This window comes from Aquimarina sp. AU474 (assembly GCF_900312815.1).
Lineage (GTDB): Bacteria > Bacteroidota > Bacteroidia > Flavobacteriales > Flavobacteriaceae > Aquimarina.
Window position 1 is genome coordinate 403701 of sequence record NZ_OMPE01000009.1, and the last position, 922746, is coordinate 1326446.

The 922746-nt window shown below is 33.5% G+C and carries 767 protein-coding genes, 5 tRNA genes, 1 pseudogene and 2 riboswitches (2 of these 775 running past the window's edge); of the genes and pseudogenes, 317 read left to right on the forward strand and 456 right to left on the reverse strand.

Translation table 11 applies throughout. The annotated features are described in order from the left end of the window. From DK508_RS15470 to DK508_RS15480, 3 genes are all read left to right on the forward strand, one after another. A protein-coding gene (locus DK508_RS15470) for a hypothetical protein (RefSeq protein WP_109301697.1) crosses the window boundary here: on the forward strand, window positions 1-25 show its 3' portion. It extends 284 nt beyond the left edge of the window; the window shows 25 of its 309 coding nt (coding positions 285-309); its start codon lies beyond the left edge, outside the window; it ends in the stop codon at window positions 23-25. Window positions 26-285: 260 nt separating this feature from the next. Continuing rightward, window positions 286-1179, forward strand: a complete 894-nt coding sequence (locus DK508_RS15475) for a helix-turn-helix domain-containing protein (protein ID WP_109301698.1) — start codon at window positions 286-288, stop codon at window positions 1177-1179. 87 nt (window positions 1180-1266) lie between these two features. Continuing rightward, window positions 1267-2166, forward strand: a complete 900-nt coding sequence (locus tag DK508_RS15480) for a DUF2268 domain-containing protein (protein WP_109301699.1) — start codon at window positions 1267-1269, stop codon at window positions 2164-2166. Window positions 2167-2236: 70 nt separating this feature from the next. Here DK508_RS15480 and DK508_RS15485 read toward each other — a convergent pair whose 3' ends face one another. The 9 genes from DK508_RS15485 to DK508_RS15525 form a co-directional block, all read right to left on the reverse strand. Beyond that, on the reverse strand, window positions 2237-2437 hold the full coding sequence (locus DK508_RS15485) for a hypothetical protein (protein WP_109301700.1): 201 nt from the start codon (window positions 2435-2437) through the stop codon (window positions 2237-2239). 188 nt (window positions 2438-2625) lie between these two features. Next, window positions 2626-2826, reverse strand: coding sequence for a hypothetical protein (locus DK508_RS15490; protein WP_109301701.1), 201 nt, complete (start codon window positions 2824-2826; stop codon window positions 2626-2628). Between the two features lie 31 nt (window positions 2827-2857). Further along, window positions 2858-4102, reverse strand: a complete 1245-nt coding sequence (locus DK508_RS15495) for an EB domain-containing protein (RefSeq protein ID WP_109301702.1) — start codon at window positions 4100-4102, stop codon at window positions 2858-2860. 86 nt (window positions 4103-4188) lie between these two features. Beyond that, the gene (locus DK508_RS15500; protein ID WP_109301703.1) at window positions 4189-5328 is read right to left on the reverse strand and encodes an AraC family transcriptional regulator; all 1140 of its coding nucleotides are present in this window, start codon (window positions 5326-5328) and stop codon (window positions 4189-4191) included. Window positions 5329-5588: 260 nt separating this feature from the next. Next, window positions 5589-6518 (reverse strand): SMP-30/gluconolactonase/LRE family protein, encoded by a 930-nt coding sequence (locus DK508_RS15505; RefSeq protein WP_109301704.1) that lies wholly within the window; start codon window positions 6516-6518, stop codon window positions 5589-5591. 78 nt (window positions 6519-6596) lie between these two features. After that, on the reverse strand, window positions 6597-7739 hold the full coding sequence (locus DK508_RS15510) for an AraC family transcriptional regulator (protein ID WP_109301705.1): 1143 nt from the start codon (window positions 7737-7739) through the stop codon (window positions 6597-6599). A gap of 61 nt (window positions 7740-7800) precedes the next feature. Beyond that, window positions 7801-8697: an aldo/keto reductase gene (locus DK508_RS15515; protein WP_109301706.1), complete on the reverse strand. Its 897-nt coding sequence runs from the start codon at window positions 8695-8697 to the stop codon at window positions 7801-7803. Window positions 8698-8729: 32 nt separating this feature from the next. Continuing rightward, window positions 8730-9089 (reverse strand): YraN family protein, encoded by a 360-nt coding sequence (locus tag DK508_RS15520; RefSeq protein ID WP_109301707.1) that lies wholly within the window; start codon window positions 9087-9089, stop codon window positions 8730-8732. Next, the gene (locus tag DK508_RS15525) at window positions 9089-9988 is read right to left on the reverse strand and encodes an LD-carboxypeptidase (protein WP_109301708.1); all 900 of its coding nucleotides are present in this window, start codon (window positions 9986-9988) and stop codon (window positions 9089-9091) included. Before DK508_RS15525 ends, DK508_RS15520 begins: the two co-directional genes overlap by 1 nt. 105 nt (window positions 9989-10093) lie before the next feature. Here DK508_RS15525 and DK508_RS15530 point away from each other — a divergent pair, with 105 nt between their 5' ends. The 3 genes from DK508_RS15530 (at window position 10094) to metG (ending at window position 15429) form a co-directional block, all read left to right on the forward strand. Continuing rightward, on the forward strand, window positions 10094-11623 hold the full coding sequence (locus DK508_RS15530; protein WP_160114738.1) for a DUF1800 family protein: 1530 nt from the start codon (window positions 10094-10096) through the stop codon (window positions 11621-11623). An 8-nt stretch (window positions 11624-11631) separates the two neighbouring features. After that, entirely contained in the window at window positions 11632-13260 is a 1629-nt protein-coding gene (locus DK508_RS15535) for a DUF1501 domain-containing protein (protein ID WP_109301710.1), read from the forward strand. Window positions 13261-13362: 102 nt separating this feature from the next. Beyond that, window positions 13363-15429 (forward strand): methionine--tRNA ligase, encoded by a 2067-nt coding sequence (metG, locus tag DK508_RS15540; RefSeq protein ID WP_109301711.1) that lies wholly within the window; start codon window positions 13363-13365, stop codon window positions 15427-15429. Between the two features lie 43 nt (window positions 15430-15472). Here metG and DK508_RS15545 read toward each other — a convergent pair whose 3' ends face one another. After that, window positions 15473-16732 carry an MFS transporter gene (locus DK508_RS15545; RefSeq protein ID WP_109301712.1) on the reverse strand — a complete coding sequence of 420 codons (1260 nt, stop codon included), beginning with the start codon at window positions 16730-16732 and terminating at the stop codon, window positions 15473-15475. A 186-nt stretch (window positions 16733-16918) separates the two neighbouring features. Here DK508_RS15545 and DK508_RS15550 point away from each other — a divergent pair, with 186 nt between their 5' ends. The 3 genes from DK508_RS15550 to DK508_RS15560 all read left to right on the forward strand — a co-directional run bounded on the left by DK508_RS15550 (window position 16919) and on the right by DK508_RS15560 (window position 19030). Beyond that, complete coding sequence (locus DK508_RS15550) at window positions 16919-17821, forward strand: histone deacetylase (protein ID WP_109301713.1); 903 nt, start codon at window positions 16919-16921, stop codon at window positions 17819-17821. Window positions 17822-17970: 149 nt separating this feature from the next. Then, complete coding sequence (locus tag DK508_RS15555; RefSeq protein WP_109301714.1) at window positions 17971-18321, forward strand: DUF2116 family Zn-ribbon domain-containing protein; 351 nt, start codon at window positions 17971-17973, stop codon at window positions 18319-18321. Then, window positions 18287-19030 (forward strand): hypothetical protein, encoded by a 744-nt coding sequence (locus DK508_RS15560; RefSeq protein WP_109301715.1) that lies wholly within the window; start codon window positions 18287-18289, stop codon window positions 19028-19030. The genes DK508_RS15555 and DK508_RS15560 overlap by 35 nt, the downstream gene beginning before the upstream one ends. A gap of 9 nt (window positions 19031-19039) precedes the next feature. Here the strand turns inward: DK508_RS15560 and DK508_RS15565 are convergent, their stop codons facing one another. Continuing rightward, a complete protein-coding gene (locus DK508_RS15565) occupies window positions 19040-19510 on the reverse strand; it encodes a CBS domain-containing protein (RefSeq protein ID WP_109301716.1) in 471 nt (156 codons plus the stop codon). Window positions 19511-19731: 221 nt separating this feature from the next. On the opposite strand from DK508_RS15565, the gene DK508_RS15570 reads away from it, so the two are divergent. Both DK508_RS15570 and DK508_RS15575 read left to right on the forward strand, forming a co-directional pair. Next, a complete protein-coding gene (locus DK508_RS15570; protein ID WP_109301717.1) occupies window positions 19732-22134 on the forward strand; it encodes a M28 family peptidase in 2403 nt (800 codons plus the stop codon). After that, the gene (locus tag DK508_RS15575) at window positions 22118-22927 is read left to right on the forward strand and encodes an NAD(P)H-binding protein (protein WP_109301718.1); all 810 of its coding nucleotides are present in this window, start codon (window positions 22118-22120) and stop codon (window positions 22925-22927) included. The genes DK508_RS15570 and DK508_RS15575 overlap by 17 nt, the downstream gene beginning before the upstream one ends. 340 nt (window positions 22928-23267) lie before the next feature. Here DK508_RS15575 and DK508_RS15580 read toward each other — a convergent pair whose 3' ends face one another. The 4 genes from DK508_RS15580 to DK508_RS15595 all read right to left on the reverse strand — a co-directional run bounded on the left by DK508_RS15580 (window position 23268) and on the right by DK508_RS15595 (window position 29576). Continuing rightward, the gene (locus DK508_RS15580) at window positions 23268-25940 is read right to left on the reverse strand and encodes a T9SS type A sorting domain-containing protein (RefSeq protein WP_109301719.1); all 2673 of its coding nucleotides are present in this window, start codon (window positions 25938-25940) and stop codon (window positions 23268-23270) included. A gap of 189 nt (window positions 25941-26129) precedes the next feature. Further along, window positions 26130-26876, reverse strand: a complete 747-nt coding sequence (locus DK508_RS15585) for a succinate dehydrogenase/fumarate reductase iron-sulfur subunit (protein WP_109301720.1) — start codon at window positions 26874-26876, stop codon at window positions 26130-26132. 5 nt (window positions 26877-26881) lie between these two features. After that, window positions 26882-28897 (reverse strand): fumarate reductase/succinate dehydrogenase flavoprotein subunit, encoded by a 2016-nt coding sequence (locus tag DK508_RS15590; RefSeq protein WP_109301721.1) that lies wholly within the window; start codon window positions 28895-28897, stop codon window positions 26882-26884. Window positions 28898-28910: 13 nt separating this feature from the next. After that, window positions 28911-29576: a succinate dehydrogenase cytochrome b subunit gene (locus DK508_RS15595; protein WP_109301722.1), complete on the reverse strand. Its 666-nt coding sequence runs from the start codon at window positions 29574-29576 to the stop codon at window positions 28911-28913. Between the two features lie 206 nt (window positions 29577-29782). Between DK508_RS15595 and DK508_RS15600 the strand changes: the two genes are divergently transcribed. Beyond that, window positions 29783-30928, forward strand: coding sequence for a methionine aminotransferase (locus tag DK508_RS15600; RefSeq protein WP_109301723.1), 1146 nt, complete (start codon window positions 29783-29785; stop codon window positions 30926-30928). 1 nt (window position 30929) lies between these two features. On the opposite strand, the gene dinB is transcribed toward DK508_RS15600, so the two are convergent. Beyond that, window positions 30930-32036 carry a DNA polymerase IV gene (gene dinB, locus DK508_RS15605; protein WP_109301724.1) on the reverse strand — a complete coding sequence of 369 codons (1107 nt, stop codon included), beginning with the start codon at window positions 32034-32036 and terminating at the stop codon, window positions 30930-30932. A gap of 117 nt (window positions 32037-32153) precedes the next feature. Here dinB and DK508_RS15610 point away from each other — a divergent pair, with 117 nt between their 5' ends. From DK508_RS15610 to DK508_RS15625, 4 genes are all read left to right on the forward strand, one after another. Continuing rightward, window positions 32154-32816 carry an NAD(P)H-binding protein gene (locus tag DK508_RS15610; protein ID WP_109301725.1) on the forward strand — a complete coding sequence of 221 codons (663 nt, stop codon included), beginning with the start codon at window positions 32154-32156 and terminating at the stop codon, window positions 32814-32816. Window positions 32817-32843: 27 nt separating this feature from the next. Then, window positions 32844-33365 carry a hypothetical protein gene (locus DK508_RS15615; RefSeq protein ID WP_109301726.1) on the forward strand — a complete coding sequence of 174 codons (522 nt, stop codon included), beginning with the start codon at window positions 32844-32846 and terminating at the stop codon, window positions 33363-33365. Between the two features lie 12 nt (window positions 33366-33377). Further along, window positions 33378-33836 carry a CYTH domain-containing protein gene (locus DK508_RS15620; protein ID WP_109301727.1) on the forward strand — a complete coding sequence of 153 codons (459 nt, stop codon included), beginning with the start codon at window positions 33378-33380 and terminating at the stop codon, window positions 33834-33836. 116 nt (window positions 33837-33952) lie between these two features. Then, the gene (locus DK508_RS15625; RefSeq protein ID WP_109301728.1) at window positions 33953-34858 is read left to right on the forward strand and encodes a transporter; all 906 of its coding nucleotides are present in this window, start codon (window positions 33953-33955) and stop codon (window positions 34856-34858) included. A gap of 63 nt (window positions 34859-34921) precedes the next feature. On the opposite strand, the gene DK508_RS15630 is transcribed toward DK508_RS15625, so the two are convergent. The 15 genes from DK508_RS15630 to DK508_RS15700 all read right to left on the reverse strand — a co-directional run bounded on the left by DK508_RS15630 (window position 34922) and on the right by DK508_RS15700 (window position 59147). Next, window positions 34922-36343 carry an aldehyde dehydrogenase family protein gene (locus DK508_RS15630; RefSeq protein WP_109301729.1) on the reverse strand — a complete coding sequence of 474 codons (1422 nt, stop codon included), beginning with the start codon at window positions 36341-36343 and terminating at the stop codon, window positions 34922-34924. Window positions 36344-36362: 19 nt separating this feature from the next. After that, a complete protein-coding gene (locus DK508_RS15635) occupies window positions 36363-37859 on the reverse strand; it encodes an acyl-CoA dehydrogenase family protein (RefSeq protein WP_109301730.1) in 1497 nt (498 codons plus the stop codon). Window positions 37860-37870: 11 nt separating this feature from the next. Continuing rightward, window positions 37871-39649 (reverse strand): acyl-CoA dehydrogenase family protein, encoded by a 1779-nt coding sequence (locus DK508_RS15640; protein WP_109301731.1) that lies wholly within the window; start codon window positions 39647-39649, stop codon window positions 37871-37873. A gap of 3 nt (window positions 39650-39652) precedes the next feature. Next, complete coding sequence (locus DK508_RS15645) at window positions 39653-40459, reverse strand: SDR family oxidoreductase (protein WP_109301732.1); 807 nt, start codon at window positions 40457-40459, stop codon at window positions 39653-39655. A gap of 2 nt (window positions 40460-40461) precedes the next feature. Further along, complete coding sequence (locus DK508_RS15650) at window positions 40462-41331, reverse strand: 3-keto-5-aminohexanoate cleavage protein (RefSeq protein ID WP_109301733.1); 870 nt, start codon at window positions 41329-41331, stop codon at window positions 40462-40464. Window positions 41332-41356: 25 nt separating this feature from the next. Beyond that, complete coding sequence (locus tag DK508_RS15655) at window positions 41357-42175, reverse strand: enoyl-CoA hydratase-related protein (protein WP_109301734.1); 819 nt, start codon at window positions 42173-42175, stop codon at window positions 41357-41359. 2 nt (window positions 42176-42177) lie between these two features. Next, window positions 42178-44157, reverse strand: a complete 1980-nt coding sequence (locus DK508_RS15660; protein WP_109301735.1) for a biotin carboxylase N-terminal domain-containing protein — start codon at window positions 44155-44157, stop codon at window positions 42178-42180. Between the two features lie 18 nt (window positions 44158-44175). Beyond that, window positions 44176-45777: an acyl-CoA carboxylase subunit beta gene (locus tag DK508_RS15665; RefSeq protein WP_109301736.1), complete on the reverse strand. Its 1602-nt coding sequence runs from the start codon at window positions 45775-45777 to the stop codon at window positions 44176-44178. Window positions 45778-45780: 3 nt separating this feature from the next. After that, entirely contained in the window at window positions 45781-46572 is a 792-nt protein-coding gene (locus DK508_RS15670) for an SDR family oxidoreductase (RefSeq protein ID WP_109301737.1), read from the reverse strand. Further along, on the reverse strand, window positions 46569-48254 hold the full coding sequence (locus DK508_RS15675; protein ID WP_109302734.1) for an AMP-binding protein: 1686 nt from the start codon (window positions 48252-48254) through the stop codon (window positions 46569-46571). The genes DK508_RS15670 and DK508_RS15675 overlap by 4 nt, the downstream gene beginning before the upstream one ends. A gap of 10 nt (window positions 48255-48264) precedes the next feature. Continuing rightward, the gene (locus tag DK508_RS15680) at window positions 48265-48918 is read right to left on the reverse strand and encodes a TetR/AcrR family transcriptional regulator (protein WP_160114739.1); all 654 of its coding nucleotides are present in this window, start codon (window positions 48916-48918) and stop codon (window positions 48265-48267) included. 109 nt (window positions 48919-49027) lie between these two features. Beyond that, window positions 49028-51382 (reverse strand): penicillin-binding protein 1C, encoded by a 2355-nt coding sequence (gene pbpC, locus DK508_RS15685; RefSeq protein ID WP_109301739.1) that lies wholly within the window; start codon window positions 51380-51382, stop codon window positions 49028-49030. A gap of 77 nt (window positions 51383-51459) precedes the next feature. After that, complete coding sequence (locus DK508_RS15690) at window positions 51460-56985, reverse strand: alpha-2-macroglobulin (RefSeq protein ID WP_109301740.1); 5526 nt, start codon at window positions 56983-56985, stop codon at window positions 51460-51462. 96 nt (window positions 56986-57081) lie between these two features. After that, window positions 57082-58152: an isoaspartyl peptidase/L-asparaginase family protein gene (locus DK508_RS15695; protein WP_109301741.1), complete on the reverse strand. Its 1071-nt coding sequence runs from the start codon at window positions 58150-58152 to the stop codon at window positions 57082-57084. A gap of 11 nt (window positions 58153-58163) precedes the next feature. Continuing rightward, window positions 58164-59147, reverse strand: coding sequence for a toll/interleukin-1 receptor domain-containing protein (locus DK508_RS15700; RefSeq protein ID WP_109301742.1), 984 nt, complete (start codon window positions 59145-59147; stop codon window positions 58164-58166). Between the two features lie 130 nt (window positions 59148-59277). Here DK508_RS15700 and DK508_RS15705 point away from each other — a divergent pair, with 130 nt between their 5' ends. Then, the gene (locus DK508_RS15705) at window positions 59278-60351 is read left to right on the forward strand and encodes a PA0069 family radical SAM protein (protein ID WP_109301743.1); all 1074 of its coding nucleotides are present in this window, start codon (window positions 59278-59280) and stop codon (window positions 60349-60351) included. Here the strand turns inward: DK508_RS15705 and DK508_RS15710 are convergent, their stop codons facing one another. The 4 genes from DK508_RS15710 to DK508_RS15725 all read right to left on the reverse strand — a co-directional run bounded on the left by DK508_RS15710 (window position 60352) and on the right by DK508_RS15725 (window position 63333). Beyond that, window positions 60352-61005, reverse strand: a complete 654-nt coding sequence (locus DK508_RS15710) for an HD domain-containing protein (RefSeq protein ID WP_109301744.1) — start codon at window positions 61003-61005, stop codon at window positions 60352-60354. Between the two features lie 13 nt (window positions 61006-61018). After that, window positions 61019-62020, reverse strand: coding sequence for an acyl-ACP desaturase (locus tag DK508_RS15715; RefSeq protein WP_109301745.1), 1002 nt, complete (start codon window positions 62018-62020; stop codon window positions 61019-61021). 12 nt (window positions 62021-62032) lie between these two features. Further along, the gene (locus DK508_RS15720) at window positions 62033-62773 is read right to left on the reverse strand and encodes a lysophospholipid acyltransferase family protein (protein ID WP_370443851.1); all 741 of its coding nucleotides are present in this window, start codon (window positions 62771-62773) and stop codon (window positions 62033-62035) included. Between the two features lie 149 nt (window positions 62774-62922). Further along, a complete protein-coding gene (locus DK508_RS15725; protein ID WP_109302736.1) occupies window positions 62923-63333 on the reverse strand; it encodes a BrxA/BrxB family bacilliredoxin in 411 nt (136 codons plus the stop codon). A 215-nt stretch (window positions 63334-63548) separates the two neighbouring features. Between DK508_RS15725 and DK508_RS15730 the strand changes: the two genes are divergently transcribed. Then, entirely contained in the window at window positions 63549-64286 is a 738-nt protein-coding gene (locus tag DK508_RS15730; RefSeq protein WP_109301746.1) for a TerB family tellurite resistance protein, read from the forward strand. Window positions 64287-64289: 3 nt separating this feature from the next. Here DK508_RS15730 and DK508_RS15735 read toward each other — a convergent pair whose 3' ends face one another. Continuing rightward, on the reverse strand, window positions 64290-65429 hold the full coding sequence (locus DK508_RS15735) for a lycopene cyclase family protein (protein WP_109301747.1): 1140 nt from the start codon (window positions 65427-65429) through the stop codon (window positions 64290-64292). A gap of 99 nt (window positions 65430-65528) precedes the next feature. Between DK508_RS15735 and DK508_RS15740 the strand changes: the two genes are divergently transcribed. Together DK508_RS15740 and DK508_RS15745 are read left to right on the forward strand one after the other, a co-directional pair. After that, window positions 65529-65945, forward strand: a complete 417-nt coding sequence (locus DK508_RS15740) for a hypothetical protein (RefSeq protein WP_109301748.1) — start codon at window positions 65529-65531, stop codon at window positions 65943-65945. A 48-nt stretch (window positions 65946-65993) separates the two neighbouring features. Next, window positions 65994-66920 (forward strand): DMT family transporter, encoded by a 927-nt coding sequence (locus DK508_RS15745; protein ID WP_109301749.1) that lies wholly within the window; start codon window positions 65994-65996, stop codon window positions 66918-66920. A 3-nt stretch (window positions 66921-66923) separates the two neighbouring features. On the opposite strand, the gene DK508_RS21380 is transcribed toward DK508_RS15745, so the two are convergent. The 4 genes from DK508_RS21380 to DK508_RS15760 all read right to left on the reverse strand — a co-directional run bounded on the left by DK508_RS21380 (window position 66924) and on the right by DK508_RS15760 (window position 70238). Then, window positions 66924-67079, reverse strand: a complete 156-nt coding sequence (locus tag DK508_RS21380; RefSeq protein WP_200831878.1) for a hypothetical protein — start codon at window positions 67077-67079, stop codon at window positions 66924-66926. 39 nt (window positions 67080-67118) lie between these two features. Then, window positions 67119-69215, reverse strand: coding sequence for a ferrous iron transport protein B (feoB, locus tag DK508_RS15750; protein WP_109301750.1), 2097 nt, complete (start codon window positions 69213-69215; stop codon window positions 67119-67121). Window positions 69216-69230: 15 nt separating this feature from the next. Continuing rightward, on the reverse strand, window positions 69231-69458 hold the full coding sequence (locus DK508_RS15755; protein WP_109302737.1) for a FeoA family protein: 228 nt from the start codon (window positions 69456-69458) through the stop codon (window positions 69231-69233). Between the two features lie 105 nt (window positions 69459-69563). Continuing rightward, window positions 69564-70238 carry an SCO family protein gene (locus DK508_RS15760; protein WP_109301751.1) on the reverse strand — a complete coding sequence of 225 codons (675 nt, stop codon included), beginning with the start codon at window positions 70236-70238 and terminating at the stop codon, window positions 69564-69566. Between the two features lie 155 nt (window positions 70239-70393). Here DK508_RS15760 and rseP point away from each other — a divergent pair, with 155 nt between their 5' ends. Further along, a complete protein-coding gene (gene rseP, locus DK508_RS15765; RefSeq protein ID WP_109301752.1) occupies window positions 70394-71713 on the forward strand; it encodes an RIP metalloprotease RseP in 1320 nt (439 codons plus the stop codon). 95 nt (window positions 71714-71808) lie between these two features. Next, window positions 71809-71882: transfer RNA gene (locus tag DK508_RS15770), tRNA-Asn, on the forward strand. A gap of 125 nt (window positions 71883-72007) precedes the next feature. Here the strand turns inward: DK508_RS15770 and DK508_RS15775 are convergent. The 3 genes from DK508_RS15775 to DK508_RS15780 all read right to left on the reverse strand — a co-directional run bounded on the left by DK508_RS15775 (window position 72008) and on the right by DK508_RS15780 (window position 73129). Then, window positions 72008-72538, reverse strand: coding sequence for an RNA 2'-phosphotransferase (locus DK508_RS15775; protein WP_160114740.1), 531 nt, complete (start codon window positions 72536-72538; stop codon window positions 72008-72010). 13 nt (window positions 72539-72551) lie between these two features. Then, on the reverse strand, window positions 72552-72728 hold the full coding sequence (locus DK508_RS21205) for a hypothetical protein (RefSeq protein WP_160114741.1): 177 nt from the start codon (window positions 72726-72728) through the stop codon (window positions 72552-72554). Between the two features lie 131 nt (window positions 72729-72859). Then, complete coding sequence (locus DK508_RS15780) at window positions 72860-73129, reverse strand: HTH domain-containing protein (RefSeq protein WP_109301754.1); 270 nt, start codon at window positions 73127-73129, stop codon at window positions 72860-72862. 372 nt (window positions 73130-73501) lie between these two features. Between DK508_RS15780 and DK508_RS15785 the strand changes: the two genes are divergently transcribed. Continuing rightward, window positions 73502-75223 carry an AraC family transcriptional regulator gene (locus DK508_RS15785; RefSeq protein WP_109301755.1) on the forward strand — a complete coding sequence of 574 codons (1722 nt, stop codon included), beginning with the start codon at window positions 73502-73504 and terminating at the stop codon, window positions 75221-75223. 194 nt (window positions 75224-75417) lie between these two features. Further along, window positions 75418-77406, forward strand: a complete 1989-nt coding sequence (locus tag DK508_RS15790) for a S9 family peptidase (RefSeq protein WP_109301756.1) — start codon at window positions 75418-75420, stop codon at window positions 77404-77406. 278 nt (window positions 77407-77684) lie between these two features. Here the strand turns inward: DK508_RS15790 and DK508_RS15795 are convergent, their stop codons facing one another. The 3 genes from DK508_RS15795 to DK508_RS15805 form a co-directional block, all read right to left on the reverse strand. After that, window positions 77685-79985, reverse strand: a complete 2301-nt coding sequence (locus tag DK508_RS15795; protein WP_109301757.1) for a lipopolysaccharide assembly protein LapB — start codon at window positions 79983-79985, stop codon at window positions 77685-77687. Between the two features lie 257 nt (window positions 79986-80242). Next, a complete protein-coding gene (locus tag DK508_RS15800) occupies window positions 80243-82183 on the reverse strand; it encodes a hypothetical protein (protein WP_109301758.1) in 1941 nt (646 codons plus the stop codon). A gap of 7 nt (window positions 82184-82190) precedes the next feature. Further along, window positions 82191-85946 (reverse strand): lamin tail domain-containing protein, encoded by a 3756-nt coding sequence (locus tag DK508_RS15805; RefSeq protein WP_109301759.1) that lies wholly within the window; start codon window positions 85944-85946, stop codon window positions 82191-82193. 200 nt (window positions 85947-86146) lie between these two features. Here DK508_RS15805 and DK508_RS15810 point away from each other — a divergent pair, with 200 nt between their 5' ends. Both DK508_RS15810 and DK508_RS15815 read left to right on the forward strand, forming a co-directional pair. Beyond that, entirely contained in the window at window positions 86147-86971 is an 825-nt protein-coding gene (locus DK508_RS15810) for a hypothetical protein (RefSeq protein ID WP_160114742.1), read from the forward strand. Window positions 86972-86983: 12 nt separating this feature from the next. After that, window positions 86984-87487 (forward strand): hypothetical protein, encoded by a 504-nt coding sequence (locus tag DK508_RS15815; protein WP_109301761.1) that lies wholly within the window; start codon window positions 86984-86986, stop codon window positions 87485-87487. Between the two features lie 46 nt (window positions 87488-87533). Here the strand turns inward: DK508_RS15815 and DK508_RS15820 are convergent, their stop codons facing one another. The 3 genes from DK508_RS15820 to DK508_RS15830 all read right to left on the reverse strand — a co-directional run bounded on the left by DK508_RS15820 (window position 87534) and on the right by DK508_RS15830 (window position 89326). Continuing rightward, window positions 87534-87809 (reverse strand): hypothetical protein, encoded by a 276-nt coding sequence (locus DK508_RS15820; protein ID WP_109301762.1) that lies wholly within the window; start codon window positions 87807-87809, stop codon window positions 87534-87536. A 192-nt stretch (window positions 87810-88001) separates the two neighbouring features. Next, window positions 88002-88739 carry a lipopolysaccharide assembly protein LapB gene (locus DK508_RS15825; protein WP_109301763.1) on the reverse strand — a complete coding sequence of 246 codons (738 nt, stop codon included), beginning with the start codon at window positions 88737-88739 and terminating at the stop codon, window positions 88002-88004. Window positions 88740-88747: 8 nt separating this feature from the next. Then, window positions 88748-89326: an RNA polymerase sigma factor gene (locus DK508_RS15830; protein WP_109301764.1), complete on the reverse strand. Its 579-nt coding sequence runs from the start codon at window positions 89324-89326 to the stop codon at window positions 88748-88750. Between the two features lie 237 nt (window positions 89327-89563). Between DK508_RS15830 and DK508_RS15835 the strand changes: the two genes are divergently transcribed. Further along, complete coding sequence (locus DK508_RS15835) at window positions 89564-92809, forward strand: CHAT domain-containing protein (RefSeq protein WP_109301765.1); 3246 nt, start codon at window positions 89564-89566, stop codon at window positions 92807-92809. 134 nt (window positions 92810-92943) lie between these two features. Here DK508_RS15835 and DK508_RS15840 read toward each other — a convergent pair whose 3' ends face one another. The 16 genes from DK508_RS15840 to DK508_RS15885 all read right to left on the reverse strand — a co-directional run bounded on the left by DK508_RS15840 (window position 92944) and on the right by DK508_RS15885 (window position 107690). Then, window positions 92944-93834, reverse strand: a complete 891-nt coding sequence (locus DK508_RS15840) for a thiopeptide-type bacteriocin biosynthesis protein (RefSeq protein ID WP_109301766.1) — start codon at window positions 93832-93834, stop codon at window positions 92944-92946. Further along, window positions 93827-96067, reverse strand: a complete 2241-nt coding sequence (locus DK508_RS15845; RefSeq protein WP_109301767.1) for a lantibiotic dehydratase family protein — start codon at window positions 96065-96067, stop codon at window positions 93827-93829. Before DK508_RS15845 ends, DK508_RS15840 begins: the two co-directional genes overlap by 8 nt. Window positions 96068-96088: 21 nt before the next feature. Beyond that, window positions 96089-97306 carry a lanthionine synthetase C family protein gene (locus DK508_RS15850; RefSeq protein ID WP_109301768.1) on the reverse strand — a complete coding sequence of 406 codons (1218 nt, stop codon included), beginning with the start codon at window positions 97304-97306 and terminating at the stop codon, window positions 96089-96091. Between the two features lie 328 nt (window positions 97307-97634). Further along, complete coding sequence (locus tag DK508_RS21210) at window positions 97635-97811, reverse strand: hypothetical protein (protein ID WP_160114743.1); 177 nt, start codon at window positions 97809-97811, stop codon at window positions 97635-97637. A 113-nt stretch (window positions 97812-97924) separates the two neighbouring features. Then, on the reverse strand, window positions 97925-98074 hold the full coding sequence (locus DK508_RS21215; RefSeq protein WP_160114744.1) for a hypothetical protein: 150 nt from the start codon (window positions 98072-98074) through the stop codon (window positions 97925-97927). Window positions 98075-98226: 152 nt separating this feature from the next. Next, window positions 98227-98376 carry a hypothetical protein gene (locus DK508_RS21220; protein ID WP_160114745.1) on the reverse strand — a complete coding sequence of 50 codons (150 nt, stop codon included), beginning with the start codon at window positions 98374-98376 and terminating at the stop codon, window positions 98227-98229. A gap of 200 nt (window positions 98377-98576) precedes the next feature. Beyond that, window positions 98577-98747 carry a hypothetical protein gene (locus DK508_RS21225; protein WP_160114746.1) on the reverse strand — a complete coding sequence of 57 codons (171 nt, stop codon included), beginning with the start codon at window positions 98745-98747 and terminating at the stop codon, window positions 98577-98579. 393 nt (window positions 98748-99140) lie between these two features. Then, the gene (locus tag DK508_RS15855; RefSeq protein ID WP_160114747.1) at window positions 99141-100874 is read right to left on the reverse strand and encodes a helix-turn-helix domain-containing protein; all 1734 of its coding nucleotides are present in this window, start codon (window positions 100872-100874) and stop codon (window positions 99141-99143) included. Window positions 100875-101014: 140 nt separating this feature from the next. Beyond that, complete coding sequence (locus DK508_RS21230; protein ID WP_160114748.1) at window positions 101015-101176, reverse strand: hypothetical protein; 162 nt, start codon at window positions 101174-101176, stop codon at window positions 101015-101017. Between the two features lie 94 nt (window positions 101177-101270). Then, window positions 101271-102860, reverse strand: coding sequence for a helix-turn-helix domain-containing protein (locus DK508_RS15860; RefSeq protein WP_160114749.1), 1590 nt, complete (start codon window positions 102858-102860; stop codon window positions 101271-101273). A 172-nt stretch (window positions 102861-103032) separates the two neighbouring features. Beyond that, window positions 103033-103185: a hypothetical protein gene (locus DK508_RS21235; protein WP_160114750.1), complete on the reverse strand. Its 153-nt coding sequence runs from the start codon at window positions 103183-103185 to the stop codon at window positions 103033-103035. A 206-nt stretch (window positions 103186-103391) separates the two neighbouring features. Further along, on the reverse strand, window positions 103392-103556 hold the full coding sequence (locus DK508_RS21240; RefSeq protein WP_160114751.1) for a hypothetical protein: 165 nt from the start codon (window positions 103554-103556) through the stop codon (window positions 103392-103394). Between the two features lie 133 nt (window positions 103557-103689). Continuing rightward, a complete protein-coding gene (locus DK508_RS15870; RefSeq protein WP_109301772.1) occupies window positions 103690-105309 on the reverse strand; it encodes a tetratricopeptide repeat protein in 1620 nt (539 codons plus the stop codon). An 84-nt stretch (window positions 105310-105393) separates the two neighbouring features. Beyond that, window positions 105394-105780 (reverse strand): thiol-disulfide oxidoreductase DCC family protein, encoded by a 387-nt coding sequence (locus DK508_RS15875; protein WP_109301773.1) that lies wholly within the window; start codon window positions 105778-105780, stop codon window positions 105394-105396. A gap of 27 nt (window positions 105781-105807) precedes the next feature. Then, complete coding sequence (locus tag DK508_RS15880; protein ID WP_109301774.1) at window positions 105808-106476, reverse strand: ABC transporter ATP-binding protein; 669 nt, start codon at window positions 106474-106476, stop codon at window positions 105808-105810. Beyond that, entirely contained in the window at window positions 106473-107690 is a 1218-nt protein-coding gene (locus DK508_RS15885) for an FtsX-like permease family protein (protein WP_109301775.1), read from the reverse strand. The genes DK508_RS15880 and DK508_RS15885 overlap by 4 nt, the downstream gene beginning before the upstream one ends. Window positions 107691-108043: 353 nt before the next feature. Between DK508_RS15885 and DK508_RS15890 the strand changes: the two genes are divergently transcribed. Further along, entirely contained in the window at window positions 108044-111220 is a 3177-nt protein-coding gene (locus DK508_RS15890) for a T9SS type A sorting domain-containing protein (RefSeq protein ID WP_109301776.1), read from the forward strand. Window positions 111221-111323: 103 nt separating this feature from the next. On the opposite strand, the gene DK508_RS15895 is transcribed toward DK508_RS15890, so the two are convergent. The 3 genes from DK508_RS15895 to DK508_RS15905 all read right to left on the reverse strand — a co-directional run bounded on the left by DK508_RS15895 (window position 111324) and on the right by DK508_RS15905 (window position 112778). Next, on the reverse strand, window positions 111324-111683 hold the full coding sequence (locus DK508_RS15895) for a TfoX/Sxy family protein (protein WP_109301777.1): 360 nt from the start codon (window positions 111681-111683) through the stop codon (window positions 111324-111326). Window positions 111684-111685: 2 nt separating this feature from the next. Next, a complete protein-coding gene (locus tag DK508_RS15900; protein ID WP_160114752.1) occupies window positions 111686-112351 on the reverse strand; it encodes a DUF2461 domain-containing protein in 666 nt (221 codons plus the stop codon). A 61-nt stretch (window positions 112352-112412) separates the two neighbouring features. Further along, window positions 112413-112778, reverse strand: a complete 366-nt coding sequence (locus DK508_RS15905; protein WP_235016420.1) for a VOC family protein — start codon at window positions 112776-112778, stop codon at window positions 112413-112415. Between the two features lie 90 nt (window positions 112779-112868). Here DK508_RS15905 and DK508_RS15910 point away from each other — a divergent pair, with 90 nt between their 5' ends. Then, window positions 112869-114260 carry a hypothetical protein gene (locus tag DK508_RS15910; protein ID WP_109301780.1) on the forward strand — a complete coding sequence of 464 codons (1392 nt, stop codon included), beginning with the start codon at window positions 112869-112871 and terminating at the stop codon, window positions 114258-114260. Window positions 114261-114270: 10 nt separating this feature from the next. Here the strand turns inward: DK508_RS15910 and DK508_RS15915 are convergent, their stop codons facing one another. Both DK508_RS15915 and DK508_RS15920 read right to left on the reverse strand, forming a co-directional pair. Then, window positions 114271-114978 carry a LytTR family DNA-binding domain-containing protein gene (locus tag DK508_RS15915; RefSeq protein ID WP_109301781.1) on the reverse strand — a complete coding sequence of 236 codons (708 nt, stop codon included), beginning with the start codon at window positions 114976-114978 and terminating at the stop codon, window positions 114271-114273. Further along, window positions 114968-116008 carry a sensor histidine kinase gene (locus DK508_RS15920; RefSeq protein ID WP_235016421.1) on the reverse strand — a complete coding sequence of 347 codons (1041 nt, stop codon included), beginning with the start codon at window positions 116006-116008 and terminating at the stop codon, window positions 114968-114970. Before DK508_RS15920 ends, DK508_RS15915 begins: the two co-directional genes overlap by 11 nt. A 208-nt stretch (window positions 116009-116216) precedes the next feature. Between DK508_RS15920 and DK508_RS15925 the strand changes: the two genes are divergently transcribed. From DK508_RS15925 to DK508_RS15935, 3 genes are read left to right on the forward strand one after another with little or no spacing between them, the layout of a single operon-like run. Beyond that, window positions 116217-117257: an SMP-30/gluconolactonase/LRE family protein gene (locus DK508_RS15925; RefSeq protein ID WP_109301783.1), complete on the forward strand. Its 1041-nt coding sequence runs from the start codon at window positions 116217-116219 to the stop codon at window positions 117255-117257. Further along, on the forward strand, window positions 117250-117756 hold the full coding sequence (locus tag DK508_RS15930) for a hypothetical protein (protein WP_200831879.1): 507 nt from the start codon (window positions 117250-117252) through the stop codon (window positions 117754-117756). Before DK508_RS15925 ends, DK508_RS15930 begins: the two co-directional genes overlap by 8 nt. A 33-nt stretch (window positions 117757-117789) precedes the next feature. Continuing rightward, complete coding sequence (locus DK508_RS15935; RefSeq protein WP_109301784.1) at window positions 117790-118368, forward strand: hypothetical protein; 579 nt, start codon at window positions 117790-117792, stop codon at window positions 118366-118368. A gap of 6 nt (window positions 118369-118374) precedes the next feature. Here DK508_RS15935 and DK508_RS15940 read toward each other — a convergent pair whose 3' ends face one another. The 3 genes from DK508_RS15940 to DK508_RS15950 all read right to left on the reverse strand — a co-directional run bounded on the left by DK508_RS15940 (window position 118375) and on the right by DK508_RS15950 (window position 121783). Further along, window positions 118375-118965: a YceI family protein gene (locus DK508_RS15940; protein ID WP_160114753.1), complete on the reverse strand. Its 591-nt coding sequence runs from the start codon at window positions 118963-118965 to the stop codon at window positions 118375-118377. Window positions 118966-119053: 88 nt separating this feature from the next. Further along, on the reverse strand, window positions 119054-120193 hold the full coding sequence (locus DK508_RS15945; RefSeq protein WP_109301786.1) for a helix-turn-helix domain-containing protein: 1140 nt from the start codon (window positions 120191-120193) through the stop codon (window positions 119054-119056). Window positions 120194-120205: 12 nt separating this feature from the next. Continuing rightward, window positions 120206-121783, reverse strand: coding sequence for a solute:sodium symporter family transporter (locus tag DK508_RS15950; RefSeq protein ID WP_109301787.1), 1578 nt, complete (start codon window positions 121781-121783; stop codon window positions 120206-120208). A gap of 488 nt (window positions 121784-122271) precedes the next feature. Here DK508_RS15950 and DK508_RS15955 point away from each other — a divergent pair, with 488 nt between their 5' ends. Both DK508_RS15955 and DK508_RS15960 read left to right on the forward strand, forming a co-directional pair. Further along, entirely contained in the window at window positions 122272-122805 is a 534-nt protein-coding gene (locus DK508_RS15955) for a hypothetical protein (RefSeq protein ID WP_109301788.1), read from the forward strand. Window positions 122806-122809: 4 nt separating this feature from the next. Then, window positions 122810-123304 (forward strand): nuclear transport factor 2 family protein, encoded by a 495-nt coding sequence (locus tag DK508_RS15960; protein ID WP_109301789.1) that lies wholly within the window; start codon window positions 122810-122812, stop codon window positions 123302-123304. On the opposite strand, the gene DK508_RS15965 is transcribed toward DK508_RS15960, so the two are convergent. The 7 genes from DK508_RS15965 to DK508_RS15995 form a co-directional block, all read right to left on the reverse strand. After that, window positions 123301-123954 (reverse strand): HAD family hydrolase, encoded by a 654-nt coding sequence (locus DK508_RS15965; RefSeq protein WP_109301790.1) that lies wholly within the window; start codon window positions 123952-123954, stop codon window positions 123301-123303. The two genes, DK508_RS15960 and DK508_RS15965, sit on opposite strands and share 4 nt — an antisense overlap. Window positions 123955-123966: 12 nt before the next feature. After that, window positions 123967-126303: a TonB-dependent receptor plug domain-containing protein gene (locus DK508_RS15970; RefSeq protein WP_370443852.1), complete on the reverse strand. Its 2337-nt coding sequence runs from the start codon at window positions 126301-126303 to the stop codon at window positions 123967-123969. Window positions 126304-126378: 75 nt separating this feature from the next. Beyond that, complete coding sequence (gene recO / locus DK508_RS15975; protein WP_109301792.1) at window positions 126379-127098, reverse strand: DNA repair protein RecO; 720 nt, start codon at window positions 127096-127098, stop codon at window positions 126379-126381. Window positions 127099-127185: 87 nt separating this feature from the next. Next, complete coding sequence (locus DK508_RS15980) at window positions 127186-127713, reverse strand: DUF4136 domain-containing protein (RefSeq protein ID WP_109301793.1); 528 nt, start codon at window positions 127711-127713, stop codon at window positions 127186-127188. A 144-nt stretch (window positions 127714-127857) separates the two neighbouring features. After that, window positions 127858-129585 carry a DUF5018 domain-containing protein gene (locus DK508_RS15985; RefSeq protein WP_109301794.1) on the reverse strand — a complete coding sequence of 576 codons (1728 nt, stop codon included), beginning with the start codon at window positions 129583-129585 and terminating at the stop codon, window positions 127858-127860. Between the two features lie 123 nt (window positions 129586-129708). Then, entirely contained in the window at window positions 129709-131052 is a 1344-nt protein-coding gene (gene gdhA / locus DK508_RS15990) for an NADP-specific glutamate dehydrogenase (protein WP_109301795.1), read from the reverse strand. A 103-nt stretch (window positions 131053-131155) separates the two neighbouring features. After that, entirely contained in the window at window positions 131156-132295 is a 1140-nt protein-coding gene (locus tag DK508_RS15995; protein WP_109301796.1) for a cystathionine gamma-synthase, read from the reverse strand. Between the two features lie 113 nt (window positions 132296-132408). On the opposite strand from DK508_RS15995, the gene DK508_RS16000 reads away from it, so the two are divergent. Further along, window positions 132409-133188, forward strand: a complete 780-nt coding sequence (locus tag DK508_RS16000) for a DUF3298 and DUF4163 domain-containing protein (RefSeq protein ID WP_109301797.1) — start codon at window positions 132409-132411, stop codon at window positions 133186-133188. A gap of 7 nt (window positions 133189-133195) precedes the next feature. Here DK508_RS16000 and DK508_RS16005 read toward each other — a convergent pair whose 3' ends face one another. Both DK508_RS16005 and DK508_RS16010 read right to left on the reverse strand, forming a co-directional pair. After that, the gene (locus DK508_RS16005; RefSeq protein ID WP_160114754.1) at window positions 133196-134674 is read right to left on the reverse strand and encodes a serine hydrolase; all 1479 of its coding nucleotides are present in this window, start codon (window positions 134672-134674) and stop codon (window positions 133196-133198) included. Window positions 134675-134724: 50 nt separating this feature from the next. Continuing rightward, window positions 134725-135180 carry a DinB family protein gene (locus DK508_RS16010; protein WP_109301799.1) on the reverse strand — a complete coding sequence of 152 codons (456 nt, stop codon included), beginning with the start codon at window positions 135178-135180 and terminating at the stop codon, window positions 134725-134727. Window positions 135181-135268: 88 nt separating this feature from the next. Here DK508_RS16010 and DK508_RS16015 point away from each other — a divergent pair, with 88 nt between their 5' ends. Further along, a complete protein-coding gene (locus DK508_RS16015; RefSeq protein ID WP_109301800.1) occupies window positions 135269-135616 on the forward strand; it encodes an arsenate reductase family protein in 348 nt (115 codons plus the stop codon). 3 nt (window positions 135617-135619) lie between these two features. After that, the gene (locus DK508_RS16020) at window positions 135620-136513 is read left to right on the forward strand and encodes a DMT family transporter (protein ID WP_109301801.1); all 894 of its coding nucleotides are present in this window, start codon (window positions 135620-135622) and stop codon (window positions 136511-136513) included. Here the strand turns inward: DK508_RS16020 and DK508_RS16025 are convergent. Further along, window positions 136505-136981, reverse strand: coding sequence for a thioesterase family protein (locus DK508_RS16025; RefSeq protein ID WP_109301802.1), 477 nt, complete (start codon window positions 136979-136981; stop codon window positions 136505-136507). The two genes, DK508_RS16020 and DK508_RS16025, sit on opposite strands and share 9 nt — an antisense overlap. Window positions 136982-137161: 180 nt before the next feature. Here DK508_RS16025 and DK508_RS16030 point away from each other — a divergent pair, with 180 nt between their 5' ends. From DK508_RS16030 to DK508_RS16080, 10 genes are all read left to right on the forward strand, one after another. Beyond that, entirely contained in the window at window positions 137162-138163 is a 1002-nt protein-coding gene (locus DK508_RS16030) for a bestrophin family protein (RefSeq protein WP_109301803.1), read from the forward strand. Continuing rightward, window positions 138163-139131 carry a YheT family hydrolase gene (locus DK508_RS16035; RefSeq protein WP_109301804.1) on the forward strand — a complete coding sequence of 323 codons (969 nt, stop codon included), beginning with the start codon at window positions 138163-138165 and terminating at the stop codon, window positions 139129-139131. Before DK508_RS16030 ends, DK508_RS16035 begins: the two co-directional genes overlap by 1 nt. 192 nt (window positions 139132-139323) lie before the next feature. Then, entirely contained in the window at window positions 139324-143253 is a 3930-nt protein-coding gene (locus tag DK508_RS16045) for a S8 family serine peptidase (protein ID WP_235016422.1), read from the forward strand. Between the two features lie 382 nt (window positions 143254-143635). Continuing rightward, the gene (locus DK508_RS16050; RefSeq protein ID WP_109301806.1) at window positions 143636-146986 is read left to right on the forward strand and encodes a M4 family metallopeptidase; all 3351 of its coding nucleotides are present in this window, start codon (window positions 143636-143638) and stop codon (window positions 146984-146986) included. Between the two features lie 221 nt (window positions 146987-147207). Continuing rightward, window positions 147208-147537: a DUF2834 domain-containing protein gene (locus tag DK508_RS16055; RefSeq protein ID WP_109301807.1), complete on the forward strand. Its 330-nt coding sequence runs from the start codon at window positions 147208-147210 to the stop codon at window positions 147535-147537. A 55-nt stretch (window positions 147538-147592) separates the two neighbouring features. Further along, complete coding sequence (locus tag DK508_RS16060; RefSeq protein WP_109301808.1) at window positions 147593-148567, forward strand: NAD(P)-dependent alcohol dehydrogenase; 975 nt, start codon at window positions 147593-147595, stop codon at window positions 148565-148567. Window positions 148568-148657: 90 nt separating this feature from the next. Then, the gene (locus tag DK508_RS16065; RefSeq protein ID WP_109301809.1) at window positions 148658-149488 is read left to right on the forward strand and encodes an AraC family transcriptional regulator; all 831 of its coding nucleotides are present in this window, start codon (window positions 148658-148660) and stop codon (window positions 149486-149488) included. 61 nt (window positions 149489-149549) lie between these two features. Further along, a complete protein-coding gene (locus tag DK508_RS16070) occupies window positions 149550-150116 on the forward strand; it encodes an SRPBCC domain-containing protein (RefSeq protein ID WP_109301810.1) in 567 nt (188 codons plus the stop codon). 3 nt (window positions 150117-150119) lie between these two features. Beyond that, on the forward strand, window positions 150120-150662 hold the full coding sequence (locus tag DK508_RS16075; protein ID WP_109301811.1) for a DUF4287 domain-containing protein: 543 nt from the start codon (window positions 150120-150122) through the stop codon (window positions 150660-150662). Window positions 150663-151117: 455 nt separating this feature from the next. Beyond that, window positions 151118-152068: a hypothetical protein gene (locus DK508_RS16080; protein ID WP_109301812.1), complete on the forward strand. Its 951-nt coding sequence runs from the start codon at window positions 151118-151120 to the stop codon at window positions 152066-152068. A 7-nt stretch (window positions 152069-152075) separates the two neighbouring features. On the opposite strand, the gene DK508_RS16085 is transcribed toward DK508_RS16080, so the two are convergent. The 8 genes from DK508_RS16085 to hemB all read right to left on the reverse strand — a co-directional run bounded on the left by DK508_RS16085 (window position 152076) and on the right by hemB (window position 157971). Continuing rightward, complete coding sequence (locus tag DK508_RS16085) at window positions 152076-152789, reverse strand: 3'-5' exonuclease (protein WP_109301813.1); 714 nt, start codon at window positions 152787-152789, stop codon at window positions 152076-152078. Next, window positions 152779-153939 (reverse strand): serine hydrolase, encoded by a 1161-nt coding sequence (locus tag DK508_RS16090; protein WP_109301814.1) that lies wholly within the window; start codon window positions 153937-153939, stop codon window positions 152779-152781. The genes DK508_RS16085 and DK508_RS16090 overlap by 11 nt, the downstream gene beginning before the upstream one ends. 96 nt (window positions 153940-154035) lie before the next feature. Continuing rightward, entirely contained in the window at window positions 154036-154512 is a 477-nt protein-coding gene (locus DK508_RS16095; protein ID WP_109302739.1) for a methylated-DNA--[protein]-cysteine S-methyltransferase, read from the reverse strand. Beyond that, on the reverse strand, window positions 154512-155600 hold the full coding sequence (locus DK508_RS16100; RefSeq protein ID WP_109301815.1) for a CNNM domain-containing protein: 1089 nt from the start codon (window positions 155598-155600) through the stop codon (window positions 154512-154514). Before DK508_RS16100 ends, DK508_RS16095 begins: the two co-directional genes overlap by 1 nt. A gap of 55 nt (window positions 155601-155655) precedes the next feature. After that, window positions 155656-156171 carry a DinB family protein gene (locus DK508_RS16105; RefSeq protein ID WP_109301816.1) on the reverse strand — a complete coding sequence of 172 codons (516 nt, stop codon included), beginning with the start codon at window positions 156169-156171 and terminating at the stop codon, window positions 155656-155658. Further along, window positions 156171-156572 carry a c-type cytochrome gene (locus DK508_RS16110; RefSeq protein WP_109301817.1) on the reverse strand — a complete coding sequence of 134 codons (402 nt, stop codon included), beginning with the start codon at window positions 156570-156572 and terminating at the stop codon, window positions 156171-156173. The genes DK508_RS16105 and DK508_RS16110 overlap by 1 nt, the downstream gene beginning before the upstream one ends. Window positions 156573-156585: 13 nt before the next feature. Continuing rightward, window positions 156586-156972 (reverse strand): permease, encoded by a 387-nt coding sequence (locus DK508_RS16115; protein ID WP_109301818.1) that lies wholly within the window; start codon window positions 156970-156972, stop codon window positions 156586-156588. A 24-nt stretch (window positions 156973-156996) separates the two neighbouring features. Next, window positions 156997-157971 carry a porphobilinogen synthase gene (hemB, locus tag DK508_RS16120; protein WP_109301819.1) on the reverse strand — a complete coding sequence of 325 codons (975 nt, stop codon included), beginning with the start codon at window positions 157969-157971 and terminating at the stop codon, window positions 156997-156999. A gap of 220 nt (window positions 157972-158191) precedes the next feature. Here hemB and DK508_RS16125 point away from each other — a divergent pair, with 220 nt between their 5' ends. From DK508_RS16125 to DK508_RS16135, 3 genes are all read left to right on the forward strand, one after another. Next, window positions 158192-159082 carry an ABC transporter ATP-binding protein gene (locus tag DK508_RS16125; protein ID WP_109301820.1) on the forward strand — a complete coding sequence of 297 codons (891 nt, stop codon included), beginning with the start codon at window positions 158192-158194 and terminating at the stop codon, window positions 159080-159082. Then, a complete protein-coding gene (locus DK508_RS16130; RefSeq protein WP_109302740.1) occupies window positions 159079-162678 on the forward strand; it encodes a M1 family aminopeptidase in 3600 nt (1199 codons plus the stop codon). The genes DK508_RS16125 and DK508_RS16130 overlap by 4 nt, the downstream gene beginning before the upstream one ends. 374 nt (window positions 162679-163052) lie before the next feature. Then, window positions 163053-164564: a carboxypeptidase-like regulatory domain-containing protein gene (locus tag DK508_RS16135; protein ID WP_109301821.1), complete on the forward strand. Its 1512-nt coding sequence runs from the start codon at window positions 163053-163055 to the stop codon at window positions 164562-164564. Window positions 164565-164637: 73 nt separating this feature from the next. On the opposite strand, the gene DK508_RS16140 is transcribed toward DK508_RS16135, so the two are convergent. From DK508_RS16140 to DK508_RS16205, 14 genes are all read right to left on the reverse strand, one after another. Continuing rightward, a complete protein-coding gene (locus DK508_RS16140) occupies window positions 164638-165300 on the reverse strand; it encodes an ABC transporter ATP-binding protein (RefSeq protein ID WP_109301822.1) in 663 nt (220 codons plus the stop codon). 12 nt (window positions 165301-165312) lie between these two features. Further along, window positions 165313-167820: an ABC transporter permease gene (locus tag DK508_RS16145; RefSeq protein WP_109301823.1), complete on the reverse strand. Its 2508-nt coding sequence runs from the start codon at window positions 167818-167820 to the stop codon at window positions 165313-165315. Window positions 167821-167830: 10 nt separating this feature from the next. Further along, window positions 167831-170245 (reverse strand): ABC transporter permease, encoded by a 2415-nt coding sequence (locus tag DK508_RS16150; protein WP_109301824.1) that lies wholly within the window; start codon window positions 170243-170245, stop codon window positions 167831-167833. A gap of 25 nt (window positions 170246-170270) precedes the next feature. Continuing rightward, on the reverse strand, window positions 170271-172655 hold the full coding sequence (locus DK508_RS16155) for an ABC transporter permease (protein WP_109301825.1): 2385 nt from the start codon (window positions 172653-172655) through the stop codon (window positions 170271-170273). A gap of 21 nt (window positions 172656-172676) precedes the next feature. Further along, a complete protein-coding gene (locus DK508_RS16160; protein WP_109301826.1) occupies window positions 172677-175097 on the reverse strand; it encodes an ABC transporter permease in 2421 nt (806 codons plus the stop codon). 21 nt (window positions 175098-175118) lie between these two features. Continuing rightward, window positions 175119-177536 carry an FtsX-like permease family protein gene (locus DK508_RS16165; RefSeq protein WP_109301827.1) on the reverse strand — a complete coding sequence of 806 codons (2418 nt, stop codon included), beginning with the start codon at window positions 177534-177536 and terminating at the stop codon, window positions 175119-175121. 26 nt (window positions 177537-177562) lie between these two features. Further along, window positions 177563-179941, reverse strand: a complete 2379-nt coding sequence (locus DK508_RS16170; protein ID WP_109301828.1) for an ABC transporter permease — start codon at window positions 179939-179941, stop codon at window positions 177563-177565. Window positions 179942-179952: 11 nt separating this feature from the next. After that, the gene (locus tag DK508_RS16175) at window positions 179953-182313 is read right to left on the reverse strand and encodes an ABC transporter permease (RefSeq protein ID WP_109301829.1); all 2361 of its coding nucleotides are present in this window, start codon (window positions 182311-182313) and stop codon (window positions 179953-179955) included. Window positions 182314-182377: 64 nt separating this feature from the next. After that, window positions 182378-184768 (reverse strand): ABC transporter permease, encoded by a 2391-nt coding sequence (locus tag DK508_RS16180; protein ID WP_109301830.1) that lies wholly within the window; start codon window positions 184766-184768, stop codon window positions 182378-182380. A 23-nt stretch (window positions 184769-184791) separates the two neighbouring features. After that, a complete protein-coding gene (locus DK508_RS16185; protein WP_109301831.1) occupies window positions 184792-187170 on the reverse strand; it encodes an ABC transporter permease in 2379 nt (792 codons plus the stop codon). A 38-nt stretch (window positions 187171-187208) separates the two neighbouring features. Next, window positions 187209-187961 (reverse strand): head GIN domain-containing protein, encoded by a 753-nt coding sequence (locus DK508_RS16190; protein ID WP_109301832.1) that lies wholly within the window; start codon window positions 187959-187961, stop codon window positions 187209-187211. A gap of 30 nt (window positions 187962-187991) precedes the next feature. Next, window positions 187992-188687 carry an ABC transporter ATP-binding protein gene (locus DK508_RS16195; protein ID WP_109301833.1) on the reverse strand — a complete coding sequence of 232 codons (696 nt, stop codon included), beginning with the start codon at window positions 188685-188687 and terminating at the stop codon, window positions 187992-187994. A gap of 24 nt (window positions 188688-188711) precedes the next feature. After that, a complete protein-coding gene (locus DK508_RS16200; protein WP_109301834.1) occupies window positions 188712-189962 on the reverse strand; it encodes an efflux RND transporter periplasmic adaptor subunit in 1251 nt (416 codons plus the stop codon). Window position 189963: 1 nt separating this feature from the next. Beyond that, window positions 189964-191277 (reverse strand): TolC family protein, encoded by a 1314-nt coding sequence (locus tag DK508_RS16205; protein WP_235016423.1) that lies wholly within the window; start codon window positions 191275-191277, stop codon window positions 189964-189966. A 265-nt stretch (window positions 191278-191542) separates the two neighbouring features. Here DK508_RS16205 and DK508_RS16210 point away from each other — a divergent pair, with 265 nt between their 5' ends. Together DK508_RS16210 and DK508_RS16215 are read left to right on the forward strand one after the other, a co-directional pair. Further along, on the forward strand, window positions 191543-192907 hold the full coding sequence (locus DK508_RS16210) for a sigma-54 dependent transcriptional regulator (RefSeq protein WP_109301836.1): 1365 nt from the start codon (window positions 191543-191545) through the stop codon (window positions 192905-192907). Continuing rightward, window positions 192907-194256: a PAS domain-containing sensor histidine kinase gene (locus DK508_RS16215; protein WP_109301837.1), complete on the forward strand. Its 1350-nt coding sequence runs from the start codon at window positions 192907-192909 to the stop codon at window positions 194254-194256. Before DK508_RS16210 ends, DK508_RS16215 begins: the two co-directional genes overlap by 1 nt. A gap of 21 nt (window positions 194257-194277) precedes the next feature. Here DK508_RS16215 and DK508_RS16220 read toward each other — a convergent pair whose 3' ends face one another. The 9 genes from DK508_RS16220 to hemA all read right to left on the reverse strand — a co-directional run bounded on the left by DK508_RS16220 (window position 194278) and on the right by hemA (window position 201756). Beyond that, window positions 194278-194688 (reverse strand): hypothetical protein, encoded by a 411-nt coding sequence (locus tag DK508_RS16220; protein WP_109301838.1) that lies wholly within the window; start codon window positions 194686-194688, stop codon window positions 194278-194280. Window positions 194689-194822: 134 nt separating this feature from the next. Then, entirely contained in the window at window positions 194823-195428 is a 606-nt protein-coding gene (locus tag DK508_RS16225) for a hypothetical protein (protein WP_109301839.1), read from the reverse strand. An 81-nt stretch (window positions 195429-195509) separates the two neighbouring features. Beyond that, complete coding sequence (gene hemF / locus DK508_RS16230; RefSeq protein ID WP_109301840.1) at window positions 195510-196412, reverse strand: oxygen-dependent coproporphyrinogen oxidase; 903 nt, start codon at window positions 196410-196412, stop codon at window positions 195510-195512. Between the two features lie 32 nt (window positions 196413-196444). Next, window positions 196445-197233: an EI24 domain-containing protein gene (locus tag DK508_RS16235; protein ID WP_109301841.1), complete on the reverse strand. Its 789-nt coding sequence runs from the start codon at window positions 197231-197233 to the stop codon at window positions 196445-196447. Between the two features lie 90 nt (window positions 197234-197323). Further along, window positions 197324-197821: a hypothetical protein gene (locus tag DK508_RS16240; RefSeq protein WP_109301842.1), complete on the reverse strand. Its 498-nt coding sequence runs from the start codon at window positions 197819-197821 to the stop codon at window positions 197324-197326. Window positions 197822-197824: 3 nt separating this feature from the next. Next, window positions 197825-198850 (reverse strand): uroporphyrinogen decarboxylase, encoded by a 1026-nt coding sequence (hemE, locus tag DK508_RS16245; protein ID WP_109302741.1) that lies wholly within the window; start codon window positions 198848-198850, stop codon window positions 197825-197827. A gap of 85 nt (window positions 198851-198935) precedes the next feature. Beyond that, window positions 198936-199592: a uroporphyrinogen-III synthase gene (locus tag DK508_RS16250; RefSeq protein WP_109301843.1), complete on the reverse strand. Its 657-nt coding sequence runs from the start codon at window positions 199590-199592 to the stop codon at window positions 198936-198938. Next, window positions 199592-200506 (reverse strand): hydroxymethylbilane synthase, encoded by a 915-nt coding sequence (hemC, locus tag DK508_RS16255; protein ID WP_109301844.1) that lies wholly within the window; start codon window positions 200504-200506, stop codon window positions 199592-199594. Before hemC ends, DK508_RS16250 begins: the two co-directional genes overlap by 1 nt. Continuing rightward, on the reverse strand, window positions 200506-201756 hold the full coding sequence (hemA, locus tag DK508_RS16260) for a glutamyl-tRNA reductase (protein WP_109301845.1): 1251 nt from the start codon (window positions 201754-201756) through the stop codon (window positions 200506-200508). The genes hemC and hemA overlap by 1 nt, the downstream gene beginning before the upstream one ends. Before the next feature lie 200 nt (window positions 201757-201956). On the opposite strand from hemA, the gene DK508_RS16265 reads away from it, so the two are divergent. Then, complete coding sequence (locus tag DK508_RS16265) at window positions 201957-202847, forward strand: AraC family transcriptional regulator (RefSeq protein ID WP_109301846.1); 891 nt, start codon at window positions 201957-201959, stop codon at window positions 202845-202847. A gap of 7 nt (window positions 202848-202854) precedes the next feature. On the opposite strand, the gene DK508_RS16270 is transcribed toward DK508_RS16265, so the two are convergent. Continuing rightward, window positions 202855-203034 carry a hypothetical protein gene (locus DK508_RS16270; protein ID WP_109301847.1) on the reverse strand — a complete coding sequence of 60 codons (180 nt, stop codon included), beginning with the start codon at window positions 203032-203034 and terminating at the stop codon, window positions 202855-202857. A 294-nt stretch (window positions 203035-203328) separates the two neighbouring features. On the opposite strand from DK508_RS16270, the gene hemH reads away from it, so the two are divergent. Both hemH and DK508_RS16280 read left to right on the forward strand, forming a co-directional pair. Further along, the gene (hemH, locus tag DK508_RS16275) at window positions 203329-204366 is read left to right on the forward strand and encodes a ferrochelatase (RefSeq protein WP_109301848.1); all 1038 of its coding nucleotides are present in this window, start codon (window positions 203329-203331) and stop codon (window positions 204364-204366) included. Beyond that, a complete protein-coding gene (locus tag DK508_RS16280; RefSeq protein ID WP_109301849.1) occupies window positions 204366-205757 on the forward strand; it encodes an MATE family efflux transporter in 1392 nt (463 codons plus the stop codon). Before hemH ends, DK508_RS16280 begins: the two co-directional genes overlap by 1 nt. A 3-nt stretch (window positions 205758-205760) precedes the next feature. Here DK508_RS16280 and DK508_RS16285 read toward each other — a convergent pair whose 3' ends face one another. The 3 genes from DK508_RS16285 to DK508_RS16295 all read right to left on the reverse strand — a co-directional run bounded on the left by DK508_RS16285 (window position 205761) and on the right by DK508_RS16295 (window position 208454). Continuing rightward, window positions 205761-206183: a nuclear transport factor 2 family protein gene (locus DK508_RS16285; protein WP_109301850.1), complete on the reverse strand. Its 423-nt coding sequence runs from the start codon at window positions 206181-206183 to the stop codon at window positions 205761-205763. Window positions 206184-206187: 4 nt separating this feature from the next. Further along, the gene (locus DK508_RS16290; protein WP_109301851.1) at window positions 206188-207357 is read right to left on the reverse strand and encodes a PQQ-dependent sugar dehydrogenase; all 1170 of its coding nucleotides are present in this window, start codon (window positions 207355-207357) and stop codon (window positions 206188-206190) included. Between the two features lie 83 nt (window positions 207358-207440). Then, on the reverse strand, window positions 207441-208454 hold the full coding sequence (locus tag DK508_RS16295) for an AraC family transcriptional regulator (protein WP_109301852.1): 1014 nt from the start codon (window positions 208452-208454) through the stop codon (window positions 207441-207443). Window positions 208455-208613: 159 nt separating this feature from the next. On the opposite strand from DK508_RS16295, the gene DK508_RS16300 reads away from it, so the two are divergent. Continuing rightward, on the forward strand, window positions 208614-211727 hold the full coding sequence (locus DK508_RS16300; RefSeq protein ID WP_109302742.1) for a glycosyl hydrolase: 3114 nt from the start codon (window positions 208614-208616) through the stop codon (window positions 211725-211727). A 163-nt stretch (window positions 211728-211890) separates the two neighbouring features. On the opposite strand, the gene DK508_RS16305 is transcribed toward DK508_RS16300, so the two are convergent. The 20 genes from DK508_RS16305 to DK508_RS16400 all read right to left on the reverse strand — a co-directional run bounded on the left by DK508_RS16305 (window position 211891) and on the right by DK508_RS16400 (window position 233652). Beyond that, window positions 211891-212223 (reverse strand): hypothetical protein, encoded by a 333-nt coding sequence (locus tag DK508_RS16305; protein ID WP_109301853.1) that lies wholly within the window; start codon window positions 212221-212223, stop codon window positions 211891-211893. Continuing rightward, window positions 212210-215320 carry a leucine-rich repeat protein gene (locus DK508_RS16310; RefSeq protein WP_109301854.1) on the reverse strand — a complete coding sequence of 1037 codons (3111 nt, stop codon included), beginning with the start codon at window positions 215318-215320 and terminating at the stop codon, window positions 212210-212212. Before DK508_RS16310 ends, DK508_RS16305 begins: the two co-directional genes overlap by 14 nt. Before the next feature lie 482 nt (window positions 215321-215802). After that, window positions 215803-216420: a VOC family protein gene (locus DK508_RS16315; protein ID WP_160114756.1), complete on the reverse strand. Its 618-nt coding sequence runs from the start codon at window positions 216418-216420 to the stop codon at window positions 215803-215805. 236 nt (window positions 216421-216656) lie between these two features. Further along, on the reverse strand, window positions 216657-217520 hold the full coding sequence (locus DK508_RS16320) for an alpha/beta hydrolase (protein WP_109301856.1): 864 nt from the start codon (window positions 217518-217520) through the stop codon (window positions 216657-216659). Between the two features lie 298 nt (window positions 217521-217818). Then, the gene (locus tag DK508_RS16325; protein WP_109301857.1) at window positions 217819-218397 is read right to left on the reverse strand and encodes a helix-turn-helix domain-containing protein; all 579 of its coding nucleotides are present in this window, start codon (window positions 218395-218397) and stop codon (window positions 217819-217821) included. 207 nt (window positions 218398-218604) lie between these two features. After that, window positions 218605-219507: a class A beta-lactamase, subclass A2 gene (gene bla / locus DK508_RS16330; protein WP_109301858.1), complete on the reverse strand. Its 903-nt coding sequence runs from the start codon at window positions 219505-219507 to the stop codon at window positions 218605-218607. A gap of 124 nt (window positions 219508-219631) precedes the next feature. Further along, a complete protein-coding gene (locus DK508_RS16335; protein ID WP_109301859.1) occupies window positions 219632-220177 on the reverse strand; it encodes an NADPH-dependent FMN reductase in 546 nt (181 codons plus the stop codon). A 4-nt stretch (window positions 220178-220181) separates the two neighbouring features. Beyond that, window positions 220182-220634 (reverse strand): DoxX family protein, encoded by a 453-nt coding sequence (locus tag DK508_RS16340; RefSeq protein WP_109301860.1) that lies wholly within the window; start codon window positions 220632-220634, stop codon window positions 220182-220184. A 22-nt stretch (window positions 220635-220656) separates the two neighbouring features. After that, window positions 220657-221298, reverse strand: coding sequence for a hypothetical protein (locus tag DK508_RS16345; RefSeq protein ID WP_109301861.1), 642 nt, complete (start codon window positions 221296-221298; stop codon window positions 220657-220659). Window positions 221299-221351: 53 nt separating this feature from the next. Further along, on the reverse strand, window positions 221352-221855 hold the full coding sequence (locus tag DK508_RS16350) for a Crp/Fnr family transcriptional regulator (RefSeq protein ID WP_235016424.1): 504 nt from the start codon (window positions 221853-221855) through the stop codon (window positions 221352-221354). A gap of 283 nt (window positions 221856-222138) precedes the next feature. Beyond that, window positions 222139-223215, reverse strand: a complete 1077-nt coding sequence (locus tag DK508_RS16355) for a two-component regulator propeller domain-containing protein (RefSeq protein WP_109301863.1) — start codon at window positions 223213-223215, stop codon at window positions 222139-222141. Window positions 223216-223349: 134 nt separating this feature from the next. Continuing rightward, a complete protein-coding gene (locus tag DK508_RS16360; RefSeq protein WP_109301864.1) occupies window positions 223350-225503 on the reverse strand; it encodes a S41 family peptidase in 2154 nt (717 codons plus the stop codon). Between the two features lie 274 nt (window positions 225504-225777). After that, window positions 225778-226452, reverse strand: a complete 675-nt coding sequence (locus tag DK508_RS16365; RefSeq protein ID WP_109301865.1) for a ZIP family metal transporter — start codon at window positions 226450-226452, stop codon at window positions 225778-225780. A 42-nt stretch (window positions 226453-226494) separates the two neighbouring features. Beyond that, entirely contained in the window at window positions 226495-226878 is a 384-nt protein-coding gene (locus DK508_RS16370; RefSeq protein WP_160114757.1) for a nuclear transport factor 2 family protein, read from the reverse strand. Window positions 226879-226959: 81 nt separating this feature from the next. Beyond that, window positions 226960-228039, reverse strand: a complete 1080-nt coding sequence (locus DK508_RS16375; RefSeq protein WP_109301867.1) for a zinc-binding dehydrogenase — start codon at window positions 228037-228039, stop codon at window positions 226960-226962. Window positions 228040-228227: 188 nt separating this feature from the next. After that, entirely contained in the window at window positions 228228-228812 is a 585-nt protein-coding gene (locus DK508_RS16380) for a Crp/Fnr family transcriptional regulator (protein ID WP_109301868.1), read from the reverse strand. Window positions 228813-229107: 295 nt separating this feature from the next. Further along, on the reverse strand, window positions 229108-230358 hold the full coding sequence (locus DK508_RS16385; RefSeq protein ID WP_109301869.1) for a hypothetical protein: 1251 nt from the start codon (window positions 230356-230358) through the stop codon (window positions 229108-229110). 310 nt (window positions 230359-230668) lie between these two features. After that, a complete protein-coding gene (locus DK508_RS16390; protein ID WP_109301870.1) occupies window positions 230669-231571 on the reverse strand; it encodes a S9 family peptidase in 903 nt (300 codons plus the stop codon). 83 nt (window positions 231572-231654) lie between these two features. After that, complete coding sequence (locus tag DK508_RS16395; RefSeq protein WP_109301871.1) at window positions 231655-232209, reverse strand: hypothetical protein; 555 nt, start codon at window positions 232207-232209, stop codon at window positions 231655-231657. A gap of 225 nt (window positions 232210-232434) precedes the next feature. After that, complete coding sequence (locus tag DK508_RS16400; protein ID WP_109301872.1) at window positions 232435-233652, reverse strand: hypothetical protein; 1218 nt, start codon at window positions 233650-233652, stop codon at window positions 232435-232437. A gap of 739 nt (window positions 233653-234391) precedes the next feature. Here DK508_RS16400 and DK508_RS16405 point away from each other — a divergent pair. Then, a complete protein-coding gene (locus tag DK508_RS16405; protein ID WP_109301873.1) occupies window positions 234392-234943 on the forward strand; it encodes a CopD family protein in 552 nt (183 codons plus the stop codon). Between the two features lie 5 nt (window positions 234944-234948). Beyond that, window positions 234949-235494, forward strand: a complete 546-nt coding sequence (locus tag DK508_RS16410) for a GNAT family N-acetyltransferase (protein WP_160114758.1) — start codon at window positions 234949-234951, stop codon at window positions 235492-235494. 102 nt (window positions 235495-235596) lie between these two features. On the opposite strand, the gene DK508_RS16415 is transcribed toward DK508_RS16410, so the two are convergent. Then, window positions 235597-236391, reverse strand: coding sequence for a hypothetical protein (locus tag DK508_RS16415; RefSeq protein WP_109301875.1), 795 nt, complete (start codon window positions 236389-236391; stop codon window positions 235597-235599). Between the two features lie 293 nt (window positions 236392-236684). Here DK508_RS16415 and DK508_RS16420 point away from each other — a divergent pair, with 293 nt between their 5' ends. Genes DK508_RS16420 through nadD form a run of 3 tightly spaced genes read left to right on the forward strand, consistent with a single transcriptional unit; the run spans window position 236685 to window position 238747 of the window. Then, on the forward strand, window positions 236685-237545 hold the full coding sequence (locus DK508_RS16420) for a YicC/YloC family endoribonuclease (protein WP_109301876.1): 861 nt from the start codon (window positions 236685-236687) through the stop codon (window positions 237543-237545). Beyond that, window positions 237546-238118 carry a guanylate kinase gene (gene gmk, locus DK508_RS16425; RefSeq protein WP_109301877.1) on the forward strand — a complete coding sequence of 191 codons (573 nt, stop codon included), beginning with the start codon at window positions 237546-237548 and terminating at the stop codon, window positions 238116-238118. 47 nt (window positions 238119-238165) lie between these two features. Further along, window positions 238166-238747 carry a nicotinate (nicotinamide) nucleotide adenylyltransferase gene (gene nadD, locus DK508_RS16430; protein ID WP_109301878.1) on the forward strand — a complete coding sequence of 194 codons (582 nt, stop codon included), beginning with the start codon at window positions 238166-238168 and terminating at the stop codon, window positions 238745-238747. Between the two features lie 18 nt (window positions 238748-238765). Here the strand turns inward: nadD and DK508_RS16435 are convergent, their stop codons facing one another. The 6 genes from DK508_RS16435 to DK508_RS16460 all read right to left on the reverse strand — a co-directional run bounded on the left by DK508_RS16435 (window position 238766) and on the right by DK508_RS16460 (window position 242946). Further along, window positions 238766-239407 carry a hypothetical protein gene (locus DK508_RS16435; RefSeq protein ID WP_109301879.1) on the reverse strand — a complete coding sequence of 214 codons (642 nt, stop codon included), beginning with the start codon at window positions 239405-239407 and terminating at the stop codon, window positions 238766-238768. Between the two features lie 55 nt (window positions 239408-239462). Further along, the gene (locus DK508_RS16440) at window positions 239463-239861 is read right to left on the reverse strand and encodes a response regulator (protein WP_109301880.1); all 399 of its coding nucleotides are present in this window, start codon (window positions 239859-239861) and stop codon (window positions 239463-239465) included. Window positions 239862-239888: 27 nt separating this feature from the next. Next, window positions 239889-240293, reverse strand: coding sequence for a response regulator (locus DK508_RS16445; RefSeq protein ID WP_160114759.1), 405 nt, complete (start codon window positions 240291-240293; stop codon window positions 239889-239891). Between the two features lie 211 nt (window positions 240294-240504). Continuing rightward, complete coding sequence (locus DK508_RS16450) at window positions 240505-241284, reverse strand: enoyl-CoA hydratase/isomerase family protein (RefSeq protein ID WP_109301882.1); 780 nt, start codon at window positions 241282-241284, stop codon at window positions 240505-240507. Window positions 241285-241312: 28 nt separating this feature from the next. Beyond that, the gene (locus DK508_RS16455; RefSeq protein ID WP_109301883.1) at window positions 241313-241516 is read right to left on the reverse strand and encodes a DUF4177 domain-containing protein; all 204 of its coding nucleotides are present in this window, start codon (window positions 241514-241516) and stop codon (window positions 241313-241315) included. Between the two features lie 11 nt (window positions 241517-241527). Next, window positions 241528-242946, reverse strand: a complete 1419-nt coding sequence (locus tag DK508_RS16460; RefSeq protein ID WP_235016425.1) for an ATP-binding protein — start codon at window positions 242944-242946, stop codon at window positions 241528-241530. 147 nt (window positions 242947-243093) lie between these two features. Between DK508_RS16460 and DK508_RS16465 the strand changes: the two genes are divergently transcribed. Continuing rightward, entirely contained in the window at window positions 243094-244782 is a 1689-nt protein-coding gene (locus tag DK508_RS16465; protein ID WP_109301885.1) for an ABC transporter ATP-binding protein, read from the forward strand. A 681-nt stretch (window positions 244783-245463) separates the two neighbouring features. Here the strand turns inward: DK508_RS16465 and DK508_RS16470 are convergent. From DK508_RS16470 to DK508_RS16500, 7 genes are all read right to left on the reverse strand, one after another. Beyond that, window positions 245464-246117 carry a CoA transferase subunit B gene (locus tag DK508_RS16470; RefSeq protein WP_109301886.1) on the reverse strand — a complete coding sequence of 218 codons (654 nt, stop codon included), beginning with the start codon at window positions 246115-246117 and terminating at the stop codon, window positions 245464-245466. Between the two features lie 12 nt (window positions 246118-246129). Continuing rightward, a complete protein-coding gene (locus DK508_RS16475) occupies window positions 246130-246771 on the reverse strand; it encodes a peroxiredoxin (protein ID WP_109301887.1) in 642 nt (213 codons plus the stop codon). Window positions 246772-246805: 34 nt separating this feature from the next. Continuing rightward, window positions 246806-247507, reverse strand: coding sequence for a CoA transferase subunit A (locus DK508_RS16480; protein WP_109301888.1), 702 nt, complete (start codon window positions 247505-247507; stop codon window positions 246806-246808). A 101-nt stretch (window positions 247508-247608) separates the two neighbouring features. Next, on the reverse strand, window positions 247609-249942 hold the full coding sequence (locus DK508_RS16485; protein ID WP_109301889.1) for a penicillin-binding protein 1A: 2334 nt from the start codon (window positions 249940-249942) through the stop codon (window positions 247609-247611). Between the two features lie 5 nt (window positions 249943-249947). Continuing rightward, window positions 249948-250439, reverse strand: coding sequence for a gliding motility lipoprotein GldH (locus DK508_RS16490; protein ID WP_109301890.1), 492 nt, complete (start codon window positions 250437-250439; stop codon window positions 249948-249950). Then, entirely contained in the window at window positions 250426-251709 is a 1284-nt protein-coding gene (locus tag DK508_RS16495; RefSeq protein ID WP_109301891.1) for a regulatory iron-sulfur-containing complex subunit RicT, read from the reverse strand. Before DK508_RS16495 ends, DK508_RS16490 begins: the two co-directional genes overlap by 14 nt. Before the next feature lie 152 nt (window positions 251710-251861). After that, entirely contained in the window at window positions 251862-252893 is a 1032-nt protein-coding gene (locus tag DK508_RS16500) for a rhodanese-related sulfurtransferase (protein ID WP_109301892.1), read from the reverse strand. 378 nt (window positions 252894-253271) lie between these two features. Here DK508_RS16500 and DK508_RS16505 point away from each other — a divergent pair, with 378 nt between their 5' ends. The 5 genes from DK508_RS16505 (at window position 253272) to DK508_RS16530 (ending at window position 257893) form a co-directional block, all read left to right on the forward strand. Next, a complete protein-coding gene (locus tag DK508_RS16505) occupies window positions 253272-253466 on the forward strand; it encodes a hypothetical protein (protein WP_109301893.1) in 195 nt (64 codons plus the stop codon). A gap of 733 nt (window positions 253467-254199) precedes the next feature. Beyond that, entirely contained in the window at window positions 254200-255207 is a 1008-nt protein-coding gene (gene recA, locus DK508_RS16515; RefSeq protein WP_109302743.1) for a recombinase RecA, read from the forward strand. A 137-nt stretch (window positions 255208-255344) separates the two neighbouring features. Further along, complete coding sequence (locus DK508_RS16520; protein WP_109301895.1) at window positions 255345-255761, forward strand: hypothetical protein; 417 nt, start codon at window positions 255345-255347, stop codon at window positions 255759-255761. A 24-nt stretch (window positions 255762-255785) separates the two neighbouring features. Next, the gene (locus DK508_RS16525) at window positions 255786-256337 is read left to right on the forward strand and encodes an RNA polymerase sigma factor (protein WP_109301896.1); all 552 of its coding nucleotides are present in this window, start codon (window positions 255786-255788) and stop codon (window positions 256335-256337) included. Beyond that, a complete protein-coding gene (locus tag DK508_RS16530) occupies window positions 256334-257893 on the forward strand; it encodes an outer membrane beta-barrel protein (protein ID WP_109301897.1) in 1560 nt (519 codons plus the stop codon). Before DK508_RS16525 ends, DK508_RS16530 begins: the two co-directional genes overlap by 4 nt. 157 nt (window positions 257894-258050) lie before the next feature. Here DK508_RS16530 and DK508_RS16535 read toward each other — a convergent pair whose 3' ends face one another. After that, the gene (locus tag DK508_RS16535; protein WP_109301898.1) at window positions 258051-258797 is read right to left on the reverse strand and encodes a 1-acyl-sn-glycerol-3-phosphate acyltransferase; all 747 of its coding nucleotides are present in this window, start codon (window positions 258795-258797) and stop codon (window positions 258051-258053) included. A gap of 176 nt (window positions 258798-258973) precedes the next feature. Here DK508_RS16535 and trpS point away from each other — a divergent pair, with 176 nt between their 5' ends. Together trpS and DK508_RS16545 are read left to right on the forward strand one after the other, a co-directional pair. Beyond that, window positions 258974-259942: a tryptophan--tRNA ligase gene (trpS, locus tag DK508_RS16540; protein ID WP_109301899.1), complete on the forward strand. Its 969-nt coding sequence runs from the start codon at window positions 258974-258976 to the stop codon at window positions 259940-259942. A gap of 110 nt (window positions 259943-260052) precedes the next feature. After that, window positions 260053-262038: a right-handed parallel beta-helix repeat-containing protein gene (locus tag DK508_RS16545; protein ID WP_160114760.1), complete on the forward strand. Its 1986-nt coding sequence runs from the start codon at window positions 260053-260055 to the stop codon at window positions 262036-262038. A gap of 125 nt (window positions 262039-262163) precedes the next feature. Here the strand turns inward: DK508_RS16545 and DK508_RS16550 are convergent, their stop codons facing one another. Then, complete coding sequence (locus DK508_RS16550; protein ID WP_109301901.1) at window positions 262164-262847, reverse strand: hypothetical protein; 684 nt, start codon at window positions 262845-262847, stop codon at window positions 262164-262166. 382 nt (window positions 262848-263229) lie between these two features. Between DK508_RS16550 and DK508_RS16555 the strand changes: the two genes are divergently transcribed. Next, window positions 263230-263856 (forward strand): DUF6261 family protein, encoded by a 627-nt coding sequence (locus tag DK508_RS16555; protein WP_160114761.1) that lies wholly within the window; start codon window positions 263230-263232, stop codon window positions 263854-263856. Window positions 263857-264025: 169 nt separating this feature from the next. Here DK508_RS16555 and DK508_RS16560 read toward each other — a convergent pair whose 3' ends face one another. Then, window positions 264026-264505 (reverse strand): hypothetical protein, encoded by a 480-nt coding sequence (locus DK508_RS16560; protein ID WP_109301903.1) that lies wholly within the window; start codon window positions 264503-264505, stop codon window positions 264026-264028. A gap of 434 nt (window positions 264506-264939) precedes the next feature. On the opposite strand from DK508_RS16560, the gene DK508_RS16565 reads away from it, so the two are divergent. The 3 genes from DK508_RS16565 to DK508_RS16575 all read left to right on the forward strand — a co-directional run bounded on the left by DK508_RS16565 (window position 264940) and on the right by DK508_RS16575 (window position 267668). Further along, window positions 264940-265311 (forward strand): BlaI/MecI/CopY family transcriptional regulator, encoded by a 372-nt coding sequence (locus DK508_RS16565; protein WP_109301904.1) that lies wholly within the window; start codon window positions 264940-264942, stop codon window positions 265309-265311. Further along, complete coding sequence (locus tag DK508_RS16570; RefSeq protein WP_109301905.1) at window positions 265308-266732, forward strand: M56 family metallopeptidase; 1425 nt, start codon at window positions 265308-265310, stop codon at window positions 266730-266732. The genes DK508_RS16565 and DK508_RS16570 overlap by 4 nt, the downstream gene beginning before the upstream one ends. 168 nt (window positions 266733-266900) lie before the next feature. Next, entirely contained in the window at window positions 266901-267668 is a 768-nt protein-coding gene (locus tag DK508_RS16575; RefSeq protein ID WP_109301906.1) for a hypothetical protein, read from the forward strand. A gap of 5 nt (window positions 267669-267673) precedes the next feature. Here DK508_RS16575 and DK508_RS16580 read toward each other — a convergent pair whose 3' ends face one another. The 8 genes from DK508_RS16580 to DK508_RS16615 form a co-directional block, all read right to left on the reverse strand. Next, the gene (locus DK508_RS16580; RefSeq protein WP_109301907.1) at window positions 267674-268069 is read right to left on the reverse strand and encodes a hypothetical protein; all 396 of its coding nucleotides are present in this window, start codon (window positions 268067-268069) and stop codon (window positions 267674-267676) included. A gap of 24 nt (window positions 268070-268093) precedes the next feature. After that, window positions 268094-269113, reverse strand: coding sequence for a phenylalanine--tRNA ligase subunit alpha (pheS, locus tag DK508_RS16585; RefSeq protein ID WP_109301908.1), 1020 nt, complete (start codon window positions 269111-269113; stop codon window positions 268094-268096). Between the two features lie 70 nt (window positions 269114-269183). Further along, on the reverse strand, window positions 269184-269540 hold the full coding sequence (locus tag DK508_RS16590; protein ID WP_109301909.1) for a hypothetical protein: 357 nt from the start codon (window positions 269538-269540) through the stop codon (window positions 269184-269186). Window positions 269541-269659: 119 nt separating this feature from the next. Continuing rightward, window positions 269660-270640, reverse strand: coding sequence for a DPP IV N-terminal domain-containing protein (locus tag DK508_RS16595; RefSeq protein WP_109301910.1), 981 nt, complete (start codon window positions 270638-270640; stop codon window positions 269660-269662). A gap of 31 nt (window positions 270641-270671) precedes the next feature. Beyond that, window positions 270672-271586, reverse strand: a complete 915-nt coding sequence (locus DK508_RS16600) for a PD40 domain-containing protein (RefSeq protein ID WP_109301911.1) — start codon at window positions 271584-271586, stop codon at window positions 270672-270674. Between the two features lie 183 nt (window positions 271587-271769). Next, window positions 271770-272909: an AraC family transcriptional regulator gene (locus DK508_RS16605; protein WP_109301912.1), complete on the reverse strand. Its 1140-nt coding sequence runs from the start codon at window positions 272907-272909 to the stop codon at window positions 271770-271772. A 158-nt stretch (window positions 272910-273067) separates the two neighbouring features. After that, window positions 273068-273343: a hypothetical protein gene (locus DK508_RS16610; protein ID WP_109301913.1), complete on the reverse strand. Its 276-nt coding sequence runs from the start codon at window positions 273341-273343 to the stop codon at window positions 273068-273070. A 9-nt stretch (window positions 273344-273352) separates the two neighbouring features. Then, window positions 273353-273595 carry a hypothetical protein gene (locus DK508_RS16615; RefSeq protein ID WP_109301914.1) on the reverse strand — a complete coding sequence of 81 codons (243 nt, stop codon included), beginning with the start codon at window positions 273593-273595 and terminating at the stop codon, window positions 273353-273355. Between the two features lie 137 nt (window positions 273596-273732). Here DK508_RS16615 and DK508_RS16620 point away from each other — a divergent pair, with 137 nt between their 5' ends. Further along, complete coding sequence (locus tag DK508_RS16620; RefSeq protein ID WP_109301915.1) at window positions 273733-274233, forward strand: CvpA family protein; 501 nt, start codon at window positions 273733-273735, stop codon at window positions 274231-274233. A 30-nt stretch (window positions 274234-274263) separates the two neighbouring features. Here DK508_RS16620 and DK508_RS16625 read toward each other — a convergent pair whose 3' ends face one another. The 4 genes from DK508_RS16625 to DK508_RS21245 form a co-directional block, all read right to left on the reverse strand. After that, window positions 274264-276126 carry a SulP family inorganic anion transporter gene (locus tag DK508_RS16625; protein WP_109301916.1) on the reverse strand — a complete coding sequence of 621 codons (1863 nt, stop codon included), beginning with the start codon at window positions 276124-276126 and terminating at the stop codon, window positions 274264-274266. A gap of 115 nt (window positions 276127-276241) precedes the next feature. Continuing rightward, window positions 276242-276874 (reverse strand): carbonic anhydrase family protein, encoded by a 633-nt coding sequence (locus DK508_RS16630; protein WP_109301917.1) that lies wholly within the window; start codon window positions 276872-276874, stop codon window positions 276242-276244. Between the two features lie 22 nt (window positions 276875-276896). Further along, entirely contained in the window at window positions 276897-278483 is a 1587-nt protein-coding gene (locus tag DK508_RS16635) for a SulP family inorganic anion transporter (RefSeq protein ID WP_370443853.1), read from the reverse strand. A 146-nt stretch (window positions 278484-278629) separates the two neighbouring features. Beyond that, window positions 278630-278923: a hypothetical protein gene (locus tag DK508_RS21245; protein ID WP_160114762.1), complete on the reverse strand. Its 294-nt coding sequence runs from the start codon at window positions 278921-278923 to the stop codon at window positions 278630-278632. Window positions 278924-279075: 152 nt separating this feature from the next. Between DK508_RS21245 and DK508_RS16640 the strand changes: the two genes are divergently transcribed. Continuing rightward, window positions 279076-280014, forward strand: a complete 939-nt coding sequence (locus tag DK508_RS16640; RefSeq protein ID WP_109301918.1) for an alpha/beta fold hydrolase — start codon at window positions 279076-279078, stop codon at window positions 280012-280014. Between the two features lie 30 nt (window positions 280015-280044). Here the strand turns inward: DK508_RS16640 and DK508_RS16645 are convergent, their stop codons facing one another. The 9 genes from DK508_RS16645 to DK508_RS16685 form a co-directional block, all read right to left on the reverse strand. After that, the gene (locus DK508_RS16645) at window positions 280045-280794 is read right to left on the reverse strand and encodes an SH3 domain-containing protein (RefSeq protein WP_109301919.1); all 750 of its coding nucleotides are present in this window, start codon (window positions 280792-280794) and stop codon (window positions 280045-280047) included. 11 nt (window positions 280795-280805) lie between these two features. Beyond that, on the reverse strand, window positions 280806-282572 hold the full coding sequence (locus DK508_RS16650; protein ID WP_109301920.1) for a BatD family protein: 1767 nt from the start codon (window positions 282570-282572) through the stop codon (window positions 280806-280808). A gap of 35 nt (window positions 282573-282607) precedes the next feature. Next, complete coding sequence (locus DK508_RS16655; protein ID WP_109301921.1) at window positions 282608-283498, reverse strand: tetratricopeptide repeat protein; 891 nt, start codon at window positions 283496-283498, stop codon at window positions 282608-282610. 6 nt (window positions 283499-283504) lie between these two features. Continuing rightward, window positions 283505-284539, reverse strand: a complete 1035-nt coding sequence (locus DK508_RS16660) for a VWA domain-containing protein (RefSeq protein WP_109301922.1) — start codon at window positions 284537-284539, stop codon at window positions 283505-283507. Window positions 284540-284600: 61 nt separating this feature from the next. After that, window positions 284601-285110, reverse strand: a complete 510-nt coding sequence (locus DK508_RS16665) for a flavodoxin family protein (protein ID WP_109301923.1) — start codon at window positions 285108-285110, stop codon at window positions 284601-284603. Window position 285111: 1 nt separating this feature from the next. After that, the gene (locus tag DK508_RS16670) at window positions 285112-286116 is read right to left on the reverse strand and encodes a VWA domain-containing protein (protein WP_109301924.1); all 1005 of its coding nucleotides are present in this window, start codon (window positions 286114-286116) and stop codon (window positions 285112-285114) included. A gap of 2 nt (window positions 286117-286118) precedes the next feature. Continuing rightward, window positions 286119-287780 (reverse strand): BatD family protein, encoded by a 1662-nt coding sequence (locus DK508_RS16675; RefSeq protein WP_109301925.1) that lies wholly within the window; start codon window positions 287778-287780, stop codon window positions 286119-286121. Between the two features lie 13 nt (window positions 287781-287793). Then, on the reverse strand, window positions 287794-288660 hold the full coding sequence (locus DK508_RS16680; protein WP_109301926.1) for a DUF58 domain-containing protein: 867 nt from the start codon (window positions 288658-288660) through the stop codon (window positions 287794-287796). An 84-nt stretch (window positions 288661-288744) separates the two neighbouring features. After that, window positions 288745-289746, reverse strand: coding sequence for a MoxR family ATPase (locus DK508_RS16685; protein WP_109301927.1), 1002 nt, complete (start codon window positions 289744-289746; stop codon window positions 288745-288747). A 242-nt stretch (window positions 289747-289988) separates the two neighbouring features. On the opposite strand from DK508_RS16685, the gene DK508_RS16690 reads away from it, so the two are divergent. The 11 genes and pseudogenes from DK508_RS16690 (at window position 289989) to DK508_RS16740 (ending at window position 301820) form a co-directional block, all read left to right on the forward strand. Continuing rightward, a complete protein-coding gene (locus DK508_RS16690; protein ID WP_109301928.1) occupies window positions 289989-290744 on the forward strand; it encodes an SDR family NAD(P)-dependent oxidoreductase in 756 nt (251 codons plus the stop codon). 86 nt (window positions 290745-290830) lie between these two features. After that, window positions 290831-291967, forward strand: a complete 1137-nt coding sequence (locus DK508_RS16695; protein WP_109301929.1) for an ATP-binding protein — start codon at window positions 290831-290833, stop codon at window positions 291965-291967. Window positions 291968-291993: 26 nt separating this feature from the next. Further along, window positions 291994-292722 carry a metallophosphoesterase family protein gene (locus tag DK508_RS16700; protein ID WP_109301930.1) on the forward strand — a complete coding sequence of 243 codons (729 nt, stop codon included), beginning with the start codon at window positions 291994-291996 and terminating at the stop codon, window positions 292720-292722. Between the two features lie 186 nt (window positions 292723-292908). Continuing rightward, the gene (locus tag DK508_RS16705) at window positions 292909-294066 is read left to right on the forward strand and encodes a histidine kinase (RefSeq protein WP_109301931.1); all 1158 of its coding nucleotides are present in this window, start codon (window positions 292909-292911) and stop codon (window positions 294064-294066) included. 6 nt (window positions 294067-294072) lie between these two features. Continuing rightward, complete coding sequence (locus DK508_RS16710) at window positions 294073-294825, forward strand: LytTR family DNA-binding domain-containing protein (RefSeq protein ID WP_109301932.1); 753 nt, start codon at window positions 294073-294075, stop codon at window positions 294823-294825. 15 nt (window positions 294826-294840) lie between these two features. Next, complete coding sequence (locus tag DK508_RS16715; protein WP_109301933.1) at window positions 294841-295419, forward strand: hypothetical protein; 579 nt, start codon at window positions 294841-294843, stop codon at window positions 295417-295419. A gap of 89 nt (window positions 295420-295508) precedes the next feature. Continuing rightward, the gene (locus DK508_RS16720; RefSeq protein WP_109301934.1) at window positions 295509-297365 is read left to right on the forward strand and encodes a sensor histidine kinase; all 1857 of its coding nucleotides are present in this window, start codon (window positions 295509-295511) and stop codon (window positions 297363-297365) included. Window positions 297366-297525: 160 nt separating this feature from the next. Continuing rightward, entirely contained in the window at window positions 297526-300033 is a 2508-nt protein-coding gene (locus DK508_RS16725) for a glycoside hydrolase family 9 protein (RefSeq protein WP_109301935.1), read from the forward strand. Window positions 300034-300158: 125 nt separating this feature from the next. After that, window positions 300159-300319: pseudogene (locus tag DK508_RS21595) on the forward strand (macro domain-containing protein). An 86-nt stretch (window positions 300320-300405) separates the two neighbouring features. After that, window positions 300406-300564: a hypothetical protein gene (locus DK508_RS21600; protein ID WP_370443863.1), complete on the forward strand. Its 159-nt coding sequence runs from the start codon at window positions 300406-300408 to the stop codon at window positions 300562-300564. A gap of 1070 nt (window positions 300565-301634) precedes the next feature. After that, window positions 301635-301820: a hypothetical protein gene (locus DK508_RS16740; protein ID WP_109301937.1), complete on the forward strand. Its 186-nt coding sequence runs from the start codon at window positions 301635-301637 to the stop codon at window positions 301818-301820. A gap of 76 nt (window positions 301821-301896) precedes the next feature. Here DK508_RS16740 and DK508_RS16745 read toward each other — a convergent pair whose 3' ends face one another. Together DK508_RS16745 and DK508_RS16750 are read right to left on the reverse strand one after the other, a co-directional pair. Next, window positions 301897-302694 carry a tol-pal system YbgF family protein gene (locus tag DK508_RS16745; protein ID WP_109301938.1) on the reverse strand — a complete coding sequence of 266 codons (798 nt, stop codon included), beginning with the start codon at window positions 302692-302694 and terminating at the stop codon, window positions 301897-301899. After that, window positions 302691-303254 (reverse strand): RNA polymerase sigma factor, encoded by a 564-nt coding sequence (locus DK508_RS16750; protein ID WP_109301939.1) that lies wholly within the window; start codon window positions 303252-303254, stop codon window positions 302691-302693. Before DK508_RS16750 ends, DK508_RS16745 begins: the two co-directional genes overlap by 4 nt. 115 nt (window positions 303255-303369) lie before the next feature. On the opposite strand from DK508_RS16750, the gene DK508_RS16755 reads away from it, so the two are divergent. From DK508_RS16755 to DK508_RS16780, 6 genes are all read left to right on the forward strand, one after another. Further along, a complete protein-coding gene (locus tag DK508_RS16755) occupies window positions 303370-303756 on the forward strand; it encodes a hypothetical protein (RefSeq protein ID WP_109301940.1) in 387 nt (128 codons plus the stop codon). Between the two features lie 2 nt (window positions 303757-303758). Then, window positions 303759-306515 carry a CHAT domain-containing tetratricopeptide repeat protein gene (locus DK508_RS16760; RefSeq protein WP_235016426.1) on the forward strand — a complete coding sequence of 919 codons (2757 nt, stop codon included), beginning with the start codon at window positions 303759-303761 and terminating at the stop codon, window positions 306513-306515. 600 nt (window positions 306516-307115) lie between these two features. Continuing rightward, window positions 307116-312347 carry a DUF6443 domain-containing protein gene (locus tag DK508_RS16765; RefSeq protein ID WP_109301942.1) on the forward strand — a complete coding sequence of 1744 codons (5232 nt, stop codon included), beginning with the start codon at window positions 307116-307118 and terminating at the stop codon, window positions 312345-312347. 87 nt (window positions 312348-312434) lie between these two features. Then, entirely contained in the window at window positions 312435-316271 is a 3837-nt protein-coding gene (locus DK508_RS16770) for a hypothetical protein (protein ID WP_109301943.1), read from the forward strand. A 204-nt stretch (window positions 316272-316475) separates the two neighbouring features. After that, window positions 316476-317612: an SPFH domain-containing protein gene (locus DK508_RS16775; protein WP_109301944.1), complete on the forward strand. Its 1137-nt coding sequence runs from the start codon at window positions 316476-316478 to the stop codon at window positions 317610-317612. A 52-nt stretch (window positions 317613-317664) separates the two neighbouring features. Then, entirely contained in the window at window positions 317665-318765 is a 1101-nt protein-coding gene (locus DK508_RS16780) for a DNA helicase PriA (protein ID WP_109301945.1), read from the forward strand. A gap of 410 nt (window positions 318766-319175) precedes the next feature. Here the strand turns inward: DK508_RS16780 and DK508_RS16785 are convergent, their stop codons facing one another. From DK508_RS16785 to DK508_RS16820, 8 genes are all read right to left on the reverse strand, one after another. Next, window positions 319176-319703: a hypothetical protein gene (locus DK508_RS16785; RefSeq protein WP_109301946.1), complete on the reverse strand. Its 528-nt coding sequence runs from the start codon at window positions 319701-319703 to the stop codon at window positions 319176-319178. A 63-nt stretch (window positions 319704-319766) separates the two neighbouring features. Then, a complete protein-coding gene (locus DK508_RS16790) occupies window positions 319767-323483 on the reverse strand; it encodes a T9SS type A sorting domain-containing protein (protein ID WP_109301947.1) in 3717 nt (1238 codons plus the stop codon). Between the two features lie 192 nt (window positions 323484-323675). After that, entirely contained in the window at window positions 323676-324143 is a 468-nt protein-coding gene (locus DK508_RS16795; protein WP_160114763.1) for a hypothetical protein, read from the reverse strand. Window positions 324144-324210: 67 nt separating this feature from the next. Beyond that, window positions 324211-327885, reverse strand: a complete 3675-nt coding sequence (locus tag DK508_RS16800) for a T9SS type A sorting domain-containing protein (RefSeq protein WP_109301949.1) — start codon at window positions 327883-327885, stop codon at window positions 324211-324213. An 84-nt stretch (window positions 327886-327969) separates the two neighbouring features. Next, on the reverse strand, window positions 327970-328347 hold the full coding sequence (locus DK508_RS16805) for a hypothetical protein (protein WP_109301950.1): 378 nt from the start codon (window positions 328345-328347) through the stop codon (window positions 327970-327972). A 68-nt stretch (window positions 328348-328415) separates the two neighbouring features. Next, the gene (locus DK508_RS16810) at window positions 328416-329801 is read right to left on the reverse strand and encodes a trehalase family glycosidase (protein ID WP_160114764.1); all 1386 of its coding nucleotides are present in this window, start codon (window positions 329799-329801) and stop codon (window positions 328416-328418) included. Window positions 329802-329904: 103 nt separating this feature from the next. Then, window positions 329905-331458: an aldehyde dehydrogenase family protein gene (locus tag DK508_RS16815; protein ID WP_109301952.1), complete on the reverse strand. Its 1554-nt coding sequence runs from the start codon at window positions 331456-331458 to the stop codon at window positions 329905-329907. 264 nt (window positions 331459-331722) lie between these two features. After that, window positions 331723-332652: a nicotinic acid mononucleotide adenyltransferase gene (locus DK508_RS16820; RefSeq protein ID WP_109301953.1), complete on the reverse strand. Its 930-nt coding sequence runs from the start codon at window positions 332650-332652 to the stop codon at window positions 331723-331725. Between the two features lie 124 nt (window positions 332653-332776). Here DK508_RS16820 and DK508_RS16825 point away from each other — a divergent pair, with 124 nt between their 5' ends. From DK508_RS16825 to DK508_RS16865, 9 genes are all read left to right on the forward strand, one after another. After that, window positions 332777-333772, forward strand: a complete 996-nt coding sequence (locus tag DK508_RS16825; protein ID WP_109301954.1) for an NAD(P)H-dependent glycerol-3-phosphate dehydrogenase — start codon at window positions 332777-332779, stop codon at window positions 333770-333772. A 39-nt stretch (window positions 333773-333811) separates the two neighbouring features. Next, entirely contained in the window at window positions 333812-334267 is a 456-nt protein-coding gene (locus DK508_RS16830; RefSeq protein WP_109301955.1) for a nuclear transport factor 2 family protein, read from the forward strand. A 16-nt stretch (window positions 334268-334283) separates the two neighbouring features. Continuing rightward, the gene (locus DK508_RS16835; protein WP_235016427.1) at window positions 334284-335132 is read left to right on the forward strand and encodes a sulfurtransferase; all 849 of its coding nucleotides are present in this window, start codon (window positions 334284-334286) and stop codon (window positions 335130-335132) included. 27 nt (window positions 335133-335159) lie between these two features. Then, a complete protein-coding gene (locus DK508_RS16840; protein ID WP_109301956.1) occupies window positions 335160-336260 on the forward strand; it encodes a glycoside hydrolase family 3 N-terminal domain-containing protein in 1101 nt (366 codons plus the stop codon). 31 nt (window positions 336261-336291) lie between these two features. Further along, window positions 336292-337206, forward strand: a complete 915-nt coding sequence (locus DK508_RS16845; protein ID WP_160114765.1) for a PD40 domain-containing protein — start codon at window positions 336292-336294, stop codon at window positions 337204-337206. Next, the gene (locus DK508_RS16850) at window positions 337203-337601 is read left to right on the forward strand and encodes a nuclear transport factor 2 family protein (RefSeq protein ID WP_109301958.1); all 399 of its coding nucleotides are present in this window, start codon (window positions 337203-337205) and stop codon (window positions 337599-337601) included. The genes DK508_RS16845 and DK508_RS16850 overlap by 4 nt, the downstream gene beginning before the upstream one ends. Before the next feature lie 67 nt (window positions 337602-337668). Further along, complete coding sequence (locus DK508_RS16855; protein WP_109301959.1) at window positions 337669-338538, forward strand: GyrI-like domain-containing protein; 870 nt, start codon at window positions 337669-337671, stop codon at window positions 338536-338538. A 70-nt stretch (window positions 338539-338608) separates the two neighbouring features. Then, window positions 338609-339490, forward strand: a complete 882-nt coding sequence (locus DK508_RS16860; RefSeq protein WP_109301960.1) for a sterol desaturase family protein — start codon at window positions 338609-338611, stop codon at window positions 339488-339490. Beyond that, complete coding sequence (locus tag DK508_RS16865) at window positions 339487-339846, forward strand: SnoaL-like domain-containing protein (RefSeq protein ID WP_160114766.1); 360 nt, start codon at window positions 339487-339489, stop codon at window positions 339844-339846. The genes DK508_RS16860 and DK508_RS16865 overlap by 4 nt, the downstream gene beginning before the upstream one ends. Before the next feature lie 4 nt (window positions 339847-339850). Here DK508_RS16865 and dprA read toward each other — a convergent pair whose 3' ends face one another. Continuing rightward, window positions 339851-340954: a DNA-processing protein DprA gene (gene dprA, locus DK508_RS16870; RefSeq protein ID WP_109301962.1), complete on the reverse strand. Its 1104-nt coding sequence runs from the start codon at window positions 340952-340954 to the stop codon at window positions 339851-339853. Window positions 340955-341101: 147 nt separating this feature from the next. Here dprA and DK508_RS16875 point away from each other — a divergent pair, with 147 nt between their 5' ends. Together DK508_RS16875 and DK508_RS16880 are read left to right on the forward strand one after the other, a co-directional pair. Next, window positions 341102-342094, forward strand: a complete 993-nt coding sequence (locus tag DK508_RS16875; RefSeq protein ID WP_109301963.1) for an SPOR domain-containing protein — start codon at window positions 341102-341104, stop codon at window positions 342092-342094. A 207-nt stretch (window positions 342095-342301) separates the two neighbouring features. Further along, window positions 342302-342811, forward strand: coding sequence for an acyl-CoA thioesterase (locus DK508_RS16880; RefSeq protein WP_109301964.1), 510 nt, complete (start codon window positions 342302-342304; stop codon window positions 342809-342811). 242 nt (window positions 342812-343053) lie between these two features. On the opposite strand, the gene DK508_RS16885 is transcribed toward DK508_RS16880, so the two are convergent. The 8 genes from DK508_RS16885 to DK508_RS16920 form a co-directional block, all read right to left on the reverse strand. Continuing rightward, window positions 343054-344283 carry a murein hydrolase activator EnvC gene (locus tag DK508_RS16885; protein ID WP_109301965.1) on the reverse strand — a complete coding sequence of 410 codons (1230 nt, stop codon included), beginning with the start codon at window positions 344281-344283 and terminating at the stop codon, window positions 343054-343056. Further along, complete coding sequence (locus DK508_RS16890; protein WP_109301966.1) at window positions 344280-345053, reverse strand: DUF4292 domain-containing protein; 774 nt, start codon at window positions 345051-345053, stop codon at window positions 344280-344282. Before DK508_RS16890 ends, DK508_RS16885 begins: the two co-directional genes overlap by 4 nt. 7 nt (window positions 345054-345060) lie before the next feature. After that, entirely contained in the window at window positions 345061-346431 is a 1371-nt protein-coding gene (locus tag DK508_RS16895) for a lipopolysaccharide assembly protein LapB (protein WP_109301967.1), read from the reverse strand. Window positions 346432-346466: 35 nt separating this feature from the next. Beyond that, window positions 346467-347483 (reverse strand): sugar phosphate nucleotidyltransferase, encoded by a 1017-nt coding sequence (locus DK508_RS16900; protein WP_109301968.1) that lies wholly within the window; start codon window positions 347481-347483, stop codon window positions 346467-346469. Window positions 347484-347551: 68 nt separating this feature from the next. Then, window positions 347552-347986, reverse strand: a complete 435-nt coding sequence (gene dut / locus DK508_RS16905; protein WP_109301969.1) for a dUTP diphosphatase — start codon at window positions 347984-347986, stop codon at window positions 347552-347554. Between the two features lie 34 nt (window positions 347987-348020). Further along, window positions 348021-349475 (reverse strand): polysaccharide biosynthesis C-terminal domain-containing protein, encoded by a 1455-nt coding sequence (locus DK508_RS16910; protein ID WP_109301970.1) that lies wholly within the window; start codon window positions 349473-349475, stop codon window positions 348021-348023. 64 nt (window positions 349476-349539) lie between these two features. Then, entirely contained in the window at window positions 349540-350001 is a 462-nt protein-coding gene (locus tag DK508_RS16915) for a hypothetical protein (protein ID WP_109301971.1), read from the reverse strand. Window positions 350002-350198: 197 nt separating this feature from the next. Next, window positions 350199-352046: a serine hydrolase gene (locus DK508_RS16920; protein WP_109301972.1), complete on the reverse strand. Its 1848-nt coding sequence runs from the start codon at window positions 352044-352046 to the stop codon at window positions 350199-350201. A gap of 163 nt (window positions 352047-352209) precedes the next feature. On the opposite strand from DK508_RS16920, the gene DK508_RS16925 reads away from it, so the two are divergent. Together DK508_RS16925 and DK508_RS16930 are read left to right on the forward strand one after the other, a co-directional pair. Next, window positions 352210-353889, forward strand: coding sequence for a histidine kinase (locus DK508_RS16925; protein ID WP_160114767.1), 1680 nt, complete (start codon window positions 352210-352212; stop codon window positions 353887-353889). Window positions 353890-353892: 3 nt separating this feature from the next. Beyond that, a complete protein-coding gene (locus DK508_RS16930; RefSeq protein ID WP_109301974.1) occupies window positions 353893-354594 on the forward strand; it encodes a LytTR family DNA-binding domain-containing protein in 702 nt (233 codons plus the stop codon). A 65-nt stretch (window positions 354595-354659) separates the two neighbouring features. Here the strand turns inward: DK508_RS16930 and atpG are convergent, their stop codons facing one another. From atpG to DK508_RS16990, 12 genes are all read right to left on the reverse strand, one after another. Beyond that, window positions 354660-355523 (reverse strand): ATP synthase F1 subunit gamma, encoded by an 864-nt coding sequence (atpG, locus tag DK508_RS16935; protein WP_109301975.1) that lies wholly within the window; start codon window positions 355521-355523, stop codon window positions 354660-354662. A 34-nt stretch (window positions 355524-355557) separates the two neighbouring features. Next, on the reverse strand, window positions 355558-357138 hold the full coding sequence (atpA, locus tag DK508_RS16940) for a F0F1 ATP synthase subunit alpha (protein WP_109301976.1): 1581 nt from the start codon (window positions 357136-357138) through the stop codon (window positions 355558-355560). A 57-nt stretch (window positions 357139-357195) separates the two neighbouring features. Further along, window positions 357196-357723, reverse strand: a complete 528-nt coding sequence (atpH, locus tag DK508_RS16945; RefSeq protein WP_109301977.1) for an ATP synthase F1 subunit delta — start codon at window positions 357721-357723, stop codon at window positions 357196-357198. Window positions 357724-357730: 7 nt separating this feature from the next. Next, complete coding sequence (locus DK508_RS16950; protein ID WP_109301978.1) at window positions 357731-358231, reverse strand: F0F1 ATP synthase subunit B; 501 nt, start codon at window positions 358229-358231, stop codon at window positions 357731-357733. 86 nt (window positions 358232-358317) lie between these two features. Further along, window positions 358318-358509, reverse strand: a complete 192-nt coding sequence (atpE, locus tag DK508_RS16955; protein WP_027394417.1) for an ATP synthase F0 subunit C — start codon at window positions 358507-358509, stop codon at window positions 358318-358320. A 40-nt stretch (window positions 358510-358549) separates the two neighbouring features. Beyond that, window positions 358550-359617 (reverse strand): F0F1 ATP synthase subunit A, encoded by a 1068-nt coding sequence (gene atpB / locus DK508_RS16960; RefSeq protein ID WP_109301979.1) that lies wholly within the window; start codon window positions 359615-359617, stop codon window positions 358550-358552. Between the two features lie 119 nt (window positions 359618-359736). After that, entirely contained in the window at window positions 359737-360117 is a 381-nt protein-coding gene (locus DK508_RS16965) for a hypothetical protein (RefSeq protein ID WP_109301980.1), read from the reverse strand. A 43-nt stretch (window positions 360118-360160) separates the two neighbouring features. Continuing rightward, window positions 360161-360412 carry an AtpZ/AtpI family protein gene (locus DK508_RS16970; protein WP_235016428.1) on the reverse strand — a complete coding sequence of 84 codons (252 nt, stop codon included), beginning with the start codon at window positions 360410-360412 and terminating at the stop codon, window positions 360161-360163. Further along, a complete protein-coding gene (locus tag DK508_RS16975) occupies window positions 360360-360809 on the reverse strand; it encodes a polymer-forming cytoskeletal protein (protein WP_109301982.1) in 450 nt (149 codons plus the stop codon). The genes DK508_RS16970 and DK508_RS16975 overlap by 53 nt, the downstream gene beginning before the upstream one ends. 28 nt (window positions 360810-360837) lie before the next feature. Beyond that, window positions 360838-363477: a lipopolysaccharide assembly protein LapB gene (locus tag DK508_RS16980; protein ID WP_160114769.1), complete on the reverse strand. Its 2640-nt coding sequence runs from the start codon at window positions 363475-363477 to the stop codon at window positions 360838-360840. 287 nt (window positions 363478-363764) lie between these two features. After that, window positions 363765-366944, reverse strand: a complete 3180-nt coding sequence (locus DK508_RS16985) for a TonB-dependent receptor (protein WP_160114770.1) — start codon at window positions 366942-366944, stop codon at window positions 363765-363767. A 147-nt stretch (window positions 366945-367091) separates the two neighbouring features. After that, on the reverse strand, window positions 367092-368258 hold the full coding sequence (locus tag DK508_RS16990; RefSeq protein WP_109301984.1) for a FecR family protein: 1167 nt from the start codon (window positions 368256-368258) through the stop codon (window positions 367092-367094). A gap of 88 nt (window positions 368259-368346) precedes the next feature. On the opposite strand from DK508_RS16990, the gene DK508_RS16995 reads away from it, so the two are divergent. Continuing rightward, window positions 368347-368901 (forward strand): RNA polymerase sigma factor, encoded by a 555-nt coding sequence (locus DK508_RS16995; protein ID WP_109301985.1) that lies wholly within the window; start codon window positions 368347-368349, stop codon window positions 368899-368901. Window positions 368902-368934: 33 nt separating this feature from the next. On the opposite strand, the gene DK508_RS17000 is transcribed toward DK508_RS16995, so the two are convergent. Next, window positions 368935-369630, reverse strand: coding sequence for an ABC transporter ATP-binding protein (locus DK508_RS17000; protein WP_109301986.1), 696 nt, complete (start codon window positions 369628-369630; stop codon window positions 368935-368937). 5 nt (window positions 369631-369635) lie between these two features. Continuing rightward, window positions 369636-371111 (reverse strand): DUF5687 family protein, encoded by a 1476-nt coding sequence (locus tag DK508_RS17005; RefSeq protein WP_109301987.1) that lies wholly within the window; start codon window positions 371109-371111, stop codon window positions 369636-369638. Window positions 371112-371259: 148 nt separating this feature from the next. On the opposite strand from DK508_RS17005, the gene DK508_RS17010 reads away from it, so the two are divergent. Beyond that, a complete protein-coding gene (locus DK508_RS17010) occupies window positions 371260-372312 on the forward strand; it encodes a ferredoxin--NADP reductase (protein ID WP_109301988.1) in 1053 nt (350 codons plus the stop codon). A gap of 47 nt (window positions 372313-372359) precedes the next feature. Here DK508_RS17010 and DK508_RS17015 read toward each other — a convergent pair whose 3' ends face one another. The 3 genes from DK508_RS17015 to DK508_RS17025 all read right to left on the reverse strand — a co-directional run bounded on the left by DK508_RS17015 (window position 372360) and on the right by DK508_RS17025 (window position 374998). Beyond that, window positions 372360-373418, reverse strand: coding sequence for a glycosyltransferase family 9 protein (locus DK508_RS17015; protein ID WP_370443854.1), 1059 nt, complete (start codon window positions 373416-373418; stop codon window positions 372360-372362). After that, the gene (locus DK508_RS17020; RefSeq protein ID WP_109301990.1) at window positions 373405-374013 is read right to left on the reverse strand and encodes a DUF4254 domain-containing protein; all 609 of its coding nucleotides are present in this window, start codon (window positions 374011-374013) and stop codon (window positions 373405-373407) included. Before DK508_RS17020 ends, DK508_RS17015 begins: the two co-directional genes overlap by 14 nt. 64 nt (window positions 374014-374077) lie before the next feature. After that, window positions 374078-374998, reverse strand: coding sequence for a DUF6427 family protein (locus DK508_RS17025; protein ID WP_255411350.1), 921 nt, complete (start codon window positions 374996-374998; stop codon window positions 374078-374080). Between the two features lie 101 nt (window positions 374999-375099). On the opposite strand from DK508_RS17025, the gene DK508_RS17030 reads away from it, so the two are divergent. Further along, window positions 375100-375330 carry a uracil phosphoribosyltransferase gene (locus DK508_RS17030; protein ID WP_109301992.1) on the forward strand — a complete coding sequence of 77 codons (231 nt, stop codon included), beginning with the start codon at window positions 375100-375102 and terminating at the stop codon, window positions 375328-375330. A gap of 118 nt (window positions 375331-375448) precedes the next feature. On the opposite strand, the gene purD is transcribed toward DK508_RS17030, so the two are convergent. The 12 genes from purD to DK508_RS17090 form a co-directional block, all read right to left on the reverse strand. Further along, window positions 375449-376720 (reverse strand): phosphoribosylamine--glycine ligase, encoded by a 1272-nt coding sequence (gene purD, locus DK508_RS17035; protein WP_109301993.1) that lies wholly within the window; start codon window positions 376718-376720, stop codon window positions 375449-375451. Window positions 376721-376840: 120 nt separating this feature from the next. After that, a complete protein-coding gene (locus DK508_RS17040; RefSeq protein WP_109301994.1) occupies window positions 376841-378139 on the reverse strand; it encodes an O-antigen ligase in 1299 nt (432 codons plus the stop codon). A gap of 125 nt (window positions 378140-378264) precedes the next feature. Continuing rightward, window positions 378265-379236, reverse strand: coding sequence for a UDP-glucuronic acid decarboxylase family protein (locus DK508_RS17045; protein ID WP_109301995.1), 972 nt, complete (start codon window positions 379234-379236; stop codon window positions 378265-378267). An 11-nt stretch (window positions 379237-379247) separates the two neighbouring features. Next, complete coding sequence (locus DK508_RS17050; RefSeq protein ID WP_109301996.1) at window positions 379248-380558, reverse strand: UDP-glucose/GDP-mannose dehydrogenase family protein; 1311 nt, start codon at window positions 380556-380558, stop codon at window positions 379248-379250. Then, window positions 380555-381718, reverse strand: a complete 1164-nt coding sequence (locus tag DK508_RS17055; RefSeq protein ID WP_235016429.1) for an MraY family glycosyltransferase — start codon at window positions 381716-381718, stop codon at window positions 380555-380557. The genes DK508_RS17050 and DK508_RS17055 overlap by 4 nt, the downstream gene beginning before the upstream one ends. 68 nt (window positions 381719-381786) lie before the next feature. After that, window positions 381787-383082 carry an alkaline phosphatase family protein gene (locus DK508_RS17060; protein WP_109301997.1) on the reverse strand — a complete coding sequence of 432 codons (1296 nt, stop codon included), beginning with the start codon at window positions 383080-383082 and terminating at the stop codon, window positions 381787-381789. Between the two features lie 4 nt (window positions 383083-383086). Next, window positions 383087-384058 carry an NAD(P)-dependent oxidoreductase gene (locus tag DK508_RS17065; RefSeq protein WP_160114771.1) on the reverse strand — a complete coding sequence of 324 codons (972 nt, stop codon included), beginning with the start codon at window positions 384056-384058 and terminating at the stop codon, window positions 383087-383089. Between the two features lie 107 nt (window positions 384059-384165). Further along, entirely contained in the window at window positions 384166-385404 is a 1239-nt protein-coding gene (locus DK508_RS17070; RefSeq protein ID WP_109301999.1) for a glycosyltransferase family 4 protein, read from the reverse strand. Beyond that, the gene (gene lhgO, locus DK508_RS17075; RefSeq protein ID WP_109302000.1) at window positions 385405-386601 is read right to left on the reverse strand and encodes an L-2-hydroxyglutarate oxidase; all 1197 of its coding nucleotides are present in this window, start codon (window positions 386599-386601) and stop codon (window positions 385405-385407) included. It lies immediately after the preceding gene. A gap of 4 nt (window positions 386602-386605) precedes the next feature. Beyond that, window positions 386606-387700 carry a DegT/DnrJ/EryC1/StrS aminotransferase family protein gene (locus DK508_RS17080; RefSeq protein ID WP_109302001.1) on the reverse strand — a complete coding sequence of 365 codons (1095 nt, stop codon included), beginning with the start codon at window positions 387698-387700 and terminating at the stop codon, window positions 386606-386608. Beyond that, window positions 387684-388427 (reverse strand): formyltransferase family protein, encoded by a 744-nt coding sequence (locus DK508_RS17085; protein ID WP_109302002.1) that lies wholly within the window; start codon window positions 388425-388427, stop codon window positions 387684-387686. The genes DK508_RS17080 and DK508_RS17085 overlap by 17 nt, the downstream gene beginning before the upstream one ends. 5 nt (window positions 388428-388432) lie before the next feature. Beyond that, a complete protein-coding gene (locus DK508_RS17090) occupies window positions 388433-389458 on the reverse strand; it encodes a Gfo/Idh/MocA family protein (RefSeq protein ID WP_109302003.1) in 1026 nt (341 codons plus the stop codon). Between the two features lie 113 nt (window positions 389459-389571). Here DK508_RS17090 and DK508_RS17095 point away from each other — a divergent pair, with 113 nt between their 5' ends. Further along, on the forward strand, window positions 389572-389982 hold the full coding sequence (locus DK508_RS17095; protein ID WP_109302004.1) for an ankyrin repeat domain-containing protein: 411 nt from the start codon (window positions 389572-389574) through the stop codon (window positions 389980-389982). Between the two features lie 2 nt (window positions 389983-389984). Here the strand turns inward: DK508_RS17095 and DK508_RS17100 are convergent, their stop codons facing one another. The 25 genes from DK508_RS17100 to DK508_RS17220 all read right to left on the reverse strand — a co-directional run bounded on the left by DK508_RS17100 (window position 389985) and on the right by DK508_RS17220 (window position 419458). Beyond that, on the reverse strand, window positions 389985-392555 hold the full coding sequence (locus DK508_RS17100; RefSeq protein WP_109302005.1) for a T9SS type A sorting domain-containing protein: 2571 nt from the start codon (window positions 392553-392555) through the stop codon (window positions 389985-389987). Between the two features lie 16 nt (window positions 392556-392571). Continuing rightward, window positions 392572-393951 carry a phenylacetate--CoA ligase family protein gene (locus DK508_RS17105; RefSeq protein ID WP_109302006.1) on the reverse strand — a complete coding sequence of 460 codons (1380 nt, stop codon included), beginning with the start codon at window positions 393949-393951 and terminating at the stop codon, window positions 392572-392574. Window positions 393952-393987: 36 nt separating this feature from the next. After that, the gene (locus DK508_RS17110) at window positions 393988-396708 is read right to left on the reverse strand and encodes a T9SS type A sorting domain-containing protein (RefSeq protein WP_109302007.1); all 2721 of its coding nucleotides are present in this window, start codon (window positions 396706-396708) and stop codon (window positions 393988-393990) included. A gap of 25 nt (window positions 396709-396733) precedes the next feature. Then, window positions 396734-397297: a hypothetical protein gene (locus DK508_RS17115; protein WP_109302008.1), complete on the reverse strand. Its 564-nt coding sequence runs from the start codon at window positions 397295-397297 to the stop codon at window positions 396734-396736. A 33-nt stretch (window positions 397298-397330) separates the two neighbouring features. After that, a complete protein-coding gene (locus DK508_RS17120; RefSeq protein ID WP_109302009.1) occupies window positions 397331-398278 on the reverse strand; it encodes a hypothetical protein in 948 nt (315 codons plus the stop codon). 11 nt (window positions 398279-398289) lie between these two features. Next, a complete protein-coding gene (locus DK508_RS17125; protein WP_109302010.1) occupies window positions 398290-399267 on the reverse strand; it encodes a hypothetical protein in 978 nt (325 codons plus the stop codon). A gap of 118 nt (window positions 399268-399385) precedes the next feature. Continuing rightward, window positions 399386-400465 carry a non-hydrolyzing UDP-N-acetylglucosamine 2-epimerase gene (wecB, locus tag DK508_RS17130; RefSeq protein ID WP_109302011.1) on the reverse strand — a complete coding sequence of 360 codons (1080 nt, stop codon included), beginning with the start codon at window positions 400463-400465 and terminating at the stop codon, window positions 399386-399388. 16 nt (window positions 400466-400481) lie between these two features. Then, window positions 400482-401591, reverse strand: coding sequence for a glycosyltransferase family 4 protein (locus DK508_RS17135; protein WP_109302012.1), 1110 nt, complete (start codon window positions 401589-401591; stop codon window positions 400482-400484). A gap of 19 nt (window positions 401592-401610) precedes the next feature. Then, the gene (locus DK508_RS21250; protein WP_160114772.1) at window positions 401611-402129 is read right to left on the reverse strand and encodes a hypothetical protein; all 519 of its coding nucleotides are present in this window, start codon (window positions 402127-402129) and stop codon (window positions 401611-401613) included. Window positions 402130-402887: 758 nt separating this feature from the next. Further along, window positions 402888-404129 (reverse strand): O-antigen ligase family protein, encoded by a 1242-nt coding sequence (locus DK508_RS17145; protein WP_109302014.1) that lies wholly within the window; start codon window positions 404127-404129, stop codon window positions 402888-402890. 25 nt (window positions 404130-404154) lie between these two features. After that, a complete protein-coding gene (locus DK508_RS17150; RefSeq protein ID WP_109302015.1) occupies window positions 404155-405270 on the reverse strand; it encodes an N-acetyl sugar amidotransferase in 1116 nt (371 codons plus the stop codon). 100 nt (window positions 405271-405370) lie between these two features. Beyond that, entirely contained in the window at window positions 405371-406135 is a 765-nt protein-coding gene (locus DK508_RS17155; protein ID WP_109302016.1) for an AglZ/HisF2 family acetamidino modification protein, read from the reverse strand. A gap of 2 nt (window positions 406136-406137) precedes the next feature. Further along, window positions 406138-406746, reverse strand: a complete 609-nt coding sequence (hisH, locus tag DK508_RS17160; protein ID WP_109302017.1) for an imidazole glycerol phosphate synthase subunit HisH — start codon at window positions 406744-406746, stop codon at window positions 406138-406140. A gap of 4 nt (window positions 406747-406750) precedes the next feature. Beyond that, window positions 406751-408025, reverse strand: coding sequence for a lipopolysaccharide biosynthesis protein (locus tag DK508_RS17165; protein WP_160114773.1), 1275 nt, complete (start codon window positions 408023-408025; stop codon window positions 406751-406753). A 13-nt stretch (window positions 408026-408038) separates the two neighbouring features. Beyond that, complete coding sequence (locus DK508_RS17170) at window positions 408039-408983, reverse strand: Gfo/Idh/MocA family protein (protein WP_109302019.1); 945 nt, start codon at window positions 408981-408983, stop codon at window positions 408039-408041. Then, entirely contained in the window at window positions 408980-410074 is a 1095-nt protein-coding gene (locus DK508_RS17175; RefSeq protein ID WP_109302020.1) for a DegT/DnrJ/EryC1/StrS aminotransferase family protein, read from the reverse strand. Before DK508_RS17175 ends, DK508_RS17170 begins: the two co-directional genes overlap by 4 nt. Window positions 410075-410079: 5 nt before the next feature. Further along, entirely contained in the window at window positions 410080-410667 is a 588-nt protein-coding gene (locus DK508_RS17180; RefSeq protein ID WP_109302021.1) for an acyltransferase, read from the reverse strand. Between the two features lie 120 nt (window positions 410668-410787). Next, a complete protein-coding gene (gene rfbD, locus DK508_RS17185) occupies window positions 410788-411651 on the reverse strand; it encodes a dTDP-4-dehydrorhamnose reductase (protein WP_109302022.1) in 864 nt (287 codons plus the stop codon). After that, the gene (gene rfbC, locus DK508_RS17190; RefSeq protein ID WP_109302023.1) at window positions 411644-412192 is read right to left on the reverse strand and encodes a dTDP-4-dehydrorhamnose 3,5-epimerase; all 549 of its coding nucleotides are present in this window, start codon (window positions 412190-412192) and stop codon (window positions 411644-411646) included. Before rfbC ends, rfbD begins: the two co-directional genes overlap by 8 nt. A 2-nt stretch (window positions 412193-412194) precedes the next feature. After that, the gene (rfbA, locus tag DK508_RS17195; RefSeq protein WP_109302024.1) at window positions 412195-413052 is read right to left on the reverse strand and encodes a glucose-1-phosphate thymidylyltransferase RfbA; all 858 of its coding nucleotides are present in this window, start codon (window positions 413050-413052) and stop codon (window positions 412195-412197) included. Window positions 413053-413103: 51 nt separating this feature from the next. Next, entirely contained in the window at window positions 413104-414135 is a 1032-nt protein-coding gene (gene rfbB, locus DK508_RS17200) for a dTDP-glucose 4,6-dehydratase (protein ID WP_109302025.1), read from the reverse strand. A gap of 259 nt (window positions 414136-414394) precedes the next feature. Then, window positions 414395-415363, reverse strand: coding sequence for a hypothetical protein (locus tag DK508_RS17205; protein ID WP_109302026.1), 969 nt, complete (start codon window positions 415361-415363; stop codon window positions 414395-414397). Between the two features lie 2 nt (window positions 415364-415365). Next, window positions 415366-417060, reverse strand: a complete 1695-nt coding sequence (locus DK508_RS17210; protein WP_109302027.1) for a hypothetical protein — start codon at window positions 417058-417060, stop codon at window positions 415366-415368. Between the two features lie 23 nt (window positions 417061-417083). After that, the gene (locus DK508_RS17215) at window positions 417084-418583 is read right to left on the reverse strand and encodes a GH3 auxin-responsive promoter family protein (RefSeq protein ID WP_109302028.1); all 1500 of its coding nucleotides are present in this window, start codon (window positions 418581-418583) and stop codon (window positions 417084-417086) included. A gap of 2 nt (window positions 418584-418585) precedes the next feature. Then, a complete protein-coding gene (locus tag DK508_RS17220) occupies window positions 418586-419458 on the reverse strand; it encodes a M23 family metallopeptidase (RefSeq protein ID WP_109302029.1) in 873 nt (290 codons plus the stop codon). 234 nt (window positions 419459-419692) lie between these two features. Between DK508_RS17220 and DK508_RS17225 the strand changes: the two genes are divergently transcribed. After that, window positions 419693-419881: a twin-arginine translocase TatA/TatE family subunit gene (locus DK508_RS17225; RefSeq protein ID WP_109302030.1), complete on the forward strand. Its 189-nt coding sequence runs from the start codon at window positions 419693-419695 to the stop codon at window positions 419879-419881. A 57-nt stretch (window positions 419882-419938) separates the two neighbouring features. Here DK508_RS17225 and DK508_RS17230 read toward each other — a convergent pair whose 3' ends face one another. The 6 genes from DK508_RS17230 to pgk all read right to left on the reverse strand — a co-directional run bounded on the left by DK508_RS17230 (window position 419939) and on the right by pgk (window position 431309). Then, window positions 419939-422065, reverse strand: a complete 2127-nt coding sequence (locus DK508_RS17230; RefSeq protein WP_109302031.1) for a Tex family protein — start codon at window positions 422063-422065, stop codon at window positions 419939-419941. Between the two features lie 38 nt (window positions 422066-422103). Further along, window positions 422104-424500, reverse strand: a complete 2397-nt coding sequence (locus DK508_RS17235) for a hypothetical protein (RefSeq protein WP_109302032.1) — start codon at window positions 424498-424500, stop codon at window positions 422104-422106. A gap of 154 nt (window positions 424501-424654) precedes the next feature. Then, window positions 424655-427111 carry a hypothetical protein gene (locus DK508_RS17240; RefSeq protein ID WP_109302033.1) on the reverse strand — a complete coding sequence of 819 codons (2457 nt, stop codon included), beginning with the start codon at window positions 427109-427111 and terminating at the stop codon, window positions 424655-424657. 147 nt (window positions 427112-427258) lie between these two features. Continuing rightward, window positions 427259-428245, reverse strand: a complete 987-nt coding sequence (locus DK508_RS17245) for a DUF4837 family protein (RefSeq protein ID WP_109302034.1) — start codon at window positions 428243-428245, stop codon at window positions 427259-427261. 16 nt (window positions 428246-428261) lie between these two features. After that, a complete protein-coding gene (locus DK508_RS17250) occupies window positions 428262-429899 on the reverse strand; it encodes a LysM peptidoglycan-binding domain-containing protein (RefSeq protein ID WP_109302035.1) in 1638 nt (545 codons plus the stop codon). Window positions 429900-430121: 222 nt separating this feature from the next. Continuing rightward, window positions 430122-431309, reverse strand: coding sequence for a phosphoglycerate kinase (gene pgk, locus DK508_RS17255; RefSeq protein WP_109302748.1), 1188 nt, complete (start codon window positions 431307-431309; stop codon window positions 430122-430124). Window positions 431310-431514: 205 nt separating this feature from the next. Between pgk and DK508_RS17260 the strand changes: the two genes are divergently transcribed. Together DK508_RS17260 and DK508_RS17265 are read left to right on the forward strand one after the other, a co-directional pair. Next, window positions 431515-432669, forward strand: coding sequence for a DNA polymerase III subunit (locus DK508_RS17260; protein ID WP_109302036.1), 1155 nt, complete (start codon window positions 431515-431517; stop codon window positions 432667-432669). Window positions 432670-432700: 31 nt separating this feature from the next. Continuing rightward, window positions 432701-433099 (forward strand): DoxX family protein, encoded by a 399-nt coding sequence (locus tag DK508_RS17265; RefSeq protein ID WP_109302037.1) that lies wholly within the window; start codon window positions 432701-432703, stop codon window positions 433097-433099. 50 nt (window positions 433100-433149) lie between these two features. Here DK508_RS17265 and DK508_RS17270 read toward each other — a convergent pair whose 3' ends face one another. The 11 genes from DK508_RS17270 to DK508_RS17320 form a co-directional block, all read right to left on the reverse strand. Continuing rightward, window positions 433150-440358 (reverse strand): PA domain-containing protein, encoded by a 7209-nt coding sequence (locus DK508_RS17270; protein WP_109302038.1) that lies wholly within the window; start codon window positions 440356-440358, stop codon window positions 433150-433152. A gap of 174 nt (window positions 440359-440532) precedes the next feature. Next, entirely contained in the window at window positions 440533-441489 is a 957-nt protein-coding gene (locus tag DK508_RS17275) for a type IX secretion system membrane protein PorP/SprF (RefSeq protein ID WP_109302039.1), read from the reverse strand. 85 nt (window positions 441490-441574) lie between these two features. After that, window positions 441575-456544 carry a T9SS type B sorting domain-containing protein gene (locus DK508_RS17280; protein ID WP_160114774.1) on the reverse strand — a complete coding sequence of 4990 codons (14970 nt, stop codon included), beginning with the start codon at window positions 456542-456544 and terminating at the stop codon, window positions 441575-441577. Between the two features lie 58 nt (window positions 456545-456602). Then, window positions 456603-460175, reverse strand: a complete 3573-nt coding sequence (locus tag DK508_RS17285; RefSeq protein WP_109302041.1) for a PorP/SprF family type IX secretion system membrane protein — start codon at window positions 460173-460175, stop codon at window positions 456603-456605. Window positions 460176-460179: 4 nt separating this feature from the next. Further along, the gene (locus DK508_RS17290) at window positions 460180-462219 is read right to left on the reverse strand and encodes a gliding motility-associated C-terminal domain-containing protein (RefSeq protein ID WP_109302042.1); all 2040 of its coding nucleotides are present in this window, start codon (window positions 462217-462219) and stop codon (window positions 460180-460182) included. Between the two features lie 566 nt (window positions 462220-462785). Further along, on the reverse strand, window positions 462786-463316 hold the full coding sequence (locus tag DK508_RS17295; protein ID WP_109302043.1) for an OmpH family outer membrane protein: 531 nt from the start codon (window positions 463314-463316) through the stop codon (window positions 462786-462788). A 229-nt stretch (window positions 463317-463545) separates the two neighbouring features. Then, a complete protein-coding gene (locus tag DK508_RS17300) occupies window positions 463546-464397 on the reverse strand; it encodes a bifunctional 2-polyprenyl-6-hydroxyphenol methylase/3-demethylubiquinol 3-O-methyltransferase UbiG (protein WP_109302044.1) in 852 nt (283 codons plus the stop codon). 232 nt (window positions 464398-464629) lie between these two features. Continuing rightward, on the reverse strand, window positions 464630-465109 hold the full coding sequence (locus DK508_RS17305; protein WP_109302045.1) for a hypothetical protein: 480 nt from the start codon (window positions 465107-465109) through the stop codon (window positions 464630-464632). Continuing rightward, on the reverse strand, window positions 465109-466980 hold the full coding sequence (gene mnmG / locus DK508_RS17310) for a tRNA uridine-5-carboxymethylaminomethyl(34) synthesis enzyme MnmG (RefSeq protein ID WP_109302046.1): 1872 nt from the start codon (window positions 466978-466980) through the stop codon (window positions 465109-465111). Before mnmG ends, DK508_RS17305 begins: the two co-directional genes overlap by 1 nt. Before the next feature lie 85 nt (window positions 466981-467065). Then, the gene (gene ybeY, locus DK508_RS17315; protein ID WP_109302047.1) at window positions 467066-467485 is read right to left on the reverse strand and encodes an rRNA maturation RNase YbeY; all 420 of its coding nucleotides are present in this window, start codon (window positions 467483-467485) and stop codon (window positions 467066-467068) included. Beyond that, complete coding sequence (locus DK508_RS17320) at window positions 467478-470870, reverse strand: DUF4175 family protein (RefSeq protein WP_235016430.1); 3393 nt, start codon at window positions 470868-470870, stop codon at window positions 467478-467480. The genes ybeY and DK508_RS17320 overlap by 8 nt, the downstream gene beginning before the upstream one ends. Window positions 470871-470956: 86 nt before the next feature. Between DK508_RS17320 and DK508_RS17325 the strand changes: the two genes are divergently transcribed. The 5 genes from DK508_RS17325 (at window position 470957) to DK508_RS17340 (ending at window position 475727) form a co-directional block, all read left to right on the forward strand. Continuing rightward, window positions 470957-472009 (forward strand): alkane 1-monooxygenase, encoded by a 1053-nt coding sequence (locus DK508_RS17325; protein WP_109302048.1) that lies wholly within the window; start codon window positions 470957-470959, stop codon window positions 472007-472009. Between the two features lie 95 nt (window positions 472010-472104). After that, window positions 472105-473616: a glutamate--tRNA ligase gene (gene gltX / locus DK508_RS17330; protein WP_109302049.1), complete on the forward strand. Its 1512-nt coding sequence runs from the start codon at window positions 472105-472107 to the stop codon at window positions 473614-473616. A 119-nt stretch (window positions 473617-473735) separates the two neighbouring features. Further along, the gene (locus tag DK508_RS21255) at window positions 473736-473912 is read left to right on the forward strand and encodes a hypothetical protein (protein WP_160114775.1); all 177 of its coding nucleotides are present in this window, start codon (window positions 473736-473738) and stop codon (window positions 473910-473912) included. A 68-nt stretch (window positions 473913-473980) separates the two neighbouring features. Next, the gene (locus tag DK508_RS17335; RefSeq protein WP_109302050.1) at window positions 473981-474928 is read left to right on the forward strand and encodes an SPFH domain-containing protein; all 948 of its coding nucleotides are present in this window, start codon (window positions 473981-473983) and stop codon (window positions 474926-474928) included. A gap of 289 nt (window positions 474929-475217) precedes the next feature. Next, window positions 475218-475727 carry a hypothetical protein gene (locus tag DK508_RS17340; RefSeq protein WP_109302051.1) on the forward strand — a complete coding sequence of 170 codons (510 nt, stop codon included), beginning with the start codon at window positions 475218-475220 and terminating at the stop codon, window positions 475725-475727. Window positions 475728-475779: 52 nt separating this feature from the next. Here DK508_RS17340 and DK508_RS17345 read toward each other — a convergent pair whose 3' ends face one another. After that, a complete protein-coding gene (locus tag DK508_RS17345; protein ID WP_109302052.1) occupies window positions 475780-477822 on the reverse strand; it encodes a glutamine--tRNA ligase/YqeY domain fusion protein in 2043 nt (680 codons plus the stop codon). Window positions 477823-477984: 162 nt separating this feature from the next. On the opposite strand from DK508_RS17345, the gene folB reads away from it, so the two are divergent. Both folB and DK508_RS17355 read left to right on the forward strand, forming a co-directional pair. Continuing rightward, window positions 477985-478341, forward strand: coding sequence for a dihydroneopterin aldolase (gene folB, locus DK508_RS17350; RefSeq protein ID WP_109302053.1), 357 nt, complete (start codon window positions 477985-477987; stop codon window positions 478339-478341). A 96-nt stretch (window positions 478342-478437) separates the two neighbouring features. After that, window positions 478438-478508 (forward strand) — tRNA-Cys (locus tag DK508_RS17355). 32 nt (window positions 478509-478540) lie between these two features. Here DK508_RS17355 and DK508_RS17360 read toward each other — a convergent pair. The 3 genes from DK508_RS17360 to rnr form a co-directional block, all read right to left on the reverse strand. Then, window positions 478541-479236 carry a LysE family translocator gene (locus DK508_RS17360; RefSeq protein WP_109302054.1) on the reverse strand — a complete coding sequence of 232 codons (696 nt, stop codon included), beginning with the start codon at window positions 479234-479236 and terminating at the stop codon, window positions 478541-478543. Window positions 479237-479275: 39 nt separating this feature from the next. Next, a complete protein-coding gene (locus DK508_RS17365) occupies window positions 479276-479950 on the reverse strand; it encodes a head GIN domain-containing protein (RefSeq protein ID WP_109302055.1) in 675 nt (224 codons plus the stop codon). A 67-nt stretch (window positions 479951-480017) separates the two neighbouring features. Continuing rightward, entirely contained in the window at window positions 480018-482219 is a 2202-nt protein-coding gene (rnr, locus tag DK508_RS17370; protein WP_109302056.1) for a ribonuclease R, read from the reverse strand. 488 nt (window positions 482220-482707) lie between these two features. Here rnr and DK508_RS17380 point away from each other — a divergent pair, with 488 nt between their 5' ends. The 3 genes from DK508_RS17380 (at window position 482708) to DK508_RS17390 (ending at window position 484402) form a co-directional block, all read left to right on the forward strand. Then, entirely contained in the window at window positions 482708-482947 is a 240-nt protein-coding gene (locus tag DK508_RS17380; RefSeq protein ID WP_109302058.1) for a hypothetical protein, read from the forward strand. Window positions 482948-483512: 565 nt separating this feature from the next. Continuing rightward, the gene (gene rpiB / locus DK508_RS17385) at window positions 483513-483947 is read left to right on the forward strand and encodes a ribose 5-phosphate isomerase B (RefSeq protein WP_109302059.1); all 435 of its coding nucleotides are present in this window, start codon (window positions 483513-483515) and stop codon (window positions 483945-483947) included. 8 nt (window positions 483948-483955) lie between these two features. Beyond that, window positions 483956-484402, forward strand: a complete 447-nt coding sequence (locus DK508_RS17390) for a GNAT family N-acetyltransferase (RefSeq protein WP_200831881.1) — start codon at window positions 483956-483958, stop codon at window positions 484400-484402. Window positions 484403-484436: 34 nt separating this feature from the next. On the opposite strand, the gene DK508_RS17395 is transcribed toward DK508_RS17390, so the two are convergent. Beyond that, window positions 484437-485840: a DUF5689 domain-containing protein gene (locus DK508_RS17395; RefSeq protein WP_109302060.1), complete on the reverse strand. Its 1404-nt coding sequence runs from the start codon at window positions 485838-485840 to the stop codon at window positions 484437-484439. A 17-nt stretch (window positions 485841-485857) separates the two neighbouring features. Further along, complete coding sequence (locus tag DK508_RS17400) at window positions 485858-488743, reverse strand: carboxypeptidase-like regulatory domain-containing protein (protein WP_109302061.1); 2886 nt, start codon at window positions 488741-488743, stop codon at window positions 485858-485860. Window positions 488744-488874: 131 nt separating this feature from the next. Here DK508_RS17400 and DK508_RS17405 point away from each other — a divergent pair, with 131 nt between their 5' ends. Further along, window positions 488875-489942 (forward strand): endonuclease/exonuclease/phosphatase family protein, encoded by a 1068-nt coding sequence (locus DK508_RS17405; RefSeq protein ID WP_109302062.1) that lies wholly within the window; start codon window positions 488875-488877, stop codon window positions 489940-489942. A 35-nt stretch (window positions 489943-489977) separates the two neighbouring features. On the opposite strand, the gene DK508_RS17410 is transcribed toward DK508_RS17405, so the two are convergent. Both DK508_RS17410 and DK508_RS17415 read right to left on the reverse strand, forming a co-directional pair. Then, entirely contained in the window at window positions 489978-490247 is a 270-nt protein-coding gene (locus DK508_RS17410) for a hypothetical protein (RefSeq protein ID WP_109302063.1), read from the reverse strand. A gap of 113 nt (window positions 490248-490360) precedes the next feature. Next, complete coding sequence (locus DK508_RS17415) at window positions 490361-492193, reverse strand: sodium:proton antiporter (protein ID WP_109302064.1); 1833 nt, start codon at window positions 492191-492193, stop codon at window positions 490361-490363. A gap of 217 nt (window positions 492194-492410) precedes the next feature. Here DK508_RS17415 and DK508_RS17420 point away from each other — a divergent pair, with 217 nt between their 5' ends. The 9 genes from DK508_RS17420 to DK508_RS17460 all read left to right on the forward strand — a co-directional run bounded on the left by DK508_RS17420 (window position 492411) and on the right by DK508_RS17460 (window position 503064). Continuing rightward, a complete protein-coding gene (locus DK508_RS17420) occupies window positions 492411-493268 on the forward strand; it encodes a universal stress protein (protein ID WP_370443855.1) in 858 nt (285 codons plus the stop codon). Window position 493269: 1 nt separating this feature from the next. Beyond that, window positions 493270-495534: a SulP family inorganic anion transporter gene (locus DK508_RS17425; protein ID WP_109302065.1), complete on the forward strand. Its 2265-nt coding sequence runs from the start codon at window positions 493270-493272 to the stop codon at window positions 495532-495534. 42 nt (window positions 495535-495576) lie between these two features. Next, window positions 495577-496437, forward strand: a complete 861-nt coding sequence (locus tag DK508_RS17430) for an MBL fold metallo-hydrolase (RefSeq protein ID WP_109302066.1) — start codon at window positions 495577-495579, stop codon at window positions 496435-496437. A gap of 14 nt (window positions 496438-496451) precedes the next feature. After that, a complete protein-coding gene (locus DK508_RS17435) occupies window positions 496452-498128 on the forward strand; it encodes a S8 family peptidase (protein ID WP_109302067.1) in 1677 nt (558 codons plus the stop codon). A 16-nt stretch (window positions 498129-498144) separates the two neighbouring features. Further along, window positions 498145-499974, forward strand: coding sequence for a M1 family metallopeptidase (locus tag DK508_RS17440; protein WP_109302752.1), 1830 nt, complete (start codon window positions 498145-498147; stop codon window positions 499972-499974). Between the two features lie 101 nt (window positions 499975-500075). After that, window positions 500076-500453 carry a ribonuclease P protein component gene (gene rnpA, locus DK508_RS17445; protein ID WP_109302068.1) on the forward strand — a complete coding sequence of 126 codons (378 nt, stop codon included), beginning with the start codon at window positions 500076-500078 and terminating at the stop codon, window positions 500451-500453. 45 nt (window positions 500454-500498) lie between these two features. After that, window positions 500499-502121 (forward strand): S41 family peptidase, encoded by a 1623-nt coding sequence (locus DK508_RS17450; protein ID WP_109302069.1) that lies wholly within the window; start codon window positions 500499-500501, stop codon window positions 502119-502121. A gap of 121 nt (window positions 502122-502242) precedes the next feature. Further along, window positions 502243-502617, forward strand: a complete 375-nt coding sequence (locus DK508_RS17455; protein ID WP_109302070.1) for a hypothetical protein — start codon at window positions 502243-502245, stop codon at window positions 502615-502617. A 9-nt stretch (window positions 502618-502626) separates the two neighbouring features. Continuing rightward, window positions 502627-503064: a hypothetical protein gene (locus DK508_RS17460; RefSeq protein ID WP_109302071.1), complete on the forward strand. Its 438-nt coding sequence runs from the start codon at window positions 502627-502629 to the stop codon at window positions 503062-503064. Between the two features lie 63 nt (window positions 503065-503127). Here the strand turns inward: DK508_RS17460 and DK508_RS17465 are convergent, their stop codons facing one another. Next, complete coding sequence (locus DK508_RS17465; RefSeq protein ID WP_200831882.1) at window positions 503128-507741, reverse strand: T9SS type A sorting domain-containing protein; 4614 nt, start codon at window positions 507739-507741, stop codon at window positions 503128-503130. Between the two features lie 337 nt (window positions 507742-508078). Beyond that, window positions 508079-508561 carry a hypothetical protein gene (locus DK508_RS17470; RefSeq protein WP_109302073.1) on the reverse strand — a complete coding sequence of 161 codons (483 nt, stop codon included), beginning with the start codon at window positions 508559-508561 and terminating at the stop codon, window positions 508079-508081. A 261-nt stretch (window positions 508562-508822) separates the two neighbouring features. Between DK508_RS17470 and DK508_RS17475 the strand changes: the two genes are divergently transcribed. Together DK508_RS17475 and DK508_RS17480 are read left to right on the forward strand one after the other, a co-directional pair. Further along, on the forward strand, window positions 508823-509020 hold the full coding sequence (locus tag DK508_RS17475) for a hypothetical protein (protein WP_109302074.1): 198 nt from the start codon (window positions 508823-508825) through the stop codon (window positions 509018-509020). Between the two features lie 142 nt (window positions 509021-509162). Continuing rightward, the gene (locus DK508_RS17480; RefSeq protein WP_109302075.1) at window positions 509163-509921 is read left to right on the forward strand and encodes a hypothetical protein; all 759 of its coding nucleotides are present in this window, start codon (window positions 509163-509165) and stop codon (window positions 509919-509921) included. Window positions 509922-509993: 72 nt separating this feature from the next. Here the strand turns inward: DK508_RS17480 and DK508_RS17485 are convergent, their stop codons facing one another. Next, window positions 509994-510962 (reverse strand): endonuclease/exonuclease/phosphatase family protein, encoded by a 969-nt coding sequence (locus tag DK508_RS17485; RefSeq protein ID WP_109302076.1) that lies wholly within the window; start codon window positions 510960-510962, stop codon window positions 509994-509996. A gap of 123 nt (window positions 510963-511085) precedes the next feature. Here DK508_RS17485 and hflX point away from each other — a divergent pair, with 123 nt between their 5' ends. Beyond that, on the forward strand, window positions 511086-512294 hold the full coding sequence (gene hflX, locus DK508_RS17490) for a GTPase HflX (protein WP_109302077.1): 1209 nt from the start codon (window positions 511086-511088) through the stop codon (window positions 512292-512294). 2 nt (window positions 512295-512296) lie between these two features. Here hflX and DK508_RS17495 read toward each other — a convergent pair whose 3' ends face one another. Then, window positions 512297-513328 carry a DUF3078 domain-containing protein gene (locus DK508_RS17495; RefSeq protein ID WP_235016431.1) on the reverse strand — a complete coding sequence of 344 codons (1032 nt, stop codon included), beginning with the start codon at window positions 513326-513328 and terminating at the stop codon, window positions 512297-512299. A 134-nt stretch (window positions 513329-513462) separates the two neighbouring features. Here DK508_RS17495 and DK508_RS17500 point away from each other — a divergent pair, with 134 nt between their 5' ends. Continuing rightward, window positions 513463-513906, forward strand: coding sequence for an N-acetyltransferase (locus tag DK508_RS17500; RefSeq protein WP_160114776.1), 444 nt, complete (start codon window positions 513463-513465; stop codon window positions 513904-513906). A 55-nt stretch (window positions 513907-513961) separates the two neighbouring features. On the opposite strand, the gene DK508_RS17505 is transcribed toward DK508_RS17500, so the two are convergent. From DK508_RS17505 to DK508_RS17535, 7 genes are all read right to left on the reverse strand, one after another. Then, window positions 513962-514882: a DUF3078 domain-containing protein gene (locus DK508_RS17505; RefSeq protein ID WP_109302079.1), complete on the reverse strand. Its 921-nt coding sequence runs from the start codon at window positions 514880-514882 to the stop codon at window positions 513962-513964. Window positions 514883-515115: 233 nt separating this feature from the next. After that, the gene (locus DK508_RS17510) at window positions 515116-515625 is read right to left on the reverse strand and encodes a DUF2480 family protein (RefSeq protein WP_109302080.1); all 510 of its coding nucleotides are present in this window, start codon (window positions 515623-515625) and stop codon (window positions 515116-515118) included. Beyond that, entirely contained in the window at window positions 515625-516062 is a 438-nt protein-coding gene (locus DK508_RS17515; protein WP_200831883.1) for a PaaI family thioesterase, read from the reverse strand. Before DK508_RS17515 ends, DK508_RS17510 begins: the two co-directional genes overlap by 1 nt. Before the next feature lie 58 nt (window positions 516063-516120). Next, window positions 516121-516447, reverse strand: a complete 327-nt coding sequence (locus DK508_RS17520) for an SUF system Fe-S cluster assembly protein (protein ID WP_109302082.1) — start codon at window positions 516445-516447, stop codon at window positions 516121-516123. Between the two features lie 48 nt (window positions 516448-516495). Then, on the reverse strand, window positions 516496-516918 hold the full coding sequence (locus DK508_RS17525; protein ID WP_109302083.1) for a SufE family protein: 423 nt from the start codon (window positions 516916-516918) through the stop codon (window positions 516496-516498). A 227-nt stretch (window positions 516919-517145) separates the two neighbouring features. Further along, window positions 517146-518291: a T9SS type A sorting domain-containing protein gene (locus DK508_RS17530; RefSeq protein ID WP_109302084.1), complete on the reverse strand. Its 1146-nt coding sequence runs from the start codon at window positions 518289-518291 to the stop codon at window positions 517146-517148. A 308-nt stretch (window positions 518292-518599) separates the two neighbouring features. Continuing rightward, window positions 518600-519814, reverse strand: coding sequence for an aminotransferase class V-fold PLP-dependent enzyme (locus DK508_RS17535; RefSeq protein WP_109302085.1), 1215 nt, complete (start codon window positions 519812-519814; stop codon window positions 518600-518602). Window positions 519815-519892: 78 nt separating this feature from the next. Here DK508_RS17535 and DK508_RS17540 point away from each other — a divergent pair, with 78 nt between their 5' ends. Next, window positions 519893-521239, forward strand: a complete 1347-nt coding sequence (locus DK508_RS17540) for a serine hydrolase (protein WP_109302086.1) — start codon at window positions 519893-519895, stop codon at window positions 521237-521239. A gap of 52 nt (window positions 521240-521291) precedes the next feature. On the opposite strand, the gene sufD is transcribed toward DK508_RS17540, so the two are convergent. From sufD to DK508_RS17595, 11 genes are all read right to left on the reverse strand, one after another. Beyond that, window positions 521292-522605, reverse strand: a complete 1314-nt coding sequence (gene sufD / locus DK508_RS17545; RefSeq protein ID WP_109302087.1) for a Fe-S cluster assembly protein SufD — start codon at window positions 522603-522605, stop codon at window positions 521292-521294. A 3-nt stretch (window positions 522606-522608) separates the two neighbouring features. Next, window positions 522609-523361 (reverse strand): Fe-S cluster assembly ATPase SufC, encoded by a 753-nt coding sequence (gene sufC / locus DK508_RS17550; protein ID WP_109302088.1) that lies wholly within the window; start codon window positions 523359-523361, stop codon window positions 522609-522611. Between the two features lie 43 nt (window positions 523362-523404). Then, window positions 523405-523809, reverse strand: coding sequence for a hypothetical protein (locus DK508_RS17555; RefSeq protein WP_200831884.1), 405 nt, complete (start codon window positions 523807-523809; stop codon window positions 523405-523407). Between the two features lie 25 nt (window positions 523810-523834). Then, the gene (sufB, locus tag DK508_RS17560) at window positions 523835-525280 is read right to left on the reverse strand and encodes a Fe-S cluster assembly protein SufB (protein ID WP_109302089.1); all 1446 of its coding nucleotides are present in this window, start codon (window positions 525278-525280) and stop codon (window positions 523835-523837) included. A gap of 46 nt (window positions 525281-525326) precedes the next feature. Further along, a complete protein-coding gene (locus DK508_RS17565) occupies window positions 525327-525656 on the reverse strand; it encodes an iron-sulfur cluster assembly accessory protein (RefSeq protein ID WP_109302090.1) in 330 nt (109 codons plus the stop codon). Between the two features lie 117 nt (window positions 525657-525773). After that, on the reverse strand, window positions 525774-526919 hold the full coding sequence (locus DK508_RS17570; RefSeq protein WP_109302091.1) for a YgcG family protein: 1146 nt from the start codon (window positions 526917-526919) through the stop codon (window positions 525774-525776). Between the two features lie 159 nt (window positions 526920-527078). Further along, on the reverse strand, window positions 527079-528122 hold the full coding sequence (locus DK508_RS17575; protein WP_370443856.1) for a cytochrome-c peroxidase: 1044 nt from the start codon (window positions 528120-528122) through the stop codon (window positions 527079-527081). 6 nt (window positions 528123-528128) lie between these two features. Then, window positions 528129-528899 (reverse strand): MbnP family protein, encoded by a 771-nt coding sequence (locus tag DK508_RS17580; protein WP_109302093.1) that lies wholly within the window; start codon window positions 528897-528899, stop codon window positions 528129-528131. A 5-nt stretch (window positions 528900-528904) separates the two neighbouring features. Beyond that, window positions 528905-530272: a hypothetical protein gene (locus tag DK508_RS17585; protein ID WP_109302094.1), complete on the reverse strand. Its 1368-nt coding sequence runs from the start codon at window positions 530270-530272 to the stop codon at window positions 528905-528907. A gap of 18 nt (window positions 530273-530290) precedes the next feature. Beyond that, window positions 530291-532996 (reverse strand): choice-of-anchor B family protein, encoded by a 2706-nt coding sequence (locus DK508_RS21605; RefSeq protein ID WP_109302095.1) that lies wholly within the window; start codon window positions 532994-532996, stop codon window positions 530291-530293. Between the two features lie 319 nt (window positions 532997-533315). Next, the gene (locus DK508_RS17595; RefSeq protein ID WP_109302096.1) at window positions 533316-534557 is read right to left on the reverse strand and encodes a choice-of-anchor B family protein; all 1242 of its coding nucleotides are present in this window, start codon (window positions 534555-534557) and stop codon (window positions 533316-533318) included. A gap of 158 nt (window positions 534558-534715) precedes the next feature. Between DK508_RS17595 and thiL the strand changes: the two genes are divergently transcribed. After that, window positions 534716-535762, forward strand: a complete 1047-nt coding sequence (gene thiL / locus DK508_RS17600) for a thiamine-phosphate kinase (protein ID WP_109302097.1) — start codon at window positions 534716-534718, stop codon at window positions 535760-535762. Window positions 535763-535776: 14 nt separating this feature from the next. Here thiL and DK508_RS17605 read toward each other — a convergent pair whose 3' ends face one another. After that, the gene (locus tag DK508_RS17605; RefSeq protein ID WP_109302098.1) at window positions 535777-536046 is read right to left on the reverse strand and encodes a hypothetical protein; all 270 of its coding nucleotides are present in this window, start codon (window positions 536044-536046) and stop codon (window positions 535777-535779) included. A gap of 219 nt (window positions 536047-536265) precedes the next feature. Continuing rightward, the gene (locus tag DK508_RS17610; protein ID WP_109302099.1) at window positions 536266-537048 is read right to left on the reverse strand and encodes an alpha/beta fold hydrolase; all 783 of its coding nucleotides are present in this window, start codon (window positions 537046-537048) and stop codon (window positions 536266-536268) included. Window positions 537049-537085: 37 nt separating this feature from the next. Here DK508_RS17610 and brnQ point away from each other — a divergent pair, with 37 nt between their 5' ends. Together brnQ and DK508_RS17620 are read left to right on the forward strand one after the other, a co-directional pair. Further along, window positions 537086-538363 (forward strand): branched-chain amino acid transport system II carrier protein, encoded by a 1278-nt coding sequence (gene brnQ / locus DK508_RS17615; RefSeq protein ID WP_109302100.1) that lies wholly within the window; start codon window positions 537086-537088, stop codon window positions 538361-538363. Window positions 538364-538480: 117 nt separating this feature from the next. Next, on the forward strand, window positions 538481-539824 hold the full coding sequence (locus tag DK508_RS17620) for a cytochrome-c peroxidase (protein ID WP_109302101.1): 1344 nt from the start codon (window positions 538481-538483) through the stop codon (window positions 539822-539824). Between the two features lie 59 nt (window positions 539825-539883). Here DK508_RS17620 and DK508_RS17625 read toward each other — a convergent pair whose 3' ends face one another. The 3 genes from DK508_RS17625 to DK508_RS17635 form a co-directional block, all read right to left on the reverse strand. Next, window positions 539884-540267, reverse strand: coding sequence for a VOC family protein (locus DK508_RS17625; protein WP_109302102.1), 384 nt, complete (start codon window positions 540265-540267; stop codon window positions 539884-539886). A 124-nt stretch (window positions 540268-540391) separates the two neighbouring features. Beyond that, complete coding sequence (locus DK508_RS17630; RefSeq protein ID WP_109302103.1) at window positions 540392-541681, reverse strand: aminopeptidase P family protein; 1290 nt, start codon at window positions 541679-541681, stop codon at window positions 540392-540394. A gap of 115 nt (window positions 541682-541796) precedes the next feature. Next, window positions 541797-542078 (reverse strand): hypothetical protein, encoded by a 282-nt coding sequence (locus DK508_RS17635; RefSeq protein WP_109302104.1) that lies wholly within the window; start codon window positions 542076-542078, stop codon window positions 541797-541799. 180 nt (window positions 542079-542258) lie between these two features. Here DK508_RS17635 and DK508_RS17640 point away from each other — a divergent pair, with 180 nt between their 5' ends. Further along, window positions 542259-545114 (forward strand): sialidase family protein, encoded by a 2856-nt coding sequence (locus DK508_RS17640; RefSeq protein ID WP_109302105.1) that lies wholly within the window; start codon window positions 542259-542261, stop codon window positions 545112-545114. A gap of 108 nt (window positions 545115-545222) precedes the next feature. Then, entirely contained in the window at window positions 545223-546914 is a 1692-nt protein-coding gene (locus DK508_RS17645) for a helix-turn-helix domain-containing protein (protein WP_109302106.1), read from the forward strand. Between the two features lie 363 nt (window positions 546915-547277). Here DK508_RS17645 and DK508_RS17650 read toward each other — a convergent pair whose 3' ends face one another. Next, complete coding sequence (locus tag DK508_RS17650; RefSeq protein WP_109302107.1) at window positions 547278-548129, reverse strand: hypothetical protein; 852 nt, start codon at window positions 548127-548129, stop codon at window positions 547278-547280. 366 nt (window positions 548130-548495) lie between these two features. On the opposite strand from DK508_RS17650, the gene DK508_RS17655 reads away from it, so the two are divergent. Beyond that, window positions 548496-548678: a hypothetical protein gene (locus DK508_RS17655; protein ID WP_109302108.1), complete on the forward strand. Its 183-nt coding sequence runs from the start codon at window positions 548496-548498 to the stop codon at window positions 548676-548678. Between the two features lie 180 nt (window positions 548679-548858). On the opposite strand, the gene DK508_RS17660 is transcribed toward DK508_RS17655, so the two are convergent. Continuing rightward, the gene (locus DK508_RS17660) at window positions 548859-549068 is read right to left on the reverse strand and encodes a hypothetical protein (RefSeq protein WP_109302109.1); all 210 of its coding nucleotides are present in this window, start codon (window positions 549066-549068) and stop codon (window positions 548859-548861) included. 113 nt (window positions 549069-549181) lie between these two features. Further along, the gene (locus DK508_RS17665) at window positions 549182-550918 is read right to left on the reverse strand and encodes an AraC family transcriptional regulator (RefSeq protein WP_109302110.1); all 1737 of its coding nucleotides are present in this window, start codon (window positions 550916-550918) and stop codon (window positions 549182-549184) included. 212 nt (window positions 550919-551130) lie between these two features. On the opposite strand from DK508_RS17665, the gene DK508_RS17670 reads away from it, so the two are divergent. The 15 genes from DK508_RS17670 to DK508_RS17740 all read left to right on the forward strand — a co-directional run bounded on the left by DK508_RS17670 (window position 551131) and on the right by DK508_RS17740 (window position 572569). Further along, window positions 551131-552342 carry a helix-turn-helix domain-containing protein gene (locus tag DK508_RS17670; RefSeq protein WP_109302111.1) on the forward strand — a complete coding sequence of 404 codons (1212 nt, stop codon included), beginning with the start codon at window positions 551131-551133 and terminating at the stop codon, window positions 552340-552342. 158 nt (window positions 552343-552500) lie between these two features. Next, a complete protein-coding gene (locus DK508_RS17675) occupies window positions 552501-554063 on the forward strand; it encodes a fibronectin type III domain-containing protein (RefSeq protein ID WP_160114777.1) in 1563 nt (520 codons plus the stop codon). 148 nt (window positions 554064-554211) lie between these two features. Next, the gene (locus tag DK508_RS17680) at window positions 554212-555567 is read left to right on the forward strand and encodes a M48 family metallopeptidase (protein ID WP_109302113.1); all 1356 of its coding nucleotides are present in this window, start codon (window positions 554212-554214) and stop codon (window positions 555565-555567) included. Between the two features lie 176 nt (window positions 555568-555743). Then, window positions 555744-556319, forward strand: coding sequence for a collagen-like protein (locus tag DK508_RS17685; RefSeq protein ID WP_160114778.1), 576 nt, complete (start codon window positions 555744-555746; stop codon window positions 556317-556319). A gap of 127 nt (window positions 556320-556446) precedes the next feature. After that, window positions 556447-557460, forward strand: coding sequence for a hypothetical protein (locus DK508_RS17690; protein ID WP_109302115.1), 1014 nt, complete (start codon window positions 556447-556449; stop codon window positions 557458-557460). Window positions 557461-557472: 12 nt separating this feature from the next. After that, the gene (locus DK508_RS17695) at window positions 557473-558162 is read left to right on the forward strand and encodes a hypothetical protein (protein ID WP_109302116.1); all 690 of its coding nucleotides are present in this window, start codon (window positions 557473-557475) and stop codon (window positions 558160-558162) included. 28 nt (window positions 558163-558190) lie between these two features. Continuing rightward, window positions 558191-558796, forward strand: coding sequence for a hypothetical protein (locus DK508_RS17700; RefSeq protein ID WP_109302117.1), 606 nt, complete (start codon window positions 558191-558193; stop codon window positions 558794-558796). A 35-nt stretch (window positions 558797-558831) separates the two neighbouring features. After that, window positions 558832-559458 (forward strand): hypothetical protein, encoded by a 627-nt coding sequence (locus tag DK508_RS17705; protein WP_109302118.1) that lies wholly within the window; start codon window positions 558832-558834, stop codon window positions 559456-559458. A gap of 160 nt (window positions 559459-559618) precedes the next feature. Next, entirely contained in the window at window positions 559619-560206 is a 588-nt protein-coding gene (locus tag DK508_RS21385) for a collagen-like protein (RefSeq protein WP_200831885.1), read from the forward strand. Window positions 560207-560314: 108 nt separating this feature from the next. Further along, window positions 560315-560917, forward strand: a complete 603-nt coding sequence (locus tag DK508_RS17715) for a zinc-ribbon domain-containing protein (RefSeq protein WP_109302119.1) — start codon at window positions 560315-560317, stop codon at window positions 560915-560917. Window positions 560918-561771: 854 nt separating this feature from the next. After that, a complete protein-coding gene (locus tag DK508_RS17720; protein WP_160114779.1) occupies window positions 561772-565371 on the forward strand; it encodes a hypothetical protein in 3600 nt (1199 codons plus the stop codon). 20 nt (window positions 565372-565391) lie between these two features. Further along, a complete protein-coding gene (locus DK508_RS17725) occupies window positions 565392-569951 on the forward strand; it encodes a DUF6443 domain-containing protein (RefSeq protein ID WP_109302121.1) in 4560 nt (1519 codons plus the stop codon). 286 nt (window positions 569952-570237) lie between these two features. Then, window positions 570238-570633: a DUF2721 domain-containing protein gene (locus DK508_RS17730; protein WP_109302122.1), complete on the forward strand. Its 396-nt coding sequence runs from the start codon at window positions 570238-570240 to the stop codon at window positions 570631-570633. Window positions 570634-570679: 46 nt separating this feature from the next. Then, window positions 570680-572131, forward strand: a complete 1452-nt coding sequence (locus DK508_RS17735) for a PAS domain-containing protein (protein ID WP_109302123.1) — start codon at window positions 570680-570682, stop codon at window positions 572129-572131. A gap of 24 nt (window positions 572132-572155) precedes the next feature. Further along, on the forward strand, window positions 572156-572569 hold the full coding sequence (locus DK508_RS17740) for a response regulator (protein ID WP_109302124.1): 414 nt from the start codon (window positions 572156-572158) through the stop codon (window positions 572567-572569). A 58-nt stretch (window positions 572570-572627) separates the two neighbouring features. Here the strand turns inward: DK508_RS17740 and pyk are convergent, their stop codons facing one another. The 5 genes from pyk to DK508_RS17765 form a co-directional block, all read right to left on the reverse strand. Further along, the gene (gene pyk / locus DK508_RS17745; RefSeq protein WP_109302125.1) at window positions 572628-574055 is read right to left on the reverse strand and encodes a pyruvate kinase; all 1428 of its coding nucleotides are present in this window, start codon (window positions 574053-574055) and stop codon (window positions 572628-572630) included. Then, on the reverse strand, window positions 574055-574546 hold the full coding sequence (locus DK508_RS17750) for an IPExxxVDY family protein (protein ID WP_160114780.1): 492 nt from the start codon (window positions 574544-574546) through the stop codon (window positions 574055-574057). Before DK508_RS17750 ends, pyk begins: the two co-directional genes overlap by 1 nt. Before the next feature lie 181 nt (window positions 574547-574727). Beyond that, the gene (rnc, locus tag DK508_RS17755; protein WP_109302127.1) at window positions 574728-575465 is read right to left on the reverse strand and encodes a ribonuclease III; all 738 of its coding nucleotides are present in this window, start codon (window positions 575463-575465) and stop codon (window positions 574728-574730) included. 4 nt (window positions 575466-575469) lie between these two features. Next, window positions 575470-576723: a beta-ketoacyl-ACP synthase II gene (fabF, locus tag DK508_RS17760; RefSeq protein ID WP_109302128.1), complete on the reverse strand. Its 1254-nt coding sequence runs from the start codon at window positions 576721-576723 to the stop codon at window positions 575470-575472. A gap of 17 nt (window positions 576724-576740) precedes the next feature. After that, window positions 576741-576974, reverse strand: a complete 234-nt coding sequence (locus DK508_RS17765; RefSeq protein WP_024768509.1) for an acyl carrier protein — start codon at window positions 576972-576974, stop codon at window positions 576741-576743. Between the two features lie 183 nt (window positions 576975-577157). Here DK508_RS17765 and DK508_RS17770 point away from each other — a divergent pair, with 183 nt between their 5' ends. The 5 genes from DK508_RS17770 to DK508_RS17790 all read left to right on the forward strand — a co-directional run bounded on the left by DK508_RS17770 (window position 577158) and on the right by DK508_RS17790 (window position 582136). After that, window positions 577158-577733 (forward strand): phosphoribosylglycinamide formyltransferase, encoded by a 576-nt coding sequence (locus DK508_RS17770; RefSeq protein WP_109302129.1) that lies wholly within the window; start codon window positions 577158-577160, stop codon window positions 577731-577733. A 76-nt stretch (window positions 577734-577809) separates the two neighbouring features. Beyond that, window positions 577810-578445, forward strand: coding sequence for a viroplasmin family protein (locus DK508_RS17775; RefSeq protein WP_109302130.1), 636 nt, complete (start codon window positions 577810-577812; stop codon window positions 578443-578445). Window positions 578446-578543: 98 nt separating this feature from the next. Beyond that, entirely contained in the window at window positions 578544-579140 is a 597-nt protein-coding gene (locus tag DK508_RS17780; RefSeq protein ID WP_109302131.1) for an START domain-containing protein, read from the forward strand. 82 nt (window positions 579141-579222) lie between these two features. Beyond that, window positions 579223-580152: a PfkB family carbohydrate kinase gene (locus DK508_RS17785; protein WP_109302132.1), complete on the forward strand. Its 930-nt coding sequence runs from the start codon at window positions 579223-579225 to the stop codon at window positions 580150-580152. Between the two features lie 85 nt (window positions 580153-580237). Further along, window positions 580238-582136, forward strand: a complete 1899-nt coding sequence (locus DK508_RS17790; RefSeq protein ID WP_109302133.1) for an amidophosphoribosyltransferase — start codon at window positions 580238-580240, stop codon at window positions 582134-582136. 271 nt (window positions 582137-582407) lie between these two features. Here the strand turns inward: DK508_RS17790 and DK508_RS17795 are convergent, their stop codons facing one another. After that, the gene (locus tag DK508_RS17795) at window positions 582408-583016 is read right to left on the reverse strand and encodes a superoxide dismutase (protein WP_109302134.1); all 609 of its coding nucleotides are present in this window, start codon (window positions 583014-583016) and stop codon (window positions 582408-582410) included. A 190-nt stretch (window positions 583017-583206) separates the two neighbouring features. On the opposite strand from DK508_RS17795, the gene DK508_RS17800 reads away from it, so the two are divergent. The 7 genes from DK508_RS17800 (at window position 583207) to DK508_RS17830 (ending at window position 595247) form a co-directional block, all read left to right on the forward strand. Next, window positions 583207-586362: an exodeoxyribonuclease V subunit beta gene (locus DK508_RS17800; protein WP_109302135.1), complete on the forward strand. Its 3156-nt coding sequence runs from the start codon at window positions 583207-583209 to the stop codon at window positions 586360-586362. Window positions 586363-586646: 284 nt separating this feature from the next. Beyond that, a complete protein-coding gene (locus DK508_RS17805) occupies window positions 586647-588041 on the forward strand; it encodes an OmpA family protein (protein ID WP_109302136.1) in 1395 nt (464 codons plus the stop codon). 146 nt (window positions 588042-588187) lie between these two features. Next, window positions 588188-590923 carry a PD-(D/E)XK nuclease family protein gene (locus tag DK508_RS17810; protein WP_109302137.1) on the forward strand — a complete coding sequence of 912 codons (2736 nt, stop codon included), beginning with the start codon at window positions 588188-588190 and terminating at the stop codon, window positions 590921-590923. A gap of 5 nt (window positions 590924-590928) precedes the next feature. Next, complete coding sequence (locus tag DK508_RS17815) at window positions 590929-591777, forward strand: S9 family peptidase (protein WP_200831886.1); 849 nt, start codon at window positions 590929-590931, stop codon at window positions 591775-591777. A 57-nt stretch (window positions 591778-591834) separates the two neighbouring features. Beyond that, a complete protein-coding gene (locus tag DK508_RS17820) occupies window positions 591835-592119 on the forward strand; it encodes a hypothetical protein (protein WP_109302138.1) in 285 nt (94 codons plus the stop codon). Between the two features lie 153 nt (window positions 592120-592272). Continuing rightward, entirely contained in the window at window positions 592273-594663 is a 2391-nt protein-coding gene (locus DK508_RS17825) for a TonB-dependent receptor domain-containing protein (protein WP_109302139.1), read from the forward strand. A gap of 11 nt (window positions 594664-594674) precedes the next feature. Then, on the forward strand, window positions 594675-595247 hold the full coding sequence (locus DK508_RS17830; protein ID WP_109302140.1) for a type 1 periplasmic binding fold superfamily protein: 573 nt from the start codon (window positions 594675-594677) through the stop codon (window positions 595245-595247). A gap of 543 nt (window positions 595248-595790) precedes the next feature. Here DK508_RS17830 and DK508_RS21260 read toward each other — a convergent pair. The 4 genes from DK508_RS21260 to DK508_RS17845 all read right to left on the reverse strand — a co-directional run bounded on the left by DK508_RS21260 (window position 595791) and on the right by DK508_RS17845 (window position 599229). Next, a complete protein-coding gene (locus DK508_RS21260; RefSeq protein WP_160114781.1) occupies window positions 595791-595958 on the reverse strand; it encodes a hypothetical protein in 168 nt (55 codons plus the stop codon). A 150-nt stretch (window positions 595959-596108) separates the two neighbouring features. Further along, a complete protein-coding gene (locus DK508_RS17835; RefSeq protein WP_109302141.1) occupies window positions 596109-597830 on the reverse strand; it encodes an AraC family transcriptional regulator in 1722 nt (573 codons plus the stop codon). 514 nt (window positions 597831-598344) lie between these two features. Next, a tRNA-Ala gene (locus tag DK508_RS17840) sits at window positions 598345-598418 on the reverse strand. Window positions 598419-598428: 10 nt separating this feature from the next. Then, on the reverse strand, window positions 598429-599229 hold the full coding sequence (locus DK508_RS17845; protein WP_109302142.1) for a universal stress protein: 801 nt from the start codon (window positions 599227-599229) through the stop codon (window positions 598429-598431). A 180-nt stretch (window positions 599230-599409) separates the two neighbouring features. Between DK508_RS17845 and DK508_RS17850 the strand changes: the two genes are divergently transcribed. From DK508_RS17850 to DK508_RS17870, 5 genes are all read left to right on the forward strand, one after another. After that, window positions 599410-599910: a GNAT family N-acetyltransferase gene (locus DK508_RS17850; protein WP_109302143.1), complete on the forward strand. Its 501-nt coding sequence runs from the start codon at window positions 599410-599412 to the stop codon at window positions 599908-599910. Further along, window positions 599907-601235 (forward strand): MATE family efflux transporter, encoded by a 1329-nt coding sequence (locus DK508_RS17855; protein ID WP_109302144.1) that lies wholly within the window; start codon window positions 599907-599909, stop codon window positions 601233-601235. The genes DK508_RS17850 and DK508_RS17855 overlap by 4 nt, the downstream gene beginning before the upstream one ends. A gap of 654 nt (window positions 601236-601889) precedes the next feature. Next, the gene (locus tag DK508_RS17860; RefSeq protein WP_109302145.1) at window positions 601890-602657 is read left to right on the forward strand and encodes an enoyl-CoA hydratase/isomerase family protein; all 768 of its coding nucleotides are present in this window, start codon (window positions 601890-601892) and stop codon (window positions 602655-602657) included. A 138-nt stretch (window positions 602658-602795) separates the two neighbouring features. Beyond that, window positions 602796-603248, forward strand: coding sequence for a 6-carboxytetrahydropterin synthase (locus DK508_RS17865; RefSeq protein WP_109302146.1), 453 nt, complete (start codon window positions 602796-602798; stop codon window positions 603246-603248). 51 nt (window positions 603249-603299) lie between these two features. Further along, window positions 603300-604052, forward strand: coding sequence for a UDP-2,3-diacylglucosamine diphosphatase (locus tag DK508_RS17870; RefSeq protein ID WP_109302147.1), 753 nt, complete (start codon window positions 603300-603302; stop codon window positions 604050-604052). A gap of 59 nt (window positions 604053-604111) precedes the next feature. Here DK508_RS17870 and DK508_RS17875 read toward each other — a convergent pair whose 3' ends face one another. The 9 genes from DK508_RS17875 to DK508_RS17915 form a co-directional block, all read right to left on the reverse strand. Next, window positions 604112-605554: an Ig-like domain-containing protein gene (locus DK508_RS17875; RefSeq protein WP_109302148.1), complete on the reverse strand. Its 1443-nt coding sequence runs from the start codon at window positions 605552-605554 to the stop codon at window positions 604112-604114. Between the two features lie 236 nt (window positions 605555-605790). Next, window positions 605791-606465: a Crp/Fnr family transcriptional regulator gene (locus tag DK508_RS17880; protein WP_109302149.1), complete on the reverse strand. Its 675-nt coding sequence runs from the start codon at window positions 606463-606465 to the stop codon at window positions 605791-605793. Window positions 606466-606546: 81 nt separating this feature from the next. Continuing rightward, on the reverse strand, window positions 606547-607515 hold the full coding sequence (locus DK508_RS17885; protein ID WP_109302150.1) for an ABC transporter ATP-binding protein: 969 nt from the start codon (window positions 607513-607515) through the stop codon (window positions 606547-606549). Window positions 607516-607609: 94 nt separating this feature from the next. Next, window positions 607610-609739 carry a prolyl oligopeptidase family protein gene (locus DK508_RS17890; protein ID WP_370443864.1) on the reverse strand — a complete coding sequence of 710 codons (2130 nt, stop codon included), beginning with the start codon at window positions 609737-609739 and terminating at the stop codon, window positions 607610-607612. A gap of 239 nt (window positions 609740-609978) precedes the next feature. Beyond that, entirely contained in the window at window positions 609979-610347 is a 369-nt protein-coding gene (locus DK508_RS17895) for a DoxX family membrane protein (protein ID WP_109302152.1), read from the reverse strand. Between the two features lie 326 nt (window positions 610348-610673). Continuing rightward, window positions 610674-611666, reverse strand: coding sequence for an aspartate-semialdehyde dehydrogenase (locus DK508_RS17900; RefSeq protein ID WP_109302153.1), 993 nt, complete (start codon window positions 611664-611666; stop codon window positions 610674-610676). 276 nt (window positions 611667-611942) lie between these two features. After that, entirely contained in the window at window positions 611943-612344 is a 402-nt protein-coding gene (mscL, locus tag DK508_RS17905) for a large conductance mechanosensitive channel protein MscL (RefSeq protein ID WP_109302154.1), read from the reverse strand. A 105-nt stretch (window positions 612345-612449) separates the two neighbouring features. Continuing rightward, entirely contained in the window at window positions 612450-613562 is a 1113-nt protein-coding gene (gene alr, locus DK508_RS17910; RefSeq protein ID WP_109302155.1) for an alanine racemase, read from the reverse strand. Beyond that, entirely contained in the window at window positions 613555-614202 is a 648-nt protein-coding gene (locus DK508_RS17915; protein ID WP_109302156.1) for a thymidine kinase, read from the reverse strand. Before DK508_RS17915 ends, alr begins: the two co-directional genes overlap by 8 nt. 105 nt (window positions 614203-614307) lie before the next feature. Between DK508_RS17915 and DK508_RS17920 the strand changes: the two genes are divergently transcribed. From DK508_RS17920 to DK508_RS17940, 5 genes are all read left to right on the forward strand, one after another. Then, entirely contained in the window at window positions 614308-615105 is a 798-nt protein-coding gene (locus tag DK508_RS17920; protein WP_160114782.1) for a hypothetical protein, read from the forward strand. 22 nt (window positions 615106-615127) lie between these two features. Next, window positions 615128-615472: a DoxX family protein gene (locus DK508_RS17925; RefSeq protein ID WP_109302158.1), complete on the forward strand. Its 345-nt coding sequence runs from the start codon at window positions 615128-615130 to the stop codon at window positions 615470-615472. Next, window positions 615473-616147, forward strand: coding sequence for a 16S rRNA (cytidine(1402)-2'-O)-methyltransferase (rsmI, locus tag DK508_RS17930; protein ID WP_109302159.1), 675 nt, complete (start codon window positions 615473-615475; stop codon window positions 616145-616147). Further along, the gene (locus tag DK508_RS17935; protein ID WP_109302160.1) at window positions 616147-616719 is read left to right on the forward strand and encodes a uracil-DNA glycosylase family protein; all 573 of its coding nucleotides are present in this window, start codon (window positions 616147-616149) and stop codon (window positions 616717-616719) included. The genes rsmI and DK508_RS17935 overlap by 1 nt, the downstream gene beginning before the upstream one ends. A 92-nt stretch (window positions 616720-616811) precedes the next feature. Further along, window positions 616812-617513 (forward strand): M50 family metallopeptidase, encoded by a 702-nt coding sequence (locus DK508_RS17940; RefSeq protein ID WP_235016432.1) that lies wholly within the window; start codon window positions 616812-616814, stop codon window positions 617511-617513. Between the two features lie 66 nt (window positions 617514-617579). Here the strand turns inward: DK508_RS17940 and DK508_RS17945 are convergent, their stop codons facing one another. Then, on the reverse strand, window positions 617580-618170 hold the full coding sequence (locus DK508_RS17945; RefSeq protein WP_109302162.1) for a carboxymuconolactone decarboxylase family protein: 591 nt from the start codon (window positions 618168-618170) through the stop codon (window positions 617580-617582). Window positions 618171-618298: 128 nt separating this feature from the next. On the opposite strand from DK508_RS17945, the gene recJ reads away from it, so the two are divergent. Together recJ and DK508_RS17955 are read left to right on the forward strand one after the other, a co-directional pair. Further along, complete coding sequence (gene recJ, locus DK508_RS17950; protein ID WP_109302163.1) at window positions 618299-619984, forward strand: single-stranded-DNA-specific exonuclease RecJ; 1686 nt, start codon at window positions 618299-618301, stop codon at window positions 619982-619984. A gap of 61 nt (window positions 619985-620045) precedes the next feature. Next, window positions 620046-620399 (forward strand): hypothetical protein, encoded by a 354-nt coding sequence (locus DK508_RS17955; RefSeq protein WP_109302164.1) that lies wholly within the window; start codon window positions 620046-620048, stop codon window positions 620397-620399. Here the strand turns inward: DK508_RS17955 and DK508_RS17960 are convergent. The 14 genes from DK508_RS17960 to pdxA form a co-directional block, all read right to left on the reverse strand. Next, entirely contained in the window at window positions 620392-621324 is a 933-nt protein-coding gene (locus tag DK508_RS17960) for an alpha/beta fold hydrolase (protein WP_109302165.1), read from the reverse strand. The genes DK508_RS17955 and DK508_RS17960 overlap by 8 nt on opposite strands. Window positions 621325-621466: 142 nt before the next feature. Next, on the reverse strand, window positions 621467-623011 hold the full coding sequence (locus DK508_RS17965) for a serine hydrolase domain-containing protein (protein ID WP_160114783.1): 1545 nt from the start codon (window positions 623009-623011) through the stop codon (window positions 621467-621469). Between the two features lie 213 nt (window positions 623012-623224). Further along, entirely contained in the window at window positions 623225-623809 is a 585-nt protein-coding gene (locus tag DK508_RS17970) for a helix-turn-helix domain-containing protein (RefSeq protein WP_160114784.1), read from the reverse strand. Window positions 623810-623936: 127 nt separating this feature from the next. Further along, window positions 623937-625847, reverse strand: a complete 1911-nt coding sequence (locus DK508_RS17975) for a hypothetical protein (protein ID WP_160114785.1) — start codon at window positions 625845-625847, stop codon at window positions 623937-623939. Window positions 625848-625962: 115 nt separating this feature from the next. Beyond that, a complete protein-coding gene (locus DK508_RS17980) occupies window positions 625963-626415 on the reverse strand; it encodes a 3-oxoacyl-ACP synthase (protein ID WP_109302169.1) in 453 nt (150 codons plus the stop codon). A 79-nt stretch (window positions 626416-626494) separates the two neighbouring features. Next, the gene (locus tag DK508_RS17985; RefSeq protein ID WP_109302170.1) at window positions 626495-627034 is read right to left on the reverse strand and encodes a hypothetical protein; all 540 of its coding nucleotides are present in this window, start codon (window positions 627032-627034) and stop codon (window positions 626495-626497) included. Between the two features lie 97 nt (window positions 627035-627131). Then, entirely contained in the window at window positions 627132-627806 is a 675-nt protein-coding gene (gene mtgA / locus DK508_RS17990) for a monofunctional biosynthetic peptidoglycan transglycosylase (RefSeq protein ID WP_109302171.1), read from the reverse strand. Window positions 627807-627859: 53 nt separating this feature from the next. Next, entirely contained in the window at window positions 627860-628972 is a 1113-nt protein-coding gene (locus DK508_RS17995) for an FAD-binding oxidoreductase (RefSeq protein ID WP_109302172.1), read from the reverse strand. Window positions 628973-629043: 71 nt separating this feature from the next. Further along, window positions 629044-630393: an acetyl-CoA carboxylase biotin carboxylase subunit gene (accC, locus tag DK508_RS18000; RefSeq protein ID WP_109302173.1), complete on the reverse strand. Its 1350-nt coding sequence runs from the start codon at window positions 630391-630393 to the stop codon at window positions 629044-629046. Window positions 630394-630500: 107 nt separating this feature from the next. After that, window positions 630501-631004, reverse strand: coding sequence for an acetyl-CoA carboxylase biotin carboxyl carrier protein (gene accB / locus DK508_RS18005; protein ID WP_109302174.1), 504 nt, complete (start codon window positions 631002-631004; stop codon window positions 630501-630503). Window positions 631005-631031: 27 nt separating this feature from the next. Beyond that, complete coding sequence (locus tag DK508_RS18010; RefSeq protein WP_109302175.1) at window positions 631032-632027, reverse strand: beta-ketoacyl-ACP synthase III; 996 nt, start codon at window positions 632025-632027, stop codon at window positions 631032-631034. Between the two features lie 173 nt (window positions 632028-632200). Continuing rightward, window positions 632201-632398, reverse strand: coding sequence for a 50S ribosomal protein L32 (gene rpmF / locus DK508_RS18015; protein WP_024768393.1), 198 nt, complete (start codon window positions 632396-632398; stop codon window positions 632201-632203). Window positions 632399-632407: 9 nt separating this feature from the next. Further along, entirely contained in the window at window positions 632408-632950 is a 543-nt protein-coding gene (locus DK508_RS18020; RefSeq protein ID WP_109302176.1) for a DUF177 domain-containing protein, read from the reverse strand. 175 nt (window positions 632951-633125) lie between these two features. Next, window positions 633126-634184, reverse strand: coding sequence for a 4-hydroxythreonine-4-phosphate dehydrogenase PdxA (gene pdxA / locus DK508_RS18025; protein ID WP_109302177.1), 1059 nt, complete (start codon window positions 634182-634184; stop codon window positions 633126-633128). Window positions 634185-634283: 99 nt separating this feature from the next. On the opposite strand from pdxA, the gene DK508_RS18030 reads away from it, so the two are divergent. Continuing rightward, on the forward strand, window positions 634284-634871 hold the full coding sequence (locus DK508_RS18030) for a riboflavin synthase (RefSeq protein WP_109302178.1): 588 nt from the start codon (window positions 634284-634286) through the stop codon (window positions 634869-634871). A 34-nt stretch (window positions 634872-634905) separates the two neighbouring features. Here the strand turns inward: DK508_RS18030 and DK508_RS18035 are convergent, their stop codons facing one another. Next, on the reverse strand, window positions 634906-635538 hold the full coding sequence (locus DK508_RS18035; protein ID WP_109302179.1) for a hypothetical protein: 633 nt from the start codon (window positions 635536-635538) through the stop codon (window positions 634906-634908). Window positions 635539-635622: 84 nt separating this feature from the next. Beyond that, a complete protein-coding gene (locus DK508_RS21265; RefSeq protein WP_160114786.1) occupies window positions 635623-635778 on the reverse strand; it encodes a hypothetical protein in 156 nt (51 codons plus the stop codon). A 420-nt stretch (window positions 635779-636198) separates the two neighbouring features. Between DK508_RS21265 and DK508_RS18040 the strand changes: the two genes are divergently transcribed. Beyond that, window positions 636199-636579, forward strand: coding sequence for a hypothetical protein (locus DK508_RS18040; protein WP_160114787.1), 381 nt, complete (start codon window positions 636199-636201; stop codon window positions 636577-636579). A 270-nt stretch (window positions 636580-636849) separates the two neighbouring features. On the opposite strand, the gene DK508_RS21270 is transcribed toward DK508_RS18040, so the two are convergent. Beyond that, window positions 636850-637017: a hypothetical protein gene (locus DK508_RS21270; RefSeq protein WP_160114788.1), complete on the reverse strand. Its 168-nt coding sequence runs from the start codon at window positions 637015-637017 to the stop codon at window positions 636850-636852. A 292-nt stretch (window positions 637018-637309) separates the two neighbouring features. Beyond that, window positions 637310-639055, reverse strand: coding sequence for a helix-turn-helix domain-containing protein (locus DK508_RS18045; protein ID WP_109302181.1), 1746 nt, complete (start codon window positions 639053-639055; stop codon window positions 637310-637312). Window positions 639056-639442: 387 nt separating this feature from the next. On the opposite strand from DK508_RS18045, the gene DK508_RS18050 reads away from it, so the two are divergent. From DK508_RS18050 to DK508_RS18070, 5 genes are all read left to right on the forward strand, one after another. Next, a complete protein-coding gene (locus DK508_RS18050) occupies window positions 639443-643846 on the forward strand; it encodes a hypothetical protein (protein ID WP_109302182.1) in 4404 nt (1467 codons plus the stop codon). A gap of 20 nt (window positions 643847-643866) precedes the next feature. Further along, window positions 643867-647358 carry a DUF6443 domain-containing protein gene (locus tag DK508_RS18055; protein ID WP_109302183.1) on the forward strand — a complete coding sequence of 1164 codons (3492 nt, stop codon included), beginning with the start codon at window positions 643867-643869 and terminating at the stop codon, window positions 647356-647358. Further along, the gene (locus DK508_RS18060; protein ID WP_109302184.1) at window positions 647330-647896 is read left to right on the forward strand and encodes a hypothetical protein; all 567 of its coding nucleotides are present in this window, start codon (window positions 647330-647332) and stop codon (window positions 647894-647896) included. Before DK508_RS18055 ends, DK508_RS18060 begins: the two co-directional genes overlap by 29 nt. Window positions 647897-648476: 580 nt before the next feature. Then, window positions 648477-648899 (forward strand): response regulator, encoded by a 423-nt coding sequence (locus tag DK508_RS18065; protein WP_109302185.1) that lies wholly within the window; start codon window positions 648477-648479, stop codon window positions 648897-648899. A gap of 451 nt (window positions 648900-649350) precedes the next feature. Continuing rightward, window positions 649351-650418 carry a M57 family metalloprotease gene (locus tag DK508_RS18070; protein ID WP_109302186.1) on the forward strand — a complete coding sequence of 356 codons (1068 nt, stop codon included), beginning with the start codon at window positions 649351-649353 and terminating at the stop codon, window positions 650416-650418. Between the two features lie 535 nt (window positions 650419-650953). On the opposite strand, the gene DK508_RS18075 is transcribed toward DK508_RS18070, so the two are convergent. Next, window positions 650954-651027 (reverse strand) — tRNA-Ile (locus DK508_RS18075). Window positions 651028-651082: 55 nt separating this feature from the next. Then, on the reverse strand, window positions 651083-651484 hold the full coding sequence (gene mce / locus DK508_RS18080; RefSeq protein ID WP_109302755.1) for a methylmalonyl-CoA epimerase: 402 nt from the start codon (window positions 651482-651484) through the stop codon (window positions 651083-651085). Between the two features lie 64 nt (window positions 651485-651548). On the opposite strand from mce, the gene rbfA reads away from it, so the two are divergent. Continuing rightward, window positions 651549-651941, forward strand: a complete 393-nt coding sequence (rbfA, locus tag DK508_RS18085) for a 30S ribosome-binding factor RbfA (RefSeq protein ID WP_109302187.1) — start codon at window positions 651549-651551, stop codon at window positions 651939-651941. Next, window positions 651938-653140: an ABC transporter permease gene (locus DK508_RS18090; RefSeq protein WP_109302188.1), complete on the forward strand. Its 1203-nt coding sequence runs from the start codon at window positions 651938-651940 to the stop codon at window positions 653138-653140. The genes rbfA and DK508_RS18090 overlap by 4 nt, the downstream gene beginning before the upstream one ends. A gap of 43 nt (window positions 653141-653183) precedes the next feature. Here the strand turns inward: DK508_RS18090 and dusB are convergent, their stop codons facing one another. Next, window positions 653184-654176 carry a tRNA dihydrouridine synthase DusB gene (gene dusB, locus DK508_RS18095; protein WP_109302189.1) on the reverse strand — a complete coding sequence of 331 codons (993 nt, stop codon included), beginning with the start codon at window positions 654174-654176 and terminating at the stop codon, window positions 653184-653186. Window positions 654177-654493: 317 nt separating this feature from the next. On the opposite strand from dusB, the gene lepA reads away from it, so the two are divergent. Continuing rightward, complete coding sequence (gene lepA, locus DK508_RS18100; RefSeq protein WP_109302190.1) at window positions 654494-656290, forward strand: translation elongation factor 4; 1797 nt, start codon at window positions 654494-654496, stop codon at window positions 656288-656290. A 328-nt stretch (window positions 656291-656618) separates the two neighbouring features. On the opposite strand, the gene DK508_RS18105 is transcribed toward lepA, so the two are convergent. After that, window positions 656619-657437 carry an HAD family hydrolase gene (locus DK508_RS18105; protein ID WP_109302191.1) on the reverse strand — a complete coding sequence of 273 codons (819 nt, stop codon included), beginning with the start codon at window positions 657435-657437 and terminating at the stop codon, window positions 656619-656621. Window positions 657438-657591: 154 nt separating this feature from the next. Between DK508_RS18105 and DK508_RS18110 the strand changes: the two genes are divergently transcribed. After that, the gene (locus DK508_RS18110; protein ID WP_109302192.1) at window positions 657592-658014 is read left to right on the forward strand and encodes a secondary thiamine-phosphate synthase enzyme YjbQ; all 423 of its coding nucleotides are present in this window, start codon (window positions 657592-657594) and stop codon (window positions 658012-658014) included. 76 nt (window positions 658015-658090) lie between these two features. On the opposite strand, the gene DK508_RS18115 is transcribed toward DK508_RS18110, so the two are convergent. The 10 genes from DK508_RS18115 to uvrC form a co-directional block, all read right to left on the reverse strand. After that, window positions 658091-658531, reverse strand: a complete 441-nt coding sequence (locus DK508_RS18115; protein WP_109302193.1) for a hypothetical protein — start codon at window positions 658529-658531, stop codon at window positions 658091-658093. Between the two features lie 99 nt (window positions 658532-658630). Further along, window positions 658631-661864: a TonB-dependent receptor gene (locus DK508_RS18120; RefSeq protein WP_109302194.1), complete on the reverse strand. Its 3234-nt coding sequence runs from the start codon at window positions 661862-661864 to the stop codon at window positions 658631-658633. Between the two features lie 276 nt (window positions 661865-662140). Then, window positions 662141-663778, reverse strand: a complete 1638-nt coding sequence (gene pgi / locus DK508_RS18125; RefSeq protein ID WP_109302195.1) for a glucose-6-phosphate isomerase — start codon at window positions 663776-663778, stop codon at window positions 662141-662143. 3 nt (window positions 663779-663781) lie between these two features. Beyond that, window positions 663782-665035: a peptidoglycan DD-metalloendopeptidase family protein gene (locus DK508_RS18130; RefSeq protein ID WP_235016433.1), complete on the reverse strand. Its 1254-nt coding sequence runs from the start codon at window positions 665033-665035 to the stop codon at window positions 663782-663784. A 12-nt stretch (window positions 665036-665047) separates the two neighbouring features. Beyond that, entirely contained in the window at window positions 665048-666016 is a 969-nt protein-coding gene (locus tag DK508_RS18135) for a tryptophan 2,3-dioxygenase family protein (RefSeq protein ID WP_109302196.1), read from the reverse strand. Beyond that, window positions 666017-666799: a DUF3108 domain-containing protein gene (locus tag DK508_RS18140; protein WP_109302197.1), complete on the reverse strand. Its 783-nt coding sequence runs from the start codon at window positions 666797-666799 to the stop codon at window positions 666017-666019. A gap of 394 nt (window positions 666800-667193) precedes the next feature. After that, a complete protein-coding gene (gene hppD / locus DK508_RS18145; RefSeq protein ID WP_109302198.1) occupies window positions 667194-668333 on the reverse strand; it encodes a 4-hydroxyphenylpyruvate dioxygenase in 1140 nt (379 codons plus the stop codon). A gap of 141 nt (window positions 668334-668474) precedes the next feature. Next, a complete protein-coding gene (locus tag DK508_RS18150; RefSeq protein WP_109302199.1) occupies window positions 668475-669632 on the reverse strand; it encodes a homogentisate 1,2-dioxygenase in 1158 nt (385 codons plus the stop codon). A gap of 177 nt (window positions 669633-669809) precedes the next feature. Then, window positions 669810-672053, reverse strand: coding sequence for a patatin-like phospholipase family protein (locus DK508_RS18155; protein ID WP_235016434.1), 2244 nt, complete (start codon window positions 672051-672053; stop codon window positions 669810-669812). Between the two features lie 38 nt (window positions 672054-672091). Continuing rightward, complete coding sequence (gene uvrC, locus DK508_RS18160) at window positions 672092-673894, reverse strand: excinuclease ABC subunit UvrC (protein WP_109302201.1); 1803 nt, start codon at window positions 673892-673894, stop codon at window positions 672092-672094. A gap of 169 nt (window positions 673895-674063) precedes the next feature. Here uvrC and DK508_RS18165 point away from each other — a divergent pair, with 169 nt between their 5' ends. From DK508_RS18165 to DK508_RS18185, 5 genes are all read left to right on the forward strand, one after another. Beyond that, a complete protein-coding gene (locus tag DK508_RS18165) occupies window positions 674064-674492 on the forward strand; it encodes a RimK/LysX family protein (protein ID WP_109302757.1) in 429 nt (142 codons plus the stop codon). Then, on the forward strand, window positions 674492-675364 hold the full coding sequence (gene rimK / locus DK508_RS18170) for a 30S ribosomal protein S6--L-glutamate ligase (protein WP_109302202.1): 873 nt from the start codon (window positions 674492-674494) through the stop codon (window positions 675362-675364). Before DK508_RS18165 ends, rimK begins: the two co-directional genes overlap by 1 nt. Before the next feature lie 5 nt (window positions 675365-675369). Further along, window positions 675370-676350 (forward strand): succinylglutamate desuccinylase/aspartoacylase family protein, encoded by a 981-nt coding sequence (locus DK508_RS18175; RefSeq protein ID WP_109302203.1) that lies wholly within the window; start codon window positions 675370-675372, stop codon window positions 676348-676350. Further along, a complete protein-coding gene (locus DK508_RS18180; protein WP_109302204.1) occupies window positions 676343-676912 on the forward strand; it encodes a 5-formyltetrahydrofolate cyclo-ligase in 570 nt (189 codons plus the stop codon). The genes DK508_RS18175 and DK508_RS18180 overlap by 8 nt, the downstream gene beginning before the upstream one ends. Before the next feature lie 68 nt (window positions 676913-676980). Continuing rightward, complete coding sequence (locus DK508_RS18185; RefSeq protein WP_109302205.1) at window positions 676981-677382, forward strand: response regulator; 402 nt, start codon at window positions 676981-676983, stop codon at window positions 677380-677382. A gap of 10 nt (window positions 677383-677392) precedes the next feature. On the opposite strand, the gene DK508_RS18190 is transcribed toward DK508_RS18185, so the two are convergent. From DK508_RS18190 to ileS, 8 genes are all read right to left on the reverse strand, one after another. Beyond that, window positions 677393-677998, reverse strand: coding sequence for a lipoprotein signal peptidase (locus DK508_RS18190; RefSeq protein WP_109302206.1), 606 nt, complete (start codon window positions 677996-677998; stop codon window positions 677393-677395). Window positions 677999-678051: 53 nt separating this feature from the next. Further along, on the reverse strand, window positions 678052-678672 hold the full coding sequence (locus DK508_RS18195) for a hypothetical protein (RefSeq protein ID WP_109302207.1): 621 nt from the start codon (window positions 678670-678672) through the stop codon (window positions 678052-678054). Between the two features lie 51 nt (window positions 678673-678723). Next, window positions 678724-679437 (reverse strand): hypothetical protein, encoded by a 714-nt coding sequence (locus tag DK508_RS18200; protein WP_160114789.1) that lies wholly within the window; start codon window positions 679435-679437, stop codon window positions 678724-678726. 31 nt (window positions 679438-679468) lie between these two features. Then, the gene (locus DK508_RS18205; RefSeq protein WP_109302209.1) at window positions 679469-680224 is read right to left on the reverse strand and encodes a DUF4097 family beta strand repeat-containing protein; all 756 of its coding nucleotides are present in this window, start codon (window positions 680222-680224) and stop codon (window positions 679469-679471) included. Between the two features lie 19 nt (window positions 680225-680243). Continuing rightward, the gene (locus tag DK508_RS18210) at window positions 680244-681032 is read right to left on the reverse strand and encodes a zf-HC2 domain-containing protein (RefSeq protein WP_109302210.1); all 789 of its coding nucleotides are present in this window, start codon (window positions 681030-681032) and stop codon (window positions 680244-680246) included. A 4-nt stretch (window positions 681033-681036) separates the two neighbouring features. After that, window positions 681037-681570 carry an RNA polymerase sigma factor gene (locus tag DK508_RS18215; RefSeq protein ID WP_160114790.1) on the reverse strand — a complete coding sequence of 178 codons (534 nt, stop codon included), beginning with the start codon at window positions 681568-681570 and terminating at the stop codon, window positions 681037-681039. Between the two features lie 137 nt (window positions 681571-681707). Continuing rightward, window positions 681708-682091, reverse strand: a complete 384-nt coding sequence (locus tag DK508_RS18220; RefSeq protein ID WP_109302212.1) for a molecular chaperone DnaK — start codon at window positions 682089-682091, stop codon at window positions 681708-681710. Between the two features lie 5 nt (window positions 682092-682096). After that, on the reverse strand, window positions 682097-685501 hold the full coding sequence (gene ileS / locus DK508_RS18225; RefSeq protein ID WP_109302213.1) for an isoleucine--tRNA ligase: 3405 nt from the start codon (window positions 685499-685501) through the stop codon (window positions 682097-682099). Between the two features lie 341 nt (window positions 685502-685842). Here ileS and DK508_RS18230 point away from each other — a divergent pair, with 341 nt between their 5' ends. Next, complete coding sequence (locus DK508_RS18230; RefSeq protein ID WP_109302214.1) at window positions 685843-686625, forward strand: amidohydrolase; 783 nt, start codon at window positions 685843-685845, stop codon at window positions 686623-686625. Here DK508_RS18230 and DK508_RS18235 read toward each other — a convergent pair. Beyond that, window positions 686617-688227 (reverse strand): Ig-like domain-containing protein, encoded by a 1611-nt coding sequence (locus tag DK508_RS18235; RefSeq protein ID WP_109302215.1) that lies wholly within the window; start codon window positions 688225-688227, stop codon window positions 686617-686619. The genes DK508_RS18230 and DK508_RS18235 overlap by 9 nt on opposite strands. Before the next feature lie 175 nt (window positions 688228-688402). After that, on the reverse strand, window positions 688403-689083 hold the full coding sequence (locus DK508_RS18240) for a ComF family protein (RefSeq protein WP_109302216.1): 681 nt from the start codon (window positions 689081-689083) through the stop codon (window positions 688403-688405). Between the two features lie 73 nt (window positions 689084-689156). On the opposite strand from DK508_RS18240, the gene DK508_RS18245 reads away from it, so the two are divergent. From DK508_RS18245 to DK508_RS18255, 3 genes are all read left to right on the forward strand, one after another. Beyond that, on the forward strand, window positions 689157-690038 hold the full coding sequence (locus DK508_RS18245) for a hypothetical protein (protein WP_109302217.1): 882 nt from the start codon (window positions 689157-689159) through the stop codon (window positions 690036-690038). Window positions 690039-690179: 141 nt separating this feature from the next. Next, a complete protein-coding gene (locus DK508_RS18250; protein WP_109302218.1) occupies window positions 690180-691715 on the forward strand; it encodes a glycine--tRNA ligase in 1536 nt (511 codons plus the stop codon). Window positions 691716-691945: 230 nt separating this feature from the next. After that, window positions 691946-694975: a GEVED domain-containing protein gene (locus tag DK508_RS18255; protein ID WP_109302219.1), complete on the forward strand. Its 3030-nt coding sequence runs from the start codon at window positions 691946-691948 to the stop codon at window positions 694973-694975. 25 nt (window positions 694976-695000) lie between these two features. On the opposite strand, the gene DK508_RS18260 is transcribed toward DK508_RS18255, so the two are convergent. Next, entirely contained in the window at window positions 695001-695366 is a 366-nt protein-coding gene (locus tag DK508_RS18260; protein WP_160114791.1) for a hypothetical protein, read from the reverse strand. 409 nt (window positions 695367-695775) lie between these two features. Here DK508_RS18260 and DK508_RS18270 point away from each other — a divergent pair, with 409 nt between their 5' ends. From DK508_RS18270 to DK508_RS18280, 3 genes are all read left to right on the forward strand, one after another. Further along, a complete protein-coding gene (locus tag DK508_RS18270; protein WP_109302222.1) occupies window positions 695776-696438 on the forward strand; it encodes an ATP-binding cassette domain-containing protein in 663 nt (220 codons plus the stop codon). Between the two features lie 76 nt (window positions 696439-696514). Continuing rightward, a complete protein-coding gene (locus DK508_RS18275) occupies window positions 696515-697279 on the forward strand; it encodes an exodeoxyribonuclease III (protein ID WP_109302223.1) in 765 nt (254 codons plus the stop codon). A 160-nt stretch (window positions 697280-697439) separates the two neighbouring features. After that, complete coding sequence (locus DK508_RS18280) at window positions 697440-698399, forward strand: OmpA family protein (protein WP_109302224.1); 960 nt, start codon at window positions 697440-697442, stop codon at window positions 698397-698399. Between the two features lie 66 nt (window positions 698400-698465). Here DK508_RS18280 and DK508_RS18285 read toward each other — a convergent pair whose 3' ends face one another. After that, a complete protein-coding gene (locus DK508_RS18285) occupies window positions 698466-698867 on the reverse strand; it encodes a hypothetical protein (RefSeq protein ID WP_109302225.1) in 402 nt (133 codons plus the stop codon). A 301-nt stretch (window positions 698868-699168) separates the two neighbouring features. On the opposite strand from DK508_RS18285, the gene DK508_RS18290 reads away from it, so the two are divergent. Together DK508_RS18290 and DK508_RS18295 are read left to right on the forward strand one after the other, a co-directional pair. Beyond that, complete coding sequence (locus DK508_RS18290; protein ID WP_109302226.1) at window positions 699169-699675, forward strand: hypothetical protein; 507 nt, start codon at window positions 699169-699171, stop codon at window positions 699673-699675. A gap of 100 nt (window positions 699676-699775) precedes the next feature. Then, on the forward strand, window positions 699776-700456 hold the full coding sequence (locus tag DK508_RS18295) for a TerB family tellurite resistance protein (protein WP_109302227.1): 681 nt from the start codon (window positions 699776-699778) through the stop codon (window positions 700454-700456). A 350-nt stretch (window positions 700457-700806) separates the two neighbouring features. On the opposite strand, the gene DK508_RS18300 is transcribed toward DK508_RS18295, so the two are convergent. Further along, window positions 700807-701124 (reverse strand): hypothetical protein, encoded by a 318-nt coding sequence (locus tag DK508_RS18300; RefSeq protein WP_109302228.1) that lies wholly within the window; start codon window positions 701122-701124, stop codon window positions 700807-700809. 309 nt (window positions 701125-701433) lie between these two features. On the opposite strand from DK508_RS18300, the gene DK508_RS18305 reads away from it, so the two are divergent. After that, the gene (locus DK508_RS18305) at window positions 701434-702465 is read left to right on the forward strand and encodes an aldo/keto reductase (protein WP_109302229.1); all 1032 of its coding nucleotides are present in this window, start codon (window positions 701434-701436) and stop codon (window positions 702463-702465) included. A 1-nt stretch (window position 702466) separates the two neighbouring features. Here the strand turns inward: DK508_RS18305 and radA are convergent, their stop codons facing one another. The 5 genes from radA to panC all read right to left on the reverse strand — a co-directional run bounded on the left by radA (window position 702467) and on the right by panC (window position 707331). After that, entirely contained in the window at window positions 702467-703834 is a 1368-nt protein-coding gene (gene radA, locus DK508_RS18310) for a DNA repair protein RadA (protein WP_109302230.1), read from the reverse strand. 114 nt (window positions 703835-703948) lie between these two features. Next, a complete protein-coding gene (locus DK508_RS18315) occupies window positions 703949-705094 on the reverse strand; it encodes an alpha/beta hydrolase (RefSeq protein WP_109302231.1) in 1146 nt (381 codons plus the stop codon). 49 nt (window positions 705095-705143) lie between these two features. Continuing rightward, the gene (locus DK508_RS18320; RefSeq protein ID WP_109302232.1) at window positions 705144-706109 is read right to left on the reverse strand and encodes a lysylphosphatidylglycerol synthase transmembrane domain-containing protein; all 966 of its coding nucleotides are present in this window, start codon (window positions 706107-706109) and stop codon (window positions 705144-705146) included. A gap of 3 nt (window positions 706110-706112) precedes the next feature. Continuing rightward, entirely contained in the window at window positions 706113-706463 is a 351-nt protein-coding gene (panD, locus tag DK508_RS18325) for an aspartate 1-decarboxylase (protein ID WP_109302233.1), read from the reverse strand. Window positions 706464-706482: 19 nt separating this feature from the next. Continuing rightward, a complete protein-coding gene (gene panC, locus DK508_RS18330) occupies window positions 706483-707331 on the reverse strand; it encodes a pantoate--beta-alanine ligase (RefSeq protein WP_109302234.1) in 849 nt (282 codons plus the stop codon). Between the two features lie 111 nt (window positions 707332-707442). Between panC and DK508_RS18335 the strand changes: the two genes are divergently transcribed. The 6 genes from DK508_RS18335 (at window position 707443) to DK508_RS18360 (ending at window position 719517) form a co-directional block, all read left to right on the forward strand. Next, window positions 707443-708252 carry a glycogen/starch synthase gene (locus DK508_RS18335; RefSeq protein ID WP_109302235.1) on the forward strand — a complete coding sequence of 270 codons (810 nt, stop codon included), beginning with the start codon at window positions 707443-707445 and terminating at the stop codon, window positions 708250-708252. Between the two features lie 18 nt (window positions 708253-708270). Further along, complete coding sequence (locus DK508_RS18340) at window positions 708271-709944, forward strand: DUF4270 domain-containing protein (RefSeq protein ID WP_109302236.1); 1674 nt, start codon at window positions 708271-708273, stop codon at window positions 709942-709944. Between the two features lie 12 nt (window positions 709945-709956). Then, window positions 709957-711804 carry a glutamine--fructose-6-phosphate transaminase (isomerizing) gene (gene glmS, locus DK508_RS18345; RefSeq protein ID WP_109302237.1) on the forward strand — a complete coding sequence of 616 codons (1848 nt, stop codon included), beginning with the start codon at window positions 709957-709959 and terminating at the stop codon, window positions 711802-711804. 422 nt (window positions 711805-712226) lie between these two features. Beyond that, window positions 712227-714959, forward strand: coding sequence for a TonB-dependent receptor (locus DK508_RS18350; RefSeq protein WP_109302238.1), 2733 nt, complete (start codon window positions 712227-712229; stop codon window positions 714957-714959). Window positions 714960-715200: 241 nt separating this feature from the next. Continuing rightward, window positions 715201-717957 carry a TonB-dependent receptor domain-containing protein gene (locus DK508_RS18355; RefSeq protein ID WP_109302239.1) on the forward strand — a complete coding sequence of 919 codons (2757 nt, stop codon included), beginning with the start codon at window positions 715201-715203 and terminating at the stop codon, window positions 717955-717957. Between the two features lie 27 nt (window positions 717958-717984). Then, the gene (locus DK508_RS18360) at window positions 717985-719517 is read left to right on the forward strand and encodes a G-D-S-L family lipolytic protein (protein WP_109302240.1); all 1533 of its coding nucleotides are present in this window, start codon (window positions 717985-717987) and stop codon (window positions 719515-719517) included. A 43-nt stretch (window positions 719518-719560) separates the two neighbouring features. Here DK508_RS18360 and DK508_RS18365 read toward each other — a convergent pair whose 3' ends face one another. Beyond that, on the reverse strand, window positions 719561-720844 hold the full coding sequence (locus DK508_RS18365) for a sterol desaturase family protein (RefSeq protein ID WP_109302241.1): 1284 nt from the start codon (window positions 720842-720844) through the stop codon (window positions 719561-719563). Window positions 720845-721038: 194 nt separating this feature from the next. On the opposite strand from DK508_RS18365, the gene DK508_RS18370 reads away from it, so the two are divergent. The 5 genes from DK508_RS18370 to DK508_RS18390 all read left to right on the forward strand — a co-directional run bounded on the left by DK508_RS18370 (window position 721039) and on the right by DK508_RS18390 (window position 725418). After that, window positions 721039-721686, forward strand: coding sequence for a TetR/AcrR family transcriptional regulator (locus DK508_RS18370; RefSeq protein WP_109302242.1), 648 nt, complete (start codon window positions 721039-721041; stop codon window positions 721684-721686). Between the two features lie 2 nt (window positions 721687-721688). Beyond that, window positions 721689-722471, forward strand: a complete 783-nt coding sequence (locus DK508_RS18375; protein WP_109302243.1) for a class II aldolase/adducin family protein — start codon at window positions 721689-721691, stop codon at window positions 722469-722471. 33 nt (window positions 722472-722504) lie between these two features. After that, window positions 722505-723359, forward strand: a complete 855-nt coding sequence (locus DK508_RS18380) for a bile acid:sodium symporter family protein (protein ID WP_109302244.1) — start codon at window positions 722505-722507, stop codon at window positions 723357-723359. Window positions 723360-723547: 188 nt separating this feature from the next. After that, window positions 723548-725056, forward strand: a complete 1509-nt coding sequence (gene atpD / locus DK508_RS18385) for a F0F1 ATP synthase subunit beta (protein ID WP_109302245.1) — start codon at window positions 723548-723550, stop codon at window positions 725054-725056. A gap of 86 nt (window positions 725057-725142) precedes the next feature. Then, entirely contained in the window at window positions 725143-725418 is a 276-nt protein-coding gene (locus DK508_RS18390) for a F0F1 ATP synthase subunit epsilon (protein WP_109302246.1), read from the forward strand. Between the two features lie 144 nt (window positions 725419-725562). Here the strand turns inward: DK508_RS18390 and DK508_RS18395 are convergent, their stop codons facing one another. The 4 genes from DK508_RS18395 to DK508_RS18410 form a co-directional block, all read right to left on the reverse strand. Continuing rightward, window positions 725563-726111 (reverse strand): GNAT family N-acetyltransferase, encoded by a 549-nt coding sequence (locus tag DK508_RS18395; protein WP_109302247.1) that lies wholly within the window; start codon window positions 726109-726111, stop codon window positions 725563-725565. 1 nt (window position 726112) lies between these two features. Continuing rightward, entirely contained in the window at window positions 726113-727933 is a 1821-nt protein-coding gene (locus DK508_RS18400; protein WP_109302248.1) for a M61 family metallopeptidase, read from the reverse strand. Between the two features lie 160 nt (window positions 727934-728093). Next, the gene (locus DK508_RS18405; RefSeq protein WP_109302249.1) at window positions 728094-728297 is read right to left on the reverse strand and encodes a helix-turn-helix transcriptional regulator; all 204 of its coding nucleotides are present in this window, start codon (window positions 728295-728297) and stop codon (window positions 728094-728096) included. A 2-nt stretch (window positions 728298-728299) separates the two neighbouring features. Beyond that, on the reverse strand, window positions 728300-728803 hold the full coding sequence (locus tag DK508_RS18410) for a DUF2975 domain-containing protein (protein WP_109302250.1): 504 nt from the start codon (window positions 728801-728803) through the stop codon (window positions 728300-728302). 128 nt (window positions 728804-728931) lie between these two features. Here DK508_RS18410 and DK508_RS18415 point away from each other — a divergent pair, with 128 nt between their 5' ends. The 3 genes from DK508_RS18415 to bioA are packed head-to-tail and all read left to right on the forward strand — an operon-like array spanning window position 728932 to window position 732006. After that, complete coding sequence (locus tag DK508_RS18415; RefSeq protein ID WP_109302251.1) at window positions 728932-730089, forward strand: pyridoxal phosphate-dependent aminotransferase family protein; 1158 nt, start codon at window positions 728932-728934, stop codon at window positions 730087-730089. An 11-nt stretch (window positions 730090-730100) separates the two neighbouring features. Continuing rightward, complete coding sequence (gene bioD / locus DK508_RS18420) at window positions 730101-730751, forward strand: dethiobiotin synthase (protein ID WP_109302252.1); 651 nt, start codon at window positions 730101-730103, stop codon at window positions 730749-730751. After that, window positions 730741-732006, forward strand: a complete 1266-nt coding sequence (bioA, locus tag DK508_RS18425) for an adenosylmethionine--8-amino-7-oxononanoate transaminase (protein WP_109302253.1) — start codon at window positions 730741-730743, stop codon at window positions 732004-732006. Before bioD ends, bioA begins: the two co-directional genes overlap by 11 nt. Here the strand turns inward: bioA and DK508_RS18430 are convergent. Together DK508_RS18430 and DK508_RS18435 are read right to left on the reverse strand one after the other, a co-directional pair. Beyond that, the gene (locus DK508_RS18430) at window positions 731978-733003 is read right to left on the reverse strand and encodes a hypothetical protein (RefSeq protein WP_109302254.1); all 1026 of its coding nucleotides are present in this window, start codon (window positions 733001-733003) and stop codon (window positions 731978-731980) included. The two genes, bioA and DK508_RS18430, sit on opposite strands and share 29 nt — an antisense overlap. Next, window positions 732981-733433, reverse strand: coding sequence for a cytochrome c oxidase assembly factor Coa1 family protein (locus DK508_RS18435; RefSeq protein ID WP_109302255.1), 453 nt, complete (start codon window positions 733431-733433; stop codon window positions 732981-732983). The genes DK508_RS18430 and DK508_RS18435 overlap by 23 nt, the downstream gene beginning before the upstream one ends. Window positions 733434-733572: 139 nt before the next feature. Between DK508_RS18435 and DK508_RS18440 the strand changes: the two genes are divergently transcribed. The 3 genes from DK508_RS18440 to DK508_RS18450 all read left to right on the forward strand — a co-directional run bounded on the left by DK508_RS18440 (window position 733573) and on the right by DK508_RS18450 (window position 736884). Next, entirely contained in the window at window positions 733573-734742 is a 1170-nt protein-coding gene (locus tag DK508_RS18440) for a beta-ketoacyl synthase N-terminal-like domain-containing protein (RefSeq protein WP_109302758.1), read from the forward strand. 104 nt (window positions 734743-734846) lie between these two features. Beyond that, window positions 734847-735950, forward strand: coding sequence for a biotin synthase BioB (gene bioB / locus DK508_RS18445; RefSeq protein WP_109302256.1), 1104 nt, complete (start codon window positions 734847-734849; stop codon window positions 735948-735950). Window positions 735951-736014: 64 nt separating this feature from the next. Then, window positions 736015-736884, forward strand: a complete 870-nt coding sequence (locus tag DK508_RS18450) for a cupin-like domain-containing protein (protein WP_109302257.1) — start codon at window positions 736015-736017, stop codon at window positions 736882-736884. A gap of 27 nt (window positions 736885-736911) precedes the next feature. Here DK508_RS18450 and DK508_RS18455 read toward each other — a convergent pair whose 3' ends face one another. The 3 genes from DK508_RS18455 to DK508_RS18465 form a co-directional block, all read right to left on the reverse strand. Further along, window positions 736912-737337, reverse strand: coding sequence for a regulatory protein RecX (locus DK508_RS18455; protein WP_370443857.1), 426 nt, complete (start codon window positions 737335-737337; stop codon window positions 736912-736914). A gap of 111 nt (window positions 737338-737448) precedes the next feature. Then, window positions 737449-738987, reverse strand: a complete 1539-nt coding sequence (locus DK508_RS18460; protein WP_109302259.1) for a ribonuclease E/G — start codon at window positions 738985-738987, stop codon at window positions 737449-737451. A 281-nt stretch (window positions 738988-739268) separates the two neighbouring features. Continuing rightward, the gene (locus DK508_RS18465) at window positions 739269-739559 is read right to left on the reverse strand and encodes an HU family DNA-binding protein (protein WP_024768281.1); all 291 of its coding nucleotides are present in this window, start codon (window positions 739557-739559) and stop codon (window positions 739269-739271) included. 130 nt (window positions 739560-739689) lie between these two features. On the opposite strand from DK508_RS18465, the gene mutY reads away from it, so the two are divergent. The 5 genes from mutY to DK508_RS18490 all read left to right on the forward strand — a co-directional run bounded on the left by mutY (window position 739690) and on the right by DK508_RS18490 (window position 744115). Continuing rightward, window positions 739690-740745, forward strand: a complete 1056-nt coding sequence (mutY, locus tag DK508_RS18470; RefSeq protein ID WP_109302260.1) for an A/G-specific adenine glycosylase — start codon at window positions 739690-739692, stop codon at window positions 740743-740745. Window positions 740746-740784: 39 nt separating this feature from the next. After that, window positions 740785-741243, forward strand: coding sequence for a single-stranded DNA-binding protein (locus DK508_RS18475; protein ID WP_109302261.1), 459 nt, complete (start codon window positions 740785-740787; stop codon window positions 741241-741243). A 24-nt stretch (window positions 741244-741267) separates the two neighbouring features. Then, the gene (locus DK508_RS18480) at window positions 741268-742599 is read left to right on the forward strand and encodes a gliding motility-associated protein GldE (RefSeq protein WP_235016435.1); all 1332 of its coding nucleotides are present in this window, start codon (window positions 741268-741270) and stop codon (window positions 742597-742599) included. Beyond that, entirely contained in the window at window positions 742580-743155 is a 576-nt protein-coding gene (gldD, locus tag DK508_RS18485) for a gliding motility lipoprotein GldD (RefSeq protein WP_109302263.1), read from the forward strand. Before DK508_RS18480 ends, gldD begins: the two co-directional genes overlap by 20 nt. An 84-nt stretch (window positions 743156-743239) precedes the next feature. Continuing rightward, on the forward strand, window positions 743240-744115 hold the full coding sequence (locus DK508_RS18490) for a DMT family transporter (protein WP_109302264.1): 876 nt from the start codon (window positions 743240-743242) through the stop codon (window positions 744113-744115). Between the two features lie 58 nt (window positions 744116-744173). Here the strand turns inward: DK508_RS18490 and DK508_RS18495 are convergent, their stop codons facing one another. Further along, on the reverse strand, window positions 744174-746240 hold the full coding sequence (locus tag DK508_RS18495) for a pitrilysin family protein (protein ID WP_109302265.1): 2067 nt from the start codon (window positions 746238-746240) through the stop codon (window positions 744174-744176). Between the two features lie 16 nt (window positions 746241-746256). After that, window positions 746257-747582: a pitrilysin family protein gene (locus tag DK508_RS18500; protein ID WP_109302266.1), complete on the reverse strand. Its 1326-nt coding sequence runs from the start codon at window positions 747580-747582 to the stop codon at window positions 746257-746259. Between the two features lie 175 nt (window positions 747583-747757). On the opposite strand from DK508_RS18500, the gene DK508_RS18505 reads away from it, so the two are divergent. The 4 genes from DK508_RS18505 to DK508_RS18520 all read left to right on the forward strand — a co-directional run bounded on the left by DK508_RS18505 (window position 747758) and on the right by DK508_RS18520 (window position 749633). Further along, window positions 747758-748231, forward strand: coding sequence for a DUF4199 domain-containing protein (locus DK508_RS18505; RefSeq protein WP_109302267.1), 474 nt, complete (start codon window positions 747758-747760; stop codon window positions 748229-748231). Window positions 748232-748331: 100 nt separating this feature from the next. Beyond that, entirely contained in the window at window positions 748332-748883 is a 552-nt protein-coding gene (gene rplU / locus DK508_RS18510) for a 50S ribosomal protein L21 (protein ID WP_109302268.1), read from the forward strand. A gap of 53 nt (window positions 748884-748936) precedes the next feature. Beyond that, window positions 748937-749197 carry a 50S ribosomal protein L27 gene (gene rpmA, locus DK508_RS18515; protein WP_109302269.1) on the forward strand — a complete coding sequence of 87 codons (261 nt, stop codon included), beginning with the start codon at window positions 748937-748939 and terminating at the stop codon, window positions 749195-749197. A gap of 100 nt (window positions 749198-749297) precedes the next feature. Beyond that, complete coding sequence (locus tag DK508_RS18520) at window positions 749298-749633, forward strand: hypothetical protein (RefSeq protein WP_109302270.1); 336 nt, start codon at window positions 749298-749300, stop codon at window positions 749631-749633. 109 nt (window positions 749634-749742) lie between these two features. On the opposite strand, the gene DK508_RS18525 is transcribed toward DK508_RS18520, so the two are convergent. The 3 genes from DK508_RS18525 to ahcY form a co-directional block, all read right to left on the reverse strand. Next, window positions 749743-753321: a M1 family aminopeptidase gene (locus DK508_RS18525; RefSeq protein ID WP_109302271.1), complete on the reverse strand. Its 3579-nt coding sequence runs from the start codon at window positions 753319-753321 to the stop codon at window positions 749743-749745. Between the two features lie 17 nt (window positions 753322-753338). Beyond that, window positions 753339-754223, reverse strand: coding sequence for an ABC transporter ATP-binding protein (locus DK508_RS18530; RefSeq protein ID WP_109302272.1), 885 nt, complete (start codon window positions 754221-754223; stop codon window positions 753339-753341). A 167-nt stretch (window positions 754224-754390) separates the two neighbouring features. Next, window positions 754391-755707, reverse strand: a complete 1317-nt coding sequence (ahcY, locus tag DK508_RS18535) for an adenosylhomocysteinase (RefSeq protein ID WP_109302273.1) — start codon at window positions 755705-755707, stop codon at window positions 754391-754393. A gap of 134 nt (window positions 755708-755841) precedes the next feature. Here ahcY and DK508_RS18540 point away from each other — a divergent pair, with 134 nt between their 5' ends. The 8 genes from DK508_RS18540 (at window position 755842) to DK508_RS18575 (ending at window position 761931) form a co-directional block, all read left to right on the forward strand. Next, window positions 755842-756477: a 4'-phosphopantetheinyl transferase superfamily protein gene (locus DK508_RS18540; protein ID WP_109302274.1), complete on the forward strand. Its 636-nt coding sequence runs from the start codon at window positions 755842-755844 to the stop codon at window positions 756475-756477. Window positions 756478-756504: 27 nt separating this feature from the next. Then, window positions 756505-756765, forward strand: a complete 261-nt coding sequence (locus DK508_RS18545; RefSeq protein WP_109302275.1) for a hypothetical protein — start codon at window positions 756505-756507, stop codon at window positions 756763-756765. Continuing rightward, complete coding sequence (gene pnuC / locus DK508_RS18550) at window positions 756749-757381, forward strand: nicotinamide riboside transporter PnuC (RefSeq protein ID WP_109302759.1); 633 nt, start codon at window positions 756749-756751, stop codon at window positions 757379-757381. The genes DK508_RS18545 and pnuC overlap by 17 nt, the downstream gene beginning before the upstream one ends. After that, window positions 757342-757923, forward strand: coding sequence for an AAA family ATPase (locus DK508_RS18555; RefSeq protein WP_109302276.1), 582 nt, complete (start codon window positions 757342-757344; stop codon window positions 757921-757923). Before pnuC ends, DK508_RS18555 begins: the two co-directional genes overlap by 40 nt. Then, window positions 757907-759472: a DUF4301 family protein gene (locus tag DK508_RS18560; protein ID WP_109302277.1), complete on the forward strand. Its 1566-nt coding sequence runs from the start codon at window positions 757907-757909 to the stop codon at window positions 759470-759472. The genes DK508_RS18555 and DK508_RS18560 overlap by 17 nt, the downstream gene beginning before the upstream one ends. Beyond that, window positions 759469-759870, forward strand: a complete 402-nt coding sequence (arfB, locus tag DK508_RS18565) for an alternative ribosome rescue aminoacyl-tRNA hydrolase ArfB (RefSeq protein WP_109302278.1) — start codon at window positions 759469-759471, stop codon at window positions 759868-759870. The genes DK508_RS18560 and arfB overlap by 4 nt, the downstream gene beginning before the upstream one ends. A gap of 197 nt (window positions 759871-760067) precedes the next feature. Continuing rightward, a complete protein-coding gene (locus DK508_RS18570; protein ID WP_109302279.1) occupies window positions 760068-760400 on the forward strand; it encodes a hypothetical protein in 333 nt (110 codons plus the stop codon). 169 nt (window positions 760401-760569) lie between these two features. Next, on the forward strand, window positions 760570-761931 hold the full coding sequence (locus DK508_RS18575; RefSeq protein WP_109302280.1) for a sigma-54 dependent transcriptional regulator: 1362 nt from the start codon (window positions 760570-760572) through the stop codon (window positions 761929-761931). Here the strand turns inward: DK508_RS18575 and DK508_RS18580 are convergent. After that, window positions 761928-764354 carry an ATP-binding protein gene (locus DK508_RS18580; RefSeq protein WP_109302281.1) on the reverse strand — a complete coding sequence of 809 codons (2427 nt, stop codon included), beginning with the start codon at window positions 764352-764354 and terminating at the stop codon, window positions 761928-761930. The genes DK508_RS18575 and DK508_RS18580 overlap by 4 nt on opposite strands. A gap of 100 nt (window positions 764355-764454) precedes the next feature. Beyond that, a riboswitch (TPP riboswitch) is annotated at window positions 764455-764565 on the forward strand. Between the two features lie 114 nt (window positions 764566-764679). Here DK508_RS18580 and DK508_RS18585 point away from each other — a divergent pair. The 8 genes from DK508_RS18585 to thiH all read left to right on the forward strand — a co-directional run bounded on the left by DK508_RS18585 (window position 764680) and on the right by thiH (window position 773322). Then, on the forward strand, window positions 764680-767067 hold the full coding sequence (locus DK508_RS18585; protein ID WP_109302760.1) for a TonB-dependent receptor: 2388 nt from the start codon (window positions 764680-764682) through the stop codon (window positions 767065-767067). 51 nt (window positions 767068-767118) lie between these two features. After that, window positions 767119-767218: riboswitch (TPP riboswitch) on the forward strand. Between the two features lie 69 nt (window positions 767219-767287). Continuing rightward, window positions 767288-767488, forward strand: a complete 201-nt coding sequence (gene thiS, locus DK508_RS18590; RefSeq protein WP_109302282.1) for a sulfur carrier protein ThiS — start codon at window positions 767288-767290, stop codon at window positions 767486-767488. A gap of 47 nt (window positions 767489-767535) precedes the next feature. Continuing rightward, window positions 767536-769395 (forward strand): phosphomethylpyrimidine synthase ThiC, encoded by a 1860-nt coding sequence (gene thiC / locus DK508_RS18595; RefSeq protein ID WP_109302283.1) that lies wholly within the window; start codon window positions 767536-767538, stop codon window positions 769393-769395. Between the two features lie 12 nt (window positions 769396-769407). Beyond that, complete coding sequence (locus DK508_RS18600) at window positions 769408-770010, forward strand: thiamine phosphate synthase (protein ID WP_109302284.1); 603 nt, start codon at window positions 769408-769410, stop codon at window positions 770008-770010. 26 nt (window positions 770011-770036) lie between these two features. Next, window positions 770037-770801, forward strand: coding sequence for a hydroxymethylpyrimidine/phosphomethylpyrimidine kinase (locus tag DK508_RS18605; RefSeq protein WP_109302285.1), 765 nt, complete (start codon window positions 770037-770039; stop codon window positions 770799-770801). Window positions 770802-770812: 11 nt separating this feature from the next. Beyond that, window positions 770813-771439, forward strand: coding sequence for a thiamine phosphate synthase (locus tag DK508_RS18610; RefSeq protein WP_109302286.1), 627 nt, complete (start codon window positions 770813-770815; stop codon window positions 771437-771439). Between the two features lies 1 nt (window position 771440). Beyond that, window positions 771441-772214: a thiazole synthase gene (locus DK508_RS18615; RefSeq protein WP_109302287.1), complete on the forward strand. Its 774-nt coding sequence runs from the start codon at window positions 771441-771443 to the stop codon at window positions 772212-772214. After that, complete coding sequence (gene thiH / locus DK508_RS18620; RefSeq protein ID WP_109302288.1) at window positions 772207-773322, forward strand: 2-iminoacetate synthase ThiH; 1116 nt, start codon at window positions 772207-772209, stop codon at window positions 773320-773322. Before DK508_RS18615 ends, thiH begins: the two co-directional genes overlap by 8 nt. A gap of 21 nt (window positions 773323-773343) precedes the next feature. Here thiH and DK508_RS18625 read toward each other — a convergent pair whose 3' ends face one another. Continuing rightward, window positions 773344-773775, reverse strand: a complete 432-nt coding sequence (locus tag DK508_RS18625) for a hypothetical protein (RefSeq protein WP_109302289.1) — start codon at window positions 773773-773775, stop codon at window positions 773344-773346. Between the two features lie 119 nt (window positions 773776-773894). On the opposite strand from DK508_RS18625, the gene greA reads away from it, so the two are divergent. The 3 genes from greA to DK508_RS18640 all read left to right on the forward strand — a co-directional run bounded on the left by greA (window position 773895) and on the right by DK508_RS18640 (window position 775296). After that, window positions 773895-774371: a transcription elongation factor GreA gene (gene greA, locus DK508_RS18630; RefSeq protein WP_109302290.1), complete on the forward strand. Its 477-nt coding sequence runs from the start codon at window positions 773895-773897 to the stop codon at window positions 774369-774371. 118 nt (window positions 774372-774489) lie between these two features. Beyond that, window positions 774490-774879 (forward strand): HIT family protein, encoded by a 390-nt coding sequence (locus DK508_RS18635; RefSeq protein WP_109302291.1) that lies wholly within the window; start codon window positions 774490-774492, stop codon window positions 774877-774879. Window positions 774880-774885: 6 nt separating this feature from the next. Continuing rightward, window positions 774886-775296, forward strand: coding sequence for a thioesterase family protein (locus DK508_RS18640; protein ID WP_109302292.1), 411 nt, complete (start codon window positions 774886-774888; stop codon window positions 775294-775296). 4 nt (window positions 775297-775300) lie between these two features. On the opposite strand, the gene DK508_RS18645 is transcribed toward DK508_RS18640, so the two are convergent. Both DK508_RS18645 and DK508_RS18650 read right to left on the reverse strand, forming a co-directional pair. Continuing rightward, the gene (locus DK508_RS18645) at window positions 775301-775663 is read right to left on the reverse strand and encodes a hypothetical protein (protein ID WP_109302293.1); all 363 of its coding nucleotides are present in this window, start codon (window positions 775661-775663) and stop codon (window positions 775301-775303) included. A gap of 44 nt (window positions 775664-775707) precedes the next feature. Continuing rightward, a complete protein-coding gene (locus tag DK508_RS18650) occupies window positions 775708-776895 on the reverse strand; it encodes a HAMP domain-containing sensor histidine kinase (RefSeq protein WP_109302294.1) in 1188 nt (395 codons plus the stop codon). 135 nt (window positions 776896-777030) lie between these two features. Here DK508_RS18650 and DK508_RS18655 point away from each other — a divergent pair, with 135 nt between their 5' ends. The 4 genes from DK508_RS18655 (at window position 777031) to upp (ending at window position 779864) form a co-directional block, all read left to right on the forward strand. Next, on the forward strand, window positions 777031-777903 hold the full coding sequence (locus DK508_RS18655) for a flavin reductase family protein (RefSeq protein ID WP_109302295.1): 873 nt from the start codon (window positions 777031-777033) through the stop codon (window positions 777901-777903). A 13-nt stretch (window positions 777904-777916) separates the two neighbouring features. Further along, window positions 777917-778303 (forward strand): DUF3127 domain-containing protein, encoded by a 387-nt coding sequence (locus DK508_RS18660; protein ID WP_109302296.1) that lies wholly within the window; start codon window positions 777917-777919, stop codon window positions 778301-778303. A gap of 223 nt (window positions 778304-778526) precedes the next feature. Then, complete coding sequence (gene aat / locus DK508_RS18665; RefSeq protein WP_109302297.1) at window positions 778527-779165, forward strand: leucyl/phenylalanyl-tRNA--protein transferase; 639 nt, start codon at window positions 778527-778529, stop codon at window positions 779163-779165. A gap of 45 nt (window positions 779166-779210) precedes the next feature. After that, entirely contained in the window at window positions 779211-779864 is a 654-nt protein-coding gene (gene upp, locus DK508_RS18670; protein WP_109302298.1) for a uracil phosphoribosyltransferase, read from the forward strand. Window positions 779865-779867: 3 nt separating this feature from the next. On the opposite strand, the gene DK508_RS18675 is transcribed toward upp, so the two are convergent. Continuing rightward, a complete protein-coding gene (locus DK508_RS18675; RefSeq protein WP_109302299.1) occupies window positions 779868-780431 on the reverse strand; it encodes a DNA-3-methyladenine glycosylase I in 564 nt (187 codons plus the stop codon). Between the two features lie 106 nt (window positions 780432-780537). On the opposite strand from DK508_RS18675, the gene DK508_RS18680 reads away from it, so the two are divergent. Beyond that, window positions 780538-781149 carry a thioredoxin family protein gene (locus DK508_RS18680; RefSeq protein WP_200831888.1) on the forward strand — a complete coding sequence of 204 codons (612 nt, stop codon included), beginning with the start codon at window positions 780538-780540 and terminating at the stop codon, window positions 781147-781149. 14 nt (window positions 781150-781163) lie between these two features. On the opposite strand, the gene DK508_RS18685 is transcribed toward DK508_RS18680, so the two are convergent. The 7 genes from DK508_RS18685 to DK508_RS18715 form a co-directional block, all read right to left on the reverse strand. Next, entirely contained in the window at window positions 781164-781853 is a 690-nt protein-coding gene (locus tag DK508_RS18685; RefSeq protein ID WP_109302300.1) for a hypothetical protein, read from the reverse strand. A gap of 33 nt (window positions 781854-781886) precedes the next feature. Next, entirely contained in the window at window positions 781887-782594 is a 708-nt protein-coding gene (gene truB, locus DK508_RS18690) for a tRNA pseudouridine(55) synthase TruB (RefSeq protein WP_109302301.1), read from the reverse strand. A gap of 9 nt (window positions 782595-782603) precedes the next feature. Then, entirely contained in the window at window positions 782604-783398 is a 795-nt protein-coding gene (locus tag DK508_RS18695; protein ID WP_109302302.1) for an undecaprenyl-diphosphate phosphatase, read from the reverse strand. A 65-nt stretch (window positions 783399-783463) separates the two neighbouring features. Continuing rightward, complete coding sequence (locus tag DK508_RS18700) at window positions 783464-783727, reverse strand: DUF3098 domain-containing protein (RefSeq protein WP_109302303.1); 264 nt, start codon at window positions 783725-783727, stop codon at window positions 783464-783466. Continuing rightward, complete coding sequence (locus tag DK508_RS18705) at window positions 783708-784115, reverse strand: hypothetical protein (protein ID WP_109302304.1); 408 nt, start codon at window positions 784113-784115, stop codon at window positions 783708-783710. The genes DK508_RS18700 and DK508_RS18705 overlap by 20 nt, the downstream gene beginning before the upstream one ends. 1 nt (window position 784116) lies before the next feature. Continuing rightward, entirely contained in the window at window positions 784117-784944 is an 828-nt protein-coding gene (gene lgt / locus DK508_RS18710) for a prolipoprotein diacylglyceryl transferase (RefSeq protein WP_109302305.1), read from the reverse strand. Window positions 784945-784953: 9 nt separating this feature from the next. After that, window positions 784954-785832, reverse strand: a complete 879-nt coding sequence (locus DK508_RS18715) for an ABC transporter permease (protein WP_109302306.1) — start codon at window positions 785830-785832, stop codon at window positions 784954-784956. 108 nt (window positions 785833-785940) lie between these two features. Here DK508_RS18715 and DK508_RS18720 point away from each other — a divergent pair, with 108 nt between their 5' ends. From DK508_RS18720 to DK508_RS18740, 5 genes are all read left to right on the forward strand, one after another. Beyond that, window positions 785941-786873, forward strand: a complete 933-nt coding sequence (locus DK508_RS18720; RefSeq protein WP_109302307.1) for a ketopantoate reductase family protein — start codon at window positions 785941-785943, stop codon at window positions 786871-786873. Window positions 786874-786933: 60 nt separating this feature from the next. Continuing rightward, window positions 786934-789747 (forward strand): leucine--tRNA ligase, encoded by a 2814-nt coding sequence (leuS, locus tag DK508_RS18725; RefSeq protein ID WP_109302308.1) that lies wholly within the window; start codon window positions 786934-786936, stop codon window positions 789745-789747. 63 nt (window positions 789748-789810) lie between these two features. Beyond that, window positions 789811-790071: a SemiSWEET family sugar transporter gene (locus DK508_RS18730; RefSeq protein ID WP_109302309.1), complete on the forward strand. Its 261-nt coding sequence runs from the start codon at window positions 789811-789813 to the stop codon at window positions 790069-790071. Between the two features lie 134 nt (window positions 790072-790205). Beyond that, window positions 790206-791321 carry an alanine dehydrogenase gene (gene ald, locus DK508_RS18735; protein ID WP_109302310.1) on the forward strand — a complete coding sequence of 372 codons (1116 nt, stop codon included), beginning with the start codon at window positions 790206-790208 and terminating at the stop codon, window positions 791319-791321. A gap of 108 nt (window positions 791322-791429) precedes the next feature. Beyond that, on the forward strand, window positions 791430-792122 hold the full coding sequence (locus DK508_RS18740; RefSeq protein WP_109302311.1) for a zinc metallopeptidase: 693 nt from the start codon (window positions 791430-791432) through the stop codon (window positions 792120-792122). Between the two features lie 55 nt (window positions 792123-792177). On the opposite strand, the gene DK508_RS18745 is transcribed toward DK508_RS18740, so the two are convergent. Then, window positions 792178-792645 carry an Lrp/AsnC ligand binding domain-containing protein gene (locus tag DK508_RS18745; RefSeq protein WP_109302312.1) on the reverse strand — a complete coding sequence of 156 codons (468 nt, stop codon included), beginning with the start codon at window positions 792643-792645 and terminating at the stop codon, window positions 792178-792180. Window positions 792646-792752: 107 nt separating this feature from the next. Further along, window positions 792753-794123 carry a saccharopine dehydrogenase family protein gene (locus DK508_RS18750; protein WP_109302313.1) on the reverse strand — a complete coding sequence of 457 codons (1371 nt, stop codon included), beginning with the start codon at window positions 794121-794123 and terminating at the stop codon, window positions 792753-792755. 152 nt (window positions 794124-794275) lie between these two features. Here DK508_RS18750 and DK508_RS18755 point away from each other — a divergent pair, with 152 nt between their 5' ends. Next, window positions 794276-794659 (forward strand): DUF423 domain-containing protein, encoded by a 384-nt coding sequence (locus DK508_RS18755; RefSeq protein ID WP_109302314.1) that lies wholly within the window; start codon window positions 794276-794278, stop codon window positions 794657-794659. Window positions 794660-794728: 69 nt separating this feature from the next. Then, a complete protein-coding gene (gene pckA / locus DK508_RS18760; RefSeq protein ID WP_109302315.1) occupies window positions 794729-796345 on the forward strand; it encodes a phosphoenolpyruvate carboxykinase (ATP) in 1617 nt (538 codons plus the stop codon). A gap of 95 nt (window positions 796346-796440) precedes the next feature. Here the strand turns inward: pckA and DK508_RS18765 are convergent, their stop codons facing one another. Both DK508_RS18765 and DK508_RS21610 read right to left on the reverse strand, forming a co-directional pair. Next, the gene (locus DK508_RS18765) at window positions 796441-797187 is read right to left on the reverse strand and encodes a uroporphyrinogen-III synthase (RefSeq protein ID WP_109302316.1); all 747 of its coding nucleotides are present in this window, start codon (window positions 797185-797187) and stop codon (window positions 796441-796443) included. Window positions 797188-797216: 29 nt separating this feature from the next. Further along, entirely contained in the window at window positions 797217-797870 is a 654-nt protein-coding gene (locus DK508_RS21610; RefSeq protein WP_109302317.1) for a DUF4271 domain-containing protein, read from the reverse strand. Window positions 797871-798116: 246 nt separating this feature from the next. Here DK508_RS21610 and DK508_RS18775 point away from each other — a divergent pair, with 246 nt between their 5' ends. The 3 genes from DK508_RS18775 (at window position 798117) to DK508_RS18785 (ending at window position 800718) form a co-directional block, all read left to right on the forward strand. Beyond that, window positions 798117-798848 carry a polyprenol monophosphomannose synthase gene (locus tag DK508_RS18775; RefSeq protein WP_109302318.1) on the forward strand — a complete coding sequence of 244 codons (732 nt, stop codon included), beginning with the start codon at window positions 798117-798119 and terminating at the stop codon, window positions 798846-798848. A gap of 2 nt (window positions 798849-798850) precedes the next feature. Then, on the forward strand, window positions 798851-800191 hold the full coding sequence (locus DK508_RS18780; RefSeq protein WP_109302319.1) for a dihydroorotase: 1341 nt from the start codon (window positions 798851-798853) through the stop codon (window positions 800189-800191). Between the two features lie 80 nt (window positions 800192-800271). Further along, on the forward strand, window positions 800272-800718 hold the full coding sequence (locus DK508_RS18785; protein ID WP_160114792.1) for a DUF4296 domain-containing protein: 447 nt from the start codon (window positions 800272-800274) through the stop codon (window positions 800716-800718). On the opposite strand, the gene DK508_RS18790 is transcribed toward DK508_RS18785, so the two are convergent. After that, window positions 800693-801700 (reverse strand): NAD-dependent epimerase/dehydratase family protein, encoded by a 1008-nt coding sequence (locus DK508_RS18790; RefSeq protein ID WP_109302321.1) that lies wholly within the window; start codon window positions 801698-801700, stop codon window positions 800693-800695. The two genes, DK508_RS18785 and DK508_RS18790, sit on opposite strands and share 26 nt — an antisense overlap. Before the next feature lie 111 nt (window positions 801701-801811). On the opposite strand from DK508_RS18790, the gene tyrS reads away from it, so the two are divergent. Next, window positions 801812-803107, forward strand: coding sequence for a tyrosine--tRNA ligase (gene tyrS, locus DK508_RS18795; RefSeq protein ID WP_109302322.1), 1296 nt, complete (start codon window positions 801812-801814; stop codon window positions 803105-803107). Between the two features lie 130 nt (window positions 803108-803237). Here the strand turns inward: tyrS and DK508_RS18800 are convergent, their stop codons facing one another. From DK508_RS18800 to DK508_RS18825, 6 genes are all read right to left on the reverse strand, one after another. Beyond that, window positions 803238-803687 (reverse strand): YHS domain-containing (seleno)protein, encoded by a 450-nt coding sequence (locus DK508_RS18800; RefSeq protein ID WP_109302323.1) that lies wholly within the window; start codon window positions 803685-803687, stop codon window positions 803238-803240. 241 nt (window positions 803688-803928) lie between these two features. Further along, window positions 803929-804378, reverse strand: coding sequence for a YHS domain-containing (seleno)protein (locus DK508_RS18805; RefSeq protein WP_109302324.1), 450 nt, complete (start codon window positions 804376-804378; stop codon window positions 803929-803931). A gap of 145 nt (window positions 804379-804523) precedes the next feature. Next, complete coding sequence (locus DK508_RS18810; RefSeq protein WP_109302325.1) at window positions 804524-805042, reverse strand: DUF350 domain-containing protein; 519 nt, start codon at window positions 805040-805042, stop codon at window positions 804524-804526. Continuing rightward, on the reverse strand, window positions 805032-806072 hold the full coding sequence (locus DK508_RS18815; protein WP_160114793.1) for a hypothetical protein: 1041 nt from the start codon (window positions 806070-806072) through the stop codon (window positions 805032-805034). The genes DK508_RS18810 and DK508_RS18815 overlap by 11 nt, the downstream gene beginning before the upstream one ends. Before the next feature lies 1 nt (window position 806073). Next, window positions 806074-807057, reverse strand: a complete 984-nt coding sequence (locus DK508_RS18820; RefSeq protein WP_370443865.1) for an acyl transferase — start codon at window positions 807055-807057, stop codon at window positions 806074-806076. Window positions 807058-807166: 109 nt separating this feature from the next. Beyond that, on the reverse strand, window positions 807167-807514 hold the full coding sequence (locus DK508_RS18825) for a T9SS type A sorting domain-containing protein (protein WP_109302328.1): 348 nt from the start codon (window positions 807512-807514) through the stop codon (window positions 807167-807169). Window positions 807515-807806: 292 nt separating this feature from the next. On the opposite strand from DK508_RS18825, the gene DK508_RS18830 reads away from it, so the two are divergent. Beyond that, window positions 807807-809213 (forward strand): MATE family efflux transporter, encoded by a 1407-nt coding sequence (locus DK508_RS18830; protein WP_109302329.1) that lies wholly within the window; start codon window positions 807807-807809, stop codon window positions 809211-809213. Between the two features lie 83 nt (window positions 809214-809296). Here the strand turns inward: DK508_RS18830 and DK508_RS18835 are convergent, their stop codons facing one another. From DK508_RS18835 to DK508_RS18855, 5 genes are all read right to left on the reverse strand, one after another. Next, window positions 809297-812131: a TonB-dependent receptor gene (locus DK508_RS18835; RefSeq protein ID WP_109302330.1), complete on the reverse strand. Its 2835-nt coding sequence runs from the start codon at window positions 812129-812131 to the stop codon at window positions 809297-809299. A gap of 90 nt (window positions 812132-812221) precedes the next feature. After that, window positions 812222-813511 (reverse strand): hypothetical protein, encoded by a 1290-nt coding sequence (locus DK508_RS18840; RefSeq protein WP_109302331.1) that lies wholly within the window; start codon window positions 813509-813511, stop codon window positions 812222-812224. A gap of 535 nt (window positions 813512-814046) precedes the next feature. Next, window positions 814047-815369, reverse strand: a complete 1323-nt coding sequence (locus DK508_RS18845) for a hypothetical protein (protein WP_109302332.1) — start codon at window positions 815367-815369, stop codon at window positions 814047-814049. Window positions 815370-815401: 32 nt separating this feature from the next. Continuing rightward, entirely contained in the window at window positions 815402-818209 is a 2808-nt protein-coding gene (locus DK508_RS18850; RefSeq protein WP_109302333.1) for a TonB-dependent receptor, read from the reverse strand. 380 nt (window positions 818210-818589) lie between these two features. Beyond that, entirely contained in the window at window positions 818590-818949 is a 360-nt protein-coding gene (locus tag DK508_RS18855) for a toxin-antitoxin system YwqK family antitoxin (protein ID WP_109302334.1), read from the reverse strand. A 268-nt stretch (window positions 818950-819217) separates the two neighbouring features. On the opposite strand from DK508_RS18855, the gene chrA reads away from it, so the two are divergent. From chrA to DK508_RS18880, 5 genes are all read left to right on the forward strand, one after another. Then, window positions 819218-820348, forward strand: coding sequence for a chromate efflux transporter (gene chrA, locus DK508_RS18860; RefSeq protein WP_109302335.1), 1131 nt, complete (start codon window positions 819218-819220; stop codon window positions 820346-820348). 286 nt (window positions 820349-820634) lie between these two features. Beyond that, window positions 820635-821834, forward strand: coding sequence for a porin (locus DK508_RS18865; protein WP_109302336.1), 1200 nt, complete (start codon window positions 820635-820637; stop codon window positions 821832-821834). Window positions 821835-821912: 78 nt separating this feature from the next. Beyond that, window positions 821913-824300 carry an inorganic phosphate transporter gene (locus DK508_RS18870; protein ID WP_109302337.1) on the forward strand — a complete coding sequence of 796 codons (2388 nt, stop codon included), beginning with the start codon at window positions 821913-821915 and terminating at the stop codon, window positions 824298-824300. A 216-nt stretch (window positions 824301-824516) separates the two neighbouring features. Continuing rightward, complete coding sequence (locus DK508_RS18875; RefSeq protein WP_109302338.1) at window positions 824517-825200, forward strand: response regulator transcription factor; 684 nt, start codon at window positions 824517-824519, stop codon at window positions 825198-825200. Then, window positions 825201-826280 carry a cell wall metabolism sensor histidine kinase WalK gene (locus DK508_RS18880; RefSeq protein WP_109302339.1) on the forward strand — a complete coding sequence of 360 codons (1080 nt, stop codon included), beginning with the start codon at window positions 825201-825203 and terminating at the stop codon, window positions 826278-826280. On the opposite strand, the gene DK508_RS18885 is transcribed toward DK508_RS18880, so the two are convergent. Further along, complete coding sequence (locus DK508_RS18885) at window positions 826218-827273, reverse strand: glycosyltransferase (RefSeq protein WP_235016436.1); 1056 nt, start codon at window positions 827271-827273, stop codon at window positions 826218-826220. The two genes, DK508_RS18880 and DK508_RS18885, sit on opposite strands and share 63 nt — an antisense overlap. A 220-nt stretch (window positions 827274-827493) precedes the next feature. Here DK508_RS18885 and trmB point away from each other — a divergent pair, with 220 nt between their 5' ends. Genes trmB through DK508_RS18900 form a run of 3 tightly spaced genes read left to right on the forward strand, consistent with a single transcriptional unit; the run spans window position 827494 to window position 829143 of the window. Then, a complete protein-coding gene (trmB, locus tag DK508_RS18890; protein WP_109302341.1) occupies window positions 827494-828168 on the forward strand; it encodes a tRNA (guanosine(46)-N7)-methyltransferase TrmB in 675 nt (224 codons plus the stop codon). Between the two features lie 13 nt (window positions 828169-828181). After that, on the forward strand, window positions 828182-828811 hold the full coding sequence (locus tag DK508_RS18895; RefSeq protein WP_109302342.1) for a LysE family translocator: 630 nt from the start codon (window positions 828182-828184) through the stop codon (window positions 828809-828811). Further along, the gene (locus DK508_RS18900) at window positions 828802-829143 is read left to right on the forward strand and encodes an MGMT family protein (RefSeq protein ID WP_109302343.1); all 342 of its coding nucleotides are present in this window, start codon (window positions 828802-828804) and stop codon (window positions 829141-829143) included. The genes DK508_RS18895 and DK508_RS18900 overlap by 10 nt, the downstream gene beginning before the upstream one ends. A 54-nt stretch (window positions 829144-829197) precedes the next feature. Here DK508_RS18900 and DK508_RS18905 read toward each other — a convergent pair whose 3' ends face one another. Next, window positions 829198-830046, reverse strand: a complete 849-nt coding sequence (locus DK508_RS18905; protein WP_109302344.1) for a hypothetical protein — start codon at window positions 830044-830046, stop codon at window positions 829198-829200. Window positions 830047-830238: 192 nt separating this feature from the next. Here DK508_RS18905 and DK508_RS18910 point away from each other — a divergent pair, with 192 nt between their 5' ends. Further along, entirely contained in the window at window positions 830239-831381 is a 1143-nt protein-coding gene (locus DK508_RS18910; RefSeq protein WP_109302345.1) for an Mrp/NBP35 family ATP-binding protein, read from the forward strand. Between the two features lie 3 nt (window positions 831382-831384). Then, entirely contained in the window at window positions 831385-831624 is a 240-nt protein-coding gene (locus DK508_RS18915) for a NifU family protein (protein ID WP_109302346.1), read from the forward strand. A 119-nt stretch (window positions 831625-831743) separates the two neighbouring features. Here the strand turns inward: DK508_RS18915 and DK508_RS18920 are convergent, their stop codons facing one another. The 11 genes from DK508_RS18920 to DK508_RS18970 all read right to left on the reverse strand — a co-directional run bounded on the left by DK508_RS18920 (window position 831744) and on the right by DK508_RS18970 (window position 840354). Next, the gene (locus tag DK508_RS18920; protein WP_109302347.1) at window positions 831744-832640 is read right to left on the reverse strand and encodes a metallophosphoesterase family protein; all 897 of its coding nucleotides are present in this window, start codon (window positions 832638-832640) and stop codon (window positions 831744-831746) included. Between the two features lie 85 nt (window positions 832641-832725). Further along, entirely contained in the window at window positions 832726-832908 is a 183-nt protein-coding gene (locus DK508_RS18925; protein ID WP_109302348.1) for a hypothetical protein, read from the reverse strand. Window positions 832909-833075: 167 nt separating this feature from the next. Further along, window positions 833076-834125 carry a DUF3667 domain-containing protein gene (locus DK508_RS18930; RefSeq protein WP_109302349.1) on the reverse strand — a complete coding sequence of 350 codons (1050 nt, stop codon included), beginning with the start codon at window positions 834123-834125 and terminating at the stop codon, window positions 833076-833078. 58 nt (window positions 834126-834183) lie between these two features. Then, window positions 834184-834453, reverse strand: coding sequence for an acylphosphatase (locus DK508_RS18935; RefSeq protein ID WP_109302350.1), 270 nt, complete (start codon window positions 834451-834453; stop codon window positions 834184-834186). A 6-nt stretch (window positions 834454-834459) separates the two neighbouring features. Then, entirely contained in the window at window positions 834460-835332 is an 873-nt protein-coding gene (locus DK508_RS18940) for a sterol desaturase family protein (RefSeq protein ID WP_109302351.1), read from the reverse strand. 171 nt (window positions 835333-835503) lie between these two features. Then, window positions 835504-835917: a DUF6691 family protein gene (locus tag DK508_RS18945; protein WP_109302352.1), complete on the reverse strand. Its 414-nt coding sequence runs from the start codon at window positions 835915-835917 to the stop codon at window positions 835504-835506. 2 nt (window positions 835918-835919) lie between these two features. Beyond that, window positions 835920-836477, reverse strand: coding sequence for a YeeE/YedE family protein (locus tag DK508_RS18950; protein WP_109302353.1), 558 nt, complete (start codon window positions 836475-836477; stop codon window positions 835920-835922). Between the two features lie 73 nt (window positions 836478-836550). Next, window positions 836551-837963 (reverse strand): rhodanese-like domain-containing protein, encoded by a 1413-nt coding sequence (locus DK508_RS18955; RefSeq protein ID WP_109302354.1) that lies wholly within the window; start codon window positions 837961-837963, stop codon window positions 836551-836553. A gap of 119 nt (window positions 837964-838082) precedes the next feature. Then, on the reverse strand, window positions 838083-838880 hold the full coding sequence (locus DK508_RS18960) for a sulfite exporter TauE/SafE family protein (RefSeq protein ID WP_109302355.1): 798 nt from the start codon (window positions 838878-838880) through the stop codon (window positions 838083-838085). A 65-nt stretch (window positions 838881-838945) separates the two neighbouring features. Next, entirely contained in the window at window positions 838946-839578 is a 633-nt protein-coding gene (locus DK508_RS18965) for a Crp/Fnr family transcriptional regulator (RefSeq protein WP_109302356.1), read from the reverse strand. Then, window positions 839578-840354 (reverse strand): patatin-like phospholipase family protein, encoded by a 777-nt coding sequence (locus tag DK508_RS18970; protein WP_109302357.1) that lies wholly within the window; start codon window positions 840352-840354, stop codon window positions 839578-839580. Before DK508_RS18970 ends, DK508_RS18965 begins: the two co-directional genes overlap by 1 nt. Before the next feature lie 229 nt (window positions 840355-840583). Here DK508_RS18970 and DK508_RS18975 point away from each other — a divergent pair, with 229 nt between their 5' ends. Next, window positions 840584-841573, forward strand: coding sequence for a hypothetical protein (locus DK508_RS18975; RefSeq protein ID WP_160114794.1), 990 nt, complete (start codon window positions 840584-840586; stop codon window positions 841571-841573). After that, window positions 841570-842535, forward strand: a complete 966-nt coding sequence (locus tag DK508_RS18980; protein WP_109302359.1) for a glycogen-binding domain-containing protein — start codon at window positions 841570-841572, stop codon at window positions 842533-842535. Before DK508_RS18975 ends, DK508_RS18980 begins: the two co-directional genes overlap by 4 nt. Before the next feature lie 10 nt (window positions 842536-842545). Here the strand turns inward: DK508_RS18980 and moaA are convergent, their stop codons facing one another. The 9 genes from moaA to DK508_RS19025 all read right to left on the reverse strand — a co-directional run bounded on the left by moaA (window position 842546) and on the right by DK508_RS19025 (window position 849216). Further along, window positions 842546-843556: a GTP 3',8-cyclase MoaA gene (moaA, locus tag DK508_RS18985; protein ID WP_109302360.1), complete on the reverse strand. Its 1011-nt coding sequence runs from the start codon at window positions 843554-843556 to the stop codon at window positions 842546-842548. Beyond that, window positions 843549-844460: a bifunctional molybdenum cofactor biosynthesis protein MoaC/MoaB gene (gene moaCB / locus DK508_RS18990; protein ID WP_109302361.1), complete on the reverse strand. Its 912-nt coding sequence runs from the start codon at window positions 844458-844460 to the stop codon at window positions 843549-843551. Before moaCB ends, moaA begins: the two co-directional genes overlap by 8 nt. A 3-nt stretch (window positions 844461-844463) precedes the next feature. Beyond that, window positions 844464-844907 carry a molybdenum cofactor biosynthesis protein MoaE gene (locus DK508_RS18995; RefSeq protein ID WP_109302362.1) on the reverse strand — a complete coding sequence of 148 codons (444 nt, stop codon included), beginning with the start codon at window positions 844905-844907 and terminating at the stop codon, window positions 844464-844466. Between the two features lie 8 nt (window positions 844908-844915). Further along, window positions 844916-846010 (reverse strand): HesA/MoeB/ThiF family protein, encoded by a 1095-nt coding sequence (gene moeB / locus DK508_RS19000; RefSeq protein WP_109302363.1) that lies wholly within the window; start codon window positions 846008-846010, stop codon window positions 844916-844918. A gap of 11 nt (window positions 846011-846021) precedes the next feature. After that, entirely contained in the window at window positions 846022-846258 is a 237-nt protein-coding gene (locus tag DK508_RS19005) for a MoaD/ThiS family protein (RefSeq protein ID WP_109302364.1), read from the reverse strand. Further along, window positions 846242-846826 (reverse strand): molybdenum cofactor guanylyltransferase, encoded by a 585-nt coding sequence (locus DK508_RS19010; protein WP_109302365.1) that lies wholly within the window; start codon window positions 846824-846826, stop codon window positions 846242-846244. Before DK508_RS19010 ends, DK508_RS19005 begins: the two co-directional genes overlap by 17 nt. After that, window positions 846823-847158 carry a winged helix-turn-helix domain-containing protein gene (locus tag DK508_RS19015; protein ID WP_109302366.1) on the reverse strand — a complete coding sequence of 112 codons (336 nt, stop codon included), beginning with the start codon at window positions 847156-847158 and terminating at the stop codon, window positions 846823-846825. Before DK508_RS19015 ends, DK508_RS19010 begins: the two co-directional genes overlap by 4 nt. A 122-nt stretch (window positions 847159-847280) precedes the next feature. Next, entirely contained in the window at window positions 847281-848456 is a 1176-nt protein-coding gene (gene glp / locus DK508_RS19020; RefSeq protein WP_109302367.1) for a gephyrin-like molybdotransferase Glp, read from the reverse strand. Between the two features lie 190 nt (window positions 848457-848646). Further along, complete coding sequence (locus DK508_RS19025; RefSeq protein ID WP_109302368.1) at window positions 848647-849216, reverse strand: hypothetical protein; 570 nt, start codon at window positions 849214-849216, stop codon at window positions 848647-848649. A gap of 340 nt (window positions 849217-849556) precedes the next feature. Between DK508_RS19025 and DK508_RS21275 the strand changes: the two genes are divergently transcribed. The 3 genes from DK508_RS21275 (at window position 849557) to DK508_RS19035 (ending at window position 852420) form a co-directional block, all read left to right on the forward strand. Continuing rightward, window positions 849557-849709, forward strand: a complete 153-nt coding sequence (locus DK508_RS21275; RefSeq protein ID WP_160114795.1) for a hypothetical protein — start codon at window positions 849557-849559, stop codon at window positions 849707-849709. A gap of 94 nt (window positions 849710-849803) precedes the next feature. After that, complete coding sequence (locus tag DK508_RS19030) at window positions 849804-851735, forward strand: hypothetical protein (protein ID WP_109302369.1); 1932 nt, start codon at window positions 849804-849806, stop codon at window positions 851733-851735. Window positions 851736-851751: 16 nt separating this feature from the next. Then, a complete protein-coding gene (locus tag DK508_RS19035) occupies window positions 851752-852420 on the forward strand; it encodes a response regulator transcription factor (RefSeq protein WP_109302370.1) in 669 nt (222 codons plus the stop codon). A gap of 757 nt (window positions 852421-853177) precedes the next feature. Here the strand turns inward: DK508_RS19035 and DK508_RS19040 are convergent. From DK508_RS19040 to DK508_RS19050, 3 genes are read right to left on the reverse strand one after another with little or no spacing between them, the layout of a single operon-like run. Beyond that, entirely contained in the window at window positions 853178-855739 is a 2562-nt protein-coding gene (locus DK508_RS19040; RefSeq protein WP_109302371.1) for a carboxypeptidase-like regulatory domain-containing protein, read from the reverse strand. Next, the gene (locus DK508_RS19045; RefSeq protein ID WP_109302372.1) at window positions 855740-856648 is read right to left on the reverse strand and encodes a FecR family protein; all 909 of its coding nucleotides are present in this window, start codon (window positions 856646-856648) and stop codon (window positions 855740-855742) included. A 13-nt stretch (window positions 856649-856661) separates the two neighbouring features. Then, window positions 856662-857180, reverse strand: a complete 519-nt coding sequence (locus DK508_RS19050) for an RNA polymerase sigma factor (protein WP_109302373.1) — start codon at window positions 857178-857180, stop codon at window positions 856662-856664. 309 nt (window positions 857181-857489) lie between these two features. On the opposite strand from DK508_RS19050, the gene DK508_RS19055 reads away from it, so the two are divergent. Together DK508_RS19055 and DK508_RS19060 are read left to right on the forward strand one after the other, a co-directional pair. Further along, entirely contained in the window at window positions 857490-858467 is a 978-nt protein-coding gene (locus DK508_RS19055) for a hypothetical protein (RefSeq protein ID WP_109302374.1), read from the forward strand. 12 nt (window positions 858468-858479) lie between these two features. Further along, complete coding sequence (locus DK508_RS19060) at window positions 858480-858935, forward strand: DUF6438 domain-containing protein (RefSeq protein ID WP_160114796.1); 456 nt, start codon at window positions 858480-858482, stop codon at window positions 858933-858935. Between the two features lie 155 nt (window positions 858936-859090). On the opposite strand, the gene DK508_RS19065 is transcribed toward DK508_RS19060, so the two are convergent. Both DK508_RS19065 and DK508_RS19070 read right to left on the reverse strand, forming a co-directional pair. After that, complete coding sequence (locus DK508_RS19065) at window positions 859091-859804, reverse strand: LytTR family DNA-binding domain-containing protein (protein WP_109302376.1); 714 nt, start codon at window positions 859802-859804, stop codon at window positions 859091-859093. Next, on the reverse strand, window positions 859804-860883 hold the full coding sequence (locus DK508_RS19070) for a sensor histidine kinase (RefSeq protein ID WP_109302377.1): 1080 nt from the start codon (window positions 860881-860883) through the stop codon (window positions 859804-859806). Before DK508_RS19070 ends, DK508_RS19065 begins: the two co-directional genes overlap by 1 nt. 142 nt (window positions 860884-861025) lie before the next feature. On the opposite strand from DK508_RS19070, the gene DK508_RS19075 reads away from it, so the two are divergent. The 24 genes from DK508_RS19075 to DK508_RS19190 all read left to right on the forward strand — a co-directional run bounded on the left by DK508_RS19075 (window position 861026) and on the right by DK508_RS19190 (window position 902486). Beyond that, window positions 861026-863299 carry a GH92 family glycosyl hydrolase gene (locus DK508_RS19075; protein WP_370443858.1) on the forward strand — a complete coding sequence of 758 codons (2274 nt, stop codon included), beginning with the start codon at window positions 861026-861028 and terminating at the stop codon, window positions 863297-863299. Window positions 863300-863405: 106 nt separating this feature from the next. Then, entirely contained in the window at window positions 863406-865160 is a 1755-nt protein-coding gene (locus DK508_RS19080) for a sodium:solute symporter family protein (RefSeq protein ID WP_370443859.1), read from the forward strand. A 44-nt stretch (window positions 865161-865204) separates the two neighbouring features. Beyond that, window positions 865205-867637, forward strand: coding sequence for a discoidin domain-containing protein (locus DK508_RS19085; RefSeq protein WP_160114797.1), 2433 nt, complete (start codon window positions 865205-865207; stop codon window positions 867635-867637). Between the two features lie 27 nt (window positions 867638-867664). Next, the gene (locus tag DK508_RS19090; protein ID WP_109302381.1) at window positions 867665-868642 is read left to right on the forward strand and encodes a glycoside hydrolase family 130 protein; all 978 of its coding nucleotides are present in this window, start codon (window positions 867665-867667) and stop codon (window positions 868640-868642) included. After that, window positions 868635-869747: a carbohydrate-binding family 9-like protein gene (locus tag DK508_RS19095; protein WP_109302382.1), complete on the forward strand. Its 1113-nt coding sequence runs from the start codon at window positions 868635-868637 to the stop codon at window positions 869745-869747. Before DK508_RS19090 ends, DK508_RS19095 begins: the two co-directional genes overlap by 8 nt. A gap of 1 nt (window position 869748) precedes the next feature. Next, window positions 869749-870858: a family 10 glycosylhydrolase gene (locus DK508_RS19100; protein ID WP_109302383.1), complete on the forward strand. Its 1110-nt coding sequence runs from the start codon at window positions 869749-869751 to the stop codon at window positions 870856-870858. Between the two features lie 43 nt (window positions 870859-870901). Continuing rightward, window positions 870902-873169: a GH92 family glycosyl hydrolase gene (locus DK508_RS19105; RefSeq protein ID WP_109302384.1), complete on the forward strand. Its 2268-nt coding sequence runs from the start codon at window positions 870902-870904 to the stop codon at window positions 873167-873169. Next, window positions 873169-874176 (forward strand): isoaspartyl peptidase/L-asparaginase family protein, encoded by a 1008-nt coding sequence (locus tag DK508_RS19110; RefSeq protein ID WP_235016437.1) that lies wholly within the window; start codon window positions 873169-873171, stop codon window positions 874174-874176. The genes DK508_RS19105 and DK508_RS19110 overlap by 1 nt, the downstream gene beginning before the upstream one ends. 33 nt (window positions 874177-874209) lie before the next feature. Beyond that, window positions 874210-876582 (forward strand): PSD1 and planctomycete cytochrome C domain-containing protein, encoded by a 2373-nt coding sequence (locus DK508_RS19115; RefSeq protein ID WP_109302386.1) that lies wholly within the window; start codon window positions 874210-874212, stop codon window positions 876580-876582. Window positions 876583-876587: 5 nt separating this feature from the next. Next, complete coding sequence (locus DK508_RS19120) at window positions 876588-878060, forward strand: DUF1501 domain-containing protein (RefSeq protein ID WP_109302387.1); 1473 nt, start codon at window positions 876588-876590, stop codon at window positions 878058-878060. A gap of 14 nt (window positions 878061-878074) precedes the next feature. Next, the gene (locus tag DK508_RS19125; RefSeq protein WP_109302388.1) at window positions 878075-879118 is read left to right on the forward strand and encodes a 6-bladed beta-propeller; all 1044 of its coding nucleotides are present in this window, start codon (window positions 878075-878077) and stop codon (window positions 879116-879118) included. Then, a complete protein-coding gene (locus DK508_RS19130) occupies window positions 879115-879942 on the forward strand; it encodes a chitobiase/beta-hexosaminidase C-terminal domain-containing protein (protein ID WP_109302389.1) in 828 nt (275 codons plus the stop codon). Before DK508_RS19125 ends, DK508_RS19130 begins: the two co-directional genes overlap by 4 nt. A 3-nt stretch (window positions 879943-879945) precedes the next feature. Next, entirely contained in the window at window positions 879946-882057 is a 2112-nt protein-coding gene (locus tag DK508_RS19135; RefSeq protein ID WP_109302390.1) for an FN3 associated domain-containing protein, read from the forward strand. A gap of 10 nt (window positions 882058-882067) precedes the next feature. Continuing rightward, complete coding sequence (locus DK508_RS19140; protein WP_109302391.1) at window positions 882068-883054, forward strand: type I phosphomannose isomerase catalytic subunit; 987 nt, start codon at window positions 882068-882070, stop codon at window positions 883052-883054. 40 nt (window positions 883055-883094) lie between these two features. After that, a complete protein-coding gene (locus DK508_RS19145) occupies window positions 883095-885437 on the forward strand; it encodes a GH92 family glycosyl hydrolase (RefSeq protein WP_109302392.1) in 2343 nt (780 codons plus the stop codon). A gap of 11 nt (window positions 885438-885448) precedes the next feature. Next, window positions 885449-887764 carry a GH92 family glycosyl hydrolase gene (locus tag DK508_RS19150; RefSeq protein WP_109302393.1) on the forward strand — a complete coding sequence of 772 codons (2316 nt, stop codon included), beginning with the start codon at window positions 885449-885451 and terminating at the stop codon, window positions 887762-887764. Window positions 887765-887935: 171 nt separating this feature from the next. Continuing rightward, window positions 887936-891037, forward strand: a complete 3102-nt coding sequence (locus DK508_RS19155; RefSeq protein WP_109302394.1) for a SusC/RagA family TonB-linked outer membrane protein — start codon at window positions 887936-887938, stop codon at window positions 891035-891037. A gap of 22 nt (window positions 891038-891059) precedes the next feature. Beyond that, window positions 891060-892583, forward strand: a complete 1524-nt coding sequence (locus DK508_RS19160; protein WP_109302395.1) for a SusD/RagB family nutrient-binding outer membrane lipoprotein — start codon at window positions 891060-891062, stop codon at window positions 892581-892583. An 81-nt stretch (window positions 892584-892664) separates the two neighbouring features. Further along, entirely contained in the window at window positions 892665-895988 is a 3324-nt protein-coding gene (locus tag DK508_RS19165; protein ID WP_109302396.1) for a VCBS repeat-containing protein, read from the forward strand. A 38-nt stretch (window positions 895989-896026) separates the two neighbouring features. Continuing rightward, window positions 896027-897433 (forward strand): sugar MFS transporter, encoded by a 1407-nt coding sequence (locus DK508_RS19170; RefSeq protein ID WP_109302397.1) that lies wholly within the window; start codon window positions 896027-896029, stop codon window positions 897431-897433. A 19-nt stretch (window positions 897434-897452) separates the two neighbouring features. Next, window positions 897453-898352, forward strand: a complete 900-nt coding sequence (locus tag DK508_RS19175; RefSeq protein ID WP_109302398.1) for an ROK family protein — start codon at window positions 897453-897455, stop codon at window positions 898350-898352. Between the two features lie 8 nt (window positions 898353-898360). Beyond that, window positions 898361-898984, forward strand: a complete 624-nt coding sequence (locus DK508_RS19180; RefSeq protein ID WP_109302399.1) for a copper homeostasis protein CutC — start codon at window positions 898361-898363, stop codon at window positions 898982-898984. A 169-nt stretch (window positions 898985-899153) separates the two neighbouring features. Continuing rightward, window positions 899154-901088 carry a glucosamine-6-phosphate deaminase gene (gene nagB, locus DK508_RS19185; RefSeq protein ID WP_109302400.1) on the forward strand — a complete coding sequence of 645 codons (1935 nt, stop codon included), beginning with the start codon at window positions 899154-899156 and terminating at the stop codon, window positions 901086-901088. Between the two features lie 543 nt (window positions 901089-901631). Next, window positions 901632-902486 (forward strand): AraC family transcriptional regulator, encoded by an 855-nt coding sequence (locus DK508_RS19190; RefSeq protein ID WP_109302401.1) that lies wholly within the window; start codon window positions 901632-901634, stop codon window positions 902484-902486. Window positions 902487-902606: 120 nt separating this feature from the next. On the opposite strand, the gene DK508_RS19195 is transcribed toward DK508_RS19190, so the two are convergent. After that, window positions 902607-902688: transfer RNA gene (locus DK508_RS19195), tRNA-Leu, on the reverse strand. Between the two features lie 132 nt (window positions 902689-902820). On the opposite strand from DK508_RS19195, the gene DK508_RS19200 reads away from it, so the two are divergent. The 5 genes from DK508_RS19200 to DK508_RS19220 all read left to right on the forward strand — a co-directional run bounded on the left by DK508_RS19200 (window position 902821) and on the right by DK508_RS19220 (window position 911738). Continuing rightward, window positions 902821-904209 carry a dipeptidase gene (locus DK508_RS19200; RefSeq protein ID WP_109302402.1) on the forward strand — a complete coding sequence of 463 codons (1389 nt, stop codon included), beginning with the start codon at window positions 902821-902823 and terminating at the stop codon, window positions 904207-904209. A 251-nt stretch (window positions 904210-904460) separates the two neighbouring features. Then, complete coding sequence (locus DK508_RS19205) at window positions 904461-908003, forward strand: M43 family zinc metalloprotease (RefSeq protein WP_160114798.1); 3543 nt, start codon at window positions 904461-904463, stop codon at window positions 908001-908003. Between the two features lie 128 nt (window positions 908004-908131). Next, window positions 908132-908503, forward strand: a complete 372-nt coding sequence (locus DK508_RS19210) for a BlaI/MecI/CopY family transcriptional regulator (protein ID WP_109302404.1) — start codon at window positions 908132-908134, stop codon at window positions 908501-908503. Further along, window positions 908500-910500 carry a M56 family metallopeptidase gene (locus DK508_RS19215; protein WP_109302405.1) on the forward strand — a complete coding sequence of 667 codons (2001 nt, stop codon included), beginning with the start codon at window positions 908500-908502 and terminating at the stop codon, window positions 910498-910500. The genes DK508_RS19210 and DK508_RS19215 overlap by 4 nt, the downstream gene beginning before the upstream one ends. Window positions 910501-910637: 137 nt before the next feature. Then, the gene (locus DK508_RS19220; protein ID WP_109302406.1) at window positions 910638-911738 is read left to right on the forward strand and encodes a DUF4407 domain-containing protein; all 1101 of its coding nucleotides are present in this window, start codon (window positions 910638-910640) and stop codon (window positions 911736-911738) included. Window positions 911739-911758: 20 nt separating this feature from the next. On the opposite strand, the gene DK508_RS19225 is transcribed toward DK508_RS19220, so the two are convergent. Genes DK508_RS19225 through DK508_RS19240 form a run of 4 tightly spaced genes read right to left on the reverse strand, consistent with a single transcriptional unit; the run spans window position 911759 to window position 916584 of the window. Further along, on the reverse strand, window positions 911759-913006 hold the full coding sequence (locus DK508_RS19225) for an FAD-binding oxidoreductase (protein WP_109302407.1): 1248 nt from the start codon (window positions 913004-913006) through the stop codon (window positions 911759-911761). A gap of 44 nt (window positions 913007-913050) precedes the next feature. After that, window positions 913051-914061 carry a 4-hydroxyproline epimerase gene (locus tag DK508_RS19230; protein ID WP_109302762.1) on the reverse strand — a complete coding sequence of 337 codons (1011 nt, stop codon included), beginning with the start codon at window positions 914059-914061 and terminating at the stop codon, window positions 913051-913053. A gap of 1 nt (window position 914062) precedes the next feature. Next, window positions 914063-915646, reverse strand: a complete 1584-nt coding sequence (locus DK508_RS19235; RefSeq protein ID WP_109302408.1) for an aldehyde dehydrogenase (NADP(+)) — start codon at window positions 915644-915646, stop codon at window positions 914063-914065. Between the two features lie 20 nt (window positions 915647-915666). Then, a complete protein-coding gene (locus tag DK508_RS19240; protein WP_109302409.1) occupies window positions 915667-916584 on the reverse strand; it encodes a dihydrodipicolinate synthase family protein in 918 nt (305 codons plus the stop codon). Window positions 916585-916689: 105 nt separating this feature from the next. Here DK508_RS19240 and DK508_RS19245 point away from each other — a divergent pair, with 105 nt between their 5' ends. Continuing rightward, window positions 916690-917580 (forward strand): AraC family transcriptional regulator, encoded by an 891-nt coding sequence (locus tag DK508_RS19245; protein ID WP_235016438.1) that lies wholly within the window; start codon window positions 916690-916692, stop codon window positions 917578-917580. A gap of 53 nt (window positions 917581-917633) precedes the next feature. On the opposite strand, the gene DK508_RS19250 is transcribed toward DK508_RS19245, so the two are convergent. From DK508_RS19250 to DK508_RS19280, 7 genes are all read right to left on the reverse strand, one after another. Next, window positions 917634-918359 carry a carbon-nitrogen hydrolase family protein gene (locus DK508_RS19250; protein WP_109302410.1) on the reverse strand — a complete coding sequence of 242 codons (726 nt, stop codon included), beginning with the start codon at window positions 918357-918359 and terminating at the stop codon, window positions 917634-917636. A gap of 27 nt (window positions 918360-918386) precedes the next feature. Beyond that, a complete protein-coding gene (locus DK508_RS19255) occupies window positions 918387-920156 on the reverse strand; it encodes a DNA mismatch repair protein MutS (protein WP_109302411.1) in 1770 nt (589 codons plus the stop codon). 104 nt (window positions 920157-920260) lie between these two features. Next, window positions 920261-920617, reverse strand: a complete 357-nt coding sequence (locus DK508_RS19260) for an MmcQ/YjbR family DNA-binding protein (protein ID WP_109302412.1) — start codon at window positions 920615-920617, stop codon at window positions 920261-920263. Then, entirely contained in the window at window positions 920618-921031 is a 414-nt protein-coding gene (locus DK508_RS19265) for a GNAT family N-acetyltransferase (protein WP_109302413.1), read from the reverse strand. Further along, window positions 921031-921651: a DUF4230 domain-containing protein gene (locus tag DK508_RS19270; RefSeq protein ID WP_109302414.1), complete on the reverse strand. Its 621-nt coding sequence runs from the start codon at window positions 921649-921651 to the stop codon at window positions 921031-921033. Before DK508_RS19270 ends, DK508_RS19265 begins: the two co-directional genes overlap by 1 nt. A 1-nt stretch (window position 921652) precedes the next feature. Next, window positions 921653-922009: a DUF4260 domain-containing protein gene (locus DK508_RS19275; RefSeq protein ID WP_109302415.1), complete on the reverse strand. Its 357-nt coding sequence runs from the start codon at window positions 922007-922009 to the stop codon at window positions 921653-921655. Beyond that, window positions 922006-922746, reverse strand: the 3' portion of a protein-coding gene (locus DK508_RS19280; RefSeq protein ID WP_109302416.1) for a cyclase family protein. 12 nt of this gene lie beyond the right edge of the window; only the last 741 of its 753 coding nucleotides appear in the window; its start codon lies off the right edge, out of view — the gene reads right to left on this strand; it ends in the stop codon at window positions 922006-922008. Before DK508_RS19280 ends, DK508_RS19275 begins: the two co-directional genes overlap by 4 nt.

Consider the following 922746-nt stretch of genomic DNA (forward strand, 5'->3'; position numbering starts at 1 on the left):
TAGAACCTTAAAAATAAGAGCTTAAAAATACCATAATTTCTAAAAACTACTTATTCATCATTTTAAGTCATTTATATTTTTACTCAAAATAACACTTTTCGCAAAACATACTTTCCTAAAAAATTATATCACATCCAACGGAATAATTCCTATATTTCAAAATCCAGCAGAATTTTAAAATCCTCAAAATCCTAGAATACAAAGGGATTGTCGGGCGAATGTCGGGTTAAATACGAGTCAAAAAATTTGAGAATCTATTTCTGAAAACTAATATTGCTGAAGAATATGAAAACAAGTTCTAGTGATCATAAGCATCAAACTAAAAACTTACAAATTATGAAGCAGCCAGAATTAGGTCAAAAAATATCTGAACTCAGAAAATCAAAAGGCCTTACACAAGAGGAGTTAGTAGAACAATGTAATATTAGTGTTCGGACCATTCAACGTATCGAAGCAGGTGACGTCACGCCAAGGAGTTATACTATCAAAACTATTTTATCAGCTTTAGATTATGACTTAGAAAGAATCCAGACAGAAGAATCTAGAGTAGCTAAAGAATTTAAGAAATTATTTTTACTCGAAATAGACGACACTAAGGAGGCTGGATACTTAAACAGACAACTTTCTATTTCCTGGATAAGTGGAATTGTTTATTTCATATTGGGATTTGCCGAATTAGCGGTAGAATACTTTAGATACTTTATGGATGAGATGATCACAAACAATATTGTTTACATTGTCCTAAAACTAGTAATATTAGCAGCTATAATTTTATTTACTCGCGGGTTTATTCTTACCGGTAAGATTTTTAAAAATTATCTACTTCGTATTACTTCCTTTATTTTTATCCTTGTAGGTTGTCTTTTCTACGTATATGACATTATTTCTCTGTTCATAGGCGAGTTAGATTATCAATTTATAATGGGAGCAGAAGCTATCACTTATGGTGTTATTGGAATATTATTTGGAATATCCATATTACGTCTTAAAAATGGCATGGGACCTTTGGCCACTGTTACAGGTGTATTTGAAATTGTGACCTATAGTTTTATGACAACGGTAATTTTATCTGTAGTTGGTTTTGTTTTACTTACCCCAACCATTCTTTTAGAGATTATACTACTCTATAAAATCTCTGAAATGCTTAAAGCAAAGCAACGAGAAATCGAAGAAGCTTAATACTCAAACCTTATTTCCACATATTTTAAATCATCAAATCTTCTTTGATGGCAGAGAGTCTTACGTTTAATTTAAAAAAATGAAAAAATGAAAAATCTAATATTATTCACAATCCTTTTTAGTCTAAGTGTATTTAAAACTATAGCGCAAAAAACAGATTACAACATCATTTTTCTCGACGGTTATTTTTCTAAATACGCAAAACTTGCTCAAGAAAATAATGATGACCTTAAAAATTTATACCAAAAAGAGGTACAAAATCGAGTATTTCAAAAATTCTTTATGCAAAGTGAATACTCTTCTTTTATATATCTAGATTTGGCAAGGCCTCACAATGATATTCCTTATCTTAAAAAAACGATAGCCGCTATTAGCACTCATAAAAAAGAAATAGAAAAAACGATATTTAAAACTGTAAAAAAGTGTAATGCCATATTACCATCTACCACATTAACTATATATATCGCTCCACCAAGTTCTAAATTTAAGACCGTACTCCCTATGATGGATGGTGTTTATGGATTTACAGCAGGGAGTCAACAAATTTTAATAAGTATAGATCCTAATAACGAAGGTTGGAAAGAAATGCTCGCGTATGCTGTAGCTCATGAATATCATCATGCGTATTGGACCAAAGAAAATTTTGCTAAACTTACAGAATGGACATTACTAGATTATTTGGTTTTTGAAGGAAAAGGAGATTATTTTGCCAAACAGTTGTACCCAAAAGTTGATACTCCATGGACTAAAGCCTTAACTGATGAAAAAAAAGACGAGTTATGGAGTCGTGTATTACCAGAGTTACAAAATCAAGATTTCTCTTTTCAGACCGAAGTTATGTTTGGATCAGATAATTTTCCTTTTTGGGGAGGATACACCCTTGGATATGATATTGTACAAGGATATTTGTCCAAAAACGAAACCCTTTCTCCTCTAAAATGGGTGAATTTTTCTTCAAATAAAGTATTAAAAGGAAGTGCTTTTTAATTATCATAAAAAGATCGGGTATAAACTCCCGATCTTTTCAGTTCTTACTTCTCATACTTATAAAAAGGGATTAGATCTCTGTCCAAACTCCATTTACACATACTATTGGCGACTCTGGTCCAAGACATGGTATTAAAAGAAACCCACCAGCACAACATGTATCGCCAGCACTAGGGCAGATGCCGTATGCTGTAACACCTCCATTAATATTCTTTTTAACTTCATTTTCAAGTAATTCTACTCCTTGTAATTCTAAAATTGACCGTAACATAATTTATGGTTTAAAAATTAATACTTAAACTAAAATGGTCGACATTGACCGTTTATGCATTCTTCTCCTGGGCGGCAATTATTACACTCGTTGTAATTAGGATCTACAACACATGTTCCGTTAACACATATGTATCCTGTCTACATTAAACTGGCCCAAATAAACTATTCCTTTTACAATGCAATAAATTAAGCCTTACAACCTGTTGGAGTTGTTCCGTCTTCGCATTTAACGTGACATGATGTTGTTGTCCATATTCCGTCTAGATTATAGCAAGTCCCAGTTTTAAGACTACCAATAGGTCTTGGCCCACAACCAGCTAGAATGGTATTTTTTTCCTTTTTACTTATTTGTTTAACTCCTTGTAATTTTAAAATTGATTTTAACATGTTATACTCTTTTAAGTTTATAAATAGTTTATTAAAATGGTCGACATTGACCGTTGATACATTCTTCGCCAGGACGGCAATTATTACACTCGTTGTAATTAGGATCTACAACGCATGTTCCGCTAACGCATATATATCCCGGTCTGCATTGAATCACTCTGCATCTATCTATTTCACATGTGTTCTTATAGTATACGTATCTTCTGTCTCTAGAATTAATCGATGGGTTAATTTCATTTTTAGCCACACTTATACTTGTTGGGTAAACTGGGCTTTGAGAACTCCAGTTGTACATCCGATCCATTGGAATTCCGTTCTCACAAGGGCCATTTAAAAAATCGCGAACATTTCTTCCCCATTGTCTCCAATTATTGCGATCACCAAAAAAAGCTCCTATAAATTGTCTATATCTTGTTACTCTTCCTAATTTATTATTGTGTAAATCCATTGCCTTATCTCCGTCGTAGTCATTTGAATTTACTACTTCATTAGCTCCCATAATCGCTGCAGAAATTGGCTGAGACAAATATCTTTTTAAATGTAAACTCACATAAATATGTCTAAACGCATCTCCCTTCGTACCTGCACCTGTATCGGAATAAAACTCTTCCGATAGGTCTACTGCTCTATTCCAGGATTGAAATATTCTATATGTTCCTATTCCGAGAACACCAGCAACCGATCCCAAAATCCCAATGTTAACCTTACTGTTTTTAGAAATAACATCTAATTCTTCCCTGGTAACTAACACATCTTTTTTACTATACTCTTCCAATATTTTAAAATTGTCTATTTCTCTTTGACTCATACTCATAAACTGCGCTTCTTCTTTAATTGAGTCAAAAGTTGGAGCGTTCTTAATACTTGTTTCTAATTCTAAGCCCAATGCTTTTTCATACTTCCTTTGTTCGAGGAGATATACATTATATGCTTCTAAAAACTGCTCTACTTCCTTTTGAATTTTGTGTAACACCCCTTTGTACATTACCTCTGGATAAAGTTCGATAAGTCTGTTTTCTAAGTAATCTAATTCCGAAATGATGTTGGCTTGATTGGGAATATTTTTGTATTTATAAAAATACTCGCGCTGAAGTATGTGTATAGATGTAAGGGGTATTATCGGTATTTTTAAACTGGTTGTAAATACCGGTTCTTCGGGTGCTTTTGATGTAATTCCTTCTTGTTGAATTTCGGTTTCGTTAAATCTTACTTCAGAATCGGTTTCGCACGCAATAAAACTAAAGAGTAAGCAGATCATTAAAAGTGATTTTTTCATAATTTATGTGGTTTTAAAATATACAAACAAAACTATGCTGCTCACCCTCTAAAATCGACCTACTGTGTACAGTCGTACATATTATACTATGCTAAATATGATTTTTTTATATAATTGCTAGGAGTATCATTCATTTTCGATTTAAAAGCTTTATTAAAAGTAGATTTAGAATTAAAGCCCGAATCATAAGACAATGCCAAGAGCGTTGTATTGAGATGCTCACCATCTTGAATCTTTTTTATAAATTCCTCTACTCTATACTTATTGATATAATCATAAAAATTACATTTATAAATATTATTTAGTAGCCAAGAAATATCATTGGCCGAGGAATCTAATTTTTTTGCTAAATCGATTAATGTTAATTTATGATGAAGATATACCTTATCCACAATCATTAATTCTTCTAATTTTTTCTTTAGATTATATAGTTCATTATCTTCCAAGCGTTTTTTATTCGTTCGTTCATCATTTTTGGTCAACGGAATCCGAAATATGTTTGGTTGTTTTAAACTATAAAATCCGATGACATATACAAAAACAGGAAACGCAATCCAAATGGTGTTATAATTGACATAAGAAGATTGAATATTCAAAAAATAGAAAAATAAATAACTAATAAACCACAATACAAAAAACAAAGATGATACAATCACTACGATTCTAAAAAAAGTGATTAGGTTTTGAGAATACGACAAACTATTAGGTTTTTCTTTGGTATACAATTGTATTAAACGATAACAACGAAAACAATAATAAAGATTAAAACTAATTCCTAAGGCTTCGATTACTAAAAACAGTATCTGTAATTCCCCAACCAATCCCATAGCTACAATTTCACTATGCGTATTTGTAAGTGTCCAGACATAATAAATACACATCAATCCAATTGGAATAAAACTAATATAAGGAACAATATAAGCTGGCTCTTCATCAAAAATCAACCTTCTGAAATAAATATATAGTAAAGGGCCAAAAAGAAAAATCAATAAGTCAAGAAAAAGTGCTATTCTGAAAAAAAAAGAATTGTGCTCATCGTATGAATACAAGAATTTTCCTATCAATAAGACGGACGCAGTAAGAAGAAGAATGGAAAGTATTTGATTGGCTTTTTTATTCTTATCCCGAATAGCTTGTATAGCAAAAGCTAAAAAAACACCTTGACTAATTCCTAAAACTATTACAAAATCAATAATCCCAAAGGTTGGTGTCAAAAAGCTAATCATCGGTATGAAAAATCATTTCTAAGAGAGAATATTTATGTAATTCTAAATCTGGTTAAATAAAATCAATATTGCAATCTCGAAGATATAAATTTAACCTTGATTTAGGATATAGAAATGATAAAACATCGCTTAAAAACAAATACACTATAAAATTTTGAAATGATTAATAATACAAAAAGAGCTTATATCCAATATATAAGCTCTTTTAACGCAAAATCAATTTTAGAATAAAAGGTTTTCTATTCTTTAATAAAAACCAACTACAACTTTATTTTCCTTAAAGCACCACTTCCTCCAAATTCTGATATATATAGAGCTCTGCCATATTTATCGGCTGCAATTCCGTTTGGACCATTAAAAGACGCTTCTCCAATTGGTCCATCAACCACTGCGGCATCCCCAGTTCCAGCGAACTCTTCTACAGTTCCATCTAGCGTTACTCTAAAAATTTTGTTCACCCCTATACCAGTTGCAAAAATCGAATTGCCAACAACGGTAATGTATCCTATTCCAAAACCACCAATAACAATATTAGGAATATTCGCTATTAATGAAACATTTCCTTCGGGATCAATAGATAATATATCTGCAGTAGCAAAGTTTCCAACAACCAGATTACCTTTTCTATCAAAATCGATACCTACTCCACCTGCTAATCTTGCATCTGTGGCATAAACACTTACTTCTCCTTCTGGAGTAATTTTGTGTACTGTTGGAGTTAAGAAATTGGAAACATATAGATTATTTTCATTATCCAAAGTCATACCTGTGGGCCACCCCTGTATGGTCGCTAAAACTGTTTTTGTTCCGTCGGATGATATCTTGAGTACATCTCCCCTTGCCGTATTATTATCATTATTTACATAAAAATTGCCCTGTGAATCAATCGTATTTCCTAATGGTCCTGATAAACCCGTAACAAACTCTGAAACATCTCCTGCTTTTGATACTTTAAGCACTCGTGTCCCATTACCACCAGTGTTTACAAATCGGCCGTATTCCGACACATATACATTTCCTCTTCTATCCACTGAAACAGCATCGTTCCCCGCAAAATCCAAGACAACTGTCTCTACCTCGGCATCAGGATCGATTCCATCACCATAACAAGAAACGAATACAACAGATATTCCTAATACTGCTAAAAGAACTATTACGTTCTTTCCTAAATTTTTAATGATTGTTTTCATATTTTCGATTTTTAAGTTCTCCTCGAAAGTATCTGAGAATTAATTAAAAATCGACCTGTTGGATAGTATCGTACGAATCTAAGCTACTTTAAGTCGCTTAATATAATTACTAGGGGTATCATTCATTTCTAATTTAAAAGCTTTATTAAAAGTAGACTTAGAATTAAACCCTACATCCATAGAGAGCGCCAGAATTGTATGGTGAATATGTTCGTTATTTTCGATTTTTTTCAAAAACTCTTTAATTCGATAATGATTAATATAGTCATAAAAACTACTTTTTGATACCTGATTTAAATACCATGAAATATTATGAGTGGATGTGTCGAGTCGTTCAGACAAATCTCTAAGCGTAAGATTCATTTTAAGAAAAATTTTTTCTTCTTCTATAATATGTCGTAAACCTTTTTCTATAGCCACAATCTCTTGCTCTGGCAATCGTTGTTGTGTTGGTTTAGGCTTGTCAGCATACAATGGAACTCTAAAAAGTTCTGGCTCTTTAAGACTATAATATCCAATAACGAATATAAAGATTGAAATACCTCCCCACAAGGTATCATAGCCAATAGGGTAAAACGAATACTTAAAGAAATTTCCTGCTATAAAACTGATCAACCATGTCATTAAAAAAACACCTACGGATATCTGAAAAAAAGTTAAAAATGACACTAAATTTTGTTTAAAAGATACCCTGTTTTTTTCTTCTCTTGTATAGGTTCTTATCAATTGTATACTTAAATACCAATAATAAAAATTAGAAAGTATTCCTCCTCCTTCAATACAAAAAAATGGAATAGTAAATACTCCTGCAGACACCTTTTCACTATATACACTAATACTAAAAGACATACTATATATAAAAAAACAAATATGAAACATGGCTGGTAGATAATGATACCATGAGAGTTTGTAATGGTCATTATTCGAAAATGCTAACCGCCTTAAATAAGTATAACATAGCGGTCCAAAAATAAAAATTACACCATCTATCAAAATGGTCCACCGAAACATGGTTGGAGTTAAAAACCTAAAGTAGATCATTCTGCCCAAAAGCATCACAACAGCTACTAGCAATATTACAGAGAGCATTCTATTGGCCGATTTATTCTTATGCTTTAGCATCTGTATAGTTATAGCAAGAAATACTCCTTGACTAATCCCCAAGAAAAGAATAAGATCTAGAAATTCGAAAGATTGCATTAAAATGTAATTTGGTTTCATGTAAAATTACTTTTGTTGCAAATGTTTTTCGACCGAATGGATAAAATCGTACCTTTTAAAATCATCTATGGTTAGTATATCTAAGTGGAATATTGCTCTTTTTAAGCATCAAATAATCTTCATCAAACAATTCTGCAATGCTTGTTTTTTCAAAACACTCATCCAATTGTTTCGAGGTTCTTACGCCAATAACTGCAGAACTCAATGCCCCATTTTTTAATATATATTGTATCGCCGTTTGCCCAATATTTCTTTCTTTGCCTGATACCTCTTTTAGCACTTTAATTGTATTTTTAACTTCCGTCACAGAATACCCTAAATAATCTATTGCTGGTTTCCCGGCCAATAAGCCTTTAGCCAAAGTTCCTCTAGCCAACACACCAATATTGTTTTTTTCAAGCAAGCCTAAACTTTCTTCTTCAGGTCTTCGATCTAATAGACTATATTGCATCATTACACTAACGATACTAGATCGTTTTACATATTCTTGTATCACATTGGGTCGTATTGATGAAATTCCGTAATATCTTATTTTACCTTGTTTTTGCAAGGTTTCGAAAGCATCAATAATTTCATCTATAGGGTCATCAATAGTACCGCCATGTAGTTGATATAAATCAATATAGTCAGTTTGCAAACGAGTTAAGCTTTCATCAACTGCTTTAAGAACATAAGTTTTTCTTGGATTCCAGTCCCATCCATTTCCATCTTTTCGCCATTGATTCCCAACCTTGGTAGCAATAATAACATCTTTTCTATGATCTTTTAGTGCTTGTCCTATGAGCAGTTCATTTTGGCCTTTTTCATAAAGATCTGCAGTATCAAAAAGATTAATACCGTAATCTATGACTTTGTGAATTAGCTTTACCGATGTTATAGTGTTCTCTTTTAAAGACATTCCTCCTAGAGATATTTCACTAACATTCAGCTTGGATTTACCTAATCGACGATACTTCATGAATATAACTTTAATTTTACTTAAAGATATAATCAAAAATGATAAAAGGCATCTTCTAGATGTTCAATTTTGGTTCCTGCTTTGTTTCGTATAATTGCAACGATATCAAACCTTACCTCGGCATCCAAATCATGTTCGGTAATATAATGATCAATTGCCTTTACCAAAGATTGGATTTGCTTGGGTTTTACAAAATCCTGTGGATTACCAAAATCAGGAGTACTACGAGTTTTTACTTCAACCACAACGATAACATTTTTAATTTTGGCAATAATATCGACTTCAGATTTAAGATATCGATAATTTTTTTCTAAAACTTGATACCCTTTATCTATCAAAAACTTAATAGCAATTTCTTCTCCTTTTCTACCCAGTGCATTATGTTCGGCCATTATTGAATGTACTTAAATATCACTTCATTTTTTTTCACTTTTAAAGAAATTTCAGCTCCTAAAATAAGAGCTCTGTTATCTTCAATATGTCCCATTGGAAATTTAAACACAACAGGAAAATCGTATTCCTTCACAATATCCAAAATAATTTGTTTGGGCTTTTTTCCAAAAGAAATATTGTTATCATGCATTTTATTCATTCCGCCAACAATTAATCCTGATAACTTCTCAAAATATCCATTTCTTTTTAAATTTTGAAGCATTCGATCTATATGATATAAATATTCATCTAAGTCTTCAATACATAAAATTTTACCTGTAGTATCCATAGCAGAGGATGATCCACATAATGAATATAATATAGACAAATTACCTCCAACTAATTGCCCCGTTGTGTCTCCCAAAATATTTTTCTTAGAAGAAGAAACAATGTATCCTGTATTCTTTCCAAAAAGTGTTTCTTTTAACGAGTTTATTGCAGTTTGTGTACCTCTATGAAAATCAACTGGCATAGCGGCATGCATTGTCGCAATCCCCAAATTATGAATATGAGAATGTAATACCGTAATATCAGAATATCCGATAATCCATTTTGGATTTTTGGAAAAATTCGAAAAATCAAGTTGATCAATAATTCTTACCGTACCATACCCTCCTCTTGCACACCAGATAGCCTTTATATCTTGATTATCCAACATGTTTTGAAAATCCGCTCTTCTTATTTCATCAGATCCGGCAAATTGATGTTCTTCAACCTCTATTGTTGAACCTATTACAGGTTCTAATCCCCATTTTTTTATAATAGCTAAAGATTCTCTAATCTCTCTTACATCAATCTTTCTGGCTGTAGATACTATAGCAATTTTATCCCCTTTCTTAATAAAATCAGGTGTAAACATGTATTAAAATTTCGAATTACAGATACTAATTAACAAATACTTTCGTTATAATCTATTATATTGTGTTGAATTTGTCCCTCAACTTTACTAACAAACCTTATGCCTATGATATCTGATACTTCGTGTAATTTAGATTCTTTAGATGTTTATGTACCTTCTCCTGAAAACCCATGGAATGTTACTAAAATAAATCATTTATTTCGTCGAGCTGGTTTTGGAGCTTCCAAAGCCGAAGTTTTAGCAGCTCTTACCCAAAACGATCCTTCTGCTTTAGTTGATACTCTTATAGATAATGCAGTTGCCCTAAATGCAACTCCACCGCCACTCTGGGGATTCTGGAATCGAGATCAATTTGAAGCTGCCGAAATGGCCAATGAAGACAATACCCTTGGATTTTACCGTAGAGAAGGAAAAAATCAAATGGTAAACGATATGGTTCAAAATAAAGTACGCGAACGTCTTACTTTATTCTGGAGTAATCATTTCGTTACCGAAGATGATACGTATAGAAGCCCAGCCTATCAATCACAATATTATAATCTCTTGCAAATACATGCATTAGGCAATTTAAGAGATTTTGTATATGATATTGGTATTTCTAATGCAATGCTAGCATATCTTAACGGTGATGAAAATGTTAGAGATAGACCTAATGAAAATTATGCTCGAGAATTATACGAACTGTTTACCTTAGGTGTAGACAATGGATATACCGAAGATGATATACAAGAAACAGCAAAAGCATTAACTGGTTATGTAGATACCAATGATATTCCTTGGGGTGATATTCTTTTTAATCCAGGTCAATTTAGTAATGATACCAAAACCATTTTTGGGCAAACCGGAAACTGGACTTATGATGATGTTATTAATATTTTGTTTCAACAAAGAGCTACACAGGTAGCAACCTTTATATGTACTAAATTATATGCTTATTTTGTTAGCCCCACCTGTAGCGAAGCTATTGTAGCTCAAATGGCGCAAACATTTATTGATAACAATTTCGAAATTGCCCCAGTACTTCGCCAACTTTTTAAAAGTGAACACTTTTTTAATCAAGAAGCTATAGGAGCTATCATTAAAAGTCCTTGCGATTTATTGATCTGCTTTTATAACGAGCTAGGGTTTACAGCTGGAACTACAGATATTATTGACTTTATTCGTGGTACTGTAAGGGTTTTGGGACAAGACGTACTAGATCCTACCGATGTAGAAGGTTGGCAAGGTGATGAGGATTGGATTAGTCCAGATCTTTTAATCGGTCGATGGGAAAGCGCTAGATTTTTAATACAGCGAGCATGGAATGAAAATCAGCAACAATTTAGAGACTTTGTCGTAGGTTTACCAATTGGCACTAGTGTCGAAGGGAATTTAGATCCTAGTCTAAGCGGGCCAGAAGTTGATATTGTTGTCCGAGCAATTGTAAATTACTTCTTCCCAAGAGGAATAGATGATACTGTAATTTTTAATGAAATTTCGGGTGTGTTTAGGGATATTGATGCCTTTCCACCTAGTTACTACGAACCAGATGCAGTTGATCCTGCAATCTGGCGATTAGATCGTGCCGAAGTGTCCGAACAGTTTTTTGCACTTCTAAACTATATTGTAGACATCCCTGAATTTCAACTTAAATAAAAATTGCTATGTGCGAAACGAATCACAACCAAAAAATAAAATTAGACAAAGACGGTAACTGTAATACAGACGACCATAAAAAATGGAATAGAAGATCCTTTGTACAAGCATTAGGTTTAGCCGGTGGAGGATCTATGATGTTAGCAAATACACCGCTTTCTGTTTCTAGACCATCTCCCTTATCAATGGCCCTTAGCCAATCTGCCGATGTTAATGACAACATCCTGATTCTAGTACGATTACAAGGAGGTAATGATGGATTTAATACCATTATTCCTGTTTATGACTATGATGTATATGCTAATGCTAGACCATTGATACGCATCCCTCCTAGTGAATTTATCTCACTAGATGATGATTTTGCCATGCCCAAGCCTATGAATAAATTAGAAGGTGTATGGGGTGATGGTAAAATGAAGGTAGTGCAAGGTGTAGGGTATGACAATTCATCTTTATCCCATTTTAAGGGGTCAGATATTTATGCCAATACAAATCTTCTTGAAGACGACCGTACAGGATTTATGGGGAGATATTTTGGCGAAATTTATCCTGATTATTTCAATTCCCCACCACCAAGCCCGCCTTCTATACAGATCGGAAGTATCGGGAATTTAATTTTTAAAGGTCCGGATAGTGATTACTCTTTTGCGGTTTCTGATCCAAGAAGGTTACTACAGATTATTGAAAACGAAACATTCTATAATCTAGACGGTGTTGATGAAAATTGTACTTATGGAGATCGATTAAGATTTTTAAGAGAAGCTACGAATACTACTTTTAATTATGCAGAGGTAATTAGTGCCGCGTATGAAAGGTCTACAGATTTTGGAGGATATCTTGATGATAGCTTAGGAAGACAATTTAGTATTATTTCAAGATTAATTAAAGGTGGTTTAGGTACCAAAGTGTATCTAGTAACTCTAGGTGGATTTGATACCCATAATAATCAAATCCAACGTCATCAACAATTACTTACATCATTCTCTGAAGCTATTAGTAATTTCTATACAGATCTTACTGCTGCAGGGTGGGATGATAAAGTACTTTCTATGACCACATCAGAGTTTGGAAGACGATTTAGAGAGAATGGATCTTTAGGAACCGATCACGGTACGGCGGCGCCAACCATGTTTTTTGGCACGGCTCTTAATGGTAATGGTTTTGTAGGTGAACATCCTGATTTAAATAATCTTACTCGAGGTGGAAACGTTACAAACACTATGGATTTTAGACAGGTCTATGCAACCGTAATGAAAGATTGGTTATGTATTGACCAGACTAGAGTAGGAAGAGTACTACTGGGCGAAGATTTTGAATCCCTTGATCTAGGATTTAACTGTTCCGGTACAAATCCGAATATCCCTACCGATGGAGAAAATCTAACACATATACCTACTTATAGCGATAGTCAAACGTTTATTAATATAGTAAGCCCACAGACTACGCATATCGAGGTTTGTTTATATAACGTCATAGGTCAAAAAGTAGCCACTTTGGCTAATGAAATGCTAATGGAAGGTGTAGATATGGTGATTAATGTAAAAGAATCTGCTGCTACCAGATTAAGCACTGGTCCTTATGTATATCAAATTCAAACCAATAACGGTAATTTTAGTAAGTCTATTGTAATATCATAACAATACAGATATAATCCCGCCAGAATTCTGCAAAATAATTGAAGAGTCTGGCGGGTATTTTTTGTAGCTGTTTTTATTACCTTTGTGCCTTATTTTTAAGTTATGAGCACAAAGGGGAGATACACAATTACAGCAGCTTTACCATATACTAACGGACCTATTCATATAGGCCACCTGGCCGGGGTTTATGTTCCTGCAGATATTTATTCACGATACTTACGAATTACTGGCAATGATGTTGCTTTTATTTGTGGTAGTGATGAACATGGTGCTGCAATTCCTATGCGAGCTAAAAAGGAAGGTGTTTCTCCACAAGTTATTATTGATAAGTACCATACAATTATCAAAAAATCTTTTGAAGATTTTGGTATTTCTTTTAATAATTACTCTAGAACTTCTGCTCCTATCCATCATGAAACGGCTTCTGAATTTTTTAAAAAAATGTATGAAGATGGTAAGTTCCTTGAAGAAATATCAGAACAATTATATGATCCTGAGGCCAAACAGTTTTTGGCTGATCGTTTTGTAACCGGAACCTGCCCCAGATGTGGTAATGAAGAAGCATATGGCGATCAATGCGAAAATTGCGGAAGCTCTCTTAATGCAACAGATCTTATTCATCCTAAATCAACAATTTCTGGCGCAAAACCAATATTAAAAGAAACTAAACATTGGTTCTTACCTCTGGATCAATATGAAGATTTCTTAAGAGAATGGGTTTTAAAAGGACATAAAAAAGATTGGAAAACCAACGTATATGGCCAAATTAAATCCTGGGTAGATGATGGCCTTAGACCAAGGGCAGTAACAAGAGATTTGGACTGGGGTATTCCTGTTCCTGTCGAGGGAGCCGAAGGCAAAGTATTATATGTGTGGTTTGATGCTCCTATTGGATATATATCCTCAACCAAAGAATGGGCAGCACAAGAAGGAAAAGATTGGGAACCTTACTGGAAAGACAAAGATACTAAGCTTGTGCATTTTATAGGAAAAGATAATATTGTTTTTCACTGTATTATCTTTCCGAGTATGCTAAAAGCCGAAGGCAGCTATGTGCTTCCAGAAAATGTACCTGCCAATGAGTTTTTAAATCTAGAAGGAAACAAATTATCGACTTCAAAAAATTGGGCTGTATGGCTACATGAATACCTTGAAGAATTTCCGGATAAGCAAGATGTATTGCGCTATGTGCTCACAGCCAATGCTCCAGAAACCAAGGATAACGATTTTACATGGAAAGATTATCAAGCACGTAATAATAACGAATTAGTAGCCATATTTGGTAACTTTATCAATCGTGTAGTAGTACTTACTCACAAGTATTATAATGGTATTGTACCCACTCCTTCTTCTTTATCTAAGATTGATGAACAAACATTGAAAGAGCTAAAGGCTTATCCAACTGTGATCTCAAGTTCTATAGAGCGTTATCGATTTAGAGAAGCTAGTCAGGAGTTAATGAATGTAGCGCGATTAGGAAATAAATACCTAGCAGACGAAGAACCCTGGAAACTTATTAAAACCGATGAAGAGCGCACCAAAACCGTAATGTATGTTGCTTTGCAAATTGCTACTGCTCTTGCCACTTTATCCGAACCATTTTTACCATTTACTTCTAATAAATTAAAAAATATACTCGCTATCACATCTGATGATCTTGACACAAATTGGAACGAAGTTTCAACAAAAGAGGTTTTGCTTCCTGCTGGACATCAAATTGAAAAAGGTGAACTATTATTCTCTAAAGTAGAAAATGATCAGATACAAAAACAATTAGATAAATTAGAAGCTACCAAAAAGGCAAATCAAGCCGAAAACAAAACGATAGAGCCACAAAAAGACACTGCTACTTTTGAAGATTTCACCAAACTTGATATGCGTATTGGTACTATTGTAGAAGCCGAAAAAATGCCGAAAGCTAAGAAGTTATTAGTGCTGAAAGTAGATACTGGAATAAACACCCGAACAATTGTTTCTGGTATTGCAGAACATTTTACTCCCGAAGAAATAGTAGGTAAAAAAGTTACGGTACTTGTTAACCTTGCTCCTAGAAAATTACGTGGTGTAGAAAGTGAAGGAATGATTCTAATGACAGAAAATACTGAAGGTAAAATCGTATTTTTAAATCCTGATGAAGACGGTGTTAATCCAGGAGCTACTGTGAATTAATGAAAATTAATTTGAAATAAGTTTTCGCAAAAGAACTATTTAACTACTTTGAACTCTCTTCTATATCTTTTCTAAGATCTAATTTTCTAAAGGCCGGAGATACAATAGATGTGAATATAACAGTGAGTAGGGTCATGCTGCCTCCAAACACAACTGCGGTCACAGTACCCATGTATTTGGCAGTAATACCACTTTCAAATGCACCTAATTCATTTGATGAACCCACGAACATTGAGTTTACAGACGACACTCTTCCTCGCATATGATCCGGAGTTTTGAGTTGTAGTATCGTTTGTCTAATCACCATAGAAATACCATCTGTTATACCGCTAAAAAACAAAGCCATTACCGACACCCAAAAAATTGATGAAAGGCCAAAGACAATTATACATAATCCAAATCCAAAAACTGCAATTAATAGTTTTATCCCTGCTTTTTTGCTAATCGGAAAGTAAGCTGTTGTGAACATGATAATAAACGCTCCTACTGCTGGAGCAGCACGAAGTATACCAAATCCTTGTGGTCCTACTTTAAGGATATCCTGTGCAAAAATGGGTAGTAAAGCTATAGCACCTCCAAAAAGAACAGCTATCATATCCAAAGTAAGTGCTCCTAAAACTGCTTTGGTTTTAAAAACAAACTTGATTCCCTCTTTCAAACTCTGCAAAACTGGCTCTCCAATATTTGGATTCATTATTGGTTTTTTAGGAATCTTAAAAAGACATATAAAAGCCAAAGCTGCCCAACCCACAATTACTAACATTGACCAATGTACATCCATTAAATTAATAGCAAAACCTGCCAAAGCAGGGCCTGCTACAGCGCCAATTTGCCAAGTAGAACTGCTCCATGTAGCTGCGTTTGGATATATCTTTTTGGGAACCAATAATGCCAACAATGAAAATATGGTAGGTCCTAAAAAAGCGCGAACAATGCCTCCTAAAAATACTAAACCATAAATCCCATACAAAACCATACTTTGAGAAAAAGACTCCATCGTACTGGGCAATGTTAATACAAACAGTCCCATACTAATACTTAAAAAAGCAAAAACACATATCGTAAGTAATTTTTTCTTTTCTTTTTGATCTACGATATGGCCAGCAAACAAAGCCAAAGATACGGCAGGAATTACCTCCATTAACCCAATTAACCCAAGTGAAAGAGGATCTTTGGTAAGACTATATACTTGCCATTCAATTACAATAAATTGCATGGTCCACGCCATTACCAAAGAAAAACGAATACATAAAAAAATAGTAAATTCTTTATATCTTAAGGCTGAATACGGGTCATTTTTCATTAAAAAAGTACAGCTAAATTCTAAACAAAGATATTGGTATTAGATCAAAAATCCTTAAAATACCACACCTATATATTGAACAATACTTGAAATATTTTTGCACAAAATTTTGTGATTTTTGAAATCAATATAAAATCAAAAAAGATGGTATCTTCGTTTAGTATATCAATCATTTGTCAATAGTTCATGCTTAAAATAGCATATCATCCTATCTACACACACCCTTTACCAGAAAAGCATCGTTTTCCGATGATAAAATATGAATTATTGCCTCAGCAACTTCTACACGAAGGAACATGTGTAAAAGAGAATTTTTTTGCACCAAAGACTCCTAATTCTGATTGTATACTAGCCGTACACTCCAAAACATATTATAAGGATTTAATTGACCAGTCCCTTAGTTCGAAAGCCGTTAGAAAAATTGGTTTTCCATTATCAAAAGAACTGATCGACCGAGAAGTGATCATTGCAGATGGCACAATCAAGGCTTCAGAATATGCGTTGCAATATGGCATCGCTATGAACATAGCTGGAGGTACACATCACGCATATACCGATCGCGGTGAAGCGTTCTGTTTGCTTAATGACCAAGCAATCGGTGCGAAGTATCTATTAGATCAACAATTATCTAAAAAAATACTAATTGTCGATCTAGATGTGCATCAAGGTAATGGTACCGCCGAAATTTTTGAAAACAATCAAAACGTTTTTACCTTTTCAATGCACGGTGCTAAAAATTACCCTTTTAAGAAAGAAAAATCGGATTTGGATATAGATCTCCCTAACCAGACCGAAGATATTGAGTATTTACAGATACTTAAAGCTACGCTACCAAAGCTTATCAAAGAACAACAACCGGATTTTATATATTATCTATGTGGTGTTGATATTCTTGCCACAGACAAGTTAGGTAAACTAAGTTGTACTATAAAAGGTTGTGCAGAACGAGATCGATTTGTACTACAAACTTGTAAAGATTTAAGTATACCTGTGATGTGCTCTATGGGCGGTGGCTATTCTCCTAACATTAAAACAATTGTAGAGGCTCATGCCAATACATTTAGAATTGCGCAAGACATTTTCTTCTAGCCATTTTCTTCTAGCCATTTTGAATAATCGTTTGTAAACGAATATTTATTGTATCTTTCTTAGCGCTAAATTGTTAGTCACACGATGTATACCTGGATAATGAAAATGGTTCTAATAATGCGTTCGAGTGTAATTATAAAAAATAACTAATGGCAAAAGAATGCCCTGTTTGTGGAGATAAGATTATTGGCCGTGTAGATAAAAAGTTTTGCAGTGATTATTGCCGTAATGCATTTAATAACCAATTAAATAAAGACAGCAAAAATCTAGTTCGAAATATCAATAATCGATTGCGTAAAAATTATAGAATTTTAGAAGCATTAAATCCCAATAATAAAACAAAAACTACGAGAACAAAATTGATTGCTAAAGGTTTTGATTTTCAACACTTCACAAGTATTTATACTACTAAAGCAGGGACTATTTATTATTTTGTATATGATCAAGGCTATCTTCCTTTAGAAAATGAATTTTACGCTTTGGTCAAAAGAAACAGTTGATATGACTATAGCACAATATTTCTTAATTAGTACAAACGGTATTATACTTTTAGGAGTAATTGGTGCGATCATCACTCTTATTATTTTAGCCTATTATTACAATGCTAAAAACAAAATTAAAAGAAAACTAAAAAAGTACCCAACCAAAGCCATATCATTATGCAAAGAGAATGAATATGTTAAGATTACGGGCAAAGCATATCCTATAAAAGAACCTTTACTCTCTCCGTTTGGAAAAACTGAATGTGTATACTATCGAGTAGAAGTTCAACGGCAAAAAAGTGATGGAGAAGGTGCCAGTTACTGGAAAACAATATTCAAAGATGAAAAAGCCCAGGACTTTATTATCGAAGCTAATCAAGAAAAAGCTATTGTTAACGGAGATAGTAATAAATTCAAAAAACTTCTATATATCACACAAGAAGTTAAACATACATCGGGCACTTTTAAAGACCCTCCAAAATTTATTGATAATTATTTAAAATCATGTGGTAAAAAAACAACTAACCTATTAGGCTTTAATAAATCTCTTAGGTATGTAGAAGGAGTTATAGAAATTGGAGAAAATATCACATTGATGGGTATAGCTCATTGGAAAGAGTCTGATCATAATTTTGATCGGTACTCTTCCAAAAACTTATTTATATCTGGGGATAAGACTAACAAATTGATAATTACTGATGATCAAAAAATGGTTGATCAGAAATAGATGAAAATCTTATCGATCTCTCCAGTTCTGGCTATTTAATTTTAATGCGGCTTTCATCACATCTTTTTGACTAATCTGACCTACTAATTTTCCATCTTCAATAATTGGAAAACGTCTCCTTTTTGTTTGCAAAAACTTATTAGCCGCATCAAAAATATTGAGGTTTCCATCGATTGTTTCTACATTTTTAGCCATGAACTTATCTACCTTTGCATCTTCAATTGGCATATTGTAATAACGACTTTCATTTAATTGTTTGATACAATCTCCTTCAGAGATAATACCTAACAATGTATTGTTGTCATCTACAACAGGTCCTCCTGATATTTTATGCTTCACCAAAGTTTCGATTACCTCCATTACTGATTGATTTGGATTAAATGTAATCAAATCTCTAGTCATATAATCTGAAACTTTTATTGGGGTTTCGTCCTGCTTTTTTACCTTAGAACGCGCCCCTTGAAAACTGATTATTCCCATAATGTTTAGTGATTTAGTGAATCTTAAATATAGTGATTTTCAAAAACTTAATCAAGAATCCTATCATTTTTACAAATTTCGAAGGCCATTTTTATCATACTCATAATTATTTCTTTTTAATCTAAGAATTCTTCTATGATCATGAGGATATTTCTCTTTTTACTTGATAACAGTACAATAATTGTGGCTAATTTCTTACCTTTAGCTAAACCAATACACAAATGCGAAAATTTTCTTCTTTCATCACATTTCTACTCCTACTTGTTTCCATATTTTACACATTCTACAGCAGCAAATCACACACTATTACTGGTCTAGACACTCCTAGCCAGGAATTTTCTACACTTAGGGCTCTTGAACATGTGAAAAACATTGCCAAAGAACCTCACTTTTTGGGTAGTGCTGGTCACGAAGAAGCAAAAACATACATTGTTAATGAATTAAGAAAAATGGGGTTGCAACCTGAAATACAACAGGGATACTCTGTCGGTAAATCTGGGAATTGTAGTTATCCGCAAAACATATTAGCCAAAATTAAAGGTAGTGGTAACGGAAAAGCCTTGTTACTGATGTCTCATTATGATAGCTCGCAACATTCTTCTTTTGGGGCAAGTGATGCCGCAAGTGGGGTGGCAACCATACTAGAAGGTGTAAGAGCATATGTTGCTTCTAACAAAACTCCGAAAAATGATATTCTTATTTGTATTACTGATGGTGAAGAACTTGGACTTAATGGTGCAGATCTATTTGTAAAAAAACATCCTTGGGCCAAAAACATAGGAGTAACTCTTAATTTTGAAGCAAGAGGAAGTGGTGGTGATTCGTATATGCTTATTGAAACCAATGGGAAAAATGGGAAAATGATGGACGCGTTCTCTAATGCTGGAGTACGCTACCCTACTACCAATTCTTTGGCCTATAGCATCTATAAAATGTTACCCAATGATACAGATCTCACAGTTTTAAGGGAACAAGGAGATATCGAAGGTTTCAATTTTGCTTTTATAGGAGATCATTTTGATTATCACACGGCAAATGATACTTGGGAAAACTTAGATCTGAGTACACTACAACACCAAGGAAACTATTTGATGCCATTACTCTCTTATTTATCCGAGACAGATATTAACAACCTTAAATCTGATAAGGATTATATTTATTTTAATATCCCAATTTTTAAACTTCTCAAATATCCTTTTAGTTGGATATATGTATTATTAATTATTGCGATCGTACTGTTTATAGGTATGATTTTTTATGGAAAAACGGCCTATCGAATTGATTTTAAAGAAGTATTGCGAGGTTTTGGTGCACTTTTTATAGCAATGATCGTTGCCGGTCTATTAACTTTTGGTATCTGGGAATTACTGAAAATCATCTATCCGCAATACGGAGAAATTCAACATGGTTTTACATATAATGGTTATATATACATTGCTGTTTTTGTTTCCTTATCCGTAGCAATATGCTTTAAGGTCTACGCTAAATTTAGCAAAGCCGAGAATTTACCTAGTCTCATGATTGCTCCTTTATTTATGTGGATTGTTCTTTCAACTTTAGCTGCGCTATATCTCAAAGGAGCTAGTTATTTTGTTATTGTGGTATTATTTGGTCTCATATCCTTGTTCATCCTTATACGACAAAAAAAACCTAACCCTTTTTTAATGATTGCATTGTCTTTGCCAGCAATCTTTATTCTTGCACCATTAATTGCAATGTTTCCTGTCGCATTGGGACTTAAAATTCTTTTCGTTTCTGCAGTTTTATCTGTTTTATTATTTGGAGCATTATTACCAGTTGTAGGGTTTTATAAGAGAAAAAAGTTAGTTGGAAACTTAGTACTTGTATTGTCTTTAGTGTTTTTAATTGTGGCACATATGAAATCTGATTTCACAACAGAAAGACAAAAACCAAATAGCCTCGTATACATATTAGATACCGATCAAAATAAAGCCGTCTGGGCCACTTATGATAACGTATTAGATACATGGACAGAGAACTATATCAAACCCGAAGAGAATATCGCAGATGCTTATAATGCTAATGCTTTGCAAAGCAAATATGGTAGATCATTTACCTATGCTAATCAAGCTGCTATTAAAGGCATAAGACAATCAAAATTTGATATTAGTAAAGATACTATAATCGGTAATCAACGATATCTAGATTTGTGTATTGCGCCACAAAGAGACATTCATAGAGTAGATGTATATACAAAAACATTGTTTAATTTTGATGCATTACAAGTAAACGGAGATTCTGCTGTGGATTTTACATATTCTAATGGCAATACTTATAACGCGCATACCAAAAGATGGCAACAACGCTTACTCACGTACTATGTGAGTAAAAATACTCCTTTAGAATTAAAAATGAAGTTTAATAAAGATTCATTACCCCAATTTGTGATTTACGAATCTTCTTATGATTTACTTAGCAATTCTAATTTTTCTATCCCTGCTAGAGATGGAGATATGATGCCAAAGCCTTTTTTATTAAACGATGCAGTAATTATAAAAAAGAACTTTTCTATCAAAAAATATCAAGAGAAAAAAAGAGATACTGTTCAAAACGTCGAAAATGAATCGAATGAAACACAAGTAATACATGAATCCACAAATTAGTATTCTAGGGACCGGATGGCTAGGATTGCCTTTATCCCAAAATTTGATTGGCAAAAATTATGTTGTAAAAGGTTCGACTACTTCTCAAGATAAATTAAGCATCCTAAAAGACAAAGGTATTTTGGCATACTCCATTGCATTAAATGAACAAGGGCCAAAAGGCGATATTACTTCTTTTTTGGATGGGAGTATTATACTTATTATCAATATCCCTCCTGGACTAAGACGAAACCCAGAAACAAACTATGTTGCAAAAATCAAAAATCTGATACCACATATAGCACAATCGACTATAGAAAAAGTGCTTTTCGTGAGCTCTACGTCGGTTTTTGCAGATCAAGAAGAGTTTCCTTTGATTTCTCAAGAAACAGCACCAAACGCTTCTTCTAATGCCGGGAAACAGCTAATTGAAGTTGAAAAACTATTACAAAACAGTACGAAGTTTAAAACTACCATTCTTAGGTTCGCAGGTTTATTCGATTCGAGAAGGCATCCAGCACGAATGCTTTCAAAAAGAAAAAACATCAAAAACCCCAAAGCACCTGTAAATCTTATACATAGAGAAGATTGTATTGGTGTTATTGAAAAAATCATCGAAACTGATAGTTGGAATTCTGTTTTTAACGCCTCATATCCAGATCATCCCCAAAAAGCATTGTATTATACCAAAGTTTGTGAACAAATGGGATTACCAAAACCTGATTATAATCTTGATACAGTTTCTAAAGGCAAGGTGATTGATTCTGAAAACATTACTAAAACAATAGATTACGCATTTAAAATTAAACTTTAAAAACCACTCCAATAAAACCTGGAGTGGTCTATAATATGTCCAAAATAATGCTAACTAAGAATTAACTCGAAATTGAACTATTCTCGATACAATCCTCGAAATAGTACACCTCTCTAGAATAAAAAATCCAAATCTATTACAGATCTGGATTTGAAAGTATTTAAATAAAAATCAGACAACTTTATTCATTGTTAGAATTTCTAAAAAAATCACAATTTTTTTCTAGGAGGTCTAATTCTCTGACTCCTGCACAGTATAATTTGGATGACCTACTTGCCAAAAAACAAAAGAGGGATTAACTCTAAAAAAAAAAGAATTTATAAGAAGTAAATAAAATTAATTATTCTACAAGAATACTCCGTACTACTACATCACTATTGGTTTGTATTTTTATGAAATAAATTCCTGATTTATACCCTTTAGTATCTATATTATTAACTCCTTTATTTTTTTGACAAATAACCTGTCCATTTAAATTATAAATGGTAACGCTCTGCATTTTTTCTCCATTTGAAATATACAATGTATTACCACTATTGATTGGATTGGGATATGCTACAAAATTTAATCCGTTATTTTCTTTTATAGACTGGTTTATATAACTCGATCTAGGAATTAGGAGCAATCCAGAACATTTTTTTACCCATTTGGACCATGCACCCTCGTTACCCTCAATTATGGCTCTTACTCTCCATGCAAATAATGAGTTCAATGCTGGGATCCCAACGTTAAGAGTATTTTGAGCTGCAGATACGTTATACGAATTGGTAACACCGCTCGAAGTTACTTCTACCTGATATCCATCTGCTCTTCTTATACCTTGCCATCTCAGTTGCATCTTTCTTTCAATAATACCACAACTAATTATTATTGGCGAAGGCAATAGTGTTTGTGGGCAAGACACATCGTTATAACTAGCTGTAAGGTCTTTATACCAAGAGCCTTGAGTATTAGCATAGGTAACATCATCAACCAATATACATTCAAGATCAATATTGGTTACAGCAGACATATAGGCAAGGTTAATATTATTACCATTTTTAATGTTTAAAGCTTCTAGATTATTGTTTTCGCATTCTAAAAAAAACAAAAGAGTATTGTTACTCAAATTCAAATTTGTTAATTGATTATAGGAACAAACCAATGTGGCTAAAGCAAGGTTATTACTTAAATCTAAATTTGTTAATTGATTATAATGACAACCCAATGTAACTAAAACAGGATTGTTACTTACATCTATACTTGTTAATTGATTATTTCTACAATTTAAAGTTTCTAAAGCAATATTAGCATTAAGATCTAGTGTAACTAGATTATTGGATCTACAAACTAAATAAATAAGATTGGTATTTTGACTTACATCTAATATCGACAATTGATTATAAGAAATACTTAAATTTTCTAATTGAGTGTTTTGACTTACATCTATAGCAGACAACTGATTTGATTCAAGATCCAACAATTTCAATTGTATATTTTGACTTATATCTATTGTTGATAATTGATTGTTAGACATCCATAAATTTTCTAATTGAATGTTTTGACTTACATCTAATACGGATATCTGGTTATTAATTGCAATAACAGTTTTCAATTGTGTATTCTCTGTAAGTTCGAGTACGGTAAGGTTGTTTTCGCCACAATGAAGTGTTTCTAAGTTAATAAATGCTTCTATTCCCGTAAGATCATTGATGTTTTTTTCAAAAACGCTTAAATTTGTTACAGGCAACGCATCTGCTCTACAAATTGTACCATTTAACTGTCCATCGGTATCGATATTTTGATCCAATAGTGCCTGTTCAAAATTAGAGTCAGGGATCGCTACTAAATCGCACTCTATTTCTTCGGCTTGGAAAATAAAAACTTTACCCAATCTTATTGTAGGGTCACTGGTATTGTATCTGGATTGTGCTATCAAAAGATGGTTGCCAGCGATACTTACAGCATTGGCAGTTCCTATATTAGTATTATCTGTTGCAATCAATTTTTGTTTTGGCACCCATGTACCACTGGCAGATTTTGTAAAGACATAGGATCCAATCAAAATATAGTCGTTAGAAACGTCTACCGATAAACCAAAATAGGGCTCGTTCTGTCCACCATTATCAAAGGCAATTAAATCCTGCGTAAGCACCCATGTACCTGAGCTAGTAAGAGTATACACATAAGCTATTCCATCAGGGTTTGGGATAGAAGTACTGAGTTCTCTTTTTCCCACTATTGCGATATCACCGGAAATCTTTACAGGATATCCGCCATTTGTTCCGGTAAGGCTTTCAGCAATGTCTATTTTTTGAGTTTCTTCCCAATTGCCCAGAGAATTTAATTGAAACACAAAAACACCCGTATGATCCCTAATCATCATATGATTACCAGAAACACTAATGTTAGTTCCAAAATTACCATTTACACTGGGGATAGAAGGAACTATTTTCTGAAAATACACCCAATTACCAGCGGTATTCTTTTTGTAAATATGAGCAGAACCACTTCTGTAAGTTGCTACAGAACTATCTGAGTAATGACCAATAACTAGCCAATTATCAGACAGCGCTATATACTCCTGATATCGGTGAGGAAGCAGTAAACTTCCGGTCCCTCCCGTAGATCCTCCATAACGTGGTAATTGCTGATGCAGTAGCCAATCCCCAGTACTATTTCTTTTATAAATGTAAGGGTTGCCATAGTAGTCACCTACAACAGCATAATCACCAGCGATAGCTGTTGATATTCCAAAGCCGCGATGATAATTAGCATCATCTGCAAGAAGTTTTTTGGCAAGATTATATTGACCACTACTGTCTTTTTCATAAATATAAGCAGCTCCTGCATTTTGAAAGCCCGTAATATCAGAAAATCTAGCACCAGCAATGATATAGTCTCCCGAAGAGCTTATACTCCATCCATATCGATCATCTCCCGTTTGATCCGGATTTAATAAATACTGAGTTTCGTTAAATGTTTGCGAAAAAGCGTTTATCGCCAAGAAAATAAAAAATAAAATAATTCTCATATTTAATTATAAATTGTTAATATTTATATACTTCTATTAAAGAGGTTATATCCAAATAATTATTACAATCCTGTGATCATTATTATGGTTTTGTTACCCAAGAAAATTATCTTTTTTGAAAAAAGTTTATAAACAAAAAAACCGAAGCTTTAGGCTTCGGTTTTTACTATAATATAAATTAAAAAGAGTTTATCCTTTCATACTCGCTTTTAGGTATTCACGATTCATACGTGCAATATTCTCGAGTGAAATTCCTTTAGGGCATTCGATCTCACACGCACCAGTATTGGTACAGTTACCAAAGCCTTCTTCATCCATTTGATTTACCATAGCCAAAACACGATCTGTAGCTTCTACTTGACCTTGCGGCAATAATGCAAATTGAGAAACTTTGGCAGAAGTAAATAACATTGCCGAAGCATTTTTACATGCTGCAACACATGCTCCACAACCAATACAAGTAGCAGCTGCAAATGCATCATCTGCATCATCTTTATTTACCGGGATTGCATTAGCATCAATGGTATTACCAGAAGTATTTACAGAAATATAACCTCCAGCATGTTGTATTCTATCAAATGCACTTCGATCCACCATTAAATCTTTTACCACTGGGAACGCTTTGGCTCTAAATGGTTCGATATAAATTGTATCTCCGTCATTAAATTTACGCATATGTAGTTGACACGTAGTCACCAAACGATCTGGTCCATGAGGTTCTCCATTAATCTGTAATGAACACGCACCACAAATTCCTTCTCTACAATCGTGATCAAAAACCACTGGTTCTTCTCCTTTGGATATCAATTCCTCATTTAACACGTCTAGCATTTCTAAAAAAGACATGTCTCCTTCAATTCCTTTCACTTGATAGTCAACTATCTTTCCTTGTGAGGTAGCATCTTTTTGACGCCATATTTTTAGTGTAAGATTCATAGCTTTTATTTATAAGAACGTGTTTTTAATTCAATATTTTCGAAGACCAAATCTTCTTTATGCAATTGTGCATCTTTAGGTTCACCTTTATATTCCCAAGCAGATACGTATTTAAAGTTTTTATCATCACGTAAAGCTTCTCCTTTTTGTTCTCCAGATTGCTCAACAGATTCTTCTCTAAAATGCCCTCCACAAGATTCGTTACGATCTAAAGCATCTTTGGCAAACAACTCTCCTAATTCTAAGAAATCTGCTACTCTTCCTGCTTTTTCTAACTCAGGATTCATGCTGTTAGCTGCTCCAGGAACTTTTACGTTTTTCCAGAAATCTTCTCTTAAAGTTGCAATTTCGTCTATTGCTTCTTTAAGATCTTTTTCGTTACGAGACATTCCACATTTGTTCCACATAATTTTACCTAACTTCTTATGGTAATAATCTACAGAGTGTTCTCCAGATCCACCCATCAATTTCTCGATTCGATCTTTTACATCTTTCTCAGCCTTATCAAATTCTGGCGTATCTGTAGGGATTTTTCCGGTACGAATATCATGAGATAAATAATCTCCAATGGTATATGGCAATACAAAATATCCATCTGCCAAACCTTGCATTAAGGCTGATGCCCCCAATCTATTTGCTCCATGATCAGAGAAATTAGCTTCTCCAGCAGCATAACATCCAGGGATTGTAGTTTGCAAATTATAATCTACCCAAAGACCACCCATAGTATAATGTACAGCTGGGTAAATCATCATTGGTGTTTTGTATGGATTCTCATCTACGATCTTCTCATACATCTGGAATAAATTCCCATACTTATCCTCGATCACTTTCTCTCCTAATTCGCGAATTTCGTCTGCGGTAGGATTGTGCATTCCTGAAGTAAGTGCTTTTTCTTTTCCGTATCGTTGTATTGCAGACGCAAAGTCAAGATATACAGCTTCACCAGTTTTATTTACTCCAAAACCAGCATCGCATCTTTCTTTTGCCGCTCTAGACGCTACATCTCTAGGCACCAAGTTACCAAACGCCGGGTAACGACGCTCTAAGTAGTAATCTCTTTCTTCTTCAGCTAATTGTGTTGGTTTTAATTTACCTGCACGAATAGCTTCAGAATCTTCAATTCTTTTAGGTACCCATATACGACCATCATTACGTAAAGACTCAGACATCAAAGTTAATTTTGATTGATGATCTCCCGAAACCGGAATACAAGTTGGGTGTATCTGAGTGTAACAAGGATTAGCAAAAAAAGCTCCCCTACGGTGTGCTCTCCAAGCTGCCATTACATTACTTCCCATTGCATTGGTACTTAAAAAGAATACATTTCCGTACCCTCCAGATGCCAATACTACAGCATGAGCAGAGTGACGTTCAATTTCTCCAGTAACCAGATTACGAGCAATAATTCCTCTTGCTTTACCATCTACTTTAACCAAATCCAACATTTCATGTCGGTTAAAAGCTTCTATTTTCCCTCTATTAATCTGACGATTCATAGCTGAATATGCGCCCAACAATAACTGTTGTCCTGTTTGCCCTTTGGCATAAAATGTTCTGGACACCAAAACTCCTCCAAAAGAACGGTTGTCTAGTAATCCACCGTATTCACGTGCAAAAGGTACTCCTTGAGCAACACATTGGTCGATTATATTACCCGAAACCTCTGCCAATCTATGCACATTTGCTTCTCGAGAACGATAATCTCCCCCTTTTATAGTATCATAAAAAAGACGGTAGTTAGAATCTCCATCTCCTTGATAGTTCTTTGCTGCATTAATTCCTCCTTGCGCTGCAATTGAGTGTGCACGTCGCGGAGAATCTGAATAACAAAATGTTTTTACATTATACCCAAGCTCAGCTAATGTTGCAGCTGCACTTCCTCCCGCTAATCCTGTACCAACAACAATAACATCAATGTTTCTCTTGTTTGCAGGGTTAACCAGGTTAATTGTATTTTTATGTTTTGTCCACTTATCTGCCAGTGGACCTTCAGGTATTTTAGAATCTAAAATTGACATAATAGTGGTGTTTTTAATGATTATGATTAAGATGAAGCACCAAAGCAACGATAATAAATCCAAGAGGAATTACAATCGCAAAAGCTTTAGCAAACTTTGTTGCTGCAACCGAATACTTGTTGTTAAATCCAACTGATTGAAACGACGAAGCAAATCCATGCCATAAGTGCAATGCTAAAAACACAAAAGAAACCACGTACAACCCTGTTCTTACTGGGCTCACAAATTTATGAAGCAACTCTGGGTAATAACGTGTAGGATCTTCTGGTGCAAACTCTACATATTTGTGTATCATTTCGGGAATCCAAAAATCATAAAAATGTAATCCCAAAAATGCAAGAGTAACCAATCCAGAATAAATCATATTCCTTGACATCCATGAAGCATTAGCTCCCCCGCTATATTTTGCATATTTAACTGCTCTAGCGTTTCTATTTTTAATTTCTAACACAAACCCCATTACAAAATGAAAAACTACTCCAAAAATCAGTACCGGTTGCAAAGCGAACTGCACTACCGGATTGGTGCCCATAAAATGAGATAGCTCATTAAAGACATCTGCGCTAAAGATTGAAGTAAAATTGATAGTAAAGTGTTGTAATAAGAAGAAAACTAAGAAAAGTCCTGAAAGTGCCATGGCCACTTTTCTAGCTATTGAAGATTTTATCAATCCACCCATTATTTAAAATGTTTTATTAGTTGTGAAGCAAAAATAGGGTTCAATGCCATTTTAGCCAAGCTTTAAGAAGGGTTTATTTCGTTATTTATAATGAATTAAAATAGAAATTGGATTTGTTTACCGTTTATTACGAAATCGTTTGAAATCCGAATTTAACTTTAGACAAAAAAACCTATTGTTTTTTATAAATATCCTAATTTTAGGGCATGCAAAATATCATTTCTAAACTTCCTGAGGTTTCTACCACCATATTTACAGTAATGAGCAAAATGGCTAATGAGTACAATGCCATCAATTTATCTCAAGGATTTCCCAATTTTGAAACTAATCCTGAATTGATCGACCTGGTCACCCATGCCATGAAAAAGGGATATAATCAATATGCGCCTATGCCAGGGCTACTTTCTTTAAGAGAAATCATTGCAGAAAAAACCAATACCCTTTATGAAAGTAACTATCATCCAGATACAGAAGTTACTGTAACTGCAGGAGCAACTCAAGCTATTTTCACTATCATTTCGGCTTTTATCAATCCAGGAGATGAAGTAATTATTTTTAAACCTGCCTACGATTCGTACGAACCCTCTATAGAATTATTTGGCGGAACGATTGTTCCAATTCAACTGTCTGCACCAGGTTTTACAGTAGATTGGCAAGAAGTAGCCTCAAAAATAACTTCTAAAACCAAAATGATGATTATCAATACCCCTCATAATCCTAGCGGTACAATTTTATCCAAAGAGGATATGCTTCAATTGCAAAAATTGCTTACCAATACCGATATCATTTTATTAAGTGATGAAGTATATGAACATATAGTATTTGATGACCAAGAACATCAAAGCATAGCTCGGTTTCCTGGCCTTATAGAACGATCGTTTATAACAGCTTCATTTGGCAAGACTTTTCATACTACGGGTTGGAAAATGGGATATTGTATAGCACCAAAAGAATTGATGAGAGAATTTAGAAAAGTACACCAATTTAATGTGTTTTGCACCAGTCACCCTATGCAACATGCACTTTCTGAATTTCTAAAAACACCAGATAACTATCTATCTTTACCTAATTTGTTTCAGCAAAAAAGAGATTTATTTTTATCATTAATTAAAGATTCAAAATTTATCTATACCCCTGCGGCAGGAACGTACTTTCAATTATTAAATTATACCAGAATCACTAATGAAAATGACATAACCTTTGCCGAAAAATTAACCAAAGAACATAAAATTGCATCTATTCCCGTATCTGTTTTTAATTTAAATCAACAAGATGATAAGGTGTTACGCTTTTGTTTTGCCAAAACTGATGATACATTAAAGCGAGCTGCAGAGGTTTTATGTAAGATTTAATTCAAAAATCAAATCGTAACTGTACAATCTCTACTTCTTCTTTTTCTTTCTGCTTTTTCTTGTCTTTACCCGTATTCAAATTAGAAAGAGAGATGCCGAGTAAGCGTACAGAGTTTTTCATTGTATCTTGATACAATAATTCTTTTGCAGTTTCTAGCAAAATATCTGCATCACTTACAAAATAAGGAAGTGTCTTGCTTCGGGTTTGGAGACTAAAATCACTATATCTAATTTTTAAAGTAACCGTTCTGCCAGAAACCTTGTTATTCTTTAAACGTTTTTGTAATTCTTCGGCAATACTTTCTAACCGTTCCAACATATAAATCTCTGAAGATATGTTATCACTAAAAGTACGTTCTGCTGCCAGTGATTTACGTTGGCGATTTGGTTTTACTTCGCTTAGATGAATTCCTCTTACAATTTGATAATAATGCTTTCCTGATTTGCCAAAGTTTTGCGTTAAAAACTCTTCTGATTTCGATTTCAAATCTTTACCCGTATAAATACCCATCTGGTACATCTTTGCCCGAGTTACCTTTCCTACGCCATAAAACTTTTTAACATCCAAATCTTCAAGAAACTCAACTACCTCTTCTGGGTTTACTGTTTTTTGCCCATTAGGTTTATTATAATCACTTGCCACTTTTGCAACAAACTTATTGATCGATATCCCTGCCGAAGCTGTCAAACCGACCTCTTCAAAAATTTGTTGTCTGATCTCCTTAGCAATTAATGTGGCACTAGGGTTTCCCTTTTTATTCTCGGTTACATCGAGATACGCCTCATCCAAAGACAAAGGTTCTACCAAATCGGTATAATCAAAAAAGATTTTCCTGATTTGATCCGAAATCTCTTTATATCGATCAAATCTAGGTCGAACAAAAATAAGATCTGAACATAGTTTTCTAGCTTTAAAACCAGGCATTGCAGATCGCACACCAAAAACCCTTGCTTCGTAACTTGCAGCACTTACCACACCTCGTTTTCCGCCTCCGCCAACAGCCAAAGGCTTTCCTCTAAGATCCGGGTTATCCATTTGTTCGACTGATGCATAAAATGCATCCATATCCACATGTATAATTTTTCTTTGTGCTACCTCCTCTTCCACATTACAAAAATAATGATATTCTCGATCTAAATTATAATATCTTTATAGTAGCGTAAGAGTTCTTGTTTATCGTTGATAAAAAACTCATTTGGATAAAGATCAAAAAAGTAACTTTTCATGAAAACAGCTATTATCATTGGAGCTACGGGATTAACAGGGTCAATTTTATTACAACAGTTGATTCTTGATGATCAATATCTTAAGATCAAACTTTTTTCTCGTAAAAGTGCCAATGTTATTCATCCCAAAGTCGAAGAACACATCATAGATATGTTTCAACTTCATGATATAGCAGCAAATTTTACAGCCGATCAAGTATTTTGCTGTATAGGAACTACTGCCGCCAAAACTCCTAACAAAGAAATATATCACCAAATTGACTATGGTATCCCTGTAACTACTGCAAAACTTTGTGAAAAGAACAATATCAAAACCTTAATCGTGATATCAGCCCTTGGCGCTAATTCAAAAAGTAATGTGTTCTATAATCGTACCAAAGGGGAAATGGAAGAACGTGTTTTAAAATTACACATTCCTAAAACACACATTCTACAACCATCCTTAATAGGCGGGCACAGAATTGAAAAACGACCAAGCGAATTTTTCTTCAAACAATTAATGAAAGTTTTTAATCCCTTACTTATTGGTTTTCTAAAAAAATATCGCATGATTCATCCTGAAACGATCGTTTCGGCAATGATTTGGTTAGCCAACCATGATTTTGATCAAAAGAGAATTGTATCTGATGAGATTATGAAAATCTCTAGAAAGAATGTTTAAAAAAATGACCATGTAAACTCAAAGAATATGGATTATGTATTAAGCACTAAGCTCAAACACTTAGAAATACTTCAGGACAGAATGAAATTTGTATCTAGCGAATCTAATTCCTATGCTAACAAATATTTATTAGGTGGTACAATTACTGTAATAGCACTCTTAAATATGGATTTGGTCATGGCAAAAAGGATCATTTCGAACTCTCCCGTTTTCAATTTAATTTTTCTACTTCTGGTTATTGTAATCGCAGTGCTTTACTTTTATATCGTAGCAAAGCACATTGAAAGATTTAACCAGGCATATCGTAAAACCAAATATAAATATGAAATCTTATTGTATGATTTACTTGAGAAGGATCATGAGATTATTAACAAATTTGAAACCGATTTATTCGAAAAATTTAAGAAAAAGAAAGAGTTTACCTTTGAAGATTTACGAAAACATCATCTTTTGAAATATAAAAAAATAAGCTGGAAAGGAATTATGAGTCTTCCTTTACTCATTGTTTTATTGACATTGGTGATAAAAATATTTTATATTATAACTTGAATTAAAAACCTAATGATAGAAATAGAACGTAAATTTCTGGTGACTTCTGAATCTTTTAAAAATAATGCACAACGTAGCTATCGTATAATGCAAGGATATTTAAACACCGACCCTGAAAGAACTGTTAGAGTGCGCATAAAAGGGGATCAAGGCTTTATTACCATTAAAGGGAAAGGAAATGCGTCGGGCATGTCTAGATTCGAGTGGGAAAAAGAAATAGCTGTTATAGAAGCTGAAGAATTAATGCCGTTATGTGAAAAAGGAGTTATCAAAAAAATACGTTATGAAATTAAGTCCGGAAATCACATTATCGAAGTAGATGAGTTCTTGGGTAAACTTAAAGGTTTGTTACTTGCAGAAATAGAATTAAATCATGAAAATGACGTTTTTAATACCCCAAATTGGCTAGGAAAAGAAGTAACAGGTGATCCACAATACTATAATTCTCAGTTATCCACAAAATGTATTTAATCGATAAAATTTGCATTTTATAGATTATTTTTATACTTTTCATTTGATTATCTTAAAATTTTAACAAAATAATTGTGTTTTAACCAACAATAAATAATCAAATAGCGTATGATATTATGACTACAATCAAAAGCCCAAAAATTTTAACTGGACTACTATGTATAGTGTCCATTTTTTCATTATCAGCCCAAACGGTTCTTAATGGTTTTTTTCCAAAACAAAATGATCTAACCATCGCTTCTTCGTATTCATTTAAAAGTTATGACAACTTCTATATGGGTGAATCTTTAACTGAAAGCAATCCCATGGGAATGGGTGAAATTTCGTCATCGATTTTTAGTCTTTATGGCGAATATGGAGTTTCAAACTGGTTATCAACTACAGTAACTATACCTTATGTATCTACAAGTAATGAAGGCGGAATAGCCGACCCTATTATAGGAGAAAGTGAAGTTGAAGGTGTTCAAGATTTAAGTCTTTTCTTAAAAGCTAAAATACTTGAGAAAAAATTTGAAAATGCCTCTAAACTATCATTTGGAGGAGCAACGGGTATAACGTTACCTATTGGAAGCTATGAAGCAGCAGGAATTCTTTCTATAGGAAATGGAGCTACTGCTTATGATGGTTGTGGATTTTTACAATACACCACGGCGTCTAACATATTTATAGAACTGCAAGCGGCCTATAGTTTACGAAATAGTTCAGATTTTGAAGTGCCAAATGCCACGATGTATAGTGCCAAATTAGGATATTACAACAAATGGTTTTATGCACATGCAAAGGTGGGCGTGCAAAACTCTTTAAGTGGTTTTGATATTGGTTCTCAAGAATTTATTGCAGCGGGGGGAGCCGGAGCTTTACCAGAAACCGAAGTTGATTTTGCAAATCTATACCTAGATCTATATGTTCCTGTTTATAAAAATAATTTTGGGATTTCATCAGGATACGCCGTAAATATGGAAGGTAGAAATTATGATAGAGCCTCATCCTTTTCTTTAGGATTAGTATATAAAACAAACTAAGTTCTTTTAATACTTAAAACAATTCATAACACCATTAAATATAACATTTGATGGTGTTTTATTTTAAAAATATCTCAAAGTCCAATCAATTAACTTTTGTTTAAAGTTAGTATACGGTGGCGTCATAAACTCAATAGCACTCGGTAATTTTTGTTTAAACATAGCCCTTTCATTGGTAAACTCGATAAAACCATAATGCCCTCTAGATTTTCCGATACCACTATTATTTATCCCTCCAAAAGGTAAATTTGGATTTCCCACGTGTACAGCAGACATATTAACGCAAGTACCTCCTGCACTTGTGTTTTCTATAAAAAATCGTGTATTTTTCTTGCTGCGACTATAAATATATAATGCCAATGGTTTTTCTTTGGTATTAATGATATCTAAAACCTCTTGTTTATCTCTATAAGTAATTATCGGGAATATAGGACCAAAAATTTCTTGTTTCATTAGATCCGAGTTCATCGAGACCTCATCAACCAATGTTGGAGAGATGTAATTTTCTTTTTCATTCAAAACACCTCCATAAATTACCTTAGCTCCTTCTTGTACAGCATTCTGTAAATACCCTTCTAATCTTTTAAAATGTTTAGCATTAATGATCCTAAGATAATCTGGCGAATCCATAGCACTTTCTCCATAATGTCTTTTAATCTGATGAATCAAACCTTCGATAAACTCATCCTTTTTGCTCTCATGTACAATCGCATAATCCGGTGCAATACAAATCTGTCCAGCATTCACAAATTTTGCCCAGGCAACTCTTGTAGTAACACTAGATATATTTGCTGTTTCATCAACAATAGTGGGTGACTTACCCCCAAGTTCTAGAGTAACGCTACATAAATGCTTAGCCGCCGCGGTCATAACAATTTTGCCAATTTCTGGAGCTCCGGTAAAGAAAATATGATTAAATTTCATCTTTAATAATGCGCTGGCAACCTCAACCCCACCTTCTACCATCGCAATTTCATTTTCTACAAATGTTTTAGATATAATTTGTTTCATTACATCTACTGTACAAGAGGTATATTCTGATGGTTTAAGGATCACAGTATTTCCGGATGCAATAGCTGAAACCAATGGAGCAAATAGAAGTTGCATGGGATAGTTCCAGGGGGCAATGATTAGACACATCCCTTTGGGTTCGTATCTGATCCAAGAAGAAGAACCTATCATTGCAATTGGGCTTTTGACCCGATTAGGTCGCATCCAATTTTTAAGATGTTTTATTGCGAATCTAATCTCAGACACAACAGGGTATATCTCTGTAAGGTCGACTTCTGCAGATGGTTTATGATAATCTTTCCACATGGCCCCTTGAAGTTCTTTTCGAAATTGAAAAATCACTTTTTGAAATTTTTTCAATTTTGCTATTCGTTCTGACGTATTAGTTTTCCCTACCTGTCTAAAATGTATTTGTTGACTGGCATAAATATCTTTTATCTCAAATATTGACGTAGCATTAAATTCAGAGACCATAATTTTAAAGATAGAATGACTAAGAAAACAAGGTTTGTAGTTTCATTGCCACGCCCATATCTCCTTTAATTTTTATTTTCCCACCCATTACTGCAGCCATAGGGTTTAAATCTCCTTTGATCAACGACATAAAATCATCAAATCCTATATCTACCTGGCAATCTGCAGCTTTATCATCAACAGATACCATATTTTTATCTCCTGTACCATCGATATACAATTGTTCATCTCCAAAATTAAATTTTAAAGTATTATTTAGACTATCTGCTTTTCCTGCTCTTTCTTGAATTGTTTGCAGGATGTTATCCACATTACTCATATCATTAGTTTTATTATTATTCAAATTATTTTTTTCTGCTTGTTTGTAAGAGATATCATCAATAACCATTTTGGCTATGATTTCTCTCATAATCTCTGAAGTCCCACCGCCAATAGTTCCGATCCGGCTATCTCTAAACATCCTCGCGATTTTAAAATCTTCCATATAACCATATCCTCCAAAAGATTGAAGGCACTGCGTCATTGTTTTGTCTGATAGTTCTGTCGCTAAAAGCTTAGCCATAGAACATTCTTTTACGGCATATTTATCATCATTATTTAATCGTGAACAATGTAACACAAATTGCTTGCAGGACTCTATCTCTGAGGCCAATTGGGCCATTCGATGCCTCAACACCTGAAACTTATTTATCGGTCTTCCAAAAGCGGATCTATCTGCCATATATTGCAGCGTATATTCCATCGCAGCCTCACAAGCTCCATATCCCATTATAGCACCAACAAGTCTTTCTACTTGCAATCCTCCCATTAAATAATAAAACCCTTGTCCTTCTTTACCAATAAGATTTTCTTTGGGCACTTTTACATTATCAAAAGCGAGTTCTGCTGTATCTGAAGCATGCCATCCTAGCTTTCTTAATTTCGTTCGGCTCACTCCTTCATTATCCAAATCTACTATCAACAAACTTACACCATCAGGACCTGCCTTTGGATCAGTCTTCACTACACACACCACAAAATCTCCATATACCGCATTAGTAATAAATGTTTTAGATCCATTAACAAGATAATGATCACCACTAAGCATTGCAGTAGTTTTTATATTAGCAACATCCGATCCGGCGGTAGGTTCCGAAATTCCGATACAACTTATAGTTTTACCAGAAATAATTCCTGGTAGGTATTTTTCTTTGAGTTTTTGAGAACCATATTTTAAAATATAAGGGCCCGACATATACTGAACTACCGCTTGTGTAATGGCAAATCCGCCCGAAAATACTTTCGCAATTTCTTCACAAAAAATAACATCATAAAAGAAATCAAGATGAGCACCCCCAAATTCTTCGGGGTACGAAAGACCAAGAAACCCCATATCCCCCATTTTTTCCCAAACATCTCTAGGTATGCGTTGATCTTCTTCCCATTTATCAATATTTGGTATCACTTCCTTTTGTAAAAAAGCTTTCAAGCTTTCTCTAAACAACTCATGTCCTTCATCAAAATAATAGCTATTCATGATATATATTTTTAAATGTTGTATCGATTTTCTTGAATAAAATGTGCTGCAACAATCCTCCTGTCAGCAATGATATTGCGTACCGGCAATTGTAATAATCTAGAAATAGCTTTAAGGTTCATTAGCGCCATATCACCCTCAGAAGTAGTAAAAATCACTTCTTTAACAGTAGTTTTAATAATCTCTGCAGATGTATTCATTAACGAATAACATATCGCCTCTTTTACAGTATAATTTTTACTTTTATTTTTTAAAGTTCTTAGAAGGGCAGCCTCTAGAATATAGACTTGCGTAATCATATCAGATAATCGCGATAATACCTCTTGTTCTTGTTGTATTTCTTGTTGAAACTTTTGTACGGCTTGACCGCTGGTAAGAATTACGGCCTTTTTACAATTCTTCAAAAAATCGAGAGTAAAATTCTCAAAAGATCCACTACCATTTGCTGGTTGTAATTTATCGGCCTGCAAGTCCTGAAAAGCTTCTATCGCAGCTTGGATTAAAGGCAACTTTCCTTTTAAAGCATATTTTAATATTGTTCCCGGAATCACTAAACGATTAATCTCATTGGTTCCTTCATAAATTCTGTTTCCTCTAATGTTACGATAATGCATAGAAATTTCACTTTCTCCAGAAAACCCCATCCCACCATGAATTTGTAGTGCTTCATCAACCACAAACTGCTCTACCTCTGATCCATACACTTTAATTATGGAACATTCGGCAGCGAATTCTTGTGCAACTTTTTGTTTAGCTTTTAATGGATGTATACCCTCTACGATATAGTGATCATATAAGATGTCCATATCTCCAGCCAACTTATTCCATCCGGATTCTAAAGCATAAATACGTATTGCCATTTTTGCTATTTTCTCTTGTATAGCCCCAAAAGAAGCAATCGACTTCTTAAATTGAATTCTTTGGTTGGCATATTGCACTCCTAATCCAAAAGCTCGCTTGGATATTGCCGACCCAGCAATACCAATCATTAATCTACCCATATTAAGGGCGTTCATTGCAATTTTAAACCCTTTATTTCTTTCTCCTAAAAGATTCTCTACAGGTACTTTTACGTTTTCAAAAAATACCTGTCGCGTAGATGATCCATGGATTCCTAGTTTATTTTCTTCTACACCAAGTTTTACACCCCATTCTTTTTCAACAATTAGGCAAGACAAATTTTCATCACCTTCAATTTTACAGAAAACAGAAAAAATATCGGCAAAACCGGCATTAGTAATCCACATTTTTTGGCCATTAAGGATGTAGTATTTTCCATCTTCACTCAATGTTGCTTTCGTTTTTCCCGAATTAGCATCTGACCCTGCGCTAGGTTCGGTTAAACAGTAAGAACATTTTAGTTTTCCATTAAGGATCCCTTCCAAATATTTCTGTTTCTGCGCATCGGTACCATAAAACAAAATTGTATTTACTCCCAGACCTCTTTGAACACCTAGAGTTTGGGAAAAAGAAAAACTATCCGACATAATCTCTGACGCCGCAAGATCCGTTTTAATATCACATCCCATACCACCAATACTTTCTGGAGCTGAGATTGCTAAAAAACCTAAAGCCCCTAATTTCTCAAGTTTTTCTGGGGCTATTTTTGTTCCTTCTTTACTATCAAAAATTTCTTTTAAAGGCTCTATTTCTTTATTAATAAAATCTCTAATTGCATCCCGAAGCATCATATGTTCTTCGGTATAATCTTCGGGAGTGAAAACCGTACTTGGCGCATTGGTCTGGATCAAAAACTCACCCCCTTTTATCATCGTTAGTTCTGATTTCATATCTTAAGAAATAAATGATTTAAGCACTTTGGCCAATCCCATCTTATCAAAATTTAAATGTTGGGCACCATCAACGTATAGCGAAATTCCTGTTACATATGCTGCCATTGAGCTCGCAAGAAAAGTTACTGCATTAGAGACATCTTCTACTTTTCCAAACCGCTTTAAAGGAATCGCTTTTTGCGCTTCTTCAAACATATCCTGGATTTGCTTAGGGTAATTATCCAATCCACTAGATTCTATAATCCCTGGGGCCACGCAATTGATTCTAATATTAAAATCACTCCATTCTTGTGCTAGAGTTTTGGTTAAATTTTCTACTCCAGCTCTCGCCGCTCCAGTATGAGCCATACCAGGAAATCCTCTAAAAACATCAGCAATAATATTAACGATTATTCCATTTTTTTGCGGAATAAAAAAGGTGTTAGCCATTTCTCTAATCATAGAAAAAGTACCATTCAAATTATTATTAATTACTGCGTTCCAACCTTTATCATTGATATACTCTGCCAATGCTGGAAATTGACCCCCTGCATTATTTACAAGAACATCCAATCGCTTATGTTTTTCTTTGATCATATTTGCCAATGCCTGGATATCCTCTGTTTTTCTAATATCACATGCTTGCCAAGAAATTTCACCAAAACTTGCTAATTGTTCTGCCGCAGTTTTTAGTTGATCTTCTTTTCGTGAGCAAATGATAACCTTTGCTCCCAATTGCAAGAAATCTTTAGCTATTTGAAAACCTATTCCAGATCGTCCTCCGGTAACTAATATGATTTGATCTTTAAAAGTGTCTGATTTAAACATAATTAAGTATTTATCCTTTTAGGAACATTAAGCATCTCTCTAGTTTCTTCTATACTAGCTATTTCACGACCAATCATTCTTGCCAATGATGCACCTGCATCAACCAACTCACCATTAGATTTTGCCATATCACCATTTGGTAGATAAAAATTATCTTCTAATCCAACTCTGAAATTTCCTCCCATAGCTGCTGCAATGGCCGAAAGTTGCCACTGTTTTCGGCTAATAACAATAGATTGCCAAAAAGCACCTTCGGGGATTTGTTTTATTTGGTGAATCAAGTTTTCGGGTGAGGCAGGAATACCTCCCATTACTCCCATAACAAGACTATAACAAGCGTTATCGGGTAATAGTCCCATGGCTCTTAATGGTTCTGCATTTCGTATATGACCTGTATCAAAACACTCCATCTCTGGACAAATATTATGTTCATTCATAGTTTTAACGACTTTAATCATATCGTCAAATGAGTTTTCAAAAACACCATTCCATATAAATTGTTTTGTGCTTTTTGAAAAAATGCCATAATTCATACTCCCCATATTAAATGCCGCCATATCGGGTTTGGTTGCAGGTAAATGTTTGAGTCTATCTTCGATAGAAAGACCTATCGCTCCTGTAGAATAATTAATAATCACATTTGGACAATATTTGCGAACTTGTGTAGTAATTTGCTCGAATACTTCTGTCCTCCAACTGGGCATTCCGTTATCTTCACGAGCATGAATATGAACAATAGAAGCCCCTGCATTTACAGCTCTTTTTGCCTCTAATCCCAATTCTTCTGGGGTATAAGGTATGTGAGGACAATGTGATCTATTGGTCGCAGCACCAGTAAGGGCCGCAGAAAGAATCATCTTTTTAAAAGCCATAATTTTATATTTTTATATACTGTTATCATTCTCCTGTCCAAATGGGTTTTCTCTTTTCTCTAAAGGCAAGCAAGCCTTCTTGACCATCTTTTGATCCTATAGTTTTTTGTAACATCTTCATAAGATATTGATGCTTGGATACTTGTTCATTTATGGTGTCTAATGCTTCTAATCCAAGTCTAATAGCTGTTGGTGAACTTGTCTTAATATCATCCAGAAGCTTATTAACTATGGTATCTATAATTTCTGGTTTTGTAATGTGAGTTACCAAACCATATGTTTGCGCATCATTAACATCAAGATTAATCCCTCTAATACACCAATCAATAACTACTCGTTTTGGCATAATTTCTAACAATGCAGCCATTACCTGAAACGGAAACAATCCTCTCTTAGCTTCTGGTAAACCGAGCACAACTCCTTCATTGCAAACCACATAATTGGCTCCAGCAAGAAACAAGAATCCTCCTGCCAATACTTTACCTTCTACTTTGGTAATTACTGGTTTGTGAACTTTATTAAAAAGTTCACCTATCAAAACCTCTTCTTTTGCATTTGGGATTGAAGACTCAAACTCTCCCACCATACCCATGAATGCTTTTAAATCAGCTCCTGCACAAAACACATCGCCTTCGGCATCTATAACAATAGCTCTAATATCATTGGTTTGTTTTGCAAACTGCATTGCAAATGCAATCTCATTTACCATATGCGGGTGCAAAGCATTCTTCTTATCTGCCCGATCCAAAGTAAGTATCATTACATGCTCTTCTACCTTTAGTTTTATAAAAGCAAAGGTTTGATCAAGAGCATTCTTTATAAGTACATCATCAAAAAAATCCATAGCTATTTTTCGTTAATTTTTAGTAATACATACCCTGCTTCAACATTTTGTTCTTCTTCTACAAGTACTTCTTCTACTATACCGTCTTGATTGGCCACAAGAATATTTTCCATTTTCATAGAAGAGATCACTATAAGTGGATCTCCTTCTTTTATTTTATCTCCTGATGCTACATGTATTTTAATTACTTGAGATGGTATCGGAGATTCGTAACTCCCTTTTGGTTTTTCTTTTTCTTTGGTGGGAAAGCGATCTTGTTGCACAATCTTTAAATTACCCAAAGTATTAGCGTGAATAAAAAAGGTATTACCTATCGACATGATGGAGTACTCTTGTTGCAAACCATTTATACTAATTCGAATACCGTTATTTTCTATCATAATTATAGCAGCCTCATACTCTTTTTCGTTAATCAAAACAGTAAAGCCTTCTTCATCATATCTATACTTAATGATTAATTTTTGCTCATTAATATGAAAGATCTCTTTTTGATATTCATAAAAATTATTTCTCCATCCCGAGGGGACATTATTCAATAATCTTCTTGATTTCTGTCTTTGACACCAACTATAAAGGGTTGCGGCAATACCTATCTCATTAATTTGCTCATCAGCTAGTTCATCGATTTTGGATAAATTTATCTGCTTACCGATAAAATGAGTGTCATATATCCCTTTTCGAAAATCATCATGCTTTACAAGAGTCTTTAAAAAAGTGAGGTTAGTAATAGTTCCTTGGCAAACCAAATACTGAAATACATACTCGAGTTTTGAATGCGTTGCAGCCCTATCTGTATCTTTTATAATTATTTTGGCTATCATAGGATCATAATACATTGAAATCTCAGATCCCGACTCGATAGCTGATTCTACACGAAGCCCTTCTATCTTTGGAAATTCGAATTTGTACACTTTTCCTATCGCCGGAGCAAAATTATTAGACACATCTTCTGCGTATAATCTAGCTTCAATAGCATATCCGTCACTTTTTACATCTTCTTGTTTGATTTGTAATGAAATTCCTTGTGCAGATTCTATTTGCATTTTTACCAAATCTAAACCGGTAATCTCTTCGGTAACTGTATGTTCTACCTGCAATCGAGTATTAACCTCAAGGAAATAAAAATTTCCTGTTGATTCCTCAAAAATAAACTCTACAGTACCTGCATTATCATATTTCAAGGCTTTTGCGGCAGTCACCGCTGCCTTACCCATACTAGCTCTTAATGTATCCGTCATTACAGGAGAAGGGCTTTCTTCTATTACCTTTTGATACCTTCGTTGAATAGAACACTCTCTTTCTAGCAAATGAATTATGTTACCCTGTTGGTCTCCAAAAATCTGAAATTCGATATGGCGCCCCGAAGTAATGTATTTTTCTATCAACAGCTCATCATCCCCAAAAGCATTTTTTGCTTCGCGTTTGGCAGATGTTATTGCGCTCAAAATTTCATTTTCTTCATGTACTATGCGCATGCCTTTTCCTCCGCCTCCTGCCGTTGCTTTGATTAATAAAGGAAATCCGATTTTTAATGCTTCCTTTTTTAAAGTGATATCAGATTGATCTTCTCCTCTATATCCTGGAACTACTGCAACACCCAATTCCTCCATCATCTCTTTAGCTCTAGATTTGGATCCCATGGCTTCTATGACCTCTGGTTTTGGACCTATAAAAATGATTCCTTCGTTAAAGCATCGTTTGGCAAAAGTTGCATTTTCTGATAAAAACCCATATCCAGGGTGGATAGCATCCGCTTTTACCCTTTTTGCTGCTGTAATAATTTTATCTTGATTCAGATATGATTTTATGGGTTCGGGTTCGCCAATATGTACCGCCAAATCTGCCTGCCTTACAAAAGGAGCATTTTTATCTACTTCAGAAAAAACAACTACACTAGTGATCCCCATTTTCTTACAGGTACGAATAATCCTAGAAGCTATTTCTCCTCGATTTGCTATCAGTATTATATTAATACGTTTCATATTCAATTTATCCTACTTTTAATGTCTCCAAATACCGTAACTACTAGTTCCTTTTATCTCTTGGTTATATAAAACCGTCAAGCAAAAGCCCATATAATTTCTGGTTTCCTTTGGATTAATAATTCCATCATCCCATAATTCTGAAGTAGAATGCCAAGCAGAAGATTTTGACTCTGCATCTGCGATAAGCATACTTTCTATCATCTTGGCCTGTTCTTCATCATAAGGAATCCCCTTTGCTTGTGCCGAAGTTTTTTGAATGATTTTCATTACTCCGGCAAGCTGTTGCGCTCCCATTACCCCGATTTTTGCATTAGGATAAGAAAAAAGAAAATTGGGTTCATATGATCTACCATTCATACCATAGTTACCTGCTCCAAAAGAGGAGCCGATCATTAGTGTAATTGAAGGTACTTTACTATTTGAAACTGCATTAATTAATTTCGCTCCATTCTTAATTATACCCCCCTCTTCATATGCTTTACCCACCATATAACCCGTGGTGTTTTGTAAAAACAGTAATGGGATATTTTTCTGATTTGATAACTGTATAAATTGTGCTCCTTTATTTGCAGATTCTGAAAAAATGACTCCATTGTTACCCAAAATCCCTACAGGATATCCATGTATTTTTGCCCAGCCACAAATCAAGGTAGTTCCGTACTCTGACTTAAATTCTGAAAACTCGGAACCATCTGTAATTCGCATGATCAGTTCTTTTACATCAAAAGGTGTTTTGATATCTGCTGGTACAACTCCTAAAATTTCTTCTGCAGAAAATAGCGGTTTCTTAATAGGCATTTCTGGCACTAAGTGTGGTTTAGACTCTGGTATAAACTCCATGATTTCTCTTGCTATTCTAATAGCATCGAGCTCATCTTCTGCGAGATAATCTGAAACTCCCGAAGTCTTACTATGCATTTCGGCTCCACCAAGCTCTTCATCAGTAGCAATCTCATTAGTAGCCATTTTTACTAACGGTGGACCTGCTAAAAATACCTTTGCGGCTTGTTTTTGAAAAATCGCATAATCAGACATTCCAGGTACATACGCACCTCCTGCTGTAGCATTTCCGAAAACCACAGAAATAGTAGGAATTCCCATTTCGGATCGTCTAGTAATCTCTCTAAACGCCTCACCTCCATAATTAAAAATTTTGGCTTGATCAGGCAAATTTGCGCCGCCACTTTCGACAAGATTAATAGACGGGAGCTTACATTCTCTAGTAATTTGCGCAACTCGAAAACCTTTAAAAACGGTAGCATAATCTACCGATCCTCCTTTTCGTGTCCCCACATTAGCATTAATTACACATAGTTTTCCATGTACCAATCCTATACCAGAAACATTAGTTCCACCTGCTCCAAATCCATTTTTATTTTGCATTCCGGCAAGGGGTAAAAGTTCAAGAAAAGGACTGTCTTTATCCAACACCAATTCTATACGCTCACGAGCTAAGAATTTATTCCTATTCCTGGCTCTATCAATTGATTTTTCTTTTCCTTGAAAGCGACTTTCTACATGATATTTTTCTAGCTTCTTAACTAGTGATAACATCGCCTCTTTATTCTCTTTATAAGAAGCACTTGCCGTATTAATATTTGATAATAACGCTCTCATCTTCTATACTTCTTTAATTTCTTGTCTTACTAAAAACTGTTGAATTTTATAAGGAATAATTGCCGATATACGATAGAGTATTCTCATTTTCCACCCGCTTATTATAAAATCTTTTCCTTTTAAAAACCCCTCCCAAATATCTTTGGCAACCTCTTTTGAAGTTGTTGTCGCCAAACCACTAAAGGTTTTTAAATTCTCCATCTTTCCGGCCTTTTTAAAATTAGTATCTCGAATAGCCGAAGGGCATACACATATCACTTTTACTTTTGAATTTGAGTTTTTTAACTCCTCATTAATACTTCTAGAAAAATGGCTAACAAAAGCTTTAGTAGCCCCATAAACACTTAGTTTGGGTGTTGGTTGAAATGAAGAATTAGAACTAATATTAATTATGGTTCCTTTATTCTTATGGATCATATCTTTTAAAAAAAGCCTTGTCATTTTATACAGGTTTATCAGATTTAAATTGATCATCGCTAACTCTTGATCCATATCTATTTCATGGATATGGCCATAAACCCCTATTCCTGCATTATTGATCAATACATCAATTTTCCAGTTATTTTCCTTTACCCAATCATATACCTTATGAGCTGCATTGGGTAAACAAAGATCTTGTTCCAAAGTATTGATCTCACTGTCCGCAATTTCCTCTTGTAATTTTGACTTGGCAATTTTCATTTCATCTTCCAAAAGTGAAATCCATAATAGTCTGTATCCCGCTTTTGCAAAATACTCAGAAACGGTATATCCAATTCCGCTAGAACCCCCAGATATTAGAACAGTTTTACTCATAACCAAACTATTTTTTCTTTACGATTATGCCAGTCCAGGAAATAAATGCTGAATTGATTATCAATTTCTCCACGACGGATCTTAAGTGTTGGTGTTAATAGCTTATTTTCTGTATCCCAAGTTTTATCATCAACAATTACTGTAGATATTTTTGTATAATTGGCCAGATCACTATTGATTGTATGAAGAGTTTGATCTAATGATAATTCTATTTGTTCTCTTGTCACTGTTTTTGAAACTTCTGAAAGGTTGATAATTGCTATTGGTTGCGGTATGCCAAGACCAGCGACACATACCTGCTCTACTAACTCATTTTTCTCTATTTTTTCTTCAAGAGGGTTAGGCGTAATATATTTTCCTTTACTCGTTTTGAACGCATCAGATACTCGACCTATAATTTTAAGGAAACCATTTTCATCAAAACTACCTTTATCACCACTATGTAGCCATCCATTTTTTAAAACCTTTGCGGTTTGATCAGGATCATTAAAATATCCTTTCATCATGTACGGAGATTTCATTAATACCTCTTGGGTTTTTGCGTCGATTTTTATTTCACAACCAGGAATCGGTTTCCCCACAGAATCTTTTGGTGCATCTAACATAGGAGTATTAGTTATAGAACCGCACACTTCGGTCATACCATATGCTTCTACAAGGTGAATTCCAAGATTTGCATACCATTCTTTAAGATACGCAGGAGTTATTGCCGAGCCAGTAGCTACAATTTGTGCTTGTGAGAGTCCTAAACCATATCTTATTTTCTTTTTTACAATTTTTGAAATTATAGGAATTCCAAATAAAAATCGTTGCTTTTTAAGGGATAATTTATGTACTACAGCCAAATAAAACTTTGTCCATATCCGGGGGACTGCAAAAAACATTGTTGGCTGGGTATCTTGCAAGTTTTTTGCAAAAGTTTCAATACTTTCTCCAAAAGAAACGGTACCTCCCAGCATTAATGCTACAGCATATATCCCGATTTTTTCGGCTACATGATTAAGAGGAAGATAAGACAATAATCTAGGTGCCGGGTGATTAGTAATCCCTATCCAATCATTATCTCTATCATCTTTAATTATTTGAACAGGAGTTTTATGAATATGCATAACACCTTTTGGCAGTCCTGTAGTACCAGAAGTAAATAAAATAGTCCATAATTCTTGCGGGTCAGGAACATAATCTTTATCCAATGGTTCATTTTGTAAGACAAGATCATCCCAAAGTAATCCTTGTTTTACATGAGCATTTCCAGAATAATGAGGAAAACGAATTATTCGAACCGAATCTTCGATTTCGGCAGCATGAGCTGACCAACTATCCAATTTACCTACAAAAACTGCTTTAGTTTGTGATTGTTCAAGAACTTGACCCAACTGTATAGCAGAAAGATTATAATATAAAGGGACTGAAACAAATCCACCCATCATAATGGCCAGATCGGCGAGTATCCAATGGTAGCAATTTTTAGAATATATAGCAACGTGATCTCCTTTTTTCAATCCTGAAGATTGCAATGCTCTTGATATTTTTGATGCCTCGTCATAAGCTTCGCGAAACGAAAGTATTTTCCATTGCGAACCCTTAGGTTGCTTTAAAAACGGAAAATCCGGCTTTTGACGAACCCAATGGTAAAAATATTCTGGAAGAGACGGATAATTAGGAATACTTAGATCACTCATAGCAAAAAGATCAAAAATTAATATATGATTCCATAGATTGATCAAACCCTTCTCCTAGGCTTGTTAAATAATCTTCTCCAAAGAACTTCTTAAACGAAGCCATTCCTTTTTTGGTTAGATGCGGTAGTAAGAGACTCCAAATCACTTTTTCTCCATCTTCCTTGGTTTTGTCTCCTCTTATCATCTGTTGAGATGACCAAAAAAACATCATCATCCATGAGGTAAGTGCCAAGTTTTTATAAACTCCTGCAGCTGGTTCTTTATTCATATTACCTAATTGGATCGAAAAAGCAATTGCCATCTCTATATCCTTTACTGTTTTATCACTCAACGATTTCATTTTTGGCGCTATTAATGGATGTTTTAACACCTGATTATCATGAAAAATGAAGGAGTATTCTTTTTGTAATCTATAATAGAGCTGCGCGTCATGATGCAAATTTTGAAAAGAAGGAATGCTCTTTGCAACTCTCCCGTTGGTCAGTTTTTCCCAAAGTTGATCTATCAATTCTTTTAATAATGCTTCTTTATCCTTAAAATGATAAGTCATATTACCTCTGCTCATCTCAAGAGATTTTGCGAGTTCAAATAGATTTACGGCACCATATCCCGATTTATTAAATGCTTTTAATGCCTTGCTTAATATTCTTTGTTTTGTTTCCACGTATTCCTTTTTAAACAAATATATAGATAAATTTTACACTAATATCAATTATTCTAGTCATAAACGACTAATTTTAATATATATTTAACCATAATCTCAAAGATCATCCTTATTCTTTGACTTCTATACGCCGTTTTAATTCATTTCCTTTTTCATCTAAAACGGTTATGACGTGTTTTCCTGGCTTGGGAAGTATTGGCATTTCATGAAATTGTTTGGTAGTGCCTACAAATTCATTATCCACATACCAAAACACTTGTATTTCGGGATTGGTATGTGCTATCTTGAGTACAACTTCATTTCTTTTACCATCAAATCCTTTAGGCAGATATACACTGCTATTGGGTTTTGGAAAAATAAAATCCATTCTATCTTCTCTTTCTTTTACACAATCCGATCTATACGACGGCAACGCCTTGTAATCTGCATTGTTTGTTTTAAAAAAATAAGCCTGTAAAGGAGGTAACACAAACCATGGTTCGTGAACAATATTAGAAACTGGTTCGCATGACGAGTTTACTCGATACTGTTTGGTACCATCCAAATGCACCAATTGATGATAAGGGCAAGGTTTGGTTTTTGTACCAGATAAAGGAATGTATACCTGCTTTGTTGGGCATTCGGTTCCTGCAAGAAAACCACTTTGTTGACAAACTGTGGCTTCTATTAAATCATCATAGGGAGTAGGAAACCATTTTGAATCTGGTAAAAGATTAAACGTATCAAACAAAACCGGAGCTGCTGCATTTAATCCTGTAAGCTGTGGGCGCCCCTCACCATCTGCATTTCCTATCCAAACACCCACCACATATTTTTGGCTGGCTCCAATAGCCCATGCATCTCTATTACCAAAACTAGTCCCTGTTTTCCAGGCAATTTCTTTAGATGAATCGTAAAACTCCCATGCCTGATCTCCTTCTGGTCGATTTACTTCTTTCATAGCTTCAAAGGTTAACCAAATACTACCTGCTCCATACACTTGTTTTTCTGATTGTTTTTTTCCAAAATCCACAGTAGTATTTGCTAATAAAAGAGGCTCAACAAACTCGTTTGCATAATATTCGCTAGACGTTTGTTCATAATGCTTTAAGGTTCCTGCAAAACCTGCATATATTTTACATAGGTCCCAAAGATTACTTTCGGCACCACCAACAATTAATGATAATCCATAATGATCCGCACTATATTTTAAATCTTTAATTTTAAAAACATTCATTTCATCTCTAAAACGATTTAATCCATATTGCTGTAATAATCGTACAGCAGGAACATTTAGAGATCTTGCCAACGCTCTATTTGCTGGTACCGATCCACTATACTTTTCATCAAAATTTTTGGGATTATATCCCGCAATGCTGGTTGGGATATCAGAAACCAATTGTTGAGGCAGTAGTTCTCCCTTATCCATCATCGCTGCATATAATATTGGTTTTAATGTGCTACCAGTGCTACGTGCTGCTTTAATGATATCCACGTCTTTTTGATGACTCTTATCTGTTGGACTATTACCCACATAACTTAGCACTTCTCTTGTATCCACATCCAAAACCATTACAGCCATATTATATACTTCATTTTGTAATAATGCCTCATGATGTTGTTGCACTATAACATTTACTTGTTTTTGTAACTGTACATTAATTGTTGTTTGAACACGTTGTCCGTTGTATTTTTTGGCCATACGATCTATCAAATGAGGTGCAATTCGAGGTAATGCATATGGCTTTTGTGGTAAGGCTTCGTTAATAGACAACTCATAGGTTAAGGAATCAATTGTTTCATGCTCCAAAAGAGTACGTAATAATCTATTTCTTTTTTCTAATAATCGTATTTGATTTTTTCCTGGATAAATTAGTGATGGGGCATTAGGTAATACTGCAAGTGTGGCACTTTCTGCCCAAGATAATTGATACGTAGGTAAGCCAAAGTATCGCCACGCTGCCATATCTATTCCCACAACATTACCTCCAAAAGGAGCATGCGAAGCATATAACTTAAGTATCCCTTCTTTTGATTCACTTAATTCTAATCGAGTTGATAAAATGAGTTCCTTAAGTTTTTCAAAATAGCTTCTATTCTTACCTTTTCTTGATAACCGAATTACTTGCTGAGTAATTGTGCTACCTCCACGAACGATCTTACCGGCTTTAAAATTTTGAATCATTGCTTCTGCCATCGCATATGGATTAAATCCTATGTGTCGATAAAACTGCTGATCTTCAAAAGCTACAATACATTGCTTGAATTTTTCGGGCAAACTATCTGTTTCGGGAAAGCGCCATTGGCCATCACTAGCAATTTTTGCTCCTATCAACTCTCTTTTTTTAGTTTCGATAACCGTAGCTGTAGGATCATCAAATAATGGCCTTGGTAGAGAAAAGAAATACCATATCAATAAAACACCAACTACCGCAATACGTTTTGGATGTGTTTTAATGTAGTTTTTAATCTTTTCCTGGTTCATTTAACTTCTACAGTTGAATAATAGCAACTCTCATAATGGAAAAAAATCATTTATCGTATATACTTATAGACTAATACTTATTTCACCACCTTAACCCACTTTCCTTGGGTTCGCACCAAATAATCATTATCATACATAGCTTCACATTGTATTCCTGGTAAATAATACTTCCCTAAATACGAGGCATTTAAAAGTATAGTTACTATTTTACTTTCTTTAGGTTTCAAGTCAAAATAGAAATTCACTCTATCATCTCTAATATCTGTATGTGTTACTTTATTTGCGCTAAAAGATCCAAAATCTGTAAACCTAGTATTTACTACTTCCCAACCAGATGGGAAAATCTCGGTTAAGGCAATATCTTTAACCTTCGATCCCGTCGTATTAGTTATCGTTACTTCTGCTACAAAATCGGTTCCTTGCGTTAACTGTGCAGGGTTAATAATTTTACCATCTCTACTCTTATAATCAATAATTGCTCTAAAATTACTTTGAATCACTTTTTCTTGACCAACAGGAAGAATTCCGCTAGTTGCTATTTGAACAAAAATAGTGTTATCCTTATTGTTTTTAAAATTAAGAACGTTGGTTTTTTTGATCATTACTTCTCCTGAAGTAGCTATTGTTTTGGTGGTATTTGCATCTCTAGAATTACCATTTAAAGTATACACAACATTTACTCCTTTACCGCCGACATAAGATGCATATTTTGCCATTGCCATAAGTGCATAAGACGTTGTCTGTGTACTCATCCAACTCTTAGAAGATAATTGTTTTGCCAAATTCACAGCGATTTTTTGCGCTTTAGTTTTTTGATCCAAGGACACCAACGTTTCTAAAGCCATGGCTCGATTACGATTTGTAGAACCATAAGTGTAATAGTTATATTTTTCTGGCTGAAAATCAATATTTGCCGAATTTAACAACTGATCTGCAGCACTTTTTTGTCCTACTAGCCCATATGCTGCGGCCAATCTTAATTTTGCATTGTTTGATAATGATGAAGTTTCTCTTAACCTATTCATCGATGATAGATCAGGGCTTCCGGCAAGAGCCAAGGTATACAATCTATACGCCTGGGCAAGGTCATTATTACCACTGCGCCATCTTTTGGCTTGTTGCTGCTGGTAGTTAATCCAATTACTCTTAAAACCAATTGGTAATACATACCCTTTTTTATTTGCCTCAAGCAAGAAATGACCTGCATATGTAGTTCCCCAATCATTAGCATTACTATATCCTGGCCAATATGACATCCCTCCACTAGGTTGGATATACCTTTTAAGTTTATAGATCGCAGCTTCTATATTTTTCTGAATTTTTTGCTGATTATCTGAAGATATATTGAGCACATCACCCAAATACAATTGTGGGAACGCTGCAGATGTAGTTTGCTCTACACATCCATGAGGGTATCTAATCAAATATCCCAACCTACTTTCAAAATTCATAGGAGGTAATGAAGAAAACTCGATCGTAGCACTATTACTTCCTTCAATCCCAAAAGCCGCAAAACTCACTTCTTGCTGGCTATTTGGCTCTAATACCACCGAAGTTATCTCGGTAGTCATAGGGTTTGGATTGATAATATCTATTGGTATTTTATATGACGCTTTTTCTCCGTTTCCGCTAGCGACAACTTCGATATCTGTTATCGATGCGCCTTCTAATACTTCAATATCAAAATACACCATCTTTTCATCGGGTTGCGTAAAAGAAAGTTGTTGTTTAGCTTCTCCGATTACCGTAAATCCTTTATTTGGTTTTAATATAACCGCAACATTTTTCACCTTATTCTCCATAGCAAATACAGTTACCGGAATAGTAACTTTTTCTCCTGGTGTGATTTTTCTAGGTATGGATGTTAACACCATCAGTGGTTTACGAACGGGTGTAGTTTTATCGGTATTTCCGTAAGCAGCATTATTTGCATCTGAGGCTACGATCATCGTACGTACAGAACCTACGTATTTTGGGATTTTAATTTTATGAGCTCTAGTTTCTCCTTGTTTAAGTTCAAAAGGTCCTTCAAACACCACCATAGGTTTAAAACGGTTCGCTTTCTTAGATTTACTACCCCCTGCTTCGGCATCACCTCCAATACTAAATACTTGATTGATGCTTCCGCCATATGCTCCGAGCACATCATCATATACATCCCAGGTTTTTACTCCCAGTGCTTCTCGAGCATAGAAACTACTCCATGGATTCGGTGTTTTAAAGCGTGTGAGATCCAGTAATCCTTCATCGACAATAGCAATAGAATATGTCATTGGCTTCCCTTTAGTTTCACCAACTTTTACAGTAATTGTTTCTTCTGGTCTAAGCACATCGGGCATTGTTAACTTAGGTTGTACTTTGGTATTCGGATCTTCAACCAAAATAGGAACTACCCCATACAAACGTATTGGGAGATCATTGGCTGTAGATGCATGAGGTTGCAATAAAGTAATGTGAATATACACATTGGGAGTATACAAGGACTCTATCGGTAGTTCGAATTTAGTTTCTCCCTTTTGAGGCGTTACCCATTGCGAAGACAGTACTTCTGTACCATTCTCTACGGTAACTAATGCCCTACCTCCCTCGCTAGAAGGAAAAGTTACAATTGCTTTCTCACCGACATTATAGTTCGTTTTATCTGTTGAAAACAATAACATTGTAGCCGCAGAAGGATCATTTTTTCTAGATTTTCCTGCCCATCCTGGCCAATCAATATAAATAGTTTTACCAGTAGCATGACCTCCATTAGGATCTACTACTCTCACCAAATATCTTCCCCAATCTGGGTATTTCAATTCAAAATCAAAACTGGCTTTACCATCGTTACCTGTATTAATTACTGTTTTAAAAACTTCATTATGATACGAGCCTCTATTATAATCAGATAAGTTATCCTGAGACGTATCCCACCACCACCTCCAACGTACTTGATACACATACACTTCAAGGTTCTTGGCTGCTTTAGGATTTCCTTTTTCATCTACCGACACTACTTCAAAATTATGCTTAGTATCTGTAAGCAACATTCCTCTAGCCTTGTCTCCTTTTGGCACATTAATACCAATATATGTGTTATAAGGTGAATAGTTTTTAGAAATAACATCAGTACTAAAATCACCTCCGTTTTCATATACTTTTGTAATAAAAGATGCTTTTAACATTCCCGCTGCTTTATTATTAAGCTTAGGCTTTACACTAAAATTCGCTTTCCCTTCTCCCGAAATTTTTCCTTTAAACACTTCCTGTTCTTCGGTACTAAATCTTCTAGATGGGTCATCAAAAACGTATCCTGGAAAAGTTTTAAAACTAGTTTTAGTTGGATTAAATCTTACATTAATATCTGCCTTTAGGTTTTTGGCCACTGCGCCATGCAGCCATAAAGCTTCCAAGTTTCCATTTATATTTTTATTTGCTCCAAGCACCTCTTCATCAAAAGTAGTTTTGATTTTAAGACGATTAGGTTTAATCGTTTCAATTTTTAATGTTTTGGTAAAGCTTGCTCCACCAACACTAACCTTTGCTAACCAATTTCCTGTTGGCGCCTCATCGGTTGTATTGACTATAAATTTGTAGAAATTACTAACTCCTTCAGTTTTGGTTTCTTGATGCGTTACTTTTCCATAAGGATCCCTTAATTCAAACTTTACAGGATGTCCTTTTGGTAATTTATTAGCATTATCATTAAGCATAAAGGATAGAAACAAAGTATCACCTGGTCTCCAAACCCCTCGTTCACCGTAGATAAATCCTTTGATTCCTTTTTGTAAACGCACACCTGAAACATCAAACTTACTCACCGATAATGCATTTCCGTCATTAAGTTTTACATATGTTTGTTGTTTTCCCGAGCTCGCTATGGCAAAATATGCAGGTCGATCTGCATCAAAACCTGTCATTCCCTCTGCATCGGTTGTTGCAGAACCCATTTCTTGCTGCTGATAATTATAAAATGTTATTCTTGTATTAGATACCGGGCTAGTTGTAAGAATGTCATTAACCGTAATCATATACGAGTTATTTAATCCTTTTTTAACCACGACACCTAGATTAGATGCTAATACATTTGCACTTACTTTTCTATCTCTAAAATAAGAGTTACTACACGGATCATCTCTTTCCTGCCAATTATACCCATAGTAATCATCATAATAATATTGCGAAGAATCCCAAAAACTAGATTCTTCTTCCTCATCATAATTTTCAGACAACTCATCTATAGAGGTATCATCGGCAGATTGCCCACTACATTTATATAGAGAATATGCTTTTCTGTAGTTGAGTTCTACTCTATATATGGCACCCGGATCTGGCGAGATTAATTCTTTTAAATCAATGGCAAAAGCATTCCACTTACTTAAATTTAGAGATGCATTTTCTTGAAGATTTATTAATTTTTTGGCAACTGGCCTTGCTACACTTCTTAGATTAGACGACCCATTTAAATTATTATTTTGTAAAAACTGAAGCACATTATCTTCAAAAACTTTAATGACTTGCACCTCTACTGCTCTAAGATTTACCGCTTCAAAATTAAATTTTAAATTATCTGAAGTTGGTAAAATCACTCCATTTTGTAATAATCTAATTTCTGGTTTAGGTTGTTGAAAAGAGACATTCTCTGTATAGGTGTTTTTTAATCTATAGTCGTCTGTACTTCGTATTCCTTCATGCACAGTAACCGATAAAGTGCCTTTAAGTTCTGTTTTAGGATATACTTTTAATACATTTCCATTAACAGTATATTTTAGATTTTTTTGCTGGCCTACCGTAACTAATCCATTAAAATTTTGACTTTTCTTTAATGGATCCGAAAAATTAATCTCTACATATTGATTATCCACATTGGCAACTGCAACACTGATTACAGAAAAGTTGTTTTTACCAGGAATAGCCAATACATCTTCTCCTTCGGTAGTAATATTAAATGATTTGCCAGACCATTTTACATTAATTTCAGAATCATCTTCAAAACGTTGTATACTATCAATCCTAAAACCAAATTGTCGACTTTTATCCAACGATTCATTAAATTTTACCGATACATTTTTACCTTTTTGTGTTGCAGTAATAAGTTGCTTTGCAGTTTCGAACGATAATTGATCACTTGAGGTTAATGTACCATCTATATATTGCCAATCTTTACTATAGGATTGAAGATTATCAGTAATAATCGAAAATTGCTGTTTTAAGGTTTTTACACTAAATACAAATTCTTCATCCAGATCCTCTTTTATGTCTTCAACCAAATCCTCGAGATCCAAGGTAAATGTATACTGCGTATCTTCTTCAAAAGCTTTTTCTGGTTGAAAAGAAATCGTTCGATTATTTACTGCAATTACTTTACCTTTTATTCTTGGTGATACAGAAAGTAAATCTTTAGGAAGTTCTTGATTATCGCTCCATCCTGCTACCGGTGTTTGTAATACAACATAGACTTGATCATGTACCGATATTACTCCCGAAGAAATATCAGAAATATACTCTTGATATTTATTAAGTTCTGAAGCATTGGACGCGGCCATCTCTGCTTCGTCTTTATTCTTACAGGAAAACACAAGTGTTACAAAAAGTAATGCAAAGAGAATTCTAAAAAATCGCATAAAAGATTGGAATTAGTTGACTTTATAAATGTACTATATTTTATCATAAAAAAACCCTCCAACAGGAGGGTCGTTATACAAATTTAATATTATGTTTTATTCTTTATAAATCCCTATCGTTAATTTACCATCAGCATTCATGGTTGCACGGTACATTCCTGCGGTATTAAACTCCATAGTTACATTACCTTTATTATCAATAGCCACTATACCACCCGTACCTCCAAGTGCGGTAAGTTTCTTTTGAATTACTTCTTCTGAAGCCTCTTTAAGCGAAAGACCTTTATACTCCATCAAAGCAGAAATATCATAAGCTACCATTCCTCTTATAAAATACTCTCCCCACCCTGTACTAGACACGGCACATGTAGCATTATTAGCATATGTTCCTGCACCAATAATCGGAGAATCTCCAATACGGTTCCATTTTTTATTAGTCATACCCCCTGTAGATGTTCCTGCGGCCAGGTTACCATGCTTATCTAATGCCGCACAACCTACAGTACCAAATTTCGAATCCTTAATTATAGGATCATAAAAAGCTGTTGTTTTTGTAGCCTCTTTCTCTTTCATTTTCGCTTTAACACGTTCTAAAGATTTCATTCGATCTTCTGTAAAAAAGTAAGCAGGATCTACAATTTCAAGATTTCTTTCTTTCGCAAATAACTCTGCTCCACTTCCCGATAACAGCACATGTGGTGAGTTAAGCATCACTTCTTTAGCTAGATTTATAGGGTTTTTTACCGTTTTCACTCCAGCTACAGCTCCTGCGTTAAGGTTGCTTCCATCCATGATTGAAGCATCTAATTCATTAACACCTTCACTATTAAAAACCGCTCCCTTTCCTGCATTAAACAAAGGAGAATTTTCTAGAATATTTATAGTTTTCTCTATGGCTTCTAAGCTCGTTCCTCCATTTTTAAGAATGGTATGCCCTACTGTTATTGCTTCTTCTAATTTGGCCTTATACGCTGCTTCCTTTTCTGGGGTCATATTCTTTTTTAGAATAGTTCCTGCTCCACCATGAATTACAATCCCAAAATTATCTGATGGTTTTTGTGATTCTTCTTGGGCAGTATTGTTAATTGCAGTTTCTGCTGTTTCTTTTGGTTGTTCTTTACAAGCCAAAATTAAAACGAAGCTTAAAAAGATGAGGATCTTTTTCATGTTGAGTTAGTTTAAATGAATTTGTGTTTATAATAATCTACCAATGCAATTCTTCCTTGAAAAAATCTGAAAGTTAAATGTATAATATTTCCACCATTATCTTCTAAGGATAAAGATTTATTTAACTCAAAATCATAAGGTTGATCCACGCCACCATTAATCGCAATGTTATCTGCGTTTAGAGCAAATTTCTTATTCGATTTTACAACTGGTTCTATTTTACCTTCTAACCCTGCTAACTGTGTTGTTTTATTAATTATCGCAGAACCAGACCCTTCTGTTTTATCTATGGTAACTTCTATATCTTCTTTTGGATTAATATTCCTAAAAATTACTGATGGATATTCTGGATGTGCAACAAGAACTGTATACAATTTTCTGGTTCTAATAATAAAATGTGCTAATCCATTTTCGTCTGAATTTCCTTCTAGATATGTTGAATTCCCTGCAATCAATACTACTTTTGCATTTTTAATCATTTTATTTTTTTGATTCACAATTTTAATCGAAAAAATAAATGGTTTCGGACTAATCATGGTAGAGAGTTTCGACCATCTTTTTCTGAAAAATGTTTGATCTTTAGTAATTTTCCTTTCGATCAAAGTGGCTAATTCTTCAGGAGTTTTGTGTTGAAGATTGATGTAGCCCACCGTTTTTAGCACTCCAGGGATTTCTGTATCATCAAATCTGGCCGGCAATATATACTCGCGGCTCTCCTGAAATGCTCGGGCTTGCATCGAAACTCTCTCATGGTTAGTCCATAATTTCTGATTATAAAAACCAGAAATAAACATCACGGTATATCTGGCTTTGTTCTGGTAGACATCCGAGAGGTGCTCATACAAATTTTTACCCCACAGACTAGCTTCTTCAAAAGCATCGTAAAACACTTTGATTCCCTTCATATTCAGGCTATTTGCAACTTCCTCTACATATGCCCGATTTTCTCCCGCAAAAGAGAGCGCAACATCGTACTCATAGCTATTATTTTTCATCACTGACTTATTTTTTTTGACCTAAAACCGACTTATACAAAATTACTTTCTTTATTTGGAATATTTCCATTTTTACTAGGAAAAATTCCAACAAAAGTTTTACTTTTAAACCGTAAAAAAGACCATACTCATGAAACCAACAAAACGCATTAAAGGAAGAGGAGCTCAAGGAAAAGTTCATAACAAGTTTTCAGAAAATCATTACGAAATTCGAGATGATTTTTTAAACTATTGTCTCGAACAAGGTGAATCTATAGATAAACCGCAAACCTCATACATTTCCACTTTTCCTAAAACTATTGTCAATAAAGTTACAAGCCCAGATGTCGGGATGCTCTATTCTCTTAACCCTTATCAAGGTTGTGAACACGGCTGCGTATACTGCTATGCCCGAAACTCTCACGAATATTGGGGTTATGGAGCTGGATTAGACTTTGAAAGTAAAATATTAGTCAAAAAAAATGCTCCAGAATTGCTAGAGCAAAAATTGAAGAGCAAAAACTGGAAGGCCTACCCTATTTCACTTTCTGGAAATACAGATTGCTATCAGCCTATTGAGAAAAAACTAAAAATCACACGTAAACTTCTCGAAATATTCCTAAAATACAAGCACCCTGTAGGCATCATTACCAAAAATGCTTTAATACAAAGGGATATAGATATTCTTACTGAACTGGCCAAAGATAATCTGATAGCCGTTTTTTTATCTATTACTACTTTACAAGAAAAAACACGTAGCATATTAGAACCAAGAACAGCAAGTATTAAAAAAAGATTAGAAACTCTTGAGAAACTAAATGCTGCTGGCATACCTACTAATGTAATGATAGCCCCAATTATCCCTTCTATCAACAGTCATGAAATACTACCTTTATCTAAAGAAATAGCAGCCAGAGGTGCCAAAAATTTTGGGTATACTATTGTACGATTAAACGGCGCTATAGGCCAGATCTTTGAAAAATGGTTAGAACAAACATTACCAGATCGCAAGGATAAGATTCTTCATCAAATTATGCAATGTCATGAAGGTAGTTTAAATGACAATGAATTTGGTAGACGCATGAGAGGATCAGGAACTATTGCAGAGCAGATTAATCAGCTTTTTGCATTAGCTCGAAAAAAATATTTTCCTGTTTCTGAAAAAATACAATTGAATTGCGATCTACATGAGCAGTACAAAGACGGACAATTGAAATTATTTTAATTACAATTGACCTTTCCACTCTTTATAAAACTGATCCAGATATTGCTCCATAAAGGTATGTCGTTGTGTTGCAATTTTTTTACCTGTTTCTGTATTCATTCGATCTTTGAGTAACAATAGTTTTTCATAAAAATGATTGATCGTTGGTGCGGCAGAGTTTTTATATTCTTCTTTGGTCATATTGAGATTTGGAAGAATCTCTGGATCATAAATAGCTCGATTCTTAAATCCTCCATAATTAAAACACCTAGCAATACCAACTGCTCCTATAGCATCTAACCGATCTGCATCTTGAACGACATCCAATTCTGGGGATCTAAATTTTTGATCAACATTGCCGCCTTTAAAAGAAATATTTTCAATAATCTTAATTACGTGATCTATTGTTTTTGATTGCACATTAATATCTTCTAAAAACGTTCTTGCTATTCTGGGGCCTACAGATTCATCTCCATCATGAAATTTTGAATCTGCTATATCATGAAGTAAGGCTCCTAAAGCAATTACTGTTTGATCAACGTCTTCTTCATTTGATATCAATTGGGCATTTTTAAATACTCGCTCGATATGAAACCAATCATGTCCTCCTTCGGCATTTTGCAAGCTTTCTTTTACAAAATCAACAGTTTTACCGATAACCTCTTCAGCTGTCATACCCTATTTAGAATTATTTCACCAATGCAGGCTGCACCCATTTAAATTCGAAAACTTCTTCGGGGATCACCAATCGCTCACTTATACGCTGCATTCTTGCTGGTAATTTCATAACAAAATCACGAGCTTTCTCTGCCTCATCTGTTAGATCTACTATTTTATCAATCTCCCATTTATCAATTAAGCGTTGCATAATATCAATATAATCTTGAGAGGTATACACCCCTAGACGTTGCGCAGCATAAGAGAACTCTTCAAAAGCGGTTCCTATGGCGTCTCCAGACTCTCTAAGAAAATGAGCCGGCATTACAATTTTATGCTTCATCATATCGCTAAAAGCGATCATCATTTGACTTGGATCTACTTCAAAAATATTCTTCACAAATTCGCTATATGCATTATAATGACGCATCTCATCCCCAGCAATAATTTTACACATTCTAGAAAGCGATTTATTAGAATAATCTTTTGCCAATTTTGCCACTCTACTATGAGAAATATTCGTTGCTAATTCTTGAAAACTTGTATACACAAAGTTCTTGTATGGATCTCTATCGGTTCCAATATCAAAACCATCATTAATAAGGTGTTGAGTAGTTCTCTCTACCTCTATCATATTTACTCGCCCAGATAGGTATAAGTATTTGTTTAAAGTATCTCCATGGCGATTTTCTTCACTGGTCCAGTAACGCACCCATTTTGCCCAACCATTATCTTTACCATTTTCGTGTTGATTTACCCCTTCTACATCCATCAACCAAGATTCGTAAGTAGGTAGTGCTTCTTCTGTTATTGTATCTCCTACCAAAACTACCCAAAAATCATATGGTAATTCTTTTGCCAGTTCTCTTAACTCTTTAACCTCATCAAAAAAGGTATCTTCATTTTGCGAGTCTGGCAAAAAATCTGTTGGTTGCCATACTTTATCTATTGGTATCAAAAATTTATCTATAAAAGATTCTATTTTCTTTTCCAGTAGTTGCATTACCTCTAATCTTATATTATCAATGGCCATAGTTGTAGTGTATTACATTCTTATTGCTAAAGTAATCCTTTCTTCTATTCTTTTAAGCAATATTTCAGGTTCTTTATCAATTGGTATTGGTTCGTGTACTTCTAGTGTTAAATGCACCCCTATACCCATAGGGAAATTACCAAATCTCACCAATTTCCAGCTGTTATTTATCGTTACTGGAAGGATTAAAGCATTTGGTGCATTTTTGAATAATATTTTTAAGCCTGTTGGTGCAAACTCCTTTGGTTTCCCATCCCTACTTCTTGTCCCTTCAGGAAAAATAACAGCAGAGAAATTATTATCTACTATAAATTTACCAAACTTAGATAATGCAGGGATAGATTGCTTTGGATTCTTTCTATCAATCAATACATGCTCTCCATGCCTTAAGTTAAAAGAAATACTAGGTATTCCTTTACCTAATTCAATCTTAGAAATAAATTTTGGCTTGTGTTTTCTCAAATACCAAGATATCATTGGGATATCAAACATACTTTGGTGATTCGAAACAATAATTAATGGTTTATCTTTTGGTAGTTTATGTATATTTTTATAGCTAAACGTGGCTCCTAAAAAATGTAAACATCGCAGTAGGGATAGATTCATAATGTTTACTACTCCTCTATGCCCTGATCTACCGCCCAGCTTTTTACCTAGCCATTGTAACGGTTGAAAAACTACTAGTGTTAACCCAAAAAACAGGTAGAAAATTATTGAAAACGGATAACTTATTATCCTTTTTATCGCCTCCATTTTTTCTGTGCAATTATTAAAATTTGATTTGTGTAATCGTCTCGCAAGGTCTTACATTATTTCAAGTAAACCAACAGTTTTATCAAAATAAAAACCGTCTGCAACGGCAAACGGTTTAAAATTTTTAAAGCATGTAAATTGCCTATCTCTTAGCAGTGCTCATTATAAGCATCCATAAGGTTTTCTGCAATCATATCTGCCGGTCTTCCTTCGATATGATGCCTCTCTAACATGTGTACCAATTCTCCATCTTTGAACAATGCCATAGATGGTGATGATGGAGGAAAAGGAACCATAAATCCACGTGCCTTATCTGTTGCTTCTCTATCTACTCCCGCAAAAACAGTAACTAGGTTATCTGGTTTTTTGGTGTTATTTAATGATGCTTTTGCTCCTGGACGAGCATTGGCTGCAGCACAACCACAAACAGAATTTACTACTACTAGTGTAGTTCCTGCTTTTGAGATTGCTGATTCTACTGCATCTGCTGTTTGTAATTCTTCAAAACCAATATTGGTTAGATCTTCGCGCATTGGTTTAACTAAATCTGCTGGATACATATATTTTAATATTTTTTCGTTTAAAATTTTTATGCAAAGGTACAAATTATGTACCATATAATAGAAACTGACAAGTAGTCGTAAAAACATGATTTAACTAACATTATGAGTTCAATACAGTAACAAAAAGGATGTTATATTGACCAATAGTATAGAACCTTAATTATGTTTGAATAATTCAGGTTATCTTTACAACCCAAAAAAATTGTTTTTGAATGATTAAATGGTTTATTGCCATACTAGGATATGTGTTTTTTAGATTCCCAGGAGCGGTTCTGGGTTTTATATTAGGGAGTCTTCTTGATAGCACAACATCTGGCAAAAGTGGTGGCGGATTTAAAAAAGTGTTTTCTCAAGAACCCGAGGTTACTCCTGCAGATTTTGAGCTTAATTTACTCTCGTTATCTTCGATGGTTATCAAAGCCGATGGTAAAATTAATCAGACCGAACTGGATTATGTAAGGCGTTATTTTGTTAGTGCTTATGGCAAAGAGCGCGCCAATGCGACTTTTAGAACGTTTAATGAGATCATTAAAAACAGGCATGTTTCAGCACAGCGTATCTGTATGTATATTAATCAACATACCCGATATCCTTCTCGACTCCAGATTCTTCATTTTTTGTTTGGCATTGCCAATGCAGATGGAAGTGTAAGTAATTCTGAAGCTGAAGAGATTCGTAAAATAGCTGGGTTTTTGCGGATTAATTTAAGAGATTTTGAAAGTATCAAAGCCATGTTTTTTAAAACTGGGGATCATGCGTATAAAATTCTTGAAATTGAAAAAGATGCCAGTGATGCCGAGGTAAAAAAAGCATTTAGAACCATGGCCAAAAAATATCATCCGGATAAAATCCAACATATGGATGAAATTCATATCAAAGGTGCCGAAGAAAAATTTAGAGAAGTACAAAAAGCCTATGATCAAATTAAAAAAGAACGTGGAATTGCTTGATAATTAAAACACCCTTCTCCAAAGTGCTTTTAAGAATCTTTGTTTAGGTAAACTTGTTGTAATTTTTATCTCCTCTACAAAAGAAGTTTCTTCATCCAAGAATTTAAGGATTTTTCTAGCATCATTTTTCTTAAATAAGATAGAAAACAATTGCGATCCAATACCGTTCTCTTTGTACAACACATCCAAAAAGAGTAGGTCATAAAACCAAAACCTTGTTCTTTTCTGAAATTGAGATAAGTCGTTTTTAGTTTTTAAAAATCTAGTGAGTTGTTTTACTTTTTTTGATGATATATAAAATGTATACCCTGTACTAGGTTTGGTCCACCCTCCTGCAGTACCGATATGAAGTATATTCTTAGAGTTACTTTTATCAAATGAATACACAGTCATTGGGATACATCCTTTTTCCTTTTCTATAATATCATATTCGGTAATTCCCTTGTTGGCGAGGTAATTCTTAATCTCTTCTTCATATTCGTGTTCTGGCAATAGCTTTTCTGAAAATAAAGTATACTCTAAAAGCGCTTCTTTTTTGGATGTAGGCAGGACATACATAAATCTAGTATTTCCCTTTTGTGTTACAGTAAAATCCATAAAAGTAGCTGTCTTAGGATCAAAAACATCTTGTTTTGTTTTTACAAACCACCCTACGAAATGCTGATTTAAAACTGGAAACTGTGTTTGATTTTTGTAGGCATCGTTTAACACGATACTATTAAACACTTTCTCTCCTACATAAGTATTTTGATCAGTCTTAACCTCAACAAAATTATCAATCTCTTTTAATGAATTCAACCGTTCTGTAACAACCGTAATATTAGGATTTTCCTTTATCTTTTGTATTATGAGGTTATAAAAGTCACTACTCCTAATCATTTTATAGCGATAAGGAGTAATTTCAATTTTTTTAGAATACCCTTCACTACCAAAGTAAATATGATCCCACTTTCTGGTCACAATTTGATCCCATTCACCATTATCTTTTTCCCAAAAACACCAGGTACGATCATTTTGATTTTTTATTTCTTTATCAATCAACAAGATCTTTTTTTGATCAAAAAAAGAATCCGAAATCAAACGATTTACCAGCATAAGGCCAGAAGCGCCCATACCTGTGATTATATAATTATACTTTTGCATAGTGAGTGATAAATATAGAGCGAAAAATCAGTAAATTGATTATAATCCCGACTATTTAGATAGGATTTATATATCTTTAGCGTCATCATTATATGAATCATGAATAAAGTTGTCATATTCTTTCTATTTATTCTATGCGCCATAGGTTTACATGCTCAGGAAACACTCAAAGCAGATACTCCCAAGATCATTTGTAAACTAAAGGTTGGAAATACTATAGAGTTTGACACTAAAAGCATTAAACTTATAAAAGTTTATGGAGATTCTAGATGCCCATCTGATGCTACTTGTATTTGGGCAGGAGAAGTTAAAGCAACAGTAGAAATTTATGAGTCTAACACGTTAACCGCAACCAAAGAACTTATTTTTGGGGCCAAAAACATTAATCCAAACCAGATTAAAGAACTATTGATTACCGATAAAAAAACGGTGTTTGGACATAATATTAATCCATATCCATCATCAAAAACACAAATCGATCCAAAAGAATATTATATAGAGTTGCTTGTTAAATAAGACCATGAATCAAATTACACATTCAATGACTTTAGTTTTTATTACCATATGATTTCTAATAAAGCAAAAGCTCATATTGCTTTATTAAGCGTAAATATGATTTATGGCGCAAACTATCTTATTGCAAAAGGCTTGATGCCGCATAAAATTGAAGCTTCGGCTTTAGTATTTCTTAGAATTAGTGGTGCCGGTATTTTATTTTTAATACTTAAACTTTTTATTAAAGAAAAAGTAGATAGAAAAGACATTCCTAGACTTGCTCTATGTGGTTTCTTGGGGGTAGCCACCAACCAATTTTTTTCTATGAATGGTTTAAGTCTTACCTCTCCTGTAGATGCCGCCATTATTATCACGGCCATGCCCATTTTTACGGTCATTATCAGTTATTTTTTATTGAAAGAAGCTTTAACAACGCAACGAATTCTAGGAGTAACTATAGGGGGCCTAGGAGCGGTATTGTTAATTTATTTAGGCAACTCTGGTGTGGGAACAGGATCTATTACTGGTAATATTTTTATCGCTATTAATGCTTTGGCATTTGCATTTTACCTGGTTCTTGTAAAACCATTAATGTCCAAATACAAACCAATCACTGTAATTATCTGGACGTTCTTATTTGGTTTTATTAGCATGTTTCCTTTTTGTATTGAAAAATTAATTCACACCAACTTTACTTCTTTTGAAACTTCTAATTGGATCTCTTTGTTTTATGTAGTAGTAGGCCCTACTTTTTTGGCATATTTACTAAACATGTTCGCACTGCAATATGTAAAACCTACAGTATCTAGTAGCTATATTTATGTACAACCTGCTGTAGCTATGATTCTAGTTGCTTTGGTTTCTTATCTAGTGGTAAATAGTCAATATAAAGGTGATATCAATGTAACAAAATTGTTATGCTGCGTTCTTATTTTCTTAGGAGTGTATTTAATTAGTAGTGGCCCCTTAAAATGGTTTCAGAAAAAGCAGACTTAGTAATTAATGGCACCCACAACCATTATCTCCGCAAGAATTCGAAGATTTCTTTTTGCCGATGGTTATTGAAGAAGGTTTCCAAACGAATTTTTTAATTAAAAATCCTAGGGCAACCGCCACAACAAGAATTACCAGTATATTTTGTATTAGAATATTCATATCCACTCTGTCGTATAAAAATACGAAAACCTAACGTATTTATTTTAAAATTTGATACGCAATTAATGATATACTATACGCCAAAGCACTCATAAAGAACAATTGGATCATTGGCCATTTCCAACTATTAGTTTCTCTTTTCACAATAGCAAGTGTACTCATACATTGCATGGCAAAAGCATAAAATAATAATAAGGATATACCGCTTGCCAAATCAAATAATGGTCCGCCAGTTTTTGTATTTACTTCTGCGGCCATTCTATTTTTTATGGTTTCTTCTTCATCACTACCCACGCTGTAAATAGTAGCTAATGTACCTACAAATACCTCTCTTGCAGCAAAAGAACTAATGATTCCTATTCCAATCTTCCAGTCATATCCTAATGGAGCAACAATTGGCTCTATTGCTTTTCCGGCATAGCCGATAAAAGAATGCTCTAGCTTATACGAAGCTATTTCATTTTCTTGTTCTTCTTGGGGCAGATCTGCATGAGTAGACGCTATAATTTCTTCGGCATTATTAAAATCATCCCCTGGACCAAAACTTGCCAAAACCCATAATATGATAGAAATTGCTAATATTATTTTTCCTGCTCCAAAAACGAAAGCTTTTGTTTTTTCAATTACGTTAATCGCTACATTTTTAAACAATGGAACCTTATAACTAGGCATTTCGATTACGAAATATGATTTACTTTTAATTTTGAGCATCTTATTAAGTATCCAAGCAGAGCCAACCGCTGCAGCAAAACCTAGAAAATACAAAAACATAAGAGTAAGACTTTGATATCCAAAAATCCATCCTATTTTTTCATCAGGAATTACTAATGCAATAATAATAAGGTATACGGGTAATCTTGCCGAACATGTGGTAAATGGTACTACTAAAATGGTAATTAACCGTTCTTTCCAGTTCTCGATATTACGAGTAGCCATTACTGCTGGTATAGCACAAGCAGTTCCCGAAACCAACGGCACCACACTTTTACCACTTAATCCAAATTTTCGCATTACGCGATCCATCAAAAATACCACACGGCTCATATAGCCACTTTCTTCTAGAATAGAGATAAATAGAAATAAAAATGCGATCTGCGGAATAAAAATTACGATACCTCCTAACCCAGGTATAATTCCTTCGGTTATTAAATCTACAAAGGGTCCAGCCGGTAAAATTGATTTGGTAAATTCACTAAGCCAAGCAAACCCTTCGTCTATAAGATCCATCGGATAGGAGGACCAATCATAAATCGCTTGAAATATTAATAACAGGATTGCGAAAAATATAAAATACCCCCAGAATTTGTGAGTGAGTACTCTATCTAGTCTTTCTCGCATACCAGTAGCTGCTTTTTCATCTACAACCAGTCCTTCTTTCAGCACATTATTAATAAACTGGTATCTTTTTATGGTTTCTTTTTGTTGCAATCGCTTCAGTTCGCTTTCAGATTTAATTTTAAAATCCGGAGCTATATCGGCAACCTGTTTATCAAATTTCCTAAAGTTTACATCTTGCGTAATCACCAACCATAGTTTATACAATGATTGATTAGGAAATGCTTTTTGTAGTCTATCAAAATAATCTGGCGCAAATGATAATGCATCAACACAAGGTTTTTTTGATAATACGGTATAGGATTCGATTAATTTTTTAAGCCCATCTATTCCTTCTTTTTTTCTTGCACTCACCAATGCGATTTTGGTGTTAAGCTTTTTTTCGAGCAATGGAATATCCAATGTAATCCCCCTGCGGTTCATACGATCGGCCATATTGATTACCAAAATCGTAGGGATTTCTAAATCCTTGATTTGGGTAAACAGTAACAAGTTTCTTTTTAGATTTTCTACATCACTTACCACTACCGCCACATCTGGATAATCCTTATCTTTTTTATTAAGTAATAACTCAATAACTACATTTTCATCTAGAGATGAAGCGTTAAGACTATAGGTCCCTGGCAAATCTAAGATATGTGCTTTTACACCACGAGATAGTTTACATACCCCTTCTTTTTTTTCTACAGTGATCCCAGGATAATTACCTACTTGTTGGTTAAGCCCTGTGAGCAAATTAAAAACAGAGGTTTTTCCCGTATTAGGGTTTCCGATAAGTGAAACTTTAATTTGCTTTGCCATAAAAAGAAACTGCTATTAAATAATTTGAACTTCTATCTGAGCTGCAATTTCTTTACGGATCGCAAGATGACTACCATTAATATTAAGATAAATTGGGCATTCAAACGGAGCCATTTGCAACAATTGCACCTCGTTACCTGGTAGGCAACCCATCTCTAATAGCTTTAGCGGAATGATATCAGAAGTAATTTCTTTTATTAAAGCTCTTTGACCTTTTTTGAGATTAGCAATTGTAGTCTTCAAGAATTTATTTAGATTAATTTTAAACAAGGCAAAAGTAGGGCAAAAAAATGTATTCCAAAAGCTAAATTTTTCTAAATAGTGCTAACATTTAATTTCAGGAGTACATTACTCCTCATTTTCTTGCTTCAAAACTTCAATATCCTCTAGTAATTGATCAATAGCTTCTGGATTGGTGCCATCATAAAATCCTCGAATCCGTTTTTTGGTATCTACAAGCACAAAATTTTCGGTATGTACCATATCATATGGGCCACCATCGCCATCAGATTTTGCAGCTAGATACGATTTACGAGCCAAATCATAGATTTGTTTTTTATCCCCGGTAACCAAATTCCATTTGGTATCATCGACCCCTTTATCGATAGCATATCTTTTTAAGCGCGCTACACTATCAATTTTTGGTGTTACACTATGTGAAAGCAAAAGCACCTTACTATCATTTTTAATACGGTCTTGAATTTCTTTCATATGCCCGGTCATGATGGGGCAAATGGTTTGGCAGGTGGTAAAGAAAAAATCTGCTACATAAATTTTATCCTTGTAATTGTTGTGTGTGATTACCTGGCCATTTTGATTAATGAGTTCAAACTCGGCAACCTTGTGGTATTTACGAACATACTGCACTGTACTATCTACCAATTCTGTATTTACCATTTCTGGTGCATATACAGGTAATCTTTTGTTTGGTTTTAAAATCGTATAAATAATAGAAACGATAATTGCAGATAGTATAAAAAGTACTACTGCAAAAAACTTATATTTTGAAAAAAACTGTAACATCCTCTACTTTTCTGACCGCAAAATTACAAGGTTTATTACGTATAAAAACCTTGTTTTCATTAAAAAAATACTAAATCTGGTGATATAAAGGGTTGTTTTTTTTTAAAACCCTTCTAAAAGGTTACTTTTGCGAGATTAAATTTTGAATACGACCTATGAGTCCATTTTTTGTAAAAGCTATACAGCTACTATTAAGTTTATCATTCCTAATCGTTTTACACGAGTTAGGACATTTTATACCAGCCAAATTATTTAAAACTCGAGTAGAGAAATTCTATCTCTTTTTTGATGTAAAGTTTTCGCTTTTCAAGAAAAAAATTGGAGAAACCGTTTACGGTATCGGATGGTTACCCCTTGGAGGTTATGTAAAGATTGCAGGAATGATCGATGAGAGTATGGACAAGGAGCAAATGGCAGGACCACCACAACCTTGGGAGTTTAGATCAAAACCAGCTTGGCAACGTTTAATCATTATGCTTGGGGGTGTTACAGTAAATATCATTCTTGGGTTTTTGATTTATATGGCTATGATATATACATGGGGAACCAATCATGTGGGGTTCGAAGATTTACCAAAAGGTTTTGCCGTTGCAGAATCTTTTAAAGAATTAGGCTTTGAAGATGGAGATAGAGTAATGCAGGTAAATGGTGCAGATCTTGAAGATGTAACCCAGATCAACCATTATTTATTTATGCGAGATGTAAAAGATATTAGTGTTGTACATCAAAATGGGCAAAAAGAAACCATACAAATCCCAGAAGATATTGGGACCACAATGTTCGAATCGGGTACATTAAGACCTTTTACACCAATTACTGCTCCTGTTTTGGATAGTATTGTAAAAGGAACTCCAGCAGACCTGTCAGGGCTTCAAAAAGGAGATAGAATCGTTAGCCTTAATGATAAAGAGGTACGCTATTGGAGTGATTTTAACGTTCTCAAAAATGCAGATACTACCAAATCGGCTTTACGTATTGCATACCTAAGAGATGGTGTTAAGAACACAATTGAGGTTACACCGGATGAAGAAGGAATTATTGGCGTATACCCAAAATCAGATTTTAAATTTCAGAATAGAGAATACTCTTTTGGAGAAAGTATTGTAAAAGGTTTTGATTTTGGATATTGGACCTTACATGACTATATCGCACAGTTTAAATACGTATTTACCAAAAAAGGAGCTAGCCAGGTTGGTGGTTTTGGAGCCATAGGAAATCTTTTTCCTGATGCATGGAACTGGAGAGCCTTTTGGGGTACAACAGCCTTTATTTCGATTATTTTGGCGTTTATGAATATTTTACCAATCCCCGCACTTGATGGTGGACACGTGATGTTTTTATTATATGAAATTATCGCAGGTAGAAAACCAAACGACAAATTTATGGAGTATGCCCAACTTGTTGGTTTTATTATCCTTATCTCCTTATTATTATTTGCAAATGGTAATGATATCTACCGTGCAATTTTTAAATAGAAGAAAAAAGTGAAAAAATCTTTTTGAGAAATAAAAAATAGTATATATTTGCACTCGCAAAAAGAGAAAAACACTCTATATTTGCAAAAGCATTTTCCTCCTTAGCTCAGTTGGTTAGAGCATCTGACTGTTAATCAGAGGGTCCTTGGTTCGAGTCCAAGAGGGGGAGCAAAACAAAGCCTTAACTTATTCAAGTTGAGGCTTTTTTGTTTTTGGATAGCTTTGTTGGATTATTACTCGCTCACCTTAACCGAAATATCAAATAAAATAGGATGAATAGCGCCGTAGCGTTTTCTAAAAATCAAGATATTTGGCAGGGATATTTTTCGTTAACCACACATCTTCTTCTGTTTTATAAAAATGCCACCCTTCATTGAGTAGCCTTGTAGTATCAATTTCTATAATAACAGGTTTACCATGCCGACTACCAATATCTCTTGCCATGATTATAGTCTCTGCAAGGTGTACATATTGCCGTTGCATTGATTTAAGACCATCTTTGGCAATACTATCCATATTTTTAATCCCGGTACCGTGATATAGTATTTTGGGAGGCGTTTGTGGTGGTGCTTCTTGAATTACTTTGATAGAATGCCCATGAGTAGATTTAATTTTGCTAGCTTCTACATCTATCTTCCATCTCACTTTATCAAAACGCTGGCTTAACTCAATCAAATCAGCTTTGGTTAATTCTATATTCTCAACTTTTAAAGCCATCAAAACATCTTCGATATTTGCCCATCCGTAAGCATCTAATACAATATTTGCGTCTTTAGGGTTGTGACGTAACCAATAACTTATGAGTTTGCTAATTTCGGTCTGCACTATATTTTCTTCTTTACGATTTTTTTATCCATTCAATTTCATATCCTACTTCTCCTTCTTCTATCTCTCCTACTTTAAAACCAAGAGTTTCTGTTGCAATTTTCTTGAATTTGGCTTTCCATAATAACCACTCCTCTTCGTTCATGTTTGTCTCAAAATGAAGTCCACTTGGTTCTATAGATGCAAACACATATTTTTAATTGTAACACTTTCTTTAAATCAAATATAAACTTAACATCTAACCTAAAACAAAGAAAGTCGCTTGGATTTATAAAAAACCGGGTAAATTTTCACTTCGAATTGCTTTAACATTCAAGTATTTCAACTATGCTTCATTAAGGTATTTCGAATAACTCCTCTACCATAAAACCCAAACTGAAATCCCACTGCCTCTTCATACACAAAACTCTGTGCTGCCGGATCATATGTTACAGGAGCATTGAGCTCTTTCATGGTATTAATTAGACGATACAATGTTGTTCTAGAAACCCCTAATCTTTGGGATAAACTTATTGGGCAACCTGTTGCCTGTAGACGTATCAATTGATCAACTCTTTCTATTAATTCTATTTGTTTGATAATAACATTCATAATGTGTTCCCTTTGTTTTTGTTTGTACTATTACTTTTTTGCAATTATGAAGTCACTTTCTTTCTCGAGATAAGAATAGGACGTTTGCGTTTTGTTGAGACAAATGTATGAGAAGGGTTAGGTTGGATACAAGAGAAGTATCTCGGTTTTTATAAAACTCGACCAATCAAATAAATTATTAAGTATTTAATTTACAGCAGTTTAAAGCAAAACAACTCAATACTTATTCTATACACATAATTATACAAAGAAATCATCGCCACAAAGTCGGTTTTTATAAAATCCGTGAAGCATTTATAATTATTGAGTGCGTATTTTTAATTTCTATATCAAGAATTAGATACTTTTGATCCCAAACAAAAAGTATTTGTTATGCCTTTTACAATCACAACACGATATACCATCATTTTAATTTTTATATCCACTTTGGGGTATGGGCAGTCTTTTGTATTACCAGATTCTTTAAAAGGAAAAACAAATAAAGAACTAGGTATATCATATCATGCAATTAAAGATAAGGACAAGTCAAAGGCTGAAATATATCTTCGAACTATTCTAGCGAATGCTAAAAAATCTAATGATAGTGTAGTAATTGTTGGTGCATTTTCTAGGCTTAGTTGGCTTTTCGACACATGGGATATCAGAAAAATCAGAGCTCTAGACTCTACCATTATTTATTCTAAAAATATTGAAGGAACATATTGGCCAGAAGTGTTTTATAACAGAAGAGCATTGCACCATAATAATCAAGGAAATCTTAAAAAAGCTCTTAATGATTATTTAGTAGCATTGGAACATACAAAGAAAAAAAACAATATTACCTATATATATATTCTTAAGCATAATATAGCATTATTAAAAAGAAAGTTAGGGAAATATGAAGAAGCTAAGAAGTTACTTAATGAATGTCTTGTTCATGAAAGATTAAATATGATTACTAAAAAAGGAAAATGGGATAGTATTGGTTATCTAAATAGTTTAACAGAATTAGTTTCAACATATCGTTTAAATAAGCAAATAGATTCGGCTAAGATTCTTAATAAAGAAGGAATTCAATTATCCAAAGGGAAAAATTTGCATTTTCTATTTAATTTAAATGATGGAATTCTAGATTATCATGATCAAAAATATTTAGTTGCTAAGAAGAAAATACTAAAAATTCTCCCAAAACTGTACAATGATAAAGAAGTATATGCAGAAACTTTTAATCTTATAGAAGCTCATTTATATTTAGGAAAATCAAACCAAGATCTTGGATTAATCAATGAGGCCATTTCAAATTTTAAAAAAACAGATTCGATATCTAGGAGTTCAAACTATTTCATTCCAGAAAGTAGGCTACCATATGTAGAACTGATAAATTATTATAAATCCTTAAATGATGGACATAATCAGCTCATATACATTAACAAACTATTAAGCGTAGATAGTGTTTTATTCAGAAATTTTAATTCAATTAACGATCGACTCATCAAAGAATATGACACTCCCATTTTACTTGAAGAAAAAGAAAAGTTAATTACTTCGTTAGAAAAAGAAAACAATAAAAGGTCTACTCAAAATATAATTATGCTAATTCTTTTAGGGTTAAGTATCGTTGGTATTGGATATTATTACTATCGACAAAAACGGTATAAAGAACGGTTTTTAAAATTGCTGCATGAGACTGAAGATCGTAGTCAAAAAAATGAAATTTTAAGTGCTAATACTCTTTCTAATTCTGGAGGCATTAACAAAGAAGCTTTTGACAACCTCATAGATCAATTAGAACAGTTTGAAAAAAATAAAGGATATCTTAAACCTAAGCTTAACTCTAAAGATTTAGCCAAAAGCTTTGGATCAAACTCTAGCTATCTATCCAAAGTAATTAATACATTTAAAGAAAAAAGTTTTAGCAATTATATCAATGATCTAAGAATCGATTTTGTGATTGATCGATTACGAACAGATGCTATTTTTAGAAAATATACCATCAAAGCTATTGCTCAAGATATCGGTTTTAATAATGCTGAAGCTTTCTCAAAAGCTTTCTACAAAAAAACAGGAATCTATCCTTCGTACTTTATTAAGGAATTAGATAAAACATGTCTTTAAAGAAACTACTAACAATAGCTTCAGATTACTCCATTAGTATACATTGGTTATAAAATTTTGATTAAAAAACTGTAAGCTTAGGTGATTCCTCATAGTAGTTGATTGATTATAAACATTAACCCAACTACTGCATAGTTTTTAAAATTTAATTCTGGATATTAGCAGATCAAAAATCACTGATCACAAAAACACTAATGAAAAGAATCCTATTTTTATCGTTATTCCTCTTATTATCTTTTGGCTATAATTTTGCTCAACAAGCAGGCTACCCTGTTAAAGAGTATCTTTCGCAAATCAATATTTCGTCTGTCTCTGTTTCTCCCAACGGCAAGTATATTGCAGTAATAACTCGCAATGACGATTTTGATAAAAACAAAACGATAAAAAGACTGTGGCACTATGAAATAAATGATCAGGCACAAGTAGTATCAAAAAATGAAATCCCCATTTATAACAATACTGTATCACGTTTACAATGGACTAAAGACAGTGATTTTTTAGTTTTTAAATCCAAAGATAGTTTGGGCAGTGATCTTTTTAAAGTATCCTCCTTAACCCCAAAATTAATTACGCCACTATTTGCAAATAGAGCAACATTAAAAAAAATATCAGACTTTACGATCTTAGATGATAACACAGTGATATACTATAATACTTTTACTCCTATAAAAACAAAAAAGGATTCTATTACCCTCAAATTTCCTGAAGAAAAAGTAATTAGACATACGGTCTTTAAAAGTTTTTGTTTTGGATCAGAGGTTATAGATTCTCTATTCACTTTACCAGTGAATGTTTCTTATTTCGAAATTTCTCCTGATAAGAGCAAAATGATTTATACAAACTACGACCGTCCTAATTTTTATAGTAGCGAAACGTACGCAAATTCTCACACCTATATCATTGATAGCAAAACCGGAAAACAAGAACTTCAACTTACCAATGATAAGATTTGGGATGATTCTTGGTGGCTTTCTAATGATAAAGTGCTTTCGCTTTTTAGTGGTAATCCCGAAAGTAAAACCTATACAATCTCTGATGATGATTTGTATTTGACCGATCTAAAAACGGGTACTAGAAAAAGATGGATTACAAGTTTTGATGGAAGTATTAGCAGTCTAGTCGAATGGAAAAATCAAGAAACAATCATTAGCTCTAACATATCGACTTCTTCTAATTTTTTCAAATACAAAAAAGGCGGCTTTGAAAAAATTACAGACTTAAAGGGCCGGATCATGAATTTTACTTTGAATAGAGGTAAAAATCTAATGGCTTTTTCAATGATCAAAAATAATATGTTCGAAGAAGTATATATCGCTAGATCTGTTAAAGAGTTAAACAACCCCATTAAGATTAGTGATTTTAATACAAACCTAAACGCTTATAACACTCCAGAAATAGAGAAAATTACCTGGAAAAATTCTGATGGAGAGATTATCGAAGGTGTAGCTATATGGCCTCCTGGTAAAAAAAGAGCCAAAAACTTGCCCTTGGTAGTAGATATACATGGTGGGCCATGGTCCAGCAGAACAGAATCGATCACTCTAGGAGGATTGCAATATTATTACTACCCCTCTTTACTGGCATCAAAAGGTTTTGTTGCTTTGCTTCCTAATTATAGAGGTAGCACAGGTAGGGGACAAGGTTTTATAGATGCTATTAATGGTGGACCTAGAACAAAGCCAACAGATGATATTATTACTGGTGTGCAATACATGATAGATCAAGGGTGGGTAGATAAAAATAATATGATCGTTAAGGGAGCAAGTTATGGTGGATCACTTACAAATTCGATCATAGGAGAGACCGATATTTTTAAAGCAGCACTACCCAGTTGTGGGGTTTGGGATGAATTTGCAGATGTTGGCGTAGGTGATGGAGATGTCTCTGAGTTTGTTCGTTATGAAGGAATAAAATCTTGGCAAAATCCAGAATTATATAGAAAAGAAAGTCCGATTTATAATGCTACCAAAATAAATACACCTACATTAATTACACATGGCGAAAAAGATGTGCGAGTACCTACCATGAATGCCTATAGTATGTATTACACTCTAAAAGATAGAGGTATCAAAACCGAATTACTAATATACAAAGGAGAAGGTCATATCTATAGAAAACCCTCGAGCAAACTGGCAAAAGTAAAAGCCGAACTTAAGTTTATACATTCATATATCAAATTATAAACAGGTCTTTAAGACCCCGATTTTAAAACCAATAAAAAAACAGGTATTTATCCTTTAGCGCCTTTATAAAGAAGTTCATTCTCTAGTGCTTGGATTTTATCCAATTTCATAAAGTTTTCTTATTTAATTCTTAAAATCGTAATGCTACCGCCTTGATTACGACTTAGGAAACATGGGATTTTTATGTAATTGGAATTAGCCTATATTCCTTTTTATAAAAAATCATACGAAGCCTTGAGATTTTTTTCTCAAGGCTTTTCTAGTTGTGTCACTTACCGCTACGTTTTAAATTTCCACTCTTCGATTACTTTTCCCGAAACACATTCGCAAAATGTTCTTACATTATTAAGGTTAATAATTAATCCGTTTTCTAATTTGTCGGCCATATATTCGATAAAACCATCTCGCACAAAATATTCTGAAGAAAAGGTATTATCCTTAAATCCCGAAAAGACTAAATATGCTACCTGTCTAAGTAAAAAGCCTCTTACATTTAATGATACACCAAGCATAATAGAACAAGGGACTAATCTAAAGGCAAATCCCTTTAATGTTAGTTTATTTTGTAATTCCCTTGCACTCATAGAAGCCAAACTATAATAGTCTACAGCCATTTTTGAATACTGATCATCATTCGTATTAGATTTAAAAATAGATAGCAGCCATGGGGTTTGTGGCATACCATTCCAGCTAGAAACAGTATAATCTAGATGAGAAGCATCTGTTAATGAGAAATTCACTCGTACCGAATTATCTCTTCTCTCACTAGTCATATCCATAATCTTTAACTCCCATCTTTGCAAAGCACTAGGATACAATTCGCTATACGCGCCATATGCCACAAGATCATCATCATCTAAATCCATATCTATAACCTTAAAAATCAAACTTTCATCAAAATCATAATCAAAAACGGCATAATAATAATTGCTTGGAAAATTTAGCTCTACAACATCTTCTTGTTTGAGGGTAGTAAGCAATCGAGTATCTTTATGAAAGATCTGAACAATCGGATCACTTTTTCTAAAAACCCCAGGATCGCCTTTAGGGATATTGGATACTTTATTAAGTTCAAATCTTACTCTATTTATCCCGTTAAACCATCTATAAAATGTTCTGTTTTCTTGAAGTGGAAGAAAATCTATTTCTGAAGCTGCCAACCTGCGATACGTTTTATAATAACTTCTAAGGTTGTTTGAATAATAGAATTCTTGTAATAGTCCTAAAGCTTTTTGATAATCCCCGGTAACAGTGTGATATCTTGCCAACGCGTATTTTATTTTTGCAATCGTATTCCAGTTTGTGGTGCTAATATTTTCGAGGATTTGAATTGCCTTGGTATATCTCAATAAAGATGCATGCAATTCAGCTTTGGCCATTTCGACATTCACACTACTAAACCTAGTTGTATTACTAGCATTTTCTAGAAGATAAAGTATATTACGATATGATGAATTAATCTCAGAAGCTTTTTTAACCGCTGCATATGCATCATCATATGTAGCTGTGTTTTGCAATGATTGAACTGCTTTGGTAAGGTATAAATCTGTAAGATAGTTTGTGATCTCGGCATTATTAAGGTCATCGGCATATGCCAATACCGCAAATATAATTTGATCATCGACTGTGCTTTCTTTTTTTGACATCGCAAAATAAATCTGAGCTCTTAACCGAACTCCTTTTGTTGCCATCGTTTTGTTACCATAATTAACTACAGAATTCACGTTTTCGAGAGCAGTTTCTAATGCCCCGTCTCGATATAACTTTTTAGAAAATTCAAAATAAATTATCGTCTTATCATCATATAGTTTTTTTTGATTAGGCGTGTACTTAATTGCTTTATCTATAAACTGTATCGCAAGCGGAAAATTATCATTACGATAGGCAATATTTGATTGTGTCTTAAAAATGGAACTTTTTAGTTGTTGTGCATTTTTTTGAAATTTCCCTATAGCAGATATATTCGAGTTTAATACAACATCGACATATGTATGCGCTTTTTTAAAATTCTTATTTTTAAAATGATATCGCGATACATCCAGAAGTAACTGGTATTTTGTGAGTTGCGCCTTTTTTAAATCAACATTGGTATTTATTCTTACATACTGCATTAGATGATCTACTTGTTCTAATGCCAGTTGCGGATCGTTTTTCTTTATTTGATGCTGGGCATTTTTTAATACGATCTCTGGATATTTCTGCAACGATTTATCAATATCAGCTACATCTTCCATTGCTAACAGCATAAATTTCAATTTTTCTGAAGGACCTTTATGCCTATGCGATAGTGTATAATATACTTCCCCCCTTTCTCTAATTGCTTTTTGATTACCTAATTCGATGGCACCACTTAAAAAAATAAGCGATTTTTCGATATGTTCAAGTTTTCGATAAGCAACTCCTAAACCATAGTAAGCATCAGCATTATCAGGATGTTTACTTAAAACATTCTTGAACTTTTTTTCAGCTTTTACATACTTGCCTTGATCAATTTTTTTAAATCCATTCGTATTCATCTTGCTTACACTGCAAGAAGAAAACACCCATAGTAATAATGAGAAAACCAATATTTTTTTCATCCCTCTTACCTTTTTAAACAGCAAACCCCATACAGGTAGTTTTTCTACCTGTATGGGGTGCTAATTTCTACTTAAAATTACGAAATAGTCGTTAGAAAATATAAGATCTTTGAGTTAAAAAAATGTTATGACTTAAAAAAAAGTAAAACAACGAACAAAACCGTAAAACTCTATTTTACAAAATATTAATATCATTCATAATTCTGGTAACTTAAGAAATAAGAGATTTTTTTTCAAGGTTTTTCTAGTTTCCTTACTTAAGGAATCATCCACATATGGCTCAAAAATGTCATTGCCGTAACATCATAAGGTGATATATCAAATACTCCAATATCCAGGCCGCCAAAAACTGCAGTAGGTACTTCGGGTAACTTTGTTAATGCATGCATTTTTAATACATTTAATGCAAAAGTTCTTTTTTGTTTTCTATGTACTTTTAAAATAGTATCATCATACCAATAAAATTCTTTTATACTACCTTTTTGTATTTCACTATCCAAGAAATTCTTGAAATTGGCAATGATCTTACCATCATAATCTATAATATTAAGCGCTATGCTATCATTTTTGAGATATGATTTAAGAGTTGACTTTTTAGTATACAAATCTTTTTCTTTAGAAAAATCTACTTTTAACCTATAACTGTTATCATCCAAAATTGTATTTCTATCTTTTATATTATATTTTTTTAATATAAATGACACTTTTTGCTGGTCATGTTTAATGGTTTCTTTATATATTTTCATAAACAATCGTGCTCTGTCACGATTTGGAGTGAAAGTTTCTCCTTTACTTTTAAAATCTGCAAAAATAAATTTTCTTAGATCTCCAAACACCTTAGTTGCGTAACTGTTTCTATCTTCAATTACCAATGGTTTTTTATACGTTTTGTCTCCTTTTTTACCATGTACTAAAATTAAAGATAAAGGTAAAACGATACTTCCAGGAGTATTAGAGTTTTCTGGAGAGTAATTTAAAGGTAACGCGCGTATCCCTTTAGGAATATTTATAGGAGAACTTGTTTTGGATAAATCACTAAAATCTCCATTAAAGGTTTGAACAAATTCTATTGCTTTTACTCCTAGGGTGTACTTTAAATCCGACGATATAATACCACTTTCTATCACATTAAACTTATGAGGTATCTGAAAAGAAGGTTTGGGAGAGGATACATGAGCTTCGCAATACGCAATATTTTTTTCTAAGAGTGTATTAACCCCCTTAATCGCAGCAGCATACTGCTTTTTTAATTCATTTTCCGTTTTTAAACATACATAATCATGGGCTTGATAATAAGTAAATTGTACACTTCTATTTTCATTGATTTCTTTGTTTTTAATTTTTAAATCAGAAGAAGAAAATAGTATTGGGTTTCTAGAACCTACCCCATGTGTCAATAATACTCCATTTAATCCAGTGTATTTTTTGATTTCATTTCCAAGAAAATCGGTAACCGATTTTGCTCTTTTTATAGATAATGGATCATTAATATTATCGGTTCCCGTTTCGCTTGCTCTACCTGTAAAAGTTGAAAAAACTCCAGAAACTCCAGGAGCGGTTCGCCAGAACATGAGATGTTTCATTTTAAAAGCCTTGTAATGGATGTCATTCCCCGAACTATTTTTATCATCGATAGTAATAGAACTTTTTATGTCTGGAAAACAAATACTATCATTTTTCCACCAAGGTTTAGACGAGGTTTTATCCAAAACAGTATCCAACATCATCCCGCGAACTATATCTTCTCGAGATGCCGATGTCTTGGCAACCCAGGGCTGCTCTTTTATAAGTTTTTCCTTAAGGCTATCCTTAATATTAGCCGCAAAAGGATCCTCGAATTCTTCAAATTCTCTAGGAATAACTTCTGCAGTCCTTAAAAGTTCATCCAATTTCACTTTTTTCACAAAACTCTTTAGTGATTTTTGATGGTCATTGTTTAAATCACTTTTGTTAACTCCAAAATTGTATACCAAAAAGTAATGATAAATATGTTTTCTATATACACTGCCATACAACCATTCTAAGTATTGAATCTGTGCATGAATCACATTTCCGTTAACATTAAAATCAACCCATTGGATGGTGTTTTTTAATTTTGCTTTTCCCAATTTTGATTTTAGCGCAGTAAGCAATTTTTTCTTTTTTTTCAAACTAATATGTACCGCTTTCTTCTTTTTTGATTCTAATTTAGTACTCATAAATCTTTTAATTTTTTAAAAATTTGATGTGAGCATTACTTTTGGGGAATCCAGTATACATCGATGATATAACTTTTCCTGTGGTATCCTCTAGTTTTAAAAACTCTCCTCTATTATTCAGAAGAGCAATCATTCGATTACCATAATACCCTTTCCACGAATCCGAATTTGATCTCGTCCTTCCTACATAAACATGATGTGTGCCTCCTGGTTTTATCCTATCGTTGGTTTTAAAAATATATTCATGCCCGGCGGCATCGCTTAAACGCCAACCTTCTAGTCGTACTTCATCTTCTGTATTGTTAGTTATCGCTACTATTTCTTTATCAGCAGTATCCACATGTAAAGCATCCTCATGATCATCTCCTTTAGAATTGATAATTGTTTTTTTACGATCTATGTATACTGCATTAGACGGGTATTTTTTTGATGATAAATCACAGAAAAACTGTATATGTTCGATATACTCATGTTCCTTATGAGAAGACGGTGTCATAACAAAAACCGTTATATCATTACTCCCCTGTTTTAAATGTGTTTTTGAAATATGAATACTTAATTTATGACGGTCTATCAAGAATTCTTCAAGATCTAATTCTTGTCCATTTAATAGTATTTTTAATTGTAATAAAGATGCGGTATCGCGGTCTATCGTATTTTTCATTGTACTAATAACCTCATTTGTCGAAATTTCGCGATCTACATTGACCAGATCTTCAGATTTAATTTCATATTGATTTTTTATAATTGATTTTACATCCAACTTATCAAAATCAATTTCGAGATACACATATTTATCATAAATAGGAAAATCATCTCGATTAGCATCTACAGATAAAGGACTATTGATTTTTATCCTACTATCTTTTAGTTTTTCAAGCTCTTCATATCTCTTATCATAAATCGTCTTTTTTAATTGAAGTGCAGATTTTCGACTTCTACTGTTTTCAAGTTGATTAGTTCTGGCGGTATACCTCCATGATGTTTCTCGTAGATTATTAGAAATAGTAAATACCTTATCATTTGCATCCATCCATTTGACCTGCACTGCATTAGAGGTTTTAAATTTTGCTCTTCCTAATTTTTGCTTTATATCAGATGTTAACACATTATCTTCTATCCAATTAGGAATGGTTTGAAAATCGAAACCATCTTCTTTTGACAAATTCAAGATGTCATTTTCAAAAGATGTTTTGTTAAGCTTACTCAATGTTTGTTTTTTGAGTTCTTTTATTACATTTCTTGCTTTATCCTCATCATTACCATCCCAAAAGACTACCCAATCTATAAATCTATCCAACCAGTCTAAATCACTAAAATCAAGATCCCCTAATAGACTATCAAAAAATGCTTCGATCGCTTTTTTAGTTTCATTATAGAGATTCGATATGATTTCCTTTAGGTCTTCTATAGCTTGCTCAATTTCGTTAATCAATTCATTGATTAATTCTTCTAACTCTTCGATAATCTTCTTAACCAACTCATAAGCTGTATCAACTAGTTTTTTTATTGCATCCAGTATTTCTCTAATGACATTTACCAAAAGAACTTTTAAAATTTGGATGATGTACCAAGCGGTATGCACAGGCATGTAAAGTAAAAAAGCTTTAAATTGTTCCCAACCGATAATCATGAGTACCTCAGATAGGTCTTCTAGATACCGCTTAGACACATCAGGTAAAAAATCACACTCCATAAGTTCATTGATTTTTTGTTCTACCTCTTGCGTGGTTAGCGACGTAAAATCTAGTTTATGATCATCAGGATCGGCAATCATATTTTCTATCGCACTAGTAATGATATCTATTCTATCTTCGGTCCATGTTTGTCTTCCCATAGACATTTTGGCAACATCGAGTATATTGAGTATAAACTCTTCTGTAACATCAATGAGATCTTCTTTTAATCTAGCGGGGATTTTTACATCCACTGGTAATGGAGTTATATCACTTATTTTATCTTCGAACGCCTTAAAAAAACGTTTCGCCATAAAATCGAATTTTCCATTTTTTACACTGTTCTCGCAAGTATTTATAGTATGTGTAATATTATCTGTGGCATAATTCATAAGTTCATTACTCATAAATGATATATTCTTTGCCGCAAACCCCAGTAAGAATCTATTTGCCAAAAAAGTTAGCTGCTCAATTTTGGTCTTGTCTCCTCCTTCTACAAAAACCGATTTGAGCATGGGGATAAATAGTTTTGGGAAACTACTTAAGGTATTTTCAAAAACAAGATTGTAATAATCCTCTCCTAATCTTGAACGACTAAAAATGGGTTGTATACTAGATTGAACAGGAGTTACTACATAAGTGTCAAAAGTGGTCTCCAGAAATGTAAAAAGAATATTTAATATTTTTTTCTGGGATTGAGCATCATCTTTATCTAATATCAATTCGATAAAATTTCCGATAGTTAACCCATTCTGATGTACTTTATCCAAAAACACTTCGATTTTTGAACCAGTTGTTCCTATATTATTGGTTAAGAATTGAGTAAAGCACGATTTTTCGAGATATAAATACGCTTCACCATTATTTTTAAGTAACTGTATATTCTTACCCGTTGCCAAGTGATATCGTTTTTTGGCATACAAAGGGAGTTTTTTCCATAAATCCTTATGGTCAGGATCAATCAAATATCCTATCACGAATAAATGAGTACCAACTTCTTTTATTACATCAACCTCATCAAATTTAATTTCTTCTAATATCGCAATGATATCTTCAACAATTAAAGCCACATCATGTAATGAAGCTATACTGGTTATTTTATTAATTGTGTTTTCGATCGTAAATAAAACTTCTTCAATCTGATCAATAAAAGCATCTACATTTTTTTCTACCCAATCCACAATTTTATTAATCATATGATCTAAAAACCTTGTGTATGCCTCAAGAATCTCTTCAAAAATAAAATCAATAGAAAAATCTTTTACAGAGGCAAAAGTGAGATCTCGTTTTTCAGAAATGCCGGCTATGCTCGCATCAATAATCAAGTCCAACGCCAATGACCAAGCATTAAAAATAAAATTGGTAACATCTTCATCTAACTCATCTGGTGTTATATTATCTTTTATTTCTTGAAGCAGATGATTTTTACTTGATCTAAAAAATCCATTTACATCTTTAAATCTAGCTTTGGCAAAAAAATCAACTCCTGCCCCATATAAGAAAGCTGCTTCGGCATTGGCTCTAAAATCAAATCCCGCTTTTTTACCTTCTTCTTCAAACAACCTAGCTCGACAAATTACCTCTGCAGAAGCTGTAAGTGCTATCTGAGCATTACCTTCGACTCCAGCAGCAACTTCAACTTGATCGACAAATTCCTTAAATATCTTGTATTGCAAATCATTACTTTTCCTTTTTACATTTTTAAGGATTTTATCTAGGGTTAGAGATAGTTCTAATCTTGCTCGTATATAGGCTTTAAGATAAACCTGGAAAGAAACAATTAATCCTAATTCGTCTAAGATTTTGGGAGAAAACTGTGCGGCCATCTGCAATCCCGCCTCGACACCAGCTTCTATTTCTAAAATTGCCTTAACATAATCGGTAATGTGTGCCGAGATTCCTGCCTTGGCTAATACTGATCCTTCGAGTTGAAGATTAAATCCATGACAAAAACTTAGAGCAAGGTTTGCATCGTATCCCAATGAAGCAAAAGCCTCATCATTACCTATCCCAAGATTTCCCTCTTTTGATAAGTCCAGAATTTCATTTCCCATATGATTTGTAGTGATTAGAATCGCTAAATTCATTATTGTTTTACATATATTTTTAAGTCAAACAACCCAATTAAAAAGGGGTAAATCACCCAAAAACAGTATGTTACATGTTTTTCAATAACTCAAACCAAAAGTATAATCCCTAATTCTTACTCATAAATACCCACCATTGGGTATTTACTTTGCTATAAAAAACATATACGTTTGATCTATCAATTTTAAATCATTTTAACATGAGACCAATCATATCCATATTCTTGTTTTGCCTTCTACTTATAGGCTGTAGCAAAAAAGCAGAAAAAGCAACTAAAGAAGTGACTGCTACCGAGCAATTGAGCACAAAAATGTTCGAACTACAACGCAATCAAACTTTTGCATCAATCCAAGACGAACCCATCGCATTAAAAGAATTTTCGAATGACATCGCTATTTTAAATGATCAAGAAATCCAGATCGAATCTGATCTTCCGCAAGCATATACTAATAGATTATATATTGATAAGGAAGGTATCGCCGGGTATAGAGGTGATTTAAGAAACTTAATCGGCCTGATTGCTACCAAAGACAATACTGGTAAATATACCGTTGGCGGAGTGGATTTTAAAAAAGATAGTGCAGATATAGAGCTTAAAGCTCCCGAAGGTGGTAAATTAAAAGAATACAAATACGATCGTAATCAAATTACATCTATAAATTGGTTATTATCGGTAAGTCTTGAAGATAATGAATTGGCACATTTTACACTCGAAGATATCTCTAGAGCCGTATTAGGCACACCCAACATAGATTATGAAAAGATCACTAATAGTTTTAAACTTACTGATCAAAATATTGATCGCAAATATTTAATCGCCATCGCAACAGTAACCGCTATTACATCAAAAAAATACACCAAGAGAACCCGAAAAATCAAAGTGTCTGAGTTTCCATTAGTAGGTAGTGCTATAAGCGCAGGAAACGAGCTATTTACCTCTAATCTAGAGTTTCAAAGAGATTATAGAGTAGGTATGCGATTGATTCCTATTAAATCTATATTAGAAGAACTACCTACTCTTTAAAAATGCAATAAAATGAATACCACAATACAAGTAAATTATATCGAAGGATTTAACCAACAACATCTGGTTAAAGCCAATCAAGCCATTCAATTAGTGCAAGATCTAGTAAACTCTAACGCTTTTAAAGAAGCTGTTCTAAGTGTTCGGAGATTTAAAAATCCAAGAGTTAGACGAAGAACCGGTAGAAGAAGATATAGCAACCAAGAAATTTTGGACTTGATCCTAGGAGGAAGAGATCTCAATAATCCTGCCGATCAAATAATGAATTTTAGATTAAGACTATACGACTCTCAAGTTAATGAAATCGGCAACACCAATATGACTACCTTAATCATAAGTACCTTTAAAGGATATCTCGAAGACAATGCCGTGGGTTGCTATGCTGCCCATCTATTGCATGAGTATATGCACACTATTGGTTTTACGCACTCTAGATTTGATATCTTTGGCAGAGATCGTACGGTGCCATATAAAATCGGCAAGATTGCTCGTGATCTTTTGGGGGCTGATTGTTGAAACCTATAAGCAAATAGATCAATACCTACTTATGTGGATTTAATAGTCATCCTACTACCATGGCATAGGGTCTATCAAAAGTTTCCTTTTTATGATAAAACCCAAATCTAAACCCTACTGCCTCGACATACACAAAACTCTGTACAGCCATATCATACTCTACAGGGGCATTTAAAGCCTTCATGGTATTGATAAGCCGATACAATTTTGTTTTTGAAATTTGCAAACGATACGCCAGCTCTGCCGGAGTTCCTGTCGCTTGTAAACGAACTAGTTGATCTATTCTTTCGATAAGCTCGATTTGTTTGATAATAACACTCATAGTTTTCCCTTTACTTAAGACTGAATTATTTTACACCAATATTTATTTGTGGGGGGTCTTAAGTTTATGTCTGAGCTTGATCATTTGTTACCCTAAAAATGATGTTTTTTTCAAAAAAGTATAGTTATAAGTGGTTTACCCTTGTTTCTTGATGCAAGAAAAAGAGTACTGTGGTATATAATACGATATCCTCTATTTTTTAAGTGCTGTTTGTAGATTTGTAGCACTCTCTTTATATACTCCGTTATAATTGATAATAGCAGTAAGAAGTGGTTTAAGTTGTTTGGTATCTCCCAATTTAAGATAGGTAAGCGCTAGATACCATTGGGCATTTTCGTAATATTTACTATTGTTATCTATATTTTTAAAAATATCGATCGCTTTTTGCTCCTCTCCGGTATTCATATAACTATTCCCTAGATATAAGCTCAGCTGTTCCTGATCAGGAATATGCACCAGCTCTTCTAATGTTGTAATCACACGATCATATTCTCCTTTGGCATAATGGAGTAAAGCATCACCAAGATCATTAGTTGATTCTCCCCTAGTAGTATCTTCTATCGGAAAAGGCTCGTAATAAGCAGCGTATAATTTTTGGTTTTCATTAGTACGGTTGGCATTAAACCATAGAATAGATCCTATTCCTAAAATCACGGCTATAGTCGCCGCCATTTTCCAATGTTGAGAAAACCATGATCCAGAACGTGTTCCTTCTGCTTTGATCTCTTCACTAATCTTTACTAACTTTTCTTTAAAAGCCAATGTATCAGTATCACTTAGCACATCATGAAGCACTTTATGCTTATCCACTTCGGTTCGCAACTCGGAATCCTGCTCCATTTCTTTTTCAAAAACCGAACGCTCCTCTTGGGATAAGGTATTATTGAGGTATGCCTCTATTTTTTCAAATATTTCCTGAGTTCTTTCCATAATGCCAATTAGTTTTCAGAGTTTATTTTTAACTCCTTATATATTGGATCTTTCTCGATCATTTCGATCAGAGATTTTTTACATTCAAATTTTTTCTTTCGGGTATAGCCTTCAGAGTATCCTGTGATCGAGGATATCTCTTTCATATTCTTTCCTTCAAAAACAAGTCCAAGTACTCGTTTGCAGGTATCATTTAACTGCACAAAATATTTCCGATATACCTGTTCTCGTTCTTGTTGTTCGAGATCTTCGGTTATATCCTCTTGCAACGCATGTTCATGATCTGGTAGTGTTTCTTTAACTACCATTTTATTGTTTTTTCGTAATCGATTGCGCCACATATTTTTACATACTGCATAAAAATATGTGTGTATAGAAGCGGTGATCTCAAGAGAATCGGCTGTTAATTTTTGATATATCAACACCAAAGCATCCTGAAACACATCTTCTACATCGGCCTCGTTACCCGAATTTTGCAAAATATACCCACGTATATAGCCTAAGTTTTTTTGATAAAAGGCTTTAATCACTGCCTCATCTCCTGCCATAATACCTTCCAAAATTTTGCGCTCTTCGGTCTTGCTCATTGATTAATGTTCTGGAACAACAAATTGTTACCGGGTAAGATACTATTTTATTAGATTTTTTAAGGAGATAGTTGATAAAACAAGTTTTATTTTTGTAAAAAGGTCTTCGACAAGCTCAAAGCATCAATTGTCATCCTGAGCCTGTCGAAGGAAGACAAAACGTAACATTTTTACTTACTTTGGTATTAATATAAAAGCGATTTGCTTAACAACGGTTTTTATAATGCTTATGAACCCATGAATACTATACTACATCCTACCCTAATATCATATTTGATACTGATATTTTTTAATCTGGTATTTGGCCATACCCTATCTGCGCAAACAAAAGTAGATACCCTTGCTGCATCAGTATATTATAAAAAGGCAGACTCCCTATTAACCGAAAGAAAATTAGACAGCTCGATTGTATATTTTAAAAAAGCACTACCGCTCTATCAACAGGCTAAAAGTTGGGAAAAAGTAGCCAGTTGTTATAATAAAGTATCAGAGAATTTGTGGCGTGATGCGAAATATAAAAAATCATTAATCAATGCTAATAAAGCATTAGCTATCTGCAAAAAACATTTAAACAAAGATCATATTGAAGAGGCCAATGTTCATTGTAATTTAGGTCAGTTTTATTTAAGAAATAATGTTGATTATGGTAGTTCTCTATTTCATCATGAGAAGGCATTAGGAATAAAAAAAAAACAAAAAAATAAGGATAAAGAAAGGATTATCCTAACATATAATAATATTGCGACTATCTATTCTATAAAGGGGAAATTTGATATTGCAAATAAAAAAATTAGGACCGCTTTAAAAATTGGATTAGACGCATATGGACTATATCATAATTCAAATAGTACTACTTATGCTTTTTTAGCTCTTTTATATAGCAGAATGGGATTATATAATGAAGCCATTAATTTTCATAAAAAGAGTATTCACATTAGAAAAAAAATACATGGAGAACACAATAATTCGATGGCAATATTTTATGGAAATATGGCTTCAAATTACCGGAAACTTAATTCATATGAAGAAGCTATATTTTTTGCTAAAAAATCGATTAGTATTAGAAAAAAATTAAATCAAGGGGAACATCCAGATATTACTCTAAACTATAATACATTGGGTATCTCTTATAAACTACAGGGAGAATATGATAAAGCTCTTCAATATTATTACAAAGGCCTTAGAATAGGCAGTAATTCGAACAACCAAAAGAATGATTGGAAAGCAACATTTTACTCTAATATTGGAGTGATATTTAAACATCAAAAAGAATATGATAAAGCCTTAATCCATTATAACAAAGCACTTGATTTTTCTATCAACATCCATGGAGAAAACCATCCCCGTACTGCAAGAGTTTATAATAATATAGCCTATATATACATACAACAGCATAAATTTGAAAATGCATTAAATTATATATACAAATCTTTAAATATTCGGGAAAAATTTTTCAAAAATGGGCATCCGGATTTAGCAGAAAACTACAATTATCTCGGTGATACGCATTTCATCAAAAAAGAGTATACTCAAGCTATTAAAAACTATGAAAAAGCAAAGAACACACTTAAAACATTCTTGCCTGCAAAACATCCTGAGGTAATTCAATCAGTAAATTATATCGCTAATGCGTATTTTAAACAACAAGAGTATCAAAAAGCATTAGCCTATTACAATCAAGCTATAACAAATAATACCAAAGAGAAAAGCGATACTTTTTTTGATCCTAACATTGCGCTTACTTCTCTAGAAGGTGCAGCCAAAACCCATACACAGCTATATCAAAATGATAAGGATGCAAATCACTTAAATAATGCTATTAGCACGTATCAAAAAGCAGATATGCTAATTGGTACGATCCGCCAAACCTTAACCAATTATCAAGACAAAGTTACTTTTGCGCAAAAGGCAAAAGAGGTATACCATGGGGCAATAACTGCCCAATTATTACAAAAAGATCAAAAATCATTGGCCCAAGCTTTTGCATATGCCGAGAAAAGTAAAGCCAATACCCTAAAAGAGTTGCTACGTGATGCTAATGCCAAAAATTATACTGGCTTACCTACCGATCTACTCACCCTAGAAAAAGAGCTACGTGCCAATCGCGCATTTTATCAATCTGCGATCACCAAACAACAATCAAAAAGCACCCTTGATACTGCAAAAATTAGGGCATATGAGAGTCGATTGTTTGATGTAAACCGCCAGCAAGATTCATTAATCACGGTATTAGAAAAAGAGTATCCTAAGTATTACCAACTTAAACACGAAAACAATATTACCTCAGCAATTGATATTCAAACAAAATTAAAAGACCGTACTACGCTACTTGAGTTTTTTACTACAGATAGTATTACCTATGCTTTTATGGTATCAAAAAACAAGGTATCGGCTCACGAATTAGCCACGTCAAATCTAACCGATCACGTAGAGGCTTTGCGTAATAGTATAGTCTCCAAAAACACAAAAGCGTACAAAACTATCGCACATCAATTGTATCAACAATTATTATCACCACTACAACATCAACTTACGGGTAATGAACTCATCATTGTGCCCGATGGGCCGCTATGGCATCTTAATTTTGAGTTATTGCTTACGCAAAACGATCCATCAAACAACCCAGTAGATTTTTCGTATTTGCTGCGTGATTATGTAATCTCATATGCAAACGCTGCTAATGTATTATTTGCAAATCCATATCGAGATAGTGTCGATACTAAGAAACAAGAGTGTTTGGCATTTTCTTTTTCAGATAGTACATTAAGTACGCAAACCAATACGATGAGTATGGCCGCACTAAGAGGTACCAATGATGATTTACCAGGTACTCGTAAAGAGATCAAAGCCATAGCCGATATTATTAATGGACAGTATTATTATGGTGCCAATGCCATCGAAGCTAATTTTAAGAAAAATGCCAATCAATATAACATTTTACACTTGGCATTGCATGGTGAAGTAGATCATGAACGACCAGAGAATTCTCGTTTGTTTTTTACCAAAAACAAAGACACCATCGAAGATAATTTGTTGTATAGTCATGAATTATTTGCTCTGGATATCCCTGCAGAGCTCACTGTACTTAGTGCGTGCAATACGGGTAGCGGTAAAATTGCAACAGGAGAAGGCATCATGAGTTTGGGTAGTGCGTTTCAATACGCGGGTACTAAAAGTTTATTATTAAGTAGCTGGGATGTATCTGACCAAACTACTCCGCAGCTTATGAAATACTTTTATACCAATCTTAAAAAAGGCATGAACAAGGCCAAAGCATTGCAACAAGCCAAGTTGCAGTATTTACAAACAGCTAATATAAACCGAACACAACCTTTTTATTGGGGAGGTTTTTATTTGGTAGGAGATCCTGCTCCCATACCTTTTGAGAATACCACGGTATGGTATTGGATTTTGGGTATTGGCGTATTGATTCTAGTGATACGTATTGGATTTTGGTATCGGTCTTCGACAGGCTCAGAGTAACAATAGGAACAAGCTCAGACTGACACCGAGTACAATTGTCTTCCTGAGCACTTCGTCGAACTCAGTACAGGCCTTGTTGAAGGGTAAACAGAATATTGAAAAAACGCATACCCTCCTAAGACTGTTGAAGGAGGTTACACTTTCTCTTTATTCTTAAATTTTCTAATTCCCCAGGCTACTTTATACGTTCTATACAATAAGTCATACATCACCATCTCATGCAAACGGTTTTTGGATCTAAACAATCTATTCATTAACATGTGGATGTAGCTCCCCATCATATTATCAAGCCTTGGCTGATCAACAAGAGATCGTATGTTCTCTATCATTGCTTTGCTATGAATGCTTTTGGCTTCTAGCACATCAATAATAGGCGCATAATCTGGATTATTTTCTCTAGTAAACACCATAAATTCTTTAATCTTATCGTGCTCTTCTCTAAACTTTTTGTCCATTTGTTTTTTGAGAAACTTATTCATCCCAAACTCTTGTCCAAAGCCAGTTTTTAAGCGTTCCATCAACGCGAGTTTTTGATCTTCGTCATATCCAAAATCATTTAACAAAGTATCCATTGCTCGTATACTCAACAGCCATCGCAACTCTTCTCCTTCGTCTTCATCGATCATATCCAAAAAGTCAACAATCATCTTGCTATCATAAAAAAACAAGGTTTCGGATTGCTCCATGGTTTCATTACCATATCGCTCCAACTCTCTTTGGTAGGTATCTATCTGTAATCTCCAGATAAGGTCTTGTTTATTATAATGCTCTAATGGCCCGTGCAATGCATTAATAATTTCGCCTACATTTTTGGGATCGGTATAATGAAAACGAACTCTAATATGATGTTTGGGATCGTTATAGCGTATAAAAAACCATTTATCGATTACTTTATTTTCTAGTAATGTATCTACTACAGGTTTGATTACATCGGTAAGGACCAAATCAGAGGTCTTAGGCCCTGTATATATTTTATAATACAGCCATTCACCACCAATAATAAAAGATCTTTGTGTATTAGCCATGAGTTGTATTTGTATTTTTTAATTTATGCTCGTTGTAAAAAGACAATACGATTTGATTGGTATATGCCTCGTTTCCTTCCTTAACAATACTTTCTTCGTTATGTAAAAACTCTTTAAGTTTAAAAGCTGGGCGTTTCTTTACTGTTTGTAATAACATACGCACCGAAGATAGATTAGTAAGATTAATCAATAGTTCATTATCTCCATCAATAAGTAATACATACTGTGGCAATTTTTTATTAGAAACAAAGGAAGTTATGCCTTCTTGCAGTTTCTCTGAATCTTTGAGGTCCTGCAAACGTGTTATTTCTTTATCTTTAATATTCCAGGTAGCCGTTGCCAATACTACTCCTTGATATTCTACTCGCGGTAAAAAATCATATTCATCGGCTAGAGGGCCCCAATGAAATCCAAGTCCTGATCGCTGTTTTTGAGTTTGCATATTGGCCAGAAATTGATATATCGGTAATGGATCACCAGAATAATTATGTGCATTGGTAAGATGAGGCACTACCTCTTTGTTATATTTCTTTGAGCGTAAAAGAACCTTACCAGTATGCGAAGTCGAAACCATTAAATCATCTAAAGGAAGCTGTTTTTCTTCATTCAAAATAGATTTTGCCAGATACGGGATTTCATAGTTCCTAAATGCCGGTCGCATTAAAATATTCCCTACTCTAGATTCTGGCAAATGCACAATTTCTGCCAGGATTTTATTCGGATTTTCTTGTGTTTCGACATCAATAATCTCTTGTGTATAGGCATGCAGTTCTGGATCTCCATGACAAAAACGTCCTAATAGATTCGCTGCACTAGATCCTCCTATACTAGACATCATAATTTTATCCTCACCGTTTATGGTTACAATTTCGATCATTGAGGAGATGGTATCAGGAAGATCATCCCATTGCGCCTCAAAGTTTTCGAAATCTTTGTCGGTAAGCTCAATGCTACTTTCATTTTTTTGCATACATGCATTCAATTTCTTTTGAAGAATTGAATGTATAGGAGTCCATTGCATTTCTCTTACTGCTACTCCATTTTGTCTTGGCGGTAGTACCAAATCGTCTACAATCTTACTTACATCACCTGTACCTTGATTTTGTACAAAACCTACTCCTAACTCAACATCCAAAGCTTTGGATAATGGCACTTCTCTATCTTCATAGCGTTCGTACAATGCAGATTGAAACTTAGAAAGCAATGTTTCTTTTGGTGGCAAAGTCATTTTATTAAGCAACGTAATAGCTTTTCTTACCCTATGTAAATATTGACGGTCTAATGTATTGCTCTTTGGCGATAACAACATATCGGTCTGAAACATAAACTTAAGTTCAAAACCAACTTCTAATTTTTTGAGCGCTTCGCTTAACTCAATATATTGTTTAGCTTCGTTACCAATAGCGTTATCTAACTGTTCTATTTGTTGTTGCGTTTGTTCTAGTGCTTTTATAATATCTGTTGCACCATTTAATCGTTTTAAAACAGGTAATAACTGATCTAAAAACTCTGGGCCAGAAACCGAAGGTTCTAATTCACTAATAAGTAATTGACTTTCGACTAACTCATGAATAAAACCCATTGCCTCGTCGATACTAATATCATCATCGACTAAGAGTTCTCCTAAATCCTTGAGTAAAGCTCCTTTTTTTGCGTGTTCAATTACTTTTTGCAAGTATTCTGAATGTTCTACCGCTACAATATGATGGATTCTTCTACTATTTACATATTTGTACTCTACATATCGTAATTGATGGCCAGTTTCATAAATACTGGTATTAGGGTAGAACAACAATTGTGCTCTAATTTCTTCATTTTTAACAATATCCTGAGACAAGGCTACCAGATAGTTCATATCTAATCGCGTATGTCTTTTATTTTTTGACTTGTTCTGAAGTTCGATTTGTGTTTGATCCGTAAACTCACCTACAGCGGTTCCTGCAAAAAGGCCAAAAGGAGTACATCTAGAGGACATACGGCTAAGGTATTTTAATACCGAATACATCATCCTATCCGACTTATCCTTGTCTTTAATCTCTCCTTGCAACCACTTTTCGAATTCTGAATATAATGAAGGAGAAGCTAAAAAAATCGCTTCTTTGATACTAGCATCTTTACAAGCCTCTTTTAATGTCTCTTCAGATAAAATACTATCTTGAGTTAGTGTTTTGTAAAAGGAAAAAGAAAATAATGGAGACCGTAATACATACTTAGAGAAATTTTTATAGATCATAATAGTATTGTGCAGTAGTTTTTAATTGATTAGCAAACATTCGTCCCATTTTGTCTCAAATGTAGCCAAAAAAGAAATGATAGTTAATCCGATCCCTGCAATTCCCTCGAGCAAATTGGATTCTTTTTGATACTCTTTGGTATCTCCTTTCCATTGCATGAACCCTGCATCTCCGTTTTCGTGAATTGCCATTTTTAGTAATTGATCCAACCAATATCCTGCCGCGTCTTCAAAAACCTTGTCCTGAGTTTCTTGAAACATAAAACGATATATATTGGCAATTCCTGCTGCACCATGACAATGACCAGTATCTACAACTCCCGCTTCTTTTATATCTTTTCTTTTGGTAGAGTGTTTCATCATCTCCAAGGCTTCTTCGGTATAATTTGAATTGTTTAATACTTGGCCTGCTCGCCATAATGAAATCCCTATTCCCAAATCGCCATAACACCATGCCAATCTAGAGTTTATATCTTTGGGCATGCCTTCATAAACCCAACTTGGGTATAGTGCAGTTTGTTGATGATCCTCTTTTTTATGACTTAATACATATGCTATAGCACCATCAAGCATAGTTCCTAATTGTGTTTTAAAATCTTCATGTGGATATAGTCTACTTAAAAAATTAATAATACTAGATATCCCATGCGACAGGCTTAAATTACCACCTCTGGTCCCTTCTTCTACATTTAAATCAAACTCCCACCAAGTATTACCATTGGCATCAATTCTCGAAGATTTTTGTAATGCTTCTAATAACGTGATAATATACGCTTTGTATTTATTTTTAAGCTCTTGAGATTTTGTACCTTCATATCGTTTCAAGAAATAATATCCATACCCTAGGGCACCATGCAAAAAATCATAATACTCGCGTTCGATATCATTTTTCATGGCTTCGAATAAAAAAACATCCAAATCGGTCAACAGATCATCGCTATCAATCTCAATAAACTCTTCTTGATCAAGAAATGCTAACACCCATCCCGCACCCGCAATACCCGAACAAAAAGTAGGAAATGTATAACCATTATTTATATGTTCTACAACTTCGGAAATGATCTCGGCTCCTATATCGGCCGGCTCATCCAACCCCATGAATCTGGCATAATGAAACTGAAATAAGGAAACCCCAGAAAGACCTGCGAGCACGCCTATATTTTGTTCTTGGGTATCGTATGTTTTTAGCGTATTATATATTTCGTGGAGTTTATTCTCGAGTACTTTTTTAGTGTTCATAAAATTACTTCTAAGTTTTGATCTGTGTTTGTGACAGCAATGTAAAGGACAATCTGTTAAATGAAAAATAAAACTTCACGAAATTCGAGAAAAAAGTGTGATATCTATATGGTTTTTCTTTTTTAGATCAACTTATTGAAAGTTTTGCCAGCAAAATAACGTGCATAAGCCCAAAGCATCGATAAAAAAATAGAATAGAGAAATCTGATACCATATAACGTATGTTCCAGAGTTAGGCACTAACGTTTCATAACATATCTATAAAACATATAAAAAAAGCACTGCAATTGCAGCGCTTTTTCAAATTCACTTATAATTTAGAAATACATTACAACGCAACACAAATCCTGTTTATACAGGCCCAACCAAACTCACCGGTAACCTCAAAACAGTCTCTACGTCTACTACAACCAATGGGATACAGTATTGTACCACCATTAATACTTACTTGTTGTTTTTTGTTCAGCTCCTGAACGTCTTTTAAGTTTAAAATTTTAGATAACATAGTTTTATATTGTTTTTAAATTGAATTACTTACTCTTTATGTTTTTCAGTATTCCTTATATGATGAGTGATCTCATCAATATGTTATGAATAACACAAAAAAGTTGTGTTCATTTATTTCATATGGCAACCAATACCTCCCGCTCCCGGCGAAACAGAATTACACATAAGTTCTGTGGGACCATATCCTCCTTTTACAGTATTCATTTCTAGTTTGGTGATTTGCACTTTTTTGAGTTCTAGTTTCTTTTGCGTTTTTTTCATGAGATTATTATTTTATAATATACCTACTCTATTACAAGGTTTTCGGTTTCCCCTTTATAAAATTTGATGTATGAGAGTGTACTCCTCAATAGTATTATGTTCTGTAAAAAACTCCTAAATCGGTGTAAACCCGTTAGGATCCAATATATATCTTAAAACATATGACAACCAATACCACCCATATGTTCTGGAACAGAATTACACATATGTGTTGGGCCACATCCTCCTCCTTTTACGGTTTTCATTTCTAAGTTGGTGATTTGCACTTTTTTGAGTTTTAATTTTTTTGACGTTTTTTTCATGAGATTATTATTTTATGATATACCTACTCTATTGTAAGGTTTTCGGTTTCCCCTTATTAATAATTTTGCGACATATAACGCAATGATTGTGATCTCAATGTATGGAGGATTCGAGGGGATTAAAAACAAGAAATCCGCATTTTGAATAAAATGCGGATATAAAAAAAGCCTTGTTTTTACAAGGCTCAAAAAACTACTTTTTAATATCTATTGGTGGTAGGACCGCACCCCATGCAAAAACTTTCATGTGTACCCATATCTTCGTCTGTTGGATTGCATTCTCCTCCTTGTATTTTACACATCATACCTGGGTTAATTCTTGCTATTGTTAGCTTTTTTAAGTTGATGATGTTGTTCACTTGTTTTTTCATAATTAAAAGTTTTAATGTTTATTCCCTTTTACACATATCTAATCCTATGCATGATGAAGTTACTTTTAATTACCCTTATATCATAAAGAGTAAACCGCATTTTAAACAAATTGCGGTATCTGTAAATATAGATATTAACCCATGCTACATTCAGATGTTTTTTCACCTTAAATCCATAGATTCTTGCTCTTTGACTATTCTATAAAGTTCAGAAAAACATGTATTAAGTGAGGTAAACGTGAAACGAAAAAAGTCATCTTGAGTGTATCGAAAGATGTCAGGATTCTAATTCAAAAACTTACTCGTCTTCGATACAATTTTCTATCGAAAATCACTCTGACTGACGTAAATTTTCTTAAATCAAACTCAGATTCAAATCAAACTTATGTGTTTTCAACTTACAGATTGCTGCTCTAATTTCTCTATATTTTTAATATAATACGATGGATTAAGGCCCGTTTTAGCTTTAAAATGTTTGGTAAACGAATTATCACTTTTGTATCCAATTTCTGAAGCAATAGATGATATCGAAAAAGATCTAAATTTTCGATCGTTTTTTAATCGTTTTAATACATACTCGATACGCAAATCATTGATATAATCATTAAAACTCTTCTCTTTATAAGTATTGATTATTTTGGACAAATACGTAGCATTGGTTTTTACTTTTTTGGCCATATTTCTTAGGTTACAATCCAAATTCAAAAAATATTCCTGATCCTCTAATCGGCCTAATCCTTTAAGAACTTTATCAATTTTTTCATCATCAATAACAACTTCTTTGGTTATTTCTTTGGTCGTATGGGTATTGGTTATACCCTGGGATTCAAGTTCTGATATTTTTTGAATCAACTTCTCAAATCGACTTTTGTTCGTTTGCTGTTTGCGATAATAAACACCTCCAACAACAACAAAAGCCAGCAATAATGCTATTAAAAATACTATACCGTATTTTTTTAATCTGGCATCACGTTCTTGTTGGGTCTCTAATGCTTTAATCGCATCCCCCAATTCTTGAGTATCTTTATTGTACATTTTGTTGAATGTTTGATCTCTTTCTTCGAGAAAACGAGTTTGTAACTCGGTAAACTTCTGAAACCAAAATGCACTTTCTTCCTTATTACCTAATTTGTTATTACATTTTGCCAATAGTTTATAAATATCCAACACCCTTTCATTTCTTGCATCTTTTTGATCAATTACTGCTTTTGTTTTTTCTAAATAAGAAATTGCCTGTGTATACTCCTCTTGTTCGTAATAACATCTAGCTAAGAAATAATTTAAGTTAAGTATGGATTTTTTTTCGGTGACCTTATTATTTTCCAAAAGAGATTGGGCTATTCTCAAATTTTCAAAAGCCCTTGGCACATCCTTTTTTTCGAGATATGCTGTACCCTTTTTGGTATACAAATCAATAGTTCCTATATGATAAGATATCGGTTCACTCATAAAAATACCAATGTCTGTGTAATGCAATACAGAGTCGTATTGTTTACGCGTCAAAAAAATCTCATTGAGAATCGTGAGCATATTCACGTGATTTTTTTGATTTTTAAAGGTAGAATTTTCGGTTAACCTTAGTGTATACTTACACACCTCTAGCGCCTTATCTAATTGCTTCATTCGCCTACGAATCATAATAATGCCAGAGTTGGCTCGTATTGCATCTTCCTTATGACCATTTCTATCAATAATCTCGAGTGCTGTATAATAGGCATCTAGAGCTTGCTGGTTTTTCCAATCTTTTAAATAAGAATTACCCAATTTTAAATATGCCGTGCATAAAAGCTCATCATCCTCGGTTTCTTTTAAAAGAAATATTGCTTTTCTTAAATAATACACTGCCTTTACAAAATTCTCTTGGGTATAAGAGAACAAGCCAATATCGAAATAATATGTAGCCAAAACTTGACCCTGTTTTGTTTTTTGAATCAATGCCTCTTCATAGATTTTACTATCTATTGGCTTGGTCGTTTTTAATGTATGAACCAATTGTTTTGATGAGAGTTGAGCTATACTATCTGGAATCACTAATTGAGTCTCTTGCGCATATCCTATCATACACAACAACAATGTAGCAAGTACGATATAAACTCGAGAAGGCAAAAACGTGTACTGGATAATCATGTAATCAAGATGTGTGGTGAGCATCCAAAAGTAATGATTTCATTTTTTAACCCATAAAGAGATACCAACACCTTTGTAAAAAATAAAAGACATAAAAAAACCTGCAATGTTGCAGGTTTTTTTTGTTTTTTAATATGGTATTAATGCCATTGTTGGCAAGGTTCTCCGTGTCTTTTCACAGTCGGCAAATCGTCAGTAATGTTCGACGGAAGACTACTCCCTCCTTTTACAGCATTCATCCATTGGGTATTGATTTTGGCGATAGTAAGTTTTTTTAAGCCAATTTTGTTTGATGTGTCCATTTGTATTGAGTTTTAATTTGTAATCCTTTGGTTAATATAATTTTTTTAATGTACTCATAATAATTTCACCACCCTATTTTGTTTAAAATGGGGATTATATCATACTCTCTAACGTTTTTTCATGCTTTTCGATATTTTTGATATAATATGAGGGATTTAAGCCTGTTTTTGATTTAAAGTGTTTAGCAAATGAATAATCACTTTTGTAGCCAATCTCGGTCGCAATAGATTTGATAGAAAATGATCTAAACTTTCTATCATTCTTCAATCGTTTTAGAGCGTAGTCTATGCGTAAATCATTAATATACTCATTAAAGTTTTTTTGCTCGTGCATATTGATAATCTTAGATAAATAGGTAGCATTGGTTTTCACTTTTTTAGCCACCGATCGTAGGTTACAATCTGATCGCAAATAAAACTCTTGGGATTCTAACTTTGTCAACCCTTTAATTACATGAGCTACCTTATCATCATCAATAACAATCTCTCTTGTATTAGAATCCTTCGTTTGCATTTCTTTTTCTTTAGCTTCAAGAATATCAATTTTAGTAATTAATTGATTAAAAGTTTTAGCATTTGCTCTTTGTTTTTTAACATACACAAACACTCCTAACAGCAATAGCGCGAATAGGAAAATAGCTATACCATACGCATAGGCTTTAATACGTTCACTTTGTGCCTGCTGTTGTTGTAATTGGGCAATACCCTCTTCTAGCACTTGGGCTTCGTTTTGGTATATTTTATCTACAGTTTTATCTTTTCGATTATGAAATGCTTCATTTAATTGTGCATAAGCATTGTTCCAATACAGTGCATTTTTATACTCCTCTTTTTCGGCATAACAATTAGCCAATAACAAATGTGATTGTAATACCGGTAATTTAAATAGATCATCTTGGTCGGCAGCATCAATATTACCCAGCAACCGTTCTATAGCTCGATCATATAAGCTTTGTTTATAATAACAACTAGCTACAAAATAGGCACTATTAACTGTGGGGTAAAATTTATTTTTGATCTCATGTTGCTGTAGTAATTCTTCGGCTTTAAATAAATATGTTAATGCTTCTTCATATTGCTCTTGATGATAAAATACCATTCCTTTTTTGATATATAAATCTACCAATCCTTCTTTATAATCCAAAGATTTACTTATTGCAATCCCTTGCTCTACATAATGTAACACCGAATCATACTTCTCGGTATCCAAATACACCTCGCTTCCCGTAGCAATAATGTTAACATGATATTTAGTATCTCTAAAAGTAGAATTATTGATAGATTTCAACATCTGCCGAGAAACCTGCAAGGCTTTTTCATACTGCTTTGTTTTTTTATAAACCAGTACTAGTCCAGAATTTGCATTCATTTCTTCTCCAACATTATTAGTACTTTTTGCAAGTTCCAAACTCGTATAATATGCATCTAATGCTTTTTGATTTTGATCATTCATTACATAAGCATGTCCTATACTGGTTGTAAGAATACTAATTAGAGACGAATCCTGTAATTTTCTTGCGATTTTGATAGTTTTATTAAAGTACTCAATGCTTTTTTCATACTTCTCTTCATAATACAGTTTTTTTCCCTTAACTATGTATTCTTCAATTTTGTCACGTTTGCTTTCTTGTGCTGGGGCGTATTGTATCCCCACCACCATCATAAGCAAACTTATATATAGCATTTTTTTGATCAAAAGAGTCATCCCAGTACAGTAAGAGTAATTATCCAAAAGTAAGCATACTTTTTTAAAAATGAATCTTAGGTTAAAATCAACAAAAAATTCCTCAAGAAAGCTCCTTGAGGAATTTTATTAAACTATACAGTATGATAGTTTATATATAGGGGAAAAAAGACTAGTGTATCATTTCGAAACAACGTCCACCATGACAGCTACCCGCACATAAACTTAGACATCTATCACCATAATACACTCCAGCTTTTATAGATTGTTTTTCATTTGTATTTAAAGTTATTACTCCTTCTGTGTTTAAAATGTTTTTAAGCATAATTTTTAAGTTTTGTATACCTACTCTGTTGTTAAGGTTTTCGGTGTAGCCCTCTAGTCTTTTTGTAGACGATTTATATACCGGTATTATGATCACAAGATATATAGGAAACAAAAAACTTAAAAATGGTATTACACTAGATAGAACAAAATAGAGGTATAAAAAAACCCTGTCATATTGCAGGGTTTATATTATAATTTAAACGATTAATGTACCATGTAACAAATGGTATCTCCTATATCATCATTAACTGTTGGTTCATCAAGCGGCGGTTTACTAGTTCCTCCTTTTATTTTATGTAATGAAGCCGTATTAATCTTAGCTATTGTAAGTTTTTTAATACCAAATTTTTGAGATGTGTGTTGTTTCATATATTGATAAATTAGTTAGACGTTTTTTCCAAAACATGACGCTATAAAAACTCATATTTTGGTTATCTAATGTAATTTTTTGATCTACACACTAAAAACGTAAATACACTAATTTGTACAATTTGGGGTACTGTTAAACCGTGTTTTTCAAGCCTTTCTCATGTTTTTCTATATTCTTGATATAATAGGAAGGGTTTAGTCCAGTTTTGGTTTTAAAATGTTTTGTGAAAGAATAATCGCTTTTATATCCAATTTCTTTGGCAATAGAAGTGATCGAAAAAGATCTGAATTTTTTATCTTGTTTTAAGCGTTTTACTACATAATCAATCCGTAAATCATTTATATAATCTGTAAAGTTTTTGCCCTTATGTTTATGGATAACTTTGGATAAATAGGTATGATTGCTTTTAATTTTTTTGGCAAGTTGGCGTAAAGTACAATCAGAGCGTAAATAGTATTCTTGATCTTCTAATTTGTTTAATCGTTTAAGAATTTCTTGAACCTTTTTATCATCAATTACGATTTCTTTTGATGCTTCCTTTTTAACTAAATTATTGACATCACCCGCTTCAATTTCACTTGCTTTCTTTATCAAGTCAATAAATACAACCTTATTGTTTTTCTGTTTTTGCACATATTTAAAAATAACGAATCCTAATACCAAAGAAAGTAACAACAGTAATCCAACAATCCATTTTTTGTTTCGGTCGCTCGCTTCTTTTTCATGAGTAAGCGCATTTATTTTTTGTTCCAGTTTTTCTTCTTCCTTTTGATATATGGTATTTACAATTGCGTCTCTATCTTTCTGAAAATCTTTATGCATTTGTAAATACTCATTATTCCAGTATAGCGCTTGTTCAAAATCCTTTTGCTCACCATAACAATTAGCCAGTAATAAATAAGACTGTATGACCAAGGGTTTGATCTTATCTTTTTCTTCTAGCGCATTAATGGTCTTGAGTAATTGGTCTATTGCATGATCATAAGCTCCTTGCTCATAATAGCAGCCGGCCAAAAAATAGTTAATATTTATTCTAGGAAAAAACTCATTCGTGGTAGTATACCGATTCAAAATTTGCTGTGCATCGCGCAAATAACTAAATGACTGATCATATTTTTTTTGATAATAAAAGATCATTCCTTTTTTGATATAGAAATCAATTAAACCATCTTTATAATCTAGTGATTTGCTAATCTCAATTCCTTTTTCGGCAAACGATAATACCTCATCATATAACTCTCGAGTAAGATATATATCACTAATAGTGGTTAAAATATTTACATGAGTAACTGTACCCTTAAAAGATGTTTTATCTATAGACCTAAGTACATGCAATGTAATCTCATACGCCTTGTCTAATTGATTCATCTGTTTTAACACCAACATAAGACCCGAATTTGCACGAATTTCTTGATCTATATTTTTTGTTTTTTGGGTAATAGCCAAGGCATCATAATATGCATCTAAGGCTTTTTGATTTTTTCCTCCTAATAAAAAAGAATGGCCTTTTCTGATAAGCGCCCCTGTTAAGAGAGAATCATTTTTTAATGTTTTGGCAATGGCAAGAGCTTTATCAAAATATTCGATACTTTGATCATAATGATCTGCATTATACAATGATTTTCCTTGTTGGATATATTGTTTTGCAGTTTCTAGCGTATTTTGTGCAAAACCAGTAACAGATAGATTTAAAAAAAATAAAAAGTAAACCACAGGTTTAGCCGCCAAAAACCGTTTGATATAAAAAATCATTCTAATGCATATTGTGTGATCATTCAAAAGTAAGAATTACTTTTAAATTTAGATCTTGATCATCTGTACATTAGCTCGATATAACTATCTAAAATTAATCGTACAGCTTTTTGATTGCCCAAACCATTTAAGGCGGTTACGAGAGGCCAGATTGTATATTGAATCGCGAATCATTCTGGGTACAAAGGCCAGCAATGCTGCGGCTAGTTTCCATCTTGGGATTTTGGAAACAATCTTTAAAAATCCATCAGAATGTGTATATGGACCGTTTTCATCGATTAAAATTACGGTTTCTAATCGCTCAAGAGGGTAATTATATTTTTTTAATAACTCTTGACCTTGAGGAGATTGAAAAGGAATAAATTGAAAAATCTCTTCGGGAGCAAATTTTAATAACCATCCTACTACACCATTACACAAATTACATTCGCCGTCAAATATAATTATACTTTTATTGATTAGAGATTCCATTAGATTGGTTTTTAAATTGTTATGCTCTTATAGTCGCATAGAACCATCAATCATTTCAAGAGTACGGTGAGAATTTTTATAAATCTTAGAATTGTGGGTAGCAATCACCACAGTTTTACCTTTTTCTTCGGTAATTTCTTTTAACAAATCAAATACGATATCTGTATTTTTTTGATCCAGATTACCTGTAGGTTCATCGGCTATAATTAATGCTGGGTCATTAATCAAAGCCCTGGCAATAGCAACACGCTGTTGTTGGCCTCCTGATAATTTATAAGATGGTCGTTTGGCAAACTCTTTCATACCTACATCTTCTAATAACAATAGGGCATCGTGTTTTATTTCTTCGTTGCTTTTTTGAGCAAATTTCATTGCCGGTAACATTATATTTTGCAACACATTAAACTCGGGTAGCAAATAATGAAATTGGTACACAAATCCTATATATTGATTTCTAAAATCCGTGAGTGCCAAGGGTGATAATGTCTTTATATCTTGGTCTTTAATATGCAAAGAACCCTTAAAATCGGTATCTAGAGTAGATAAAATATAGAGTAGCGTAGATTTACCACTTCCCGACTCGCCATAAATTGAAAGCAACTCTCCTTTTTTGACCTCTAAAGAAACCTTATGTAGCACCTGATGCCTTTCGGGGTCTTTAAAAAACTTATTAATCTCTTGAGCTTGTAGTATCATATGCCTCTGATAATGGTTACCGGATCTACCTTACTCGCTTTCTTAGACGGGAAATAACCCGCCAAAATAGTAGTCAACAATCCGAAAGAAAATCCTAATAAATAATAAATTACTTTGAAATTAATGGGGTATGTATCTACAATAATAAAATCTGATGTGTCTAGGGGAGTAATAGAAATCATATAGCTAAGAACGTATCCCAGAACTACTCCAAAGAACGCTCCTATTAAGCCAATAATCATGGATTGTATCAAGAATATAAATACAATATCCTTGCTTGAGTATCCTATTGTTTTTAGTACAGCTATATCTTTTCTTTTCTGAATTACAGTAATATTTAGGATATTATAAATTCCAAACCCTGCAACCAAAAGCAATGCAAAAGAGACCGACCAAGTAAGAATATCACGTACCTTATTGCCAATCACAATAGTCTTATTACTGTCTTTCCAGTCTTCGACGATCGTATCTTTAAAATTTTGAGATATCCTGGTTTTAATATCTACATTATCTCGATCCTTTAATTTGATATGTACTGCTGTAACAGCATTATCCTGCCCTAATAATTTTTGTAAAGTCTTAGCAGAAAAATACGTACGAACATTATCAATTGTGGTAATCCCAAAACTAAAAATACCTGCTACCTGTAGTTGTCGACTTTTTCCATTGGGAAGAATCATTTTTAATTCATCACCAACCGAAACCTGAAGTCTTTTGGCCAAACTAACTCCTAGTACAATTGCGTTTTCATTGTCAAGACTTTGAAACCCTTTACCTTGGATCAATCTTCTTTCAATTTCTACCATTAAATTTTCCTCACTAGGAAAAACACCATTGATACTCCCAGGTAATTGCTGGGTATCACTTACCAAAATCGCAGGAGAAATCACTTGATGGGCAAAGGCTTGAATATTCTCTTGATTCCTTAAAAAAATATCCAGCTCCTCTATGTTTTTCAAACTTAGTATTCTAGTTCCAAAAGTTTTCTTTGCAGAAGTTGTTTTTTGTTCGGGTTTAATAATGATATCAGGACTTCCGTTAAAAACAGCATCATCCAAAAAATCATTAACCCCAGTCATAAAATTAATCATAACAATAAACGTAGTAACGCCCAACATCACACCTAATGTTGCCAGAAAACTTTGCTTTTTCCTGGCAGATAAGTATTGCAATGCAATAAATACGTTAGTTTTATTGAAAATAGATTTTGACATATGTCATAGGTCGAGAAAATCGATGTTGGATTACAGAAATAAGATGAACTCCCCCTCTAATGGACTAATTTAGCCATTTGTTCTATACCACTATAGATTATGTTGAAATTTATCTTGCTAAAGAACAATCAAATCATTAATTTTGCACTCAATTAATTTTATATTAATTGTCCTTCCCCCTTTTAATAATTCAGAATACACTCTTAAAACCACATTAGAGAAATTTAACCGTCTCTGCCGATACCCCATCTATGTACCTTTTCGCTAGGGTATACTGTTATGTATAGCAGTATATCAATGAGTGTGATGTATTGATTTATTAATAAGAAATTACGTTTTAAAACCTTATAGTTATGAAAAAACTATTACTATTATTTTTTCTTTTGGGAAGCCAATTAATTTCTGCTCAGGCAAGCCATATTAGCTGGGAGTTTAAAGGAGGGCGGCTTCTTAACAATCCCGATGGCACATCTACAGGGCCAGGGCCAGAACCCGCAGGATTAGATGTTGCTGCTTTACCTAGTACCCCTATCACCTTAGGTCGTCTTAGATCTGCTGTATTAGGAGATCTAGATGGTGATGATGATCTTGATTTTATATCAGGAAGTCAAGGAGGTACAGTGCATTTTTTTGAAAACACTGGTACTGTAACTGCCCCTAATTGGGTAGCAGCTTCAATCCCTACTTTAGATACTATATGGATTGATAGAGATCTAACATCAAGAAATCAAAACAGGCCACAATTAGTAGATATCGACGATGATGATGATCTAGATTTGTTAATAGGTACGGATTATGATTATGAAGGTGATCGTAATAATGATATTCTATTTTATAGAAATATAGGAACACCAGAAACTCCTGTATTCGAATATATTCCTGATGGACTACCAGGGCTTAATAATCAAGAAGTTTCAGAATTTCCCGGTTTGGGTTTTGTGGATCTCGATAATGACACAGATCTTGACCTAGTAGCTCTAGGTGGTGACAAATTAACCTATTATAAAAATATTGGTGATAGAGAAAATCCAGTTTTCGAACTCCAATCAGAAGTCGATAGCCCTTGGGATAATGAAGATGCATATACTAATATGGATGTACCAATCCCTGTTTTTGAAGATTTTGATAAAGACGGAGATTTTGATATGTTTTTTATGATCGATGGGGGATTTGTACGATGGATCGAAAACGTGGGTACCATTACCAATCCTGACTTTGCATCCTCACCTCAGCAATTATTTAATGGAGAATTAACTGTAGGAGAGATAGGTAGTTTCCCAACTATAGATTTTGGAGATGTTAATGGCGATGGACTAAAAGATGCTATTTTAGGTAGTTTTAATGTAGCAAGATTTGCTTGGTTTAGTCAAGTTCCTGTTTGTGTATTACCTGATACACCTACGATATCATTTACACCTGTAACATGTGTTGGAGAAACCTCTACAATAACCATTTCTGGCAATCTTAATATCGCCTCAACATGGTCTATTTATACGGATTCTTGTGGCGGTAATTTACTTGGCACTATCGACACAAATACCGGTACTTTTGAAGTCACTCCAGCTGCACCGGGTACAACGTATTACATAAGAGGAGAAGATGGCGACATAACCTGTATAGATGAAACAGTCGCTACGTGTATGACCATTACCATACCGGTAAATGAATTGGATGACCCTTCTTTTAATTATGATAACGCCATATATTGTACTGGTGATTCTGATCCCGCTCCTACAATTACAGGATTAACAGGAGGTACATTCTCTAGTACAGCAGGATTAAGTATTAATCCTACTACAGGAAATATTGATATTGCTAATAGTACACCAGGGCCATATACTATAACATACACTACCGCCGGAACTTGCCCAAATAGCACTGATACGTCTGTAACTATTGTTGTAACAGATGATCCAAACTTTAACTACAATGCCACTTCGTATTGTACTAGTGATACCAATCCAACTCCAACAATTACAGGAACTACGGGCGGAACATTCTCTAGCACCACAGGGTTAAGTATTGATCCAGCAAGCGGAACCATTGATATCACCAATAGTACACCAGGACCATACGTAGTAACATATACCACAGCGGGAATCTGCCCAGATAGTAGCGATATACCAGTTACTATTATTATGGTAGACAATCCAAGTTTTAACTACAATGCAACTTCGTATTGTACTAGTGATATCAATCCAACTCCAACCATTACAGGAACTACGGGCGGTACATTCTCTAGCACTACAGGGTTAAGTATTGATCCGGCAACTGGTACTATTGATATCACAAATAGTACACCAGGACCATACGTAGTAACGTATACCACTGCAGGAATCTGCCCAGATAGTAGTGATATACCAGTTACCATTGTTATGGTAGACGATCCAAACTTTAACTACGATGCAACTTCGTATTGTACGAGTGACACCAACCCTACACCAACTATTACTGGAACTGTAGGAGGAACATTCTCTAGTACTACGGGATTAAGTATTGATCCAGCAACTGGCACTATTGATATCACAAATAGTACACCTGGATCATACACAGTAACCTATACCACCACAGGAATTTGCCCAGATAGCAGTAACGTAGATGTTACTATTGTTACGGTAGATGATCCTAATTTTAATTATAATGCCACTTCATATTGTAGCAATGATAATAATCCTTCGCCAACCATTATAGGAACTGTAGGAGGAACATTTTCTAGTACTATTGGATTAAGTATTGATCCGGCAACAGGTACTATTGATATCGCAAATAGCACACCCGGGCCATACGTAATAACGTATACCACTGCAGGAATCTGCCCAGATAGCAGTAATGTAGATGTTACTATTGTTACGGTAGATGATCCTAATTTTAATTATGATGCCACTTCATATTGTAGTAATGATAATAATCCTACGCCAACCATTACGGGTACGACAGGCGGGATATTCTCTAGCACCACAGGGGTAAGTATTGACCAAAACTCTGGTGTAATTGACCTATTACAATCTTCTGCGGGAGAATATGTAATTACATACACCACCTCTGGGGTTTGTCCAGATAGTAGTACGGTAACCATTACAATATCTGCATTGCCTAATATTGCAATAACAAATAATTCACCAACTCTTACCGCAAATAGTATTGCAGGAGCTACATATCAATGGATAAATTGTGATTCTGGCGCATCTATTAACGGAGCAACAGATTCAACTTTTACGCCTACAGAAAATGGTTTGTATGCGGTAGATGTTACGTTAAATGATTGCACAAATAGGTCGCTGTGTACTACTGTTGACAATATCAATAATGATAATTTATCTACGGTTAAGTTATACCCTAACCCAACTGATGGGATGATAACAGTTACACTTCCTTTAGTAAAGCGGATTATCATATTTAATGACTACGGAAGAAAAGTATTTGTGACATCAGATACTACTTTTGATATTTCTATACTTAAGTCTGGGCTTTATTTTATGAGGATTGAAACCAATAATGGCCATACTATAAAGAAGATTATGCGAAATTAAATATCTATCAAAAAAATATTAAGAAACCTTCTGTTTTTAATCATTAGAAGGTTTCTTAATTTTTAACAGTCGCTATCTGTAATATCTTATCAAGAAGCAATTTCTATTTCTTTTTGCTACTTTTTGCCAAAGGATTAAAAGTTAAGCATAACTGTATCCAATACTCAAGATCTTTATCCAGATCAAAACCATCGGGTGTTACAAAAACATAACCTTTCATAGGTCTACCTGTAAAGTCCATTGGGAGACATCCTTCTTTCTTCATAGCCTCATCTACAGCATGTACGCCAATCCGGGCCATGAGTAGATCCATCTCTTTCTTTTTATCGAAGTGAATACCACAACACATTTTATTATCTACCATAAAACAAAGTCCGCCCATCATTTTTTTCTCATAAAATTTAGCTCTTTTTTCCTTAAAAATCTGACGAATTCTATCCGCGATAAACTCATTATATGCCATACTTATTGAATCACTTTGGTTAAATATTCGTTTACGGGTTGCATTGCTTTCCAATACTTCATCATTTCATTCATCAAAGTAGTACTAGTGATCAAACTCGAACCTTCTTCACCAACAAAATAGAATTGTTTATGAGCAATTAGCGGTTCTTTTTCGCAAGCTTCTTTCCATTCTTTAGGAATTCTTTTCATGGCCTCTCCTCTAATTTCCCCAAACCTTTGAACAAAATCTTTATTTTCAATCAATCTTTTAAATTCTTTTGGATCATTTCTGATGCTTGTTCTAATCTTCAATAATTGTTCTTTTGTAGGTCCAAAGCATCCCCCCATAATGCCAATCATATCAGGCGCGCATCTTATAAATATTCCTGGGATGCTTTTATCTTTTTTTCCTGCTTTGGAAACAAAGGCAGTATAATGTAAATTATAAGGTGACTTATCCTTAGAGAATCTAATATCTCTATGTATACGTAGTATACAATCCTTAGGTTCAATTTTCAAGTCAGAATCATACTTTTGTATTTTGGTAATAAGTGCGTCTACAAAATATGTGAATGGCTCCTTTACACTCGTTTCATATCTTTTCTTGTTTTGATGAAACCAATCTTTATTATTATTCTTTGCCAACTCTTTAAAAAAACCAATAAAGTCCTTTGTAAAATATTGCATATCAATATGATTAAAAAAGGTTTGACAATAGTGCATTATCAAACCTAACAAATATAAATTACTATTTCATTGAGTGAAAAGCCACACGATTACCTTCAGTATCCAAAAATATGGCCATAAAACCATTTTCACCTAATGAGGTTTTGGGCATGATAATAGTACCCCCTGCCTTTTCTACTCTGGCCAAAGGCACAGACAGATCTTCACCTCCGTTTAAATATGCAAACGTACCTTCTTGGGATGGTTTGTTTCCATTACCATGAGTAACGCAACCTCCTACACCTCCATCCTTATAAGGAAAGAAAGCCATTTTAAAATCTAGTTCCATAGGTTGTAATTCTGCCTCTAAAAGATCATTATAAAACTGCACTGCTCTTTCAAAGTTTGTACTTGGTATCTCAAACCAACTAATTGCACTTGACATCATATTTTTTGTTTTTTGATTTATAATTACTCAAAGATACTTTATAGCATTAATCAAAAAAATTATATTTTTGAAAAAACATAGGATTCTAAAATGAAAAAAAATGAAGAGCTCTTTTATTTAATCAAGTCGTTATCCAAAAGTGAAAAACGTTATTTTAAACTCAGTGTACAAGGAAGTGAATCCGCAGAGTATCTTCATTTATTTGATGCCATCGAAGCACAAAAAACATATAATGAATCCGAAATTAAATTATTTTTTAAAGACAAAGCCTTCGTTAATCAATTAACTACCATAAAAAACTATTTAAAACACCGTATTCTTCAATCCTTACGAAACTATCATTCTAAAATTTCGAAGAATGCCGAGCTTACTGACATTATTCGTAATGTTGAAATTCTATTTCACAAAGGTCAATACGCAATTTGCGAAAGCGAACTGAAGAGGGCCGAAAAAAAAGCAACGAACTTTCAACAAGACACCCTCTTATTTCATATCCAAGATTGGAAAAGAAAAGTGCATCAGGCTTTATATCCACAAGATTTTGAGGCTTTAAAAAGCATTATTCAAAATCAAAAAAATACGCTTAAGGCTACGAATGAATACATTGATCTACTCTTAGCCAACATAGATCCCGGGCAATTCTCTCTTTCACACAAAAAAAGTGTTTCGTTACAAAATAAAACCTTGAAAACTCTACATAAATATAGAAAATTATTAATCTCTAAGGATCATAATAAAGCGAAACGAAGCTTAGAAGAACTTATAAAAGAGTGGGAACAACAGCCAGAATTACTTAAAGAGTTTTTTGCTATGTATTTTTCGGTATGCAATAATCTCTTAGGGTTCTTAGTTTTTAAAAAACAGTACAAAGAGGCTTTTGTTAGAATTTTATTAATCAAACAACGAGCACAAAAAATTGATACCGTTTCTGCATCACTAATCAAAGAAAAACTAAGGTTATACAATATAGAATTAGAGATACACAGGAACCTTAAAGAGCTACATACTACTCACGAGGTTGTCGAGGAGATTTTGGAATTCATTAATCTTCATAAAATATTGGTTCCTGGTAATTACAAATTATCTTTCAACTTTCAGTTTGCAGTCATTTATTTCCTAAAAAAAGATAACAAAAAAGCACTGCGATGGATAAATGATATTTTAAATCATCAACACAAAAAGGACAGAAAGGATTTGATTATTTATACGCATTGGTTAAACCTATTGGTACATTACGAATTGGGTAATGGTTTTACATTAAGATATCTAATTGATACCATGAAAAAATATTTAAAAAAGCAAAAAAACATAGATTCCTATGAAAAGATGCTTTTGAAATTTTTATCCAAAACGGTAACCTATTCGCTATCTGAGAAAAGAATTGCTTTTGATGGCTTAAAAGAGCAACTCATGGCACACCCTATCCCCGATCAAGTTTTAGGGTACATTGATTTTAATGAATGGATAAATAGAAAGCATTAATAGTAAATAGTTATCCTTTTTGTCTTCTAGAAAGCATAGAAAGAAAACCTTCTTTATACGTATTTCCTATTGAAAGTTGTTTATTAGAAACCTCTACATAATCATTACCATATGCCTTGATTTTATCAAAGGCTACAATATATGATTTATGAATACGGGCAAATTGATCTGTAGGAAGCAAATTCTGTAAATCTATAAGTTTATGGTATACCACAAAATGCTTGTCATACAGATGAATCTTTACATAATTACTTAGTCCTTCAATATATATGATATCTATATAATCTATTCTAATATTCTTACGGTCAACCTTAAAATATTCGTATGTTTTTTTACATACTTTGGTTTCCAAAACATGGGGCTCATTTGTACGACTCACCTTATTTACTGCCTTCAAAAATCGTTCGAATGAAAAAGGTTTTAATAAGTAATCAACTACATCCAACTCATACCCTTCTAGGGCAAACTCTCTATACGCAGTTGTAATAATTGTAGCCGGTGGGTTACTTAGGGTTTTTAAAAAACTTAAACCACTAATTTTTGGCATTTCAATATCCAAAAACAAGATATCAATTGGATTTTCTTGCAGGACTTTAAGCGCTTCCATTGCATTATCACATATCTCAAAAACTTCTAGATCAGGTGTGTCTTCAATAAACCCTTTCACAATATTTTGTGCGATAGGTTCGTCATCAACTATTAGACATTTAAGCTTCATCTTGAAGTAATTTAATAGTTAAGTTAACAATAAAAGCATCTTCTGTTTTGTTAATTTCTAAATTTTTACGCTTGCCATATAATAAATCTAGTCTACGACAAATGTTCTGAAGACCTAAGCCCCCATTACTATTTTCATCTTCTTTTTTAGAGATACTGTTCTGTGTAGTAAAAAACAACTCTTCTTTAGATACATTGATGGTGACTTTAATCCACCCCTTTTTAACCTCATTTTTAAGACCATGTTTAAAGGCATTCTCAATAAACGGCACTAGAATCAAAGGTGGTATTTTTACGCTTTCGATATCCCCTTTTACTACATACTCAATCTCTACTCTTTTTTCATAGCGCTCCTTCTCTAAAGCAATTATATTTTCTATGAGCTTTAGCTCTTTTGTTAATGGCACCTCATTGGTATTCGATTCATAAAGCGTATAGCTCAAAATATCAGATAACTTTAAAATGAGGCTTGGTGTTTTTTCAGATTTTTCTAGTGCGAGTCCATAAATACTGTTTAATGTATTGAATAGAAAATGAGGATTAGTTTGAGATCTTAAAAACTTCAATTCTGCACTTGTTTTTTCTTGGATTAGTACTTCGGTTTCTCTTCGTTGCCTGTACCAATCCATGAACAATTTAAAACCTGTAGTAAATGCTACAGGAGATACAATAATAAGTACAGCCTGAATTAATTTGGCAAAACGTAGCGGTTCGATTTTCTGGCCCTGCATCCATTGAGGAAAAAAATTAGGATATCCCCAATACAACATAAAATACCTGTGACCAATTGCTACTATTAATAAAATTAATACCAAAATTAAAAAATACTGTAGCAATTTATTCTTGTACAAAAACCTTGGAATAAGTACAAACCAATTTATATACACCACAATAAGTCGAGAAGGTAAAAAAAGCAACTCATACACCAAAGCATCCTTAAAAGAATCCATATATCCCCATTCTGAGATTGTAAATGACCCTGTGACCACAATCCAAAACAAGATATGATATGTAATTTGTTTGATACTCAAAATGCTATACTAATAAAAACAAAGCTAGTATTAAAATCATCCATTCTATCCCTTTTTATGTCTAACTGCTCTGAATTTATGTGAACAGTTACAAAAAACCATTGACATAAAGAAAACACATGTATACAGAATAGTTACCACAACTGATATAAAAATTTAATTCTCTAAAAGAAAGTAATGTACTTTCACTACTCAAAATAAATATAACATGCGCCACCGATACTCCTGTATTATATTAATATTTTTTCTTTTTTCTGGTTCTATTATGATTTCTCAAGAAGAAAAAGGTGTTTTAAACAATAGTTCGATTGCATTTACAATTCCAGAAAAAGACCTTCTTCCGGAGAGCATTGCCTATGATAGCTTAAAAAATGAGTTTTATATAGGAAGTACTAGAAAAGGAAAAATCATCAAGGTATCAAAAGATGGATCTAAAAAGGTTTTTATTACTCCAAAAAAAGAAGGGTTGTGGATGATCATAGGAATGGAAATCGACTCAAAAAGAAGACATCTTTGGGTATGTAGTTCTGGAGGTGATAACTTAGAAGGATACACTCTAAAAGATGATAAAGAAGGTAGACCAGCTGGTGTGTTTAAATTTGATTTAAATACAGGTAAATTAATCAACAAATACATATTAGATATCCCTGGCGAAATACATTTCTTCAATGATATTGTAATCAACAAAAACGGAGATGCATATATTACCCATATGTTTTCTGAACACGCATTGTATACAATTCCTAAAGAACAAGACCAATTGACAAAAGTATTTTCATCAACAACTATAAAATACCCTAACGGAATAACATTTTCTGGTGATGAATCGCAAATATTTATCGCCCATGCCGAAGGCGTTTCAGTGTATAATATTAAAAATCGAAAAACACTGGCTCTAGAAGTTCCTGAACATATAAAAATTAGCAAACGAGAAAGTATAGATGGGTTATATTATTACAAAAACTCATTGATAGGTATTCAACCCGATAGCAAAACAGTGCAACAATTTAAATTAAACAAAACAGGCTCTAAAATCCTAAGTGCAAAACCATTGGAAGTAAATCACCCAATGATGAATAATCCTACTACAGGAGAAATCATAAAGGACAAATTCTATTATGTAGCCAACGCACAATTTGGAAGTTTCAATAAAGATGGTTCTTTATTTTCTTCAGATAAATTATACGAGGTATGCATACTTAAATTGCCATTACAACATCATCAATCAAAAAACGAACATTATGAATAGGTCACAATTTATTAAAACCGGTATCATAACAACAAGTGCTTTTGCTCTTGTACCACATTCAGTTTTTTCTAAAAAACAGCAAAAAGAGACTCAATTAGACAAAAAGGTAGTCGCCGAATTTGTAAGTGCGGGGCATGGAAAATTTGACAAAGTAAAAGAACTCCTTGCGGAATACCCCACCCTATTAAATGCAGCTCATGATTGGAAAAATGGTGATTTTGAGACAGCTCTGGGAGCTGCTAGTCATGTTGGTCACAAAAAATTAGCCCAGTATCTTATAGAAAAGGGTGCGCAAGCCAATATATTTACCGCCGCTCTTTTTGGAAGAATTGACATTATAAAACCTATGCTTGATCTATTTCCTGCATCGCTTCACGCAATAGGGCCTCATGGGTTTACACTTTTACATCATGCACAACGAGGAGGCGACGATGCACAAGAAGTAAATGACTTTTTAGTATCACTAGGTGCAAAAGAAACTAAAATAGCTTTGTACTAAAAAACGTAGTTCGTAAACAACACTATAGCACACATGAAAACACTTGCCATTCTAATTGTATTTTTATGTCATACCTATCATGGATGCAGTCAAAACACTGAAGATAAATCAATTGACCCATATGAATCTCTAAGCTTTTTAATAGGCACCTGGACACTTGATTTTGGTAAAGGTCAAGCGTATATGAAATTTGAATGGGGAACTAATAATAGATATGTAATTTGTACTGGTACTAATAAAAGAAATGGTAAAATCACTCCAGAATTTTTCAGTCTCATTTTATGGGACGGAGTGCAAGAAAAATTCACCATTTCTTCTTCATATACAGCAACCAATGATCTAATGGCAGAGTATGGTACCATGACAATAACAGATCAATTAATCTCTAGAGATTTGACAGTAAATTATAGTAAGGGTCAAAACATCCCATTCTTAAAAAAGAAAGCTGGCAATGGCGGGGATAGTTTAGTCTACCGACAACGTTGGCAAATCATTGATCAAACTACAATGACCGACCTATTTGAAGTTAATTTTGAGGGCCAATGGACCAATCCAATGCAAAAATCTAAAGATCAACCTCATTTCAAATGGAAAAAGATAATCTTACAATAGCAAACATTAATTCTTATATGCCAATGCCCTTATTTTGATTTTGACTTCATTACCAATAAAAAAAGAACCGTTATCCATTTTTTTATTAAATGCTATTCCGTAATCAAATCGATCGATAACCAAATCTGCTTTGATTCCTATAGCTATCTTTTTTGTTGGATCATTAAATGGCCCTAAAATATCTACAGGAAACTCAATAGTTTTGGTTATGTTTTTAATCGTTAAATCACCTTGCATCACATAGCCTTGTTTTACTTTTTTTACCGTATTAGAGACGAAAGTAATTTCGGGATAAGCAGCTGTATCTAACCACATTTCTCCTTTAAGATGACCATCCCGGGTTTGGTTATTAGTATCCAAACTATTTGTATTTATCTTAATATTTACTGTTATGCTTTCTGGAGCATTACCAGAGAGAGATACATCCCCAATAAAGGTATTGAATCTCCCACTCACCTCGCCAACCAAAAAACGTTCTACATCAAAACCAATATAGGTGTGCCCTACATCTAGTGTATAATTATCTGTTGTAGGGTTAAAGCTTAAGTTAGTAACTGCTATACATAAAACGGTAAGAATAAAAAATTTCACTTTCATCATTTTTAAATTTTGATTTATACGCCAAGTATAGGTCTACTTAATGATGAATTCGACAATCTTTATAAGTATTGCCAGATTTAGGTAATTATAAAATATCCGTATGTTCTTTACGAAATGCAGAAGGTGTTTTATTTTCGAATTTTTTAAACGCATTGACAAAGGATGTCTTATTATTAAATCCAGAATCGAAAGCAATTTGCAACAGTGTATATTTTGGGTTTTCTACAATCCTATTTTTTGCCTCTTCTACTCTATATTTATTAATGAAATCGAAAAATGAGCTTTTAAAATGCTCATTAATAATTTGAGAAACATGATGACTAGGTATATCCATTTGTTTGGCAACATCCAGCAATCGTATCTCATTATTAAGGTATATTTTTTTATCACCCATTAAAAGATTTAACTGCTTAACATAAGCTATTATATTTTCAGTTTTAAGTGAACTTTTTGCATATTTCTCTATGTTTTGATCTATTGATTTCCAATCAGTATTCATGAGAGAATAGCTAATCAAGAAGAATAGAGAACCAATAGGCAAAACATAAATATAATCCAGATATCTTCTGTAAATATCTGTTACTAGTAAAATATATAAGAATAGTATTGAAAAAAGAAGTACAATAATCAAAATCATATTAAAAACTCTAGCCCATTTAATACCAATATCTACAGTAGCATACTCGGATTTAATAGTTTCTGTATATGTTTTAATACGCTTAATATTTTTAAATAGATATACTCCTAAATGGACAAACTGAATGATAAATATGAAAGAGTACATGTATTGGAGAAGACTAATACTTTTCTTTCTATGATCAAATACCGACAGCATACCATAATCCACCTGTCTTTTATTAATAATATCATCACTGCACAAGGGTATGATCACCACGAAGAGGATAAATGGCAAAAAATGAATTAGCGATTTAGTTTTCCATTTCCATGTAATATCGGTAATAGATAAGAAGTAATACAAAGTTAGTGGCCCCAGTAAAAACCAAGACCCATAACGGGTACCATAAAAAATGCCCAATTTAACATTAACGGTATTTCTTATTAAAAGAAACTCTATCAAATACCATATAAGGACCAGGATTATAAAAAAGAGATAAATATTACCTCGTTTTGTTCTTTTTTCAGTGGATATTAAAAGTACTAATAGCAAGAATACTCCTTGAAAAATAATAATGAGTATTGCTATTGACCAAATATCCAGATTCATAAAATATCCTATTTAAGAAAAGTATATATACGAAAATACAACTATAGTGCAAATAACAACTCCAACATACCGAGCTGCTTTCCATGGAGTGATATCCACCTCTTTTGTATATTGCTGCTCATAGGGTAATTCTCTAGGGTATAATTTTCCGATCACAAGCATTACAGTAATGTTCAAAACAAATACAATGGCCATAATATGCAAAAAGTGAGGAAAAACCCCTTTCATTATGGTGCTATCAAGAATTACATATCCTAAGTACAGTAAAGCTCCAGAAATAATTGCAACTTTAGCTGCGATTGCGGGAACTCTTTTTGTTAGATACCCTACTACAATTATTGTTAAAATAGGTATACTATAACACCCGTTTGCCTTTTGTAAGTACCCAAAAATACTTTCGGTGTAATATAAGAAAGGTGCAATTATCATTGCAAATAAAGCAAGTAAAATTCCGAATTTCTTACCCGCTTTTACGATTTGAATCTCTGTCGCTTGTTTGTTAACATACTCATTGTAAATATCTACTCCAAATAAAGTGACCGAACTATTTAACGCACTATTAAATGAACTTAATATTGCTCCAAAAATCACTGCCGCAAAAAAACCAACCAAAGATACTGGAAGCACTTCTTTAACCAAAGTAGGATATGCTTGATCTGCTTTGCCAAGCGTATCTCCAAACATATGAAATGCAATTACTCCGGGAAGTACAACGATCAACGGACCTAGTATTTTAATAAATGACGCTAATAATAATCCTTTTTGTCCTTCTTTTAGATTTTTTGCTCCAAGAGCACGTTGAATAATAGCTTGGTTGGTACCCCAATAAAATAATTGCACCAACATCATTCCTGTAAAAATAGTTGCAAAAGGGATCTTAGAATCATTTGACCCTATAGCGTTAAACTTTTCGGGATGCTCCTGCAGTAAAATAGTAAACCCTTCAGAAATACTACCATCTCCAATTTCTAACAACCCTAAAATAGGAATCATAATCCCTCCTATTAACAACCCAACAGCATTAACAGTATCTGATATAGCTACTGCCTTGAGGCCTCCAAAAATAGCATAGATAGAACCTATAATCCCAATACTAAATACGCATATCCAAATAGATACGAACTCTGATACTCCTAACAATTCTGGAATGTCGAACATGGTATTAATAGCCACAGCTCCTGTATATAGAACAATTGGCAGCAAAATTATAGCATATCCCGAGAGAAACAAGCCCGAGGTTATTGCTTTGGTGGTCGTATCATATCTACGTTCTAAAAACTGAGGTATCGTAGTGAGTCCTCCTTTCAGATATCTAGGTAATAAAAACACCGCTGTAATTACCATGGCTATAGCGGCCAGCGTTTCCCATGCCATCACCAAAATTCCATCTGTAAAAGCATCCGCATTAAGACCTATAATTTGTTCTGTAGAAAGATTGGTTAATAATAACGAACCCGCTATAGTAATAGCAGACAAACTTCTTCCTGCAAGAAAATAACCATCGGCTGTATTTTCATTCGTTTTTCGAGTAGCTAAATAAGAAATTACACCTACCAATAAGGTGAAACCTAAAAAGGAAAGTAATCCCATGTTGTTTGTGTTTTTGAGATTTAAATAAATATGATTTATTTCGGTCAACTGTTAATGTTTTTACTAGTAAATTTTAATAAAAAACAAAACATATACTTAGAAATCGCAAAGCAAATACTTTGAATATATAGTAATTAGCATATTTCTTAGCCCTATTGTTATAAGCACGCAAACACAAATCCATATACTAAATGAATGTTAATTTTTCCTTAAAAGAATACTATTCAACAGGCTTTATGGTTGTAATCCAAGTACCAACAAAACACAAACTCAAACTTGACGAAAATTGGTACAAAACCTTGACTACCGCCCGGAGTCTTAACCTAAATTACTTATGCATTTGTTGAACCCCGAATAAATTTTTATTCGGGGTTTTTTAATTTCTTCATTTGGGATAATTCCAATACAAGCATTCATATTTTAAATTATTTAGAAATTCAATTGACATAAATAGTCTATTTTTGAGTCCTTATTAATAAATCATTGAAATGAGATTATTTCTTCTTTTAGGAATTATATTATTATGCTTTGGATGTAAAAACGAAACAAATGTTAATGTCCAAGAAGACATCCAGATAATGCCTCTGGATAGTCTTTCCAAAAAAAGCATATCGTTAGATCTTTTAAAATTATCTACACAAGCAGAAAAAGATCTGAGTAGTTTTGAGGATTTTAAAAATCTCAAGAATTTAACACAAACGATGAGAGGAGCTAATCCTTTTCATGTTCGCAAATATGCCGATAGTATAAATGGACTGATTCAAACTTTTGAAGAAAATCTATCTGAGGATTTAAATGTAAATACTATAAATGCTCGAATAACTATTTTATTAACTGAAGCTGGGTTACTACGACAATTAACAGAACAAAAACATCCTGAATCAGAAAAGGTATTAGATGCTAACACGCGTTTAATAACAGCTTACAATAGTCTAATTATCCAGCTTAATGAATTATCATTAGCCATACCAGAAAACATTGAAAAGGAACTCCTAAGAGAACTAGAAAATAAAGAAGAATAAGACCATGCATAAACTAATCATCTCTTCCCTAATATTGTTATCCATATTTGGCTATGGGCAACAAAATACTGCAATTGATAAAACTCTAGATGCCTGGCACAAAGCAGCTGCCGATGCAAATTTTGATGCCTATTTCGAACTTATGACAGACGATGCCATATTTATAGGTACGGATCCCACAGAAAATTGGTCATACAATGACTTCAAAGCTTTTTCAAAACCTTATTTTGATAAAGGTAAAGCATGGAGTTTTTCGACCCTCCAGAGAAACATTTTTGTAAAGGATAACGCAACTATTGCCTGGTTTGATGAATTATTAGATACTCAAATGGGTATTTGTAGAGGTAGTGGGGTACTTTTAAAAACTCCTAAAGGCTGGAAAATAAAACACTACGTATTATCTATAGCCATCCCTAACGAAAATGTAAAGGAAATAACATCGCTTAAGAAGAAATTTGACACCGATTTAATGAGTACATTAAGATCTGGTAAAAACTAGTTTAAGCTTTGCTGAAATTCTTCTAAATTTGAGAAGCAATGCTCTGCTCCATTAGCAATAAGTTTTTGCTTATTTCTATCTCCAATGCCCACAAAATCTAATGATAAGTTTTTGGCTGTTTTTAAATCCCATAAGCCATCACCAATAGATACAATTCTATCAAATTTGGAGATCGAATAAAACTTTTTTGCCCTCTCTATAGCATCCATTACAAACCCTTCTCTAGATTCATGTGTTTTTGAAGTCGCCAAAATCTGCTCATCATACCATAGGTTACATTGTTCAAGTTTTACCATTGCTGGTTTTGGTAATGCTCCTGTAGCAAAGCAAAAAGGAATATCTAATTTTTTAAAATACTGAAGCAACGCTCCAGCTCCTATAATTTCGTTTATCTCATCAAATTTACTCATTTGATGCACCAGATCTTCCTCAAAATCATTTAATAATCCATGAGGCATATCTTTCTTAAAATTACGTTCGTAATTATACCTTAATGCATAACTATCGGTATGATGTTTATAATTATTATAATCAGTATCAATATCAAGAATCCCAAGAGATTCTAATGATTTGGTAACCGAAATAAGGTACATAGGTACACTATCTGTAAGTGTGCCATCAATATCGAATATGTATAGCGTATTTTTCAAAAAACGTAAGTATTAAAAGGCGTACTTTAAAGAAGCTATAAAATTCCTTCCTGCTCCCGAAATTCCAGAAGAATATGGCCTATATCGCTGATCTGTAATGTTTTCTACAGAGAATATTCCGGTTATTCCTTTAGTAAATTGATATTGCGTTCTAAGGTTAAGTGTATACCAAGAAGGAGAAAAAGGGTTTCCGTTCTCATCTTGAGCATACAAGAAATCATTATTTCGTTGTGACTCAGCTAGATCTTCAAAATCAAATTTACCGTTATACGTAGCAAAAGTGCTAATCATCAATTTATCCGTAGTATAGGTCAAACTGGTATTACCAAATTGTGGAGATACATGCCTTGATGGTGTTATATCTCCGTCATCTAACTCTTCTTCTCCTCCAACAAAAGTATACTGAGAAGCAAATTCGAAGTTACTAGCGAATTCGTACTTAACCCCTGCTTCAAAACCATAAATTCTAGCTCTAGCTGCATTTTGAATGGCTTGTACATTACTAAGCTCTCCTCCAAAATCAATCTGAGTTTCTCCGTTAAGGCTAAAATCTCTTCGTACTAATGCATTATCAAGATATGTATAATAGGTAGCTAAATCTAGTGAAAAATTCTTTCCGATAGTTGCACTTAACCCTAGTTCACCATTATAGGCATATTCTGGCTTCAAATCTGGATTAGGTACTACAACAGATCCAGGTTCTGAATCAAATATTTTACCTACATCATCTATATTAGGCGCTCTAAATGCTGTTGAAAAATTAAGTTTCCACTGTAAAATATCATTTGGTAACCAGCTCAATCCAGCTGTTCCAGTTATTGCATCTGTATCTATATTTGCCTCATCAAAAGGAAAGTTAAAAAATTCATCATCAAATTGAGAATACAAGATGATTCTATTATATCTCAGTCCTCCTTGAAACCTCAATTTCTCGCTAAAATTATTTTTTACACTTAAATAAGCAGCTATAGATTGCCAGGTAGAACCATCTGGGTATCTTGAAGGTGCCGAAATTGTTTCGCCTGTTTCGATATTAAGTTGCGAACCATCAGAAAACACATTATTTAGCACATATTCTAATCCGTAATAAAGCGATATCTTTTTATTATATTTTTTTTCGAAATCCAAATTGATAGAATATGCATCAACTTGCTCTTGCGTTCTTTCTAATGTTGTACTTCCAAAATTACGGTCATTTCTACTCTCTTCAAAGAATTGGTATGCTGCCGTAATCCTCATTTTATCATAAAAAGTACCATTAGACTTTTGCGCTACTTGAAGATTACCCATGAACCAACGCTGCGGACCATAAAACCACTCTGCAGATCTTAGATTTCCGTCTGTACGTCTAATTAAACGATCATATCTTGGATAATCTGATGTTTCTGTATAAATCAAACTTGCATTAAAATCCCACGTTTCGTTAGGGGTAAAATGAACCTTTTGTAACAGATTAACTTGATCATACCCCGTAAACACTTGTTCTTCTGGATCATCATTTTGCACTACTACATCAACCCCATCTACTCTCTCTACATATTCATTTCGTAAATAATCATCAGGACCATTGCTTCCCATTTTTAGATCATCAAAATCCGTATAACTCACACTCGTTAAAAACGCCCATTTCTCTAGTCCAATATTTACATCAACGTGACCCGTAATTTCATTACTTGCACTTGCATATCTAACCAAAGCATTTCCGCTAAGTTTTGATTCTCCGGATATAGCAAATTTTGGTTGTGTAGTATAAAAATTTAAAACCCCTCCAACGGCATCACTACCATAAACTACAGAACCCGGGCCTAATATCACTTCGGTCCTTTGTACTGTAAATGGATCTACAGATATTACGTTTTGTACATTTCCACCTCTAAAAATAGCGGTATTCATACGTACGCCATCTACCGTTAACAATAATCTGTTGGTAGAAAACCCTCTAATAATAGGACTCCCTCCCCCTAATTGGCTTTTTTGAATATATACTTGTCCACTACTTTGTAAAAGATCAGCAGAGGTTTGTGGTGTAGATAAGGCTATATCTTCTGCAGAAATACTAACTATTTTTTGCGAAATATCTTTTTTGTCCTGTTCCCATTTGGATACCGAGATCACTACTTCTGAAAGTTGATTCTCATCAACATCTAGATAAACATTACCTCCAGATTTAAGTATCTCTGATTTAAGCATTTTAAAAGGAGCATGCGAAACATGAGCAAAGTATAAAATCTCATTATCCAGGAATATCGACACATCTGCTATTCCGTCAAAATCAGTCACCGTACTTTTTGATTTATCTTCATTATATATAGCAGCATTATCTACCGGAACATTAGAAGATTTACTCACTACCGATATCTTCTGCGCATTTACAAATGGAAAGCAAAGTAAAATAAATAAAACTGATATAAATAAACGCATAATTCAATTAAAAATCTCTCTTAATACAGAGAGCGATTTGGGCTTCTTAAAACCGTGCAAATGTAACTCAAAATATACTAATAGCATAGTAAGAATCTCACTTCGTGCAATCTTTGATAATCTAATATTCATACTCTCCTCAAATGTTGTGCCTAAAAAAATTTTAAATTTGGAAACATGATCACCTTTAACACAGTATAAATTGGTTTTTCCTGCCTGAAAAATACCATCTTGCATATTAAAATATTCATAATCTACATCGGATACATCAGGAAAAAAACCCAAATATTGGGTTAGTTTTATTAAGAAAGTGATATGAAAATTACCTATTGCTTCATTGGTATCAAGCCATAGAATCGTAGTTTGCAAATATTCAAACAAATCGACATTGGCTTCTTCTTCTTGAATGGAACTTTTTAGAATATCTGAAATAAAAAACACCAAAGAACTTTTAACAAAATCCGTATGTAACGAATTAAAATGAGTGAGTACTCTTGCATCCTTGATACGCTCTAAAGTCCCTTTATTTTTATGCGATGCTTCAATCTCTAATAACATCAAGGGTTGAAAAAAAGAAGAACGAATTTTACCTTTTTTTGACTTTAGCACACCTCTTTGCATATAAGACCGTAACCCTTCGGTTTTGGTAAACAGTGAAACAATTAAATCTGCCTCACCATACCGTATAGATTGTATTACTATTGCCGGAGAATTAATAATCATATAGCACGAAAATAATTAATAAAAGTATGGTGTTCCTTCGACCATTTTATGATTCCCAAAATAAGGTAGATCCTTATAAAAACTTACTTATTGTTTTTGCTCTGGGGGATAACCCATCATTGCTTTACTCATTATTTTTTGAAAAAAATCGATGCGCGCATGAGGCGCGGCATGAGGATAAAATCGTTTTTCGGTAATTGCTTGCCAAACCAGTTCATCTCGTTTTACATCTACCAAATCTGTAGTGATTTTCATATAAACTTTTGGACCACCAATAGGTATTGATCCTCCCACACCTATACCAATTCCAGAACTCCCTCCACCAATTCCTACACCTACATTGTTGTTTGAAGATCTTTGTGTAGTTACTGCACTAAAATTAACATAAACATCAGGATTAATGGCTTTCACAAATCCTTGATTCTTCATCATACTCTCTGTTACTTCGATCAATCGTTTTTGATCTAAATCACTTAATCCCGAATTCATTTCGGGGAAAAAATTATATGTTTTATAAGCAGAAAAATCTTGTTTTTCATCATAATCATACCCCAAGTTTGATGCTCCGCACGAAACCAAAAAAACTGAAAAGAATAAAATAATTAGTTTCTTCATAACAATTGCTTTTACTATAAAAGTACGTAACTAAATTTTATAAGCCTGCGCTGTTCTATTATTTAAAAAAAATCTATGCGTTTTTTAAATAAAAAAAGCTACTTGAATGATACTCAAGCAGCTTTTTTTGTGTATAATTTTTATTTACTGTTTACCTTCCATTCTAAAGCTAAAATGCCATTCGTGTGGAAACCAAACATCCCAATCTTCAAGACTTGTATTATCTCTTTCTCTAGATTGACCCGAAAAACCACCAGCATTATGTACTTCATCAGTTTCCTCTAGATTTGCCGTAGAGCTCATTGTTACTGCTAGAGCCTCCCCATTCACCAAATGCCATAAAAAATAATAATTAGTATCTTTTTTCAATAACAAATTCAATGACGATAAATCGAAATCTATCCAACCACCATTAAATGGACCCGTAACGGTAGTCGTTTTAGAGGCTATGATTGTTCCATCAGATTCTCTAATGTTTAATTTTAACTCAAAGTCTCCACTATATGAAACACCAGTAGCATGAGAAGCTAATCCTTCACGGAAATGTGCGCCAAATGAACTTGGGTATGTATCTTTTTTCAATATTACTGTTTGCCCAGTACCTACATTTCTTTGTCCAAATGCGTTCGGAAAATTGGGATCTATTTCTCTATCATCTCCACCAAACCACTTAAATGCATTTGTGATATCACATTGCACAGCATAATCTTCATCCATTAGCGCTATGTCAATTACATATTCTTTAGTATCCCCATTTTCTGCCGTAACTGTATATGTTACAGGAGTGGAATAATCCATCACAGTTTCTGGATCCGGAGTTATAGTGGCTCGATCAGAAATTGAAGTCTTTGTAGATATAGAAGTAAGGTCAGTATTAGGAAATATTCTTTGATTAATTCTTCCATTTTCTTCATCAATATCTAAACCTATTTCGAAAAGATTAGTCATAATTTCAAAAGACAACATTGCCTTTTCTGGGCTTAATTCTCTTTTTATATCGATCAGATAATTTTTTGTTTCCCCATTCTCTGCCGTAACTACAAAATCAATAGATTCTTTAATATTAGTAATCGTACTTGGATCCGGTTCAATAGTTGCCCGATCAGAAAGTTCAATAAGAAAACTTACATCTTCATCATTAATATAGTAAGGTACCATTCCTGCTACACCATCATCCTGAATCTCAAAATCTTTTTCAAAATCTCCGCTTGTAAGCTTTAAAGATAACATTGCTTTTTCTGGACTTAACTCTCTTTTTATATCAACCAAATAATTTTTTGCTTCTCCATTCTCTGCCGTGACTACAAAATTAATAGACTTTTTAATATCAGTAATCGTACTTGGATCAGGTTCGATAGTTGCCCGATCAGAGAGCTCAATAGCAAAACTTACATCTTCATTATTAACGTAGTAAGGTACCATTCCTGCTACGCCATCATCCTGAATCTCAAAATCTTTTTCAAAATCTCCACTTGTAAGTTTTAAAGATAAAAGAGAATTCTCAGTATTTAACACTCTATTGATATGTACAGTGTACTCCCGTTTTTCTCCGTTTTCTGCAGTAACTATAAAATTTACTGGTTCTTTTAAAGAAGTAATTGTTGCCGGATTTGGTTCTATTGAAGCTTTTGGAGAGATTATTACTGTTAATTGAACTTCTTCTTCATTTACATAATAAGGCACAGTCCCGTCAACTGCGTTATCTTTGATTTCAAAATTTTGTTCATAATCATCACTGGTTACTTTAAATGATGTAATAAAATTACTATCACTTAAAATTACTTCTTCCTCATCTTCATCACATGAAGAAAAACACCCAATTAGGATCGAAAAGAACATAGCTTGCCCTAATCTAAATAGATTTTTTGTCATTTTATTTTAAATATTGAATTAATAAAGTGGCGGGTAGCAGGCGGCAAAGATAATTTTTTAAATAAAAAAAGCCGTTTAAAAAATAATTTTTTAAACGGCTTTTAAAAATTTTATTTATTACTATTAGATCACTCCTTGAGCAAGCATTGCGTCTGCAACTTTTACGAAACCTGCAATATTAGCTCCTTTTACATAATCTACATATCCGTTACCATCACCTCCGTATTCAAGGCAAGCAGAATGGATATCTTTCATAATTTGTTTTAATTTATCATCAACCTCTTCTCGAGTCCAGTTATAACGTAACGAATTTTGAGTCATTTCTAACCCAGAAGTTGCAACACCTCCTGCATTAGAGGCTTTACCTGGTGCAAAGAATATTTTAGCTTCATGAAAAGCAGTAATTGCTTCGGGAGTACTTGGCATATTTGCCCCTTCACTAACACAAACACATCCATTCGCTATAAGCGTTTTAGCATCGTCTCCATTTAATTCATTTTGCGTAGCACATGGTAGCGCTATATCACATTTTACTCCCCAAGGAGTTTTACCTTTATGAAATTCTGCCGAAGGGTATTTCTCTACATACTCATGGATACGTCCTCTTTTTACATTTTTAAGTTCCATCACAAACGCCAATTTCTCGGTATCAATACCATCTTTATCATAAATATATCCAGAAGAATCTGAAAGTGTAACCACCTTAGCTCCTAATTGAACTGCTTTTTCTGTAGCATATTGAGCAACATTTCCAGAACCAGATACCGTAACTGTTTTTCCCGCAAATGATTCTCCTTTAGTTTCTAACATATTTTGTGCAAAATAAACAGCACCATACCCTGTAGCTTCAGGGCGAATAAGAGATCCTCCCCAAGTAATTCCTTTACCAGTTAATACACCAGTAAATTCGTTACGCATTTTACGATACATTCCGAATAAGAAACCAATCTCACGACCACCAACTCCTATATCCCCAGCGGGAACATCTGTATCAGGGCCAATATGCCTAAATAATTCACTCATAAAGCTATGGCAAAAACGCATAATTTCATCATCAGATTTGCCTTTTGGATTAAAATCAGATCCTCCTTTACCACCACCCATTGGTAGTGTGGTCAAACTATTTTTAAATACTTGCTCAAAGGCAAGAAATTTTAGTATACTAATATTCACTGTTGGGTGAAAACGTAATCCTCCTTTATATGGTCCAATAGCAGAATTCATCTGTATACGATATCCTCTATTGACATGAATTTCTCCTTTATCATCTACCCAAGGCACACGAAACATAATCGCTCTCTCCGGCTCTACCATTCTTAACAGAATGTTTTTACCATTATAAATTTCTTTTGTAGCAATATAAGGGATTACGGTTTCGGCAACCTCTTGTACTGCCTGTAAAAACTCTGGCTCATGCGCGTTACGAGCTCTTACTTCTTCCATGAATGCATCTATCTTTGCTTGCATATGTTAATTAAATTAATGGATTCTTATTCGAAGGTTATTTTATCGGTTCAAATATATGATATTCTTAAAAAAACAGGTGTATTTTTTTCAATTTAATAACACCTTATCCTATTGCTTGTTCTAGATCGGCAATTAAGTCGTCAACATCTTCTATTCCTACACTTAATCTAATTAATGAATCTACAACTCCAGTCTTTTCACGCTCTTCTTTTGGTATAGAAGCGTGGGTCATACTAGCAGGATGCCCTGCAAGACTTTCTACTCCACCGAGTGATTCTGCCAGGGTGAAAATTTTCAGGTTTTCTACTATTTTAATTGCACTATCGTAATTACTTCCTTTTGTAACAAACGAAATCATACCACCATAACCATCCATTTGTTCCTTAGCAACATTATGACCAGGATGATCATCAAAACCAGGCCAATACACTTTTTCGATCTTAGAATGGCTCTTTAAGTATTTTGCTATCGCTTCTCCGTTCTCACAATGACGCTGCATACGAATATGCAATGTTTTAATTCCTCTTAAAGCTAAGAAACTATCTTGTGGCCCGCAAACTGCACCACTAGCATTTTGAATAAAATATAGTTTTTTGGCAAGTTCTTCATTTTTTACTATTAATGCGCCCATTACCAAATCACTATGTCCTCCAATATATTTAGTAGCACTATGCATCACAATATCGGCTCCTAGATCCAATGGTCTCTGCAAATAAGGAGTTGCAAAAGTATTATCTACAGCAAGTAACAAATTGTGTTTTCTTGAAACCTCTGCCATTGCCTTAATATTAATAATATTCATCATTGGATTGGTTGGAGTTTCTACCCAAATCAGTTTCGTATTATCGTTTATATAGTTTGCTATTTTATCGGCATTATCCATACCAATGAAATGGAATTTAATCCCAAAATCTTCAAAAATCTTAGTAAACAATCGATACGTTCCACCGTATAAATCATTTGTAGAAATGACTTCATCCCCAGATTTCAACAATTTTATTATCGCATCTATGGCGGCCAATCCAGATCCAAAAGCTAATCCAAATTTTCCATTTTCAATACTTGCCAATGCGTCTTCTAATGCTTTTCTAGTAGGGTTATGTGTTCGACTATATTCAAAACCCTTATGCCCTCCTGGTGTGGTTTGAGCATACGTCGAAGTTTGATAAATCGGAGGCATCACAGCCCCGTAAGCTGGATCATGCTTTTGCCCCCCGTGTATTGTTTTCGTATTAAATTTCACTAAATGATCTCTTTTAAATAAGAAAAATTAACTTCGTCGTTTTTTTGTTAAAAAACTACACAAATGTATGATTTAATTCGTTCTAATCACATTTCATTGAATACCTTTAGTAGATGATTAACACAAAACCTAACACCAACCTCAAATTGATATTTTTTATCTTAATTATGGTTGGGATATTTAGCTGCAATACCCGGGAGTCCTTAACTTTTGAAGCCTACCATTTGTCTACCGATAATTTGTCAAACTGTAAAAATATAGATTGTGCTCTACTCGAAATTAATTTATTAAGAAGTATTAAAGATGATCAAATTTCTATGACAATAAATAAGGAAATTGAGAACACGGCGTGTATGCTTTTAAATGTTGGAGAAAACGAATCAGAGAATACAATTGAACAAGCCATGTTGGAGTTTAATCGCTCATTTATAAAGATAAGTAATGAATTTAATGATGAAATTGTGCCTTATGAAGCCAACATTAATTGCAATATTAATTTTCAATGTTCAAATCTGATTTCGGTACTAATGGACTCCTATCTGTTTACAGGAGGAGCACATGGCTATGGTGCGATTACTTTTATAAACATAGACCCATATACTGGTAAACGATTCTCTAACCAATCTTTATTTAAAGAATTTAATGATTTTGAAAGGTACACAGAAAGAGTATTTAGATCAAAGCAAGAAATTCTTGAACACGAATCTATTAATAGTACAGGATTTTTTTTTGAAAATGATCAATTCGCTTTGCCTGAAAACATTGGGTTTACCAAAGATCAAATCATACTACATTATAACTCCTATGAAATCAGTTCGTATGCTGAAGGTCCTGTTGAAATAAAAATACCAAAAGAAGATGTAACTCCTTTTTTAGCAATAGAAATCGAATAACACTACTCTATTCTTTATGTTCTTTAATCCAATTACTCGCCTCAGAAGTATACCAATTTTTTGAAAAATTATCAGCATTAACAATATGCTCAAAATGATATCTTGCCTGATCATTATCTCCTTTTCTATCATAATATGTACCCATATACATATGAAGATATGGGTCATTACTATCTTCTTTTAATAATTTCACTCCGATTGCTTCAATGTTTTTATCAAACTCATTAAACTCTCCTAATTCTTTATAAAATGCAATGTCTTTTAGAAAGGTAAGATTATGTAATAAATTTATATCTGCATATTCTAAATAATTTGGATATTCTAAAAACACCCTATGTAACAACGCTGTGCTGGTTTTCATTTTATTTTGATCAAACCTAGCCATAAAAGATGCCGCTAATGCCTCTGATAGAAGTTTTTTTCTATAAAAATTTTGATCTACATACCTTTTAGCTTCTGTTTTTTTTATCTCTAAAAGCGCCATATCTTCTAGAGACAAAACATAGTTTTTTAAAAAACTAAGAGCAAAAAGCGATGCCGTAACGTCTCCATAAATCAACCTTGCAGGATCACTCATTAAGTTATTATTAGCGAGCAGAGTTAGTGTTATTTTTTTAGACGGAATTTTAAGTAAAAGGCTCGAATAACAATCATATTGCCCATATGCCCAAATTAACTTCAAACCCTCAAACTGTTGACTAAAAATGCCATATCCATAAGGGAGTTTTTCATCTACTCCTGTAAACATTTGGTTTCTTGATGATTCAGAAATTAGCCTATTATCATCAAAAGCTTGATTAAAAATTCTCAAATCACCCAAATTAGAAACAATCCCTGCAGATGTCGAAAATCCATAATCTATAAAACCATTCTCAATACCATTCTCAAGACGATACGGTTCTGCAATTTTTAATTTATTCTGAACTATTTGAAGAGAATCCTTGAGCAAATATGTATTTTTTAACCCTAAGGGCTCAAAAATTTCTTCTGTCATTAAGGTTTCAAAGGATTTTCCCGTAGCTTTTTCGATTACTGTGGTTAATGCTCCAAATCTAGAGCTATAGTAGAACTTTTTTCCTATTTCTCCTTGAGAAGTATGAGATAAAATATGTTTTACCAAAATTGAATCGCTAACACCAACCTCTGGAAGGTATTTTTTTAATGAATCATCTAACGAAAGTCGACCTTGCTCAACTAATTTCATCATCAAAACGCCAGAAAAAACTTTGGTCAAAGAAGCTATTGGAAATAACGCAGTAGAGTCAAGTTTGATTTGAGATTTTAAATTAGCATACCCCAAATAATCTTGATACACAATTTCATTGTTTTTCTCAACAGATACTGCAAGACCAGGTATTTGAAAATATTCTTTTAATTCCTTTACTTCTGTTGCAAATTTTTCAGAACTAGTAGGTATAATCTCTTCTTTCTGAGCGCAACTAGAAATCAACAAAAGAACTGCACCAAATACATATAATGATTTCATTTTTTTATTATTTAGACAAACATACCTCATTTAGAAAGTATTGCTGGTCTTTAAACTGCTTTTCTAAGCGCCAAAATATAGCCAAGATGAATTCCTTCATGAAAATTATTAAAATCCATCGCGTCTTCGATCGACTTTAATACGAATCCTGTGCTAGTAGGGTACTCATTAAAATTTTTAAAAATACCTGCTTTCATATCTTTTTCCGTTTGATCCAATGTAGAAAACAAAAGCTCTTTTACCACATTTACCTCATCTTGAGTAACAGCTCCCTCGGTTTTGGTGCCTTTTTTATATGCATTCACCATCTCTTCACTCACCATCATAGGCAACCCACTAAGCTTATATACTAGTAATTGTTGGGTAACTATCACATGCGCGATATTCCAAATTAAGTTATTAGTAAAACCCTCTGGCACTTTATTTAGTTGTTCCAAAGAATAATGATCTAACATTTTTTCTAACGCTTTTCTATTTACTCTTGTAATTGCTAATGGATCTTGCATATTGTTCTTAATTTTTAGCCAAAAATATGAGTTTTAATTTTGAAATGAATTTCCTTTGTGATGATTTTGACATTTAAAATAAACTGTTTTGAAAAAAATATATTATCTATCAACATGTGATACGTGCAAACGTATTATTAATGAATTAAATCCTTCTTCTGATTTTGTACTTCAGGATATAAAAACAGAGTCAATTACTTTGGGTCAAATTGAAGAAATGCATGGTTTTGCTGGAAGTTATGAGGCTTTATTTAGCAAACGTGCCCGGTTATATAAAGAGCGTGATCTCAAAAACCAAAATTTATCTGAAGATGATTATAAAAGTCTAATCCTGGAGCACTATACTTTTTTAAAACGCCCAGTGATTTTATCTAATCATCAGATTTTTATCGGAAACAGTAAAAAAGTGGTCGAGGCAGCAAAATCGGCTATTTAACCTATGAGTAAAAGAACATTAGCACTTATGGCTGCAAGTTTTGTAGCTATATTTTATGGAGCAAATTATACTATTGCCAAGGATGTTATGCCTCATTACGTACAACCTTTTGGTTTTATTGTACTGCGTGTTGCTGGTGCTTTTTTACTGTTTTGGGCGATTAGTTTCTTTGGGCCAAAAGAAAAAATAGCACGTAAAGATTTTATGCAGATTGCCTTAGCTTCGTTATTTGGCGTAGGCATTAACATGCTAGCATTTTTTGAAGGTCTTAACCTAACCACTCCAATAAGCGCTTCTGTATTAATGGTAACCACTCCGATTATCGTTTTGATACTTGCTGTGGTTTTCCTAAAAGAAAAAATAAGATTATTAAAAATTATTGGTGTACTAATTGGTCTTTCGGGCACACTCTTGATCATTCTATATGGCACTGGCAATTCTGTAACTGCAACTAATCCAACATTAGGTAATTTTCTCGTATTTGTAAACGCAACATCTTATGCTTGCTATATTATAGTAGTAAAAAAAATAACTCAAAAATATCACCCCTTTACATTTATCAAATGGATGTATGGTATCGGTTTTATTTTTGTTCTACCCTTTGGTTTTTCGCAAGTATTGGATATGCAACCAGGTTTAATCCCTTTAGAAGGGTATCTTAAAATAGGGTATGTAATTATTTTTACCACATTCGGAACATATATCCTTAATATTTTTGCGCTTAGAGAACTAAAGCCTACCACAGTAGCAGTTTTTATTTATCTGCAACCCATGCTAGCATCTATATTCGCTATTGGGTTAGGAAAAGACACATTGGACACTATTAAAATAGCAGCTACTCTTTTAATTTTTCTTGGCGTTTATTTGGTGACTAAAAAACCAAAAGTATCAAGCTAAATCAACTGGCACTTTAGCAAATTTTCTAGTATCTTCTTTGGTAAGAATTTTAAAGTTATCAGGGTGTTCTATCTTTCCTAAAAACTCACGCATTTCTTCTGGAAGCGCTATCAACTTACGTTCTCCCAAATCCATCCAGGCACCCATCATTTCGCATTGCGCAAAATTGCGTCCTTTATGATCGTAAAAGTTATGCCTGAATTCGAAAAATTTTCCATCCTCACTTAATCCAGAAACTTCAAGAGAAACTTTTATTGGTCTTCCGTAAAAAACCTCTTTAAAATAATAAATGTGCTCATAAAAAACTACAGGACCAATATTAAGTTTGCCCAATATACGCCTATCAAATCCTTGCTCTGTCAAAAAAGACATTCGAGTATGTGCTGCCAATTCTATATACGCTTTATTAGCCAAATGGCGATTAGCATCAATATCATTCCATCTTATCTCGAAATCTTTTATGTACATAATCTTTATATTTTAGAACTACAAAAATACAAAACATTTCACTATGCGCGCATAATAAAAACAACCTTATTACCCAATTTACGATCAAAAAATACACTATGATTGTACATCAAGCTAAATTTTAAATCCTTCAAGTTTTGAAAACCTATATGGTCTTCTTATTTTAGAACAAAAATTCACATGTACATCAAACGAAATATTGGCTGGGGCCTTATCATTAGATATGCCTGGAAAAACCTTCTTTTCTTCCTTATATATACTACAGGTATTTTTTCTCTATACTATTTTTTAGATTGGACATTTATTGATATTCCTTTTCAACCACTTACTGTAATTGGTATTGCAGTTGCCTTTTATATAGGTTTCAAGAATAGTCAGAGTTATGATCGTTTTTGGGAAGGCCGAAAAATATGGGGAGGTATTGTGAACTACTCCAGGACATGGGCAAATCAAGTATTGAGTTTGGTAAATGAAGATTATGAAACCAAAAGAGTTTTAATTTATCGTCATATTGCATGGATTAATGCTCTTAGAATTCAGTTACGCCAACCCAATTCTTTTTCTATCAAAGAAAATGCCGCTGTAGAAAAATTATTCCGATCGCATGGGGAGCAAAAACCTTCATGCCTTGCCACTAAAAGTTTTGTGAATGATGATGAGTATCAAGATTTATTAAAAAGAAAAAATACTGCTACACATATCGTAAAAAATCAAGGTTTACATATTAAAAAACTATATGATGCAGGTAAGATTACCGAATTTGATAAGCTACTTTTTCATGGTGTTCTAGAAGAACTATATAACCTGCAAGGAAAATGTGAACGGATTAAAAACACTCCTTTTCCAAGACAGTATGCATATTTTAGTACAGTATTTACATGGATTTTTGTATTGCTACTCCCTTTCGGTATGCTTAACGTTTTTGAGACTGAAATACACGATATGGCCAATGAAATAAAACCATGGTTTATTTTTTTAATGATCCCGTTATCTGTTTTAGTATCCTGGATGTTTACCACCATGGAAAAAGTAGGAAGTAATAGTGAAGATCCTTTTGAAGGTCGAGTAAATGATGTACCAATGACCGCTTTATGCAAAACCATAGAAATTGATTTACGTGATATGCTCGATGAAAAAGAGCTTCCCGAAAAAACAAAACCCATCGACAATATCTTGTATTAATGCCTGTAATTAAATCACATTACAACCCACCCTTTCTATTTAGAAATGGACATTTTTCTACTATTTATCCCAATCTATTAAGAAAGGTAAAAGGACTTAAACAGAAAAGAGAACGAATCACATTAGAAGATGGTGATTTTATAGATTTGGATTGGAGTTTTGCTGCAAAACAAAAATCAAAAAAAGTGGTTATTATAATTCATGGCCTGGAAGGTAATGGACAACGTCAGTACATTACTGGTCTAGCTAAACATTTAAATACTAATGATTGGGATGCTGTTGCTGTTAATTTGAGAAACTGTAGTGGAGAAGTCAATTTATTATACAGATCGTATAATGCAGGAGTAAGTGAAGATTTGGAAGAAATTATAAACCACATTTTAGACAAATGCTCCTACGATTCAATTTCATTATGTGGATTTAGTCTTGGAGGTAATATCGTTCTTAAATATTTGGGAGAAGGAAGAAAAATTCCTTCAATCATAAGGTCGGGAGTTGCAATTTCGGCTCCTTGTGATTTATACGACTCTTTATTAGAAATTAATAAACCTAAAAATTTCATCTACGAGCAACGATTCATAAAACACCTCAAGGCCAAATTACATGAGCGTCAAGTTGTATTCCCTGATGAGATTAGTATTGCCGATATAAAAGCTTGTAAATCCTTAATAGACATTGATAATCTATACACCAGCAAAGCACATGGATATACAGATGCTCTAGACTATTATACCAAGTGTAGTAGTAAACAATTTTTAAAAAACATAACCATCCCTACTCTTATCCTTAGTGCAAAAAACGATTCTTTTTTAGGGCCAAAATGTTATCCCATAGATGAAGCTACGATAAATACTCGCGTTTTTTTAGAAATCCCTGACTATGGGGGGCATGTAGGTTTTTACACGAATGAATCTGTTTATTACAATGAAAAAAGAACGCTAGAATTCTTCGTAAAACATTTAGAATAAGGCGATAAGAAAGGCTTTTCTTACACAGTCATTTAATCAAACGAACGTTACGCCAGTGTTAAGGTTTTATAAAGAATTTTCTCTCCACTTGATCGAAAATCTTTTTTTTATTAAGAATATTTTAAGAGTTTTGGCCGTTTCTTGTTTTTTCACCAAGGAATCTAAATTATTACTAACTCAAACTCAATAAAAATGAAAAAAAGCTACAGAAGCTTCATTTCTTTAGGAAGCCTCAAGGGGGAGACTCCTAAAACCATGAGTATATTTGTTCTTTTAACAATGTTACTCCTATCTGCTGGATTGTTTGCACAAACACCGGCTCAAAAACAACAAATACAACAACAAAGTAACCTAAGTAAACTAAACCAATTACAAAAAGAAAACTTACAAAAAGCACAACTACAGAAAAAAAATGCTACAAAAGCTGCTCAAGAAAATGGATGGCAAACTCAAATCATGTCACGAGATGGGTATTCTGAATTACAGAAAGTAGCTTTCGATGGTAGTCCAATTTATTACACCACATACAATGTAAGTGCTGCTAGATCAACTAGAACAAACCATTTAAACTCTGGAGGTTCATTAGGATTAAATCTAGACGGACAGAATATGACCGCCCATGTATGGGATGGTGGTCATGCCAGAGAATCACATCAAGAATATGATGGCCCTGGAGGAAACAATCGTGTTACTATTCAAGACATCGCATCTGAAGGAGGTGTTCAACTTAACTTTCATGCAGGGCATGTAACAGGAACAATTGCTGCATCGGGTGTACAGGCAAATGCCAAAGGTATGGCTCCACATACCAAAATTAATGGTTATATGTGGAATAATGATATTGCTGAAGCTACTGATGCTGCAGCAAATGGGATGATAGTTTCTAATCATTCTTATGGTTTCAGAGGTGATTTAGTACCAGATCAATACTTTGGAGCATATATCGACGAATCAAGAAGCTGGGATGAAGTAATGTTTAACGCACCATACTATCTTATGGTAGTAGCAGCGGGTAACGACGGAAATCAGAATTCATATAACGGTGCGCCTCTTGATGGTAACTCTTCTTATGATAAGTTAACAGGTCATTCTACTTCTAAAAACAACCTTGTTGTTGCTAATGCACAAGATGCTAATGTAAATAATGATGGAACTTTAGTTAGTGTTTCTATTAACAGTTCTAGTAGTGAAGGTCCAACAGACGACTATAGAATCAAGCCAGATATTACTGGTAATGGTACAGGGGTATATTCTACATATGCAAGTAGCGATACAGCTTATAATAGCATAACCGGTACTTCAATGGCTTCGCCAAATGTTACTGGTTCTTTATTATTACTACAACAACATTACAATAACTTAAACGGAAATCTAATGAGAGCGGCTACCTTAAAGGGTGTTGCTTTGCATACCGCCAATGATGCAGGACCTTCTGGTCCAGATGCAGTATATGGATGGGGATTACTTAACACTAAAGCTGCTGCCGAAGTAATTTCGAACGTTAGTAGTGGTGATACCAAGGTTGAAGAATTAACTTTAAATAGCGGTCAAACGTATACGATTACAGTTGATGCTGATGGAGTAAATCCACTAATGGCATCTATTTCTTGGACAGATAGACCTGGTACTGCTATCACAGGAACTAATGACAACACTCCAGTATTAGTTAATGATCTTGATATTAGAGTTACAAAAGGTTCTACTACTTATGAGCCATACAGGTTAACAGGAATTACTACCAACGGAACAGGAGATAACACTGTAGATCCATACGAAAGAATTGATGTTGCAGGTGCTTCAGGAAGTTATACTATTACTGTTACTAACAAAGGTTCTTTAACTGGAGGAAGTCAAAACTTCTCTCTTATTGTAACTGGATTAACAGGAACTCCTGTGGTATGTAATGCTACAGTACCTACTGGTGTTGCTACATCTAATATAGGTTATGACACTGCGACAATTAACTGGACTGCCGTACCTGCGGCTACATATGATTTGCGTTATAGAGCGACAGGAACATCTAACTGGACAACACAAGATGTTAGTGGAGCCTCTGCAACACTTAGTGGATTAACACAATTAACTTCTTATGAAGTACAAGTGAGAAGTAAATGTGATAACGGAACAACGTCGTCGTATACATCTTCTACTAATTTCAGTACAACAGAGTTCCAATTGGTGTATTGCGCATCTAATGGAAATAGTGTAGCAGATGAATATATAGGTCGAGTACAATTAGAATCAATAGATAACACAACGGGAGCCGGAGCTGGTGGATATAATGACTTCACTTCGATATCTACGAACTTGGCCAAAGGAGGAGATTATACAATTACAGTTACTCCTACCTGGACAGGAACTCAATATAATGAAGGATACAGTGTATGGATTGATTACAACCAAAACGGTGATTTTACAGATGCTGGTGAACAAGTTTGGACACAAGCCCCTACACAAACTACTCCTGTAAGTGGAACATTTACAGTACCGGCAGGTGCAACAGATGGAAATACAAGAATTCGTGTTTCTATGAAATACAATGGTCTTCCTACTTCTTGTGAATCGTTTCAATACGGTGAAGTAGAAGATTACACAGTAGTAATCGGTGGATCAACAGGAGGTGATACTCAGGCACCAACTGCTCCATCAGGACTAGCAGCTTCAAATGTAGAACAAACAACATTAACATTAACTTGGAATGCATCTACGGATAATGTGGGTGTTACTGGGTATGATGTATATCAAGGAAGTACTAACCTTGGAAATGTTAACGGAACAACAACTAACATTACTGGATTAACAGCTAGTACAGCATATCAATTTAGTGTAGTTGCAAAAGATGCCGCAGGAAACGAATCTACTGCTAGTAATACAGTAAATGTTACTACTGCAGATGCACCAGATACTCAAGCACCTACAGCACCAGCGGGATTAGCTGCTTCTAATATCGCTCAAACTACGTTGACATTAACTTGGAATGCGGCTACAGATAATGTAGGCGTTACAGGGTATGACGTATATCAAGGAAGTACAAATCTTGGAAATGTTAACGGAACAACCACTAACATTACCGGATTAACAGCTAGTACAGCATATCAATTTAGTGTAGTTGCAAAAGATGCTGCAGGAAATGAATCTGCTGCTAGCAATACAATAAATGTTACTACTACCGGAACAGGTGGCGGTACTGGATGTACTTCTGGCATTTCATCTTTCCCATATAACGAAGGGTATGAAAATACTTTAGGTGCTTGGACACAGTCAACAGCAGATGATATCAACTGGACAGTAGATGCAAATGGTACCCCATCAAATGGAACCGGACCATCTAGTGCGACTCAAGGTTCTTACTATATCTTTGTTGAAGCTTCAGGAAATGGAACAGGGTATCCAAATAAACAAGCAATCTTAAACTCTCCTTGCTTTGACCTTTCTGGTCTTACGCAAGCTAGTTTTAAGTTTAATTATCACATGTATGGATCTACAAATATGGGAAGTATCTCTGTAGACGCAAGTACCGATGAAGGTGCAACATGGACAAGTATTTGGAGCCAAACTGGTAATAAAGGTAATTCTTGGCAAAGTGCAGATATTGATCTTTCTGCTTATCTAGGCGGTGGTGTTCAATTACGTTTTAACAGAATTACTGGTAGTACTTGGCAAGCTGATATCGCTATCGATAATATATCACTTACCAATTCTACTGGCGGTGGACCTGTTGATCAATGTGATGGTGTTGCGGCATGGAGCAGTACACAAAACTATCAAGCTGGAGATCGTGTAACTTATCAAGGGAATTTATACGAAAGAACAACAACAGGATGGACAAACCTTGGTCCTTGTGGTACAACAACTTCATTTACTACCACATCGGATACAAATGGTCCACCAGTAAACAATTTTGATACAGCTGTAACTGTATTCCCTAATCCAGTTTCTGGAACAAATCTTAATGTTTCTATAAAAGGTATAGGAACTCACCAATACAACATATTAAATATGTTGGGTCAGGTTATAGATCAGGGAACATTTACAAATACAATTAAAGTAGATCGTTTAGAAGCAGGTTTGTATATGCTTCAAATAGACAATTCTATAAATACTCGTTTTGTAAAAGAATAGAGTCAATAAATAGCCAAGCTTTAAAACCCTTGAAGAAGTTTCTTCAAGGGTTTTTTTACATCTAATCTTCTAGTTAGCAAACTACTGACTTACCGTAATCATTCGAAAAATAGATTCTTTTCATCGACCTAATACAAAAAATAAAATGAAATCTCTAGGTCCATTTGTTAATTTTTCGAAGGTTTTCCACATTTAAACGTAGGATTAACCCTTCGTTAACTAACGATTAACAATTGTTAAGACAACGTTAAGGTTTATTAATGTGATTTTTTCAGCACTTAGTCGAAATTATTTTAAATACTGAAAATAATTCAAGAGTTTTGTCTTTTTCTTGCATTATTTTCAAGAAAATTCAACAACCATTAATTCAAACTCAACTAATATGAAAAAACATTACAAGAGTGTTATTCTTTTGTCTGCTTTTAGTTTGACGTCTTTGTGTATAACTGCACAGGATAGTAAAAAAGGGGCTTCTTTTAAAAACCCTGGTAACTTAATACAGATAAGTGAAGAAACCCAATCTAAAAACTCTGGCGACATTTTCCAGAAGTATCTTAACCTAGACAAAGGAAATACCTATTCATTTGTAGGGCAGCAAACAGACAGACTGGGCATCACTCATGAAACATTCAAACAAATGTATAACGGAATACCAATTGCCTTTGGTAAAGCCGTTATTGATATACGAAACGGTAAGAAAACCTCGATGCATGGTGAGTATTATAACGTAACAGGTGTAAATACTACTCCAAAATTAAATAACGCTCAAGCTTTTCAAAGAGCAAAAACTCATGTAGGCGGACAAGAATTTATGTGGGAAAATGCTTCGGCATCAAAAGCAATGAATTATAGTTTGCCAAAAGGTGAAATAGTAATTCTTCCTAACATTGATTCTAAAGATCAAAACGGAGTAGTTACCGAGTTTAACTTGGCGTACAAATTTGATATGTATGTAACAAAACCTGAAATCTTTAGGGGTTACGTATATATTGATGCAATTAACGGAAATGCTTTATTCACTCAAGCAATCACTAAACACGTAGGTGAGCATAGCAACTCTGTTAAGAATTTAAAAGAAATCGCTACTCCAAATAGTGGTATTAGTATTTTAGAAGCAGTACCATTCGCTTCAGGTACTGCGGCTACACGATATAGTGGAAATAGAACCATTACTACACGTACAATTAGCGGAAGCTTTGCTCTTAGAGATGATACAAGAGGTAGCGGAGTAAACACATATAATAGTGGTGGTAACAACAGTTACCCAACAACTAACTTTACAGATGCCGACAATAATTGGACAGCTGCCGAATTTGATAATGCAGCAAAAGACAATGCAGCATTAGATGCACATTGGGGAGCAGAAGTAACGTATGATTATTGGTCATCGATTCACTCTAGAAATAGTTTTAACGGTAGTGGCGCAGCTATTAATAGTTGGGTACACTATGACAACCAGCCAGGTGGAGCTGGATATGATAACGCATTCTGGAATGGTAGTGTAATGACATATGGTGATGGTTCATCTAATGGAACTGAAGGTAATGGATTTTTTGATGCCTTAACCAGTTTAGATGTTGCCGCACACGAAATCGGGCACGCGGTAACCACATTCACTGCTAATCTTGCTTATAGAAGAGAATCAGGTGGTCTTAACGAAGGATTTTCTGATATCTGGGGAGCTGCTGTAGAACATTATGGTAAAGGAAACGGAAATGATGCCGCTCCTTCTGCTGAAGTTTGGCTTATTGGTGACGAAATAGATCGTCGTAGCGGATCTGCTGCCTTGCGTTCTATGAGTGATCCAAAATCCCTAGGGCAACCCGACACATATAGAGGAACAAACTGGAGACCAGCAACTGTTGCTGAAGGATGTATTACTCCTATAGGAAATCCTAATGATCCTAATTATAATGATTCTTGTGGGGTACATACAAATAGTGGAGTATTAAACTACTGGTTCTATCTAACTGTAGCGGGTAGTGCTTCAACAGACGGTGTGAATGATAACGGAGATGCATTTACTGTTTCAGGAATAGGAATGGACAAAGGTGCAAAAATTGCATATAGAACACTTAATGTATACTTATCAGCAAACTCAACTTTCTTGGATGCCAGAAATGCTGCTATCCAAGCTGTAAAAGATTTGTATACTGCTGGTGGTGCTGAAGAACAAGCAGTAACAAATGCATGGCATGCTGTTGGTGTCGGTCAACCATTTGGTGGTGGCGGAGGTACTTCATATTGTGCTTCTAACGGAAATAGTGTGGCTGATGAATATATCAGTAGAGTTCAATTAGGTAGTATTGATAATACTTCTGGTGCAGGAACTGGTGGTTATACTGATTTCACTTCAGAATCTACAAGCTTAGCTTCTGGTTCTTCTAATACAATTTCTGTAACTCCAACTTGGACAGGTACTAAATACAACGAAGGATATAGTGTATGGATCGATTATAATCAAGATGGTGATTTTGCAGATCCAGGAGAACAAGTTTGGACACAAGCAGCTACACAAACAACACCAGTAAGTGGTACATTTACAGTTCCTTCTGGAGCTACGCAAGGCGCTACTAGAATGCGTGTTTCTATGAAGTATAACGGCATCCCAACTGCATGTGAATCTTTTCAGTACGGAGAGGTTGAAGATTATGAAGTGGTAATTGGTGGAGCTGCTCCAGATACTCAGGCACCTTCGGTTCCTAATGGATTATCTACATCTAGTGTTACTGAAACTACATTAACGCTATCTTGGAACGCTTCTACAGATAATGTAGATGTTACTGGATATGATGTATACCAAGGAAACTCTAACTTAGGCAATGTAACAGGAACTTCTGCAAACATTACAGGTTTAACTGCAAATACAGCGTACTCTTTTAGAGTTAAAGCGAAAGATGCTGCTGGCAATGAATCTGGGTTCTCTAGCACTGTAAATGTAACTACTGCAGGAGGAGGAACTGGAGCTGGATGTACAAATGGTATTACTTCATTCCCATATAACGAAGGATTTGAAAATACTATTGGTGATTGGACTCAATCTACCGCAGATGATATTAACTGGACTGTTGATGCTAATGGGACTCCATCTAGAAATACAGGACCGTCTAGTGCTACTCAAGGATCATACTATATCTTTGTTGAAGCTTCTGGAAACGGAACAGGATATCCAAACAAACAAGCAATTATCGAATCTCCTTGTTTTGATCTAAGCTCATTAGGAAGTGCTACTTTCTCTTTTGGTTATCATATGTATGGATCAAATGACATGGGTAGTCTTGCTGTGGAAGCGAGTACAGATGAAGGAGGAACTTGGACATCTATCTGGAGCGAAACAGGTAACAAAGGAAATTCATGGCAAACAGCCAACATTAACCTATCTGCTTATGTAGGAGGTGGTATAAAACTTAGGTTTAATAGAATTACTGGCTCTACATGGCAAGCAGATATTGCAATAGATAACGTATCTGTTACATCTGGAACGACAGCTACCTTTGTAGATACAGCTATCGCACCAACTGCTCAGTTTAGTATTTTCCCTGTACCGGCGCAAAACATTCTAAATGTAGTGATGCCTAACGCACAAGGAATTCAAGAATACGCTATCTTAAATACTATTGGACAAATAGTAGCAAAAGGAGAGTTTACGAATACTATTAATGTAGAAAGTTTAAAAGGTGGGTTATACGTACTTAGAGCAGGTACGCATGTTAAAACTTTTGTGAAAAAGTAAAAAAACCTCTAACTAATCATATTATTGCCCCCTCTGGAAAAAATTTCAGAGGGGTTTTTGCATTAAAAAAATGATCTTATCCAAGTTTTCTAGCATACGGTTTAAGTATTATTTAATATAACTTTCTTTCGTACCTTTAGGTATCATAGATTTCTTTGCACAAATCTAAAGACACTACCATAACAGATAGGTGTAATTAACCTTAAAAGATAATTTCAAATATGAAACGTAAATATGTGTTCTTAATATTGGCCATCTTAGGTGTGTGTTATACTTGGTATTTTAATATTCAATTTTATCTCACAGAAGAAAACACCTCTATATTAAATTATATTGCACAAACCAAAACCACTTTTCCTGCCAGGTCCTTTAGTGCTGATTTACTAGTTGTTGTTTTTACATTTTTTGTATGGTATATTCCCGATGCTATAAGATTGAAAATAAAATATTGGTGGATTCTTATCCCCTTCACTTTTTTGATAGCAATAGCTTTTACTTTTCCGTTGTATTTATACATGAGACAATCTAAATTGGATAAATTAAATACGTAACAATTTTGGTACAGAATCGTCGTATAAATAACCTCGCTAAAAACAACTAATCTAGATGAAAGCGATTGTATGGTCTCGATACGGATCTGCGGATCTTTTACAATATAAGGATGTAGCAAAACCTACTCCTAAAGAAAATGAAGTACTCATCAAAATACACGCTGCAACGGTAACTGCTGGAGATTGCGAATTACGAAGATTTGATATCGCCCCATGGATATGGCTTCCTGTGCGATTATACGTTGGCGTATTCAAGCCCAGAATCAAAATACTAGGGCAAGAATTATCTGGCGAAGTTGAAGCTGTGGGTCAAAACGTTACTCAATTCAAAAAAGGAGATTTGATTTTTGCCGAAGCTGGGTTTAAAGGAGCCTATGCACAATATACTTGCCTACCTACTACTCTAGCAATGGCTATTAAACCATCAAATATGACTTTTGATGAAGCAGCCACTATCTCTACCGGAGGGATTAATGCACTACATTTTCTTAGAAAAGCAAAAGTGAGTGCTGGTCAAAAAATTCTCATTAATGGCGGCGGCGGAAGTATTGGCACGTATGCTGTTCAAATTGCTAAAAATTTTGGAGCCATTGTTACTGGTGTAGATAGTGCTCAAAAATTAGATATGCTTTCTTCTATTGGAGCAGATCATGTTATTGATTATAAAAAAGAAGATTTTACCGAGAATGGTAAAAAATATGATGTCATTATTGATATAGTCGGGACTAGTTCATTTTCTCGAAGTATCCAATCTCTAAACAAAGATGGTAGATACGTTTTAGGCAACCCAAAATTCGTAGGGATGATCAAAGGAGTATGGACCTCTGCAACAACCAATAAAAAAGTCATATTTGCGCTAGCCAAAGGAAATATAGAAGATTTTGACTATCTCAAAAAACTAATCGAAGAAGGAAAACTAATATCTGTAATCGATAAAAAATATCCACTATCACAAGTTCCAGAAGCCCATCACTATGTTGAAAAGGGTTATAAAAAAGGGAATCTAGTCATCACAATACCTCATTCTTAATCGTACTACAAATTTAGATATATCTATTAGGAAACCTATATTCTTTTCAATTACTATATTAGGGTTATCATTTATCAATACGACTATGCTATGACTTTTGAAACGCATACGCTTAAAAACCCATTGGATATATTTATTGAATCTATATTCCATTTTAAAGATTTTACTCCAGATCACTCTATAGAACGGGTAGTACCTACCGGTCATCTATTTATCATTTTTGAATTGGATAATATAGTAAGGCATACGTATGATAATATTACGCTTAAGCCCAATGGAACGTATTCTAAAGTATGGGTCTCCGGTATGCACAAAAATTACTTATCCATTTCTGCACACCAAAATTCTGAAATGTTTGTGATACAATTTAAACCTTATGGTGGTTTTCCTTTTTTTCATTCTTCAATTGATCAACTCAACGATCAAGTGATTGCTGCAGAAACAATTTTTGGTAGTGAAATTTTAGACCTACGTACGGTACTATTAGAAAAATCAACATCTCAAGAAAAATTTATGGCTGCTGATCAATGGCTAACTCAACGATATGATATCCAAAAAGTACCAGGCCCAGAACTTCTAAATACGATTTCGGCCTTTGCCAATGAACCTATTGCGAATCACAATACCATTGTAGAAGCATACCCCAAAACTCAAAAACATCTCATTAATCAATTCAAGAAATTTTGCGGTTTAACTCCAAAATTATTTCACAGAATTATTCGCTTTAACGAAATCTTGCAGCTTATTCATACCCAGCAAAAAATACAATGGTCTCAAATAGCATATCAATGTGGATATACTGATCAATCACATTTTATTAAAGAGTTTAAAGAATTTTCGGGTTTCAATCCTCAAGAATTTATTACCCTTGAATTTAATAAGGATGAGCCCAATTTTTTTCCCTTAGATAAGAAAGGTTAATTTTTTACTATCACAGTTTTGGTGTATCATCTAATTTAGTCTATCTAAAATTATAATCCTTATGAAAAAATATACTATCTCGATTATTTTGATATGCTTTCCATTATTAATGATAGGTCAAAGTCGTATTCAATCTGTTGTAGATTCAACAGATACTAACAACATTGTTTTAAAACAAACTTTTGAAATTAATGTGGTCATAGACTCTGTCTGGAATGCTTATACCACTGCACGTGGTTGGAAAAAATGGGCAGTTCCGTTGGCTGAAATAGATTTTAAAATAAATGGCCTTATCAGAACTAATTACAATGCGAAAGGAAGCATTGGTGATGATTCGACAATAACGCTACACATCATAAATTACATCCCTAAAAAGATGTTAACGCTACAAGCAGAACTTACCAAAAACTTTCCCGAATTTATGAAAGAAGATGCCAAAGATTTATTCAACATTATTACATTCGAAGAGTTAGCCCCTAATCGTACGAGAGTTGTTTCGTATGGTGTAGGTTATAAAAACAATAAAAAATACAAATCTCTACTACAATTTTTTATTAAAGGGAATGAACAATCTTATACTAATCTTATTACCTATTTAGAAACTGGAAAACCTTCTTTAAAATATTAACTTATGGATAACGCTTTGCAAACAATGATTAATAATATGCCAGAAAAAACTGGTAAATCACTAGATGAATGGAAAAAAATTCTACACTCAAAACCCTTTACAAAACATGGTGAAGCAGTTAAATTTTTAAAAGAAGAGCATGGTGTCACTCATGGATTTGCTAATACCATTGTTACTTTATCCAAAGAAAATAATGACTCACCTAATGATCTGGTAAACAACCAATACAAAGGCAAAGAAAGTCTAAAACCAATATACGAAAAACTCTTAAAGGCAATAGCCGTTTTTGGAAACGATGTTATTAAAACGCCAAAAAAAGCAAGTGTAAGTATGATTAGAAAAAAACAATTTGCACTTATAAAACCCGCCACCAAAACTAGAATAGATCTTGGCTTAAAATTAAAAGATAAGCCCATTACAAATCGACTCGAAAACTCAGGACCTTTTGGTAGTATGTGCACCCACAGAGTAAAATTATCAAATATAGAAGATATTGACGATGAGCTTATCAAATGGCTCAAAGAAGCTTATGAAAAGGCAAATTAGAAATTCTAACCCAAAAAAAGAAACGTTAATAAAAGGTCCCGTATGTTAAAATAAATCTCTATATTCGCATTCGAAATACCTTCACACTCACCATTTTATAGGCTTCTTTTAAAATTATTCTCAAAAACGTTTTTTGACAAGAATTCTGTGATCAATTTTTGATCATAAGATATTCCATAATGTTAACGCATAATACTAACCATACTTTTGGCGCAGAACTTATGTTCTGCCCAGCTTGCTGGTAACTATATCGAAGGACTTACTCGAATCTACATGTCCATGGACAAATATATAATTCGAGTCTGTTGGGGGGACACAACGGACATATAGTTACCGAACTCCCCCTCCGACTGGAGGGGGATTATTTTACATTGTATTTATCAAATAAATAATACTTGTAAAAACAATTGAAAATGGTACTTTTATACAGTTACGTAAGTAACTAAAATCAGAATATGAAACAACTATTACGAATAGTATTTGTCCTCCTTGCTTCAATATCTGCGTTCAGTCAAACTGAACAAAATACTGGTTCCAATATTGTAAACCAACATACAGAAAAACATGTTGTAATTCCTGGTACCAAATTATCTATAATTCCGCCAGAAGAATTTGAAGTCGCCACTAACTTTACAGGATTAGAGAAAAAAGATGTTTCTGTTATTCAAATTTACGATTTAGTAGGTGGCAATTTTCTAAAAAACGCCTCAATATTTAGCAAACAAACTTTTGAAGATAAAGGCGCAAAGGTTTTTGATTACCAAGAGATTACTATCAATGGCTTTGCTGCAAAATTTATTCACATGCAGGGAAATCCTGAAGTTAAAGGATATAGTCTTGTATTTGGGGATACTACATTTTCTGCCATGATTATGGCTTTGTACCCAGCAGAAGATACGCAAACGGGATTACAAATAAAGAAAGCCCTGTTTTCATCAATTTATGAAAAGGATAAACCTATTGATCCATTAGAAGCTGCCTTTTTTGAGCTTGACGATTCTAAAACTAAATTTAAATACGCTAGCTCTGCAGCTAATATGTTCATCTATTCTGCCGATGGGATCAAAAAATCAAATTATAAAGATGAATCCATGTTGATTGTTATGCCTATCCCTACTGATAGCGAAATGACTCCTAAGAATGTATCGGATCAAATGATCGATGGCCTCAAGGGTAATGGATTAACTAACGTTAAAGTAATTAGCACATCTGAAGAGAAGTTAAATGATTATCCAGCTTATCAAATTCAAGTTGAAGGCGTAATGAATGGATACGCAAGTACCGTGCTAGTACAAACAGTAACACACGGAGAAAACACAGTGGTGATTGAAGGGTTTTCGAAAGAGAAATCAGCGGCAGTAATCGAAGATTTTAAAGCATTAATTGCTACTATAAAAATGAAATAATAGTTTTTTAGATAGAAACTACCTCATCCTCCTCTAATAATTCTTCTTGACGTAGACGAAGTAATATTTGAGCTACTGCAATAGTATCTTTTTCGCAGTACACAATGATTCGATCTATATCTTGTTCTTCATAATACACCGCTCTTACCTGACTACCATCGATATCATCCTTTGGCGACGGAATTCCTAAAATACCTGTAAGCAGTTTTAAAGATGTATAGTGTTTATAATCCCCAAATTTCCATAAGTCTAAGGTATCTAAATGGGCGACCTCCCATGGTTTTTTCCCAAAAAGGTTTAGTTTAAATGGTAAGGCAATAGAATGAATAATCATTCTTCTTGCTATATATGGAAAATCAAACTCTTTCCCATTATGCGCACAAAGCAGGTGATGCGGTTTACTAAAATGGGTTTCTAAGAGGTTTTTAAAATCAAGGAGTAATTGTTTTTCCTCACCATAGAAAGAAGTTGTTCTAAATGATCTTGTTTCACCTTTAAACCTAAAATACCCAACTGAGATACATACTATTTTTCCGAATTCTGCCCAGATACCTGCTCGTTCATAAAATTCTTCGGGTGAGAAATCTTCTTTGCGTTGATATTTGGTTTTATCGGCCCAAAGGTACTTCATCTCTTCGCTAAGATCATTAAAACCTTCATGTTCAGGAACCGTTTCAATATCTAAAAACAGTATATGTTCAAGGTTAATCTTATGCAGCATTCTCTAACATTTTGTAAGCCTCATCAATAAATATAAAGAAGTCATCTGTAAAAGATTCTCCAGGCATAAAATCACCTCTATTATGTCCTAATCGTACAATAATTATATCATCCTCAGGAATACAAATTACATATTGCCCTAAAATACCACGCATAGCAAAAATCTTCTTATCGAGATGATCCGATATCCAAAAACCATATCCGTACATATCATCATTTTCAAATCTTGGTTTTGTGGCCAAATCTGTAAACTCTGCAGGTAGTATACGTTTTCCAGCAAAAATTCCTTTATTCTTAAATAACACTCCAAATCGAGCAAAATCACGAGCATTACTAGCTACACAACAATACGCTTTTTCCATTCCGCTATCTTCACTATCTAACTGCCAAATAGCATCTTGTTCCATACCCATGGGTTTCCAAAAACTTTCACTTAGATAGGTAGACAAACTCTTTCCTGTTGCTTTTTCGATTACCATTCCTAATAATTGGGTATTCCCACTAAGGTATTTGAATTCTTGTCCTGGCTCTTCTTCAACTTCTAATCCTAATAATACTTCTCTAATATCAGTATCATAATAAGCTTTTGCCGTAATCGAAAATGGGCTCTTATAACTTTCTTCCCAATTAAGACCAGAGGACATCGATGATAAATCTCCAACTGTAGTTTTTGCCGCAAGACCTTCAGAAAATTTTGGAAAAAAATCTCCCAGCGGTTGATCAAGATTTTTAATATATCCATCCATAATGGCCTTACCCAACATGGCAGTCACCATACTTTTTGCCATAGAAAACGAATTAGTTTTTGAGGTCGTACCATATCCATCGGCATAATTCTCGTACCAAATACTATCATTTTTAATAATCATAAAAGCAACAGTACCAAGCTTTTCATTTGTTGTGTCCAACCTTTCTGTACTTGTTACGCTATTATAATTCTCATGGATAGCCCAAGGCATTGTACCATTACCTTTAGCAATCGTTCGGTTATCAAAATGAGTATAATCATCCAGATAGGCGGTGTTATGACCAGTCATATAGACCACACGTACTCCTTTTAAAATGTATTCTGAATCAAAAATATATAGCAGAGCTACCAATAATATAATAAGGGCCAATACCCCTTTTAGAAATTTTTTAAGAATTCGCATGTGTCGCTAAATTTGATGTACTAAGTTAAAAAAATAAACTTCATACAGAAGAGAACATTTCTAATTGTAAGTAAATAATAATATACACCAGTTTTTCTAAAACAAAGACTGTTGTTTTACGGGACTTTCATGCTCTAGCAACCATTTTTTTCGCCACAAACCTCCTGCATACCCGGTAAGCGATCCGTCACTACCAATAACTCTATGACAGGGAACAATAATCCAAAGTGGATTTTTACCATTGGCACTTGCTGCAGCGCGTATCGTTTTGGGGTCTCCTAATCGTTTGGCAATATCAAGATATGATAATGTTTTACCAAAAGGGATTTTGAGGAGTTCTTGCCATACTTTTTTCTGAAAATCTGTTCCCGAAGGATTAAGCTTAAGTTCAAACGTAGTTCTTTTACCTTCAAAATACTCTTGAAGCTGAGCTACCGTATCCTGCAAATAGTCAGGAATATCTGTAGAGGGATTATTTGGAGATTCTTTGGTAACAGAAACAGCTGTAATACCTTCTTCATTACCAGATATTGTAGCAATCCCCAAAGGAGTTTCTATATAGGCAGTTTGTATCATTCTTCAGGATTATCCTCCAAAATCCCTAATCGCCTTGCACGATTTTCCCAGTTTTTACGGGCTAGCTCTTGCATATTACTATCTGTATCACTCTCATCCATGATCTCCAATCCTAACAATGTTTCGATAACATCCTCCATACTCACTAAGCCACTTACAGAACCGTACTCATCAACAACTAATGCGATATGTTCTCTTTCTTCTACTAGTTTCTCAAACAAATTAGGAACAGCCATATTACGATCAACTACAAAAAGTTGACGTTTTAAATCACCCAAGCTTTTACTGTGATTATCTTCGGCCATCTCCTTATACACCTCATCTTTAAGCACGTACCCTGTAATATTATCGGGATTATCTTTATAAATAGGAATTCTTGAAAATCGAAGTAGATTTTTATTTGCTTCAAAAAACTCTGCGATATTTTGATTTTCGGGAGCTATTTTAAGAACACTTCTCGGAGTCATGATATTTTTAGCTAGAATCGCTTTAAAGTTTAAAAGATTCTTGATCACTTTGGATTCAGATTCGGCAAAAACACCTTCTTCTTCTGCGATATCTGCCATAGCCGAAAAATCCTCACGACTTAATACAGATCCATGATGACCTTTTCCTCCTATAAGCTTAGTGGTTAATTGTAGCACCCATAATATACCTGTGTATTTTAAAGGAGCAATTAAAATCACAAGTGCTTTTGAGGTGAAATTAGCTAATTTTTTCCAAAATGTTGCGCCAATAGTTTTTGGTATAATCTCAGAAACTACTAAAATCAAAATAGTCATTATTGCAGATACTATACCCACCATATTGATTCCCATTATTTCAAACTTATATGGTAATTGCTCTGCTTGTACTCCCACCAAAATTGCACCAACAGTATGGGCAATAGTATTTACAGTTAATATAGCGATCAAGGGTTTATCCACATCTTTTTTTAACTTCTCAAGTGTAGTAGCATAGGGTTTCCCCTCTTTCTTTTTTACGTTAATAAATGTTGGAGTAACACTTAGGAGCACTGCTTCTAAAATAGAACATAGAAACGAAAAGAAAATAGAAAGTACGGCGTAAATTATCAGTAAGGTCATGATGTTTTAAATAAGATACTAAAGTAAGGATTTTGAAAACGATTTTACTAATAAATTACCAACCTACATATCCAGGAGGTTCGATTTCATTTAAATTAAGATATACGATCAACTGCCCACGGTGATGTGTAACATGATCTTGTAATAAATTTAAAATTTGAAGTTTCGATTTTCGGCCTGCAAAAAAATCTACTTCAGTTTTAAAATCTATCGGATCAGCTTCATTAACTTGATTATATACATAATCAAACGCTTGCGTCAATACTTTTATAGTTTCAGCTTTGGTGCTTGGAACATTTTGAGTTAAACTTTTTCGATCAAACGTATCTTTAGAAAAGTGAGTTGTTCCTAACCAAAGCATATTTCCTCGAATATGAAGCAATTGATTTTTGAAATCCATTTCCCGTTCTGTAGGTTTAAAAACATAACCTTCCTCAGGCATGAGTTCTGCAATTTCTAACAAATAGGTTTTAGAATTTTGCCATTTTTCTAAAAATGCTTCTTTGGGTGTAAATTGTTGTGCCATTATGGAACCTGAAATCAAAAAAATTATACTTAAAATTTTATTCATTATTCTGTTTTACCATTACTAATTCCATCCATATATGTACTAAGTGCATCTAACTCATCTTGAGAAAACGTTTTGATAATGGCAAAATTAGTTTTCATTACGGTATAGGTTTCAGGATCTACTATCGGTTTTGCCTCTTGTTTTAAAAAGGCAATTAAATTTCCATTTTGTTCTTTATACACCTTCATAATTTCTATCACACTCGGGCCTATCGATTTCTTATCTGTTTTATGGCAGGTATAGCATTTTCCTTTACCATTAAATATTTTTTTACCAATATCAAAAGGGGTTTGTTTTATTTTCTTTTTACCAATTACAATTTCTTCTTTTTCCTTTTTCTCAGATTGGCAACCAGCCAATACTAAAGTTATACTCAAAAGTAACAGGGCAATTTTTTGCATATACTGAAGATGTTTAGTGATATTTTTCTTTAATTATTTCTATATCTTTTATAAATCGCTCAAGGAGATCTTTCGAGAAATTAGTTATTACTTCTTTTTCGTCAACACTAATTCCCTTACTTGCTTCGGCAATTTTGGTAAGTGCATAAATCATAAAATCATACTCTTGATCAGGACCATTGTCCGAAAATACTTCAATAATCTTTTTGTAGAGTGTTTCGATATCATTTTGGTTATTACTTTCGTAATCGAACGACCATTTGATGTCTTTACCTTTAGGGTGGCCTTTTAAAATTTCCTCAAGAGTTTCAACTTCTTCTTTTTGAATAACACCATCACTCATGGCAATAACATAAAGTAATTCTCCAAAGGTTTGATACAAACGTTCTCTACTTACCATAGTATATGATTTTAGTTGATTAATCTAACTCAATAATTTCACCACATCTTTGGCAAAATAACTGGCAATAATATGGGCTCCTGCCCTTTTAAAAGCCATAATTTGTTCGAGCATTACAGCATCGTGATCTAACCATCCTTTTTGGGCAGCTGCTTTTAACATTGCATACTCACCACTCACTTGATATACCGCCACAGGCACATCAACATTATCTCGCACATCTCGCACCAAATCCAAGTAGGCCAATCCAGGTTTTACCATTACGATATCTGCACCTTCTTCAATATCCATTATCGTTTCCTTAATAGCCTCATCCCTATTGGCAAAATCCATTTGATACGTTTTTTTGTCTCCAAATCCAGGCGCCGAATCCAAGGCATCACGAAAAGGCCCATAAAATGCCGAAGCATATTTGGCGCTATAACTCATAATCCCCGTATTTTTGAAATTCTCTTTTTCTAATACTTCACGAATAGCCAGAATACGACCATCCATCATATCACTAGGTGCAACAAAATTAGCCCCTGCTCGCGCATGAGACAAACTCATCTCTGCCAACACCTTACAAGTGTCATCATTTACGATATAACCATCCTCAACAATACCATCATGACCATAGGAAGAATAAGGGTCTAACGCCACATCGGTCATCACCAACATTTCTGGAGCAGTCTCTTTTACCGTTCTAATGGCACGTTGCATTAATCCATCAGGATTTAACGCTTCGGTACCTTTATTATCTTTTAAATTATCTGGCACTTTTACAAATAGTAAAACCGATTTTAATCCCAAAGACCAAAGTTCTTTTACCTCTGCCACTAATAAATCTAAACTATATCTATAATACCCAGGCATCGAAGTAATTTCTTCTTTAACACCTTTGCCTTCTACGACAAAAAGCGGAACCAAAAAATCATGTGGAGTTATTATATGTTCTCTAACCAAAGAACGAATAGCATCATTAGTTCTTAGTCTTCTGTTTCTGCGAAGTTGTTGCATTCTTAGCTATAAAAAATTGATCGCAGTAAAGATACTTATATATCTGTAATTGATTAAAATTTTAATATATCATTAAATATTCAAATTCTCTTATCTTGGAATGGTAATAAGAGAAAACTAGAAATGGCTTCATTATCAATTGTTTTATCTTAAAATTTGTAACAAAACCAAAACAAACTCTACTAATTCTAAAAGTATAGAATTACAAAATTATTAAAGTATGCTAACGATAAAAAATCTCAATAAGACGTATCCCAACGGTACTCAAGCATTGAATGATGTAAACTTAACTCTAGAGAAAGGAATGTTTGGTCTTTTAGGCCCTAACGGAGCTGGGAAATCTACGCTTATGAGAACCATCGCAACGCTTCAACTTGCAGATTCTGGAACAATCGAATTTGACAATATTGATGTATTTAAACAACCTGAAGAACTAAGAAAAGTTTTAGGTTATTTACCTCAGGATTTTGGTGTATACCCAAAAGTATCTGCTGATATGATGCTTAATCATATTGCCAAGGTAAAAGGGATCAACAATGCCGGAGAACGAAAAAGTTATGTAGCAGATCTTTTAAATAAAGTAAATCTATACAAGTTTAGAAATCGAAACCTTGGAGATTTCTCAGGAGGAATGAGACAGCGTTTTGGAATTGCACAAGCCTTATTAGGCAATCCAAAATTAATCATTGTTGATGAACCTACTGCAGGTTTAGATCCTCTAGAACGTAATCGTTTTCATAATCTATTAAGTGAATTAGGAGAAGATGCTGTAGTGATTCTAAGTACGCATATTGTAGATGATGTAACCAATTTATGCCAGAATATGGCTGTTTTTAACGAAGGGAAAATTCTAGAACAAGGAAATCCTCAAGAATTATCTGCTCGATTAGATGGTAAAGTGTTTAGAAAACATATCGAAAAATCCGAATTAGAAGGAATTGAAAACGAATACACCGTACTCTCAAATTATTTGAGAGGAGGACAATTTTATGTAAATATATATAGCGATATTAATCCTGGAGATGGTTTTGAAATTGTAAACAATGACTTGGAAGATTTCTATTTCTATTGTATCAACAAAAAAGAAGAAACAGAGGAGGCTACAATATGAAAGAAATATTCTCATTTGAACTAAAATACCGCCTCAAAAGACCAGCCACCTGGATTTATATGATTTTGGGTATGGGTATCGCTATATTAATTGCTGCTTTACAACGATCTGGGACTGCAGAATTTGTTAATAGCCCAAGCAGTATTGCAGGCGTAACTGGGGGGCTTTCGATTATATCGATTTTCTTTTATGCTGCCATTATGGGTGTTCCGATATTTAGAGATCAAGATCATAAAACAGCACAAACCTATTTTACATTTCCGATTCCTCAAAAATCATATGTATTAGGTCGTTTTCTGGGTAGTTTTACATTAGTCACATTTCTTAACATTGCCATTGTTTTAGGAATCATTATCGGGTTTGGTATTGGTGATTTTCTGGATCGCCCTGATTATGGAGATTATGATTCTTTTAATCTGTCTTCTTATATTTTACCATTTATATTTTTACTGCAGATCAATGCGATTTTGGTAGGGTCTCTATTCTTTTGTCTGATGGCGTTTTTTAAGAAAATGCCTATTATTTATCTAGGTGGGATTTGTCTTTTCTTATTAGATGCATTGTCTGAAAGTTTACTAGGTGATATCGATAACCAGTGGTTAAGCGTATACTTAGATCCCTTTGGAGGGCAAGTATTCAGTTACATAAAAAAATATTGGTCTATCAACGAGTTAAACATAAATCAACTACCCTTATATGGTAAGTTTTTACTTAATCGAATGCTCTGGTTAGCAGTTGGATTAATTTTGTTTTTAATAACATTCTTTAAATTTGACTACAAGAAATTTTTGTTATCAAGTAAGAAAGAAAAAAAGACTGATAATACAGCCTATACTCCATCTTTGATAAATTCTATCACTCAAGTTTTTTCTAGAAAAACAGAGCGACAAAATTTACTATCACTTAGTAAAATTGAATTTTTGTCGATAGTTAAAGATCCTGTATTTATAATTTTATTAATTATAGGAGTCATTATTTCTGTATTTGTAGTTTTTCTTGCCAATGAAACTTACGGAACACCTAATTTACCCTTAACACGATACGTAACCGTTTTTGTTTCTGGTGGTATCTCGTTATTGTCAATAATTATTTTGGTTATCTATTCTGGAGAAGCAGTACATCGTACCAGAAAAAACAAAACCTTTGTATTTTATGATGCCTTGCCCATTAGTAATGCAAGTCTATATTTTTCTAAAATTATTTCATTACTTGGTGTTGCCGTCATTCTTGCATTAGCAAACATAATTATTGGTGTCATATTTCAGACTATAAATGGATATTTTGGGTTTGAGTTAGATGTATATCTTATTTATAACTACGGATTAATTTTCCCTGGATTTATAACTACGGTATTATTAGCATTTTTTATTCATGTATTGGTTAATAATAAGTTTTTAGGTCATTTTGTTGTTATCCTATTGTATATCGGTTTACCACTATTAATCACTCTTGGATTAAAGAGTACAAATCCAATGCTGGTTTATGGTGGGACTACTCCTTTTTTCCTTAGTGACTTAAATGGTTTTGGACATTATTTAACAGGGATTACGTGGTTAAACCTATACTGGATATTATTTACAGTAATATTAATGGTGATTGGTAAAGTATTTTGGACTCGTGGATTCTTTTCATCTGCCAAAGAACGATTATCATTAGCAAAACAACGTTTTACTGGCAAGACTATCGTTTCTCTAATAGTAGTAGTCATAGCATTTATATCAGTTGGTGGGTATAGTTATTACAACTTAAGTGTGATAAATAGACTGGTGGGTGGTAATGAAGCCGAAAAAGCTGAAGCTGAAGCTGAAAAAAAATATAATAAATATATCGGTCAAGCGCATCCAAAAATTACTGATCTAAAAGCATATATCGATGTTTTTCCTAATAAAAGAGCTGTAAAAGCTAAAGGAGAATTTAAAGTCGTAAATATTTTTGATACACCTATTGATACTTTAATGCTCAATATTCAATATGGTAGCTCACATACCAATTTACAAAAGATTGTTTACAATGGTCAAGAGCTTAATCCAGTTGTTTCTGATTCATCATATAGGTTATACTTTTATAAGTTACCAAAAACTTTATTGCCTAATGAAAAAGCAAACCTTACTATAGAAGTAACTGCAGAAGCCAAAGGGTTTGCTAATCAAAGGGAAACAGAAGTATTGTATAACGGAACATTTTTTAATAATTTTATTTTTCCATCGTTTAATTACGACCGAGCCATAGTAGATAATGGAGTACGTAAAAAATATGGATTAAAAAAACTAGATTATTTATATCCTCCACGTACAGATTCTACCGCTCTAAAAACCAACTTATTTAATAAAGATGCTAATTACATTAATTTTGAAGCTATTGTAAGTACCGATAAAGATCAAACTGCATTAGCTCCTGGTAAATTAATAAAAGAGTGGAATGAAAATGACAGAGCGTATTATCATTATAAATTAGAATCAAAAACAGATCTTTTCTTTAATGTAGTTTCTGCCAAATATGATGTAGAGAAATCTAGTTGGACAGCGCCAAGTGGTAAACAGGTGGATATCGAGATCTACCACTCGCCAAAACATAAACGCAATCTAAAATATTTTATAGACGGTGTTAAAGTAGCCTTAGATTATTGCTCTAAGAATTTTATGGAATATCCAAACTCTGTTATAAGAGTAGTAGAATTTCCTGCTCATTCTTCTTTTGCTCAGTCTTTTGTAACAACTATACCATATTCTGAGGATGTTGGATTTGTCGCCAATTTTGAAAAGGCAGAAAATTACAACTATGCCTTTAGTGTTACTGCCCACGAAGTAGCTCACCAATGGTGGGGACATATAGTTACTCCAAGTAATACAACAGGAGCTAATATTATTGTTGAAACCCTAGCAGAATATACTTCGCTTATGGCGATGAAACATGAATATGGCGAAAATGGGATCAAAAACTTCTTAAAATACTCATTAGATCAGTATTTACAGGCAAGAGCTTTTAGTTTTAAACCAGAACGTTCTTTGATGAATGTAGAAACCGGACCGCATATTTGGTATCAAAAAGGATCAATGATCATGTACGAATTACAAGATCTTATTGGAGAGGATACTATTAATAAAGCATTACGCAGTTTCTTAAATGAGTTTAAAAACTTTGAAAAAGGAGTCTATCCAACCTCAGAGAATTTATATGAAGCCATTCGCAATGTTGCGCCAGATTCTCTAAAATATGCGGTAGATGATGGTTTTAAAGAGATTGTATTATACGAAAATCGTGTGTCGTCTGCCAAAACCAAAAAACTGGATAATGGAAAATATGAAACTACCTTTGTTTTGGATTCTAAAAAAATCTATTATGATGATAAGGGTAAAGAAGAGCGTGTAGATGACAAGAGTAATTATATCGAGATTGGATTATTTGGTGAGGATATTGTTGATGACCAAGAAGTGCCTTTAAAAAATCCATATTATCTAGAAAGAAAATGGTTAACATCGGGAGAGAATACCTTTACGGTTATCACCGACAAGAAACCTCTAAAAGCAGGTATTGATCCTTATAATAAATTAATAGACAGAAGCTCTGACGACAATTTAAAATCTGTTGCTGAGTAATTCTCGAAATGTGTAAGGGTGTATAAAATCACGATCAAAAAGCGCTGTTTTGATCGTGATTTTTTTATGCAAATAAATTCAATGAATATTATAAAAAATCAGAATCTCCAATTTGGTTGAGTTTGTACCTCAAGAGGTTACTTATAAAGCCCTAATCAATTGTGGTGATCTCATTATTGCTGTTTTTAATAAGGAATTATCTTAAAATACCTACTAAACCATATTATTATTTCCTGTTTTCCTTTTGATTGGCCTGGTTCTTGTAACAATTTCTCGATAATAAAGTCTTCTTTTTACAATTAGCAGGGCAACCTTTCTGATGTAAAAGACGTCTTAAAGAATAGTACCTTATTAATAGACCAAAATTTCAGACCATGACATATCAAAAGGCAACCATCGCCTCTTTATTATTATTCTTTATTACAACGATCGCTGTAGCGCAAACAATTACTTCAAAAGTAGTAGATAAAAAAACGAATCAGCCAATACCTTATGCTACTATTCAATTATCCGAGAACCAAGGAATCATTACTAACGAAGAAGGGATATTTAGTTTAAGTTTAGATGAATCATTAGCCGATATTGATTCTATTTACATATCCTCAATGGGTTATGAAAAAATTGGCGTAGCTGTACAACAAGCAACAGATAGCATCATATATATTACTCCCAAGGCTATAGAATTAAAAAGTGTTTTTATCTCTAATAAAAATCTCTCTGTAGACGAAATCATTGACAATGTAAAAGATCGTGTGGCACAAAATTACAATTTCGAATTATCTCAAAGACGTTTATTTTTTAGAGAATCTGAATTTAATTCTATTAAAAAATTAGATATCGATTTTAAGAAATCTACTATAAAAGAACTTAACAAGAAACTATTGGATAGTGTGGTATCTATTATACCTCGAAAATCTGAGTATTATACAGAAACCTTATGTGACCTTTATGGTGATTTTGAGAAAAGAAAATTACACATTATAAAAGCCGCAGAGTTGTATGATAAAAACAATCAAGTCTCTATGGATGCCATGACTAAACGCATGGAAGCGATATTCAAAAAAAATGTAAAACCAGACTCCTATCTTAAAATAAAATCAGGGTTATTTGGCACCAAAGTACAGGTAGATTCTTTACTAGAAAACAATGAAGATGCCAATACCGTTAAAGATGAATTAGCAAAACAAGATAAAAAAGAAGACAAAAGTGAGTTTCTTAAAAACAGAAAATCAGGACTAAAAAGTTTAATGACAAGTCTATTTTTTAATGATGATGTTATGTCTAATTTTTTAAACAAATCTGGTAGATATAATTTCGAGCTTAAGGACTACACCTATATTAATGATGAAGCTGTGTACATTATTGATTTTTCGCCCAAAAGAAAAGAGGATTTTAAAGGTACATTATATGTAAACACTCAAGATTTTGCAATTGTTAGAGTTGATTATGAAAATGTGAAAAATCTTAGAAATTTTAAACTTTTAGGTATTCAATATCAAGATAATTTATATCGTGCCAAAATGCTCTTTACCAAAAGTGCCAATCAAAAATATGATTTACGATTTCTAGAAATGTACCGAGGCGGGTTCTTTGGTTTTGATCGCCCTATAAAAGTAATCGAAAAGAATAAACACGTAAAAGGAAAACGTAAGCAGAATGAATTATCATTAGGTATAGATGCGGTAAACACTTATCAACGTAAATACGAAATTGTAGTTTTTGATTCTAAACAAATATCTGAAGCCAATTATAAAAGTAGTACCGAAAACAAGTCTATAAAACCAGAATACTTATCCAAATACAATTCTGAATTTTGGAACGGGTATAACATCATAGAACCCAACACAGCAATTAAGCAATTTGCTGCTGGACCAGAGAGTGAGTAATTATATAAGTATTAGAATAAAAAATTGTCATCCTTAAATAAGTTAGGGGATGACAATTTTTTAATTTATGTTTCTAAACGATACTACCATCTAATAGATTAATCACTCTAGACCCGTAGGTCATATTTTTTTCAGAATGCGTTACTTGTATAATGGTTACCCCCTCTTTATTAAGTTGAGTAAAAATATCCATGATTTCTTCGCCTTGTTTAGAGTTTAGGTTTCCGGTGGGTTCATCTGCAAGGATCAATTTTGGATTAGCTATTAATGCTCTAGCGATACCCACTAATTGCTGCTGTCCTCCGCTCAACTGTGCAGGAAACAGATCTTTTTTACCTACGATATTAAACCGATCTAACATATCTGCCACCAAGGCTTTCCTTTCAGAAGACCCATGTTTTTTATATAACAATGGCATCTCAAGATTTTCCTTTACGGTTAACTCATCAATCAAATGATACGATTGAAATACAAATCCAATGTATTGTTTATATAAGTTAGCGCGATGTTTTTCTTTTAAATTATGCACTCTCTCATCTAAAAAAGCATATTCTCCCTCATTAAAATCATCTAACATACCTATCACATTAAGCAGTGTAGATTTTCCGGATCCGGAAGGCCCCATAATTGATATAAAATCTCCTTCATTCACCCAAAAACTAATATCCTTTAATAAGAATACTTTTTGACCTCCTGATTGTACCCATTTTGATAAATTATTTAACTTTAATAGCATGTCTTTATATTTTTATTCTGTTCGTAAACTTTCTATAGGATTTGTTGATGCCAACTTAATTGCTTGAAAACTCACTGTAAGCACCGTTATAATAATTGCACTACATGAAGCGACCGCGAATACCCATAAGTCTATTGATGTTCTGTAGGCAAAATTAGCAAGCCAATCATCGACCAAAAAATAAGCAATAGGAGTAGATAGTATAACCGAAATAACGATCAGTTTTGTGAACTCTGAAGAAAACAGTAGTACTAACTCTGATACTTTGGCGCCGAGTACTTTTCTAATTCCTAATTCTTTAACACGTTGTTCTGCAGAGAAAGCGGTTAAACCAAAAAGGCCTAAACAAGCAATAATTAACGCTAGGGTTGTAAATATATTTAATACGTTTCCCATTTGTTGTTCTGCAATAAAGGTATTCTCAAAATCTTGATCCATAAAGCTATACTCAAAAGGAACAGCAGGATCTACTTGCGCTATTTCTTCTCTAACCGTATCAATAACCTCTTGAAGATCATTAGGACTCCCTAATACATCTGTGTTTAATCTCATCGAATAATATGATAATCCGGCACCATAATCCCAGACCTTATCATTTTGATGATGAATAATCACTAATGGCCCTATTTCTTGTTTAACACTATTAAAATTAAAATCCTTTACCACACCAATAACTTCAAATTCGTCTTCATCTCCAGACGCTAATGCTACAATTTTTCCTACAGGATTATCTGCTTTGTAATCTTCTTGATTGCCCCATCCCAACATTTTTACTGCTTCTTCATTGAGCACAACTTTATATTTATCGTTTGTACGAGATGCATCAAAGTTTCTACCAGCAATAAATTTTAATCCAAGAACATCAAGATAATCACCCTCTGCTCTTACATTTCTTAATTGTACTACGTCATTTTTGGCTCCTAATGCTTTATATCGATCACCTGTCCATATATTAGGAGGTAATCCAAAGGATTTACCTACCTTGCTAAATGCTGGATTTGATTCAAGTTTTGTTTTGAGTATCTCGGTATCAAAACCTATTTGATCAATATTATGAATCTGAAGAATATTATCTTTTTTAAATCCAATATCCATAGAAGCAGTATAACTTAATTGTTTCTGTACGAATAATGTACAAATAACCAATGCGATCGAAATCGTAAACTGAAATACAACAAGTCCATTTCGTATTCCTTTACCTCTAAATCTATTGCTTATTTTTCCTTTTAATGTTTCTACAGGTCGAAACATGGATAAATAAAAAGCAGGGTAACTCCCAGAAAGAACTCCCAAGATCAATATAAATACTACTACAATCCCTATAAATAATGGGTTACTTAAATAGTAAAGTAATTCTAATTGAACATCGGTAATAGCATTAAACGTACCCAAAGAAATCTGCACTAATACTAATGCAAGTATAGTTCCTATAAGCACAAAGAGTATGGATTCAAGTACAAACTGTTTGATTAGTCCTCTTCTTTTGGACCCTAATACTTTTCTCACCCCAATTTCTTTAGCTCTCTTAGATGATCTTGCCGTAGAAAGGTTCATAAAATTAATACTAGATAATAACAACACCAAGACACCAATGGCACCAAATATTTTAACATACATCGGATTTCCGGCGGGCCCAAATGTATTAAAGTTCGGTGTGCTCGATCTATATATTTCTTTAAGAGGTTGAAGGTATAGTGTCCATTGATGACCCTTTGTAAACTCTTCGAATTTTTGATTAAAAATTCGTTCGGTGGTAGGCGGAGCCCATTTTGGTGGGATCTCTTGCAACTTACTAGTAAGGGCCTGAATATCTGTTCCTTCTTTTACCAATCCATAGGTCGAGAAAGCTGTCCATATCCATTTCCAGCCATGGACATTTAATCTATCTGAAAAACTACTTAATGAGACTAATACATCAAATTGAATATGAGACTTATACGGAACTTCTTCAAGAACACCTCTCACGGTATACGTTTGCCATTTACCTTCCCAATCCTTGACCTCAACAGTTTTACCCATCGGATCCGTCTCACCAAAATATTGATATGCCTTTTCTTTGGTCACTACCATACTCCTAGGCTCCTTAAGTACTGAATGAGGATCTCCTTGCGAAAATTTGAAAGAAAAAACATCAAAAAAGTTTTCTTCGGCGGCATAATATTGCCCTTCATTGTAGATGTTAACTTCATTTTGTTCATTCGTTCGAACGACCTGAGCTCCTGTATTAAATATTCTCGTTATTGCCTCAAAATCTGGCGCATCTGTCCTTAACGCCGTAGCAACATTTGGACCCGTATTTGCTGATATATCATTCCAGTCACCCCAAATATCGGGTTGATTTACTCTATAGATTCGATCACCTTTTTCATGAAACCTATCATAGGTCATTTCGCTATGAATATACAATCCAATGATAAAACAGGTCGCTATTCCTATACTCAATCCAAGTATATTAAGCATTGCGAATTGTTTTTGCCTGATTGCATTTCTCCAGGCCATTTTTATATAATTTTTAAACATGATTTTTCTTTTATTCTGTTCGTAAACTATTCACAGGGTTTGCAAGCGCAGCTTTGATCACTTGAGAACCTACTGTGATGCACGCAATGAATATGGCTACACCCGCCGAAGAGGCAAAAAGCCACCAGCTTATTTCTATTTTATAAGCAAAATTCTCTAGCCATTTATAACCAAGATAGTATGCCAACGGACTTGCTAAAACCATTGCCAAAAGCACTAGCTTTAAAAAATCTTTAATATGCATTGATGTTATCCCTAAAACCGAAGCTCCTAAAACACGGCGTATGCCTACCTCTTTTTTACGTTGTTCTGTACTAAAAGATGCTAATCCAAATAAACCGATACATGCAATGAAAATGGCCACAAACATAAAGCTAAAAACTACTTTTGATGTTTGCTTTTCGGCTATATAATTGCTGTCAAAATCCTGATCCAGGAATGAATATTCAAAAGGAGATTCTGGATTTATCTTTTGCCAAATCGTTTTAATATCGGCGATTGTTTTTTGATAATCCGCTCCATCCCTAATGTTGGCAATAAAATAATTCGCCTGGTTATTATTAAGCCTTAAAACTCCATATGGTGTTATGGGTTCGTGTAAACTTTTATAATTGAAATCTTTGATTACTCCTATAATTTCTAAATGAAATTTTTCTTTATCCCACTCGTAATAAATTTTACGACCTACGGCTTTTTCTGGAGCATATCCCAGGTTTTTTACCGCCATCTCATTGAGTATGATACCTAGTGAATCTTTATGCTTATTTTTTGAGAAAGTTCTTCCGTAAAGCAAGGTATACCCCAATGTTTTAATATAATCTTCTTGAGAACGTGCAAAGTGAGTCCAAACATGTTCTTCTGGAGTCTTGTCTTCGGCATAAAAAGAATTATCACTTAACATTTCAAAACCTGGATAAGTATCTCCCGCTGTTGCAGAAACAATATTTGGGTTCTTTAACAATTCTGTTTTTAAAGTTTCATATTTTCCTTCAACTTCAGCACTGCGTAAAGGGAGCACAATCTGTTGTTCTTTCTTAAAACCTAAATCCTTATTTTGTAAAAATTCCATTTGTTGCCATATCATGCCTGCTACAAGAATCAATGCTGCCGAAACCGTAAATTGAAATACAACCAAACCCTTTCTCACAACGGTTGCCGAAAAAGTATTCATTAATTTTCCTTTTAATGTTGTAATAGGCGCAAATGAAGAAAGATAAAAAGCAGGATATAAACCAGATAACAAGCCTGTTAATAGTGCAAAACCAAGTATCCAAAAAATAATATTTGGGTATTCTAAAAGTGTGAGGTCTTTATCAACAAACGTATTAAATGTTGGCAACAGGATAAATACTAGTGCAATTGCTATCGCTAGTGATAACATACATAAAACCATAGATTCTCCTAAAAACTGAATGATTAACATTTCTCTTTTGGCTCCAAGCACTTTTCGCATGCCTACTTCTTTGGCTCTTTTTTCTGATCTCGCGGTAGAAAGATTCATGAAATTAATACATGCAATTAACAACAAGAACAATGCTATTGCGCTAAAAATATAGATATAAGTCATACTACCATTTTTACTTATCTCCCATTGTATATCCGAGGTTAAATAAATACTTTCTAAAGGTTGTAAAAACAGCTTTTTTTCTAGTCCAGGAGTAGAAATATCTGGTGCTATAAACTTTTCTACAAACTCCGGGAATTTTGCTTCTAGCTGTGCTGCATTACTTCCTTGTTTAAGTTTTATATAGGTATGAAACAAATTGTTGGTGGACCAGTTTTTTTGTTGATCTATCCATTGACCCATATCCGAGTTTTTCATCGACAAAAAAACATTACCATTGATATGAGACCTATATTTATTCTTAAATACTCCTTTTACTGTATACTTATTTTTTGCATAAGGTATTTCGATTTCGATCACCTTATTAATCGGATTTATATCTCCAAATAATTTTTTTGAAACTTCTTCTGAAAGAACTATAGTGTTAGGTTGACTCAAGGCAGTTTGAGAATCTCCATATGTGAAATCATACGTGAGGATCTTAAAAAAAGTAGAATCGGCATAATACGTATGATTTACATAAAATTGTTTGTTTTCATTATTATTCTTGAGTAAGAATTTGTCAATATTTGGAAATTTCAGCATTCTTGCCGCCTCTTCAATCTCAGGGTAATTATCTTTAAGCCCCTGTCCCATCGGTGCAGAAACGGTTGCGATTTGATCATCCAAAGCCTCCATCGCAACGCGATAAATTCGATCCGAATTAACATGATGTTTATCATATCGCATCTCATCCATGATATACAATGTAAGTAACAAACAGGTTGCCAATCCCATTGATAATCCAAAAATATTGATAAATGAAAAGAGCTTGTTTTTAAGCAAATTCCTCCAGGTAATTATGATATAATTCTTAAACATAGCCTTCGTTTTTGATTGATGAATATTACTCGTCCCTTAAGCCATCTGCTGGGTTTCTATTTGCTGCACCTACTGTTTGTGATCCTACCGTAATCATAGCTACAACTAGTGCCAACAGGCCAGCGCCTAAGAAATACCAAAGTTTGAGTGGTATTTTATAGGCATACCCAGAAAGCCAATTGCTTGCCAACAGATATGCAACTGGCATTGCAATCAAAATTGCTATAAAAACCAATTTTGCAAACTCACTAGATAACATAAATGTGATGTTCGACACACTTTGCCCTAATACTTTCCTGATACTTATTTCTTTTCGTCTTCTTTCAGAGGTATACGCTGCTAATCCAAATAGACCTAGACATGAAATTATGATTGCAAGGCCTGCAAAATATCTAGATAGCGATGCTACCTGCTGTTCGGCAGCATATTGTGCTTGAAAATCTGTGTCCAAGAAGTTATATTCAAAAACATATCCTGGATTAAATCGAGCATATAATCCTTTTAATTGAGCAAGTACTTCGGTTTCTTTTCCTTGTGCTATTCGCACAACAAATTCTAACCCTTTTTCTTTTGGGTTAAGTCTAAAAAACATAGGTTTAACCGTTTCTCGAAAGGATTGAAAATGAAAATCTTTTAATACTCCAACAATTGTATATTGACGATCACCATATCGAATAGTTTTACCTATGGGATCTTTCAAATTCATTGATTTTATAGCAGTTTCATTAAATACAATAGCAGCGCTATCTGTAGGAAATTCTCTTAAAAAAGGTCTTCCTTCTTTTACTTTAATATCCATTGTTTCAATAAAATCATGACCTATTTGAAGTTCTTTAAATCTAGATCTACGTTCTTCATCATTACCAGACCATATTAATCCACCAGTAGTATTTATCATGGTACCGATAATGTTTTGACTTGTTGTAGCTGCATTAAGAACATTGGGGGTGTTTTTAAGTTCGGCCAAAAAAGCTTCTTTATTTTCTTTTAAAAACCCCTCTTGTTTAAAATAGATAAGATTATCCTTATCCATACCAAGATTCTTAGACTGCACATAGGAGACTTGTTGAGAAACTAAAAGAACTGCTAAAATCAATATGATGGATAGACTAAATTGAAATATTACTAAACCTTTTCTTACCCAGATTTCGGCCCATGAATTTTTTAATTGGCCTTTTAAAATAGCAACAGGTTTAAAACGAGAAAGATATAATGCTGGGTAACTCCCAGCCAAAATCCCTGTAAAAAAAGTAATTAATATAATTGCTCCTACAGTCAAGAAACTAAAGTTAAGTACTAATTCTTTACCAGTTATCTCATTAAATTTTGAAAGAAAAAGAAACACAAATAACAAAGCCATTATTAAGGAAATAAAAGCTGTCATAACAGACTCTGTAAAGTATTGACTAATAAGTGTACCTCTTCCCGAGCCTAATGCTTTTTTAACACCAATCTCTTTTAATCTTCTTGATGCATTAGCTGTAGAAAGATTCATGAAATTAATACAAGCAATAGCCAAAATAAATAGTGCAATACAAGAGAACAGATACACATACGTCATTCGACCTTGAACTTGACGACCGTTTTCGAAATTACCGTATAGATAATTTGAAGAATACTGAGTCATCACCAGATCTGCTGTAACATCATCATTTTGTTGTTTCGAAAATTTCTCGATCTTAGCAGCAAACTCTTTCTCCTTGGTTCCTTCATGAAGCACGATATAGGTAATCGGATTATTATTATCCCAATTAAAATTACCTCCTTGAAGAATCACTCCTTTTTTCCATGCCTCCATAGGCACAATAAAATCAAAGTTATGTGTAGATTGATTCGGCAAATCTTGAAAAACACCACTTACTTGGTAGTTTTCATTAGCGTGTATTCCATCCCATTCTATCACTTTACCTATAATCCCTTTAGTTTCTCCAAAAAGATTAGTAGCCAGAGATTCTGAAATCACAATAGAATTTATCTCTGATAAGGCCATACTTTTATCCCCTTCAATCAAGGGATACGAGAATATTTTTAAATAATCTTTATCAGCACATACCCCATTGGCTTTAATATATTTATTGTTTAATTTGAGAGAAGTTTTGGCAAATCGTTCTGGTACTGTTTGGGCAGCAGCGTATTTAACCTCGGGTAATTTTTCGGCCATAGTTTCTGCCAATTGTGTGGGAGTCCACTCAAGTACCTTAGCTCCTTGATTCGTTTCAAATTTGTTCCATACTTGATATAGATTTTCATCATTTTCATGAAATTTATCTACTTGCATTTCATCAAATATCCATAGCGAAATCATTAATACGCAAGCCAAACCTGAAGAAAGACCAATCACATTAATTACAAATGTGGATTTATATCTAATGATATTTCTGAAAAAAAGTTTTATATTATTTTTGAACATAGTATTTATTTTGATCAAATTCTATTCGTCTCTTAATGCATCTACTGGGTTACCATTAGCAGCAATAAAACTTTGCCAGCTTACCGTAAGCAAGGTAACTCCTAATGCCATACATCCCGCTAATACAAATATCCACCAGCTTAGACTTGTTTTTACAGCAAAGTTTTCTAACCAAGAATTCATAGCATACCACGATATTGGAATAGCAATAATAAATGCAACTCCTACCCATTTAATAAAATCGATATTTAGTAATTGAAGGATTTTAAAAATACTAGCTCCATTTACTTTTCTAATTCCTATTTCCTTTTTACGCTGGATACAGGTGTATGAGGTTAGACCAAACAAACCTAATGCAGCAATAAAAATCGCTAAAGCCGTAAATATTTTAAATGCATCACTAAACTTATTATCTTCTTTATACTGTTCTTGAAATTTTTTATCGATAAAGGTGTAGTTAAACGTACTCTCTGGGAAAACAGATGACCAAGTAGTTTGAAGCTGGTTTAACACAGAATTGTAACCTGATACAGACGTAATACTAGAGTTTAATTTAACCAATAACACATCTTTTGTTGGAGTATATCGTATCAAAATAGGAACTACAGGGCTTTTTACCCCAAAATGATGGTAATCCTTGATTACTCCAACAATACCCCATTCGCGATTCCAAAACTTCACTTTTTTATGGATTGCTTCATCAATATTTGTGATTCCTATTTCTTTTACAAATTCTTCGTTAACAACAATATCATGACTAAATCCTTTTGAGTTTGGCATAAAAGCTTTTCCTGCAATAAACTCCATCCCCATTACATCAAAATAATCAGAACCAACTTCATAATTATACCAAACATTTTGTTCTTCTAGAGTCCCGTTGGGGAATGTAATTCCCATAAAAGAAGATAAATTATCATAGCCATCTCCCGGATATGTAACCGCAAATGATGCATTGGCGACAGATGGTAATTTTTTAAGTTCTTCTTGTAAAACTTTGTAATCTTTTCGAATAAGAGAATCCGATACATTCGTTAACACCTCTCCATTTATAGCCAATACATTGTTTAAATCAGACCCAATAGGTTGCTCCTGCATAAAGTTGATTTGTTTGGTCACTACAATAGTTCCTATCAACAAAACAATAGTGGCAAAAAACTGAGTAATGATCAGTCCTTTTCGCACATGTATCCCTTGTGCAGATGTTCGAGTTTTTCCTTTTAAAGCTTTTAAAGGAGTATAATTACTTAATACTATAGCCGGGTACAATCCTGCCAGAATCATCCCTAACAAAGTGATTCCCAAAATGGGTAATAATTTTTGAATATTATCAACCTCAAAACTCATTGTTTTGCCAGTAAACTCATTATACAAAGGCAATATGATTATGGCTAGTATAACGGCTATGATAATAGCTGATATGTTTAAGATAATAGACTCTAATAAAGATTGGATTACCAACTGTTTTTTTTGAGCACCCACCACTTTTCTAATACCAATCTCTTTGGCTCGTTCTAAAGATTTGGTAGTAGAAAGATTAATATAGTTAAGCCATGATAGAATTAAAATAATGAATGCAATAGCTGTTAAAAATTTAATTCTTGTGATACTCCCATTAGCTTCGGCTTCGTACGGTTTGTTAGAATATAGATGAATCTCTTCGATAGGTTCGATGTTCATACGTTCATCATTCACTTCATCCAACCCCCGATCTATGATCTTTTTTTGAAGCAAATTAGCATTAGTCTTATCATCAATTTCTATATACGTAAAATATACATTGTTATTCCAATTTGGCTCTTTCATATTATCCCCAATTGCATCCCAATTATGCATTGTAGTATAAGAAAGTAAATAGTTAATTTTGAAATGAGAATTTTGCGGAAGGTCCTTTATAACACCTACTACTGTTGCACTTGTAGATCTATCTCTATATACTTGTATTGTTTTACCTAAAGGATTTTCTTTTCCAAATATTTTCTGAGATAATGATGCTGTTAATACAATCGTATTTGGTTCTTTCAGTGCTGTATTAATATCTCCATATGCTAATTTTTGATCAAAAATATCAAAATAACTAGGATCCGCGATGCAACCATTATTTATCTCTAGAATTTGATTGTTTGTTTTTAATGTGGTCTTACCTAATCGATAAAAGCGCGTATAATCAAGTACTTCTTCGAACTCTTCTTTTAACGTTGGTCCAACTTCATTATAGGACTGAGCATCTCCAGGGGTATATACATCTCCAACAAGATAATCCATGTATACTCTATACACATTTTCAGATCCTTCAAATTTATCATAGCTACGTTCGTAATTAACGTATACCATAATCAAAATGAAAGATGCAACTCCAATGGCTAACCCCAATATGTTGATAAAAGAATAGAGCTTATTCTTTACCAAATATCGAATTGCTATTTTGAAATATAAAGTGTACATACTAATAAATTAACTAGATAATTATTCTGTTCGTAAACCCTTTATTGGATTTTGTATAGCCGCTCTAATAGTACCAAAACCAATAGTTGCCAATGCGATCCCTAAGGCGAGCATTCCAGCCATAACAAAAAACCATGGACTCAATTCCATTCTATATGAATATTCTTGAAGCCATTGATTAGAATACCACCAACCCAGTGGCAAAGTGATAACAAAAGCTATAATTATTAGTTTCACAAAATCTTTGGCTAATAACACCAATAAAGAAGCTACACTTGCACCTACGATTTTACGAACAACAATTTCTTTTGTTCGATTGGTTACCACCAGAAGAGAAATTGCCAATAACCCTATACAGCTAAGTATAATGGCCACTATAGCTCCACTACTGATAATAGTTATCATTGTTTTTTCTTTCCTAAACATTCTGTCTATATTCTCATCCAAAAACGACCCTAAAAATTGAGCGTTTGGCTCCAGTTTTTTCCAGGTATCTTCAATAACTTTATAACTTTGAGAAACATTGGCACTTGCTATTTTAATGTAGGCGTATCTAGCAGGTTTTTGGCTTGACATAAACAAAGTAATAGGTTCTATGTCTTGATCTAATTTCTTGAAATTATAATCCTTAACAATTCCAATAACAGTATGTTTTACATCATCACTAAATATAGCTAATTGTTTTCCCAAGGGATCGGATTCCTGCAGTTCATTAACCATAGATTCATTAATAATTACAGACATACTATCGGCAATAAACTCTCTACTGAATGAACGCCCCTCCAAAAGCTTAATATCTAAAGTTTCTATATAATCGTAATCTACAACAAGCATGTGAGTTCCTACCTTTCGGTTTTTATAATCAAAACCAAGTTGGCTCGTGGATAGACTACCATCTTTTCCTCTACCAAGATTATTATCTGAAGCCGTGATACTAATAATATCATTTCTATGTTTTAATTCTTCTCTTAAAAGCTGTACCACCACATCACTATCTTTTTTTCCATTTAACGGTAATGATATTATTTGCTCTTTATTAAAACCCAAATCTTTGGTGCGCATGAATTGTAGTTGACCCCATAACACAAAACTTCCGGTTACCAATAGAATAACAATGGCAAATTGTATAATTACGGATATATCTCTCAATTTATCCCGTCCATTAATTTGTAATTTCCCTTTTAGTGCTTGTAGTGTCCCTAATTTACTTAGTAAAAGAGCAGGGTATCCTCCTGCAATTATAGTAATAGTAAAAAAGGCTAAAATAATCGTGATAATGCTTGTAACTGATAAGGTATTATTAAAAGTGGCATTGGTATTAAACAATGTTTTAAAATCATCTAACAAAAAGACACTTAGTAAAATTCCTAAAAACAATGTAGCTAAGAAAACTATAACGCTCTCAATCCAAAATTGTATAAATACATGTTTTTTTGCTGCACCAAGAGTTTTTCGCATACCTATTTCTTGCAACCTTGAGTTGCTTTTTGCTATACTCATGTTAATGAAATTAATACACGCAATAAAAAGTAGTAATCCAGCTATACCAATAATTATATAAGGAAGCGTTCTACTTACTGTAACTTTTCTATTTTGAAAATTCGTGAAATAAACATCTTCAAAAGGGTGTAATTTTAATTGCACATACTGCCCATTGTCATCTGCCAAAGCTCCATCTCTTTTTGTGTTATTTATTTCATTCTTAAAATGAAGATTTGCAAAAGCGCGAGTGCTACTTTCAAATTTACTAGCAGGAATACCTTCCTTTAATTGCATGAACACTTCATGATTTGTATGATCCCATCTATCTTTAAGCCATTTGTATCTTGGATTACTCTTGAAATTTGCTATAATATCAAAATCTAAACTACTATTCTTGGGAATATCTTTTAAAACCGCAGTAATAATAAAAGGTGTTTTTTCTCCATGTAATAATAGGTGAATTGTTTGTCCAACAACTTCTGTTTTTCCAAAAATCATTTTCGCTTTTTCTTGTGTTATAATCAAAGAATTATATTCATTAATTGGCTTATTCACATCCCCTTTTTCAATCGGAAAAGAAAATAAATTTAAAAAGTCTGGATCCACCCAACTGATATCCATATTGAGCTCTTTCTCTTTATAAAGAAGAAGAACATTTTCACTCATATGCCTAGATATTTTTTCAACTCCTGGTATTTCCTCTCTTAATGCTGGAGTAAAAGGCATAGGTTTTGTTGTTCTCATTTCTACTCCTTCTGGTGTCTGCCATGAAGCATATATTTGATAAATAGAATCCTCGTTATCATGAAATTCATCATAAGACAACTCAAAAAAGGCCGACATCCCAAGTAATATAGCTACAGCAAAAGCTACCGATAAGCCTACGATATTAAGAATCGTAAACATTCTGTTTTTCCATAAATTACGCCATGCTATTCTGATATAATTTCTGATCATGATTATTCTACTTTCAATTGATTATATTATTCTGTTCTCAAACTTTTTATAGGGTTTGCTGTAGCTGCTCGTATAACCTGGTAACTAATTGTTAGCAGCGTAACAACCAATAATCCAGCTATAGATATTGCAAAAATCCACCATCGTATTTCGGTATGGTACGTATAATTTTGCAACCAATTATTCATAAAGTACCATGCCAATGGAGTGGCTATTGCTCCTGCAATTAAGATTAACTTGAAAAAATCCTGGATAAACAGTATCAAAATACCAATAACACTACTTCCTAATACTTTTCTTATCCCTACTTCTTTAGTTTTTTGTGCTACGAAAAATGAGATTAATCCATAAAGGCCTAAACAACTTATGAAAATAGCTAAGGCAGAGAACAATTTGGATAGCGACAGTAGTTGTTGTTCTTCTTGATATTGTTGGGCTACATTTTCATCCAAAAAATCAAATTCATAAATAGATTTTGTAAAAACTTCTTTCCACCTTTCTTCAATACCAGTCAATGTGTTTCTTATATCTCGATCATTAATTTTAATAGCTAATTCGCTATAAGCTTTCGTATACGGTGCAATAAAAATGGGGCTAATACCCTCATGAAAATTTAGATTATGAAAATCTGCTACCACTCCAACAATTGAAGCTTTTATAGATCCTCCATTAAGTTCGACACGTTTCCCTATTAATTCTTCTGGAGAAGTCAAATTTAATTTTTGAGCAAGTTTTTCATTCACTACCACTTCGGTAATCGAATCAGAAGCATAAAAATTACGCCCCGCTACCAATTCAAGGTCAAAAGTATTGATATAGTTTTCGTCGGCCATTTTTGCCGAAATTGAAAACTCCTCATACTCCGGCCTATTATGATATTTTACACCTGTACCCCAAATATTGCTCCCTCCTCCAGGGCTTGCCAAACATGCGGTTACGTTTTCTACCCCTGCAAGCTGAGAAAGACGTTCTTTTAATCCTTCAATTTTAACATACTCAAGTTCTTCAGGGATTTCTAAAATTACAACAGCGTCTTTATCAAAACCCAAATCAGCATTAACAGCATAATTAATTTGCTTACTTATTATAACTGTCGTCACTATCAATAATATCGAAATAATAAATTGCGCGGTCACCAACACTTTTCTTGTTACTTTTCCTCCAGCATCTTTTTGAGTTAATTTCCCCTTTAATGCGAGAGTTGGTAAAATTCTTGCTAACAAAATTCCTGGATAACTACCTGCAAAAAGCGAAACACAAACCAACATACCCACTGCAAAACTTATAAGTTTCATATCTAACATCGAACTTGCAGAAAGATTTAACTCGAAAAGCTCATTAAAAGAAGGTAAAACAATAATAGCTATAACAACACCAAGACCCATTGCAAACAAACTTATTATAAAAGTTTCTGAAATAAATTGCCAGAACAAATGTTGTTTAAAGCTTCCTAGTACTTTTTTAATTCCTATTTCTTTAGACCTAGAAAATGCCTGAGCCGTTGAGATATTTATAAAATTGATACAGGCTACAGAGATTAAGAATATCCCTATTAAACCAAAAATCCATAACAAGCTCACATTGATACCATCATAATTACTATCAAAATGAATATCACCTAATGCCTGAAGTTGATAACGATGTACATTCTTACTTCTAGGGCGATGTTTGGTAACCAAAGAAATGAGAGATTTCTCGATATCATCAATATTCTGATTTGGATAAAGCAGTGCATAACATCTTAAACTGCCATTAATACCTCCCCATGCATTACTAGAGGCAAAATCATCATACTTCTCAAGTGTTTTAAAGGATAAAAACACTTCTCCGTCGATCATTGTGTTATTGGGCAAATCATTTAATATTCCAATAATCTGTATAGTTTCTGTATTTTCTAAAATGAAGTTTTTACCTAAAGAGTTTTCATTCCCAAACATTCTTTTTGCAAACTTCCGAGTTACATAAGCCGTATTGGGTTCTATCAAACCGCGATTACTTAACTCCTCTGCAAGTGGGAAATTGAATATTTCGAAAAATTCAGGTTCTGCAAAAGCTATATTTTCTTTAAAACGTTTTGGAGTATCAACATCATTAATTTGCCAGTCTTCTCTCACAAAAAGTTTAGCTACTTTTTCGGCATAATTATAATCTGATCTAAAACCATCAGCAAAACCAGGAGGTACTGCAGTTTCATATTCAACATCAACACGGTGTTCTTCGGTTACAATTCTAAATACCCTATCAGAATTTTGATGAAAATTATCAAATTGAAGGTGGTGATTAATAAATAGAAATATCAATATTGCACAACCAAATCCAAGTGAAAGTCCAATAATATTAATAAAAGTAAAGACTTTCCTTTTTTTAAGATTTCTCCACGCTATTTTTAAATGTGTTTTAAACATAATTATTGGTTTTATTCGGTTCGTAAACTTTTTATAGGATTTACAATAGCAGCTTTTATAGCTTGATAACTTACAGTTGCAAAAGCAATAGTTAGTGCTAAAACTCCTGCCAAAACAAACGTCCACCATGAAATATGTACTCGGTACGCAAAGCTTTCTAACCAATTACTCATAAAATACCAAGAAACAGGTACCGCCAAAATGATTGAAATCACAACCAGTTTCAGGAAATCTATTGATAAAAGAGTGGTGATATTTCCGATAGTTGCTCCCAAAACTTTACGAATTCCTATCTCTTTAATTCTATTCTCTGCCACATAACTGGCAAGACCAAATAGACCTAAGCAAGAAATAAAAATAGTAAGTAGGGTAAATATACCTACGAGCTTACTTGTTCTTTTCTCGTCATTAAATTTTTTGGCATACTCTCTGTCTACAAATTCGTATTCGAAAGGATATTCAGGATTATATTTTAGAAAAGTGTTTTCTACTATGGCAAGGCTTTCTGAAACCTTCCTAGTATCATTTAGTTTTATATGTATAATACTAAACCAAGCCTTGGCACCCTCTATAACCATTGGATCAATCTTTTGAAAAGGAGATTCTAAGACAAAGTCTTTTGCAACTCCTACAACATTCCAGTCTATTCCATTATCCTTGATTATTTGGCCAATTGGTTCTTCAAAATTCATAAGTGCTACTGCAGATTCATTAATGATGGCCGCTGTAGAATCCGTAGGATACTTATCCAAATCCAAATCACGTCCCGCTACAATTTCTAATCCTAAAGTTTTTGCTACATCATCATCTGCTATAAATCTTTGAATGATAGTCTTAACCTCTTCATTTTTACCCTTCCATTCAAAACTCCATGTATTACTCCGACCTTCTGTAATTGGTGAATTTGTTTTCGTTATAGAAGCTGCGGCGCCAGATGCAAGCAATTCTTTCTTGATTAAGGAGTAGTTTTTGTCTACTTCGCCCTGAATAGTCGTATAAATTAGATTGTTTCTAGCGTAACCTGTTTGTCTATCCTGTACCTTTTTTAACTGCTGTATTACAATTATGCTAGAGGTGATTAATATAATTGCAACAGAAAACTGAAGCACAACTAATATTTTTCTAGGTGTTACAGCGGCACTTGATTTAATAAAAGTTCCTTTTAATACTGAAGAAGGTGTAAACCCCGAAAGGAATAACGCAGGGTAACTACCCGCCAAAAGACCTGTAAAAACTACTACTCCTATAGCCGATATCCAAAACCATACATTAGCCAAATCCAATGATAATTGTTTTTCTATCAATATGCTAAAATGAGGTAAAGCTATTAACACCAGTAAAAGGGCAAAGACTGCAGCTATACATGATATAAGAATTGACTCTCCCAAAAATTGACCTACAAGTGCTAATCTTCTTGCTCCTACAACTTTGCGTACCCCTACTTCTTTTGCCCGTTTTTCGCTACGTGCTGTACTCAAATTCATAAAGTTGATACAAGCTATTATTAAAATAATGACAGCTATGATCCCAAATATTCGAATTACATCTATTCTACCACCGATTTCCTTACCATTTTCAAAATTCGAATGCAACCAAGAACGCGTAAAAGGATATAAAAATGTAATCATATCTGGAGAATCATCATCATATGATTTTCTTAAAGATTCTATCCTTTTTATGAGCGAAGCATGATCAACATCTTTTTTAAGCATTACAAACGTAGCAATAGAATTATTACCCCAGTTTTGATCCTCCCAACCACGTTGTTTTAAATATGCCCAAGGCATTAAAAAATCAAATTCGAAAGCTGTATTTGAAGGCAAATCCTTTAAAATACCAGCAATCATAAAGTTATCTTTATTGTCTACCTTAACTGTTTTACCTACTGCTGGTTCATCACCAAATATTTTTCTAGCGAAAGACTCAGTAATTACTACCGAATTAACATCGCTCAAAACAGTTGCTATATTTCCTTCTACCAATGGAAAACTAAATACTTTCAAAAAATCTGTATCCGCAAGAACCCCTTCACCGTTTATTCTTTTTTCATCCTTAGCAAATAAAAATTCAACACCATCCATTAAACGTACAGTACTTTCTATTTCGGGATAATCTTTTTGTATGGCCGAAGCCATAATTTTAGGAGTTGAATTCCAAGTCCATATTTCACCATTTACTAAGTGTTTATTATAGACTTGATAGGTTCGGTCTTTATTTTCATGGAATTGATCAATACCAATTTCAAAATTTATCCAGATCACAATAATCGCTGTAACCGCAAGGCCTATTGAAAGGCCTACAATATTTAGGACAGAAAAACTCTTGTTTCTCAGTAAATTTCGCCAAGCGATTTTTAGATAATTTTTAAGCATGTTTTTACTTTTGTTTTACATGTGCTTTATACACAATTACACCGTTTCAACAATCAACTTTTTACTACTCCGTTCTTAAACTCTTTACAGGATTAGCTAGCGACGCTTTGATAGCATGAAAACTCACCGTTGCTAATGCAATAATTAAAGCACAGGTTCCTGCTAATATAAACATCCACCATTGCATACTTATTCTGTATGCAAAATCAGACAACCAATCATTCATAATATACCAAGCTATCGGAGATGCGATTAAAAATGCTACAGTTACAAGTTTCATAAAATCTTTTGAAAGTAACTTTACAACTTCTGCAACCGAGGCGCCTAGTACTTTTCGTACTCCTATTTCACGCTTTCGTTGAAGTATCGTATAGGCTGCTAGACCCAATAAGCCTAGACAAGAAATTAAAATTGCAAGGACAGCAAAGTTTAAAAATAAGTTCCCAAAACGATCTTGAGCTCGATATTGCTTATCAAATTCCTCATCAAGAAAATAGTAGTCAAATGAATCGTTTGGCAAGATAGTTTCCCATGTGGATTGAATTTCTGTTACCACCTGTTGTACATTTTGACCACTAATTTTTATAGCCAATAAATCTGTCTCATCTGGTTTTATGGTAATGGTAAGAGGTTGTATATTTTCTTGTAAAGACTGGAAGTGAAAATCTTGTATCACTCCTATGATACGTCCACTTTTACCCCACTGAGAAAAGTTCGCTCCCAGTGCATCTTTGGGAGTGGTATATCCTAATAATTGGGCAGCTTTTTCATTAATCACCATACCCTCGGCAGAATCTGTAACAAATTCTCTCGAGAATTCTCTTCCGGCTACGATTTTTAAGCCATATTGCGGAATAAAATCATGATCAACAAAATAGGCATTAATGTTAGCTACCTGTTCTTCACCATTATTGTTTTGGATAATTGAATAAGCCGAATTGTTATATACCCCTGGCGCTGTCGAGGCAAGAGTGGTAGATAATACACCAGAAATATCATCGATATTATCTTTTAATTTTTGTTGTGGAGATGAAACCGTTACAGGAAGCATAACCGTATGACTTTTATTAAACCCTAACTCTTGGTTACGCATAAAATGCATTTGATTATAAATGATGATAGTTCCTATTATTAATGCTATAGAAATTGTGAATTGAGTAATCACTAATCCTTTACGTAATGCAACTCCTTTTTTCCCGGTAGAAAAACTTCCTTTAAGAACCTGTACAGGTTTAAAAGAGGACAATACAAAAGCGGGATATATTCCTGCAAAAACACCAATTGCGATTGCGATTACAAAAAGATAAAAAAGTTCGAGAGGGTTGAAGAATATACCTTCGCTAATAGTTTTTCCTGCCAACTCATTAAATGTTGGTAAAATCAATGCCGTTAATGCAATTGTGATTATAAAAGCTATAAGGCTTATGATTACAGATTCACCTACAAACTGTAGTGAAAGCTGTAGTTTTTCGGCACCTATAACCTTACGCACTCCTACCTCTTTAGCCCTTTCTACAGAACGCGCAGTGGTTAGGTTAATAAAATTAATGCAGGCAATTAACAAAATGAAAATTGCTATAATAGAAAATATATAGATTGTGCCAATGTCTCCAGTGTAATTTCCTCCTCTTGAAGAATATAAATACACATCTTCTAAAGGTTCTAAAAACAATGAAACAAATAACTTTCCTTCTCTCATCATATCTCCAGAATTACGTTCTAAAAAATCAGGAAATTTAGCTTCTAATTGTTTAGGATCAGTATTGGGATGCACAAGAATATAAGCCGACGGATCATATAAACCCCAAGCATTATCTATACTCGTATACACTCCTTGACTATATGTAGTCATAGAAATAATAAAATTGGCTTTAATTTGAGAGTTTTCAGGAATTTCGTCCATTATTCCTGTAACCGTAAAACTTAGATCTTTAATATCTTCATCTTTAATTTTTAAAGTCTGCCCCATAGCAGGTTCATCCCCAAAATATTTCTTTGCTGCAGCTCTTGTTAACACTACACTATAAGGTTCTTTAAGTGCATTTTTTTTGTCTCCTTGGAGTAATTCAAAATCAAACATTTCGAAAAAAGCTACATCGGCAGCAGCGGCATTATTTTCGATTAATTTTGTGTTATTTTTTCTTACTGATAAATTCAAAGTCATAAATCGTACTGCCGAAATAATCTCAGGAAATTCTTCTTCCAAATGAGGAGGGACTGCACACGCAGGTTTATCATTAATCATAACACCTGTTGGTGTTTTAAGATCAGCAACTACTCTGTAAATATCATCTCCCTTAGTATGAAATTTATCATAACTACGTTCAAAATTTACATATGATAAAATCAGGAAACCTGCAGTCAAACCAATAGCTAATCCGATAATGTTAATACCAGAATACACTTTGTTTTTGATTAAGTTTCTCCAGGCTATTTTGATATAATTTTTAAACATAACTATTGGTTTTTTTTGATGATCTACTCAGTTTTTAAGCTTTTGATGGGGTTCTGTAAAACCGCTGAAACTATTTTTCCGCTTACTGAAAAAAGCACTACAAATAAGGCTAACAATCCTGCAATAATTAAATACATAAGCTTGACATCTTCATGATACGGAAGGATGTTTATTAACTTAGTTGCTATAAAGTAAACAGTAAAAAGACCTAGGATTGCGGCTATACTAAATAAGATTACATATTCTTTTAATAATGTTAGAAAGACATTTTTAATACTAGCACCTAGCACTTTACGTATCGCTATCATTTTTTGTTGTGTTCTCATTGAAAAAGATACCAAGCTATATAAACCTAGTACTGCTAATAGTATGGCAAGCAGAGAGAAAAAAATAAAAATATTAATGGTCCCTCTTAACGCATTCAAAAAACTACTGTCTAATTCGGCATCCAGAAAACTAAATTCTATTGGATATCTCGGGAAACTCTCGTTAAAAACAGCATTAACGAATGCTTGAGTCTCTGTTCTTTTATCTGAAGCTACTTTAATACTCACATTCTTACCACCTAAACCTTTATCCATAACCATAATCATAGGTGGTATTTTCTTAAAAGCTGTATAATCATTAAAATCTTTTACGACACCAATTACTTTTAAACGACCATTATCAATTGTCTTACCCAAGGCATTTTCCCATCCAAACACTTCTAAAGCGGTTTGATTTATAATACATGCGTTTTGGATATCAGTAGCATAATCCTTAGAAAAATCTCTTCCCTGTAATAGTCTCATCTGATACGTTTTCAAAAAATCGTAATCTACCGCACGTGATCTAAGTATTATTTTCGCATTAGGTTCATTGCCTTCCCAGTTTGTATTATATTGCTCACCTCCATTAAATGGAGCAGAGTTGGATATTGAATAGTTAAGAATATTAGGGTTTTCAAGAAGTTTTTCTCGAATGGTATTTAGTTTTTTCATGTCTTCTTGACTAGTAGCATCTACTCGAGAAATGAGTAAATCCTCTTTTGCAAAACCGATATCACGTTGCTCTATATATTTAAACTGTTGTATAATGAGTATTGAAACAAAGACCAAAGGCATAACCAAAACTAATTGAAAAACAACCAAAGCTTTTCTTAAACCTGTACGACGTTTGATAGATGAATTTCCCTGAAGAAAAGAAGATATCTTTAAAGAAGATAGAAAAAAAACAGGGTATAAACCGGACAAAACACCAACAAAAAGTGAACCAAGGGCAGCATACAAAAAGAAGGGCCAATCCTGACTAAAAACAATGGATAAATTCTTGCCAATAATCTTATTAAAGAATGGGAAGAATAAAAATACAAGACCCATAGCAATGATAAAAGAAATTGATACCATTAGTAATGATTCGACAATAAACTGATATCTTAAATGATACTTTGTACTGCCCATTACTTTTTTCATCCCTATTTCTAACTCTCTATTCATTACTTGAGCTGTAGATGAATTTATATAGTTAAACAAAGAGATTAAGGCAGTAAAAATCACTACTGCAATAAAAAGATATAATACGGTAATTTCGCTACGATTTCCACCTCCACCTCTTACTTTAGAGGTTCTCATATAAATATCACCAACAGGTCTCAAACTTAAAAGTTCTTGGACTCCATCTTTTGAAGTGACATGGTTTACCAAAAATCTCTTTATTTTTTCAGATACCTTATGAACCGATTCATTGTCATTCAATTTAACGTATGCAGATACATTATTCGAACCCCATCCAGCATCTAGAGCATTTCTTGTAATCGTTTCATACGAATTGAAAGAAAGTAAGTAGTCAAATTTTAAATGTGAGTTTTCTGGATAATTAGAAACTACAGCAGTAACAATACAATCGTACTCTTTATTGATTCGTAGTGTTTCTCCAACAATATTTTTCTTTGAAGAAAATTTTTTGGCCAATGACTCAGAAAGGATTATGCTCATTGGTTTTTCTAAAGCACTATCTCTATTTCCCTCTATAAACTTAACCGTAAATAGATTAAAGAAGTCATTATCTACAAATAAACCATTCTTCTCATGATACATTGCATCATTAAAACTTAGGTAATTCGAAGTATTCCTTAAGCCAGTAGCGTTAATAATTTCGGGAACAGTACTCTTTAATTCATTAGATAATACATAAGGATTATTATCCCAAATTGAATTTTGAAAACTACTGGTATATGTTCTTTCTACTCTAAAAATCTCATCATGATTTTCATGAAATTGATCATAGCTACTTTCATAATTTATATAAAAAAGCATTAAGATTACGGCAGACAGGCCTATGGCAAGCCCACCGATATTCATGATTGAATACCCTTTATTTTTCCTAAGGTTTCTCCATGCTATTTTGATGTGATTTTTAAACATAAGTGTTCGTTTTGATGATGATGATCTGTAATCTATTTTTAATTCATTTTTTGAATTCTAGCTTTTCCAATTATTATTCCTTTATTTATAGATGGATCTCCATTATATGCTACGTTAGCCTCGCCATAAGCTGTTACTTTTAAGTTATCCGAAACATTAATTCTAAAATTCCCTTCACCGTAAGCCGTTATTTTGGTGTTTTCATTATTCAACCCTAAACTATTTACTTCACCTTCTCCATAAACAGTATATTTTTGTGTTCCTACTACTCCATCCTTAATTTCTAAATAACTCTCACCATACATTGATACTTGAAATGATTCTGCTTCTAGTGAATTCATTATAATCTTTGATTCGCCATAAATTTTTAATTTAAAATCATCTGATTTCATTGGACTTTCACATAAAATGACTTCTTCTCCTCTAATAGAAAGTTCTTTGATATCCTTATAATAGACTATAGCCGTTACTTGTGTCCCTTTATATAATGATTTTCTTTGATTATTCCATTTACTATGATCTGCCTTTACATTTTTGGTGATCATTTTGGCACCATCTAAATAAACTCTAAGTGTTTTTCCTTCATTTTCAATATTAATTTTTTCACGAGCCAATTTTGAATTTTCTATAACTACGCTTTCTCGATTTCCTTCTATAAATTTTACTTGGATATGAGGGCTTATAATTACTTTATCAAAATGAGCTACATCAATTACTTCTTGACTATGGCCACTTATTAATGAAACAATGCATATGATGAATGTTACGATATAGGTTGATATTCTTACCATGATTTCGTTTTTTTTGTATGTTTAGATAAATTAGGTATTTACCTCGAAGGGTTTGTTTTGACTTTCGGTTACAATTTGCCCATCAAACAGATTAATAATACGATGTGCATAATGAGAATCTCGATCTGAGTGAGTAACCATTACAATAGTTGTACCTTCTTGATTAAGCTCTGTAAGCAAATTCATTACTTCAATTCCATTTTTAGAATCTAAATTTCCTGTAGGTTCATCCGCTAGGATTAACTTCGCGTTAGTTACAACAGCTCTAGCTATAGCTACTCTTTGTTGTTGACCTCCTGATAATTGTTGCGGGAAATGTTTTTCTCGATGCGCAATCTTCATACGCTCTAAAACTTGTCTTACTTTTTGTTCGCGTTCGCTTTTTTTCATATTAAGATAAATCAAAGGAAGTTCTACATTTTCAAAAACAGTAAGTTCATCAATCAAATTAAAACTTTGAAAAACAAATCCAAGATTTCCTTTCCTTATCTTAGTACGTTGATTTTCTTTTAACCCTCCTACTTCATGGCTATTAAAATTGTATTTTCCTTCAGTTGGATTGTCCAACATCCCAATAATGTTAAGCAGGGTAGATTTTCCACATCCCGATGGTCCCATAATTGCTACAAATTCTCCATCACCTACTTTTAGATTTACATTATTCAAGGCTAGAGTTTCAACTTCTTCAGTCCTAAAACTTTTCTTTAAATTTTCTATTTGTATCATCTGTTGATTATTTTATGTCTAAGTTTATTTTAATATAATTTTTTCGGCATCCCCAAAACTATCATAATTTGAGGTGATTACCTGTTCTCCTGATTCTAATCCTTCTAATAACTCAAAGTATCTAGAATTCTGTTTACCTATACGGATTACTCTTTTTCTAGCAATATCTCCAGAAGCATCTATTACAAATATCCATTGTCCTCCTGTACTTTGAAAAAAACCTCCTTTTGGTAATAACAAACCTTCATTTGACGCTCCCAATTGTAACTTAAGATTATAAGTCTGACCAGATCTAATGGTTTTGGGTTTTTGATCTACAAAAACTAAATCCACTTTAAACTTGCCATTTCTAACCTCTGGATATATTTTGCGAAGTCGTAATTTGTATTCAGTACCATTACGATCTAGAACAGCTGCTAAATCTCTTTTTACCCTGTCTATATAATGTTCATCGATACTCGCCTCAATCTTATAATCGGTAAGTACATTAATTTGTCCTATACGTTGTCCTTGCTGAATATTCTGACCTATCTCAGCATCAAGAAATCCTAATTGACCATCGGCAGGTGCTCTTACATTAAGATGATCAATACGTTCGTATACCATAGAAAGTGTTTTTTTCATTCTTGCCAAATCAGCATCTAATTCATTAAGAGAAGTATTGCGCAATAAATTATCCTGATCTGTTTGTACTTTTATAATATCAAATTGCTGTTTTGATAATTCATAATTCTCTTTAGCGATAAGATATTCTTCTTTAGAAATTAAGTCATCATCAAACAGCGCTTTATTTTGCTCATAGTTTCTTTTAAGTTTTTGTAATTCGTATTTCGAATTTACAAGATCTTTTTTTCCTGCTACTTGTCTTGAGTCGAAAGTAAGTTTAGTCGAACGTAAATCATTCTGTTTTAGTGCCAAATTATTTTCGCTAGCTAAGATTTGTTCATACAACCCTCTATTCTCCAGTTTCAAAATGATATCTCCTTTTTTAACCATAGCTCCTTCTTCAATTAATTTTTCGGTTACTCTACCTCCTTCATAAGCATCCATATAAATAGTACTTATAGGAGCAACCACGCCATTAATTGTTATATAATCGTCAAACTTTCCAAAAGAAATCTTAGATATAGATAGTTTCTCTTTTTCTGTTCTAAATGTTGATGAAGAGTTTCCAAATGCTATTTTATAACCCATAAAAAGCAATATCAAACCAATAACAATAAATCCATAATGTTTTGGTCTTAGCCCTTTTTTCTTTTCAATTTTTATATCCATTTTATTGCGCTCTATTTATATTAAATACTGGTAATCCTTGATAAAAGTCTAAAGTACTTTTATTTACTTTTAATCGTAACTGAACTTGCAAATTTTCGTTTTTAGAATTTGCGAGTAAATTTTTTGATTGATTAAGCTCTATAGCACTTATCAATCCTTTTTCGTATCGCTTTTGCGCGATTTCAAAAGTTAATATTTGTGATTCCATTTTTTGTGAACTTTGTTGGTATTCTGTTTCTAATGCGTTAGCTTCCTGAACAAGTTCTTGTATTAGCTGATATAGTTCTTGTTCCTGAATATTATAATTATTTTTTGCACGCATTGTAGCTACTTTCTGCTGTTTTACTCGCGAATGATTTGACCAACCGTTACTAATAGGTATATTAATTGCAAAACCAACAAACTGTGCAGCATTATCTTTTATCTGTGTATTAAAAGGAATTACCTCTCCAGTATCACTATCCAGTCCATTATCAACATATCTTGATCCATATCCAGCTAGCAACGATAATGAGGGGTACAAACCCCCTTTTGCAGCTGCTAATTCTCTTTGAGCCGCTTTTGCTCTAAATTCTTGTGCTTTAATAATAGGTATAAAACTCTTAGCTTTATTAAAAATAGAATTCTTATCTCTATCATAGGTCACATCATCTTCATTGAGTTCTATCAGAGAAGACTGAATATCTATTGTTGTAGCCTCTTGCAAGTTCATTTCTTGTATTAAAGCTAGTTTTGCCGCAGTTATATTATTTAAATTTTGAGTGACTAATAACTGATCCGCTAATAACGCAGATTGCGCTTCGTATAAATCTGCTTTCGCTTTTTGTCCTAAACCAACTTGTCTATTAACCAAATCATAGTTGTCCTTAGATACTTGTTCTTGTTCCTTAGAAATATTATGCAACCCTTCCATAAATTGAATATCATAAAAGGCAGACATTACTCTAAATGCTAATAGATATTTTTGATGAAGTGTTTCTTCTTTTGAAGCATCATGTAAAAGTTTTGAAGCTCTAATCGTGTTCATCTTTTGAAAACCTCTAAATAAATCGAGTCCTGCTTCTAAATTATAATTATTTGAAACAAATTCTGTATTCTCGAAAAGATTGGTGTTAGGGTTTTCTGATCTACCAAAATTCTTAATATAGCTTGAAGATGCACTAATATTAGGTAACAAATTCCTTATAGATTGTTTATACGTTTCTTTATTTGCATCTTGATTATATTTAAACTCATTGAGTTGTAAATTGTTATTTAAGGCATAAGTAATACACTCATTCAAAGACCATGTTTTTTGAGCACTAGTAATATTCATCACAAGTATTAATATAAAAAATACTATTTTGTTTTTGTTATTCATCAGTTCAAATACTTAAAAATGTTTTGATATCATTCCTTAGTCTAATGTTATGCCATAAATTTAATTAGCTGATTATCATATATTTAATTAAGTTTTGTTGAAATTGAAATACAAATAATGTAAAATAATCATACACATAGTGTCTAATTATTTTACACAAAAATCAGAAATAGGATATCTAATTTGTACTTTTATGAAGTGATTATAAAAACATAACGTTATGCAAGATGGAAAAATCTTGGTTATAGATGACAATAAGAGTGTTCTAAGCGCTCTAGAAATTCTATTACAATTTGAATTTAGATATATAGAAACCATTTCTAATCCCAATCAAATATCTTCAGTCCAAAATTTAAGTGATTTTGATATTGTATTATTAGACATGAATTTTTCCGCAGGAGTAAATACAGGTAACGAAGGTTTATTCTGGCTTAAAGATATTAAGAAAAGGGCTCCTTATGTTTCTGTAATTATGATGACTGCTTATGGCGCTGTAGATCTTGCCGTTAAGGCACTAAAAGAAGGTGCTACAGATTTCATATTAAAACCTTGGAATAATGAAAAACTATTAATTACTATAAAATCAGCTATTCTATTACGTAAATCTAAAAAAGAAATTACCAAATTAAAAGAGAAAGAAAGCCACCTTAAACAAGTAATTAACCAAGATTCTAATTCTATTATAGGAAATTCAAAAGTATTAACTTCGGTATTAAGTTTAGTCCAAAAAGTTGCAAAGACTGATGTTAATGTTCTTATAACGGGAGAAAATGGTACAGGAAAAGAATTAATCGCCAGAGAATTGCATCGAACATCTTCTAGAAAAGAAGAGGTTTTTATTGGTGTAGATATGGGATCGATATCAGAAACTTTATTCGAAAGTGAACTTTTCGGACATACTAAGGGAGCTTTCACAGATGCTAAAGAAAATCGCGCAGGTAAATTCGAAGCTGCTAATGGGGGCACCTTATTTCTAGATGAAATTGGGAATTTGTCTTTACAAACACAAGCAAAATTATTATCTGCAATACAAAATAGGACTATTGTTCGAGTAGGATCTAATAAATCTATTCCTGTAGATATTCGATTAATTTGTGCCACTAATTGTAATCTCCCGCAAATGGTTGTTGATGGTATTTTCAGAGAAGATCTATTATATCGAATCAACACAATTCATGTTGAAGTTCCTCCATTACGAGAAAGAGAAAAAGATATTCTGATTCTAGCAGATTTTTATTTAAATAAATATACTACGAAATATGGTAAATCCGCGCTTCGCATAAATAATGCCTCCGAAGAGAAATTATTAACATATACATGGCCTGGTAATGTTAGAGAATTGCAACACACTATGGAAAGAGCTGTAATACTCTCTGAAGGCAATGTACTAAAACCATCAGATTTTATATTGAGTGCAGGAAATAATATTTCTTTTGAATCAGGCCCAGAAACACTTGATGAAATGGAAAAATTAATGATTGATAAAGCTGTAAATCAACACAATGGAAATTATAGTGCTGCAGCAATTCAATTAGGTATTTCAAGGCAAACCTTATATAATAAAATTAAGAAATTCAATAACTAATGATCAGTAGGAATTTTTATGTTCAACTCGTAATTCGAGTCATCAGTATTGCTATTAATTCTTTACTAATAGCTTTCACTCTTTTTAAAGAATACTATGCCTGGTTTGTAATATTAATGTTTATATTTTTATCACAAACATTATTACTTATTAAATATTTGAATCAAAATAATAGAAAGATTGCTTTCTTTTTTCATTCAATAAAAAATGAAGATTTTACACTAAGTTTTCCAGAACGAGATAATGCGAAGTCCTTTAATGAGTTAAATCATAGCCTTAATTCTTTTAATTCTATGATGCAAAAAGTATTCTTAAAAAACCAAGCCCAAGAAAAATATTATCAGGAAATCTTGAACCAAGCTGAAATCGGTATTCTAACTTTTAATGCCAAAGGACATATTCTTTTTGCAAATCCTAAAGTAGAAAAGTTATTAAATTATACCCCTTTAAATCATATTAAGCAATTAGCGCAGGTTGATAAAAAACTCTTCGAGATGTTTAGTAACCTTACCTCTTTTGAAAGAAAACTTTTTCAACTTACTAACGAACGAGAGACTATTCAATTAGTCATTAAGTCCAATGAGATTGTGCTCAATCAAGAAGTGCTTAATCTAATTACGATACAAGATATTGATAGTGAATTAGATAAAAAAGAAACGGATTCTTGGATGAAACTTATTCGGGTATTAACCCATGAAATTATGAATACGGTTACTCCTATCACCTCAATTTCAGAATCGATTCTAAATTATTACATAAATGAAAAAGGAACAATACCACTAGAAGAACTTGATGAAAGTAAAATACGTCTTACGGCAAAGGGATTAGAAGTCATCAAAGAACAAGGAAAAGACTTGATGAGTTTTGTGCAATCTTATCGCAGTTTTTTAAGTGTCCCCAATCCTGATAAGGAGATTATAAATGTAAAAAAACTATTAGAAAAAATAAAGGTCTTGATTAACCCAGAAACAGATATACCTAAAATATCTATCCATTATATCAATTCAGAAGAAGAAATCGAAATTTTTGCAGATGAAAAGTTAATTACACAAGTATTAATTAATCTTTCAAAAAATGCCATCCAAGCATTAAATGGTGTTGAAGATGGTAAAGTAATGCTTACTTCTGGCACCACAGACAAAGGAAAAAAATACATTAGTGTATCGGATAATGGCCCAGGAATTTCGCCAGAAATTATGAGTCAAATTTTTGTTCCTTTTTATACTACCAAAAATGATGGTACAGGAATAGGCTTAAGTCTTTCTAAACAAATTATGCATCTGCACGGAGGTAGTTTAACGGCTCACTCAACTCCTTATGAAGAAACGTCCTTTTCATTATTTTTCTAGTAAATATTAAAGTAGTGAGAATTATTTGTTTTGAGTTGGATGCAATTTCAAGGTTTTGACTAATGCTTCAAAATAATAATCCTCTTGATTAGGTACAATAATCACCTTATAGGCGGTATTTTTTATAACATAATATGAAGACGTATCTCGATCTAATGTATCTGAATGTAGGTTAACAATCTTTTGTATATAATCATTTATTAATATCACCTCATCATATAATATTTCTCTTCGCAATGTAGGTGCATCACTTTTGTACACTAAGTAGTCGTTTCTAAAACTTATAGATTTACAAATTCCATCAACTGTATTAAATTCGAAAGTAAAATCTTTGGATGAAAAAATTTTATTAATGTTCTCGGGAGTAGGTTCTAAAGAACGAGCGCAACCAATGCAACAGATAATACTAAGAAAAACTATTATTTTTTGCATTTCCCTATATTTAGCTTGTTTCAAATAAATCGTAGATATAATAAATATTAAATGCCATACCCTCGACATATGATATTGTCTAAGATACGGCATTTAAAATTGTCTAATAGATCCTATTAAGCGGATTATCTATCTTATTTTGAAGCTATACGTTTTACAGAATTTTCAAAATCGATGTCCTCTAGATTACTAATAAGTAACCCTACTCCACCTGATTTCGAAGCTACAATGTATTCTGTTTGGAATCTTCTATCTTTTTTATACGCTTTTAGATACTTAAGTTTAACCACTTTTGAGGTTGGTGTAAAGAAATATCGACCGTGAATTCTTTTGTAATTCACTTCTTGAATATTTGCTTCATCTTTTATCTGATCACTTAGAGCTTGCACTACTCGAGCAGCTCTGTGTTCATCGAACTGATAGAAATCACATGTATAAATAAACACATAATTTTGAATATTGGTAGCATCTACAAATAATTCAAAATCAACTTTTTTGTTTTCGATTTTTTTCAATTCGGCAAGCGCAACATTTTTGAATTTTAATTCGCCTTCTAATAAATTGATTTTGGCTTTAAAATCTTCAGGGGTTGCCTTTACATAATCGCTTGTAAGAACTATCGTATTATTCTTAAATTCGATTTTGTTTTTTGAAAATTTAGCAAACCCTTCCTTTTTAGGCTCAAATATCTGGCAACTAACAAGAAGGACTGAGGTAAGCAATAGTAGAAATTTTTTCATGGGCATTTGTGTTAAATATTTAGAATCATAAACAAGTAATTCTTAGATAATTACAGCGCAATATAATAAAAAAAAATCAATTTATAACCATTCAACGGGTTTTTTAAGCACTTTAACTAGTTTTTCCTCTTCACTTTCCGGTTTTGGATGATGATCATACCGCCACTGTACTTGGGGTGGAAGGCTCATTAGGATACTTTCTATTCGTCCGTTAGTTTTTAGCCCAAAAAGTGTTCCTTTATCGTGAACTAGGTTAAATTCTACATATCTACCTCTTCTAATTTCTTGCCAATCTCTTTGATTTTTGGTAAATGGTAAGTCTTTTCTTCGTTCTATAATTGGAACATAAGCTTCTAAAAAACTGTTACCTACTTCGGTAACAAAATCATACCAATTTTGCATAGACATTTCTTCAGTAGTTTTACAGTAATCAAAAAACAAACCACCCACTCCTCTTCCTTCTTCTCTATGTGCATTATAAAAGTATTCATCACACTTTTGTTTATAGGCAGGATAAAACTCAGGATTATGTTTATCGCAAGATATTTTGCATACTTGATGAAAATGAACTGCATCTTCTTCAAAAAGATAATATGGGGTTAAGTCTTGTCCACCACCAAACCAACTATCAACTATATCCCCTTCTTTATTGTACATTTCAAAATATCGCCAGTTAGCATGTACAGTAGGAGCCATTGGATTTTTGGGGTGTAATACCAAAGATAAACCACAGGCAAAAAAATTAACCTCGCCAACGTTAAAATAACTCTGCATTGCCTTAGGCAATGCTCCATGTACCCCAGAGATATTTACGCCCCCTTTTTCAAAAACATTCCCGTTTTCTATTACCCTTGTTCTCCCTCCACCACCTTCAGGGCGTTTCCATTGATCTTCATCAAATTTGGCTTTACCATCGATCTCCTCAATCTTTAAGGTTATGGTATCCTGTAATTCTTGGATATACTTATAAAATTTATCTTTCATGTTGATACACTATGCTATTAAGAGACAAATATTTACTCTGTTATTTTTTTAGGTTCTTCTGAAGAATTATTTCCCGCAATCAATTTTTTCTGATCCAAAATCTTAACCGTCTCGGTTGATGCTGCGACTACCGATATTGGCAATGTTATAATAAAACCAATAATTGGTATAAAAAGCATTAGTACAAATACAATTCCGTTACCAATTGCGGTTCCTCTATGTTTTCTTACAAATTGTACACTTTCCTTATAATTAAAATGACGTTCCATGGTGTAATCCATATTACCAAACCCCACATAATATGCCTGTATCAAAAATATCAATATGGTAAATGCAATCCCTATAACCGGTATAAAGCTCAAAATAATAAGCGGAATCATAAATAACAGTTCTCTACATAGGTTTCGAATATTAATACGGATACCTCTTGATAATTGTTGACTAAAAGAAGTATTTCGGTGTATATGATCAGTCTCGCCTAATAAGTGAGCTTCTACCTTTTCTGAAACAGGACTCATAAACGGTGCAGAAAGTGCCATTACAATATGTTTATACAATACTAGCCCCAAAACCAGTATTAATAGCCCGCCCATATAGGTGCTTATTGTTGCAAAGGTTTCTGATCCCCATTCCCAAGGCCAAATTCTGGCAATTAAGGTTCCCAAATTATCCGAAAAGAAATAGGCCAATGCCACAAAAATAAACCCTGTTATTACACTAATTAAAATGGGAATAGCAAAAAATTTCCATAATCCGAGTTTCGAAATCAGTTTAAATGTTCCAAAATAGGCCTTAATTCCGTTTATAATATTCTTGAACATAGTCTTATAAATTGATTGAATTTTATATTTTCTGCTATAATTTATAGCATACTCTTTTTAATTAGTATACTAAACTGAAGGTTTGTTTCACTAATCTGGTTTTTCTAGAAAATACACCAAACTATTTTTAAGGTTAACAACGTCATTTATCTCGATTATTTCTTTGGCCTTTTGCGTTTCTTGGATTAAAAAAGATACTATTTCTTCTTCTGAACTATATAGTAAATCGTTAAAAAACTTTCTGCCCATTTCATTATTATGTAAATCCATACAATTTTCTAAAGGTTCATTAGGAGCAAGTTTTTCATGCAAATCGGTTATTTTTTGAGCCCAATTCGTCGATTTTCGTGTTTTTTTGGTGATTTTGAACGTTTTTTGGCAAATTAGAACATTCCAAAGAGCATGTCTAAATGCATTTTCTTTTCCATTCTTATGATGCGAGGTGCCATAATATGTATCGCAAATTATTAATGTTCGTTTTGTAGCCTTTATCGTTGGGATAATATATATGGGATATTTGAGTGTTAAAACGGCTAATCGGTATAATTCTACTATACTTAACCGTTTTAGTACTCCCCACAAATCCATGTTTTAACCTTGATATTCTTTTACTGCATCTACAAATGCTCTAGCATTATCGACTGGGATATTTGGTAAAATACCATGTCCCAAATTAGCAATGTATTTATCCTTACCAAACTCATCAATCATCTGCTTTGTCATTTTTTTAATATCGGCAGGTGGTGATAATAATCTTGATGGATCAAAATTTCCTTGCAGTGTAATATTTCCTCCTGTAAGATAACGAGCATTTCTTGCAGAACATGTCCAATCTACCCCCAATGCAGATGCGCCAGATTGAGCCATGTCTTGTAGAGCGAACCAACATCCTTTACCAAAAACGATTACCTCGGTCTCATCTTTTAAAGCATCAATAATTTGCTGAATATAGTTCCAGGAGAATTCTTTGTAATCTACAGGTGATAACATCCCTCCCCAACTATCAAATACCTGAACAGCATTTACACCAGTTGCAACTTTAGCTTTTAAATAAGCTATAGTAGTATCGGTTATCATTTGCAATAATTTATGTGCAGCCTTGGGTTCGGTAAAACAAAGTTCTTTGGCTTTGTCAAAATTCTTAGACCCTTGCCCCTGTACAGCATAGCAAAGTATGGTCCAAGGAGAACCTGCGAAACCGATAAGTGGAACGCGATTATCTAAACGTTCTTTGGTTAATTTTATAGCATCCATTACATATCCTAATTCCTCATGTACATCTGGCACTACTACTTGCTCTAAATCTTTCAAAGATCTAATAGGATTCGGTAACCATGGGCCAATGCCGTCTTTCATCTCCACTTCGATGTTCATCGCCTGAGGAATCACCAAAATATCACTAAAAAGGATAGCAGCATCGGGTCCAATAATATCAATAGGTTGTACCGTAATTTCTGAAGCTAGTTCTGGTGTTCTACAACGTGTAAAGAAATCATACTTGGCTTTTAACGCTCTAAACTCTGGTAAATATCTTCCGGCTTGTCGCATCATCCATACTGGAGGACGTTCTACTGTTTCTCCTTTTAAGGCTTTAAGAAAAAGGTCGTTTTTTATCATATTCTTTTTCATCCCGATTCTTCTCAGGATATTTTTATTAGTATCACAATCATAAAATGATGCCCATATGTAATAGCATCATAAGTTATTTCTTATTAAAATATTTTACAGCCTGAACTATAACATTTTCAACGGTTGGTTTATTAGCCACAATTATGGTGTCACAATACTTCTTTGCTTCAGATGCTGTTGTGTTTCCTATACAAAAAGCTACACTTTGATCTATTGTATTTTCGGCTACATAACTTTGTACTCCAGAAGGGCTAAAAAATAGAATTCCATCAAAAGAACGATTAAATTTCTTTGAATTTAAGTGCGTTTTATACACTTTTTGCTCTTTTAATGTTATTTTATTCTGTGCTAATAGATCTGGTAATTCATTTCTTCTCAAATTTCCACAAAAAAAGGAAAAATCTTCATTTTTATATCCTTTTATAATTTTTTTGGCCAAATCCGAAGCATTTTGAGCAGTTTCGACTACTTTAAGTCCATTATTCTGCAATAACCTTTTTGTGTTTTCTCCGACACAAAAACAATTTGAAATGTTTATTTCAGATTCTATAATTGCCTTTACTGCGTTTTTGCTTGTAAAGATTCCGTTTACTACCGACTCTGCTAAGTTAAATTTCAAAATTTCAATTGTAATAGCATCATATAAAACAAAACCAATACCCGAGTTCAACAGTAATTCTTTCTGAGGTAAGGAGATTTTTTTTGTCGATAACACCGTTGCCGCAGTCATTACTTCATAATTTCTTTTATCTCCTTCATTAATTCTCTTCCGCCATTATTTAAAATCTCCTGGGCACAAATTTTTCCAAAATCCAATTGCTCTCCAATCTTTACTTCTTTATGTACCTCTATTTTCTTCTTGCCATCCAAACTAAATAATACTCCATTAAAACGGATAATTTCATCACGTATTTCTGCCAATGCTCCAATTGGAGCAGTACACCCTCCTTCTAGTTCTCTCAAAAATTCTCGTTCGATATGCACACAGATTTCCGAAGATGAATGGTTTAAATTTGATAAGGCACTTTTGCAATATTCATCTGTTTCTTTGGCAACTACCAGCATAGCTCCTTGAGCAGGAGCAGGAACCATCCAATCCAAATCAATGTAATTTTCTGGTTTCAAATTAATCCGCTCCAAACCAGCCGCAGCAAATATGGCACCATTCCAAATACTATCTGTTAGTTTCTGCATTCGAGTATTCACATTTCCACGTAAATCAACAACATCATGAGTCGGGAATTTATGCAACCATTGCGCTTTTCTTCTTAAACTTCCTGTAGCGATAGTACCCTTTTCGTCAAGAAAAGCAAGTCCTTTATGCACCAAAATATCACGTACATTCGCTCTTTCCAAAACAGCAGCTTCTACAATACCATGAGGTAAAACAGTAGGTACATCTTTCATAGAATGTACAGCAATGTCTATATCATTATTAAGCATGGCTATATCCAGAGTTTTTGTAAAAACTCCAGTAATACCCAGCTCATATAGTGGTTTATCTAGGATAATATCTCCTGTAGATTTCACAGGAACTAACTCACTTTGATAACCAAATTCTTTTATTTTTTTCTGAACCGTATTTGCTTGCCAAAGTGCTAATTCACTATCTCTGGTTCCTATGCGAATTTTTTTAGCCAAGATTACTTGTTTTGTAATTGAAATACTTTCTGAATAAGTTCTATACTCTCATCTGCCGAAGTGCTGTCATCCTTTAAATGATTGGCAAAATGATTTGTGATCTTTTGGATTATTCGATCACTTATAATATCTGCTTGCTCTTGATTAAAATCCGCATATTTTTTTCTCTGCAAATTAATTTCGGCGTCCTTTAACGTGGTCAACTTATTTTTTAATGCTTTAATAGTAGGGGCGAATTTACGCGTCTCTAACCAACTATCAAATTCTCCTTTAATATCTTCTATAATACGTTCTGCATCCGGAATATGTTCTTTTCTACGTTGTAAAGTTCTATCTGTCATTTTTGATAAGTCATCTAAATGAACCAAAGTAACATTAGATAACTCTGTAACATCCATCGCAACATTTCTTGGTATGGATAAATCCAAAATCAACAAAGGTTTTTCAGAATGTATCAGCGCTTTAGAAATTGTAGGTTTTTGCGCTCCAGTGGCAACAATCAATACGTCAGAGTTTTTAATTTCAGATTGTATGTTTGCATAATCTTTTACCAAAAGATTAAATTTTCCCGCAATTTTCTCTGCCTTAGTTTTTGTTCTATTAATTAATACAATGTGTTCATTTTTGGTATGTTTTACCAAGTTTTCACACGTATTTCTTCCGATTTTTCCGGTACCAAAAAGTAATAAGTTTTTATCCGAAACGTGTGGTACTCTGGCCAATATATATTGTACAGCAGCAAAACTTACAGAAGTAGCTCCGCTCGAAATTTCGGTTTCATTTTTGATTCGTTTACTTGCCTGAATCACCGCATTAACTAACCGCTCCATAAAAGGATTAACCATCTCCTTTTTCTTAGATTCTTTGAAACTTATTTTTATCTGGCTAATAATTTCAAAATCTCCCAAAATCTGACTATCAAGACCTGTCCCTACTTTAAATAAGTGAGAGACTGCACTACTATTTTTATGAACATATGCAACTTTTTCAAATTCTTCAACCGTTCCGTGAGTATGCTCACAAAGCAATTTGATAAGTTGAAAAGGATGTTCTGCAAACCCGTATAATTCGGTTCTATTGCATGTAGAAATCACAACAAGTGAAGATATACCTTCGGTTTTAGCTTGTAAAAGGATGTTTTTTTTAGCTTCATCATTAATGCTAAAATGGCCTCTTACCTCAGCATCGGCCTTCTTATAACTAAGGCCAATGGCATAAAAATGTTTTCCTTTCGCTCGCAAATGGGGCTCCATGTATTTTCTATTCCGTTTACAGAACAAAAATATTTTACAAAACTCTGATAAAATAACGCTAGAGGAACAATAAGTAACGAAAAACGGTATTCTCGATATTTTTCTAGCCTAAATCGCCTAAAACCACTATTTTTGTTGATATAATTAATAACCTTTGGCGATAGTTTAGATTATTTCTAAATAAAACATTTTTTGTAAAGATGGAAATTGAATTAAAAAATAACGCTCCAGGGATTTTAGAAGAGACCCAAATTGAAGATGGTTTTTTCGTATTAAAATTTCAAAACGAATCTGGTGATAACCAAAGAGTTATACGAGACATCGACAGTAATTTTATTCAATTTCATTTTTGCATAAAGGGTGCAATAAAGTTTAATTTTAATAACGGGAGTTACGCTATCAATCTTGCCGAAGAAAATTCGTTATTACTCTACAATCCTCAACGAGATTTACCTATGAATCTTGAAATGGAAAAAGATTCATGGTTAATCACGATACTTATCTCTATCAAAAAATTTCATTCCCTATTTTCTAAAGAAGCAGATTACATTCCTTTTTTAGGCGAAGGTAATAGGGATAAAAAATACTATACAGATGCAGTAATTTCTCCGTCGATGGCTGTTGTTCTAAATCAAATCATGAATTATGGTCTACACCCATCCATCAAATTATTATATTTTAAGGGTAAAGCATACGAGTTATTAAGTTTATATTTTAATCGACCTGAAGATGCTAATATTGAACAATGCCCTTTTCTTGTTGATGAAGAAAATGTTTTAAAAATACGAAAGGCTAAAGAAATCATTATAGCAAGAATGGCAGAGCCACCAACATTGCAAGAATTATCTAAAGAAATAGGATTACCTCTAAAAAAACTTAAAGATGGATTTAAGCAAATCTACGGAGAACCTGTATATGCCTTCTTATTTGATTATAAAATGGAATTAGCACGACAACTTTTGGCATCCGGAAGTCACAATGTGAACGAAGTAGGGTTAAAAGTTGGCTATAGCACCGCGAGCCACTTTATAGCAGCTTTTAAAAAGAAATTTGGAACTACTCCAAAAAAATATGTGATGAGCTTAAGTTAATAAGCAATTAGTCTACAGATTCCCCTCCAGGAATACCAACTCCTTTTTGTAAAGAAACAATAGAGTCATACATACCTCTGTTCTCTTCAGTGGTATCAGCCAATACAGATACAAAGTCAAATTGTTCTAACAGTTCCAGGACAAAGGGTAGCTTGTCTTTTTCGACATCTACGATTATTCGTTTCATGTGTAATAATTATTGTTTGTTAACGATCACATGCAACCTTCGACAATCAAATTTGAAACTTCGATCGGGTCGGGTTCATCTTTGCTTTTTTAATTACCTAAAAATACTAAAATAAAACAACTCAACTTTCAGTTTACTAGAATTTAACGTATTTATAAGTAATGTTTGATATTTAAAAATCCATATTCAAACCTAATAGTAACATTTCCAAATCCCCCTATCAAAAACTCTTATTGTTTTTATCTTCAATAGTTCTTATTGTTTGTATTTTTGCTTTGCATAAAAAGAAAAATTATGAGTAAAGGAGTTCTCCTTGTTAATCTTGGATCACCAGATAGCACTGATCCAAAAGATGTGAAAAAATATCTTGGTGAATTTTTAATGGATCCTCGAGTAATCGATCTTCCTCTTTGGGCAAGAACATTATTAGTTAAAGGAATTATTCTTAATACGCGCCCTAAAAAATCGGCAGCAGCTTATAAAAAAATATGGTGGGATGAAGGTTCTCCATTAATAGTACTTTCAGAAAGGTTACAGAAAAAAGTAGCTGATCGTTCTTCAATTCCTGTAGAATTAGCAATGCGATATGGCTCAATGACTATTAAAAAAGGGTTACAGCAATTACACGATCAAGGAGTAAATGAAGTAATGATTGTTCCATTATATCCTCAATTTGCAATGGCTACGACCGAAACTATTTTGGTACTAGCAGAAGAACTACGAGCAACATATTTTCCAGATATGAAGATCAATCATATCCCGGCATTTTATAATAAATCAGAATACATTGATGTGCTTACCAAGAGTATTTCTGAAAGCTTAGAAAATTTAGATTACGAACATTTACTTTTTTCATATCACGGAGTACCCGAGAGACATATCAGAAAGAGTGATATTACTAACGGAAACTGTAAGATGGATGGTAAATGTTGTTTTAAAAAAGGATCAGAACAACATGAATTTTGTTATCGTCATCAATGTGAAATGACCACAGTACAAGTAGCTAAAAAACTAGGACTTAAAAATGGAACGTACTCTACCTCATTTCAATCCCGATTAGGTTTTGATCCATGGTTACAACCTTACACGGATCGCACCATTGAACGAATGGGAAAAGATGGTATTAAAAAAATGGCTATTGTAACTCCAGCTTTTGTTTCAGATTGTTTAGAAACACTAGAAGAAATAGCGATGGAAGGAGAAGAGATATTTCATGAAGTAGGTGGAAAGGAATTTACTACAATTCCTTGTTTGAATGATCGCGATGATTGGGCAGATGTACTGTCTAATTGGATACATGTATGGAGTGAAGCTAAAACTCCTGTTGCATAATGGCAAAAGTTACTTCTGAAGCTTTAGGCATTGAACCTATCGGCAAGCTTTTAATTAAGCAAGCTGTTCCTGCATCTATCGGAATATTAGTAATGTCACTTAATATTTTGATCGATTCTATTTTTGTAGGTAATTGGATAGGATCTATTGCATTTGCCTCTATTAATGTTGTCCTACCTGTATCTTTTTTTATAGGTGCACTAGGAATGTCAATAGGTGTAGGTGGTTCTAGTATTATTTCTCGTGCCTTAGGAAGTGATGATAAAGAAAAAGCATTAAGAACCCTGGGTAATCAAGTTTCTCTTGGGTTAATGGTTATGATACCATTGGTTGTGTTAGGATTAACTTTTGTTGATGATATCATCCCGCGATTTGGAGGGAAAGGAGACATATTCGAGCCTGCCAAAATATACTACAAAATTATATTGTATGGGGTTCCTATTCTTGGTTTTGCCATGATGGGAAACACTGTTATCCGTGCCGAAGGGAAACCCAAATTTGCAATGATTGCAATGATCATTCCTACAATTAGTAATTTATTACTCGACTACATTTTTATTAAAGTATTGGATATGGGTATGCACGGTGCTGCTTGGGCCACTACCGGATCTTATTTAGCCTGTTTTTTATACATTTTTTGGTTTTTCGCTTCAAAAAATTCTGAATTAAAAATTGGTTTTCGCCATTTTGGATTACGAAAAGAAATTGTTTCAGAAATAGCTTCTCTTGGCGGCGTTACCATGTCGAGACAAGCCGTAGTAAGTATTACTTATTTATTAATGAATAATATCTTATTTGATCTCGGGCAAGAAGGTCTTGTAGCCGTATATGCTATTATTGGGCGTATGCTTATGTTTGCGTTATTTCCTGTTTTTGGGGTTACACAAGGATTTTTACCTATTGCCGGATATAATTATGGTGCTCAACACTATTCTCGTGTGCGCCAAACGATCAATACTGCTATTACCTACGCATCCATCGTAGCAACAATAGTTTTTATAGGGTTAATGGTATTTCCCACAGAAATCACTTCACTATTTCTAAGTGATGATCCAACCCTAAGTCCAAAAGAATTAGCTTTAAATCAGTTCGTTCTTACGCACACCGCAACTCCTATGCGATGGGTATTTGCAGCAACGCCCATTATTGCATTACAATTAATAGGCGCTGCCTATTTTCAAGCTGTTGGTAAAGCAATCCCCGCCCTATTATTAACATTATCAAGACAAGGATTCTTTTTTATCCCATTAATCTTAATTCTTCCAAAATTTTATGGCGAATTAGGAGTTTGGATTTCATTTCCTATAGCAGATGTTTTGGCCACAATTGTTACTGGATATTTCTTAAACCGTGAAGTGAGGACAAAACTCATTATACCCAAAGCAACATAACCATTAGTTTGTTCTAGTTGCAGCTTTACTAATTATCAACCATTTATCTTCTATTTTTTTAAGAAGGAAAATATCTATAAATCGCATTTCATGATCAGGGATTAAAATTTCGGCCTTTGCTGTAGCGATATCATTTTCTATATCTACAGATAGGACTTTTCCTTTTCTTCCGTTAAACTTCCCTTTTTCTCTTTTTGCAAATCCAGAAGCATATTTTTTTATAGGCACGATCCATATTGGTTTATCCTTGTGACTCAAAAACAAATCGGCTTCTTCGTAAAAAGCTTGTTGAATCATTTCTGGATTATTATATGAAGTGCCCTCGATATAATAATTAATAGTTTTTCTAATTTTACTTTCTTCGGCTTGTCCGATGATCAAGTTAAAAGACATCAAAAATAGTGTGGCAAAAATGCAGGTTTTCATAGGTTTAATTTTTAAGTTTATGATTTCGTATTCTTATTACTTTGCCGTTATCTTCATCGGTAAGTATATATAGTTTTCCTTCTGGACTTTGTATAATTTTTCTCGACCTTACCCGATCATTTACAAATAATTCTTCGGCACTTTTAATACTATCATTTTCGATTCTAAATCGCCACAGGCTGCCTTTTGACAAACCAGAAACCAAAAGATCGTTTTGCCATTCTATAAACTCGTCTCCAACATAAAATGTTAGGCCTGTAGGTGCAACAGTGTGCGGCCAATACCATATAGGATTTGTGTATTCTGCGCCCTCTATTATAGGAGGTGTATATGCCTTGCTACGATACCCCCCTGTTGTAACAATAGGCCAACCATAATTAGCTTTCATGTGTAACCTATTAATTTCATCCCCTTGTTTAGTGCCATGTTCACTAAACCAAATATTTCCTGTATCAGGTTGTATCGTAATTCCCTGTGCTGCTCGTATACCAATAGCATATAACCCTGGTACTGCATCTGGCCCAAAATCGGAGTTATCCTCAGGAATAGTACCATCTGGGTTCAAGCGGTAAATTTTACCCCGCTTATCGGTTATATCTTGGGCAATAGGCAATTCGGGCTCATCAATTTCTTTAAACAATCGTTCACCTACGGTGATATATAATTTACCATCATTGCCAAATACCATTCCGCCACCGTAATGAAAATATTCTCGAGTAAATGGCCCAGCTTCTAGAATGGTTTTTATATTGGTTAAGCTGTCATTTTTAAGTTGTGCTCGAACCACTTTAGTAGTACTACCATGATGTTCTTTTTTTGCAGCATAAGAGAGATATAACTGACGGTTTTCGTGAAATTTTGGATCTAAAACCACTTCAAAAATACCAGAATTATCCCCTCGCCAAACTACTCGTATACTATCTGTAAGATCTCTAGGGAAACCTTTTATAATATGTTTCTTTTTTGATCTAAGATTAACTTGTAAAAGCTCACCATCTTTTTCTGTTATAAGCACATCTTCTTCAGAAATAAAAGCCATACTCCAAGGATGGTTAAGGCTATCTATAATAGTTTCTTTAATAGGATTTGTTTTTGAAAAAGAAGTTGAAATAGATTTTTTAGGTTGCTCACAACCTATTACAATAAATACACATAAAACGAAAAGTTTGTTCATCTCTTGATTTTGACTAATTAGGCTGCAAAATCAAAAAGTTTGACTTTAAACTCTTTAAAAAACATGATCTTTAAAACGAAAAACTATATAATCTTATTTTGATTTCTATACTGCGAAGGCGTTATCTCAGTTTCGGCTTTAAAGGCCAAATTAAATGAAGTTACATTACCAAAACCACAATCATATGCTACTGTAGCAATTTTTTCATTGATATAATCGGGGTCGACTAATAAGTTTTTAGCCTTTTTAATTCGATAATGATTTACGAATTCTGAAAAGTTCTTCTCTTCATTTTCATTTATAACTTGTGATAGTTCTCTGGGAGTTATTGATAATTGCTTAGCAATGCTATGTAAAGAAACATTGTTTTCTAGATAGGTTTGCTCATCATTAAACAATGATCTAACCTCTTCAAGGACTTTTTTTGAAGTGGTTTTATCTAAACTTGAATTACCATACTTCTCTAAACTAAAAACATGTTTTTTAAGCAATAAATAGGAGAATACATATACCAAAAAAGAAAATGAAATAGCTCCCAAAATGTAAAAAGGAATCCATCCTAAAAGAATTCCGATATATAGAACCCACATCAAACTCACTCCTATTACAATATTGCGATACCATGTCAAAAGTTGAGATTTTGAATCATTCCCGATTTTAAAAATATATCTCCAACTCAAGATTATATAAAAACCCAAATGTGCAAATACTAATACATATGCCACATATGAGATAAAATCTCCATTATTGGGGATTATAGGGCTACATAATACAAAAGCGGCAAAGGGAATCAAGTGAACATATTGTTTTTTAGAAAATCGTTGTTGTTTTTCAAAAAGAGAAATTCCATAAAACCATAAAAACGGACCTACAGCCAATATAGCCGAAATGGCCAGGTTGCGAATTCGAGGATCTACCTCTATATAATTATGAAATATAGATTTCCCTATTCGGATTGTTAACCCCAATAAAACAAATGCCAAAAACCGATTAGCTTGTCTATTCCCTTTCTTTAATGTGAAGAGATAAAAACATAAAAAAAGAGCCTGGATAACACCAAGACAACTTAGAACGAGTATTACACCTTTTTCGAACATTTTTCAAAAATAACAATGATCACATATATACCAAGGTTAAAATTACGTGAAAATCTTTCTGAATTCTTTTTAATTCCTGACTTTCGTATGCCATCAAATCTATTTTTTTACGAATTTATACACTATACTAAGGTTTTTAAACATAAAAACTCAACACAGATGTATTCACGATTTTCCAAAGTAATTCTTTTACTTTTTTTTGGCTTTTTAACTATTTTACCAACACACTCTCAATCTTATAATCAAGAATTATATGATGCTCTCGAATATAGATTAATAGGCCCTTTTAGAGGTGGTCGAAGTGCTGCGGTAACGGGAGTACCAGGAAAACCAAATCTATTTTATTTTGGAGCAACAGGTGGAGGTGTCTGGAAAACAACAGATGGCGGACGTACCTGGGGGAATATTTCTGATGGTTTTTTTGGTGGATCAATTGGTTCGATTGCTGTGTCCAAGAGCGATCCTAATGTAATTTATGTTGGTGGTGGTGAAAAAACACTTCGAGGAAATGTATCTTCGGGATATGGTGTTTGGAAAAGTGTTGACGCCGGTAAAACCTGGGTGCAATCAGGGCTTCCAAAAAGCAGACATATCCCAAGAATTGCCATCCACCCTACAGACCCAAATATTGTATATGCAGGAGTTCTAGGAAACATATATAAACCCACTCAAGATCGAGGCGTATACAAAAGTATTGATGGTGGAAAAACATGGGCAAAAGTCCTGTTTGCCAATCAAAATGCAGGAGCAGTAGATTTAACTCTGGACCCAAATAATCCCAGAATTTTGTATGCCTCAACCTGGAATGCCAGAAGAACACCATATAGTTTGAGTTCTGGAGGAAATGGCTCTGCACTTTGGAAAAGTAGCGATAGTGGTCAAACATGGAAAGAAATCTCAAAAAACAAGGGATTCGCAAAGGATACCCTTGGTATTATTGGAGTTACGGTTTCACCAGTAGATAGTGAGCGAGTATGGGCAATTGTAGAAAACAAAGAAAAAGGCGGGGTATATCGCAGTGATGATGGAGGAGAAACTTGGTCTTTATTGAATAGTGAAAGAAGTCTAAGGCAACGTGCATGGTATTATACACGTATTTATGCAGATTCTCAAGATAAGGATGTTGTTTACGTGGTAAATGTATCCTATCATAAAAGTAAAGATGGTGGAAAAAACTTTAGCAGTTACCGAGCGCCTCATGGCGATCACCATGATCTTTGGATTGCCCCAGAAAACCCTAAACGTATGATTATGGGTGATGATGGCGGTGCACAAATAACTTATGATGGGGGCGAAACTTGGAGTACATATCACAATCAACCAACATCGCAATTTTATAGAGTAACTACAGATAATAGTTTCCCGTATCGTATATATGTTGCACAGCAAGATAATTCTACTATAAGAATTAATCATAGAAGTACGGGTACATCAATATCCGAAAATGATTGGGAAAGAACTGCTGGTGGTGAATCTGCTCATATTGCAGTAGATCCTAAAAATAACGATGTTGTTTATGGCGGAAGTTATGACGGGTTTTTAACTCGTGTAAATCATAAAACTGAATCTATTAGATCTATAAGTGTATGGCCTGATAACCCAATGGGGCATGGTGCAGAGGATATGAAGTATCGTTTTCAATGGAATTTCCCGATACTATTCTCTAAACATAACCCCAATAAATTATATACTTTTTCTAATCACGTACATGTAACCGAAAATGAGGGTCAAAGCTGGGATGTAATTAGCCCAGATCTAACCCGAAATGATCCTGAAAAGTTAAAATCTTCGGGAGGTCCTATTACACAAGACAACACTTCTGTAGAGTATTACTGTACCATTTTTGCAGCGGCAGAAAGCCCTGTAAAAGAGGGAGTGTTATGGGTAGGTAGTGACGATGGGTTAATACATATAAGTCAAGATGGAGGAACATCTTGGAATAATGTAACTCCCAAAGGTATGCCAGAATGGATGATGATTAACAGTATAGAACCAAGTATCTTCAATGAAGGAACTTGCTATATCGCTGGTACCCGATATAAATCTGGCGATTTTGCACCTTATTTGTATAAAACCACAAATTTTGGAAAATCCTGGACCAAAATAACGAACGGGATTAACCCAGAACACTTTACCAGAGTACTTCGAGAAGATCCCAAAAGAAAGGGCTTGTTATATGCTGGTACAGAAACAGGTATGTATATCTCTTTTAATGATGGTGCAAACTGGCAGGCTTTTCAATTAAACCTTCCTATTGTACCCATTACCGATCTAACTATCAAAGAAAATAATCTAGTTGTTGCTACTCAAGGAAGAAGTTTATGGATTATTGATGATCTAACTGTTTTACATCAACTTAATGACAACTTCAAAACTCAAAATTATGCACTGTTTCAGCCCAAGGACACATACAGAATGCGAGGAGGTAGCGCAAAGAATTCTAAAACAGAAGGAACTAATCACCCTGCAGGTGTGATGACTTATTTTAATCTCAAAGATTACGATAAAGAAAAAGATACCATTTCACTTACTTATTTTAACGCCAAAAATGATACTATAAAATCATACAGCACTTCGAGTAAAGAAAAAAGCGATAAACTGACTGATATTGAAAAAGGAGCCAATCAATTTAATTGGAATATGAGAGGTGCTGGTGCCGAAAAGTTAAAAGGAATGATTTTATGGTGGGCAAACCTTGATGGTCCTAAAGCCGTTCCTGGAACCTACAAAGTAAGTTTAGCTGTAAATAAGAAAGAAGTAGCTAATCAATCCTTCAAAATTATCGCAGACCCTAGAGCAGAAGCTTCGGCACAAGAAATGCAAACACAATTTGATTTTATAACCAGTGTAAATAAAACGGTAGACAAAGCTCATAAATCAATTAAAAAAATAAAGAAAATCAATACCCAGCTTAAAGCATTCTCTACTCAATATAAAGATGACCCAAAAACTAAAGAGTTGGTTGAAAAAGCTAAAGAATTACAGAAAAAATTTGGAGATATAGAAAAAGCTCTATATCAAACAAAAAATAAAAGTAATCAGGATCCTTTAAACTTCCCTATAAAACTTACCAATAAACTAGGGCATTTAAACTCTTTGGTGGGTATGGGAGATTTTGGTCCAACTGCTCAAGATATTGCTGTTAAGAACGAATTAGTTAAAAAAATAGATGAGCAATTAGGTGCTTTTGATAAATTAATTTCTGAAGAAATTAAAAGCTTTAATACCAAATTCAATACCTCGCAGCTTAATTATCTTTTTGTAGAAGAATAACCTCTCGACTTCATTCGAGATCATAGTAATGTACTCATCTATAGTGCTGCCATCCCGATGAACCTGAAAAGAAACAAAAAAAAAGCACTGTTAATCAAATAATTAACAGTGCTTTATATTTTCATTTTTCTATCTTCCTTATCTCCTCCAACAATCTAATCTACTATTCTTGGGTATCATTGGTTTTTAAAGTGGTACGGGAGCGATTAAAAAACTGTCGTAATTCGGCTACTTTTTCTGTAAAACCCAATTTTCCTGCACCTTTGCTATATTGAGAATATGCATAATCATTTAATGCATTCTGATAATTATCATAATCGTGCAAAATTTTAGTACTTTCTAGTTGATAGGCAATACTTTGTACCCGTGCCAACAGACTTTCGGCAAATGCGCGGGCTTTATAATCCCTTTCGAACTCCTGCCAGTTTACATCGGGAGTCCTTGCGCGGGTACCGGAGAACTCTTTTCGATTAGAGGAACAATCAGTAATTGACATATATCATTTTTGTCTCGTAGTCCAGCCCCGATTCGTTGTAGTCTATCACACATACATAGGAGCCAACGGGTACTCGCTCGCCTTTATGGGTGCCGTTCCAACCATCGCCCGGTCCCCCATAATGGGCGCTGAACAGCAAGCGTTGGCTCAGGTTGTATATCTTCACCACGTTGTTTTTGTATTTTTCTAATCCTTCAATTACCAAGGTGTCGCCAATGCCATCGCCGTTAGGAGAAAACCCTCTATTGAAATCCATAAGCGGCTCCTTAGAGTTACTACAATTCCCGGTAGCAACGGTCACGATCTGCCCACAAGAAGCGGTATTTCCAGCATCATCTGTTACAATCCAGGTCACGGTTGTTTCTCCGATACCGAACTCATAGGTATCGGGGTCTATATCTGTACCATTTACTTGGGCGACAACAGTGGTAACAGAACAGTTGTCGGCGGTAACAGGGATTCCAAGGTCGACAGTAGTGGTACAATCGCCAGTACCATTATCAGAAGCATTGGCCTCCACATCGACGGGACATGTTATTGTTGGAGCAATAGTATCCACAACAGCTACGTTTACCAGCTGTGCCGCCAGATAGGATAAACTGTTTGTGCCCATGACCATATTGGCCGGTACATTGATGGTAATGTTGCCATCACAGAGCAACTCGGGTACAATGGTAACGGTATATGTTGATCCGCTCCCTGTAAAGTCGCTTACCATGGCATTAGCAACCTGGATACCACACAACCCAAAATCTGTGACCTCGTCATCAAACCTAATGTTTACCGTAAAGGGTTCTGAGCCATCAACATTTTGTGGGGCATCAATAGTCGGCCTAGGGGGGGTACTGCCATCCGATATGGATCTAAACCCGCCCCACCCATTATCCAAATAAGCTTGTCTGGTGTCCATCGGCACTACAAGGTCTATTTGGTGACGGCTTGCATTTACAAAAGCAATTGCATCGAGCGCCGGTGGGTCGGTGGCCCCTACCGTCACCAGATCAAGCTCCGGGTTGTTATAAAAGGCCTGGGCCCCTATACTTTGAACACTGCTCGGTATGGTCACCTCTGTCAATAGGTTATCACTAAAAGCCATTTCCCCGATACTGGTGACACTGGATGGAATTTCAACACTGGCCAGTTCGTTGTTCCCAAAAGCTCTTTCTCCGATACTGGTAATACCAACAGGAATTTGAACACTGACCAGTTCCTTGTTTTGAAAGGCTTTTCCCCCGATAGCGGTCACATCGTAGGTGTTCCCGCCATGATCCACCGTTTCGGGGATGGTCACCGCTGTGGCCGTACCGGTATAGTTCACCGCCATTACCTCGCTCAGGGAGGTAATGACGTATGTGATGCCATCAACGGTAAAGGTGTCGAAGCTGGCGGACCTGAACCCCTCCCACCCGCTATCCAAATAAGTCTGTCTGGTGCCCAGGGGCACCACAAGATCTATTTGGTCACGGTCTGCATTTACAAAGGTATTCTTATGGAGCACTGGGGGATCGTCGGCCTCCACCGTCACCAAACGAAGGTTTGGATTATCCTCAAAAGCAAACTGATCTATATCATCCACATTGCCCGATATGGTAACCTCCGTCAATTGGTTGCCGTTAAAGGCCAATCTTTCAATATCTTTCACATTGTCCGGTATGGTCACACTGGTCAATTGGTTCTGTTCAAAAGCACCTAACCCGATATGTTCCAAAGCATCGGGCAGGTCAACCGCGATCAGATTATTTCCCCCAAAGGCAGCATCCCCGATCGATCTCACACCATCGGGTATCACAACGCTGGTCAATTTGCCCGAATAGCCCTCTCTATCCGCAGCTCTGTCTCCAATAGACGTGACCGAATATGTACTGTTACCCTCGCTGTTTCGGAGGTATTCGATTTCTGAGGGGATTTCCAGGTCACCTCCAGAGCCCCTATAGTCCACGAGTTTTACTTCATTGGGGGATAACGATGTGACTTCCCAAAGGAAGGAAGAATTGAGATGGAGCCGCCCTTTGAGTGAAAAGATCTCCTCGAAACCCGTCCACCCTGCATTTTCATATTCTTGCTCCTTGCCCTCGGGCACTATCAATTCTACTGTGCCACGTCGTAGATGCTCAAAGGCATCTGGATCGAGCGTCGGGGGTTCATCGCCGGTCATTATCAAATCGCTAATGGTGTCCCATGACCTATAAAAGGCCCCGGGTCCAACATTTTTCACACTGCCCGGTATGGTAACCGTTAACAGCGCAAATACGCCAGTATTTTGAAAAGCGTCAGCACCTATAGCGGTCACCGGGTAGTTGCTCCCGTTAATATCCACATTTGGGAGAATGGTCAAATGATGTACACTATTAATATAGTCAATCACCGTTGCTTCGGGTCGATTGGTAGTGATTCCATATGTAATATCACCAACATTAGTGAACCCTGAGGTGATGGTTCCGAACTCCTTTATGTCCGCCCACCCTGCATCCTTATATGCCTGGATAACACCTAAGGGCACCACAACTTTTGTTTTGCCCAAAAATCCTTCTCCTACACGCTCAAAGGCTATTTCATGAAATTCTGGTGGTGGATTACGCTCGAGCCTCACAATGGCAAGCATTCTGTTATTAAAAAAGGCCTGTTCTCCAATAGATTCCACACTGGCCGGTATGGTCAACTCCTTTAGATTGTTTTGGGCAAAGGCCCACTTCCCGATAATAGTGACACTTTCTGGTATCGTCACTTCTGTCAAGGATGCGTTTTTGTTAAAAGCACCTAGCCCGATAATGGTCACTGTGTTGGGTATGGTGACACGGGTTAATCCTTTATCCTCAAAAGGACGCGTCCCAGAATTAAAATCATCAATGTCCTCACCAATAGCGGTCACATTGTAATCGGTGCCGTTGCTGTTGACCGTTGGGGGGATGTCCACCTCTGTTGCCGAACCGGTATAGTCCACGATCTTAACTTCGGCCTGAGCCGTAGAGGTAATTTCGTAGGTGATGTCATCATCGGTAAATTGGTCTCCTACATTTTGACCATAACCACTAAAGCCTGCCAATACCATAAAGATGGCAGACATTATCAACTGTAACTGTTTTTCCATTTTTGACATTTTGTATGACTTTTTGAATATTATTTAAAAACAAAGAATGATCATATGAAGAAAACACCCAACAATTCGTGCTAAAACCAATTAAACAAGGGACATAACTGGGTATTTTTGGGATTTTAAAAAAGGGAATCAACCCGGTAGCAAAGTATTTTACTCGATCGAGATTAAATGCGCTAAGGCTAAGCTCGAGGTAGTTTCTGAATTTATTTTCAGAATAATTTTATTTGAAGGAATAAGGAAATACGATATTTGGTTGTTGAAGATATCTTGAGATTAGCTTCATACAATTTACTTGTTTTGTAAGGGCCTGTAAATTAAACTTTGTAAGCTATTTCAATTTACTGAAAACCTAATACCCTATAATAGTTTCTTATAATTGTATAAAGCGATCTTGTGTCTGTTTTGTTTGGTTATAATCCTTTGAGTAGCGTTAGCGAAGACCAACGATTTGCCAAGGTGAATATACATCGTATTGTGCATAATTATTTAAATATCACTTTTCCTTTTGGAGTTTCTAGGGTGAATTTGAGTTGTGGTGTATCACCATTTCTAATCTTCATTAATTGAATCTTTGAATTATTTTTGGATAAAATATTTTCTATATGATCCTTGTATTGAGTTGTAACCTCAAATTCTGTCAAATAACACATTGTGTTCTTTTGAATTGAAGGATGAGTTGTTTTGTCAGACCAGCTTATAAAGAAAGGGTTAATACTTAACGCCGGATTATTTATCCGTAATAATTTCCATTCTAGTTTATCTCCGTTAGGTTTTTCTCTTGACCAATCTTCAATTCCTTTTGTTTGAAATTCAGAATCTAAAATTGTTTTTTCCAATAATTCTATTTCATCCGTAGATATTGCAAAACCTATGGGTTTTAGTATATTAATGTTTTTGAAAAATTCTGGAATCGTATCCAATTCCTTTTTTGGAGCTAAAATTTCAATATAAACCCGATCATTCATAGGTACAATTGCGTTGTGAGTGTTGCTATTTGGATGTTCACCACCGTATGTAGCTTTTATCCCAGTTAATTCTTCAAATTGCGCAACTCCCAAATCAAGCTCATTTATTGCTAATATGATATGGTCTATTTGCATATTATTTATTTCCTTATTTTTTTTACATCCCACAAGAAACAGTAAAATACAATAAGCAAAATATAGATATTTTCTTTCCATTTTTTAAATTATCATTATGCACAACGTTAAGTGTATGGTTTCGTCGCGTAGAGACTAAGATAGCAAAAAGAGGAAAACGTGTTGGGATTTCGCGATAAATCCCCGAAAGTTCATTAAACAACAGAACAATGAACTATACACCTTGTTAGCAATAGTTATTTTCTTGTCATTTTCATAAACTCTTCTACGTATTTACTCTCATAATCATAGATACCCATAATGTGTTTACTATCAATATCCCAAAATTTGGTGTTGCCTTTATTTGCTTCGTCAAATATTTCTTTTCCTAATTCATATGGGACCTGTATATCTGTCTTACTATGAATAATTACTGTTGGAATTGTTAACTTTTTAATTTCTTCTTTCGCAGGAAAATCGTTGTTCATTATTAGTGGAACAACCCATTTAAAATTTTCTAAATTTAGTGCATTAGCATAAACTTTTCCAATGTCAGGAAAGGAACCAAAAGTACCTTCTAAAATTAATCCACTAATCTTTTCCTGACGGTGACTTGCATTCATTGTTGCAAAAGTTCCGCCTAAAGATTGTCCCCAAATTATTACAGGTTTTCCCGAAACATTATCCATGGCTACTATTTCATCAAAAATCAAAAGAGCATCTTTTTTTAAGGTTGAGGTGTTCGTCGCTTTTCCCTTCGATTTTCCAAAACCTCTACGTTCAAAACAAAAAACTTGAATACCTTTATCTAAAAATGGTCTATAGGTCTCTTGCATTGAAGAATTTAGATGCATTCCTTTTCCAGAATAGTGAAAAATGGTACCAATAGAAGTAATTGAATCAGGTTTAAAAAGGACTCCGTGTAATTTTACATCATCATCTACTTCAAAATAAAATTCTTCATAATTTAATTCAGATTTAAATTCGGTATAACTAGTATCATTAGTTTGATATATCATTTTGTCTGAAAATCTTGAAAACCGAAGGTATAAAATAGATAAAAGTGTTATTGCGAAAATTGTAATTATCAACCATTTTGTAATCTTTAATAATTTTTTCATACCATATTTTTCTTATTAGACGCGATATCTTTTCTTTAGGTTACTGATTTTGTTTTAATTATTGCTAACGTTAAATATATGGTAGGTTGGGTAGAAAATAAATAATTACTTTCGGTTTAGTCACAAGCCAAATCTTTTGGATTTTGTTTTAATTTTTCTCTTTTAAAGCCAAAATAGACCATTTCGCTACCGCGTAATATTTTATTTGACGGACTGTATAGAAACACACTAAACTTTAGGCTAAGCTCCCAAACTCGTATTAATTATAGTCATTGTTGTGTAGTATTCTACAGTCATGTTAGTTTAAAAAATTCAACGTTGGTTTGTAATTTACCATATCTTTTTTATTATAAAAGATGGTGTTTTTTATGATCATGAATAGGTTAAATATGTAAAGTACAACTGTTACAATTATTACCGATAATATAGTTTCTCGAAGATTTCCCATTACCAAAAGCGCACCTACTGCGATGAGAATATTGAATATGAACAATGATAATGTCCAGCTTATTTGAAAATTAAGGATTGATTTTCCTACCGAATTCATATTCTTTATTTTATCCTTGTTAAGAATCCATATTACTAGTGGTATAAGTATTCCAAGTAAAGGAAATGCCAGAAATCCAAGTTGTGACAAATTTAGCATTGCTATTAAACTATTATCTTCCCGTATTTGCCAATCAATGATGTCATCGGGTGATACCTGAAGTGCAATTGCTAATTTTTTTAATGAATCACCATGTGGTGTCGTTTCCCCATTTTCTATTCGCTGAATTGTTCGTAGACTTAATCCCGACTCTTCAGACAATTCTTCTTGTGAAAAACCTTTGCGATTTCTGATCTCTTTAATCCTTCTTGCTTGTTCGTTGTTCTTCATTTTCTTTTATTTTTTAGTTTAAAAACAAAAGTAGTTTCAAATCTGAGGATCTGTTACGTCATGTTTATGTCACCTTTACGTCATTGGTGTCAAAGTTCATATTACACTATTTTATACGACACACTTCCCTTTGGTAAAGCTTTTACTAGCTATATTTATACACCTTGTTACCTGCTGGCATATTCGATATTTGATTAGGATTATCTGTTACTCATCCATAAAATAATCCCAAGTCATCTTAGAAATATCAGATATTATTTTTTCGTTAGTCTTAAAGTCTTCTTTAGATTCAGTCACAAAAACACTTATTGTCAAGTGTTCTCCATTCGGAAGAAACACAATTCCAATGTCATTTACCGCAGCAGTTATTCCTGTTTCTTTATGCTTTCCTGACCAGCCTGTTTTGTGTGCGACAATTGTTTCTTCTGGCAATTGGCCTCTTAATCTGTTTTTTCCAGTTTTGGTTCCTTTCATTATGTTCCAAATAAAATCATAGCTCTCTTGGGAAAGTAAACCATTTTTATTTTCATAGAATGTTGCCAGAATCTTATTAGCTTCTATTGGGGTTATCCAATTTAAAAATTGCAAATCCCAATTATTCTGCATAGTCTCCTCGTTTATTTTCACAGCAAAATCTTTAAACCCAAGGCTTGAAAAATAATTCTCAATAGCTTGTGGTTTTCCGAGCAATTTTAGCAAAACATCACACCCAACATTGTCACTCAAAGCGACAGTGTACTCAATAATTTCTGCAATGGTAAGTTTAACTCCTTTGGGATATTTTTTTCTTATTGGGCTCCATAATCCAGGTAACAGTTCACTTTGCTTGATGTCAATTTTTTGGTCAAGTGAAAGATTACCATTATCAACTTCTGATAAAATAGTCAATGCAATTGGAAATTTGAAAACACTTTGCATTGGAAAGTGTCTTTGACCATTAATACTTAATGTGTCGTTAACTTTCATCCCATTAATTGCGACTCCAACAATTGTTTTTTTGGTATTTAAAATACTATCAATTTTCTGTCTTAATGTTTCTATTTCTTGGGAATACCCCTTTGAGAAAACCATTAAAAAGACTAAGAATATAATAGGTGTGTTTTTTAGCATGATTTTTTGCGCGTTTCAGCACCTAATTTAGCAAATACAAACCGAATAGAAAATCCGTGAGGGATTTCGTAAGTAGGCGAGTACTAGCAATGAATTATACACGTTATTGGCAATAGTTTTTTAGTCATTGAAACTGGTTATTTAATTGCTGTTCAAAAAGTTGAGCTTTTTCAATCAGTTCTTTCTTTAAGTCCGTATTTGAAATACCATCCTCTGAGAAATTGTCAAAGAAACTAGGCAAGGAAAAATCTGCTACGACATTAGCACCTAAAAAAGGAAAATAGCTAACCGCTGCTTGTAATACAGTAGCTCCACCGCGACCACCAGGTGATGTTGCCATTAAGAGTGTGGGCTTGTCTCGCCATACTTTTATATTTGCACGAGACAACCAGTCTAAAGTATTTTTAAATACTGCTGTGTAGGTTCCGTTATGTTCTGCTAGTGCTACTATAAATCCATCAGCGTTATCAAATACTTCATTGAGTCTTTTTACGGCTGTTGGTATGCTATTTTCATCTTCGAAATCAACACCATAAACAGGTAGCACATAATCGTTTAAGTCAATGGAGATACGTTCTATATGTTCTAGTAAATCCGATGTATACGACAGTAACTTTTTGTTGATTGAATTCTGACTATTACTTCCTGCAATTGTGATTATTTTTTTCATTTTTCTATTTTTTTGAGATTAAACCATCTATGGACCATTTTCCGCTACCATTAATTACAACACTTAAAGCAAGACCGATAATTAGAAGGGAATACTCGTAACCTTCACCTCTTTGATTACCAAACCAGTTCATAAAAAAACCATGTTCTAACTGTGTAGTAATAATGATACCTGTAAACATGCCAACAAGTGTTGTGGCCCAAAACCTAGAAAAGAATCCAAGAACCAATGAAATAGAGCCAAAAAACTCTATCATAATTACTGAGAAGGCTACAATACTTGGCAAACCCATTTGTGTGGTCAATGACTCTATTGTTGCGGAATATCCATATCCACCAAAAAGACCTAATAATTTTTGTGCACCATGAGGGAATATTACTAAGCCTAGAGTCCATCGTGCGATACTAAATCCAATATTTGGATTTGTTTTTAAAAGTTGTGTTACTAATTTTTTCATAATGTTTAAGATTTAAAATTGATTATATAGTTATTCGATAATAAAATCCGACAGATGTTTTTTTTATAGGCTTCAATCCGTATTGGTCAATATCTAAACCAATACCTAGCTGATGGTCATAAAAAGACACTCCTATCCGCAACTGTTGATAGCTTCTTGAATGTATTTTAAACTGATCCCAAATGGTTAAGAACTGACCGTTTAACCAGAGTGATAGATTATCATTTAGAGGTTTGTTGTATTGAAATTGTATAAATACTTCTGTGTAACTAGCATCAATTTTCTCTGAGTGCGCAACTGTTGGCATTAATACAAATAACAGGCGTGAACTTTTAAATGTATACTTTGCCGATAGCCTCTCAGAATAGCCTGCAAAGCTGTTATAGTATATGGAAGAACCGATAGCAATGTTTTTGGTAATATTCCAAAACAATGTGGGTTGTACACCAATCTCATCAAATTCTTGGTTTTCTTCTTTAAACTTTTGAAAGAAAGCCAGCGCATTTAGACTTAGCGTCTGACTTTTATTAATAGGATAACTTGCGAATAGCGTGAAATCTGTTTTATCAAATCCCGAAAACAATTCTATCTGAGTAAATTGTGCTTGTAAAGGATTTAAAAACCCAATGATTAAAAGAGAACCGATGATGATAACTTTTTTCATGCTTCAAAATTCCGAAAGGAACACATGAAAAAAAATGAACTAGTTTAAGACTTTTACCTTCGGTTGACTTTTGTGATAATCTTACTCATAAATTCGGGCGTGATACCAATATAACCAGCTAAGTCTTTCTGAGTAATTCTATTAACAATATTTGGGTATTTTGTCTTGAATTCGATATATCGCTCCTCTGCGGTTAATGAAATACCATGGTTTGAGCGTCGTATATAACTAATTAAGGATTTTTGATATAGTATACGATAAAATCGTTCAAACTTTGGTATCTCTTGAAATAGCAATTCGTAATTGGCCTTTGAAATACCCAGCAATTCAGAATCTTCAGTAGCTTTTATAAAATAGCGTGTCGGCTCCTTAGTCATAAAGCTAGCCATATCGCCTGTCCAATAATCCTCTACAGCAAACATGGAAATATGTGGTGCGCCGTCATCATCTAGAGTATACACTTTTAAACAGCCTTTAGTAATAAAATACTCATATGCAGTTATATCACCAGCTTGCATTAAAAATGCCTTTTTCTTTATGCTAATTTCCGTAAGCAAAGAGAGATACTTCTGCTTTTCTAACTCGGTTAAATCAATAAATCTTGAAATATTATTTAGGATTAAGATATGTGATTCTTTGTAGTTCAACTAAGGTTTTGTGTGATTAAGTTTTCTTGTTAGTCATATTCGGTAATTATTGCCAACGTTTTCGGCTATGCGTAATGGGGGTTTTAAGGCACTTAACTTTCTGATTAGCGATTAGTTCATTTTGTGTAATTACTTTCATATCAGCGCTTTTTCCCGTATTATATATAGACATTGTTGTGCGTTCGTATTTTATTTACCAAGGGCCATTCTTAGTTACATTAATAAATATACCGTTTTCTAATCTAAAAGCACCACCAAATCCAACAAACCAAAGCCTATTGGATTGGTCTTTAAATATTTGAAAAACTACTGGACCTTTATTATCTCCTGATTTTTGAAATTTTATGAGTTCATTTCCATCATAAGTATATAAATAGTGTTGGTTTGAAACAAACCATAGATTTCCGTCTTTGTCTTCCGCTATGCTTCCTATCCCTTTTCCTGTTTCAATTTTCCCTTTTGTAATATTTTCCGCCTTATTATCTATTAAACTATAGAGTCCATCTTTTGTTGATACCCATAATTCACCATGTTTATCTTCGAAAATTTCATTGACAAAATTCGTTTGAATTCCTGCTTTTTTAGAAATATTTATAAGTGAATTATTTGCGTATGTAAATAGACCGGCATTTGAACTAAACCATAGTGTGCCATTCCTATCTGCGAATATATTATGAACCATTGTTGTACTTGAAATACCTACAGTTGAATCTACTTTTCCTTCGGGAAGTACAAATTTTGTGAACTCTTGACCATTAAAAACACACACACCATCTATAGTTCCAATCCAAATTCTATCACTTTTATCAGCAGCAATAGACCATACATCATTGCTTATTAATCCGTCAGATTCGTAATAATTTGTCACTTTTTCTCCATTAATACTGCTAAGACCATCTGTATGTCCAAGCCAAATTATCCCATTTTTATCTTCTGTAATGTCTTTTATGGTGACATCTTTTCCAGATTCGCTTTTAATACTATCAATATGAATTAATAAATCACCAGTTAGTTTAAAAGCACCACCCTCTCCTCCAAACCAAATGTTACCTTTACTATCTTGAAAAATTGTCCTTACAACTTGACTAATTTGATTATTGATATCTGAATAAAACAAAGAGTGGTCAGTGTTGTAAGTATTTGACTTACTGTCTTCTAATTTCTTTTCTGAATTTACAGATTGTTCTATCTCTTTCTTGCTTTTTTGTCCATTACAAGAATTTAAAATAAACGACAGAGCTATGGCTGTAAATAATTTAATCTTTATCATCAGTGTTTTTTCATTCGTATATGACGCACAACATGTTCGTGTATGGTTTGTTGAGGGAAATCAGTTATGATTTCCCGATTAAGAACTAAAGATAGCTATTGCGCGTGAATTTCCGAGTAGGCAAGAACAAGCAATTACTTATAACCATTGTTCTCATTAGTTTTATTTTTTTCTGATTTTATAAGTTTTATTGTATAATCAAGCTCTATATCTGTTCCTTCAGCTATGCTTTTTTGTGTTGGAATAACAACATGATCTGGGAAAACACCTCTTCCAAAGGTTGCATCAATTCTTTCTCTATTATTTAGATATTTAATAAAATTAATTCTAGCAATCAATCTTGAATTGGGTAAAACAAAGGACTGTATAATTCCACTTGTATTTCCAAAATAACCACCGCCAGTTTCTTCACCAATAAAAACTGCACGTTTTTTATCTTTTGCAAGGGAGCTGAAATCTGAAGAAGTAGATATGTTTGCACCATTAATAAGAATATAAACGTTATTGTCATATCGATTATTTTTGCGTGGTCTTATATTTTGTTCTGGATCTCTATATCCGGAAAGTTCGTAGTTGGTTACCATTTGTATTCCTTCCTCATCTTTACTACTAACAATGTTTAAAAATTCTAAATCTTCTTTTGAAATACAACAGTCTATGTTTTCTAATTTATCCTTATTAAGACTTGTATTGGTTTCATATCTTTTAAAATATAGGTAGTTACTTTGTGCCAAATAACTATATAAATAACTTCCGTTCCAATCTTGCCCACCATAGCTATATCGTAAATCAATAATTAAATCTTTGATAGATTCTTGCGCAATTTTTTCAAATGTTTGATCTATATAATTTCTGAAATTATCGCCTCCATTAAAAGAACGCAGTGATAAATACGCTGTTGTACTGTCTAACAAATGAAAATTTCGGTATCTATCTCGTAACTTATTAGGCGTTCTTGGAATTGTATTTTCCTTAAAATCTTTTCTTAAAATCGCTGTGACTTTGTGTTTCTTAAATTCTTGATTTAACGTATTGTAAGTGACTTCATATTCTGATTTATTCCCTAAAATAATTGCTAATAAAATATTAAACCTAGAACGTATTCTATCATTTTTATAACTTATATTGTAGCCATCAGAAGTAATAAAATTTCTCATCTCTTTAAGTAATTCCTTACTAGAAATACCATTAATCATTGTTATTTTATCTCCTCTTTTAAAGATGTTCTTACCGGTCCAATCTTGGACTACGAATATATCATCTTTAACAACCAAAACACCCAAAGGGAGGATTTTATATGTATTCTTAATATGTGAATCTAATGCTTTTGAAGGTCTTAAACTAGAATGTAAATCCCCTATTTTTGAAAATATAGGTGCTAGTAATTTATAGAATTCTAGTTCTGTCATTGGCGACCTAATACTGGTTTTTGAGTTTTTAAACAGTTCGTTTATTTCTTTTTTTGAAGAAAACCAATACAAAGATGGATAGATCCCTTCTAAAACAGTTTTTAGTTGATTAATATCGTTTTTAAGTTCAGAAATCGATATTTTTCGGCCTTGATTGTAAAAAATAGGAGTTACTATATTTTCTGGAATATCTTGTAACCCAGAAAGAATTCCAAACTGCGCCACGTAACTCTCATTTACGTTTGGGATTTGCCAATTTGACACATCGTTAAAACGTATTATTTTCCTTACTACTTGTAATCCCCACTTTTGATTTTTCTGATTTGAAATTTCTAGTTCATCAAAAGGAATTCTCATTTCTGCAGTCCAGCCAATATTATCAATATTAGTTGCTACATCCCATTTAGGATGCCAAGAATCATTAAAGTTTTCGTCTGTTTCAATATTTGCGTCTGTTCTTATGCCATAAGGACTTACAGATAAAGCATATCCTGTTTTTTTATCTAAATTAGTATCCAAATCAATCTCAACCCAATCATTACTTGAATTATCACGAGGTGAAGGGAATAATGGTATAGAATCTGGTTTTTTATCATAACATCTAACTCCTACATAAAGATATTTGTTATCATAGATAATTTTAAATTTAGTGTCATATTCTTTTAATAAAGTATCTTTTCTAGAAAAATTACCACTCCATTTTATAATATTCCAAGCTTCATCATTAATAACTCCATCAATTATTGGTGTAGTTTCTGTTTTTTGAGTAATATACTCTCTTTTTTGATCACTGCCGATTTGACTATAAATTTTACAAGAGTAAAATAAAAAAACTTGAAAGAATAGGATGTAATAGTATTTTCTTGATTTTAATAACATAGATTGTTTTAATTGATGAGAACGGTTGGGCTATGGTTTCGTTGTGGAATTGTCCGGTAGGACCATTCCGCGAGAACCAAGTGATGATTGAAAGATAGGAATTTTAAATGGAAAATTCCGCCACAATGAACTATAGCCGTTGTTCTAGTACGTTTTATATTAATAGGTATTTTATCATTTTAAATATTCGTTAGTTAAGCTAGAATACAAAATATATTTTAAGGACTAATCGTAGAAACATTTGGAAACCACTTTATCTTATGTTTTAATAATATCAAATCAAATTAGCGATAAATACACCTAAGCATATCACTACCAGCTTAGATAAATTAAATTTATGACCTTCACCAATTTCAAACAAAATAGTTGTAGCAATATGTAAAAAGATGCCAATTACTATTGCATTAATAACATCTATATAATTAGTAGGTAAAAACATATTATTAGATATAAATGTTCCTAATGGTGTCATTATCATAAATACAACTAAAAAACCAGTAATTTGTACTTTACTATAGTTAGATTGCAATAAAAAAGCAGTGATTAATGTGGCTATTGGAATTTTATGAATTAACACACCATACACCATTTCATTGTGATGATGAATAGGAAATCCTTCTAAAAAACTGTGAATACAAAGGCTTATAAATAAAACCCAAGGAAATTTTCCATCTTCTTTATGCGTATGTACATGCCCGTGTTCTACACCTTCAGATAAAAACTCTAAAATAATTTGTAATAAGATACCACACATTATAAAAAGTCCGGTTTGCTTAGCACCTAAATGGTGGTACACTTCTGGTAATAAATCAAAAAGAGTTAATGCTAATAGAAATGCACCACTAAATGATAATAAAAGTTTAGTACCTATGGCTTTTTGTTTTCTAGTTATAAAAGCAATAATAACACCAATAACAATTGCTGAAATTGGAAGTAAATACATAGTCATAATTATTTTTGTAAAAATTACACTTGGGCCAATTCTTATTTTCTATTTCTTATCACTCTTAGGTCTTGTGGAATACGTTTTGCTAACAATTTTCCATTGTCCATCAATTTTTAATAGATGCATAAAATCTATATAAGAAAACGTATCGTATTCCAGTTCTAACTGAGCGTTGGCAGCATCTCCTGCTATATTAATAGCCATAATATTGGTTTTTGTTTTTACAGGATCATTTGCGTTAACATATGCGCTAAGCGCCTCAACAGCATTTACATCTTCATATTTTTTGTCAACCCATTTCATAGTTGCATTGGGATGAAAAGCTTTTTCAAAAGACTTTGCATTGTGCGTAGTCATTCCATCTAAGTAATAATTAACTGTTTTTTCAATCAACAGTAGATCGTTATTTTGTGCTTGTACTTGTGTCATAATAATTGTGTTTACGATGAATATGAAATATATTTTTTTCATGATAGATTATTTGTTTTTTAAATTTCTAATTCGAAAAGGTTAAGGGCGTAATGCCACTTTAAGCGTTCCAGAAGTACGATCACGCATCAAATCATATCCTTTTTCTGCCTCTGATAATGGTAAAATATCAGTAAAAATCTTACTAGGATCTATAACGCCTCTTTCTACAATGGGAAGTAATTTTTCCATATATGCAGCTACATTTACAACACCTGTATGAATTGTGATGTTTCTAAATAGAGCAGATGAATAAGGTTGTTCAACGGGTTCATAAAGATGTCCAAACCCTAGAACACTTATCGATGCACCAGCCTGAGTCATTTCCATACCTTGTGCAATTGCTGTTTTATTACCTACAGAATCGATCACAGAATTTGCACCTCGTTCTTCGGTAAGTGATTTTACAAATGCTACAGGATCCTCATTTTTTGAATTCACTATATGGGTTGCTCCTATAGTTTTTGCTAGTTCTAATCGACTATCGTGGCGCCCTACCAAAATAATAGTAGATGGGCCGAATAATGTGGCGGCCATTACAGCGCTTAAACCTACTGCGCCATCACCAATAACTACTACGGTTTCTCCTGTCTTGATATTCGCATTTAATGCACCATGATAACCAGTAGCAAAATTATCTCCTAATGGAAGAACTTTTGTGTCATGCTCATCTCCAGTTAAACCTTCTGGAAGTTTGAATAATGAAGAATTACCGTAAGGAACACGTATAAATTCAGCTTGTCCTCCCTGAATATCTTCCCCTCCATGCTGAGCAAAAAGCGGAGTTCCAAATAAACCTCCATGGTCACATGCTGAAGGTAAATCACGTTTGCAATAATAACAATCCCCATCAACGAACATAGCCGATGCTATTACACGGTCTCCGGCTTTTAATGAATGAATACCTTTGCCTACCTGGTCTATAACACCTACAAATTCATGCCCTATACGCATGCCTTCATATAACCCCATTTCTGGTCCATTTTGGGTGAATTCTAAATCTGCACCACAAACACCTGCAAGTGTAATGCGCACAATAACATCATCATCTTTTAATAACTGTGGTTTTGGTATATCTACGACCTCAATTTTTGCTCGTTCCTTATATACTACTGCTTTCATAATAAATTATTTACTTTTTTTATTTCTAAAAGAATACAGTTTAGTTTTACGGAATTTATTTTAAATAAAACTTAAACTAATATTTGTCAATTGTTGACATAACAAAGTTGCGTCATTACTGAAAAAGTAAATATGATATGTATTAAGAAAAAAGCTTGACCTATATCAAGAACTAAAATTGATGTATATCAATTTTTTTTATTACCAGAGCGGATTCGACTTATTGATTCTGGAGAAATACCTAAGTATGATGCTAAGACATACTGTGGTACTCTGTTTGCTATTTGAGGATATTTATTAACGTACTCCCAATATCGCTCTTCTGTGGTTTTGCTAATATTAGAAATGGTTCTTTTATAAGAATGGGCCATAGATCGTTCTGTAAATAATCTAAAGTATTGACATAAAGAATGTATTCTACTACAAAGTTCTTCAACATCTTCATATTTCATTTGTAAAATTAGAGAGTCCTCAAGTGCTTCAGCATAATACTCTGCCGATGTTCTATGTATATAACTGTAAAAGTCCGTAAAAAACCAGTCTTCTATTGCAATAATTACAGTATGCTCTTTTCCTAAGTCATCTAAATAAAAAACCCTAACCGCCCCTTCTACAATATAGTTTCGATATTCAGATACAAACCCTGGTTGGATAATAAATTGCCTTTTCTTTACCCTAGTGGTTTTTAATATCGAAATAAACTCTTCTGTCTCACTATCTGATAACTCAACATACTTGGCTACGTGATCCAATATTCCCTTGTATATATTCATAGGTTTATCTTGTTTTTACTTCACTAATAAATTTTAAAGATTAGATTTTGTTCCAGTTTTTCTCAAATGTGCTACAACGTGTTCGTGTATGGTTTGTTGAGGGAAATCAGTTATTATTTTCCGATTAAGAACTAAAGATAGCTATTGCGCGTGAATTTCCGAGTAGGAAATTCCATCGCAATTAATTATACACGTTGTTGGCTATAGTTTTAAAAATACCGATTATGTTGCTTTTTGAAATTTCAATTTAGGTTGAGTCACTTTTGTTTTCAGTAAGTGATATTAGTTACTAAATCTATTTTTTATAATCCCTAATGTCGTCTGTAGCTGCTGTAAGAGTTTTCATGAGAATTGAATCGTATCTGAAAAGCAGATTCTTAAATTTTTTATCGTCTATTTTAATTTTTCCATTGTAAATGGCCTTTTTAAGAGGCCTCAAGTCTAAGAGAGTCCACATATTTTCTTTCTGATGTTCAAATAATTTTTTATATTCTGGAACATACTTCAACCGGTCAATTTTTTCGCCACTACTTCTAATATAGTATCTGCCAGCAAGAGCAAGATTGAAACTTTTAGAATTATTTAATATTGCTAATTCATATAAGGTATTTCCAATGTCATAAATAGTTAATGGGTTTTTCCCATAAGTAGTATGCATACTACCCATTTTTAGAATCATTTTAGGATTTGACTCCTTTAATAAAGCCTTTTTGTAATAGTCGAAAAAGTAATGTTTCATCATAATTGCTCTGGAATTATTACTTTCAAAATATTGCTTTGTCGGACCATTTCCATAAGCATATATTTTCCAGCTTTTTTCTAATTCTATCAATAGGGTGGTTACCTCTTTATCTATCCCTTTTGATTCAGAAATAAATTCACAAATATTCTTATCCTTTAAAAGAAGATTAAATTTTGATTTTGATTTCGTTGTAAGATGTTTTATTAGAGAAATTTGAGTTTTTTTATAGAGGTTTTCATAGTCTTCAGAATTATTTTTTGATTTGTTAATCTTATTAAAGATATCATCAAATAAAAAGGAAGCTGAATAAACAAACTCTTGATCGATTCCCCAAATATTATAATCATTGGTTAAAGCAACTCCTAACATTCTAACTTCATCAATTGCATCAAAAAACGGAATAGGATTAGTTAAACCATTTGAATTGTATTTTTTGTAAAATTTTGACAAGGAATCAACACCATTTTTTTGTTCAATAATAGAGAGTAATTTTTTCTTACTAAAAGGACCAATTTCAACAGCAAAATTGTTGTATCCTTCAGGTTTTAATAATTTAAGAATTGCAGAAGTAAATTTTGGTGTTTCTTTATTTCCATGTAATTCACCAATCATGAAGAATTGAGAATTTTTAGCTTCTTTTTTAAGGAAGTCTTTACCACTTCCAACAAGTTCATTGTTTACAATTTTAAAAGTATACTTGTTTAACTGAATAATCGAGTCAATAGATGAGTTATTTTGTGCAAATGATATTTTTGCGGTAAAACTGATAAGTAATAAGATTACAAAAAATAAAGATGACCTCATTTTTTATATTTAAAAATTTATTGTTATTGTAAAGATCGATTAGCGTGGTAAATGTTACAGTTTGCTTATTAAAAAAACCAAACAAGGAATTATTTTTTTGATAATTAATATAAACTTGTGTGAGATGAATTTACTTTTTGGGGAAAATTAGCATAAATAAGATTTAATTAAATTCCTCCTTCCACTCTATGAAAGGGAGTGATTAATCTAAATTATCATACTCTTTAATTATTGCCAACGTTCCGGCTAAAAAGCGTTGCTGTCCCGCAGGGCAGTTATGATTTTTTAGCCATTGTTGGCTGTAGTTTTTTTATGTTTTTAATCGTTTGTCAAACCAATCAATTACCAATTTATTTAATTCACTTTTATATTCTGTAAAATAGTGGTCGGTCTGGTAATTTTTCAATTCAAAGTCGTAATTAATTTCAGTTAATTTTTTTGCGATTATGTCTGCTTGTTTTGGATTCACTCTTTTGTCATTAGTTCCACATAAAATTAAAAGGCTACTGCTTTTGTCTAATTCATTTGCCCAATAAACTACCGAACGTTTTTTTAATTCAGATTCTTTATTATCCAGATAATTTGGCACACATTCCGCAATAACTTTGGATTCCATTTCTGGTCTGTCAAAGATTAGTCCAAACAAATCGGTTGGTCCATTTCCGACAATAGCTGTTTCTATCTTGTCTGATTTTTGAAGAGCAAGATAAGTCATCATTCCGCCTCTTGACCAACCAAACATTCCAATACAATTTGGGTCAGCCTTATCAATTTCTTTGACAGTTTCTGTTAAATTTAGTACATCGTTTATTTCTGCTCCACCAAATTCATCTTTTTCCCGATAGTTACTACCAATTATTACATAACCTTGTTCAGCTAATTTGGAAGCGTACATAATTAAAGTACCAACAGTTAATTGTGCAAAATCTCTATTTCCACCACGATTAAAAATTACAACAGGATATTTTCCGTTCTCTTTAGGTTCGATTACTATTCCACGAACTTTTAGGTTGTCACTTTGGTAAGTGATGAAATAAAAGTCTAATTTATTAAGATGTTTAAAGTTAGAATATAGTTGACCATCTTGTGAAATCCTATTCCAAATTGGCGTTTTTGAAATATCTACTAATTTTTTCGATAAAATTTTTCCGTTTTGACTAAAACCAATGCTTATAAAAAGTATAAAGATTATCGATGTTAAGACTTTGTTCATTTGTTAAGTTAAATTACAGCTAACGGTAGTGTATGGTGTGTGCCCCGAAGGGCATACATTATATACCGTGTTGTAGGCAGTTTTTATTCTTTTAAAACTTGATTTTCTATTAAAATTGCTTCTTCGTATTCTTTTTTAGTAGATGATGCATTCGTATCTACACTAAATTTCCATTCATCAAGTTTTTGCGTTAGTACAATTGAAAATTTTCCATATCTCTCATTTATGTCTTGATTTGGAGATGATATTTCCAATTTGTAATATCCATTATCCAAAATGCCTTCATCCAATATTTGTCTATGTAAAATTTTAAAGGTTATTCTTATATTCAAACTCTCTTTTTTTGCTCTTTCTAAATTCTCCGAAAAAAAGTTGTAAATACTCTTTCTACCCTTGAATGATTTAGGTTCAGCATCATTGTAAACATTAATTAGTAAGGCATCTTTAGTATAGGAATTACTAATCATTTCTGCATCCAAACTTCTATAACCTTCGCTAAAGGTTGTATATGGAACACTTAATTTACTTTTGATGGTCTCTGTATTGTACTGACGTAGGTTTCCATTATTCTGTTTAGATTCATTAGAACAACCTATTAAAGAAATGAATGATAATATTAACAGAATTGTTTTTTGCATTTTTATTTTTTTCAAATTGACTACAACGTCTAGGCTATGGTTAGTACGGGATTAAAAAGCGATTAATTTCCGATTAAGCAATTAGCCAAAACTTTTTATTTTGTTTTAATTTTTCATTTTTAAAAGCCAAATCAAAAAGATTTGGCGGATATTATAAAAATACACTAAACTTTGGGTTAAACACCAAAGCCCGTATTAATTATAGGCATTGTTGGCAACTGGCTTTTAATTTTCCTTTAAATATTCAACCATTTTTCTATCCTTAATATATTCCTCCATAATGGCTCTGATAAAAGAATAAACATCACTTATTAGATTGTCTAGTATTGTATCTTTCAGAGTTTCATTTGACCAGTTGAGTGTATTTTCTTTTGGGTCTAATTTTTTAACTTCTTTTTCTAAGTACTTTTCCAATTCCTTGAAGTTTCCGTGTGCGATATTTGACCTTTGATTATAGATATCTCGCAATCTATTTTTTAACCAACCTAAATCAATTTCCTTATTGTTCTGATATACTAAAATACTTGTCTTTAATTTAAATTGTTTACTAATTGAGTCTTCAACATTAAATCTTTGATAATTTGGACTATGGGTTAATAGTAGTTCAATTATACTTATCAAAGTCACAAGTTTATATCTTGAATCCTTGATTTCTTCGCTTGCAATTTTTAGTAGATTAGATACAAATAGAATTTTATCTTCATTGGATTCATCTATGATAGAATCTAATTCATTACTCAGTTTTATTAAATCTTCCTTTATATGTAGAATTGATAACCATCTTTCTTGTTCGTGATGAATTTCGGATGTATGTGATTTAAATGCAAACATTAAGATAGTTTGATTTAAGAATCTATCAATTTTTAGTTCCTGAGATGATAAATGTTCTTGATGTAAAAAAAATGATTTTCCAAAATAATCTGTTCCTTCTGTATGTAGTAAAAGTGATATTAAATGCGAAAAATTAGTAAGATTATTAGAGTTGTCAACGACAGGGTTACCTTTATCCAACATTATAAAACCTCGTTCACCACTTTCTTGCATTTCTTTATTTGTAATTTTCATACTCTCAAAATGTCCTTCGTCATCAAATCTCCCAACTATCCACATTCTTGCAATCTTTTCAAGTATGCTTTTGTCTTTATTATTCTTGAAAAACTTCTTTACATATTTGTCAACCTTTGAATAGTTTTCTTCAAAATTTTGTAATGTACTTTCAACGGAAACATAGTCCTTTGTTTCCTCTGTTATATGAATTGGTAAGTTCGCATTCCAACCATCTTGGTAAAATTCAGATGGACTATTCATTGATTTTTCTAGATAGCTAGTTACCGCTTGTATTTCTTCTTCAGTTCTTGGATTGTCAAGGGAAAAATTAAATCTACTTGAAATTTGAATTTCTTTGTCGATTGGGTAGATGTAGGTAGTTAAAATGAAATTCACTTTTTAGTCTGGTTTTTTAGCTTGTTGCCAACAATTGGATATGTGCACTAGTACACATATTTCTATTATGTTTTTCACAAATCTAGGGGATTTCTAATTGACTTAAAATTATTTATAGGGATTTGCATGTACATCTCGATTGTTGTATCGCTCAATTTTAGGCCTTTTATATCTTACGTTATCTATAAAACACCTTCTGTTGGGCCATATTGACCTTCTATTAGGCCATGTTGACCCAAATTTAGACACTGAAAGTCTAATTTTGAGTGTTCCATGTCTAATTTTCAGTGTTCCATGTCTAATTTTGAGTGTTCAGAGTCTAATTTTGAGTCTCTTTGCTTTAATTATGGGTATTCAAGGTCTAATTTTTCGTCTTTTTGGCCCAAAACTTCATTAAAAAGATCCAACAGAAGGTGTTTGTAGGTATTTGGTGCTATCTTCTAATTTTCAGACTTCATTTTTCTACCTTCCTTACCTCCTCCAACAATCTAATCTACTATTCTTGGGTATCATTGGTTTTTAAAGTGGTACAGGAACGATTAAAAAACTATCGCAATTCGGCTACTTTTTCTGCACCTATGCTATATTGCGAATATGCATAATCATTTAATGCATCCTGATAATTATCATAATCGTGCAAAATTTTGGTGCTTTTGATAAATTAATTCCTGAAGAAATTGAGAGCTTTAATACCGAATTCAATACCTTGCAACTTAAATATCTTTTTGTAGAATAATACATGCTAGAATACTATAATTACATAAAATCCCTGCACCTTATTTTTGTTATTACCTGGTTTGCAGGGTTGTTTTATATCCCAAGATTATTTGTGTACCAGATCGAGGCGTTTCAAAAACCCTCTCCTGATAAAGAAATTTTAGGCACGCAACTTAAACTCATGGCAAAACGATTATGGTTTATAATTACATGGCCATCGGCTATATTAGCCACCATATTTGCTATATGGTTATTGATTTTAATGCCCGCTTGGCTACAACAACCATGGATGCATGTTAAGCTGGGATTTGTTGTATTGCTATTTGCGTATCATTTAAAATGCCATCAAATCTTCAAACAATTACAACATGATATTATAAAATGGTCTTCTAATCAGATGCGAATGTGGAATGAGGGCTCTACAATTATACTTTTTTCGGTAATCTTTCTGGTTGTTGTGAGAGATGCGGTAAATTGGATTTATGGTGTTATCGGAATCATATCACTATCTGTATTATTGATGTTGGGTATCAAACTCTATAAAAGAATTCGAGATAAAAACCCAAATGCATAATCATTTTGAATTTTCTTCAAAAAACATATCAAACAAAATCTAATTACACTATAATTATTAGAGAGGCCGTGCCACAAGATGCTGCGCAATTACTAGAGCTTAAACTTGAATACTTAAAAAATACAGATACCATCCCGCTATTTGATTATGAGTATTCGAATAATGTAACCGAGGAGCATCAATTGATTAAACGTTATCAAAAACAACCTAATAGTATTTTATTAGTTGCCGAGAGTGAAGGAAATATAGTAGGCAATATTGATCTTACCGGTAGTTGGAGAAAAAAAATGTCTCATACTGCAGTTATAGGAATGGGTATACATACATCTTGGCAAAATCAAGGTGTAGGTACATTTTTAATTCAAAATGTAATGGATTGGTCTAGACAAAATACATTGATTAAAATCATTTGGTTAGAAGTATACGCAACTAATAAAGCGGGTATTGCACTGTATAAAAAAATGAGATTCAAAGAATGTGGGCGTATCGATGGTTTTTTTAATGAAAACGAAAAATACATTGATAAAATCGCAATGGTTATTAATCTTTAAGATTCCTTTTACCAGAAACTAGGCGGTAGTGTAAAATCAAAAAGACTGCCCAAATATTCTCTAGGCAGTCTCTTTATTTTTATAGATTATTCGTTTAATTTTTTAACGACCACATAACCTATTATTATTATTACTGTACATTCTTCTTACAGTTCTTCGATCACCATTAGATACTCTGTTAGCATTAAATACCACACCTGGGTTTGATCCAGAAGTCATAATTGATCGTCTATCAAAAGTTGGTGTCCCTGGAACAAATGTTCCAAACTGGCTTTGTTCTATATGTAAAAGACCAATATTATGTCCAATCTCATGAGTTAATATATTCCCCCATTCTCTAGCCGTTACCGCATCTCCATCTATACTTGGTTCATTAAGATTAAGCACGATTAGGCGGCCTTCTCTACCATTTGTAGGGAACTCTCCTCGGCCCCAACCTCCGATTTCACCAGGTCTTGCTAATCGAACAACAATATCTGGGTTTCTAGTTACAGGAATCAATCGTAAAGTCGTGCCATTCACATTATTCCATAAATTAACACCTCTTTGAAAACCTCTTCCAGCCGCATTATTACCCAAAGCATTTTGGATACGAATATTACCTGCTCTATTACAATCAACAATACCAAAAAAAGCTTGTTTTTGAAGGTTGTTTTCTCGAAGTGCTTCTTCGGTGAAAAAAATGTCTCCATCAACAATATATCCCCCCTTGGTAATTACTATCGATGTTTTATCGGTATCAAACCCCATACTTTGTAGTTTTGATAAAACTTCTGAGGGTACATCCTGTTGCGAGCTTGTTGTGATTTCGGGCTGAGCATCATTTTCACCCTCATTTGTACATTGCACTACGCTTAAAGCCAAAATGGCTAGCATAAAAAATTTGAAAATTTTCATAATAAATATGTTTTGAATTTGTGTACGATAAATATACCAATTCCTTGATTCACAACAATGTTAGATGTCTTACATTTTAGTATATTTATTTTTCGTACTAATAAAGATGACCATCTTTAATTATTTTTTACATGTTACAATATGCAATCGATCTATATATATCTTTTAACAGTGATTTAAAAAATTGTTGTGTATTACTATCTTAAATAAAATCACATAAAAATTTCGTAATTGACTTCAGGCTTTGGTCTTCAGACTTTTCCGTATCTTCGTGCAACTTTTAGCATAATTCTATGATCAAATCTATGACTGGCTTTGGGAAATCTATCCTGCAGCTACCTACAAAAAAAGTAACTATAGAGGTTAAATCACTCAATAGCAAAAACTTAGACCTTAACGCGCGTATTCCTTCTCAATATCGAGAAAAAGAATTACAGATGCGTAATACCATCGCAAAAGCGTTGGCAAGAGGAAAGGTTGATTTTGGATTGTATGTAGAAATTACTGCCGAAGAAACTTCTACCAAAATTAATGAGGCTGTGGTAAAAGATTATATCGAGCAATTAAAAAGTATTTTTAATACTGGCGAAGCTACTGAGTATATGAAAATGGCGGTTCGTATGCCAGATGCTCTTAAGACCATTAGAGAAGAAATCAATGAAGAAGAATTTAAAGCTATAAATGATGCTCTTAGAAGTGCATTGACAGAAATTGATTCCTACCGAATTGATGAAGGAAAAGCATTAGAAAAAGATTTTAATATTCGAATCAAAAATATTGGAGAGTTACTTGAAAAAGTAATCGAAATGGATCCAGAACGTATTGAAGGTGTTCGTGAGCGTTTGCTAAAAGCTGTTTCTGACCTTAAGGAAGAAGTTGATCAAAATCGTTTTGAGCAAGAATTAATCTACTATCTCGAAAAGTTTGATATCACCGAAGAAAAAGTGCGCCTAGCAAATCATGTTGCCTATTTTACATCTACATTAAACTCCTCGGATTCGAATGGGAAAAAATTAGGGTTCATCACCCAAGAAATAGGGCGAGAAATTAATACCATAGGTAGTAAATCTAACTATGCCCCAATGCAACAATTAGTTGTTCAAATGAAAGATGAGCTTGAAAAAATAAAAGAACAATTACTAAACGTATTGTAAATGAGTCAAGGTAAACTTATTGTACTTTCTGCACCTTCTGGTAGCGGAAAAACTACCTTAGTTAGACATTTATTAGATAAAGAAGAACTTAATCTCGGGTTTTCTATCTCTGCCGCTTCTCGCGATCCTCGAGGAGGAGAAGTACACGGCAAGGATTATTACTTTTTATCTCTTCGCGAATTTAAAGACAAGATTAAAGCCGATGAATTTTTGGAATGGGAAGAAGTTTATCGGGATAATTTTTATGGTACTTTAAAAACCGAAGTGCAACGACTATGGGACAGCGGTAAGCATGTTATTTTTGATATTGACGTGGTTGGCGGCCTGGATATTAAAAGAATTTATCCAGATCGTACACTTGCCATATTCGTAAAACCCCCTAGTATTGAAGAATTAAAGATCCGTTTAAAAAAACGTAAAACCGAATCTGAAGACAAAATCAACATGCGGGTTGCTAAGGCTTCTACAGAAATGGCTACAGCACCACAATTTGATGCAATTGTAACTAATGACGATCTTGAAAAAGCAAAAGCCGAAGTATCCCAACTAGTAAGGAAGTTTCTCTTAGGATAAAAATTTAAAACGATTCTCATATTCTTGAGAATGAAAACATAGTTTTCATGAAAAAAATTGGATTATATTTTGGAACCTTTAATCCTATCCATATTGGCCATTTGGCTATTGCCAATCATATGGCAGAGCACTCTGATCTTGATGAGATCTGGATGGTCGTCACCCCTCATAATCCATTTAAAAAGAAAAGTTCGTTATTAGATAATCACCATCGTTATGAAATGGTATATCGGGCCACAGAATCATATCCTAGTTTAAAACCTAGTGATATAGAGTTTAAATTACCTCAGCCTAATTATACGGTATTTACGCTAGCTCATCTAGAAGAACTATATCCAAATGATCAGTTTCACCTCATTATGGGAGAGGACAATTTGAAGAGTTTTCATAAGTGGAAAAACTACGAAGTCATTCTTGAAAATCACAACATCTACGTATACCCTCGTATTGCTGCGGGCACAGTTGAGAGTCAATTTAATAATCATCCCAAAATAAATAAAGTAAACGCTCCTATTATGGAGATCTCGTCTACTTTTATTCGCAAATCAATTTCTGAAGGAAAAAATATAAGGCCATTATTAGCTACCCCAGTATGGGAATATATTGATCAAATGAACTTTTACAAATAAAAAGCTTTTACAGGTTTTCTAAAAGCTTTCTGAAGAACCCATTGCTTCTTTTATTCTTTTAATAAGGCGATGTACCCTACCACTACCCCCAGCAATAATCCCTGCTGTAAGAATAATATCAAGAGATTGAACAATAGTAACTTGTATTTTTGATAATTCCTCTTCGGGCCCATTAAAAATAATCCCCGACATAAGGCGTAGACCAGATAACGAAAGTACGAGTCCGATTATAAAAGCTATAATAGTAGTTTTTCTTTGCCTTTTTAACCCACGGGTCATGAGATACTCTTCTAATTCTCTTTTCTCTTTCATTACCTTTGCCGTCTTTTCAGGCAATTCATCCTCATCATCATCGACAAGTTCTTCTTCAGGGAGGTCCATATCAATAGGATTATTTCTGCTTTCTAGATATTTATTAATATCTGCTATACGCTCTTTACACTGTATTTTAACTTTCTCATTAGGGTCGTATACAAAAATCTCTATAAACTGTTCGACGATTAATATAACAACCGATAAATAACCTAGAGCAGCTATTATACTCGCTGTGTTCAAATTAGAAAGATCAATTGCGGGTAAACGGTCTTCGAAATAAATAAAACCAGCAGTGGCAAGTACAACAGAAACAATAGCCACTGGATTTTTGTATAGCGATTTCATGTATTATAGGATTTAAGAGTGACTATAAAAATACAAAAAACCTATCTTTAAATTATTAAGAAAAAAAGTTATCGACCAAGTCGTGAAGAAATAATCTATTTAACACCTTTTCACTTCCTCTTTTAATAAAAGTATAATCCTTAAGTTTTTTGTGATCACCTGGTAACAAGTCCGAACTTAGCATTAAAATAACTATAGAATTTTTATCACCCAATTGGTTGTAATGATCCAAAAACTCCCATCCATCCATTATTGGCATATTTAAATCTAAAAAAACAATCTCTGGACGATCTTTACTATTCTTTTTCGAATCAAAATAAGAAAGTGCCTCTACTCCATTTCTAGCTACACTTACTTTTTTTGTAAGACCAGTTCTCTCTATAATTCTTTTATTAAAAGTATTTGTTTCATTACTGTCATCAATTAATAACATGTGTTTTACTTTGTTTTCCATTGATATCTTTTGGGGTTAAATTCTAATTTATGGATTCATGAAATAATTTTCCAAAATCCTATCTAACATGGGTTTTGAAAGCGGTTTTTCCATAAATTCATTTATTCCTTTCACATTTTTAGATCTTGAAATATTTTCGGGATGATGTGATGTTGTGAGCACAACCAATCTAGTATGATCAATAATATTATTATCTAATTGATTGTATTGTTCAATAAATTCCCAACCATTCATTGATGGCATATTAAGGTCTAATAAAATGAGTTGTGGTTTTTTTATAAAGTTTACACTTATCATCTTTAGATATTCTAGCGCAAGACTTCCTTCAGAAAAAGTTAAGATATTTCTAAACTTATCATGTTGCAGCATGATCTTTTTTTGAATAAATAAAGTTGCTTTATTATCATCTATAAGCAAAACTGTTTCTACCACGATCTATTTTGACGAATTGGTTATAAAACACAAACAACCTAAACAATTGTTAATATTGTAGAAAAACAAGTTGTTTTTTGATCCATTTTGTGATGAAAGCATCAAATACTCGATAAATGACATGAATCTATACATCTATTATATAGACACATAGCATCTAGAATACGAGAAAAAACTCATATCCTAAACAACAAAATAAATGAGTTGAGAATTATTTACCCGGAAAATCTGCTTTACGTTTTTCTAAAAATGCAGTCGTTCCTTCTTTAAAGTCTTCGGTACCAAAACAGTTTCCAAACTGTTCTATTTCAACCTTAAAACCATCTACTCCATCTTGATAAGCTGCATTTACAGATGTAATTGCCGCAGCAATTGCAACAGAAGAATTTCTCATTATTCGGCTCGCAAGTTTTTCTGCTAAGGGTACTAATTCTTCCTGAGTAGTTACATGATTTACCAATCCATACTGCAAAGCTTGATTAGCATCGATCATCCCAGCAGTCATGATCATTTCCATGGCTCTTCCTTTTCCTACTAATTGCGGTAATCTTTGTGTTCCACCATATCCAGGAATAACGCCTAAAGAAACTTCTGGCAATCCCATTTTTGCATTATCACTAGCAATTCTAAAATGTGCTGCCATTGCCAATTCTAATCCACCACCCAATGCAAAGCCGTTTACAGCCGCTATAACAGGTGTAGAAAGGTTGGCTACAAAATCAAATAATACTTCCTGCCCTTTTGCAGCAAGATTACCTCCTTGAGCTATTGAGAAATCTGCAAATTCGCTAATATCAGCCCCAGCAACAAAAGCTTTTTCTCCACTACCTGTAATGATAATTACTTTGGTTTCGGCATCAAGATCAGCTACTCTAAAAGCAGCATGTAACTCTTGAATTGTTTCTTTATTAAGAGCATTAAGCTTAGACGGTCTATTAATTGTAATTGTAGTGATCCCGTTATCTTGTGAAGTGAGAATATTGGTATACATTTTTTATATTATTTTTTGTGGTAGTTTATTATTTTAAGTCTCTTTCAAAATACAAATAGAAATACATCCCTACACCAAAAGTCTCAACATCGGTAGATGCTAATCTCCATCCTTCTTTTGAATATTCATCTAATTTTGCCTGAATGTCTTTTGAAGAAGATTTTAGGATATGTTTTTTATCTGCTGTAAATTTTGAGTAATAAATGAGTGACTCTACTTTATATTCTTTCATAAATAAGCATGTTACAATTGCTCTCTGGGAAATTTAACTTTGAACACTGTTCCCTTCCCTTCTTGCGAGGTAAAGGTAATACTTCCTTTATAGGTTTCCACAATATTTTTTACCATTCCTAGTCCTAATCCCATTCCGCTGGTTTTAGTCGTAAATTTAGGTTCAAAAATCATTTTTTTATTGTCTTCGGTAATCCCAATACCATTATCGGCAACCGTTATGATAACATCGTTATTTTCGGTATAAACCCTTACCTCCACCTTTGGTGTATGATCTTCAGGAATGGCTTGTATCCCATTTTTTACCAAATTGGTAACTACTCGGATGAGTTGTGTTCTGTCAAACTTTGCAATAATTTCTTCTTTTTCTGAAGGAAAAACAATATAATCTTCATTAAAAATATCCAGTGCCAGCCCTACGATTTTAACAACATCAAGAGTTTCATTCTTTTGAGCAGGCATCTGAGCAAAATTTGAAAACGCAGAAGCGATAGAACTCATCGTGTCTATTTGTTGAATCAAAGTATCGCTATATTCTTTGATTTTTTGATCAATTTTAGGGTCCTTCGGATCAAATTTTCGTTGAAAACTCTGTACGGTTAATCGCATTGGAGTTAATGGATTCTTAATCTCATGTGCTACCTGTTTTGCCATCTCTCTCCATGCTGCCTCACGTTCACTTTTTGCAAGCATTGCTGCACTTTCTTCTAACTCATCGATCATACTGTTATATGCATTAACCAGAGAATATATCTCATCACTTGCATCACCTATTTGAATTCGTTTATTTCGTTTATCGAGTCGAGTTTGGTCTATAGTTTCCGAAATAGTTTTTAAGGATCTAGTGATATATTTTGATAAAAAATACGCCAATGCAATGGCAATTAACATCATTAATAAATACACTTGCCCCACCCGTTGCAGGAACTCTATCAATTCTCGTGTAATCAAATCATCATCCTCTAGATAAGGTAGGTTTAAAATCCCTAAAGGTTTTGAACTAATATCTGCGATATACGTATAAGAAGACAAGAACTTTTCTCCATTTTTTTCAGATTTTACAAGATATTTTTTATCATACAAAGAGGCCAAAGTATCTAGAATAACCGGACTCAATTGTGTATCTATCGTATCACCTGCAAAAAAACCTTCTGATTTAATTAATAACTTTCCGTCAAGGCCATAGATATTAATTGGTAGTGTATGCTCTTCTGAAATCTGATAAATCTTTTGTTTGTAGCCAAAAATTCTAGAAAGATGCTCCTCATCTACCGGATACGTAGTGCTTCTTAAGGCATTATCAATTGCAATTTGAATTCTAGCTTCTTTTCTATCTAATCGCTCTTGGTGGTATTCTTCTGCTTCTTCTTTATATTGATAAATAGAAACTGCAGCAATTAATATTGAAGCCAATAATACCAGAACTGTCATAGAGATAAAAATTCGAGTACGGAGAGAAAGTTTAAGTAGCTTCATAGTGTATTTTGATAGGTAAATATAACAAATATCACACCAAAATAAGCTTAAAAAGAAATCTTGGAAAGTACAGTATTCCTTAAATTTAACTAGCTTTACCTTATGGATGAAACAATACTACTTTCTGTTGAAGATCTTTGTGTTTCTTTTTTTTCTGAAAAAACAGAGAATCAAGTGCTTCATGATATTTCTTTTGATATTCATAAAAACGAAATATTAGGAGTAGTTGGAGAATCTGGAAGTGGAAAATCTGTAGCTTCTTTAGCTATTATGGGACTGTTACCCCATAAAATTTCAACCATCACAAAAGGCAAAATAGCGTTTAATGGGAATACTCTTTTAGGGTTAAATGAAAAAGAGTATCAAAATATTCGTGGCAATGAAATTGCCATGATTTTTCAAGAACCGATGAGTTCTTTAAATCCATCCATGAAATGTGGAAAACAGGTTGCCGAAATTCTCTTTCAGCATACAACACTTTCTAAAAATGAAGTACAGACAGAAGTACTTTCATTATTTAACAAGGTGCAACTTCCTGATCCCGAACGAGCATATCAATCATATCCTCATCAATTAAGTGGCGGACAAAAACAACGTATTATGATTGCTATGGCAATTGCTTGTAAGCCAAAATTACTAATTGCCGATGAACCCACTACGGCACTTGATGTTACGGTTCAAAAAGAGATCATGAGTTTGTTAAAGACATTACAACATGAATATAAAATGAGTGTTTTATTTATTTCTCATGACCTATCTCTTGTATCCGAAATTGCTGATAATGTTTTAGTAATGTATCAAGGAAAAATGGTAGAATATGGTGCCACAAAAAGTATTTTTAACACTCCAACTCAAGAATACACCAAGGCATTAATACACGCAAGACCAACCCTCGATGCCAGGTTTAAAAGATTGCCTACAATTTCAGATTACTTAAGCGATGTAGAAGAGGCAAGAGAAGTTGTTACCAAGGAGCAAAGAGAGCAACATCATCAAAAATTATATAGCACTCCCCCATTATTAGAAGTTATTAATCTTGAAAAAATTTATTTTTCTAAAGTAGGATTATTCAAAAAAAAAGAACTTAAGGCTGTTAATGATGTTAGTTTCAAATTATATGAGGGAGAAACCCTTGGGCTAGTAGGAGAATCTGGTTGTGGTAAATCCACACTGGGCAATACTATTTTACAACTTGATAAGGCCAATAATGGTCAGGTTATATACAAAGGTCAAGATATTACGCAGTTATCTTCTTCTGAAATAAGAAATCTAAGAAAAGATATCCAACTCATTTTTCAAGATCCTTTTGCATCTCTAAATCCAAGATTAACCGTAGGGAGAGCAATCATGGAGCCTATGCAAGCCCATGGATTATATAAAAACGATACTGAAAGGAAAGAGAAGGTAATTAAATTATTAGAACGTGTAGGTCTAGACGTTTCACATTTTAATAGGTATCCTCATGAGTTTAGTGGAGGTCAACGACAACGTATCGGTATAGCTAGAACTATTGCCTTGCAGCCTAAGTTGATTATTTGCGATGAATCGGTAAGCGCACTAGATATCTCTGTTCAGGCTCAAGTATTAAATTTATTAAATGAATTAAAAGAAAAGTTTGGGTTTACTTACATTTTTATCTCTCATGATCTAGCCGTTGTAAAATATATGTCTGATCAATTGTTGGTCATGAATAATGGCGAAATAGAAGAAAGAGGTGATGCAGACCAGATTTATGAACACCCAAGCAAGGCCTACACCAAAAAACTAATACAAGCTATTCCTAAAAGCTGATTATACCCGAAACTTTAAATGTTGATTGGTTGCACGTAATGATGTATCGGTTCGATCAAAAAGATTTGTGTACTAAAAAAATAATAGCAATTACTTAAATAGTGAGCGTATATTTTTCACTATTAAGAAAATATACTGCAAAAAAAAACCTGTTAAGCTCAATAAGTTTAACAGGTTTCATTCATCGCGACTTGGGGACGTTGCGATTGATTGATTAACAACAAAAAAATCACATCAACAAAAATACTTTTTTCGCTAAATACATACAGTTAGACAGTAATTCCATAGTTGGTTTAACAGACTGCTGTAGACGATTCATACGTTTTTTCATAATAGGGACAATATTGTGTGGGTTAATAAATTATTTAACTCATAAAAACAATATATAGGGGTATCATTTTTACTGGGATACTAATATGCAAATTATTTTTAGAATTTACGTTTAAATGCTCAATAAATCGATAGAATACACAAAATTTTAACATTTAGCTCCAAAATTATCGGTTTTAGGGCTTAAAGTAAAGGTTTAAGGCAATGCAAGCACTGCACTTATTGTAGTATTTTTCTCTCAAAACTAAGTTTACAAAGACCTATTTATCAGAAACGATACTTTTGTATAATTATTATTCGTAGTCATTCAATTATTATTCGTTACCCTGTATAAAGAATTAGAGTCTGTGATCACAAAGTCATTTCAGGAATATTACCCTCAATTATAAGATTTCCTTCGGTTGCATTTTTAATATCTTCTACACTTACCCCCGGTGCTCTTTCTAAAAGTTTAAAACCTTGGCTAGTAATTTCCATAAACGCTAGATTCGTGACCACCTTTTTCACACAATTTACTCCAGTAAGTGGTAAAGAACAGTTTTTAAGCAATTTTGACTGCCCTGCTTTATTAGTATGCATCATGGCCACAATAATGTTTTCTGCACTGGCTACAAGATCCATAGCACCTCCCATACCTTTTACCATTTTTCCAGGAATTTTCCAATTGGCTATATCTCCATTTTCAGAAACTTCCATAGCCCCCAAAATAGTCAAATCTACATGTTGACCACGTATCATATTAAAACTAGTTGCAGAATCAAAAAAAGAAGCTCCGGGCATTGTAGTAATTGTTTGCTTACCTGCATTAATTATATCTGCATCCTCTTCTCCTTCAAAAGGGAACGGCCCCATACCTAATACACCATTTTCACTCTGAAATTCGACCTCTATCCCTTTAGGAATATAATTAGCCACCAATGTTGGTATTCCGATCCCAAGGTTAACAAAATACCCATCTTGTAACTCCTTGGCTATACGCCTTGCTATTCCATTTTTATCTAGCATACTTATCAAACGTTAATTTAAATTTGGTTGTGGTGTCATTCTTAAATATGATTTTACCTCTTTATGACCTTTAGGAAAAAGATTAGGAATCTCTTCATTAGTTACAGAAGGCACAATTACACAATCATCCCCTGGATTCCAATTTGCTGGCGTTGCCACTTTATGATATGCGGTTAATTGAAGAGAATCAATTACCCTTACCAACTCATCAAAGTTTCGTCCTGTTGAAGCTGGGTACGTAATGGTCAATTTAATTTTCTTATCTGGGCCAATTACAAAAACAGAGCGCACTGTTAATTGACTATCTGCATTTGGATGGATCATATCATACAATTCTGAAACCTTTCTATCTTCATCTGCAATAATCGGAAAGTTAACTGTAGTATTTTGTGTTTCATTAATATCCTTAATCCAACCATGATGAGATTCTAATCCATCAACGCTAAGTGCTGCTACTTTTACATTGCGTTTATTAAACTCATCTGTATATTTTGCAACGGTCCCTAATTCTGTAGTGCATACTGGTGTATAATCTGCAGGGTGTGAAAATAATATCCCCCAACTATCTCCTAACCAGTTATGAAAATCAATCTGCCCCTCTGTTGTTTGGGCAATAAAGTTTGGAGCTTCATCTCCTAATCGTAATGCTGCCATGATTTATGTGTTTTGAAATCTTATAATTATAATGTTATTCTCTTTTTCGAACTGTACGTTGCTCAATTCTTTTCTCATATTTTTCACCTTGAAATATACGTTGTACAAATATCCCTGGGATATGTATTTGATCGGGATCTAAAGTCCCGGCAGGTACGAGTTCTTCAACCTCGGCAACCGTAATTTTTGCCGCACCACACATACAAGGATTAAAATTTCTTGACGTGCCTTTAAATATTAAGTTTCCAGCTTCATCACCTTTCCAAGCCTTTACAAATGCAAAATCTGCATTAAAAGCATGCTCCAACACATACATTTTTCCATTAAATTCTCTGGTTTCTTTACCTTCGGCTACTTCGGTACCGTAGCCTGCTGGAGTATAAAAAGCAGGAAAACCACCTTGTGCCGCTTTACAACGCTCTGCAAGTGTTCCTTGTGGTATGAGCTCTACATCCAATTCGCCACTAAGCATTTGGCGTTCAAACTCATCATTCTCCCCCACATAAGAGGATACCATTTTATTTATTTGTTTTTTCTGTAATAAAAGTCCTAAACCAAAGTCATCAACTCCAGCATTATTAGAAATACAAGTAAGGCCTTTTATATTTAGTTCTACTAGCTTTGCAATGGCATTTTCAGGAATACCACACAAACCAAACCCTCCTAACATAAAGGTCATATCATCTTTGACTCCCGACAAAGCTTCGGTAACATTGGGTACCGTTCTACGAATCATATTGTTCAAATTTTAGCTGACTAAAAGTACTAAAAAAATAGTACTATATCGTTTGAACTATGATAGTTTTATGAATAATTTAAAGGAATAAAAAAGTTATATTATAATGAGAATTCATCATCAATATTCTCATCTTGAATATTCGCCTTTTTAAAGTCTTGGCAATCTACTTCGATAGTTAATGATTCGGGTTTTTTAAAGGCGGCCTTAGATACTTTTAATGTCTCGTCGGCATAGCATTTTTTCATATACAATCCCCATATTGGTAAAGCCATGGTTGCTCCTTGGCCAAATGTTGTTGTTTTAAAATGAACAGCTCTATCATCACCACCAACCCATACACCGGTACATAGATTAGGCACAATACCCATAAACCAACCATCACTTTGATTTTGTGTTGTTCCTGTTTTACCGGCAATAGGATTATCAAATAAATATGGATGACCTGTAACTACATTTTTAATATCATATCTAGTAGATGGCCCCGTACGCAATCTTACTCCAGAACCAGATTGAGTAACTCCTTCCATTAAATTGATAGTTACATATGCCGCTTCTTTACTAATAACATCTCTAGTCTCTGGAACAAATTGATACAATACGGTCCCGTTTTTATCCTCAATACTGGTGATCATAACCGGTTTTGTATATATCCCTTGATTCGCAAAAGTACTATATGCACCAACCATTTCGGATAATTTTAAATCTACCGAGCCTAAAGCGATTGAAGCTACTGGTGTAATATCTGATTTTACTCCTGTTTTTTGTGCCAAACCAACAATAGGATCTGGACCTATTCTATCTAATAGTCTAGCAGAAATAGTATTAACGGATTTGGCTAATGCTTCTTTAAGACTTAAATAACCACTATATTCTCCATCACTGTTTTTTGGAGTCCAATCATTTTCTGTAACTCCATGGGATCCTATAGGAATTGTGATCTGTGATCTTGGCAAAGTATCGCAAGGCGAAAGCTTTAATTGATCAATTGCGGTAGCATAAACAAAAGGTTTAAATGTAGATCCTACTTGACGTGCACCTTGATACACATGATCGTATTGAAAATGCTTATAATCAACACCACCAACCCAAGCTTTAACATGCCCCGATTGTGGCTCCATAGACATTAATCCTGATCGTAAAAATTTCTTATAATACAAGATAGAATCTTTAGGCGTCATTATGGTATCAATTTCTCCTTTCCAGGAAAATATCTTCATCTCTGCTTTTTTATCAAAAGATGCTGTAATTTCTTTTTCGCTTTTACCTAATTTAAGCATTACATCTCTTCGTGCAGAACTTCTTATCCCTCTTTTGATAATCCCCTCTACTTCGGCTTTTGTAATGTCTCTAAAAGGAGAAGTTTTATTATCCTTCTCTTGTTTATCAAATTCTTTTTGAAGATTTGCCATATGCTCTGCCACAGCCTCTTCTGCATATTTTTGCATTCTCGAATCAATTGTTACATTGATTCGTAATCCATCTCTATAGATATCAAAATATGTTGTTTCTCCTTCTTCATTTTCACCTTTAGGATTTTCTTTCACCCACTTAGACATCCAACTTCTTACATATTCTCTAAAATAGGTTGCGGTACCATCAGAGTGTCCTTCTGGAGAATAATCTAACGCTAGCGGCAATTGTTTTAAACTATCTCTTTCTTGCTCATTGATGTACTCATACTTTTCCATTTGATTAAGTACTACATCTCTCCTTGTCTTTACCATTTCTGGTCGACGTAACGGATTAAAAAGCGATGAATTTTTTAACATACCAACCAATACTGCTGCTTCTTCTTTTTTAAGATCTTTTGGCTTTTTACCAAAATAAATTCTAGATGCTGAACTGATTCCAATAGCTTGATTTAAAAAATCATACTTATTGAGATACATCGTGATAATCTCCTTTTTGGTATATTGTCTTTCTAGTCTGGTAGCTATTACCCATTCCTGGATTTTTTGTAAATATCTTTCAAATCTATTTTTAGATCCCCCAGTAAATAGCTGTTTTGCCAACTGTTGAGAAATGGTACTTGCACCTCCTTTGCTCCCAAGAAAAATAAATGCTCTAAGTGTTCCTCTTGCATCTATCCCAGAATGATCATAATATCGTGCATCCTCTGTAGCGACCAATGCATCTACCAAGTGTTGTGGTAAGTCGTCGTAACTTACTGGTGTTCTATTTTCTTTAAAAAATGTACCTATTTGTACCCCATCTGAAGAAATAATCTGTGTTGCAAGATCATTTTGAGGGTTTTCTAACTCTTCAAATTTGGGCATCTCACCATATGCGCCCCAACTAGCTAGTAGGAACAATAAAACAATCAAGAAAATCCCTGATGCAAATGTGATCCAAAATACTTTTATAAACTTAAGGGTACTAACCCCTTTGTTCTGTTTTCCTTTTTTTCTTGATTTGGGTGTTGCCTTTGCCATTGTAATTAAGGGTTTTGAGCATATTCTATTCTAAATCCTATATCTGTAATTCCTTCTAAAGAAGTCACTCCATCCACGTCTCCGTTCTTTCTCATTGCATGTTGCAATGTAATGACATATGCTCCTTCTTCATTAAAACTAACCTTTTCTTTATACCACAGTTTATTTTCTTTTACATCAGAAAAACCTGTTCCTAACCATTCTCCATTTGGTGCCGCCATATCATACTCTAGAGTATCTGTAACCACCTTGCCATTTGGAAACCTCATCTCTCCAATCAAAAACAAGTTACTAAACTTATAATCATTTGTATTTCTAACATTAATAAACAAATTATACTCTTTTTCTGAATCAAGTTCTGGTAAAGTAAAGCTTACTTTTTCATCCATTTCCCAAGATTCTGCTACAGTTTGATATTCATCCAAAACTTGTGTGTCATCACAAGAAACTGTAATAATTGCAAGAAAAATTATGATTATGAACTTACGATTTATCATTGTTTTTATTACGTGATCTATGTCTTTTATTACGTTGATTTCTAGATTTATTGGCGTTGTTATTTTCAGCCTTTTTTTCTTTTGGTTTGTTCGAAGCCACTGTTTGTTTTTGTGCTCCACCTTTATTATTAGTGTTTTTCCTTTTATTACGATTTTTTCTTCTTCTTTTACTATGCTTTGGTTGATCAAATCGTGTTAAACTATCTTGTCCTACAACGTTCTCAAAATCCATTTTAGTGTCTTCCAACAATTCTGAAGCAAATTCTTCTAAGCTCGCTACTTTTTCATTATTATTATTTGCAGCAATTATTTCACCAGCATGCTCTGAAGATATTTTATGCCAATTCATCCATTCCCCTTCATAGGCATACCACAAAAAACCTTTAAAAATATCAATCTTTTGACATACCGCTGTACCTTTTTCTGTTTTAAGTTTGGTATCCGTTTTCGGAAAACTATTTAACGCGTCAATATATGCATCCAACTCATAGTTAAGACAGCATTTCAATTTACCGCATTGCCCTGCTAATTTTTGTGGATTAAGAGATAATTGCTGATACCTTGCCGCACTGGTGTTCACAGATCTAAAATCTGTTAACCATGTAGAGCAACATAATTCACGACCACAAGACCCAATACCACCAAGTCTAGCCGCTTCTTGCCTGAAACCTACTTGGCGCATTTCAATTCTGGTACTAAATTCGTGTGCAAATTCTTTGATTAGTTGCCTAAAATCTACACGTTCCTCGGCTGTATAATAAAACGTAGCTTTTGAACCATCTCCTTGAAACTCGATATCAGAGATCTTCATTTGTAGTTCTAACCTGATAGCTATTTCTCTGGCACGAACTTTCATTTTCTCCTCTTTATCTCGAGATTTTTGCCAAATATCAATGTCCTTTTGAGAAGCTTTTCGATAAACCTTTTTAATCTCCTCACTATCTAATTCGATTTTTTTCTTTTTCATTTGTATGCGAACTAGTTCTCCTGTTAAAGAAACTATACCCACATCATGACCTGGTGAAGCCTCAGTGGCCACCACATCGCCAATACTCAAAGAAAGGTTTTCGGTATTTTTAAAAAAGCCTTTTCTTCCATTTTTAAATCGTATTTCTACACAATGAAAAGGCGTTGCGCCACTAGGAAGTGACATATTAGATAACCAGTCAAAAACAGTTAATTTATTACAACCATCGGTACCACAGGTACCATTATTCTTACATCCTTTTGGTTGTCCGTCTTTACCGGAGGAACAACTACTACACCCCATATTTTCCTTCTATATTGTAAATTTGCTCATGATACATATCATGACAAAAATGGTTCTTACTAAAGTAAGCACTGCATACAGTACTTCATCTCTCAATTGTTAAAGATACTATGAAAAAAATTATCTGCCATAGTATCTTAGGCATTTTAGCATTACTGCTTGTATTTCAGAGCTTCAGAACGCCCCTTTTTAAAAATCTTATTACTATTCCCTTTTCCTTTTCTAAGTTCCTTTTGCTCTTCAAAAGATAAACTGTTTATTTCTTTACATTCTGCAGAACAACAATTGTTCATTTCAGAGGCACAATCTTCACACTGAATAAAAAGCAAATGACATGCTTGATTTTCACAGTTTACATGAGTATCACACGGTTTACCACATTGATGACAATTAGAAATCACATCATCTGTAATACGCTCTGCTCTTCTATGATCAAAAACGAAGTTTTTTCCCAAAAATTTGTTTTCTAAACCTTTTTCTTCAACTTGCCTGGCATATTCTATAATTCCGCCCTCTAATTGAAAAACATTCTTAAACCCTTTGTGCTTGTAATATGCACTTGCTTTTTCACATCGAATTCCACCAGTACAGTACATCACTAATTTCTTGTCATCTTTATGATCTTTTAGATCTTCTTCGATGATATCCAGCGAATCCCTGAAGGTATCCACATCAGGTGTTATAGCTCCTTTAAAATGACCTATTTCACTTTCGTAATGATTACGCATATCCACCAATACAGTATTAGGGTCTTCGATCAAATCGTTAAATCCTTTTGCATCTACATGCACCCCTTTGTTAGTAACATCAAAAGTGTTATCATTAAGACCATCGGCAACTATCTTATTACGCACTTTTACCTTTAATTTTAAAAAAGATTTTGCGTCTTGCTCTCTGGCAATATTAAGTCGAACATTTTCTAAAAAAGAGATACTATCTAGGTGTTCTTTGAATGTCAAGAAATTGGGAGCTGGAACTGATAATTGCCCATTAATCCCTTCATTGGCCACATAAATTCGACCAAGTACGTCTAGTCCGTCCCAATGAATAAAAAGATGATTTCTAAAAATTTCTGTATTTCCAATGTGTGCATATTGATAGAAAGATAGCGTTAAACGGTCAGTACCCGCCTCGTCGATAAGGGCTGCTCTTTCTTTTGCACTTAATTTATTGTACAGTTGCATGCTATACTAATGTTTTTAAGTTAAAAAAGGATTCAATATTTTGGCAAAAATACGAATACTCTGGTCATACACAAAAGACTTTCTTTTTTTTACGAAAAATAACCTGAGTTTACTCTAGAGAATATTTAAGTTCTACAATAACCAACCAACATTCCATGAAAACGCAGTGGGTTTTCACGGAATAGCTATTAACCACATTTGTTTTTCCTCTCCTGTCTTTTCTACATTTGTTAGCAACAGTACTGATCGCAACATCATGAAAAGTTTATTGAAATAAACTATCAAAAACATGATAGAAAACGAAGATAATATTGCTGCAGACATATACCTTGAGTGTCTATAAAAGTTCAAGAAAATCAATAAATATATCACAAAACTATGTTAGTAAACATTTTAAATGTAAAAGGTGTAAATCCATTAAACAAGAAACAACAAATTGGCGTAAAAGGAGGAAATCATCAAGATACCTATAATGGTTTGGGAAGCACAGGAGAAGGACCAAACGGCGGGTTTGGTATTCTAGCCCCAGGAGGAAACTGCTATGGCGGAACCACAAGAAATCAATGCAAATAGTACCTCAAAACAAATACGGAGTAGTATTTCTAAATTTTAAAATAATTAAAACATTTAAATCATGAAAGAAAAAAAGAAATCCACAAAATTAAATTTAGACAAAATGATAATTTCCAGTATTCAGAGCCAAGGCATTAAAGGAGGAGGAAGAAGTACTAATTGTTATCCGACTATGCAAACTGGTTGTAATCCTACAGGGCTTCCTACTGGAGGGACTTGCAACAAAAGCGAATGTGCATGCCTCTAGTTTTAATTAAAAAAGCCATGTTTAAATGCTATTTAGACAGCTTTTTGTAAAAATAAAAAAATGCCTTGAAATTATATTCAAGGCATTTTTTGGGCTAATTCGTTATTAATTTAATTTAACGACTAAATTAAATAACGAAGCTAACCTCCTTCTACTATACAATTACTGATTTTAGTAACTGTACAACCATCGTGATGATGGCTTATAACTCTTTTAAGAAATTTCATCTTACACCGTCAATCGACAATTTTGTTCTTGTTTGCTTTTCTCTTAGATGCTTAAAATTTAGAAAGGTTGCGTTTATAAGCATAAAAAATAAAGGTCATCCATATTTTATCCCATTTTAATTTAACAATTAACCTCCAAAATAACTCTGAGAGTTGTTGTTAATAACCATTTTAGAATCGATATCACAACTACAAAAAGAAATAGTACTTTAGCAAAAAGTTAATATGAATGTCAAATCCCGATATATTTGAGCAACAAATGAGTACAGAGAAAGACGCAAAATTAAAAGCACTAAAACTTACCTTAGATAAATTAGATAAAGCATACGGAAAAGGAACGGTAATGAAAATGAGCGACAGCTCGGTTCAAGAGGTTGATGTAATTTCGACAGGATCTCTTGGTCTGGACTTAGCTTTAGGTGTAGGAGGATATCCAAGAGGTAGAGTAGTTGAAATTTATGGCCCAGAATCTTCGGGTAAAACTACACTTACTTTACATGCTATTGCTCAAGCTCAAAAAGCTGGAGGTATAGCTGCATTTATTGATGCAGAACACGCTTTTGATCGTTTTTATGCTGAAAAACTAGGGGTTGATATTGATGACCTTATTATTTCTCAACCTGATCACGGTGAGCAGGCTTTAGAAATTGCAGATAATCTTATACGATCGGGTGCGATCGACATTATAGTAATTGATTCTGTAGCCGCTCTTACTCCTAAAAGTGAAATTGAAGGTGAAATGGGAGACTCTAAAATGGGGTTACATGCTAGATTAATGTCTCAAGCACTTCGAAAATTAACCAGCTCAATTAGTAAAACCAATTGTACAGTTATATTTATCAATCAGCTTAGAGAAAAGATTGGGGTTATGTTTGGAAATCCTGAAACTACGACAGGTGGTAATGCGCTTAAGTTTTATGCCTCGGTTCGTTTAGATATTCGTCGTTCTACACAAATCAAAAATAGTAACAGCGAAGTACAAGGAAACAAAACCCGAGTAAAAGTTGTAAAGAATAAAGTAGCTCCTCCTTTTAGAACTGCAGAATTTGATATTATGTATGGCCAAGGAATTTCTAAAAATGGAGAAATTATTGATATTGGAGTAGATTATGAAATTATCAAAAAAAGCGGATCATGGTTTAGCTACCAAGACACTAAATTAGGTCAGGGACGAGATGCAGTAAAAGCATTACTTAATGACAATCCTGAGTTGATGGAAGAGCTTGAAGAGAAAATCATAGAAGCGATAAAAATCGTAAAAGAGTAAAAAAAAGAATAAAAACTTCTAAATCCTATCCTGATAGCTATCGAGATAGGATTTTTTTTTACCTTAAAAGCAACCAAACCGATTTGTTTACATCTATATATTAGATTGATTACATTATTTATCTAACCCCGAGAATTATGAAAAGGATAAAAATAATTTTAGTTTTTTTTCTAGCAACCTTGTTTATAGGATGTGAAAATGATGATAACACTGGTTTCTTTTACGATCTGGTTCCTATAGAATCAGTAGTTCTTCCAGATGAATTTACAAGAGGCGAAACCTATACACTTAGTGTTTCTTACTTTAGACCAACCTCTTGTCATGGTTTTGCTGGATTTGACTACAACAGATTAAATAACGAACGTACAGTAGCTGTTGTTAATGTAGTAGTTAACCCACATCAATGCCAAGATTTAGAACAAACAGATTTGGTTGAGGAGACTCTGGATTTTTTTGTAGGACAGGAAGACTCATATATTTTTAGGTTTTGGCAAGGCCTAGACGAATTAGGGAACAATATATTTTTAAGTATTGAAGTTCCGGTAGTATTGTAATCATATAAATCAAAAAAGTTATTAGTGGGTTTAGATCAACTCATAAAAAAGTGCAAGAAAAAAAATGCTAAGGCACAGGAACAGTTGTACCGGCTATATAGCAGTAAATTATTTTCGGTATGTTTGAAATATTCTAACGATTATCCAAGCGCCGAAGACACTTTACAGGATGCATTTATAACAATTTTTGAAAAAATAACACAATATAAAAATCAAGGATCTTTTGAAGGATGGATGAAACGAGTAACTATAAACACTGCGCTTCAAAAATACCGAAAACAAAAGGTTTTTGATATAATTAATGAAGAGCAAATTGAAGAGGTTGATGTAGAAATAGATCAAGAAGATATCTCATTAGATTATCTATTACAGATCATCCAACAATTACCGGATCGTTATCGCCTGGTATTTAATCTTTATGTTTTAGATGGTTATTCTCATAAAGAAATCGCGGAGCTATTAACTATTTCAATAGGCACTTCTAAATCTAACCTTGCAAGGGCTAGAAATATTTTAAAAACAAAAATAGAAACCAATCAAGAACCATATGTTCGAGCAATCGATGAACGAAGATGAGTGATAAAAAAAACATAGATCGGCTGTTTCAGGAAAAATTCAAAGATTTTGAAGTAACTCCTGATGAGGCTGTATGGGAAAGAATCAAGGCACGCCAAAATAAAAAAAGACGTCTCCTTGTATTACCAATTTGGTACAAAATAGCTGGTGTAGCCGCTATATTAGCAATTATGTTAATGATTGGCTATACTTCTTTGTACCAAGAATCGAATGAAACTATTGTAAATTCTGACTTAGAAGAGACCAATATCCCTAAATCTGAAAAAGAAATCAATACTACAATTATTGATAATGATGCTATAGTAATTTCGGATAAAGAAGAGAATAATTCTTCTCTTTCTACAGACAAAAAAGAACCTTCTTTTAACACTAGCAACAAGGAAAACCTTGATACTTTTGAGAATAATAAAAATACAACTACTGTATCTCAGTCAAAAGAAAAATTACCTAACGGTAAAAATAAAGAAGACAAGGGTATAACTAAGGAAAAGGAGATCAAAATTGCAAATTCGGTTATCAAAAAAGGTAATCTCCGTAATACTGATATAGCCAATGCACCTTATAAAAAAGATAATGACTTAAAAGACACAGATCTTAATACAAATCCAGTTACTCATCAAAAGGATACTAAGTCTGAAAAAGAAAAATTATTATTTGTCAAACCAGATATTCAGGAGTCGACACCCAAAGAACAGATTGTCGATCATGTTTCTGATTCTAAAGATCATTCTGAACAAAAAAAGATTAATGAAGAGATAGAGATTGAAGATGAACCAAATGAGAATCATAAAAAATCTCTTTTTGATGCTATAGCCAAAAAAGACGATGCTATTGCAGAAGAAACAGAGTCTTCTACCAAGAAATGGAATATCGCACCCAATATTGCTCCTGTATATTATGATGCCATAGGAAATGGATCTTCTCTTAACTCAGAATTTTCGGATAATGCTAAGTCTGGAGAAATAAACTTTAGTTATGGTATCCAAGTAGCTTATGAAATAAGTGATAAACTAAGTATTCGTTCTGGAGTTAATAAACTTGATTTAAGCTATAACACCAAAAATATTGGTTTCGAGATTCCTACTATTAATCGTGCAAACCTTCAAAACGTGGTTGTTTCAGATTATAATGGTCAATCTCCTAATTCTTTTGCTTCAGATATTAATAATGAGAGTTTGGTACAAAGTCAAAACCCTGGTTTACTTAATCACCGTATTGGTTATATCGAGGTGCCTTTAGAGGTAAAATACGATATAGTAGATACAAAAATTGGCATGCACATGATAGGAGGAATTAGTACTTTATTTCTAAATGATGATGATGTCTCGGTTATTGCTGGAGATTTTGAAACCAATCGCGTGGATAGAGAATTTAATGTAAATGATGTTAGTTTTAGTGGTAATATCGGATTTGGTGTTAACTACGAATTATCAGAGGAGTTTCAAATTAATTTAGAACCTATTTTCAAATATCAATTTAATGGTTTTAAAAACAGCTCAAGTGATTTTACACCATACTCCTTTGGAATATATACTGGAGTGAATTTTAAATTTTAAAATAGTATGCATAGCTATTAAAAGTGCATATTCAAGATAATTTAGTTGGTTAGGTAGTTATTGCATATATAAGCAATGATGAACAAAAGTCGTTCCTGGGGAGGAACGGCTTTTTGTATTTTAAAAAGGCAATATTTGCGAAGTTTTTTAACTTACTTTACTCTCTCTTCAGATCTGATTCTAACGCATGTAAAAGAATATTTCTAGTCTTTTCATTCAACTCTTTTTTATCGGCTTGTGTTAATCCTTTTGTAGGAATTTCTTTATGGATATGCCCTCTCATTTTACCTGGACTACCGCTAAAAAAAGTGTACGAGAATCTTTTTTTGTTGTCAAAAAAAGTTAGTGGTAAAATGGGGATTTGATGATCTATCGCCAATCTAAATGCACCGTCTTTAAAATTATCTAAAAGTAAAGATTGGTCGTCGGGAACACCTCCTTCTGGAAAAATACAAATACTAGTACCATCATGTAATCTAGCATGTGCACGATCAAAAACTTCTTTTCTACTTCGCTGGCTATTGCGATCTACTAATATGCAAGTACGTTTATAGAAAAAACCAAAAATCGGAATCTTTGCCAATTCTTTTTTACCGACAAAAACAAAAGGATTCTTAACACAGTATAGCATAAACATAATATCTGTCATCGAAGTATGATTAGCTATAATCATATAACTCTTGGTACGATCAACTTGTGCTTCTTTCGTAAGTTTAGGAACAAATCCACATCCATATAATACAATTTTTGCCCAAAACCTGGCCACTACAAAAAATTGAGGGTACCATTTTTCTCTCGAAGTAAGTATCAATAATATTGGAAACATTATAATAATAGGTATACCCATCATTATATAGAACCAAATGCGCCAAAGCAAAATTAAAATCTTCCTCATAAGTAACATTCCTCCAAAAATACACAATTGGTTTGAGGTATCTAATCAAGTTTCTCTCGACTTTTTATTTGCGACACAAATTTCGAGTTTCGAATAACTGTAAAAATCAAAACTCTTAGTCTAAAATAAAAAACAAAGAAGGATTCATAAAAAAAATTACCTTTGCGAGAAACTACAAGATTATTATGTCTAGAATTCTAACAGGAGTACAAAGCACGGGCACTCCACACTTAGGAAACCTATTGGGAGCTATCATTCCTGCTATCAAAATGGCCAATCAGCCAAAGAATGAATCGTTCTTATTTATTGCAGATATGCATTCATTAACTCAGATCAAAGATGCTCAAGTTTTAAGAGAGAATACATACTCGACGGCTGCGACTTGGATGGCTTTTGGGTTAGACATAGAAAAAACAGTTTTTTACAGACAAAGCGACATCCCGCAAGTCACAGAATTATCGTGGTATTTAAGTTGTTTTTTTCCGTATCAACGCTTAACACTTGCTCACTCTTTTAAAGATAAAGCCGATCGCCTTGAGGATGTTAACGCTGGGTTATTTACATATCCCATGCTTATGGCTGCCGATATATTATTATACGATGCCGAAATTGTTCCCGTAGGGAAAGATCAATTGCAACATTTAGAAATGACTCGTGATGTAGCCACCAGAATGCATGCTCAAATGGGTGAATTATTTGTATTGCCAGAAGCACAAGTACAAAAAGAAACCATGTATGTACCAGGCACCGATGGAGCTAAGATGAGTAAATCTAAAGGGAATACGATTAACCTATTTTTACCCGACAAAAAACTACGCAAACAGATTATGTCTATCGAAACAGATAGCTTACCACTAGAGGAGCCTAAAGATCCTGATACTTGTAATGTATTTGCATTGTATAAATTAATTGCAGCGCCAGAACAAGAAGCAACAATGCGATCTAATTATCTAGGCGGAAACTATGGATATGGTCATGCAAAACAAGCCCTTTTTGAACTACTAATTGAAAAGTTTAAAGTTGAACGTGAGCGATATAACTACTTTATGGAAAATCTTAACGAAGTAGACGATGCACTTGCAATTGGAGCAAAAAAAGCATCGGCCATTGCCAATACTGTATTGACAAGGGTTAGAGAAAAAGTAGGGTATTAGTTATACATTTAAATTCTTTAATTTAGTTATAAAATTAGGGTAACATTATTACGTTTAGAAACATATATAATACAATGAATGTTTTTGTTTCTAACTAATAAATGAAAAAGATGAAATATCTTAAACTTACCTTAATTCTCCTATTACTATATGCATGTAATAAAGATGATGAACTCAATAACACATCAAAAGATGCTGCGATAACAACATTGGCAAAGAATGTTACCAATTGCCCGTCTCAAATTACGTATTATAATGAATCTGGTGCCGATTTTGTGGTTAACAGTATTTCTTCTTTACAAAGTGCAATCAATGAAGCTCAAGATGGTGATATAGTCTATATTGAAGATGATGCCTATCTAGATTTTTCAGACTCGCCTTCTATACTAATAAACACTGCTATAAAACTAGTTAGTGGTAGAACAGATAGTAATAATGGTGCAACTTTGTTTTCTTATATTGTTGGGAAGCGATTTATAAAAGTTCTATCTGATAATGTCACAATAAGTGGATTAACAATTAACGGAGGTGATTTCATTACTGAAATTGAAGGACTGAACGTGCAACAAATTGCCGCTCATTCACCATATACTCCCAATTCCCCAACCGATGGTATTTTTATTGAGGAATTCGATAATCTTACTATAGAAAATTGCGAGATTTTGGGTTGGTCCCATGCCGGTGTTTATATAAAAAACTCAAAGAATAATTTAATTGTAAACAATTATATTCATCATAATAGAAGGCACCAATTAGGCTACGGTGTTGAAGTGCATAATTCTATGAGTAGTAAAGAAACAAATGCCTTAATCTCTTGTAATTATTTTGAATATAACCGCCACGATATTGCTGGAGCTGGGCATGAAAACGAGAGTTATGAAGCTTCTTATAATACCATAGGCCCAGGCGGAAACACTGGTTCTCATAGTTTTGACATGCACGGTAAAAATTCAGATTCGGAAAAAGTAGCAGGTAACTCTCTATATATTCATCATAATACTTTTACCAACAAACAAGTCATTGGAGTTAAAGTTAGAGGTATTCCTGTTCATAAAGTAATCATCTCAAACAATAGTTTTGCACATGATAGTGAATGTGAAGCTATTGCTCAAAATAAGCAAGGGCATCCAATCCCTCAGGAAGAGAAAATAGAATCGAATTTTCTTGTTTTGACAGATAATAATAATATTAAAAAATACACCTTCGGGAAATATAAAAAAATTGCTGCTTATGATAACACTTATGCCAATAACAATTGCGCACCACAAGTCGAAGTAATATCTAGTGGTTGGAGTAATTATCTTCATTTTTTACCAGGTACATGGACCAATAATGGAACAGATGACTTAATAGCTTACCATGTTGGATCAGATGAAATGAACCTATATAAATTTAAACCAGATGGGTCGAGATTTTATTCTGGGTATACGTCCGTAAGCCATGGATGGACTAATTATTCTCGTTTTCTAGTTGGTAATTGGACCAACAACGGGACCGATGACTTAATTGCATACCATGTTGGATCAGATAATATGAATTTATATGAATTTAAACCAGATGGATCAGGGTTTTATTCTGGACATACAACGGTAAGCCATGGATGGACCAATTACTCTCATTTATTGGTAGGGAATTGGACCAACAATGGGACTGATGACTTAATGGCTTATCATGTTGGATTAGATCATATGAATCTATATACGTTTAATTCAGAATCACACACTTTTGACTCAGGTTTCAAAAAAGTAAGTCATGGATGGACCAATTATTCTCATTTATTAGTAGGGAATTGGACCAATAATGGAACCGATGACTTAATTGCTTATCATAATGGACAAAAACAATTAAATCTGTATAAATTTAAACCAGATGGATCAGGGTTTTATTCTGGATATACTGGAGTAAAATCTGGATTAACTAATTACAAGCAATTTTTCACTTATGATTGGAATCATAACAATGTCGATGATATCATTGGTATAACTGATAGTAATGAGGTATATCTTTTAGAAAACGAGGGTGCTGGAATTTTTGAAGACCCCTATTTTTTAGGTGTTTTTTCGGATCTAAAACTTGTCTTAAATGGTAATTGGTAAAACAATAAATTTGTATTTAATAGTAAAATTTTAATTTATAACAACACTAAGTGGAGTTCTCTTTTGAGAAACTCCACTTTTATGTACAAATTAAGGGTAAAACAATAATTATAATTAAACAAACACTACTTCACTTTTAAAATTACATTATAAGTATTATTCTTTTTATTAAAAATCACTGGATATTTACCTGCTTTAATAACTTTTCCTTTAAGCCCCATGTTTTTAGCAAAAGCAGTACTTAATACCAAAGTGTTTTTAAGGTATACTTTATTAGGTTGAGGTGTAGGGTCGCCTAAATTGTACCCCGACATCAAATGATTAGGCTGATAAAACTGTAATGCTAGTATTTCTTCGTTCATAACAAAAGGTATAGCTTGTGCAGTAGGTTGATCTATTCCTAACTGAAGATATTCCTTGATCGAACCAAATTTTTCGGGCTTAACTTTATCATAAATAATCCATGGGTCTCTATAATTCCAACCACAAGGAATTATTTTACATGGATCCCAAAGTACAGGAGGTAGATTAATCTCTGCAAAAGGATCTGGGTAGCATTGTAAACTTAATCCGCAAATATCTGCCGAACTATCGTCGCAATCGCATTCTCCAGTAAGAGGGTCACATACTCGTGTTCCATATTCAAAAGTAAATCTACACAATCGTCCAGAAGGACCTTTAATGCTTGTTTGCGAATCTTGATCCTCAAGAAATATTTCTTGAACCGTTTCTGGAATTATCGAATCATTTTCTTTTTGGCATGCCCATAACGTAATGAACATTAGCCCAAATACAACTATTTTTTTCATATGTGAAAAGGTTTTAAGTTACTGAATAGATTATCTATACCGCAATCAATATTGCAGTAGATAAGTTTTTCTAATATCTTAATACCGAATTAGATAAAAGGTTAACATCCCAACGTATAATATATATATACTACGTACTGTTCATACAAAAAACTCTTTTAATTGTGTTATGGCTTCCCGTAAGGAGTTTTTAAATATTCGTCATAGCTTCGCGCACTAAATATCATAGGTGTATAATTTTACACATGAACTATTAAAATTTTTAATCATTTAGATGTTTACGCCCCCAACGTTTCATAAGTTTCGCAACAATGAGTTTATTATGTATCTCGGTGAGATCAAAAACATTGTAGCTAAATATGATCCTAAAATTTTGAAAGTTGTGCCCCAAATCATCACATTAAATGATCGCCTCAATTTTATTGACGATATCTATAAAAAACAAATAGGTATTACTATTACAAGCGACCTGGACTTGTTGGATAAAAGAAGAGATCTTGCGGTTATTGGAATGCGATCTGTTGTTGAGTCATACACCTATCATTTTGATCCTGCAAAGCGCGCTGCAGGAAGAGTACTCTTACAAAGTATTGATCAATACAAAGTGACAATTATTAAACAAAACTATCATGCCAAGACCATTTTATTGCGCAATCTTACTGAAGATTGGGAGAAGATCATGGTTCTTAAAGCAGCTTTAATAACATTAGATTTAAAGGATTGGGAACAAGAAATAAGAGTAAGCAATATTTCTTTTAACACTATTTATCTAAAACAAAATACAGAATACACCAAAATTAGCAAAACAGATATGGCTTCTCTTATAGATAAAGCCCATGAAAGCTACATTAGCTTAACAAATCATATTACAACCCATGCCACACTATCGCTCTCTGATACATATAATAAAGTCGTCAAAGACATTAACCTCTTAACAGCAAAATACAATTTACTCGTAGAAAAAAGATTAAATATCGCTATCGATACACGCGATATTAATTTACCCTAAATACCAAAGCACCAAATCTAGTTCATAGCTTCCTTATAAAGGGGCACTGCCTTTAGTAACTCTGTTTAATGAGCCCCACTCATTTTTTACCAGTGTAAATAACAGAGGGATAAAGGCAAAAAAAGCCTGTGCGAAATGCACAGGCTTTTACACTAACACTAAAATAATATTAAACTTTCGAATAAATAAATTTAAGTTTTGTTCTAGGGCCTAAATCTATATCGTTGTATACCGCCAAAACAATCAAATTACCGTTTTCTATAGTAATTGTAGATCCTTTTATAGAAAGAGCAGTATCGGGATCATAGATAAAAAGAAACACTCCTTGATCTTGGTTTCCTTTTCTCCAAATACCTTTGGTTTCCCTATTATCTTTAACACACTCCCCTGCTATACTCAAGCTTTTATAATAGCTCTTTTCAATAAATCTACCACTTTCCATAATTTCAAGAGTAGTTTTTTTATCACAATGTGATAAAGGGAATTCTTTAAGAGGCGTATCTCTTCCCTCGTTATTAAATTCCTGTGTTAACTGCCATGTTCCAACAATTGTACTCTCAGGAACTTTGGCACCACTACTACCGCAAGAATAAAACAATACACTAAGCACTGCCAACCACATCATTGGTGCAAGTAAAAGTTTCTTCATAAGTTGTATTTCCAATTACAAGTGCAAAAATCAGAAAAATACTTGTTATTAACAAATTTTTAACTATAAAATGAGTATTTCAGCGTATAATATTGTTTTTCATCGATTAAATATAAATTGAATATTTCTTAATAATTACCTAATATTTCTTAAAAAATGATATTGAATTGTAGAAAATTCTCTTAAAAAATATCATATATGACATATTAAGAACACTAAATTATTTTTAGTTTTCTATTGATTTATTTCCTTCTATACCCCTAACCTCTTTTCAAAAACCTTGCATTAAGATATTTGAGTTTTATAATTTTCAAACTAAAATATTAGTTCAAACTAAATATTTAGTTTATATTAGCGTTCTAATTAATACATATATGTTCTATATAAGGAACTATTATTTAGCAATAGTAAGAATCGCAAAAACATCTTTATAAATGAAACAACTTACAAAAGCCGAAGAAGATATAATGAAAATCCTATGGGGTCTAGATGAAGGAAATGTTTTAGCAATTTTAGAACAACTACCAGAACCTAAACCTGCCTATAATACAGTATCTACTATTGTACGAATACTAGAAGACAAAGGGTTTGTAGATCATAGAAAAGAAGGAAGGATCCATATCTATTTTCCAACAATAAAGAAAACCGATTATAGCAATCAAAGTTTAAATAAATTAATAGATGGTTATTTTCAAGGTTCGTTTAAAAGTATGGTTTCTTTTTTTGTGAAGAAAAATGACATCAGTTTGGAGGAAATGGAAGCCGCTATGCGAGAAATAAATAACCAAGAAAATAAGAAAAAATGATACACTATATTTTACAAATTTTGGTGTTACAACTCCTATTTTTAATGGTATATGATCTCTTTCTTAAAAAGGAAACTTTCTTTAACTGGAATCGTATATATCTTCTCGTTACACCTATTCTAAGCATATTACTCCCAAGTATTAAGATCAATCTTATTCAAGAACATATTCCTCCAGAATATATGTTTCAATTACCCGCCGTATTGATAGGAGATATTAACTCGCAATACATATTACTTCCCGAGGTGGTTCTTGCTAATGAAGGCTCTTTTTTTGAGTTTTTCACACTACAATTCGTTTGGTGCGTGGGAATGTTATTAAGCCTACTAATTTTTTGTTTCAAACTATATAAAATAATCAAGTTAAGGCGATCTGGAAATAAGACTAATATATCAGGTAACACTATTATTTCGTTACCTAATACGAATATGGCTTTTTCATTTTTTAATACCATATACATGGGAGCAGAACTTTCTGAAACCAAAAAAACGAATATTCTGCTGCACGAAAAGATTCATGTCTCTCAATATCATTCACTAGATCTCATACTTTTTGAAATACTACGAATCATATTTTGGTTTAATCCATTGGTGTACATATATCAAAATAGAATTGCGATGCTTCAAGAGTACATTGCTGATGCCAAAGCAGTATCAAAAACCGATAAAAAAGAATATTATCAAGATCTATTGTCTCAAATTTTTCAGACCGATAAGATCTCATTTATAAATACATTTTTCAATCATTCATTAATCAAAAACCGAATAGTTATGTTATCTAAATCTAAATCTAAAAAAATCTTTCAATTAAAGTATCTATTATTACTCCCAGTAGTATGTAGCATGCTTATTTACTCTTCTTGTTCCCTAGAAGCTAATGCACAAAATAGTCTTTCTAATTCATCAAAAAGTGAAATTATAAAAAATATAGAAAATCTAAAGGATGCTATTGCAAAACAGGGGAATATGACCGATATAGAGGAAAGAGAATTAAAAACATTGTTAATGCTTACCTCTGAAAATGGACTTAAAGACCCCTTCTTTAATGATGTAGTCGAGCATGCCGAAATTCCTTTTGGAGTTATTGAAAAAGTACCTGTATATCCAGGTTGTGAAGGTCTTTCGCAAGAAGAAACTAAAAAGTGCTTTAGTCAGAACATTTCAAAATTCGTTGCTACTGAATTTAATATGAAAGTGGCCGAAAAAAATAATTTAATCGGAAGACAAAAAATCAAAGTACATTTTAAAATTGATCGTACCGGTAAAATTGGGGATATAAAAGTAAATACTAAAGATCCTGAGTTAAAAGCTGAAGCATTGCGAGTGGCAAGTAAATTACCCCAAATGACCCCGGGATCTCATGAAGGTGTTGATGTAGGTGTCATTTACGAATTACCAATAGTATTTGAAATAAAAGAGTAGTATTAGTAGAAATAATTATTATATATAAAGCCAAAGTTCTTATTTCTTTGGCTTTATTTTTTGTCCTTCTGTTTTAAAGGTTTTTATCATAAAGAATGGGTATAATCTATCAAATTGTATATTTAACATGAATTACTAGATAGATATTCACTTAATATACCCCTATATATGGTTATTTTTTACGGAAGATATTCTTTACGGACAAAGACATATGATTACAAAGAATTAGAGTTAGACGAAAGTTATAGTCACTTAAAATTTCAACTATATCAAACCTTTTTCTTTCTTTTTTTTATTCCTGTTTTTCCAATAACGCGTTTTTGGAAAGTAAAGGATAAACTTACTGACAAGGAAGTCTCCACAGATGCAGAATTACGCACTAAATTATTTAAAGTAGAAACCAGAACAAAAACCCCTTACTGGACATACATTGGTTTTTTTGTTCTTATTACTCCCGTTTTGTTCTTAATCGGTATGCTTGTACTTAATCTTACCAAGGAAATTTCAAGATCTGCTGAGAAAGGAATTCAATCTATAGAAAAAAGACACGAAAACAATAAACTAAATGCAGAAACCGAAGACAAAATAGAAGACCCTACTAAGAAGGATGTATATTATATCAAAATGATTGAAATGCGACCTAAAACCGATGTACATGGTACAAAAAAGGGCTTTACCAAAAGTGCAAGACGATCATTAGAGTATAGTGTGCTAGATTTTTCTAAGGATAGTATTCGTTTAAAACTTGCTCAAACAGGAAGTTATTATTCTAAAAGATTAATCTTAAAAGAGGAAGTAGCAGTAGCTAAGCAAGATCTTATAAAGATTTCTGGAAATTATAAAACTTTATATCTCTACAATACCATTAAAATAAATAACGGATTAGTACAAGCAGAAGCGGTTTTTGCGATAGATGAAATTGAACGAACTCCTTAAAATATCTATTTTACCATAATCCCTCGTTGATCCATTACCGGTAGGTCCTGAAAAGCATTTTCATTGATCGTATTTTTACGAAAAACGTACTTTTTATCATACATTTTGCCATCTGCGAAGAAGGTAACCGTAAATTCATTATTCATTGCCAATAATGCTTCATGAAGCATTTCTATCTTGGCCGATGATTTGGCATCAACAGTACCAATACCATGTCGTAATAATGAAGTTTTGCGATCCTTATCGTATCCCTTGGTTACTACAAGTACCATCTCTATAGGAGTGTCTCGATCATTAATGATATACGAGTTCCAGTCCTTAGCCAAAAACTCTTCATTCCATTCGTTAACTACAGCAATATATACATGCTCCACCACGGGTATTTCTATATCTTTCTTCATTCTTTAAATAACAAGGAAAAGTTTTTACAAGGTAGATTTAAACTGTTCTAAAAAACGCACATCATTTTCACTTAACATTCTAATATCCGAAATCCCGTATAATAGTAAGGCAATACGATCAATTCCCATCCCGAATGCAAAACCACTATATTCTTCGGGGTCGATATTACAATTCTTAAGTACATTAGGATCAACCATACCACAACCCATAATTTCTAACCAACCTGTTCCTTTGGTCATTTTATAGTCGGTTTCGGTTTCTAATCCCCAATACACATCCACTTCGGCACTAGGCTCGGTAAACGGAAAATATGACGGCCGTAATCTAATTTTAGATTTCCCGAACATTTCTGTAGTAAAATATTGTAGTGTTTGCTTTAAATCTGCAAACGAAACATTTTTATCGATATATAATCCTTCAACTTGATGAAAAAAACAATGAGATCTTGCAGAAATAGCTTCATTTCTATACACTCTTCCTGGAGAGATCGTTCTAATAGGAGGTTGATTGTTTTCCATATATCGCACCTGTACCGATGAGGTATGCGTACGTAATAGTATATCTGGATCTGTTTGTACAAAGAAAGTATCCTGCATGTCACGAGCTGGGTGATACTCGGGTAAATTTAATGCCGTAAAATTATGCCAGTCATCTTCAATTTCAGGGCCTTCACTAACATTAAAACCAATTCTAGAAAAAATATCTATGATTTGATTTTTTACCAATGAAATAGGATGTCTTGATCCTATTTCGATAGGTTCTGAAGGTCTTGTAAGATCACCATAGCTTCCTTTTTCTTCTTCTTTAGATTCTAGTTCATCTTTTAAAGATTGAACCTTATCTTCTGCAGCAACTTTAAGGGCATTAATAGCTTGACCAAATTCCTTTTTTTGATCGTTGGCGACATTTCTAAATTCTGCAAAAAAATCGTTAATCAATCCTTTTTTTCCAGAAAATTTGATTCTAAAAGCTTCGACATCTTCTTTCGTCTTTGCTTTAAACTGGTCGACCTCTGCTATGTACTCTTTAATCTTATCAATCATCACTATTTTCTTAATAGAAGGGCAAATTTACGCAATTTCACTAAATGGAGAAGTAATTGTTGGTGTAGTTTTATTGTATGTATGAACTTGTCAAGAAATAATTTACAATAGCTTCTTTCATCAAAACAGATTGTTCTCCTGCCTTTAAACTTGGCAATTGTTCATTTACTTTATAATGAGGCCATCCATCATCATCATAAAATTCAAATTCATAATATCCATATGGTTCTAAGAGTCTGCATATTGCTATATGCATTAAATCCAATTTTTCATCTTTTTTGAACTTGCGGTGTATCTGTCCTAACTCTTGTACGCCAATAAGATAAATAATACCATCAAGGTCTAGGTCATCACCTTCTGCAAATTGGTTAGAAAGTTTATTTACCAGAACTTCCCAGCGTTCTTTTAGTTTTTCATCTCTTGCCATAATCTCTAATCAAAAGCTTATAAAAAAATTAAGCGCTACAAAAGTAACGCTTAATTTTTTTATAAGAACTTAAACTTTCATCAATATACACTTCGCAATACTCTGTTTATTTCATAAACTTAATTTTTTAAATTACCCCATACAGGTGTATATTCTGATTTTGGTGTATTTGTTATCTGCCTTAATTTTGTGCCATTTTTTTTAATGGTAAATAGATCTACATTATCACTTTTAATATTCGAAAAAACCAAATATTGACCATCGGGGGACCAGGAAACTTTAAAAATCCAATACAAATTAGAATCTTTGTAGTAATTATATGTATTGTTTTTACTGTGTAAATCTGAAGTCAAACAAACTTGATTCTCTCCTGTAATATCCATTACATATAGGTCTAAATAACCATTTCTATCAGAAAAGAAAGCGACCTGTTTTCCATCTGGAGAAACAGAAGGGTTAAAATCGTTTCCAGAACTGTTATTCGTTAAGTTATCCACTTTTTTTGTTGTAATATCAATACTAAAAACATCATTCGTTTCATTTCTCTTAAAATAAAAGAGTATCGATTTATCATCAAAACTCCAACAAGGCGCTCTGTTATCATTACTAATAGTATTTGTAAGATTTGTTTCACGTGTACCATCCAAGTTAGAAATAAAAATATGTGTGCTTTTACCAATATTTTTTTCATAGACTATTCTTTTGCCATCAAAAGAAAAAGCTCCATTAGTATAATAATTAGACCCAAGAGAAATTCGATTAACTTTATTAGTATCCATACTGTAAGTGGCTAATTTCCATCCTCCAAAGCGATACGTATTAAACAGTATTACTTTGTCTTGGGGTGATATAGACGGATTGTATTCACCTTGACCAGATTTGAAAGGGATTATAACTTCTTCTTTTGTCCCATCAGGATGTATTCCATAAATTGACCATCCATTATCACTGCCGTTTTTCCTTGAAAAAAGAATTTGAGATGTATTCTCTGAGTATGTAGTTTTTAAAGCTCTTATCCCTTTATGTTGATGATGTATATTATCATTTTTCTTTGATAGGGAAAAAAGAAATAACACTACTATTAAAATAAAATTTTTCATGTTATACTATTTTATAATACTTACCTCTTGGTTAGTTTGTCCAAAACGGAGTCATATCAGTGTGATTATTATTTGTTATTTGCGTTAAATCACTGCCATCAGCATTTATGATAAAAATCTCCAGGTTTTGGTTTATCATAGCTGTAAAAACAATTTGTTTCCCATCTTGAGACCAACTGGTTTTATACGTCCAAATACTATTTATATTACTATCTAATGTTTTAATATTGGGTGTTAAGTTTGTTAAATTGTGACCATCTAAATCCATTATAAAAAGATCAATTTTGCCTGTTTTATCGGATAAGAATGCTATTTGATTTGATTTCTTTGAAGTAGAAACCGCAAAATCATTTGCATTGTGGGTAGAAATTTTTTTAAAAACTTGACCGTCTAAAGATTTAAGATATATACTAAGCTTATCATCCTTTAAATAAGTAAAGACAATGGATTGGGAATCTTTGGTCCAATCTATGTTTTGATCACTAATGTTGGATGTAGTAAAATATGTAGCATCCTTACCTTGGTTATTGGCAATGTATATGTTCGATTTCCTTTTTCCCCAATCATATTCCTGATAAGCTAACTTAGATCCATCTGGTGAAAATTTTGCACAGTATTCATAATGGTTTCTATCGGTTAACTTTTTAATATTAGATATACCATTTCCATCAAATTCTCCAATACCCAATTGCCAGCCGCTAAATCGATATGTATTAAAAATTATCGTAGTGTTGTCTGGAGAGGTCACCGCATTATATTCGCCTCGTCCTTTTATTGTTCCCTTTAATAAAACTTTTGTTGTCTTTTGAACTGGATCATAAATCATCACATCCAGGGTATTTCCTGTATTTAGCTTTCCTTGACTTCTGGAGTACAAAATTTTAGGTTGCGCATGTAGTGATGCATAAAAAATAATGAATAATAAAAAAGAGATCATTCTTTTCATTCTAATTTGTTTTTATCAATGCTGAGTATTGAAGCTAATTTTAAGGAGCTTTTGTATATATCTTTTGGCCACTTAATTATAAATCTCCATAAAGTACATTGATTGAATTTGTATGTACAAAACTTCCAAAATAAAATGTAATGAGGATAACTATTATATAAAATGTAGTCCCATAAAGAAGTTTTAGGACTTCTTTGGCCCTTCTAGTAGTCTATTTGCATAAGAGAGAGGTGTTATCCCTTCAACATCTTTAAAAACCCTAAAAAACGTTGAGCGAGAAGAAAATCCAGCTTCATTACCAATTGCATCTATAGTCAAATCTTTCAATTTTCCTTTTTTTATCAAATTCTTAACCTCCTTTACTCTATAACCATTGATATACTCTTTAAAATTAGTTCCTAGTTCAGTATTCAATACATCAGTCAAATAACCTGGACTAATTTGTAGTGATTTGGCCAGATCATAGCGCGACAACTCGGGGTTTTTATATGATTTATTCACATCCATATAGGTTTGTAAAGAAATTAAAAAACCACCTGTTAATTTCTCATTTCCTATGTGTCTTAATTTTTTATGAGATAATGGCCATACCAAAGCAATAAATAGAATAATGAATACGTAAAGCGGGCGCCAAATAATAAAACTATCCAAAAACCAATAATATTCTTCAAAATAACGTACCGATAAATAAGCTAATTCTCCCAAAACTAGGATAAGGAGAAATCCAAAAATCATAGTTTTAAGCCATGGTATATAAGAGGCTTGTGCCTTTCGTTTATCTAAACCTATTAAAGTTAACATGCGTATAGAAATCAATAGATAAATTACCGGGTGTAGGGTAAAAAACAATATGTTTCTAAAATAAGAATATAGATTAATTGGGTATCCAAACTTTAATGTTGGATCATTCTCAAGATCAGTCATAAATTGTGTTAACATATTTAGATCCTGACTTAATTTTTCTGAAGATTTATTACTCAGAAACAAAAACAGGTTAATTAAAAATGGCACAAAATGGAGAAAATATAAAGGTTGCCATTTCTTATTTGGTCGAGTTAACGAAAGAATTATTAAATATATTGCAGGCCCGTATATGTATTGGGATATTGATCCAGAACCAACAAAAAAAGGAATGTCTAATATAATTTTGGTATCAATAATAATCCTATGAAATAAATCAAATGCCAAAGCACAAAAAAATAATATCAATAGCCAATTAGTTGTATTAGACTTTCTGCCTATCAACAAATAAGCGATAAGAATTGGAAGTTGTACTAATGCTATTATAGCTGAAATACCATATAAATCAAATTCGTATTTCATATAAATTTTGTGTTGTTTCTATATATTAAAAAAATCTTCAGTTCTAAATTATATATTATCAAACAAAACTGCATTTTAGCATTTCTGTAAAAAAGTGGGCATCCGTAAAGTATCCATATTGGGTTCATACACTACTTTTAAAACCTACTTTTTCCTCTTTATTTTTGATCCAAAATTTCTACTAATGTGTTTTTACGTAAAAATCGAATTAATACTATTTGATCATTTGCTATAACGGTGCCTACCAAATAGTAAAAACCAATACCCATTTTATAAGCAGTACTACTTCCTTCTATTTTTTTGAATTGAGAAATGTCATTAATACCCTTGGCCTGTTTTAGCATTTCTAATACAGTTCTCACCTTATTATGTAATGAGATATCACCAACCTCTTTATAGTCTGAAGCAAACTGGGAAGAAATTTTCAACTCCATAGGCAGTTCTTATTGTTTAAACAATTCATCTTCATCAACCATGGATGACATATCTACTTGTTGCATTAATAGCAATAATCCCAAATCTTCTTTTTGTTCTACAGACATCGCTTGTACTTGTTGGTTTTGTTTGTGTTCGACATACCAAGCTATTGCATTTTCCATTACTTTTTTAACACTAGAATCTTCTAAAGCTGCTAATAACTTCAGTTTCGGGATAATTTTGTCATCAATATCTATAATTTTTCTCATAATATATATTAAATATATACATTTATTGTTTGATTTACTAATCCATTACAGGTTATTTTATCAGGAGAATTCGAAAAATGATTTCTTTATACTTTTAAGTAAAATCGGTTATATTTGGTTCTTCATAATTAATTACAATGAATTATATAGATATTATCCTTGGGATCCTTTTAATATGGGGAATGGTAAAAGGGCTTAGTAAAGGTTTATTTGCTTCACTAGCCTCATTAGTGGCACTAGTTGTGGGGATTTATATTGCGGTACATTTCTCACATATCGCTGGCGAGTATTTAGAACAATTCGTAAACTGGTCTGACGGAGCCATGAAACTATCTGCTTTTGCAGTCACTTTTGTTTTAGTGGTAGTATTAGTCTCGTTAGCGGGTAAGTTATTGACTAAAATTGCAGATTATGCAGCTCTTGGTATTCTTAATAAGATTCTGGGTGGTGTCTTTGGCATTTTAAAAATGGCATTTATTGCCAGTGTGATCATCATTTTTGTAGATTCGATCAACCGAAATATTACGATTATCAAAAAAGAAACGTTGGACAGCTCAATCCTATATCATCCAGTAAGAAAATTAGCCCCAATGATATTACCAAATGTATTAAAAGACTCCTCAAAAGAAGAGTCTTAAGCAATTGTCTCTAATTAAGGGTTTTCTGATTTAATGAGTATCTTCTATTACCTTTAACAGCTCTTCTACACAACTATCAAAGTTCTCAAAAACACAAGTTTCTGGAACCAAATCCGGTATTATATCTATACGTTCCATCATATATCTTGGTTGTCTTAGTAACCCAACAAAAAACACTGTTACCTTCTTTTTTTGTAGATCCATAATCATTTCTTCCATGGCATATAAACCAGATTGATCCATATACTGCATCCTATCCAAACGCATAATAACTGCAGAGGCGGTGTCGGGTATTTGTAAAGCTAATTGTTGAAAATCACTGGTAGAACCAAAAAACAAAGGTCCTTTTACGTGTTTGATAAATACTTCTTCTTTTAATTGCTTTGGGAAATTCTTTTCATCTTTCCATGCTTCTTCTTTTAATGTTTTAACATCAGATCTTTCGGCTGTTAAATCTCCTATTTTTTTCATAAACATTAATGAAGCTATCACCAATCCAATTCCTACTGCATATACCAAATTCCAAAATGTAGATAACACCAAAACAATGAGCATGATTAACACTTCTGAACTTAATTTTATTGGCCCCAATTTAATATCTTTTGGTAAACTCGGTATCGCTTTTAATCCTTTATAGTCCATTACCCCAATTCCTACAGTAATTAATATTCCTGCAAGAACAGCAGCAGGAATCCTAGACGCTACCGATGCAAATCCCAACATTACAACCAATAATACAATACCGGCTATCATACCCGATAATCTTGTTTTACCACCAGAATCTATATTTACCACAGTTCGTATCGTAGCTCCTGCACCAGGTATACCTCCAAATAAGGCAGCAATACTATTTCCTATTCCTTGACCAACCAATTCTTTGTTCGGTTTGTGTTTAGTCTTAGTCATATTATCTGCCACCACACTTGTTAATAAAGAATCAATTGCACCTAATAAAGCAAGCGTAAGTGCGGTAAAAATATACGGGCTAACACTTGCAAAACTAAAACCGGTAAATATTTCCCATTTTGGGATAGGGATACCGCTAGGGATTTCTTCAATAGGTCTATAGTCTAGGCCAAATCCATATGCTATTCCGGACATTACGACTAAGGCGACTAATGTACTAGGTACCGCCTTTGTAATGCGTTTAAAACCATATATGATGATTACTGTACCAAGTACTAATAACAATTCAAGCCAATTTATATTTCTTAACGCTCGAGGCAATACTTTTAACGCGCCTAATGCTCCTGACGCTTCCTTAGCAGCCAATGTTTTAGATTCTTTGCCTATATCTTCTTGTGAGATCGCACTTGCCCTAGAAATTGTTTCTTTAAAATCTTCAAGAACCAAAATACCTTCATTGGCTTCCTCTTTTAAGATGTTTTCAAGGATTACCTCCTCAGCCTGCGCTTTAAACTTTAGAACAAATTCGGCATCTTCTTTTGGGTAATACCCTAATGAAGGTAATATTTGAGTAAGAAGTATGATCACACCAATTGCCGTCATAAATCCCGAAACTACCGGATAAGGTATATATCTAATATATTTACCTAAACCAATCGCTCCCAGACCAATTTGCATTAATCCTGCCAAAAGAAAAACTGTTAGTATTGCAGGCAAAGCTTTTTCTAGACTACCATCATTAGTAGCTATAATTCCAGCAATCACAACCATACTCACGGCAGTCATCGGTGCCGTTGGCCCAGAAATCTGAGTATTTGTACCTCCAAATAGAGCTGCAAAAAAACTAATAAAAATAGCTCCGTATAAACCTGCGCTTGGTCCTAATCCAGAAGAAACCCCAAATGCCAAAGCAAGTGGTAAAGCAACAATCCCTGCTGTAAGTCCTCCAAATGCATCCCCTTTAAAATTGCTAAAAAATCCTTTCATATAACTGTTTTTGTTTCTTTTAACTCACATAATAATAGTAAAGCTATTAAAATTAGCACAAAAAAAAGTGGATGCACAACTACATCCACTCTTTTTTTAGAAAACTTTAGGATTATTACTTTTCAAAAAACGTAACCTTCCCATTATCAATATCATACATTCCGCCTAGGATTAATATTTCACCATTATCTTCCATCTCCTTAAGAACACTACTTTCTTTCCTAATATTATCGATGGTCATATGTACATTTTTCACAGCTACTTCATTTACAAAATCAATGTTTTTTGAAGTTCTAGATGCCGCGTCTACAGGTTCTGTAACCGCTGCCACAGCTGGTTTAATCTTACCTATTAATGCTGTAAGATTACCTAATTTTGCATCATCACAAGCTCCTTTTACAGCTCCACAAGCTGTGTGACCCAAAACTAATACAAGCTTCGTTCCTGCTAATTTGCTTGCAAACTCCATACTACCAAGGATATCTTCGTTTACAAAATTACCTGCTACTCTTGCGCTAAAAATATCACCGATACCTTGATCAAAAATTAATTCTGAAGATACTCTTGAATCAATACAACTTAATATGGTTGCAAAAGGAAATTGACCACTTTTAGTATCACTTACTTGCTCCAAAAGGTTTCGATCTGCTTTTATACTTTCTTGAAATCTTTGATTTCCTTCTTTAAGAAGTTGAACTGCGATTTGAGGAGTTATTGCCGCTTGTGTTTCTTTAGTATGTGCTTTCATATTATTATAGGATTTAATGTATTTATGCTGATTTTGGTCTAAGTTTAAAAAATTTAATGTAACTATCAGGATTTTCTACTACCCCCCGTTCTGAGATGAGTTGAATATCAATGTTCTTATTTTTCGCTTTTTCAGAAAAATCTTCCAAGATTTCGACTATATCGTTATCCAAATATCGTGTTTTTCTAACATCTAGAGTAAGAAATGCATCTTCTGGTAATTGATCAAGTTCTTTTAAAATAGCACCCTTATTAAAAAAGGTTACTTCTTCAGCAAGAGTCATCGTTATTTTATGTTTTCCATTACTTTTATCTTCGATATGTAAAAAATGAGAATTCTGATAACTTTTTATTAAAATTACTACAATTCCTACCATTAATCCAAGTCCTATACCAATTAACAAATCGGTGAATATAATACCCAAAACTGTAACCGTAAAAGGAATGGATTGTTTCCAGCCTAGTTTGTACATTTTCTTAAACAAAGAAGGTTTTGCTAATTTATACCCTACTATTAGTAAAATAGAAGCCAATACAGAAAGTGGTATTTTGTTTAATAACTTAGGTATTAGAATAACCGAAATCAATAGTAAAAAACCATGAATAATAGCAGCCATTTTGGTTTTACCTCCTGATTGAATATTTGCAGAACTTCTTACAATTACTTGAGTAATAGGCAATCCACCTATCATTCCTGAGATAATATTTCCTGTTCCTTGAGCCAATAATTCTCTATTTGTTGGAGTCACATGTTTAGCGGGGTCAAGTTTATCTGTAGCCTCAACACAAAGTAAGGTTTCTAGACTTGCTACCAACGCTATTGTAAATGCAGTAATCCAAACATCCATATTACCGATAACCGCAAAATTAGGAAAGCTAAATTGCCCCAAAAAAGAAGTTAAATCTCCAGGTATAGGTACACTCACCAAAAGATTATCAGCTATTGCCAAATTACTATTATCCTTTGTGAAAATATAAAATAAAATTCCGACTGCTACTGCGACCAAAGGGCCTTGTATGATTTGAAAAATTTTAGCTTTTTTACCTAATACCTTATCCCATAATAACAATATACCAAGTCCTAGAACAGCTACAATTGTAGCTCCTGGACTTATAAAATTAAGAGAATTTATAATTTCAGAAAATGTGTTTTCGCCATCAATCTGAAAAAACGCAAAATCCCCCTCAGGGTCAGAATTATAACCGAAAAAATGAGGGATTTGTTTTAAAATAATAATGATACCAATTCCGGTAAGCATACCTTTAATAACAGAAGAAGGGAAATAATATCCAATAATTCCTGCTTTTAAAACTCCGAAAAGCAATTGAATTACTCCTCCAAGTACTACAGCTACTAAAAAGTTTTCAAAACCACCTAATGCTCCAATAGAGGTTAATACGATAGCCGCCAAACCAGCAGCTGGTCCACTTACTCCAATTTTTGAGCCACTTAGTGCTCCAACAACAATTCCTCCAACAATTCCGGCTATCAAACCAGAAAAAAGAGGAGCTCCACTCGCCAAAGCAATACCTAAACATAAAGGTAATGCTACAAAAAACACCACCATACTAGCCGGTAGGTCTTTCCTTAAATTATTAAAAATATTCATAGTAATATCAATTAGTAGTTATTCTTAATTCATAATTAAGAACATGTGTTTAAAAATAGATTTGAAAAAAATTAGAAATAAAGAGAATGTCTCTCAAACTATTGAGGGGTTATATTCTCAGGATTTACATAAAATATATGTATGTATTATGAAAATTCTGGAGGAGGAGTATTTTCTTCCAGATAAACAGATATGTTTTTAAGATAAAAATCCGGGTACAGATTACCATTACAATATACTAAAGATGATGAATTCTCATCATAGAACTGGGATATTTTATCTTTTTGTTTGAACTCTTCTTTTTCAGAGTTTTCTTTTTCTTTTTTTTCAGAATTTTCTGTTTCATCAAAAGTCATAACAGCAATCTCGTCACTACAAGTATAAAAATTAACTAATCGTATACCATAGTTTGCAATACTTAAAAAAAATCCAAGTACCATTAAGAATTTCGCTATTTTACGTTTGGTTTGCACTAACAAAAAAATTTAAAGCGCTAAAATAACAGTATTACTTTGATTTTCTGTTAAATCAATCGTAAATTTAATTAAGCAATTTTAATGCTTTTAGAAGCTTATCTTATCTATAAGGAAATATGAAAAAGGCCAAAAAGATAATAGCATACGTTACTTTAGGGTTAGGAATATGTATACTTACTTTAATTTCTTTAGGGCACACTAATCTCGGTAATCTACCTACTACTGAGAATTCCGAAAATAATTTTGTAACTGTTAGAAACGAAAAAATTCGCATATTACAAAAAGGGAATGGAAAAGATGTACTTTTTATTCATGGTAGTCCAGGCTTGATTGAAGATTGGAATAGCATATTTGATTCTCTAGCACAAAACTACAGAGTAACGGCTTTTGACCGTCCTGGTCATGGTTATAGTTCTTCTAATGAGTACACCTATCATATACAAGATAACGCGCTTATAGTAGAAGAATTAATTACCAAATTAAAGCTTAAAGATCCTTTGATAGTAGGTCACTCTTATGGTGGATCTACCATAGCATATATGGTAACAAATGGTGGATTAAAAAATCTAAAATATATCATCATCGATTCACCACTATATAGATCCAGATCTGCCCTGATTTACAAATTAGTTTCTACCCCTCTTATAGGAAAAGGTATTGCTGTACTTTCTTCTTATACTATTGCAAAAGGTAAAATTAAAGACGGTGTAACACCTATATTTAAGTCAATTAACAAAGAAAAAATTGACGAATTAGTAAAAGAGCGGCAAAAAATTTGGTCTCAGCCCAAGGTAATCTATTCAAAATCCAAAGAAACCGTTAATTACCAAAGTGACCTTGATCTCATGTCAGATAAGTACAAAAATATAACATCAGATATTACAATAATTAGTGGTACAGATTCTTTAAGCACCTTGAGGAAGGATTGTGAAAAATTCCATACCGAAGTAAAAAATTCTAAACTCATCCTTTTAGATCAAACCGGACATTATATTCAATTTGATAAAGCAGAAGAAGTGCTGGCAATTATACGCGGTAAAATAGAATCTAACTAAAGCTCGTAGTAAAAGACTAAAATACTTTTATTACAATTCTTTTAAATCTTCGGAGGGGATCCAACCAATCTTGCCGTCGCTTAGTTTAATTTTCTTCCAGTCATTTACTGTTTCCGAAACTTGAACTTTGGTTCCCTCATGAAGCTCAAATATATCTTCACTCCTTAGGTTTGGTTCACTTTTTACGACGGTTTCTTGAGAAAAAATTATTGCAAATTGATTATTTTTAATACTGTTGTACTGCTTAAAAGCAAAAAACACCCCAAAAACACCAAGAACTAATACACCCCAACTACCTACAAAAAACAACCTCTTTTTTACTGAGGTGCGAGAAGAATAATACAAGATAAATAGCACTACAAATAATATAACACAAAGTACAGACAACCATGCCCAACCATCATAATTAAATAGGTTAATTATCTTTTTTAAGGCACCCGAAATAAATCCTTGTGGGATCGAATCTATAGAATCAATAGTTGCATTTTGAGCAAAAACTAAGTTGTTTTTTATATCCTCATCATTTGGTGCCAACTCTAGCCCTTTCTCATAATAATAAACACTTGGACCAATATTACTAAGTTTATAGTGCGCATTTGCCATGTTATAATATAACGAGGCGGATTCCTGACCTGCATCTATAATAGATTTATAGGCATCGATGGCTTCTTGATATTTTTCTTGATTATACAAGGAATTGGCCCTCTGGAACTTTTCTGAACTTTGAGCAAATCCTATAGTCACAATCAAAAAAACCAGTATTTCAACAATTCTTTTCACTACTATCTATATTATAATTGTTTATCTATTGCCGCAATTACTCTTGAAGCTTTATCATAATCCTGTTGCATCGCCGATGTAGAAGATGGTGTATATCTTGCAAATTCACAACTTTCTAACAAAGCAATAAACTCAATAGCTATACTATCCTCTACTTCTCGTTCTTTTAACAAACGTTGGATTCGATCTTTACTCATTTCACTTGTTTGAATATGTAACTTAGCCTTCAAATAATTATGCAAAGCTCGCTCCATAGCAATATAAAACTCTTTCTGATTACCTAAATTCTTTTTGGCTTCAGAGAGATATTTACGTGCAAGCTTATCTGCTTTTCGGACTCTATTACCACTCACATCACTTAACCGTTCTTCTCGCTTTTTCCCAAAGAATAAGAATAAAGGAATTGCCAATAAAGGAGCCGTTAATGAGATCCAGTACACCGTAGATTTAAAAAAATGTTCTTTTTTAATTGGTTGTAGATTAGCTTTAAGCTTTAAAAATCTAAATTGATTTCCCGTTTGTGTTACTAATTTTTTGCCAGTACCCGTGGATTTCTCGGTCGACACAACATCTCCCCCATCAGGCCCAGTTTTGACATTGATTACAATCTCATCTGATGTAATTCTTTTATATGTTTCTGTTTTTAGATCAAAATAAGAAAATGAGATAGATGGTAAGGGATATTTACCTTTGTATTGAGGTACTAACGTGTAATTATCTGAGATATTTCCGCCCATACCCGTAAGATTGGTGCGTACCCTCTCATTATGTTCTGGTTCGTATTGTTCTAAGCCATTGGGTACACTAAGCTTTGGTAAATCAAACAATTTCAGGTTTCCGTTACCAGAAACTAATACTTTAGCGTCCAAAGATTCTGTTGCATCGAGTTCTGTCTTACTTGTGGTTACTTTAAAATCAAACGACCCAACCGCACCAGAAAAGTCATCAGGTTTTCCTTGTGTTGGTAGCGGTTTTACATTAATAGTTCTATTACCAGCTGCCACTGTTTTATTTACTGTAGAGTATAATCTACCTCCAAAAATATCTCTTCGTTTGGTGGGTACATCCACAGAAACTGTTAAGGTAAGCGGTTCTATATTTAATTTCCCTGTTTTTTGAGGATATAATACTGTTTTGCGAAGTACTACAAATCGATATGGTTCACCTTTATACTGCCCGTTTTCGATCTTGAGTTGTTTCATATCTATAGCCTGACTCCAAAAATCACTATAGGTAGGGCTATCTAACTCTCTCCAATTACTCACACTAATACGTGGGCTAACATATAGTTTGTATACCACCGTAATTGCCTCATTAAGGTATGGATTCGCCTTAGAAACCTCTGCCACCAAATGTAAATTCTCACTTGCTACAAAATCTGTATCATTACCATCCTTGGGTTTATCAACAGCTCCCGTAACTTGTATTCTTACGGGTAGTGTTTTATAAGTATCACCATCAATCTCAATAGTAGCTTGTCTTATCGTAAAACTACCTCTGGCTGTAGGTTCTAAAAAATAGCTAAATGTCTTAGCATATGATCTCTTACCATTCACCCAAGAATTGCTTATCGATTGATTAGGCCCCCCTACCACAGTAAATCCAGAAAACGAAGGTGGAGTAAAATTATCTCCATCCTTATTCATTTCAAAGTCTACTCTTAATCTTTCATTTACTCCTAACTTTTTCTTACTTACTTTAGCTTCAAACCTTACTTGGGCTAAGGTAAGCTGAGTAACCGCGAGCATTATCGTTAGAAAAATTAGTTTTAGTTTCATTTGTATACTTTTTGGGTTTTATCTACCCCGTTTTATTACCAGTCTTTGTCGGTTTTTACCTTTTGACCTTGTGCTTTTTTTGCATTTATTTTATCCTGAACCTTCTTTTCTTCGTTATTCATGGCCTCGAGTAAACTTTTTACCTGTTGAGGAGATAACTGACCTTGCGCCTGTTGTGGCTTCTGTTCTTGAGGTTGTTCTTGTTTATCTTTTTGATCTTCTCCTTGATCTTTTTGATCATCTTTAGGCTTTCCTTCATCTTCCTTTTTTTCATCTCCCTCATCTTTCTTATCCTCTCCCTTATCTTCTTCGTCCTTTTTATCCTCTTCATTTTCTCCATCATCACCTTTTTTATCCTCTTTGTCGTCGCCTTCCTTTTTATCTTGATTATCCTGATTTTCCTGATCCTTATTCTGGTCTTTGTCTTGATCCTGATCATCTTGATTTTGGTCATTTTGCTGTTGTTCCTCCTCCAGCATTTTCTTAGCTAAGGCAAGATTATATCGCGTTTCGTCATCCTTAGGGTTATTTCTAAGCGCATTTTTATACGCTTCAACCGCTTCTTTGTATTTTTTTTGCTCCATATAAGTATTCCCTTGATTATGGAACGCTTTGTGCTTTTCTGATTTGGATGCCGATTCAACTTTAGAAGCCTCAGTATAACGTAGTGTAGCCTCATCGTATTTTTCAGAATTATAATACGCATTTGCCAAATTATATTTGGCTGTTGGATCTACCGGATTCTTGGCAATTGCTTTTCTGTATTCTCCCTCTGCTTTGGGAAAATTTCCTTCTTCGGTAATTATTTCATTACCTGTTGCCACGAAACGCTTTGCCTCATTAATAGTTTCTTCAAGATCCTGCTGATCTTGACAAAAAACCATAGCGCACTGAAAACATAATATGATAATTAAATAACGTTTCATCTTAATTTATTGCTCATTAAATAGGTTTAATTTTTTAACCCATGATGTTTTTCTTTCTAGGAAAAAGATATCCAAAAATAATAATAACAGTCCTGCTCCCAGAAACCATTGAAATTGATCTTTGAAATCCGCAAACTGCTTTGCCTCAAATTCCTTTTTATCCATGTTCTGTAAAATAGTGGTCACCTCCTCTACTACAGCACTGGTATTTCTACCATCAATGTATGTGCCATTTGCCTCGTTGGCAATTTCCTGCAATGTTGTCGTATTTAGTTTGGTGATAACCGTTTCTCCTTGGCTATTCTTTTTATATGTTTGTACGATTCCGTTTCTTTTAATCGGGATTGGCCCTCCTTTTTCAGATCCTACACCTATTGTAAATATTTTTATCCCTTCTTTGGCAGCCTCTTCGGCAATAGATTTTACATTACCTTCATGGTCTTCTCCATCACTAACAATAAATAATACCCTATTGGTTTGCTCCTCATCATTATAATAGGTTTTAGCCAATTCTATGGCGTCATAAATGGCCGTACCCTGCGAAGAGAGCATTTCTGTATTCATGGCTTGAAGAAACATTTTTCCCGAAGCATAATCTGTCGTAATGGGCAACTGCGGAAAAGCGCTTCCAGCATAAGCAATAATACCAATACGGTCACTGGCTAAATTATTAATAATCTGAGTGATTAATTGTTTTGATTTCTCTAATCTATTGGGCGCAATATCTTCGGCCAGCATACTTCTAGATACATCGATAGCAAATACGACATCTACTCCTTCACGTTTTACAGTTTCTAGTTTAGTCCCCACTTTAGGATTTACTAATGCCATCACCAAACAACCCAAGGCCAAACTAATTAATATGATTTTTAAAATAGATTTAAAAATGGATTGATTAGGGCTTAGTTTTTTAAGTAATTCTGTATTGGCAAATTTGCTTTGAGTTGTCTTTTTCCAAACCAAGACACCTAAAAACATAAGGATAAGTACCGGAATCCCTATCAACAACCAAAAATATATTTTTTCTTCTAGTAAATACATATTTATACTAAATCTGAGTCGTATACATAAATACATTATGAAACACCCAGTGTTACAATAACTAATTTTTTATTCTTAATGCAAATGCATCTATTTTTTCTTTTACTTCCATCGGCAACGTATCATTTTTAATCCAAGTATGAATATCGCCAACATAATTCATTCCTAAGTATGCAGCACTACGAGAAAAGGGCAGATTAAACTCTTCTGGTCGATCATCATCATTACTACAACTTATCAATCCCATATTTTTTCCTCTAAGCATTCGGCCAAAATCTTTTTCTTTGTACAAGAAATCTGATATTCTATCCAAAAACGTTTTCATCACTCCGCTCATCGTATACCAATACACCGGAGTAGCAAAAATTATAGTTTCATAATTTTGAACAATTCCTTTAAACAAGAAATTAAAATCATCTTGTTCATTTTTAAAATCATAATCAAAAAAACCAATGTCTTTTTGGTGTAGATCTACAACTTCAAAACCAGTACTGTTTTTAAGATGTGATACTACTTTAGACGTATCTCCATTGCTACGCGAGCTCCCTAATATGATTATTCCCTTATTCAAATTATATAAAACTTCTAAATAATGTATACCTCAACAAAAATTCTATAAAGATTAATAACCCTGCTAATAATACAAGAATTCTAAATTTCTCCTCATAGTTATAGAATTTAAACTCTTCGACATCTGTTTTTTCTAATTTATCAATTTCCTGATAAATTTGTTCTAACTTTTTGTTATTTGTTGCTCTAAAATATTTTCCTCCTGTCGATTTAGCAATTTCTTTTAATAACTCCTCATCAATCTCTACTTTAACTCTGCCATATTGAAATGATCCATTGGGCAATATCGCTACTGGCGCTAATGCCATACCATTTGTTCCTAGACCGATTGTATAGGTCTTAATACCATATTCTACGGCAAGTTCTGATGCAATTTTTGGATCAATAAACCCTGCATTATTAGAACCATCGGTAAGCAATATAATTACTTTGCTTTTGGCCTTGCTATCTTTAAGTCGATTCACCGATGTGGCTAACCCCATACCTATGGCGGTACCATTTTCTAGCACATTATCATATCGCACATCTTTCATGCTTCCTAAAACAATAGATTTATCGCTGGTGATTGGTGTTTTGGTAAAACTTTCTCCTGCATAAACCACTAACCCAATACGATCATTGGGTCTATCTTTTATGAACTCGGCAGCTACTTCTTTTAGTGCTTCTAATCGATTAGGTCTAAGATCTTTTGCCAACATACTTGCCGAAACATCAATTGCCATTACGATATCAATACCTTTGGTCGTTTTGGTTTTAGTAGATACATCAACTGTTCTTGGTCTTGCCAAAGCGGTTATAATTAGAGATAAAGCAATCAATCTAAATACAAATAAAAGCGGGCGTAGTTTGGTTAACCAACTACTAGAAATCTTAAACCCTTTGAGGTTAGATATTTTTAATTCTGCCTGTTGTTTATTTCGCTTCCATATAAACCAAGCTATGGCTAATGGTAGTATTAAAAACAACCAGAAAAACTGTGGGTTCTCAAATGTAAAATTTTCAAACATCGTTATTTGGCTTTTCTAAGTTCGACAGAGTTAATAATACGTTGTGCAATATTTTCTGTATATCTATTATCTATTTCATAAATTACAATGACCTGTTGCAAGCCGGTAGCCTCTACAAAATTGAGCATTTGATATCCATATTCAACTTTTTCATCTTCTTTAGGGCGTTTTATATTATACTTTCCGAATATCTTAATTCCTTTAGCACCATTTAATGTTTCATACTCCTCATCTTTAATAACAATATTCTTAGCGCCTTCTTCTTCTAAAGCAGAAAAAGTAGTTTCGACGATTCCATCCAACTCAAATTTTGCATCTTGATTTTTGCGTTGACCGGTAATATTCATATAGCTTACGCCGACATATATATCCGCTAATCTATCTCCAAAATCGAATACATTATTACCCTTAAGGATTGGGTTTTTCTTAGTACCTATTTGCACCTTTTTTCTAATTAATATTTCTGGCGTAGTCACTGTGATTGGTGGTGATCCATATGCACTAGAGATCCATTCGGTTTCGGCTAGTTCTTTAGTAGGGTGACCTAATAAGGTATCCTTAACAACATCATAACCCTTTATGGCAATAAAAATGAGTAGTGTAATTGCAATAATAGCAAAGCCTCCAATACTACCAAACAATATCTTTTTCTTTCGTTTTTTATCGGCAATCGCCTTCCTATATTCTTCATCGGCCAATAATTCTTCTTCGGTAGGTTCTGGGATAGCTTCTTTGGTTTCATTAATCACGCGCTCAATAACATTACGATCTGCTTTTGCAGTACCTTTATCAGGTCTGGATTTGGCAAATTTTGCCATATCGGCTGTTTTAAGTACGTTTTTAAGCTCTTCTATCGTAGCTTTATCTAGATTTAATGACCCTGATTTTATTTCTTCATCCAATTTTGTGATTAACTCATCTGTGGTACTCTCCATAGCATGATCATACACTTCTTCATCAATATATTTACGAGCCGTATCACTTAATTGAGAGTAATACTCTTTATGAGAATCTTGTTCTAATAAATGAGATTCATCGATTTTACGTAAAGCAAGCATAGCTCTTTCGTAAGGGGCGAGTTCTTTTTCTTTAGCCTCTTTTCTCTTTTTTCTTCTTAAAAGGAAAAAAGCAATTACTCCAAGAACTAATAATCCTCCTAATATCCACCAGATATATTTCTTCCAATTAAAAAAAGATGCATCAACTTCTACCAATGGTTTGATCTCAAACATTTTTTGTTTGGTAGTATCAACAACCACATCTCTTATCTCAACCTTAAGTGAATCTGTAAAGAAAACTTGATCACCAACCATAACCTTTTGCCTGGGTATTGTATAATGCCCAGAATCAAATTGTGTTAATGCATATTCTTTGGTTAGGCTCCATCGGTTATTGTTTGTTGCAGTATCTATTTTATACGATTCTATTACTTCTAAAGGAGTAAATGTCTGCCCCTCTGGGAATACAACAATTTGTGTAGAATCTGCCTGTACCTGCATTGTATAGCGAATCTCTTCTCCTATTTTTACAGATGTAGAATCTACCGTTCCCGAAACTTGAGAAAAACCTCCTAGACTCCATAGTGGAACTATAATCCAAACCAAAAACGTAAAGGTCTTTGTGGCTATATGTATAGTATTACTTTGTAATGTGTAATTCTTCATTCGTGATTTGGTACTATCCTCTTCTTTTAAAATATCCTAATAATTTTTTTACATAGCTTTCATCAACTCTACTGCTTAACGATCCTGCTCCACTTCGATTAAAACTATCTCTAAAATAATCTACTTGCTGTTGGTAGTATTTATTATAATTAGTTCGCATTTTTTTTGATCCCGTATTTACTAATAACAATTCTCCCGTTTCTTCATCTTCCATCTGTACCATACCTAAATTAGGGATTTCTTCTTCGTGTCTATCATAGACTCGTATACCGGTAACATCATGTTTTCCGCCAACGATCTTAAGTGTATGCTGGTAATCATCTGCTATGAAATCTGAAAGAATAAAAACGATAGCTTTCTTTTTCATTACATTCGACAGAAATTTTAAAGCTTCAGTAATATTAGTTTTCTTGCTTTTAGGTTCAAACTCTAATAGTTCTCTAATAATTCGAAGTACATGAGATCTTCCTTTTTTAGGAGGAATGTATAATTCTATCCCATCTGTGAATAGAATTAAACCGATCTTATCATTATTTTGAGTGGCCGAAAATGCCAAAGTTGCAGCAATTTCGGTAATAATATCTTTTTTAAATTGTTGCTGCGTACCAAATAATTGTGAACCTGATACATCAACCATAAGCATCATGGTTAACTCTCGTTCTTCTTCAAAAACTTTTATGTAGGGCTCGTTATAACGGGCGGTTACATTCCAGTCTATATTTCGAACATCATCTCCAAATTGATACTGTCGTACTTCGCTAAAAGTCATACCTCGACCTTTGAAAGTAGAATGATATTCACCTCCAAAGATATGGTCGCTTAAGCGCCTTGTCTTAATCTCAATTTTCCGAACTTTCTTTAGTAACTCTTTAGTATCCATAATTTTATTTCAGGTGTATTCACTTTGTGAATGTTGTAGATTCTGGTTTCACATTTGGGAACCAAAACTTCAAACAGCGAACCTCTATGGTACTTCGATCTCGTTTACAATCTTATTGATAATATCTTCTGAAGTTACATTTTCTGCTTCGGCTTCATAAGTAATCCCAATACGATGACGCAGTACATCATGAATTATCGCTCGTACATCTTCAGGAATAACATATCCTCTTCTTTTTATAAACGCATAGCACTTTGCCGCAGTTGCGAGGTTGATACTACCCCTTGGTGATGCTCCAAAATTTATTAATGGTTTTAATTCTTCAAGACCGTATTTTTCAGGATATCTTGTTGCAAAGATGATATCTAGAATATACTTTTCAATTTTCTCATCCATGTACACTTCTCTAACTGCTTTCTGTGCACTTAGAATTTGCTCTAAAGAAACCACAGGATTTACTTTCTCGAAAGATCCTTTTAGGTTAGCTCGAATAATTAATTGTTCCTCGTCTAATTTTGGGTAATCAATAACCGTCTTTAACATAAAACGGTCAACCTGAGCTTCTGGTAACGGATATGTACCTTCTTGCTCCACCGGATTTTGAGTCGCCATAACTAAAAATGGCTTATCTAATATAAAAGTTTCATCACCAATAGTTACTTGCTTCTCTTGCATAGCCTCAAGCAAGGCACTCTGTACCTTTGCCGGAGCACGGTTAATCTCATCAGCTAGTACAAAATTGGCAAAAATTGGACCTTTCTTAATTGAAAAGTCATTTTCTTTCATATTATATATCAATGTACCTACAACATCTGCAGGCAACAAATCTGGTGTAAACTGTATACGACTAAAACTTGCATGAACCGCTTGAGACAATGTATTAATAGCTAGTGTTTTTGCTAAACCCGGAACACCTTCTAATAAAATATGTCCTTGTCCTAACAATCCAATTAGCAAACGCTCTACCATATGTTTTTGACCCACAATTACCTTATTCATCTCAAGGGTCAATAAGTCTACAAATGCAGATTCTTTTTCTATCTTCTGATTAATTGAAGCTATATCAATAGAACTGTTTTCTTCCATTTATTCTAATTTTTTTAAGGCGTGAAATTAAGATTCCTTATTAAACATTGCAAATTGTCGAATTAATTTTCGCCTAGTTGTTAATTGTTGGTTAAATGTATGTCCCTTACACTCAATTTTTGAGGTATATTTAAATAACTTTTTTAAAATTTGGACATAACTATTTTCATCATTTTCATGATGAGTTTATCAAAAGACGCAACACAAACATCGTTGTTGCAATTTTTATAACCATATATTCAATTATGACAACAGCTTTAATTACAGGAGCCACTAGCGGAATTGGAAAATCTACCGCAATCGAATTTGCAAAACAGAGCATTAATCTTATCATTTGCGGAAGAAGACAAGATCGATTAGATGAATTACAAAATGAGCTAAGTACATCAGTGGCGGTGCATACTTTATGCTTTGATGTACGAGACAAACATGAGGTTGCAAAGAGTATCGAGAATTTACCTTCGCCATTTAACACTATTGATATCTTAATTAATAATGCAGGAAATGCACATGGGTTAGATCCTATTCAAACAGGAAGTCTAGATGATTGGGATGCTATGATCGATATTAATGTAAAAGGATTGTTGTACGTTTCGAAAGCGATAATCCCAAAAATGATTGCACAAAAATCGGGTCATATTATTAATATTGGATCTATAGCCGGAAAAGAGGTATACCCAAACGGTAATGTGTATTGTGCTAGTAAACATGCAGTAGATGCCATCAACAAGGGCATGCAAATGGATCTTAATCCATATGGTATCAAAGTTGGAGCAATCCACCCTGGATTAGTCGAGACAGAATTTAGCAATGTACGATTTAAAGGTGATGACCAAAGAGCGGGTCATGTATATGATGGTTTTGATCCCTTAACACCAGAAAACATTGCAGATATTATAACCTTTGTGGTCACTAGGCCTTATCATGTAAATATTGCAGACCTGATTGTTTTCCCCACTGCACAAGCGAGTAGTACAATCGTTAAGAAAAGTTTATAATTTCTTTATTCTCATTACATTGCAGACCCAATAAAAATGGCTAAGTTTATATTGGGAAAAAAATTCAATTGCTATTTGTAAAAGGAATGATTAATAAACGCCTCCTTATTAAGAACCTACTTGCCCATAATGACGAAAACAGTTTTTATGACAAGAAGCGCAAACTTAATATTGGCGAAAAAGAAGGTAAAGCCAAATTCCTGAAACATATTTGTGCATTATCGAATTCTAACCCCCAAAACAACTCATATATTGTTATTGGTGTTGAAGATGAAGACAATCAAATTATTGGTGTTGATTTTTTTGATGATAGCAAAATCCAAAATCTGGTTAACGCTTATTTGGCAAACCCTCCTTTGGTTGCATATGAAAACATCCCATTTCCTCATTTACCCAGTGACAAAGTTGTAGGGTTGGTTTCTATACGATCTCAATCTGATAAAATATGCTCACTTCGTAAAAACATATGGAAATATTATGGAGGCACAGTATTTCTTAGAGACGGTAGTATAAGCATGCCCAAGGTTTTTGATATTGAAATTAAAAACACCAATTCTGAAATTGTTAGTGCTATCGAAAGTCATGCACAAAATAACATTGAGTTAACTCTAGATGGGGTGTTTGATTTTATGAATTCAAGAAAGGACTATCACCCTTCGTATAAAGTTTTTAAAGAATACTTTGTAGTGTGTTGGGCGGGTAAAGAAAAAAGGCAAAACGGAGAGACGTATTATTCTAGAGTAGATATAGAATTAATAAATGAGCACGTAAAATTGTTTTACTCAGAGCTGGATGAAGTAAGTATATCACTAACCGATGATCAGTTTAGAATTGTTGAATACGTTCAATTGGGACTGCATGACACCTATCAATATTATCCATTAGAAGAAGTGGTTATTACCTTTAAGGATAATGCTGGTTATGATATTGAAAGTAAACTACTTTTTGAACCTCCTCAATTTGATCGAAAAACATTATATCATCTCTATAATAGCAATAATGCACTTATCGATAAATTAAAAAATAAAATAACATTGTCTAAAAACGAAGAAAAGGACTTATTTAATCTTCCTGCAACCTATTTGATATGTTATTTTAATGATTTTAGTGAAGCAAAAGAAAAATTAGAAGACGCAAAACCTTATTTAAAAGTATATAATGAACCTATTTATTCACTTTATAAAGAAAGTATTCGAATACTTCGAAAAGTGAGGTACAGCTAATATAAACGATTAACCATAGCATAAGAATGAGTAGAAATTTGGTCATAGGAGATATGCACGGGGGGTTAAAAGCTCTAAAGCAGTTATTTCAAAAAGCGAATGTAACTAGCGATGATACTTTAATTTTTCTTGGAGATTATGTAGACGGCTGGAGCGAGAGTGCAGAGTTAATTACGTTCTTGATTCAACTCAAAAAAACCAATAACTGTATATTTATAAGAGGTAATCATGATGAATTATGCTATACTTGGTTAACAAAAAACACATACAACCCAGAATGGGTAAAACATGGCGGCCAAGCTACAATGGATTCTTACTCTAAGATTTCATCTCAAGAAATGAAAACTCATCTTACATTCTTTGAGAATTTAATTAATTATTATATTGATGATCAAAACCGTTTGTTTTTGCACGCTGGTTTTTCTAATCTTCATGGCCCACATAGAGAATATTTTGAGGAAACATTTTATTGGGATCGTACCTTGTGGGAAACTGCTCTAGCTATTGATCCTAACCTCAAAAAAACGGACATTAATTACCCTAAAAGATTATTGTTATTTGATGAAATCTATATTGGGCACACTCCTGTTACTCGAATTAATCAAACTAAACCTGTAAATGCCACTTGTGTTTGGAATATAGATACTGGTGCCGCTTTTAAAGGTCCTCTTACCATATTAGATATTGATACTAAACAATTTTGGCAAAGTAATCCAGTATATACATTATATCCCAATGAAAATGGAAGGAATTAAATTTGCTACAGGATAAATAAGATAGTCTGTATAAAAAATCATACGATTTTCAATCTTTTTCTATAATCCGTCAATTCTTATAGTCCATTCATCAATTTGTACACTCATTTTTCAAAGAGATATCGTAAATTGATAACGAAGTATTGAAGTGGCTTAATCCTGCTCAACACTAGAAATGAAGGGAGTATGAAGGACACTATTCGATTTGAAGATGTTTTAATATCTTTTTCAAAATCTATTTTAGAAAAAAACAATGAAGAAGATGTTTTGTGGGAACTGGCAAAAAACTGTATCTCTAAATTAGGTTTTTTAGATTGTGTTATTTATATCGTAGATTATAACAACAAAACACTTATACAAAAAGCTGCTTATGGCCCAAAAAGCCCTAAAGAAAATAACATATATAATCCTGTAAAGATTGTTCTTGGCCAAGGAATATCTGGCAATGTTGCAGTTACTGGAGTAGCAGAAATTAACAATGACACGTCTAAAAACCCAAATTACATTATCGATGACCAACATCGATTGTCTGAAATTACCGTACCCATACTCATCGAAGATATGGTATACGGAATTATAGATTGTGAACACCCCAGTAAGAACTTTTTTACTCAGCAACATTTAACAATGCTGTCGGCTATTGCATCGTTCTGCTCCATAAAAATTAATAGTATTAGAGCAGACAAAAAATTACTCAAAGAGCAACAAGTCAGTTTTAAGATTAAACAAGAATTGATTGAGCTAAAACTAAAAGCTTTTCATTCTCAAATGAATCCTCATTTTGTTTTTAATACCTTAAACGCAATCCAATATTTTATTACTTCAGATCATAAAAAGCATGCCTTAGATTATCTTTCTACATTTAGTAAGTTAATTCGATTTTATTTAAAATACATTGAAAAAGAAACGGTGCATCTCGTTGATGAAATTGATATGCTTCATGGATACTTAAAATGTCAAAAATTGAGGTATGAAGAACAATTTGATTATCATATTGCTTCAGGATATCAATCTCAAAATACCGAGGTTATTATCCCTTCTTTTATCTTGCAAACATTATTAGAAAACATAATAGAACGAGCCATTTATAGTCAAAAGAAAAACTATATGCTTAAATTAGATTTTACGATCAAAAAGGATAATGTACTTGTAGATATTTCTTATACTTCTGATCATGTCGTGGCCAAAACAAGGGCTTCTCCTCATTACAGAAAACAATTCTTAAAATGGAAGGATCAAGTACGGCTATTTAATACATTAACCGATACAAATAAACAAATTACATTTTCATGTCATTCTGAGGCACAAAACGGAAATATAGCACTAAACTTACCTAAATTATAACAGATTATGAGTTTAAAAGCAATTATAGTAGATGATGAAAAACACAGTAGAGAAACCTTAAAAAATCTCATTAAAGAATTTTGTACTGATGTAACGATTATCGCATCTGTAGGGTCAATAGACGAAGCCTTAACTGCAATCAATACCACTAATCCAGATGTTATTTTTTTGGATATAGAACTACAATCAGGAACCGGATTTGATATACTAACCCAAATTAAACCTATACATTTCGAAATCATATTTATTACTGCTTTTGAACAGTATGCTATAAAAGCAGTAAAATATAGCTCTTTGGATTATTTATTAAAACCTGTAGATATTGATGAACTTATTCGCGCGGTCGAAAAAGCAAAAAAGAAAAAGGATCAAAATATTTACAACAAACAATTAGAAACTCTAGTCCATAATTTACAACAACAACCAAAACTGCATAAAATATGTCTCTCTACTGCAGATGGTTTTGAGTTTGTTTCTATAGAGCATATTATCTACTGTAAGGCCAATGGTTCTTACACTTCATTCTATCTAAAGAATAAAAGATCAGTACTAGTTAGCAAACATCTAAAAGAATATGAAAACCTTTTAGGCGATCAACATTTTATGCGGGTGCACAATAGTTTTTTAATCAACCTCAAAGAAGTAGAAAAATACGTAAAATCTGATGGTGGCTACATCTTAATGAGTAATAACGACACCGTAAATATTTCTAAAAGCAAAAAAGATACTTTTTTAATTGCCATGAATTATCAACAATAATAAAAATCACAAACTATGAAAAATACAACTAAAATTTTGGCAAGTTTGTTTCTCGTTTTTTCATTTATTATAATCAATACCTCTTGCGAAGGTGAAGATGGTCGGGATGGAGCAATCGGTCCACAAGGAATAGATGGTAATGCCAATGTAATAGTTTCTGATTGGTTTACGCCTGATTCAAATGCTTATGAAACTACCGTTACTTCACAAGCCTTCTTTTTTTTAGAAGTTGATATAACTGCACCAGAGATTACACAAGAAATTCTTGACAATGCAGTGGTGCTGGTCTACGCTCGTTTAAATGCATACTCAGATACTGTATGGCCAGACAATCAGGTTGGTTTAATGCCTATTACTATTATGAGCGGAGCAAATTCTATAACTCAAATTGATACATGGGCAGCAAAGATATCATTAGGAAATATAAAAATCCATGTTACAAATCAAGAACAAGATTACACATACCAAATCGATGACCTTGATCCTAGTAGTTTTAGATATGTAATCATTCCTCCAACCAATAAAATAAGTAAGCTTAATATCGATTTTTCTAATTATGAAAACATAAAAGAAAAGTACGCTATAAAAGATTAAACTCAGGAATAAAATTTGGGATTTACATTTTTGACTCTTGACAATCAACAAAGTAATCTTATATTTATAATCTCTTTTTTAACCCCATCATGCTCAAAAAAATAGTACATCTAATTTGTGTGTTTTTTCTGCTCTGTATATCGCATTATGATGGATATGGCCAACAGGAATTAAATAGGCATGGGGTCGAACTCCCTTTTACAATTTACAAAACAACTAATGATAAACTCTCTATTGGAGATGTCATAAAATCTGATTCATTATTTAAGCCTATTAATTTACTACCTAAAAAAACTCATCCTAACGAAATTTTTTGGATAAGAATTGACCTAGCTCAACACGTAAATACATTAAAAAAAGACAGCATTTGGTATCTACGATCTCATCATTATAATTATGCATCTACGTTTTATCCACAAAATTTTGGGTTAATAGAAAAGAAGTTTGGCAGATTTGACAATTTAACAAAAAACAAATCTATTATATACGCTCCTGGACTTCCCTTTACTTATAATTCACTTATAGAAAATCGGTTTATATATCTTAAGTTAAAACATGTTATAAGTATCGAACCTACCAGTATTTTTAAGTTCTATTATGTTTCTCAAGTAGTCGAACAGTTAAAGGAGGATTACTACAGTTGGAAAAACATTAAAACTTTAATCCCAAAATATCTTTTTGCTGGAGTCTGTTTGATTGCATTTTTACTCACTTTTGCATTTTTTATTACGTCTAGAAAAAAAGAATTCCTATTCTATTCGTTATACGTTTTTTGGTTGTTCGTGTATTTAAATGGTGATGTATTTAGAACTAATAATCTCTTTTTTGGAGGTTTTAATATAACAAGTCATTGGTTTCAACAAATTGCACAAGTACTAATCAACCTATTTTATGTGCTTTTTGTATGTCATTACCTAATTACCAAAAAAGAATACCCCAAACTTCATCGAGTTTTACGAATTATCATTTATTTCTTGATCATTATTATAATTCTAGATATCTCTTTTTTCTATTTTGAATATTTCATTGGGCATATTCGAATTATGAATATCCAACGTATTGTAATGACACTTTTTGGAACCGGCGGAATGATTTATTTATTGCTCCGTGCAAAAAATCGTTTGGCTTATTTTATTGTTTGCGGATCCTTTTTATTTATGATTGGCGCCTTAGCCTTACTCTTTCTAAAAAACCCTACATATATGATCATGGGAGCCTCTTTAGAAATTACAATTTTTGCTTTAGGATTAGCCTGTAAAATTCATCAAGAGCACAAAGAAAAACTATACTTTCAGAAAGAATCATTTATTAATAACAATAAAGCCTTAAGAGCACAGATAAATCCACACTTTATTTTTAATTCATTAGGTTCTATACAACATCTAATCCTGTCTGATAAAAAAGAATCTGCCATACAATACTTAAATAAGTTTAGTTCCCTAACCAGAAACCTATTAGAAAGTTCTATTGAAACTACCGTTGTATTGTCTGATGAAATAAAATTGCTCAAAAAATATATTGAATTAGAAACTCTTCGTTTTGACAATAGTTTTAATTACAATATTATCATTGCTAAAGATATAGATCCAGATGCCGCAGAAATCCCGATGCTTATTGTACAACCATTTGTAGAAAATGCCATTATATATGGTCTATTACATAAAAAAGGAGATAACAAACAACTAACCATTACCTTTAGTAAAGGAGACACATATATTATATGTGAAGTAGAAGACAATGGTATCGGTAGAACCGCTTCTAGAAAAATACAATCAACCTATAAAAATGATCAAAAATCTAGAGGTATTGAAGTAACCCAAAAACGACTGCAACTTCTTAATCCAGTAGAAGAAAAAAACATCTGTATTATTGATAAAATTGATTATTTGGGACAGCCATCTGGTACTAAAATCGTGATCAAAATTCCTACTGATGTAATGTTTTAATCCTCCCTGCAATATTACAAATCAATCGAAATTTCCCTTTCATCAATTGAGAATAAGGTTCCGTCAATTCATCTTCATCTAATAAAGTTTTAGAGTATATATTAATGAATTATCTAAGAATCGCTTTGGCCCACTTCTGCATTAAAATACGTAAAATACCATGAAACCAAATCTTAAAAGTGTATTGAATAAGCAAATCTATAGCTTATCAATAATCTTGTTTTTTTTTAGTCTTAATTCAAATTTAGTTCAAGGACAAACCATTGTAGATGTGCACACAGCAAACACTAATGTTATTGTTGTTGTATTAGAAACAGATCCACCACACAGAGATGTCATTCCAGTCAATACCGGGTGGGTAGTAAACGGTGCTGCGCCAACTGCCATAGGAAGAAGTTCTAAAGTTAATGATGAAAGAATGTACGATTGGACAGTGGGGTATTACGAAACATTTGTACATCATAGTATGTATCTGGAATTAAATGAAAATCTGATTAACAATACGGTATATAATGTAACGACCCCTTACGGAAATACGTCATTCACATTCAATGAAACAGATACATTTTGTGAATCTATTAAAGTAAACCAAGAAGGGTATAGTGCTAATGCTACAGGTAATTATGCAAATTTTGGTTATTATGGAGGTAATTTAGGTTCTATACAATTATCGCAACCCACTAATTACTATGTGGTCGATGAGCAAAATAGTAACACAGTTGTTACAGGAACATTGTCTTATTGGGGCAATGATACCAGTCTAACAGATGAAAGCTCAGGAGAACATGTATACAGAATAGACTTATCGACTGTTCCTGAAGGAGGCCCCTATCATATTGTTGTAGAGGGTGTTGGTAAATCATATTCATTCGGCATAGGGGAAAATTATGTCCGTAAAATAGCCAGAGTATATGCAAGAGGTATGTACCATCAAAGATGTGGAATCGCTTTGGAGCAACCCTATACAGCTTACGAACGTGGTATTAGCCTTGCAGACGCAGCTTTTATCATGGAACCTTGGGGGGCAAGTACATTTATAAATGTACCTTCTGGTTCTCAGATGCATCCAATTATAGGAGGATATCATGATGCCGCAGATTTTGATAGAAGACCACAGCATACTATAATTTCTATAACTATGCTATCTACATATGAAGCATTTCCTGATCATTTTATAGATAATCAATACAATATTCCAGAATCCGGAAACGGTATACCAGATTTTCTCGATGAAGCCTTATGGAGTGTTAAACTATGGGAGAATCTACAGTTAAATAGTAGTAATTGGAATAATTCGAATGATTATGGCGGAATCATGCAAGGAACAGAAGCCCAAGCACATCCAACCTATGGTGTGCATCGAGCAGATGCCCAAGGTGATTTGGTATACGGTACATTTGAAGTAGGCATGAAAGTTACCATTGATGCAGCAGGATTTTTTGCACAAGCTTCCAGATTGATACAGCCCTATGATACTACAAAAGCAGCAGATTTATTACAAAAAGCTAATTTGGCATGGACTTATATAAATAATAATTATGTTGCTGATACTCACAGAGGAGCTATGCTATACGCAACATTACAAATGTATTTAGCAACCGTAACTGGCAATGTTACACAAGATGAAAATAATACATATCACACTCAATTTAGAGATCTTGCCACTTTTTTACTTCTTAATGGCGGTTCTTGGCCAGATCAATACTTATCAGGTAATATGACTGCAACGATCAAATCTTCACAGTTTATAAGTTATCTTTTAACAAATCATCATACAAATACCAGTATAAGAGATGGGGTATTTAATGCACTACAATATGAAGCAAATAGAGGAGGTTACATGGAGTTCAATGAAGCCAGTTTTCCATATGCGCAAGGGGTTACTAGATTTAATGGCTGGGGAGCTTCTACAGCCCAGGGTAGATATACTGAAGATTTAGGGTATATGATGCGATTAAGTGATGACCCAGCAGAAAAACAGCATTATTTTGACCGCATTAGTAATTTTGCTAATTATGCATTAGGTTTAAATCCACAGGGCCAAAGTTATGTAACAGGTTTGGGAGATAAGCAACCTATTAGCCCATTACATCTTGATAGTTATTTTACTAAATATGGGCTATTGCCAGGAGGCGGAACACAAACAGCCATTGGCAATGTGCCAGGTATTGTTGTATATGGGAGTACATACGGAAGAAGTGGCTCGACTTACCAAACTGCTGTTACTGATAAGCTATATCCTGTTTGGGATGATTTACCAGGGTTACGCAGATGGAGCGATGGATGGTCTGCCGTTAATCAAAATGAATTTACAACCTGGGAAACCATGGTATGGAACACCTGTATGTATGGTGTACTTTATAATGCTGGTGCCGATCAAACTTTACCTATAAACGAAAATCCTACTGTCTTAAGTTATGAAGGACTTGTTGTATATCCTAATCCAACAAGTAATCACTTAAATATTCAAGGAGCGTTTAATAACAACTCATATAATTTGGAGGTTTTTGACGTTTTAGGAAGAAAACATTTGTCATTTAACGCATTACAGCACAATGACGTGGGTTTAATAGAAAATATCAATATTGGACGATTATCCTCAGGGAACTATTTTTTTATTTTAAAAAGTGATGAAGAGTTTTTTAATGGGAAAATAGTAGTGGATTAATAATCAATCAAAAGAAAAGATGGAAATAGAATTATCAAAAAGGAGATATTACGAAACTTTAAGTTGAGACGATAGTAAATGCAGCAAATACTTCATTAAAGGGCGGTGATGGAGTAGATGGAGCAATTCATCGAGTAGGAGGAAAAAGATATTGGAAGCATGTAAAAAAGTAAGGAATAGGCAAGGGAACTGCAAAGTGGGAGAAGCTGTCTTTATTAATGCTGGTAAACTAAAAGCAAAAATGAGATATGCACAGTCCGTACAATATAGAATAACGGGGAATTAAATGAGGTAGAGAAGCTAAAATTTTGTTATAAAAATTGTATAGAAATAGCAGAATAGAACAAAATAAAGTCAATTTCATTTCCAAACATTAGCACAGGAATTTACCGATTTCCTAAAGAGAAAGCAGCAAAAATAGCATTGCACACAATTTCAAATTTGAAAGAGGACATAATTAAAAAAGTAATTTTTGTATGCTTTGATCACGATAATTATGAATTATATCAAATGATGATGATAAAAAAATAAAAAACGATAGCCAACATTATCTATGAGGTAATGCTTCACTTTCATTCGCATAGGCTCATACATTCACAATTATAGGCACAAAACTAAAAACATGAAAGAATTTGGGTTTTTAGTTTTTATGATGTTACTATTGACCTCTTGTAAAAAGGAAATCACAATAAATGGTTATAAAGTTAATGGTACTGTAAAACATATTCATGATAGCACAATAATTATACTAAAGGCTAATCACAGCCGAAAACTTTTATTCTTATCTCATAAACAAGAATAAAATAAATACTGGACAAATAGAAAAATTTATCGAGCTTAAAACAGTATCCAATAAACAATAACTTTTTTACTATACGTTACCTTCTCTTATAACGAACCCTTTTCTATTACCTAACTCTTTGCTATTTTTTTTTACTAAGTATCCTATCAATCCATACTGTGCATTTATCAATCGAAACCGTATTCATGTCAATTGTTTCAGATAACCCAAAATGAATATTCTAGTTTTACAACAAAAATCATAATTAGATTAACCATAAAGCTAGTTCTAAAATCAGCATCACACTGAAAATTATTCAAAACCTAAAAAAAATACGAAAAGCAATTGTATACGATATTTTCTCGGCTTAAGAATTGTATAGCTTGAAAAATAACGTTGATGATTTGATGTTTTAATGATAATCCGGGAACAAAGTATAACATATAATCTTTCTTTAATTCTATATGGCTATACACTTTTTAGTTGTTTTCCAATCTCCCAACTTGTTTCCCGGTGTGTTTTTTACCCCAACCCCTCTGATTCTATATAGAATCAGAGGGTATAATCTAAAATTTTGTTAAGTAATCATATACTACTGTAGTTCTTCGCTTTGTTATCTAAGTACTCTATTCTCTATTAAGCCTTGTATCAATCGAAACCGTACATTCATCAATTAACATGTAGCCTATATCAATTACTTCTTATTGCAGATAACGAATATTATACATTTACTACCGTCTCGATAATTAGGAATAATCAATCGTGTAAATCCTTGAACAATATCGGGTGAGAAACATATATAATCACAAAATTTTAAATCATGCTAAAAAACATCTTACACCTAGAAAATGTCAAGAAAATTGATAAAAAACAACAAAAAGTAATTGCAGGTGGAGCATTCTCTAACTATTGTGGTTCTTGTTGTCAGTACTGTAGAAGTGTGGGACATGATACAGGAGCTGTATATTTTAATGGAGAATGTTATTGCTCTAATTATAGAGATTAAAAATTGGTTTATGACGCCCCAACAATTAACCCTTGGTCATTAATTAATGGTCAGGGGTTAATTTATAATCAAAATCCTACAACAATTCTAAAAGCTCTTTGGCTTGGTCATGTTTATAATTGTTCTTTGAAGCCATAATTTCGCGCAATATCTCCTTAGCTTTTGCAGTGTTGTTTTGTTTTAAAAACAGCAAAGCCATATACCATTTTCCTTTAGGAGCATCTATTAAATTGCTTTTGGTTAATCTGGTAAATGTTTTTTCGGCTTCATTAAATTTACCCAATTCCATTTGTGAAATACCGATATATAAATATATCGTTGCCTTATTGTTTTGAATAGTATCTAGATCGTTGGCTAAAATCCCAAGTACCTTATCATACTGTTTGGTTTCAAATGCTTTTTGAGCTTTTATAAATATTTTATGATCCGTTTTTCCTCTTTCTACTAATGAAGGAAGTTCGGATAGATTTATATAATTAGCATACAATTCTTGAGAAGAAGTATTTGATGATAAAAACACGGTAACTCCAATGATTAAAGCAACTGCAGCAATGCCTGCATAAGACCACCAAGATCTATTATTTTTCTTTTGTTTTGCTTGATAATCCGCATTTACTTCTTGTAATGTTTCCTTTAATTCTTGGCTAGATTTGTCCCGTAATAATTGTTCATATACCTCAACTTCATCATGACCAGTATTTTTACTTACGCTCCATTCTTTTTCATTTAGGTTAAGGAAAAGTTGTTGTTCAAAATTTACTTTATCACGAAAAATTTCATCATTTTCTATTCTAAACAAAACTTCATTCCTCTCCTTTTCGGAAAGTTTGTCCTTCAGAAAATCCTGAATTAATATGTCTTCTTCTAAACTCATAGCTTTTTGAGTGAATTATAACGATGATCCTCTTTTATAGCTTCTGATAATTTCCCTTTACATTTAAAAATTCGCTGCCTAGCCACCGTCTCAGAATTATACCCCATTATTTTTACAATATCCTTATACGAAGTATTATTAAAAAATAAAGTAAGTACCTTTTTGCAGTTTTCTGAAACGAGATTTAATTTTTCGGTAAATAACTCCCACCTCTCTTGCTCCAAAATGGTTAGCGCTGTATCGCGCTCTGCAGAAACTAGTTCTACAATATCTGTATTTGTTACCCTGTTTTTCGAAATTTTTAATTCTTTACGCCATAAATTTTTACAGGTAGTAAATAAATAAGCTTCAAAACTACTATGGATTTCGAACTTTTCTTTTCTGTATCGAACCGTAATTTGGAGTAATGCTTTCTGAAAAATATCTTCGGCGTCTTGTTGTTTACCTCTATTTTGAAGTACGAATTTTCTAACTCTAGGAAAAACTATTTCATAAATAGCCATGATTCCTTTAGAATCATTATTTAATAAACTGTCAAAGTGTTGTGCTTTTTCCGCCATCAAAAGGGTGTAATTCCGTACATGGAAATAATTTTTCTATCTTCGTCGGGGTAACAAAACTAGTATTTTGATAACCAATAATGTGAATTTAATTTAAATTATAAAAACTAGAGTGATGAAAAGACGTTTTTTTTTAAATAAAGTGTTAATGGTGTGTACTTTCTTTTGCTTAGTTGGTTGTACTCAAGATACAGATATACCAGACAGTACCACTAATGAAACAAAGGTTAAAAAAAGGTTGATGGTAGACAAAACCATGGATATTTTGGTTGTGTATGTTAAAGGAACTCCCGAACGTACCAAAGCCCAAATTAGAGAACAATATATAAGAAAAGGGTTATTATTGAGTTGGGAAATATGTGATGATCGTAATGTTGAAACTTGGGAAGCAGATCCTGTAGTTTATTACGCCAAAGATCCTGTAGAAGACATGGAGGAACACAATGAACCTATGGAAAAAGTACTTCTCGAACAAAATTGCGAGGATTATAAAGGAGACTAATTTTGAAGCATCGTAAACGACTGTTTATTAGTATATTATTTCTGTGTTTTTGGCAATCTATTAAGGCACAAAACGCATATGAATACTATATGTCGTTATTTAATAGCGATACGATTAAAATATCAGAAATCCGAAAGGCAGTTGATAGCATTATAGATATTTACGACAAGAATGACGAGCAATTAAAAATTGTAAAAATCGCTCGTCATTTCGCTATCAAGAACTATAACAAAAAGTTATATCATGAAGCTATTTCTTATGTAAAGAAAGAAATAAGTATTTATGAAAAACTTGATATGCAAAATAACAAATATGCCAAGGCCTTATACAACTTAGGACTATTACACTCTAAAGCTGGAGCGTATGAGGAGTCGTTTATTTACCATAAAAAAGTAATTGCACAAGATAAAGATGAATATAGTACCGCAAAATCGTATTGCGAAATAGGAAAATACTATAGGCAGGTTGGAGATTTTTTTAAATCTAAAGATTACTACTCTCGTGGGATTTATCTATTAGAAAAATTAGATAAAAAACAGCTTTTAGTAATAAAATACCTTGATTTTTCTCAAGTATTGCGTGGCATGGGTACCGAGTATAGTCTAGATCAACAACTAACAATATTAGATAAAGCAAATACGCTTTTTAACGAAGCCCCTTCTTATTCGTTTTATGGATTACGCAATTATTTTAGAATGAATAATGCTTATGCAAATTATTACAATTCATATACGAGATTTAATTTTAATAAAGCAAAAGAATACTATTACAAAAACTTAGAGAAAGCAATAGAAATTAAAGATTCTGCTGCTGCAAAGACTCTTTACACTAATCTTGGAAATTTATACATTGAGTCAAAAAACGAGCTCCAAAAAGATAGTACGGTTTATTTCTTAAATGAGGGTTTAAAATATTGTGCTGGCAAAGAAGAAGAAGCTAATATTTATTATAACTTTAGTAATTACTATCTAGTAAAAAAGAAACATCTAAAAGCATTAGATCATATTCAAAAATCTATAGCAAGGAGCATTCGTATCGATAATAATATCGAAGCTTTACCAGGGTTAAATGACTTAACCGTATCAGATAAAAAATATAGTGTTTTATTAGCTTTGATTCAGAAAGCAACCATTCTTATAGGATTTTATCAAGAAGAAAATGACCGTAAGCATATAGAGCTTGCGCTTTCCAATTTATTGGTAGCAGATACATTGGTAGATATTTTACTCAATATTAGCGAAGAAGAAGGTTCAAGATTATATTGGAGAGAAAAAGCTTCAGAAATTTATCTAAAAGGAATACTAATCTGTGAAATTCTTGACGAGAAGGAAAAGGCGTTTTATTTTTCAGAAAAAAAGAAGGCATTGCTTTTGACTGAAGATATCTTAAAGAACACAGATAAAACACGATTACCCTTAGAGATCTCTAACAGAGAAAATGAACTCAAAAAACAAATTCTCGATATAGAAAATCGTATAACTAATCAAAAAAATAAAGATAGTATTGCGGTGTTAAACAGCAAACGTTTTGAATTAAAACAACAATATCAAGAACAGAAAGATTCTTTACAAATACAGTTTCCTGGTTATTATAAAGAAAAAGAAACTACAAAAATTATTGATTTACATAAGATTCAAGAAACCTTAAACAATGATCGTGTTATTATATCTTATGTGGGCAACCAAGATCAAGATGATGATTCTTTTAGTGTATTATATGCTGTTTTGATTTCTAATACTCAAACAGAAATCATTAGAGTAGGTGAGTTAAAAATGATAGAAGAACTTATTAAGACGTATAGAAATCAATTGTCTAAACCTTTTGAAACTAATGAAGATCGTCTATCGTATCAAAAAGTAGCTTATAAACTATATAATCTTTTGATCCCTCGGGATAAGATCTCGATACCTTTGGATGAAAAACACCTAATTATAATTCCGGATGGTACACTGCAATATATTCCTTTTGAGTCTTTAATAACAGATAAAGATACATATCGATATCTTATTGAAGAAAACGAAATAAGCTATGCGTATTCTATGTCTTTTTTAGAACATAATGCTACATTAATGAGAACACCTTCAGAAAATGCAGTGACCTTTGCTCCCATACACTTTATGCACAGTGACCTGGAAGATATTACTAACAGCATCGATGAAATTAATGGTATTGACAATTATATATCCTCAAGTCATTACAAACGACAAGAAGCTTCTAAGCAAAACTTTTTATCCAACACACAGAATCATAAAATAATTCATTTAGCTACACACGCTAATTTTTCAGATAAGCTTCAGATAGCATTTCATGATGCTAATTTAGAGTATCATGAGTTGTACACCTCCAAAAATCAAGCAGAATTAGTAGTCTTAAGCGCTTGTAATACTTCTTTGGGTGAAATTGCCAAAGGCGAAGGCGTTATGAGTTTAGCAAGAGGGTTTTTCTATGCTGGAGCCAATACCGTAATTTCAACGTTTTGGAATGCCAATGATAAATCTACAGCCACCATAATGGATAATTTTTATAAGAATTTGAAAGCTGGGCAAACCAAATCAAAGGCACTGCATAATTCAAAAATTGAATATCTACGATCCAATTCACTATCCGATGCATCACCATATTATTGGGCAACATTTGTACTTATCGGAGATTCTGAAACTATATTATTTCCAACCAAAATCTTTTTTTACGGGGTTATTCTATTCTTTTTTTTAGTACTGATTATCAGTTTTCTAACCTATTATTTCAGAAAAAGATAATTTTCTTGGGTAACAGATTAATGATTATAGTCACAAGGAGGTAATTATTAATAAAACCGATTCTTTTTTTCTAATAATATCACGAAAATTCTTTCGCGAAGAGAAGACATAAGCTATCAGTGTCTTTAAATGTTGATAGTATCAATAACTTTAATAAAATACATCATGCTAAAAAACATTTCAAATTTAGGAAAGACATTAAACAAAAAACAACAAGAAGCTATTCAAGGTGGATTATGGAGAGCTTGTAGCTCTCTTGAAATTTCACACGGTTGTTACCATTCAAGATTTGGTTGCGTATGTGATCCAACTGAGTCCTAAATTGCTCTATCTATATACATAGATTCTTAAAGTTAATAGGATATTTATATAAAATTAATTTCCTATTCTGACATAGGATTATAATTCTATAACCGAAACCTCTAGAAATTAATTTTAGAGGTTTTTTAAATTGTATAAAACAGTGGTAGCCTGCTCATTTTAGAAAAAGTTTATCCCTAATAGGTTAACTCTTATTGGTTTTTATAAAAAAAGACAATTTTCTTGGGTAACAAATTGATGATTATAATCACAAGGCGATAATCATTAATAAAAATCCTAATGGATAAACAAATCACACAATCTTCTCTAAATCGATTTTATATCATTGCAAACAAATTACCAGAGCGTAATACGTTTATTAAATCGTTTAAATCCCCGAAAAGCACTTTATTACTTTTCTTTCTGTTTTCGACACTACATGTTTTTTGTCAATCTCAAGATCAAAATTATGTCAAAACGATTGAATTATTAGAACCCATCGATATTACCACGCTTAATAATTCTCCAAATACTATTGAAAAATTAGAAAGTGTTACCTATCTAGATGGATTTGGTAAAGCAAAACAAACTATAGCTGTAGCACAAAGTCCTGATAAAAAAGACATTATTCGGCATATTGAGTATGATGAGTTCGGTAGAACATCTAAACAATATCTAGCATTACCTACTTCTCAAAACTCTGGAAATTATATTGCTAATGCTCAATCTCAAACAGCAACCTATTACCAAAATAATTTTGCAGACCAACATCCTTTCTCAGAAGTTAGTTACGATAACTCTCCTCTTAATAGAACTATCGAGTCTTCATCTCCGGGTAATACATGGCAATTAATAAACAACTCTGATACCGATCATACAACAAAGTATGAATACGGAATAAATGATTTTAATGAAGTTTTTCTGTTTAAAATATTAGATGAATCTAATAATTCTTTCCAAATATCTTATTATCAAAAAAGAGCGCTTTTAAAAAATAGTATTAAAAATCAAAATTGGGACGTAAATGATGGTTTGCTCAATACCAAAGAGACTTTTACAGATAAGAATGGTAGAAAAATAGCAGAATTCACTTATGAAGAAGACGGAAATGATGTTAAGAAGCTAAGCACTTATTATGTACATGATGAAACTGGGAATTTGCGCTATATTCTAACTCCAAAAGCAATTGAAAACCTATACGTAGATAATAATTACACACCTTTTAACCTCACTTTTAATTGGACTCAATTTGTTAATAACCCTTCCAGTGTTTCGAATGGTAGTGGTAATGTGCAAATAACTTCACAATCCACCTCAAATAATCATCAACTTACATTTGATTTCAATTTAAGTTTTCCGTTTGGAATTGGAGGTACCGGAGGAGCTTATTTAAAACAAGGAAATGTTGTTGAGCTTCCGTCTAATGCCAATTTACCCAATAGATATTTATTCAGTATTTACTCAGGTAAAAATCAATCTCCTGTGTTAGATGATATCGAGGACTTTGGCGCAATTAGTGGCAACACTAATAAATCAAGATATGAATACTCTATCAAGGATGGTTATATTTTTGTTGAATTTTTTGTTGGAACAGATTTTAACAGTCCCGCTACCCCTTTTAAGATAAGAGGAATAGATCGAACCTTTATTAGATATTTTTCTACCACTCAATTTAATGAGTCTATTATAGACAATTTGTGTTTTCAATATAAATATGATCAATTCAATCGCCAAATAGAGCAAAAAGTACCTGGAAAAGATTGGGAATATGTGGTATATGATCAATTAGACCGACCAATATTGACCCAAGATGCCAATTTAAAAACACAAAATAAATGGCTATTCAACAAATATGATGTATTCGGTCGTGTAGTCTATACTGGTACATACACCAATAACTCATCAAGGGCCGTTTTACAAATACAAGTAGATAATTTTATTGATAATAGTTCGAATAAAGCCAATATTGTTTCGCGCACGACATCAACATCAAACATTGGTGGTGTAACAATTAATTATACAAATGATGCTTTTCCTAACAGCAATCAAGAAACCTTAACCGTTATCTATTTTGATGATTATAGTTTTACTGACCCTAGCCTACCAAATATACCCACAGATATTTTAGGCCAAGAAGTCACCAACAGAGCAAAAGGGCTATTAACTGCAAATTGGACAAAAACATTAGACAGCAACACCTGGTCCAAAAACTATACCTTTTATGACAAAAAAGGTCGTGTAATATATGTGTTGGACAAAAACCATCTAGGGGGCTATACACAAAATAAAAGTAAGCTTGATTTTAGAGGAAAAATTGATCACTCGGTTACACAACATAAACGAATTAATTCTAGTGCAGATTTAACCATCGTAGATCGTTTTGATTATGATCACGTAGAGCGACCCAAAAAACACTATCAACGTATAAATAATCAAGCAGAAGAGCTTATTGCCAATAATAATTATAATGAATTAGGGCAATTAGAATCAAAAAAAATAGGTGCAGCATCGTCTGTCTCATTATCCAGCGGGATAATAAATGAGCAGAATGTCTTGGAGTCTGATAATACAATTTCAAAAACTTCTGGTTATGGCTGGAATTCTGGGTTTGCTTCTGAAAATAGAATAGAAAACGATGGTTATGTAGAGTATCAAATAAATCAAGGCGCAAATCATCGAATGATGATTGGATTATCTTACGAAGACCATCCTGGTAACTGGCATTACAACACAATTGATTATGCCATATATACGGGTTATGTCGATGGACAACGTATTCGTGTATACGAAAATGGAACACATAAAACAGCACTTTTTCCCGCCACCTATTATCAGCTTGGCGATTATCTTCGTGTAGAACGAATAGGAGATCAAATACATTATAAAAAGAACGGTACTACCTTCTTTATTTCACTCGTTTTATCAAACGGTGATAGTATGCTTGGTGATGCGTCTTTATTAGATACTAATGTTCAGGTAAGCAATTTTAAAATATATAGTGACTACCAATATATTACTGGTTTAAACATATCACATGTCTTTAATGAAGTAAAAGAAATAAAAAAGGAAACAGGTACTACAGGATGGAACGCTGGTTTAGAAACCACAAAATCCATTACTAATGATGGTTCTATAACTTATAAAATTGGGCAAACCAACAAACCTATAATGGTTGGATTGTCTCAAACAAATCAAAATACAGCATACCAATCTATTAATTATGCTATTTATCATAAATCTAATGGCACTCTAGAAGTAAGAGAAAATGGTACCGCCAATTCGGTAGGCAATATACCCTATACAATTAATGACGAATTCGAAATAGAACGTAAAGGGTCGACTATCTATTACAAGAAAAACGGTGATGTTTTTAAAGAAACTCTTATCCCGTCTATAAATATATTAATAGGTGATCTTACCATATACTCAGTGGGAGGAAGTATTTTGGATTTCAAAATTCAAGATTCAGAATCTGGATTACAAACCATAGATTATACTTATAATATTCGTGGTTGGTTAACAAATATTAATGATGTTAACAATTTAGGTTCAGATGTGTTTGCCTATAACCTTAAATACGATGAAGCTATTGAAGGGTCGGCATCTACAAGTAATATGTATGATGGAAACATTAAACAAGTCATATGGAAATCTGCTAAAAATAACCTTAAAAAATCATATGTCTATGAATATGATAAGCTTAGTCGTTTATCTAGATCTCACTATCGTGAAAATAACAATTTAACGGGTGGAGCAGGTAAATTTGAAACTGATCGTGTTACATATGACAGTAACGGTAATATTAGAAGCGTAAAAAGAACAAGTCATACCGGTAGCTTAATGGATAGATTAGGGTATAGCTATGATGATGGTAACAAATTATTATCTATTAGGGAATATGGAGGTACCAATGAAGGCTTTAAAGATGGTTCTAACAACGGTCAAGATTATTATTACGATGCCAATGGTAACTTAATAAAAGACCTTAACAAAAATATTACAAGCATAGAATACAACCATTTGGACTTGGTACAACGAGTTACTTTTACTAGTGGTCAAAAGATAGAATTCACCTATGATGCAGGTGGCCGAAAACTACAAATGAAAACCACTAATCCTGATACGAATATTACAACAGTTGATTATTTAGGTGGTTTTCAATACACAAACTCTCAGTTACAGTTTTTCCCAACATCAGAGGGATATGCAGCTAATGATAATGGTATATTTAAATATGTTTATATCTATAGTGATCACCTGGGTAATAACCGGTTAAGTTTTACCGATAGTAATAACGATGGGTCTATAGATTCTACCAATGAAATCTTGTCTAACACCGATCATTATGCTATGGGGCTTACTCATCATGGTGAATTTGTATCAGGCATTGGTTCAAACTATAACTATAAACTACAAAACAAAGAACAATTGACATTTGCAGGGTATAATATGTATGATTTTGGTAGTCGTATGTATGATCCAACTGTAGGTCGTTGGTTTAATACTGATCCTCAAAATCAGTTTAACAGCCCTTACCTCGCAATGGGTAATAATCCCATAATGATCATTGATCCGGATGGAGAATTGGCTTGGTTCGTTCCTATAATAGCAGGAGCAGTAATCGGAGCTGCAACAACAGCTATTTCTAATCCTCGAGCCGATTTTGGAGATATACTATTAGGCGGAGCAGTTGGAGCAGTTTCTGGAGCGGTTACAGCGGGTATTGGTAGTGCTCTTTCTGCAGGTTCTCAAGGTGTAATTCTAAGTGCAAGTTCTAAAGCACTTGTTTCGGCCGCAAGTCATGGGTTTTTTCAAGGCACCATGGGGTCTGTTGTAAGTGGAAATAACTTTTGGGAAGGAGCAGCAATTGGAGCCGGTTCATCATTAGTATCCTCTGCTACTGCCGGTGGCAGTGTTGCAGGACAAATAACAACAGGCGCAGTAACGGGAGGTATTATAGCAGAAATAACAGATGGTAACTTTGTAGAAGGCTTTGCTACAGGTCTTGTCGTATCTGCATTAAATCACGCTTTACATAGGCTCACAGATCCTAAATTCTCATTTGATACTAAGGGTAAGGCAAAAGAACTTGCGAAGAAGCATGGAGGTAAATGGCAAGATTATTATAAATTCATTAAAGACAACCCTTTAGCAATATTTAAGGATGAAAATGGAGGGTCATATGTAGCTCTTAAATATAGAGCAGGTCCAAGAGTGCCAATTGTAGATACCAATGGAGATTTATATGACACAAAAGGTCTTAAGGTCGTATCTACAGGGACTAGTACAATTTTAGGCCAAATATTAAAAAGATTTGTCTTTAAATTCGCAAGTTCAATGCTAAGCACTACTGTAGCTGGTAATGGTAATAACCCTGCCCTCATGAAACAAATGAAACAAATGCGCTATAATGAGGCTGTGTCTACTGCTGTAAGTAAGCTCGAATATCTAATATTTACACCAGTACTCCATAATTCAGGTGGTAAATATTACTTCGTTTCATACTTTGATATTTATTATAATAGAAAATGAAGATAAAAGTTCGAAATACCTTGTTAATAAATGTCTCGAATAGATTTGAAAAACAAAACTTTTAAACTACAGGAAAAAAGAGTATACATGAAAAATATAAAATCATTAAACGTATTATTTCTTCAAATAATGTTACTATTCTTTGCAACCACAGCAAATGTGTATTCGCAAAAAGAAAAAGCAATACAGATTGAGGAATCAAAATACAATCAACAATTAGTAGATAATGAGTCTAGAGATCAATCTTCTAATTCAGTGCAAAATAAATCTTCTAATTCTGGGGGTCAATACGACGTGGGTATTCCTTCAAACTCTCCATTTCAACTATCTGGAGATATTTCTGCTACTATCCAAAATAGTATAAATCAAGTAACTGGTAAAGTAGGGTTCGGAGTACCTTTAACAGATATTTCGGCAGGTAATACATCGTACAATGTAAGTCTGGGATACAATGGTAAGGTTGCCTTTAAAATGGCTCAAGAAGTTAATTACTTTTCTCCAACTTCAACCGTTGGTGTTGGATGGAATTTGTCGACTCCTAAAATTGTTGTAGACAACAAACAAACCGGCACCAGAGATGATGATACTTTCTTTCTACTGGATGGAAACACCAATAGTAAACTATTTTGTATCAATAGAGGAACGAATTCGAATGGCAGTGTTTGGGAGTTTCAATTAGAAAAATATGCTCCTTGGATAATTAAATATTACTATCATAATACTATATATGATTATTGGGAAATTACAAATGAGAATGGAGTAATATACACTTATGGAAGTAATACATCTGTAAATGCTAATAATTATATTAATACGCTTGCCAATGGCAACTGGATTGGAGATTCAAAATTTAATTCATCTGCTTCAAGACAAACATCAAGTTGGAATCTATCAAAAATTGAAGACCAGTGGTCTAATTCAGTTTCATTTCAATATATAAAACAAGAGAGTCATGGACAAACCGAGGCATCTTACATTAGTAAAATAACATCATCAAAAGGGGCCAATGTTCGTTTTACATATAATGAAAAAAACAACAACGAATTCTTTGAACCCCATACAGAAATTAATGAACCTGATGCCTACCAAGAAGTATATGAAAAAAAGTTTTTGCATAAAGTAGATATCTACAATAACAACAATTTACTTCAGAATACTTATGAATTAAATTACAATATAGAAAATCCAAACAATCCAAAGTATAGTAAACGCTATTTAACTAGTTTAGTTCAAAAAAGTTATAAAAATGGGCAATCCTATTTTTTACCAGCTCAAGAATTTGAATACCATACTTCTGGAGATTTTAATGGCGGACTTAAAAAGATAGTATACCCTTCGGGAGGTTCTGTAACTTACAATTATAGTAATAAAAATATTTTTTATAATGGTCAGAATAGATTTAAAACTTTCCCCAACTGGGACACCAATGCTTATAGTTTATTTAAGGTTATTGCCAAAGACAACTATACTTTGGCTGTATTAATTACGAAAAACGCAGATGCCAATGGCAATCATGGTTTCCGATTTTATCGTTATTCGTGGAATGGAGAAAATTGGGAAGAAGATTTGTACTATTTCCCACATTGGTTACCAAGTAATCTTCATAATCTAAAAACCGTATTTGGCAAAGATTTTTACGGCTTTGCATACGATAAAGGAAGTCATGCATATGTATCATTATTTCATATAAATAAAGACGGTAAAACCTGGAATAAGGCAGAATACAACAGTATATATATAGGAGCAGGTGATGCAAGCTTCCTGTCTGGAGAAGATTTTGTCGCATTAGGAGCCAAAGATGGATCTAGGTTGGATTTATTTAATTGGAATGGTTTGTCTTGGTCATCTAAATTAATACATCAAGGTAGTGGAGAGTACTTTTACGGAGCGAGAAATAATTTTGTGATTTCGATAAATGAAAACGGTGGAGGAGATATGATTACAGGTAATAATCATCAGGATAATTATTATATGCACTACTTGGATGCAGAAAAAAAATGGCAAACCAAATCATGGTCTGCCCCTGCTGATCCCTATGTTAATGATATATATATTAATAATAACAATCCAGGATCTGCGAACATATACCCATCCAATAATATAGCAGGATTAGTAATAAAAAACAATCCAGAACTTTTTTTTAGATGGGACCGTCATTATAATTTAATCAGTGTTGATAATGTGATCGGTGCCTACAACGACTCCAACCCATTGCAACCAGTTGGCAATAGTGGTTTGTTTAGTTTATATAATTATTTCAGCAAAAAACCATATAAATCACCAAGATTTAATGGAATAAACTGGAATGTTCATGCAAAACCTAGCGGATATTTTGATTATTATGCAAAATTGAACTTTGGAATAGATATGATGACATATCGGCAATCCAATAATTATATTGGTTTAAGTTATTATAATCCAAACGAAGATAATTGGTCTGACATGGCATTGAATAATTCTGGATTAATAGCTAATGCCATTTCTAGTGGTATTAACAAAGAATTTATTATAGCCGGGAATAAATTATATAGAAAACCAACCAATATAACTGGTCCATTGGTTTCTATCCTTGGAAACATACAGTATTCTAATGGCTTTACTGCAACCGATGGTATTAGCCATGCCTTTATCTCCGAGCATAATGGTGGACAATTTAATAATGGGCGATATTTTTTTATGAATAAAAAAACCGGGGATTTAGACAACATTAATACCGGGGCAAAAAATAACTTAGGAATCGGAACCCCTAGATTAGGAGGATATAAACCGTTCATGTCTACCAAGACAATGTGGCTTAGACAATTTCAACAGAACAGTAGTAGTTTCAATGTACACCTTTATAGGGTAATTGATGATAAGTTTAATAATTATATAAAAGACATTGTGGTTAATAGTGTAGAATTGGATGACAAAGAGAATACAAGAAAGATCAATTATACGTACAACGACCCTTTACAAACTCCAGAAAACAACGCTACATTCTATGGAGAAGTAATTCTAGAAAATAAAGGTTTCGGTTCTAATTCAATCGGTAAAATAAAAACTAAATATCATAATGGTAGTGATGACTTACAATTGTTAGGAGTTCTTTTAGAAGAAGAAATTTTTGATAAGAATAATGTATTGAAACAAAAAAACACTACCACTTGGGAGAAACATTTAACGTATACAAATAGTAGTTACAGTTATTCAAACAGAGTCATCAGTAAAACAAATGAAATGTATTTTAATACAGATAAAATTACGACGACAGCAACTAATGACTACAATATCAAGGGGCAATTGTCAAAAATTACGACGACAAATAGTAAGGGAGAAAATCAGATAAAAACAATAACGTATGCTCATGAAGAATATAACTTTCTGGATGATAAAAATTTTCTTACTGCCCCATACGAAACAAAATCATTCGATGAAAATACTCTTTTAGAAATAGAAAAGTCAAAATGGATAAACGATAACGGTAAAGTATACATAAAACAAAGTTTATCAGGAACATTAAACGATAATTTGCGATTAAATATAGAAACATCAAAAATTAGTCCCAATGGAAGTACATTAGAAACACACAATGGTAAAGGCATGTATACTTCATTAGTATATGGATATTCAAACTTATATGAAGTTGCATCGGTTGTTAATGCGAAACATCAAGACATTATCAATGAGTTAGATGTTACGTATAGTCAATTACAAAACTTAGATACACCAGAATTAAAAGTAGAATTACTGAAATTATATGAACGTTTACCAGAAGCTATGATTAGTTTAATCTTTTATGATAATAATGGACACGTTGTAAACAGAGTAAACGAACGAAAAGAAGAATCTTATATATACTATGATCCTTATGGAAGATTCGATTACATAACCGATGGTTATGGTAAAGTCATAGAGAAAAAAGAATATAATTTTGGTGATTAACCTGTAGCATAAATTACATAAGTCTTTTTTAGTACAACTAGTTTCAATTAAGAATGACCGTTTTAATCAAATAAGAAAAACCAGCTATATGCATATAGCTGGTTTTTTAATACATAATCGTAACTTCAATTACAAACGAAATAAATTTTTCTTCAATCATTCTATTTTGTAGCTTTAGGACACAAATTAAAAATCAGCTTATCCATGGGAATTTTTGACAAAATAAAGGAAAAACTTAGCCACGAGTTTATTGATATTATAGAATGGTTAGACTACACAGATGATACCATTGTACATAGATTTGAACGCTATCAAAATGAAATAAAAAACGGAGCGCAGCTTATTGTTCGAGAAGGACAAACCGCAGTTTTTATAAATGAAGGACAATTAGCCGATGTGTTTACACCAGGGACTTATACTCTAAACACTCAAAATTTACCCATTTTAGCAACCTTAAAAGGTTGGAAATACGGGTTTAATAGTCCGTTTAAAGCTGAGGTATATTTTGTAAATACACATTTGTTTACCGATGAGAAATGGGGAACCAAAAACCCTATTACGCTTAATGATGATCGTTTTGGATTAGTAGAAATAAGAGCCTTTGGTACTTATGCCTTTAAAATTAATGACGCTGGTAAATTCATCGTTGATATTGTAGGTACCGATGCCAATTTTACCAATTTTGAAATTAACGAACACTTAAAAAGTTTAATCTCTACTCGCTTTACAGATACTATTGGTGAGGCTAACCTACCTATAGAATTGTATGCTGCAAATACTACCGAGTTATCTGAAACTTGCCAAGAGGTAATGCAACCCGAATTTAATTCTGTAGGTATTTCTCTTGAAAAATTCTTTATCGAAAATGTATCGATGCCAGAAGAATTGAAGAAAGAAATCTTTGAGTATAGCAGAATTGATAAGTTAGATCTTGACAAGCTTACCAAATTTAAAACTGCAAAAGCTATTGAAGCGGCAGCAGCCAATGAAGGCGGGACTGCTGGAGCTGGAATGGGTATGGGAATGGGATTTGTACTCGCCCAACAAATGGGAGGAATGATGAATCCAATGGCTGGGCAGCAACAAGCTCAAGTACAACCAACATCACCAGTAGCTCCACCGCCAATGCCAGTACAGGTACAATATTTTTATGCGAGCAACGGTCAACAAAGTGGCCCAGTATCTTTTGATCAATTAAAGGCCTTGTTTGCTAATAGAACTGTAAATAAGGATTCTCTGGTTTGGAAACAAGGAATGGCAAATTGGACAGCACTTAAAGATGTAGAAGAATTGAAATCTTTCTTGGGCGGAAGCACTCCTCCACCCCTACCTGGAAACTAAAAAATTTTGATTCATTTTGAAGAGATTTGGGTATACACCCAAATGATAGTTTATGGAAGAAGAAAAAAAAGCGGTTTCAGAACAAAAGAAATCATGCCTTAATTGTGGGGCAGAATTAAAATATAAACCCGGTACAACATCAATAACCTGTGAGTACTGTGGTCATGAAGAGACCATTGTTCAAAATCAAGATGGTTTTAAAGAATTGGAGCTCAAACCCTATTTACAAGAAATGGGTTCACAGTCTCATTCTGAAGAAATCATGATGTTGCATTGTAAAAATTGCGGTGCTAACCAACACATTGAAGAAAATTATAAATCTCTTCATTGTGTGTATTGCACTATGCCGCTAATTATTGAAGATGCATACAAAGAGGATTGGATTTTGCCTGGAGCCGTTCTTCCATTTCAATTAGATCAAAAAAAATCACATCAAATCTTTTCAAAATGGGTCAAAAGCTTATGGTTTGCTCCTAATAATCTTAAAAAAGCAGCTTTAGATCCTCAAAACACAAAAGGACTGTATTTACCCTATTGGACTTTTGACGCACAACTTTTTGCACGCTATAGTGGTCAGCGAGGTGATTATTATTATGTTACCGTACCATACACTACCAAAGTAAATGGTAAAACAGTACAACAAACAAGACAAGAACGCAGAACAAGATGGACACCAGTGTCTGGTAGTATTGATGGATTTGTAGATGATACTCTTATCAAAGCTTCCCATCAACGCAAAAGACCTATCCCTTCCAAAATATCCAATTGGAAATTAAATGATTTAGAAGCTTTTAATACCAATTTTTTATCTGGATTTGTTACCGAAAAATATACCATCCCTCTAAAGGATGGTCATTTATCTTCTACCAAAGAAGCCGAACGAATAGCCACTTCTTGGGCAAGACAAGATATTGGTGGAGATACACAAAGAGTTACTGGCATTGATATGAGTTTATCTCAAGAAACCTTTAAACATATTTTACTACCTGTATATATAAGTGCTTATCGGTATAGTGGTAAAACCTACAACTTTTACATTAATGGCCAAACCGGAACTATATCTGGAAACAGACCATATTCTTTTTGGAAAATTTTCTTTTTCGTTTTGTTTATTCTTTTACTTATTGGAGTTTTCGTGATGCTTTCTAAGTAATTAAATTGAGTTCGTAGAACAAAAAAGTATTTCTCACAAGTAAGCTGTGTCTTACCTATGCATGTATTAGATATATCTTTGATCATTACACCTTCGTTCATCATTTTTGTTTGAAACAATAGTGCAAGGTAAAGAAACATCTGTTATAGGTATTTCTCGTAACATAAGCTTTCTTTGGATTATTCTTATACCGATGCTAATAGTAGCGCATTTTCTTGAATATTTACATTCAATTCGTAAGTATAACTTCCTTTTTCTAGAGGTGCTTCTCCAACGTAATCAATAGATTGTAGTGTAATAATCTATTGTCATCAATTATTAATTAAATAAATACATATCTAGACTCCAAATCAAAGTCTTTTATTGTATTCATTATTGTGATCGCTATATTAACAGTTTTATCCTAATGATCATTTTGTACTAAAGCGCATAATTTCATATACTGTATCGTTACCCAAATTGGGACATAAACCCTCCTTTACCATGATTGAAAGGTTTTTGCCTAATTTCATTTCACTTTGTAATGCACTAAGATCTTTGGTATAAACACCGCTTATAAATCCTAATGTAATTTCCTGACCGCTTGATAATACATTAACAATTCCTGATCCTGATTTAAGAATTTTTTCGATTCTAATTTTTAAGGCAGCTTTATAAGGTCTATCGCAAATATTTGTGCTTTTATAAAACGCTATAACCGATCCCATAATATGCATCGCTCCAGGTTCCAAAACATTGTCCTGTTGCAATCCACCACCAATTATCATTGTATCATTTACGATGGCACTATCACTACTCATATCTGTTTTGAGTTTTTCGCCCTTTGGGTTTTCAATATCAGGTTTTTCTTTTTTTGAAAATTTTTCTTGAGCAAGCGAATTAGACTTGCAAGAAAAAATCACCAATAAGGTTACGATAATATAAACTAGTTTATTCATATTATAAAAATAAAAAAAAGGAGTTGAATGTTCAACTCCTTTAATATATATACTAGAAATTAATTATTGTTTAGCTAATTTAAACACCCCTGTCATACCTCCTGAGAATTTTGCAAAATAAAATCCAGGAGCTAAATTTGAGGCATCCCAAACGAAAGCATTACTTAGATTAATATCAGAATTAACTTGTATCAATCTTCCTGTACTACTAAAAATTCTAACTGATGTTTTCCCACCAGATTTTGACAATTTATCTCCAAAATTAAAGATAAACTCTCCTTCAGATGGATTAGGATATACTGCAGCAGTTCCAAAAGCATCTATAGATGCCAATTCTGTCTCTCCTTCAGCCTCATCAGCATCTGAACCTGTAACATCACCAAAAATTTGAAATCTTTGATCCAATGGAACTCTTTGAAAGGGCACTGATGCAGTGGTCCAATCTACAGCTCCAAATCCAAATAGATTAACTGGATCAATAAATTGAGTTTCATTACCTATAGAATTATCTTGAGATGCCCAAAACCATTGATTTGTCCCTGGATTAAATGCTAAATTCACATATACCGATATCCAATAATTACCACTTTCTAAACGTACCGCCTCTGGAAGGGTTAAATTCAAATTCGAATCATTTAACTCTGATGTTGGAGCTAACTCTCCACTATTATATACTTCATCACCCGGAACTCCATTATTATCATTATAAATAACAACATTTACACTATTAAATGCTGGATTTCCTCTAACAGTACCAAAAGCAAGTACTCTATTAATATCCCATGTATTTCCTTCAGGGACAACAAAGTCATCTGCCGATTGTACTATAGCACCAAAGTCTAAGAAATTTTGAGAAGGTATTGTACTTACAAGCGGATTTATTTGCTCATAGATAGAAGGTTCTGATACGTTAACTGTAAACCCTTCAGAGACCTGTTCTTCTCCAGAAGTCGCAATTAAACCAATAGATGCGTCTCCAATAGAATCAGAGGTATAAGATAAGGTTAACGTATTGTTTACTAATGTTACTGTTACCAATTCTGGATTTGAATTAGTGATTTCAACATTAATTGGTCGCCCTTGTGATTGTACAAATAAGCCAGTAATATCTATTTCTGTATCTTCACTGTTTTCATCTACTCCAAAATCATCTAGAGGAAATGCAACACTTAAAGTTGGCTCAGGTAACTTATTAAGTACCGGGAAACGAGCGCTAAACATTCCTCTACCTCCCGATGCAATAGCTATAAATCCATCTTTTCTGACTGCCACCTCATCGGTCACAGCGTTTCCAATTCTAACATTTTCTTTTCTCCAAACTGTATTCTGGCCATTCAATCTAGTGGTATAATATAAACCAGTACTGGTTGCTGCAAATATTCTTTGCAATCTAGCTCCAAAAAACCCTTGACTACTTCCAAAAAAAGCAGTACTCCTTACAGAAGGACCATTACCTGACCCATCTGGATTTTCTTCAAGATTACCACTAATGTTTGTCCATGTTTCTCCTGCATCATCAGTAATAAACACACTAGGAATACCGTAATTGGAAAACGTAAGGATAACACGATCAGAATTAGAAGGATCTACATTAATATCATTAACAAATCCCGTTGGCAATCCTTTTCCTGTAGTAATATCTACTGCTGTCTGATTATCGACATTGGCATTATCCATTCTAAACACTTGACCAGTATTAGTCCCGTAATACAATCTATTAGCTACTGGGAATTTAGATAAATCTAATGCCGTTATTCTGCTACCTGCCGGTGTTGCAGAAGTTTCCAAATTTACCCAATTTACTGGTGTAGGAGCATTCGAAGATAATGGAATCTCATCTAAATTATTATTTCTCCATATCGTATTTCCAGCTGAAACATACATCACATTATCATGAATTGGGTCTAATATAAACGGATTGATAAATGCAAAACCACTTGCACCCGCCGGATGAACTGTAGCAAAAGACACTCTATTTCCTTCCTCATCAAGGTTAAGACGACGAATAATTCCATTTTGAACAGAAACGTAATGTGTACTACCATTATCGGCTATAGCATTATAACCCCCATCTGCTCCTAATTGTTCGATCCAATCATCACTAGGGTTTGTAGAATTAGTGAACCAAGAACCATTATCTTGAAAACCTGCTAAAAGATTTTCATCTTCAGATTGCGGGTTAAAAGCAACGTGATAAGGGTGAGTTGTTACGTAATTATTATTTAATGAAGTCCAGGTTACTTGTTCTGCCTGATCATTAACAACAGTAATATCTTCGGTCAATGACAATCCTCCATCATGACCAGTAACAGCTTTATTTGGATTTGATGGGAAAAATACTAATGCATGCTGATCTGCATGTTGATTAGTATAAGAGGCTCCTCTACCGATAGTGTTTAATAAAACATCTAATTCACCAGGGCCATTTCCTCCTATCCAGCTTTCCACTCCCGCAGGAGTTGTAAACCCTGTTGTAGATCTGTATAAACATGTCCCTCCAACAAATACAATATTTGACTGTGTAGGATGTACTTCCATTACCATATTATATCCTCCTTGAAGATTTAAATCACCAATACCAAAATTAATCGGTATAGAAAATGGTAAATTGGCCGTAAGATTTACCCAGGTTTCTTCTGGTGTTGCACCTGATGCGTCGTACCTGTATAGAACTGCTTGATTATTTGGGTCTCTATCTTGTGTAAAGAAATATACAACATCCTCATTTGAATGATCCACTCCTATTTTACTTCTTCCGTAAGCAGCGATAAAATTTGGAGGTGTAATGTTTGTCCATGTTTCTCCATTATCATTAGACGTTAAAAAACCTGTATTAGGTGCGCCATTAGATGATGTTGAAGCATAAAGTATACCTGTAGAAGTAATACTTACTTCTACAAAACTATCAAACCCTGTCTCTAGTACTTCATTAAAAGAATTTCCTCCATCTTGAGATCGAAAAAGTCCATTAAATGTAGCTACAAATAAATCACCATTAATTGGATTGATAACCAAATCATTAATAAGATCAAATGCAGAATCAAAAGCACCAATATTTTGATTAATTGTAGCATTCAATTGCTCCCAAGTACGGCCTCCATCTTGCGATTTATAAATACCGTTACCTTGAAAAAAAGCACCTCCTGCGCTAATACCACTTCCAACTCGTTCTCCCGAGCTATAATACCAAGTAAAACCTCTACCTGGTCGAGGATCCTGAACAATTGCAGTTACACTAGGGTTCTGAAATCTTCTAGTTACATTTCTCCAAGTACTACCTCCATTTCTTGATCTCCAAAGACCACCAGAAACTCCACCTGCTAAGATCACATTTTCATTGGTGCGATCGACAGCTAATGCTCGGGTTCTTCCACCTACATTGCCTGGCCCTCTGTTTCTCCAGTACGAAAAACGTGCTCTTTTACCAGATTTTGAGGCCGTTTGTAATGCTTTTTGAGAATCATCTCCAACGGCAATCTTGCTAGAAAATTCAATTTCGGCTTGCCGAATCCCAAAAGGAATTTTACCTGAAGGATCTTTTGTTCGCTCAAATTCGAATTCTGCTCTTTTAATAGCATCTTCTCTTTTAAGCATAATGTTACGATAGTCTATTGAACCACCATCACTAGTAAAAACTTGTTGGTTTTTTAGTGTTTGTTTTTTTTCTGACGGTTTTGCCTGAGATTGAAGGCCAAATTGCTGGGCATTGGTAAATGCAATAGTCCCCAGCATAACTAATGCCCAAACTGAACGTTTGAGATAGAATAAAATTGTTTTCATTTTATTAAGCTGATTTGTGAGTGATTCGCAAATTTAGCCTAATTCCTCAAACTATTTTCTTAAATTTTAGCAAAAATTAACTAATTATTGATTTTTTCGTAAAATTATCTCCGCTTTTTCGGTAACAACCTGATAAACATCTTTTTCAAATATCTACAAACATCTAATCAAAAAGGAAAAAAGGAAAAGACCTTAGTTGAGAAGTTGAAAGTTCAAAATCTCATATAATGTTTGTCCCATATCAGGACACAAACCTTCCATTACCTTAATAGAGAATTCTTTACCAACTACTACTTCCTTTTTTAAACTCTCGAAATCGTTAGCTTTAGGAGAAATAAAACCCAATCTAACTTCTTGCCCTGCAGAAATAGGATTTACAATCCCAGATCCAGTATTTACAATCTGTTTCACCTTTAATATTGCAGAAGCCTTATATGATTTTCCACATATATTCGAATCTTTAAAAACTCCTTGTATAGATCCTGTAATCAATATTGTACTTGGATCGATACGCTGGTTTTGCTGATCTTGAATATCATCAAGTTTTGGTTTCTCCACTTTGGGTTTTGTATTTTTTTCAGATTGCTTCTCCTGAGCAACTGTATTAGTTTTACAAGAAACCAATACTACCATTATCAAAATATACCATATCCTATTCATAACCTTGAAAATAAAAAAAGGAGTTGATTATATCAACTCCTTTTATATAAATATTTTATAAAAAATATTATCTCTTAACTAATTTAAGCGTTGGGCCATTAGAGATTCTTGCAAAATAGAATCCTGATCTCAGGCTAGAGGCATCCCAAGTAAATCTAGAATTAGTATCTACATTAGATTGCTGATATACCATACCACCTCTTATATCATAAATATCTATTGACACCTTACCTTTTGAGTTTAAACTACTCAAGTTAAATGTAAAGACATCTGTAGATGGGTTAGGCAACACCAAAGCATTAAACTCTGCTTCTAAAGTTGCCAACGGTGTAGTTTCTGTTTCTGGTACACCGCCACCATCAGTAGCATTTACCTCTCCATAAATTTGAAAAATTTGATCTCGAGGATCACCACCAAAAGCCACGGATGAAGGTGTCCAATCTACTGAACCAGTTCCAAACAGATTATTTGTATCTCTAAACTGAGTTTCTTGACCAATACCTCCATTTTGTGATGACCAGAACCATTGTGTTTGAGCCGGATTAAACGCCAAGTTTGCATATACCGTTAACCAGTAGTTTCCACTTGCCAATTCAACAGCTTCAGGTAACGCAATCTCCAAATTAGTATCTGTTGGATCTGATATAGGAGCAAGCTCACCACTATTATAAACTTCATCTCCTGGTACCCCATTATTATCTGCATAAATCACCACTGTAGCATTATCTAATACAGGAGTGTTGTTTGCTCCTCCTGAAGCAAATACTCTTTCTACTGTCCAAGAATTTCCTTCTGGTATTGTAAAATCATCAGATGATTCTACCAAAGCTCCAAAATCTGCAAAGAATTGAGAAGGACGACTTCCAATTGAAGGATCAATCTGCTCATAAATAGCAAATTCCACAACATTAATTGTAAATCCTTCGGCTACTTGTTCTCCTCCAGATGTTGCAATTAAACCTATTGTTGCTTGACCCAAACTATCTGGCGAAACCGAAATTGTAATAACATCTCCTTCTAAGGTAGCAGTAACCAATTCTGGATTAGAATTCGTGAATTCAATATCAATTGGTGCTCCATTAGAACTTACGAATAGATCTTCAACATTTACCTGAATATCTTCGCTATTCTCACCAATTCTAATATCTTCTAAAAGATAAGCTACGCTTAAGGTAGATTCTGGTTGTTTATTAAAAACAGGGAATCTAGCACTAAATAATCCATTACCATGAGTTGCTAAAGCTATAAACCCATCATCACGAGTTACTACTTCATCAGTAACTGCATTACCAATAGCAAATGGTTCTTTGATCCAACGAGTTCTCTCACCGTTTAATCTATTCGCGTAGTATAAACCTGTACTCGTAGCAGCAAATACTCTTTGTAATCTTGCTCCAAAAAATCCTTGGCTACTACCTAAGAATGCTGTGCTTCTTACCGATGGTCCATTTCCACTTCCATCAGCATTTTCTTCTAGGTTTCCACTTATGTTTGTCCATGTTTCACCTGCATCCTCTGTAAGGAATACACTAATTACTCTATAGTTAGAAAATGTTACGATAACTCTATCAGCATTAGATGGATCTACATTAATATCATTAACAAAACCTTCTGGCAATCCTTTTCCTGTAGAAACATCTACAGCTTCTTGATTGTCTAGGTTTGCATTATCCATTCTAAATATCCCACCATTATTAGTACCGTAATATAATCGGTTAGCAACAGGGAATTTAGAAACAGCTAAAGTACTAACAGTACTTCCTGCTGGTGTATCTGAATTTGGTAAACCTACCCAATTTACTGAAGTAGCCGCATTAGAGAAAAGTGGAATCCCATCTAAATCATTGTTTCTCCAGATTCTATTACCTGCTGGCAAATACATGATATTATCATTATTAGGATCTAAAATGAATTGAGTAACAAAAGGAAAACCAGTTGCTCCTGCAGGTGTTACTCTTGCAAATGACTCGAATTCACCTTCTTCATCAAAATTAAATCTAAATACATTTCCTCTTTGAGAAGATACATATCGTGTACTTCCACCATCTGCAATGGCTGTATACGTACCATCACCTCCGAAATCTTCTTCCCAAGCAGCAGTACCATCAGTAGAATTTGTAAACCAAGTTCCGTTATCTTGAAAACCTGCAACTAAATCATCACTGTTCGCTTCAGGATCAAAAGACACGTGATAAGGTTGTGTAGTAATGTATCCATTATTTAGGTCAATCCATTCTACTGGTTCAATACCATCATTTGTTGTTGTAATATCTTCGGCAACATATACTCCTCCATCATTACCTGATAATACTTTATTTGGGTTAGATGGGTAAAAAACTAATGCATGCTGATCTGGATGCTGATTAGTATATTGTGCAAATGTATTTACTGCTGGTTGGTAACCCGCAATCCAACCATCTCTTCCTGTTGGCTCTGTAAATCCAGTTGTAGATCTATATAAATTCGTACCTGCAACAAAAATTAAGTTTGGATCGGCAGGACTTACCTTAACAAACATATTATATCCTCCTTGAAGGTTAAATACTCCTCCTCTAGTTTCAAAATTAGGAGGAAGATTAGCAGATAAATCTGTCCACACCTCTTCTTCTTCGCCAGCAGCATCATACTTTAATAAAAAAGCTGCTCCACCAGCACCAACATTTTGAGCATAGAAATACACTTCATTTTCATTTGATGGATTAACTCCCATTACTGTTCTACCTATAGTAGCAGGAAGAAAATCTGGAGTTATACTGGTCCAAGTATCACCATCATCAGAAGTAAAGAATCCTGGGTTTGATTGTGCAGAACTACGTATAGTAGCGTATAATTGCCCTGCAGAAGTTACTTCTACTTCTACTGTTCCTAAAAATCCACTTTCTAAAACTTCGGTAAAAGTACGTCCTCCATCTTGAGATCTATGTAAACCTTCTATAGTACCTATATACACATCTCCATTAGTTGGATCAACTACAATAGAGTTGATCACATCAAAAGGAGAAATTGCTCTAATATCATTATCATTAGTAGCTTCTAATAATCTCCAAGTTCTACCTCCATTAATAGATTTATAGACTCCAGTACCTGTGTAGAATGCTCCTCCTGCACTTGCAGAGTTTCCAAAACGTTCTCCAGTAGCATAATACCAAGTTCTGTGTTTTCCTGGCCTTGGATCTTGTACAATATCGGTAATACTAGGAGATTGTCTACGATTTGTAATTTTTCTCCAAGTTTCACCTCCATTTGTAGAACGCCAAAGGCCACCAGATACACCACCTGCAAAGATGATATTCTCATTCGTGCGATCAATAGCTAGTGCTCTTGTACGACCACCTACATTAAATGGTCCGCGGTTTCTCCAATACGAAAAACGACCAAATTTTGAAGAAGATTTTGCCGCAACAGATTGTTTAAGCTCTGTACCTACAGGAATGTTTTCGGAAAAATTAATTTCTAAATCCCGGATACCAATCGGCATCTTACCAGTAGCTGGATCCTTAAACCTTGCAAAGTCATAATTGTATCGATCTATTGCCCGATCACCGACCTTAGTTGGTTCAAGTTCCTTAGCTCCATGTTCACTGTCATAAATTTTAGATTGTTTGTAAAGCGAAGCCCTTTGCTGAGTTGAATTTGCTTCTGTTTGTAGTCCCGGAATTTTTTGAGCGTTAACGGATGTCATCATCCCGAAAAGGGAAACCGCCCAAACGGAACGTTTGAGATAGAATAAAATTGTTTTCATTTTATTAAGCTGATTTGTGAGTGATTCGCAAATCTAACCTAATTTCTTAAACTATTTTCTTAAAATTTAGGAAAAATTAACTAATTATTGATTTTTTCGTAAAATTATCTCCACTTTTTCGGTAATGACATGACAAACGTCTTCTTTAACAATAATTGGTTCGGCCTTTGAAGTATCATCATAACCCGCTTTACTCGCCGTAATTATATAAGTACCAGCTCGTTCATAAGCTCCAAAAAAACTATTCGAACCCTCTCCGTTTTTTAAAGTCTCTGTATACTCATTGTCTACGATTACAACCGTTACTCCTTCGGTTAAAAAATTTCCATTAAGCCCATCTCTAACTGTTACTTCAATACCAGCTCTTAAATCTAATGTGCACAGTATAGGGTTATCTGTATTATCGTCTCCACCACAAGCAACAAAAAATACAATGCTCATTAATCCCAATAGCTTTTTCATCTATAATTCCTTTTGTTCGTTTATGTTATTAAGATGCATATTAAACGAGAAGGTTGCGTTTTACTCCTTTAGGTGAGGTATTCTCTGTACACTGCTATGGGTATAAGTGCTGTCCAGCCGCAAAAATCATTCTTAGCCGGCATACCATAAGACACCAGATCAGGAGCATAATTCTCCCAGAATGTATTGGTCATTGCAAATACCTCTGCAACAGAATCATATGTTTTTTTGGCAATTCTTTGTGCCACATCATGTTGCTTATATGCTGTAAGCCCTTTTAGGACCATATATGAAGTGGGTGCCCATACACCGCCTCTCCAATAATCTCCCCAACCCTTATAATCAGTTTCATCCGCCGAAAGTGCTGGTAAAGGAGTTCGTCTTCCAAATTCTTTAGGGTTTTCAAGATGAGATACAAAGCGATCCAATCGTTCCTCTGGTACTACTTTTCCTAAAAGTGCCCAGTACATACCTATATGTTTACGTATAATTTGTTTTCCAAATCCAAGATCATAATACATACCATCATTTTCATTCCAACATAAATCATTTACTGCTTTTTTAATGGTACTATGAATTGTTGTGTATGTTTCGACATCTCTAAATTCATCAATATGATCCGCTATAGTTTTGAGTTGATCTGCAAGCATTGCCATTTGACATGAAAAATCTACGAGCCTACCTTGTTTGTTCCATAATCCCTGTAGTGTTACGGGATATTCGGTAATAAAAGTATTCAGTCTTTCTTCACCCGTAACATTGAGTTTTCCAAGCTTATCGGCAAGCTCATGATGAGTCATACCCTTACCATCATTGTTCCAATCTTTTGGGTATCGTTGTATATTATCCATTCCCATACCCAATGTATCTGCATAAAAAAGATCATCATCCATTTGATAGGTTCGTACCAAAAAATCAAAATTCTTTTTTAAAATAGGATATACTCGTTTTAATCGTTCTTTATCATTAGAAACCGAATACAATTCTAGCTCGGCAAAAGCCAATAAGGGCGGGTTAATAGATACCGGATGTTCTTTGGACCAAAGAGGTGTGCCATCATGCCTGTATTCTCTACAGATATAACCATCATCCTCTATTTGATCATAAAAATTATCTAATGCTTGATGCACAGGGAGTTCGTCTAGATGGTATTTTGCGAAGCATACCATAAAACAAGTATCCCAAAGAAAAATATTTTGAGAAAAAGCGGCGTCTATAAAAGGTTTTTTGAAAAAAGCCTCTGTGACACCTCCTCTAACTTTTGATTTGGTAATTTCTAATGCACGATCATACATTTTTTGGGACAGATCACTAGTAACATTAAATTGTGAAGGGCAATCAATTTCTTTTTTTAAATCTGAAACATTCGTTTCATTATTGCATGAATACATTGTAGTTATGCCTAATACACCCGCAGTAATGCCCATTTTTTTAGTGAATTCTCTTCTTTTCATAAGCCCATTAGTTTTCTTAAAGTTACGCAATAGCGTGTATAAAAAAAACACTCCAATACATGGAGTGTTTTTTTTATACATTATTTTTCTTTAAAGTTAAAGCCTATAAATCAAATTTGATCCCTTGAGCTAACGGTAATTCTGTAGTATAATTTATAGTATTGGTCTGTCTACGCATATATACTTTCCATGCATCGGATCCTGATTCGCGACCGCCACCAGTTTCTTTTTCACCACCAAATGCGCCACCAATTTCTGCTCCAGAAGTCCCTATATTCACATTTGCAATTCCGCAATCAGAACCGGCATGAGATAAAAACCTTTCGGCTTCTCTTAGATTATTGGTCATAATTGCTGAAGATAATCCTTGTGCAACTCCATTTTGCACTTCGATAGCGTTTTCAATTTCTCCACTATACTTTATTAAATATAACACAGGAGCAAAAGTTTCATGTTGTACTATTTTGAACGAATTACTAGCCTCGGCAATTGCAGGTTTTACATAGCATCCACTTTCGTAACCTTCACCAGAAAGTACTGCTCCTTCTACCACAATATTCCCTCCTTCTTCTACTACTTTTTCTAAAGCATTTTGATATCCTTTTACAGCATCAGTATCAATTAATGGGCCTACATGATTATTTTCATCTAATGGGTTACCGATTCTTAATTGCCCATATGCATCAACCACTGCATTTTTAACCTTGTCATAAATTGATTCGTGAATAATCAATCTTCGAGTCGATGTACAACGTTGACCGGCAGTCCCTACAGCTCCAAAAACACCTCCGATTACGGTCATTTTTATATCAGCATCAGGAGTTACAATAATAGCATTATTACCGCCTAGTTCTAAAAGTGATTTACCTAATCGTTGTCCAACAGTAGCCGCTACAATCTTACCCATTCGAGTCGATCCTGTTGCAGATACCAAAGGAACACGACCATCTGTAGTCATCATTTCTCCTACCGTATAATCACCATTAATTAAACAAGAAATTCCTTCTGGTAGATTATTTTCTTTTAATACTTTGGCAATAATATTTTGACAAGCAATACCACAAAGTGGTGTTTTCTCACTAGGTTTCCAAACACAAACATCACCACATATCCAAGCTAAAGCAGTGTTCCATGCCCACACGGCAACAGGGAAGTTAAATGCTGAAATAATCCCTACAATACCAAGAGGGTGATACTGTTCATACATTCTATGCCCAGGTCTCTCTGAGTGCATGGTTAATCCATGTAATTGTCTTGACAATCCTACAGCAAAATCGCATATATCAATCATCTCCTGCACCTCTCCTAAACCTTCTTGATATGATTTACCCATTTCATAAGACACTAATTTTCCTAAAGGTTCTTTTACTTTTCTAAGCTCCTCACCAAACTGTCTCACTATTTCTCCTCTTTGAGGAGCAGGCATAATTCTCCATGATGAAAATGCCTCTTGTGCTGTTTGAATTACTTTTTCATAATCCTCTTTGGTGGTAGTTTCGACCTTTCCTATCAATTCTCCGTCTACTGGAGAGTACGAAGAAATTTCTTGGTTTGAAGAAAACCAATTTGACCCCGTAGATGTTCCTTTATTTTGATCAGAAACGCCAAGTTGTTGTAACGCTTCCTGAATTCCGAAATCTAATATTGCTGTTGCCATGTTGTTTGTTCTTTTTAAAAAGGTAAAGATACTGTGTTTTGCAGATAAATTAAATTTTGATCCATTCTAAAGTTAATTTTGAGTGATTTTTTAAAAAATATGTCTTAAAAAAATCAATTCTTCAAATATTTAAAGGTATTGAGATTAAATTGATTCGTAATCTCTATAAAAAAGAAATCGCCCAAACAAGATTTCTCATGTAGAGCGATTTCCAACTAAATAACCAACCAAAAAGTTTTTATTGTTTAGCGCGATCTTTGCTTTTTATTTCAAAAGCTTTCTTAATTTGAGATCGGCTTTTTTAATTCTTTTAATATCATTCTGAATCTTTTTTCCGTTTTCAGAATTTTTGAAGAGTAGATGTCCCCTACCTTCAAATTCATACACCGTTCCGGATGTTGGATGAAACAATTCTATTTTACTGTCATTTATAACGGATAACTCAAAGTATTCATTGCCCAGATATTCGTAATCAAGTGTTAAAGTTTTCCTATAAAAATTATTTGCGATATCTCTTACCTCATAATGCCCTGTATAATCGTAAAATATATTATCAATTGGCAATCCATTTCGATCCTGAGAACTTTTAAAATTATCGCCAGCTCCATAGTATAAGAATTGGATATAATTTTCTTCATCAAACTCATTCAATACACCAAACTCACTAGTAAATACTTTTTCCCATGTTTCATATTCCTGAAGGAAATAATGGATATTATCATAAAATACTCTATCATAATCAAACGTACTTCTTTGATGTCCTATCAAAAAATAACTGGTATTAGTAATCCTATCGTATAATTCTATTTCGTTATTAGAAAGTTGATTAACCGCCAATTCATATAATCCATCTATATCATGATCAATATCGACCTCCATTCTAAACGTATCATAACTCCCAACATCCAAACCAAATCCACCACCATTATCTCCTATACCTACCAAGTTGTTATTAGCAAAAAAAGTACCATTTCTAAAAGAAATCGTGAAAGCCTTTTGTAAAAAAGGAATCTCCCCATTTCCTGTAGTACGTTCTATATCTACATACCAAATTTCATATGTACTCAATAAGGTTCTTAAACTAATTGAAGGTTCTTCTATAAATACATCTTCTTCAATAACCACCTCTGCAACGCACGAGGTAAACAGTATCGAACCTAAAGCAATAATCGAAAGTAATTTTAACGTCTTCATAAGCTGTGTGTTTTCAATTTCTATTATCTAGAAAACCAAAACATGTGCCAAACTTGTAGTGTATTGATTATCAATCTTTTATTTTGAACTCTATTTTACTTATTTTTGACCCAATACTATTTTTATGGAAAAAAGTCCAAAATTTGCAGTTCTTGGTGGTGGTAGTTGGGCAACCGCCCTTGTAAAAATGCTTACCGAAAATCTAAATGAAGTAGGCTGGTATATGCGAAGCGTATATGCCATTGAACATTTAAAGAGGCAACAGCATAATCCAAATTACCTAAGTTCTGTAGAGTTTAAGCTAGAACAGCTACGACTTACTAATGACATTAATGAAGCTGTAGAATTTGCAGACTATTTGATTTTTGCTATCCCTTCAGCATTTTTACACGGTGAGCTACAAAAATTAACAGCTTCTTTAAAAGATAAAGTTATCTTTTCTGCTATTAAAGGTATTGTACCAGAAACAGGATTAATTGTAGGTGAACATTTTCATGATGAATATCATATTCCGTTTAATAATATTGGTGTTATTACAGGGCCGTGTCACGCAGAAGAAGTTGCGCTTGAACGTTTATCCTATCTTACAATAGCTTCGAATGATCAAGAAAAAGCTCAGGTTATGGCAGATCATCTAAGCAGTTATTATATCAAATGCAAAACTAGTGATGATATTATAGGAACAGAATATGCTGCAGTACTTAAAAATATATACTCTGTCGCAGCTGGTATTGCTCATGGACTTGGATATGGCGATAATTTCCAGAGTGTTTTAATGAGTAATGCAATTCGGGAGATGAAACGTTTTATCAAGAAAGTACATAAGATGAAACGCAATATCAATGATTCTGCTTATCTAGGAGATTTATTGGTAACAGGGTATTCTATTTTCTCTCGTAATCGAATGTTTGGAAACATGATTGGCAAAGGGTACACAGTAAAAAGTGCGCAGATGGAAATGAATATGGTTGCCGAAGGATATTATGCAGCCAAAACCGCTTATGAATTAGATGCCACGGCAGCTGCAAGAACACCCATTATCGACGCCGTACATGACATATTGTATGAAAATAAGAATCCCAAAAAAGTATTTAAAAAATTGGCCGAAAAGCTAGATTAATTATGCTTATCTTCATAGTTCTTTTTTAGCACAAAATCTATGAAACAAGTAATCGAAACTTTTTATACTGCTCTAAATAATCGTGATGCACAAACTATGGCATCCTGTTATCATGATGATATCGTTTTTGAAGATCCTGGATTTGGAAAACTACATGGAGATCGTGCAAAAGCCATGTGGCAAATGCTTTGTAAAAATGCTAAGAATTTTAAAGTAGAATTCTCGAATATCGAAGTCAATGAACATACAGGATCTGCACATTGGGAAGCTTGGTATACCTTTAGTCAAACAGGAAGATCTGTTCATAACAAAATTGATGCACAATTCGAGTTTAAAGATGACAAAATCATAAAACATACAGATCATTTTAATCTTCATCGTTGGGCATCACAAGCTATGGGTTTTAAAGGCAAACTACTTGGGGGTACAGGTTTTTTCAAGAAAAAACTTATTCAAAAAACAAATCACTTGCTCGATAAATTTATGTCCTCGTGATTATTAAAACAGTATCATGAATACATCAAAAATTACCTCACCTCTAGTTTCTGTTTCTTGGCTTTCAGAACATATTAATGATCCTGATCTTATTGTTTTGGATGCTACCATTAAAAAAGTTACCAGCGACACTAGAGAAAACAATGAACAAAAGAACATAAAAAACACTCGGTTTTTTGATATCAAGAAAGCTTTTTCAAATACCAAAACAGATATTCCAAATATGCTTCCTTCACTACAAATATTTGAAGAGTCTTGTAGAGATTTAGGCATAAGTAATCATCACAAAATTGTAGTGTACGACAAACTAGGAATATATTCTAGTGCACGAGTATGGTGGATGTTGAAAATAATGGGGCATACAAATGTTGCTGTTCTTGATGGAGGATTTCCTGAATGGCAAAAAGTCAATCTTCCATGTGAATCAGAAAGTGATACAACTAACTACAAGCAAGGAGATTTTAAAGCTTCTTTTATCCCTGATTTGGTTTCGAATGCAAATACTATTCTTCAAGAAATGAATAATAAAAATACTCTAATTCTTGATGCTCGATCACCTGGCCGATTTAAAGCCGAAGAACCAGAACCTAGGGCAAGTTTGAAAGGAGGTCATATCCCGAATTCTATGAATCTTCATTACAACGATGTACTGGATAACGGAAAAATGAAATCAGAACATAAATTAAAGGAGATTCTTGCAGATTTTAATATTGAAAATAAAAAACTGATATTTACCTGCGGATCGGGAATCACCGCTTGTATTATCATGTTAGCGGCAGAGTTAGCTGGATATAAAAATATGTCTGTTTATGACGGTTCCTGGAGTGAATGGGGGCAACTTAGTGATGTGCCCATTCAATGTTAATGTAACACGAATATACTTTACCCAAATATGAAATATTTTTCACTTTTTGTTTTTGCTTTTATTTTTACGCCTATAATAGGTACGGCACAAGAATCGACTTTTAATCTAAATGATTTTTATAGTGATAATCCTGCACTAGATCATGCCGTAGATTCTATTTTTAACACCTTGTCTGATAAACAAAAGGTAGCGCAAATGATCATTAGCTGTACTGGAGAATTAGGCAAGCCAGAAGCAACTGTAAAAAAATTAGCCGAAGAAGATATCATTGGTGGTGTTGTTTTTCTTAAAGGAAGTAAAAAGACGCATAGTACAACCATTAATGAATTGAATAGCATTTCAGAAAAAAATAAAACACTTCCTCTCATCTTTAGTATGGATGCCGAACCTAGTTTATTTGCAAGTAGAATCAAAGGAGCTAAGGATGTTGGTAAAACCATAGAAATAAAGACAAGTGCAAAATCTGATTCTGTGGTAAATATTATCAACAAAGAGCTTAAAGAAATTGGGGTACACCATAATTTTGCCCCTGTATTGGATATAAGTCCAAGCAATGAAGCTATCAAATCACGTAGTTACGGAAACAATAAAGATTCTGTAATTAATCTCGCAAATCGATTTATAAAATGTACCCAAGAAGGAGGAATCGTTGCTACTGCCAAACATTTTCCTGGTCATGGACTCGTAAAAGGAGATACCCATAAACAAAGTGTTTATATTGATGGACCTCTACAAGAAGTAGATAATTACATTCCTATTATCGAAGATGGTGTGTTATCAATTATGATCGCTCATATTACTGTAGTAAACAATGATACTTTTGGAACTAATGGTTTACCATCAAGCTGTTCAAAACGAATTATCACCGACTTACTCAAAGACGGGATGTGTTTTGATGGCATCATCGTTTCTGATGCTTTAAATATTATGAAAGCGGTTACTATCCTGGACAATGCTCCCTTATTAGCTTCGAAAGCAGGTTGCGACATGATTTTAATGCCTCAAGATGAGAAAAAGACAATGAATAGTATCCTTGCTGAAATGAAAAATGATCAAGATTATCAAAAACAAGTTATTCAATCTGTTAAGAAAATCTTGCGATTAAAAATTTGCGCGGGCGTGATTTAATTATCATTCGCTTAAAAGAATGAACAGTTTAATGAAGTATCTATTTAAAATAATACTAGTGTTATGTATCACTGCAAGTTGTAATCAAAAACATAAAAAATCAAATACCTTAGAATTGTTTTTCAAAAATTCGATACCGAAGGATTTACCAATTCCTTTTATGCCCGAACTAACCGCCAAAAATGACTTACTTATACATAGAGGAGTATTTTCAAACGACTATACTTCATACTACTATACCGTTTCGGACAAAAGTTTTAAAAAATTTGATGTAAAAGTCGTTACAAATTCTAACGGGAATTGGTCCCAACCCAAAGATGCTTTCTTTAATAGTACATTTAGTGATCATGGGATGAGTTTTTCTCCAGATGGGAATACTCTATATTTTAGCTCTACAAGACCTTTATTAACAGACACTATCTCGAACACATGGCATATCTGGAAATCAAAGAATGTAAAAGGCCTGTGGACTAATCCAGAATATGTAAACATTCCAAATCTTAGTGATAAATTAATTTCACATCCCACTATAGCAAAGGATGGCACCTTATATTTTCACTCTAGCAATACCGATTATAGTGAGATGAGTATCTATTATTCTGAAGAAAAAAATGGGCAATTTCAAAATGCGAGTAAAGTACCTCTTACTCCTAAAAACACCAATGGATATTGTACTCCTTATATCTCTCCAGATAATGATTATTTAATTTATGCGGCCATTGGGCAACCACTAGAGTTATACATTAGCCATAAAAATGCAACTAATCAATGGTCCTTTGCTAAAAAACTACCCCCAAGTATTAATCAAAATGGACAAGGAAATCCCTATATTACTGCAGATGGAAAATTTCTTTTTTATGCACGAGAAAATGACAATAAGCTAAAAGGATGGAATATATACTGCGTGAGTACTGAACAATTTATTAATAAATCAACAACACCATGAATAATTCTAAAGGATTAGCCTTATGGCATCAATTTGTAGATCATCGTGACTTTTCGAAATTAGACCAACTCATTGCCGATGAGGCAGTATTGCATTCTCCTGTTGTTTGGACACCTCAAAAAGGAAAAAATATTGTTAGTATTTATCTTGTTGCCGCAGGTAATATTATTGCTAATGAACATTTTAAATATGTACGTGAAGTAACTAATGAAGAGCACAGTATATTAGAGTTCACCACAAAAATTGATGATGTAACAGTAGAAGGTGTAGATATGCTCACTTTTGATGAAGAAGGGAAATTAAAAGATATCAAAGTAATGATACGGCCATTAAAAGGGATACAAAAAGTACATCAAAAAATGGGGGAGTTTTTGGAGGGAATGAAAAAAAGGTAATTCAATTGTCCTAAATGGACAACTTGATTCTTCTATTTGACTTGTATCTTTATTAAAAGATAAATATATGGGCAACCCAACGCAACTTGATAGATATAAATCCTTATTAGAGTTTTTGGACCTTAGATTCAAAGAGGATATTACAATTCAAGATATTGAGGATATTTCTTTTTATTCTTACAGAAATATTAATCGAATTTTTCTGTCTCTACACCATGAAACTATCGGTAAGTATATAAAAAGATTAAAATTAGAGAAAGCTGCCCAGTATCTTAAATATTCGGATACAAATATTTCTGATATTGCTTTTGATATTGGTTATGCCGATATAGCCGCCTTTAGCAAAGCTTTCAAAAATCAATTTAATTGTACTCCTTCACAATTTAGGGCAACTCAAGAGCTCAAACAACATATCGTACAAAAAACTATTGCATCAAAAAGTATACATCAGGAATCTACTTTAGTTTTTAAAATTGAGGAATTACCGGCGTTGGATATCTTATACCTCACTTATCAAGGCTCTTTTGAAAATCTAAAAGGAATAAAACAAGTATGGCAACAACTCATGGAGTATGCTTTCAAAAATAAATTAGTTGATGACAACACCATTTGTCTTGCAGAAATACTAGACGATAATGAAATTACAGACAATGTGCATTGCAGATATAATGCAGGAATTGTCATAGAACCCTCATTAAAAATTGAATTGGAAGGGTTATTCAGAATAAAAACTATTGCTCCTCAAAAGTATGCCAAATTCTTACATAAAGGCAGTCACGAAAGTTCTTTAATAACCTACGATTATATCTACTCTCATTGGATGTCTAATGTAAACTTAGAATTAGAAGATAAGCCTACTCTAGAGTTTTTTCTAAATGATGACAAGGATACTCCTGTAAATGAACTTCTCACAGAAATCTACATCCCAATCAAGTAAACAATTGTCCAAAATTGACAAACACTGCAACTAATATTGCCATTATTTTTGTGATATAAACAAAATTAAAATGCGTTTAGAAGAAATCTTTAGCCTCTTTGAAACCTCAGCAGTATTAACTTATGTAGGTTACTTTTTTATTATCAACATTTCATTTATTGTTTTCGAGATTTTGCTTGATGTTTTTACATCCAAAGAAAGACGATGGAAAGATACCGGAGCTAATATCATTATTTTTTTTCTCGGTCAATTATTAGAGAAAACTATATTTGGTTCTATCGGTATTATTTGTCTATTACCTATTTATCACAGTATTCCCTTTGAAATACCGATGACTACATGGACCTGGATGTTAAGTTTAATTGTGGCCGATTTCACTTATTATTGGATGCACCGTATCGAGCATGAACATAGAATCTTATGGGCTAATCATAGTGTGCATCATTCATCTGAAGATTATAATCTAACTGTTTCTATGCGTTTAAGTTTAATTGAAAGTGCTATAGAATGGATTTTTCTTATTCCGATGATATTGATTGGATTTAATCCTTTTCAGGCCATCATATCATTAGTTTTTGTAGCTCAATATCAAACCTGGATACATACCGAAAGAATAGTAAAATTAGGGTGGTTAGACGAAGTTTTTAATACGCCATCAGTGCATAGAGTACATCATGGATCTAATCATAAATATCTCGATAAAAATTATGGCGGTGTCCTTATGATCTGGGATAAATTGTTTGGAACATTTCAAAGAGAGGAAGAAAAGGTAGTTTATGGATTAACCAAAAACATCAATTCGAATAATCCTATTACGATCAATTTTATTGAATATAAAAATATTTGGAATGATGTGAAAAGATGTAGAACGTGGACAGATCGGTTTAAAATCATCTTTGGAAGCCTTGTTTGGAGGCCCGCATATTTTAAAAATGAAAAATACAATAAATGATGAAAATTCAGGAAATAGCTAATAGCCTTGTCGATTTATTGCGACAAAAGAAATTCTTAGATGCTCAAGTACAATTATTTACTATAGATGCCATAAGCCTAGAGCCAGAGTTGTACAAACAGAGATCTGTATTTGGTTTAGACGCCATGATCATAAAGGAAAAAAGATTTCTTTCTAACATCAAAAAATGGAATCATTTTACAATCTCTGAACCTTTACTAAGTTTAGATCATTTTACAATACATATGATTACCGATGTAACACTAAAAAATGAAGAACGAATACATATTGATGAAATTATAGTTTACGAAGTAGAAAGCGGTAAAATTATAAAAGAGCAATTTTTTTATAAGTAAATTTTCAAATTACCTCAAATAGTTTACCAGGTAGTGGTTTAATTACTCCTTTCAGTTCCATATTTAGTAATACTGAAGCTACTTTAAATGTTGGTATATCACATTGTAATGCTATAACATCTAATAGTTCTTTTCCGTTTTTATTCAAAAAATTATAGATTTTCTTTTCATTTCCTTCTAATTCTATAAACAATTGTTTTTGTACAACAGGTTGTTGTTTTTCTTCTAACTCCCAATTAAGCATATAAATCAAATCTGCTGCACTAGTGAGCATATGAGCGCGTTGTGTTTTGATTAGCATATTACACCCTTTACTCAACGGGTCATTTGCCCGACCAGGTACTGCAAATACATCACGATTATAAGAATTAGCGATATCGGCAGTCACCAGTGACCCTCCTTTATCAGCACTCTCAATAACTACAGTGGCCTCACTAAGTCCTGCAATAATGCGATTACGGCCTAAGAAATTTTTACGATCAAAAGTATCGGTACTCCAAAAGTCTGTAAAAAAACCACCATTTTCCTCAACCTGATCAATGTATTTTGCATGAGCCTTGGGATATATTTGATTAAGCCCATGTGCCAAACATCCTACGGTTTGTAAATTATGTTTTACGGCTGCCCTATGCGCAGTTATATCTACCCCGTAGGCAAAACCCGATACAATAATTGGGTGTATTGGAGCAAGAGCCTCGATTAATTCTTCACAAAACTTCACCCCATAACTAGTTACTTTTCTTGTGCCTACAATACTTAATATCTTCTTATGTTTTAGGTCAATATTCCCTCTACTAAAAAGTAACACTGGACCATCTATACAATGCCTTAATTTATCGGGATAATTGTCTTGATCATACACGGTATAATTAACATTATTATCTTCAATAAATCGCAATTCGTTTTCGGCCATCCTACGATGCTCGGGATTATGAAGCTCCTTGATTTTTATAGTTCCTATACCGTCAATTTTTAGAAGGTTATTCACTTTTTCGGCTAATACGCCTTCTGCAGAACCTACTTCTCGAATTAATTTTTTGATAGAACTATCCCCTAGGTTTGGTACTTTTTTAAGGGTAAGTAAAGCAATAAGGTTATTATGGATCATGTAATAATTTGAATATCAATACAAGAAACAAAAAAAATAGAAACTGTTAATAAATTCGTAGATTATAGTTTATACGACTTTCATTTTTTTTTACCTTTGAGTATACAAACGACTCACGTTAAAAACAGTATATTCTAGAAGGGGGCAATGAACAACACAGCAAAATACATAAGCGAATTACTATACAGATATGAATGTGTAATCTTACCTGGTTTTGGTGCATTTTTAACCAGGCGTCAACCGGCCACTATTCAAGAATCTACAAATTCGTTTTTTCCTCCTAAAAAATTAATTTCTTTTAATCGTCAGTTACAAAATAATGATGGTTTATTGGCTAATTATGTTGCAACTGCTGAGAATATATCATATACAGATGCTGTAGCCAAAATACAACGTTATGTTTTATCATTAAATGATAAAATGGCTCATGGCAAACGTTTAGAATTAGAGGGTATCGGTTCCTTTTTCACATCTTTAGAAAATACTTTACAATTCGAACCTTCGCAAGAAGTAAACTATCTTATTGAAGCTTTTGGATTAAACAGTTTCGCTTCGCCTGCAATACACCGCGAAGTACAAACACAACGAGAAATCTATAAAGAAGAAGTTGAAGCTATCGAGGAAGTTGCACCGCTTACTTTTACTCCAGAAAAACGTGCAGAAAGACCATATTTGCAATATGCTGCTGCAGTTGCTATTGTATTAGGTGTTGGTGGCTTTTTTGGATTAAAACAAATTAGCGACAATACTATAACCTATAATAGTAAAGAGTGGAAAAAAGCTAATCTTGAAATCGAAAACACGATACAAGAAGCTACCTTTGAAATAGCTAATCCGCTTCCTGCAATCAATCTTAATATTTTAAAAGAAGGCACAGACACTACTGAATCTATACAAACTACTAGTACATCAGGAAAATATCATATTGTTGCTGGTGCATTTAGAATTGCTTCCAATGCGAATAAAAAAGTACAATCATTGCAAAAACAAGGATTTGACGCTCAACTTATTGGAATTAATAAATATGGACTTCACCAAGTAGCATATCAAAGTTTTGATAATAGATTAGAAGCCATACAAATACTTCGTAAAATTAAAAAAGAACAAAGTCCTAAGGCTTGGTTATTGATTCAAGAATAATAATTCTTTAAAATTTTTCTTTCAAAGAAAGTATCCAATTACTGTGGTTCTTTTAGCATCTAGTAATGTTCTGTTATGTCATTGTCTTTTTTTGGTTAAAACCTATATAAATTCGCAACTCAACGTTTTTAGCTTAATACACTTTTATTCAACCTAATAGTGAAAGTTATCTCTGCGTGATTATCTTTGCCAAAAAATTAGCATTATATGGAAGCTCGATATCCTTCAGAATCGCGTACTATTCTTACCGATCTTGTATTACCTGGAGAAACAAATCCTTTGAATAATCTTTTTGGAGGAGAACTACTTGCTCGTATGGACCGCGCGGCAGGAATTTCGGCAGGAAGGCATTCGAGAAGAATTGTAGTTACCGCTTCTGTAAATCACGTAGCTTTTAATAGAGCTATACCATTAGGTAGTGTTGTAACCGTAGAGGCAAAAGTATCTAGAGCGTTTACCTCATCTATGGAGGTTATTATTGATGTTTGGGTAGAAGACCGCCAGAGTGGTGATAAAACCAAAGCTAATGAAGCCATATATACGTTTGTAGCTGTAAATGAAACCGGAAATCCAGTGGCTGTCCCCCCTATCAAACCAGAAACAGATTTGGATAAACAGCGATTTGATGCAGCTCTTCGTCGTAAACAACTTAGCTTGGTACTTGCAGGTAAAATGAAACCAAATGATGCAACCGAATTAAAGGCGTTATTTGTATAAAGTTATATTTACTTAAAACTTTCCTAAAGTTAAAAAAAACGGGACTTATTTTAGTTGTTTTTCTATATATTGATAACAACAAACAAACGTTCGTTAAGAATGAAAGCAAGAAGGAAAATTAATGTGTCGGTATTTATTACTCTTGTAGGGTTGATCCTTATGCTCGTTATATTTTTACGTTTTCGTCTATCTTCGGTTCACGAATTTGCAGATCTCCTGTTTTAGGTAGTTACACCAGATTTTTACATCCTATAAATCCAGCTTTGTGGGTTTAACTTCTTGGTATTTTGATAAATTAAAAATTTCATCACGGCACGACCTGTAGTTGGATTGGTTCGTACCTCGCCTATAGATTGTTTGGTCGTTACTTTTTGTCCTTCTTTTACTGATATATTCTCAACATTATAATAAGTAGTGATATAATTACCATGCCTAATTTGCACAAGACGACCAGCTCCTTTTAATTTTTGAATCGCGATTACTTCTCCTTCAAAAATTGCTCGAGCACGCTCTCCCGCTCTCGTTTCAATTTCGACACCGCTTGCATTTATCATTATATTTGGCAGTGTTGGGTGCGGTTGTCTACCAAATTTTCGGGTTAAACGACCTGTGCCCACCGGCCAAGGTAGTTTTCCTTTATTTGCTGTAAAATTATCTGCCAATATTTTAGCTTCAGCCGTTAATGCAAATGTGGCAACAGAACCTTTTTTGGATACCTTTTTACCTGCTTTTTTGTTGGCTTTGGCAATTGCTTCTCTAATCAGTTTCTCAATAGCCTTGTCGATCGCACTGGCTTGCTGTTCTTTTTGTTTAATTTGTTTGGTATAGGTTCCCTGCTTTTTTCGAATAGAAGCCATTAAGATCTTTTGCTCCTTCTTCTCTTCTTTTAATTTTTGTTGTGCATCTCGATTTTCGGTAACCAGTGTTTCTTTATCTTCTTTTTGAGTAGATAAATTTCTATTTAGTTTCTGTAATTCAATAGTGTTACCCTCTATCCTATCGGCTTGTTCTTTGCGATGTTCATTATACTGTTTCATATACTGCAATCGCTTATACGCCTGAGCAAAATTAGATGATGACAACAAAAACATAATTCTACTCTGGTGAGATTTACTCTTGTAGGATTTTGCCACCATTTTTGCATAGTCTTGCTTAAGCACTTTTAATTCTTCTCGGTAAACATCTATTTTTTTGAGATTGGTGTTAATCTCTCGAGTAAGTAAATTAGCTTGTTGATTTGTAATTTTTATAAGATTTCGACGCGTACTAATTTGAGAATTAATGGCTTCGACTTCATCAAGTAGAGAACGTTCTTTGAGCTTGTTATCAGCTCGTAATTGTTTCATTTGTTCTATCTCTTGTCTAAGACGTTGTCGCTCTTCTTCAAGTTGTTGTTGTTTTGCGCTTTGAGAGAACATAGGTGTGCTCAACAAAAGCAATCCTATTAGATATGTAACTTGCAGTATTCTCATTTAATAACAACTTCCTTATAGCCTGATGGTATTTTAAACGGAAAACTTACCTTAGGATTGTAGTCCACTACTCTATATTCTACATCAATTGCAGTTTTATCGTCTGCTTGAAACGCCTCTATACTAATTTTCTTAGGAAAATCTTGATTACCTACCTTTTGATAACTCAGGTATTTAATAGTAAGATTTCTATTTTCTAAAGGTTGTTTAAGTTGTTGTTCGATCATTTTGAAGGTACCAGGATGCACAAAAAATAAGCGCTCAAACAGTGCTAATTCGGTCTTAGGTTTGAGTTGATAACCTTGCTTACTAATACTAGATTTATATTTATCCTCTCTAAGGTTAAATAATGCTTCACCAAGTAGCATTTGCTGTACTTTATCAAAATCAAGTTCTGTACCCAACCACTCGCTTAGCAGTTTAAAATCTCCTTCAAAATAAGTGCTATTAATTTTCTCGTAATAACTTACCTTTTCTGGTGTAATTAATGCTTTTGCCAGCGTAATTCCTAACATTTTTACACTTACCCAAATCGTTTTGTCTTTCTCAAATCTTATGGTTGCATTTGGGCTAAAAGATTTCTTACCATCATCATATTTTACCTTAATCCTTGCATTAAGGGTTTTAAAATTAAATGATTGGTTATAGTGATTAGAAATAACTTTTTCTGCGCTTAGTTTTTTGATTCCCGAGGTACTTACTGCTTTGGTACCTTTACAAGAATACAGGAACATCAAAGAAAAACATAATAGGTAAAATACTTTCTTCATTAAACAGTTATGATTTTTTCTGAAGTTGAATTGCTTTTTGCAAATATTCTGTAGCTTTTGTGGTATCTCCAAGTTGGTGATACGCCTCGCTAATTTGTTTATAAAAATCGGACTCCATTTTAGTATCGTCAATTACATAATCTATTCCAGAAGTAAGAATTTCGATTGCTTTTTCAGATTTTTCTTGATTGATAAGAGAGACTCCGTTTACCAAATAGAAAATAGGTTGAGCTGGATACATTTCTATGGCCAGTTCACTTCCGGTTTCGGATTTTTGATATCGTTTCAAATCCAATTGCAATAATAAAATTCTCTTTAATAATCTAAAATCATTAGCATTAGCCTTAATCCCTCTTTCATAAAAATTAAGCGCCTGTTCCTTTTGATCTTTTTTATAATAAAAATGACCCAACTCGGTAAACACCTTTGCATTGCTTTCTTTACCCGAAAGTAAATCCATTACTTCCGTAAGCTCAGATTCGTATTGAGGATTATTATTAATAAACTGTAAAAAATCATTAACTACTTTATACTTGGATTCTGTATCAATTTTATTGCTTTTCAATGCTATTTTCATCGAGTTAATAGCCTTTTTGATATCATCATCCTCGAGATAAAACTTGTATAGTGCCAGATGCACCAACTCTGATTTTGGTATTTTTCCTAATAATGATTTGGCCGTTTTGTAGGCTTTATCATTTTGATTGCTCTGGCTATATAGGTAAATTAAGTTAAAATAGTTTTGTTCTACTTTAGGATTATCCTTAATCTTTTTTTCTAATATTGAGATTTGATTATTAGGGTTGGTAATCTTTGAAGCAATCCTTTTTCGTAACCGATTTCGATAAGCATCTACGCCATACTCCTCGTTTAACTCGTCTATTACTCTTAAAGCATCATCATAACGTTTTTCGAGAAAATACAGATTTGCTAATTGCTCTTTAAACATAGAATTAAAAGTCACCAATTTTTCAACAACTTCTACAGACTCTTTGAATTTATTATCTTTAAAATACACTTCATACAAAAGCTCTAAAACATGCCTGTCATTAGGTTTTTCCTTTAATACTTTTTTCAAATTAATTTCGGCTCTATCGTATACTTTTAGCTCCAAATAATTCTTTCCCAATTCTAGGTACAAGTAAGTAGGCTTAGGATCAATTTCTACACACTTTTGCAAAGCCGTTATCGCCTTATCATAGTTGGTAATTGCCTTTTGTTTTAACGCCTCAAAAAAGTTCTCTTGAAACTCATCTGATACATTCCCTAAGTCATCGATATTTACTTCTTGTTTTGGTTCTATATCTTGAGAAAAGGCAATAGTATTACCCATCCCAAGGGATAAACACAAGAATATATATCTCCAACTTTTAACCATAAAACTTATTTAAAGTATTCTTATTGCATCACAAATTATTCCAAAACAGAGTAGTCTCCAATACTTACCGTTTTGAAGTTTCCGTCATAAATAGCATTATTACCTATCATAGCATTGTCTAAGGTAGCGTTTTTTATAATAGATTTAGTCTGAACCAGGCTATTTTTGATAGCTGTATTTTCTACAACACATCCCTCTCCTAGCGATACATTAGGGCCAACTGTAGAGTTTTTAATGACTACATTCTCGCCTATGTAACAAGGTTCTATTACCTTGGAGTTTTCTTGAGTAACTGAATTACTTACTAACTTTTCGTCATCTTTATGCAAAAAACCTAGCATTCTAGAATTAGTCTCTACTGTAACGTTTTTGTTTCCACAGTCCATCCATTCATCAACTTTTCCTGTTACAAAAACCTTTCCATCTGCCATCATTCTTTTAATACCGTCATTAATCTGGTATTCTCCTCCATTTATAATATTATGATCCAAGACGTATTGAAGTTCGTTTTTTAACACACTAACATCTTTAAAATAATAGATTCCTATCACAGCTAAATCTGAAACAAACTGCGCCGGTTTTTCAACTAATTCTGTAATTTGATTTTTATCATTAAGTTTTACTACACCATACGCTTCAGGTTGCTCAACTTGCTTTACCCAAATCACAGAATCTGCATCTTTATCTAGATTAAAGTCTGCTCGGATCAAAGTATCTGCATATGCAATTACAGCAGGGCCAGACAATGAATCTTTTGCACACATAATTGCATGACCTGTACCCAAAGGTTCATCTTGTCTATAGATAGATGCCTTTGCTCCTAATCCTTCAGCCAATTCGGTTAGGCTAGTTACCACATCATCTCCAAAAAAAGCTGGATCGCCCAACACAAAAGCAATTTCTTCAATAGGCTCCCCTAAAACCCTAGCTATATCAGATACTAGTCTATGTACAATTGGTTTTCCTGCAACCGGGATTAAGGGTTTAGGAACTGTAAGTGTATGAGGTCTTAATCTAGAACCTCGTCCTGCCATAGGTACAATGATTTTCATGTGTTTTTTTATTTTTTTGTCTTGATTGATTTTTTATTTTTCCCCAAAGGGTTTATTATTTTAGATTTTTACTTCACTCCTGTGCTTCCAAATCCACCTGCTCCTCTTGATGTTTCAGATAACTCTGTTACCTCAATCCATTCAGCACGTTCATGTTTTGCTATCACTAACTGGGCTACTCTTTCTCCATTTTCAATAACAAAATCATCATTCGATAAGTTTACCAATATAACACCTATCTCTCCTCTATAATCGGCATCAATAGTTCCTGGTGCATTTAGTACAGTGATTCCTTTTTTTGCTGCCAGTCCACTACGCGGTCTTACTTGGGCTTCAAAACCAACAGGTAATTCTATAAAAAGTCCTGTTTTCACAATCGCTCGACCGAGAGGTGCTAGTGTGATTGGTTCTTGTATATTAGCTCTAAGATCCATTCCTGCCGAAGCAATAGTTTCGTAATGCGGTAGATCATGAGCAGACCTATTGATGATGTTTATTTGCATAGATATATAAAGTCCTACTTCCCTTAAAAGGGGTTTATTTTTTTAAAATTTGTTTTAATTCTTTTCTTTCAGAGGCGTACAAAATTACTAAAAACACTACTAATAATGGGATAGAAATCAAATAATTGCCATCAAAAATATAAAAGGAAATAATTGAAAAACTAATCGATAACAAAAGATACATTCCTATTTTTTTAAGATTGTACGGAATAGGATAATACTTTCTTCCAAAATACCACGATAATAACATCATCGCACCATATGCAATCAGCGTAGCTATCGCAGATCCTAAATAACTATATATAGGTATTAACACGAAGTTAAGGACTAAAGTTATAACTGCACCTACAACCGAAATATAGGCTCCAAATCTAGTGCGATCCGTAATTTTATACCATACCGATAAATTGTGATAGATCCCCAAACAAAGATTTGCCAGTAAAATGATAGGAACTACAACCATTGCTCCCCAATATTGCGGATTAGGAATCATGGTTTCTTTTAAAAAATCGGCAAAAGTAATGACTCCGATTAAAATTACAGATCCAAAAATCACAAAATATTGAGTAATTGTTGCATATGTTTTGGGAGCTTCTTTTTCTTTTGCATGGCTAAAAAAGAAAGGTTCTATACCCATTCTAAATGCAGTAGCAAACAGCGTCATAAAAAGTGCTAATTTATAACAAGCTCCATAGGCGCCTGAGTCAAATAAACCTTGGTCTCCCCCTACCATCCATTCTAACAATATTTTATCAAAATGCTCATTGATTGCAAATGCTAATCCCGAAATTAGGATAGGCGTGCCGTATATCATCAGCTTTTTCCATAACTCCTTATCAAAGTTATATTTAATCTTAAAGTAAAAAGGGGTCATTAATAATAAAGTAACACCACTTGCTACCACTAGAGAAATAAATATATATTGTACTTCAAAATTCTTAATATATAATGCCTCTAACCAATGTATCTCTTTTGAAAGACTTGGTAAAAAAATAAGAAAGAATACATTGAGAAATGCGTAAACAATTACATTAGTAATTTTAACGACAGAGTATCGTATTGGTCGTTCTTGAGCTCTTAAATTTGCAAAAGGTATAATAACTAATGCATCCAAAACTAAAATCAGAATAACATAGGTAAGAAATTCTTTTTCAATACCAATCAAGCTGGCTATTACATCCTGTCCCACAAAAGATAAAACACCAAATAACAAGGTAGAAACAAGTATTGATATCGCTGCAGTACTCGTAACTTTATTCTTGTATTTATCTAGATTTAAAAATCTGAAAAAAGAGGTTTCCATTCCATATGCCAAAACCACATTAAACACAATAATCCATGAAAACAAAATGGTAACTCTACCATAAGAAACGGGGCCATCAAGGTATTTGGTGTGTACAATTACCAAAAGGAAAGACAACATCCGAGGAAGAACGGTTGCCAGTCCATAAATAAAGGTTTGTTTAAATAACTTTTGAAATATGCTCAATTGGTAATCCTAAATATAATTGTAAAAATACAATTTTTTATCACCATCACTAACTCTAATTATATTAGCTTTTTTTCTTGGGAATATTATTAATTTTAAAATGTCCTTTCACACCTTCTTTCGTATAACTTATGACACATTCATTGTCTTTTATTCTAAAAGGTATCCTTTCGATGCCTACGGGCAATTCGTTTCCATATTCTTCTTTCGGATCACTACTCATCACCAAATCTTTACTCCCTTTTGGATAAGTATATTTGCCTATATAAACCGATTGTCCCTCTTCTTTTGTAAGTGTTATTTTTTTCTGTCTAAAATATGCATGTTCTAGTATTAAAGTAGTAGTTTCTTCAACCGGTATATATATCGTGAGACCATTTTCATTTTCAGAATTCCACGTTTCAAAATATGGGTTTTCAATTTTCACTGGTGCTATATCTTCAATTTTTTTACTAGTAGCGCATTGCGTAAAAGTTAATAATACAAGTAATGCTACGGTATTGATAAGTATTGTTTTTAAAATCATTGCCTTGAGAGTTTATCTTTTTATGTATAAAGACAAAATTAATGCCAATATAATACAAAGATAGAAAATGGAATTATGTGAGTATACTCAAACCTATATAATTTAAACATGTGGTCTCTATAAAAAAGCAATCCAAAGATGTACTACTAGAGCACTTTACATCTTTGGATACACCTTGAGGTTTTGCTTTTAACATCTTATTTGACCATCTTTTCTAAATCTAATATCTTTTGCTTTACTCTATCTTTATACTCTCCGGATTTGTTAAGCACACCTGCCTTTTTATAGTTTTCTATCGATTTTTTAATTGCACCCGATAGCTCATAGATTTCTCCCAAACTATCATATGTATTAAACGATGTAGGGTGTTCTTTACTATTAAATTCAAGGATTTTGATAGCCTTGTTTATATCATTCTCGATATAAAACATATAGCCAAATTCATTAAAAATCTGCTCAAAATTTAAACTAGGAGCTTCTTCTTTAATTTTTCTATATTCCTTTATAGCAATATTCATATCATATTGCGAAAACGCATTTACGAGTGCGGTTTTATGGTTCCTAACCTCTTCTTTTTTGATTATAATCGCGTTTTTCATTGATTTATCTCTGTAAATAATAATTTCTTTCAATTCATTATTAGCGTCTAAATCAAATTTCACATAATTTGGATATTGATCAATCCTAAATGTATTTTTCCCAACATAAAACATTTCACAATTTTTACGCCCCACCAAATGTTTAAATGATTGAGAACTCATAAACAGTTTTCCGTTTTCTTCATAAATTTTATTAATCCCAGGAGCACCATATAAAAAGTCTAAATATGCTCCTTGAATTGCAGATACGAAAGTCTTTGAAGTTCTCTTTATTAAAGATGGATCTATCCTTGCTTCCCAACCTCTCAGATGAATAATTTCATTTCTTAAAAAATTCATTACTGGTATTCTGTTTGGTTTATCTCCATTGGCAAGTATTGCTATCCCATTACCGCCTTTCATCGTTGCCATATACTCACCGCCAACTCCTGTATTGGACCCTCCATGAGCAAACCAATCACGATTGGCTATTCCATAAGATCTATGCCAACCGGCACTCCATCCACCTGCTTTTTTAAGGCTTACCACATCTGTTATCTTTTTGGCCACTTTATTTGATATGAGTGTGTTATTTTTATTGCGCAATGCATTTTGCATCTCGATAGCAATTAAAGACAAATCGTACGGAGTAGACCACATACCAGACGGTGCAACTTGTGGAGTAATAGGAAGTCCTGTTTTGATAATTTCCCCTTTGGCATTATGCACTTTGGCCACATTTTTAAGAAACCCTGATTCATTGGGTTGTTTCATAGTAGTGTTTTTTAACCCCAATGGATCAAAAACATGTTCTTTTATTAGATCTGCTAATGGTTTTTTAAAATGATCTTCTAATGCCATTTGAATAATCACATAACCTCCCCCACTATATTCCCAATCGGTTCCTGGTGTAAAAATAAATTCGATCTCTCGGTTATATCTTGGAAGCAATTCTCCTTTTAAACTCTGCACAATCGTAGGAATTTTATCACCTTCGTAAAAGTCTGCAAAGCCACTTTGGGTGGTTCCGGCTGTGTGTGATAAAAAATGTAACCAATTAAGTGTATTTGCATCTACCAAATCACTTTTAGGAAGTTTCCATCTTTGTAAATACGTATTAATAGGACTGTTTAAATCTATTAATCCTTTCTCTTCTAATATCCCACAAAGTATTGATACTATCGCCTTGGATGTCGAGGCAGTAGAAAATGCCGTTTCACTCTCTATTTTTTCATCAGAATTTGCGGCTTTTATACCCCACTCGTTCGTCCAAATAACTTTGTAATCTTCAAAAACAGCCACACTTAATCCATGTAAATTATGGCTTTTCATCTGTTTTCTAATCTCTTCTTTTAAGGCCTCAAATCCAAGAGGTTGTTCTTTATTACTGCTTTGAGCATTGACTTCGAAATCATAATTACCAAAGGTGAAAATGAATATCAACAGCATTATTTTCAGTGTTTTCATAATAATAACGTTTTTAGTTCGTAAATTGATTTAAGCACAAATTCGCATTTAATTTGTGTCCTTAATGGTGTTTTTTTGTCAACTGCTCTGTGACTATTCGAACTGCAACTATGAACTCATATTTTACCCTAACTTAGCCTTGAATTATAGATTCATTTTTAAAATGGTATTTCAATTATTAAAAAAACTGCTTTTCATTTTTGCCGTTTTGCTCATTATCTCTTGTGAAGATGAGTACTCTGCACAAACTCCTATAACCAGATATAAAATTGGCGATGATAATAGTTGGTCAAAAAAGAATATCGATGACAGTAATTGGTCAACAAAAAGAGGGAATCCTGGAGATAGTATTTTTTGGGTACGAATGAATGTGGTATTATCGAAAGATCCTAAACCTTATGAACCGCAAGGAGTGCTTATATATTCGTTTGGCGCTCACGAAGTGTATTGGGATGATGTACTTATCGGTACCAACGGTATCCCAGGGCAAGAATATACCACCAATAAAATAGGCGAAGTAGATCGCTCTTTTATTATACCTGATTCTTTAAGCAAAAAAGGAAATCATCTTTTGGCCTTACGGGCATCTCAATACTATCATCAGGATCATGATCGAGGATATGGTATCGTTGTTTCTAGCTACAAGAATTTAATACAAGTGCCGCTTATATTAACTTCTTTCACCTACGTTCTTGCAGGAGCTTTTTTTCTAACTGCAATCTATTTTTTTATTCTCTTTTTCACTAATCAGAAATCTCTCTCGGTCCTTTTATTTAGTTTCTGTTCCTTTTTATTCTTTCTATTAATCATTATTGAATACATAAAATTTTATATCCCAATTCATTATAGCAATTTTTTTGTGCGTTTAGAAATTATTGGTATTCTCACTTTTTTAATTTCCTTTTTAATCCCTTTATATTTCTCAATACAGTTTTCTTTTCCCAAACGGAAAATTTTAATAGGGTTATACTTCGTTTTATTATTGTTTATTTATTTTTTAAACAGAGGCAGCTATGATTATACCACCAAATTATTAGTAATAAGTATGTGGGTTGTTTCGGCAATTATTGTGGCTAATGCAGTATTAAGAAAAGAAGCCAATACAATTGCTGTTTTTGTAACCCTACTAGTCAATGTGTTGTTTTATAATTTTCTGGAATACGATATGTTTTTGATTTTAAGTTTTACTTTGCTCTTGCTTTGCATGTTTTATATTCTTGCGCTGCAACTAAAAAAACAACGTGAAGCATATGCCTATTCCCTGGTACAAACCACCCGATTAAAACATGAATTATTAAAGAAAAAAATCCAACCTCATTTTTTAATGAATACACTAACCTCATTAATAGATTGGGTAGAAGAATCACCTAGTATGGGTATACGTTTTATTGAGGCATTGGCCGAAGAATTTAATATTTTAAATCAAATTGAAGACAAAAAGCTAATACCTATTTCTCAAGAAATACAGCTATGCAAAAGCTTTTTAAACATCATGAAATACAGAAAAGAAATTACTTATTCTTGGCATCAAGAAGGTATAGACCAAACTTGTAAAATTCCTCCTGCAGTATTTCATACACTAATAGAAAATGGCATCACCCACTGCATGCCCAATAGCAGTAATGAGATTGATTTTAAATTAACACAACGGTCTACTTCAAAAAGCATTACCTATATTCTTCAAACTATTGCTATTATTAGACATCCTGATAAAATTATAAAAGATGGCACAGGAAACAAATATGTAAAAGCGCGATTAACTGAAAGTTATGGAGAAAAGTGGTCTTTCGATTCTAAAAAAGACAATAATGGATGGACTAATATTATTACGATACATCAGTAAACTATGAACATTTTAATAATTGAAGACGAATCAAGAATTGCCAAAAGAATTTTGCGAATGACTCGCGAGTTCTTTTTAAATACGCTTAACCAAATAACCCATCTCGAATCTCTTCAAAACGGTATTGAACACATTAAAAACAACGAAATCGACCTTGTTCTACTAGACCTTAATCTTAATGGAGATAATGGATTTGATCTACTTAAAAACACCGTTTCAGAGTCGTTTCATACGATTATCATATCGGCATACAAAGAACAAGCCTTGATGGCCTTTGAATATGGAGTTTTAGATTTTGTTCCTAAACCTTTTAACAAAGAGCGATTGAATCTTGCTTTTAATCGAGTACTTAATAAAGAAAGTCTCACTGCAAAAAACATCAAATTCTTAGCGATTAAAAAACGCGGAGAAGTACAACTGATTAATATCGAAAACGTTATCTACATCAAAGGAGCAGGCATGTACACAGAGCTCGTTTTATCTAATGGTAACACTTATTTACACGATAAGTCTCTAGAAAAACTAGAACAGTTACTACCAGAAGAATTTACAAGAATCCATAAATCTTATCTTGTAAAAATTACTATAATAAAGAGTATAAAAATCAATTCGGGGAGTAAATATTTTGCCGAATTAAGTAATGAAGAATTACTGCCAATTGGTAGAACCCGCTACAAAGATCTAAAAGCCAAAATGTTTAATTAAATTGGTTATATAATAAAACCTCATAAGTTTCCTTATGAGGTTCATATATTTTAAGAAAGAAATTCTTAGTTATTTAAAGCTTCGGCACCACCAACAATTTCTAAGATTTCATTGGTAATAGCAGCTTGTCTTGCTTTGTTATAAGATAATTTAAGAGCATCTCTTAATTCTGTAGCATTATCTGTAGCCTTGTGCATTGCAGTCATACGTGCACCATGCTCTGAAGCAAATGAGTCACGTAATGCCTTATACAATTGCGTTTTTAGAGATTTTGGAATCAATTGTTCTACAATCTCTTCTTTAGAAGGCTCAAAAATATAATCTACATTAGAAGTAGATGTTGCGTTTTCTATAGGTACTATAGGTAAAAATTGTTCTGTAGTAACTTCTTGCGTAGCCGCATTCTTAAACTTGTTATATACAACAACAATTTTATCATACGAGCCATTAGTAAACACTTGCATTAACTCTTCAGCGATCTCTGCAACATTAGCAAATGTAAGATCATCATACACCTCACTTTTATTTGCAATGACCGTATGCGTTTTAGAAACTATATCATTAACTTTCTTACCGATAGTAACAAAATCTACTTGTTTCCCAGCATACACACCATCATACAAATTTCTTACTGCTTTGATGATATTAGAATTAAAAGCACCGGCCAAACCACGATTAGAAGCAATCGCTACAACCAATACTTTATTTACTTCGCGCTGCTCTGCATACACACTAGCACTATCTCCTTCAAGAGAAGCACTTAAGTTTTGTAATAACTCAGTAAGTTTATCTGCATAAGGACGCATTGCAGTAATTGCCATCTGTGCCTTATTCAATTTTGCAGCCGATACCATTTTCATGGCACTGGTAATTTGCATCGTTGAAGACACTGAGGTAATTCTACTACGTAATTCTTTTAGATTCGCCATTTCTTATAATTATAAATTCTGACTTAGCGTTTAATTATGCCTTATATTTTGCAGAGATCTCTTTACATGCCGAGATCAATACATCAGTAACTTCATCAGTAAGTTTTCCTGCTTTCAAAGTGTTTAATATATCTCTATGCTTAGCATTAAGATACTCTATAAAATCACTTTCGAATTCTTTTATTTTGTTTACCGGAACATCTCTTAACAAGTTTTTAGAACCAGCATAGATGATCGCAATCTGATCTTCTACGGTGTATGGATCATTTTGTGCTTGTTTAAGGATCTCAACGTTACGCTTTCCTTTTTCAATAACATTTAAAGTAGCCGCATCAAGATCAGAACCAAACTTAGCAAAAGCTTCTAATTCACGAAACTGTGCTTGATCCAGTTTTAATGTACCTGCAACCTTTTTCATTGATTTAATCTGAGCCGATCCTCCAACACGAGATACAGAAATACCTACGTTAATCGCTGGACGTACACCAGAGTTAAATAAATCTGAAGTTAGGAATATCTGACCATCAGTAATCGAAATTACGTTAGTTGGGATATATGCCGAAACATCACCTGCTTGCGTTTCGATAATAGGTAAAGCTGTTAGTGAACCTCCTCCTTTTACTTTGTCTTTTAAAGAATCAGGAAGGTCATTCATATCCTTAGCAATACTATCATCGGCAATTACTTTTGCAGAACGCTCTAACAATCTTGAGTGAAGGTAAAATACATCTCCAGGATACGCTTCACGACCCGGTGGACGACGTAATAATAATGATACCTCACGATAGGCAACCGCTTGCTTAGATAAATCATCATAAATAATCAAAGCAGGACGACCAGTATCACGGAAATACTCACCAATTGCTGCACCAGCAAATGGAGCATAAACCTGCATTGGAGCAGGATCAGATGCATTGGCTGCTACAATAGTTGTGTAGGCCATTGCTCCTTTGTCTTCTAATACTTTAGCGATCAATGCTACTGTAGATGCTTTTTGCCCAATGGCTACATATATACAGAACACTGGCTCACCAGCATCATAAAACTCTTTTTGATTAAGGATCGTATCGATACAAACTGTTGTCTTACCTGTTTGACGGTCACCGATTACTAATTCACGCTGTCCTCGTCCGATTGGTACCATTGCATCAATAGACTTGATCCCTGTTTGAAGTGGTTCGTTTACCGGCTGACGGAAAACTACACCAGGAGCTTTACGCTCTAATGGCATTTCAAAAGTTTCACCTTCGATTGGTCCTTTACCATCGATTGGGTTACCTAGAGTGTCCACAACACGACCTACGATTCCTTCTCCAACATTAATAGAGGCAATACGTTGTGTACGCTTTACAGTAGCACCTTCTTTAACTTCTATAGAAGAACCTAAAAGTACTACCCCAACATTATCTTCCTCAAGGTTAAGTACGATACCTTCTAAACCAGATTCGAACTGTACTAATTCTCCGTATTGAGCATTAGACAATCCATATACACGTGCGATACCATCACCTACCTGTAATACTGTCCCTACCTCTTCTAATGAAGCCGATGCTTCAAATCCAGATAATTGTTGTTTTAATATTGCTGATACTTCAGCAGGATTCACTTCTGCCATTTTATAGTAATTTAGAAGAATGAGATAAAATTCTCATTCCCTTATTATTAATTTATATTAATTACTTAATTCTCTTTTTAAATTGGTAAGCTTATTAGCAATACTAGCATTATATTGCAAATCACCTACTCTAAGAATAAATCCACCAATGATATTTTCATCGATTACATTTTCTATAGTAGCCTCATTACCCGTAAGTTCTTTAACTTTTGCTAATACTTTTTCGCTTAATGCTTTATCCAATGGTACTGCAGTAGTCACTTTTGCTACTTGCGTATTGTTTAATTGATCAAACAAAATAATATACTGTTTAGCTACATTAGCCAACAAATCTACTCTTTTGTTCTGCACTAAAGTATCAAACAATTTTTGGGTAATCTCACCAGTGCCTTTAAAAATCTCACGTAGAGAAGCTAACTTCACTTCGCTTTTGATCAAAGGGCTACTCAATACCATTCTAAGCTCTGCGCTATCTTCAACAGTAGCGATAATGCTTTGCATATCCTTCTGAACATCCTCAGTGGCTTTTTTATCTTGAGCTAAACTCAAAACTGCCTTTGCATAACGTATTGCTGCTCTACTCATGTTATGATTAGTTTAAAGTAACATCTCCCAACATAGACTCAACCAATTCTAATTGTTTGTCCTTGTTAGATAATTCTTTTCTTACTACTTTTTCTGCAATCTCTACGGATAATCCTGCTACCTGATTTTTTAAATCAGCTATCGCAGCTTTCTTCTCACTTTCGATTGTAGCTTGTGCTTGGGCAACAATCTTATCTGCTTCAGCTTGAGCTTCATTCTTAGCATCAGAAATCATATTTTCTTTAAGCTGTCTAGCTTCTTTCAACATTCCATCACGTTCTGCTCTAGCTTCATTTAAAATACGCTCATTATCTGCTTGAAGATTTTGCATTTCTTTTCTAGCAGCCTCTGCAGACTCTAATGCATTTTTGATTCCTTCTTCACGATTATTAACCGCTTCAAGAATAGGTTTCCAAGCGAATTTTCTTAATAATAAAAGTAAACCCACAAAAAGTAAAATCTGCCAGAAAAACAGACCAAACGAAAAATCATTTATTAACTTATCCATTAGTAATTATATTATTCTTTTAGTGTCTAATTTTAAAAAATTTAGAACAACAGCTATAACCAACCGTTATAGCTGTTGTTTGTAAATTAAGCTGCAAATAAAGCAGCAAATCCAATACCTTCAATAAGTGCTGCTGCAATAAGCATAGCAGTTTGGATCTTTCCTGAAGCTTCTGGCTGACGTGCGATAGCTTCCATCGCTTGTCCACCGATTCTACCAATACCTAAACCAGCACCGATAACAATCAAACCAGCTCCTACATAATTTAAACCTTCCATAGTAAAGAATTAAAAAAATTAAACAATTATAATTATCGTTTTAATGATGTGCCTCCTCATTGGCTGAACCAAAATAAAGCGCAGACAACATCGTAAATATATATGCTTGTAATGCAGCTACCAACAACTCTAATATTGATAATGCAAATGATAAACCAAATGATAAAGGACTACCGATCCAACTTTTAAATAAGAACATCATACCTATGATACTCATTATTACTACGTGACCTGCAGTCATGTTTGCGTACAAACGAATCATTAATGAAAATGGTTTGATAAATACTCCCAATAATTCTATTGGCGCTAAAACAATTTTCATAAATGTAGGTACACCTGGCATCCAAAAAATGTGACCCCAATAATTTTTATTGGCTGTAAAATTGGTGATCAAAAACGTTAGTAATGCTAAACCAAATGTTACGGCAATATTACCAGTAACGTTTACCGCTAGAGGAGTCATTCCTAATAGGTTTAAAAACCACACAAAGAAAAAGACTGTAAGCAAAAAGCTCATGTATTTCTTGTATTTCTTTTCACCAATATTTGGAATAGCTATTTCGTCTCTAACAAAAAGCACAAGTGGCTCTAAGAAACGACCCATACCTGTTGGTATACCATTATTCTTTTTATATGATTTGGCAAGACCACTAAACATAAAAAACATCAACAAACCAATCAATAGCATACTTACTACATTTTTGGTTATCGAAAAATTTAACGGTTTTGCATTGGTAGCATGATGGTCTTCATCATAATTGATAGTTCCCTCGGCATCAGTTTTATATATCTTACTATGATATAGCTTATAATAGTTACCGTCTACTTCGGCAACTGTCTCACCATGATGAAATTTAGAAGATGAAAAGAATTTTAATCCGTTATCCCAAAGGATTACAGGTAAAGGAAATCCATAATGTTTTCCTGTTTCTTTATCAGAAAATAATGTAAAATCATGAGAATCCTGAAGGTGATGGTCGATAAATTCCTTTATCTCCGTTTTTAAGTCTCCTTTTCCTTCTTTCTCAGTTTCTTTTGCGAATAGATTTGAAGTGGTAAAAACCAGTGTAAAAATCAATAAAATTTTAACTACAGTACGTTTTTGCATTTTTACGGAAAATTTCGGTTCCTAAATTTCGGTGCAAATGTACATAATTAAGTTAGATTCTTAAACTATTTTGCTTAAATAAGTTCGAGATTATTTAACAGAATTTAATTAACTGTTAATCAGTATTTTACAGAATTAAGAATTCTTGACACATAGTAAACCTCTAAGATCAAACAAATTAGGTAGGCTACAAAAAAATCAAGAAAGACATTTTTATCGATTTCCAGATTATTCAATTTTGTTATGGCTATGAAGACTCCTATTTTAAACAAACTACCAGCCATAAAAATAAAACCAACTTGATCTTTAAACTTTTTACTCACTAAAACAATTCCTGAAGTAAATAAGAGTGTAAATATTCCATTAAAGATATAAGAGAGGTGTATTACTTTCATATTACCGTTCAAAGAAAAGGCATTTAAAATCCAAACATGAAGACTGTACGCGCCGATTATAATGATGGCAAAAATGAATAGAAAACGAAATAAATCCTTAAGCATTATTACTTTTTACTTGGCAACTTATGTGCGATAATCCCCTTAATTAGTTATCGGATTTATTTATACGATTTAATTGTTTAATGACCACATAAATAGAAGCCGTGACCCCAAAAAGAACAAACACCATGGTAAACCATCGTTTTTCTAGTTGGTAATACGTATCAAGTTTTTTTCCGATATAGGCACAGATAAAGATAGTAGCTCCCATTTGGAAAGCTATACCCGAAAGAGCAGCGTATTTTCTAAGCTGATTTCCCTTGTCCTTGTTGCGCTGGTTGTGGTTGTTTTGACTCACTACTTGTTGGTTTACTCAATGATTTCACACCACCTTTCATAGAACAGGAAGCATTAAAGTTTGCCCCAGGCTCTACTGCTAACTTACCAACAGAAACCTCTCCTTCAATATGAGCGGTAGGTTTTAAAGAAAGTGTATTAGAAACCACAAGATTTCCTGAAAATTTACCTTCAAAATCGGCATCAGAACACTCTAATGTTCCTTGTATAAAACCAGATTTTCCAACAACTACTTTACCCGTAGTTTTAAACGTACCCTCTATGGTACCTTCGATTCTAAATCCTCCTTCAGAAACAATATCACCAACGATTTTGGTTCCTTCTGAGATTTTGTTTTGATTGCGAGAGAAGTCGGCCATATTGCCTTGGTCTCTTCCTTTTTTATTGTCTGAAAACATAATTAATGATTAAGGGGGAATTAAGTTATTATTCTGTTTCTTCTATTACGTATTCTTTATCATAATTCTCCAAATTTTTATGAATCTGAAGTATTCTGTAATTAGCTGAAGCTATTGTAAAATAATCGGCTTCTACTTTCTTGTAATATTTCTTTCTTCTATTCCATTTTGTCAAATCTACACCACGAGTATCTTCAGTTTTACCAATTGATAATAACTCTGCCAATCCTTCTGCCTCAACTCGGCTTCTTCGTGTATGTACAACTACAAATTGTTGGTCTTTATTATATATATCCAAAGAAACTTTCATTTTCTCATATTTAAGCTCCTTAATAATTTGTTGCAAATCTTCTTTTAATCCAACTGCTTGATTATTCCCGAGTGTCGAAAATGCGTAGATTAACTTATGATTTTCCTTGCCATCTAGATCATTTATAAACATATCATTTTCTACTTGAGGGATAGTAATACGATACATGATTTGAGCTTTCTTTCCTTCGGGACTTTGCGGATAGTTAAGGGATACATAATTTAATGCTTCCTTATATGGCTCAAAACCTCTATAGCGACCTATGGCTTGTGCTTTTAACAACTCAAACTTTGGTAAAAAGTTATCGTCGCCTCCAAATTTCGTTATGAGTTCGTCACTTCGTCTTATGACTTCAGCATATTTTTGATTTTGAAAATCTTTGTATAACCTGTTATACATAGATTCTGGACTATTTTTATCATCCTCTAAAGCGTTTTCAGGATTTTGAAGAATCTTGGCATACCTCGATTCTCCATGGTTATTAATGATATCCCTTTTTAGCTCATTAGATCTTGTTACATTTCCTTGCGCCAAGTAGATTTTATATAAATTATATTTTGACGGAATAATCAACCGTTCTTCAGGATCGTTTTGAAGTAAGTTTTCAAATTTATCCACAGCCAATTCATATTCTAGGAATTTCTCTTTATAGATTACCCCTAGTTGATAATATGCAAAGTTACGATCCGTTTTTAGACTATCTAATGTACTCTCTTCTGTAGGCAATTGAGCAATATAAGTTTGCGGATCAAACGTTGGATCTGTATCTATAGAATACTCTTCTTGCTTCTCTTGCACATCAGCAGAAACGGCACCTGGATTAGAAATACTAGAAACTCTCCAGTTATCCTGTAGCTCTCTATTTCCAAAAGTTCTTTTAAAAGCAGTTTTACCATAAGCCACCGTAGTCTGATTGTAGAAATAAAACTTATCTCCAGGGTTTGGACCACTTATAGTGTTTCGGTTTATTCCCGTAGCTTGCTGTTGATACCTTTGTTCTACTGGTAATTGACTTTTTATTCTTTCTACCTCTGCCAATTTCTCAGCCTCAATAGCTTTGGCTTTGATACGATCTGTATATTCAGAATAATAAGCTATTCTTTCTGATGGAGACATGGCTACAACGGTAAGAATACTATCATTAGTTTTTGCTATCCCTTCATACAAAATTACATCATCAAGATTATCACGCTTCTTTTTAAGCACTCTGTATCTTTTTGAATCTACAATCATACGTTGTAATGTGCTGTCATAATATTTACCAGAAGTTGCATATTCTTTTCTATCAAAATTAATATCTCCTAATGTATAATAATTAAGGGACTCTAAGTATTTATCAGGAGAGTCTGTACGTAACGACTTATTATAATATGCTACCGCTAAATCGATAGAATCTAATGTTTTAAAGTATACCGCTTTTTGATTGTATATTTTATCCAAAAAAGGTCTGTTTTCTCTATTTTCTTCAAGATCGGTAAGTAATTCTAAAAACTCTTCTCTGTTTCCAGTTTCATAATCAAAGTTTCTTGCCTTAGCCATATGAGCATTCATCAAGTAACGTCTAGGCGTTCGTCTATTAAGATCAATAACTTGATCAAAAGCATAGTTCGCACTGTCTTTGTAACTTAATTGATTTAATAATTGTCCTTTGATATATAAGTAACGTCCTTTTTCTTCAAATTTCTTAGTATGAATTGCAGCCTTATTGATATACGAAATTGCCGAGTCTTTTTCTTCCAGGTTTACATATGCTTGTGCTACCATAGCCAACGCATCTGCATAATCTTGTGGTTTCATATACTCTTGCTCAATCATTCGGTTTAAATCCTCGATAGCCTTTTCATTATAATCTAATCTAAGATTTGCTTTGGCTCGCCAAACTTTGGCGTGATTAATCGTATTACTCGTAGGGTATTTATAAAGGATGTAATTAAAGGCTTCTAATGCAGGAATAAATCGTTGCTCAAAATATCTTGATTTTCCAAGTAACAAGAACGCTTCATCTATTTTAGGATTTCGCTCTTTTCCATCGATAAGCATACTATGCTTTTGGATAGCCTTTACGGCTTTTTCCTCGGCTTTATCAAAATTTTGATTAAGAACTTCGCTTGGCAGTCTTACATCCTCACTTACAATCATTCTTTCTATAGGGAGTAATTCCCAGAAATTATCATTATAAGAATCTATAAGTTCTTGTTGGCCTTTATCGTAAGCAACTCGGCCATTATATAAGGTGTTATTCTTTGTTGTAACATCATGCCAGTTTCGATTCACAAATTTGTCCTTCTTACGAGAACATGCAAATCCTACGATTGCCAAAAGCAATACAAGCGTAATCTGTGATATTTTTCGTCCCAAATGAGATAATTTATAAGTGTGATAACTAAAAAACTTACTTTTTAGTGTGTTTAACATGCATAAAAATAGCATGCTATTGGTAAAAATACATTTCTTTCGTTAAAAAATAGGTTGTTAACATATTTTTCTGTCTCTAATTGTTGTTTCTGTTGTGTTTTTTTGACTTATGAACAATTCTTTTTTGGATCGTTTCAAATGGTAAAGTACTTATTAGAATATAAAACAGGCAAGAGTAATATATACCCCTGCCTGATTTAACAAACAAAAACTGAATTAATGAAACGTACTTATAGGCTAAAATTAACTCTTGCAAATAAAAATCTACCAGAATACCCAAATTGAGACGTTCTTCTTGAGTAAACGAATTGATCACCTGCGGTTCCTCCATCCCTATTTTCATCTGGATACACGTCTAATAAATTATTAGCTCCTATGGTGATATTTAGGTTTTCTAAAAGTTCTGCCGAGAAAGAAAGATCTGTTACTACTTTTCCTCCATAAACCGCATCTTCACTTACCACAGTTCCTTCTACTCTTGGATCACCATTAAAATCATCTGGATCAGTAACCTCACCAAAAAACACATTTCGTAACAACACATCATATTTGCCAAAAGACAGCACATTAGTAAGACTTAATTTTGTTCTTGGCTGTGCTAGGGTTAGAAAAGCTTCTTCCTGCCCATCAAAGAAGTTACCGCTTTGGCCTGCGTTTGCTATTCTTTCCGGAACTCGAATTTCTTCAACCTCAGTTTCAGCAAAAGTTGCCGAAAGATCATTTTTTAAAGTAACATTTTCTCCAAAATCCATTTTATGCGACACAACTATATCTACTCCTTGAGATTTGGTATCTATAGCATTTACAAAGAAACGTGCACTTGTTGCTCCAGCATCTTCGAATATCTGAGTCAGCTCTGGATCACCACCGTTTCCGAAACTACCACTATACACAATTCTATCATCAATATTAATCAAATAAGCGTCTGCTGTAATCGTAAAATTTTGAATTTTGGCAGTAAGTCCTAAACTAAAACTGCTAGAAGTTTCCTCTTTAAGTTTTGCAATCCCAATCAAAGAAGCAGCTCTACTATTGTTTGTAAACGTCCCTTGTTCAAAAGGTTGGTTATCTACAAATACTGTACTAGTTCTACTAAAGAATTGCTGATGTAAAGATGGCGCTCTAAAACCTGTACTATTCGCCCCTCTAACCGAGAAGTTTTCAGTGATTTTATATCGAGTTGCCAACTTGTAATTAAACGTGTCTCCAAAATCCGAAAAATTCTCATATCGCCCAGCTAAACTTACTAACCACTGCTCTGTAAAATCAGCCTCGAGGTCTATATACGCAGCAATACTATTTCTAAATTCATCAGTCTCATTATTAGGATCGTACCCTCTAAACACTTGAGATCCGCCTCCTAATACTGCGCCTGTAAAATTATTACGAACTAAATCGGTATCTGGAGTCGTACCTGTTACCACATTACCATTTACATCATAACTAGTGTACGATGCTTCTTCTCCGGCAGTAATAGAATAATTTTCTACTTTATACTCTGCACCCATCGCAACATTTAAACCACTAAAGATATCTTCATAAAACCGACCAATATCCAAATTTGTAGTGTTTTGCATAAAGCTAAGTGACCCTGCATCAAAACTTCGAGGTGTTGCCACTCCTAGGGTTCCATTACTAGAATTACCTACTGTAATATCAAATGTATTGATCCCATATGTATTTGAAAAATCAACATTCCAATCTTTTACTTTTCCTTTGATCCCTACCGAGATAGACTTATCTACGATATCGGTTCCTATATTTGGTAAAAACCCGTTAGGAAAAGCCGGTGTATTAGCGCGGCCATCTCCTTGTGCTGGTCTACGATAAAAACCTGAAGCCAACCCTTCTCGATAGCTAATTCCACCAAAACTATAGAATTCTGCATCCTCTCCTAATGGAATTGCCATGTTAGCAAAGAACTTTCCTTCTCTTAATTTTGCAGTACCTACCTTAAATCTAAAATCGGTTCTTGTTAACCCTCTAGCCGTAAGTTCATCTTCATCAGCATCAAAATCCAACAATCCTCTAAATGTATCTATATCTGTAGGATCAGTAACATCAAGAGCTGCAATTTGATCTCTAGTTGCTTGATCGAGGTACGTGATTCCTTGTGCTGCGGTTTGATAATCTGCTAATGTCATTTCTGCAACATTTCCTCCACCGGCTGCAAACACACGTTCGGCACCATGAAACCCTCTAAAAATGTCTCCTTGATAATCTCTGTTTCTTAAAGCTGGCTCTCTTGTAGATAAAGATCCCGTAAAATTAATAAACCCACCATCATCACCTATTGGCAACCCATAGTTTACATCTATTTTTACTTTTTCACCATCACTACCGCCATCAAATTGGTTAGAGTTTTCGCTAAAATTAGCACCGGTAGTTACCGTAACATCTAATTTATTAGTAGCTTTCTTTAATACAATATTTATAACCCCTGCGATTGCATCAGATCCATATTGTGCTGCTGCCCCATCTCTTAATACTTCAATTCTTTTAATAGCCGCTGTAGGTATTGCATTCATATCTGTACCTACACTACCTGCTCCTACGGTACCGTTAACATTAACCAAAGCTGTGTTATGTCTTCTTTTTCCATTAATTAACACCAACACTTGATCAGGCCCTAACCCTCGTAAAGATGCTGGGTCGATATGATCGGTTCCGTCAGAAACCGTTTGTGTTTGAGAGGTAAACGAAGGTGCCACATAATTAAGAATCTCGTTTACCGAAGTTTGTGGTCCTTGCGTTGCTATTTGTGTAATATCTATTACATCAATAGGCACTGTTGTTTCTGTAGCAGTACGACTTGGATTTCTAGAACCTACAATTACTACATCATCAAGTTGAGCAGACGCATCCTTTAACGTAACAGATATAAAATCTTTTCCGGTAACATCGATTTCTGTAGTTTCAAAACCAATATAAGAAATAACCAAAGTAGTATTCTCATCTGGTAAATTGATCGTAAAGTTACCTTCAAAATCAGTTTGCGCTCCGATGGTGGTTCCTTTTACTAATACATTTGCACCTGGTAGAGGGCTTCCATTAGCATCTTTTACATTTCCTTTAATCTCTCTTTGTAATTCCAGTTTTTCTTTTGTTAAAGGAGATTTTTTTAAAACCACTTGCTTTCCAACGATAGCGTATGAAATATCTGTATTATCAAAAAGCAGAGATAATACTGTATGTATAGTTTCTTTTTTTACTTTAATTGAAGTTTTTTGTTCAAGATTTACCTCATCACTGATATAGAAGAATTTATACAAAGTTTGATTTTTAATTTCTTCTAATACCTCAGTAATTGGTGTTTGTTTAAAATCAAGTTCTATCTTGCCCTGAGAAAACCCAGAAGTTGCCATCATTTGAAAGATGGAAAAACAAAATAAAACTAGTGTAAGCCTCATTCTTAATACGATTGATTTGTGCGCTAAATTTGAAAATAGCGTACGGTTACCCTTTTTTTTCATAATTTTGAAAAGTTTGGTTGTTAGTACTCAGTTAAATAATAATCAAATTGTAAGGGGAAGTGTTGCAGCACTTCCTTTCTTATTTTACGGATTAATTGTAATCTTTTTATCCTTTATAGTATATGTAAATGCTATAGTTTCAGAAAACACGTTTAATATCTGTCTTACATTTTCTATATCAAATTCTCCTGTAAAACGTGTGTTATTTAGTTTTTCATTAGTACTTGTTATCTCAACATCATAGGTACGTTCAATTCTTTTACACACTTCGGTAAAAGATTCATTTTGTAATATAATCTTCCTATACATCCAAGATGTAAACAAAGCTGTATTCACCTTTTTTTGTTGTAATACCTTATTTTCTTTACTATATATTGCTTGATGATTCGGGGTTAACCTTAAGTTTTTGGCAACATTACTAGGATCATTTACTGCAACTGCTCCTTCTACCAAGGTTGTTTTTACAGTGCTATCTTCGCTATACGATGATATATTAAATTGTGTTCCTAAAACTTCGACATCTACGACTCCTGTTTTTACAATAAAAGGTTGTTCTTTATTTGTTGTTACATCAAAAAACGCTTCTCCTTCAAGATGTACCAATCTGTTTTTATCTGTAGCATCAAAATGCTGAGGAAATCTCAAAGTACTGGCCGCATTTAACCATACTTTGGTTCCATCTGATAAACTAAGTTGAAATAATTTTCCTTTGGGGATAGAGATTTCAAGATATTCCGTTTTAGAAGACGCAGTGCTACTTTGCACTATTAATTGATCTTGTTCTTTTTTAACTACCAGATTACCTTTTGGATCTACAACATTACCAGTATCTTCGAAATCCATATACGTAATTGTACCATCTGCTTGTACAATCTTTATTTTATCTAATGATTCATAATCTACTTCTACAACATTAGGACTACTTTTAAACAAAGATTCATTGGTTACTGTATAATAATACACCCCAAAAAGCACACCTGTAACAACCGCTGCATATGTAATCATCTTTATCCAAGGCTTGAATGAGATTACCTTAGTTTCTTTTTGAGCTATAACCCCTACAAAACGTTCATAGGCTTTATCTGGTTTAACCTGCATTCCTTTTTGTGTAGCGCACCAGTTTTTTATTTCTTCTTTAAAAATTGTTTCATTTGCCGCATCATCTTCCAACCACTGCTTCAGTTTTTCCTTTTCTAAAAGCGAGATCTCTCCTTCGAGGTACTTCTTAATTATTGTTAAATAATTATTCATTCTATTCTTTTTCTATATATATGATGCAGAAATCTTATTAATCCCTTACTTTATTTTAATTTTTATAATTTAGCAAGTGATTTTGATCATGAAAAATAATTACCCTGACATAGAAAAATCACTTATAAAGGGATTAACTAACGGAAACGAGAAGAGTTATAAAATTCTTTTTGACCAATACTATGAGTGGTTATGTAACTACGTTTACAAACTCTGTCATGATAGTACGCTATCTGAAGATTTGGTTCAAAACGTTATGCTACGCCTTTGGGAAAAAAAATCTTCATTAAAGATTACAACTTCCTTAAAAAATTACCTTTTCCGTTCTTGTCATAATGAGTTTTTGATGCATCTGCGTGTACAAAAAAAGGAATATGATGCCCTGGATGAAATCAAATGGCAAACGCTTTTTGACATGTATGATGAAAAAGAAGATCAAAGAGAAGCAGATTGGAATAAGCTAGAAAAAGCTATTGAACTACTTCCTAAAAAATGTCGAGAAGTTTTTAAACTAAGTCGCATTGAACAAAAGAAACATAAAGAGATCGCAGAGATATTAGGTATCTCTACAAAAACCGTAGAAGTACATATTAGCAAAGCACTACGGTTTTTAAAAACGAATGTTTCTGGGTTTTTCTTTTAGCTTAACTTCTCATATAGTACTTGAAAAACACTATTATTTATTAAAGTGCTCTTCTAATTCTTTTAGCGTTTCTTGTGAAGTTGCTAAATCTTTAACTACCTCTCCTTTATCTAGCACTACAATACGTTCGCACACTTCGGTAACATGCATAAGATCGTGGCTAGATACCAAAACAGTAACTTCTGGGTCTGCCGCCAATTCTTTAATAATTTTTTTTAGTCGTATTTGAGTAGTTGGATCTAAATTAGCAAAAGGTTCATCCAAAATCACAACCTCGGGTTTACCTATAAGTGCTGCTATGATACCTACTTTTTTCTGATTTCCTTTAGAGAGGTCTCGAAGGTATTTTTTTTGTCCTAAAATCTCATCATGGAAAAAATCCTGAAATTCTGCTAATAATGAATCAACATCAGCTTTATTTTCGCCTCTTAATTCTCCTATGAAATAAAAATACTCTTCGGCTGTTAGATATCCTATCAAGAATGTTTCATCAATAAAAGCAGACGTAACGGCTTTCCAGTCTTCGCTAAGATTTACCTTAATACCATTGTTCTCTATATGTCCCGTTGTAGGCTGAATTAAATCCAAAAGTGCACTAAATAAAGTTGTTTTACCTGCACCATTATTTCCAACAAGGCCAAAACTATTTCCTTTATGGATTTCTAAATGCTCAATGTTTAAGACTGTATTTCCTGTATATGTTTTAGTAAGATTATGTACTGATATCATTATTCTTAATTTTTTTGTTTATATGCCGCTATGGTCTTATACTTTTCTGTTCTATATATTTTTTCAATTTTATTGAATACTGCATCCTTAAATGCAAAACCTGCAATTCCTGCAATAGTTACCAATGCATATCCCGCATAAGGACTATACGCATAATGTCCTATTGCATATAAAATCATTGGTAATGCCATTTTTGGCAGAGAAAGCAATAATGTTTTGGTATTAAAGGCTTGTTTATCTCCAAAGGCTTTTTTATTACTCGTAAGATCAATCGGTGTTTTAACATAGGCTCCAGCCCATAAAACCACATGAGAATTAACTCCTATATTATAAATTGAAGCTACAATTATTGCCAAATACACATCCCATCCAAAATACAAATACCCAGATGCCAATACTGTAGATATTAAAGTCGCGATAACCATTAACCACCATTTTGAAGACAAATACTCTTTGTATTTAATATTTTGACTCATCATTAACGGATAATACGAGCTATCCCAACTAGGTACAAATTGGCCAAAGCTTAGCAGAAAGCCACCTGTAACAAAAATAGCTGCAAAAATTCTCCAGACCGGACCATCGTATACTTCTACAGCTCCTGTGAAAAATAACAGTCCATAAAAAAGGAATAAAAAACTCACCAAAACTGTAGACTTAGCTCTTTTATTTCTTTTGATTAGTTTGATATCATTTTTAAGAAATGTTGCTGTTTTCCCAAATCTGTTTAACCAATCCAGGTTTTCGGTCTTTATATCTTTGGATTTTGAAGCTAATCCAGCATCCAGATATAAATCAGACACAAAAGATTTAAACGAAAGAACTAATAAGATTACAAGAATTGTTATTGGCACCAAAACAATAAGCCATGAGTTATACAACCCTTCAAAGAACGGAGCTGTATAGGTTGTAATATCAAAGTAACCAAAATACTGTAGTCCTATAAAAATTGCCACTATACCGCCTACCAAAAAGATAAGATTATCTTTTTTATTCAACAGTATGTTTAAAAAGTTGTTAGAGTAAATAATTGCTATCAATCCAAGATTCCAGAGTAAAACATTACCAACAGGGTGGTTTCCTTTGGCCACTAACAGTATTGAAAAAGGTACGAAAAAGAAAGCATGCACGATATTAAAAAACGAAAATGCCGTTTTACCAAAAGCATATGAAACAATCTTCTTTTTCTTAAATGGTAAAAGTAATAGTGGTTTAATATTAATGATAGGCATTTTTTGGAGTGCATACCTAAATATTAGATCTGCAATCATCCAATAGATTAAAAATCTATTTACTACCTCTAATGGATCAAGGCACAATTCTTTTTTAATATAGAAAAAAGCTCCAGCTCCTCCAGAAATCATCATTATGATAAGCCATACTGCCCAAAATCCCATAAAAAGCTTCATAAAAAGCCCAGAACTTAGAGAGGCTGATCTCCAAAAGGATTTCCATTGTAAGGTAATAAAGTGTTTAAACATAGTTGAAGAATTTTAAAGAAGTAGAAATCACTTCGTATACTATTTAGTACTGTAAACTTCAATTTTGTTACAAAATAGATTTAGATAATTTTATCTTAAAACGTATTTGCTCTTAAAGCATTTGTTATTTTTGCGAAAAATTACCGTAATGCCAGATTTTCATAAACTATCTATACAACATATCACAAGAGAGACATCTCAAGCTGTTTCGATAACTTTTGATGTTCCCTCAGCACTAAAAGAAACTTACACTTTTATTCCGGGGCAATATATCACGATAAAAACTGAAATTAAAGGAACAGAAGTTCGTCGAGCTTATTCTATATGTAGTTCTTCAAAGAGTGGAGAACTTAAAGTAGCAGTCAAAGAAATTAAAGATGGTACTTTTTCTGTAATTGCAAATAACGAATTAAAAGTAGGCGACATATTAGAAGTACACCCTCCAGAGGGTCAGTTTCTTCTTAATACCGGTACAAGTGCGGGCAATACATACACAGCATTTGCAGCAGGTAGTGGAATCACCCCAATAATGAGTATGATCAAGTCTGTACTCGAAGAAGAAACTAATGGTCGATTTGTATTAGTATATGGAAACAAAACTCCTGAAGATACTATATTTCATAAAGAATTGTTAGAGTTACAAACGGCTTATCCAAATCGTTTATTCATTGAATTTATATACAGCAGAAGCCAACAGGAACAAGCCCATTTTGGTAGAATAGAAAAGTCTACTGTGAACTATGTTCTCAAAAATAAATTTAAGGACACCACATTTAATGCGTTCTATTTGTGCGGTCCAGAAGAGATGATTAATACTGTAACCCACATCTTACAAGAAAATGGTGTTGATAAAAACCAAATTCACTTTGAATTATTTACCAGCAGTAGTGAAGAAACCGAGATTGATGCTGACCTGGAAGGGAAAACTTCGGTTACCCTTATAGTCGATGATGAAGAGTTTAATTTTATAATGGATCAGAAAAAAACCTTACTTGATGCTGCCTTAATCGAGGATATAGATGCTCCTTATTCGTGTCAAGGAGGTGTATGTAGTTCCTGTATTTGTAGAATTTCTGAAGGAGAAGCTATTATGGAAAAAAACAGTATTCTTACCGATGGTGAAATAGCCGAAGGCCTGGTTTTAGCGTGCCAAGCACATCCTACTTCGGGGTCTATAAAGGTTGATTTTGATGATGTTTAATAAACCCTAAATGCTACTTAATCTGCATTAAGACTTCGAAAAATCAATTATAAACTATTTATCTTTTGCAATACTTTTTCTGGTGAAATTGTGGACATCACTTTTTCATAGCCTTCAGGAACTTTATTACCATAGATAGATGTTGGAATTTGGTCATACTTAGCCAAATTTGGCAAAATAGCATCTTCTTCTTGTTGTCCAAAAGGCATAAAACCAGCAAAGGGATGTGTTACTCCCCATAAAGTAATGGTTCTCACGCCATACATTGCAGCAAGGTGAGCATTACCACTATCCATAGACAACATAATATCTAGATTACCTATTAATTTCAATTCATCTTCAAAGGGTAATTTGCCAACAACATTAACTACATTGTTATATTTAGATGCTATATTATTTAAAATATCAGATTCTCGCTTTCCTCCCCCGAATAAGAAAATTTCGAAGCGATCCTCAAGATCCAATGTTTCGATTACTTCAATCATTAACTCCAAAGGATACGTTTTGCTCTCATATTGAGCAAAAGGAGCTATTCCTAACCATTTTTTGGTAGAATCTTGAGTTAAAGAAACAATATTAGGTGTTAACGATTTCTTTGCAGGAAATTTATGATGGCTTAGATCGATCGGATATCCCAATCCTTCAAAAACATCTGCATATCGTTGATGCGTAGTTTTTAACTGCTTGAAATCCTTATTTGTCGACCTGGTTAATGCTTTTTTTTCTGCTCTGCCTTTATCAATTTGTACAACTTTTATTCCTTTAATTGAAAAAAAAGCTTTCAAGACATTCGATCTTAACACATTATGTAAGTCTGCAACAGCATTAACTCCTAACCGGCGAAGTTCTTTACTCAATCTATTTAACCCTAGAATTCCTTTATGATTTCCTGTAACATCGGCATGATAGATTTCTAGGTTTTCTATATCTGAAAAAATAGGTTCAAAGAATTTTCGAGTAAGTACCGTAAGCTTCACATCGGGATATGTCGCTCTAAATGTTCGTAAAACAGGAACGGTCATTGCTACATCTCCCATGGCGGATAAACGAATTACTAAAACATTCGTTTCAGGTAATTTGGTAGTATTACCACTACTTTTCCCCACGCAATACAGGATTTAGCTCATCATCATTATACATTTTCATCTGTTTATAGACTTTCATGTATTTATCTCCATTTTCGATATCATTCAATAATGTATCTATCGCTGTTGATAAATCAACACGTTGTTCTAATAATACATTTAATTTTGCCTCACAAGTTGTTTTATGGTCTACTGACGCTTCTTCTCTAATCGTTTCTTGGTGCATATGATATACTTTAAGCGCCAAGATAGATAATCTATCAACTCCCCAAGCAGGACTCTCCGTATTTATGGCAGCATCACTTTTTGGTGTGATTGCTTTATACTTTTCTAAGAAATAACTATCTATATACTCTACCATATCGGTACGATCCTGATTAGAAGCATCAATTTGTCTTTTAAGCTTTAATGCAGCCACAGGATCAATCTCCGGATCACGTATAATATCTTCATAATGCCATTGTACGGTATCGATCCAACATTTTCGATATAGTAGATGTTCTAGAACTTGTGATTTACTATCATATGGATTAGAGAATTCTTGATCAACTTGATCGATTATGTGATATTGATCAATAACTTCTTTAAAAATTTTGTTTGCTTTATCGGTAAACATACTGAACTATCGTTTTTCTAAAATGTCTACAAAGGTATTATATTTTACGATAGGATTAGGCATCTTAAAACAACAACATCGTAAAAGGAATTAATACAAATACCCAGATGTTAATTTCTTTGGCCAGCACATTATAATTGGTTTCTAAATAAGTTGTACCAATTATCGCGAGAGGAGTTGCAATAAAAAACAATTCTGATGTATTTTTCTCCGGTGCGACTATTCCAATTCCGACGGCGAGAATCAAATACACAATCATTAACCTTAGTATAGGCTTTAGGTTTGCCGTTTTACGACTATACTTGATCAGGTATATCGAAAGAAAGAATACTATACATATCGACAATATACCTATCGAAAATAATTGATCTTTAACCAGGTAATTTTGAAACGAAAATGAAACGGGGTCTACATAATCCGTCACCGTAAAAAAAGAATCGTAAAAGAGTAATGTAAAGCAATTTGCGAAGGTATACACCGTAACAATCCCAATCAAAGGAATAATCCAGTTTCTATAATTTTTAGGTTCAAAATAAAAAACACCAAAAAACACCAAAAAAATAAAGCCAATACTCCAAAAATAGGCAAGCGATGCAATTCCGATACAAAGAGATGCATTAAAAATTTTAGCCTTCATATGCTTTTCATCTCTTAGCCGAAGTATATTTCTTAATCCTAAAACTACTAACCCAGAAGCCAGCAATATATTGATGTCTGTTAAAGAATTAAGTAGTATGCCAGTTAAAAAAGCATATAACAATATGGTATACGTTCCCTTATAGGTAAGGTCGTTTTTCTGAACTAGAAAATTAAGCAGTAACATGGGGAGTATATACAGTATAATCCCTGCTAAAATTAAAAAAATAGATTCACTTTGGAGCACAACTCCTTTTTTATAATGCGCAATACCCAAGAGTAAAAGCATATATATTGCAATTGCAATATAATTTATGGGTTTTGATTTACTAAAAAAGCTTGATAACACTACTATTTTTTATATTTTTGCCGTGGACAATATTTTTTGGTCCCAAATTATTGAAGAACTAATTTAGTGTATATTTTTATACCACACTCATAAATTGAATTATGAAAGAATTATTTGAAGCTATCGAGTCTCTTTTCGTAAATGTATTGTTTATCCCTATGGATGCCCTAAGGGCATTAGAATTAGAAAGTTGGGGGATTGCCAATATTATAAACTGGTTGTTTATGTTAATTGGTTTTGTTGCTTTTTTCTATTGGATGAAAGAATTAAAGAGTTTTAATGATAATAATGAAGAAAACAGAGATCCTAAGGCGCATTCGTTCTTAGATTAATCTATTTCTTTATTTCAAAAAGAGTTTAATAGTATACTTTTATTTAAGTATATTATAAAAGCGCATATAGGATTTATCTTATATGCGCTTTTATTATTATTGTTCTGTTCTATAGAGATTACAAATCAAATCCCAGGTCCTTACGGTAATACATTTTATCAAAATGCAATTTTTCTATATTTTGATACGATTTTTTTAATGCTTGTCTAAAGTCCTTATCCAAAGAAGTAATGGCTATTACTCTACCTCCATTGGTTACCACATGACCATTATCAATTTTTGTTCCAGCATGAAAAACGATAGAATCCGAAATTTCTTGAATACCTGAAATTCCCTTTCCTTTTTCATAAGCTTCAGGGTATCCTCCTGATACTGTCATTACAGTAGCGGCACTCCTTTCATCAATTTCTAAATCAACAGTATTCAAAGATTGATTGCCAACATGTCTAAAGAGTTTCACCAAATCCGTTTTTACCCTAGGTAATACTGCTTCGGTTTCTGGGTCTCCCATTCGTACATTATATTCGATTACTTTTGGATCATCCCCAACTTTTATTAACCCTATAAAAATAAAGCCTTTATAATCGATATTCTCTTTTGCCAATCCATTAACGGTAGGTTTAACAATGTTACTTTCGATCTTATCCATAAGTGCTAGATCAGCAAAAGGAACTGGCGAGATTGCTCCCATACCTCCTGTATTAAGACCAGTATCCCCTTCACCAATACGTTTATAATCTTTTGCGGTGGGTAGTGTTACATAATTTTTACCATCAGTAAGCACAAATACACTTAATTCAATACCATCCAAAAATTCTTCGATCACTACTTTCTCACTTGCCACTCCAAATTTCTTATTGGTCAGCATGTTTTCAAGTTCTTTTTTAGCTTCTTCAATATCCTGAAGTATCAACACTCCTTTTCCCGCTGCTAATCCATCTGCTTTTAATACATAAGGAGCATTAAGAGTCTCTAAAAATTTCTTTCCTTCCTCTACGTTTGCTTGAGTAAAACTTTGGTAAGCAGCAGTTGGAATATCATGTCTAATTAAAAATTGTTTCGCATACTCTTTGCTTCCTTCAAGTTGCGCTCCTTCTTTTGAAGGGCCAATAACCACAACATCTTTTAATGCATCATCTTGAGCAAAAAAATCACTAATCCCCTGAACTAATGGATCCTCTGGACCTACCACAACCATGGTTATTTCTTCTTTTAGCACAAGTGATTTAATGGCAGGGAAATCCGTTACTGCTACTGCAACATTTGTTGCTATTGCATCTGTTCCTGCATTACCTGGTGCAACAAATAATTGATCGCATAGTTCACTTTGTGCTATTTTGTAGGCAAAAGTATGTTCTCTCCCTCCTGATCCAAGTACTAAAATATTCATGATAACGTGTAGCTTTAATTTTAATGCGTCAAAAATAGTTTATTCAAGGTTGTGGTACTAATAGTTTTTATGAAAAACTTTAGTTCTAACGTAATATTTTCGGAGAATTATGAAAACTATTTATTTTTCTAGCGCAGGCTCATTTCTAATAATTCTACTACTCAAAATGCTCCTCTTTTTTAATAATAAAGGGATAATAATAGAAAAGAATACAATACCATTAAATCTTACGAGCATGGATTCAAAAAACAATGATATAAAAAGTACTAGAAAGACCGAAAATTCATTTTTACTTCTATTCATTCTAAGAGCCAACAGCACAAAAATGCAAATTAAGACACTAAAACCTAAAACTCCTGTTTGTAGAAATGTTTGTAAAAACTGATTATGGGCGTTGTATTTATTGTTATAATTATGAAAGTAATTTAGTTCCTTATATTTTTCTATTAGAGCATCGTTAGTATCTCCTACGCCGTATCCCAACAAGGGAGCTTCTTTTATTAATTGTATACTTGCATTCCATGTTAATAATCTTGATTTTTCAACAGTTATACTATTCATTCCAAACGTATTTCGGAAGCCGGCTACATTAGTATAAAAATCAAAAACTCTAGGGTTGTTTAGAAATACAATCATTCCTAAAACAAACAAGATAGACATCGTGTATTTTTTACTCTTGTCCGAAATCTCATAAATTAATAACACACACATAATCGTTAAGATTAAATATGCCGCTATTGATGATAATAAGAAAAGATATAGAAATAGTATAGAAATAATCGCAACTTGTACTTTTGACACAAGTTTATTTTTTAAGTAATAACTAAGTACTAATAGTATATATAAGGAAACATAACTTGGATTGACTAATTTTGAAAACTCTGCTCTTACAAAATAACTCCATCCTCGTATCAATGAGTTCATGAGATTAGACACACCATCCCAAGAGGTTTCAAAAACACCACCACTTCTTTTTATATATTCGAACACATCATAGGCACCAATGGCAAAGTTTATAAAAAAGGATACTATTAGACCCATAAGCAAGAAATCAAAGAGTTTTCTAACCGTAGATGCATCTTCTTTAACAAATAGAAAAATTAATGGGAAAAACAGCAATGATAAAGAACGTTGAATAAGGTTCATCCCATCAGAAATATTATCTGTGTAAATCAAACTCAACACTATAATTACAAAATAAAGAGGGAAAAGTAACAATGCCTTATTATCTAAAACAAACTTTTTATTTGATTTAAATACATTAATCATTCCCAATATAATGGAAATTATAAAAAATGGAGTAGGGAGATTAATTCCGAGAGGTAATAAAAAAAAAGCAGTATACAGGCTATTCCAAAATATGGTAAGCACCAAATTGTTTTTATCTCTGTAAAACATTTCGGTTAACCTAAATCTCATATTTTTTTGTGTTATATGATTAACTTTACTGGGTTATGATTAATTAGAAACGTATAATGTTTTAATATATTTTGCAACGAATAACCCTTGTTTACTCACTTTTCACGAAACACCAGTCTTTGGATTTAAGAAAAATCTCTGTGTTCACTTTTATAAAGTTCTTCTTCTGAAAGGCTTTTAAAATAATCCAAAGTATTTTTCATTCCCTCTTCTCTTCCCATTTTAGGTTCCCAATCAAGAATTTCTCTAGCCCGAGATATATCTGGTTGTCTTTGCAATGGGTCGTTAACTGGTAGTGGCTTATAGATTACTTTTTGATCAGTTCCCGTAAGCTTAATTATTTCCTCTGCAAAATCTTTAATTGTGATTTCATCAGGGTTTCCAATATTAACTGGATAAACATAGTCACTAAAAAGCAACCTGTAAATCCCTTCAATCAGGTCATCAACATAACAAAAAGAACGTGTTTGTAATCCTTCTCCAAAAACTGTAAGATCTTCACCTCGCAGAGCTTGACCTATAAATGCAGGAACCACACGACCATCATTTAAACGCATTCGAGGCCCATAGGTGTTAAAAATTCTTGCTATTCTAGTTTGTAGACCATGACAAGTATGATATGCCATTGTAATAGATTCTTGAAAACGCTTAGCCTCATCATAAACCCCTCTAGGCCCTATCGTATTTACATTGCCATAGTAGTCCTCAGTTTGCGGATGAACTAAAGGATCTCCATATACTTCACTAGTAGAGGCGATAAGGATTCTGGCTCCTTTTTCCTTAGCCAACCCCAGTAAGTTATGTGTTCCCAAAGAACCTACTTTTAAAGTGCGAATAGGGATTTTAAGGTAATCTATTGGACTTGCAGGAGAAGCAAAATGTAAAATATAATCCAAATCACCAGAAACATGCACAAATTTTGAAACATCATGATGACAAAATTCAAAATTTTTATGCTTAAATAAGTGTTCAATGTTTTTAAGATCACCAGTAATTAAATTATCCATGGCGATCACATAAAAATTTTCTTTAATGAATCTATCACACAAATGTGATCCCAAAAAACCAGCTGCTCCAGTAATTAATATCCTTTTCATAATTAACCTGATCAGATAATTGTTTCTCTACCTATTGAATAATAAGACATATTTTCTTTCTTAACATCTTCCAAGTCATATAAATTTCTACCATCGAATATTACTTTTCCTTTCATAGCTTCTTTAAGCCTGGCAAAGTCTGGAGTTCTAAAAATACTCCATTCGGTACAAATAATAAGTGCATCCGCATCCTCTAAAACATCATACATGGTATCGGCAAACTGTATTTTATCTTTATACTTTCTACGTACATTGGGCATAGCTTCTGGATCGAAAGCTCTTATTTTTGCTCCTTTACTTAATAAATCATTAATAATATCTAAAGCAGGTGCTTCTCTAATATCATCTGTTTCTGGTTTAAAGGCCAATCCCCAAATAGCAAATGTTTTATTATTAACATCATTCTTAAAATAATCCTGAATCTTTGGTATTAAAGTAACCTTTTGAGCCGCATTTACTTCAATTACAGATTTTAAAATTTTAAAATCATAATTATCATCTTTCCCTGATTTATGAAGAGCCTTTACATCTTTTGGAAAACAAGATCCTCCATAACCAATTCCTGGAAACAAAAATCGTTTTCCTATTCTAGAATCAGTTCCCATTCCTCTACGAACTTTATCGACATCAGCTCCTACTTTCTCACAATAATTCGCTATTTCATTCATAAATGTAATCTTTGTAGCTAAGAAAGAATTTGCAGCATATTTTGTAAGTTCGGCAGATTTTTCATCCATGATAATGATCGGATTACCTGATCGCACATAAGGTTTATAGAGTTTTTGCATCAACTCAATTGCTCTATCAGAACTTGAACCAACAACTATTCTTTCCGGTTTCAAAAAATCATCAACAGCTAAACCTTCTCTTAAGAACTCTGGATTAGATACTACATCAAAGTCACATTTGGCATTTTTGGAAATAACCGCATGAACTTTCTCTGCAGTACCAACAGGAACTGTACTCTTATCCACAATCACTTTATAACTTGAGATAATTTTCCCTATTTCTTCAGAAACCCCCAAAATATATGATAAATCTGCAGAACCATCTTCATCCTCAGGTGTAGGTAAAGCTAAAAAAACAATATCTCCATGCTCAAGACCTTCTTTTAATGATGTGGTAAACTTTAAGCGATTAGCTTTTATATTTCTTTCAAATAAGACGTCTAAATGCGGTTCGTAAATAGGAACTTCTCCACCTCTCATTTTAGCCACTTTTTCTTCATTTATATCAACGCAAACAACCTCATTTCCTGTTTCTGCTAAACAAGTTCCTGTAACTAAACCTACATACCCCGTGCCTATTACCGATATTTTCATTTATCTTTATTTTTCTTTTTATTCGTTAATTTTTTTCTATTTTTTTTAACCTCTTTCTTCAAGTTATCCACTTTATTTCTTAATATTAATTTCTTTTTAAGGTTTGAAAAACTAAAATCCAATCTGAAAAATAAATACCCTAAACCAATAATTATTATTATAAGAAAAATCAAAAGATATCCATTTTTTGAGGTACTCCCCAAGAATATAAAAAGAACAACAAAAAGGAGATTGAATCCGCCTAGAAAAAGACTAGCTTGTCTATGTGATAAAGATAAATAATCAATAAGAATATGGTGTATATGATTTCTATCTGGTGAAAACGGACTTTTCTTGTTAGCTATTCTAATAGTAAAAACTCTTGCGGTATCAAATAATGGAACAATCAAAATACTCATTGCGATGATAGGGCCATTTTCTAATAGAAAAGGAAGGTTATTATAGCTTTCTTTTGTTAGCGTCAAAAATTTTAGTGTTAAAATACTTATGATAAAACCAACAATGAGCGAACCTGTATCTCCCATAAATATCTTCTTAGTAGAGGACAGGTTAAATGATAAAAAAGCAATAAGACTTCCATTTAATGCCAAACACAAAAGCGTATAAAAAAAGTCATTTGTAAAATAAAAGATAGTCGCATACATAATTAAAATTACTATCCCAACTATAGCCGCAAGACCATCTATACCATCGATAAGATTATACGCATTTATAACGGTGAGCATTACAAAACCACCAACCAAATAATACAAATAAATTGGGATTTCATGTATTCCTAAAAAACCATTAAGAGAATGCACAATGAAGTTTTCATTCAACAAAACAAATCCAAGCGCACACAACTGGGCTAGCAATTTTGTGAAAGGTGCTAATACTAATAAATCATCTTTTAAACCAATAATTAAAAGTATTGTTAAGCCTGGTATAATATACATTGCCTCACTATTAGAATCCCATTGTTTTAGAAAAAACAGTGTAAAGATTATAGTATAAAAAAAAGAAACCCCACCTAACGTAGGAGTTTTCGTTTTATGAGAACTTCTATTATTTGGCTCATCCATTAACCTTTTATTTTCTACTAATCCAATAATTTTAGGAATAGTAAAATATGTCAAGGCATAAGCTCCGAAAAAAAACAATATTGGATAGTATAAAGGCAAAAGAAAATATTTAATTACGCATTGTAATTGAGGACAAATATAGGCAAATGAGTCTAATTAATAGGTTTTCAATTAAACGAATGAACCAATTTTTCAAAAACCTCCTTAAGTTCTATAGTTTTATCTGTTTCTTTTATTTCAGATCCAGTATCAACATAATATCCGATATGATGATGTTCTCCATTCTTAATTGCAACAAAGGCTACCTCATTTTCAAAGTTATGAACCAATTTTTCTCCTTTAATATTAAAATTATCATCAATATCATTGGAGTATGTAAGTTCAACAAAAAGACTAGTTTCTCTATTGTCTATTGTGAATATATTAATTTCATCTTTCTCAGACTTATACGTTTCTAAAATACTCTGAGCTTTCAAAGCATCATTTGCCGTGTCAAAATCTATTAGAAAATCTCTCGACATTCTTGGAGTAACTTTCTGGATATTTTTAATTTCCAATGTATCTTGAAGAAATGAAACATGTTCCTTTAATCTCCAGTAAAAAGTATTGTGCTTATGCGGTTTTTGATGTAACCCAGTGCATAAAAGTAATCTTACATCAAGTTTCATTAGCTTTCCGATCACATTATCATACTCTTTAAAAATCATCAGCAAAGGATCTTGATCTTCAGAACAATACCAATCTGGGTTTTTAAGATCCCCATCGTAAGCAGAGGAATTAAACATATAATGATGTTGAAAATGTGCTCCAGTATTTAGAAAAAGATTAGAAAAATCAGGTTTATGTTTTTTCCATTGATGGATAAATGTATCTCCTAAAAGCTTATCCAAAACTACAGCTTTAATACCTACTTTAGATTTTATTGAAAGTAATAATTTAAAATACTGCATATAAGCCGAAGGTCTTACCACCTTAAGCAGTGTCTTTAAAATAGCAAAAATTGACTCTTTGGAAACACTTTCTTTTGCATTATCATTTACTGCCTGAGAAACCGCCTTAGACACATCTTGTATGAACTTTTCTCCCGAAGCTTCTGTTTGTGTCCAAGGGTCTGGAACAAAAAATTTAGAATTTTTTAATCTATTATCTGCATTAAAAGGACTGATGGCCCCAACAGTTAACCCTTTTTCCTCAGCTATTTCAAATATCTGTTTTAGATCCTTTCTATCAACTATGTCTCCTAATCTAAAAACCTTATGCTCTTCATACGTTTTACCTGTATGCACGGTTACCCATTGTATCCAAGGTTCTAAAAGCTTATACTCCTTTTCTGAAGAAGTTTCTAAAACATCATACTCATCAAATATCTTTTTGAAATTTGGAAGGATCCCTTGATTAACGTAATGCTTAATAAAGTCAAAATTAAGTTCGTTAAGCCCTAGTAAAATTAATTTTTGCTTCATGTTATTATTTTTTAAGTGATCTATACCAGGTTGCCATCTTTACAATTTCTTCTTCTGTCGAAAATTTTTGAACATATCCTTTTTCTCTAATTTTCTCAGCTCGATAATCAGTTGAAGTAGCGAATTTTTTTATTCTATTCCAATTTAACTTCAGATCTTTCCCAGTGAGTTTTGAAAGTATTTCGAAAGGCGTGGCTAGAACATAAGCAAACCAGACAGGAATATTTAATTTTGGCATTGCAAAGCCTTCTTGAGAAGCAACGATTTTCATTAATTCATTAAGGCTTATATAAGGTTTATCAATACAGTTAAATATCTCAACCTTTTTATCAAAACCTAAATCCATAGTAAATATTGTCATATCCACCATATTAGATACAGCTACCATGGACTTAACATGACTACCATTGCCTATCATTAATAAAGGATTTCCGTACATCTTATCAATTAGGTTATACATGTTGGCATAATTGTTCACACCATAAATAACCGAAGGTCTCAGTATTACTGCTCGATTATTTTCATCTTTTTCTAACCAATCATTTATCACATATTCGCCTGCTAATTTGGAATCTCCATAGATAGTATTCGAAAGTAACTCATCACTCTCGTCACATATTTTATCTTGATGACCGTAAGCCGATACAGTACTAAAATAGATTACTTTATTAATGTTTTGTTTTTCGGCGTATTCAATAAGAACTTTGGTTGCTTGTTCATTGTCTCGAAAATATTCTTTATCAGATATTCCGAAGTCATTTTTTGCTGCAGCACAATGTATTATTATATCAAATGTAGTGTTGAGAGATTCTATTTTAGAGATGTCAAAAATATCCCCAATAATGGTGTTTTTATGAATTTTATATAAAGGGGTATCGTTTCTATCAATTCCTTTAACTTGATGTCCAAGTTCCTCCAATCGAGGCATAAGTGCAGATCCAACAAATCCATTTGCACCAGTTACTAGTATTTTCAAACTCATTTCAAATTTTAAAAGACAAAACTAATCATTAATAAGTTAAGGGCAAAAATTAAGCATCTTCAAATACTACGGGTCAATTAAAAAAAAGTGAGGAATATTTTTTATAAATCTTCAAAAATTTCACCAAATGATTCACTTATTTTATCATAGGTGCAATTTTCAATCAAATATTTATATCCTCTCTCACCATATTGTAACCGTTCTTCTTCAGATAAGCTTTTAAAATATAAAATTCTTTCCTTTAAAGATTCTTCATCCTCGGGCGGCACCACATAACCAGACTTAGAGTAAGTCACCGGGTTTTCATTTGACCCTAAAGCCTGAATTATAGGTTTTTTTGCATAGAAATAATCAAATGTTTTCAATTGTGATGTTCCAAACTTATAAATCTTGGTGTCTTTGGTTCCTTTTCCCATAAACAAGACATCCATTTTAGATAAAAATAGTTTCACATACTGTTTAGGTACTCTATCCAAGAAATGAACATTATCATAATTCTCGGATAACTTTAAAAGTCGTTCTTTTTCTGGACCACCTCCAAGTATATATAGATTAATATTTTGTTCTTTAAGTTTTGAAATAACATTAATTACTGTATCCAGGGGATTAGCAATTACAATCGTTCCTGCGTATCCAATATTAAATGTGTCTTCGCTTATTTTTTCCTTAAAAATATCTTCTATAACAATTTCTTCTTTATCACTTGGTAATTCATAACCATTAGTAACCCATTTGAAATCAAAATTTTGATGACCCAAGACTTGCTTAAAATGTTTATCTGCTCTTGGAAGAACAGAAATAAGTTTATCTGCTTTAGAGTAACCTAGCCGCTCTAAATACCCTAAAAATCTAATAAAAATGTTTTTTTCAGAATAATTACCCAATTCAAGAGCAGATAATGGCCACAAATCTCTTACTTCAAAAACGAATTTTGCTTTTGGATAAAAAAGCTTCTTAAAAATAACAATATTTAAAACTGGTAATAGTGGAAGAGAAGACAACATAATAATATCTGGCTTTGGAACTTTCTTCCTTGAGATCAGAGGAACAATAAATAAATTCATTGAAAATATGAGCCAGCTTACTATTCTCCATTTACCATGGGATGTTTTATATTTATTACCCTTTAAAATAAGGGTTTTAACATCTTTATTTACATATTTATATAAACCTTTAAATTTATTATGCCTAAATGGTGCATGACAAAAGGAAGAAGTAATTAATAGGATATTAAATTTCTCCTCTTTTTTTAAGTGTTTAGCAATATAAGAATGTCTATATCCGTCCCCTTCAATATCGGGGCTTGATATGTGTTGATTAATAATCCAAATATTCTTCATTTATAATGATTGAAGTACTTTTTTAGTTATTTCTTTACCAATATTTAATGATGAAGTAGCTGCGGGTGAAGGAGCGTTTATTACATGAACGGCATTGTCATTTTTCTCGATTAAAAAATCGTCTATAAGATTACCTTTTATATCACATAATTGTGCTCTAACTCCAGCTTCTCCAATAATCAAATCTTCTTCTTTTATTTTGGGGATTAGTTTTTGCAGTGATTTAACAAAAGCCTTTTTAGAAAATGATCTATACATTTCAAAAGCTCCTATTTTCCAATATTTTAAAGCCACTTTGATAAATCCAAGATATGAGATACTCTCAAGAAACTCCATTAAATCTATATCAGATTTTGTGTACCCTTCTCTCTTAAATGCAAGTACTGCATTTGGTCCTGCATCTACTTTTCCGTTAATTCTTCTTGTAAAATGTACTCCAAGAAACGGAAAATTTGGGTCAGGTACTGGATAAATTAGATTATTAACAAGCTTAGCTTTTTCTTCTTTTAACAAATAATACTCTCCTCTAAATGGTATAATTTTAGCATTTAGATTAAACCCATCCATTTTTGCAATTTTATCTGAATATAGTCCTGCACAATTCACTAAAAACTTAGTATTTATAGCTTTGCTGTTAGTGTTTATTAAATAACTTTCTTTTTGCTTTTCTATTGAAATAACCTTCTTGTCAAAAAAAAAGTTTACACCATTTTGTTCGCTTATTTCAAAAAGTTTGTGAGATACTTTTTTATAATCCACTATACCAGCTTGAGGAACAAAAATTCCTTTAGTCCCAAAAACATGAGGTTCTTTTTCTTTGAGTTCTTCTTGATTTAATATCTGTAACCCGGTTAACCCATTTTGTATACCTCTATCATAAATATCTTGTAGTTTTTTTTCCTCATTGCTATTCGTTGCAACAATGATCTTACCACATATTTCATGATAAATTTGTTCTTCTTTGCAAAACTTTAAAAGAAGATCATATCCTTTTCTACAGTTTATAGCCTTAGCACTACCTGGTTTATAATAAATACCCGAATGGATAACACCGCTATTATGTCCTGTTTGATGAGAAGCAATTGATTTTTCTTTTTCTAAAACTGCTATCTTAAGATGGGGAGCCGCTTTAGAAAGGTTATATGCCGTAGCGAGGCCTACAATACCGGCTCCAACAATTGTGACATCATAACTCATCTTATTAAAAAAAGTTTTTTATCGCCTCGACTACTATTTTAGCATCATCTAATGTTAGATGTTCACCGATAGGTAGACTTAGTAGCAAAGTATCTGTATTATTTGCATTAAAACTTGTTTTGGCTTGACCAACATAGTCATATGCCTTAAGCTTAGGCAAAGCAATAGGGTAATGAATCCCTGTTTGAATATTTTGCTCTCCTAAATAAGCTTTTAACTCTTCTCTTCTATCAGTTCTTATAACAAATAGATGATATACCTGTCTTGCCCATTCTGATCTTTTAGGCAATACAATTTCTGAAACATCTTTTAGGTTTTCGAGATAAAAATCGGCTATTTTAATGCGTTGATTTGTCCAATCTTCAAGGTGGCCTAATTTTACATTTAAAATGGCGGCTTGTAAATTATCTAATCTACTATTTCTTCCTTCAAAAACGTGGTTATATTTCTCTATTCTTCCATGATTAGCAATCATTCTACATTTAATTGCTAACTCTTCATCATTGGTTACAATTGCGCCACCATCACCATAGGCCCCAAGATTTTTACCTGGATAAAAACTAAAAGTTCCTATATCTCCAAGAGCACCTATTCTTTTTCCGTTATATTCGGCACCGTGAGCTTGTGCACAATCTTCTATAATTTTGAGATCATGTTCTTTTGCAATTTGTAAAAGTTCGCCCATATCACAAGGGTGACCGTACAAATGAACTGCAATAATTGCTTTTGTTTTTTCTGTAATTACCTCTTTTAAGCTTTGTATAGAAATTGTATAATTATCAAGATTACAATCACAAAATACTACTTTGTGACCCGATCTTGTAACAGCTTCAGAACTCGCAATAAAACTATTAGCAGGAACAATAATTTCTGAATCAGGTGGAAGGTTTAATGCTTCAATAGCTATTTCTATAGCATCTGTACCATTAGCAACACCAATACAATGTTTTGCATCTTGAAATAAAGCAAAGTCCTTTTCAAGTTTCTTTATTTCGTCTCCACCTATGAAAGCAGAATTTGTAATAACACTTTCAATAGCGGCATCAATATCTTTTTTTATCGTTTTATACTGATGTTGTAAGTCAAGAAATTTTATCATTTTTTTCAAAATATATTTTCTGAGAATTAACTAAACAATATGGGGGCTCGAAACCAGGAAAATAGGTTGCCCTAATGTGTTTTTCTATCTTTTCCTGAGGCCAGTTTAAATCAATTACTTTGATGTCATTAATCTCTTTCCTATAGTGTAAGGAAGTTCCTCGCTCTTCTATAAAATCCTCTTGTGGTATGAGTTTATAATTGCCATTTATTAAGTGACCAAGGCTTTCTTCAAATAAGGAAACAGAGGCAAGATGAGTATCATGGTGCAAATCTTTTACCCAACTACCTTCTTTAATGGGAAATCGTTTTTCAAAAATAATATCCCCAGAATCGATTCCTTCTTCTAGACGGTGTATAGTTGTACCAAATTCTTTCTTATCTTCTAGAATAGCAAAAGAAAATTGATTACATCCTCTATATTCGGGCAAAGGAGCCATGTGCAAATTAACGGTTATTTCCTTGGCTTTTTCGATATGATTTTTTTTAAGGATTTGATGATATTGAACTGATATTGCGATATCAACCTCTTCTTTTAGATTAATATACTCATCCAAGCCTTTAATAACCCGTATTTTATTCGACTCTGCATAATCTAAAATCTCTTTTCCTCTACTATTGGTTAAGATCCCAAGAATATTATAATTTAGTGTTTTCGATTTTTCGAAAAGATGCTGAAGGCATTCTAAACCAATTTTCTTCGAACCTAAAAATACAACGTTCTTCATATTATTTAGATAGACTTGTTCCTATCACTAATTTTATTATAAATCTTATCTATAATTTCAACAGTCTTAAGACCTTCAAATCCATTTGCAGAAATCACACCATCATTCGTTAATACTTCAACAACATTTTCATATACCTTATCATGATTAGACATAGATCCTTGATATTGACCATAATTGTTTGCAGTATTTCCTTCTGGTAAATTCTCTACTTTATACCCTTCTATATTTTGATATTCTAATTCATTAAGATATTGCCCTCCTATTTTCACAGTTCCTTTTTCACCAAAAATAGTTAAAGAACCTTCCATGTTCTTCCCGTGGCTATTAACTGTATAGTTAATACTTCCTAATGCACCATTATAAAACTCCAAAGCAATCACTCCATTGTCATCAAATTCGGTGATCCCTTGATGATGAAAATTTCCTCCAAAAGCTTCAACATTTTTTACATCTCCTACAATCCAGTACAATAGATCAATAAAATGACTAAACTGCGTATATAAAGTACCTCCATCTAATTCTTGTGTACCTTTCCAAGAGTTTTTATAGTAATCAGGATTTCTGTTCCAGAAACAATTTAATTGTGCAGAATAAATTTTACCCAATTTACCATCATCAATTATTTTTTTAACCGCTTCAACTGGTGGATTAAAACGATTTTGCTTTACAATCATTAATCTCTTGTTGGCTTTTTCTGCTTCTTTGATCATTTCTCCACAATCATAAACATTAATAGCCATAGGCTTTTCACAAAGCACATGAAAACCGCTTTTCAAAGATTGGATTGTATGCTCGGCGTGCAACCCGTTTGGAGAACAAATTGCAATCAAATCAACATCAGGCTCATTAGATAGCAATTCTTCTATCGAAGCATATGCTGTAGCATCATATTCTTTTGCTAAAGATTCAGCCTTTTCAAATTCAATATCACAAACCGCTTTTAACGTTCCATTATTGTTAATATGACCGGCATGTCTATTTCCTATTCTACCACAACCAACGATGGCAAAGTTTAATTCTTTCTTCATATAATTAAAAAACGCAAAGGTACTTTTATTTCCTTAAAGTTGTAAATATTATTCGGATTTAAAACAGATTATTATTATTGTCGCATGGACTGTAAATATTATTTTTGTGAATAATGGATATTGAGTTACAATTTTTTAAAGCTTGCGCGGATGGGGATGTAAAAACAGTTGCATCTTCAATCCCTATGTTGAAGCATATTGATGTAAAAACTGATGAGGGTTGGACAGGTCTTGTAAAGGCGGTTTTTAATGAGCATTTTGATGTTGCAAAATTATTGGTTGCACATGGTGCAGATGTAAACGCGACTAATCATAAAGGCACAACCATCTTTATGTATGCCAAAACCCCCGTATTTGCATCTAAAAACATTGAGATTCTGGATTGGCTTATCGATCAAGGTGCTAATCTTAATGTAACGGAGCATCGTTCTTTAACGGTACTAGACTATGTGAAACAAGAAGGCGCCACTTGGTTAGAAAAATGGCTTTTAGAAAGAGGAGCCAAATATGCAAATGAACTTTAATTTCAATTCTTTAAAAACTTATAAGTTTCATCTACACCCCTAGCTTTTATTTTAATAAAATACATCCCTTTCATCAAATTTTCTATAGCGATTCTATATGTGCCGTCTATTTTTTTAGATTTTTCCTTAACCTTACTTATTTTCTTACCTTGAATATCAAAAATAGTAATACTTATTGATTGATTTAATTTCTGTGCTGAGGTAACATATAAATGCTTATTATTATCTATAGGATTAGGGAAGATTTTAAAAACTTGATAACTCTTACGGTTTTTAACTATCTCATTTTTTGGCTTTTGAACTATGGTTTGCTCATAATTTTTCGAAACAGGGGATTCAATTATTTTCCAGGGATAACCTAAAGAGTTATTTATATAAGCAAAATCATTACTGATAGAATGCCAAACATTTGTTCTTACAGAGCGATTGTCTTCATAATGGTAAAAAGATACGATATCACCTTTGCCATCCCCATTATAATCTCCAGACACTACTCTACCAGTTATTTTGCGTACGTCATATCCTCCTTTTGTTTCCTGCCACCAACCAGTGCTCAATTGGTATTTAAATTTATTACCCTCGGACAGCCATACATGTAAATCCGTATCGCCATTGCCATTGTCGTAAAAAGAAGCGATATCATCTTTGCCATCCCCATTATAATCTCTAGACACTACTCTACCGGTTATTTTGCTTACGTCATATCCTCCTTTCGTTTCCTGCCACCAACCAAAGCTCCATTGATATTTAAATTTATTACCCTCAGACAGCCATACATGTAAATCCGTATTGCCATTACCATTGTCATAAAAAGAAGCAATATCATCTTTGCCATCCCCATTATAATCTCCAGACACTACTCTACCGGTTATTTTGTTTACATCATATGAGCCTTGTCTGTCCAACCACCAACCAAAGCTCCATTGATATTTAAATTTATTGCCCTCTGACAGCCATACATGTAAATCCGTATCGCCATTGCCATTGTCGTAAAAAGAAGCGATATCATCTTTGCCATCCCCATTATAATCTCCAGACACTACTCTACCGGTTATTTTGTTTACATCATATGAGCCTTGTCTGTCCAACCACCAACCAAAGCTCAATTGATACTTAAACTGATCGCCTTCTGACAGCCATACATGTAAATCCATATCCCCATTACCATTGTCATAAAAAGAAGCGATATCATCTTTGCCATCTCCATTATAATCTCCGGATACTACTCTTCCTTCTATCTTATTAATATCATAACCTCCAGTTGTTTCCTGCCACCATCCAGAATTTCCATGGTAAATAAACTCTTGCGTTGAAGATGTCCACAAACGCAAATTTGTGTTTCCTGCACCATTATCATAAAAAGCAGCAATATCATCTTTACCATCTCCATCATAGTCCCCTGAAACTATTTTATTCGTTACTTTTTCTGGATCGAATGATATCCAATAAGGGTCTTTTGGGAAAATTTGATTGCTAGCAAAATATTGATTGTTATTAATAACGTTATTATCGCCTATATCTTGAAACTCCCACGCAATAAAACGATTACCATTGTAGGTATTAGCAGACGATATTCCAAAGTTATCATTTAGATAAACATAATTTGTATAAATCTCATTGTTTACCATTGTTCCTGTTTGCACATTCTCATCTTGATATCCTAGAATGATTCCAAATTTGGAATTATTGATTTTATCATAAGCATTATCTGGAGGTATATTTGGATCACTCTCATCAACCCCTTGTGGATCAAGGCATAAAAAATCATTATTGTTGGGTTGATAAAACTCTTTATAGATAAAATTACCAGCTATTATATTGCTTTTTTGATATCCATGGTTCATTTGAATTCCACTTCCTAAGGGATTATCTAGAGTATTACCTATAAACTTATTATTATCTGATCCGTGAGAAATATAGAATCCATGATGTCTATGGCTTCCACAATGATTATTCACTTTTTGGCTATGGATATAATTGTATGCTATTTCATTGTATTCACTTTTGTAATTAGAATTTATTGCATACTCATTAGATAAGTATAAATCTTGACCGACATCTTTTCCGATCCATATTGCAGCTCCATCATTATGATTATCTAAAACATCCCCTATAAATTCGCAATATTTTACCGAAGAGTGATCCACATTGTCCCATAAGAAACCATGTGTGACATTTTGAAAAGTGATGTTGGAAATATGAACGTATTGTATATCTTTAAATTTTATGATATCAACAGCATTTCCCGATGGTCTTTTTATCACTACTCTATCTTCTTCAGAATATATTTTGATTGGATAATCCGATGTCCCAGATTTTGCCCATATAAAACTTATCAAATTATTTGTTCCTAAACTTATATCTCCCTCTTTTTTTAGTACTATATGATATTCTTTGTCTACAGGATTAGGAAGTAGATCATAAGCACCTTTTAAGGTTTTTGTTATGGTCGGTTCTGACAGTAATGACGTTGAATCATTTCCTTGAAGATCTGAAATATAAATTTTCTTGACCTGACTATAAAAAAGGAATGTATTTAGACAGAAAAACAGTAATGCTATGGTTTTTCTCATGTTTAGCGTTTTAAAATCATACCTTAGAAATCACTGCTCTAAATTTTCCATTACTATTTCTAGGAATATCTTTTAAGTAGTTAAACGTTACCGACACCTCACCAACCTGGCTACATAATCTATTTTTCATTGCTAATTCTTGTTCTTCTTTTTCAAAATCTTCTTCTACTACAATATTAATAGTATAATCTTCTATGCTATTTTGGATTAATTGTGCAACCATCAACTTAGGAATGTCTACAAATAAACCGTGAAAACGAACCATTTTACGCCCATCCTTTGCAGTTATCACATCTTCCATTCGCCCTTCAATTTCATCTATAATTGGCATGGCCATACTAGACTTTGAAGTTTGATTTTTTGACAACTTTACACGATCACCTATTCTATATCGTATCAAAGGTTGATCAAAATTCAAGAATCCCGTAGCAATTACTTCTCCACTTTCACCAAAAGCTACTTCATGTCCCAAATCATCAATAACTTCCATCACTCCGGTGTCGGGACTAAATAGAAGTTCTCCTTCTTTGTTTTCTGAAATCAATCCACAAGACTCTACTCCACTATAAGCATCATATACCTTGCACCCATACACTCGCTCCATGGTTTCTCGCATTTCGCCCGTTAGTTTTTCACTAGAAGTAAGAACTGCTCTTATTTTAGGAGCTTGTAATCCTTTTTTCTCAATAAAATCTGCTAATAGATAATTACTCATTGCGTAACCAACCATGTACTCTACTTCATTTTTTACTATTCCATTTACATAATTTTGAGCAGTTTCTGGAGATAGATGATATGCAGAAAAATATGTCTGTTTTTCGGTATAATTATATCGGTAATAAGGTGGTTTGGCATTTGCATCTGGTAAAATTCTTCTTCCGCCTATCATTCCTCTAGCCATTTTGTGGTTTACACCTGCCCAATTACGTATACGCGCTTCGTATGCCGCACTCCATATTTGATGGGCTTCATTGGTGAAAAATGCTTTAATAGGGGTACCTGTGCTTCCGCTACTAGATAAGAATGCTCCTTTTTTCCTTTTGGAAGATAAGAGAGTCGTAGTCCCATATTTTCGCAATTCATCTTTTTCCAAATACGGCAATTTTTTAAGGTCTTCTATTTCGAAAGTATTAAAATCTTTTGCTTTAAAGCCGTGTTTAGAATACAACTCTTTATAATAAGGAACAGTTTCATAAGCATGTTTTAATAATTTTCTTAGCTGTTGGGTTTGATAATCTCTCCATTGCTCTTTGGTAAAAGATTCTCTATCTCTAAACTCCTTAACATGCCGATTAAAAACACCTCCCAATCTTCTATTTTTCCAATATAAACCATAAATTGAAATAATTGTGTTTTGAATAAAAACTGGGCTTTTTTGATAGATTTTTTTTATCATAATTAGCTATTGAAAATGAATTTGTAGCGATAATTTTTAATCCTCGATAATTACCTTCTTAATCTGAATATTATTGCTTTGATGAATTTTTATAAAAACCATACTTCCATCTATGCTGGCCTTATCTAGTCTAAAATAGTTACCATCTCTTTTATAGTTTATACTTTTTCCATGTAGGTCATAAATTTCAATACTATTCGCGCTACTAGTAGAATGTAAAAAAAAATCTCCTTTGTTTGGATTTGGAAACACTAAAGTTTCCATCATATTCTTAGCGCCAGTTAACAACTTATTGGTATCAGCTTTTACCGCCGTCGGATCAGTTTTTTCAAAAATCAAATAGTCGGTATACTGCCAGTTATTACCTACTTTTATATTGCCTTCGAAAAAACTGTTGCTCCTATTTAACCAATATAAATATAAATCACCCTGAGCGTCTCTAACCAATAAATCGGTCTTACCATCTCCTGTCCAGTCATCCGGGAAATAATTAGCATATGACCAATTGTTTCCTACTTTTATATTGCCTTCAAAAAAATTGTTGGTACTATTCAACCAATATAAATACAAATCACCTTGAGCATCTCTAACCAATAAATCAGTCTTGCCATCTCCTGTCCAATCTCCTGGTAGATAATTGGTATATGGCCAATCATTACCTACTTTTATATTGCCCTCAAAAAAACTGTTGTTACTATTCAACCAATATAAATACAAATCACCTTGAGCATCCTTCACTAATAAATCAATCTTGCCATCTCCTGTCCAATCTCCCGAGAAATAATCAGAATATGACCAGTCATTACCTACTTTTATATTGCCTTCGAAAAAACTGTTGTTGCTATTTAACCAATATAAATACAAATCACCCTGAGCGTCCCTAACCAATAAATCGGTCTTACCATCTCCTGTCCAGTCATCCGGGAAATAATCAGAATACGACCAATCATTACCTACTTTTACATTGCCCTCAAAAAAACTATTACTAGCGTTTAACCAATACAAATATAAATCACCTTGAGCACCTCTAACCAATAAATCAGTCTTGTTGTCACCTGTCCAATCATTGGCAAAATAATGAGTAAAATCCCAATCATTACCTACTTTACTCCCTCCGTTATTGTTAAAAAAACTATGATTAACATCTCCAAAAGGATATAGATATAAATGTCCTTCTGTATCTCTAACCACAAAGTTTTTTCTCTGAAGTTCTGCGTCCAATTTTCTTGAAAAAAAGGTTGGTAAGAACTGTAACAAATCCTTAGACATATTAGGGTTATCAAAATCCCTATATTCTACCAAACTGTCACATTTTGCATACCAATTATCATAATATTTGTCTACATGATTTTTTACTTCGAAATCGGTTGAATATGCATTTATCATATTCCATAAAGAATTCCTGATATTTTCTATGTCGCTGTTATAGGTACTCCAAAAAGTAAATCCACCTTCATATGCTGCTACAGAGTAAAAATATGGAGCATGCCCATCTCCTTGATTATCATCTTTAGATTTGTAATTTACTCTATGCCATCCATTAGATCCATCAAAATAATTGGTGAAAAGCGGAAATTTAGTATCTCCATTATACACATTATATGCAAATTGATTAGAGAATTTTTTCATTATCTCAATATCAGGGAAAGAAAGATCAACCGCTGATCTGTTTAGGTGTAAGCTTTCGAAAACATGTACCCATTTTCGGGCATGACTAAGATCAACTGTTGTTTGTTGATTTACATTCTCAACCAAGTCCAACGCACAACTAATTTCATTCTGATTCCCAGAAAATTTATAATCATAATGATCTTTCCAGTATCCAGCATCCAAAACCAGCCCATTGTTAGGAGTTTCAGATAATCGACTCTCTATCAAGCTTGAGCTTTCCTGAATGAAATCTACAAATGAATCCTTTACAATAGTTGTTAAGCTTACTTCATTAGAATCCAACTTATTGCTTGCCAAAATATCTGAAACCCCGCCAATAATAGACATGATCTCTCCTCTTATGGCATTACAATGTTTTTTATTTTCGATAATATTGATCCAGTTACTATGGATAATTTTTTGAACAAAATCACGGATAGTAAAACAGTTTGCAGAAGATTTGGGGTCACAACCCCATCCCTGCCCCTGACTGGTGATATCCTCATTTAACCATCTTTGATAATGATCTATTACAATATTAATAATGTTTTCACTTAAAAAGCTATTTATATTCGCTCCTCTCTCATTCTCGGGTACTTGAGCTGCATATAATATTGCCCTTGAAATCATTTGCAAGAAATTGGCACTATTTAATAAATGTTCATGCTCAAACGTAATCGTTCTTATCACCGTTTCACCATCCTTAATTTGGTTATTATAATTCACCGCCCACATTGGTCTTGCTTGCGAGAATGAAGAAGTACAATACACATCGGTTGCTTCATTTTCGCCAATTGAAGTAATAATCTTGTTTTCTGTTTTATATTGAACATACTTAAAAGCCTCTAGATAAACGCCTATCAGCTCATCCATTAACTCATATTTCTTTTGATGATGAGCATAGATAAGCAAGTTAAATGTTTCTAATTGAACATTATACAAGATCTCGGTGTTATTTACAGCTAGTTTTTGATTAATATCATTTATATATTTCTGTTTTTGGTTATCCCAGATTGTTTGTATTTGGTTTTCTATCTGAACATTGTCCTGGGCAAAATTTATTTTTGAGAACAACACAAAAATTAATAATAACAGTATATTTTTCATTTATAAGTAGGTTTAAAAATATTATTTATAACTTAATTAATTTTAAGTCATCCATCCAGAATTCCCCCGTCTCCATGACAGCACTTATTTTCATAGGCCCATTCTCTGTTACACTAAACGTTTTAGAAATATAAACCCAACCTGTATCTATTAGAATATTTTCATTTTCTGAAACTGCTTCTATTCCAAAATTCAGTCTGAAAAAAGAATTTCTCTCTTGCCCACCAGATATCTGATTATCGTAAATACTATTTATTTTTCCCTTAGCTCTTATCCAAGCAGAAAACTTATAACTTCTATTTATCTCCAAGTCCAATGGAACTTTTAGCCTCATATATTCAAAAGACGTTATAATTCCACCTTCACCTTGAGAATCTGGCATCCAATCAGGCATGGTATAATTATAAAAACAAGAATTACCACTCTTTGCAATAGAATCAGTAATTTTATTCACCGTGAGAAACGCATTTTTAAAATACCAATGTTCAGTAATATCATTATTCATTTCAAAATCACCATTAGGAATTAATTGATTTTGAGAGGTATCATCATCTTTACTACAAGAAACAATTAAAACAGCGATTAACATTAATATTTTATATGATTTCATATTATTATCTTTTTAATTTTCTACTTTGTACATTTTTAAAGAATTGATTTCCAATGAACCAGGGTATTTGGTGCCTGTAACACCATCAAAATCACCATACGCCACAAATACTAATTTTGGACTTACACTACTGAAATAATCAAAATTTTTACGAAATAGCCCTGACACATCTTCACCTTTATAGCAGGCCTTAAAAAATTCATTTTCCAAATCTATATAAATGGTAAGTTTGTCCTCCTCAAAATATGTAGCTCCCAACCCGTTGTTGAAGCAAGGTTCGTCAGTACCATTTATCCATATAATTTTGTTAAACAAGTACAACCTAATTCCTCCACCACTAGAATATAAACCAAAGCCATTATCACAATCGTAATGCCTATGATATGATTTTAAAAAAGAAACATCAATGTCGAACAATAACTTATCATTTTCCTGAATATTAAACTCTGATAAATTTTTTGTTGCTTCAACCGTAGAACCAATGCTTTCCATATACAATTTATTATCAAAAGCTATTGTTCCTGTTATATTATTCAAATCCCAACTCCCCTGATCTACAAAATTATCTTCATATATCAAGATTGTGTTTAAATCTTCCGGTATACCACAAGGACTTCGTTTGGTGATAATTTTGATTTCATCCTTCAATAGTTGTCCGGAAACATGTTTTCCTTTGATCGTAAGTGTATAGGTTCCTTCATATTTAATAGAAAACTTTATAAACCTATCTCCATTAACAGAAAAATCCCTCTTTAATTCATAAACCACATCTCCTTCTTTTCTGGAAAACTCCCATTCTACAATTGTAACTTCGTTGTTTATAAAGATTTCATTTTTTTCATAAGTATAAATAGTTATTTCATTCTCTTCAATAATTTCAATATTTGATAGGATCTCGTCATCACCCTTGCTGCAAGAGACGGTAAAAAGTACTACAAAAAAAAGTATGCTAATTCTCATGTCTTTATTTTCTAGTTTTCTACTTTGTATATTTTAAGGCTATTAATTATCGCTTGAGTATCATAATAGCATCCACTACAGTTGTCAATATTTCCTTGATGCGCCGTAAAACTAATTGAATTACCCTCTAATCCATCAATACCCTCTACTTCCATCAAGAAATATATATCTTCTGCTGGGTTACAGGCATTCAAATTTCCGGTACTTACATCTATATAAAGCTTAATTTTCTGCTTGTTCCAATTCCAGGAAAACTTGTCTACTGCATTTTCATGATCCCAATTAATCGCTATTTTTTTGCCGAAGAGTTTAATTTCTATATTAGTGTTTCGATCACAATCAGCAAAAGAAGAACTAATTGTATAACAAATAGGCGGTAACAATTCTTCTACGTCAATTTCAAAATAAAGTTTTGATGTGTTCTGAATATTGAGACCATCTAAAGAAAGGGTCGTTTCTACCTTATTACTGTATCCAGAGTTAATAGTTAATTGAGAATTTTCAAAACTTATAAATCCGATCGGACTATCACAACAGGGGTAGGGATCATCTGCAAAAAAACTCCAATTTCCTTGTTCATTAAATTCGTCGTCTACTATTAATGACAAGGTCAATCCCTCTGGAATACTGCAAGGAATTGGTATTACATTTATTTTTTTGGTATCTGATCTTGATATTCCTTCAAAATCCGTAGCTGTTAATTTTAGTATATACTCTCCTTCTGTTCTGGCGCTAAAATATTGTTCTGGGTTTATGTTCGTATGTAACCATAAATCAGAAGTTGTTTCTCCATCTGGTTTAGAAATTAACTCCCATTCATACTTTTCAATATTTTCATCAGTCTCAATATTCAAAATGACTTTCTCCATTTTAAATACCGTAACATCCTCTCCGGCATCGGCTACAAAAGCCTCTTCTATTTCGTCTGGTTCATCGTTAGAGCAACTATAGCATATTATCAATATTAATATAAAAAAGTACTTTTTCATGGTTTTATGAACTGTATTTTGATACTACTATATAATATAGTGTCTTAATACTGTGAAATGATACCTTATAATAACAAAAAATATGTCTCATTTTTAGAGCGGATACAAAAACCCTTTCTTAGTACGATATCAATTCCTTCAAAATCAAACCTCTAGTTTCTCCATCCCCGTAAAGTTTGGTGTCAAAATCCAGTTCTTTTGTTTTTAACTCATTATAGGTATTAACGATTAAGGATTCGTTTGATCCTGCCAGAAAGTTTACATCAGTTTCTACCAACTCTGTCCATTCGGTTTCTTCTCTTGCCGTAATACAGGGTTTTTTAAAGAAATACGCTTCTTTTTGTACTCCTCCACTATCTGTTATTACCATAGAACAATTAGCCAACAGCCAAATCATCTCCAAATATCCTACAGGCGCAATAATCTCTATAGAAGGGCTTAATTCTATATTATATTTTTCTAAATACGATTTTGTTCTAGGATGTAACGGAAGTATTACTTTTTCTTTTGAAGCTATTTGAGATAAGGCTGAGAATATCGCTGTCAACTTTTCTTTAGAATCGGTGTTTTCTGCTCTGTGAATTGTAGATAAAACAAATGTACCTTCAGAAACTCCTTCTGGTTTCACAGATTTTTCTCTATATACATTTGCGGCATCCAACATAATATCACCAGTCCTAACAACTTTATATCCTATATTGGTGCTGCCTTCTTTTTCTAGATTAGTTACAGCTGTAGCAGTTGGGCAAAATAGAATATCACTTATACGGTCTGTAAGTATTCTATTGATTTCTTCCGGCATTTTATTGTTAAACGATCGTAAACCTGCTTCTACATGGGCTACTTTTACATGTAATTTTTTTGCTGCTAATGCTCCTGCAATTGTAGAATTGGTATCTCCATAGACTAATACCCAATCCGGTTTTTCATCTAGTATTACTTTTTCAATTTTTTCGAGCATTTGGCCAGTCATAGCTCCATGAGTTAATGAATTTATTCCTAAATCATAATCAGGTTTAGGAATATTCATTTGATTAAAGAAAATATCACTCATATTAGCATCAAAATGCTGCCCTGTATGTATTATAATTTCAGAAACTTTATTTTGATTAGTTTCGTTATGTTCTTTTATGGCTTTACTAACCATTGCAGCCTTAACAAACTGCGGCCTTGCACCGATTATTGTTATTATTTTCATTTAAAATCTGTGTTTCTTAGTTTAAGATTGAAGAGTAAAGATCAAATAATTTCTTCTCTTCTACGGTCCAATTATATTTCTCTTCAACGGCCTTTCTGGCACTTATACCCATTTCTCTTGCCATATCCGGATTTTCTTTTATCGTTTTTATTGCTGCTGCAACTTCTTCTGGGTTTTCAGGATCTACACAAATACCGCAATTGTATTGATCTGTTATCTCTTTCCAATACTCAAAATTAGACATAATCACCGGCAAAGAAGCCGACATATATTCAAATAGTTTATTGGGTTGTGAATTAACATGATTGGGGTACGCCTGAAATAATACTAATCCTGCCATAGATTGTTCCATTACTTCCCTAAGTTTTTCTCTGCTTGAGAATCCATGATCTATTACGTTCTCCCATCCTTTTAATCCCATAGCTCGTTCTTTAAGCTCTTTATTAGGGAATTCTCCACATATATTTAGTTTTGTATCTCCCTGCTCTAATGCTTCAACCATCTCCATTATTCCTCGAATCTCTAAAATCCCTCCAACATAACAAACTTCATTCTTTTTTGCAGTATTCTCTATTGTTGCCGAGAGTTCATTCAGGATCGGAAAATTATTTATGTTTAAGGTATCCGAATTAATCTTTAAAAATCTTTTTCCTATATGAGGAGTAGCAGTAATTAATGCTGTAAATCTTCTTGCCCCAAAATTCTCAAACCTTTCTAAGACAAACTCCATTATTTTTCTCTTTAAACCCTTGTTTTTCTGTACAAAATACTGTCTGGGTAAATCTTCATGAATATCATATATTACTTTCTTTCCCTTCCATTTTAAAATCAATCCCGGTATAATTAGTTCAGGGTCATGAAAATGATATATATCTGCGTTTAATTTTAAAGCTTTTCTTAAAACTTTATACGGTGTAATAAAAACTCTAATTAGTTTGTTTTTAGGTTTAGCAATACCATGGATGGATATTCCATCTACATTTTCATCACCTTTTCCGTCGGCAACAATCAAATTTACATTATATCCTTTTTTCAACAATGAAAGACATTCTTTTCGAAAAATTCTTGTATCGCTTCGTGGATGTGGTGATGTAAAATGACAAACTTTATTTTGTAGATTGTTCATAGCAAAAAATAACTGTTCTTTATGTTAATGTATATTTGGTGTTTCTTAATACAAACATGCTCATAATAAACAAAATCAATAATCCGTGGGTCAAGACAGATCCTGATAATGAAGCATTTGTAAATGTAAATATTAATAAAATAAACAGTCCGAAAAACTTTGGACTTATTTTAAAAAAGTTCAGTAAACTAATATATATTGATACTATTATTATGTTTATAAATGCACCCAATACCCCTGCATTTTTAAAACCATTTGCAATAATTCCTGTGTTAGCATTAACATGAGGTTTACTCAAATACTCTTTACCAATAGTATGTGACGGCGTTAGTTCGTATGGGTATGACACCCATCTTGACATAAATGAATCGGACCAATATATTGGTCTATCATAAAAAAAATCATAAAAGCCAAAGTCTAATAATGGGTTTAACATGAATATCCTATTCATAGTAATAGTCCACCCATAATCATAATTAAAAAAATAATCTAACCCCCACGTTGTAATCGTAAGTAAAACAAGAAGTTTGATTAACAAGTACGTTTTTTTTAGATAATCATATTTATAAAAAACCAAAACCGTGAAAGTTCCTAAAAATACTATCTTGTGAGACCCACATAAATACAAAAACATTAATAGTACAAACCCTATTAATAGAGCAAATCTATTCTTATAAAAAAGGGAAAAAACCATAATTATTGGTAAAATAATTTTTCCATACCAAGAATATGTATATCCAGTGTACAAATTATTAATGTTATCGGTAACTAGGGTTCTTGTCTTATATACGTCTATCAATAATAAATTCTTTAGATTTATGTATGGATAGTAGACGTATAAAAAAGGGATTAATCCAATAATAGTGATTGCAAGAAGGACCTTTGTGGTTTGATTTTTATCCAGAACTGGGTTTTCAAAATTCCAGTTAATTAAAGAGAAAAAATAAATAAACCATAACAAAATATTAGTATAGAGAAATAAATCTATAGGAACTATTGCGTTGGAAGCATAAAACAATCCGCCGGGTATCACAAAAAAAATCAATATCAAGTTTAAAATTGAATACAAAAATGTATTTATTTTTAACGAATTGACAATTATGATATTAAGTAACACTAATAAAAAAACGCATATAAATCTAATTGGTAAAAATTCAAAAATACTATTTGTATTATCAGCAAGAGCGTTATATGAATCCCCATAGATAATATAGCTAAAATGTAATACTGCAAATAATACAAAGTATAACAAAAGACTTATTACAATCTTATATTTATATGTGTTTATTTTTATCGTCATATTTGACCTAGTTTGGTTCTTTTTAAGTTAAATAATAGATAGGTGAAAAACACAAAAAAAGAAACTCCGATATATCTATTAAGCATACTTTCGAACAAAAAGTTGATGATAATTAGTAATAAAAAAGAATGAATAATTATTTTTTCTTTATCCACTAAATTTTTGGTTTTATTGTAAAGTAAATACAACAAATACAACAAAACGCCTAGCCCCAGCAAACCACATTCTAGCACAATTTGAAAATATTGATTATGAGCATTCAAAACCTTATTATTATTCCTTTGAAATCCAATTTCATCATACATATTATTTAGTTCTTCCTGTGCTTTTGGAATACCTAAACCAAATTGATGTTTCTTAATAACCTTTAAAGCACCTTCCCAGACAGATAATCTAGGTAGTTTCGGAAAATCAACAGAATTCTCGCCTTGTACTGTTTCATAAAAGCTTTTTATGCTTATACTGATTCTAGGGTGATAAACTGCGCTGAGAACAACGATAAGTAAAAACCCAAAACCGTATATTGACCTTTTTTTTAAAGATTTAACCTTATATCTCAGCAGTAAAAAAAACAGTATAATTAAATTTAATATTCCGGCTAGACTAATCGTTTGGAGAACGCCAAGTATTAAAATTGATATCATGATTTTTTTTCCTTTAAAATCTTCTAAATAAAAAAGCAAAACCATCAACCCAAAAGTAAGGTATAAAGCAAAGTAAGATATTTGAATTAATACCGAAAAATGTGTTCCAAAAAAATAATTCCCTTCATATACCATAGACTTAAAGAACCCAAAACCACGACTTTCATTTAACAAAGGATTAAAAACAATATTTCCTGATTCGATAATCAATGAATTCTTAATTGCAAAAACTATACAAATGATATAGGCAATCAAACAGCCATATACGAACGCTTTTAAAATTTTTTTATAATCAAATTTATAGGATGTCGAAAACAAAAATGGAAAGATTAAAAGAGATGCTTTTTGTTCAAACCATTTAAACTCTATTTTGTCTGATAATAATGCAGAGATCCCCACATATAAAACATATAAAATCGGTAAAATCAATAATTCTTTTCTCCATTCTATATGCGCTTTTTTCTTTACAATTTCTATAATTAGAACTAAAAGGCAGACAAAAATTAATATCGTCGAAGCTTTTTCATGAATTGGCATTGAAAAAGCAAAAAGAGCAAATAAACTATTTAATTCTATTTTTTTAAAAAAACTCATTTAACGAATTATTATTAGTGTTTTTTTAACTAAAAAACTTATCCCTTATTTTAAAACCAAATTGAAACAATCCTTCATTATTTGGATAATCCCTATAGGTTTTATTAGGCATATCAATAATTTTCTGAAACTCTTCAAATGAAACCCCAAGCTTTTTTGCCACATATTCCATATCTTCAATATGAGAGTTGTCTGGATATACTTCTTGTTTCATTTCTTCTAGAGCTTCTTCTCTGGTAATTTGTTTGGAAACGATCATACTAGATATATGTGCTCTACGCTTATCGTACCCAAACTTATGAGGTAGATAATATGCCTGAAAAAACTTGGTAAAACGAGATTCATGATGTTTTCCGCCGTAATATTGCCAATCCAACTCTTTCTTCATCATTTCGATGGCTTTATCTTTATTATAAGGCATCATATTCAAAGCCTTTACAATCTTCATTTTTCGGATAAAAGGAAAATATACATATCTTCTGAAAAAGGTAACATATGGGTATTTTTTAAGCTTTTTTGCTCCGAAGGTTTTATGAATTGATTTCAAACTTTTATAGTCCAGCGCATTGTAACCCCATGACTTTGGTAAAATAGATTCTGTTGCAAAATTTCCTCCACTAAAAACGTATTCAATATTGTTTTTAACAGCATAACCATATAATGCAGAAAATATGGCGTGATCTTGAGGTACATCTTGATTGGCAACATTAGCTTTAAAATACGCTAATTGTAAATCTTTCATTTCTTGCCAATCCACCACATGAGTATGTAAATCAAGACCTAGTTTTTTTACAATATTTTCTACATTTTTAACCGCCAATTCAGAATTCCATCCACAATCAATATGGACTACTAAGGGTCTAAGACCCAATTGAACCACCCTATAAGCCAGATAAGAGCTATCAACACCACCACTCAATCCAATAATACAATCATACTCTTTATTCTTTTGTGTCTTTTTTATTTTTTCGGCAATGGCCACAAGTTTTTGTTCGCCTTCCTTATTTGGAAACCACAAGCCATTTGCTCTTTCTATAGCCTCATTACAATGATTACAATTTCCTTCTTGATCAAAAACGATTTCGGGATCGGATGTATCCATAATACATCGATTACAGATTTGATATTCTCTTTCTTTCATACGTTTTTAAATTGGTTTATATGGTCTTCTGTGATATTATGAAATAGTTATATTTTCTCCTACAGACTTTACAACAAGACCTTGATTCATTTTTATTTTCTTAGTTGTTAATGATTTCTTTTATTTCTGTAGGATCTGGATATGAAATGAGTACACCCCTTTTTTTTCCTTGAAAAACAAAAAGACTCCCAGCAGCAGCAGCAGATGCTCTTCCTTGGTAAAACGCCTCTTTAAAATCATTTAATTCTCCTGCGCCTCCACAAGCAATAACCGGAATAGAAACCGCATCTGTGATTTCTCGAATCATCTCAATATCATAGCCATTCATAACGCCATCTCTTTCTATAGCGTTTAAAAATAATTCTCCTGCGCCAAGTTTCTCCATCTCTATTGCGTACGTAATAGGATCCTTTTTTGTGTTCTTTTTGCCTCCATTAACATACACCGAAGTTTTACCAAACAGATTTTTTTTATAGTCAATAGAAATTACTATTGTAGAACTACCAAAAATGGTAGCTGCTTCTTTTATGAATTGGGGATTATAAAAAGCGGCCGAATTTATAGCTACTTTTTCGGCACCAGAAGCAATTAGTCTTCTAATTTGATCAATTGTCTTTATTCCTCCTCCATAACAGAATGGCATAAAACATTCAGTAGCTATATCGCCAATCAATTCATATGGCGGTTCCTTTCTATCCTTTGTGGCATCTATATCAAGAAATACTAATTCATCGACTTCTTTTTCATTAAAAATTTTAACTGCATTAATAGGGTCACCAATATAGGTCGAATCCTTAAATTTTATTGTTTTAACCAGTCCATTATCTCTTAATAATAAACAGGGAATTATTCTTTTAAGTGCCATAATTAATATTCTCGGACAAAATTCTCTAATAGTTTCATGCCAAACTTATGGCTTTTCTCAGGATGAAATTGCACTCCCAGAATATTATCTTTCTCAACGGCAGAATCAAAATCAAAATTATAATTCGTTTGAGTTAATCCAGAATCATCATTTACATCCATATAATAAGAATGCACAAAGTAAAATTTGGGTTCTTCATACATCTCTTTAAATAGTTTGCTCTTTTTCTGTAAGTTGGTGTAATTCCAACCAATATGCGGTACTTTGAAATTCCTGTCATTAAAATTAAATCTCCTGACCTTGGCATCAATCCAACCTAATCCTTTTTGTTTTCCTTCTTCACTTCCTTGACATAATAATTGGGATCCCAGGCAAATTCCCAAAATTGGTTTTTTCTCTACTAATGCTTTTTCATTAAGCACATCCCATAAATTATATTTTTTCAAACTTTCGATACCAGAATCAAATGCCCCTACTCCAGGTAAAATAATTTTTTCCGCAGATTCTAATTTAACGGGATCAGAAGTAATTTCGGAACTAGCTCCAATTTTTTTTAACATATTTTGGATTGAGCCTAAGTTTCCGACCTTATAATCTACTATTGTTATCATCTTTTCATTGTTTATTTCCTTTTGCAAAAGAATATGATAGATATATATTCAATATATATAATAGTGAATAGGAAGCTACAAAAGAAATTAATGCAACTTTGATATCATTATAATAGATTCCTATTGCAAAAGAAATCACGGCAAAAATAAGCAATCCTATTTGCCAAAACATATCATAATGTTGTTTTTCTGCAATATTAAACATATAACTTAAAGGACTTGCTGTAAATTTAAAAAAGAAAAGTATCGAAAAAATCTGAGCAAATTCGCCAGCCATGCTCCATTCCTTCCCAAATATGATTCCAAATATAAATGGGGATATAAAAAACAATAAAATTGTTGGTATAATAGAAAGCAAGACAAGTGTTTTAAAAGTTTTTACAAAAATATCCTTACAATTTCCATCTTTGGCATAATCTTCACTTGCTCTTTGTTTAAATACATCTAATACGGATCTTCCTAAAAGACTTATTGGGGCATTTAGCACTCTTTCCATTAATGAGTAATTTCCTAAAATCGCACCACCAAAATATTTTCCAATTACGAATATTGGCAATTGATTTGAAACCACGTTGATGAACTCTGCTGGTAAGGTAAAATATGGAAACCTTTTGTATCGTTTCATCAATGCCAACATACCAGTTTTAGTTATTTTGGAAAATACGGAATCCCTGTCTCGTCTAAACTTATGAATCAAATATAAAACGGAAAAAATTCTTCCTGAAACAAAACCTAATAATAAACCTACGGGAGTATAACCTAGGGTTCCTGATCCTATTTGCACTCCGGTCATTGCAGTTGTATTTATTATTTTACTGGCCGCCATTCTTTTATAAAGCGTTTTTCTATTAAACCAAAAGCTTATGGCATTAAAAACTCCCATAAATAGAACAGATACTGGGATAAAATATAACCATTTTGACAACGTCCTTGCATCTTCTTGGTTATCCGTTAAGAAACTTGATAATTCTACATTAAAAAAGAAAACTCCTAGAAAAATTATAGTGCTAATTATGAAAGCAATCAGAATAGATAATACTGTTATATTAGCAGAGTCTTCATCTTTCTCTGGGATTATTATAGCTATATCATATTTTAATGAAACAACAACTGTAACAACCGCTGCCAGTGACATATATGTTGCTAATATTCCAAAATCATCTGGAGTATATAATCTTGTTAAAATAGGTGATAATGCCAAAGGGACCGCCTGCGCCATTGCAGTCCCGGTAACTAAAGTTATTATATTTCTAGAAAAACTGGATTTTAATATTCTCAAAAGTAGTTAATTATTAATCCTTTTTTAAAAATCTATGATATTCTCCCTTAAGTCCAACGGGGGCTGAATTTCTAATATCATGGACGATTTTGATTGCAGTTCTTGCTGCATCCAAGCCATACCCTTTTCCGTTTAAAATATCTTTATATACCATGGTATGCAGATCAGTAAATCCACCACTAAACTCAAGCTCTTCATCATCAATAGTAATAGATCTAAAAGTTGTTTGTCCTTTTTCTTTTACTTCTTGTGGTAAATACTCTGCATTAATTGATAAAAACCAACGAACACGTGCATTCTTAAACTCTAAATATCCCGCCGCTCTATCTTCTTCATGTACATGAACCACATTTTCTTGAATATCTCCAAAAATCCAGGATAACATATCATAAAAATGAACTCCGATGTTAGTTGCAATTCCTCCAGACTTAGTTTTATCTCCTTTCCAAGAAGTATGATACCAATTACCTCTTGAAGTTAAATAGGTTAGATCTACTTCAAACTTGGTGTCTTTTTTTTGTTTTTCAACCTTTTCTTTTAGTGCTATTATTGATGGGTGCACCCTAAGTTGCAGTATATTATAGATTTTTTTGCCTGTTTTCTCTTCTACTCTTTGCAGTTTATCCACATTCCATGGATTTAACACTAATGGTTTTTCACATATCGCATCAGCGCCACTACGTAAGGCAAATCGTATGTGAGCATCATGTAGATAATTTGGAGAACAAATACTCACATAATCCAAAAATACATCTTGTTCATATTTAAGTTTCTCTATATGTCTATCAAACCTTTCAAACTCAACAAAAAAATCTGCCTTTGGAAAATGAGAGTCAATAATTCCTACACTATCATTTTTATCATATGCCGCCAAAAGTTCATTATTTGTGTCCTTAATAGCTTTCATGTGTCTTGGAGCTATATAGCCTGCTGCTCCTATAAGCGCAAAATTTTTCATAATAATTCTTTCAATTCTTTGGTTATATATTGTATTTCTTGATCAGATAGATATGGGTTCATTGGTAAACTCATAATTTCATTAGATACATTTTCTGAAACGGGAAAATCTCCTTGTTTATATTCCAAATACTCAAAGCATTCTTGTAAATGAAGGGGTTTTGGATAATGCACCGCCGTAGGGATTCCTTTTTCTTTTAATTTTAATTGGACACCATTACGATCTTTTATTCGAATAGAATATTGGGCCCATACCGAAGTATTATATTCCTCTACAAACGGGATGGTTGTATGATTTATAAGATGTTCATTGTATTTTTTTGCCACCTTTTGTCGCCTAGCTACATCATTGTCATAATACTTTAATTTTTCTATCAAGATTGCAGCCTGCAATGTGTCTAAACGACCTCCTATTCCAATATATTTATGGATGTATCGTTCTGTTTGACCGTGTACTCGTATGCTCTTTATTTTGTCTGATAAAGCTTCGTCGTTTGTAAAAACAGCTCCCCCATCACCAAAACAACCCAATGGTTTGGCTGGGAAAAAAGAAGTACAACCAATCGTAGAAAGGTTACAACTTTGCTTTCCTTTATAAGTAGCTCCAAAACTTTGAGCCCCATCCTCAATAACAGCTAAATCGTATTTCTTTGCCAAGGCATTAACAGCATCCATATCGGCAACTTGCCCATAAAGCGATATCGGCATTATTGCCTTTGTTTTCTCGGTTATTTTTTCCTCAATACGATTAACATCAATATTATAAGTAGATTCATCAATATCAACAAATACCGGAACAGCTCCCAAAAAAGCAATTGTTTCGGCAGAAGCAATAAAAGTAAAAGGTGACGTTATAATTTCGTCTCCTGGTTTAATATCTAGGGCCATCATTGCCAATATAAGAGCATCCGTTCCTGATGCACAGGTAATAGCATGTTTTGCTCCCGTGTATTGTTGCAACTGCATTTCCAAATCCTGTACTTCTTTCCCCATAATAAATCTTGAGGAGGAAACTACATCACTCATTGCTATATCAATGGCATCCTTATGTTCTAGATAAGCTTTGGTTAAATTAGCAAAATCTATTTTCATTCTAACTATTTAATTCTTTTTACTATATTTTCTTCTAAATTCAAGATATATTCCTGATTACTTTCGGGACATATCGCTTTTTGGTTATCATCAAAATTTAAACGATGACCAAATTCACTTACCCACCCTATTTGTTTGGCTGGATTCCCTACTATTAGAGCATACGGTTTAATTGTTTTAGTAACTACAGCACCAGCACCAATTAATGCATATTCTCCAATATTATTTCCGCAAATTATTGTTGCATTAGCTCCAATAGATGCTCCTTTCTTTACTATCGTTACCGCATATTGCCCTCTTCTATTGACAGCACTTCTAGGATTAATCACATTAGTAAACACCATAGAAGGCCCTAAAAAGACATCATCTTCACAAATCACTCCAGTATAAATAGAGACATTATTTTGAACCTTAACGTTCTTCCCTAGTTTTACTTCTGGAGAAACCACTACATTCTGTCCAATATTGCACGATTCTCCTATACTACAATTGGACATTATATGAGAAAAATGCCATATTTTGGTGTCCTTACCTATATTACAATTACTATCTATAACTGCTGTTTCATGAGCATAGTATTTTGTATCACTCATACCTTAAAATTCTATCTATTATTAACTCCTTTGATAAAAAACCTTTCACATCATAAACCCTGGCATTTGTACTCCCTGATTTTTTAACTTCAATATTGTTATTTTTTATATTATATAAAGTCATTTATTTAAATTACGAAGACTATTACTCCATTCAATTACAGAAGCAAGAAAACTTTGTTTTGTCTTTGATTTATCTAAAACACTATATTTTGGACGTTGTGCAAAAGTAGGGTAATTATCGGTTTTTTCTAGTTTTATAACTTCTTGTTTTCCTGAAAGTCTTAAAATCTCTTTTGCGAAATCGTACCAAGTTGCCTCACCTTCATTACTATAGTGATAAATACCATAGTCACAAGAATTTATAAGAATCAAATCGAGAATAAATCTGGCAAGATCGTTGGCGTTCGTAGGAGTTCCTATCTCTGAACTTACTATCGTAAGTTTTTCTTCTATCTCTGACTTTTTTTTAATGGTTTTAAAAAAGTTATGCCCGAATTCTGAATACAACCAGGAGGTTCTAATGATAAAATATTTTTCAAGAGATTCTTGTATATGTTTTTCTCCTGCTAACTTGGATTTTCCATATTCATTAATTGGATTAGGAGTGTCCTTCTCTGTATAAGGACTTTCTTTCTTTCCGTCAAAAACATAATCCGTAGAAATATGAATTAATGTGGCGTTGTGTTCTTTACATACTTCAGCCAAATTTTTAGCTCCTTGGGAATTTACTAAAAAGGCTATTTCGGGATTTTTTTCTGCCTTATCGACATTAGTGTACGCCGCACAATTGATTACAAAATCAAACATATTGTTCACAAATAAACCTTGTATTTGATCACTATTAGTGATATCTAGTGCTGCTGAATTTGCAAAATACATGTTCAATTCTGGATAATCATCCCTTATCTTGTGTATACATTGTCCTAGTTGGCCATTGGATCCTGTTACCAAAACCCTTTTTTTAGGAAACTCTCTATCCATCTTTTAACTCTTTTAGATAAGGTAATACGTTATCCTTTTCTGATAATAAAATCTCTGATGGGTCTGTTTTCCAATCAATCTTAAGACTTGAGTCATTATATTTAACACCTAACTCTGAAGGTTTATGATAGTAATTATCACATTTGTAGGCAAAAATGGCAGTATCACTTAAAGTGATGAATCCATGCGCAAACCCCCTGGGAACAAAGAGTTGAAAGTTGTTTTTATCATTTAAAATAATAGAAAAATGCTTTCCGTAGGTTTGGGATTCTGGCCTTAAATCGACTGCTACATCTAGAACTTCTCCCAAAACTACTCTAACCAATTTTGTCTGCGCAAAATCTCCTGTTTGGAAATGTAATCCTCTTAATGTTCCTTTTGAAGAAATAGATTGATTATCCTGTACAAAATCTATTTGTAATCCTGTTTTTTCTAAAAATTGTTGGGAATTAAAACTTTCGAAAAATGAACCCCTTTGGTCTTCAAAAATTTTAGGTTTTATGATAAAACACCCTTCTATAAATGTTGGTTCGACTTCCATTCTTAATCTAATTGTAATAAATATTTACCATAACCGCTCTTTAAAAGGGGTTTTGCTAATTCATGAAGCTGTTTTTTGTTGATAAAACCTTTTTTATAGGCGATTTCTTCAATTGCTCCTATTTTAAGTCCCTGCCGTTCTTCGATTACCTGTACAAATTGAGAAGCTTGCATCAAAGAATTAAAAGTTCCTGTATCTAACCAGGCTGTACCTTTATCTAAAATGCTTACTTTAAGTTTTCCTTTTCCTAAATAAGCATTATTTACATCTGTGATTTCAAGTTCTCCTCTATCACTAGGCTTAATTTTCTTGGCTATTTCTACAACTTCATTATCATAAAAATAAATACCTGGTACAGCATAATTTGATTTTGGTTGTTTTGGTTTTTCTTCAATAGAAATTGCCTTTCCTTGATCATCAAAATCAACAACTCCATAACGCTCTGGATCTTGAACATGATACGCGTATATAATTCCGCCATCAGGATCATTATTATTTTCCAAGAGATTCTCTAAGCCAGAGCCATAAAAAATATTATCCCCTAATACCAATGCTACTTTATCCTTATCAATAAATTTTTCTCCAATAATAAACGCTTCGGCTAATCCATTGGGTTGATCTTGAACAGCGTATTCAAACCTACAACCATATTTTAACCCATCTCCTAAAAGCTTTTTAAAAAGTGGTAAATCTTGAGGTGTAGAAATAATAAGAATTTCACGAATTCCGGCAGATATTAAAGTCGATAGAGGATAATATATCATTGGTTTATCATACACTGGCATTAACTGTTTACTAATTGCCAATGTTAAAGGATGCAATCTTGTTCCTGAACCTCCTGCTAGTATTATTCCTTTCATTTTTTTAGTTTTTCAAAATCTAATGAAAAATACTTATTACAATAACTATCATTATATTTTATTAAATGAGTTGGTGTATTTATTTATATACCAAGCCACCGTTTTCTCTATCCCTGACTCAAAATTTTCATCTGCCTTCCACCCTAATTCATTTTCAATCTTAGAAGCATCAATTGCATATCGTAAATCGTGACCTGGTCTATCTTTAACAAAAGTAATAAGCTCTTTATATGATTTTTGGTTTTTTCTTGGTAGAAGATTATCTAACAATTCACAAATCTTTGCGGCTATATAATTATTGTTTCTCTCATTTCTACCTCCAATGTTATAAGTCTCACCAGAAAGTCCTGTATTATAAACAAGCTCAATACCCTTACAATGATCGAGGACATATAACCAATCTCTAATATTTTTACCATCTCCATAAATAGGGATGTTTTCCTCGGCTATTGCTTTTCTGATTATGGTTGGAATTAACTTTTCATCATGTTGTTTAGGTCCATAGTTATTAGAACAATTAGTAGTCACCACGTCTAGACCATAGGTGTGAAAGTAACTTCGAATAATAAAATCAGAAGAGGCTTTTGATGCGCTATAAGGGCTATTTGGTGCATAAGGTGTGGTTTCTTTAAACAATCCTGTTTTTCCCAATGTGCCATATACCTCATCAGTAGAAATGTGATGAAAACGACAACCACTGTATTCTTTTCTGTAAGAGTGAGGTGAGTCCATCCAATGGTTTCTCGCGACATCAATTAATTGGAAGGTTCCAAAAACATTAGTTTTTATAAACTCATCCGGGTTTTCGATAGAATTGTCAACATGGGACTCGGCAGCAAAATGAATAACTCCTCTAAAATCGTACTCTTTAAATAAAGATTCTATCAAAGATCTATTACAAATATCACCTTCTACGAAAGTATAATTATCATGTTTCTCAACCTCCGTTAAGTTTTTTAAATTCCCTGCATACGTAAGTTTATCAATATTCAATACATGAACATGAGGATTATTAAAAAGGAAATATGGTATAAAATTCGAACCAATAAAGCCTGCGCCACCAGTAATTAAAATGTTTTTCATAAACCTATAAAATATAAACTTGTAGTAAATCTATTTCTACACTTCTATTTTCTGTAAAAAGAATGTTAGCACACGAAATTTTTCAATCCTCACCTATGTATTATTCGTTGTAATATTTTTCGCTAGGTTGATTTTCTGTTTATTCCCTCTCATACCTATTCATTTAAAATTAGGCGAAGCCTTAAATTCTAGAACATATTTTTAACTCTTCATTAATTCTCATCTCTTTTTAGAGTTTCTTAGTAAAAGAAAATAACGATTAATCATTATTTACAAAATTATTAATCGATGAAAACAAATATCTTGAAAAGTAAAGCAAAGAAGTCAATCCTATGAGGATTAATGGTATTACTAGTAGATTTCTTTTCACCAACATCTTTCGCTTAGAAATAATATCATTGTGCTCTACGATCGTTAATATCTCTTTATTTAATTCCAAAAACTTTTCGTAATAGGAGATATTACTAATTAATGACTCTTTTCTTTTTAATAAAGATGATATAGTTGGAGTTTCAGACTCCGTTGCGAAAATATACTTATCTTCACTTGGGTTAGGGTTTTTACTTAAATTCGTTAAATAATCATTAACAAATTTCAATGACCCTTTACTCTGTTCTAAATTATTCTTAGTTTGCCTCAATTCAATATCCAACAACTTATTGTAATATTTATTCAGTTTCAATGATTCCAAAATCTTATCTGCAATCACAACATTTTCTGTATTATTATTTTCGAAACTAATAGTTAATTTGTGCTGTTTATAAAAATTCCTGTACTTTTTTTCTTTCAGTAATTTTTCATTATACCCTTCAATAAAAGATTCTTTGTCTTCTAACTTAGTTAAAACATCATCGGGTTGAATAATGGGTTCAAGGATAATTTTTCTTACATTTTTTACCTGCTCAACGCTCAATCCCAATTTATTAACGAAATTATTATCTTTAAAATTATCTTCTAAATCATTAATAAAATCATAAATATACTCTACCGAGTTATAATTTGGTTCGATAATAATTTCCTGAATAAAATCATTTTTTTTATCCAAATATTGATCTGATAAAAACCCTAATACAATACCAAGCACTCCAAGAACAAGAAATAACATGAATTTTTTCTTATAGAAGAAGACAACATCTACAATAAGTTTAAGGAATTTTCTAAAAAACTCTTTTACCATTCCAAAAAGTTGCATTAAATCTATCTCTTCGTTTTGATTTTCTTGACCCATTCTTATCGTTCTTTAAATATTTGTTCTATTATTTTTTCTGTAATTAAGTATGTAGGTTTAACCCCTGTTGTTCCCAATCCTCCTGAAGCTAATGTGCTTCCTGTTTCTAATGGATTATCTGATGCGTAATACGCGTACCGCACTTTTACCTTTGGACTAATACTGCCTCTTAATCTTGAAGCTGATTGAATCGCCTTTTGATAATGCGCTCCTTCCATTTCTAACCCAATTACATTCCAAGTAGAATCATGAAAAAATTTCAAAATATCACGGTTTTGAAGTGAAGTCCCTAAAACAGTAATCATGGCACCATCATAAATATCAATACCATGACCTTCAAGGTCTTTCTTTCTTAATTGATTTTTAAACGGATAATTATCGGCTGTACCTTCAAAAACATGTGCTGTTGGTATCATAATATCTCCTTTACCTCCTTCAAGAATCCCAGCTTTACCCATGATAGAAACCGACTTAACATTTACATGAGATTTTACCCCTTTCGCATTTACATAGGGTTTTAAAAGCTCATCCATAGTTTCATAAGCCTGCTCACCAAAAGCATAATCCATAACGATGATAACAGGTTTATCATCATCTTCTCGATCCGTAATCAGGTTTTCATATTCGCCATCTGTATATTTCGAGGTGTCAAATACTTGCACATTAATATTAGCGCCACTTTGATCATCGATATAGGTCATACCTTTTTGTAATGCCAATTTTTCAACCTTTGCTCTAAGCTTGTCATTTTTATTTTCGCTAAGCGATTCATAAAGATCAAACGTACTCTTATTTTTAAGCTCGACTTTTAAAGCAATAGGTGCGTATAACGCATTCATTACACTATGCATATTAGCACTAATGATATGTATAGGACGTTCTAATAAATTAAGTTCTTCTAATTTCTTCTTAATTGTATTTGACCAAATATCGCCATGAATATGATGACCTAATCTTTCTCTTAAGACTGGACTAAAGGTTACAATTCGTTTTTTATCTTCTATAGATTCTTCTATAGCCAATTTACCGAGCCAGTATATAATATGTAAAAATCGTTCTTTGTTTTCGGCACATGAAAAACTTTCGTAAATAGATCTAACCTCTTCAAAAGTACGACCAAGGATATTAGCCGTATGGGTTAATGCCACTTCTCTTTCGGCTTTGGTAAGCTCTTCTTTGGATAATACTGCTTTCTCTAATTTTTCCCAATCTCGAGTAACATTACCTTCCTCATTAATCACAACACGATTCATGATTTTGTGAGACTCTATAAATAAAAAAGTAAGGTGAGTAAGAATATCATAAATTTCAGACCGACCTCGAGTAATCTCTATGTTCATCTGTTCCTCATCAATACGGTAACAGTTTCTTCGTCTTTTTGGTGGTACTATTGGCTTAAAATGAGAGTTTTTATAGCCTTCATCGCTGGTTAAGTTGATATATCGACACTCCTCGATACCAATTGGTAGTCGATCTATCACGTATAATAATCCGTTAAGTTCTACTTTTTCTTCAGCCACAGAACCATATATTTCTGGTCTAAGAATAAGCAATGCTTCTCTTAGTGTATCCCCAGAAACTCCCATAGGTTTATAAAAACCACGATTGAATAGATGACGCATAGTAATATACATACGTTCTATTGCACTTGAGCTTTCTTGTGCTCTTGTTCTTCCTTGTGTTATAAAATCTGCCATAAATTTTTCGGAACAAATATAGTTTATTTGTCTATCATAACAGAAAGGGCATCTGCAATATTTCTATCGTTAGAAAGTCTTGGTAGTTTATTTTGCCCACCCAATTTGCCTATAGATTTCATATAATTCTTAAAACCATCTTTTGGAATCGTTGTAATCCTTAGCCTGCTAAGTATCTTTCCATCAATTAAATCATCATAATACGTATTTTGATTACGCAATGATTTGTCGATTGCCAAAGCGAGTTTTTCTATACCTTCTGGCGGTTCATTAAATTCGATAAACCACTCATGATAAGGCAATTCACCTTCTTTTGGGTTTACTTGCGGAGCTACTGTAAAATCATTTACAATAACGCCAATTTCATCTGCTCCTTCTTTAAGCGCCTGATCTACTTCCTTACCAATTACATGTTCTCCAAAGGCAGAAATAAAATGTTTAATTCTTCCTGACACTATTACTCTGTATGGTGATGTGCTTGTAAATTGAACAGTATCACCAATATTATAAGCCCATAATCCTGCATTGGTAGAAACCAACATTACATAATTTACACCTATTTCTACTTGTCCAATAGTTAAACGCTCAGGGTTTTCTTCAAAAAAAGTGTCTGCTTTTACAAATTCATAAAACATTCCAGAATCTAATTGCAGTAACATTCCTTTTTCTTTCTGGCTATCTTGAAAAGCAAAAAAACCTTCAGATGCAGGATACAATTCTATCCCAACTACTTTTCTTCCGATCAGTTTCTCAAACGTGCTTTTATAGGGTTCAAAATTTACACCTCCATAAATAAATAGCTCAAACCCTTTGAATAGTTCACCTACTTTTTTATTTGTTTTTTGCTGAAGTCTTTCAAAATACATTTGCACCCATGGCGGAATACCACTAATAATACTCATATCCTGATCTACAGTTTCTTCAACAATGGCGTCTACTTTCTTTTCCCAATCTTCAATACAATTGGTTTCCCAGCTTGGCATTCGATTTCTTTGAAGATATTTTGGAACATAATGTGCTACAATTCCTGATAAACGACCCAGTTTTACTCCATTCTTCTCTGTCATCTCTGGACTGCCTTGAAGAAATATCATCTTGCCATCAACAAACTTAGTTTTTCCTGTCTCATCTATATAACACAAAATAGCATTACGAGCTGCGCGTATATGATTTGGCATAGATTCTTTGGTAAGAGGTATATATTTAGCCCCACTCGTAGTACCTGAGGTTTTGGCAAAATATAATGGTTTTCCTGGCCAAAGTATATCACTCTCACCTTCCACAACACGGTTTACATATGATTTTAATTCTTCATAATCGCGTATAGGAACATGGTCTGCAAAATCAGAAAAAGTCCTAATGTTTTTAAAATTGTGGTCCTCTCCAAACGCTGTATGCGCAGCACTTGTAATTAAGTTTTCAAATACAAGCTGTTGTGTTTTTACCGGGTTTGCTGCCCATTTATCAATTTTTTTACGAATTCGTTTGGCAAAAATCTTAGCTCCTAGTGCTTTTAAAGACATAATTATTGTTCAAAATCAATAAAATTTGTTGGGTCTGTAGGATACCCATCCCTCCATAATTCAAAATGCAAGTGAGGTCCTGTCGAAAGCTCTCCTGTAGATCCTGCCGTAGCAATCACTTCTCCTGCTTTAACTCGCTCTCCTTGCTGTTTTGTTAATGAAGCATTATGTTTATACGTAGTAAGTAGGTTGTTATTATGTTTAAGGATAATAACATAGCCAGTTTCGGCAGTCCATTCAGAAAAAATCACAGTTCCTGAAGAAGCCGCTTTTATGGGTGTATCTTTAGGTACCGCCACATCTATCCCGTAATGTTTTTCGTTTGCATTATACCCAGAAGTAATATTACCTTTTACTGGCGGAAATAATGAAAAATCAGAATTTGTTTTTTCGCTTTCAAACAAACTGTATTTATCTTCTTTAGAAACTTCTTCTCTAAGTTTAATATCTTGATCCGATGGGCTTAAATCTACCTCTTCGGGATTTAATTTTTGTGATTGCACGGCAGAATCAATATCGAACTCTACAGTTTTTACATCTCCCGTCAATACTTTCTTTATAGAATTATAATATTCTTGATTTAGGCCTATTCTTGACTCTAAAGAATCTGTTGTAGCCACTAGTCTTGTGGCTCTAAGATTTAAAGAAGTAGACGAGTATCCTGGTATATATTCTCTTAGTGGTGTAAAAGCAATCAAAAAAGTGGTTCCTGAGACCAGAACAATCGAAGTAATCATAACCAATACAAAAACATTAAGCCTGTTCAGTTTAAAAGATATCCGTTCCTCAAAAGTGTCCTCATTAAGGATAACCAAGCGATACTTATTAAGCAGCTTTTTTGTAATTCTCTTTTGTTCTTTTTTCTTTTTAGCCATAAATGAAAAGCAAATATAAGCAATCTACCAATATCAAAACACAACGTTTTTGACATATAAATCGTTTATTTACTACCTTAATAATATCATAAAAAGAGTTCTTTTCTCATTTTAAATACCCTCTAAAACCTTGATTTACTGAAACGTTATTGTTTTCTGGTATCGTTAAAGATTATTTAAATGGTGCGGATTTAATGATTTCTTGCTAACTTTGCATCTTAATAGTTTAAGATCATGATAGTATCAAGTATATTTTTAGGAATGATTGGCCCATGGCAAATTGCTTTAATTGTAATCATCGTATTGCTTTTATTTGGAGGAAAAAAAATCCCTGAATTAATGAGAGGCCTGGGAAGTGGTATAAAAGAATTTAAGGATGCATCTAAGGAAGAAGAAGATCCTAAAATTGATGAGAAAAAATAATTTCTTATTGTAAATAATATAAAAAAACCCAACTCGACTGAGTTGGGTTTTTCTGTTTTAGTCTATTAGTGAAAGTTGGATTCTTTTCCTATTGATATCTACTTCAATTACAGTTACCATGAGATGTTGATGCAGCTGTACTACAGCATTTACATCACTAATATATTCGTTTGCTAATTTAGAGATGTGTATTAAACCGCTTTCTTTAACTCCAATATCTACAAAACATCCAAAATTAGTGATGTTATTTACAATACCAGGTAGTTTCATCCCCGCCCTAACATCTTGGATCGTTTTTACATTAGGGTCAAATTCAAAAACTGTTACTTTTTTCCTAGGGTCTACCCCTGGTTTTTCCAATTCTTTAACGATGTCTGTCAAAGTAGGAAGACCTACCTCATCTGTAATATAATGCTGGAGCTTTATTTTTGTGATAGCCTCTTTGTTTCCTATTAAATCAATTACGGGTACACCAGCGTCCTTAGCCATTTTTGAAACCAAGGTGTATCGTTCTGGATGCACGGCAGAGTTATCAAGTGGGTTTTTAGGACTAGTAATTCTAAGAAAAGCTGCAGCTTGCTCAAATGCTTTCCCTCCCAATCTTGGTACTTTCTTGAGTTCATTACGAGATTGTAGCGCTCCATTTTCTGACCGATAGGCTACAATATTTTCTGCAAGTTTTTCGCCAATACCAGAAACATAACTTAATAAGGGAACACTAGCGGTATTTACATTTATCCCTACACTATTTACACAACTCATCACTACGGTATCAAGCTCGTTTTTAAGTTTTGTTTGATCTACATCATGTTGATATTGACCTACTCCTATAGCTTTGGGATCAATTTTTACCAATTCTGCCAAAGGATCAGCCAATCGCCTTCCTATAGAAACAGCCCCCCTAACCGTAACATCATAATTTGGAAATTCGGCCCGTGCAACCTTTGATGCAGAATAAACAGAGGCTCCACTTTCATTAACCATAAATACTTGAATGGGGTTGTCAAAAGGTATTTTTTTAATAAATGCTTCGGTTTCTCTAGCAGCCGTTCCGTTTCCTATTCCAATAGCTTCAATTTTATAGGCATTTACTAAAGATCTAATTTTTTTAATAGCGCCCGTCGTTTCTCGTTGTGGTGGATGTGGGTAGATATTCTCATTATGCAACAAATCACCCTGCTTATCTAAGCATACCACCTTACATCCAGATTTAAAACCAGGATCCAAAGCTAAAATTCGTTTTTGACCAAGAGGTGAGGCTAGTAATAGTTGCTTTAAGTTTTGCGCAAATACTTTAATTGCATTATCATCAGCTTTTTCTTTAGATTGATTAAGTATTTCTGTAGAAATTGCGGGAGTTAATAATCTTTTATAGGCATCAGAAATTGCCAAAAACATATGATCTGTACATGCTTCTACATTTGTTCTAATCATTACATCATCAAGAATATCTAAAGCATCTCCTTCAGGAACAGCGATTTTTACTCTAACGATCTTTTCATTTTCGGCTCTTAAAATAGCCAACAAACGATGTGATGGGCATTTGTGTAAAGGTTCTTCCCAATCAAAATACTGTTGATATTTCTGGGCATCATCATCATCCTTTTTGGTTTTAATTACTGTAGAACGTATACTGGCTTTTCTTTGGAACAGTCTTCTTAATCTATTTCGGATTTTCTCATCTTCATTAATCCATTCGGCAATAATATCTCTAGCCCCTTGTAGCGCTAATTCTTCTGTGGTAATTGTGTCGTTAAGGTATTGCGATGCTACAAAAAGGATTTCTTCTTCTCTTTGCTGCAAAATAACTTTGGCCAATGGTTCAAGCCCCTGTTCCTTAGCAACACTGGCTTTGGTTTTACGCTTCTTCTTATAAGGCAAATACAAATCCTCGACTTGAGTTAAGGTTTCTGCATTTCGAATCTTTCGTTCCAAATCAGGTGTTAAAACATCTTGTTCTTTAATAACACCTAAAACACTCTCTTTTCTTTTTTCTAAAGCTTCAAAAACAGCTTTATACTTTACAATTTCACCAATAGCAACCTCATCCAAATCACCAGTCATCTCTTTACGATATCTGGATATAAATGGGATTGTAGCCCCATCATCCAACAGAGCAACGGTTTTTGTAATCTGCTTTTCAGAGACAGGAATATATTTAGCGATAAAAGAAACTGTATTCATGTACTTGTTTTTAGAATCGCTAAATATATTACAAAATTCTAATTTGGATTTATATTTTTTATGATATGCATTTTAGAAATCAAAGTGCCATCACTTCCCATTCCTTCAATAAAGAGGCTAATGTTTTCTAAGCCAGTATTAGGAATGGTAAAAGTTGCTACACCTTGTTGGTTAAAATCCAACCTGGGTTGCCAATGTATTGCGCCATAGCTTACAAAAAAAGGATCTAGATAATTAGCATATCCTGGATTATAAAACTCTTTTACAGGTTCAAACCCTTTTGTAAACTCATACTCCGTATAGTTTCTATCCGGCTCTCTTGTTCTAATTAAAGGAAATCTTCTGGTGTATATTCGTATTGATCCTCCTCCACCTCTTGAACCTACTCCATGCCCTATATGATCTGTATAGATTTTATCTACATCGGCCAATCTTAGATCTGATAGAATACCAACATTTTCACTATTAAGTTGAAAGTCATCCAAAAAAATTGTAACGGGTACTGGGCCAGAAAAGGATGCTTTACGAGATGTTACTCTCAAGTTTATTGGATTATTTCGATCTGTAATGACGTACTTTCCTGTAAAAAACAAATAATCTACTATACTAAAAAATCTCTCTGCCATATCAAGTGTAACTTCTTTTGCGTTAAGATCGTAATATTTTGGTATTTGTATTCTACTTGTTTTTTTAATCTTTTTTTGATTGTTGCCAGTTACTTCTACAGCATCTAATACCTGAACATCTGTTAAAAAATCAAATGGAACCGTGGTCCTGTTTTGAATTTTATTGATATTCTCATTTCCTATCTCTGGGAATGTGTTTCTAAATGGTCTTTTAACTCTATCCGATTGCACCTGCAGGTACACTCCGGGTTTCTTAAAACCACCCTTAGTCTTAATACCAGAGATTTTTATCTTCTCGCCTCGTTCTGGGAAGAAATTAGCAATTTCAAAACTGTTATCAGATGCTAATGCTATCAACTTAGCACTATTATTTGTGCTGGGATACAGATATACCTGATCCATAACATCACTTTTCTTGTCCTGTATCCTTCCGGTAATCTTAAAGCCTTGATTAAAATTGTATAACGGTTTTGGTTCTGTATTAAAAATATCTCGCCATTGGTATTTACTCCACCCTTGTGTAATCAATAACAGGTCTAAATCGTATTTCTTCTTTCTGTCTACATCCGTAAAATAGTGCTTTTCATTCTCTATAAAGCCTTTTATGTATGGGCGTAATAACATAGCTGATTGTATATTATCAGAATGATTATAAGAAACTGTTTCTGATGGTAATGTAGAAATACTTACATCATAGGTTTTACCTACTTGATTAGGAATCTCTATAGCTACAGATAAGGAATCCTTTGTAGTCCTATCTACTGTAACACCCAAGCTCTCTATGCCGATATCTACTGGGTTAAATAGTAATCGCTCTACTACTGGGTCATTATCCTTAAACAACGTGAGCGTATTCATCCCTGGATATAGATCAGATCGCTTTAAAGAAATCTTTTTCTTTAATTCTTTACCTTTGAAATCTACCTTTATCTTCTTTGATAAATGATTTTTAAGTACTAATATCGAGTATGACTCTTTTTTAAGTGTCGCTAATGTGGCAGTATTTGTATTTAACTCTATGGCTACCTCGTCTTCGATAAGGTTATTAATACTTATGCTAATTCCTTTTCTGTCTATCCTTGGAAACTCTCCTGTAATCTCTCTACCATCTCTAAGTTTGATAATTGCTGTATATTTTTTTCCTGGTTGTGGTGTTATATTAAACTTGCCCAAACCTAAAGTATTAGAACTAAAAGATGTAATCTCATTACCCAATTCATCTTGGACTATACCGTGCTCAAAGGCTACGCCATACCCTTGATTATTGATCAATTTAAAGCCTATCGTATTAAAGGTATTAGAAACTAAATGACCTCCTTCTGGCAATAACTGAAAATCATAAACTAAACCTTTTTGTGATACTTTTTCAGTTATAGAATCTTTAATAATTTTTATTCTCTTGGTATACGATTCATCTTCCTTAAAATTATTCATCCAATTGGTAGAAATTCTCATATAATAATCACCACTTTGCAGCGTAGAATCTATTTTAATATTACCATGAACACTACCTTGATGACCCAAAAATTGGCCATCATATACCTCTTTTCCGGATGTGTCAAAAAGCGCTACAGTAAAATTGGTAGAGTTTACTGCTGCCAGATTATTTTGTCGATCATATACATACCCTTTAAACCAAATCTCTTCGCCATTAATATAAGTGTCCTTGTTTACGTGCAAGTACAAAGTCTCCCGGGGCAAATTAAAATAATTCGCATTGGCGACTCCTGGTGAAATATCAGAATTGGTCTGTGCAAATGATATGGATGGAAATAAAAATAAGATCAGAATTTTGGAAAGATGTTTCATAAGAAATGTGAATTAAAATTAGTTACTAAACAAAGAAACCCCATTTAATGAACACGTATAATGCTCAAAAAAATGGGGCTTATGTGATTAATTAGATATCAAAAATTATACCATTATCCTACTAAAATAGTAGGAAATGCAATTTCATCATATTCTAATTAGGTATTATCTTTTTTATATTATGAGTTTTAGAAATCAAGTTACCATCGTTGTCCATACCTTCAATAAAAAGAGTAATGTTTTCTATACCTGTATTGGGGATTTTAAAAGTCGCCACTCCTAGTTCGTTAAAATTCAATTTAGGTTGCCAATCAATAGCTCCGTAACTCACAAAAAATGGATCTAGGTAATTAGAATAACCAGGGTTATAAAACTCTTTTACGGGTTCAAATCCTTTTTCAAGTTCATACTCTAGGTACTCTTTGTCTGTGGTTCGGGTTCTGACTAAAGGAAATCTTCTAGAGTAAATTCGTATCGATCCACCACGTCCCCCTCTAGAACCTGCAGCATAACTAGTCTTATCCATATAAATCCTATCCACATCTTGTGTTCTATAATCCCATAGAATACCTAAATCAGATAATAGTATATCATCTAGGTATACTGCAACAGGCATTGGTTGCTCTACTACCTTAGCCTCAGATGTCTCCAATTGTCCACTCCCACTGTTAAGCGAAGGAAGCCCTAGTGCAATCACACTAATAGGAACAATAGCTATATCTACAGGGCTCTGATTGATTACTCTAAATTTTCGTGTCGATGCGATATAATCTAATATCGAAAAATACTGTTCTGCTTTCTCTAAAGTAATTTTCTTTGAATTTAACGCAAAGTATTTTGGTATTGTAATACGACTTGTGTTTTCTATTTCTTTTTGAGTACTTCCCTTTATTTCTACAGCATCCAATTCTTGTACATTTGCTAAGAAATCAAACGGAACGGTAGTTTTGTTTTCTGCTTTTTGAGTAAATCGTCTTTCTGCTTCTGGAAATGTATTCAAAAAAGATTTATGTATTCTTTCTGATTGTACTTGTAAGTATACCTTATATTTTTTAAAATCACCTTTTGCATTAACTCCAGAAACTTTAAGTTTTTCTCCTTTTTCTGGAAAAAAGTTATCAATCTCAAAAGTATTGTTGTTTACTTCAACCAGCTTTGCTTCATTATTAACAGTAGGAAAGAAATAAATCTTATCGACCTGTTTTCTTTTTTTATCTTGTATTTTTCCTGTGATCTTAAAACCCTGATTGAAATTATAACTAACATCGGGCTTGCTTTTAAAAATATTCTCCCACTTATACTTACTCCACCCTTGAGTGATCAATAATAAATCTAAATCATAAACCTTTTCTCGGTCTAAAGCTTTAAAGTATCTTTTTTCATTTTCTATATAACCTTTTACATAAGGTCTGAGCATAATAGCCGATTGTATGTTATCCGAATGGTTATAAGACAACGTACCCGATGGTAATGTAGATACACTTATATCATACGTCTTACTTGCATTGTACGGGATCCTTAAAGCAACCGACAAAGAGTCTCTTTCAACACTTGTCAACTTAATATCTATATTTTTTACACTTGTATCGACTGGATTATATAATACCCGCTCTACCAATGGATCATTATCCTTAAATAACGTTATCGTATTCACACCAGCATACAAACCAGAACGCTTTATTAAAATCGTTTTCTTTAATTCATCAATCCCAAAGTATATTTTCATCTTCTTAGAGAGATGATTCTTCCGGATAACTAATGTATACTTATCTTGTTGTAACTCTTTTATAGTTGCCGTATTGGTGTTGAACTGCATTGCCACCTGATCTTCAAGTAGGTTATTGACACTTACGCTAATTCCTTTTTTTTCAATCTTCGGAAAACTCCTTTCAATTTCACTACCATCTTTAAGCCTGATTAAAGCTCTATACTGCTTCTCTGGTATCGGAGTGATATTAAATTTACCTATACCTACAGCGTTAGATGAAAAAGTAGTCACTTCATTACCAGATTCATCTTGGATTACACCTTGATCAAATGCAACCCCATAGCCTTGATTATTAATCAACTTGAAACCAATAGTATTGAAAGTATTAGACACTACATGTCCTCCTTCTGGAAGTAACTGAAAATCATATTGCCTATCTTTATTATTCGTTACTGGGAGCAACGTATCTTTAATAATATTTATCTTTTTGGTATAGGATTCATTCTCTACAAAATTATGCATCCAATGTGTAGAAGCTCTTATATAATAAGCCCCACTATTCCATGTAGAATCTATCTGTATATTACCCTGAAAGCTACCTTTATTACCAAGAAAAACACCATCAAATACTTCGTTGCCTTCTTGATCAAATACCTCAACCTCAAAATTAGTAGATATTATTGACGGAAGATTGTTTTGACGGTCGTACACATACCCCTTAAACCAAATCTCCTCACCTGCAATATAGGTGCTTTTGTTAACATGAAGATATAGAGTTTCTCTAGGGACTTGAAAATAAGATGCATTTGCTTCTTCTATGGTGGGTACGCTATCTTGATGTTGACCAAGGATAGGATAGGAAATAAAAAGTAAAGCCAAAAACTGAAGTAAATGGTTTTTCATAAAATTTGTTAGTTAGTGAGTTGATTATCAAAAAACACCTTATTAGCAGTATTTAAAAATACTTAAAAAACAAGGTGAAATCTCCCCATAAATTCACAAAAATTATACCGATTAAGCAGTTATTTCGTTAATCTTTTGCCAATATCTCTAATCAAACTTAATGGTTTTCATAATAGCCTCAAGTTCAAACATATTGTCTCTTTTATTAACTGAAGGAGCAAAAACAAAACCTTCTAAAACCAATAGTCTATTATTTACTTCGTCTTCGATCACATAATTTACAAATGGGCCTGCCATAAAACGATCCTTGATTTCCCAAGTTCCTTTGGTTTCGAAAGTGAATCTACCATCTAGTTTAGTTTCATATAAATAAGGAGCATAGGCCGCTTCGGTAACAAAGTGTCCTACTTCTTCGGTAGGAATCTTCACTTTTCCAATAGAATCTCTCATTTTTATAATACTAGAAACGGTATTAGAATCTTTGGACACTATTCCCATAGGAAGTTCATAAATCATCAGATTCATACTACCATGCTGAATATCTTTGCGAATCCAAAAAAACTTATCTTCTTCTATAGCTACACGATAAGCGGTAGGAATACTTAACTTAACTCCTAGTTTTTGAGGTAATTGAGGAATTTTTTCTAACGACTTTCTAATTCGTTTTTGTTTTTCTCGAGTTTCTGCCAATTTATATTTTGAAACGATCGTTTCGTGATTATCATGGATTAAGGAAATAATTTCATCTTCGGTTTTACCAGAAATTACTGCACCCACCTGTGGTGTTGCATATTTATTGTTTAGCATCTGTAAATTATTCTTATCTCCCTTTCGAACATATAAGAACGTACGGTTTTTTCTTGCCAATCCAGAAAAGGCCCTTTTTGGCATTTGCCTCATAGAAAACAAAGGTTCTTCTTGAGGTAACCCAGGAACTTCGGCTCCAAAATATTTACGAACAGTATCTCCTACTCTACCTTTCCATAGCTCGTTATCCATTATTACAGAAAGTTCGTTTATTTTACCCACCGAGTGCGCCATAGCGCCTCTTGGTTTTTTGTTTTTTTCCTTTTTTGGCTCGGTGCAGCTCACCACACAAAGCAAGCAAACAATTGCAAGAGATAATTTTTTCATAAGAGACTATTTGCGGTTATGATTTAGAAAGTTTCAATTTCATACCTGGTTTTATACCGCTACCGCTAATATCGTTCCAATTTTTAAGATTTTCGACAGATATGCCTTTAAATTTTTGTGAAATGCTCCATAACGTATCTCCAGATTTAACCGTATACATTTCCGAAGAAGTATTAGTAGTAGCTAGTTTTGTAACTACTTTACTAGTTTTCTTGGCTTTTGGAGATACATTTACAATCGGTTTTCTTGGATAAATAGTTAGCCTTCTACCTATTTTCAAGTTGTTACTTCGTAATCCATTCCACTTTTTGATTTGACTTACTCTTACTCCATATTTTCTGGCAATTTTACCCAGATAATCACCGCTACGTACACGGTATCTAATTCTATCATTAGCTTCAAAATACTTAGGCAAAGGTTTTTCTCTTTTATCAAATTCTGCTTTGGCTAGTGTATAAATTTTATCCTCATTAGCCACAAATGATCCTATTTTATCCAATGGCAAACGCAATACATAATCTTCATCTTTGATGTACGGAATAATATCTAATTTATAAGAAGGGTTGAGAAATTGTAACTCTTCAATATCAATATTCATGTATTCTGACACTTGATCGAGCGTAATCATTTGTTTAACCTTGATTGTATCGGTTTCGAAATAAGCAAACTCAGGCTTTTTAGGTTCAAAACCATGCTTGTCTGCATATTCGAAAATGTACATCGTTGCCAAAAATGCAGGTAAATATCCTGCAGTCTCTCTGGGAAGATTATGTCTTATATTCCAATAATTTGTATATCCACCACTACGACGAATTGCCTTAGTAACGTTACCTGGTCCAGAATTATATGATGCTAATGCCAAGTCCCAATCACCAAATACCTTATACAATTTAGCTAAGTATTTGCAAGCTGCTTTTGTAGCCATAATAGGATCCATACGTTCATCGACATACGAGCTCACCTCTAAACCAAACATTTTACCCGTACCAAACATAAATTGCCATAGACCAGTTGCTCCTACTCTTGATTTTGCTCTTGGTTTTAAAGCAGATTCTACAATGGCAAGGTACTTTATCTCTAAGGGGATATTTTGATTATCTAATTCTTGTTCGAAAAGAGGGAAATAAAATTCGCTCAGTGCCATTAACCTTCCTAAATGTTCGTGACGATTTTTTAGATAATTCTTTATTACGCTTTCTAAAGATGCATTGTATTCTACGTTAAAAGGCGTTCTAGCATTGAGTTCTGCTAGTCTGGCTTTTAAAGTATCGGTAGGAAGGTCTACAAATTCTACCGGTTTATATTCTAATTCTGTAACCGATTTATAAATAGTATCAAAAAGAGTCGAGTTGTATAACTCTTGTTTCCAAAGTGAATCCAGCTCAGACATTTTGGGATGATCATTAGCTAAATATATCACGCTATCTTTTACACTAGTAGAAGTTACTGTAGTTGTCTGTAACTCGGTAACGGTCCTAATTACTTTGGTAGTATCGACCACCTGAACAGTATCTTGTTTAAGATCCAAAGTTCTTTCTAAAACAATTTGTTTGGTATCATTATTATTAGAAGTATTGGTAGTTACTGTTTCTTGAGCAAATAATGAAAAGGAAACAACTAGAAAAGAAAGCAATAATACATACCTATTTTTCATCTTGTGAACGATTTACTGTTTAGTTTATAATTGATTTAGGAACTATTGGGGTAAAAAGTACTGTTTTTAACATGTTATCAACAATATCTGAGCGAAAATCGCATTTTTTTTCTAAAATGCAAAAGATCAACACGTTAAAAACGCATAAAAACCGGTTAAAAAGACCGGTTTTTATGTAATTCTTACAAATAATGTTTATTTCTTACGAGAAAATGTTATTTATTAATTTTTTATCGCTGCAATTCCTGGCAATGTTTTGCCCTCAAGACTTTCTAGCATTGCTCCTCCTCCTGTAGAAACGTAACTTACTTTATTACCAAAACCAAACTGTTTTACAGCCGCTACAGAATCTCCTCCTCCCACAAGAGAGAATGCTCCATTTTCTGTTGCTTCTGCAATAGAGTTCCCTAAAGCGATTGTTCCGTTTGCAAAATTCTCCATTTCAAAAACACCCAAGGGTCCATTCCACAAGATAGTTTTTGATTTTAGGATTACTTCATGAAAGTTCTTTATCGTTTCGGGTCCAGCATCCAAACCTTGCCAACCCTCAGGAATAGCATCAACAGGTACCACTTTGGTGTTTGCATTATTATCAAAGGCATCTGCTCCCAAAACGTCTACAGGTAAATGAATTTCTACACCTTTATCTGCTGCTTTTTTAAGAATTTCTAGTGCTAATTCTTGCTTGTCATCCTCGCATATAGAACTTCCGATTTGTCCACCTTTAGCTTTTATAAAGGTATACGTCATTCCTCCTCCTACGATTAAATGATCTACCTTATCTAATATATTTTCTATAATTGTAATTTTAGAAGATACCTTAGACCCTCCTAAAACTGCAGTAATGGGTTTTTCACCACTTTGTAATACTTTATCAATACTTTCGATTTCTTTGGACAGTAAGCTTCCAAAACATTTGTGTTCAGGAAAAAACTGTGCTACTATCGTAGTAGAAGCGTGTGCCCTATGTGCAGTACCAAAAGCATCGTTCACATAAATATCCCCTAACTTCGATAATTGTTCTGCAAACCCCTTATCTCCTGAAGTTTCATTAGGATGAAATCTCAGATTTTCTAATAATAGTACTTCTCCAGGATTTAATGCTGCAACAGCATCTTCAGCTTCCCGACCAACACAATTTGCAACATATTTCACCTGTACACCCAATACTTCAGATACTTTTTCACAAATATGACGTAAAGAGAACTCATCTTGAACCCCTTTAGGCCTTCCTAAATGTGACATTAATACAGCACTCCCACCATCTTCTAATACTTTAATAATTGTTGGTTTTGCTGCCTGTATTCTTGTATCATCTGTTACTTCAAAGTTTTCATTTAAAGGAACATTGAAATCTACACGGATTAATGCCTTTTTGTTTTCAAAATTAAAATCATTGATTGTTTTCATTCTATCCAAATTGTATTGAGCAAACGAAAATAAATCTATTTCATTAAAAACATTGAAAATGAGTAGAAAAAATCTACGAAAACGATAGTAAATTTTCACTTTTATTGATTTTATAGAAAAACTGCTTTTTTGATAAAAAAATGATATTCGATTTAACTTAAAACCACACCATTCGATATTGTCTATTATTCAATTATATTTGCCTATGCTTTTTTCGGAAATTTTAGGATTACAACATATCAAAAGCTATTTGACTACTAGTGCTGATCGCAAAAGGATACCACATGCACAGCTTTTTGTAGGTCCAAATGGAAGCGGAACATTACCCATGGCCATTGCATATGCACAATATGTGCTGTGCCAAAACCAAAATGCAGAAAATACAAATGGCAACCAGGCTTGTAATATCAAATTTGATCATTTGGCACATCCTGACCTTCATTTTGTATATCCAGTTGCCGTAAATGATAAAGTAAAAAAACACCCTACATCTGATCAATTTGCTGAAGAGTGGCGAACTTTTGTAAAAGAAAATCCTTACGGAAGTATTTTTGATTGGTATCTTTCATTGGGTGTTGAAAAAAAGCAAGGTCAGATAGGAGTTGATGAAGCTCTAGAGATTGTGAAAAAACTCTCTCTTAAAAGTTATGAAGGTGGCTATAAAATAATGCTTATCTGGATGGCTGATAAGATGAACATAGCTGCTTCGAATAAGCTTCTAAAACTTATTGAAGAACCCCCAGAAAAAACCATATTCATATTAATTACAGAAGATGAAGAACAACTTATACAAACCATTAGGTCAAGGTGTCAAGTACTACATTTTCCTCCTTTAGGTGAACAAGTAATTAAAGAAGCGCTTCAAAAAAATGAAAATTTATCTGATAGTCAAGCGCTAAAAGTTGCTCATCAAGCCAATGGAGATTACAGCAAAGCACTACACTTACTGCATCATGATGGTGGAGATGATCAGTTCGAAGATTGGTTTATACAATGGGTGCGCACTGCATTTAGAGCAAAAGGAAATAAATCTGCGGTAAATGATCTAATTACTTGGAGCGAATCTATTGCAGGAACCGGTAGAGAAACGCAAAAAAAGTTCCTAATCTATTGTTTGGATTTCTTTAGACAAGCCATGCTACTCAATTATGGAGCCGATGATCTTGTATTTTTTGAACCTAGTACTAGCGGATTTAAATTAGAAAAATTTGCGCCATTTATTCACGGTGCGAATATCATGGATATCTGCAATGAATTACAGGATGCGGCATATCATATCGAACGAAATGGGAATGCCAAGATTATACTTACTGATCTTTCTATAAAACTCACTCGATTATTGCATAAAAAAGCTAGTTAACACATATATTAAAAACTAAAACGTATTACTGATGGATAATTTTATAACTCATATTGTCTCTATAACAATTCTACTATTTCTTTTAATTACTTTTTTACAATCAGGAATTGATAAAATTGTTGATTGGAAAGGAAATCTTGGGTGGCTCAAAGGGCACTTTGCAGCTACTTTTATGGGTAATATGGTTCCATTATTACTATCGGTTATTTTAATCATAGAAATTATAACAGCCGTGTGTTGTGTTATAGGCATTTACTCCTTGATTACAAGTAACAACGATTATTATGCTATTATAGCCATGTTTTTAGCATGTATAACGCTCCTAATGTTACTTTTTGGACAACGAATAGCAAAAGATTATCAAGGTGCATTAACTATTACCTGTTACTTTATAGTAGCCATCTTTGGTTTATATGTTATAACAACATAAAAAAAGAGCATCTTTCTAAGATGCTCTTTTTTATTTAAAGTTCTATATAATTATTCTTTTAGTAGTTTAACGATTACCTCTCTGTTGTCTTGTGTTTGGATTTTCACAAAATAAATTCCATTACGTAATCCTGCAACGCTATATGAGTTTTGGTTTGTTTTCATGACCAATTTACCCATAATATCATAGATCAGTACTTGTTCTACTTCAGTATTTAATCGTACTCTGTCTCTTGCGGGGTTAGGAAATACCACTATTTCTTTACCAGCGTTTACAATTTCACTTTCAACCCTGAAATAATATATTTTTTCATTATTTCCAGATCGGGTACTAAAGTTAACCACTACGCGATATTCTCCTGGTTCTGTAAAAGTATTGGTATTTCCGGTTCCAATATCAAACCAATCAGAAGTACAAACAGAATCTGAAGTTGGACAATTATCTTCTAATTCTATATCACAAGTAACCTCATCTAGCTTTTGCCATACAATAGACACTACATTTAGTAATGGAAGATCCAGGATTTCTCCTTCCTGATCTTGTATCGTAACAATTGGATAGCTTTGACCAGTTATAGCACACACAAGAATCTCCTGAGCATAATTAACAATTGGATTTTTATCTTCCTCTACAATAGTGATCACAGTACTTTGAAAGCTACACTCTCCGTTATCAGAAACAATAACCTGATGATTTCCCGCAGCCACTTGAGTAAAGATATAAGTATTGTCATCAATTACTATAGGTGTTTCATTGTCTAAAGTAATAGTAAACGGACCATTTCCTTGCGTAATATTTACTACAATCTCTCCATTTTCACCAGGATTGGTAGGGTTATTACCCTCTACGATACTATTTACTTCTGTATACTCTTCAACTACAATTGTGCCTAGAGAGACTTCACAACCTGACACATGAAGCAACCTACCTTCGTAATCTCCTGGTATTACTACAAATACTCCTGAAGTATTACTGGTATTTGCGGGATCAGGTGTTCCATTAATCCCAATAAGTGAATACATAACGTCTGTTGGTGAGTCATTATCCAATACTACATTTATTTCATAAACTGGTGTTGGAGAACCTAAGCTTGTAGAGCACTCTGAGCTAGTCTCTAAAATTCCTCCTAGATGAATTCCTTTCGGTATTTCGATTGGTACACTTGTTCTACATCCATTGTTATCAACAACATATAAAGTTGTTGTTCCAGCTGGTAAGTTGGAGTAGTTCAATTTATTAAGTAAAAAATCTGCATCGTTATTAGTTATATTTGTTAAATACGGAGGAGTTCCTCCAGAAATTTCAATGCTAAGCATCCCATCACTATCACTCGAACATGTTTCAGGAATTATATTAAGTACATTAACTTGAATTGGTGCTGATCCATTAATAACCACAGATAATAATTGGCTACAACCTTTGGCATCCTGAGCTAAAACTTCATAATCCCCTGCAGATAGGCCTTCAAAGGTATGTTGATTTAAAATTCCATCAGAAGTATCACTAAAAAACAATCCAAAATTAGAGCTAATTGCATATGAATATGGCGGCGTACCCCCGTTTACTTCAACTCTTACACCTCCATCATTAGACCCATTACATGTTATTGAAGTTACTTGTGTGACAATCGAAAATTCTTGAGGTTGACTAATGGTAAAAGGAATCGATAAAGGATCTACTCCCGTGCTAGTAACTGTATAGTTATAATTTCCTGCTCCTAAATCTCTGTATTCGCTATTAGGTTGTGGACCTAAATTAATGGTGTTTCCTAAGAAGTCTGTACCTGTAAGAGTATACGAATAAGTGCCAGTTCCACCAGTTACATTCGCGTTTACACTTGCATTTTCATCACCGTAACAATTTGCTTGCGCAAATCGAAGATCCAAAGTAATATCTAGGACATCTAATACAGGTGGGGAAAGCGTAGCATTAAAAGTTTCTTGGCAACCATTACTGTCTAGAACTAATACGGAATACATTGCAGGAGCTAGGTCTGTAAACATATTTGAAGTAGTTAATGCACCTCCATCTAATCCATAGGTATAAGGAGGTGTTCCGCCCGTTGCTTGTATTTCGATCTCACCTGCTTCCTGAATGGTAGGATCGATTACTGTTATATTAGCTGTAATTGGTGATGGTTCTGAAATAGTAATACTTAAACTTGCTTCACAAAACGGCGCTTCAGTTCCAACAACAGAAACAACATATGTTCCGCTTGCTAATCCAGTAACAACGATTGATCCCGAAGAGGTATTTCCAGTTCCATTTGTAATCGTATTTCCTACGCCTCCATTAAGCACCGTATAATCATATCCTCCTGTATACCCAGAAACCTCTGCAGTAATCGATCCATCACTATCTCCTGTGCATGATACATCTGTAGTGACAGTGGCTTGCACATCTATCGTATCAAAAGGGTTAACTATATAAGACTGCGTATCCACTTCGCAACCCGTGGCTAAGTCTGTTATTCTAAAAGTATATGTTCCGGCACTTGGTAAACTAAAGGTAGTTGTTCCTACTGCAATACCGAACTGTCCTGTTACTGCTCCCGTAATCTCTTCAAAATTAAATGGTCCAACACCAGAAGTGATTGTTACTTGAATTGTTTCTGGGTTAACACATGAGATTTCACCTGCATTAACCGCAGTAGTATCTCTTGTTACTATTGTATTTAATGTTCCCAAAGACCCTATTTCAAACACTTCGCTATAAGTACATAGCGTATCTAAATCAATAACCGTTAAGGTATACGTTGTTACACCCAAACCACTAAGGTTAACTGGGCTTGTAGTTGACGTACCATCAGTTACAAAAGCACCTGTTGGATCGGTAATCTCATATTTAAAATTGGTAGAGTTAGTGGTAAACTGAACTGCTCCATCGTTACTTCCATTACAAGTTGCATTTTGAATAGAAATATCTGTGATTTCTATAGGATTGATTGGGTTTGTGCTATATGAGTTTTCATATGTACACCCATTATCACTTCTTCTGGCAGTTATCGTATATGTTATTCCTGAAGTAAATGTATATGAGTTTGTAGTGCTAAATTGTGTAACTCCAGTATTAGATGCTGGATCTGGAGAAACACTATATTCATAAAACACTCCTCCTGATAGCGCAGGTATGGCATCAACTGTCACTCCAACAGTTGAGTTTCCACAATCTATAGCTCCGTTGACAAATTGAATATCATCTATCTCTTCTAGTGGGTTTATAGTTAGAGGAACTTCAACAGTACAATCTCCAGTATCTTGATTACGTATAAACAAAGAATAATTACCTGCTGTACTTACAGAAATGTCATATGGTTGATTCGTAACAATTGTATATCCTGTCGAAGGGTTAAAACTCCAAGCATAACTGCCAGATCCTCCTGTAATATTATCGATAGTAATAATCGCATCTTCATTTCCTGTTATACAGCTCAATTCTCTTGATACACTAGCATTAAAACTAATTGGCGAAGGAGCAATTATTGTATACGATTCTCCCGAAGAAACATTACATATTGGATCTCCAGATGGGTTTGTCGTATTATTATGAAGTACTTCTACCTTATAAGATCCATCACCAATATTTGTGAAGGTAATATCTCTTGCTGTACTATTAATTTCATCTACGGGGTTATTGTTAATGGCATCTACCAAACGATATGCATATGTTCTTCCGGCTACGGCCGGAGAAACCTGAACTCTTATTTCGCCTCCATCTGCCGTGCAAGCAGGGTTTATTGTTGTGATATCATCAATAAGCGTTGGTTGATAAGATGCTATCCCTGTAATACTCTCATCTAATATGCAAGCTGGTATTCCTGCTGGCACATTATTATCGGTTACAAAAAATGTATAGGTTGTATTTGGATCTGCAGGTCTCGGAATTTCAAACACATTATTTGCTTGAAAAACCCCTGAACCATTATCATATACATAATCACCAGGTCCTGATATAACATTTACTTGAACCATCGCTCCACTATCACAAGTCTCTGGAGAAATTAAAACCACCTCTGCAGCAAAACTAGCAGCAGGATCAATGGTTACTGTTTCGGTATATGTACAACTAGAATCAGGCCTGTTAGAAATAATTTCTACATCATAAGTTCCTGGCACAAGTCCTTCTTGAGTATAATTTCCGTTATTAGCAGCGCTATTTGGGACCACAATAGGAGATACTAAATCTCCTCCAGAGATCGTATATTGATATTCTGGTAACCCATCGGTAACTGTTATTGTTATTCTACCAAAACCATCACCATTATTATCGTTAACACATGTTGGATTAGTTGCCGTTATATTAAAAACAGGATCGATTTCGGGTACATTAATTGTGACTGTATATTCACAATTTGGCAATGTAGTATCGATTGCATATACAGTAATGTCACCGCCAGATCCCGGTGCTATAGTAAAAATGCCTGTACTATTATCATAGGGTCCACCTTGTACCAAACCGAAAGCAAAATTTGCCGGAGCATTCGTAACCTCAATATTTCCATCATTACCGCATTCAATTGGACTCATAGTAAGTTCTGGTTGGTAATCGTTCATAAAAGCACTAAAATAGAAGGGTACAATACAAGAACCCTCAAACTCTGCCAAAATTCTATAATCTCCTGCTGCATCTACTGTAAAGCTTTGAGTATTTCCTTCAATTTCTTCGATCCAATTAGTGGTAGTACAATCACCAGATAGCAAAGAACATGGATCATTTGCGTCAACCACACAAGCACCGCTTGGTGTTAATCGTTGCCACGAAATACTAATAAGGCTTGCCGGATCAAAATTTGTTTCAAGTAATAATGTTTGACCTCCACAAAGTAAAATTTGCGGTATATCAAGACCGTTACAATTTTCAGTAATTACCGATGTACCATTCACATAATCCAAAATAGGATTGTTAATGTCTCCAATACTACTTACTTCAAACTCTTCGGTGCGTGATGCGCAAGTTCCATCTCCTGGATTAGTATCATTTTTAACTACCGAATACGTTCCTGAAACGGCATTTGGTACCTCTACAAAATTTACACTAGTTGTAGTCGAAAAACTATTAGGTCCAGACCACACATATTGATTATAACCACTTCCTGCGGTTAGTATAAGATTGCCTCCACATAAACTCACATCCGTACTACAGGCCGGAACATTAATTGAAAACCCTGTAGTTTCACTATTTCCTTCTCCACAACTATCAACGGCACTACTACTAATACCTCCAGTAACAGCAATGCCCGAAAATTCGCCAGTATAAGAAACCGTTGCAGCACTCTCTACTCTATCAGAACAACTATCTCTAAGCTCCTCACAACTATTTACCAAAGCTCCTCGATAACGAATAAAAATTGGACCGTCTTGAGATTCTACTATAGCCGCTGGAATAGAAAAAATAATTTTTCCCGGAGTTGTTAAATCATATGTTACTCCACTTGGTAAAGTAGCATCAACAACATTTACTACATCTACATTATCAGGAACATAATCAGAAACTACAACACTACCATCTAATAGATTTTCATTACCCGTATTTTCAATTTCAAGGTCATAAAATAATTCATCTCCAAGATCTAAGGTGCCGTCTGTAATTTCTGTAATGCCATCAACAGCATACACTCTCTTGACTATACTAAGTTCTGGCTCAATAATCTCTATAGCAAATGCAGTTAAAAAAGCTCTAAATGTATCCTGAAAGGTTTGCAATCTAAAATTTGCCGAATTTTGATTGTTTCCTATTAATGAATTTGCCGAATTCGGAAGATCAAAAATATCAATATCAAACCCAAGCGTATTTTGAGAACTTGGATTTCTATTTGTAGTAAAAGCACCGTTATTGGTTATCGAGCTATTAAAGAAATTAGATGTTGGATTATTAACACCATCACCCAGATCAATATAAATATCTGAAGTATTTCTAATTTGTAGCTTATCTTGAAGAAGGCCTTTATCTCCTTCTAAAGAAGATATTCCGAACTTAGCATTTACAGGTACTGGTGCCGGAAGAGTTGTAAAACCAGTATGAATAAAATCAACAGGCGGATCACTATTTCTTATCTGAACGAATCCATCATTAGTACTAATAAACTTTTGAGGTAATTGAGCATCTTCATAAACGATAACTAACGTCCATCCTGCAACAGGGCCAGAAATCCCAGATGTTGTTCCGATAGTCGCATTCATATTTGCTACGGTATATGTCCCATTTGTATTACTTTGGTTAAATAGGTTAGTTACATTTGCATAACACACATAAGGCACATCATCTGCCGCTACATCTGAAGGGTTTGTTGGTGTATTTCTATAGCCATCATAAATTACACTCTCGGCAGTAACATCGGTATAACTACCTCCAGGGACTTTGAATTTTAATTTTCTAAAATCAGCGTCTCCTGTCTTTCTTGCGTCAAGTAAAGGAAGGTCGGTAAGTTGTTCATTTCCTTGTTGTATTTCGGATTTTAATGTTGCATTAACTGGTCCATTATTAAGTTCAGCTATAATTGCATCTCCATCAACTTTATTCATAGAAATAGCAGGTATGGTAATCGCTGCATCGCCTCCGGCAAGTGTAAAATTACCGTTTTGATTATTCACAATTATCACCGCTATGGCTCCGGCATTTTGCGCATTAAGCACTTTTTGAGTAAAAGAACAACTCCCTCTTCTTAGTATTGCTATATTACCATTTAATTCTGCTGTATTGACCAATGCGGTACATCCATCTTCAAAAGTATCAACATTATCATCTACAAGTACCAAACTAGCAGTAATCCCAGGGTCGGCGGGAATATCAATATGTCCTGGATCAAATGTATTATCATTAAAGCTATAGTTTCCTGCAATAGCAGCCGGAGTATTAATAGTGAAAACATTTTCTGTTACTTCTTCTCTCTCTAGATAATAGGTTGCAGCCCAATATAAACCAGCATACGCAATAGTGGTACAATCGGGATTGGGAGTCACCAAATCTGCACTACTTGAGCTAAATGTTGATACATCTCCATCTATATCGATATAATCCGAAATACTGGATCCATTATTTAAATCTCCATTATACGCTGCATTAGGGTCATAAACGATATCATCACTAAAGCTATCTACTAATCCAACTACAGTATTACCTATCATGGTTAAGTCACCATGAACATTATCCATGCTAACTCTTTCTGCCAATGGTACAATTTCTTGCGCAAAATTTTGAGCTACGTTCAAAACAAGTAGTGTTGCAAGTATCCAAAATTTAAATGGTAGTTTTTTGTTCATCAATTATTTTGTTAGTTTATTAAGTATCAAATGAAATCTATATGCATAAGTGTTCGCTTATATAAAAATGTTACCGTCATTTTAAAAAAATTTGAACAAAAAATAGTACTTCATTTATCTAAAAAAACCACCCATTTAATAAAGGGTGGTTTTTTAAATATCTTATTTAAGTTTTTAATATGTACATCCACATTTACTCTGCCTACAACCAAAATCTAATCCAAGAGTAATCAAATGAGAACCAGCGGCTGTTGTTGGCTGTAATACTTCATTTACATTAACCTGATATCCATAAGCTACATAAAAGTTAGCTTTCTTAATTCCAATCATCGGAGATACAGAGAGCGGTTTAAAATCTTGATCTACTAGAGATCTAAGACTAATCCCTGCCCAATAATAATCTCCCCTATGTAGTTTACGTACTTTTATGTTTAAATCTGTTGTAGAACGTCCATCGCCAGCAAAATTTTGATATAATACAGACGGTTCTATTTCTAGATCACTAAATCTATGATAAAACGTATATCCAGAATAAATGTAATAGTTCTGTATTGTAGAAGGTTCTGTTGGATTAAAATCATCTATTTGCTTCTGTAATAGGTTTACTGCATTTGCACTCAAAAAGAATCTTCCTAATCGATACAATAAGGCAATGTCAAAATTAGAATCATTTACACTAATATCTGCTAACCCAGGGTTAAATGGATTATCGGGATCTCCATTACTAAACGTTGAGGTGTCAATACCAAATTGAGTAAACTTATAGCTTATCCCAAAAGATAGATATTGATTATTATATTCACTCAAGGTTAAATGGTGAGCAAAAGACATTTGAATTCCTCTTTGTGTTGTAAAACCATTCTGATCATTAAACAAAATTGCACCTACACCAGAACGGTCTGAGATTCTACCATCAATAGATAAGGATTGAGTCCCAGGTGAGTCTTCTATACTCACCCATTGTTCAAAACCTGAAGCTCTGATCTGCCAACAATCTCCAATACCTGCATACGCAGAGGATATCAAATATGGGTTGTCTGCTATATATTGATTTTGTACAGGGGCAAAGAACTCCTGGGCAAAAGTGCAATAACTTGCAAACAGACTAAATATTACAATATACTTCTTCATCTAACATTTTAAATTACAGACCATTGACATTTCGGTCATTAGGCTTTATCTACATTGTTTTATAACTCACTTTTCTTATTATATATTATCTATATAATGTAAAGTGACCAGTAAACTCTCTATTATCAATATCATTAAGGATAATAGTGTACCAATAATCTCCCGAAGGAAGTTCTTTTCCTTGGTAGGTACCTTTCCATCCCTGTTGGTCTCCTTTATACTCTGCTAGCATTCTACCGTATCTATCAAATATGGTTACTTCCATATTCTCAAAGAAGAATGGGTCATTAGCATTTGGCGTTATTTGTCTTGGATACCAGAATTGTTCATCTGGTGTCGAATTAGGGTCATCTGGCGTAAAGTAATTTGGTATACGAATATTAATATACGTCAAGAACTGTGTTGAGGTAACATCACAGCCACTAGAGTCTAATACTCGTATGATGTAATCACCCGTTTCACGAATTGCAAAGATATTGTCTTCTAACTCTACTTCAACACCTTCAAATGTTACAAAATATGTATACGGCGGTACTCCACCAGTAACAATAATCTCATACTCATTTGGATCTTGAGGGTTATTCGTCATCTGAGCAACTGGAACAGAAAGCGGAATATATTCTTCGATAATTATCGTTCCTACATCCACAATACATCCTCCTGCATGCTCCATAGTACCTAGGTATTCTCCTGGGTTTACTTCAAACTCTCCTGTAAGATTTGTGTTTGAAGCAGGATCAGCAGTACCATTGATACCGGTTAACGTGAAAATAATATCTGTCATAACCGAATTTGGAGTCAATTCAAAGTCGATGAAATACCTTGGTCCTGTAAAAATATTTGCAGGATTGTCTGGATCTCTCACCGGACATTCTAATCTAGGCATTAGATCTGCATCTAATACAACTCCTGGTTCGATAGTGATTTGTCTACTAATTCTACATCCGTTAGCGTCTCTAATAAATACTTCGGTTACTCCGCCTGGCAGACCTGTGTATGTAAACATATCTACTACAAAATCAGCATCGTTATTCGTGATGTTAGTCTCATATGGTGGTGTACCTCCAGTAATTTCTATAGTAAATGCACCATCATTCGCTCCAAAACAAGTTTCGGCCATATTATCAGTCTCCGCAGCTTCTAATGTATTTGGCTCAATAATTATCTGAGTAAATAATACATCACATCCATTTGCATCCTGAGCCAATACCACATATGTATTTGGTTCTAAATCTTCGAACGTGTGCTGATTAGGAACACCATCTGAAGCATCATTAAAGAATGTTCCTGCCATAGAATCTATCGCGAACGAATATGGTGGTGTACCTCCTGCAGCGAAAATTGTAATTGTACCATCGTTTTCACCATTACAAGTAACATTAGTAAAGTCAAATGTTGGGTCAAATAATGGTGGATTGGTAATCTCAAAATCTTGAGAATCAATACAACTATTATCACTAACAGATCTTGCCACATACGTATATAGTCCTGGTGCTAAGTCTCTAAACTCTGTTGTAGATTGTGGCCCTCCAACAATACTCGCTGGAGTAGTCGATCTATCCAAAAGAACAAACTCATAATCACCAATACCACCTGTTAAGTCAGTAATATCGATAATTGCTGTTGCCTCGTCACGACAGTTAATCATTGCAGCACTAGTATCCAAATTAAATGTTATTGGGTTAATCGGTATTACCGGTACTGGATCTGATTGTCTAGATCTACATCCATTTGCATCAATTACGTAGAACACATATTGTCCTTCGGTAAGTATGAACGTATTAGATGTCGTTGGTGCCAATTCTATAGGGTTAGACGAGTCTGTAACATTAATCTGTACAAACTGTGGCACTCCTACTGCATTTGTTGCACTCAACGTAACCGTTACCGTATTAACACTACAAGTAACAGGTACTATATTATCAATAGCAACCTCAACCTCTGGTACGTCATTAATAACTGCTGTTGTTTGAGCAGTACAACCAAGTTGATCATATACTGTTATTGTATACGTGTTTGGTAACAAGTTATCAAATACATTTACAGTTTGTAACACACTTTCTGTACCTCCATTTGGTGTAATAGAGTACCTAAGTGGTACATCTGTTGCTGTTGCAAAAACTTCTATTCTACCATCTTGATCCTCAAAACAAGTAATACTACTATCTGGTATTGGTGTAATAGCCACATCATCTGCTGGTGGTGTTACAGTTATGGTATCATCATCTGTACATGTAAAGGTTCCATTGTCATCAACCGCAGTAACAGTAAAGGTAAATACACCTGCTGTATTAGTCGCTTGAGCAATTGACAAACCAGTAAACAATCCTGTTGTATTATTTGTTCCAGTTTCTACCAAGGTATAGGTAACTGTTCCTCTAGCTCCACCTACAGTTGCCTGGAATGAAATATCATTCGCGGGGCTACATGTTTCCTGATCGTTGATAGCAAAAAGTGTAACTTCGAAAGGAACCGAAGGTCCTTCAATTGTAAATACATTTGAGCTACCAGGACAGTTTGGTGTACCTGTTTCAAGAATATCAACTCTATAATTTCCTACACTTAATCCTCCTGGTGGTGGTGGGATCACAAAAGTATCCGCAGTAGCTGGGTCTACATCTGTAACTAAATCAACTGTACTTGTAAACACTATTGCTTCTGGGGTTACTCCAACGTCAACAATTGTATAGCTAAACGCGCCAACATATTGAGAAACCATAATTTCTACAGATCCATCGGCATCTCCAAAACACGTTTCGGGAGTTTGTTGCGCTGCAACAATTTCGACTAGATCAAACTGATCAATAGTATAACTAACCTCTACAGAACACATCGTAGTCTGATCAGTAATGCTAAACACATACACCCCAACCGCTGGTAATACAAATGATACATTAGTAGCATTTGTTTCAACTGCTGGTGTTCCTGGATTATCAGCTGTTCCTGCTGGAACATTTATTTGTGATGGCACTGCAACTGGACTGCTAATTACATCAAAAGTAAATGGCCCTGTTCCACCTGTAACACTTACTGTAACTTCTTCTCCTGCAGGACAAGTAATCGCCACATCTTGTGTAGCAGTAGGATCTGTCATGACCGGAAGCGTAATAACTTCATTAAATGTAACTGGGTTTGTTTCACAACCTTTATTATCGGTCACAGCAAAAACGTAAGTTCCGCTCTCATCGGCAGTAAACGTATATTGTACACCTGCAGTAACAGCATCTTCATCTGTAATTGAAAGCACCGTAACTGGTACTCCCGCTGGTGTTGTATATGTAAGATTATATGGTGGTGTTCCGTTATCTATTGTAACCGTAACTACTGGGAAATTCTCCGTAGTTCCTCCTGTACATGTGTAAGGTCCCACATCTGTTACAGCACCTGTTACTTGTGTTGCATTTGGCACACTAACAGTGGTCTGATCTGTACAAACACTACTAGATTCAATAACTGCTACATAGTTTCCAACAGGAACATTGGTAAACACCGGATCATCTGTTTGATCAGTTCCTACTTGAGCACCTGGTGTACCTCCTCCGGCATCCTGGAATAACTGATATGTATACGAACCTCCATCATCGGTTGCTGGAACAAGGGTTACAACCACTCTACCATCGCTATCTCCTATACATGAAACTGCTTCTCCAACAGCTGTAATATCTGGAATTAAAGGTATTGGTAGAGAAACATTTACATTTTGTGAACATCCAGATCCAGTTGCAGGGAGTACATTACTATCTGTAACACTAACGTTATACAAACCAGCAGTAACATTGTTAAATACATTTCCACCAGCACCTACTTGTACAACTGGTACGATTGGTAATCCTGCACTATCTGTACCTGTTAATGTAAACGTAAAGTTACCAGGTGTAACCGTAAAGTCCGAACCTCCATTAACTGTTGCGGTGATAACACCATTCACATCTGTTCTACACTCTGGGGTACCTGTGAAAGTAGCGCTTATGGTTAATTCTGGTACTATAGTAATTGTTTCGTCTACAGATACACAACCATTTTCATCATATACTCTCACAGTATATGTACCTGGCGTAGTTACTGTAAAGTCATGAGTAGTACCATTTACATTTCCGGCTACATCTCCACTTCCAGCTGGCCCTATCTCAAAGGTTAGTGCATTGGTAGCTGGAGCAACTACAGGCACATTACTAGTACCTACTACTCGTATCGTATAATTGTCATCAAATACACAAGGATCGGTCCAAGTTACAGAATCTACTGTAGGAGTATCAGTTCTAAAGACATCTTCAGAAATTGATACTGGAGTAGACGTACAAGAATTATCATCTATTACACTAATTATATATGTTGTTCCAGCAACAGTAGCTGGCAATAAGAATGTGTTTGTAGTATTAGTCGTAGTAGTTTCAAATAAGAATGGTGCAATACCATCATCATCTGCTCTAAAAGTATACGGTCCTGTTCCTCCTGTTACTGATACAATAACTCTAGCATCTTCATTACAATTTGCATTGATATTATCATCTATTGCTAATGTTAATGGATCAGGTTGCGTTATGGTAACCGTTTCTGTTACTGTATCACAGAAAGGAGCATCTACAGCTTCTATCTCTACAACATATGTTCCTGCTGGTAATCCTATTGGCGTTTGTGGTGGTGTTGGTAATAATCCAATAAGTACCGGATTAGTAAAACCTGCTAGAACCGTATTCGTTCCGACCACCGCAGATGTTGTTGTGTTTCTTACTGTATAATTAAACTCTCCTGTGTAGTTTAATACATTCAGATTCAACTCTCCTGTTGATGCACCGTTACATGTAACTTGTGTTGCTACTGCTACATTTGCATCAATTAGATCAAATGGCGCAATAACATAAGGTGCCGTATCTATAGAACATCCCGTATCAAGATCTGTGATTCTAAACACATATGTTCCAGGGGTTGCTAAAGTAAATGGTCCACTTGATGTAGTTCCAGAAGCGTCTTCTGCAACTGTTTGCACTTCTGCTCCTCCTACTGGTAATAAATCAAATTGATATCCAGCTACATTTCCTAAAATTCTATCTACAGAAACAATTACTAATTCTGGTGTATCACAAGAGATTTCTCCAAAATTTGTTGCAAGCCCACCGCTAGTATCTCTAACTACTGTAGGGTTGGTTAATATTGGGAATGGAGGAATCGTACGAACCGCTTGAGGGCTTGGACAGTTATTGCTATCATACACCGTAAACACGTAATCTCCTGGTATATTAGCTATAATTTGGATGCCCGCAGCAGGGTCTGTATCTAATGTTGTTGGATCAACTGGTGTTGTTACTACCGGAGTACCATCTACAGTATAGGTAATTGTATATGTTGATCCCGTACCTCCTGTGAAACCACTTAGTGTTATCACGGGTAAGTTAACCGTAGCTCCGGTACAACCATAATCTGTGTTACTGATAGTAACTGAAGCTAGTGTTGGATTTGAAATTGTGTACGTTTCTGGGTCACTACAAACAACATCTAGAGCACCATTGCTATAGGTTGCAACAACATTAACTGTATATGCACCGATACCCAATCCTGTAAATATAGGACTGCTTTGTAAAGGCGTAGCCGATGCTAATGGAGCCGTTATTTGATATTGATAAGAAACATTTGGATCTGCATCTGTTGATGCGGGTGTTAATGCTGCTGTAATTACTCCATCAGTATTACCAATACAACTTACAAAAGTAGTTGCTGGTACTAATACTGGTTCTAAAGGCACATCTATAAAGGCATTTGCCGTAGTTGTACATCCTGATCCTGTTAAAGGTCCTACATTGCTATCTAAAACAGTAATAGTATATGTTCCCGCAGCAATACCTGTAAATACATCTCCTCCCGCACCACTTTGAACAATTGGGCCTACCGGAGTTCCTCCACTATCGGTTCCATTAAGGGTAAACGTAAAGTTGGCTGGATTCGCTGTAAAATCTGAACCTCCTGTTGGAACAATAGTTATCTCACCATCATCAACCAAACAATCTGGAACAGCAGTAAACGATGCTGTTGCTAATAATTCTGGGAAAATAATTTTTGTATCATCATCTGTACATCCATTTTGATCTCTTACAGTTATCGTGTAATTATCAACACTTGGTGAGCTTACTATGAACGTAAATTCATACTCATTTGGATTAACAGTAGGAGTACCATCTACAAAAGCAAATGAATCTGCTGTACCTGTATCTCCATCATCAATACCGAACTGCAATTGACTTTGTCCAGTAGCTGTAACTGTAAATTCATAAGCATTATCAAAGACACAAGGGTCTACTGTTGCCGATACATTAGTAATCACTGGATCCGCTATACGTGCAGGAATCGTGATTTCTCTCATGGACACACAGTTGTTACCTCCTGTATTGCTATCCTGTACAAAAATTGTCCAAGCCAAACTCGTTGCAGGGTCCAAAGTAAATACATTTGTAAGCGGGTAAACTCCTGGATCTGCACCACCTGGACCTGGTACAGCGGCAAAACTATATCCTGGAACACCTCCATTGGCATCCATAGTAACCGTCGATAATAACGCATTACAATGGGTATCCGTAGCACTTATAAAATTAAGTGTAAGTGGCGAACTAGGTTGTGTTATTGTAAACGGTGCTCCATCCTCACAAGGGGTTGCTGCACCAGCAGTTTCTTCAACTCGTATAAAGTAGTTTCCTTCACTTAAACCTGGTCCTGGCGCTGCAGGCACAGTTAATGTTGTAACTGGTGTAGCCTCTGTTCCAGAAAAACCTGTGGAAACCCCTGTATCTGCATCAAAAATCTCCCAATCTACTGTAGTGGCACCAGAAGTAGTGGTAACTGTAAAAGTCACTCTTCCGTCTGTGTCACCAAAACAACTCGCTGGAATGGTGGCGTCTACAGTAACATCAAATCCAGGAGGATCTACAACAGGAACTGCTTCAAAATATCTACAACCTGAATTGGTATCTATAATTTCAAATACATAAGGCACACCAAAATCTAGACCTGTAAATTCATGTCTAGTTTCATTTCCAAATGCATTTGGAAGTGGAGTAAGTACTCCATTTAAGTTTCCATTTAATGGCTCAAAATCAGCAATGTTAGTAGATCTAAACTCATTAATTAAGAATGGTCCTTCACCTCCTGATACTTCAATCTGATATCTTGCACCTGTAGCACAGTCTGCTGGAGCAGGAGTAACATCAAAATCTAAATCAAATGGTGGTTGTGCAACTGCAAAAGGTCCCACTCGATTACTACAACCATCAGAACCAATAATATCTACAAAATACGATCCTGCATCCAAATTATCGAATGTTGGTCCAACTCCTGGAGCTAGCACCTGAGGATTCGTCGTTGTTCTTGTATTTTGAGTAAGATCATTATTTAATAATACATATGTATAATCCGTAATACTAGCTGCACCACCAGTAGCCGGGTTCAATACAATAGTACCCGTTATATTTGTAGAACAATCTATATCAGTAATCGTATTGACGGTAGCATCTATCTGAGCATTTTCTTCAACATCTGCAGAAACAGTAGTTGTACATCCTTTCGAGTCACGAATTTCAAAACTATAAGTAGTTCCCGGAGCAGCAGCTCCAGTTAACCCTGTAAATGTGAAATTAGTACCAAATACTCCAGCCGGTAATAATCGAACCTCAAATGGACCCGCACCTCCTGTTGGCACCACTTCTACAGCTCCAGTCGCATCTCCAAAACAAAGCACATCAGTAACGTTTGTGTTGGCGGTAACAGGATCTGGATTAGTAACGTCAATTTCTGGAGATAAATCTGTACAATTTGGTGTAGACGTATCGGTAACTCTTACTTGATATGTTCCAGCTGTATTAATTGGAGCTGGAGAAGTTGCACCTGCTGTAAAAACAAGACCAGTTCCTACATCTAGGATATCAAAAGTATATGATCCGTCACCTCCTGTTGCCGAAAATGTTATAGTGGCATCAGAAACACAATCTAAATCCTTAGTTAAACTAGCAGTAACAATCAATTCTGGTTGTATCGTATGTACAACAGTATCTGTACAACCATTAGCATCTCTAATTACTATATTATAAGTGTCAGGAGTTAATCCATTTACTGTAAATGTAGTTCCTACAACATTTACAGGAGCTCCTGCATCTACTGTATATGTAAATGGTGCCAATCCACCAGCAATAGAAATATCTACACTTGCAGCATCTGTAATATCATAACATGGATCTCCTCCTGTTACAGAAGCTGTTACCGTTGGTGGATCTACAACATCAACTGTTGTTGTTGCTGTACAACCCAAATCATCTTCAACATCTACTGTATAGGTACCTGCGGTACCTACAGAAAACACATTGCTAGTTTGTGGTCCTAGTACTGTAGCACCAAGTGTTAATGTGTATTCGTTTCCTCCATTACCTCCGGTAGTATTAATTGTAACTGTAGCATCAGCAACACAAGTAAGAGCAACCACCGGGGTGCCAGTTATTGTTAATGCATCTGGCTGATTGATTGTTATCGTAGCTGTATCTTCACAACCTGTTGCTTCATCTGTAACCGTTATGGTATAACTACCTGCTGGTAATACATCTCCAGTGGTAATTGTCGCTGCAGTCTGTCCTGTTGCTGTAATAGGTACTATCACAGGTGTCCCACCTGTGATTTCATATTCATACGTTGCAGTAGCAGGTATGTCTATTCCTGATACTGTAAACGATAATTCACCATCAGTATCTCCATTACATGTAGGTTGATTTACTGGGGTCGCTGTAACAGCAATTCGATCAATATCTTCAATTACGAAATCCTCAGAATATGTACAACCATCATCTGTTCTCACCAAGAACGTATATGTTCCTGGGGCAAGATTGTTAAATACACCTGTAGGCTGTGGCCCAACTGGTGCAGGAGCTGTAATCTCGAAATCGACAACAGTACCTCCTCCTGTAATTACTGGTGTTACCGTTACATCTGATGTAATTGGGTCTGGCCCAGTACATACTACAGGTGTTCCTGCAAAAGTTAAATCAGTAACCTCTGTTAAAGGATCAATAGTAATAGGGAAAGTCGTTAAACAATCATCTGTAGCAGCATTTCTAACAGATAATGTATAAGGTCCCGCAATTGAGAAATCTATAGTAAATAATGTAGTACCTGCAGGTGTAAATGTAGTACCATCGGTACTCCACTCATAACTTCCTGATCCTCCTGCAAGAGTAACTTCTACACGCGCATCCATAGGAGCAACACAACTTAAATCACGAATTGGATTAATTGTTGCTGTAATTGCTATCGGATCATTTAGTGTTGTCGTGAAATCGAAAGTACAAACGGGCGTTGCCCCAGAACCATCGGTTATTGTTACTGTATGTGGTGATGGAGTAGTATCAACATTATTAAATGTTACCGTAGTATCTCCAGTTGGTCCTATTTGTGTTGTTAAGTCTCCATCTAGAACATATGTAAATGGTCCTTCTCCTGCAGTTACCTCAACATCTATTGATCCATCTGTAAGACCATTACACGTAGGGTCATTAGGCGTTAAGGTCGCAGTAACAGCATCAAAAGGTGTTACTGTAACTGTATTTGAAAAAGCAGTACAACCCGCATTATCTACAACTCCAACTACATAATCTCCTGGCACTAATATTGCATTTGTAAAAGGAGAGGTAATGTTACCTCCTCCAGCTACTGCTACTGGTGGTGAACCAGGAGTATATAAATCAAATTGTGTATACACTCCACTACCATCTGCTGCTGCAAATGTTATAGTAGGTTCAGGATTATTACAATCTATATCTTGCGTTAAAGTCGCTGTTATCGTTAATTCTGGGTTAATAGTAAATGCCGCTACAGCAGATACACAACTAGTAGCTGTATTGGTTACTATTACTGTATACGCTCCCGCTATTAAGTTTGGTATCTCAAAAGTATTCGCAGGTGCAGATACTGGCGGCGTCGTTGACAAGAATGTTACAGGAACATCATTCGCCGTAACTGGCCCTGTCAAGTCGTATTCAAAAGGTCCAACTGCTGTTGTTGTTGGATTAGGAGTTATCGTAACCCATTGCGTTGCTGAATCCACATCTACACAAGGGTCTCCTCCTGTACCTATTGCTATCGTTGGTGGAGCAAACTGCCCTACTGTAATTGCAAATGTCACCTCACAAGCATCTGATGAATTACCATCTCTAGCAAGCACTGTATAATCTCCCGCTGCTAAACCATTAAACACATTGCTTGTATTTGGGTATCCAAACCCAGTTACAACTGTGTTTGTGTTATCTCTTAACTCAAATTGATAGTTTCCTCTACCTCCTCCAGCTGTAGCTGTTATTGTTCCTGTATCGGCGCCACAATCTGCTGGTTCTGATACTGCAGTAAGCGTTAATGGTGTAGCAGGTTCTGTTACATCAACAGTTGTTGATGCCACACAACCTCCTGCAGGAATGGTAGTGTCGGTAACATTAATCGTATATGTTCCTGCCAAAACAGGTCCGCTTAATATTGGTGTAGCATCTGTTCCGCCACCTGCCGGAACTGCAGTAGGGCCCGTTACAGTATAGGTAAACGATGTACTATTTGTTACTGTAAACGAGAATTCGCCATCGGCAAATCCAACACAACTCACCGGATCCGTTTCTACGGCAGTAACTTGTACTTCTGGTAATAGATCTTCTCTAAAATCTTCACTAAAGAAACATTGATTATCTCCTCTTGTGGCAGTAAATGTATATGTTGTTCCACGGTCTACAACAAACTCTCCTAAACCAGGACCACTAGAAACTGGTGCTGGAGTTACAGTATACGTATATGTAGGACCTGCAGGCACAGCAACAGCAGTTACTTGTACAGTTTGCGCTGTACAATCTGAAGTTCCTAGAGTGAAATCAATATCTGTAACTGGTTCTAAAGGTGCTACCACAGCCGGGAAACTTACGGCACAAGTACCTGTTCCTTGGTTACGAATATATACCGTATAATTTCCTGCTACACTCACAGGTATTAGGAAAGGATCAGAAGTGATATTTGCATATCCAGATGAAGCATTAAAACTCCACTCATACGTTCCCGAACCTCCAGATAAACCAGCAATAGTAATAATAGCTGTATCATTTGGTGCAGCTTGACAACTAAGTTCTCTTGTTGTAGTTACTGTAGCATCTACTGGTACAGGGCTTGTTATTGCAAAGTCAGTTCCATCTACAGGGCAAATAGGAGCTCCTGTTGGATCTGTTGTATTGTTATGGAATACTCGTACTCTATATGATGTTAAATCAGCAACACCTACAAAAGTAATATCTCTTGCTGTAGTTACGATTTGATCTATAACTGGATATACCGGGTTAGGATCTGTATCTCTAGTATCTAGTAATTGATATGTATATTCTCTTCCTGCCACTACTGGCGAAACTTCTACTCGTACTTGAGCTCCGTCTCCAGGACAAGGAGGTTGAGTAACCGTTACATTATCGAGCACTATAGGCTCATATGGTGTTATTCCTGTAATGTCTACTTCTATAATACATGCAGGTGTTCCTGCAGGAAGACTAGCATCTGCTACAAAGAAAGTATATACTGTAGCTGGATTAGCAGGTCTTGGGATTTCAAATACATTGTTGGTTTGGAATGTTCCCGAACCATCATCATACTCATAAGTTCCTGAACCAGCAGTTACATTAATTTGTACTAAGGCTCCTGCATCACATGTTGCTGGAGCAAGTAATACTGCCTCGGCAGTAAAATCTGGAGCAGGATCAATTGTTATCGTTTGTGTATCTATACACTCTGGATCAGGACGGTTAGAGATCACCTCAACCGTATATACTCCAGGGTTTAAATTGTCTTGAGTATAATTACCGTTATTGGCACTACTGTTAGGTACAATAATTGGTGACGTAAGCGTACCTCCAGAAATTGTATATTGATATTGTGGTAATCCACCAGTTACAAGAATTTGAATACTTCCTGTACCTGTACCATTATCATCATTAGTACATGTAGGATTAGTTCCTGTTACCGTAAATGTTGGGTTGATTTCTGGTACATTTATCGTTGCTGTATATTCACATCCAGGGAATGTTGTATCAATACCATACACTGTGATATCTCCTCCTCCTCCTGGAGCAATTGGGAAAACAGTTGTATTACTATACGGACCCCCTGATGTTAAGCTAAACTCAAAATTAGTAGGTGCATTTGTAACACTTACACTACCTGCAAAACCACATTCGATTGGATCCATTGCAAGTGTAGGTTGATAGTCATTTTTAAATACACTGAAATAAAATGGAATAAAACACCCTCCTTCAAATTCTGCCAAAATTCTATAATCTCCAGCTGTCGATACTGTAAAACTCGAAACATTACCTGCTGGTTCTTCTACCCAATTGGTGTCTGAACAATTACCAGATAACAATGAACAAGGATCATTAGAATCTGAAACACAATCTGTAGCGGGATCGGTTCCATCAGGAACTAATCGTTGCCATGATATGCTTTGAAGGTTTGTAGGATTAAAATTCGTTTCTAAAAGAAGTGTTTGATCACCACAAAGTAAAATTTGAGGCAGCTCTAATCCACTACAATCTGTTGTAATAACCGAAGTACCATTTACATAATCAAGAATTGGATTCCTAATAGATCTAAAATCATCAACTACAAAATCTTCAGTAAGTGTGATACAAGTTCCATCAGATGGATCTGTATCTTCTTTAATTACCGAATACGTTCCCGATTGTGGGTTAGTAGGTTCAAAAATATTCGCATTAGGACCCGTTTGTACTATTGGAGGGGCTATACCAGGACCAGACCATGTATATCGGTCATATCCTGTACCCGCCTCAAGTCTTAATGTATTGTTACAAAAGGTAACATCTGAACTACAGGCAGGAATATTCACTAAGAAGTTAGTTGCCTCTCCATCTGTATTACCACAGGCTCCTATAATACTACTACTATTATTCGTTCTTGTTTCTCTAGAAATATCTCCTGTAAATGTTGCCAATGCCGAGTTTTGAATCCTATCAGAACAGGCATCTCTTAAATTCTCACAACTATTTACTAAGGCCACCCTAAATCGGATAAAAATAGGTCCATCAGTCTCTTCAACCAAACTTGGCGGAATATCAAAATCAATTATTCCTGGAGTTGAAGTATCAAAAGTAACCCCTGGCGGTAATGTTGCTGTTTGTACACTTAAAAAGTTTACATTGGCCGGTAAAATATCACGAATAGTAACTGGAAATGCTGGGTCATCCAACATATCTTCGTTTCCTACGTTTTCGATCTCCAAATCATAAAATAACTCGTCACCAAGTTCTACATTTCCGTTAGTAATCTCGGTTACTCCATCAAGATCAAAAACTCGCTTAATAATTCTAAGCTCCGGTTCAATGATATCAATAGTAAACGTATTTAAAAATACCCTATATGTATCTTGATCTGTAGAAAGTCTAAAAGTAGCATCCGTTACGTCGTTACCCACTAATTGATTACCTGTATTGTCTAAGTCAAAAAGATCAATATCAAATCCAAGCGTATTTTGAGATGCTGGATTACGACCGGTAACATATTGATGATTAAACGTAATCGAACTATTAAAAAAGTTAATAGTAGGGTTAATATCTGTGTTTTGTGCTGGTGTGAAATTATTTTCTCCAAGAGGGACAAAAACTGCTGGAGTAGCCGTATTCTCAATTAATAATTGATCTCCATTAGGTCTAGTTGTAGTAGCTCCTAATCCTCTATCTCCTTCTAATGCAGCCACACCATACCTAACCTCAACCGGTAGTGGAGCGGGTAGTGATGTAAATCCTGTATAGGTAAAATCAACATCAGGTTCACTATTTTGTATTTCTACAAATCCATCATTTGTACTAATAAACTTACTACTCTCTAATGGATCTTCATAAATAACTACAAGTACCCAACCCCCAGAAGCTCCAGAAGCTCCAGAAGTTTGACCTATAGTAGCATTCATATCTGCTAAAGTATATGTACCGTTGGTATTGTCTTGATCTATTAAGGCCGTTACATCTGCATAACATACATAAGGAACATCATCTGTTGCATCGTTTGAAGGGTTTGTTGGTGTATTTCTGTACCCGTCATAAATAATATTTTGTGCTGTTACATCAACATAGGTACCTCCTGGTACTCTAAACTTAACATTTCTAAAGTCTGCATCTCCAACTTTTCTTGCATCTGCCAGAGGCAAACCTGTAAGTAGCTCATCTCCTGTGGTGGTGTCTACACTGCTTTCTAAAGTAGCATTTACACTACTAGTTGCCAGCTGATTTATTAATGTATTACCGTCTGCCAAATTAATCATTACTGCAGGAATAGTGATTGCAGCATCACCACCACCCATGGCAAATAATCCATTATTGTTATTTACAATAATAACCGCAACTGCTCCAGCGTTTTGCGCATTAATTACTTTTTGCGTAAATCCACAAAAACCTCTTCTTATCACGGCAATGTTACCATTAATAGCGGCGGCATTTTGTAAAGGCGCTCCACAACCATCTGTAAACCCACCAGAATCAATTGCTACCACCAAATTAGCCGTAATACCTGGCGAAGGAGGTATTGGAACACTTCCTGCAAAAAAGCCATTATTTGCTATACCATACCCTCCGGCAATAGGTGTATTATTAACTGTTAATGTTGGACGATTAATTGGTATACGTTCAAGATAGTAGGTTGCAGACCAATACAACCCCGCATATAAAATTTCGGTACAATCAGGACGTGGAGTAACAATATCGGCACTACTTGAACTAAATGTAGAAGGATCACCATCGATATCAATATAGTCTGATATACTATTACCATTACTAAAATTCCCATTATAAGCGGCATCAGGATCATAAGCCACATTGTCTTCAAAACTATCTACCAATCCCACGATTGCGTTACCATTCATGATCAGGTTACCATTAACTCTGTTCCTAGTTTCTCTGGGGGCTAATGGTACTATTTCTTGTGCATATATATTGCTTATGTTACTGGCAAAAAACAACAACATCGCCAATACCATCTTAATGTGTATTTTGGTCTTCATAAGCTGAGTATTTAGTGTTTTATTTTGGGTCATTCAGGTCTTCTAATTAATCGTGCATCTACTGTATCTTTAAAATATACAGATCTCCACCATACGTATTATCTACATTAGAGAACAAGCTCTGTTTTGCTTGATCGAGACCGTCAAATCTCTTCAAGTATACATAGATATAATTGTCTTTCGGATTTCTGAAATATTGGGGTTCAAGACCTTGCGATCTCAATTTCTCCATACCTCTTTCGAAATAATTCTCTCTCTTGAAAATGTTCGTAATCAAGTAGTATCCGTTTTCAATATTATGTCCTCCTATATAGGATAAATTCTCTGTTAATACTGTATCATCTTTAACAGTATCTGTTATCAAACGCGTTTCTTGTAATAGTCTCTTAAACGATTCAACTCTACTTTTTGCAATATGCAGTATCCACATGTCTCCATAATACCTATTATCAATATTACTTAGATACTTGCGGGCCGCTTCATCCTTGTCTGTGTAACTTTCGATAGCCACATATTGGAAATTATTCTCAGGATTCAAAATAATCTGTGAATCATTAAATCCTAAATCTTTCAAAGTACTCGTAAACTTATCTGCATAAGTACCTCCTTTAAACACATTACCAATCAGGTAATATCCTTCAGGATAACCAGGGATAAACTTGGTTGCAAATTGTGCTTCTGGTCTTGTAGCATCGGCAAACTTTACAAATCTATTGTTGGCAGTAAGTCGTTTAGAACTTGCTGGATCAGCATCTTTAGCTTCTGTAGCATCATCATCCATGTTTACAAGCGACTCCAAAAGTTTACTGAAATCACGCTTATCCACATTTAGACTAGTTGTCAATAACGAATCTCTTTTTGCAAATATCTTACTAGATATTCGAGTATTATTATCTAACTCTTTCTTAATTTCTTCTAAGCCCTCTTCATTTTCTTCTGGTACAGCAGCGGCAGCGGCGGCAGCTTCCTGTCTTTTTCTCTCTTCTTCAGCCAAACGAGCAGCTTCAGCCTCAGCAGCTAATCTTTGCTCCTCTGCAAGACGAGCGGCTTCTGCCTCTTGAGCTAATCTTTGCTCTTCTGCTATTCTAGCAGCTTCCTGCTCTTTTTCCGCGATCTTAGCATTAAGCTCTCCTACCAAACCACTTACATCAGCCTCTGGAAGAATATCACTCGATTGCACAATACCTAATTGATTTCTTAATGCAGCTACATCTCCATTAGTAATGATTTCTCTTGTTTGAGTAATCAATTCTTGGATGCTACGCTGTTCTTCAGCTTGACGTTGCTCTTCAGCTAATCGTGCAGCTTCTGCAGCTTCTTGTCTTAATCGCTCTTCTTCAGCTAATCTTGTCGCTTCTACTTCTTTTTCGGCAATCTTAGCATTAAGCTCTCCTGCCAAGCCACTTACATCAGCTTCTGGAAGAATATTACTTGCCTGTATAATACCTAATTGATTTCTCAATGCAGCTAAATCTCCATTGGTGATAATCTCTCTTGTTTGAGTAATTAATTCCTGGATACTACGCTGTTCTTCGGCTTGACGTTGCTCTTCAGCTAATCGTGCAGCTTCTGCAGCTTCTTGTCTTAATCGCTCTTCTTCAGCTAGTCTTGTAGCTTCTGCTTCTTTTTCATTAATCTTAGCATCAATTTCAGCCAAAAGAGCTTCTTTTTCTTCGTTTGGTATAAACTGGCTAGCTCTTACAAGATCTGCTTGGCTTCGTAACGAATCTGCATCTCCGTCGGTAATAACCTCTCTTGTTGTTCTTACTAACTCCTGAAGTCTACGTTGCTCTTCGGCTTGACGTTCTTCTTCAGCCAAACGTGCAGTTTCTGCAGCTTGAGCTTGTTGTTTTTCAGCAATTTTAGCATTAAGCTCTCCTGATAAACCACTTACATCGGCTTGTGGTAGAATGTTACTAGCTTGTATGATTGTCAACTGATTTTGCAATGCAGCTAAATCTCCACTAGAAATTATTTCTCTTGTCTGAGCTATTAATTCTTGGATTTTATTAGCTTCATCGGTTTGACGTTGTTGCTCTTCAGCCAAACGTATTGTCTCAGCTTCTTGTCGTTGTTTTTCTTCTTCAGCAAGACGTACAGCTTCGGCTTCATCGGCCTTCTTCTGCTCTTCAGCCAGTCTAGCTTCTTCCACAGCTTGTTGTTCTGCTGCTTCGGCTTCTCTAGCAGCTTCTTCTTCAGCTATACGGGCTTCTTCTGTTTCTTGCTCTGTTACTTCACGTTGTAACTCTTTTTGTGCAGCTAATCGCTCTTCTTCAGCTTTCTGCTCGTTTACTTCGCGTTCTAAATTCTTTTCCGCAGCTAATCGCTCTTCTTCGGCTTTCTGTTCAGCCATTTCAAGCTCTAACTTCTTCTGCGCAGCTAATTCTTCAGCTTGTTTATTTAGTAGTTTTACTTCTTCTTCTCGTTGTAATTCAAGTTCTCTAGCGGCTCTAGCTTCTTTATCTTTTGCCTCGGCAATAGATCTCTCCAGCTCACTCATTGCTCTTTGTTCTTGGCTTTGAACCTCACCATTCTCATCCTGCAACTCTCTTATGATCTTATTTTGTTCAAGAATTTCCCTTTTTAATCTTCTAATTTCAGAATCTCTAGCTTCGTATGCCTTTTGTGTTCCCGTTTTTGATTTACTTCCTCTTCTTGGTTTTTCTCTAGCGAAATTATAAGCCAGTCCTACTTCATGTGTAGATCCAAAATCACCAGTATCTCCTAGTCCCATTTCATAGGTATATCCTATAGAAACGTTTGAAGTAATATTACCTCCTATACCTACGGAAGCGCCATAAAAACTATTATATCCTGCTTGCGCCCATCCTAACTCTGGCAACTCCACAATAACATTACCACCATATCTAAGGCTTGAATCTGATTGTGATTCTTCATCAGATCCTCCATCGGTATTGGTTAGCATATTAGCATAAGCCATACCTCTAATAGTTTTATCAGAACGTCTTTCTAAACTTGTTGTATACATTACATGGCCAGTAAACGCCATGTTGTCGGTTAATAACTCACTTCCGCTAAGGTTGTATGCTGCAAGATTTGCAACAGAAACCCCCACATCAAACTCTTCGTAATTGAAGTTTACTCCTGGTGATAGGGTAAAAACAGAACTGTTTTCGAAATTAAGAATTGTTGGGTCACTAACTTGAACCCCATTATTTAAGACAATACTAGTGGCAGAATCTATATTGGATTTAATCCCACTTTGTGAAAAAGCAAGGTTTAAACCAAAGGTAAAATTCATATCTCTGTTAAGTTCTATGTTGTATGCAAAATTGGCAATTCCTCCAAAATACCTATAGATCCCTTCGTTTTGTTGATGTAAACCAATACCAACTCCTGTTTTCTCATCAAAGTTTGCGGTATAATTAATAAGATACGTTTGAGGATTGTCATTAAATCCGGCCCATTGTGTTTTATTATACGCATTAATAGATCTCTTATTCTCGCGAACCAAAGAAAAGGTAGGGTTAAAGTAGAATCGATTATATTTTACTAAATTATGGGTAGGAATGTCTGTTGGAAGTACTCCGAAAACGGCAGTTTCTTCCTCTTGTCCCTTAACAAAGTTAATGGATAGACATAATATTAATAATAGTAATTTTCTGACCATAAAATTATCTCATTACCGTTATCGAGCCTTTTCTGAGCACGGAATTGTTTTTCGTTATTATGTAATAATATATCGGGTCTTGACCCGAAGATTTTGAGTTTTCAAAGGGCCAGTTGTTTTGATAACTAACACCCATAAAATCAACTTGACCATTTCTATTATAGATAGTGACCTCTACATCTTGTTGGTTTACCAAAGATGCAGGCAAGAACCAATTATCATTAACATTATCGCCATTAGGCGTAATTACGTTAGGGATAATCTCTGTTATACCTTGGGTTCCTATACTAATCGGAGGCACAATAACCTCACATATTGCAGATGTTATTGTTACAAAATACTCTCCTTGTTCTGTTACTATTAATGTATTATTGGTTTCACCATCTAATACTATATTCTCACCATCTACTATCCTAGACCATTGATATGTATATGCATCATTTTGAGGCACCGAAAGTGTTACCGATTCTCCCTCTGTAAGTACAAGCGGGTCGGCCAAAATAACTGTTCCTTGTGGTATAAGTGATACAGCGAGATCATTAGAGGTAATACCAGTAAATTCTCCTGTCCTTAAATCAGCCATAAGCGTATATACTGCATCAATATCTGAACTTGAAACCTCTATCGATGTAGTAGTGTCTCCTGTAGAAACTCCATTTCTAAACCATTCGAAATCAAAAAATGTTAATTGTTCTTCGGTTAAGGGAACATCTAAACCACCTACGGTTTGACCTGTCATTTCTAACAGCTCTAAAGTAAACGTTTCAGCAGCACAGGCATTTTCATCTTCCGTACCGATTACAATATCAAATCCGGTAGGTGCAAATAATTCTGTTTCTGAGAATAAAAAACTATTACAAGGGTCAAGTGCATCGATTTCTACTCGATACCTACCCACAAACTGAGCCTCAAAAGACGAAGTTCCACCAGATAAGAGAGTTTGACTTTGTAAACTAGTTTCTACAAACCATCGTACTGTACTCCCGTCTGGAGCATCAGTCATAATTTCTAGATCGATTATTTGTGTTGGTAGTAGGATTAAATTTTCTGGTAAAGCTTGTGTAATCGACGATCCTTCGTTTACAACCGTTACAGGACCCGCCACAAGTTCACAATCCTCACTAAAAGTAACTCGCACCTCATAATCTCCTGCAAATTCATTATCCGGTAATGTGATAGTGGGGCTTATTTCGCCATCAATATCTACACCGTCTTTGATCCATTGATAATCAAATGCAGAGCTTTGTTCACTAGAGTTTAAAACTTTAATTTCATTAGGGCAAAAAGAAAAATCGGGAGCAGGGGTTTCTATAAACACCGAAGACACATCTATTAAAGATACGTCTACTCTATTGGTTTCTTCGAAGGTGAAAAAGTTTTGACAGTTACCCAAGGGGATCCTGGCAAAATATCTACCGACATCGTTGACGACGAGACTGGGACTTGATTCTCCCACAATGAGCGCGCCATCTTTAAACCATTCCCATTCAAATGTATCTGCTGGTACAGCATTATCATCAAGATCTTCTAACCTAATAGTCAGCGTTTTGGTAAATGTACTTACATTACAAAAAATAACATCTTCCCGTTCGTTAAGGAATAAATCCAAATCATTTCTAAAAAAATGCATCGCAGTATCATCAGATAATTCACTAATAATTACCGGATCTGTTGTAGATATAACTCTTAATTTATAAGTATCACTATTCGCATTTTGTGGTATTGCAAAATCGGTAAATTGAATTTCTAGAGTGGATCCAGAACCATTATTTGGCCCCACGACTCTTGCCAGTTCTTGTATTTCATTAGGGTCATCAAAACTACCGTTTGGGTCAGAAAGTTGAAGAATAAACTCATTATCGGAAGGAAGTGGATCTCCCGGATTAAGTTCGGCAATGACCGTAAAAGAATTGAACGTAATATCAGCACAAGCCGCAAAATCCTGAAGCACAGGTGCGCCAATAGTCCTTTGGGCAATAAGTTCATTAAAATTAATGAACAATAATGCACTGACGATCAATATGAGGTTAAGTTTACTTTTCATGATATCACACTTAAATTATTGGGTGGATATACTTATATCAACTCAGCGATTTGGGGCGCTTGTTAATAATATTGTTAATATATTTTTTACCAAGACATAAAATTATAAATTAAATAGTTATATCAAACTAAAATTTTAATTTTTTTTGTAATAATTTTCTGACTAGTGGTGTACCGCACCATATCAATTAAATACAAATTGCTTATAAATAACTTTTTAATATACGTAAAATTTTGTTAATCAAGCTATTGTGTGAATAAAAAAAAGAGTTATGTGCCTTAAACAAATACTAAAATTTCCCCAAATTTAGCGATCAAATTGATAGAATATGGGTAAAAAAACATCAAAATCCGTCTCTTTTCTTGGTTTTTAGTGGGACATAAACACTGAGAAAATGGTATTTTTTTTCGATTAAGTGTAAAAATTGTTGCCAAAATTTTCGGTTAAAAATGTTAAATTTTGTCTTCAATAACGGTTAAAATTCTCACTTATATTTCTGTTTTAAAATCAAAAAAACTCCATCCGGAATTTATCCAAATGGAGTTTCTAAAAAAGGTTATAAAACACTACTCTTTTGTTTCAGAAATCGTGTCTCCTCCGTTTAATTCTATAATTACTTTTTCGGTAATATCTAGTTCTTCTTTACCATATAAAATATTACTTACTTCAGTATCCCCATAAATGTATGTGTACCCATTTTTCTTTCCATAATCTTTAATAAAGTCTTTTACTTTACCAATTATAGAATCTATTTCTTGTTGGCTTCCTTTTTGGATTTCTTGCATTTTGGCTTGCTGTTCTCTTTGCAATCCTTGTTGCTTAACCATTAATTCTTGTTGCTTCTTTTCTCTATTAGATTTAGACATTGAATTTGCAATATTTTGAAATCCTTGCACCTCTATCTGAAATTGCTTCGCTTTTTCCTCAAGTTCTGCTCGTACTTCATTATTACGCTTTGTCCATTTTTCTTGTGCAGTCTTCATTTCTTTAAAATCAGAAACTACTTTGGTGTTATTTACATAACCAGTTTTTTCAACCTGCTGATTGCACGACGTTAAAATTAAAACTGCGCTTGCAATCCATAAAAATTTTTTCATGTTTCAAAATTTAGTTCAGCGCAAAAATATCAAAGTTCAATTGATGTTATCCATTATATTTCTGCAAAAAACAAAACTATAAGAAAAAACAATAATATCAACCATTGCGATATAAAAAAACTATTAAAAATGAATTAAAATAAACGCTTTTAAGAAGGTTTAATAAAAAAGCAATGTCATTCTATAATAAAACCATTCAAATTGCATTAAAAACAGTCAAAAATCGAAATTATTTGTTTTGAAGTATATATATATGAGAAGAAAACTCCTTCGAACGTTTTCCTTTTAGATTTGAACATAAACCTATCCAAAATGCATTAAGAAAATTCATTTTTCCATTTTTGTATTTTTCTGATAATAGAGAAACATAAAACGAATCAAAATACATAGGCTGGATATTTTGAAGTTCTATCTGTTGTTCTCCAAAAAGTTTTTGAATTGTAGTTTTAGAAAAATGCCAAAGATGTCTAGGAACATCGTAAGCCGCCCAAAATGATTTATAATACAGCGCATCATAAGATTTAAAATTAGGAACTGCAATGATGACGTATCCATTTGGTTTAAGAAGACGTTTAATTTCTCTAATCTGATTTTCTACATTAGGCACATGTTCTAGTACGTGCCACATTGTGATCACATCAAAAGTTTTATCCTTAAAATCTAAGGTTGTCCTTTCTAAGTTGATTCCTTTATTTTCGGCTAATTTTTTTGCTTGCTCATTAGGTTCGGTTCCTAACACAGTCCATCCTGATTTTTTTGCATTAACCAAAAAATCACCAGTTCCTGCACCAATATCCAAAAGTCTACCTGGCTGATGATTAAGTTTAGAAATCAGTTTTACTTTTTTATTAAGAGAATATTCTTTTACTAAATGATATAGTTTTTCAAAAAAAGAGCGTTTTGCATCTGTGTGAGAAATATAGTCCTCGCTCTCATAATATTTCCCTAAACGATCCTCTTCAGGTTTTGGAGTAGTAATCAACAGGTCATAAATTGGGTCATGCAATAATTGAAACTCCTCTCCCGATACACTGTGATCTTTGCAGGTTATAAAAAACTCTAACTCCTGTTTTATGTTCATCTTTATTATTGAGCGCATTTTGTGTTCGTGCACAAAAGTATTTCTAATCAAATCTTTTTCAAAACATATTTTGATTTAAAAGATCAGAAATTCATTGTTCTATTCTTTTGAATGTATTAAGAGAATTTTTGTGATCCTACTATCTATCACAAACTCTTGTTCATTTGCAAAAAGCATTTGTGTGTTTTCAAAACTAAAAGGCAAGAAGTCTTTACTTTTGTTCCACGTGGAACTATTCATTTATCATATTATGAACCTCAACATTTAATAACGTACGAAGTTCATTTGCCTTTTCTACAGCTTCCTGATATTTATTGGTTTTATACACAGTAACGTTTTTGTTTCCTTTAAAAAAACGAACTACAACTTTGTTATGCCTTTCTTTGGTTCCTAATGCGCTTACAGTACTCCAATCGTTATTCAGACTAAAAGAAGCAGAAAAAACAGAAATATAATCTGGGAAATCCAAATCGAGTTTAATCGAAAAGAGAGAAAGACCAAAAAAGGAAAACAACTTCTGATTATTAAAATCACTAGATATTTTATACGACGTTGAAAAACCAAAAATTAACAATGTTATTATAAACAAAATTAATCGTGGTAAGAAAGGTTCAGTTTGGTTAAACAAAAATAGAAATGAAAAAAGCAAAACAATACTCGTCACAATTTTTCCTTTTAGAGCCTTTTCTTGTTTACAAATTACATAACTCATTACCTTCCCATATAAACTAAGAGTACCGAAATGTCACTTGGAGAAACGCCACTAATTCTTGATGCTTGCGAAATTGTAGCTGGTCTAATTTTGGACATTTTCTCACAAGCTTCAAACGATAATGACTTTAGTTTTGTATAATCAAAATTCTCTGGAATTTTAACCTCTTCTAAACGGTTAAGTTTATCTGCATTGTTTTTCTCTTTTTCAATATAACCTGAATATTTAACCTGAATCTCTGTTTGTTCCAAAATCTCTCTGTCTAGGTTGTGTTCTTCTATATACGCTTTGACCTTTTCAAAATTCTTTATGTCCTTCAATTCAATTTGTGGTCGAGAAAACAATTTAAACATCTTTCCACTTTGTTTCACTAAAGAAGAGTTTTTTGATTCCAACACAGGATTTGCTTCTTCGGCAGACACACTGGTGTCTTTAAAAAACTGAACGAAAGCAGAAGATTTTTTCTCCTTCTCTTCCATTCTCTTCATTCGCTCATCTGAAGCCAAACCTATTTCGTGTGACTTCGGTGTTAATCTAAAATCTGCATTATCCTGTCTTAATAATGTTCTGTATTCTGCTCGAGATGTAAACATTCGATACGGTTCTTCTGTTCCCTTGGTAATTAGATCATCAATCAAAACTCCAATATAAGCTTCGCTTCGCTTTATAATAAAAGGTTCTTGTTCTTTTACTTTTAGAGCCGCATTAATACCTGCCATCAAACCCTGGGATGCCGCTTCTTCGTATCCTGTTGTTCCATTTATTTGACCCGCAAAAAACAAACCTGAAATCAACTTTGTCTCCAAAGTGTGTGTTAATTGTGTAGGCGGAAAATAATCATATTCGATAGCGTATCCTGGTCTAAAAAATTTCACATTCTCAAAACCAACTACAGATCTAAGCGCTTTAAATTGTACATCTTCGGGCAGCGATGTCGAAAATCCATTTACATAAACCTCTACTGTGTTCCAACCCTCTGGTTCGACAAAAAGCTGATGTCTATCTTTATCGGCAAATCTGTTTATTTTATCCTCAATAGAAGGGCAATATCTTGGCCCTATACTTTTTATTCTACCATTAAACATTGGCGAACGATCAAACCCTTCACGTAACAAATCATGCACCTCTGTGCTTGTATATGTCATATGACATGATCTTTGTTCTGCTAATGGTTTTGTTAGATTCGTGTAACTAAATTTTTCCGGACGTTCATCTCCTGGTTGTTCTGTCATCTTAGAATAATCCAAAGATCTACCATCTACTCTGGGAGGTGTACCTGTCTTCATTCTTCCAGCTTCGAAACCAAAATTAATTAACTCTTCGGTGATTCCTGTAGCCGCTCTTTCGCCAGCTCTTCCTCCACCAAATTGTTTATCCCCAATATGAATCAATCCATTTAAAAAAGTTCCATTAGTAAGCACTACTGTTTTTGATCTAACCTCAATACCAAGTGATGTCTTTATGCCGCAAACTTTTCCATTCTCGACCAACAATCCGCTAACCATTTCTTGATAAAAATCAAGGTTTGGAGTTTGCTCCAAAAGCAATCTCCACTCCTCTGCAAAACGCATACGATCACTTTGAACTCTTGGACTCCACATTGCGGGTCCTTTTGATTTATTCAACATTTTGAACTGGATCGCTGTACGATCACTCACAATACCACTGTATCCACCAAGAGCATCAATCTCTCTTACTATTTGTCCTTTTGCGATTCCTCCCATGGCAGGGTTGCAACTCATTTGCGCTATGTTCTGCAAGTTCATTGTAACAAGCAAAGTGCTACAACCTAAATTTGCGGCTGACGCCGCAGCTTCACTTCCGGCGTGACCAGCACCCACAACAATCACATCATACTCTGTATTAAACATAATTTTCTTTTCCTTGTTCCACGTGGAACATTATAATATCTCTATACTACATTTGTTCCACGTGGAACAAATCACACCAAAAACCCTACTGTTCCACGTGGAACATTAACAACTTCTCGTTCTCTTTTGTTCTCATCAAATCACTCTCTTCATCCGTCTTGTCCTTATATCCACAAAAGTGTAAAACACCGTGTACAATAACCCTTCTTAACTCTTCATGCTCATCAACCTTAAACACACTTGCGTTCTCTATAACTCTTTCATGCGATATAAAAATATCACCATTAAGTTCGTTCCCTAAAGTATTATCAAAACTTATTATATCCGTAAACGTATCGTGGTTTAAAAAGTCCTGATTGATCTTTAACAAATATTCATCATCACAAAATATAAAATTGATCTCACCAATAGTTTTACTCTCAGAGTCTACAACTCTATTTAACCACGACTGAACACTTGACTCATCTGGCTTAACTATATTTGTTTCGTAAAAGAAATTAATCATTGTCTTTGCTAAAATACTCCTGTACCTTTTGTTTGTAATTTTGCCGCAAAGGTAATACTTGTCTATTTAATATCTCTGTAGTATTGAAATATTGTTTCGCTTTTTCTAAACGTGTTTGACTTTGATTATCATACTGTGTTTGATTGGTCTTACTTTCTCTTTTCTCCTCCTTACCTTGCTCAAAACTTGCCTCATCTAGTTTCAAAAGTTGATGTTTCAGATCCATCATCTTACTTAAGGTTCTGTCATTAAACCCTCTTTCTAACAATTCTTGTTCTACCTCTTCCATTCTTTTTAACAGATCACTACCCACACCTTCCTTTAATCCTTCTTTATCTATTTTATCCTGAAGCGCATTTCTAAGTTCTTGTTGTTGCTTATATATCTCATACAACTCTCCATTAAGATCTTCTCGTTGTTGTTGTGATTCGCCCTCTCCATTTTGGTTTCCACCATTTTTCTTTTTGCCTTTCTTGCCACTATCCTTCTCCCCATTTTCGCCAGAGTTTCCATCTTTATTTTCTCCATTCTCACCTTTATTTTGTTCGCCTTTTTGCTGGCCTTTTTTCTTACCCTTTTCATTTCCTTTCTGCATTTGTTCATTAAGCTCTTGCTGTTTTTTAATTATATCAGGTAATTGAAATTCATTTTCTCCACTCTTTCCTTTGCCCGCTGCGGACATACTATCTTGCATTTGATCCAGCGTTCTGCTTAATAAATAAGCGAGATCATTAGAGCCTGTAACTGTGTATTGTTGGTTAGCCGTTCCTTGTACAACCTGATTCTGGGCTAATCTAGAAAGTGACTTATCAATATTAAACTCTATATCCGTTAATTTTTGAGTAACGTCTTCAGTGATTTGCGGGGTTCGTAAAGCCAAAGCATATAAACTATCATCTATATGAATGAAATTTTCTCTGAGTACACTTTGCCTTTTTAACCTATCCGAGTATATAGGATTATCTATATCTATACCTTTAAAGTTTTTCATTAGACCTTCTTGCTCTATAGAAAAATCAACGAGATTGTCCAATACTTGCCTAAGCATTTGCATATCCTCTTGTTGTTGTTCTCCTCCTGCCATCTGCATTTGCATTCTCATAGTGTTACTCATTTGTTTCATTTTTTGAGCTGCACTCTTTTGATTCTTCTTTGCTTCTGATTTTTTATTTTCATCTAGATTTTCACTAGCCTTTTTTTGCTCATCATTTATCTCCTTTTCATCTTCCTTTTTTTGATCCAATTTCATTGGCTTTTTTAGGTCGTCATTGGCCTTTCTCAATTCATCCATTTCCTTTTGAAACTCTTCAAACTCTTCATTCAATTTATCCTGTTTCTCTTTTGTATTCTCTTCTTCATTTTCTTTTGATAATTCTTCTTGTTTATCTGAAAGGTCATCCAATTTTTGAACCATCTTTTCATGTTTCTCAATCACATAATATCGCTTGGTCAATTCTAAAAGCTGTTCCAAATTCTTTTTTAAATTTTTGTTTTCTTTTCCTAATTCTTCAAGCTTTTTGGTTAATTCTTCTTTTTGAATCTTATCGGCGAGGCGCTCAATTTCTTCCAAAAGTTTTTCGTTCTTTTTTAACTTCTCCTCATTTCTTTCTAATCTTTCTTTAAGAGCATCCTTGAATGGTTCTTCTTCGTTTTTCTTTTCAAACTGATCCAAATTATCTTTCAACTTCTGAGAAAAATCTTGCATCATCTTTTCCTGAAGTTTTTGTCTTTTAAGAAAATCATCTAACTTTTTCTTATCATTAAAATCAAGTCTTTTCTTCTCTTTTTGGGTTTTACTTAGACTTTTAAGCTCCTCCTCCTGTTCTTTAAATTTATCCAGAGATTTATTTAATCCAGAGATAGCTTCATTTTGCTGTTGTAGTAATTTTTCTTCTCTTTCTTTTTCTGTTAGTTTTCTAAAATTAAAGACCTGGCTCTTTGTTCTTTTATAATTATGAATGGCATCATTATCAAACACCTCAAAATAAAACTCATAATCGGCTCCATCTATCAAATTTAACTCTCCAGGAAAATCATAAATAAACTCATCAAACACTGTGTGATTAATCTCTATGTCATCAATGTTTCTTTTTGTGGGTTGCTCTACATTGTAATACACCAATCTCAAGTTTTTCAAACCATAATCATCACTAATTCTACCAAAAAAATAAACCGTTGTATTGTCCACAGTATCCCTTTCAGATTTGAGATTCAGTTCAGGATATTGATCCTTAATCACACTAAGGTTAAAAGAGAGGTTATCGTAATTACTCACGTTATTGTTTGAAGTCGTTATTTCATAATCGAGGTTACTATATATTCTCTTTTCATATTCAAATTTATCTTTGTTTTTTAAGAGGGAATGAATTGTGTCCTTTGTTCTAATGTCTACCTTATCCGTATTTCTAGTGTTTACAACCCATGTTATTTTTGTTCCTTCTGGTACTGTTGCATTTCCAGAGCTTTTAAGTGTTTCATCCTTCTTAAGCGTATAACCCGGATAATCCAATTTCATCTCAAAATCTAATAATGCTGGTATTGGAACAACAGATAATCTATACGGTATTGTGCTAATATTATTAGCAGAAACAAAAAATTCTATCGACTCTCTTACCTGTACAAAAGTGTACTCAAATTCTCCTACGCCCGTATTTTTCAAAAAATACACTTCATCATTATATTCAATTGTAGCAATTTCGGGAATAATATCCCCACTTACCCTAACCTTTAAAACATAATCTTTACTTTCGAAAGCCATTAATTCTTCATTAACGATAAAAAATTGAAAAGGCGCAGGCGGTTCATATGCCTCCTTATAGTTTACGACTCTTTTATAACTGTCCGAAATCCAATTCGTTTTATTCACAGCAAAAAGAACTAAAAATATAGTTATAGGGATCGCCGCATACTTAAAATACTTTATGTTCTTTTTTAAATTGATTGCCAAGGTAAACGGTACAGGTCTAAGCTCCTTTGATTTTTGTTCTATACTAGCCAACAATAATGTTGAGTCATTCTTGTCTTCACTAAGTTGTAATAGATTTAACAACTTATCATCTACCTCGGGGAAATGATCGCCTATAATATTCGAAGCCACTTTAAAATCTATTCCACCGGCGAGTCGAAATAGCCTTGCAATAGGAATAGCTATCAATCTAATAAATAATGCTAGCTCGACAACAACAAATAGCCAAAACAATATTGTTCTCCCTGTTGAACTAAGCCACAAATAATTTTCAATTAACACGGTCATCAAAAAATACAAGACCCCGATTGCAAAAAAAAGAATGGTTCCTTTTATCAAATCATTGAGGTAAAATTTCTTAATAAACACCTCTAACTTGTTCTTTATAAGCTCAAAATTATCCATACCACTAATCTTCATATTTCAATAACTTTTAAAACTACAATTTTATTTTTAATAGAATTGTTATATTTATGATAATTCAACCCCTTAGTGATTAGTTACTTATGAAAGATCTCAAATACCTTTGTGCATATACTATTCCTATTTGTGCCTTAATAGGTCTTTGGTTTCAGGGTGTTTTCACTTATTTGACGCCTATCTACGCATTTGGTTTTATACCGATAATTGAGCTATTTACACATTCATCAACCAAAAACTATACAGAAGATCAAAAACAAAACCGCGCCAAAAAAAGGATGTTTGACTGGATGCTTTATCTCAACCTACCTTTAATCTACCTTATTGTATTTATTACTCTATATGTAATTACCTCATCGACCTTGGTAACTTATGAGCTTGTTGGAGTCATTATTTCTACAGGAATTGTATTAGGTAGTAATGGTATCAATGTGGGTCACGAACTAGGTCATCGACAGACTTATGAACGATTTATAGGAAAAGCGTTACTACTTCCTTCTTTGTATATGCACTTTTTTATAGAACATAATTTTGGGCACCATTTTAAAGTTGCGACCAAAGAAGATCCTGCAACTGCAAAATACAATCAGCCCGTTTATTTTTTCTGGATTACTTCAACAATCGGTCAATACGTTAGTGCTTGGAAAATACAAAGTGCTCTACTTAAAAAAGAAAAAAAAATATTCTTCTCGACAAAAAATGATATGCTCTGGTACCACGTTTTTACGAGTTTTTATTTTGTAATTATAACTTTATTCTTTGGAGTTTATGGCCTACAGGTTGCTTTACTTAGTGGTATGGTTGGTTTTCTTCTTTTAGAAACGATTAATTATATTGAGCACTACGGACTAAGAAGAACCAAATTACCTTCTGGTAGATATGAACGTGTAAGAGAAATTCATTCTTGGAACTCGAATCACACCCTCGGAAGAATTATGCTTTATGAATTAACAAGGCATAGTGATCACCATCATCGTGCTTCAAAAAAATACCAATTATTAGACCATCATGACCAAAGTCCCCAATTACCCTTTGGATATCCTACATCTATGGTTCTATCTCTTTTTCCTCCTATATGGTTTCTAATAATGAATAAGAGAGTACCATTAGACATGAAAACAGAAGTGCAAAACAAATAAACTATATAGACAAAAAAACGTTTTTATAGCATCTTTAAGATTGTATCTTTGCTGTAGATTATTTCCTTATTAAACGGATCTTAAAAAACACAGTCATGACAAAAAATATTAGGGTGCGCTTTGCTCCTAGTCCTACTGGACCTTTACATATTGGAGGTGTAAGAACAGCTTTATTTAATTACCTCTTTGCCAAAAAACACAATGGAACTTTTATACTAAGAATAGAAGACACTGATCAAAACAGATACGTACCTGGTGCGGAAGAGTATATCAAAAATGCTTTTGAATGGTGCAAAATTCCTTATGATGAAGGTCCTGATAAAGATGGTGGTTATGGCCCATATCGACAAAGCGAACGTAAACACTTATACAAACAATATGCAGATCAATTAATTGAAAATGGTTCTGCATACTATGCTTTTGATACTCCGGATGAATTAGATCATCATCGTAAAAATCATGAGGCCAATGGCAAAACCTTTATATACAATTGGCATAATCGAGAAAAGTTAAATAATTCACTATCTCTTTCAGAAAAAGAAATACAGAAAAAAATAGAGTCTGGTGATTCTTTTGTAATACGATTTAAGTCTCCAAAAGACGAAATCTTACATCTCCAAGATGAAATAAGAGGAGACATAAAAATTGATACCAATATTCTGGATGATAAAATATTGTTTAAAAGTGATGGGATGCCCACATATCATTTGGCAAATATAGTAGATGATCATCTCATGAAAATTACAGATGTAATTCGAGGAGAAGAATGGTTGCCTTCTCTAGCCTTGCATGTATTATTATATCGTGCATTAGGTTGGGATGTTCCACGTTTTTCACACCTACCTTTAATTTTAAAACCTGTTGGGAAAGGAAAACTAAGTAAAAGAGATGGTGATAAAATGGGATTCCCTGTTTTTCCTTTGCAATGGATTGATCCAAAAAACAATGAAATATCTTCAGGCTATAAAGAAGATGGATACCTGCCTGAAGCGGTTATAAATATGCTCGCCTTTTTGGGATGGAACCCTGGTACCGAACAAGAATTGTTTTCTCTAGATGAGCTTATTCAAGAATTTGATCTTGCCCGAGTAAATAAATCAGGAGCGAAATTTGATCCAGAAAAAACTAAATGGTTTCAACAACAGCATCTTCATAAATTAGATAACGAAGTATTGTCTTTACAATTTAATAAATTACTTGACCAAAATAATATTACCACATCATTAGATACAAAACACATTGTAAACCTTATAAAAGAACGTGCCACTTTTGTAAATGATCTTTGGGATCTTGGTCAGTTTTTCTTTATATCACCAAGCCAATACGACACCAAAGCAGTTAAAAAAGCTTGGAAAGAAGACACGCCTGATTTAATGCATGAGCTCACCAGAATACTTAATGATATCGCCGATTTCTCTGCCGATAATGTTTCAACTATTACAAAAGGTTGGATTACAGGAAAAGAAATTGGTTTTGGTAAAATAATGATGCCATTGAGAATTGCTCTTATCGGCTCACTTCAAGGACCCGATCTTTTTGAGGTTGCATCTATATTAGGAAAAAAAGAGACTATTAAAAGGATTGAAAATACAATTGAAAAATTATAAAACGTTCACCATATAAGGTATTTCTTACTATTTTTTGGTGGGATACCTATGCCCTATTGATGTAACATAATTGCAAGAAATGCTACTAATACAGTAACTATATCTTTAAAACTACAGCAATGGGAAAAACTTTTAAGGTCTTAAAGTTATCAAACGTTTGGTCTACCGAAAAACTTAGAAAAGAAGTTGAAGACACTCTTAATAAAGTATCTAACGAGGGTTGGAATATCGTTTCGGTAGCCTTTGGTTCGAGCAATGCTCAAATAGCAACAGCTATGATAACTATTTCGAAATAAGTATAATGAGTTTACAAATAATCTGTACATTCATTACTAAATAACTATTAACTTTTAATCTAAAAACAATGGGTCTATATTTAATTCCACTATTTATATTCGGGTTCATCATTTTGATATCCGGAATCTTTACTGTAAAACAGCAAACCGCCGCTATCGTAGAACGATTTGGTAAATTCTTAAGTACCAGAAACTCTGGACTGCATTTTAAAATTCCTGTCTTTGATCGAATCGCAGGACGTATAAACTTAAAAATACAACAGCTAGATGTATTGGTCGAAACCAAAACAAAGGATGATGTATTTGTTCGACTTAAAATCTCTGTGCAATTTCAAGTTATCAAAGAAAAAGTTTATGATGCTTTTTACAAATTAGAAAATCCACATGATCAAATTACTTCGTATGTATTTGATGTTGTTCGTGCCGAAGTTCCAAAAATGAAATTAGATGATGTTTTTGAACGTAAGGATGATATTGCCATTGCTGTAAAACAAGAATTAAATGAAGCCATGGTTAACTATGGTTATGATATTATAAAAACTCTTGTAACGGATATTGATCCAGATTTACAAGTAAAAGAAGCTATGAATCGTATTAATGCAGCAGAACGTGAAAAAGTGGCAGCCGAATATGAAGCTGAAGCTGAAAGAATTAAAATTGTTGCAAAGGCAAGAGCCGAAGCTGAAAGTAAAAGATTACAAGGTCAAGGTATTGCTGATCAGCGTAGAGAAATCGCACGAGGTCTTGAAGAAAGTGTAGACGTATTAAATAATGTAGGGATTAATTCTCAAGAAGCTTCTGCCCTAATTGTAGTAACGCAACATTATGATACTTTACAATCTATTGGTGAAGAAACAAATAGTAATCTTATTTTATTGCCTAACTCACCACAAGCTGGTAGTGATATGTTAAATAATATGATTGCATCATTTACAGCTTCTAATCAAATAGGTGAAGAAATGAAAAAGCAAAATGCTAAAAAAGGTCTGGGTCGAAAAAAATCTGACAATGAATAAAAATTCTTGATTTCTATCAAAACAAACCCGATCATAAAAATTGATCGGGTTATTTTTTTGACTTGTCCTAAAAATTAGAAAAACCTGCTCTTTTTATATTAAAAATGAATTTAAAGCGTTTTTGCACGGTTTTTGATTATTATCTAATAGTTATGACCTTATTCATTTTTTTCAACATTAAAACAAGCCTTAAAGCCTTGTTTTTAATAAGAAAAAATGATACATATTTTAAAACAATAAGGAATTATTATAGTTCAAAAATTAATTATATTTACAAAAATTTAGTCCCATGAAAAATTACTTTTTAATTTTACTCTTCATTTCTGGAAGTGTTTTTTCCCAAAATGTAGACGCGCTCAAAAAATTAGCACTAAGAGATGCTAAAGCAACTTCTGAAGCTTCTCTTAAACAAGACTCGAACACTCTTTTAAAGTATACTCATCCAAACATCTTCGAAAAATACGGTAAATCAAAGATGTTAGAAACTATGGATGATATTTTTAGGACTATGAAAGCCCAAAAAATAAAAATTACTAGTTCTGAAATTGATGAAATTGCAGATATTAGAAAAGAATATAAAGAATATAGGTGCCTAATAAAAAATACGGTTAAGATGGATTTTAATGGACGAGTCGTAACCTTAAAAAGCTCTTTATTTGGGTTTTATGATAAAAAGAAAGAACAGTGGTATTTTGTAGAATCGAATAAACTTTTGGATGATCCTGAAACACAAAAGCTGTTTCCAAGGTTCAAAACGGATATAGAAATACCACTTGATGAACATATAGCAGAAAACTAGAAATTACAGAAAAAAATAAAAAGGTCACTTAAAATTAAGTGACCTTTTCTATTTATAAATTATACTTTTTTACTAAAACTGAAGCTTCTTCTTGTAATAATTCATTTTTATCTTCTACTCCTTTGGTAATAAATTCTATTGCCGCAGTATCCGGTTGAAGCCCCTTTTTATCTAGAGCAATTCTTAATGCTATCATAGTAGCTATGCGAGTTCCAGCCTTTTTTACAGCTGTTCCATATAATGGTATTAATTCTTCTAATTCTATACCCTCTGCAGCCTTTTCTATTTTAATTTTAAGAGCTTCTCTTTTCTCATCAGGAAGATTTGTATACTTCTTTCCACCTCTCTTTATTTCCTCGATAGCAGGTATCTCTTTTTGATTATTTTGTTGTGCTTTTTGAGGATTTGTATTCGTATTAGCTGGTTTTATTTTTGCCCAAGTATCTTTTAACCCAACAGTCTTGTTAAAAACTAAACTTTCCTTTTTACTATCTACATCTACATTAAAATATCCCAATCTCTGAAACTGAAATTGATCCAATGCACTTACGTTTTTTAAGCTTGGTTCTAAATAACCCGTTATCGTCTTCAAAGAACTAGGGTTTATAAACTCCATAAAATCCTTGTCCTTATGACCACCTGGAGCTTCATCATTAAATAATCTATCATAGATCCTAACCTCGGCCTGTACCGCATGTGCTATAGAAACCCAATGTAAAGTACCTTTTACATTACGCTTTGATTCTTCAGTACCACTACCCGACTTACTCTTTGGATCATATGTACAATGAATTTCGACTATATTGCCCTCATTATCCTTAATAACTTGCTCTCCTTTAATAATATAAGCATTTTTGAGACGCACTTCTTTACCTAAAGTTAACCTAAAAAACTTCCTTCCCGCTGCTTCTTTAAAGTCTTCCCTTTCTATAAACAATTCCCCAGAAAAAGGCACTTTTCTAGATCCCGCAGATTCATCTTCAGGATTATTTTCAGCTTCTAGCCATTCCTCTTCTCCTTTAGAATAATTTGTAATTACGAGTTTTACTGGATCCAATACTGCCATCACTCTAGGTGCAGTTTTATTTAAATCTTCACGTATACAAAATTCTAATAAAGACACATCTATTACGTTCTCTCTCTTGGCAACTCCAACAGTTTCTACAAATTTGCGTATTGATGTTGGTGTATATCCACGTCTTCTCAATCCCGAGATAGTTGGCATTCTGGGATCATCCCAACCAGACACAACACCGTCTTCTACCAATTTGAGTAATTTACGCTTACTCATAATGGTATAGCTTAAATTAAGTCGTGCAAATTCTCTTTGTTTAGGGCGCATTTTATCACTATATATTTGATCCAAAAACCAATCATATAACTTTCTATGAGGTTTAAACTCTAATGAACATAATGAATGTGAAATGCTTTCTATATAATCACTTTCTCCGTGAGTCCAATCATACATTGGATAAATACACCACTCATCACCGGTTCTATGGTGAGGTTTTTTAAGTATTCTATACATTAATGGATCACGCATTAACATATTAGGATCAGACATATCTATTTTGGCTCTTACTACATGTGATCCTTCATCAAACTCACCATTTTTCATTCTATTAAATAGATCCAAATTTTCCTCTACAGATCTATTTCTATATGGACTATCTGTACCAGGTTCTGTTGTGGTTCCTTTTTGTGCAGCAATTTCTTCTGCAGATTGAGAATCTATATATGCTTTACAGTCTTTAATTAATTGAACTGTCCAATCGTATAATTGTTGAAAATAATCAGAAGAATAACACTCCTTATCCCATTGGTAACCCAACCATGTAATATCTTCTTTGATTGCATCAACATATTCTTGCTCTTCTTTGGCTGGATTAGTATCGTCAAAACGTAAATTAACTGGTGCATTATATCGTAATCCAAGACCAAAACTAATACCAATTGCCTTAGTATGGCCAATATGTAAATATCCGTTAGGTTCTGGAGGAAAACGAAAACGAAGATGTTTCGTATCCATACCATTACTCAAATCTTCTTCTATAATATGCTCTATAAAATTGAGCGATTTTTTTTCTTCTGTCATCTCTAATCAAATAAACCACAAAACTACAAATTCTAATGATGCTTCACTATAGTATAAAACGCTTTAATGTAATTATTTCAATTATTATTATTTCTTATGAAAAGGGGTTGTTTTCCCTTAACCTATTCACAAAGATTCTTTATACCTTTGTCAAAAAATTTCGTGGGATTAATCGAGTTAAAAAATATTAAGATATATGCCTATCATGGTTGCTTAGTAGAAGAAAAGAAAATTGGTTCCGATTATAGGGTAGATCTTAAGGTTAAGGCCGATCTAACCAAATCGGCAATATCTGATCGATTAGCAGACACCGTAGATTATGTGCATCTTAATCATATTGTAAAAGAAGAAATGGCCATACGTTCTAAGTTGTTAGAACATGCGGCAGAACGAATATTAATAAGAATATTAGATGAACTGCATTTGGTAAAAAAAGCTACCATTAAAGTTTCTAAAATTAACCCGCCAATTGGTGGAAATGTAGAAAAGGTAACGATAATACGAAGTAAAAATCGTTAACTTTACAATATAAGAAGGGAGATAATGCAGTTTTAATGTAAAATCATGACCAAGAAATAATAAATTTTTTTACATTTGCCTTCCAACCAAAAATTGGGTGTCGTGGCCGAGTGGCTAGGCAGTGGTCTGCAACACCATCTACAGCGGTTCGAATCCGCTCGACACCTCAAAAAAACCCTGTAATTAATTACAGGGTTTTTTATTTAAACTTAGATTCTGGTGTTATTTTTTCGATCTCATCCTGTATTCTTTTTTCCATAGTATCTGGTAACACTCCTTTTAATATTAAGAAGACACCAAAAACCACCATTAGAATACTAATAATTCGTTTGGTAATATATGTTCGCTTAGGTGTTAATTTTCGTTTTAAACGTTTAGCAAGTAACATTTTAAATACGTCAATAAATAGATAAGTACCCAAAACCACCGAGAAAAAATACACAATTCTATTAGTATTCATATCTAATTGTGGACCAATAACTATGATAATACTTAACCAAAAACCCAATACTCCTATATTGATAAAATTGAGTAAAAACCCTTTTACAAACAACATCAAATAATTATGCTTATTGATTACTTCAACAGAGGTATCTCTTAGTTTATTGTAATTTTTTCGTTCCTGAATAAAAGAAATTGCTCCATAAGTAGCTAGTAGCATACCACCAAAAATGAATAATGCAGGATCATCTTTTATTTTTTCTAAAATCTGATTGGTACTAAAATAGGCAATCAGAATAAAAACTATATCAGCAAAAATTACACCTAAATCCACAGCTAATGCTGCTCGAAAACCTTTAATTGCTGCTGTTTCGAGTAGTACAAAGAAAACAGGCCCAATTAAAAAGGCTAATAAAATTCCTAAAGGGATAGCGGCCTGAGCATCTTGAAGCATGGGATATAAAAATCTTTCCTACAAAGTTAAAAAAACTACTTAGTTAACTTCAATAATTTTTCCACCTAAAAGTTTTTGGGTATCCATTTGCTTTGGATTTCCAAAAATTCTAATAGTACCACCAGCGTTAGTATTTGCTTTTAAATAGTTTTTGGCATTTACTTCTGCCGTACCGCCAGCACTTACTTTTACCTGAGTTTCGTTTGTTTGTAGGTTTTGCGCATAATATTGACCACCAGAATTGATAATAACTTCTTGCTCTTTAGCATTTCCATCTAACTCAATTTCTCCACCAGTAATTGCTTTACCAAAAACATATCCAGCCTCAATTTCAGCTTTAATTCTCCCGCCTTCTTGAGCTCTTAAATCCAAAGATTTTGAACTAATTATATTTTTTGCTTCTACATTAGCGCCCTCGTTAACGTCAATTTTATTAATCTCTTTATAATATACTATTACTTCGGTATTGTTATTATCCCAAAGATTATCAAGAAACATCCTTATCTTAAGAAGATTTCCTTTTTGAACCACGTCAACTTCTCTCCTTTTGATCCCCATTACTTCAACCTTATTTTCAGTTGATTCAATCAAAGTAACTCTTATTTTATCAAAAACTTTTAACTCATTAAAATCACCAATATTTTTTGTGATAGCATCTTGTGCTTGTGCCATTGTAACTAATGAAAACACCAAAAGAATCAATACTTTTTTCATTGCCTTAAATTTTAAAAATTAGACTTAAGATTTTTGTGTATTTATATAATAAAAAAACAACTCTTCATTATTTTTCTATTTCATCTTTACTACCTATTAGTGTAAAATCAAGATGTCTTTTTACAAGGTCTGCATTTTTTACTTTTACATAAACCTCATCTCCTAATTGATACACTTTTTTAGAAACGTCGCCTATCACAGCATATTCGTCTTGATCAAAAACATAATGATCATCATTCATATCCTTTAAACGAATCATTCCTTCACACTTATTGTTAATAATTTCTACATATATACCCCATTCTGTTACACCAGAAATAACGCCTAAAAAATGCTCATTTTCATGATCTTTCATAAACTTGATCTGCATGTATTTTATAGAGTCTCGCTCTGCACTAGCGGCTAGGTTTTCCATACTACTACTATGGTTACATTTTTCTTCATATTCTTCCTCTGCAACAGATTTACCTTGATCTAGATAATGTTGCAGCAAACGGTGTGCCATAACATCTGGATATCTTCTAATTGGCGAAGTAAAATGAGAATAATAATCAAATGCCAGTCCATAATGACCTATATTATGAGTTGTATATTCGGCTTTACTCATACTTCTAATTGCCAATGTATCTACCAAATTTTGTTCTTTCTTACCTTGAACATCCTTTAATAATCCATTTAGTGATTTGGTAGTACTCTTACGATCTTTAAGATCTAATTTATACCCAAACCTGCCGATAATATTTTGTAATGCTGCTAATTTTTCATCATTTGGTTCATCATGTGTTCGATACACAAATGTTTTTTTTGGATTTTGCTTTCCTATGAACTCTGCTACCTTTTTATTTGCGAGCAACATAAATTCTTCAATAAGTTTATTAGCGTCCTTAGACGTCTTAAAAAAGACACCTACCGGTTCGTTTGTTTCATTTAATGCAAACTTCACTTCAACTTTATCAAAAGAAATAGCTCCATGTCTCATACGTTGTGAACGCATAATTTTTGCTAATTCATCTAATTTTAAAACGGCATTGGCAATATTTGGATCAGCTTTATATGCCTTACCAGTAAGCGAAATATCTGCAGGGATAGTATTTTCCTTGCTTTCAATAATATGTTGTGCTTCTTCATAAGCAAAACGTGCATCAGAATATGTTACTGTTCTACCAAACCACTGATTTGTTATTTCTGCTTTATCATTTAATTCAAAAACAGCAGAAAATGTATATTTTTCTTCATGTGGTCGCAATGAACAAGCGTTATTTGATAAAACTTCTGGAAGCATAGGTACTACTCTATCAACCAAATATACCGATGTAGCCCTTTCATAAGCTTCATCATCCAATATTGTTCCAGGAGTAACATAATGCGAAACGTCTGCAATATGGATTCCTATCTCATAATTTCCGTTCTCTAATACTTCAAATGATAATGCATCATCAAAATCTTTGGCATCCTTAGGATCAATAGTAAAGGTCAAGGTTTTTCTCATATCCCTTCGTTTCTTCACTTCTGATTCTTGTATACTCGTATCTAATTCATTAGCATAATTTTCTACTTCTTCAGGAAATTCATAAGGCAATCCATATTGTGCTAAAATTGCATGAATTTCTGTATTATGCTCTCCTGGTTTACCAAGAACTTTAACTATTTTACCAAAAGGAGAATCAGCCTTCTCGGGCCAATCTTCTAACTTTACTAATACCTTATCACCATTTTCGGCTTCGCCTATTTTATTTTTTGGAATAAATACATCAGTATACATTTTGGTATCCTGCATATTTACAAAAGCATAATTCTTTTGGATTTCAATTACACCAACAAATTCATCTCTTTTTCGAGATATTATTCTAGAAATTTCTCCTTCACTTTTACCTCTTCTTTTTCTACGGTATATGTAAACTTCTACTTCATCTCCATGTAATGCTTTATTCAAATTATTATTAGGAATAAAAATATCTTCTTCAAGATCTTGCACAACAACATATCCGGTACCTTTTGAAGTGATTTCTAAATTACCGGTATATGTATTTATGTTTGCTACAATTTTAAATTTCCCTCTATCAACTTCTTCAATCTGTTTTTTGGCGGCAAGTTGAGCTAATTTTTTGATAATCTGATTTCTACTACTTGCATCATTTACACCAAATTTTACAGCTATTTGTTTATAATTAAAAGTTTTATTGGGTTCTGATTTTAATATTTTAAGTATTCCTTGGGTGATATTCTCTATTTTTGGGGACTTTTTTCTTCTTCTACTCTTTCTTTTCATTAATATCAATTATGTTATATTTGATAAAAGTACAGCTTATCTTTTAACATCTATAATTTTAAGTTTAAACTTTTATTAATACTTAAATAGTATAATTGTTTTAGAACCAAAAAAAACATTATCTGTAAATCAGTTAATTACATCCAAAATTTCTTTACTCATTTTATTTGTTTTATTAAAAATTACCTATTTTTAATACACTACAAACATGTATTATTCGTTACTCTTTTACGTATATATGAGTAAAATTAAAAAAGTACATAAAATTATAGTATTCTTCATTCTAATTTTTTTGTTGGGTGTGTATTCTTTTACTATATACATAAATAACACTATAGATCAAAAAAATACAACATTGCAAGAGTCTGAAATAAATGGCTCTGTAAAATTTGATCAAGAAGCTACACAAATAAACTAATCCAATACAGGATAGAGTTATATCATATTTTGTATATTTAAGGTAACTGCTAAAAAGTATATCTTACTATATGAAAGATTTTGTTATTGTAAAAACATACACTTATCCCTACGAATATGCCATATTAAAACTTTTATTAGAGAAAGAAAGTATTTCGTATTTTTTTGAAAATGAAACAATGATAGGTGTTTTCCCTTTTTACTCTAACGCATTGGGCGGAATAAATCTCAGAGTTCACCTAAAAGACAAAACAAGAGTACTACAAATCATTAAAGATCTAAACACAAACTCACATTTAAGAATTGTCTAAATTCTTTTTCAAAGTACATTCCTTATTCAATATAGTTTTCAACACATATTATATATATCTTTTTTCTTTTTTTTAAATTTAAAATAATTAATAGTGATTATAATGTAGTGTGGATAGCGGTATAAGTTTTGGATTATTTATTAGGTTTTTAAGTTTGATTAAATTTTCAGAATGATATAAACAGGATATCAATATGGTAATTGCCTGAAAATGTTGCCAAAATAATATTTAATGAACAGTTGTTAATATGTAATCCGCACATTAAAATCTTAATATAATTACGGTAAAACCGTAGTTCATAACATTAACTTAATGTTTGAAAAGTTATCCAAAAAAAGGAGAGTTAATATTTTGATATTTGATAAGTCTACTTGTATTCTAATAAAAAAGTAAACAACCAAAAAAACTTTATCAATTTTAAGAACCATTTATTCACAACTGGTGTTAACAGAAGGTAAGGAGTTATTAACATTGGGATAACATTAAGTAAATAATTGATTTTTTGGAGTTTACTTTTTTAGGATTAAAGTATCTTTGTTTTAATAATAAAAAGAGAGTCTATACAATGAAAATAGCTATTGGAAACGATCACGCAGGAACCGAATATAAGGTTACAATTGTTGAGTATTTAAAATCTGAAGGAATTGAAGTTATTAATTACGGTACTAATGAAGAGGCTAGTGTAGATTATCCTGATTTTGTACATCCTGTTGCTAAAGATGTAGATGCTACCAATGTAGATTTTGGAATTTTAATTTGTGGAAGCGGTAATGGTGTTGCTATGACTGCTAATAAATATAAAAATATCCGCGCGGGATTATGTTGGACCAAAGAAATTACAGAATTAACTAGACAGCATAATAATGCTAATATTGTATGTATCCCAGCAAGATTTACTTCGCAGGCACAAGCTCTAGAAATAGTAAGAACATTTTTAGAAACTCAATTTGAAGGAGGGAGACATTTAAACAGAGTTAATAAAATACCAAGCTGTATTTAATACAATATATGAGTATTAGATTTGAAGTTAAACGTTTTGATGAGCTCTCAACTGTTGAGTTGTATAAAATTTTGCGCTTACGCGCAGAAGTTTTTATAGTTGAACAACAATGTGTTTATCAAGATATAGACAATAAAGATCAAAATTCATTACATGTTATAGGTTATAAAGAAAAAAAAATTATAGCCTATACAAGGATTTTTGATGCTGGGGATTATTTTGAAAACGCGAGTATAGGAAGAGTTGTAATCTCAAAAAAAGAAAGACAATTTGGATATGGTCATGACTTGATTAAAGAAAGTATTATGGCTGTAGAAAAAAACTACAAAACCAATATTATTAAAATATCTGCGCAAACGTATCTTAAAAAATTTTACGAATCTCATGGGTTTCTACAAGTAGGTGAAGAATATCTAGAAGATGATATTCCGCATGTTGGCATGTTGAAATCTTAATAAAACATTTCACCCACCTTTACAGCACTATTGATTATTGAGCAACTAGTGTAATATTATCTATATGATAACGTGTAGTCGCTCTAGGGTCTCCACCCGTATACCTAAACCCAATCCTTATGTTATTGTCGATGCAGGACAGGCTAGTAGGTCCTGCAGGGATAAAATCACCAAAAGAGTTTAAAGGACCTCTTGGTATTGCTACATCAAGCTTGATCCAGGTTGCTGATGATATGTCATCCACAAAATTATTCGTTACAAAAACCTCAAGAATATTTCCGTTATCATAACCTGCTTGTAAATCAAAATTTAAAACTTCACTTGTAGATGTACTCATGTCAATTTCTGGAGTGATTAACCACACTTCATATAAGCCTTCTTTTGACCTAAAGCCGGTAATTTGAGCATATTTATTTTCGTTAAATTCACCTATTTTGTATTTTAATTTACCTTTTGTAGTGTTGGTGTTAATCCACCCTAGTTTTCCTAAGTCTGATGACTTAAATTCGGTAAAATCTTGTTGAAATAGTAATGTATTTCCTTCTTGATCTAATACACAATTCAAAACCTCTGGATCACACCTATTGTTTATGTCGAAAACTAAACCATTTGGGTTATTAAGAACTATATTATATGCATCTCCTAAAAAACTTTTTGTTAAAATACCTTCGAAACTTCCTTGATTTTCTGGCAATTTTAACCCTTTAAAATCTGAAAAAGTACTTGTACTTAGAATTGTTGTTCTACCATTTTTGCAACTCTCAACAATACGTTCACCATCAAACTTATCGTTTGGTTCGGCCGCAAACGTGAATGTATTTTCGTCTAGAACGATGTTTTTGTTGAATTGAATATTGTTTAATTTTATGTATAAATTTAAGAGTCGATCTGTAAAATTTTCAAGGGTAGTTTCTAGAGGTGTAATTGATGTTATTTCGTTAGATCTTGTTATTATATCCTTAACAGAAAATGATGGAATATGAGCAATATTGTTTCCTTCTAACACGCCCAGGGTGGGTATTCCATTTTCTATTCCCAAGGACAAACCATTTAGGTTGATGAATATTTTTCTTCCAAACTCATAAGATGTAAAGAGTGGGCTATCATCTATTAATATCCTAATACCTGCAGTAGGGTTTGCGCTTTTATTTTGTATGATAATTTCTTTAAAAAAATTACTCGCCCTATCGCTAGATACAACGTATCCACTTATTATGTTATCTGTGTTTTTAAAAATTAGATTAGCATTTTCACCTTCTTTTTCTATTTCTTGTTGTAAAAAACCAAGTACAGCTTCAATGTCGATTATTGTTCCTGTGATGGGTTGTTCCTCGATTATTAAAGCAGGTGTTTCAAAATCATTTTCGGGCGTACAGTTTGACAAGAATAACATTAGTACTATGTACATCATTAGTTTTTCAAATTGAGTTGTAATCATTTTATTGTATTTAATCGTTAAAATCGTATATAAAAATTGAGGTAGTACGACGTACCATAACCGTAAAAATATTTTGGTCCAAATACAGGGGTATCTCTATTGGATTCTTCAAGCGCTAGTCTATAATTGGCATTTCTGGTTTGTTCAAATCCTCCTGTTCTATATTGCTGGTTAAGAATGTTGTTGATTGAGGCAAAAAACCCGACATAATATTTGTCTATCCTCCATGATTTTCCTCCAATAGCATTGACTAAAAAATAGTCATCAAAACGCTCTTGTTGTAATAAAGATCTTGCAGTAGTTTCATTATAATCATTAAAAGGTAAACCATCAGAATCTTGATAAAAATTGGATGTTCTAGCAAATGGACTTACGCTTATAAAGGCATTAGAGAAATAATTAGTCGTAGCTCCAAACCACCAAAAATTTGGATCACGATATTCAAAACCAATTTGTGCTGCATTTTGAGGTCCGCCAGAAAGATAATACCCTTTTAAATTAGATGTGCCAATGGTTTTTATGCCTTGATCATCGGTAAAAGAATCACTAGTGCTTGCCAACGTTAAACTAGGGTTGTTGTCGTATAAAAAATTACCTATTGCGGCAACACCTTTTAGCTTTATTGTTGGAATAATTTGATAGGTTAGGCCCAACTCTCCTCCATAGTATAACCTGTTGATGTCGGTTAATATTTCTTGAACAAAACCTGATTCTGAACCAGAGATTGCCTGTGTATAAAAAAAAGAAATATTTGTGGCATCCAGAATATTAGTATAATAACCCGTTAGTGTTGCTTTGATGTGCTCTGAACGAAATATATAGCTAGCGTCTAGAGATGTTATTTTTTCACTTTTTTGGTTTTTATTGATTAATTCGGCTACAGTTATATTGGATTGCCTTGGGTTTACGAAAGCATTTCTAATTGTAGGCGCTTTGTTAAAGTGAGCTGTATTTATTTGTATGGAATGTAACCCGAGAATTCTATAGGTAAGCCCTGCTTTTATTCCATAATTTTGAAAGTTTAAAGAAGAACTTTTACCGAAAGATTTATTGCCAGGAAAATATCCGTTTTCAAAAAAACCATTTCTTTGATATAAGGTTTGAGAAAGGTTCCCTGCTAAGAAAAAATCAACAGCTTTAAATTTAAATTGTGATTGAAGATAGCTATTAAACGTAGAGGCTTTTATTTCATAGTTATAATCATAAATATCATCTTCTTGTACGATACGATTGGGATTGCGTATATCGCTTTGGGCCCTATTTGATGTTTCAGAATTTGTTAACCCCGCTGTAGACAAGGCAAATAAGTCAACATCCAAAAACCCTGTTCCGCCCAATAAATCATTAACTTTAGCAAAATTATGACTTGCCAAGTTTTGGTAATTTAAGGTGGCATTTAGAGTAATGTGATCATTTAATTGGGTGTTTAGAATAATGTTTCCTGTAAATTGTGTGTCATCCGTACGATCTTCGTATAAAATATAAGTTGCATTTTTTCCTTGTTGTACATTTTGCAGGTTGCTTTGTATTAATTCTTCCCAATTAATTTGGCCATGATTTAAAAGGCTTTGATATGCTAAAAATGCTTTTTGATAATCCAAAGATGTTGGGTTAGGATCACTTAAAAAAGAACTAGGTAAATTATCAGTATGAACAGGGTTTGTATCTATACTCCTACCACCTCCTGTATATAACTGTTGCCCATCTTGGGTTATTAACAGGTCACCACCTCCATTATCAATTCTTGTGTTGGCTATTTTACCTGTTTGAAACGCAAGGTTTGTGTTCAGGCTTGTTTTATTAGTGAGATTCCAATAATGGTTTAACATCACTACAGGCTCTTCAATTTGTCGCTCACGGGCATTTCTTATTTTCCCTTGTTGATAACCCCAATTGGGGTTATAAGTAGCTCCTTTAATTTTAAAAACCTCTTCGGTAATAGCGGTGGATCTACCTCGACGATTTGGAGTATAAAAACCCGTAAAATTGAGACTATGATTTTTATTTAATTTTTTTTCAATAGAGACAAAGAAAGAATTGGCTTCATATCCTGTTCCGTCAATGAAACCTTCTTGTCCAAATCTACGAGATAGAGATAATGAAAATGCCCAATCCTTTGATGTTATTCCAGAATTATAAGTTCCCATAACTCGTCCTTGATAGCTTCTATTTGAAGAAGCGTAGGATATTCTAATTCCTTTTCTATATTTTGATGCTCTCATAATAATATTAGAAGTTCCTAAAAGCCCACCAAAGGAGTACTCGTTTTTGGTTATACCAAAAGAAAACTCTTGATTACGTTGTACATCATTTAATCCACCCCAATTACTCCACTGAGGGTTACCATTCAAAAACTTATTCATTTCAACACCGTTAATTAGGACTTTGTTATTTTCATTTTTTAATCCTCTTGGGCGAAAGAACGTAGTGCCAAAATCATAAGCTGCGGCATTAAGAAAAACACTTCGATTAGCATGTAATAGTGCAGATGTATTAAAGGAAACATCATTGTCTTGATCTAATTCATTATCGGTTAGGTTGATTGTTCCTATTTGCTTTTGTTCTGATGTGAAATCATAACTCAGATAAAGTATTTTAAGATCTAATATTTGACCTTGATTTATAGTTATCGGAAACTGTTTTGTAACATACCCCAGCTTTGTTAGAATCAGGATTTGTTCGCCTAACGGAAGAGTTTTGTCTTTAAAGTTAAATACACCAAAGCTATTGGTTTTAGTAGAAACGGCTGATGATTTAATAGTGATAGTTACATCTGTAATATTCTCACTTGTGAAGTTATCAACTACTCTTCCTTGCAGATTAGCTTGCTGGGCAGTTATAGGTGAAAAAGACAAAAGAAATATAGATACTAATTGTATTACTGTGTATAAGCGATATACCATACTTCACATTATGTGTTAAAATTTATAAAAAGCGGGTAGGTATATTTGTAAAATGCAATAATAAAGCACTCGAGTTTCATTTTTTGAAACTGGAAACATGAATATTTGTATTAGATATAATTTGAGTGTTTATGTTTTTAAAATTCTTATTTAGGTATATAATTTTTGGGCTGGTTTTCTTTTTTCAAGTAGTTTATTCTCAAGAGGAAAAGGAATATAAAATTAATACGATTGCATTTTATAATTTAGAGAACCTTTTTGACACAAAGGATGACCCTGTAACTTTCGATGATGACAGAACCCCAAAAGGAAAGGATCATTGGACACTTGAGTTTTATAAAGATAAAATACAAAATATGGCCAAAGTGATTTCTGTAATTGGTGCTGATATTGCCCAAAATGCACCAGTTATTTTGGGTGTCGCAGAAGTAGAAAACAGAAAGGTTTTAGAAGACCTGGTAAATGATCCAGAAATTTTGAACAAAAATTATGGGATTATTCATTTTGATTCGCCAGATAGGAGAGGGATAGATGTTGGATTGTTATATCAAAAAGCACTTTTTAAACCGACTAAAACGAAAACCTATGAATTACCAATTTATGATAATAATACCTCAAAACGAATATACACCAGAGATCAATTGGTAGTAAGTGGATATTTGGATGGAGATATGATACATATTATTGTAAATCATTGGCCATCTAGAAGAGGAGGAACCTCTAGAAGTAACTATAAAAGAGAAAGAGCAGCTAGGCTTAATAAAAAAATTGCAGATTCTCTTTTTGCATTAGACCCTTATGCTAAGATTATTATTATGGGTGATTTTAATGACGACCCTAAAAGTGCAAGTTTAAGCAAGATATTAAATGCTAAAACACATAAAAAAGAAACAACATTAAAGGAATTGTATAACCCCATGGCAGGAATGATTAAAAAGGGAGGAGGGTCTCTCGCATGGAGAGATAGTTGGATTATTTTCGATCAGATTATTGTTTCCAAAGAATTATTGGATAAAAACCACAATGAATATAGATATTATAAAGCGGGGATATTTAATGAAGAATTCTTAACCACCTCTAGAGGTAAGTACAAAGGGTATCCATTTCGTAGCTATAGTAATGGAGCCTATACAGGAGGGTATAGTGATCACTTTCCGGTATATATTTATCTTATAAAACAAAAAAAGGAGTCGCGATGACTCCTTTTTGTTATGCTATTCACATTTAAAATGAATTAAAGTGCTGTACAATCTCCTAAAGTGGTTAATTGAGTTCTTATAGAATCTTCGGTTTCTTGATCAGGAGAACATCCACTATCTAAGAAACTTTGTAAAGCCGTTTTATATGCGTTACAATTTGCTGTTGAAGAATCGTCTATAAAATTAGAGGCAGCATCTGCAACTTGATTTGTAAGTGCGATACAATCTGCTCCGTCATCATCACTACCACAGGCAGTAAATCCAAGGGTTGTGGCAAATAAAGCCACATACATAAGTTTTTTCATGATATTTGGGTTAAAAATAATCAATCCAAATATAGTAGATATTCTTATATTAACAAATAATTATGTTAATAAAGTGTTTTTTGGCGACAAAACATGTTTTTTTGTCGGCTTTATCAAATTTCTTCGATATCAATAGGCTTACCTATATAAGCCAAAAAACTATTATCTTTAATTTGCTCTATTTTTTCGCTATATGAAGATATAATGCTAATGCTATTATTGGGGTCTTTTATAAATAGAGGGATAATATCAATATCTTCTTTGGTCAAGTCTATAATTGTTTTGTAATGATCCTTATTATTAATTTTAATTTCTTGTATACTAGGATATTTTTCGGCAAGTCTTATGAGTTTTTGATAATCATCTGTATGAGAAAATAACCCTTCATGAGGGCTATTTTGTGGGTCCTTCATTTCTTCAGAGGTAATAAGCCTAAAAGAACCGTTTTCTCCAAATTGATCTTTAAATTTATTGATAGCATATTTATTGATATCACTATTAGCTGTTAACGCCATTAAATATCCCACATCATTTAACTCAATATTATCTTTAAGTTGATCCCCGTATATGTTTACTTCTATCGCATCTAACCCCAAATCTTTTGCCTTATTGATGTTATCTCTGTTGCTATCTACCAAAACTACATGTTGATTATTGGTTTTGATATATAGTGCAATAAGTCTTGAGATTTTAGACGCACCAATAATTAAAATCCCTTCGGATTTTTTAAGAAACACACCCACCAATTTGGCAAAATATCTAGCTGTAGTGGCATTAAGCAAAACAGTACCCAATACGATCATAAATACCAGTGGTGTTATATATTCTGCCCCAGGCACTCCTACTTTATATAATTTTAATCCAAATAATGATGCAATACCAGCGGCAACAATTCCTCTTGGTCCTACCCAACTAATAAATAGTTTTTCATTGGTTTTAAGACCGGATTTTGAAGAACTCAAAAACACGCCTATAGGGCGAATTATAAAAACCACACAGGCGAAAAGTAATCCCGCTTTCCAATTAAAGACAAGTTCCAACTCTTCTATATTAATATTTGCCGAAAGAAGAATAAATAAAATTGAAATAAGAAGCACACTTAATGACTCTTTAAAATATAATATCTCATTAAGATTAGGAAGGTTAATATTTCCCAACACCATTCCCATTACTACTACAGATAAAAGACCAGATTCATGAGCAAAAAGATCAGATAACACAAACACACCTAACACCGTTGCCAGTGTGACAACATTGAGCAAGTAGTGAGGAACAATTTTTCTTTTAAGCGAAAAAGCCAGCGCATGTGCAAATGTAAATCCAAACGTAAATCCAACTAGAACAATTTTACCAAACTCGGCTAGAGCTGTAAATGTAAACTCTTCGCCTGCTCCGGCTCTAATAAATTCAAACACTAATACAGCAACAAGTGCTCCCACAGGGTCAATTAAAATACCTTCCCATTTTAAGATTGCTGATACATCTTTTTTTAGAGGAATGTTTCTTAAAATTGGAGTAATTACCGTTGGGCCGGTTACGATGATTAATGAAGAAAACAAAAAAGAAATGGGCCAACTTAGGTTAAAAATAAAATGAGCAGCAAGGCCAGCGCCAAAAAAAGTTACTATTACTGCAACAGTGATTAATTTAATAATTACAGGTCCCACGTTAAGAATCTCACTTCTTCTTAAGGTAAGCCCTCCTTCAAAGAGAATTATACTAATGGCCAGAGATACAAAATAAAACAAGCTTTCTCCAGGAAAAAGACCCTCAGAACCGTTCCATATCGGTTGTATTAATTTGGTTCCATCATCAGTAAATAAAGTAGCAATTGGCCCTACCAATAGACCAATAAGGATTAATGGTAAAATTGCTGGAATTTTAAATTTCCACGCAACCCATTGGGCCAAAATACCTAATATAATTATTCCTGCGAGTTCTAACATAATGATTTATTGTTCGAGTTATTCACAAGAAAGATCGTAATTTTTTTAAACATTTTAGAAATAAGATTATTTTTATAACTATACCACTGTCGACTATTTTTATAGAAGATTTTGTACCCCATCAAAATATCATTCTAATTGGTATTCATTGAATTATTATACGTATTAAAAAAAATAAAGCTATATTCTGCCCTTTTAAAATTAAGAACTAAAGGTCTTGAGCGATATTCTAATTCATAAATTTAGAACCATTCTTATCGGAGTAGCTTTTTCTCCCAATCTTAAAAACAACATTTTTGAGGCGATGCGAATGGTAGATTTTTTTGATTGTAAATTAATCATTGTACATGTGGGAGACAAAACAGATGAAAAAGAAAATACAATCAAAAAGTTAATTTCAGGCTTTTCTGATGATGATGAGAAAGTAAAAGTGATTTGGAAAGAAGGAGATCCTGTTGAGGTTATTATTAATGAGGCAAAAGAAAACAATGCCGATCTCATTATGCTTGGAGCAATTCCTAGAGAAGATTTTCTAAAATTTTATATTGGTTCTATAGCTCGAAAAATTACAAGAGGGGCACATTGTTCGGTACTACTATTGATCAAACCATCTGAAGATCTTAGACCGTGTAATCATATTGTTGTTAATGGAATTAAGGATGAAAAAACAAAAAAAACTATTCTTGATTCTTTTGAAGTAGCTCAAAATTTGGGTGCACAAAAATTGACGATAGTTGAAGAAATTTCTCATGAAGAGGTAAAGATTGTAGTAGAAGACGATAAGTCACTGTTAAAGGATACTTTGATTAAAGAACAATTAGCAAAAGAAGAAGATCAGAGAGTACAGCATATTTTGGATGAGGTTTGTGAGGATCTTAAAACAGGCATTTTGATCAAGACACAATCTATTTTTGGAAAGAGAGGATATTCTATAGGCCACTATGCAAAGGTAGTTGCGGCCGATTTACTAATCATGAATGCGCCAGAAAAAACAACTTTTTTAGATCGTATTTTTCCTCATGATCTTGAATATATTTTGTCAGAGTTGCCCACAGATGTTTTAATAATGCGATAGAATGGAAAAGACAAGGAATAAAACTACAGACTTTATATCGCAATTACCAAAGAACATCTTTTCTGGTTTTGTGGTTTCATTAATAGCCCTGCCATTAGGTTTGGGATTGGCGTTGGCATCTGAAGCGCCACCCATATCTGGGATAATAGCGGCGGTGGTTGGAGGAATAGTTGTCTCTATTTTTGGAGGGTCTAATGTTACCATAACAGGACCAGGTAACGGGTTAGTGGTGGTTTTACTTGGAGCAATAACTACACTCGCCAGTGGTGATCTATACCAAGGATACATTTTAACATTAGCAGCTATAATATGTGCTGGTGGGCTTATGATTATTATAGGACAACTTCGCTTAGGTATTTTAAGTGATTTTTTCCCTTCTTCGGCCATTCAAGGAATGCTCGCGGCCATAGGAATAGGAATTTTTGCAAAACAATTTCACGTAATGCTTGCCAATTCGAGCATTAAGGGAGATACAATTTCATTATTAACAGATATCCCAAATAGTATTTCTCAATTATTTAAACCCGAATATAACGAGATCGTTGTTGCCGCTGCTGTAGGAGTGTTGAGTTTACTAATTATGTTTTTTTACGGAAAGATAAGAAACAAGTATTTTCAACTAGTTCCTGCCCCGATGTGGATTGTACTTTTGGTTATTGGTTTAAGTTATTATTATGAATTTTTCTCCGATGCCGAATATCCAATAAGCGCATCACTTTTGGTTCAAATACCAGACAATGTATTATCAAATTTCCCTACACCAGATTTTTCACAAGTTTTGGATTTTAAGTTTATTGGTGTAGTGATCGCAATTACTTTAATTTCGAGTATAGAATCATTATTAAGTATTAAAGCTGTAGATAAATTAGATCCAATGAAACGTAGGTCTAATGTGAATAAAGATCTAACAGCTTTAGGTCTGGCATCTATTGCCAGTGGTTTTTTAGGTGGACTTAATGTAGTTACGGTGATTGCAAGAAGTTCGGTAAATGTAAATAATGGAGGTGCCAATAGGTCTGCAAACTTTTTTCATTCGGTATTTTTGATATTATTTGTTGTCTTATTTCAGGATCAGTTAAAGCGAATTCCGCTTACTGCATTGGCAGCAATTTTGGTATATACAGGATATAAACTCTCTGCACCCAAAAACCTTAGGGATGTTGCCAAAATAGGGAAAGAACAACTCCTTATCTTCTTTGCGACCGTAATTGCTACTATAACAACAAACCTTATCACAGGTATCCTAATTGGAATTTTGGCAACACTTGTGATACATTTTATAATGAACAAAAGTGTATTGTTTTTTATTAAAAACCTTTTTAAACCGAATGTTTTGATGTTTAAGGAGGGAGAAAATGGTAATTATTTTGTGAGTGTAAAGAATTTCTCAAGCTTTTTAAACTTTTTCCGTTTAAAAAGAAAATTAGATACTATACCAGAAAATCAAGATGCTATTGTAGATTTTTCGTTATGTGATTTTGTTGACTACACTGTTCAAGAAAGCTTATTAGGGTATCAAGAAACATTTAAACGAAAAGGAGGCTCTTTTGAAATTACTGGGTTGGATATCCATGGGACATCTTCAGAGCACCCTCTGGCGGTACGAAGTTTGATACCGTTTTCAAAAAAAATAAAGATTGGTTCAACTTCAACTCTTACCAAAAGGCAAACAGATTTGCAGCATATCGCCGCAGATTTTTCTTGGAAATACGAATCAAAAAAGAATGAAAATACCTCTAACTTAAATGATTTTGTATTCTTTAAAATTAAAAAAATAAATTATCGAAATAATGCTATATTTGATTCAGCTTCAGTTTTTAGAGTTTCGGATGTAGAATTTTCTGAGGGAGAGTTCATCGCCAGAACACTAGTTAGAACCACTATTTTAACGATAAACTTAAAAAAAGAAATACCAAAGTTTACATTGGATAGAGAAGGGTTGTTAGAGTTTGTTTATAAGTTCGCTGGTTTTAAAGATATAGTGATTAATGGACATCCAGATTTCTCCAAGCGCTTTTTTCTTTTGGGTGAAAACCCCGAAAAAATTCGCTTGCTATTTACTGATGAATTAGTATTGTTTTTCGAAAGTAACCCCTACTATCATATAGAATGTAATGGTAATGCGTTGTTACTTATTAGAAAAGAGCGTCTAGCCAGTATAAAAGAGATTAAAGCACTATTAGATTATGGAACTCGCTTAGAAAAGATTATCTCTAAGATGCAATATGAGGAAATATTGTTAAAAAGTCCAAAAATTAAATACTGATCCCTACCATTTTTTCTATTTTGCAAAGATTTTATAAAGATTATGAACTTATACCCCATAAAAGCGGGAAATTTTAAACTCGATGGAGGCGCCATGTTTGGAGTCGTTCCTAAAGCGTTGTGGAATAAAACAAACCCGGCAGATCAAAATAACCTTATCGATATAGCGGCCAGATGTTTGCTCATTGAAGATGGTGATAGATTAATTCTTATTGATTCGGGTATGGGAAATAAGCAGTCCGAGAAATTCTTTGGTTATTATTCCCTTTGGGGCGATGATAATTTGGATAAGTCTTTAAAAGAGAAAGGTTTTCATAGAGATGACATAACAGATGTATTTATTACCCATTTGCATTTTGATCATTGCGGGGGAGTGGTGCAATGGAACAATGACAGAACCGGATATGAATTGGCGTTTAAAAGCGCGAAGATTTGGAGCAATGAAGAACATTGGCAATGGGCCGTGCAACCCAACGCAAGAGAAAAGGCTTCTTTTTTGAAGGAAAACATTTTACCAATTCAAGAAAGCGGACAATTAAACTTTGTGACCAGAACCGATAAAGCATTTCAAAAAGAGTCAGAATTAGGTTTTGGCCTGCTATTTGCAAATGGTCATACAGAAAAACAAATGATTCCGCATATAGTACACAAAGAAAAAACTATAGTTTTTATGGCAGATTTATTGCCTACAGCTGGTCACATTCCTTTACCTTATGTAATGGGATACGATACAAGACCATTGTTAACGATAGATGAAAAGAAATTGTTTCTAGAAAATGCAGCTACCCATGGATGGTATTTGTTTCTAGAGCATGATGCGCATAATGAAATAATAACTGTGAAACATACCGAAAAAGGTGTACGCCTTAAAGATGTTTACACATGTAATGAAGTATTTAATTAAAACTAAAAGATAAAATGAAATTATCCTCGAATAAGATTCTTGTTGGCTTGAGTTTGTCTATGATGTTGGGAAGTTGCGGTGCTCCGGTAATAGTATCTACCCCTATAGAGAATATTGATTCTACTCCTTTAAAACATGCTACATTAACCGATACCCAATTAAAAAACTGGAACTCTTTTGATCTTGTTACTGATACTATACCAGGTATGAGTGTTAATAAGGCGTATAATGAACTTATTAAAGCAAGAAAAGGTCAAACAGTTATTGTTGGTGTTATAGATAGCGGTGTTGATATTGAGCACGAAGACCTAGATGGAGTACTTTGGGTAAATACTAAAGAAATTAAAGGAAACGGAAAAGATGATGATAATAATGGATATGTAGATGATATCTATGGATGGAATTTTTTAGGAGACTCTAATGACGAAAACTTAGAGTACGTAAGAATTATCAAAAAACTTAAACCAAAATACGCGGGTAAAAACTTAGCTTCGGTTGCATCCGAGGAAAAAGAAGAGTACCAGCAATATATAGAGGCTAAAGCAGAGTTTGAAAAAGAGTATCAAGAAGCTTCAGACAACAAAATTCGTTACGAGCAGATATTACAGCAGTCTAAAATTTCTCATAAAGCTATTAGTGATGCTATTGGAAAAGAAGACTACACGAATGAGGAGCTTTTAAAAGTTGAAGCTAAAACTCCAGACATGCAGCAGCATGTAGCGTTTCTTTCTCAAATGTTTGGGTTTTTGGATCCAGGAGACACCATTCCTGATTTTATAAAAAACCTTAACGAAGGTGTAGAGCATTTTACAAATCAACTAAACTTTAATTTAAACCTTGATTTTGAAGGTAGAACTGTAGTTGGAGATGATGTTGATGATCTTAACGATAATAAATATGGAAACAATAAAGTAATGGGTCCCGATCCCAAAAAGAAAGGAATAAAACACGGAACACATGTAGCTGGAATTATCGCTGCAGAGCGAAATAATGGAAAAGGAATGAATGGTATAGCCAAAAATGTACAGATCATGTCGATTCGAGCAGTTCCCGATGGAGATGAATACGACAAAGATATTGCACTTGCTATACGATATGCGGTAGACAATGGAGCTAAAGTTATCAATACTAGTTTTGGTAAATACTATAGTACTCATCCAGAATGGGTTTGGGATGCTATTAAATATGCTGCATCAAAAGACGTGTTGATTGTGAATGCAGCCGGAAATGAAGGAATAGATCTAGATCAAAAGGCTGTATATCCAAATGATCAAAAAGGTAATACTGCAGAAGTAGCGAATAATTTTATAACCATTGGGGCTTTAAATTATCAATATGGTACTAATTTGGTCGCAGATTTCTCTAATTATGGGAAAAGCAATGTAGATGCGTTTGCTCCTGGAGTTAAAATATGGTCTACAACACCAAATAATGAATACGAATACTTACAAGGAACATCAATGGCTGCGCCTGCAGTTGCCGGAGTAGCAGCATTGATACGATCATATTACCCAGGTCTAAAAGCCGCTCAGGTAAAGAGCATTCTTATGGATAGTGGGTTAAACACCAAAACATCGGTGGTTTTAGGTGGCGAGGCTGCCGATACAGCATCTTTTTCTGATATATCAAAATCGGGAAAGATGGTAAATTTATATAATGCGCTTATACTGGCAGATAAAATGTCTAAATAATATTTTTACTATGATGATGCACAAGAAAATTGTTTTAGTTTTTTCCTTTGTGACCTTAGGCTTAATAGCCCAAAATAATACTTCTTATTGGCAGCAAAAGGTAGATTACACAATGTCGGTGGATATGAATGTTGAAAATTTTCAATATGATGGATCTCAAGAACTAATCTACACTAATAACTCACCCGATACATTAAACAGGGTGTTTTACCACCTTTATTTTAATGCTTTTCAACCGGGAAGTGAGATGGATGTGCGTTCCCGCAATATTCCTGATCCTGATCCAAGAGTTCAAGATAGAATTAGTAAACTAACACCTAGTGAGATAGGTTATATTAAGGTTTCATCTTTAGAACAAAATGGGAGTGCGGTCAAATATAATGTTGAAGGTACTGTATTAGAGGTTACACTAGGTAAAGCTATAGTACCTGGAGAAAAAGTTACTTTTTCTATGAAATTTCAAGGACAAGTGCCTAAACAAATAAGACGATCTGGTCGTAATAACAAAGAAGGTGTTGCCCTATCTATGACGCAATGGTATCCTAAAATAGCCGAGTATGACTTCGAAGGTTGGCATGCAGATCCTTATATTGCTAGAGAATTTCATGGGGTATGGGGAGATTTTGATGTTACTATACATATTGATAAAACATATGTGTTAGGAGGATCTGGATATCTTCAAAACCCAGATGAAATAGGTCATGGTTATGAAACACCTGGAACAAAGGTAAAAGCAAAAGGTAAAAAATTGTCATGGCATTTTAAAGCGCCAAACGTACATGATTTTACATGGGCTGCAGATCCAGAATATGTTCATGATAAGGTACAAGTACCAAACGGGCCTGTTTTACATTTTTTATATAAAAATAAAAAAGAGATTCTGGATAACTGGAAAGATCTACAACCAAAATCTGTGGAGTTAATGCAGTACTTCAGTGACAAAATCGGAAAATATCCATATGATCAATACTCTATCATTCAAGGTGGAGATGGAGGTATGGAGTATGCTATGTGTACCTTGATTACTGGAGAAAGAAAGTTTGGTAGTTTGGTAGGAGTAACTGCTCATGAGATGGCTCATGCGTGGTTTCAACATATTTTAGCTACCAATGAAGCTAAACACGAATGGATGGACGAAGGGTTTACAAGTTATATTTCTACATTGGCAATGAACGAGGTAATGAAGCAAAATAATCCAAATTCGTTAAAAGGAATGTATCAAGGATATATGCAATTGGCAAATTCGGGAATAGAACAACCTCAAACCACACAGGCAGATCGTTATGGTCATAATTCTGCATACGGAGCTTCAGCTTATGCTAAAGGAGCGGTTTTTCTGTCTCAATTAGGATATATTATTGGAGAGGATAATCTGGCCAAAACAATAAAAAGATATTATAATGAGTGGAAATTTAAACACCCTACTCCAAATGATATTAAAAGAATTGCTGAAAAAATATCAGGTATTCAATTAGATTGGTATTTAACAGATTGGACACAAACCACTAATATTATTGATTATGGCGTTAAAGAAGTGGTAGAAAACAATAATGAAACAACAATTACTTTAGAACGTGTTGGGCAAATGCCAATGCCAGTTGATCTATATGTAGAATATAATGATGGAACAATAGAGTCCTTTTATATGCCAATCAGAATGATGAGAGGCGAAAAAGAAAACCCTATTCCTGCCATGCAAAGAACAGTACTATCAGATTGGCCTTGGACACACCCTACATATGACATAAAGATTTCTAAACCGAAAGCAGATATCAAATCAATAAAAATAGATATTACAAGAACATTAGCAGATGCTAATCCAAACAATAATAGTTTTTCTCAGTAATAATTAACCTATTTTGAACATACATCTAGTCCAGCTTTAGAAGAATTTAAAGCTGGATTTTTTTCAGTTACCATATAATCTTATCATTACATTTAAGACCCATGAAGGCTACTTTTAATTTAAACGAAAGGCTTAAGAGTAAAAAGGAAATAGAGTTACTGTTTTCTGAAGGAAAAACTATTTCCAAATATCCGATAAGACTGGTATATACAAAAACTAAACGCGAAGAGGATATTGCAATTAAGACAGGGGTATCGGTAAGTAAACGCTATTTTAAAAAAGCAGTAGATCGCAACCGTATAAAACGGTTAATGCGTGAAAGTTATCGAAAAAATAAGTATATTGTACCCAACACTACTCATCAATTCACTTTTATGTTTTTATATTCTGGCAAAGAAATGGCAGAATATGCTTTAATTGAAGCAAAAATAAAAGGAATATTACAAAAATTTGTTGACCAAGAAATAGGATTAAAATAATGTGTCTTTGCACTATTTGATACCTGCAATATTAAATATATATTCATGAAAAAGAGAATCATCTACCCTGCATTAGCTGTTGTTATATTAATATCAACAGTAAGTTTTAAATCTGATTTTTTTGAAATAGCAAAGCAGATTGAAATTTTTACTACGATGTTTAAAGAGTTAAATTTAAACTATGTAGACGAAACTAATCCCGCAGAGTTAATGGATACTGCTATTAAAGCAATGTTGGATGATCTTGATCCATATACAAAATATTGGAACGAACAGGATGTAGAAGCTTCCAAAATACGTAATGCAGGAGAATATACGGGTATTGGGGCTTCGGTAAAAACCATTAATGATAAAATCATTATTATGGAACCTTATAAGGATTATCCTGCCGATAAAGCAGGGCTTAAAGCAGGAGATGAAATTATTCAGATAGGTGATGTCAAGGTAGCAGATTTTAAGGATGATGCAGGAGAACTACTTAAAGGGGCTAGTGGGACCAAAGTTGATATAGTGTATCAAAGACAAGGCAAAACTAATACTACAGTGTTAACAAGAGAAGAAATTGAGGTAGATGCAGTCCCATATTATTCTTTACTAGATGATAATACAGGTTATATAGTTTTATCTAAGTTTAATAATAAAGCCTCTAGCGAGACTATAGATGCATTAAAAGACTTGAAGGCACAAGGAGCAGATAAAATCATTTTGGACTTAAGAGGAAACCCTGGAGGCTTGTTAAGTGAAGCTATTAATGTTACTAATATTTTTGTTCCAAAAGGAGAATTAATTACCACTACAAAATCAGTAGTGAAAAAATATAATAAAGAATATTCGACCAAAAAGACACCTATAGATACAGAAATCCCACTAGTCGTTTTAGTAAATGGCCGAAGCGCATCTGCTAGTGAGATTGTGGCAGGGGGTATTCAGGATATGGATAGAGGAGTAGTGATTGGAGCAAGGAGTTTTGGAAAAGGCTTGGTACAAAGACCCAAAAAACTCACCTATGGTACGCAATTAAAAATAACTATTTCTAGATATTACACACCAAGCGGAAGATGTATTCAGGCATTAGATTACTGGAACCGGGATCAAAATAATAGAGCAGTTCGTATAGATGAAAAGGATTTTAAAGCCTTTAAAACAAAAAATGGTAGAACGGTATATGATGGAGGAGGAATACAGCCAGACATCGAATTAGAAACATCAAAATTCAGTAAAATTACTACAGCACTACTAAGGTCGGATGCAATTTTTAGTTATGGAACTAAATACTTTTATAGTCATAAACTAGAAAACGCAAAGGATTTTAAATTTACAGATAAGGACTATGAAGATTTTAAAAAGTTTGTAAAAGAAAGTGATTTTAAATTTGAAACTGAAACTGAAAAATCTTTTGAGAAATCGTTGCAGATTGCAAAAAGAGAAAAGCTTGATAAAGATATTGCAGCAAACTATGATGCACTATTATCCGCTATAAATGTTTCAAAACAAAAAGGATTGGATACGCATAAGAAAGAAATCGTCAACTTACTTACTGATGAGATCATCAAAAGATATTTTTACAGAGAGGGGTTGTATAATTATTATGTAACTCATAACCCTGAAGTAACAAAAAGCAAAGAAATCTTAAATAATAAAAGTAAATACGAAGATATATTGAATTAAGGCTAATTTAATTTTTATTGACTCAGAAGCGAGTATATTTTTTAATATGCTCGCTTTCTTTTTTGGATTTTTTGTGAGATATATCCTATCTTTAAGATGCACAAAATAAACAACTTAGATTATGGATGTGATGCAAACTGTAGAAGTTATTGAAAAAATACTCTTGGCAATCATAGGTATCATCGTGATTTTTGATATATATCTATACGTTAACGATACAGATGGGGATACAATAAGTAATATTCTTAAAAACTGGGTAAATGACAGATTCTTTTTCATCACCTACTTATGGGGAGTTTTGGCAGGTCACTTTTTTCTAGGTGCTAAAAACTCTATTGTTACTAATACAGCATGGAGTTTGGTAATAGTACTTTTTATAGCTGTTTTACTTTTTATTTCAGGAATGTATTTTAAACAAAGAATTCGGCCAAAAGGGCAAATTGTGTTACTTGTTTTGGGAATAACTATAGGGCATTTTTTCTGGTCTTTAAATTAAATAATACGTATGGATTTTAATCAACTCAATAGAAATATTACAGATAGAATTTGTAAAATTTTAGAATCAAAAGCTGCGCGTTATACTCAAATTGTTGTTGTCGTTGTGATTTCGTTTTTAATTATTCTTGACATCTATCTTTTTATAAGTAATGAAACCACAGTTAGCGAAACCATTCATAGTAATGCAAAAAATAAGTTATTCGTGATTACCTGGATCTGGGGTATTCTTGGGGCTCACCTATTTGTTTGTCGACCCAAAGGAAGTAACACAGTTCCTGAGCTATTAGGGATTGCCATTTTGCTTGTATTTTCGGTTGGTATTTTTCTTTTAGGAAAATATGTGGATATTCCTATTCCTCAGTATATGCATGCTATACTTTTGGTTCTAGGAGGTGTCTCTGGATATTATCTATGGGCACAAGAACTTGATGAAAACAAGAGTTAATTAATTCTATAAAAAAGGGCCTAATATTATTAGACCCTTCTATAAAATTATAATAACTTAGACTTATTGCTTAATTACTTTTTTGGTAATGGCTAAACCACCTTTGGTATCTGATACACGAACCACATAGAACCCTTTAGAGTAACGATTCATGTCTACAGATAATTTTGATTCTCCAATGTTTAATCTTAACGTTTGAGTGTATATTGTTTTACCCGTTACATCGGTAATAGATACATCAACATCACTTTCTAAGAATGCACTAAAATCTACAAATAATTTGTCCTGAACAGGGTTAGGGCTTACAGACATTTGTATTTCTTCAAAAGCAAACTCTTCATTAAGTAATTCACTTTCTAAAGCAGTTGGATTTTCTGCCAGGATCACATTTTGTTTACCGATGATACTTTTACCATTTTCTAAACAAACAATTGCATCTAGATCATATCCATCTGCAAACCATGGAAAAATACTTCTATCACTAGTATCTACCACTCTAATATATTTGGCAGAGCGTAAATTACCAGCTGCAAGGTCAAATTCACCATCTTGACAGGTAGTTCCTAGAGAAACGAACTCTATTCCATCCTGAGAAGCGAATATCTCTGCTGATTCTGGATAGTATTGACAAGGGATATTATCAAAGAACCCAGTAGATTCAAATACTGCAAATTCATTGGCATCTTTATTATCAAAAATCTCATTATTTAATTCAACCGTGATGGCACCACCAAAACCTAAGCTTACAAAGTTGAAAAATCTTCTTTCTCTTGGATTTCCTAACGCGCGATAAGGATTACTTCTATACCTTGATACTCTTCTTCCGTTTTTTCTTCTTCCTTGATCAAAAGAAACCACAGACCCTCCAGCACATTCATTTTCTACAAACTCAGGCTCTAATAAAAACCTTGCAGAAACCGGGAAGTGATCCGAAGTTGTAAATGCATAATCTGAATCATATACTTCATAATGAACAGTCACCGAATTTTCGATATATGCCTCATCTAATTCATTCGTTATAGCAATATGATCGATCATATTTTCTCTAGATACAAAAGAACGTAATCCAGCTTCACTTAATGCCGAAGAAACAATAGTATAATTATCTACATCATCAACATATTCTTGAAAACTTGAAATAGTAGAAGGAATATCTGCTACAGTAACATCAACATCATCATTGTAATCTCCTAATAAGATTACTTTATTATTAGCGAAATTAGCATCTAAAGAATCTTTTAATACCTCAACATCATATTTACGCATGTCATAACGACCTTGAGCATCATTACCACTATTTGCTCTCGCATGTAGAGCTATTAAATCAATACGCTCAGTAACATCATTTATAGTAACGTCTGCAGTCATTAAGAAAGGAAGTCTTCCACTTGCATAGAAGCGTGATGTTGTATTAGGGTAATCCAAAATAGCAGAATCATCACCACCATTATATAATGGATGAATAGAGGTAAACATAGCTCTTGTATTCACTACAGAAACGGTTTCGGTATTATAAATAAAACCAACCTTTTGAAAAGGAGGAGTGCCTCCTGGATTAGAAGTAGCATCAGATAATATATAATCATATCCCGGTAATTGAGCTACCAATTCTGCAAATAAAGCATCATCGGCAATTTCTTCTACTGCAATTATATCTGCATTTAGTCTCTGAAGTACTGTAGCAGTACTATCTCGTTGAATAGCATCGGACATAGGGTTTTGACCTACAGGAGAATTGTTCTCGTCTCCAAACCATTCTATATTCCATGCAACAACATCGAAAGTATCTTCTTTAGGGAAACCAACAGTATCTCCTGGAGGAATAAATTCTACAGCACACGGAATGTCGGTATCCTGTCTAGGCAATAGTTGGAAAAATTCTCTAAATCGTCCAATAACACCAGTTATTTCCGGGCAAGTAACAGGTTGTACTTTTCCTACCACAGATTCAACATCATTATCTATTCTTAACTCCCCAGTTCCGCTTGCATCAGTAAGCGTAAAATTAGAGTTTCCAAATAACAAATCTCCTGGATTAGGAAAAGTTGTATTAAGTACACGCACTAGCTCTCCTGGGTGATCTGCTAGTTCTGCCAATGTAATATCCAAAGGAGTAATAGGGTTTTGAGGAAGACCATTATTGATTACCTCGACGACACCACTAATTTGTATCTGATCATTAAATACAGCTCTTAGCCCTGTTAATGTGATAGAGTCACCAACTTTTACTGTAGCGTCTGCTTGAACTAAATCATCAAATACAGCAATACCTCCAGTCGCATCTTGAATAAATGCAGGGCCACCAAAGCTATCTGTTACAGTTAATACTCCAGCAATAGTAACAGGAGTTCCTTCTGCTATAGCCCTAGCTTCGGCAATACTAATCGGTTCTCCTGGTGTAACAATTACACCATCATTACTAGCACCCGGAGTTGGAGTTTTAGCAACATACGAACTTGTATTACGAGGACCACCTTGTCCGTTGGGAGCTCTCTGTAAAGATTCAGCATCTTTGCTTCCGTTGGCATCTTCGTTTAGTTGAGGTTGATTTGCGTTTAATAGCACTAATAATTCTGCATCATCATTATCATTAGTATCGTAAACAATCGCATCGATTATATTTTCGGTTACGACTGCTGTTCCGTTAGGAAAACTAGTAGCATCACCAAAATATAATACCACAGCATCTGCACCATTTTGGAAAGAGTTTCCAGGCACTACAAGATCTACATTTGCTACACTAGCATTACCAATAACAAAATATCCTTCAGCATTTGTAGAAAATCCATCAAGATCAAAAGCATTATAACTAGCGTTATTATTTCCATTGTAATTTACTATCACATAACCATCAAGAGGTGTGTTTCCTGTACCACCATCATATAATTCTACAAATTCTAATGCATCTGATCCTTGAGTGTCGGCATCTAATTCGTTAATGATAAGATCAACAATCTCTGTAGCATTGGTATTAGATGATCCCGGAGTTGGTATAGCTTGAGTATATGTAGAGGTATTTCTTAACCCCCCAGACCCGTTAGGGAAACGCTGTAATGAATGAGCATCCTTGTCTCCTTGATCAGCCTCATTTACCTGTGGTTCTCCATTATTTAACAATACTAATAATTCAGCATCATCACTATCGTTTGTATCATAAACAATAGCATCAATTAGGTTGTCTGTTGTAACGGCTGTACCATTAGGAAAACTGGCAGCATCTGTTTTATATAGTCCTACAGCATCTGCACCATTTTGCAAACCATTACCAGAAAAAGTAATAGACACATTAGGTACGTCAGCATTTCCAGCTACAAAATATCCATTTGCATTTGTAGTAAACCCAGCAAGATCATATGTGGCATAGCTTTGATCATTAGATCCATTATAAAACACTAATATATAACCATCTAATGCTTGGTTTCCTAAACCACCATCATATAATTCTACAAACTCTAATACATCTGATCCTTCTGTATCAGCATCGATTTCGTTGATTACAATAACCGCATCTTCTCCACCAGTATCTTCAATAACTACATTTTCTCTATTAGGAGTATTTACAGCTTCTCCTGGCTCTGCTATTGCAGCAGGAAAGCTAGGTAAACCACTTCCGTCAAAATCATTTCTTGTCCAGTCGGTTATCGCATCTGTGTCCTCTCCGTTAGGAAATCTGGAGGCTCCGCCTATAGTAAATGATATTCCATCAAAAGATTGTAATAAGGTAACAGTAGCATAGTTAAGGTCTGATGCTCCGCCATCATTAACACCTATATCATCAATTAGTTCTTCCCATGGAGTAGTTTCAAAAACACCATCATCATCTGTATCTAAGTCTTGGCCTAATGTTCCTGTAAAATTTTTAACCAAAAGTAAAGCTACAGTACCATTTTCAAATACATTGCTACCAAAAGCAGTAGAGAAATACCCGTTTACATCAGTGGTTCCTAATTGTATTACTTCGTCAACTGTACCCAGAGCATTACTGTCTCCATCGATTTCAATTAACCAATACTCACTCAGATCGGTATCCGGAGCTGCTTTTATCTCTACAAACTCATCAGTATCAGATCCTGTGTGGTTAAATACGAACTCATTAATTATTGGTATTATTACCGGCGTACCAAATACTTGATTTGTATTTACAGCGCCATATGTATTCGTTGTGGTTACTTCCCAAACAAAATCTGCTGGGGTAGTACCTGCTCCAGATAACTGTAAAGAAGCTCCAACAGCAGTACTGCTAGATTCTGAAACACCAATATCTGTACTGGTTGATCCTGATGCAGGTCCGTTGGTTGCAGTAAGTGCACCTTCATAACTTAAAAACTGAATGACTGTATCTGTTGGATCTACTAGGGCAACACCATCAGAAGCTCCGTTTTGTAATCCATTTGCAGGAAGTACTTCTACTACAGTTCCAAAACCATTTTGTTGATCTGCAATAACTCCTGTAAGAGCAATTGTGTTGTAAACGGTACCATTAGATCCATTATATAAAGCAAGGGTCCAGCCATTTAGATCTGTTCCTGCAGTTCCTGCGATTTCGACAGCTTCATCGACATCGGTACTTGCATTATCATAATGCAGTTCGTTAATAAATACATTTTGTGAAATTCCATTGTGAGTCCCTATGATGCACGACATGACAAATGGAATTAAAAGTAATTTTAATTTCATGACAATTAATTATTTGTGTGAATTTTTGCGTAATGCAAGGTATGGCATTAGAACGATTCAATCATCCCTATTATGTTAAAAAAATATTAACAAATTAACAATTTTATCTAGAGTTCTTTATGTATCAGTGGTTTAAAAAAACGGATAGTTTATAATTGATACAATGTGCACAATAAGAATATTCAAAAAAAGGGTGTATACATCTATATAGTACAGGGTTTTTACTTCTTTTATAGAATAGAAAAATATAGTATAATTTAAAATAAATGTATAACAAAGGGCAACCTGATCATGCTATATTTTGATCAAGTTGCCCCACTCTTAAAACTATACTTTTTTAATTGTTAACGATAACTGCCTTCCACTTTTGACTATAATTAGCACCAGTGTTTTTGTTATACATTTGGAATCCAATTCTCCACAAGGCACTATTATTATTTCCGAACTTTGGAAATTTTGCAGTAACAGTACTTGGTTGATTGGTATAGGTTTTTTTGTGTTTCCAAGAACCGCCAGACCATACTTGAAAGCGTACTTTAAATCTCCTTAAAGCACTCGGAACAGCATTTTGTTCTGCCTGAGTCAAGATATAACTATAGGTTTCACTATCATATGCTTCTATATTAGCATTACCATAAATTCCTGGAGCCAATCCAATAACAATAAAATCTTTGTTATCTATTGTTTCTACAAGCTCAACAACATCTTTTTGTTCTAATGCCAACGTCTCATCCGATTCGGCAAGATCTGATTTACTACAGGATACTATTAATAATCCAAAAAGTAAAAATACTAGGTGTTTGATTTTTTGTGTTTTCATATTGTAATATTATTTGGTTTATGATGCTAATGTATACGGACATGAGAGCGAAGAAGTCCGAATAGTTTGAATTTCAAACAATCTGGACTTTTTTAGGGTTTTTTACCCGTTTAAGTAGAGTTTAAATCCTTAAAAAAAGAAGGTTTTACCATATAATAATCTGTTTTTCAAACAGATATATTTGTATTGTACTGCTTTTTAATAAGCAAGATGATTTTAAAATTATAATAGAGTGTATAACAATAAATAAGAAGAGAAAGGATGGAAAATAGGGTAATAGTAAAAAGGTTTGTATTGGTGATGCTACTTTTATTTCTTATTGCATCATGTGAGCAACCCAATGGAGAAGATGAGTTTATAAACACTAATGACATAGAGAGTTTTGAGGAAGATGCAAAGAAATTTGAAGCATATTTAATTAAAAATGAGTCACAGGAAAAAGCAATAAATACAGAGTAATATATATGGGTTGATTTCTTTTATATCAATCGAAAACTGTTTTCTGTTAGTTTAAAAAGATGATCCATCAATTCTGCAATATGAAACGGTGGACCAAGAGTTACATTTATCCAATAATTCATACATCTTTTAAACTAAAAAAATGAAAAAACGAAGTGATTTTAAAAAACTAACAGTATTGATATTATGTTTTTTAGGCATGATATCTTGTGAGGAATCAGAATCAGACGCGCAAATTGTTGAAGCTATAGATCTGGAGGGTTTTATGAGCACAACAGGGAATAGTAATACTACCTTTACAGTAGAAGATCCATCCAAAGCAACACACCCAATAATTCATATGAGTTTTGGAGCCGATGTGAGTAAAGAGGAAGCTTCTATCAAATTTGATGAAGCTATTGCAAAATATCATAGTAAAAATAATAATGAAAATAAAGGACCAGTTTTTTCTGGTCCCACTAAACCATGGTATTACAGAGTGATTACTATAACAGGTAAATATCAAGATACTGGCTCTAATCATTGTGGTACCGATGGATCCGTAAGGCTTGATGTTGCTTTTAATACCGATGCTGGAGAAATAGTTAAACATAATATGAAATTAGACAACCCAGGAAATGATAGAGAAGAAGGTGCTTGGGATTACTATTATCTAGGATTGAATCTACCATATGATATTAATTGGATAGAGGTTCATGCAGCTTTACTTAGATTAAAAGGAACAGATGGTTGGTTTGTAAAAGAGATTAATCTAAGGTCTACTGAGGAGGATGCTGAGAATTATACAGTTTTGACTTCAAGGCCTCAATTATGGTTAGATAGTAGTGAAGGTAATCTTTGGGATAGTTTCCATACTGGCGACCATGAAACTACGAACAAAGGAGGGAGATACGATTTTTAATTCGTTATCAAATAGATAAGTTATCATTAAAAGGCAGAAAAACAATATTGTTTTTCTGCCTTTTCATTCGTTTTAGTTTAGCTTTAACCGCACAGATACAGGAAAATGATCACTATATCCACCTTTATACTTTCTTCCTACATAGGTTCTAAAAGGGGTTCCTTTATAGCGGCCTTTATAAATTTTTAGAAAGTCATCATCAAAGATTGAAGCATCAGAAAAACTATGTTTTCCTTTTTCGTATTTATGAAAATTATGACTAAAAATTATCTGATCAAATAAATTCCATTGTCCTCTATAACTTGTACTACCATTATAGCGAGTTAGTAATTTTTCCATTGGATTAAATAGATCGTTTCGAACCAAGTTTTTAATACTTTCACTAGAGGGGTCATCGTTAAAATCACCCATAATAATGATTTTAGCATCTTCATTTTGTGAAGTAATTTGTGAGATTATCTCACGGTTTTTTTCGGCTGCGGCCACTCGTTTATACGATGTGAGTTCTGCTCCATCACGTCTCGAAGGCCAGTGATTAACAAGGATATGAACTTCTTCATTATTTAAGATACCCGTTACCCATAAAATATCACGCGTATAATCCCTGTCGCCCCTTTGACTATCTATTAGCACAGGGATACTCTCTGAGTGCAACACTTCGAAAAATTGTTTTTGATATAATAATCCTACATCTATTCCTCTCTCATCAGGAGAATCATAGTGCACAATTCCATAATTTTTGTGCTTTAAATGCTTAGACCCAGCAAGATCCTCTAACACTTTTTTATTTTCTATTTCGGCTACGCCCACTAGTATGGGAGCCTTTCTAGTTTTTAAAAATCCAATATTAGAAATTACGGTGCCTAGTTTAAAAATTTTCTTTTCATATTTTTTGAGATTCCATGATTTTTCAGAATCAGGCAAAAAATCGTTATCCAATGTATAGGGGTCGTCAGTAGTGTCGAACAAATTTTCGAGATTATAAAATGCTACGGTATAATGATCTGTATCTTTTTTACGATAATAATTTTTATTGGCCATAGTATTTGATTTTTATAATAAACCCTTTTGGATATAAGTAGCGGCTATATAATTGTTGTACTTTTGTATATTCGATTAAAGGCACAATATAATAAATTAAGAGGAAGAAGATAATCTAAGTTAATGTTAGAAAGGAAGGAAATAGCATACGAAAAGACGGTATTAATAGGAATTATTACCAAAAACCAAGACGAAGATAAGCTTAATGAGTTTTTGGATGAATTAGAGTTTCTTACCTATACTGCCGGTGGAGAAGTGGTTAAACGATTCACCCAAAAAATGGATATGCCCAATTCTAAAACTTTTATCGGTACCGGTAAAATGGAGGATGTAAGAGCTTATGTAGAGCAACATGAAATAGGCACTGTAGTTTTTGATGATGAGTTATCACCTGCCCAACTTCGAAATATTGAGCGAATTCTTAAAGCCAAGATCATTGATCGAACAAATTTGATTCTCGACATTTTTGCACAACGAGCACAAACCAGTTACGCTCGTACACAGGTAGAATTGGCGCAATATCAATATTTATTACCGCGACTAACAGGATTATGGACGCACTTAGAACGTCAACGAGGAGGGATAGGAATGCGTGGTCCTGGAGAAACTGAAATAGAAACTGACCGCCGTATTGTTAGAGACCGTATTTCTTTACTGAAGAAAAAATTGCTGACTATTGATAAACAAATGGCGACCCAAAGAGGTAATCGAGGCAAACTGGTTCGAATAGCACTTGTAGGGTATACAAATGTTGGTAAATCTACGTTGATGAATGTTATTGCAAAAAGTAAAGTGTTTGCCGAGAACAAACTTTTTGCTACGCTAGATACTACCGTAAGAAAAGTGGTTATTGGTAATCTACCATTTTTGTTAAGTGATACGGTAGGGTTTATTAGAAAATTACCTACACAGCTTGTAGAGAGTTTTAAAAGTACGCTTGATGAGGTTAGAGAAGCTGATTTATTATTGCATGTTGTAGATATTTCTCATTCTCAATTTGAAGACCATATCGAATCTGTAAACAAGATTTTGAGCGAGATCGATTGTACAAATAAAGCGACGATCATGGTTTTTAATAAAATTGATGCGTATACTCATGAAACTATTGAGACGGATGATTTAATAACCGAGAAAACTAAGGCACATTATACATTAGAAGAGTGGAAACAAACTTGGATGAGTAAAATAGGAGATAATGCATTATTCATATCTGCTATTAACAAGGAAAATATAGATGAGTTTAGAAAACGTGTGTATAAAGAGGTACGAGATATTCATGTCACCCGTTTTCCATATAATAATTTTTTGTATCCTGAAATTGTAGAGGAGTAAACTTAAAACTGATAATTAAGTCCTAATCCAATGATTTCTCTTATTTGAAAACCACCTGTGGCATTGTCATCATAAATCGCCTGAAAAGCAAAGTTGCCTGTAATATATTTGTTGACCACCAAATTAATGTTTAAAGTATAGTCTAAATCAATATTTGCAGGATCTTCGATATAATTAGAGTATAGATTAAGTAAGTTTTCCATGGTGACATTCTTCAATAATTTAAATTTGGCATAGGCCGCCAGAGAACCACCAAATTCAAACCTAGAACTTTTTCCTGCATCCACGCCAAAATAATCACCATCAACATAGCCTTCGGTACTGGTAAACTGATCGTCGACAAAAATAATACGAGTGGTTACTGGTGCAATATTTATATTTAAATTGTCGCTTTTTTTCCATAATAAACCTGGACCGATTTGTATAAAGGCGGGAGAGAAAAAATGAGTTTCTTCGGTACGAATTGTTTCTTCGGTATCAGGGTCTTTACTAAAACGATACCCTTTGGCAAATTGAGATCTAAAATTCACAAAAAGAGAGTAGTTCCAAAAGCCTTGGCCAATACGTTGTCCCAATCTAGAATTAAACTCTATACGGTCATTGGTTTTACGAGCAAAATCTTCACCTCGCAAAAAGGTTAAACCATAGTCGGCCAAAATTTTGTTATCCCACGTTAGGCTTTTCTTTTTATAATTAAACTCATAATTAAGCACTGCGTTACCGGCAACATTTGATGTTCCCCCACCTTGCCAATCAAAATTAAATGCAGATTGATTAAATAGCAAAGAAAACTTACCCTTGTTTTTCCAGCCAACCTGTTCTTCTTCTTTTGGTTTTTTGGGAGCGATCTCTTTTAGTTTTTCTTTAAGGATCATTATGTTTAAGGCGCTAGGAGTATTTTTTAATATACTATCCAAAGAACGCTTGAGATTTACCTGTATAGAATCTAGGTAGACAACTTTATCCCCTTTTTCCTGACCTGTTATCTTTGATATAGAAAATAATAAGAGAAGAGCCGGTAAAAAACTTTTCATTTGATATTTTATTGCAGGGTAGAGGTGCAAAGATACAAGATGCTTTTAGCTTTTTCAAATGTCAAATTAATAGCAATAGAATAAGATTACATCTAATTACATTATATTCGTTATTTAACCATTACCCCACTGCATTGGATACTATTAAAATTAAACTAATCAAAGCAAAAGATAAGGATAAGAAGTTTTTGTTCGACTTACGAATAAAGACAATGGTAGAACATTTAGAAAATGCGGGAATATACCTATCAAATGACGAGCATAGATCTAGAGTAGATAAAGGGTTTGATGCTTCTTATATTATTATGCAATCTGATCAAAGAGTTGGTTTATTAAAGTGTTTCGAGAATGAAAAAGCATTTGAGATAGCGCAACTTCAAATATTACCAGAGTTTCAAGGAAAGGGAATCGGAAGAGAAGTAATATCTCAATTAATTATAAAAGCAGAGGCTGTAAAAAAAACATTGACCTTGAAAGTTTTAAAGAAAAACCCTGCCAGACATCTCTACGAAAGAATAGGGTTTACGATTATTGCACAAGATCGATATGAGTATGATATGATTTGGAATAAAACATAAAAAAAGCCCGTTTAGTAAATTTAAACGAGCTTTTTCGTAGTGTTAATGTAGTGTATTAAAATCCATAATTTACGCCTAGCCCAAATACTTCTCTAATCTGAAAAGCACCTATAGCATTGTCATCATATATGGCTTGAAAAGTTAAGTTGGTAGATAAATATTTGTTAATAGTCATTACGATATTCGCAGTATAATCGATATCTACATTTTGTGGATCTTCAAGATAATTTGAGTACAAATTCAAAATGTTTTCCATAGATACGTTTTTCATAAGTTCAAATTTGGCATATGCATTTACCGCAGCACCAAACTCAAATCTAAAAGAGTCATTAGCTTCTACTCCAAAGTATCCTCCAGCATCATTAAAAGCATCGATAGCTACCTGATCATTACCGACATCGGTAAAGTCACCATCTACAAAAATAAGTCTGGCTGTTGCAGGTGCAAAGTTTACTTTTAGATTATCATTTTTCTTCCAAAGCATACCAGGTCCAAGCTGTAAGTATGCAGGAGAAAAAATATGTGTAGTTTCTGTTCTGATCTCATTTCCGGCAGCATCTTCTCCAAACTCATAACCAGGTGCAAACTGTGTTCTAAAGTTTAAGAAAAATGAATAATACCAATTAGATTCTTTTATTTGTTTACCCACTAAAGAGTTAAACTCAAATCTATCATTAGTTTTACGAGTAAACTCTTGATCCTTTATTTTGGTTAAACCATAGTCGGCCAATATTTTATTGTCCCAGGTTAAATTTCCTTTACGATAGTTAAAATCATAAGAGATAGATAGGTTTCCAGCGATATTAGAAGTACCTCCACCAAGCCATTCGGCATTAAAAGCAGATTGGTTAAACAAGAGACCTATGTTTCCTGTTTTAGTCCAACCTTCTTTTGGAGCTTCATCTTTGGCTTCGTCCTGTGCAAATACAATTGTAGAACTAATTAATAGTACCACAGTTAATAATGTCTTTTTCATGTAATTGATAGTTTTAGAGTTGATCAGATACGTACTCTAGTCAAGAGGGGTAGATGCTAATAAATTTAAATTAACGTAATTGATTTTTAAATTTATCAGTACACTCAACCAAAATAAATAATCTGTACAAAATTTATGTTGGCAAATATATTTTAAGAAACGTTTTTTGTGCTAGATAAAAGATATCAAGATCGTTTTTTTCGATAAAAAACAATATTAAACGACAAAAAGAACTATTTGCGCTTATAAAGGGGTACCGAAGAGCATGCTTCTCCATACATAATGCTTTTGGCTACTGGTTGTAGTTTTTGAATTAAAGCAATGTAGGCACCTTCTGGAACAGGTTTGTTTGCACAACCTTTTATGATTAATAACTTATCTTGATAAGAAGAAACATCAAGCTTAGAGATAATATCGTTGTAGAGTATAGTTTCTAAGTTTTCTAGAGAACCCACAACAATTTTTTTGGTATAAGGAATTAACGAGCTGGTTAGTAAAAGATATGCCCAACCAGGAATAATGGCATCTGTAGAACAAGTTAATGCCACATATTGATTTTGATGTTGACTCCAATCATATGACTCTGCTTGTTTTCTAAAATCTTTTTCGCGTAAAATTAAACCTTCATACAACCAATCTTTGATGTCAAAAATCAATCTTTCACCTTGCGGATAGTGATCTTCTAGATCAAAAGTGATAAGGTTTTTGTTATTTGCGATTCTATTTACAATTTCTTCTGCCATTACCGATATCCTATTTTTTCAGATAATTCAATTTTACTTTTCGAAAAATTTCCAGTTCCAAATGCTATTTCTTTTCCATCTTCATTGTATAAAGTAGATTCTGCTACATAAAGGTTTCTGGATTTAAACTTTACTTTTCCTATTGCCGTTATAACACCCTTATTGACTGGTCTAATCAAGTTAATATTAAACGATGTTGTGAGCACAAAGGCATCTTTAACAATCGAGTTAACTGCAAAAAAGGCGGCATCATCGAGCAATTTAAAATATACAGAACCATGAATAGCTCCTAGCGCATGAAAGTATTTATCAACTATTTCAAGCTTAATTTGAGCCATTTCTTCAGATATTTTAACTGCTGTAGTATCAAATATCTTTGTATTAATATTGGCCTGCAAATACATTCTTTCTAATTTGTCGTAATGTTCTTGATTCATGTTTTGCATGTTAAGAAAATACCGTTCTGAACTTTTGAACAATAGTTTTATTGTATAATTAGAGCATACCGAGTTCTAGTTTTGCCTCTTCGCTCATTAGATCTTGAGACCAAGGTGGATCAAAAGTAAGTTCCATCTCGACATCATTTACTGCATTAAGAGACTTTACTTTTTCTCTTATCTCTTCGGGTAATGATTCTGCAACTGGACAATTAGGAGATGTAAGCGTCATTAAGATTTTTACATCGTAATCCTCATTAACAAATACGTCATAAATTAGTCCTAGTTCATATATATCTACAGGAATTTCAGGATCATAAATAGTTTTTAATACTCTTACAATCTTTTCTCCAAGTTCATTAGTATCTATGGCTGTATCACTCATTTTTTTAAATTTTAGTCGGCTTCAATCTATGTTGCCTAACAATATATATTAGTTAAGTTGTGTTTGATAGGCGATGGCATACATTTTTAGTTGCTTGATCATACTTACCAAACCATTAGCGCGAGTTGGAGAAAGATGTTCTTTTAATCCAATCTCATCAATAAAACCAGTATCTGCATCAATAATATCTTTTGGATGTTGCCCAGAGAATGCTCTGATAAGTATTGCAATAATCCCCTTAGTAATAATAGCATCGCTATCCGCAGTGAAGTCAATTTTATCTTCTTTCATTTCTGCATGAACCCAAACCTTACTTTGACACCCTTTGATAATATTATTGTCGGTTTTGTATTTTTCATTAATTAACGGAAGAGATTTTCCTAGTTCGATCATATACTCATAACGTTGCATCCAATCATCAAACATGCTGAATTCATCAACAATCTCTTCCTGAATTTCTTGTATCGTCATTACCTACAATTTTTTAGCAAAAGTACGACAAGAATAATTGCTATTCAACACTTTCTATCAATGATAGCATAGTATTAACTAATGGTTTTTCTTCAATACGATTTGTAGGATTAAAATCTAATGTGGTTTTTTAGCAAAAGATGTAATAGGAAAGGCATTAAAATACAATGAGGGAGCTTTTAACTCCCCCATTTCTCACGTATGAAATAAAATATATTTTGGTGATACTACCTTTGGATTAATACCTTTTTGGTAATTGTAGACTCACCTACATATATTTTTGCCAGGTAATGCCCTGGCTGTATATCCGAAACATTAACTTCGTTAGTGATAGAAGTACGAACAAGTTGTCCATTTTGAGCATAAAACTCAACCTTATGCAATTTCTGGTTGTCTAGTACTTTAATGTTTAGAAGTTTGTTGGCTGGATTCGGAAATGTCGTTAATTCAATTTCTGCGGGTTCATAAATTACTTGTGGATTGTTACAATTATTTTCTGAAGTAACATCATTAGAAGTAGAGAGATCTAATAAAAATGTTTGTTGTGCTGCTGTATTACCTTTTAATTTGTAATCAAACCAAGAGTTTAAGAACTGAAAGGTGATAGCTTGTTGCTCACTTCGATTAATTTGTATGTTACCAGAAGAACTATTCTCGCCAAAATCACAGAAAAAATTACTGTTGGCATAATAACAATGTGCACCACCAGTAATGTTTATGATATATTTACAATCTGATCCTAAGTTATTGTAAATAGGGATATGATGCTCTTCTGGAGGCGTGACTCCATCTTCGGTTCCAGAAAACACAATAGCATCTTCAGAAACCATAGAAGCCGGTGTTAAGGTATCGAATCTAAGTAATGCAGGTGCAAAAGTAACCAAAGTCTCTACTTCTACCATAGAGGCGGCTACTGTGGCTGCACCACCTCCCATAGAGTGACCAATTAGAGCACTTTTGTCATCAACAATGCCAGAAAGCACAGAGTTTTGATTGTCGTTTTCTGCTTGGATAGCACCTACCATAAATGCAAGATCATTGGCGTACTCTTCGTGATTTGCAAAAAATGACCCTTCAGTATTTACAAATACTACTATGTACCCTCTAGGAACAATAGTATTATAAAAATTTTGATAGGCATCAACACCCATTACAAAACCATGACCTAGTACAATTACGGGAAAAGGTCCTTGTACAACTTTGGTTTGATTTTGTTTTGTAATTTTTGGATAATAAATTCGGGCATTTACTCTCCTGTTTCGACGACTGGCATCTCTAAACGTTTTGGAACTTGAACTAACATCATAATCTTGAGCGATACCGCTACAGACCATAAAAAAAATGGACAGAATACTTAAAAGTACTGTTTTCATAATATATTTATTTTTGGTTAATGTGTGGTTTAAAGGTATTCTGAAAAAAAATATTTTGCAAGAATTATCTAATATTTTTTAACATTATATCTAATAATTTAGTCATTATTGACTTAATTTTAAAACATTGATAGCTAAATAGTTATTTCTATTTTTGTTACTGGTGTAGGGAAGTTCCAGAGATTTTCTAATATCAAATAAACTGTTTTTTGAAGTGATATTTTTTTAAAGAAAAAAGAAAAAACGACCACTCCAATTCTTTAAAAAGGAATAAAGAACAATTCTATAATTAAAATGGATATAAACTTTTAAGAAAGCATCATTTTTGCCTTTTTAACAGCTTCTACCAAGGCATCTATTTCTGCTTTGGTATTATAAAATGAAAAAGAAGCTCTTATAGTACCCGGTATTTTATAAAAATCCATAATGGGTTGTGCACAATGATGTCCTGTTCTAACGGCTATTCCTAATTTATCTACAATTGTACCCACGTCATAAGGATGAATATTTTCTAAATTAAAAGAAATTACCGAAGTTTTGTTTTTTGAAGTACCGTATATTTTTAAGCCTTCGATCTCTAATAATTTTTGAGTACCATATTGAAGAAGTTCTTCTTCGTAAGCTGCAATATTGTCAAAACCAATGGAGTTCATATAATCCAATGCCGCTCCAAAAGCGATTCCTCCACAAATATTTGGAGTTCCTGCTTCGAATTTATGAGGAAGACCTGCATAGGTAGTTTTTTCAAAGCTTACCTGATCGATCATTTCTCCTCCTCCTTGATAAGGGGGTAATTTGTCTAACCACTCTTCTTTTCCATATAATAAACCAACGCCTGTGGGGCCACATAATTTGTGAGCCGATGCAACGTAAAAGTCAACATCAAGAGCTTGGACATCAGGTTTGATGTGTGGGCAAGATTGTGCACCATCTATAAGTACTGCCGCACCCACCTTATGTGCTTTATCAATGATTTCTTTTATAGGGTTAATTGTTCCTAATGCATTAGAGATATGATTGGTAAAAACTAACTTTGTTTTATCAGAAAGTAGTTTATCATAAGCAGCCATAACCAACTCTCCTTCTTCATTCATTGGTATAACTTTTAGAACAGCTCCTGTGCGTTCGCATAGCATTTGCCAGGGCACAATATTAGAATGGTGTTCTAAGGCAGAGACAATAATTTCATCACCTTTGGTAAGAATATTTGTAAAACCTGTCGATACAATATTAATACTATGAGTAGTTCCCGAAGTTAGGATAATCTCACGGGTATGTTCGGCATTAAAATGTTCTTGTACTTTTTTACGAGCTATCTCATAAGCATCAGTAGCTTCTTGCGATAACGTATGCACACCACGATGAATATTTGCATTATAAGTACTATAATAATCAACAATAGTATCTATAACCGTCTGAGGCGTTTGAGAAGTAGCCGCATTATCAAAATATACCAAAGGTTTTCCGTTTACTGTTCTTTTTAGAATAGGAAAATCTTCTCTAATTTTATGTACATCAAACATTACAATTTCTTTCTGCAAAAGTAAGAAGTATTTCTAATAGAGATTCCTTATTTTTAAATGATTTAACCCTTTTTATATATGAAGCGAATTAAAAAGATTTTTGGTATCAGTTTATTAGTATTAGGCGTTCTAATAAGTATTGGTGCAGCACTTAATTATCCTAAACTAACCATTCTTACGGGATACTCTGCAAAAAACATGTGTTCATCTATTTTTATTGCAGATCGAAGTTATGAATTTACAGATGCTCACGATAATAATTTTTCTCCGGTAAACTTAGCAGATGATGAAGTAAATGTTGAAAATAAATTTGTTACCACTTCTGTTTTTGGATTAAAAGAACGTAAAGCTATCTATAGAGAAGGGGTTGGTAGTGTTTTGGTGAATGATGATTTTGATACTACTGCTCCATATCCAAAACCAGTAAGAAATAGGGTAAAAAGAAATTTGCCGTTTCCTTATGGGGATTTGCCTCAAAAAGACACTGTTTTTGCCGAAATAAATCAAACGAGCCTTCAAAAAGCTGTTGCTTTTGGCTTTGAAAATATTGAAATAGCCAAAACTCGATCTGTTATGGTATTGTACAAAAATCAAATTATAGCCGAGCGTTATGCTAACGGTTATACTGCTTCTTCAAGGTTTTTGGGTTGGTCAATGACAAAAAGTGTTCTAGCAACGTTATTTGGTATTCAAGAATTCGAGAAAAAAATAGATTTGGATCAAAAAGCAGGAATAGAGGAGTGGGCGAATGATGATAGAAGTAATATCACAATAGATCATTTGTTACATATGAATAGTGGTTTAGAATGGGATGAAGATTATGGTGGCTTGTCTGATGTAAATCAAATGCTTTTTGAAGCTGTAGATATGACACAAACTCAAGTTAAAAAAGAAACTGTGGCCGGCCCAAACGAAATTTGGAATTATTCTTCGGGTACGACTAATCTTTTGTCTGGCGTTCTAAGAAAGCAATTTAAAACACATCAAGAGTATTTAGATTTTCCTTATAAAGTGCTTATCGATAGGATGGGCATGCACAGTATGCTATTAGAAATGGATATGAGCGGTAATTATGTTGGATCATCATATTGTTGGGCTACAACTAGAGATTGGGCAAAATTTGGACTGCTATATCTTAATGAAGGAAACTGGAACGGAGATCAGATATTTGATTCAAAATGGACGAATTATGTACGCACTCCTGCACCAAATTCTGAAGGAAAATATGGAGGGCATTTTTGGCTAAATGCCGGAGGGTTTTATCCTGATGCGCCTAGAGATATGTTTTCGGTAAATGGATTTCAAGGACAGCGAGTGTTTATTATACCTTCTAAAGAGTTGGTTATTGTTCGGTTTGGTTTGATCGGAGACGCAGGGTTTGACTTTAATACTTTTGTAAAGGAAATCGTTAATGCTATAGAATAAAAAAAGCCAAATCAATTTGATTTGGCTTTCGTTTTTTATTTAAACATATATGTTATAAGTCAAAACCAATGCTTACGCCAAGTTTATTGGCTATTAACTTATTGATTCTAGTTTTGAGTTGAGGGATTTTTACACTTTCTAATACATTATTAGCAAAGGCATACATCAATAATGCTCTCGCTTCTTTTTCACCAATACCTCTAGATTTCATATAAAATAAAGCGTTATCATCTAATTGACCAATGGTACAACCATGAGAACATTTTACATCATCTGCAAAAATCTCAAGTTGAGGTTTTGAGTTGATAGTAGCTTTATCGCTTAGCAAGATATTATTGTTAGACTGGAAGGCATTTGTTTTTTGAGCCTCTTTATCTACAATTATTTTTCCATTAAAAACACCAGTAGCTTTTTCATCAAAAATACCTTTATAATCTTGGTGACTTTCGCAGTTGGGTTCTTTATGATGTACAAGTGTATTATGATCCACATGTTGCTTACCCTCAATTATAGTAACACCATTAAGTACAGAATCAATACCTTCTCCTTTTTGATAGAAATTAAGGTTGTTTCTGGTTATGTTTCCACCAAATGCAAAAGTATGAACAGAAGCTAAACTTTGCGCTTGTTGTTCTATGTATGTATTATCGATTAAAGATGCATTTTGATTGTCATTTTGGATTTTATAATAATCCACAATGGCTCTCTTATCTACAAAGATTTCTGTAACAGCATTAGTTAACACTGGGTTATCGGTAAGACTTTGATGACGCTCAATGATCTGTACATGTGAGTTTTCTTCTACCACAATTAAGTTACGAGGTTGTAACATTTGTGCAGATTCTTTTCCTGTCGAGAAATGTATAATTTGTATAGGTTTATCTGCTAATTTATTTTTAGCAATGTAAATATACGCTCCCTCTTTAGAGAAAGCTGTATTTAAAGAAGTAAGACCATCTTTAGGAGCTATTTTGTTAAAATAGTTATCAATAATGGGTTTATATTTGTCATGAACTAATGCAGATGACATTAAGCAAACATCTATTTTATCATGAGTAGTCTCTGATAAATGAGATGAATACTTACCGTCGATAAATACAATTTTGTACGTGTCTAAATCATATAGAAAGTATTTTTTTACATCCTTAAACTCTAATGCATTTTCTTCTTTAGGAAAAATACTATAATCGTGCTTTAATACAGCATTTAAAGAAGTATATTTCCAGGCTTCTTCTTTCTTGGTAGGGAACCCTTTTTCTTCGAAAACTTTTATAGCTTGACTTCTGATATCATGTACAGGAGCATCTATATTTATAGTATTTTCAAAAGCCAAAAAAGAGGATACTAATTTATCTTTTAACTCCATAACTTATGCATTTATCTCTTCCTTAATCCAGTCGTATCCTTTTTCTTCTAGTTCGAGTGCTAGTTCTTTAGAGCCAGACTTTACTATTTTTCCGTCATAAAGTACATGAACATAATCCGGTACAATGTGGTCTAGTAATCTTTGGTAGTGAGTAATAACGATAATAGCGTTATTCTCACCTTTTAATTTGTTTACACCATTAGCAACAATACGAAGAGCATCGATATCTAATCCAGAGTCTGTCTCGTCTAGAATAGCCAATTTAGGCTCCATCATTGCCATTTGAAATATCTCATTTCTTTTTTTCTCTCCGCCAGAAAAACCTTCGTTAAGAGAACGTGATAAGAATTTACGATCAATTTCTAATAGCTCAGATTTCTCTCGAATTTTCTTAAGCATGTCTTTTGCCGGCATTTCTTCAAGACCTTGAGCTTTTCTGGTTTCGTTGATAGCGGTTTTCATAAAATTAGTAACCGTTACACCAGGTATTTCTACTGGGTACTGAAAAGATAAGAATACCCCTTTATGAGCTCTTTCTTCTGCAGCTAATTCTTCGATGTCCTCACCATCTAAAAGAATTCCACCTCCGGTTACCTCATATTCTTCTTTACCAGCAATAATATTTGCTAGGGTGCTTTTTCCTGCACCATTTGGTCCCATAACAGCATGAATTTCTCCGGCTTTAACATTTAAGTTCAGGCCTTTTAAAATTTCTTTCCCTTCAACACTAGCGTGTAAATCCTTTATTTCTAACATTGTTTATAATTCTTTTATATATAAAGAGATATAATTATTTGTATTAATTTTCTGTATTCTTGTTTTCGTTGGAACTTTGATCTTTATCAGAAGTTTCAATTTTTGTTGGTAATTCTGATGTAGGTGCACTTACACCAATAATTTCTTTTATTTCAACGACTTCTTCCCATCCTTGATTTGGATTGGATTTAATAATTCCTTTTATCACAACAGGAACCATATCATATTCTTCTCTTTGCAGAGGCTTTACTTTTTTTGCTAACTCCTTGGTTCTTTCATCAATCACTACACCATATATAAAACCATTTCCCTTTATTACCGCGGCATCATCAATTAAAATAAACTCACCACGAATAAGTGATGATTCGGTTTTCTCATTTTCAGATTTCTCCGATTTACAAGAAAAAATAGTAAGGCTTAAAACAATTAGTAAATACGATAGTTTCATTAATGCAGATTTGATGGTTTTACATTTATCCTACAGAACCTTCTAAAGAAATTTCTAGAAGTTTTTGCGCTTCTACAGCAAACTCCATTGGCAATTTATTCAATACTTCTTTACTAAATCCATTAACAATTAAAGCAATTGCTTTTTCGGTATCAATACCTCTTTGATTGCAGTAAAAAATTTGATCTTCACCTATTTTGCTGGTAGTAGCTTCATGTTCTATTTGAGCAGTTTTATTTTTTGCTTCTATATAAGGAAACGTATGCGCACCACATTCATTGCCCATCAATAATGAATCACATTGTGAAAAATTACGCGCATTGGTCGCTCTACTGTTTATTTGCACCAAACCTCTATAGCTATTTTGAGATTTCCCGGCAGAAATCCCTTTAGAAATAATAGTACTCTTAGTGTTTTTTCCTAAGTGTATCATCTTTGTACCTGTATCTGCTTGTTGGTAATTATTGGTAACTGCAATAGAGTAAAACTCTCCAACTGCATTATCTCCTTTAAGCACACAAGAAGGGTATTTCCAAGTTACTGCTGATCCTGTTTCTACCTGTGTCCATGAAATTTTTGCATTAGTTTCGCAAAGTCCTCTTTTGGTCACAAAATTATAAACCCCACCTTTTCCTTCTGCATTACCTGGATACCAATTTTGTACGGTAGAATATTTTATTTCTGCATTATCTAGTGCTATCAATTCTACAACAGCAGCATGCAATTGATTTTCATCTCTTGATGGAGCGGTACAACCTTCTAGATAACTCACATAACTTTCTTCATCGGCAATTACTAGAGTACGTTCGAACTGACCAGTACCTGCTTGATTAATCCTAAAGTATGTTGATAACTCCATAGGGCAACGCACCCCTTTAGGGATATAGCAAAAAGAACCATCACTAAATACAGCTGAGTTTAATGCAGCATAAAAATTATCTTTCTGAGGAACAATGCTTCCTAAGTGCTTTTTTACCAATTCTGGGTGTTCTTGTATAGCTTCAGATATAGAACAAAATATGATACCTTTCTCAGCTAATGTTTCTTTAAATGTTGTTGCAACAGATACAGAATCCATAACAATATCAACAGCTACACCAGCTAATTTCTTTTGTTCATCCAGCGAAATCCCAAGTTTTTTAAAGGTCTCTAATAATTCTGGATCCACCTCATCAATACTATTGTATTTTGGCTTTTTATTAGGAGCAGAGTAGTAAGAAATATTCTGAAAATTGGGTTTTTCATAATGTACGTTTGCCCATTCAGGCTCTTCCATTTGTTCCCATATTCTAAATGCTTCTAATCGCCATTCTGTCATCCATTCTGGCTCCTCTTTTTTCTTTGAAATTGCTCTAACAATATCTTCATTAAGACCCACAGGAAAAGTTTCAGATTCTATATCTGTATAGAATCCATACTCATATTCCTTAGTTTCTAATTCTTTCTTTAAATCGTCTTCAGTATATGCCATCTTGCTGATCCTAAATTTTATTCAGGATTTTTTTATCATTTATCAATTACAGTGAAAAACTTTCTCCACAACCACATGTTCTACTGGCGTTGGGGTTATTAAATACAAATCCAGTACCGTTTAAACCACCAGAGTACTCTAGGGTAGTTCCTATAAGGTAAAGGAAGCTTTTTTTATCTACAATAATTTTCACGCCATTATCTTCGAACACTTTATCTCCTTCTTGCTGGGCTTTATCAAATTTTAAATCATACGATAAACCAGAACAACCGCCACTTTTTACGCCTACCCGAACATAATCGGTAGCAGCGCTATATCCATCTTCGGTCATCAATTGGACAACTTTATTTTTTGCTATGTCTGATACCTTGATCATCTTTTTATAAATAGATTAATTCTAAATGAAATGCAAATATACTACTTAAGTAGGTTTTATACACATAACCTAACATTAATATAGCAAATGTTGGGATAACTTAAAACTATTACAAATTTACCAGCTTCCACTTGCTCCACCACCGCCAGAACTACCACCACCGCCAAAAGAGCTGCTAGAGGAACTACTAGAGAAACTACTTCCAGAAGAAAAAGAACCAGAAGAAGAGCTGGAGCCAGAAGAAGAATATGTTCTGAAAAGCGCTTTTTCGGCCTTCGTAAGCTTAAATTTAAGATTTAAAGGTTTTTTTTGAATCAGAAGTATCCATAGAATTGGTAAAACTGCCCCGTATAGCAAGAAAAAAAGAAATATTGGAGATAAATACCCGATAATTCTTAGTGTTTGATTTGTAGTACGTGTATCAAAAAAATCGATATACTGACTAAAAAAGTCTTGAATGGACTCAAAATCAATTTCAAGAAATAACCCAAAAGCTATAAGCGGCATTATGATAAAAGCCAGAAAAGGAATTAAAAACAATCCTGATAATATTTGCGGTATAAAACCTAATACGGAATTCTTACCTGTATAGAAGTTAATATAATTAGAAAACTTCCAGAGGGGATTTTTGCGTTGAACAAAAAAGCCAACGATTAGAAAAGGAAGGGTGAATAAAATCATAAATAGAATCACGAACCAAGGATAATCATTACTTTCTTTTGTTAGATCAAGATACGTTTCTTCAGGTACTCTTGTGTATCCATAAGGTTGTCCTAAATGATGCAATATAATATCTACTCCTTTTTGAATACCGGTTGCGTAGGCTTCATTTTTAAATTCAGGAATCATGATTTGTCGTATAATTTTACCACAAAGGAGATCTGTTAATGATTCTTCTAGTCCATAACCAACTTCAATACGCACTTTTTGGTCATTTTTTGCAAATAAGATTAAAACACCGTTATCCTTTTCTTTTTGACCCAGTTTATTTTTATTAAAAACTTCAAAAGCAGTTTGTTCGATACTTAATCCTGATAGCGAGGCTATAGTTACCACGGCTATTTGATTTGAAGTTCGTTCTTCAAAATCGATCAACAACCTCTCCAGTTCTTCGGTTTGAACATTGGAAAAAACGTGTGCATTATCTGTAACTCTTTTTGAAAGGATTATATCTACAGGGTTTTGACAAAATCCTGTAAATACGCATACCAGGTAAAAAACCAGGGTGATTTTTATTTTTTGGAAGGAGTAATACTTTTTCAAAAAAAATCAAATTAGATGCTTCAAAATAAAAAAATAAAAACGACAATAGAGGTTTTAGTTCATAAAATCGCAAGTATTATCGTAACATTTCAAAATGAAAGAATATCTTCTTGATAGTTTAAAAAAAAGGGAAGATGGGAATAAAAATAAAAGAGTTTTTTAAAATTCCGAAAAACGATCATCATTTAAGAAATCATCGTCGGTAAGTGTTTTTAGAAAAGCTATGATCTGTAGTTTTTCTTCTGCGGTCATAGGGATCCCTAGGGTACCGTCTTGTCTTTTAAACGTTGGTTCTAACGTTTCAGAATTTACAACACCATCACTATAATGATCTAATACATCATTTAGAGTTTTTAACCTACCATCATGCATATACGGAAAAGTAAGTTCAATATTCCTTAAACTAGGTACTTTAAATTTGTGAAGATCTTCAGCCAAGCCAGTAACTCTATTTCTTCCTATATCATTGTATTGTGGATCAATAGCTAGGCCATTATTACGATAAGATTGATCTGTAAAAAGAGTTCCTTGATGACACGAAGCACACTTGGATTTAAAAAGCTCAAAACCTGAGGCCTCTTCTTGAGTAAAGACAGAACCTTCATTCCTTTCAATCTTGTCATATTTAGTATTGGCAGAAATCATCATGATCATAAATTGAGAAAGTGCTTTGAGGATATTATCAGGATTGATTTTTTGATCTTCAAAAGCTTCAGCAAAAAGTTTTACATATTCTGGCTGGTCCTCTAATTTTTTAACAATGCCGCTAAAGGTTTCATTCATTTCAACCTCTGCGGTAATTGGTATAATCGGTTGTAAATCCAGATGTCTGGCAGCTCCATCCCAAGTAAACTCTTTCATAAACGCCATATTGTGTAAAGGTTGGGCATTACGAGTACCTAATGCTCCACCAACACCATGACTTACGATATGTGTATGATGGGTAAATGCAAAATCCTGTATATGACAAAATCCACAAGAAATAACGCCATCGGATGATAATCGACCATCATAAAAAAGTTTTTTCCCTAATTCAAACCCTTTTTCTGTAGGAGGGTTTAAAGAAACATTATAACTAGGTTCGGGAAAATTAGCAGGAACCGTAAATTGAAGTGCTGCATTCTCAATAGGAACATAGTCTTCCTTATCAGAGCTACAAGAAGCTCCAATAAGGATAATCACTATGTATGAGAATATTTTCAAAATAATTTAATTAGAAACGGCAGTTACTGTAAACATTGCCGTTATGTTTTCTGCGATTAATGGAGCATTTACTGGATCTACTTGCACATCACTTTTTGTTACCAAAGAATGGGTGTTGATACCGTCAAATATTTTTGCAATATCGACATTAATAGCTACTTCAGGAGATGCAGACTCTGTAATGGTTAAAGCAGTAGGCAAATCAAGTGTAATTTCTTTATAATTGTCCAAAGTGGTGCCATGGCTTCCTACATGGATTAAAAAATCAGCAGGAGTTCCACCATTTACCGTATATGATCCTTCAAATTTAATAAATTTATATCCAGCAGACCAACTCCATAGCATTCCACTTTCTTCGGCTGTAGGTATAAAGTTAGTCATTCCGTTAAGAGGATATTTGGATTGATCTACACCAAATCCAAACTTGATTTTTGTATACTCTCCAGAAGAGATATCTGCAAGATTTATTTTTTTACTAGCCACAACTTCCTCATTGATCAAAAAGTAACTACGGTCAACAGGATATACAAACTCTTCCCCGTTGGCTTTGATGAGTACAATATTGCTGATAATATATTTTAACTCTGAAATGGTATACACTTCATTACTTGCATTAGTATACGAATCGGTTCCTAATTCGATACCAGTAGCATTGATTGTATTTTTAAAATCCAGAGCTAAAGTACCAAAGGTTGGTTCTGGTGTTCCTCCATCATCATTTTTACAAGATAGTACGATTACTAAAAACGTTAAGAGGATATATGCTATTTTTTTCATTGTGTTTATTTATATTTTATAATTAATACATCTTTGGATCCCTTGTTATTAGAGATATCCAAATCACTACTTTCAGAACTACCAACAACTACAATTTTTTTGTCATTAGTTTCAATACAGCTCTCGCCAAATTCGGCTTTACTACCACCTGTTGTAGTTTTCCATTGAACTTCACCAGTAGCATCTATAATAAGGTTTAAAACATCGCTTTGTCCTTTGTTTTGGGTTATGTCAACATCATTACTTCTGGAGTTTCCGGTAATGATAAAACCTCCACTTTGGGTTTTATTGATTCCTCGGCCAGTATCAAATTGGGTACCACCGATTGACTTTTCCCAAATTAAATTACCGTTACCATCAATTTGAATCATCCAGAGGTCAGCATTTCCCTTGGCATTTGTGATATCGCCATCACTACTTCTCGAATCGCCAACAATAACAAACCGACCATTACCTGTAGGTGCGATTGCATAAGCTACATCAATTTCAACCCCACCAAAGGATTTCTCCCATATTTTAGTGCCTTCAGAGTTTACTTTTACTGCCCAAAAATCATAACTACCTTTACTGTTGGTGATATCAAAATCAATACTTTCTGAAGAACCAATCATTAAAAATCCGTTATCATCTGTTTGAACTACATCATAACTACGATCGTTGTTTGTGCCTCCAAAATAACGTCTCCATTCTTTCTCTCCAGAAGCATCCAGTTTAATTCCCCAAAATTCGCCAACGCCATGTTTAGAGAAATTACTTTTATCATCATTTCCTTCTCCCCCGCTTGCAGTAACATCAAGAAACCCAGTAATGAAATACCCTCCATCATTGGTTTGTATAACAGAGAAGGCTCTGTCAATTCCTGGAAACCCAAAACTTTTTTCCCAAAGAATATCACCAGAGGCATTGACCTTTAGGATCCAATAATCTTGAAGACCAGCATTTACAGCTACATCTTCATCATTACTTCTGCTATAGCCTACCATTACATATCCACCATCAGAGGTTTGGATAAGTTTTTCTCCTCTATCATCACCAGAGCCACCATAGGTTTTGCTCCACGAAATTTCTCCGTCTTGATTAAGTTTTAGTAACCAGTAATCACTATCGGGAGCGGTTTTGTCTGTTACATCACCATCGATACTTTGTGTATATCCAGCAATAGCATATCCACCATCTGTAGTCTCTACTACCGATAGGGCGTTGTCCTCATTGCTTCCTCCAAATGTTTTTACCCAATCAACTTCACCCAAAAAACCATCTATTGGAGTGCCGGGTGGGGGTGGGTCATCAGAGTTATCACTACTGCATGCAACAAAACTAAGTGTGGCAATACAGAGAATGAGTATATAGGGTAAGAATTTATGACGATTCATTGACCAATTTTTTTTGTGTTATTTTTTCACAAAACGTTTAGTAACGACTTGTTGATCTTTGGTAGCAACCTGTAAAAAATAGACTCCTGATTTTAAAGCAGAAACATCTATAATATTACTAACGCTTCCCTTTCGTACTAATTGTCCTACAAAGTTCTTTATTTCAAAGTTAGAAACATTTTTATTATTAGTTGATAAATTTAACATGGGTCCATCAACAGGGTTCGGAAAAATAGAAAAGTTTAGATCTTCTAATACGACAATAGAACTATTTACGGCAACACTTGTTGTAATTGATAAGTTATCTATTGCGATATCTGCTTGCCATGAATTACCAGTAATTCTATTAAACCTTAATTGCACACCATCTCCGGTATAAGGAGTAAGATCTATAGTTGCATTTTGCCATGAATTTCCTTGATTTCCTGTTTGATTCCATAAGCTTGTCCAAGAAACACCTTCGTCTGTACTTGCTTCTAAAGCAATACTTCCCATATTTGTATTACCATACATATGATATGAAAAAGATAGTGTAGCATCTGCTGCAGAACCAAGGTCTATACAGGGCGAGGTAATAATTGCACTTTTATTAGGATATCCTGTTCCGTTTCCCGAAGCTTCGACATAGATGTAGTAAGTGCCATCAGTGGCACTCGATGGTCCAGTATTTCGTGATGGAGTACCGTTGGAATCTATGGTCCAATCTAAATCATCTGAGCTTGATTGAGTCCAGCTTCCTAAAGTGTTTTCAAATCCTTCATTGTAAGGGAAAGAAGAAATTCCTGAAGTACAGCCACTTGGTCCGGGTCCTCCGGGACCACCACCAGTAATATTTACTGTATAATCTTCAACTTCGCCATATTGAAAAGATTCGCAAGGAGAGGGCACTCCATTATATTTCATAGAGACGCGCATTCTAGTTGATCCATTAAGTGCTGCAGCAGGAATAGTAAAATCTCCTGTAACTGGTGTATCTCTTGTTGCGTTTTGAGACAATAACTGTTCTCCAGAATCCGAAAAATCACCATCTTGATTAAGGTCTATCCAAATACTATATCCTTCACTATAAACTGTACCAGTCCATGTAGGAGTAATGGTAATGGTATGAGACGTATTTTTTGCAAGATCGGTAGAAATCGATGTATAATCTACATACCCTCCAGTAGAAGCACCAGAAGGATTATTTATAGTACCAATAGCCACATTACTTATATATTCATCAGATACACTGTTTCCATTAGAATCACAGTAAGTTAATTGTGTATCGGTTGTGGTAAAAGTAGTTGAACTACTATAAGAAGAATTGTCCCCTCCAGAGCATTTACTTCTTACCTGAGCTTCATATTGCGTAAGAGCAGAGAGCCCCGTTATGGTATATGAAGTTCCTGAAAGAGGGACAGTGGTCCATGAAGATGCTCCTACAACTCGATATCGTATATCATAAGTGGCACCCGCTACAGGACTCCAACTCACTGTTGCCGAAACCGATCCAATGTTAGAAGAAGAAAGAGAGGTAGGAACAGTTGCATTACATACAACTGGGCTACTTTTTTTAATTAAGAAAAATCCACCTTCGATATCACTAATCACAATGTTCCCACTATTAAAATATGGGTAAACATTCCAGACACCATTAAAAGCAGCTCCGTTACTCGAAGTATAGGTATCAAAAAAACCAATCTCCGTCATGTTTTTGTTAGCAATGTCAGAAATATCTATTACTCGTATACCTGCTCTGTAATTGGCAAGATAAAACTTATCTCCCTTTACGTACCCATTATGATCAATAGCAGCAGTTGGCCCAGTATAGGTCATGTGTTCTATTGGGTTGTCTAAATCCAGAAAATCAAAAATGACTGTTCTGGTGTTAAACCCAACACCTTGTTCATCGGTTTCATCTCCTAATATAAAATATCTCATATCTTCGGTAAACCACCCTTGGTGAGTATACCCCACATCAGAATATTTTATGGTAGAAAGAGTAACAGGATTATTTTTATCTGTAATATCAGCAATTACTACTTCAATTTCATTACTTCCGATTAATATTTCTCTACCGGTATAATTAGTATCAGGTCCACTGTAGGTAACTACTTGCGCATCGTGGGTATAGGCTCTTTGCCCACCAGATAAAAATCCACCTGCATTTATTGGGTTTTTAGGATCTTGTATGTTGATAAATAGAGGACCACCTCTATATGGACCACTATTTCTTTGGGCACCAACAACATATGCGTATCCAGTATCTTCATTGATTACAATGTTATGAGCATTACCAAATTCGGTATATCTCGTATCTGCAGTAAAGGTTTGCGGAGGATTTGCTACATTTCTTAGTCTTGTAAGATCAAAAACTTGCATTCCATGATTAGAAGCTTCGCTAACAATAAATGCATGATTCTGATATACTTTTACATCTCTCCATGAACTGTTGCTGGTTGCTGTTGGTAGTTTACCCAGATAAACAGGATTAGTAGGATTAGAAATATCGATAAATGCGGTTCCATTATTTAATCCAATAAGAGCATATTCTTTTCCGTTTTGTGGGTCTGTCCATCCCCAACTATCGTTACCTGCCCCAGCATTCATTTGAGAAAGAGTAATAGTAGACATTAGATCGTAATCGTTGCAAGGATAAGAGCCTGCCAGACCATTTTGACATGGTGTCTGACCATAGGCCCATACTACTGTGGTTAACAGTAGTGTGGTGATAAGATTTTTCATTGAGTTTGTGTTTTAAGAGTTAGTTTGTAATTGGGTTTATATCATATATTTAATATTTTAATGCGTTATAATTCAATTAATTACCTAATTTATTGAATTTATTCAAAGAAACATCCTTAAACACAACGAATTTGTTGTTTTTTTAACTCTTTTTAACAATTTGGTTGTCTACCTGATAATAAATTACCTAATTTATTGAGAGTTTATAAAAAAACACCACCAATGCCGTTGAAAGCATTGGTGGTGTTTTTTAGTTTTGGATTGCCCTTAGAAAAGGCACATCTTTAACTAGGTAAATTATTAGTAAAGTTTAGTTTTGTTATTGCTCTTTTATGAGGATAAACCCAGAATTTATGTCACTGATCACAATATTACCGCTATTAAAATAAGGATATACGTTCCAAGCACCGCTAAAATCCGCATTATTGTTAGACGGGAACGTATCAAAAAAACCTATTTCAGAAATATTTTTATTGGCGATATCAGATATGTCGATAACTCTAACACCTGCTCTATAATTAGCAAGATAAAATTTATTTCCTTTTACATATCCATTATGATCAATAGCCGCGGTTGGTCCAGTATACGTCATATGCTCTATAGGAGTATCTAAATCTTCAAAATCAAAGATGATTGTTCGTGTATTAAAGCCAACACCTTGTTCATCGGTTTCATCTCCCAAAATAAAATACCTCATATCTTCTGTAAACCATCCTTGATGTGTATATCCAACATCTGCATATTTTATAGTAGAGATGGTTATTGGATTATCTTTATCGGTAATATCTGCAATAACGATTTCTATTTCGTTACTTCCTATTAATATCTCTTGACCTGTATAATCACTATCTGGACCGCTGTATGTAACTACTTGCGCATCGTGACTATAAGCTCTATCTCCAGATGATAAAAAGCCACCGGCATTAATAGGGTTTTTGGGATCTTGGATATTGATAAAAACAGGACCTCCTTGAAACGGTCCCGATCGACTTGTTCCCACGGCATAAGCAAAACCAGTATCTTCATTAATTACAATATTATGTGCACTCCCAAATTCTGTAAAACGAGTATCTGCTGTAAAGTTCTGAGGAGGATTAGAAACATTGCGTAACCTTGTTAAATCAAATACTTGCATACCATGATTGGGTGCTTCACTAACAATAAAAGCATGGTTATTAAATACTTTTACATCTCTCCAAGAACTATTGACTGTAGCGGTGGGTAATTTGCCTAAATATATGGGAGTTTCTGGTGTAGAAATATCAATAAAGGCGGTGCCATTATCTAATCCGATAAGAGCATATTCTTTACCATTAGTAGGATCTGTCCAACCCCAACTATCATTTCCAGCATTTGCATTCATAGTACTTAGGGATATCGCAGAAACAAAATCGTATCCATTACAAGGATAAAATCCTGCGGCGGTACCATTTTCGCAAATATTAGAAACATTTGGATCGGGACCCATATCTATAGGCGCACCTCCGTCATCATCTCCACTGCAACCCAATAAAAAAATAAAAGAGAAGAGTGTATAAATGGGGTATTTATAATTTTTCATACTGACAACTATTTTAGTAAAAATACCAAACTTTTTTGAACTTAATTTAATAACGTAGAATAACTAGTTTTGTTTTAAAAGGTTACCTAACTTCATATGCACTAATTTTTCGAAAGATTTTTATGAATTAGAATTAGATTGTTGGCTACCTTTGCAAAATGATTGAAGATAAAAATACACCCAGAACGCAAATATCTGAACTAGGAGAGTTTGGATTAATTAATCATTTAACCAAGAACTTTAAGATTAACCAAAAAACTACTAATCTTGGTATTGGTGACGATGCTGCAGTTTTAGATTTTGATTCTAATAAATGTGTTCTAACTACAGATTTGTTAATTGAGGGGGTGCATTTTGATCTTTCATATGTTCCTTTAAAGCATCTAGGATATAAAGCCGTGGTTGTAAATCTTTCTGATGTATATGCAATGAATGCGACAGCATCGCAAATCACAGTGTCTATTGCTGTTTCTAATAGATTTCCTTTAGAAGCAATCGAGGAACTTTATGCTGGTATAGAAACTGCAGCCAAAATTTATAATATTGATGTTGTTGGAGGAGACACAACGTCTTCTACTACTGGATTAATAATTAGTGTTACCGCTGTTGGTTATAGTAACAATGAAGATTTGGTTTATCGTAATGGAGCTGGAGAAAAAGACCTTTTAGTAGTTACAGGAGATTTGGGAGCCGCATATATGGGACTTCAAGTATTAGAAAGAGAAAAACAAGTATTCGAAGTAAATCCAAATTCTCAACCAGATTTAGATCAATACACCTATCTTATTGAAAGACAACTAAAACCCGAAGCACGAAAGGATATTCGTGAACTTTTAAAAGCGCTAGAGGTTCAACCAACAAGTATGATAGATATTAGCGATGGATTATCATCAGAGGTGATACACCTTTGTACACAATCGAATGTTGGTGTAAATCTATACGAAGAAAAAATACCTTTAGATCCTGCTGTAATTTCTGTGTGTGAAGAATTTAAAATAAATAGTACGACTGTAGCACTTAATGGAGGAGAAGATTATGAATTATTATTTACTATTAAACAAGAAGATTATCCAAAAATAAAAGCAAATCCAAATTTGACCGTTATTGGTCATATGACAGATGAAAAAAGTGGAGTAGGATTAGTAACTAGAGCCAATGAAAAAATAGAACTACAAGCTCAAGGTTGGAATCCGATTAAAGAATAGAAGAATACGATAGATTAGGAAGCTACTTGAAAAGCAGTATTTACTTTGTTTTTAGCAATTTTCTTAGCATGCACTGAAGCCAATGCATTATTAATTTCTTTTAATTTGGGAGTCATAGCTTCTAATCGACCTCGGCTATTGGTTGTAGCTTGTTCTCCACAATGCGAGCAAGAATATTCTTTTATGTGATGAGTTACATTTTTGGACAACACATAATTATGACCAAATAGAGAACAGTAAATTTTTGAAAAGGAAAATGCGGGGCTGGGGGTAGATTTTTTCATAATTTTCTAAGGGGTTACAAATTCATGCACGGGTGTTATAGGTTCATTATCAATACAATAATAATATTTTTTTTGAAACTACAAACATATTTGTAAGAAAAATGTGGCTTAAATTGTGCTTTTTTAACACAAAACCTGCTTTTAATAGGTATTTTGCCTTAAAAAAGAGCATTTCATCTATGTTAAATTTGCATTAATTCTCCCTGTTTCAGTATTTTCTTAGGGTGATGCTAAGAGAAATTTATCCAATTCGGATAAAAACTCTTCCTTATTTTCTACATACGACATATGTCCACCATCAAAGCTTACGAGATCAATATTGTATTGTTTTGCTTCTTGTAGACTTTGTGAATATATTAATATAGGATCAAGTTTTCCTGCAAAGATAACTTTAGCTCCTTTAAAATTTTGTAAAATATTACCACGATCTTTTCTAATTTTCATTCCTTCCAAAGAAGAAATAATTCCTTGTAAAGATGTTTTTGAAGCTTGGTTTTTAATACTATTTATTTGTTGAGAAAATTTGAATCTGTGTTTTTCTGCAAAAAGATTTGCAATAGCCATACTCGTATAAGCATTTGGGTTTTTCTTTACGATATCAATTGCCCGAGAACGACTTATTTTTCGTTCTTCGCTATCTGGTAAAGAAGTAGAATTAAGTAACACTAATCCAGAAACTGAATCGGCAAAAAGATCGATGTATGCTAGTGCTACATATCCACCCATAGAGTGACCAACAAATGTTGCGGTATTAATTTTTAGAGAATCTAATACAACTCTTACAGCTTGAGACATGTCTTCCATAGTATGTACATATCCTAAGTTCTCTGTATTGCCGTGCCCTAACAAATCAATAGATATACATTGATACTGATTCGAAAAAAATGTAATTGCTTCTTCCCACATAGTTGAATTTTCTAAAAACCCATGTAGAAAAACAACTGGAGCCCCTTTTCCAAAGGTGTTATAATTTATTTTAATCCCTTTGTGTGCTAAAATCATTTTGAAAGTTTATTTTTAGGCGCATAAACCTAACTAAATGAGATTTAATAAAGAAACTTTCGTCGCAGGATTTGCGTTATTTTCTATGTTTTTTGGTGCCGGAAACTTAATGCTTCCGCCCTTATTAGGTTTAAAAGCGGGAGATGCCTGGTTTATGGTAACCTTAGGTTTTGTAATCTCTGCAGTGATTATCCCATTACTTGGAATAGTAGCACACGCTAGATTACAAGGCACGATGCTAGATTTTGCAAAAAAGGTATCACCTAATTTTAGTCTTATTTATTGTTTATTAGTGTATGCTATTTCTTTATCCTTGCCCTCACCAAGAACGGCATCTGTAACTCATGAAATAGCCATCCAACCTTTTTTTGGTACTAGCGCATGGCTGACCAGTAGTGTGTATTTTGCGTTGGTTCTCCTTTTTGTACTTAACCGATCTAGGATCTTAGGGTTACTAGGAAAATTCCTTTCTCCTATTATCTTTATAGTTGTTCTTAGTATTATTTTTATTGGTGTTTTTTCTGCGCAAACACCAGGAATAGGACCATCCGAACTTCAAATCCCGCTAGTTAGTGGATTACTAGAAGGATATCAAACGTTTGATGCTATTGGAGCAGTTGTGGTTGGTGGGGTTATTATTATTTCTTTGCAGATAAAAGGGAAAAACAGTTTTGAGCACAATAAAGGACTTATTATTAGATCAGGTATTGTAGCCGGTTTAGGACTACTTATCATTTATTCAGGAATGATTTATAATGGTGCTCTATATAGCAATGTTTTTGATCAAGAAACTACTAGAACAGAATTGTTATCTGGTTTAAGTTTAATCACTTTAGGAAACATAGGAAAAACGCTTTTGAGTATTCTCGTAGGATTAGCCTGCTTTACTACGGCGGTTGGTATAGTGACTGGTACAGCAGATTTTATGAAAGGGATATTTAAAAACTCTAAAAAGGCTTATGTGCTGACCGCAATCATAGGTTGTATTCTGGGTGTGGTAATGGGGCAATTTGATGTACATTACATTATTGATGTTGCGGTGCCTGCACTAATGTTTATTTATCCAATAACAATAGTTTTAATTTTGCTTAATGTTTTACCAGATAAATTGACACATCCGTTGGTTTTTAGAGCAGTAGTTATTGTGACCATTATATTCAGCTTACCGGATTTTCTGGGTTCTATTGGTCTGAAGGAGCAAGTAGCTCCCATTTTAGAGACCCTGCCTTTTGGCGAGTTTAGCTTAGCATGGCTAGTTCCTGCAGTTATTACTTTTGTTATTATGAATATAATATTACTTACCAAAAAACAATAATTTTTTAATTGCGCTTAGGGGTAATTTCCCCTTTTATATTCTTTAGGTTTTTGATATTTTCGCGTGCAGAAAACAACCACAGATAATAAATAAACCTAAAACAAAAAAGCGGGATTAATGAAAAAAATAATTACCCTGACAGGAATAGTATTGCTATTATTTTCTTGTACTAATGATGATAATTATGTACCAATAGAAAACACATTAGATGTTCAATTAAAAGAACTATTAACGAGTGCTTCTGAAGGAAAAGAACTTTCTTACTTTATTTTTCCAGAAAGTGATGATTACTCAAAAATTCCTCATGATCCTAAAAATCCTATTACAAAGGCCAAAGTTGATTTAGGAAAATTACTTTTACATGAAACGGCATTGGGTAGAAGCCCAAAAGTTGAAAAGATGCGAGAGACTTATTCTTGTGCTTCTTGTCATCAAGTTAACGCTGGTTTCAGTTCTGGATTACGTCAGGGAATTGGTGAGTGCGGAGTTGGTTTTGGAATAAACGGTAATGGTCGAGTAATTGATCAAAGTGTACCTGTTAACTCGGTAGATATACAACCTTTAAGGTCACCTACATTATTAAATGTTGCATATCAAGATGTTATGCTATGGAACGGTCAATTTGGAGGAACCGGAACCAATGAAGGTACAGAAGCAAGTTGGGACAATATTCAGGAGAACTTTTTAGGATTTCAAGGAGTTGAGGTACAAGCCATAAAAGGGCAAGGTGTACATCGATTATTAATTGATGATGAATTTGTAAATACTCACGGATATAAAGAACTGTTTGATGCTGCTTTTGGCGATATTGATGAAAGTGAGCGATATAGTACTACAAATGCCGCATTGGCTATGGCCGCGTATGAAAGAATATTATTAGCCAATCAAGCACCATGGCAAGAATGGTTAAAGGGAAAGAACAATGCTATGAATACTGCCGAAAAAAGAGGTGCAATTGCTTTTTTTGGAAACGGAAAATGTTATGAATGTCACACAGGACCGGCATTAAATGATAAAGATTTTCATGCTTTTGGAATGGGTGATTTTGATGATTCTAGCAAAGCTATTATTTTGGATGATGCGGGATTTGATAAAGTGAAAAAAGGAAGAGGTGGATTTACTCAAAAATCAGAAGACAACTATAAATTTAAGACACCTACTTTATACAATATCGCAGATAATGGATTTTATGGTCATGGAGGAACTTTTACTTCTATAAAAGAAGTGGTCGTATATAAAAATGAAGGAGTACCACAATCTAGTGATGTAACTACCGAAAACTTAGCAATACAATTTGGCACTATTAATTTAACAGATCAAGAAGTTGATGATATCGCGGTATTTATCGAAAATGGATTAAGAGATCCAAACCTAAAAAGATATGTGCCAGAAATCGTAAATTCTGGTGCTTGTTTCCCTAATAATGATGACCAATCAAGAAACGATCTTGGTTGTGATTAATATATGAGGATAAAGACGCATAAAAACACCTTCTCCTTGTGGAGAGGGTTTCTTTATAATTAATTTAATGTAGCAATCCACCAGGTGTTACCAAAGGGGTCTTGAAAACCTGCTCCTCGGGCTCCGCTATCCTCATCCATGGGTTGCATTAATGATGAGGCCCCAGAATCTAATGCATCATAATAGGTTTGATCAGTATCTTGTACATACACGTACATTGATCCTGGATGTGCTGGATAGTGTAATGAAGCTTCGGCAAGAAGGATAGTGCTATCTCCAATTTTAATTTCTGAATGTTGAATTCTTTTATCCCCGTCAAGGCTACGAAGCATTTCTTGAGCGTTGAATATTTTACGAATAAAATCAATAAAATCTTCAGCTTTTTCAACCACTAGATAAGGCATTGCTTGTTGGTGACCGGCAGTAATTTTCATTCGTTTCATAGGATATAAAGAAAGAGTTTTTATATCAACGAAATAACGTAATAAAATATTCTATAAACCATTAAAATAATAAGCCTCAATTGTTTTTATAACAATTGAGGCTTATCCTTATATAATCTAAAAATTAGTTCATTAGATCTTCAATTTCTTCAGTTTCTATAGGGATGTTTTCCATAAGATTAAAAGGTTCTCCTTTTTCTTGAATTACCACGTCGTCTTCTAATCGTATCCCAAAACCTTCATCAGGAAGGTAAATACCAGGTTCTACAGTAAAAATCATATTGGTCTGCATTGGCTCAGTAAGAATTCCGTAATCATGGGTGTCTAAACCTATGTGGTGGGATGTGCCATGCATAAAATACTTTTTATAAGCTGGCCATTCGGGATCTTCTTTTTGCACATCTGCTTTATCCAAAAGACCTAGTCCAAGCAATTCTGATGTCATAATTTTACCTACCTCGACGTGATAATCTGCCCAAATCGTACCAGGAACCAACATTTTTGTAGCTTCGTTTTTAACTCTCAATACAGCATCGTATACATCTTTTTGTCTTTTTGTATAGCGCCCCGATACGGGAATCGTTCTAGATAAATCACTAGCATAATTTGCATATTCTGCAGCAACATCCATAAGTATTAAATCCCCATCTTTACATTCTTGGTTGTTTTCTATATAATGAAGTACATTAGCATTAGGTCCACTTGCAATAATTGGAGTATAAGCAAAACCTTTGGATCGATTATTAATAAATTCATGCAATAATTCTGCTTCAATATTGTATTCCCATACACTAGGTTTTACGAAGCTTAATAACCTTCTAAATCCTTTTTCGGTTATATTACATGCGGTTTGCATTAATTCAATTTCTATCGGATCTTTTACAGATCGTAGTCGTTGTAAAATAGGGTTGCTTTTCGCAACATTATGGGCAGGATATTTTGCTTTCCACCATTTGGTAAAACGATCTTCTCTGGTTTCAGTTTCTACATTAGACCTATAATGTTCATTTGTGTTTACATATACTGTCTCACACTGCGTCATTACTTCAAAGAAAACTTTTTCTAGATCTTTTAACCAGTATACTGTTTGTACACCAGATACTTCAAAAGCTTTTTCTTTAGTTAGTTTTTCACCTTCCCAAATCGCAATATGTTCGTTAGTTTCTCTTAAAAACAAGATCTCACGATGTTTTTCTTTTGGAGCATCAGGAAAAAGTAATAAAATACTTTCTTCTTGGTCAACACCACTTAGATAAAAAATATCTCTGTGTTGTTCAAAAGGTATGGTACTATCTGCACTAATAGGATATATGTCATTACTGTTAAAAATAGCAATACTATTTGACTTCATTTTAGCCATAAAATTCTTTCTATTCTTGATAAAAAGAGCCTTATCTATTTGGTGATATTTCATGAGACGTTTTTATTTATAAAATACGTTTTCAAAAATAGGATTATTATTGATGTAATAAAAAAAGGAACTCATAAGATTTGAGTTCCTTTTTTAAAGTAATGTATTCACAATAATTTTATTTGCTAATCGCTTTTTTGATCAGTCCTATAATGGCCATTAACACACCTCCTCCAACACCACCGCCGGCTACGCTTCCTAGTATGCCTGCGATATCCATTCCGCCACTAGTATCTATACCTAGCATTCCTAGAAGATAACCTCCTATACCACCACCTAGAATACCTAGGATAGAATTCCCTATTCTACCAAATGATGCATTTTTAAGTAATGAACCAGCTATATTTCCTCCAATAGCCCCACTTATTAACTGAATTATTAATGGCAAATACTCTTCCATGATTTCATGTTTTTTAATTAGTTAACAATAAATTAACTAAAAATTAGTGATAATCGCAAAAATTAACCAATTAAATATAAATGTTTCAGTTTTAAGTTTTTGAGTGTTGTTAAACAATTTCTAAAAATTTTGAAGCTATTTCAGCAATGCATACTTTCCGCTCGCTAAACCATCCATATAATGAAATCATATACAATAACTTTATTCTTTTTATTAATTAGTACTATCGGTTTTTCTTGGCAATCTGCCACTAATACCAAAACAATTCAAGAAAGTTTATTACAAAAGCAAAAGATGACTAATGAGTCATTAGTTAAAAATGTAGCATTCAAAAACATAGGACCTTCTGTGATGAGTGGTCGTGTTGTTGATGTTGATGTAAACCCAGATAATACTACAGAGTTTTATGTAGCTTATGCCTCTGGGGGGTTGTGGCATACGGTTAATAATGGAACTACATTTACTCCTGTAATGGATTCTGCTGAAACAATTAACATAGGAGATATCGCCGTAGATTGGAAAAATGAAATTATTTGGGTAGGAACTGGTGAGAATAACTCTTCTAGATCATCTTATGCTGGTACAGGAATTTTAAAATCTATTGATAATGGTAAAAATTGGAAAAATATGGGATTACGCGATTCACACCATATAGGGAGAATCGTTATACATCCTGAGAACCCAAATGAGGTTATTATTGGTGTAACAGGGCATCTTTATTCTTCGAATAACGAAAGAGGAGTATATAAAACCTCTGATGGAGGAAACACCTGGCAAAACACGTTATTTATTAATGATCATACTGGAATTATTGATTTGGCATTTGCACCAGGAAACTTTAATGTAATGTATGCCGCAGCTTGGGATAAAGATCGTAAGGCTTGGGATTTTAGAGGTAGTGGTAATGGATCGGCTATATATAAAAGTATCGATGCAGGAAGTACGTGGAATAAAATTTCGGTAAATGGAAGCGGTTTTCCAACTGGAGACGGTGTTGGGCGAATAGGGTTAGCTGTCTTTGATGACAAAACATTGTATGTAGTGCATGATAATCAATACAGAAGAAAAAATAATAATCCAGAAAAAATTAATGATCGGTTGACTAAAGAAGATTTTAAAACCATGTCAACAGAAGAGTTTTTACAAATTAATAATAAAAAGTTAAATGCATTTTTGAAGACTAATGGTTTTCAAGAAAAATATAGGGCGGATAATCTAAAGCAAATGGTAAGCGTTGGGACGGTAGAACCTAAAGATTTGACCAAATACCTTGTGGATGCCAATTCGATGTTATTCGATACACCAGTAATAGGTACAGAGGTCTACAGAAGTGATGATGGAGGAAAATCATGGATTAAAACACACAAAAATTATTTAGATGATATTTATTTTAGTTATGGGTATTATTTTGGTCAGATTCAGGTCAACCCCAAAAATAAAGAACACATCTACATTAGTGGCGTGCCTATACTAAAATCTAAGAATGGAGGAGAAACATTTTCTAGTATTAACGGTAAAAATGTGCATGCAGATCATCATTCTTTATGGATCAATCCAAAAAATCCGAATCATTTGATAAATGGAAATGATGGAGGTGTTAATATTTCTTATGATGATGGTAGGCATTGGATCAAGGCTAATCAACCCAATGTTGGACAATTTTATGCCATTAATATAGATAATGAAACGCCATACAATGTATATGGGGGGTTACAGGATAACGGAGTCTGGATGGGAGCTCACACTTCAAAAGAAGATGCTTCTTGGCATCAAAATGGGGAATATCCTTGGGATAAAATTTTAGAAGGAGATGGGATGCAAGTTCAGATTGATAATAGAGATGCTAACATTATATATACAGGATTTCAGTTTGGAAATTATTTTAGATTGAACCGAAGAGAAAAAGAACAAACTTATATTCAACCTAAACATAAATTAGGAGAATCACCATATAGATTTAATTGGCAAACTCCAATACTGCTCTCACCTCACAATCAGGATATACTCTATATGGGAGGGAACAAACTTATGCGATCTATGAATAAGGGTGATGATTGGACTGCTATTTCTAAAGATCTTACTAGGGGTGGTAAAAAAGGAAATATAGCTTATGGAACTCTTACTACGATTTCAGAATCTCCACTTCAATTTGGTTTGATATACACAGGAAGTGATGATGGGTTAGTGTATGTCACCAAAAATTCTGGAGGAAACTGGAAAAATATTTCTGATAATCTCCCCCAAAACTTATGGATATCTAGAGTAGCAGCATCTTCACATAAGAATGAAAGAGTATATGTTACTTTAAATGGTTATCGTTTTGATGACTTTACCTCTTATATATATGTTAGTGAAGATTATGGCCAAAATTGGAAAAATATTGGAAAGAATCTACCAGTCTCATCGGTTAATGTCATTAAAGAAGATCCTAAGAATCAAAATGTATTGTATGTAGGTACTGATAACGGAGCTTATGTATCATTGGATAAAGGTAATACCTGGAATGCCTTTTCTGAAGGACTTCCTAATGTTGCTGTGCATGATATTGTTATTCAGCCTGATGTAAATGATCTGTTACTAGGAACTCACGGGAGAAGCATCTATAAAACTAACATAAGGCCCATTCAATTATTTGATCCAGAAATTCAAAAAAAATCATTATATATTTTTGATATTAAAAGTATTCCATGGTCTGAAGGATGGGGGATGTCTTGGAGTAAATGGTTAGAGCCTGATGAACACCCGTCTTCAACAATTCAATTTTATACTGCAGCAGCTGGTGATTTTTTAGTTCAAATTACTTCTCTTGAAGGTAAAACACTACATGAGTTTTCAGTAGAAGCCGATAAGGGTCTTAATTATGTAGAGTATGATGTGACGATGACCGAAAAAGGAAAAGAGGTTTTAGAAAAAGAATTTGATGATGAGGAAGTGGCGAAGAAAAAGAATGGAAAATATTACCTCCCAGTTGGTAAATATTATGCGCAAATCTCCAATAAAAATAGTGTTGAAAAAATAGTGTTTGAGGTAAAATAATGAGGAAACTCATATTATTTTTTGAATTAAACAGTAAATATTTTAAAAATGTTAAGGGGGATTTGCACTGTAAAACGTTCTAGATATTGTAATACTTTGTTTTAACCAATGAAAATAAACCCGTACAACATTATTTTACTATTAGGATGTCTGGGTATTGCAGTTTTCGCAGTTTTTAATCTTCTTTGTAACAAAAAGAAGAAAAAGACATTTAAGTATTTTTATTATTTCCTAATTACTGCCAGTTTGGTGATTCTTCAGATACTATTAATAGATTTTGGAATCACTAAATTATACTCTTGGATTCTTATATTATATACTCCATTCGAATTTTTGTCTCCCGTTTTGTTTACAGCATTTACCTGTTACTATCTTGAAAAAGAAGAAGTATATCAAAAATATAGGCATTATCTTTTGATTCCGTTCGTGGTATTTTTTATTATATATACGGTAATAAAAGTTAACATATTTATAGATTATTCTGTTTTTTCAAGGAGTAGTGTTTCCTTTTTATTGAATGAAATAGATGAAAATTTTGCAGTTATTTTTTGTTTTCTACTTTCGGTATGGAATTATCGTATTATACAAGAGTATGAGAATTCTTTAGGAAGATTATCTTTTGTTTATGTTAGGAAAAAAACAAAATGGATAAAGAGTGTTTTTATTACTTTAGTACTATTATCTATATTTTGGATGCTTACCATTATTCTTTTCTTTATTAAAGAAGAAGTAACGGGGCACTCTGCATATTATCCAATTTGGATATTGTATATGATCTTTTGCTATGTTTTTATTTTTTTAGGAAGGAAACATTTAAATAAAGTATCGGGTCGCGTGAACAATTTAGAAGATCCTATACAAGAAAAGATTACTAAATTTCAACTATCTGGATTAGAGCATGTTTTCTCAGAGAAAGAACTTCAATTAATACACTCTAATCCTATTTCGATAACTGGAATATTAAGCTATTTTGCCACTTCGTTGTTTGATAAAAACAAAAGTAATGATGTCTTATTAGATATTGTAGAAAACTGCATTTCTCAATTACAAATACAGCAGTGTAGTATCTATATGGTTTGTAATGAAAATAAAGTACTGATTCCTAAAGCGACATATAACAATAAAACTAATTGTGAAATTATTAAAAAGGAAAAAAGAATATCTATCCCTATAGAAGGAATCTTAGGTAAGGTTGTAATGACAGGCAAATATCAATACATAGAAGATTTAGGTGTAGTAGAAGATAACAACAACAATGTTGGAAAATCAAAACTTTCTATTCCATTATTTATAAAAGAGAAAGTAATAGGAGTCCTTGATGTTGAACACGATGAAAAATCATATTTTGAACCCTACGATATTACATTGTTTTTATTGATAGCTAAATTAACAGAAATAAAACTTTCTCAAATAAGAACAAATAATAGTGGTATTACTTATACTAACATCCCAAATGATAATGTTTATTTTAAAGAGCTAGAATTTATAATGAAAGAAGAAAAGATATATCTGGACTCCAACTTAGGGCTTGAGAATATTTCTAAAAGATTACAAATAAGCAGCAATTATTTATCTCAGTTGATTAATAAATTAGTGGGCAGCAATTTTAGTGATTATATAAATAGTCATAGGGTAGAGGAAGTAAAATCCAAGCTAAAAGATCCCGATTTTAGTAATTATACTATACTCGGTATTGCAATGGAATCTGGTTTTAATTCAAAGTCTCCTTTTTATTCTGCATTTAAAAAACACACGGGAATCTCTCCCAAAGAATATAAGCAACGACAAATTATCTCCTGATTTCTTGAAATTCAAACTTTAAGGACATTTATAATTTTTAATAATATTAGAATTGCATCTCATTTGTATTGTATACAGTTGAGTTTGTGTATGAGGTGAGTATGATTTTAGATTTTTAAAATATACTCACCTTTTTCAAAAACGTAAAAAATAAATTAAACAAAAATCGTAATCTAAGTTTGGTATAATTGAGCAATACAAACTACAAAAAACAATAATGTAAAAAAGTCTCCGGCTATCGAAACTGGAGACTTCTTAATATCTGTAATTTTATAAACCCTAGTTGCAAGAGGGATATAATGCTTCTTCATTGGATCACTCAAATTGACTTGATTTTCTTACATCGCATTCAGGTTATAAATGTCATTTGTATTTTTTGAAATACATTAAACCGCCATATACAAATCCTGAGGTGTACGGATCATTCGCTTTTATCTCCATATATCGTCTTTTGTTACTTGAGTATTCTTTTGCCCATGAGACCGTATAGTAACTAGGGATTTTTATGCTGGTTACCCATATATAATTTCCCAATATGTTCTTTTTATAGGTAGCAATTCTAAGATCGTCATCATAATTACAGTTTGTAATGTCGAACCCGATTTTTTTACATTTGTCACTCCCTTTTTTCCCTGAAGAATAAAAACTATTAATACCATCAATTGAGTAATAGCCTTTATAAAGACGAGAATACATACCATTACTGTCAAACTCTTGAATCATCTCATACGGGTTATCTGGCTCAATGCAAATGGAAGGAGGAGGGGTTGCCTTTTGCGTTTTAAAAATTTCAGATAATGATTTACCAATGATAGGTTCGGGATGATATGAAATAATGGCTCTTTCAGAAGCTTTTATCTTTATTTTTTGATCTTCTATAGCAATACGAAGGCTCTCTGGAACAGCAACATCATTGTTGGTTATGGTAAGGAATAATTCTGAAATGCTTAACTCATTTAATATGCTCAATCCTTTAAATAAATCAGTTTTGCCAATAGCATGATAAGAGATCCCGTCTTTTTCTTTTATAAAAGATATGGTAATTTGTTCAGGTAATATCACTCTAGCCAATAATTTTTCCTCTATACTATTATTAATCGATTGTAATTCTGTTGATGAATCGGGCATCAAATTTTCTTCTTCTGTACAAGAATATAATAGGCTGCATACCATAATAAATAAGACTACTTTCTTTTTAATTAATTTGATTTTCATGTGTATAAAATTTTATTTCTGCAGATGTATCAAAATTAAATAACACCTATATCCTGATACTTTGATTTTAAAATTTTCAGGACAAAGTTTTGGAATCGTATAGAGAATGAGCACATATTAGAAAGGATTTCTATTGTTTAACAGGAATAGTGCAGGTTTTTTCTAGAAACCTTCGTACTCACAAATATGTCCTGATTTTTTGAAACCATGTAAATCAGGACTTTCAAAAAGAAAAATAAATATAGATTCGGACCTTGTTTTGCACAGTGTTTAAACACTTCAATAAAGCTGTAAAATCATAAAGACAGAGTTTCAGATGTCTATAAACTGTCTGGAGTTTTTTAATCAAATACAATTTATAATATTATGTTATTCGAAATTTTAAATGGAATTGAAACTAAAGTATTAGACAAAACAGCGCAAAAATCAATTAACGGAGGGGTTCGTGGTAATGGATGCGTAGGAGATCCTTGTAGTAGTGGTAAACACGGACAAAAATGTGGCTGCGGAGCGGTATGCTATAATAATGTATGTGGCTATAAAATATAATCTTGGATTTATGTAATACAATAAGGCAAGGTATAATCATACTAGATTCGCCTCAATAGGTTATTCTTTTTAAGCAGTTCATGCTTAAATATAACCAAATATGGAAGCAGTTGACATTACCCTGCTTCCATATTTTAATCTTTAGAAATACTTCTAATTTATTTTTCAAAAATGCTAAAACTACAGTTGAATTATTGTAGGAGTTGTGCAATTTGCTCCAACTCGTGTTTGGCAATCAAGACCTTGGCTGTATGCCAAAATATCATCTTCTTCACATTTATAACAACTAGGTCTTCTACTTTTACGACCTCCTTGTATAGCATTCATATTATTTAACTTAGCAACACTCAATTTTTGAAGGCTAAGTTTTTTCCCCCTTGCTTTTTTCATAATAGTTGATTTTAATTACTTTTTTATTTCCCGCCTTAAATATACAAGAAAAATAAACAAACAGGCTTTTGGTTAGGGAGTTGTAATTCGAAATTCCGTGAATTTCGATAAAATTATAGAATATCTAAATCGTTAAGTTTCTTAATAAAATAAGAAGTTTTAATACCTGTGGTTTTTTTAAATGCAGACGAAAAAGACTCGGCTGTATTGAACCCCATCTCTTCAGCAATGCCTTGGATGGTATAATTTTTTAAGGTGCTATTAGTCTTGAGTTGATCTACAGCATAAACAATCCTAAGATCATTAATATAGTTAGCAAAGTTCTTTTGCTTATGATGGTTAATCACCTTCGATAGATACTTTGTATTGGTTTTAATATCCTTGGCTAAAGAGGTAACGCTGATATTTTTTTTCAAAAAAAGTTGCTTTTCTTCAAAAGCGTCAAGCTTACTAAGGATTTCTGCAATAATTTCTTCGGCTACCCCAATATCTGTATTAGTAGTTTGTTCATTGGTTAAGTTACCTTTATCATCTTTTTTAATGAGTTGTTCAAACTTTGATTGATACGTCTTTCTTTTTTGATATTGTCGGTACAAAAAGACGATAACCACTAGTGTAAGTACAACAAGAAAAGCAACTAAAAAGTTTAAGCTTTTATTACTGCCTTTTAACTCACTAATCAATTTTTCTTTTTCTTTAAGCAAGGCAGGTGTATCAAATTCTTTAAATAATCTAGAAGAAATGGATGAGGTCTCAGTATTTGCTATACTATCAAATTTCAATAACTTGTCGATGTACGCTAAGTGAGCTTCTTTATTGTTATTTTCTCTAGAGAAATTAATCATAACTTCATAACTCTCCCGCACTTCTAGAGGTGCTATTTTTTCACTTTGAAGGATAGAATCTACTACTATAAAATGTTGTTGTGCAGCAGCATTGTCTTGCCGTTTTAGTTTTAATTTACCCAAATAAAACTCACCTAAAATATGGGTTTGATTATTCTCTTTTTTAAATGTATTAAGTACTGTAAGTCCTTTAGAAATGCGATCATAAGCAGCGCCATAATTTTTTTTAAAGAAAAGATTAATCCCTTCATTAATGATGATCTTGCCATAATATCGATCATGATGATATTTAGACGCTCTAAGTTTTTGAAGAGCTTTCTGATTAATTATAGATGCAGAATCTAATCGGTTATTATATCGATACGACTCTGCCAGGGCGATTGCTGATTTTAGATATCTAGTCGTATCAATAGGTTGTTTTTGACTATTGTGATTAAAATTTTCATTAAATAAAGGAAGTGCCTCATCATGTTTACCAATTATGGTTTTAATACGAGCAATATTATGTTTGGTGATATATAAGTACTCGGTATTATTGAAACGTTCTGCAATAGGGATTATCTTTAAATAATTATCGAGTGCCAGTGCGTAATTTCCTTTTCTTAAGTAATATCCTCCTTTAAAAGAATATGCTTCTATGGGATAGGTTTTGTTTTCTAATCCACTACTCAGTGCAATAGATCGATCAAGTAAGGCAAGTTTTTTTTGCTCTTCTATAGCATAATAAGATAATTGGCAATATGCCCTAGCCATTCTTATGGCATCATCTTCCGTTGTAGCTTTTTTTAAATAGGAATATAAGTATGTTTTAGAAGTCAAAGTATCTTGCCAATTTTTTAAATAGGAAGAGTATAATGCCTTATAATCCCATGTTTGTAAAGAATCTGGGATTACATATGCCTTATCTTCTTGGCTATAGGCGAATTGAGTAGTACACAGCAAAAAAAAGAATATTGCTGTTATGCCATAAGAGGGGATAAAAAGATATGTCTTTTTTAATCTCAAAAGGGTTTGTTCTTGATTCTAAATGTATTTACGCTATGGTAAAGATACTATTTTATTGATTTACAACATAGTATCTTATAAACAGTATAAATCAATGATTATCAGGTGTTTGATTCATGTTTTGTACTTCGGAATTCTGAGAATTTCGAGATATTCCGTTTGTTTTTTCCTCTAATGTAAAGGTATATTTGACAAGGACAAAAAAACTTCTCATGGAGAATAACAAGAAAAATATTGGAGGCATTACAGTAATAAAAGTTGCTGTGATATTGATATGCTTCCCTATGTTTTTTTTAGTAAACCATACGTATACTTCCTTTTTGTACCTATTATTTCTTTCGGCAGGAAGTATTATTGCATTACTCACTCAGAATATAGAAGAGTTAAAAACGATATTGTTTGATAGGCTTTTGAAACTTAATTTTTCTAGTAGTACAATGTTATCAGGAGGTGTTCAATATACTTTTAACGAGCCAAAAACTTTAGATAATAATACACTCAAGAAAAATGCTAAGGATAAAAACAAAGGATGTTCCAGTCAATTTTTCTCAGAAATAGAAAATGATTTTTTGGATAATCCTTCAAGAGAAACATTATCCATATTAAGCTATTTTGCAACTTCATTATTCGGGAAAAACAATACAGATGAGGTTCTTTGGGATATTGTCGAAAATTGTATTTCACAATTGCACTTAGAAGATTGTGTGATCTATATCCTAGACAAACAAAAGAAAGTATTGAATCAAAAAACAGCGTACGGAAATAAAAATAATGGACAAAAAAAAGTAATAAGCCCTATTCAGATCAAGGTCGGAGAAGGCATTGTGGGGTGTGTTGCTCAAACGGGGACTTATCGATGTGTGAAGGATGTAACATTAAATTCTAACTATATTATTGATGACGCCCAACGAATGTCTGAATTATCTGTACCTATTTTTATCGAAGATGAATTGATAGGTGTTCTTGACTCTGAGCATTCTCAAAAAGACTTTTTTACGCAAGAACATATTTTCTTATTTCATTTAATAGCCAAACTTACAGAGAAAAAGCTCACACACATTTATGCAAAAACTGCATGTAATATTACTTCCAACAATGTGTATTTTAAAGAGCTTGATTTTTTGATGAAAGAAGCAAAGATATACAGAGATCCTAATTTGGGATTAGATAGTATGGCCCAAAAATTAAAAATTAGCAGCAATTACCTATCACAATTAGTGAACAAGTTAGCCCATCAAAACTTTGCCGATTATGTAAATGGGTTCAGAATTGAAGACGCAAAATCCAAATTAAGAAATTCGAAATTTATACACTATACAGTAATCAGTATTGGCTTAGAATCGGGTTTTAATTCAAAATCTACTTTTTATAGCGCATTCAAAAAACTTGTAGGAGTCTCACCTAGTACTTATAGAAAATCCTAACCTAATACGTCCGGATTCTTTGAAATTCAAACTTTCTGGATATCTGTATTTCTAAGTCCAACTACTTTTGTTTCATACATCTACAATAACAATAGATGAAGCAATCACATTAAGAGCTATAACAGATACACAACGCTGTGTAAATTAAAATAACCACAATGAAAAAGAATCATTTTTTATATATAGTACTCACTATGGTAATACTTATTATAAGTTGTAGTGAAGACGAAGAAATAGTTGCACCGCCGCAAAATCAAAATCCAGGAGCTTTTTCGATAGAAGTTGCGCAAATAACCGTGAATAGTGCATTACTTAAATGGAACCCTGCTATTGATCCTGATAATGATAAAGTGACATATACTGTATTTTTATTAGATAATGAGGTAGTGTCGGATATTGAAAACACAGAATTTTTATTAGAGAACCTAGAGCCCAAAACAAACTATACTGGGATGATAATGGCTTCAGATGGTAAAACAGGAATAACCGAGAGTACATTTCTGTTTTCAACTATTGAAAACACGAATGGAGAAATAGGTATTGTTTGGCAAAAATCTCTAGGCGGTGATGTTAATGATGAGGCGTATGTGATACGAGAAACCGATGATGGAGGATATATTATCGGAGGAGTTTCAGAATCTGATAATGGAGATGTAAGTGAAAATAAGGGAGGAAAAGATTGTTGGGTTGTAAGATTAGATAATGTTGGTAATATTGTATGGGAAAAAAACTTTGGAGGAAGCCAAAATGAAACTATTCATGATATTCAATTAACAGATGATGGGGGTTATATTGTAGGTGCATTTTCGACATCTAGTGATGGAGATGTATCCGGAAACAATGGGATGCGTGACTTCTGGATTGTAAAACTAAATGCTTCTGGAGATCTGGTATGGGAAACTAATATAGGAGGTGAAAGTGATGATATTCTAGAGTCAATTATACAAGCTGCCGATGGAGGCTATATTGCTTCAGGGTTTTCGAGTTCTGATGAGATAGGGATTAATGGTCAATCTGATGCATGGATTGTAAAATTAGATGATTTAGGCAATTTGCTTTGGGAAACAAATATAGGAGGATCACAAAGAGATATTGCTATGTCTATAGATAATACAATAGATCAGGGATTTGTAGTAGCTGGATATACTGAAACTTCTGATGATAAAAGAGATGTGTGGATGGCAAAGTTTAATGAAGCAGGAGGGCTTGAGTGGCAAAATACTTATGGTGGATCTGATGATGAAGAAGCAGGTTCGGTACAGCAAACGTTGGATGGTGGGTATATTATTTCGGGATATTCAAGATCAAGTGATAGTGACGTTACAGAAAATAAAGGATCTGCAGATGGCTGGGTAATAAAAACAAACAGCGCAGGAGGTTTAATGTGGGAGAAAACGTATGGAGGTATGGGGTCCGAAGGAATAAGTGACATACAACAAACCAACGACGGAGGATACATTGCAACGGGCAGCTCCAGTTCTTCCGATGGGGATATTGAAGAAAATAATGGCGCACGCGATTTTTGGATTTTAAGATTGAACAATAGCGGTACGATCGTTTGGCAAAAGAATTTGGGTAGTGAAGGAGATGACTATGCATTTTCTATACAACAAACAGCAGATCAAGGTTATGCTGTTGCGGGGTCATGGTATACTAATATTATGGGTAATGGAGAAGGAACAACGGGTGATTTTAACTATTGGGTAATAAAACTACAATAAGTGTAACACTACTTTGTATACGTAATGATTAAGTTTTTTTGTCCAATTGCTTTTCATTACCCGGAGATCCTCATTAACTAGCCTAAACTATAGTGATGGGGATCTTTTTTTATGATACAGTAACCAGTATAATACTTATATTTAAGAGATGAACCGTACCAAAATCACAATCTTATTTTTAATAGCAAATTTTTGTGTTGTTTTTCCTTGTTTTTGGGATTATGATACCATTGAAATGGAAAGGCAACAATTTCCTAGTGTGATCGAATTGATTTCGGGAAAATTTCTTAGACATTCACCAGAGTTTTATTATTGGAGAGTAAAGGATAGAGAAGAAAAACTCAAAAATTCTCCTGATAGCCTCTACCTCCTTGATGACTTGGCCGTTTCATATTCAAAGATTGGAGATAACAAAAAGGCAATAGAGATTATATTCAAAAAAGAACAAATCCAACCTGGAGAATATGAAACGTATGCAAATTTGGGCACATTTTATTTGCATGATGGACAATTTTCTAAAGGAATTCAATATATAGAAAAAGCAATAGCGATTAATCCCAATGCGCATTTTGGAAGAGAAATATATCAACTATATGTTGCTCAATATGTTCTTGGTAAGATGAAAGATGGTAAGATACCATTTCCATTATCGTCCAAATTTAGAACTTGTCTAGCTTGTCTTCCCAAACCTTATCTTGAAGATAATTTCTATACTTTTTTAGTAGATAAGCATAGAGAAGGTGATGAAAAATCAAAGAGAAGATTATCTAAAAAAGAATTAGAAAAGGCCATTATTGGTATTTTGGGAATGATGAAATTTGGTAATCACGACTCCCCTATTTTATTAGAAGTATTAGGAGATTTATTAGTGGGGGCAGCAAGAAAAGAAGGAGCAAGACAATTGGCGGCTAGAGCTTATTTTAAAGCATCTTATAAATTTGAGAATGAGAAAACAAAAGAAGTTTATAGAAAAAAGATCATAGCAGCACTTTATCATCAATACACAAAAAAGAGAGGTAAAAAATTCAACTTATATGAGTTAGAAGAATTGTTAACAGAAGAGATTGAAGAAGGAAATACGTACTACAATGGGGTACGAAAAGATGAAATGAGTTGGATACTAACGGGTAAAAATCCAGAACACGAATTTGATGTAAAATACTATGTGGCACCAACGATAGGAATAAGAATTCAAAACAGTAAAGGGGAAGAAAGTGATATAACAAAACGATATTCAAGAGATACCACTATTGGAAAAATTATAGATTATCGACCAATTCCAAAACAAAATATACTTTTGAGTATTGCCGCAAAAGAAAGTATAGATAGTTTATTTGAGAAGGATCTAATTAAGGAAGAAAGAATACCCAATAATGATGGCATAGAGAAAAAAGAGAATCCAAAAACAAAATATTGGGTAGTTGCATTATTGCTAATGGGTATTTTGGGCATTGGTTTTTGGATATGGGTAAGAGCAAAAAACAATAATATCAGTAATAGATAAGATTAAAATAGCTATTGTTGATTTTCTTCTAAACAGGGCTTTTACTTTTTGTCTTCCCGAGTAAACCCCTTTAAATACGTCCGAATTCTTTGAAATTCAAACTTTCTGGATATCCAAAAATACTTCCCTCACTAGGTTTGTGACCTAAACTTTTTAAAAACATAAAAATGAAGGTAATGAAAAATTTAGTGAAGCTAAGTTGGATACTTGTGATCTTAATTTCTCTATTTTCTTGTTCAGATGGAGAAGACGGTTCAATAGGTCCAGTTGGAGAACAAGGAGAACAAGGACCAATAGGAGAGCAAGGAGATCCGGGAACAGCAAATGTGATATATTCAGACTGGATTCCAAATGGTTTTAATCCAGGAGGGGGATTACTCCAAAAACTATTCACATTAGCTAGTGAACAACAGATTACAGATTTAGGGGTTAATCTAGATACAAGTACTGTTTTGGTGTACGGCAGAGGTGATATCTTAGCAGTAATTGGAGATGAAGTACTTCCATTGCCTTATGAAAATAGAGCTACCGATGAGCGATATACCTATGCCATTTATAATGGATCTATACGAGCGGTAGGATTAGCAGCCTCGAATACTGATAATGATTTTGATCGCTTTGATGACTATAGATATGTTATTATACCAGGAGGAGTAGCGGTTGGTTCAAATACGTCATCTATAAAATCTAAGATAGATTATACCACGATGTCCTATCAACAAATTGCCATCCTATTTAATATCCCAGAATAATGAATTGAGCCTGATAATAGAGATATACTTCTATTATGTTACCCCATTTAATTTTTTGACTATGCCCTTCAGACGTTGTAAATAGTTCATCTGAAGGGTTTTTAAAAAAATACAAAATCAAATAAAAATGAAAAATCAGATATATTTAATTTTAGCAATCATGTGTTTGACTTTAGTGTCTTGCGATATTGAAGAAGAAGAAGTGATTGAAGATTCAGAAGCAGTAACTTCTAAAATGTTATTTCCAAAAACTAAACATCTTAAATCCACACTTGTCACTAAAGAAGTACCTTTTGGAGGACGAGCAAGACATGCCTCTTTAATCTTTGATAAAAAGATGTGGGTGATCGCTGGTAATGGACCAGGTATTTATTATAACGATGCTTGGTTTAGTACTAATGGAACAGATTGGGTTGCTGCTACAAAAAATGCAGCATTTTCTAAGCGAGCGAATCATGCTGTAACAGTTTCTAATGGAAAAATGTGGATAACGGGAGGTACAATATCTGCCGCAATGAATGATGTATGGTACTCTAAGGATGGCAAACAATGGAATTTGGCAACGAAAAATGCTGCTTTTTCTCCACGATCCGGTCATGGGATGGCAACCTTGAACGGAAGAATGTTCGTTATCGGAGGTCATGAAAATGGTGTTGAAAAAGGAGATGTTTGGGTAAGTGGCGATGGTATAAACTGGAGTTTGGCTACCAACTTAGCTCCTTTTGGTGAACGAAGAGATCACTCAGTAACGGTTTACGATAATAAGATATGGGTTATAGGAGGGTATGACATTAATAATAATTTTTTAAACGATGTATGGTATTCTCCAAATGGTTATCAATGGTTTATTGCTACTGCAAATGCAAACTTTCTACCTAGAAGAGATCATGGATTAACCACAAATGAAAAAGGAATGTGGCTTACCGCCGGAACACGAAATAATGACTTTAAATATTTTAATGATATCTGGTTTAGTAATGATGGTATAAACTGGACCGAAGTTAAGGCTTCTAAAAATTATCCAGAAAGAACAGAGCACACCTCATTGTATTATGATAAAAAATTATGGGTGATTAATGGATATGGATTAGATCTAGGGAATTACTATGATTTTTATACCGATGTGTGGTCTTTTGAATAAAAAACAGAAAAAATGAAAACAATAAAAATAAATATAACTATCGCATTAATCAGTCTACTATGGGCTTGTAGTAGCGATGATGATTCGGGAAATATTAGATTAGAGTATCCAGAAGTATTTGAAACCCTTTATCTAAATGAAACGGAAGTTTCTCCTACAGTTTTGGATTGGCAAGGAGAAATAGGGACACTTTCGATTTCTTCTACAACCGAGATTTTAAATAGACCCGTAGTATTTTTTGATGAAGATACAGGTGTTATTTCGTGGGGTAATAGATTACCTCTAGGTGCTTTTCCATTTGTGATTGAAGCAAAAAACTCGACAAGTACCGCAAGATTTGAAATTATAATAGAGAATAAATTTGAAGAAGGCCTTTTTGAAGGAGGTTTTTTGGAAGATACTTCAGATGAGCCAGATTTTTCGATGATATCTCAGGAGTATTTTTTAACCTTTCTTGATGATGGAACATTTACAATGCAAAATTTTGATATGCCAGATCTTTCTTTTGAAGGAGAATGGATTATTGATGGTTCGAGGGTTATTGCAACTCGTATAGATGATATGGCCGCAAATGATTTTATAATGGTGGGTTATATCTCTGTTGGTAATTCACCAGGTTTTTCGGGAAGATATGGTTCGAGTTTAAACGATCAGGATGAAATCCAAGATTTTGAAGGGATTTTTAGATTCGATTTAGATTAATATATACATAACTATTAGAGAAAAAGACATGAAAAAAATAATTATAGGTATATTATTGTGTACCGCACCAATTTTTGGACAACAACAAAATACAATAACAGTAATTGGCGAGACATTCAAAAAAACAACTATTAAAGAATACGTCGTTAATATTGAAATTAAAGATATCGTAGCTGATACATATCAAAATATAGAATCTAAGAAGAGACCTCAGCTTATTGAAGAATATAAAAGTAAATTAAATAGTATTGGTATAGATTTCAAAAAGTTCAAAGAAAACAAACTATATGCGGTCACTGGTCTTACTCACCGTACAAATTCGAATTATTACTATACAACAACATCTTTTGAAGAGGTAGAAAAAATGTTTGGACAATTGATAAAAGGAGTAACGATTATCTGGATTGATATAATACCAAATGAAAGCACAAATACCGAAATTGCAACATTGAATAGTATGGCAATACAAGATGCAGCGAATAAGGCTACACTAACCGCCAAAAACATCAATAAAAAAATTGGCGATATTCAAAAAGTAGAAACATTGGATAATAGGCAATCCAAGTATTATAATACTGCTAAACCAAAAGAACCTCAGAAATACTATGTGCAGGTTACATTTTTGCTAGAGTAAATGTGTTAATTTAAAAAATAAAACCACAGTATACCATGAAAAGAATATATCAGATTATAGCATTATGTTTTAGTACTCTTTCTTGTGCAAATTTGAACAAAAGTAATGCTCCCACTCAAGTAGCTGCGTATACAAAAACAAATCAGCAAGTGGTACCTAATAATGATACACTTAAAGTAGGATATACATATTGGTGGCCTCAATCTGGACCTTTTATTGGATACTGTGGTAGTAGTTATACATTAGCTTTTTTGGGAACGGTTGATCATATTGACCAGCCTATAAAAAATGAAGATTTACTCTATGTTTCCCAAAAAGGCATCATTAATATTGAAGAAGTATTGACTGCAAGAGATGTAAAGAAAAGTTCTTTTAGATCCCAAAAATTCTTTGTTTCAACATGCTTTTATGAACAAGGTTTAAAAAAGGGAGATAAGGTTCTGGTTTTTTGTTATGAATATGAGGGCGATTATAGTATACCTGGAGGGGAATCGATACTAAAAATTAAAAACAGCAATGATCAGGTAGTTAGATCTATTAAAAGATATATTAAATCTGGTCAAAATGGATTAGAGTTAAAAAAGGACATTGCTTTGTGGGAGAAATATGGTTTAAGAGAGGATGTAAAACGGGTCATCGCTTGTAAAGAGAGAGTAGATTAAAAACGAAACATCTAAACCAACTATAAAAGCGGTGTTTACCGTATGAGATTGAGTCGAACCTCTCAAAAAATGTCCGGATTCTTTGAAATTCAAGCTTTTCGGATATATCAAGTTACTTCCCCAGTTAGGTTTGCAGTATTAACTTTTAAAAATTAGTAAAATGAAAGCAAAAAAAAGTTTAATGCGAATTATAATTGCATGCATGTTAACGGGTTTAATTTTTTCATGTTCTGATGGTGAGGATGGTGCTATTGGACCACAAGGACCACAGGGTGAACAAGGTTTATCTGGTGAACAAGGTGAACAGGGAGAAACTGGAGAACAAGGAGAAACAGGAACAGCCAATGTTATTTATTCTGAGTGGATAGCCGAAGATTTTGAAACGAATGTGGCAGCAGAGACCAATACTCAATTATTAGAGACATTTAACCTAGTTGAATTTAACTTAGCCGAAGATGTATTGCTGGTTTATGGGCGCCGTGAAGTAAACGCAATAGTTTCTGAAATATCCCCATTGCCATATATACTTGCTTCGCAAAGTGAGTATTACGGTTTTCAGGTATCAAATTTTGTTGGAGGTAGTTCTTTAAGAATCCAAGTAGCTACACTAGATGGAGGTACGAATTTATTCACTTTTTTCGATGATTTTAGGTATGTTATCATTCCTGGAGGAGTGGCAAAATCGTCGATAGATTATGCATCTATGTCATATCAAGAGATTGTTGAGTTGTTTAACATCTCAAAATAACATCATAAATTAAAAAGGGGTATGATGTAAACGTCTCATTTCATTAAATCTTAATGAAATGAGACGTTGTGTATATCGCTATATCGTAAATCATTAAAAAAGGAAAATATGATAATTTATGGAGGCAAAGCAGTTCATTTAAAATCTGTACAATCTAAAACGGGAATTTGCCCAAGTTGTAAAACTCAAGGCTCTTTACTTATAAGTGTTTTTAGAAAACATGCTCATGTTTTTTGGATTCCTTTGTTTCCTATTGGTAAAAAGGGAATATCTCAATGCCAACATTGTAAAAATGTTCTTAAAACAAATGAGATGCCAAAACCTATTAAAAGAGAATACGATAATTTAAAAAATAGAACTAAAGGGCCAATATGGCAATTTTCTGGATTAGGTATAATTGTAATTTTAATGGCTTGGGGTAGTTATGCTAGTGCAGCAGATAAAAAACAAGAATCAGAATATATAACATTTCCTAAAGAAGGAGATATCTATGAATACAAAATTAAAACAGGAAGTTATTCAACTTTAAAAGTAATTAGTGTTTCAAAAGATAGCGTATTTATATCTCCAAATGAATATGAAATAAGTAAGATTACGAAAATTCACAAAATTGATAAACCTGAAAATTATGCTGAGTTTTCATATGCAATCTCAAAAAACAAGCTAAAAGAGATGTATGATTCAAAAGAAGTTTTAGGTATAAATAGATAGCGATTATCCTATTTGTTATCTAAACACACAACAAAACTAAATAATTTTAAACCCCATGACATGACATCATGGGGTTTACAGTAAATAAATTTAGGGAGTAAAAAGGAGGACAATTTAGTATCCCAATCTAACGTTTACTCTTGATCCTCCCTTTACAGTGTTTATAAAAGAATCCTCATTAGTATTCATAGACATATAATTATTAATTTTTTACGCTATTCTTTTTATTTTATTAAAATATATGTAGGTATACTTATGTAACTATGGTTTTTTCTTCAAAATCTTATATAACTCATTTAATCAAATGAATTACAAGATCACAACATTGTAGTTGGTTTTTGTAAATAGGTGTCTGCATTAAATTCCGAATTTAAAGCAAATCTAAAACCTAATTAATCCTTCCTTAAAGTTTTGCAGTTTAAAACCTCTTATGATTATAAATAAATAACTGACTGTTTATTAATAACTAGAGGGATTATCAATATGAAGGAAAAATTACTCCAAGACAAAGCCATAGAGGTAGTTCATTTAAGAAAAACATTAACCTACCGCTACTGCAAACCCCTGATTTAATCAATAGTTTATCAGTGATTTGTATTCGTCAAGCACATAAAAAGAGCATAACACTAGAAAGAATAAATGCTAAAACCCAAAAAAAAGGTAAGAGCATAGTAACATATCAATGATTAGGATACTTAAGTAAAAGGAAAATTTACAAAGTATGTAATTATTTGGATCTGAGTCCTTTTTAAATTCAATTCTATGATACATCATTTAGAAGGAAAAACACCACTTTTTTGCCAGTTATAGGAGGGGATAAAAACATATTAATAATTATTAAAATATTATTTTCAATGGAATACAGATTTAAAAAGCCTTTATACTTTATCTTGTTACTTACCGGGTCTTTTATCTGGGCACAACAACCAGAATTACAAACCAAAGAAACATTCAATATTGCAGGCCCAGGAGCTTCTGATTTTATAAAACATGGTAATGTAGAATCTTCTAAATATCAGGGAACCCTCAATTTGTCAATACCATTATTCTCTATTAATGACAAAGATTTTCCTTTATCGGCTAGCTTGTCTAATAATTCTGGCGGTTTTAAACCTAATAAACACGAAAGCATCGTTGGATTAGATTGGTCTTTAAATATAGGAGGATCTATTACTAGAGAAGTAAGAGGTTTACCCGACGACAAAGAAGGTAACCCAATAAGTAATAGAGCTACGGTTAATGGGTATTATGTGGGACTAAAACGCTTGGGAGTGCCTTATCCTAAAGATGATATTTTTAATTTAAGAAGTAATGTTGGTTTTAGGTCTATTAACCCTATATGGGTTTTTGGGCAAGAAGGTAATTTCAATTCTTATTTTGAGAGTCAACCAGATATTTTTCATTTCAATGTGATGGGAATTTCCGGGAAATTTTTTATAGATCATGATAAGACGGTAAAAGTTCAAACTGATGCCCCAATAAATATTAAAGTAGATCTAAGTAGGTTTAAAAAACAACCTCATACTTATAAAATGTGTAGTCCTGTTGATTCAGAAATCACAATGCATTTAGACAATGGATACACCTATGTTTTTGGTGGTAGATATACGGCTATAGATCATAACATCACAATTAAAGATAATATTCAACTTAATGGTTTTTTCGAATTTAATAATACTACGATTGATCCCGTCATAAATACTTGGCATTTAACCGAAGTTATTGCTCCTAATAGAACAAAACTTGAATTTTCCTATGAGGGAGATCAACATATAGGTGGTGATTCTGAAGAACTTTATGATGAATTTTGTAAAATTCTTGAAAAGTATGATTTTAACCAATTACCTGAACCCCCGGTGATGCTTAATTCATTTTTTGATGAATCTCGTGAAATACACACTACACAATGGAATAATAGTGTAGCTCCTCCTTTTGTAGATGGGGCTACTTTTAAGGATGACTATAGCGGTATAACCAGACACAATATCACAAAAGTTTCTTATTTAAGAGAAATAAAATCGGAAGGTAATTTTAAAATTGAGTTTGAGTATACTTATGCTGATGAAGAGTACCATACTAAATCTATTTTATCAGGTAAAAGGTTTAATACAAAGAAAAAACAACTAAATAAAATACGAGTATCTGAAATTGCTGATGGGGTTATTTTAAACCCGAATGCACCAACTGTAGATATTTTTGCTAGGACATTTACTTTTGATTATATCCATAAAGGAAAATACGATAACGGCACTTTGAGTGCTAATAGAATGTTCTTGTCCAAAGTTCAGGAATCGGGAAAAGAACCTTACCTATTTCATTATTATAAAAATGACAAACTCCCTGTTAAATATACCAAAGGAATAGATCATTGGGGGTTCTGGAATGGTAAGGATGATAATACTACTTTAATTCCTGAAACTATGCAAAATAGAGCTGGTGATTTTCGTTACTTGAGTAAAGAACGAGATCCAAACCCTTACTTATGCGACGTTGCTCTAATAAAAAGAGTCATATACCCGACCAAGGGATATTCAGAATTCACTTATGAACCCCATCAATATGCGCGAAGATTAGAGCGTAGAAGTGATCAAAACTTTTTTACTGATATCTATGATGATATGGGTGTACAATATGCCGGAGGAGCAAGAATAAAAGAAATTAAGGACGTTACAGAAAACGGAGAAACTAATCGAAGAGAATTTATCTATGCCAAAGATTATTCAACATTAAAGAATGAAAATGTAAGTTCGGGAATATTAAATGACTGGCCAAGATATATATACATGCTATGGGAAAATGTAGGCACGTTTAGCGCAACATCAAGTAGAGTAAAAAACGTTTCGTTTAATAAATACGTATTGGATGGCAGTCATATGGTATATGATCAGGTTACAGAGCTTAAAAGCGATGGATCATCATCTGAAGATACATTTATTAGTTTTTCGAATACTCCTGATGGATTAATTTCAGAAATTGGCAACCAAGATTCTAAACTTGGACAGGTAACTAATACAGTAAATCCAGTTTGGTTACATGCAAACTTTATAGGCGTACGTAGATTAGATAAATCTGTTTATAGAGGTAAACTATTTAAACAAAAGTTATACAACTCAGAAAATCAAATAGTTTCTGAAACAGAATACGCTTATAATAATTTGATCCCTGATCAATATATTATAGATATTCACCCTTCGGGGTCATTGATTCAATCATCAAAACGTTTCTTCTCTCCGGTTTTTAATACTTCTATAAAAACAACGATGTATTACGGTAATGAAAAGGTAGAACAAATTCAAGATTTTACCCATGACTATAATTTTCATAAAAAGATTACAGAAAGCAGTACCAATTCTCTAGGAGAGATTACCGAAATGGAATACAAATACCCATACCATATTAATTGTTCTTCGGGTATTTATAAGGATTTGGTAAGAGATAATTTGATTAGTAAACCGATAGAGGTAGTTACCAAAATAAACAATAAAGTAGTCCAAGCATCTGTATTTGATTATTCTAGACCTGCAGGAACAGAATATGTTTTAATGAAATCCAATAAGTTATTGAGATCTGCTGCCGGGATATCCAATTATCAATCAGTATCTGCTGGGTCCGATTGCCAATTGGTAACAGATTCTAGAATGAAAACTGAATATGCCTACACCAAATATAGTGAAGATAATTTGCTAGAATTTTCTTTCAAAGAACAGCCTCCTACTTCATTACTTTGGGGATATGATAATAGAAACCTGTTGGCACGTGTTGATGGTGTAGGGTATGATAGAATGATTGAAATCGCAGGAACATCTAATATTTCAAATGCAGTTTTTCTATCTGAAAGTGAAAATACTGAGCAAGAAGAGATTGCATTGCAAAATGAACTTGATAATATCAGAACAAACCTTAATAATGCTCCTGAATCTATTTTAACAACTACATATATTCATGACCCATATATCGGTGTAAAAAGGATTGGAGATACAAGAGGCAACTGGACGTCTTTTGAGTATGACAATAGACGAAGATTAATCAATATCTGGGACCGAGATAATAAGCTTGTTGAAAAATATAGGTATAACCACAAAACTAATAACATAATACCTGCCATTGATACAGAAGATGATTACCCAGAACTATATGGTTTTCTTCATCATTACTTTAATACTAGTGGAGACCTTATTGTAAAACCTATTGTTGACAGAGGGTCTGGGAGATATTCTTTTTCTTGGTTTTCGAATCAAGGACATGTAGGCATTGCCAACGGTGACACATACAAAATAAACAGGCAAACTGTTCCTTGTCATGGATCGTCAAATGGTCTGCAAATACAATGTACTATCATAGATAGATTAACAGGAAAAACATACATAGCGAGGCAGTATGTTACTAAGTACTGTGACCCCGGAGATCCTACTGATCCTACTGATCCCGATCCAGACACTACACAACAACAATAATCAAGATAAGAGCAAAAAAGATGAAAAATATACTTTATATACTATTGCTAGGATTTTCGATACTGGCATATGGTCAAAATACTACCGAAAATTTTGTGGGCAAAACCACAATGAAAAACGGAAGTGTAGAACGTAATATTAACGAGAACAGTGTTATTAATGGCAAGGATAAAATAGAAAGCATTGTATACTATGATGGTATAGGCAGACCTAAACAAACCATTGCAATTAATGCAGGAGGTAATCCATTATCTGCTAATGATACATATTGGCAAGACGAATGGGAAATAGGCCTTAATAGCACTCCTTTTTTTAATCGAAATGGAGCTACTTCAGAAAATTTAATAACGTACGGTGCTTCTCCTTTTACGGATAAAGAGGTGCTATGGAAATGTGGCAATGATGCTGCCCGTGATGCAGATGGAGGATGGAATACAGATTATTTTGAAGTAGATAAAAATGTAGCCTATCGCTATATGGTTTGGGTAAAACGTACAGGATCACAAGATGGTAATACCTATCATGGTACTCAAAATGTAAATAACCTTGATGGCACAGCCAATGGCAACCCTTATTTCTGGGTTGGTGATTTACCTCAATTAGATACTTGGTACTTGATGGTGGGAATAGTACATCCGCACACGTATACTGGTGGCTATTCTGGTGTAAGTGGAGTATATGATATTAATGGAAATAAAGTAAAAAGTGGTAAAGATTATAAATGGAGAGACAACACCACTACTTCGCGATTTAGAAACTATTTGTATTATAGTACCGATATCAATGTAAAACAATACTTCTATAATCCTATTGGTCAAGAGGGCATTGATGTGCAAGAAAATATTGCTGAGGTTATCAATCGGCAAAAACCTAAGCAAATTATATCGCATATAGAATATGATGCTTTAGGAAGAGCAGAGAAAGAATTTCTTTCTTTTGCTACAACGCAAAACACAGAAGGAAATATATATAATAACGCGCAATCTGGCGTAGCAGGGTTTTATAATACGCTCAAGTATGAAAATACGATGAATGCGTATTCTCAAACTGTGTATGAACGTTCACCGCTTAGCAGAGTAGTTGAGCAAGCGGCTCCTGGAGATCCCTGGAAATATGATCCAGATAATCTAGAGTATGTTGATCCACAATATCAAACTGTAACGATAAGACCTGGTAACTATGACAAGTCTATTCATTATACAAACTTTATCACAAACCAATCTATTAAACTTGGTTTAGTAATAAGTGAAGATGCAGCTATACAAATTCGTAGTGGGGTTCTAAAAATGGATATGGACTTCTATTTTAGTTTTGGCCAAACGACTACGTTGAAGACTGGAGTAATTAGTAATCTCGATGTAGATCCACAAATAGCATTTGCTGATTTGGGGTATATTCAAAAATCAACTTCAACAGGAAATGTAAACACCAACTATAAGGTTACTATAGAAAATAATAATTTAATTATTACGAATGCATCATCCACTCCGGAGTCTGTTAATAATATCATTTTTCATGCTCAGGTTGATGTTACGAGACAGGAGGAGCAATTAGTAGGGTATGATGCCGTATATTCAAAAAACCATACGATTCGTTTTGAGTATAATACAAACGTCGCTGGTACTATAAAAAAATATAATATTGGGTTTACTAATAATGATACAGAAAAACCAGTACTACAGGATCTTGGTTTTTATCCAAAAAACGAGTTGCATCACACTATAACACGTGATGAAAACTGGAAACCAGCAGAAGGTAATAATCATACCTCTCATGAATATAAAGATAAACAAGGTCGTGTTGTATTAAAACGCACATATAATGATAATATCGCGCATGATACTTATTATGTATATGATAAGGTTAGTAACCTTATTTATGTAATCCCTCCAAAAGTAAACACTTCGAACGGAGTATCTGCTACAGAGCTCAATGAGCTTTGTTATCAATATAAGTATGATGATAGAAATCGACTGGTAGAAAAGAAAATCCCAGGCAAAGGGTGGGAGTATATTGTATATAACAAACTGGATCGACCTATATTAACTCAGGATGCAAATCAGAGAGCTAGAAACGAATGGTTATTTACAAAGTATGATGTGTTTGGAAGGATAATACTAACAGGGATTTATGAGGACAATAGAGATCGATTGGCGGTCCAAGGTTCTGCTAATAATACTGTATATCAGTATGACACAAAATTACCTGATGGCCAAATAGGGCTATTTTATTATTCTACCAATGCATATCCAACTAATGTACAGTATTATAATGTGCACTTAATTAATTATTATGAAGAGTATGTGTATTTTGGTGGAGATTTGGCAGTACCTACTTCTTCTTATAATACACCAATCAGTCATAACTTAAAAGGGTTATTAGCAACATCAAAAGTGAAAGTGCTTGGTGTACCAGACGCCTTTATCACTACACAAACAGGATATGATGAAAAAGGGCGTGTTATTTATACATCGATACGAAATAAATATTTAGAAACTGTAGATATTATAGAATCTAAGCTTGATTTTACTGGTAAAATATTAGCATCCAAAACTACACACACTAAAGGCATTAATCCAGCTATAATTACCACAGACACCTTTACCTATGATCATATGGATCGGTTGTTAACTCAAAAACAAAAAATCAACAATCAGCCAGAAGAACTAATTACAAGTAACACCTATGATGATATTGGGCAATTAGAAGCCAAAAGTGTTGGAAACTCTACAAGAAAGACATTACAAACGGTAGATTATAAATATAATGTACGTGGATGGTTAACCGATATCAATGATGTAAACAACATTGGGGATGACCTATTTACATTTAGAATTAATTATAATAAACCAGAAGAAAGTCTAAGTACAACTCCCTTATATAACGGTAATATAAGCGAAACGATATGGAAAACTGCCAATGATGATCAATTAAGTAGGTTATATAGTTATAATTATGACAAGCTTAATAGGCTCACTAATGCCAGTTACTACAAAGGTTTAGCCGGAATAGCATATTTTCCCCAGTTTACTCATGGTGGAGGATATACGTATGACAAGAACGGAAATATTCAGAGTTTAAGAAGAGTTGGGGAAGAAAGATTTGGAACCATTATGGATGTTCTTGAATACACCTATGACTCTGGTAATAAACTATTAAAAGTTGTTGAAAATGGAGATGTCGCAAAAGGTTTTAAAGATGGCACCAATACCAATGATGATTTTGAGTATGATGCTAATGGTAATATGACTATTGATAGAAATAAGGGAATTTCTACGATTCGGTATAATCATCTTAATCTTCCGGTTATTATAGAAACAGAAGAAGGCGAAATTGTATACACCTATTCTGCGACTGGAGAAAAATTGCGGAAAGAATTTACCATTTTTGAAACAAATTCTCCTCCCTATATGGATATTACCACTCTAACCGAGTATGCAGGTAATTATGTTTATAAGAATGGCAATCTTGAATTCATTGCTGACCCAGAAGGTTATTTAGAACCTAAAGATGTGAATGACCTTTCTAAAGGGTTTTATTATGTATACCAATTTAAGGATATTTGGGGTAATACTAGGATTACTTTTGCAGATAATGATGTTGATGGTAAAATTGACATTTTTAGAAATAATTCTGATTTAGATGAAGATGGAGATAATACTCATGAAATTAGAAGAGAACAGAATTACTACCCTTTCGGATTAGAGCATAAAGGATATAATGCTATCTTGATAGGGGTTAAGAATAATTTCAAAACATATCAAGGACAAGAACTTACCGAGGATTTAGGAATAAATGTTCACGAATGGAAATATCGTATTAGTGATCCAGCTATTGGTAGGTTTTGGCAAATTGATCCATTAGCAGAGAAATATACTTATAATTCTACTTACGCGTTTCAAGAAAATAAAATGGGGATAGGTGTTGAACTTGAAGGGCTAGAAGTAGAGGAATTTAAAAAAGCCAATTTTTTTACTCCAACTTATAAAACACAAGGTAAGATATTTAGTTATTCCGGAACACTAAGAGGTAAATTAGGACCTTCTATAAATATTGAAACCTCGGCAGGTAATACAAAAGCTTCTATTAATGGGGCATTTGCTGAAGGAAGTATTACAGCGACATCTGATAATAAAATAAAAGGTAAAGGGAATATTTTAAAAGTCGGTGCAGGTTTTGGTGTAGAAGGTATAGGAGAATCAAAGGTTTCAATTTCTGCAGGTCAATTAAAAGGATCTATTTCGGAATCAGGAACAGAAGGAGAGGCATCTCTTTTGGCTGTTGATCTTTCAGCAACAATTAGAGATGGTTTTACAGTTTCAGAAAGTGGAGCGTTGATAAGTACGAATGAAGAAAAAAATGGACAATTTACAGGTTTGTATAAAATTTCTAACGATACATTTTCTGGTGTTTTAAGTGGGAATAAAATTGGTGTTGGTATGGGGGCTGGTCCGGCATCAGTAGCTGTATCTGCAGATGTTGAAGAGACAGGTAATATGCTTAGTAATATTTACAATAAAGTAATAGATTTAATATCTAATGGTTGGAACTCAACTGAAGAAAAATTAAATAAAAAATAAAAGCTTAATTGTTTTACCTACCTCCCTTTCCCCGCTACCGCTAGTCTGTGACTAGTGGCGATACTGAGTAATCTGTACGAGTGAGGAAATAAAAGTAAAGACATGATCGCTCATATATGATAGCGCAGATTTGCAATCTGTGCGACGTATGAGTATGTGGTACAAATAAGAAACAAAAGCTACCGTAGTGTTATGGTAGCTTTTTGTATTTTGGTAAGACGAGTAATAATTACCAAGATATTATACTATCTTTTAAAACAAATTAGAATTGATAAATATATATGCTATGACACTTACAATGAGTATTCCTGCACTATTATTTCCTGCAATATCCTTAACGATGTTGGCGTATAATGCTCGATACCTGGCTATTGCTGCTTTAATTAGGCAATTACATAAAGAGTATATAGCATCTCCATCACAAAACACAGTATTACAGATTAAAAATTTAAGAAAACGATTGTGGCTAATTCAGAACATGCAAGCAATTGCCATTGCCAGTTTTCTTACGAGTGTAATCACTATGTTTTTGTTATATATTGAGATGAATAAATGGGCAAATATTGTATTTGGCATAAGTTTATTTTGCCTTATGATTTCATTGTTATTGTCTTTTGTAGAGGTTCAAATTTCTACTAAAGCGCTGTCAATCAGGTTGGATAGAATTGAAGAAAATAACTAATAAATCCTTATCTTGTTAGTATCATTACCCCCATAAAACCTTCTTAATGCTTCAAAATGAACTTTTTAACAATGTAATACGAGATTTCAATGCAGGTCATTGGGAGTTACACGTTGATCCCAGTAGAGAAATTTGGTCCGAAAAGTTCTATACGTTTCTTGGGTTTGATGAAAAAGAAATTAAACCTGATATCGATTATTTTCTAGAGCATCTCATTCACAAAGAAGATGTAGAGGTGTTTAGAGATAACTTTCTCAATTATCGCCGTAATCAGGTAAATTTTAAGCAGCATATAAAAATCCTGACCAAAGAAGGAAATTATAAACTGTTTAGATGTGCTACAAATGATGAGTTACCAGTAAATATTAAGTCCGAAATCTATCTCATCTTTTTTTTCGAAATTAAGTTAGAGCCAGAGCAAGATATCTCAAAAGATAATTTCTATTATAAAGAAACAGCCCAAATGACTGCTACGGGGAGCTGGTATGTAGATTTTCATAAAAGAAAGAGTTATTGGGATTTTGAAACCAGAAGAATTTTGGAGTATGAGGATGACTATATGCCATCTTTAAAGGATTCTGCCAACTACTATTCAGAAGATTGTAGACAACAAGCAGCGGATTTATTTTTTAATTGTGCAATGGCAGGCACACCATTTAATACCGAGATTAAAATGGTTACGGCCAATAAGCGAATCTTTTGGGTTAGGGCGATCGGAAAACCGGTGTATAATGAAAATAAAGAAATCATTGGTATTCGTGGTGTTTTTCAGGATATAGATGATATAAAAACCAAAGAACTTAAACTACAGAAATCTATAGATATTATTGCATCTCAAAACTCAAGACTTTTCAATTTTGCTCATATTGTATCTCACAACCTTAGATCTCATACTAGTAATTTGTCATTATTGGTACAATTAATAGAGGATATAGATGATCCTACCGAGAAGATAGCATTGATTAAAGAAATAACGCAGATATCATCAAGTTTAAATACAACTATAGAACACCTTAATGAAATTGTTGCGATTCATACCAATAAAGATCAAGAAAGAAGATCTGTAAAATTTCAGGATGCATTAAGTTTGGTGACTAGCGGTATTGGTCAAATGATTGCTGTAAGTAAAACCAGCATAGATGTAGATTTTAGTCAATTAAAAGAGATCGATTATATCCCTGCATATCTCGAAAGTATCTTGTTAAATTTAATTACAAACGCAATTAAGTATAAGCATAAAGAAAGGGATCCTGTGATCGAGATTAAAACATATGAAAAAGGAAAATCAAAATATCTAAAAATAACAGATAATGGCAGAGGAATAGATATGAAACTATTTAAGGATAAAGTGTTTGGTATGTATAAAACATTTCATTACAACGAGGATGCAGTAGGAATAGGTTTGTTTTTAACCAAAAACCAAGTAGAATCACTAAACGGAAACATTGCTATAGAAAGCGAAGTAGATAAAGGAACCACTTTTTTGATTGAATTTTAAACCACATAACCAACCCCCTTCACAATGAGTCATACCATAGGATTAGCTTGCATTATCGATGATGATAGCATGTATGTAAATCTTGTAAAAAAGATTATCGAAGCAAAAAAACTTTGTAAAAATCTAATGATATTCCAAAACGGAATGGAAGCGCTTAATTATTTTGAAGCTATTTTAAATAATCTAGACAAAAAAAGTATTCCTGAAATTATCTTTTTAGATCTCAACATGCCCATTATGGACGGATGGGAATTTCTAGAAAATTTTACGAAGATTGAAAATAAAATCAATAAAGTTATTACGCTTTACATTGTAAGTTCATCCATTAACCCCGTAGATATAGAAAAAGCTAAGCAGATGAACTCTGTAAAAGATTATCTAATTAAACCGGTTACCATAGAAGATTTGGAAGCTATTTTCTTGGGAGAGGTATTATAAAAAAAGACCTCAATGAGTGAGGTCTTTTGTATATGTATACTTTTAAAATTAGAGCTTTTTAGATTTGTGATACTCGTAGTGTATTTACCATTCCTTTTGATGTAATTGGCATAGCAGCAAGATTGATAAGCATATCTCCTGATTGTACAAAACCACGTTCTGAAGCTATTTGATTAATATCTTCTACGGTTTCATCAGTACTTACAAATCGATCATAAAAAAATGCCTTTACACCCCATAGTAAACTAAGTTGAGAAAGGATTCTTCGGTTACTGGTAAAAACTAAAATATGCGCATCGGGTCTCCATGCCGAAATCTGAAAGGCAGTATAACCACTATTGGTTAATGTACAGATAGCCTTTGCATCAATATCATTAGCCATATGCGCAGCGTGATAACAGATAGATTTTGTTATAAAACGACTGGTCCTAATATGAGGAGGGTCTTGAGGAACCGTTATTAGATCAGAGTTTTCTACACTATTTATTATTTTAGTCATAGTCTCAATAACTTGCACAGGATATTTTCCTACCGATGTTTCTCCTGATAGCATAACGGCATCTGCTCCATCCATTACAGAATTGGCAACATCGTTTACTTCTGCTCGCGTTGGTGTAAGACTATCGATCATAGTTTCCATCATTTGCGTAGCAATAATAACCGGTATCCTTGCAGTTTTAGCTCGCAATACTAATTTTTTCTGAATAAGAGGAACCTCCTGTGCAGGGATTTCAACTCCTAAATCACCTCTAGCAACCATTAACCCATCACAATAGGCTACTATTTTATCAATATTTTCTACCCCCTCAGGCTTTTCTATTTTGGCGATGATAGGGATTTTGTGATCACTGTGTTTTTTGATAATCTCTTGTAGCTCCATCAAATCTTGAGCGTGTCTTACAAAAGATAAAGCAATCCAATCTACTTCTTGCTCACAAGCAAAAATGGCATCTTTTACATCTTTTTCTGTTAAGGCAGGTAAAGAGATATTGGTGTTAGGGAGATTAACGCCCTTTTTAGATTTTAAAGGCCCCCCTTGTATTACTTTCGTTTTAACGGTGTCTTTACCGTTTGAAGAAACAACTTCAAAAATTAATTTACCGTCATCTAATAATATTCTTTCACCAGCTTTCACATCTTTAGGAAAGCTTTGGTAATTCATATACACTTGTTCTTTGGTGCCTTCAAAAGGCTTTCCGGTAACAAAATTGATGGTATCTCCTTTGTTTACGATAATATCTCCTTTCATAACACCAACTCTCAATTTTGGCCCTTGTAAATCTGCCAATATCGAAGCATTATAACCATGTTCTTCACTAAGTTCCCGTATGATTTTAACACGTTCTTTCACGTCACTGTAATCTGCATGAGAGAAGTTTACTCTAAATACGTTTACACCAGCCTCTAGCATCTGCTTTAAAACTTGTTTACTACTTGTTGCGGGGCCTAGAGTAGCAACTATTTTGGTTCTTTTACGTTTCGGCATTATTCAAATATTAAGTTGTTCTTTGATTTAAGTTCTGTATGATCTACTGGATATGCAGTTATAATTTGCGTAACAGTGAGCATATGGGTCAACATTGGTTTACTCGAAAACATAGAAGACTCTGTCTCTATCTTTAAGAAGTAATCCACATTTTTAAGTTCAGGGATTAGATATTTAGTAACATAAGAATCCTCTGACGTAGCAAATAATCCTTGGGGAGCTGATTGATTAGGCTCTGTTTTGGTTTTAAATTTATTACCCAAAAGATTATATGTGTTATATTGAAAAAGATCATCATATTGATAAAGCGGAAAATTTGCTACCACATCATCATATTCAAAATTGACGTCTTTGTTTTTTCTAAAAAGTTTTAAATTCAGATGTTTGTTTAATAGAAATGCTAATCGGTACGGAGCTAATGAACAATGAATGGCAATAAGTTCATAATCATCGTCGGTAATGGTATCTAATACTAACCGCTGAATAGCCACTTTGAATTTGTTTTTGTTTTCAGAATTAACGGGAAATATACAAATAATTTAATCTAACAACTTTAATTAAATTTAAAGATATTTCACGAAAACGATTGAGTTAGTATCTTTTATAAAGAAAAGAGATATTTAGGCTATAAAATGATCAAATAAGGGGTTTTGATGAGTAAATTATATAGCTTTATTGAAGGGATATTTTATTTTGAAATGCAAAATATGCCCTTTTTGATGCCTTTTCTTCAGCTTTTTTCTTTGAGGTTGCTCTGGCTTTTGCAATTACTTTATCGTTTATCCATAGTTTTACGGCAAAGTGTTTCATCTCATCTCTACCGGTATCCTCATAAATTTCATAGTTGAAAGGTTTCTTTTCTTTTTGGCACCATTCTATTAGTAAACTTTTATAACTGATAACCTGCCCTTCAAGACTTTCGATATCAACATAAGGATCAATAACGGCTTCTTTTATAAATCGCTCACAGTAGACATATCCACGATCTAGATAAATAGCACCAATTAAAGCTTCAAAAAGATTTCCGTGTATGTTTATTCCAAATTGTGATTTCGGGATATTGGTACGTACTAATTCTATGAGTTTAAGATCTTTTCCTAATTCATTAAGATGTTTTCTACTCACTACTTTGGCTCTCATTTTGGTAAGATAGCCTTCATTTCCTTCAGGAACTTCTTTAAAAAGATGGGAGGCGATAACACTGCTTAACATAGCGTCACCAAGAAATTCAAGCCTTTCAAAATTAACCGCATTTCCTTTTTTGTCCTTTAAATTAAGGGATCTGTGGGTAAATGCCTTCTCGTATGGCTTAATATTTTTAGGTTTGAACCCTAAAATCTTTTGAATTTTAATAAAAAAATTCCCGTTCTTTTCAGATCGGGAACTTAGTATGTTTCGAATAACATTCATTTTATTATTCGTCTAATTTTTTGAACAACACACAAGCGTTATGACCTCCAAAACCAAAGGTATTACTCATTGCATATGTGATATCACGTTTCTGTGCTTTGTTTAAGGTTAAATTCAAACTAGCATCTATATTCTCATCCACTTCTGAGTGGTTGATTGTAGGAGGTACTATACCTTTTTGCATAGCCAAGATTGAAGCGATTGCCTCAATAGCTCCGGCAGCACCAAGCAAGTGTCCTGTCATAGATTTTGTTGAATTTATATTGATGTTAGGTGCATGACTTCCAAAAACCTTAGTAATAGCTTTCAATTCTGCAACATCTCCTAAAGGAGTGGATGTTCCATGAGTGTTTATAGCATCTACTTGTTCTGGTGTTACACCTGCATCCCTTAAGCAATTTAGCATTACACGCTCTACACCAATTCCATCAGGATGAGGGGCCGTCATGTGATAAGCATCACTAGACATTCCTCCTCCAACAACTTCGGCATAGATTTTAGCACCTCGTGCTTTAGCGTGCTCATATTCTTCAAGAATTAGAGCCCCACCACCTTCGCCAAGAACAAAACCATCTCTGGTTGCGTCAAATGGCCTAGAAGCAGTTTCTGGACTTTCATTTCTCGTAGATAAAGCGTGCATCGCATTAAATCCTCCCATACCCGCTATTGTAACTGCAGCTTCACTTCCTCCTGTAATGATAATGTCACAATGACCTAAACGAATATAGTTTAGTGCATCGATCATCGCATTTGCAGAAGAAGCACAGGCAGATACTGTGGTATAGTTTGGTCCCATAAAACCATTTCTAATAGAAATATGTCCAGGAGCGATATCGGCGATCATTTTAGGAATGAAGAATGGATTGAAACGTGGTGTTCCATTTCCTTGGGCATACCCAACTACTTCTTCCTGAAAAGTTTCTATTCCTCCGATTCCAGCTCCCCAGATCACACCAACTCTAAATTTGTCAACCTTCTCAAGATCGATAGCAGCATCCTGTATTGCTTCTTCTGAAGAGACAATGGCATACTGCGCAAATTTATCAAGTTTACGTGCTTCTTTCCTATCAAAATAGTCCGTGGGAATGTAATTTTTGATTTCACAAGCAAATTTAGTCTTGAAATTTTCGGTATCGAAATAAGTTATAGGTGCGCAACCGCTTTTCCCATTTACTAATCCATCCCAATATTCATCAATATTGCTACCGATAGGTGTTAATGCACCTAGTCCTGTGACTACAACTCGCTTAAGATTCATACTTTGTTGTGAAGTTATTACTTTGCGTCTTCAATATAAGATATTGCTTGACCAACTGTAGCGATGTTTTCAGCTTGATCATCTGGAATTTGAATATCGAATTCTTTTTCGAACTCCATAATCAATTCTACAGTGTCTAGCGAATCAGCTCCTAGATCGTTTGTGAAGCTTGCTTCGTTTACAACCTCGTTTTCGTCTACACCTAATTTGTCAACGATTATCGCTTTTACTCTTGATGCAATGTCTGACATAATGTTTAATTTTAATTTTTAATTTAGGAGGCAAAAATAAAAAACTTTATTTTAAAACCCCATAATCCCGTAAAAATGTATGTGCCTTTTTATCAAATATAGGGAAGTATTATGTTTTTGCCACCTATTATGTTAATAATAATTGTTTTTTTTGTGCTTTATTAATCATCAATTTTAAGACGTATGAAGCGTATAATAATTTTTGCTTCGGGCTCTGGCACCAATGCCGAAAATATTATAAAGTATTTTCAAACTCAAAAAACTGCTGAGGTTACACATGTGTTCTCTAACAACCAGCGTGCCAAAGTTTTACGAAGGGCTCATGACCTAAAAACAAAGGCGTTACACTTTGACAGAGTGTCATTTTATGACACAAATGACGTACTTAATATTTTAAAAGATGCTCAACCTGACTTAATTGTCCTTGCTGGTTTCTTGTGGATTTTTCCTAAAAAGATTATCGATATTTTTCCTAATAGCGTAATAAATATTCATCCTGCATTATTACCAAAATATGGAGGAAAAGGAATGTATGGCAATCATGTTCATGAAGCAGTTGTTAGAAATAAAGAAAAAGAAAGTGGTATTACGATCCATTATGTGAACGAACATTATGATGAGGGAGCGATTATTTTTCAGGCAAAAACGCCAGTAGATAAGAATGACACCGCCGAGGATGTGGCCCATGCCATACATCAATTAGAATATAAACATTTTCCTATCGTTATAGAAAAACTACTGTTTCCAAAAGAACAGTAAAAGAACTTCATACTAAGATAAAGTTATGTATGGCTGTTTATAAGAATGGACACTATATTGACTATCAACTGAAAAAATGGCAAAAAAAGAGAAATTTTACGTGGTTTGGGAAGGACACAAACCTGGGATTTATACCAAATGGGATGATTGTAAGGCTGCAGTAAAAGGATATGCATCTGCAAAATATAAATCTTTTGACTCTTTTGATATAGCCAAAAAGGCATATAACGGAAATTATGATGATTATAAGGGTAAAAGTAAATCCAAAAAGACATTAACAACAGAACAATTAGAAAAAATAGGGGAGCCAAATTTGTATTCTATTGCAGTTGATGCGGCTTCTAGTGGTAATCCTGGAGTTATGGAATATAGAGGTGTAGATACGCAAACCGAAAAACAATTATTTCATCAAGGGCCTTTTAAACAAGGGACAAATAATATAGGAGAATTTTTGGCATTGGTTCATGGTCTGGCTTATTTAAAAAAGAAAAATAGTGATCGTATTATTTATTCAGATTCTAAAATTGCAATAGGTTGGGTAAAACAAAAGGTATGTAGAACAAAGTTAAAAAGGAATCCAAAAAATGCTGCAATGTTTGAATTGGTGGATCGTGGGATATTATGGTTAAAAGAGAATACTTACTCAACCAAAATTGTAAAATGGGAAACTAAAGCCTGGGGCGAAATTCCTGCCGATTTTGGTAGAAAGTAAATAAAATAGTCATTAATAGTATTTAACATTGATATTTGTAATAAAACAGTGCTTTTTTCTACTAAACTTAAAATTTTTGAGTTCGAAAAGCATAGTACATGAAAACTATTTACTACTTACTTCTTCTTGTTCCTGTATTAGGATATAATCAATCTAATTGGAAACTAGCCAAGAATCAACGAGACATTGAAATATGGGTTCGTGATTATAAAGATAGTCCGTACAAGGAATATAAAGCAACAACAATCATTAAAACTTCTTTAGAAAGTGTTGTTCAAGAACTTCTTGAAGCTCCAGAATATATGCAAAATTGTAAGGAAGGAATAAGTCATTTGGTTAAAGTAAATGATGCTCAAGAATATATTTTTTATGTAAGGAATGAGTTCCCTTGGCCAATAAAAAATAGAGATGTCGTATCTAAATTAAACGTTCAAAAGATATCCGACAATAAAGTAAAGTTATTCATTAATGCAGTTCCTAATGAAATTCCTGAGTTAGAAAAAACTCTTCGTATACAAGAATTGTCAGGGTATTGGTTGCTTGAACAAGAGGGCGGTACGGTAAAAATAACACAACAATTATATATTAATCCTGAAGGGACATTGCCTCCATTCGTTACAAATTCATTACTGGTTACGGGACCTTTTCGAACCTTTACATCTTTAAAACACACACTCGAAAATGTCAATTCTTAAGAATGAATTAAGAAGTCTTTACTTTTGATGGATTTGCTTGAAAAGTAAAGTGTATATTTGCAAAAAAATTATAAGCTATTTTATGAGCAAATTATTGATTGTAGGTTCTGTTGCTTTTGATGCTATAGAAACCCCATTTGGAAAAACTGACAAAATTTTAGGAGGAGCAGCACCATATATTGCTCTTTCTGCATCTAATTTTAATATTCCGTCGGCAATAGTTTCTGTTGTTGGAGAAGATTTCCCAAAGGATTATTTTAAAACATTAGAGGAGAAAAATATTGATACTTCTGCCATAAAAATTGTAGAAGGTGGTAAAACTTTTTTTTGGAGCGGAAAATATCATAACGATTTAAACTCTAGAGATACATTAGAAACGCAACTTAATGTGCTTGCAGATTTCCAACCCGTAGTTCCGGATAATTATAAGGATGCAGAAATTGTAGTATTGGGTAATTTAAATCCATCGGTACAGCTTAGTGTTTTGGAACAGTTTAGTGTAAAACCAAAACTGGCAATTCTTGATACCATGAATTTTTGGATGGAAGATGCGTTTATCGAAGACTTACGTAAAGTGATTGCAAAAGTAGATGTGATTACAATAAATGATGAAGAAGCTAGACAATTAAGTGGTGAGTATTCTTTGGTAAAAGCAGCAAGGGCTATTGAAAAAATGGGACCTTCCTATGTAGTTATCAAGAAGGGAGAACATGGAGCGTTATTGTTTCATAAAGATCAGATTTTCTTTGCGCCAGCGCTTCCGTTAGAAGAAGTGTTTGATCCAACTGGAGCTGGAGATACTTTTGCAGGAGGTTTTGCAGGATATTTGACTAAAACAAAAGATATTTCTTTCGAGAATATGAAAAATGCGATTATCCATGCTTCTAATTTGGCTTCTTTTTGCGTAGAAAAATTTGGAACAGAACGAATGGAAAACTTAAGTCGAGAAGAAGTTCAGAAAAGACTTCAACAGTTTAAAGAATTAACACAATTCGAAATAGAATTGTCTTAAATATAAAATATAGCCCTAAACAATGCTTTGGGGCTTTTTTAATTATGGTTTACCCAACACAACAACTTAGAATTTTTGGAATACAATGAGTGATGCGTTAAAACACGAATGCGGGATAGCATTTATTCGTCTACTGAAGCCATTAGAGTATTATAAACAAAAATACGGAAGTGCATTTTATGGTGTCAATAAAATGTATTTAATGATGGAAAAGCAACATAATCGAGGCCAAGATGGTGCCGGTTTTGCAAGTATAAAATTAAACACCCCTCCTGGAGAACGTTATATAAGTAGAGTTCGTTCTAGTGAGTCTCAGCCTATTCAAGATATATTCTCTCAAATAAATGATAGAATTAATAAAGAATTAAGTGACCACCCCGAATATACAGATAATGTTGATCTACAAAAAAAGAATATACCTTATATAGGAGAAGTGCTACTTGGACATGTACGTTATGGTACATTTGGTAAAAACAGTGTAGAGAGTGTTCATCCTTTTTTAAGACAAAATAACTGGATGCATCGTAATCTTATTGTTGCCGGAAACTTCAATATGACTAATAATGATGTGTTATTTGATAACCTGGTGAGATTAGGTCAGCATCCAAAAGATAAAGTGGATACGGTTACTGTAATGGAAAAAATTGGCCATTTCTTAGATTCTGAAGTAGCTAAATTGTATAAAAAATTAAAAAAAGAAGGCTTTAATAAGATTGATGCTTCTCCTCAAATCGTAGAGCGACTTAATGTAGCTAAAATTCTCAAAAAATCTTCAAGAGATTGGGATGGCGGATATGCAATGGCAGGAATGTTAGGACATGGAGATGCATTTGTATTAAGAGACCCTGCAGGGATTAGGCCTGCGTATTACTATAAGGATGATGAAGTTGTTGTGGTTGCATCGGAAAGGCCTGTAATACAAACCGTATTTGATGTTCCTTTCGAGAAAGTACTTGAATTAGATCCAGGAAAAGCTATCATAGTAAAAAATAATGGAGATACTTCGATAAAAGAAATTATAGAACCATTACAACGTAAAGCATGTTCGTTTGAGAGGATATATTTTTCTAGAGGAAGTGATGCTGAAATCTATGAGGAAAGAAAAAAATTAGGAAAATTAATCATGCCTCAGGTTCTTAAAGAAATTGATCATGATACTATAAATACAGTTTTTTCTTTTATTCCTAATACGGCAGAAACATCTTTCTATGGTATGGTTGAAGCTGCACAAGATGAATTGAATAAGCAGAAAAATGAAACTATACTTTCTGAAAAAGATAATTTAACAGATGAACGTTTGGCTGAAATTCTGTCATCTAGACTCAGAACAGAGAAAATTGCAATTAAAGATGCTAAGCTTCGTACGTTTATAACCGAAGATAGTAGTAGAGATGATCTTGTTGCTCATGTATATGATGTGACTTATGGAGTTGTAAAATCACAGGATAATCTAGTAATCATAGATGATAGTATCGTAAGAGGTACTACTCTAAAGAAGAGTATCATTAAAATGATGGACAGGTTACAGCCAAAGAAAATTGTAATTGTCTCTTCGGCACCTCAAATTAGATACCCTGATTGCTATGGAATTGATATGGCAAGATTAGAAGGATTAATTGCATTTAAAGCTGCATTAGAACTTTTGAAAGAAAATGGGAATTATGATTTGGTAGAACGGGTTTATGAAAAATGTAAGGCCCAAGAAAATTTGGCAGATGAAGAAGTTCAAAATTTTGTAAAGGAAATTTATGCTGGATTTCCTGATCAAGAGATCAGTGATAAAATTGCAGAATTGTTGAGTGATAAAACGGTAAATGCCGAAGTTAAAATCATTTATCAATCGGTAGATAACCTGCATAAGGCTTGTCCTAAAAATCTGGGAGACTGGTATTTTACGGGGGATTACCCAACAATTGGAGGGAATAGAGTAGTAAATAAAGCCTTCATAAATTTTTATGAAGGGAAAAACGAAAGAGCGTACTAAAAAAGGCAAAAATTTTGTTGTTAAAAATGGTTAATTTGTGTATTTCAACAAGTATTTTGACCTTTCATCTAAAACATTTTTTCACAATGAAATTCCGTCTTATATTAGCAAAGCCATAGCATAAGTAGGTTAAGTTCATGGTAGATTTGGGGCAAAAAAAGGTGGACTTTCCACCTTTTTTTATTTTAGAACATTTTGAAATATTTATATATATAAAAAAGAGTCACTAATTAGTGACTCTTTTTCTTTTTGTAATACTATTTGTTTGATCTTATTTTCCTTGTGCATATCGACTAGAAACTTCATTCCAATCAATTACATTAAAAAATGCCGAAACATAATCTGGGCGACGATTCTGATAGTTTAAATAGTAAGCATGCTCCCAAACATCCAAACCAAGAATAGGTAATCCACCACAACCAATACCTGGCATTAATGGATTATCTTGATTAGGCGTAGAGCAAATTTCTACTTTTCCTCCTTGATGAACACATAACCATGCCCATCCAGAACCAAATCGAGTACCAGCAGCTTTAGAGAAAGCATCTTTAAATGCATCAAAAGATCCATAAGCTGCATTAATAGCATCTGCAAGATCTCCAGAAGGTTTTCCACCTCCATTCGGAGACATTATGTCCCAGAATAAGCTATGATTGTAATAACCACCACCATTGTTTCTAACTGCATTATTAGACATATCAAGATTGATAAGAATGTTTTCAATAGTTTTTCCATCTAGATCAGTACCCTCGATAGCGGCGTTTAGTTTATTGGTATACCCAGCATGGTGTTTATCATGGTGGATTTCCATTGTACGAGCATCTATATGGGGTTCTAATGCATCAAATGCATAGTTTAATTTTGGTAATTCGAATGACATATGTTATTATTTTGATTAATAAAAATAAAAATGACATCAAATTTAACAATTAGAGTGATTAATAAAAATTAATAATTGTTATAAATTAATTAAAAGCGAAAACGTAATTTATAAGATGATTAAAGAGTAATATTTTGATGATAGCTTAGCCTAGAAATCTATCCTTTTAGTATTTTAGTAAAAAAAAGAATTGGATCCCCACGTTGCTTTTACCGTTTATAATGCTGCTGCCGGAGCAGGAAAAACATATACCCTTGTAAAAGCGTATTTGATCACTCTTTTAAAAGGAGAGTATAAAGACAGTTATAAGAATATTTTAGCGATCACATTTACTAATAAAGCGGTTGCTGAAATGAAAATGAGGATTTTAGAAAACCTTATTGCTATCAGTAGTGATACTATTTCTTCTAAGCACGAAAATTTATTTAATGATTTAGTCACAGAAACCGGAATAACAGAAGAAAAGCTTAAAAGAAGAGCTGGTGTTATATTAAATAGTATTCTTCATAACTATGCTGCTTTTGATATTGTTACAATCGATACTTTTACACATAGAGTGATTCGAACATTTGCATACGATCTTGGAATCCCGATGAATTTTGAGATTGAAATGGATACAGATGTATTGATACAAGAGGCAATAGATGCACTTATCTCTAAAATTGGCATAGATAAAGAATTAACGAACTTAATTGTAGATTTTGCAAATAGTAAAATTGAAGATGACAAAAGTTGGGATATTACTTTAGAGCTTCAAAAAGTAGCAAAACTTTTATTTAGCGAAAATGACCGCAAACATCTTAATGTGTTTTCTAATAAGAGTATACAAGATTTTGAGGAGCTAAAGCAAGTATTATCAGGAAGAATTATTGAGACTCAAGATATTATTGTGGCAACAGCAAATAAAATCTTAGATTCTATTAAACAAATAGGTTTACAATTTGAGGATTTTACTAGAGGCTCTATACCTACCCATTTTCAAAAACTTGCTAATAAAGAAAAGGCAATAGATTTTAAAGCGGCATGGAAACAAGATATTCAATCTGCATCATTTTATAGTAGTAAATTAGAACATCATAAAAAAGAAGATATAGATAGCATTAGATCAATGATTGAAGAGAGTTTTATAAAAACTAAACATGATTTAATTAAAGCCCGCCTTTTTCAAAATATAATTAAAAACCTAACTCCTCTTTCAGTATTAAATGCGATTAATAAGGAGTTAAATGCGATTAAAAAAGATCGAAAAATTCTTTTAATATCAGAGTTTAATACATTAATAAGTAATTCGATTCAGGATCAACCTGCTCCTTTTATTTATGAACGTTTAGGAGAGCGATATCGAGATTATTTTATTGATGAATTTCAGGATACCTCAGAGTTGCAATGGAATAACCTAGTGCCGTTGATTGATAACGCTGTGGCAACCGAAACACTTTCAGGAAAGAAAGGTCAAATCACTATTGTGGGAGATGCAAAACAAGCAATATATAGATGGCGAGGAGGAAAAGCAGAACAGTTCATTGACTTATCTGCAGATCAAAACCCTTTTTCAGTAAAAGAAAAACAAGTCCTTAATTTACCTAGAAACTATCGTAGTCATGAAGAGGTTATTACGTTCAATAATAGTTTTTTTACTTTTTTGGCAAATGATTGTAGTGATATAAAGCATAAAGAACTTTATGTACTAGGTAATAACCAAAAGACGAATACCAAAAAAGACGGATATGTAAATATCTCTTTTGTTAAAGCCAAAAATGTTGCCGAAGAAAATGAACTGTATCCACAAAAAGTATTTGATCAGGTTTTAGAACTTCAGGGAAAAGGATATGGGTTAAATGAGATATGTATTATTGTGAGAAAACAAAAAGAAGGAGCTGTAATTGCCGATTTTCTTACTAAAAAAGGAATATCTATAATTTCTTCTGAAACGTTATTGATTCAAAACGCACCAGAAGTTAAGTTCGTTATTGATATGTTGTCATGGTTCGTAGAGCCTCAAAATCTATTAGCAAAAATTAATCTTTTGCATTTCGTTGCAGAGCAGTTTTCAATTCAGGATAAACATAGGTTTTTGCAAAAGATGGTGTTTAGTGAGCAGGTCGAGTTTTTATCCCAGTTAAGAGTTTTGGGTATTGAGTTTGATCTTAAGTCATTAGAAATTAAACCTCTTTATGATGCAGTAGAATATATCATTAACTCTTTTAAGCTAGCAAAAGCAACTCCGGCTTATCTTCAATTTTTTCTGGATGTGGTGTTTTCATACACGCAAAAACATACAGAGGGAGTAATTGGATTTCTTTCTTACTGGAATGACAAAAAGGATAAGTTAAGTATAGTGGCTCCAGAGTCTGAAAAGGCAATTAAGATTATGACTATACACAAAGCCAAAGGATTAGAGTTTCCTTGTGTGATTTATCCTTACGCCAATATAGATATATATAGAGAGATAGAACCCAAAACCTGGCTTTCTGTAAATAACAAAGAGTATTCTAATTTCGAAGAAGTCTTTATAGATTACAATAAAAACATATCAGATTATGGGGTTAATGCTCAGGAAATTGTTTTGGATAGGCAAGCGCAATTAGAGTTAGATGCTTTTAATCTTTTGTATGTAGTACTCACAAGAGCCGAAGAACAATTGTATGTCATTTCTAAATTAGAGGTTACTAGTAAGGGGGAGAGTAATCCTAACAAGTTCTCGGGGAAATTTATAAATTATTTAAAGAATATAGGTTTATGGGATCAAGAAAAGACCGAATATACTTTTGGTAATCCTTCGAGACCTTACCATAAAGAAAAAGATATAGAGGGAAATGAAACCAATGTAGTAAAGTTAAGTAGATTCAATGATTTTTCTAGAACCTATAAAGTGCACATAATAACCAACTCAGGTAAGCTTTGGGATACATCGCAAATGAATGCTATAGAAAAGGGGAATTTAATCCATGATCTTATGTCTTTAATATATACGGATCAAGATGTGGTAGGAGTAATTAATGAAGCTTATATAAAAGGAGAAATTACCATATTGGATAAAGAAGCAATAACCAAAGAGCTTATGGGCGTTGTGAAACACCCAGAACTGTATCAATATTTTTCTGAAGGAAATACGGTATACAATGAGAGAGATATTGTTTTTAATGGAAAACTATTTAGGCCGGATAGAGTTGTGGTTGATAAAAATGGCATAACGACTATAATAGATTATAAAACCGGCACATACGATGCCTCGCACGCTAATCAAATTCTTGAATATAGTAGAATCTTGCAGGAAATGGGGTATACGGTTATTAATAAGATTCTTATTTACTTTGACCATGATATCACTTTAAAATATATATAAATAAGTAGTGTTTTTACAATTACTAAAAGAAATTTAAGGATAAAAGGTATTTTTATCTTATAATTGTATCATAATTATTGAGATAATTCAATAAGTTTTTCTCTAAAGTGGTCAAAATCATCGCTTTTTTTGGGGTTGAAAAACGATAACAAAAAACTTCAATACCCTCGAAAACGGTTATATATACTGGCCTGTTAAGAAAAATTTATTAGATTTATCTTTGACAGTTATGTTTAACATATTACATTTGCTCTAATTAACACTTAAAAATTAAATTATTGAATATGAAACATCTTAGCAGATTTTTAGTGGCTTCGTTATTTGTACTGGGACTTAGTACGGCGAATGCACAAGATGAAAACAATCCTTGGGCGGTTTCTATAGGCATTAACGCCGTTGACATTTTCCCTACTGGGGGAGACCTAATTAGTCAAGGAGAAATTTTCGATGAATTTTTTAATGCTAGTGACCACTGGAACGTACTTCCTTCTGTTTCCAAATTATCTGTTGGTAGATATATAGGAGATGGTTTTACTTTTACTGTTTCTGGGTCGGTTAACAAAATTGATAAAGCTGGAGAACTTCCTGATGGAACAGAAGTTTCTGTAGACGATTTATCTTACTATGCTGCTGATGGTAGAATTAGCTATAGTCTTAAAAACGTTTTAAACTCAGGTTGGTTTGATCCTTACTTAGGTGTAGGTGGGGGTTATACATGGGTAGATGAAGTAGGTGCTGGAACATTAAACGGTTCTCTTGGATTTAACTTTTGGTTAACTGAGAATTTAGCACTTAACCTTCAAACTACTTACAAGCATGTATTTGAAGATTACGAAGTGGAGAACTATCCTCCAACTCATTTCCAACATTCTGCTGGTCTTACTTTCGCTTTCGGAGGTAAAGATACAGACGGTGATGGTATATATGACAAAGATGATGAATGTCCAGACGTTCCTGGTTTAGAGGAATTCAATGGATGTCCTGATACTGATGGTGATGGAATCACTGATGCCAAAGATGACTGTCCTGATACTGCAGGTTTAGCAGAATTTAATGGATGTGCTGATACAGACGGTGACGGTGTGCCAGATCCTAAAGATGAGTGTCCTACTGTTGCAGGATTAGCAGAACTTAATGGTTGTCCTGATGCTGACGGTGATGGAATCACTGACGCTAAGGATGGGTGTCCTAATGAAGCTGGACCAGCTGCTAACAACGGATGTCCTTACCAAGATAAAGATGGTGACGGTGTATTAGATAAAGATGATAACTGTCCTGACGTTGCTGGTACTGTTGCAAACAATGGTTGTCCAGAAGTAACTGAAGAGATTCAGAAAACTCTTAACGAATATGCTGCACAAGTATTATTTGATTCAGGTAAATCTAGTATCAAAGAAGAATCAAACAAAGTACTTAAGGATATCATCGCTATCTTAAAAGAGTATCCTACTGCTAAATTTACTGTAGAAGGTCATACTGATAGTGCTGGTAGTGCTAAACTTAACCAGAGATTATCTGACTCTAGAGCTAATGCTGTTAAAAACTTCTTAGTTGAAAACGGTGTAGATCAATTCAGATTATCAGCTGTTGGTTATGGTGAAGACAAGCCTATCGCTACTAACAAAACTAGAGCTGGTAGAGCTAAAAACAGACGTGTTGAGATTAACTTAGTGAAATAAGAATATCTCTTACTAATAAATTAGGAAAACGTCCCGATATTATCGGGACGTTTTTTATTTTAGATAATTCAAAGAAAAGAAATAGATAATTGTTGGTATTCTTTGCCAATTCTTAAAGTGTTATAACAGATAAAACCGTTATACAATTGAAAAGTTTTTTAAGAGAAGTTCTATTAGAACAGGGAGAAGATCCTCAAGAATTAAGTAAGCTTGTTTTTTTAGTACCTAGTAAAAGAGCAGGGTTATTTCTTAAAAAAGAACTTGTACAACTATTCCCCAATCAAACTATTTTTGTTCCAGAAATTTATAGTATTGAAGAATTTATAACTAAAATTTCAGGATTACGACAAATAGACAATATCCAAGCATTATTCGAATTTTACGAGACATATAGAGAGACTCACCCTAATCTTGAGAAAGAAGATTTTGAAACTTTTAGTAATTGGGCGCAAACATTAATTTACGATTTTAATGAAATCGATAGGTATTGTATAGACCACAAAAGCTTTTTTGCCTATCTATCAGGAATTCAGGATTTAAATCACTGGTATTTACAAAAGGAAAAAACAACCTTAGTCCAGAATTATATAAAATTTTGGGAGAGTTTAAAAGATTACTATGATGCTTTTAAAGACAAACTGATAACAAAAAAAATGGGTTATCAGGGTTTGTTATACAGAAAGGCTTCTGAAGATATTCTAACCTATATTAAAACCGAAACACGGAAACATATTTTAGTTGGCTTTAATGCATTAAATAATGCTGAACAAACCATCTTTCAAACTTTATTAGATGCCGGTATGGCAAAAGCATATTGGGATGGTGATCAGTTTTTTATGAATAATCGGTACCACGAAGCATCATTGTTTTTACGAACATATAAAGAACAATGGGGGTATTATCAAAAACAACCATTTGAGTGGATTGGTGATAATTTTTCAGAAAAAAAAGACATTCAGCTTATCGGAGTACCCAAAAATGTTGGTCAGGCAAAGTATGTTGGAGAAATTCTAACAACAATTCCAAAAGCAGACATAGAAAAAACAGCCTTAGTTTTGGCAGATGAGAGTTTACTACAGCCATTATTAAACACCTTACCGGATTCTATTCAGTCTATTAATATAACTATGGGTTTACCGCTTAAAGAAGCCCCTATAGCTGGTTTTTTTGAACTATTATTCAACTTACATAAAAATTCTAATGAAGAGGGTTTATATTTCAAATCTGTACTTAAAATTTTAAACAGTCTTCCTGCATATAGATTATTAGGTGTTACTTCTAGGGATTTAACACATATAATATCTAAGGAAAATATTGTGTTTCCATCTCTAGAAAAATTACTTGAACGTGTTACGGATAATGAAAAGGAAGTACTTGAGTTATTATTTAAACCATGGAGAAATGTGAATACCGCACTTAAAAATTGCGGTAAGATTATACAAAGGTTGAAAGATGCTATCGATAAGGAAAAGAATGCTCTAGAACTAGAGTATGTATATCATTTTCATTTAGTATTCAATAGACTATCTACTATACATAGTAGTTATCAATACCTTAATACTATTAAGTCTTTACATATATTATATAAAGATCTTTTGATGACCGAAACTCTGGATTTTTCTGGAGAACCTTTTAGCGGATTACAATTTATGGGTATGTTAGAATCCAGGTGCTTAGACTTTGAAACGGTTATCATAAGTTCGGTAAATGAAGGTATGTTACCCGCCGGAAAAAGTATGAATTCTTTTATTCCGTATGATTTAAAAAGGGCATATAATCTTCCTACATACAAAGAAAAGGATGCGATATATACGTATCACTTTTATCGATTGATTCAAAGAGCAAAAAATGTTTACGTACTATATGACACAGAGGATGAAGGTGTAGGTGGAGGAGAAAAAAGTAGATTTTTACTTCAGTTAGAAATTGATAAAAGACCAAATCACTCACTCACAAAATATATTGTTGCTTCCGAAGTGCCTAAACTAATGAATTTGCCGCTACAGGTCGAAAAGAATGAAGAAGTTTTAATACAATTAAAAGCATTGGCCGCTCATGGGTTATCTCCTTCAGCGCTTACATCTTATATTAGAAACCCATTAGATTTTTATTATAAATATGTTTTGGGCATACAAGAAACAGATCAGGTCGAAGAAACCATAGCAGCAAATACTCTGGGTACAGTGATTCATAATACACTAGAAACTTTTTATAAACCTATAGAAAACGCTTTTCTCACACTTGATCACATCAAGAAAATGAAAAATATGGTGGATGGTGAAATTAAAGCTCAATTTAAACAAGTGTATTCTGAGTTGGATATTTCACAAGGTAAAAATCTCCTGATTTTTGAAGTAGCCAAAAAATACGTGTTTAATTTCCTCCAATCTGAAGAGAAATTAATTAAAAATGGTAGTCAACTTAAAATAGTAGCTATTGAGAATAACCTTAAAGCTTTATTAGATTTCCCAGAATTAGATTTTCCGATTGTTATTAAAGGAAAAGTAGATCGTATTGATGAATTAGATGGAGTATTAAGGGTGATAGATTATAAAACCGGTAGAGTAACGCGCGGTGATGTTGTATTAATGGATTGGGACATTATTACCGATGACTATAAATACAGTAAAGCTATTCAGGTTTTATTATATGGGTATATGCAGTATAAAGGGCAACCTACTGTAGAATCATTTCAGGCTGGTATTATATCATTTAAAAACCTTCAAGAAGGTTTTCTTAAGTTTGGCACCAAAGAAAGTATTAGAGGTAAAGCAAATCATCAAATTACTGATCAAGTATTTGATGAATTTTTGAAGCAACTAAAAAAAATAATTTTCGAAATTTTTGATATCAAAATTCCGTTTATTCAAAAAGAAGTTTGATCATTATGGTGACTAAAATTAAAAATATTCGGATAAAAGGAAAGCATAAAAAACCAATTTTGGTCGATGTGTTTTATGAAGACGATAGAAAACAAAAGCCTGTTGTTATTTTCTGTCATGGATATAAAGGTTTTAAAGATTGGGGAGCCTGGGACTTAGTTGGCGAAGAGTTTGCTAAATCTGGGATTTTCTTTGTGAAATTTAACTTCTCCTATAATGGAGGAACCCTAGAAGAGCCTATTGATTTTCCTGATTTAGAAGCTTTTGGGCAAAACACATTTATTAAAGAATTAGATGATTTGGAAACCGTTATTGATTGGATAACATCTAATAGTTTCTCATATCAAAATCAAATAAACTCTTCAAAAATTTCTTTAATTGGTCATTCTCGAGGAGGTGGGATAGCAATTATTAAAGCCGCCGAAGATACTAGAATAACAAAACTGATTACTTGGGCAAGCGTTTCAGATTATAAAAATCGTTTCCCAAAGGGAGAAGTTTTTGAACGTTGGAAAAAAGAAGGTGTATTTTTTATAGAAAATGGAAGGACAAAACAACAAATGCCTCACTATTTTTCATTTTACACTTCATTTGTTGAAAATGAGGGTCGCCTCACTATTGGTAATGCTACCAAACAAATAAAAGCCCCACATTTAATTGTTCATGGTGTTAATGACCCAACCGTTTTGGTAAATGAAGCAAAACAATTACATTTCTGGAACCCAAATAGTGAACTCTTTCTGTTAGAAGAAGCGAATCATGTATTTGGTGCAAAACATCCTTGGGATAAACATCATTTGCCAAAAGATTTGGCAATAATCACCTTAAAAACCATCGAATTTGTAATAGTTTAACACAGTAGAAGAATAAAAAACACAATTTTTCATCATTTTTTTTGTTTATTTGTCATAATGAAGTCAAATAGATCCATAATCGCTTCTATATTTCTTGCCTTGTTTTGTTTGATACAATTGGCAGATACGCATGTGTTAAGTCATGATGCGGGTGATACGGATTGCCAAATTTGTCTTCTTGCTTCAGAGAAACAAAATGATGGTTTTCTTAATGCAGAGACTATAGAGGTACCCTGTATTATTACAATTCCTGCAGATGTAGTTAGAACAAACTATGAGCAAAATTATTTTGACTCTACCATTAACTATTCTCTTTTAAACAAGGCACCCCCTTCTGCCTAAGTTATTTCTCATTAATTAAATAAAATTATACTGCGCTATAGCAGTACGATCTCTTATTATGTTTAGTAATAAAATGAGCCGTAATAATTGAGTTGACTTCAATTGACTTATTGGTGAATTTTATCTAAATATTAAAAATACACATATTCATAGATGAATAAATACACATTAACACTAGTGTTTTTTTTCGGGATTACTGTTTTATCTGCTCAAGATTGCATTAAAACACTTTCTGGTAGAGTGATGGATTTTCACGACGGCGTACCCTTAGAAGGAGCTACAATAACTTATAATAGTACAACTATGTTGACGGATGCAAGCGGTAAATATACTATATCGGGATTATGCGCTACTTCGTATGCTTTTACAATATCTCATGAAGATTGTAATTCGCAAGTTGTAACTATTGATTTGGATAAGGTGTCTACCAAGGATTTTTATTTAGAGCATCATTTAAATGAGTTGCAAGAAGTAAAAGTATCTGGAGCAAAGCCTAACAAAACTTCTTCATCTCAAGAAGAAACTATTGGCAAAGACATTCTCGAAAAATATAGTGGTGCTTCATTAGGAGATGCACTACGACAAATAACGGGTGTTTCTTCTTTAAATACAGGTTCTACGATAGTTAAACCTGTAATTCAGGGATTAAATGGAAGCCGTGTGTTAATTATGAACAACGGTGTTAGAATGCAGGATATGGAATGGGGTGATGAACATGCGCCAAATGTTGATATTAATACTGCTGGTAACGTTACTGTGGTAAAAGGTGCAGCGGCATTACGTTATGGTGGAGATGCTATTGGTGGTGTTATTGTGATGGAGCCCAATAGAGTACCGGCAAAAGATACCTTAATAGGCAAAACAGTACTTACAGGAGCATCTAATGGTCGAGGAGGATCAGTTACTTCTGAAATTATTAAAGGATATGAAAATGGATGGTTTCTAAAAGCACAAGGAACTCTAAAACGTTTTGGTGATGTTGAGGCTCCTGATTATATTCTTTCTAATACGGGTCTTTTTGAAAAAGGAGCTTCCTTAGCATTTGGTGTAAATAAATTTACCTACGGTTGGGATGCTTTTTACTCTTTTTATGAAAATGAAATTGGTGTACTCGCAGCCTCTCATATTGGTAATGTAGATGATCTTATTGAATCAATTAATAGTAGTCAACCTTCAATTATTCGTGATTTCACGTATGATATTGATAATCCAAAACAAGAAGTAACGCATCATTTAGGACGTTTAAGATATTTTAAAAGGTTTGAAAAACTTGGTAAATTGACCGCGCAATATGATTTTCAACTCAATCGTCGATTCGAATTTGATATAAGGCAAACGGCAGAGTTAAGAAAAATTCCAAGTATTGACCTTGAATTAACTACCCATAGTTTTACTTCGGATTTTAAATTCGATTCTAAATCTGATTTTACGTTAGATACGGGGATTGTTTTAAGGTATCAAGAAAATTTTGCCGACCCTTCAACAGGAGTGAGAAGGTTAATACCTGATTATAATAAATATGATGCAGGAGTATTTGTTACCGGAGAATATAATATTAATGACTTAGTACTAGACGCAGGTGTACGATATGACTATAACCAAATTGATGCTAAGAAATTTTATCAAAAAACCAGATGGACCGAAAGAGGGTATGATGCCGAGTTTTCAGATTTAATCATAGGAGATTTTGGAACTCAATGGCTTACAAATCCTAAGTTTGATTATCATAGTTTTTCGGGTACGATTGGGTTAAATTATCAATTTAGAGATGATTATGTACTTCGGGCCAACTATGCCCTATCTCAAAGAGCACCAAATCCTTCAGAATTATTTAGTGATGGTTTACATCATTCTGCTGCCAGGATTGAGTTAGGAGATCTTAGAATTGATCAAGAGACCTCTCATAAACTATCGTTCTCACTTCAAAAAAACAGTGAAACATGGGGATGGGAGATAGCACCGTATTTTAATTTGATCAATGACTATATTCTTTTAGAACCTACCAGTGTAGAGTTATCATTGCGAGGTGCTTTTCCGGTTTGGGAATACAGACAATCAGATGCAAGGCTCTTAGGGTTAGATGCAAAATTGTACACACAATTTCATACCAATTGGAGAACAGATCATAATTTTTCGATTGTTAAAGGAAAAGAAACTGATGGTGATACACCATTAATTAATATGCCAGCTCCCAATTTTAATAACAAATTAACCTTTCAGAAAGAAGATTGGTTAGGATTGCAAATGTCTGTAGAAAGCGAATATGTTTTCAGGCAAAATGAATTCCCTCCTAATATAGAGGTCTTTTCACCACAAACAGGGGAAGATGTTCTTTTAGAGATCAATACGCCACCATCGGCATATCATTTGTTACATGCTAATGCGGATATCCTATTACCGCTTGGTAAAAATAACACCGTAAAAATAGGAGCAACAATTAATAATATTTTAAATAAAAACTATAGAAACTACCTAAATCGCCAGCGATATTTTGCTGATGAGGTAGGAAGAAATTTCTTAATAAGACTAACTTTTAACTATTAAATTTTAAAATGATGAACACACGCAAATTTTTACCCATCTTATTCTTAGCAGGAACTTTATTCGTTTCATGTTCAGATGATGACGATAATCCTACACCAGTAAATGAAGAGGAGGTAATTACTACGATGACAGTAAGATTGACTGCAGGTAATGATGTTGTTACACTAAAAGTTTTTGATGAAGATGGTGCAGATGGACCAACGGCTCCCGTGGTTGAAATTTCAGGAAATTTGGCAGCAAATACTACTTATAACGGTACTGTAGAGCTGTTAAACGAAGCAGAGAACCCAGCAGAAGATATTAATGAAGAAATTGAGGCCGAAGCAGATGAGCATCAATTCTTTTTTGCAGCAGGTGGGGGACTTAATTTAATTACTAGTTATACAGATACTGAGGCAGATTACCCACCGCTTACGGGTACTAATCCTGTTGGACTTACTTTTGATCTAGAGACAACAGATGCCAGTACAGGAACCTTTACAATAACATTACGACATATGCCCAAAAAACCTAACGATGGAACATTGGCAGATGCAGGAGGAGATACTGATATTTCTCAATCTTTTACAGTTACAATTCAGTAAAAGGTTGAAAACAAAGATTTGAAACAATAGTAATTATATGTTACAAGTTGAGTTTGTGAATTGCACATATGATTTGTTTCAATTTAAAATCCTCATGGAGTAGTTACCATGAGGGTTTTTTTATTAATTCAAACGGTATTTGGTATAAACTTTGATGAATTAACAATATGATAATGCATTAATTTCAAATTTGGGATAGAAACCGCTGAGAATATGCTAATGAAAAGGATAGAAACACCCTTGAGAATGAAGTAAAATTTGATTTTCAGTGTGTTAAATTCAATGATTTTATGAGGATATTAAGGCATCGTTAAATGTTATTTATCATCAAAAAATTACGATAATAATTAAACAATAGCGCTTATATTCGCGCCATAATAATCAACCTAAGAAATACATTTGAAACAATCATAATTAGTATAAGTTGAGTTTGTGTTAAATACTACTACTAAGTTTCAATGTAAAACCCCCGGATTAGTTACCCGGGGGTTTATTTTTTTAATACCTAGTATTTGGTATTATTAATCTAAAGTTAAAAGAAAATTATTGTGCGATAATAGGGCTTGGAGGACAGGTTCTAATTATAGAGATTTCTTGACCCCCGTTACTACAACAACCATCATAAGATCCTCCTTTTATTTTTGAGTTATTAGTAAGACGTGTAACATTAACTTTGCTTAATGAGAGTGCTTTTGAATTTTTAGGTTTCATTGTGTGAGTATTTTTAAGATTTATGAGATAAATGTATCTAATGGATGCGGAATTAGAGGTGCTTTTTTGTGGGTAGTCCTCAAGATTTGTAAAGAGATGCTCAAGATTTATAAATTTTTAATGAAAAAAAGCGAGTAAAACACTTGTAACCTATGGATTTTTAGAATATTCTATTTTTTGAATATAATCTGAAGGATTTTGATGAATTCTTTTTTGAAAAGCAGCAGAAAACGATTGGATATTATTAAACCCCGACTCTTGAGCAATTGATTTTATAGAATATCGTCTAAACTTTTTATCTGTTTTTATTTTTTCGATACAAAAATCAATACGCAAATCATTTAGATAGTTTGCAAAATTCTGCTTTTTACGGGTATTGATAACCTTGGATAAGTATGAAGAATTGGTTTTAAACTTTTTGGCAACCTTGGCCATGGTAAGATCATTTTTTAAAAATTCCTGATCTTCTTCAAACTTGTTAAGCCTATAAATTATATTTTCGATAATTTCTGGAGCTATCTCTATTTGCTTGGTGGATTTTTTTCTTTTTACAAATTTATGTAATAAATCCGCATATTTTTCTTCATACACCTTCTTCTCTTTTTTAAAATAATAAAAATAGAAAAATGTAATTAAACCAATAATTAGTACAGCAATAATCAGAAAACGATATTGTAATTTTTTACTTTTAGTTTGTATGCCTATAATTAATTCATCTTTATCTTTTATGAGCTGAGCAGTATCATAATTTTTAATGATATTGGTATTAAGAATTTTTTCTTTTTGTTTACTTATTCGATCATACTTAAGGAGTTTTTCCATAGTTTCTAGTTGTTGGTCTTGATCATCATTAGCCTTGTAGTATTCGATGAGCAAAACAAACGTATCCCTTAACAAATTACTATAGTTGGATTCTTTAATAAAGGTGTCTATTTCTTTTAGGTATGAGAAGGCTTTATGAGGCTTGTTAAGTTTTAAATAGGTTTTTGCCAGAAATAATTGATTAATGCGATAGTTAGAATTATTTGGATTTTCAGATAACAACTCAAGGGATTTTGTTATACTATCAATCGCAACTGTATAGTCTTCTTTAAGATAACTATTAATACCATAACCCGACAATAGGTTTGGATATAAGTATTTGGATGAACTAGATAAACTTTTTGCAATGCCTTTTTTAAAATAAAATTGAGCAGAATCTAGAACTTCCAGACGATTATAACTATCACCTAGTTGATAACATGTAGTTATATAATAATTAAGGTATTGCGCAGTATCTTGTTTTTTTATAGCTTTTAAATTGCTTTGATAGATAATTAGTGCTTCTTTACTTTTACCCAAGGTATTCTTTAATATTGCAATATTGTGTTTACAGGCAATGATATGACCTATATTTTGATTAGCCTCTGCATATTGTAAGGCTAGTAAATAAAACTCTAAAGCTTCATTGTATTTTTTAGATTTAGATAAGATAATTCCTTTACCAATATATCCTCTGGCTGGATAATATTTATGTTTAATATGTTTTGTAAAATCGAGAATACTATCACAATAACTAAGCGCAACAGGTAGATTATTTAGGCTTTGTCCAAGTAACATATAATAGGCATCCGCAAGCCTAACAGAATCTTGATGTGTTTTTGCTTTCTTTAAATAGTAGTTTATATAAATACGAGCTTTAATCGAATCTTTATACTGAATATTATTATACGCATCAGATAATTCTTGATAGGTTTTTGTTAACAAAGAATCTTGTACCTTACTTATATTTTTATAATACTTGTTATTATTGGTAGAGTCGATTTTATCATACGAAAAAATAGAAGTATTAGAAACTAATAAAATAATTAGAAAAGAAAAGATAAATCGCATATACACTAATTACTATTCCTATAAAATTGATTAAATACTAAAAAAGACTTGTTAGAACTCTTAACGTTTCATATTTAGGGTTAGTCTCTCAAATGAGAGGTTTGTTACCCGTAATTTAACACTTAATTGTAAATTACAAACTACGTAAAATTTATAAATTTTGTTGTATAAATGTGTAATTTTGTGTTTTATCATAATGTGTTTTACAATAACTCTCGTATTTTATAACTCTTTGAAATTTAACTTTTTGCAGGAATAAGATACAATCCTATGGAAATAGTAGGAATATGTTATTCATCAGTTTAATTTTTTTGATAATAAATATATAAAAGTTCACTTTTAATTATTTTAAATTACAAAAACATTAGTTCCGCCATATACATGTGACTATATAATAGAATTGTTAACTCCATTTTAAAGTTTTTTGAGATAATAAATAATAGAGAAATAAAGATTATTGATAAATAATAAAGGTAATAAAACCCTGAAAAGAATATCAGGGTTTTAATGAAAGTGGAGAAGATGGGACTCGAACCCACGACCTCTTGACTGCCAGTCAAGCACTCTAGCCAGCTGAGCTACATCCCCATTTTTGTATTTAATCAGCTCCCCTTAGGACAAGTAAAGGAACTCTACTTTCAAAATCCTTTTTGAGTATGGTGTTTTCTTCCCAAAGTTTGGCAAAAAAACCTCTTTTACGCCTAAAAACGCAAATTAAATCAGGGTGACTTTCGTTTAGATGTTCTAATACCCCTTGAAATATAGTTGCATTTTCTGAAGATTTGTAAGACGTAACAATTTCTCCAAAATCATTTTGAAACTCAGAATCTTCGGGTAAGAAATTAGCTGTTTTTACCTGAAGTAATTTCATTTGAGCATTAAAAGTATTTAATATTTCTTTTATAGGAGCTAATGCATTTTTCTTTTTCACAATACCAGACTTAACAGCCATAAGTACAGTTTTGATTGGTGCAAATTTAAAATTGTTGGGAACAATCAACACAGGGATTTCAGTCTTTTTAACTAAACTTCCTGAGGTTTCACCAAGAAAATATGGGTTGTGGATATTTTCATTTTCAGATCCAAGGACAATTAAATTAATAGTATGTTCCAAATTAAATTTCGGAATAGATTCTAGTAGTTCTCCTTCTAGAGGAAGTGCAATAATTTCAACTCCCTTTTTATCCAATCCATTTAATTTTTCTTGGATTGAAGAAATAGTAATTTCTTTCAGTGTTTTGTTTACCGACGGAAGGCTACCTGCTCTAGGTAATTCTTTAAAGGTTTCTACAGCATAAACAGTACCACCAAGTTCTTTTGCTAGATCAATAGCATATTGAAGAAGCGCAGTTGTTACCGAATTTTTAGATAACCCTAAAGGGACAAGTATATTCTTCATTCCTCAAGCCTGATTTGTGATTAAGATGACAAAATTACAATTTTATGTCAATTGTGGATTGAAATATCAGTAAAGATGTGAGCTAGTTTTCTTAAAGTTTATTTAAATGTGGATCAGAATAGTAATACACTCTATTATCTACGATATAAAGTTAGTATTTTTGGCCTTCGCAAAAAAAGTATGATTCGTAAAGCACTACCATCCGATCTGAATTCGATTTTTTCCTTAACACAAGCTTGCGCTAAGGCTATGATTAAAAAGGGAATTTATCAATGGAACGAACACTATCCCGCTATAGAACGTTTTCAAACCGATATAGAATTGCAAGAGTTATATATACTCGAAGAGAAACAAATCATCAAAGGAATTATTGTGTTAACAGAAATCATGGATCAGGAATATGTCCCTGTCACATGGTTAACTGAAAACGATAAAAACTTGTATGTTCATCGGTTGGCTGTAGACCCAAATTATTGGGGACAAGGATATGCACAACAATTGATGGATTTTGCCGAAAATTTTGCAAAACATAATAAATATCGATCCGTACGATTAGACACTTTTAGTCAAAACCTGCGCAATCAAAAATTTTATGAAATGCGTGGTTATAAAAAATTAGGAAATATATATTTCCCCAAACAAAGTGAGTATCCATTTTATTGTTATGAACTTGTTATATGAGCACACTAATAAGTTTTAGAAATATAAATAAACTGGCGATTCCTGCAATTATTTCGGGAATTGCAGAGCCAATTTTATCGGCTACTGATACTGCTATAGTAGGTAATATCCCCGTGACCGGTACAGAATCCCTGGCTGCCGTTGGTATAGTGGGCTCTTTTCTTTCTATGCTTATTTGGGTTTTGGCGCAAACCCGAGCAGTTATTTCAGCAATTATATCACAATATTTAGGAGCAGGCAGATTAGACGAAGTTAAAACATTACCGGCGCAAGCCATTTTATTTAATATAGGTTTAAGTATTGCTATTCTGATCGCTACGGTTCCTTTTATAAAAGAAATTTTTGTATTGCTTAAAGCAGAAGGACAAGTGCTCGATTATTGTATTTCGTATTACGAGATTCGTGTTTGGGGGTTTCCATTATCACTTTTTGTATTCGCAATTTTTGGAATTTTCAGAGGATTACAAAATACATTTTGGCCCATGATAATTGCCTTAATAGGTGTAGTAGCTAATGTTGGACTTGATTTTATTTTGGTATATGGTATAGAAAATTTTATAGATCCTATGAATTTAGAGGGAGCAGCTTGGGCAAGTCTGATTTCACAAATCTTGATGGCTGTGCTGTCTTTAATTTTGTTGTTGAAGAAAACAGATGTATCTCTAAAACTTGAAAAACTTTGGCACCCAGAAATGAAACGTTTTTTGGTGATGAGTGGCAATTTATTTATTAGATCTCTTGCCCTAAATATTACTTTAATAATGGCCGTTAGAGAAGCAACAAGTTTAGGAACAAATTATATAGCAGCGCATAGTATTGCGATACAATTATGGTTGTTCTTTGCATTTTTTATTGATGGGTATGGAGGAGCAGGAAATATTTTGGGAGGAAGGTTGTTAGGAGCTAAGGATTATACTACTTTAGTGAAAATGGCAAAAAAAGTAACAATATATGGGGTTATTGTAGCCTGTATTTTGGGAGGAACGGCATTACTGCTTCCAGAAAAGTTGGGCCTTATTTTTTCTAAGGATCAAGAAGTTTTAACCATTTTCTTAGATTTTTTCTATATCGTTGTGATTATGTTACCTATAAATGCTTTGGCGTTTGTTGGAGATGGTATTTTTAAAGGTATGGGAGAAACTGGATTCTTACGAAATGTACTTTTAGGATCTACTTTTCTGGGATTCATACCAGCATTATTGATATCAAAATATTTAGATATGCAATTACACGGAGTGTGGATTGCAATTTCTGTTTGGATGTTTATTCGAGGTATTGCACTCGCAATAAAATTCAAAAGAAAATATGTCCCACTATCTTCCTGAAGTAAGAAGTTCAACAATGATCCAAAGCGTTAATAAATAGCTTGAACTCATTAAAATTTCTAATCGATACTTTTCGAAATATTTTTTTACCATAGCCCAAATTTAATAGTAATGGATTGATATTCAAATACGTAGACTTACGTATTTTTCGAAATGCTATATGTTAATTCATTTCAAAAAATAAATACCAATACCATTAATAGGGAATACATTAATATTAAAATAAGCCCTATTTTTAATCTGTGTTTTTCAAAAAATTGTTCTAACATGGTTTAAATATAAGTCATGCTAATTATTTAAACGGTATTGTTGATTGTGTAGTTATTATTAGTTTTTAACATTAAACACACAAAATAATATATATTATTAACATTATATTTGAATAGTGTTCAGTTTTATGAAAAAGTAATACCGGGTAACGCTACCCCTAGATTACCCGGCATCCCAACTACACAAACTCAAACTATTCTAGTTTGTATTAATTAAGTGTCGCTCAAAATGATTTTGTTACTCCATATTTTTCAAGGATTTTCATTAAATTTCACCCGATTAGTGTAAGCACCTAATTATCAGAGGGGTATAAGTTGTGTTTTTTGAATTTCTTTTTTAATTACAGAGAAAAATATTGTTATTTTTACCTTAAAAAGATAGTATATGACAACAACACGAGCCAACGGAAGCTTATATGTTAATATCGAGAATCATATCGCAACAATAGAATTTGGTCATCCCGCTAGTAACTCTTTTCCTTCAGAATTATTAGAAAGATTAACTGGTGCATTTGATGAGTTATCAAATACAAAAGATGTTCATGTAATAGTGTTAAAATCTGAAGGTGATCGTGCGTTTTGTGCTGGAGCTTCTTTTGATGAGCTTATGGCCATTTCTAATCTCGAAGAAGGAAAGCAATTCTTTTCTGGATTTGCCAACGTGATCAATGCAATGCGAAAATGCAAGAAACCAATTATAGGAAGAATCCAAGGAAAAACTGTTGGTGGTGGCGTTGGATTAGCCTCTGCCTGTAATTATTGTTTGGCAACTGAAGCTGCTTCAATTAAACTAAGTGAATTGGCTATTGGTATTGGCCCTTTTGTAATTGAACCCGCTGTATCTAGAAAAATTGGTTTGGCTGCTTTTGAAACACTCGCTTGGGATGCTTCTCAATGGAAAAATGCATACTGGGCTAAAGAAAATGGATTGTTTTCTCGAGTTTTTGAAACCATAACAGAATTAGATAAAGAAGTGCAACTTTTTGCAGAGAAACTAGCAAGTTATAACCCAAAGGCCACTCAACAAATGAAAAAAGTATTGTGGAAAGCAACAGATCATTGGGATGAGTTACTACTGGATCGTGCGGCTATATCTGGAGAATTGGTGCTCTCAGAATTTACTAGAAAAGCTTTAGAGAAATTTAAAAAATAACAAATGGAAATCTTCAATTTTTTAGGAGGTAATGGATTGTTTTTAATTTTAGGGATCATTCTTGTTGTGGTTTACTTTATAAACAGAAGGAAGAGAAAGTAATCTTCCGTAACTTTGCAGAAATTATTAAAGTAAAAGATGAGTAAAATCCGTATTACTAAGCAATTTTCTTTCGAGACCGGCCACGCGCTTTATGGCTATGATGGCAAATGTAGAAATGTACATGGGCATAGTTATAAACTTAGTGTTACTGTAATCGGAACTCCAATAACAGATACCTCTCATGTAAAATTGGGAATGGTTATCGATTTTGGAGATCTTAAAAAGATTGTAAAAGAAGATATTGAGGATGTTTTTGATCATGCGACGGTATTTAATAAAAATACTCCACATGTAGAATTAGCAAAAGAACTGGCAGAAAGAGGACATAATGTGATTTTAGTAGATTATCAACCTACAAGTGAAAACATGGTAATTGATTTTGCACAAAAGATAAAATCTAGACTGCCTGAAACGATTAAATTGCACTCTCTTAAACTTCAAGAAACTGAAACCTCGTATGCAGAATGGTATGCTTCAGACAACCAATAAGCATATTGATCTTGACATGCTTTTCTTATATTTACATCATAAACATAGATTATGAACCTTCCTGAAGGGAAAAAGATATACTTTGCCAGTGATAACCACTTGGGAGCTCCAACTTCTGAAAAGAGTTTTCCAAGAGAGCAGAAATTTGTAACATGGTTAGATGAAGTTAAAAAAGACGCAGCCGCTATCTTTTTATTAGGTGATCTTTTTGATTTTTGGTTTGAGTATAAGACCGTAGTACCAAAAGGATTTACTAGAACTCTGGGAAAATTAGCCGAAATCACCGATTCTGGAATTCCTATTTATTATTTTGTAGGTAATCATGATTTATGGATGAATGGTTATTTTGAAGAAGAGCTAAATATTCCTGTATATCATAAACCAAAAGAATTTACGTTTAATGAAACTACATTTTTTATAGGCCATGGTGATGGTCTAGGTCCTGGTGATAAGGGATATAAAAGAATGAAAAAAGTATTCACGAATCCTATTGCAAAATGGTTTTTTAGATGGTTGCATCCTGATTTGGGCGTGAAACTTGCGCAATATTTATCGGTAAAAAATAAATTGATTTCTGGTGATGAGGATGTTACTTTTTTAGGAGAAGAAAATGAATGGTTGGTGCAATATTGTAAAAGAAAACTTGAAGATACCCATAGGGATCATTTTGTATTTGGGCATCGACATCTTCCTATGGAAATTCAATTAAATGAAAAGTCCAAATATACCAATCTTGGGGATTGGATAGTGCATTATACGTATGCTGTATTTGATGGTAAAGAACTTACATTAAAGAAATTCTGATATTAAGAAAAACTGAAGTGTTGAGAAACTCGATCTCAACACTTCAGTTTTTAGATAGATTATTTAATGATTAATTGTTTTACAAAAGTGTCAGCACCAAGAGTAACTCTTGCTACAAATAACCCTCGAGTAGTTACTAAGTTTTTTAGATCATTTATTCTAATGTTTTGTGTTCCAGATTTAATAATTCCTAAATTTTTAGAAGCAATGGTTTTTCCATTTAAATCTATAATTTCAATAGATGCCTTTTCTTCATACAAAGTAGTAACCTGTATTGTAAATTGATCAATAGTTGCAGGATTAGGAAATAGATGTATTTCTTTTTCTAGAGGTAGTTCTTGATTAATTTTTAGTGCTATTGGTACATTCTCATTTAGGCCTTTTATAATAAATTTTTCCCAAGATCCTATTCTTGATCTATTACAAAAAACACCCATATCTCGACCATTTTCATGACTTACATATTTACCATTATTTCCTTTAATAGCATAAAGATCACCACCTAAAGATTCTAATCTAAATTTTTCCCAGGCTCCGATAGCATTACGATTACAGTTCATGGCTTTGTTTCCATTTTCAGAACTTACGTATTTGCCATTATTTCCTTTTATACTTATTGATCCATCACCAGAAGATTCGACGATAAATTGTTCTTGTTCTCCAAAGGTATTCCGGTTAGCTCGCATTGATCTTGATCCGCTTTCTGAGCTAATGTATTTGTTAATACTTTGCCCTAAAAAAGTAACTTTTCCATCAGTATTACCGCCATCTTGATTTACATCAATAGCAATTGTTTTTGTAGTTATATTTCCTTTTTGATCTATAGCTTCAGCTTTTAAAGTGTAGTTTCCAGAAGTAAGGTTTTTAAGCTGGTCATCTTGATTATTTTGATTCCATTCGTATGGATTTACATTTTCCTGTCTGATGAAAGTATCGTTTATATAAAGGCGCACATTTCCTACTCCATCTGTATCTGTCGCATTAATAATAACCTTTATAGTTGCTGGGGCGAGATAAGATGCATTATTAACTGGTGTTGTAAAAGAAATATCTGGACCATTATTATCACCTCCACCATCGTTACCACCAAATCTCGGTCTGGTTTTTAACCATTCCATATCCCATTTGGGGCCAATTTCATTACATCCTGAAGGGCCTATATCTGTTCTGCCTGGGCATCCAGTTTCGTCTGGAGCATCATTGGCAGGACCATTACCGCATTGTATATCATTATAAGGAGCGTCACCGTTTTGGTATGCACGATACAAAGGATGTTTTTTTAGTTCATCGCAGATGTCAATTATTTTATAATCTGTACCATTAATAGATACTGTTGTTATGCCAATACCATGATCAAAATTGCTGGAGTTGCACCAACAAAAACCATTGGCCTTAAAGCTATCTGTCCAACCAGGGTGTCTGGGATTCCATTGTTGAGATAATGCCGTAGTTGTAATAAAAAAAACAGCAATAAATGCGAAGAAATGTATTTTCGGTTTCATAATTAAGAGTTTTAATGAATATATTATGAAGAACGCAGTTTCTTTTTTTCAGAAGGGTACATTAGGAGTACATTACGATTAAAAAGAATACATAAAGAATACCTTTTTAAAAGAAAAGAGATTAGTAGTAGATTTAATATTTTGACTCTATGAGGTTTTGTAAAAACTAGAATGACAAATCACCGGTATAAATTAGAGTAGTGTATACAAAGTGTTATTAAATGAAAGAGGGTAAGTTATAAATTAGGAGTTTGTTGACTACACATAGAAACAAACTTACTATCATATTCGATAACTCCATTTTTTCTCATAGAGGACATTACATTACTCACTGTTTGACGAGAAGTATTGGTAAGATTAGCGATATCCTTATGGGATAACAAATTTTTTGCAATGATAGTTTGTTCTTGTTTTTGACCAAACTCTGAAATGTAATTAATAATAAAATTGCCTATTCGGGTTGAACTATCTTTTGTAACAATATCATCTAATTTTTGTTCTAATTTTTTTATTCGAGCAGCATACGCCTTGACTATGTTTTTCTTTAAAAAAGGATATTTATCCATCACTGTAAGCATTCTATCTACCTCGATAGAACATAAAACACTATCTTCAAGAACAACAGCCTGTTCTTGTGTACAAGGATTGTCATCAAACAAAGCTAATTCTCCAAAAATGCTTCCTTTTTTTATAAGATCTTTCACGGTACCATTTGAGCTATCAACAATTTTGACAACTCCTTGTTTAAGAAAAAAAACATGTTTTTTGTTACTTCTTTTTAAATCAATAATCTCTCCTTTATCTGCATTTTCCATATCTAAAACAGAAGCCATTTTTAGCATTAACATTTTCCCAAAACCATTGAAAAGAATAAAGTCTTCTAGAAACCAGAGTTTAGTGTATAAATTCAATATAAGTGTGATTAGATAGTTTGATCACAAAATAATAAAAATTAAATTAAGCTTAAGGCAAGTTCTTTATGCTCGAAATAATTATGATGTTATTCTTTTAGAAATAATATCATCTGCAATACGAATTCCGATCATCTCAGGAGCTTTAAGTTCGGTATGATGATTAAAAAAGATTATCGAATTATCAAAGATGGCTTCAATTAAATAATGACTTCCGTTAAAATAAGACTTTTTTATTCGAGCTTTAAAACTTGAGTTTTGATCAACTTTTATCTCATGTGGGTATATAAGGATAATCGCATTATTGTCTTTGCCTATTGCAGAAAGTTTAATTTCATTAACTTCTCCAAAAAGAGAAGCTACATAATAATCTGTTGGATTTTGGTATACGATTTCTGTCTTAGTTTTAGTTATTATTTCTCCGTTTTGGATAACGATGGTTTCATCGGTAAAAGAAAGAATATCTGTTTTATCGTGGGTTGCCGTGATACTAGTAATTTTATTTCTTTTTAGGTATCTAAAAAGATTTCTTCGCAAAGAACTTCGTCTAAAATTATCAATATTATGAAACGGCTCATCTAATAATAGTAATTCAGGTTTTTTGGCAAGTGCTTTTGCTAAAGCCACTCTTTGTTTTTGACCTCCACTTAGATTTTCTACTTTGGTATCTGCAAAAGCAATCATCTCTACGATTTCGAGTAATTCGTTTACACGGTCTTCTTTTAATTTGGGTTCAAAATTAGATAGGTATTGTCCAATATTTTCGGATACACTTCGGTAAGATTGTAACTCAAAACCCTGAGAAAGATATTTCATGTTTTCCTCACCAGGAACAAGGTTATGAAGAGGTCCAAGTAATTTTTTGTCATTACAAAATAATTCTCCTTGATCAACATGTAATAGGCCATATATGATCTTAAGTAATGTGCTTTTTCCACAACCACTTGCTCCAATCAAGGCAATATGCTGCCCTTGTTCTATAGTGAAACTAATATTTTTTAAAACTGGAAGTTTATCGTAAGCAAAGGATACATTCTGGATTGTAAGCATATTCAAATATATTGAACTTTGATGAGGTTTTTTAATAAAAAAATCCGCTTCTTAAAAAGAAACGGATTTTAAATTTTTTAAGGTTTGATATATGTTATCCTTTTACCTCATCTGTTACTTTTTCTGGTAACACCTCGTAACCCATATTGTACAATGTAAAACCAAAAATATCGGCAAATTGGTCAATAGTTTTACTTACAGGTGTTCCGGCTCCATGACCAGCATTGGTTTCTATTCTGATTAATGTTGGGTTATTACCAGATTGTTTATCCTGTAGTTCTGCGGCAAATTTAAATGAATGTGCAGGAACCACTCTATCATCATGATCTCCCGTGGTTACCAAAGTAGCTGGATATTGAACACCTTGTTTTACGTTATGAACAGGAGAGTATTCTTTTAAATACTCAAACATCTCTTTATTATCTTCGGCAGTACCGTAATCATATGCCCATCCCGCTCCGGCAGTAAAGGTGTGATAGCGTAACATATCTAATACACCAACTGCTGGCAGAGCAACCTTCATAAGATCTGGTCTTTGAGTCATTGTGGCTCCAACGAGTAATCCTCCGTTAGATCCCCCACGAATAGCGAGGTAATCACTAGAGGTATATTTGTTTTCTATTAAATATTCTGCAGCACCGATAAAATCATCAAATACATTTTGTTTTTGCATTTTGGTTCCAGCTACGTGCCATTTTTTACCATATTCTCCTCCACCTCTAAGGTTAGGAACAGCATAAACACCTCCTTGCTCCATCCAAACGGCATTCGCAATACTAAAAGAAGGAGTTAAACTAATATTGAAACCACCATAACCATATAGTATAGTTGGGTTTTTCCCGTTTAATTCTAGCCCTTTTTTGTAAGTAATAATCATAGGAACTTTGGTTCCGTCTTTAGAGTTATAAAACACTTGTTTACTTTCGTAATTATCAGAATTAAAATCAATTTTTGGTTTACGATATAATTCCGAAGTTCCATTTTCAATATCATATTTATAGATACTATTTGGTGTTTTATAATTTGTAAAAGAATAATACAGTTCTTTTTCTTCTTTTTTTGCTCCAAAACCATTAGCGCTTCCTACGCCAGGTAGGGTTACTTCACGAATTAATTTCCCGTCATAATCATACTGCAATACTTTGGATACAGCATCTACCATATACTCCGCAAAGAAATATCCGCCTCCAATATTAGGGCTTAATACATTTTCAGTTTCAGGAATAAAATCTACCCAGTTTTCAGGAGTTGGATTAGCTGCATCTACAGTAACAATTTTCTGATTGGGTGCATTTAAATTAGTAACAAAGTATAATTTGGATCCTTCATTTTCTATAAGATAGGTATCACTATCGGTATGATCCAAAATAGTAACTAACTTACTATTAGGCTTAGTAAGATCTTTTAGATAAAGTTCATTCCCGGAAGTCGAAACTCTTGGGTAAATAATAAGATATCTATTGTCTTCGGTTACTTGGCCGTTGATGTATCTATGTTTTTCTTCTGCTGTACCACCATAAATTAATTTATCCTCTTTTTGAGGAGTACCAAGTTTATGATAGTATACTTTGTGTTGATCAGTTTTTGCAGAAAGTTCACTTCCTTCTGGCTTATCGTAACTAGAGTAGTAGAATCCATCATTAGCCATCCATGACATTCCAGAAAATTTTACATCTACAATGGTATCTTCTACAATTTCTTTAGTTTCGACATTTTTAACTATAATTTTTCTCCAATCACTACCACCTTCAGAGATGGCATAAGCAATTAATTTTCCGTCTTCAGAAAAGCTAGTACCTCCTAGAGATGTTGTTCCGTCTTTGCTAAATGTATTAGGATCTAAAAAAACTTCAGGAGTATCCCCTTCATTTTTGAAACGGTAGATTACATACTGATTTTGAAGTCCATCATTTTTATTAAAATAGGTATAATCACCTTCTTTAAAAGGAGCACTCACTTTTTCATAATTCCAAAGATCTGATAGACGTTTTTTAAGATCTTCTCTAAAAGGAATATTGTCAAAATAACCAAAGGTGGTTTTGTTTTGAGAGGTTACCCATTTTTCGGTTTCTTCACTTCTGTCATCCTCTAGCCATCGGTAAGGATCTTTAACTTCGGTACCAAAATAGTTGGTTGTAGTATCTACTTTTTTGGTTTCAGGATAGTTCAATGCAATACTGGTTTTGCTGTTTTCTACTTTTGATTCGTTCTTGCAGCCTATCATAATAGTTAATATAGACAGTACAAAGAGTGTATTTTTCATAATAAATTCGTTAGAATAATACACAAATCTATCAAAACAAGTTTCCTAATATGCTAAATAAAATATAAAAAAAGACTGCTCTTTAAATTTTTCCTTGAAGAAAGTATTATTTCTTCCATGTTACTTTGGGGTTTAGTAACCTGTAGGATAAATTTGTAAGAGCAGTCGGAATTTTCTGTAAGAAACGAAAAATTTTGGTTTTAGAAAAGTGTTTTATACTTGTCCCAATATTTAAATATCAAGAAAGCGTTTACAAGGAAGACAAAGGCTGCAGGCCCTATATTTGCAGGATCTAAAGTAGAATGAAATAAAATAATATTTACCGAAATAGGCGCCAAAACCACTAAAGCAAAAGGTACTGCCTTATTAACAAGTAGTAAAAGCCCGACAATTACCTCTATAAGCCCTACAGTTTTTAATACATAACTACTAGCTAGCGCACCAAAAAATATACCTGCTTCTGGGTTAGCGAATTCAAAATCAGGTAAGAACCCGATAAATTTATTGCTTCCAAAAACGATTAACATCGCTCCTAGTACTATTCGCAATACTATAATTAATTTGTTCATTGTTTCTAGTTTTTTTGTTATTTAATTGATGTATTAGAGGAAAAAATGTTAGATACCTTACAAAACTCAATGACAATCAAAATCAAAATAAAGAGCTTTTTGTATTATAAATCCACTAAAACCATTTGTTATAGTACCCTCATAACTTGAGTTATTCTTCTGAAAAATAAAACTTTTGAAACGTATTGTAAGAGAATAAGATATGATCTAGTTGTGATGTTAAAGAGTAATGTATTTGAATGATAAATGCAGAGGTTTAAAAACGAAAATACCCTTATTGAATCATTCAATAAGGGTATTTATAAAGTGGTTAGTGACTTTATGTGTTAGCCAACTAATTTATTTTCTACAAGGTACTCCGCTATTTGTACTGCATTAGTGGCAGCACCTTTCCGAAGGTTATCTGAAACAATCCACATATTTAATGCATTTTCTCTAGAATGATCTCTTCTAATTCTACCTACAAAAACATCATTTTTACCTTCGGCATATATTGGCATCGGATATGTATTAGTATCTGGATTATCCTGTACAGTAATTCCTGGAGTTTGATTTAAAAGTGTTCTAATATCATTTTCTTTATACTCGTTGGCAAACTCAAGATTTACACTTTCGCTGTGACCACCTACAACAGGAATCCTTATTGCAGTTGCAGTAACAGCAATAGTTCTGTCATCAAGTATCTTTTGAGTTTCATTAACAAGTTTCATCTCTTCTTTAGTATATCCATTTTCTTGGAAAACATCGCAGTGAGGAATAGCGTTACGGTGTATTGGATACGGATAAGCCATTTCTCCTTTTTCTCCAGCATACTCATTTTCTAATTGTTGTACAGCTTTTACACCAGTACCTGTAATTGATTGATATGTAGAAACAACAACACGATTGATTTTGTATTTATCATGAAGTGGACCTAACGTTAGTACCATTTGTATTGTTGAACAATTAGGATTTGCAATGATTTTATCATCTGAAGATAAAGCTTTGGCATTGATCTCTGGCACCACTAATTTTTTGGTAGGATCCATTCTCCAAGCAGATGAATTGTCGATAACGGTTATTCCTGCTTCTGCAAATTTTGGAGCCCATTCTAAAGAAGTACTTCCTCCAGCAGAGAATAATGCTACATCTGGCTTCATATCTATTGCAGTTGATAGACCTACAACTGAAAACTCGTTTCCTTTATAAGAAATTTTCTTACCTATTGATCTTTCAGATGCAACAGGAATAAGCTCGGTTACAGGAAATTTTCTTTCTTCTAATACTTTTAACATAACGGTTCCTACCAAGCCGGTAGCACCAACAACAGCTACTTTCATATACTATTTATATTTTTTCAATTTCTGTTACAGAAATTAAATCATCTAGGTTCTAATTATGATTTTCTTATACAAAAATCGTACAAACTCTTTTAATTTCCAGCAAATGTGCGCAATATTTCTAATATGACAATTGTTTATGTCAAAAACACAAGAAATTATACTATTTGTTATATATTTAACTAATTGAAAAAAGAACCGCCCAAATTTGAGCGGTTTAGTTAGAATATGTAGTATAGCGGTAGCTATAGATTATTCATTTTACATTACAGATAATTACTTTTTAAGTAAATCCCTAATTTCAGTAAGTAAATCATTATCAGATGGACCTGCTGGTGCAGCTGGTGCAGCTGGTTTTTTCATTTTGTTATAGGCTTTAACGATTATAAACATTACAAATCCAACAATAATTAAATTAATAATAGCATTCACCCAAGCTCCCCAGCGAATCGCGTTTTCAGGTTTTGCTGCTACTCCTTCAGATTCAGCAACTGCAGCATCTAAAACTATTTTAAGATCTGAAAAATCCATTCCTCCAGCAAAATGACCTACAATTGGCATGATGATATCATTTACAAATCCATTGACTACAAGTCCAACAGCTCCTGCCATTATAACCGCTACCGCAAACTCAATTACGTTACCAGTCATGATAAAATTCTTAAATTCTTTTAACATGATTTTTAAAATTAGTTAGTGAAATAATTTATACATACTAATTTAAGTAAAAAAACAACGTATGTTAATTTTTAATAAAAAAGAGCAGTAAAAATCCGATAAAAGTCATTTATCATCGATAATCACGCGTTTAACACGTGGAGATATGGCGGTAAGCAACTCATAGGAAATTGTTCCTGATCGCTCCGCTATTTTTGCAGCACTAGACGTAGCATCAAAAATAATAACCTCATCACCCTCTTTGCAATCTATTTCAGTAATATCTACCATAATCATATCCATGCATACATTACCTATAATATAAGCAGGTTTATTATGTATGATAACAAAGCCTTTTTTATTACCATATTGACGACCAATACCATCTGCATGACCAATGGGGATAGTGGCAGTTTTGATATACCTCCGAGATATAAAAGCACGATTATATCCTACCGATTCGCCTGGCTCTAATGTATGAATTTGCGATATTACAGATTTTAAAGCAGCAACAGGTTTTAATTCGGCATCATATTTTGCATCATTACCATAACCGTATAAGCCGATACCTGTTCTAACCATTTCAAAATGCGCTTCGGGATAATTAAGGATTCCCGAAGTATTAGATTGATGTCGTATCGGGCTGTAGTCTAATTTATCGCTTATTTCTTGAGCCGTTTTCTTAAAAGAATTGATTTGGGTTAATGTAAATTCCCGCTCGTTATGGTCTTCACTTGCTGCTAGATGAGAAAGCAGTGATATTATATGTATTGCATCTGTTTTGTCTAGTTGGGACATAATGTGATCAACATCATTTTCCCAAAAACCTATTCGATTAAGTCCAGAATTAAATTTGATATGAACAGGATAATCCTTTTGAAGAAGTGAAGATGCCGTTTTGATAAACTCTTTTAACGTTCTAGAGCTATAAAGGCTAGGTTCTAAACGATTTTCAATAAGCTTAACAAAATTTACTGGTTGCGGATGCAGTACCAATATAGGAGTTGTGATACCAGCTTCTCGCAATATAATCCCTTCAGAAGTGTAAGCAACCGCAAAATAATCTACTCCAATTTTTTCAAGATGTTTTGCAATTACAGAAGCATCACTACCATAACCCGAAGCTTTTACAACGGCTAGCATTTTAACAGGAGCGGCTACCTTGCTTTTGAGATAATTGAAATTATGCGAAAGATGAGCAAGGTTTATCTCTAATACAGTTTCTTTGGCGTTACTCATTAGTTGTATTGTGATTTTTAGATACCTCTTTTGGATCTTTTACCTCGATCACTTTTACTTTTTCTTTTAACATGGCTTTATAATATGCAGCCCTGCTTAAAGGTTCATATTCTTCAGTTTCACCTAATAAGACAAGATCATCCTTTGTTGATTTTCGATAACTAAATTGCGCCAGGTTTCCTGTCCTGGTGCAAACTGCATGTACTTTGGTAACATACTCTGCTGTAGCCATTAAGGCTGGCATAGGGCCAAAAGGATTTCCTTTAAAATCCATATCTAATCCTGCAACAATTACACGAATACCTTTGTTTGCTAGATCATTACAAACAGCTATAATTTCGTCATCAAAAAATTGAGCCTCGTCGATCCCTACTACATCACATGTATCTGCAAGTATTCTAATATTGGCGGCAGCAGGAACGGGAGTAGATCTTATTTCATTGGCATCATGGGATACAACCATTTCATCGTCATAACGCACGTCGATAGCAGGTTTAAATATTTCAACCTTTTGTTTTGCAAATTGAGCGCGTTTTAGTCTTCTGATCAATTCTTCGGTTTTACCAGAAAACATAGAACCACAGATTACTTCTATCCACCCAAATTGCTCTTTATGATTTACTGTATTTTCGAGAAACATTTTGTATTTTTCAGAATCAATTAAAGAAACCTCTTCTCCTTACGTCTAAAGATGGGGTAAATTTATTAAAAAACAAAAAGCAGTATACAAACGAATAAGAAAGTTATGAAGAAGAAATTGGAAGCGGAACTTATAAGTATTGCACATAGAATATTAAAGTTAAAAGATACATCAACCTTACCTCAGCTCAAGGAAGAAGCCAGACAGCTATATGAAAAATTGACCATACTTAGTTTTGCAGAATCACACTTTACAGAACCTCAACCCACTATTGGACAGGTGGAACAGGCTTTGGAAGAAAAAGAAGAATCGAAAGAATCTGATGAATTAAGAGAGGTAAAGCAGAAAATTGCGAAAATTCTTGAACCTAAATCTAGTGAAGATGAAATAATAGAAACTAAGGTTTCTATAGAGACAGAGACTATTCAAAAAGAGGACACAGATACAACAAGTGTTGATCATAAACCCGAACTTGTTATTGAAGAAATAAATGCACGAGTAAGTGAGGATCTTTTTGTTCCTGCTAGCACAACTGTAGAAGAAAGTACTTCTTTTCCTGAATCATTACTGCCTGAATCAAATTATGAAAAGAATGATATGGATGATATTACTCCTGTAATGGACAAAGTGATATTAGACGAAAAGCCAAAATCTCTTAATGAACAATTGCGAAAAGACATTAATATTGGCTTAAATGACCGATTGGCTTTTATAAAATACCTTTTTGATGGTAGTGCTCCTGATTATAATAGAGTACTTTCGCAGTTGAGCACTATAAGTACTAGAAATGAAGCCGAGGAATTCATTACTTCAATGATCAAACCAGATTATGGCAATTGGGAAGGTAAAGAAGAATATGAAGAGCGATTTATGAATATTGTTCTAGGCAAATACGAAAGCTAAAAATAAATTAAATACTACCTTTATGAAAATTGTTTACTGGGTTGCTACAGTAGCCTTATGTGCTATTATGTTATATTCTGCACAGATGTATTTCTTTAAGACTGAAATGGTAAAAGGTTTTTTTGAAAGTTTTAATTACCCAACTTACATTGTAATTCCACTAGCAGTTGCAAAAATACTAGGCATCGCTGCTATTCTAACTAATAAAATAAAATGGCTTAAAGAATGGGCGTATGCAGGATTCTTTTTTGACCTGATATTAGCTAGCTTGGCTCATCATTATGCAGGTCATGGTGTTGGACTATCTGTATATGCAATTATTATTTTAGGGATATCATATGGTGTTGGTAAAAAAGTAAGACCCTAAATGTCAAAATTATATATAGTCCCGACACCAATTGGTAATCTAGAAGATATGACGTTTCGCGCTATTAGAGTGTTAAAGGAAGTGGATCTTATACTTGCCGAAGATACTCGTACTAGCGGAAAATTAATGAAACACTTTGATATAGCTACGCCTATGCAAAGTCATCATATGCATAACGAACATAAAACTATAGATCGTTTAATTCAAAGAATACAGAGTGGAGAAAATATTGCATTGATTAGTGATGCAGGCACTCCAGCTATTAGTGATCCAGGTTTTTTACTAACCAGAGCCTGTGTAATGCACAAAATTGATGTAGAATGTCTTCCTGGAGCCACAGCTTTTGTGCCCGCCTTGGTAAATAGTGGTTTACCTAACGATAAGTTTGTTTTTGAAGGGTTTTTACCTGTAAAGAAAGGACGACAAACACGACTAAAATTTCTAGCCGAAGAAATGAGAACTATCATTTTTTATGAGTCTCCTCATAAGTTGGTTAAAACTCTTGGGAGTTTTGTGGAGTATTTTGGAGAAGATCGCCTGATATCTGTATCGCGAGAATTGAGTAAACTTCATGAAGAAACTATAAGAGGTACAACAAAAGAGGTACTTATGCATTTTGAGACAAAACCTCCAAAAGGCGAGATTGTAGTTATTGTAGATGGTAAAAAGAAATAATGGATAAATTATTGTCTGATATTAAAGCATGCGAAGTATGTAAATCACATTTGCCTCTAGGGCCAAGACCTGTAGTTGCAGGTCATCCTGAAGCTAAAATTGTGATCATTGGGCAAGCTCCAGGAACGAAGGTTCATGCCTCAGGGATTCCGTGGGATGATCCAAGCGGAAGACAACTAAGGAAATGGCTGGATATTACAGATGAGTTATTTTATGATCAAACTAAAATTGCAATTGTACCCATGGGATTTTGTTATCCCGGAAAAGGAAAAAGTGGTGATTTACCCCCTAGACCAGAATGTGCTCCGCTTTGGCATGAATCTTTGTTTGATAAGATGCCAGCTATAGAGTTGGTTATATTAATAGGGCAGTACGCACAAAAATATTATTTAAAAAAGGAAGTAAAAAGAACATTGACAGATACTGTAAAGGCGTATCATGAATATTTACCGAAGTATTTTCCGTTACCTCACCCATCTCCGAGAAATCGTTTTTGGCTTACCAAAAACCCTTGGTATGTTGATGGGGTGGTCCCTTTACTTCAACAGCAAGTAAAAAACATCCTGTATTAATATACTTTTCTTTAAAAACTCAAGCGTATTTTCAAATACTAAAGTAGAGAAAATATGGTTATAAAATGAGTAAGAATATAAACTCAACCCTTTTGAAAAAGAAACCCTTACTTACTATAGCGGGGATCAGTTTATTGGTTTTTTTAGTATGGCAACTGCCGTATTTTGGGATAATACAGTACCCATTGTTATTACTAGGCACCTGGTTTCATGAAATGGGTCACGGCCTTACTGCCTTGCTTTTAGGAGGGAAATTTTACTATTTAGAAATTTATGAAAATGGTGGAGGTGTAGCATATTCTAGCGTGTCTTCTAGTTATCTCAATTATAATATTGCTAGAGCCTTTACTGCCGCGGGAGGCCTCTTAGGCCCTGCAATAACCGGAGCAATTCTCATCACATCTGCCAGAAACAAAGTAACTTCTAAGATTGCATTATGGGTATTAATTGTGATTATGGTAGTGTCATTATGCTTGTGGATTCATAAGTTATTAGCATTAATTGTATTAAGTGTTTTTGTAGCTATCCTATTCTTTGTTGGGATATTAAGAATACGAAACCTTGAAGTATTTACGCTATTGTTTTTAGGTACACAATGCGCATTAAGTACGTATATGCAAATAGGGTATTTATTTACTAAACAATTTGAAAGAAATGGAAAAATACATTACTCAGATACGCAGATGATCGCTGCGCATTTACCGGGTACGTATTGGATGTGGGGGATATGTATTCTTTTAACTTCGGCCTTTTTATTATATAAAAGTTACACCTTTTATTTAAGACAAAAATAAACACAAAGGCCCCATAGATATATGAATCTTTGAGACCTTATTTATACTATTTATTCTTTTCAATTGTTACACGTGTTTTCCTTTTTCCCAACCATGTTTTCCTAGATATTTTTCTCCAGATTCGATAGCGCCTTCTTCTACCATTGTACCCATAGAATCATTCCATCTATTTAAATATCCGAATAAAGAAATTACGCCTAACATCTCTACGATTTCTCCTTCATCCCAATACTTGTATAATTCTTGTTTTATAGTATCGTCTACGGCATTTGGTATTATAGATGCTGCCATCGAAAAATCTAGCGCCGCTCGCTCAGCATCACTAAAAGAAGGATGAGTTTTATATTCCCAAATATTATCTAGTTGTTCTTGTTCTGCACCATATCGTTCTGCAGCTCTAATAGCATGAGCTTGGCAATACCTGCAACCAGTAGCATTGCTACTAACCCATGCAATCATACGTTTTAAAGCAGATGTCACCCGACCTTCGTTAGCCATTACTGCTTTATTAAGATTAATGAATGCTTTAGAAATAGCAGGTCTTCTCTGCATGGTTAGTACCGAATTTGGACAAAAACCAAGAGTTTCATTAAAGAATTCTGCGAGTTTTTTGGTTTCTTGATCATGATCTGCTGATAATGGAGTCACTAATGCCATATGTATGTATAATTTTTAAGTTGAACCTAATTTTTAATAAGGCAAAATACAAAACTAATGGCAAATCTATCACCGTCTGTATGTTTTTTGTACTTTGGATTTTTTAATCTTTGGAATATATAGAATAGATGAGATGGACACTCAAAACTGAACCCAATAAAGTTGTTGTAAACACCCTAGCAAAAGCCTTAAACGTAGATACAATTATAGCTTCACTTTTGGTGCAAAGAGGAATAGAAACTTTTGATCAGGCCAAAAAATTCTTTAGACCTTCACTTACAGATCTTCATGACCCTTTTTTAATGAAAGATATGGATTTGGCAGTGGCAAGAATAGAGAAAGCCACTGTCGAGAATGAAAATATAATGGTATATGGGGATTATGATGTTGATGGTACTACGTCTGTTGCATTAATGTCTTCATATTTGAAAACTATGTCCACACAAATTACGACATATATTCCCGATCGATATGATGAGGGATATGGGGTTTCATATCAAGGGATTGATTATGCACATGATAATGATATTTCGTTAATCGTTGCTTTGGATTGTGGCATTAAAGCCATAGAAAAAGTTGCATATGCCAAGTCAAAAGGAATTGATTTTATTATTTGCGACCATCATAGGCCTGGAGATGAAATACCGGATGCAATAGCCGTATTAGATCCCAAAAGGGAAGACTGTATGTATCCGTACAAAGAGCTATGCGGTTGTGGTGTGGGTTTTAAATTGATACAAGGATTAGCTTCAAGAAGAGGGCAATCTATTGATGATTTATTTCAGTATTTGGATTTGGTAGCGACGGCAATAGGAGCTGATATTGTACCAATTACAGGAGAAAACAGAGTTCTAGCATATTATGGACTACAAGTTATTAATGCCGCACCAAGAATTGGTTTTAAAGCAATGTTATCTCATGTTAAAAAAGACACCCTAACAATTACTGATGTAGTATTTATGATAGCTCCGCGTATCAATGCAGCGGGAAGAATGAAACATGGATTACATGCTGTAAATCTATTGGTTGAAGATGATTTGGAAACAGCTTCTCAATTCGCTTCTGAAATAGAGGTGTATAATAGTGACCGAAAAGATACCGATAAAAGTATCACCGAGAAAGCACTATTACAAATACATGAAAATAAAGAAGAAAATAGATTTACCACAGTGGTGTACGAAAAAGATTGGCATAAAGGAGTGATTGGTATTGTTGCATCACGGTTAACCGAAACATATTATCGCCCAACATTGGTTTTTACCAAGAGTGGTGAAAAATTAGCGGCATCGGCTCGCTCGGTAAAGGGGTTTGATGTATATAATGCACTTGAGGCTTGTTCTGAGCATATCGAGCAATTTGGAGGACATAAATATGCAGCAGGTTTAACATTGCTCGAAGAGCAATATGAAGCCTTTAAGCAAAAATTTGAAGAGGTAGTAGCGACTACAATTGATACGAAATTATTGATTCCAGAAATTACTATCGATATGACAATTGAGTTAGAGGATATTACTCCCAAATTCTATAGAATACTTAAACAACTAGCCCCTTTTGGGCCAGGAAATATGGCTCCAGTATTTATGACAGAGGAGTTGCAAGATACCGGCTACGGAAAATGTGTTGGTGCCGATGATAAACATCTTAAATGTAAGGTGCAAAAAAATAGAGTTTCGATAGGGACTATTGGATTTGGATTAGGTGCTAAGAAAAATCTGATCGCGGCAAAACAATCTTTTAAGGCGGCATATACTATTGATGAAAATGAATGGAATGGCGAGGTTTCTCTTCAATTGAAGTTAAAAGATATAAATTAACTTATTTTTATTTAGATTGATTATAAATAATGTTTATTTTTGAATCAAAATAAGATTCATAATGAACGCTATTGATAAAATTTACAGCAATGAAATGGGGATATCTTTCTTTTGGAAAAAAGAAATGAATATGGCCATGCCTAGAGTTCAGTTGGTATTTAGAGACATTGGTTTCTTGCTCACTTTAAATGAGTTGAAAGATTTTTCAGATGCTTGCTCTACAACCATACAGTCACATTGTTGCAAAGAGTGCCAAGATCCACAGCATTGTAAATCATTACTGCTAAGAACCCCATCAGATAAAATAGACCTTGCTGTAAACCGAGAAGAGATACATCAAATACAAGAGCTTATCAATGGTACTATTTTTAGGATCGAGCTTAAACTTTGGGTAAAAGAGCTAAGTCTTAATTAAGGAAATCAAGAATTTTATATGCTATTTCCTTGCCTTTGGTTTCTTGTAGAAAATGTTTTTCGTCTACAAAATGAATATCTTCGTTTTTTACTCCAAGAGCATTAGCCGCACGAGTTTGTTGTGGTGGCCATTGTAGCATAGTATCATGAATACCCCAAATTACCGAAACAGGAATGTTTAGTTTTTCAAAAACATCAGAATAATCAGGTAAGTCGTTGCAGGTTTGACTAAAGAAGTAATACATCGCATGGGTTTTACCCTCTAATAGTGGAGTTTTATATCCTTCTACATCTAGGGCATTAAGAGTGTTTTCTTTTAATCCTTCATTAAATAATTTTTTAAGTAAAGTGTTTGTGGTCACCCCATTTCTATATGCCCACATGGCCGTTTTGGCAAGACCACCAGGTTTCATTCGTACAGGAGGATAGAATCCTTCTTCGTATATAATTGTATTGAGTACAATTAGTTTTTCGACTTTATTAGGGCTTTGTTTTATAAGTTCCCAAGTCCACAACCCACCGGCATCATGCATAACATGAGACCAGGATTCTATCCCCAAAGATGCCATCAGTTCTAATAATCGTTTGGCATGGTTTTCATTATTATAGATCTCAAAACCTTCAGGAGAATCACTAGAACCATACCCTAACATATCCGGAACGATTACTCGGTAGCCTCGCGCTACAAGTGGATCAATCATTTTTCGATACAACCAACCCGAAGTGGGTACGCCATGCAATAATAAAATAGCCGGCCCTTTTCCTTTATCTATATATTTCATTAAGCCATCATCTGTGGGGTATAATCTTTGATCGGCTCTAAAATCTTCATAAGTAATCTGGTTTTTTCTGGTTTTGGTATTTTCATATGGTTTACACGAATAGAGTAGTATCCCAAATAGGGCTAACACAAAAAACTTCTGCATGGTAGTGATGATTTATAAGTTAGCAATTTACTTAAAATCCTTTTTGTATGCTATAGTGTTTATAAATTTAATAAAAAGACCACTCTTTTTTTAGTTGACTTTATCGATTTTGGATAAACCCCATAAACTACATCCCACTTTTTTACTCTTCCAGTTTTTTTATTGCTTTAGACAAATTAGTCTTATATACATCTAGATGTTGGCTATTTTTGTTTTGTGCAATTTCTACAGCTTTCTTATAACTTTCTACCGCTTCATGGTATTTTTTGCATATCATATAGCCTTCTCCTAGACTATCCCATGCATTTGCAGAATTAGGGGATTTTTTTACGTTTTCATGAAAGAATTCTAGAGCAAATTCGCATTGGTTGATCTGTAAAAAATCATAACCTGCTCTATTAAGGTCTGATTCTCTGGGATTAAAATCTGTAAAGAAAACATTCTTTAGGCTATCCGCTTTTACCTGTTGTTCATTTTTAATATATAGATACATAATTCCGGTAATAGAGTTTGTTGACGGTAAAACCTTATACCCGCATAGTTTAGATAATTTAGAAAAATATGTGTTCAAAGCTTTAATACCGCCTTGCGATTCAAAATTAGATAGAGAGCCTCTATCTGGATACCCGTCTAATCTATATTTATCTTCTAATCCATGGGTTGTAAGATAGATTTGATGTATTATTTCTTTATCTTTTAGAGGGTGAACATTTGCCAAAAAAATGATAGTTGTTCCATCATCAAACAACGTTATCGAAGAATTAAAACCTGGTAAAGTACCTCCGTGCGTATACATGCGAACATTTGTGTTACGCTCTATTAAATCATCCCAATTGCGCATCCATCCATAGCAATACCCATCTTTATTTGGGGTTAACATTTTTGCTGTTAGTTCCTTAGACAATATAGTATTATTTCTAATGGCTTCGCTCCAAATAAACAAATCTTCAACAGTAGAATGCATACCACCGGTACTATATTTATTAGATTGATCTCTAAATGGAGCAGTATTAAACTTACCTCCTTGTTTTGTGATCAACCAATCAAACCCTTCTAATTCTCTAAAATTATATCCTTGAGCAACTTGATTAGCTATAAAATCGTTACTCTCAAATCCTGTGTTTTTTAAACCTAACGGTTGTACAATAGATTTTTGTAATAATTCATTATACGTTTGCCTAGATGTTTCTTCTAGTATTGCTCCTAAAAGAATATACCCTAAGCTACTATAGTGATAGGAAGTGCCAGGAGTATGTATTAACTTGGTATTTCCGATTAATTTGGCAAAACTTTTAGGAGTGTATTGAGTAGAAAAAAAAGAAGAGGCACGTATTCCTATTTTTTCTAAGCCTTCGTAATGTGGTAATCCAGAAGTATGAGATAACAACTGATGGATTGTAATCTGATCTCCAAGATCTTTAGAGAAATATGGAAGGTGTTTAGATATAGAGTCGGTTAAATTAAGCTTACCTTTTTCGATCATTTGCATGATTAACATAGCCGTAAATTGCTTGGTTACAGATGCAATACTAAATTTGGTTTCGATGGTATTGGGTGCTTTTGTTTCTTTACTGGCATGTCCGTATGCTTTTTTGAAAAGTACCTTTCCGTCTTTGGCTACTAGTACTGCTCCACTAAATGGGCTTTTTATTTTTTTTCTTTGACCACTAGATTCATAGCTACTCATTAGTTGATCTAGATTTGCCGGCCGTTGGGTACAGGATTGAATAAGCACTACTATTAGAGCTAAACACAACAATCTAATAAGCGGTTTTATAAACAAGGTTTTCATTTTTTGATATAGTATTGATTCCCTGCAAATGTATTGGTAGAGAGGTGTAGACCTTGCGTCAATAGTATGACATTCTTATGTCACTTTGTGTTTTTGATTTAAAAACTGTTAGAATAAATTAGGAACGAAATGAAGAATATTAGTGTCGGATTTGTTAAGTTTTATGGTTGTATTTAACATGAAAACTATGTTGAATACTACACAAAACAGATAGGATAATGGACTCATGAATTTCCCGATCCCGCTATCTTCCGTAAAAATTTTTAAGAGTAAAGGAATTGAAAAAAAGATCATAATGGTAAGGATAGTCCATAGGATTTGAAAGCTTACTATTTTTCCGGCTTGGGCATTTAATTTTTGTAATTTTTTATTTTTTTTCCAAACAATAATCGGAAGTATAATATTAAATACAGGAAACAAAATAACGCCTAGAGTAGAGAAATTAATTTGTTTAAGAAGTGATATTTCATGATCAATGCGGTTTGGTTCGGAATGTACTTCGGTTAATTCTGAAGGCTTTATTTCTAATGCTTCTGCGAGTGTTCTTAGTGTAAACGACCTAGGATTTACAGTTCCTTTTTCAATTCGCTGTATAGTACGAAGCGAGACATTAGAAATTTCGGCTAGAGATTCTTGGGATAGTCCTTTAGTTTTTCGTAGTTGGATTATTTTTTTGGCTAAGTATTTGTTCACTTCTAAATAATATTGATTATTTGTCCTTAGCAATTTACTTAAAATGATTTTGGTAAACCATAATGTTTAGGAATCAAATATCGCATTATGATTCCTAAACAATATAGTTGTTATCCTTTTGATTGTTCTATGGTTTAGAAATGCCTTCGAAATGATAAATCAATTTATAAGTTATGTTATTGTCTCCAATAAATTTGAAATCAATAGAACTATTAAAATCTTCAGTTCCAGATTGTGGACCAAGTAAATCGGGAGTAGTTAAAAAATTTGCAAAACCTTCATTTCCAATAGTCGTTGAGGTAAAACCACTGTTACCATTGAGATTAGAATATACACCAGAAACCTTGTAGGTCTGGCTTCTGCTGGCATTTGAGTTATTTACATCATACATTAATACTTTTAAAGTTCCTTCCCATGGCACAGAGGTTTTTATAAGTTTTATGGTTTGCGGGCCTCCAGTACCGGTAACTTGAATAGAGCCAGTTGCTTCAGATATTTCAAATTTTGATTCTGTAAGATCTAGATATTTTGAAGGATTTTCTCCTATATAGTTTTTTTCTGTCCTACCATTAATATTATAACTAAATACACCATTACCAGTTCTGTCATAAATATCTGTAATGGGATCAATATTCCAATTTTGAACCAATAAATTGCTAGGTTTACAATAACCATAGCCATTATAATTTGATTCAATAAGATTATATTGTTGCCCTGGGCCATATGTGTTAACAAAAATATCTTGTTTGTCTTCTTTAATTGGGTTTTCTCGCTGAATAGTGAAGTTAATAAAGCGACAGTCAACAGGTTGAATTTGACTATTGAGTAAAGTAATCGTATGGCTTTGTTGTTCTAAGTCTTGAACCAATTGAAAAAATATATTTTCAAAAGTTACTCTAGTTGCATCTGCAATTATACCTACACCATTTGAAGTTTCTATATGTACATTCTTAATCTCTACAGGACCATCATGATTGGTTATAGGGCCTTTGATACCTTCAATAATAAATGGAACAGTTAAGTTGTTATTAAGTTCCGACTTGGCTCCACGTACTATAGCATCAGAGAAAACCAACCCCATAGATTGAACCGAGTGTAAAACATAGTCTACATAAGGCTCGGCAACGATATTACTAATTCGTGTACCATCTCCTTTTTTAATGTACATACATCTATTTACCGTTTCAAACTTTAGCTGCGATAGTGTAAGGCCATCGGAGTACCCTCCCAAATAGATGCCGTATACAAAATCATTAAATGTACAATTATCTATAACGATTCTTTGTACCCATGTAGAAACACTATCATCATCTCCTCCTTTAATGGCGTATGTGTTGAAGTTTCTATTATTACCTCGAAAGTTAATTCCTTCTATATGAGCATTTACACTTCTTTTATTTGATGTGCCATCATAACCTAAATGAAAAAGAATGGTGTTTGTTGGCTTATTAATTAGTTCGAGCGTACTTCCAATTAACTGATTCGTTCTATCGGTTAATGAACCTACTATTTTAAATGGTTTAGTGCCGTTGTTTATATATAACTCATCAACATAATATGTGCCTACAGGTAATTTAATAGGCACTCCTATGTCTATTGAAGTATTGATGGTTTTCTGAAAAGCAATTGTCGAATTAAAATTACTATTGTTCGGTTTAACTCCAAACCATTGCGGGTATAGGTATTCTATTTGCGGGGTTCCCGAAATTGTTCCTAAACCATCAAAAATTGGATATAGTCCTGCAGTAATATTTCCATTAATAGTAAGCTTTGCAGTATTCTCAATAATTAATTTGTTTCCCTTGAAAAAATTAAGATTTATACCCTCGGGGATTGTAAAGTCTTCTTTTATAGTTACATCTCCTTTTATAGTTATGGTTCCATTCCCGTTTAGATTATTGGGATTATAAATGGCGTCTTGTAATACATTATTCGTATTTGGGTTATTGTCTTGTATCCCACCAAGAATAACAACTTCTGTCGCTTGTCCAAAAGTTGTTAATGAGATTAAAATCATCAAAATGGTTATTCGTATCATCGTTATTTTTTTTAAGTAATTATGAAGATTGTATGCTTTATGTCTGAAAAAAGGAAAATGTTACCAGTAAAATTAAAAGATCTGAGTTTCATTTTTCGGAACTAAGAAGTTTTTATTAGGAGATTTCTGTGATGATAATCTGATTTCCATTAAAACTAAAACCATCTCCAGACTTTTTGCCTAATAGTAATTTACCAATAGGAGAATTAGCCGCTATTGCAAAATATGAAGTGCTATTAATTGTTATTTTCCCTACCGATATACTTAAAAAATAATTGGCTTGCGAGGTTGAAACCAAGCTGCCTAAGTGAGCATAACCAGAAGAAGATGAAATGTCAATTTTAGAAAGAATCTCTTGTAATTTTTGTGCTTCGGCAAGTTGTGCCCCTGATTTTTCACGTTCTAATTGCAACATTGCACGACCAGTTTCATGTTTATCGCCAGCGGTACTTTTGGTCTCAGAATGTAAAGATTCTTGAATATTTATAATTCTTTGTTCGATTCGATTTAACCTATTTTGTACAAATTGCTGGCAATGATGATATAACTCTTCTTTTGTCGATTTCAACTACATGAATTTAGATTTCAAGATATAATATCTGAGCTAGATAAAAAAGAATAAGTAAGGCTAAAAATTAAAAAAAGAATTACATTTTTGGCAAAAAAATATTTGCAATCCCTTCTAAGTATCCCGTAGAATGATATCTAAACTGAATATGTCTTGACTCTTCGGCAATTAAGGCTATTTCGTCAATTTGGATTCTTGGATCATCTTTGAAATATATTTGGGTTTCTAGAGTAGTATACCCTTTGGCAGAAATTCTATAGTGAAAATGTCTGGCTCTGTATCCATATACTCCTGGTCTTATAGTTTTTACTTTGTATTCTCCTTGTGTATTAGTGATGCTATACCCAGACAAGGTAGATTGAGAAGGAAAATAGAAATTACCATCTGTATGATAGGCACCAGCATCATCTGCATGCCAAATTTCGATATGTGCACCAGATATAGGTTGGTTGTTTTTATTGTAGATTTTTCCACTAATCATAGTTGGTATTCCAGGTAGATTTTTAGTGTTGAGGTTTACAACTTCAGGAGAATTTGAGTTCGAAATCCTTTGATTATTCTGGTTTACTAAATGATGCGAGACTATAGTAGGTTTATGCGTAGCGAGGTCATTTCTCATACTATTTTATATTTAGATTATAAAGAGGGCTTTATAATAGAACAAGATACTAGGGCTTTACCCTACTTGATAAGTATATTATTTTTTTTCAAATCTGCTATTCTGATAATAAAAGTGAACCATAATTACGCATTTGTATTACGATCCATGCCTTTCTTTTTTGAGTATATGAGGAGGCTGGATTGGCCAAGTATTTTCTTGGGTTTGGTAAAATAGCTGCAATTGCCGCAGCCTCTTCTTTGTTTAAATTTGCTGCCGAGGTATTAAACCAAAACTTTGCTGCAGCTTCGGCTCCATATATTCCGTTACCCATTTCTATGCTGTTCAAATACACTTCAAGGATTCGTTCTTTGCTCCAAAATGATTCTATCAAAAAAGTGAAATAGATTTCAAACCCTTTACGAACCCAACTGCGATGTGGCCATAAAAACACGTTTTTGGCGGTTTGTTGTGAAATTGTACTGGCTCCTCTTAATCGTTTGCCAGCTTTATGCTCTACAATAGCTTTTTCTATCGCCTTTTTATCAAATCCACGATGCTTCATAAATCTTTGGTCTTCGCTACAAATAACGGCTAATTGTAACTCTTTAGAAATTTGGGATAACGTCTTCCATCGATGTTGTATAGTATGTCTTTGTGTAGATTGCAATTTACGTATACCCATTAAAGGAGTCGCAGGAACATCGATCCATTTATATGCCAACACCCAAAGCACACTTATAATTATAAATGCAATTACGCTTTTGAATATGAATCGAAAGAGTTTTTTCATGAGTACAAATTAATGATATCCAAGCTACGAAATAAGAGATACTACTTAGTGTTTTACAAAAGATCGGCTAATTCTGTGCCAATTAAACTTCCGATAGCAACACCCATTCCGCCAAGACGAACCCCACAATATACATTGTTTGATATTTGTTTAACGACAGCTTCTTTTTTTTGGCCAACTCCCATGATGCCACTCCAGCGATGTTCGATTTCAAAAGAGGTGTCTGGTAAAATAACTTCGCTCAATATCTTCTCTAATTGGGTTTGTACCAATTGGGTTTGTCCAAAATTGGTGGTTTCTTCGGCTTTAAAATCAAGGTTTCTTCCTCCTCCAAATAAAATTCTATTATCTATATTTCTGAAATAATAATAGCCTTTATCCAAATGAAAAGTTCCTTTAATATGTAAATCTTTTATGGGTTGGGTAATTAGAACTTGTGCTCGGGCAGGTTTTACTTTTTGCAAACCTAGTTGCTCAGCAAAACCATTTGTTGCGATCAATACTTTATTAGAAGAAAACGTAAATTGATCCGTATTTATTTTTACCGAAGTGTTAAGATTTTGAATTGCGGTAACCGTACAGCTGTTTAAAATTTTAATACCAGCCTCTTGAACTTTGTTGAGCAAGGCTTCCATCATTTTACCAGTGTCTATCTGACCCTCATATTGATTTACTAAATATTGAGGTTGAATGTTTTTAAAATTGAAGATGTTATTTTGTACGGTAAACACAGTATCCTTAAAGATTGATTTTAAGAGTGTGTTGATTTCTTCTTTTTTTGAAATGCATTCTTCAAATAATGTTTGATCATCTAACGTAAAAAGTTCGTATCCATAATGGGGGAGATAATTGATAACTTGATCTCCTAGTGTTTTTCTTAACAATTGAAGTCCAGTATATCTTTTTTGAATTAATTGCAATGCCTCTTGTTCGGTATGTGATTTGAGGTCATCAATAATTTCGGATAAGCTTCCAAAACAGGCAAACCCTGCATTTTTGGTGCTTGCTCCATTTGGTAATATTCCTCGTTCTAGGATAAGAATTTTTGCGGCAGGAAACTTTTGTTTTAATCTAAGTGCACAACTTAGACCTACAATCCCGCTACCCACTATAGTAAAGTCTATATTGGATAGCCAAGTTTTATATTCCCAATAACTGAAATTCATCTATACATAATAATAAAACGAAGATAGAATGATTTCATAAAAAAAGCCTCATTACTGAGGCTTGATTTTATTTAATTTTCGGGTTCTGCCATTTCAAAATCTTCCATGAACTTGGTAGTATAGTTCCCTGAAACATAATCTGGATGATCCATCAATTGCCTGTGAAAAGGCACAGTTGTTTTTATTCCTTCAACAACAAACTCATCTAGAGCTCTTTTCATTTTGTTGATCGCTTCTTCACGAGTTTGTGCAGTTGTGATCAATTTTGCAATCATAGAATCATAGTTTGGAGGAATAATATAGCCACTATACACGTGAGTATCTATTCGTACACCATGTCCACCAGGAATATGTAAATTGGTTATTTTACCTGGAGAAGGACGAAAATCCTTATACGGATCTTCGGCATTGATTCTACATTCGATTGAGTGCAATTGTGGGTAATAATTTTTACCAGAAATAGGTACTCCAGCGGCAACCAATATTTGTTCTCTTATCAAATCATAATCAACCACTTGTTCGGTGATTGGATGTTCTACCTGGATACGAGTATTCATTTCCATGAAGTAGAAATTACGGTGTTTGTCTACCAAAAACTCTACAGTTCCAGCACCTTCATATTTAATATATTCTGCAGCTTTTACAGCAGCTTCTCCCATATTTTTACGCAGTTCATCTGTCATAAAAGGAGAAGGAGTTTCTTCGGTTAGTTTTTGATGTCTACGTTGTACAGAGCAATCTCTTTCTGATAGGTGACAAGCTCTACCATTACTATCTCCAACTATTTGTATCTCGATATGGCGAGGCTCTTCAATAAGCTTTTCCATATACATGTCATCGTTACCAAAGGCAGCTTTACTTTCTTGTCTGGCAGATTCCCATGCATTTTGCAGGTCTTCTTCTTTCCAAACTGCACGCATACCTTTACCACCACCACCAGCACTAGCTTTAAGCATTACTGGATAGCCAGTTTCTTGGGCTACTTTTATACATGTTTCAAAATCCGGAATTACACCTTCACTTCCTGGTACACAAGGCACACCAGCTTCAATCATAGTGGATTTAGCCGAAGCTTTATCCCCCATTCTATCAATCATCTCGGCACTAGCACCGATAAACTTTATTTCGTGTTCTTCACAAATTTTAGAAAATTTAGCATTTTCAGATAAAAAACCGTAACCAGGATGTATTGCATCTGCATTGGTAATCTCTGCAGCAGCGATAATATTGGACATCTTTAAATACGATTCACTACTTGGTGCTGGTCCAATACAAACCGCTTCGTCTGCGAAACGCACATGTAAACTTTCGGCATCAGCTGTAGAATAGACCGCTACGGATTTAATCCCCATTTCTTTGCAGGTTCTGATCACACGCATTGCGATCTCACCTCTATTTGCAATTAGAATTTTTTTAAACATAACTTCTTAGAAATTTTAAATTTCAAATTCTGAGTGTAAACCTTAATTAAGTGTGCTGCCAAAAAGGAGGCACGTATAGGGTTTGCAATTAGAATTTTAAAATTGGGTTATGATGGGTCTACTAAGAAAAGTGGTTGATCAAACTCTACAGGTGAAGAATCGTCAACCAATACTTTTACTATTTTACCAGAAACTTCACTTTCGATTTCGTTGAAAAGTTTCATTGCTTCAATAATACAAAGCACGTCACCTTCTTTTATGGTATTACCTACCTCAACAAAAGTTGGTTTGTCTGGTGATGGTTTTCTATACAGCGTTCCTATGATAGGAGATTTGATCGTTATGTATTTCGAATTGTCTTCTTCAGATGCGCTTTCTGTTGGTGCAGCTGGAGTTGCAGCTACGGGCGCTGCAGCCTGTTGTACAGGTATTGCTGCAGGTTGAGGTGCTACTGCATTGCCAACAGGGATCTGTTGTACAATTGTAGTTTCCTTGCTCTCATCTGAAGCAGTTCTGATGGTGATTTTAACGTCATCCATCTCTAATTTTACTTCGCTAGCTCCTGATTTGGCTACGAATTTAATTAAATTCTGAATTTCTTTTAAATCCATAATATTGGGTATTGTGTGTTTAGTTGTTTAGGAGTTATAGGCCCATTTTAAGTAAATAGAACCCCAAGTAAAACCTCCACCGAAGGAAGCGAATACTATATTATCTCCTTTTTTGAGTTGTTTTTCGTAATCGTGCAATAATAATGGTAATGTAGCCGAGGTGGTATTACCATATCTTTGGATATTCATCAAAACTTTGTTCTGATCTAATCCCATTCTATTAGCGGTAGCGTCAATAATACGTTTATTAGCTTGATGAGCGACCAACCAATTTACGTCGTCACCAGTTAAATTATTGCGCTCTAGGATTTTTGTACTGGCATCTGCCATATTAGAAACGGCATATTTAAATACAGTTTTTCCGTCTTGTTGTACAAAATGCTGTCTGTTGGCTACGGTTTCTTCAGATGGAGGTAATATAGATCCTCCAGCCTCAATTTTTAAAAATTCTCGTCCTATACCATCTGTTCTTAGGTATTCATCTTGTAGCCCAAAACCTTCTTCATTAGGTTCAAAAAGTACAGCTCCACCACCATCTCCAAAAATGATACATGTAGCTCGATCAGTATAATCAATTATAGAAGACATTTTATCGGCTCCTATAAGTAGTATTTTTTTGTATCGACCAGATTCTATATAACTCGATGCAGTGGACATTCCGTATAAAAAGCTCGAACAAGCTGCTTGCAAATCGTAAGAAAATGCATTTACAGCACCTATTTTTGATGCGGCATATGCGGCTGTTGCAGCAACAGGAAGATCAGGAGTTGCAGTGGCAAAAATGACCATATCAATCTCTTTTGGATCGAGATTTTTTTTAGCGATCAGATCTTCGGCTGCTTTGATTCCTAAATAGGAACTTCCTTTGTCTTTATCTTTTAGTATTCTTCTTTCTTTAATACCTGTACGAGTGGTGATCCATTCATCGTTTGTGTCAACCATAGTTTCCAAAATCTTATTGGTTAACACATAGTCTGGCACGTAAGCGCCTACAGCTGTGATAGCGGCTGTGATTTTACTCATATCTTGATTTTAGTGTCACGACTATTTAGTGCAAAAATGCTTAAAAAAGTCGTTGAAATTACTAAATTATATGCAAATATGGCGCAAAATAACTTGATTTTGACACATATTCAACTAAAAACAAAAAAACTCTCACTTTTGTGAGAGCTTTATATATAATTTTAACAGTAACCTTAAGCTACTTCTTCTTCTGTGTTATCGATAACGATTTGACCACGGTAATATAATTTACCTTCGTGCCAGTGAGCTCTGTGATATAAATGCGCTTCTCCTGTTGTAGGATCAGTTGCTATTTGTGGTACAGAAGCTTTATAATGAGTTCTTCTTTTATCTCTTCTGGTTTTCGATATTTTTCTCTTAGGATGTGCCATTGCTAGATATTATTTATCGTTTAATAAATTTTTTAATTTGTCCCAACGAGGATCCGTTTCCTCATTGTTATTTTCTGTTGTTTTCTCTTCTTTTGGACTTAGTTCGTCTAACCTTTCAAGTATGTCTGATTCTAATGTACCATCTTCAACGCCAGGATGTACTCTTTTTGAAGGTACACCTAAGACAATAAGTTCATAAATATATTGTTGAATATTTACTTCATATTCTCCGTGAGGAAGAATAAGAAGTTCTTCATTTTCATTATTATACTCATCTCCAAATTTAACTACCAAAAAGAATTCATCTTCAACAGGTAGATCAAAAGGTTCGTTAGTAAGATCGCAATTTACATTTACAGTTCCAGTTGCGGTAAATTGAAGTTCTAGCATAGTTGCCTTTTTGTTAAACTCCAGATCAACTCTTACTGTAGATGCATTAAATTCGTCATACTCAAAATGTTCAAAGAACGTATTGTCAATTTGATACTCAAACTGGTGTAATCCTTGTTTCAGCCCAACAAAAGGAATAGTATACTCTTTTAGTTGTTTCATTCTATCATCAGTTTCGAGTGCCTACCAATTTGGTAAAGGCGGGTGCAAAGATAATAAAATTTCAATATGAAAGTACTTTTGTAAACAAAATTATATCAGAATGTTACTGATTAATTTAGTGTGCCGTTAGACAAATGGGTTTTTAAAAATATTTTAACTCGTTAAATTTTATCTTTTATCCCTTGTTTTGAGGTTTTCGGGGCTGCTTTTTTAATGGATTTTTGGTTAAATGGGTGTATTCATTTCTATTTTTAAAAATGTGAAGAGCAGCAAAAACGGCTTCTTTAAACGAACTATGATCTGCTTTGTTCTTTCCTGCAATTTCAAAAGCAGTACCATGATCTGGAGAGGTACGAACTTTATGTAATCCGGCGGTATAATTTACTCCTTTTCCGAAAGAGAGTGTTTTAAAAGGAATCAATCCTTGATCATGATAGGATGCTACAATAGCGTCAAAACTTTTATAATTATCTGATCCAAAAAAGCTATCTGCAGCATAAGGCCCGTAAACAAGTTTGCCAGATTCGTTGATTTTATTAATAGTTGGTTTTAATACTTCTTCATCTTCCTTACCAATTACTCCATTATCGCCACTATGTGGATTGATGCCGAGAACGGCAATTTTTGGTTTAGATATACCAAAATCTTGTTTTAAGGCATTGTAAATGGTGCTTACTTTTTGCTCTATAAGCTCGGGAGTAATTGAATTAGCGATATCTTTTACGGCAACATGATCGGTTAATAATCCTACTTTAAGCGTGTCTGTGATCATAAACATAAGACTATTGCCATCTAATTCTTGATCAAGATAGTCTGTGTGTCCCGGAAATTTAAATTCTTCTGATTGAATACTGTGCTTATTAATAGGAGCAGTAACTAATACATTAATTTCGTTGTTTTTTAAGGCTCTCGTGGCCGCTTTTAACGATTTTATAGCGTAACTACCTACTTTTTCATCTTCCTGACCAAAATTTATATCTAAGGATTCTTTCCAGACGTTTAATACATTGATTTTGCCGTCCAGAATTTGAGATGTCTTATCAATTCCGTGTAAATTGGTATTGATTTGATAGTGTTTCTTTAGAAAAGAAAGAATTTTTACCGATGCAAAAATTACCGGTGTACAAAAATCTAACATTCGCGAATCTTCAAAAGTTTTAAGAATCACTTCGCTCCCGATACCATTTAAATCTCCTATAGAAATTCCTAATCTTATTTTTTCTTCTTTCTTCATTAGTATGCTACTTTATCAGTATTTTTGAAATCTAATTTTGATAACTATCAAAGGACTTCAAACTTCAAGGTCACAAATTTAACTAAATAATTTGCATTTATGTTCACAGGAATCATCGAAGAATTAGGAACTATCACATCTTTGAAAAAAGATCAGGAAAATATAGACATTACTGTAAGCACAAATTTTACTTCAGAATTAAAAATTGATCAAAGTGTATCTCATAATGGAGTGTGTTTAACTGTTGTTTCTATACATGAAGATAGATATACTGTGACTGCAATAAAAGAGACTTTGGATAAAACTAATCTTAATAGTTTGAAAGAAGGAGATATTGTAAATCTAGAACGAGGGATGCAGTTGGGAGATCGTTTAGATGGTCATATTGTACAGGGACATGTGGATCAAGTAGCTGTTTGTAAGGCAGTGTCTGAAGCAAATGGGAGTTGGTATTTTACTTTTGAATATGATCCGGGATTAAGCAATATTACGATAGAAAAAGGTTCTGTTACAGTAAACGGGGTTAGTCTTACGGTGGTGAATTCTAAAATTAACGAATTTAGTGTTGCGATTATTCCATTTACTTATGAGCATACTAATTTTAATACTTTTAAAGTAGGAACAGTTGTTAATTTAGAGTTTGACGTGATTGGTAAGTACGTTAAAAGAATTACCGAGCTTAAGTAAATTTAGTTGCCATGACAATAGTTGAAGCCTCAACTTATTTTTGAAATTGTTTTTTGTATTTGGCATAAAACCATAGTGGTGGAGATAATTTGGGGTCATCATTCTGATAATATCCCCAACCTATAATTTCATAAGAATCAGAAGAAACTGTTTCTTTGAAATATTCAATCTTTTGAGGTTTTTGCTCATTTCTCTGCCAAATAATGGTGTAATCTCCTTCTGTACTACCTGTATGAATTACAGTTTCGTCTGGTTTTTTGACTACACACCACATTTTACCATTTTGAATTTTATTTACTCCCTTACTAATTATTTTTTGATCTGTATCAGGATAGAAATCAGTAATAACAACTTGTTGAAAATAGGGGTTTGTAGAGGTGTAAATTTGTTCTACTTGTATAGCATTGATTTGTTTGAGCCCCTTTTTTGTGAGATTAGATCTTGAAATGTTTTTAAGATCTATTTGATTTTTGGGTACTTGTTGTTGATCTTTATAAATAACAAATTCTCCTTTCCAGGTGCCATCGAGTATTTTAAAAACATTGGCATATTGTTTATCCTTTTCTGTAGTTGTTGGTATGATATCGATGTTATCAATGGCAATTTTATCCTGGCAACTACTGTTGATCCAGGATATAAATAACACACATATGTACCATCGTTTCATATAGGTAACAATATCTACTGCTGTCTAATCTTTAAAGTAAAATTAAAATAGCGAGCTGGGGTAAGAAGGAAGTAGGATAGATAATTATACTAACTCTATTTCATTAAATTTAAAAAGAGAAACTTTGTTTCTTCCAATTTTTAAAAGCACGCCTCCCAAATCACTTAAGGTCGGACAGGATTCGAAATCCAATACTTTACCAAAATACTGGCTTTTTGCATCAATTACTTTATACTGCATAATTTACGATTTGATTTGTATTTCCCAATTTTCTCATTCAGATAGTTCTTTCCCCAAAAAACATACCAGAATGTATCAAATTCATAAAGTAAATGTAATAGACAGACCGTTGGATTAAAAATAAACTTATCAGGTTTTATTAACAACAACACAAGAAAATATAACATAAGTAACTGTTATGCAATTGATTATAATTGAATTAGCAAAACCGGATCTACAGAGGTATAGGGCGTTAAATTTTAATAAATATTGATTTTGTAATTTGGAATTATTCCAAATTTTGTATCTTTGTATTGGAATTATTCCAAGTGCAGTTTTTTATTTTTGAGTTAGAACTTTAAGAATTTTTCACATTTTATTAAGTTATTTTTTTAAAGTCCTGGCATGTGATTTGCAAAAATAGAAATAACCGCAAATCTAATGACGATGATAATAAATTACCTAAATGTAAAAGACAATGTTATGAGTGGTATGAACTATGAAATACAAAACAGGAAATTACAATCGTATAAACATACGTTTGACTATAATTTTTGTAAGAGAAAATATAATGAATATGCAACTATGACCTTGGATGCGTTTCGTAAATGTTTAATGGATCCTCAAAAACTGGGTGAGATAGGGCATCTATGTTCTTTTGTTTTATGGGTAAAAAACAAGGAAAAGCATGAATACCGAGATAGTTTAGGAGATTATGGACTGATTCATTTACTGTTTCATTGTATGGAGAGTAAGCATAATGCAGAGATCCATGCAGAATATATACACATGCTTTTTAAAGAAGATATTAAGTTGGTATAGGTGATATATTTTGTTAAAAAAACAAAAGCTATGCTTGTTCGGGCATAGCTTTTTTTATTGACGCTAAACGAATAAAATCTTAAACCTATTAGGGCGTTCGCACTCCCTCTTTTGTAAAGATAATACCGTACTTTGTTTTGGTGACAGTATCTCCTGTATAATGAATCTGGATTTGATTTACGATTAGACTACATGCTTTACTATAGCATATGAGTTATTTAACCTTGTAACCAACGTTTTTCCTTTAATTTAGTTTTTTACAGATAATGGTTAACAATCGAGCGTTCCTTCTTCTGTGAAACCACCATCTTCAGTCTGTTTTGCTGTACAACTCTTGCTATCATTAGTATCACAAGTAGGTTTACCTCCTTTAATGGTATGTAGATTGTCTAATTTCATAATTACAATTTTGTTTAAATTTAATTTTGTGTTTTTCATATTAAGTGAATTTAATTTTAAGAAATTTTACAGTGTCTGGCCTTCTACAAAGTAAGTAAAATAATAAGTTTTGTTGAGATGTCATTTGACCGCTTGCTATAGTGCTTACTAAGAACATCATGTTCATTATTAAACCGAACTATTAATGCTATGTAAATTGTTTAGCTCGATTGCGGTTATTTTTTTCAGATTCAAATATAATCAGGAATACGGTTAAATCACATTTTTTTTATGGAATTACACTTGTTTTCAGGGAAAACAGAGTGTCAAAGTGATGGATTTATTGGTCTTGTTAACCAAAGTTATAGTTAGTTTCAATTTGTTTTTGTAGTTCTTTAATAAAATAAGAAGGATGGATTCCGTTTTGTTTATAAAAAGCTTTTGAGAAAGCATCTGTTGTATTAAACCCCATTTCTTGTGCAATTGCCTTTATGGTATAATTTCTGAATTTAGAATCTGTTTTTAGCTTTACGATAGATTGATCTATTCTTAGATTATTGATATAGTGATTAAATGACTTCTTCTTATAGGTGTTAATAATTTTGGATAGGTATTTAGAGTTTGTTCCAAATTTTTTTGCTAAAAAGTTTATGGATAGATCAGGTTGGATAAATCCTAATTCATCTTCGAAAACTGTCAATTGGTTAAGAATTTCTTTTATACTCTCTTCTGGGATGGCGAGTTTAGTTTTCTCTTTTAATGATACTGGTTGTGTGTTCTGATTTTTGTGACTGTCTTGTTTATGATACAGTTCCTCAAAACGACGCTTATATTGTTTTTGTCTATCTCGATTAATTAACCATAAGAAAAGCAATAAAAAACTAATAATGGCCAATATAATAATAATCGTACGGGATGTTTTTTTTCCCGTTTCTAAATTATCTATAATTTTTTGTTTTTCAGAAAGTAACCTTGGAGTATCATAATTTTGTACTACAGCTTTCATTAAATACCTGTAATTTGTGTGTAGTACGCTATCTACGGTAATTAACCGTTTAATATATTTTAATTGATTATCCTTGTCTCCTAACTTTTTATAATAATTAATTAAAATTTCATAATTCTCGCGATTATTAGGCATAATCTCTGATATTTCCTGAAATATATCATCTACTTTAATATGTGCAACAATGGCTTCTTTTTCTTTGCCTAACGCGCTTAATGTTTTCCCATAAAAAAAGTAGGCTATGGAAAGATTGGCCTTATCTTTATTAGTTTTTAATTCCTCAATAACATTAGATAAACTGTCTTTGGCGGGAGTAAAATTCTTTTTATAAAATAAATTAATTCCTTCGTTTAGTGTGAAATAATATTTAGAATCGGGTTTGTTAAACGCCATTGATTCTTTATACCCAAGTCTATTAAGAATTGTTGCTGAATCTAATTTTTTATTCAAACTATAAGTTCCCGATAAAGCAGATAGCGTACTTAAATATGTCGTTGGTTTACTCTTCTTAAGTTTTGAATAGTGTTGATAGCACTCTTTAAGTTCTATTAATGCATTTTGATGTTCTCCAATCCTACTTTTTAAGATACCAATACTCTTTTTACTTGCATAAAAAAGAGTGGTGTTATCAAGTTCTTCTGCTTTTTCATTGGTTTTAAGATAGAGATCGAGAGCATTTTTAAAATGACCTTTATTATACTCTATCTTTCCTTTGTTGTAGTATGCTAGAGCAGGGTAATTTTTTGTTTTTAGATTTTTAGAATACAGAATCATACTATCTATGTATTTTTCAGTAATTTCTTTATCCTTAGTAATACCAGACATATAATAAAATCCATTCACTATTTTGATGGTATCTATATCTTTTTTTGCTTTAAAAAGATAAGATTGGGTGTATACTATTGCCTTTGATGAATCTTTTGCGTTTTTAAATATCTTTTTTTTCAGATACGTATACTCTTTGGTCAATAAACTATCAGAAGAGCTTTGAAAAGCAAATAGATTTACGGTGTTAAAGAGGAGAAGTATTATAATACATAGATGTAAGAAATATCGATTTTTTATACCTAACAATAAAAGGATATGAAACATCTGGGGATAATTTTGTCTAACAAATTTACCGATTTACATAAGAAAAAACCAATTTTAGATTTTTGATATTATCTTTTCGGATATGTCACCATAGAAAATTATAGGAAGGATATTTGTTATTAAAAACCAGGTGATTTTTGATTGAACAAGTATTTAACTCATTATCAATGTTATACATATTTTTTCTTGATCCTTAATTCTTAGAAAACATACTGCGTTTTCCTTGAAAGGCGGTTTACTTCTCTTGTTTTTTACCCGTGGTCGCTTCTATATTTGTAAGGAACAAAAAAGTACAATCATCACAAATCAAACTTAATAAATCAACTTTCGTGTTCTCGAAAGCTCGATTACGGGAAACAATATGCAATTCTAATTTTAATCACTTTTATGAAATATCTTATTACGTTACTAGCTCTAGTTTTTCTGGGGTTATCAGTTTTTGCTCAAGAGGGGCAGGAATTGTCAAAACCTCCACAAATTTTTCCTGTTTCTCCAGAAGCGGCTAGTTTGGGAAAATATGGAGAAATTCCTGTAAATCTTTCAACAGGAAAAATCAATCATAATATCCCTTTGCATACTATTAATGAAGCTGGATTGAGTTTACCTATTTCATTATCATATAATTACTCGGGATTGATGATAGAAACTATACCTGGATCGACAGGTCTGGGTTGGGATCTGGTAGGAAAAGGCATGATTACTCGTCAAATACGCGGAATTGCTGATGAAGGACAACTTGGGTATATAGGTATTAATGAAATTGGTAAAAAAGTAGCGCAATTTCATACAAATGATGTTGGGATGACGGTCGAAGAACAAGGAATGTTGATTCGAGAATCAGCTTCTGGAAGATGGGATACAGAATCCGACAAATATATGATAAGTGTGGGTTCACTTTCGGCAACGTTTTATTTTAACCATAATGGTGAAGCTGTTTTTGCACCGTATAAAAACTATAAGTTAAATAGATTGCCAAGTAATGGTGGTTTTGAACTTATCGATGATAAAGGGATAAAGTATTATTTTATTGATAAGGAGACATCTTCTCAAGAAGTAATCAATAATACTGGCGGTGATTTTACCCCTTATACCTCGGCTTGGGTGTTAAATAGAATTGAATTGCCCAATACTAAAGAAATCACTTTTACCTATATAAATTATCATACAAGTCAAAAATTGTATTCAGATTCTTGGGCAAAAGTACTTCCGTTTTCATCTGATGTAACACTTTGTCAAAATGAAGCTAATTTATCAGGGACCTTTAGTACAACAACATTTACAGAAACCCTAGGCTTAATGGTAAGCACGATTTCAACCCCTAAAGAAACTATAAATTTTGAGTATACTATTAAGGATCCATTAGATACTTCTGAAGGTCAAAACCCGGTCACTCTTGATGCAGTAAAAGTGGTAAACTCATTAGGACAAAATATAATGCAATATGGTTTTTCTTATAGAAATGAAACTACTAAATATAAATTGTTAGAAGCAATTCACAAGGGAAAACATAATCCACAACAAGAAAAAAACTATTATCGATTTGAATATTTTGGAGACCCTATCGATAATATAGCGTATTATAAACAGGATTATTGGGGGTATTATAGTGGTAATACAAATACAACGGGGAGTTTGATTTCAGAAAATGCGAATAGAGCTCCGGATTTTAATAGTACCCGCTTAGGAGCTCTCAAAAAAATTATTTATCCTACAAAAGGATCTTCAGAGATCATTTATGAACAAAACGATGTATTTGGACAACAAGACACAGGCGAAATCGGGATTGAGGATCGTTTGGATACACCGATAGACGTAGTAGTTACATCGGATGATTATGAAGGCACTGAGTTTGTTAACGAACTTATTACAATCCCGTTTACACCAAAATCATTCTCGCCAGGAGGAACTGCAGCAATAAGTCTTTGGTATTATTTGCATGGTTCTGGCTCAGGAGCAATAGCAACTGCTACTTTAAAAAGAGTTGATACGCAATCAACTTTAATTCCTTGTGCTACAGCTGGAGCAACATGTAACTATAAAAGTGAAGGTGCGGTCTCAGAACAAAATCCTGTAACAAAGAATTTAGATAAAACACTATATAACTTGGTGCCTGGAGATTATGAGTTAACCATCTTTGTAGAAAGACCAGCTAATGTTTCAAACCCAATCAATTCTCCTAGGGCAGTAGCTAGTGTGCATTTAAGGTATTTTTCGGGTAATGCATCTAATCCGCAAGAGCCAACATTTGCTAATATCCCATTTGGAGGGATTAGGGTTGCAAAGGTAAAATCCTGTGATGGAGAAGGCAATTGTTTAACCAAAGGATATTCATATCATGATGAAAACAATAAATCAACCGGAATTAATCTTTCTATTCCAAAATACGAAAGGCCAGAATATCACAATTATACAGGAAACGCATTACATTCAAAACCACCAAAAGTTTGCTATGTAGTGCGAAAAACATCATCTAGTAATGTGCCATTAAGTACTTATATTGGTAGTCCTGTACTCTATAAATCAGTTTCAGAATATCAAGAAGGGAATTCGGGAGAGCAACTAAAGACGAGATATGAGTTTTCTGGAGTTATTAGTCCAACCGAGAATTATCCTTTTGCTCCAACCGAAAAACGAAATTGGAGAAAAGGATTAGTGCTCAAGCAAGAATCTTTCAAAAAAGATAATACTTCATATAATCCAGTTGCCATAACTACAAATGTATATGGACCTTTAGAAAGATTTAATGGCATTTCTAGTAATTTAAATTCGTATAATCTAAAAACCGGACAGATAGGATATTACTATAATTCTGGAGGTCATTTAATAACATATACCTATAGACCTGATTTATATCAAACAACAAAGTACGTTAATCGTTCAGAGCTATATCCTTTGTTATCTTCAACACAAGAACAAATACATCATAACAAAACAATTACTCAAAATAGTGCATATACCTATGATAACCCATATGGACATCTTAAGACCCAAACTACGACAGATAGTAATGGGAGTACAATGACCACTACCCATACCTATCCATATGATAAAAGTGGTACGGTACATAATCTTTTGGTAGCTCAAAATAAAATTACTAGCCCTGTAGAGACGCAAACAACTAAAGATGCTATTGTCTTAGGAACTCAGGTTACCGAATTTAAAGACTGGGGTAATGGGATTATTCTTCCTGAGATTACTAAAATAGGTAAAGGAACTAAAACTCCAGAGCCACGTCTCATATATCATAAGTATGATCAGCAAGGTAATCCACTAGAAGTTTCTCAAGAAAGTGGTAGTCGTATCATGTACATCTGGGGGTATGATAATACCCAACCCATCGTAAAAATAGAAAATGCCAGCTATACGGGTATTCCTGCTGCAGTAACAACTTTGATTAATCAATTAAAGACAACTTCGGATACCGAAAATACTGCAGCAAAAGAGAACGCCATGCGTAGTCTTTTTAAAGATTTAAGAGACCATGCCTATTTTGCAAATGCGCAAATAAGCGGGTATACCTATGATCCTTTGATTGGTGTGACAACCATGACGAACCCGCAAGGACAAACAGTGTATTACAAATATGATGATTTAAATAGATTGCAATATGTATTGGATCAAGATGAGCATATTGTGCAAAAAACAAACTACAATTACGCAAATCAGCAGACTGATCAATATGGGGCCTTTACTATTAATGTAACCTCTCCTGGTCTAGTAACACCTAATAAACCAATAAGCTTCACGGCTAGTTTTGCTGGCGGTACTGGTCAATTTTTGTATACCTGGAAGGTAAATGGTATCCAAGAGCAGTGCGATACTAGTGCTACATTTACCAAAACATTTACTAGTGAGGGTGAGTATACTATTTATGTATTGGCATACGATACGCAAACCAAAAGATCAGTAAGTAAAACACTTGTGGTATCCGTACAATATCCTCCTTTGGCTACGCCAACGATTAGTGATCCATATCCAGATATTATTGAAGGAACACAGGTTACCTATACAGCTTCTAATGTTAGTGGAGGATCAGGTGACTTACGATATGAGTGGTACCTAAATGGAACCAAACAAAGTACAACCACGACCAGTTTTACGTATAATTTTCCTGCCAACGGAACCTACACTGTGTATTTCAAAGTCATAGATAATGAAAGTGGTGAATCAGTAAATAGTAACCAAAGAACAATGCGCGTATACAATCCTTTGATTGGTCATGCCATTAGCGGCAAACCACATATTGTAAAAGGTACCACTGTGTCTTTTAGTGGTACTGGATTTGCCGGGGGATCAGGTCAACGCAGATATGAATGGTTTATCAACGGAGCCAAACAAAGTGCTACAGGAACAGGGATGTCATATCGTTTTATAAATGCAGGAACTTATACTGTAAAATTAAGGGTGATCGATACCAAAGTACAACCTACACATTACAGAGATACCGATTATACGGTTAAATCGTATAACCCTATGGTGGTTAATGTGACTCCTGGTAACGCTTCTCTTAATAATTCTACACCAAGTGTACGATTTAACATCACAAGTGTTACTGGTGGTTCGGGATACTATACACGAACCCAATGGAAATTATGGAGATTAAGTAACCCGTCTTGGACGCGTAATGTGGGCAGTGGATCTAGCTATACTGTTGGAGTTAACGAAAATGGAGAATACGAGTTAAGTGTTACCTATACCGATACGCGTACTGGCCAAATTGTATTAAAAACAATGCCAATAATTGTCAATAAATCCTCTGGTGGTGACGGACCAATTGGAGAGCAATTTTAATCCCATAAAGAATAATTAAGATGATAAAAAATAAAATCATATACAGTATTATAATGCTATTCGTGGGATTACAAATCCAGGCACAGGTAGTATTATCAGATGAAAATTATGTTCATACCATTGTGCCGCAAGTGGCATTAACCATTGCAGAAATCAACAATGTAGATTGCTCTAATATAGGCGCGGTAGATAATACTATAGAAAGTGTTACCTATTTTGATGGCTTGGGTAGACCTATACAACAAAGAGCTATAAAAGCATCACCAGAGGGTAAAGATATTGTTACCCATATGCAATATGATGTTTATGGTAGACAAGATAAACAATACCTGCCCTTTGCATCCAATACAAATTCTGGTAGTTTACAATCCGTAAATGTTGATCAGGATATTAATACATATTACTTGGATACTTATGCCCAAGATTTTCCGGGGATTACGAATCCTGCAGATGTAAATGCATATTCAGAAAGTGTATTTGAAGACTCCCCATTAAACAGAGTATTAGAGCAAGGTGCACCGGGTAAAGCCTGGAAAGCTGATGGAGCAAGTGATAATGATCATACCATAAAATTTGGTTGGACTACCAATGATGCTAATGAGGTGCTTTATTTTAAAGTGGTTTTTACTGCGGGCAATACCGAGAAGCCAGAATTGGTAAAAGAAAGCTACTATTTACCTAATGAGTTACACGTAACGGTTACCAAGGATGAAAACTGGAGGCCTGCAGATGGCAATAATCATACGACTAGGGAATACAAAAATAAGTCCGGACAAGTAGTTTTAAAGCGAACGTATGCTTCGACAAGCTCAGCAGGAGTAGAGGTTGCTCATGACACTTATTATGTGTATGATGATTTTGGTAATCTTGCCTTTGTATTACCACCAAAAGTTATAACTGACAACGGTGTTAGTCAGAGTGAGCTTGACGAACTCTGTTACCAGTATCATTATGACCATAGAAACCGACTGATCGAAAAGAAAATCCCAGGTAAAGATTGGGAGTATATCATCTATAACAGATTAGATCAGCCGGTGTTAACACAAGATGCCAGTCTAAGAGCCAAAAGAAGGTGGTTATTTACAAAATACGATGCTTTTGGGAGAGTTGCGTACACAGGATTGATTGAGAATGGTAGTACTGTAGCTTTATTGCGTAGCAAACTTAATTCTAAGACGTATGAGACGCATGAAAGCAGAGCTACTACGCCAAATACTATAGCGGGTACCACATTATATTACACTATAGATGATTCGTATCCGGTACGGATGTTTAAGATTTTTACGGTTAATTATTATGACAATTACAATTTTGATATAGCAGGGTTAGTGAATCCGGGTACGGTGTCTGGGGAGGCAATTACAAACCGTACCAGGTCCCTGCCAACAGGAAGCAAAGTAAGAGTGTTAGATACTAATGACTGGATCACTACAGTAACCTATTATGATCAAAAATCAAGACCAGTATATACTGCGAGTAAAAATGAGTATCTCAATACTACTGATATTATAGAGAGCAAACTCGATTTTGTAGGTAAGGTATTAGAAACCAAAACTACACATACCAAAGGTACGAATGTGGCTATTGTAACAGTAGATACCTTTACTTATGATCATATGGGTAGAGTAGTAACCCAAACACAAAAGATCAATAATCAGGAAGAAGAACGTATTGCGAGCAATACATATGATGCGTTAGGGCAGCTTGTTAAAAAAAATGTGGGTGGATCAGTTACTGCTACATCGGCATTACAAGAAGTGGATTATGACTATAACATACGGGGTTGGTTAAAGGGAATCAACGATGTAGCTACTTTAGGCAATGACCTGTTTGCTTTTGGGATTAACTATGGTACCACTACAGAAAACCTGGGAGCAACGGCCTTATACAATGGTAATATAAGTGAAACCCTTTGGAAAACAGCGAATGATAATACCAAGCGAGCGTGTGGATACGAATACGATGCATTAAATAGAATTGTAGCTGGTCGTAGTACAAGTGGCAACTACAATTTGAGTACTGTATCCTATGATAAAGCAGGTAATATCTTAACGCTAAACCGTAAAGGGCATCTTAATGTAGATGCAAACTCCTTTGGGGATATGGATATACTATCCTATACGTACGATGCAGGTAATAAATTGTTAAGTGTTGAAGATACAGCCAATAAAATTTATGGTTTTAAAGATGGGAATAACACCAATGATGATTTTGAGTATGATGCTAATGGCAATATGATCCAGGATCAGAACAAAGGGATTACAGGGATAACGTATAATCACTTAAACCTACCAAAAACTGTTACCATCTCTAATAGTGAAGGTGCAGGAACAATTTCTTATCTTTACGACGCTACTGGAGCGAAATTGAAGAAGATCGTAACAGAAGGAAGTTCTTTAATAAATACGGAGTATGCAGGTAATTATGTATATAAGAATGGAGATTTACAGTTCTTTGCTACCTCTGAGGGATATGCAGAATATAACAACTCTAATGGGTTCGATTACATCTATCAATATACTGACCACTTAGGGAATATTAGGCTCTCTTATAAAGATGCTAACGGTAATGGAACAATTGCCCAAGATGAGATTGTACAGGAGAAGAATTATTATCCATTTGGGCTCGAACACAAAGGGTACAATAATGTTGTGAACGGCACTGAAAATAACCATCAAACTTTTAATGGTAAAGAACTTAACAAAGAACTTGGTTTAGAATGGTTAGATTTTGAAGCTCGTAATTATGATGCATCTATTGGTCGTTGGATGAATATTGACCCACATGCTGAAAATTATTTTTCGCTTTCACCCTATGTTTCATTTGCTAACAATCCTATAAGCTTTGTTGACCCTGACGGTAGAGATTTACTTTTTTGGCAACTAAATGATAACAATAAATGGGAACAAGTTGGTTTTGATAAATTAAGTAAAGAAAGTCAGGAGTCATTACTTGCATTTGCTAAGACGGATGAAGGATTTGATTTTCTTTCAAATTTTGCTAATGAGGGAGATAAAATTGGAGATGTAGAATTTGATCAAAAAGGTAAATACGCTAAACATGAGCTATCTTTTGGGGAATTTAATTATTATGGTGCAGGAGGAGGTTCTTCAAAAGCAAGGCATAAAAATGGAGACGATAAATTAACATTTGAATGGACTTTGAACCAAGCTTATCGAGGTGATAAGAAGGAAAATGGAATTGACGTAACAACCTCTGCTGCAATAACAAATGGTCATGAAGCTTTTATACACTTTTCTCAATACCTTGATGAACTTGTAGAAGCTTTTGATAATGGAGATATGGATAGGGTATATCAAATTTTTGAAGAAAGAAGAGCTGTTGCAAGAGATGGAGGTGGGAGACCTGAACACAATGGTTATCTTGATGGGAATGCCGATTTTAAACAAATGAGAACTTATTTAAGACAATTAAGACAAGTTTTAAACCCTTCTAAAGTAAATAAAGCATTAAAATCACATAATGAAAATTTGGAACGTTACAGGAATTAATAAAGCTATTCTTTTTTTAGCTTTTATAGGGTGTTTTTTATCTTGCGAAGATAAAGGAGTACAGAAATTGGAATATTATTACAATATTTACGATAGTGCAGATAATGTAAAGGGTTATTTTAAAAGAGTTATTTTAATAGACCAATCAGATCGAACTGATACGATTTATAGGTATAATAAACAGAAGATCTTGAGTAACCAAAGGGTAGAAAAGTATTTCTTTAATAAGGGGGCTCTTAAAAACCGAATGGGTACTATTCTTTTTTCAATCAAAACTAAAGATTCTTGTGTCAATTATATTGATGTAAGTAATAATAAATTTGAATCTTGTTATTTAGGAGTTTATCAAATCGATACTCCTAATAAGAAAGCTATTAATAGTTACAAGTTCGAGCAAAAAGAATTAATTATTGACGGAATTATTAAAACTCAATTTTTAGATGATAACTTTATCCTCGTTAAAGAAGAATTTAAAGAAGGTACAATAGATTATTATCGTATAGAACTTACTAATGAGATTAAGAATTTAAGTAATTAAACCCCCGCTGGGGTATAGTATGTGGTAGTTCGAGTTTTTAACTCGGACTGTCATAAGAGTGAGAAAATAAAAGTAAAGAACCTGATTGCTTAGATACGTTAACTCCAGATAGCACGAATTTGCAATCCGTGAAACATATGAGTAAAAAAACAAAAGCTATGCTTGTTAAGGCATAGCTTTTTTTGCATGTTGACGATATGCGATCTTGGGGATCAATATGTTTAAGTATTTGTTGTATGTTTCTTTCTAGAGGCAACCTTTGTCACTTATTATATGTTTCATACAAGCTATACTGTGTTTGTAATAACTATGGTATAAAAGTAGGTGTAATATAAGGGTTTGATGAAATAAGTTAGGCCAAACACTAACCTCCTTAGACGAAAGGCACTATTACTGCCGATAAGTTGAAAATGAATATGAGGTTTAAAACTAACCGGTATTATATACTAGTAAAGATGGCGTGACGAACTTTTTATCGATGTATAGTGTGCTTAAACGATTTTTGTTAAAGTGTTATGATATGCAAATTATGTTCTTTGCTACTATTTTTTTTATTTGTTATATCAATTGAGTAGGACAGATGAAAGGAATAATTAAGTGCATACTTCTTATTAATGAAGATAGATCTCATAATTTTTTGAATCAATATCGCCTGTTAAAATATTGTGAGTTAGGTAACATACAAAAAGTTGCCAGTGGTGTAGAAGCTTTGGAATACTTGAAAAAAGTGAAACAAAATCCTACACTAAAACCAGATTTAATACTACTCAACACTCATATGCCATCTATGAATGGTGTAGAATTCTTAACTAAATTTACCGCCTTAGATATTAAAATCATACGTAACATTAAAATTATTATGTTGGCAGATTCGAAGAATAAGAACGAATCCAAAAAAACGCTACAGCATCGCCATGTAATTGATGTTATTCAAAAACCACTAACACCTGATAAAGTTGATGACTTGTTTCGAAAACATTTTTTTATAGAACTGGGAGGGTGAAAATTCTTAAATATTGAGACCTTGTTGTGTAGTGCATAAAAACATGACCTAATTATGCGAGGTGAGCTAAAAACAAAAAAGTTGATTCTAATAAAAGAAACAACTTTTTATAACCTGTGGTCCCACTTGGGCTCGAACCAAGGACTCCCTGATTATGAGTAACTTCTTGGTTAAATCTTATTAAAGCAAACCAATAAGAAAAAAACCGAAGTGTTGACGGCAAATTATGACATCCATAAGAAAATAAGTAACCTATCCAGGGTATTTGATCTAGACAGTATTTGATTAAGATCTAAAGCGTTAAAGTTTAGATTGCAAAGTTATAAAGATCAATTATTTAATGATTTCTTCGTTATCTTAGTGAAGCCAATTTATATATTAAATAAGGAGAAAAATTTAACCTGACCACTCCTTCAAAACAAGGTAAGGTATAACTTAAATTACTCTTAAAATGAAAAAGTTATTTCAAAAATTATTTTTTATCAGCTTATTTATTGTTGTTCCTATTTCATGTTCGGAAGATGATCTTTTTGAAACAGAAAATGTTCAGCATGATGATTCGGTATTGAAGACTATATCTGATTGGGGTTTTTCTAAAGACGATATTGAAGACAAAGGGGATTATTATGTAGTAGATGGAGATATCGTTTTTTACAAAAACAAAAAATATCTTTCCCCTTCAAATGAAAACACTAAACAGAGAAGACATCCTAATTCGGTTACTATTAATACTGTGAATGTTTTCATCAATCCAGGTATGAATACTGATTGGAGGAATGCTTCCAGGGATGCAATCAATCGGTGGAATGCAGTTTCAAATTCCCCTTTGAGATTGAATATTACAAGTTCTCAGGCAAGTGCTCATATCCAAATTATGTATGATTCTCAAGACCCTAATGTTGCTTTGGCGGGTAATGTTTTTGGAATGGGGGAATTTCCATCAGCGAATGGATTGCCTGGAGTTGGAATTTGGGTAAATCCTGATTTCAATTCGAATTTATATTGTAATAAGAGTATTACTCAAAATATGAGAATTTCTAATGTACAACATGAACTTGGTCACAATCTTGGAATTACTCATACGAATCAAACTTTTGGAGATTTAATTCCTGGAACATCTACAACTGACAATAGTTCAGTCATGAATGGCGGACAAGCTTGTACAATTAACAATTTCAGTTCTGGAGATATCACTGCTATAGAGTATCTATTCCCATGGGTTGGTTTGCCTAGAGCATATACCAGAAACCCCGACCCTACAATTTGTACAAATGTATTTGTGCAATCTGATCGGTATATGCTTCCCGTATCTCCCGGAGCAGACACTTATGAACTGACTTCTAATTCATCAGATCTTTATGTTGATCGCTTTGTGTCTCCCGGTCAGGAAATTACCATGATAACAAATAGAACGGGTAATTATCGAGTTACCTTAAAAACTACTAATTCCTTTGGAAGTAGTTATGCCACTATCTATGTAACGGCTGTGAGTTGCAATGGAGGAGGAATAGGGTTTTAATATTTTTTTATCTTTCACGAATAAAACTGCTTGATAATCCAGATCAAGCAGTTTTTTTAGGTGTATCAGAACCTAGCCTGAAATTATTTTTAGTAACTTTTTATAATGAACATTTATACATACTATAAAATCAAGAATATTAAAACTACGCTTATTCAACCAGAACGAAACGAAACAATTCAGAAAGCAGCATGGTAGTATTGTTTTATGAGAAAACATACTATTTCGTTTGATAACTATTCAAAAAGCATTAGAAGATAAAAAGGTATTTACAAACAAATCCTGATATAGATAAAAATATGGATACAGTTTGTGGGGATTTTGGTTTCTCTAGGACTTCGTATTACAGAGTAATAAATCGGTTATCTGATAGAAATATGTAAGGTAAATTAACGTATTGCAATTATATACAGTTGTTTATCAATAGAATAAGTAAGATCGTATGGGTTGGTGATAAACCACAGAAAGTGGGCAACAGGATTAAAAACAAAAAGAGTTACGAAATTTTACAATCGTAACTCTTTGATTATTAAAGTGGTCCCACTTGGGCTCGAACCAAGGACCCCCTGATTATGAGTCAGGTGCTCTAACCAGCTGAGCTATGGGACCCGAAACGGACGGCAAATTTAAGGATTTGACTAATACACGCCAAACATTTTTTATGTTAATTTATATCTTGGCACAACTCCACCAAAACCCCATTCGTACTTTTGGGGTGTACAAAGGCAACGAGCTTATTATCTGCACCGCGTTTGGGCGTTTTATTAATGATTCTAAACCCCTCTTTTTCTAATCGATCAAGTTCTTTTTCGATATCATCAACCGCAAAAGCAATATGATGTATGCCTTCTCCCTTTTTGGCAATAAATTTACCTATGGGTCCATCTTCTGATGTGCTGCCTAGTAATTCTATTTTACTTTCGCCTACCTTAAAAAAAGAAGTGATTACAGCTTCACTTTCAACGGCTTCTTGTTTATAAGGAGCCACACCCAAAAGTTGCTCATATATCGTATTTGCTTTCTCAATATCTTTTACGGCAATCCCTAGATGTTCTATTTTATTGATATGGTTCATAATATACTTTTATCTCTTTGCGGTAAAAGTACAATTAATATGTATTTTTGCACCTATGGAAACAAACAGACAGAAAAAAATTGCAGGAGTATTACAGCGCGATGTGGCCGATGTAATACAACATGCATTACGTGAAGCAGGAGTACAGGGGATTCTGGTTTCTGTTACCAAAGTAAGTGTTACTACGGATCTCTCTATTGCAAAAGTGTATATGAGTGTTTTTCCTCATAAAGAAGGAGAAAACGTATTGAAAGAGGTTAACGCTGTAAAATCACAAATTAAACATCAAGTGGCGCAGCGAACCAAGAACCAATTGCGACGCACGCCAGAAATGTCTTATTTTATCGATGATTCATTAGAGTATATTTCTAATCTCGAAAAAGCGGTGAAAGGAAAAGAAAACCCTATTGAAAATCCTGACCTTTTGGAAAGACGTAAAAAGAAGTGAATTTTTCGTACTACATCGCTAAGCGATATTTGTTCTCACCAGGAAGTAGTAATGCTATCAATATCATTACTATTATTGCAGCTGCAGGTGTAGTTATTGGCGCCATGGCACTTTTTTTGGTGTTATCTGGATTTGCTGGATTAAAAGATTTTAGCCTTCAGTTTTCTACTTATTTTGATCCGGATCTTAAAATGTATCCGGTTAGTGGTAAGACATTTACAGTTACTTCATCTCAAAGAGAAAAATTAGACAAAATAAAAGAGATTGCCCATTATTCTGAAATTATTGAAGAACGTGTTTTTTTAGAGTTCAGAGATAAACAAAAGGCAGCATTTATAAAAGGAGTAGACGCTAACTATAATAAGGTTATAAAGACTGATAGTATTGTAGTATTTGGAGAGTGGCTACAGGGTAATGACTATCAGGTAGTCGCAGGTAATGGGATTAGTCGAGAGTTGAGCATGACGGTAGAGCCAACATATACAAACTTGCTAAGTATCTATGTGCCAAAACCGGGCAAGGGTATTCCTAGCGATCCGTCTAAAGCATTTAGAACACAAAAAGTGGTTAATATAGGAGTATATAGTTTAAATGACGATTTGGATAAAAAGTACATTTTTGCAACTACTGGATTAGCACGAAAACTACTCGATTTACCTAATGACCAAGTGACTCATCTGGAGTTTAAACTTTCTCCAGGCGTAGATGAAGAAGTAGTCATACAAAAATTGCTCTCAGTCTTTAATGACCAAGTGCTTATAAAAAATAGAGTACAGCTTAATGATACTCTATATAAAATGCTCAATACAGAAAATCTAGTTGCTTATCTGGTGATTACTTTAATTGCTATAATTGCTTTGTTTAATGTGGCAGGAGCCATTATTATGATGATTATAGATAAGAGAAATAATGCAAAAACATTATATAGTATTGGTGCTTCTTTGGGCAGTATCAGGAAGATATTTTTGTTTCAAGGGGCATTGATGACTGTTCTGGGCGCTTTATTAGGGTTAGGATTAGGTTTAATCATCATTGTACTGCAACAACAGTTTGGATTATTAATGATTACACCATCATTACCATATCCTACACGTATTACTTCAATGAGTTTTGTGGTTGTGTTTTTTACAATTACAGCAATAGGATTTATTGCATCTGTATTAGCCTCAAGTCGAATTAATCAAAAATTAGTAAGTTAGATTAATATCGGTGTATTGTATTTCTCTCTACAAAGAGGTGCTATTATACAAATTCAAACCCAGCAAATTTTTGCTGCACTTCGTCAAAAGCTGCAAATACATCATTGGGATGATCACTAGTGACCATTTTGGTACGGTATTCTTTAAAATGTGGAATTCCTTTAAAGTAATTGGTATAATGTCTTCGGGTTTCAAACACGCCTAATTTCTCTCCTTTCCAGTCAATCGCCATTTGTAAATGCCTTCGTGCTGCAATCACTCGTTCTTCTATAGTGGGAGGAGGCAAGTGTTCTCCGGTTTCAAAATAATGCTTTACTTCTTTAAAAAACCAGGGATACCCTATGCTGGCACGACCGATCATTGCACCGTCGAGTCCATATTGATCACGCATTTCCATAGCTCGTTCAGGTGTATCTACATCACCATTACCAAAAACTGGGATATGCATTCTAGGATTGTTTTTTACTTGGGCAATAGGTTTCCAATCGGCATTACCTTTGTACATCTGTGCACGAGTACGACCATGGATAGCAATTGCTTTTGCTCCTACGTCTTGTATTCTCTCGGCCACTTCTACGATTTTGATCGAATTATGATCCCAACCTAAGCGCGTTTTTACTGTAACTGGCAATTTGGTATGTTTTACCATGGCTTCGGTAAGTGATACCATAAGATCGATATCCTTAAGAATGCCCGCTCCAGCACCTTTACTAACTACTTTTTTTACAGGACAGCCAAAGTTAATGTCGATAATATCGGGGCCTGATGCCTCTACAATCTCTACAGATTTAAGCATTGATTCTAAATTGGCTCCAAAAATCTGTATTCCAACTGGGCGTTCTTTTTCGTAAATATCTAATTTCATTACACTTTTGGCCGCATCACGAATTAGTCCCTCACTAGAGATAAATTCGGTATACACCACATCTGCCCCTTGTTCTTTACATAATGCGCGAAATGGGGGGTCACTTACATCTTCCATAGGTGCAAGTAATAACGGAAATTCTCCAACATCTATATCTCCTATCTTGGCCAAAGCAATATTTTTTTGGCAAAAATACGAATAATAACAAACCTACTGAAGCTTTCAAGGCACTACAAGCTTAAAAATCTATATCAGATGATATAAAGCTTGTAAAATCAATTATATTTGCAAGTCATTAGCAGAGTGAAAATTGCATGATGAAGTAAGTATTGATGTATATCGATTAGGAAATCATGAATGCTATGTATTTGTAGAAAAACACCTTAGTAGTATTATCCTGGTTTATTAAAGGGTAAATAATGTAAGGAATTGAAACAGAAAGCTCGATCCCTTAGGATCATGCCCTAAAATTTATTTGAAAAAGAAGAATGAAGCACATAAGAAATTTTTGCATTATTGCGCATATTGACCATGGTAAAAGTACACTGGCAGATCGATTATTGGATTTTACAGGATCAGTAACCGCAAGAGAAGCACAGGCACAACTGCTGGATAGTATGGATTTGGAGCGAGAGCGAGGGATCACTATCAAGAGTCACGCAATCCAGATGGAGTATACATATAAAGGTGAAGAGTATATTTTAAACCTTATCGATACTCCTGGCCATGTTGATTTTTCTTATGAAGTTTCTCGTTCGATTGCAGCTTGTGAAGGCGCTTTGTTGATTGTTGATGCCGCGCAAAGTATACAAGCACAAACAATTTCTAATCTTTATCTGGCTTTAGAAAATGACTTAGAGATTATTCCGGTATTAAATAAAGTGGATTTACCAAGTGCGAATCCCGAAGAAGTAACAGATGATATTGTTGATCTTTTAGGGTGTGATGCAGAAGAGGTAATCCCCGCTAGTGCCAAAACAGGTATAGGGATCGAAGAAATTTTAGAAGCGGTGATAGAACGTATACCTGCACCAGATGGTAATCCTGATGAACCTTTACAGGCTTTGATCTTTGATTCTGTTTACAATCCATTTAGAGGGGTAGAAACTTATTTTAGGGTTGTAAATGGCGAAATCAGAAAAGGGCAACAGATTAAATTTGTGGCTACAGGTAAAAATTATTTTGCAGATGAGATAGGTACTTTAAAATTAAATCAAGTGCCAAAGCAAGTAGTTAAAACTGGAGATGTAGGATACTTGATTACGGGGATTAAAGATGCAAGAGAAGTAAAAGTAGGAGATACGGTAACAGATGCAAAAACACCTACTCAAAATGCTATTGCAGGTTTTGAAGATGTAAAACCTATGGTATTTGCTGGTATTTATCCTGTAGACACTGAAGACTATGAAGAGCTTCGTTCATCTATGGAAAAATTGCAACTTAATGATGCTTCTTTAGTTTTTGTACCGGAGAGTTCTGCTGCGTTAGGTTTCGGTTTTAGATGTGGTTTTCTTGGTATGCTGCATATGGAAATCATTCAAGAGCGATTAGAGCGTGAGTTTAACATGACCGTAATTACTACGGTTCCAAACGTATCGTATCATGCATTTACTCATAAGAATCCTGATGATATTATCATCGTTAATAACCCATCAGATTTACCAGATCCTTCGTCCATGAATCGGGTAGAGGAACCTTATATAAAAGCTTCAATTATTACTAAATCTGATTTTGTAGGATCTGTAATGTCTCTTTGTATAGAAAAAAGAGGGGAAATCACCAATCAAACCTATCTTACTACAGAGCGTGTAGAGCTTACGTTTGATATGCCACTGGCCGAGATTGTTTTTGATTTTTATGATCGCTTAAAAACGGTATCCAAAGGGTATGCTTCTTTTGATTATACTCCGATAGGTTTACGTGCTTCCAAGTTGGTAAAAGTGGATATACTACTTAATGGAAATATTGTAGATGCACTCTCGGCATTATTACATAAAGATAATGCTTATGATATTGGTAAAAAGATCTGTGAGAAATTGAAAGAATTAATTCCTCGCCAACAATTTGATATTCCTATACAGGCGGCAATTGGGGCTAAATTTATAGCTCGTGAAACCGTAAAAGCATTGCGTAAGGATGTAACTGCCAAATGTTATGGTGGTGATATCTCTCGTAAAAGAAAACTACTAGAAAAACAGAAGAAGGGTAAAAAACGTATGCGTCAAGTAGGTAATGTAGAGATTCCACAAGAAGCATTTATGGCGGTACTCAAACTAAATGATTAAAAAACATTATAGTAAACGCGCCTTGAACGTGGCAGTATCGTTAAGTTAGAGTGTAGGAATTATACTTCTATTTGCATTAAAAAAAATCGTTTAAAAGTATTTTATTGGGTTTAATTGCTGTTTTTTACTAAAGAATGTGTATATTTGATGTAAGTATAACCCCAAACATAAGCTACTTTAAATATTTGTTTAATCTTTAAAGTAGTGTACTAAACTCAACTAACTATGCAAAATTTTTCACCAACCCGAGTGCCTATTTATGTATACTTTTTTTTGATAGCAATTGTTCTTGCTAGTATTTCTTAGGTCGCCATTACTTATGTAATACTTAAATAATTGTAGCCTTTTTGGCTTCGATCATTTTGGATAAAATATACTCTACTCCATTATCATTATTGCTTTTGGTAGTATAGTTTGCTACAGCCTTAACATTTGGATGTGCATTTTGCATGGCAAAGCTATAAGTTGCTACGCCCATCATCTCAAGATCATTATTATAATCTCCAAACACCATGGTTTCTTCAGGTAAAATCTGATGTTTCAATTGGAGCTGTTGTAATGCGTGTCCTTTATTGGCAAGATTATGAGAAAGATCTAACCAGATTTCTCCAGACACTTTAACTTTTAATCTGTTTTCAAGATGTTTTAGAGCAGGATACAGGTATTTTTCAGAACCTTTTTGATTACAAATTGCTATTTTAAGATAGGTGTCATCAGTTACTTCGGCTAGGTCTTCTACAATTTCATATCTTCCATAATATTCGCTAAACATATCCACAAAATCTTGACCATAATTCTCAATATATCCTTTTTTTCTACCGCATAAAATTACCTGGGACCCTTCTAATTTTCGAGTAATATCTAATAGCTCCAAATAGGTGTCACGGTCAATTTCTGTGGTTTGTAATTCTTGGTTTTGCCACATAGTTAGGGCACCATTTTCTGCAATTACATAAATATCATTTTTAATAGGCTTTAGTTTATCAATTATACTATAATATTGCCTTCCGCTAGCAGCGACAAAAGTGACTCCAAGATCATTGAGTTCTTCAAAAAGTTCAAAAAAGTGGCGACTCACTTCTCCTCTAGAGTTTAATAATGTGCCGTCCATATCGGTAGCAACCAGTTTAATTTGGGATAAATCCATAGTAATCTATTATTTAATAATGGTAAAGGTATAGGAGTTTGTTTTAAAACTAAGTGAATTTATGTGAAGATAATATTATTTTAGATGTAGGGTGTGTTTTTAAATATTTTCAACATACTTATGACGATCAACGTATTTTAAAATAGATCTAAAAATGACATTTTATCAAAAGGAAATACATTTACAACCATTTTCAAGGGGTTTCCATTTAATTACAAATGAAATACTGAGAAGTTTTTCAGAAATTAAACTTATTAAAGTGGGGCAACTTCAGGTATTTATTAAACACACTTCTGCGAGTCTAACAATAAATGAAAATGCCGATCCAACAGTGAGGCAAGATTTCGAGAGCCATATGAATGTAATGGTCCCTGAGAATGCATCATATTACATACATACGTATGAAGGGCTAGATGATATGCCGGCTCATATCAAAGCTTCTCTAATGGGCAATTCGGTTCAAATACCTATTACTAACGGAAAACTTAACCTGGGAACATGGCAAGGAATTTACCTTTGTGAACATCGTGATTATGGCGGTTCACGCAAGTTGGTATTAACTGCTTTTGGTTCTTAAATAGTAGGGTTAGATGTGTGAGAGGTTAGTCAAGGGTATAAAATGCTCTACGAACAGGTTTCGCGAACTTTAAACCTTAAAACCAATTAGCCCAAGGAATGCGAGATAACATCAAAATCCATGCAATTGTATAGAAAATAGCTAGCATTTTAAACTTAGGTGTAGAGGTCAATTTCTTTTTGTGTTTTGAATACCCCATGGTGATAAAAACAATCATTAAGATCATAATTAGAGGGTGCTCTACATTATATAACCTAAGTGTTGGATCTTTCATGATCTCTCCCATTTTATGAGTGCCAGAAAACCATACTACTAATGGGGATAAGAATAAAATTAGAATTCCAATAAGTAATTGAATATGTGATACGATAAGTGCAAATAAGGAAACTCTAAAATCTTTTGGAGCATATTCTCTTTTGGTAAAAAAACCAATAAGTGCATTAATTGTTGCCAAAGTAACAACTAGTAATACAAGATAAGCCCAATAGGAGTGAACGATTTGAATTGCGTCGTACATAATGATGTGTTTAGTTTATCCAAAGGTAAGTAATAAGAATAAAAAAACCTCATTCGATAGCTATCGAATGAGGTTTTTTGTATTTGATTTTATATGATCTTAGTTGAATATATAACGTAATCCAACTTGCATTTGCCATCTTGAAGATTGTAATCCACGATCGTCTAGTTGCTCTATTCCGTCTTCAAAAGAAGCAGGGTTAAAACTAAACTCTGGATTTGGACCAGCTTGCTCAGTTTCTAGCAACCCGATATTTCTAGGAATAAACTTACGTTTTCCCCAATCTTTGTTTAAAAGATTTGTGAAGTTGAAAATATCTAAAGAAAGTTGAAGCGTGTTTTTGTGATCTCCGGTATTGATATAAAAATCTTGTAAGAATTTTAAATCAATAGTATGACTCCAAGGTCCTCTATCGCCATTACGCTCTGCATATTGACCTCTTCTACCTCTTAAGTAATCATTTCCTTCAATGAATGCATCTAAAGCAGCCCATTGTTCTGCAGATGTTAATCCATTTTCTCCATCTACTAAAGTGATTTCTGAAGCATCTCTAGGAATATAGATTAATGCATTATCTCTAGAATCGTCATTTAATAAATCTCTTCCCTCTCTGTACACAAATGAGTGAGGAGCTCCTTGAGTACCTTCGTAGAATAAAGAAATTGTAGATTTCATAAATCCTGCATACTCTTTTTCATAACTTACGTTAGCCGTAAAACGAGATCCCTGAGAGAAATCTGATCTAGATGTTGGTAAATCAGAATTCTTACCGTTTACAGTTTGAATACCTCTCCATTGCGAACTGTTTTGAGATGAAGTACCATCAAAAATAGATTCAGCTTCACCATAAGCATATGTTACACTTCCTTGGAAACCATTATCAAAAGGCTTTCTTAATGTAAATGAAGTGTTGTAAGAGAAACCTTCTCCTGTGTTAGAACCAAGAATAATTCTACCATATGTTGTATCTAATCTATCTCCAAAACTATCACTGTAAAATGGTCTGTTGTCTGCACCTACAAGGTTTCCAACAGGTCCATCTATGTTTAAGTTCTCATAAAAAATGTTAGTAATAACATCTGTGTATAAGAAATCTGCACTAGCAATCAATCCCCAAATAGGTAATTTTTGATCCACGGCGATGTTATACTTCATTACCTGAGGTAACTTTAAATCAGGAGCGAAAATATCAATATTTCCGGCAACTCCTCCGGTACCTGGAGCAACAGCAACTGGTTGTTGGTTTACATCAGGGTTGAAAACAATTGTAGAAGGATCTAGATTAAATCCACCAGTAAATCCACCAGTGATACCATTATTGTTATATGAACCACCAGGCCATACTAAAGGAATACGTGAAGTAAAGATTCCTAAACCACCTCTTATTTGAGTAGTTTTGTCATTTCTTACATCCCAGTTAAATCCAATACGTGGAGATATGTGTGCAGAAGGTCTTATTTTTTTACCAACTTGAGCACCTTGAAGATCTTTTCCAGCTGCTTCAAGAAGAGGGATTGTTCTCGTATTAAAATCATCATTTACTAAGCCTTCATCAAAAATAGGTACATCAACTCTTAAACCCGCTGTAAACTTAAAGTTGTCAGAAATATTTACTTCATCCTGAACGTAGAAACTTGGCTGGTATAGTTTAAATTCTGAAGCACCTGAAGATGCATCACCTGTACCTGTATCAGCAAGTAGAGAATACCCTCTTTGGTACTCATCTATAATGTTGTTAAAGAAGTCATCAACACTATTAAAAGTATAATCTCCAAAGTTAAAAGCAAAGAACAAGTTCTTTATTTTAGAGAATTCGTGTTGCGTACCAAGAGTAATAGTGTGCTTTCCGCTATAAATTTCAAAATTATTAGCAATGTTTACTACATCTTGATCTAATAAGTTTGCAGTAGAAAAAGGTTCTGCTCCAAAACTAATAGTTCCTCCACCATCTCTAATATCTACAGTTGGAAATGGATTTCCAGAAGGATCACGATCATCTCTTACCGTTTTATAACCTATAAGTAGGTTGTTTGATGCCCAGTTACCAATTGAAGAACTGAATTCTAAAGTAGTTTCATTTTTTGTACTCTTAAAAAGCTCAGATCCATTGATAAAACCAATATTTCTGTTTCCGCTATTTCTAGCTTCCAAGTTGTCGGCTTTAACAAAGTTATGTTTTATACTTAATTGATTATTGTCATCAATATTCCAGTCTAATTTAACAGTGAATTTATCACTATCCAGTGTTCTGGTATTGTTGTCAAAACCTCCTGGGTTATATCCGTAAGTAGTCTGTAAAAAGTTAGAAAGACCTTGGATAGCAGCTAAATCTGAATCTCCTTGGTAATTACTAAAGTTAAAAGGTTGAGGTGTTTCTCTCTCTTCTCTTTCGTAGTTAACAAAGTAGAATAATTTATCTTTTACGATTGGACCTCCAACTCTAATACCATAGATGTTGGCAGAAAAATCAGCAAGCTTTTCTCTTGATTCACCAGCAGTTTCATCAACAAGGTCTGGAGGAGTTTTTCCTGCAAGATCCTGATTTCTGAAATATGTATAAGCAGAACCTTCAATACGGTTTGTACCTGATCTGGTAATGGCGTTAATAGCACCTCCAGAAAATCCTGATTGTCTCACATCAAAAGGAGCAATATTAATCTGGAATGTTTCGATCGCATCAATCGAAAAAGGATTTACACCAGTTTGTCCACCATCTGTTCCTGAACCGGCAAGACCAAATACATCATTACTTACACCACCATCGATGTATAATGCGTTGTATCTATTATTTTGCCCAGCTAAAGAAACAGAAAAACCATCATCTCCTTCACTAATTTGCGCTTGTGGAGTAATTCTTACGAAATCTGCAACCGATCTTGACACAGATGGTAGCGAGTTAATTTGTCTTTCAGTAACTGTAGTTTCTGAACCAGTTTTACCAGAATCAAAAACTCCATTGTTTGTAGCGGTAATAACCACTTCTTCTAGAGCATTAGCCTCTTCTTTTAATTGAGTGCTCATGTTTTGAGAATCTCCTAATTGAAGAAACACACCATCTTTAATGTAACCTTGAAAACCAACATATGTTATAGTAACACGGTATGGTCCACCTGTTCTCATGTTAGCAATTCGATAAAAACCATCAAAATCTGTTATTGCACCATATTTAGTCCCTGAAGGGGCATGGATTGCAATCACATTAGCACCTGGAAGTGCTGCTCCCAAATTATCGGTTACTTTACCGTTAATAGAAGATTTTGTTACCCCTTGTGCAAACGTCTCCCCAACGAATGCTATAAGGATTACAACTAATAAAAATGTAATCTTTTTCATTATAAATAATTGAGTTAATTAATCCGTGCAAATGAACAAATCTTTATGGAAATCTACTTTATCTTAACGTTAAGAGTTTTTCACAAAATTTGTACGGTATTAAAGTAAAAGTATTTGTGGATTATATTGGTAGTCAATGGGTTGAAGATATTCAAAAGTTATTAACTAAAATTATGTTAATTAATTTAGTTTTAAATACTGCAACTTTAACAAAAAAGAAGAGTTCAAAGTAGAAAGAAATCCTTGTAATTACCTCTTACAAGGATTTTTTGTAAATTATTTTGAATATCGTTTTAAAAGATTTTCTGTAGAAGAATCGTGTTGATAAGTAGCGGAATTGTTAATTTCTGATAAAATTTTTGTAGCTAATTGCTTACCTAATTCAACTCCCCATTGATCAAAACTGAATATATTCCATACGATACCTTGAACAAAAATTCGTTGTTCGTACATAGATACTAGAGCCCCTAAACTCTTTGGGGTTAATTGATCTATTAGGAGTGTTGTTGTGGGTTTATTCCCTTCAAATACTTTAAAAGGAGCGAGTTGGTTTATTTTTTTCCCTGATAGTTTTTTTGTAACCAACTCCTCCCGCACTTCATTATTGGTTTTACCATTCATCAACGCTTCTGTTTGTGCAAAGAAATTGGCCATTAGTTTATCATGGTGATCTTTGTCTTTAAATAGGGCATTCTTAAAACCTATAAATTCTGCAGGGATTAACTTTGTGCCCTGATGAATTAATTGAAAAAATGCATGTTGTGCATTGGTTCCTGGTTCTCCCCATATAATAGTTCCGGTTTGATAATTGACAGGGTTGCCATTGCGATCAATACTTTTACCATTACTTTCCATGATACCTTGCTGTAAATAAGCTGGTAATCGGTGTAAATATTGAGAATACGGAATAATAGCTTCGCTTTCGGCATTAAAAAAATTATTATACCAAATGCTTAACATTCCTAAAATAACTGGGATATTTTCTTCAAAAGGAGCGGTTTTAAAATGTTCATCCATTTCATGAGCTCCATGCAATAGAGCTTCAAAATTATCATATCCGACAGATAAACTTATTGATAATCCAACGGCACTCCATAGTGAAAAACGACCTCCTACCCAGTCCCATAACGGGAAGATGTTATTTTGGTTTATGCCAAAATTAGTAACATTAGGAATATTACTGGATACCGCAACAAAGTGCTTACCAACGGCTTCCTTTGATGCGTATTGGATAAACCAATTTCTGGCTGTTGTAGCGTTAGAAAGTGTTTCTTGAGTAGAAAATGTTTTAGATACAACAACAAAAAGAGTGGTTTCTGGATCTAAATCTTTTAAATTTTGATGCACATGATCTCCATCTACATTAGAGATAAAGTGTGTCTTTAGATGATTTTTATAAAACTCCAAAGATTCTGTAATCATCATTGGACCAAGATCTGACCCTCCTATTCCAATATTTACAATATCTGTAAAAGGTTTGCCAGTATATCCTTTTAACTCACCAGAAATCACTTGGTGACTGAAATGTTTTATTTTTTCTTTTACTTGATCAACTTCAGGAATTACATTATTACCATCTACTTCAACAGTGTAATCTGAAGGAGCTCTTAACGCTGTATGCAATACGGCTCGTTCTTCAGTTTGGTTAATAGTATTTCCTTTAAAATACTGTGTAATTGCCTGGTCTAATTTAACTTCCTTAGCAAGATCTACTAATAATTTTTTGGTAGTTTCATCTATTCTGTTCTTTGAATAGTCTACATAAAAATCGTTTAAAGAGATCGAAAAATGATCTGCTCTATCAGGATTTACCTTAAAGAGATCTTTGAGATGTTTATCTTTTATGTCGGCAAAGTGTAATTGTAATGCTTCCCAGGCTTTTGTGGTGGTGGGATTAATAGTTGGTAATGTCATTTTTTATAAAATTTCTTTTGGTTCAAATAGTATGCTGTCCAGTGTTGTTTTTAAGGGTTCAATGTGGTTATTAAACGCTGGTCTAAGACTATCAGCAAGTGGTTTGGATGCTGGCAGGTCTTGTTTAAAAGGATCTACTTCTTTTCCGTTTTTCCAGAATCTATAGCAAACATGAGGACCACTGGTATTTCCGGTCATGCCGATATACCCTATTACATCTCCTTGTCTAACAAATTGTCCAGCTTTTACGGCTTGTCTACTCATATGTAAATATTGAGTATCATAAGAGGCATTATGTCTTATTTTTACATATTTACCATTACCTCCTCTTCGTTCGGATTTTGTTACAATACCATCTGCGGTAGCTAAAATGGGAGTCCCAATAGGAGCGGCAAAATCAGTACCTCGATGAGGCCTTATTTTATTACCATAATATTTAATTCTTCGTCTAAGATTGTATCGTGAAGAAATTCTGCTAAATTTTACTGGAGCTCTTAAAAAAGCTCTTCGTAGGTTGTTGGCTTCTTCATCAAAATAATCAAAACCTCCATTAATAGAATCATCCTGATATCTAAATGCATATATAGGTTTACCGCGATGCTCGAAGTAGGATGCCTTTATTTGATCAATTCCTGCAGGAATGGTGTCGTCGATAAATTTTTCTGTATACATTACTTTGAAACGATCACCAGCCTGAAGTCTGGTAAAATCTATGGTCCATGCATAAATATCAGACATGTTATATGCAACCAAAAAGTTAAGGTCCAGATCGTCAAAAGTTTGCATAAGACTACTATTGATAACTCCAGAAGCGGTTTTTTCAACAAGTTTTACTGGTTTCTTTTTTTTGCTAACAATGATACTATCTCTGAAATCAATGACAGTATAATCTATTTTGTTGTTTTGGTATACAAACACCTGTGCTTTTTCGGTGGTGTCTTTAGATTTAAGCAGCATGTAGGGTTTGCCTGCTCGAATTCTGGCTACATTGAAGGTGTCTTTGATTTTATTGGTAATCTCAAATACTTTAGCTCTAGTTATCCCATGATTATCCATGATAGCTCCAAAACTATCTCCTGATCGGATAGTGTCTTTTACAACATTGAAATCATTGAGAACATAGCCATACTCCATAAGTACCGGAGGTGCTTTTTCTTCCTCAACTTTTTCAGGAACAACAATTTTAGCTTCTTTTTTTTCTTTTTTACATGAAAATACTACTATAACAAGTAATAGTAAGTAACCTATTTGTTTCAACTGACGACAATTTTATTTAGTGCTATTAAATTGATGGGTAACCCATTGCTGACCCCAGTTTTCTTTTTCTTCTTCGCTCCATAAATGAGGGAAAAACATAATTCTTTGAAAACTAGGAGGTAAAAAACTTTTCCAGTTTGTTCCCCCAGTAGCCAATACTTCTCCTTTATCCTTGTTAAGGTATCTAAAAGCGGCCCCCATGTGCATTAATAACCAATTAATATTCACATTGGTGTCAAAAGTACGTAATGCTTCGATAAGGTGCACATTATTTTGCTCTTTTTCTGGCAGTTCCAGATATTTATGAGATATTGAGGTATGTTGTACTTGTTTTGCTATACGCATCATTCTTGGGGTATAGCGATATTCAAACTGTTTTAAGGTAAGTGTTTTTTCACCCGTTTCTATATCTGTAGCGCCAGATTTCCAGTATAAATGCTCAAAAACTTCTTCTAAAGGGTCCTCTTCAGAAAACTGAGTTCTTTCTTTGGTATTTACCAGATTAACTAGTGGAGTGGCATAAATTTCGATTAATCGAAATTGAACAGATTGAAAACCACTAGCTGGTAAAAGAGACATTCTGTATTTTAAAAATTGCTCTCTATCCATCCCTTTAATCATTACATCAAAGGAATTGATTAGCACTCTAAAATAACGATTTACTCGATCTAGCTTGGCGGTAAAAAATTTGGCGTTTTGTAATTTATCATCTATAATTTGCTTTAACTCATGAATGATGAGTTTGAAGTAAAGCTCTGTGATTTGATGATACGTGATAAAGATCTCTTCATCAGGAAAATGCGTTCTTGGAATCTGTAAACTTAATAGGGTGTCCAAATGGATATAATCCCAATATGTCAAATATCTGTCGTGAAGTAATCCATCAAGATAAGACCCTAAGTCCTGACCGGAATTTTTGAATTTTTTTTCTAATTGCTTTATTTTCTCTGCAATTTCTGGTTTTATGCCTTCGTCATTCATTTAATTATCTACTATAATTTTAAATGGGTGTTTAAGTCCTTTAAACGCATCCAAATCTGCTTTTATTGAGCCAACTAATATATCTGCTTTAATCCTTACTGGCATGCGATTATCATCGTCGCTTACCCACACAGTCATACTTTCTTCTTCCTTAAAGATTCTATCTGCCTGAACGTAAGGTCTAAATTTTAAACATGCAATTTTACCCATTTTAGTTTTAATGACCTCTCTTCCTAAGAACTTTAATTTGAAATTATAATTTTCGTTATCAAAAAACATGTTTACAAATTGTTCATCTCCCTTTTTTAATGAAGATGTTTCGATGCTATTACGCAAATAGTAAAACGAAGACATCATATCCTGTACATTAGATTTGATAGGAAAAGATTTTTTGGTATTGTATTTTTTATTAAAAACTAATGCTTCGCTTTGTTGGTGATCAAAGTTTATTTCTATATCCTTGGTATGCCCACCTTCGTTGATTTTTCTAATAAAACGGTAGGGTTTAACTTCATTTTTATCGATATAGGTTTCATAATAATCTTCAACTTTAAAAAATACGCTTAACAAACCGGTAGATTTACCCGCACCTACTACATGATATACAGACTTGTCACCAATGGTATCATCCTTAACTTCAAGAGTAGCATAACTAGCTGTAAATGGACCATAATGAATTCTAAACTTAAACCATTCTCCAGAATCAAAAGCCTTATGCTTTTCTTGGGCAAAAGAAGGAAAAGTGCTTAGTATTATTAATAATAAAGAGATTGACTTTTTCATAGTTTGGGTTGTTAATATTTAACGTAAATCTATTATTAAAATAGGTGTTCGCAATATCCATTCCAAAAGTACCATTTAATGTGAAGACATAAAAATGAATACCGTTACCAAAATATGAAAAATAATACAAAAAAGAGAGCCACCACAGCTCTCTTTTTTACTTTTATTAACCAACTAAAAACTTAAATTATGAGAATAATTATTGTTTTAGATATAAGTGGTAACCACTCCACTCATGATGCAAAAATCAACTTTTTTGAATAATTATCAAACGAAAACGTTTTTTTATTATGAATTTTAACAAAAATTTAGACTAAAACTTATAATATTTCAATTTTATCAGGATATTAACGCTCTTTTTTAGAATAATTAAAAATCAACTCTTTTTGTGATTTTATAGAGTTCCTCGTTGTTCTTGTTCTCTTTCTATGGCCTCAAACAATGCCTTAAAATTACCTTTACCAAAAGATTGAGCTCCTTTTCGTTGTATAATTTCAAAAAACATAGTTGGTCGATCTAATACAGGTTTTGTAAAAATTTGAAGGAGGTATCCTTCATCATCACGATCAATTAAAATTCCTAATTCTTTTAAGGGAGCAAGATCTTCGTCAATTTCACCAACTCTATCTAATACGGTTTCGTAATAACTGGCAGGTACTGTAAGAAAATCAACACCTCGCTGTTGTAATTCGGCTACGGTTTCGATAATGTTATCGGTGGCTAGAGCCATATGTTGCACACCGGCACCATTGTAGAAATCGATATATTCTTCTATCTGAGATTTTTTTCTTCCTTCGGCAGGTTCATTAATAGGAAATTTGATTCGTCCATTTCCATTACTCATAACTTTACTCATCAAGGCAGTATATTCTGTAGAGATATCCTTGTCATCAAATGATACTAATTGTGCAAAACCCATAACTTTGGCATAAAACTCACACCACTTATTCATTTCGTTCCAACCTACATTACCCACCATATGATCTATAAACTTAAGACCTGTATCTTTTGTTTTGTATGGTTTGTTCCATGGCATATAACCAGGTAAGAAAACGCCTTTGTAATTTTTACGTTCTACAAAAATGTGTACCGTTTCACCATAGGTGTGGATTCCCGAAAAGACAACACTTCCATGTTCATCTTTTTCAACGGTAGGTTCCATATAGGACTTTGCACCACGTTTTACAGTTTCTTCATAACTCTTTGTGGCATCATCAACCCAAAGCGCAACAACTTTTACACCATCTCCATGAGCATTAATGTGCTTGTTAATGTCTCCATCAGGTTGTAAAGGAGAAGTTAATATTAATCTTATTTTGTCTTGCTGTAAGACGTAAGAAACGCTGTCTTTTCTACCAGTTTCTAATCCTGCGTATGCTACAGGCTGAAACCCCCATGCGCTCTGATAATAGTATGCTGCTTGTTTGGCGTTGCCTACGTATAACTCTACATAATCGGTTCCTAAAAGTGGTAAAAAATCTTCAGCTTGTGGAACTACTTTTTCTAAATCTTGAGGTGTTATATTAGTTGACATTTTTGAAATTTATTAATGGTTAATAGGATAATGAGAATCATTTCTCGTTACAATAAATCATGAGTGTAATTTTTTAAATTTAAATTACCACATGGCTCTCAAATGTGCTGTAATATCAATTCTATTATTTAACATATCTTCTTACTCTAACCATGATTTATGATAATCATCATCTGCTATTGTCATTGCCTCTTCAGTAACCATTAATGGTTTAAATGTATCTACCATTACTGCAAGTTCATCGGTTTTTGTTTGTCCGATACTTCTTTCTACTGCACCGGGGTGAGGTCCATGAGGTATTCCTGCGGGATGTAAAGAAATATGTCCAGCATCAATATCGTTTCTACTCATAAAATCACCATCTACGTAATATAAAACTTCATCACTATCTATATTACTGTGATTGTAAGGTGCAGGAATAGAATCTGGGTGATAATCATACAATCTAGGTACAAATGAGCATACCACAAAAGCATCGGTTTCAAAAGTTTGATGTACTGGTGGTGGTTGATGAACTCTTCCGGTAATTGGTTCAAAATCATGAATCGAAAACGCGTACGGAAAATTATACCCATCATATCCTACTACATCAAAAGGATGTGTGGCATACACCATATCAAAGATCTCATCTTGTTTTTTGACTTTGATCAAGAAATCTCCTTTTTCATCATTGGTTTCTAATTCATAAGGAGTTCTAATATCTCTTTCACAAAAAGGTGAGTGTTCTAATAATTGCCCAAACCAGTTGCGATATCTTTTTGGGGTATATATGGGTCTTCTTGATTCTACAATAAAGAGGCGGTTATCTGTTGTGTCAAAATCGAGTTTATAAATGGTGCCTCGGGGAATTAATATGTAATCTCCGTATTTAAAATCAAGATTGCCTAAATGACTTCTGAATTTTCCACTTCCGCGATGCACAAAAATTAACTCATCTGCATCTGTATTTTTATAAAAATAATCTGAAGTAGATTCTTGTGGTGCAGATAAAATGATACTTACATCACTATTGGTTAATACATTTTTTCTGCTTTGTAAATAGTCTTTTTCAGGATTGATTTTGAAACCATGAAATCTATAGGATTTAATATTATTTCCTATGGCAATTTTTGGAGCTACACTGTAACTTCCTTTAATTTCTTTTACTTGAGTTGGTCTATGATGGTGGTAGAGATTGGTTGACATTCCGTCAAAACCGATAGTGCCAAATAATTGTTCATAATACAAATTGCCATCAGGTTTTTTAAAGATGGTATGGCGTTTAGGTGGTATTTCTCCTAAGGAATGATAAAAAGGCATGATTATTTAAATTTTAGGTATTAACTACTTCTTTTAAAAAAATAATATATAGAATGCCTGCCTTATTCGGGGTTGCGTTTAATAAGGTAGTGTAATAGTAGTAATAAATCCTGCCAGAACAAGTTCATAATAATACAAATATCGTAAATATTTCTGTTCTTTTAGGTGTAGTTTTTACTAAAACCAAAAACCAACGCTAAAGAACCAATTACCTTCACCTAATTCTGGTGAATAGGAATATTTTACCTGTACAGGTCCAGCAAACGTGTCAATGCCATATCCCAGAGCATAACCAGTAAACTCGGGATTTTCGAACCATCTTCCTGTACTAAATAATTTATTGCCAACATTAGCAAAATTTGCAGATAGATTTACATGATTTTTTTTGAATAGTTCATAGTCAACAGAGATCAACCCTTTCATGAAACTTCGCCCAGTAATTCCTAAAAAGTCGTATCCATAAAAAGGTATGAAATTGTTGATGGTTTTTGCTCCAAAACCTCCCAATAAGAAATCCAGAGAGTTTATAGGGTTATTTCCGATTTTAGTTCCTGCCTCAAAAGCTATATTCATAGATGCATTATGAAATAACGGTCTTGCGTATCCTAACTGTGCTTTGGCGATAGAAAATTCATCAAAACTATTCGTAAAATCGGATGAGAATATATAGGTATGAACATCTCCTTCGAACAAGAATCCTCTAGATGGGAAGTACTTATTGTCGTAGGTGTCTAATTTAAAATATCCAAAGGCGCTCCAGTAATCACTGTCGTCAAATACTGTTCTTGGAATTTGATTTTCATCTTCGCCAAAGGTTTCTGAAATGATTCTAAGCCTTTTATACTCTCCTCCAAGTCCTACAGAGAAGGTTTGTTTTAGTAGTGTTTCAGCATATACCTGAACATTAAAATCGGTATAATCGATATCAATGGTGTTAATTCCAAGATTTGGGATTTCACCAAACTGCCCAATGAAACCAAAATCAAATGCTTTTTTAAAATTGGTATATCTGTATTTTACACCTGTACTCCAATAAAACCCTTTATCGATATAATAATCGAGATTATATCTAATATTATCTCCCAAAGCCACATCAAATGAGAGAACATCATTATTTACTAATAGACTTTTTCTGGTTACATTTACCAGAGCAGCAGTTTGATATAAATCATCATAATGTAGTGCAAACCGAAGGAGCATTTTGTTTTCACTTTCTTTAACCCTAACCAAAAGTTGTTTGCCTTCTTCGGTATCTATGAGTTCATGATTGACACGATCAAAATTTCCTGTAGCCGATAAGTTATTAATACCCTCGTTTAGCTTTTCGTATGTAGTAACTCTTGGGGTTTTTAGTTTTAACTTCCCTTTTACATAGGCTCTTGTATATCTTTCATTTCCAGTAATAACAACACTGTTTATTAAAACAGTCTCGGCATTTTTCGGCACTTTTTCTCTTGGTTTAGAGGGTTTTTGTAACCGAGCTATTTCTTTTAATTTTTCGTAATTCGAGAATGCTGCTTTTTCACCGCTTGCTATAATTTCATTGGCTTGATCAAAAGACATTACAGAAAAGTCCATTATAGAGGGCTTTATGTATATTTCGGTATCAGAAACCTTCTCCTCCATAGCTTTAATGGTTTTAAAATTACTGATTTGAAGTAAGATATTAGTAACCGAGTTTAGTTGATCTCTTGCGAGTAAAGTATCTTGTACATCAATACCGATTACAATTTCGGCACCTTTTTCTTTAATTTCTCTAACGGGATAATTGTTGGATACACCACCATCTGTCATAAGAACACCATTTACATCTACCGGACTAAAAATAGAAGGTAATGCACCACTAGCGGCTACAGCTTCTGGTAAATAACCTTTGTCGAATAAGACTTGATCTCCAGTTTCGATGTTGGTAGACATGCAGAAAAAAGGTATGGGTAGCTTATCAAAATCATTAATGTCATTAACATGCGCTGTAAATCTAGAAAATTGATTGTAAAAATTTTGACCTTTAGAGAGTCCTTCGGGTAGGCCTATTTTGAAATTGTCAAAAGGTAAGGTTACAGCGTATTTTTCGGAGTCTTCTCTTTCATAAAATGTCTTAGCATCTCTGGGTAACTGATCTTGTATAAAAGCATCAAAATCAACTGATCTAAAAATTGAATCTAATTCTTTAGCCCTATATCCCGATGCATATAAGGCTCCAACGATGGCTCCCATACTTGTGCCGCCTATATAATCAATTCTAACTCCAGCATCTTCAATTACTTTTAATGCGCCAATATGTGCCAGACCTTTAGCACCACCACCACTTAGCACTAAACCTACTTTTAGATCATCAATATCGACTTTATCATAAATATCTGTGTTTTCTTTTTCTTGAGACCAAATTATTCTGGGTAAAAACACTACTAGAAGCAGCATAATTTTCAGAAAAATTTTTAAAACAAAGTTTGTGGTCATCATTCTTCTTTTTTAGAAAGATAATAATTAAACACTTTGGTTGCGCGAGCATCGCCAACCACTTGGGCTAATTCTTCTTTAGATGCTTCTTTTATTCTTTTTACAGATCTAAAGTTCTTTAACAGTTCTACAACTGTTTTTTCACCAATACCAGGAATTGTATCTAGCTCGGTGTCCAGAGCAGATTTACTACGTTTTTGTCTATGAAAAGTAATACCAAATCGATGGGCTTCGTTACGTAAATGCTGAATAATTTTTAAGCTTTCTGTTTTTTTGTCTAAGTATAGCGGGATAGAATCTCCAGGATAATAAATTTCTTCTAATCGTTTAGCAATACCTATAATAGTTATTTTACCTCTTAACCCTAATGTTTCCAACGCCTTTAATCCAGAAGATAATTGCCCCTTTCCTCCATCAACAATTACGAGTTGTGGTAAGGGTTCTTCTTCTTCTAATAAACGCTTATACCGTCTATAGACTACTTCTTCCATTGAAGCAAAATCATTAGCTCCCTCGACAGTTTTGATATTAAATTTTCTGTATTCTTTCTTACTAGGTTTCCCATTTTTAAAAACTACGCAAGCTGCAACTGGGTGCGTACCTTGGATATTCGAGTTATCAAAACATTCGATATGTCGAGGTTCTTCAGGCAGCCTAAGATCTTTTTTCATTTGAGCCATTATTCTTTTTACATGGCGGTCGGGATCAATAATTTTAATTTGTTTGAATCGATCTTGTCTATAGTATTTGGCATTTCTTAAGGATAGATCTACAATTTTCTTTTTATCCCCTAATTGCGGAACGGTAATTTTGATTTCTTCTCCAACTTCTACATTAAATGGAACAAAAATTTCTTTAGAAGTAGATTTAAAACGTTGCCTTATTTCAATAATTGCTAGCTCCAAAAGTTCTTTGTCGGACTCCTCCAGTTTTTTCTTAATTTCAGAAGTATGCGATCTAATAATCGCTCCGTATGATAGTTGTAGAAAATTGACGTAACCATAAGACTCGTCAGAAATAATAGAAAATACATCTACATTACTAATTTTTGGGTTTACTACAGTAGATCGTGCTTGATAGTTCTCTAAAATTTCGATTTTTTCTTTGATTCTTTGTGCATCCTCAAATTCCATTTTCTCGGCATGCTCACTCATTTGCTGTTTAAATCGATGCAATGAATCTTTAAAGTTTCCTTTTACTATTTGTCGGATTGCATTTAGATTGTCGTTATACTCTTTTTCTTCTTGTAACCCCTCACATGGGCCTTTACAATTCCCTAAATGATACTCTAAGCAAACTTTATATTTGCCATTATCTATTTTTTCTTGAGATAGGTCATAATTACAAGTTCTTAATTGATAAAGCCCTTTGATAAGTTCTAACAGTGTGTGTACTGTTTTCATTGAAGTATAGGGTCCAAAATACTCAGAACCATCTTTGATCAAATTGCGAGTCTGAAAAATTCTGGGAAAACGTTCTTTTTTGATGCAAATCCAAGGATAAGTTTTATCATCCTTAAGCATTACATTAAATCGAGGCTGATATTTTTTGATGAGGTTATTTTCCAGTAAAAGGGCATCTGTTTCGGTCTCTACAACAATATGCTTTAAAGAATGAATTTTTTTTACTAATACTTTGGTCTTGTAATTATCGTGATTTTTAGTAAAATAGGATGCTACTCTTTTCTTGAGATTTTTGGCTTTGCCTACATAGAGCAATTTATCATCTTTATCATAGTATTGATAAACACCAGGCGAAGTGGGTAAAGTTTTAATCTGTATGTCTAAAGAGGCTTCTTGCATATTCCAAAGGTAAAGTTAATAGATTACCTGTATTGATGCATACTTAAATAGGGTTTAAATTTTGTTAAATTGTAATCAAAATACGCAGACCGTTATTAAAATTGGGTTATACTTTATAATCCAATTTGATTTTTCTTACTTTAGTAGTTCCAATACCAATTCTGTTTTTTTGGAAAAAGAAAAGAAAATAATTGGCAGAACTGATAAAGTGGATTTTCCACTTCTTGAGTTAAAAGATATCGATGCCAAAGTCGATACAGGTGCGTATACTTCTTCAATACATTGTATTGATATTCGCGAAATTGATCAAACATTGCAATGTAGTCTTCTTGATGCAACACATCCCGAGTATAATGGAAAAAGATTTACGTTCAAGAATTATGATATTTCTGCAGTGAAAAGTAGTACCGGAAACGTAGAAATGAGATATGCCATTAGAACTCAAATTACTGTATTCGAAAAAACATATCCTATTACCTTAAACTTATCTTCTCGTGATGATATGCGTTTTCCACTTCTTATTGGGCGTAGATTTTTGAGTGGAAAATTTTTAGTTGATCCTCAATTAGAAAATCAGTCCTATAACCAAAAACTGTAATGAATATTAAAATCTTGTCGCGTAGTGCGAATTTATACTCTACCAATGCGCTTGTACAAGCTGCTGTAAAACGTAAACACAATGTACAGGTAATTGATCCTTTAAGTTGTGATATTGTAATCGAAAGACAAAAACCTGAGATTTATTATCGAGGTAAGAAATTAGATCATGTAGATGCTGTGATTCCTAGAATTGGTTCATCTATAACCTATTACGGAACGGCTGTGGTGAGACAATTCGAAATGATGAATGTGTTTACCACCTTAAAATCTCAAGCTTTGGTACAGTCTAGAGATAAACTAAGAAGTTTACAAATTTTGTCTAAAGCTGGTTTGGGGCTACCAAAAACAGTATTTACTAATTATTCTAAAGATGTTTCTGAAGTGATATCTCATGTAGGGGGTGCTCCTTTAATTATTAAATTATTAGAAGGGACTCAAGGTTTAGGTGTTGTACTTGCCGAAACTAAGACGGCCGCAGAATCTGTATTGGATGCTTTTAATGGTTTGCAAGCAAGAGTGATTGTGCAAGAATTTGTTCGCGAAGCTAAAGGAGCAGATATAAGGGCTTTTGTAGTAGATGGAGAAGTAGTAGGTGCGATGAAAAGACAGGCAAAAGAAGGAGAGTTTAGATCTAATCTACATCGAGGGGGTACTGCAAGTGTGATTAATTTAACCAGACATGAAGAGCAAGCAGCTATTTTGGCTGCAAAAGCACTAAAAATGGGAGTTGCAGGAGTAGATTTATTGCAAAGTAATCGAGGGCCTCTCATTCTTGAAGTAAACTCTTCTCCTGGTATAGAAGGTATCGAGAATGCAACCGGAAGAGATATTGCCAAATCAATTATTCGTTATATTGAAAGAAGTTTGTAAAAACTATGACAAAAAAAAGAACTGAAAATATACTTAAAATTTTAGGTAATGAAGTGTTTCCTGGTACGAGTACTACCATAAACTTTAATATCGCAAAACTATATACCTCTACCAAGGTTGAAATACCTATAATTATCGAAAGGTCTAAAATTCCTGGGCCAACAGTATTAATTACTGGTGGGATTCATGGAGATGAAATTAACGGAGTAGAAGTAGTACGGCAGATTATTGCAAAAAAAATTAATAAGCCGGTAAAAGGAAGTATTATTTGTATCCCTGTACTTAATGTATTTGGGTTTTTAAATATGAATCGATTTTTTCCAGATGGTAGAGATCTTAATCGAGTTTTTCCTGGAACAAAAAACGGCTCTTTAGCCAGTAGATTTGCATATCAGTTTATTAATGAAATTTTACCAGCAGTAGATCTTTGTTTGGATTTTCATACTGGAGGAGCTAGTAGGTTTAATGCTCCGCATATTAGAGTAGATCCTAAAAATGAAAAACTAATAAAACTAGCAAAAATATTTAATACATCATTTATTTTACATTCTAAAAACTTAGAAGGTTCTTATCGGGCTACTTGTGCAAAAAAAGGAAAAGATATTTTGTTGTTTGAAGGAGGGAAGTCTCAAAACAGTAGTAAAGAAATTGCTGTCGAGGGCGTACATGGCGTAATGCGCGTTTTGGATCATTTTGAAATGTTAGATGATATTTTCGAAATTCCTAAGCCTCCTGCAGCGAGCATCGTGATAAAGAAAAGTGCATGGATGCGTGCTAGGTATAGTGGTTTATTACATATTAAAATTCCTATTGGCAAACATGTAGAAAAAGGAGAGATCTTAGCTACAATAACAGATCCTTACGGTAAAATGAGACATGTAGTAAAAGCGGTTAATGAAGGATATGTTATTAATGTAAATGAAGCACCTATTGTATATAAGGGGGATGCTATATTTAGAATAACCAGAGAACTAGGGAATGAATAAAAAGGAGCTAAGAGCAAAATATAAAATACTGAGATCTGAGTTAAATGATCAGGAAATTGATACTATGAGTATGGACATTGCTAATAGAATGCTTCAACTTCCGATATGGGAAAAATCGTACTATCATATTTTCTTACCTATACAAAAGCAAAAAGAAATTAATACAGAGTTTATGCTGCATATCCTCCAGGGAAAGGATAAAAATGTGATCATTTCTAGGAGTAATTTTAAAAATAATACACTAGAGAATTTTTTGCTTACCGATACGACTGTGCTTAAAACAAATGCATGGGGTATTCCAGAACCCGTTGATGGAATCCCAATACCAGATGATAAAATAGAAGTTGTTTTTGTGCCCTTACTGGCTTTTGATAAAGAAGGGAATAGAGTTGGATACGGAAAAGGATTTTATGATATTTTTCTAGGAAAATGTAATCCTAAAACATTAAAAATTGGTTTTTCTTTTTTCGCGCCCGAAAATAAAATTGAAGATATAACCCCCGAAGATATAGGTCTTGATCTTTGTGTAACCCCAAAAGAAGCTTATTATTTTAAGAAATAACCAGTGTTCATGGTATTCAAGAATACTTTTCTTATCTTAGATATACGTATAATTAGTACCCGCCCAAAATGTCCCAAAATATAGAAAGTGTCTGCATCATAGACGATGATAATATTTATATAAATTTAGTAACTAAAATTATTGAATTAAAGCGACTATCTGAGTCTGTTTTAGTATTCAATAACGGAAAAGAAGCTATGGATTTTTTCTATAACTCTATGGATAGTGAAGACAAGGTCCAAGTACCTCAGGTTATTTTGCTAGATCTTAATATGCCTGTGATGGATGGTTGGGAATTTCTTGATGAATTTTCGAAGATTAAGGATGATATAAAGAATAAAATAGATCTTTATGTAGTAAGTTCGTCTATAAATTTAAGAGACATCAATAGAGCCAAATCAATAGATGCTGTCTCGGATTATATTACTAAACCATTAAAACCAAGAGATTTTGAAAGAATACTAGAATAAAGGTTGAATTCTAGATGTTTTTTGGAAAAGCTTTTTTGTTAAAAATGATCAACAAAAACACGCCAACACTTATAGCAGAATCTGCAATATTAAAAACAGGATCAAAGAAAGAAAAGTGTTTTCCTCCCCATATAGGAATCCATTCTGGTAAAATATCGTCATAAAAAGTAAACTGTATCATATCTACGACCTTCCCATAAAAGAGACTTTCGTAACCACCATCTTTTGGTAAAAAGCTAGCAACATTACTTACTGTGCTTTCATCAAATAAAATTCCATATAACAAAGAATCTATAATATTACCAAAGGCACCGGCAAAAATTAGAGCGATACAAAAAGTCAATATCATTGAACTATTTTTTCGAACAGAATCATACAACCAATATCCAATACCGGTAATAGCCACTAACCTGAATAGGGTGAGTACGAGCTTACCATAACTACCAGGAAGTTCAAAACCCCATGCCATTCCTTTGTTTTCTACAAATACAATACGAAACCAATCAAAAACTTTAGCTTCTTCGTGTAGGGTAAAATGAGTTTTAATATAAAATTTGGAGATTTGATCAATCAACAATACTAAAACAATAACTAAAATAGATTTTTTTAAGGACATAAATATATTATCGGTTTATTCAGGTAATAAAGGCGACGGACAAAAATAGTGTTTTATTTTGTTTTACAAACACTTATATCACCGCTTATAGAGCTTAAGTTGATTTTGTGCTCGCCATAAATTTTTTGAACATTCAGTTTTCCTGATTTTGTAATTGTGTTTACTATCGCATTTTTTGTAGATAACTTGATATCACCAGTCAGTGTATTTATTGTAGCATTACCCATAAAATGATCTATAATGCAATCCCCAGAGTTAAGTTCTACAAACAGATTTTTGTACGTGCCTTTGGCTGTTAATGTTGCAATATTAGATTTTATAGTAACACCAATATGAGAAGGTATTTGTATGACTATTTTTACGGCCATTACTTTATGAGCACTTAGTTTGTCGTTATAATCTATAGAAAAGGGTTGTAAATCATCTTTGATGGTAAGTGTCTTTTGAGTTCGTGCAGTTTTAATCAAAACATGATCTTGATACTCACCTTCTGAAACGGCATTGTATATTATTTTGTTTTCTTGAGTGTTTGTAATTTCAACCTGAAATGTATTATCCAAAATGATAATTATTTCATTTAAACCAGATGCGTCGATGCTTCTGTCAAAGGTAGATTGCCCTAGAATTGAGGCACTAGATATGATAAAAATAAAAAAAGAATTTAGCCGCCTCATATTTCCAAGGTAGCTAAATTCTTCATATTATAAAAGCTTGTTATAGCTATTTTATTGCTTTCTTATAAAGATACTACCGCTTACAGTTGTAAGCTGTAGGTCACTTTTTACATCTCCAAAAGTACCCGTTACTTTACTTCCTACAATTCGATTCTTACCATGATCAAATTCAAGATCCTTATCCGAGTATATCATCCCCGTTACAGTTTCTGCTTTTAATCTTGATTTGGCAATATTAATATCGATATCTCCGCTTATAGTTTTAAGATCTAAATCTCCATCATAATTTTTGATATCTATATTTCCGCTAATAATATCTACAGTCAATTCTCCCTCATAATTTTGAGATACTACATTACCAGAGATACTTTTTATTCTTAGGCGGGCATCTTTAGGGATATATAATGTGTAGTTGGCATCGATATCCATATTATTACAAGGATCCCATTTGTTTTTACGATTAGATTTCCGTTCTTTTTTCCACATATCAAATAAATCTCCATAATCTGATCTTATGTCTAAGACAGAAGAAGAATTATCTATCTTGAGATCGAAATACTCATCAAATTGTCCTCCATTAATACTAACTTCAGCCTTTAAGTAGACATCGTTTTTGTCCCAAGTTTTGATAGTAATGTCTTCGGCAAACTTAAATTCTACTTTTACTTGATCTGCAGAAGTGCTAATTTCCTTTTCAATTGTTTTTTGAGCATGTATTTGCATTGAAAAAAAGCATAATACTGCAAGGGTTACTAAATGTTTCATGTTGTTGTTTTTTGATTAATTGATGACCTCTTTATTTTTTTCTCAGGTAAATATTACCAGTTGATGATCTTAGGCTGATTTCTACGCCTCCATTATTTAATTTGGTTTTTATTGCTCTTTTACCAGAAACGATTTTCATGTTATCGTCCTCTATTGGGAATTTAATTTCGAAATCAGTAAAAATATCTCCCATAGTAGTTTTCAACTCTAAATTAGTTGGCGTTCCTGCCGGCATACTCACATCGATAGCTCCGGTTGCAGATACTAACGAAATAGGAGAGCTCTGGCTTACTTTGTTAAAAACAATATTTATTTCTCCGGTAGCAGTTTTTGCTACAATAGGACCTGTAACATCTCTAAATGTCATATCTCCAACATTGGTTATTGCTTCTATCTCTGAAGAAAAACCTGTCACCACCAAATCCCCTAGATTACTTCTCTCTACTTTGATATTAACGTTTTTTGGAAGAAAAACTTCTAATACTTTGCTATGCATGTTTTTTAGGTTTTTAAGAATGAGTAATTCTCCTTCTTTTTTCACATACATACCTAGTCCAGTATTATCGCTTCCGCCAGCATAAACAGCTTTCAAACCTCTTGCTTTCTCGGGTGCTTTGTGACCGTTACTGATAATTCTAAGTTCGTTTTTGTCATGAGCCTTTATTTTTACACCAGAAGCAGAGGTGATTTTCACTTTTTTAACCCCTTGTAGAGATTGTGTGTAATCTTGTGCATTAAGGCTCCAGCTTGTGATACAGATAAGTAGTATTAATGTTATATTTTTCATTTGTTCGATTTTTTGATTGTTAAATTAAATTTGGAAGACCTATTTTTACTTGGTCTCTTACATAACTTGGTGTTTCTTCGTTTTGAAGTAACTTTTCCATGGAAGGAACTGCGCGTTTTTCCTCAATAGAAACTAATATTTGAATTAATTCAATTTGCATGCTCGGATCTTGTTCTCTTTCTAGAGCATTGATTAATGCATTACGAACCATTTCCGAATTCGAGAATTTGGCAAGCGCTTCTGCTGCAGCAAGTCGCACATTAATATGATCATCGTGATGCATTTTATTGATTAAAGCTTTTAAAATCTCATTTCCTGGTTGCTCGAATTCTTCGGCATAATTTACTGCCTGTAATCGTTTACTAGCAGATTCATTTTCGATTAATGAAATGGTCATTGTTTGCTTCATTTCTTTTTTTTCTTTTTCTAACACAGCTATTTCTTGCGAAAAAGATTCATCTTGCTGAGTTTTTCCATAGAAGTATGCCGAAACAATTAGAGTTATCGTTGCAGCAATTTGTAATGCTGTTTTCCAGATGTTCTTTTTGCCATGCAGAGAAACCACTTTAGAAGATTCTAATGCTACCTTTTCTTTTTGAAGCATTTCTTCAAAATTAACCTTCAAACTGTTGTCAGGTATTTCTTCGGGAGTTTCATTTATAGCTTTAAAAACGCTCTTAAGTTCTTGTAAAGCTATGGTGCAATTTTCGCAACTTTTAAGATGCAAATCTATCTTTTGATAAGTGCTTATATCTAAGTTCTTATCGAGATAATCAATTAGTTGATTTTCTATTTGTTTACAATTCATAGCATTATGTGTTTTGTAGGTAATAATCCTTTAATTTATGGATAGCCCTATGCACTTTGGTTTTTACAGCTCCAGCTGTTGAGTTGGTTATCTCTGCAATTTCTTGATATTTAATTTTCTGATATCGATTCATAATTACAAGTTCTCTATCACTTTCATTTAATTGCTCAAGTGCACGATCTAACTGTTCTTTAATTTCACTCTTTTCTGCGGTATACGTATCTTCGCTTTCGGTTTTATACTCAATGTCATCAAGTCGTTGCGCAGCTACTTTCTGTTTTTGATAATGATCGGAAAATATGTTTCTTGCAATGGTGTAAATCCAAGATGAGAATTTCCCTTTTTTATATGAGGCTCTATATTTAATAGCCTTATAAAAAACCTCTTGAGTAATATCTTGGCTTACATCCCTATCTCTAGTCATCTTAAGTAAAAAATTAAAAATCCGAGTATGGTATCTTTCAAATAAGACACTCATCATATCTAGGTTTCCATTGGATACCAAAATCATTAATTCTTCGTCAGTTAAGTTTTTCAAGATGTCACTCTTTTTGGTCAGTTTCTATTAGTAATACTTTGATTTTTTAAAAAGGTTACATTTGGAAATAAAAAAAGTGCTTTCCTATCTGGAAAGCACTTTAAATTTACAATATTTTATACTGCCGTACTAGAGTACTAGCTCTGCATATTCTTTGCTTCGATGCTTAGTGTAGCATGCGGTACTAGTTTTAAACGCTCTGGATTAATTAATTTACTAGTTACACGACAAATGCCATAGGTCTTATTTTCTATACGTAATAAGGCGTTTTTTAAATCACGCACAAATTTTTCTTGTCGAATAGCAAGTTGTGTATTTGCTTCTTTGGACATTGTTTCACTACCTTCTTCAAAAGCTTTGAATGTTGGTGAAGTGTCATCTGTACCATTGTTTCCGTCATTCTTATACGCACTTTGAAGTAATTCCAAATCTTTCTGTGCTTTTTCCATCTTATCAACGATGATTTCTCTGAATTTTTCTAAGTCAGAGTCGCTGTACCTTACTTTTACATCTTCTGCCATATTCTTTAGTGTTTTTTTATTATCAATTGAGTTGCAATGTCATCAAACGCAATTTCTGTACCATTTATTACATTGGTGGCGAACTCAATTGTCTCGGTTAAGGTTTCGTTTTTGATGTATGTCTCATTAGTTGATACAGCTTCCTGAACAGTCTCATTCTCTTCAAAAACAATTCCTATTTTATCAGTCACTTCAAAGCCATTATCCTTACGCATGTTTTGAATACGATTTACAAGCTCTCTTGCAATCCCTTCTTTTTTAAGCTCTGGACTAATAGTTACATCTAGCGCAACGGTTAAAGAACCTGAATTTGCAACCAACCAACCCTCTATATCTTGAGAGCTAATCTCTACATCATCGGTTCCTAATTTAATAATTTTATCATTAATTTCTACATCAAAACTACCTGTTTGTTCAAGAATTTTGATAGTTTCTTGGTCAAATGACTGTATCTTATTGGCTATCAACTTCATATCTTTACCGAAGCGAGGGCCTAAAGTTTTGAAATTTGGCTTGATTTGTTTCACTAAAATACCAGATGCATCATCAATAAGCTCAATTTCCTTTACATTTACTTCACTTTTTATTAAGTCAGCAATATCATTAATTTCCGTTTTTTCGGCTTCGTTTAATACCGGAATCATGATACGTTGTAAAGGCTGACGAACCTTGATTTTTTCTTTTTGGCGTAATGACAATACCAAAGATGATATGGTTTGCGCCTTTTGCATTTTGTGTTCTAATCCTTTATCAACAAAGGATTCTTCATACTCCGGAAAATCTGCTAAATGCACACTTTCAAAAGCTTCTTTTTTAGTACCAGCAACCAAATCTTTATATAATCTATCCATAAAAAATGGGGCAATAGGTGCTCCTAATTTGGATACGGTAAGCATACATGTAAATAATGTCTGATATGCCGATATTTTATCTTTTTGGTAATCTCCCTTCCAAAATCTTCTTCTACTTAATCTTACAAACCAATTGCTTAAGTTTTCCTGCACAAAATCCGAGATTGCTCGAGCAGCTTTTGTAGGTTCGTATTCATTATAGTAAGTATCTACATTTTTAATCAACGTATGTAACTCACTTAGAATCCATCGATCAATTTCAGGTCTATCTGTTATTGTAATATCATCTTCGGTATACGTAAAGTTATCAATGTTTGCGTATAGCGTAAAGAATGAATATGTATTATATAGTGTTCCAAAGAATTTACGACGAACCTCTGCAATTCCTTCCGAATCAAATTTTAAGTTATCCCAAGGGTTTGCATTGCTGATCATGTACCAACGAGTAGCATCGGGGCCATAAGTTTTTAACGTTTCAAAAGGGTCGACAGCATTACCTAATCGTTTAGACATTTTTTGGCCATTCTTATCTAAAACCAATCCGTTCGACACGACATTTTTATAAGCTACATCATCAAATATTATAGTAGCAATAGCGTGCAATGTATAGAACCACCCACGAGTTTGATCAACACCTTCGGCGATAAAGTCGGCTTTTCTCTCTCCTTCTTCTACTTTTTCTTTGTTTTCAAAAGGATAATGCCACTGCGCATAGGGCATTGATCCAGAATCAAACCATACATCGATTAGGTCGCTTTCACGCTTCATGGGTTTGCCAGAAGCAGAAACTAATGTAATTTTATCCACTACATTTTTGTGAAGATCCACCTTGTCATAATTTTCTTCACTCATATCACCTATAATAAAGTCGGCAAATACATCTGTTTCAAGAACTCCAGCTTTTATTGCTTTGTCAATTTCGGATTTTAATTCCTCAACAGAGCCTATTATAATTTCTTCTTTACCATCTTCTGTTCTCCAGATAGGTAATGGAATTCCCCAGAAACGCGAACGGGATAAATTCCAGTCATTGGCATTAGCGAGCCAGTTTCCAAACCTTCCTTCTCCGGTAGCTTTTGGTTTCCAGTTAATACCAAGATTAAGTTCGTGCATGCGGTTTTTAAAGTCAGGAACTTTTATAAACCAAGAATCTAAAGGATAATAGAGAACAGGCTTGTCTGTACGCCAACAATTTGGATAGCTATGTACATATTTTTCAACTTTAAATGCTTTATTCTCTATTTTGAGCTTAATTGCAATCTCTACATCTACAGATTTTTCGGGAGCTTCTCCGTTGTCATAGTATTCGTTCTTGACATATTTACCTGCAAATTCCCCTACATGTTTTGTAAATCTACCTTGTAAATCTACTAGTGGTACCAAGTTGTCATTATCATCTTTTACCAATAACGCTGGTACTTCTGGAGTGGCTTGTTTTGCAACCATTGCATCATCGGCTCCAAATGTTGGTGCGGTATGTACAATACCTGTACCATCTTCGGTAGTTACAAAATCACCGGCGATAACTCTAAATGCATTTTCAGGATTGTGATAAGGTTGAACAAAATCCATTAACTGCTCATATCGAATATCTATAAGATCAGCTCCTTTAAATTCTTGCAATATGAAAAAGGGAATTTTCTTATCTCCTTGATTAAAATTATTGACCTCTTCTTTGGTCTCTGTTTGAACAAATTTTCCTGAGAACTGTTTCCCGACCAAATTCTTTGCCAAAATAACATGGATAGGCTCGAATGTATATTGGTTAAAAGTTTTAACCAAAACATAATCTATTTTGGCTCCAACTGTTAATGCTGTATTTGATGGTAAGGTCCATGGTGTAGTAGTCCATGCTAAGAAATAAATATTTTCTTCGACCTCTTTAAGGTTTGAAGGCAATGTTTCGTTTTTGGCCTTAAACTGTGCCACAACAGTGGTATCGGTAACATCTTGATATGTTCCTGGTTGATTAAGCTCATGTGAGCTTAATCCTGTTCCGGCTTTTGGAGAATATGGTTGAATGGTATATCCCTTGTACAGTAATTCTTTTTTATAAATCTGTGAAAGTAACCACCATACACTTTCCATATATTTGGATTTGTAGGTGATATAAGGATCACTCATGTCTACCCAATATCCTATTTTTTGAGTAAGATCGTTCCAGATATCAGTATATCGCATGACAGCTTTTTTACAAGCTTCATTGTATTCTTCAATAGTGATTTTTTTACCAATATCTTCTTTGGTAATACCTAGTTCTTTCTCTACACCAAGCTCAACAGGAAGACCATGAGTATCCCATCCAGCTTTACGATTTACTTGATATCCTTTTTGTGTTTTGTAGCGGCAAAAAATATCTTTTATAGCACGGGCCATTACGTGATGAATTCCGGGCAATCCATTTGCAGAAGGAGGGCCTTCAAAAAAAACAAATGGTTCTGCTCCATCACGCTCACTTATACTTTTCTCAAATATGGTATTCTGTTGCCAGAAATCTAGTATTTCGTCAGCTACTTTAGGTAAGTCAAGTCCTTTATATTCAGGAAACTTCGTGCTCATTTGGTCGTTCTTTCTATTAAGTCTGCGAAAATAAGGATTTTCTGGAAAAAGAAAGACGATTTTGAGTGATGATATCAAATTAATACACAGCAATTATAAATTTTTAACAAAGCGTTTGATTTTTTAATAGAAAATCATCAATAATGCAATCGTGATCATTTGCAAAAATGCTATTGCCAGGTAGAAGTTGTAATGAGATTGAACTATTTTTTAAAAGAATTATATATGGTATAGTAGATAAATCCCTTGCAACTAAGCAGTAGCAAGGGGTTTTATTTTTTATGGAATAATAAAAAACAAATCATTCTCATAACAAAGTGGATTTTTATTAATTTTAAACAATGAATCAGAACTTTGATATAGCACTTATACAATCTCACCTGGCTTGGGAGAATCCAATACAAAATCGCACCCATTTCACGAATAAAATTAATGAAATAGAGCATAAAGTAGATCTTGTTGTTTTGCCTGAGATGTTTAGTACTGGATTTACAATGAATGCCAAAGAGGTTGCCGAGACGATGGACGGGGATACGGTGCAATGGTTACTAGAGATGTCTAATAAGAAAGATTGTGCGATTGCCGGAAGTATCATTATTAAAGAAAATGATCAGTATTTTAATCGATTTTTGTTTACGACACCTAACGGAGGAGTCGAATATTACGATAAACATCAATTATTTACACTTGCCAAAGAACAAGAAGTTTTCACAGCAGGACAAAATGAATTAATTATATCTTATAAAGGATGGAAAATTAAACCGCAAATATGTTATGACCTTAGGTTTCCGGTATGGGCCAGAAATACTAATAAATATGATGTTTTGTTATATGTTGCAAGCTGGCCAAAACCTAGAGTTAATGCCTGGGATGCATTACTTAAAGCCAGGGCTATAGAAAATATGTGTTATTGCATCGGGGTAAATCGAATAGGACTCGATGGAAAAGGATATGAATACAATGGGCATTCTGCGATTTATGATGTTCTCGGAAATTCTGTACTAGATGAAAACCCTATAGAGAAAGAAGCTATCCTATATGCTGTTTTGGATAAATCTCATATACAAACAATTAGGAAAAAATTGCCTTTTCTCGATGATGCAGACACTTTTAAGTTACTCTAAAATAAACGTTTGCTTGATTTCCCAGTTGGCTCGTACATCAATAATTTCTGGAAAATAACTTACTTTTTCTGGCTGAATGCCTTTTAAGAAATTACCTGGATCCCATTTCCCATTGTCATTACTATCAAAAATTACCCTAACATAATACTTAGAAGGCTCTAGGTAATCAAAGGTTAATGTTTCCTGATTTCTAACTGTTTTTTCGGTTATAATATCTTGTTTTTCATTGGTAACCTGTACAATCACAGGGTAGGTCTCGACATTTTCTAGCGTAAAGAAAATAGTACCATAATCGGCTAATTTTTTAGTGAGAAATCTAAAATAAATAGTGTCGTTAGTATTCCCGACAAAATCCAAAATAGATTCAGGTAATATGGTCATATTATACCTGTTGTTCTCACTTTTTTCAAAAATTAGTTCAGCCTCATTTGAAGTTTTATCTAATGCTATAGAAAAAGGAACATCTATCGTGTCTTTATCGGTTAATGTAATACGTTTTTCGTCAATAGTATCTAATGGAGTGATGGATGAAAAAACAAAATTCTTATTAAGAGCAAGTGTCGTTCCCGAAGATGATATTTGTATAGAATCTTTGTATTGATCTTTAAATCGAGTTACCAAGGTATCGCGATACTTTTTAGAATTCGATACTTCAAAAATTAAGGAATCTGCTTTAAAAAAGGGTTTAAACCAATAATGCAAACTGTCCGTCTCTTTATCTGCAATAACTAGAGTTTCTAGAGTGTCAGGTGCTTTGCTAAGTAATTTGATTTTCATGCTATCAACCTCTCCTTCATACGGAAATACAAATTCATTTTTCGAAATTTGTTTAGGAAGTAATGCCTTAAAAGCGAGCGTTTCTTTAAAGATATTTAGGTTAAAGATTTTGGCAGTATCCTCAGGAAGTGATACAATCTCTTCATAAAAACCTATTTTATCTTGTTTAGGTTCATATTTATAATTACCTGCTTGATCCTTTAAAGCAATAAGTTTAAATTTTCCTTTTTTTAAGTTATAAAAATTAAACTCTGTACTATCCAAAGTATTAGTAATGTATCTTGGTACGGTATTAAAGATCAGAGAATCAGAATAATTTTCGTCAACTTCGTACAAAGCTACTGTGATATTAGGCTCGGCCTCTTTTTTGATGGCGTCTGTAATAGTACCTTTTATGTGTAAAGAATCAAGAAAATCCCCAGTAGAAAAAACATATCTAAAAAAAGGTTGTGTATTACCTTCATTGTTGTCTTCGATACTCTCACCAAAATTTATACTGTAGGTAGTGTTTTGGAGTAAAGTATCCAGAAATTTGATTTTCACAAACTTACTAGCTCCGCCCAAAGGTGTTATCGTAGGTTTGGGATCCATAGGTGGAGAAACAATAATTTGTTTTTGAGCTTCTTTTAATTTGATATACTCGTCAAAATATATACGAATTTCATTAGCCTTAAAATTTGTAGAGAAATTAGGAGGAAAAGCTTTTACAAAAACCGGAGGGGTTTCATCTTTTTCTCCACCAGTTATCGAACCTTTTTTTGCACAACTAACCACTAGGATTAGTAGTAACAAGGTGCTCCATAACAAATTTGATCTTTTATTCATATCTCCCGAACAATTTTATAAGGCACAAAGAAACAACTATATTAAAAAACAAAAAAACATAATAAAACTCTATTTAAAAGTGCTTCAGTAACTTTTAATTATTGAGCAGAATTTACTTACATATTAATAACGAAATCTAAAATTTTAAATTTCATTGTATTCAAAAGCAAACGAACTATTCTGTAATTGCCATAGATGCTACACTTATTTTTATGCCAGGTATAGTTTGTAATGCACGCACACAAGCTTCAATAGTTGCTCCTGTTGTAATTATGTCGTCCACTATCAAAATATGTTTGTTTTCTAGTAAAGACTCGTTTTGTGTACCAAATGTTTCAGCAGTATTTTTCCATCGAGTGAGCTTTCCTCGTTTAGATTGTTTGTTATTGTAGGATTTTTTTTTCAATACCGAATCAACGTAATCGGCATTTAATTTTTTACTAATTTCAATTCCAAATTGTTCAACCTGGTTATAGCCTCTTTCTCGTAATCTTTTTTGATGTAAAGGAACAGGAATCACTACATCAATTAACTGATAATCAATATTTTGACTTATTTCGTTTCCTAACCACTTCCCTAATTCATTACCTATTTCTTCTCTGCCTCTATACTTTAAATTATGAATTAAGTTTTGCACCAGACTACCTTTCTGGAACAGAAATAAGGCAGTTGCATTTTCTATATTGACCCTACCATAAAATACTTTTTCAATTTTTTTTGCGTTTACGTTATGGAAATTACCTAAAGGAAGCTCATGTCTGCAAGAAGTACATAGTATCCTTTCATTCTTAAATAAAGCATTGTCACAAGCGGCGCAATATTTAGGAAAGAATAAATAGACTAAGTCTCTTAGCATTTTATTAGGGGGATTAACATTAATTATTATATTTTAGCTATTTGAAATAACCATCAAAATTTAGAAATTAATTATGACAACTCAAAACAATAACTTAACCCTTAAAATTCTTATCGGTGTTCTAGGAGCATTGTTACTTATTCTGGGGATATTTACGTATAAGTTTTACAACGAAGAGAAGCAAAATAAAGCAATTTTGCAGCAAGAAAAAGATCTTATCGAAAGCGAATTAGGAGAGTTAATTACTAAGTATGACAATGCTATTGCTCTTAATGAGGTTATGGATGATCATTTACTTAAGGCCAAAGAACGTATTGTGGTATTATTAGATAGTGTAAAGGATAACGAAGCTAACCTTGCATTAATTTCAAGATACAGAAGAGAAGTTGGTAAGCTTAAAAAAGAACGAGATAGATTATTTAAATTGGCAGATAGTCTTACTACGGCTAATACACAACTATCAACGGATCTAGATAGCACCTCGGTAGCTTTAAATAAAAGAATCATAATTTCTGATTCTCTTAAAACTCAAAATGATAAGTTAGCCGAAATTGTAGAAAGAGGTTCTGCACTTACTGCTGCTAATATCAAAGCTGAAGGAGTTCGTGTTCGTAATAGTGGTAAAATTACGAGTACTTCAAAAGCAAGTAGATCAGAAAAAGTAAGAGTATGTTTTACATTATCGCCAAATAAGTTAACCGAAAAAGGAGACAAAGATCTTTTTGTTCAGGTAATAAATCCTGCAAACAATCTTATCGGAGATAAAGTATCTGTTAATTTTGATGATGGTATACTTACCTATAGTGGGCGTAATAAAGTATATTATGAAAATGATGCTTTAGATGTTTGCGTATTGGTAGATGCTTCAGAAGGAGAGCTTGTGAAAGGAAATTACGTGGTAAACCTATTCTCTGGACCAAGGTTAATCCAAAACACACAATTTGAATTGAAGTAATTCTTTTATAATAAACCTAAAGGGCCACCATATTGATTAAAATATGGTGGTTTTTTTATGCTTTCGTAATAAATTACAAGCATAAACCATTAATTATACAAATTCGTTTTCAATTCATACAAATTCAATTATTTTTGCGCAATGGCAAAGCAAGAAGATAAATTTAAAAAGGTAATTGCTCATGCAAAAGAGTATGGGTATATTTTTGGTTCTAGTGAAATTTATGACGGATTAAGTGCCGTATATGATTACGGTCAAAATGGAGTAGAACTAAAGAAGAATATTAGAGAATATTGGTGGAAAAGCATGGTAAACATGCATCAAAATATAGTAGGATTAGATGCAGCTATATTTATGCACCCTACAACCTGGAAAGCTTCTGGCCATGTAGATGCTTTTAGTGATCCACTAATCGATAATAAAGATTCTAAAAAGAGATATAGAGCCGATGTATTAATCGAAGATTATGCAGAGAAACTCTATCAAAAAGCGCAGAAGGAGATCGCAAAAGCAAAAAAACGTTTTGGCGATGATTTTGATGAAGCTCAATTTGTTGCTACAAACCCTAGAGTGGTAAAGTATCTTTCTCAGAAAGAAGAAGTCATTAAACGAATGGCAAAATCTTTAGAAAATGAAGATCTGGGAGATGTAAAAGATTTAATTGAAGAATTGGGGATTGCAGATCCTGATACCGGTTCTAAAAACTGGACAGAGGTTAGGCAATTCAACCTAATGTTTGGTACAAAACTAGGAGCCTCTGCAGATAGCGCTACGGATTTATACCTTAGACCAGAAACAGCGCAAGGAATTTTTGTGAATTTTCTGAATGTGCAAAAAACAGGAAGAATGAAAATCCCGTTTGGTATTGCACAAACAGGTAAAGCATTTAGGAATGAGATTGTAGCTAGACAGTTCATTTTTAGGATGAGAGAATTTGAGCAAATGGAAATGCAATTTTTTGTTCGCCCAGGTGATGAAATGAAATGGTATGAGTATTGGAAAGAAACCCGTCTTAACTGGCATCACTCTCTTGGTTTAGGAGAAGAAAATTATCGTTTTCATGATCATGATAAATTAGCGCATTATGCAAATGCAGCAGCCGATATTGAGTTTAACTTCCCATTTGGATTTAAAGAACTAGAAGGGATTCATTCTAGAACAGATTTTGATCTTAAAGCGCATGAGCAATTTTCTGGAAAGAAATTACAGTTTTTTGATCCGGAACTAAAAGAAAGTTATGTTCCTTATGTAGTCGAAACATCTGTAGGATTGGATCGAATGTTCTTAGCTGTTTTCTCAACGGCACTACAGGATGAGGTTTTAGAAGATGGTACGACTAGAGTGGTTTTAAAATTACCAGCAGTGGTAGCGCCTATAAAAGCAGCAATATTTCCTTTGGTTAAAAAAGATGGGTTGCCAGAAATAGCACAAAAAATTGTTGATGACCTAAAATGGAAATTTAATGTAATATATGATGAAAAAGATGCCATAGGTCGTCGTTATAGAAGACAGGATGCTAACGGAACACCCTTATGTATTACAGTTGATCATGACACAGTAAATGATCAAATGGTAACGGTTCGAGACCGAGATACAATGGAGCAAAAACGTGTTCCTATTGCAGATCTTAAAGCTATAATTTCTGAAAAAACAGATGCCGAGTATTGGTTGAAATAATTTTATAAATAACTCGTTATTAAACATATAAAGCTGTCTTTTGACAGCTTTATATGTTTAGGGATATGTCAAACAGCTAATTAATAATTGATTGTTCATTTTTTTTCAAATTTTGGCCTCTTTTTTGAGGATAATAAGGAATAACTATTTGATGATTATCATATCTTGAAGTTAAATTGTATTTTAGCTCAAAAGTAAAGAGTTTTAGAGACTCAATAAATGCTCATTTTATGCTATCGAAAAAAAATATTTTTGTTGTATTCCTATTCTTTGTAGCGATAGGATTTTCACAAAAAAAAGAAACCAGTAAGGCTACCTTTAGTAGTACTTCGGTTTATATGAGACAAGTAGGTCCATTGGCAGGTAAAAAATTAATACCTGAAACTCCAAGAACAGGTGAGATTAATCCCAGAAGAACAGATGCTAATAGAATAGTACCAGGAAAAGGGTTGCCAAAAGATGGTAAAGACCCTCTTCTTTTTAGACAAAAAAATATGCAGAGTACCAGGGCTGGTAAAGCTCCTTCGCTTACTTTTGAAGCCAATTCAAGTGGTTCTGCACCTACAGATCCAACAGGAGCAATAGGACCAAATCATTATGTAAGTGCCAAAAACTCATCTTTTGCGATTCATGACAGAAATGGAAATGTTTTGGTGGGTTCAACTTCTCTTGCAAGTATTTTCCCAGGAGAAACTCTTGGAGATCCTATTGTGTTTTATGATAGCTTTGCAGATCGTTTTGTAATCACACAATTTGATGGTGATCCAAGAAACGATAGTGATCCACAGAATGGATTTTTGGTTGCGGTTGGTATGGGGCCAGACCCAGTTAATGATGGGTGGTTTACATACCGATTTTTTACAGGAACGTTTCCCGATTATACAAAATTTTCAATATGGTCTGATGGGTATTATGTAACGGCAAATAAAGATCAAGGTTCTGTTCAAACTAGCGAGGTCGTTTTTGTAATTGATCGAGAAAGTATGTTAGCTGGTGAGGCAGAAGCAAAAATAGTTGGTTTTCCTCTTCCTGGGGCAAGTATAGGAGGATTTTATAGCCCAGCATCGTTTAATGCTATAGGAACAGAATTACCTCCTGATGGTGATGCTAGAGTGGTGTATTTTCAGGATGATGAGTGGGCAGGAGTTAGTCAAGATGCTTTAAAGTTATGGGAAATTAATGTTAATTGGATAAATACAGATTTATCTACAATTACTGAAGCTGAAGAAATAGCAGTAACGGCTTTTGATTCTACCTTTGATGGAGGATCTTTTGGGAACCTTCCACAACCAGGTACAGGAGGTCAAGATATTGATGTGTTACAAGGTGCTGTTATGTATGCTACTAATTATAGGAGATTTTGTGATTACAATTCTGTAGTTCTTAATTTTCCAGTAGACATAGATGATAGAGCAGGTTTGGATGATGTATCTGGAGTGAGATGGTATGAATTAAGACAAACGGGAGATGGGCAACCATGGACGGTTTTTCAAGAAGGAACTTATACCTCTCCTGATGGAAAAAGTGCTTGGTGTGCTAGTATGGCCATGGATGTTTTTGGTAATATAGGTATGGCATATACCACAATGGGAACAACAGGCGCTGGAGCTGCAGCGGATAGCTTCGCTTCTATACGATATACAGGAAGACTAGTAACAGATGCTCCAGGAACCATGACCATTGCCGAAGAAACAATAGCTGTAGGTACTGGTATTAACATAACTACTCAAAATCGTTATGGAGATTATGCACAAATCACAGTAGACCCTGTTGATGATAGAACCTTCTGGCATATTGCCGAGTATTTTCAGAATACAGGAAATAATGCTAGAAATGTAGTAGGTGTTTTTAAAATAGCTGCGGATGTTACTGCCGATGTTGGAGTGACAAGTATACAAACGCCAACAGATGCTACATTAACAAGTACCGAGACCATTTCAGTAACGATTAAGAACTTTGGTACTGCGGCTCAAAGTAATATCCCGGTAAGTTATACAGTTAATGGAGGGGCAGCACAAGTTGAAACATTTGCAGGTCCTTTGGCAGCAGGAGAAACGGCAACGTTTACTTTTGCAGCACAAGCAGATTTATCTTCGGGAACAACGTTTTCTATTAATGCCGAAACTAATTTGGCGGGTGACGCTACTCCTGATAATGACTGTGCAAGTCGTAATGTAGAAAATCTATTGGCAAATGATGTCGGGGTTTCTGGTTTGGTTGCGCCAACAGCAACGGGGCAGTTTACTTCTTCAGAACAAGTAACCGTTACAATTTCTAATTTTGGAGGTACGCCTCAATCTAACATACCTGTTTTTTACACCTTTAATGGTGGTGCTGCGGTTAATGAAGTCTTTACAGGAACAATCGGAGTACAGGAGTCTGTAGAGTATACTTTTACTGCACCTGTGGATCTTCAAGAATTTGCAACTTATACTTTCGAGTTGGGAACAGCTTTGACAGGAGACCAAGAGGCAACAAATGATATGATAACGAGAACTGTTATACACCAATTATGTGCTCCTACGGCTAATTGCGGTCAATTTGGGGATGGGATAACCTCGTTCGAATTGGCAAATGTTACTAATAGCCCTATAGCATGTAATTCTGGATACGAAGATTTTACAGGTAATTTTACGATCCAACTTAGTAGATCAGTAGGAACGTATACAGTTTCTGTGCAATCAGGATTTGGTGATCAAAACGGAGCAGAGCGATGTTCTATCTGGATAGATTTTAATGATAATAATCTTTTTGAGACTTCAGAATTGTTATTAGATAACGGTATTATTACGGCCGCTAATAGCCCAATAACATTTGATATTACTATTGCTGAGAATGCAGCACTAGGAAGCCACTTATTTAGAATAAGAGGTGGAGATACTAATATTAATAATGGTGCGCCACTCAACGATCCTTGTGGAGCGATGCAATTTGGTACAACACATGATTATACTGTAGAGATAACTGAAGAACCAATAACACCAGGTCCAGATCCAGACCCTAGTGCAAATACAGATCTTATTGTGGTTACACAACCCGATAATCAGTTTTTGATTACTAAGGTAGATGCTAATGCTCCAGAAGAGTTAAGAATCTATATTTTTAGTATTACAGGGCAAATCGTAGCATCAAACCTTATCAAAAGAGATATAAATAATCGATTTGAGTATCCATTAGATATGTCTTTTGCTAGATCAGGGGTGTATTTTGCTAGATTTGGTGATAGCAAAAGCGACTCAGCAGGATTTGTAGTAAGATAATAAAGGTATACAGGAGTGATAGGGATCACTCTGTACTACGTTTATTAATTTCTATGATGTTTACAGGGCGTGCGGTATCACATCTGCTAGGCATTCGTAGACTTGCAAATTTTACCCAAACGTGATCAGGGATGTCTCCTTTAAAAAATTCTCCAAGGTTTACAGGATCAAGGTTGTCTTTATATTGTTCTACATTTAGAATATAAGGACAACCTTGAGACTTACTATTTGTAATTGTACCTTTACTAAATCCTTTATCTATCATTTCTTTGGCATTTATGGCTGCTGTTTCGTTTTGTGCAGCTCCGGCACTTGGTGTTGATATTCCTTTCTTAGCTGGAGCGCAATTAAATATACTAAGCATTAAAATAAAGCTAACTAGTTTAAGCATGTTTTCCATGATTTGTGGTTGTTTTTTATAAAGATCATAAAAATTTATCAGAATCCACAAAGGGAAATCATTTCTTGCAACAAACAGAAATAATATGGGTTTTATAATTATATGCTTTAAAAATGTATAACTACAGGGCTATCTGGAAATATTTTTGTGATGTTAATATGTTCAATGTTGCTTTTTGTGCCATTATAGTACTATTATATGGGATTTTCTGGGGCCTTCTTATCTTTTGTACTATAGGCATTTTTATTGGCAGATACGGCTTTAAAGTTTTTAAGAATAATGAATATTATCTGTATTATAATCTCGGGTTTACCAAAAGAGGTCTATTGACTAAAGTCGTCGTTCTCAATCTTATTATTATGTTACCCATACTGATTTTGGCATTAATTTTATAATTCATATGAGTGAACTAGTTGTCAAAAGCCTTACTAAATCATTTCGGAAACAAATCGTTTTAAATGATTTTTCGTTTCAATGTAAAATAGGTCAAATAATTGGTGTCTTTGGAAGAAATGGATCTGGAAAATCTACGTTATTAAAATGTATTTTAGGGACATTAAAATCAAACTCAATCATAATCATTATTGATGGCGAACATATAACCCCAAAAAAGATAATTCCAGATGGCAGAATAGGATATCTGCCTCAAGATTCGTTCTTGCCAAAAGAAAAAAAGGTAAGAGATATTATTCCTTTAATTCATCCAAAAGGCGACATACAGGATAGGATATTTTATGCGCCAAATGTGTATAAAATTGATAACAAAAGAGTTGGAGAACTATCCTTGGGAGAATTGCGATATCTCGAAATTCTTTTATTAACGTATTTGGATCATCAATTTTTGATGTTAGACGAACCTTTTTCGATGATACAACCAATATATAAGGATTGGATCAAAGAATTATTGCTATCTGCAAAAGAAAAAAAAGGAATCTTGATTACAGATCATTATTACGAGGATGTTTTGGAGGTAACAGATACCAACATGATAATCAAAGAAGGGAAACCTATTGCTATAAAAAATAAAAAAGATTTAATAAATCATGGGTATTTAAGGAAATAATCATGGGAATACGACACACTGTTTTCTGGAATAATTACTAGATTTGAAGTACGTAAACGAAAAGTATTTTGACACTATGAAAATCATCTCTTATAATGTAAACGGAATCCGAGCAGCACTTAATAAAGGTTTTATAGAATGGCTACAACAAGCAGATCCAGATGTGATTTGTTTACAGGAAATAAAGGCCAATCAAGACCAATTAGACCTTCGGGTTTTTGCAGATGCCGGCTATTCATATAACTATTGGTATAGTGCTCAAAAAAAAGGGTATAGTGGTGTTGCTATATTATCTAAAAAAGAACCTGACCATGTAGCTTACGGAACCGGGATAGAGTATATGGATTTTGAGGGCCGTAACCTAAGAGCTGATTTTAATGGGGTATCGATTATGAGTTTATACTTGCCAAGTGGGTCGAATATAGATCGATTAGAGCATAAACTAAAATACATGGCAGATTTTCAAGACTATATTAATACCTTAAAGAAAGAACATCCAAATCTTGTAATATTAGGGGATTATAATATATGTCATCAGGCTATTGATATTCACGATCCAGTACGCAATAAAAATGTTTCTGGGTTTTTACCGGTAGAACGAGAATGGATTGGCAATTTTATGGATAGCGGATTTATAGATTCTTTCAGGCATTTTAATACCGAACCTCATAATTACTCTTGGTGGAGTTACCGGGCTAATTCTAGGGCAAATAATAAAGGATGGCGTTTGGATTATGGTATGGTAGCGCAACCTTTGCAAGATAAACTAAAAAGAGCCGTTATATTATCAGACGCTAAGCATAGTGACCATTGCCCAATTGTGGTTGAACTTGATGTGTAAATCTATTTGTCGCGCCAAAGTTTGTATAGGTGTCACACTGAGCTTGTCGAAATGTGATTAGCATAAGATTAAAATTATGCGTTTGAGTAAATTATTTCTTGAAAAGAAGCAAATTGTAATCCTGAGCTTGTCGAAGGATAGACAACATAAATACGTAAAAATGATTAAAAACATCGCTTGTATTGCACTTGTAGGATTAGTAATGTCCTCTTGTGTATCTTCAAAAGTATATAAAGACTTAGAGAGTAAGTATGCTAATCTAAAACGAGAAAACCGCAAGCTTGAAGATGAGTATGGTGAATTAAAAAAGGCAGGCCAAGCAGATAAACTGGCAATGGACCAGCTTCATGATCAATATGAAAAAACAAGAGCTGAACGAGATGAACTGCAACGTAATTATGATGCGGCCGTAGCCAATTATAACAACTTAAAGCAATCGTATGATGCATTAGAAAAAAATAGCTCTGCGGCAATTGCAGCCAATAGTAAGAAAAATAGAGAACTGCTTAGGCAATTAGAAGATAAAGAAAGAACATTGGCTCAAGAACGTAATCGCTTAGATACGTTACAACGAGATTTGGATGCACGATCTAAGCGTGTCGATGAGTTAGAAGGTTTGATAGCTGCCAAAGATGCTAAGATGCAAGCCCTAAAAACTGCGATTTCTAATGCCCTACGTAATTTTGAAGGAAAAGGCCTTACCGTTGAGGAGCGTAACGGAAAAGTGTACATCTCTATGGAGAACAAACTGTTATTTGAGTCTGGTAGTTGGGCAGTAGGAACGCAAGGAAGAAAGGCTGTAAAGCAACTAGGTGAGGTACTGGCTCAAAACACAGATATTGCGGTATTGATCGAAGGGCATACCGATAATGTACCCTACACAGGTAATGCACAATTATCTGGCAATTGGGATTTATCTACCAAAAGAGCCACAGCAATTGTAAATATCCTTTTAGAAAATGGGCAGATCGATGCGCAAAACCTAACTGCTGCTGGGCGAGGAGAATTTGCTCCCGTAGCTAGTAATGATACAAGTGATGGTAAAGGTAAAAACAGACGAATCGAAGTAATCTTGACCCCAAAACTCGATGAGATTACCAAGTTGTTAAATGATATTTAAGTATTGATATGATAAAACAAAAAAAGCGACCATGTTGGTCGCTTTTTTGTTTATTATCTTTTTATTCTATAACTCGTCAAGAATTGCACGAATTTCTGCTTCATTATTAGTTTTAGCATTTTCTTTTACGCGTCTTAAGACATCAAAAAACTTGTCTACAACCTTATTAGCCATCAAAGGATCGGTTAATTTAAGCTCTCTACCCGTTGATGTAAGTAATTTGTAGTTATAATACTCAATAGGAACTGATTTATCTAATTCTTTTACCAAAGAAGTAGTTCCTGTGCTTTTTACAATAGAGATTACATTACCATTGGCGATTACTCTATCAGTAATGTCGGCAACGTCTTTTGCTAAAGGGTACAATTCATCTGCATGAAGCCTATGAAGCTCAGCCCAAGATTTTGATTGAGCTTGAACTGATAATCCTGCGCATAGCACAAATGCAAGTAGAAATAATTTTTTCATAATGTTTGGGTGTTAAAATAATGTATTATAGTTTATAGGTTAATTACACCGGTTACCTAACGTGATAAAATAAATTTTATTGTTAAAATAACCTTAAAAGGTGAGTCAAAATACTCAATTTATTTGATAAAAACCAAAAAGTGTGCCACGGATTTAATAAACAAAAATAAAATACTTAATTATGCATATATTGAAAAAGCATACTGTTTTTATGTACAAGCATAAAGATAAGGAAGACAGGTAACAAAAAGAAGGTTGCCAAATGTTTATGATGTCCCATTAATTTAAAACTATAGAACCAATGAAGAGGCTACCTATTTTTGTACTATTACTCCTATTTGTGATCAAAGGAGTGAGCCAAGAAAGCGAAGAAGAGTATCAAAACGAGGAAGAATACCAGAGTGAAGAAGAGGCACAAGAAGAGGAGAACGTAGAAGTCAACTATATAGACATCTATGAGTATTTTAGTTTTACCAATGATGAGTATGCTGATGCCTTGGATAAGGTGAGTGATCTAGATCCCGCAGATCAAAATGTTCTATATGCATTTGTATTAGAAGTCCAAAAAGATAAAGTATTAAAAGATCGCTTATTTGGGGAGTTGATCGCAAAACCTAAAAAAAAGAATCCTTACAAGGGTAAAGACAGTATAGGATTTATGTGTGTCCTACGTGGTCTTATAGAAAACAAAACCGTATATAATGAAGTTATTAAAGACGGAATATCTGAGGGCCAGGCCAGAAATGTCGCAGCTCTAGCCGAAAGAACGATCAGGAGAAAATGTGGTATAGCCAAAAAAGTGGAGTAAGTTATAGTACAAAACACAGGCAACATCCTAATTATTAGGTATTCAGGATTATTATGCTATCTTTAATAGCAACTAAAATCTAACAAATACCTACATAATTATGTTTATTATCTTCGGAACGAGAGGACTCAAACACACGGTTAATGAAAGTCCTATTTTATCAAACGCATGCCCAAATTGTAATAACGGAAACCTAGTAAATAAACTCTATCGCCGGTGGTTTACCTTGTTTTTTATTCCTGTAATCCCTTTGGATGTAGTTGATCGATTTTATCAATGCGATAGTTGTAAAAGTGCCTATAATGAAAACATAAGAACTGTTTTACAACAATCTCAAAATGAGATTGATGAAAGCCAAAAACGGGCTAAGTTAGTTTTTGGAAAAGCGCTAGTAGCATCGATGACGCATATGTCTATTATTGATGGAGATTTCGCAAAAGAAGAAGAGCGAGAGATTATGGATGCTATAGAAGGTTTTTCTGAAATGAAAGATGAATTATTGGCGATACATCACAATGTAAAGGATAATGCGAACAAAGGTAATCAAGTGTTTAATTATTTAAATGAAGCACGAAATGCGTTATCTGCAGAGGCATTAATGAATATTTTGGCACAAGCGGCAGTGGTATTATTAGCTGATGGATCTATCGAAAAAGAAGAAGAAGATTTAATGAAAGAATATTTAATTGCTTGCGGACTACCCAAAGAGATGTATCAAACAATAATTGATAAATTAAAACAAAAAGATATTTCTGAACTTAAAGAAGGGCAGTTAAATTAAAAAAATAACGTACCTATTAAAAATGTAAACAGCCAATCTTGATTGGCTGTTTTTTTGTTATATACAGAAAACGTAATACAACGATTGCTCTTTGATCTCTAAAATTGTTGATTCGACTAGTTCCCTAAATCAGATCTAGAGTTCCCTCATTCTAGGTTTTGCACATCACCATTTACGACTACATTTATACTATATAATACTTCAAGGAGGTGTTAAAAAATAAATAATTGATGTTTAGGTTGGTTAGTTGTGTGAAACGGATACGGCAACGGGGTAGTCGTGTCCGTTTTAACTTAAAAAAAGAGCCTCATAACGAAGCTCTTTTTCAGGTTAAAAGGGTACAGTCAGTACTACCCTTCTTTACTTGGGTCAAACCATTCGCCCCTAGCGTTTGTATAAACAGTCTTAGTTTCATTGTTTATGGCCAATATTAGCTTATAATTTTTATGGGTGTCAATATAAGCTTCGGTAATACTAGCGCCGGGATAATCTTTTTCTACAGCTGCTCTAATGATTTCAGAAACTTTACTTAGTTCAATTTTCTGATAACCATTTTGTGTTATCGCTTCTTCTGTCTTCTTTTCTGTGCTATTACTTTCTTGCGCAGTTGTATTGTGATACGAACATAATATGGCAAATACAGTAATTAGAATACTTATTTTTTTCATTGGTTAAGATTTAGCAACCATTATAATGGTATACCTCTATTGATTAAGTAGAAATAATCATTCCATAATAGATTAAACGAATAGACTACAAGTAACTTATTAATAATCAATATATTAATATACTTTAATTATGTAACAATATTCTGTGAACTGTAGATTTGGTTGTAATTATTGTAGATATACTTCACATTTTCGTAGAATTTATCTTGTGTTTTGATTGAATTTATTATGATAATTTTTGCATTAGTTTAAGGCAAGAGTTTCTACTTTTGATGCCATTAATCTACTAAATAACTATAGTGATACCTTATGAAGTATACTACCTTACCTAACACCGATATTAAAGTAAGTAAAATATGCCTGGGGAGTATGACCTGGGGAGAACAAAATACAGAAGAAGAAGGCCATCAACAATTAGATTTTGCAATTGATCAAGGGGTTAACTTTATTGATACAGCAGAGTTGTATTCGGTTCCGGCAAATAAAGATACGCAAGGAAGTACCGAGAAAATTATTGGTACATGGTTAAAGAAAACAGGAAAACGAGAAGATGTTGTTATTGCAACCAAAATTGTAGGCCCTAGAGAGTTTGTAAAACATATACGTACAGGCGGGTTTACTAAAGCCGAGTTTACAGATGCTATTGATAAGAGTTTGCAACGATTGCAAACCGATTATATAGATTTATATCAATTACACTGGCCAGAACGAAACACTAATTTTTTTGGAGTACGAGGATATCAACATGATGAAACAGACCAATGGAATGATAATTTTGGAGAGGTATTAAATTATCTTCAAGAATGCATACAGGAAGGAAAAATAAGACAGATAGGGGTTTCTAATGAAACCGCTTATGGAGTGATGCGTTATGCCGAAGAAGCTCGAAAAGGAGCTCCAAAGATGATTACTGTACAGAATCCGTATAATTTATTAAACCGAAAAGATGAAGTAGGTCTTACCGAGGTTTTACATCGCGAAAATGTCGGTCATTTACCATACTCTCCTTTAGGTTTTGGACAACTTACAGGAAAGTATTTAGAAGAAACGCCAAAAAACGGAAGGGTAACTTTATTTCCTCAGTTTGCAAGATATCATAACGAAAACTCGTTTAAAGCGACAAGAGCATATAATGAAATTGCCAAAAAACATGGTATTAGTTTAACACAAATGGCGTTAGCATTTATTAATGATCGCCCTTTTGTGACTAGTAATATCGTAGGGGCTACATCTTTGGATCAATTAAAAGAGAATATAGGTAGTATTGATATTACGCTCTCTGAAGAGGTTCTAAAAGAGATTGAAGCGGTACATGAGAATATCCCTAATCCGGCACCATAAGCTATCCAAATAAATACTCTACAACATCTTCAATTTTGGCAACTAGTTGAATTTTGATTTGAGTTTTTTGCAAGCTTATTTTATTGTATTTAGAAACAAAGATAGTAGAGAAACCTAGTTTCTCTGCTTCTTGTATGCGTTGTTCGACTTTGGTTACTGGTCGTATTTCGCCAGCAAGACCAACTTCTGCAGCAAAGCAATAATCTTTTGGAATTGGGATATCCTCGCTAGAAGATAATATAGCGGCAACTACTGCCAAGTCAATGGCCGGATCATCTACTGATATCCCTCCGGTAATATTCAAAAAAACATCCTTTGCTCCTAGCCTGAAACCTGCTCTTTTTTCTAGAACAGCTAAGATCATGTTTAGTCTTTTTAAGTTATATCCTGTAGCACTACGTTGAGGTGTGCCATATACTGCGGTGCTTACCAACGCTTGTATTTCTATCATCAAAGGTCTCATGCCCTCTAGAGTAGATGCGATCGCTGTGCCGCTAAGTTCTTCGTCTTTTTTAGAAATAAGGATCTCACTAGGGTTGTTAACTTCTCTAAGGCCACTACCTTGCATTTCATAAATCCCTAATTCTGACGTGGATCCAAATCTGTTTTTTAAAGCTCGTAAGATTCGATAGACATGATTGCGATCTCCTTCAAATTGCAACACCGTATCTACCATGTGTTCTAGGATTTTTGGTCCAGCAATGTTTCCATCTTTGGTGATATGCCCAATTAGAATAACTGGGGTTGCAGTTTCTTTGGCAAATTTGATTAACTCTGTGGTACATTCTCTAATTTGCGAAATACTCCCAGCGCTACTTTCTATATAATCACTATGTAAAGTTTGTATAGAATCTATAATGACTATATCTGGTGTAGTGGTTTCTATTTGTCTAAATATGTTTTGCGTTTTTGTTTCGGTAAGAATAAAACAATTATCGGTTTTGGATTGTATGCGTTCTGCACGCATTTTGATCTGCTTTTGACTTTCTTCTCCTGAAACGTATAGCGTTTTATAAGGTAGTTTTAAACTAATCTGAAGTAGTAGTGTGCTTTTACCAATACCAGGTTCTCCTCCCAAAAGAGTTAAAGATCCGGGCACAAGTCCTCCTCCAAGTACTCTATTAAGTTCTTCATCATCTGTATTGTATCGGGCTTCTTGACTAGTATCAATTTCTGAAATTCGTAGAGGTTTGGCAATAGCAGAAACCTTGGTTGCATTCGTTGCATTTTTCCAATCTTTGTTGGTTGCTTTTTGAACTACTTCTTCGGCAATCGTATTCCATTCTTTGCAGGATGTACATTGCCCTTGCCATTTGGCATATTGGGCTCCACAATTTTGACAGAAAAAAACAGTTTTGGTCTTAGCCATAAAAATATTGATGAGGTGTAAAAATACTATTATTTAGATTGAAAACTAAAACTGCGTACATAAAAAAAGATCCCTTTTATCGGGATCTTTTTAGTGTATTTTATGTTATAAATTTTACCAACCAAAATCTTCTTTGATTTTATTTACTTTATCAAGCATATAATCCTTGGTAAGGAAAGCGACCTCGGCAAGTTGAAAACCATTTTCATAGGCTCTCATTGCTTTTTTGGGTTCTCCGGTTTGCTCATAAAACATACCTAGATAATAATATCCTAGCATCACATCTGGATGTTCTTTTATAGCGAGTTTACCCAAAGGTTCTAATTCTTCCCACTTTTCTTTCTTTCCTATAGCGGTAGATACAGCAATAAAGTCGTTTACACGTATTTGACGCTTTATACCATATAATTGCTCGGTAGTTTTATACATATCAACCAAATGATCATATGTAGAAGTTTCTAACGGAAGCAATACGTCTTTGTATGTTTTTTTGCTTATTGGTCGGTACATTTCAAAAATCGCTTCAAGGGCTTTTGGAATACCTCTTCCTACCAACGTATAATGCGAAGACTCATCAAAATCATCAAAGAAATAATGCGTCTCGGCATTATCTACTTCCTTCATTTTTTCATCAAATTCTCGAACAGATTTTTTAATCCCCTCAGCATCATTAGTTGCAGTAGCAAGATAATACCATATATCTGATGAAGTACTTAGTACATTTGAGATACGCTCCGCCATAGGAGGGGCAAGTTCTGGGCTCAAGCAAATATATCCTTGAAATATAGGATTGTCTTTAAATAAAAAATAATTTATATAATTAGCGGTATAATCATGCCCAACAATAATTTTTAATTGTGCCGTACGATATGTTTGATTAAGATAAGGTACAAGTTCTTGTCCTATAAACTCAAAAAACTCTGCTCCTTTTTGAGAAGGAAGAAACTCTGCCACATCATACCTGCAATCATCCTCTCTTGTTTTTGTTTGATTAACACCAACAACTATAGATTCTGGCATATCTTCCCAATATGAAAAGTAATCTACATTTCCTGCTACGGGTTCAAATAAATAATCTCCATCAAGAACTAAGATTAAAGGATAAGTCTTGTCAACATTTTTCTTGTAATTACGAGGCAGCTGAATTTTTAGCTGTCTACTTTGATCTAATTTTATGGATCTGAATGATTCGTAAATAGCTTGACTATAACCCGAAGTAATAAAAATAAAGGCTATAATGAGAGTTATACTTTTTTTCATAAGTAATAAAGATTTAGGTTAAGCAAGGGACAATATATAAATTATTTCCTTATTTCTCTCTGTTTAAAATAGGTAGAAATAAAAACGATAACGCACCAACGATTATATTTATTGCGGTTTGAGATCCCCAAAGAATCCATCCAAAGGCTTCTCCAGCTGGTTTTTCAATATTAAACAACACCAAAATGGCCGCCGTAGCGATCGGAAAAGCCCCGATCCCACCATTGGTTGTTGACATAGCTATAGATCCCGCCACAAAAGTGGCCAGCAAAGGACCTATTGATAAGTGTGCTGTTTCTGGTACAGTAAATTTTATAACATAAAACATAGCGACATATAATACCCAAATAAGTACTGTGTGAAAGACAAATGCTCTTTTTTGTTTTAGTTTAGAAATGCTCTTTATGCCTTCTAGAATACCTTCTCCAAAATTTTTAACCTTGACTAATATTGGGTTTTTGGATTTTCTGAGAATTCGTAAAAATAATACACCAAATACAATAGCAGTAATTAATAGTATAAGTATTACAAACGTATTTGTAATCTTTTCTTGTAGATAAGAGAATAAATCTTGAGACTGAAAAAATAAGGTGATGGCTATTATCACCAATAGCATAATAGTATCGATAACTCTTTCTGATATAATTGTCCCGAAAGCCTTTTTGAAGGGGATTTTTTCATAAGTAGAAACAGTAGCACCACGTAATACTTCTCCTGATCGTGGGATACCCATGTTTACTAAATATCCGGCCATAACAGCCATAAAACTGTTAGATAGCTTGATTTTATATCCTAATGGCTCTAATAAAAACTTCCAACGATATGCTCTTGAGAGATGAGAAATAATCCCCATAAGAATAGACAGAATAACCCATTTAGGATCTGCTTGAGAAATATATTGAAGTGTTTTTTGTCTTTCTTCAGGAGAGGCAGACGAGATAGAATACCAAATTAAAAAAACTCCCAATGCTAGTGGGAGTATTATTTTAAGAAATTTTATAAGCTTAGGATTCACTTTTTACTTTAGTAAATTATTTTCCTCATTTGGGAAAAGAAGTTTCGGTTTGAAGGTTTTGGCGTCTTCAATATCCATCATGGCATAAGTGATTAGTATAAGCACGTCACCTTTGGCTACTTTTCGTGCTGCTGCACCATTAAGCGTAATTTCTCCACTATTTCTTGGGCCAGGAATTGCATATGTTTCTAATCGTTCGCCATTATTATTGTTTACAATCTGTACTTTTTCACCTTCAACAATATTAGCAGCTTCCATAAGATCTTGATCAATGGTTATACTACCAATATAATTTAGGTCGGCACCGGTAACTTTAACGCGATGAATTTTTGATTTTACTACGTGTACTAGCATGTTACAAAGTTAGTTATTTTTAGTTTAGGGCAATATTATCTATGAGTCTTATTTTACCGGCAAATACTGCGATAAATGCTCGATATTTAGTGTCGTTGTCTTTTTTTGTGATCGATTTAAGATCTGATACCTTTGCAATTTCAAAATATTCAAGTTCTAGAATTTCATTATTTTCAAATTGTTCTGATACCCATTCGTTTAACTTAATAACACTTTCTGTGCCAAAGTCTTTTTTTACTTGTTTCAGTACCTTGTGAATTAAGGGAGCAGCTTCTAATTGTACTTCGGTAAGCCTTTTATTTCTTGAACTCAACGCCAATCCACTCGGTTCTCTATATATCGGGCAGCCTACTATCTGTACTGACATTTTTTCAATTTCAACCAACTTCCTTACGATTTGAAGTTGTTGAAAATCTTTTTCGCCAAAATAAGCTCTTGATGGAGAAACAATTGTAAATAAATGTTTTAAAACTGTTCCCACGCCATCAAAATGACCGGGCCTAAATTTACCTTCCATTTCATTTTCTAGACCATCAAAATTATAAGATATCGAGGCCATTTGGGGTCCATATACTTCATTAGGAGTTGGAGCAAATACAATTATTTTATCAGATAAACCTGATAAAAGTTCCACATCAGAGTCCAAAGTTCTGGGGTATTTAACTAAATCTTCAGAATTATTAAATTGTGTGGGGTTTACAAAAACACTTACAACGGCTATATCATTTTCTTCGAGAGCCCTTTCTACTAGGGCGAGATGGCCTTTGTGTAAAGCTCCCATTGTAGGGATAAACCCTATGGTTTTCTTCTCTGTTTTGAATGTTGCAACATCCGTTACTATGTCTAGTCTTTTTTCGTATACCTGCATTGGGCTAAAACTTAAAGGCGTGCAAAAATAAGATATTACTGGCAGACTGCATAAATTTTCGTAATTTTGCAAAATTAATTCCAAAAGGAAGACGATAAAATTATCGATTATATGAAAGATAAGAGGATATTGTATGTATCATCAGAAGTAATACCTTACCTGCCAGAGACTGAAATTTCATCCATGTCTTTTGATGCACCAAGAATGGTAAATAGTAAAGGTGGTCAAATACGAATTTTTATGCCTAGATATGGCAATATCAATGAAAGAAGACATCAGTTGCATGAAGTAATTCGTCTTTCTGGGATGAATCTAGTAATTAATGATTTAGATATGCCTCTAATCATTAAAGTAGCTTCGATTCCAAAAGAACGTATGCAAGTCTATTTTATAGATAATGAAGATTACTTTAAAAGAAAGGCGACTTTGACAGATGAGGAAGGAAATTTATTTCCTGATAATGATGAAAGAGCGATCTTTTTTGCAAAAGGGGTTATAGAAACCGTTAAAAAATTAAACTGGTCTCCAGATGTTATCCATGTTCATGGTTGGTTGGCATCGCTTTTGCCTTTGTACCTAAAAAATTATTATGCTAATGAACCACTTTTTGGTCATAGTAAAATAGTTACTTCGGTGTATAATCGTGGATTCGATGGCACATTAGCCAAAAACATGATGGAGAAAGTGAAATTTGACGGAATTGAAGAAGGGAAAATCAATGACTTGGCAACACCATCATATGACAATTTGATGAAGGTTGCGATTGATAATTCTGATGCCATTATAGTTGGTTCTGAACATATATCAGACGAACTATCAAATCATTTAAAAAGTATAGACCAACCAGTTTTAGAATATAAAAACCCAGATGAATTTGCAGATGCTTACGAAGCTTTTTATCAAACAGAAGTGCTAGTATAGGCAAAATGAATTTTTTTTATGAAATTGAGAGACTTTTTAATTAAAGTAACCGCTATAGTAGCTGTTATTTTTACTTTTTCATCATGTAATGATGATTTTAACTCGGTTGGTAGTGAAGTTCTTGGAGATGTTAATTTTCAAGACAAACAATACACTGCTATTCCTATAGCGTATAACAGAAGTTTTGAACGAGTACAAACTTCGGGCTTACCAAATTATTTACTTGGAGTGTACAATGACCCTGTTTATGGACAGTCTATTTATGGTATATTATCGCAGGTAGAACCAGAAAGATTCGATCCTGTTTATGGTGACAATGCCGTACTTGATAGTGTAGTTCTTAATATGCCTTATTTTAGTACGCAGACTAATGTCGAAACCAATGATGATGGCCAAATAGTTACTACCTATAGTTTAGATTCGATTTATGGTACGCAACCTTTTAGATTATCGGTTTATAAGTCTAACTATTTTTTAAGAGATTTTAATCCTGATTCTAATGAAAGGCAGTTGTATTTTTCTGACGATGTGAATACCATTGAAACTAATTTTGGAACAGAACTGAAAGAAGAATTGTTGTATACAGATGATGCTTTTATTCCTTCTGGAGAAGAATTAATTTTAAAAGGACCAGATGGAACTGATGAGGATACTGAAGAAGATATCACAAGATTTGCTCCAGCATTAAGGGTAAAACTTCCTGTCGATTTTTTTACGCAACAGTTTTTGGATAGAGAAGGAAATGCAGAGTTTAGTAATATAAATAATTTCAGAAACTTTTTTAGAGGTATTTATTTCAAAGCCGAATCTGTTAATAATACAGGGAATCTTTTGGCTTTGGATATGACTAATGCGGATATAACATTGTTTTATACTTTCGAAAAAGTAGATACCGCAGATGAAGATGAAGATGGTAGTAATACTGATATTGTTGAAGATCAAGCTACATTAAGATTATCATTTTCGAATAATATAATAAATGCGATAGACACACAATTAAATCCAACAATAGCAGAAGAAGTAAGAATAGAAAATCAAGACCTCGTTAATGGTGAAGAAAATTTGTACCTAAAAGGAGGAGATGGATCACTTGCTATTATTGATTTGTTTAGTGGAGATGTTCTTAATGAAAATGATGAATTAGAAAATGAGTTAGAATTTTTGCAAAGACAAAATTGGTTGATTAATGATGCTTCAATTAAGCTCTATATTAATCAAGACTTGATGACTTCTGGAGATACGGAACCAGAAAGAATTTTTATATATAATTTAGAAACAGATGATGTGTTGCTAGATTATAGGCGTGATTTTACAATAAATGAAGAGAGCCCTGTAAATTCTATAACCGATCATCTTGGAAGAATTTCTCGAGGTTCTGATGAGCGAGGAGAGTTTTATAAAATAAGAATAACAAGTCATATCAATGACCTTTTAAAAGGTGATATAGATAATGCAAAATTAGGTCTTTCAGTTTCTCAAAACGTGAATATACTTAGTAATGCAGATGGTTTTGCCTTTTCAAGAAGTGATGAAACCGACCCCAGCAGTGATATTAATTTAGAAGAAAAAACCACCCCCTTCTCTTCTGTAATTTCCCATGAAGGAACTATCCTTTATGGAAACGGACAAAACGTTCCGGAAGATAAACGTTTAAAACTTGATATTTTTTATACTGAATCAAACGACAACTAAAAAAAACAAATCATGTGTGGAATTGTAGGGTATATAGGTCATAGGGAGGCTTATCCAATTATCTTAAAAGGGTTAAAAAGATTAGAATATAGAGGGTATGATTCTGCAGGAATTGCTCTTTATGATGGTAGTGATATTAAATTATCAAAAACTAAAGGTAAAGTAGCTGATCTCGAAGAGAGGTTGGAAAAAGAAATTTCCACAAAAGGAACTATCGGAATAGGACATACCAGATGGGCAACCCACGGAGTGCCTAATGATGTAAATTCTCATCCTCATTATTCGAACTCTGGAAACTTGGTTATTATTCATAATGGAATCATTGAAAATTATGAGTCTCTTAGGAAAGAATTATCAAATAGAGGATATACGTTTAAATCAGAAACTGATACCGAGGTATTAGTTAATTTGATTGAGGATGTAAAAACTAAAGAGAATGTAAAACTAGGTAAGGCAGTTCAAATTGCATTAAACCAGACGATTGGCGCTTACGCTATTGCAGTGTTCGATAAGCAGAAACCAGATGAAATCGTAGTGGCAAGATTAGGAAGCCCTCTTGCAATAGGTGTTGGCGAAGATGAGTATTTTATCGCATCTGATGCTTCTCCATTTATTGAATATACAAACAATGCAATTTATCTGGAAGATGGTGAGATGGCAATTGTTAGAAGAAATAAAGGAGTAAAAGTTAGAAAGATACAGGATGACAGTCTTGTTGATCCTTATCAACAAGAACTGCAGATTAATCTTGAACAAATAGAAAAGGGCGGATACGACCATTTCATGCTTAAGGAAATATATGAGCAACCTAACGCAATAAGTGATACGTATAGAGGAAGAATGCGTGTGGCTGAAGGAATTATAAAAATGGCCGGTATCGATGATAATCTTGCCAAACTTCTAAATGCAAAACGTATTCTTATTATAGCATGTGGTACTTCTTGGCATGCTGGTTTGGTAGCAGAGTATATTTTTGAAGAACTGGTTAGGATACCTGTAGAGGTAGAATATGCTTCTGAATTTAGATACCGTAATCCTGTAGTACATCAAGATGATGTTGTGATAGCTATTTCACAAAGTGGAGAGACTGCGGATACTATGGCGGCTATCAAATTGGCAAAGGAAAAAGGAGCTTTTGTGTTTGGGGTGTGTAATGTGGTTGGTTCTTCAATATCTAGAGAGACGCATGCAGGTGCATATACACATGCTGGACCAGAAATTGGTGTTGCTTCTACAAAGGCATTTACAACTCAAATTACAGTTTTATCATTAATAGCTTTAAAATTAGCAGAAAGAAAAGGTACTATTACGAATAGTGATTTTTATTATTACCTGCAGGAACTTGAAAGAATTCCAGAAAAAGTAAAACAAGCTTTAGAATCTAATGATCACATCAAAGATATAGCAGATACATATAAAGATGCTAAAAACTTTTTGTATTTGGGTAGGGGTTATAATTTCCCTGTAGCGCTAGAAGGAGCCTTAAAACTTAAGGAGATTTCATATATTCATGCCGAGGGTTATCCTGCTGCAGAAATGAAACATGGACCTATAGCACTTATTGATGAACATATGCCCGTTGTAGTTATTGCTACCAAAAAAGGACATTATGAAAAAGTGGTAAGTAATATCCAAGAGATAAAATCCAGAAAAGGAAAAATCATAGGGATAGTTACCGAAGGAGATGTTACAGTAAAAGGATTGGCTGATCATGTTATAGAGATACCAGAAACGATAGAGTTTTTAACTCCGCTTCTTACTACAATACCATTGCAACTATTGTCTTATCATATTGCGGTAATGTTGGATAAAAACGTGGATCAACCTAGAAATTTAGCAAAATCTGTTACAGTAGAGTAATTGGATTTTTCTTAAACATAAAGAAAAAGACTGTCATTTTTTGATAGTCTTTTTTTATTGCTTTCCTCTTAATTATTTACCATAAAATAAGTCAAATGAGCAGTATTACTTATGCTAGTTTTTGGTTTACGGCTTTTACGCAAAATTATTATGCAACAAAGTTTTAGAGGTCAAAAGCCGAAACACTTTAGCTCTAGTTAAATATAATTATCTTATTTACAAGTTATTAACTTGATTAATTATGTTAAAATTATGATTTTTTAACACTTATTAATAGTTTAAAAACCGTTGAAAAACACTCTTTTTACGACAAAAAACATTTTTTTCTTTTTTGTTTAAACAAAAAAGTTTAGTTTCGCACCCCGAATATAATATTCCTATGCATGCATAGGAAATCAACTTAATTATAAACTAATCTACTTATGAAATCAATTACATTAGCGGTAATGCTACTTATAAGCATTATTGGATCAGCCCAAAATGTTGTAAATGGTAGGGTTATCGATGGATTCGATCAGCCAATCCCTGGTGTTAGTGTCACTGTTAAAGGAACTTCGGCATCGACGATTACAGACTTTGACGGTAATTTTACATTAACAACAGATGAGGATTACCCTTTTACTTTAGAAGCAAAAAGTATCGGTTTTGATGATGGTGTTTTGGTGGTTACATCAGAAACGAATGAAGTTACTATCGTGTTAGATGATATTACGTTCTTAGATGAATTAGTAATATCTGCTTCTCGTGCACCAGAACGTTTATTTGAATCTCCAGTAAGTATTGAGCGTTACGGTGTTAAAGAAATTAGAAATGCTGCTTCTGCAGATTTCTACGGAGATCTTGAAAACATTAAAGGTGTAGATGTTAATACAAACAGTTTAACATTAAAATCTATAAACACAAGAGGTTTCGCTACATTTACTAATACCAGATTTGTTCAGTTAATAGATGGTATGGATAATACCGCACCTGCACTTAACTTCGTGTTAGGTAATTTAGTTGGTATGAGTGAATTGGATGTGAATAGTATAGAACTTCTTCCGGGAGCTTCTTCTGCATTATATGGTGCGAATGCTTTTAACGGGATCTTATTCATGACAAGTAAAAATCCTTTTGATCATCAAGGGATAAGTACATATGCAAAAGGAGGGATTACTTCTCAAGAAGCTGCAGGAGATAACCAATTTATTGATTACGGAATTAGAATGGCACATGCATTTTCGGATAAATTTGCTGCAAAAGCGAGTTTTTCATTTATTCGAGGAACAGACTGGCTAGCTGCAGATAAGCAAGATTTGGATAATCCTGGTGCTACTAGACTAGACCCTAGTTATAATGGTGTAAATGTATATGGAGATGATTTTGGAGTACCATTACAGAGTTTGGCACTTCAAGCGGGGTTAACACCAGCTCAAATTGCTGGTTTAGGAATTCCTGATATTGATATTACAAGAACGGGTTATGATGAAGCAGATTTAAATGATAATAAAGTAGAAAGTTTAAAATTTGATGCGGCGTTACATTATCGTCCGTTTGCAGATGATTTTGAAATTATATATGCTGGTAAAGTTGGTAGAGGTACTACAGTAACTCAAGATGCGAATAGAACATCTTTACGTAATTTTATCTTACAACAGCATAAGCTTGAATTCAAGAATGACAATTTCTTTGTAAGAGGTTATGTTACTGCTGAAGATGCTCGTGATTCCTATGATATTAGATTTACAGGGATCAATATTAATAATGTGTGGAAAAGTAATACAGATTGGTTTACAGACTATATTCAAAACTATTTAGGAGTGCTTACTGGTACAACTCTTGGAAATGATGAGGCACATCGTTTGGCAAGAGAAGCTGCAGATACAGGACGTTTAATTCCTGGTACTCCAGAGTTTCAACAAGCTTTTGATCAAGTAACTAGCAACCCCGACCTTTCAGAAGGATCTAAGTTTACTGAAAAATCTCAATTTAGACATGCAGATGCTAATTATAATTTTAGCCATATCACAAGTGATTTTGCAGATATTCAGGTAGGTGGTTCTTTTAGAGAATATAAATTGAACTCATCAGGAACTGTATTTACCGATATAAACGGACCAATTAAATATTCTGAATTTGGTGTGTATACTCAGATCCAGAAAAAGCTTTTAGATGATAGATTAAAACTTACAGGATCTGTACGTTATGATAAATCCCAGTTATTTGATGGTAATTTTTCACCAAGATTTTCGGTAGGATATACTTTAGGAGCTAATCGTAATCGTAATCTTCGTGCTTCAGTGCAAACAGGATTTAGAAACCCAACAACTCAGGATTTATATATTGGTTTAGATATTGGTGCCTCTACATTAATTGGTTCTGCACCGGATAACTTGGATAGATATACAGATGAAATATTTGGAAACACAGTAACAGGTAGAGATGCATATGAAAATTCTTTTTCTGCTTCTTCTGTTGCAGCAGGTGCTCCTGTAGCTGCAAACATCGATATTGTAAAGCCAGAAAAGATTACTGCTTATGAAGTAGGATATAGAGCTCAATTTGGTAATTTCATTATCGATGCCAGTGCCTATTACAACCAATACCAAGATTTTATCTCTAATGAAGAAGTTATAGTTCCTTTGGTTGGTAGTGTAAATGGTACTGCTGCAGAGCAAGCTGCTGCTATAAATGCAGCTTTTAGCCCTCAAACAAGTAGAGCTTTTACAGCCTCTACAAACTCTGATGTGGATATTAACTCTTATGGAGCAGTTGCCGGATTTACAACAAAATTTAAAGGTTTTGATCTAGGTGCAAATTATACTTTTGCAGAACAAGATTTTGATAAAGAGCAAGATCCTGATTTTAGAAGTAACTTTAATACACCTAAACATAAGGTTAAGGCTTCAATAGGTAAGGAAAACTTATTTAATAATTTTGGTTTCAATACTAATTTCGTTTGGAGTGATGAGTATTTTTGGGAATCAGATTTTGGTGATGGAGATATTCCTTCTTATACTATTTTGAATGCTCAGATTAATTATACAATCCCAGCACTTAAAACAAGACTAAAAGTTGGAGCAAATAATATCGGTGGTGATGAATATTTTACAGCCATTGGATCTGGGTTTATTGGATCTCAATATTATATAGGACTATCAATAAATAACTTATAAGAAGAATTATTTATTTGAAAATAAATTTGAAAAACCTGCCTAAAATTATTTTTAGGCAGGTTTTTTGTTTTTTCTAAACTCTAGAATTCTGTTAAAAAATTAAGGTTATATCGTTAATTATCAATTATCAATACCTTTGAGTTTTGTTTTTTTTTTGTAATTAAAAAACAAAGGTTTAACAACTTTATTAAAAAATTCATAAAAAAACGTATATTGTTGTCATAACTTTAAAATTTAGGGTATGAGAACAACTACATTAGTGATAATGTTGATAATGAGTGTTATCGCTACTGCACAAACAACAATTAAAGGTAAGGTGGTAGATGATAATAACCAACCAATTCCGGGGGCTAATGTAACACTACAAAGCTCTTCTGTTGGTACAATAACTGATTTTGATGGTCTTTTTGTATTAACGGTGGATCAAGCTCCTCCTTTTACTATTAATGTTAGCACAATAGGTTTTGAATCAACTTCTGTTAACATTTCTTCATCAGTTTCGGATTTAACGGTTACACTTAAAGAAGGAACAGAGTTAGATGAGGTAATTATTTCGGCTTCGAGAACGCCTGAGCGTATATTCGAATCACCAGTTAGTGTAGAGCGTTTTGGTATTAAAGAAATTAAGAATGCTCCCGCTGCGGATTTTTATGATGGATTGGAGTCTCTTAAAGGGGTTGATATCAACACCAATAGTTTAACTTTTAAATCTGTAAATACACGTGGTTTTGCCACCTTTGCAAATACTCGTTTTGTACAATTAGTAGATGGGATGGATAATACTGCGCCAGCCTTAAACTTTGTTTTGGGTAATTTAATTGGGATGAGTGAGATAGATGTAAATAGTATTGAATTATTACCAGGAGCATCTTCTGCATTGTATGGAGCAAATGCCTTTAATGGTATTTTATTTATGACTAGTAAAAATCCTTTTGATCATAATGGGATAAGTGCATATTTCAAAGGAGGAATTACTTCTCAAGATGCTGCCGGAGACAATGAATTTTATGACTACGGGATAAGGGTTGCACATAAGTTTTCAGATAAATTTGCTGCCAAGGCTAACTTTACTTATTTGAGAGGAACTGATTGGTTTGCAGAAAACACAGTTAATGTTTTAAATCCTGATACGGATAGAACTGATCCTAATTATGATGGATTAAATGTGTATGGAGATGAGGTAAGTACAAATATAAGAGGAGTAGGTGTCGCTTTAGTTAATTTAGGAGTTTTACCTTCTGGAGCAGAAAACTTACTGCCTAATGAAAATGTAAGTAGAACAGGATATTTAGAAAGCGATTTAAATGATTATAGAGCCGAGAGCGTGAAATTTGATGCAGCGCTGCACTATAGACCGTTCGCTAATGATTTTGAAATTATTTATAATGGTAAGTTAGGGCGAGGTACTACAATATACCAAGGAGCAAATAGATATTCTATTCGTAATTTTTTCTTACAACAACATAAGTTAGAGGTTAAAAATGATAACTTCTTTGTAAGAGGATACATTACCGATGAAAATGCTGGAGATTCTTATGATACAAGATTTACAGGGATTAATATAAATAGATTATGGAAAGATGATCAAACATGGTTTGGAGAATATGCAGGAGCTTTTGCTACAGCAACCTTACAAGGAGTACTTCCAGAACAGGCTCATGCTCTTGCAAGACAAACAGCAGATACTGGCCGGTTGATTCCTGGCACACCAGAGTTTAGACAGGCATTTAACCAAGTAATTAAAGATCCCGATTTAGCTACAGGATCTAAATTTCAAGATGAAACACAATTAAGACATGTAGATGTAAATTATAACCTTAGTCATGTTACCAGCAATTTTGCCGATATACAAGTGGGTGGTTCTTTTAGAGAGTATAAGTTAAATTCTTCAGGAACTATTTTTACTGATTTTGATGGTCCAATTAAATATTCTGAAGTTGGTGCCTATGTTCAACTTCAAAAGAAACTTTTGGATGAAAGATTAAAATTCACGGGATCAGTTCGTTATGATAAGTCTGAATTATTTGATGGTAATTTTTCACCGAGATTATCTGTAGGGTATACTTTGGGTCAAGAAAGAAATCACAATGTTCGTTTATCAGCACAAACTGGATTTAGAAATCCTACTACTCAGGATTTATTTATTGGTCTTAATGTTGGTCGTGCAATTTTGGTTGGATCTGCGCCTGACAACTTAGATAGAGATGTGAGAAATTTCACTTTAAGTGGAAATGGTCAAAATATTACGGGTGCTACCGAGGCAACTGTGGTGGGTAGAGCGGCTTATGAAAATGCATTTTCTTTAAACTCTGTGCTTAATGGGGCTCCTGTAGCTGCAGACGTGGATGTTGTACAGCCAGAAAAAGTTACCGCTTTTGAACTAGGATATAGAGGAAAAGTAAAAGGATTTGTTATTGATATGGCAGGTTATGTTAACTTTTATAAAGATTTTATTTCAAACGAAAATGTGTTGGTTCCTTTATATGGTCAAGTAGGTGATGGTACGCTATCATTGTTAGCACTGCAAAATGGAGATACTCAAGTGTATCAAACATATACAAACTCTGCTGTTGATATCAATTCTTTTGGTTTAATTGTTGGAGTTACTACCAAAGTACTTGGTGGATTTGATTTGGGAGCTAATTATACATATTCTGAGCAAGATTTTGATAGAGAACAAGATTCTGATTTTAGAAGTAGTTTTAATACGCCTAAACACAAAGTGAAAGCTACTTTTGGTCATACAAACTTATTTAAGAATTTTGGTTTCAATACTAGTTATAGATGGAGTGACAGTTATTTCTGGGAAGCAACTTTTGCCGATGGACAAGTTCCTTCTTTTTCAGTGTTTGATGCACAAATTAATTATGGCATCCCTAAACTGAAAACAACACTTAAAGTAGGAGCTACCAATATTGGAGATGAGTACTTTACTGCATTTGGAACAGGATTTATAGGATCTCAATACTATATTGGTTTAACTATTAATAATCTATAACGAATAACTATACTAAAAAAATTACAGATGAATATTCAATATAAATGGCTATTAATTGTATTGGCTTTTGGTTTTATTGCCTGTGAGTCAGATGATGATGCCCCAGAAATGGAAGAAGTAGTAATTACTTCGGGAGAAGCAGATTTTTCAAAATTTGTTTCGGTAGGAAACTCATTAACCGCTGGTTTTACTGATGGAGCTTTATTTATTGCTGGACAAGAGAACTCATTGCCAAATATTATGGCACAGCAGTTTGCACTGGCAGGAGGAGGAGATTTTTTACAACCTCTTATGAGTGATAATATTGGTGGAGCGCTATTGGGCGGTACTCAAATATTAAATCCAAGATTCTTTTTTGATGGATCTGGACCTGCACTTTTAGGTGCTGTACCTACTACCGAAATTACAGCGGCGTTGTCAGGTTCCTTTAATAATATGGGAATACCTGGTGCAAAAAGTTTTCATTTGGTTGCTCCAGGATATGGTAACGTAGCCGGATTAACTATGATGCCAGCTACTGCAAATCCTTATTTCGTAAGAATAGCTTCGGATCCGGCAGCAACAGTGCTTGGAGACGCAATGGCTCAGAGTCCAACATTTTTCTCCTTATGGATAGGGAATAATGATGTACTAGGATATGCGCTATCTGGTGGAGATGGATCAGATCCTATAACAGATACCGCATTATTTACTCAAGTATATAATACCCTGGTAGGTACATTAACTTCTGGTGGAGCAAAAGGGGTGGTTTTTAATATCCCTGACGTAACTGCCATTGCACATTTTACAACAGTACCATTTGCACCATTAGATCCAACAAGTGAGACTTTTGGTCCTCTTATTCCTGCACTTAACACGCAGTTTGCTGGATTAAATCAAGTTTTTACTGCTTTGGGTGTTCCTGAAAGATCTATTGTATTTGCTACAGATGCAGCTAGTCCCGTAGTGATAAAAGATGAGTCATTAACTGATCTTACGGCTCAAATAACGGGAGCTTTACAGATGGCAGGAGTAGATGCGGGTACTGCGGCAGTAACTGGATTCTTGTATGGTCAGGCTAGACCGGCCAACGAAAATGATCTTTTAGTATTGCCAAGTTCAGCAATAATTGGTCAGGTTAATACTGATGCTGTGATGACTCTAATGGGGCTTGGATTGAGTCAAGCACAAGCTGGACAACTAGCAGTAAATGGAGTAACATTTCCTTTAGAAGATAAATGGGTACTTATCCCTAGTGAGCAGCAAGAAATTGCAACAGCTACAACGACTTTTAACAGTGTTATAGATACTGCGGTACAACAAGCAGGTTTAGCATTTGTAGATGCTAATGGACTTTTGGATCAGGTTTCAGCTGGAGGAATTCAGTTTGATGAGTTCTTAATGCAAGGAAATTTAGTATTTGGAGGTTTGTTTTCCTTAGATGGGGTACATCCTACCGCTAGAGGATATGCGTTTTTAGCAAACTCTGCTGCTACAGCTATTAATACCACTTATGGTTCTAATTTACCCGCAGTTAAAGCAGTGGATTATCCACTTTTTTATTCAGCTACATTACAATAAAATATATATAGAATCTATTTATATGTACCGCCTGAGAAATTTCTCAGGCGGTTTTTTTTATATCATTAATGGCTTGAATCGTGTTTTTTCTTTCAATTAATTGAAAGTAGATAGAAAATACAAGTGATATAATGATGTAACCCATAACAATATATGTCGCTCCGTTTAGTAATTTGTCGATCCCAAACCATCCACTTTCTTTAGTTATTAAATATAGGCCTAAACCCAGTTTAATTCCCTCGGCATATAGTGAAATAATATGACGATCCATTAGTGAGGTATATGCAAAGATCGAAACTCCTAAGAAAATAGAATAGTTAATAATTTGAATAAATTCTAGATCCCCAAAACTTATAAGTAAATAATACATTAACGCTAACGTTGCTGTTAATTGCGTCCAGGACCAAATTTTTAAAAGCAATGAGCTTTCTGTTTTATATTTTTTTCGATTGTAAGGATCTGTTATAATTTGGATTGGGTATTTTTCTTTCACATCATCAGGACGCCATCCTGTTGGCATGTACCAAATACGAATTTTATCCCACCAATTTTTTGTTCTCCAGGCATCTTTTAATATTCCCCATGCATGCATAAAATTAATGTAAAAAGGATTCCATGTATTTACAGGTTTTTTCACACCATACACAGGCGGTTTATCGGGTAATTCCTCTTGAAAAGTTCCAAAAAGTTTATCCCAAAATATAAATATTTGCGAATAGTTTTTATCTAGATATTCATCGTTAATTGCATGATGTACACGATGATGAGATGGCGTGACAATAATATGCTCTAAAAATCCCATTTTACCTATTAAACGAGTGTGATACCAAAACTGAGCGAATAAATGGATCGGAGCTACCAATGCAATAATTTTTGCAGGGACTCCTATAAGAGCCAAAGGGATGTATAAAAAGAAATAAATAGAAATTATTGCAGAAATACTTTGTCTTAATGCACAAGCAAGGTTAAACTCTTCACTACTATGATGTACGATATGTCTGTTCCAGAAAAGGTTGATGGTATGGTTGAAGCGGTGCGACCAATATCCTGCAAAATCTAGACCTATAAAGGTTAAAATATAAAGCCAGATAGAAGATTGTATTTCTATTAAGGCAATATGATCTACCATCCATTGATAACTAATAATAATAACTGCTAACCCTGTTAAGCTACGTAATGTATCGGTCATGCCAGAGCTTAAGCTCGAAATCGTATCCATTGCTTCATTTACAGGTATCTTTTTCCATAAACTTATTAGGTATTCTGTAAGAATAAGAACCATAAATCCTGGTATGGCATAACTAAGTGCCATTGCATATGTCTCCATAATATTATAAACGTAAAAATTTAAGACATACAAAGTAGTTAAAATTTTACAATTTATTAACGCGAAAATCATTGAAAATTTGACAACGTATAATATGGGATTAAGATCTTTTGATGAATAGGTATTTTATAAATTAGTATGTTTATACTAAAATAAATTAAAAATTAGTATATTTATACTAAACGAATAATGTTTTGAATACAAAATTAGATATTATCAAACATGCGGTTGTCCTTTTTAATAAAAAGGGATTCTTTAATGTAAGTATCAAAGATATTACCGAAACTATGGGCATAAGCCCAGGCAATTTCACATATCATTTTAAGCGGAAAGAATATTTATTATCTGCAATACAAGAACAAATATTAGATAATGCTATTGAAATTATGCCCAGTGATCAATATGTTACCTTATTTCATTTTGAAGAAATGTTTAAAAAGTTCTATGTCATCCAAAGGCAGTATAGATTCTTTTTTCTTGAGATATCGTATTTAATGGTAGAATATCCAGGAATTATGAGAGGTTATAAAATTGCAACAACCAAAAGATTGGAAGGGGCTCGAGATTTGGTAAATCATTTTATAACATCTGGTAGATTAGTTCCAGAAAGTGATCGAATAGATTATACTATCATTATTCAAACATTATGGATGACAAGCACATTTTGGAGTACCAGAATGGCAATTATAGATCAAAAAAGGAGTGTGGTCATTGAGGATTCTCCGATACAAAATCTTTGGGGAATTTTATTGCCTTATTTAACAGAGAAAGGATATAAGGAATACGTTGAAATAACCAAATATCATACTACACAACATAATATTAATTTTAAAAACATATAATTATGGCAGTACAAAATCCACCACTAGATATGTTGCCTGCAAATATCCCTATGCCTCCAAAATTTGATAATCTTGCCGATGAGAGAGCATATTTAAAAAAGAAACTTACTGGAGCATTTAGAATATTTGGAAAATTTGGATTTTCAGAAGGTGTAGCGGGTCATATAACAGTTAGAGATCCAGAACATCAAGATCATTTTTGGGTGAATCCTTTTGGGCTTTCTTTTAACTTAATAACGCCCTATGATTTAGTATTGGTTAATTATAATGGAGAGGTTGTAGAGGGTAAACTTCCAGTTAATAGGGCAGCCTTTGCTATCCATTCTCAAATTCATGCTGCTCGGCCAGATGTAGTCGCCGCTGCACATGCTCATTCTGTGTATGGTAAATCCTTTTCTGCATTAGGAAAAAAATTAACCCCTATTACTCAGGATGCCTGCGCATTTTATGAGGATCACGCATTATTTGATGATTATTCGGGAGTAGTAAACGAATTAGAAGAAGGAAAAAGAATAGCTAGCGCACTGGCCGATAATAAAGCTGCGATACTTCAAAACCATGGTTTAATCACCGTGGGACATTCTATTGATGAGGCCGCGTGGTGGTTTATTACTATGGAAAGAAGTTGCCAAGCGCAATTGTTAGCAATGCAAACCGGAGAGAAATTAATTGAAATAGATCATCAAACAGCAATGAAAACAAGAGCAGAACTTGGTTTTCCATTGGCTGGATACTTTCAATTTCAACCCATGTGGCAGGATATAAGTTTAACGCTGAATTTTTAATTTTAAAATATTAACATGGTATATTGAGCTCTTATGAATAACACTGGAACTTTAATAGTAGCAATATCTTTAATGATTATTATGTTTGGTATGGGGCTTTCGCTTACCAACAATGATTTTAAAAGAGTGGCAAAAAATCCTAAAGCCGTAATTATTGGTTTAATAAGTCAATTAATCTTTTTGCCCATTATCGGATTTGTAATAGTGTCTATACTGGATTTAAAGCCAGAAATAGCTATCGGAATTATGATATTGGCGGCTTGTCCGGGGGGCGCGACATCAAATGTGATTGCACTTTTGGCAAAAGGAGATACGGCATTATCTGTAACGTTAACTGCAATCTCTAGTATAATTACAATTGTTACCATTCCGTTTATTGTTCAATTTTCACTTTCAAAATTTTCCGGAGCAGAAGGAGAGGTTGCTCTTAATGTTTTACAGATGATAGGTCAGCTATTAATGATTGTGATAGTGCCTGTTTTTCTGGGAATGATAATTCGTGCAAAGGCCACAAGTTTTGCACTTCGAATGGGAAAACCAGTTCAGGTTGCATCAGTACTATTGTTGATGTTAATAATAATAGGCCTGTTAATTAAAGAGAAACATAATATCATCCCTTATTTTGAACAAGCAGGATTACCTACTGCGTTATTAAGTGTGTTTAGTATGGCATTGGGGTATATAACAGCATCAAGTTTTAAACTAAAAAAGCCACAGGCAATAAGTATTGCCGTAGAATCAGGAATTCAAAATTCTGGATTAGCAATAACCATTGCAGTGGTTACATTGCAAAATACTGCTTTTGGTATTGCAGGAGCAATATATACACTGGTAATGTATCTTGCTGCTTTTGTCATTATAGTATACGGACGAAATACGAAATCCTAAACAGCATTAAGTGAGTTCTATTTTGTTAAAAAAGAGCATATTTGCTGCCTTCAAAAAAACAAAATAAAAGACATTATTTTTTCATTTTAAAAGACTATATTTGCAGCCTGAAAAAAGGTCGTATTTGATAGTCACTATTAAATGACCGTTTTCACATAGTTAAATACTAAACATTAAATAGTTAGATAATGTCTAAAGTTACGGGTAAAGTATCTCAAATTGTAGGTCCGGTGATCGATGTAGAATTCGCAGCAGGGACTGAATTACCAAAAATTTACGATTCATTAGAAATTAATAAAACAGACGGTAGCAAACTGGTGTTAGAGGTTCAGTCTCACATAGGTGAAGATACTGTTCGTACCATTGCAATGGATTCTAGTGATGGATTAAGCAGAGGAATGGAAGTTGTAGGAACTGGAGCTCCAATACAAATGCCAATAGGTGGTGATGTATACGGACGTCTATTTAATGTAATTGGAGATGCTATTGATGGTCTTGGAGATCTTCCTAAAACAGGAGAAGATGGTCTTTCAATTCACCGTCAAGCACCTAAGTTTGAAGATTTATCGACTTCGACTGAAGTTTTATTTACAGGGATTAAAGTAATCGATCTTATTGAACCTTATGCAAAAGGTGGTAAAATTGGATTATTTGGTGGTGCCGGAGTAGGTAAAACAGTATTGATTCAGGAGTTGATTAACAATATTGCAAAAGGCCACGGTGGTCTTTCTGTATTTGCAGGTGTAGGAGAAAGAACTCGTGAAGGAAATGATTTACTTCGTGAGATGTTAGAGTCAGGAATTATTAAATATGGTGATGACTTTATGCATTCTATGGAAGAAGGAGGATGGGATCTTTCTAAAGTAGATAAAGAAGTAATGAAAGAATCTAAAGCTACTTTCGTATTTGGACAGATGAATGAGCCTCCTGGGGCACGTGCACGTGTTGCACTTTCTGGTCTTACGATTGCAGAATATTTCCGTGATGGAGCAGGAGAAGGACAAGGAAAAGATGTACTTTTCTTCGTTGATAATATCTTCCGTTTTACACAAGCTGGTTCTGAGGTATCAGCACTTCTTGGGCGTATGCCATCTGCGGTGGGTTATCAACCAACACTAGCTACAGAAATGGGTGTAATGCAAGAACGTATTACATCAACAAAGAAAGGATCTATTACATCTGTACAGGCAGTATATGTACCTGCAGATGATTTAACAGATCCGGCACCAGCAACAACTTTTGCTCACTTAGATGCAACTACTGTATTGTCTCGTAAAATTGCTGAACTTGGTATCTATCCAGCGGTAGATCCATTAGATTCTACTTCAAGAATTCTTTCTGCAGATATTTTAGGAGATGAGCACTATAATTGTGCACAACGAGTAAAAGAGTTGTTACAACGTTATAAAGAATTACAAGATATTATTGCCATCCTAGGTATGGAAGAATTATCTGAAGAAGATAAACTTGCGGTAGGGCGTGCACGTCGTGTGCAACGTTTCTTATCTCAGCCATTCCATGTTGCAGAGCAATTTACAGGTATCCCAGGATGTTTAGTTGATATCAAAGATACTATTAAGGCATTTACAATGATTATGGATGGTGAATTAGATCATTTACCAGAAGCAGCATTTAACCTTAAAGGTACAATTGAAGAAGCTATCGAAGCTGGTGAGAAAATGTTAGCAGAGGCATAATTTAGTTAATTGTTGATAGTTGACAGTTAAAGAATATTTTCTAGAAAAACTATCGATCAACAACAAACAACGAAGAACTATAAAATATGTATTTAGAAATAGTAACTCCAGAAGCAGTATTATTTAGTGGTGAAGTAACATCGGTTGTAGTACCAGGTGTAGATGGAGAGTTTCAGATGTTAGATAATCACGCACCTATCATTTCTTTATTAGGAAAAGGAAGTGTGAAAGTGTATGGTGAGATGACACTAGAAGAAGAAGTTGCCGAAAAATTCGTTAAGGAAAATGGAGTGACTTTACTTCCGATAAACTCAGGAACTATTGAAATGAAAGATAATAAGGTGATTGTTTTGGCAGACTAAACAATCGTTCTTTATCATAAAAACTAAAAAGCATCTTCAAATTTTGAAGATGCTTTTTTTTATGAGCACATATAGAGTTTTTATTTATATAATAAATATAACTATTATAAAGAATAGAAGAAAAGAGGTCATCTGGCCTCTTTTCTATTTCCAATCCCATTGAATTAAATGCCAGGTGATCTCATCATCAGTATTGTATATTAATAGGTCTGTAAAACCAATTGCATAATGTGCCCGTAGAGATCTAGGGTTGTTAGCTGCTACTTCGGTAATTAGTACATCATATTTTTCACCTAATTCGTTGCGCATAGTTTGATATAAACCCCTAAAAATTCCTTTGCCACGATACGCCTTATCAATACAAACTTGCCCCATAACGATATATGATGTTGAGTTATTAAGGTGTTTTTCGATTTTAGCAAACATGGGTTTAAGGATTTCAATATCATTGCCAAAATCTGAAGTCATACATAAGGTATAACCAACAACTTTATCATTGTGCTTGGCAATGATGTGAGGTTGCCGATCATTCATTTTACTTAATATATCTATATCATGTTTAACCGTTACAAAACCTTCTTTATGTTTCTCATCTTTAGAAATATTGATTGGCAAATTCTTCTGTTGTAACTCTAGTATTTGTAATAATTCGTTTTTATGTTTGACAGAAGTATATTCTATTGTTGATCTCATGTTAGTGAGCTTTTAACCAATTATCGCGATGTTCCTTAGTTTTCTTATCCGGTTTTTGTGATAATGCGGTTTTGATAACTGGTGTGTTTTCTAGCAGTAATTCGGTTTTAGATGTTTTGCCTAACCGATTATAAGTAATTGTAATTTTATCTCCAGGCTTGTATTTTTTTAAGGCAGTCTTTAATTGCTCATCATTGGTTATTGTAACCTCATTAATTGCAGATAATATATCTCCTTTATCAAGACCTGCTTTATGTGCTGGAGAGTCTTTTTGAGTGTACTGATCAATGAACAGTTCATTACGATCGTTATTGTGTTTAAGTGAAGCTCCGTGATAAGGAGAGTTTTGGTCCTTAACAATTAATACGCCTACACTTGCAAAAAGAGATTCGTAATTAGGCATTTGACTATCGTAAATATACTTTTGAAAAAAGTCATTCGCAAAAGAAGTGCCTGCGTATGTTTCTAAAAGGAGATGTAGGTCTTTAACTGTATACGGTTTTTCGATTTTACCATATGTATTCCAAACTAGTTTCATATAATCGTCAAGATGTAAACCTTCTTTGTGATTACGCAATGACAAATCTAAAGCAAGACCCAGCATACTACCATAAGAATAATAAGAAATAAACGTATTTCCTCGATTTACTGGATCTACAGATTTAGCAGCATCTACAAATGGTGCCTGATAGCTCATTTCAATAGGATTAAAGAATTTTCGTGCAGGAGAGTTCCATACATAGTTATAAGTTCTAGCTAATCCTTTGATATATTTTTCACGACTAATTACTCCTGCTCTGCACAAAATAAGATTTGTATAGTAACTAGTAAACCCTTCGGCAAACCATAGAGCTTCGGACATATTGGCCTTTTCGAAATTAAAAGGCTCCAGGTCTTGCGGCCTAATGCGTTCTACATTCCATGCATGAAAGAATTCGTGAGAAACAGTACCTATATTACTTTCCATTCCGCCATCAGCTAAGCTTCTAGTACTGGTAAGTATGGTAGAATTTCTATGTTCCATTCCGTCACCAGAAGCGTTAGGTATGTAACAGGCTAGAAAAGTATATTCACCATGATCAAAATCAGGGTATTCTCCAAAAACGGCTTTTTCTTGCGCTACAATTTTCTTTATTTTCTCAAAATAAGTATCAACTTCCTGTTCAGAACCATTATGATGCAATACAAAACGTATGGTATAGGTTTTGTCATTATTTTTAACATCAACTTTTCTAATGGTATGATTACTTATTTCGACAGGACTGTCCATAAAATATTGCAGATTTGGTGCCGAAAAATTGTTATTGCCATTATCAATAAGTTGAGTAGCTACTTTCCATTTAAGATCTTTTCTAACATCAAACCGAACCGAAACAGCACGATCCTTATGTGCAGGGATAAACATGAATGTAGCGGGAATATTAAGATGCGCATGCGTTTCATCAATTTGGGAATACGTGCCATCTCCTCTATCGGCAAATAAAATGTATGAAACTATAATAGTGCCATCATGTCCAGAGACATTCCATTCATGGGGATTAGGACGTGTAACAAGGAGTTCTTTTCCTTTACTATCAGTGATTTTGAGATCGTAAACATTTTTGGCAAATTCATGTAATGCATATCGACCAGGTGATGTTCTACTCATTCTTAAGGCAACAACTTCACTATCTAGGTTAGAAAATGTAGCTTTAATATTAGCTTCATGATGTATTGCATTTTTAAATGAAATAATATAATTACTTTCATAATCATTAGAGCTTGTTTGAGAGAAGCCCAATGTTGCAAATAAGATAAACAGTATGATTGATGTGAATTTCATGATCGTATAAAAATTATATTTAGCCCGCCATTATTATGGATAGCGGGTTAAATATAAGTTATTAATCATGATAATCATAAAAGGATAGACTCTTTGAATTTATAGAGAATAATCGTTTCTGTACTTTTCTTGATTTCATTTAATTAATGACGATAAATATTTATGGTTGATACTCCAAAATATCAGAGGGTTGACATTCTAATACTTTGCAAATTGCTTCTAAGGTTGAGAATCGAATTGCCTTTGCTTTTCCTGATTTAAGGATGGAGAGATTAGCTGTTGTTATTCCTATGTGTTCGGCCAATTCTTTACTCTTCATTTTTCGCTTGGCCAACATTACGTCTAAGTTTATAATTATTGGCATAGTTATACAGTTAATTCGTTTTCGGATTGAATATCTCTTGCTTTAGAAAATACTTCGCTTAAATACATGAAAAAGAGACCTATTACAGGAAATAAAACTATAGAACTATCAAATTCGATGGCGAAATTGCTATGAATTAAGAAGGTGACTGTGAATTTTCCAAGTAGTTCTCCAAAACCACAAATCACAAATAGAATCCCTACGTTTTTAAAGTTTCGAATTACTGTATCCGTAAAGGGATTTCCTTCAGATAAATCATTTAGACTATGTTTTAGAAAAGAAATAGCTTTGAAAAACGCGAACGAAAGTAAAAGAACCAGAACTTCGGCGATGATAACTTTTATAGAGCTTAGTGAATAAAGTGTTTCACCTTTTAATAGTGAAGGCGCAACTTCTTTTTGATTAAAAATATCAAGTAGTAATGTAAAAACTCCTGTAAATATGCCCAAGCCTATGAGGTAATAAAAAATAGTAATTAGTTTTTTTAAAATAGTAATTGGTTTCATTTAGTGTAAAATTATCGTTTAACGATAACAAATATACAAAAATTATTGTTTTTCAATAATTTTTTATTAAAAAAGGATAATATTAAGATTGAATTTTTAAAAACTAAAGGTCTTTGTACCTTTGATGCATGTTACCCAAAAAACTCATAAAGAAACTAGATGATCGCAAAGCGAACAATGCGATAAGAAGATTAGGAATAGAAAATACATTGATAGATTTTTCATCTAATGATTATTTAGGGTTTGCATCTTCAAAAACAATTTTTGATGATACCCATGATCTTTTGATAGTTAAAGGGCTTTGTCAAAACGGTGCCACAGGATCTCGGTTACTTTCTGGAAATCATGAGCTATATGTAGAGATAGAAGCAATGCTTTCTGATGTTCATAATGCCGAAGCCGCTTTGGTTTTTAATTCGGGATATGATGCTAATGTGGGATTTTTTTCTTCTGTCCCCCAGCGTGGAGATATTATCCTGTATGATGAGTTTATTCATGCTTCAATTCGAGACGGAATCCAAATGAGCCATGCTAAATCGTATAAATTTACACATAATGATTTAAATGATTTAGAACAAAAACTAAAACAAGTTAAACCAAATCCAATACGCCATAATGAACCTGGCCAAGTATATATTGTTACCGAATCTGTGTTTTCAATGGACGGTGATATTCCTGATTTAAAAAGATTTGTTGCGTTTTGCGAAGAAGGTAACTATTATTTGATTATAGATGAAGCTCATGCTTCTGGAGTTTTTGGTAAAAATGGATCTGGATTACTTCAACAGTTAAAAATAGAAGATAAAGTTTTTGCACGAATCAATACTTTTGGTAAAGCCTTAGGGTGTCATGGAGCAGTAATTTTAGGTGCTACAGAATTAAAAAACTACCTTATTAATTTTGCTAGAAGTTTTATTTATACAACAGGGTTACCGCCGCACTCATTGGCTACGATTCAATCTTCTTATAATACGTTAAGTAACTCTTCAGAAATTGAAAAATTAAAAGATAACATAAAGTTTTTCAATCACACATTAGAAACAACAGGTTTAAAAAATAGATTTATAGAAAGCACATCTGCGATACATTGTTGTATTATTTCGGGTAATGAAGAAGTAAAAAAAATAGCTAAAGCTCTAAAAGAAAAAGGGTTTGATATAAAGCCTATCTTATCGCCTACGGTACCCATAGGAAAAGAGAGGTTGCGTTTTTGTCTACATAGTTATAATTCTAAAGAAGAAATTAGTAAAGTTTTGGGGTTGTTAGCTACCTTTGTTTTAAAGTAAAAAAGACAATTATGTCAAGAGGAGATAAGGAGCCTTCAAAAAAAATATTCATTACAGGAATAGGAACCGAAGTTGGGAAAACTATAGCTTCAGCCATTGTGGTGGAGTCGTTGCAAGCAGATTATTTTAAACCGATACAAGCAGGAGATTTACATTTTTCGGATACAGATAAAGTAAAAGAACTTGTGTCTAATTCAAAATCCGTGTTTCATCCAAATAGTTATGCTTTACATACACCTATGAGTCCACATGCTGCTGCCGAAATAGATAATGTTTCTATCAAAATTAACGAAATCACTCTTCCAAAAACAGATAATGATTTAGTGATTGAAGGAGCAGGTGGTCTTTTAGTACCATTAAATGATAAGCATACCATAATAGATATCATTAAGCCTGAATATAGAGTAATTGTTGTGTCTAGACATTATTTGGGAAGTATAAATCATACATTAATGACCGTAAAAATGTTACAAAATAAAGGGATTACACCTTATGTTATCTTTAGTGGGGAAGCACATGAAACTACAGAAGATATTATCAAAAAGATGACAGATGTTATGGTGATTGGTAGGATTGATAATGAACCCTATTTTGATCAAATGGTAGTGAAAGAATACGCCGAATTATTTAAAGAGAATTTAAAATCTATATATGAGTCTTAAAGAAAGAGATAAAAAACATCTTTGGCATCCACTTACCCAGCATAAGATTCATCCAGAGGCATTGCCTATTGCAAGGGCAAAAGGAGCATTACTTTTTGATGAGAATGATAAAGAGTATATTGATGGAATTGCATCTTGGTACACAGTTATGTACGGCCATTGTAATGAGTATATATTAGATAAAGTGCAACAGCAAATGCAAAAATTAGATCAGATCGTATTTGCTGGATTTACACATGAACCTGCTATTAAGTTATCAGAAGAGTTGATTAAAATTTTACCCAATAATCAAGAAAAAATATTTTTCTCGGATAATGGTTCTACTGCCAACGAAGTTGGTATTAAAATGGCGTTACAGTATCATTTTAATAAAGGAGAGAAAAGAGATACTATTATTGCTTTTATCGATGGTTTTCATGGAGATACTTTTGGAGCCATGTCGGCTTCTGGGCTATCGGTATATAATGGCCCTTTTGAGGATTTTTTTATTAATGTAAAACGTATTCCTACTCCAAATCAAGAAAACATTGATGAGGTATTAAAACAGCTACAGGATATTATAACAACTAATGAAGTCGCAGCATTTATTTATGAGCCTTTGGTACAAGGAGCCAATGCTATGCATATGTTTGAAGCTGTGTATTTAGATCAAATTCTTAAAATTTGTCGCCAAAACAAAATCGTTACTATTGCTGATGAGGTTATGACTGGGTTTGGTAAAACAGGAAAAACTTTTGCATCGGATCATATATCAGCTAAACCCGATATCATCTCGATGTCAAAATCACTTACAGCGGGATTTGTACCGATGGCGGTTACTAGTTGTACTCAAGAAATATACGATGCATTTTTGGATGACTCGATAGGTAAAGCTTTTTTTCATGCACATACTTATTCTGCAAATCCTATTGCATGCTCTGTAGCTTTGGCAGGAATCGAATTGTTGCAAAGTGAGGAAATGCAAAATAATATTCGTCGAATTATTACTTCGCATAAAGAATTTAATACTACGATAAAAGATCATCCCAAAGTAAAGGCAACACGACAAATGGGAGTAATTTTTGCTATGGAATTACATATTGAAATGGATCGATATGGTAAAAAAAGATATGAGATTTTTAACCATTTTATGAGTCAAGGTATTTTTCTAAGACCTCTGGGAAATACGGTTTATATATTAGCTCCTTATGTGATCACAAAAACACAACTAGATAAGGTGTATGGGGCTATAATTGATTTGTTAGACTTTGTATAGTGTTTTCTAATTTAGTTTTAAAACCCTCCTTATTATCAATAAAAAACGCAATGGTCGAGTAACTCTTTTTTGTTCCGTAGAGTCCGGTAAGCGTGTTCTTTTGTTTTAGGGTGATCACTATATTATGAGATTCTAAGTCACCTAATGGTGATAGTTTTTTAATTTCATCGTTCCATTCGAGATCTGTACTAGAAATGCTTACAGATTTAATAGTATTTATGTCTATAGTGCTTTCGCTTAAAATACCATATCGTAGGTATAGTTTATTCCCTTCGATACTAATAGGTCTTTTAAGTATAGATTTCATAAACCCAAATACTTGAATACAGGTATAAATACTAAGAATAGAAGCTATCCAAGCGGCTATGACACTCCATTTTACGAGAAGAACATGAATGACATAGGTTTCGATACCAATTATGGGTATAAATGCTATTAATAATGAAATGGTACCGGAGTTCTTGTGGTAAGAAAATTCATTTTGTTTTAAGGTTTTCTTTTTCCAATATATAAAGCCGTAATATAATACGGCAAGCTCCATAGTCAATAATTCGGCTATTTTTGAGGGTAATATTTCGTGACAAGTGTCTTTAAGGGCAGAGAAAAAATCAGAATTCGTTTCTGCGTTACTACGGTATTTTTTTAAAGTTTGTCTTACTTTATAGAATATAAAGGAAGCTACTCCCAATTCAATAATGGGGAATATCCAAGTTTTAACCCAGTTAAGGGTAAATTGGTTTTCTTGAGGAATAATATTCGATGCGATAAGTATTCCAAAAACAAAAAAAGGAACTATAGTAATCCTAGGAATTTTCTTTTTCCTAATTAATAAGAAATAAACAAGAGGAACCGTAAATAGTAAATCTAAAGTAACCCCAATTGATAAAGTATCAGGATTTGCTTTAAACAATTTTGTTGTGGTCAACAAAATCATTGAACCAATAATTAATAAAGGTACTCCAAAAGTAATAATATTACTCGAGTTCCTGATTGTCATGTTCTTGTTGTTCATAGCCTAGTAAATCAATTTGTTCATCGGTTTCTGAAATGATCACGTACATTTCTGAGTACGTCCATTGGTCATTTTGTTTAATGCCAACTACATATAATTTAGCTTTTCCGTTAGGACCTTTAATAGGAATAGAAATATCTGCATTACCAGTGTTATTTTCAAAAGAGAGTTTTCCTTGCATTATACCATTAGTTTCTACAGGCTCTCCCAAAATACCAATTACATATTCATCTTGTTTAACTTTTGCCAGTGCTTCTTTGTACGGATCAGATCCTGTCATAAGTTCACTAACTCCAAAAATAACAGAGCCTAAAAAAACAAAAAATAGAATAATTGCAGTTAGACAACCTCCTAGTGGGACAGCCCAACCCCAATTTCTAGCAAACCAACTTTTGCGTGGTGTATATTCTTCCATAAATTAAATATATTGTCTTTTGTATATAAGTAGTTAAACTTCGATTTTTGTTACTGATTTTTAATGCTAAAGCATCATAAAAGTAACATATCTATTGAACAGAATAGAACAAACCAGTACATTTGCCAAAACAAAAAAATTGCAAGAACCAATATCTATTACAGGCATTTCGTCAATATCTCCATTAGGAGTTTCGCAAGAAGAAATTTGGGAAAGATATAAGAACCCTTCTCATTGCATTTCTGTAATGGATTTTGATGGTCAACAAACTCCGATAGCAGAACTTTCTATAGAAACAAAAGAAATCATTTCGGCACTCAGGAAAGAAAGCGATCATTTTAAACCACTAGATAACTCTGTTCTTTTTGGTATTTATGCAGCACGCCAGGCTATTAAAAATGCAAATTGGTCCCAGGATCGCAATTTTGGAATTAATATTGGATCTTCTAGAGGGGCAACAGGAATTTTTGAGAAATATTATAAAGAATTTCTTGATACAGGTAAATCTTCTACGTTAAGTTCACCAACCACCACATTGGGTAATATTTCTTCGTGGATTGCACATGATTTGCAAACTACAGGTCCCGAAATAAGTCACTCTATTACTTGTTCTACTGCATTGCATGCAGTGCTTAATGGCGTAGCATGGATACAATCAGGTTTGACCGATAGATTTTTGGTAGGTGGAAGCGAAGCACCTTTAACGCCATTTACAATTGCTCAAATAAAAGCATTAAAGATTTACGCTCTAGAGATTGATCAAGTTTACCCCTGTCAAGCTATGAATTGGGATAAAAAAAGAAATTCAATGTACTTAGGAGAAGGAGCGGCTATGGCTTGTTTAGAAAAGGGACAAGTAGAAAACGCCTTGGCATTAATTTGCGGTATAGGCTATGCTACTGAGCCTTTAAAGCATAATATTTCTATATCGACAAAAGCAGATTGTTTTCAAAAATCAATGAAAATGGCTTTGGGAAAATTTTCTCCCAATGAAGTAGATGTTGTTGTGATGCACGCTCCAGGAACAGTAAAAGGAGATATGGCAGAATATAATGCTATAAAAACAGTTTTTAAAGATAGTGTACCCGCTCTAACCACCAATAAATGGAAGATTGGACATACCTTTGGAGCCAGCGGAATCTTGAGTTTGGAACTGGCAGCTTTGATGATCAAACATCAAGAATTTATACCGGTACCATTTGTAGATTATACAAATACACCTAAAAAACTTAATAAAATAATGGTGAATGCAGTAGGTTTTGGAGGAAATGCAGTTAGCATTTTGTTAGAAATACCTAACCGAAATTAACATTATTCACTATTTTGTTGTTATTAAAATCCACTAATTTGATCTTTTTAAGTTGTGTTTTTTGATTTTAAACAATTACTTTTGAAGACTTACATACCTTATATATGAGCGTTACAAGACACGATTGGACAAAGCAAGAAATTCTTGATATTTATAATAAACCTTTAATGGATTTGCTTTATGAAGCCGCTAGCATTCATAGAGAGCACCATAACCCAAATACTGTACAAGTATCCACTCTTTTATCTATAAAAACAGGTGGATGTCCAGAAGATTGTGGGTATTGCCCTCAAGCTGCTAGATACCATACTGATGTTGAAGGAAATGACTTAATGAGTGTGCAACAAGTAAAAGCACAGGCATTACGAGCAAGAGCTTCAGGTAGTTCGAGAGTATGTATGGGTGCTGCATGGCGTAATGTAAAAGACGGGCCAGAGTTTGAAAACGTGCTAGAAATGGTTCGTACAATTAATAAATTGGAGATGGAAGTGTGTTGTACACTTGGTATGATAACAGAGAACCAAGCACAACGACTAGCAGAAGCAGGATTATACGCTTATAATCATAATTTAGATACTTCAGAAGAGTATTATAAAGAAGTAATTTCGACTAGAGGTTATGAAGATCGTTTGCAAACCATAGATAATGTGCGTAAAACTAATGTTACTGTATGTAGTGGTGGTATTATTGGTATGGGAGAAAAGGTCGAGGATCGTGCAGGAATGTTAGTTGCACTTTCAAGATTAAATCCGCAACCAGAATCAGTGCCTATTAATGCATTAGTTGCTGTAGAAGGTACTCCAATGGAAGAAGAAAAACCAGTGGCGATATGGGATATGATTCGTATGGTAGCTACTACGCGTATCATCATGCCTAAAACGCAGGTGAGATTATCTGCAGGAAGAACTGATATGAGTAGAGAAGGACAGGCGATGTGTTTCTTTGCTGGTGCAAATTCTATCTTTGCAGGAGATAAATTACTAACTACACCAAATCCAGATGTTAATGAAGACATGGAGATGTTTTCATTATTGGGCTTAGAACCACAAAAACCATTCGTTAAAAAGGCACAGCCAGAAACTGTTGAAGCCAAAGATTCTAAGTTCGAAGCTCTGGGAGAAAAACCAAAATGGTCAAGACCTGATCATTCTATAGAACGTAATGAAGCTGCTAAGTATAAGTCCAAAAAAATTGTAGCTGATAAATAGAATTTCGGAAAGAGTATTTTTCACACATAAAACGGAATCGTTTTAAAATTACTTTCATATCCAAGTGAAATTAAATTTAGAGCAAATAACAAGGGTAAAAACAATTACCAAAGAAGAGTTTCTTACACAATATGTCGCTTTACAAAAACCAGTTGTAATTGAGCGATTGATCTCTGATTGGCCTGCGTTCAAAAAGTGGAATCTATCCTATATTAATAATGTAGCTGGGGATAAAACCGTTCCTATTTATGATGATCGACCTATTTCTTCTAAGCGTAAGTTTAATGAAGCTCACACCAGCATGAAAATGTCTGAGTATGTTGATTTACTCAAAAAAGGACCAACTAATCGTCGAATTTTTCTTTATAATTTACTTAAAGAAGTTCCAGAACTTCAAAACGATTTTAGATATCCCGATGAAATAGGTTTAAAATTTATGAAGAAGATGCCGTACTTGTTTTTTGGTGGTGGCGGCTCTAAAGTGTTTATGCATTATGATATAGATTTGGCAAATATCCTTCATTTTCATTTTCATGGAGAAAAACAATGTATTTTATATCCTCCTTCAGAAACCAAATACCTGTATAAGGTACCTCATTCTCTTATATCACATCAAGATATAGATTTTGCCAATCCGGATTTTGATAACTGGCCAGCTTTGAAAAGAGCTAAGGGATTTACAGCTAACTTAAAACACGGAGAGACTCTTTATATGCCTGAGGGGTACTGGCATCAAATGACGTATTTAACCCCGGGATTCTCAATGAGCATTCGCTCAACTTCTAAAGGAATAAAGAATTTTTCTACTGCTGTCTATAATGTTTTTATCATGCGCCATTTTGATAATCTGATGAGAAAAGTAAAAGGACAAAAATGGATTGAATATAAAAATGCAAAAGCTATTGCAATAACTAATAAAAGAAATAGTTTTTAATAAGCTATAAAACTAAAAATATATTTTTTAAAAGAGTTCTTTAACTTTTTCAAAAACTAATTGATTTTCCCACCCTCTATAGAGTAGGTAGTCAATTAGCTTTTTTTTCTTTTTATAGAGATCTTGTTCAGAAATAGAGATCATTTTTTTCTCAGCCAGCTCATGAAAAGTTTCTAAGTATTCTTTTTCTGATATTTCTTTTAAGGCCGTTTTGATATTATAAGCAGATATTTTTCGATATTTCAATTCGCGTATGATCCGTTGTTTCCCCCATTTTTTTATGCGAAACTTCCCTCTTGCAAAACTCTGCGCAAAACGTTCTTCGTTTAAAAAATTATGATCAAGAAGGTGTAGAATAATTTTTTCCTTGGCCTCAGGAATCAGCAACATGGTTTTAAGTTTATTTTCTATATCCTTATGACAACGTTCTTGATACGCACAGTATCGTTCCATTTTTTTTGTAGCCTCTGTTACGCTAACGTATTTTATGTTTTTATCATTCATTCGAAAGGCAAATATATAAAACAAAAAAACCCAGCTCAATTAAGAACTGGGTTTTTATTTTTACTTTATCAATTCACCATTTTGATCGTGAAAATGATATTCTAAATACGTGTAAGCGTCTCTAGGTACAATCTTTACCCATCTTTTGTGGTCTATAAACCATTTGGATCGGGTAGATGGAAATCCTTTAGTTAAAAAAGCTGCAATAAAAGGATGTGCGCTTAGCGTAATCTTTTTATGATCTTTTTTAATTAATTTTTCTAATTCGACCTTTATTTTATCTACTAGAACAATTGGCGCCTCAACTTCGCCATCATTACCGTTTGGATTATCCTCTCGGGTTTTTATGTTCATTTCTGGTCGCACACGTTGCCGTGTGATTTGAATCAAGCCAAATTTACTTGGCGGTAAAATCTTATGCTTAGCTCTGTCGTCTTTCATCTCTTCTCTTAAATGATTAAAGAGTTTTCTACGGTTCTCAGCATTATTCATGTCAATAAAATCGACTACAATAATACCGCCCATATCTCTTAGACGTAATTGTCGAGCTACTTCTGCAGCACTAATAAGATTTACTTCTAGCGCTGTGTCTTCTTGGTTTTTGGCTTTGTTTGATCTGTTTCCACTGTTGACGTCTATTACATGCATCGCCTCTGTATGTTCGATGACTAGATAAGCGCCTTTGCTCATGGATACTGTTTTGCCAAAACTAGTTTTGATTTGTCTTTCGATACCGTATTTTTCAAAAACGGGTGCGTTAGACGAATGAAGTTTTACAATTGATTCCTTTTTAGGTGCAATTTCTTGCAGATACTCTTTGATTCTGTTGCAGAGATCTTCATCATCTACAACAATTGATGTAAAGGTGTCATTAAAAACATCTCGTAATATCGAAGATGCTCTATTCATTTCACCTAATACTTTTGATGGATGGTGTGCTTTGTATAATTTTTTACACATAGCTTTCCAGCGATCCATCAAGTTTTGCAAATCTCTATCTAGTTCTGCTACTTTTTTGCCTTCTGCTACTGTACGTACTATAATTCCGAAACCTTTAGGCTTGATACTTTTAACAAGCCGTTTTAAGCGTTCTTTTTCTTCTGAAGACTCTATTTTTTGAGAAATAGAAATTCGATTAGAAAAAGGAACTAAAACAATATATCTACCGGCAATTGATAGCTCTGAGCTTATCCTAGGGCCTTTTGTAGAAATAGGTTCCTTCACTATTTGTACTAATAGCGATTGATTTGATTTTAGCACATTGGTAATAGTACCGTGCTTATCAATATCGTTCTCGAAAGGAAAATCCTTAAGAGAATAATTTTTTAATTTACCTGTGCTTACACGTTTTATGAATTTAAGTAAAGAAGATACTTGAGGACCCAAATCATGATAATGCAAAAATGCATCTTTTTCATAGCCAACATTTACAAATGCGGCATTTAATCCAGGGACAGATTTACGGATTTTGGCAATAAAAATATCACCTACCGAAAAATTACTATCGTCTTCTTCCTTATGTAATTCAATTAGTTTTCCATCCTTTAATAAGGCAAAATCTGTAGAGGAACCAGATCTAATGATCAATTCTTTGTTCACTCTGAGTTAGATTTTTATTCTGATAAATAAATATCAAAATGGATTAAACAATTTTTTCACAGGAATTTTTGATAATTCCGTTGAAATAAAGTCTATATACGGGTAGCCATTGATATAGATTCTTTATTTCGATTTCAAAGAACTCTTAAACGAAAAAAGTAGTTAGAAACTACTTTTTCTTGTGGCGGTTAGCTCTTCTTCTCTTTTTACGCTTGTGCGTCGCTACCTTGTGTCTTTTACGTTTTTTACCACTTGGCATAGTGTGTACTGTTTATTTATTATTATTTAACTTCTACGTTTGTTTTTACACCTTCTACAAATACCTTAGCTGGTTTAAAAGCTGGTATATTGTGTGCAGGTATTTTGATAGTAGTATTTTTAGAAATATTACGACCAGTTTTTTCTGCTCTTGTTTTGATGATAAAGCTACCAAATCCTCTTAGATAAACGTTGTCTCCGCTTTCTAAAGAACTTTTAACTTCTTCCATAAATGTTTCAACTGTGGCTTGAACATCACCTTTTTCTATTCCTAGCTTTTCTGAAATTTTTGCTACGATATCTGCTTTAGTCATTATAATACCTATTTAGGGGTTTTTAAATTTTCAAGGGGGCAAATATAGGAATTTAAAATCCAAAAAATCAATACTTAAGATTAAATTATCATCTTTAATCGTTTAATTTTGTAAAACCTATAATTTTGCTATGAAATTTTCTAAAAAACTCATTACGTGGTATTTACAAAACAAAAGATCAATGCCTTGGCGTGAAACTAAAGATCCTTACCGAATTTGGCTTAGTGAAATTATACTTCAACAGACAAGAGTAGCGCAAGGATTACCGTATTATTTGTCGTTTACAGAGGCATTTCCGTCGGTTTTTGAATTAGCAAATGCCAAAGAAGATGAGGTGCTAAAATTGTGGCAAGGATTAGGGTATTATTCTAGAGCTAGAAATTTACATACTACAGCCAAATATGTGGCAAATGATCTTAATGGTGTTTTTCCTGATAATTATAAAGGTCTTTTAAATTTAAAAGGAGTTGGGGATTATACAGCAAGTGCGATAGCATCAATCTGCTATAATGAGGTTGCGCCTGTAGTTGATGGAAATGTATATCGGGTATTATCGAGATATTATGGAATAGAAACACCTATTAATAGTACCGATGGAGTAAAAGAGTTTAAAAAATTGGCTAGCGAATTAATAGATCACGACAAGCCAGCTGATTATAATCAGGCAATAATGGAGTTTGGAGCATTACAATGTAAGCCTAAAAGCCCTTACTGTATTGTATGTCCTCTTAATGATAGTTGTGAAAGCTTAAAACAAGGAATGGTAGAAAAGTTACCCATTAAACTGAGAAAACTAAAAATAAAGAAGAGGTACTTTAATTACTTAGTGTTCCTGATTAATGGAGAGCAAACTATTATTAAACAACGCACGGGAAATGGTATTTGGAAAGGGTTATATGAATTTCCGTTAATCGAGATGGAGGATAATAGTATAGATGTTATTGAATCTCATGATATGTTTAAGAATGTAATTAATGGTGCAAAACATGAAATTACATCTTTTAAAGATACTCCCATAATTCATAAGTTATCTCATCAACATTTGCATACTAGATTTTATATTGTAAAACTAAATGATATGCCAAAAACAGAAGGAGTGTACAAAGTTGTTAATTTTAAAGAGATACACAATTATCCTGTTCCAATTCTGTTAGGTAATTTTATAGATTCGTTTTTTAAGGTATGATCCTTTTTTATTACATTTACTAATATTAATAAACACGCAATGTCTGGAACATTAAATAAAGTAATGCTTATTGGGCATACAGGAGATGAGGTAAAGATGCATTATTTTGAAGGAGGTAATTGTATTGGTCGATTTCCGTTGGCTACAAATGATTCGTATTTAAATAAAAGTACAGGAGAACGAGTTACCACTACAGAGTGGCATAACATTGTAGTTAGAAATAAAGCGGCAGAAATTTGTGAAAAATACCTTAATAAAGGAGATAAAATTTATGTCGAAGGCCGTTTAAAAACAAGAAAATGGCAGGATGAACAAGGTAAAGATAGATATAGCACCGAAATCCAGTGTACTGATTTTACTTTTCTTACTCCTAAGAACGAGACCCAACCTACTGAGCCAGCAGCTCAGCAAACACCGAAAGTGAATCCGCCTGTTGCTAACTCGCAGACAACTTCACCTGAAACAACTGATGCAGAAGAAGATGATCTTCCGTTCTGATATGTTTAATTAAACAAAGATAATTTGGACCCTGATCCTGAACTGTTATTTATATCATTATTCGTTTTTGATTTTATGCAAACTATAAATTTGGTGGTACTATGTGTGCTGCTAATTTTTTCTGCTTTAATTTCTGGTAGTGAAGTAGCTTTATTTTCTTTAACTCCAACTGATCTTAGAGATGAAGAAGGTGATTCTAAAAACCTTAAAATTATTACCAAACTTTTAAATAATCCCAAAAAGTTATTGGCTACGATATTAGTAGCAAATAACTTTATTAATATTGCAATAGTTCTTCTTTTTGCCTCTTTGGGAAACGCGTATTTTAGAAGTTTAGACTATACATGGTTAGGCTGGATTAATGTGCGATTTGTTGTAGAAGTTGGGATTGTTACTTTTTTGATTTTGCTTTTTGGAGAAATCCTTCCTAAAGTTTATGCGAGTAGAAATAGAATTAAATTTGCCAAGTTTATGGCTCGTCCTTTAGGAATATTGTATTGGTTACTCTCTCCTATAAGTCAACCTATGCGCAATGTAACTATGGGTATACATAATAGGTTAGGGAAACAAAAATCTAATCTAAGTGTTGATCAGTTATCACAAGCTTTAGAGTTAACCTCGGACAAAGAAACAACGGTAGAAGAGAAGAAAATTCTTGAGGGGATTGTGTCTTTTGGAAACACAGATACCAAACAAGTTATGAGGCCTAGAATTGATATTTTTGCCTTAAGTAATGTTGCTCCTTACTCAGAAATTCTTCCTGAAATCATAAATAATGGATATTCTCGAATACCTGTATTTGAGGAGAGTATAGATAAAGTTATAGGTATTCTTTATGTTAAAGACCTATTGCCATATATTAATACATCTGATTTGGATTGGATAACTTTGATTAGAGAGCCCTATTTTGTTCCAGAGAATAAAAAATTAGATGATTTATTGAATGATTTTAAAGATAAAAAGAATCATTTAGCAATTGTTGTAGATGAGTACGGTGGTACAAGCGGATTAATTTCACTAGAGGATATTATTGAAGAAATTGTAGGAGATATAAGTGATGAGTTTGACGATGAAGATATAATATTCTCAAAATTAGATGATAATAACTATGTTTTTGAGGGAAGAACTGCATTAAAAGATTTTTATAAAGTTTTGAAACTTCAGGATAATGGTATTTTTGAAGATAAAAAGGGAGATGCAGAAACGATTGCGGGCTTATTGCTCGAGATATCAGGAAGTTTCCCTAAGCAAGGAGAGAAAATTGTAGTAAACAACTATGAGTTTAAAATAGAATCTTTGGATAATAAGAGAATAAAACAAGTGAAATTGACAATTAATGAAAAAGAAAGTATGTAATTTTTTTGTTTGGATAATATTGCCTTTGATGTTTATGTCCTGTGGTGGCGAGGTCATTCCAAAACCAGAAGGAATGCTTAGGTTAAGTTATCCCATTCCTAAATATCAAGAAATTGAATTGCCATGCTCCTACTCATTTGAAAAAAATGAATTTTCAGAATTAAAGAAAGCAAGAAGAAATAGAAAGTGTTGGTATAATCTCGAATATCGTGAAATGAATGCTACTTTGTATCTTTCTTATTATAAAATTCAAGATAATTTGGATTCATTGTTAAGAGATGCTCAGAACCTTACCCAAGAGCATTTTATCAAGGCAGATGGAATTAAACCCAACGAGTATGCGAATCCAGAAAGTAACGTATACGGAATGATATATATGGTGTCTGGCGATGCCGCTTCTCCATCTCAGTTTTATGCTACTGATAGTGTTAATCATTTTATAGTTGGTTCGGTATATTTTAAAGTAAAACCAAATTATGATTCTATACTTCCGGCGGCAGATTATTTACGTAATGATATTAGGCATCTTATGGAGAGTCTTCGTTGGAAAGAATGAACGCTAAATCTTAGTTAATTTTCCCTCAAAAAAGTACTTGATCATTTATAATTTTATCATTTTTGCAGCTTAGTAATAAGGGAGATGCAAAACATAAAACTTAAATGGCTTTACCTCGTGATATTATCTCTTATTTGGGGTAGTTCTTTTATTCTTATAAAGAAATCACTTGTTGGGCTTTCGCCAATGCAATTAGGTGCCTTAAGGACGGTATTTGCAGCTATATTTTTATTTTCTATTGGTTTTAGAAGTATTAAAACGATAAGAGGCACCGAGTGGAAATGGGTAGCTATATCGGCTTTTGTAGGAACTTTTATTCCCGCTTTTCTGTTTGCCTTTGCCGAGACCGAAATTGATAGTGGTATTACTTCTATATTAAATTCATTAACTCCTTTAATCACTTTTGTTTTAGGAGTTTTATTGTTTTCTATTCGTTTTAGTAAAAATCAGCTTCTAGGTGTTATCATTGGTTTGATAGGGAGTGTGGGATTGATATGGGAAGGGTCTATAATAAACCCAGATCAAAATTATGGATATGCTTTTTTGGTTATTATAGCCACTTTTGGTTACGGTATAAATGTGAATATCATAAAGCGTCACTTACAGCATATATCACCAATGGCAATTGCTAATGGTAATTTTGTTGTTCTTATCATACCGGCACTGATTGTGCTTTTTTTCTCTAATTTTTTTGATCTAAAAGCATTTTCAAATCAAGATATGCAAACTAGTATTATGTATATGGCTATTTTGGCGGTTATAGGTACAGGTATTGCAAAATTGATGTTCAATAAATTAATACAAATAAGCACGCCGGTATTTGCCAGTTCTGTGACCTATACGATGCCTATTATAGCATTAGTTTGGGGACTTTGGGATGGAGAGAAATTTTCGGGATACCAGTTGTTGGCATCTGGTGTAATTATTTTTGGAGTTTATCTTACTAATAAAAATAGATAAAGGCCCATTCTTATTATTGAATGAGCCTTTGATGTTTATCTTTTACCAAGAGAAATTATTATTTAAAATCTTCTGCGGTAATTCCTTCGTTTATTTTAATTTCTGATACCTTAAAGTCGAATTTTTGAGGACCTGCAGATATGGATAACATAAATGGAAATTTTATCCCATCAACCTCTCTATAATCACCATAACTGATAGTGGTAGTGATTTTCTGTCCTCCTTGTTCTTGTATCAAAACATCTTTGATTTTTAAGCCGCTATCGACATCAAAATAAGTTGTTTTTGTGTCACTAATCTTTAATTTATATGCTTTTCCGCTAGCAAGTGGCTCAATTCCTTCTATGGAAGCTGAATTATTCTTGATTTCCGGAAAAGGAAAAATTTCTTTTTTAGCGTCTGCTATTTCCTGGGCCGTATATACTATCTTTTGACCTTGAGCCATTTTATATCCTGTATTACCATCAAAAACGTTTTTGCTCACAGAATTACCTCCAAACAATATATCAGTATTCGTTTGATTTTTAGAAGTAACCTTTAAACTCATATCTAAGGTTGCTCCCCCCATAGATGCGGCAGCTTTGGTGAAAGTAGATTGTACATTTTCAAGTTTATCTTTACCACCAATAGCTGTAATGTAATTGTTTAATATTGACTGGGCAGTTATACCTTCTGGGATCGCGGCGTTGTAATCTGCTTTTTCGGTCTTATTTCCGTATTTGTCAAAATATAAAATCGGAATTTTCTTTCCATCAAAAGTGATTTTCTCAAGATTTTCAAGCACTTCACTTCCTTTGCCCACTAAAACTATTCTGGCTTTATCTAAATTAAAGTATGTGTTAGCTACTCTTTTTACATCTGCTTTACTAACTGAATTTATTTTAGCAATAAATGTTTCATAAAAGTCTTTTGGTAAATTTTGAGTTTTAATGTTAATACTTCTGGCGGCTATAGTTCTATCATTTTCAGAAGCTAAGATAAATTCTCCTAAAAATTTAGCTTTTGCATTTTTAAGAACTTCATCATCTACATCTTCGATTCTGATGCGCTTGATTTCTTTTAGAGTCTCAACTACGGCACTATCTGTTACGGCATTTCTAACCTTTGCAGCAGCCCTAAAAGCAGAGTTGTGATATTTATTTCTTGGCAATGAAGATCTACCTCCATAGGTATATCCATGTTCTTCTCTTAGATTCATATTTATATAGCTACCAAAGGAACCTCCAAGAATATAATTAGTTACTAAAGCTGCATGATGATCTGTATCAGCCATTTTTAGATTAGCGATATTCATAATTGCCATTTCTGTTTGTACGGCATTAGGCATATCAACAAAATTAATTTGTCTGTATTGGGCATCCTTAACATCAGGTAATCCAAAAGATGGTGCTTTTCCTGCTGTCCAAGGGGTGAAATGCTTTTCTATAAGTTTTTTAGCATTATCAGTGGTTATATTTCCACTCAAAACAATATAGGCATATGCAGGTACAAAATTTGTTCTGTAGTAAGTTTCAACGTCCTGTAGCGTAATATTGTTAACGGTTTCTTCAGTAATATACTCTCCTTCAGGATGATTTTTCCCATAGGCAAGAGTTGATCTTACTCTATCGGCAACGGCTTCGGCACTATTTTCACCAGTTTTAATACCCTCGATAAGTTTTTTCTTTTCAAGGTCCAATTCTTCTTGAGTGAAGTTAGGGTTTAAAGCGGCATCCGCAAAAAGCTCAACGATACGATCAGTGTATTTTGATAAGGATTGAGCAAAACCACCATTTATACCAACGGTTAAAGAAGCTCCAATAAAATCTACTTCTTCGTTAAATACATCTTTATTTATTTTTTTTGTTCCTTTACCCATCATTCCTGAAACGACAGCACTAATTCCAGCTTTTTTGCCTTCAGCATTAGGTGGGTTGTCTAAAGATAAACTAATAGATACCCGAGGTAGTTTGTTGTTTTCTACAACGAGTACGGTAAGGCCATTACCCATTTCGAAAGTAAATGGTTCTCCTAAGTTAATTGTAGGAGTAGGTCCAGATTTAGGCATTTTTGATCGATCAATTTGTGCTTGTGCACTAATTGCAACCCATAAAAATGCAACGATAAATATTATATTTTTTTTCATTTTGATGATGCTTGTTTTATTTGCTAGAAGCCTTGACGTAGTCAAGGTTAAGGCGTTGATTTTTATTTAAATACTTTTTTGCTACACTTTGAATTTCTTCTCTCGTAATTGATCTGTATATTTCAATTTCTTTGTTGATAAGATTAGTGTTTCCGTAAAGCATGTTATATCTAGCTAAAGAATTAGCTATTCCCTGAATACTCGAATTAGAGTTTACAAAGTTGTTCTCAAACTGATTTTGAAGTTTTTGAAATTCTCTTTCAGAAATAAGTTCTGTTTGCAATTTTTCTATTTCGGCTTCCATTTCGGCCTGAAGTTTGTCTAGCCCGACATCACCAAGAGGTAGTGCTACCATAGTGTAATTACCATAATCCTCGAGGGCATTTGAGAATGCAAAAACTTGTAATGCCATTTTTTTATCCTCGACCATGTTTTTATACATTCTGGAACTGTTTCCTCCTGTTAAAATGGTGGAAATGTAATTTAAAACGTAGGCTTCTTTATCTGTTTGCTTAGGTGTTCTGTATACCAAAACTTTTGCAGGTAATTGGATGTTAGCATCAGTCTCTTTTGCAATAATTTCTGAGGTTATAGGATCTTCTTTAATAGCAGTTCGTGTTATTTTCGGATTGTTATTTTGGATATCCCCAAAATAATCCTTGATCATTTTTTTTGCGCCATCTAGATCAATATCTCCCGCAACAACCAGAGTAGCATTGTTTGGATTATAAAACTTTTTATTGAAAGCTATAAATTCGTCCAATTTTGCAGCGTCAAGATCCTCCATGGTCCCTATAACTGATCGGCGATAAGGGTGCTTCTTATAGAGGTACTTGTTGATTCCGGTTTGGTAAATGATTTTTCCGTAAGGAGCATTATCAATTCGTTGTCGCTTTTCTTCTTTGACAACCTCATTTTGTGTATCTACACCAATCTTATTAATTACAGGGTGCAACATTCTCTCAGACTCCATCCATAGCGCTAATTCTAAATTATTAGAAGGTAATGTTTCGTAGTAGTATGTTCTATCTTGAGTAGTATTAGCATTGTTTCTACCACCATTAGCTGAGACAATATCAAACCATTTCCCTCTTTCAATATTTTGGGTTCCTTCAAACAAAAGATGTTCAAAGAAATGTGCAAACCCTGTTCGTCCTTTTTCCTCATCCTTTGCACCAACATGGTACATAACGCCAACTGTTACTACAGGAGCTTTGTTCTCTTTATGTAGAATTACATGAAGACCATTATCAAGATCGTATTCTGTAAACTCTACTTCTTGTGCAACTGCAGATGCAGTAATCATAAGCCCACAAGCGATAGTGTAAAATTTATTTTTCATTAGTAATGATTTTGTTTTATCAATAGGTGTGAAAAGATAAGGTTTTGTTACAACATTTGTTAAAAAAAACTCATTAACGTAGAGTGCTCAAAAACAATAAATTAACTGTCATTTAAGTTGTGTAGCTTCTTGGATTTTCATATTTTTAGGTAAGAATCGTTAAAAACATGAAATTATGAAGAAGTCTACTATTCCTATCAGGTTTGGAGTTTTGATTGCTATCGGACTTATTATGTATTTTTTAATTCTTTCATTGTTTGGGGTACAAACAAACCCTATTTTTAGTTTAGGTAATGGAATTATAGTTGCTTTTGGGTTATATTCTGCAATGAAAAACTATAAAAAAGAGAAGAGTAATGATTTTGATTATCAGAAAGGTTTTATGGCTGGTCTTTTTACTGGCTTTAATGCTACTCTTATTTTTACTATTTTCTTTGCCATATACGTAACTAATATTAATACTAATTTCTTGCCAGATATGCTAGCTAATTGGAGTTCTCACTACCATGTAGGTGTTGGTATTGTTGTTTTTATAGCGGCTATTATGGGATTTGCAACTACATTCGTGCTTACACTTTCATTCATGCAACTTTTTAAAGAAAGTTGGAACTTGAAAAAAAATTATAATTCGACCGCTGTAGAAGCTTAAAATATTTGTCATTTAATTAATTAACAGTATATTTGCACCCGCCTATTTAGAAATAGGTGTGTTCTTGTATATAAAAAATTAATTAATTAAACGTTACGCTATGTACGCAATTGTAGAGATAGCAGGGCAGCAATTTAAAGTTGCAAAAGACCAAAAAGTGTTTGTACACCGTTTAGCTGGAGAAGAAGGAGACAAAGTTTCTTTTGATAAAGTTCTTCTTGCAGCAGATGGAGATAAAGTTACTTTAGGCGCCCCAGCTATAGATGGAGCTCAAGTAGGAGCAAAAATCACAAGACACCTTAAAGGTGATAAAGTTATTGTTTTCAAGAAAAAGAGACGTAAAGGATACCGTGTTAAAAATGGTCACCGTCAATCTCTTACAGAAATTGTAATTGAAAGCATTGTAACTTCTGGAGCTAAGAAATCTGCTCCTAAGGCAGAAGCTAAAAAAGCTGAGCCAAAAGCAAAAGCTTCTGCTCCAAAAGCAGAAACTAAAACTAAAGCAGCTGCTCCTAAAAAAGAGACAAAAACAAGTACTGAAGATTTAAGCACTAAGACTGTAGCTGAATTGAAGGATATGGCTAAGGCTAAAGGAATTTCTGGAATTTCTTCTATGAAGAAAGCAGATTTAATAGCGGCTTTACAAGGATAACAAATTAGAGAGCAGAATACCTGCTAGTAATAACAATATAAAACCGAAAGAAAATGGCTCATAAAAAAGGAGTTGGTAGTTCGAAAAACGGTAGAGAATCAGAATCGAAACGCTTAGGTGTAAAGATTTTTGGTGGACAAGCTGCCGTAGCTGGTAACATCATTGTAAGACAAAGAGGTACAGCCCATAAGCCAGGAGAAAATGTATATGCTGGTAAAGATCATACATTACATGCTAGAATAGATGGTATTGTAAAATTTACAAAAAAGAAAGATAATAAATCTTACGTTTCAATAGTTCCTTTTGAAGCTTAAGAAAGCTTTCCTTTATCATAAATAAAAAACCCTTTCTGAGTTCATCTCAAAAAGGGTTTTTTTTGTTTGGTTACATATTTTAAATTTAAAAAACAGATCCATGAAATTATCTAGAGTTACATTTTTTAGTATATTTTTCTTACTATTAATTTCTATTTCAATACAAGGACAAGAAATCCCTAAATATGATTATTTAGAAATCATAGTAGTGCAAAAGGCAAACAATAGCGGAAGAGTAAAAAGGATAAAAGTTCAAGAACAAAAATCTTTAAAAGGGAAACAAATTACAATTAAACAAATTGAAAATTTGGAAGGAACATCTGATTTATTGAACTATATGAATGCTGCAAATTGGGAATTTGTGGATAGGCAATCAGTAGTTTCTGAAGAGAATGATCCGGTATGGATGAGTTATATTTTTAAAAGGAAAAAATAAAATGTCAATTGTAATGTAAAAACGCTACATAAGTAATACCTCTAGAAAAACAACCCTTTTCAATAGTGAAAAGGGTTGTTTTTCTAGAGGTATTTTATCTGAAAAGAATTTATTCTCCTTCGATATTTTTTATATTATCACTATAAACTCTGTCAATGAGTAATTTCTTAGGATCTATAGCTGCTTTGATAGGTAAGGAATCCGTTTGGAAGGTAAAATTGGTTTCGTTTTGATTTATTTTCACTCTTTTTTGATAGATCAATTTTTCTTCATCACTATCCGCAAAAACGCCAATATCTATCCAATCATTTATAGGAACTTTAATTTCATTACCAAGACTATCTGCTTTGATTTTGTAAGATTCTACTGTTATAGAGACTTCATATTTTCCGTTATCCAATTTTTTAAATGAAGATTCTTTTAATCTATTGTCATATAGAGTAATTTCTTTAAACCAATCTTTAATAAGGTACTTCATAGAGTCGGGGACTTTTGGTTCTAAATACTCCATAAAATCCAAAGATGACGGATAAGGTGGGCTTTTATATTTATAAGCATCCAAAAACTCTTTCATTGCAGAATTTACTTTTTCTTCTCCGATATAGTCCTGTAATGCATATAATATTACACTTCCTTTGCCATAGTGGATATAGCCTTGGTTTTCTACTTTATATAGTGGAAGTTCTTTTTCTATCTCACCACTTCGACCTCTCAAGTATCGATTGTGATCATATTTTAAGAATTCACGCATTTTCATAGGTGTTTTTGCAATACCCTTAAGGGTCATGAGAGATGAATATTCTGCAAAACTTTCACTCATCATAGTCCCCCCTTGCATATTGGCACCAACAACTTGATGTGCCCACCACTGATGACCCATCTCATGAGCAATCACAGCATCTACAACATTGTTGTCTGTTTCGTCTTCTAGGTTAATCACAAAACCAATAGCTTCAGAATAAGGCATTGTACCAGGAAAAGCTTGTGCGAAACTAGCATATCTCGGAAACTCAATAATTCTACATTGTTTATGATAGTATGGACCAAAATTTTTGGTGTAATATTCTAATGATCGTTGTACTGCGTTTAACATCATTTCGACATTAGAATCATGTTTTGAATCATAGTATACCTCTATATCAATCCCATTCCATTTTCTTGTGGCTATTTCATACCTAGCAGAAATAAAGGAATAAAAATTTTGTGAAGCCTGATCTACTTTATAATGATAATAATTTCTTCCATTTTCTTTCCATTTCTTTTTTAGTGAACCAGGAGCTATAGCTACTTGATCATCTGCTGTAGAGATAATGGTTTCTACATCAATATAGTCTGAACGGCCATCGGTAAGATAATTATTCATATGATATTGATTTGGCCCTTTTTGTAATTTTGGAGCTCTCGCTTTTGGGGGTAATCCATATTTTTTTCGAGTACTTTTTTCGGATAGCTCTACATTCTCGTTATAACCCAATCCAGGAAGTATCTGGAAATTATTTAAAAAAGTACCGTTTTGTATGATATTGGTATTTCCTCTATCATCGGTAAATCCTTCTGTTAGATAATTATTGTTAATTTCTATCTTGATAGTTTCATTGGGTTGTAAAGGTTGTTTAAGTTTATAGATTAAGTAACCAAAATCTTTATCCTCATACACTAATGCGGATTTTGGAATATCAAAAGTGGTCTCCCATTCATTATCTACATTAAAATGTAAAGAATCTATAGCTACATTATTTTCATTTGTAAGCTTTACAATTGCTTTGGTGTTAACATTTCTTTTGTACGGAAAAATGTCAATAAAATATTTAACCCCGGTAACTTTTGGGATTTTTATACCCTTATACTTCTTGTATTTCTTTTCATATTCTGCAGATAAATTCTCTAATTCATCTGATGTTTTGTACGTGTTTAATATTTGAGTATTGTAGTATACAAAACATGCGACTATGATCCAGACAAAAGCAGTAATTGCAATAGAGATTCGATATGCTTTAGGGATTTGTTTTTTTGCAATTTTTATTCGATTTAATAAAGAACTAAGTACTCCTCGATTCCATACCGCACCAGCTATAATAAGACAAAGTATAGAGAACAAAATCCAATATAAGCTAAACCACATTGCGCCTTTAAGCCCTGGGCCAAACGCATTCATGTCAGAATATTCTAGAGAAGGCCTGGCGCCAATGGTAAGCATATTAGAGTCAATATCGAATATATTCATCATTAAACCCCAAACAAAAATGACAAGTATAGAGATAAAATAACCTAAATATTTATTATTTAGTAATACTTGTATCATAATCATTACGCCGCTCCATATTAGGTATACTGGTAGATTGCTATACAAAAAATCTAATAGGTAAATATCCAATTCGAGACGTGTATATCCATTAGCTAATTGGAAAAGAACTCCACAAAGAATAAAAAAACCTTGTAAAATTACAGTAATACCTACTAGAGAAAGAGCTTTTGCCGCTAATGAAATAAAAGAAGTATGTGCTGTTGCATCAACAACTTCGTTAATTTTGCTTTCACGATCTCTCCAAACTAACTCACCACTAAAGAATACTAAAATAATAACCGTAAATAGAGATGTATTATCATTAATAGAATCTATTAACTTATATGTTAAAGGATATGATTTTAATCCAAAGTACTCAAATCCACCTAATAAGTCAGAGACCAAAATAATTGCGCTAAAAAGGAATAGAATTTTAAAGGTTACGCTCTTTATAATACTTAAGAAATTAGTATAAAAGAAGCTTTTAAATTGTATCCATTCTGTTTTTCGAGAAAACTGAGGATTTATTTTGGGTATAGAAAAAACCTTTTTTTCGGTAATAGATTCTTTCTCTATTTTCTTTACTTTTTTATTCTTTTCTTTAAAAGAAAAACTGAAGTACGATACTAATAAAATTACAATTCCAACACCAATCCATAATAATCGGTTTTGTAAAAGAATACCGCTAAAACCTGGATTAATAGTGTTTTTTTCTACCGGAGTAAAGTATTTGGTATCTATAGAGTACGTTCTAATACCAAAAACATCTGTCATGGCAGCTATGGTTTCGTTATCTATATCCGAAGTGAGGGTTCCCGATACAATATATGCGATAATAATGATTAGTGCTCCGACGAAAGAAACTACAGTGCTTTTCCATTTATTTGCCATTGTGTATATGATAGTTCCGGCAAAAAACATATTGGGTAATATGAAAAGGAAATAATTATTGATAAAGGTTGCTAGATGTATATCACCAAATCTATCAGGGTCCATCCATCCAAATATAGGGGCTAAAAAAGAACCAATTATTGAGCCTAAAAAGACTCCAAGCATAGGTATCGTAGATAAAAGTAATGCTCCAAAGAATCTTCCAAAGAAATATCCGGGTTTACTAAGAGGAGTGCTGAAAAGAATCTCATGAAACCCATTACTATGGTCCCGTAAAGCTGCATTATTAAAAAAAGCAGTGGCTATCATTAAGCCAAATATGGTCATTACAGTGGTGTATAATGTGATAGTATATGGTGAGTTTCTGTATATATTACCTATAGAACCACCTATCTGTATATTGTTACTTGCTGTAGCGCCAAATACCATCAACCCTATAAGTAATAGCATAATATATACTAGGGGTTGTTTCAGCGTATATTTTAATTCTGATACAAAGAAATTTTTAAACATGATTTCAGATTTAGTGATTAAACAATTACATTGTCTGTGTTAATTTTAGAAAAGAACACATCTTCAAGGTTGGGTTTTACTTGTTCAAAACCTTCATTTGGATTTGTATCACTATAAACATGTATCAAAGGTTTCCCTCCGACCATTTTGTTAGAAATAATGCTGTATCTGCGGGCATATTCTTCTAATTCATGTAATTCTATAATTTTTTGATATACTTTATCTTCAAGTTCGTTTAATGCAGTATCTGGAGAGCCTTGATATACGATTTCTCCAAAATTCATGATGGCCATTTTAGTACATAGTTCTCTTACATCATCAACAATATGAGTCGAAAGAATAACGATTACCTCTTTACCTACATTGGCCAAAAGGTTATAAAATCGATTTCGTTCTCCTGGATCAAGCCCTGCTGTAGGCTCATCTACAATGATTAATTTTGGATTTCCTATAAGTGCTTGAGCTATACCGATACGTTGTTTCATCCCGCCAGAAAACCCTTTTACACTTTTTTTACGCTTATCATATAGGTTCACTTTGTCTAAAAGATATTTAACCATCTCTTTACGTTCTTTTGGTTTTACAAACCCTTTTAAAATTGCTAGATGATCTAGTAATTGTTCGGCAGTGATTCTTGGGTAAACGCCAAATTCTTGTGGTAGATAACCAAGTACTTTTCTTAGCTCTGCTGGTTGGTTAAGAATGTCTATATCATCTAGTGTGGCTGTGCCAGAATCAGATTCTTGTAAAGTTGCTAGAGTACGCATAAGGGATGATTTACCAGCTCCATTTGGCCCAAGTAATCCAAACATTCCGTTTTCTAGCTCTATGCTGACATTATTTAGGGCTTTTACACCATTTGGATAGGTTTTGGATAGGTTGGTGATTTTTAAAGTACTCATAGGTGCATGTTTTTTGATTGAATTAATATGACGATGTTCGTGTCTTTTTGTTACAAATCGCTGTTTTCTTGTTTTTTATATATCACAATAGATATGGGGTGAAAAAAGAAAAACCCTTATCGGAAAGATAAGGGTTTTGTTTATTAGTAAGTTGTACTATTGTTTTTCTAGTATCTGTAATGTTCTGGCTTGTATGGTCCTTCAACAGTTACTCCAATATATTCTGCTTGATCTGTACGTAATTCAGTCAATTCAACACCGATTTTGGCTAAGTGTAATTTTGCTACTTTTTCATCTAAATGTTTCGGTAACATATATACTTCATTTTTGTATTCTTCACTATTCTTCCAAAGTTCAATTTGTGCTAGAGTTTGGTTAGTGAAAGAATTACTCATCACAAAACTTGGGTGACCGGTTGCACAGCCTAAGTTTACTAAACGACCCTCAGCTAGAATAATAATATCTTTTCCGTTGATATTATATTTATCTACTTGAGGCTTGATAGTATCTTTAGTATGGCCATGATTATCGTTTAACCAAGCCATATCGATTTCATTATCAAAGTGACCAATATTACAAACAATGGCTTTGTCTTTTAGTGCTTCAAAATGACGGCCTTGTACAATATCTTTGTTTCCTGTTGTAGTGATTATAATATCACTGTTGCCGATAACAGTTTCTAATTTCTTTACTTCAAATCCATCCATAGCAGCTTGTAGTGCACAAATTGGATCTATTTCTGTTACCGTAACAATACTTCCTGCACCTTTAAAAGAAGCAGCACTTCCTTTACCAACATCACCATATCCACATACTGTTACACGTTTTCCTGCCAACATAATATCAGTTGCACGACGAATAGCATCAACCGCACTTTCCTTACAACCGTATTTATTGTCAAATTTAGATTTGGTAACAGAGTCGTTTACATTTATAGCAGGCATTGGTAATGTACCATTCTTCACTCTTTCATATAAACGATGTACCCCAGTAGTAGTTTCTTCAGAAAGACCTTTAATATCGTCTACCAATTCTGGATATTTATCTAACACCATATTTGTTAGATCTCCACCATCATCAAGAATCATGTTCAACGGTTTACGATCTTCTCCAAAAAACAATGTTTGTTCAATACACCAATCAAATTCTTCTTCATTCATCCCTTTCCATGCATAAACAGGTATTCCTGCATCGGCTATTGCAGCCGCTGCTTGGTCTTGAGTAGAGAAAATATTACATGAACTCCATGTTACTTCTGCTCCAAGAGCTTGTAGTGTTTCTATTAATACTGCTGTCTGAATTGTCATATGAAGACAACCTGCTATACGAGCACCTTTTAGGGGTTGCTCATCTTTATATTCTTCGCGAAGAGACATAAGTCCTGGCATTTCTGCTTCAGCCAATTCGATTTCTTTTCTTCCCCAAGCAGCTAAAGAAATATCTTTCACTTTGTAAGGAACATAAGGTACAGTTTTGGTGCTCATAGTATTTATTTTATGTTTATGAAGTGCATTCTAGTATTTGGCACTAAATTATTCTAAATTCGTTTTTCGAAAATAAAGGAAGTGATCCCTTATTTTTCGGTTTGCAAAGGTACGTAATAACTTTAAGAATATAAATGCCTCTTTACAAAACTATAACAGTAGATGAAAGTACTAATGTGTTGATTTGGAAGATTGAAGAGTCTTACGAAATTCTCTGTGAGGGAATAGAATTAACACAGCATTGCCAAGAACGAGTTGACAATATGAAATCTGATATGCATCGCAGAGGTTTTATGAGTGTTAGACATTTGTTAGCAGTATTTGGCTATTCTGATCATGATTTATATTATGATGAATTTGGAAAACCTCATCTCAATGATGGAAAACAAATTTCTATTTCTCATTCCTTCGATTTTGCAGGGATTATTATTAGCGATAAATTGGTAGGGATTGATATCGAAAAACAAAGAGAGAAAATTAATCGAATTGCGCATAAGTTTGTAAACCCCGGAGAAAAGGACTATTTAAAGTCTCAAAATTTGGATGAAGTTAGGGCGCTAACTGTAATATGGGGAGCCAAGGAATCCCTATATAAATTATATGCAACTGCAGGACTAAGTTTTGAACAGCACATTTATATTTCTTCGTTTACCTTAGATTACCCTTTTGTTTTTGGAGCAATTAACTATAAAAATGAAATAAGTCATTATGATTTGGTGTACTTAGAGTTTGAGGGTTTTACCTGTGTATATGCAACGCCAGGACATTAATTATTTAACTTAGTATATAATTAAACAATGCAAATATCTGTTGAATTAACACTTACGCCACTTCAAAATGATTATGAAGATCATATTATACGATTTATTAAAAAATTAAGGTTGTCAGAGTTTACGATTATAGAGAATCCATTAAGTACTCAGGTGTATGGAGAATATGATAAAGTGATGCTCTTTTTAACTCAAGAAATAAAAAAAGCATTTGGTGATATGGATAATGTTTTGGTATACATGAAAATGGTAAAAAGTAACAGGAGTGATTATGAACCAAATTTTTGATTTTTTCTTTGGCCAATATGTAACTTATTCTACGTTGCATATAATTCTTGAGATTATTGCAGTATTATTTGGAGTTGCTAGTGTTTTTTGTGCCTGGTTTAATAAAGTATGGGTGTACCCTACAGGTATTATAAGTACCTCTATTTATGTCTATTTACTTTTACAATGGTCCTTATTGGGCGATATGATGATCAATGGTTATTATTTTATAATGAGTATTTATGGTTGGTATGTGTGGACTAGAAAAGTCGATGACACTCATATGACTCCAATAACAAGATCAAACTCTATGGAAAAACTAATCCAGGTTTTAATTTTTGTAGGAACTCTAATCTTTGTATACGTCGTATATATTGCTTTTGATAAATGGAATGATTGGACGGCTTATATAGATACATTAACTACTGCCATATTTTTTGTCGGTATGTGGCTAATGGCTCGAAGAAAGATTGAAAATTGGATATTTTGGATTTTGGGAGATATTATTTCAATACCCTTATATTTTTATAAAGGATTTACATTTACTAGTTTTCAATATGTATTATTTACAGTTATGGCAATTTTTGGTTACCTCGCATGGAAAAAAAGCTTAGACAAAACTTTAGTGACTGCATAAAAGTAGTGCTTTTTGGCCCTGAATCTACAGGAAAAACTACTTTGTCAAAACAACTAGCTCAGCATTATAATACTTTATGGGTGCCCGAATATATGCGAGAGTATCTTCAAAAAAAATGGGACACAAAGAAAGAGATATGTACTTATGATGATATTCTTCCTATTGCAGAAGGTCAGATGCAATTAGAAAACACATATACTTTAAAGAGTAACAAAGTATTGTTTTGTGACACAAACCTTTTAGAATTAAAGGTGTATGCTGATGTTTATTATGATGGAGAAACCCCTGAAGTTTTAAATAAGATTTCTCTGGAAAATTTTTATGATTTGTATCTTTTAACTTATATTGATACTCCTTGGGTGCCTGATGATTTAAGAGATAAACCCCATGAGAGAGAAGAAATGTTTATTAAATTTAAGGAATCTTTAGAAAAACATAATCTTCCATATGTAGTAATAAAAGGGGATAAATTTTCTCGTTTTACAAAGGCAACCGCAATTATTGACCAACTAATAGAGCAAAAAAGTGAATATAACAGATAAAGATATTAAGTTAATTAAGTCCAAAGGCTTAACCGTTGATAAAGTATTTTCTCAAATAGAAACATTTAAGAACGAGATTCCTTTTGTAGCATTGCGAAGCGCTGCAACTCATGATAATGGTATTTCAGTGTTTTCAGAGCATTATCAATCTGAATTGGCTAGACTATACGATTCGAGATTGGCAAATCTTCATACAATAAAGTTTGTGCCAGCATCTGGTGCTGCAACACGAATGTTCAAGGACTTATTTAGGTTTTTGGATAGTTATGATTATAAAAAGGAGAGTTTAAATTCATATACAAATCATGAAAAAGCAGATGCAATTCGTCTTTTTCTTATCGGGTTAGAAAAATTCCCATTCTATGATTTGGTGATGAAGAAAGTAAAAGATGCCTACCCTAAGTTTGAATCATTATCGGAAGGAAGACAACTTTATATTTTTATAGATATGATGTTAAAAGAAAAAGGTCTAAATTTTGGGAGTTATCCAAAAGGTTTATTGCCTTTTCATGATTATACGGATAGTATTGCCACGTCATTTGAAGAACATTTATTTGAGGCAGCAGGTTATAACACGAATGAAAATGGTGATTCTGAATTACATTTTACTATTTCTAAAGAGCATTTGAAAGATTTTAAGGGGGAGTTTGAAAGAATTAAGAAGAAAGTTGAAGAAAAAACCAAAACAAATTTTATTATATCATATTCTTTTCAAAAATCTGAAACAGATACCATAGCGGTAGATGAAGATAATGAGCCATTTCGTTCTGGTGATGGGACATTGTTGTTTAGACCTGGAGGGCATGGTGCTCTTATAGAGAATCTAGATGATTTGGATGCCGATATTGTTTATATAAAAAATATTGATAATGTTGTTGTGCGTAAATATCAGGATGAGGTTTCTAGTTATAAAAAAGTACTGGCAGGAAAATTAATAGAGATTCAGGATGAAGTTTTTAGAATTCTAAATGCGATTGATCTAAAAAATCCTACTGAAGCCGAATTAAAGGATATCAAAAAATTCTTAGTGCAACAATTGAATGTTAGGCTTCCTATTGATTTTGATAAATTTTCGGAAAAATACAAGCTTCAATTTTTAAGAGAGTCATTAAATCGACCAATTCGTATTTGCGGGATGGTTATTAATGAAGGAGAGCCAGGTGGAGGGCCATTTTGGATTAAGAATGAAAATGGAAGGTTAATACTTCAAATTATCGAAACACCGCAAATCAATTTAAAGGATCCTAGACAGAGCGATATTCTTAACAGTGCAACGCATTTTAATCCAGTGGACTTAGTGTGCGGAGTTAGAGATTATAAAGGAAATAAATTTAATTTATTGCATTTTGTCGACCCCGAAGCAGGTTTTATTACAAGAAAAACTATGAATGGAAAAACGCTTAAAGCTCTTGAGCTTCCTGGATTGTGGAATGGAGCTATGTCTAATTGGATTAGTGTTTTTGTAGAAGTTCCTCTTACCACATTTAACCCTGTAAAAACAGTAAATGATTTACTGAAATCGGCGCATCAAGTAAAATTATTTTCGTGAACACTTCAATAATTATTAATGAGTTAAGGTTTAAAGCTATTAGAAGTTCTGGTGCTGGAGGACAGCACGTAAATAAAGTATCTTCGAAAATCGAACTTAGTTTTAATATTGTAACTTCTTTAGGTCTTACTGATAATGAAAAATTATTACTTGGTCAAAAGTTATCTTCGAGATTGACCAAAGAAGGTGTTTTGATACTTCAATGTGGAGATAGTAGAAGTCAACACAGAAATAAAGAATTGGTAATTAAAAGGTTTGTAGAAATTGTGAAAGCCAATCTTCAAGTGCCAAAGAAAAGGAAAGCCACAAAACCTTCAAGATCGGCGATAAAGAAACGTTTAAATAATAAACAAAAGCAATCAGAAAAAAAGATAAATCGAAAAAAACCACTTTTATAACTTCATCTCACACTAAAGGTGTGTAATATTTCTACACATTAGTGTGTATTCTACACATTTTAGCGCCACATGTTAAAATAAACAAAACATATAAATTATTTGTTTTCAGATAGTTAACTCTTTTTTTTGCTAACTTAATTTCTTTGGAACAATTATTACTATTATAAAACTGTAGAAATAATTTTACCAATAACCCAATGAAAAAGTTACAAATGATAGTAGCGATTGTAGTAAGTATCTTTTCGGCACAGGGTGTTTTAGCTCAGGATGAACTAGCAGTAAATGGCGATTTCGAATTCTGGGATTATGAATATGAACAACAAGAGTATACTGAAGTAAAAGTAATTGAATTGCCTTTATCAGTGCAAGAAGCTGTAGCTAGGGATTTTCAAAAACTAAGAATTGTAAAAGCTTTTATATCTAAGGATAACACATATAAGATCGTTTTACACGATAACAATAACAACAAGAAAGTTGTATTTGCAAGCGCTAATGGCGAATGGATTACGCCAAACGACAATAAATCTTAAATCTAGGGGTAGAAAAAGGATATCGTTTTGCAACCAAGGACGATATAAAGTTGTTTAGTGCTAAAAAAGAGACTCAATCCCAAGGGTCTCTTTTTTTATGTTTTTATCTTAATTAAGTGTTTTAAATTGTAATTTTATAACATAGTTTTTGCTCAATAAATTATAGAATATGTCTAAGATACTTATTGTAGAGGATGATGTGGCTTTTTGCACAATGCTCAAAACTTTTTTGGAGAAAAAAGATTATGAGGTTTCCACGGCATTTTCCGGAAATGAAGCTATTCCAAAAATTAAAGAAAATATTTTTGATGTTGTATTGGCAGATGTTAGACTCCCAGATAGAGATGGGATCACTTTATTAGGTGAAATCCTTGAAAATAATTCAAGCACTCAAGTTATTATAATGACTGGTTATGCTGAGATCAATATGGCTGTAAATGCTATTAAGCAGGGTGCCTTTGATTATGTATCTAAACCTTTTAACCCAGATACCATTTTACAGACAATAGAAAAGGCCTTGAAAGGTAATGTTCTAGAAGTGAAAACACCTCAAAAGAAAACAACCAAAGTGAATGGATTAGCAGCACTAGATGAAAACTCAAATGATGCTTTTGTAAGAGGAGTAAGTGATGCCTCTAAAAAACTAAATGAGTATGTAGCTTTAGTTGCCCCTACACGCATGTCGGTATTGGTAGTAGGTGATAGCGGAACAGGAAAAGAATATGTGGCAAGTAGTATCCATAAGGCTAGTAAAAGATCTGAAAAACCTTTCATAGCTGTTGATTGTGGAGCAGTGCCTAAAGAAATTGCTTCAAGTGAATTTTTTGGACATATCAAGGGGTCTTTTACTGGGGCGGTAAATGATAAGGTAGGACATTTTGAAGCAGCTAATGGAGGAACCTTATTTCTAGACGAAATAGGTAACCTTAGCTACGAATTGCAAGTGCAATTACTTCGAGCACTTCAGGAAAGAAAAATTAAACCTGTTGGTAGTAATAAGGAGGTTGAAGTAGATATACGGGTGATAGCAGCCACAAATGAAGATCTAAGTCATGCTGTAAAGGAAGGAGAATTTAGAGAAGATTTATATCATCGTCTTAATGAATTCTCAATCAAAGTACCTCCTTTAAAAGATAGGATTGAAGATTTAATGCTCTTTGCAAATCACTTTCTAGAAGAATCTAATAGAGAATTGGATAAACATGTAGTTGGTTTTGCTGATGAAGTATTAGAAGCGTTTAAAAAATATGATTGGCCTGGGAATTTAAGAGAACTCAAAAATATTGTGAAACGATCTGTTCTTCTTTCTCAAAGTGATATGATTGTTCAAGATATCTTGCCAAATGATATTGCTTATGCTTCTCAAAATGCTAAACAAACTTATGGATTATTTAAAAATCAAAATGAACAAGAATTAATTCTTGATGCTCTTGAGAAAGCTAATGGAAATAAAGCAAAGGCAGCCAGGATGTTATCTATCGATCGAAAAACACTTTATAACAAGTTAAAGCAGTATGATATAAGCCTCTAGTTTTCTACTTTGAGTTTATCAACTAGAGATTCGATTTTTGTTATTCCTTCTTGTGCCAAAACGGATATTGATGTGTTATCTAAGTTATATTGATCAGGGTGCTCTAGTTTAATCAATATAGGTACCACTTCTTTTGCTTTTATCTGTTTAAACATAGGTAGCATCTTATGGGCTATTTTCTGAATATGATCAATTTTATTTTCCGAAACCATTAATTTCAAATCATTTACATTCTCAATTGTACTTTCATAAAATGTATCTAAGATCGCATATAGAGAATCAGAGTCACCATGTGCAAAAAGCATTAAATCGTTTAATGAATATTCTTCGGCAGATAAATCTTCTTTCAAGTATTCTTCATAATCTGTTATTTCTACACTTAGAATTTCAGAAATAAGATCTATTAATTCTTTAGGTGCATATGGTTTTCTAAGACTTCCTGAAAACCCAGCTTCTTGATATTCCGAGAATGAAATATCTGTTCGTCCTGATAATGCAATTACTGGTAAATCCAATTGATTTGGATTCGTTTTTAGGGATTTCAAAAGTTGGAAACCATCCATTTTGGGCATTTGAATATCTGTAAGAATTAGGTCATATTCATTACGTTGCAATAGAGAGGTCGCATCCAAGCCATTTTCACAAACATCATATGATAAGCCTGCTAGGGTTACTACTTCGCTTGTTAATGCTAATTGACTAGGGTCATCATCTACAATCAATACTTTTTTGTCAGAAAAACTCTGTATTTCCGAAATTTCTGTTTCTTCTTCAAGAATCAAAGAGTTAGAAAGCTTTATAGGGATATAGAAAGTAAAAGTACTTCCTTGATTTGGTTCGCTATCTAAAGTGATTTTACCATCAAGGAGTTTTATAATTTTTTTAGTTATAGCTAGGCCTAAACCAAATCCTCCAAATCGTTTTTCGGTATTTTCATCTCCTTGAGAAAATTCTTCAAAAATATACTGTTGTTGTTCTTTGGTAATTCCTATGCCTGTGTCTTTAACAGATATTATTAATTGTTTTTCAGATAATCCATTTTCAATAATTCTACTTTCTATTGTAATAGAACCTTGATCTGTGAATTTGTACGCATTGTTTACCAGATTTGTTAATATTTGCTTTATTCTAAAAGGATCACTTAAGAATTGTTTATTCAACTTACTATCTGTTATGATTCGTATATCAAGGTTTTTCTTATCGTTTACAGGAATAACACTAGAGATAGTGTTCTCTATTAATTTTTTGGGAGAAAATGGTAATTCTTCGATAATCATTTTACCTGCTTCTAGTTTTGATAAATCTAGAAGATCATTAACAAGGTGAAGAATATAATCAGATGATTTTTTTAAATGACCCAAATAATGCGTTTGTTTATTGTTGAGCCCAGTTCTTTCTAATAAGTCAGAATATCCAATTACGGTATTTAAAGGAGAACGTAGATCATGAGTAACCGTATTGATTAAAGATTCACGAGTTTTTAAAAGAGATTCTGTATACGTTTTTTCGGTTTCTAATTCATTACGATATTTTTGACTTTTGGATATATCTTTGGTAATCAAAAACAGAAAAATAATAGCAATTAATACACTAATAGCTGCAATGATTAAGATAATATTAGAAGTGTTATTAAGAATTCGAGTTGATGCTTCTAAACGTTCTCGATATTGATTTCTTTCATTTCTTTCGATTGCCGCTAGCAAATCCCTTAGTTGTTTTGTGATAACCTGGTCATTTTTTAAGAGATTATTTTCTTTTATCGAAATTTCTCTTTTGTATTTTTTGTCTTTTTCCTCAAGTTCTGCAAGTACCTGTTTTACCGAGGTTGCTAAGGAATCTACCGTTTGATTTGTTAATCGTTTAGCATTGTCCTTTTTAGACATTTCAAGTATATTGATGAAACGCTTTTGTTCGTTGCCGCTAAATCCTTTAAACCTTTTATCATAGTCCGTGTAGTTACCAAAATTCGGGTTAGATTTTTTTAATTCATCAATGGCAGTCTCATAGAGTCCTTTTTTCTTTCGTTGCTCATAAATAGTAATGAGCTCTTGAAAGTTTTGATTTTTACTATCGATAAGATATTTGATACTATCAATTTTTCTAGTTTGCAGTGTGTCATCCGATATTTCTGAAACCTTATTAATAGTATATAAAATAGTGTCTATTTTTGTTTTGTATGTTTTGAATTTATTGGTGTCGTATGTTTGTACAATATTCCTTGTTAAACTTTCTGCCTCATATAACCCAGTAATAGCCTCTCCTACCAAAAAGAGTTTTTCATTATTTTCGTTTTCCATTTCGGTAGTTTGGGTGTAGTTATTTAATTGTTGGTAAATAACCCAAAAAGCAGTTACAGCGAGTAGACCTGCCAATAGGTACCCTGCAATAATTTTAAAAGTTACTGATCTTTTTGTATTCTTCATATCCTTAATTCACCTTACTTGATAACTAAAAAAAACAAGAAGGATTGTTTTATCCTTAATAAAGTTACAATAAATCAATAAAACACATTATTTTTGCGCAGAAATCTCAAAGGGGTGCTAATGTCTAAAGTTATATTTTAGAATAAAGCTGAGATCATACCCGATGAACCTGGGCAGGTAATGCTGCCAAGGGACTGCCAAAACTATAGTTGTTTTTTGATGCTTTAGTAAGGGTAAAATATAGTGTTTGGTTAATTCTGAACAAATTATAATCAATTTAAATTTTAGAGTAATTACCCCTTTTATTCGTAAAAAACGTTTACGAATGAAACATGTAATATTTTACATAGCAATTGTATTTTATAGTGGTCAGATGATTGCTCAAGAATTTCAATTATCAGGTATGGTTACCGATCAAAATGACCAACCCGTACCAGGTGTAACAGTTAGTATTAAAGGAACTACTACCGCAATACAAACAGATGCTGAAGGAAAATTTAATTTTTATCTAGAAAAAGAAACCTATACGTTACTGTTTAGCTATCAAGGAACGGAGAGAGCAGAGAGAATAATCGATTTAATACAGGATAATTCTATAAATGTCCAGCTTGAAGAGATTCTTGAAAAACTGGATGAGGTTTTGGTAAAATCAGTTCGTGTAGATGCCGATTCTCCAATTACCCATTCGAATTTATCCAAAGAAGAATTAGCAGAGCGAAATCTTGGCCAAGACATTCCTATATTATTAAATTATCTACCCGGAGTAGTAACTACTACAGATGCAGGGACAGGAATAGGATATACTTATATTAGAGTTCGTGGAAGTGATGCTTCTCGAGTAAATGTTACCTTAAACGGAATACCATTTAATGATGCCGAAAGTCAAGGGACATTTTGGGTGAATTTACCGGATTTTGCATCTTCTATAGAAAATTTGCAATTACAGCGTGGTGTAGGAACTTCAACAAATGGTTCTGGTGCTTTTGGAGCTAGTTTAAACTTGCTTACTGATGCTGTTTCTGAGGTTGCAAATGCCGAAATATCAAATTCTTTTGGCTCTTTTGGCACAAGAAGGCATAATGTAAAATTTAGTACTGGTTTGATCAATGAAAATATTGAGATTGCAGGACGTCTATCGGCAATAGCATCAGATGGGTATATCGATCGAGCTTCTTCAGATTTAAAATCGTATTTCCTACAGGGATCTTTTGTAGATGACAACACCTTGATTAAAGCTGTCGCTTTTGGCGGGCATGAGATAACCTATCAATCGTGGTTTGGGATTGATCAAGCTACATTAGATACGGATCGAACTTTCAATCCAGCAGGTTTGTATACCGATGAAAATGGTAATACTCGTTTTTATGATAATGAAGTAGATAACTATAAACAAGATCATTATCAATTACATTGGAACCAAAGATACAGTAACCATTGGTCAACAAACTTAGGGTTAAATTATACTTACGGAAGAGGTTTTTTTGAACAATACAAAGAAGATGAAGATTTTGCGTTTTATGATTTTACACCTATTGTGATTGGAGGAGAAACTATTAATACAACAGATTTAATTCGTAGGCGATGGCTGGATAATGATTTTTATGTTGTAAATGCTTCTGCGAATTATAAAAATAATAATTGGGATGTAGATTTTGGGGCTTTTTATAGTCATTATGACGGAGATCATTTTGGCGAAGTTATTTGGGCTCAAAATGCTGGAGGATCAGAGATACGAGATAATTATTATTTTGGTAATGGCACAAAAAATGAATTCACCATATTCGGTAAAACTACCTATAGAATTGATGATAAATGGACAGCTTTTGTGGATTTGCAAGGGCGTTTTGTTGATTATGAAACCTCTGGATTAACTTCTGATAGAGTGTCTTTAGAGGTAGATGAAACCTATGAATTCTTCAACCCAAAATTAGGGGCCACTTATCAGATTAATGAAGGTAATCAATTGTATGTTTCTTATGCTAGAGCCAATAGAGAGCCTAGAAGAAGTGATTTTGAAAATGGAATTAATACAGCAGAAAGATTAAATGACATTGAACTAGGTTGGAGATTTTCAAAAAACAAAACTATAGTAAATACGAATATTTACTATATGTGGTATAAGGATCAATTGGTCTTAACAGGAGCATTAGATGATGTTGGAGCTCCAATTAGAGCAACTAGTGGAGAAAGTTTTCGTTTGGGGATAGAAATTGATGCAAACATAAGACTTTCGGATAAATTTGTAGTAAAACCTAATGTAGCCTTAAGTGCTAACAAGAATAAAGATTTTGTTACATCGAGAGATGGTAGTTTGGTAAATCTAGGTAATACTAATATTTCGTACTCTCCTAATATTGTTGCAGGAAATATGTTTATTTATCAACCTATAAAAAACCTTCAATTAGGGTTTTTATCCAAATTTGTAGGAGAACAATATATGGGTAATATTGATAGCGAAACATCAAAATTAGATAGCTTTTTTATAAATGATGTTAATATTATTTATGAAATTAATAATATCCCAGTTTTTAAATCGATTGTGCTTACGGGACTAGTAAATAATGTGTTTGATGAAGAGTATGTGTCTAATGGGTATTTTTTCACATTTGACGATGATTTTTCAAACCCAGGGACGGTAACTACGGTAGAAGGTGCTGGTTTTTACCCTCAGGCGGGAATTAATTTCTTGCTAGGAGCAACATTAAAATTTTAATTTATAACCTACATATAACTAATTATATGTAGGTTTTTATTATTTTTATAACATAAACTTTAGGGGTGTCCTTAACTTAGGTTAGGTCTGAGAAATACCCTTTGAACCTGATGCGGTTAGTACCGACGAAGGGAAAAGTTAACATCACATATAATGTGATTTATCTTCTTTCAAAAAGGCGTGTATAGCCTAAAGTTTATGGATTAATCCAAATAATGATATGACCATAAACGTTAATAATCAATCACAATCCATTTCAGAAAACACTTCTATTCAGATGCTTTTGGAGTATTTAAATATTACTACTAATGGAATAGCTATTGCTGTTAATAATGAAATAATTATAAAAGAAAAATGGGATCAAGCTATTGTAGAAAATGATGATAACATAACTATTATAAAAGCAACACAAGGGGGATAAAAACCACAAATTTAACACGCTAATTACTTACACAAAATACGATAACGATGAAGAAAAAAGATACGGCTCCACAAGGAAAAGTGATTACTACAAAACCATTTCCAAATTCGAAAAAAATCTATGTAAATGGAAATGTTCACCCTCAAATTAGTGTAGCTATGAGAGAGATTTCGCTAGATGATACGGTGGACAGTTTTACGCAGAAAAAAACTCCTAATCAACCCGTAACGGTGTATGATACTAGTGGCCCGTATACCGATCCTTTAAAAGAAATAAATGTTCATAACGGGATAGAACCGATTCGTGAGCAATGGGTGCTGGATCGTGATGATGTAGAAGAGTTAGATAGTTTTTCATCGATCTATTGTAATGAACGGTTAAATGATACTGATTTAGATCATTTAAGGTTTAATCATATTCGTAAGCCAAAACGCGCAAAAAAAGGTAAAAATGTTTCACAAATGTATTATGCCAAACAAGGTATTATTACTCCTGAAATGGAATACGTAGCAATTCGAGAAAATCAAAAATTACAAGAAGTAAAACGTTTATCCAAGCAACATTCTGGTCAGGATTTTGGGGCAAGTATTCCTGAAGTAATAACACCAGAGTTTGTAAGAGAAGAAGTAGCAAGAGGTCGAGCAGTAATTCCTTCTAATATCAATCACCCAGAGAGCGAACCTATGATTTTAGGAAGAAATTTTTTGGTGAAAATCAATGCTAATATTGGTAATTCTGCTACAACATCAAGTATAGAAGAAGAAGTAGAAAAAGCAGTTTGGGCTTGTCGTTGGGGAGCAGACAACATCATGGATCTTTCAACAGGAAAGAATATTCATGAAACACGAGAGTGGATTATACGTAATTCTCCGGTGCCTATAGGAACCGTGCCTATTTACCAAGCATTAGAAAAAGTAAACGGTAAAGCCGAAGATTTAACTTGGGAGATATTTAAAGATACCTTAATAGAACAGGCAGAACAGGGAGTAGACTATTTTACAATCCATGCGGGAGTACGTTTGGCTTATGTACCAATGACGGCAAAACGGATAACAGGTATTGTATCTAGAGGAGGCTCAATTATGGCAAAATGGTGTCTCGCACATCATAAAGAAAGTTTTTTATATACACATTTTGAAGAAATTTGTGAAATCATGAAAGCGTATGATGTGGCTTTTTCTTTAGGTGATGGATTGCGTCCAGGGTGTATAGCAGATGCTAATGACGAAGCGCAGTTTGCCGAGTTAGAAACCTTAGGAGAACTAACCAAAATTGCATGGAAACATGATGTACAAACTTTTATCGAGGGACCAGGACATGTACCAATGCATATGATTAAAGCCAATATGGATAAACAACTAGAAGCTTGTGGAGAAGCTCCTTTTTACACCTTAGGACCTTTAACCACGGATATAGCTCCTGGGTATGATCATATTACTTCTGGTATTGGTGCAGCTATGATAGGGTGGTATGGAACAGCAATGCTTTGTTATGTAACCCCAAAAGAACATTTAGGATTACCAAATAAAGAAGATGTTAGAACAGGTGTAATTACGTATAAATTGGCTGCTCATGCCGCAGATCTTGCAAAAGGACATCCAGGAGCACAACATAGAGATGATGCTTTAAGTAAAGCTCGTTTTGAGTTTCGTTGGGAAGATCAATTTAATCTTTCACTTGATCCAGAACTAGCACGAGAATATCACGACCAAACGTTACCTGCCGAGGGTGCAAAAATCGCACATTTTTGCAGTATGTGTGGGCCGAAGTTTTGCTCAATGAAAATCTCACAAGAAGTAAGAGATTATGCCGCTAAGAAAGAAATTGATGACCAAAAAGCCTTAGAAGCCGGGATGCAAGAAAAGGCAGAAGAGTTTAAAGAAAAAGGAAGTGAAGTTTATTTATAATAAGAACACGGTATGCTAATCATTCTTACTTCAGAACGTGAATTAGAAAATGAATCGGATCAGATTAATCAGCTTTTTCAAAATGGATTGAATATACTTCATTTTCGAAAACCAACTTTAGATAAAGAAGGATATAGAGCACTACTTAATCAGATAGAGAAAAAATATCATAATCGAATCATGTTGCATCAATTTCATGAATTATGTCTAGAATTTGATCTTAGAGGGATTCATATTCAAGAACAACCTAGAATCGATTTAGATGACAAATTAGAAGAGTATGTATTAGAATATGAAAATGAAGGATTTAAAATAAGTAGTTCTTTTCATTCTAAGGAAGATATTAAAAACTGTATTGTTCGTTTTGAGTATGTCTTACTAAGTCCGGTTTTTAGTTCAATTTCAAAAGCAGGTTATTTAGGAAAGGGTTTCGATGTAAATGATCTAAACGAATTTGTAGTAGGAATGGGAGGTATTAATGAAAATACTTTGCAAGCAACATTTGATCTTGGATATAGAGGTGTTGGGGTTTTAGGCGGAATTTGGAATACAGAGAAACCTATAAAAAGCTTCCAAGCGATTTATAATAAACTTAAAGCCGTTAGAAAAGTATAGATTAATATTTTTATAGGCGCATATACATGAAACAACGTCCATATACCTTAACAATTGCGGGTTTTGATCCATCTAATGGAGCAGGAATCACAGCAGATGTCAAGACTTTTGAAGCATCAAAAGTATATGGGTTATCCGTTTGTACAGCTAATACCGTTCAAAATGACATTGAGTTTACATCCTGTCATTGGGTAGATATCGAGGTGATTAAAAGTCAAATCGATGCCTTATTTGATCGTTTTAATATTGGTTTTGTCAAAATTGGAATAGTCGAAAATTGGAATGTATTAATTGAGATTATCGATGTATTGCTAGAGAAAAATTCGAAACTAAAAATAATTTGGGATCCAATATTAAGGTCAAGTTCAGAGTTTGATTTTTATGACATATCATCGCAAGAGGTATCAATAAATCAATTTGATTCAATTTTGGACAAAATTTATTTGTTGACTCCAAATTACCATGAGATTAAAGCGTTGTGTCAAAGTAAAACGATTCTAGAAACTGTAAAACATATTAGCAGCAAAACAAATCTTCTTTTAAAAGGAGGTCATAGAAAAGAAAATATCGGAAAAGATGAGTTGTTTATGCAGAACGGAAAGCATTTTGTTTTAAATCCTAAGAGAAGCGATTGTTCAGAAAAACATGGAAGTGGCTGTATTCTTTCTTCGGCTATTACTGCGCAATTGGCTTTAGGTTCTTCATTAGTTAAATCGTGTTATAGAGGAAAAAAGTATACTGAAAAAGTGTTGAGTTCAAACAAAATATTATTGGGATATCATAAAATATAACCGGTGTTAAGATGAAAGAAATTCAATTACAATATATATCGCAAGGAACAACTCCTCAGGAGCATCTTGTACATATAGAAAAAGTTTGTAGCGCTGGCGGGAGGTGGATTCAGTTACGGTTAAAAAACACTGATGTTGTGACCTATCTTGATACAGCTTTAAAGTGTAGAAATATTTGTGATCAATATAACGCAATAATGATTGTTAATGATAATATTGATGTTGCCAAAGCAGTTTTAGCAGATGGTGTTCATTTAGGATTAAATGACACAAATATCATCAAAGCCAGAAAAATTTTAGGAGATAATTTTATTATTGGTGGTACTGCAAATACAATTGACGATTGTAAACAACATGTGGAGTCGGGAGTAGATTATATTGGTCTTGGCCCATACAGATATACAACGACAAAAAATAAATTAAGCCCAATATTAGGGATTAATGGATACAAAAGTATTTTATCTGAATTTAGAAATTTTAATACCACTATACCTGTGGTAGCTATAGGAGGAATAATAGAAAAGGATATTAAAGACCTTATAGCTATAGGATTATCAGGAATCGCAGTTTCAGGAATGCTTACGAAGCATAAAGATTTAAAAGAAAAAATTGAAAATATAAAAACACATATAGTTTAAAGTGATGGATAAACTAAAAATTGCGGATAAAGAATTTTCATCTCGTTTATTTACCGGAACAGGAAAATTTAGTTCTTCCGATTTGATGAGAAAAGCATTGCTCGAATCAGAGAGTGAATTAATTACAGTAGCACTTAAGAGAGTCGATGTTAATAATGAAAACGATGATATTTTAAGTCATCTAGATCACCCTAGAATTAATTTGTTGCCCAATACATCGGGAGTTAGAGATGCGAAGGAGGCGATTTTTGCAGCGCAATTAGCTCGTGAAGCTCTAGAAACTAATTGGATAAAATTAGAAATTCATCCTGATCCAAAATACCTTTTGCCAGACCCTATAGAAACGTTAATGGCAGCAGAAGAATTGGCGAAATTGGGATTTGTAGTTATGCCTTATATTCATGCAGACCCCGTTCTTTGTAAACGACTTGAAGAAGTAGGTGCCCAGTGTGTAATGCCATTAGGAGCACCTATAGGTAGTAATAAAGGGTTAAAAACATTAGAGTTTTTGGAAATTATAATTGAACAGAGCAACGTGCCTGTTGTAGTAGATGCAGGTATCGGAAGCCCATCTCATGCTGCTTATGCTATGGAAATTGGTGCAGATGCAGTGTTAGTCAATACGGCTATAGCCGTATCTCAACAACCTGTCCAAATGGCACAAGCTTTTAAAATGTCGGTAGAAGCGGGTCGCATGGCGTATAATGCAAAATTGGCCCCGATTAAACAACATGCCGAGGCAAGTAGCCCTTTAACAAGTTTTTTAAATGAATAATAGTTTTAAAAACATATTTGATCAATATAATTGGGATGAAACTCTATCTGGGATTCTTTCAAAAAATGAAAATGATGTCTTGCAAGCATTACATAAATCAAAACGTAATCTCGAAGATTTTAAAGCTTTAATTTCACCTGCTGCAAAACCCTATTTAGAGCAAATGGCACAAATAAGTAGCTCCGTGACGAAAAAACGTTTTGGAAATACAATACAAATGTACGCACCAATGTATTTGAGTAATGAGTGCCAAAATATATGTACTTATTGTGGGTTTAGCATGACCAATAAAATTCCTAGAAGAACATTAACAGATCGAGAAATCTTAAGAGAAGTCGATTTCTTAAAATCTAAAGGATACAATCACATTCTTTTGGTTACTGGTGAGGCTAATAAAACGGTAGGAGTAGATTATATCAATAACGCAATTAAATTAATCCAATCTAAATTTGCTAATATTACTATTGAGGTGCAGCCGTTGGACCAAGAAGATTATGAATTATTGATCGAAAACGGATTGTATGCGGTGTTGGTTTATCAAGAAACATATCATGAAGAAGAATATAAGATACATCATCCAAAAGGGCGAAAATCTAATTTCGAATATAGGCTAGAGACTCCAGATCGATTAGGTCGGGCTGGGATTCATAAAATTGGATTGGGAGCATTATTTGGATTAGAAGATTGGCGGGCCGATAGTTTTTTTACAGCCTTGCATTTACAATATTTACAGAAAACATATTGGAAAACTAAGTATTCTATATCTTTTCCAAGATTACGACCACATTCTGGAGGTTTAGAACCTAAAGTAGCTATGACAGATTCGGATTTGGTTCAATTAATTTGTGCTTATAGGTTGTTGGATGAAGATATAGAATTATCCATGTCAACACGAGAGAGCGAAGGGTTTAGAGAAAATATTGTTGGTTTAGGAATAACTTCTATTAGTGCAGAGTCTAAGACAAATCCAGGAGGCTATGTAGTAGAACCACAATCTCTAGAACAATTTGAAATTTCAGATGAGCGCCCTACAGAAGCCGTGGTAGCTATGCTAAAACAAAAAGGCCTAGATGTTGTTTGGAAAGACTGGGCGTATAACTGGCAATAGAACTTGGCGCCAATAATGGTCTTAGTTCGTTATAGAAAGGGTGTTTCCATCTCTACGGATACTGTATCGTCTCAATCCAAATTGACCTTCTCCTGCGGTTTGTTGACCGGTTACAATATTATAACTATTCCCGTCATCGCAATCACATGTTGATGTAATTCCTTCTACCGATTGTGTAGAACATGTATTTGGTGTGTGATTAGGATCACTTAACTCAAAAGCACTGTATTGTACATTATCAATATTGTAAATAATAATCCCTCTTATACTACCATTTTGAGTTCTGTCAATAAAATGATTACCAGGAAAATCAAGATCATTAAATTGAGGTAGATTAAGATTAATTTGATAGTTAATACTCACATTAGGTAAAAACTGATTGTTATCGGGTCCATCATCACTACTGCATGATACTATCAAAATAAAATTGAACAGGAATACTATCTTTTTCATAACATTATTATTGTGTTGGCAAATTACGTAAATTTGTAATCTTCCATGAAATTTTTGTTATCTTTGAATAACAATCCCATACCTATGGGATTTTTTGTATTTATATAAACGATGAAGTTATGAGCAAAGTATCTTATTATTCTGCAGAGGGGCTAAAAAAATTACGAGATGAACTAAATAATCTCAAGGATGTAGAGCGGCCAAAGGCTTCTCAAGCTATTGCAGAAGCACGTGACAAAGGTGATTTAAGTGAAAATGCTGAATATGATGCCGCAAAAGAAGCTCAGGGATTACTTGAGATGAGGATTTCTAAATTAGAAGAAACTTTAGCCGGTGCACGTTTAATTGATGAATCTCAATTAGACATTTCTAAAGCATTAATTCATTCTACCGTAAAGATCAAAAATCAAATAAATGGCGCAGAAATGACATATAAGTTAGTTGCCCAAAGTGAAGCTGATCTTAAAACTGGTAAAATATCTGTAGATTCTCCTATTGGGAAAGGCCTTTTAGGAAAAAGTGTTGGCGAAGTTGCAGAGATTCAGGTTCCTAATGGTGTCATGAATTTTGACATTATAGAGATCACAAGAGAATAAAAATAAATTTTAGTAATGTTAAAACCCTTTTTTAATTGTAAAAAAGGGTTTTTTCTGGTTTAGACTTACAAATAAATAGATTATATTTCGAATTCATAAACCGACTAAAATTTTATTAATGCCTACCCTATTCACTAAAATTATTAATGGTGAAATTCCGTCTTTTAAAATAGCCGAAGACGAGAATTTCTTTGCTTTTTTAGACATTAGTCCTAATGCAAAAGGACACACATTATGTATTCCTAAAAAGGAAGAAGACAAAATATTTGATCTAGAAGAAGATGAATATCTTGATCTAATGCGATTTTCACGTAAAGTAGCAAAAGCACTTGAAAAAACGGTGTCATGCAAACGTATTGGAATTGCAGTAGTTGGATTAGAAGTACCACATGTACATGTGCATCTTATTCCATTAAACGAAATGGAAGAAATGACTTTTAAAAACAAAATCTCTATGTCGAATTCAGAATTTGAAACATTAGCGTCTCAAATCCGATCGAATTTATAATGTATAATGCAGGAAACAGATTTTAAATTATCCTTAAAACTTCGGATTGATTGGAGTGAAATGGATACATATCAACATGTGAATAACGTAAATTTCATGAAATACATGCAAAGTGCGAGGGTTCAATTTTGGGATGTAACTGGATTAGCAAAATTATATGAGGAAACAAAAAAAGGACCGATGTTAGTTTCGACTAAATGCGATTTTAAACACCCGCTATTTTTCCCTGGTAATGTTATTATTAAAACAAAAGTAGAATTTATAAAAAATTCAAGTTTTGGATTATATCATAAACTCTATAATGATGAAGGAGTGTTGTGTGCCGAAGGCCATGATGTAGCAGTTTGTTTTGATTTTAATATAGATAAAACTTTTAAAATCACCGAAGAACTTAGGAAGGTAATGTTACAGTATTGATATACTAACCTAAGCCTAATACATCTGGATAGTATAGGTGTATATATACCAAGACTATCATTGCCAATAGTACAAAGGATAATAGAAAAAACAATCCAGTAAATTTTATTGAAGAAGGTTTAGAAGAGATGGTTTTTTTATGATATTCGTATACTCGTTCTATGTCTTTTGTCCATTGTCCAGCAAAAATCTGAGTTTCGCATTTACCACAATGAATGCTTTCGATGACATTTTTGTTTGTTTTAATTAGTAGTTTTGATTTCAACTTTTCCTGTTTGAAAGAAAGAGTCATTCCATCAGTAGAGTAACATTCTGGACAGTTATTGGTGAGCGTCGCTTCTTTTAGAATAATATATTCTGTTTTCACATTGATTGGATTTGGAACTATATAACGCGCCCAAAAGGAGATTGTTATACTTTAGTTCCAATTTTGAGAAGAGTAATCTGAAAAGTGGTCCCTTTGCCAATATCCGATCTAAGCACCTTTATTCTTCCAGAATGATACTCTTCTATTATCCTTTTGGCAAGGGATAGCCCTAAGCCCCAACCCCGGCTTTTGGATGTATAACCGGGCTCAAATATTTTAGTGAATTTACTTTTAGGGATACCTTTACCCGTATCTTTTATTCTTATAAAAACACGTTTAGCATCTTCGGTAAGATCTATTTTAAGGTCTCCTTTCCCACGCATTGCGTCTATAGCATTTTTAACAAGGTTTTCGATAGTCCAGCTATATAATTGAGAGTTTAAAGAAACGTAAATTGGATTTTGTGGCAAGTCTAGTGAGAAATGGATTAACTTAGAGCTTCTAGACTGTAAATATGTATATGCGTTTCGAGTTTCTTCATTGATATCCACCTCTTCAAGATTAGGAATAGACCCTATTTTAGAAAACCGTTCGGTGATTACTTTCAATCTTGAAATATCTTTTTCAATTTCAACAATATACTCAGGATTTACATTCTCAACCTTCAAAATTTCATTCCACCCTACTAGTGATGATAATGGTGTACCTATCTGATGAGCTGTTTCTTTTGCCATACCTGCCCATAGTTTGTTTTGTTCACTAGCTTTAGAAGTTGTAAAAAAGAAATAAATTACCCCGATCAATAAAAACAAGATTAAAGCTATGGCAATAGGATAATATTTAAGTTTGTTTAAAACATCAGAATGGCCGTAGTATATATATTGCACCGTGTCTTTCAAATCTAATTCGATAGGATCGTTTTCTGATTTTATTTTTTTAAGATAAGATTTAAGTTTTGATTCATTATTAATTACATTTTCAGATAGGTTTTGAAAATAACTGGGATCAGGTTTACCTATGGTGTCTCGTATAAAATCTCCTTTAGAATCTGTAATAATGATGGGTATAGATTGATTAGTACCACCAATTAAAAGTACCAAATCAAGATAATCATCAGATTGCTCACTATTAAAAGCTTTTTGTGATTGAGCCCAAATTTCAATCTTAGTACGTTCATCGTCCTTAAATCGTTGTAAGAATAATGATGTATTCCATAGCACTAGGATAGTGATCACCATAACGGCTATGATAATGAAATAGCTTGAAAAATTACGCTCGTCTGAGAAATTCATATAGACTTGTTAACTAAATCCTAAATATAAACGTTTTTAAACAATATTATTGTTTATATATAGAATACTAAAACGTATTGTTATTCTAATTAAGAGGTAAAACTTTACTTATCTTTGTTCAAGATAAAATAAAATATGATTACAATTGATCCTTCGGTAGTCACTACCGGAAAATTACATGGTTTTATGCTTGGAGCAATAGGTCCAAGGCCGATTGCATTTGCAAGTACAGTTGATGAAAATGGTAATCCAAATTTATCACCGTTTAGTTTTTTTAATGTATTTAGTGCTAATCCACCTATTCTTATTTTTTCTCCTGCGAGAAGGGTAAGAGATAATACGAGTAAACATACACTAGAAAATGCAGATGTAACCAAAGAAGTAGTCATAAACATTGTTAATTATGATATTGTACAGCAGATGTCATTATCCAGCACAGAATATGCTAAGGAAGTAAATGAGTTTGTAAAAGCAGGATTAAGTATGAAACCCTCAGAAAGGGTTACACCTTATCGTGTGGCAGAATCACCAGTGCAGTTTGAATGTAAAGTAAATGAAATTATACCTATGGGAGATCAAGGTGGAGCAGGTAATCTTATTATTTGTGAAGTTTTGTTGATGCATATTGATGAGAAAATCCTTGATGAAAATGGAAAAATTGATCAACATAAAATTGATCAGGTTGCCCGAATGGGTGGTAATTGGTATACAAGAGCAAATTTGGGAATGTTTGAAGTGCCTAAACCCCTAAGCACAATTGGTATGGGTATTGATGAATTGCCAGAAGAAATAAGGAATAGCAATGTTTTTACAGGTAATGATCTCGGTAAACTAGCTAATATTGAGAGTATACCAGAAAAAGAGGAAGCCTTAACATTTGTTAATAACAAAGAGGATATTAAGCTTAAAATTCAACAGGCTAACCAGATAGAAATTCATAAATTTGCGAAGCAATATCTAGATCGGGATGATATGGATACTGCTTGGAACATATTAGCAGCAAAATAATAATACATTAAAGATGGAAGTACAAGGTAAAGTAAAGATGATTGGTGAGACTCAAACCTTTGGTAGCAATGGTTTTAGAAAGAGAGAAGTAGTGGTGACTACAGAAGAACAATATCCACAACATATATTAGTAGAATTTATCCAAGACAAATGTGATCTTTTAAACTCTTTTCAGGTAGGTCATGATGTAAAAATTAGTATTAATTTACGTGGTCGTGAATGGGTAAACCCTCAAGGAGAAACAAAATATTTTAACTCTATCCAAGGATGGAGAATAGAAAGTTTACAAGCCGCAGCGGCAGGTGCACCTCCTTCTGCTATTCCTCCAGTACCGCCAGCAGATGCATTCGAACCTGCAAGTGATTTGTCTGAGGAGGATCATGACGATCTTCCATTTTAAGGAGCAGAAGAATATAAAAGATTAGTATAGATAGAAGCAAAAAGTCCGATATTTCAATATCGGACTTTTCATATTGTGGTTTAGGTTAACCTTTTAATAAAACTCAAAAAAGCAATGATGAACAAAATTTATCTTAAAAGGTCCTAACAAATATTGTGAATTTTTTGGTCAATTCAAACAACTGATTGATATTTAACGTTGTATATACCTATATAATTATATTTTGTTTATTCTTACAGAATCCATAGTGTTTCCACCTACCGATTATACTGATGATGATGGGTTATTGGCATTGGGAGGAGATCTTTCGATAGATAGATTACTAACAGCATATCGCAATGGTATTTTTCCTTGGTACAGTGATGGGCAACCTATTTTGTGGTTTTGCCCAGATCCAAGAATGGTTTTGTTTCCAGATGAGCTTAAAGTTAGTAAGAGTATGAAACAAATTATTCGAAAAAAACAATTTACAGCTACTTTTAATACAGATTTTAAGCAGGTTATTCAAAACTGTGCAGATGTTAAGCGTTCCGATCAAGAAGGAACATGGATAACTAATGCAATGCAGGATGCATATAAAAAATTGTTTGATTTAGGATATGTAATCTCTGTCGAAGTTTGGGAAAATTCGAACCTTGTTGGGGGATTATACGGGGTATGGTTAGAAGATAAAAAAGTGTTTTGCGGAGAAAGTATGTTTTCTAAAGTTAGTAATGCCTCAAAATATGGGTTTATTACTTTAGTGGATTGGCTGAAACAAAAAGAGGTGAAAATTATAGATTGTCAAGTGCATACGAATCATTTGGCTAGTTTGGGTGCAAAAGAAATTGGAAGAGAAGAATTTTTAAAATTTTTGAAGTAAATTCATTTAACGCTAATTTTTTGGTGTTTTTAAAATACAACTACTATGATTATTCATGACTTGGAGTTAGAAAATTCTGTTTTAAATCAATTCGTTTTAGAATTAAGGGATGTCGATTTACAGCGAGATACTTTGCGATTTAGAAAAAATATAGAACGTATAGGTGAGATTTTGGGTTATGAATTAAGTAAAGTATTAGATTATCAAAGCAAAACCGCACAAACCCCATTGGGTAGTAAAACTATTTTGGTTCCCGAAAATGATATTGTTTTGTGTGCTATACTAAGAGCAGGGTTGCCACTACACCAAGGTCTTTTAAATTACTTTGATAAAGCCGAAAATGCGTTTATATCTGCTTATAGACAACATGAAAATGATCAAGATGATTTTGAAGTGATTGTGAAGTATTTGGCTTCTCCGTCGTTGCAAGGTAAAACCTTAATTTTAATTGATCCTATGCTTGCTACTGGTAAAACATTGGAGAATACTTTCAAAGCTATGAAGGCACATGGCGTACCTAAACATATTCATATTGTATCTGTAATTGGGTCGAATCAAGGAGTAGCCTATGCGCAAACTATATTTCCTGAAAATACTCACCTTTGGATAGCGGCTATCGACGAAAAATTAAACTCTAAAAGCTATATTATTCCAGGTCTAGGTGATGCAGGAGATTTAGCATATGGAGTGAAATTATAAGATTTATACTTCATTGTATCTAAAGCAATCTATTACATGATCATTGACCATTCCAATAGCTTGCATAAATGCATACATCACAGTAGAACCTACAAATTTAAATCCTCTTTTTTTGAGGTCTTTACTAATTGTATCTGAGATCTCTGTTGTGGCTGGGCAATCTTTATGATGTTTATAGTTATTTTGGATCGGTTTCCCATGTACAAATCCCCAAATATAATTGTCAAAACTCCCAAATTCTTTTTGGATTTTTATGAAGTTTTGTGCATTTGATATAGCCGAATTTATTTTTAATTTATTCCGAATAATACCAGCATTTTGTAATAGTTCTTCTTTTTTTGCTTCGTCATACGTAGCAATGATGTTGTAGTCAAAATTATCAAACGCTACTTTAAAATTTTCCCGCTTCCTTAAAATAGTAATCCAACTTAGTCCGGCTTGAAATGTTTCTAGAATCAAAAATTCGAATAGCAATTGTTCATCATGCAATGGTGTACCCCATTCGGTATCGTGATAAGATTCGTATAATGTATCTCCAATGCACCAACCACATCTATGTTTTGTCATGATCTAAGTTTTAAGGTATAAATATATTACTTTCGCAAAGAAACATATCGTTTGTAAGTTTTAAAGATAATAAACGTCCTATATCATAACATTTAGGAAAAGATTTATGGAAACAATGACCACCAAAATAAACGAATTAATAGAAAACGGAATTGCAGATTCTTATACATATCAAGAATATAAAAAACTGGTAAGTGATTTACTGGTAGAGAGTAAGTCTACAGGGAATGAACAATCTGAAGCGTTGACCAATTATAGTATGTTGAACGATCGTAGAATGAAACGATTGGATAAAACTATTAAAATTGATGATGCTGTAAAAGAAGCTTTTTCTGCTTCAAGAACTAATGTAACTTGGGTAGTGCTAACTGAAGGATGGTGTGGCGATGCTGCTCAATCATTGCCAGTTATTAATAAATTGGCTGAGTTAAACGAAGGTATAGATTTAAAAATTGTATCTAGGGATAATCATGATGAGTTAATGAGTAATTTTTTAACAAACGGAGGGAAATCAATACCGAAATTAATTGCTTACGATTCTCAGAATAAAAAAGTGATAAATACATGGGGACCAAGACCATCTGTGGCAACCAAAATGGTTAACGATTATAAGGCTCAGCATGGTGGCTTAGATCCACAATTCAAAGAAGATTTACAGATTTGGTATAATAAAAATAAAGGAGTAAACGTTGCAGAGGATTTATTAAAACTAATCTAATAATAACAGTTTAGTTAATTTGAGTAATTAAAGTAGTACGTAATAGATCCTTCTTGTTTTTCTTGATCAGATCGAGAAAACAAAGCTTGTCTTGCATAGTCCATTGCATTATCAAATAAGCATTCGTTACGAGTGGTAGATCTTTTTTTATCTACTTTAGTATCTATTACGTATCCATTTGGATTTACTTCTATTTTTACAACCACCTTACCGCTACCATTACATGTATAAACTGGATTAGGTAGATCAATAGATTTTCTGTTTTTTAAATTGTAAGTAAGAGAACTATTTCGATTATTACTTTCTTTTCCTTCTGGTTCTACATCTTCTTTTTTAGGATCTTCACCTTTTATCTTTTCTTCTATTGGGACTTCACCTTCGCTTGTTTGTGTTTCTTCGTCTTGCGAGATTTGTTCAGTTTCCATTAACGATTTGATTCGTTCTTCTATTTCGTCATGATCTTCAAAGTCTTCATTATATGCAGAATGTGTTCTTTTCGAGGCAATTAAATCACGAGCTTCTTCGGGTTGAGCTTCTTCTTCAGGTTGTTCTTCTTCGGCAAGAAATTCTTCGGGAATCTCCATAAGTATTTCAGATTGCTCTTTTTGTTTCTTAATCATATTAATATTGTACAAACTAAGAACAACAATTCCCATCAACATTGATGTGATAATCAGGGCTTTATGCTTTTCTATAAATTCCATAGGTATCTATAACTACTTTTATTAAACAATATTTTACGCAGTTTCGATTTTTGTTGATAACTGATTTTCAAAAGATTGAATAGTAGTAGCATCTTCTACAGAAAATGTTCCTATTCGTGTTCTTTTAAGTGCAGTTAAGTGAGCCCCACTTTTTAGTTTCTTACCAAAATCATGTGCTAATGATCGTATATATGTTCCTTTACTACAAACCACTCTAAAATCTATTTCAGGTATTGCTATCCTTGTGATTTCAAATTCGTCTATGGTAATTTTTCGAGCATCTATTTTTACATCTTCACCTTCTCGAGCGTACTCATATAATCGTTTTCCATCCTTTTTTAAGGCTGAGAAAACGGGAGGATACTGTTCTATTTCTCCGATAAAATGAGATGTACTTTCTTTAATTAAACTTTCTGAAATATGATCGACCGGAAAGGTCTGATTTATTTCGGTTTCAAGATCATAAGAAGGAGTAGTTGCTCCCAAAGTTATGGTTCCTGTATATTCTTTTGCCTGACCCTGAAATTCTTGAATACGTTTGGTAAACTTACCTGTGCATATGATCAATAATCCAGATGCTAGAGGATCTAAGGTGCCAGCATGCCCCACTTTGATTTTTTTGATCTTAAAGTTTTTTCGAATTAGCCAACGTAGTTTGTTTACAACCTGGAAAGATGTCCATTGCAACGGCTTATCGATCAAAATAATTTGACCGTTTTTATAGTCTTGTTCGGTTAGCATTATAGGGGCCTATTTAATAAAACCAAAACTGATGGCTAATACACCAACAAGAATACAATATACGGCAAAATAAGTTAATTTACTCTTTTTGACTAAAGAAATCATCCATGTACAGGCAAAAAGCCCAGAGATAAATGCAGCAACAAAGCCTAGTGCAATAGGAAGACTGTTTTCTGATGAAAAAGTAAGATCACCGCTTAGGACATCTTTTGCTATCTTACCAAAAATTAAAGGAATAACCATAAGAAAAGAAAATCGAGCTGCTTTGGTTTTATCATTTCCTAATAAAACCGAAGTAGAGATTGTAGCACCACTTCTAGAAATTCCTGGTAACATGGCAATAGCCTGAGCGATACCAATTACTAAGGCGTTACTATTACTTACAGATTTGCGTGTACTCTTGGCCTTGTCAGCAAACCATAATAAGGCTGCTGTTATTAGTAACATGAATCCAACAAACATAATATTGCTCCCAAAAAGTTGTTCCAGGTATTCTTCAAAAAACAAACCTACTAATACTGCGGGAATCATAGAGATGATGATTTTTAAAGAAAAAAGAGTTTCTTCATTTTTTTTGAATTGTAATAATCCTTTAATGATGACCCAAATATCTTTTCTAAAAACAACAATAGTACTTAATGCCGTGGCAAAATGTAGTACAACAGTAAAAAGTAAGGATTCTTCGGGTATACTAGTGTCTCCTAATATTGCTTTTCCTAACTCGAGATGACCGCTTGAAGAAACGGGTAAAAACTCTGTGAGGCCTTGAATTATACCCAGAATGATTGCATCAAAAATTTCCATGTAAGCTTAAAATGTTTTCTTAAATTGGATACAAATATAGAATTACAAAAAGAGAAATAATCCAGTTACTCTTTTTTCTTGTTCGGATTTAATAAAATAGCATAAATTTCAATTCCAAAACCAATTAAAACGATTGCAGGAGCTAATCTGATTCTTCTAAAGTTGTAGATTTCTGGATTAAAAACATTAGGATCATCACTCCCTCCACCGGCCATAAGAATAAAGCCAAGAGCGATAACTGCAATTCCTATTGCCATCATAATGTAATTCTTTTTCCTGAATACAAAATCGGGTTTAGGAGGCATATTTTTATTGGATTGTTTTTTCATGCTTGTCGTTATTAATCTCGTTATAAATTACCTTGTTATTGATCATGATTTTTGAGACATGTCCCATATTACTATCCCGGGTAAATATAGTCCATCTTTTGATAGGATACAAAGTAACGGTTTTGTTCAGGATATTAGATTGAATTTGTTCAATAGTTAATCCATATTCTAATCCTCTATTAATATAATAGTAATGATTATCATTCTCTAATGTAATTACAATGTCAAAACCGGGTCCTTCTTTTATGTCAGTTACTGTACCCTTAATTTTCATAACATCATTGGGTTGCACATTTCTTACAGGTCTAAAAGTTTGTACCATACTCCACATAAATACTAGAAAAAGTACAAAAACAATCGAAAACCATATTTTACCAACTTTTTCCATCTTAAATAGTGGTGATTTTAGGGTAAATTTTATGTAAGAATAGTAAAAGTATACCTATTAATATAAAAGGAATACTTAATATTTGCCCCATGTTTAAGGTCATTTGATCTTCAAAAGAAACTTGATTCTCTTTAAAGAACTCTATAAAAAATCGAGCTGTAAATAATAGTGATAATAATACACCAAGTACCATCCCTTTATTCTGGATAATATTAGTTTTTTTGTAGAGATACCATAATAAAGCAAGGATCAAGATATATGAAAAAGCTTCGTATAATTGAGTTGGATGTCTAGGGATCAGGTCATCTAGCATAAATATAACTCCAAAATCACTACCAGTAGGTTTTCCATAAATCTCAGAATTCATGAAGTTTCCAAAACGAATAAAAGCTGCAGTGATTGGGGTTACAATCGCAATTCGATCTAAAACCCAAAACAAAGAGGTATTGTGTTTTCGAGAGTATATAATTATGGATAATATGGCTCCAATACTTCCACCGTGACTTGCTAAACCAGTATAGCCAGTAAAATGCCAACTCCCATCTGTGATTTTAAAAGGCAAAAATATCTCTAGAGGATGTTCAGAGAAATATTCAAAATCATAAAAAAGGCAATGTCCTAATCGCATGCCAGCAAATACTCCTACAAATAAATACGTAGAAAGCTTGTCAAGATTTTCAGTAGGAATACCTTCTGACTTATATATGTATTGAGCTAATTTGTATGATAAAATTAATCCTGTTACAAATAACAGCCCATAATATTTTAATGGGAACGTCCCAAACAAGGTTATAATTTCGGGGTCAACATTCCATTCAATAGGTCCCATAAGAATAAATTAATAGTATAATTCGTCGGTTCTTAGATTTAAGAATCGCTGCGTAGCAAAAAATGTACTAATCCAGGTAATGAGTACTCCAATTCCAAATACTCCCATAAAGAGTATAATAAGTAAGATTTTGTCATCCAATAAGGATAGTTCAGGAAAAGTCTTGTTTAGGTAATACAATACCACGGCAACTCCTATCAAAGCAACAATCGCTCCTATCATTCCTAAGCGTACACTTTTCCATACAAAAGGTTTGCGTATAAACCTTTTTGTAGCCCCCACCATTTGCATGGTTTTTATAATAAATCTTTTAGAATATACAGATAGCCGAATTGAGCTATTGATTAGTAATACCGCTATAAAAGTAAAAATGCCGCTGATAAGTAGTACCCAAAAACTAATTCGTTTAATATTATCATTTAATAATGATATTAATGGCTTGTCATAGATTACTTCATCTACAAAATTCTTCTTGGTGATTGAGGTGGTGATGCCTTCAATTTTAACAGCATCCACAAAATCCGCTTTTAGATATACATCAATCGAGTTTTGCAGCGGATTATACCCTAAGAAGTCCATGAAATTTTCACCAATATCCTTACTGTGCTCTTCGGCAGCTTCGTCCTTTGAGATAAAAGTAGTGGATTTAGTGTATTCTGCCAGAGCCAGAGTTTTCTCGAGCTGTTTTATTTCAACATCTTTAGCGGTGTCTTTTAAATAGATAGTAAGTGCTATTTTTTCCTTAAAATGGTCAGCTACTTTTTTAGTGTTTAATACGAGTAACCCTAGTAATCCTAATAAAAATAACACCAACGAAATACTAATAACCACAGAAAAGTAAGAAGAAATTAGTCGTCGTTTTTGATATTTTTCGAAGGAAGAGCTCATAGGTAACCTGATTTTCGGGTAAAAATAATAAAGAATAGTTAATTAACTTTGGTTTATATACGAATAACGTATACTTGAAAATATTCTTGTCTATAAAATAGTTTTAATATGCATATAGTTATTATTGGAGTTGGTGGAGTTGGCGGGTATTTTGGAGGGAAAATCTCAAATTCGGGGCAAAAAGTTAGTTTGATCGCTCGAGGAAAACATTTACAAGCCATTCAAAAAAATGGATTACATATTAAAAGTATTGATGGAGATTTTGTAGCGAATCCTTTTAAGGCTACGGATTCTATAGATGATGTAGAAAAAGCAGATCTTGTATTAATATGCACAAAGTCGTGGCAGGTTATTGAAGCAGCAAAATTAATCAAGCCTATATTACATAAGGATACTATTGTCATTCCGTTGCAGAATGGTGCAGATAATGCAGAAAAAATACTTTCGGTTTTGGATCATAAGCATGTATTGGGTGGGTTGTGCAAAATTTATAGTAAAATAGAGGCTCCAGGTATTGTTTCTCATTTTGGACATCAACCCGAGATAGTTTTTGGGGAATTAGATAGTAGCGAAACGAGTAGATTGCACCTCGTTAAAAAAGTATTTGATGATGCTGGATTAAGCAGTGTTATTTCACAAGATATCAATGCAGATATTTGGAAAAAATTTATGTTCATTGCAACAGTAAGTGGCTTAGGGGCTTTGAGTAGAGCTACTATAGGAGAAATGTATCACAACGCAAGGCTTAATGAAATATTAAAGCAAACCGCACAAGAGATGTATAAGATAGCTATCGCTAAACAAGTGAATCTGCCAGAGAGTATTGTAGAGAATATTATGCATTTTATTGGCAAACAGCCTTATGATTCTACAGCATCAACACAACGAGACATTATGGAAGGTAGACCATCAGAGTTAGAAAACTTTAATGGTTTTATAGTTAAAGAAGGAGAGAGATTGGGGATTCTTACACCAGTAAATACATTTATTTATAGTTGTTTACAACCTGCAGAAGCCAAAGCAAGGTTAGCTAAAAACTAAAACAAAAAAGCATAGTAAACTCGCATAAAATCGTAAATTTGCGATCTTAATTTTAGATTAATGAGTTACGATTTTAATACTATTGAAGCTAGGTGGCAGAAATATTGGGCAGAAAACGAAACGTTTAAAGCCGAAAATAACAGTGCAAAGCCAAAATATTATGTTTTGGATATGTTTCCTTACCCGTCTGGTGCAGGATTGCATGTGGGGCATCCGCTAGGATATATTGCTAGTGATATTTATGCACGATATAAACGTCACAAAGGGTTCAATGTGTTACACCCTCAAGGGTATGATTCTTTTGGATTGCCAGCAGAACAATATGCAATTCAAACCGGTCAACACCCAGCTCTTACTACCAAAGAAAATATAGCGAGGTATAGAGAGCAATTAGATAAAATAGGATTTTCGTTTGATTGGAGTCGTGAAGTAAGAACTAGTGATCCTACATTTTATAAGTGGACACAATGGATTTTTATAGAACTCTTTAATTCTTGGTATGATGATAATACCAATAAAGCTAGAAAAATAGAAGATCTTGAAGCTGTTTTTGAAGCAGAAGGAAATACAACTGTAGATGCGGTTTGTGATGAAGATGTATATGAATTTACGGCAGAGCAATGGAATGGTTTTTCATCTAAAGAAAAACAAGAAATACTTCTTAAGTATAGATTAACTTATTTGGCCGAGACCGAAGTAAATTGGTGCCCTCAGTTAGGAACTGTATTAGCCAATGATGAGATTGTAAATGGAGTGTCTGAACGAGGAGGTTATCCTGTGATTCGTAAAAAAATGACACAATGGAGCATGCGTATATCGGCTTATGCCCAGCGTTTGTTAGATGGGCTTAATACTATCGATTGGCCACAACCTCTTAAGGATTCTCAGATCAATTGGATAGGGAAATCAGTCGGGGCAAGTGTGACTTTTAATGTAAAAGATCATGATGAAATCATTGAAGTATTTACTACTAGGCCCGATACAATTTTTGGAGTAAGTTTTATGACTCTTGCTCCAGAGCATGATTTGGTGCAAAAGATAACTACTGCAGCACAAAAAGAAGAAGTCGAAGCCTATGTTGAAGCTACCGCTAAGCGTAGTGAACGTGAACGTATGGCTGATGTAAAAACCATTAGTGGTGTGTTTACAGGTGCTTATGCAGAACATCCTTTTACCAAAACCCCAGTACCTATATGGATAGGTGATTATGTATTAGCAGGATATGGGACTGGAGCGGTTATGGCGGTGCCTTGTGGTGATCAAAGAGATTATGATTTTGCGAAACATTTCGAGATTGAGATTCCTAATATTTTTGAAGGCGTAGATATTTCTGAAGAAGCATTTTCAGATAAAGAAAATACCATCATTACTAATTCGGATTTTTTAGATGGACTAAAATATAAGAAGGCGGTAAAAACTGCTATTTACGAATTAGAAAAACTAGGACAAGGAGAAGGGAAAACCAATTATAGATTACGTGATGCTGTGTTTAGTAGACAACGATATTGGGGAGAGCCATTCCCGGTCTACTATATAGATGGTATGCCGCAGATGATTGATGCAAAATATCTACCTGTAGAATTGCCAGAAATTGAAAAATATTTACCAACAGAAACTGGAGAGTCGCCGTTAGGTCGAGCCGATGTATGGGCTTGGGATACAGTAAGCAATAAAGTGGTTTCTAATGCATTAATAGATGATATTAATGTATTTCCTTTAGAATTAAATACAATGCCAGGATGGGCAGGAAGTTCATATTACTTTAATCGTTATATGGATCCGAATAATAATAATGAGGTGTTCTCAAAAGATGCAATCGATTATTGGAAAGAAGTTGATTTGTATATAGGAGGAAGTGAACATGCTACAGGTCACTTATTGTATGCTCGCTTTTGGCAGAAATTTTTATTTGATCAAGGATATGTACCTGTTGATGAATTTGCTAAAAAGCTGATCAATCAAGGTATGATTTTGGGAACTAGCGCTATAATTTATAGGGTAAGCGGCACTAATGCCTATGTTACTAAAGATCTTAAGGATCAATATGAAACGGAGGAACTTAGAGTGGATGTGGGTTTGATTAATAGTTCTGATGAATTAAATTTAGAAGGATTAAAACAATGGCAGCCTCAATTTAGTGATGCCGAATTTATACTTGATTCAGGTAAATATATTGTTGGGCGCGAGGTAGAAAAGATGTCTAAACGATGGTTTAATGTAGTTAACCCTGATGATATTTGTAACAATTATGGTGCGGATACGCTTCGTTTATATGAAATGTTCCTTGGGCCATTAGAACAGTCTAAACCATGGAATACTGCAGGAATAACCGGAGTGCATTCTTTTCTGAAAAAACTATGGAAGTTATATCATAATGGTGATGTGTTTGAAATTACTGATGTAGAGCCTACAAAAGATAATCTGAAGACGTTGCATAAAACCATTAAAAAGGTAGAAGATGATATCGAGAATTTCTCGTTCAATACTTCGGTAAGTACTTTTATGATTGCTGTAAATGAATTAATTGCTCAAAAATGTAATTCGAAAGCGATTTTAGAGCCTTTATTAGTGTTAATATCTCCTTATGCACCTCATATAGCAGAAGAGCTTTGGCAAAAAATGGGGTATGACATGTCTATCTCAACGGCTTCTTTTCCTTTATTTAATGAGAAACATTTGGTAGAGAGTACAAAGCAATATCCGATTTCGTTTAATGGTAAAATGCGTTTTACCTTAGAGCTGTCTCTAGATCTTAATAAAGACGAAATTGAGGCCGCGGTTATGGCTCATGAAAAAACGCAACAACAATTAGCTGGACGAGAACCTAAAAAGGTAATCGTAGTACCGGGTAAGATTGTAAATGTTGTTGGGTAGTTTTTTGATATAGAATAGGAAGTTCTCTAGACCAAAAATAATTGTAATTTATATGATATAAATATGATTAATTCGATAGAAATTCTAGGCCTAGTAGCGGCAGTATTAACAACTGCTGCGTTTTTACCTCAGGTATATAAAACTTGGAAAACGAAATCAACAGATAGCCTATCATTATCTATGTTGTTGATTTTTGTTTCTGGGGTCCTTTGTTGGCTGGTTTATGGGGTTTTGATCGGTAGTTTCCCTATTATTTTGGCTAATTTTGTAACGGCGATATCTGGCTTCTTGTTGATATTTTTTAAATGTCGATATAAAAAGTAATTACCTGCTGTTATTCTTGCCTTTTTTTAACAAATTATCTGAAAGTGTTACAAAATTATCAATAAAGTATTTTTGAGGTATGTTTTATTGCATTATTTCATAAAAACATTTATTTTCGACCAAAAATTAAGAATATGATAATTGGTGTTCCCAAGGAAATCAAAAATAATGAGAATAGAGTAGGTGTAACGCCTGCTGGGACTATGGAGCTCGTTAGACATGGTCATACCGTTTTTATCCAACAAAATGCTGGTCTTCAAAGTGGGTTTAGCGATGATGAGTATATCAGTGTAGGAGGGAAAATTTTACCGACTATTGAGGAGGTATATCAAACTGCGGAAATGATCATTAAGGTTAAAGAACCTATTGAACCAGAATATAAACTGATTAAAAAGGATCAGTTACTTTTTACATATTTTCATTTTGCCTCAAGTGAGGTGTTAACTGATGCTATGATTGATAGTGGATCTGTATGTATTTCATATGAAACTGTAGAGGATCCCGATCGTAGTTTGCCTTTGTTAACTCCAATGAGTGAGGTGGCAGGAAGAATGTCTATACAACAAGGAGCAAAGTATCTGGAAAAACCGTTAAAAGGAAGAGGGATTCTATTAGGAGGAGTGCCAGGTGTAGCTCCGGCTAAGGTTTTAATTCTTGGAGGAGGTGTTGTTGGTACTCAGGCGGCAAAAATGGCCGCAGGAATGGGTGCTGATGTTACTATATTAGATATTAGTCCAAAAAGATTAAGATATCTTGATGATGTAATGCCGGCAAATATAAATACTGAGTATTCTAATGAACATACTATTCGTAAACATATAAAGACGTCTGATCTTATCGTTGGTGGAGTATTAATACCAGGTGCTAAGGCTCCAAAATTAATCACTCGTGATATGCTTAAAGACATGCGTCCAGGAACTGTGCTTGTAGATGTTGCTGTAGATCAGGGAGGTTGTTTTGAAACGACAAAACCTACGACTCATCAAGATCCGGTATATATTATCGATGATGTAGTGCATTATTCTGTAGCAAACATGCCAGGAGCAGTGCCATATACTTCAACTTTGGCATTAACTAATGTCACTTTGCCATATGCTGTGCAATTGGCGAACAAAGGATGGAAAAAGGCTTGTGCCGAAAATGAACCCTTAAAAAAAGGATTAAATGTTATTAATGGAGATGTAGTGTATCCAGCTATTTCAGAGGCTTTTGGCCTTCCATTAAATGATGTAGATACGTATATAAAGTAGACTCGACTTATTGGCTAACTCAAGTTTATTTAACTGAAGACCTCGCTTTTATGGCGAGGTTTTTGCTTTTAATATTGTACATTTAACAAACACAAAAAGAATAAAGTTATGATGGGATATTATATCATTGCGGGTATTATTTTTTTAGTAAGTTCATTTGTGAGTAATAGACTTAAAAGTAAATTTAAGAAATATTCCAATTTGCACTTACAAAATGGAATGAGTGGCGCAGAGATTGCAACAAAAATGTTACAGGATAATGGAATAAGTGATGTACAGGTAATTTCTACACCTGGTATGCTCACAGATCATTATAATCCTTTAAAAAAAACAGTGAATTTAAGTGAAGGAGTGTATGGTCAGCGCAATGCCGCGGCAGCTGCAGTTGCTGCACATGAGGTTGGGCATGCTGTACAACATGCTAAGGCTTATGGGTGGTTAACAATGCGGTCTAAGATTGTGCCGGCGGTTGGAATAGCCAGTAAACTTTCGAATATTGTAATTATGGGAGGATTGGTTTTGTCTGCTTCTGGGATGGTTTTCGGAAACACAGTTTTTCTTGCGGGAATCCTATTGTTTGCCGTGACTACGTTATTTGCATTTATTACGCTTCCAGTAGAATATGATGCTAGTAATAGGGCATTAGCGTGGCTAGAAAATGAGAATATGCTCACTAATCAAGAACATGCAGGAGCCAAAGATGCATTAAAATGGGCAGCACGAACTTATGTTGTGGCGGCTTTAGGTTCTTTAGCGACTTTACTATATTTTATTTCGATATTTTTAGGAAGAAGAGATTAAGAAAAGAATAGTATGAAGTAGGTCTTAAGAGTATATGTGTATTCTTAAGACCTTTTTATATCTTAATTTGTCTGTCGATTTGTTGATCTAATGATATAAAGGTTTCGGTTCTTGATACGCCATCAATAGCTTGTATATTCTTATTCAACACGTTCATTAAGTGTTCGTTGTCTTTGCAGAGTATTTTAATGAAAATAGACCAGTTTCCTGTGGTATAATGGCATTCAATCACTTCTGGGATGTCTTTAAGTTGTTTTACAGCTTTAGGATTGCTAACGGCTTTATCAAGAAATACACCTACAAAAGCCATAGTTTTGTATCCAAGTATCTTAGGGTCAATAATAAACTTGGATCCAGCAATTAATCCCGAGGCTTCGATTTTTCGTAATCTTTGATGAATGGCAGCACCAGAGATACCTACTTTTCTGGCGATCTCTAGAATTGGTATTCGAGCATCCTCCATAAAACTTCTAAGGATTTCTTTATCAATACCGTCAATTTTTAAGTTGCTCTGGCCTTTCATGCTTTAGATGGTTGCAATTAATAATCAAAAATACAACTAATGATTTGAAATTGAAATATTAAAAGCTATTAAACTCGGCATTTCTAAACCGATATTTATGATTCTGGTTATCCTTTTACACCGTCTGGATTGTATCCAAGATAATCACGTTTCTTTTCGTTAAATACAATGCCATATTCTTTAAGTTCTTTGAGTATAGGCTCATAGATTTCTTTATGAATAGGGATTTGAACACCGGTAGACGTTATTTGTTTATTAAGTATTTTAAGAGCAGCCATAGCTACAGGCAGTCCTACTGTTCTTGCCATTGCAGTATATGTTTGGTTTTCTCCTATGCTTACCATTTTAGCATCAATCTGTTCACGAACACCATTAAGTTCATATCCGAATTTGTGGTACATAACGATCATATCCTTGTCTTCTTGATCTAATGTCCATTTGTCCATTAATATTTTTTGTAGGATTTGAGCAGGAGTGGCATTGGCGATACCTATTTTTTTATTAGGATTAAAAAGGTCAAGTTCTAATAGTTTATCCCACATAATATCATCTTGGTCAATTTTAAGATAGTGCCTAAGTTTGAGTTCTGCAGAATCTGTTGGGGAATACGCTAGAAAGGAATTGGTAAAATCTCGATAACTCATGTTTTCAGAATTCTCCATTATATAATCATCGGCCGTCATTCCTAATTGTACAAAGGTGTTCCATGCCCTGGAGAATCCCACACGTCTTATCGTTCCTCTGTATAATGTTAAAATGTCTTCTAGACCATAAATACTTTGGTATTTTAGAGAGTTTCTATTGGCATAGGCCTCAAATCGACCGTAGTTTTCAACTTCAAGAAATTCGGTTCTTCTAAATAATTTATGATAGGGGATGTACTTATAAGCGCCTTCTTGTAAAAATTCGGCTGCTCCTCCTTGTCCTGCAATGACTACATTTCTAGGGTTCCATGTAAATTTATAATTCCATAAATTAGTATCGCTCTCTGGCGCTACTAATCCGCCTGTAAATGATTCGAATAGAATTATTTTACCTCCTTTATCTCTAATACGGTCAATAACTTGCATGGCACTCATATGATCGATTCCAGGGTCCACCCCTATTTCATTCATAAAAATGAGTCCTTTTTTACGTACTTCGCTGTCTAATTCTTGCATTTCTTTACTTACATACGAAGCAGTTACCATGCACTTACCAAATTGTAAACAATCTTTAGCGACTTCGATATGGAACCTTGCCGGAAGCATTGAAACTACTATATCTGCATTTTGAATTGCTGCTTCACGAGAAGTTTTATCAAAAACATCTAATACTATTGCTTGTGTATTTGAATGGTTATTTGCTAGTTTAGAGGCACTTTCAAATGAAATGTCACCAATAACAATATGAAGGTTTTCAGAAATAGATTTGTCCTGAAAATATTTAATTAACACGGCGGTGGATTTACCCGCACCAATGACTAGGATTTTTCGCATACCAGCTTATATTTTGATAACTTTGATACGAATGTAATAAATACCTTAAAAAATAGGTTCTCATTTTTGTTGTATTCATTATGTTTCATGTAAAAATATGTTTAAAAACACAAATTCGTAGGCTCGAAAAGTCAAATGTTAATTAAATAAGAATGAATAAAACAATTTTGATCACAGGTGCAGTTATGGCATTGATCGCAGTACTTTTAGGCGCTTTTGGTGCACATGGTTTAGAAAAACTTGTAGATACAGATAGTATTGCTTCGTTTACGACCGGGGTGAGATACCAAATGTATCATGCTATTGTATGTATAATTTTAGGGAATATGACCGTTTTAAGTTCGTCTTCTCAGAAACGAATCTTTTATCTTTTTATAGGGGGAATAACCCTTTTTTCGGGTTCGATATACCTTTTGGTGATAGATAGTGTTTTGGGAATTTCTTTGTCAAGTATTGGTTTTATTACACCTTTGGGAGGTTTTCTGTTAATTTTAGGATGGATTTTCTTTATTATTTCTCTGGTTAAGATTAAGTGATTTTTTTGACCGTTGGTGTAATTATTATTTATAATTTTGCACGTACATAACATACACAACATATTATTTATGGAACCACTGTATCCAACTACGAAAACGTTTTCGTTAAAGCATTACGGTATTGAAAATGCTACAATGCGCTACCAATTATCTCCAGAAGATCTAGAGAATGAAGTAGTGCAAAAAGGCCAAGGGAAAATTACAAAATCAGGCGCATTAGCTATCAACACAGGTGAGTTTACAGGTCGCTCTCCTATGGATCGCTTTATTGTTAAAGATCATATCACTAAAGATAAGATATGGTGGGGAGATATTAATATTCCCTTCGATTCAACCGCTTTTGATAAACTTTATGACAAGGTTACAAAATACCTTTCAGGAAAAGAGGTTTTTGTGCGCGATAGTTATGCTTGTGCAGATCCCGAGTATAGGTTAAATATTAGGGTTATCAATGAATATCCTTGGTCAAACATGTTTGCATATAACATGTTTTTAAGACCTACAAACGAAGAGTTGAAAAACTTTGATCCAGAATGGACTGTAATTAATGCACCAGGTTTTATGGCAGTGCCCAAAGAGGATGGCACGCGTCAGCATAATTTCGCCATTTTAAATTTTGATCGAAAGATAGCGCTTATTGGAGGTACTGGATATACAGGAGAAATTAAAAAAGGAATCTTTTCGGCCTTAAACTTTATTCTTCCGGTAGAACGTGATTGCTTCCCAATGCACTGTTCTGCAAATGTTGGAGAAGAAGGAGATACAGCTATATTTTTTGGACTTTCTGGAACAGGTAAAACTACTTTGTCAACAGATCCAAATCGCAAATTGATTGGAGATGATGAACACGGTTGGACTAAAGAAAACAGTATATTCAATTTTGAAGGAGGATGCTATGCAAAGGTGATTGATTTATCTGCAGAAAAGGAACCTGAAATATACGGAGCTATCAAAAAAGGAGCTATCCTTGAAAATGTAATTCTTAATGATGACAAAACTGTAGATTTTGTTGATACGTCTATCACCCAAAATACTAGAGTTAGTTATCCTATTCATCATATCGAAAATATTAAGGAGCCTTCTATAGGTAAGAATCCAAAAAATATTTTCTTTTTAACAGCAGATGCTTTTGGAGTAATGCCTCCAATCTCTAAATTGACACCAAGTCAAGCTGCATATCACTTTATGTCTGGATATACGGCAAAGGTAGCAGGTACAGAGGCTGGTGTTGTAGAGCCACAACCATCCTTTTCTGCGTGTTTTGGTGCACCTTTTATGCCATTACACCCTGCAGAGTATGCGGAGATGTTGATTAAGAAAATGAAAGATACTGGTGTAAACGTATGGTTGGTTAATACAGGTTGGACTGGCGGACCTTATGGAGTAGGAACGCGAATTAAATTGAAGTATACGAGAGCAATGATTCAGGCGGTATTAAACGGTGATTTAGGGTTGTATTCTTATGATAACTATCATATCCATTCTGTATTTGGTGTGGCGCAACCACGACAATGTCCTGGTGTGCCTGATAGTGTGTTAAGTCCTAGAACTACTTGGGATGATGATGAGGCATATTACTCAACAGCATTTAAATTAACTAATGCATTTAGAGAGAATTTCAAAAAATTTGAATCCTATGCAAACGAGGAAATCCGTAGAGGAGGACCGCAACGTTATGGATTCTAAAATAGAATAAATTGCTAATAAAAAAGTCCCGAAATTAATTTCGGGACTTTTTTTATATTATAAGTAATAAACGAGTGATCAAAAAATGAATTGCTCTACTTTTTGTTCGCTTCTTTTATGTATTTCTGAAGTGCCATTGTCATCGAAGGTGTTTCAGGAGTTGGTGCTTGTATGTTTACAACAAGATTGTGCTCCTCGGCAGCCTTTACTGTAGAATTTCCAAAAACGGCTATTCTTGTGTCATTTTGTTTAAAATCTGGAAAATTCTCAAATAAAGATTTTATTCCTGAAGGACTAAAGAAAACCAATATATCATAAAACACATCTCTAAGATCTGAAAGATCACTCACGACAGTTTTATAAAAAACACCTTGTTTCCAATCAACTTTTAGGTTGTCTAATGTGCTCGGAATTTCAGGTTTTAATTTATCTGATGATGGTAATAAGAATTTTTCAGTCTTGTACTTTTTGATTAATGGAGATAACTCCTGAAAAGTACGTTTACCTACATAGATCTTTCTTTTACGATAGACCACATATTTTTGTAGATAATAAGCTACAGCCTCACTTTGACAAAAATACTTCAATGTATCAGGTACTTTGTAACGCATTTCTTCTGCGATTCTAAAAAAGTGATCGACAGAATTACGGCTAGTAAGAATAATTGCGGTGTACTGCGATAAATCCACTTTTTGTAACCTTACTTCCTTTGCGTCAACTCCTTCTACATGAATGAATGGGATAAAGTCAATTTTTACTTTTTCCCTTTCTTCTAGATCAAAATAAGGTGAATTTTCTACTTTAGGCTCCGGTTGAGAGACCAAAATTGTTTTCACTTTCATATATATTCTTTTCTTACGTTCCTACCTATCTAACCTATGAGCTTATATAGTATAAAATAAGGCGCGATTTCAAGTGCGCAAAGATACAAAATAAAATAAAATATATGGTTTAAAATGATATTTTCATTTTTCTTATAAAAAGAAATAAGTATAATAATGTTTAGAATAATCAAGATAGCCAGTAGAATAATAAAAAGAATACCGGAAGGTTGTAGAGCGTATATAAATATAATATTTACCGGTAATAGGATGACTCCCATAAAATTACGATATGTAACTTTATAAAACAGATATTCGTCTATAACTGCATCAATTGAGAAAATTGTTGCAATAATTTTTTCAATTAGTAATTTACATACTACAATTACAGTATAAATGATGGTGATTTTAAAATATAAATTGATATCAAAAGAAACTGTCTGCCATTCAAAAACGTCAAAACATAAGTATATAAAAAGAGACACCGACACGATCTGAAATAGTAGAAGGATGCTATTAAAAGATGTAGATAGTTTATTGGGTTTTTGATAAGCAATAATATATTTATTATTGCTAAAGAGGGTTATAAAATCGGCGAATCGAAGAGAATTTACTCCTTTTGCAATAACAAGTAAGCTTAAACAAGCCATTAATATAATGGTGAGCCAATTATTAGATACTATTTCTCTAGTTATAAATTCCATAAAAGTTGAGGGTAAAATTACAATCAATTAATGTATAAAAACAAAAAAAAACAACTGGTTAATGCAATTTGAGTATAATTATAAGTTAAAAGTCACTGTTTCTAATACATATTAGTCCTATTGATCTGTAGATATAAGAGAAAACTGAAGCAGAACTAAATGAAAAATATAAGAAGCTACCTTGATAACATTTCATTTTATAATAGGTATGATTATTTAGTTATATTTGCGTGAAAAATAGCCCAGATGGTGGATGCCTTAGTCATAATCCCTACCTATAATGAGATTGAAAATGTAGAGCGTATTGTTAAGAATGTGTTTTCGCTACAAAGGGATTTTCATATTCTTATTGTAGATGATAATTCCCCTGATGGAACGGCTTCTGAAGTTGAGAAATTGCAGTTATTGTACCCCGAAAGTTTATTTTTATTGAGTCGAGAAGATAAATTAGGCTTAGGTACGGCATATATTTCTGGTTTTAAATGGGGTCTAGAACGGTCTTATGAATATATGTTTGAGATGGATGCTGATTTCTCTCATAATCCTAATGACCTTATTCGATTGTATAACGCTTGTGCAAAAGGAACATCCCATGTTGCGATTGGTTCAAGATATGTTACAGGGGTGAATGTGGTTAATTGGCCAATGAGTAGAGTGTTGTTATCTTGGGGGGCTTCAAGGTATGTGCGTTTTATTACAGGAATGGATATTCATGACACAACCGCCGGATTTATCTGTTATAAAAGAGAGGTATTAGAGAAAATCAACCTTGATAGAATTAAGTTTGTGGGCTACGCGTTTCAGATCGAGATGAAATTTAAGGCCCATTTGCTAAAGTTTAAAATAAAAGAAGTCCCGGTTATCTTTACAGATAGAACAAGAGGAAAGTCAAAAATGAGTAAAGGAATTATTTCTGAAGCTGTTTTTGGAGTAATAAAAATGAAATTTAAAAGCTTATTTAATCGTTACGAGATATGATCATGGATAGTGTGCTTATTAAAAATGCCAATATCGTTAATGAAGGGAAAATTTTTAATGGAGATGTGTATATCGAGAATGGAATTTTTAAAGAAATTGCACCGCAGATAAGTGCAAAATCTCCTGATGTTCACATTTTTGATGCAGAAGGAAAATACCTTTTGCCTGGCGTGATAGACGATCAGGTACATTTTAGAGAACCCGGTTTAACTCATAAAGCAACAATTGCTACAGAATCTAGAGCAGCTTTATCAGGAGGAATTACTTCTTTTATAGAAATGCCTAATACTGTACCACAGAGTACTACTGTAGAAAAATTAGAAGAAAAATTTGAAATAGCAGCAAAAACAAGCTATGCCAATTATTCTTTTATGTTTGGAGGAACGAATGATAATCTTGAAGAAATCTTAAAGGTAGATCCTAAAAAAGTAGCAGCGTTAAAGTTGTTTTTAGGATCTTCTACAGGAAATATGCTGGTCGATAATCCAGAAGTTTTAGAAAAAATATTTGCTTCTACTAATTTATTGATTGCTGTACATTGTGAAGATGAACAAACTATAAGAGAAAATACTGCCAAATATGTTAAGGAATATGGGGATGATATTCCTTTAGAATTACACCCGGTAATTAGAAGTGAAGAAGCTTGTTACTTATCATCTTCTAAAGCTGTCGAATTGGCAAAAAAGACAGGTGCTAGACTTCATGTTTTTCATTTATCTACTGCAAAAGAATTATCACTGTTCACAAATAAAATTCCGTTAAAGGACAAAAAAATCACAGCCGAAGTATGTATTCACCATTTATGGTTCTCAGATAAGGATTATAAAGAAAAAGGAACCTTAATCAAGTGGAATCCTGCTGTAAAAACAGCTGATGATAGAGATGCGTTGTTTAAAGCGTTATTAGAAGATAAATTAGATGTGATTGCTACGGATCATGCGCCACATACTGCAGAGGAAAAGGATAATGTGTATACCAAGGCTCCTTCGGGAGGGCCTTTGGTACAACATGCATTACCAGCCATGCTTGAGTTTTATCATCAAGATAAAATTAGTTTAGAGAAAATTGTAGAAAAAATGTGTCATAATCCAGCTATTTTATTTCAAATTGAAAAAAGAGGCTATATTAAAGAAGGATATTTTGCTGATGCTGTATTGGTAGATATTAATGCTCCTTGGACAGTAAATAAGGATAACATTGCTTATAAGTGCGGCTGGTCTCCTTTTGAAGGAACTACATTTAAATCTAGAATTACCCATACCTTTGTTAACGGAAGTTTGGTGTATAAAAATTTTAAATTCTATGATGTGAAAAATGCACATAGACTAACCTTTACCAGATAATGAGAGCTATACTGTGCTGCGTTGTAATTTTGTTTTTCTTTTCATGTCAAAGCATTGAGAAGCCTACAAAACCAAAAGTAATGTTAGAAGAGGATTTGATGGTGGATATTCTCACGGATATTGCTTTTATAAAAGCGGCCAAAATGTCGAGCAGAAAAGTTTTTGATGAAAAAGGAATTAATCCCGAGAACTATATTCTTAGAAAATATGGGATAGATAGTATAGTTTTTGCAGAAAACAACGCGTGGTATTCGGGTCAATTAGAGGAGTACGCAAAAATGTTTACGAAAGTGAAAGCTAATATAGAGCAATCAAAAATAAAGTACGAGAAGTTAAAAAAGGAAGAAGATTCTATTAAGAAAATACAAGATTCTATTAAGAAAATAAAAGACACACTTAGTGATAAAGAAAAACTTTTAGAATTAGAGGAGTTAGAAGGTTCAAAAAGTGAAATTGAAAATGAGATGGAACTCGAAATAGAAAGAGCTAAGAGTAAAAGATTTAGAAACCCTTCAGGAAAAGAGTAGCTGTTTCTTCAATAGCTTTTTCAATAGGATTAAATTCATAATTTAACTCGCTTTTGATTTTGTCATTAGTATAATATGAGTTAGAAAAAGCACTTCGTATCGAAGATTTAAATATGGACTGTTTGGTTCTAAATAAAACATGACTTATCCGTTGCACATAATAAGCAATTTTCATCATAAAAGGAGAAGCTTCTTTGGTAGGAGCTGGTTTTTTTAAACCTTTTGCAATCATACTAAAAGCACTTTGGTAATTTAAATTCTCTGCTACTAGGATATACCTTTCATTTGTACAATTACTATTCATAAGCATAAACATGGTATTAATCACATCGATTACACTCACAAACCCGGAAGTACCGGTAGTATAGTAATTCATGCCGGCATAAATTCGTTTAAAAAGAAATCCGCTACCACCATCAAAAAAACCAGGACCAATAATAATACCTGGGTTTACAATCACGGCATCTAATCCTTCTTGCACACCTCTCCAAACTTCCATCTCTGCACCATATTTGGTAATGGCATATACCGAATTAGGGATTTCAGGATTCCACTCTTCACTCTCGTCTATGTGTTTTCCTGTAATACTTTCTCCTAGAGTAGCAATAGAGCTTACATAGCACAATTTTTTTACATTATGAATAAGACATAAATTCACAATATTAGCGGTGCCTTCTATGTTTACCTTACGTAGTTTTTTGTAGTGAGCAGGGTTAAAACTAATTTTTGCAGCACAGTGATATACGTATGTTACTTGGTTAAAAGCAGCTGATAAGGATGGGATATCATTTATATCGGCCTGTATCCAGTCGATATTGTCAAACAAATTATTGTCATGAGGGAAATAATAAGAAAACACTTTTTTGGCGTATGCTTTTTTTTGATCAGAACGATACAAAGCTCGTATAGGTTCTTTTTGCTGTACCAGTTTTACTAATAGATGTGTCCCGACTAATCCTGTTGCTCCTGTAACTAATATCATGGTGTGTATTATACGATACTAAAGTAAGGATATTTAGGATTCCTCTTATATTCATAGTGTAATATTATCCATATTTTTATCTTTGTCGCTCTTAAAAAGAATGATATAGAAATGGCCAAGAATTTTATTGAAGAATTACAGTGGAGAGGGATGTTGCATGATGCAATGCCAGGAACCGAAGAATACCTTATGGAGCAAATGAGATCGGCTTATGTAGGGTTTGATCCTACCGCCGATTCATTACATATTGGTAATTTGGTACCTATTATGTTATTGGCGCATTATCAAAGAGCTGGTCATAAACCTTTTGCCTTGGTAGGAGGAGCTACTGGAATGATTGGTGATCCGTCAGGAAAATCGGCAGAGCGTAATCTTTTGGATGAAAAAACATTGCGCCATAATCAAGAAGCTATAAAATCACAATTATCAAGATTTTTGGATTTTGAAAGTGATGCGCCTAATGCAGCGGTTTTGGTAAATAATTATGATTGGATGAAAGAATTTTCATTTCTTGATTTTATTAGAGACGTGGGTAAACACATTACTGTAAACTATATGATGGCCAAAGATTCTGTAAAGAACAGAATTTCTTCAGAATCTTCAGAAGGTATGTCGTTTACAGAATTTACTTATCAATTGGTACAAGGATATGATTTTTTGCATCTGTATAGAGCACATGAGTGTACTTTACAAATGGGAGGAAGTGATCAGTGGGGTAATATTACTACAGGAACAGAGTTGATCAGAAGGATTGCAGGAGGAAAAGGATATGCACTTACCTGCCCATTAATTACAAAATCTGATGGTTCTAAGTTTGGAAAATCTGAAGGAGGAAATGTATGGTTAGATGCAAATAGAACCTCTTCGTATAAGTTTTACCAATACTGGTTAAATACTAGTGATGAAGATGCAGAAAAGTATATTAAGATTTTTACGTTCTTGACCAAAGATGAAATTGATACTCTCGTTGCAGAACATAAAGAAGCTCCGCATATGCGAATCTTACAAAAGAAATTGGCTAATGAGGTTACGGTAATTGTTCATTCCAAAGAAGATTTAGACAATGCTATAAAAGCATCTAATATCCTTTTCGGGAAATCGACTTCGGCAGATTTAAAAGATTTGGATGAAGCTACTTTTTTAGATGTTTTTGACGGGGTGCCGCAAGCTGAGATTTCTAAAGAGACTATAAATACAGGTCTTGATATAATCGGAGCGCTTGCAGAACAAACGGGTTTCTTAAAATCTAATGGAGAAGCGAGAAGAGCATTAAAAGAAAATTCAATATCTGTAAACAAAGAAAAAGTAAATGATAGTTTTTCAATATCAGATAAAGATTTGATCAATGATCAATTTGTATTATTACAAAGAGGAAAGAAAAATTATTTTATTATTAGAGCAGTATAAAAGTTGCTTAACATAAAAAAACAAAGCCTACGTAGAAAGAATTCTAGTAGGCTTTGTCAACTAACCAATCAATTATTGAAAAAAACTTAGCAATTAATACAGTTCGACGTAACTGCATTAAAAGTATTTTCTATTTTTTTGCTTTTATTTTTTGCCAATTTACGTCTGCTTTTGTTTGCAATTTTTTAGCATCTTCTTCTATCCATTTATCCAAAGTATTAATGCCCCACGAATTATAAAATAGATATAATTTTCCGTCTCTTACTTCAAAAGTCTTAGGATTTATATCTACCTTTTCACTATTTACCGCTACTGCATATGCGCAGTATCCTCCATACTGTGGCACAAACTTTTCTGGGTTACTATTAAATTTTTTCAAGTTTGCTTGAGTTGCAAATTTATATTTTACGTTATCATGAGTTGCAGTAAACTTACTATCTCCTTTTACAGCCTTATTATTAAAGTATTCTGTTACGTCATACCCTTCTGCAATAAAATTTTTGGCGGTATTATAATCTATTTGCTGTGCGCTTAATGTGAGGGCAAAAAACAGAAATAATATAGTGAGTTTACTTTTCATTTTATGAGTTATCTTATGGTCTCGTTTAGTAAGTCGTAAAAAAAATCTATCATTACAAAATTAACATAATTATAAGATATTTAAGTAGTTACATCCGTTTTGGGCACTGTATTTACATTTGTGATAAACCCTAAACAAGTTTTGTAAAGAATAAAACCTGCTAGATAATTATCTAAGCAGGCTTTATAAACTAACCAATCAATTAAAACTTAGCGGTCTATATCGTTATCGATGAATTCGATTAATTTTTGAGTTTTATTTTTGCCCAATTTACGTCGGCCTTAGGTTTTAATTTTTCTGCGCCTTCTTCTTTCCATTTCTTGTGAGTATTGGTTCCCCAAGAATTATAGAATAGGTAGAGTTTGCCATTATTTATTTCAAAAGTCTCTGGGTCGATATCTACTTTATCGGCTTTTGTTGCTACAGCATAAGAACAGTATCCTCCGTATTGTGGCATAAATTTTTTTGGATTACTATTAAATTTTTCCAGATTTGCTTTGGTGGCAAATTTATATTTTACGTTGTTATGAGTTGCAGTAAATTTACTGTCTCCTTTTACTGCTTTATTGTTAAAATATTCGGTTACATCGTAGCCTTCTGCAACAAACCCTTTATTAGTGTTGTAGTCTATTTGTTGTGCGTTTATATTAATAGCAAAAACAAAGAAAAGTGTGGTTATTAATGTTTTCATTTTACGATTATTTATGGTTCGGAGTTTAGATCGTAAAAAAATGAAATCATTACAGATGTAATGTAATTATGTTTTGATAATCAGTCGAAAACCTTGTTATTAGTATGCGCCAGGGATAATTATTTTTTTGACTTTAACGTAAGGATTACAATAGAAAATTCGAAGTTTCGGGATAAGGAACCAATGCGCTAATCAATAGACTAATACTGTCTTTTGCAATCAGTGTAATTGATAATAAAGTTGCTGTAACAACAATAGCTGTGGCAACATTGTTTCGTTGGATATCCTTAAACTCGTTCACCCCTTTTGTAAGTGCAGAAAAGAGTAAGAATACCGAGGTGTTAATGATCACTGCAAATCCAAACCCAATCAATAAGTATAATCCAGAATATTGTATGATTTTTCCAAATGTAATGTCATTTCCTGTAGACATGGATAAACGCACCATATTTGTAATAGAAGGTATAATTTCGCCCAGAATAATCCCAATAGAAAGAATAATACCAGCTGTAAAAACCGAGAATGCCATATTGTTTTCTCCTAATGGAATGTTTTTAAAGAATACTTTTTGTAGTATTCTAAAAGAAATAAATAAGATCAATACAGAAACGACAATAGCCAATGCTATTTCTATAAAAGCAAGAGTTAATAGTTTAGTTTGCATGATGTTGAGTATTAGTAAGCATGATATGCCAATGATTTATATTATTAAAACTACGAGGTAATGTCCCTATTGTAAAATGTTTATTTGTGGTTTCCCATACATAATATCGCTTTCCGTTATGAAGTTTATATGTGCCTTTTGCAGGGATTTCAAGTCCAAGGATAGAATGTTTGTAGTAATCACTGTTAAGAATAGCTACATTGTATCCAAAATGACTTAGTATAGCATATATGATAACAGTTCTGGTATCGCAATCTCCTTTAAGATTACCCATAAAACCTACAGGATTTTGAATGCCATAAGGGATACCGCCAATACAACAATCTGGACATCTTTCTAATATACTACGAATGGAGGGTTCATATTTCTCTGGAGATTCACAATGACTTTCAAAAACTAAAGCGTAAGGGATATCTTGTATAAAAGTTACTACCATATCGGCAAATTCAAATCTATTAAGAGTTTGAGAGGCTTGTATTTCTTCTAATTTTTTCAAGATAAGATCTAATCTCGGGGTGTCTGCAACGGCTAAGGATTGATATAAATTTCCCCATGAAAATTTGCGATGTTTTGAGCGGTTATCAAAATACTCCTTTTTAGATATAGTGTAATCCTGTTCTCGCACAGAGAAATTTCCCTCAAAAGAATTTCCATAATTATCTTTCCATTCTCTTTGTTGGCTAAGTAGTACAATAGAATCTCCTTTCTCAAAAATTGTTTCTCGATAAATATCTTCAGAAATATTAGACTTCACTTCATTTTCTTGATAGGTAGGTAAGTTATTCAGTACAGCTTTAACACCTACCAAAGAAATAAGTAATAACAAACTGTAAAGAACATATTTCCAAGCATTTTTTTTGGTTTTTTTATGTTCAATTCTACCATAGATCATGGAGATAGATAAGAGTAAGAAACCAAAGGCTGTTAACGTAGAAATCATTAAGAGCGACTTCACAAAGCTGCTTAGCACTACTGATGTTAATACAATAGCCGAAAATTGAAAACAGCCTAATCCTTTATTTTTTGCCATATCATAAAGCCATTAAATTGCATCCTCGAATATCACTATGATCAAAACGACCTATAACTTGAAAGCTTCCGTCGTTTTGAATTTTTCCTAAGTCTTGAGTGGCAATAAATGAACAAGAGTTAATATTTGCTAAATCTATTATGTTGATTCCGCCTGTTTTACCAGTTTCAATACCAGAAAGTGGGTCTTCTGGGTTTCTAATAGAAACTTTCATCCATGGAGGGCAATAAAATATACCCGCTCCTTGTGAGTATGCTTGTGACAACAACTCGGTCATGCCATATTCGCTATGGATTTTAGAAACTCCAAATCCATCAATTAGAATTTTATGAAGTTCTTCTCGAATAATTTCTTTTCTTCTTCCTTTCATACCTCCGGTTTCCATAATGACTACATTGTCATTTAAGGTTATCGAATAGTTTTCAATAAGATCTAGTAAAGCAAAAGAAACACCTAGAAGAAGTATTTTTTTTTGTTCTGTGATTAATTTTTGAAGTGTGTGAACTAATTTTTCGATTTCATAAAGATAAAATCCACTTTCGGATTGGGTGCTATCCTCAATCAATTTTTCAGCCATATACACTAGAGAGGAACCTTCTCTTTCTAGATAAGAAGGTAGTACAGCTAATACAACATATTCTGAAATATCTCCGTAAAAATGAGCAAACCCTTTTCTAAAGCTTTTTTCATAAATACTAAGATCACTAACGTAGTGTTTACTAACCACACTGCCTGTAGTACCGCTACTGGTGAAAATTTTCTGTGTTAATGAAGTAGTGCTGGTTATTTTTTCTTGTTTAAAAAATTGTATTGGAAGAAAAGGAATATTGTGAACACAAGTAACCGATGCTTTTGTGATTCCTAAAAGGTTACAAAATCTCTGATACGTATTATTATTTATATATTGATGATGAAATACTTTTATTGCGGCTTGTTCAAAATCACTATTATTTTGAATAGAAAAAATAGTATCAACAAGCATAATGTGTATTCAACGATTTAGTGAAGAACAAAGGTATAAAAAAGGCGTTCCCTTTTGAATAATTTTCAAAAAGATATTACACACTAACTACGTAAGAATACGAAGTACTCTATTATTCAATAATGAGTTTGAGAGTGTCTTGACTATTGCCTTCTGTAATTTTAATTACGTAAACTCCAGGATTTAAATTACTGATATTTAACTCCTTACCTATCAAAACTTTGAACAATACTTGTTTGCCAAGAACTGTAAAAATTTTAACTGTTTTGGTTAATTGTAAATCAGAGGTAATATATAGAATATCTCCAGTTGCAGGATTAGGAAAAACTCGTAATCCATCAATCTTTTGTAGGGCTTTTGTTTCTTGTCTTGGAGGTGTGTTTGGTTGTGCCTGCATTCCTGAAGTGAAAGACAAGCATATCAAACCGACAAATGTTAATAACAAGTAGATTTTTTTCATACAAAATTATTTTGGGGCAATAAATATACAATATAAAAATTAAAAACCGAGTATATCATATGCACACTTTTATGTTAAAACCTAATAAAAAGGCAACCCTGCCCGCAAATTACGGTTTTTACTTCGAATATAGTTTTGAAATTCAAAAATAATGCCGCATATTTGTTCCATCATGAAGTTATAAAGAATTTATGTACATAATTGTGCAAATAGACACCCCGATTTTTAGAGGCTAAGGATTTCTTCCCTTGGCTCGTCTTTTTTTATTTCTAATTTTTTATTTCTTAATATCATGACTCAAAATAAACTCACGTTACAACGTTTATTCTCTTATTTTAAAACCGCCGTATCTGGCAAAGAACAGGAATTTACTTCTGGAAGCATTCGCAGGGCAATTTTTATGTTATCAGTACCTATGGTGCTAGAAATGATGATGGAATCTGTATTCTTTTTGGTAGATGCATATTTCGTGTCGAGTCTAGGTGCAGATGCCATTGCTACCGTTGGACTTACAGAATCAGTGCTCACCTTGGTCTATGCAATTGCTATAGGACTTAGTATGGGTGTTACTGCTATTGTGGCTCGTAGAATAGGAGAAAAAGATATTGCAGGAGCATCACAAACCGCAATACAATCTATATTATTGGGTATTGGTGTAGCGATTGTAATAAGTATTATAGGGATTATTTTTCCTAAAGAAATTCTTGGTTTGATGGGAGCAGAACCAGAACTAATTGCTAATGGCTATGGATATACCCAGGTGTTATTAGGTGGCAATGTTACCATTATGCTCTTGTTTTTAATCAATGCTGTTTTTCGGGGAGCTGGAGATGCTTCAGTTGCAATGAGAGTATTGATTTTTTCTAATGTGCTAAATATTATCCTGGATCCGATGTTTATCTTTGGATTTGGCCCAATCCCAGCTTTTGGAGTTCAAGGAGCTGCAATAGCTACCACTATCGGAAGAGGTAGTGCTGTAATTTTTCAGCTTTTGATTCTTTTTTATGGCTGGAGTAAGATCAAAGTAGCCTTCAGAGATGTTGTTTTTCGTGCAGGAATTATGATGAACTTAATCAAAGTTTCTTTAGGAGGGATTGGTCAATTTATTATAGGCACTTCTAGTTGGGTGTTTTTGATGCGTATTATGGCCGAATTTGGAAGTGAAGTATTAGCAGGATATACAATTGCCATACGAGTACTTATGTTTACGTTAATGCCTTCTTGGGGAATGAGTAATGCGGCTGCCACTTTAGTAGGGCAAAATTTAGGAGCTCAAAAACCGGAACGAGCAGAACAATCTGTATGGAAAACAGGTAAGTACAATGCGCTTTTTATGTTGGTAGTATCTTTGTTTTATCTATTCTTTGCAGAAGCTATTATCAAAATCTTTAGCGATGAAGCACAAGTTATAGAATATGGTGCGCTAAGTTTACGTGTAATCGCTGCAGGATATGTATTCTATGCCTACGGAATGGTAGTTATACAATCTTTTAATGGCGCGGGAGATACTAAAACACCTACGGTTATTAATTTCTTTTGTTTTTGGGTGTTTCAATTACCATTTGCGTACTTGGCGGCTTTAGTTTTTAAATGGGGCGCCATGGGTGTCTTTTTGGCCATTACCTTTGCTGAAGTCTTAATCGCAGTAATTGGTATTATCTGGTTTAAAAAAGGAAAATGGAAGGCCGTAAAGGTTTAGTAACATCACGTGTGATAAAATAAATAATAAGGCTACCAATTTTGGTAGCCTTATTTGTTTGTAAGCTATAATGTTCTTTTACATTAGAATTTATAAGTATAACTCAAAGAGATTTCCTGGCCAGGACTCCACTTTGAATATACACGATCTTCAGATCCGAAAGATTCGTATACACTTTCAATATCATCGTCTAATAAGTTTGAAAATTTCAAGCTAACTGATGAATTCTTTTTTTCTCCAAAAGCTTTTCCAATAGTAAGATTGATGCTATGAAAAGGAAGCGTGAATACATCTGGAATGTTACCATTACCTACAATTTGTAGTGTTCTTCCTTGCACATTGTAAAATGCACCACCTTGCCATCCATTATCTGGATTATTATAGTTAATCCCAAAGTTAAGCAAGAAAGGCGATTGCCCTTGAAGAGTTCTACCATCTTCTAATTCTTCACCAACTCTAAGGTTATCCTCTCTAGCGTCTCTTTCATCATCACTAAATTTTTGTTCAGATTCGATAAGAGAGAAGTTAGTAGTTACATTAAAATGCTCTAGTCCTGCAAAAGCCAAGTCTCTTCTAAACTCTATCTCAGCTCCGTATACAGTTGCATCACCAAGATTTAATGGTGTAAACTGACCTGTAGCTTCTCTGATAAAACTAAGCTCGATAGGATCATCAAAAGATTTATAAAATGCACTAACGGCAAAGAAGTTTGCACCTTCACCATAGATTTCATATCGTATATCAAAGTTATCGATATAGGTTGGTTGTACATTAATATTACCAATAAAGAAAGTATTAGATGTTGGATCAAAAATCTCTGCAATAGAAGCTTCTTTAAATGATGGTCTTGCCGTTGTTCTACTATATGATGCTCTTAATTTTTGATTTGCATCTTCGTTAAGATCATAAATCAAGTTTGCCGAAGGGAAAAAATCTGCTTCGTCAAGAATAGACTCTTCATTAAATTGAAGTCCACTTTGACTTTCTCCTGTGTATAATAAATCAAACTTTTCGAATCTAACTCCCAAGATAGCATTGAAGCGATCTGATAATTTAAACTCTTCAGAGATATACCCAGCTGCAATAGAAATCGTAGAATCGAATGTATCAGAGATGTTTGAGTCACGTCTTACAAAAGAACCTTGCCCTGTATTTGGGTTAAATATATTATCTGGATTAAGAACCTGATTAGGGTCACCGCCTAAAATTTGCGTATTAAAACTTCCTGCAAACGGAGTCGAAAATTGATCTACAGAAAAATCACGTTGTTTATATGTATATGCAGGACCAAACTTGGTTTTAGCATCTCTTCCAAATAATTTATGCTTTTTGGTAAGATCTAGTTTTCCTGCAGCATTAACTTCCTCAAGATCTCGCCATATTCTTCTAGGATCTCCACCTTCACTGGCGCTAATTGTAAATACAGTAGGGTCATTTTCACTAACAACAAAATTGGTTGTTCTTAAATCTTTATCATATACTCGGGATAGTGTTGGTGAAACTTTCCACTCGATAAGCCAAGAGGCATCTTCGCTACTGTGTCTGCCAGAAAACAAAACGTTTGTGATAGATCGTTGTGTATAAATGAGGTTGTCTTGTTTGATTTGATTAGAATTAATAATCAGGTTTCGTTGATCAAACAAAGATGCTTCAGATTCTCCGTTCTGAATATGAAGAATATTAAACTTGTACTTAGATTTTTCGGTTTTATATGATAATCCGGCTAATCCACTAAGTAAAACATTATTAATACCAACTTCTCCCTGTTGACTTCTATCTACACCTAATTCTAGAACAGAAGGATCCGAGTTTTTTCTAAACACTTGCCCTTCGATATACTCTTCGTAATAAGTAGTTTCGTTTCTGTATGATAAGGATGCCAATACCCCTAATCTGTTATCACCAACTTCAAATTGTTTACCAGCTGTAAATCCAAAATTATAATCAACAAAACTTTTTTCTCTTTCAGCAGCAAGTGTTCTGTCTAATAAAAATGTGTTTTCTCTAGCAGTGTTACCATCTACTTGCGGTAATGGTAGTGTACCTGTTGTATTGTCTAGTGGGTTATCACGACTTCCGTCATCAAACCCTAAGAAATCAGTGTCGCCACCTTGATAGTTTAAGTAGTTATCATCAAGATGCATAGAAGAATTATATGATGCTCCTACAGAAAGACTATATTCTTCTCGAGATGGTAAGTCTTTAGTAATAATGTCTACAACACCACCTGTGAAATCAGCAGGCTGATCTGCTGTAGCCGATTTAACCACTAAAATATTTTCTAAAATGTTAGTAGGGAAAATGTCTAATTGTAATGTATTTCTGTCCGGATCCAATCCAGGAACATCAACACCATTTAATATCGATTTTGTGTAACGATCACCTAGTCCACGTACATATACAAATTTACCCCCTTGTACAGATACTCCAGGAACATTTTTTACAGCACTTGCAATGTTACTAGCTCCAGTAGTTTTTATACTCTCTATAGATAATCCATCTAATAGTTTTACAGAATTTTTTTGAAGCGTTAATACAGCAGCTTTAGTGTTTTTTCTTACTGTAGTTGTAATTACTACATCTTCTAGAGCAGCGGCAGTTGCATTAATGGTAACGTTAAGATCCACAACATCGCCCGATGATTTTACTTCTACACCACTCACTTCTTTGGTTTCATAACCAACAAAAGAAAAAACGATGGTATATGTGCCTGGTTCAACATTGATCTCATATAAACCATCAAAGTCTGATGTAGACCCAATTGATGCGTCTTTTACAGAGATATTCGCAAAAGGTAACACGTCATTAGTTTCACCATCTATTACTTTACCCGTAATTTTTCCTTGTGCAAAAGTGGACATAGTCGCTCCAAGAATTAGGAGTGCACACAGCGTTTTTTTTATAAATGTTTTATACATTTTCCCTATTGATTTATTATAAGTATTGCTCGTTTCCTTTTAGAAACGAGCAATACCGTAGTACTAACTATTTATGACTAAATTCAAATTTTAGAATCCTAAATTGGCTTTAGCGTTAGCAAATGTCCAGCTAAACTGAGCTGTATTTGCACCAACATTAGCAGAAGCAGCATCGGTAACAGCGGTTGTCCATGCATCAGCTCTTTCAGTAAATGTTGGCATTAAGATTATTGGGTTTTCAGGAACATCATTAGAGTCATCAGCATCATCACAGTTTGAAGCACATCCTACTTTTTCTACAAAGATATCTTCTGCAGCAGCAACACCAGTTGGTAATACGATTTCCCAAGCAGTAAAAGTGATGTCACCATCAAGGAAGTTTTGAGAAACACCATTGTTATCTAATTCTACATCTGCAGAATCAGTAAATCCTGTAACTAATACATTGCTGGTAGTTCCTGTAGCACCACTTCTGTAATCTGCAACTTCACCAGAGTTAGATCCAAATAAAGTAACATTTTGCAATGTAAATGATCCAGTAGCAGATCCCTCAGGTCCGTCGATTTCAAGACCATGATCAGATATAGCACCTTGTACTACTACTACGTTATCGATAGTTCCAGAATATGCTTGATCAATATCGATAGCATCATCTCCTTGAGACCATACTAATAGGTTAGAGGCGTTTACTGTACCACCAAAGAATTCAACGCCATCATCAACATTACCTACTACCTCGATAAATTCTATCGTAGTTCCTGTACCAACACCACCAAGTGTTAATCCGTTAATTTCGTTACCTTCTCCAATTAATGCTCCACCATGACGAATAGAGATGTATCTGTAAGTACCAGAATCATCAGCTGGATCAGATCCACCGTATAATCCATTAGTATCACTTGCAGGTATTCCTTCTATTTGAGCAGCATCTGCATCACCATTTAAAGAAACTGGAGCATTACCAAGAACAATAAGTCCTCCCCAAAGTCCTCTTTGGTTCTCATCTAAGTTCGTTCCAGCGGTTTGTCCTAAAGCAATGTCATCTGCAATTGAAGTAAAGATGATAGGTGCCGTAGCAGTACCATTAGCTTCAAGTTTTGCTCCTCTTGCAATAATTAAAGTAGAAGCGTTTGCCCCTGTACCGCCTTCTGCTTTAAGGATAGTTCCAGCTTCAATAGTTAAAGTAGCACCATTTGTTACTGTAACACGACCATCTAGGGTGTATATGTTAGCTGCTGTTAAAGTTCTATTTTCAGTAATTTGGCCACTCAAAGTAGTGTTTTCTGCAGGTGGAGGGGTTGGTTCTGTGTCATCGTCGCTACCACAACCAGTAAATGCTAACATTGAAATTGCAAAACCTGCAATGATTAATTTTTTCATAATTGATAATTTAAAGAATTAAGATTTTGTTCTTTTTTTGAGTTTAAAAACTTCTACAAATAAATACGGTTTTACAGTAATTGATTTTATGCCACTATTATGGTTAGTTTAAGGCATTGTGATGTAGGAAAAAATGGTAGTAAGGTGAAATTTGTAAGGTTTTTCAGGGAATTTTGACTTTAAAATACAAATGCGAAAAGAGTGTAATATTTGTTGATTACTAAGCTCTTGAAGGGGTAAAAGCTTTGCGAAAAATGATGTTCTTTTTTTGATCTAATAGTATTTAAAAGTATTCAAAAGTCATTTTTATAAAACTTTAGCTTATTGTTACGAGAGTGTTAAAATCAATAAATTAACAAAATATGGATTAACATAGGGGTAAAATGAAATAGACAATGAGTCGTATTTGTGAAATGTTTTTTTGAGATTTTTCGTTTTTTTTGGGTAGATTAAAACCAAATTGAAATTTTACACATAAAAAAAGCCTGGCAATTTGCCAGGCTTTTTTTTATATTCAAAACTGTATGTTATTGCTTTACAAACGAGTCCAATCAGAAGTCCAAGAATCTCCACTTTGTAATGCACCAGCATAGTTAGCAGCATCAAAAAATGAATTTAATGTAGATGGATCAAAATTGTCCACACCGTCTGTAGCAACTGTAAATTGGTACGTTCCTCTAAAACCTGTAACTTCAAAATTAGCAGGGATAGCGCTACCGGCATTATTAAAAGGAGCACCAGATCCGTCTAAAGTGAAATTATTGAAAGTTGCAAAATCAGCAAGATCTACTGTAGCTCCGCCGTGATCTAAATCGAAAGAATTAACGTTATCTATAATTGAGTTTCTAACAATTACTTCATTGTTGTTAAGGTTTAGAAGTGTTTGATCATCATCAACTTCGATTCCTTTTCCAGGAAATGCTTTAATGATTGTATTGTATAAGCTTACTTTAGTACCTGCTCTAAATTCGATTCCTTTATTTTCGCCGTCACCATCTTCTGCACCAATTAAAGTGATATTAGATAATGTTGGGTTTGAGAAAGGAGCAGCATCAGGAGCAGATGATAAATTATCAGCTTCAATTCCTTTATCGCCAGCCGCAGATGTTTGTTGAGCGATCCAGAATTGGCCATTTCCTATCCAACCATCTGTCCAGTCAAAAGAATCATCACCAGCACCAGTTACAACAGCATATTTTAAGTTTACCGTACCACCAAAGAATTCGATACCATCATCATTTCCATTAAAAGCTTGAATAAATTCTATTGTAGTTCCGTTACCTACACCATATAAAGAAAGTCCATTGTATTCTGCATCATCGTTAATTTTCCCACCGGTATATTCTAAACGTACATAACGTAATATACCTGAATCATCTGCTGGGTTTGTACCACCGTATGTAAGGTTAGCTACTTCTGTAGTTGCAGTAGTCCCTCTATTAATAGGTGCTCTACCGGCTAATAATAATCCTCCCCAATCGCCAGCATTTGGAGTAGATTTGTTAGAAGTAAATACGATAGGTTGACTTGCTGTACCTTCTGCTAATATTCTTGCACCTTGCTCTATGGCTAGGTAAGAAAACACACCTCCAACATCACCGGCAATAATTCTTGTTCCAGGTTCTATAGTTAGTGTAATACCATCTACTACAGATACACCACCTCTTAATTCGTATACTTCGTCTGCAGTTAACGTTAGGTTTTCTGTGATTTGTCCTTCAAGAACTACGCTTCCACTATTGTCACCCCCACCAGGGTTTATGATTACATCTCCTATATTATCTTCTTGGATTGTACAAGCGCTAAATAGAATCGCCGCACCAAATAATATTCCGGCAAATAAATTTTTAGTTTTCATCTTTTTATTTCTTATTAATGTGTTGTTCTTTTTTATAATTTAAGAGTTACCCCTAAGCTAAAATTGATACCATTATCAAATTTATAGGTTGTAAATTCTTGATTTAAATCTTCCTGATCTTGAAATCTTTCTATAGATGGATTTAATAAGTTTTTAGCTTTAAAACTGATTTCGATATGATCCCCTATTTCATCTTTGAAATTGAAGTTAAGTACGCCAAAACCTTTTTCGAAAATATCTCCAACTCCATTTCCACCGGCAGAGTATACGCGGTCTCCAAAAATGTTGAAATCTAGTGCTGTTGTGATATTATGCTTTTCGAACTTTTTGCCATATACCAAATCTGTATTTATTAAAAAAGGAGAAGCACCTTGTAATTGTCTTTCTATATTAGTGGGGGCGATATTAGAACCATTAAAAGTAGTAATGGTAGGGTCAATCTCTACCTGTGTGTACATGATAGTCGCATTAATCCCAAAATTTAAATTGTTCCATGTTGTTTCTTCTACCTTGAAAAGATTACCTAAGTTTTTACGGTATTCTAATTCTGCTCCAAAGATTACTACATTGTCAGAATTAACAAATGTGTTTACATTTGATGCTGAGGCTACAAATACCTTTTCGATTGGATTTTCGATATACTTACCAAATAAAGTAGCAGCTACTAATTCTCCAGATTGCTCAGGGAAATACTCCCATTTAAGATCGATATTATAATTATCAGAATTTTTAAGAATAGGATTTCCTAAAGTAGATTCTGTAACATCTTCATCTAAGAAAGGAGCGACCTCTGTAAATTTTGGCAGAGTAACCGTCTTACTTGCTGCAAAACGAAGATTAGATTTTTCATTTACCACATATTTTAAACTAATACTTGGTAAAATAAATGTTTCATCAATCTTTTGTGTTCTAAAAGGAGAAGTTTCAAGATCTTGTTGTTCTCTATAGAATACATTTTGTTCAAACAGTTCTGTACGAAGACCACCATTAAAGGTTAATTTTTCTGTTAGTGCATATTGTAAATTAACGAATCCTGCGATTGTTAATAAATCAGCTTCATAGAGTCTCGTTGTATTAAGGTTCTCTAAAACTACATAGTCTCCGTTTGAAAAATTGGTTTCATTTAATAATGCATCAGGATTGTTAAAGTCTACATTAGTATTTCTAAACCCGTTAAGGTTGTAGTTTAATTGATTAGATTCAAAATCTCTGTCTTTGCCTCTCGCGGCAACTCCAACAGTAAGTTTGTTTTTGAAATTATCATCTTCATCTTTTCCAAAGTTGATATCAAAATCTACTTTTCCAGAATAATCATTCTCGTTCAACTCTTGGTAGAAACGTTGATTGTTTGCTAAATCTGGACTTGTACGGTTTCCTAAAACCAAATTTCCATTTTGCAATTCTGTAAATACCAACTGGCGTCTATCTGGAATTAATCCTTGAGCTTTATTATATGCTCCACCCCAATCTAATTTGTATTTACCATCTTTAAATTTGTGTTCACCTATTAACTGTTGAGTAAACAGGTTATTTTGTTCGTAGGTACCTCTTCTTAAACGAATACCTACATCTGTATCTTCACTACTTACACCATCTGTAAATTCTCTTAATTCATCCTGAGTGTCATTTACGAATAAAGTAGTAGCAAGTATTTTATTATTGCTATTCCAACGATATCCTAGGCTTCCTAATAAAGTAGTATTTGTGCTATATTGATAACGGTCAACATTTCTAAAGTTACCTAGACCAGTAATGCTTTCTCCTTGAGAGTTAAAAGCTGCTTGATTACCACCAAGGGCAGTTCTGTGATTTTGACTAAAAGATCCTGTTACTAAAACGTCTAGTTTTTGATCTTCGGCAATGGTAAATGTTTTACCTCCGGCAACACTCATGCCACCATCAGGGCCATTAAATCTTTTTTCTGGATTAAAAGAAGTGTCAAATGGAAAATAATCAATATCAGTACTTACATAATTGTAATTAGGGATTTCTAAAAAGATAGGTACTCTTCTAGAGCCATCATCAATTCCCCAATCATCATACTGTCCGCCGTTAAGTAAGAAAAAATCGTTACTGATAGCTTTAGAATTTACTCCAGAATTAAAACTGAATTCTAAAAACCCTTTTCCTGGGCGGTCTTTGGTATCAATGTTTACACTGGCTCCTGCAAAATCTCCATAAATATCAGGAGAATAAGTTTTGTAAATACCCAAATTCTCAACAATATCTGTTGGGAAAATACCAAGATCAATAAGTTTTAACTTCGGATTTAAAGAAGGAATAGGTAGGCCATTTAAATATGCATTATTATAACGATCACCTAATCCACGAACATAAAGCTTATCACTTTGTTTGGATATACCAGTTGCTTTTGTTAATCCAGTAGCTACATCGCTTACTCCCTTTTTAGAAAGTTCTTGCGCACCAATCTTCTGTTGAATAGTCACTGCATTTTTCTGTTCTAATAGGATAGCGACTTCAGATTCTTTTGTGGTAGTTGTTTTGATAATTACCTCATCCAAGGCAGCAGCACTTGCACCAATAGATGCATTAACGGTTAGTGTTTCTCCTGTTGTAACGATAATCTCTTTGTCAAGAGTTTCGTATCCAATAAAGCTAAATTCTAATATGTGTACGCCAGGCTGTAAATTATCAATGGTGTATAAACCATCAAAGTCTGTTGTTGTTCCTTTTGTTGTTCCTTTGATTAATACATTAGCAAAAGGAAGAGGTTGGTTGTTAGATTCCTTGTCTAACAATTTTCCGGTAACCGAACCGGTCTCTTGCGCAAAGAGTATTCCTGCAAAAAATAGCGCAATCAGGGTAACAATTTTTTTCATTTAACTTGTTCTGAAATTCTGGGCAAAGAACGTTACGGGGTGTTAAATGTGTGTTATTCAAAAATTAATTATGTATGATTATAATGTTAGATAATTGTTATCTACGTTTGTTTACAGAATGTTTTCTTAACATTAAGGTTGTTTTACGCTTTCTGTAAATTGTTGGTATATAAGAGTTAGTTGTTGCTTAGATGTTTTCTCAGAAAATTGGTTTTGTGTTAAGAAAATATTTTAAAGATAAACGGTGTAAATCCAATATTAAAGGTGTCTAATTGATAAAAGTCAAATAGGGGAATATAAATTATAATTTTTTTGAAATATTTGGGTATAAAAAAACGTTTCAGATTTCTGAAACGTTTTTTTATATTATGTAAGATTGTTTAATTTTTGTAATTCACTACAACATTGTCTTTGTCCGACCAAGTAGTTACATCTGCAATCTGATTATCAGCATAATTTACTTCAGATAACTTATTGGCATTCCAAAAAAACCATTTTCCAGTTTTTACACCATTGTTGTATTGTCCCATTGCGATTTTCTTTCCCGTGACATCATATGATTTCCATTCTCCATGAAGCTTACCTTCTTTATTATAAAAACCTTGCTGCCTTACATTTCCATTCTCGTGAAAGAAAGTACCTTTAATTTGATCTCCTTGTTTTTCAAAAGTAGGTTTTACATCTTGTGCCATTACAGTCGCAGAAAATAAAATGGCCATTGCTACTAATATCTTTTTCATTTTTAACTATTTTAAATTTGTTAGGGCTGTCGACTTATAATATAAGTTTAAAAATACTACTTATTTTACATTTAAACAACATTTGCATAACATTAAATTAACATTGTGAAAATAATATACTGATTATAAGCATATTAAATAATATCAAATCGAGAAATAGATTTATAGGTTGATTAATTGAATTATATGTTTACACTTAAAATTTGTTGTTATATTCATACTTTTGATCATCGAGTTCGTTATATAATTCCAAAACATTATTATTTCAATGAATAAAAAGAAAAGACTTATAGAAGTTGCTACTGTCTTCTTTAGGCTAGGTTGTGTTGCTTTTGGAGGTCCAGCTGCTCATATCGCTATGATGGAAGATGAAGTTGTTCACAAAAAAAAATGGATGGATAGACAACATTTTTTGGACTTAATTGGAGCAACCAATTTGATTCCTGGGCCCAATTCTACTGAGATGACTATGCATTGTGGGCATGAACGAGCAGGAGTAGCTGGTTTGTTTGTTGCTGGTGCTTGTTTTGTTTTTCCGGCGGTTGTTATTACCGGAATTTTAGCGTGGTTTTATACTTCATATGGGCAATTACCCGAAGTTGCACCTTTTATTATGGGTATTAAGCCTGCGGTATTGGCGATTATTGCATCGGCTATTTTAAAATTAGGAAAGAAGGCATTAAAGAGTTGGGAAATTGGCGCTATAGGTATTTTAACATTGGTAGCTAGTGTTTTGGGGGTAAATGAAGTTATAGCATTATTAAGCGCGGGAGTTTTGGGCGTATTTTACTTTTACTCAAAGTCAGAATTAAATACTACTTCCAAATCAATTGCTCCTCTTTTTTTATTCAAATTTTCGACAGCTACTTTTGTTAAATTATCTTCCTTAAAGATATTTTGGACTTTTCTAAAAGTAGGTGCTATATTATATGGTAGTGGCTATGTGTTGTTTGCTTATCTGGATGCTGAGTTAGTCACTAAAGGATGGTTAACAAGACTAGAATTGATAGATGCTATTGCAGTGGGACAGTTCACGCCTGGCCCTGTATTATCTACTGCAACCTTTATAGGATATCAATTAGGAGGATTATGGGGAGCTGTTGGGGCAACACTAGGCATCTTTCTTCCGTCTTTTCTATTCGTATTACTTTTGAATCCTTTAATTCCTAAAATGAGAAAATCCAGAGTATTGAGTTATTTTTTGGATTCAGTAAACATTGCTGCAGTTGCTATAATGTTGTCAGTTTTATACGCAATGGGAATAGATACATTAGTTGACTGGAAATCAATCGTAATAGCATTATTAAGTACGTTCTTAATTTTCTTCATTAAAAAAGTAAATGCTATGTGGATTGTGCTTGGAGGGGCAATTTTAGGATATTTGTTAAACTTGATATGAAGATATTTTTAACGATACCTTAAAGTTGTGATAACATAAAAACTCGCCAAAAAAAATACTTTTGACGAGTCGTAAGACATATTGTAATTTCAAAAAATCGTATTAGTTTTTGTCGACTTAGATTTTTGAAATACAGGGCTGGTCATAAGTGATCAGCCTTTTTTTTGCTATTGCATAAGTACTTAAAAAAAAGGGGATTTTAAAATAATCATTATAAAACATTAAGTTAACATTAACTTAACACGGGTGTTGGTTCTTTGCAGCGACAAAAAACTAGTACGGAATTATGAAATTAAAGATTACCCTAACAGCGTTAACTCTTTTTACGCTTTGCTTTGTAAATGCACAAGAAATTACCGAAACTAAATTTGGAAAAGGAATTCTAAATGTTGTCGCTAAGGACAGTTCTTGGAGCATGAAATTTGCAACTAGAATGCAATTTCTTTCAACTACGGGATGGGATATTAATGACGGAGATTATAGTAAGCCAGAAACGAATTTCTTGGTACGAAGAGCTCGTTTAAAGTTTAGTGGTTTTGCGTATAGTCCAAAACTTAAATATAAAATAGAACTTGGTTTATCTAATAGAGATATCTCAGGAGCTTCGGAATTCACAAATGATGCCCCTCGATATATTCTTGATGCTGTTATCAAATGGAATTTTTATAAAAACTTTACGCTCTGGGCAGGACAAACAAAATTACCTGGTAACGTAGAACGTGTTATCTCCTCGGCAAATTTACAACTAGTAGATCGTTCGAGATTAAACAGTAGATTTAATATTGATCGAGATCTTGGTGTACAGTTAAGACATCACTTTAAAATATCAGATAAATTTTTAGTGAGAGAAGCATTTGCTATTTCTCAAGGTGAAGGAAGAAATATTACAACAGGTAATCTAGGAGGACATCAATATACAAGTAGAGTAGAATTACTACCTTTTGGAAAATTTCAGAGCAAAGGGGATTATAAAGGAGGAGATCTTAAAAGAGAGCAGACTCCTAAATTAATGCTTGCTGCCACGTATGATTTTAATGCAGATGCTGTTAAAAATAGAAGTAACCAGGGATCATATATGGAGACCAGTACAGGTTTTTTCGAAACTAATATCTCAACAATATTTGTTGATGCTGTATTTAAGTACAAAGGTTTTTCTTTTATGGGAGAATTTGCCGATCGAGATGCAGATGAGGCAATAGCTGTAGAAGAAGATGGTACTCCAACAGGAGATATCGTACAGGTTGGTAATGCATTAAATTTACAGGCTGGATATTTATTTAAAAGTAACTGGGAAGTAGCAGGACGTTATACTAATCTTAATTTTGATGCTGTTGTTGGTAGAGCTTTGGAAGAGCAATACACTCTTGGAGTTTCTAGATATGTGGCTGGGCATAATTTAAAAGTGCAGTCGGATATAAGTTATACTACAGAAGCTGGCGAAGGTAGTGGGTTAATGTACAGATTACAATTTGACATACATTTCTAAACACTGTGTAAATACATAACAGTTTGATAACATTAAGCTGAGAATTGATTATAATATTTGCACCTTAAATAAAAAGTAATGGATAATATTTATTTATTAATGGTTGTTGCTCTTGCTGTACTGGCAATTGCCGACCTTATTGTAGGAGTTAGTAACGATGCCGTTAATTTTTTGAACTCTGCAATTGGCTCTAAAGCTGTGTCTTTTAGAACAATTATGATTGTTGCTAGTATTGGTATTGCGGCTGGGGCCATTTTTTCTAGTGGATTGATGGAGGTAGCACGGAAAGGGATATTTAATCCCGGAGAATTCTATTTTGATGAGATCATGATCATCTTTATGGCGGTAATGATTACCGATATACTCCTGCTCGACTTTTTTAATACACTTGGGATGCCAACATCAACAACAGTATCTATTGTGTTTAACCTTTTGGGAGCAGCCGTTTGTGTGGCATTAATCAAAATTGGTGCAGATCAAGGACAAACTTTTGCAGATTTAGAGAACTATATAAATACTAAAACTGCTAAAAAAATCATCAGCGGTATTCTACTCTCGGTAGTTATTGCATTTTCGGTTGGTGCTCTTGTGCAGTTTATTACTCGTTTATTATTATCTTATAATTTTGAAAAGAAAGCAAAATGGGTTGGTGCCTTGTTTGGAGGAATTGCATTGACTGCATTATTGTATTTCATTTTTATGAAAGGGATCAAAGGAACCGCATATGCAAAAGCAATAGTTGATGTTGTATATAGTGGAGGTCCAGAAGGATTATTAACGGCGGCTAAAGATTATTTTGGTACTTCTTATGAAACAATAAAAGAGTTGGCCAAAGATCAAAAAGACTTGTTTAAGATTGATGGAGAAGCAGGTACGATTAAAATGACATTAAGAGGGTTTTTAGAAACCTATGTATTACCAATAGTAGGGGTTGGTTTTGTGTTTTGTTCACTACTATCGTATGTTATAATTCACTTTTTTAAAGTAAATATTTACAAATTAATCATCATCATCGGTACTTTTGGATTGGCATTAGCTTTTTCAGGTAACGATTTGGTAAACTTTATTGGTGTTCCAATTGCTGGTTGGCAATCCTATGAAGCTTGGATAGCTTCCGGAATACCTGCAGCAGAATTTGCGATGGACGGTTTGGCTAAAAAGAGTGAAACTCCGGTATTCTTGTTATTTGCAGCCGGTGCTATTATGGTGCTTACATTGTGGTTGTCTAAAAAAGCGAGATATGTCGCAGATACAGAGATTAACCTTTCTAGAGAAGGAGAAGCCAAAGAACGTTTCAAACCTAATTTTTTATCTAGAGGTGTTGTAAGAGGAACAGTATTGGCCTCGCAGGGACTTGCTGCTATTACACCAAAGCAGACAATGGAATTTATAGAAAAACGTTTTACGAAACCAGTAATAGAATTACCAAAAGATAAGACCTATGAAATGCCAGCATTTGATATGGTAAGAGCTGCTGTAAACCTTGTTGTTGCTGGAATCCTTATTTCGATTGCGACTTCTATGGGATTACCTTTATCTACAACATATGTAACATTTATGGTAGCTATGGGTACCTCATTAGCGGATAGAGCATGGGGAACAGAGAGTGCTGTGTATAGGGTAGCAGGAGTGTTAAATGTGATAGGCGGATGGTTTATGACCGCAATCAGTGCATTTATCGCTGCAGGAACAGTAGCATTCTTGATTAACCTTGGTGGTGCTCCAATGATTGCTGTATTATTACTTGTTGCTGTATTGCTTCTTGCTAGAAATACAATAAGTTATAGAAAGAGAGTGAAAGCAGAGAAGGCAGAAGATAGCCTTAAAAATTCTGAAAGTAGTTCTGTACAAGGTGTGATTGAAGAAAGTGCAGATAATATTAAGTCTTTTGTAAATAGAGGAACTAAAATCTATACAAATACGATAGAAAGCTTAGTGAAATATGATTTGCCAGCTTTAAAGAAAAGTAAAAAAGGAATTGCTAAACTTGATGCAGAAGTTGAAGACCTAAGGGATAATATCTTTTATTTTATTAAAAACTTAGATGAGTCGAGTGTGGGTGCAAGTAATTTTTATATTAACATCTTAGGATATTTACAAGATATGTCTCAGTCATTAGAATATATTTCTAAAGCGAGTCATAAGCATGTGAATAATAACCACAAGAAACTTCGATTTAATCAAATTAAAGATTTGAAAGAAATTGAAGAGCAATTGACAGAGTTGTTTGGGCAAATTAAAAAAGCGTTTAATGATAGAGATTTTGATCAGGTAGATGCTATTCTTAATGAAAAACAAGAATTGTTCAATAAAGTTAATGAGAAAATTGACAAGCAAGTTGCAAGGACCAGAACAGAAGAAAGCAGTCCTAAGAACACTACTTTATATTTTGGATTACTGTTAGAAACTAAAGATTTAATAACAGCAACCATGAATTTATTAGAAACATATAAAGATCATAAATAACAGATCTTTTAAATAAGTTACTAAAGGCTGAATATTTTATATTCAGCCTTTTTGATTCATATAATATCCTATAAATTAATAACTAAATAGTAAGGTTAAGTAAATGTTATGATCGAATGACTCTAATGTTAGTATATTGTTACTAAGCTCATATTAATATGGATACTTCGTATTATGTACTATATTTACCTTACTATTATGTAATTCTAAAATAGAATGAATAAAAAAGATATTACGATCCTATTAGTAGATGACGAGCCTGATATTTTGGAAATCGTTGGGTATAATCTTACAGCTGAAGGCTATCATGTTGTTACAGCAGAAAACGGAGTAGAAGCTGTAAAACTAGCCAAAAAGAAAAAACCACATTTAATCATCTTAGATGTAATGATGCCGGAAATGGATGGTATCGAAGCTTGTGAGCAAATTCGAAAAATACCAGAACTACAAAATACGATTATTACCTTCTTAACAGCAAGAGGAGAAGATTACTCTCAGGTGGCTGGTTTTGATGCTGGAGCAGATGATTATATCACTAAACCTATTCGGCCTAAAGTTTTAGTAAGTAAAGTAAAAGCATTGCTGCGTAGATTGAAAGAAGATGACTCTTCAGATAGCGTTGTTAAAATTGGAAGCTTGGTAATCAATCGCGATGAGTATAAGATCATTAAAGACAAAAAAGAGATTGTTTTACCTAGAAAAGAGTTTGAATTATTATCTTTATTGGCCTCTAAACCAGGTAAAGTATTTAAAAGAGAAGATATCCTAGATAAGGTTTGGGGTAATGAAGTAATTGTGGGTGGTCGTACTATCGATGTTCATATTAGAAAGTTGAGAGAAAAGATCGGTGATAATAGCTTCAAAACTATCAAAGGAGTGGGGTATAAGTTTGTAGAGTAAATGGCAGAAAATTTTAAAAAGTCGTATAGGTTTGCATTCCTTTCGTCTTTATATATCACCATTATATTGACGCTCGTTATGAGCGTTTTTTTATATGCTCAATCAGTGATAAATCCAAAGTATATAATTGGTTTTGTATTGGTTTGTTATATAGTTAGCTTTAGTATTATTCAATACCGTGTAGAACGTTTTATTTATCGTAGAGTTCGTAAAATCTATGATGATATTGAAATGTTGGAAGCAGATGCTATTGAAGATACACCCGTAACTACAGATATGAGGACACTCATAAAAGAGGTAGAAAAATTTGCACAACAACGCAAAACAGAGATTGAAACCTTAAAAATCCGAGAGGATTATCGTAAAGAGTTTATGGGTAATGTTTCTCATGAACTCAAAACACCTTTATTTACTGTGCAAGGATATATATTAACCCTGTTGGATGGTGCAATGGATGATCCAGCAATTCTTGACAAGTACCTTAATCGCGCAAATAAAGGTGTAGAACGATTGATTTATATCGTAAATGACCTTGATATGATTACTAAACTAGAGGTAGGTGATCTAAATCTTAATTATACAAATTTTGACATTGTAGAACTGGTACAAAGCGTGTTCGATCTTTTTGAAATGAAAGCTGCTAAAAAGAATATCGCGCTTACTTTTGACATGAACTATTCTGAACCTATACTTGTTCATGCCGATAGAGAGCGAATACAACAAGTGTTGTCTAATTTGGTAGTTAATTCTATAAAATACGGAAAAGAAGATGGAACAACCGAGGTAAGTGTAGAAGATCTCATTCGTAATAAAGCGATTGTAAGGGTAACCGATAATGGAGAAGGTATTGCCCAAGCACATATCCCAAGATTGTTTGAGCGTTTTTATCGTGTCGATAAAAGTGGTTCTAGAAAAGAAGGAGGCTCTGGGCTCGGGTTAGCTATTGTTAAGCACATTATCGAAGCCCATCATGAACGTATTTATGTAGAAAGTGATTATCGTGTGGGTAGTGAGTTTTCATTTACTTTGGAAAAAGTGAAAAAGTTCCCCGTAGTCGATGTCAGTACTAAAACTACTTAACCCTTTATAGGTATTCATATCACGCAATTTCTTTAGCGTAAAATCATTTTGATTACAGCTAGGTACTAATTTGTTAAGCGTTAGCCTTTCGGCGAGGTACTCTTGTTCAAATTGCCCAGGCGTAGGAATAAAAAAAGCTTTTTTCTTTAATTTAGCAAGATCCATTACAGTAGTATAGCCCGATCTAGAGATAATGAGATTGCTACTATTGATAGTGTTTTCTAAATCCTTACCCATTAAATAGTTGTGGATGGTAATATTGTTTTTCATGTATGTTTTTTGAGTCTCTTCGATAACACCTCTCACAAATACTATTTTTCGATCACTCTGTTCAAATTCTTGAAAAAGTTTTTGCTCTAGTAACGTGCGTTGAGGTTCTGGACCAGATAATAATACCATAATATCATATTTCTTTGGGACAACCCGATATTCAAACCTACTTAACGGACCAAGATATGTTACAGGAACACTACTTTTTTTGGGATGACCTAATTCACCACTTAAATTAGGATCGTCAGCCATATCTGGTACCCAACATAAATCAAATTTCTTAATATATTTATTGTGCACTTTTGTGCTAAATGATGTAGTTTTTCCGCTAAGAACTGTGAGTTGGTGTGTTATAAAGACCGAAGGGATACTTTTATGACGAACTCCCATCCTATTATCTGAAATAATACCACTAAATTTTTCTTCCTCGATAAACTTTTTAACAACTTTTTTTTCTGCACTAATGGCATGAGCTATTTTGGGACTATTAAGAAGCATCTTTAATTTAAAGTTACTTGCTTTTTTTGAGTATTCTATATTATACGACGGTAGTTCCTTGGTTTGTAACGTTGGAAATTCTTTTTTTAACAATGAAAGAGCTACGCCATCAGATGCAATTACAGGCTCTATCCCCTCATGCATAAGGGCATTAATGATGGGTATACACCTCGTTGCATGGCCTAATCCCCAGTTAAGTGGAGCTACAAGTACTTTTTTATCCAAAACGCCTTTATTTTTATTAGTTAGAACGACTGACTATTTCATTCGTAATAATAAAAGTAATCCTATTTCCTTATGAGTATATTTCCTTAATTTTACCAAAAAATTATTTTAAGTGAAATTTTACTTTCGAATGAAGAATTGTTAACAGTAACAAAAAGAGATTACTGTAACAGAATTGAAAGTTAGAAGACTAGTATATTAGATAGAAATAGAATAATAAGTGGGAAGTAAGAATAAATTAAAACGATTTAACGAGAACAAGACGTTTCAAAATGTTATAGAACCTACCCGGGAGGAATTGGTTCAAAATACATTAGAGTTAAAGGGCAATTGGAAAGAAAAGTTTTTTAAAAACCAAAACCCTATTGTTCTCGAATTGGGATGTGGTAAAGGCGAATACACTGTAGGTTTAGCACAGGAATATAAGGATAAAAATTTCATAGGAATTGATATTAAAGGAGCTCGGTTTTGGAGAGGTGCCAAAACTGCTATAGAAGAAAACATGAATAATGTTGGTTTTATTAGAACCCAAATAGAATTAATCGAATATATTTTTGATGAAGGAGAGGTTGATGAGATATGGATTACTTTTCCTGATCCACAGATCAAATACAAGCGTACAAAACACAGATTAACAAACCATGATTTTTTACAACGATATAAGAGGGTATTAAAACCAGAAGGTATTGTACATCTTAAAACAGATAGCGAATTTATGCATGGATATACCTTGGGACTACTACATGGAGAAGGACATGAGGTGTTATATGCCAATCATAATGTATATCATAATGAAGGGGCTCCAGAGGTTGTAACTTCGATACAAACTTTTTATGAAAAACAATATTTAGAAAAAAATAAACCCATAACTTACATCCAGTTTAAAATCTCTTAATTGGCATCACAATTTGGAAACTACCAAACTCTTTCTAGTCACTTTTTTTGCATCGTTGATCGGGGTAATTCCTCCGGGACTGGTTAATATGACTGTTGCTCGTACGTGTCTAGAACGAGGAAAAAAAAATGGAGTTTTAGTGGCCATTGGTGCTTCTGTCATCGTATTATTTCAGGCGCTTGTTGCGATACTTTTGGCGAAGTATATTTTTTTTAGCCCTTATGTTAAAAATATTTTATTACGTACTGGTGCGGTTATTTTTCTCTTGATGGCGATTTATTTTTTCGCAAAGGCAAAACAACGAAAAACAAAAATCAAAGTATATAGACATAATAGTACAAGAAGTTTCTTTAAGGGCATGATGATGTCTGCACTTAATGTATTACCAATACCTTATTTTGTAGCTATAGCAGCGGGAATGAGTGTTAGTGGTAAAATCGCATACGATGCTACAAAAATTATAGCATTTGTGATCGCAGCGGGGTCAGGAACGTTTGTAACACTTTATTTTTATGTATTTTCATTTCTTAAAATCGAGAAAAAAACAGCCTCAATTACGAAGTATTCTAATTATTTTATGGGAATATTAATGCTTATTTTGGTTATTATAACCTTAGCAAGAATCATATATACATGGGAGTAAAGAAAGAAAACGATAATTTTTTTGAGAGAGTATATGAAGTAGCAAAATTAATACCCTATGGTAGAGTGACCTCTTATGGCGCTATTGCGAAGAGTTTGGGAGCGGCTAGAAGTGCTCGTATGGTTGGTTGGGCAATGAATGCCTGTGGTGGTAGAGAAGATGTACCTGCTCATAGAGTAGTAAATAGGAAAGGAATCCTTAGCGGAAAGCATCATTTTCAGGGGACGAATTTAATGCAACAACTATTAGAAAGCGAAGGTGTTGAAGTAATAGATAATCAAATTATAGATTTTGAAAAACTATTTTGGGATCCTATGAAAGAATTAGAATAAGTGACTTTTTAAATAGATAAGCTATCTTCATTAAGATCTATTGCAGACAATGCCTTAAAAAGATACACCAATTCCTGCGGAAAAAGTAGAAATATCCTGACTACCAATTTTTAAATGCTCATACCCACCAGTAAACTTATAACGATTAACATGATAGTTTAATAACGTATTAAATTTATTTACTGTTCTATTATTAATAAAAGTTTGATTAAAATTAGCTTCTAAACTCAAGGGTTTTGCAAAAAATAACTCTGCTCCTAGTCCATAGGTGAACCCCCATTCGTTTACTTGCCCATCTATGTAAGCGGCTCCTAATCCCCACCAAGCATTAAATCGCTCTGTTCGCACACGATGATACTTCGCTAATGCAGTGTATATTGCTAAGGAGTTATTTCCAAAATTGGTATTTTCTTCCCATAATTGAAGGTAATCAATTTCTAGCCCAGCTCTTTGAAAAAATCTCATATCAAGATGTAAGTGATTTCCATATAATTTTCGATTTTCGGCTATGAATCTACTAGAAAAAGTAGCTCTAAACAATTGAGTGTTGTCATTCCAGTCATATGCATAATTCCCTGTATTCGAATTGAGATAAGGATATTTGGTAATGGAAGCATTACTGCCTCGATAATCCCTTTCAACAGGTGTTTCTACTATCGTATAGTAACTGGCATATAAGAATATTTCGGCAAAGAAAATCCCAAATGTTTCTGCAAGAAAACTATCTTGATCATCATAAGAGTCAGAAGAACTGTATGAGTCATATGATCGTGATCCAGAACGACGATTGTCTCGCTCTTCTTTATCGGCTAAACTATATTCTGCTTTTTCAAGTTTTCCTTGTGCTTGCGATAGCGTACAGAGTAAAATTAGTATTGCCAAAAAAAGGGTTGATCGTTTCATAATTGTTTACAGTGAAAATTTAAAGTTGCTTACTCACACAAATTATACCAATTTAGAATACTATGTATATTATGAATGCCGATACAGCTATAAATCATTTCGATTTTCGAGCTTCATAATCTTAACTTTTCAACTTATCTTTGCGATGCAGATAAATCTAAACAGATTTATTGTTAGAAAAGAAAAATACGAATGAAGTTAGAAAAATCAGAAATACTTAAAGCGCTAGAAACAATTACAATTGCAGGAGAAGGGCAGAATATGGTAGAAAGTGGTGCTGTAACGAATGTAATCACTTTTGGAGATGAGGTTGTTGTGGATTTGGTATTGTCTACTCCAGCTTTACATATACGTAAACGAGCCGAAGTAGATGTGATGAAAGCTATTCATGAAAAGGTATATGAAAAAGCAAAAGTTAAAGTAAATATTAAAGTTGAAGCTCCGGCCGCTGCACAACCTGAGAAAAATGAGATTAAAGGAAAACCAATTCCTGGGATTTCTAATATAATAGCAGTTGCATCTGGTAAAGGAGGAGTAGGTAAATCAACAGTTACTTCAAATTTGGCGGTTACTCTTGCCAAAATGGGTTTCAAGGTAGGGTTGTTGGATGCAGATATCTATGGACCATCGGCTCCAATAATGTTTGATGTAGAACGAGAACGACCTCTTTCTGTAAAAGTTGGGGATAAATCTAAGATGAAACCTGTTGAAAATTATGGGGTTAAAATATTATCGATAGGGTTTTTTACACAGCCAAATCAAGCAGTGGTTTGGAGAGGACCAATGGCGGCAAAAGCGTTAAACCAAATGATTTTTGATGCAGCTTGGGGAGAATTAGATTTTATGCTTTTGGATTTACCACCAGGTACAGGAGATATTCATTTATCAATTATGCAATCGTTACCTATAACAGGTGCAGTTGTAGTAAGTACTCCTCAAAATGTAGCTTTGGCTGATGCTCGGAAAGGTGTAGCCATGTTTCAGCAGGAGAGTATCAATGTACCAGTTTTAGGGATTATTGAGAATATGGCTTATTTCACTCCTGATGAACTTCCTAACAATAAATATTATATCTTTGGAAAAGAGGGAGCTAAATTTCTTGCAGAAGATCTTGATGTTCCGTTCTTGGGGGAGATTCCATTAGTACAAAGTATACGAGAAGCAGGAGATGTTGGTCGACCAGCAGCCTTGCAAACAGCCACTCCTATAGAGAAGGCTTTTGAAGAAATAACAAAAAATGTGGTTCAGGAAGTTGTAGGAAGAAATGAAAACTTACCTCCTACTGAAGCGATCAAAATAACAACAATGGCAGGATGTTCTGCTGTAAAAAAATAGCAAATGACTTCTGAAGAATTAAGAGTAAATGTAGAAAAGGCACTAGATGAGATCCGACCTTTTTTGGAAAGTGATGGAGGTAATATTTCTTTGGTTTCTATTGAAGACGATAAGAGAGTTAAGGTTCAATTAGAAGGAGCTTGTGTGGGATGTAGTGTGAACCAGATGACATTAAAATCTGGGGTAGAAATGACCATCAAAAAATATGCTCCGCAGATTGAAGAAGTATTAAATATATCCTAAATTATAGGATACCGTTATATATGTGAACCTTATGAATAATAGTGAATATACCTATTGTTCATAAGGTTTTTTGATTCCAAAAAATGATTGTAACCAATCGTGTTTTCCTGATAATTACATTATTCGGTAATAAATTCGGTTAGTTTTTCTGGTCCTTCTAGAGGGACCCTAATAATTTTTAAAACCCCATCGTCGCTAGTAGCAATTTGCCATTTGATCAAGGTGATACTTCCATTTTCTATCTCCATTCCGGTAATTGATCTGGGGTGTACGCAACTACCATCATTAAATAATGCTAATTCTCCAGCTTCAGGAAACCTAGGTCTATGTGTATGACCAATGATGGTAAACAAGTTTTTACGAGCAGCAATCCATTTTTTGATTCTTCGCTCTACTTTAATAGTTTCTTTATAATTTTTGGCAGGACTAGTGGGGTCTGCTATTCCTACTACTTGTAATGGCTTCCAGAGTACACGAACCAGGAACCTGTTAATACGCCAACCAATATAATTCATAAAATCGGCTTGGTGTCCATGAAGCATAAAAATTTCTTGAGTTGTATTTTGGTGCTTTAAAACGATCGCTTCTTGGTATTGTATGCCAGGAAAAAGCGGAACTTCTTTATCAGTTTTTTGATCAAAATAAAAACTTAAGTGTTTTTTTACATATTTTGGATCACGATAGACCATATCATGATTGCCCCAAATCATTTCTAACCTATTTTCTTGATAAAATAGCTGAAGTAATTCATATACATTTTTATGCGCTCTAAAAATAGTATCGAAACTAAGATTTTCCCATAACTCATCTCCATCTCCCAACTCACAGTATGTGAATCCTTGACTATAATAATGTTTTAAGGCATGAAAATAAATATTTCTATTATTCGCAAAATCATCAGCAAAACTATTATCTCCTCGATGGCAATCACTAAATAATATGAACTTAGAATCATCATCAAAAGGAATAACTTTGGCATTTTTGTAAGCGCGATCCAAACGAGATTGAGAAGACATATCTAAGTTTTTAGTAAATATAAAAATTCCACTTGTTTATATGGGGATATGACTTCTTTAAAACAGAAGTAAGAAATTGATATCATTAAACGTTAATAAATTTAAAGACCTCATAAACCAAAATAGCTGGCCAAACAATAGCTTTAAGAAACCCTAAGACTCCCATCCAGAAACCGGTAGCATGAGTAATATAATAAATTACTGCGCCCACAAACCCAAGACCATAAACTGTATTTGATGAAGCTCTTTTTTGTACTTTTTCATTCATTGCTGCTCTATTAAGAAAATGATTATAATATTGTTAGCTACGTATATCTACTCTATAATTTATTTAGAGATTTAATGTTTTCGAATGGATTTTCACTTCTTATAAAAGTACTAATTTGCTCATTACAAACCTCTATTGAAAATTTGAAATTTCATAAAAATTCATGCTTAATACAACATAATAGAAACCATTATTATTCCAGAAAAAGCCATTGGGACTATAAATATGGTATATATAAAGATGATGGTACTAGATTTTAAAAACGAAGCTATCCAACTGCTCTTATAAAAATTCCTAAAAGCCAACATCAGATAAACTACAAAAGATAGAAAAACCAAAACTTCAATCCATGTTGGGATTTCGACTACCGCATTTGCCAAAATTAAAAAACAAAATGTGGTAAAAAGAAATGTAAAAAAATAAAAGCTAAATACCATATGATGTGCAAACGTACCTCGATACCAATAAAACAATTTTAATAAAAAGGCAAATAATGGTAACATCAAGAACATAGTGATCGGAATAGTATCGTATAACGTTTTTAAAATACCTCCGCCTTGTCGTTCATAGAATTTTAGGATTTGCATATAAAATTTTCGAGTAATCGCCCCGGCATCTTCCTTTAAACCCATTGCTTTTAATTTTTCGGCTTGTGTGGCATTAATGGTGATTAAAGAATCTAGAAGATCTCTTTTAAAACTAAAGTCAACACTGGGTCCGTTTTGCGTGGCAGATATAACAGAATCTATCGTTTTAAGGTCTTTATCCGACATTCTGGTAAAAACTTGATTGTCTTTAAGTGTTTTTTTTGCCAATTCTAAGGCCATAGAATCTTTTTGAGCTTGTAACGAATCGACAACCCTTTCTTTGCTAAATCCTTTTTTTAATGTTTGTGTAAACTTATTATCGGCTTTTCTTATACTAAACGAGAACATAAAAAAGAAAACCACTGAAATAAATAGATAGAATTGTGCTGGATGTAGATACGAGAGACGTTTACCGTCAACAAAACGTCGAGCCAAAACACCAGGTTTGGTCATTAAAGGAATAAAACTTCTAAAAAAACGTGCATCTATAGAAAAATAATTACCAATGGTATTACTAAACAATACCCCAAAAGTAAGATTGTCTGCCGCTTCTTGACCACAATAAGGACAATAATCAAAAGATTCATCAAAAGACTTTTCACAGTTTTTGCATTTATTGATTGATGACATGTAAGAGGATTTGTCTAAAAATACAAAAACAATTTACAATTATAATAAAGAGAAGTATTTAGTGCAAAATTTTAAAATCGTCAAAAGACAAAACATCTCCTTCTTTTGCGTTAACATGACTTACTTTAGCAAATTTTGGTCCTACTTTACACCAATCTAATAGATGTTGGAGCTGTATGTCATTTCCCTCTGCCTCTATATAAACATCACCATTAGCTTGGTTTTTTACAAACCCCTTAATATTCAGTTCCAAGGCTTTTTCTAGAGTGCTCTTTCTATACCAGACTCCTTGTACGGTACCGGTAACGATAATGTTATAATGTTTCATTGTTTATTATTTTGATTTTTTGAAACCATGGATTAATTGCCCTAAAAACGTCTTTGGTATTTTTTCATCCCCAGGAAAACCAATTTCAATAGCACCACTATCTTCAGGTATATAATTAGTTTTAAAGATATAATCCCAGAGGCTTAAGCTAATTCCAAAATTTACACCATACCGACCTTTAGGTAGCTTATAAGAATGATGGTATAAATGCATTACAGGGTTGTTTAATATATATTTTAAAGGTCCCCAGGTAATTTTAATATTGGCATGATTGAAATGACCAATAGTGATTGCAATAAAATGTACAATATAGGCCTGTTCGGGTTCGAAACCGCCTAGTATCATTACCCCAATGGTTTTTAGGGGTTTGTAAAAAATATTTTCCATCCAATGATATCTTAAATGGGCAGCAAACCCCATTTCTTTTACCGAATGATGTATCTTATGAAATCTCCATAAAAAAGAATATTTATGCAATAAAACATGAGTAAGCCATTGCACAAAATCTAGTATGATAAAAAACACTAACAATTGTATCACTATAGGTAATCCAGAAATATTAATAAGAGTAAGGCTTTTTGAAGTAATGCCAATATCCAAAAAAACTAGACTTAATAACCTATAAAACCCACTTATCGCAATAGCGAAAATGAAAAAATTAAAATACATATAAAGTGCATCTGTCCAAAAATCTTTTCTAAACGTAGATTGATTTTTACGCCAAGGAAAAGCTATTTCTAATATCCATATCACTAATGATATTAGAGTAAGTCCCCAAAAATAATTCGTATACCAAGGCACTTCAAATACGATAGATTGCCAGGCCCAATTTAATGTATTGAGAAAGGCATCTATAAATGTATTCATGTATTTTTCCATAGCTAGTTTTGAATTATAAATTTAAGGCTTTCTATATCTACTTTAAGAACGAATGTAATAGGATGTGTTTATGAACAATAATCTTAAGTTATGATAGATTTTGGCCAGGTGATAAAAGATATATGTTTAACCTGGAACAAAACGATGATTAAAAATAAACATGCTTTATAATTAGTGAGGTAGTTTATCTTTTAAAATACCATATAAAAAAGTGCCTAAAACAGAAGAAATAAGTACAATTAGAATTGGAATATAACCAGCTCCTAATAAAACAAACATTGGTCCGGGACAAGCACCGGCCAATGCCCAGCCTAACCCAAAAAGAATCCCTCCAAGCATATACCTTGTAAAACTTTTTTCTTTAGGGGTAATCATAATTGTCTCACCATAAAAGGATTTTATTTTTTTACTTTTTATGTATTGCAGTATAAGAATACCTAATCCAACCGCAGAACCAATAATTCCATACATATGAAAAGAAGCGAATTGAAACATCTCATAGATCCTGAACCAGGACGCCGCTTCAGATTTAAATAAAACGATTCCGAAAAAAACACCAATAACCAAATATATAACTGAACGCATGCTTAAAATATTAAAGGAAAAATAATATGAATCATTAATAAACCACCTATAAAAAAGCCGATCACTGCTATGAGCGATGGTATTTGCAGGTTACTTAAACCAGAAATTGCATGACCAGAAGTACAACCGCCTGCATACCTTGCACCAAAACCAACGAATATTCCTCCTATGATTAGTAAGAACATACTTTTAGAAGTGTTAAAAACATCATTAGAATATAACAATTCTGGTATATATGCTTTGCCTGCACTAGTAAATCCTTTGGATTGAAGATCAATAATAACATCAGGATTTATTGCTACAGATGTATCAATAGATAAAAAAGTACTTGCAATATACCCCCCGATAACGACACCTAATAAAACAATTAGGTTCCAACGTTGAGCTTTCCAATCAAATTTAAAAAAGTTTGAAGCTTTCCCTGCTCCGCAAATTGTACAAATTGTTTTAAGATTAGAGGACATCCCAAATCTTTTGCCAACCATAAGCAATAAAAACATAACTAGGGCCATTAATGGTCCAGAGACATACCAGGGCCAAGGATCATAAATCCATTTCATCAATATTTATTTTGAAACAAAGAAATTAAAACCAAGAATGCCCTTCAGTAACATATGTTACATTAAACTAATTTTATTTTAGTGTTGTAGGGCAAACATAATCTGTAGTTTCAATGCCTACTTCTTTAATATCTTTAAAACCACCGGCAATATCTACTAGGTTATGAATCCCTCGGCTCTTTAAAATCGAGGCGGCTATAACAGATCGATATCCTCCAGCACAATGCACATAAAACGTTTTGTTGTTAGGAAATTCTGTTAGATATTCGTTTAGATAATCTAAAGGAGTGTTATGTGCTTTATCTACATGTTCAGCTGTGAACTCACTTTCCTTACGCACATCAAAAACAGGGATTTCACCTGTGTTAAGTATGTCTCTGAATTTAGAGGCAGAAATAGATGGTAAAGTGTCAAACTCCTTATCAGCTTCTTTCCATGCTTCAAAACCATTTTCTAAATATCCGATCGTATTATCAAATCCAACACGAGATAAGCGAGTAATAGTTTCTTCGATACGCCCTTCTGGAGCGACTAGTAAAATAGGTTGTTGTATATCGGCGATTAAGGCACCTACCCATGGAGCAAACCCTCCATCAATACCAATAAATATAGACCTGGGGATATGACCCTTTACATAATCGTTTTGATGTCTTACATCAAGAACTAGAGCCCCTGTTTCATTGGCCAAGGCTTCAAAATCATTAGGAGAAAAGGGTTTTGCTCCTTGTTTAATAACTTCGTCAATATCCTTATATCCTTCCTTGTTCATTTTTACATTAAGAGGAAAATATAAAGGAGGTGGCAATAATCCATCTGTAACCTCTTTTATAAATTCTTCTTTTGTCATGTCGGCCCGAAGTGCATAATTCATTTTCTTTTGATTACCCAATGTGTCTACGGTCTCTTTCATCATATTTTTACCACATGCAGAACCTGCTCCGTGCGCAGGATACACAATTACATCATCAGCTAATGGCATAATTTTATTACGCAAACTCTCGAACAAGGTTCCTGCAAGATCTTCTTGAGAAAGATGTGCTGCTTTTTGCGCCAAATCTGGACGCCCTACATCTCCAAGAAATAATGTGTCACCACTAAAAATAGCATGATCTTTACCATCCTTATCTTTCAATAAATAGGTTGTGCTTTCCATGGTATGACCAGGAGTGTGTAATGTTTTTATAGTAATATCTCCAAGTTTAAATTCTTGATTGTCCTTAGCAATAATTACTTTAAAAGTAGGATTAGCCATAGGACCATAAATAATATCGGCACCCGTTTCTTTGGCTAAAGTTAGGTGACCGCTTACGAAATCTGCATGAAAATGAGTCTCGAAGATGTACTTTATTTTTGCGTTATCTTCATTAGCTTTTTCAATATATGGTTGCACTTCTCTCAAAGGATCAATAATGGCTACTTCACCCTTACTTTCAATATAATATGCACCTTGAGCTAGGCATCCTGTGTATATTTGTTCTATTTTCATGTGTTCTATTCTTTAAGTATTTTCTAAGCAGCAATAGAAATACTATTCGTTTATTATTTATTTGTCAAAAATAAGGCAATTATTATTTGAATTCGGTAACAATGGTTACAAAGCTTGGATTAATATAATTCTTTAAGAATTATAAAAAGACCCATCCCCAAAACAAACCATCCAAATCCTTTTTCGAGCTTCTTACCCTCAATAAAGTTAGTTAGATATGTTCCTATAAAAATTCCAATTATTGATATTGCTGCGAAGATCAATAAAAAATTCCATTCTATGTGCATGATTTGCATATCACCAATAAAACCAACCAAGGATTTTATAGCAATAATTAATAAGGAGGTGGCTACAGCTTTTTTCATCGGCAATTTTGCAAATAAGACCAAAGCCGGTATAATCAAAAAACCACCACCAGCACCTACAATTCCGGTTATAATACCAACTATTAACCCTTCGATAATAATTAAGACATAGTTGTATTTTATGTTTTCTTTTTGGGATACGTCTTTCTTGCGATTTTTTATCATTGATACCGACGCAAGTAGCATAATGACCGCAAAAAATACCATGATGGCTATTTCTTTGGTGACTATAAAGTCTTTTACCTCAAAAATAATGTCTGGAATTGCAGGAACCATATATTTTCTAGTGCTATACACCGCAATAAAAGCTGGGGTAGCAAATATAATGGCGGTACGTAGACTTATCATTCTGTTACGGATATTTTTTAAGCTGCCAATTAATGCCGAAACTCCAACGATAAAAAGCGAATATGCTGTTGCGCTAATAGGATTAATATGCATTAGGTATACAAGTACAGGAATAGTGAGTATAGAGCCACCACCGCCAATTAATCCTAATACAATTCCGATAAAGAGCGCTCCAAAATACCCCAAAAACTCTACTATTTCCATGAATTAAATTTTTATCAAAAATAATTTCAGGAATCTTGCAATGCAGTAACATTTGTTACAGAGTGCTAAATATTTATTACCTCTATATTGTTTCTATTAAGTTTCACTTTGCCTTCATTTTCAAGTTTTTTTAATAACCTTGAAATTACTACTCTAGAGGTGTGCAAATCATACGCTATTTGTTGATGAGTATTATAAACAACATGATCATTGTTAATTTTAGTTTTGTCTTTAAGGTATTTGAGTAAACGATCATCCATTTTAAGAAACGCAATGTTATCAATGGTTTCTATAGCTTCAATTAGTCTTTTATGATAACTATCAAAGACGAAATTTTTCCAGGATTTATATTTTGTAGTCCATTCTTCCATTTTTTCTACAGGCACCATAACAAGTTTTGTATAGGTTTCTGCAATGGCTTTGATTTCGCTTTTGTGATGTCCTAAACAACAGGATAGTGTCATAGCGCAAGTATCTCCACGTTCTAAAAAGTATAATAGTAACTCATCACCATCAGAATCTTCTCGAAGAACCTTTATAGCACCGCTAATAATAAGAGGCATGGTTTTTATATAACTACCTGGTCTAATTAGTTCAAAACCTTCTTCTACCTCTTTAAAAGAACCAACTTGGTTAATTTCTTCAATAAGTTCATTTTCAAAGAAATGCCCGTAGTTATCTTTTAGCTCTTCAATCATTATTCTTGATTTTCTAGAAATACTTCTATTTGTTTTTTAGCTTCTTGATAGCCTAGGTCGAAAATATTTTCTAGGCCACTAGTACTAAATATACCGTAATTGACTAATTTTTTAGGTTGTACCACTATATCACATTGTGAGAATTTGATTTCGGCATTAGGCATTGCTCTTAAATAATATGCTCTTTGCATTACATTATATGAGTGTTTAAAATCCGTAATATTGGGTTTTTTAATAGGAGATACATCTACCCCAATAATCAAATCGCATTTTGCTTGCAATGGTGTAACTGGGAAATTATCTAGAATACCTCCGTCGGCATATAATTCTCCATTAATTAGTATAGGAGTAAAAACTCCCGGAAATGCAGCAGATGCAAGTAGAGGTTTAATTAATGTGCCTTTATCAAAAACTTTTATAGTTCCTTCGACTAAATTAGTGGCAGTAATAAATAATTTTTTTTGGAGCGACTCAAATGTATTCTCCGGAAAAAAGAAATCTAAATCTTCCTGAAATTTCTCAGAATCTAAAAAACCAGGTTTCTTTCTGGTAAACCGATTAAATTTAAATAGCGGAGTCTTCGTAAAGAATTTTTTGATCTCTTCATGAGTATAACCACCAGCATATAGAGAGCCTACAATGGCTCCGGCACTAGTGCCAGAAATATAGTTTGGAATTATTTCTGCTTCTTCAAAAGCTTTTATAGCTCCAATGTGCGCTACACCTTTAAACCCTCCTCCGGATAATACTAAGCCTATGTTTTTTGGACTTCCCATTTTTAAAAATTAAGTAAAGAATCATCATTTCCTATACTCTAAGAATTATTTACAAATTTAATGAATCTTTATATAGAGTCCATTTTGTTCTTGAGTTGGATTATCTATCGGTAATGTTCGAGGTATATTCTAGAGGGCCATTCTTTTCATTTCTTAATTTTATATTAAAATTAATTATAAAAGACCCTAAAAGTGTAACATATGTTTAAGATTGAGGGTCTTATTGAATATGAGGAAAATTCTATTTGGTATAGTGTTTTATTTCATGGGTATTGCAGTAGTTATGGCTACAATAGATCCACCCGTTTCGGGGTTTTTCTCTCCAGAAGATGAGATAATATTTTCTAAAGCTGAAATACTTAATGAGTACACAGCCCGAATTCCATTTAAACTAGTAGATCACTTAATTGTTGTTGAAGCAGAGCTTCTTAATAAAAAAGGTGACTTTATAATCGATACTGGTTCTGAAACTATGATTTTAAATAAAGTTCATTTTCCTTTAAAATATCAACATCTATCTAAGAAAAAAAAGACCTCTGGAGTAATCGAAGTTATGGATGATACTTTTGAGCAGGATGTAAAAGAGTTTATATTACAAAACTTTAATTTAAAAGATAAAACATCCGATATCATTGATTTATCTCATATCGAAAAAGCAAAAAAAATACGACTATTAGGGGTAATAGGATATAATATTTTAAAAGATTATGAGGTGTTTATTGATATGCACCTTAATCAAATTACATTGACAAAAGTGAATGATTACGGAGATAGATTCGATCATAATGTCTATGCCGAAAAATTTACAGATAGTATTGATTTTAAATTGATAAAGCACACTATTGTATTAAATGGATTTATTGGAGATAGAGAAGTAGTTTTTGGATTAGATACAGCGGCAGAGTTTAATCAAATTAATAAAAAAATAGGTAGAAAAGCACTTAAGTATTTTTACCCCAAAAAGCGATTAATGTTATCCGGAGCAAGTAATCATAAGATTGAAGTTGTAGCAGGAAAATTGTTTAGAGTAAGGTTGAGTGAAACTATTTATTTTGGCCCAATGGATACCGTATTAGCCAACTTGAGTAAGATGAATGAAGTTTTTGGTGTAGCCCTGGATGGTGTATTGGGATACGAATTTTTTAGACAGAAAAGGACTATTATTAATTATCAGAAAGAAAAGCTTTACTTTGTAGATAGCCCGATATTAAGAAATTGAAAAGGAATCCCCTACATATTATTGTTTTGTTACTTGCTTTTGTGGGTATAGATACTTTTGGCCAAACCAAAGAGGTTAAAGGATATAGAATTGATGGTGATGAATTAATATTTACATTTGATAGGCGTGAATATGAAGAAGCGACTACGAATAAACATGGAAGGGTTGTAGATTTTGAGGATCTAGACATACAAACTGTAATGGTATCTGGAGAATTTAACAATTGGTCCATGAAGAAATGGCGGATGACAAAGGTTGATGAAAATCGATATGAACTTAGAAAAAAAATCAGTGATTTTACAGATGAGTTTTCTTGGGAATTTAAATTTGTAATTAATAATGCCTATTGGGCAGAACCCTCTAAAAGAGATGTAAATGTGGTTAGAGCACGCAAAAATGGAACAACGTTATCTACGTACAATTTAAAAATGTATACTGCTTATCCTGATAAAGATGGAAACGTTACGTTTACACTTAACGGCTATGAAGATGCGAAAAAAGTTGTGCTAAGCGGTAGTTTTAATAAATGGAATGAAGATATTTTTAGATTATCAAAAACAGAAGACTGTTGGACGTTGACATTAAAAATAAAACCTGGAGAGTATCAATATAAATTTATTATCGATGGCAAGTGGATAGAGGATCCAGAAAACCCAAATAAAAAAGTAAATGAATTTAATGGGTTTAACTCGGTTATTGATATTAGGGCATCAGCACAATTTATTCTTAACGGTTATTTAAATGCAAAAAAAGTAATTCTATCAGGATCATTTAATGATTGGTCAGAGAATGATTTTGAAATGAAAAAGACAAAAAATGGTTGGTTATACAATACCATGTTATCAGGAGGGAAACATCACTATAAATTTATCGTAGATGATTCTTGGATTTTAGACCCGGATAATCCAATAAAAGAATACGATGGGAAGGGGAATATTAATTCTGTTTGCATGATTAAATAGAAAATTTTAATCAGCCTCCAATAGTAATCATACTGCGATTATTATGCTCATCGGTATTTTTAAATTTATCTAATGTATCCATTCCACTTCGTATTTTAAATTTAGCTTGTACAGCTCTTTCAATAATTGGGTTGATGGATTTCCCTTGTCGTAATGGAGTTAATAGATCAGACTCGGTTGAAGAAAACAAACAGTTTTTTATCTGCCCATTTGCTGTAAGACGAATTCTATTACAACCATCGCAAAAAGGATTTGTTACCGAACTAATGATTGCAAAAGTGCCTTGATATCCCTTGATTTGATAACTTTTGGTAGTATCATTAGGTGCATCTTTTAATTTGATGATTTCATTTTTGTTGAAATTGGTATTTACCTCTGTTAAAATTTCTTGTAGAGATACTAATTTATCCATATTCCAACGGTTACCATCAAAAGGCATAAATTCTATAAATCGAACATGTACTGGTAAGCTTTTGGTTAAATTGACAAAATCTATAATCTCATCATCATTAAAACCCTTAATTAAAACACAATTTACTTTTACAGTAAATCCTTCTTTGATTAATAGAAGAATGTTTTGGTATACTTTTTCAAAATAAGACCTTCTGGTTATTTCAGTATTTTTTGAAGCATCCAGAGAATCAAGACTTACATTTAATGATTTAATACCAGATTTTTTAAATTGATCAATAAACTTATCTACGATAACTCCATTTGTTGTGATAGTAAGTTCTACTGGTAAAGATGAGAGTTTTTCTATGATTAATGCAGCATCTTTTCTCACTAAAGGTTCACCGCCCGTTAATCGAATTTTGGTAACACCTAGATCTACAAACTGATTGGCAATTGTATAGATTTCCTCATAGGTCATTATGTGTTCTTTGGGAGATAATTGAATACCTTCTGCAGGCATGCAATAGGTACAACGCAAATTACATCTCTCGGTTAATGAGATGCGAAGATAATTGTGTTTTCTGCCAAAAGTATCTGTTAGAGTATGTAGATTATTTGGTTTAGTCATGTCTTGCTCCTTTCAAAATTCTAAATACATGTAATACTTCAGGAAAAATGGCATCCATAGATTCCTTTGCACCATTCGTAGATCCAGGAAGAGCCAATACCAATGTGTTCTTAATAGTTCCCACTACACTGCGGGATAACATGGCATACGGCATGCGATCTTGTCCATATTTCCTAATAGCTTCTTCTATACCAGGAATGGTTCTATCTAATAAAGGTTTTAAAGCTTCAGGAGTGACATCTCTTACAGATAAGCCGGTTCCTCCAGTATAAATTACCATATCAGTACCTTTATCTTGATAGTGTTTTACTTTTTCTTGGATGACATCAATTTCATCAGGAATGATGATATAATCCAAAATACTAACATCACATTGTTCTAGTTTGGCAAGTATAGCTTTGCCAGCTTTATCTTCTTTTTTTCCTTCAGAAATAGTATCAGAACAAACAATAACTACCGCCTTCAGATCTGTTCTAAATTTATCTTTATAATCTGATTTTCCTCCTTTTTTGTGTAGCAGTTTGATATGATGAATTTCTACTCCTTTATCGATAGGTTTTAACATGTCATACATATTAAGTGCTACGATACTCGCACCATGCATGGCCTCTACTTCGACTCCCGTTTTATAGATGGTTTTAATAGTAACTAAAACGGTAATTTCTAAACCATCAATGGTATAATCAATACCCGTATATTCAATAGGTAGAGGGTGACAATCAGGCAATAAATCGGGAGTTTTTTTTACTCCCAGCAACCCAGCAGCTTTACTCATAGCAAATACATCGCCCTTAGGGACAGTACCATTTTGTATGGCTTCAATAGTTTCTTGCTTGCTAACTTTTACGATAGCTTGTGCGGTAGCTATTCTTAAGGTTGATGTTTTATGTGTGATATCTACCATAATTTATGTATTCTGTTTCCATTGATGCGTTTGATCTTCAAAAATCTCTTTGCCAAAAACAGGAACATCGGCTTTGATAGCCTCAACCACATATTCAAGAGCTTTAAAAACTATTTTTCTTCTCGGAGAAGACACAAATACAAAAAGGCATATTTCTCCGATATTTACCTGACCAAGACTATGATAAATATGCATACAAGTTAGATCGTATTTAGCAAAAGTAGCTTCACGAATCTCATGAAATTTTTGATTGGCCATTTCTTCATATGCAGTATAATCAATGGCAGTAACAGTTTTGCCATCGATTATATCAGCTCGTACCTGTCCTAAAAAAATATTATGAGCACCAATATTCGTTTTTGTTTGATGCTTGGCAATGGATTGGCCAATAAATTCTGATGAAATGGCCCCTTGCACAAATACATTTTTTGTTTTCTTTTTTTCCATATATATAGTTATACTACTTTTGAGGATTGATATTCAAAAAGGGCAATAGCACCTCCTTTTACATGTGATATTTTCTGAAATCCATTTTTTTGAAGAATTTCTACTGCTTTTTTACTTCTAACTCCTGATTGGCAAAAGACAATAGTTTCTTTTTCATGATCTATTTTGTGCATTTCTTTTTCAAGTGATCCTAACGGAATATATAGTGGATGTAAACTTTCAATTTTTGGCCGTTCATGATCCTCTCGAACATCTATATATTGTATGTCTTTTAATTGAAATACTTCTAAGGCAGTTTTTTCTTTAATATGTAAAATCCCACAAAAGAGATCATAATCTATGGTTTCAAAATTCTTGGCGGTATTAAGTATTTTCGATACTTGCTTATCAACACGTTGTATAGAAAAACTTGAAAATCGAGTAGAAAGGCAATCATACATCAATAATTTACCATTGAGAACATCACCGATTCCTAAGATAATTTTTAAAACTTCGTTGGCTTGCATACTTCCAATAATTCCAGGTAATACTCCCAAAACACCTATTTCAGAACAAGAAGGTACGCTTCCAGCTTTCGGAGGTTCAGGAAAAAGACATCGATATGTTGGTCCGTTTTTATAATTAAAAACGGCTACCTGTCCTTCAAATTTAAAAATAGCACCATATGCCAAAGGCTTGCCGGTAATAACACATGCATCATTAACCAAATACCTTGTGGAGAAATTATCTGTTCCATCTAATATAATATCATATGCTGCAAAAAGAGATAAAGCGTTTTTCGTGGTTAATTTTTCGGGATATACGTTAATTGTTATATCTGGATTAAGATCTACAAGGCGATCTTTGGCAGCTATAGCTTTGTTTTTACCAATAGAATTTTCTCCGTACAAGATCTGTCGATGTAGGTTAGAGGCTTCTACGGTATCAAAATCAATTATCCCGATAGTACCTATTCCCGCTGCAGTAAGATATTGCAAGGCAGGACATCCCAAACCACCAGCTCCTATAACCAGTACTTTGGATGCACTAAGTTTATTTTGCCCCGATGTACCAATTTCAGAGAGAATAATTTGTCTGTGATATCTTGAATGTAAAGAATCCATAGTATTGTATGTTAACCTCCAGCAAATGGGGGTAATAAAGCTACTTCGGTTTGATTGTTTATAAAATAGTTGTGATCGACTAATTGTTGATTAACCGCAACTTTAAAGTCATTTTGATGTAGTTTGGGGTACTGATCTTTTAGCTTTTTAATCAATTCGGATACAAAACAAGCCTCGGTTTGTATTTGTTCTTCATGAATTGTAGTGGCCTCGGCCAGCATGCCAAAATATTTAATGGTTAACTCCATTTGTAATTATTTTTAGATCCTCTGGGGTATTAATATTACTCACAAAAAAATGTTCTTCTTCTAAAATTGTAATTGTTTTTGTATTTAGTTCTGATATCAGTTTTCGCAAACGTTTTTCGCCATTTGCCAAAAATTGGGCACATTTCTCTGCACATTGTTTTTTGTACATAGCAATTAAAGGAATGGTTTGTTGTTTGCTTTCAAAAATAATGGCATCATAATCTTCTTTTTTTTGAGGTAAAAGTTTTTGTAAAAGAGTAGTCGTAATCAAGGGGACATCACAACTTAATACTAAGTTATTTTCTGTTTTAGAATGTAGTAATCCGGCATGTAATCCGGCTATTGGACCAGAATCTGGTATAATATCCGGTACTCTTCTACCTTTAAACTTGTCATATTGCGGGTTGTTACTAACAATAATTAATTCATCTATTAGTGGTTGTAAAGCATTACTAATATGTTTAATAAAGGATGTGTTTTCAAAAAGGAGTAAACCTTTTTCACTTCCCATTCTAGAGCTTTTGCCTCCTGCCAAAATAATTCCGGTTACTTTTTTGTCTAGATTCATAATGAAATTTGTTTCAATTCATTGTCTAGAAATTCCCAACATTTTTGATTAATTGTGTCAAATGTTTTAATTACACTTTCACCATAAGTAGTTAGTCGAGCTCCTCCTCCTCCTTTACCTCCTGTTGAGGTAATTACTAATGGCTCTTTGGCAGTCTTATTCATGCTATCTAATAGATTCCATGCTTTTTTATAGGACATATCCAGCGAACCAGCTGCCTTGCTTAGGGAGCCCGTGTCTGAGATAGCTTTTAATAAACGAACTCTACCTTCACCTAGGAAAACCCCATGTTCAGATTCTATCCATATTCTACTTTTTATTCTATAGTCCATTAGAAGCGTTTGGTTTTTAAAGATACAACGATTTTTTAGGAAAGATTTTTCTTTAAGTCAATTTTAGGAAAAAAAGGATTTTAGATTAAATTTTTATGAAAATTCTAAATTTTTCGCAGTATTTATGGCAAATTAACTATTTGTACAGGATCTCCAATTTCAACATTTGATACTTCTTCGGGGAGATAAACCATAGCATTGGCTACAGAAAAAGATCTAAGCATTGAAGATGCCTGTCCATCCAAAATAGTAACATTATTTTCAGAAATTATAGCTTTCAAAAACTCTGCTCTTTCTCCTTTTTTTGAGTAATTCGTATTAGAAATGGCAGTACCTCTTTTTGTAGAAGAATGTGTGTTTCCACAGGTTTTTAATAATGCCGGGAGTACATATATGTAGAAACAACTAAGTGAAGAAGCTGGATTACCGGGTAGAGCAAAAATAATTTTCTCTTGTTTTTTTGCAAAATATAAAGGCTTTCCTGGTTTCTGTTTCACCTTATAAAAAACTTCTTCTACAGCCAAAGCCCTGAGTGCTTTGCCTACAAAATCATAATCGCCAACAGATATTCCGCCAGAGATTAGGATTACATCGTGATTTTCAATCGTATCTCTTATAAGGTCTATTGTAGCGGTATATTCATCAACAACTTTATAACAGGTAATATTAGAAAATCCTGATTGAGTACACGCACCTTGGAGCATGGCAGAATTACTTTCATATATCTGCCCATGCAGTAAAGATTGCCCTGGAGGAATTAATTCATTTCCTGTTGTGATAATAGCAATAGATGGTTTTTGATATACTGTTACAGTTGTGATTCCTAAAGTGGCTAAATATCCAATTCCTGCAGCGGTTATAAGTGTTCCTTTAGGTAATGCAATATCACCTTTTTTGATTTGCTCTCCTATAGGACGAATATTGGCATGGAGCGAAACAGAACCTTGGGTACTAATTTGGTTACCAGAAACCGTTACTTTTTCTTGCATGATAACGGCTTTAGCACTTGGTGGTACAGGAGCTCCTGTAAAAATCCTGATAGCTTCCCCTTTTTTTATATTTGGATTCTCAATGTCACCAGCTTTTATCTCACCCGATAATATGAAATTATCTTCTTCGATAGACCCTAATGCATACCCGTCCATAGCAGATTGCCGAAAAGGAGGCATGTGTATAGGAGAAATAATATCACTTACTATAACATGGCCGAGGGCTTTGATAATAGGCAAAGTGGTAATGTTTTCTGTTTTTTTAGTATGATCATGAACTAGTTGAAGAGCTTGCGGTACAGATATCATATTTACTTTTCGTTATATATGTAAAAATACAACGAAATTTGATGTATATAAAAAGAACATTGAGAATTCTTACTTACATGAGATGAAAAGCCAGGATAACCTCCTGGCTTTTATAGTTGTGGTTTGGAAAGTAATTTTGTTTATATATTTTTTGTGGTTTGAGAAATTATTGGTTTTAAGAGTTAATGTATCATAGAGATACAATGGTCGTAATCTTAAGAGAAGGGTTGATTTGAGAAATGATCGTAATACTTTTATCGGTTTTTTCGATCACTTTAGTTTCTGGGATATCAACTATTTCATTTTCTCTTTTAGATAATAGTTGTCCTGCTCTTTGCAAATAAGAACCTGTTTGATACTTAAATACTGGTGGTTTTAACTCTTCTTTATTTACCAAATTAGATTTTAGGTAAATAGAAAGTGGTCGAGGTTTAAAATCAATCAGCCAACTAATCAGTTCTAAATTTGCAGGAGTAGTAGATTTAGTTTCTCCGGTTAAAAAATTAATAATCGGTTTAAACTTGTCTCCTTTCATTCGTTCGATGGCGTATAATTTGTTTTCTCCATCCTTAAATTGAAAAAAACGGTTTAAAATACCTTCATCGTACTTTTCCTTTCTTCGAGGCAATAGCCACATACATGCCTCTTTAATTTGTTTGCGCGTAGGTTCAAGAAGATAACTGCTCATCTCTCCGCCTTTTTCCCTTTTGTACTTTTCAAGAATTTCATTCTTGTAAGTAACACTTGTTTTTCTCTCCATGTTATGTTGAATTATTGGAATCTTCGGGATTTCGAAGGAATCTTTGGAATCCCTGGAATTGTTTATGCATATAGACTGGGGTTCTCATTAAATTCACATCAACAACTAGTTCCGGTTACATATTGCTAACATAGTAAATGTATAAACTCAGTTGTTACGGAAATCCGTAAGGTGATCATCAATGGCAATGGAAAGTAGCCAAAGAGAGTCACTTCAGATTTCAACTTTCCGCAAAACAAAAAAGGAGTACTCCCTTATTTAGTAAACGATTGCTATACCCATTTTTCTGGTTTAAATCCAGACAGCAATCCCATTGTATAAACCTAAAAATTAAAAGATTATGAAAACTATTTTTTACATATTAATCGCCCTTTTTATTACAGCAAGTGTAACCTCATGTACCACTGATAGTATTGCTGATGAAGATATATCCATAGAAACTTTCGCAACTGAAGGAGAAGATGAGCATATGGAGGGAGAAGATGAAGGCTAGGATATGCTGTTATAAGAACTAAAATTATTAAATTGGGTGTATATATTATAAATAGATAATATATACACCCAATTTAATTTAGTAATTTTGGGATATGAAACTTTGGCGTGTCAATTTCCCTTTCTCAATAAGAATATGGGGACTTATATCTTATATAAGTTTTTCAACTTTTGGTCAAGAAAAAGAGAAATCTTCATTGACTCCTATACAGTTGGACAGTACGTATTATTACTTTAAACTAAGTAAAGAAGATTCGGTTCCTCGAAATGAAAAATTAAAACATATCAACTCTTTTTTAAGTGCTTCAAAAAGATTTCCACATGATTCTCTACTATATATTGGATTAATGAGGAAAACAACCTTGTTAGGTCAACTTAAAAAGTTTGATAGTGCAATTGTTTATTCTAAAAAATTACTTAGTGTAGCAGAGAAAAATCAAGATACTTCTTACATGATTAAGGCATACGCAAAACTGGGCAGGTACTATAAAAATAATAATCAACTTGCCCATGCTTTTAAGAATTATAATGAATCGTTTAAGGTATCAAGAATTCTTATGGATAGTATTGCAGCTGGAAAAAGTCTACTGCAGATGGCTAATATACAAGCTTCTTTAGGAGATTTTTCGGGAAGTAAAACGACAGCAATTGATGGAATAAGATATATAGAAAACACTACGAATGTTCAAACACTCTCAGGACTATATCATATTATTTCGGTAGCAAATCGCGAGCAAAAAAATTATGAAGATGCCCTAAAATACAATGATAAAGCTTTTGAAATAGACAAGAGTCGAAATAGTATTCAGGTGTTTAAAAATACTAGAGCTAATATATTATCTGATCAAAAAGAATTTAAAAAGGCAATTGATATTTTACAAGAACTAATGTCTGATAGTACTATTCAGAAAAGTAAAAGTAAATATGCAAGAGTAATAGATAATTATGGATATGAAATGTGGTTGCAAGATCCAGAAAATGAAGATTCCGAACAATTACTTTTGACGGCTAAAGATATGCGAGAAAAAACGCAAGATATTTCCGGATTAATCGCTAGTAACATACATTTGACTAAGTATTATCTTGAAAAAGAAGATACAAAGGCATTGTTATATGCTGAGGCAGCTTATGAAAATGCAAAAAAAAGACGCAGCTTAACTTCTGTGATTGAGGCTTTAGAATTTGTGTTCAAACTTAAAGATAATATCAAAGAAGAAGCGCTAGAGTATGACAGAGTTCATAAAGAATTACAAACAATTAATCAAAGCAATCGCGAGATTTATGGCGTAACCAAATATGAAAATGATAAACTCACTACTGAAAACTTAGTTTTAAGAGCAGAAACTGCAAAAAAAGAACGGCAACGGGTTATTTATCTGTTTGGGACTATTATTCTTATACTAACAGGTGGATTTGTTTTTTACTTTTTAGAGCAACGTCATAAAAGAGAAATTATCCGAGATGTTTATAATGCCGAAGCTCGTATTTCAAAAAAACTACATGATGAACTAGCTAATGATGTATATAACGTGATGATCCAGATACAAAACGATCAAAGTAATCAGGATGTGTTGGATAAATTAGAAGACATTTATAATAGTACTCGTGATATTTCGCGAGAAAATAGTAGTTTTAATGAAGGGCGAGATTTTTCGCAAGAACTTAATCATATGTTAAGTGGTTATAGTGGTGATTATACCAAAATTATTATTAAAGATATAGATGAGATAGCCTGGCAATCTATTACTCCCGAAAAGAAAATTATCGTACATCGCGTATTACAAGAATTAATGATCAATATGAAAAAACATAGTGATGCAAGTTTGGTAGCGGTTACCTTTAAAAAAAGCCCTAAACAGATAAAAATAACCTATGCAGATAATGGTTTAGGTGTTGATAAAGAAGGAATTATGTATAGTAATGGACTGAGGAATGCGGAAAACCGTATAAAAACAATTGGAGGATCATTTATATTTGAATCCGAAATAGGAAAGGGCTTTAAAGCCAGTTTATGTTTCCCAAACTAATTATAATAACGAGCTTATGTTTAATAAAGTCTTAGTCAACGAAGATCTCGGAAGTATTAATCATGGAATAGCACATATTCTTCATGATAGAACTGGAGTAGAAGAGATACAGCAGGCACAATATTGTGATGATGCTTATCTTAAGTTTAGAAGAGCCAAAAGAGATGGCCATCCTTTTGATTTATTAGTAACTGATCTTTCTTTTAAAGAAAGTCATAGAGAACGAAAACTTATTTCGGGCATTCAACTTATAGAAGCTATACGATCCATACAACCCGATATTAAAATTGTTGTATATTCAATGGAGGATAGACCGGCAAAAGTAAGATCTCTTTTTGCAGATCAATGTATAGATGCTTATGTATGCAAGGGCCGCTATGGATTAAATGAACTCGTGCAATCGGTATCTGAAGTCTATAGTAACAATCGTTTTATATCACCTCGATTGGCAAGTATTATGAGTAAAAATAATGTTTTTGAACTTAAAGATTATGATCTTTTATTATTAAAACATTTGTCTGATGGATTAACACAAGAACAAATTGGAGAGTATTTTAGAAAAAATCATATTTCTCCAAATAGTATTAGTTCTATAGAAAAACGACTTAATAAATTGAAGTTCAATTTTAAGGCCAAAAATGCAATTCACCTGGTCGCTATGACCAAGGATTTGGGCCTCTTATAATTCAAACTAAAAATAAATAAGAATTCCTTACGGGAAGCCGTAAGGAATTGTCGTTTATTAATTTTAACTTTGAAATCAGCTCTTTTGAAACGTGTGAAAACGTATAAAATTATGGGTTTTTTAAAGAGTGTTTTTAGATTTTCGAAAATAAAACAACCCCGCAATTGTAAAACTTTGGCGAGCCAACAAAAGCAGGGTCTGAATAACGATTGATCTAATATAAATCAACCATTAAATGGATGCCTTTTAAGGGTGCTATATTCAAAAAACGAGTTGAAATTTGATTATAGAAACCTCTTGGATCCGAATATAATTTTTTTATAACAAATGGGTGAATACCTATTTTCCTAATGCACAATATAGTAAGAAGCTTTTAAATATTTATAATTTTATAGAGTTATTTATTCTTTTTTTGGTTGATTTTATTAGCTCATATATTATTTTTTTCGATTTATATAATTATTTTTTTTGTACAAGATTACTTTAGTTTTTTGATTTTTAAAACATAATTACAAAAGGTATAAATCAAATATTTCTTGTGTTAAGAAACGAATTAAACATACACTAATTTACTTATGGCGGACTTTAATTGGTTGTCAAAAAAACATACTTGCTCGTCCCATGCTATAAAATAAGAAGCAAAATATGTTTTGATAGATATTATAAAGTTCAGATATGGTGTGATTTCATACCCAGGTAAAAGCCGGATTTCTTAGATCCGGCTTTTATTGTGTTTTTGGCAAGTAATAATTTATGATCAAAAACTTAGCCTAAAAGTTATATTAGGAGTTACACCCAAAGAATATTTATTGACTTCGCGGAGCTCAAAAGAGATATTATTATCATTGTCAGTTATTTGGTATAAAGGATAACTTCTGTTTAATGTATTCTTTTTTCCGTATACGTTTAGCAGCGAAAATCCTATACGTCCTTGAGTAGTATCGTTTTTTGCCGACCAATTAAAATCATATACTACAGAAAAATCAAGACGATGATAATCGGGTAGATTTTTAGAATTTACAGGGTCATAGACTATAGATGGATTATTATCGTTATCAACTATAAACCCCAAAGCCGGAGTATACGGCGTACCCGTACGATATTTCCAACCTAAAGAAAATTGAAGTGTTTTCCATTGATAAGCATGGGACCAGGATACAGAATGGGCAATGTTGGTATTTCCTTTAAAAGCGTTACCTTGATTAATCATATCAAATACGAATTCGGTATCTGAAAGAGAATACCCTAACCATGTTGAGTATCTTCCTGCTTTTTTCTTGAGTAAAAGATCCACCCCCATAGAGGTGCTTTCTCCTTTAGAAAAAGCACTTGGCGCAGACTCAAATCCTCGAGTTAAAGAGGTAAGTCCTTTGATTTTTTTATAATAAATATCTAAGTCAATATTCCAATTTTTTTTATGAAACAACCCTCCTAGGGTATATTGATTGCTCCTTAGTAGTGGTATCAGACCTTCTTGAGCTACAGTCCATATTTGATTTTCGAGACCAAAATTAAAAGTGGCAAATTCTATTACCTGGCTAATGGATTGATTTTTAACCTCGGCAGACCCTTTTACTCTAAAATGGTTTCCTAATTTTCTTTCTACATAGAGTCTAGGCTCAACAAAAGAAGATTGTAATGATGAGTAATAACTGCTTCGCGCACCAATACCTATGAGCCATGTTTGGGGAGCACTATATTGTAAATTAGAATAGATACTATGTGTTGGGTTTTCTTGAGAATCTTCGGCAATAAATTCGTTTTCTTGTATAAAAAAAGCTACACGATTACTGTGCAATTGATAACCATTAGAAAACGTAAAATGGTCATTGATATTCCAGTCTGTATGAAACGAAAAACTATACTCTTTGATAGTATTTTCTTTTACGATAGTTTGATCCCGATTAACAAATAAGTTTCTCCCTCGATATTCTAGATCATATTCAGAATGTGATAATTCTGTTTTTGAAGAAAATCGTTTATTCCATTTACTTCTCCATGAAATATTTACACCAAAATTTTTGATTGCCAATTCATCACGAGATGTATCAATAAACTCAATATCCTGAAAAGAATAATCTAATTTATTTCGAGTAAAAAGACTAGAAACCGAAATTGTATTATTTTCAGAAAGTTCTGCAATTAGTTTTAAAGTAGCATCTGTAAAATAAAACAACTCTTTTGTCTCTGTAAATTCTGGATCAAAGGTCGACCTATTATCTGTAATACTAGTGTTCTGAAAAGCACGATCAGAATATGTATTTATAGTGGGTGTTTCTATAATATCAGTTATGGATCTTCTGACCGACATCAAGATGGCAACTTTTTTTGAAAGAGGAAGTTTGATAAACCCATCGGCATGTGTCATATTTACACCAAATCCACCTTTTATTTTATGAGGTACTTTTTGATCTGTTTTAATGTCAATTACTCCAGAGACTCGATCCCCATAGATGGGTTGTGTCCCACTTTTGTATACCGTAATATCATTAGTGATATATGGATTAAAGGCAGAGATTAGCCCAAAAAAATGGTCAGAATTATACATTTTGATACCATCCCACAAAATCAAATTTTGATCAGGTGTACCTCCTCTAATATAAATTCCCGATGCAGTTTCTAAAGGGCTTTCTATACCTGGCAATAATTGAATGCTTTGTAAAATATCTGGTTCTGATAAACCCGAAATTATATTTGAATTATTTGGCTTGATACTTACCGATCCATCTCTGTTTTTTACGATTCCAGAGGTGAGGTATTCTTTTATGACTACCTCATTTAAAACAAAACCTTCTGATGATAATACATACGTATCACAATTAGAATTAATTTTATTTTTGACATTAATAGAAAGGGTTTTATATCCTAAATATGAAATGGATAATGTGTCGGATAGGTCAACATCGGTTATGCTGAAAAACCCTTTTTTGTTAGAGGTAGTGCCAGTTTTTTTTGTTTCGTTTATAATCGAGGCACCTTCAATAATAGTATTTGTTTTATCGGTCAAATACCCACAAATGGTTATTGTTTTGGCGAGTTTAACAACATAATATTTATCATCTATTTGATTAAAAGAAATTGGATATTGATCAGTTATTGAGGCTATGATTTCTTGCAATGAAATGGCATCCTCACTTATAGAAAAGATTATTTCAGAGAATGATGTGGCGTTGTATGAAAACTTCACACCAAAGAGCGTTTCTATTTCAGATAGAAAACTATCTAATGTATAATTGGTAAGATGAACTCCTTCTTTCTTTTGTTGAGCTTGTGTGCAAAAAGAGAAAAAGAAAATAAAGATTAAAAATTTATATTTCATTTATTCTTCAGACAATTCTATGCTATCTTTATCTATAAAAGTATACTTAATATTCATAGCATCAAAGACCGTGTGCAATGCATTCTGAAGGTTGTTATGTGTAAATCCTCCGCTATAGCGTTGATTGATATTAACTTTTGCGGTTTCAATGGTTATATTATATTGTTTTTCGAGTGTAGTAATAACTTGTAATAAAGGAGAATTAGTAAAACTACTTTCTCCAGTAGTCCATGAAGGAACAGGGTCGTTTAATTTCCATTCTTCAAAAGATGAATTGATACTTCGTATAGCTTCTCCTTGAGTTAAGATTCGAGATGATGTATTATTTTCTACTTTGACCTTGCCTTCATAACAGATTACTTCAAAGAGATTGTTGTTGGTGTTAATGTTAAACTGTGTTCCTAGAACAGATACTGTATTCGTATTAGATTTTACTATAAATGTATTTCCTTTTTTTACCTTGAAAAAGGCTTCGCCTTCTAAAAAAACCATACGTTCTTTTCCTTCCCAATTTCCTTTATTATAATAAATTTTGGACTTAGCATTTAAAATAGCCTCAGAATTGTCTGGAAGTAGGATGGTAAGCTGTTCACCAAAACCAGTTTGATGTGTTGTATTTTGATTAAAGAAAAACGTAAACCCTAGAATTAAAGCAATACTAGCTGCAACTGCGTATGCCCATTTTGGAACAAGAGGGATAGCCTTTTTGTTTTTAGAAACATCGTCTTGTATACGATTAAAAAGTTGTTCTCGATCAACTGTAGGTACATCTAATAATTCTGTTCCTTGCAGAATAGTTTTGTATAGTTCATAATCCTTAGTTTTTTTGAATGCGTTGATTTCTTCTTCGGATAATTCGCCACTAGCCCATTTGGCTAAAAAGTTATCTATGTTGTCTGACTTTTCCATTATTTCTTCAAAATTAGATGGCTTGTCCTAGTTTTTCTCTTAACTCTAACAAGGCCAAATGCATTCTGCGTTCTACTGCTTTTTGGGTTAATCCTATAATTTCGGCAATCTCCCGATAGGTTTTCTTATCTTTTCTGCTTAACAAAAAGACCTCTCTTTGTTTCTCTGGCAGTTCGGCAATGCAACGTTGTAATTTTATCATAAACTCTTTTTCTTCTAAAAGAAACTCTGGACTATATTCATATCCTATAGAAGAAAAACTTTGTTGATTATATTTTAAAATCACTTTTTCATGTCTTAAATCATTAAAAAAAGCATTTTGTGCTACCTTCATTAAAAATGATTTTGCTTTTTCAAACAGTACTTTTTTACAATTTCTCCAGAGTTTAACAAAAGCTTCTTGTGTGATGTCTTCTGCCTGTGCCATATTCCCACATTTATAATATATAAAGTTGAGAATTACCTCAGAATGATTGTCATAAATCATTTTAAAGGTTTTTTCTTCACAAACAGATTGTTGTTTTTTGGGCATTTCAGAAATACTTAGCTTTTTTCAAAACTAATGTATTTATAGAAAAGTATAGATAGATAGTATTTTTTCTTTCCAATAATAGGGTATTACGATCGTAAACTTTTTTAAAATGTGTTATACCATTTAAACATCTGTTGCTTCGTTATGTCTGTTTACTCTAACAACACGAGAGATTGTATTTACCCTATTTAGAAATAATAATAGGGATGTTTTTTTACTTCAAAAAAAAATGAAGAAAAAAAAATAGGGTGTACTTAAAGTTTGTTGTTGTGTTATAAAAGACGTTTAATTTTTAAATCAAAGAAGATTATGAAAGACACAAGAAGATGGAAATATATAGTAATTCTTTTTTTAAGTGTTATCACCCTTACGTTTCAATCTTGCAATAAAGATGATGATGCAGGGCCAGAAGAAAATTCTAATGTAGATAATAATGGTGGTGATAATGAAAATGAAAACCAAAGCGAAGACCTTAGAAATGTAACGTTGTATAAAGTTGATGGAGAAAATATTGTTAAAGAAAGAGATTTTAGTGTCACTGGGCAAGCATTAGCACTGCAAAAAGACACACAAAAACATCAGGAGATATGGAATCTTGTAAAGGATATAATCCCATTAGATTATAGATCAAAAATGAACGAGTTTATGATCTATACTGGAGAAAAAAGTGGTATTGCTGGATATGTAGTAGAACGAACTCCGGACCTTTCAAAATGGCAAATGGGTATTGCAATAGATTACGCCTATGAAGGAGGTTTTAATGCGGGAGGAGAATTGGCATACACTATTGTGCATGAATTTGGTCATATTATTACTTTGGATATAAAGCAAGTTGATTCCTCTATATCATCAGGCAATTGTAAAAGTTTTTTTACAGGAGAAGGTTGTGCTAGAGATGATTCTAATATCAATAAAATTTATCAAAATCACTGGGCAGATATTTGGACAGAATTTCAGGATATAAATAGCGAAAGTGATGCACAAAAATTCTATGATAAATACAAAGAACGCTATGTAACTCAATATGCGTCTACAAACCCAGGAGAAGATATTGCAGAGGTTTTTGCAACGTTTGTTACAAGAGCAGGGGGAGTGAATGGAGATAATGGAGCAGAGAAAAAGATTCAGATTATGTATGACGATGGTGAGATGGTAAAATTAAGAGATTATATACGAGGCAATATTTCTAAAAGTAGTAGAAGTTTCTTACCAGCGCCAGGGACATGGAAAAATGCAAATACGTTTGGAGATAAGAATAAAATGCATTGTAGTCATCATAAAAACTAAAACAGTTGAAATATGAAATATATAATGATATTACTGATAATGATCAATTTTTCTTGTCAGTCTACTAAGGATGCCTCTAAGGTTTCGACAAATGAAAATGAAGCTATGATCTATTATGCTAAAGGACCATGTCGAGGAAAATGCCAGGTCTTTGATATGTGGATCTATGAAGATGGTTCGATCTCGTATACAGGAATCCGTAATGTAACTGTAAAAGGAAATATAAAAGGAAAATTGCAGGAACAGGAATTAGAGGATTTAAAAACAATGTTGGATAAACCTGAAGAAGATATCACGTTCAAAAAAGTATGGGATTGGCCAACTACGACTTTACGATATAAAAATAAAGAGTATAAATATTATTCTTCTAAGATCGATGGAACTAGAAAAAAATTAGATACAAAATTAAAAAATATAGTACGTAAAATAACAACAGATACAGAGCATCGCAAAAACAAACATGGATGATTTTCTCTCTCTCCTAATTAATTAGGTGTTTGCAAAAATAGATGTGATTTTAGGGATTAGTAATATTTGATATTATAATGGGTTACCCATGCCGTCTATTTTTGAACCTGATGAGGACACTCATCAGGTTTTTTTTGATTATTATAGAAGTGTATTTATTCTGAATCATTAAAAATTCTATTTTTAACTTCATTCAAATAACTTCTGCCGATAGGATATCTAATATCTGCTATTTCTATACTATTACCCTCAACAGTATCTACTTTTTCAATTGATATGGTATATGACCTATGAATTCGTATAAATTTATCCGATGGTAGTTCATCTGTAAAACTACTAAGAGTTTGATGTATAATATATTTATCTACAACCGTATTTATTTTGATATAATCTCCCAAGCTTTCTACAGATAATACTTCGTCTAAGTATATCTTTTTCATCTTTTTCTTATCAATCTTAATAAAAATATAGGCCCTTTCGTTATGGGTGGCAAAGTCATCTTTTTGTTGATACCCCTTAATTTTAAAAGCTTTATTTATTGCCATTATGAACCTATGAAAAGAAATAGGTTTAACTAGGTAGTCTACAACCTCTAGTTCATAACTAGCTACTGCAAATTCTTCGTGAGCAGTTGTAATTATGGTTAATGGTTTTTGAGGAATACTTTTTAAAAGATTTAGCCCATCTAATAAGGGCATGTTGATGTCTAAAAACAGGAGATCAATTTCGTGATTTCTTAAATAGTCAACACTTTCTGTAGCATCATTAAAAGAACTTAGAAGTGTAAGCCCTTTGGTTTGATTTATATAGTTTTTTATTACGTTGATGGCTAATGGCTCATCATCAATTATTACACATTTTAAATCCATTACACTTTGATTTTTAAATCGACTACATATAGATTATTGTTTTCACCTATAGATAATCGGTATTCTTCTTTTTTATACCCTAATTCTAGTCTTTTTTTAACATTTCCGATTCCAATCCCTCCGGGATATGATACAATTTCGTTGTTGTTAGTTTTGGTAGGAATTGGGTTTGAAATTTTGAAATATAGAAAATCATCAATTACATTAAAATCAATATTTATTTCGATCATTCCAATATTTTTATTTGCTCCGTGCTTAAATGAGTTTTCTATGAAAGCAAGTAATAGCATAGGAGCAATTTCTTTGTCCTCAATTTCACCAGAAATATTGATATTAATTTTTAATAAATCACCATATCTGATTCGTTCTAAATCTAGATAATTCTGTAGACATATAATTTCTTTAGAGAGACTTTGTCTTTTCTGATTGGTTTCATGAAGTAAATACCTCATGAGTTCGGATAACTTCAGAATAGTTTTGGGCGTTTTTTCTGATTTTTCTACTGCCAGAGAGTAGATGTTATTTAAGGTGTTAAAAAAGAAATGCGGCGATATTTGTGTTCTTAAAAAACGTAGTTCAGTTTCTAATTGTAATTTTTCTACATCGATTAGTTTTTTATGCTCCCGCAACCAATCTAAAGTAACTTTTATAGCCGCTACAAAGGCCATAACATAAAGCTCTCCTAACATCATTTCAATAGCATAATTTAAGGTGAGTTTATTGGTTACTTCAGGACCTTCGGGCCAAACATTATGGCTCACCATAAAGTAGGTTAAATAAAATTTTGCCAATAACATTAAAAACAGCGAAATCATTACAGATATTACATATAGTAGATATTTGCGTTTATGAATAAATTTTGGCATTAAGTAATAGATGTTGAAATAACTTAACGTCATATGTATAACAAAACCTAATGCAGTAGTTTTAAATGAGTACACATAATCATTGAAATAACTTCCCCATCTAAAAGTGGTAAATAGAAAATATACCAACCAGAATATTACATGATGTTTTAATGTGATATTATAATTATTACCCGGAGTAATATTTATAAGATGTCTAATTTTTTGAAACATATTCCCCTTGTTTTTTTTAGACGTTTAACAGAGTTACGCTGTTATTGGTCTAAAATTATTCTTTTAAACATAAGATTTGTAAATATTTATATTATTGTTGTTTTTATGATGTGCAAATCATTAAAACACTAAATATATGCAGATGAAAATACTTTACAATATTAGACTATTACTAGTGATTTTATCAATTATAATTTTTTCGTGCAACAGAAAAGAAACTCATAGTAATGGTGTAAATATAATAGAAACAAATTTAACCGAGTTTGTTGATCCTTTTATTGGAACCGGAGGTCATGGTCATACATACCCAGGAGCAACAATACCTTTTGGGATGGTTCAAGTAAGTCCTGATAACGGCGTGTCAGGATGGGATTGGTGCTCTGGATATCATTATTCAGACTCAAAAACTATCGGTTTTAGCCATTTGCATCTTAGTGGAACGGGAATTGGCGATCTTACTGATATACGGGTAATGCCAATTAATAAAAAAGTAGACCTTACAACTCCTGTAAACACCCGGGATGAGATACCGTATATCTCGAAGTATTCTCATACTAACGAAAATGCTACTCCCGGATATTATAGCGTTTTCTTAGATGATTTTAACATTAAGGCAGAACTCACTGCTGATCTTCGAACTGCTTTTCATAGATATACGTTCAGAGAAGGAGATGATCAATCTTTAATTTTGGATTTAGGATATACCGTGAATTGGGATAAAACAGTTGATTCGCAAATCAATATTGAAGATAAATATACCGTCTCAGGATATAGATATAGTACGGGATGGGCAAAAAATCAAAAAGTATATTTTGTATTGCAGTTCTCAAAATCAATTAATGGATATGATTTATACAAGAGTAATACAAAAGTAGAAAGATCAAATACGGTAAAGGACACTGCTACTTCTGTGCAATTGTTTTTTAATGAAGTTGTAAAAAATCAATTAGAGGTTAAAGTAGGGGTCTCTTCTGTAAGCATTGATAATGCAAAGAAAAACATTGCAGAACACAAGAATAATTTTGAGTTTGATTTGGTGAAAGAAAAAGCACATTCTTCTTGGGAGAATGCACTTTCTAACATAAATGTGGAGACAAAAATAGATTCTTTAAGGACTATTTTTTATACAGCATTATATCATTCTCAAATTGCACCAGTAACTTACAGTGATTCTGATGGGGCATATAGAAAAGAAAACGATACAGTTTCCTATGCAGATAAATTTGTTGCCTATTCAACACTTTCTTTATGGGATACTTTTAGGGCAGAACACCCTTTACTTGTTTTACTGGCTCCGGATAAAGTTTCTGACATGATCAATTCTATGTTGGCGTATTATGAAGACAAAAAAATATTGCCTGTTTGGACTTTGTATGCGAACGAAACAAATACGATGACAGGATATCATTCAGTTTCTGTAATAGCCGAAGCATATCTAAAAGGTATAAGAGGGTTCGATATCGAAAAAGCATATGAGGCTATGAAACAAACTATGATGCAAGATGAGAGAGGGTTAAATTTTTATAAGGAATATGGATATATCCCGTATGAATTATTAGATGAGTCCGTAACCATAACGTTAGAGTACGCTTATAATGATTGGTGTGTAGCTCAAATTGCAAAGGCTTTACATAAAAATGAGGATTATAACTACTTCTTAAAGCGATCAGAAGCGTATACTCATCTTTTTGATCCAGAAACTGGATTTATGAGAGGAAAAAATAAAGAAGGTGTAGCATGGCATGAGCCTTTTGACCCAAAATTTTCGGCACATCGAGTACACGCCGATTATACTGAAGGAAATGCTTGGCAACATAGCTGGTTCGTACCTCATAATATTGAAAGACTCATACAATTATTTGGTGACGAGAATACTTTTGTAACAAAACTCGAACAATTATTTACTGAAGACTCTGAAATAACAGGAGATAATGTTTCTGCCGATATCTCTGGTTTAATTGGACAATATGCGCACGGTAATGAACCAAGTCATCATATCGCATATATGTTTAATAAAGCTAATGCCCCTTGGAAAACTCAATATTGGGTACATCAAATATTAAAAACACAATATAATACTACTCCTAAAGGACTTAGCGGTAACGAAGATTGTGGTCAAATGTCTGCATGGTACGTATTCAGTTCCTTGGGGATTTATCCAATGAATCCAGCATCTGGCGAATATCAAATAGGGAGTCCGCTCTTTGATAAATCGACAATAAAAATAAAAGAAGGCGTTGATTTTACTATCGAGGCAGAACAAGTATCCGATGCTAATATATACATACAATCTGCAACCCTAAATGGAAAAGAATTAAATCGATCATACATTACTCATCAAGAAATTATGAATGGAGGGACATTGCACTTTGTAATGGGATCATCTCCTAATAAAAACTGGGGAGTAAAGAACTAATAGACTTTAAATGAATCTAGCTACCATTGATATTGTAATAATAATTTGTTACATCATTATTACACTTCTTTTAGGATTTTATGTTTCTAAAAAGGCGTCGAAAGACATGAAATCTTACTTTTTAGGAGGAAATGAAATTCCGTGGTACTACTTAGGACTATCTAATGCATCTGGGATGTTTGATATCTCTGGAACAATGTGGGCGGTAACGGCAATGTTTGTTTATGGTGTTAAAAGTGCATGGTTACCTTGGTTGTGGCCTGTATGGAATCAAGTTTTTATTATGGTGTTTTTAGCCGCTTGGTTGAGACGATCTAATGTAATGACAGGGGCGCAATGGATAACATATCGATTTGGAAAAGATTTGGGAGCTCGTTTATCCCATATCATTGTAACCGTTTTTGCTATTATAAGTACACTAGGTTTTATTGCATATTTTTTTGAAGGAATAGGAAAATTCGCAACCATATTTTTTCCTTGGGATTTGTCATTTGCTATAGGTTCGTTAGGGATTTCGTCAGAGCAATCTTATGCACTTATTATTATTGCTATAACTACGATATATACTTTGAAAGGGGGTATGTATAGTGTTGTAGGTACTGAAGTTATTCAATTCGTAATCATGACAATTTCTTGTTTAGTGATTGGGTATATTGCATTTACAACCGTAACAGCAGAACAAATTACTACAGCCGTACCAGAAAATTGGAAGAATTTGTTTTTTGGGATGGAGCTTGATATAGATTGGACAGGTTATATAGATAGCGTAAATACCAAAATTGAAGAAGATGGATTTTCACTTTTTGGATTTTTATTTATGATGATGATTTTCAAGGGGATTTTTGCAAGTCTTGCAGGACCAGTGCCAAGCTATGACATGCAACGTATATTATCTACAAAAAATGAAATTGAAGCGTCAAAAATGAGTGGGTTAACAATAGTGGTACTATCTATACCTCGTTATCTTATGATTGCAGGTTTTGCAATCTTAGGATTAGTCTATTTAGGACCTGAGCTGCAGATAGCGGGATCTGGAATAGATTTTGAAACAATACTACCTGTAGCAATTCAGCGATTTATACCTGCAGGCCTTAAAGGGTTATTACTAGCAGGACTTCTAGCTGCTTTTATGGGTACTTTTGCAGCTTTTATAAATGCTGCGCCGGCATATTTGGTAAATGATATTTATAAAAAATATATAAGACCTAATGCTTCTAACAAAACATATATTCGATTTAGTTATTTATCGTCGATACTCATCGTGATTATTGGTTTGTTATTTGGGTTTTTTGCTTCCTCGATAAATACGCTTACCGTTTGGTTAACATCTGCATTATATGGGGGGTATGCTGCAGCAAATATGTTGAAATGGATTTGGTGGCGTTTTAATGCTTATGGTTATTTTGGTGGAATGCTAGCAGGGCTTATAGCGGCTTCTATTGTGCCAGGCTTTTTTCCCGAAACATCGGCTATTTATTTATTTCCAATCATATTGTTACTATCTTTTATAGGATGTTTTTTAGGAGTTTATTTGGGAAAACCTGATGATATGGAAGTATTAAAAAACTTTTATAAAACCACAAAACCATGGGGATTTTGGAAACCCGTATATAACCAACTAAAAAAAGAAGATCCAACATTTATAGCAAATAAAGATTTCTGGAAAGACACTTTTAATTGTGTAGTGGGAGTTGTTTGGCAAATGACATTTGTCTTAATCCCTATCTATTTGTTGATTAGAGAATATGAACAATTATTTGTAGTACTTGTATTGATGATTATTACATCAATAACATTAAAATATACTTGGTATAATAAATTAGGAAAATTAAAAGGGAAAGTAGTAAAAAAGGATATGTAAGGTTTAATAGTATGGTCTTAAAATTATTTATTAAATATTATATAATGAAAACACACAAGCTTTTTTTTCAGCAGCTAATATTGCTATTATTTATAGTAGTTAGCACTCAGGGTATTAGTCAAGAATCAGCTATATATGCTGGCGGCCCGATCTATAACAATAGAAACTCATCGATAAATGAGTTGCGAAATTCTGGATACACAACAGTAATCGTATGGACTATTCATATAGAGTCTAATGGAGATCTAGGGTTTAATGGAGAATTTCCGTTAGTCCAAAATGGAGTTTATGTGGGTGATCAGAGTTACCCTAATTTCCCAAATGATATCGTGTTGTTAAAAACAGCCCCTACTTCTATTAATAGAGTAGAGTTTGGCCTTGCGGCTGCAGGATCGGGAACATTTGCTGCTGTTCAGAATTTTTATAATTCAGAAGGTTTTGGACCCGGAACAACACTTTATGATAACTTTACAGCACTTAAAGCTGCGATTCCTGGGATAGATGCTTTTAATAATGATGATGAAAGCACCTATCACGCTCCTTCTGCTGTGGCATTTACTAAAATGTTAGCGGGGTTAGGATATAAAAATGCAATAGTACCTTATCAAAATAGTAATTTTTGGAGAACTTTAGTAACAAAGGTAAATGCTGCCTACCCAGGAAATATAGATAGAAATTACTTGCAGTGTTATGCTGGAGGAAGTGGTAATAATCCCTGTTCATCTACATGGGATTTTGGTATTCCTGTTTTTCCTGGTTTATGGGGAGGTTCTGGACAATCAAGCGTAGCTAGTGTAGAAAGTAGAATGAGTTCTTGGGAGAATAGTTGTGGTATAACAGGTGGTTTTATGTGGATCTATGATGATTTTGATAATAGCCCGTCTGTAGCTGCATATGCTGAAGCTATTAATACTGCCTTAGCACCAGCTGGTATTCCTGGCACAGCCAACACACCTAATCCCGTTAATGGAGGAGCGGGAATAAGTACGGGTACGTCCCTATCATGGTCTGCCGGATCAGATACAAATTCTCATAATGTATATTTTGGAACGAGTTCAATCCTTGGATCCGCCGATTTTAAAGGAAATCAAATAAGTACGTCTTATACACCAGGATCTCTAAACACAAGTTCTACATATTATTGGAGGGTAGATGAGGTAAATTCGTTGGGAACAACTACTGGTCCTGTTTGGAGTTTTACGACAGGAACATCAATCTCTGTAGATCATACAAATCCTGTTGGAACAGGAACGATAACTGCTAGAGCGCAAATTAATGCAGTAGAAAGTGCAGATAGAGTTTTTGATAATTTATCCTCGAATGGTGCACAAAATACAGATTGGAGTAAGTGGTTAGATAATGGAGGAGTTCCAAGCACATCAAATCCAAGTTGGATTCAAATTCAATTTCCAGCAGCACTTATTGTAAATAAAATAACAATAACTAGCGCAAATGATGTACCGGATAGAGATCCCGAAAATTTTAATATTCAAGGATCTAATAACGGAACCAGCTGGGTTACTTTAAACAGTTGGTCTGGGCAAACATGGGTAAATCGTTTCGAACGAAGAGAATTCGACTTTACAAACACCAATGCATATACATATTACCGACTTAATACCACAAAAAATAGGGCTAGTATTAATATGACTCAGATATGTGAAATTGAACTTTTTGGCCCCCTAGGAACAACAAATCCTCCAACAGGTTGTACAAGTTGTATAGATTTTAATACAGTTACACTAGCTTCATATTCTAATCAAGATGCCGATGGAACCAATGTTATAGAAGATAATGGACAAACAGCTCGTCTAGTAAATAATACCTGGAAACGTTCTACAAATTCTTATGTAATAACTGCAAATACAGTCCTAGAGTTTGATTTTAAAAGTACTTCAGAGGGTGAGATTCATGGGATAGGATTTGATGAGGATAATTCATTAAGCAGCAATAGAATTTTTAAGGTGCACGGAACCCAAAACTGGGGAATTAGAAGTTTTGATAATTATGATACTCCCGGGAGTTATAAAACGTATATTATTCCTATAGGGAGTTCCTATACCGGGAGTGCTATGAACTTGATACTTGTAAATGACAATGATAGTGGTAGTGGCAATAATAGTTCTTTTAGAAATGTCAAAATATATGAAAGTTCTAGGGCGCAAACTTTTTCAAAATCAAGAACTATAGTAGCTAATGAATTGGATGATGAACCCTTAAAAGAGTTCGGGATAGATAAGATGATTGTATATCCAAATCCATTTACTAATGAGATAAAATTAAGCTTACCCAAAAGTCATGACTTTACAAGAGCAAGAATATATAATATAACAGGACAATTAGTTGCAGAAAAGAATATCATTTCTGGGGCCAAGGCTACAGTGTTTAATACCCTTGGGCAATTAAACAGTGGGATATTTATAGTAAAACTTGAAGGAGAAAAAGAAACAATCCTATATAAGCTCATTAAAAATTAATAGTTACAGAAAATAAAAAAGGAAAGAGTGAAAAATGAAATTCCATGGCAGGATAGGCCTGAAGGGTGTAAAGATGTTGTTTGGAGATATGCGGAAAATCCAATAATACAAAGAGATGCAATCCCTTCATCCAACAGTATATTTAATAGTGCTGTTGTTCCTTTTAACGATGGATTTGCGGGGGTTTTTAGGTGTGATAATAAGGCTGTGCAAATGAATATTTTTGCTGGTTTTAGTGATGATGGTATACATTGGAAAATTAATCATGAACCAATTGTAATGCAGCAAGGAAATACAAAAATGATTCTTTCTGACTATAAATATGATCCACGGGTTACTTTTATTGAAGATCGATATTGGATTACATGGTGTAATGGGTATTATGGCCCTACGATAGGAATAGCGTATACCTTTGATTTTAAAGATTTTTTTCAATGCGAAAATGCTTTTTTACCGTTCAATAGAAATGGAGTGTTATTTCCCGAAAAAATTGATGGACGATATGCCATGCTAAGCAGACCAAGCGATAATGGTCATACTCCTTTTGGAGATATATTTATTAGTTATAGTCCCGATATGAAATATTGGGGAGAACATAGAAATGTAATGCAGGTGACTCCTTTTGAGGATAGTGCGTGGCAGTGCACCAAAATAGGGGCAGGATCAGTACCGTTTTTAACCCAAGAAGGTTGGCTCATGTTTTATCATGGCGTTATACATACATGTAATGGATTTCGTTATGCTATGGGAGCGGCTATTTTGGACAAAAATAATCCTGAAATTGTGAAATATCGAACAAAACCATATCTCTTAAGTCCATCGGTAGGTTACGAGCAGGTTGGAGATGTACCAAATGTTATATTTCCTTGTGCAACACTACATGATATTGAGCAGGATAAAGTCACTATTTATTATGGAGCTGCAGATACAGTAGTGGCAATCGCTTTTGGAAGAATAAGTGAAATTATTAAGTTTACTAAAGAAAACACACTACAGTATGATTAAAGCCAGTTATGATACTTTAAGAATAGAAAAACTTCGTAAAATATTTTGCGTAGCAGTTCTGTTTTTTACAGTGTCATGGTCTTATGCACAAGAGAGTAAGAAGGCAGTAAGTCCCAAAACATATATATCATATTTTATAGATCAAACTATAGTAATAGATGGTTTAGGTACTGAAGAATCATGGGAAAAAGTGAAACCTACAGAGGCATTTATAGATATTGAAGGAGTAAAAACTCCTAAGTTTAAAACAACTCTAAAAATGTTATGGGACCAAGATTATATATACTTCTTGGCAGAAATGGAAGAACCTCATGTATGGGGAAATCTAAAAGAACGAGACACTATTATTTTTTATAATAATGACTTCGAGATTTTTATAGACCCTGATGATGATACCCATAATTATTATGAGTTTGAGATTAATGCTCTTAATACACTTTGGGATTTATTTATAACAAAACCCTATCGTGAAGGAACTCCAGTGTTAAACGATTGGGATGCAAACGGTTTGAAATCGGCGGTAAAGATAAATGGAACTCTAAATAATCCAAGCGATATCGATAAAGGGTGGACGTTAGAAATCGCAATTCCTTTTAAAGTTTTTAAAACATCGTACTACCATAAAAATACTCCAAACAATACTTTTTGGAGAGTGAATTTTTCGAGAGTAAATTGGGATTTCGAACTTCAAAAAAATAGCTATCAAAGAAAGAAAAATAATCAAGGAAAATTTGAGTCAGAATATAATTGGGTATGGTCTCCTATGGGAGTTATTAATATGCACCAACCAGAAAATTGGGGTTACGTTTATTTCTCCTCAAAAAAAGCTGGCGAACTGGATATATTCAAAATACCCGAAGATCAAAAAGTAAAACAATTCTTGTATTCTCTTTACAGAAAACAAAAAGAATTTTATAAAAAGAATAATAGATGGGCAACAACTTTTAACGAGTTTGCATTAGATGATCAGAAAATAGATGGGAATAAGGTTATTCGAACTATAGAAAATCATCAAACAGGATTTAACATAACCGTAGTGAGTCCTTATACTAACCGTTTGTTTATTATAAAAGAAGACGGTAAAATAATTCAAAAAGTAGATTGATATGAAAGTTTTCAAAGTCATATATGTATGCGCTGTGCTTATTCTTATCGGTTGTAAAACCGAAGAAAAAAAGGAAAAAGTAATAGAAAAAGAAGTTGTAACCGTTATGAAAATATCACCATTTAAATATTGGACCTGGATAACTGCTGATCTCTCAAAACCAGATGTAGAATACATAGAAGAGTTTAAAAAATATAAGAAAAATGGTATAGATGCAGTATTGATTAATACGTTTGCGGATCCCGAAATTTTAAAAAACTTAACTGAGTTAGCAGTTAAAGAAGGATTAGAAGTGCATGCCTGGATGTTTACAATGAATAGGCCAGATGATGCCGTTGCTTTGCAAAACCCAGAATGGTATATGGTGAGCAAAAATGGTAAATCTTGTTTTGATGATAGGCCATATGTGGATTATTACCAATGGTTATCGCCTAGTCATCCACAAGCTCGACAACACATCTGGGATTTGGTTGAAGGTTTAGCTAAAGTTAAAGATGTAGCAAGCGTACATTTAGATTATATTAGATATCCTGATATTTTTCTACCTATAGGATTGTTACCAAAATACAATTTGGTCCAAAATGAAGAATTACCAGATTTTGATTTTGATTATTCTCAAGCTGCAGTAGAAAAGTTTGAACAATTGTATGGCAAAGATATTAGGCAAGTCGAAGTTCCAGCAATAGACATTGAATGGAAACAGTTTAGATTAAATGAAATCAAAGCGGTAGTAGATGGTGCATATGATATAGCACATAAGCATGGAAAACAATTGACAGCAGCAGTATTTCCTTATCCCGAAATGGCCGATCATATGGTACGACAACGTTGGGATAAATGGAAAGTTGATGAGGTGTTGCCGATGATATATTATAATTTTTATAATGAAGAGGTCGACTGGGTAGGTTTTGCTACCAAACAAGGGGTAGAGGATCTTCAAGGAAAACCAACCAGATTGCATACAGGTATTTATTTGCCTCCAATGAGTGCAAAAGATGTTTCTGTGGCAATACAATTGGCAAAAGATAATGGGGCTTCGGGAATATCTTTTTTCGATGGCGGTGCAATAACTGAGGAACAGTTTGAAGTAATAAAAATGTCTAAACAATAACAAAGAAATAAGTCTGATCTTAGTGTGGTTGGATACTATAAAAATGAAACGCACAAATTACTTATATATAATTTTTTCTATAGTTTTACTTTGGTCCTGTATAAAAGAACCTAAAGAACAACTAAGTACTACAGATATAGATGGGGCGTTATTTACTTCTTATGTAAACCCATTTATAGGTACTGATGGTCCTGGCAATACCTATCCTGGGGCAACATTGCCGTTCGGAATGGTGCAATTAAGTCCAGATATCGGAATTCCTGGTTGGGATCGTATTGCAGGGTATTATTATAAGGATTCTATAATTAGTGGTTTTTCGCACACACATCTTACGGGAACAGGAGCAGGAGATTTATATGATATTTTGGTAATGCCTACGAATAGTAAGTTTTCAGAAAAAATAAAAGAAAACAACTATAAGCCGTTTTCTAAATATAGTCATGATAAAGAAGAGGCGTCTCCTGGATACTATACCGTTGATTTATTAGATTATGGTATTAAGGTAGAGCTTACTGCTACCAATAGAGTAGGAATACATAGGTATACGTTTCCTAAAGATTCGGCTACCGCTATACATATTGATTTGGGATATGCCATTAATTGGGATAAACCAACAGATACTTTTATAGAAAAAGTTAATGATTCTACCTTACAAGGATATCGCAAGTCGACAGGTTGGGCAAAAGACCAAAGGATTTATTTTGTAATGCAATTTTCTAAACCTTTTCAAAGCTATTCAGTGTATAAGGATAACAAAGTAGATACATTACCAGTGAAAGGTGAAAACACAAAAATTATAATTAATTATAAAACCTCTGATCAGGAACAAATTATTGTAAAAACAGGACTTTCGACCGCAAATCTAGATGGAGCCCTTACCTCAATAATTCAGGAGACTAATGATTTTAATTTTGACTTTTATAAAGAAAAAGCTCAAGAAAGATGGGAAAAAGAATTACAAAAAATTAAAATAATAACCCCAGATCAAAATAAAAGAAACGTATTCTATACAATGATGTACCAGTCAATGTTGGCTCCAACATTATTAAGTGATCTTAACGGAAACTATAAAGGTGCAAATGATACTATTGCTCAGGCAATTGGATTTGATAGGTATGATACATTTTCTTTATGGGATACATTTAGAGCTGCACATCCATTATATACGATCATACAACCCGAACGAGTTCCGGATATGATACAATCCTTATTAGCTCATTATAAAGAAACAAAAATATTACCTGTATGGTCTATGCAAGGAAATGAAACCAATATGATGATTGGGTATCATGCAGTGCCGGTTATTGTAGACGCGTATTTTAAGGGTTTCGAATTTGATGCCAAGCTGGCTTATAAGGCTTGTAAAGAAAGTGCAATGGTAAATGATAGGCAAATTGATGTGTATAAGAATTTAGGATACATCCCAGTAGATGAACATCATGAAAACTGGTCGGTTTCAAAAACTTTAGAATACGCCTATGATGATTGGTGTATAGCCATGTTTGCAAAAGATTTGGGGGAAGGTGAAGATTATATATATTTTATGAAACGGGCCGAAAACTGGAAAAACCTGTATAACGATAGGAGATCATGGATACAACCAAAAGATACTGAAGGAGATTTCATAGAACCTTTTATCCCTAAAGAATATACTCCATATTTCTGCGAAAGTAACGCATGGCAATATTATTGGTTCGTTCCTCAGGATATTGAAGGGTTAATTGAAAAAACAGGCGGTAAAGAACGATTTGCTCAAAAACTAGATTCAATGTTCTCTTATTATCCAGAAGCTAAAGATAAGTTACCAATATTTAGTACCGGAATGATGGGTCAGTATGCACATGGTAATGAACCAAGCCATCATGTAACATTCTTATACAATTATGTTAATCAGCCGTCAAAAACACAAGAATTAACTCAGAAAATTTTAGACGAACAATATAAAAATGAACCTAAAGGACATTGCGGTAATGAGGATTGCGGACAAATGTCATCTTGGTATATTTTTAGTTCGTTGGGATTATACCCTGTAAATCCTGCTCAAGGAGTATACTTTTTATCCTCGCCAATTTTTGAAAGTGCTTCTATACAACTGCCTGGAAACAAAGTTTTCACCATTAAGACTAAAAATCTTTCGAGAGAAAACAAATATATAGCCAATATTATACTTAATGGCCAACCGTTGCAGCAGTTATTTATAACACATAAAACAATTATGGATGGAGGGATGTTAGAATTTGAGATGACCAATACACCAAATGATTCGATATTTAGAGATATGCGATTGCCCGAACTAAATAAAATATATTAATGATGATAAGAAATCATATATATCACTATTCGATTTTGATTCTAGTAGCAACCTTTTTAAGTTGTAATACCAAAGAAAAGATAAAAGAAGAACAAAGTGAAGAAAAGAAAGAAATTAAGAAGGTGATAAAACCTGTTGTAATTTCTACTTGGAATCATGGAGTCCCTGCAAACGAAGAAGCTTGGAAAATATTAAGTGCAGGGGGTAAAGCATTGGATGCAGTAGAGCAAGGCGTACGAACTGCCGAATCTAACCCCAATGTACAAACTGTTGGACTAGGTGGCTTTCCTGACCGAGAAGGTAATGTAACTCTTGATGCATGTATTATGGATCAAAATAGTAATTGTGGATCGGTATCATTTCTTCAACATATAAAACATCCTATTTCTGTAGCTCGAAAAGTGATGGAAGAAACTCCACACATTATGCTTACTGGAGAAGGGGCTTTACAGTTTGCCTTAGAACAAGGATTTAAAAAAGAAGAATTACTTACTCCAGCTTCCAAAAAAGCGTATGACGAATGGTTACAGAAATCAAATTACAAACCCATTATTAATGTAGAGAACCATGATACGATAAGTATGTTAGCTCTTGATGAGGATGGCAATTTATCGGGTGCTTGTACAACAAGTGGTGCTGCCTGGAAAATGCACGGAAGAGTAGGAGATTCTCCAATAATTGGGGCAGGATTATTTCTTGATAATGAAGTAGGGGCTGCAGCTGCCACTGGACTTGGTGAGGCAATTATTAGAACAGCAGGGAGCGCTATGGTTGTTGAATTGATGCGTCAAGGAAAATCCCCTTATGAGGCATGTAAAGAAGTGGTTGAACGAATTTATAAAGTGCACAAAAGTCATGCTGATTTAGAGTATTTGCAAGTTGGATTTATTGCACTAAACAAAGATGGTGAGTATGGTTCTTATTGCTTGAGACCAGGGTTTAATTTTGCCGTAAAAAATGCAGTTACTAATAATGAATTAGTAAATGCTGATTTTAAGATAAACTAGAAATTTGATTGTATAACCAAAAGAAATCAACACATGAAAAAGAGGCAAGCCATAGTGTACTTTTTGATTTTTTTTATTGCCGCCATTTTTATAAAATGGATGATCTCTAGTCCAAATGAGAAGTATATAGTACTAGCAAAAAATGGAGATATAACCGTAAATACAGATCAGGCTGGACCTGAAGATGGATTAGAACAATCGATACCTAAGAAAATAAGTTATAGTTTTCATGTAAAACCTATTCTTTCGGATAAATGCTATACCTGTCATGGACCTGATGAAGAAACTAGAGAAAGCGGTCTTCGGTTTGATACAAAAGATGGTGCATATGTTGCATTAGGAGAAAACAAAAATCGTTATGCAGCTATTCCCGGAGATCTCGAAAATAGTGAAATGATAAAAAGGATTTATACGCAAGATCCGCATAAACGAATGCCTCCAGAAAATTCAAATTTAACACTTAGTACATACGAAAAAGAAGTATTAAAAAAATGGATCGAGGAAGGAGCAAAATGGGATTCACATTGGGCATTTAAAGTTCCTAAAAAACCGGTGGTGCCAGAGGTTTTAAATAAGAAATGGGTAAATAACGAAATTGATAATTTCATTCTAAGTCGATTGGAAAATGAAAAACTTCAGCCATCTTCAATAGCAAGTAAAGAAAAACTTATAAGACGCGTTTCTTTCGACTTAATTGGGTTGCCCCCAACAATAGCCGAAATCGATAATTTTATCAAAGACAATTCTCCAGATGCTTTTGTCAAAGTAGTGGATAGATTACTAAGTAGTAAAGCATATGGAGAGCGTATGGCATTAGATTGGATGGATGTATCAAGATACGCCGACACTCATGGGTATCAAGATGATTTGGAACGCACAATGTGGCCCTGGCGAGATTGGGTAATACATGCGTTTAATCAAAATTTACCTTATGACGAATTTGTAAAATGGCAACTGGCCGGTGATCAAATTGATAATGCAAATTTAGAACAAATAGTAGCGTCAGGGTTTAATAGAAATCATAAGATTACTCAAGAAGGTGGTGTGATAGATGAAGAATACCGTGTAGAATATGTTATGGATAGAACTGGTACAACCGCAAAAGCTTTCATGGGACTCACTATGGAGTGTGCCCGTTGTCATGATCATAAATACGATCCAATATCGCAAAAAGAATTCTATGGGATGTATAGTTTTTTCAATCAGTTGAATGAGAAAGGAAGAATGGATTATGGTGAGATACCAGAGCCTTATATTACATTAAATAAAGATGTAATTGATTCTCAACTATCATTTATCAATATGCCGGATTCTATTGCTGAAGTAAAGTTAATGGTGATGAAAGATGAGAAAGGAATTCGTAAAAATCAATTATTAAATCGAGGCCTTTATGATGCTCCGGGAGAAGAAGTATCCTATACATTGCCCAAAAAAGTATTACCATTTTCTGATCAATATACAGAAGATAGGCTGGGATTAACGAAGTGGTTTTTTGATGATAATAATCCATTAACTTCAAGAGTAATCGTTAATCGTTTATGGCAGCAAATGTTTGGTACCGGGATTGTTGCTACAGCAGATGATTTTGGTAATCAAGGAGCATTACCTACTCATCCCGAATTATTAGATTGGTTATCTATTTCTTTTAAAGAAGAAGGATGGGATATAAAACGTTTGCTTAAAAAAATAGCATTATCTGCAACATATCAACAAAATTCTAAAATAACACCAGAGTTACTAGAAAAAGATCCAGAAAACCAATTGTTAGCAAGAGGAGTAAGGAGTAAATTACCGGCCGAAGCAATTCGAGATAATGCGCTTGCTGCAAGTGGTTTATTAGTTCAAAAAATAGGAGGGCCAAGTGTGAAACCATATCAGCCACCTGGATTATGGGCAGAAACTACATCGGGGGTAGGTCTTACAGAATATGTTGCTGATAAAGGAGAAGGACTATATCGAAGAAGTCTTTATACCTTCTGGAAGCGTACAGTTCCGCCGCCATCAATGCTTACATTTGATGCCGCTTCAAGAGATTTTTGTACTGTGCAAAGGCAAAAAACAAGTACACCGCTTCAGGCATTAGTGCTCATGAATGATCCTCAGTTTGTAGAAGCAGCAAGAGTAATGGCCATCCAGGTATTACAAAATGACGCTTCTAATGAAAAGCAAAAAATCGCAACTCTATTTAGGAAAATTACATCTAGAAACCCAGATGACATAGAGGTTAATAAATTACTAGAATATCTTGATGAACAAAGACAAGAGTTTAGTGAAAATGAAGTTACCGGTATCGCAGCGATAGATTCTGTAGAAGTTCTAGGAAATATTTCACCAAAAGAACTTAAAGCATATACGGCTTTGGCAAGTCTACTATTCAATTTAGACGAAACTATTACTAAAAGTTAAAGATTATGAGTGAGTTATTTAAACATTTCAACAATAATAATCGAAGACATTTTTTAAAGAAAGTTGGATTAGGGATAGGAGGGTTAGCTTTAGGATCTCTTGTTGATCCAACACAAATGTTTAACTTTTCTAATACAGCAAAAGATTTAAACTTAGGCGCTAGTCCTTTACAGATGCCACATTTTGCACCAAAGGCAAAAAAAATAATTTACCTTTTTCAAAGTGGAGGACCTTCGCAATTAGATTTGTTTGATTACAAGCCAAAATTAACAGATATGAGAGGTCAGGATTTACCAGAATCGGTAAGAAAAGGTCAAAGATTAACTGGCATGACTTCTGGACAATCTAGTTTTCCTTTGGCAGATAGTAATTTTACATTTAAGCAATATGGAGAATCTAGAGCTTGGGTAAGTAGTCTTATGCCTTATGTTTCTAAGGTAGTTGATGAACTGTGCTTTATTAAATCAATGCAAACGGATGCTATAAATCATGACCCAGCTATTACATTTTTTCAAACGGGTTCTCAACAATCAGGTAGACCTAGTATGGGTTCATGGATGAGTTATGGTTTAGGTAGTTTAAATAATAATTTACCAGCTTTTTCGGTGTTACTAAGCCGAGGTACAGGTAGACCAAATGCGCAGCCATTATATTCAAAACTTTGGGGTAATGGTTTTTTAAGTTCTCTACATCAGGGAGTGCAATTTCGTTCTGGCAAAGATCCAGTTTTGTATTTAAAAGATCCAGATGGAATGTCTAGATTAGATCGAAGAAAAATGTTGGATTATCTAAGTGAATTAAACCATAAGCAAGAAACAGAATTTGGAGATCCAGAAATCAATAGTAGAATTGCGCAATATGAAATGGCCTATAGGATGCAAACTTCAGTACCCGAAACTATGAATATTGACGATGAGCCAGATCATATTTTTAGAATGTATGGCCCTGATTCACAAATACCAGGAACTTATGCTGCAAATTGTATATTGGCTAGAAGGTTGATAGAGAAAGATGTGCGGTTTGTTCAATTATATCATATGGGTTGGGATCAGCACGATAATCTTCCCACGCAAATAGAGAAACAAGCCAAAGATGTAGACCAGGCGTCTGCAGCACTAATTTTGGATTTAAAACAACGTGGCTTACTAGAAGAAACCTTAGTTATTTGGGGTGGCGAGTTTGGTAGAACAAACTATAGTCAAGGAACGTTGACAGATACAAATTATGGAAGGGATCATCATCCCAGAAGTTTTACAATTTTTATGGCCGGCGGTGGTGTAAAACCTGGATTTAATTATGGGGAGACTGATGAGTTAGGATATAACGTAGTAAAGGATCCTGTACATATTCATGATTTTCAGGCTACCCTTATGCACCTTATGGGTATTGATCATACTAAGTTTACGTTTAAGCACCAAGGAAGAAGGTTTAGATTAACAGATGTGCATGGTCATGTCATTAAAGATCTTATTGCATAATAAAAGGAATCATGATGAATAGAAGAAATTTTCTCCATAAGTCAGCATGTATTTCGGCCGGAATACTCACATTACCTATGTATTCTGGAGCGTATGCTTTTGATACTCGTAAAGATTTGATTATAGGTCATAATTCTCATCGATATAAGGTGGATATGAATTGGGGAAATTTGCACTCAAACAAAGTTCCTGTAAAGGATTGTCATGAAATTATTCAGGATTCTAAAGGGAGGATAGTACTATTAACCAATCACGTAAAAAATAATATTATTATTTATGATAAATCAGGAAAATTACTCGACACATGGGGTACCACATACCCAGGAGCCCATGGTTTAACACTATCTGTCGAAAATGGAGAGGAGTTTTTATTCATAACAGATTATGATCGTCATCAAGTTATTAAAACCACAATTGATGGTAGAGAAGTGATGACCCTGGATTGCCCAGCAGATACGGGAAAATATAAAAATAAAGAAGAGTTTAAACCTACAGAAACCACTGTTTTAGAAAATGGCGATTTTTATGTAGCAGATGGCTATGGGAATCAATTTATATTACACTATAATCATAAAGGAGAATTATTAAACATATTTGGAGGAAGAGGAACAGGAGAGAGCCAATTTTTGAATGCTCATGGTATCTGTTTTGATCAAAGAGACAAAGAAAACCCTGTTTTGTTAATCACTGCTAGAGAGCAAAATACTTTAAAAAGATTCTCCTTAGAAGGTGATTTTTTATCTTCTATGGAAGTTCCGGGAGCTTTGATATGTAGACCTGTAATTCATGGTAATGAGATTTATTTTGCAGTTTTAAAATCTAAAGAAGCTACACATGATGATTCTGGTTTTTTGCTGATTATGAATGAAAAGAATGAGGTAATTTCATGTCCTGGGGCAACAAAACCTATATATAAAGACAGTCAATTAACAGAGTTATATCAAACAATAAAATTATTTCAGCACCCTCATGATGTGTGTGTGGATGAAGACGATAACATATATGTAGCTCAATGGAATTCTGGTCAAACATACCCTATAAAATTAACTAGGATATGAAAGCTTTAATAATCTTATGGTTTGCCGTTTTTTTTTATTCGTGTACTACAAATAAAAAAGGAAGTATAGTAACCAAGTCATTTTTGCAAACAAAAGAAGTGCAATTAGCTAATCCGAAGATTGAAGTAGATCATATGATTATAGATACTTCTTCACGAGTAGTTGCCTCATTGGGATTGGATAATGTAGAGATATACTATACAATTGATGGAAATGAACCTACCAGGAAATCAAAAAAATATGAAGAAACTATTATAGTTTCGAAACCAGGAAAATATACCTTTAAAGCGTTTCATTCAGGTTTTATTCCTAGTGAAACAGAAACAGTAAGCTTTTATAAAAAAGGAATAAACGTTGATCATTTTTCTGTCATTTCTTCATTAGATAAAAAATATCCAGGTCAAGGTGAAAATACACTAATAAATCATCAAAAAGGGAGTTTGAATTTTAAAGATGGTCAATGGATAGGAGTCACAGAGCCTATAGTAGCCGTAATTGATTTTAAAGATATGATATTTTTAGAATCATTAGACATAGGATATTTGGTAAACACCAGTGCGTGGATTTTTCCGATAGAAGAGGTTTTTATTAGTTTTTCAGAAGACGGAGTTAATTTTAAATCTATCGAGACTAATCAAATTCTTAAAGAACTAACTAAAGACACTACCAAGCTAGGGAATATGCATATTTCTATTCAAAAAGAAATAAGGAAAATGCGAATTGAAATAACAAATACTAAATCAATTCCCGAATGGCACCAAGGTAAGAGTAATCCCGGGTGGCTTTTTATGGACGAATGGATTTTTAACACCAAAAATAATTAAGATATGAACTTAGTACTATCTACCATATTTTATTTGTTTTTGGTGCCAGCATCTTTTATAGAATCTGTAAATGAAATTCCAGAATTTTTATTATTTCTAGGTCGTTTTCACCCTTTGATATTACACCTTCCTATTGGAGGGATATTATTAGTATTTTACTTTGATGTGCTGGGGCGTATTCGTAAAAAATATCCAGATTCTTTAATTAAAAATGGATTAGGATTTAGCAGTGTTTTTGCAATACTTGCATGTGTTTTGGGATATTTTTTATCCTTGGAAGGAGGATATGCAGAGAAGATCACCGATATTCATATGTGGACAGGTATTGGCACAGCGATTTTAATTACATTATTATTCCTACTTAAAAAATCTTCAAAAGAGAAACTTAAGAAACTATTCTTTCCTCTGTTTGTACTTACCATAATTTTAATTAGTATAACTGGGCATTATGGTAGCATATTAACTCATGGGGATAATTTTATAACACAATATTCGCCTTTAAATGAAGAAAAGGAAAAGCCGAAAATTATTGATAGTCTTCAATATTTTTCTGATGTGATATATCCTATTCTTGAAGCCAAATGTGTTCAATGTCATAATGCAACTAAACAAAAAGGAGAGTTGTCTTTTGTTTCCGAAACAATGATTTTGAAAGGAGGAAAGGAAGGAGAAGTATTACTTCCTGGAAGTGCTATAGGAAGCAATATGATAAAGAGAGTTGTACTGCCTTTGGGAGATGAAAAACATATGCCTCCAGCAGGGAAAAATCAAATAACTTCTAATGAGCTATGGTTATTAAAACATTGGATAAACAATGGAGCAAATTTTAAGGATAAAGCACTTGCATACCAACAAAATGACACGTTATCAAATCTACTAGATAATTACCTAGAAAAAGACTTAGAAGTATTATCCGAAGCTTCAATAACTGCAATAAATAAAGTTATGGAAGCAGGTTTTTCGGTACATAGAATTGTAACCGGACAACCGCATTTAAGTGTTAAATTCATCAAAGATTCTATCTCTCGTGAAGCAATGTCCACTCTAAAAGGTATATCAAAGCAATTGGTGCGGTTGGATGTCAATAACACAGATTTGACAGACGATATGACTAAAAGTATTAATACACTTAAAAGATTGGAAGAATTGCGTTTAGATAATACTAAAATTTCGAATAAAACATTGAATTATTTGATTGATTTAAAAGATATCAAGATTCTTAATCTGCATCATACCTTGGTTGATAATAAAGGGGTTGCCATGATAGTGAATAAAATTTCTCCTGCGAATATTTATGTATGGAATACGAAAGTAGATAAAGGATATGCAAAAGAGTTAATGCAAAATAGTCAAACACTAATTCATCATGGTATTTTTGAAGGATTCGCAGAAATTAAACCTTTAAAACCTCCAAAACTTTTTACTGAGCAAACTATTTTTGCAGATAGTTTAATGATTGCTTTTAATGAACCTTTACGAAAAGCAAAACTATATTATACAATTGATGGTACAGAGCCAGATAGTACATCACTGCGTTATACTCAACCTTTCAAAATAACGAATTCGATTAATTTAAAAGCAAAAATGTATCAAGCCGAATGGTTGCCGAGTCCCACAATGCAGGAAGAATTCTTTAAAATAAAATACAAAATTAAAGATTATACCATATTACATCAACCATCTACAAAGTATCCTGGTGGACATAAAGTTTTTGACTTCATTGAAGGAAGTATTTCTTTTTCTGATGGAAAATGGGCAGGATTTGAAGGGGATAATTTAATAACAATGATTAATTTTGAAGAACCCCTAGCCATAGAAAGTATATCTGTTAGTTCTTTACAAGATGCTGGATCATGGATTTTATTTCCCAAACGAATAGAAATGTATACAAGAAATGAAAATACTTCTTTTCGAAAAATAGGGACAATTAATTATGATGCAACTAATGAAGAAGAATCTAAAGAAATAAGAAGAAAACGTTTTAAATTAGAATTTCCTAAGACAAATGCCAAGTATATTAAAATAGTAGTACACAACATAGGAAAACTCCCAAAATGGCATCAGGGAGCTGGTGAAAAAGGATGGCTTTTTGTTGATGAAATATTAATACAATAAACTATAACCAATGATTGCACAAAAAATTTCATATCCGCTCAAATTTGATCCTATTTTAAAAGAAAAAGTATGGGGCGGTAATAAGTTGATTACTCGTTTTAATAAAAAATCTTCAAAAGAAAATATAGGAGAAAGCTGGGAAATATCAGATGTTGATGGTGATGAATCCGTTATTTCTAATGGTGTATTAACAGGCCAAACATTGCCAGAAGTTTTAGAAATATACAAGGAGCAATTAGTTGGAAATCATGTGTATGAACATTTCAAAAACAAGTTTCCACTATTGATAAAATTCATTGATGCAAAAAAACCTTTAAGTATTCAAGTACATCCTAATGATCAATTGGCGCAAGAAAGACACAATTCTTTTGGCAAAACTGAAATGTGGTACATCATGGATGCCGAAGAAGATGGTAATTTAATAGTTGGGTTTAAAAAGGATTCGAATATATCAGAATATCTAGAACATCTAGAAAACAAAACCTTAATGCAAATTCTTAATGAAGATAAAGTTGCCTTTGGAGATGTGTATTTCATCCCTACCGGAAGAGTACATGCTATAGGAGCTGGTGTTATGTTGGCCGAAATTCAACAAACAAGCGATATCACATATAGGATTTATGATTGGGATAGACCAGATAAAGAGGGGAATTTTAGAGAGTTACATACCGATTTAGCCTTAGATGCAATCGATTATACGGCGCAACAAACGTATAAGTCAGAATATGTTACTGCAGATAACAAACCGACAGAATTAGTAAGCTGTGAGTATTTCACCACCAATGAACTAATCGTAAATAACACATATGTAGCAAAAAATGATAAGGATTCATTTGTAATATATATGTGTGTTAGTGGATCATGTAGTATTCAGTATAATAATGGTTTAGAAGAAAATTTAGAAAAAGGTCAAACCGTTTTGATTCCAGCAGTTTTGAAGAACTATTCAATTCATACGAGAAATGAGGCCAAGTTACTTGAGGTTTATATTAAGTAAAGGTTTGTCAAAAGTAATTAGGTAAGTAAACACACATAAAATGATAAAAAGCACCCATATAGCTTTCATGTTCATAGTTTTTTTCTTCTTTTCCTGTAAGCAAAAAGAGGAAATACAAATTGCTGTAAAACAAAGTGATAAAACGGAGAATCTTACAGATTATGTAAACCCGCTTATGGGAACAGACTCTGCTTTTGATTTATCAAATGGAAACACCTATCCCGCTATTGCGACTCCTTGGGGAATGAATTTTTGGACTCCAATGACTTCAAAAATGGGTGATGGATGGACGTATAAATATGATGAAAATAAAATACGAGGAATAAAACAAACGCATCAGCCTAGTCCTTGGATTAATGATTATGCAGCATTTTCTTTAATGGCGGTTACAGGAGATCTTAAATATAAAGAAGAAGAAAGAGCTTCATGGTTTTCTCATAAAGCAGAAATCGTAAAACCTCATTATTACAAGACCTATTTGGCAGATTATGATATAACTGCAGAAGTTTCACCAACAGAGAGAGCTGCACATTTTAAGTTTACATTTCCTGAAAGAGAGAAATCATATATTATTCTTGATGCTTTTTTTAAAGGGTCCATGGTGAAAATTATACCTGAAGAACGAAAAATCATTGGCTATTGCAGAAACAATAGTGGAGGTGTTCCTGATAATTTTCATAATTATTTTGTAGCACAATTCGATAAGGATTTTGAGATAAACCATACTTGGCAAGATGAATGGAAGTTAGTGAAAAACTCAACAAATAGCGAGGGAGAACATGTTGGAGCTATTATCGGGTTTAAGACCAAAAAAGGAGAAGCTGTACATGTTAAAGTAGCATCTTCATTTATAAGCCTAAAACAAGCAGAGTTAAATCTAAACCGTGAGATTGGTGAAGATACTTTTGAACAAACCAAGACCAAAGCAAAAAATGCTTGGGAAAAAGAATTAAGTAGAATTAAAATAGAGGACGACAATTTAGATCGTATCAAAACTTTTTATTCATGTCTATATAGAGTACTGTTGTTTCCAAGAAAATTTTATGAATTTAATGAACAGAATGAAGTGGTGCATTACAGTCCGTATAATGGTCAAGTGTTGCCTGGATATATGTTTACAGATAATGGTTTTTGGGATACCTTTAGAGCAGTATTTCCTTTTTTTAACATGATGTATCCAGAGTTAAATGGTCATATTATGGAAGGCTTGGCAAATACATATAAAGAATCTGGATGGTTACCCGAGTGGGCAAGTCCAGGGCATAGAGATTGTATGATAGGTTCGAACTCTGCCCCTATTATTGCCGATGCATTTTTAAAGGGAATACCAAATATGGATGCAGAGATTTTGTTTGAGGCAATTCTTAAAAATGCCACTACTTCTGAAGGTCGCCCCTTATCAAATGGCAATGAAATACGCTCTGTAGGAAGAGAAGGGATAGAATATTACAATAAACTTGGGTACGTACCATATGATGTAAAGATTAACGAAAATGCAGCACGTACATTAGAGTATGCATATGCCGATTTTACTATTGCTAAAATGGCAGAAAAATTGGGTAAAAAAGAAATTGCCAATTCGTTTTATAAACGGTCTCAAAACTATAAAAACTTGTTTGATCCATCTACCAAATTGATGAGAGGTAAAAATGAAGATGGTGGTTTTCAAACACCTTTTAATCCTTTAAAATGGGGAGATGCATTTACAGAGGGTAATAGTTTACACTATACATGGTCTGTTTTTCATGATATCGATGGTCTTATTCAATTAATGGGAGGAAAACCAGAGTTTGAAAAAAAATTAGATGAAGTATTTGCAATGCCTCCAGATTTTGATGCTTCTTATTATGGATTTACAATTCATGAAATTAGAGAAATGCAAATAGTTAATATGGGTAATTATGCTCATGGTAATCAGCCTATCCAACATATGATTTATCTGTACAACTATGCAAATGCTGCATATAAAACCCAAGAAAAAGTTAGAGAGGTATTAACCAAATTATATTCGGCAACGCCAGATGGATATTGTGGAGATGAGGATAACGGGCAAACTTCGGCCTGGTATGTGTTTAGTGCATTAGGTTTTTATCCAGTTACGCCAGGGGTTGATCAATATGTAATTGGTAGTCCTTTGTTTCAAAAAGCAACTATTACATTAGAAAATGGGAATACTTTTGTAATCAATGCTACCAAAAATTCTGATAGTAATGTGTACGTACAGTCTGCAAGTCTAAATGGAAAAGAATACGAAAACAGCTATTTAAATTTTGAAGATACTCAAAAAGGTGGGGAATTAAATTTTGTGATGGATAGTACTCCAAATAAAGAATGGGCAAATACAAATGATGCCGTACCGTACTCATTGAGTAAGAAACAATAAACGTCTTTATTATGGTCATTATTCATGTAAAAAGATTCTCGATTCTAAGTTGTTTTTTATGTAGTACTTTGATTCTTACTTCTTGTAAGAAAGAAAACGAAAACGAACAACACACTATAGTAGAAGAAGTATCAGAACGAACACTAGTAGAGGATGTTACTAAGTATGTGAATCCATTTATTGGGACATCTAATTTTGGAACAACCAATCCAGGGCCTATAGCCGTTAGAGGAATGGTAAATGTGTCACCCTTTAATGTTGCAGGTAAACAGAATTTACCCTTAGAAAAAGACAGTCGTTGGTTGTCTACTCCTTATGTTAAAGAAAACACATTTCTAACTGGTTATAGTCATGTAAATCTTAGCGGAGTAGGTTGCCCAGACTTAGGAGTAATTATAACAATGCCTACAATGGGTCCTGTAGAAACTGATCATTTGTCTTATGGATCAACCTATTCTAATGAAACTTCTCAAGTAGGATATTATTCGAATACATTAGATAAATACAATATTAAGGTAGAAACAACTGCAACTACTAGAACAGGAATAAGCACCTATTCTTTTCCTAAAGGAAAAGCTAATATTCTTCTTAATCTAGGATTAGGACTTACAAATGAGCAAGGAGGAATGATAAAGATTGTCTCTCCCACTGAGGTTGAAGGAATTCGTACAGTAGGATCGTTTTGTTATTACAAACCTGAAGAAACGTACCCAGTTTATTTTGTAGCAAAATTTTCAAAACCTGCCGATGAATTTGGTGTTTGGGAGAAAACCAAAAAATATGATGGGGTAGAAGGAGAATGGATGAAAGAATATAACGGAAAAACAAGAGTGAAAAAACAGTATACCAAAGAAATTTCTGGAGATAGTATTGGAGGATATATGAGGTATTATTTTGATACCGCTACTCAAATCGAAATGAAAATAGGAGTGTCTTATGTAAGTTTAGAAAATGCAAGAGAGAATCTTGAAAAAGAAACTTTGGATAAAACATTTGATCAAATAAGAAAAGATACTCGAGAAGAATGGAATCAATATTTGTCAAGAATAGAAGTTGAAGGAGGAAAAGAACAAGACAAGATAAAATTCTATACGGCCTTATACCATACGCTCATACACCCCAATACTTTAAACGATGTGAATGGAGAGTATCCTAAAATGAAAACTAGAGAAACGTTAAAAACTAGCGGAACGCGTTATACTGTTTTCTCCCTTTGGGATACATATCGAAATCTACATCAATTAATGAGTTTGGTATATCCCAAGCAACAATCAAACATGATAAAAAGTATGTTGCAAATTTATGATGAATCAGGATGGCTTCCAAAATGGGAATTAAACGCAACAGAAACAACCACTATGGTTGGTGATCCTGCCGGAATCATTATTACAGATACGTATTTAAGAGGGATCCAGGATTTTGATATACAAAAAGCATATAACGCAATGTTAAAGAGCGCAGATACTCTTGAAGATAATCCGTTACGTCCTGGATTAAAAGATTATATAGAAAAAGGATATCTAACTACCGAAACTACCAGTAGCGGTTCTGTATCTATAACTCAAGAATATAATATTGCAGATTATGCTATTGCTCAATTGGCTAAAGAATTGGGTAAAGAAGAAGATTATCAACGTTTTTCTAAAAGATCATTGTCTTATAAGAATCTTTTTGATAAAGGATTTAATTTACTAAGACCTAAAAATAATGATGGAAGCTGGCTAATACCTTATAATCCAGAAACAGGAGCGAACTTTATAAAAAATTTAGGATTTATAGAAGGAAACGCTTGGCAATATACCTTTATGGTACCTCATGATATTGAAGGTTTAAAAACTCTTATGGGAGGTGATAAGATTTTTCTAGAACAGTTGCAAAAAGTTTTTGATAATAAGCAATTTGATATGGCTAATGAACCGGATATTGGATATCCTTTTTTATTTAATTATATAAAAGGAGAAGAATGGAGAACTCAAAATACAGTTGGTGATTTATTGGATACGTACTATAAAAATACTCCAGACGGTTTACCTGGCAATGATGATACAGGAACAATGTCTGCCTGGGCTGTTTTTTCAATGATGGGTATCTATCCAGTTACTCCTGCACTACCGGCATATACATTTTGTGCTCCTAAATTTGAAAAGATTACAATACATCTGGATAAAGAATATTATCAAAACGACACTTTGATTATTACTTCGAATGATGTGCAAAAAGGAAAATATATAGAAGCTATAGAAGTGGATAAAAAGAAGCATAACAGTTTCTTCATTTCGAATAATCAGCTTCTAAACTCGAAAAATATTGATTTCAGGATGAAATAGTTTTAACATTCACTGGCTCAAACGTTTTCGTAATAGTGTTCTTTAACTTTTCAGCATCGTCATTGATCGAAAAACTTTCCAAAAAGTTAATGATATTATAACATTTATGTTAAGGTTTATTAATGAGCCTGGGAAACAGAAATCAACTTAATATAAATTAAATAAACAAATATGTGTAAGAAGTTACTAGTATTTCTAGTGTTTATGTCTTTTATTGGTTTTGAATCTATTCTGGCACAAGGTTCAATCGTAACGGGCAAGGTAACAGATGCTAAGGAAGGCAATCCCCTTCCAGGAGTAAACGTGATAGTCAAAGGAACATCGATCGGGGTTTTATCCGATTTTGATGGAAATTATTCGGTTAATTTACCACAGCAGGATGCTGTTTTGGTATTTTCAACATTAGGATACGCCACCCAAGAAGTTGCAGTAAATGGCCAAACTGCAATCAATGTATCCTTAACGGCACAAGCAGAACAACTAGATGAAGTAGTTGTTACTGCACTTGGTATAGAACGAGATAGGAAAACACTTGGATATGCGGTTACGCAACTTCAGGGAGAATCTATATCCGAAGTAAAAACATCTAGTGCTCTTAATGCATTACAAGGTAAGGTGGCTGGAGTTAATATAACGCCTCCGTCTACAGGTGCTGCCGGCTCTAGTAGAGTAATTATTAGAGGGGCATCTAGTTTATCAGGTACAAATCAACCTTTGTATGTTGTGGATGGAGTGACCATTGATAATACGCAATTAGGAGCAGCTAGTGAATGGGGAGGTTCGGATTTTGGAGACGGAATTTCTAGCATTAATCCAGATGATATAGAATCTGTGAGTGTCCTTAAAGGTGGTGCAGCAGGAGCTTTATATGGTTCTAGAGCATCAAACGGGGTGATTTTGATTACGACCAAAAATGGTAAAAAAGAACAAGGGTTTGGCGTAGAGTACAGTAGTCAAATAACTTTTGAAAATGTTTTGTCAAATATTAGAGATTTTCAAGATACGTATGGGCAAGGTTCTCAAGGAGTAGCACCAACCACTACTCAAGAAGGATTGCAAACAGCTTTTTCTTCCTGGGGTCCTAGGTTAGGAAGTATTCCATCTTCAGTACAATTCGATGGTGTTTCTAGACCTTATGTCGATAGAGGAGATAATCTTGATAAATTTTATGACACGGGAGTAACTCTGATTAACACTATAGCCGTTTCAAAAAACAGCGATAACTTTAATTATCGATTTGCTGCTACAGATTTTGATAACGATGATGTACTTCCAAATTCCGAATTAAATAGAAAATCTTTTTCTCTTAATTTAGGATCAGTTGCTGCTGAAAAACTTTCGTTCAAATTAAGCGCAAGATATATTGTCGAAAAAGTAACTAATAGACCCAGAGTTTCTGATGCACCAGGAAATGCAAATTTCTCAGCAGGACTATTACCCGCAAATGTCAATGTAGAGGATTTAGCTCCTGGTTTTAACGAGGATGGAGTAGAACAACAAATCTCTGGAAACCCTTTTGTTCAAAATCCATATTGGGCAGCAGAACGGTTTAGAACACTTGATCGAAGAAATAGAATATTAAGCTCTGCTACTGTAAAATATCAGATTTTTGATTGGTTAGATATTACGGCAAGAGCAGGAATAGATCATGGAACAACGCGTACTACTCAAATAGAAGGTTTTGGTACTGCTTTTACTCCCCTTGGAAGTATAGAGGAAAGAGAAAATAGTATAACACAGGTTGATGCAGATTTAATCTTAGGATTTAATAAAGATATCACCGAAGATTTTGCAGTAAAAGCTTTTGTAGGTGCAAATAAGAATACACAAAGAAGAGATTTTCTTAAACTAAGGGGAGAACGATTTGTGGTTCCGTTTTTAGAAATTATAGGTAATGTGGAAAACACAAGTAATGAAAGAACGTTAACTGAGCTTGCGTTTTCGGGTGTTTATGGTTCGGTAGAACTTGGATATAAAGATTTCTTATATGTAACAGTTACCGGACGTAATGATTGGTTTTCAACCTTATCAGCTGCGGGTAAATCGGCACCAAATAATGATTTTTATCCTTCTGCTAGTGGTAGTTTCGTTTTTTCTAATGCTTGGGATATGCCGGATTGGTTGACTTTTGGTAGAGTAAGAGCAGGATATTCTGAAGTTGCTGGGGGAACAGAAACCCCGTATCAATTGAGTTTACCATTTCGAATTTTTGGCCAAGGACATTTAGGGCAACCACTAGGAGAAATAGCGACAGGAACATTGCCTAATACATCATTAACCCCTTTTAGTAAAACAGAAGTAGAGGTAGGTTTAGATGTTAGTTTCTTTAATAGTAGACTAGGAATAGATTTTGCGTATTACAATAATGAAACAGAAAAAGACATTTTACCGGTAGATATTTCTAATACTTCTGGTTTTTCAAATGTGTTATCTAATATTGGAATACTCGAAAATAGAGGTGTAGAATTGTTACTTCGAGGTACACCTATACAAACGCCTAATTTTAGTTGGAATGTGAGTTATAACCTTGGATTTAATGAAAGTGAAATAGTAGCTACCGATGATCAAGACAATATTCTTACTGTAGGTAATGTTAGAACTTTTGATGCAAACATAAGCCAGATAGTAGGAGAACCTTTTGGAGTTATTTACGGAACTGCTTATGAAAGAAACGCTGCTGGGCAAATTGTTTTTGGCGCAGATGGATTACCAATAGAAAGTGCAGATCGTAAAATTTTGGGTGAAGGAGTACCACCTTGGACTATGGGACTTACAAATAGCTTTCGTTATAAAAATATTAACCTAAGCTTTTTAATAGACGCCAAATTTGGTGGTCAAGTATACGCAGGAACTAATGTGTTTGCTCTTGCAAATGGATTGGATAAACGTACTTTAGAAGGTAGAGAAGGTGGATTAGTAGTAAACGGTGTTGATGAAACAGGAAACCCTTTTACTTTTACACATGATAACACCACTTTACAATCGTATTATGGTAGAATCGCTGGAATAGCAGAAGAAGTTATAGAAGATGCGGATTTTATTAAGTTACGCCAAATAAGTATAGGGTATACATTTCCTTCAAAATTATTAGATAAGGTTTTCTTGGATGCTGCAAATGTATCTTTGGTAGGAAGGAACTTATTCTTTATAAAAAGAGATTCTGAAAACATTGATCCAGAAGCAGGTTTTAATGGAGGTAATGCCCAAGGGTTAGAATACTTTGGTTTACCGTCTATCGCTAGTTACGGACTTACAGTTAATTTGAAATTTTAAGAATTCTAAAGATATTTCAACGATGAAAAAAATAATCATAGCAATTTTGGTCATCTTTTTAGGAACTACTTCTTGTGATAGTGGTTTTGAAGAGTTAAATGTAAATCCAAATACAGCAACAGAACTAGAACCAGGGCCAAAATTAACGAATGCAATTTTGAGAACTGCAGGAGATCGTTTTGAGAACTGGAGAGGAAATTTAATTTATTCCTCTATGATGATACAGCATATGGCCTCAATAGGCGGTGTTTGGGCAGGAGATAAGTATTTGTATAATGCACAATGGTCTGGCGCTTGGTTTGAAAGAGGATATAATGATCAAGTAAAAATTATTGAGGATATTGTGTTTCAATTAGAAACAGATCCTGATGACCAATACTCTACAGAAATGCTCTCTATTGCCAGGATCCTTAGAGTATTTATCTATCATAAAATAACAGACCTATATGGAGATGTACCTTATAGCGAAGCTGGTAGAGGTTTTATAGAAGGTAATTTTCGACCAGCGTATGATCCTCAAAGCGAAATTTATGCAGATATGTTAAATGAACTTGCAGAAGCTACAGCGGCCTTAGGAACTGGAACATCACAGTTTGGTGCTGCCGATATATTATTTGATGGTGATCAGGATAAATGGAAACGTTTTGGAAATTCCTTAATGTTGCGTTTAGGATTGCGCTTAATAAAAGTAGACCCGGCAGGATCGCAGCAATGGGTACAAAGAGCTATTGATGGCGGTGTAATGCAGTCTAATGATGATACATCTTATGTAGAACATACTGATGGACCCGAAGGAATTAATAGAAATGGTAATGGTCAAGTATTTAGTGCAGATGATGATATGCGATTAAGTGATACATTTATAAATGCTCTAGCAGGAGATCCAAGATTACGTATTTATGCAGCACTACCAGATGGCGATGGCGATAGAAACACTAGTGGTAGTAATGATCCGGCAATGCAAAGAGGGTTACCTAACGGATTTGATGCTACAACCGTTCTTACTATTACAGGAGGAGATGATATTAATAATTTCTCTGAACCTAATAGAAATTTAATCACAGCCGAGGACGAACCCTACTTTTTTCAAACCTATGCCGAAGTCGAATTTATGCTAGCCGAAGCTGATATTAGATGGGGAATTGCAGGAGGAGATCCGTCAGTTCATTATAATGCAGGAATAACTGCTGCAATGAGGCAATTAGATTCGTATGATGTGGGAGATCAAAGTGTAACAGCTACAGAGGTTCAGGATTTTTTGACAGCAAATCCATTTGATGCGGCCAATGGCCTCGAACAAGTAAACACACAATATTGGATAGTTACTTTTTTAAATGATATAGAATCGTTTGCAAATTGGAGAAGAACAGGTTTTCCAGTGTTAACCTCGGTGGATTATCCAGGTAACGAATCTAATGGAATGATTCCTAGAAGATTAAGGTATTTTGAAAGAGAACAAACAACAAACCCTCAGAATTATCAGGCTGCTATATCAAGACAAGGACCTGATCAATTTACCACCAGAATATGGTGGGATGTTGAATAATTTGATGTTAGCCAACAAATTAGATTTGATTTAATCAAAAAAAGAAGGGAAATTAATCCCTTCTTTTTATCTTAAAAATTCATGAAAGTACTATACTTTTTTTTGGTTGGCTCTTTGTTTTTTTTGAGTGTAAATGCTCAAGAAAAGAAAACGTTTACGCTTCTCTCTCCTGATAAAACAGCTGTTTCTTTTTCTAATGATATAGTTGATCTTAAGGATAAGAACATATTGTTGTATTCTAATTATTATGGAGGTGGAGGGGTTGGTATTGCAGATTTTAATAATGATGGATTACAAGATATTTTCTTTGGCGGCAATCTTGTGGGCGATCAATTATATCTGAATAAAGGTAATTTGACATTTGAAAATATAACCGAGAGCGCAGGAATTTTGAATAATGGTGGATGGTCTTCGGGAATTACCCTAGCAGATGTAAATGGTGATGGTTATATTGATATATATGTATGCCGAGAGCTTTATGATGATGAGGAAGAACTTCGAAAAAACAAATTATATATTAATAATGGGGATCTTACTTTTTCTGAACAATCAGCAAAGTTTGGAGTAGATAATAGTCAACGAACCAGACATGCCACATTTTTGGATTATGATAATGACGGTCTTTTGGATCTCTTCTTATTAAATCAACCTCCTAACCCCGGAAGTTATTCTAAGTTCTACGGAATCGATCTTAAAAAGGATTTAAAATATGCCTCAAAACTTTATAAAAATGTTGGAAACACACACTTTGTTGATGTAAGTAAAGAAGCAGGTGTTTTACGAACTAGTAATGCAAATAGTGTATCTGCAGGCGATTTTAATAATGACGGGTACACAGATTTATATGTTGCTAATGATTTTTATTTACCAGATTTCTTTTACATAAATAATCAAGATGGGACATTCACCAATATTGCAAATAAAGCATTAAATCACATGTCTTATTTTAGTATGGGCGTTGATGCTGCAGATATCGATAATGATGGATTCCTGGATATTATGGTTGCCGATATGGCTGCTGAAGATAATGTTAGATCAAAATCTAATATGAGTGGCATGAATCCAAAAGCATTCTGGAAAGTTGTTAATAATGGAGGACATTATCAATACATGTTTAATACCCTTCAGCTCAATAATGGAAATGGAACCTATAGCGAAATTGCAGAATTGGCAAATATTTCTTCTACGGATTGGAGTTGGGCTAATCTAATAGCTGATTTTGATAATGATGGTTTAAAAGACATCTATGTTACTAATGGTTTGCTAAGGGATATTCGTAATACAGATGCCAATAAAAAAATAGCAAATTATGTAGTGAATGTTGCTAACTCGTTTGTAAAAGACAACCCTAATGCGGGTGATGTAAGTATATGGGACATATTAGATGTACAAGAAACAGTTGAGATCTTACCCTCAGAAAAATTAAAAAATTATGCCTTCAAAAATAATGGAGATTATACCTTTTCTAAAGTTATGGATGATTGGGGTTTAGATCAAAAAACATTTTCTAATGGAGCAGCTTATGCGGATTTGGATAATGATGGTGATTTAGAAATTATTGTAAATAATATTAATGAAAAAGCACATATCTATAAAAATAATACCAATGAGAATTCTGAACATCATTTTTTGAGATTTGAATTGCTAGACCGAACTCATAAAAACACTTTAGGAACCAGGATTACTATTTATTATGGAAATCAGAAACAGTTTGCCGAGACAACGGCGGTTAGAGGAATTTACTCCACAAGCGAACATAAAGTGCATTTTGGATTAAATGAAGTTAAAAATATAGATGAGGTTGTTGTTGATTGGTCAAACGGGAATCAAACTAGTTTGAAAAATGTAAAAACCAATCAAACAATTACTCTTTTCATGGATGATGCAGCTTCAAAAAAGGTAAAAGAGAAAGAAATTTCTAATACAATTTTTAAAGACATAACTAAACTTCAGAAATTAAAACATCTTCATCAAGAAAATGATTTTAATGACTACAAGGATCAGGTATTATTACCGCATAAATTATCACAATTTGGTCCTGCTCTGGCGGTTGGAGATGTTAATAATGATGGATTGTTAGATGTGTATATTGGTGCTGCAAAAGACTATGTTGCTTCTTTATATATTCAGAACACCTTAGGGTCTTTTACAGAAGCCGATCAAAAATCTTTTAAGGCGGATAGTTTTTCAGAAGATCTAGATGCTATCTTTTTTGATGTAGATAAGGATGGGGATATGGATTTATATGTAGTAAGCGGCGGTAATGAATATGCCGTTGGCGCAAAAGAATATACAGATAGATTGTATTTAAATAATGGTGAAGGGAGTTTTATTAAAATGGAAGAATTAAACTTACCGGCGGTAAGTGGTTCTTGTGTGATCCCTTCAGATTTTGATAATGACGGTGACCTTGACGTATTTGTAGGAGGTAGATTAAAACCAAAATCTTATCCCGAACCTGCTTCAAGTTACATTTTGGAAAATAGAAATGGGAAACTAATTGATATTACCCAACAAGTTGCACCAGAATTAACAAATATAGGTATGGTTACCGATGGAGTATGGGATGACTATGATAGTGATGGAGATCATGATTTAATCATTGTAGGAGAATGGATGCCCATTACAATTTTTGAAAACAATAATGGGAGTTTTAATAAAGCAAACTCTATCGGGTTAGAACAATCATCTGGGTGGTGGTTTAGTATAGAAAAAGGAGATTTTGATAACGATGGGGATACTGATTTTATTGTAGGTAACTTAGGACTCAATTATAAATACAAAACTACGACCAAAACACCTTTTGATGTGTACTACACAGATTTTGATAAAAACGGTAGTAATGATGTAGTTCTAGGGTATTACAATTATGGAAAACACTATCCTTTAAGAGGTTTTTCGTGTTCGGCTCAACAAGTTCCGGATCTTAAGCAAAAAATAGAAAAATATGATCTCTTTGCTTCATTAGAGATAAACGAAGTGTATGGAAAAGATAATCTCCAAGAGGCTTTGCATTACGAAACACAAACTTTTGCAAGCTCATATCTAGAGAATTTAGGGAAAGGTACTTTTAAACTATCTGCTTTGCCTAATAAGGCACAGTTTTCTAATGTAAATGACATGCTTATAAAAGACTTTAATACCGATGGTAATTTAGATGTTTTACTAGCTGGTAATCTATTTGTTTCAGAAATAGAAACCATGCGCAATGATGCTGGAGCAGGTTTGCTTCTTTACGGTAATGGAGATGGTCATTTTACTCCGCAAACTGTGCTCGAAAGTGGATTTTTTGCCAATAAGGATGTTAGAAAAATGAGGGTACTAGAAAATCAAAATCAAAACCTCATTTTGGTAGCAAATAATAGTGATAGGATACAAGTTTTTGAATATACCAATAACGAATAATTAATATAAGAACGATTAAGATAAAAGTTTAAAATACTATGGATAACCAAAAAATGAATTATAAAAAACCTTTTATTACCATCACTTTTTTATTTTTTATGTGGGGTTTTATAACTGTAATGAACGATGTTTTAATTCCTCATTTAAAAGCAGTATTTGAACTTTCTTATTTTCAAGCTGCATTAATACAATTTGCATTTTTTGGAGCATTTTTTGTGATCTCATTGATATACTTTGTGATTTCTGTAAGTCAAGGGGATCCGATTTCTAAAATCGGATATAAAAATGGAATTATCATTGGGCTTATTCTTTGTGGTATCGGATGTTGTCTTTTTTATCCTGCGGCTAATTATCAACGATATAGTGTTTTTTTAGGAGCATTATTTGTTCTTGCATCAGGGGTAACTATTTTACAAATAACAGCTAACCCCTATGCTGCTATATTAGGAGATCCTAAAACAGCCTCTAGTAGACTTAACCTAGCTCAAGGCTTTAATTCTTTTGGTACTACATTGGCGCCAATAATAGGAGCCATATTGTTATATAAAGTATTTTCTAATGGCGAAATTACAGTAGATTCGTTAAAAATGCCATATCTAATATATGGTGGACTTTTTCTTATTCTTGCCATTATTATAAAGTTTATCGAATTACCTTCTTTTGTAAATAATGAAAAGATAGAGAAGGGATTGGGAGTATTAAAATTCAGGCACGTTATTTTGGGGATGTTTGCCATTTTCTTTTATGTAGGAGGAGAAGTGTCTATAGGAAGTTTTTTAATTAACTTTTTTGGTCTTGAAGGGATAATGGGAATGGAAGAGGCCGAAGCTGGAGTATTTTTGTCATACTATTGGGGAGGTGCTATGATAGGACGATTTTTAGGTTCTGTATCTATGGGTAGTATAACAGATAAAACAAGAAAATATATCCTGATGGCAGGGTTGTCGGTACTTTTCTTTTTCGTATTGTATTTTATTACGGGAGTAAAAGTTGAAGCAACAGGGTTTTCGTTACAATTATTATCCTTTTCTAAGATATGGTTGTTCATAGTTTTCTTAATTGTTAATTACTTAGCTTTTCTTATCGGTGGATCTAAACCTTCTAAAGTACTAACTCTATTTGCAGGGATTGTTATAATCTTGTTATGCATAATGATTTTTAGTCATGGCGAGGTGGCTTTTTGGAGTGCTATTGCTATTGGAGCATTTAATTCTATACTATGGTCCAATATATTCACATTAGCAATAAAAGACCTGGGGAAATATACTAGTCAGGCATCATCACTATTGGTAATGATGATTGTAGGAGGAGCTCTAATACCTTTATTACAAGGAGCAGTAGCAGATAATATAGGTATCCAATTATCATTCTTAATCCCAATAATATGCTATGCTTATTTAGTGTTTTATGGTGTAGAAGGACATAGGGTAAAAAATATACTTTAGAAATATTTAAAACATTAAAATGGTATTAGGTGTAGATATTGGAGGAAGTCATATTTCAGTGGCTATTGTTGACCAGAGTGGGTCATATCAAATACAGCATATTTATACAATGGAGGTTGATCATAAAGAGAGTCCAGAAGTAATTATCGGACGTTGGATTTGTACTTTAGAGTTAACATTGAGTTACTTAGATGTCGAAAAATTGAATGGTATTGGTATTGCTATTCCGGGGCCATTTGATTATAAAAACGGAGTTTTTCCGGATGATGGAGAAAATAAATTCGAAATGGTGTACAACTTTAATCTTAGAGATTGTATTGTAGAAAAATTAAAGCTAGAACCCTCTGTTCCAGTTCGATTTTATAATGATGCGGCCTGCTTTGGTATAGGAGAAGCATGGGTAGGAAAAATGTCCTCATATAAAAAAGCAGTGGCTATTACTTTGGGTACAGGTTTTGGGGCTACTTTTTTGCATGAAGGAATTCCTGTAACATCAGGAAAAGGAGTGCCGTTATATGGAGAGTTATATCATTTACCGTTTGGAGATGATATAGCAGATACTCATTTTTCGACACAATGGTTTGTACGGCGATATAGAGAACTTACTAATAATGAAATTAACGGTGTAAAAGAGCTTGTAAAACTTAAAGATAACAAAGAGATTAAAATTCAAATTTTTGAAGAATTCGCCAATAATTTAGCTTTGTTTTTAGAACCATGGCTCAAAAACTTTGAAGCCGATGCTATGGTGATTGGAGGAAACATTAGTAATGCATGGCCTTTTTTTGGAGATCCTTTAATAAAAACTCTTAAGAATTTAGAAATAGAAATTCCAATACTTAAAAGTGAAGATCAAGAGCATATAACGATGACTGGTGCCGCTAGATTAGCAGATGATAATTTTTATAATAAATTATGAGGTCTAATATGTATATAAAAGAAGCTTGTGTCGAAGGAATTCACCAAGCCCAAGTTGCCGAACAAAATGGAGCACACAGAATCGAGTTATGTGCGGATTTAAGTGTAGGAGGTATTACTCCACCTTTAGATGTAATTAGTAGAGTAAAAAAAGAAATAGATATTCCTATACGAGTAATGATCCGACCAAGAGGAGGAGATTTTGTATATTCTGATGATGAGTTTGATTTGATGAAAAAACAAATTAGATATTGTCATATGCTTAAGATCGATGGAGTGGTTTTTGGGATCTTAAAAAGAAATAATACATTAGATATAAGAAGAATCAAAACATTAGTAGAATTGTCTTTACCAATGAACATAGTAATCCATAAGGCAATTGATGAAACTCCTAACATTATTGTAGCTTTAAAAAAGCTATTAAAAATTGATGGGATTACTTCGATATTAACTTCTGGAGGTAAATCAACCGCTCTAGAAGGAAAAGTGATTCTAAAGAATATGGTGAGTATGGCAAAGGATACATTAGAGATAGTTGCTGCAGGATCAATTACCGATAAAAATGTGGGAGAATTACATCAGTTTATCAATTCTGGTTCTTATCACGGCAAGAAAATAGTTGCAAATAAGTGAAGCTGATCGCACAGCTCTTCAGTGAGTTTTTTCAAGTGATTTTTCATAATTCCTTTTAAAATCAATTTTTGGTTTGTTTTAAAATGTTGTTCATCGAATTTCTTATTAATAGACATATAGGACTATTATTTTTATAGAAATGATCCAATAGTTTAAAATAGAAGTTATTATGGTTACCGAAATTCAATCCAAAAACTTAGATGATATAAGTTTTAAAGAAGCTGGAATTTATGAAAATACAAGATTCGAAAAAATTCATAATGTAGTATATGATAATTCTGGTGATGCATCTATTCTTATAGCGCAAGAAATAGCGTCAATAATTAAACTGAAACAAAAAGAAAACACAAATTGTATTTTAGGATTAGCAACAGGTTCATCGCCTATTAAAGTATATGAAGAGTTAATAAGACTTCATAAAACACAGGGTTTAAGTTTTAAAAATGTGATCACATTTAACTTAGATGAATATTATCCTATAGCAAAGAGTGACTTACAAAGTTATTTTCATTTTATGCATGAATATTTATTTAAGCATATAGATATTCTTCCTGAAAATATAAACATACCTCACGGAGATATTTCTCCGGATAATATATTAGAAACCTGCATAGCATACGAGAACAAAATAAAAGAGCATGGAGGATTAGATTTTCAGTTATTAGGAATTGGTAGAACGGGACATATAGGGTTTAATGAGCCAGGTTCGCATAGTAATTCTCGAACCCGTTTAATCACTTTGGATCATATAACAAAAACAGATGCTGCTCCAGCATTTTTGGGATTGGAAAATGTGCCAACAAGAGCGATCACTATGGGAATTAGAACAGTTATGGAGGCAAAACGAATCATATTGATGGCCTGGGGCGAGAACAAAGCCGAGGTCATAAAAAAAACTGTCGAAGGAGAGATAAGCTCGCAAGTTCCTGCTACATATCTTCAACATCATAAGAACACTACATTTGTAATTGATAAAGGTGCTGCCTCTTTACTAACTCAATACAATACTCCTTGGCTTGTAAGATCTTTTGATTGGAGCGAAGAATTAATGGCAAAAGCAATTTTATGGCTATGTGAAGTGACCTCAAAATCAATATTAAGGCTTACGGATAAGGATTATAATGATCACGGCATGGAAAGTTTACTGGCCAAAGAAGGGAATGCCTATACATTAAACATTAAAATGTTTAATAGACTTCAGCATACAATCACAGGATGGCCAGGAGGTAAACCTAATGCAGATGATACATCAAGACCAGAACGAGAGATTCCTAAAAAAAAGAGGGTGATTGTATTTAGCCCACACCCCGATGATGATGTGATTTCTATGGGAGGTACTATTGATAGATTGGTTGAGCAAGGTCATGAGGTGCATATTGCTTACCAAACTTCAGGAAATATTGCAGTTTCAAATCGTGAAGCATTAAAATTTGCTGAGGTATCCTTAGCTATGGGGGTGCGCGATGATAATTTTAGAAATATTACTCAAATAATTAAACAAAGTAATACAGGTGAATTTAATACACCAGAATTATTAACCTTAAAAGGAGTTATTCGTCAAAAAGAATCTTTAGGGGCAACAAGGTATTTAGGAATTCCCGATGGTCAAGTTCATTTTTTAAATATGCCGTTTTACGAGACAGGTAGAGCAAAAAAGAATGCTTTAGGGGAAAAAGATGTCCAAATAGTATGTGATCTAATTGCAAAGATTAAACCACATCAAATTTATGCAGCAGGTGATTTGGCAGATCCGCATGGTACTCACAAAGTATGTTTGGATGCGCTATTCATAGCTATAGAAAAAATGAAAACAAATACTTTTATGAAAGATTGCTGGGTATGGTTGTATAGAGGTGCTTGGCATGAGTGGGGTATTCATGAAATTGATATGGCAGTTCCTATGAGTCCAGATCAGGTGATTAAGAAAAGAAAAGCTATTTTTTTTCATCAATCCCAAAAAGATGGTGTTATGTTTCAAGGTGATGATGCCAGAGAGTTCTGGGTAAGAGCAGAGGAAAGAAATAAAGATACAGCGTTAAAATATAGTCAACTTGGATTAGCAGATTACGCCGCGATTGAAGCTTTTAAGAGATATGATTTTTAACAGATAATAGGTTGATTTGATGTTTTTAATTGTTAACCCAAATTCTAAAACCCAATATAGTAATGACATTTTCAGACAAGTACTTGTCTGAAAATGTCACGATACGTTTAATAAAAAAACTTATTTGGGTTGTAGTTTTTCTAATTCAGATATAGTTGCCTTTAACAATTGCCTTAATTTTATACTTTTAAGTTTACATTGACAGCAATCGAGATCCTTTATGGTTCTAAAAATCAGTGATTCGCAATATTCTTTTCGATGACTGTAGGACATTGTACAAACAATGGTTTTGTACAATTCGTCTATTTCTTCTAAAGACTTTTTTAATAATATATTTTTTGAACGAAACGGACTATTTAGTTTCATAATAAGTAGGGTTTAGATAGGTTTCAATGTGTTTTACTATCCAAGATTTATTCCAAAACAATCTAAAAATGAATATGGCTAAATATTGAGTGTGAATAGCAATGAATATAATCTCTTAAATAAAACTCATTGGCATCATTAGTGAGGATATTATAAGTTCTTAAACCTAGCTATCCTATGAATTGTAAAACACACACTTTAAAGCGTATTGAAAAAGAGTTTTCGATACATATAAAAACCATAAATTACAATTGTACCTATGATTTTGATACTCCGTACAGAAAAGATTATTTTGAAATATTACTTTTTAAAACAGGAAATGGGGGTAGTAAAATTATTGATTTTGAAGAATATAAAATCATAGATCGATGCGCATTTATTATTACTCCAGGGCAAGTTCGTTTGTTAAAATGTGATCCAAAGGATAATGGAATATGTATTCAATTTACTAGAGAGTTTTTAGAACTAAGTATTCTGCCTCCTCAACTTAATTGGTTTTTTAAATTCTTAGTTAACCCCAAAATAGATTTAGATGAAGTGCAGTTTGGAAAATTATATTTTTATTTCGAAAAAATCAAAGAGTTGTATCAATCTTCAAGTACTTTTAAACTTCAAAAATTGCAAAAGCTTTTCGGGTTAATTTTTTTTAAATTCTTAGAGATTATTCCCAACAAAGTAGAACTAAATGCAAAGGAATATGTGCCCTTTGAATTTATGTCTTTAGCTGTCGAAAATTTTAGAAAAATTAGATTAGTTAAAAAATATGCTGAACTGCTGAATATTTCTGTAAATAATTTAGAGAAACAGGTGAAAAAACATTTTGGAAGAACTCCTTTAAGTATTATAAATGAATTACTTGTTATAGAGATTAAACGACTTTTACTTGTCGAAAAATTTAGCCATAAGGAAATTACATTCATATTAAGTTTTGATTCTCAAGCATCGTATACAAGATTTGTTAAAACACATACGAATATGACGCCAACGAAACTTAAAGAAGTATTGAGAAAAACACTTAACCTAAAATTATAAATGGGTAAGTAAAATACATATAATGCAATACTGTATTGATAGTCAAAAAAAGAATAGACCGAGATAAAAAACAAAAAACCTGTAAATATTTGATTTACAGGTTTTTCTTTTTTTATATTGTGCGGGCGGAGAGACTCGAACTCTCACACCTCGCGGCACTAGATCCTAAGTCTAGCGTGTCTACCAATTCCACCACGCCCGCATTAAAAACTTTTACAATACTTAGGACTCTTTGCAAAAGCGAGTGCAAATATAAACAATAGTTTTAAAATAAAAACAACCTTCTGAAAAAATATAAACTTTTAGTACTTTTAGACAAAATTTACTCAAGCATATGCAGAATATTCAATCCTATGTTCAAGAACATAAAGATCGATTTATAAACGAACTTCTTGAACTTCTTAAAATCCCCTCTATTAGCGCAGATACGGCTTATAAAGATGATGTTGTTAAAACAGCAGACGAAATTTTTAAAAGCCTTAAAGAAGCAGGTTGTGATCATGTAGAAATTTGCGAAACACCTGGTTATCCTATTGTTTATGGAGAAAAAATAATAGATCCAAACCTTCCAACGGTATTGGTATATGGGCATTATGATGTACAACCTCCAGATCCTATAAATTTATGGGACAGTCCTCCGTTTGAGCCTGTGATTAAAAATACAGAAATACACCCTGAAGGAGCAATATTTGCTAGAGGTTCTTGTGATGATAAAGGACAAATGTATATGCATGTAAAGGCGTTAGAATTAATGACTAAGACAGATCAACTGCCTTGCAATGTAAAATTTATGATAGAAGGAGAAGAAGAAGTAGGAAGCAAAAGTTTAGGATGGTTTGTAGAGCGCAATCAAGAAAAATTGGCTAATGATGTAATTTTAATTAGCGATACTGGAATGATTGCCAAAGATGTTCCTTCGATTACAACTGGATTAAGAGGGTTAAGCTATGTTGAAGTAGAGGTAACAGGACCAAACAGGGATCTTCATAGTGGTTTATATGGTGGGGCTGTCGCAAACCCGATAAACATACTTACCAAAATGATTGCTTCATTACATGACGAAAACAATCATATTACTATTCCTGGATTTTACGATAAGGTAGAAAATTTATCTACCGAAGAAAGAGCAGAAATGGCCAAAGCTCCCTTCTCATTAGAATCATATAAAAAATCATTAGATATCAATGCGGTGTATGGAGAAGAGGGGTACTCTACTAATGAACGCAATTCTATTCGACCTACTTTGGATGTAAACGGTATTTGGGGAGGATATACAGGAGAAGGAGCAAAAACAGTGATTGCAAGTAAAGCATACGCCAAAATATCGATGCGTTTAGTTCCTAATCAAGACTGGGAGGAAATTACGGATTTGTTTAAAACACATTTTGAAAATATTGCACCAGAAGCAGTAACGGTAAAGGTTACGCCACATCATGGAGGACAAGGGTATGTAACGCCGATTGATAATATTGGATATCAAGCTGCTAGTAAAGCATACCAAGATTCTTTTGGTAAAACACCTATACCACAACGTAGTGGAGGAAGTATACCGATTGTATCATTATTTGAAAAAGAACTGAAAAGTAAAACTATTTTAATGGGATTTGGGTTAGATAGTGATGCGATACATTCACCTAATGAACATTTCGGAGTTTGGAATTATCTAAAAGGTATCGAAACTATTCCTTTATTTTATAAATATTTTACAGCACTAAGTAAATAAAAAAGTATTAAATTTTATGTTTTAAAAACACCCTATAAGAGGGTGTTTTTTTGTTTTTTAACTATAATCTGCAATGTTAAATACGTTGTGATTTTATTTAATTTTTGTAATTATAATGTGTTTTAATCAAGTTTTTTGTTAAAAAAATAAAGAAATAGATAGTATAGTATAACATTCAGGTATAATACGACAAAGTTAAAAGCATGAGTAGTTTTAATTTTCGGGTAACTATAACACAAAATCAACTAGTTATGAAAACTAAAACTTTTTTTTTAATCGTTTTATCATTTTGGTATACCGGTTTTCTTTCTGCTCAGGAAGGAAAAATTAACGCCGAACGATGTAAAACAAGTCAAGCTAATCATGATGCTTTTTCAACCAGCCCTAAAGCTAAGATCGAGTTTGATAAATTCAATGAATTCACAAAAAAACATGTCAGAAGTAAGACATTTTCTCAAAAAGCAGGAGAAACCTATGTGATACCTGTTGTATTTCATATATACGGAGATGTACAACATGGAAAAACAGTAACGTATCAAAAAATAAAAACGGCTCTTGAAATTCTTAATAAGGATTTTAATGGGTTAAATGATGATTGGAACACGGTTGATCCCGTTTTTAATGGCCGAAAAGCTACGTTAAGTGTACGATTTGCACTTGCAAAAATAGATCCTAACGGAGGTAGTACAAATGGGGTAGTTTTTTACCCAGAGGCATCTGGAATGGGAAACTATAGTAATCCTATTGTTGCTAGAGATGGTTGGGATAACTATAAGTATATGAATGTATATATCACTGGTGATTTATATGGTGATGGAGTGTCAAATAACTCAGGTGTAGCATGGTATCCAAACACTACAATGTCTGATCAGGATATAGCACGAGTAGTATATAATGGACAATATTTACATGGTAATACAGATAAGGAATTCGCTTCGATACTAACTCACGAATTTGGTCACTGGTTAAACCTTATACATACTTTTGAAGGAGGTTGTGATGATGCTAATGGTGATTATGTTAGTGACACTCCTAAAGAGGACTCTAATTCGGGTGATGATGGATGTACGGTTGGCGCTAGTGATTGCGGTAATTTGATCAACTATGAAAATTATATGGGATATGATTCTAACGCTGGTTGTGCCAAAATGTATACCCGAGGTCAGGTAGATAGAATGCTAGCGGCATTAGAACACTCTACAAGAAAACCACTTTGGCAACCTACAAATTTAACAGCTACAGGTGTTGATGCCAACGGAGCTTCTCTTGTAGTATCAAACTCAACAGTAGAAGAAGGGTTGTCAAACGATGGAACAGTGTTTAGTGATACTAATGAGATAGAAATTTTAGAAGGTAATTTTGCATTAAGTTCAGGTACAATGGTAGAAGGAACTCATTTTACTTCAAATTTACCACAAGGATATGCTGCTTCTATAACGGTGTTGAATAACAAAACACTTAGAGTTCGCTTCAATGGCCGCACGAATAACCATGCAATAACTAATAACACTACAGGAACAATAACATTCAGAAATGCTGCGATTTCTGGAGGTGTGGGAACACTAGTTTCTGATAAAGTATCCTATCAATTCACTTTTTATGATCCGTATGGGATTGTATATGTGGATAATGCTGATCTCACTGTAAATTCGGGAAATGTTTGGAAGCCGTTTACGGTCATTGGCGAAAACAGATATGGTCTTTTCTATGAGAATAATGAATTAAAATTAGAAACATATCGACAGGCGTTAATTTGCCAGGCAAACACACGTAATGTGACAGCGTTACCTCAAAATACGATTATATCTTCATCAAGTAATTGGGTAAATGGAGGGAATTATCCAGATTTACATGTGGTAAGAAGTTCAGATCATACATCGTGGGATGGTCAAACAGCTTATGTAGGATTTCAAATGGAATTATACCCAGGAAAAACTAATTATGGTTGGTTTAGGGTTCGTGTAAATGCTAATGGTAGTGAAGAAACGTTATTGGATTATGCGTATAGCACTGAACCTTTTGGTGAGATTAAAGCAGGGAGTACCGTGTATGATGGAGGTACGGATCCAACTTGTGATGATGGTATCCAGAATGGAGACGAAACAGGAATAGATTGTGGGGGTAATTCATGTCCCGCATGTCCAGTAGAAGTTGATGGTGGATCGATTTCTTCAAATGATGATAGAACAGAAATAACTACGATAACTGGGGATGGTCAAGCAGATATTATCACTTTTAAAAGTACCAGTCAATCTAATGCTAGTTACAGATATCTGATCACGGATGATAGTGGTGCTATCTTGGCTACAGAAACTATTTCTCATGATTTTGAAGGTGCTACAGTAGGAGTGTGCAGAGTTTATGGAATTTCTTATGATGGTAATCTAAGTGTTAACGGAAAAAACATAACAGATAGCGGATTAGCAACAGGAGTTTTTGATATTTCTAGTAACTGGATTACAGTATCTAGAATTGATGATAATACAGGGCCAACCTGTGATGATGGTGTGCAAAACGGAGATGAGACAGGAGTTGATTGCGGAGGTTCTTGTCAACCCTGTGGTACAGTAACCTATTGTACTGCATCTACCACTCAAAATACATTACATATTACCAATGTAAAATTAGGAAATATAGATAATTCTACTGCCCATACACCATATTCTAATTATACAAATCTCTCTACTAATCTTACAGCAGGAGAACAAACGGCGTTAACAGTTAAATTAAATAATGATCACTGGACATATAATGCAGTGGGTGTTTGGATGGATTGGAATAATAATGGTGATTTTACCGATCCGGGAGAGAAAGTATATTCTAGATATGCGGCTGGCCCTTATACCGCAAATATTACTCCACCTTTAGATGCAGTATCTAATGTTAATTTAAGGATGAGAGTAAGGGTTGGATATGGTTCAGAGTCTAAAATAACTCCTTGTGGAGAAGATACATATATAGGAGAAGTTGAGGATTATACAATACGAATTGAAGGTGTAGCTACTCCATCTTGTACAGATGGTATCCAGAATGGCGATGAAACGGGTATTGATTGTGGTGGATCATGTACTCCCTGTAATACTAACGACGGAGTTGTTTATGTAGATATAAATGACGTTTCTGTTAACTCTTCTAGTACCTGGAACTTTTTTAGAATAGAAGTAGGTGATGATAATGGTTTTGGAGCTTGGTATTCTGGTGGTCCGCGTTTGGTAACTTATGATAAAGATGTTATCTGTAATGGTAGTACTAGTAACATTACTTTTTTAGGAGAAAATCAAGCCATAAACGGTACGAGTAATTTTGTAGCGAACCCGCATAGTTATATAGTAAGTTCTTCTTCGTACAGTGATTGGAATGGAAAAACTGGATATATAGGATTTACTTTCAAGATTAACGGAAACACACATTACGGTTGGTTCCATATTGAAGTTTCTACAGATGGGGGATCCTATACTATATTAGATTATGCGTACCAAACTCAGGCAAATACAACAATATATACAAGTAATGTGGGAGTAGCCGGAGCCGATGCTAAGGGAATTAAAGAAAACTTAGTGAGGTTAAGTCCAAATCCTTTTCAGAATAATTTTGAAATTGATATGAGAAAGATGGGACAAGGCAGTATTTCAATAGATATATATAATATGTACGGGAAGAAAATAGTGAATAAAGAATTTCAGGAGAACCCTGGAAAAGTTATTCTTGGAGAAAAATTGTCTACTACTGGTATCTATTTTGCAAGGATAAAAACCGGAGATAATACGATCATAAAAAGAATTATGAAAAAATAAAACAACAGTTAATTTTATCAACTACAAGCCACTCTATTTTGAGTGGCTTGTGCTTTTTATAACATAAATATTTGGAAATATAATTTTTTATTCTACATTTGTAGAGTTAATTCTAATTAAGTAGAGCAATGCAATTATCTAAAGCAGAAGAACAATTAATGAAATACCTCTGGAAATTAGACAAAGCTTTTATGAAAGACTTGTTGGATGCTTATCCAGAACCCAAACCTGCTACTACGACTGTTGCAACATTGCTGAAGCGAATGCAGGATAAAGATTTTGTTGATTATACTTTGTATGGAAAATCTCGAGAATATTATCCTTTGGTAAAAAAAACAGATTACTTTTCGAAGCATGTAAATGGCTTAATTAAGAATTTTTTTAATGATTCGGCTTCTCAGTTTGCCTCATTTTTTACCTCTGAGACTAATTTGTCTACTACAGAATTAGAAGAACTAAAAAAGATTGTAGATCAACAAATTAAAAAGCAACAACAATGATAGCCTATTTAATCAAATCGACACTTTGCTTATTGGTTTTAGGATCTTTTTATAAGCTATTTCTTGAAAAAGAGAAAGTCCATAATCTCAAAAGGTATTATCTCATTTTTAGTATTTTATTTGCTTATACCATTCCTTTTATTACGATAACATATGAAAAGGAAGTATATATAAACCCTCAAGATATAATTGCTGCATCAGAGATAATAGTAACACCTACGTATGTTACTAAGGTTCATGATATTACGGTAGAATCAATAAATTATGTACCCATTCTTTTATGGAGTTTGTATAGTATAGGGTTTATAATTTTTGGATTTAGATTTACTAAAAACTTGTACAGTCTTAATAAAAAAGTGAGGAAGAATGAAAAGTTAAAGGAATCCTCTCATACTAATGTTTTATTAAGAGATGCCGTAGTTCCTTATACTTTTTTGAAATATATCTTTGTTCCTAAAGCCGAATTTTTACAAAAGTCGATTCCAGAAGAAGTACTTTTTCATGAAAAAGCACATGTACATCAAAAACATACACTAGATATACTGTTTGTAGAGGTGTTGCAAGTTGTTTTTTGGTTTAACCCGTTACTTTTTTGGCTCAAAAAAGCAATTAAGTTAAATCATGAATTTCTTGCAGACCAGACCGTATTGAAACATCAGTTTTCGATACAACGATATGTCAATCTACTTGTTAATTATCCAACCAGTTCTAATCAGGCTGCATTAACAAGTACTATTAATTATTCATTAACCAAAAAACGATTACAAATGATGACGAAAGAATTTTCGAAAAAAAGAGTTACTCTTAAATTATTGGCAGTAGTACCTACTCTGTTATTATGCCTGTTGTTCTTCAACAATGAGATAATTGCTCAGGAAAAGAACAATTGGAGGTATAGTAAAACGAACAGCAGTCAGGATAAAGAAATTGAGATTAGAATAAAAAATGAACAAATTAGGGTTAATGGTTCTTCTGTTACTTTAGACAATCTTTCTAATACGATAGATACTATTACCCAAGAATGGGAGGATAGTGAATTAACTGGTTTTAACTTTGATGTTAAACTACAGAATGTAGATCAAAAATTTGTGGATAAAATTAATGAAGTATATAGATCTACAAGGTTGTATAAGGCAAATCCTGATGGTCATGATTTGGTTCCACCAAAACCGCCAATGCCACCTTCTCCAAAAGTAATAAAAGGAGAGCCTAGCAATATTCCACCACCAGCACCCAAGGTAAGAAAGGGAGAAAAAAGTACTATTCCAACCCCTCCTAAAGCACCTTCTTATGAAGAATCAGAAAGAGAAGAAATGATGGAAGCAATACAAGAGGAAAGAGAAACTCTTGCAATGGAAGCCATGGAGCAGGCTGAGGTGGCTAGAGAAGAAGCTGAAATAATGCGTGAAAGATCACAAAGTGCAAAACAAAGAGCGAATCAACTTGCCAGAGAAGCAGTTAGGGAACAGGTTGAAAAAACAAGAATCCAGGCCGAAGAACATGCTCAGATTGCTTCTTTAAAAGCGATAGAACAGTCTATGTTAGCACATGAAAGAACTCTAGAAATTCAAAAAAGAAGTGCAAAAAATAAGAAAGAAAATCGAAAAGAATTATTAGAAGAATTAAAAGTCGCTCATAAAGCGGCTGCAGAAGCAAGAAAAGCAGCCGTAAAATCACAACAAAAAGCCAGAAGAGTTCAATCGGAAGCAAGAAAAGAAGCTATGAAAGTACAATTAGAGGCTCGTAAAGCTGCAATGATGGCACAACAAGAAGCTCGTAAAGCAGCAATGGTGGCACAACGGGAGGCCTTTAGATCTAAAGCTTATTCGAGAGGAGAGTTTATTAAAAAAATGGATGATAAAGGAGCAGAGTTTTATTATAAAGGAAAACGTATTTCCTCTGAAGAAGCACGTAGATTAATAAATGATGCTACTGAGAACTTGTCTATAAATTCAAAAACAAAAAATGGCAAGACTGTAGTTAAAATCAAAAATTAAATAAATATCATATAATCGCTTTTATATAGAGTTTTAATATTATAAAAATTACCTAAAACCTCGCTTAGCGAGGTTTTTTGTGCAACAAAAGGTTACAATTCAACGTTCTAAAAGAATCAATCAAAAACCCTTAGATTATGATTAAACGTTTTTTTATACTCTGCTCAGGAGCGGATGCAGATATTTTGGAGAGTTGTTCTAACGGAGAACAAAATAAATATGCCGGAATAGGCGCTACAGTTTTTTTTACCGCCGTAATGGCTTTCATTGCGGCAAGTTATGCACTATATACTGTATTTGACAATTATTTTACAGCTGCTTTTTTTGGTTTGATATGGGGATTATTAATCTTTAATTTGGATCGATTTATTGTTTCTACGATCAAGAAAAAAGATAATTTTATGGATGAACTTTTGCAGGCTTCTCCTAGAATTGTTTTGGCCATAATCATAGCGGTTGTAATTTCTAAACCTCTAGAATTAAAGATTTTCGAAAAAGAAATAGATAGGGTCTTATTAGAACAAAAGAATGATTACACGCTAGCTAATAAAGAGCAAATTGCGACACAATTTACACCGGCAATCATTGCAATCGATGAAGAAATAAGTTCTTTAAAGCAAGAAGTTGTCACTAGAGAGACCGAAGTAAATGATTTGTACGAAACCTATATTGCCGAAGCCGAAGGAAGAAAAGGTACAGAGATTATAGGTAAAGGACCAGTATATAAGGAAAAAAGAGAAAAACATGATGCTGCATTGGCGGCATTGGTAGAGTTAAAAAAGACAAATACAGATAAGGTTATTTCTTTAGAAACTCAAAAAACAGAGTTGGCTGCTGCATATGAAGAACAGGTGGATACTTCGCAACCTATAATTGATAATTTTGATGGTTTAATGGCACGTGTAAATGCATTAGGTGAGTTACCATGGCTGCCAAGTTTCTTTATATTTTTATTGTTTTTGGCTATTGAAACTTCTCCAATTTTTGCAAAATTACTATCTCCAAAAGGAGAGTATGATTTTAAATTAGATGATGCAGAAGGTGAGATCAAAAATTGGGTCGAGCAAAAAGAAGCACAACGTAAAGTAGTATTGCAAACGGATTTCACTATCAATGATAAGGTATATGGAGACCTTACCGAAGAGGAAGAGCTGTATGCTTATAAAAAGAAAATTGCTCGCGAAATGATGAAAAAACAGCAAGACGCGTTTTATAAACGACAAACAGGAATACTATAATTTATAATTAAAGAGCAGTTTTAGAATTTCCTATCTGGATGATATGGACTTATATCGAGAGATGGTTTTATCCCTGAAACAATTTCAGATACTATTTTACCGGTAGATGGCCCCATGCTCCAACCCATCATAGCATGACCAGTAGCTATAGTAAGGTTTGTACAATTGGATGACTTTCCGATATAAGGCATGCCATCAGGAGTCACTGGTCTTAATCCACTAGCTGCACCATCTTTTTCTTGAGTTGTTAATACAATATCTCTATAATAATGTTTGGTGGCATTTGCTATGGCTTCAATTCTAACTTTATTAATGTGATGATTGATGCCAGCGATTTCCATAGTTCCGGCAAAACGCGTAAATCCCTGCATAGGGGTTACGGCTACTTTTGCTTCTGCTAAAATAGCAGGGATAGTTATACCGAAATCCCTTTCAGAATCTATTCTATAACCTTTACCTGCTTCTAGTAACAATCTAATTCCTAGTTTTTTGCTTAATAATTTGGACCACGATCCAGCGGCAAGTACAAATTCATCGGCAACATAGATGTTTGCAGCGGTACTCATCGAAGATATTTTTTCGTTTTTAATAGAGATATCTTGAATCTTTTCATTTTTCTGAAATACTACTCCATTGGATTTTAAATACGTTTTCATTTCTTCCATGAAAATATGGGGTGTGGTATGGGCATCACATTCATACATAACAGCACCTTTGGCTTGTATATTAGTATCGGGTTGTAGTCGTTTTAACTCTTCAGAGGAAATTTCTCGTACAGGTAACCCTTCTTTTTTTGCGACTTCGGCTACCCTTATTTCTTCTTCCAACATTTTTTCAGTCTGGCAAATCATTAATAACCCTTTTTGTTCCAACTGAAACTTGAATTTTTCTGTTTTTTTAATTTCAGAATACAAATCTCTACCTAATAAGGCGATATCCTTGATTGCTGTTATACCGCGATTCACATTTTTAACAGAACAAGAGGAGTTAAAAGCCCAAGTCCAACGTAAAAAATCAGGATCAAGCCTGGGTTTTATATACAACGGGCTTTTTGGATTGAACATCCATTTCAATCCTTTTTTCATTACTCCAGGAGCAGCAAGAGGAATGATATGACTAGGAGATAGATAACCTGCATTTATATAAGAAGCGCCAAAATCCATTGAAGATTGATCAATAACAGTTACTTGGTGTCCTTCTTTGTACAAATAATATGCAGAACAAAGACCGATGATTCCACCGCCAATAATGATAATACTTTTACTCATATTTAAAAATACTATAATAAACTCTTAGATACAATTGTACTAGTTTATATAACCCTAAATCCATGTGCATAAGGATCGTCTTGATCGTCGATAATGATTGTGTTGTACCCATAGATTTTTGCCCATCCTTGTATACTAGGTACAATTGCTTTTTTATCGCCTATTGTAGTTTCCATTGCTATTCTACCTATAAAAGTGCTACCTATAAAACTTTCATGAACGAATTCATCCCCTTGATTTAATTTTCCTTTTGAATACAATTGCGCCATTCGCGCAGATGTACCTGTACCGCAAGGTGAACGATCAATGGCCTTGTCACCGTAAAAAACAGCATTTCTACCAGATGATTGTGGATGTATAGGGGCACCAGTCCATAGTATATGACTTACATCTCTAATGGTTTCATTTTCGGGATGAATAAACGCATTAGGGTATTTCTCATTTATTAAATCACGTAATACCCTAGAGTACTGGATTAATTTATTCGCGGTATAGTTCTGTACACCTTCAAAATTTTTCTGCGGATCAATAATGGCATAAAAATTACCTCCATAAGCAACATCAAAAATAAGTTCTCCTAGTTCAGGAGAGGTAATCGTTAATTCCTCTGCGGCAAGATAAGATTTTACATTTTTAAGCTTTACCCAATCTACTTTATTGCCAACCTTTTGATATTCGATTTCTACCAATCCAGCGGGAGCTTCCATTCTTATTTTACCAGGGATCTTGGGTGTGATTAATCCTTCTTCGATAGCAATAGTTATTGTGCCAATAGTACCATGACCACACATAGGCAAACACCCCGAAGTCTCAATAAATAAAATAGCAAAGTCATTTTTTGAATCATGAGGTTCAAACAAGAAACTCCCACTCATCATATCATGTCCTCTAGGTTCAAACATTAACCCTTGCCGTATCCAGTCATATTCTTTAAGAAAATGCTGACGCTTTTCACTCATTGTATTGCCAATGAGGTGAGGTCGTCCTGTAGTTACTACTCTTACTGGATTGCCACAAGTATGTCCATCGATGCATTTAAATGATGTTCTTGCCATATTAGATAGAATTCTGTGTTTGTTTGCCATTGATTTGCCTAGAAATAGTAAGCAAATTTTCATTTTTTAATTCATCTGGTAATAAGTTGTTTGGCCAATTTTGATAGCTAAAAGGTCTTACCCAACGCTTTATAGAGTCAATACCAACTGCAGTAAATCGACTATCCGTAGAGGCTGGATATGGTCCACCGTGAACCATAGCGGCACAAACTTCTACTCCGGTAGGTACTCCATTAAAAATAATTCTTCCTACACGGTTTTGTAATGCATCTACTATATTTTTGTGTGCTGTTAGTTCATCATCTTCTGCGAGAATCGTACCTGTAAGTTGACCTTCTAGATTTGAAATAATTAGAGTCAGCTCATCTGCATCTTTGCATTGTACAACGATAGAAAAAGGCCCAAAAACTTCTTGATGCAAAATTGAGTTGCTAAGAAAGGTTTTTCCTTCTACTGCAGTAACGGCTTGTCGTGCATGATTGATTGCAACATTATTTGCGTACTCTACAGTTTTTGTTAATCCGTTTTGTTGTAATGCATTGGCTTTGTTTTTTTCATAATTACCAATAATATTGGGATGTAGCATGCAAGAAGGTTCTATAGCCGTAATTTCATTAGAAAGTGTTTGTACAAAATTATCTAATGCTTCATCTTTTATTCCTAAAATCAGTCCTGGATTAGTACAAAATTGCCCTGCGCCCAAAGTAATGGATTGCGCATAGGTTTTGGCAAGATTCTCCCCTTTAGTTTGTGCAGCTTTTGGCAAAATAACGACTGGGTTAATGCTTCCCATTTCTGCAAATACTGGTATAGGCTCGAGTCTTTGTCCAGCGAGATCTAAAAGAGCTCTTCCCGCGCGAATGCTCCCTGTAAATCCTACTGCTTTTACACTAGAATGCTGTACTAATTTCGTTCCTACTTCTATTCCTGAACTATTAAGATTTGAAAATACTCCATCTGGCATTCCGGTCTTTTTGGCTGCCGTAATAATTGCTGAAGCAATTAACTCTCCTGTCCCGGCATGCATAGGGTGTGATTTAACAATTACGGGACATCCTGCAGCTAGTGCTGCCGCAGTATCTCCTCCTGCCGTAGAATAAGCTAATGGGAAATTACTAGCTCCAAAAACAACAACAGGACCCAGAGGAATAGACATTTTCCGGATGTCGGGTTTTGGCATTGGAGTTCGACTTGGATCTGCAGTATCAATTGTGGCTTCTACCCAAGAGCCTTCTTCAACTAAGTTAGCAAAAGTTTTTAGCTGCCCTACAGTTCTTCCTCGCTCTCCTATTGCTCTTCCTTCGGGCAAACCAGTTTCAGAAGTATATGCTTCAATTAATTGAGTATCTAATGCCAAAATCTCTTCGGCAATAGTATTTAAAAACGCTGCTTTTTTTTGCCCAGATACTTTTTGGTAAACTTCAAAGGCTTGTGTAGCCATTTGAACGGATTTTTCTATTTCTTTTGACGAGGCTTCGTAAAAAATGTGCTCATTTTCAATATTTAACTTAGGATTAAATGTTCTATAAGTGATATCCCCATTAGAAGAAAGTTGGTTTCCGATGTAATTTTTGCCAGTGATCATGTTTCGTTGGGTAAAAAAAATTAATTAAGTATTTTACAATTAGATAATTGAGGTCTGGTTTTTAGTCCATTTTCAATGATTTCCAGTACTTTCTTACGCTCTTCACCTACAAGTGGTAATCGAGGTGCACGTACGTTTTCAGTTCCTATGCCTGTAGCTACTTCTGCCAATTTTATGTTCTGTACTAATTTAGAGTTAATATCTAATTCTAGCAAGGGTAAAAACCATCTGTAAATAGCAATTGCTTCTTTAATCTTTCCTGCTTTTTGAAGTTCGTAAATGGCTACTGTTTCATTAGGAAAAGCATCTACTAATCCAGCGACCCAACCATCTGCTCCCATTAGTAAACTTTCTAGGGCGAGTGTATCAACTCCGCTCAAAATTTTTAATCGATCTCCAAATCGATTTTTAATTCGGGTAACATTAGAAATATCTCGAGTCGATTCTTTTACAGCTTGTATATTATCTAATTTCAATAACTCTTCAAACATGTCCAATGTCACTTCAATTTTATAATCAACAGGATTATTATATACCATTATCGGTAAATCCGTACTATTAGCGATTTCTTTAAAATAAGTTACTGTTTCTCTATCTCCGGCTTTATATCTCATTGGAGGAAGCATCATCAAACCATTAGCTCCATCTTCGTGGGCTTTTTTTACGGCAGCAATAGCTCCTTTTGTTGTTTGCTCGGCTATATTAATAATCACAGGAACTTTGTTTTTAACAATGTCTACTGTTGTCTTAACCAATGTGCTTTTTTCGTCTTCGGTCAAGGTACTTGCTTCACCTAAGGTACCACCGAGTATAATCCCATGTACTCCAGCTTCTAATTGTGCATTAATATTTACTTCGAACATTTTTAAATCCAAAGTGTCCTGATCGGTAAATTTTGTGGTCACCGCAGGCATTACGCCTTCCCAATGTATTGCCATAATTTATGTTTTGATCAAAGGTATTGTGAATATGAAGGGTGAAATATCTATAAATTATCTAATTATGATACTATTTTACCTTTAATATGCGTTTTTGTAAATTTAATGAGTAATATTGGTATAGTATTTATGAAAGCACTACCGTTTAAAATACCAAAAACATCAACAGATACTCTGATTGTTCAGGAGGATAAAGGACTTGTGTTTTATGATAAGTTACATCAACACGAAGAGATTCAGATTTCTTTAATTGTTTTGGGAGAAGGTAGTTTAATAGTCGGAGATACAATTACTAGTTATAAGGCTAACGATATTTTGATTTTTGGAAGTCATGTTCCGCATGTATTAAAAAGCAGTCAATCTGAAATAGAGTCGTATATGATTTCTATTTTTTTTACTAAAGAATCTTTTGGGGATGTTTTTTTCGAACTGACAGAGTTTGATGATATGGCAACTTTTTTTAATAGTTTGGCCTATGGGATTCAGGTAATTTCTATGAAAGAAGAGCTAATTGATCAGATGCTGTTAATTAAAGAGAATAAAAACAGATTAGATCGTTTTATGATTTTTTTGCAAATCTTAAAATTGTTAAGCGAGGCTAAAGTACAAACATTGTCTTCTTCAATTATGAAGAAAAATTACTCTGATAATGAAGGTAAGAGAATGGCAGATGTTTTTCAATTGGTTATGAATGATTTTTATAGAGATATTAGTTTAAACGAAGTTTCAAGTATTGCTAATATGACGCCAAACGCATTTTGTAGATATTTTAAACAACGTACAAACAAAACTTTTTTTCAATTTTTGACAGAAGTTAGAATAGAAAACTCATGTAGAATCTTGTCAAAAGAACACGACATCTCTATTGCCGAGGCTTCTTATTCTAGTGGATTTAAAAATCTTTCCAATTTCAACAGAAAGTTTAAAAAAATAAAAGGGATAACTCCATCGGGGTATAGAAAAAAATTACAAAATTCGGATTTTTTCGATTTATAAGAACTAAAATTAGACAATATTGATACGCTTTTGATAATATGAGATGAGCGCTATTATATTCGTTTAGTTAATATTTTTGTTTCTGTGTCTAAAATTAAGATCCCCTCGTTTTTGTGATCCAGTTGACCAATAAGTTCACCCTTCTCATTCCAAATGGCTGATTGTCCGGCGCCTTCAAAATTATCGCAAAATCCTATACAATTAGACATGAATATTGGGATATTATATTTTTTTGCCATTTTCGGAAAATGAGTCAGTGCCTTTTCAATTCCATTTTGTGTTTTTGCTACACTAGCCACATATAATTTTGCACCAAGTGTATTGGCATTGTCAATATGCTTTGGTAATAATGATTCATAGCAAATCGCAGGTGCAATTTTTTTATGCTTAATGGTAAGAATTACCTGTTCTTTACCTGCAATAAAATAGGGAAATTCATCTGGATGCAGTTTGAGTTTCGAATATATCTTTTTAGGTAGTTTTTGTTGAAAGAAAGTCATACTTATACATACTCCCGATTTAGATTTTGTAGGCAAACCAATAGCAATGGTAATGTTATTAAGATCACTAATCTCCTGAAATATATCTAATCTTGAGTCATTTTGATCTAGCGTTAATTTTTTTGCCAATTTGGGTTCATAGCCTGTTAATGATAATTCAGGAAATAAAATCAAATCTACTTTGTTGGAGACAGCAATATCAATCCATTTTTTATGATTCTCAATATTATTTGAGATATTCCCTTTTTCTGATTTTATCTGTGCTACGCAAACTTTCATTAATACGCTATATGGTGTTTATTACGGCTAAACAATCCCCATTTTTTTTAATAAAAAAGAAGCATTCATGTTTTGACAAATACCATCCTTGAACTTGTAATCAAAATACAATTCGTCGTTTACAATTTGAGCATCAAAAAATCGGTTTTGTACCTGTTGTAAATCAGAAGCAATTTCACATAAACTTAAATCATGAGTTGCAATAATCCCAGTAGCATTTGCAGCTACTAATTTTTCTACAAACTTACGCGATCCTGCTGCTTTATCCTTGCTGTTGGTACCTTTTAAGATCTCATCCAGAATAATAAAATAAGTATCGTTTTCTAGTGCATCAACAATCTTTTTGAGTTGCGTGAGTTCTGAAAAGAAATAAGAAGCATCATCACTTAACGAATCCGAAGTTCGCATACTAGATATGAGTTTAATAGGATTGTAATCACATGATTTGGCACAAACAGGTAATCCAACATTAGACATCATAATTTGTAAAGCTACTGTACGTAAAAATGTACTTTTTCCGGCCATATTAGCACCAGTAATAATAAAAAACTGTTCTTTATCTATTAGAATATCATTGTCTACACGTTTTTGAGTAGTTAACATAGGATGTCCTAGTTGTTCTGCTTTAAGGATGATATTATTAGATGTAATATTTGGGTAAACATATTTAGGGTGATTAAAGGCAAAGTTTCCAAGAGAATTGTATGCGTCAAAAAATGCGATAACTTCGAACCATTGTTCTACCTTATTATGATTTTTTGAGATCCATTGTTCAATTCGATAACTCTGTAATATATCCCAAAGCATGAGGCCGTTTGCCAAAACTCCAAACATCATGTTATTGCGTTGATCAAATGCATTAAGTATACTCGCAAATTGTTTTAAAGTTTGTGAAGCTTTTTCTGTAGTAGTAATTACTAATTGTTGTTTTTCTTGCAATAATGTTGAATCAAAAGGAGTGTTTTCGATTTTATCTACAAGTTTGTAGTATTGTTCGAAAGTATCTTTTACTTTGTTTGCATTGCTGTATAATACGTTTATTTTTTTTATTTGAGTTCCTGTAATAGCTAAGCCAATAAAAAACCAAAATACATATACCTGAAGAGTGATGATATCTAAAAATAAAAGGACGAGTAAAATCAGTGATATTCCTGAAATAATGGCAGGAAGCAAACGCATGATTTTTGGCACAAAAAAAGTATAGTTTTGTAACCATTTTTGAATAGTACTTATAGGGACAGTAACACTCACCAAAGATGCTATAGCACTAAACTCTTGTCTCCATTGGGCTAATTTGGATAAGTTTTTAATAGCTTCTTGTTTCCTTTCTATTTGATGCGTAGTATTAGCTGAAAGAGTTGTAGCTAATGTAGTTTTACCGGCAAGAGTGGTCGTTCTATTCGTAAACTGAAAAAAAGATTGATCACCAAATAAATCTATGTCATGACTAAAAGGGTGAGAGGTATCTATATATTCTTTTCCCGGAGAAAGCATACTTACATCACCATCAAAAACATCAAGTTCTAATTGGTTAATTTGGATTAGTTTTTCAAGTTTGTTTTTTATGTATGTAAGATCGGTATGTCGATTAACTAAAAATATAAAGAGCGCTATTCCTATAACCAAGCTTCCGATAATAATTTTGGTATTTGGATATCCAAAATAAATAGTACCAACTATAGTTAAAAAAATTAATAATCTAATACTACTAGACAAAGCTAATTGCTTCTTTACTTTTTTAAGAGATAATGCATGTATAGAAATTTGTTCTCTATAAAAATCTTTAGGGTTGTTCATTATAATTTTAAATTCTGTTCTTTCTACATCAGAAAAATATAGTTGTCTTATTTAATAAGGTAGTCAGGAGTTTTAGGTGCTCCCAAATTATATTTAATACGTGGTTAAAGGCTTTCTAACTCTTGTTTTAATTTTTTTGTTAAACTACTCACTACCAAATCATACGAATGATCAATTAATTCGCATAACATATTAGTAGGTAAACTATCAGAAAAGTTAACAGTATTCCAATGTTTTTTATTCATGTGGTATCCAGGAGTTATTTCGGGATGATATTCTCGTAACTCAATGGCTTTGTCTGGATCACATTTTAGGTTTACACTAAAAGGAATTCTGTTCAGTCCAGTTAACGCAAACATTTTACCCATTACTTTAAATACAAGAGTAGTTTCATCAAATGGAAAATGTTCTGTTACTCCTTTTTTTGCTAAGCAATAATCTCTAAAGATTTCTACATTCATTTATTCAGAAGTTTTTGTAAGTTTTTCCATTATTATAGAAGGATTTTCAACTTTTTTGAAATCAAATTGTTTATATAGATTATGAGCATCTTTTGTAATTAACATCCACCTTTTAATTTGTTGCAAACGTGGATCATTAGTAATGGTTTGCATCAACAATTTTGAGTATCCTTTCCCTCGATGTTCTTCGGTTATAAACACATCCATTAAATAACCAAAAACAGTATAATCAGTGAGGACCCGGGCAAATCCTATTTGGTTACCATCTAGATATACTCCAAAATTCACACAATTTTGAATTGTAATGATTACCTCTTTTTTGGTTCTACCTTTTGCCCAGTAAGAAGTAGTCAAAAAACTATGTATAAAATCAATATCTAATTTTTCGGGATCGGTTGATACTATAACATCCATTATTCTTTTAACTCTTGAATTGTGTCATTATTGTCGTCTAGTTCTAATGCAGAATAATCTAAGGTCCATCCTATAGATTCTGCAAGAGTTTCCATTAAAGAAATTGCGGTTAGTGCCTCTTTTTTAGCAGTTTCCATTAATCCACTTTGTGGTATTTTATCTTTAATAAATTGTTTAGCTTCTTTATTAAGTTCGGTTAGGTCACTTGAAGTAAAAGGATTAAGCCAACCATCTTTTTTATCGTAATATTTAAAATCGGTCTCAATAGTTAATAATTTAGGTTGTGGGAATTGCGTAAGAATAATTTTCTTTTTTTTAGTATCACTTTCTAGTTTTACCTTGGATAAATCGAAACCTATATACGCTTTGGCATCGATTAGTATTAATGCTTTTTTGGTTCCTGTTAAAAGATTGAAAAATTTATCTTTTACACTTTCGTAATGATAGATTTCGGCAAAATCACCTTCTACTGTTACTAGTTTGCAAACACTTTTAATCTTTTCCATGAGTATGGTAGATTGTGTTTTTACTGCAGATTTATTTTTTACTGCATTAAATTTTGCAAAAATAAAAAAGGCCAAAATTGCACCCCCTAAAAGTCCTATAAATAGTAATTCCATATTAACTCTTTTTCCCTATTTCTCCGAGATGTGTAAATTTAAAACCTTTTTTCAATTTTAATCCATAACCTAATATTCTATCAAAGGCCGAATGTGAAAAAAGGATAATCCCTACTAAGAGCAATATATCATTAGATAGATAAACGCCAACTAAGTATAATGCAATTGCTATACCTTTATGATGAAATATGTTATATGTAAATGCTCCAAATTTATTATTTATAAAATAACCAAACATTCCTATATCAGGAACAAAAAACAAAGCCAAAAACAACCACCAAGAATACGATAGTAAACTAAATAAATGAATTCCTAATAGTAGCATCGCGATTTCTTCTAACTGTACTGTTGTTTTCATTTACTAAGTATTTTATAAAGTACAGGTTTACTTGGTGAAGCATCATTTTCAAAAGAGGCAATTTGAAGATTGAGAATATAAAGACCATCCTTAATCCTATCGGATACATAAATTAATTCGGTTATCGTTGCAGTATGTCTTACGTTATCGGGATAATTCCAGAATGCTTTGTGTGCAAGCAACTTGCCTTCATCTTTTTCTTTGTCTACAGATGGTAAATCGATAAGTAAATGCTCTATACCAGTATCTCTTATAAAGCTTGCGGCTTCTTCGGTAAGATAAGGCCAATTGGTATGAGAATACTGTTTATTTAACTTATTGTCAGGATTTGGTAGTGTTCTTATCACCAATGCGTTACAATCATTAGAAGGTATTGAGTTTTTGATTAAATCTTTGGTGATTACCCTATCGCCGTCTTGTTCTTGAGGAGATACAGAGATGACTTGGGCTATAAAAAAGAATTGCTTTAAGGCATCATTAATGCTATAAAACCTTGATGTGATATGGCCAACACATTCGGTATGTGTGCCATGACCATGCGGATTAAAAGTAATATTATTAAAGTTCGTTGAAGCTCCTTTTGAGACTTGACCTATCCATTTTCCATCAATTACGGGTTCAATTTTAGGAGTATCAATATACCACGCATTTACATTTTTATCAGAAGCTTTTAAGGGAATAGAAATATCTAAGGGCTTAGAAAGGTCTATGGTATATTTTTGATTGTTATATTCTAG

Excerpts from the sequence above, each read along its gene's own strand:
- DK508_RS17120 (WP_109302009.1), bottom strand. The coding sequence starts at position 398,278 with ATGAGAATTAGCATACTTTTTTTTGTAGTACTTTTTACCGTCTCTTGC.
- pbpC (WP_109301739.1), bottom strand. The coding sequence starts at position 51,382 with ATGAACCAGGAAAAGATTAAAAACTACATTAAAACACATCCAAAACGT.
- DK508_RS16900 (WP_109301968.1), bottom strand. The coding sequence starts at position 347,483 with ATGAAAATCATTGTACCTATGGCAGGACGAGGTTCTAGATTAAGACCT.
- feoB (WP_109301750.1), bottom strand. The coding sequence starts at position 69,215 with ATGGCAAAGCAAATTAAAGTTTCACTTATCGGAAACCCTAATACGGGA.
- metG (WP_109301711.1), top strand. The coding sequence starts at position 13,363 with ATGAGCACAAAGGGGAGATACACAATTACAGCAGCTTTACCATATACT.
- DK508_RS17640 (WP_109302105.1), top strand. The coding sequence starts at position 542,259 with ATGAAATCATATACAATAACTTTATTCTTTTTATTAATTAGTACTATC.
- DK508_RS16775 (WP_109301944.1), top strand. The coding sequence starts at position 316,476 with ATGGGAATTTTTGACAAAATAAAGGAAAAACTTAGCCACGAGTTTATT.
- DK508_RS16700 (WP_109301930.1), top strand. The coding sequence starts at position 291,994 with ATGAGTAGAAATTTGGTCATAGGAGATATGCACGGGGGGTTAAAAGCT.
- DK508_RS16020 (WP_109301801.1), top strand. The coding sequence starts at position 135,620 with ATGAGTAAAAGAACATTAGCACTTATGGCTGCAAGTTTTGTAGCTATA.
- DK508_RS18540 (WP_109302274.1), top strand. The coding sequence starts at position 755,842 with ATGCCTCTTTACAAAACTATAACAGTAGATGAAAGTACTAATGTGTTG.
- DK508_RS17860 (WP_109302145.1), top strand. The coding sequence starts at position 601,890 with ATGACAACAACACGAGCCAACGGAAGCTTATATGTTAATATCGAGAAT.
- DK508_RS17250 (WP_109302035.1), bottom strand. The coding sequence starts at position 429,899 with ATGAAAAATAGGTATGTATTATTGCTTTCTTTTCTAGTTGTTTCCTTT.
- DK508_RS17305 (WP_109302045.1), bottom strand. The coding sequence starts at position 465,109 with ATGAGTTATGTAATTTGTAAACAAGAAAAGGCTCTAAAAGGAAAAATT.
- recO (WP_109301792.1), bottom strand. The coding sequence starts at position 127,098 with ATGATTATTAATTCTCCGGCAATAGTAATACAATCTATACGGTATGGT.
- DK508_RS18970 (WP_109302357.1), bottom strand. The coding sequence starts at position 840,354 with ATGGGAAGTCCAAAAAACATAGGCTTAGTATTATCCGGAGGAGGGTTT.
- DK508_RS18155 (WP_235016434.1), bottom strand. The coding sequence starts at position 672,053 with ATGCTGCTTCTAGTAGTGTTTTTACCCAGAATAATTTGGTCTCAAGAA.
- DK508_RS15885 (WP_109301775.1), bottom strand. The coding sequence starts at position 107,690 with ATGTCAAAATCTATTTTCAATAAAACTAACGTATTTATTGCATTGCAA.
- DK508_RS18610 (WP_109302286.1), top strand. The coding sequence starts at position 770,813 with ATGAAAGAAATTCAATTACAATATATATCGCAAGGAACAACTCCTCAG.
- DK508_RS17660 (WP_109302109.1), bottom strand. The coding sequence starts at position 549,068 with ATGAAAAAAGCAAGGGGGAAAAAACTTAGCCTTCAAAAATTGAGTGTT.
- DK508_RS17390 (WP_200831881.1), top strand. The coding sequence starts at position 483,956 with ATGAGTATTAGATTTGAAGTTAAACGTTTTGATGAGCTCTCAACTGTT.
- DK508_RS17995 (WP_109302172.1), bottom strand. The coding sequence starts at position 628,972 with ATGAATTTCAGTTATTGGGAATATAAAACTTGGCTATCCAATATAGAC.
- DK508_RS17655 (WP_109302108.1), top strand. The coding sequence starts at position 548,496 with ATGTTATTCGAAATTTTAAATGGAATTGAAACTAAAGTATTAGACAAA.
- DK508_RS18240 (WP_109302216.1), bottom strand. The coding sequence starts at position 689,083 with ATGCTAAGAGACTTAGTCTATTTATTCTTTCCTAAATATTGCGCCGCT.
- DK508_RS18300 (WP_109302228.1), bottom strand. The coding sequence starts at position 701,124 with ATGAAAAAAATAAGTATTCTAATTACTGTATTTGCCATATTATGTTCG.
- DK508_RS19265 (WP_109302413.1), bottom strand. The coding sequence starts at position 921,031 with ATGGATGTTATAGTATCAACCGATCCCGAAAAATTAGATATTGATTTT.
- DK508_RS18700 (WP_109302303.1), bottom strand. The coding sequence starts at position 783,727 with ATGAAAAAACAATCCAATAAAAATATGCCTCCTAAACCCGATTTTGTA.
- DK508_RS16385 (WP_109301869.1), bottom strand. The coding sequence starts at position 230,358 with ATGAGGTCATCTTTATTTTTTGTAATCTTATTACTTATCAGTTTTACC.
- DK508_RS17830 (WP_109302140.1), top strand. The coding sequence starts at position 594,675 with ATGAACACACGCAAATTTTTACCCATCTTATTCTTAGCAGGAACTTTA.
- DK508_RS18395 (WP_109302247.1), bottom strand. The coding sequence starts at position 726,111 with ATGAGATCAACAATAGAATATACTTCTGTCAAACATAAAAACGAATTA.
- DK508_RS16780 (WP_109301945.1), top strand. The coding sequence starts at position 317,665 with ATGGAAGAAGAAAAAAAAGCGGTTTCAGAACAAAAGAAATCATGCCTT.
- DK508_RS17795 (WP_109302134.1), bottom strand. The coding sequence starts at position 583,016 with ATGTCATTCGAATTACCAAAATTAAACTATGCATTTGATGCATTAGAA.
- DK508_RS16265 (WP_109301846.1), top strand. The coding sequence starts at position 201,957 with ATGGAAATTGAATTAAAAAATAACGCTCCAGGGATTTTAGAAGAGACC.
- DK508_RS19275 (WP_109302415.1), bottom strand. The coding sequence starts at position 922,009 with ATGAAAACAACAGTACAGTTAGAAGAAATCGCGATGCTACTATTAGGA.
- DK508_RS19190 (WP_109302401.1), top strand. The coding sequence starts at position 901,632 with ATGAATTGTAAAACACACACTTTAAAGCGTATTGAAAAAGAGTTTTCG.
- DK508_RS19245 (WP_235016438.1), top strand. The coding sequence starts at position 916,690 with ATGAGTAATATTGGTATAGTATTTATGAAAGCACTACCGTTTAAAATA.
- DK508_RS17475 (WP_109302074.1), top strand. The coding sequence starts at position 508,823 with ATGGAAAATAGGGTAATAGTAAAAAGGTTTGTATTGGTGATGCTACTT.
- DK508_RS17150 (WP_109302015.1), bottom strand. The coding sequence starts at position 405,270 with ATGAAAGAAAGAGAATATCAAATCTGTAATCGATGTATTATGGATACA.
- DK508_RS16335 (WP_109301859.1), bottom strand. The coding sequence starts at position 220,177 with ATGAAAAAAATAATCACAATTGCAGGAAGTAATAGTCAGAATTCAATC.
- DK508_RS18830 (WP_109302329.1), top strand. The coding sequence starts at position 807,807 with ATGACTCAAAATAAACTCACGTTACAACGTTTATTCTCTTATTTTAAA.
- DK508_RS21230 (WP_160114748.1), bottom strand. The coding sequence starts at position 101,176 with ATGGACACATCAAACAAAATTGGCTTAAAAAAACTTACTATCGCCAAA.
- DK508_RS18940 (WP_109302351.1), bottom strand. The coding sequence starts at position 835,332 with ATGGAAAAATACATGAATACATTTATAGATGCCTTTCTCAATACATTA.
- DK508_RS18405 (WP_109302249.1), bottom strand. The coding sequence starts at position 728,297 with ATGCCAATAATTATAAACTTAGACGTAATGTTGGCCAAGCGAAAAATG.
- DK508_RS16290 (WP_109301851.1), bottom strand. The coding sequence starts at position 207,357 with ATGAACAAACTTTTCGTTTTATGTGTATTTATTGTAATAGGTTGTGAG.
- DK508_RS16405 (WP_109301873.1), top strand. The coding sequence starts at position 234,392 with ATGCTAGAATACTATAATTACATAAAATCCCTGCACCTTATTTTTGTT.
- DK508_RS21225 (WP_160114746.1), bottom strand. The coding sequence starts at position 98,747 with ATGAAAAAACAAGTGAACAACATCATCAACTTAAAAAAGCTAACAATA.
- hemH (WP_109301848.1), top strand. The coding sequence starts at position 203,329 with ATGAGTAAAGGAGTTCTCCTTGTTAATCTTGGATCACCAGATAGCACT.
- DK508_RS19100 (WP_109302383.1), top strand. The coding sequence starts at position 869,749 with ATGAAAGTTTTCAAAGTCATATATGTATGCGCTGTGCTTATTCTTATC.
- radA (WP_109302230.1), bottom strand. The coding sequence starts at position 703,834 with ATGGCTAAGACCAAAACTGTTTTTTTCTGTCAAAATTGTGGAGCCCAA.
- DK508_RS18110 (WP_109302192.1), top strand. The coding sequence starts at position 657,592 with ATGACATTTTATCAAAAGGAAATACATTTACAACCATTTTCAAGGGGT.
- DK508_RS19070 (WP_109302377.1), bottom strand. The coding sequence starts at position 860,883 with ATGTTTCAAAAAATTAGACATCTTATAAATATTACTCCGGGTAATAAT.
- atpG (WP_109301975.1), bottom strand. The coding sequence starts at position 355,523 with ATGGCGAATCTAAAAGAATTACGTAGTAGAATTACCTCAGTGTCTTCA.
- pnuC (WP_109302759.1), top strand. The coding sequence starts at position 756,749 with ATGAACCAAATTTTTGATTTTTTCTTTGGCCAATATGTAACTTATTCT.
- DK508_RS15895 (WP_109301777.1), bottom strand. The coding sequence starts at position 111,683 with ATGGCATATAATGAGTTTATCGCGGATAGAATTCGTCAGATTTTTAAG.
- accB (WP_109302174.1), bottom strand. The coding sequence starts at position 631,004 with ATGGATTTAAAAGAAATTCAGAATTTAATTAAATTCGTAGCCAAATCA.
- DK508_RS16285 (WP_109301850.1), bottom strand. The coding sequence starts at position 206,183 with ATGAAAACCTGCATTTTTGCCACACTATTTTTGATGTCTTTTAACTTG.
- glp (WP_109302367.1), bottom strand. The coding sequence starts at position 848,456 with ATGATATCTGTACCGCAAGCTCTTCAACTAGTTCATGATCATACTAAA.
- DK508_RS16570 (WP_109301905.1), top strand. The coding sequence starts at position 265,308 with ATGATACACTATATTTTACAAATTTTGGTGTTACAACTCCTATTTTTA.
- DK508_RS16235 (WP_109301841.1), bottom strand. The coding sequence starts at position 197,233 with ATGTTCAAGAATATTATAAACGGAATTAAGGCCTATTTTGGAACATTT.
- DK508_RS18210 (WP_109302210.1), bottom strand. The coding sequence starts at position 681,032 with ATGAATTGTAAACAAATAGAAAATCAACTAATTGATTATCTCGATAAG.
- DK508_RS16695 (WP_109301929.1), top strand. The coding sequence starts at position 290,831 with ATGATTAATAAACGCCTCCTTATTAAGAACCTACTTGCCCATAATGAC.
- DK508_RS16640 (WP_109301918.1), top strand. The coding sequence starts at position 279,076 with ATGAAAAAGGCCAAAAAGATAATAGCATACGTTACTTTAGGGTTAGGA.
- DK508_RS18720 (WP_109302307.1), top strand. The coding sequence starts at position 785,941 with ATGCATATAGTTATTATTGGAGTTGGTGGAGTTGGCGGGTATTTTGGA.
- DK508_RS17300 (WP_109302044.1), bottom strand. The coding sequence starts at position 464,397 with ATGAACATAAAACAGGAGTTAGAGTTTTTTATAACCTGCAAAGATCAC.
- DK508_RS18500 (WP_109302266.1), bottom strand. The coding sequence starts at position 747,582 with ATGAAAAATAAATTTTACACTATCGCTTGTGGGCTTATGATTACTGCA.
- DK508_RS18390 (WP_109302246.1), top strand. The coding sequence starts at position 725,143 with ATGTATTTAGAAATAGTAACTCCAGAAGCAGTATTATTTAGTGGTGAA.
- DK508_RS17855 (WP_109302144.1), top strand. The coding sequence starts at position 599,907 with ATGAGCACACTAATAAGTTTTAGAAATATAAATAAACTGGCGATTCCT.
- DK508_RS15625 (WP_109301728.1), top strand. The coding sequence starts at position 33,953 with ATGACTACAATCAAAAGCCCAAAAATTTTAACTGGACTACTATGTATA.
- DK508_RS17030 (WP_109301992.1), top strand. The coding sequence starts at position 375,100 with ATGAAAGAATTATTTGAAGCTATCGAGTCTCTTTTCGTAAATGTATTG.
- DK508_RS16975 (WP_109301982.1), bottom strand. The coding sequence starts at position 360,809 with ATGTTTTCAGACAATAAAAAAGGAAGAGACCAAGGCAATATGGCCGAC.
- DK508_RS17765 (WP_024768509.1), bottom strand. The coding sequence starts at position 576,974 with ATGTCAGACATTGCATCAAGAGTAAAAGCGATAATCGTTGACAAATTA.
- DK508_RS17210 (WP_109302027.1), bottom strand. The coding sequence starts at position 417,060 with ATGGCAGATTTTATAACACAAGGAAGAACAAGAGCACAAGAAAGCTCA.
- DK508_RS15785 (WP_109301755.1), top strand. The coding sequence starts at position 73,502 with ATGCCTTTTACAATCACAACACGATATACCATCATTTTAATTTTTATA.
- DK508_RS19080 (WP_370443859.1), top strand. The coding sequence starts at position 863,406 with ATGAAATCTTACTTTTTAGGAGGAAATGAAATTCCGTGGTACTACTTA.
- DK508_RS16220 (WP_109301838.1), bottom strand. The coding sequence starts at position 194,688 with ATGCAAAAAATAATAGTTTTTCTTAGTATTATCTGTTGCATTGGTTGC.
- DK508_RS19210 (WP_109302404.1), top strand. The coding sequence starts at position 908,132 with ATGCAATTATCTAAAGCAGAAGAACAATTAATGAAATACCTCTGGAAA.
- DK508_RS15840 (WP_109301766.1), bottom strand. The coding sequence starts at position 93,834 with ATGGCTAATACACAAAGATCTTTTATTATTGGTGGTGAATGGCTGTAT.
- DK508_RS17675 (WP_160114777.1), top strand. The coding sequence starts at position 552,501 with ATGAAAAAGAATCATTTTTTATATATAGTACTCACTATGGTAATACTT.
- DK508_RS15525 (WP_109301708.1), bottom strand. The coding sequence starts at position 9,988 with ATGTTTACACCTGATTTTATTAAGAAAGGGGATAAAATTGCTATAGTA.
- DK508_RS17000 (WP_109301986.1), bottom strand. The coding sequence starts at position 369,630 with ATGATATCAGTACATAATCTTACTAAAACATATACAGGAAATACAGTC.
- DK508_RS18070 (WP_109302186.1), top strand. The coding sequence starts at position 649,351 with ATGAAAAAGTTATTTCAAAAATTATTTTTTATCAGCTTATTTATTGTT.
- DK508_RS19010 (WP_109302365.1), bottom strand. The coding sequence starts at position 846,826 with ATGAATCTAGACAAAAAAGTAACCGGAATTATTTTGGCAGGAGGCAAA.
- DK508_RS15830 (WP_109301764.1), bottom strand. The coding sequence starts at position 89,326 with ATGAGCAAGACCGAAGAGCGCAAAATTTTGGAAGGTATTATGGCAGGA.
- DK508_RS18220 (WP_109302212.1), bottom strand. The coding sequence starts at position 682,091 with ATGGCAGAAGATGTAAAAGTAAGGTACAGCGACTCTGACTTAGAAAAA.
- DK508_RS15905 (WP_235016420.1), bottom strand. The coding sequence starts at position 112,778 with ATGATGTCAAGTGCAATTAGTTGGTTTGAGATACCAAGTACAAACTTT.
- DK508_RS17270 (WP_109302038.1), bottom strand. The coding sequence starts at position 440,358 with ATGAACAAAAAACTACCATTTAAATTTTGGATACTTGCAACACTACTT.
- DK508_RS15665 (WP_109301736.1), bottom strand. The coding sequence starts at position 45,777 with ATGAGAGCGTTATTATCAAATATTAATACGGCAAGTGCTTCTTATAAA.
- DK508_RS17495 (WP_235016431.1), bottom strand. The coding sequence starts at position 513,328 with ATGAAAAGTTTTTTACCGGCTCTTCTCTTATTATTTTCTATATCAAAG.
- DK508_RS15660 (WP_109301735.1), bottom strand. The coding sequence starts at position 44,157 with ATGAAACGTATTAATATAATACTGATAGCAAATCGAGGAGAAATAGCT.
- DK508_RS19215 (WP_109302405.1), top strand. The coding sequence starts at position 908,500 with ATGATAGCCTATTTAATCAAATCGACACTTTGCTTATTGGTTTTAGGA.
- DK508_RS17145 (WP_109302014.1), bottom strand. The coding sequence starts at position 404,129 with ATGAGTTTTTTTAAAAAAATAGAATTAAATAGTTTATTTGCTCTTTTT.
- DK508_RS18845 (WP_109302332.1), bottom strand. The coding sequence starts at position 815,369 with ATGAAAACTAAAAATTTATTTGCCGGAATATTATTTGGTGCGGCGATT.
- DK508_RS17040 (WP_109301994.1), bottom strand. The coding sequence starts at position 378,139 with ATGAGATTTAGGTTAACCGAAATGTTTTACAGAGATAAAAACAATTTG.
- DK508_RS18875 (WP_109302338.1), top strand. The coding sequence starts at position 824,517 with ATGAATAAAAAAGATATTACGATCCTATTAGTAGATGACGAGCCTGAT.
- DK508_RS15860 (WP_160114749.1), bottom strand. The coding sequence starts at position 102,860 with ATGCTATATATAAGTTTGCTTATGATGGTGGTGGGGATACAATACGCC.
- DK508_RS17535 (WP_109302085.1), bottom strand. The coding sequence starts at position 519,814 with ATGTTTGATGTACATAAAATTAGAGAAGATTTTCCTATTCTAAAAAGA.
- DK508_RS16325 (WP_109301857.1), bottom strand. The coding sequence starts at position 218,397 with ATGAAGAACAACGAACAAGCAAGAAGGATTAAAGAGATCAGAAATCGC.
- DK508_RS16070 (WP_109301810.1), top strand. The coding sequence starts at position 149,550 with ATGAAAAAATATACTATCTCGATTATTTTGATATGCTTTCCATTATTA.
- DK508_RS17650 (WP_109302107.1), bottom strand. The coding sequence starts at position 548,129 with ATGAAAATCAAATTAATTAAAAAGAAAGTAGTCTTATTTATTATGGTA.
- DK508_RS17520 (WP_109302082.1), bottom strand. The coding sequence starts at position 516,447 with ATGAGTGATACAGCCATAGATACTAATGAACTTGGAGAAAAGATTGTA.
- DK508_RS18465 (WP_024768281.1), bottom strand. The coding sequence starts at position 739,559 with ATGACTAAAGCAGATATCGTAGCAAAAATTTCAGAAAAGCTAGGAATA.
- DK508_RS15490 (WP_109301701.1), bottom strand. The coding sequence starts at position 2,826 with ATGTTAAAATCAATTTTAAAATTACAAGGAGTTAAACAAATAAGTAAA.
- DK508_RS19235 (WP_109302408.1), bottom strand. The coding sequence starts at position 915,646 with ATGATCACTGGCAAAAATTACATCGGAAACCAACTTTCTTCTAATGGG.
- DK508_RS19060 (WP_160114796.1), top strand. The coding sequence starts at position 858,480 with ATGAAATATATAATGATATTACTGATAATGATCAATTTTTCTTGTCAG.
- DK508_RS16185 (WP_109301831.1), bottom strand. The coding sequence starts at position 187,170 with ATGTTTAAAAATCACATCAAAATAGCATGGAGAAACCTTAGGAAAAAT.
- DK508_RS18270 (WP_109302222.1), top strand. The coding sequence starts at position 695,776 with ATGAGTGAACTAGTTGTCAAAAGCCTTACTAAATCATTTCGGAAACAA.
- atpE (WP_027394417.1), bottom strand. The coding sequence starts at position 358,509 with ATGGAAGGTTTAAATTATGTAGGAGCTGGTTTGATTGTTATCGGTGCT.
- DK508_RS16920 (WP_109301972.1), bottom strand. The coding sequence starts at position 352,046 with ATGAAAACACTGAAAATAATGCTGTTGATATTCATTTTCACCTTTGGT.
- DK508_RS18415 (WP_109302251.1), top strand. The coding sequence starts at position 728,932 with ATGTTACCCAAAAAACTCATAAAGAAACTAGATGATCGCAAAGCGAAC.
- DK508_RS16930 (WP_109301974.1), top strand. The coding sequence starts at position 353,893 with ATGAACATTTTAATAATTGAAGACGAATCAAGAATTGCCAAAAGAATT.
- ald (WP_109302310.1), top strand. The coding sequence starts at position 790,206 with ATGATAATTGGTGTTCCCAAGGAAATCAAAAATAATGAGAATAGAGTA.
- DK508_RS16195 (WP_109301833.1), bottom strand. The coding sequence starts at position 188,687 with ATGATACAAATAGAAAATTTAAAGAAAAGTTTTAGGACTGAAGAAGTT.
- panC (WP_109302234.1), bottom strand. The coding sequence starts at position 707,331 with ATGCAGGTATACGAAAAAAGACTAGACATAGTAACGGATGTTGCAACA.
- lepA (WP_109302190.1), top strand. The coding sequence starts at position 654,494 with ATGAAGCACATAAGAAATTTTTGCATTATTGCGCATATTGACCATGGT.
- DK508_RS16270 (WP_109301847.1), bottom strand. The coding sequence starts at position 203,034 with ATGAAACGAATAATCGTAGATGTCGAAAAAGACAAGCTACCCTTTGTC.
- DK508_RS21605 (WP_109302095.1), bottom strand. The coding sequence starts at position 532,996 with ATGAAAAATCTTATCACCACACTACTGTTAACCACAGTAGTATGGGCC.
- DK508_RS16365 (WP_109301865.1), bottom strand. The coding sequence starts at position 226,452 with ATGACTATGTATTTACTTCCAATTTCAGCAATTGTTATTGGTGTTATT.
- DK508_RS16030 (WP_109301803.1), top strand. The coding sequence starts at position 137,162 with ATGTACATCAAACGAAATATTGGCTGGGGCCTTATCATTAGATATGCC.
- DK508_RS17695 (WP_109302116.1), top strand. The coding sequence starts at position 557,473 with ATGAAAACAATAAAAATAAATATAACTATCGCATTAATCAGTCTACTA.
- rbfA (WP_109302187.1), top strand. The coding sequence starts at position 651,549 with ATGGAAACAAACAGACAGAAAAAAATTGCAGGAGTATTACAGCGCGAT.
- DK508_RS16355 (WP_109301863.1), bottom strand. The coding sequence starts at position 223,215 with ATGATAAAGATTAAATTATTTACAGCCATAGCTCTGTCGTTTATTTTA.
- DK508_RS17405 (WP_109302062.1), top strand. The coding sequence starts at position 488,875 with ATGTTTTTAAAATTCTTATTTAGGTATATAATTTTTGGGCTGGTTTTC.
- DK508_RS18685 (WP_109302300.1), bottom strand. The coding sequence starts at position 781,853 with ATGGAATTTATAGAAAAGCATAAAGCCCTGATTATCACATCAATGTTG.
- truB (WP_109302301.1), bottom strand. The coding sequence starts at position 782,594 with ATGCTAACCGAACAAGACTATAAAAACGGTCAAATTATTTTGATCGAT.
- DK508_RS19035 (WP_109302370.1), top strand. The coding sequence starts at position 851,752 with ATGTTTAATAAAGTCTTAGTCAACGAAGATCTCGGAAGTATTAATCAT.
- DK508_RS17435 (WP_109302067.1), top strand. The coding sequence starts at position 496,452 with ATGAAATTATCCTCGAATAAGATTCTTGTTGGCTTGAGTTTGTCTATG.
- DK508_RS16535 (WP_109301898.1), bottom strand. The coding sequence starts at position 258,797 with ATGTTACTTATGAGGAAGATTTTAATTTTGCTTTGGCGCATTTGGTTC.
- DK508_RS18715 (WP_109302306.1), bottom strand. The coding sequence starts at position 785,832 with ATGAGCTCTTCCTTCGAAAAATATCAAAAACGACGACTAATTTCTTCT.
- DK508_RS16115 (WP_109301818.1), bottom strand. The coding sequence starts at position 156,972 with ATGGTAAGTAGAGAACGTTTGTATCAAACCTTTGGAGAATTACTTTAT.
- nadD (WP_109301878.1), top strand. The coding sequence starts at position 238,166 with ATGAAAAAAATTGGATTATATTTTGGAACCTTTAATCCTATCCATATT.
- DK508_RS18775 (WP_109302318.1), top strand. The coding sequence starts at position 798,117 with ATGGTGGATGCCTTAGTCATAATCCCTACCTATAATGAGATTGAAAAT.
- DK508_RS15980 (WP_109301793.1), bottom strand. The coding sequence starts at position 127,713 with ATGAAGAAACTAATTATTTTATTCTTTTCAGTTTTTTTGGTTTCGTGC.
- DK508_RS16580 (WP_109301907.1), bottom strand. The coding sequence starts at position 268,069 with ATGAAGAAAGATATAGAAATACCCGTGGTGGAGCATGTATATATTGCT.
- DK508_RS17095 (WP_109302004.1), top strand. The coding sequence starts at position 389,572 with ATGGATATTGAGTTACAATTTTTTAAAGCTTGCGCGGATGGGGATGTA.
- DK508_RS16380 (WP_109301868.1), bottom strand. The coding sequence starts at position 228,812 with ATGAATATATACAAGGGAATATTGGATCACGTAGCCAAGTATGTTGAG.
- DK508_RS18340 (WP_109302236.1), top strand. The coding sequence starts at position 708,271 with ATGAAATTGAGAGACTTTTTAATTAAAGTAACCGCTATAGTAGCTGTT.
- DK508_RS17275 (WP_109302039.1), bottom strand. The coding sequence starts at position 441,489 with ATGAAGAAGTATATTGTAATATTTAGTCTGTTTGCAAGTTATTGCACT.
- rplU (WP_109302268.1), top strand. The coding sequence starts at position 748,332 with ATGTACGCAATTGTAGAGATAGCAGGGCAGCAATTTAAAGTTGCAAAA.
- DK508_RS21255 (WP_160114775.1), top strand. The coding sequence starts at position 473,736 with ATGGGAAAAACTTTTAAGGTCTTAAAGTTATCAAACGTTTGGTCTACC.
- DK508_RS17090 (WP_109302003.1), bottom strand. The coding sequence starts at position 389,458 with ATGAAGAAAGAATTAAACTTTGCCATCGTTGGTTGTGGTAGAATAGGA.
- DK508_RS16375 (WP_109301867.1), bottom strand. The coding sequence starts at position 228,039 with ATGAAAGCAGTAGTATATAAGGAACGAGCAAAAATTGAGGTCGTAGAT.
- DK508_RS21240 (WP_160114751.1), bottom strand. The coding sequence starts at position 103,556 with ATGAAACAACACACATCTCAAAAATTTGGTATTAAAAAACTTACAATA.
- DK508_RS18705 (WP_109302304.1), bottom strand. The coding sequence starts at position 784,115 with ATGGAAAAAGTTGGTAAAATATGGTTTTCGATTGTTTTTGTACTTTTT.
- DK508_RS18695 (WP_109302302.1), bottom strand. The coding sequence starts at position 783,398 with ATGGAAATTTTTGATGCAATCATTCTGGGTATAATTCAAGGCCTCACA.
- DK508_RS17415 (WP_109302064.1), bottom strand. The coding sequence starts at position 492,193 with ATGTTAGAACTCGCAGGAATAATTATATTAGGTATTTTGGCCCAATGG.
- DK508_RS18605 (WP_109302285.1), top strand. The coding sequence starts at position 770,037 with ATGAAACAACGTCCATATACCTTAACAATTGCGGGTTTTGATCCATCT.
- DK508_RS17175 (WP_109302020.1), bottom strand. The coding sequence starts at position 410,074 with ATGAAAATAGATTTTGCTAATTTAACCAAAGCTTATCTAGAACATAAG.
- DK508_RS16135 (WP_109301821.1), top strand. The coding sequence starts at position 163,053 with ATGACATATCAAAAGGCAACCATCGCCTCTTTATTATTATTCTTTATT.
- DK508_RS16765 (WP_109301942.1), top strand. The coding sequence starts at position 307,116 with ATGGATAAACAAATCACACAATCTTCTCTAAATCGATTTTATATCATT.
- DK508_RS18935 (WP_109302350.1), bottom strand. The coding sequence starts at position 834,453 with ATGAAACATTATAACATTATCGTTACCGGTACCGTACAAGGAGTCTGG.
- rpmF (WP_024768393.1), bottom strand. The coding sequence starts at position 632,398 with ATGGCACATCCTAAGAGAAAAATATCGAAAACCAGAAGAGATAAAAGA.
- DK508_RS16210 (WP_109301836.1), top strand. The coding sequence starts at position 191,543 with ATGCAAGATGGAAAAATCTTGGTTATAGATGACAATAAGAGTGTTCTA.
- DK508_RS18900 (WP_109302343.1), top strand. The coding sequence starts at position 828,802 with ATGGGAGTAAAGAAAGAAAACGATAATTTTTTTGAGAGAGTATATGAA.
- DK508_RS16565 (WP_109301904.1), top strand. The coding sequence starts at position 264,940 with ATGAAACAACTTACAAAAGCCGAAGAAGATATAATGAAAATCCTATGG.
- DK508_RS19055 (WP_109302374.1), top strand. The coding sequence starts at position 857,490 with ATGAAAGACACAAGAAGATGGAAATATATAGTAATTCTTTTTTTAAGT.
- DK508_RS17690 (WP_109302115.1), top strand. The coding sequence starts at position 556,447 with ATGAAAAATCAGATATATTTAATTTTAGCAATCATGTGTTTGACTTTA.
- DK508_RS17325 (WP_109302048.1), top strand. The coding sequence starts at position 470,957 with ATGAAAGATCTCAAATACCTTTGTGCATATACTATTCCTATTTGTGCC.
- DK508_RS16045 (WP_235016422.1), top strand. The coding sequence starts at position 139,324 with ATGAAAAAAAGCTACAGAAGCTTCATTTCTTTAGGAAGCCTCAAGGGG.
- DK508_RS16480 (WP_109301888.1), bottom strand. The coding sequence starts at position 247,507 with ATGATTCGTAGAACGGTACCCAATGTTACCGAAGCTTTGTCGGGAGTC.
- DK508_RS17450 (WP_109302069.1), top strand. The coding sequence starts at position 500,499 with ATGAAAAAGAGAATCATCTACCCTGCATTAGCTGTTGTTATATTAATA.
- DK508_RS19125 (WP_109302388.1), top strand. The coding sequence starts at position 878,075 with ATGAATAGAAGAAATTTTCTCCATAAGTCAGCATGTATTTCGGCCGGA.
- DK508_RS17645 (WP_109302106.1), top strand. The coding sequence starts at position 545,223 with ATGAAAATAAACCCGTACAACATTATTTTACTATTAGGATGTCTGGGT.
- DK508_RS17700 (WP_109302117.1), top strand. The coding sequence starts at position 558,191 with ATGAAAAAAATAATTATAGGTATATTATTGTGTACCGCACCAATTTTT.
- DK508_RS16655 (WP_109301921.1), bottom strand. The coding sequence starts at position 283,498 with ATGAAACGTTATTTAATTATCATATTATGTTTTCAGTGCGCTATGGTT.
- DK508_RS16745 (WP_109301938.1), bottom strand. The coding sequence starts at position 302,694 with ATGAGTTTAGAAGAAGACATATTAATTCAGGATTTTCTGAAGGACAAA.
- DK508_RS16680 (WP_109301926.1), bottom strand. The coding sequence starts at position 288,660 with ATGGATACTAAAGAGTTACTAAAGAAAGTTCGGAAAATTGAGATTAAG.
- DK508_RS18660 (WP_109302296.1), top strand. The coding sequence starts at position 777,917 with ATGGAAGTACAAGGTAAAGTAAAGATGATTGGTGAGACTCAAACCTTT.
- DK508_RS15985 (WP_109301794.1), bottom strand. The coding sequence starts at position 129,585 with ATGACAAAAAATCTATTTAGATTAGGGCAAGCTATGTTCTTTTCGATC.
- DK508_RS16105 (WP_109301816.1), bottom strand. The coding sequence starts at position 156,171 with ATGAATAAAATTTTAAGTATAATTTTTTTGATTTCAGGTTCCATAATG.
- DK508_RS16110 (WP_109301817.1), bottom strand. The coding sequence starts at position 156,572 with ATGCAAAAAATTGCCCTGTTACTTTTGAGTATAACTTTAGTATTGGCT.
- DK508_RS17060 (WP_109301997.1), bottom strand. The coding sequence starts at position 383,082 with ATGAAGCAAAAATTAATTTTACTAGGGCTTAACGAACTTAATTTTGAC.
- DK508_RS16530 (WP_109301897.1), top strand. The coding sequence starts at position 256,334 with ATGAGTGATAAAAAAAACATAGATCGGCTGTTTCAGGAAAAATTCAAA.
- DK508_RS17635 (WP_109302104.1), bottom strand. The coding sequence starts at position 542,078 with ATGGAAGAGTATTTGCCATTAATAATTCAGTTAATAAGTGGGGCTATT.
- DK508_RS21380 (WP_200831878.1), bottom strand. The coding sequence starts at position 67,079 with ATGAATATTCTAATACAAAATATACTGGTAATTCTTGTTGTGGCGGTT.
- DK508_RS17505 (WP_109302079.1), bottom strand. The coding sequence starts at position 514,882 with ATGAAAAAGACATTATTAACTGTGGTACTATTAATTAGTTCTACAATT.
- DK508_RS16660 (WP_109301922.1), bottom strand. The coding sequence starts at position 284,539 with ATGTATTTACTAGAAGAAAAAATATATTTTTGGTTGTTGATAGGGATT.
- DK508_RS17820 (WP_109302138.1), top strand. The coding sequence starts at position 591,835 with ATGAAGTCAAATAGATCCATAATCGCTTCTATATTTCTTGCCTTGTTT.
- DK508_RS16805 (WP_109301950.1), bottom strand. The coding sequence starts at position 328,347 with ATGAAAAAGCTATTGGGATTAATGAGCATTGTATTTTTTGTTGCTTGT.
- DK508_RS18570 (WP_109302279.1), top strand. The coding sequence starts at position 760,068 with ATGAAAAAGTTACAAATGATAGTAGCGATTGTAGTAAGTATCTTTTCG.
- DK508_RS18915 (WP_109302346.1), top strand. The coding sequence starts at position 831,385 with ATGACTTCTGAAGAATTAAGAGTAAATGTAGAAAAGGCACTAGATGAG.
- DK508_RS17220 (WP_109302029.1), bottom strand. The coding sequence starts at position 419,458 with ATGGCTAAAAAGAAAAAAGAACAAAAGAGAATTACAAAAAAGCTGCTT.
- DK508_RS16880 (WP_109301964.1), top strand. The coding sequence starts at position 342,302 with ATGGAAGCTCGATATCCTTCAGAATCGCGTACTATTCTTACCGATCTT.
- DK508_RS16710 (WP_109301932.1), top strand. The coding sequence starts at position 294,073 with ATGAGTTTAAAAGCAATTATAGTAGATGATGAAAAACACAGTAGAGAA.
- DK508_RS17740 (WP_109302124.1), top strand. The coding sequence starts at position 572,156 with ATGAGTCATACCATAGGATTAGCTTGCATTATCGATGATGATAGCATG.
- DK508_RS18205 (WP_109302209.1), bottom strand. The coding sequence starts at position 680,224 with ATGAAAAATATAACATTAATACTACTTATCTGTATCACAAGCTGGAGC.
- DK508_RS19200 (WP_109302402.1), top strand. The coding sequence starts at position 902,821 with ATGCAGAATATTCAATCCTATGTTCAAGAACATAAAGATCGATTTATA.
- DK508_RS16240 (WP_109301842.1), bottom strand. The coding sequence starts at position 197,821 with ATGGATTTGTGGGGAGTACTAAAACGGTTAAGTATAGTAGAATTATAC.
- thiH (WP_109302288.1), top strand. The coding sequence starts at position 772,207 with ATGAATAATAGTTTTAAAAACATATTTGATCAATATAATTGGGATGAA.
- DK508_RS18805 (WP_109302324.1), bottom strand. The coding sequence starts at position 804,378 with ATGAAAACATTAATAACCACACTTTTCTTTGTTTTTGCTATTAATATA.
- DK508_RS17620 (WP_109302101.1), top strand. The coding sequence starts at position 538,481 with ATGAAAAAAATAATTACCCTGACAGGAATAGTATTGCTATTATTTTCT.
- DK508_RS15670 (WP_109301737.1), bottom strand. The coding sequence starts at position 46,572 with ATGAGTAAAACTGTTCTAATATCTGGGGGTTCTAGCGGAATTGGATAT.
- rfbD (WP_109302022.1), bottom strand. The coding sequence starts at position 411,651 with ATGGATAGAGAGTTTCCTAAAAAAAGGGTTTTGGTAACAGGATCCAAT.
- DK508_RS15855 (WP_160114747.1), bottom strand. The coding sequence starts at position 100,874 with ATGATTATCCAGTACACGTTTTTGCCTTCTCGAGTTTATATCGTACTT.
- DK508_RS15720 (WP_370443851.1), bottom strand. The coding sequence starts at position 62,773 with ATGGAGGCGATAAAAAGGATAATAAGTTATCCGTTTTCAATAATTTTC.
- DK508_RS16500 (WP_109301892.1), bottom strand. The coding sequence starts at position 252,893 with ATGCAACTGTACAATAAATTAAGTGCAAAAGAAAGAGCAGCCCTTATC.
- DK508_RS19270 (WP_109302414.1), bottom strand. The coding sequence starts at position 921,651 with ATGGAATTACTATTTATAGGACTTTTAGGGGGTGCAATTTTGGCCTTT.
- DK508_RS17235 (WP_109302032.1), bottom strand. The coding sequence starts at position 424,500 with ATGAAACATCTTTCCAAAATTCTGATCTTATTTTTATTTCCATCCATA.
- DK508_RS15735 (WP_109301747.1), bottom strand. The coding sequence starts at position 65,429 with ATGCAAAAGTATAATTATATAATCACAGGTATGGGCGCTTCTGGCCTT.
- DK508_RS18810 (WP_109302325.1), bottom strand. The coding sequence starts at position 805,042 with ATGCAAACTAAACTATTAACTCTTGCTTTTATAGAAATAGCATTGGCT.
- rpiB (WP_109302059.1), top strand. The coding sequence starts at position 483,513 with ATGAAAATAGCTATTGGAAACGATCACGCAGGAACCGAATATAAGGTT.
- DK508_RS18365 (WP_109302241.1), bottom strand. The coding sequence starts at position 720,844 with ATGGAGACATATGCAATGGCACTTAGTTATGCCATACCAGGATTTATG.
- DK508_RS16320 (WP_109301856.1), bottom strand. The coding sequence starts at position 217,520 with ATGAAAAAATTATTAAAGATTACAAAATGGTTGATAATTACAATTTTC.
- DK508_RS18920 (WP_109302347.1), bottom strand. The coding sequence starts at position 832,640 with ATGTCTTCTCAATCTCGTTTGGATCGCGCTTACAAAAATGCCAAAGTT.
- DK508_RS17460 (WP_109302071.1), top strand. The coding sequence starts at position 502,627 with ATGGATTTTAATCAACTCAATAGAAATATTACAGATAGAATTTGTAAA.
- DK508_RS18455 (WP_370443857.1), bottom strand. The coding sequence starts at position 737,337 with ATGGAACGATACTGTGCGTATCAAGAACGTTGTCATAAGGATATAGAA.
- DK508_RS16685 (WP_109301927.1), bottom strand. The coding sequence starts at position 289,746 with ATGGAAGAAAACAGTTCTATTGATATAGCTTCAATTAATCAGAAGATA.
- DK508_RS17780 (WP_109302131.1), top strand. The coding sequence starts at position 578,544 with ATGAAAACTATTTACTACTTACTTCTTCTTGTTCCTGTATTAGGATAT.
- DK508_RS18780 (WP_109302319.1), top strand. The coding sequence starts at position 798,851 with ATGGATAGTGTGCTTATTAAAAATGCCAATATCGTTAATGAAGGGAAA.
- lgt (WP_109302305.1), bottom strand. The coding sequence starts at position 784,944 with ATGGGACCTATTGAATGGAATGTTGACCCCGAAATTATAACCTTGTTT.
- DK508_RS16715 (WP_109301933.1), top strand. The coding sequence starts at position 294,841 with ATGAAAAATACAACTAAAATTTTGGCAAGTTTGTTTCTCGTTTTTTCA.
- rnc (WP_109302127.1), bottom strand. The coding sequence starts at position 575,465 with ATGAATGTTATTCGAAACATACTAAGTTCCCGATCTGAAAAGAACGGG.
- DK508_RS18765 (WP_109302316.1), bottom strand. The coding sequence starts at position 797,187 with ATGAAAGTGAAAACAATTTTGGTCTCTCAACCGGAGCCTAAAGTAGAA.
- DK508_RS19005 (WP_109302364.1), bottom strand. The coding sequence starts at position 846,258 with ATGGAGTTAACCATTAAATATTTTGGCATGCTGGCCGAGGCCACTACA.
- DK508_RS18530 (WP_109302272.1), bottom strand. The coding sequence starts at position 754,223 with ATGAGTACTTTAAAAATCACCAACCTATCCAAAACCTATCCAAATGGT.
- DK508_RS17895 (WP_109302152.1), bottom strand. The coding sequence starts at position 610,347 with ATGAACAAATTAATTATAGTATTGCGAATAGTACTAGGAGCGATGTTA.
- DK508_RS17485 (WP_109302076.1), bottom strand. The coding sequence starts at position 510,962 with ATGGCCAATAAAAATTATTATCGTAAAAAAGATACAGATCATTATACC.
- DK508_RS15640 (WP_109301731.1), bottom strand. The coding sequence starts at position 39,649 with ATGAAATCAGAACTAACGATGATAAAAGGGGGTGAGTTTTTGATCCAG.
- DK508_RS18255 (WP_109302219.1), top strand. The coding sequence starts at position 691,946 with ATGCTATCGAAAAAAAATATTTTTGTTGTATTCCTATTCTTTGTAGCG.
- DK508_RS21275 (WP_160114795.1), top strand. The coding sequence starts at position 849,557 with ATGAAAACTATTTTTTACATATTAATCGCCCTTTTTATTACAGCAAGT.
- DK508_RS18840 (WP_109302331.1), bottom strand. The coding sequence starts at position 813,511 with ATGAAAAAATTAATCATTGCAGGTTTTGCAATTTCAATGTTAGCATTT.
- DK508_RS15550 (WP_109301713.1), top strand. The coding sequence starts at position 16,919 with ATGCTTAAAATAGCATATCATCCTATCTACACACACCCTTTACCAGAA.
- DK508_RS17865 (WP_109302146.1), top strand. The coding sequence starts at position 602,796 with ATGAGTAAAATCCGTATTACTAAGCAATTTTCTTTCGAGACCGGCCAC.
- DK508_RS18745 (WP_109302312.1), bottom strand. The coding sequence starts at position 792,645 with ATGAAAGGCCAGAGCAACTTAAAAATTGACGGTATTGATAAAGAAATC.
- DK508_RS16300 (WP_109302742.1), top strand. The coding sequence starts at position 208,614 with ATGTATTCACGATTTTCCAAAGTAATTCTTTTACTTTTTTTTGGCTTT.
- gdhA (WP_109301795.1), bottom strand. The coding sequence starts at position 131,052 with ATGCAAGCAAAGATAGATGCATTCATGGAAGAAGTAAGAGCTCGTAAC.
- DK508_RS16840 (WP_109301956.1), top strand. The coding sequence starts at position 335,160 with ATGAAATATTTTTCACTTTTTGTTTTTGCTTTTATTTTTACGCCTATA.
- DK508_RS17470 (WP_109302073.1), bottom strand. The coding sequence starts at position 508,561 with ATGAAAACACAAAAAATCAAACACCTAGTATTTTTACTTTTTGGATTA.
- DK508_RS15950 (WP_109301787.1), bottom strand. The coding sequence starts at position 121,783 with ATGGGATTACTTTCCTTTTTAGGTTTCACCTTATTGGTAGGTGTAATT.
- ileS (WP_109302213.1), bottom strand. The coding sequence starts at position 685,501 with ATGAGCACGAAGTTTCCTGAATATAAAGGACTTGACTTACCTAAAGTA.
- DK508_RS18295 (WP_109302227.1), top strand. The coding sequence starts at position 699,776 with ATGTTTATTATCTTCGGAACGAGAGGACTCAAACACACGGTTAATGAA.
- DK508_RS15945 (WP_109301786.1), bottom strand. The coding sequence starts at position 120,193 with ATGAATCTGGATATTTGGTCAATAGCAATACTCATTATTATTTTTCAA.
- DK508_RS15900 (WP_160114752.1), bottom strand. The coding sequence starts at position 112,351 with ATGCAATATTTTACAAAGGACTTTATTGGTTTTTTTAAAGAGTTGGCA.
- DK508_RS18870 (WP_109302337.1), top strand. The coding sequence starts at position 821,913 with ATGGATAATATTTATTTATTAATGGTTGTTGCTCTTGCTGTACTGGCA.
- DK508_RS16225 (WP_109301839.1), bottom strand. The coding sequence starts at position 195,428 with ATGAAAAAATTTCTACTATTGCTTACCTCAGTCCTTCTTGTTAGTTGC.
- DK508_RS15505 (WP_109301704.1), bottom strand. The coding sequence starts at position 6,518 with ATGAAAACAATCATTAAAAATTTAGGAAAGAACGTAATAGTTCTTTTA.
- DK508_RS17720 (WP_160114779.1), top strand. The coding sequence starts at position 561,772 with ATGGAATACAGATTTAAAAAGCCTTTATACTTTATCTTGTTACTTACC.
- DK508_RS17825 (WP_109302139.1), top strand. The coding sequence starts at position 592,273 with ATGAATAAATACACATTAACACTAGTGTTTTTTTTCGGGATTACTGTT.
- DK508_RS15930 (WP_200831879.1), top strand. The coding sequence starts at position 117,250 with ATGAATAGGTCACAATTTATTAAAACCGGTATCATAACAACAAGTGCT.
- DK508_RS15760 (WP_109301751.1), bottom strand. The coding sequence starts at position 70,238 with ATGTTACAGTTTTTTTCAAAATATAAGTTTTTTGCAGTAGTACTTTTT.
- DK508_RS19250 (WP_109302410.1), bottom strand. The coding sequence starts at position 918,359 with ATGAAAGTTTGCGTAGCACAGATAAAATCAGAAAAAGGGAATATCTCA.
- bioA (WP_109302253.1), top strand. The coding sequence starts at position 730,741 with ATGAGTCTTAAAGAAAGAGATAAAAAACATCTTTGGCATCCACTTACC.
- DK508_RS16155 (WP_109301825.1), bottom strand. The coding sequence starts at position 172,655 with ATGTTCAAAAATAATATAAAACTTTTTTTCAGAAATATCATTAGATAT.
- DK508_RS17785 (WP_109302132.1), top strand. The coding sequence starts at position 579,223 with ATGAGCAAATTATTGATTGTAGGTTCTGTTGCTTTTGATGCTATAGAA.
- DK508_RS18785 (WP_160114792.1), top strand. The coding sequence starts at position 800,272 with ATGTTAGAAGAGGATTTGATGGTGGATATTCTCACGGATATTGCTTTT.
- DK508_RS17850 (WP_109302143.1), top strand. The coding sequence starts at position 599,410 with ATGATTCGTAAAGCACTACCATCCGATCTGAATTCGATTTTTTCCTTA.
- DK508_RS18650 (WP_109302294.1), bottom strand. The coding sequence starts at position 776,895 with ATGAATTTCTCAGACGAGCGTAATTTTTCAAGCTATTTCATTATCATA.
- fabF (WP_109302128.1), bottom strand. The coding sequence starts at position 576,723 with ATGAATCTTAAGCGAGTTGTAGTCACAGGACTAGGTGCATTAACACCT.
- DK508_RS16460 (WP_235016425.1), bottom strand. The coding sequence starts at position 242,946 with ATGACAGTTCTGGTATTATTGGCTTCAATATTAATTGCTGCAGTTTCT.
- DK508_RS18235 (WP_109302215.1), bottom strand. The coding sequence starts at position 688,227 with ATGAATAAAAGATCAAATTTGTTATGGAGCACCTTGTTACTACTAATC.
- DK508_RS16615 (WP_109301914.1), bottom strand. The coding sequence starts at position 273,595 with ATGAGAAAAATTATAGATATTGATGACAAAATTATCCCGAAACTGAAG.
- DK508_RS15645 (WP_109301732.1), bottom strand. The coding sequence starts at position 40,459 with ATGTTTAAATCAGACACTTTTAAAGATCAAATCATATTAGTTACCGGA.
- DK508_RS17395 (WP_109302060.1), bottom strand. The coding sequence starts at position 485,840 with ATGATTACAACTCAATTTGAAAAACTAATGATGTACATAGTACTAATG.
- rsmI (WP_109302159.1), top strand. The coding sequence starts at position 615,473 with ATGTCAAAATTATATATAGTCCCGACACCAATTGGTAATCTAGAAGAT.
- thiS (WP_109302282.1), top strand. The coding sequence starts at position 767,288 with ATGACCATAAACGTTAATAATCAATCACAATCCATTTCAGAAAACACT.
- DK508_RS15555 (WP_109301714.1), top strand. The coding sequence starts at position 17,971 with ATGGCAAAAGAATGCCCTGTTTGTGGAGATAAGATTATTGGCCGTGTA.
- DK508_RS17770 (WP_109302129.1), top strand. The coding sequence starts at position 577,158 with ATGAAGCGTATAATAATTTTTGCTTCGGGCTCTGGCACCAATGCCGAA.
- DK508_RS17890 (WP_370443864.1), bottom strand. The coding sequence starts at position 609,739 with ATGATAGGCTGCAAGAACGAATCAAAAGTAGAAAACAGCAAAACCAGT.
- DK508_RS16125 (WP_109301820.1), top strand. The coding sequence starts at position 158,192 with ATGCTAACGATAAAAAATCTCAATAAGACGTATCCCAACGGTACTCAA.
- DK508_RS17080 (WP_109302001.1), bottom strand. The coding sequence starts at position 387,700 with ATGATAAAATTTCTTGACTTACAACATCAGTATAAAACGATAAAAAAA.
- leuS (WP_109302308.1), top strand. The coding sequence starts at position 786,934 with ATGAGTTACGATTTTAATACTATTGAAGCTAGGTGGCAGAAATATTGG.
- DK508_RS16000 (WP_109301797.1), top strand. The coding sequence starts at position 132,409 with ATGATTAACACAAAACCTAACACCAACCTCAAATTGATATTTTTTATC.
- DK508_RS16605 (WP_109301912.1), bottom strand. The coding sequence starts at position 272,909 with ATGAAATACGAATTTGATTTATATGGTATTTCAGCTATAATAGCATTA.
- DK508_RS15715 (WP_109301745.1), bottom strand. The coding sequence starts at position 62,020 with ATGGCCATTGATAATATAAGATTAGAGGTAATGCAACTACTGGAAAAG.
- DK508_RS17605 (WP_109302098.1), bottom strand. The coding sequence starts at position 536,046 with ATGAAAAAATCTACCCCCAGCCCCGCATTTTCCTTTTCAAAAATTTAC.
- DK508_RS17480 (WP_109302075.1), top strand. The coding sequence starts at position 509,163 with ATGAAAAAACGAAGTGATTTTAAAAAACTAACAGTATTGATATTATGT.
- DK508_RS17295 (WP_109302043.1), bottom strand. The coding sequence starts at position 463,316 with ATGAAAAAATTTTTATGGATTGCAAGCGCAGTTTTAATTTTAACGTCG.
- DK508_RS18600 (WP_109302284.1), top strand. The coding sequence starts at position 769,408 with ATGCTAATCATTCTTACTTCAGAACGTGAATTAGAAAATGAATCGGAT.
- DK508_RS15530 (WP_160114738.1), top strand. The coding sequence starts at position 10,094 with ATGATATCTGATACTTCGTGTAATTTAGATTCTTTAGATGTTTATGTA.
- DK508_RS18995 (WP_109302362.1), bottom strand. The coding sequence starts at position 844,907 with ATGGAAAAAAAGAAAACAAAAAATGTATTTGTGCAAGGGGCCATTTCA.
- DK508_RS16830 (WP_109301955.1), top strand. The coding sequence starts at position 333,812 with ATGAAACAAGTAATCGAAACTTTTTATACTGCTCTAAATAATCGTGAT.
- DK508_RS19040 (WP_109302371.1), bottom strand. The coding sequence starts at position 855,739 with ATGAAATATAAATTTTTAATCTTTATTTTCTTTTTCTCTTTTTGCACA.
- DK508_RS19135 (WP_109302390.1), top strand. The coding sequence starts at position 879,946 with ATGAACTTAGTACTATCTACCATATTTTATTTGTTTTTGGTGCCAGCA.
- DK508_RS15835 (WP_109301765.1), top strand. The coding sequence starts at position 89,564 with ATGAATACTATACTACATCCTACCCTAATATCATATTTGATACTGATA.
- tyrS (WP_109302322.1), top strand. The coding sequence starts at position 801,812 with ATGGCCAAGAATTTTATTGAAGAATTACAGTGGAGAGGGATGTTGCAT.
- DK508_RS15935 (WP_109301784.1), top strand. The coding sequence starts at position 117,790 with ATGAAAACACTTGCCATTCTAATTGTATTTTTATGTCATACCTATCAT.
- DK508_RS17960 (WP_109302165.1), bottom strand. The coding sequence starts at position 621,324 with ATGCAGAAGTTTTTTGTGTTAGCCCTATTTGGGATACTACTCTATTCG.
- DK508_RS17525 (WP_109302083.1), bottom strand. The coding sequence starts at position 516,918 with ATGACGATACAAGAAATTCAGGAAGAGATTGTTGATGAATTCAGCATG.
- DK508_RS16505 (WP_109301893.1), top strand. The coding sequence starts at position 253,272 with ATGTTAGTAAACATTTTAAATGTAAAAGGTGTAAATCCATTAAACAAG.
- hemE (WP_109302741.1), bottom strand. The coding sequence starts at position 198,850 with ATGATAAAAAACGACCTTTTTCTTAAAGCCTTAAAAGGAGAAACAGTA.
- DK508_RS16990 (WP_109301984.1), bottom strand. The coding sequence starts at position 368,258 with ATGAATAATTATTTAACAATAATTAAGAAGTACCTCGAAGGAGAGATC.
- DK508_RS18020 (WP_109302176.1), bottom strand. The coding sequence starts at position 632,950 with ATGAAACAACTAAAAGAGTATACTATTCCTTTTGTTGGGCTGAAACAA.
- sufC (WP_109302088.1), bottom strand. The coding sequence starts at position 523,361 with ATGTTAGAAATAAAGGATTTACACGCTAGTGTTGAAGGGAAAGAAATT.
- DK508_RS15570 (WP_109301717.1), top strand. The coding sequence starts at position 19,732 with ATGCGAAAATTTTCTTCTTTCATCACATTTCTACTCCTACTTGTTTCC.
- DK508_RS17115 (WP_109302008.1), bottom strand. The coding sequence starts at position 397,297 with ATGTTAATCGCTGTTTTAATTGTTTCTTGTAGTAAAGATGATGATACC.
- DK508_RS17680 (WP_109302113.1), top strand. The coding sequence starts at position 554,212 with ATGAACCGTACCAAAATCACAATCTTATTTTTAATAGCAAATTTTTGT.
- DK508_RS18850 (WP_109302333.1), bottom strand. The coding sequence starts at position 818,209 with ATGAAAAAAATTGTTACCCTGATTGCGCTATTTTTTGCAGGAATACTC.
- DK508_RS16720 (WP_109301934.1), top strand. The coding sequence starts at position 295,509 with ATGCTCAAAAAAATAGTACATCTAATTTGTGTGTTTTTTCTGCTCTGT.
- DK508_RS15795 (WP_109301757.1), bottom strand. The coding sequence starts at position 79,985 with ATGAAAAAAATATTGGTTTTCTCATTATTACTATGGGTGTTTTCTTCT.
- DK508_RS16965 (WP_109301980.1), bottom strand. The coding sequence starts at position 360,117 with ATGCTTAAGGATTTATTTCGTTTTCTATTCATTTTTGCCATCATTATA.
- atpH (WP_109301977.1), bottom strand. The coding sequence starts at position 357,723 with ATGAGTAGAGCAGCAATACGTTATGCAAAGGCAGTTTTGAGTTTAGCT.
- DK508_RS16810 (WP_160114764.1), bottom strand. The coding sequence starts at position 329,801 with ATGAAAAGAAGAGAATTCACTAAAAAAATGGGCATTACTGCGGGTGTA.
- DK508_RS16865 (WP_160114766.1), top strand. The coding sequence starts at position 339,487 with ATGATGAAAATTCAGGAAATAGCTAATAGCCTTGTCGATTTATTGCGA.
- DK508_RS18410 (WP_109302250.1), bottom strand. The coding sequence starts at position 728,803 with ATGAAACCAATTACTATTTTAAAAAAACTAATTACTATTTTTTATTAC.
- DK508_RS15475 (WP_109301698.1), top strand. The coding sequence starts at position 286 with ATGAAAACAAGTTCTAGTGATCATAAGCATCAAACTAAAAACTTACAA.
- DK508_RS18045 (WP_109302181.1), bottom strand. The coding sequence starts at position 639,055 with ATGTTTCATATCCTTTTATTGTTAGGTATAAAAAATCGATATTTCTTA.
- DK508_RS15955 (WP_109301788.1), top strand. The coding sequence starts at position 122,272 with ATGAGATTATTTCTTCTTTTAGGAATTATATTATTATGCTTTGGATGT.
- DK508_RS18030 (WP_109302178.1), top strand. The coding sequence starts at position 634,284 with ATGTTCACAGGAATCATCGAAGAATTAGGAACTATCACATCTTTGAAA.
- DK508_RS16090 (WP_109301814.1), bottom strand. The coding sequence starts at position 153,939 with ATGCGAATTCTTAAAAAATTTCTAAAAGGGGTATTGGCCCTTATTATA.
- DK508_RS17045 (WP_109301995.1), bottom strand. The coding sequence starts at position 379,236 with ATGAAAAGGATATTAATTACTGGAGCAGCTGGTTTTTTGGGATCACAT.
- moaCB (WP_109302361.1), bottom strand. The coding sequence starts at position 844,460 with ATGGTAGATATCACACATAAAACATCAACCTTAAGAATAGCTACCGCA.
- DK508_RS16755 (WP_109301940.1), top strand. The coding sequence starts at position 303,370 with ATGAAAAGACGTTTTTTTTTAAATAAAGTGTTAATGGTGTGTACTTTC.
- DK508_RS18230 (WP_109302214.1), top strand. The coding sequence starts at position 685,843 with ATGAATCAGAACTTTGATATAGCACTTATACAATCTCACCTGGCTTGG.
- DK508_RS18010 (WP_109302175.1), bottom strand. The coding sequence starts at position 632,027 with ATGAGTAAAATCACAGCCGCTATCACAGCTGTAGGCGCTTACGTGCCA.
- DK508_RS18180 (WP_109302204.1), top strand. The coding sequence starts at position 676,343 with ATGAATAAAAAGGAGCTAAGAGCAAAATATAAAATACTGAGATCTGAG.
- DK508_RS15500 (WP_109301703.1), bottom strand. The coding sequence starts at position 5,328 with ATGATTAGCTTTTTGACACCAACCTTTGGGATTATTGATTTTGTAATA.
- DK508_RS19115 (WP_109302386.1), top strand. The coding sequence starts at position 874,210 with ATGAAAAAGAGGCAAGCCATAGTGTACTTTTTGATTTTTTTTATTGCC.
- DK508_RS16650 (WP_109301920.1), bottom strand. The coding sequence starts at position 282,572 with ATGAAACTAAAACTAATTTTTCTAACGATAATGCTCGCGGTTACTCAG.
- DK508_RS18905 (WP_109302344.1), bottom strand. The coding sequence starts at position 830,046 with ATGAAACGATCAACCCTTTTTTTGGCAATACTAATTTTACTCTGTACG.
- DK508_RS15730 (WP_109301746.1), top strand. The coding sequence starts at position 63,549 with ATGATTAAATGGTTTATTGCCATACTAGGATATGTGTTTTTTAGATTC.
- DK508_RS17845 (WP_109302142.1), bottom strand. The coding sequence starts at position 599,229 with ATGAAGAATATACTTGTCCCTTTAGGGTTATCTAAAAATTCGGTAACA.
- DK508_RS16635 (WP_370443853.1), bottom strand. The coding sequence starts at position 278,483 with ATGAATATTTTTAATAATTTAAGGAAAGACCTACCGGCTAGTATGGTG.
- DK508_RS19225 (WP_109302407.1), bottom strand. The coding sequence starts at position 913,006 with ATGAGTAAAAGTATTATCATTATTGGCGGTGGAATCATCGGTCTTTGT.
- DK508_RS19110 (WP_235016437.1), top strand. The coding sequence starts at position 873,169 with ATGATGATAAGAAATCATATATATCACTATTCGATTTTGATTCTAGTA.
- DK508_RS17790 (WP_109302133.1), top strand. The coding sequence starts at position 580,238 with ATGAGTGATGCGTTAAAACACGAATGCGGGATAGCATTTATTCGTCTA.
- DK508_RS16825 (WP_109301954.1), top strand. The coding sequence starts at position 332,777 with ATGGAAAAAAGTCCAAAATTTGCAGTTCTTGGTGGTGGTAGTTGGGCA.
- pheS (WP_109301908.1), bottom strand. The coding sequence starts at position 269,113 with ATGATTGATAAGATTAAAGAGTACATAGCAGAGGTCGACCAGTTTAAA.
- DK508_RS15690 (WP_109301740.1), bottom strand. The coding sequence starts at position 56,985 with ATGCGATTTTTTAGAATTCTCTTTGCATTACTTTTTGTAACACTTGTG.
- DK508_RS18140 (WP_109302197.1), bottom strand. The coding sequence starts at position 666,799 with ATGAAAAAGTCAATCTCTTTATTATTAATAATACTAAGCACTTTTCCT.
- atpA (WP_109301976.1), bottom strand. The coding sequence starts at position 357,138 with ATGGCAGAAGTGAATCCTGCTGAAGTATCAGCAATATTAAAACAACAA.
- DK508_RS16850 (WP_109301958.1), top strand. The coding sequence starts at position 337,203 with ATGAATAATTCTAAAGGATTAGCCTTATGGCATCAATTTGTAGATCAT.
- mnmG (WP_109302046.1), bottom strand. The coding sequence starts at position 466,980 with ATGTTTAATACAGAGTATGATGTGATTGTTGTGGGTGCTGGTCACGCC.
- DK508_RS17320 (WP_235016430.1), bottom strand. The coding sequence starts at position 470,870 with ATGAAGATTAGTGGTATGGATAATTTTGAGCTTATAAAGAACAAGTTA.
- DK508_RS17050 (WP_109301996.1), bottom strand. The coding sequence starts at position 380,558 with ATGAAAATATCGGTAATAGGCACGGGGTATGTAGGTTTAGTTACAGGA.
- DK508_RS21245 (WP_160114762.1), bottom strand. The coding sequence starts at position 278,923 with ATGGTACTTGGATTTTTTTTAAGTATTGCAAACTATGGTATACGATTA.
- DK508_RS21220 (WP_160114745.1), bottom strand. The coding sequence starts at position 98,376 with ATGAAAAAAACGTCAAAAAAATTAAAACTCAAAAAAGTGCAAATCACC.
- DK508_RS17900 (WP_109302153.1), bottom strand. The coding sequence starts at position 611,666 with ATGAAAGTAGCTGTTGTTGGTGCTACCGGCTTGGTAGGAACCGTTATG.
- DK508_RS16595 (WP_109301910.1), bottom strand. The coding sequence starts at position 270,640 with ATGAAAAATTTTATTTTAATAGTAGTGTTATTTCTTTTTTCCCTATCA.
- DK508_RS16925 (WP_160114767.1), top strand. The coding sequence starts at position 352,210 with ATGGTATTTCAATTATTAAAAAAACTGCTTTTCATTTTTGCCGTTTTG.
- DK508_RS16820 (WP_109301953.1), bottom strand. The coding sequence starts at position 332,652 with ATGAAGACGTTAAAATTACTTTCGATTATTGCTTTAGGTTCGATACTG.
- DK508_RS16295 (WP_109301852.1), bottom strand. The coding sequence starts at position 208,454 with ATGTTCGAAAAAGGTGTAATACTCGTTCTAAGTTGTCTTGGTGTTATC.
- DK508_RS15805 (WP_109301759.1), bottom strand. The coding sequence starts at position 85,946 with ATGAATTTAGCGATTCTAATCACTACAAATCATATGGGAAATGAAATT.
- DK508_RS16600 (WP_109301911.1), bottom strand. The coding sequence starts at position 271,586 with ATGAAAAGAATGATCTCTTTTTTATTATTCATTATTTTTTATGCATCA.
- DK508_RS17540 (WP_109302086.1), top strand. The coding sequence starts at position 519,893 with ATGAAGCGAATTAAAAAGATTTTTGGTATCAGTTTATTAGTATTAGGC.
- DK508_RS19130 (WP_109302389.1), top strand. The coding sequence starts at position 879,115 with ATGAAAGCTTTAATAATCTTATGGTTTGCCGTTTTTTTTTATTCGTGT.
- recJ (WP_109302163.1), top strand. The coding sequence starts at position 618,299 with ATGAGATGGACACTCAAAACTGAACCCAATAAAGTTGTTGTAAACACC.
- DK508_RS18750 (WP_109302313.1), bottom strand. The coding sequence starts at position 794,123 with ATGCGAAAAATCCTAGTCATTGGTGCGGGTAAATCCACCGCCGTGTTA.
- DK508_RS15820 (WP_109301762.1), bottom strand. The coding sequence starts at position 87,809 with ATGAGTGTTATTATCAAACAAATCGAGCTTATCGAAAGAATAGATCAA.
- DK508_RS19170 (WP_109302397.1), top strand. The coding sequence starts at position 896,027 with ATGGATAACCAAAAAATGAATTATAAAAAACCTTTTATTACCATCACT.
- DK508_RS16055 (WP_109301807.1), top strand. The coding sequence starts at position 147,208 with ATGAAACGTAAATATGTGTTCTTAATATTGGCCATCTTAGGTGTGTGT.
- DK508_RS18580 (WP_109302281.1), bottom strand. The coding sequence starts at position 764,354 with ATGAAGAATACAAAAAGATCAGTAACTTTTAAAATTATTGCAGGGTAC.
- DK508_RS17875 (WP_109302148.1), bottom strand. The coding sequence starts at position 605,554 with ATGAAACCGAAAATACATTTCTTCGCATTTATTGCTGTTTTTTTTATT.
- DK508_RS18625 (WP_109302289.1), bottom strand. The coding sequence starts at position 773,775 with ATGAAAAAGATAGTATTCCTGTTCAATTTTATTTTGATAGTATCATGC.
- DK508_RS19175 (WP_109302398.1), top strand. The coding sequence starts at position 897,453 with ATGGTATTAGGTGTAGATATTGGAGGAAGTCATATTTCAGTGGCTATT.
- DK508_RS16075 (WP_109301811.1), top strand. The coding sequence starts at position 150,120 with ATGGATAACGCTTTGCAAACAATGATTAATAATATGCCAGAAAAAACT.
- DK508_RS17340 (WP_109302051.1), top strand. The coding sequence starts at position 475,218 with ATGAAAAATTACTTTTTAATTTTACTCTTCATTTCTGGAAGTGTTTTT.
- DK508_RS17400 (WP_109302061.1), bottom strand. The coding sequence starts at position 488,743 with ATGGTATATCGCTTATACACAGTAATACAATTAGTATCTATATTTCTT.
- DK508_RS16250 (WP_109301843.1), bottom strand. The coding sequence starts at position 199,592 with ATGACTGCGGCAACGGTGTTATCGACAAAAAAAATCTCCTTACCTCAG.
- DK508_RS16520 (WP_109301895.1), top strand. The coding sequence starts at position 255,345 with ATGAAAAGGATAAAAATAATTTTAGTTTTTTTTCTAGCAACCTTGTTT.
- DK508_RS17585 (WP_109302094.1), bottom strand. The coding sequence starts at position 530,272 with ATGAATCGTCATAAATTCTTACCCTATATACTCATTCTCTGTATTGCC.
- atpB (WP_109301979.1), bottom strand. The coding sequence starts at position 359,617 with ATGCAAAAACGTACTGTAGTTAAAATTTTATTGATTTTTACACTGGTT.
- DK508_RS16050 (WP_109301806.1), top strand. The coding sequence starts at position 143,636 with ATGAAAAAACATTACAAGAGTGTTATTCTTTTGTCTGCTTTTAGTTTG.
- DK508_RS17715 (WP_109302119.1), top strand. The coding sequence starts at position 560,315 with ATGATAATTTATGGAGGCAAAGCAGTTCATTTAAAATCTGTACAATCT.
- DK508_RS16790 (WP_109301947.1), bottom strand. The coding sequence starts at position 323,483 with ATGAAAACAATTTTATTCTATCTCAAACGTTCAGTTTGGGCATTAGTT.
- pgk (WP_109302748.1), bottom strand. The coding sequence starts at position 431,309 with ATGAAAACAATCAATGATTTTAATTTTGAAAACAAAAAGGCATTAATC.
- ybeY (WP_109302047.1), bottom strand. The coding sequence starts at position 467,485 with ATGATTAATTTCTTTTACGAAACAAATATAGTTAAGCCAGATGAGTCA.
- DK508_RS16175 (WP_109301829.1), bottom strand. The coding sequence starts at position 182,313 with ATGCTTAAAAATTATCTAAAAATCGCTTGGCGAAATTTACTGAGAAAC.
- DK508_RS18555 (WP_109302276.1), top strand. The coding sequence starts at position 757,342 with ATGGAAAAAAAGCTTAGACAAAACTTTAGTGACTGCATAAAAGTAGTG.
- DK508_RS18375 (WP_109302243.1), top strand. The coding sequence starts at position 721,689 with ATGGCAGTACAAAATCCACCACTAGATATGTTGCCTGCAAATATCCCT.
- DK508_RS16625 (WP_109301916.1), bottom strand. The coding sequence starts at position 276,126 with ATGAAAGGATTTTTTAGCAATTTTAAAGGGGATGCATTTGGAGGACTT.
- DK508_RS18050 (WP_109302182.1), top strand. The coding sequence starts at position 639,443 with ATGAAATATCTTATTACGTTACTAGCTCTAGTTTTTCTGGGGTTATCA.
- DK508_RS15485 (WP_109301700.1), bottom strand. The coding sequence starts at position 2,437 with ATGTTACGGTCAATTTTAGAATTACAAGGAGTAGAATTACTTGAAAAT.
- DK508_RS18250 (WP_109302218.1), top strand. The coding sequence starts at position 690,180 with ATGGCAAAGCAAGAAGATAAATTTAAAAAGGTAATTGCTCATGCAAAA.
- DK508_RS16835 (WP_235016427.1), top strand. The coding sequence starts at position 334,284 with ATGAATACATCAAAAATTACCTCACCTCTAGTTTCTGTTTCTTGGCTT.
- DK508_RS17555 (WP_200831884.1), bottom strand. The coding sequence starts at position 523,809 with ATGAAACTATCGTATTTACTAATTGTTTTAAGCCTTACTATTTTTTCT.
- DK508_RS18260 (WP_160114791.1), bottom strand. The coding sequence starts at position 695,366 with ATGCTTAAACTAGTTAGCTTTATTTTAATGCTTAGTATATTTAATTGC.
- pdxA (WP_109302177.1), bottom strand. The coding sequence starts at position 634,184 with ATGAAGAAAGAAGAAAAAATAAGATTAGGAATTTCTATAGGAGATTTA.
- DK508_RS17240 (WP_109302033.1), bottom strand. The coding sequence starts at position 427,111 with ATGAAAAACCATTTACTTCAGTTTTTGGCTTTACTTTTTATTTCCTAT.
- DK508_RS18925 (WP_109302348.1), bottom strand. The coding sequence starts at position 832,908 with ATGAATGAAAAAGTACAAAAAAGAGCTTCATCAAATACAGTTTATGGT.
- DK508_RS17335 (WP_109302050.1), top strand. The coding sequence starts at position 473,981 with ATGGGTCTATATTTAATTCCACTATTTATATTCGGGTTCATCATTTTG.
- DK508_RS19150 (WP_109302393.1), top strand. The coding sequence starts at position 885,449 with ATGGTCATTATTCATGTAAAAAGATTCTCGATTCTAAGTTGTTTTTTA.
- DK508_RS16800 (WP_109301949.1), bottom strand. The coding sequence starts at position 327,885 with ATGAAAACAATTTTATTCTATCTCAAACGTTCCGTTTGGGCGGTTTCC.
- DK508_RS18755 (WP_109302314.1), top strand. The coding sequence starts at position 794,276 with ATGAATAAAACAATTTTGATCACAGGTGCAGTTATGGCATTGATCGCA.
- DK508_RS19045 (WP_109302372.1), bottom strand. The coding sequence starts at position 856,648 with ATGGAAAAGTCAGACAACATAGATAACTTTTTAGCCAAATGGGCTAGT.
- DK508_RS15925 (WP_109301783.1), top strand. The coding sequence starts at position 116,217 with ATGCGCCACCGATACTCCTGTATTATATTAATATTTTTTCTTTTTTCT.
- DK508_RS19145 (WP_109302392.1), top strand. The coding sequence starts at position 883,095 with ATGATAAAAAGCACCCATATAGCTTTCATGTTCATAGTTTTTTTCTTC.
- DK508_RS16180 (WP_109301830.1), bottom strand. The coding sequence starts at position 184,768 with ATGTTTAAAAATTATATCAAAATAGCCTGGAGAAACTTAATCAAAAAC.
- DK508_RS17455 (WP_109302070.1), top strand. The coding sequence starts at position 502,243 with ATGGATGTGATGCAAACTGTAGAAGTTATTGAAAAAATACTCTTGGCA.
- DK508_RS19160 (WP_109302395.1), top strand. The coding sequence starts at position 891,060 with ATGAAAAAAATAATCATAGCAATTTTGGTCATCTTTTTAGGAACTACT.
- DK508_RS16675 (WP_109301925.1), bottom strand. The coding sequence starts at position 287,780 with ATGAAGAATTACACATTACAAAGTAATACTATACATATAGCCACAAAG.
- hemA (WP_109301845.1), bottom strand. The coding sequence starts at position 201,756 with ATGGAGCCCCATTTGCGAGCGAAAGGAAAACATTTTTATGCCATTGGC.
- upp (WP_109302298.1), top strand. The coding sequence starts at position 779,211 with ATGATTATTCATGACTTGGAGTTAGAAAATTCTGTTTTAAATCAATTC.
- DK508_RS16190 (WP_109301832.1), bottom strand. The coding sequence starts at position 187,961 with ATGGTAAGAATATCAACCTATATCGTAACATTCATCATATGCATTGTT.
- DK508_RS18065 (WP_109302185.1), top strand. The coding sequence starts at position 648,477 with ATGAAAGGAATAATTAAGTGCATACTTCTTATTAATGAAGATAGATCT.
- DK508_RS16885 (WP_109301965.1), bottom strand. The coding sequence starts at position 344,283 with ATGAGAATACTGCAAGTTACATATCTAATAGGATTGCTTTTGTTGAGC.
- DK508_RS16725 (WP_109301935.1), top strand. The coding sequence starts at position 297,526 with ATGAAACCAAATCTTAAAAGTGTATTGAATAAGCAAATCTATAGCTTA.
- DK508_RS18150 (WP_109302199.1), bottom strand. The coding sequence starts at position 669,632 with ATGCCTTTTTATCATTCCTTAGGAGAAATACCACCTAAACGCCATACC.
- DK508_RS16855 (WP_109301959.1), top strand. The coding sequence starts at position 337,669 with ATGGGCAACCCAACGCAACTTGATAGATATAAATCCTTATTAGAGTTT.
- DK508_RS18190 (WP_109302206.1), bottom strand. The coding sequence starts at position 677,998 with ATGTCCTTAAAAAAATCTATTTTAGTTATTGTTTTAGTATTGTTGATT.
- DK508_RS16750 (WP_109301939.1), bottom strand. The coding sequence starts at position 303,254 with ATGGCGGAAAAAGCACAACACTTTGACAGTTTATTAAATAATGATTCT.
- greA (WP_109302290.1), top strand. The coding sequence starts at position 773,895 with ATGAGCAAAGTATCTTATTATTCTGCAGAGGGGCTAAAAAAATTACGA.
- DK508_RS15650 (WP_109301733.1), bottom strand. The coding sequence starts at position 41,331 with ATGGCTTTTAAAAAGATGATTCTTTCTGCGGCCCTTACTGGTGCTGCG.
- DK508_RS17610 (WP_109302099.1), bottom strand. The coding sequence starts at position 537,048 with ATGATTTTAGCACACAAAGGGATTAAAATAAATTATAACACCTTTGGA.
- DK508_RS15815 (WP_109301761.1), top strand. The coding sequence starts at position 86,984 with ATGAATACCACAATACAAGTAAATTATATCGAAGGATTTAACCAACAA.
- DK508_RS19205 (WP_160114798.1), top strand. The coding sequence starts at position 904,461 with ATGAAAACTAAAACTTTTTTTTTAATCGTTTTATCATTTTGGTATACC.
- DK508_RS15495 (WP_109301702.1), bottom strand. The coding sequence starts at position 4,102 with ATGAAAAAATCACTTTTAATGATCTGCTTACTCTTTAGTTTTATTGCG.
- rimK (WP_109302202.1), top strand. The coding sequence starts at position 674,492 with ATGAATATTAAAATCTTGTCGCGTAGTGCGAATTTATACTCTACCAAT.
- DK508_RS17070 (WP_109301999.1), bottom strand. The coding sequence starts at position 385,404 with ATGAAGAATATTTGGATTATTAATCAACACATATCAAGCCCCGATATT.
- DK508_RS16140 (WP_109301822.1), bottom strand. The coding sequence starts at position 165,300 with ATGCTATTAAAGTTAAATAATTTATCAAAATGGGTACAATCAGGAGGT.
- DK508_RS17775 (WP_109302130.1), top strand. The coding sequence starts at position 577,810 with ATGGCAAAAAAAGAGAAATTTTACGTGGTTTGGGAAGGACACAAACCT.
- DK508_RS18175 (WP_109302203.1), top strand. The coding sequence starts at position 675,370 with ATGACAAAAAAAAGAACTGAAAATATACTTAAAATTTTAGGTAATGAA.
- DK508_RS17230 (WP_109302031.1), bottom strand. The coding sequence starts at position 422,065 with ATGAATACAGTTTCTTTTATCGCTAAATATATTCCTGTCTCTGAAAAG.
- DK508_RS17245 (WP_109302034.1), bottom strand. The coding sequence starts at position 428,245 with ATGAAAAAATTATCTCTTGCAATTGTTTGCTTGCTTTGTGTGGTGAGC.
- lhgO (WP_109302000.1), bottom strand. The coding sequence starts at position 386,601 with ATGAGTTATGATGTCACAATTGTTGGAGCCGGTATTGTAGGCCTCGCT.
- DK508_RS15575 (WP_109301718.1), top strand. The coding sequence starts at position 22,118 with ATGAATCCACAAATTAGTATTCTAGGGACCGGATGGCTAGGATTGCCT.
- DK508_RS17565 (WP_109302090.1), bottom strand. The coding sequence starts at position 525,656 with ATGATCAAGGTATCAGACATAGCAAAAAATAAAGTTGTCCAATTGATG.
- DK508_RS15635 (WP_109301730.1), bottom strand. The coding sequence starts at position 37,859 with ATGAATAGCTATTATTTTGATGAAGGACATGAGTTGTTTAGAGAAAGC.
- DK508_RS16145 (WP_109301823.1), bottom strand. The coding sequence starts at position 167,820 with ATGTTTAAAAATTATATAAAAATGGCCTGGAGAAATGCAATCAGGCAA.
- DK508_RS17205 (WP_109302026.1), bottom strand. The coding sequence starts at position 415,363 with ATGGGTCAAGAAAATCAAAACGAAGAGATAGATTTAATGCAACTTTTT.
- DK508_RS17945 (WP_109302162.1), bottom strand. The coding sequence starts at position 618,170 with ATGGCATTAGTGACTCCATTATCAGCAGATCATGATCAAGAAACCAAA.
- DK508_RS16560 (WP_109301903.1), bottom strand. The coding sequence starts at position 264,505 with ATGAAGAAACTTTTACTTGCACCAATGATGTGGTTGGCAGTGCTTAGT.
- DK508_RS16280 (WP_109301849.1), top strand. The coding sequence starts at position 204,366 with ATGGCAAAAGTTACTTCTGAAGCTTTAGGCATTGAACCTATCGGCAAG.
- DK508_RS18105 (WP_109302191.1), bottom strand. The coding sequence starts at position 657,437 with ATGGATTTATCCCAAATTAAACTGGTTGCTACCGATATGGACGGCACA.
- DK508_RS18490 (WP_109302264.1), top strand. The coding sequence starts at position 743,240 with ATGCAAAACATAAAACTTAAATGGCTTTACCTCGTGATATTATCTCTT.
- DK508_RS15560 (WP_109301715.1), top strand. The coding sequence starts at position 18,287 with ATGAATTTTACGCTTTGGTCAAAAGAAACAGTTGATATGACTATAGCA.
- DK508_RS17920 (WP_160114782.1), top strand. The coding sequence starts at position 614,308 with ATGAAGAAGAAATTGGAAGCGGAACTTATAAGTATTGCACATAGAATA.
- moaA (WP_109302360.1), bottom strand. The coding sequence starts at position 843,556 with ATGACTAAACCAAATAATCTACATACTCTAACAGATACTTTTGGCAGA.
- DK508_RS18430 (WP_109302254.1), bottom strand. The coding sequence starts at position 733,003 with ATGACAATCAGGAACTCGAGTAATATTATTACTTTTGGAGTACCTTTA.
- DK508_RS15620 (WP_109301727.1), top strand. The coding sequence starts at position 33,378 with ATGATAGAAATAGAACGTAAATTTCTGGTGACTTCTGAATCTTTTAAA.
- sufB (WP_109302089.1), bottom strand. The coding sequence starts at position 525,280 with ATGGCATATACTGAAGACGATTTAAAGAAAGAATTAGAAACTAAGGAA.
- DK508_RS16390 (WP_109301870.1), bottom strand. The coding sequence starts at position 231,571 with ATGAACAAAGTCTTAACATCGATAATCTTTATACTTTTTATAAGCATT.
- DK508_RS16895 (WP_109301967.1), bottom strand. The coding sequence starts at position 346,431 with ATGGTTAAAAGTTGGAGATATATATTCTTGTGTTTATCCCTTGGGATG.
- DK508_RS16915 (WP_109301971.1), bottom strand. The coding sequence starts at position 350,001 with ATGATTTTAAAAACAATACTTATCAATACCGTAGCATTACTTGTATTA.
- DK508_RS17965 (WP_160114783.1), bottom strand. The coding sequence starts at position 623,011 with ATGAGTAGCTATGAATCTAGTGGTCAAAGAAAAAAAATAAAAAGCCCA.
- rfbB (WP_109302025.1), bottom strand. The coding sequence starts at position 414,135 with ATGAAAAACATTTTAATTACTGGTGGCGCAGGCTTTATTGGTTCGAAT.
- dprA (WP_109301962.1), bottom strand. The coding sequence starts at position 340,954 with ATGATCCATAATAACCTTATTGCTTTACTTACCCTTAAAAAAGTACCA.
- DK508_RS16065 (WP_109301809.1), top strand. The coding sequence starts at position 148,658 with ATGACTTTTGAAACGCATACGCTTAAAAACCCATTGGATATATTTATT.
- DK508_RS16860 (WP_109301960.1), top strand. The coding sequence starts at position 338,609 with ATGCGTTTAGAAGAAATCTTTAGCCTCTTTGAAACCTCAGCAGTATTA.
- DK508_RS17280 (WP_160114774.1), bottom strand. The coding sequence starts at position 456,544 with ATGAAGACCAAAATACACATTAAGATGGTATTGGCGATGTTGTTGTTT.
- DK508_RS17815 (WP_200831886.1), top strand. The coding sequence starts at position 590,929 with ATGGTGACTAAAATTAAAAATATTCGGATAAAAGGAAAGCATAAAAAA.
- DK508_RS18505 (WP_109302267.1), top strand. The coding sequence starts at position 747,758 with ATGAAGAAGTCTACTATTCCTATCAGGTTTGGAGTTTTGATTGCTATC.
- DK508_RS18545 (WP_109302275.1), top strand. The coding sequence starts at position 756,505 with ATGCAAATATCTGTTGAATTAACACTTACGCCACTTCAAAATGATTAT.
- DK508_RS17985 (WP_109302170.1), bottom strand. The coding sequence starts at position 627,034 with ATGAGAAATGACCTCGCTACGCATAAACCTACTATAGTCTCGCATCAT.
- DK508_RS18680 (WP_200831888.1), top strand. The coding sequence starts at position 780,538 with ATGGAAACAATGACCACCAAAATAAACGAATTAATAGAAAACGGAATT.
- DK508_RS16550 (WP_109301901.1), bottom strand. The coding sequence starts at position 262,847 with ATGAAAAAAATAGTTGTATTTGGGCTAATGTTCATTACGTTATGGGCA.
- DK508_RS19220 (WP_109302406.1), top strand. The coding sequence starts at position 910,638 with ATGATTAAACGTTTTTTTATACTCTGCTCAGGAGCGGATGCAGATATT.
- DK508_RS18950 (WP_109302353.1), bottom strand. The coding sequence starts at position 836,477 with ATGAAATGGATTTATGATCCTTGGCCCTGGTATGTCTCTGGACCATTA.
- DK508_RS21210 (WP_160114743.1), bottom strand. The coding sequence starts at position 97,811 with ATGTTATCTAAAATTTTAAACTTAAAAGACGTTCAGGAGCTGAACAAA.
- DK508_RS17805 (WP_109302136.1), top strand. The coding sequence starts at position 586,647 with ATGAAACATCTTAGCAGATTTTTAGTGGCTTCGTTATTTGTACTGGGA.
- gltX (WP_109302049.1), top strand. The coding sequence starts at position 472,105 with ATGACAAAAAATATTAGGGTGCGCTTTGCTCCTAGTCCTACTGGACCT.
- DK508_RS17020 (WP_109301990.1), bottom strand. The coding sequence starts at position 374,013 with ATGTTTACCGATAAAGCAAACAAAATTTTTAAAGAAGTTATTGATCAA.
- DK508_RS16815 (WP_109301952.1), bottom strand. The coding sequence starts at position 331,458 with ATGGCAACAGCAATATTAGATTTCGGAATTCAGGAAGCGTTACAACAA.
- DK508_RS17625 (WP_109302102.1), bottom strand. The coding sequence starts at position 540,267 with ATGAAACGAATGAAAATTACTGCCGGTCACCAACAAGCAATGCCTTAT.
- DK508_RS17135 (WP_109302012.1), bottom strand. The coding sequence starts at position 401,591 with ATGAACAATCTACAAAATAAAGTTTGTCATTTTACATCACCACATCCA.
- wecB (WP_109302011.1), bottom strand. The coding sequence starts at position 400,465 with ATGAAAATAATAACAATAATCGGTGCAAGGCCGCAGTTTGTTAAGGCT.
- DK508_RS17465 (WP_200831882.1), bottom strand. The coding sequence starts at position 507,741 with ATGAAATTAAAATTACTTTTAATTCCATTTGTCATGTCGTGCATCATA.
- thiC (WP_109302283.1), top strand. The coding sequence starts at position 767,536 with ATGAAGAAAAAAGATACGGCTCCACAAGGAAAAGTGATTACTACAAAA.
- DK508_RS18195 (WP_109302207.1), bottom strand. The coding sequence starts at position 678,672 with ATGAGGCGGCTAAATTCTTTTTTTATTTTTATCATATCTAGTGCCTCA.
- gmk (WP_109301877.1), top strand. The coding sequence starts at position 237,546 with ATGAGTCAAGGTAAACTTATTGTACTTTCTGCACCTTCTGGTAGCGGA.
- DK508_RS18335 (WP_109302235.1), top strand. The coding sequence starts at position 707,443 with ATGAAAGATAAGAGGATATTGTATGTATCATCAGAAGTAATACCTTAC.
- DK508_RS15800 (WP_109301758.1), bottom strand. The coding sequence starts at position 82,183 with ATGAGTACTAAATTAGAATCAAAAAAGAAGAAAGCGGTACATATTAGT.
- DK508_RS16490 (WP_109301890.1), bottom strand. The coding sequence starts at position 250,439 with ATGATAAATCGTAAGTTCATAATCATAATTTTTCTTGCAATTATTACA.
- DK508_RS17530 (WP_109302084.1), bottom strand. The coding sequence starts at position 518,291 with ATGAAAACAGTACTTTTAAGTATTCTGTCCATTTTTTTTATGGTCTGT.
- DK508_RS18585 (WP_109302760.1), top strand. The coding sequence starts at position 764,680 with ATGAAACATGTAATATTTTACATAGCAATTGTATTTTATAGTGGTCAG.
- trpS (WP_109301899.1), top strand. The coding sequence starts at position 258,974 with ATGTCTAGAATTCTAACAGGAGTACAAAGCACGGGCACTCCACACTTA.
- DK508_RS16060 (WP_109301808.1), top strand. The coding sequence starts at position 147,593 with ATGAAAGCGATTGTATGGTCTCGATACGGATCTGCGGATCTTTTACAA.
- purD (WP_109301993.1), bottom strand. The coding sequence starts at position 376,720 with ATGAATATTTTAGTACTTGGATCAGGAGGGAGAGAACATACTTTTGCC.
- mscL (WP_109302154.1), bottom strand. The coding sequence starts at position 612,344 with ATGTTAAAAGAATTTAAGAATTTTATCATGACTGGTAACGTAATTGAG.
- DK508_RS15740 (WP_109301748.1), top strand. The coding sequence starts at position 65,529 with ATGAATAAAGTTGTCATATTCTTTCTATTTATTCTATGCGCCATAGGT.
- rnpA (WP_109302068.1), top strand. The coding sequence starts at position 500,076 with ATGAAGGCTACTTTTAATTTAAACGAAAGGCTTAAGAGTAAAAAGGAA.
- DK508_RS17125 (WP_109302010.1), bottom strand. The coding sequence starts at position 399,267 with ATGAAAAAGTACTTTTTTATATTAATATTGATAATATGCTATAGTTGC.
- hemF (WP_109301840.1), bottom strand. The coding sequence starts at position 196,412 with ATGAAAGATAAATTTTATAAGTATATCCAAGAATTACAGGATACCATA.
- DK508_RS16215 (WP_109301837.1), top strand. The coding sequence starts at position 192,907 with ATGATCAGTAGGAATTTTTATGTTCAACTCGTAATTCGAGTCATCAGT.
- DK508_RS15705 (WP_109301743.1), top strand. The coding sequence starts at position 59,278 with ATGAAACCAACAAAACGCATTAAAGGAAGAGGAGCTCAAGGAAAAGTT.
- DK508_RS16590 (WP_109301909.1), bottom strand. The coding sequence starts at position 269,540 with ATGGCAAGAGATGAAAAACTAAAAGAACGCTGGGAAGTTCTGGTAAAT.
- DK508_RS17580 (WP_109302093.1), bottom strand. The coding sequence starts at position 528,899 with ATGAAAAAAATAGCATATATCCTCTTAACGTTTTTAGTAATCGTACTA.
- DK508_RS16620 (WP_109301915.1), top strand. The coding sequence starts at position 273,733 with ATGAATTATATAGATATTATCCTTGGGATCCTTTTAATATGGGGAATG.
- DK508_RS18055 (WP_109302183.1), top strand. The coding sequence starts at position 643,867 with ATGATAAAAAATAAAATCATATACAGTATTATAATGCTATTCGTGGGA.
- DK508_RS17100 (WP_109302005.1), bottom strand. The coding sequence starts at position 392,555 with ATGAGAAAAACCATAGCATTACTGTTTTTCTGTCTAAATACATTCCTT.
- DK508_RS16995 (WP_109301985.1), top strand. The coding sequence starts at position 368,347 with ATGAAAAATAATTACCCTGACATAGAAAAATCACTTATAAAGGGATTA.
- DK508_RS17685 (WP_160114778.1), top strand. The coding sequence starts at position 555,744 with ATGAAAAATTTAGTGAAGCTAAGTTGGATACTTGTGATCTTAATTTCT.
- DK508_RS18945 (WP_109302352.1), bottom strand. The coding sequence starts at position 835,917 with ATGCGTTCAGTTATATATTTGGTTATTGGTGTTTTTTTCGGAATCGTT.
- DK508_RS16370 (WP_160114757.1), bottom strand. The coding sequence starts at position 226,878 with ATGACACAAGTACAAGCACAAAATAACGATCTACTGTTGATTGAAAAA.
- rnr (WP_109302056.1), bottom strand. The coding sequence starts at position 482,219 with ATGAAAAGAAAGAGTAGAAGAAGAAAAAAGTCCCCAAAAATAGAGAAT.
- recA (WP_109302743.1), top strand. The coding sequence starts at position 254,200 with ATGAGTACAGAGAAAGACGCAAAATTAAAAGCACTAAAACTTACCTTA.
- DK508_RS18315 (WP_109302231.1), bottom strand. The coding sequence starts at position 705,094 with ATGAAAAAAAGTATAACTCTCATTATAGCCTTTATTTTTATTACTTCG.
- DK508_RS18360 (WP_109302240.1), top strand. The coding sequence starts at position 717,985 with ATGAATATTCAATATAAATGGCTATTAATTGTATTGGCTTTTGGTTTT.
- gldD (WP_109302263.1), top strand. The coding sequence starts at position 742,580 with ATGAAAAAGAAAGTATGTAATTTTTTTGTTTGGATAATATTGCCTTTG.
- thiL (WP_109302097.1), top strand. The coding sequence starts at position 534,716 with ATGATTGAAGATAAAAATACACCCAGAACGCAAATATCTGAACTAGGA.
- ahcY (WP_109302273.1), bottom strand. The coding sequence starts at position 755,707 with ATGAGCACCAAAACTGTACCTTATGTTCCTTACAAAGTGAAAGATATT.
- DK508_RS16100 (WP_109301815.1), bottom strand. The coding sequence starts at position 155,600 with ATGACCTTACTGATAATTTACGCCGTACTTTCTATTTTCTTTTCGTTT.
- DK508_RS15545 (WP_109301712.1), bottom strand. The coding sequence starts at position 16,732 with ATGAAAAATGACCCGTATTCAGCCTTAAGATATAAAGAATTTACTATT.
- DK508_RS17265 (WP_109302037.1), top strand. The coding sequence starts at position 432,701 with ATGGATAATTTTATAACTCATATTGTCTCTATAACAATTCTACTATTT.
- DK508_RS15535 (WP_109301710.1), top strand. The coding sequence starts at position 11,632 with ATGTGCGAAACGAATCACAACCAAAAAATAAAATTAGACAAAGACGGT.
- DK508_RS17510 (WP_109302080.1), bottom strand. The coding sequence starts at position 515,625 with ATGGCAGAAGAAATTGTAAATAGAATCGCAAATAACAAAAACCTTATC.
- DK508_RS15790 (WP_109301756.1), top strand. The coding sequence starts at position 75,418 with ATGAAAAGAATCCTATTTTTATCGTTATTCCTCTTATTATCTTTTGGC.
- DK508_RS16770 (WP_109301943.1), top strand. The coding sequence starts at position 312,435 with ATGAAAAATATAAAATCATTAAACGTATTATTTCTTCAAATAATGTTA.
- DK508_RS15710 (WP_109301744.1), bottom strand. The coding sequence starts at position 61,005 with ATGACAGCTGAAGAGGTTATCGGTAAAACTGTTGATTTTGTAAAAGAA.
- DK508_RS18835 (WP_109302330.1), bottom strand. The coding sequence starts at position 812,131 with ATGTATAAAACATTTATAAAAAAAACGCTGTGTGCACTCCTAATTCTT.
- DK508_RS18520 (WP_109302270.1), top strand. The coding sequence starts at position 749,298 with ATGAAATTATCTAGAGTTACATTTTTTAGTATATTTTTCTTACTATTA.
- DK508_RS19120 (WP_109302387.1), top strand. The coding sequence starts at position 876,588 with ATGAGTGAGTTATTTAAACATTTCAACAATAATAATCGAAGACATTTT.
- DK508_RS17705 (WP_109302118.1), top strand. The coding sequence starts at position 558,832 with ATGAAAAGAATATATCAGATTATAGCATTATGTTTTAGTACTCTTTCT.
- DK508_RS15780 (WP_109301754.1), bottom strand. The coding sequence starts at position 73,129 with ATGAATGTTATTATCAAACAAATAGAATTAATAGAAAGAGTTGATCAA.
- DK508_RS16795 (WP_160114763.1), bottom strand. The coding sequence starts at position 324,143 with ATGAATAGGATATGGTATATTTTGATAATGGTAGTATTGGTTTCTTGT.
- DK508_RS17975 (WP_160114785.1), bottom strand. The coding sequence starts at position 625,847 with ATGATACGAATAACCATTTTGATGATTTTAATCTCATTAACAACTTTT.
- DK508_RS15580 (WP_109301719.1), bottom strand. The coding sequence starts at position 25,940 with ATGAGAATTATTTTATTTTTTATTTTCTTGGCGATAAACGCTTTTTCG.
- DK508_RS17430 (WP_109302066.1), top strand. The coding sequence starts at position 495,577 with ATGAACTTATACCCCATAAAAGCGGGAAATTTTAAACTCGATGGAGGC.
- DK508_RS16165 (WP_109301827.1), bottom strand. The coding sequence starts at position 177,536 with ATGATCAGAAATTATATCAGAATAGCATGGCGTAATTTATGGAAAAAC.
- DK508_RS18185 (WP_109302205.1), top strand. The coding sequence starts at position 676,981 with ATGTCCCAAAATATAGAAAGTGTCTGCATCATAGACGATGATAATATT.
- DK508_RS18965 (WP_109302356.1), bottom strand. The coding sequence starts at position 839,578 with ATGATTGAAGAGCTAAAAGATAACTACGGGCATTTCTTTGAAAATGAA.
- DK508_RS15890 (WP_109301776.1), top strand. The coding sequence starts at position 108,044 with ATGAAAAAACTATTACTATTATTTTTTCTTTTGGGAAGCCAATTAATT.
- DK508_RS16785 (WP_109301946.1), bottom strand. The coding sequence starts at position 319,703 with ATGAATAAACTAGTTTATATTATCGTAACCTTATTGGTGATTTTTTCT.
- DK508_RS17425 (WP_109302065.1), top strand. The coding sequence starts at position 493,270 with ATGGAAAAGACAAGGAATAAAACTACAGACTTTATATCGCAATTACCA.
- DK508_RS16985 (WP_160114770.1), bottom strand. The coding sequence starts at position 366,944 with ATGAGGCTTACACTAGTTTTATTTTGTTTTTCCATCTTTCAAATGATG.
- DK508_RS18825 (WP_109302328.1), bottom strand. The coding sequence starts at position 807,514 with ATGAAAAAAATCTACTTGTTATTAACATTTGTCGGTTTGATATGCTTG.
- pgi (WP_109302195.1), bottom strand. The coding sequence starts at position 663,778 with ATGACATTACCAACTATTAATCCCACCACCACAAAAGCCTGGGAAGCA.
- DK508_RS17170 (WP_109302019.1), bottom strand. The coding sequence starts at position 408,983 with ATGAAAAATTTTGCGCTTATAGGAGCAGCAGGCTATATAGCTCCAAGA.
- DK508_RS15615 (WP_109301726.1), top strand. The coding sequence starts at position 32,844 with ATGGATTATGTATTAAGCACTAAGCTCAAACACTTAGAAATACTTCAG.
- DK508_RS16475 (WP_109301887.1), bottom strand. The coding sequence starts at position 246,771 with ATGGCAGCATTACGATTAGGAGATGAAGCTCCAAACTTTATTGCCCAA.
- DK508_RS16485 (WP_109301889.1), bottom strand. The coding sequence starts at position 249,942 with ATGGCAAAGGCAACACCCAAATCAAGAAAAAAAGGAAAACAGAACAAA.
- DK508_RS17105 (WP_109302006.1), bottom strand. The coding sequence starts at position 393,951 with ATGATAAAAAAAATCTATCAAAAAAGCCCAGTTTTTATTCAAAACACA.
- bla (WP_109301858.1), bottom strand. The coding sequence starts at position 219,507 with ATGCTAAAAAACACACCTATTATATTCTTAGTCTTTTTAATGGTTTTC.
- DK508_RS15600 (WP_109301723.1), top strand. The coding sequence starts at position 29,783 with ATGCAAAATATCATTTCTAAACTTCCTGAGGTTTCTACCACCATATTT.
- DK508_RS18800 (WP_109302323.1), bottom strand. The coding sequence starts at position 803,687 with ATGAAAAGTAAACTCACTATATTATTTCTGTTTTTTGCCCTCACATTA.
- DK508_RS16170 (WP_109301828.1), bottom strand. The coding sequence starts at position 179,941 with ATGTTTAAAACACATTTAAAAATAGCGTGGAGAAATCTTAAAAAAAGG.
- DK508_RS16670 (WP_109301924.1), bottom strand. The coding sequence starts at position 286,116 with ATGTTTGAAAATTTTACATTTGAGAACCCACAGTTTTTCTGGTTGTTT.
- DK508_RS19230 (WP_109302762.1), bottom strand. The coding sequence starts at position 914,061 with ATGGCAAGAACATCATTTAAATGCATCGATGGACATACTTGTGGCAAT.
- DK508_RS18815 (WP_160114793.1), bottom strand. The coding sequence starts at position 806,072 with ATGGCAAAAAATAAAGGATTAGGCTGTTTTCAATTTTCGGCTATTGTA.
- DK508_RS21385 (WP_200831885.1), top strand. The coding sequence starts at position 559,619 with ATGAAAGCAAAAAAAAGTTTAATGCGAATTATAATTGCATGCATGTTA.
- DK508_RS16420 (WP_109301876.1), top strand. The coding sequence starts at position 236,685 with ATGATCAAATCTATGACTGGCTTTGGGAAATCTATCCTGCAGCTACCT.
- DK508_RS18475 (WP_109302261.1), top strand. The coding sequence starts at position 740,785 with ATGTCTGGAACATTAAATAAAGTAATGCTTATTGGGCATACAGGAGAT.
- DK508_RS18880 (WP_109302339.1), top strand. The coding sequence starts at position 825,201 with ATGGCAGAAAATTTTAAAAAGTCGTATAGGTTTGCATTCCTTTCGTCT.
- DK508_RS17180 (WP_109302021.1), bottom strand. The coding sequence starts at position 410,667 with ATGAGTGATACAAAATACTATGCTCATGAAACAGCAGTTATAGATAGT.
- DK508_RS16200 (WP_109301834.1), bottom strand. The coding sequence starts at position 189,962 with ATGGATATAAAAATTGAAAAGAAAAAAGGGCTAAGACCAAAACATTAT.
- accC (WP_109302173.1), bottom strand. The coding sequence starts at position 630,393 with ATGTTTAAAAAAATTCTAATTGCAAATAGAGGTGAGATCGCAATGCGT.
- DK508_RS16950 (WP_109301978.1), bottom strand. The coding sequence starts at position 358,231 with ATGGATAAGTTAATAAATGATTTTTCGTTTGGTCTGTTTTTCTGGCAG.
- DK508_RS17870 (WP_109302147.1), top strand. The coding sequence starts at position 603,300 with ATGAACCTTCCTGAAGGGAAAAAGATATACTTTGCCAGTGATAACCAC.
- DK508_RS18290 (WP_109302226.1), top strand. The coding sequence starts at position 699,169 with ATGAAGAGGCTACCTATTTTTGTACTATTACTCCTATTTGTGATCAAA.
- DK508_RS18855 (WP_109302334.1), bottom strand. The coding sequence starts at position 818,949 with ATGAAAAAGATATTAGTAGCAATGGCCATTTTATTTTCTGCGACTGTA.
- DK508_RS16470 (WP_109301886.1), bottom strand. The coding sequence starts at position 246,117 with ATGCTAGATAAAAATGGAATAGCAAGGCGTATAGCCAAGGAGTTACAA.
- DK508_RS16005 (WP_160114754.1), bottom strand. The coding sequence starts at position 134,674 with ATGAAATCATTATATGTATTTGGTGCAGTTCTTTTGTTGATTTCTAGT.
- hppD (WP_109302198.1), bottom strand. The coding sequence starts at position 668,333 with ATGTCAACTAATATAACACCTCAAGATTTAGAAAAAGTAGTTCCACAA.
- DK508_RS18975 (WP_160114794.1), top strand. The coding sequence starts at position 840,584 with ATGAGGAAAATTCTATTTGGTATAGTGTTTTATTTCATGGGTATTGCA.
- DK508_RS17670 (WP_109302111.1), top strand. The coding sequence starts at position 551,131 with ATGGAGAATAACAAGAAAAATATTGGAGGCATTACAGTAATAAAAGTT.
- mtgA (WP_109302171.1), bottom strand. The coding sequence starts at position 627,806 with ATGAAAAAACTCTTTCGATTCATATTCAAAAGCGTAATTGCATTTATA.
- rfbC (WP_109302023.1), bottom strand. The coding sequence starts at position 412,192 with ATGGAAGTCGAACCAACATTTATAGAAGGGTGTTTTATCATAAAACCT.
- pckA (WP_109302315.1), top strand. The coding sequence starts at position 794,729 with ATGGAACCACTGTATCCAACTACGAAAACGTTTTCGTTAAAGCATTAC.
- DK508_RS18355 (WP_109302239.1), top strand. The coding sequence starts at position 715,201 with ATGAGAACAACTACATTAGTGATAATGTTGATAATGAGTGTTATCGCT.
- DK508_RS18930 (WP_109302349.1), bottom strand. The coding sequence starts at position 834,125 with ATGTCATCAATCAATAAATGCAAAAACTGTGAAAAGTCTTTTGATGAA.
- DK508_RS18635 (WP_109302291.1), top strand. The coding sequence starts at position 774,490 with ATGCCTACCCTATTCACTAAAATTATTAATGGTGAAATTCCGTCTTTT.
- DK508_RS16395 (WP_109301871.1), bottom strand. The coding sequence starts at position 232,209 with ATGCAAAAAACAATTCTGTTAATATTATCATTCATTTCTTTAATAGGT.
- DK508_RS17410 (WP_109302063.1), bottom strand. The coding sequence starts at position 490,247 with ATGAAAAAACTTATGTATGTGGCTTTATTTGCCACAACCCTTGGATTT.
- DK508_RS17935 (WP_109302160.1), top strand. The coding sequence starts at position 616,147 with ATGGATAAATTATTGTCTGATATTAAAGCATGCGAAGTATGTAAATCA.
- DK508_RS15480 (WP_109301699.1), top strand. The coding sequence starts at position 1,267 with ATGAAAAATCTAATATTATTCACAATCCTTTTTAGTCTAAGTGTATTT.
- DK508_RS18675 (WP_109302299.1), bottom strand. The coding sequence starts at position 780,431 with ATGACAAAACATAGATGTGGTTGGTGCATTGGAGATACATTATACGAA.
- bioB (WP_109302256.1), top strand. The coding sequence starts at position 734,847 with ATGAGCGTTACAAGACACGATTGGACAAAGCAAGAAATTCTTGATATT.
- DK508_RS18960 (WP_109302355.1), bottom strand. The coding sequence starts at position 838,880 with ATGGAAATAGTAGAGTTTTTGGGGTATTTTGGAGCGCTCTTTATCGGA.
- DK508_RS16845 (WP_160114765.1), top strand. The coding sequence starts at position 336,292 with ATGAAGTATCTATTTAAAATAATACTAGTGTTATGTATCACTGCAAGT.
- DK508_RS18275 (WP_109302223.1), top strand. The coding sequence starts at position 696,515 with ATGAAAATCATCTCTTATAATGTAAACGGAATCCGAGCAGCACTTAAT.
- DK508_RS17085 (WP_109302002.1), bottom strand. The coding sequence starts at position 388,427 with ATGAAGAACGTTGTATTTTTAGGTTCGAAGAAAATTGGTTTAGAATGC.
- DK508_RS19015 (WP_109302366.1), bottom strand. The coding sequence starts at position 847,158 with ATGGACTATAGAATAAAAAGTAGAATATGGATAGAATCTGAACATGGG.
- DK508_RS15675 (WP_109302734.1), bottom strand. The coding sequence starts at position 48,254 with ATGAGTGATCTAAGTATTCCTAATTATCCGTCTCTTCCAGAATATTTT.
- DK508_RS16455 (WP_109301883.1), bottom strand. The coding sequence starts at position 241,516 with ATGAAAGAATATAAAGTAGAGTCACTCATTTATTACTCAAAATTTACA.
- DK508_RS18305 (WP_109302229.1), top strand. The coding sequence starts at position 701,434 with ATGAAGTATACTACCTTACCTAACACCGATATTAAAGTAAGTAAAATA.
- DK508_RS17010 (WP_109301988.1), top strand. The coding sequence starts at position 371,260 with ATGCCAGATTTTCATAAACTATCTATACAACATATCACAAGAGAGACA.
- DK508_RS17005 (WP_109301987.1), bottom strand. The coding sequence starts at position 371,111 with ATGTTTAAACACTTTATTACCTTACAATGGAAATCCTTTTGGAGATCA.
- DK508_RS17955 (WP_109302164.1), top strand. The coding sequence starts at position 620,046 with ATGAACGCTATTGATAAAATTTACAGCAATGAAATGGGGATATCTTTC.
- DK508_RS18040 (WP_160114787.1), top strand. The coding sequence starts at position 636,199 with ATGACGATGATAATAAATTACCTAAATGTAAAAGACAATGTTATGAGT.
- DK508_RS19075 (WP_370443858.1), top strand. The coding sequence starts at position 861,026 with ATGAAAATACTTTACAATATTAGACTATTACTAGTGATTTTATCAATT.
- DK508_RS19255 (WP_109302411.1), bottom strand. The coding sequence starts at position 920,156 with ATGAACAACCCTAAAGATTTTTATAGAGAACAAATTTCTATACATGCA.
- DK508_RS17260 (WP_109302036.1), top strand. The coding sequence starts at position 431,515 with ATGCTTTTTTCGGAAATTTTAGGATTACAACATATCAAAAGCTATTTG.
- DK508_RS17735 (WP_109302123.1), top strand. The coding sequence starts at position 570,680 with ATGCTTCAAAATGAACTTTTTAACAATGTAATACGAGATTTCAATGCA.
- brnQ (WP_109302100.1), top strand. The coding sequence starts at position 537,086 with ATGAGATTTAATAAAGAAACTTTCGTCGCAGGATTTGCGTTATTTTCT.
- DK508_RS18200 (WP_160114789.1), bottom strand. The coding sequence starts at position 679,437 with ATGAAACATTTAGTAACCCTTGCAGTATTATGCTTTTTTTCAATGCAA.
- DK508_RS18350 (WP_109302238.1), top strand. The coding sequence starts at position 712,227 with ATGAAATCAATTACATTAGCGGTAATGCTACTTATAAGCATTATTGGA.
- DK508_RS18135 (WP_109302196.1), bottom strand. The coding sequence starts at position 666,016 with ATGAATGACGAAGGCATAAAACCAGAAATTGCAGAGAAAATAAAGCAA.
- DK508_RS16360 (WP_109301864.1), bottom strand. The coding sequence starts at position 225,503 with ATGTTATTAAAATCAAGAAAATACTATTACATCCTATTCTTTCAAGTT.
- DK508_RS15940 (WP_160114753.1), bottom strand. The coding sequence starts at position 118,965 with ATGAAAGTGAAATTTTTTATTCTTACCGTTTTATGTATAGCAGTTACT.
- DK508_RS17285 (WP_109302041.1), bottom strand. The coding sequence starts at position 460,175 with ATGGTCAGAAAATTACTATTATTAATATTATGTCTATCCATTAACTTT.
- rseP (WP_109301752.1), top strand. The coding sequence starts at position 70,394 with ATGAGTCCATTTTTTGTAAAAGCTATACAGCTACTATTAAGTTTATCA.
- hisH (WP_109302017.1), bottom strand. The coding sequence starts at position 406,746 with ATGATAACAATAGTAGATTATAAGGTCGGAAACTTAGGCTCAATCCAA.
- DK508_RS15700 (WP_109301742.1), bottom strand. The coding sequence starts at position 59,147 with ATGAAAAATAATAGCTATGAGTACGATGTTGCGCTCTCTTTTGCGGGA.
- DK508_RS16130 (WP_109302740.1), top strand. The coding sequence starts at position 159,079 with ATGAAAGAAATATTCTCATTTGAACTAAAATACCGCCTCAAAAGACCA.
- DK508_RS15845 (WP_109301767.1), bottom strand. The coding sequence starts at position 96,067 with ATGATCTATAAAAATTTCTCTAAGTATGTATTACGGTCTCCATTATTT.
- DK508_RS16740 (WP_109301937.1), top strand. The coding sequence starts at position 301,635 with ATGCTAAAAAACATCTTACACCTAGAAAATGTCAAGAAAATTGATAAA.
- DK508_RS18640 (WP_109302292.1), top strand. The coding sequence starts at position 774,886 with ATGCAGGAAACAGATTTTAAATTATCCTTAAAACTTCGGATTGATTGG.
- DK508_RS19085 (WP_160114797.1), top strand. The coding sequence starts at position 865,205 with ATGAAAACACACAAGCTTTTTTTTCAGCAGCTAATATTGCTATTATTT.
- DK508_RS17365 (WP_109302055.1), bottom strand. The coding sequence starts at position 479,950 with ATGAAAAAAGTATTGATTCTTTTGGTGTTTTCATTAGTTACAATGGCA.
- DK508_RS16080 (WP_109301812.1), top strand. The coding sequence starts at position 151,118 with ATGAAACAACTATTACGAATAGTATTTGTCCTCCTTGCTTCAATATCT.
- DK508_RS15655 (WP_109301734.1), bottom strand. The coding sequence starts at position 42,175 with ATGGATTTTTTTGATGATGTACTTATAAAGAATGCTCTTGATCAAACC.
- DK508_RS17630 (WP_109302103.1), bottom strand. The coding sequence starts at position 541,681 with ATGAAATATCACCAAATAGATAAGGCTCTTTTTATCAAGAATAGAAAG.
- DK508_RS19140 (WP_109302391.1), top strand. The coding sequence starts at position 882,068 with ATGATTGCACAAAAAATTTCATATCCGCTCAAATTTGATCCTATTTTA.
- DK508_RS19065 (WP_109302376.1), bottom strand. The coding sequence starts at position 859,804 with ATGGATTTAAAATGTGTAATAATTGATGATGAGCCATTAGCCATCAAC.
- DK508_RS16545 (WP_160114760.1), top strand. The coding sequence starts at position 260,053 with ATGAAATATCTTAAACTTACCTTAATTCTCCTATTACTATATGCATGT.
- DK508_RS15725 (WP_109302736.1), bottom strand. The coding sequence starts at position 63,333 with ATGTATCCAGCAGATTTAGTTAAACCAATGCGCGAAGATCTAACCAAT.
- DK508_RS16630 (WP_109301917.1), bottom strand. The coding sequence starts at position 276,874 with ATGAAAGCACATACTAAAGAAACACAAGCGGCAATAACTCCTCAAATC.
- hflX (WP_109302077.1), top strand. The coding sequence starts at position 511,086 with ATGTTAGAAAGGAAGGAAATAGCATACGAAAAGACGGTATTAATAGGA.
- DK508_RS16890 (WP_109301966.1), bottom strand. The coding sequence starts at position 345,053 with ATGAAGAAAGTATTTTACCTATTATGTTTTTCTTTGATGTTCCTGTAT.
- DK508_RS15745 (WP_109301749.1), top strand. The coding sequence starts at position 65,994 with ATGATTTCTAATAAAGCAAAAGCTCATATTGCTTTATTAAGCGTAAAT.
- panD (WP_109302233.1), bottom strand. The coding sequence starts at position 706,463 with ATGCTAGTACACGTAGTAAAATCAAAAATTCATCGCGTTAAAGTTACC.
- DK508_RS18790 (WP_109302321.1), bottom strand. The coding sequence starts at position 801,700 with ATGATATTAGTTACAGGAGCAACAGGATTAGTCGGGACACATCTATTA.
- rpmA (WP_109302269.1), top strand. The coding sequence starts at position 748,937 with ATGGCTCATAAAAAAGGAGTTGGTAGTTCGAAAAACGGTAGAGAATCA.
- DK508_RS17515 (WP_200831883.1), bottom strand. The coding sequence starts at position 516,062 with ATGAATCAAGAACATTACGACAAATTAGAAAGAATGTATTTGCAGGCC.
- rfbA (WP_109302024.1), bottom strand. The coding sequence starts at position 413,052 with ATGAAAGGAATAATACTAGCAGGAGGTTCAGGAACAAGATTGCATCCT.
- DK508_RS21215 (WP_160114744.1), bottom strand. The coding sequence starts at position 98,074 with ATGAAAAAAACGCAAAAGAAACTAGAACTCAAAAAAGTGCAAATCACC.
- DK508_RS18525 (WP_109302271.1), bottom strand. The coding sequence starts at position 753,321 with ATGTTTAAAAATTTCTTTGTATCAGAATTAAAATATACGCTGAAACAA.
- DK508_RS16035 (WP_109301804.1), top strand. The coding sequence starts at position 138,163 with ATGCCTGTAATTAAATCACATTACAACCCACCCTTTCTATTTAGAAAT.
- DK508_RS16610 (WP_109301913.1), bottom strand. The coding sequence starts at position 273,343 with ATGGAGTTGAAAATTTCTTCCCAGTTTGCTTCAGACTATAAAGAGGTT.
- DK508_RS15910 (WP_109301780.1), top strand. The coding sequence starts at position 112,869 with ATGAAAAAAAATGAAGAGCTCTTTTATTTAATCAAGTCGTTATCCAAA.
- DK508_RS17885 (WP_109302150.1), bottom strand. The coding sequence starts at position 607,515 with ATGCTTACAATCCAGAATGTATCCTTTGCTTACGATAAACTTCCAGTT.
- DK508_RS17595 (WP_109302096.1), bottom strand. The coding sequence starts at position 534,557 with ATGAAAAATTATAAATACCCCATTTATACACTCTTCTCTTTTATTTTT.
- DK508_RS17725 (WP_109302121.1), top strand. The coding sequence starts at position 565,392 with ATGAAAAATATACTTTATATACTATTGCTAGGATTTTCGATACTGGCA.
- DK508_RS15585 (WP_109301720.1), bottom strand. The coding sequence starts at position 26,876 with ATGAATCTTACACTAAAAATATGGCGTCAAAAAGATGCTACCTCACAA.
- DK508_RS16345 (WP_109301861.1), bottom strand. The coding sequence starts at position 221,298 with ATGAAAAAAGTTATCATCATCGGTTCTCTTTTAATCATTGGGTTTTTA.
- chrA (WP_109302335.1), top strand. The coding sequence starts at position 819,218 with ATGAATAAAAAGAAAAGACTTATAGAAGTTGCTACTGTCTTCTTTAGG.
- DK508_RS18865 (WP_109302336.1), top strand. The coding sequence starts at position 820,635 with ATGAAATTAAAGATTACCCTAACAGCGTTAACTCTTTTTACGCTTTGC.
- DK508_RS16150 (WP_109301824.1), bottom strand. The coding sequence starts at position 170,245 with ATGTTTAAGAATTATATCATAATTACCTGGAGGAATTTGCTTAAAAAC.
- DK508_RS18380 (WP_109302244.1), top strand. The coding sequence starts at position 722,505 with ATGAATAACACTGGAACTTTAATAGTAGCAATATCTTTAATGATTATT.
- DK508_RS16705 (WP_109301931.1), top strand. The coding sequence starts at position 292,909 with ATGAAGGACACTATTCGATTTGAAGATGTTTTAATATCTTTTTCAAAA.
- DK508_RS18060 (WP_109302184.1), top strand. The coding sequence starts at position 647,330 with ATGAAAATTTGGAACGTTACAGGAATTAATAAAGCTATTCTTTTTTTA.
- DK508_RS15825 (WP_109301763.1), bottom strand. The coding sequence starts at position 88,739 with ATGGAAAGAACTCAGGAAATATTTGAAAAAATAGAGGCATACCTCAAT.
- DK508_RS21610 (WP_109302317.1), bottom strand. The coding sequence starts at position 797,870 with ATGGAATTTATAACTAGAGAAATAGTATCTAATAATTGGCTCACCATT.
- DK508_RS18280 (WP_109302224.1), top strand. The coding sequence starts at position 697,440 with ATGATTAAAAACATCGCTTGTATTGCACTTGTAGGATTAGTAATGTCC.
- DK508_RS15880 (WP_109301774.1), bottom strand. The coding sequence starts at position 106,476 with ATGATACTACAAGCTCAAGAGATTAATAAGTTTTTTAAAGACCCCGAA.
- DK508_RS16205 (WP_235016423.1), bottom strand. The coding sequence starts at position 191,277 with ATGAATATTACTAGTGCTCAAAAAACATGGTCTTTGAATGAGTGTATT.
- DK508_RS17380 (WP_109302058.1), top strand. The coding sequence starts at position 482,708 with ATGAAAGATTTTGTTATTGTAAAAACATACACTTATCCCTACGAATAT.
- DK508_RS17440 (WP_109302752.1), top strand. The coding sequence starts at position 498,145 with ATGCACAAGAAAATTGTTTTAGTTTTTTCCTTTGTGACCTTAGGCTTA.
- DK508_RS16495 (WP_109301891.1), bottom strand. The coding sequence starts at position 251,709 with ATGGGGTGTAGTAGTTGTTCCTCCGGTAAAGACGGACAACCAAAAGGA.
- DK508_RS16440 (WP_109301880.1), bottom strand. The coding sequence starts at position 239,861 with ATGGAAAACAAAGTAAAACACATGTTATTAATTGATGACAGTAATGAA.
- DK508_RS17110 (WP_109302007.1), bottom strand. The coding sequence starts at position 396,708 with ATGAAAAATATACTGTTATTATTAATTTTTGTGTTGTTCTCAAAAATA.
- DK508_RS19260 (WP_109302412.1), bottom strand. The coding sequence starts at position 920,617 with ATGAATGTAGAAATCTTTAGAGATTATTGCTTAGCAAAAAAAGGAGTA.
- DK508_RS16310 (WP_109301854.1), bottom strand. The coding sequence starts at position 215,320 with ATGTCAAAAATGGAAAAACAGTTACAGTTGATAATGTCTGCCATCTTT.
- DK508_RS15960 (WP_109301789.1), top strand. The coding sequence starts at position 122,810 with ATGCATAAACTAATCATCTCTTCCCTAATATTGTTATCCATATTTGGC.
- DK508_RS15915 (WP_109301781.1), bottom strand. The coding sequence starts at position 114,978 with ATGAAGCTTAAATGTCTAATAGTTGATGACGAACCTATCGCACAAAAT.
- DK508_RS18400 (WP_109302248.1), bottom strand. The coding sequence starts at position 727,933 with ATGAAATTCACATCAATCATACTGTTTATCTTATTTGCAACATTGGGC.
- DK508_RS19165 (WP_109302396.1), top strand. The coding sequence starts at position 892,665 with ATGAAAGTACTATACTTTTTTTTGGTTGGCTCTTTGTTTTTTTTGAGT.
- moeB (WP_109302363.1), bottom strand. The coding sequence starts at position 846,010 with ATGGATTCTTTACATTCAAGATATCACAGACAAATTATTCTCTCTGAA.
- DK508_RS15870 (WP_109301772.1), bottom strand. The coding sequence starts at position 105,309 with ATGATTTTTTATATCAAACGGTTTTTGGCGGCTAAACCTGTGGTTTAC.
- DK508_RS17730 (WP_109302122.1), top strand. The coding sequence starts at position 570,238 with ATGACACTTACAATGAGTATTCCTGCACTATTATTTCCTGCAATATCC.
- DK508_RS19105 (WP_109302384.1), top strand. The coding sequence starts at position 870,902 with ATGAAACGCACAAATTACTTATATATAATTTTTTCTATAGTTTTACTT.
- DK508_RS19155 (WP_109302394.1), top strand. The coding sequence starts at position 887,936 with ATGTGTAAGAAGTTACTAGTATTTCTAGTGTTTATGTCTTTTATTGGT.
- DK508_RS16415 (WP_109301875.1), bottom strand. The coding sequence starts at position 236,391 with ATGAAAATTTTCAAATTTTTTATGCTAGCCATTTTGGCTTTAAGCGTA.
- DK508_RS16450 (WP_109301882.1), bottom strand. The coding sequence starts at position 241,284 with ATGTATACCAATATTCTCACTTCACAAGATAACGGGATCACTACAATT.
- nagB (WP_109302400.1), top strand. The coding sequence starts at position 899,154 with ATGGTTACCGAAATTCAATCCAAAAACTTAGATGATATAAGTTTTAAA.
- uvrC (WP_109302201.1), bottom strand. The coding sequence starts at position 673,894 with ATGCAAGAAGCCTCTTTAGACATACAGATTAAAACTTTACCCACTTCG.
- DK508_RS17835 (WP_109302141.1), bottom strand. The coding sequence starts at position 597,830 with ATGCGATTTATCTTTTCTTTTCTAATTATTTTATTAGTTTCTAATACT.
- DK508_RS19025 (WP_109302368.1), bottom strand. The coding sequence starts at position 849,216 with ATGGAGAGAAAAACAAGTGTTACTTACAAGAATGAAATTCTTGAAAAG.
- DK508_RS17225 (WP_109302030.1), top strand. The coding sequence starts at position 419,693 with ATGATAGTATCAAGTATATTTTTAGGAATGATTGGCCCATGGCAAATT.
- DK508_RS18245 (WP_109302217.1), top strand. The coding sequence starts at position 689,157 with ATGACAACTCAAAACAATAACTTAACCCTTAAAATTCTTATCGGTGTT.
- DK508_RS17360 (WP_109302054.1), bottom strand. The coding sequence starts at position 479,236 with ATGCTTCAAGATGCTCAGGCCGCTATCCCTTTAGGAATTTTATTAGCC.
- DK508_RS16875 (WP_109301963.1), top strand. The coding sequence starts at position 341,102 with ATGAACAACACAGCAAAATACATAAGCGAATTACTATACAGATATGAA.
- bioD (WP_109302252.1), top strand. The coding sequence starts at position 730,101 with ATGTCAAGAGGAGATAAGGAGCCTTCAAAAAAAATATTCATTACAGGA.
- DK508_RS18285 (WP_109302225.1), bottom strand. The coding sequence starts at position 698,867 with ATGAAAAAATTATTTCTACTTGCATTTGTGCTATGCGCAGGATTATCA.
- DK508_RS17925 (WP_109302158.1), top strand. The coding sequence starts at position 615,128 with ATGAAAATTGTTTACTGGGTTGCTACAGTAGCCTTATGTGCTATTATG.
- DK508_RS18955 (WP_109302354.1), bottom strand. The coding sequence starts at position 837,963 with ATGAAAATAGAACAAATATACACAGGATGCCTAGCTCAAGGTGCATAT.
- atpD (WP_109302245.1), top strand. The coding sequence starts at position 723,548 with ATGTCTAAAGTTACGGGTAAAGTATCTCAAATTGTAGGTCCGGTGATC.
- DK508_RS15565 (WP_109301716.1), bottom strand. The coding sequence starts at position 19,510 with ATGGGAATAATCAGTTTTCAAGGGGCGCGTTCTAAGGTAAAAAAGCAG.
- DK508_RS21270 (WP_160114788.1), bottom strand. The coding sequence starts at position 637,017 with ATGAAAAACACAAAATTAAATTTAAACAAAATTGTAATTATGAAATTA.
- DK508_RS18575 (WP_109302280.1), top strand. The coding sequence starts at position 760,570 with ATGTCTAAGATACTTATTGTAGAGGATGATGTGGCTTTTTGCACAATG.
- DK508_RS16305 (WP_109301853.1), bottom strand. The coding sequence starts at position 212,223 with ATGTCAATTACTGATTGTTCCTCTAATCGAAAAGAGTTCTCCGGTACC.
- DK508_RS15630 (WP_109301729.1), bottom strand. The coding sequence starts at position 36,343 with ATGGTCTCTGAATTTAATGCTACGTCAATATTTGAGATAAAAGATATT.
- DK508_RS16465 (WP_109301885.1), top strand. The coding sequence starts at position 243,094 with ATGGATGAAACAATACTACTTTCTGTTGAAGATCTTTGTGTTTCTTTT.
- DK508_RS15515 (WP_109301706.1), bottom strand. The coding sequence starts at position 8,697 with ATGAAGTATCGTCGATTAGGTAAATCCAAGCTGAATGTTAGTGAAATA.
- hemB (WP_109301819.1), bottom strand. The coding sequence starts at position 157,971 with ATGCAACAACTTCGCAGAAACAGAAGACTAAGAACTAATGATGCTATT.
- DK508_RS19050 (WP_109302373.1), bottom strand. The coding sequence starts at position 857,180 with ATGCCCAAAAAACAACAATCTGTTTGTGAAGAAAAAACCTTTAAAATG.
- DK508_RS16315 (WP_160114756.1), bottom strand. The coding sequence starts at position 216,420 with ATGCAAATAGACCATATCATATTAGCAATAAATGAGCTTGATTTGGGA.
- DK508_RS16340 (WP_109301860.1), bottom strand. The coding sequence starts at position 220,634 with ATGAAAAAATTAGTAACACAACTTTTAAAAACAAATCCAAATATTGGA.
- DK508_RS18115 (WP_109302193.1), bottom strand. The coding sequence starts at position 658,531 with ATGTACGACGCAATTCAAATCGTTCACTCCTATTGGGCTTATCTTGTA.
- DK508_RS17915 (WP_109302156.1), bottom strand. The coding sequence starts at position 614,202 with ATGTTTCTCGAAAATACAGTAAATCATAAAGAGCAATTTGGGTGGATA.
- glmS (WP_109302237.1), top strand. The coding sequence starts at position 709,957 with ATGTGTGGAATTGTAGGGTATATAGGTCATAGGGAGGCTTATCCAATT.
- DK508_RS15875 (WP_109301773.1), bottom strand. The coding sequence starts at position 105,780 with ATGGAATCTCTAATCAATAAAAGTATAATTATATTTGACGGCGAATGT.
- DK508_RS16575 (WP_109301906.1), top strand. The coding sequence starts at position 266,901 with ATGGTTATTTTTTACGGAAGATATTCTTTACGGACAAAGACATATGAT.
- DK508_RS21260 (WP_160114781.1), bottom strand. The coding sequence starts at position 595,958 with ATGAAACCTAAAAATTCAAAAGCACTCTCATTAAGCAAAGTTAATGTT.
- DK508_RS16435 (WP_109301879.1), bottom strand. The coding sequence starts at position 239,407 with ATGAAATCGCTATACAAAAATCCAGTGGCTATTGTTTCTGTTGTACTT.
- DK508_RS18035 (WP_109302179.1), bottom strand. The coding sequence starts at position 635,538 with ATGAAACGATGGTACATATGTGTGTTATTTATATCCTGGATCAACAGT.
- DK508_RS15510 (WP_109301705.1), bottom strand. The coding sequence starts at position 7,739 with ATGAAACCAAATTACATTTTAATGCAATCTTTCGAATTTCTAGATCTT.
- DK508_RS15695 (WP_109301741.1), bottom strand. The coding sequence starts at position 58,152 with ATGAAAAAGATCCTCATCTTTTTAAGCTTCGTTTTAATTTTGGCTTGT.
- DK508_RS16025 (WP_109301802.1), bottom strand. The coding sequence starts at position 136,981 with ATGTACATAAAAGATTTCGAGATAAGATGGAATGATATTGATGCTAAT.
- DK508_RS19030 (WP_109302369.1), top strand. The coding sequence starts at position 849,804 with ATGAAACTTTGGCGTGTCAATTTCCCTTTCTCAATAAGAATATGGGGA.
- DK508_RS17215 (WP_109302028.1), bottom strand. The coding sequence starts at position 418,583 with ATGTCTTTAAAAGCACTAGGAGCTAAGATTTTTGCCAAACGAATTCGT.
- dut (WP_109301969.1), bottom strand. The coding sequence starts at position 347,986 with ATGCAAATAAACATCATCAATAGGTCTGCTCATGATCTACCGCATTAC.
- DK508_RS16160 (WP_109301826.1), bottom strand. The coding sequence starts at position 175,097 with ATGTACACTTTATATTTCAAAATAGCAATTCGATATTTGGTAAAGAAT.
- DK508_RS15520 (WP_109301707.1), bottom strand. The coding sequence starts at position 9,089 with ATGGCCGAACATAATGCACTGGGTAGAAAAGGAGAAGAAATTGCTATT.
- DK508_RS17345 (WP_109302052.1), bottom strand. The coding sequence starts at position 477,822 with ATGACAGAAGAAAAAAAATCGCTCAATTTTATAGAGCATATTATAGAA.
- DK508_RS15595 (WP_109301722.1), bottom strand. The coding sequence starts at position 29,576 with ATGGGTGGATTGATAAAATCTTCAATAGCTAGAAAAGTGGCCATGGCA.
- DK508_RS15810 (WP_160114742.1), top strand. The coding sequence starts at position 86,147 with ATGAGACCAATCATATCCATATTCTTGTTTTGCCTTCTACTTATAGGC.
- DK508_RS18120 (WP_109302194.1), bottom strand. The coding sequence starts at position 661,864 with ATGAAAAAGATTACATTTTTATTAGTTGTAATCCTTATAGCATTCGTT.
- alr (WP_109302155.1), bottom strand. The coding sequence starts at position 613,562 with ATGAGTAACGCCAAAGAAACTGTATTAGAGATAAACCTTGCTCATCTT.
- DK508_RS15590 (WP_109301721.1), bottom strand. The coding sequence starts at position 28,897 with ATGTCAATTTTAGATTCTAAAATACCTGAAGGTCCACTGGCAGATAAG.
- sufD (WP_109302087.1), bottom strand. The coding sequence starts at position 522,605 with ATGGAGTTAAAAGATAAATTAGTATCCTCTTTTTTGGCTTTTGAAAAT.
- DK508_RS17155 (WP_109302016.1), bottom strand. The coding sequence starts at position 406,135 with ATGGCACTTAAAAGAATAATTCCCTGTTTATTATTAAGAGATAATGGA.
- DK508_RS19180 (WP_109302399.1), top strand. The coding sequence starts at position 898,361 with ATGTATATAAAAGAAGCTTGTGTCGAAGGAATTCACCAAGCCCAAGTT.
- DK508_RS16010 (WP_109301799.1), bottom strand. The coding sequence starts at position 135,180 with ATGCAAGATCCATTAGCAATTACAAGAGTAAATAGAAAAGCGTTAGAA.
- pyk (WP_109302125.1), bottom strand. The coding sequence starts at position 574,055 with ATGCCGAAACGTAAAAGAACCAAAATAGTTGCTACTCTAGGCCCCGCA.
- DK508_RS21235 (WP_160114750.1), bottom strand. The coding sequence starts at position 103,185 with ATGCTTAAAAACATTTTAAACACAGAAGGAGTAATAACTTTAAATACA.
- DK508_RS15610 (WP_109301725.1), top strand. The coding sequence starts at position 32,154 with ATGAAAACAGCTATTATCATTGGAGCTACGGGATTAACAGGGTCAATT.
- DK508_RS18730 (WP_109302309.1), top strand. The coding sequence starts at position 789,811 with ATGATTAATTCGATAGAAATTCTAGGCCTAGTAGCGGCAGTATTAACA.
- DK508_RS15850 (WP_109301768.1), bottom strand. The coding sequence starts at position 97,306 with ATGAACACTAAAAAAGTACTCGAGAATAAACTCCACGAAATATATAAT.
- DK508_RS18910 (WP_109302345.1), top strand. The coding sequence starts at position 830,239 with ATGAAGTTAGAAAAATCAGAAATACTTAAAGCGCTAGAAACAATTACA.
- DK508_RS17290 (WP_109302042.1), bottom strand. The coding sequence starts at position 462,219 with ATGAAAAGTAAACTTAACCTCATATTGATCGTCAGTGCATTATTGTTC.
- DK508_RS19240 (WP_109302409.1), bottom strand. The coding sequence starts at position 916,584 with ATGGCAATACATTGGGAAGGCGTAATGCCTGCGGTGACCACAAAATTT.
- mutY (WP_109302260.1), top strand. The coding sequence starts at position 739,690 with ATGAAATTTTCTAAAAAACTCATTACGTGGTATTTACAAAACAAAAGA.
- DK508_RS16085 (WP_109301813.1), bottom strand. The coding sequence starts at position 152,789 with ATGCTGCATAAGATTAACCTTGAACATATACTGTTTTTAGATATTGAA.
- DK508_RS18435 (WP_109302255.1), bottom strand. The coding sequence starts at position 733,433 with ATGGAAGAATATACACCACGCAAAAGTTGGTTTGCTAGAAATTGGGGT.
- DK508_RS18740 (WP_109302311.1), top strand. The coding sequence starts at position 791,430 with ATGATGGGATATTATATCATTGCGGGTATTATTTTTTTAGTAAGTTCA.
- DK508_RS18495 (WP_109302265.1), bottom strand. The coding sequence starts at position 746,240 with ATGAAAAAAAATATAATATTTATCGTTGCATTTTTATGGGTTGCAATT.
- DK508_RS19095 (WP_109302382.1), top strand. The coding sequence starts at position 868,635 with ATGATTAAAGCCAGTTATGATACTTTAAGAATAGAAAAACTTCGTAAA.
- DK508_RS18655 (WP_109302295.1), top strand. The coding sequence starts at position 777,031 with ATGATTACAATTGATCCTTCGGTAGTCACTACCGGAAAATTACATGGT.
- DK508_RS21265 (WP_160114786.1), bottom strand. The coding sequence starts at position 635,778 with ATGCAGTATAAAGTAATTGATGCAAAAAGCCAGTATTTTGGTAAAGTA.